We start from the raw sequence: 918535 nt of genomic DNA, 5'->3' as shown, positions 1-918535 counted from the left end.
GACCTTCCCGATCTGTTGGAACTCGACATCAATCCCTTGATCGTGAGCGCAGCGGGCGTCATCGCCCTCGATGCACGGGCGCGGATCGCCGCCGAAGCGACGACAGCATCCCGCCTTATCCTGCGCGCGGCGCCAGAAGGATGGGCGTCCGACCTCGTCACGGAGCAGGGGGTTCGCTTCCATGTGCGACCGGTGCGCCCTGACGACGAGCCGGCGGTGGCGGCCTTTTTCGACCATGTCTCGCCCGAAGACCTGCGCTTCCGCTTCATGTCGGGCGTCTGCAAAGTCAGCCGCGATCAGATCGTGATGATGACGCGAGTGGATTATGTACGCACCATCAGTTTCCTTGCCTTTGGAGAGGGTAGCCGCCTCCTCGCCGTCGCCATGCTGGCGACCGACCCAGATCGCACCCGCGCGGAAATCGCACTCACCACCCGAACCGACATGAAGGGCAAGGGCATCAGCTTTACATTGTTCGAACATGTGCTGCGCTATGCGAAGGCGGAAGGAATTGAAACGGTCGAGTCGATCGAATCCGCTGATCACGACGCGGCGCTGCGCATGGAGAGGGAACTTGGCTTCACCACCATCGCGGACCCCGACGATCCCACTGTCCGTATCGCCAGGAAGAGGCTGGCGGCTCATGCCAGTTGACCGAACGTCACATCACCACGCCGCCGAGAGCGGTAGACTTGCCGCCTCACCTCATTTGAGGAGCGAAATCATGAGCCTGAAGTTGGCCTTGGAGCGAGAAGGATCGACGCCCGGACAGCGGATATGGCGCACTTTCATGGTTATCGGTGCCGCGCTCGCGCTGCTGGGCATGCTTGCGAGCGTCAATCTACTCCTCGCGACGGTCCTCGCCACCTACATCGCCGGAGCGGCCATGTTCGCAGGTGGGATCTTCCAACTGTTTCACGCCTTCAGCGTCCGGCGCTTCTCGTCCGGCCTTATGTGGGGCCTCGCCGCGCTGCTCTACCTCGTCGCGGCCAGCATCATGATCATTGATCCCCTGCTCGGCGCGAGCGTCCTGACTGTCTTCATCGGCCTTGCCCTCGCGACATCAGGCATCGCGCGCTTCATCTTGGCATTCCGTCATCGCGAAGGCAGGGCATGGATGATCCTGTCCGGTCTCATCAGCATCGCCGCCGCCGTCCTTGTAGCCGTCTCATGGCCGTGGAACAGCCTCTGGCTGCTGGGGATGGTGCTTGCCATAGACCTTATATCGCAAGGGGTGATGCTCATGCTGTTCGGATTTTCCCTGCGCTCGGCGGCCAGCCTACGGTGAAGCACATGATAGCGATGCAGATCCCCGCGGCGGGCGGGGCTCTCGTGCGGATCGAGCGTCCCATTCCCCATCCCGGCCCCGGCGAACTGCTGATCGAGGTTTCCGCCTGCGGCGTCTGTCGGACCGACCTCCATGTCCTCGATGGGGAAATCGCGGCGCACTATCCCATCATCCCGGGTCATGAGATCGTCGGCCGGGTGACCGCCCTCGGAAGCGGCGTTGAGGCCTTCACCATCGGCCAGCGTGTCGGCGTCCCCTGGCTCGGACATACATGCGGCGTCTGCCCCTATTGCCGCGCCGGGCGGGAAAATCTCTGCGACGCTCCCCTCTTCACCGGAGCCACTCGCGATGGCGGCTATGCCAGCCATACGATCGCCGACGCGCAATATTGCTTCGACCTGCCGGATCGCTTCTCGGATGTGGAGGCTGCTCCACTCCTTTGCGCGGGCCTGATTGGATGGAGAGCCTTGCGGCTGACTGGCCCGGCGGGCGTCATCGGCCTCTATGGCTTTGGCGCTGCCGCGCACATATTGGCGCAGGTCGCCCGGCATCAGCGGCGCACCGTCTGTGCCTTCACGCGGGACGGCGACACGGCGGGGCAGGACTTCGCCCGTTCGCTCGGCTGCGCCTGGGCGGGTGGTTCTTCCGAAAACCCGCCCGCGCCACTGGACGCTGCCCTCATCTTCGCCCCGGCAGGCGAACTCGTCCCTCGTGCGCTGCGGGCCGTCAGGAAAGGCGGCCGGGTCATATGCGCCGGCATTCACATGAGCGACATACCGTCATTCCCCTATGCCGACCTCTGGCAGGAAAGGCAGATCCTGTCGGTCGCCAATCTGACGCGGGAAGACGGCACCTCCTTTTTCGAGCAGGTGAAGGACATGCAGTTGCATACCGTCACCCAAAGATTTCCGCTCGAACAAGCTAATCAGGCCCTGCAAAGCCTGCGCGAAGGCAGGTTAAAGGGTGCCGCGGTCCTTGTGCCATCAGCGGCGCCTGCGTGACTCTACTTATGGCGCGGCACCAAGCGCCGGGCGACAATTCGGCATGGAATCCGCAACGGAGAAAGCCCATGCACCGCCAATTCGCCAGCGCCGCGCTCCTGCAATTGTCGCTCATGGCCGCAGCGCCCGCGCAGACCACATCGCACCAAGCGCCTCCTACGGGCAAGCCCGCGACGGACTGTCCCATGCATGATCAGGCGGGCGGACACATGATGCAACCGGGCGCCACGCCCATGCACCACGGGCAGCCCATGCCTGAAGCGATGGAACATTGCCGCACGATCCATCACCCAGCCGCAACCGAACGGCGACAGCAGATGATGCGCCACCCCGGCGAGCCGACACATTCACAAAAGCAGGAGAAGGACCAATGACTGATTTTCGTTCACTCATCCCCTTTGGACGCAGCAATATCTTCCATGCCGGCTTTGATCCCTTCGCCGATCTGCGCAAGGAAATGGATCGCCTCAGCGACGATGTCGGTCGCGGTTGGCTCACCAACGGCGATGGCGGCAGCCGGGGCTTCAACCTTCCCCGCATCGACATTGCCGAAACGGACAAGGGCCTGGAACTCACCGCCGAACTGCCGGGCTTCGATGAAAAGGACGTCTCCCTCGACGTGCGGGACGATGTCCTCACCATCAAGGCCGAGCATAAGGAGGACCGCGAGGAGAAGGATGAAAAGAAAAATTATCACCTGATCGAGCGCAGCCGGGGAAGCTATTTGCGCCGCGTAGCCCTGCCGTTTGCGGCGGATGCCGACAAGGCCAGCGCCCGTTTGGAAAAAGGCCTACTGAAGGTCGTCGTCCCCCGTCTCGCTACGGAAGCAAGCAAGCCGCGCCAGATTCCGGTTGGATCGAAATAGTCCAGGGACAAATCGATACGGGCAAGCAATGACCTTCGCGTGATGCTATAGACGCTCTCATGAAACGCATCGCGCTCTGGCTGTTGCCGCTCGCGCTAGTCGCCGCTGCTGCGGGATGGTGGTTACTCGCAGGTCGCGCGCGCGAGGTGGAGCTCGCGTCCGCCCGTATCGGTCAGGCGGTGGAGCTTGTTTACGCCACCGGCTTTGTCGAAGCGCAGCGGCCTGTGTCGGTCTCCGCGCGTCTCACCGCGCCGGTTCGACAGGTCCTCGTCGACGAAGCGCAGCCTGTCGTGCGTGGCCAGCCGCTCGTCCTCCTTGATGACGAAGAACAGCGCCACATGCTACAACAGGCGGCGGCGCAACGCCACGTGGCGCAGCAGGATGAGCAGCGCGCTCTGGCGCTCTTCGCCAAGGGTTGGGTCACCCGGTCCGCCCGTGACGCGGCGGTCGCCGCCGCCGACAGCGCGAGGGCGGCAGAGGAAAGCGCCCGTGCGCGGCTCGACCAGATGATCGTGCGCTCGGGCATAGGGGGTGTCGTCCTGCGCAAGGATGTGGAGCCCGGCGACCTCGCTAGCCCCGGCCGCACCCTCATGACGCTTGGCGATCCCGCCCGCATCTGGATCACGGCGACCATAGACGAGCGCGACGTCGCCCGCGTCCATGCCGGTCAGGAGGCGTTGATGTCGAGCGACGCTTGGCCGGGCCGGGTCTTGCGCGGCCATGTCCGCCAGGTGACACCGGGCGGCGATCCCGAACAACGCGCCTTCCGCGCGCGCATCGTGACAGATGGGCCAGTGGCGCTGCCGCTGGGCCTGACGCTGGAGGTCAACATCGTCACTCGCCGGGCGGAACGAGCGCTACTGGCACCCGCGAGCGCGATTGAAGACGGTAAGGTCTGGATCGTTCGCGGCCACCGCGTTCACGCGAAACCTGTCCGCACCGGCATTGCCGGGACCAACGACGTGCAAATCCTCTCCGGCCTCTTACCCGGTGACAGCGTCGTGAAAACGCCCGAAGGAAAGCTGAAGGACAATATGCGCGTGCGGGTCGCCAAATGACCAGTCAGCTGCGGCTGCTGGCGAGCGTCGCGGCCCGTCATCTTGTCGGCCGCCGCCGGCAAACCATCGTCGCGGTCAGCGGCGTGGCGGTCGGCGTGGGCTTCTTCCTTGCCGTTTCCGCCATGATGATCGGCAGCCAGAACGACTTCATCAAGACGCTGATCGACGCCGCCCCGCACATCATCATTTCCGACGAATTGCGCAGCCCGCTGCCCCAGCCCGGCATCAGCCTCTACAAGGGCGCGGCGGTAAGGCTTCGCCATTACAAGGTCCGCAATGAAGTGCGCGGTCTGAAAGGCTGGCCCGAGATATTGCGCACCGTAAACGCGCTGCCCGGCGCCCTCGGCTCACCGAGTCTCAGCGGCGCGATCACCCTGCGCAGCGGTGGGCGCGAGGAAGCGTTGACCATAGTCGGCGTTGATCCGGCGATCGAGGAAAAGGTCAGCACCATCCAGGACCAGTTGCGCGTCGGACGCCTGCGCGATCTGGAAAGCGCGCAGGGCGGCATCATCATCGGTGAGGAAATGGCCCGGCGGCTTGGCCTTGGCGTAGGTGACGTGGTTGGCGCGACCTCCGCTTCGGGGAAGAGCCGGTCGCTCCGCATCGTCGGCCTGTTCAAGCGCGGCCAAACACAGATTTCATTGGGGTTGGGCTATGTCCTGCTGCGGGAAGCGCAGTCGCTGCTCGGCCGTCCCTTCATCATCAACCGCATTGGCGTCCGCCTTGCCGACCCCTATGAGGCCGAGCCGATCAGCCGCCGCCTGGAGGCGCGCTATGCCTACAAGGCTGAAAGCTGGCAGGAGCGTTCCGCCGACTTTCTCTCGCTGCTCGTGACCCGCAACGTCATCATGTACAGCGTCGTGTCGGCCATCCTGCTGGTCGCCAGCTTCGGCATCTACACGGTCGTATCCAACAGCGTCTCCGACAAGAGACGCGACATCGCGATCATGCGATCCATGGGCTTTTCCGAGCGCGATCTTCAATTGATCTTCGTGTTCGAAGGGCTGGCCCTGGCATTGATCGGCATCGTCGCCGGATGGCTGCTGGGCTACGGCCTGATGGCGATCCTCGGGTCGCTTAAATTCCCTATTGCCGGAGAGGACCAGCGGCTGCCGCTGGATCGCTCAGTCCGCCAGTATGCGATTGCGGCGGCTGCGTCCCTGCTGTCCGGCGTCATCGCAGCATGGCTTCCCGCACGAAAGGCTGCGCGGGTCGACCCAGTCGACATATTACGGGGCGCTGTATGAGCGCGATCATAGAAGTTGAGAACCTGTCCCGGAGCCTTCCCGGCATGCCACCGGTGACACTGGTCACTGACGTGACCCTGTCGATCCAGCCAGCGACCTTCGTCGCGATCGTGGGGCCGTCCGGCTGCGGCAAATCCTCGCTGCTCTATCTGCTCGGCCTGCTCGACCGGCCGACATCGGGACAGGTGCTGTTCAACGGACAGGACATGAACCCGCTGCGCGGCGACGCGCGTGCGCAGATCCGGTTGGCGAGCTTCGGCTTCGTCTTCCAGTTCCACTTCCTTCTGCCCGAGTTCACGGCGCTGGAAAACGTCATGCTGCCCATGCGTAGGCTCGGCAAATTCACGCTGGGCGAGATACAGGCCAGGGCACAGGTGCTGCTTGAAGGCATGGGCCTGGGTGAAAAGAGCGCGAAGACTCCCGATCGTCTTTCTGGTGGCGAACGCCAGCGCGTCGCCATTGCGCGGGCGATCGCCAATGATCCGGTACTGGTGCTGGGGGACGAGCCTACTGGCAATCTCGACAGCCAGAACAGCGCCCGCGTGATCGAAATGTTCCGCAAACTCGCCCATGATCAGGGGCGCGCCGTGATCTGCGTCACGCATGATCCCGATGTGGCGGCGGCTGCCGATGTGCAAATCTCCATGCTGGACGGCCGCATCAACGAAACGAACGTAAGGCCGCGATGACTGCTGGCCGCCAGAGCCATCGGATTGCTGATCGGCACTAAAGCGGGAGTGGCGGAATACCAAGGTTCGACGAGCTTGACTCATCGAGCCTTCGCAAAGCCCGCGCGGCGCCTGAGCAAAACCACTTGTGATCGGTCGAAGACCGAGCACGATGGTATAAGTCAGCCTTTTTGCAGGTTCCGTTCCAACAGCTTCAACCGATCGACGATCGAAAAGAAGAACGCGGTCGACCAGCCGATCAATATGATGCCGTTGGCCCCCTCGATCACGCCTAATATCCTCTCACCTGCTGGCAGGACGACATCGCCATAGCCGATGGTCACATAGGTGGATGTTGAAAAATACAGCGCTTCTTCGAGACCGGGAAAGATGCCCAGCACCCGGTACAATGCAGCCCAGAGCCAGATTTCGATGGCATGAAGCGCAAACAGCCCGAATGCGGCAAGCAAGATGGCCATGCCATTTACCACCAATGCCACGATCATCCGCGTCGCATGGCGATGACGGCGCAGTATGGCGAGCAGGGCCGCCAGCCCAGTCAGATGGATGATCACGGTCGCCGCAACGGCGCCGGTCGCGATCAAAAGCTGCGCCGTCAGGCTCATACGTTCGCCTCCTGCTGAAAATCCAATGGCGGTCGACCCTATTTCAGCGCGCGGGCACCGCCTGCTCCAGCGCCGCAAGCAACGACGTCTGGCTGGCCAGCATCTTGCCACACGCATCGGCAAGGGTGAACCACTCGCCTGGTCGATCTCCGCCTCAACCGCGAAGGCCCTCACCCGTTTGCCCCCTTTCTGACGGATCCGGGCGAGCGGCCGTGGGATGGCGGCTGGGCGCAGGCAGCTGCACGTTTCTCTCCTCGATCTCCCCGGGCTCATGCGAGCCGAGCCGATGAACCTATCATCGCCACGAAAACATTCCGGGCCATAAGGGAAAGCCCCAATATCGCGCTCAGGGCCGGATTGCCCATAATGCGTCCGCGGACGGGCCGGGATTCCTCTTCCCGCACATCCGACGAGCTTGCGACCTTTATCGGGAGGCCGGCAGCTGAAGGAAAACTGATCATGAAAATCGCCTATGGAACGATCCTGCTCGTGACCGATGGCTCGAAGACACTGATGATGAGGAATGAGGGCGATGCCCTTTACCCGGAGCTCTCAGTCGTCGCCCATCGCGAAATCGACAACCCGCCCAATCGGGAACAGTTGGCTGACGCGCCGGGCGTCAGTTTTTCAAGCATGGGCGGTGCCAGGAACAGCTATCAGCAGACCGATATTCATCGACTGCAGGAAGATCGTTTTGCCATGGAAGCGGCAGAGGCCTTGGCGAAAGCCATCGACGGGAATGAAGCGGACATCATCGTCGTCGCGCCTCCGGCCACACTTCATGTCCTTCGGGACCATTATACGTCGGCGATCAGGAAAAGGCTGATCGCGGAAGTAGACAAGGACCTTGTGAAAACGCCGACGGCCGAAATCCTCCGGCTCTTGACCGACTGGCCGCACAGGTCCTGATGGTAGGCGGCCTCCTGCCGCCTCCCCCTCAATGACCCATTATTAGGGGATACTTACTGCGCGTCAGCAGCCGTTTCGTGACGCCGCCAAAAGTTTGCATCAGTCTGCCGCGCCATCCTTGGGATAATCTTCGGGCTTAACCGTCCCAACGACCGGTCGATCCTCGACTCGTTCCGGCGGCTGGCCACCAGGGGTGTCCTGCCCGCGATCAAGCGTATCGCTCGGGCTGCGTGCATCGCCTTCGCGCTGATGCTCCGTCGAAAGATTGGGGTCAGATTGAGTCTGGGTGCGCGTGTTCGATGCGAGCTCCTTTCGGCCCGGTTCGGTCGAGAGATTGGGGTGCGGCTGGGTTCCGGTATGTTCGTCTGCCATCGTGGTTCTCCTCATTTCTGGTCGAGCAATGCGCGGAGTTCATCCTCCGCCTGTTCGAGCGCCTTGCGCTGCTTTGGGGTTGGATTGAGATCTCTCAAGGATCCTTCTTCTTGAACAGGCCCTCCTCCAGGTCGAGCGCGTCCAATTCCTCCGTTTCATCCTGCGACCATTTTCCGGCCATGAATCAGCTCTTTCCGGAACCTGGCTCGGCCATGCTGCGGTGCATTTCCGCAAGCACCGCCTGGGGCACTACGCCGGACGCAGCCACCCGCAGCTTGTTGCTGAGGCCCGAGACGATGTGGTCTTTGCCATCGATCATGGCGGCCCAGCCATCCTGCGCGACCTTCGCGGGGTCCGCCTTGCTGTCATCCTGCCCTACGTCGGTGTCGAGCATGCCAGCGCGGGCGAAAAATTCGGTGTCGGTCGCCCCGGGCATCAGCGTCGTCAGCGTGACGCCCTCAACCTCCTTGAGCTCGTTCCGCAGCGCTTCGGTGAAATAGTTGATGAAGGATTTGGTCGCGTTGTAGATCGCATTGAACGCGCCGGGGATATAGCCCGCGATCGACCCGGTCACGAGCACTCGGCCCTGGCCGCGCGCGACCATGTCGTTGAGCACCTTCTGAAGCAGAAAGGCGGTGCCGGTGACATTGGTGTCGATCGAGTGGCGCCACTTCGCGACATCCTGTTTCAGGAACGGCCCGCCGGTGCCGATCCCGGCATTGGCGATCAGCACGTCGATCGGCCGTCCAGCGGCAGCGGCCAGAAGCCGCTCGACGCCGTCGATGCCGGAAAGGTCGGCTTCGACCGCCTCGACATGTACATCATATTTGCGGAACTGGTCGGCAGACGCCTCGATCTGCGGCTCGTCGGCAACGACGATCAGGTCGTAGCCGTCCTGTGCCGCCAGCTTCGCGAGTTCATAACCGATTCCAGTCGAAGCGCCGGTGATGACGGCCAGTTTCCTGTTCATGTCGGTTACTCCGCCGACATTCGGGTTTCCATGCCGGGCTTCAGCACGACCTTGGTCACCTCATTCTGATTGTCGTGGAACATCTTGTATCCCTGCGGCGCCTGTTCGAGCGGGAGGGTGTGGCTGATCAGGAAGGTCGTATCGATCTTACCCTCCAGGATCGCCTGGAGCAGGCCGGGCATATAATGCTGGACATGGGTCTGGCCGGTCTTGAGCGTCAGCCCCTTCTCCATCAACGCACCCAGTGGAAATTTATCGACGAAACCGCCATAGACTGCCGGCATCGACACGCGTCCGCCCTTTCGGCACGCGATGATCGCCTGGCGGATCGCATGGGCGCGGTCGGTGCCGAGGAAAGTCGATGCCTTGATCTGGTCGATCACATTGTCAACGAAGAAGCCGTGTGCCTCCAACCCGACCGCGTCGATGCAGGCGTCAGGACCGATGCCGCCGGTCATCTCCATCAGCGCTTCGTAGGTCCTGCTATCCTCGAAATTGATCGTCTCCGCGCCGAAGCGCTTGGCGAGTTCGAGGCGATGGGGAAAATGGTCGATCGCGATGACCCGCTCCGCGCCCATCAGGAATGCCGACTGGACCGCGAACAGCCCGACCGGGCCGCAGCCCCAGACGGCGATGGTGTCGCCCGGCTCAATCTGCGCATTTTCCGCCGCCATCCATCCGGTGGGGAGGATATCGGAAAGGAACAGCACCTTTTCGTCTTCAACTCCCTCGGGAATGACGATTGGTCCGACATCGCTGAACGGAATGCGGACATATTCGGCCTGTCCGCCCGAATAGCCGCCAGTCATGTGGCTGTAGCCGAACAGCCCAGCCATGGGCTGGCCGTATAATTGCTGTGCGATATCCTGATTGTCGGCGGGCAGGCCGTTGTCGCATGCCGAATATTGGTGCTTCGAACAATGATAGCAGGCGCCGCACGAAATGGTGAAGGGCACCACGACACGCTGCCCCTTCTGCAACGTCGATTTGGGGCCGACCTCGACCACCTCACCCATAAATTCATGGCCGAGAATATCGCCCGACTGCATCGTCGGGATATAGCCATCATACAAATGAAGGTCCGATCCGCAGATCGCGGTCGCGGTCACCTTGATGATCGCATCGCGCGGGTTGAGGATTTCCGGATCATCGACTGTATCGACGCGCACATCATGTTTTCCATGCCAGGCAAGAGCACGCATCAGTTCTTCCCCTCTTCCTGGAGGCGGCGATTACGCGCGCCAGTGGCGATTTCGCCAGTCTCCATGAGCTGCTTGAAGCGACGTAGGTCGCGCCTTGCCTGGATCGCCGGTTCGCGCTGAAACATTTTGGCAATCACTTTGCCGATAATGCCGGCGGGCGGATCGTAGAGGATGGTCGCGGTGACGATCGTGCCGCGATCGCCCTGCGCGTCGCGGAAGTCGACCCGGCCGCTATTGGGCACATCGGCGCCGTCCTCCGACGCCCAGGCGATGACCTCGCCGTCCCGTTCCTCGGTAATCGCCGATATCCACTCGACGGTTTTCCCGGCTGGTGCCTTGACCACCCAGCGCGATCGTTTGTCGTCGAGCCTCTCTACCTGCTCGACATTCTCCATGAAGGTCGGAAGCTGCGTGAGATCGCGCCAATAGGCGAAAAGTTCAGCGCGCGGACGATTAATGGTGACGGTGCAGCCGACAAGCGTGTCGGCAGCGCCGCTGGGAGTTTCGATCAGCGCATCGGACGCGCTGTCCACCGCAGCGGAAACATGTTTGGAAGTCGCAAGCGGAGCGTCGTCCGCACGCGCGGGATCGATCGTGTCGGCCATGGCTGATCCTTGCTGAATGGGTATCGCGTCAACAAAGCACCCGGGGGAGCTGTTCCCCGATCGGCAAAGGAAAAGGGCTTTGCCAACATGTGTTAGTGTATTTCTCTAACAGGGTCCAAGCGCGCGCTCATTCTGCGGCCACGCTAGCGCTGGAGGAGTAAGCCCTACTGACATTCGATGCTCTTCCGATGTTATTGCGCCGCGCTGGAATGCCGATTTCCTTGGCAAAGAAGGCGCAGGTTATCGCCAATCCGTCCTTGAGCGAGACCTGTGGTTCCCATCCCAACAAGTTGCGCGCCCGCTTGATGTCGGGGCGCCGCCGACGCGGATCATCGACGGGAAGCGGCGTGAACCTCACGTCCGAGATCGTGCCGGTCTCTGCAACGACATGGTCGAGCAGGTCGAGGATTCGATGTTCTTCCGGATTACCCAGATTGACGGGCGCCAGGTCCGGCACAGGGGCTTCCATCAACCGGAGCAGCCCATCCACCATGTCCGAAACGAAGCAGAAGCTGCGCGTCTGCGATCCGTCGCCGTAGATGGTGATATCTTGCCCCGAAAGCGCCTGGCAGACGAGGTTTGAAATAACGCGGCCATCATCAGGGTGCATGTTGGGCCCATAAGTATTGAAGATGCGCGCCACGCGAACGTCAGCGCGTCCGAGGCGAGCAAAGTCGAATGACATAGCTTCGGCCGCGCGCTTTCCTTCGTCATAGCAGGCGCGCGGGCCAGTGCAGTTCACCCAGCCGCGATAATCCTCTCGCTGCGGATGCGCTTCGGGATCACCATAGACTTCGCTGGTGGAGGTGAGCAGGAAACGCGCGCCACATTGCTCCGCCAGCCGCAACAGCCGGTCGGTGCCCAGCACACTCGTCAGCATCGTATGCTCCGGGTCCGCCTGATATTGGGGCGGGGACGCGGCACAGGCGAGATTGTAGATTCGGCTGATGTCCCGCCGCCGCGTAACCGCATCAGGCAGCGGATCGACGATGTCGGCGCGGAAGAAGGTAAAGGCGCGATGGCCTTCCAGCATCTCCAGATTGACCTCGCGCGAGGTTTGCAGATTGTCGATGCAAATCACATCGTCGCCGCGATCGAGCAACGCTCGGCACAAATGGGAGCCGATGAAGCCGGCCCCGCCAGCGACCAAGCTTACATTCTTGTTCTTCGTCATCAGCCGATCGTCCTTGTCATTCTGCTGCCGCCATCCGCGCCTGCGACTGCATTACAGCAGCATCTCGCAGATAGATTTCCAGTTCCCGCGCTCGGGCTTGCGACGCGTGCTCCGCCAGAATGCGACTGCGGGCCGCCGCGCCGACAGAGGCGCGGCCTTCATCTAGCGCCACAATCACCTGCTCGCTGTTCCAGGCGAACAGGATCTCGCGATTGGGCGTCAGCAGATGTTCAAGCCCCGTCCACACGTCCGAGATGATCGTCGTGCCACAGGCGCCCGCCTCGAACAGCCGGACCGAAGGCGACCAGCCGGCCGCGATCATGTCGGCGCGCGTGACGTTCAGCGTGTAGCGGGACGCGGAATAGAAGGCTGCGTGTTCGCTGGGCGGCAAATGGTCAATCCGCTCGACATTGGCCGGCCACTCGATATCGTCGGGATATTGCGGCCCCGCCACCACAAAGCGTTTCTCCGGCATCAACCGCGCAGGTTGGATCAGCAGTCGCTCAAGCGTTGGCTGACGATCCGGACTGTAAGTCCCGAGATAAGACAGGTCCCAGCGCTTGGGCACCTCCATTGGCCGATAAGCGCTTACATCTACTGAGCAGTAAAGCGCCCGCGCCATGGGGGAGCCATGATGCTGCTCGATCCGGTCGAGTGTTGGGCCACCGGTAAAGGAGCAATAGAGATCATAGCCCCGGATGAGGCCGGGCGAGAGATATTCGCAGCATCCCTCATCCAGGCTGGCAAGCGTGACCGGCGTGTCGATGTCGTAGAAGGCGGCGACGCCCCGCATATGCCGCTGGACATAATCGCCGACCGCTATGCCATCGGGCACATAGGAGCCGACCATGACCGCGTCCGCCGCCGCTATCTCCGATCGCCAGTGGTCCAGGTCGACCAGATCCTGATAGAATTGCAGACGGCAATAGGGCGGGTCGATCAGGTCGCGCTGGCTGGCATACCATGGGACGTCGCGTTCCAGGAACAGGATCTCGTGCCCCCGATCGGCGAAAGCCGAGAGCAGTGCGCGGAAGGTGGTGGCATGGCCGTTGCCCCATGAGGAAGAGAGGCTGAGGCCGAGGACGACGAGTTTCATGCTCCCTCCATGACATGCTGGAACTGACGCCGCCTCGCGCAGCGATCGCGCAGGATTACGTCAATTTGAGCACCGCGAAGTTTATAGGAATGCTCGGCAAGGACGCGGGCGAGCGCCGCCTGTCCGATCCTCCTGGCGCGTTCAGGCGTCAGACTTGCTAGGTGATCCGCGACATCCTGACCGTCGCGCGCCACCAGCACTTCCTCGCCCGGCTTCAGGAACAATTCTATTCCTTCCCAGGCATCGGTGATGAGGCAAGCACCGGCTCCTGCCGCCTCGAACACGCGGGTGGCGGGGGAAAAGCCGATATGCGCCATGCTGTCGCGCGCTACGTTGAGCACGGCGCGTGGAGTGCAGTTGAAGGCGTTATGCTCGGCCGTGTAGACGTGGCCGCGATGGCGGACATTGGCGGGCATCGCCTTCGTCTCCCAGCCATTGCCGCCGATCAGGAAGCGCTGGTCGGGCAAGCGGGCGGCAGGCTTCAGGAAAAACTCCTCCACCCGCTGTTCGCGGTCAGGCAAGCGATTGCCCAGGAACGCGAGATCAGCCGAAAAGCGCGGATCGGGTGCGACGGGATGGTGGGTCTCCGAATCGAGCGCGTTGTAAATGGGAAAGCACTCCGCCGCCCCCATCGCTTGATAGGCACTGACCACCTGTTCGCCCCCACCATAGGTCAGAACCAGGTCGAGGCCGGGCAGCGCGCGCCGCACCGGATGGTCGGGACGGGCACGCATCTCGTCGAGCGTAGCGGCGGCATCGACATCCCAGAAGAGTCGCAGCGCATGCGGTCGCGCGCGCTGCATCACCCCTTCCAACAATTCATCGTCGAATACGCCCACGCCGCTCGCCTTCACCACCACATCGGCCTCCGCAGCCTCATCCATCACACGCAGCAACGCTTCGGGCGTTGCGGGATAGACCACCACCCGCGCCCAATCGGGTGGATCGATGTCGCGATGCTGCTGCCGGTCGAAGGCGTCGGGCTCGTAGAAGCTGACCTGATGGCCCCGCTGCGCCAGCTCACGCAAAATGCCACGATAATAGGTGGCAGCGCCGTTCCAGTAGGAGGAAAGCAGGCTGGAGCCGTAAAAGGCGATCTTCATGCAACGCTCCTGACGATTTGGAATGGCGTGTTGAGGCTTTCCACAATGTCCATCAGCTCACGGGCGCGATGGGCGCAGCTGTGACGGCTGCGAATGGTTTGAAGGCCACTGCGAACGAGCGAGGAACGCAGATCGGGATCGGCGCTGATGGCGCGGAGGTGGCGTGTTATCTCCGCGCCATCGCGGGCGAAGAGGAAATCCCTGCCCGGACGGAACAGCCCCTCGCTGTCGCTCCAGGGCGCGGATAGGAGCGGAATGCCGCAGGCAAGCGCCTCGAACACGCGGATAGTCGGGATTCCAGGCAGCAACTGCGTATAATAGCGGCGCGGCACATGGACGGTCGCAAGATGCCGGGCGAAGATCATGGGGGCCGCCGCATTGGCCGCCCATCCATGATAGGCGGCGCCATAGCGCTTCAGCATAGCGAGGGCGTCTGCCGGATAGCGCACGCCGTAAATATCCAGGGCAAGCTGCGCCTCTTGCGCCGGCCGGAAAAGAAAGTCCTCCAGCTCGGCAGTCCGCTCGCCATCCCCCCAGTTGCCGACCCAGACGAGGCCGTGGCGCTCGCCTTCCTGCTCTGGGGGATGAAAGTGTCGGATGTCGGCCGCTTCATGCCAGGTCCAGACCCTGCTACCCCAGCCCCAGCGGCGATAGACGTCCGACAGCGCCTCGCCGAACGCGAGGACGCCGTCGAAGCCCGACAGGTCGAAAGCGCGGATTGCCTCCGGGTCGGACACGGCGCGATGATGCGTGTCATGGAACAGCAGGGTGAAAGCCCCTCCCCCTGCCCGCTTGGCGCCGATCCGGGAGACCAGCGCAGGGTCGTTCCACTCGTGAACGATGACGAGGTCCGCTCCATCGAGCATCTCGTCGAGGTCGGCGTCCGGGCCATAGCTATGGGTCGCAAGCTCGGGATAGGCGGTGCGGAACGCCAAGAGTCCTTGTTCGCCATGATCGGCGAGCAGGTTGGACAGGCTCCAATTGCCTTCCGGCTCCAGCGCGAGCACGTCATGCCCCATGGCGCCGAGTTCGCGCAGAAGGCCTCGCAGGAAATGGGCGTTGCCATGGTTCCAGCAGGACAGCAGCGAATGGGTGAAGTAGCGGATCTTCATGCCGCAGCCCTCCGCTGGAGCGCCGCGTAGTGCCGAGCCATCGTCGCGGCCATGGCTGCTGGTGTATAGCGGCGCGCGCGTTTCTGCGCCCGCCTGCCCGCCTCTTGCCGGGCGGCGACATTTTCGATCGTCTCGTTGATCGCCGAAACAAAGCCGTGCGCATCGTTGGGGTCCACGAAGATTGCCGCGCCGTCCCACAGTTCGCGAAAAGTCGGAATGTCGGAGAGGATGAGCGCGCAACCAGCGATCGCCGCCTCCAGCACCGCCAAGCCGAACGGTTCGTAAAGGGCGGCGGAGACGAACAGCGGTTTGCTGGCGAGCTGATCCGCTAGCGCTCCCGTGTCGAGCGTGCCAAGGGGCTGCAGCGCGCGGAATCTGATCGATGCGCCACCTGGCCCACTGACCGGACCAGCAGCGTTGAAAGGCAAGGCGAGACGATCGGCCACTTCGTCCAGAACGCCCAGATTCTTGCCTTCGTCCCAGAGACGCCCCGCAGTGAAGACGCTGTCCTCCATCGCGCGCGGGCGGACGAGGAGGAAGCGGCCGTTATGGACCGCGAGCGGCACCACGCCATAGTGGAGGTGCGCCATCTGCGCGAAAGCCGCACTTGGAGCGACCGCCAGCATGGCGCGCTTCAGGCCGTGCTGCACCAAGCCTGAGCGCCAGGCGAAGTCGGCGGGCATCGGGCCTTCCTTCACAGCCGACCACCAGGTCGCTACGCAGCTGTGCAGCACGGCAACGACGGGACAGGCATAGCGTCCCGCACTCACCAGCGCAGGCGTGTGAAGCTGCACCAGGTCAACCCGCAGATCGGCCGCCAACTCGGCAAGCCGCGTTTCGGCAGCGAGCACAGACGCGGCGTCGGTAGCCAGCCAGTCCAGCTCTAGCCCCGTTTCCACGACCTGCAGGTTGGGGATGGCTGCGGCTTCGCTCCTCTGCACCTCGCTCAAGGGCGGACCCATCGTGGCCAGCGTCACTTCCCAACCAAAGGGCTGGAGCGCGGCCGCCAGATCGGTCGAATATTGCCATACCCCGCCGACGGCATCTGCGGTGAGCAAAAGATGCCCGCCCGCCATCACATCGCCCTCGCCGTCTGCCGGGCCGACGCTTCCACATTCTGCGTCGGCTGGCGCCGCTCGGCGATGAGCCAGTCGGCCAGATCCACCACCCCTTCGCGCCAAGGCTTGCGCACATGAAGGCCGGTCGCTTCCGTCAACATCCGCGTATCCGCCACGAAATAGCGCTGGTCACCCGCGCGCCATTCCGACGTCTCCAATGCCAGCGGGCGTTCGAGATAGTCGCCGATGAAGGCGAGGATCTGTCGCAGGCTAACGGCATTCTCGACGCCGCCGCCCAGATTGAAGGCTTGGCCAGCGAGCCGATCGATGTTGCGCCAGACTGCGAGATAGGCGTCCACTGCGTCGCTCACATCCAAAATGTCGCGCACCTGGCAGCCATCGCCATAGACAATGATGCTTCGTCCCTGGAGCGCGCTGATGAGGAAATGGGCGACCCAGCCCTGATCCTCCGTTCCCATTTGCCGCTGACCATAGATGCAGCTCATCCGCAGCACGGCGGCCGGAACGCCGAAGCTACGCGCATAGTCGAGGACATATTGATCTGCCGCGCCCTTGGAGCATCCATAGGGCGTGTGAAAATCGAGCGGGCGGCTTTCGTCGATACCGTGCGCGCGGATGGTAGGATCGGTGGGCTTGTAGGCGCCATCGACCAGCGGCATCTCCAGATCCTCAAGATTGCCATAGACCTTGTTGGTGGAGGCGAAGATCACAGGCGGCGGCGTGGCGCAATGGCGCGCCGCTTCAAGCACGTTGAGCGTTCCGAGCACATTGACTTCGAAATCCACGCGCGGATCAATGAAGCTGGTCGTCACCGCCACCTGTGCGGCCATATGAAACACGGCCTTGGCCCTGCCCACCAGCCTGGCGACGCGGCTCATCTCTCGTGTGTCGCCTATCTCCGATATGATAGCGGCACCGTGCCGCTCCTCCAGCCAAGCGAGGTTGCGCTCGACGCCGGGGCGAGCGAGCGAGTCATAGATGAGAACTTCCTCGCCTTCGCTCGCCAGCCGGTCGGCGATGTTGCAGCCGATGAAGCCGGCGCCACCCGTCACCAAGACGGGCCGTCTGTCCGCGCGGCTCATGCCACCAGCCCCCTTGCCTCTAGCTCGGCGCGCGCCTGATTGACGCGATCGTCGGCGGTCTGCAGCGCCACCCATTCGGCCAGTTCGGCAAGGCCCTGGCTGAACTCCTGCCGCGCACGAAAGCCAAGCACATCTTCGGCAAGTCGCGTGTCGCAGAAGCAGTGGCGAATGTCGCCCGACCGCGCCTTCCCGACGATTTCCGGTTCTATATCTTCGCGGCCCATCGCGGCGGCCAGCTTCTGCGCGACTTCGGTGACGGAACGATCCTGCCCGGAGCCGATGTTGAAGGTGCCACCCGCCGCCTGGGGCAGTTCCAGCGCGTCAGCAAAGGCGCGCGCCACATCGCTCACATGGACGAAATCGCGCCGCTGCTCGCCATCCTCGAAAATCATCGGGCTCTGGCCGTTGAGCAACCGGGCGGCGAAGATGGCCAGCACGCCGGTATAAGGGTTTGAAAGCGCCTGGCCGGGGCCGTAGACGTTGAAGAGGCGCAGGCAAACGCCCTCCATGCCATAGGGCGCGGTCATGATGTGGGTGATGCGTTCCTGGACATATTTGTTGAGCGCGTAAATTGAGGCGAGCTGGGGGCGCTTCCATTCCGGCGTGGCGACAGGGGTCAACGGTCGTCCGGCCCCGTCAAGCGGTTCCCAATTCTTCTGCCCGTCTCCGACCGCGCCGCGCTCGGCATCCTGGACAATTTTACCATCGACGTCGCGGTAAAGCCCTTCACCATAGATGCTCATCGAGGACGCGGTGACGACGCGCCGCACCGGGCGATCGATCAAACGCTCGAACAAAACCGCCGTGCCAACATCATTGACGGACGTGTAGCGTTCGACCTCGTACATCGACTGGCCGACACCCACTTCGGCGGCGAGATGGACGACGGCATCGATCCCTTGCAACGCCTTCTCAACGGCATGACCATTACGAAGGTCGCCGCGCTGAAGCTCCACTTGGTTGTCCAGATCCGCAGGCCGTTCCCCTTCGCCGTGAACTTGCTCGACCAGGCAGTCGAGCACACGCACCTCGTACCCCCGCCCCAGCAATTCGCGACAGACGGCGCGGCCGATGAAACCGGCGCCGCCCGTGACAAGTATTTTCTCCACGGCCAATCCCCTGTAATGAGTGTTCAGATCGTGAGGGCAATCATTGCCCCTCAAGAACTTCGTCGATGGCAGAAGGAACATCTTCTTCTACCCACCAGTTCCACTAAACTCACCCATCTGAACGGCATGTAACTTCGAAAAACAACACTGGTTATATTACATAAACATAAGTTTGTAATGTTATCCTCTTCTTCATTGTGCGCGTTACGGATATGGAACTTTAATTATCTTAACGTTGTTAGGCAGCATCTATGTTGATGCTGTCCTCCCCTAATGAGCCGCCCACGACCTTTCATCTGGTAAGGCACGGAACGCATGGCGAATTCGGCCGACTGCTGAGCGGGCGCGCGGGCGCTTCCCCACTGAGCAACGACGGTCGCGTTCAGGCAGCGGGCTTGGCAAACTGGCCGGGCATGGGTTCGCTAAACGTGATCCATGCTAGCCCCCGCGCGCGCGCAGTCGAGACTGCGTCGATTATCGCCGCCGATCGCGGATTGGACATCGTGATCGTGCCCGACCTGGACGAGGTGGACTTCGGCGAATGGAACGGACTTGCCTTCGCCGAACTGGAAAGCGACCCACGTTGGCACGAATGGAATGGCTACCGCTCGATCAGCCGCGCGCCGGGAGGCGAGACGATGGGTGCAGCCGTCGAGCGCGCCGTTCATCACATGGAACGCTTCGCTGCCGAGCATCCAGGGGCAACGCTGCTGTGCGTCACTCATTGCGACATCATCCGGGGAGTGGTCGCCCATTATCTCGGCCTCAGCCTCGACAATCTCTTGCGATTTGAGGTCGATCCCGGGTCGATCACCACCATGGTCATCGACCCGAACGGCGGGCGCGTGACTCGTTTGAACGAGGTGCCTGCATGAAGACAGTGAAGATCGCCGCCCGTACCCCCGGAGAGGAGGAATTGCGCCGCCAGATCGACGAGCTTGGACCCTGGTTCCACAATCTACGCGTCCGCGGGGTCGAAACGGCCCCCGACCATTTCCTGGGCGATTATCCGGCCTTCAAGTTCGCGCGCTTTGCCGATGCTTTGCCCGCTGATCTCACCGGCAAATCAGTCCTCGACATCGGTTGCAATGCCGGCTTTTACGCAATCGAGATGAAGCGACGGGGCGCTGCGGAGGTGATCGGCCTTGATTCGGACGATCGCTATCTCGCCCAGGCCCGCTTTGCCGCCGAAGCGCTCGGCTTTCCCGATATCGAGTTCCGCAACCTTTCGGTCTACGATGTCGCCCGCCTTGGCCGCCGGTTCGATCTCGTCATCTTCATGGGAGTCCTTTACCATCTGCGGCATCCCCTGCTGGCACTCGACCTGATCCGTGAGCATGTCGCAAGCGACATGCTGCTGTTTCAGACCATGCAGCAGGGGTCTCCCGATGTGCTGCTGGTGCCGGAGGATCATCCCTTCCATGTGCCAGGCACCAATCAGCCACCGACCTTCTTCGACAATCCCGCATTTCCGCGCATGCATTTCATCGAGCGCAAGTTTGCCCATGACTGGACCAACTGGTGGGCGCCCAACAAGGCCTGCTCCCAGGCGCTGCTCCGGGCGGCGGGCTTCGCCATCGAGGCGCAACCGGAAGAGGAAGTCTATCTGTGCCGCGTCGCCCCCGTGCCGTTCGGGGCAGAGATGGGCAAGGCAGCCGTCTATCCAGCACAAGGACCCAAGGCATGATCGAAGCTGCGATGATCTGGAACGAGCCCAACAACAAGTCGCACTGGGACCTTGAGATCGACCCTGAATGGTCGCTCTATGCCGACATGGTAAGCCGAGCCGGCGCGTCGATCGCCGATGCCAATCCGGCGGTGACCCGCGTCTTGGGCGGCATGTCGCCGATCGACCCGCATTGGGTTAATCGGATGCGCGATCATGGTGCGCTCGACGCGGTCGATGTGGTCGCGGTGCACGGCTTCCCGCTCGACTGGAATTTGTGGCCTATCCATGCCTGGCCCGACAAGATCGCCGAGATAGAGGCGGTCGTGCCCGACAAGCCGATCTGGGTGACGGAGGTCGGCGTCGGTTCATTCGGCGCGGAGGAAGTGCAGGTCTTCGGAGTGAACCGCACCGCGCAACTTCTGATCGACCGGGTGCCCCGCATCTTCTGGTACAGCCTCTACGACCTGCCACAGGAATGGGGCGCAACCACGCGTCACCGCGAGGCGGAAGGATCGAGCTATTACCGCCATTTCTACATGGGCCTGATCCGCGCCGACGGCACGCCCAAGCCCTCACTCGACGATTATGCGAGAGTCGCGGACCAGATGGGCCTCATGCAATGGTTCCATTTCGAAGACCCCCGCCTTGACGATGCCGTCGCCTGGATGAAACGCCTGGGCGTCCGTCATCTGCGCACTGGCCTCAGCTGGGCCGACAGCTTCCGCCCCAATGCCATCGACTGGTTCGACCGGCAGATGGAGGCGTTGGCGGATTTCGACGTCACCGTCACTTTCTGCTTCACCCCCGAGCATCTCGGCATCGCCCCGCATCACAGTAGCGCCGTCCACGAGCCGCAGGCTTTTGCAGATTTCTGCGCCTGGATGATCGAGCGTTACGCCCCGCTATCGGCAAGCCTGCCGATTGCCCGCACCGCCTGACGGAGACGCGTCATGAAACTCACCCCTCCACCTCCACGCCCGACGATCCGGATCGGCATCGTCGGCGTCGGCAATTGCGCCAGTTCGCTGGTGCAGGGACTGTCGCACTACCGCGCGGAAAGCAACGATCATCATGGCCTCATGCACTGGGATTTGGGCGGCTATCGTCCCTGCGACATAGAGATTGCCGCCGCCTGGGACATTGATCGACGGAAACTCGGCAAGGACGTTGCCGAAGCGATCTTCACCAAGCCCAACTGCACGCAGGTCTTCTGCGCCGACGTGAAGCCGAGCGGCGTCACTGTGGAAATGGGCCGCATCCTTGACGGCTATGCCGAACATATGAGCGACTATGCCGACGAGCGCACATTCCTGCCCGCCGATGCCACCCAACCGAACAAGCAGGATATCGTCGGTCGGTTGCGTGATGCGGGGATCGACGTGCTGCTCAATTACCTGCCGGTGGGGTCGCAGCAGGCGAGCGAATTCTACGCCGAATGTGCTCTGGAGGCCGGCGTGGCCTTTGTTAATAACATCCCCGTCTTCATCGCCAGCGATCCTGAGTGGGCGGATCGCTTCATCGGGGCGGGAGTGCCGATCATCGGCGACGATATAAAGGCGCAGCTCGGGGCGACCATCGTCCACCGCGTCCTCACCGACCTGTTCGCCAAACGCGGCGTAAAGCTCGATCGCACATATCAGATCAATACCGGCGGCAATACCGACTTCCTCAACATGTCGAACCGAACACGGCTAAGGTCGAAGAAAATTTCCAAGACGGAAGCCGTTCAGTCAGTCGCGGAACAGCGGTTGGATGATGATAATATCCATATCGGCCCGTCCGACTATGTCGCATGGCAGAATGACAACAAGGTCTGCTTCCTGCGCATGGAAGGGCAATTGTTCGGCGGCGTGCCCATGAACCTCGAACTGCGCCTATCGGTCGAAGATAGTCCCAACAGCGCCGGCGTCGCTATCGACATGATCCGCTGCGCCAAGCTGGCGCTCGACCGCGGGCTAGCCGGGCCGATCCATCCGGCGGCCGCCTATTTCTGCAAGCATCCGCCGCAACAGATGACGGATGATCGCGCCCATGAGGCGCTGGAAGCGTTTATCACTGGGGAGGGCGCAGTGGCGCTGGCAGCGGAATGACTGATCTCCTGATGACCGACACACATGCTCCCGAAATGGGCGGTGGCGATCCGGCACCCACGCCGGTCGCTACCATGCGCGCTGCGGTGGTCACCGGGCCCGGAGAAATTCGCATCGATCATCTTCCTCTGCCAGTACCGGACGCAGGCCAAGTCCGCATCAAGCTTGAGGGTTGCGGCGTGTGCGCCTCTAACCTCACCCCCTGGGCCGGTCCCGACTGGCAGCACTTTCCCACAGAGCCTGGCGCGCTCGGCCATGAGGGTTGGGGCATAGTCGACGCGCTCGGGCCCGGGGTGACGACGGTGGCGGCGGGAGACCGGGTCGCGGCCCTCTCCTACGCCAGCTACGCTGAATATGATCTTGCCGATGAAGCTGCGGTAATTCCGCTGCCGCCTGCGCTCGCAGGCATTCCCTTCCCCGGCGAGCCGCTGGGCTGCGCTTTCAACATCTTCCGCCGTGCGGACATCCGGGCCGGGCAAACGGTCGCGATCATCGGCATCGGCTTTCTGGGCGCGATCCTCACCCGGCTTGCCACCGATGCAGGCGCCCGCGTCATTGCCATTTCGCGCCGCTCCTCGTCACTCGATCTCGCCTGCCGTTACGGAGCCAGGGAGTGCGTCGCCATGGAGGATCACCACGCGATCATCGATCGGGTGCGGGACTTGACCGATGGCCAATTCTGCGAGCGTGTCATCGAAGCCGTCGGAAAACAATGGCCGCTCGACCTTGCGGCTGAACTGGTCGGCGAACGTGGCAAGCTGATCGTCGCGGGCTATCACCAGGACGGTCCGCGCCAGGTTGATATGAGGCTGTGGAACTGGCGTGGCATCGATGTCATCAACGCGCATGAGCGGAACCCGCTCATCTATGTAAACGGCATAAGCGAAGCGGTGGAAGCAGTAGCATCGGGCAGGCTCGACCTCACACCCCTTATCACCCATCGCTACCCGCTCGAGCGGCTCGACGAGGCGCTCAACGCGACCCGCGACAAGCCGGCCGGCTTTGTGAAGGCGGTCGTAATCCCATGACGCTGGCCATACCCTTGACACCCGCCGAAGCGCCACTGCTCGCTCGTCCGCGCATCGGCTTTCTCGGGACTGGCTGGATTGGGCGCAACCGGATGGAAGCCATGCTGGCGACGGGTTTGATTGATGTCGCGGCCATCGCTGATCCAGTGTCGGAAACTGCAACCGCGGCCGCGCTGCTGGCCCCTGGCGCTGAGATAATGAATTCGCTCGATGCATTGCTCGACAGCGAACCGGACGGCATTGTGATCGCCACGCCGAGCGCTCTTCACGCGGAACAGTCAATTGCGGCGCTGGAGCGCGGCATCCCCATATTCTGCCAGAAGCCGCTGGGCCGCGATCTGGTGGAAGTACGGGCGGTGGTCGAGGCGGCCCGTGACGCCGACCGGCTGCTGGGCGTCGATCTTTCCTATCGGGGCACAGCTGGCATGCGCGCAATCCGAGAAAGGGTGCATGCGGGTGATCTCGGCGAGGTCCATGCCGTCGATCTGACCTTTCACAATGCCTATGGCCCGGACAAGCCCTGGTTTTATGAACCCCGTTTGTCAGGCGGCGGGTGCATGATGGATCTCGGCGTCCACCTCATCGACCTGGCGCTATGGACATTGGACTTCCCGGCGGTGGAAACGATCGAGGCCCACCTGTTCGGCAAAGGACAACGCCTGTACGACCGCGATGGCCAGGTGGAGGATTATGGCGTCGCCACGCTGCGCCTTGCGAGCGGCACGGTGGTGCGGATTGCTTGTTCCTGGAACCTTCATGCAGGGCAGGACGCCATCATCGCCGCCGATTTCTATGGCAATCGGGCCGGAGCCGCCTTCCGTAACACCGGCGGGTCTTTTTATGATTTTGAAGCGCATCTGTTCCGCGGCACCACCCGGGAGACGCTGAGCCAGCCGGGCGACGCCTGGGGTGGACAGATGGCGCACGGCTGGGCGCAGCAGCTAGCTCGTTCCCCGCGCTTCGACCCCGCTTGTGAGGATCTCGTCCGAGTGGCGGGAGTTCTGGATGGCATTTACGACGCGTCACGCCGCTGAAGAAGGGAAGAAAGGAATTTTGCGATGAGCACGTCCGATACCACCACCGATCACGATAAGATCCGCAAATGGGTGGAAGAGCGCAACGGCCGTCCTTCCATCGTCCGGGCGACAGATGATAAGGGCGGCGGCCTGCTGCGGATCGAGTTCCGCGACAAGGACGATGCGCTCGAGGACATCGACTGGGACCAATTCTTCCAGATCTTCGACGATAACAAGCTGGCCTTCCTCTATCAGGACAGGACCAAGGATGGGGAAGTCAGCCGCTTCAATAAATTCGTCGAGCGCGACAACGGCTGAAAGGCTCATGAACTATGCAATCGGGAGAGCCGTCCCAGCCGACCGCGCGTGACCGCAACGGACAAAGCTGTTCATGACGATTGTATGGATCCCAGATCGGCATCCCGAACCAAGCCTGCGCGAAGGCGTCATCGCACTGATATAGGTTGGCGCTTTGCCTGCGACCGTTTGCAGGATGCGCGCGTTTGGATTCCCGTTTCTTGGAGGTCAGCCGTGCTATTATTCCCACCTTATCTTCATTCCCATAACCGCGCCGCCATCCTCTCGGCTACAGCCCTTCTGCTGGCTGCCTGCAGCCCGGCTGCAAGAGACGAGGATGGCCGCGTGCCGGGTGGCACCAACCAGCAGGAGGCAGTCAATGCGGCCGGTGATACGGGCGCTTCGAACAGCATGCCCGGGATCGGATCACCGGGTAGCGGAGGCAGAGGGACCCAGCCATGAGATCGGACACATCATCGGCCGTTATCGCCATCGCAGCTGCGGCATTCGGGCTGCTGGGTGCATGCAACCAGACGAGCGGCGTCGGAGGTCAGGACCAACTGGCGAACGGCAGCGCGACAGTCGCCAAACATTATGAGGGGCCAAAACCAGAAGGCGTCTCAACCACCAACGATGCCGTCACCACAACCTTCTACATTCCACAAGCAGCGATCGGAGATATGTATGAGGTGGAAGCGAGCGCAATTGCGCTTGCCCGCGCCAGGTCACCGGAAGTAAAGGCTTTCGCCCGGATGATGATCGAAGATCACAAGAAAAGCAGCGCAGCTCTACGACATTTCGTAGCCGAAAATCCGGTAAACATAGCCATCCCCAAGAATATGGACGCCCGGCGCAAGGCCATGCTGTCGAACCTTCAGTCGGCCAGTGATGATTCCTTCGACGCTGTATATGTCGGCCAGCAAGCGGCCGCGCATCAGGAGGCGCTTAACCTGCATGGTAGCTACGGCAAGAGGGGTGATTATCCGGCGCTCAAGAAGCTGGCTCAGACAACAGCGCAGGTGGTCGCGCATCACAAGGAGGCGATCGCCGCGCTCGACAGGAAATTCGGTCCATCCTCTTGAGCCCATACACCAAAACGGTTCGTAATATGCCGGTTGGCATGTCTTGTCCTACCCGCGCTGCGGAACGAGGACTCCTTCCCGAACCAGGAACTGCGTTCAATTAGGGATCCGGCCTTCGGTCCTGCTGCTCAATCTCGTCCAGCACTGCTTCGGGTGCCACATCGCGAGCGATGTCTTCAATTACTGGGTCGTCAGCTTTTCGGAGTCCGAGATGCTGCGCCAGTTCCAGATTCATCTGTACCAGTTTGGTGATCTCATGTTCGGCTAGCAGGCTGATCTGAAGATCGAGATCGGCTCTCTTGTCCGCCGCAGCCGCTGCGCGATTTTGGCTGATCAGAACGAATGTTGACAGGAATATCGCTTCCACGGAAGCCCAGGTTGCCAAGATGACGAATGTGGGATCGAATGGCCGAAAGCCAGGAAACAAGCGCAAATTAAGCGCAATCCATGCGCCAAACAACACCAGGTGAAGGTACACGAACCGCAAGCTGCCGGTGAACCGAGTTATGGCCTGGGCGATTTTCTCCTGCGCGCTCGCCCGTTGCTCTTCGCCGCGGCGCCTGGCTTCAAGCGCCGCGATGTTCCGCTTCAGTGCTTCAGAAAGATTGGGCGGTGCAGGAGGCGGTATCGTGACCGCTGGTTCGTCCGGACGATGCGGAGGATCGCTCATGATTTTTGGCCTGCCCGATATGGTTGCATCATGTAGGCAGAAGATGCTGAACCCCCTCGTCTGATCCGCTTGATTCCAGCTTCTTCGTCGGTCGTATAAACCAACCCTCCGGCCTCCGCTGCGCACCGCTCTGCCTAATCGGTGGCAGTTGAAGTTTCGAGGATCATAAATGTAATCGATCTGGAAAGGGTTTCAGTTCCAACCGCTATGCTCCTGAAAGGAAGCTATTCGGCTCAGATCGAACTCGCCAAAAATTTGGCTATAAAATCAAAAGCAAAAGGTTCGCTGCTCGTCTTGATAATTCTCAGGACTTGCCTAGTTCCTCTGACGTCACGACCCTTCGGTCTCCAGATCAGCAGCTTTGGTGGTCGGCGATGGCGCCATTGACTCCCGGCGCGCCGCTGACCTTCGGTCAACGAAATAGATAACGCGGATCAGTGCAATATTCCTTTTCCGCCCTCGGTCGGAACCGGTCTGCGCTCTCGTCATTGGTCCGTCATGTTCAAATCACCCGAAGGTGATCCCGATGCCGCACCCCGCCGATCCACCCCCAGCGCCCGTCCCATCCCGGAATACCGACTTTCGCGGCCGTGTTGCCATTATCACGGGTGCGGGACGCGGCATTGGGCGAGCATTTGCCGTCGCCCTCGCCAAAACCGGCTGCAACCTCGTCCTGTGCGACATCTGTGATGATCTACCCGAGGGCACACCCTATCCAAAGACGAGCCTGGAGGAATTTGAACTGACGCGGAAGCTCACCACGGACTGTGGCGTCGATGTCGTGGCGGAAATCGCCGATGCTGGCGACCCAGACGTCGCCCGGAGGCTCGTTTTGCTGGCGCAGGAACGGTTTGGGCGGTTGGACTTCCTCATCGCCAATGCCGCGCTCACGATCGAAGGCGAGATTGTCGATCTGTCCCCCGAGACATTTGAAATAGTCATCCGCAACAACTTGCTTGGCGTCTTCAACATCCTCTCTCCTGCCCTGCGGGTGATGCGGGAGGCATCGCGCGGCCGTGTTGTCATCATAGCCTCTGGTGCCGCCCGGCACGCCGAAGCCAATGCATCGCCATATGTATCCTCAAAATGGGGACTGATCGGCCTGGCCAAGACGGCGGCACTGGAGGTGGCAAAGGCCGGTGTGACGGTAAACGTCATCTTGCCCGGTCCAGTCGATACGCCAATGATGTCGAGCGCGGAACGGTTCCAGCAAGCCGTGCCGGACAAGGACGAACCCACACGTGATGACTATCTGGAGGCCCGCAAGAACGCGACGCCCATGGGCTATGCCTGGGTCAAGCCGGAAGATGTCGCGGCAGCCGCCCTGTTTCTGCTGAGCGACGAGGCGCGCTATGTGAGCGGCGGCACGCTCAGCATCGACGCGGCAGACAGCGCCAACTGGACCTGATGCGCCGCAATCGCCCTGTCGTTGCATGGCCCGGTCCCGACGGGCTGCCCCCGCAGATCGAGGCGGGAGAGGAAGATGCACCAGCGAGCGGACGACCTATCCTCATGGTCCTGGGCGCCGTGTTCTTCTTCACTCTTTCCGACGCTTTCGCCAAAAAGCTGGGCGACAACATGCCCGGCTTTCAGATTGCGTGGCTTCGCTACATTCTGTTTTTCGTCTTTGCGCTCTGGCTGGCGAAGCGGGCGGGGCTGTCTTCGCCCCTCAGCAATCAGCCCAGCCTTCAGCTTCGGCGGGCCTTTTGCCTGCTGCTTTCCGCTACTCTTTTCCTGCTCGGTCTCGGGCGTTTGCCTGTCGCAGAGGCCACAGCGATTTCCTTTGCAACGCCCGCGTTCGTCACCATCCTGTCCATCCCGCTACTGGGAGAGGTCGTGAAGCGTCGCCGCTGGACTGCGGTTCTGCTGGGCCTTGCGGGTGTTATCATCGTGGTTCGACCTGGAGCCGACGCTTTTACGCAGGCTGCGCTCTTTCCTCTGGGCTCCGCCCTTTGCGGCGCTTTGGCGGTGATCTTCACGCGCGGCATCGGCGATCGGGATCCGCTGCCAACCACGCTGCTATGGTCATCCGGCATCGGGTTATTCGCCCTCACCATCAGCAGCCCGGCGTGGTTCGTGCCGATGGCGAGCCGGGAAGTCTTGGTTGCCGGCCTGATGGGGACACTTTACGCGGTTGGCCAATGGCTGCTCGTGGCCGCTTATCGTCAGTGCGACGCATCCTTCCTTGCGCCCTTTTCCTATGCTCAAGTGCTGTTCGCCACTGTGGTAGGGCTTGTCGTCTTTCGAAGCTGGCCTGACGCCATTTCGCTCGCGGGAATTCTGCTCATAGCCCTTAGCGGAGCCTATACCCTCTACCGCGAAGGAATTTTGGGCCGCCTTCGCGCGCGCCACGGTTCCTGGCTGCGTCGATCTATGCGGGGGCGAGCCGCGCCCGTTCCGCCCCCTGCTCGGCGATAAGCCTCATTGGCTGTCCCCCGGCCCAGAGCCGCTCGACTGTGATGCTCTTCCATCCGGCGGGCAGAACCACCTGCCGGCGTCCCCAACTGGCCGGGTCATCCCCTGAAATTTCCAGCCCGGGCAGTCCCAGCAGCATGGTCATCAACATGCCGCCGATATTGGCCATGAAGGGACCTGCGGGCACTTTAGAATCGGCGTGATCCTCCCGATATTCGAGACATTGGTGGAAGCGGCCCTTGTCATAAGCCGCATAGCCTTCCTGAAACAGTTCAAGGGCAAGGCCCCTGTCGCCCGTCATCGCTGCCCAGATGGGATAGAAGGCAGGCAACATCGGCGAACCCACATAGTCGCGCCAACGGGGCAGGAAAAGCTCCAGCGTCGCCTTCCTCTGTCGATCGGAAGCAGGGTAATAGAGCGGAAAGAAACCGGCCAAGGGCGATGGCGTCGCCCCCTTCGGCTCGTTGACGTTAAAGTCGTCATGCGATGGTATAGCACCATTGCTTCTTTCCGGGAGATAGAGACACTCCAGAACATCGGACCACAAGGTCGGCACATCGGCGCCGATAGCCTTGCCGATGCGGACCGTGCGGGTGAGCAGGTCGAATGCCGCCATCAGCGTGAAGCTGTCATTGTTCGGTGGCTCCGGCACTTCCGCCGGGCCAGTCGCCCTGAGCAGTTCAGCCCCCCGCTCGGTCATCGTCAGTCGCGATGTCAGCCACTCGGCCACCCCGGCCAGAATAGTCCATCCACGATCCCGCACGTAGCGTCTGTCGCGAGTGACTTCGGCGTGAAGAGCGAAGGCACGCGCGACATGAACCGACACATGCGCCGCATGCGCTGCGGCAGGCCCCGCACCGGGCGTCGCCTCTTCACCGGATAGCGGGGCGGCCTGCCAGGGGAAGCGAAGTCCTGCATGTCCGTCGAGCTTGGCATAGGCGAGGGCGGCATCAAGATGGCCAGCCCGAAAGTCGAGCAAGCTTTTCGCCGCGTCCGGCTGGACGAGAAGCAGGGGCGGAACACAGAAAGCGTCGATGTCCCACATTACATGGCCATAATAATAGTTGTAATTCGGCCAGCTCGCGAGGCCGAACATGGACGTCGCAGCCGCCGAGGCTCGATGAGCGGAACTGTTCAGATAGAAAAACCCTGCGTCGATCAGTCGCTGATGTTCACTGCTGGCTCCATCGACGGTGATGCGGCCTCGCCAGAGTTCGGCCCAACTCTCCCGATTGAGCGCGCGCAGCTTTGCGAAGCCGAGGTCCAGCCCCTTCGCCAGTCGGCGGACCGCCTCCTGTTTGGGCCGATGATGGACAACTGACGGGACGAGGGCGGCGATCTGCTCCAGGCGGACGGCCTTCCCGGACTTCAGGTCGATTCGATATTCGGTAATGAGGGGCCCCGATCCGCACTTTTCCTTGAACTGCGGCTCTTCCGATTCAGCCGTGCATTGGCTGTGGCAGGCGATGCCGCAACAGCTCATCCCACCCTCGGGGATCCACAGCATGGCTCCATCGCGCCCTTCTGCCTTCCCACCGGTTTCGCGCTCTTCGGCATGCCCCCGCACATTTGCCGTAGAAATCATGGCACGAACCCGGACTTCACATGGCTTGTTCGCGGATAAGTCAACCGTCTGGAGAACAAGAACGGGGTCGCTTCGATTGGCGAAAGTCAGCGCCTCCACCTTGATGGTGAGTTCGCCCTGATGGAAGGTGAAGCGGCTCGTCAACTCGCCATGGTAAAAATCATATCGCTGCTCCAGGTCACCGATCGACCACGGCTGTTCGGACAGCCATGCCTCGCCGATCCCCAGATCTCCAGCAAGCGGGTAGGGAACCGGGACGGCTGCTTCGATCGTTTCGTCCGTGTGTAGCCCCACGACACCGTTCAGGATCGTGGAGCCGGGGAGCAACGGGACTTCACGCACTCTAAGGCCGATCAGCCCGTTTCCAACATAAGCGGGAAGATCGTCGCCGCGAGCGCCCTGAACCGAATCTGGACTGATCGGCTTTTCCACGAAGCCACCTCCATGACCAACAGCCACCAATCGGTGGAGCGGTTGCGTGGTTCCATGAAATGTCGGCTTGGGCCGCAATAAAAGGGCCTCGCAAGGATCAAGGGTAATCTGAAAATCGGTCGTCGTCTTGCCTGCGTTAGAGCGCGAACAGGCCCTCTGGCGAGATGTTCAGCTTCTTCTGTTCGATACCTTACCAAGCTGTCCCGACTGGCGGATCACAGAAGGATGGTGGCAGAACATCGCGGAAGGCGACGTAAAGCAGGTTGCAGCCCCACTCATCGCTGATTTCAAAACCGACGCCCTGCGGATCGACGCCTTCCAGCAGAGCCGCCGCCAGCAATTGCCTGGCAGCTCTGACAGCTTCGCCTCGCGCAGCCGCCAGATCAGGCAAGTCGCTTCCCTCTGGGTCATCGATCCTCGACGTCCGGGTTTGTTGATGAAGGAAAAAGCGCGGCATGCCGGCGGCTTCAACTCGGCTCGCCGATCAGTCGGCGATATTCCGCTTCCGGGACGCCGTAGCTGCTGTCGGAAAATTCGACGAGCGCTTCCCGGTCGAGTATCTTGATATTGCCGCGCGTGGACCGGATGAAGCCGTTGCCTTCGATGACATGCAACGCGGAAGTCACGCTGGGACGCTGGACCGCCAGCATGATGGAAAGAAATTCATGTGTGATGCCGATATCGTCGCCATCGACGCGATCGTGGCACATCAACAGCCAGCGGGCGAGCCGTTCTTCGATCAGTTGATTGGCATTGGAGAGGGCTGTGAAACTCGCCTGCGTGATCATGGTCTGGATATAAAGCAGCAGCTTTGCGAGCAATTCTGGCGAGGCAGCAAGCGCCTGGCGCAATGCGGCGACCTCCATCCGATAACCATCCCCGGCGACCTGAACGAGGGTCTGCTGCGAAACCCGGTCCACTCCAAGGACGGCGCTGATCCCCGACATGCCGTCGCGCCCGAAAATGCCGACTTCGACGCGGCGACTATCGGGCGTCGCCACCACCATCGAACCGATCCCCCGGTCGAAAAAGTGAACATGCGTGAATGGCGTGTCCCGTTCGATCAGCACATCTCCTTTTTCGAGCGTGACCGATTCCAGATGGGGTCGCACGGTCTCGTAAGCCACCGCCGACAAGGATGACAGCAGGCAGTTCCGCACGTACGATTTGGTGGGCTGAGACATGAACTCCTCGCATACAGCAGGGCGGGAGCGAACGAACTCTCAGCCACCTGCGCCCGGAAATCGGCAGGTGATGGCTCAGTCTAGACCCAATCGGATGTCATGTCATCCGGCCAGCCCATGTTTGTCAGCTATCATACAGAAACAGCTTTGAGCGTTGGAGTATTTATCCATCAGCGTATGCTCATAAATCCACATGCGGTGAGTCATGTTTCGATGAATATCTGCCCACATTCTGTTGCTCATGAAGGCATAGAGGGGAGCTGGAGAGCGTTTTTGATGATGAATAGCCGTTCTTTGGAGCAAATATTAACACGCTCCATTCTCATTTTGCGTAGCTTTATTGAGAATCCCACCGCACCCGTGCCACGACGCCTGTTATTCGCGCCGCTTTGGCATGCAGCCACTCTTTCTGGCGAGGTGTACGAACATGGCCGGTGATGCACTCGACCTTATCCAAACCCAGGCCATAGCGCGATCGATGTCGGCGGGCTCGACTTTGATCGATGAAGGCAGCGCGTGCAGCACGCTTTATCTGTTGCTGGATGGATGGGCGTTCCGCTACGCCACCACCGCCGATGGATCGCGGCAAATACTGGCGGTTTTGCTGCCGGGAGATTTCTGCAACCTTGATTCCCTGAGCCTGTCGCGTCCCGATTACGGGATCCGCACTATCACCCCGGCAAAATTCCTGGCGGTGGAGCGCAGCCGCGCCATCGAGCTTAGCCAGTCATCCAGCGAGGTGGCCCAGCTATTCCTGAGCCGAATGGCGATCGAGAATGCGTTGCTCGGCCGTTGGACATTATGCCTGGGCCGCAAGTCGGCCATGGCGCGTCTGGCACATCTTCTGTGCGAACTCGTGGCCCGACTGGACGGCGCGCGTGACGGCGATGCAGTGCAACTCGATCTGCCGCTCCGTCAGGAACAGATCGCCGATATTCTCGGGCTGACGACGGTCCACGTCAACCGGACGATCCGGCATCTTTGCTCCCTGGGTGTCATAGAGAGACGCGGATCAAGAATAGATATTCCATGCGTAACGAAATTGTTGAGGGTCGCGGAGTTCGACGAAAGCTATCTCCATCGGTCGGAACGGACCAGATCTTGGCTCCTTGGACGCAATTCCGATGCGGGCTCTCCGTTCAGTGGCCGAGAGCTATGCTCATGAACGTACAACGATCCTGTCATGCCAAAGCAACGGTCTCTTCCGATCCGCAGCTTCTGCTTCGTGAAACGATGCACAGATCCAGCAACGACCTGCAACTCATCGTTGCAATGCTTTCTCTTCAGGCGCGCCGCGCAATTCATGCCGAAGCGAAAACGGCCCTTCGCGACGCGGCCGAGCGCATCGACATTCTGGCGCATGCAAGGGCGGCGTCCCTGAGCAGCGACAAGCCGAGCCTGGAAAGCGCACTCCGGCACATATGCGACGCATTGAATGCCCAAGCCGCGCCGCGGGGCATACTGATCATGCTCCGGGTCGATCAGGATTGTGATGGATTGGACCCGGCCCACGTAGCTCCCATGTCGCTCGCCGTGAACGAACTGGCCACGAATGCCCTCAAACACGCCTTCCGCGATGAAAACGGTGGACATGTCGTGATCGCGGCGCGGACCGAAGGTGACCATATCATTATCAGCGTGGATGATGACGGGACTTCCTTCACCGCTCAGAAACACACGAATGGCGGAGGTCTGGGCCTGGACCTGATCCGTCGCCTCGTCGCCTCTTGCGGCGGAGCAGTTCGCACGCCAAAGCCCGGATCGAAGCTTTTTGTACTGACGCTTCCATTGCAGTTCCGAGGGTCAGATGTGGAAAGCTTCACCTGAATGAACTTTACCGTGCCGTGCCGCTTAAGAAATTCTGTGAAATCGCCGATCAGCGTCTGGCCGAGGCCGGTCCGATCAGCAATCAGCCCCGCGTAGCGTGAGAGACGAACCCCGGACCACCATACCACTGTACTGGCGATCGCGAACATGCCGACGAGCAACGGAAGCGGCAGCGTCTCGAATGCGATCATAGGAAAGGCCCGCGGTCAGTCCGGCAGCGCATAGGCGACCAGCGCGTCGCCGATCGGTGTCTCCATGAAGTGATGACCGCCGGCCATGATCACCACATATTGCTTGCCATTGACCTCATAGACCGATGGGGTCGCCTGTCCTCCTGCGGGTAGCGTGTCCTGCCATAACGTTTCGCCGGTTCGGATGTCGATCGCGCGGATGAGATTGTCGGTCGCGGCGGCAATGAAGATGAGTCCGCCGGCGGTGACAACCGCCCCGCCGTTGTTGGGCGTACCGATGTTCACCGGCAGCATCGACGGAATGCCCCAGGGCCCGTTGCGCCTCGCGGTGCCGAACGGGCGGTCCCAGATTGTCCTGCCGGTGCGCATGTCGATCGCGCGGATGCCACCATAGGGCGGGCGCTTGCAGAGCAGGCCGGTGAGCGGCAGGCGCCAGCCGGGATTGACGGCGATGGCATAAGGGGTGCCCGCCTGTGGATCCTGCGATCCATGCCCGCCTTCACCCATGTCGCCGCCGCGCGCGGACTCCTCGCCGCGCGGAGCGGGGAAGCCCTTTCGTTGGGCCTCCTCGCGCGGAACCAGGCGGTTGTAGTTGGGCATGTCGTTATAATTGGCGACAATCACACCGCGCACCGGATCGACCGCGATGCCGCCCCAGTCGGTGCCGCCATTATAGCCGGGATACTGGACGAAGCGCCTGTCCGCGGTGGGGGGCGTATAGGGCCCGCCATAGGCTGCGCGCTTGAACTGGATGCGGCAGATCATCTGGTCGATCGGCGACATGCCCCACATGTCGCTTTCCTTGAGCGCCGGAAATGCGAGGGAATGATAGCTCGAAAAGGGCTGGGTCGGACTGCGAAGTTGCGGTTCCACGCCCGTACGTGGGACCGCGCGTTCCTGTACGGGGAAAAGCGGTCGTCCCGTACGCCGGTCCAGGACATAGATGTCGCCCTGCTTGCTGGGCAAGATTAGCGCCGGGACGTTGCCCGCAGCGCTGGGAAAATCGACCAGAGTTCCCTGCGCGCCGAGATCATAGTCCCACACATCGCGCCGCACAGTCTGGAACCGCCAGCGCGGCTTGCCCGTCGTGACGTCGAGCGCGACGAGCGAAGTTGAAAACGCATTCTCCTGCGGGCTGCGGCTGCCCGACCAGTAATCGACCGCGCTGTTGCCCATGGGTAGATAGACGAGGCCCAATGCTTCGTCGCCGCTCGCGATCGTCCACATGTTGGGCGTGCCGCGCGCGTATTGCTCCCCTTCGGGCGGCAGGCCGTTCCAGTGGGGATGCACCATGTCCCATGCCCAGCGCTGCTCGCCAGTGACGGCATCAAAGCCCTGGATGACGCCGGACGGCGCGCTGCGCTTCTGCCCGTCGAGCACTTGGTGCCCGGTCACGATCACGCCCTGTACGATCGTGGGCGGCGAGGTGATCGAGACCATGCCAGGCTCGACCGGGCCCATGCCGCGCTTGATATCGACCGCGCCGTTCGATCCGAAGTCCGAGCAGGGCTTTCCAGTCTGCGCATCGACCGCGATCAGGCGGCCGTCCAGCGTTCCTTCGATGATCCGCGCGGCGCACTCACTGTCCGCGCCGACACCCGGTGCGGCGAAATAGGCGACGCCGCGACAGGCTGCGGTATAGGGAATCCACTCGTCCGAGACCTGCGGGTCGTAGCGCCAGCGCTGCTTCCCCGTGGCGGGGTCGAGTGCGATAAGGATGTTGGTCGCCGAGCAGAGATACAGCGTGCCACCGACCTTCAGCGGCGTTGTTTCCGCACCATATTTGCTGTCCGTCGGATCGCCCTGCGGCATGTCGCCAGTGTTGTAGACCCAGGCCCGCTCCAGCTTGCCGACGTTGTCGGGGGTGATCTGGCCCAGCGGTGAATAGCGTTGCGCGGCATAGGTGCCGCCATAGGCCGGCCAGTCGGTACCGGCGCGCATCGGAGAAGGGTCAGCGACGGTCGAGGCGATCACGCCCGGCAGCGCGCCTGCTTCGGTGCGGTTGATGCGCGAGATCGCGAATCCCGCGATGACGAGAGCGAAGATCGCGATGCCAGACGCACCGATCGCGGTACGCCAGCGGAATTTCCCGAGTTGGGGAAGTGTCAGGAGAACAAGGACGAGCAGGATCGTCGGGCCAACCGCGAAGGGGATCAGACCCCAGCCGTCGAGCCCGGTTTCGACCAGCCCCCACAGGATGGAGAGCAGCCATGTCGCACCATAAAGCCAAGCGCCCAATAACCGGCCGCGTATCAGCAGGGCGCCAGATGCGAGCAGGCCGATGCCGGCGATCAGGTAGAAGGGCGAACCGCCCAGGATCGTGAGCCACGCTCCTCCGATGGCCAGAACAAGCCCCGCAATCGCAAGGATGGCACCCACGATAGCGGCATAGAGCGAGCGAACGCGGGGATGGGCGGTTTCATGATCCTGCATGTTCCCTCCTGCTTCCAAGGGAACCGACCCCGCCGCGATCGGTTCCGGATGGGGCTGGCAAATTGGAAAGGGGCGGTCGTCGAAAGGCATGGGCACGCCGATCACCTGGATACCCTATTGCGGGATCGCGCCGGGGCCGGCCGAGTTAGCTGTGCGATGGAATCTCGATCCGCTCCTGATCCTCGGCCTAGCCGCAGTGACGCTGGCGTGGTGGCGCTGGGGAAGCACCAACGCGAACCAGCGGCGCTTCCTGCTCGCGGCGGCGATCCTTCTCGCACTGCTGTTCGTCTCGCCCTTCTGCGCGCTCACCTCCGCCTTGTTCTCCGCCCGTGCGGTCCACCATATCGCCCTGACCGCGCTCGCCGCGCCATTGCTGGCGCTGGCGTTGCCGGTTTGTCGCGTGCCGGGCGGGTGGGGCTTCTGGACCGGCGTCCATGCCGCCACTTTTTGGCTGTGGCACGCGCCGCCCGCCTATGAAGCGGCTCTGTCCAACCATGCGATCTACTGGATCATGCAGTTGAGCCTGTTGTTCACTGCGCTCGCCCTGTGGCGCGCAGTGCGGGCCGTGCCGGTCACGGGCGGAATCGGGGCCCTGCTCGCGACGATGGTGCAGATGGGGCTGCTGGGGGCGCTGCTGACCTTTTCGGGAATGCCGCTGTATGCGCCGCATTATCTCGGGCCGCTAGCATGGGGGCTGACGCCGCTCGAGGATCAGCAACTGGCGGGCCTCATCATGTGGGCGCCCGGCGCCGGCCTCTACCTCGCCGCCGCGCTCGCGCTGCTTGGCCGATGGTTCGCCCGTGAACAGGCGACGGCGGCATGAGCGTCGTGGGCGCGTTGCGCGAGTGGGCGCGGGGCCATACCGAGCAAAGCCGCTACTCACCTGTCGGCATTGCCTTTCACTGGGTGATGGCGTTTCTCGTTCTCTTCCAGCTCGGCTGGGGCTATTATTGCAGCTGGCTGCCCGCAGGCGGCGACAAGCTCCTCGCCTATCAGCTGCACAGTGCCGTCGGGCTTCCCATCCTGCTGCTCGCGCTCGGACGGCTGGGTTGGCGGCTGATGATCCCCGGCCCCGTGAACGATGCCGACAGGCAGGGTTGGCAGACCCAGACCGCCTATGCGCTCCACTATGTATTCTACATCGCCTTTTTCGGGCTGCCGCTGAGCGGCTGGGCGATGTGGTCGTCGATCGCGGAGCCCGGGCCGCTCTATATGGCGGGGATTGTCCCATGGCCACAGCTGCCGTTCGACCAGCTATCGCTGACGACGCGCTGGCGGATCATGGACTTGGCTGAGGATGTGCACCTTGCCCTCGTCTTCACCTTGCTGGCGGTGATCCCGATCCATGTGGTTGCGGCGCTGAAACATCATTTCTGGGATCGGCACGATGTACTTCGCGGGATGTTGCCAGCGATTCCCGACGCGGAGGATCCCCGGGGAGAGACGACGCATAGGCCGCGAGAGCCGCTGATTCCCGAGGGGACAACGCCCGGCTGATCCGCTGCATCTCGCCTTGTGGATCGTTGCGGCGCGCGCTGTCGCGCCATTGCTGGAGCTGGTGCGCGAGATAACCGGCAGGCTGGCCCGCGACCGGCGGATTGGCCGCGCCGACGCCTTGCCCGCGACCCCCATGGCACGACGCGCAGGCGGCGAGTCCACGCGCCGGGTCGCCGTGATGATAGATGGTATGTCCTGAAGGGGTTCCACGCAGCTTCTGCCGTGTCGGCTCGTGAGACATGGCGGCATAATATGCGGACACGGCATCATGCTGCGCGGGCGTCAGCTTGCGCGCGATCGCCTCCATCTCGGGATGCCGCCGTCGTCCGCTGGCATAAGCTTCGAGCTGTCCGGCCATGTAGCCCCTGTTGAGCCCGGCTAGGCGCGGCGTTCCAGCGCCGTTACCGCGCCCGTCGATGCCGTGGCAGGTGATGCAGGCATTGCCAGCGCCCGCATCGCCGCCGCTGACCGCCAACAGCTCGCCACTCGCCGTGAACCGGTCCGCGGAACCGCGCTCGACCACTCCGCAGCCGGCCAGGCCGAGGCTCGCAAGAAGGCAAAGTGCGCGCAAATCCATCACATCACGGAACCGACAGGATGGGGCGACGGTTCCGGAAGCGAAACGCCTGTGGAGGCATAGCCGGAAGGGGGATCGTTGCCGGACGCTCATATCCTGCTGCCAGCCTTGCTGCCGATGCTGATGCTGATGCTGGGAGCGTGCAAGCCCTCCCCTGATGCGACGCAGCACATGCCCGAGGCGAGTGCGGCGCGCGGCATCCTCGCGATCCAGCGCGCCGGTTGTGGCGCCTGTCATACCATAGCAGGCCTTGCATGGCCCAAAGGCAGGAGCGGACCGTCGCTCGAGGGCTTTGCAGAACAGGGGCTGATCGCGGGCAGGTTGCCCAACCGGCCCGACATGCTCGCCGCCTATGTCCGCAATGCCCCGGCGACGCTTCCCGGCACCACCATGCCCGCGATGCCGCTGACGCCTGTGGAAGCGCGCGATGTCGCCGCCTATCTCTATTCGACCGGCGAGCGGTAAGGATGAACTTCGCCTCGATCATCCCGGTCTTCGATCCCGCCGGCCCCTATGCCGGTTCGATCACAACCCTGTCCTGGGTGCTGATAGCGATGGCGATAGTTGTGTTCGCGGTGGTGCTGGTTGCACTGTGGATCGCGCTGTTCGGCGGAAGGACGCTGAAGGCGCGGCTCGGTGGTCCGACAGTTGTCTGGGTGGGCGGCATCCTGTTCCCGGTCGCCGTGCTGTCCGCTTTGTTGATTTACGGTCTGTCACTGACCCGCAACCTCACTGCGCCGGTTCCATCCGATGCGATGCGCGTGCGGATCACCGGCGAGATGTGGTGGTGGCGCGTCGCCTATCTCGACGCGCAGGGGCAGCCATTCATGCTCGACGCGAACGAGCTGCACATCCCGGCAGGTCGTCCGGTGCTGGTCGAGCTTGAATCCAACGACGTCATCCACAGCTTCTGGGTGCCGCGCCTATCGGGCAAACTCGACATGGTCCCGGGCCGGCGCAACAGGCTGCCGATCCAGGCGGACCGGCCAGGCGTCTATGCCGGGCAATGCGCCGAATATTGTGGCGGTCCCCATGCGCTTATGGGCTTCGTCGTTGTGGCCCATGCGCCAGCTGAGTTCGACGCGTGGCTGGCAGTCCGGCGCGCGCGCTCCGCAGCGGTGGGGGGTGAGGGCGCGGCGCTGTTCCGCTCGACCGGCTGTGCGGCCTGTCATCGCATCGCCGGAACCGACGCCAACGGCACTGCCGGTCCCGATCTTACCCATGTCGGATCGCGCCGGTCGCTCGGCGCGGGTATCCTGCCCAATCATCGCGGCACGATGATGGGCTGGATCGGTGACAGCCAGGCGATCAAGCCGGGCAACCGCATGCCGCCCTACAAGATGCTGTCGGCGCAGGAACTGACGACGCTGGCCACCTATCTTGAGGCGCAGAAATGATCTCGGAAACCGGGTTCGACCCGGCGCTGCTCGACCGGTTTCCGACCCGCGAAGCCCGCCCTGAGGGCGAGGTCGAGGAATTGAAGCGCATATGGGCCGCGCCAAAGGGCTGGGACCTGCTGACGGTCGTCAACAACAATTATGTCGGCTTCTTCTATGTCGCGACCGCGTTCCTGTTCTTCCTGCTCGCCGGCATTCTCGCACTGGTGATGCGCGTGCAGCTTGCGCTTCCGTTGCAAGGCATACTTCCGCAAGAGACCTACAACCAATTCTTCACCATGCATGGCACGGTGATGATGTTCCTGTTCGCCGTGCCAATGGTCGAGGCGATCGGGGTGATGTTGCTGCCCCAGATGCTGGCGGCGCGCGACCTGCCCTTCCCGCGCCTTTCGGCCTATGCCTTCTGGGCCTATTTCGTCGGCGGCTTGTGCTTCTTTGCCTCGCTGTTCGTCGGCCTCGCCCCCGATGGCGGCTGGTTCATGTATCCGCCCTATACAAGCCTGACCTACTCGCCCGGCATCAACGCCGATTTCTGGCTGCTGGGGATCGGGTTCATCGAGATTTCGGCGATCGCCGGGGCGATCGAGATTATCGTCGGCGTGTTGCGTACCCGTGCGCCGGGAATGAGTCTCGACAAAATGCCCGTCTATGCCTGGGCGATGCTGGTAATGGCCGTGATGATCATCATCGCCTTTCCCGCCGTCATCCTCGGCACCCTCCTTCTCGAGATCGAGCGGGCTTTCAACTGGCCCTTCTTCGATCCGACGCGTGGCGGCGACGCGCTGCTTTGGCAGCACCTGTTCTGGTTCTTCGGCCATCCCGAGGTGTATATCATCTTCCTCCCCGCCTCGGGCCTTGTCTCGATGATGGTTGCGGCGCTGGCGCGTACGCCGTTGGTCGGCCATTCGCTGATCGTCCTCGCCTTCCTCGCGACCGGGTTCATCAGCTTTGGCGTGTGGGCGCATCATATGTTCACCACCGGCATGCCCAACATTTCGGTCGGCTATTTCTCGGCTGCGAGCATGGCGGTCAGCGTGCCCGCAGGCATCCAGGTGTTTTCGTGGATCGCGACCTTCGCGCTCGGCAAGCCGCGCTACAATGTGCCGACCCTGTTCGTGATAGGGGGCCTCGTCACCTTCGTCATCGGCGGGCTGACGGGGGTGATGGTGGCAATGGTGCCGTTCGACTGGCAGGCGCATGACAGCTATTTCATCGTCGCGCATCTCCACTATGTCCTGATCGGCGGGATGGTGTTCCCGCTGTTCTCCGCCTTCTATTACTGGACGGGGATGACCAGCAGCCGGGCGCTCAGCGAACGGCTTGGCAAATGGGCATTCTGGCTGATGTTCACAGGCATGCAGGTGACCTTTCTGCCGATGCATCTCACCGGCCTGATGGGCATGCCGCGGCGCGTCTACACCTACCTTCCCGGACGCGACTGGGAAGTCACCAACATGATCTCGACTGTCGGCGCCTTCCTGCTGGCTGCGGGCGTGCTGGTGTTCCTGATCGATCTTGCGCGCAACTTCCGTTTCACCGTCGATGACGATGCGGGCAATGTCTATGGCGGCGGCACGCTCGAATGGTTGCCCACGGGTCTCTATTCCACCCGCAGCATCCCGGTGGTGCGCAGCCGCGAGCCCCTGTGGAACGATCCCGATATCTGCGACGATGTGGAACAGGGCCGCTACCTGCTCCCCAACGCGCCGACCGGTCTGCGCGAGACGATCATCACCAGCCCGCTGCGCGCCGAGCCGGAATATCTCCAGATCATGCCTGGCCCGTCGCCCTGGCCATTGCTCGCCGCGATCTTCACCGCCGGTTTCTTCCTGCTGCTGACAGTGCAGGCCTACACTCCCGGCTTCGTGTCGGGCGTTCTGGCGATCCTGTGTACCCTGCGCTGGCTCTGGGACACCGATCGGGTGGTGAAGGAGGAGCAGGTCGATGTGGGGGCCGGCATCATGCTGCCCACCTATGTCACCGGGCCGCGCACGCATGGCTGGTGGGCGATGGTGATCCTGCTGATCGTCATCGGGATGATCTTCGCGATGGCGGTGTTCAGTTTTCTCTACCTTTATGGCGTCCAGCCCTCTTTCTGGATCGCCCCGGCAGGATGGGAGGGCGCGGCGGTCGCGTTGCCACTCTATACGCTGGCTGCGGGGTTGGCGCTCTGGTCGCGTGTGATGCTCGCGCGCGAAGCGACGCGGTTGTGGACCCCCGGTATATTGTTCCTGGTAGGGGCGGTCGCGCTTGTGGCAGCGGTCGGTACGGATATCGCCTTCTGGCAAGCATCCGGACTGAGGCCGGATGCGAGTGGCCAGGGCGCGATCGTCTATATGCTGCTGACGCTCCAGGCACTGCTCGCATTCATCGGTCTGTTGATGGCAGGCTATATATCAGCCCGAAACAGCCGTGGCATGATCGTGCGCCCCCGTAATAACAGTCTCGACCTGTGCGTCCTTTTCGTCGTCTATGCTGCGGGTCAGGGCGCGCTCACGGCGGTCCTCGCCCGCGCCATCGGGGGATGAGGATGCGTATCTGGGTCACGCTGCTCGGTGGACTACTTGTATGGGCGCTGCATTTCTTCGCCCTCTATGCGGTCGGCAGTATCTTTCTGACTACGGATCTCGCGCGCTGCTTGACAATCGTCCTGACGGTCGCCTGCCTGGGGATCGTCGGTCTGGTAGGGCTTCGCGCGTGGCAGGGTCGGCATTCGGATGCCGCGAGCCGATGGGTAAGGATCGTGGCGCTATGGGGCGTCCTGATCGGTGCCATCGCGATCCTCTGGCAGGGGTTTGTCGCCGTGCTGATCTGAACATTCCGGCTCGGGTTGACGCGGATCACCACTGCTGGATTGCCCATAGGAGAATGAAATGCTCTTCGCAGTTTTTCGGGACTCCTGAAGGTGTTGCTGGACGCTTCGGCCTATCTCGCGTTGATCACGATTCTGCGGATCAGCGGCAAACGGACCCTCGTCAAAATGAACGCCTTCGATCTCGTGGTTACGATTGCACTGGGATCGACGCTGGCAACCATCCTGCTCACCAAGGATGTCGCTTTGGCGGAAAGCGTGGTCGCATTCGCTGTCCTCGTCCTGCTCCGTTCGTCATTGCGTTCTGGGCAATACGCTATGCCTGGGCCGAGCGTCTTGTGAAGTCGGAGGCGCGGATGCTGTTATCGGACGGCGCGATTGACCGGGGCGCTTCGCAGGGAGCGGGTGACCGAGGCCGAGATCTATTGCGCGGTGCGATCTGCGGGGCTGGGTGATGTCGACGATGTAGCTGCGGTCGTGCTGGAAAACCGACGGCAGTTTCAGCGTCATCTCCGGCGCGCGTGCCGAAAATCGTTCGGCGCTACAGCCACTCGAAAGGCCCCGCGCATAAGCGGGTCGCGCGACTAGCGTTTCTCGCTCCCGACATCATCAGCGCCATCCTCGATGGCCGCCAGCCCGCATCGCTGACCCCCCGACGCCTCATGAAGCATGCGGCTATTCCGCTGGACTGGAAAGGCCAGCGCAAGGCACTCGGCTTCGGATAGGCATCTCGCCAAAACCGTGTGCCATTCGAAAGGCCCCCGTGAGACGCGGGGCCCTTTTCTTCGTTTTGGGGCCGAAAGGCGCGTCTCTGTGGCACCTGATTCGTCAGCGCCTCGGCAAAAGGGCGCAGAACTGCGCGATTCTGGAGGCCATGCACAGACTAGGTCCGGAAAGACCTCGCAAAGCGAGAATGCGTGGTGCGCCCGACGGGATTCGAACCCATGGCCCTCAGATTAGGAATCTGATGCTCTATCCTGCTGAGCTACGGGCGCCCGGTGACGGCTCTATGCTGCCCCGCAAGCGTGGTCAATTCTTCGCTTCGGGTGGAACCACGGGAAAAAGCAGCGGCGCTACCTCGACGCCTTCTGAAATCAGGGCGCGCGCTTCCTCGGGCGCTACTTCGCCATGGATGCTTGCCCGGTCCTTTTCCCCATAATGCATCGCACGGGCATGCTCGGCGAAACCACGGCCGACCCAGGTCGAATCCTCCAGCACCTTGGCCTGCGCCTGGGCAAGCGACTGCATGATCTCGCGCATACGCGCTTCGTCCCCGGCCAACGCGACTGGAGCCGTGGGGCCAGCGGAAGCGGGGGTTTCAGCAGGGCGGCGGTTGCCCTTTGCGGCGACGGCCGGGGCCATCACCGCCTTGAACACATCGGGGTCACCGCACATGGGGCAAAGCAACAATCCGCGCGCGGACTGATCCTCAAAGTCGGCGGTCGATCCGAACCATGCTTCGAACACATGGCCATGGGCGCTGCATCTAAGGTCGAAAACAATCACGAAAGCGTCACATCCACTGGAAGGATACGCCGGTTGGCGATTGCGGGCACCCGCCCGCGCACCTTCTCTACGCGCGAGACATCGATTTCCGCAAGGGCAAGACCACCCACACCGCCCATGTCCAGCACGACTTCACCCCAAGGATCGACGATCAGGCTGTGGCCATAGGTTTCCCGTGCATCTTCATGCACGCCCGTCTGCGCGGCGGCGATGACGAAACAGCCCGCCTCGATCGCCCGTGCACGCAGGAGGATGTGCCAATGCGCCTGTCCGGTGGGTACTGTGAACGCGGCCGGTATCGACAATATCGTCGCTCCAGCGTTGGTGAGCGCGCGATACAAATCCGGGAAGCGCAGGTCATAGCAGACGGAAAGACCCATCCGCCCCCATGGCGTATCGACGGCGACGACCTGCTCGCCCGGACCATAAACGGACGATTCCCGCCAAGTTTCGCCGGTGGCGAGATCCACATCGAATAGATGGATCTTGTCGTAACGAGCGCGGACCGCTCCGTTGGCGTCGATCATGAAGCTGCGATTGGCCCAGCGCCCGTCGCTGCGTTCATCCTTCAACGGCAGCGATCCCAGATGCACCCACAGGCCGTGCTTCGCAGCCGCGTCGCGAACCTGCGCAAGGACCGGGTCATCCGCTTCGCTGCGCAATGTAGCCGCCGCCCGCGACCGGTCGCGGTCCAGATAACCTGCCATTTCGGGCGTGAAGAGCATGTCCGCTCCCTCCGCCTTGGCGCGCGCAACCATCATCGCAATGGCCTCGCCATTCGCTGCGGGATCGATACCGCTGGTCATTTGGAAGATCGCGGCGCGCATCTTGTTCACAGCCCCAGCAACGGGTCCAGCCTGCCCTGCCGGTCCAGCGCAGCCATGTCATCGCTGCCGCCGATATGCCTGCCGTCAATGAAGATCTGCGGCACGGTCGTCCCGCCATTGGCGCGCTGCAGCATCTCGGCGCGCTGGGGGCCGCCCATGGTGATGTCATACTCGTCGAACGCCACGCCCTTGCTCTGCAGCAATCCCTTCGCTCGCGCGCAGTAGCCGCACCATGCCTTCGTGTAGATTTCGACCTTCGCCATTACATACTCCTTGCGGGGGCTGAAATTGTCGCTGAGGCTGCCTTTGTCAATCGGCGCCCTCTGCGCCGACCGGCAATGCACGCGCCCAGCACATCAGGTGAACGCTGGAGGCGCCGCCCCGTTTCAGCACCTTGGCGCACGCCGCAGCAGTCGCCCCGCTGGTATGCACATCGTCGATCAACAGCACCGACCGCCCCTTAACCCGGTGCGCCGGGGCGAGTGCAAAGGCTCCGCGCACCGCCTTGGCCCGCTGTCCGGCGTGCATCCCCCGCAACGGCTGGGTCGCCCGCGTCCGCAGCAGCGCATATTTATCCACCTCCAGCCCTGTCGCGCGACCCAGATGATCGGCGATCAATGCCGATTGGTTGAAGCCTCGCCACCACAGCCGCCAGCGGTGAAGCGGCACCGGCACGATCAGCGGCGGCCCATCGAACACCGGCATCCGCCGCGCCATATGCCCCGCAATCAGCCGCGCCAGACCAATGCGCCGCCCATATTTCAGCCGCAGCGCCACCGCCCGCGCCACATCGCCATAGGCCAGCACGGCCCGCGCACTGTCATAAGACGGCGGCTTGGCAAGGCAGGCGCCGCACGCCGCATCCGGGCCGCGATCATGATCGAAAGGCACGCCGCAGCGCGCGCAGCAAGGATCGCCCAGAAAACGCATCCCGCCCCAGCAGGACAGGCAAAAGGCGTTGTCGCTCGCCACTATCGCGCCACATCCGGGGCAGCGGGGCGGCAGAGCATAATCCAGCGCGGGACGTAAAGCGGCCTTGAGAATGGGGGCAAGCGGCATGATCTCCCTTGTTCCCGTTCCTCCCCCGATGCACAAGACCCGCCATGACCCCGCCCGACATCTTCGATCGATCGCTGCGCGCCCGCCGTCGGGACCGCATGCTGGCCCGATTTGCGGACCATGACTTTCTCTATCGCGCGATGCTGGACGAAATGCTGGACCGGCTCGCCGATGTGCAGCGGGATCTTCCCGAAGCGCTCGTCATCGGATGCCCCGACGCAAGCGCACGCACCGCGCTGGAAGCCATGGGCAAGCGCGTCGTCTGCGTGGACCCCGGCTTTGCCGCCGCCCGCGTACAGCGGGGCGTGCAGGCGGAGGAGGATGCGTTACCCTTTGCCGATGATAGTTTCGATCTGGTGCTCGCCTGCGGAACGCTCGACAGCGTCAACGATCTGCCCGGCGCGCTTATCCTGATGCGCCGGGTCCTGCGGCCCGATGGCCTGATGCTGGCGGCCTTTACCGGGGCGGGCACCCTGCCCCGCCTGCGCGCCGCGCTGATGGCGGGCGAAGGCGACCGCCCGAGCCAGCATATTCATCCTCAGGTCGATGTACGTGCGGCGGGCGACCTGTTGAGCCGCGCGGGCTTTGCCATGCCGGTCGCGGATAGCGAAACGCTGACGGTGCGCTATGGCGACATGCTGCGGTTGATGCACGACCTGCGCGGCATGGGCGCGGGCAATGCGCTTGCGTCGCACCCCCCTGCCCTGCGGCGAGACGCGCTGATGGGCGCGGCCCGGCATTTCGCCGGCGCGGCCGATGCGGACGGCCGGACGGCCGAGCAGATGGCGATCCTGTATCTGAGCGGCTGGAAACCCGATGCAAGTCAGCCCAAACCAGCCCGGCGGGGCAGCGGAAACATGTCACTGGCAGACGCTCTCAAACGGAAGGATTGATCGCCGCCCTGAGACGGCTCAGGCCGCCAGTCGCAAAAAGGGAACCGGCTCTGTCGACCGAAGCACGATGGGTCTGCCTTCGGAAGCCTCGAACAGTTCGCCGTCCAGGATCACGCTACTGTGATCGCCTTCGATGCGGATGATGTCGCCCTGCTCCAGGTGAACGCCCTGCACCTGCCCCTTGCCAACGCGCCGGGTGATGCTGGCCCAGCCCAGGCGCAGCAGCGCGGGCAGGCTCTGATCGACCGCCATCAGCTTCATGTTGCCACGACGGCTATCGCCCGCCTGCACCCCCAGCAACAGCCGGTCGAGCGTCGTGACGATCAACACCGCGAAACGCCCGGCAAGCTGTCCCTCGCGGATCAGGGAAATGCGCACCGGATGGCTGGATTGCGGCAGAAACCGGGCACGAATGCCAAATATCAATGACGCCAGCACGGCCAGCACCGTCAGGAAATGGCTGAGCCCGTTGGACAAGCCCAGCGGATAAATCTGGTTGCGGCAATAGAGCATATAGTCGGCCAGACCCGCGCCGCCGAGGAACATGCCCAGCACCGGGCGCGATCCCGCCCGCCCGTCCGACAAGGCGATCAGTTCACGCGCGACCACATGGTCATCGACCCCGGCCTTGGCGATCTGAACGATACGCTCCAGCGCCTTGATCGGATCGCCGTGAATGCCAAGGTCGAGCGCGATCAAGTTCGTCTTGCCATTGGGCAGCACCGCGATCGGCGGCACCCGGCCGGGGAAATGCTCACCCTGATACAGTTCGGTCAGCGCCGCCTGAACGGTGCCGTCGCCGCCATTGATGACGATGACGACCGGATCGACGCGGGCGATGGTCTGCAACGCCCGGCCGATCTGTTCGACATGCTCCACCTCATAATGGAAAATGTCGGGATTGCTGGCGCAATAACTGCGCACGCGCGGAAGCGTCTGCCGGTTGCCCGTCGACTTCGGATTGGACAGGAGGGCGACGCGGACCATCGGATCACATATACTGAAGTTTAATGGTGAGACGCGTCACACCCGGGCCGACGTTGACCGCGGCCTTTTGAACCGATGGCTTGCCCAGATTGAATATGCTGATCGAGGGATTGTTCGAAAAGCCGCCGCCATCGCGCGAGATGTCGGTCTTGCCATTGCCGTCGCGATCATGCCGCACCGCGATCGCATATCGGCCCGGTTCCGGCACGGGTACGCAGAAACGCATGCCGCCGCCGCTGGGCCGCACCGTAGTGTCGATGCGATTGAGCCATGCGCCCTTCGCCAGCCAGGCGCTCTTGGTCGCGGGATAGGATTGCACGCGCACATTACCGGTCGGGGCGGCGAAGCCGCGCACATCGACCAGCACCGCCGGCCCCTTGGCCGATGCGCCGCACCTATCAAGATCGTTGCTGATTTCCTGTCCGTGGGCAAACGCCGGAAATGAGGCAAAAAGCGCCCCTGCCGACATCAGACCCATCGCAACTTTAAACATGACCATCCAACTCCGTGAAGCTATAGCCGCCCGAGAAACCGGACGGCGAGCCCCTGTTCGCCCCCGCGAACTTTATTCCGTGCTTCCGCTATGGGCGGGGTTTGCGGCCAAATCATGGTGATGGGACGACCACATAGAGAATGCTGACCGCCACCGACCGATATCTCGCCCGCCTGATAGCGCTGCCGATGCTCGGCACGCTGGTCATTTCCGCGATGCTGCTGGTGCTCGACAAGATGTTGAGCCTGTTCGATTTCGTCGCAGCTGAAGGCGGCCCGGTCAGCGTCGTGTGGCGGATGCTGGCCAATATGATGCCGGAATATCTTTCGCTCGGCATTCCGATCGGCCTGATGCTGGGCATTTTGCTCGCCTTCCGAAAGCTGGCCCTGTCGTCCGAACTGGACGTGATGCGCGCGGTCGGGCTGTCCTACGGCCGGTTGCTGCGCGTGCCGTACATGTATGCGATCGCGCTGGCCCTGCTCAATTTCGGCATCGTCGGCTTTGTCCAGCCCCTGTCCCGCCACGCCTATGAAGCGCTACGTTTCGAACTGCGTTCGGGCGCGCTGGGCGCGTCGATCAAGGTCGGCGAGTTCACCAACCTTGGCAAGCGCATGACCCTGCGGATAGAGCGCAGCCTGGACGAAGGCCGGAACCTTCAGGGCATCTTCGTGCGCGCCACGGGCAAGGATGGGCAGACCCTGGCCGTGACTGCCGCACAGGGCAGCTTCCTGGCGACGGACGACCCCGACACGATCATCTTCCGGTTGCGGGACGGCGTGCTGGTCAACGATGCGCCGAAATATAAATCGCCGCGCATCCTGTCCTTCTCCAGCCATGATTTGCCAATCGACCTGCCGCAGATCGAACGGTTCCGCGGGCGCAATGTCGATCGGGAAAAGACGATTCCCGAACTCGCGGTGATGGGCCATGATCCCGCAACGCCCGAAAAGCTGCGCAACGAGATTCGCGCGAATTTCCATTTCCGCCTGGTTGAAGTGGCGATGATGCTGCTCTTGCCCCTCGCGGCCCTCGCCTTCGCCATTCCCCCGAAACGGTCTACATCGGCGCTGGGGGTCTTTCTTTCGATCGTCTTCATCGTGACCTACCATAAGATCAACGAATATGGCCAAGGCATCGGCGCGCTGGGCAGGGTCGATCCGATCATCGCGCTGTGGACGCCGTTCCTGCTCACCGCCGGGCTGATCCTGTGGATGTATCATGTCGTTGCGCACCGTCCCGGCGGACAGCCGATCGGCGCGCTGGAATATGCGTTCGCCACACTCGGCAAGCAGGTGGCCAAGCTGCTGCGCTTTGGCAGGAAGCGCAGCGCGGCAGCCCAAGGAGCAGCTTGACACCATGCAGTTCGACTTCTTCCCCTCGCGCCAGATCAGCTGGTATATGGTGCGGCTGTTCCTGACGCGCAGTTTTGCCGTGCTGGCCTTGCTTGTCGTCGTGCTGCAAACGCTCGACCTGCTGGGCGAATCGGGCGACATCCTGGCCTATGCGGGCAATGGCGACGCCCAGCTCTGGCACTATGTCGGGCTGCGCGTGCCACAGATCATCGCACGTTTCCTTCCCTTCTCTGTACTACTCGGCACGCTGATCATGCTCGCCAGCCTCAACCAGAACAGCGAGATCATCTCGATGAAGGCGGCGGGCCTGTCGGCTCACCAGATACTGGCCCCACTAGTCGCCGCCGCGCTGGGCGTGGCGCTGCTCAGCTACGTGTTCAACGAACGGGTCGTGGCTCGTTCGACGGCGACGCTCAGCGCGTGGCAGGCGGTCGAATATGGGCCGGTGCCGCCCAGCAGCGGGATCAAGGCCAACCCATGGGTGCGCGATGGCAACAATCTGGTGACCGCTGCCATCGTCGCCGGGCGCGGCACTGCGGTTCAACTGCGCAACGTCGAGATATTCAATCGCGTGAACAACAGCCTGACGACGATCATCCAGGCGCCCAAGGGCCATTATGACGTCGCCAGCAAAAGCTGGGTGCTGGAAGACGCGCGGCAGTTCGACGTCGCCCGCGGGACGGAACGGCAGGTCGGCACCGTGCGCTTCGGCAGCGCGATCCGGCCTGACCAGTTCACTTTGGCAAGGGTTGATCCCGACGCCATGACCTTCAGTGAACTGCGCGCCGCCATCGGCGACCTGCGCGATGCGGGACGACCGACGGCCGAGTTGGAAGGGAGCCTATGGCACAAATTGTCCGGGCCGCTTTCGGCGCTGCTGATGCCGATTTTGGGATCGGTCGCCGCATTCGGGCTGGCCCGGTCGGGCCAGCTGTTCCTGCGCGCAGTGCTGGGCATGGCGCTGGGCTTTGCTTATTTCGTCGCGGACAATTTCTCGCTCGCCATGGGTAATCTCGGCGCCTACCCGCCGATCCTCGCGGCCTGGGCGCCTTTCTTCCTGTTCCTGCTGGTGGGTGAAACGGTCCTGTTCCGAACGGAAGAATAGCCAGCGCTCGCTGGGACGGAAATCAACTTAACGCCGCCCCATCGTACTCCGCGCGATCTTGCCCACCAGCGGCCACATGCCGGGATAGTTGCCCCGATGATAGGGCGACGCATCCCCAAGGGTCGCGACCAGCCGCATATGTGCCTTCCCCAAAGCATGATAGGGAACGCTGGGCAGCAGATGGTGCAGCGCATGATAGCGAAGGCCGACCGGCGCCCAGAGCGCGGCGAGCGGCGAAGGCGGCGGCACATTCACCGAATCCAGATATTGCGCCGTCACGGTCATCGCATCGCCCTCATTTTCCCACAAATGCGCGACCAGCGTGCGCAGCTGGTTGATGACGGTCATCGCCGAATGCACGGCCATATAGACCAGCAATGGCTTCCACCCGAAAACAAAGACACTGCCGACCAGCGTCAACGCGAACAGGCAAGCGCCCGCTTCCTGCCACAACCACCGCTGGCGGAACGCGCCTTCGGGCGGGCGGCGGCGATAGGCGGGGTTGATCGAAAGGGCGGAAAATTCCGCCACGACCTTCCGCCGCAGCGCGGGCACGAGCAGGCTGAGCGGCGTCAGCAGGCCAAAGCGCAGGATCAAGCCCACAGGCGCGAGCGCCGCGACCAGGACGAATAGCGGCAGCGACCATGGCTTCATCAGCGCCAGCGGCAGATATTCAGGATCACTGGCCGTGCCGTAGCGCGTGCGCGCATGATGCTGGGTATGCACCTCCTCATAGAGGAAGGAGGGGATCATGAGCGGAATGCCGACAACAAGGTTCCAGCCCAGCCGGAAACCGGGCAGCGCATCCTTGCGAATGTGCGTCAGCTCATGGATGAAACTCGCCGCGCGATAGAGGGCCAGCATCGCGACCAAGCCGCAGGCAACCGCCAGCAGGACATTGTCGAACAGCATCGCCCCCGCCAGAGCACCATAGCCGATCAGCGCCGATGCCAGCATGTCCGGCCAGTAAATGCGCGGGTTCGCCACTGCATATTCGCGCGTCAGTTCCGCTGCGGCGCGCAGCATCGCCGTGTCGTCGGGAATCGCGGACCGCTGGGCCGCCGTACCCGCAATGATGGGATCATGCACAGTCATGCAGCCGCTCCTATACCGCAATTGCGCTGAAATCGTGGCAGCCCCATGACAGGTTCGCCTTGGTCAGGCGATCCGGTGAGGACCGGATTGACAATCTGGAAACAAGCGTCGAACTGCTGCGATCCTTTAGCGAAAGCTCTGCCGTGGCCCATTCCGATCTGGTAATTACCCCCGTCGCTTCCAAAGCTGACTGCAAGGCCTTTGTCGATCTGCCCTGGCGGCTCTACGCCAGCGATCCCAATTGGGTGCCGCCGCTGAAGGGCGAAGTGTACGGCTTGATCACGCCGAAGAAGAACCCCTTTTTCGGGCATGCAGAAGCCCAATATTTCCTGGCCCGCCGCGGCGACCGCATCGTCGGCCGCATCTCGGCTCATATCGACCATCTCGCGCTCGCCCAACCGGCAGAGCAGGGCATGGGGCCTGGAACCGGCAATTTCGGCTTGTTCGAAGCGGAGGATGCAGACACCGGGGCGGCGCTGATTGGCGCGGCCGAAGCCTGGCTTCGCGCCAAGGGGATGACCAGCGTTCTAGGGCCCATTTCCCTTTCCATCTGGGAAGAGCCGGGCTTGCTCATCGAAGGGCATGACCATCCGCCGACGGTGATGATGGGGCATAACAGCCCGGCCTATCAGGCGATGATCGAGGGATCGGGCTATCTGCCCGTCAAGCAGCTCAAGACCTATGAACTCGATATCACCAAACCCTTCCCCCCGCTGATCCAGCGGATCATTTCATCGGGCGAGAAAAGCGACCGCATCCGCGTGCGCAAGGTCGATAAATCGAAATTCGATGAAGAGGCCGCTATCATCCTCCATATCCTTAACGACGCCTGGGGCAAAAATTGGGGCTTTGTGCCAATCACGGATGCAGAGATAGCCTTTATCGGCAAGAAGCTGAGGCCGCTTGTGTTCGAGGATCTGATCATGATCGCGGAACTGGAAGGCGAACCGGTGGCCTTCATGATGACTTTGCCCGATTTCAATGAAGCGACCGGCCCGCTCAATGGCTCGCTTTTTCCCTTCGGCTGGGCTAAACTCCTCTGGTGGCTGCGAAAGCCGCAGGTGCGCACGATGCGGGTTCCGCTGATGGGCGTGGTCCAGCGGCTTCAATCGTCGCGCCTAGCCAGCCAACTCGCCTTCATGATGATAGAAACCATCCGGCTCCGCGCGATTGATAATTATGGCGCGACCCGGAGCGAGATCGGCTGGGTGCTGGACGATAACCAGGGCATGAACGCCATCGCCGAAGCGATCAACAGCAAGGTGAACAAGGTGTATCAGATTTACGAGAAGGCGCTCGCATAGCTGCATCCATCCGCTTTCGCCGGAGATGATGGGACCGGCCTATCCCGGAACCGCCACGTCGATCGCGCCGGCCGCAACCGCTGCGGTCACGGGCGTTTTCGCCAGAACCTCGCCATCGATCGAAATCCTTTGCCGGGGGCGGGTCTCAATACGGAAAGACCGCCCGCGAAACTCCTTGGTCTGCGCATCCCTGTCGCGCAGCTTGAAAAATTTCGCATACCAATCCCAGGCCAGCCGCGCATGGCTGCGTCCCACTACAGCCTGGATCACCAGCTCTCCGCTTTGCACATCGGCGCGTTCGGACAGTTCCACGCCGCCGTGAAAGGATCCGTTCAATATGCGCACCTCGGTGGACCACATGCGCTGTTCTTTCACACCATCGTCAATCATCAGTCGAAACGCGCGAAACCCTACCGAGCATTTGACCGCCCAGATCAGGTAGCCGATCCGCCCCAGATAGCGTTTCAGCTTGTGGGGCACCGTCCTGCCGATCATCGGCGAAAGCCCCAGCGACGCCGCATTCACGAAATAATCATGGTCGATCATGCCCAGGTCGATCCGAAGCCGCCGTCCATTGGCGATCGCGTCCACCGCGCCGTCCAGGTCTAGCGGGATGCCGAGCGTGCGGGCAAAGCTGTTTGCCGTTCCCAGCGGCAGGACGCCGAACACGCAATTTTTGCCCACCAGTTCATCGACCGTGCCGGACAGCGACCCATCGCCCCCCCCGACGATGACCATCGGAACGCCGCTGTCCACCGCGCCACGCACCGTTTTCTGCAAATGGTCGGGATCACGAACAGCATGCGCGGCGGTTAATCGGACGCCCGCTTTCTCCAGCTTTTCCTTTGCCTGCGCGAACAGCGCTTCGCCCTTGCGGCTGTGGACATTGACGATGAGCGCCGCTTCACGCGGCAGGGAATTCGTTTCCATGGCCCAACAACACGCCAACCGCCCGTCGGGTCCAGCACGCAACGAATCTGCGCATGCGGTCGTTAAATGGCTATGGCCCGCATCGCTCATCTGTCCGACGTGCATTTTGGCGCGAATGATCCGAAAATCGTCTCGGCTACCGAAGCCTGGCTGCACCAGAGCCAGCCCGACCTCGTCATCATCAGCGGCGATTTCACCCAGCGCGCGCGGGTGGAGCAGTTTCGCGCCGCCTCCGCCTGGCTGAACCGCCTCCGCGCGGCGGGGATGCGTCTGCTGGTCATTCCCGGCAATCATGATGTCCCGCTTTTCGACGTCGTGCGCCGCTTCGTCGCTCCCCTGCGCCGCTACAAACGCTACATCAGCAACGATTTATGCCCTTGGTACGAGGACCGGGAAGTGGCGATCCTTGGTCTCAACACCGCACGGTCGCTGACGATTAAGGACGGGCGTATCAATCACGACCAGATGCGCTTGCTGCGGGAACGCTTTGCCTCCGTCGCTCCGGAAAAGACCCGCATCCTGGTCACGCACCACCCGCTTTTCGCGATGCCGATCGGCAGGGGCGGTGAACTGAGCGAGGCGGTCGGACGCCATGAGGACGCCGTGGAGGCCGCAACCGCGGCTGGCATTCACATTGCGCTCGCGGGCCACTTTCACCGCACCTATGCCGAAGCGGCGCAGAAAATGGCTGCGGATGCAGGCGGGGCGCTGGTGATTCAGGCAGGCACCGCAACATCGACACGCCTGCGTAATGCGGAGCCGCAGAGCTTCAACTGGCTGCATGTGCACCGGAGCGACAGGATCGAAGTGCAGGTCGTCGTGTGGGACGGCGCCAGCTTCCAGCGCGGCCATCATGTCGAATATCGCCGGGATAACGACCGGTGGGAGGCGCGCGACATAGCGGACGCTACTTCCGCCCCCGGCATCCGCGTGGCCCAGGCGGCACGCACCTGACAGGGATCGCCCGATCAGTCGAACGCCGGACCCGCTAGCATCATCCCGTGATCGCGGATCGCAGAAGGCCATCCCGCCACGTTCGCCTCGAATGCCGCGCGCTCCTTTGCGTAAAGCGCGCGGATGGCGGCTTCATAGCCCGGTCGGTCTCCCGCCATGACCGTCAGGAAATGATAGGCCGCATCCATCGCGGCGCGTGGCGTAACGGCCCCCTCCGATTCCTTGCGCGCCTGCTCCACCAGCCGCCGAAGCGTTGCGGATGCGCCACCGGGCTGCGTGGCCAGCCATTCCCAATGTCGGGGCAATAATGTGATTTCGCGCGCCTGTACGCCCATCTTTGGCCGCCCGCGCGCCCGTTGCGCCTGCTGTTGCACTGGCTCGCGCAGGTCCACATCCACCTGCCGACCCGTCGCATCATCGAACAGCAACAGATTTTGCGCGTCCTTGCCCATCGCTCGCAGCGCGGCCTTGACTTCATCCTCGTCGCCCGTGGCAATCCAAAGCTCGCCTGAAAAGGCGGTAAATGTGCGCGTCACGCCGAATCTCCTTCGGCGTGGATAATATTACCCGGATGATATAAAGTCAATTAACCCGGATTAAATTACTCGCTCAGCTCGACCCATGTGGGCGCATGGTCGCTCGCTTTCTCCCGTCCGCGAAAATCCTTGTCCACCTGCGCATCGACCAGCCGGTCGGCTGCGGCCGGGCTAAGCAGCAGATGATCGATGCGAAAGCCCGCGTCGCGGGGCCAGGCGTTCATCTGATAATCCCAATAGGTCCACACGCCGCCGCCCGGATGGCGGCTGGCGATCGCATCAGTCCAGCCATCGGCCAGCATCCGCCGGTAGGCCGCGCGGCTTTCCGGTTGCATCAGGGCGTCATTGGCCATCGCCTTAACCGAATAGACGTCGCGGTCGCGCGGAATGACATTATAGTCCCCGGCGAGGATGGCGGGCACTTCTTCCGCCCAGATCTGCGCCGCACGGTCGCGCAGTCTTTTCATCCAGCGCAGCTTGTAGTCAAATTTCGGCCCCGGCTGCGGATTGCCGTTGGGCAGATAGATGCTGGCGACGCGCGCCCCCTTCACGTCCGCTTCGATATAGCGGCTATGCTCATCCTCCGGCTCGCCCTCCAGCCCACGCATAACTTCGGCAGGGGTTTCGCCCCGCGCCAAGATCGCGACGCCGTTGAAACCCTTCTGGCCATGCCAGATCGCGCCATAGCCAACCTCCTCGATATCCTTGATCGGAAAGGTCTCGTCAGACGTCTTGATCTCCTGCAAGCACGCGACGTCGGGCTGCGTTTCGTTCAGCCACTCCAGCAGTCGCGGCAGACGCGCCTTGATGCCGTTGATATTGAACGTCGCGATGCGCATGGGCCGTTTCTCCTCCCGCGCATCCCTAAAGAGAAGGGCGGGCCTTCGACAAGGGAGGCCCGGAGATTAAATCGAAAAGCTCGACCCGCAGCCGCACCCGGCCGTCGCGTTGGGGTTCGTCACCTTGAAGGCCGCGCCGCCCAGATCCAACACGAAATCCACCGCAGCCCCGCGTACCAGATCCAGGCTGACGTCATCCACCACCAGCGTCACGCCGTCACGCTCGACCGCAATATCTTCGGCTTCAATCGTCTCGGCCAGCCCGAAACGATATTGGAAGCCCGAACAGCCCCCACCCTCCACGGCCAGGCGCAGGATCGCCGGCTTGCCTTGCTTGGCGGCGATAACCGCAACGCGCGCGGCAGCAGAGGGGGTAAGATCGATGTCAGCCATGGTGCCTAGATAGGATCAAGCAAAAGGCCCGGCAACCCATCGGCGCCGAGCCTTGCAAACTATAGACGGGATAATCGGGGCAGCGCGGTTTAATCCGCGACCTTTTCCTGTGCTTTGGTGGGGCCACCCATGGCGATCGGCGGCTTCGTATTCATCGCCACCAGCACATCGGGTCCGACGACGAAAGGAATGGGATTGATGGCCTGGCCATCGACGCGCACTTCATAATGCAAATGGCTGCCGGTCGAACGGCCGGTCGAACCCATCAGGCCGATCAGTTGTCCGCGGCGCACATAGCTATTCGGTGCGGCGACCAGCTTCGACATATGGCCGTAACGGGTTTCAAGACCGCCGCCATGCGAAATCTGGACAAGATTGCCATAGCCGCTCGCCCAGCCCGCACGGTTTACGATGCCATCGGCGGTCGCGTAGATCGGCGTGCCGACTGGCCCAGGAATATCGATGCCCTTGTGCATCCGCGCGCTGCCATTGAACGGATCGGAACGCACGCCGAAGTTGGAGGTCAGGGACAGCCGCTCGACGGGACGACCCGTGGGGATATTGTTTGCAGCTCTGGCGCCACCATCCAGCTTTTGCAGGCTGGCGAACAGATTGGAAAAGCCGACATCAGCCGGGCCAAGCGCGTTGCTGTTGATTTCCGATGCATCGCCATAAGGATCGTCCGCGACATTCTCGGCCTGGGCCGGCAGCGCCGCGCAAAGTGCGCCTGCCATGCCGACTGCTCCTAACTTTTTGAACGCAGACTGGAACCATCGCGCAGTGCGCGCATTCTTAATATGAGAAACCAACATGCCGACCCCGACTTATTTAAACCGGAGGCTTTTAAGCCTCTCGGCGCTCCCCGTATTACCAATGCGACCTGAGATCGCCACCCGCATTGGTAGAGTGCATCTCCCGTCTCATTGTGCAAGCGCGCTGTAAAATTCCAGCGTTAAACCGGCTTGCCGACGCGCCGAGTCGTTGAACGGAGGCTTTAATGTGCCGCGAAAGTGGCGCTTTACAAGGATTTGGTAATGATTTGCGGGCTCAAGCCCTGCTCGGCTCGTCGCGTGACCAAACCATGTCGTCCCAGCCGAAACATGCCGAATCTCATCTGTCATAATGCGCTGCAATATCCTTGCGGTTTGCAGGTCGCCCGCCCCTTCGAACCGCTGGATCGTCGCGGGCGTGATGTCCAGCGCGCGGGCTTCCAGAACCATCGGCACGATCGCCAGCCGCGCCATTGCATCATGCGCAGTCTCGCTGGCCGCCTGCCATAGCCCGTCATGCGCGGGCAGTTCGCCATATCGACTACCCATCTGTTGCAGGCGGCGATCCAGCAGCGCGAAATGCATCGCCTCCTCTGCCCCCACACGCATCCAGTCATCGACAAATGCGCGCGGAAATTCCGCGCCAAACCTGCCGATCAGATCGAAGGCCAAGTCGATTGCAACAAACTCGATGTGCGCCAGGGCATGTACCATGGCGGCGCGCGCCCGATCCGAACCAATCCTGCCGCGCTTGGGCATCTGGTTCGGCGGAAGCAGCAGCGGCGCTTCGGGACGGGCCGGCCGGTCGGGCATGGCGACGTCAAAACGATGCGTCAGGCGCCCCAGCCGCCAGGCGCGGGCCACCGCACGCGCGGCCATCAGCTTGGCCAGCGGATCTGCTGTTGCGAGCACATGGGCGCAGGCCGATCCTACGCTTTCAATCTCCGCTGGCAGGCTCAAAGTGCCTTCGCGGCCTCCAGCACTTCTACGGCGTGGCCCTTAACCTTCACCTTGGGCCAGACCCGCACGATCTTTCCTTCGCCGTCAGCCAGGAAGGTCGCGCGCTCGATCCCCATATATTTGCGGCCATAGAGCGACTTTTCGACCCATGTGCCAAAGGCTTCGCACGCGTCCCCCGGCTCATCCGATGCCAGGGTGACGGCCAGGCCATATTTGTCAGCGAATTTCTTGAGCTTGGCGGGCTTGTCCTTCGAAATCCCGATGACAGGCACGCCCAGCGCCGCAAATTCGCCCGAAAGTTCGGTGAAATCCTTCGCTTCACTGGTGCAGCCCGGCGTATCCGCCTTGGGATAGAAATAGACGACGGCTGGCTTGCCGCGATAGCGCGCCAGCGTGAAGTCGGTCCCGTCCGCATCCTTCAGCGGAACGTCGGGCAGACTGTCACCGGCTTCCAGCATCTTCTTCCTCCACATAGGGCGCGGCCAGCGCCGCCCAGGCTTCGCCTACCCTTTGCCGCGCCTGCGCATAGCTTTCAAGCAGCGCATCCCAGCTTTCAACGCCACATGCCCGCGCGACCACGGGCTGCGTCGCCAGCGGCGGTTCGGTCGATTTGGGCGACACCAGCCGCCACACGATCAGGAAGCGAGTGATCAGGTCATGCGCCGCAACCAGATCTCCGGGCAGATGCCCTGCGGTCACCAACTGCTCCAGCGCGACGCGCAGGTCAGGGTCGAACGCCATCTTGTGCCGGAACTGCGTCACATGAATCAGGAATTCCAGATCGACTAGGCCGCCGGGCACCAGCTTGACGTCCAGCTCACCGGCAGGCGGCTTGTGCCTGGCGATGTCGCCCCGCATCTTCACCGCGTCGCGCGCCAGCCCCTCGAAATCGCGGGGACGCCCCAGCGTCTCGGCCAGGATCGCGCCCAACGCCGCACGCGCCTTTGCCGAACCGAACACGGGACGCGCCCTCGTCAGCGCCAGATGCTCCCACGGCCAGGCTTCTTCGCGCTGATATTTTGCAAAGCTGTCGAGACTGACGGCGAGCAGGCCCTGCGCGCCCGAAGGCCGCAGCCGCGTATCCACCTCATAAAGTGGCCCGGCTGCCGTCTGCACCGACAGGGCATTGGTGATCCGCTGCCCCAGCCGGTTGAAATATTGCGTCGCGCCCAACGGCCTTGCGCCGTCGGATTCGGTCAGAAAGTCGCCGGTGAACAGGAAAACCAGATCCAGGTCCGAAGCATGGGTCAGCACGCCGCCGCCCAGCCGCCCCAGCGCCAATATGATCATCTCGCCGCCCGGCACCTTGCCATGGGCAATCTCGAACTCTTTCACCGTAGCACTGGCGAGCGCTTCGATCGCTGCTTCCGCGACACGGGAATAGCCCCTGCCCGCCTCCAATGGATCGCCGCCGCGAATGATCTGCGCGCCCAGGGCAAAGCGGCGGTCATTCACCCGCTGCCGCACCCTGTCGAGCAGGGCCTGATAATCCTCGCCCTTCTCCAGTTGTGCGAATTGTTCGGCCAGTTCCTCCACCGGCGGCGGCGGGTCGAAAGCGGATGTATCGATCAGCCCGTCGAGCAGTTCGGCCCGCCGCCCCAGCGCATCCGCCAGCGTCGGCGCATGGCTGAGCAGTTCGGCCATCAGTTCGGCAAGGCCCGGACGGGCCGCCAGCAGCTTGAAGAAGTTGATGGCGCTCGGCAGTCGGCCGATCAGGTCATCCAACCGGTTGAGCGCGCGCACTGGATCTGGCGCAGCCGCCAGCGTGCGCATCAGGCCGGGCAGTAATTCTTCCAGCGCCTCGCGCGATGCCGTGCTGCGCAGCGCGCGCACCGTGCCCGTGCGCCAGCGCGCGATCCGCGCCACCGGAGCGTCAGTGTCGGTGAAGCCCATCTCGGCAAGCTGCGCTGCCAGCCGCTCTTCATCATGGAAAAGCGACTCTTCCTTTTCGGCTGGCGTTAGCTGATCGTAATTGGTCCCGACCCAGACGACATGGGGCTGCAGCAGGTCGAGCAGCGCTGCGCCATCCTCCAGCCCGTGCAACCGCGCGACATTGTCCATCGCTTCGGCTGCCTTTGGCAATTCGTGCGTCTGCCGATCCTCGACCATCTGGAGGCGATGCTCGATCGTGCGCAAGAGCACATAGGCTTCGTCCAGCCTGCGCGCGACATCCTGATCGAACACCCCTGCCGCAGCCAATGCTTTCAGCGCCTGCCGCGTGTTGCCAGACCGCAGCGCGGGATCACGACCGCCCCGGATCAGCTGGTGCACCTGCGCGAAAAACTCGACCTCGCGAATGCCGCCCCTGCCGCGCTTCAGGTCATAGCCCGGTCCGAACGCCTGTCCTTGCGCATAATGATCGCGGATACGGCGCGAAAGGTCGGTGATCGCGTCTATCGCACCGAAATCCAGGCTTCGCCGCCAGACGAATGGCCTGATCTGCTGCATGAAATAGTCGCCCAGGGCGATGTCGCCCGCCGCCGGGCGCGCGCGTATGAAGGCAGCCTGCTCCCACCCAAGTGCCATGGACTCATAATAGCCGATCGCCGCTTCCACGGGCAAAGCGATCGGCGTGGCCTCGGGCGTTGGGCGCAGCCTCAGGTCAACGCGAAACACATAACCATCGCCATCCCGCGCATTCAGCAGTTCGCTGACCCGCCGCCCGATCCGAACCGCCGCATCGGCGGGGTCCTCCCGCTCGCCATGGGGCAAAGTGGTGGGGTCGTAGAGCAGGATCGGGTCGATATCGGATGAATAGTTCAGCTCCTGGCTGCCATGCTTGCCCAGCGCCAGCACCACGAAGCCCTTCGGCTCCGTTCCCGGATAGCGTTCGGCAAATGCCGCCATCAGTGCCTCTTCCAACGCCTGATCGGCAAAATCCGACAGCGTTCGCGTGACCCGGTCCAGATCCCAGGCGCCCGACAAATCGGCCGCCGCCGTCACCAGCGACAGGGCGCCCTTGCGCAGCCTTAATGACCTGGCGATCCCATCGTCCGGGGCGGGGATCGCGTGCGCTGCGGCCAATGCAGCTTCATAGTCGCCCAGCGCCAGCAAATCCATTACCGTTGGGAAGCGGTCCATCTGCCTCGCCAGAAAAGGTGAATGCGCCCTTATACGCGCCGCCACCGCCGTCCAGTCCGTCACCTTGATCTCTCCCATCATATCCGCGCTAATGCGCCGGTGACGCGATGAACGCCAGAAACTTTTCCCGCTCCCGCCCGTTATACAATCATGGAAATGCAGCGCAAATCGGTGGGGCGGTCAGCGGAAGAACGGGAAAGCGGGGCTCGCCGTCTCCTGACCGTCGGCCTGCCGCAACCATATGAGGGCATCGGCAACGCGCTACGATCCACTTTCCGCGCGCGCGGGGATGGCATTCCAGACGACATGCTGAACTTGCTGGATAAACTAGACCGCCATTGACCAGCCTTTGAACAGCGCAGGACTTTGTTTACCAGCCAGAGCTAATGTAGCGGCCTGATTTTCAGGATGCGCCTTCCATGCTCTACAAGGCTTTTGCCGTCATCACGCTAATTGCCGCGCCTATCATCGTCCTGATCGTGCAAAGCGTGGCGCCGCAGCCGCCATCGACTGCTGCCCCTGTGGCTGCCCCGGCGCCGTACCAACAGCCTGCGCCCCTAATATCGCAGCCAGCCCCCATGGCTGCCTCGATTGAGCCAGCGCCTGACCCGGCGGCCTTTGGTCAGCCCATGCCGGAAGCCGGGAAGCCCTTTCTGGCGCCCGGCAACGGCCTGCCCCAGACTGCCATATCCGCCGGAGAGACGAGCGACGAAGAGGGTGCTGAGGCTTCCACCGACGACAACATCCTCCTGACGTCGAGCCTCATCCCGCCGCCGAAAAAGTATCGCACTGCGCCGGATCGCCAGTAGCCAGCCCCTTGCGAAGCCAGGTCATCCTCTCCTCGCTCGATCCATGGGTGAAGCTTTCCGGCACAGGCCGCCGCCCCGCCGCCTTTTGCAGCGTGTCGTCGCCAATTGCCTGCGCGGCGGTCATGCCTTCCTCCAGATCGCCCTGCTCCATCAGCCCCGTGCGCTTCGCCCAGACGCCAGCATAGCAGTCGGCCTGCAGTTCGACCTTGACCTGCAGGGCGTTGCCCTCTGCCTCACCGACGGTCCTCTGCAGCTGCTGCACCTTGCCAAGCGTGCCTTCCAGATCCTGCACATGATGGCCGACTTCATGCGCGATCACATAGGCCTGGGCGAAATCACCGGGCGCGCCGAAACGCTGCCGCAGTTCGGTGAAGAAGTCGGTGTCGAGATAGACTTTCTGATCGTTCGGACAATAAAAGGGGCCCATCGCGCTCTGCGCCGCGCCACAGCCTGAAGTGCCCGCCTGCGAATAGAAGGAAAGGACCGTCGGGCGATATTGCTGCCCCGACTCCTCAAAAACCTGTTCCCACACGCGCTCGGTCGAACCCAGCACCCTTAATGACCAACGCTGGATATCGTTCAACTTTTCAGGATCGCGGCTGACCGACACATTCTGTTGCGGCCCGTCTCCTCCGCCGACCAGGGTCAGCGGATTAACCCCCATCACCGCCAGGATGATGAGCGCCACGACGATCCCGCCACATCCAAAACGGCTGCCAATGAAGGGCAGCAACATGCCAAGGCCGCCGCCCGGCCCACCGCCAAAGCCGCCGCCCCGGCCGTCCTGCACTTCGAAATTGGTGCTTTCCCGTTCATCGTCCAGCCGCATGACGCCCTCTCTTTCCTCGCCTGCCTAGCGCATGAGCGGGACGGTTGGAACGGCCGCGATATGGCATTGGTTGCCTCGGTTTATCAGATTGTGACAGCACATTAAGTTGGCACCCGCCGACACATCACTATATTGCACTGCGACATGGCCGACATTGACCCAAAAATCCCCCGCCGCGCGGGCACGACGCTCCCTCTCCCGCGCGAAGTGGCGCTATTGCTGCAAGGCGGCGGCGCTCTTGGATCGTTTCAGGCGGGCGTGTACCAGCGCCTCGACGAACTGGGCATCGACGTCAGCTGGGTCGCGGGCATTTCGATCGGCGCGGTGAATGCCGCGATCATCGCGGGGAATCCGCCGCACCGCCGGATGAGCCGGCTCAAGAAATTCTGGCTCACCGTATCTGGCGGCATGCCCAATATCGTCCTGCCGGAAATCCACCATATTCGTGAAGCGGCGCATCTGATGGCGGCTGGCGCGGTGGCGACCTTCGGCGTTCCGGGCATGTTCCGTCCCCGCCTGTGGCCTGCGATGATGATGCCGGAGGGAACGTCCGGCGCCATCAGCTTTTATGACAGCGCGCCGCTGAAGGAAACGCTCGACGCCTGCGTCGATTGGGATCTGCTGAATGACGGACCGGTGCGCCTCTCGGTCGGTGCGGTCGATGTGGAAAGCGGCAATTTCGCCTATTGGGACACACGCGGGCCCGATGGCCCCACACGTATCGATTCGCGCCATATCATGGCGTCCGGCGCACTGCCGCCGGGCCTGCCCCCGATCGAGATCGACGGCCGCTGCTATTGGGACGGTGGCCTGGTTTCAAACACGCCGCTCGCTCATGTGCTGGAACATCAGACCGACGACATGCTGGTTTTCCAGGTCGATCTGTTCCCTGCCGAAGGGCCGAAGCCGCGCCAGATGACCGACGTCTATTCGCGCGCAAAGGACATTCAATATTCCAGCCGCACGCGGCAGGTCACCGACCAGTATCTGCGCCTTCGCCGCGAGCATAAGGCGATCAAGGCCCTGTTGGACAAGCTGCCGCCTGACCTGAGGGACGACCATGAGGCCCAGCGTCTGCGCCAGATGCTCGACCGCGGCTCCATCAACATCGTGCACCTGATCTACCGCAGCCGCGCATGGGAAAGCGGCGCGCGCGATTTTGAATTTTCCCGCTCCACCATGCTCGATCACTGGAGCCAGGGCCGGGAAGCGGTGGAAGGCGTGATGCACAAGGGCGATCTGATCGCCCGCAATATCATCAATGGGAAAAGCGCGAGCTTCGACCTCGACGCGCCCGACCATCTGAAGGAGAAGAATGCATGAGCAAGTCCCTCGCTGGAAAGACCGCCCTGATTACGGGCTCCACCTCCGGCATCGGCCTTGCCTATGCAAAGACGCTCGCCGCAGAAGGCGCGAATATCGTCATCAACGGCTTCGGCGATCCTCACGCGATCGAACAGGAACGGCTGGCGCTGGAACAGGCCAGCGGCGCCAAGGCGCTCTACAGCGGGCATGACCTGACCAAAGCGGCTGAAATCGAAGCGATGATGGAGGAGGCGGCCTACACATTCGGCGGCGTCGATATCCTCATCAACAATGCGGGTATGCAATATGTCGCCCCGGTGGAGGATTTCCCGGTCGAAAAATGGGACCTTATCATCGCGCTCAACCTGACCAGCGCTTTTCATACATCGCGGCTGGCCGTGCCCTATATGAAGTCGAAAAAATGGGGCCGCATCATCCAGACAGCAAGCGCCCATTCGCTTACCGCATCCCCTTTCAAGAGCGCCTATGTCACCGCCAAGCACGGCCTTGCGGGACTGACCAAGACGCTGGCGCTGGAACTGGCCACCTTCGGCGTGACGGCCAATTGCATCTCGCCCGGCTATGTCTGGACGCCGCTCGTCGAAAACCAGATTCCCGACACGATGAAGGCACGCAACATGACTCGCGAGCAGGTGATGAATGATGTGCTGCTCGCCGGTCAGCCGACCAAGCAGTTCGTGACGGTGGATCAGGTCGCCGCCATGGCGCTGTTCCTGTGCAGCGACGCGGCCGCCAATATCACCGGCGCGAACATGAACATCGACGGCGGTTGGACCGCCCAATGACAGCGTGGCATATTGGCAACGGTCGGAAGCTTTTGTTTTATTAGGGGGAAACTATCCCCTGCGGCTCCGTTTCACTTGGGCAACCGGAAACAAGGCTCAAGGGAGTAGCCTCACATGAAAAAATATCTTCTCGCAGCCGCGATGTTCGCGGCGCTGCCTTCGATCGCCTATGCGCAGGAAGAAGCCGCGCCTGACGGCACGCCTGCGTTCGGCGTCGAACCCTATGTCGGTATCCTTGGCGGTTGGCACAGCTTCGATCGCCGTTCGGAATTCGGCAGCGTTCCCGGCGAAACGATCATGAGCGGCGCGATCGTCAGCGGCGTCGCTGGCGTCAACGTTCCGCTAGGCCCGGTCTTTGTCGGCGTCGAAGGCAACGCGACCAAGGGCTGGTCGGACATTGACTGGGAATATGGCGTAAAGGGCCGTTTCGGCGCGCGCGCTGGTGAAAGCGGCATGATCTTCGCCTCCGCCGGTTATCAGTGGGTCAACGGCAAGCAGGGTTGGCCGGACCGCAAGGACTGGATGTACGGCGCTGGCGTTGAAGTCGGACCCAAGGACATTGGCTTGGGCGGCATCACCGGCAACAGCGGCATCCGCCTGCGTTTCCAGACCGAAACCTATGATTTCGACAGCTTCCGTCCGACTGCTGGCGTGATCTTCCACTTCTGATCTCTTCCCATAGCGATCAGGGGAAAGCGTTCGTCCCGCAAGGGGCGGACGCTTTTTTGCATGTGCACGCATTTGGCCGCTCCCAACCTTCGTTCGGGCTGAGCTTGTCGAACCCACGCCCGCGCATCGCTTCAAGCCCGCCTCTGCGCGGACAGTCTTAAGTAACCCTGGCATCCCATGTCATCACACCCTTAACAGCCGGAAATTTCCCCCTATGCTTCCCGCATAACAGGGAGAATTGTCAGTGCATCACGCGTTGTGGGTCATCATGGCCGCCGCCAGCCTTTCGTCCGCCGCCACGGCGCAGCAGGCCGGAACCTCCTCCGCTCCGGCTCCGTCCCTTGCCCCCTCCAGTGAAATCGCCGCCGCCATCGCCCGCGACATGGATGGCTTGATGGCGCTCTACCGCGACCTGCACGCCAATCCCGAACTGTCGGAGCAAGAAGTGGCGACCGCCGCCAAACTCGCTCGACGTCTGAAATCCATGAAATTCGATGTCACTGAAAAGGTCGGCGGAACGGGCGTAGTGGCAGTGCTGAAGAATGGCAGCGGCCCGGTCCTCCTGATCCGCGCGGACATGGACGGCCTTCCCGTGACCGAGCAGACCGGCCTCCCCTTTGCGTCAGAGGTCCGCACCAGAACGGAAGGCGGCACGGAAACCGGCGTCATGCACGCCTGTGGTCATGACACCCACATGACCGCCTTCATCGAAACCGCCCACCTTCTTTCCTCGATGAAGAACAGGTGGCAGGGCACGCTGGTCATGATCCTTCAGCCCGCAGAAGAGGTCGGGCGAGGCGCTCGCCTGATGCTGGAGGATGGCCTTTATACCCGCTTCCCCAAGCCTACCCACGCGATCGCATTTCACGACGCCGCCAATTTGCAGGCGGGAACGATCGGCTACACCCCTGGCTATGCCCTGGCCAATGTCGACAGCGTGGACATTGTCGTCCGTGGCATCGGCGGCCATGGCGCCTATCCGCAAACTGCAAAGGATCCGATCGTGCTGGGTGCCCGGATCGTTGGCGCGCTGCAAACGCTGGTCAGCCGCGAACAGGACCCGCTCGACCCAGCCGTAGTCACCGTGGGGAGCTTCGCGGGCGGGGCCAAGCATAATGTCATCCCTGACGAGGCGAAGCTGCTGCTCACCGTCCGAAGCTATTCGGACGAAACCCGCGAACGGCTGATCCGGGGGATAGAACGTATCGCTCGCGGCGAAGCAATCGCGGCGGGTGTCCCCGACGATCGCATGCCGGTGGTATCGGTGAAGGACGAATATACCCCCGCCGCCTTCAATCCGCCCGCCTTCGCCAATCGGATGGGCGACCTGCTGAAAAGCCATTTCCCCGCAGGTCGCGTGGTGGAAACCAAAGCATCCATGGGCGGCGAGGATTTCGGCCGCTATTATCGCGCCGACAAGAGCATCGACAGCTTCATATTCTGGGTCGGCGGCGTTCCCGCAGCGCAGATGGCGAAGGCCGCCGCTGGCCAACTGGCCCTTCCCTCACTCCACAGCCCCTTCTGGGCGCCGGAAGCAGACACCGTCATCGCCACTGCCAGCGAAGCGATGACGGTGATGGCGCTGAATATCTTGAAGCCCTGAACGCCTGCGTTCGCGCACGACTTCACCCGCGCCACGGCCTGAGACGGCCTAAACCGGCCGATAGCCCTTGCGCCATTTGGTAAACAGGTGTCGCGCCAGCATCATCGGCGGCATCCGCAGCCAGTGTGAGCGCAGGTAGAAGGCGAAGCGCAGCAGCTTGCGCGTCTCGCGGCCCCATCCATCCCGCGCGAGCAGCCGCCAGATCACCAACCGGTCCCAGACGGTAAGCCGCTGACGCACTCCGCTGCCGTAAAGCGCCGCCGCCAGACGCTGCGCCTGCGCGACATGCCGTCCCATTCCGTGGCGTTCGGCGCGCGCGGCCAATCGCTCGGCATCGACATTGTCCAGCAGGCAATGAATGTCCCAAAGGTTGCGCAAACCGCCCGCCAAATCACCGTCGGCCAGCAGGTGAGCAACGGAATGGCAAACCATATCCTCCGGCGACAGGACTGATAACCGTTCAGTTATGGCTACCGCATCCGCCATCATTGCCTTCGCGTCCGGCGTCTGCCGCGCCGTCAGCGGCAGGATGGTGTGATGGACATCGATCATCCGGTCCCGCTCGCAATGGATCATGGGCGGCAATTCGTGCATCCACTGCCGATAATAGGCGTCGTCATAATCGTCCTGCTTCACCCATTCCCAGCCCGCCGAACGCAATCCAGCCTCTACGTCATCCATCCTTTCACGCGGCACCAATATGTCGAGGTCGCCGATGAACCGCCCTTTCCCGGCCTTCAGCCCCGCCGCGACATAGGCTGTGCCCTTGAGGAGCAACACCGGCGCGCCCAGCGCTTCGGCCGCCCGGTCCGCTTCCCACAACGCCTGCCGCGCCTCGCGCTCCGCATCCAGTCGCGCATCCGCCAGTATCGGCCGGACTGCGGCGGGCGTCAGCGCCTCATCAACCCGCAGCGCCAACGTGCCGATTAACCGCTCCGGCCGCGCCGCCGCGATCAGTGCGTTCCAGCCGGGGCTGTCCAGGACAGCCACCGACTGCGGCTCCCGCAACGCGCCGACGAGCAAGGCCCCGCTCATGTGCGTTCGTCCCAAAGCTGTTGGACAAGCGCCATCGCCGCCTCGCCGGATGGAAAGTCGATCGCCCGCGCGGGCACTTCCTGCACGAAGCGGGTCAAGGCGCGAAAGCCCGGCTCCCCAAGCGCCACATAATTGGTGGAGGCTTGCGTCAACCGCATGAACACTTCGCCCTGCCCCACCGGCCGCACATCCGCCGCATGGCCGAAACGCGGGAACAGCAGCAGGGCCGGCTTTGCCCCTTCCTCCATGCGCGCCACGGCATCTGCCCGTGGCACGAGATGCCGGATGTCCCCCTTCGCCGTTCCCTTGAGCAACGGCCCCATCCGTTCGCCCGGCGCTTCACCGGCGACAACTCCTATCGCCTCATTCTTCAACGATATGAGGCGGGGGAAGGGAAATACCGATCCGGTCACCAGATCCAGCAGCGCAAATTCATCTCCCATCAACCGCCATCCGCGCTCGCCCAACTGGGCCGCGAGCGTGGATTTGCCCGATCCCGACTCGCCCGTCATGATCAGCACGCGCCCATCCTTCTCGACGCTCGACGCGTGGAGCAGCAGATGCCGCCGCCAGCCCAGCGCCATTTGCAGGTTCATCCCCATCTCCGCCGCCAGCAGGCCATGAGTCAGGCTCATCGGCGCGGCATCGGCCAGCCCATGATCGCCAGTTATGAAGATCGAAGGGCGCACCCATTGCCGCAATGGGCCAGCGGGCTCCAGACGTACCGTGAAATCCGCCACCTCGCCGCCGACCTGCGGATAATCGGCATATAGCTGCGCCAGTTGCGCGACCGGTTGCCGCCAGGCGGAGCCGATGCGGAAGCTCGCAGGCCCGATCCTAAGGGAAAGCTGATGCCTCACGCGCGCCGCACCACCCCCAGCGCGACCAGACCGATCAGATGGGCTTCGATCTCGACCATCGCCTGACCGGATTCGCCCAGGTCATAGCCCTGCTCAAGCCGCGCATGTACCTGCGCGACTGTCGCTGGAGCATCCTTGTCCAGCGCGTCCAATATCTCGGGCACCGGGCTGATGACCATATGCGTCTGCCCTGACGCGCGATGGTAAAGGAGCGTGATGTCCTCCAGCACGCACAGCGCGACGTCTCTGTCCTGATGATAACGGCGCTCTGCGATCACGACCTGCCCTCAAATCCCTGGCGTCGCTCCGCTGTAGCGCGAAGGAGTAAGCAGGTGCCTAACGCGGCATTTGCAATGATGCGTAGCAGGTGAAGCCGCTGGTGCCGGACTGAAGACGGCGAATATAATTCAGATAGGCCTGATTCTGTTGATAGCTGGTGCCGGGCAGCCGCCCGCCGCGCAGCGCCTGCTTGACCTGCTCACCGGTATAGCTACGGCCAGTTGCCGGGAAAGCACCCGAAGTCCCGGCGGGCACCAACTGTCCATTGGGCGCGACATAATTGCCCGCGCGGCCCTGATCGGGCACGGGGATGGTGCAGTTGAGTACAGATGCGGCGGTATTGGCCAGCGCGGGGCGAATGGACACGATCGCCGAAGCGGCGGCGGCCCCGCCCATCAGCAACTGACGGCGCGACGACGCCATCAGATCAGCATTTCCCGTTTCCTCGCCCATAACGGCCGGATCGGAAACGGGCGGTGGGGGCAACTGCTCGCTCATATGCTCCTGATCCGCTATCCACCCTTGCCAAAGCGTAAAGAATCCACGCTATTGCGCCAGCCATCGCAGCAAAGCTGCCAGGAATCCAGCGCGGTAACCATGAATCGACTATCCATTTCCCAGATCATCGCGTCGCTCGCCATATTGTTCCTGGCGACTGGCGGTGCGTTGATAATGGGCGCATCGCCTTGGGCGATCGCCCTGCCGGTGCTCGCCGGGCTGGCGATTTTGGTGATCGCGGCGCAGGAGCCCGCGCCCAGGCCGAGCGCCGCCTCACCCCCAGAGGACATTGCCGACATCGTCGCGCATCCGCATTTCGCGGACTTGATGGAGGGCATCGCCGATCCGTTGATGTTGATCGAGCGTGGCAGGATCATCCGCGCCAATCGCGCCGCCCAGCGTCTGCTGGGCGCGCATATAGAGGGCGAGGACGCCCGCATCGCCATTCGTCACCCCGCCGCGGCGGAACGGCTGGCGAGCCTGACCCCACTGGCCGAACCTGTGATGCTGGAACTGGTGGGCCTTGGTTCCCGGGATCAACGCTGGCAAATGCGGATAGCCCCTGTGGGCGGCAACGGCGATGTTCGTCGTCTGGTGCATCTGGCCGACCATAGCGGCGCATATGCAGCCGAAAAGATGCGCGTCGATTTTGTCGCCAATGCGAGCCACGAACTGCGCACGCCTCTTGCCGGCATCTTGGGTTTTATCGAAACGCTCGCCGATCCTGACCTGGGCCGCGACAATGAAACACGCCAGCGCTTCCTGAAAATCATGGATGGCGAAGCGCGGCGGATGCAGCGGCTGATCGACGACCTTATCTCGCTTTCCCGCATCGAGGCGGAAAAATATCGCGCGCCCGACAGTCCCGTCGATCTGTCAGCCTTGGTAGCCGAGGTGGTGGGCGTATTCAGGACCAGCCATGGAGAGCGCGGCCGCGATGTCGAAATGGAGATTGATCCTGGCTTGCCTGTTGTGGCGGGCGACCGGGCGCAGCTTTCCCAATTGCTCCACAATCTGATAGGAAACTCCGTGAAATACGGAAAGGCCGGAACGCCGATACGGGTCAGCCTGACCGAGGGGCCGAGTAGCATGACCCGCCTTTGCGTCGCGGACGAAGGCGAGGGCATAGGCCCCGATCACCTGCCGCGCCTCACCGAACGCTTCTACCGCGTCGATTCGGGCCGCAGCCGCGCGATCGGCGGGACTGGCCTGGGTCTCGCCATCGTCAAACATATCGTGGAACGGCATCGCGGTCGGCTGGATATCGTCAGCACGGTGGGAAAGGGCACCGCCATCACCGTTCTCCTGCCACCCATGCCAACCGACGAAAAGACTTCCATATCAAAGCTTTGAGGGGAAATTTCTCATGCCTGTCACGGCTTCCGGGCGCGATGTCATAAAAATGCAATTGGATTGTCACAAATGCGCGATGTACCGCGACTACCGCGCGTTCCCAGAGGGGGGCGGCGACTGCGAATCGCGGCCTTTTGATAAAGGAGATTATCCGTGAAGCATTTCGCCCTGCTCGCCGCGACCGCCGCGGCAGCCCTCACCCTTGCCGGTTGCGGCGACCAGTCGTCGAGCGGCGGCGCCGGTGGCACGCGCGACCAGATTCGCGCCGTAGGCTCTTCGACCGTCTATCCCTTCGCCACGGCGGTCGCTGAAATGTTCGTTCAGGGCAATCCCGGCATGAAGTCGCCAATCATCGAATCCACGGGCACCGGCGGCGGCATGAAGCTGTTTTGCGCAGGCGTCGGCGCACAATATCCCGACATCGCAAACGCCTCCCGCCGCATCAAGAAGTCGGAGTTCGAGGACTGCCAGAAGAATGGCGTCAAGGACATCATCGAAGTCCAGATCGGCGTCGATGGCCTCGCCTTCGCCGAATCCAACCGGGGTCCCGGCCTCAAGCTGACGCCCAAGATCGTCTACGAGGCGCTTGCCGCCAGTCCTTATGGCAAAGGGCCGAACAAGACGCAGAACTGGAACGATGTGGATCCCAGCCTCCCGGCGATCCCGATTTCGGTCTTCGGCCCGCCGTCCACCAGCGGCACCCGCGACTCGCTGGCCGAACTGATCCTAGAAAAGGGCTGCCAGTCGGATCCGGCCATGAAGGCGCTCAAGGACGAGAATGAGGACGAATATAAGGCGACCTGCACCCGCGTCCGCGAAGACGGCAAATATGTCGACTCGGGTGAAAACGACAATCTGATCGTGCAAAAGCTGGACAAGAATCCCAATGCCGTCGGCGTGTTCGGCTACAGCTTCCTGGAAGAAAATAACGACAAGCTGAACGACATCACGATCAATGGGGTCGAGGCGACTTATGAGACCGTGTCGACCGGCAAATATCCCGGCGCCCGCCCGCTCTACATCTATGTGAAAAAGGCGCATATGCAGGCGATCCCCGGCCTTCAGGGCTTCCTGAACACCTACGCCGCCAATTGGGGACCGGGTGGCGCGCTCACGAAGCGCGGCATGGTCGCTGCGCCCGAAGATGTTCGCAACGCGAGCGCCGAAGCGGTGAAGTCGCTGGCTGTTCTCGACGGTTCGAAGCTGAAATAAGAAGAGACTGAATGACAGGTCCCGCAATCTTCCTGCTGCTGGCGGGCCTTGGCGCCATCGCCTGGGTCAGCGCCCGCGCCCGCGCGCTGCGCCTGCAAGGCGTGGCTCGGGCGTCGGGGCGACGCGACGCCGTGCATAGCCTGCCTGGCTATCATGGCTGGTACGTCGCGCTCTGGACGCTGATCCCTGCCGCCTTTTTCCTGGCGGTCTGGGCGAATGTCTCGCCCGGCCTTGTCACGCAGGATGTGCTGAACAGCACGGCCGCGCAGGCCTTGCCCGCAGACGGCTTTTCCCGATCCTCCATCCTGGGCGAAGCACGGGCGATCGCCACGGGCGCACAAGCCGGAGCCTTCAATCCGCTCTCGGAAGAACTTGTCCAACCCTATAAGGACGCCATCGGCAAATATGGCCTGGCGGGCGCGGTTCTTGCGCTCGTCCTCGCCTTTGCCGGCGGGGCCTATGCCTTCACGCGCGTCCGCCCCGATTTCCGCGCGCGTACGCGGGTCGAACGGCTGGTAATGGCTTCATTGCTGATCGCCTCACTGCTGGCGATCATCACCACGGTCGGCATTGTCGCGTCGCTGCTGTGGGAAAGCTTCCGCTTCTTCTCCATGGTCAACCCGATCGACTTCCTGTTCGGCACGAAATGGAGCCCGCAGTCCGCCGCGATGGGCTATGGCAATGAAGATGCCTTTGGCGCGGTGCCGCTGTTCTGGGGCACGATCTTCATCGGCGCCATAATCGCCATGATCGTCGCCATCCCGCTTGGCCTGATGAGCGCCATCTATCTCACCCAATATGCCAATCCCGCCGTGCGCCGGTGGATGAAGCCGACGCTGGAGATGCTGGCCGGTGTACCGACGGTCGTTTACGGCTATTTCGCGGCGCTCACCATAGCGCCCGCGCTTCGGGATTTCGCAGTGTCGATCGGCATCCAGGGCGCCAGTTCCGAAAGCGCCCTCGCTGCCGGTCTGGTGATGGGCGTGATGATCATCCCCTTCGTTTCCTCCATGGCCGACGACAGCATCGCCGCCGTCCCGCAATCGATGCGCGATGGCAGCCTGGCCATGGGCGCAACCACCAGCGAGACGATCCGCAAGGTTCTGATCCCCGCCGCCCTGCCGGGTGTCGTTGGCGGCGTACTGCTCGCCGTCAGCCGCGCCATTGGCGAAACCATGATCGTGGTGATGGCGGCGGGCCTTTCCGCCAACCTCACCCTGAACCCCTTTGCCAGCGTGACGACGGTGACGACCCAGATTGTTCAGTTGCTGACCGGCGACCAGGAATTTGACAGCGCGAAGACGCTCGCCGCCTTCGCCCTCGGTCTTGTCCTGTTCATCGTCACCCTGCTGCTCAACATCGTGGCCCTGCGGGTCGTGAAGAAATATCGCGAGGCTTACGACTAATGGCCCCCACCATATCAACGTCCGTTCGTGCTGAGCTTGTCGAAGCACGCACGCGCCCTTCGACATTAGAAGGAGACAAGCGGCTCGTTCGAACAGGGCAAACGGAGCGCGTGTGATGACCACCAAACGCCTCCCCACCGACTGGAAATCGGACGTGATGCGCAAGCGGATTGCCCGTCGCTATGCTGCGGAGCGCCGCTTCAGGCTGATTGGCCTCTTTGCGGTGCTGCTCTCTGCCGCCTTCCTCGCCTTCCTGCTCGTAACCATGCTCGGCAATGGCCTGCGCGGCTTCACCCGTACGGAAATCGCGGTGAAGATCGACTTCCCCGCCTCGCCGCTGCTGCTCGATCCCAATGCCATCACCGACCAGGCGCTTTCCAACGCGAACCTGCCGATGGTGACCAGTGATGCCGTCAAAAAGGCGCTGGGCGCGGATGCGGAGGAATGGGTCTCCCATACTGCCTGGATCGTCCTGCGCGACAGGATCAAGGCGGACCCCAAGATCCTCTCCCGCACTGAAACGGTCGCGCTCCCCGCCTCTACCGAGGTCGATCTTGCCGCCAAGGGCGAGGGTTCGCCCGAAGCCGAAGCGGCGGTCGATCGCCTCAAAGGGGCCGGCCTGCTCACGACCGGCTTCAACTCCAACTTCCTGACCGCCAGCGACGGCACCGATCCGACGCAGGTTGGTATCTGGGGCGCGTTTAAGGGCTCGCTGCTGACCATGCTGGTAACACTGGCCCTCAGCTTCCCGATCGGCGTCGCGACCGCGCTCTATCTTGAAGAATATGCCCGGAAGAACTGGTTGACCGACATCATCGAAGTGTCGATCAACAATCTTGCCGCCGTCCCCTCGATCATTTTCGGCCTGCTCGGCCTGTCGATCTTCCTGAATTTCCTGCACCTCCCGCGTTCGGCTGCGGTCGTGGGCGGTATGACGCTGGCGCTCATGACCATGCCCGTCATCGTCATCGCGGGCCGCAACGCCATCAAGTCGGTGCCGCCCAGCATCCGCGACGCGGCGCTCGGCATCGGCGCCAGCCCTGTCCAGGTCGTGTTCCACCATGTCCTGCCGCTCGCCCTGCCCGGCATCCTGACCGGCACGATCATCGGCATGGCGCGCGCGCTGGGTGAAACCGCACCGCTGCTGATGATCGGCATGCGCGCCTTCATCGCGACACCGCCGGGCGGGATCACCGATCCCGCGACTGTGCTGCCGGTGCAGATATTCCTGTGGTCTGACGAGGTTTCAAAGGGCTTTGTCGAAAAAACGTCCGCCGCCATCATCGTCCTGCTGGTCTTTCTGCTCGCGATGAACGGCCTGGCCATCTACCTGCGCAACAAGTTCGAAAAACGGTGGTAACAATGATGCACGAACCGCAAACCCTGGTGCCCGCCACCGAAACCAAGATGACCGCGCGCGACGTGAAGGTCTTCTATGGCGACAAACAGGCGATCAAGGACGTCTCCATCGACGTCGATATGGATAATGTCACGGCCTTCATCGGCCCGTCCGGCTGCGGCAAGTCCACTTTTCTGCGGACGCTGAACCGCATGAACGACACTGTCGCATCGGCTCGCGTCGAAGGCACGATCACGCTGGATGGCGAGGATATCTACGCCGCGTCGATGGATGTGGTGCAGCTCCGCGCCCGCGTCGGCATGGTGTTCCAGAAGCCCAACCCCTTCCCCAAGTCGATCTACGAGAACATCGCCTACGGCCCCCGCATCCACGGTCTGGCCAGCGGCAAGGCGGACCTTGACGTCATCGTCGAAAAGTCGCTCCGCCGCGCCGGCCTGTGGGACGAGGTGAAGGATCGTCTCCACGACAGCGGCACCGCGCTTTCCGGCGGTCAGCAGCAGCGCCTTTGCATCGGCCGCGCCATCGCGGTGGAGCCGGAAGTCATCCTGATGGACGAACCCTGCTCGGCGCTCGACCCCATTGCCACGGCCAAGATCGAGGAACTGATCCACGAACTGCGCGGCCGCTACGCCATCGTCATCGTGACCCACAATATGCAGCAGGCCGCCCGCGTGTCGCAGCGCACCGCCTTTTTCCACCTGGGCGAACTGGTCGAATATGGCGTGACGTCGGACATCTTCACCAATCCCCGCCAGGAGCGGACCAAGGACTATATCACCGGACGCTACGGCTGAACCGGGGGGAGAGACGAATTATGGCTGAACATACGATCAAGGCGTTCGACGAGGAAATCGACAAGCTGCGCGGCCTCATCGCCGAGATGGGTGGCCGTGCCGAAGCCGCCATCGAACATGCGATGCTGGCGCTCCAGCGACAGGACAAGACGCTCGCTGCCCAGGTGGTTGCCGACGACAAGCGTATCGACGCGATAGAGGCGGAGGTTGAAAAGCTTGTGATTCAGGTCATCGCCCTGCGCGCGCCCATGGCCAACGATCTGCGTGACGTGATCGCCGCGCTGAAGATCGTCAGCGTCGTCGAACGCATCGGCGACTATGCCAAGAATATCGCCAAGCGTGTGCCATTGGTTGCGTCAAATCACCGGACCCTGGAACCGGTATCGCTCCTCCCCTCCATGGGACAGGTCGCCGCCGAGATGGTGCATGACGCGCTCAACGCCTTCGCCGCGCGAGACGCAGACCTCGCGCTCGCGGTGATCGAACGCGATACGGTCGTCGATGATTTCTACAACAGCGTCTTTCGCAGCCTCGTCACCTACATGGTCGAAAATCCCAAGACGATCAGCGAGTGCGCGCATCTGCTGTTCGTCGCCAAGAATATCGAACGGATCGGCGACCACGCCACCAATGTGGCCGAAATGGTCTATTACGCCGCCACCGGCCAGACCGCGCCCGACCGCGAACGCGGCGGCGCCCAGCCCCTGGAGGACTGAATATGGCGAGAGCCAAGATGCTTCTGGTCGAAGACGACGCAGCACTCGCCGAACTTCTCATCTGGCATTTCAAGCGTGAGGATTTTGAGGTCGCCCACACCGTCGATGGCGAAGAAGCCCTGCTGCTCGCGCAGGAAAATGTGCCTGACATAGTGCTGCTCGACTGGATGGTCGAAAGCCTGTCCGGGATCGAAGTCTGCCGCCGCCTGCGCCGCATGAACGGCACGGCCAACGTACCAATCATCATGCTCACCGCGCGGGGTGAGGAAGAAGATCGGGTCCGTGGCCTTGAAACCGGCGCGGACGATTATGTCACCAAGCCCTTTTCCCCGCGCGAACTCGTCGCCCGCGTTGGCGCGGTCCTGCGCCGGGTCCGCCCCGCGCTCGCTGGCGAAACATTGACCTTCGCGGATGTGGAGATGGACACGGTCGGCCATAAGGTCCGCCGGGGCGGCCAGGTGATCCCACTCGGCCCCACCGAATTTCGCCTGCTCAAACATTTCCTCGAACATCCCGGCTGGGTGTTCTCGCGCGAGCGGCTGCTGGACAGTGTTTGGGGCCAGGACAGCGATATCGAACTGCGGACGGTGGACGTCCATATCCGCCGCCTCCGCAAGGCAATAAACGCGGACGGCAAATATCGCGACATCATCCGCACGGTCCGCTCTGCGGGCTATGCGCTGGATACTGACGGGGCGGGTTGACCGCACTCTTCCGCCTTTTCGGTAACGCAAACACCCCGACCTGATGCCCGGGTGTTTTAATTTCCAGGCCAGTCAGCTTTTCAGGCCGCCTTACGCGCCTTCACCAGCTTCTTCATCAACATGTCCCGCTTCAACCGGGACAGGTGATCGATGAACAATACTCCCTGAAGATGATCCATCTCATGCTGTAGGCATGTCGCGAGGAGCCCTTCCAACCGCTCTTCGTGGATGCGTCCGTCCCGGTCCATCCAGCTTGCGCGAATCGATGCGGGACGCTCGACCTCGGCAAATTGTTCAGGGACCGAGAGGCAGCCTTCATTATAGACGGACAACTCGTCCGACCCGTCGAGTACTTCGGGATTGATGAACACCATCGGCTTCTTGACCGCAGGCGCGCCTTCTTCGTCCGACTCCGGTTCCTGAAGGTCGATCACCAGCACGCGCTTGGGCACACCCACCTGTATGGCGGCTAAGCCAATGCCCGGCGCGTCATACATCGTCTCGAACATATCGTCGATCAGACGTTGCAGATCGTCATCAATCGCCTCCACCGGAGACGATATGGTACGCAGGCGCGGATCGGGCGCCTCCAGGATAGGAAGAATGGCCATGATCGTAAAATAATCCGACAGCGCCGAAAATTCAAGCGACAGGCCGACGCGCGCGCAACGCCTGCGCCAGCGTGCCTTCGTCCAGATAGTCCAGCTCGCCGCCCACCGGCACGCCATGGGCCAGCTGTGTCAGCCGCACTGGGAACTGTTCCAGCCGCTCGGCCAGATAATGGGCGGTCGTCTGGCCCTCCAGCGTGGCGTTCATCGCCAGCACCACCTCGTCAATGCCGCCCGCGCTGACCCGCGCGACCAGCGCGTCGATGGAAAGGTCCTCTGGCCTCACCCCCTCCAGCGCCGACAGTCGCCCGCCCAGCACATGAAACCGCCCGGGGAAGAGCCGCGATTTGTCCAGCGCCCACAGGTCCGCCACATCCTCCACGACGCACAGCGCGCGCGCATCCCGCCTGGCGTCGGCACAGATGCCGCAAGGATCGATCGTATCGACATTTCCGCATATACCGCATGTCACCAGCCGGTCGTTCACCGCATCCAGCGCGCGCAGCAACGGCTCCAGCGCGCTTTCGCGCTTCTTGAGCAGATGCAGGACAGCGCGCCGCGCGGAACGTGGGCCAAGACCGGGCAGGCGGGACAGCGCCTGCGTCAGCGCTTCGATTTCGGGAGAAGCCATGGAACCGAGATAGGGGCTTGCAAGTCCGGGGTCAAAAGAGTTGAGAGGCCGTCATGCGCATCATTTACATGGGAACGCCCGAATTCGCCGTCCCGGCCCTCATCGCGCTGGAAAAGGCTGGGCATGAGATCGTCGCGGTCTACAGCCAGCCGCCCCGGCCCGCCGGACGGGGGAAGGCGTTGCGCCCCTCGCCAGTCCATAGCCAGGCCGACGAGATGGGCATGGAAGTACGCACCCCCGTCTCGCTCAAGGACCAAGCGGTGCAGGACGCCTTCCGCGCGCTCAACGCCGATGTGGCGGTTGTCGCGGCCTACGGCCTGATCCTGCCGCGTCCCATTCTCGATGCGCCCCGCTCCGGCTGCCTCAATATCCACGCCTCGCTGCTTCCTCGGTGGCGTGGCGCAGCGCCGATCCAGCGCGCGATTCTCGCGGGCGACAATGTCACCGGCGTCACCATCATGGACATGGAAGCGGGTCTCGACACCGGCCCCATGCGCGCCAAGCATGTGACGCCGGTAGAGGACAAGACAGCTGGCGCCCTGACCGAAGAACTCGCGCTGGCAGGGGCCGAACTGATGGTCGAGGTACTCGACGACCTGCCTGCCCATCCGCCCATGCCGCAGCCGGAGGAAGGCGTTACCTACGCCTCGAAAATCGACAAGGCCGAAGCCCGTATCGACTTCACCCGCGACGCGCACCAGATTGAGCGGCAGGTTCGCGCGTTCAATCCCTTCCCCGGCGCATTCTTCGAATATCGGGGCGAACGCTTCCGTATCCTCGCCGCCCATGTGGAGGAGCATGGCGGAACGCCGGGCGAACTGCTCGACAACAGCCTGCTGATCGGCTGCGGCCACGGCGCCATCCGCCCCACGCTCATCCAGCGCGCAGGCAAGGGCGCGATGTCGCCGGGCGAATTGTTACGCGGCTTCGACATGCCAGCCGGGTCGCGTGTCGATGACTAAACTCGCCCTCCTAAACCGTCATCCCAGCGGAAGCTGGGATCTCAAGCGACATTGCGCGCCGCCTCCCGAGACCCCAGCGTTCGCTGGCATGACTGCGGTAGTGGTTCGGCCACCCCAATTTAGCCGATGATCCGCTTCGCCTTCACCGTGGAATTTGACGGCCGCCCCTTCATGGGCTGGCAGCGGCAGGCGCACGGCCCCAGCGTCCAGCAAGCGCTGGAGGACGCCATCCGCGCGATCACCGGCGAACAGTCCGTCATCCATGCCGCCGGTCGCACCGACGCTGGCGTCCACGGCCTTGGCATGCGCGCCCACGCCGATATCGCGAAGGACATAAAGCCGTTTCGCCTTATGGAAGCGTTGAACGCCCGCCTGCGTCCGCATCCGGTCGCGGTCCTTGCCTGCGATGTCGTGCCGGACGACTGGCACGCCCGCTTTTCCTGCATGGGTCGCGCCTATGTCTACCGAATCGCCAACCGCCGCGCACCGCTGACCTTCGAAAACGGCCTCGTCTGGCGCGTGATCCAGCCGCTAGACACGGACGCGATGCAGGAGGCGGCGCAGCTTCTGGTGGGCCGACACGACTTCACCACCTTCCGCTCTGCCCATTGCCAAGCGGAAAGCCCGCTCAAGTCACTCGATCGCCTCGACGTCGAACGCGAGGGCGACCGCATCGCCATCCATGCCGAGGCGCGCTCTTTCCTTCATCATCAGGTCCGTTCGATGGTGGGTTGCCTCGCTCTGGTCGGCATGGGCCGCTGGACCGTGGACGACATGCGCACCGCCCGCGACGCCAGGGATCGCGCCGCCCTCGGCCTCAACGCCCCGCCCGACGGCCTTTATTTCGTGAATGCCCGCTACCCTGACCAATAGGCCCGGTCAGAGCTGCGTGCGGAACGGCGTGAAATTCGTATGCTCGTCATACACGTCCAGCCCCTCGGCGCGTTTCAGGCCGTTGACCACCAGATAGGTCACGGGCGTCAGTACCGCTTCCCACAGCACTTTCAGCATCCAGTTCGTGACCATCACCGTCAGCACCTGTTGCGTGGTCCAGACGCCAAGGAAAGCGAGCGGGTAGAAAAGCAGGCTGTCCACTCCCTGCCCCACGATCGTCGATCCGATCGTCCGCATCCAAAGATGCTTGCCTTGGGTCAGCAGCTTCATCTTCGCCAGCACGAAGCTGTTGGCGAACTCCCCTGCCCAGAAAGCCGTGAGCGAGGCGAACACGATGCGCCAGGTGCTGCCGAACACCGCCTCATAGGCCTTCTGATCCGGCCAACCCTCCGCCGGGGGCAGCTTCACCACCACCCAGCTCATTAGCGCCATGAACAGCATGGCCCCGAACCCGGCCCAAACGCAGCGCCGCGCGCGCGCATAGCCATAGACTTCGGTCAGTACGTCGCCAAGCACATAGCCCAGCGGGAAAAAGAGAATGCCAGCGCCAAAGGTGAAGCCAAAAAGCGTTGAAAGCTTCGCCGCGCCGATCAGGTTCGACAGCAGCAGGATCGCTACAAATGCTGCGATGAAGAAATCGAAATAGCGCATGGGCCGCTGCGAAAGCGCCTGCGCGTCGATTTTCCGAACCCCCATATCGGCCATGGCACCCTGCATATCCGCCCCCGGTGCAAATGCAATGCCCTGCCGTTGCACGGGAGCGCAAGCCCGGCTATCGAAGCGCCCGTACGGCCCCGTAGCTCAGCTGGATAGAGCATTCGCCTTCTAAGCGAATGGTCGCAGGTTCGAATCCTGCCGGGGTCGCCATCCGCTGCCGTTAGAGGCGCCAGCCCATCAGCAGCATCACCAGCCCGGCGATCAGTATCGCAAAGGCCAGGAAGCCCCAACCCCAGTCCAGCCCGTTCTTATTCGCCATCAAGCGGACTATCGAAGAGCCGCGCCCGCAGCAGCAGGTCGTCGGTCACTGTCATCGTGAAAATCGGGTCAGCATCGGCAGGCACTTCGGCAATCGCATCGACAAAGGCCGCCCGCGTCTCCGGCTCGTCATAGACCATCTTCTGATCGAACGCGGCGCGCCATGTCTCCTCGTCCGGCCATTCCGCATAGCCCACGAAACGCCCATCCGCGTCACGGTGCAGGCGAGAACCGTAGCTCCCATATTTCTCGCGGATCAGGTCGGTCCCGCGCCGCCACGCCGCGCGGAACTGATCTTCCTTCCCAGGATGCACCCGCCACCAATAGACCGCGACGAACATCGCCTCTCTCCTTTACAGAAGAGAATGATGCGCGCGGTCAGAGGTTGCCACAGGAAAAAAGAGAGCAGACTCTTCCCCGTTCGGGCTGAGCCTGTCGAAATCCTTCGGCAGGCTCATGGCAAACGACGATATGCTACCGCCTCAAAGAACCGACTGGCCGGTCTTTTCCCAATCAGCCAGGAAGCCCGCAATACCCTTTTCGGTCAGCACATGGTTGAACAGCGCCTTGATGACCGAAGGCGGCGCGGTCATCACATCTGCGCCGATCTTCGCGCTTTCCAGCACATGGATCGGGTGCCGCACGCTCGCCACCAGAATTTCGGTATCGAACGCATAATTGTCGTAGATCAGGCGGATGTCCTCGATCAGCTTCATGCCGTCGAAGCCATTATCGTCATGCCGCCCGACGAAGGGCGATATGAAGCTCGCCCCGGCCTTCGCCGCCAGCAGCGCCTGATTGGCGGAGAAACAGAGGGTGACGTTCACCATCACGCCTTCGCTGGTCAGCGCCTTGCAGGTCTTGAGCCCGTCGATGGTCAGCGGCACCTTGATGCAGACATTGTCCGCGATCTTCCGCAGCACGGCGGCTTCCTTCATCATCGTCTCATGGTCGAGCGCGACGACTTCCGCCGATACGGGGCCATCGACGATGCCGCAGATTTCCTCGACCACCTCGACGAACTTGCGGCCCGACTTGTGGATCAGCGACGGATTGGTCGTGACGCCGTCGAGCAGGCCCGTGGCTGCAAGGTCGCGGATTTCGTTGGTGTCGGCGGTGTCGACGAAGAATTTCATGGGAATGCTCCGGGGCGGGATGTGCGAATCGCCTCCCCTTTAGCGGCTGATCCCGGCTTTAGCCATTATTGCCAGCTGCGGGCTTTACGGAAACATCTCCGTAACATTATGACCGCGCACCTTTCCTGGGGACCCTATGTATGCCCGCACCTCCCGCTGCCCACCACGCCCTTGCGCTTCTTGCCTTTCTCTCGCTGGCCACCAGCCCCGCCGCCCACGCCACTGACGATGAAGCGCAGCTATGGCTCGGGGCCGCCGCGACGGTGAAGGCCAGCCCCGACGATGTGGTTGTGGTGGACGTCGGCCACCGCTTTCGCCGGGACGCGTCTGGCGGCGAGCAGCAACTGGCCCGGATCACGCTGGATCATGCTGTAGCAAAGAATGTCCAGATTGGCGGCGGCATCGCTTATTTCCATTCCAGGCCGGAACAAGAGTTGCGCACTTTTCAGCAGCTGACAGTCACCCACGGCATCTGGCAGAGCCGCACCCGGCTGGAACAACGCTTTTTCGACACGACAGACGAGGCAAGCTGGCGACTACGGCAGCGGGTTCAAGCTTCTGTTCCGCTCGACACGGCCAAACGCTGGACGCTGGTCGCGGCAACCGAGCTATTCTTCCACCTCAATCGCGCCAAGCCTAGCGACAAGACTGGCCCGGCCGTCATGCGCCAGCAGGCGGGCCTGCGCCACGCTGTCAGCAAGGCGCTGGACATACAGCTGCTTTACATGCGTCAGCAGAGCTTTCGCGACAATCGGCCGGACGCGGTGGTCCATGTGCCCTGGCTGACCCTCAACTGGAAAATCTAGGTCATCCGCCTTGCCCTTCGCCCTTCAGGCGATAGGGAGGGGCAGATGAGTTCGCGCGCCCGTGTCATCCTGCTGAACGCCGCCCTCGGCCCGCTCGACTATCGCGTGCCGCACGGGATGAGCGTCACTCCCGGCAGCATCGTCGTCGCGCCGCTCGGACCGCGCCAGATCATCGGCGTCGTGTGGGAGGAAGACGCCTTCCCGGACGTCGAGACGGTCGGCGACAACCGCCTGCGCAACATCGTGGGCCTTGTCGATGCGCCGCCGGTCCCGGAAACGGTCCGCCGCTTGATCGAATGGACGGCGGACTATTATCTCGCGCCGATCGCCGCCGTTCTGCGCATGACCCTCGCCTCGATGAGCGCGCTCGAAGGCGCGCGCACCGTCATCGAATATCGCGCGACCGGTGACCTTACCGGCCGCATGACCGATCAGCGCGAACAGGCCATGGAACGCATCGGCGACCGGCAGGGACTGATCCGCGAACTCGCCCTGATCGGTGGGGTGAGCGACGCGGTGATCCGCGGCCTCGTGAAAGCAGGCGCGTTCGAAGCCGTCGAAGTCAGCATCGACACGCCCTATCCCGTCCCCGATCCGCATCACGCCCCGCCCGTCCTTTCCGACAAGCAGGCGGCCGCCGCCGCGCAATTCGTGCAGGCGGTGCAGGCACGCGACTTCGCGCCTTTCCTGCTCGACGGCGTCACCGGATCGGGCAAGACGGAAGTCTATTTCGAAGCCATCGCCGCCGCGATCGAGCAGGGGCGGCAGACCCTCGTCCTTCTACCCGAAATAGCCCTGACGGAGCCTTTCCTCGAAAGGTTCGAAAAGCGGTTCGGCACAGCGCCCATCAGCTGGCACAGCGGGCTGCGCCAGTCGGAGCGCCGCCGCGCCTGGCGCGCCATTGCATCGGGCGAGGCATCGGTCGTGGTGGGCGCACGCTCAGCCCTTTTCCTCCCCTATCCCAATCTCGGCCTGATCGTGGTCGATGAAGCGCATGAGGCCAGCTTCAAGCAGGAGGATGGCGTCCACTATCACGCCCGCGACGTCGCGGTGATGCGCGGGCTGATCGAAAAATTCCCGGTCATACTGGCGTCCGCGACCCCCGCCATAGAGACGAGGCATCAGGTCGAACTGGGCCGCTATCAGGAAATCAAGCTCCCCTCCCGTTTCGGCGGCGCGGAAATGCCGGGAATCGAGAGCGTCAACCTGCTCACCGATCCGCCGGAGCGCGGGCGCTGGATCGCCCCACCGCTCGTAAAAGCTATTGATGAGACGATGGAAAAGGGCGAGCAAATCCTCCTCTTCCTCAATCGCCGCGGCTATGCGCCGCTCACCCTCTGCCGCCATTGCGGCTATCGCTTCCAGTGCCCCAACTGCACTGCCTGGATGGTCGAACATCGCCTGACGAAGCGCCTCGCCTGCCATCATTGCGGCCATGTGATCCCGTCCCCCCGCTTCTGCCCGGACTGCAAGGAGGAGGACAGCCTGGTCGCCTGCGGTCCCGGCGTCGAACGCATTGCGGACGAGGTGAAGGCACTCTGGCCGCAGGCGCGCATCGCCATCGTCACCTCCGACACGCTCTGGTCCCCGGCCAAGGTCGCTGAATTCGTGAAGTCGGTGGAGGCCGGGGCGGTCGACATCATCGTCGGCACCCAGCTCGTCACCAAGGGCTATCATTTTCCCAATCTGACATTGGTCGGGGTCATAGACGCGGACCTCGGTCTGGAAGGAGGCGACCTGCGCGCGTCCGAACGCACGTTCCAGCAGATCGTTCAGGTGGCTGGCCGCGCGGGACGGGGCGAAAAGCCGGGGCGGGTGTTTATCCAGACCCGCATGCCCGAAGCCGAAGTCATCCAGGCGTTGATGGCGGGCGATTCGGAACGCTTCTACGAAGTCGAAACCGAAAACCGCCGCCGCGCCAACGCCCCGCCGTTCGGCCGATTCGCGGCGATCATCATATCCAGCGAAGATGCCGACGAAGCCGCTCAAGTGGCGCGCATGATCGGCAAGTCCGCGCCGCAAATCGACGGCATGCGCGTCTATGGCCCCGCGCCCGCGCCGCTTTCCGTCCTGCGCGGCCGCCATCGCCATCGCCTGCTGATCCACGCCACAAGGGCGACGGACGTGCAGGCCGCGATCCGGGAATGGCTGCGCAAGCTCAGCTGGAAATCAGCCACCCGCGTCGCGGTGGATGTCGATCCTTACAGCTTCATGTGATGGCCTGAACGTCCATGGAAAGCCCCTGCGTCAACATCTGCAAGCTGGACAAGGCAGGCCGCATCTGCACTGGCTGCGGCCGCACCACCGACGAAATCCGACGCTGGCGCGGCATGAGCAAGGCGGAACGCCGCGCGATCATGGAACGGCTCAAAGCCTCTTCCTAGATCCTCAGCGCCGCTTCTCCCGCGCCAGCAGCGCCTTCTTCCGCTCCAACCCATAAGCATAGCCGCCCAGGCTTCCATCCCGCCGCAGCACCCGGTGGCAGGGGATCAGCACCGCCAGCCCATTGTCCCCGCAGGCCGTGCCCGCCGCTCGCACCGCGCTTGGCCTGCCGACCGCCGCCGCGATCTCGCCATAGCTGCGCGTCTCGCCCGGCGGTATGGCGCGTAACGCTGCCCACACCGCCTGCTGGAACGCCGTGCCGTTCACATCCAGCGGCAAGTCCAGCGGCCGCGCAGGCTCCTCGATCAAGCGAACCACCTCCGCCGCCAGCCCTTCCAATGCCGCATCCGCAGGCAACAGCTCCGCCTTGGGAAAGCGCCGCCGCAGCTCTGCCTCGTCCTCATCAAAACTGATCCGGCACAGTCCCTTGGCCGTGGCGGCGACCAGCACAGGGCCAAGGGTCGATTCCATCACCACATGGCGGATCGTGACACCCCGCCCGCCATCTTTCCAAGCGCTCGGCGTCATGCCCAAATGCCGCTGCGCATCGGCATAGGCACGGCTGGGCGCATTATATCCTGCCTCATAGATCGCGCTGGTGACGCTCTCACCCGCCGCCAGCGCCGCCTTCAGCCGCTCCGCGCGCAACGAACGGGCATAGGCGGCGGGGGTCAGCCCCGTTTCCCGCTTGAACACCCGGTGGAAATGATGCGGCGCATAGCCCGCATGGGCGGCGATTTCCTCCAGCGAAGGCGGAGTTTCAGCCGCGCCGATAAAGGCTTGCGCCGCCTCCACCGCCAGGCGATCGCGCCCCACCTCATCGGGCCGGCAGCGCAGGCATGCGCGAAAGCCCGCCTCACGCGCCGCCGCCGGGTCGGGCAGGAAGATCATATTTTCCCGCCGGGGATGCCGCGCAGCGCAGCTTGGCTTGCAATAAATGCCGGTGGTCAGCACCGCACCGACAAACCGCCCATCCAGGCTCCGATCGCGTCGTAGAAAGGCGTCCCAGCAAGCCTGGGCGTCCAATAATTCCTGCATCGGGAAGGAAATGTCGATCATCTGGTTCATGCTTATGGAATAGCAGGGCGGCGGTGACCAGCCTTCCCACCGCTTGCGCTCAAAGCATTTCTCCATTGCCTAAGTCCGGGCTTCGCATATGAATGCGCCGGATCATGGCCGCACTTTTCCGCCACCTCTGCCTTCTGCTCGCCCTCGCCCTGCCCGCTGCGGCTTCGGCGGAACAGCAGGATATCGCCGCTGCCGCGCGTGGCGTTGTCCGCATCGCCATCGTCGCGACGGATGGCAACGAAGCCTATTTTGTCGGCCATGGCAGCGGCTTTGCCGTCGCACCGGACAAGGTGATCACCAACGCCCATGTCGTCGAACTGACGCGCGAGGAAAAAAACCTGGTCATCGGAGTCATCCCCTCTGAAGGTCGCAAAAGCTATGGAGGCCGGGTCATCGCCTATTCGCCGGGCAACGATCTTGCGCTGATCCAACTGGAGGAAGGCAGCCTTCCCGTCAGCACCTTTTACGCCGGTGCGCTCAGCGATGGGCAGCATGTGACGGCCATAGGCTATCCCGGCACTGTAGATCGGGCGCAGGGCCTGGGCCTCAAGCAGATGGTTGAACCGCTCAGCACCGTGAAGACGAGCGGCAATATCTCGTCGGGACGCTCCAGCCAGAGCTTCGACACGATTCTCCATACCGCGCCGCTTGCCGCCGGGAACAGCGGCGGCCCGCTGGTCGATGACTGTGGCCGGGTGCTGGGCGTCAACAGCTTCGGCTCGGTGTCGGACGGCAATGACGCAGAGTTCGGATTCGCGGTGTCCTGGCGGGAAGTGGCCTCATTCCTCCGCCAGGCGGGCGTTTCCTCGCTCCGCACGGTTGTACAGTGTCGGTCCATGGCCGAAGCGGACGCCGCCGAAGCCGCGCTGACCCAGCGAGAAACGCAGCAGATCGAGCAATCGGAACGCGCCAGGACGGACGCACGCGAAGCAGCGCTTCAAAAAGCCCGTGACAGCGCGGAGCAAGATGTCATCTCCAGCCGCGAGAATGCAATGGCGGGCGCCGCCGTGTTGCTGGCGATCGCGGTGCTGGGCCTGGGCGCCGGCGGGCTTTCCTACAGCCAGGGCCGCGAACGCCGCGCGACCTGGTTGCTGGCGGGCGGCGGCGTGCTGCTGCTTGGCGCTTTCGCGCTGTTCTTCCTGAAACCCAGCTTTTCGAGCATCGATGAGCGCGTAAAACTGCCAGAGGACAACCGGGTCGCTGGCAACAGCGCCTATGCCTGGGAAGGCGAGAATGTCTGCCGGGTCGATCTCAACCGCAGCCGCCTGACGATTTCGGAAGCGAACGACATTCCCTTTAACTGGACGGCCACCGGATGCGCCAATGGCAACAGCCAATATGTCAGTTCGGGCAACGACTGGGAACGCGCCACAGTCCCGGATTCCGGCAATTTCATCACGATCAGCCGCTTCGATCCCGCAGGGGGCATGCTCCGCGTAGAACGCTGGCTGCCTGATAGCGATACAATGGATAAAGCGCGCGCGCTGCTCAGCGACGTTCCGACCAAGGCATGCGGAACCGATTCTGACCTTCTGGCCGATATCGCCGCGCTGCGCTCCAATCTTGCCGCTCTGTTGCCCGCACAGCCCAATGAGCGATTGGTCTATCGCTGCCGCAAGGGCCGCCTTGCTCCACCCGATCCGACCAACTGACCGGATTCTCCCGGCGGAATGATCCGGCGGACGACCTTGATTTCATCCTTGTGACGGAATCGCGTTCCATGGCTTGCATAGTCATAATCCCGCTGCTAACCGGCCCGGCAACAGGGGAACGGGACGGATAAGACCGCGCCCCTCTTTTTGCATGACCGGCAAATCAAGTGCCAGTGAACTCAATGGAGGACGGTAAGCGCGTGGAGACTACCGGCGGCATACAGGCCAGCCTCAGCGGACGCTACGCGGTTGCGCTGTTCGATCTGGCTCGCGACGGCAACGCCCTGGACACCGTGGCGACCAGCCTCGGCGCGATCAAGGCGGCTATTGCCGAATCGGCTGATTTCAAGGGGCTCATCAACAATCCCGTGCTCAGCCGCGACGCTGCCGGGAAAACGATCGCCGCCGTCGCATCCTCCATGGGCATCGATCCGCTGACGACGAAATTTCTCGGCGTCCTCGCGGAAAATCGCCGCCTGACCCAATTGCCCGCGATCATCCGCGCCTATGAAACGCTCCTGTCGAATCACAAGGGCGAAGTTCGGGCCGATGTGACGAGCGCGCATCCGCTCGACGCCAGCCAGCTTTCCGCCCTGCAGCAGAGCCTGCGCGCCCGTGTCGGCCGCGACGTCGCGCTCGATGCAAAGGTTGATCCCGCGATCCTCGGCGGGCTGGTCGTGAAGATCGGCAGCCAGATGATCGATTCCTCCATCCGCACCCGTTTGAATAGTCTCGCCCAGGCGATGAAAGGCTGAACATGGATATCAACGCCGCAGAAATTTCGAAGGTCATCAAGGACCAGATCGCCAATTTCGGCACCGAAGCGCAGGTGAGCGAAGTCGGTTCCGTGCTGACCGTGGGTGACGGCATCGCCCGCGTCCATGGCCTCGACAACGTCCAGGCGGGCGAAATGGTCGAGTTCGCCAATGGCGTGCAGGGCATGGCGCTTAATCTGGAGGCCGACAATGTCGGCGTCGTGATCTTCGGCTCGGACGCCGAGATCAAGGAAGGCGACACCGTCAAGCGCACCGGCACCATCGTCGATGTTCCTGTCGGCAAGGGCCTGCTGGGTCGCGTCGTGGACGGCCTCGGCAACCCGATCGATGGTAAGGGCCCGATCGTGTCCGACCAGCGTATGCGCGTCGAGCGCAAGGCACCCGGCATCATCCCGCGCACCTCGGTCCATGAGCCCGTGCAGACAGGCCTCAAGGCGATCGACACGCTCGTTCCCGTCGGCCGTGGCCAGCGCGAACTGATCATCGGCGATCGCCAGACCGGCAAGACCGCCGTCGCGATCGACACCTTCATCAACCAGAAGACCGCGAATGCGGGCGATGACGAGAGCAAGAAGCTCTATTGCATCTACGTCGCGATCGGCCAGAAGCGCTCGACCGTGGCGCAGATCGTCAAGCAGCTCGAAGAAAATGGCGCGATGGAATATTCGATCGTCGTCGCCGCGACCGCTTCGGAGCCAGCCCCGCTCCAGTATCTCGCACCCTATACCGGCGTGACCATGGGCGAATATTTCCGCGACAACGGCATGCATGCCGTCATCGTCTATGACGATCTGTCCAAGCAGGCCGTCGCCTATCGCCAGATGTCGCTGCTGCTGCGTCGTCCTCCGGGCCGCGAAGCCTATCCCGGTGACGTTTTCTATCTGCACAGCCGCCTGCTGGAGCGCGCGGCCAAGATGAACAGCGACAATGGTTCGGGTTCGCTGACCGCGCTCCCGATCATCGAAACCCAGGCGGGCGACGTGTCGGCCTATATCCCGACCAACGTGATCTCGATCACCGACGGCCAGATCTTCCTCGAAACCAACCTCTTCTACCAGGGCATCCGTCCGGCCATTAACGTCGGCCTGTCGGTGTCGCGCGTCGGTTCCGCCGCGCAGACCAAGGCGATGAAGAAGGTTTCCGGCTCGATCAAGCTGGAGCTGGCCCAGTATCGCGAAATGGCGGCCTTCGCCCAGTTCGGTTCGGACCTCGACGCTTCAACCCAGAAGCTGCTGAACCGTGGCGCGCGCCTGACCGAGCTGCTCAAGCAGGCCCAGTTCTCGCCGCTGCCGTTTGAAGAGCAGACCGCGTCGATCTTCGCTGGCACCAACGGCTATCTCGACACCATCCCGGTCAAGGATGTGACGCGTTATGAAGAGCTGATGCTCGCCTATCTGCGCCACGACCATGCCGATGTGCTGGCCGCCATCCGCGACAGCAAGGATCTGGGCGACGACGCCAAGGCGAAGCTGAAGGCCGCGCTCGACAGCTTCGGCAAGACGTTTGCGTAATAACTAATCCGTCATCCCAGCGAAGGCTGGGATCTCAAGCCCCAAGGTTCAACCTGGCGGCACGAGATCCTGACCTTCGTCAGGATGACGAACAGAAGGTTCGTCATGGCAAGCCTCAAGGAACTGAAGATCCGGATCGGGTCGGTCAAATCGACCCAGAAGATCACCAAGGCGAAGCAGATGGTCGCCGCGGCGAAGCTGCGCAAGGCGCAGGCGGCCGCCGAAGCCGCGCGCCCCTATTCCAGCCGCCTGGAAGCAGTCGTCGCCAGCCTCGCGTCGAAAATCGCAGGCGGTTCGGGCGAAGGCGCGTCTCCGCTGCTGGCCGGAACTGGCAAGGACGACGTCCATCTGCTGGTCGTCGCCAACTCTGACCGTGGCCTTGCCGGCGCGTTCAACGCCAACATCGTCAAGGCCGCCCGCGCCAAGGCCGACGAGCTGATCCAGCAGGGCAAGACCGTCCGCTTCTACCTGATCGGCCGCAAGGGCCGTCCGGTCATCAACCGCACCTTCCCCGGCATGATCGTGGCGCAATATGACACCACCGGCCTCAAGGAACCGGGCTACTCCCAGGCCGAAGCGATCGCGCATGAGCTGACTGACATGTATCTGAACGGCAAGTTCGATGTCGCGCACCTCTTCTTCTCGCGCTTCAAATCGGCCCTGGCCCAGATCCCGACCGAACAGCAGATCATTCCGGTCAAGATCCCGGAAGATGCTGACCGCAACGCTATCGCTGCGACGGTCGAATATGAACCGAGCGAGGAAGCAATCCTCGACGACCTGCTGCCGCGCAACATCACGGTGCAGATCTTCAAGGCGCTGCTGGAAAACAACGCGTCCGAACAGGGCGCATCGATGACCGCCATGGACAATGCGACCCGCAACGCCGGCGACCTCATCAACAAGCTGACCATTCAGTACAACCGCAGCCGTCAGGCCGCGATCACCACCGAACTGGTCGAAATTATCTCGGGCGCCGAAGCCCTTTAAGATCACGCACGCAAGGAAGCAGTCATGGCAACCACCAACAATGTAGGCCGCATCTCGCAGGTCATCGGCGCTGTCGTCGACGTGACCTTCCCCGATGCGCTCCCCGCTATTCTCTCGGCGCTGGAAACCAGCAACAACGGCCAGCGCCTGGTGCTGGAAGTCGCCCAGCATCTGGGTGAAAACACCGTCCGCACCATCGCGATGGACTCGACCGACGGCCTGACCCGCGGTCAGGAAGTGACCGACACCGGTTCGCAGATCCGCGTTCCCGTTGGCCCTGCCACCCTCGGCCGCATCCTGAACGTCGTCGGCGAGCCGATCGATGAACGCGGCCCGGTGAATGCGGCAATGACCGCGCCGATCCACGCCAAAGCCCCGGATTTCGTCGATCAGTCGACCGAAAGCTCGATCCTGGTCACCGGCATCAAGGTCATCGACCTTCTCGCTCCCTATGCGAAGGGCGGCAAGATCGGCCTGTTCGGCGGTGCGGGCGTCGGCAAGACCGTGCTCATCCAGGAACTGATCAACAACATCGCGAAGGGCCATGGCGGCACCTCGGTGTTCGCTGGCGTCGGTGAGCGTACCCGCGAGGGCAACGACCTTTATCACGAATTCCTCGACGCCGGCGTTATCGCCAAGGACGCCGACGGCAACGCGATCAGCGAAGGCTCCAAGGTGGCTCTGGTTTACGGCCAGATGAACGAGCCGCCGGGCGCACGCGCTCGCGTCGCCCTGTCGGGCCTCACCATCGCGGAATATTTCCGCGACCAGGAAGGCCAGGACGTGCTGTTCTTCGTCGACAACATCTTCCGCTTCACCCAGGCGGGTGCGGAAGTGTCGGCGCTGCTGGGCCGTATTCCTTCGGCCGTGGGTTACCAGCCGACGCTGGCGACCGACATGGGCGCCCTTCAGGAACGCATCACCTCGACCAACAAGGGTTCGATCACCTCGGTGCAGGCCGTGTACGTCCCCGCGGACGATTTGACCGATCCGGCGCCCGCGACGTCCTTCGCTCACTTGGACGCCACCACCGTTCTCAACCGCGCCATTTCGGAACTGGGCATCTATCCGGCGGTCGATCCGCTGGACTCGACCAGCCGCGTCCTTGAGCCGCGCACCGTGGGTCAGGAACATTATGACACCGCCCGCGCGGTGCAGTCGATCCTGCAAAAGTACAAGTCGCTTCAGGACATCATCGCGATCCTGGGCATGGACGAGCTGTCCGAAGAGGACAAGCTGACCGTCGCCCGCGCACGCAAGCTCCAGAAGTTCCTGTCGCAGCCCTTCCACGTCGCCGAAGTCTTCACCGGCATCTCGGGCAAGTTCGTCCAGATCGAAGACACGGTAAAGTCGTTCAAGGCCGTGGTCGAAGGCGAATATGACCATCTGCCCGAAAACGCCTTCTACATGGTCGGCGGCATCGACGAAGCCATCGAAAAGGCGAAGAAGCTGGCTGCCGAAGCGGCGTAAGCGAACTCATGACACCCCTCCCCAAGCGGGGAGGGTGCATAGGACATAAAGAATGGCACTGCATTTCGAACTCGTGACCCCGGAAAAGCTCGTCCGCTCGGAAGAGGTCTATCAGGTCGTCGTTCCCGGCACCGATGGCGACTTCGGCGTGCTGGAAGGCCACGCGCCCTTCATGTCGACCGTCCGCGACGGCGCGATCCAGATCTTCGCCAGCGCCACTTCGGCCCCCGAAGTCATCCCCGTTCAGGGCGGCTTTGCGGAGGTCAACGAAAAGGGCCTGACCGTCCTCGCTGAGCATGCTGGCTGAGATCCATCTGCAACACCACGACCTAGCCGATACCATCAAGGCCGCCTCCTCCCCGGGAGCGCGGCCTTTGTGATGGTTAGCCAAGCGTTAACCTCGGTCGATTAGGAGACCTGTGCGCCCCATTGGCCCTGAGCGGCAAGCTATTGGGAGCGAATCGCTTGGGCCATTATCCTGGGAATGGCGGTGCTGCCGGTGCTGGATGTGTTAGCGATCAGGGCTTTCCGCATGCCGGGAATGCTGTGGCTCAACGGCATACTCGCAGTTTACGGCATATCTTGGCTAAACGGCGATAGACGCGGCTTTCCCCCCATCTTCCTGTGGCTCGCACTTCTGTGGTGGATCATCTGCGCCTGGAGCTATATCGACATCGATCTTGCCGGGCAGCTGCACCACAGCCTCACTCTGGCGGCGTTGGCGCTGACCTATTTGGCCGTCTTGGCCTCTGGCTTCCTGCTCTATCTCGCCCCGATCCGCAGTCCTTTTCTGGCCGGACTATCCATTCTCTTTTATCGAGGCATCGCGATCGCGCTGCTAGCGGCGATGCTGATGATCCTTGGCGGACTGATGGTCCGGCGATTGGTCCGGCTGGATCTGCCCACGCTGATCGGCGCGGTCGGACTCTCGCTCGCCTTCAACATCGCGTTTCTCATCTCCTTGCCGGTCACATTCGACCGTTCGATCACGATGTTCCTGCTTGCCCGGATCGAGCAGCATGACGGCCGGCTCGATGGACGGGGTCTGGAAGAGTTGTTCATTCGCGAATATCTGGGCGACATGCGGCAGATCGACCGGCGGATCGCCGAACAAAGCCTCTCGGGCAATATCCGCGTGACCGATGGGCGCATCTTCCTTACGCCGCAAGGCGAAAAACTGCTAGTGGGCGGCCGTACCGTCGGTGGATGGTTCCGCGCCGATCCGCGCTTCGTTACCGCGCCTGCCCCACGCGTGGCTCCCCGCCATTAGCCATTTGTCAAAGTTTCCGGCCTATTCACCATTCCCAGCCATATTTGATCGGCCCCTTTGTGATTGGCTGGGCCGATTGGAACATACCGGCGGAGAATTATGAGCGCGTTTGGACGGAAAAATGGACCTGCCGGCATCAAGCCGGGATTCGGCGTGGCCCGCCCGATGCAGGGCGGATTGCCTCGCGAAGAAGTGCGGGGCGGGGATCAGTTTCCGCCGCTGGACATGGCTCCGCTGCCTGCTGAAACGGCGGTAGATCCGCTATCCGCACCGACCAGCCAGATGCAGCGCAACGCCGACGCGTTACAGCGCCTTTCCGACCGTGCCAATGCCGAACATGTGCCCGACGCGGGGCCCCAGGGTTTTGAAGCATCGGTCCACAAGATCAAGGAACAGGTTCTTCCCCGCCTGCTCGAACGGGTCGATCCGGAAGCGGCCGCGACGCTCAGCAAGGATGAACTGGCCGAAGAATTCCGGCCAATCATCATGGAGGTGCTGGCTGAACTCAAACTGACGCTCAACCGGCGCGAGCAGTTCGCACTGGAAAAGGTGCTGGTGGACGAGCTTCTGGGCCTTGGCCCGTTGGAGGAATTGCTGGCCGATCCCGACGTCACCGACATCATGGTCAACGGCCCCGACCAGACCTATATCGAAAAGAAGGGCAAGCTCACGATCGCGCCGATCAAGTTCCGCGATGAAGAGCATCTATTCCAGATCGCGCAGCGCATCGTGAACAAGGTGGGCCGCCGCGTCGATCAGACCACGCCGCTGGCCGACGCCCGCCTGCCCGACGGCAGCCGCGTCAACGTGATCGTGCCGCCGCTGTCGCTGCGCGGCACCGCCATCTCGATCCGTAAGTTCTCGGCCAAGCCGATCACGCTCGACAATCTCGCGCAGTGGGGTGCAATGAGCCAGAAGATGTGCACCGCGCTCAAGATCGCGGGCGCATGCCGCATGAATATCGTCATTTCGGGTGGCACCGGCTCGGGCAAGACGACTATGTTGAACGCCCTGTCGAAGATGATCGACCCGGGCGAGCGCGTGCTGACCATCGAGGACGCGGCCGAACTGCGCCTGCAACAGCCGCACTGGCTGCCGCTGGAAACGCGCCCCCCGAACCTTGAGGGCCAGGGCGCGATCACCATCGGCGATCTCGTCAAGAACGCCCTGCGTATGCGTCCTGACCGCATCATCCTGGGCGAAATTCGCGGCGCGGAGTGCTTCGACCTGCTCGCCGCAATGAACACGGGCCACGACGGCTCCATGTGCACCCTTCACAGCAACTCGCCCCGCGAATGCTTGGGTCGTATGGAGAATATGATCCTGATGGGCGACATCAAGATCCCGAAGGAAGCCATCTCAAAGCAGATCGCCGACTCGGTGGACCTCATCGTCCAGGTGAAGCGCCTGCGCGACGGTTCCCGCCGTGTCACCAATGTGACCGAGGTGATCGGCATGGAGGGCGATGTCATCGTCACGCAGGAACTGTTCAAGTTCGAATATCATGACGAGGATGACAGCGGGAAGATTGTCGGCGAATATCGCTCCATGGGCCTGCGTCCCTATACGCTGGACAAGGCGCGGCAGTTCGGTTTCGATCAGCCCTTCCTGGAGGCATGCCTTTGATGTGACCGGCTTGGCTGCGGGTGATCGCCCCGTTCCGCCAACCAGGGAGATCCCTCTTTCTACGCTAAGCGGTTGCGCCATCGTTTCAGCCAATTAAAGCGAACGCCGTGCAACCGCCCGCCCCTACAAGCCCCCCGGAGGAAATACCGCCTCCGCTGCCTAGCCGCGACGAACACCCGCTGTCGGGGATCCGCCTGCGCATAGTGGCGATGATCTTCCTGGCGGCGATGTTCGCATTGGGTAAAGTGATCAGCGCGCGCGGGGTCGCCCTGGGCGAACTTCTCTTCTATCGTCAGGCACTGGCGCTGCCGCTGATACTTGCCTGGGTCGCGATGACGGACGGCTTGGTCTCCGTGCGCACCAACAGGCTGGGCGTGCATGTCAGCCGGACCGCGCTGGGCCTTACCGGCATGGCCCTTAATTTCGGCTCCTACCTGCTTTTGCCGCTGACGGAAGCCACCGCGATCGGCTTCACCATGCCGATCTTCGCCACGCTGCTGTCGGCGTTGATCCTGCGGGAAAGCACAGGCCCGCACCGCTGGGCCGCCATCCTGCTGGGCTTTGTCGGCATCATCGTCATGATCCGCCCCGATAGCGCCCATTTCCCCCCACTCGGGCTTGCCGTCGCCATCACCGCGGCGGTCCTGACTGCGTGCATCAGCCTGATCCTGCGCGACCTTGGCCGGACCGAAAAGCCAGGCGTCATCGTCTTCTGGTTCACCATACTTTCACTGCCGCCACTCGGCCTGGCGATGCTGTTCGTCGGCAAAGCGCATGACCCGCTTACCTGGGCGCTGCTCGCCGCGCTCGGGCTGACGGGCGGGATCGGCCAGCTTTGCATGACCGGCGCCTTGAGCCGCGCGCCGATATCGGTCGTGCTGCCCATGGATTACAGCATGATCATCTGGTCCACCTTGCTCGGCGCGCTGATCTGGGGCGAATGGCCGATACCGACAACCTGGATCGGCGCCATATTCATCATCGTCAGTGGCCTCTACATTGCCTGGCGGGAGCATGTCCGCACCCGCCGCTCCGCATTGGCCTGATCCGCTCAGCCCAACAGTTCGGCATCCAGACTTATCTGAGCATTCAGCAGCTTTGACACGGGACAATTTGCCTTGGCCTTTGCCGCCAGTTCGTGGAACTGCGCATCATCCGCGCCGGGGATACGAGCCTTCAGAGTCAATTTGCTTGCCGTGATGGCAAAGCCGCCCTCCTGCTGTTCCAGCGTGACGACGGCGTTGGTTTCCATCTTTTCGGCAGTCAGCCCGGCTTCGCCCAATATCAGGGAAAGCGCCATGGTGAAGCAGGATGCATGAGCTGCCGCGATCAGCTCTTCAGGGTTCGTCCCCGGCACGCCCTCAAACCGCGTCCCAAAGCCGTAGGGATGCGCGTCCAGCGCGCCGCTCTGAGTGGAAATCGCGCCCTTTCCATCCTTCAGGCCACCGCTCCATACCGCTGATCCGCTACGATTGATCTTCATATGATCCTCCTGCCAATAGGGGGGAACCCCGCCGATCCTGCTCGGTTTCATTCTTATAACCGATTCCCTGCAGGAGCGTGATCATGACCAACCCGGCAACAGAACAACCCAGCGATCTCATCGCTTCGGACAAGGTCGAAGGCACGGCCGTCTATAACCGGGACGGCGACAGGCTGGGCCATATCTCCAACCTCATGGTGGACAAGCGCAGCGGCCAGGTGCGCTATGCCGTCCTCTCCTTCGGCGGCTTCCTGGGCCTGGGCAACGATCATTATCCGCTGCCGTGGTCGATGCTGGAATATGACACGGGAAAAGGGGGATATCTCGTCGATCTTACCAAGGAACAGCTTAACGACGCGCCCCGCCATATGCCCGGCATGCAGCCCGACTATGATGAGACCTACGGCCGCACCGTATTTTCCTATTACGGACTGATCTATCCTTGGTGAGGCTCCTCTTACGGTCATCGATATAGGAAGACCGTAAGCTGAACCGCCGATGAATCCGGCTGCCTAAATCCGGACACATTTGATCGCTTCGCTATTGTCTACTTAAAGAATAGAATTATCTTCTCGTCCTGCAACTGGAGGAGGATCACGCCATGGAGCGATTTGGACATCTGGGTGACGCACGCAATCCGGTCGTGCTGACCATACCGGGCCTCAACAATAGCGGACCGGATCATTGGCAGAGCCTTTGGGAATGCAGACGCGGCGATTGCCAGCGGGTCGATCTGGGCAGTTGGGCCAGCCCTGGCCGTAACGCCTGGGTCACGCGGCTCGACGCCGCCATTCGGGAAACGGACGGGCCGATCATCCTGGCGGCACACAGTCTGGGCTGCCTCGCCGTGGCCTGGTGGGGGGCGTTACAAAGCCAGGCTTATGGCTGGCCAGTGACCGGGGCGCTGCTAGTCGCTCCGCCCGATTGCGACAGGATGGAAACGCCTGAAACGATCGGCGGGTTCGGCCCCACGCCGCGTGGGCAATTGCCTTTCCCCTCCTTCGTCGTGGCAAGCCGGAACGACCCCTATATTTTCTTCGAGCGGGCACACAGCATCGCGAAAAATTGGGGCAGCACCTTCGTCGATGCAGGCTTATGCGGCCATATCAACGCCGATTCCAATCTTGGCGAATGGGACTTCGGCCAAATGCTGCTCGACCGGCTGATCGACGATGCGCACGAACAGGCCTCTGTGATGCGGCAAATGCGGCCAGCCGTAGCCCTTCCCCATCATGAAAGACGATTGAACGCATTGCGGGTGATCAACTGATCTGACGGGTGCCACAAGACTGGCTTGGGCGCCCCATATATTTGCTTTTTTGTCTATTAAATCAGTTGAGATAAGGTCGCGTCAGAGGTGCTTATGAGTGACAGTCCAACAATCCCATTCGCCAGCAACGGCGGTGCAAAAAGCCAGCGGCAGGACATCGCCGTCAGCGTGGAAAAGATTCGCGGCGTACTTGAGGCGCTGCGTTTCGGGTCGATCACCTTGACCGTGCACGACGCGCGGGTCGTCCAGATCGACGTGACGGAAAAGACCCGTCTGACCTCCTGAGACCGGACCGACTGTAAATGGCTGGCGGCCGGAATGAGCCGCTGACAGACCATATCATTCCAACATCATCGGTTTTGACCGGACCACCGGAAATGCCGCGATCAACATTCACCGAAATAAGGGGAATTTTTATGATTGCGCGTTCCTTGTTGCTCGCCACCACGGCGAGCGCATCCTTCATTGCGTCCGGCGTCCATGCGGCGGACAGCGTTCCAGCCGCCGCCGACGCCACCGCAGAGCAAAACAGCCCGCGCGGCGATGTGATCATCGTCACGGCGCGCCGCCGTGCGGAAACGGCGCAGGAAGTGCCGCTGGCCATCTCCGTCATCCGCGGCGACAGCATTGAGGCGACCGGCAATTTCAACGTCGTGAAGCTCCAGCAGCTTGCGCCCACGCTTCAGGTCTACACCACCAACCCGCGCAACACCTCGGTCAACATCCGTGGCCTGGGCGTGCCGTTCGGCCTCACCAGCGACGGTTTCGAACAGGGTGTCGGCATCTATGTCGATGATGTCTATAATTCGCGCGTCGCCGCAGCGACCTTCGACTTCCTCGACGTCTCTCAGGTTGAGGTGCTGCGCGGACCGCAGGGCACGCTCTACGGCAAGAACACCACGGCAGGCGCGATCAACATCACGACCAACCAGCCGACCTTCGATTTTGAAGGCCGCGCCGAACTGTCCGTCGGCAACCTCAACTACCGGCAGGCAAAGGCCGCCATATCCGGCCCGCTGTCGGACACGGTCGCTGCGCGCCTCGCCGTTGCGGCGACCAGCCGCCGGGGCACGATTTACAACCTGACCTCGCAACGCTGGATCAACGAGCAGGACAATCTCGGCCTGCGCGGTCAGCTATTGTTTCAGCCAAACGACGACCTCAGCGTCACGCTATCGGGCGACTATAGCAGGCAGGATCCCGAATGCTGCGGCACGGTCTTCGTGCGGGTCGGCACGACACAACGCGCGCTCGCCCGCCAATATGACGCCTTGGCCGCTGCGCAAAATTATGTGGTTCCCAGCCGCAATCCCTATGATCGCCTCACCGATCTCGACAGCAACCTGAACGCTGGCAACAAGATCGGCGGCGTGTCTGCCCGCGTAAAGTGGGATGTCGGCCCCGGCACGCTGACTTCCGTGACCGCCTGGCGCTTCTGGGACTGGAAACCGGAAAATGACCGCGACTTCACGGGCCTGTCGATCGTGTCCAGATCGCAGAACCCGTCTCAGCAGGACCAGTATAGCCAGGAATTCCGCTATAATTACGACAGCGACAAGATTGACTTCGTCGTCGGCCTGTTCGGCTTCAAGCAGCGCATCGACACGCAGGGCACCGAGCAGCAGGGCGCCAACGCCAGCCGCTGGAGCCTGACCGGCGCGCTGGCGAACGATCCCACCGTTCTGCAAGGACTGACGGCCAGCAACACACAATGGCTCAAGAGCAGGAGTGCGGCCCTGTTCGGTCAATTGAGCTGGCATGTGAACGACGCGCTCACTATTCAGCCGGGCGCGCGCCTCAACTATGACAAGAAGTCCGGCTTCTACCAGCGCATCGTGACCAATGGTCAGGGGCAGGTCATCAGCTGTACCCCCGCCCCTGCTGCGGGTACGGTTCTGGCCGCGCAATGCGGCGTCTACCAGCCGCAGGTCAGCGCCCCGTCCGACAGCGCCTGGAACTTCACCTACGACGTCAACATCAACTACAAGATCGCACCGGACATCCTGGCCTATGCGACCTATGCCAAGAGCTTCAAGACGCTGGGCATCAACCAGAATGGCCTGCCGCTCAATGCCGACAATAGCGTGAATTATGACGCGGGCACCGTGAAGCCGGAATCGGTGCATCATTTGGAAGTCGGCTTGAAAACCCAGTTCTGGGATCGGCGGGCGACCTTCAATATCACCGCCTTCCGCACGGAGATCAGCAATTTCCAGGCGACGGTGAATGGTGGCCAGTTCGGCACCGTGCGCGGCTATCTCGCCAATGCGGAAAAGGTCCGGTCGCAGGGCATTGAGGCCGACTTCAAGGTCGTCGCCAGCGACCGCTTCACCGCTTATGCCAACGGCGCATTCACCGATGCAAAGTACAAGAAGTTCACGAATGCCCCCTGCCCGCCCGAACTGTCCGGCGGCACATTACAGCCGGCAAACACAACGCCCGATTATTCGCAACCCGGCGTACCGGGCGCGCTCAGCCCGCGCCAGTGCGATATCTCCGGCCAGGATCTACCCGGCGTGTCAAAATGGGCCTTCTCCTACGGCGCGGAATATAACATTCCGGTGACGCTGCTGGACAAGGACGGTCAGGCCTATCTGGGCGTTGACGGCAACTATCGTTCGCATTGGAACTCCAACGCGTCCCCGTCCATCCATACCGAGGTGAAAGGCTATGCCCTCACCAACTTCCGCGCTGGCTTCCGGGGCGAAGGCTTTGACGTCTTCGGCTGGGTCCGCAACGCCTTCGATGTGAACTATATCGAGAATCTTCAGGTCGCTCCCGGCAATACCGGCCTGATCGCTGGCCAGGTGGGCGATCCCCGGACCTGGGGCGGAACGATCAAATTCTCGTTCTGACGGATTCAGCACCGGTTCGCGGCGGGGCATCATACCGCTTCGGCCGGGCTGGCATTTGCGCGCATCAGCCCGCTGCTGTAAAGCGCAGCCATGTCCACCACCTTCACGCTCGACACATCCACCAGCCGCGCCAATCCGACCCCTGCGCCGATGAAGCGGCTGACCGTCCCCGCCATCCAGCGCCGCAAGGCGGAGGGCAAAACGAACCAGCCACTGGTGATGCTGACCGCCTATACCGCGCGTCAGGCGCAACTGCTCGACCCCCATTGCGACATGCTGCTGGTCGGCGACTCGCTTGGCCAGGTCATCTATGGCCTGCCTTCGACCCTTGCCGTCACGCTCGACATGATGATTGCCCATGGCGCGGCGGTGGTCCGGGGCAGCTATCACAGCCTCGTCCTGGTCGACATGCCCTTCGGCAGCTATGAAGCATCCCCCGCCCATGCCTTTGCGAGCGCCAGCCGCGTCATGGCCGAAACCGGTTGCGCCGCAGTCAAGCTGGAGGGCGGTCAGGCCATGGCGGAAACCATCGCCTTCCTTTCCCAGCGCGGCATCCCGGTCATGGCCCATGTCGGCCTCACGCCGCAGGCCGTCAACGCGCTCGGCGGCTACGGCGCGCGTGGCAAGAGCCAGGAAGAACATGCCAAGATCATGGACGACGCCCGCGCCGTGGCTAAGGCGGGGGCCTTCGCCGTGGTCCTTGAAGGCGTAATGGAAGACCTTGCCATCGCCGTCACCGACAGCCTCGATATCCCCGTCATCGGTATCGGCGCTTCCGCGCATTGCGATGGCCAGGTGCTGGTTGCCGAGGACATGCTCGGCATGTTCGAACGCACCGCGCGCTTCGTCAAACGCTACGAAAATCTAGCTGACACCATCAGCGGCGCGGCCGAACGCTATGCCGCCGAAGTGCGCAACCGCAGCTTCCCGACCGCCGATCAGGTCTATCGGCCCAAAAAGTGATTTGCGCTAAGCGCCGCCGCCGCTATTGATCGCGCCTTCTGCGAGCTTTTTCTGACGCATTTCTGGAGACCCAAGTGGCCCTGACGCCGCAAAACAGCGAAGCCTTCATGCGTGAGGTGGATGACGCCGTCCGCCAGGACCAGCTGCTGACCTTCTGGCAGCGCTTTGGCCGCTGGATCGTCGCGTTCGTCATCATTGGCCTCGTTGCCTTTGCCGGCTGGCTCTACTGGCAGCATCACAGCACCACCCAGTCGCAGGCCGTTTCGGAAAAAATGGACAAGGTGATCGCGACAGCCGTGAGTGGGGGCACGCCCGACGCCAAGCAACTCGACGCGCTGACCAACGCCAGCCAGCCGGGCTTCCGTGCTTCGGCGCTGCTGGCAAAGGCCGGCGCCGCCGCGCGGAAGGGCGACAACAAGGCCGCGGTCGCCGCCTACAAGGCCATGGCGGCTGACAGCTCGCTGGATCAGCCCTATCGGGATCTGGCCCTCATCCGCCAGACAACGCTGGAATTCGAGGCGCTGAAACCCCAACAGGTGGTCGATCGGCTCAAGCCGCTTGCCGTGGAAGGCGCGCCGTGGTTTGGCAGCGCGGGCGAACTGGTCGCCATCGCCTATATGAAGATGCGCAAGCCCGAACTCGCCGGGCCGCTGTTCGCCGCCATGGCGAAGGACGCAAACGTGCCCCAGTCGATCCGTTCACGCGCAAGACAGATGGCCGGACTATTGGGAATAGACGCGGTCGAAACGCCGACCGAGCCTGGACAGGGATGAAGATAAGCGCATGGGGATGGACAGCATGACGAAATTCGCGGGCGCGCGCCGCGCCCTGACCGTGGCTGCGATGGTCGCGCTTCTGGCGGGCTGCGGCATCATTGGCGGCAAGAAGGGCGGACCTAAAACGCCGGTAGTCGGGAATCGCGTGTCGATCCTGACCAACGAGCAGGGCGTGGAGGTCGATCCGACCTTGGCCGATGTGCCCGTGTCGTTGCCGGAACCCTATGTGAATGACCAATGGGCACAGCCGGGCGGCTCCCCATCAAAGGCCATGGGCCACCTAGCGCTGAGCACATCGCCCGAGAACAGCTGGACCGCCTCGATCCAGGGCAGCACCCCAAGGGCCCGGCTTGCGTCCGCCCCGGTCATCGTCAATGGCAAGCTCTATGTCATCGATGCCGACGCCCGCGTCATCGCGTTCGATGCCAACAGTGGCGCGAAACTGTGGCAGACCGCTCTCCCCTCCGAGGGCAGCGGCCCTTCTTTGTTCGGCGGCGGCGTCAGCATCGTCGATGACAAGGTATATGCCAGCACCGGCGTCGGCGACGTGGCCGCGCTGAATGCAGCGGACGGCTCCGTCCTTTGGAAAAAGCGCCCTGGCGGTCCGCTGCGCGGTGCGCCCACGCTCGCCAACGGCCATGTCTATGTGATGAGCCAGGACAACCAGATCTTCGCCCTCAACCAGAGCGACGGCGAAGTGCAGTGGACCGACAGCGGCACGTTGCAGGTGACCGGCGTGTTTGGCGTGGCGGCTCCTGCTGCGGCGCAGGGTACGGTGATCGCGGGCTACAGCTCGGGCGAAATCACTGCATACCGTTACGAAAATGGCCGCACGCTGTGGGGCGATGCGCTTTCCCGCACAAGCATTTCGACGGCGGTCGCTTCGCTGACCGACATCGATGCCAATCCGGTTGTCGATCGCGGACGCGTTTTCGCGATCGGTCAGGGTGGCCGCATGGCTTCCTATGAACTGGTGAGCGGCCAGCGCCTGTGGGAGATCAACGTCGCGGGTATTTCAACGCCCTGGGTCGCTGGCGAATGGGTGTTCGTCGTGACCAGCGACGCCAAGCTGCTGTGCGTCGCCCGCGCCACCGGCAAGATTCGCTGGATCAGCCAATTGCGGCGCTGGGAAAAGGAAAAGAAAAAGGCTAATGCGATCCGCTGGACCGGCCCTGTGCTGGCGGGTGGTCGCCTGGTGCTGGTATCGACGCATGGCGACCTGAACTATGTCGATCCGACAACAGGCTCTGTCCAGAAGTCGGTCGATATGGATCGCTCGATGTCGCTGCCGCCGGTCGTCGCCAATAACATACTCTATATCCTGGCCGATGACGGCCGCCTCACGGCGCTGCGCTAGGATAGCCGCTAAGGAAGGAACGGGCCCTCATCATGCTGCCCACAGTTGCTATTGTAGGGCGGCCCAATGTGGGCAAGTCCACCCTGTTCAACCGGCTCGTCGGCAAGAAGCTGGCGCTTGTCGATGACCAGCCCGGCGTCACGCGCGACCGGCGCGAGGGGCAGGCGAACCTGCTGGGGGTCGATTTCACCGTCATCGACACTGCGGGCTATGAGGATGAAGATCCCCAGTCCCTTCCGGGCCGCATGCGCCTTCAGACGCAGGCGGCAGTCGAAAGCGCCGACGTCGCCCTGTTCCTCATGGATGCGCGCGCAGGCGTCACCCCACTCGATGAAGAAATCGCCCGCTGGCTACGTGAAGGCGATCTGCCGGTCGTGCTGGTCGCCAACAAGGCGGAAGGACGGCAGGGTGGCGACGGTGTGATGGAGGCGTTCAGCCTGGGTCTGGGCGAACCCGTCCCGCTTTCCGCCGAACATGGCCAGGGCATGGCCGATCTGTTCCAGGCCCTCCTTCCCCATATCGACCGCGAGGAAGAGGAAGAGGCTGAGGTCGAACCCAGTGAGGCCGATCTCGAAGCCGCCCCGCTCAAGCTCGCGATCGTGGGCCGTCCCAATGCGGGCAAATCGACGCTCATCAATCGGTTGCTCGGCGAAAATCGCCTGCTCACCGGCCCCGAAGCAGGCATCACCCGCGACAGCATCGCGGTGGATTGGAAATGGACGAGTCCCGACGGCGAGGAACGCCCCGTCCGCCTGATCGACACGGCCGGCATGCGTAAGCGCGCCAAGGTGCAGGACAAGCTGGAGAAGCTCGCCGTTTCCGATGGCCTGAACGCGGTGAACTTCGCCGAAGTGGTCGTGCTTCTCCTCGATTCCACGCGTGGTCTGGAAGCGCAGGACCTCCGCATCGCAGACAAGGTGCTGGAGGAAGGGCGCGCGCTCGTCGTGGCGCTCAACAAATGGGACACGGTAGAGCATGGCTCGGCCCTCTATCAGGGCATCAAGCAGGCGCTCTCTGATGGATTGGCCCAGATACGCGGCGTTCCGATCATGACCGTATCCGGCGCGACCGGAAAAGGCCTGGACGACCTTATCCGTGTTGCGTTCGAAACCCGCACCGCCTGGTCGCAGCGCGTTTCCACCGGGATCCTCAATCGCTGGTTCGAACGCGCGCTGGAAGCCAATCCTCCGCCCGCTCCCGGCGGCAAGCGGATCAAGCTGCGCTACATCACGCAGAACAAGACCCGACCGCCTACCTTCGTGCTATTCGGCACCCGGCTGGACGAGTTGCCCGAAAGCTATCGGCGCTACCTCGTCAACGGCATCCGCAAGGAATTGGGCTTTGGCGCGGTGCCCGTGCGACTGACCCTGCGCAGCGCCAAAAATCCCTATGCCACCAAATGATCCCGTCCATGTCGACGCCAGAGGGATGAAATGCCCCTGGCCCGCCTTGCGCGCCGCGCGCGCGATGCGGGCTACCCACGCAGTGACGATCGAAGCCGACGACCCCAACGCCGCGCGCGAGCTTGAGGCACTGACCCGGCAGCATGGCTGGAAATTCGCTGCGACCACGGCACATCGCTTTGAATTGACGCGCGATAGCAACGGTCAGACCGCTCCAGATCCGGCGGCTTAACCTGCTGTTTACGCTCCGCTTCTATTGTGAAACCGAAACAAGGAGTGTCGCAGGGTGTCATATCAAGAGGCAGAACTGGTCCATCAGGCCGATCTAGCCAAATCCAGATCGGAACTCGGCAGCGCGTTTCTAAGGATTCTGGGCTATTTCCGCGAGGATGGCGACAAGGCTATCGGTGCGATCGAGCAAGCGATGCGCGAGCGCAACGCGGTGGCGCTCGTGACCCCGGCCCACACTCTGAAGGGTGAATCGGCGCAATTCGGCGCGCATCGCCTCAGCAGCATGGCCGAACGGATCGAGATGGTGGCCCGGCGCTGCGTGGAAACACGCGAAGGCCCGGACGAACTGATCGAAGTGATCGTCGGCCTGCGACCCTGCTTTACCGAGACGATGTCCCTGCTCGATCGCGACTCCAATCCGCTGGTCGCGCGGCGCCCGGCTACGTTCGGCCGTCGCAGCGATGCGCCTCAGGGCTTCGGCCGGGCAATCTGATCAACAGCCAAATCAAGTATTGAAATAAAACGGATCATCCCCCCATATGCGGCAGATGATCCGTTTTTCCGTTCTGGACCTTGTCCCCGTCGTCGAGGGAGAAAGCGTCCGCGAAGCGCTGGCCAATGCGGCCGTTTTTGCCGCCCATGCCGAACAGCTCTGCTTTCACCGCTATTGGGTGGCGGAGCATCATGGCATGCCCGGCATCGCATCGGCCGCGACTTCCGTAGTGTTGGCGCATGTCGGTCAGGCGACATCAACCATCCGCATCGGAGCCGGGGGCATCATGCTGCCCAATCATGCGCCGCTGCTGATCGCTGAACAGTTCGGAACTCTGGCCGCGCTGTTCCCAGGCAGAGTGGACCTGGGACTGGGCCGGGCGCCGGGATCAGACCAACGCGTTGCTCAAGCGATGCGGCGGACGCTGGCGGGCGGGCCTGATGAGTTTCCCCGCGATGTCATGGAACTTCAGGCCTATTTCGCTGGCGATTCGCGGCTCGGCTTTCAGGCGACGCCGGGAGCGGGAGAAACGGTGCCACTATGGATCCTGGGGTCCAGCCTCTACGGCGCGCAACTCGCCGCGGCATTGGGCCTGCCCTACGCCTTCGCCTCGCATTTCGCGCCGGGCGCCCTGGACGACGCCATCGCCATCTATCGCCGCGATTTCCGTCCATCGGCTCAGCTCGATCGCCCCTATGTGATGGCTGGATATAATGTGTTCGCCGCAGACACGATGGATGAAGCGCGCCTGCTCGCCACTTCCATGCAACAGGCGTTCGTTCGCCTGCGGACGGGACAACCGGGCAAGCTGCAACCGCCTGTTCCGGGCTATTTTGAAAGCCTTCCCCCCGGTGCGCAGGCAATGCTGTCCGATGTGCTAAGCGCCACCAGCATTGGCAGCCAGGCGGAAGTGGAACGTGACATGGCAGCCTTCATCGATCGAACCGGTGTCGATGAACTGATCATCGGCGGGCAGATTTACGATTTCAACGCGCGCAAGCGCAGCTTGGAGATCGCCATGGCCGCTGCCAAAGCCGTCGCCAGATAGACGGTCAGCCCTCTATCAGACGTCCGCCGCTCAGCACCTTCGCCATGGACGGCCAAGCGCGGCTGAGCATGGATGCCAGCACCAGCACCGCGACCAGCACGAGCAGAGGCTGGATCAACAGATAGGCGGGATAGAAAGGCGAGCCGAGCTTGCCGAACAACGCGCCCAGCACCGGCCCGCCAAGCCAGATCAGGATGAGGTGCGAGCAGAAGAGGAAAAAGGCGTAGGGCTCGATCCGCAGCAGCACGGTCCGCGCTGGGCTGCCCGCAAGCGCCCATGACAAGCGCCAGAAGCACAGGGCGGCGGCGACACGCACCGCAAGATCCAGCAGGCCGATTTCGATCGGCACTCCCGCCGTCGCCTTCAGGGCAAAGTGCAACTGTACGCTCATGAGCAGCAGGAAGGGTAGGACCGCTGCCATCCAGCCAAGCCTTGCCGCTCGTTCAGCCAGGCCAGTGCGTCGCGCCATCATGCCGATCACGAAGAAGAACAGGATCGCAGGCCGCATCAACACGGGCGCCCCCCACCCCATCAGTTGCGACAGGGCCGCAGCGCCAGCAACAGCCCACAGCATCGAAGCTGGCAGGCGGACGAGCAATGGCGCTGCAACCATGCACAGGAACAGGTCGCGAAGGAACGGCATCTGCACGTTGATGTCGGGATTGCGGCTGACGATGAACAATTCCTGGAACAGCCAGTCGGCCGAAACCGGCACGGGCGCCGACAGGCCTAGCCACCAGGCCGCGCCGGACACCAACAGGATCCCCAGACCGTTCCACAGCACCATCGGCAACAGGATAGTCCGCGCCTTGCGCAGCACATGGCTGATCCAGCTCTGCGTCCGCAACGACCCGCCCACCAGCCAGCCCGAAATGACGCCGAGCAGCGGCACCGCACTGCGGCCGAAAATTTCCATCAGCAACCAGCGCAGATTTTCCTGCGGCGTGCCACGGGCTATTTCCAGATCATGGCCATTCAGCCCGGTCCACGCATGGACGTAAACGACGCCCAATATGCAGATAACGCGCGCGATGGCGATCGCATCGGATCGCCGCGCTGCATTGGCCGTCATTATCTGTGGCAAACGAGCATCCTGATCCTCCAACCCGCCTTGGCCGATACGGATGGCAAACGATTCCTGCCATAGCAGGTGTCACGCCTAGCGGCGGAAGGTGGCGATGATGAGGTAAAGGGATCGTTCACAGAATAACTGCCCATTGGGCGCGCCATGGTCTGTGCCTTGATAGCCAATTCTTTACCTCTCCGCAGTTAGACCGGTGGGAAGTCCGGCAGTGCGCCGACTATGGATCGAGAGGGGCGTATGAGCCACATGCCGGGAGTTAGCGAATTCACTCATGCCCCTGCCTATGCGCCGCCGAATTCGGCGGCGGCGATAGGCGGCGTGTTCCAGATAGCCGGTTCCAGTTCCAAAGTGCTGATCGACGCTGCCTGCATCGCCGCACTGGCGCATGATGCCGATCCCTGCATCGCCATGGCCGGGCAGGTTGGCAGCCAGGTGAAGATGCGCGTCGGCAACAGCTGGCTGATCGCCAGCGTGCGCTCGCTGGCGCTGGACCGCCAGGACAAGGGCGTAATTATCGCGGATATCGATTTCCTGGGTGAGGGCGACGAGGAAAAACTCACCGGCCGCATCTACCGCTTCCGCCGCGGCGTGACGCGCTATCCCGCTCCCGGCACCGAAATCTTTCCCGTCTCAAGCGCCGACATGCAGCAGATCTACGCGGCGGATGACCGGCCCCATGTGCAGATCGGCACAGTCTATCCCACTGCTGACACCCGCGCCGCTCTCTATGTCGATTCCATGCTGGGCAAGCATTTCGCGCTGTTGGGTTCGACGGGCACCGGCAAGTCCACCAGCGCCGCGCTCATTCTCCACCGCATCTGCGATCTGTCGCCCGAAGGGCATATCGTGATGATCGATCCCCATGGCGAATATGGGGCCGCGTTCACGCAAAATGGCGCTGTGTTCGACGTGGGCAATCTGGCCCTTCCCTACTGGTTGATGAACTTTGAGGAACATTGCGAGGTGTTCGTCACCTCCCAGGGTTCGGATCGTACAGTAGATTGTGACATCCTTGCCAAGTGCCTGCTCGCCGCTCGTCAAAAGAACCGGCTGGCGGAGAGCATTGGCAGGCTGACAGTCGATTCGCCGATCCCCTATCTGCTGTCTGACCTCACCAACATCCTGCAGAATGAAATGGGGAAACTCGACAAGGGGACCGGCGCCCTTCCCTATATGCGGCTCAAGACCAAGATCGACGAGATCAAGGCCGACCCGCGCTACAGCTTCATGTTTTCCGGCATGCTCGTCGCCGACACGATGCAGGAATTTCTGGCGAAGATCTTCCGCCTGCCTTCTGGCGGGAAACCGATCTCCATCATCGACGTATCGGCCATGCCATCGGACATCACGTCCGTGGTCGTGTCGGTGCTGTCGCGACTGGTGTTCGATTATGCCATCTGGGCACGCGACGAGCAGAAGAGACCGATCCTGCTGGTTTGCGAGGAAGCCCATCGCTATATCCCCAGCACGACATCCGGCTCAGGTCAGGCCGTACGTCGTATTCTGGAGCGGATCGCCAAGGAAGGCCGCAAATATGGCGTTTCGCTTGGTCTCATTACCCAGCGGCCATCCGACTTGGCGGAAGGCGTGCTGTCGCAATGCGGCACCATCATTTCGATGCGCCTCAACAACGATCGCGACCAGGCATTTGTGAAGGCCGCAATGCCCGAAGGCGCGCGCGGTTTCCTCGATTCCATTCCAGCGCTGCGCAATCGCGAGGCCATAATCTGCGGTGAAGGCGTCGCCGTGCCAATCCGCGTGTCGCTGGACAATCTCGAAGAACAACGCCGCCCTGCTTCGGGCGACCCCAGCTTCACCGAACTCTGGCGCCAATCGGGCGGCGAAGCCGACATTCTCGACCGCACGATCACTCGCTGGCGCAGCCAGGGACGCTGAGCCCGTCAGCCCGCAGGCGCCAGCCGCCCTGCGGGCTCGCTTTCCGCACTGATGGTTTCGCGGCATTCTTCCTCATGAACGGGGGTGAGCAGCTTCGCCTTGCGCCAACCGCCATGCAGATAAACGACGCCAGCGAGCAGCAACGATGATCCCGAACTCACGGGGAAGCTCAGCCACAGCGCATCGGAACCCAGATGAGGGTAACCGAAATGATAAAAGGCCAGCCTGACGCCAAGCAGGGTGAAGATCAGGATGAGCAGCGGCTTCACCACGACGCCGTTGGCGCGCATCACCCCGAACAGGATCATGGTGAAACCGAAGAGCATGAAGCTCCAGCTCGCCAGCAACTGCATGTGCCAGGCGGCGTCGATCGCGGGCTGGTTTCTGCCAAGAAAGAGTGACAGCAGCGGGGCGTGAAACAATAGGATCACGCCGATCATCGCGCCGGTGATCAGTAGCAGATAGCCGAGGCCATAGCCGGTGATCCGGCTGATCCTGTCCCACCGGTCTGCGCCGATATTCTGCGCCGCCATGGCGCTGACCGCCGCACCCATGGCCATGGCCGGCATCTGCAAATAGGTCCAGATCTGCTGCGCGGCACCATAGGCCGCCGTGACGAGAAAACCTTCCCGATTGACCAGGCCGATCATGACCAGGCCCGTGGCCGACATCACGATCATCTGCAGGCCCATCGGCAGACCCTTGCCCAACAAGACACGCAGTTGGCCGGGGGCGGGACGGAGATAGTTCAACTCGCGCCTGCGCAGCCGCAGCGGCAGATCCTTGGCATGGATGTAGATGATCAGGCCGATCAAACTGACAACGCCTGCCGCCGCCGTAGCCGCCGCAGATCCGCCGATGCCCATCGCCGGTATGGGCCCCAATCCCAAAATCAGAACGGGATTGAGCACCAGATCGACGGCCACGCTGACGAGCATGAAGATCAATGGCGTGCGCGCATCACCGGTCCCGCGCAGGCCCATCATCATCGTGACGCTGACCAGCGTGGCCGGCATGGCGATGAAGATGACGCGCAAATAGGTGAGCGCCAGGTCGAAGGCTTCGGCCGGGGTCGCAAGCAGGCGCAGCAGGGCCGGAGCGCCAAACCATCCCGCAGTCGCAACGACTACGCCCAACAGGGTGCAGAACCCTATGGCGCTGCCGAATGCCTGGCGGGCGGCGTCCATGTCGCCCCTCCCCGCGGCTTGCGCGATCATCACGGTCGATGCCATGCCAAAACCAAAGACGATGGAGAACATCAGGAACATCGTGATGTTCGCGTTCGCGGTGGCGGCCAGCGCCTGCGGCCCCAGGAAGCGGCCGACCCAGATCGCGTTGATCGACCCATTCAGCGACTGAAGCACGTTGGACGCCAGCGTGGGGATGGCGAACAGCAGCAAAGTCGATGCGATAGGCCCTTGGGTCAGGTCTTTCGCACCGCGCTTTTCAACCGCCATTCTTTGGCCCCTCCCGTTTCGGCGCACAGTTGCCGATCAGGCGAGCCGGTCCAACGCAGCCTTCAGTCTTTCCGCCTCGGCGGCTTTTTCAGCATGGTCCTCGCGCGCCTTGGCCACCGCTTCGGGCTTCGCCTTTTCCACGAAACTGGCATTGGACAGACGACCGGACAGGGAGTCGCGCTCCTTCTCCGCGCTGGCGAGCGCCTTGGCGAGACGCGCCTTCTCCGCAGCAATATCGATAACGCCTTCCAGCGGCAGGATGAATGTCGCTTCATCGACGACGACCTGCGCCGCTCCCCCTTCGACCGCATCGCCGAAGGACAGGCTTTCAACCCGTCCGATGCGCGCGAGCGCCCCGCCCTGGCGATCTATCCGGCGGCGCGTCTCCTCTGACGCGTCATGCACCACCACGGCGAGCTTGGCGCCCGGCGGCACGTTAAGTTCGGTGCGCGCCGTTCGCATCGCGCTGATCAGGCGGATCAGCCAGTCGATCTCGGCCTGCGCCTCGCTATCCACCGCGTAAAGCGCCTGCGGCCACCGGGCCACGATCAGCTCGTTTTCGCGCGCGCCGGTCAGGTTCCATAACTCTTCGGTGATGAACGGCATGAAGGGATGCAGCATCACGAGTATCTGGTCGAACGCCCAGCCCGCGACGGCGCGGGTTTCCTCATCCATCGACCCCTTCGTCAGTTCGATATACCAGTCGCAAAACTGGTCCCAGACGAAGTGATAGATGGCGTTGGCGGCCGCGTCGAAACGCAGTTCGGCCATCGCGGTGTCGATCGCCTGCACGGTCGCGATCGTCTCGGCGATGATCCAGCGGTTTGCCGGAGCTTCCGCGTGGGGCGCTTCATGGGCCGTCGAGGCCGTGACGCCATTGGATTGCAGGAAGCGCGCCGCATTCCACAGCTTGGTCGCGAAGTTGCGATATCCCTCGACGCGCTTCTCATCCATCTTCACATCGCGGCCCTGGCTTTCCATGGCAGACATGAAGAAACGCAGCGCGTCCGCGCCGAACTTGTCGATCAGGCCGAGCGGATCGACGACATTGCCCTTGGACTTGGACATTTTCTGCCCATCCGCCGCGCGCACCAGCCCATGCAGGTAAAGTTTGCGCCACGGCACATCGCCCATGAACTCCATCCCCTGCATCGCCATGCGCGCATCCCAGAAGAACAGGATGTCAAAACCGGAAATCAGCAGGTCGTTGGGATAATGGCGGTTGAGCGTCTCGCTCTGCTCGGGCCAGCCCAACGTACCAAAAGGCCAGAGCGCGGAGGAGAACCAGGTGTCGAGTACGTCGGGGTCGCGGGTGAGCCTCCTGTTACCGGCAAGCGCCTGCGCTTCCTGTTCGCTTTCCGCGACATAGGGATTGCCGTCCTCGTCATACCATGCCGGAATCTGATGCCCCCACCACAGCTGACGCGACACACACCAGGGCTGGATATTCTCCATCCAGTTGAAGAAGGTCTTTTCCCAAGTCTTGGGAACGATCTCGATCCGCCCGTCACGCACCGCCTGCATTGGGGCGACTGCCAGCTTTTCAGCATCGACATACCATTGGTCGGTCAGCCACGGTTCGATCACCACGCCCGAACGGTCGCCAAAGGGCGTCTGGATGGTCCGCGGCTCGGCATCGGCCTCGACTTCTTCGCTATCCTTCGTCTTGCTGACATGCGGCACCAGCATGCCCAGCGCCTTCATCTCCGCCACCACCAGCTCACGCGCGCCATCGACGCCGTCACGCTTGAACCGATGCAGGCCCAGGAAGCGCTCGGGGATCAGGCCGTCAGTCGTCTGGATAACATTGGCGTCGGCATCGAACATGTTGAGCATGTCGGCGGCCTTGAACCCCGCGCGCTTGCCCACTTCAAAGTCGTTGAAGTCATGCCCCGGGGTAATCTTGACCGCGCCCGAACCCAATTCCGGGTCGGCGTATTCATCGGCCACGACCTGGAACCGGCGGCCGGTAATCGGCTGGAGGATGTCCTTGCCGATGACATCCTTGTAACGCGGGTCGTCGGGATGAACGGCGACGGCCATGTCCGCCAGCATCGTTTCAGGCCGCGTAGTCGCGACGACGATATGGTCCGCGCCGTTCGCCAGCTTCACGCCATCGGCGAGCGGATAGCGGAAATGCCAGAAACCGCCCTTCACTTCCTTCGTCTCGACCTCAAGGTCCGAGATGGCTGAGCGGAAATGCGGATCCCAGTTCACCAGCCGCTTGTCGCGGTACAGCAGACCGCGTTTGTGCAACTCCACGAAAACCTTCAGGACGGCCTTTGAAAAGCCTTCGTCCATCGTAAAGCGCTCATTGGCCCAATCCATCGAGCAGCCCAGGCGACGAAGCTGGCGTGTGATCGCGCCACCGCTTTCCGCCTTCCATTTCCAGACCTTTGCAACGAAATCATCGCGCGAAAAATCGGTGCGCTTCTGCCCCGCAGCGTTGAGCTGCCGTTCGACGACCATCTGCGTCGCGATCCCCGCATGGTCGGTGCCCACGACCCACAATGCGTCCTTGCCCCGCAGCCGCTCATACCGGATCACGATGTCCTGCAGCGTATTGTCGAGCGCATGGCCGATATGCAGGCTGCCCGTCACATTCGGCGGCGGGTTGACGATCGTGAACGGCTCGGCCTCAGGACGTTCGGGCCGGAACAGGCCCTTGCTTTCCCAATGGGCGTACCAGCGGGATTCGATTTCGGCGGGGTCAAATGTTTTGGGCAGTTCGGTCATGGGAAGGCGCCTTAATGCCCCTTCCCCGACCATTCCAGCGCTTTTACCGCTTGGGCTGGGTCGGCCCAATCCCGCATCAAAGCGCAGGCCGCCCCGCAGAAGCGGTTTAGCGGCTGGTGATCCGCGCGATCTCCCTCGCCACCATGTCCTCGACCAGCGCCGGCAGACGAGCGTCCAGCCATTCCTTGAGCATTGGCTTCAGCATCGAGCGGACCAGACCATCGAGCGTGTTGTCCTCTCCATCCTTGGGCGTGACCAGCATGGAGGACAGCGTCGACAGGGAATGTCGCGCGGCGACTTCGCTTTCCACGGACAGGATCGACGCGTCCTCCGCCACCGCTTCGGGGAGCGGCGCGCGCGATGTCTTATGGGCAGGCATCACTTCCTCCGCTCCAACCTCGTCGGTCAGTTCCAGCACTTCATCGATAACAGGATCGGCAGGATCGGCGGATTTGGCGCCCTGTTTAGACGCAGCATCGGACTTGCCGCGACGCGATACAGACTGCGCAGCCTCCTCGCCTTCCTCCGCAATAATGCGCTTGATGGACGAGAGGATGTCCTCCATCGAGGGTTCCTTGCTCATGTCGCCCATGAATTGCCCCTGTTAACCTTAAGGTTGTTGAGCCAACCCAGCAGGCACATTGGCATTTTGTGCAGGCGTGTCAACGGTTCGCGTCGCCTGAGGCCCAGCTGCAGAGTCGAAATCCCAATCGAACCACTTGCCCCTGACCCGGTCATAATTAACCATGGGGTTGTAGAGAGCGCCCGTTTCCAGGCTAAGATCGTCCGCCTCGGCATGCCCCATTGCCGCCAACAGGCTGAATCCCGCCACATAGGCATTGCGCCGCGCGGAAACCAACTGGACCTTGGCGTTGAGCGCTTCCTGCTCCGCATTCAATATGTCGAGAATGGTGCGGCTGCCCACCGAATTTTCCGCACGCACTCCTTCCAGCGAAAGGTTGGCCGCCTCCACCGCCTTCTGGTTCGACTCGATGCTTTGCAAGGACGCCTGCCAGCTTGCGTATGCAGACCGCGTCTGGGCGATGACCCCGCGCTCCACTTCGATTTCCTGCTCGATCGCCTGCGATTCAAGCGCCTGGTTCTGCCGCACCTGCGCGGCCGGGCGGCCACCCTGATAGAGCGGAAGGCGTAAAGTCGCGCCTGCAACGACCTGTTTGTTGGTCTGCGAGGGATCGGGATCGTTGGCTTCGTTAAGCGACCCCAGATAGTGCGTGTAACTGCCCTGCGCGAAGCCCGACAAGGTGGGCAGCACGCCTGCCTTCGCCACCTTCACATCATAACGCGCCGCTTCGCGCAGCTTGCGGGCGGAAATAATGTCAGGATTGTCGGCCAGCGCGACCTGCACCGCCGTTTCCGGCGTGGCGGGAAGGCCCGGCAGCGGTGGCGGCGGCTCCAGGTCGTCCGGGGCGCTGCCCACAAGCGCGATGTAATTTTCCCGGCTCGCGATCAGGTTGGCCTGCGCCGTCTGCAAGTCCGACCGCGCGAGCGCCAGGCGCGATTCGGACTGGGCTACGTCAGTGCGGGTGAGATCACCCACCTCGAAACGGTCGTTGGTCGCCTGAAGATTAACGCCGAGCGCGCTGACATTCGCCTCATTGAGCGACACAACGGCACTGTCCCGGATGACATCCATATAGGCGGCCACGACCTGGGAAAAAATCGATGCTTCCGTACCGCGGAGATTGGCCTGACCAGCTTCCACCCGGACCTTGGCCGCCTTCACGCCGTTACGAACGGCGCCGCCCTGATAAATGGGCACGTTGATGCTCGCGGTGCCATTGAGCGACCGGCTGGGCGTCAGGAATGCGCGCGCTGGCTTTACCAACAATTCCTGGAATTCGGTGGTGGTGGAGATATCGGGCCGCCCGTCCGCCTTGCGGATCGGCACATTTTCATCGGTCGCGCGCTGCTGCGCGCGTGTGCCCGTCAACGTGGGGTTGGAAAGATAAGCCCTGGCCAGCGCGCCCTGGAGCGTTTCGGCGCGCACGGTCCCAGCGTTGAGCAACAGCAAAACCGTGGCGGCGGAGTGCCGAAAGAACACCTGCTTTGCTGTCATGACTCCCCCGGGCCTGTTAAAAAACGAAACGCTCCGGCGCTGAAAAACCGGGCAGAACAACCATCTCCAAATCCGCCAGACTGGCAAGGCCAAGCACGCCCGACACCACCCGCCCGCTGCACAGCCGCGTGACGCCTCGCTCGACAATACCCGTAACGACGCGCGCGCCATCGGCAAGTTGCTGAACGAGCGCGGCGGGCACTTCCTCCACGGCTCCATCAATGAACAGCAGATCGTAGAGCGCATTATCAGGAGCACCTGCAGCGAGCGGACCACGCACGACAGTAGCTGCGGAGCCCAGCAGCTGCGGCCCATCGCTGGCCTCCACGGCGGTGACCTTCGCCCCGAGCTCCGCCAGAAGAGCGGCGCTGTAGCCGGTCGCGGCGCCGATCAGCAGGACGCGGTCGCCCTCTTCAACCTGCGCTTCCGTCAGCAGGCGCCCGGTCACCAGCGGCGGATTGAGCGCACGCCCGTTTTCCAGCGGGATCGGGCGATCGACATAGGCCATCGCCCGGCGCGCGACCGGCACGAAATCCTCGCGCGGCACGTGCGCCATTGCGGCGATCACGCGCTGGTCATCGACATCGCTGGTACGAAGCTGGCTTTCGACCATTGCGGTCCGCATCGATGAAAAATTCTGATCGGTCACGACACTTCCTCGATTGGCACAACTGTATTGGGAAGACAATACAGCGCTGACGATACCGGACCTCTAGATCACGCGACCAGCAACGCCAAGCAGCTTTCCATATCGATGAACGAGAATCTTGAAGCGATGCGCCATTGTCGCGCTTGACTTTGGAACAAAAGCCTCACATCTGCGGCGTCCCACATGCGCATGGCCCGATGGCGGAGTGGTTACGCAGAGGACTGCAAATCCTTGCACGCCGGTTCGATTCCGGCTCGGGCCTCCATTGCAGCTTCCAGAGCCGTCCATAACCGTCTGGAATTGCCTGATTTCTGCCGTTTTTTTGTGCTAGACTTGCCAAGCAAATCCGGACGGCTCCATCCTCTTCCGAGTACAATGTGGGTACAGATGATGGACCGTCCGCCGAGCACCGTTTGGGAGGTCTATCATGGCAGAAGGTGACAGTCGCAGAAAGGCCTCACCGCAAACGCGGTGAAAAACGCTAGGCTCAAGGAGAAGCCGTACAAGCTCTCCGATCGTGATGGCCTTTACCTTCTCGTAAAGCCGACCGGTGTCCGGTACTGGCGCATGAATGAGGTTGCAGCGGATGCGCGATCATGTCCCAAAAAAGGTTTGCCCGCCATGGTGTGACCGCCAATCATGCGGATCGATTATTATTCGCTGAGCTCGCCGTAAGGTCGGGGCTGTCAGGCAACGAACGCCGACCATTCGGTCAACCAGAGACGAGATCCAACCGCCTGATACCTGCCCTTCGTTCATCGGTTATCCGAATAGTCGTTAGAGTGAAACGGTTCTCAGTGCCGTCTCATCTTCAGGTCACCGTCTTCTGATCGGCGTCCGATCGTAGCATGGCCGGATCGATCAGCTCCTCGAGGAACAGGGCGATCAAGGACGACTGCGAACCGACCCCGGCCTTGGCATACACCCTCGTGAGCTGCGCCCTCACGGTGCCCGCCGCAGCCCCTCTAAGCTGCGCAATGTCATGCACGTCGCATCCCTTGAGCGCGAAGAGCGCCACGTCTGCCTCGGCCTTCGTCAGCTTCCACTGCGCAAAGCGCAGCTGGATCAGTTCGGCGGCCGCGCCCCTTGCAATGGCGACGGCGATCTCGTCCTGCCGCGCGGCAACAACAAGCGATCTGACATGAAGCGCGCCCAGCACCACCGCCGCGAGCAGAGCAATGGCCGCGGCCCCCTCGATCATTACATGGCGGCCGAAGCTTTCGCCGACCATGTCACCCGCAAAGTCGACGAGGAAGAAGAGCGTCGCCAGAGCCTGCAAGGCCACGACGATCGTCATCGCCGTGGCCTGCCGTTCTAGGGTGCGCGCTCGATTGATCATGAGCGGTGGTTAGCGGTGCCCCGGAAGCATCGCCAGAACAACTTGTCGACCGCGGCGGCGCGTCTCAAAGATCACCCCGGCGATGTGGAGCAGGATGAGGACATACAGCAGGTTGGCTGCCGTCTCGTGGATCTCAGCGAGCGGTCCTTCCTCACCTTCTTCGCCACCTTCCTTACGTTCGCCGCCAGACCGCAGGTCTGCGCCCTCATCGCGGTCATCCTGCTCCGTAGCCTCCCGGACATCAATCGACTTGCTGTAGCTCTCGGACGCAGCGCCTGCTTCCCCATGCCGCTCGCTCGTCCCGGGTAGACCGGCCATTGCAATGCCAGTGACGATGATGACGAGCAGACAAGACCAGATCGCATAAACCATGAGAGCGCCCAGTGGATTGTGGGACGGGTGCTCGCTCTTTCGGCCCCCACGAATCTCGCGGATATGGGCCAGCGCACGGGATGGGCTGAACGGAAAGGCGGTGAAGCGCGCCTCACCCGGCCCGATCAGTCCCCAGAGCAGCCGCAGGGCCAGAATGGCGGCCAGAGCATAGCCCACCCAGATGTGGACGCTCGATCCCTCTTCAGTCACGATCGCGTTGGCCAGCACGGCCAGAACGATGGACCAGTGCGTCAGCTTGACGACCGGATCCCATCGATGGGGTCGGCTCGTCTCACTCGTCATCGTCGTCCTCCTTTCCAGATTTCGCGCCGATGTGATGCTTCGCTTCCTTCGCGTGCCGTTTTACATCGGATGCCTGGTCCCGCCTTTGATTTCGCTCATCGAGGTCTTGGTCCTCCTTCTCTGCCACGGATGTCTGGGCGGACTGAGACTTCGCAGCGGGTGCGGGCGTTTTGGCGGCGAGAAGCGAACCGCGATCGCGCCGCATAGAAGTGCCGCGAGGGAGAGGGATAAAGCGCCCATCGAAAGCTCCTTTGACATTGAACTGCGCCAAAGATGTTCGGCATGTCCGGAAGCACCATCGGAGCGCCGCTTACAGACCGGTAAATAAGCAAGTGCTTAGAGGAGCGGACTGCACGGCGATCTACCGCTGCTGGATCCCGTCAGCTTATTGCGGACTTGAACCCTTCGGGGACCGTCTCAGCAGCTTGGGAAAGTCGGGATGTCTTGGCTGCATCGAGGCAACCGGTTCGATCGCAACGGCCTCGCACTCGGCATGCATTGCAACCCTCTTGCACGACCACCTCTAACGCATCTCGAACAGTTCCTGATGAAAGTTATCTCCGGGTAATCCTGCCTCCGTCATGGCCGTGTAGAGTGCATCGCCAAAGCCAGCCGGTCCGCAAAACCAGATATCCGCATCGATCCAGTCCGGAACGATTTCGACGATGCGCTCCAGGGTGAGCAGGCCATCCTTTGGCGTGACCAGCAGATGGAGGTTCACATGGCTACTGGCCGCGAGATTCTGCACCTGGGCGACGAAAGCCTCGTCGTGCGCGGCGGTTGAATAGAAAAGGTGAACCTTGCCCTCCTGCGGCTCCTGGGTCCGCGCGAGGTATTGGAGGCGGGCCATGAAAGGCGTGATGCCCACCCCGCCGGCGATCCAGATCTGCCGATCGGCAGGGCCTCGGAAATCGAACCGGCCATAGGGGCCTTCGATGCTCACGGCTTGCCCGACATGCAGCAGTTCCGGCAGCCTGCGGGTATAGTCGCCCAATCCCTTAATGCTGAAGACGAGATGCCCATCATCCTTCCAGGCCGATGAGATGGTGAAGGGGTGCGCGCCCTCTCGATTGCCGGCCTTCAGGAATGCGAATTGTCCCGCCTGATGCTCTGGCCAAGCGGTCCCCACATCCACAGCGACGTCGAGCATGGCATTCCCAGGATAGAGCGTCAGACGCTTGATCTTGCCCACCGCGCGCCGCGACTTGCCGATGCGTCTGAAAAGGGCGGTGACGGCCGCAAGGGTCCCCAGGACCAGCAGAATGGCCATGACCATCCCGATCGGCGCCGTCCAATAATCGCGATCCATGAGGACGACCGCATGGAAGACGAGGACCAGGAAGAGCGGCGCCATGAGCCGGTGCGCGCGGAAGAACCAATGATAGGGGACCCGCTTCCAGAGCGCGAGCGCGATGAGCAGGATCAGCAGATAGAGCGCCGGCTCTCCCACTCCCACAGCGGCGCCGTGCAGCTTGTCGAGGAGATCGGGCGCTGGTGCCGGACCCGGCGGACGGTTGCGCACCGGCCGGCTCAGCCAGCCCCAGCCGATCATCCAGCGCGGCGAGATTTCAAGCAGCCAGTGAATGATGGCCAGCGCAACGCCCGTGATGCCGAACCATTTGTGCAGGCGATAGAATTTATCCAGCCCGCCCAGCAGCGGCTCGATCTGCACGGGGCGCGCGGCCAGTACGAGACCAAGCGCCATGAATCCCATCGCCAGGATGCCGCTGAGGTAAATGAGTTGGTGGCGAATGGCCCAGAAACCGCCGGTCACGGGCTGGCTGGCAGGCTGACGATCCATAAAGCTGCAAGCAGAAGAGCGAGAGCGGGCGCTATCAATCTCAATCGTGCAAGTCTCATCAATTGCTCTCCGGATGCGCGGCATGTGCGGGAATGAGGGGCCTGGAGCGATCCTGTCGTCTTTCACTCAGCGCTCGCTGATGTCTTTCTTGCGCTGGAGATATTCCTCGGGTCGATCTCGCCCCGTGCATAGCGTTCATCGAGCTGATCAAGGGCAGTCGGCCGCGGCTTGCCGTCGGTCTTTTGCTCACCGCTCATCATCTGGCGCACCAGAACGAATGTGATCACCGTGATCGCAACGAGGATCAAGAGCGAGAAAAGGCCATGGACGATGCCCCAGGCGCCCCAGCCCGGCCCCATCATGTAGCCGCCGCCATCGTGCATGCGCCAGCCATAGCCTGACTGGACCTGCAGCAATGCAGGCAGCTCTGGAATGTGCATCGACATCGCCGTTCTCCATCACATTTGTCAGCAGTTGCTGCCGGTCCGATGTGCCTCCGGTTGCCGGCGAGCCCCACGGCGGTGTCCACCAGTCCATCGGGCGTTTGGGTAGTCAAAGTCTCTCGATCACGGACCTGAGCTTTTCGCGGACCGTCTCTGCTGCCTGCGCCAGTGCTGGGCTGTCGATGGCCTGCATCGAGGCAACAGGATCGATCGCAGCGACCTCGCACCTACCGTCCTCGGTCTCCTGAACGATCACGTTACAGGGAAGCATCGTGCCGACCTTGTCCTCGAGCGAGAGTGCTTCGTGAGCTAGGGAAGGATTGCATGCCCCCAATATCCGGTATTTGCGGAAGTCGATGGCGAGCTTGTCCTTGAACGTCTTTGTCACATCGATTTCTGTGATGATACCGAAACCCTCTTGCTTCAGGGCGTCGGTGGTACGCGCAACAGCTTCATCAAAGCCGACGGTGAGCGTCTTGGCAAAATAGTAAGTCATCTATGGCCTCCAAACAGGGCGCCGAAACTGAGACAGTTATAGAGCTGCGCCATTGGTCAGCCTGTTAGGAAATGCCCGTAGAGCCCTTCGGCACATCTGCCGGACGGCCAGCGCCGCGAGTTGCCCTCAACTCGCGGGTGGGATGAGCGGCTGTGCAATTAGCAGGGCCAACGGCTCCGCAGCGGCTTAGGCTCGACCGCCTGCACCGTCCTCTCTCAAATCGAAAGCGTCGCGAGGGCTTCTTCCGCCTGAGAAGCAGTCGTAAAAACGCTTATTTGAGGCACTTAGAAGCTGCCCTACATTCATCTTTGATTGGAGTGCTAATGGGCGTTGAAATCGAAGGCGGACGAAGCCGAGGCCTCTCGGGCCGCGGCAAAGCGTGGCGACGGCAAGGAGCTTAGCGCCTTGAACGCGGTGCCACCCGCATGCCGCAAGCGAATTAATCTTCACTTTTCTCCGTGCTTTCGTCTTGTCGCTGAAGAACGGCGTCGTAGTCGCGCGCTATCGGCATGCGTCCTCTCGCCTGCGCTTCGGCGATGATGTCCTGATACGGCTCGCCGTGCTCCACAAGGGCGCCGCCGAAGATCACCTGCCGTAAACAGGCCGCGACCACCAGGCCCATGTCGCGGATCGGATCTTCCCCGTAGCGCCGGTAATATTGGCCGTATTTGCTCGACTCGTAGACATCAGGCGCGCCGCCATGGACAACCGAAGCGCGGATCTTCATCAGTAGCTGCAGGCGGCGAGCGTCGAGCGGCCCAATCGCCCTATCGACTCCCTCGAGCACCGCAGCGGTAGCGCGCCCATCTTCCCCGAACAGAGCCTCGAGCGCCATGCAAAGTAGCGGGAAGCGCTCCGAGGCACCCAAGCTCCAGGCCCGGTAATAGTATTGAAGCGCGCTCAACTGACGCCGCGCTGAGCGTTCCTCTGACACAAGCAGATCGGCGAGCACCGCCAGCCAGCCATGGTCACGCGCGCCGATGACAATATCTTCCGAGATCGGCGGGGTGAGCGAGTCTCCGAATGAAATCGAAAAGCTCTGATCGATCACGCAATGCCCGCCCCAGACGCTGCGCCCGGAGAACATATGCCGATAGGCAAGAGACGGAGTCAGCGCGACCGCGCCGAGGACCGCACGGGCACGTTTTGCGGCCGAGGCGCGGTTCGCCGAGCGCAGGCCGAGCCAGGACGCAGGCCGCTCGCTGCGCATGCGCGCATCGACGAGCGGCGGAAAAAGCTCAGGCGCAAGCTCGCGCGGCGACGGATCGAACTCCTGCGCCAGTCCGGCAGGCGGGCGAAGGAAGACAGCCGCCGCGGAAAAGTCGGCCTCGACCCGGATTGTCACCAGCGGGAAAATCACCATCACTTCCGGCGCGGTGAAGACCGGGCTAGCGCGCAGCGCCTCCGAGAGACGCATTCGCGTCGCGGCGTCGCAGGTTGGAAGGTAGCTCGCCGCCTGCGCGGCGAACGGCACGCCGACTGAGCACAGCGGATAATGCCGCTTCGCGAAATCGGAGAGCATGTCCATGATGTCCGAAATAGAAAGGTCGCGTAGATAGGCCGCCCCAGCGCTGCGGGCATGAAGCGCGGCGGCGACGAGCTTGCGGCGCGAGAAGAAAACCGTGACGTAGAGGCCATGCAATTGCCATTGCTTACCGCTGGCGTTGAACTGGTGCTCCATCCCGTCTTCGCCGACCATGCTCGACATGGAATCGAGCAACAGTTCTATGGTTTCCAGAGAGGGATCGGACATGACGGGCGTATAGCGCAATGCGCCTAGCCTGCCATCCATACCAACTCGCGAAATGCGCGGTCACCGCCAACATAGCGGTCCTTCCGGCGATCCGCCGACGCTCCTACAAGTCGCCATTCGTTCATCCTGCAACCCAGCGGTGGCATCCCCCGAAGCCGGCACCCACCGCCGCTAAGAGACTCATCGCAGACGATTGTCGGACCCACCTCACGCGGCAGGTCGAGCTAAAATAACTTAGGCGCGTCGGTCAGCGGCTGATTAAACCGCGATGGCTTGCTGCACTCGACCATCTTGCCCGAAAATCCTCAGGTAGCGCTCGATTTCGGTAGGATCGCCGGTCGCCTTGGAAGGATTGTCGGAGAGCTTCACGGCATGACGCCCGTTGGCGCTGGTTACCTTGGCAACGAGCGAGATCGGCTCCAGCTCGTGCCCGCCGTCGGGATCGCAGCCTCGAAAGTCGTTGGTGAGGTTGGTGCCCCAGCCGAAGCTCATCCGCACCCGACCATGGAAGTGACGATACGTCGCTTCGATGCTGTCGACATCCATCCCATCGGAGAAGATCAGCAGCTTGGTGCGAGGGTCGCGGCCATGCGCCTCCCACCAGGCAATGATCTGCTCGCCGCCCTCGATCGGAGGCATGGAGTCGGGACGGAAGCCGGTCCAGTCGGCGAGCCAATGGGGGGCGTTGCGCAGAAAGGCGGTGGTGCCGAAAGCATCCGGGAGCGCGATCAGGAGGTTGCCGTCATAGTGTGCCTGCCATTCCTCCAGCACCCGATAGGGCGCAGCCGCGACGCCAGCATCGTCATCGGCGAGAGCGGACAGCACCATCGGCAACTCGTGCGCGTTGGTGCCGATCGCCTCGAGGTCGTTGTCCATCGCGAGCAGCACGTTCGAGCTGCCAATGAAGCGCGTGCCCAAACCCTCCTTGAGCGCTTCGACGCACCAGCGTTGCCAGAGGAAGCTGTGGCGGCGGCGGGTGCCGAAGTCTGAAATGACGAGGTCGGGGAGCTCGCGCAGCCGTTCGACCTTTTCCCAGAGCTTAGCCTTGGCGCGAGCATAGAGCACGTCGAGCTCGAAGCGGCCCTTGCCTTTGAGCGCTGCCCGCGAACGCAGCTCGTTGACGATGGCGAGCGCCGGAATCTCCCACATCGTCGTATGCGTCCACGGCCCCTCGAACTGCAGTTCGAATTGACCGTCGATCGTGCGCAGCTCGTAGTCGGGCAGCCGGAAATCGGCGAGCCATTCGATGAAGTCCGGCGCGAACATGCGCTGCTTGCCGTAGAAGCTGTTGCCAGCGAGCCAGATCAGCTCCTTCCTGGAGAAGCGGACCGTGCGCGCGTGGTCAAGCTGCTCGCGCAGCTCCGTCTCGTCGATCACGTCCGCCAATCGCACCGACTTGCTGCGATTGATCAGCGAGAAGGTCGCCTGCACGTCCGGATGCAGATGCCGGATCATCTGCAGCATCAGCAGCTTGTAGAAGTCGGTGTCTAGCAGGCTTCGGACGATCGGATCGAGCCGCCAACCATGGTTATAGACGCGCGTTGCGATATCAGTGACGGGCATTGGTCGATCCTCAGCCGGTGACGAGGTGAAGGGCGTGGGCAGCGGGTGCCACGGATACGCGGCGACCCCAGTCGAACACCAGAAAGTCCTGCTCCATGCCGTCTGCGAAGATCACGCCGCCATCGTTCATCCGCGAGGTAACCTCGATCGGCTCGTCGGCGAGTTTGCCCGCACGTATGCTCGTGCAGGTTGCAATGCTTGGAAAGGCCTCGCGGACGAAATAGGCGACGGCGCGCTCCTCGGGCGCTAAGGATAGGTGTGTCCCCATCGATTCCATGACCGAACGGGCCCAGCCCGTGGCGCCGGTTCCCGACGCTACGATAAGGCCGCTGGAGCTATGGTCCTCCCGACTGCTGCCGACTGCGATGCTGTAGCGGGCAGACTGGTGGCTGCGATGGCCCACGAACACTTCGTTGAGCGCGAGCAAGTGCTCGCCAGTATCGAGGCGGGCGTCGACCATCGTGCGGCGCTCGATCGGCGCCTGACCCGCGGCGCCGGCGCGAAGCAGGTCAGTCAGATGCCCCACGGGCACGCGGACGAGAATGCCGTCATAGAGATCGGGCGACGGGTTCACGCCCAGCACGGGCTGGCCGGCGAGATATTTGGCGACGTTGGCGACCAGCCCGTCCTGACCGACCGGCACGATCACGTCCTCGGGACCGAACAGGAACCGATCGAGGTCGGGGCGGCGCACATGGGCCTGCCGCCAGTCGTTTGGCACTGCCAGCCGCGCCTGTTTCAGCGCATCGTGCAGCTGGCGGTCGCGGTCCTCGAGCGTCTCGATCCGCTGGCCCCGCGTCTCGAGGAAGAACCGCGCCTGCTCGCGCGTCGCATGGCGCGCGAGCAGCAGTTCATAGTCGCTTTCCCGAGTGACGAAGACCGCGCGAGGGCTGTTGGTCGGCATCGCGCCCTCACCGGGCCGGAAGCGCAGGCGCTTCGCGGCGGAACTCGCCGACGAGGCTGGCGAGCAGATCGGGCGTGACGTTCAGATGCTCGATCGTATCCAACTTGCCCGCCAGATCGCGCGCAGCGAGCCCAAGCAGGACGGCGGGCGGCAGATCGCGATAGACTGCGATATGCGCCTGCTCGGCCTCTGCCTTGGCGCCCTCCACGGTGCGGATGCGCTCCGCCTCGGCCGCCGCCTCGACCTGCTGCGCCTCGGCGAGGCCCGTCGCGCGCGTGCGGGCGTTCGCGGCTTCCTCCGCGATCAACTGCTGCTCGCGGCGGGCGAGCTCGGTACGGTTGGCGAGCTCGTTCTCGGCGATGGCACGCTCCTTCTCGACGGCGAGCGCCCGGCGTTCGAACGTCGCCTGATCCGCCTTTTGCTGGAGCGCCTCGAAGGTCGGCGTCTGGAGCGCGCGTTCCAGTTCGGCGCTGGGCGCGAGGTTGGTGAGCCGGATCGCGACGACTTCGAGGCCGATCTCGCCCAGCGCGGGATCGTGCGCCAGTGCCCCCTGGAGCGCGCCGCGCAAGGGCTCCGGCCCCGCATCGAGCAGCGCCTGCACGGGTGCATGTGCGAGATATTGGAGTACCGCCTGATTGACCAGGCCGGCAAGGCGCGTTTCGATGCGCTGGATGGGCTCAGCGGTCCAGCTGCCGTTGCGCAGGTCGATCGTGAAGTCGATGCGCGCCGCGAGCAGCTCCGGATCGGCGACGCGCCACGTCAGCGTGCCCTGTATCGCGACGGCCTGGAAATCCTGGCTGCGGCCCTTGACGAACAGCGCCATCTCACGGTCGTCCATCGGCAGCTCGGCGATGCTGGCGGTCTCCGGGCGGAACCAGAAGACGAGGCCCCGCCCGCTCTGCCGCACCCGGCCCTTGCGATATCGGATGACATGGCTGCTTGCGTCGGCGCGCAGCTGCGCGGCGAAACTGAAATTGCGGACGTGGGCCATCATTGTTCCCCTTCTGCTTGACGGTATTGATAGAGTTCGGCCGGACGGAACGACGCACCGGTCTCGCGCTCGCCTGTCGCTTCCAGCCAGCCGCGATCCAGCATGCGGCGGCGAAAGGCGGGCTTGTTGAGCTTGGTGTCAAGGATGGCTTCGTAGATGTCCTGCAAGGCGCGCAACGTGAAACGCTCGGGCAGGAGCGCAAAGGCGATCCCGGAGTAATCGAGCTTGCCGCGCAGGCGACGCACCGCGAGGCTGAGCATCGCGCCGTGGTCGAAAGCGAGGTGCAACGGATCGCCGTCACCGATGCGTACCTCGATAGGGCCGCCTGTCTCGCCGGGCCATGGTACGGTGAGTTCCGCGAGCGCCAGCTCGGGGGCGGATTTCAGCGCAGCCGCGAAGCGGTCCGCCGGAAGGAGTGCGAAATAGGCGACGCTGATGATCCGCGTCCGCGGGTCACGATTGACCGCCCCGAACGTATAAAGCTGCTCGATATAGGCATCCGACATCCGCGCCTTCGCGGCGAGGATGCGATGTGCTGCCTCATCGAGGCTTTCGCCGATCCCGACGAAGCCGCCGGGCAGCGCCCATTCCCCGGCAAACGGGTGTTGGTCGCGTCGCGTCAGCAACACGGCAGGCGCGCCATCGACCACGCTCATCAGGATCAGATCCACGGCGACGGACGGGCGTTCGTATGCGGCGGGATCATAGTTTTCCAGAAAAGCAGCTTCGTCCATCGACTCGACCTTATATGCGTTATGCGCTTTACTTATGCGTGAATTGCGTATATGTCAAATGCCAAGGAGGTGCCCTATGACGGGTTTCGTGATCGTGGTGGACATGCAGCGGGATTTCGTGGCCGCCGACGGGGCGCTGCCGGTGGCTGAAGCGGAGGCGATCGTATCACCAATGAAAGCATGGCTTGCGCGTCTGCGTACCGAAGATGTGGCTGGCGTGCTCTTCACGGCGGACACGCACGTGCCTGAGATCTATGTGGCTTCGGCGGAGGCCGAGCAGTTTCCGCCACATTGCGAGAAGGGCACGCCGGGATGGGAGAATGTGCTCGATCCAGACGCGATCGATCCTGCCGTCCCGGTCTACCTCCTCGAAAAGGGCGTGTTCGACATGTGGGCCGAGCCCGGTCTCACGGTTACGGCGGTCGCGACAGGTGAGCAGGTTCCGCGGGACACTTACTTTGCGAAGCTAAAGGCGCGGGGCGTCACCGAAGTGACGGTGATCGGCGTCGCTGCCGACTATTGCGTACGCTGGGCAATCGAGGGTCTCGTCGCGCGTGGATTCACGGTCGAAGTGCCGATGGGGCTTACCCGCGGCATTGCGCGACCGATCGAGCAAGTCATCGCCGATGACTTTGCGGACGCACCGGTCCGACTGGAGGCGGCGGTATGATTGTCCTGTGGCGCGTCTCGAACCACTGCAATCTGGCATGCCCGTTCTGCGCCTATGACAAACGTCTCGCCCTGCCGCGCGAAGAGGCGGACCCGGCGCAGGTCGCGCAGCTTATCGACCTGCTCGGCGCGTGGCGGAGCGAAACCGGAGGTCCGGTGCTGTTGAGCTGGCTCGGCGGCGAGCCATTATTGTGGGCGCCGCGTGCCGAGCTGGACGAACGCGCGGCACGGTGGGGCATTGGACTCAGCCTGACCACCAACGGCACCCGCCTGGGCGCGCCGCGCGTGCGCGCGGAGCTTGTGCAGCGCTATCGCGAGGTCACGATCAGCATCGATGGCATGGCCAGCTTCCATGATGCCATGCGCGGCTGGCGCGGCGCGTTCGACAAGCTCGCGCAGAGCGTGCCAGCGCTGACAGGCGAGCGGGACGCTGCGGGCGCGGGCCTCAAGGTGCGCGCCAACATCGTGCTGATGCGCGACAACATCGACGGTTTCACCATGTTGTGCCGCACACTCGCGGGCTGGGGCATCGACGAAATCAGCTTCAATCAATTGGGCGGGCGTGATCGACCCGAATTCTATCCCGACCATCGCCTGGACCCCGACGATGTCGCGCAACTGGCCGCTGAAATGCCGCAGCTGCGCGCCGAACTCGGCCGGATGGGAACAACTTTGGTTGGCGGGGCCGCCTATCTGGAGCGACTCGCCGACACCGTCGCGGGCCGGCCGATGCCCATCGCCGACTGCCGGGTGGCGGAAACCTTCCTGTTTATCGACGAAGCCGGCCGAATTGCACCATGTAGCTTTGCGCCCGAGCATTTCGACGTTTCAGTTGATGACCTTCGTAGTACCGTGGATCTTCAGGCTCTGCCGCGCCAGTTGCAGTTGCACCAGCGCGCGCGGCCAGCTCGCGACTGCGCCGATTGCCCGAGTACCCAGCAATTTGCCAAGTTCGAACCGCTGCTAGCATGATCCGTCCGGGCGAACTCAATTGACTGCGACCGCTGACATTGCGGACATTCGACCGCTCGAAACGGCTGCGTAAAACTTGCCCATTGTTCATCTGACTATCACGGCATAGCGATCGACCGCGCTTGGGACATTCCTGCCGGTCGGCGCCGCCACTGGAAACGTCCGGTTACGCCGACACCCGGAAATTCGTGGATCCGCCTGAGTCCCTTCTCGCAGGTCAGGGCTGTCGGATGAAGCGGTCTTTCCGGAATCGGTTAGCCGACCAGCGAAAAGCGGAGGTTTGTCTGGCCCCGCGCAGTACGGCTTCGCGCCCAGTTAGGGCCGTTCAGGTGAGATAGCTGGAAGTCCGAAAGCGGCCTACCAACCTCTGAAGGGCTGCTTCCGATCGGCCAATTCTAGCCTACGGGCCATCTGATTGCCGTGCCATGCGCGGCCGGACGTGCTCGAGCGAGATATTCGCCACCCATACCGCTGATGTTCCGACCTATAGGCGCCTCGGACTGCCGGACGAGACTGTGCGGCTTTGTTCCCGCTCCCAATCGACGCGGTTGGCCAAGGCGTTGCCCGGCCACAGATGGCTATGTTATGCTTCTCATGCGAATCCAAAGTTTTTAGCTAGCGTGGCTGAAGATTTGAGGCCGCGCCTTGTCCTTTTTCACATGTCGCGGCGCTGCGCCCCGCGTCAAATTCGGGATTGGGGCGTGCGATGACGGAGTTCGAAGTTTCGAGACGCGGCATAATGCTGGGGGGAGCGGCTTCGATCGGGACCGCCGCCTTTCCAACAGGTCCCGCGCAAGCGGTCGATCCGGTAGCAGGCCCTCCGGGCATGAAACTGTCATTCACGGTCAACGGCGAACCACGCGAGCTTCAACTCGACACGCGCGTCTCGCTGCTCGACGCGCTGCGCGAGCATCTGCACCTCACCGGAACCAAGAAGGGCTGCGACCACGGGCAGTGCGGGGCGTGCACCGTCATCGTCGACGGGCGGCGGATCAACAGCTGCCTGACGCTCGCGGTGATGCACGAGGGCGACAAGATCACCACGATCGAAGGTCTGGGCACCCCCGACAAGATGCACGCGATGCAGGACGCCTTCGTGACCCATGACGGCTATCAGTGCGGCTACTGCACCCCGGGGCAAATCTGTTCGGCGGTTGCGGTGCTCGACGAGATCAAGGCGGGTATCCCCAGCCATGTCACCGCCGACCTGATCGCCGCGCCGCAGGTCACCAATATGGAGATACGCGAACGGATGAGCGGCAATATCTGCCGTTGCGGCGCCTATCCCAATATTGTCGCGGCAATCAGCGACGTGGCGGGAGTGAAAGCATGAAAAGTTTCACTTACGAGCGGGTCGATACGCCCGCCGCCGCCGCCGCCGCCTTCGCGCGTACCAAGGGCTCGCGGTACATCGCGGGAGGCACCAATCTCCTCGACCTGATGAAGCTCGAGATCGAAACCCCCGCACATCTGATCGACATCAGCCGCCTCGCGCTCGACAAGATCGAGCCGACCTCCGAAGGCGGGCTGCGCATCGGCGCGATGGTGCGCAACACCGACCTCGCCTCCGACGCGCGCGTCCGGCGCGATTATGGCCTCGTCTCGCGCGCGCTCGTTGCCGGCGCCTCAGGGCAACTTCGCAACAAGGCGACAATGGGGGGCAACATCCTCCAGCGCACGCGTTGCCCCTATTTCTACGACACCAACCAGCCGTGCAACAAACGGCAGCCCGGCAGCGGCTGCGCCGCGATCGGCGGCTTCAATCGCACCCTTGCCATTATCGGCGCCAGCGATGCGTGCATCGCGACGCAGCCGAGCGATGTCGGGGTCGCGCTGCGCGCGCTTGACGCCAGCGTCGAGACGGTCGACGCCGCGGGCAAGGCGCGGGTCATCCCCTATGCCGATTTCTATCGCGCGCCGGGCAAGACCCCCCATCTCGAAACGGCCCTCGCGCCGGGAGAGCTGATCACCGCGGTCACGCTGCCCAAACCGATCGGCGGCACGCATATCTATCACAAGGTGCGCGACCGCGCGTCTTACGCTTTCGCGCTGATCTCGGTTGGGCTGGTCGCGCAAAAGGACGGCACCGGGCGCATCGCGCTCGGCGGGATCGCCTACAAGCCGTGGCGCGTCGAGGCGGCCGAGGCCGACCTGCCGCGCGGTGCCAGGGCGGTCACCGCAAAGCTGCTCGCGGGTGCGAAGACCACCCATGAAAATGCCTATAAGCTGACGTTGGTCGAGCGCACGCTCGGCGGCGTGCTGGCGCAAGCGAAAGGCTGAGACATGAAATTCGACGCGCCCGCCACGAACAACCCGATCGACCAGCTGAAGGTAATCGGCAAACCCACCAACCGCATCGAGGGCCCGCTCAAGACGACCGGCACCGCGCCCTATGCCTATGAGCATCGGGATTTCGCCGCGACGCAGGCCTATGGTTATGTCGTCGGATCGGCGATCGCCAAGGGCAAGATCGCATCGATGAACCTCGACGAGGCGCGCGCCGCGCCCGGCGTGCTTGCGATCGTTACCGCCGCCAATGCCGGCAAGCTCGGCAAGGGCGATTTCAACAATGCGACGTTGCTCGGTGGTCCCGACATCGAACATTATCATCAGGCGGTCGCGCTTGTCGTCGCTGAGACCTTCGAGCAGGCACGCTCCGCCTCGTCGCTCGTACACGTCAACTATACGCGCGGCAAAGGGGACTATGATCTGGCCGGTTCGGTCGACACCGCGGTCAAGGCGCCGGTCCTCTACGGCAACCAGCCCGACACCGCCGTCGGCGATTTTGCGTCCGCCTTCGCCGCCGCGCCAGTCCAACTCGACGCGCGCTATTCGACGCCCGACCAAGCGCATGCGATGATGGAACCGCATGCGTCGATCGCGGCGTGGGAGGGTGAGAAGCTGACGGTTTGGACGTCGAACCAGATGATCGCCTGGTCGGTCGGCGACGTCGCCAAGACACTGGGCATCGCAAAGGAGAATGTCCGGCTGGTTTCACCCTATGTCGGCGGCGGCTTCGGCGGCAAACTTTACGTGCGCGCCGATGCGATCCTCGCGGCGCTCGGCGCCAAGGCGGCAAAGCGTCCGGTCAAGGTCGCGCTGCACCGCGCGTTGATGATGAACAACACGCCCCACCGTCCGGCGACAATCCAGCGTATCAGGCTCGGCGCGACTCCCGACGGGAAGCTCACCGCGATCGGCCACGAAAGCTGGTCGGGCGACATCGCCGGTGCCAAGCCCGAAGGCGCCGTCATGCAGACGCGCCTTCTCTATGCGGGGGCCAACCGCATGACTGCGATGCACATCTCCGCGCTCGATCTGGCCGAGGGCAACGACATGCGCGCGCCGGGGGAGGCGCCGGGCCTGATGGCGCTCGAGATCGCGATGGACGAGATGGCGGAGAAGCTCGGCATCGATCCGGTCCAGTTTCGTATCCTCAACGACACGCAGATCGATCCCGAAGTGCCCAGCCGGCCCTTTACCCAACGCCAGCTCAACAAATGCCTGCAAATGGGCGCCGAGAAATTCGGCTGGGCCAAGCGCGGCAAGCCGGGCGCGGTGCGCGACGGCAAATGGCTGGTCGGCATGGGCGTCGCCGCGGCATTTCGCAACAATCTCAATACCAATTCGGCGGCGCGCGTCCGGCTCGCCAATTCGGGGATCGTGACGGTCGAAACCGACATGACCGACATCGGTACCGGCAGCTATACAGTCATCGCGCAGACCGCGGCCGAAATGATGGGCCTACCACTCGACAACGTCGTGGTGAAGCTCGGCGATTCCAGCTTCCCTGTTTCCTCGGGTTCGGGCGGGCAATGGGGCGCCAATAGCTCGACCGCGGGCGTCTACGCCGCCTGCGTGAAGCTCCGCGAAGCTGCGGCGCAAAAGCTGGGACTGGACCCAGCCGATGCCGTTTTTGCCGACGGCAAGATCACGGCGGGTCGGCGCAGCTTCGCGCTCGGCGACGCGGCGAAGGATGGTGAACTCGTCGCCGAGGATATCATCGAGTTCGGCAAGCTCGCCGAAGAGAAACAGCAATCCACGTTCGGCGCGCATTTCGTCGAAGTCGGCGTTGACAGCGCGACGGGCGAAATCCGCATCCGGCGGATGCTCGCGGTATGCGCGGCGGGGCGCATCCTCAATCCCAAGGCAGCGCGCAGCCAGGTCATCGGCGGCATGACGATGGGCGCGGGCGCGGCGCTGATGGAGGAACTCGCGGTCGACAAGCGTTTCGGCTTCTTCGTCAATCATGACCTCGCCGGATATGAGGTGCCGGTTCACGCCGACATTCCGTATCAGGAGGTGATCTTCCTCGACGAGACCGATCCGAACACGTCGCCGATGAAAGCGAAGGGCGTCGGCGAGCTCGGCATTTGCGGTGTCGCCGCGGCGGTCGCGAACGCAATTTATAATGCAACGGGTGCACGCGTGCGTAACTATCCAATCACGCTGGACAAATTTCTGGATAAATTGCCGGAGATCGCGTGACGGATCGCCATGTGACCGGCAAAATCTGGAGCCGGTGAATGTCTGCCATTTCACGGGTGACTCGACCATGTGGCCGCCGAAAGAAGCAGCCCGCCCACAAGCCCTCGCTAACCGTCAGATTGTCCGCTCACGGTCGCCCGCCCTCTGAGCCGATCAGGCGCTCAAGGTATCTGAAGGCAAGCGCCAGTTGGCGCTCTCGGTCGGCCCATGGGCGCCAGTCTGCGCGTGGGTCTTATGCGCCGAAACGTCAAGAAATTGGCGAACTTGGTTTGATCACTTGCCTGCCTGCTCGCACGACAGGATTGACTAAGCAATAGTTGCCTTGGCAATAGACTTGCCATGGCCGCCGACTCAGCCCTCTTCGATCTGACCAACGCCCTGCAGCCGGTGCGCCGTGCATGGGTACAGGCCGCAAGCACGATCTTTGCGGAATTTGGACTTTCCACGTCGCTCGGGACGGTGGTGCTTTGGACGTCGCGGCTTGGTCCCGCCGTTCCGCAAAAGGAACTGGCGCTTGAAGTGGGGGTCAATCCGGCCGCGTTGGTCCGCACGCTGGATCAGGGTGAGGCTGCCGGTCTTCTCGAACGCAGTGCGGTTTCCGGCGATCGGCGCAGCAATAGAATAAGCCTGCTGCCCCAGGGCAAGACACTCGCAGCGGCGATGGAGCAAAAGCTGGCGAAACTGAGACAGGATTTGCTGGGCAGCCTCCCACCGGAAGAGATCGAGACAACGAAGCGCATTCTGCGAATGCTGGAAGAGCGTGCGCAAGCGTACATGCAGCGCGGGCAAGCGTGACCCCGCCCTATTTCTCGTTTGCTCGCTGGCTGTTCGCGGCGAAGCTGTTCCTTGCGGGCATGATTGCATTCAGCATTGCGGTGCATATCGGCCTGCCGCAGCCTTATTGGGCGCTTGTGACCTGCTGCGTCGTGATGAATCCCGCCACCGGCGCGATCCGTTCAAAGGCAGTTTACCGATTCATGGGAACACTGGGCGCGGGCGTCGTATCGATCGTGCTTGCGGCCATCTTCGTGAACACGCCGGTGTTGCTGATCGCACTTATGGGACTGGTCGCAACCGCCACTCTGGCAGGCGCTCTGATCGACCGCACGCCGCGCAGCTATGGCTTCCTCTTGTTCGGGGTGACAATGATGCTGGTCGCGGTGCCAGGGATCGACAGCCCCGGCAACATGTTCGGCACGGCCGTCGCACGGATCACCGAGATTGGCCTCGGCTTGATCTGTTGCACCATCATCGACAGCATCATCATGCCGCGCTCGCTTGGCCCACAAATGCGCGAGCGGCTGCACGCCTGGCTGCCCGATGTCCGGCGCTGGTTCGAAGAGGCGCTGGAGGGCCGGGAAACCGATTGTGAAGCGACAGCTGATCGATTGCGCCTGATCGGCGATGTCACCGCCCTGTCGGCGCTGGCGGGACAGTTGCGATACGATCCGATGGTGGCGCGTCGCGAACGCAAACTTGCCTTTGCCATCCAGCAGCGCATGCTGCGGCTGGTTCCCCTGATATCCGCGATAGAATCGCGCATATCCGCCGGCGATGCGGCACAGCGGGAGGCGTTGTCGCCGGCTCTTGCCCAAGCTGCCCGGCTGATCCGTGACGGCATGGCTCCGCCCGCTGATTTCATCGCTCGCATGAATGTCACGGACGACGAAAGCTCCGGGAACTGGCACCGTTTGGTGCAGCGTGATCTGGCGTCCATGATCTCTGATGCGCTGAAACTGTGGAGCGAAATCCGCAGCCTCGATTCGGCGCTGGACACTGGCGCTCGATTGCCCCCCGATCTCGAATCTGCAGCACTAGGCGCACGGGCCTTTCCGCTGCGGCCCGACTATCACATTGTCTGGCGCGTCTCCGCCGCCATCCTGCTCACCTACACGACATTGGCCTTGCTTTGGTATTTGACCGGCTGGCAACAGGCGCCCGGCGCATTGTTGATCGGATCCGTGTCAATTGCCTTCTTCGGCGGAGTGGACGAGGCTGGTGCGGCGCTTGCCAAGTTCGCGCGCTTCGCAGCCGTGGCGGCAGTCGCAGCTGCGGTGCTGAGCTATGTCCTGTTACCACTGGCGCGCGATTACGGTACATTCCTTATCGTTATGGGAGTGTTCCTGATGCCGATCGCCGCCTGGTCGATCAGCAATCCTCTCGCGCTCCTGCTGCTCGCTTTTTCGCTCAGCACGATCAACCTCCAGGGCGAATATCAGCCGCTGCAATTCGGAACATTCCTCGAGGCAAACTTTGCGTCGCTGCTCGGCATCTATGTCGCCTTCTTCTGGCTGCACATGGCGCGCCGCACGGGAGCCAGGCATGCCGTCGAGCGGTTCACGAGGATGGCACGCGCGGATGTGTATTCCCTGACCCGGCGCGCCTCCGCCCGCGACCGTGACCTCTATATCGCGCGGTCGCTCGACCGCATCGGCGCCCTAACGGCCCGGCTGCAGGCGGCGGGCGAACCGGATGAAAGCGTGCGGCTTCTGCGCCGGCTGCGTGCCGGCGCCAACATTGCGGATCTGCGCCATGCTGCCGACAGCATGACCGGCGAAGTCAGACAGGCGGCAGAGCGGCTGCTGGAGGCAGTGCGTGGCGAGACAGGTCGGGGAACTCCTTCTCCGGCCTTGCTCGACACTATCGACGAGACACTGTCGATAACGCTGCGCGGCACTGCCGGGGAAAGCAACCCACTGGTCCGCGGCCTTGTCGGTTTGCGCCTGGCCCTGTTCCCGCAAAGTCCTGAATGGAGGCCGGCGGCATGATAGGCGAAATCGATATAGCCGGAATTTTTATCTCCCCCCTGCTCCTGTGCCTCTTCATCGCCTTCTTCGCACGGCTGCTCGTATCGCGGCTGCTGAGTGCAATCGGCTTCTACCGCTTCGTCTGGCAGCGACCGCTGTTCGATCTCGCCCTGTTCTTTCTTCTCCTCTGGCTCGTCTTTGCGGGCCTGCGCATGATGATGACCTGACCCATGACCCTGACCCGAGAAACCCTTATTCGCGCCATCAAGATCGTGCTGACAATCACCCTCGCGGTGCTTGCGGCGCTGGTACTGTGGCATCTCTATAATTATTACACCTATGCGCCCCAGACCCGTGACGGCAAGCTGCGCGCCGATGTCGTCCCGCTCGCCGCGGATGTTTCGGGGCGGGTCGATGCCGTTTTAGTTCGCGACGGCGAGGTTCTGGATAAGGGGCAATTACTCTTCACCATTGACAAGGTGCGGCTGCACAATGCCGTGGCACAGGCAGAAGCAGCCGTCGCCACGGCGCGGGCGACATTGCGCTCTGCCGAGCGCGAGGCGCGCCGCTACGCCGCGCTGGAAGGTGTGGTGTCGGACCAGGATCGCGACACCCGACGGGCTGCGGCTGACGAAGCCCGGGCCAGGCTGTCGCAAGCGCTTGCTGACCGCGACCTGGCGCGAATAAACCTCGAACACGCCGAAGTGCGCTCGCCGGTAAATGGGGTAGTGACCAATTTCCAGCTCCGGCCAGGCGCTTATGCCAGTGCCGGACAGCCCGTGATGGCGCTGGTCGACAGCGACAGCTTCTATGTTTCTGGCTATTTCGAGGAAACCAAGCTCGCCCATATTCATGACGGCCTGCACGCCACAGTCCGGCTGATGGGTGAGGATCGGACACTCGAAGGCCACGTTGTCAATGTATCCGCAGCTATCGATGACAGCGAGCAATCCACGGCATCAGGCACGCTGCTCGCCAATGTGAAGCCGACCTTTAGTTGGGTCCGGCTCGCCCAGCGCGTGCCGGTCCGGATCGAGATCGACCGTGTGCCGAAGGGCGTAAGGCTGGTCGCGGGGCGCACCGCGACCGTCACCCTGGACGGCGCCGACGAGCATCTCCATCCGAAGCATATCCTGTGAGCGGGTCGATGTGGGCGAAATACCTTGCGCCGACGCTCCTAGTCGTCACGTCGGCCTGCACGACGGTCGGCCCCGATTATGCGCAGCCTGTCCTGCCGGCGGGAGTGGCAAACGGATCGGCGAACGACTTCGAGGCCAGCGACTCGCCGGCCATCTCGCGCGAACCGCTGCCCGCACAATGGTGGCGACTTTATGACGAGCCACGCCTTGACGCGCTGGTGGAAGACGCGCTTTCCGCCAACACCGATCTGCGCGCCGCAGCCGCCAATCTGGAACGCGCACAGGCACTGACGCGTGAAGTGCGCGGCGCAGCAGGTGTCCAGACCTCGCTGGATGGATCGGTAAGCGTCGGCGAAACCTCCAATCTCGGCATCGGCAATCCGGCCGGCGTCCACGATCTGTTCAGTCTCGGCGGCAGCATTTCCTATCAGGTTGATGTCGTGGGCCGCATCCGCCGCTCGATCGAAGCCGCCACAGCTGACGAGCAGGCGCAGGCCGCTGCGCTTGACCTTGCCCGCACGACTATCGCGGCCGCCGTGGTGGGCGCCTATACTGACGCGTGCGCGGCGGGTGCCTCGCTGGCCGTCGCCGAACGTTCGGTCACGCTGCAGCGCCGGTCGCTGGAACTCACCGAACGTGGTATTCGGGGTGGCATCTTCCCGACTATCGATGCGACCCGCTCGCAAGCCCTTCTTGCCCAGCTTGAAGCGGCGTTGCCCAGTTATACCGCCGCGCGGCGCATTGCGCTTTATCGACTTGCCGTGCTGCAGGGGCATGCCCCACAGGATTATCCAGCCGATCTTGTCGATTGCACATCCATTCCCTCGCCCGGTCGGCCGATCCCTGCCGGTGACGGAGTCGCCCTGATCCGGCGGCGCCCCGACATCCGGCAGGCCGAACGCAAGCTTGCCGCCGCGACCGCCCGGATCGGCGTCGAGACCGCAGCTCTCTATCCCACGGTCGGTCTGGGCGCATCCGCTGGAACGACATCACGCACGATCGAAGGCCTGGTAAGCGATTCCGCGCTGAACTTCAGCTTGGGTCCGATGATTTCGTGGAGCTTTCCCAACCGGAACATCGCCCGCGCCCGTATTGAGCAGGCGAACGCGACAGCCCGGGCAGCGCTCGCAGAATTCGACGGTACTGTCTTGCGGGCCCTTCGGGAGGCCGAGAGCGCACTCACCCAATATGCGCACGATCTGGATGAAAATGCGCGGCTGCGCATCGCACAGGACAAGAATGGCGAGGCTGCAGAGTTGCAGGCAAGACTTGCGCGTGGCGGTGCAGCGTCCAGCCTCCAATTACTCGATGTGGAGCGTACGCTGGCCAGCGCCGAGGCCGCGCTTGCTGCATCGAATGCCGAACTCGCATCGGACCGCGTGCGCATCTTTCTTGCGCTAGGCGGAGGCTGGGAGGCCGGCGCGCCTTGATATCCGACAAGCGATCCCGGAAATTCCTATCGCAGTTGCGCACAAACTTCGGCGACCGCGCGAGGAACGAATGAAGAGGCGGCTTTTACGTTCGCATGGGCGTCGAGTGCGGCCAGCGGATCGTCGAGACCGGCAATTCCGTTGTCGTCGAGAAGCATCCGCACGTGATCGACCGTGGGAAGATCAACCAACTTCCACTTCCAAGAGATCGGCGACAGGGTTTCAAAAACCGAAATGGGGTTGCGTAGCTGACCCGCCGGATCGCTGGCAATAATGTCCGCTATCCTAGGCCGCGACTCTGAAAGGAGCCGTTCCGGATCGTCCAACGTCCCTGCCTTGCCCCCTCCGCTCAACAATATTTTTTATTATCTTATTCGAGGAATTCGATTCCGCGGCTCTCAGGCGATGAGACGCCAGCCGATCACCACCAGAATCACCGCCAGCAATGGTTGAAGGACGCGATCGGAAGCTCGGGTCGCCAGCAGCGAACCGATGATTATCCCCGGGATCGATCCGATCAGCAGGTTGAGCAGCAGCCAGCTATTCACATTGCCGATCCACAAATGGCCCAGGCCCGCGACCAACGTGAGCGGCACGGCATGGACGATGTCCGTCGCCACCAGCCGCTGCAGACGCATGCGGATGGGATAGAGCGCCAGCAGCAGGGTCGCCCCGATCGCCCCCGCCCCGACGGAGGTCAGCGTCACCATCGCACCCAGCAACGCGCCGGCCGCCACCGTCATTGCGGGCTGGATCCGTGTAAAGCTGTCGGCCGTGCTGACGCGGCGGGCCAACGCCCACCGGTGAAAACGGCCCCGCAACAAGGTCGCGATAGCCGTTGCGATCAACACTGCGCCAAGCGCCGTGGTCACGATGCCGCTCTTGATCTGTTCGACATGCGCCTGCGACAGGATCAACAACGTAATGAGCGCGGCGGGCAGGCTGCCCATGCAGAGCCGCTTGACGACCTCATAATCGGGTCCGCCGTCCGGGCCGCCATGGCGATGATGGATCGCGCCACCCACCGATTTCGTGATGGCGGCGAACCACAGATCGGTGCCGACCGCGGTCGCGGGCGCAACGCCGAACAGCAGAATGAGGATGGGCGCCATCAACGATCCGCCGCCAACGCCCGTCAGCCCGACCATCAATCCGACGAACAGGCCTGCGACACCGTGCAGCCAATCCATATCGTGCCCCCATTCGCCTTATTGCAGGCGACGGCTTACGAGCCCGCAAGCGGCGCATCCAGCCCCAGGGCCGAGAAAATTTTCGCCTACGAAGGAGGCCTGTCGCCGAGATTGCAACGGCCACCGCTCTCGACTTCCCTTCCCCGCACCGTCTAAGGAAGGTGAATGATGAAGCTGTTCATAGGTAATAAGGCTTATTCGAGCTGGTCGCTTCGCGGCTGGCTCGCCTGCAAGCTCAGCGGTCTGCCGTTCGAGGAGGTCGTGGTCCCACTCTATGACGAAGCTTGGGAAAAGCGGCGGGAGGGCGACGAATTCGCGCCTTCCTCGGGCAAGGTGCCGATCCTGTGGGACGGCGATGACACGGTGGTCTGGGACAGCCTGGCGATCATCGAATATCTGAATGAGAAAGCTGGCGGCGACAAATTCTGGCCCACGGACACGGCCGGGCGGGCGATGGCCCGTTCGATGGCGGCGGAAATGCATTCGAGCTTTGCCGCGCTGCGCCGCGAGCACAGCATGAACATCCGCCAGATCTACTCGGCCGCGCCGCCATCCGAAGCCGTGGCGCACGACATTGCCAGGATCATGCAGCTTTGGGCACAGGCGCGCGCGCGCTATGGCGGCACCGGCGATTTCCTGTTCGGCGATTTCGGCGCTGCGGACGTGATGTTCGCGCCTGTCGTGACGCGCTTCATAACATATCAGCTACCCGTCGCCCGCTTCGCCGAAGCCTATATGCAGGCGGTCATCGCTCATCCGTGGATGCAGGAATGGATTGGCGGCGCGCAGGCGGAGGAATGGGTGATCGACCGGTTCGAGGCTCCCGCACAACCCGGCTGAACCCCAAAAGACAAGGGGCCTGAAAGCGGCACGCCTTCGGCCCCTTATGCTTTCACACAATCGGCAAAAATCAGCCGACGATTTCTTCCGGCTTGAAGAAATAGGCGATTTCGATCGCGGCATTTTCTTCGCTGTCCGAACCATGGACCGAATTGGCTTCGATCGACTCGGCATATTCCTTGCGGATGGTCCCTTCGTCCGCATTGGCGGGATTGGTGGCGCCCATGATGTCGCGATTGCGCTTCACGGCGTCCTCGCCTTCCAGAACCTGGACGACGACCGGGCCGGAAATCATGAAGGCAACCAGATCAGCGAAGAAAGGGCGTTCCTTGTGAACGGCGTAGAAGCCTTCAGCCTGTTCGCGGCTCATGCGGATGCGCTTGGATGCGACGACGCGCAGGCCCGCTTCTTCCAGCTTCTTGGTCACGGCGCCGGTCAGGTTGCGGCGCGTGGCATCGGGCTTGATAATCGAAAAAGTGCGGGTCACGGCCATGAGGCTCAAAAGCTCCGGATTGTTGGAATTGGCGCGCCCTTTAGACCGCGCCGCCCCTCACCGCAAGGGGGCCTCGATCACCCGTGCAGGTCATGGCCCCTGTACCCATTTGCCTTGGTCCTGCCGCCAGAAGCGCGGAGAGACGCCCTCCCGCCGGGATAGCGCTCGCCAACTTTCGCGCGCCGCATCGATGGAAACGGAGTCGAAGAAATAAAAGGCGCGCTCGAAATCCAGCGCCTCGTCACGCCACAGACCGTCGGCCAACGCGATGTGCCGCGCTCCATTGGCCGCGACGCAATCCTGCGCAAGCAGTATGGGCTGGACCGAATCCTGCCCCTGCTCCGCGCGCCCATGGGCCAGGTAGCTTTCCGGCGGCCCCGCCCATAGGCCGGTGGAGATACGATCAAGCTGCGCCTCGTCCTGCGCGACCACCAGCAGCCGTTCACCCAGACCAAGCACGCGCGCAGCGATAGCGGGCAGCACCCGATCGACCGGATCGCGGCTCAGCTGGTAGAAATCGACCTGCATCAGCGCTCGAACTTGTCCGACACCAGCCGGTCGATCAGGCGGACGCCATAGCCGGTCGCGCCCTTGTCCCAGGTCGCGCCGGGCTTGTCCGCCCAAACCATGCCCGCAATGTCTAGATGCGCCCATTTGACGCCGTCATCGACGAACCGCTTTATGAACTGCGCAGCGGTTATGGACCCCGCATAGCGCGCGCCCATATTCTTCATGTCGGCGATCGGGCTATCGATCAGCTTGTTATAGGCGTCGGACAGCGGGAAGCGCCAAAGCTGGTCGCCGCTCGCCTTGCCGGCGGCGATCAGATCCTCGGCCAACCCTTCGTCATTGGCGAAAATGCCCGCATATTGGTCGCCCAGTGCCACGATCATCGCGCCGGTCAGGGTGGCAAGATCAACGATAACCTCCGGCGCATAGGTCTTCTGCGCCCAGGTGATGACATCGCATAGCACCAGCCGTCCTTCGGCGTCGGTGTTGATCACCTCGATCGTCTGGCCCGACATGGACGTCACAATGTCGCCCGGCCGCTGGGCATTGCCGTCAGGCATGTTCTCGACCAGGCCGCAAATGCCAACGACATGCGCCTTCGCCTTGCGCCCGGCGAGCGCCTTCATCGCGCCTGCAACCGCGCCTGCGCCGCCCATGTCCCACTTCATGTCTTCCATGCCCGCGCCGGGCTTGAGCGAAATGCCGCCGGTGTCGAAGGTCACGCCCTTGCCGACGAACACGACGGGCTTGTCCGCGCTCCCGCCGGTGCCGTCCCATTCCATCGCCAGCAGGCGCGGCTCACGCCTCGACCCTTGCGCGACGCCCAGCAGCGCACCCATGCCAAGCTCCGCCATCGCCGCCTGGTCGAGGACGGTCAGCTTCACGCCCAACTGCTCCAGATGGCGGCAGCGCTCGACGAAACTTTCCGGATAAAGAATGTTTGCAGGCTCTGACACAAGCTCGCGGGTAAAGGCGACGCCCTCGGCGACGGCGGCCAACCGCTGCCATTCCGCATCGGCCCCATTGGCGACCAGGCTGATCTTCGTCAGCGTCGGCTTGGCCTTTTCCGGCTGCCGGGTGCGGTAGGTGTCGATCCGCCAGCCGCGCATCAGGGCGCCGAACGCGAAATGCGCCGCCTTCTCGCCGCTCGTTCCGCCGAAAAATTCGATTGCGGCATGGCTTGCGCCGCTCGTCACCAGCCGGGCGACGAGAGCCGCGCCCGCACGTTCGAGGTCGGCCTCGGCGCCGGCGCCAGTGCCGACGAGCACGATGCGCATCACCTTGCCGCCCTCTTCCGCGAAGCTTTCAAAGCTCGCGCCCGCTTCACCGGTGAACCGGGCAGCCGTCGCGCCTGCCGCCAAAGTCGCCGCCGCCGCAACGGGCAAGGCATCGAAGCCGCCCTTGGGAACGGCAAAGACCAGGGTGTCGGCGTCGGGACGCACCGGGCTGAACGCGATTTCCATCAAGGGTCCTTCTTCTTTTCTGATCGTTGAGCGCTGGGAACGCGCCATGTCAGATAATGTCGCTTGTCCCATCTGGCAAAGCCGTTCGACCGATTTCCCGCAAAAGAAGCGTGACGAAAGATTGCGGCGCGGGCAAAGCAATGCGATAGGCGGGCAATCAAGCGCCCCCGAAGAGGCACGATCCCCTTGCAGATTTATCCCCGTTCCTTGCGTGTGAAACATATGCTGGCCGCTGGCGCCGCGCTCGTCTGCATGGGCGGGGTCCCCTATGCGTCCGCGCAGGATTTGCAGACGCCGCAGCCTCCGGCCGGGGCGCAGGATGCCCCCGCTCCCGCCAGCGACGAACAGATCGGCTTTGCCGCCGACAGCCTTCAATATGACAGCAACACGGAAGTCGTCACAGCCAGCGGCAATGTCCAGCTGCTGCGGCAGGGCAACCGCCTGCGCGCTGACGAGGTGGTGTGGAACCGCACCACCGGCCAGGTCGAAGCGCGCGGCAATGTCTCGGCCACCGATACCGAAGGCAATATCGCCTATGGCGACCGGTTCCAGGTCACCGATACGCTGAAAGACGGCACCATCGAAAACATGCTGCTGGTGCTGCAATCGGGTGGCAGGCTGGCTGCGGCGCAGGGCGTGCGCACGAACGGCGTCTATACGCTGCGCAAGGCCGCCTACACCGGCTGCGCGGTGGAAGACAGCGAAGGTTGCCCCAAGGAACCCACTTGGCAGATCAAGGCCGTCAAGGTCGTCTACGATCCGGTCGCCGCGCGGGTCAGATATCGCAACGCCAATATCGAACTGTTCGGCCTGCCGCTGATCCCGCTGCCAGGCTTTTCCCACCCGGTCGGCGATACAGGCGGCAGCGGCCTGCTGGTGCCCAACATTCGCTACGACCGCACCAACGGCGTTGAAGTCGCGCTGCCCTATTATCTCAAGCTCGCTCCCAATCGCGACCTGACGATCACGCCGCATATCTATTCCGACACGCTGCCAATGCTGGAGGCGAATTTCCGCCATCGCTGGGATCGTGGTGCTTACCAGATCACCGGCTATGCCACCCATGCCACGCGCGCCGCCGCCAGCAGCACGCTGCCCGGATCAACCACGCCCGCCGACACGGAAAAAGACTTACGCGGCTATCTCGACGCCAGCGGCGGCATGCAGCTATCGCCGGAATGGAGCATCAACGGATCGATCCGTGTCGCCAGCGACCGCACCTTCCTGCGCCGCTACGACATCAGCCGCGACGACCGTTTGCGTTCGACCCTCGGCGCGCAGCGCATCGGGGAAAACAGCTATTTCTCCATCGCCGGCTGGGCGGTTCAGACATTGCGGAGCGGCGACCCTCAAGGCCAGACGCCGATCGCCCTGCCGGTCATCGACTATCGCCTGCGCCTTCTCGACCCGCTGCTGGGCGGACGCATCCAGTTGCAAGCCAACTCGCTGGCCATCACCCGCACCGATGGACAGGATACGCAACGCGCCTTTGCCGCGTTCGAATGGAACCTGCGCAAGCTGACAGGCATGGGGCAGGAGGTGAATTTCACCACCTATTTGCGCGGCGACGTCTATCACAGCAGCGACAATCTGCTGAACAATATCCCCCGCTATGCCGGCGATCCGGGCTGGAGGGCGCGGGGCATCGCGGCAGCGGCGATCGATGTCCGCTGGCCATTCATTGGCGAGGCGTTTGGCGGCGTTCAGCGTATCGCTCCGCGCGTGCAGATCGTCGCCGCGCCGCGGATCGCCAACCTCTCCGTCCCCAATGAGGACGCCCGCGCGATCGACCTTGAAGACAGCAATCTCTTCGCGCTCAACCGTTTCGCGGGCTACGACCGGTTCGAGGATTCAAGCCGCATCACCTACGGCCTGGAATACAGCCTCTCCGTGCCTGACCTCTCGCTCGATGCCGTGGTTGGCCAAAGCTATCGCCTCAACAATCGCGAAAGCATTCTTCCCGACGGCACAGGCCTGTCCGACCGCATGTCGGACATCGTTGGCCGCACAACCGTCCGGTACAAGGATTTCATCAGCCTGATCCACCGCTTCCGTCTGGACAAGGACGGGCTGTCAGTACGCCGCAATGAGATCGACGCCACCGTCGGCACGCGCAAGACCTATGCGATGGTCGGCTATCTGCGACTCAACCGCAATGCCGCGATAGGACTTGAAGATTTGCGGGACCGCGAGGAACTGCGCCTGGGCGGCCGTGTTCAGTTCGCCCGCTTCTGGTCGGTCTTTGGATCGACCGTCATCGACCTGACGGACCAGAAGGAAGATCCGTTGAGCGCAGCCGACGGCTATGAGCCAGTGCGCCACCGGCTCGGCGTCGCCTATGAGGATGATTGCCTGACGCTGGGATTGACCTGGCGGCGCGACTATGTGGCGGCCGGCGACGCGCGAAAGGGCAACAGCTTCCAACTACGGCTGGCTTTTCGGAATATCGGCATATAAGGATCAGCCTTCCCGCCATTCCGCTCAGGACCGGTTAAGGCGGATCGGCGCATCAGGCGCCGGACCGTATTGGAGAGTTTTGCCGACGATGCAGCCTGTCGTTTCCCCGTCTTCCCGCCTTGGCCAGTCCTTCCGGACCAGCGTGCGCGCCCTGCTTCTGTCCTCGATCCTGCTGGGGTCGAGCTTCAGCCATGCCACCGCGCAGACCGTCGGTGACGATGACAATGTCGCGACGCAGCAGTTGAACCTGCCAAAGGATGTGACCGTGTTCGGCAAAGCCGATCCCAACGTCCGCAGGGCGACCGCGATCGTCAATGGCCGTATCATCACGGGTACTGACGTCGATCAGCGCCTGGCACTGATCATTGCCGCCAATGGCGGCAATGTGGCGGCGGAGGAGAAGGATCGGCTGCGCGTCCAGGTGCTGCGCAACCTGATCGACGAAACACTCCAGATTCAGGAGGCCGCCGCCAACGACATCAAGATCGACAAGGCGGAGATCGACCAGAGCTATGAACGGGTTGCGGCGAATTTCCGCCAGTCGCCCGCCCAATTCGACCAATATCTTCGCGCGCAGGGCAGCGCGCCTGCCAGCATCCGGCGCCAGATCGAGGGCGAACTCGCCTGGAGCCGCCTGCTCCGCCGCAATATCCAGCCGTTCGTGAACGTATCCGCCGACGAGGTGAAGTCGGTGGTCGACCGCATGAACGCGGCCAAGGGCAGCGACGAATACCGCATCGGTGAGATCTACCTGTCGGCGACCCCCGAAAATCAGGCTCAGATCGCCACCAACGCGCGCAACATCATCGACCAGATCAAACAGGGCGGCAGCTTCGCCGCCTATGCACGGCAGTTTTCGGAAGCATCCACCGCAGCAGTCGGCGGCGATCTGGGCTGGGTTCGCCCCGCCCAGTTGCCAGACGAACTCGCGCAGGCCGCAAACGAAATGCAGGTTGGGCAGCTCGCAGGCCCCATTCCCGTGCCAGGCGGCATGTCGGTCATCTACGTCATGGACAAGCGCAAGGTGCTGACCGCCGATCCGCGCGACGCGCTGCTCAGCCTCAAACAGCTGTCAGTCAGCTTCCCGGCCGGCACGACCAAGGAACAGGCCAGCGCCAGGGCGGCGGCTTTCGCCGCGCAGATCAAATCGATCAAGGGCTGCGGCCAGGCCAATGAACTGGGCGGCAAGATCGGCGCCGACGTCGTGGATAACGATAATGTGAAGATTCGCGACCTGCCGCCGCAGTTGCAGGACATCCTGCTTGGGCTGCAGGTTGGTGAGGCCACGCCGCCCTTCGGATCGATCAATGATGGCGTGCGCGTTCTGGTCGTCTGCGGCCGTGACGAAGCCGGGGGGGCTGCGGCTCCCAATGCTGATCAGATCATGGCTCAGCTGGAAGAAGAACGGGTCAACAAGCGCGCGCGCATCTATTTGCGTGACCTTCGCCGCGATGCCGTCATCGACTATAACTGATCCCGGCTCGGCTCGCCCGGAGCTGCCGCCCTTCGCGGTTTCGCTCGGCGATCCGGCGGGGATAGGCCCGGAAATCGTCGCGAAGAGCTGGGCGATGCGGGAGGCGCGCGGCCTGCCCGCTTTCTTCGCGGTCGGGGACGCGGCTTCGCTGCGCCGCGTCTGGCAAGGCCCGGTCACCCTCATCACAACACCCGAGGAAGCAGGAGCGGTGTTCGATAGCGCCCTCCCCTGCCTGCAGGTTGCCGAGGCCGGAGAAATCATTCCGGGCGCCCCCAGCCTCGATGGCGCGCGCACCGCATTTCAGGCGCTGGAAGCGGCGGTCGGCGTCGCCCGGACCGGATCGGCGGCCGGGATCGTAACGGCCCCGGTCGGCAAGGAACAGCTTTACGGCGTCGGCTTCACCCATCCCGGTCAAACGGAATTCGTGGCGGAGCGATGCGGCGTAGCGGCGCACAATGCCGTGATGATGCTCGCCGGCCCCACGCTCAAGGTCGTGCCGGTCACCATCCACATTCCGCTTGCGGATGTGTCCTCGGCTCTGACCATCGACCTGATCCGGGCGCGGGCGATCACCACGGTCAAGGGGCTGCAACGCAATTTCGGTGTCGCCAGGCCGCGGATCGTCGTCGCCGGACTTAATCCGCATGCCGGTGAAGGCGGGGCGCTCGGCCGCGAGGAAATCGACATCATCGGCCCGGCAATCAAGTCGCTGCGCGAAGATGGCATGGACATTGTCGGCCCACTATCCGCTGATGGCCTGTTTCATGCGCGCGCCCGTGAAACCTATGATGCGGTGCTGTGCATGTATCATGATCAGGCGCTCATCCCGCTAAAGACGCTGCATTTCGACGAAGGGGTGAATATCACGCTTGGCCTGCCGATCGTCCGCACCTCACCCGACCATGGCACCGCCTTCGGAATAGCAGGCACCGACAGCGCCAATCCCGGCGCGATGATGGCCGCACTCAAAATGGCTGCCGAAGCCGCCCGGTCACGGATGGCGCATGGCGCCTGAGGCACGGCCAGTGCTGCCACCGCTGCGGGAAGTCATCGCGGCACACGGCTTGCAGGCGAGCAAAGCGCTGGGGCAGAATTTCCTGCTCGACGAGCAATTGCTCGACCGCATCGCCGCGATTCCCGGCACCCTCAAGGACCAGCCCGCTTTTGAGGTCGGGCCTGGCCCCGGCGGCCTCACCCGCGCGATCCTGCGGGCGGGCGCGCGACTTGTCGCGGTCGAGCGGGATCATCGCTGCCTTCCTGCTTTGGCAGAACTGTCGGAAGCATTTCCGCATCAGTTGCGCGTCATTTCCGGCGACGCCATGCAGGTCGATGCGCATGCCGAAGCTGGCGAAAACGCCCATATCATCGCCAACCTGCCTTATAATGTCGGCACCGCCCTGCTGATCGGCTGGCTTTCGACCGAATGGAATCCGCTGCCCTGGTGGTCCTCGCTCACCCTCATGTTCCAGATGGAAGTGGCCGAACGCATCGTCGCAAAGCCCGGCGGCGACCATTATGGCCGCCTCGCCGTCCTGTCCCAATGGCGCAGCGACGCGCGTATCGCCATGAAGGTCCACCGCAGCGCCTTCACGCCGCCGCCCAAGGTGATGTCCGCCGTGGTGCACATAACGCCAAAACCCGCCCCCGCAGATGTGCAGCTCAAGCTGCTCGAGCGGTTGACGGCGGCAGCCTTCGGCCAACGCCGCAAGATGCTGCGTCAGAGCCTGAAGGGGCTTCCCGGCGCACTGGATGCCTTGGACATTGTCGGCATCGACCCTCAACGACGCGCGGAAACCGTCAGCGTCGAAGAATTTGTGGAAGTGGCGCGAGTCCTGGGACGCTCTTGATCGGGCTGGGCCAGCAGACGCGCAAGGCGGCTTGCTAACCGGCTATGCGAAAGACGCAGGAAGCCAGGCCGAACCTGAAATTCAACCGCCAAACTGCCTGACGGCTCAACGGCGATGTCCCGATGCCATCTCCGCGTCTCCGCGTGAAAAAATCCCCTGCCAAGACATACAAGCGGCAGACTTTGTGCCCCTCTGCGCGGTCCTGAAATCCCGCCTCAGGGCGTTTCGGTCGCCGGAGCCTTCGGCACCGCCACGCCTTCCTTGGCGCTCAATACCGTCGCGGGCGGCCCCTTCTCGATCGCCGCCGCCAGCTTGCCAACTGCCGCACAATCGGACTTGCAGGCGTTGCGGGCCTGAAAAAGATTTTCCTTGGCCTTTGCGATGGCGCCCTTTTCGACCATCGCTTCGCCCTGACCGACCAGCGCATTCACATCAGACGGGTCGAGCAGCAGCGCCTCGCGATAAAAGCGGATCGCCTTGCCCTGAAGCCCCTGCGCGCGCGCCACCTCTGCCAGTTCGACATAAGCGGAACGATTGCGGGGATCGATCACCAGCGCCGTTTCCAGCGCGTCGTTGGCCGCGCTCCAATTGCCCGCCTTGCGTGCAACCGCGCCAGCCTGCTGCCATTCGACCGACAGCGGCGAAATCTGCGTGTCCGGTCGCTGGGTCATGCCGACGCTCGACACGGTGGTCAGCACTGCGGCCAGGGCGATCGAAGCAGGGGTAAAACGCATGCAAAACTCCAGCCATGTTTCAGGCGTTGATTCTTTCCAACTGTCGTCATTTTGGCGGGGCTTGTCCATCGCCTCTTTCATGCCGTGCGCGCAAGCCGGGCGAAATAGAAACCGTCCGTCGCATCATGGTCGGGTGTCAGCAGGCGGCCATCGTCATGGTCGCGACCTTGTCCGATGCCCAGCGGCTCCGCCGTCCATCCGTCATGACGTTTCAGGAACCCCCGCACCTGCCCTGCTCCCTCCCGATCCGTCAGCGCACAGGTAGCGTAAACCAGCGCGCCGCCCGGCGCTAGCAGGGGCGCGGCGAAATCGAGGATACGTGCCTGTTCCTGCACCAGCCGATCGAGCCGGGCGGGCGTCATGCGCCAGCGCGCCTCCGGGTTGCGCCGCCAGGTGCCGGTGCCCGAACAGGGCGCATCGACCAGCACCACATCCGCCCGCCCTTTCAGGCTGTCCAGCGCGCGCGCCTCATGCCCCTGGTCCAGCAACAGCGTCTCGATAAAAGTCGCCCCCGCCCGCTCGGCGCGCGGCGCGAGGCGAGACAGCCGGGACCGGATCGTATCGGCCGCGATCAGGCGTCCGCTGCCCGCCATCGCCGCGGCCAGCGCCAGCGTCTTGCCCCCCGCCCCCGCGCACAGGTCGATCACGGTCATGCCCGCCTGAGCCGCGCAGGCCGCCGAGATCAGCTGACTCCCGGCATCCTGCACCTCGACCAGCCCCTGCTTCCACGCATCACTCTGCTCGACCGGCCAACCTTCCGGCAAGCGTAGAGCATCCGGCAAACCGTCGATCGCGACCGCCTCGGGAAAGAATGTCGCGCCCTGCTCCGGCGTCGCCTTCAACCGGTTCACGCGCAAATCGACCGGCGCCCTGCCCAGCAGTCCATCCTGCTCGACCGGCTCCGCCAGCAGCGGCGCCAGCCAACCGGGCACAGCGCCTGAAACGGCCCCCCGTTCATCAGGCGCAATTGGCTCAGGCGCGTGCGGCGACCCGTCGAACAGCGCAGCGATCTCCGCCCGTTCACGCGCAAGGCCGACCATCGCCGCGCGGCCGCTTTCCGGCCGTTCCGCCGCCCGGCGCACGGCGTCATAGACATGATCGCGGACCGCCCGGCGATCGCGCGATCCGGCATAGCGCCGTTCCTTGAAATAGCGGGCGATCAGCGTGTCTGCGGCGGGACCGCCATCACGCGCCGAAGCGATGATGGCGTCGAGCAATTCTATCGCGGCCTGCACCCGCGCCGCAGGCGTCATGCGACGAGGCTCTTAACGGGTCGGATAATTGGGGGCTTCCCGCGTGATGGTGACGTCATGCACATGGCTTTCGGACAGGCCCGCATTGGTGATCTGCACGAAACGCGCCCGCTCTTGCAAATCCTTGATCGTGCGGCTGCCAGTATAGCCCATTGCCGCCTTCACGCCGCCGACCAGCTGATGGATGACATCCTTGGCCGGGCCCTTGAACGGCACCTGGCCCTCGATCCCTTCGGGCACCAGCTTCATCTGGTCCTTGATATCTGCCTGGAAATAGCGGTCGGCCGATCCGCGCGCCATCGCGCCCACGCTGCCCATGCCCCGATAGCTCTTATAGGCGCGTCCCTGATACAGGAAGGTTTCGCCCGGCGCTTCGGCGGTTCCCGCAAGCAGCGATCCGACCATGACACACCCCGCGCCCGCCGCCAGCGCCTTCGCCAGGTCCCCGGACGTACGCAGGCCGCCATCGGCGATTACCGGCACGCCCTGCTTGGCCGCTTCGGCCGCAGCATCCATGACGGCGGTCAGCTGCGGCACGCCCACGCCCGCGACGACGCGCGTGGTGCAGATCGAACCGGGGCCGATGCCGACCTTCACGCAATCCGCGCCAGCGTCGATCAGCGCCTTGGCCGCCTCCGCGGTCGCGACATTGCCCGCCACGACCTGAACATGGTTGGACAGCCGCTTGACAGCTTCCACCGCAACCGAAACCTGCTTGCTATGACCATGCGCGGTATCGATGACGATCAGGTCGCATTCGGCGTCGATCAGCGCCTCGCTCCGCTCCAGTCCCTTGTCACCAACTGTCGTCGCCGCAGCGACACGCAGGCGACCCGAACCATCCTTGGTCGCCTGCGGGTAAGTCACCGCCTTTTCGATGTCCTTGACGGTGATCAGGCCCACGCAATGATAGGCGTCATCAACCACCAGCAGCTTTTCAATCCGACGCTGGTGCAGCAGGCGCTGCGCCTCGTCCTGACCGACGCCGACCTTGACCGTGGCCAGATTATCCTTGGTCATCAGCTCGCTGACCGGCTGGGACGGGTTTTCGGCGAAGCGGGTGTCGCGGTGGGTCAGGATGCCGACCAGCTTGCCGCTCTGCTCGACCACGGGAATACCGCTGATCCTGTGCCGCTGCATCAGCATCTGGGCATCGGCCAGCGTGGCGGTCGGCAGGATGGTGATGGGGTTGACGACCATGCCGCTCTCAAACCGCTTGACCGCGCGCACCGCGTCCGCCTGCTCCTCGACCGACAGGTTGCGGTGAAGCACGCCGATGCCGCCCAGCTGCGCCATCACGATCGCCATGTCGGCCTCCGTCACCGTATCCATGGCGGACGACAGGATCGGGATGTTGAGCTTGATCTGCTTGGTCACATAGGTGCTGGTGTCCGCCTGGCTGGGCAGCACATCGGATTCGGCGGGCTGCAACAGCACGTCGTCAAAGGTGAGGCCGAGGCGGATATCCATGGAAAAAGCCACTTTCTGCTGGGGGACCGCGGACTAGCCCCCGGGGATTTGTGGCGGCCCATGTAACCATTTCGTGCCCAAACGGCCAGACCCCCGAAGCATTTTATTGCAGCGCGGCAGCATCAGCTTTCCGGGGCCGCGATGCGCCGAGTTGGGCAGCGCATAGATCACTGTCCTGATGCAAGCGATCCTCGACCGTCTGCGGCAAATTCCGCCTCGCCTGCGATTTGATGGCACCTATTGAGCGTGGACGAAAAAGGGGCACGGCCATTGGCCGCGCCCCTCCCTAAGTCATCGTCGCACCGTTACGCCCCGGCAGGCGTGGGGTCTCCAAACGGCCCCTTGCGCTTGCGCGTCTTGGGGATCGAAGAACCCGCCGTCGGGATGACGGATGGCTTGATCGTCGTGCCGTCCTCGCGCGTGATTTCGCCCTTCTCCAGCAGCGTCTTGATCTCCTCGCCGGACAGCGTTTCATATTCCAGCATGGCGTTTGCGAGCAGGTGCAGCTGGTCCTCATGACCCTTCAGCACTTCCTGCGCGCGAGCATAGCCCTGCTCCACCAGTCCACGAATTTCCTTGTCGATCAACTTCGCCGTCTCGTCCGACATATGGACGCGCTGGCTCTGCGAATAGCCGAGGAAGGTTTCGCCCTGCTGTTCTTCATATTGCAGCGGACCCAGCTTGTCCGACATGCCCCATTGCGTGACCATGTCACGGGCCAGCTTGGTGGCGTACTGGATGTCTCCCGACGCGCCGGATGACACCTTGTCATAGCCAAAGATAATCTCCTCGGCCACGCGTCCGCCCATGGCGACGGCCATGTTCGCGTGCATCTTATCGCGGTGATAGCTGTAGCTATCGCGTTCCGGCAGGCGCATGACCATGCCCAGCGCACGGCCGCGCGGGATGATCGTCGCCTTGTGGATCGGGTCGGACGCCGGTTCATGGACCGCGACGATGGCATGGCCCGCCTCATGGTAGGCGGTCATCTTCTTCTCGTCGTCGGTCATGACCATCGAGCGGCGCTCGCTGCCCATCATCACCTTGTCCTTGGCCGCTTCAAACTCGTCCATGGCGACCAGACGCTTGCCACGACGAGCCGCCATCAGGGCCGCTTCGTTGACTAGGTTGGCAAGGTCAGCGCCCGAGAAGCCGGGCGTGCCACGCGCGATGGTGCGCGGGTTGACATCCGGCGCCAGCGGCACCTTCTTCATATGGACGGCCAGGATCTTCTCGCGACCTTCGATATCCGGGCGCGGTACCACGACCTGACGGTCGAAACGGCCGGGACGCAGCAAAGCGGGGTCCAGCACGTCGGGGCGATTGGTCGCCGCGACGATGATGATGCCCTCATTCGCTTCAAAGCCGTCCATCTCGACCAGCAGCTGGTTCAGCGTCTGCTCGCGCTCGTCATTGCCGTTGCCCAGGCCCGCGCCACGATGACGGCCGACAGCGTCGATTTCGTCGATAAAGACGATGCAGGGCGCATTCTTCTTGGCCTGCTCAAACATGTCACGGACGCGGCTTGCACCGACGCCGACGAACATTTCAACGAAGTCCGAACCCGAAATGGTGAAGAAGGGCACGCCCGCTTCACCCGCGATCGCACGAGCCAGCAGCGTCTTGCCGGTGCCGGGCGAACCGACCAGCAAAGCGCCCTTGGGAATCTTGCCGCCCAGCCGCGCGAACTTGGTCGGGTCTTTCAGGAACTCGACGATTTCCTGCAATTCCTCGCGCGCTTCATCGATCCCGGCGACGTCATCGAATGTCACCTTGCCATGCTTTTCAGTCAGCAGCTTGGCCTTGGACTTGCCAAAGCCCATCGCACCGCCCGCGCCGCCGCCCTTCTGCATCTGGCGCAACACAAAGAACGCGATGCCCAGGATTAGCAGGAATGGGAGCGACTGGTAGATCAGGATCATCCAGAAGCTGGGCTGCTCCTCGGTCTGGCCGGAATATTTGACGTTGTAATCGTCCAGCAGGCCGGTCAGGCCCGGATCATTGACGGGCACCGTGTTGAACCGTTGCCCGCTCGACAGCGTGCCGGTGATCTTGTCTGGAGCGATGGCGACGTCCTTGACCTGCCCTTCCTGCACCTTCGACCGGAATTCGGAATAGGCAATGCCGCTGCCCGCCTGCGAAGCGGTGCGGCTGTCGAACATGGAGACGAAGAGAAGCAGCGCGACAATCACGCCCGCCCAAATCATCGCACTTTTGATCCAGGGGTTACCCTGCGGGTCCTTCTCGTCGTTCATCATCACTCTCTTTCACCTGGCAAGATAGGATGCTCCGGCGAAATCGCAAGCTGGGCGATCAAACCCTCGCGGGGATCATCCGCCGACGAACTGCGACAGGGCGATATAAGCCAGGATCACCGCAACACCGGCCGACACACCGCATAGCAGATATCCAGCATAAAGCAGCATCGGCGGATGCGGCTGGGCCAATTTCCGGTTACGTTGCGCTGCCGAAAGGACCACGCTGGCCAGCACGCCATAGGTCAGTGCCGCGAATTCGAACATAACTCACTTTCCATGCTTGGAGGGCAGGCTCAATAAGCATGCACGCTATTAAGGAAAGGTCATTGCGCTGCAACATTTCGACGGAGCGAGACTGCTGCGCGCCGGTCCGTGGAACTTTTCCGTAACGACCTTGAAAAGCTCGTTCGACAGACAGCGATGACCCGCCTCAGCGCCGGGGCGGCGCGAGACTCACCATCCATTCATCGCCGCCTTCCAACAGCGCGGACCCAACGCTGGCCTTTTTCCCCTGCACCGCCAAACCAATCGCACGATCCAGCGTGTCTCCGCGGGGCGAAGCATCCGGGTCGAACCTGGCCAGCATTCTCAACAGCAGCCGCCGCAACAATTCGCGCGGCAAATCCGTGCGGTCCAACACCCAATCAGCGCCTTCCGCGCGAACATGCAGTGCTTCCAGCCCATCTACGGTCCAGTTCAGCGCCTCCTCGCACTCGGCGAGCGCGGCGGCGCTCCGCACGCTCGCCTGCGGATCGATCCAATCCGCCCTGGCGAGGTGCTGGCGAATCATCGCCCGGTCGAAGCGCGGATCGGTATTGGAAGGATCGTTGACGAACGGGATCCCCCGCGACTGCGCATAGTCCAGCAGTTGCGCCCGCCGTGCGCCAAGCAGCGGGCGCAATATATGCCCCTGCCGCGCGCGGATTCCCGCCAGGCCGTTGACGCCTGCGCCACGATTCAGGCGCATCAGCACCGTTTCCAGCTGGTCGTCGGCATGGTGGGCCGTGAACAGCCAATCGGTGCCTCGCCTTGTCCGCCAGGCCTCCAGCGCCGCGTAACGCTGCAACCGCGCCCATCGCTGGACATTGCCGGTCATGGCGCTGGCCGGATAGAGTATCTCATGCGGGATGCCGTGATCGCGGCACCATTGCGCAACCATCGCCGCTTCGTCGGCGGCCTCTGGCCTCAGCCCGTGATCCACCGTCGCCGCTTCGACGCGGCCCGGAAAAACATGGGCGGCCAGATCCAGCAGCGCCATGCTGTCAGGCCCGCCGGATACCGCGACGCCAAAACGCAACTTGCCATGCTCGCCCGCCAATGCCCGGACGGCCTGCTCCAGCAGCGCGCCGAGACCCGGCTCAACCGATGGCGGCGCGGCCATGCTGCTTTAGCTGCACTTCGCCTTGACGCGGCCCTTGTCCATCATGCTGCGCTGCGTAGCCGACAGGCTGGAGCCATAGACCTGCTCCAGTTCCGCATAAACCTTGCACGCATCGGCCGGCTTTTTCAGCTGCATCAACGCCTCGCCCAGCCATGCCAGGCTGTCGGCGGCGCGGTCGCCATTGGGCCGCTTCTGATAATTTTCGTAGAAAGCGACCGACGCGAGCGCAGGCTTGCCATCGTCCAGATAGGCGCGACCAAGCAGGTTGGCCGCACGGCTCGCCACCGGAGCGGAACCAAATTTATCGACCGTCGCCTTCAGCTGCGCCTGCGCCTCGGGATAGAATTTGGCGTCCCACAACCGGAAGCCGTAAGTATAGGCATCACCAGCGGCATCGCCCGTCGATGGCCGCTCGATCGCGGCAACCGCCGCCTTGCGCGCCTCGCTGGCCGCGCCGTTGGTGCCCGGCGTGGGCTTCGGGGGCGTCGATGCCGCAGGTTCAGTCGATACGCCAGGCCGAACGGGCGGCGGAGCCACCACTTCGGCGCGGCTCTGCGCCTCGGCCTTATATTTGTTGAACGCGTCTTCCAGCTGCCGGATCTTGAAGCTGTTTTCCTCAACCTGTCCGGTCATGGACGCAAGCTGCGACTCCAGCGCGCCCACCCGCGCCATCAGGTCGGATACCGGCGAGGATGATGGCGTTCCCGGCGCAACGGTTGGGGGCGCCGGACGCGTGATCTCCGCCTGCAACGGCGCGCCTGCGGGAAAAACCTTGCGCTGCACGGCGCGCATTTCCTTTTCCAGCCGGTCCACGCGCACATCCAGCGCGACATTCTGGGCTGCGGCTGCCGGTGCAAACGCAACCAGCCCCGGCGCACCCAGCAGCAAGGCGGTTGTCGCAAATAAGGCGTAACGCATGATCTTCCCCGACTTGAACATTTCCCCGGACGATGCGGCCATGGACCGCATCTCTCCCCCTTAACCATAAGGCGATATTCGCCGCCGTAAAGCGTGACCTGCGGCGGCTCAACATCCGATGGCGGCGTGTCTTTACTCTGGGGCGGCGGGCGGAGCGGCAGGCGCCGGGTCTGCCGCCGGGGCGGCGGGCGCGACGCTTCCAGTGACGGGCTGGACCGATGGCGCCTGCCTCGTGGCGGGAGCGGGTGACGGCGCGGCGGCGGGAGCAGCAGCGGGAGCAGCGCGTGCCAGCAGCGCAGCGGCAGAAACCGGGACGTCTGAAATCGTCCGGTCGGGCGCACCCAATGGCGCGACCGGCTTGCCCCCAACGGTCACAGCCAGCGCCTGCGGACGGCCGGTCAGGATCATCGGGTTGCGGGCGCTGGCGGGCAGGGTAAAGCTCTCACCCTTCTTCATCAGCCCGTCCTTCAGGCGCTCGCCCGCTTCGTCATAGATACGCAGCCAGACATCATCGGTCGCCGTAAACACCACCGTCTGCGCCACTGGCGCGGCGGGAGCCACACCAGGCGCAGGCCTGGCGACAGCGGCGGGCCGCGCCTGCTCCGCCGCAATCTGCTGCCCCGTGGGGGGCGTCAGCATCTGCGTGCGCCAGATGGTGAACCCCGCAACCAGCAGGACGACGATCGCAGCCGCCGTCCACGCCAGCGCGCGAGAAGGCACGCGCGCGGGATCTGCAGGTTCAAAGGCTTCATAGCGGTTGGCGCCCAGATCGGAATTATGGACAGCGTTGCGCACGTCGGCGGCTATGGCCACCTCGTCCAGACCGATGGAGCGGGCATAGGCACGGGCAAAACCCACGGCATAGGGGATGCCCGGCAGGGCCGAATAATCGTCGCGCTCGATCGCTTCCAGCTGGCGTTGGGCGATGCGGGTGCGGGTCGCCACATCCTGTATGGACAAGCCCTGCGCCTCCCGCGCGACGCGCAGCTTCGCGCCGGGGGTGCTGGACTGCACATCCGACGACACCGCGCCGGTTTCCAGTTCGGGTTGTTCTGCCATGCTGCTCCGCGATCTTTGAAGCCGGTCTTGTCTCATTCCGGTACAGGGATTGTCAACGCCGCCGCAGCGGCACACTGCCCATTTTCCGGTTTAATTCAGTTCGATGTCCCGCTCGGTTGCCCATTGCGTCAATACGCTGCGTACATCGACCACCCCCTTGTCGAGCAGGTCGCGCATCAACGCCTGTAACTGCGCTGCGTCGATGGCGCGGATCATCGCCTTGACCGGCCCGACGGAAGCCGGCGTGATCGACAACCGCCGCACGCCCAGGCCCACCAGCGCCATAGCCTCCAGCGTGCGTCCGCCCATCTCGCCGCATACGCCCACCGGCACCTTATAGGCCTCGCATGTCCGCACCACCCGGTCCAGAAAGCGCAGGATCGCGATGCTGAGCCAGTCATAACGCTCCGCCAGCCTGGGATGCGCGCGATCCGCCGCGAACAGGAATTGCGTCAGGTCATTGGTGCCGATCGACAGGAAATCCAGCCGCGGCAGCAACAGGTCCAGCACTTCGGCCAGCGCGGGCACTTCCAGCATCGCGCCATAGCGCACGCCGGTCGGCACCTTCTTGCGCTGCGAAACCAGCCATTCGCGCTGATGCTCGACCAGGGCGCGCGCCTGTTCATATTCCCACGGTTCGGACACCATGGGGAACATGATGTTGAGTATCTTGCCCGCCGACGCCTCCAGCAGCGCGCGGGCCTGCGCCTTCATCAATCCATCGCGGTCGAGGGCAAGCCGCAGCGCGCGCCAGCCCATCGCCGGATTGTCCTCCAGCTCCTCTTGCTCATCGCGCTGCATGTAGGGCAGCGCCTTGTCCCCGCCGATATCGACGGTGCGGAAGATGACGGGGCGGTCACCGGCTGCGTCCAGCACATCCTTGTAAAGCCGCTGCTGCTTTTCCCGTTGCGGCAGCGTGGCCGACACCAGGAACTGGAATTCGGTGCGGAACAGGCCGATGCCGTCGGCCCCCACCAGGTCGAGCGCCTGCGCATCTTCGCGCAGCCCGGCATTGACCATCAGCTCGATACGCTGTCCGTCAAGCGTCACGGACGGCAGGTCGCGCATGGCGGCGAATTCGGCGCGACGCTTCTGCGTCACATGCAGCCTGTTCTCGAACGCCTCGTCCATGTCGGGCGTCGGCCGGATCAGCAGGCTGTTGGCGGCGACGTCCATCAGGATCAGGTCGCCCTCATTCACCTGATGGCGGATATCGCGCACACGCCCCAGAACCGGGACGCCCATCGCCCGCGCGACGATGGTGACATGCGCGGTCAGCGATCCTTCCTCCAGGATCACGCCCTTCAATCGCCGCCGGTCATATTCCAGCAGCTCGGCAGGCCCCAGGTTGCGCGCGATCAGGATGGCGTCCTGCCGCAACCCCATCTGCGCCGCCGTCCCCAACTGACCCGACACGATCCGCAACAACCGGTTCGCCAGATCCTCCAGATCGTGCATCCGGTCGGACAATAGCGGATCATCGATCTGCCGCATGCGCATGCGCGTGCGCTGCTGCACCCGCTCGATCGCCGCTTCTGCGGTCAGGCCGCTGTCGATCGCCTCGTTGATCCGCCGCGTCCAACCCTCGTCATAGGCGAACATCTTGTAGGTTTCGAGAACCTCCTGATGTTCCCCCTCCATGCCGAATTCGACTGCGCCGGTCATACGGTCGATCTGCTCGCGCATCTTGGTGAAGGCGGAAATGACGCGCTGACGTTCGGCCTCGGTATCCTCGGCGACCGTATGTTCGATATGGACGCGCGGCTGGTGGAAAACGGCGTGCCCCCGCGCCATGCCCATGACCAGTTGCAGGCCGTTCAGCATGATCGTGCCGGTATCATGCACCCGCGAATCCGCAGGCCCGTCGTCAGCCAGTTCGGCATTGGCGATCAGTTCGGACAGCACCATCGCGACCGTCTGCAACGCCTCGATCTCGACTTCCTCATAACGGCGCGGCTCAACATGCTGCACGCACAGGACGCCGATCGCACGCTCGCGCCGTACGATCGGGACGCCCGCAAAGCTGTGGAACAATTCCTCGCCCGTTTCCGGCCGATAGCTATAGTCGGGATGCGCGGCCGCCTCGTCGAGGTTCAGCGTCTCCACATTGGTCGCGATCAGGCCGACAAGCCCTTCGCCCTTCGCCATGCGGGTGACATGCACGGCTTCCTGCTTCAGGCCGCGCGTCGCGAACAGCTCCAGCACGCCCTCGCGCACCAGATAGATGGAGCAGACCTCGCTGGAGAGCGCCTGGCCGATGATATCGACCACCTTGTTCAGCTTCGCCTGCGCGCTCGTGCGCGCGGCCATCACCTCCTGCAAGCGGGTCAATATCTGGCGGGCGGCGGCGGCGGGCGTCGTGGGCATATGACAGCGCTATCAGATCGCGCGGCTCCTTTCCAAGGGGAAGTCAGGGTTAATGAAAGTGGAAATCCATCAAAATGATCGAAAAGCGGCAGGACACATTGCGGAAATAGAGCGCCGCTTCGTCTCCCCCCTTGGAAATGCACGCGATTGCTTGAAACAAGGGGACAGACGACATGACCATGATGTTGGAAAAGGACGCCCGAGAAGACCTGCTGGATCGCGGGTATTCCCGCCGTAACCTCGGCAAGATTGCAGCCCTGTTGGGTGCGGGCGCTGCCGTGAACTCGATGCTTCTCCAGCCCGCTCTCGCGCAGCAGCAGGCTGCGCGCGGGATAAAGGGCGCGGTCCGTATCGGATCGAACGAATGTTGGACCGGGCCTTTTCCTTCCGGCGTGGAAGCCGCGGCCCGCGCCGCCTCTTTCGGCAACTGGTATGACCCTGACAATTATAGAGGCGATCTCGTCTCCACGGTCGCCAAGGTCGAAGGCATTCCCGATTCGCATGTCATGCTGTGGCCGGGTTCCGGGGGGCCGCTGGTCAGCGTCGTGGCGGCCTATTGCTCGCCTACCAAGGGGCTGGTCACGGCCGATCCGACGTTTGAATCCGCATGGCGCACGGCCGACTATATGAAGGCGCCGATCGCCAAGGCCGCCCAGCCAATCGGCAAGGGGCACGACGTCAAGGCCATGCTGGCCGCCAATCCCGATGCGGGCCTCTATTATGTGTGCACGCCCAACAATCCGACCGGCACGATCACGCCGCTGGCGGACATCAAATGGCTGCTGGACAACAAGCCTGCCGACGCGATGCTGCTGGTGGACGAAGCCTATATCCACTTCTCCGACGCACCCAGCGCCGTCAGCCTGATGGCCGGCCGCAAGGACATCATCGTCATGCGGACCTTCTCAAAGCTGTTCGGCATGGCGGGGGTGCGCCTGGGACTTACCTTCGCCGATCCTGAAGTGCAGAAGCGCATCATGCTGTTCGGACCCAGCGCTGGTGGCCTGTCGATCACCGCCATGGCCTGCGGCAACGCAGTCTATACCGAGTCCGCCCTTATCAAGGCGCGGCGCGATGAATGCGCCGCCAACCGGGCGGAAACCATCGCATGGCTGACGAAGAAGGGCATCGTCGTCCATCCGGGTAGCCAGGCGAACATGTTCATGATGGACTGGAAAAAACCCGCCAAGGAGATGCAGGCCGCCATGCTCGCAACACCCGAAAAGGTGCAGATCGGCCGCGCCTGGGCAATCTGGCCCACCGTTTCGCGCGTCACCGTGGGTTCGGCCGATGACATGGCCAAGTTCCGGTCAGCAGTGGAAAAGGTGATGAAGGCCTGACCCTTCCGGCAGACATGGTTTCAGGAAAGGGCGTCCGCTGAACCGGGCGCCCTTTCCTTGTCCCCTCATCCAGTAGTCCATGGAGTACCCGTTCAGGCGGTCGCGGCCGAAGTCTCGCACAACTGCCTGAACTGCTCGGCCATCTGGTCCCATCCCGGATGAAAGCCCATTTCCTCATGCTTCTTCATCGCTTCGGCGTCCCAGTGGCGCGCCGTTGCGGTGAAGCGGGTGCCCTCGCCCTCATCGGCAAAGCTCCAGATCGACGTCATGAACGGCGTCTGCGGTATCCAGCCGGACGCATAGGCATCGGTCGATACGACCCGCTCGCTCGGCACGACCTCCAATATGATGCCCTCCATCGGGCCGGTATCCTCGCCATCGGGACCGAACATGCGCACCGCGCTGCGACCGCCGGGGCGCAGATCCTCCTCGATCACTTCTGCGCGCCAGGGCTTAGGACAAAACCACTGGTCCTTCAGGTCCGTCCACACCTTCCACGCGATCTCGCGCGGGGCGGCGATGTGGCAGCTGACCGAAAGTTCGAACTGCGCGCCGCTCATACGGTTTCCCCTTCAAATGCCGCCTTCATCCGGGCGAGATCCAGCTTCTGCATGGTCATCATCTCCGCCATCATCCGCTGTATGCCCGGCCCATTGCCGCTCCGGTGCATCTCCATCACCTCTTCGGGCACGATCTGCCAGGACAGGCCATATTTGTCCTTCAGCCAGCCACATGGCCCCGGCGAACCGCCATCCGCGGTCAGGGCGTCGAAATAGCGATCGACCTCCGCCTGATCCTTGCAAGACACCGACAGCGAAAGCGCCTCGGTAAAGCCGAATTCCGGCCCGCCATTCAGCGCCTGATAGCCCTGCCCGAAGATGGTGAACTCCACCAACAGCACATCGCCCGCATCGAAGGGAGCGGGAACGGGCGAATCTTCGGGATAGCGGCTGACGAAATCCACCGATCCGCCAAAAACCGAAACATAGAAGCGCGCAGCTTCCTCGGCCTGCCCATTGAACCACAGACAGGGGGAAATCTTGGACATGATCCTTCTCCTCAACGCTCAGGCGTTGCGCATGCCGACCAGCGCGAACATCGCGCCCTGCGGATCGGCGCCCTGAATGATCCACGCGCCGCCCGGCACTTCCATCGGCCCGTTGAGCACCGTGCCGCCGCCTGCCTTCACCTTTTCAACCGCTGCATCGATGTCGGGCACCACGAAATAGAAAAGCCACAGCGGCACAGGCATTTCCTTTGGCCGCGCCATCATGCCGCCCGACATTTCATTGAACGCCGTCGCGCCTGACATGGAAAAAAGCTGGTAGCTGCCCATCGGCCCCATATCCATCGCCTCGCCCTTCCCCCAGCCGAACTGCGAGGTATAAAAGGCAAGGTCAGCGTCGAAATCGCCGCTGTACAGCTCATGCCAGCCGACATGGCCGTTCGCCATCGGCGACGCGGCATCCATTTCGCCGGGGCCATCGCCCTTCAGCAGCATGAAAATCGCGCCGCCCGGATCGCTCATCACGGCAAAGCGCCCGACGCCCGGAATATCCTCCGGCGGGCGCTTCACGCTGGCGCCCGCTTCGCTCAACCGCTTCGCGTCCGCATCCACATCGGCCGAACCCACATAACCGCCCCACCAGGGCCGCATGCCGCAATCCTTCGCCTCCGCCGGGATGGCCATGATGCCGCCCATTTCGCCCTGGCTTGCGGAAATCACATGATAGGGGTCGCCTTGCAGGTCATCTCCGAAAGCCTTGGCGGTCCAGCCCACCACATCGCCATAGAAACGGATCGCGCCTTCCGGGTCGCTGGTCATCAGTTCATACCAGAAGAATTTACCGGTCAGATCGGTCATCGTCCGCCTCCTTTCAGACCTGTTCGTCGAGCAGCACGGAAAATCCGCCATAGATCATCCGCTGGCCGCTGAACGGCATGGGGTGGCCTTCCTTGGGCTTCATCCGCTCGTCGGCCATGACCTTCCCCATGCCCGCGTCACGCACCTCTTTCGACGGCCATTCTATCCAGGAAAAGACGACTTCCTCGTCATCCTCGGCGATCACGCTGGTGCGAAAGTCGTTGACCTTGCCCTTCTGGATGTCGTCGCCCCAGCATTCGACCACGCGGGTCGCGCCATGTTCTATGAAAATGGGCGCGGCAAAGGCCGCTGCGTCGATATAGGCCTGCTTGTTCCCCTTGGGCACGGGGACCACGAAACCGTCCATATAGCTCATCTTCTCTCTCCTTTTGAATCAGGTCGAGCGTGGCGCAGATCAGGATGCAGCCGCTTCATGGGTCGCCATGGCCGCTTCCATGTCCATCCATGCGACTTCCCAGATATGGCCATCCAGGTCTGCAAAACTGCGGCCGTACATGAACCCATGGTCCTGGCGCGGGTTCGGCTCCGTACCGCCCGCCGCCAACGCCTTTTCAGCCGTCGCATCGACATCCGCCCGGCTCGCTTCACTAAGCGCCAGCAGCACCTGCGCGGTTTCGTGCGCGTCGGGGATCTTGCGCGGCGTAAAGCTGCCGAACCGCTCATGGGTCAGCAGCATGACATGGATGGCATCGGAAAAGCTGACCATCTGCGTACTGGCATCGGCAAAATCATTATTCCTGACCGCGCCAACCGCTTCATAAAAAGCGATCGAGGCAGGCAGGTCCCTGACTGGCAGATTCACGAAAATCATCTTCGGAGCAGCATCGGGCATCACATATCTCCTGCGGATTTCATCGGCGGGGCGTCCTTTCTGAAACAGGAATGCGCGACTCACCGGCTTGATCTTTGTGCACCTTCAACTTATCTTATGCAACTTATAAGTTATAAAATATAACCAAGGAAACGGGTGTGAAGAAACGGGCTTATCTGGATGGCTGTGCCGTGGCCCATGCGCTGGATCTGGTCGGCGATCGCTGGGCGATGCCGATCATGCGGGAATTGATGCTGGGGCCCAAGCGCTTCACCGATCTGCGCGCCAGCCTGCCCGGAATCAGCGCCAATGTGCTGACCCAAAGGCTTGAGGAGCTTGAGGCCGCCAGCGTTCTCATCCGTCGCCGCCTGCCACCCCCCGCAGCCAGCCAGATATATGAGCTGACGGACTGGGGCCGCGAGTCGGAAATCCTGTTCCAGGTGCTCGGCCGCTGGGCCTGCCGGTCGCCCACGATGCAGCCGGGTCAGCCGATGAGCAGCGGGTCGGCCATACTGTCCATGCGCACCATGATCGACCGCAGCCGCATCGGCGATCTCGATGCCAGCATCGGCTTCCGCTTCGGCGAGGAGGAATTTCGCGCGCTGCTGAAGGATGGCGACTTCACCATCGACCGGGGATCCGCGCAGGGCGCAGACACGATATTCAGCGGTGACCAGAATGCCCTCGTCGCAGTCATCTATGGCGGGCAGCGGTTCGACGACGTCGCGGGCGCATTGCAGGTGGAGGGCGATCGCGTGCTGGCGGACCGGTTCGTCCGCCTGTTCCCCCTCCCTCCCAAGGCTCCCGCGACCTTTCCGGCCGAGCAGCAGGGCTGACGAGGCCGCTAGCTGGCCGGTTTGGTCAGGGGAAAGGTCGGCACCATTATCGCAGGCGGCGGATTGGGCACGAGCATCTGCCCGCTTTCCTCCCGCGCACGCGGCATCGGCACGCTGCCGGGCGGCGGCACGAAACCTGCCGTCACTTCCTTGGGCGGCGTTGGCGGCGGCGGCAGCGGTGTAGGCGACACCACCACCCTCACCGTGCCGCCAAAGCGGGACTGCCATTCCGCCAACCGTCGCAGATAGTCGGCATAGGCTTCGTAAAATTCCTGGAAGGGCGCCTCCAGCGCGGTCAACGCCTCCGGCGCATAGGTGAGCAGTTCGCTCGATGGCATGGCCAGCACCTTGGCGCCCACCTCGATCGCGGCTTTGCAGAAGGTCGGCTGCACCGGCGGCAGGGAGAAGAAATTATAGACAACGGTGTTCAGCAGCTCGCGCGACTGAAGTCCCCCGCTGCCATAGGCCGCCGTATAGTTACGATCGACGGCGGCATTGGCTTCCCGCAGCGCCGCCTGATGAACATGCAATATCCGATTATATTGCACCTTCGCTATCTCGTTCGACCCGTAGCAGGAGAGCGCGGCCACGTTCAGGGCCATGCGCACATGCCACAACGCCGTATTGGCGGTAACGCCGCGATTGGGCGTCAGATATGTCCCGCTTTCGTCAACATCCGGGATGCTCATCTCTTCCACCGCACCCATCGGCGGCAGAGGCTTCACCGTCCGCACGACGGGCGGCGGCGGCGTGGGCGGAGCCTTGGGCGTGGAACAGCCCGCGACCAGCGCAAGGGTTGTCAAACAGCCAAGCTGCCATGAACGGCGGTAAGCGGCACGCAACGGCAACTTCAGATCCCTTGTCATCAGCATCGACTGGAAAACTCATGGCAAAGCCACGCGTTCCTGGCGATGCATCGCGAACTCAACTCAACGGGAAAGAGATTCAACTCGTCGCGCAGTTGATCGGCTTCAGGCCGCGCGACGCTCCAGCGCGACAGCCGCCTCTTCCATCAGCTGCGCGATGATGTCGGCCACCGGCTCTTCCTTGCTGACCATGCCGACCGATTGCCCGGCCATCAGCGACCCACCCTCGACATCGCCGTCGATCACCGCGCGCCGCAGTGCGCCCGCCCAATAATGTTCGATCTGCAACTGCGCCTCAGCCATGTCGACCGCGCCACTATCGAGCAGGTTGGCGACCTCGCGCTGCTTGGCGGTGAAGGCTTCGGTGCCGGCATTCTTGAGCGCGCGGACGGGGATGACGGGCAAGCGGGGGTCAATCTGCACGCTGGCGATCGCATCGCGCGCCGACGCGCGGAAAAACGCCTTCTTGAAATTGGGGTGCGCGATGCTCTCGCTCGCGCAGGCGAAACGCGTGCCCAGCTGCACGCCAGCCGCGCCCATTTCCAGATAGCCCGCGATCAATTCGCCACGGCCGATGCCACCCGCGACGAACACCGGCAACTGGCTCGCCATTTCCGGCAGGATTTCCTGCGCCAGCACGCTCGTTGAAACCGGGCCGATATGGCCGCCCGCTTCCATGCCCTCGATCACCAGCGCATCCACGCCCGACCGCGCGAGCTTCTTCGCCAGGCTGAGCGCCGGGGCAAAACAGATCAGCTTCGCGCCCTTCTGCTTGATCGCCTCTATGCTGCCCTTGGGCGGCAATCCGCCCGCCAGCACCACATGGCCCACATCATGCCGCGCGCACACCTCGATCAGGTCGAACAGCTGCGGATGCATGGTGATCAGGTTGACGCCAAAGGGCTTGCTCGTCAGCGTCTTAGTTGCCGCGATTTCCTTGTCGAGCAATTCGGGCGTCATCGCCCCGCAGGCGATCACGCCAAAGCCCCCGGCGTTGGAGATGGCCGCCACCAGATTGCGCTCCGACACCCAGCTCATCGCCCCGCACAGGATAGCGACCTCACAGCCAAGGAAGTCGGCGCCGCGGGCCATCAGGGAAGCAAGTTTGGCGTTGGTCATATTGGAATCCTGCATAGCCCCTCCTCTTCAGGGGAGGGGTTGGGGTGGGGGCGTGCCCCAAATGCCGGCTCTGCGGGATAGCCCCCACCCCCGGCCCCTCCCCTCAAGGGGAGGGGTGATTGTCTGAATCAAGCGACCGGCGCGTCCAGCCCATAGGCCGTGTGCAGCACGCGCACCGCCAGCTCCGTCTCATCCTCGTCGATCAGCACCGAAACCTTGATCTCGCTGGTCGAAATGGCGAGGATGTTGATCCCGCGATCGGCCAGCGACTGGAACATGGTGGACGCCACGCCCGCATGGCTCTTCATGCCGACGCCCACGACGCTGATCTTCGCGACCTTCGTGTCGGGGATCACGCGGTTGAAGCCGATCGTTTCCTTCTGGCTCTCCAGAACGTCCAGCGCGCGGGCCAGGTCCGCGCCCGGCACGGTGAAGGTCACGTCCGTCTCGCCCTTGTCGCGGCCGACATTCTGGATGATCATGTCGACATTGATCGCGGCATCGGCCAGCGGGGCAAAGATGTGCGCCACCGCGCCCGGACGGTCGGGCACGCGGGTCAGGGTGATCTTCGCCTCATTCTTGTCATGGGCGATGCCGGTGATGAGCTGACGTTCCATCTTGTTTTCCTTGAGCTTGGCTTCCAGTTCCTCTTCGCTGACGATCAGCGTGCCGGGGAGGTCTTCCTGGGTGGGATCATCGAAGGAGGAAAGCACCTGCACGACCACGCCTTCCTTCATGGCGAGGCCGACCGAGCGGGTCTGGAGCACCTTGGCGCCGACCGACGCCAACTCCAGCATTTCCTCATAGGTGACGAGGTCCAGCTTGCGCGCCCGCGCCACGATGCGGGGGTCGGTGGTGTAGACGCCATCGACGTCGGTATAGATGTCGCACCGATCGGCTTTCAGCGCGGCGGCCACGGCAACAGCCGAGGTGTCCGAACCGCCCCGGCCCAGCGTGGAGATGCGGCCATCTTCCATCATGCCCTGGAAACCGGGGATCACCGCCACGGTGCCAGAACGCATCGACGTCAGCAGGTCGATCGTGTCGATCTCGCCGATGCGCGCCTTGCTATGGGCTTCGTTGGTGCGGATGGGCAGCTGCCAGCCGAGCCAGCTGCGCGCGTCCACGCCCATGGCCTTCAGCGTCATGGCGAGCAGACCGCTCGTCACCTGTTCGCCGCTCGCGACCACGACGTCATATTCGGCCGGATCGTAAAGCGGCGACGCTTCCTTGCAAAAGCCGACCAGCCGGTCCGTCTCGCCCGCCATGGCGGACACGACGACCGCGACTTCATGACCCTGATCGACGACATGCTTGACCCGCGCGGCCACGTTGCGAATTCGCTCCATCCCCGCCATGGAGGTGCCGCCGAATTTCATCACGATGCGCGCCATTTGCCTGTCGAACCTGCCTGCTGATCTGGAAAGAAGCAATTTCCCTTCGGGGAAAAAACGGCGTCGCTATAGCAGCCGCCACGGATATGGCAAGCAACGCCACCCTCACAGGGAACACCGCCCCGCCGTCGTTCATTCCTTGCGCACCAGATAAATGGAGGATGGCATGGACGGAAGCATTTGGGCGCTGGTCACCATCGGCGGACCGATCCTGCTCGGCCTTGTGCTCATCTACGTCATGATGAGCAACCGACGGCACAGAAGCCCCGAAGAAATGGCGCGCACCGAAGAGGCGACGCGCGAACTGCATCGCCAACTCGACGCGGAGGACAAATATCTCGACGGCGAAGGGCCACCGCCCCGGAACCCGCCCCTAAAGAAGTAAATGTCCGTGGCGCGCAATCGCGGAGCTTGATAGTCAGGACGCATGGCCGATCCATCACCCAGCACCATCAACCCCCGCGAGGCCGCGCATTTCGGCGCCATGGCCAAGGATTGGTGGGATCCAAAGGGCAGCAGCGCGATGCTGCACAAGCTCAACCCCGTCAGGCTGCGCTATCTGCGCGGCGCGATCGATCGCCACTGGCATGGCGAGGAAGAAAGTTTCCGCCCACTCGAAGGCAAACGCGCCCTCGACGTTGGATGCGGCGCGGGCCTGTTGACCGAACCTCTGGCACGGCTGGGCGCGGCCACAACGGGGCTGGACGCGGCGGAAGAAAATATCGCCGTCGCGCGCGCCCATGCCGCCGGACAGAATCTGTCAATCGACTATCGCGCCACGCCGGTCGAACAGCTTGACGAACACGACTTCGATCTCATCACATCCATGGAAGTGGTCGAGCATGTCGCCGATCCGGCCGCCTTCATAAAGGCTCTGGCGACCAGGCTCGCGCCGGACGGCCTGCTCGTCATGTCAACGCCTAACCGCACGCCGCTTTCGCGCCTGGCGATGATCGGCATCGGCGAAAGCATCGGCGGCATTCCCAAGGGGACGCATGACTGGAATCAATTCCTGACGCCCGAAGAGCTTTCGCGCCTGATTGCCGACGCCGGGTTGCAGGTCACGGACATCAGCGGCCTTTCCTTCGACCCGCGCAAAGGCTTCACGCTTTCGTCCAACAAGGCGATCAACTACCTGCTGACCGCCCGCCATCCGCGCGACTGACCTCAACAACCTTGCCTCCTGTCCCACTGCCCTTCATCATCCGGCCGACAGATAAGGAGAGGCACGACCAATGGACGATATGCAGGGTGTCAGCATAGCTGGCCGGACCATCCCTTTCCCCAGATCCATCAGCGCCCAGGCGCGCGCTTTCCTCGCGTCGATGGTCGGGCCGGACGGCCTGCCGCTGAACGCAATGCCGCAACCTGCGCCCGACGATCTGGAAGGCTGGGCACGCTCGAAGGAAGTGATGGGCAAGTTCATGATCGACTTCTCGTCCGCCCGTGCGCCCAACCTGCGATCGACAGTCGAAAGCTTCGACATGGCGGGCGCCCGCGTCCATCTGGCGACACCTGAAGATCAGGACATGGATGGCCGCGTCTATCTCGACATTCACGGCGGCGGCCTGATCCATGGAGAAGGCGAATTTTGCCGGACAGGAGCGCAGCGGAACGCCGATCAGCATGGTGTCGCCTGCTATGGGGTGGACTACCGCATGCCGCCCGAACATCCCTACCCAGCCGCGCTGGACGATTGCGTCGCTGTGTACCGGGCGCTGCTGAACAGCCATGATCCGCGACACATCATCATCGGTGGCAGCTCGGCTGGCGGCAATCTGGCTGCCGCAACCGTGCTGCGCGCCCGCGATGAAGGCCTGCCCCTACCTGCCGCAGTGATATTGCTGACCCCGGAACTGGACCTCACCGAATCCGGCGACAGTTTCGAAACCAATCAGCTGGTGGACGTCATACTGCCCCGCCCCCTGATGAACGCCAACCTGTTGTACGCCGCCGGGCATGATCTGGCGCATCCCTATCTGTCGCCCTTGTTCGGCGATTTTTCAGCAGGCTTCCCGCCAACCTTTCTTCAGGCGGGTACCCGCGACCTGTTCCTGTCCAACACGGTCAGGATGCACCGGGCGCTGCTGCGCGCGGGCATAGCGGTCGAACTCCACATTTTCGAAGGCATGCCCCATGGCGGCTTCGGCGGCGGCGCACCAGAAGATCAGGAAATGGCTGGCGAGGTACGGCGTTTCGCACGCCAATATTGGGGCGCATCGCTGTCCGGCGGCTAGCACGCACCCATCATTGCCCAGCCGCCTCCGCCCTCGCCACCAGAGCCTTGGCCTCCTCGACATGCATGCTTTCGATCATGCGCCCTTCAAAGCGTTCCGCGCCGCCTGTCGCCGCCTCGATCAACCGCCGCGCATCGGCTACCGCCTGCGCGTCGGGGCCGAACACCTGATTGGCGACCGTCACCTGGCTCGGGTGGATCAGCGTCTTGCCATCGAAGCCGATCGCATGACCGGCGGCACATTCCGCCTCGAAACCGGCTTCGTCATCCAGCCGGTTGAACACGCCATCGAACACCGCGACGCGCGCCGCCCGGGCGCTCAGGATCACTGACTGCATGGCGAAGGACAGCCCCTCTCGCCCCGCCGATGGCGGAATCGACAGATCCTGCCGCAGGTCGTTATTCCCCATGAACAGTCCGGCGGTCCCTTCCTCCGCGGCGATCGACGTCGCGGCCAGCACCCCGGCGGCGCTTTCGATCATGGCGATGACGCGCTTCTGGCAGACGCTGAACACATCCTTCACCTGCTTGGCATTCTCCACCTTGGGCAACACGACATAATCCGCGCGGGACTGTTTGACAGCCACCATGTCCAGCCCATGCCATGGCGTCCCTGCCACATTGATCCGCAGCGCGCACAGGCGACCGCCGAAACCTTCGCCAGCGGCTTCGACGGCGCTTTCCCGCGCCTCATCCTTGCGGTCATCGGATACGGCGTCCTCCAGGTCCAGTATCACCATGTCGCACGGCAGCGTGCGCGCCTTGGCGATTGCCCGCTGGTTTGATGCGGGCAGGAACAGCAGCGATCGGGCGTGGTGCAGCAACATGGCAAGTCTCCTGGGTCGGCCGCATGGCTTGGTGACGGTTTGCCTTTTCCCCTTAACGATTTCGCGTCATAGTCAAGTTTCATAGGGGGATAAAAACATGCTGACGACCTTCGCGCTGACGGTAACCTTCCTGGTGCTTTTCTATCTGGCGGTAAGCGTCAAGGTGGTCCGCCAAGGTTATCAATATACCATAGAGCGTTTTGGCCGCTTCACCGAAGTCGCCCGCCCCGGCCTTAATTTCTATCCCGCCTTCTTTTACGCGGTCGGTCGCAAGATCAACATGATGGAGCAGGTGGTCGATATTCCGGGGCAGGAAATCATCACCAAGGACAATGCCATGGTGTCGGTCGATGGCGTCGTGTTCTTCCAGGTGCTGGACGCGGCCAAGGCGGCCTATGAAGTGTCGGAACTCTATGTCGCCATCATGCAGCTTGCGACCACCAACCTCCGCACGGTCATGGGCTCGATGGACCTTGATGAAACCCTGTCAAAGCGCGACGAGATCAACGCGCGCCTGCTGTCGGTCGTCGATCACGCCACCAACGCCTGGGGCATCAAGATCACCCGCGTAGAGCTCAAGGACATCCGCCCGCCCGCCGACATTGTCAGCGCCATGGGCCGCCAGATGAAGGCGGAACGTGAAAAGCGCGCCAACATCCTCGACGCCGAAGGGATGCGCGCCGCCGAGATCCTGAAAGCCGAGGGGCAGAAGCAGAGCCAGATCCTGGAGGCCGAGGGCCGCCGCGAAGCCGCCTTCCGCGATGCCGAGGCCCGCGAGCGTGAGGCGGAGGCGGAGGCCAAGGCGACACAGATGGTGTCCGACGCCATTTCGGCCGGCAACCCGCAGGCGCTCAACTATTTCATCGCCCAGAAATATACTGACGCGGTGAGCCAGTTCGCCACGTCCCCCAATGCCAAGACCATCCTCTTCCCGGTCGAAGCGACCCAGTTGATCGGCACGCTGGGCGGCATCGGCGCACTGGCGAAGGAAGCATTGGGTGAAGGCGGCGCACCGCCCCCGCCACCCGCCCCGCCGCGCCGCAGCCCCTTTGCCCAGGGCCAGGGCTGATGGACTGGCTCGGCATGCTGGAAGATCATTGGGGCTGGCTGGTCTTCGCCGCGCTGCTCGGCATGGCGGAAGTGCTGATCCCCGGCGTGTTCCTGATCTGGGTCGCGCTGGCCGCGGCAGTGACCGGCCTCATCGCGCTTGTCCTGCCCGTATCGGTTCCCGTTCAGCTGCTGATCTTCGCCCTGCTCTGCCTCGCCTCCGTCTGGGGCGGACGGCGCTGGTACGCGGCCAATCCGGTGGCATCGCAAGACCCGATGCTCAACGACCGCACGGCCCGCCTCGTGGGCGAAATCGTCACCGTGGTCGAACCGATCGACAACGGACGAGGCCGCGTGAAGGTAGGTGACAGCGTCTGGTCCTGCCGAGGCCCCGACGCGCCCGCTGGAGCGCGGGTCCGTGTGGTGGGAGCCGAGGCGTCAGTGCTGCATGTGGAGCTGGCTTGAGACAATTTTGAGGTGGGAGGCGCCGAACCGCCTCCCAAGCGTTATGCCAGCGATCCGAAGGGCGGCTTGTGGTATGTCCCCCGCATGACAGAAGTGCCTAAGACCCAACTCGACAAGTTCAAGGAAGCCGCCCGCGAGCTAGAGACGGACGATGATCCGCAGCACTTCAAGGAGAGGCTTGCCAAGGTCGTGAAGCATAAGCCTGCGCCGGATAAACCTGCGTGAAGTCCACGGGCGCACACAGATACGCGCTTCGATGTTGGGAGACAGAGAACCGACGCCTGCCTGTCGATTCATCTGAATATTCCGATAGCTGGGTCGATCTTGAGGAAAGGGCCCACAAACTGCTTGAAGCGGGACGGTTCAAATCTGTCGTAATATGCGAGTGGGAGCCTGCAAGGAAAGCATGGGCTCTCATGGGCGAACTGAACGCTGGCCAGTTGAAAGATGACGATTAGCTTCTAGGTTTGTAAAGTGCATAATCGCCAAACAAAAAGGGCCAGCGTCGCCGCCAGCCCCCTCATTCAACACCGTCCGTCAAGGATCAGCCGACAAACGCCCGCTCGATCACGAACGCGCCCGGCGCTGCGTTGGAGCCCTCAACAAAGCCCTCGCCCTCGAAATAGGCGGCGAACTGCTTGATCATCTCCATGCTGCCGCACATCATGATGCGGTCAGTTTCGGGATTGAACTTCCTGTCCCCCGAAAGCCCTTCGAATAGCGCACCATTTTCGACCAGCTTGTCGATCCGCACATTGTTGCGGAAATCTTCGCGCGTGACGGTCGGGACATAGTGGAACTGGTTGGCCGCCTGTTCGGACACCAGCGGATCTTCCGCCAGCTTGCCTTCCAGTTCGTCATGGAACGCCAGATCGCTGACCCGGCGCACCGAATGGACGACCACCACTTCCTCGTAAAATTCATAGACGTCGGGGTCGCGCGCCAGGCTGAGGAAGGGGGCAAGGCCCGTGCCCGTCGACAGCATGAACAGCCGCTTGCCCGGCAACAGCGCATCGGTGACGAGCGTGCCGGTGGGCTTGCGGCCGAGATAAATCTGGTCGCCCGGCTGGATCATCTGCAACCTGGAAGTCAGCGGGCCGTCCTGCACCTTGATCGACAGGAACTCCAGCTCCTCGTCCCACGAAGGGCTTGCCACCGAATAGGCGCGCAGCAGCGGCTTGCCATTATCGCCCTGCAGGCCGATCATGACGAACTCGCCCGACCGGAAACGGAAGCTTGCCGGGCGGCTGATGCGGAAACTGAACAGATGCTCGTTCCAGTGCCGCACCGACAGCACGGTTTCGACACTAAGGGCCCCGGTCGGTTCCAACACCGGCTTTTCGATCGTCACGTCGCTCAAAACCTTTGCCTCCTGCCAAATCCATCCGCGAACGTCCCGATGTGGACGCCAGTTGCGTGGCTTTCGCAATAAGTGATGTGGGCCGAATGCCTTTCAGCCCCCGTGAAGGCAAGGTGAAAAAACTATCGCGCCCGAAAGCTGACGATCATGCCAGCGCCTATGCTGGCGGAATCGCTCAACCTTTCAGCCGAACAGGCCCTTGGCCAACCGGCTCAATTCATTGATGGGATTGCCGTCGCCATCGCCGTCGAACAGGCCGCCGATCTTGCTCATAATGGCTTCCGGCCCACCGAACTGCGCGAACAGTTCCTGCAACTTGTCAGCCGACACGCCATGTTCGGCCGCCGTGGTCGCCAGTGCCGCCACATCGGTTTCGCCCGCCGCGATCTTGCCGCCGATTTCGGCCATCAGCGCCTGCATCTGCTCGGCGCTCACGCCCAGCTTGGCCGCAACGGCCTCCAGCCCGCCCACACTGTTCAGAAGATGGTCAATCATGTTCATATCCCGTCTATGGCTGGGGGCAGAATAGCATTGCGCCGCGCCGCCCGAAAGCAAAAGAGCCGGAAGGATCGCTCCCTCCGGCTCCTGTGCCAATAATGATGATCGTTCAGTGTCAGGCGGCGGTCAGCGCAGCGTCGCGCACGGACGCATCCACATGCTCTTCGAACTGGGCGAAGTTATCGACGAACTGCTTCACCAGCTTGCCGGCGGTCTCGTCATAGGCCGCCTTGTCCGCCCAGGTCGCGCGCGGATCCAGGATCGTCGTATCGACCCCCGGCACCGCCACGGGCACCTGGAAACCGAAATTGGGATCGGCCCGGAACTCCGCGCTGTTCAGGCTCCCGTCGAGCGCCGCGTTCAGCAGCGCGCGGGTGACCTTGATCGGCATGCGCTTACCGACGCCATATTTGCCGCCGGTCCAGCCAGTGTTGACCAGCCAGCAGGTGACGCCGCCCTTGTTGATCCGCTCCTTCAGCAAATTGCCATAGACCGACGGATGGCGCGGCATGAACGGCGCGCCGAAACAGGTTGAGAAGGTCGCGCTGGGTTCGGTCACGCCGATCTCGGTGCCCGCGACGCGCGCGGTATAGCCGGACAGGAAGTGATACATGGCCTGCTCAGGGGTCAGCCGCGCGATCGGCGGCAGCACGCCATAGGCGTCGGCGGTCAGGAAGATGATGTTCTTCGGAACCGGACCCAGATTCTTTTCCGACGCATTCGGGATGAAGTCGATCGGATAGGAACCGCGGCTGTTTTCCGCCAGGCTGTTGTCGTCCAGGTCGATTTCGCGCGTGTGCTCGTCGATCACGACATTTTCCAGCACCGTGCCGAAACGCTTGGTGGTGGCGAAGATTTCCGGCTCGGCCTCCGCCGACAGGTTGATCATCTTGGCGTAGCAACCACCTTCGAAATTGAAGACGGCCGTGTCCGACCAGCCATGCTCGTCATCGCCGATAAGCGTGCGGCTGGCGTCCGCCGACAAGGTGGTCTTGCCGGTGCCCGACAGGCCGAAAAAGACCGCCGTATCGCCGTTGGGGCCGATATTCGCGGAACAGTGCATGGGCATCACGCCCTTGGTCGGCAGCAGATAGTTGAGGATGCCGAACACCGACTTCTTCATTTCGCCCGCATAGGCCGTGCCGCCGATCAGGACCAGCTTCTCGGTGAAGTTGACCGCCACCACGGTTTCGCTGCGGCATCCGTGGCGTGCCGGATCGGCCTTGAACGTCGGCAGGTCGATGATGGTATATTCAGGCGTGAAGCCTGCCAGTTCCTCTGCCTTCGGGCGAACCAGCAGCGTGCGGATGAACAGATTGTGCCAGGCCCGCTCATTGATCACGCGCACATTGACGCGATGCTCGGGCTGCGATCCGCCGAACAGGTCCGCAACGTACAGCTTGTCCTTTTCACCCAGCGCCTTGAAGAAATCCTCCTTCAGCGCGGCAAAATGCTCCGGGGTCATGGGGACGTTCGTCTTGCCCCACCAGACGGTCGATTCGGTTTCGGCATCCTTGACGATGAACTTGTCGCTCGCCGACCGGCCGGTGTGCTTGCCCGTCTTGACGACCAGCGGGCCGTCCTTCGACAATATGCCCTCGCCGTTGGCGATAGCAGCTTCAACGAGCGGCGCGGTGCCCAGATTCCAGTATTGTTCAGCGGTCGTCGAAATGCCCTGCTGATCCAGGGTGATAGAGGATTTGGCCTGCACGCCTTAGCTCCTGATATGTAAATCCGGTTCGCCAGCAACTGCCCGCGACCCATCCGCTCCTCAGCGCCGCGATCCCTTGTGCGCGGCGTCATTCTTGCAGATGGCAGGGGCAATAAGCCTTTGCATCCCCAGCGTCAAACCCCGGCAGCGCGCCGTTTATCCCAAATCAGGAAGCACAAACCGCATTATTGCCTGCCTACCCCTTTCTTGCGGGCGAGGCGGGCATCGTCTAACGCTTGAAAGAAAGGCCTGGATTTGGCGGCCACGACCTTTGGAAAGACGCATGACTGCAACCGTCGCCCTTGTGGATGATGACAAGAATATCCTGACTTCGGTGTCCATCGCGCTGCAGGCCGAAGGCTTCATGACGCGTCTCTATTCGGACCCGGATGGCGCGCTGAAGGCGCTGATCGACAATCCCGCCGACCTCGCCGTGTTCGACATAAAGATGCCGGGCATGGACGGGCTGGAACTGTTGCGCCGCCTGCGGGAAAAAAGCCATATGCCGGTGATTTTCCTGACGTCCAAGACAGATGAGCTGGACGAGGCGCTGGGCCTCGCCATGGGTGCGGATGACTATATCGCCAAACCCTTTTCGCAACGCCTGCTGATCGCCCGGATCAGGGCCATCCTGCGCCGTTCGGAAGCAAGCCGCTCACCTGAATCCCCCAACGAACCCGCCGCCGACCCGATCGTGCGCGGCCGTCTGGAAATGGACCCCGCCCGCCATCGGGTGAAGTGGATGGGACAGGACGTCACGCTGACCGTCACCGAATTCCTGATCCTCGAAACGCTCGCCGCGCGGCCGGGCGTGGTCAAGAACCGCAATCAGTTGATGGACGCCGCCTATCAGGATGACGTCTATGTCGACGACCGCACGATCGACAGCCACATCAAACGTCTCCGCCGCAAATTCCGCGAGGTTGATCCTGAATTCAATGCAATCGACACCCTCTATGGAGCCGGATATCGCTTCTCCGAGGAATGAGGCGCGCGAAGCGGGATTGCGCTGGTCGGGCCGTATCAGCCTGACGCCGCGCATCCTGGCCGTGAACGTGTTCGCGCTGGCGCTGCTGGCGGGCGGCTTCTTTTATCTGGACAGCTACCGCACGCGCATCGTCGATGCGCGGCTGGAACAATCCGCGCGTGAATTGAAGCTGCTGGCCATCGGGCTGCAAGCGGCCCAGCCCGACCGGCAGAATTTGCTGATCGCCGCCTATTCCCGCCAGACGGGCGACCGCATCCGCCGCTATGGGCCGGACCGGCAACTGGTCGCCGACAGTTTCACCATGCGCGCGCCCCGCTATCGCCTGCGCCTGCCTTCGGAGGAAGGCTGGCAGCGCCATGTCGCGCGCTTCCTGGACAAGGCGGTGGATCGCGTCGTCTTCGCCGATCGCCCTCCTGATTTTGAGGAGCCAGCAATCGACCGGGCCGATGCATGGCCGGAACTCACGCTTGCGCGCAAGACGGGGCGGCCTCAGGCGATGAACCGCTATGCGCCCGACCGGACCTTCATGATCTCGGCCGCCGCCACCGTGTCGGACGGCAGCAGCCTTCTCGCCACTGAGAACGCGCGCGACATCACCCGGATCGTCCGCGCCGAACGGCTGCGGTTGGGGATCGTCATCGCCGCAGCGGTGCTGGCGTCGGTGCTGCTCTCGCTCTTCCTCGCGCGCACCATCGTTCAACCTTTGCAGCGCCTTGCCCGCGCCGCCGTTCGCGTGCGCCTTGGCCGGGCGCGCGAAGTGACGGTGCCGCGCCTGCCTGAACGGCGCGACGAAATCGGCATGCTGGCGCGCGCGCTGTCGGACATGAGCCATGCGCTGCGCCAGCGCATCGACGCGACCGACGCCTTCGCCGCCGATGTCAGCCATGAACTCAAAAACCCGATAGCCTCGCTCCGCTCCGCCCTTGATGCGCTGGACCGGGTGGACAGGCCTGATCTTCGCGCACAGCTGATGGCGATCGCGCAGGACGACGTGCGGCGGCTGGATCGCCTCGTCACCGACATTGCCGAAGCCTCGCGCATCGACGCCCAGCTTTCACGCACCCGTTTCGAACCGATCGACCTTGGCCTGCTGATCGAACGCATGATCGTCGCCCGCGAAGCGCGCGGCGTACCCCGCGACATCCGCCTCGCCTTCGCCCGGCCGCGCAAGAATGTGGCGGTGGTGCTGGGTGAGGAACAACGCCTGCTGCGCGTGCTCGACAATCTGATCGACAACGCCATTTCCTTCTCGCCCGATGGCGGGCTGGTCCAGATCGTTGCGACCGTCGCCGACAATGAAGTGCTGGTCAGCGTCGAGGATGAAGGACCGGGCGTCCCGGAATCGCAGCGGGAACATGTGTTCCGCCGCTTCCACAGCGTCCGCCCGGAAGCGGAAAGCTTCGGCAAGCATTCGGGCCTCGGCCTCGCCATCGCCCGCTCCATCGTCGAAGGCCATCAGGGCAAGATCAGCATCGCCGACCGCGAGGATAATCAGAGGGGCGCCTGCTTCATGCTGCGCCTGCCCATGGCGGTCGAGCGCGATCCGGGAATTGTCTCGGAATAGGACGCCGCCAGCCTCAAGTTTTTGCGACGATAGCAGCTTTCGCCCCCGCAATTCGTTTCCCACCAGCCTGGACAAGGTCTAAGAAGGCAGTGGGTATGGTGCGGGAAGAAACAAGCGAAACATTGCACGCGACGAGCGTCGCCATCGGCGGGCGCGCGGTATTGCTGTGCGGGCCAAGCGGCGTGGGCAAGTCCGACCTCGCGCTGCGGCTCATCGACCGTGGGGCAACGCTCGTCAGCGACGATTATACATTGCTGAAATGGGTCGACGGGCGGCTGGAGGCCACCGCGCCGCAAACCATCACCGGCATGATGGAGGTGCGTGGCATCGGGCTCGTCGACATGCCCTGCATCGACTATGCGCGCGTCGCACTGATGGTCGATCTGTCCGATGACATCGACCGGATGCCCGCCGACCCGGAAGAAAGGATGATCGCAGGCGCCGCCATTCCGGTGGTCAGGATCGCCCCGCTCGAACCTTCCGCGCCGATCAAGGTCGAGCTGGCGCTCAAGACCATGGGGCTCGCGTGAACGCTCCGACGCCCAAGACCATCCTGCTCGTTTCCGGCCTCTCCGGGGCAGGCAAGACGACGGCGCTCAAGACGCTGGAGGATATGGGCTGGGAAGTCGTGGACAACTTGCCCCTGCTGCTCCTCGAACGCCTGCTCGACACGCCTGTACCTGCGGGCCACGAGGATATAGACGATCGCCCGCTGGCGCTGGGCATCGACGCACGCACGCGCGGTTTCGACGCGCAGGCGATCGTCCGGCGGATCAAGGCGCTGCGCAGCCGCCAGGGCCATGACATCGAAACGCTGTTCCTCGACTGTTCGGACATGGAGCTGGAGCGCCGCTTCGCCGAAACCCGCCGCCGCCATCCGCTCGCGTCGGATCGCCCCGCCGCGCACGGGCTTGCGCGCGAACGCGAACTCACCGACCCGCTGCGCCGCTGGGCAACCCATATCATCGACACGACCAGCCTCACCAGCAACGGCTTGCAGCAGGAGATCCGCAACCGCTTCTCCCGCGACGGCCTGTCGGCTCCGGTGCTGACGATCATGTCCTTCGGCTTTTCACGTGGCATCCCGCTCAACGCCGACCTCGTCTTCGACATGCGCTTCCTGCGCAATCCGCACTGGGAACCCGACCTGCGGCCAAAGACCGGCCTCGACCCGGCCGTGGCCGCCTATATTATCGAAGATCCCGCTTATGAGGAAACGGTCCGCCGCATGGAAGAATTGCTGGCGCTGCTGCTGCCTCGCTATGCGGAAAGCGGGAAAAGTTACGTCACTGTCGCCTTCGGCTGCACCGGCGGACGCCATCGGTCGGTCCATGTCGCTGAACGCGTAGCCAAATACTTGCAAGACGCGGGCTTTTCGCCCACGGTCTCGCACCGCAATATGGAATCAGCGCCCCGGGACAGCCTGGAGAAGCGCGAACCGGGAGGCCCGAAAGCACAATCATGAAACAATTTGGGCCGATAGATAGATGATTGGACTGGTACTTGTCACCCATGGTTCGCTGGCGACGGAATTTGTCGTGGCGATGGAACATGTGGTCGGTCCGCAACAGCAGATCGAAACAATCTGCATCGGACCGGAAGACGATATGGAAGTGCGACGGGCCGACATCGCCGCCGCCGTCGCCCGCGTGAATGACGGATCAGGCGTCATCCTGCTGACCGACCTGTTCGGCGGCACCCCGTCCAACCTTGCCATTTCGCTGCTGAAGGCGGGCGAGATCGAGGTGATCGCGGGCATCAACCTTCCCATGCTCATCCGCCTGGAAAGCGCGCGCAAGGTCATGGACGTGCGCCAGGCCGTCGCCGCCGCGCGCGAAGCCGGACAAAAATATATCAGCGTGGCATCTGAACTATTGGGTAGCACTACATGAGCGAATTGAGTCAGGAAGTCCGCATCAGCAACAAACGCGGACTTCACGCGCGCGCCAGCGCGAAATTCGTGACGCTGGCCAGCGGACTGCCTGCCCAGATTACCGTCCGCAAGGACGGCAGCGAAGTGACCGGCACGTCGATCATGGGCCTGATGATGCTGGGCGCGGCGATGGGCGATTCCATCGTCATCAGCGCCACGGGGCCGCAGGCGGCGGATGCGCTGGGCAAGCTGGTGACGCTGGTCGAGGACAAGTTCGGCGAGGAATAAGGCCTGTTGCGTCCGTACCCGCCGCAACCGCATCTCCATCGCCCGGCAGGAGGCATGCAGCGCGGCCTGACGCGCCCACTACCCTTTTTCTCGCGCGCCCTATAGAGAGGCCGCTTCGGCGGACTTCCAAAAGGCTCAAGACAGGATCGTGGCACGCGAAATCACCGGATTCTCCAACCCGCTGGTGAAGCGTGTGCGGTCCTTGCGCGAAAAGAAGTTCCGCAAGGCTGAGGGGCTGTTTCTCGCCGAAGGCCTACGCATCCTCACCGAAGCGCGCGAGGAAGGCGTGCTGCCGGAAATGCTGTTCCATGCCGGATCGACGCACCCGCTGGCCGTCGGCCTGATCGCGGCCATGGAGGATGCGGGGGGCGACGTCATCGAAACCACGCCCGACATATTGTCCAAGATCAGCGGCAAGGACAATGCGCAGGCCGTGGTCGGCGTCTATCGCGACCGGCTGACCCCGCTGGCAAAGCTGGACCGGGGCAAGGCGGATATCTGGATCGTCGCCCAGTCGCTGCGCGATCCCGGCAATCTCGGCACCATCCTGCGCACGGGCGATGCCGTGGGCGCTGGCGGCCTTATCCTGATCGACGATTGCGTCGATCCCTTTTCGGTCGAATCCGTACGCGCCAGCATGGGCGCGCTCTTTACGCAATCCATCACCCAGGCCCGTTGGGGCGAATTCATGCATTGGCTGCGTCAGGGTCCGGGCGAACTGATCGGCACCAGCCTCAATGCCACCCAGGATTATCAGGAACCGCGCTACCAAAGCCCCAGCTTCCTGCTCGTCGGCAATGAAGCGCAGGGCCTGCCCGAATCCTATGAGGCGGAATGCGACCTGCTCGTGAAGATGCCGATGCTGGGCAAGGCCGACAGCCTGAACGCCGCCGTCGCCTGCGCGGTGATGGCCTATGAATTACTGAACCAGAAAAGAAAGTCGTAGAAAATGGCGCGAGGGGGCGTGCAGGCGATGGAAGCGAACGGGATCGAGGCAATGCTGCGGCACAAGCGGGTGCTGGCGGCCAGCCTGATCGGCACGGCGGTCGAATTTTACGACTTCTATATCTACGCCACCGCCGCCAGCCTGGTATTCGGCCCCCTGTTCTTCCCCGCCACATCGCCTTCCGCGCAGCTCATGGCGGCCTATGGCAGCCTGGCGCTCGCCTTCTTCGCCCGGCCGCTCGGCGCGGCGGTGTTCGGCCATTATGGCGACCGCATCGGGCGGAAGGCGACGCTGGTTACCTCGCTCATGCTGATGGGCGCATCGACATTGGCGATCGGTTTCCTGCCCACTTACCAGATGATCGGCTGGTGGGCGCCGCTGATCCTGTGCATCCTGCGCTTCGGGCAGGGCTTTGGCCTTGGCGGGGAATGGGGCGGCGCGGCGCTGCTCGCTGTGGAAAACGCGCCGCCCGGATGGCGCGCGCGCTTCGGCATGTTCCCGCAACTGGGCGCACCGGTCGGCTTCCTCGCCGCCAATGGCCTGTTCCTGATCCTGGGCATGTTTCTCACTGACGAAGACTTCTTCGCCTGGGGCTGGCGTCTCCCGTTCCTTGGCAGCGCGGTGCTGGTGTTCCTGGGCCTCTGGGTCCGCCTGAAACTCAGCGAAACCCCGGAATTTGCCGCAGCCCAGGCCGAGGCGCCACCGCCCGCCCTGCCCCTTGCTACCCTCTTCTCCCACCATCTGGGCGCAGCGGTCGCGGGCACCTTCGCGGTCGTCGCCTGCTTCGCCGTCTATTATATCGCTACCGCCTTCGCGCTCGGATACGGCACCACCACGCTCAACATCGGCCGCGAAACCTTCCTCGCGATTCAGCTTGGCGCGATCCTGTTCATGGCGCTCAGCATCATCATCGCTGGCTGGTGGGCGGACAAGACCAGCCCGACGCGCGTGCTGGTGGCGGGCTGCATCGGCACGGTTCTGATGGGCGTCATCTTCGGCCCCGCCATGGGCACGGGCCAGTTGCTGCCGATCTTCCTGATACTCAGCCTGGCCCTGTTCCTGATGGGCTTCGTCTACGGGCCGCTGGGCGCTTATCTGCCCCATCTGTTCCCGGTCCAGCTTCGCTACACCGGCGCGTCATTCTCGTTCAATCTGGGCGGGATCATCGGCGGCGCGCTGGCCCCCATCGTCGCCACATGGCTGATCCAGGTGCAGGGCGTCGAACTGGTCGGCCTCTACATGTCCGCTGCCGCCGCGATCAGCCTTGGCGGGCTATGGTTCACCAGCCGTAATCCCGCCTGACGGGATCAGGCCGGGATCACCAGACTGGCCTCCAGCCCGCCGCCGGTCCGGTTCGCCAGCCGCAGCGCGCCGCCATGCTCCGCCATGATCGCGCGGACCAGCGCCAGCCCCAGCCCCGCGCCGCCGGTCTCCCGGTTGCGCGACCCTTCCATCCGGGTGAACGGCTCCATCATCTCTTCCATGCGGTCCTCGGCAATGCCCGGCCCGTCATCGGCGACGACCAGGCGGATCGCGCCCTCTTCCCGCACCACCGATACATGCGCGCGCTCGCCATAGACGATGGCGTTTTCGATCAGGTTGCGCAGCGCCCGGCGGATCTGCTGCGGCCTTACCGAAGCCACTGCGCGCGCGCTGTCCGCCATCTCGACGGCTGATCCCAGTTCGACAAAGTCCTCGACCACCGCATCGGCCAGCGCGGACAGATCGACCTTCTGCGCGGCTTCCGTGCTGCGCCCCGCCCGCGCCAGCGACAATATATCCTCCAGCATCCGGTTCATCTCGTCGATCGTCTCGGACATGCGCGCGCGCTCGCCCTCATCCTCGACCGATTCGGCCCGCACCCGCAGCGACGCGAGCGGCGTCCGCAGGTCATGGCCGATCGCGCCCAGCATCCGGTCCTTCTCGTCCAGCATGGCGACGATGCGGCTGCGCATCGCGTTGAAGGCGGTGGTCAGCTCGCGCACGTCACCCGGCCCGCGCTCCTCGACCGGATCGGCCGAACCGGTGCGGGCGAACTGCTGCGCCGACCGCGTCAACTGCCCCAGCGGCCGCGCCAGTCTCCGCCCGACCCACAGCAGCGGCGCCAGCACGATCACGTAAAGGATCAGCGTCTGCCACGCCAGCCAGCCGCCATAGCGCGCCGGGCGGTCGCCTATGCGCGACTGCGTGACGATCCATTTGCCCTGCTCATATTCCGCCGCCATGACCAGCCTGCGGCTACGGGGACCGCCGCGCTCATCGCCCATCGCGCGCATCCGTACCCGTTCCCACCGGCGCAGCGGCGGCGCGCGGCTTTGCTCGAACACCTGCACCGACAGGACCGGTAAGCCAATGTCGGCGAACATCGCCAGCGCCCTTCGCTCGATCTCCGGCCGTCTGTCGCCGTCCAGCGCGGGCATGGCGTTGAAAAAGCGCGCGCGCGGCGGCCGGTTGGCGGCGGGCGGCTCGCCCCGGCTGTCCAGCGCGTCGGCGATGCGATAGACGCCCGGCGCCGTCTGCGCCGTCAGCGTCAGCCGGTTGCGTTCCTGCAACAGCAGCCCGAAATTGATCGCCTGCGCCACGAACAGCGCGATGGCGACCAGCATGATGATCTGCCCGGCCAGGCTCTGCGGCCAGAAACGGATGCGCTTCACAGCTTTCTCACATCCGCGGCCAGCGTATAGCCGCCGCCCCACACGGTCTTGATCAGCGTCGGGTTCTTGGGGTCCGGCTCGATCTTCTTGCGCAGGCGGCTGATCTGGTTGTCGATCGCGCGGTCGAACGCATTGGCCTCGCGCCCCTGCGTGATGTCGAGCAACTGGTCGCGGCTCAGCACCTGGTTGGGCCGGGTTGCAAAGGCCAGCATCAGATTATATTCGGCGGTCGACAGCGGCAGCACCACGCCTTCCTGGTCCACCAGCACGCGCTCATGCGTCTTGAGCAGCCATCCCGCAAAGGCGTAGGTTGCGCCATCCGGCGCTGTCACCCGCTGGCCGCCGGTCGCGACGCGGCGGAAAATCACCTTGATCCGCGCCACCAGTTCGCGCGGCGAAAAGGGCTTCAGCACATAATCGTCGGCGCCCATTTCGAGGCCCACGATGCGGTCCGTCTCCTCGGACTTCGCGGTCAGCAGGATGACGGGAATTTCGCTCGTCTCGCGAATATGGCGGCACAGCGACAGCCCGTCCTCGCCCGGCATCATGATGTCCAGGATGACAAGGTCGATCGCGCTGGCGTTGAGGCGCATCCGCGCTTCCGCCGCGCTTTCCACGGCGGTCACGCGAAAGCCGTTGCGTGACAGATATTGCGCCAGCGGCTCGCGGATCGAACGCTCGTCATCGACGAGCAGCAGATGGGGTTTTTCGCTCATGGGGGATATCTGTCACGACTGTCATCGGCTTGGAAGGGTGGAGGACGTCCCCCACCCTGCCTTGCGCGTTATTCCTTCGGCGCGGCGTCCATGCCACGGCGCTGCTGCCATGCATCGCGCCGGGCCTGCTGCGCCGCCTTCATTTCCTCGGCGGTTACGGAGCCGTCCTTGTTGCTGTCGGCCTTGTCGAACATCGCCATCGGCCGGGCCATGAATTCGGCGCGGGTCAGCACGCCATCCTTCGCGGCCTCGCCCTTCATCCCGCCACGGCCGAACATCATGCCGCCGCCAAAGCCATGATGGCCGCCCCGGCCAAATCGCTTGCCATGGCCTTCCCCGCCACGGCGTTCGGACCGCGCCTGATGAGCGGCGTCGAATTCAGCCTTGCTGATCTGGCCGTCCTTGTCGCCATCCATCGCGGCGAAGCGCTGGTCCATCCGCGCCTTGCGGGTGATGTCGCGATCTTCTTTCGTCAGCTTGCCGTCGCGATTGGCGTCCATCTTCGTGAAACGCGCATCAAGGGCGGCGGTGAACTCCGCCTTGCTGACCTGGCCGTCCTTGTTGGCGTCGGCCATCGCGATCATGCCGCCATGGCGGCCCTTGGGCGCGCCATCGCCGGGTTGCGCCAGCGCCAGATGTGACACCGCCAGTCCACCGACGAACAGCGAGCCGACAGCGACCGTGCCAAAAAATTTGCGGATCATTTAATCTTCCTTCCAAAAGGTGACGAACGGCCATCGCCGCTCCTGAAACCCTTATGGGGAAGACTTGTCCCGCAACCTTGTCATGTCACGGCCGAAATTGTCGTAATTTGTAACAGGGCGGCACGCACGCCGCGCCGCCCCGAGCTTGCAATCAGGCGTCGCGCCGACCCAGCAGCCGCAACCGCAGCGCGTTCAGCTTGATGAAGCCGGCCGCATCGCGCTGGTCATAGGCGCCCGCATCATCCTCGAACGTCACGACCTTTTCACTGTACAGCGAATAAGGCGACTTGCGGCCAACGACATGGACGCCACCCTTGTACAGCTTCAGCCGGACGGTGCCCGTCACCTTTTCCTGGCTATGGTCGATCGCCGCCTGCAACATCTCGCGTTCGGGGCTGAACCAGAAGCCGTTATAGATAAGCTCGGCATATTTGGGGGCCAGCTCATCCTTCAGATGCGCCGCGCCGCGATCCAGCGTCAACTGTTCGATGCCGCGATGCGCCAGATGATAGATGGTGCCGCCCGGGGTTTCATACATGCCGCGCGACTTCATGCCGACGAAGCGGTTTTCGACCAGGTCGAGGCGGCCGATACCATGCTTGCGGCCATATTCGTTCAGCGTTTCCAGCAGCGTCGCCGGGCTCATGCCCACGCCGTTGATCGCCACGCCATCGCCACGCTCGAAATCGACCGTGATATATTCGGGCGCGTCCGGCGCGTCCTCCGGGTTGACCGTGCGCGAATAGACATAGTCGGGCACTTCTTCCCACGGATCTTCCAGCACCTTGCCCTCGGACGAGGTGTGCAGCATGTTCGCGTCGGTCGAAAACGGGCTTTCGCCACGCTTGTCGCGCGGGATGGGAATCTGGTGCTGCTCGGCAAATTCGATCAGGCGGGTGCGGCTGGTCAGGTCCCACTCACGCCACGGCGCGATCACCTTGATGTCGGGCGAAAGTGCGTAATAGCCCAGTTCGAAACGGACCTGGTCATTGCCCTTGCCCGTCGCGCCATGGCTGACCGCATCGGCGCCCACCTGCCGCGCGATCTCGATCTGCCGCTTGGCGATCAGCGGGCGCGCGATCGACGTACCCAGCAGATACAGCCCCTCATACAGCGCATTGCTGCGCATCATCGGGAATACATAGTCCTTGACGAATTCCTCGCGCAGATCGTCGATGAAGATATGCTCGTCGCGCACGCCCATCAGCTTGGCCTTCTGCCGCGCCGGCTCCAGTTCCTCGCCCTGCCCCAGATCGGCGGTAAAGGTCACGACCTCGCACTGATAGGTCTGCTGCAACCATTTCAGGATCACGCTGGTGTCCAGCCCCCCCGAGAAGGCAAGGACAATGCGGTTGATCTTATCGGACATGGATGGAGCGACCTTCCTTCAAACTGGCCTTCGAACTGGCGCAAAAATCACCGGCGCGCCGGTATCAGGCGTGGCGCTCAAGTGCAACCGAGTCGGCGCGGGCGCATGCAAAAGGGGAGCGGCGGCAAACGCCGCCACTCCCTTTCAACAGGCCACCAGGGGATAGCCCGCCTTGCCCAGGCGATGGACTTAGCGCGTCTGCGGCTTGAACCCCATGTTTCGGCTACGATCCTTGCCCAGCCGATAGACCGTCTGCATCTGCGGCTCGGCATGGGTCGTCTGCGGCGCCACGGGGGTAGAAACCGGCGCATGCACAGCGGCGTCCTGTCTCTCGCGCTGCGCCAGCAGATAACGCGCCCGACGCATGCGCTTGGCATGGGTTCGGAACGGATTTTCCGCGCTCGGCGGAGCGGCGACCATCGCCGCCAGGCTGCCATGCACGGGCGCGGCGGCACCGACCGGCTGCGCTGGGCTGTGGGTCGGGGTCGCAGAAGATGCGACCGACGCGGGCTTCGCCGCCATCGGTTCGTCGCGAACGGGCGTTTGCGCATAGGGCGTTACCGCATCCTCATCTACCCGGCGGCGACGGAGGGCCGCAGCCCCGCCCAGACCCAGCAACAGCAGAGCGCCGCCACCCAGCGCCCAGTAAAGCGATTCGTCCGGCCCGTTGCTCGCTGCGGCCGGCTGCTCCTGCACTACCGGATCGGCAGCCGTCGTTTCAGGGGCACTCATATCCGGGACCACCGGGGCTACTGGCGCGGATGCGGCCTGCTGCGGCTGCATGGGATCGGTCACAGGCTCGCGCGGCGCCGGTGCCGCAGTGGCGGTACGGGATGGTTGCGGCCGTTCAGCGGCAATCCTGCGCTCGGCGATTTCTGCGGGCGCTGGGGTCGGCGTGGCTACGGATGCCTGCTCGGCCTCCGACGCCGCAACCGCCGCGGCAATGCGCTCATCGACCGACTGGGTCGGCTGCACCATGGGCGTTGAAGGGCCTATGACCGGTGCTGGCGCAGCCGGGGGGACAACCTCCGTAGTCACCGGCGCCGACACCGGTGGAGCGACCTCTTCCTGCGCAAAAGCATAGGTGGGACCAAAGGCCAGAACAGCGGCAATCGCGGCACCGGCCGAACGAACGTACAGGCTATATCCTCTCATAGTGCCAACTCAACGGGTGAGGCGACGAAATGACGGCAACAGAACCGCATGATTCAAGACGAATCGATGCAGATGATCGACGGACGGATATAACTCACCGGAATATTAATGGATGTTCATCAAAATCTATAGCCTGAGGCAGACTTTCGTTACTTTAACGCCTCACGATTATTGAGGATCATCTTCCGGAATTTCACGGCGACTGCCTTCTATCCGCCGGGTCTGCCGCGCCTCTTCCTGACGGCTGGCCTGCCGCTCCGCCTTCGTGCGCCCGAACCTGGCGCGATTGGCCGCAGCCGCCCGCTCCTTCTCGCCCCGCGCCTTGGCCTTGCGCGCCTGTCTCAGATTGATGATGTCGCCCATGACTGCTCCCCTGGCAGCGGTCCGATGGAAGGACGGTGAAGCCGGTAGCGGCGACTGAACCCGCATCACAGGCTTTCGTCAACATCCCAATGTCATCGACGCGAAGATGGCGCTTAACCCGGCGCGACAATTGCACTATCACCCGCTGCATGGCCACGCCTCCCCTGCGCCAACTGGACATTTTCGCGCAGATGGTGGCCGCCGGCGGCATCACGCGATGCGCCCGCGACACCGGCCTTTCAGCCGATGAGATCGCGCGCGGTATAGCGTCGCTGGAAATGCGCCTCGGCTACAAGCTGTTCGAGGATCTTCCCGATCGCCAGCGGCTGACCGCCGCCGGGCGCAAGACGGCGGAGGCCATGACGCTGCTGTCGCATGACCGGTCGGCCGCGTGGACCATGGATGAGCCCGACGCCGCGCCACCGGCAGTCGATGCCCCGCCGCCCGCTTCGGAACCAGCCCGGCAATCCATCACCCTCGCCGCGCCCGCCCCGGTGTTCGGCCATTTCCAGGACGCGCTGGCGGCGTTCGAGGCGGCGAATGAAGATGTTGCCATCACGCTCGACCTGTCCATCCATTTGGCTGACGAAGCGCGCCGCGCGCTGGAGCAGGGCCGCGTCGACATCGCCTATTTCTACGCCCTGGGCGAATCGGCAAACCTTCCTTCCCGCTATGGTTGGTCGGAACAGATCAACATCTATGCGGGCGCCGATCATCCCCTCGCCCGCCGCGACAGCGTGTCGCCTGAGGAGCTGCGGATCAGCCCGACGCTGACCATGGAACCGCACAACGCCCTCCGCCGCATCATCGATGAAGCGCTGGATCGGGACGGGATCGTCCTGGGTGCACCAGTCCTCGAAACCGACAATATGTTCGATATCATGACCATATTGCGGGAAGGGGCGGGCTGCTTCGCTGCCTTCGGCCCGCTGGCCCGCGACCTTGGCCGGATGACCGGCATCCGCCGCCTCGCGCTCGAAAGGCCGCTGCCCGCCATCGAAGTGCGACAGACCCTGCGCCCCCAACCGGAAGCGAACCCGGCGGCGGTTGCGCTCGCGGAATTTCTCTTCCTTTGACGTAAATCGGCTGCATTTCACAAGTCTGCCGACGCCCCGTGCCACGCACAGCGGATTCTCTCGCGGCGCACCCCTAACACGGCATTACCCTATCATTTCGAGCCGCTGCCACGCCGGACATTCTCGCGGCGGAACTTATCTAAGGCGCAAATGCTCAACTCGGACCCTCGCACGGCGCCTATGAACTGCCTGATAATGACAGTTGATATGTTATATCATTTTAGATAGGACGCCCACCAAGATCATTTTGATTAAGGGTTTAATTCATGCATTTGCCGCTGCTCCGCGCCGGTTCCGCCATCTCCGCCCTTTGCCTCGCATTCCCCGCAACAGCGCAGACCACTGCCGCACCCGCCCCGTCAAAAGGCTATCATGACGATCGCGCCGACATCATCGTCACCGCCCTCATTCCACGCAGGCAGGGCGACATCCTTTCAGGCACAACGGTCATCTCGGGCGCCAAGCTGACCCGCTCCCTGCGCCCCACGATCGGCGAAACGCTGGCGCGTCAGCCGGGCGTCTCCGCCACCTCCTTCGGTCCCAACGCCTCGCGCCCGGTGCTGCGCGGCTTTCAGGGTGAACGGGTGCGCATCCTGACCGACGGCATCGGCAGCTTCGACGTATCCAATACTTCGGTCGATCACGCCGTCGCCATCAACCCACTGACCGCCGACCGCATCGAGATACTGCGCGGACCTTCGGCACTGCTCTACGGGTCGTCGGCGATCGGCGGCGTCGTCAATGTCATCGACAGCCGCATTCCGCGACGGATCCCGGACGAGCCAATCCATGTGGACGGGATCGCCACCTATGGCAGCGCGGCGGACGAACGGACCGTCGCTGGAGAGATTGAGGTGCCGTTGGGCGGCGGGCTGGTCGCTCATGCCGACGGCAGCTACACCAAGACCGGTGACCTGCGGACCGGCGGCTATATTCTGGCAGCACCGCTTCGCGCCATCGCGGCCGTTTCCGACGAAGAGGAAATCCGCGAAGACGGACGCCTGCGCGGCAAGCTGCCCAACACGGCGGCCGAAACATGGGAAGTGGCGGGCGGCCTCGCCTATGTCGGCGATCGCGGCAATCTCGGCTTTTCCGTTTCGCACAGCGAAAATCGCTACGGCGTGCCATCACGCATCGACGTGACGGAAGCCCATGAAGATCACGATGGCGACGATCATGATCACGAAGAAGAACATGCCCATGAAGACGTTACCCTGGCCATGCAGCAGACCCGGGCAGACCTGCGCGGCGAAGTAGCGGTGAATGGCGGGTTCATCGACAGTATCCGGCTGCGCGCCGGTTGGGCGAGCTACCGGCATGACGAAATCGAGCCCAGCGGCGAAATCGGCACTACATTCCGGAATCAGTCGATGGAAAGTCGGCTGGAACTGATCCAGTCCCGCCGTGGCAATTGGGATGGCGCGTCCGGCGTGCAATATTTCACCCGCCGCTTTTCCGCCAATGGCGAAGAGAAATTCCTGCCCAAAAACGACACGGAGCAGTTGGGCTTCTTCACCCTGCAATCGGTCGATCTGGGCGATACGCGGCTGGAAGCAGGCGCGCGCTATGAAAAGACCAAACTGCGCTCAGTCCCCGATGCCGACCTGTTCATCGCGGGCCAGCGGCGCAACTTTGACGCCTTTTCAGCATCGGTCGGGGCGAGCCAGCAGATCGTTCCAGGCTGGCGGCTGGGGCTGAACCTCGCCCGCACGGAACGCGCACCATCCGCCGAAGAATTGTTCGCGCGCGGCAATCACGCCGGGACGCAGGCCTTTGAACTGGGCGATCCGACCTTCGGCCTGGAAAAAAGCTGGGGCGTGGAAGGCACGCTGCGCGGTCAGGGCGACGGCTACAGCCTGTCGCTGTCCGCCTATCACAACTGGTTTGACGGCTATATTTACGACGCCATTGTGGACGACAGCGTGTGCATGGCCGCCAATGGCGGCGCGGAACTGGAATTTCCATGCTTCCAATATGCGCAGGCGGACGCCCGTTATTGGGGCTTTGAGGCGGAGGCTTCGGTCAAGCTGGGGCAGATCGGCCGTTATGCCGTCAATCTGGATGGCGTAGCCGACTATGTGCGCGCCACCATCACCGGGTCCGGCCCGGCGCCCCGCATCCCGCCGCTTCGCCTGCTGGGCGGGCTGGAGCTACAGGACGATCGGCTGACGCTGCGCGGCGAGGTGGAGCACAGCTTCGCGCAAAATCGGATCGCAGCGACGGAAACGCGGACCGGCGGCTTTACGCTGGTCAACGCGTCGCTGTCCTTCAAACCGTTCAGCGGTAACGACCGTACCAGCATCACCGTCAGCGCCAATAATATCTTTGACGTGGAGGCGCGGCGGCATGCCAGCGTGCTGAAGGATTATGCGCCGCTTGCCGGACGGGACATTCGCGTGACGGCGCGGCTGTCGATCTGACCAACCTAGTTGATTGCGCCATGTGACGTTTTCGTTACAAGGCGCGCATGGAACAGGGGCAAGCGACAATAGGCGGGGCCGTGGGGGAGAGCTGGTAATGCGCCAGATCGCCGCGCTGCCCTATGCCACGGACGCCGACGGGTCGATGCGCATCCTGCTGATCACCTCGCGCGAGACGCGGCGATGGGTGATTCCCAAGGGCAATCGGATCAAGGGCATGGCCGGTCACCGCGCCGCCGAGGTCGAAGCCTATGAGGAAGCGGGCATCCACGGCATCGCCTGCCCCTCCTCCCTTGGCCGCTATTGCTATGACAAGCGCCGCCGCAAAGGCGGTTCCCGCGAAGCCACGGTCGAAGTTTTCCCCCTTGCAGTCACAGGCCAGTTGTCGCACTGGCCCGAGCGGGGGCAAAGGGAGCTGCGCTGGTTTCCGGTCTCGGAGGCCGCGAAGGCGGTCGATGAACCCGATCTTCAAACTATCATCGCGGCCTTTCGCGAACCGCCGCGAGATCCGGGCTGGTTCATCCGAATGCTGCTGCGGGTCAAGGAATGGCAAAGCGAAAGGACTGGAATGCTGCGGTGGTTTCACGCGCTGATGCCCAAACAGGGGCGTTTCTTCGAACAGTTTGAGGATCATGCCACGACCCTTGTCGCTGGCGCCGATGCACTCGCCAAGCTGCTGAAGGGCGGCCCGGACATGGACGCGCATATCCAGGAGATTTCCGCGCGCGAGCATGAGGCGGACGACATCATCCGCGAAGTGCTGCAGGATGTCCGGCGGATCTTCGTCACCCCATTCGACCGCAGCGCCATCACCGGCCTGATCGGCGTCATGGACGACGCCATCGACCAGATGAACCAGACGGCCAAGGCGATCGCCCTGTTCGAGGTCAAGGAATTCGCGCCGCAGATGCAGGACATGAGCGCGCTCATCGTCGAATGCGCGCGCATCACCGCCGAGGCGATGCCGCTGCTACGCTCGCTCAATCTCCATTCCGTCCGTCTCCACGACCTGACCGAGCGCTTGGTCAAGCTGGAGGGCCATGCCGACATCCTGCATGAAGCGGGCCTGAAGGCGCTCTACAATCAGGCGCGGCAGGGCAATCCCATGGACTTCGTCGTCGGCAACGAAATCTATGCTCATCTGGAAAAGGTGACCGACCGTTTCGAGGACGTCGCCAATGAAATTTCCGGGCTGGTCATCGACCACGCCTGACGCCAACTCCCGCCTCCGTTCGGGCTAAGCCTGTCGAAGTCCGCACCCGCCCTTCGATCAAGCTCGGGCGAACGGATGGATGAACCCAGAACACAAGTCAGGTCACCATGGAAGCCCAACTTGCCTTCCCGCTGCTCGTCGCCCTGATCGGCGTCGCGCTTGCCTTCGACTTTCTGAACGGCCTGCACGACGCCGCGAACTCGATCGCCACGATCGTATCGACCCGCGTGCTGAAGCCACAATATGCGGTCGCATGGGCGGCCTTCTTCAATTTCATCGCCTTTCTATTCTTCGGCCTGCATGTCGCCGAAACCGTCGGGAAAGGCATTGTCGATGCCAACATCATCGACCCGCCGGTGATCTTCGGCGCGCTGATGGGGGCCATCGCCTGGAACCTCATTACCTGGGGCCTTGGCATCCCTTCCTCCTCCAGCCATGCATTGATCGGCGGACTGCTGGGCGCGGGCACGGCCAAGGCGGGGCTTGGCGCGGTCGTCTGGAGCGGCGTGTTCAAGACCAGTGCGGCCATCGTCCTGTCGCCCGCGATCGGCCTCATTCTCGCGCTTTTCCTGGTGCTGCTCATCAGCTGGATTTTCCGCCGCTTCACGCCGCAGGGCGCGGATCGGGTGTTCCGCAAGCTCCAACTGGTCTCGGCCTCGCTCTACTCGCTGGGCCATGGCGGAAATGACGCACAGAAGACGATGGGGATCATTGCTGTGCTGCTCTATTCGCAGGGCATGCTGACAGGCGGTTTTCATGTTCCCTTCTGGGTGGTGATCTCCTGCCAGGCGGCGATGGGCCTTGGCACCCTGCTCGGTGGTTGGAAGATCGTCCACACCATGGGTTCGAAAATCACTCGGCTTACCCCATCACAGGGCTTCTGCGCCGAAACGGGGGGAGCGATAACCCTGTTCATGGCCACGCATCTGGGCGTGCCGGTTTCCACCACGCACACGATCACCGGCGCCATCGTCGGGGTGGGCGCATCGCGGCGGCTGTCGGCCGTTCGCTGGAACGTGGCGTCCAGCATCGTCGTCGCCTGGGTCGTGACCCTGCCCGCCGCAGGCTTGATAGGCGCAGGCTTCTATCACCTGACCCGGCTTTTCTGACCGGATGGAAGAATGGGCGGCCCGCCCCTTCACAAAGCGATGTGGCGGCTCTATATGCAGCCTTGGAAATCCGGCCCCTGTCATACTCAGTTTTGATGAGGGCCGGCCCCCGGATCGCCCGGGGATCGGTTTTGGTTAGCGCGCGAAACCGGCGGGATTGGGCGGAAAACGGCGGGTCAAAAAGTGCTGACAGTGCGGATCGGACAGTCCCGGCCCGCACTTTTTTGCGTGGTAGGCAAAGGGCGAATCACCTCCCTTTTCCCGCCGCGTCAGGCTGAAAATTCGCTGTGATGCGAAAAAACGCGACGACTTACAGGCAGGAAACGCAATGGCGACCAAAGCTCTCCCCACGATCAGCAATACCGGCGCCAAGAAGCGCATAAGGAAGGTATTCGGCGACATTCACGAAGTCGTCCAGATGCCAAACCTGATCGAGGTTCAGCGGGAGAGCTATGAACAGTTCCTCCGCTCGGACCCGTCGATCGGCTATGTCTCGGGCCTTGAAAAGACCCTGCGTTCGGTTTTCCCGATCCGCGACTTTGCCGGCACCGCCGAAATGGACTTCGTCCATTATGAGCTGGAAGAGCCGAAGTACGACGTCGAGGAATGCCGTCAGCGCGGCATCACCTATGCAGCGCCGATGCGCGTCACGCTGCGCCTGATCGTGTTCGAAGTGGACCAGGACACCGAAACCCGCTCCGTGCTCGATATCAAGGAGCAGGATGTCTACATGGGCGACATGCCGCTCATGACCGGTAACGGCACCTTCATCGTCAACGGAACCGAGCGCGTCATCGTGTCGCAGATGCACCGCTCGCCGGGCGTGCTGTTCGACCATGACCGTGGCAAGACCCACTCGTCGGGCAAATATCTCTTCGCCGCCCGCGTGATCCCTTACCGTGGCTCGTGGCTCGATTTCGAATTCGACGCCAAGGACATCGTCAATGTCCGTATCGACCGCAAGCGCAAGCTGCCGGTCACCGCGCTGCTCTATGCCCTGGGCCTGACGCCCGAGGACATGCTCGGCTATTTCTACAACAAGGTTACCTTCGTCCGTGGCGAAGGCGGCTGGCAGATCCCCTACACCGCCGAAGCATGGCGCGGTCAGAAGCCCGCATTCGACATCGTCGATGCCAAGTCGGGTGAAGTCGTGTTCGCCGCTGGCCAGAAGATTTCGCCCCGCGCCGCCAACAAGGCGGAGAAGGACGGCCTTGAAACCCTGCTGATCCCGACCGAGGAAGTCTATGGCCGCTACAGCGCCTATGACCTCATCAACGAGAGCACCGGCGAAATCTACATCGAAGCTGGTGACGAAGTGTCGCCGGAAAATCTGGAAAAGCTGGACAAGGCGGGCATCGACCGTCTCGAACTGCTCGACATCGACCATGTCACCACTGGTCCCTGGATCCGCAACACGCTGAAGGCCGACAAGGCCGAGGAGCGCGACCAGGCGCTGGCCGACATCTATCGCGTGATGCGCCCTGGCGAACCGCCGACGAAGGAAACCGCCGAAGCTCTCTTCGCCGGCCTCTTCTTCGACCCGGAACGCTATGACCTCTCGGCCGTGGGCCGCGTGAAGCTCAACATGCGCCTCGACCTCGATGCCGAGGACACCGTCACCACCCTGCGTACCGAGGATATCCTCGCGGTCGTCAAGGAATTGGTGAACCTGAAGGACGGCAAGGGCGAGATCGACGACATCGACAATCTCGGCAACCGCCGTGTACGTTCGGTGGGCGAGCTGCTGGAAAACCAGTATCGCGTCGGCCTGCTGCGCATGGAGCGTGCGGTCAAGGAACGCATGTCGTCGGTCGATGTATCGACCGTGATGCCAAACGATCTCATCAACGCGAAGCCCGCCGTGGCTGCCGTTCGTGAGTTCTTCGGCTCGTCGCAGCTATCGCAGTTCATGGATCAGACCAACCCGCTGTCGGAAGTCACCCACAAGCGCCGCGTGTCCGCGCTCGGGCCGGGCGGTCTGACCCGCGAGCGCGCAGGCTTCGAAGTCCGCGACGTTCACCCGACCCATTATGGCCGTATCTGTCCGATTGAAACGCCGGAAGGCCCGAACATCGGTCTGATCAACAGCCTCGCGACCTTCAGCCGCGTCAACAAATATGGCTTCATCGAAACGCCTTATCGCAAGGTGATCGACGGCAAGGTGACGAACGAGGTCGTCTATCTGTCGGCCATGGAAGAAGCCAAGCACACGATCGCGCAGGCAAACGCCGAGCTGACCGCTGAAGGCACGCTCGCCGAAGACCTGATCTCGGCGCGTGAAGCGGGCGAATTCCTGATGGCGCCCAAGGACCACATCACCCTGATGGACGTCAGCCCCAAGCAGCTGGTGTCGGTCGCGGCTTCGCTCATCCCGTTCCTGGAAAACGATGACGCCAACCGCGCGCTCATGGGATCGAACATGCAGCGTCAGGCCGTGCCTCTGGTACGCGCCGAAGCGCCGTTCGTCGGCACCGGCATGGAGGGCACGGTTGCCCGCGATTCCGGCGCGGCCATCACTTCGCGCCGCGCGGGCATCATCGACCAGGTCGATGCGACCCGTATCGTTATCCGCGCTACCGGCGATATCGAACCCGGCCAGTCGGGCGTGGACATCTACACGCTGCAGAAGTTCCAGCGTTCGAACCAGGACACCTGCATCAACCAGCGTCCGCTGGTGAAGGTGGGCGACCTGATCGAAGCTGGCGACGTCATCGCCGACGGTCCTTCGACCGAGTTCGGCGAACTGGCGCTGGGCCGCAACACGCTCGTCGCGTTCATGCCCTGGAATGGCTACAACTACGAAGACTCCATCCTGATCTCCGAACGGATCGTGAAGGATGACGTCTTCACCTCGATCCATATCGAGGAGTTCGAGGTCATGGCCCGCGACACCAAGCTGGGTCCGGAAGACATCACCCGCGACATTCCGAACGTCGGCGAGGAAGCGCTGCGCAACCTCGACGAGGCAGGAATCGTCTATATCGGCGCCGAAGTGGAGCCGGGCGACATTCTGGTCGGCAAGATCACCCCCAAGGGTGAATCGCCGATGACCCCGGAAGAAAAGCTGCTCCGCGCGATCTTCGGTGAAAAGGCCAGCGATGTGCGCGACACCTCCCTGCGTCTGCCGCCGGGCGTTGCAGGCACGGTCGTGGAAGTCCGCGTCTTCAACCGTCACGGCATCGACAAGGACGAACGCGCCATGGCGATCGAGCGGGAGGAAATCGACCGTCTCGCCAAGGACCGCGAGGACGAACGCGGCATCCTCAACCGCGCGACCTTCAACCGCCTCCAGGAAATGCTGCTCGGCCAGACCGCGACGGCTGCTCCCAAGGGTGTCAAGAAGGGCATCGAAATCGACGAGGCCCTGCTGTCCGAAGTCGAGCGGCATGAATGGTGGAAGTTCGCGGTCGCGGACGACGCCCGTCAAGCTGGCATCGAAGCCGTCAAGGCGCAGTATGACGAAGCGGTGAAGCTGATCGTCGAGAAGTTCGAGGATCGCGTCGATAAGCTGCAGCGCGGCGACGAGCTGCCCCCGGGCGTGCTCAAGATGGTCAAGGTGTTCGTCGCGGTGAAGCGCAAGCTGCAACCGGGCGACAAGATGGCTGGCCGTCACGGCAACAAGGGTGTGATTTCGCGCATCCTGCCGGTCGAGGACATGCCGTTCCTGGAGGACGGCACCCATGTCGATATCGTGCTCAACCCGCTGGGCGTGCCGTCGCGCATGAACGTCGGTCAGATCTTCGAAACGCATCTGGGCTGGGCCGCGCGCGGTCTGGGCGAGCAACTCAAGCATGCGCTGGAGGAATGGCGCGAAGCCAATCCGAACCCCTCGGCGGGCGACATGCCCGACGCGGTCAAGGAACGGCTGCTGACGTCCTACGGCCCGCAATATGCCGAGCAGATCGAGGCAAGGACACCGGAGCAGATCATCGATCTGGCCGAGCATCTCCAGCGGGGCATCCCGATGGCGACGCCGGTGTTCGACGGTGCGCGTGAAGCGGATGTGTCGGCGATGCTGTCACTGGCCGGCCTGCACACGTCGGGTCAGTCGGATCTTTATGACGGCCGCACCGGCGACCGTTTCGACCGCAAGGTGACTGTCGGCATCATCTACATGCTGAAACTGCACCACTTGGTCGATGACAAGATCCACGCACGTTCCATCGGCCCCTACTCGCTTGTCACCCAGCAGCCGCTGGGTGGTAAGGCGCAGTTCGGCGGCCAGCGCTTCGGTGAAATGGAGGTGTGGGCGCTCCAGGCCTACGGCGCCGCCTACACGCTGCAGGAAATGCTGACGGTGAAGTCGGACGACGTTGTCGGCCGTACCAAGGTCTACGAAGCGATCGTCAAGGGCGACGACACCTTCGAAGCCGGCATCCCCGAAAGCTTCAACGTGCTGGTCAAGGAAATGCGCTCGCTGGGCCTCAACGTCGAACTCGCCGCGATGGACGAGATCCCCGACGACGACGGCTTCGCGCAGGCGGCGGAATAAGGGAAACTGCGGGCACTGCCTTACGTCGGCAGTGCCCCTCCCCTCCTTCGCTCCAAAGATTTGCCCTCATGAGGGAATGAAAAAATGAACGAACTGACCAACTTCGCCAATCCGGTCCAGAAGCCGGAAACCTTCGACCAGATCCAGATCGGCCTTGCCTCTCCGGAGCGCATCCGCAGCTGGTCCTTCGGTGAGATCAAGAAGCCGGAAACCATCAACTACCGCACGTTCAAGCCCGAGCGCGACGGCCTGTTCTGCGCGCGCATTTTCGGTCCGATCAAGGACTATGAATGCCTGTGCGGCAAGTACAAGCGCATGAAATATAAGGGCATCGTCTGCGAAAAGTGCGGTGTCGAAGTCACGGTGTCGAAGGTCCGCCGCGAGCGCATGGGCCATATCGAACTGGCCGCGCCCGTCGCGCATATCTGGTTCCTGAAGTCGCTGCCCTCGCGCATCGGCCTGCTGCTCGACATGCAGTTGAAGCAGCTTGAGCGCGTCCTTTACTTCGAAAGCTACATCGTCACCGAGCCGGGCCTGACCCCGCTTGAGAAGTTCCAGCTTCTGAACGAAGACGAACTGCTCGACGCGCAGGACGAATATGGCGAGGACGCCTTCTCCGCGGGGATCGGCGCGGAAGCGGTCAAGCAAATGCTCATGGATCTCGACCTTGAGGGCGAGAAGCAGGCGCTGCTGGACGAGCTGGCCGTCACCAAGTCGGAACTGAAGCCCAAGAAGATCATCAAGCGCCTGAAGGTGGTTGAGAGCTTCCTGGAATCGGGTAACCGCCCCGAATGGATGATCCTGGACGTCGTGCCGGTCATCCCGCCAGAACTGCGCCCGCTGGTGCCGCTGGACGGCGGCCGTTTCGCGACGTCGGACCTCAACGACCTGTATCGCCGCGTCATCAACCGCAACAACCGCCTGAAGCGCCTGATGGAGCTGCGTGCGCCGGACATCATCGTCCGCAACGAAAAGCGCATGTTGCAGGAAGCCGTTGACGCCCTGTTCGACAATGGCCGCCGTGGCCGCGTCATCACCGGCGCGAACAAGCGTCCGCTGAAATCGCTGTCCGACATGCTCAAGGGCAAGCAGGGCCGCTTCCGCCAGAACCTGCTCGGCAAGCGCGTCGATTATTCGGGCCGTTCGGTCATCGTGACCGGGCCGGAACTCAAGCTGCATCAGTGCGGCCTGCCCAAGAAGATGGCGCTCGAACTGTTCAAGCCGTTCATCTACGCCCGCCTCGACGCCAAGGGTCTGTCCATGACCTTGAAGCAGGCGAAGAAGTGGGTCGAAAAGGAGCGCAAGGAAGTCTGGGACATCCTGGACGAGGTGATCCGCGAGCATCCGGTGATGCTGAACCGCGCGCCCACGCTCCACCGTCTTGGCATCCAGGCATTCGAGCCCGTGCTGATCGAAGGCAAGGCGATCCAGTTGCACCCGCTCGTCTGCTCGGCCTTCAACGCCGACTTCGACGGTGACCAGATGGCCGTCCACGTTCCGCTGAGCCTTGAAGCCCAGCTGGAAGCGCGCGTGCTGATGATGTCGACCAACAACATCCTGTCGCCCGCGAACGGCAAGCCGATCATCGTTCCGTCGCAGGACATGGTTCTGGGCATCTATTACCTGTCTATGGAGCGCGAAGGCGAGCCGGGCGAAGGCATGCTGCTTTCGGACATGCAGGAGGTCCACCAGGCCCTCTTTGCCAAGGCCGTCACGCTGCACTCGAAGATCATCAGCCGCGTGCCGCAGACCGACGAAGCCGGCAATCAGTATATGAAGCGCTTCGAAACGACGCCGGGCCGCATGCTGCTGGGCGAATGTCTGCCCAAGAGCCACAAGGTGCCCTTCGACGTCGTCAACCGCCTTCTCACCAAGAAGGAAATCGGTGACGTCATCGACCAGGTCTATCGTCACACGGGTCAGAAGGACACGGTGCTGTTCGCCGACGCCATCATGGCGCTGGGCTTCCGCCACGCGTTCCAGGCCGGCATTTCGTTCGGCAAGGACGACATGGTGATCCCGGACTCGAAGGAAGGCACTGTCGCTGAGACGAAGGCGCTGGTGGCCGACTATGAGCAGCAATATCAGGACGGCCTGATCACCCAGCAGGAAAAGTACAACAAGGTCATCGACGCCTGGAGCCGTTGCGGCGACGTGGTGGCGAACGCCATGATGGACGAAATCCGCGCCCAGCCCAAGGACCCGCAGACCGGCCGCCTCGCGCAGATCAACTCGATCTACATGATGGCGCACTCGGGCGCCCGTGGTTCGCAGGCCCAGATGAAGCAGCTTGCCGGCATGCGCGGCCTGATGGCCAAGCCTTCGGGCGAGATCATCGAAACGCCGATCATCTCGAACTTCAAGGAAGGGCTGACCGTCCTTGAATATTTCAACTCCACCCACGGCGCTCGCAAGGGTCTGGCCGACACCGCGCTCAAGACGGCGAACTCGGGTTACCTGACCCGCCGTCTGGTCGATGTCAGCCAGGACTGCACCATCGTCGAGGAGGATTGCGGCACCGACAAGGCGCTGGAGATGAAGGCCATCGTCCAGGGCGGTTCCGTCATCGCCTCGCTCGGCGAGCGTATCCTGGGCCGCACCACGGCGCAGGACATCGTCGACAGCAAGGACGGCACCATCATCGTGCCGATCGGCACGCTGCTGGACGAAGCGCTGGTGGCGCAGATCGAAGCCATCGGTACGCAGTCCGTGAAGATCCGCTCGCCTCTCATCTGCGAAAGCAGGATGGGCGTCTGCGGCAAGTGCTACGGCCGTGACCTCGCCCGTGGTACGCCGGTCAATATCGGTGAAGCGGTCGGTGTCATCGCGGCGCAGTCCATCGGTGAACCGGGTACGCAGCTTACCATGCGTACCTTCCACATCGGCGGCGCGGCGAACTTCAACGAAACGTCGAACCTGGAAGCCCTGTCGGACGGCACGATCGAACTGCGCGACATGCCGACCATCATGGACAAGAATGGCCGTCGCCTGTCGCTCGCCCGCAACGGCGAGATCGCGATCATCGACAATGAAGGCCGTGAACGCGAAACGCACCGCCTGCCTTACGGCGCCACCATCCTGTTCGCGGATGGCGACACCGTGAAGAAGGGTGAGCGCTTCGCCGAATGGGATCCCTTCACCATGCCGGTGATCACCGAAAAGCCGGGCATCGTGAAGTATCAGGACCTGATCGACGGCAAGACGCTGACCGAACAGACCGACGAAGCGACGGGCATCGCCCAGCGCGTCGTCACCGAGCATCGCGGTTCCGCCCGTACGAAGGAGGATCTGCGTCCCCGCCTCACCCTGCTCGACGACGAGTCGGGCGAAGCTGCCCGCTACATGCTGGCGGTGGGTGCGACCCTGTCGGTCGATGACGGTGCGCAGGTTCAGGCCGGTGACGTGCTGGCGCGTGTCAGCCGCGAAGCGGCCAAGACCCGCGACATCACCGGCGGTCTGCCGCGCGTCGCCGAACTGTTCGAAGCCCGCAAACCCAAGGACAATGCAATCATTGCCAAGGTGTCGGGCCGCGTGCAGTTCCTCAAGGATTACAAGGCGAAGCGCAAGATCGCCATCAATCCCGAGGATGGCAGCGAGCCGGTTGAGTATCTGATCCCCAAGAGCAAGGTGATCGACGTTCAGGAAGGCGACTTCGTGAAGCGCGGCGACAACCTGATCGGTGGTTCGCCTGATCCGCATGACATTCTGGAAGTGCTCGGCATCGAGCCGCTGGCAGAATATCTGGTAGCGGAAATCCAGGAAGTCTATCGCTTGCAGGGCGTGAAGATCAACGACAAGCACATCGAAACGATCGTTCGTCAGATGCTGCAAAAGGTCGAGATCATCGAGTCCGGCGACACCACGCTGCTGGTGGGCGAACAGGTCGATCGCGAGGAAATGGACGAGATCAACGCCAAGCTTCCGGCCGGTTACCAACCCGCCGCAGGCAAGCCGGTGCTGCTCGGCATTACCAAGGCTTCGCTGCAGACGCGCTCGTTCATCTCGGCCGCATCTTTCCAGGAAACGACCCGCGTTCTCACGGAAGCGGCCGTTCAGGGCAAGAAGGACACGCTGGTTGGCCTGAAGGAAAATGTCATCGTCGGCCGCCTCATCCCGGCGGGCACGGGTGCTGGCATGAACCGCATGCGCGTTGCCGCCTCGTCGCGTGACGCGGCGATGCGGGCCGCGCTGCGCGCCTCCAGCCAGGTTGACCTGATCGCGCCCAAGACCGCTGCCGCCGAGCATGCCGCCGAACTGGCGCAGGGCCCGGAAGCAGCGATCGGCGACGATCCGCTGGGCGTGGTTCAGGGTGAAGACTTCACCACCCAGGACCTCGACTGAGACCTTTGAAATAGGGGACGCCGTTTCCTACATCAGGAATGGCTCCCAAGCCCATCGATCCCGCAAGGGAAGATGAAAAGAGCCCGCCGGACGCGTCATCGTGTTCGGCGGGCTTTTTCCATGAATGGGCGTCGCAAGACCCTTGACCAATCCCGGCGAGCGGCCTATTTGCGGCCTCCCAAGCGGGAACCAGCCCGCGATTGATGCCCGATCGTCTAAAGGTAAGACTACGGACTCTGACTCCGTCAATTGAGGTTCGAATCCTCATCGGGCATCCAAAATCCCTATTCCCCCCCCTGGCTACCTCTCGCCCTTCGCGTGGGCGACCTCCTCTGCGTCCGACATTCCTGCAACCTCGCCGGTGGCGACCGTCTATCTTCCGGCTATTGCCACATCTCACTCATTTCGCATGTCGAACGACATATTGTGATCACAATGGCCGCCGCTAAATTCCCTCCAAAATAAAGAAGGAGGGGTCGTGACCAGCTTGATGAAAAGAGCGCTGCGCGCATTCAGTCGTCGTCGCCATATTCAGCAGCGGCTGGAGCAAATCAGGGCCGAGAGCAGCACTTCTGGCGCCCGCGCATTCACGCTAACCATATAAAGCGGAGGTGTTTGCTGAAGAAAGCGGTGCCGATCAAAGGGCGCCGCGGAACTTCCAATCATCAATATAGAGGTTTGCAGCCCCGCGCGAAACCGATGACGCAAGTGGTACCACCAAGCCAATCGCCTGGTGAAAAATCGTTGCATTTCACGCTGTTGATCGTGCGTTTACAGGACTCGACAAGGCTTTCCATCGCATTGTTTTAGTTATGTTTTGTTGATACCCCCCATTGCGAGCCCCCACCCGAGCCCCTACGCATTCGGGAATTTTGTGCGCAGGTTCGATTCCCAAAATCGCTCTACGGCTTCGTAACCCGTCTCATTCCGCCGTTAAATCAGATACATAAGCTGGCGACGCTGAGTTGAAGCAGCGGCCAAGTCCTAGCATCAGTTTTTTACATAAAATGATCACCGCTACCGAACCGTTGTCGCCATTCAGCCGGGAGTTTTCCAGTTCCAGGTGCGGACCGGCAGCTTACCGCAGCCGGCCAGACCCCAAAGCGGGATTATCTGCTTGGCCATCGCGGGTTGGAAGAGCCGCAAGAGTACGTCTAGCCGTCTCGTCCTGGCACCAACCATGACGCCCGAGTTAGTGCCGCGCTGTTGTGCGCTGGCGAGGGAAGCCGCGGCAATCCGGCAAACTGCCTCTCCGATCACTCGAGCCGGCGCTTACTATTCCAAACGACCTTCTGACAAAAAATAGCCCTGTCGCCACAAGGATAACAGGGCAGGATTAGCCTCACTGGCTAAAGCCATTGAGCCTTCGGGTCGCAGCTGCGCGCTATCAACTTTGATCGTCAGTGTCATACCCAGATGAGCGTATCGGAGCTGGTTTCCAGGCCAGTTTTCCGGGAGGGTAAGATCGGAGGGGAAGCCTATACCCGCAGCATTTGCCCGAACATGGTGACCAACTCGGCCTCCCTGCTCACGCCCAATTTGGCGAAGATTGATTTAAGCTGGGCCTTCACGGTTTGGGCGCTAGTGCCTCGGGCAGCAGCGATTTCATCGCGGGTTTCGCCGCGGGCCAATGCCAGCGCTACGGCCGCCTCGGCCGACGAAAGGCCAAAGCCGGCGCGCAGGATGGTGGGGGCCGCATCGTGCCACCGGCGGCCGGACCGGATTATGACCAATATTTGCGCGCCAGAATTCATGCGTAACGGCTGCGCAGGCAGCCGGCAGAGATCGGCAACCATGGGCATCTGCTTGCCATCTCCGCAAAGTATCAGCGTTTCCAATCCGACGGGCTGACGCTGGATACGGGCCAGGGCGTGGACAAGCGCGGCATCGTCCCTAGGCTGGGGAAGGCCAATCCTGCCGTCCACCAGCCGGAACCGGCCGGTGGAAAGCAGAGCTTGCGCTTCGCCCGTATTGCCTTTCATCTGCCCCGTCTCGTTGCAGACGAAAATAGGCAGGCCGACATATTCCAGCGCACCGGTCAGAAGCGCGGGTGCACTGTCTTCCAGCGCAAGTTGCATCTTTACCGCTGCGCGCACATGCGGCGCTATCGCCGCGAAAAAGGCTCGCGTATCCGCATCGGTCACGCCATCCTTGCGCGTGCGATTAACGGAAAAGCCGATGAAGCCATTGCCTCCGTCCAGAAGCTTGGTTTGGCAGCCATGCTGGATGTCATAGGCATCGCACATTTCGCGATAGAGATCGAACCCGGCGCTGCGGCCCACCGTTTGATAATCCGCTTCACTGCGTATGACAAAAGTCGCGTCATCCATCGAAGCACGCACGCGGACGTTGATGTTCGGATCGCCGCGTTCCTGTTCCACAAAGCGTGCGATCTGCACTGGATCGATGTCATTGATCCAGTTGAACGGGACGCCGCCGGGAACGAAGCCGACAAGTTGACCATGGGAACTGCCGGTCATTTCCGCCATGTCCCGCAGAGCGTCCAGCCACCCGTTACCGTCAATGGCAGCGAGCGCGAAACGCTCAGCCAGCCCCCATATTTTTTCGTTCACCCGGTATTATCCTGCCTCGCGACCCGGTTTGAACGTAAACATTATTATTCAGCATAGCGCCTTTTCGACGCCATGCCTGGCAGTTGATCTAGGCAGCTTCGAGTGAAAGCACAATATTTTAGACCATGAACAGAAAAATACCCCGATCGGGGGATGCGAGCAGAAGATAAGGCAGACTAGATCACATCCAATTACCGTATCGAGGGGGGATTCATGATCGGTCGAAAATCTGCGCGCGCGCCCGTTCGTCTTGGGCTTGGTCTGGGCGTCAGCATATTGGCACTTGGAACAGGCTCCGCCTTTGCCCAGATTGCGACCACCTGCCCCGACGGCAGCGCTGGCCCCCTCTGCATCATCAGCAATACCGGCTCGACCGGACCGATCAGCGGAACGCTCGGCACCGCGATCGTCGTGAACAATAGCGGCACGATTTCAGGGGATCCGGCCATCGCCGCAGGCCAGGCGGTCGTGCTTTCCGTGAACAACGCGAGCGGCGGCGTGATCGGGGACGGCATCAACGCCATCATCTCCCCTGCCCGTACGGGTATCCCGCTGCTCAGCTTCAATGTGACGAACGCTGGCACGATCAACGGCAATGTTTCCTACGTCGAGCCCACGCCCGCTTCCGGTCAAGGCCCCCTGGCTGGCGCCCTCTATTATTACATCTCCGACGGCGGCACGCTGAACGGTAATCTCCAGCTTGGCACCGGTTTCAGCACGGTGAATTTCATCCAGCGCGGCGCCGATGACGGCGTGACTGGCACGATCACGGCGGGCGGCGGTATCGACATCTACACGCGCAGCTACAGCCAGTCGCAATCGCTTGAGCTTGGCGCGAGAGCGCTGCCAGCGACCTTCGAGATCGAGGGGTTCGAAGCACGCGGCGCGGCAACCACGCTGACGCTGACTGGTCAGGGCACGACGATCAACCTGATGGGCGATGGTAATATCGTGAACAACGGCACGATAGGCCTGCTCAACACGGCGGGCCTCTACCCTCAGGGGGTGACCGTTGTTCCAGCAGCGATCGGCTATTACCAGACGCGGTTTGCGACCTTCCAGCGCGCGTTCGTGCCGGCCGGCACCGTTCCGCTTTACACGCCTGCTTATGGCGACGCACTGACCAGCTTCATCAATGAAGGGACGGTCAACGGAGACATCCGGATTGCGACCGCGTCCTTCGTCAACAATGATGAAATCAACCTGTCGACCGGCGGCATTGGCTCGGTCATCACAACCTCGGCCGGAGAAGACTTCGTGTTCCGCAACACCGGAACGATCGAGATGCTATCCAACGGCTTGCGTGCGCCAACCACGAACATTGAGCGCGAGTTTGACGATGGCGTGAATGCAGCTGTCCGCATCCGCCAGGCGCTGGAGACGACGACCGTGGCAGCAGCGACGATTGAAAACAGCGGCAGCATTGTTGGTGGCCTGGACACCAATGTCGCGGCGAATGTCTTCGCCTTCACCAACAGCGGCTTGATCGCAGGCATCGACGCCAACGGCTATTTCCAGCGCGGACTGACGCTGAGGGTCGGCGAACTCGATCTCGTTCTGCCCAATGCCAATGACGAGTTCAACGCCGATACGGCCACATTCATCAACACCGCCGATGGTGAAATCCGCGATGGCTTCTACGCTGGCGCCGCAACCCAGAACATGCGGTTCGAAAACCATGGCCTGATCGCTGCTTCGGCACGCGAAGGGGGCACGGCGCTCGTCATCGAGACCGGCCTTTTGCAGGACGATGGTCCGGACGATGTCGATGTCATCGACATTGCCGCCCAGAGCTTCGCGTTCACGAATAGCGGGACAATCAATGGCGCTGTCGAGGTCAATGTCGCAAATCGCGTCGCGACCTTCGCCAATAGCGGCTCTGTGACGCGGACCGAGCTTCCCATCAACCAAGGCAACCCGCCGACATATGGTGGCGTTGCCGCGTTTGACGTGGAATCGGAAACGGACGAAAGCCAATCCATCACCTTCAACAATAGCGGCGACATCATCGGGCAAGACCGTGGCGGTTCCGGCCTCGTTCTTGAAGTGGAAGCTGGCGATGGCGACGAGCCGGGCGTTCCCACGGCGGATGCCACCCTCAACGTGGTCAACAGCGGCGCTATCGAGGCTATCGGCGGCGCAACCGTGACGCCGGGTCAGTTCATCGGCCTGGGCCAGGGGACGGCCTATGTGTCACAGATCGCCGCCCTGGGCGTGGACGTGGAAAGCTCGGGCGCTGGCGTCGTGAATATCCAGAATCTCGAAGGCGGTGTAATCCAGGCCGGCGGCGGTCTCACCGCTGTCGTGGCTGGGTCGCCTCCGGGGGCTACTCAGCCTGTCTGGGTTTACAGCCCGATCGCCAACACCGCAGCGGCTCACACGGTTGCGGTTGCGGTGGCGGCCAAAACGGTGAACATCGTCAACAGCGGCACCATTCAGGGCGGCGCCGGAACCAATTACTTCCCCAACACGCCGGTCATCGACAACGCGATCGGTCAGCCCAACGGCTATCTGGCAGGCGCGATCCATACCAGTGGCGATCAACTCGAAGATGACAGTGGCTTCCTGCCCTCGACCGATCATGTGACGAACACAGCAACGGGCGTCATCATCGGATCGATCGATCTCAACGGAGGCGACGATCGCATCGACAATGCCGGTCAGATCAGCGGCGACATCTACATGCGCGAGGGCAACGACGCTGTTGTCAATGCGGGGACCATCAGCGGAACGGTGCAGATGGGAGACGGCGATGACAGCTTCACCCACCTGCTCACTTCGGCTGTGCTGAATGGAACGGTCGATGGCGGCGCAGGCGAGGACACGCTCGCCTTCGATATCACCGGTACGACCTACACCGGCTCTATCGACCCCGCGCTGCGGCAGCTGTTCGCCAGCTTCGAGGTTGAGAAGATCATCGGCACCGGTCAGGTCGTTGTCCAGCAAACGGTTGAGGTCTCCAGCGGCGGCGAGCTGAACCTCACCGAAGGATCAAGCATCGTTGTCGCCCCGGGCGAGACGGCAATCAACGGCGGCGCGGAAAGTGTCACCGTGTCCAATAGCGGCGAAGTGGTCGGCAACGTCGATCTTGGCGGCGGCGACAATGTGCTCACCAACACAGCGGGCGGGACAATCACCGGAAACATCGTTGCGGGAAGCGGCTCGGACAGCCTGATCAATAGCGGCGCCATCTCGGGCAACGTGGATCTGGGCGCAGGCGCGGACACCCTGACTATCGGCACCGGCGCGAGTTTTGGCGGTACGGCGACCGCTGGTGGCGGCACCGACATTCTCGCGTTCAATACCGGCAGCACTTATGCCGAGCAGACGACGATCGACGGCTCCAGCTTCACCGGCTTTGAGCAGGTCAACAACAGCGCCGGCGTCAACAGCTTCACCGGCAATTTGAGCGTCGAGGAAGTGAACGTCACCGGCGGCCGCCTGATCGGCCAGGCCGGGTCAACCCTGACCGGGTCGGTAGATGTCACCAGCGGCGGCACCTTCGGTACGGCAGGCACGGTCAGCGGCAACGTCACCATTGGTACGGGCGGCACCCTTTCGCCGGGCGCATCGCCGGGCATCATGACGATCAACGGCAATCTGACGATCACTGACGGTACGACCACGACCTTCGAGTTCGTGCCAGTCGGCCAGAGCGATCAGATCGTGGTCAATGGCGGCTCGGTGACGATCGGCGACAATACCACCGTCAACCTCACGGGTTCACTCACCCCCGGCGCTTCGCGCGACCTGATCGTGGTCAATGGCGGCGGCGCCATTACGGGCGATTTCGACATCGTCAATCGTGATCCCGGCATCGTCGGCGTGCTGCGTAACAATGGTACGGTGTTGCAGCTGCTCGGTACCTTCGTCGCACCCACCGGGACCACTGCACAGACGGACGCAGCGATCGACTATGTCAACGACCTCCTGATCGCCGGCACTGCCAGCACAGCACTGATCAATGCCGTTCCCACGCTGCTGAGCGGCAGCACCGCAAATGCTGCGGCGTTCGGCCAGTTGACGCCTGAAGCCTATGCCAGCGCGTCGCAACTTGGCGTGGAACAGGGGCTGGCGATCGCGAAGGCCGGACGCGCGGGCCTTGCGATCACGACGCGGGAGACGGCGGGCCTCTTCAGCTTCGCGCAAGGTCTGGGCGACTGGCGGACGCTCAAGGGGCGCGGGGCGATCGGCACAGCCACGGCAAAGAGCCACAGCTACGGTGTCCTGGGCGGCATAGGCTTTGGCACGGCCAGTGGCTCTGTCGGAGCATTCGTCGGCTATATCGACAGCCGCCAGACTCTTATCGGCAAGGGCGCGCGCACGAACTCCGACGGGTTGGTCGCAGGCCTGTCCGGTCACTTCATGAGCGGCGGCTTCGATGGAACGGTAACGGTCGCCTATGACTGGAGCGACGCCAACACGCGCCGCAGCGTGCCCGGTGCAACCGCATTGTCAGGCGATTACCGCCTGCGCAGCCTCTTGCTGGATGGCACTGTCGGCTACAGCTTCCCCATGGGCGCATGGGCGATCCGGCCTGAAGTCGGCATCACGCATGTCTCCACCCGCCGCGGGGCCGCGAACGAGACCGGCAGCGCCGCCTTCGCATTGGCAGTGGATCGGGCAAAGACCAACGCCACCTTCATCGATGGGGGCGTCAAGCTGAAGGGCGGCTTTGGCGAGGGGGCTGTCTTCCATCCTTGGGCGTCGCTTGGTCTACGTCACCAGCTTGAAGGCGAACAATCTTCCGCGCGTGCAGGCTTTGTCGGCAACACGGAGCGGTTCACGGTGCTGGGAGCTGGCCGCAAGGAGACCATGGCCACGGTTGGCGCGGGCGCCAGTTATGACCTGGCGGCACGCCTCACCCTCTATGGTGCCTATCAGGGCGAGTTCGGCGGGGGCCGCAGTCACAATGTCAACATTGGCGTTCGCTTCGCATTCTGATGTGACAGCCAGCATCGTTAAGATCGTTTAATCGATAGGGCTGCCAGGGGTGAAACCGGCGGCCCTATTTTTTTTGTGGAAGAACCGTGGCCACCACATTGCAGCTTAGCAGGCGTTCGGCGGATCGCGGGGGCGTGCCCATCACTGTTGCTGATGCCGCGCCCCGTTTCTTGTTTTCTGAATGACCACTTCCTGACCCCCACTATTGATCTGGGAATGTCAGGAAGTGGCGCCTGGCCGACGCAATTTCGCCACTGGCTCCTCGCAAATGCGAGAGCCAGAGCAGAATTTAAATTTCTGTGCCTTCTGCCAAAGTCAAGGCGTCCTCTACATCGACCCCGAGATACCTGACCGTACTCTCGATCTTCGTATGGCCAAGCAGAATTTGGACGGCGCGGAGGTTTCCGGTCGCCTTGTAGATGATCGATGCCTTCGTCCGCCTCAGAGAATGCGTGCCATAATCCTCGCTCGGCAGGCCGATCCCCGTTACCCACTCATCCACTAGGCGAGCCTATTGGCGGGTGCTCATATGGGTCGAATGATCGGTGCGGCTCGGGAAGGCATAATCCTCCAGGTATCCGCCCCGCAATTCCAACCACCGGAGCAAGCTGGCGCGAGCATCGTCCATCAGCTCGAACTGAACCGGTCGCCCGGCCTTCTGTTGAACGACGATCGCCCACGACCGAACCTTCCGGTCACAAACGATGTCGCCGATCCTGATCTTTACCAGGTCACAGCCGCGCAACTTACTGTCGATGGCGAGATCAAAAAGCGCCCGATCCCGAATGCGCCCATGCTGATCAAGAAAGAAGCGGATTGCCCAGATCTGACGGGGCTTTAGCGCGCTTCGCGCCGACTTTCCGCCCCGCATTCCATGCTACTCGCTCGCGTGCGGCGGGATCAAATTCCGATAATCCCATGACACTTCTCCTGGGGCCACGATGGCCCGGGGGAAGAACGCTCGAAGGGATGTCGACCCATTTCCGTCACCAGCCTGCACCTGAACAAATGGCAGCTATTGGTGAGCCAGTTGACAATGCTGAACGGCGGCTCTGTCGGCGGCAGCGATCGACAACGCGGGCAACCCTGAATGGCCGGTGTTAGCGCAAACCGACTTTCCGGGTGCTGCATCGGAACGACGTGAGTTGGGTCGACACCTGCCGGATTAGCGGACGGTCTGCACGTGGGAAGCGGGATTTGAGCGCTGAGCGGCCGGGAAGGGTCGGTATCCGAAGCCAATTCTTGGGACTTAACGGCCGTTCAGGGCTGATTGCATGTTTCTGCAAAGCGGTCGCTCATATTTCGCTCGTTCTTGATGGCGAGAAGAACGGCGATCAGCCCCACCGCGGATGTTACTGCCCCGGCGACGGCCACGGCAGGCAAGCCTATTCCGCCGGCGATGACGCCACCACCCAGCGCGGCGCCGAACGCATTGCCGAGGTTGAACGCGCCAATGTTTACGGCCGAAGCGAGGTTGGGGGCGTCGGCCGCCGCGGACATAACCCGCACCTGCAACGGCGGGACGAGCGCGAAACTTGCCACGCCCCACAGGAAGATCAGCACCGCGCTCGGGCCGGCATAGGGCATCAGCACGGCAAAGAGGAGAAGGATCACGGTGAGGCCAGCCAGCGTCACGGCGAGCGTCAAATCCACCGATCGGTCGGCGAAGCGGCCGCCGAGCCAGTTTCCGACCGTAAGGCCGACCCCATATGTGACGAGCATGGCCGTCACGAAGCCCAGCGAGGCGTGGGTCACGTCGCGCAGGATCGGCACGATATAAGTGAAAACCGTGAACATCGCGCTCGATCCCACAACCGTGAGCGCGAGAGCCCCCAGCACGACCGGGCGGGTCAGCACCCGCAGTTCCGCCAGCGCGTTGTCGCTTGTGGCGACTGGCAGTGGTGGCAAGGTGAAGCGCAGCGCAGCCATCGTTGCGACGCCAAGGCCGGCAATGCCCCAGAAGGACGCGCGCCATCCGGCATGCTCGCCCGCCCAGGTCGCGAGCGGCACGCCGACGACATTGGCGATGGTGAGCCCCATGAACATCGCGGCGACCGCGCCTGCCTGCCGGTTGGGCGGCACGAGGCTCGCCGCCACGATCGATCCGACACCGAAGAAGGCGCCGTGATTGAAGGACGTGAGCAGGCGTGCAACGAGCAGCATACCATAGCTGCCCGAAATCGCCGCAAGCAGGTTGCCGAGCGTGAAGATGGCGGCGAGGCCGATGAGCAGCGTGCGGCGCGGGATTTGTCCGGTCGTCAGCGTCATCAGCGGCGCGCCGATCATCACGCCCAGCGCATAGGCGCTGATCAGCAGCCCGGCGCTGGGAATCGAGACGCCCAGATCGGCGGCGATGACGGGTAGCAGACCCATGGGCGCGAACTCGGTCACGCCGATACCGAAGGCGCCGATCGACAGCGCGATAATTCCTGGATTGAACTTGCTCATGAAGTGACCCTCGACGCGCGCCGGCTACGGCGCCTACTATATGCACGCATAAATGATTGATCATGACTGCCTCCAGTAGGCGGCTTGGACGCGAAGGATTTTTGCAATGGATGCAAAACTGCTCGGGGCGGATCGTGCACGCGCGCTGGCCCTGTTCACCACGGTGGTGGATCATGGTAGTTTCTCCGCCGCTGGACGTGTGCTGGATCTGAGCCCATCGGCGGTCAGTCGCGCCATCGACCGGATCGAGGAGCGGCTGGGGGTAAGGCTACTGCTGCGTTCGACGCGCGCCTTGTCACCCACTGCCGAAGGGCAGGCCTATCTTCAGGCGGCGCGCCGCATACTGCTCGACCTCGATGAGGCGGAGCAGCAGATCGCCGATCAGGGTGCCCCGCGCGGGCGCTTGCGGATCAGCGCGGCGCTTTCACATGGCCGGCTCTGCATCGTGCCGCTGCTGGGCGACTTCGCGGCGCTTTACCCGCATATCCTGATCGACATTGCCCTCACCGATACGCTTATCGATATTTCCGCCGGTAAAGCGGACGTCGCCGTGCGCTTCGGCCCGCTGGCGGACAGCACGCTGACTGCGCGAAAGCTCGGAGAGACGCGCCGTGTCATCGTTGCCTCGCCGGACTATCTCGATCGTAAGGGCACGCCGTTGGTGCCCGAGGATCTGCATCATCACGAATGTCTCAATTTCAACTTTCGCCGTGCCGAACCGGTCTGGCCGTTCCGGCGCGATGGAATGGATTTCGCGCTGAGCGTGAAGGGTAGCATAGAGGCGAACAACGGCGAAACCCTTGGGCAGCTTGCCGCAAACGGCGCCGGCATTGCCCGCGTCGGCGCGTTCAGCGTGGTCGATGAGATCGCGCAGGAGCGTCTGGTCCCAATCCTGGAGGACTATAATCCGGGCGATGTGGAGCAGATCCACGCCGTGTTTGTCGGCGGGACGAATACGCCGGCACGGGTGCGGGCCTTTGTCGATTTCCTTGCCGACAAGCTAAGATAACGGATCAATCGAGGGAATGATCACGACTTCGCTCGCCGACTAAGCAGTGGTTCCATCAGCCTTCCATAATCTGATAGCAGCTCTTCATTCCTCCCCGTTCTGGTGCTCCTTCACGTTGGAGATAAGATGCGCTACCGTCCGTAAAATATAGTGCTTCAGAATTAACCTTTAGGAAGCTGCTGGCGCGTTAATTCCAGTGGATGCGTTTATCTACGATAACCAACTGGGCCTATGGTGCCACTGTCGCGCTGACCATTGCATCCGGCATCACCATGCTGCTTGCGTCTCAGGCGCAGGATGACGAGCGGGCTGCGGTTGCGCAGCGATACCAGCTCGACCACGCCACTTCCAAATTAGGCGCGGATGTCTTCGCTCTCACGGATCATGCGCGGCAATATCTGAATACGGGTGATCCGACCTATCTCATCCTGTATCGTCGCGACCTCGCCGCTCTCGGGGCGATTGAGAACCGCATTCGTCATTTGGGTGACGCCGGCGCAAGCATCGATGAACTCAGCACATTGAAGGAAGCGATCCGCTGGGCAGACACGCTTCACGACGAGCAGCGTGAAGCACTGGTGGCCCATGACCGGGGTGATGAAGCGCGTGCGCGCCAGATACTGTTCGGCGCTGAATATGAGCGTGAGCTGGATCGCGCCGAGTCAATGATTGAGCGCTTCCAATACCAGCTGGATCAGCGCACCCAAAACGAGATCGCCACCGCGACGCAACTCGCTCGGCTTTGGCGTACCACCTCGGAGATCGTGCTGGGTATAACAGGCCTGCTGTTTCTCTGTGTTCTCTACTTTGTCTTCAAACAACGCGTGCTTCGCCCGGTGGTGCGCCTCAGCGACGTCGTAAGCCGGCTCGCCGCGCAAGATTATGCCGTCGAGCCACCGACCTACACGGAAATCGACGAAATCGGCGATATGGCCCAGGCGATTCGGGTGTTCCGCGAAAATGGTATCGAGCGGCAAAGGCTTGAGGAGGAGCGCAACGCCGATCTTGCCGTGCGCGACCTGTTGGCTCGGATGACCCAGCGCATGCAGGGCTGCGACACGCTGCTTGATCTGACCGAGGTTGTCAGACGGTTCGTACCCGAGATTGCGCCTGAACTCGCCGGCAAGCTTTATCTTGTTGAACACGAGCGCAATTCAATCGTGGAATCTTGCGGCTGGCTGGATCCCCAATATTCCCGCACGGAATTTTTTCCGCATGACTGCTGGGCATTGCGCCGCGGCCTGCCCCATAGCCCTGCGGGCGACAGCATCGATGTGCCCTGCGATCATCTCGAGCTTCACGAGGCCGCGCTCCTGAACACGCTCTGCCTGCCCCTAACGGCACAGCGCGAAACGCTCGGCCTGCTCTATTTTGAGCCGCGTGCGAATATGGCCGGGAACCTGCCGACTCTGGAGATCTATCTTCGCATGCTGGCGGAAAACATCGCGCTTGCGCTGGCTAATCTTCGCCTGCGTGATGCATTGCGCCGAATGGCGCTCGCCGACCCGCTTACCGGGCTCGCCAACCGCCGTCATCTTGACACCGTGCTGGACGTACAACTCGCCGAGGCGCAGCGGCGCGGGGCGCCAATCAGCTGCCTGATGCTCGACGTTGATCATTTCAAGCGCTTCAACGACCAATATGGTCATGACGCGGGGGATGCGGTCTTGCGCGAAGTGGGCGCCGTGCTGAGCAGCGCGACCCGCGAGGCCGGCCACGCGTTTCGCTATGGTGGTGAGGAGTTCCTATTATTGTTGCCCGCCTTCACGTCGGACCAGGCCGCCGCACGAGCCGAAGACATTTGCCAGCGGATCGGGCGGCTTCATCTTACACACGCGGGCTCTGAGCTGGGCGCGATAACGGCGTCCATCGGCATCGCGTGCGTTCCGGAACATTGTTCTGCCGAGCGCTTGATCCAAACGGCTGACGCGGCCTTGTTGCGAGCGAAGGCACTGGGACGCGATAGGATCGTGACCGCCACACATCGGGAGCAGCAGAGCGCAGCTTAACTGCCTCGTTATCGATACTCAGTGTCGGTTTGGCCGTCGTGCAGCGATCGGCCAAATTGCTACGACCAGGGTGGGTGGTTAGGGAACTGGCGGCTTGCGATAGGGAACTCCACCGCGCTTGGGGCATTCCTGTCGTTCCAAACAGACCCCTAATGCGTCGGCTTCCAGAGGAGTCCGTCATTGACGGGCAAAGCCGTTGGATTTCATGTGTTTTTCATCGCCTGACCGCGTCCGACCTTGAACCAATCGAAATTTGTACCGAAAGCATCGATGGAGGCATGCTTCCTTGAAGGCGGCCGATCAAATGGGTGGATCATGATCAGGTGCGGACAACTCAAGCTCAAAGCTCAGATTTTCTGTGGTGATGAACCCGCAATCGGCCCGGGAAAGGCGGATTTGCTCGACGCTATCGATCGAGAAGGCTCGATCTCGGCGGCGGGTCGGGCAATGGGCTTGAGCTACCGTCGCGCTTGGCTGCTGGTCGATAGCATGAACCGTTGTTGGATCGAACGACTTGTAGAGACAACAGCTGGCGGTGGAGCCACCAAGGGAGCGCGATTGACCGAATGTGGACGGGAAGTTCTCGTTGCTTACCGGGCGCTTGAGCAACAGCTTGTCGATGCCGCCGCGCAGGCCCCCCTTGAAGCACTGACAGCGCTTCTGCGGGAAGCACCACAGCCAGCGAATGGGCCTGCGCCTTCAAATGCCTGACGATCAGAGACGCTTGCCACATGCCTTTGACGGCAAGGCGAAGCGTTTATCCGTGATGAAACGTTGGTCGGTCAATTGATCCAGGAACGCGATGAGGTCGCTCCTGTCGCGTTCTGACAACGTAGCTCCTGCATCATGCCGGCGGAGTGCATCTACCAACGTCGACGCGCTACCGTCATGCATATAGGGTGCCGTCAGCGCGATGTTTCGCAAACTTGGCGTACGGAACTTCCCATCGTCCGTCGTAGAACCCGTCACTTCGCCCAGTCCCAGATCGACCTTCGACTGTTGGGCGGCGAGCGCATGATAATTATCATCGCTGAAATTGGGACCCGAGTGGCAGTTCGCGCAGCCGCCGCGTCCCATAAAGAGCTCGTAGCCCCGCTGAGCCTCCGCTGAGATCGCGTCCATCCGGCCCCGTTTATAGCGATCGAACGACGTGTCGAACGCAATCATCGTCCGCTGGAAGGTCGCGAGCGCCATCGCCACGCCCGCCAAATCAATCTTGCCTCTACGCTCAGAAAACGCGTCCGCGAACATCTGGAAATAACAATGATCGCGGCCAAGCCGCGTGCCGATCTCGGCTTCTTTGCCTGCCATGCCCATTTCCACGGGCTGCGCCCCCAGCACCGGTACGGCTACCTGTGCCTCCAGCGTTGTCAGGCGCGGATCGGCCCAAGTCAGCCTCGCAGAATAACCAACGTTGGCCAGACCAGGGACGTTGCGACGACCAGGGTCGCCGTGGACACCAGGGCGTGTTGCGTTGTCGTCTGCAAAGCCATGTTTCTGTTCATGACAGGTCGCACACGACATGGTGCCGTTGATTGACAGGTCCGCGTCATAGAATAGCCGTCGTCCCAGCTCCACTTTGGCGGCGGTGATGGGATTGTCAGCAGGGACTGTCGGGGGCGCAATACCGGATGGCAAAGTCCATCGCCATTCTGCAGGCCGCACCGCCGCCATCGTGAAGATGGCGACCACCAGGCCCGCCATTGACGTTGCAACCCGCGCATCCGTCAGGGCAGCTGTACGATCATGATTGGCAGGGTCGGTTCCCCGTTCGCAGCGACCTGCAAGGTGTAGCGTCCAGGCGTCAGCTGAAAATCCACCATCTTGCGAATGCCCGAGCAGTCGGGACCATGACCATGCGCGGTGGAGGTTAGCGCTGTCTTGCCCTTCAAAACATCGATCCATGCGCCAGAACCTAGCGCTACTCTGTAGGTGCCCGCGCGAGGAACCGTGAAATTGAACAGGCCACCATAGCTTGCCGAACCACCGGGCTTTTCGGGCCGTACAAGATAATGAACATCGCCGGTCGATTTTAGCGTCGCGTCAACACCCGTCCCGATGCCGAGCGTTGCGGCACCAAGGTCTCCAGCCTTGCTGGCTGCCGCCGTCGGCTGACGTGACGACCACCCTGCAAGCTCGGGCGGCAAGGACGTTGGGCTTGTGGCCCAACTCTTGCCAGCTTCCTGGGCATTGGCGTCCGACAACGGCAACACCAGCGCGATTCCGATCAATGCTGCGACAAGAGCTTCGCGCATACCGCTTCTCCTCCAAACCAAGTGATATATATGGCCATATATAGCGAGTCGCCAAGGCACAATGCTGGCGCACGCTGATGGGGGATTACGATGCGATTTCTGACGATGCTGGCCATGACCACGGCGATTGTCACCACACAGGCGCACGCCCAAAGCATAGACAGCGCGGCGCCTACCGACGGCACTTTCACGCTAGGTCAAATCATCGTAACTGCGCCACGGCCCGAGGGCATCGCGATCGGTCAAACGACACTTTCATCTGACGCCATCTATACTTTCAATCGCAACACGCTTGATGAAGCTGTCAACCTGATGCCTGGCGTGTCGTCCTCGAACAGTGGCGGTTCGCGCAACGAACGGCTGATCTTCGTTCGGGGCTTTGACCGGTTCCAAGTGCCGCTCTCACTGGACGGTATTCGCGTCTATCTGCCTGCAGACAACCGGCTCGACTATGGTCGTTTCCTGACCCCCGACATTGCCGAGGTTCAGGTCGCCAAGGGCTATGCCTCCGTTCTTGACGGACCCGGCGCGATGGGCGGTGCGGTTAATCTCGTGACACGCAAGCCGACCAAGGCGCTTGAGGCCGAAGTTCGCGGCACCCTCAGCTTTGATCGCGGTGCCGATTATGCAGGCTATAATGTTTTCGCCCTGCTCGGGACCAAACAGGACCGATGGTATGCGCAGGCTTCCTACACACGCAACTTTCAGGATCATTGGGACTTGGCTGGTGGCTACACGCCAACACCCGGCTCAGCCGAGGATGGCGGCGCGCGCGACTTCTCGCGTACCCGCGACTGGCGGGTAAATGCAAAGTTCGGCTTCACGCCCAACGATACCGATGAATATTCGATCAGCTACACCAGGCAGGAGGGCGCCAAGAACGCGCCGCTCCACGTCACTGATGGCGTCGCAACCCAACGCAATTGGAACTGGCCTTACTGGAATATCGAAAGCGTCTATTTTCTTTCGACCACGGCACTTGGTGACTGCGCGACTTTGAAAACGCGAGCCTATGTCAATAGCTTCGACAATCTGCTTCGTTCGTTCGACAACCGCACGCAGACTACGCAAACGCTTGGTCGCGCCTTCAACAGCTATTATGCCGACAAGGCTTGGGGCGGCTCCGCCCAGCTCGATGTCGATTTGACTGATGCCGACCGGTTCAGTCTGGCCGCGCACTATCGGCGCGATAAGCATGTTGAGTGGCAGCAGGGCTTCCCTTCTGGCTTCACTGAACCAGGCCAGACGAATGTGGAAGACACCTACTCCATAGCGGCTGAGAACCGCTTGGCGCTCTTGCCAAAATTGTCCTTCATTGTCGGCGCAAGCTATGATTGGCGAGATCTCAAGCAAGCCGAGGAATATGGCACTCCGCCGACGGGTGGCGCTGCCCGCATTTTCAGCTATCCGCTGCGCAATGCGAGCGCATTCAACGGTCAAGGCCAACTTCTTTGGACGCCTGACGCAGACACCGGCATCCACGCCAGCATATCGTCGCGGGCGCGCTTCCCCACTATTTTCGAACGATTTAGCACTCAATTTGGCACCGCCGCATCGAACCCCGATCTGAAAGCAGAACGTGCCACCAATTATGAAATAGGCGGTTCTCGCCAATTCGGACCGCTGCGGGCGGAAGGCGCAGTTTTTTACAGCGACATCAGCGATGCGATCGTATCGGTACGTCCCGCTGGCTTCCCCGCCAATTCCACCCAGCGGCAAAATCTCGGTAGTGCCGAATATTATGGTGCAGAACTGGCACTAACCGCCCGCCTGAACCAGACGCTCGAACTTGGAGCAAACTATACCTATACGCACCGCTCCTTCGATATTGGCACGCCCGCCGCAGGTACGGTGGTTCCTGTATTTCGACTAACCGACGTGCCGACGCATAAAGGCTTCATCTATGCCTCATGGTCACCCATTCGCGCCCTTAACATCGTTCCGAGTGTGGACATCGCCTCGGATCGCACCACTGTAAGTACCGCGTCGCCCCGGGTTTATTATCGCACGGGCAGCTACGTGCAGGCCAATCTCAGGATTGACTATACGCTGCTGAACGGAGTCGAGATCGGTGTTGGCGCCCGAAATCTGTTCGATGACAACTATACGTTGACGGGTGGGTTTCCTGAGCCAGGGCGCAGCTTGTTCGTGAGTATCAGGGCGAGATATTAGAAGAAGAGGCGCAGTCCGTCAGTAGTGAGGCTGCTTATCGCACGACGTGCGATAAGCAGGGGACAAAATCCTGTACGGCAGGTTCCGACGGAACCGGTCATTCACACGCCTGCACCGGAAGGCTTAAGCTGGTCGACAGTAGCCTCGCAGCTTTTGCACGCATTGAGCCCGGAAGGTTCTTCAGATGGCCATTGCGTTCATTGGAGAACAATCATGGAGATGTCTGAAACGGAACCCACTGCCACCAAGCGTCAGGTTTGGAATGCTGGAAGGACCGCAGGCGCCAAGCGCGCTCTGAAACCGAAACAAATATGGGAGATCCGATTCTACCTCAATCAGCAGCGGCGCTTGCGAGACCGGGCGCTGTTCGATCTGGCGATCGACAGCAAGCTCCGCGGTTGCGATCTCGTCGGGATGAAAATCGGCGACCTTGTCAGCGGTGGACAGATCCGGACACGCGCAATCGTGATGCAGCAAAAGACAGATCGACCTGTTCAGTTCGAACTGCTGCCGGACGCCCGTACCAGCCTATTGGCATGGCTTGAGCGCCGGGGCGGCACGGTGGACGATTATGTCTTTCCCAGTCGGGTGGATCACAAGGGCCATCTCAGCACCCGCCAGTATGCCAGGCTCGTAGATGAATGGGTGACGGGGGTAGGTCTGATGCGAAGCGAATATGGCACACACTCCCTTCGCCGAACGAAGGCATCGATCATCTACAGGGCGACCGGCCACCTACGTGCCGTTCAAATCCTTCTCGGCCATAGCAAGATCGAGAACACAGTGCGCTATCTCGGAATCGATGTGGAAGACGCGCTTGCCCTCGCCGAGAACACCGAAATCTAACCCATAGGCTCCTCGTCTACCCGACGAGGAGCCAACCGCGCAACCCGTCGGACCAGACCGCCGTTCGCCGCTTCTTCGCCAAACGGCAGCTTTCGACGGGACCGGCCACGTCATCTGAAGAGGTGCATGCCCGAAGGCGTTAGAAGCGCCATAAGTTCTGAGGTGGAGCCGGTTTTCTGGACAGGTCGCTCATCACGCCGCCGATCATGGGGAGACGGTTGTCGCCGAGGTGAGCCGGAAGCGTTGGGCACCCCCCGTTACCGGCGACACGGCCATGCCCTGATCGCGCAGCAGAGCTGCGATCGCCAGTGCGCGGCGCTGTGCCAGGCTAGGGCGCTCGGGAACCGCCTTGGGCAGGCCAGGCACATTCATCGCGCGGATGTTCCACCGCTTTGCTGCCCATGCGGAGACCAGCACCGCTTCACGCCCCTCGGTATCGAGCGTGTCGCTGTTATCCGCAAAGGCGATCTCGGGCAGCGGACCTTGGGGTGGCACAATCGTGACTTCCCAGTCCTTCACCTCCCTGCCCGCGCGTTCTTCAAGCGCGCGATATGTCGCGATCGAAGCACCGGGGAGCGGCGCGGCTGCGACGCTGGCACGGCGATGGTCGCGATCGATAGTGACTGCCTCGGGCTCGACGCCTGCGGCGAGTGCCAGCATCTGCGACAGTCCGGCAATCCGGGCGATTTCTGTAGCGGCGGCGTCGCCGGCTTGACGCAGTTCTTCGCGCTGCACGTCGATCGCTCCGGCGCCCGGTTCGAGCAGTACCTGGTCGAGTCGCAGGCGAACCGCCCGCCCCAGCCGTTGCTGCAGTTCTGCTTGCAGCGCGACGGTGCGCTGCGCTTTCGTACGCGGAGTGATCACCACCGAGCGCACTGCGATTGGCTCTGCGTCGAAGTTGACGTCGAGCTGAGTGACGCGCGCGTCTGAACCGAACCGATCATTCAGAAACGAGCGCACCTGCGTGACCGTAACGGCTTCGGTCGCGATCTGCTTGAGCGAGAAGCCGAGCGGAATCGCCATGGCGACGAACACGAGGATCAGGAGCACGGTCTGCGTCCAGCTCTGCTGGCTGGAGAGCGAATGGCCGAAGCCATAGAACCGCGCCATCACCGTAGCCGAGAGCGCAATGGTGACGAAGTTGGTTACAAAGAGTGCAAAGGCGCCGCCGAGTACCGGCATATTGCCGGTTGCGATGCCGTAGCCGACGACAGCGAGCGGCGGCATCAGCGCAGTGGCGATCGCAACGCCCACCACCGTGTCGCCGCGCCCGCGAATGATTGCGAAGGTTCCCGCCAGCGCGGCGAACAGAGCCACTACCAGATCGAAGAGATTGGGCCGGGTTCGCGCGATGATCTCGGCTGTCGCTGCCTGGAGCGGCGAGAGCAGCACAATGGTCGCCGTGAAGGCGACCGCGCACGCGGACCCCGCCGCAAGTGCGATCAGCGCGCGCCGCATTTCGGCGAAGTCAAACAGGGCGAGACTGAACCCGAGGCCCAGGATCGGGCTCATTAGCGGCGAGATGAGCATGGCACCGATCACCACGGCCGGGGACGAGAGCAGCAGGCCGAGCACCGCGATGCCCGCGGACATCATCGTCATGAACAGATAGCGGGGAGACCATACACTTTCGGCGACGATCCGCTCGATGATCGCTTCATGATCGACATTCCCGACCATGGCACGGCGCCACCAGCGATAGAGCGCCACATGTTCGAGCCGCGCTTCAGCCCTTTTTGAAAATGTCGTTCCCGTTTCCGTCATCTTGTCGAATAGTCCTTCAAGCTACCCTGAGTGTTTTTAACGGTCGTAAGCTTCTCGCCGCTATTCGCGCCTCCCGCGAATCGCAACACCCGGTAGCTCGGTATTCCGGGGAGCACCGTCCCGGCAAGAATTCCGATCTTGGCCTTCGTTTACAGCAGCAGCCTTGCGCGACGCCCCCGGCGTTGAAGGCGAGGTAGACGAGGCGCCGGCACGGCCTTGCCGCCTGCCGACGCGATGCAATGAATAACGCGGCGGGGCCAGGAAGATAGCTGACCATCCATTACCTCGCGTTTGATCTCCGGCCCGACTAGCAGGAAGAAGACCGCAATCAGCCCGTCGTTCACCCAGTGATGGAGCAAAAGCGACCCGATCTTTGAAACTGCCAAGAACAAACTCGGCCTCGACCACAACGAATGCCGACCATCAGAACCTAATCCGCTGGTTGATCCAGGAAGTTCGGCGGATCGCCAACAAGATTGCCCAGCGTCGCATCCAGTCTGCCTACATTATCGCTTGGTCATGCTGGAGACGAGCGCATCAAGCCGGCGCACGACGAACTCATATCAAATAATGCTAAATTTCATTCTGCCTATTCTCTATCGCTGCGGGAATCGAGCGAGCAGAGCGCAGCGCGAGGGCATGAAACCGGAGCCACCGCGCGCTCGCAGCGCTGTACGATGCCGTTATCCGCCCCGCTGCGGCCCATCGGGCGATAAATTTCACCCAAGAATTTATTCTTCCGCGCAATTGACACCGATTTCCGTTTGAACCGCTTCATATTGCCGAATATATCTAACTGAAACTTGCAAAATGGATGATTTTTGGATGGCTCATGTCTTTGTGGTGGGCGGCGCTGGCGGCCTTGGTCTCGCCGTGACCCAGATGCTGGTCGATCGCGGAGGTCGCGAGCCGTCGAAGGGGAAAGCAAAGGTTGCTCCCCCCTTTCGTGAGCCTATGGCTTCGCGGCGACGGGAAGGCGAAATGGCGCGCCAAGACGATTGAACGCGTTCATCGCCGCAATAACTAGCGTGAGATCGACCAAATCCTTTTCCGCAAAGGCGGCGGCAGCAGCCGCATACGCTTTGTCCGAAGCATGGGTCGAGCTGATGTTGGTCACTTCCTCGGCCCAGGCCAGCGCTGCTCGATACTGGTCGGAAAACAGGTGCGGCACCTCAGCCCAGACAGGGACCAGCGCGACCTTGTCGATCGCCATGGTCTTGAGCAGGTCACGAGTGTGCATATCGATGCAATGGGCGCACCCGTTGATTTGCGACACACGTAGGAACACCAGATGGATCAGCTCTTCGGGAAGATCCGTAGTCTTGGTCACATAATGATGGACTCCGAACAGGGCCTTGGCGCCTTCAGGAGCGATTTCCGACCAGTTCAAACGCTTCATATCGGTCATGCTTGCTCCTCGTCACCCGCGCCGGCCATCGGCGCTCGCTGACGTGACGAGGTAGGCCGGCGCATCGTGACATCATGGCGCCGATATTTTTCGTTCCCGCTGTCGTCCCATGTCACACCGGTGGCCGCCATCTCGTCATGCAGGCAGACACTTGCATCGGAGAATGGACATGAAGATCGTTATCATCGGTGGCACCGGGCTGATCGGCCGGCCGCTCGTCGGTCTGCTGCGAGCCGAGGGCCATGAGGTCGTCGTCGCTTCACCGAGCACCGGCATCGACGCGCTGACCGGCGCCGGCCTGGCGCAAGCGCTGACGGATGCCGCCGTCATGGTCGATGTCAGCAATGCCCCCTCGTTCGAGGACGCGGCCGCTCTCGCTTTCTTCCGCGGCACGACAACCAACTTGCTGGAAGCAGCACGGGACGCGGGATTGCGCCACGTCATCGCACTTTCGGTGGTGGGGACCGATCGTCTTCAGGCATCGGGTTATTTTCGCGCTAAGCTGGTTCAGGAGCAACTGATCGCCGCCGGCGGCATACCCTACACGATCGTCCGCGCCACGCAGTTCTTCGAGTTCCTATCCACCATCGCGGACGGCTACACGAGGGACAGCGCCGTGTATTTGCCACAGATTGCGCTCCAACCGGTCGCCGCAGCTGATGTCTCGGCCCTGCTTGCCAAGATCGCCACAGCTGCCCCGATCGGTGGCATCATCGAAGTGGCAGGACCGGAGCGCGCACCGCTGGCCGAGTTCACCGCCAGTTGGCTAGGCGCACGGGACGATCCACGCCGGATCAACGTCACCGCTGAACGTGACTATTTTGGCGCCCCCGCCAACGACGGCTCGCTTGTCCCGGATGAGAATCCACGGATCGCGCCCACGCGTTTCGATGAGTGGCTTGCCGCTCGCGCGCCGGAGAGCGCAGCATGAGCCGGAACCTTCCGCTCGCACTGGCCGCAGTGCTCGGTCTCGGGGCCGCCGCCAATGGCCTCTTCATGCTGATCTCACCTGCGAAATGGTACTTCGCGGTGCCGGGCGTCACCACGACCGGTCCATTCAACCAGCATTTCGTGCGTGACATCGGGTTGATCTTCCTGCTCGTCGCAACCGCGATGCTCGCAGGTGTTGCTCGGCCGGCGTCGCGCGTCCCTCTGTGGTCTGCCGCTGCCATCTGGCTTGCCGGCCATGCGCTGTTCCATTTCTGGGAGGTGGCGGTCGGCATCTGTGGGACGGGCGCGCTGGCTCAGGATTTTCCTGCGGTGACCTTACCAGCTATAGCGACGACCGCTCTTGCCCTCTGGGCCTGGCGCGATAACCAAGCATTGTCGGAGTGGGACACTCTTGCTGCACAGTGATGAACGTCTTGCGGATTTTGAGGCTGAGCGGCCCCGACTGCTTCGCCTTGGCTATCGGATGCTTGGCTCTCTCAGCGAGGCGGAAGATATCCTGCAGGAAGCGTGGCTGCGTTGGGCGGCAACGGTGCAGAGCGTTGACACGCCGGCAGCATATCTGACCCGCATTGTCACCCGCTTATGCCTCGATCAGCTCAAGTCCGCCCGGGTGCGCCGGGAGACCTATGTCGGTGCCTGGCTGCCTGAACCGTTGATGGGCACGACTGAGGAAGAGGAGACGATCGCCGACGACGTGACGCTCACACTGATGCTTGCAATGGAGCGCCTGTCCCCGCTGGAGCGTGCCGCCTTCCTGCTCCACGACGTGTTCGACATGGCGCTCACCGATGTCGCGAGGACATTGAGACGCGAGCCCGCCGCCGTCCGGCAGCTTGCCTCACGCGCACGCAGGCACGTACAGCATGCGCGACCGCGTTTCACCGTGGAGGCAACTGAGGCCGATCGGATCGCGCGCGCCTTCTTCGCTGCCGCCCGCGATGGTGACGCTGCCGCACTGTCTGCGATGCTGGCGCGCGATGTCGAAATACATTCCGATGGCGGCGGTAAGGTGATTGCCTTCCGCAATGTGGTGCGCGGGATCGAACGAGCGCTTCGCTTGTTCGCCGGGCTGCGTCGCAAGTACACGTCTGCGCCGACGCTGCTGCGCACCGCGACGATCAACGGCCTGCCCGGTTACGTCAGCATCGATCGTGGCGACGTGCTCCAGACGACCGCGCTCGACGTCCGCGATGGGCGCATCGCGGCGATCTATATAGTTCGTAATCCCGACAAGCTTCGTCATCTGGCGGCAGCTTTCGGCACAGACGGTCATCCACAGCACGGCCACTGAAGGTCGTGAATTGGTCGGGAGTCGACGCCGCGTGAACGTCAGTTATCCCCGCAGCCCGGCTATGAACCAGACAGACCACTAACGACCAGCTTCGCTATTCAATGCCCAAACACTGAAACAAGCGATGATACCAGAATGCGGGAACCGCATTTGGATCGCGCGCACGGTCATGCGCTCCCGAACTGTGGGTAAATAATTTCCGCGCCATCACGAAGTTGGTCAAGATGGTCAGACCACCATTGTGCCATTTTCACCCTTTCAGCCCAGTGAGCACCGCGATGGTAAGCGGCGCGCACATGATCGCGATCGCTATGAGCAAGAGCGCGCTCGATGGCGTCGGGGTGCCATAAGCCTGACTCATTGAGGAGGGTACTGGCAATGGCCCGAAACCCGTGCGATGTCATTTCATCGCTACCATAGCCCAATGTCCGCAAGGCGACATTGAGCGTATTCTCACACATTGGCCGCACCGACGTGTGGAGTGCGGGAAAGAGAAATTCTCCGCTGTTCTTCAGGGCTCGAAGCTTTTGAAGCAGGCCCATCACCTGGCGCGACAATGGGACGACATGGGCTTGGCCCATCTTCATTTTTGTGGCTGGGATACGCCATACAGCAGCGCCGAAATCAATTTCCGACCACTCTGCCTTGCGCAACTCTCCGGGGCGCAGAAAGACATGGGGGGCGAGCTGCAACGCTATCCTGGTCTCGATACGGCCGCTGTAGCTATCAATTGCACGCAACAGTTCCCCGACCTTTACCGGATCAAGCACTGCGGCATGATGTTTAACCTTGGGCGCTATCAACGCTCCTCGCAATATGTCAGCGGGGTTATGCTGGGCGCGGAGCGTGGAAACCGCATAACGAAATATGCGCCCCGAAAAAGCCCTCAGACGGTATGCGGTCTCGTGATGCCCCTTTCGCTCGAGCCGCTTCAACGCGGCAAGCAATTCGTGAGCTGTAACAGCTGCTACCGGACGTCGGCCTACATAGGGTTCTAAAAGATCGCGAAACCAGCGTGCCTTCTTGAGTGTTGCCGGGGATTTTCCCTCCAGTTCCATCTTCCTGATGTATTCGTCAGCTAACACTGTAAAGGTAGTTGCGGCAGCAATTTCGGCTTGCAGCTTCGCCTGGGCTTTAACGGCAACCGGGTCGATGCCGCCCGACAGTAACTCGCGCGCTTCTTCCAGCTTCTCCCGCGCCTCCTTGAGGCCGACGGCAGGATAGTGGCCCAGCGTGATCTTCTTCTCCACGCCATGGTACCGAAACTTGACTCGCCATATCAGCGACCCAGACGGCTGAACGGCGAGATACTGCCCTCTACCGTCGGCTACCTTATAAGCCTTTTCCCGCGGTTTGAGCGCATTGATCTGCACGATGGTAAGCATTGGGGGCCTCTATCCAGAATGATCGTTGAGGCCCCCAGATTCGAGCCCCCAAATCATCCGGATGAGGACGAACCAAGGCGGACGACACCGGAAAGCCGATGCCTCAATATACCAGTATTTCCGGGGTTTTTCGAGGATTTTCAGCCCCGTAGACGGGGGGATCCTGGTGCCGCTTACAGGACTCGAACCTGTGACCCCCGCATTACGAATGCGATGCTCTACCAACTGAGCTAAAGCGGCGTTCGGGGGCCAGATAACAGCGGTTGATGCATAGGACAAGCGGGCATTGCATCTTCGCGCATCACCATCGCCATGCCCATAGAGGGGGTCTTTTATCGGCCCTTCCGTTCTTCACGGCATATTTACCATCCGGTGGCAGTGTCGATTCTCAGGAAAGCTTTTCTTCTGGGTTAGGGACCGACCGGATGGACACTCTGCGGGGGCAGGAAATCTCCAGTGAACAGGATGATTTCGATTATGCCGACAGTCAGGCGATCGAAGCGCCGCCCAGCGTCGGCTCCGACGAACGCCGTATGCAGGTGCGCGCCTATAATTATTGGGCCTCATTGCTTGGTGACCGCGCCCTCCCGTCGATCGAGGATCTGTCCCCTGACCAGCTGGAAGATTTCGGCCCCAACAGCGTCCTCCTGGATTTCAGCACGGGGCTCGACAATCCGGCGGTCGTTTATCTCGGCACCGCGCTGCGCCGCGAGTGCGAGGTCACTGGCGCGATCCAGTTCATCAACGACGTCCCATCCCGCTCGCTGCTGTCGCGGCTGACGGACCATTATCTCCAGATCATCGCCAATGCCGCGCCGATCGGCTTCGAAGCCGGGTTCGTCAACCAACGCGGGGCGGACATACTCTATCGCGGCATTCTGATGCCCTTCTCTTCCGATGGCGAGACGATCGATTTCGTATTCGGCGTCATCAGTTGGAAGGAAATGGCGAGCCAGTCGGTCGCGGACGAACTTGGCCGAGAGGTCGATGCCGCCCTGCGCGGCAGCGCCCAGCCCCGCGACGTTGCGCCGATCTGGGCGGATGGCCCGGCGGCGGGCGAACAGGATACGCTGGACCTGGCCGGCATGGAAAGCCCAGCCGAGGACGCCCCGCTTGCCGACTGGCTGGCCCTTGCCCGCGACGGCGCGGAACAGGCCCGCACCAGCGAGGCGCGCACCCACACCGCGCTCTATCGCGCCATTGGCCTTGCCTATGACTTCGCGCTGATGAGTGACGCGTCGCCCGACGATTATGCGGAAATGCTGACCGATGCAGGCATCAAGGCACAAGCGCGCAGCCCGCTGACCGCCGTGGTCAAGCTGGTCTTCGGTTCCACCTATGACAAGACGCGCATCACCGAATATGCGACGGCGCTGGAACACGCGAAAGCCGCAGGGCTGGGCCTTGGCGCGCTGGGCGATTATCTCGGCCAATATCCCGGCGGGCTCAAGGCGCTGATCCGCGACGAGCGCGCCCAGCGCCGCGCCGCCTTGCCCCCCCGCCCCGATCCGCGCGACAGCGCCCGCGCCGCGCTGAAGTCCGCCGCGCCCATCGATCCTGTCGCCATTCCGACCGACGCCGATGGCCTCGCCGTAGTGATCGCGCGGCGGGAAGCGGACGGCACCATCGCGATTGTCGGCGCACTGCCCGACGGGTCGGACCTTGGCCAGCGGGTGATCGTTGCCGCTGCTGGCTGATCTCCACCGATCAGCACGAACCGCCGCTCCGGCCTTTCAGAACGGGATCATCCCCCGGCCCCGGCTGTTAGTCCTCGGGAACCGGCTCTGACGCACCGCGCCCTCATTATATTTCTGACCGACGTAACTTTATTCCCACCACCATGTTGAGCCTCCTGGGGCGGTAGCGCATAACGACCGGTATAGCCGAGGAGACGCATGGGGCGTTCCAGCGTCTTCTCCGTTCAAGCAGAAGCGGGTAATCCGCTCCGGGAGAAGAGACGCATGACGGCACTGGCTGAGCCCAATTTGAAGCAGGTCGATGCATCGATCCGCACGGCGCTGGAGGCGGCGCTCGAACGGGGCGCGCTTCCCGGCGAAAGCGAGAATTTCGATCACGACGCCGCATCGGCTGCCGCCGCTTTTCTTGGCCGTACCGCCCATGTCCGCAAGCCGGGCCAGTTCGCCATCGCCATCGAAACGCTGGGGGAAGGCGCGACCGGCCGCTACATGCGCGTCGCCATCGTCAATGACGACATGCCCTTTCTGGTCGATTCGATCGCGAACGCCCTGGCGGCGCACGACATCACCATCCATCGCCTGCTGCATCCGGTTCTGTCGGTCGAACGCGACGACAGCGGAAAGCTGGGCGCGATCCTGGATGACGAAGCCCCCGGCGCGCGCCGTGAATCGATGATCTATATCGAAGCGGACCGGGCCGACGCGAAGGGCCGCCGCGCACTGGAAAAGGCGCTGCGCCAGACTTTGACAGACGTCCGTGCCGCCGTCGCTGACTGGCCGAAGATGCGCGACGCCATGGGCCGCGACGCCGAATCCATACCCGACAGCGAAGGCGCGGCGCTGCTTCGCTGGTTCCTCGCCCGCCATTTCACCCAGACCGGGCATGAACAACGCCGCCGCGACGGCACGGCGGAGGAACAACTCGGCATCTGCACGCTGGAAGGAACGCCGCTGCTCGCGCCCGCCTCTATCGACGCGGCCTTCGCCTGGTTCGAGGAAGGCAGGCGCAACCCGCTCATCATCAAATCGAACCAGCTTTCCCGCGTCCACCGGGCCGTGCTGCTGGACCTCATCATCGTGCCAATTCGCGAAGGCAAGCAGCTGGTCGCGCTGTCCATCCACGCGGGCATGTGGACCAGCGCCGCGCTCTCCGCGACCCCGGACAAGGTGCCGCTGCTGCGATCGGCTCTCTCGGCGCTCATGGACAAGTTCGGCTTCGATCCGGCGGGGCATGCGGGCAAGGTGCTCGCCCATGCGCTGACCGCCCTGCCCCACGACATATTGATCGGCTTCGATCATGAAACGCTGGAGCGGCTCGCGCTGACCTTCATGTCGCTGACCGATCGCCCGCGCCCGAAGCTGGCGCTCGCGACCAGCGCACTCGCCCGCCATCTTTACGCCTTCGCCTGGCTGCCGCGCGACGATCTGACTACGGCCCGTCGCCTCGCGTTGCAGGACATGCTGTCCCAGGCAGCCAATGCCCCGGTGCTCAGCTGGTCGATCGCGCTGGAGGAAAGCGGGCTGGCGCTGCTGCGCATCACGCTCGACCTGCGCGATGGCGGAGCGGTGCCGGATGAATCGCCGCTCGACCGCCAGCTGAAACAGATGGTGCGGGGCTGGCTCCCCGCCGTGGAAGAAGCGCTTGCCGAAACCGAAGAACCCGGCCGCGCCGCCGCACTGGCCCAGCGTTACGCCCCCGGCTTCCCCATGGCTTATCGCAATGGCGCAGGCCCAGTCGAAGCGGCAATAGACATTCGCCTGCTGCACGGCCTTGCCGGTCCTCACGACAAGTCGATCCGCATCTACCGCAATGGCGAGGACAGACCCGAAAGACTGCGCCTCAAACTCTACAGCCATGACGTCATCGCCCTGTCAGAGGTCGTGCCTGCCTTCGAAAATTTCGGCTTCCGCGTGATTGACGAGATGACGACGGCGATCGACGGCGGCGCGCAGGGCCATGTCCAGCGCTTCGTCCTTGAACTGCCGGCAGGTGGCGATGCGGAACCGGTGGTCGCCCGCGCCTCCGTCGTCACCGAAGCGATCGCGCAGGTACTCGAAGGCCGCGCGGAAAATGACCGGTTCAACGAACTGATCGTGACAGCGGGCCTCGCGCCCCATGCAGTCGTCCTGTTCCGTGCGCTCTTCCGCTATCTGCGCCAGACCGGCATGGCCTATGGGATGGCGACCTTCGCCGAAACGCTGCGGCGCGAACAGGACGTCGCGCACCAGCTCATCGCCCTGTTCGAAGCGCTGCACGACCCTGCCGTGAAGGATGGCCCTGCACGGGCGGAGCAGGCACAGGCCGCCATCGACGCGGGACTGGAACAGGTCACGGCCATCGACGAAGATCGCGTGCTGCGCCTGTTGCGCGCCGTCATCACTGCCACTTTGCGCACCAATTTCTTCAGCAGCGCGGCGGCCGAAGCGCTCGCCTTCAAGCTAGACAGCGCCCAGGTGCCGGGCCTGCCCGCCCCGCTCCCATGGCGCGAAATCTGGGTCTATTCGCCTCGGGTCGAGGGCGTCCATCTGCGCGCTGGCCCCATTGCGCGCGGCGGCATCCGCTGGTCGGACCGGCGCGATGATTTCCGCACGGAAATTCTCGGCCTCATGAAGGCGCAACGGGTCAAGAACGCCGTCATCGTCCCCACCGGCGCAAAGGGCGGCTTCTACCCCAAACAGTTGATAAGCCCGCAAGTCGATCGTGACGCCTGGATGGCGGAAGGCACGGAAAGCTATCGCATCTTCATCCGCGCGCTGCTGTCGGTCACCGATAATGTCGTCAGCGACAAGGTGCGTCATCCCGCGCGGGTCGTCATCCATGACGGCAATGATCCCTATTTCGTCGTGGCCGCTGACAAGGGCACGGCGTCCTTCAGCGACGTCGCCAATGCCATCGCGCTGGATCAGAAATTCTGGCTTGGCGACGCCTTCGCCAGTGGCGGATCGCACGGCTATGATCACAAGGCGATGGGCATCACCGCCCGCGGCGCGTGGATCAGCGTTCGGCGTCACTTCGCCGAAATGGGCGTCGATGTGCAGGCCGAACCGATCACGGTCGTCGGTTGCGGCGACATGTCGGGCGATGTGTTCGGCAACGGCATGCTGCTGTCGAAATCGATCAGGCTGCTCGCCGCCTTCGACCACCGCCACATCTTCCTCGATCCCAATCCCGATCCGGCCAAAAGCTGGGAAGAACGAAACCGCCTCTTCCAGCTTCCTCGTTCAAGCTGGGACGATTATGACAAGTCGCTCATCTCCCAGGGCGGCGGCGTTTACCCTCGCACCTTGAAGAGCATTCCCCTGACGCCCGAGGTGCAATCCATCCTGGGTGTCACCGAAACGGAAATGGAACCTGCCGCGCTCATCGGCGCGATCCTGAAAAGCCCCAGCGACCTCCTCTGGTTCGGCGGCATCGGCACCTATGTGAAGGCCGCCTCCCAAAGCCATAGCGAGGTTGGGGATCCGGCCAATGACCGGCTGCGCGTCAATGCAGAGGATCTGCGCGTCAAGGTGGTGGGCGAAGGCGCCAATCTTGGCGTCACGCAGGCCGCACGCATCGCTTTCTCGCTGCGCGGCGGTCGCATCAACACCGATTTCATCGACAATTCCGCAGGCGTCGATTGCTCGGACAATGAAGTCAACATCAAGATCGCGCTGAACAAGGAGATGGCCGAGGGGCGGCTATCCTTCGAAGCGCGCAACAAGCTGCTCGAAAGCATGACCGGCGCGGTCGCCGACCTCGTGCTGGAGGATAACCGCCTTCAGGCCCTTGGCCTCTCCATCGCGGAAACCGGCGGCCCGGCCGAACTGGCCAGCTATATCCGCCTCATCGAAACCTTTGAGGAAAGCGGCAGGCTCGACCGACAGGTCGAAGGTCTATCGGCCAACGACCAGCTGTTGCGTCGCGGGCAGGATGGGCTGGGGCTCACTCGTCCCGAACTCGCGGTCCTGCTCTCAACCGCGAAACTCGCGCTGCAGGATGCGATCGAACATGGCGGTCTGGGCTCCGATCCCAGCATGGGGGCTGAACTCGCCGCCGCATTCCCGCCAGCGATGCAAAAGAAGGAGGCGGATGCCATCGCGGCCCACGCCCTTGCCGGGGAAATCGTCGCTACCAAGGTCGCCAACCGTATCGTCAACCGCCTCGGCCTCATCCATCCCTTCGAACTTGCCGAGGAAGAAGGCTGCTCACTGGCCGACCTCGCCAGCGCCTTCCTCATTGCCGAACGGCTTTACGACATCGGCACCCTGTGGGCCGACATCGACGCTGCCGACATGTCGGAAGCCGCCCGCCTGGCGCTGTTCGCCGACATCGCCGGTGGCGTCCGCGCGCAGATCGCCGACATCTTGCGCAGCCTGCCCGCCGGTACGCTGCCCGGCGCGGGCCAGGCCATGCTGGCGCAGGGCGTGGAAAAGCTGGCGAAAAAGGTCGATGACCTGCTCACCAGCGAAGCGTTGCGCCGTACCAATGCCGTGATTGATCGCCTGCTGATCCTTGGCGCGCCAGAAGATCTCGTCCGCCGCGCGGCGGGCCTGTTCAAACTCGACGGCGCGGTCGGAATCGCCGCGCTTTCGGGACGGATGAAGATTGATGAAGTCGCGCTGACCCGCGCCTTCACCTATCTCGGCGAAAAGGTGGGCATAGACTGGGTGCAATCCACCGCCGCGCGAATGAACCCCTCAGACCCGTGGGAAAGGCTGCTGATCTCCGGCGTCGCCCGCGACATGCAGCAGGTGCGGCTCGACTTTCTGGAGCAGGCGGGCACGGCAAATGGCAAGGACATCATAGCGCATGTCGATGCATGGCTTGGTCAAAAGCAGCCGCGCATCATGCAGTTCCGCGCCCTTGTCCAACGCGCTAAGACCGCCGCGTCACCCAATGTGGCCATGCTGGCGGAAATCGCAGGACAGGCGCGCGGCCTTCTGGGTCGCTGACCCCGCCGTCGCGCCGGTTCACGTCTCCCGTCATCCCCACGCAAGCTGGGATCTCAGGCACCACAGCGCGACCCGCAGGATGACAGGTCGCGCCCTCTCCCGCCATCTTCCCGCGCTACATATTGATACAATTTTCTCCCCAACGCGGTTTGCAATTGCGAGTCGTTCGCGTTATGCGAAGCCTCCACTTTCAGGACCGATCCTCCTCCATGCACGCCCCCGTCAGCGTCCAGCCAAAGAAAAAGAAGAAGGCCTTCTGGCTGAAGCAGCTGCATAGCTGGCACTGGATCAGTTCGGCGATCAGCCTCATCGGCCTGCTGCTCTTCGCCTTCACTGGCATAACCCTCAACCACGCCGCCGATGTGGAGGCTTCGCCGCAGACGGTTGAAAAGAGCGCGGTCCTGCCCGCGCCCTTGCTCCGCCGGATCGCGCCGGACGGCGCTGCCGACAGCAAAAAGCCGCTGCCCGCCTCCATCGCTGCATGGGTGGAACGCGAAACCGGCTCCCGCGCGACCGGTGAAGCGGAATGGTCCGCCGACGAAATCTATCTCGCTTTGCCTCGGCCAGGCGGCGATGGCTGGGTGTCCATCGACCGGCATAGCGGCCAGATGACCAGCGAAAGCACCAGCAGGGGCTGGATCAGCTACCTCAACGACCTGCACAAGGGCCGCAACACCGGCGCCGCCTGGAAATGGTTCATCGACATCTTCGCGGTCGCTTGTTTCCTATTCGCAATGACCGGCCTGCTCCTCCTCCAGCTCCACGCCGCCAAGCGCCCCAGCACCTGGCCCATGGTCGGCCTGGGCTTCGCCATCCCAGCCGCTTTAATTATCGTTTTCATTCATTAATTCAGGGGGAAACCAGCCATGCACAACGGCTATAAAATCATCCTCGGAAGCGGCGCCGCGCTCGGCGCAGCGACAATTCCAGCATCCGCCCAGACGCTGAATGTCAGCGTCACAATCCCGCGCCTCTCGGTCGCCGAATATCACCGCCCCTATGTCGCCATCTGGCTGGAAAAGGAAGGATCCGCGCCGCGCACGCTGTCGGTCTGGTATGATGTCGACAAGGCCAAGGGCGAAGGCGCCAAATGGCTGCGCGACATCCGCCAATGGTGGCGAGTATCCGGCCGTTCCATGAACCTGCCCGCCGACGGCATCACCGGCGCAACCCGCGCGCCAGGTGAACAGAAAGTCGCCTTCACCGCCGGCAAGGCCCCGCTGAATCGACTGACGCCCGGCAATTACACTCTTGTGGTAGAGGCGGCACGCGAAGTCGGCGGCCGCGAACTGCTCCGGCTGCCGTTCAGCTGGCCATCCAAGCCCGGCGCGACGCTGCGCACCAAGGGCAGCACCGAATTGGGAACCGTCAGCCTCACCGTCGGCAAATAAAGGGGACTATCCATGCACTCCAAATATCTGATCGCAGGCGCATTCGCCGCCCTGATGGCTTCGGGAACCGCGCAGGCGCACCGCCAATGGATGCTCCCATCCTCGACCACGCTGTCGGGTACGGAAAGCTGGGTCACGGTTGACGCTGCCGTGTCCAACGACCTCTTCTATTTCGAACATGTGCCAATGCGCACCGATAACGTCGCGGTGACGCAACCAGATGGCTCGCCAGGCAAGATCGAGAATGCGGCGATCGGAAAGTATCGCTCGACCTTTGACGTGCATCTGACGCAACCAGGCACCTATCGCCTCGCCAGCGTCACTACCAACGTCATGGGGAGCTACACGCTGAACGGCGAAGTGAAACGCCTGCCGCGCAGCACCACCAAAGACAATCTGACCGCTGCGATCCCGGCGGGCGCTACCAATGTCCATACCAGCGAAGCCACGAACCGGAACGAGATATTCCTTACCCTGGGTGCCCCCACGACCACCATCTTCAAGCCGACCGGCGTTGGCATAGAGATGGTCCCCATCACCCATCCAAACGACCTTGTTTCCGGCGAATCGGCAACCTTCCAGTTTCTGCTCGACGGCAAGCCCGCAGATGGCCTTAAGGTCACAGTCATTCCGGGCGGCATCCGCTATCGTGATGCGCTGGGCCAGCAGGATCTTGTCACTGGCAACGACGGCAAACTCTCCATAAACTGGGCGCAACCGGGCATGTATTGGCTTAATGCCAGCACCGGTGGCAGGCGTGAAGGTAGCGAACCCGCCAGCCAGCACGGCGCGGGAATGGCGCAGTCGGAACGGCCCGCCGGTCCACCGCAGCGCCGCGCTTCCTACGTCACCACGCTCGAAGTGCTGGCGCCCTGAACGACATCCGCATAGCGATCCCCGCCGATCTGTCGCCTGGCTCCGTCGCCGGGCGACACCGGAGGGGCATTGTCACTGAACTGTCCGGGCCGACCATGGGCACCAGCTGGTCGGCCCGAATTGTCGATGCACCATCCGGCTGCGCCGCGGTCATCGGCGATGTGCTTGCCGGCGTTATAGCGCAGATGAGCAATTGGGAGCCGCAGTCCGACATCAGCCGCTTCAATGCTCTGCCGGTGGGCACTTGGGTCGCCCTGCCACCTGATATGATGAAGGTCCTCAAGGCAGGGCTCGATGTTGCCCGCCTGTCGGGTGGTGCCTTTGACCCCGCAATTGGCCGCTTGATTGAACGATGGGGCTTTGGCGCGTCCGGTATCACCGGCCCGACGACCGTGCCGAGCCATCCCACCCCATGGACAGCGATTGAAATCGATGGCGACAAAGCGCGCCGCCTCGCTGATGTGACACTGGACTTTTCAGGCATAGCCAAAGGCTTTGCCGTCGATGCGGTTGCACAAGCCCTTCGCGATCTGGGCACAGCCACCTTTCTCGTGGAGATTGGCGGCGAACTGCGCGGCGAAGGCATTCGCCCTGATCTGCAACCGTGGTGGGTTGATGTGGAAGCACCCCCCGGCGTTACCGTCCCCACCCTGCGTATCGCCCTGTGCAATCTCGCGGTCGCGACCTCAGGAGATTATCGCCGCTTCAGGGAAGAGGGCGGCGAAACCCTGTCACACAGCATCGATCCAGCCACCGGCAGTCCGATCGACAATGATGTTGCGTCGGTCACCGTACTGCACGAGGAGGCGATGCTTGCGGATGCTTGGGCAACCGCCATCACCATAGCGGGTCCCAGCCGCGGCATGGCGCTTGCCGCCAGCGAAAATCTCTGCGCCCGTCTCGTTCTTCGCGCTCCTCGAGGTGCCCAGGAATTCATGACGCCCGCCATGGCGGCGATGCTGGACTAGGGATGGGGGTCGGGTCAGGCGTCCCCCCACCGCCGCAGCAGATTATGATATACTCCCGTCAGCCGGATCACCTGCGCGTTGTCGTGACCAAGATCGGCCGCCAAGGCCTGCACACTGCTATCGAGGTCAAAAAGCATCTGCCGGGCTGCATCGTCCCGAACCATCGACTGCAACCAGAAAAAGCTCGCCACTCGCCTGCCGCTGATAACCGGTTCCACGCGGTGCAACGATGATGAGGGATACAGCACTGCGTGCCCGGCCGGCAGCTTCACCTGTTGTACACCGAAATTGGTTTCGATGGTCAGCTCTCCGCCCTGGTACAGTTCCGGACCTTCAAGGAAGACCGTTATCGAAAGATCTGATCGGACACGGAAACCCGTGCCCGCCTGTATCCGCACCGCATTATCCACATGAACACCAAAGGCCTGCCCCCCCGCATAGCTGTTGAACAGCGGTGGAAAGATCTTGAGCGGCAGTGCGGCAGCGATGAACAGCGGTGACTTGCCCAGCGCATCCAGAATGATCTGCCCCGCCTGCTGCGCCTGTGGTGCGTCTTCGGGCAGTTGCATATTCCGCTTAGCCAGCGCCGACTGATGACCTGAAGTCACATTGCCATCGACCCACTGCGCCGTATCAATCAACAAGCGAATCTTGCGTACAGTGGCGGTATCAAGCAGGTCAGGAATGACGGTCAACATCATGCGTCTCCAAAACGGCCGTCAGCACTAATTCGCCGCGTGCCGGACCTGCATCAGGCAGCACTGACCTGCAGAACAAAGGGAATTTCAACGATACCCTTGACCTTCACGGCCTGCCCCTGCTGAATCATGGGGCGCCAACGCCAGCGGCGGACAGCATCCTTGGCTGCGTCATCGAGCCGGGAATAACCACTGCTCCGCGCGACAGTCAGCGTTTCCACTGCGCCATCAAAGCCCAGCGTGAGTGCAAGAACGACCGTGCCCTGCTCCCGCTTACGCCGGCTCTCGAGCGGATATCGAGGCGGCTTCCCGGATATCATCTGTGTGCTGAGGTCGCCGCCTTGGATGATGCCGGATGGAACCGGCGCGGCCATGGCAACAACTGGCGCCGGGGCGGCCACCGATGGCGGATTGACCGTTACAGTTGGAGGCGTCGGGGTGGTCGAGATCTGAGGGGCCGGCGCCGGAACCCGGACGACCGGGATGGGTGCGGCCACTTGAGGTTGGGAAGGGGGCGGCGGAGGTGTTTCTTCTGCCGGCGGAGGCACGGGCTGTGTCAGATTGAGGACCGTCAGGTGCGCTTCCTCTGGTCTCTGTCTCTGATGGCGCACATGCATGATCGCAGCAATCAGCAACGCGTGCACAACAAGGATAAGCGCAATGACGTACCAGTTAGGCGAATTGCTTTCACCGTAGCGACAAGCGGCAGAGACTTTGGCGGGACGAGCAACTGTCCGGATGGGTTCTACGACGCTGGAAGGCAGGAGGGCATCGACGGCCTCATCCATAATCCTGTCCATTGCACGAAGCATCCACCAATCCCCTTCTGGCTGCCGCGCCGGTGCACGAGAAATAGCGCGATTCATAATGCGATACAATTGCAATTTGGGTGAGAGGTGGGCGAGCAGCAGCCCGAGGAGGAGGTATACCGCCGCTCGCCCATTTCCCCGGCCTGGGACAAAGGCCGGGGGATTCCTGATTAGAACGCGTAGTTCAAGCTCAATACCGCCGACCGCGTCGGCGCGGGCTGCGCCCAGCTGTTATTCACGTTGTTGCGCACCGTTGTCACATATTTCTCATTAGTGAAATTCTGGACGTTGAGCTGCGCCGTCAGTTTCTCGGTGATGGGATAGTTCGCCATGAACCGATGAATTGTGTAGCTGGGTACATAGTAGGCTGTGTACGTACCCGCAGTGAGCTGCGCCAGCGTTGACTGGTTCAGCAGGAACTTGCCCTGGTAAGTGATGCCGTAACCCAACTCCAGGCCGAAATCGAAGCGATAGGTGGTGAAAAGGCTGCCTGAATGCTTGGGCGTATTGGTGAGCGCATAGCCCCGCGTTGGATCTGGGAAAGCGGTGCTATTGGCGCAGTCTCCCGCCCCAGGGCTGGTCGCACCGGGATTGTCCAGACAGAAATCAGACACGCCCTGTTTGATCTTGCTCTTGAGGTACATGTAGTTGGCCGAGATCGTCCAATTGCTTGTAATGTTCCCGGATGCGCCAAGAGAAATGCCTTCGACACGCTGGAAGCCATCGGCTGCCCGATCGGGCAATAGCGGATCTCCTGACAGAACCTTGATCTGGTTGCGATCGTTGCGGAACAGCGCCGCTGTCAGCAGCAACTTCGCATCGAACAGGTCTGCCTTGGCGCCTATTTCATAGTTTTTGGTCGTTTCAGGCTTAACATTACAGGTGCCGCTGCCGCCGAACTCGTTGTCCGCCGTGCAGGACCCATCGACCGAGGCCTTGGACGGGAGCTTGGAGTTGCCGTAGGCGACATAGACGCTGGTGTTCGGCGTCGGCTTCACGACCAATCCGACACGATAAGAGAACAGATTGTCGTCGATCCGGGTCGGGTCTGTGACTTCCGTAGGATCTCCCAGCGTGGCGGACCCCGCATCCGTGTCAAAGCTGACCGTCCTGTTGCTGCCCTTCACCTTTTCGTAGCGTATGCCACCATTGAGTTCGATCCAGTCGGTCAGCTTCATCGCGTCGAACAGATAGGCGGCATAGCTGGTCTGCTCGCCCAGGTTCCGCGATGAACGGATGAAGTTGATGGGGCCGACATAGTTGTTGCTGCCATAGACGAAGCCTGCCGGGCCTTGGACTACCTCGCCGGGATTGGAAATGCTGACGAGCGGATAGGCTGTCGCGAACGGATTGGTGCCGTCCGCCTCCCGAAGGCTGTTGCCACCGAGTTGGTTATACTTCTCCCAAAGAGCGGAGGCCCCCAACACCAGTGTATGTTCGATGCCGCCAGTCGCGAAATCGGCGCTGAGATCGATCTGATTATAAGCCGTCTCGTTGCTGATGAAGCGCGTATTACCGCGGCCATTGCCGCGATTGGGCATGTAATAGCCCGGTGCCACGGTGGCCGCGCACGCACTGCCGTCGGGCTGGAGGCCCGAAGAGAGGCAGAAATCGCCGCTCGGCTGACTGGTTATCGTGTTCTGGCGGATATGCTCATAGCGAGTGAGGTTGCGAACCTTCAGGTTGTCGGTGAACGCATGGCTGAAAATCGCCTGAAGCGAATTGGTCTTGCTGTCCTGACGATCGACATTGGCAAAGCCGTAATAGCCCGAACGATCAAATTCATCGAGGATGCCGCCCTGCGCGGGATAATAACGCATACCATATTGCGGCATCGCTTCATCGTCCAAATGCTCGGCCTGGATCGTCAAGCTGGTCGGGCCATCTATGCCCAGGGTGATGGCGGGAGCGATGCCCCAACGCTTATAATATTCGACATCGCGGCCTGGCACATCATTTTCATGATAGACGGCGTTGATGCGGACCGCGATCAAGTCGTTTATGCGCTTGTTGGCATCCACGGTTGCGCGGTAATAATTGTCAGTGCCGATACCTGCGTTCAGGATCGTCTGGTCGTCCGCGAGCGGTCGCTTGGTCACGAGGTTGATCGTCCCCGCCACCGACCCGCCGCCGTTCATGACCGAGTTCGCACCGTTGGTAATCTCAACCTGCTCAATATTGTAGACCTCATTGCGGTTGAGAAACGCGCCGGAACGCACACCATCGACGGTGACGTCATTCTTGGCATCTTGTCCGCGCAAGATGATGCGATCGCCATAGCCGAAGCCCCCCTCACCAGCGCCGAAAGTGATCCCGGGGACAGTCGACAGCACATCCCGGAGGGTGAGCAGGTTCTGTTGCTGGATTGTCTCCTTGTTGATTACCGTGACCGTCTGTGGCGTATCCAGAAGAGGCCGGACATATTTAGGTGACTCCGCCCGCTCCACTTTCACTTCAGATGCGTCGATGGCGGTATCTGTGACAGTCATTCCGCCGAGCTTCGGGCCCGATACCTCCTGGCCATGCGCAGTGGAAGCGAATGCCAGCGCGCCCACACAGCTTAGCGCCAGAAACGGCGCCGACTTAGAACTCGACATGGAACAGAAACCCCTTTCTCGTTGTCTGATGGGGCCTGCTATTGATAGTAGTTCGCAGAGTCAACGCTATTGCGAATAATTCTTACCTTTCCCTGCAAACAGCCAGCAGCGGATGGCGCTGGCAAGGTTGGGAGCGGGATCTGCTGACATTCGGTCTAGATCAATGCGTGCAACCAGCGCGTTGAGCGGCAGGTTCAGCCGACCAGCCTCATTTTGCAACGCTTCCCAGAAAATGGGCTCCAGACTGATCGCGGTTTGGTGCCCCGCAATCGTCACACTGCGTTTGACCGGTGGGCCGAAGGGCGACTTCGCCCTCCGACCCGAAGTCAGGTTTGCAGGAATATCGGCGTCCATCAATACATGTGTTGGCCGCCGTTGATCGACAGGGTGCTGCCCGTCACGAAGCCCGCATCGTCATTACAGAAGAACGCCACGCCGCGTGCAATTTCTTTGGCATAGCCCAAGCGACCGACTGGAATCTTGGCGACGATTTTTTCCAGCACGGGCGCAGGCACCGCAGCAACCATATCCGTGTCGATATAGCCGGGGGCGATGGCGTTGACAGTCACGCCATATTTCGCGCCTTCCTGCGCCAGAGCCTTGGTGAACCCATGGATGCCCGACTTGGCGGCGGCATAATTGACCTGCCCATATTGTCCGGCCTGGCCATTGATCGACCCGATGTTGACGATACGTCCCCAACCCCTATCACGCATTCCGCCGAAGGTTGCCTTTGCCATATTGAAGCAACCGCCCAGATTGATGCGCATTACCTCATTCCAGTCTTCAAAGCTCATCTTGGACAAAACGCCGTCGCGCGTGATCCCGGCATTGTTCACGACGATATCAACAGCGCCCAGCTGATCGGCCACTGATGCACAACCGTCTAGACAAGCCTGGTGATCACCCACATCCCAGCGAAAGGCCGGGATACCAGTCCTGTCGGTGAAGGCGCGGGCCCTTTCGTCGTTGCCCCCGTAATTGGCAGCCACTTTACAACCCAATTCCTTGAGTGCAACGCTGATCGCTTCGCCGATGCCGCGCGTTCCGCCCGTGACGATCGCAACTCTGTTCATATCAGCCTCCCCTGGGTAATTGGACGAAGTTATTTTCCAGCCATCCCGCCAGTTCGCGGCCGACAAGATTTCGGTAGAGAAGCATAGCCTCTGCAGAAGCGTTCAAACAGCTAAAATGGGCAAATTTATTACCCCCTGCCGCCAAAAAGTCATCGCGGCCGCGCATGGCGATTTCTTCCAGGGTTTCCAGGCAGTCCGCCGAAAAGCCCGGCGTGAGAATGGCGACCGACTTCACGCCTCGCGAAGGCAACGCCCGCAATGTTTCGTCGGTTGCCGGGCCAAGCCATTTCGCCCGTCCGAAACGGGATTGAAATGACACGCGCACTTCCCTGCCCAACGCATCCTGCAGCAGCTTCGCAGTGGCTAGGCACTGCTCATAATAGGGGTCACCCAGCTGGCGAGTTCGATCGGGCATCCCGTGGAAACTGGCGAGAAGCAGGTCCGGGTTGAAATCCAGTGCGGCCAATTGACGTTCGGTCGAACTGCGCAGGGCTTCTATATAGGCGGCATCCGCATAATAAGGGGGCAGGGTCCGGATCGCCGGCTGGGCGCGCAAACCGGCAAGCGCGGCATAACAGGCGTCCAGGGCGGTAGCGGTCGTGGCTGCACAATATTGCGGATAGAGCGGCGCCAGCAAAATGCGTTCACATCCGGCGGCGATCATCGCGCTCAACCTCTCCGCGATTGACGGATTCCCGTAGCGCATGGCCCAATCGACCGCGACATCGGGACCGACCAACGCCTGTAACTTGGTCGCCGTTTCGCGCGTATGAACAGCCAGTGGAGATCCACCCTCCATCCAGACCTCTTGATAGGCTCGCGCCGACTTGGCAGGCCGCGTCAGCAGGATCGGTCCACGCAATATCGGCTGCCATAGCAGTTGGGGGATCTCCACGACGCGCTTGTCGGAAAGGAATTCTCCCAGGTATCTTCGCACAGCCGAAGCGTTCGGCGCATCGGGCGTGCCCAGATTGATGAGGAGAATGCCGATGTTTCGCATATTCGATGCTATGTCCGAGACAGGATTGGCAGATGGCGGAAGCGCTGCCCGGTGACGGTGAAAAGCGCATTGGCGATGGCCGGGGCTACCGGAGGAGCGCCAATGTCGCCAAGTCCCGCTGGAGCGCCCGTGCTGCGAATCAATTCGACCGTCACTTCGCCGATGTCAGCAAGGCGCGGCAGGTCCATGCGCCGCAATATTGCGCGAGTTGGCATGGAGTTGGCATAGGGAACCGAGGCGCCCATCGCCAGGGCCAGCCCATAGATCAGGCCGCTTTCCACCTGCTGCCGCGCTATGTCTGGGTTGACCTGTTCGCCACCATCTACGGCCGCAACGATCCTTCCCACGCTGAGCTTCCCGCCGTCCAGAGCCGCTTCGACCATTACGGCTGCATAGGCGCCGTTCATCACATGCACCGCCAGCCCCTGGCCACTTCCTTCTATGCCACCCTGCCAGCCACCCATCGCGCCAACGGTGGTCAGGCAGTGCGCCAGACGTGAATTGCCGCCCAGCATCTGAATACGGAAAGATAGCGCTTCGATGCCCGCTTGATGCGCGAGCTCATCGATAAAGCTCTCCGTGAAAAAGGCGCCGTGAAGATGAGCGTTGGCGCGCGCAAAGCCGAGCGGAAGACCGATATCGGCCGGATAATGATCCACCGCCCAATTTGGCAACGCATAGGGAAGCTCCATCCCCGCCACCGCAAGGCGCGTGGAAGTTCGGGCAGAATCCCGGGGCGCTTCATGCGGTAACTTGCCAAGCGCGATCCGATCCCATGTCTGCGTCATGGCGCAGGGGGCCGCGACCTTCGCCAGCCAGCCTTCGATGGCGCCGTTGCGACCGAGCTTCGCCGCCATCCGGGCGTGCGCCGGGGCGCTGGGGCGGTCCTGGACGACGTCCTCCAGCCTGGACCAGAGCAACTGGACAGGGCGCTCCATTTCCTTGGCGATCAGCGCCGCCTGGACGCCTGACTCAAAGTCCATCTTGCGGCCGAAGGATCCTCCGGCGTGGAGCGGATAAAGTGTTACGCTGCCTTCCCCCACATCGAGCGCCTCGGCAATCGCCGCCCGGGCAAGCGCGGGCGCCTGCGTGGGCATCCATATCTCCACGCTGTGGTCGCTGACCCGGGCGGTCGCACACATCGGTTCCAGCGCCAGATGCAGGCCCGGCGCGACAGTGAACTCGCTGGCTAGGATGGTGGCGTTGTCGAACGAAGGTTCAAGATCGCCTTGAGAGTAGAGTCGTTGCCCCGCCGATCCTGAAAAGGCTCCTTCGAGTGCGGCGTCGATGCTCGCGCTGCTGACCGGCGCGCCCCTCAATTCGAAGACGGGGTCGCTCAGGTCCAGCGCCTTGTTCGCCGCCCACCAATTGGTCGCGACCGCAGCGACCCAGCGCTCATTCCGCACCAGCTTCAGGAAACCGGTTACCGACTTTGCCGCCTGTTCGTTAACTTTCGCAAGCACGGCATCACCAATCGGTCCCTGGCGGATGGACGCGAACAGCATGTCGGGCAAGCGGATGTCGGCTGCGAAATTATGACTACCATCGATTTTGGATGGGGTGTCGAGCCGGGGCAGGTCTCGTCCGGCAAGCCTGTCGGCCTGCCCCTGCCGAAACGGCAAAATTTCCGGCAAGTCGAAATCTGCTGCTTCAGCCGCCACCTCCCCAATCTTCAGGGTCCGTTGGCCACCATCGGATATTATGCCGTTGGAGATGTCACAGCTTTCCCAGGGCAGATCCCATCGCGCCGCTGCGGCCTTACACAAAAGCACGCGGGCCGCAGCCCCCGCTTCCTTGTAGGCGTCGTGGAACATCGGCACCGATGTCCCAGAGCCCGTCAGCATCAGCGCCCGGCGCGTCGCATATTGGTCGATAGCCCAATTGCCTGCGCCACCTGCCAGGCGCGACCAGTCGCTGGCCAGCCACTGCTTTGCCAGCAATGTGTTGGCGTAGAGCGGGCTTATAGGCGCGCTTTGCACGCCGACGGTTCGCCAGTCCGCGCCCAATTCGTCGGCGAGGATCTGGGGCAACAGCGTGGTCACGCCCTGGCCCATCTCGGCTTGCGGGACGATGACGGTGATACGCCCGACATTGTCGATCTTGAGGAAGGCGTTGACGACCGTCTCCCCCGCCGCGGCGTTCAGGTTGGGGCGGTATGTGCGCGGCCATATGCCCCATGCCAGCAGCAGACCTGCCGACGCCCCCGCGCCGACCAGCAGCGTGCGCCGATCGACACCATTTAGTCGTTCTATCCGGTCTGCCGCCTTTCGCGGTGCGCGCCCCATTCAAATGCTGATAAAGGCGCTTGAGGCGGCTGAAAAGCGTTAATCCGCGCGTACGGGCAGGATGTTGAAACGGGGGATGTCGATTGCCGGACAGCGATCCATCACCACCTTGACCCCGGCTGCCTCTGCGCGCGATGCCGCCGCGTCGTTGATCACGCCCAATTGCATCCAGACGGCCTTGACCCCCGCCGCAATGGCTTCGTCCACCGCGTCTCCCGCAGCCTCACTACGCCGGAAAATATCCACCATGTCGATGGGCACGCCGATATCCGCCAACCGCCCCCAGACAAATTCTCCATGAACATGTTCGCCCGCGATCTGGGGATTGACCGGTAGAACGCGATAGCCGTGGTTCTGGAGAAACTTCATCACGCGATAGCTGGGCCGGTCCGAAATGCCAACCAAAGCAATCGTGCGCGTTTCCTGAAGCAGGTCGATAATGTCCTGTGACTGTTCCAGCGGCATCAGCATGCTCCATCAATGGCAGATACGGCAAAGACGCGGGGCGCCTTCAAACCGTTCCATCGGCCTTGGTTCATGCCCGTAACCAGGCAGCTACCTTTTCCGCGATTGCAAGGAAAGCCTGCCCCGAAGCGTCGTCGCCGGAAGCAGGAGGATCACCTGCGTCCGACCGTCGCCGTATGTCGATGGCAAGGGGGATGCGTCCGAGGAAGGGCATGCCCATGGCTGATCCGGCGGCTTCCGCCCCGCCCGTGCCGAAGGGGTCGGAGATTTCACCGCAATGAGGGCAGCTATATCCCGCCATGTTTTCGACCAGCCCGATCAACGGCACCTGCGTTTGTTCAAAGAGGCTGACTGCGCGGGTGGCGTCGATCAACGCCAGATCCTGCGGGGTCGAGACGATGACCGCGCCTGCGGGCTTATGCTTTTGCACCATGGACAGTTGAACGTCCCCGGTGCCCGGAGGCATATCCACCACCAGCAGTTCAGCATCGCCCCAGTCTGCGTCGATGAGTTGCGACAGCGCGTTGCCGGCCATGGGACCTCGCCAGGCGAGCGCCTTGCCTGGCTCAACCAGATGCGCCATCGACAGCATTGGGATGCCAAGCGGGCTATCGACCGGAACCAGCTGTTTCTCGCGCGCCTGCGGCTTCCTATCCTCGCTGGCCATTAACCGGGCCTGCGATGGTCCGTATATATCGGCATCGACCAGCCCCACGGCGAAACCCAGACGCTTAAGCGCGACGGCAAGATTGGCCGACAGGGTGGATTTGCCGACGCCTCCCTTTCCTGACGCCACAGCGATGATCCTGAGAGGCTTGCGTTCGGCCGTCATGGCGATGCGCACATCCTTCACGCCCGGCACCAACATGCCGCCTTCTCGGATTGCAGCCGCGACAGCGTCGCGGCGCTCAGCAGGCAGGCCGCCAACGTCCAGCGCCAGGTTCATAATTCCGTCCTTCACACGAGGCGCGCTGGCGCGACCATCTGTGAGCGACTTCAGGCGGGCGGCAAAACTCTCAAGATCGGTCATGAGAGCGCCTCCTAGGCAATAATCGTTGCGAAGGGCACTGTTTTTCGCAGCCCAGCCTTCCTATAGAGACGGGATGAAGAGAATTTTCGGGTGGATGCCTCGCATCGTTCATGCAATGGCTCAGGGTCCCTGGGGCGGCAAAAACGACGGCCCTGGTGGCGATGACGGTGCGGGCAAGGGCGGCGACGGCGGCCCGCGCAACCCATGGACGCAGCCGGGCCGCTCCCCGGGCGGCAAGGGGCCGTCCGCGATCGAGGAACTGCTGCGCCGCAGCCGGGAAAGCTTTGGTCAAGGCGGTGGTGGCGGTTTCGGCAACCTGCCGCCCCGGCCCACCGGTAAGGCGCTCTGGCCCGCTGCGGTAGGAATCCTTGTTGTCCTGTGGCTCGTCCTGACCTGCTTCCACCGGGTCGGCCCGCAGGAACGCGGAGTGGTGACGCTGCTGGGGAAATATAGCCGCACCCTGACACCCGGCATCAGCCTGACGCTGCCTGCGCCCTTTGAAAACGTCGCCACCGTTGACGTTGAGGAGATCCGCGCGATTGACATCGGATCGCCGACCGCACAGAGCGAAAATCTGGTGCTGACCGGCGATCAGAATATCATCGACCTGGCCTATTCCGTGCGCTGGAACATCCGTAACCCCGAGCTTTATTTGTTCCAGCTTTCCGATCCCGATGCGACAGTGCGCGAAGTCGCTGAAAGCGCGATGCGGTCGGTAGTCGCCAGCGTCAGCCTGGACGACGCGCTGGGTGCGGGACGCACCGAGATTGAGCAGCAGGTCGAACAGCGCATGCAGGAGATATTGGACAGCTACAGGTCTGGCATCCGGGTTCAGGGCGTCGCCATCAAGCAGGCTGATCCGCCCACAGCGGTGAATGACGCGTTCAAGGCGGTGTCCGCCGCCCAGCAGACCGCGCAGACCTATCTCAACGAAGCCCGCGCTGCCGCGCAACAGGTGACCGCTAAGGCGCAGGGCGAAGCCGCCGCCTTCGACAAGGTATATGAACAGTACAGGCTGGCGCCAGAGGTCACCCGCCGCCGCATGTATTATGAAACCATGGAGGGCGTGCTGTCCAACGTCGACAAGACGATCGTTGAAACCGGAAACGTGACGCCGTTCCTACCGCTGCCCGAACTGAAACGCCGGGCGCAAGCGGCGACCGCCTCTGCGGGCGCTTCCGCTCCCACCGGTAGGGAGGGCCAGTGATGCCGACGTTCATCCGCCATCCCGTGGCCCTCGCCTTGTCGGTGATCGCGCTGCTGCTGCTTATCGGCAGCACGGTCGCGATCGTACCGGAGACCAGGCAGGGCGTTGTCGTGCGCTTTGGCGATCCCAAGAAGATCGTCAATCGTTACCTTCCCAATGAGGATTTCGGCAAGACAGGGGCAGGCATCATCCTCCGCTGGCCTTTTGTCGATCAGATCGTCTGGATCGACAAGCGCGTCCTCTCGGTCGAGATGGAGCGGCAACAGGTGCTGTCGACCGATCAACTCCGGTTGCAGGTCGACGCTTTCGCCCGCTACCGGATCGTCGATCCGCTGCGTATGTATATAGCGGCAGGTAATGAGGAACGAGTCTCAGATGCCTTGCGGCCGATCCTGGGGTCTGCCCTGCGCAACGAATTGGGCAAGCGCCCCTTTGCCGCCTTGCTCTCGCCGGAGCGCGGCCAGGTGATGGACAATATCGAGGCCGGTCTCAATCGCGTGGCGCGGCAATATGGCGCGGAGATCGTCGATGTGCGGATCAAGCGGGCCGACCTGCCCGACGGCGCCCCGCTGGAAAGCGCCTTCACCCGCATGCGCACCGCGCGCGAGCAGGAAGCGCTGACGATCCGGGCGCAGGGTGCGAAGCAGGCCCAGATCATCCGCGCGGAGGCGGACGCCAACGCAGCCCGCATCTATTCGGAAAGCTTTGGCAAGGATCCGCAATTCTACGATTTCTATCGCGCGATGCAGGCCTACCGCTTCACCTTCGCACCGGAGCGGCAAGGATCGACGTCCATGCTGTTGTCACGCGAGAACGACTTCCTGAAGCAGTTTCAGGGTAGCAACTGATGGGTGCAACCAATGGTAAAGAGGGCCTGGATCATTTCGGAACCAGCGTCATTCAATGAGGGTTAAGGCTGGGCAGTGCATCCGACTCCCGCAGAGTCCTGCCCTTTCCTTCGCCAAGTTCACGAGAGGACCGTCACGAGTGCGTTACGCTTATGCCCTTACCGGCGCCCTGCTGCTTGGTGGCACCGCCATCGCTGTCACTTCCAGCCCCAATGTCGGCGCGCAGATCGCGCAGAATGAAGGGATGCAGGCCGCTGCTCCTGCGGGCGCCCCCGCCAGCCTTGCCGACATGGTCGAAAAGCTACAACCTGCGGTTGTAAACATCTCGACCAAGCAGCGCGTTCAGGTGCAGAACCCATTTGCAGGAACGCCTTTCGGCGACCTGTTCGGGCAAGGACAGGGTGGCAGGCCCCAGACCCGCCAGGCCCAGTCTCTGGGGTCGGGATTCATTATTTCGGCGGACGGCTACATCGTCACCAATAATCATGTTGTCTCCGCCGGCGCGGAAGGCGCATCGGTGGATTCGATCACCGTGACCCTCACCAATAGGGAGGAATATTCCGCCAAGCTGATCGGTCGCGATCCCGCCACCGACATCGCCGTGCTAAAGATCGAACCGCGAAAGGCGCTTCCCTTCGTCAAGTTCGGTGACAGCACGAAGGCACGCGTGGGCGATTGGGTAATCGCAATCGGAAACCCCTTCGCCCTGTCCGGCACGGTGACTGCGGGGATCATTTCCGCCGTCCATCGCGGCACCGGCGGCACCTATGACAAGTTCATCCAGACCGACGCTTCGATCAACCAGGGCAATAGCGGCGGCCCGATGTTCGACATGCGCGGCAACGTGATCGGCATCAACAGCCAGATCCTGTCGCCCTCGGGCGGCAATGTCGGCATCGGCTTCGCCATTCCCTCCGAACAGGCCGCGCCTATCGTCGCTACGTTGCGCAAGGGTCAGAGCGTCAAGCGCGGCTATCTGGGCATCCAGATCAGTCCGCTCGGCGAAGACCTGGCCGAGTCGCTCGGCCTCGCCAAAAACCGGGGCGAGTTCGTCCAGGGCGTCGAACCCGGCAAGGCCGCCGACCGGGCCGGGATCAAGGCAGGCGACGTGATCGTCAGCGTCGCTGGTCAGGAAGTGACCCCGGATCAAAATCTGTCGTCCATCGTCGCGTCGCAGCCCATAGGGTCGCGCGTGCCGATCGTGCTGCTCCGCAACGGCAAGCGTCAGACGGTGACCGCAATCGTCGGCGAGCGCCCGTCCGAGGCCGAGCTGAACAGCTTTGCTCAGCGGCAGGACGACGACTTCAATGAGCAGCAGCCAGACGACCAGTCCGGCGGCGAACAGGCGACGCAGCAGTCGCTTGGCATCTCCGCCATCCCGTTGACACCCAACATCATTCGCCAGTTGGGCGTCGCCGCCGACACGCGGGGCGTTGTCATCACGGCCGTGGACAGTTCGACCGATGCGGGCGCCAAGGGCCTGCGCAGGGGCGATGTCATCATCACGGCCAACAACCGTCCGGTCACCAGCCAGGCGGAACTGGACGCGGCGGTGCAGCAGGTGTCGTCGCAGGGCCGCAGCGCCATCCTGTTGCAGGTGTTGCGCCGGGGCCAGCCGCCAGTGTTTCTGCCGGTGCGCCTGCGTAACAAATAATTGCGCGATGGAGCTTTTCGTTACGGGCCGCGCTTGCCGGAAGCCCTGTCTCACCACTAGAGTGCGGACAGACTCCGGCGGGCGCGGCCCGAAGCTTTTGGGGAGCTTGATGCGATGAGCGACGGCATATTCATTGGCCTTGGCGCCCCCGGCAAGGACGGCGCAGTTCCCCAAATGTTGAACCTCCGGCGGGCCAACCGGCATGGCCTGATCGCAGGCGCTACAGGCACGGGGAAGACCGTCACCCTGCAAGGCATTGCGGAAGGCTTCTCTGCGCTGGGCGTTCCTGTATTCCTCGCCGATGTAAAAGGCGATCTTTCGGGCATCGCCATGGCAGGATCGCCTACCGCGAAGAATGCCGATAAGCTGGTAGCCCGCGCTAGAGAAATCGGCATCGACAATTACAGTTACGCGGACAATCCTGCGATCTTCTGGGATCTTTATGGCGAACAGGGCCACCCGATCCGCACCACCGTCAGCGAGATGGGGCCGCTGCTGCTCGCTCGCCTGATGGACCTCAATGAAACGCAAGAGGGCGTCCTCACCATCGCGTTCAAATATGCCGATGAGGAAGGGCTGTTGCTGATCGATCTTGGCGATCTTCAGTCAATGCTGGCCTATTGTGCGGAGAATGCCGATACGCTTTCCGCCCGCTATGGTAACGTCACCAAGGCAAGCGTCGGCGCGATCCAGCGCCAACTGCTTCAACTCGACAGCCAGGGCGGTGCGCATTTCTTCGGCGAACCTGCGCTCGACATTCATGATTTCCTGAAAGTGGATGACCAGGGCCGGGGCTATGTGAATATCCTGGCCGCCGACAAGTTGATGCAAAGCCCGAAGCTCTACGCCACGTTCCTGCTCTGGCTGCTGAGCGAACTGTTCGAAACGCTTCCCGAAGTCGGCGACCCCGACAAGCCGGTGCTGGTCTTTTTCTTTGATGAGGCGCACCTGCTGTTCGACGATGCGCCCAAGGCGTTGACCGACAAGATTGAGCAGGTCGTCCGCCTGATCCGTTCAAAGGGCGTCGGCGTCTATTTCGTGACGCAGAACCCGATCGACATACCTGAAGAAGTGGCGGGTCAACTTGGCAATCGTGTTCAGCACGCGTTGCGCGCTTTTACCCCCCGCGATCAGAGGGCAATCAAGGCCGCGGCCGAAACCTTCCGCATCAATCCAGACCTGGATGTCGAAACCGCGATCACGGAACTGAAGGTGGGCGAGGCACTGGTGTCGCTGTTGCAGGAGGATGGTTCGCCCGGCATCGTTCAACGCACGCTGATCGCGCCGCCGCGCTCCCGACTGGGTCCTGTGAGCGCAAAGGAGCGTGCCATCATTCAGTCGATATCCCCATGCGTCGGCACATATGACGAAGCGGTTGATCGGGAATCTGCCGAGGAGATCCTGGCGGCTAGGGGCGAGGCTGCTGTCGCAGCCGCGCAAGCTGCAAAGGCGAAGGCTGAATCCGACAAGGCCGCGGCCATTCAGGCAACGCTGGAAGCGAAACAGCGCGAGGCGGAACTCAAGGAAAAGGCGCGGCGCGACGCCATAGCCGCGCGGGAATCGGCCAAGCCATCCGCGCTGGATCGGGCAGTCCAATCCGCCAGCCGGTCGGCAGCGTCATCGGTGGGACGACAGGTCGCGAACGAGCTTGGCCGTGCCGTATTCGGCGGATCGAGCCGCCGTTCGGGCGGATTGGCCGGGCGGTTGGTCCGCGGCATTTTGGGCAGCCTGTTCAAATAACACCGACAGCGGAGGAGAAAAGACAATGGCTATCGGAAAGACTGCCGGCTTCGTTTTGGCGTTGGGACTTGCGCTACCCGCCCATGCGCAGGATTATCGCGATCTGCACCGTGCCGCCGACGCGGCGGTCGTCAGCGATATCGCCCGCGACCGACAGGCAGAGCGCGACGCAAAACGGCAACCCTATGCCTCGCCCGGCTATGGCCCCATCCACAGCGCCGCCGCTGCGCGCAGCGCGTGCGCGGCCAAGGCGCGTGAAGAAGCAGGAAATGGCGCAAGCGTCCGGGGAAGGATCACCGCCCGCACCATGTCGACGGGTTGGGAAGTGGAAGGCGAAGTCGGCCCGGTCGGCGACCAGCATTCGATGCCCTTCGTCTGCTCCGTACGCAATGGATCAGTCAGCGGCATCTTGCTAACCCCCGACCACTGACCGCTTAAGCGACGGCGAAAGCTGCGGTTATGCGGCTGCAATAAACTGCTGTCGGCATTTTCTACTCGCGAAGTTGCGTATCGTGGTGCAGGCGTTAAGGAAATCGCATGAACGCCCCTGCCCATCCCAGCCATCCGCTGAGCTTCGGGAATTTCCGGGCCTATCTTCTGGGACGGCTCGCCAGCGTACTGGCGCAATATGGCATGATGATCGTGCTGGGGTGGCAAGCCTACAATATCGCCCGCGACAGCATGAGCCCATCGGGTGCCGCCGCGCAGCTAGGCATGATAGGGCTGGCGCAGTTCGTTCCCCTCTTCTTTCTCACCCCCGTCACGGGCTGGATCGCCGACCATTTCGACCGCCGGATGATCGTGCGCCTGACGCTCGCAATGTTGACGATCGCATCAGGGCTGCTGGCCTTTGCGACTTACGAGGGTTGGGTCAGCCTTCCACTACTCTTCGGCATCGCGGCGATCGTCGGGATCGCGCGCGCGTTCAACGGGCCAGCATACAGCGCGCTCGCGCCGAACCTGGTGCCCCGCGACGTGTTGCCCAGCGCTATCGCCATGTCGAGCGTCGCGTGGCAGGCCGGGATGATCATCGGTCCCGCCTTGGGAGGATATGTTTTCGCAATGACCTCGTGGGGCGCCTATGCAATGGCATCGGCGCTGTTCGCTGTGGCCTTCGCGGGCATGTGGATGATTGGCCCAGTGCCGCAGCCACCGCGCGACACAAGCCGCCATCCCATTCGCCAAATGGTCGATGGCCTGACCTATGTTCGATCCAACCGCCTCGTTCTGTCCACCATCACATTGGATCTGTTCGCAGTGCTGCTCGCAGGCGCGACGGCGTTGCTGCCGGTCTATGCGCGCGACATACTGAAGGTCGGATCGACGGGATTGGGGCATCTTGCCGCATCGCCCGCCATTGGCGCAGGGATCGTCGCCCTGTTCTTCTCCTTCCGGCCGATGAAATCGGAGGTGGGCTTGAAGATGCTGGCGGCAGTCGTGATCTTCGGCCTTGCAACCATATTGTTTGGCTCCACCGCATTCATGCCCCGAAACATCGCTGTCGAGGTTGGCATCGGCGCACTGCTGCTGCTCGGCGCGGCGGACATGGTATCGGTCTATGTGCGCCAATCCCTGATCCAGCTTCATACGCCGGACGCCATGCGCGGCCGGGTATCGAGCCTGTCGCAACTCACCATCTCGGCTTCAAACGAGTTGGGAGAGGCGGAATCGGGTTTTCTCGCCGCGCTCGTCGGCCCAGTTGCCGCAGTGATCGGCGGCGGAATAGGTGCTATCGTCATCACCTTCATATGGGCGCGGCTCTTTCCCGAACTGCGTCTTGCACGTACCTTTGACCGACCCGACTTGAGGGAGGCGGAAATCAGCCAGGAGAAGGCCCCATGAAAGCTGCCAATATTCTCGAAACCATCGGCAACACGCCGCATATTCGCGTAAGCCGCCTGTTCGCGGACGCGCCAGCGGGTTCCGAAATATGGATCAAGTCGGAACGCGCCAATCCGGGCGGATCTATCAAGGACCGTATCGCGCTGGCGATGATCGAGGCGGCAGAGGCCTCTGGTGATCTGCAACCCGGTGGAACGATCATAGAGCCCACATCGGGCAATACCGGTGTCGGCCTGGCGATGGTCGCGGCGGTCAAGGGTTACAAGCTGATTCTGGTCATGCCGGAAAGCATGTCGCTCGAGCGCCGCCGGCTGATGCTGGCCTATGGCGCAAGCTTTGACCTCACCCCCCGTGAGAAAGGCATGAAGGGCGCGATCGAGCGGGCGCTGGAGTTGATCGAACAGACGCCGGGATCATGGATGCCACAGCAGTTTGAAAATGCGGCCAATATCGATGTGCATGTCCGCACGACCGCGCAGGAGATCGCGACCGACTTCGCCGACAGCCCGCTCGACGCCCTCATCACCGGAGTGGGTACAGGCGGTCACATCACCGGCGTCGCCGAGGTTCTGAAGAAGCTTTGGCCGGAGCTGAAAGTCTATGCGGTCGAACCCACCCTCTCCCCCGTCATCAGCGGCGGCCAGCCCGGCCCACATCCGATCCAGGGAATCGGCGCTGGCTTCATCCCGGCTAACCTGCACACGCAACTGCTGGATGGCGTGATCCAGGTCGATCCGGCCGATGCAAAGGAATATGCCCGCCGCGCCGCGCGCGAGGAGGGGATGCTGGTGGGTATATCTTCGGGCGCCACGCTGGCCGCGATCGCCCAGAAGCTGAAGGAGCTTCCCGAAGGCAGCCGCGTTCTGGGCTTCAACTATGACACTGGCGAACGCTATCTTTCGGTGCCCGATTTCCTGCCCGAATAAGCCCGATCGGGCACAGGGATGACCAGCGCGTCCTCAAGGAACCGGCCGCATCCAGTGATGTGGCCGATCTGGTTGCTGCTGTTCGCCGGCTTGCCTGCGCTGGTAGCAGGGTGGGAGGCGCGCGCGCCGGTGGCGGAAGCCGCGCGGTCGGCACTGGCGCAGCATGCGCGGTTCAAGCGGCCCACGACCGCCACGCCGATAGTGCAGCCGTTGGAGCTTTACGCGCTGGATCGTGATCAGGCGCAGGCCTTCAATATAGCGGTGCCCTTTTCGCGCCTGCCAAATCCATCGGCCCGCCCCTTCGTCTTTACAGGGTCCGAAGCTGACCTCGCGCGGGCAACCGACTGTCTGGCGGCGGCGCAGCTTTATGAAGCGGGCGACGACGCGATTGGCGAGCAAGCGGTGGCGCAGGTGGTGCTCAACCGGCTGAGGCACCCGGCCTTCCCGAAAACAGTGTGCGGCGTGGTCTTTCAGGGGCAGGAACGATCGACAGGCTGTCAATTCACCTTCACCTGCGACGGGGCGCTGGCGCGGACGCCGGGCCAGGCGGCATGGGATCGGGCACGACAGATCGCGAAGGCAGCGCTCACCGGCAAGGTGTTCAAGCCCGTGGGATATGCCACCCACTATCATACCGACTGGGTGGTGCCCTATTGGAGCGGGAGCCTGGACAAGATCGCGGCAGTGGGGACCCATCTCTTCTTCCGCTGGCGTGGATGGTGGGGCACGCCGCCCGCCTTTCGCCTGGCTCGCGAAAGCGTGGAGCCGGTAATCCCCCGGATCGCCAGACTGTCAGCGGCGCATCAGCATGGGGGCAGCGGACTATCCGGCGCACCCCTGCCAGGCGGCGAAACGCTGGCTGCTTTGACGGCGAGGCCGCAGGAGGTGATCGGGGCGGAATCCTTGGGACGGATGATGGCCGGGGTCCGGCTGATCGCGATTGCGCCGGGGGCGAAAAGCTTTCTTGTCGAATTGAGCAAGACGGCAACGCCCGACAGCTGGCCGGTTCTGGCGCAGACATTCTGCGCGGGGCGGCCGGAATGCAGGATCATGGGCTGGCGCGCGGGGAGCGCGCCGGGTGGCTTTCCGTTGTCTGGGGATCAGATGGAAAGCATGAGCTTTGCCTATATCCATAACGCGGCGACGGGGTTGCAGCGGGCGTTGTGGAATTGCGGGCAAAACCCACGGGAAAACAAGGGCGAGTGCATGCGGCAACGGGTACCGACGGTGCAGGTGGAGGTACCGCCGCCGCTGGCGGGAGTGCGGCGGAAAGAGCGGTTTGAGACGGTGACGATCGTGCCGCCGGTGGGGGAAAGTCGTGAATGAAATAGTGAGAAAAACGCGTTTTTTATAATTGGACCATTTTCCTATTACCATTATATTTCAATATCTTGAATGGCTTACAAGGTGCCGTGCTGGAAAATCCAGGCAGGAGTGGACCTTGGCGGTTTCGCCTTGGGTGGGGAGGTAGACGGCGGCGATGGTGGCGGCGGGCAGGCGCAGATCGGGAAGCACCGGCTGCAACCGTCCGGCAGCGATGGCCTCCACCACTTCCCATGATGATTTGATCGCGATACCCGCCCCGTCCAGCACCCATGCACGGGCGAGTTCGCCGTCATTGGGGGGTGAGCGTCACGCGCGGCGGCCCCGCCCCCGCGATCGAGCGCCAGATTTCCTGCTGCACAGGGCCGACAACAACATTGTCGTGAACGGCAAGGTCGCTGACACAGGCGGGCACGCCGCGCCGTTGGAGATAGGCAGGCGAGGCGCAGAGCATGCGCAGATTGTCCGTCAGCCGCTTCATCTTCAGGATAGAGATCGGGCGGCGGATCGAAATAAATGGCTATGTCGTGCCGGTTTCGACGATGTTCGGCGCCTGTTCGACGGTTTCGAGATGGACCGCGACGTCGGGGTGGAGCATCCCATAATGGCAGAACAGCGGCGCAAGGCGGGTGCCCCGACATTGATGGTCAGCGGTGGCGGGCTTCATGTTCCTGGCGGTTTTGCAGATCAACGACGATCTGGTGGATCCCTTCCCCAACAGCATCCGGACGCTAATTTACAAAATAGTTTTAACCTAAAATCTATCGCGCGCAATAATTGAAATTACGGCGACTGTTGAAGCTGTGGCCTCAAGGCAAAGCGCCGCTAGCTTCTTTGTCGCGGTCCGGCGATGTTGCAGGTTTAGCGCTAAAGCGAGAGATGCCCGGTGGTGCGCCCGGACCTCCTTGTAGCTATCGCCGGGGAATACGTGCGCCACATATGATTCAAGCATTCTGTTAGCATCCGTTTTGCTCGCGGTCACGCCATCCAGCGTTTGATGAGTTTGTGGATCAAACACGGCTTGTCCCAAGGAAATGATGATCTCCCGGCATAATAGCCCTATCGTTTGAAAGTCCTCTTCCACCGCAGCAAGTTCATATTGCGCGCGCGCCTTTTCTAACGCTCTGTCTACCCTTTCCCACCCGGTAGGCTGACGCTTCACGCCATGCGACGTCGGTCGGTTCGCCATTGCTTCAATAGATGGAGCAAAGAGGGCACGAACATACTGGCGGCGGTCCGCATAGGTTCCCAAATTTGCCTTCCAGTGATGGTACCAGGCCCATAGGTCAGTATGTTCATTTGCATACGAGGCTTCGGCAGGTAGATCGCGACGAAGTCGAACTTGGCGCGCGATGTAGTAGTCATTGACCTCTTGGATTTGCGTGCCTCCGGTGGCGACATCGATCATCATCTCTCGATGAATTATCAATTCCGCCAGCAGCGCTACTGCGCCTTCGACCGTCGTCCCCAGCGGAGTGACGGTTATATCGTCGGCACCCGAAGCAAACGGGTTAGTGGCGGCTATGGCTTGCGCAATCCGCTTACGATCATGCGGCGGTAATCGCTGCAAAGCTTCATCAACTGGCGAAGGAGCTTCTACAGCAGCTATCTCTACGGCTTCTTCGAAAAATGCGCGGTGGACAGTGCCCATGCGGGCTTCAACTTTTGAAACGGCAATTAACGCTGCCAAATCATATCGAAGGAGTATCTCAAGAAATTGCGCAGCATCATCAACGGTAGCGGCCATGCTTCAGCATCGAACAAGAGGGGAAGGGATGCAATCGGAAACCAACCTTCAGCTGGCAGCCGATCCGAAATCATCCGTATCCGATACGCTCATGCGGGGCGGTCGAATGTGGGCCGACTCATTGTCGAAAACGTTCTTCCCGATGCCATTATTCTAAAACAAAAAAGGGGCCGCCGGGCAGGCGACCCCTTCTATCCTCTCCGCGAAAGCGGTCGGATTTGTTTTAGTCGGCTTTCGACTGGAGGTTGACGGCGGCGTATTTGCCGCGGCGATCGACTTCCAGTTCGAAGTCCAGGCGGTCGCCTTCGTTGAGGGCGGACATGCCTGCGCGTTCCACGGCGCTGATGTGGACGAACGCGTCGGGCTGGCCGTCGTCGCGCTGGATGAAGCCGAAGCCCTTCATGGCGTTGAAGAACTTGACGGTGCCGCTGGCGCGTTCACCGGTCAGCTGACGCTGCGGGCCGCCGCTGCGTTCGCCGCCGCCGAAGCCGCCGCGTTCGGCGCCGAAGCCGCCTGCACGGGGTTCGCGGGGAGCGCGTTCCTGGACGGGAAGCGGTTCGCCTTCAATCTTGAGGTCGGTCGCCGAGATCTTGCCGCCACGGTCCACCAGGGTGAAGCCGAGCTGCTGACCTTCGGCAAGGCCGGTCAGGCCCGCCTGCTCAACGGCGCTGATGTGGACGAAAACGTCCTCTGCGCCATCGTCACGGACGATGAAGCCGAAGCCCTTTTGCCCGTTGAAGAATTTGACTACGCCAGTGCCTTCACCAACGACCTGCGCGGGCATGCCGCCGCCGCCGCCACGGCCGCCGCCGAAACCACCGCCGCCGCCGAAGCCGCCACCGCCGCCGCTGCGGAAACCGCCGCCACCGCCGCCGCCACCGCCGAAGCCGCCGCGGTCACCACCGCCGAAACCTCCACGATCGCCGCCGAAGCCACCACGATCACCGCCAAAACCGCCACCGAAACCGCCGCGATCACCGCCATAAAAATTATCGTCGCCGAAACTGTCGCGCTTGTCCTTGCCGCGCCCGCCGCGGCGACCTCTATCAAAACTCATGCCCTGTTGGTCACTTTCGCTTCGCCCTTACGATACCGGATAAACATGCCGGGCGAAGACATGCAGAATCCACCGCAACACATGCGGTTTGGGAATCACTATATCAGTTTTTCAGGGCAGCGCGAATGATTTTAGCCCGAATGCCGCCACATTTGCGGGAATCGGGCTGGGACGAGGCTTTTGAGCCGGGCCAAAAGCGTCGATTGAGTTACGCCCACTTTCGCCATAGAGGGGGTGGATGAGCGTATATTTTCATGAAGAGGACCTGCCCGCAGACGTCCTCGCCCCCGGCGTAATCGCCGTCGATACCGAAACCATGGGCCTGATCACGCCGCGCGACCGGCTGTGCGTGGTGCAGATCAGCGACGGCAGGGGCGACGAGCATCTGGTGCGCTTTGGTCCCGAAAGCGACTATGCCGCGCCCAACCTGCGCGCAGTGCTGGCCGATCCGGCGCGGTTGAAGCTGTATCATTTCGGGCGTTTCGACATTGCGGCGATCAAACATTATCTGGGCGTGGTGGCGGCCCCGGTCTATTGCACCAAGATCGCGTCGCGCCTGATCCGCACCTATACCGACCGGCATGGGCTGAAAGAACTGGTGCGCGAACTGCTGGGCCAGGAAATCAGCAAGCAGCAGCAGTCGAGCGACTGGGGTTCGCCCATTTTGTCGGACGCGCAGAAGGAATATGCAGCGTCCGACGTCCGCTACCTGCATGCGTTGAAGGCCGAGTTGGACAAAAGGCTGGTGCGCGAAGGCCGGATGGAACTGGCGCAGGCCTGTTTCGATTTTCTCCCCCACCGGGCCGAACTGGACCTGGCGGGCTGGCCGGAGATCGACATCTTCGCGCATATGTGAGGACGAGAAACGTTATCCCATGTCCATCCAGGCCGAACAGCAACGTCACGCAAGGCGCCATTGGGCGCAGCCGGGCGGCCGCCATGACAGGCTGGTCGCGCGGCTGAAAAACTGGCTGCCCGTTTCGGTGGGCGTGCTGGCGGCGCTGTTGGTGACCGCGCCCTTTACCGGCGGGGACAAGGTGAGCTTCGTCCTCGACAAGAACAAGGTCGAAGTGGCGAAGGAACGGATGCGCGTGTCCGAAGCGCTGTATCGCGGCGAGGATGGCAAGGGGCAGCCCTTTTCCCTGCGCGCCGGATCGGCGGTGCAGAAAAGCTCGCGCGAGCCGATCGTGGACCTCAACGACATGTCGGCGCGGATATTGCTGCGCGAAGGGCCGGCGGTGCTGACCGCGCGGCAGGGACGCTATGACATGGACAGCGAGCGGGTGGCGGTGGACGGGCCGGTGCAGTTCGAAGCGGCGGGCGGATACCGGCTGACCACGCGGGACGTTGGCATTGACCTGAAAACCCGGCGCATGCGCAGCGACGGACGCGTTGACGGGCGGATCCCCATCGGCACGTTCAGCGGCGACCATCTGGAAGCGGACCTGAACGCGCGCACGGTGACGTTGAACGGCAGGGCAAGCTTGCGCATCGAGCAAAATGCCATCAAAGGGCAGAGGTGATGAAAAGATCGCTGATCCTGCTGACTACCGGCGCGCTGGGCGCGGCCCTGGCCTATGCTGGCGCGGGCGCGCAGGTACTGAAAAACCATGACAGCAACGCGCCGGTGAACTTCAACGCCGACCGGATCGAAGTGCAGGACCGCGCCGACCGCGTCGTCGTGTCGGGCAATGTCGAAGTGACGCAGGCGGGCATGAAACTGAATGCCGCGCGCATGACCGTCGCCTATCGCAACGGCACTGGCGATAACGGGGTCGAGATCGACCGGATCGACGCTTCGGGCAATGTCGTGGTGACCAAGGGCAGCGAGACGGCGCGCGGCAATGTGGCGATATACGACCTTAACCGCCGCCTGATCACCATGCTGGGCAATGTGTCGCTGACGCAGGGCAGCAACCGGCTGACCGGCGGGCGGCTGGTGATAGACCTGACCAGCGGACGATCGACCGTCGATGGTCGCGCGTCGGGCGGAACATCGGGCGGATCGGGCGGTCGCGTGTCGGGCACGTTCACGGTGCCGCAGCGCAGCAACTGACACCCGTTTCGCAGGCGACGAGGCGAGTATTTTCCTGCGGCAGAAGGGCCACTGTCAGCAGACGAATCATGGCATTTTCATGGCAAGGTGATAGACTGATTATCAGCGGGGTCGTCTCTCGATTCTGCGAGGTCCATCATGTCACGGTTGCGGATGGCGGCGGTTGCCGCCTGTTGTTTCGTTGCACTCCCATCAGTCCAGGCCGGGGCCTCGGAAGCGAAGCAGTGCTGGCATTCCTATGAAGTCGAAGCCGCCAAGGTGCGGGATCTGCATGTCATGCTGATGCTGGGGGCGCTCCGCTGCAAGGCGGCGAACAAGGATATCATGGGCAAATATGAAGCATTCACCGCCAGCAAGAGCGGGCTGCTGAACAGCTACAACAATGTGCTCAAGACCCGGTTCGTGCGCGTGAACGGCATCAACGATGCGCAGCGCGCCTATGAAGCATTCAACACAAGGCTGGGCAACAGCCATTCGGGCCTGGTGCAGGCGGCAAGCTATTGCGACATGACCGATACGCTACTGACCCTCGCGGCGAGCGCGAACGACCGCGAACTGCCGCAACTGGCGACCAACTTTTCGGAAAGCGCGCTGGGCATCGACACGCTGTGCGAGTCCGCGGCGGTGGCGGTAACGGCTCCAGCGACAGCGGAACCGGCTGCGCCGCATGAGGCGATTACTGCGGCGACCGTGGCTGTCGCCAAGCCAGAGGGAGCAGCTGCGGAGCCGGTGTCGGCGGCGGCGGCGCTGGAGGCGGCGGCGGTCGCGCTGCAGAACGCCGCAGCGAGCCTGAAGGCGCAGTCCGCGGCTCCGGAGGCCGCGACAGAATCGACGGGCAAGCCCGTGACGGCTGCGCCGGAGGCCAGTCCGGCAGTGCTGCAACCGGTGGCGGTAAAGGCAGCGCCTGCGGGATGAGATGGGGAGGGCATCCCTTATCGGGACCTTATGGCCGCTGATCCCACGAACGGAGGCTGACGGCTCCATTGCCTTCCACGGCAAGTTCGCCAAAGGCGCCTGTGCGCAACTTCAGCGAGGCGGGGGACAGGCCGAGGGCGAGCAGCGCGAAGCGGGCAGCGCCATTGCTCGTGACGAGAAGGTCCGCACCCTCCCCTCCTCTGGCGAACCAATTTTTCCAGGCGGCAATGCGGCTTTCTGCGTCAACCGTCCAGCCAGCGGGCGCGATGCCGTGCGCATCCCAGTCGTGGATCGCCTGCGCACCGATGCGGGCGATCACTTCGGCTTCGGGACGGCCTTCGTCGGGTCCATGGTCGATCTCGTTGAGCCAGGGAAGCGTGCCATCGGGGGCATAGCCGATGGCGGCCCCGATCCGCGCGGCGGTTTCTGTCGCGCGTTGCAAGGGGCTGCTGAAAAGATGGCGAACCGGAAAGTCCTGGGCAGCGAACCATTGACCGAGGCGGTCAGCCTGCACGTGCCCGCTGGCCACCAGCGGCAGATCAGTGCCCGCGCCAATGCGGCAGGCCGCCGCGCTGCTTTCGAAGGTGTTGCCGTGGCGGATGATGAAGATGCGGCGCATGGGGATGGTTTACAGCGTTTCGGCCGGTCTGAAAGCGACCAATTACGGACCTTATTCCCCCTTCCGCTGGCGGGTGGGGAATGAGTGACCCGTTACGGCGGCGTGGGGTCGCCATGGGCAGCGATCAGGGATTCGACGCGCTGGATGTCGGCTTCGGTATCTATTCCCGAGCTGTCGAACAGTGGCGGATCGATGGCGACGGTCGTGACGGGGATGCCGAGTTCGATGAGGCGCAGCTGCTCCAGCCCTTCGAGATTTTCCAGAGCGGTGGGCGGCGCCTGCTCAAAGCGCTTGAGGGCGTCGAGCGTATAGCCATAGAGGCCGACATGCCGCCAGACGGGAGACAGGAGCTGGCTGGCGCGGAGGGCCTCTTCATTGCGGATGGCGGGGATTATGTTTTTCGAGAACCAGAGGGCGCGTCCATCGGGCGCGCGGGCGCAGGTCGTGCCGCTGAACGGAGATCGACGCTTGTGATCGCGCAATGCGTCGAGTGCGGGCCAATCGAGCGCAATGACGGGGGTCGCGACTTGCGCGCCCGATTTCAGCGCGGCGATGACGGCGCGCAGCGCGCCGTGCGGCTGGAAGGGCGAATCCCCTTGCAGGTTGACGACGAAGCGTGGCGGCGCGGGGCGTTTCAGCGCGGCGGCCAGCGCGCGGCCTGAGCCTGTCGCGATCGCGCTGTCGGTCATGATCGCATCGCAACCGACGGCGCGGGCATGATCGGCGATTTCCCGGTCATCGGTCGCGACGACCAGATCAGTATCGACGAGGCCAGCAACAGCGGCGCGGGCCATGGCGATGGTCCGGTGCAGCAACGTGCGCCCGGCGATCAGGCGCAGGGGCTTGCGCGGCAAACGGGATGAGCCCGCGCGCGCCGGAATGACGATGATGCTGTTCAGGCGACCCCGGCGTGCAGCAGGTCGTGCATATGGACCGCCCCCATCAACCGCCCGCCTTCGCAGACGAACAGCAGGGTGATGTTATGCATGTGCATCAGGCGCAGCGCTTCGGATGCCAATTCGTCGGGGCCTACCGAAAGCGGCGGCACCGTCATGAACCGGCCAACCGCCTCGGTCAGTTGCTGCGTGCCCGTGACCGTGCGGCGCAGGTCGCCATCGGTGAAAGCGCCGATCAGCTCGCCGCCCTGGTTGACCACCGCCGTACCGCCCAGGCGCCCGCGCGTCATTTCAATGGTCGCATCGAGCAGCGAGGCGTCTTCGCACACGCGCGGCACCGCCTCGCCAGCGGCCATCAGGTCGCGGACCTTCAGCAGTTGCGCGCCGAGGCGGCCATTGGGATGAAATTTGTGGAAGTCATCGGCCGAAAAGCCGCGCATTTCCATGAGCGCGATGGCGAGCGCGTCGCCGAACGCCATCTGCACCGTGGTCGAGGTAGTGGGAGCAAGCTCATTGGGGCAGGCTTCGCGGACGGCGGGCAGCAATATGCAGACATCCGACGCACTGGCTACCGTGCTTTCCGCGCGCGCCGTCAGGCCGAGCAGCGGAATGCCGAAGCGCTTGCAATATTGGATGATCGGGCCGAGTTCGCTGGACTCGCCCGAATGGGACAGCATCAGAACGATGTCGTCGGGCGTTACCATGCCAAGATCGCCATGCCCCGCGTCTGCCGGGTGCATGAACAGCGCCGGTGTCCCGGTGGATGTCAGCGTCGCCGTCATCTTGCGCGCGACGATGCCGCTCTTGCCCATGCCGGTGACGATCAGGCGACCGCGCACATTCATGATCATGCCGACCATGCGGAGAAATATCGCCGCAAAATCGCGATCGGCAAATTTCGCTTCGAGCGCGTTCAGCCCGTGAGACGCAACGGACAAGGTCCTGCAGGCCGTCTCCACGATGCGGCTGCCGGAATTGAATGGCACGATTTTCGATACTGTCGACACGCTTTTTCGCCCTTTTCTCCATGCTCTACCGCCGGGTTTCCCGTACGGTTGCACATGGCGGCGGGCGCCATGACTGGCGCACCGCATTATCCTCGATCAGCGACCTCCTTCGGCTACAAGCCGACCCCGGCCACGGAAATAGGACTGTTGCGGGAAGCTTGGCAATTCATTTTGCAAACGCGAATGAAAATTTGCGCGCCTTTATTGCCACATGGGGCGTAAATTATTGCCAGTTCATGACCTGCAGGAACTTATTCCACGCCAGCGCGTCGTGGCGCGGATTTACCTGACGGCTCAGCTTGCGTGATAGTCCCGATACCAGGACACGAAGCGCGGGACGCCGACTTCGATACCCGTGGTCGGAGCGAAACCGATGTCCTGGGCAATCGCGCTGATGTCCGCGAAAGTGGCGGGCACGTCGCCCGGCTGCATCGGCTGAAAATCGATTTCCGCCTTGCGCCCGATCGCCTGTTCCAGAACCGCAATCAGGTGCATCAGCTCTTCGGGACGATTGTTGCCGATATTGTAGAGCCGGTGCGGCGATCGGCTGCCGCCCGCCTTCAGCGCGCCGTCATCGGCAGGCGCGTGGTCAAGGCAGCCGATCACGCCGCTGACGATATCGTCGATATAGGTGAAGTCGCGCTGCATCCGGCCATGGTTGAACACCGGGATCGGATCCCCGGCGAGAATCTTCTTCGTAAAGATCCACATCGCCATGTCGGGACGGCCCCAGGGGCCATAGACGGTGAAGAAACGCAGGCCCGTCATGGGGATGCGGAATAGATGGGCGTAGGTCTCGCTCATCAGTTCGTCCGCGCGCTTCGTGGCGGCGTAGAGCGAAACGGGATGATCTGCGCGGTCCTCGACCCGGAAGGGCAGCACATCATTGCCGCCATAGACGGACGAAGAGGAGGCATAGACCAGATGCCGCACCCGCCGCTCCCGCGCCAGTTCCATCATATTGACATGGCCCGCCAGATTGGAGCGGACATAGGCCTGTGGATTGATCAGTGAATAGCGCACCCCGGCCTGCGCGCCGAGGTGGACGATCGCCTCCACCGTCTGCCCCGCAAGCCCGGCATTGAGCGCGTCCATGTCGGCGAAGTCGAGTTCCGCGAAGGTGAACAGCTTGCCATGGCGTTCATGCAGGGCGGCGATCCGGTCCCGTTTCAGCGAGACGGGGTAATAATCGTTCATATTGTCGATGCCGATCACTGCTCGCCCGGCGGCAAGCAGCCTGTCCGCCACGGACATGCCGATGAACCCGGCGGCCCCTGTAACAAGGATGGTCATGCAGCCATCGCCGCGCGGAACAGGATCTGGTCGATGGCCATGGGAATCTCTTTCAGCGGTGGTGCCTTAGCTCCCAACGTAAACAGACAATCCGACGCGCGATGTAAAGGGCTTTCCCCGAAAGAGGCACGCGCCTGTCCAAATGAGTCAGTTTAGTCTTTCCCTAATCATTGATGCTTATGCGCTGGGGCATGGACATGGCATCCCATCCCCTGGCCAGCGGCAGCCGCATCTATGGCCCGGCGCAACGTGTGCGCTGGACGGCGCTGGCGGCGCAGGCAGCGGAGGCCAACGCCTTTTATGCACCGGACATGCTGTGCGCGGCGCTGGACCATCTGGCGAGCGCGCCCGGCGTGCGGCTGGTCGAGGCGCAGGCGGGCGGCGAGCTGATCGGGCTGCTGCCGGTGGTGGTGAGTCCGCGCCATGGCCGGTTGCCGATCGCCAGCGTCGAAAACTGGATGCATGCGCATTGCTTTTTCGGCGCGCCGCTGATCCGGCGGGGGCAGGAGGTCGCGGCGTGGCGCGGGTTGCTGGCGCAGCTGGACGACGCGCATTGGGCGCCGGGATTTCTGTATCTGCAAGGGCTGGACGCGGCGGGCGCGAACGCAGCGGCGCTGGAGGCGCTGTGCGTCGAACAGGGGCGCGGGCGGCGCGAGGTGCATCGGCATGACCGCGCGATGCTGCGATCTGGACTGGACGCGGAAAGCTATTGGGAAACGCATGTCCGCGCGAAGAAGCGCAAGGAGATCAGGCGGCTGCAAAAGCGTCTGGCGGAGCTTGGCGTGGTCGAGCAGCGGCGGCTGGAGAAGCGGGCGGAACTGCCCCACTGGTGCGCCGATTTCCTGACGCTGGAGGCGGCCGGATGGAAGGGGCGCGAGGGCACGGCGCTGGCCTGTTCGCCGAGCGACGCCGCCTTTTTCCGGGCAGCCTGCGCGGCGGCGTTCGACGCGGGGCGACTGCATTTCCTGCGCATCGACCTGAACGGGCGGCCGATCGCGATGCTCGCGAATTTCCGCCATGGCGAAGGCGCATTTTCCTTCAAGATCGCCTTTGACGAGGAACTGGGGCGCTTTTCGCCCGGCGTGCTGGTCGAGCTGGCGAACCTGCATGCGGTGCAGGGTGACCCGGAGATTGCGTGGATGGATAGCTGCGCGGCGGCTGACCATCCGATGATCGACAGCCTGTGGGCCGAGCGGCGAACCATCGTTCAGTACCGCATCGCGCTGCGCGGACGGGGACTGGACCGGATGAGGCGCACTGCGGCCTTTGCGCTCGCCAATGGCGCGGAGACGCTCGCCAGCCGATTGAAAGGACAATCATGACCGCGCATTCGCCGATTGCGGCGCAAGTCTTTCCCCAAGAGGCACGGCAGCGCTTTGCCGCGATATATCCGGACGAGGCGGCCAAGCTGACGCACGGGCTGACCGGGCACCCGCTGCTGGCGATCGAGGCGCTTGCCGGACTGGCGGAGCGGATGCCCGCGGCGTCGGTCGAATATAATCTGGGCGCACTGCCGCTGGGCGTGCGGCCGGAGGATACGCCATCCAACGGGCTGTCGCTGGGCGATACGATCCGCACGATCGAAACAAATGGCAGTTGGGCGGTGCTGAAGAATGTCGAGCGGGACGCGGCCTATAGCGCGCTGTTGAACGGTGCGCTGGCAGAACTCGCGCCGCTGGTCGAAGCGCGCACCGGGCCGATGCTGAACCGGGAGGCGTTCATTTTCCTGTCCTCGCCCCGCAGCGTCACGCCATTCCACATGGACCCGGAGCATAATATCCTGCTCCAGATCATGGGCGAGAAGGTGATGACCGTCTTTCCCGCAGGCGACGAGGAACTGGTGCCAGCCGTCCAGAGCGAGGCTTTTCATGCGGGCGGGCATCGCAATCTTGTGTGGCAGGATGGGTTTCGCGCACGCGGGACGGCGGTGACGCTGGCGCCCGGCGATGCGATCCATGTGCCGGTCAAGGCGCCGCATTTCGTGGAAAATGGCGCAGGCGTGTCGATCAGCCTGTCGGTGACATGGCGGTCGGAGCGGAGCGTAGCGGAGAGCGAACTGCACGGGCTGAATGCGCTGCTGCGGCGGCGGGGATTGCCGACCGGGCGGATCGGCGCGCGGCCGGAGCGGCAGGGCGTGCGGCGGCTGGCCTATCGGATCATGCGGAAGCTGGGCGTTTAAGCACCCGGCGGAGCAATGCTTCGGCCTCCAGACGCGGGCTGAAGCGTTCAAGCTGCCACCATTCCAGCGCTTCTTCACGGGTGGCGAGGCTTTGCTTGTAGCGATCCTTGCCCGCCAGCAGGGAATAGAGCGAAAGGCCGCGTCCGGCATAATAATCGACGGCGGCGGCGTGGCAGAGCAGGCCGGGCTTGTCCTTCGCGGTGCGGGAGGCGGCGAAGGCGGACTGATAATTCATCGCCTGTCCGCGATACAGGAAATTGACGAGCAGGCCGACTAACCCGCCTGCATCCGTGAAGCGGAGCAATTCGACTTCGCCGGTCGTGCGGCCTCGTTCGACCAGCGTCGCCAGAAAGCGGCGGAAGGCGGGATCGGCCCAAGCATTGTCGGCGTGACGGCCTTCATTCAGAACGCGCATCTCGTCCAGCCAGCTTTCGGCCTCCGCCGCGCCTTGGGCTGTCGTAATGCCGGGCAGGCCGCCATGATCCTTGATCGCGCGGCGAATCTGGCTGCGTGTGTTGGCACTGAGCAGCGAGAGATAGTCGCCGCCAGCCGCGCGCACGGCGTCGAGATCGACCTGATAGACCGGCGAACGATCAAGGCTTGTGGCGCGGCGCAAGGACAGGTCGAGCAAGGGCGACCCCGGCGCGATGCCGCTGAGCCGCAGCGCACGCCAGTCCGCGCGACGCAGGAGGGCAGCGTGAAAGGCGTGGGCAGCGTCCCCTTCCCTGCCGCGCGCCGTGAGCAGGCCATTATATTCGACGAAGGGACGGTCGACGGCGGGATCACCGGACTGATTGAGGAAGAGCGTCGCGCAGCGGCCAAGCAGGCGGGGCTGCATCGAATGCCCCAGCAGAGCCAGCGCGATGTCCCTTCCCGCTTCATCCGTGACGGTGAGCAGGTCGGGGCGGACGGCGTAGCTGGCCAGCCAACTGCCGGTCCAGGTCCACCCCAGGAAGAAGGATGCGTCCGAAGCCTGCTCCAGCGCCTGCCAGCGGGGCGCGAGATCGGCTGGATCGGACAGGCGGGAAAAGTGGGCGTTGAGGGCCATCGCCGCCCCTTGTGGCAGAGCCGCCGGGGCGGTCAAGCCATGGCGATGACGGACGGTATCAAAGGCAACGCCGCTTTTCGGGATCGATCGATCCGTCGCGCCGCACACCCGCTCGCGCAAGGTCGCGGCCCATGCGGCCAGTGATAAAACGGAACCACATGCGGAAGTCGGCGCGAATCGACCAGAGTGGATGACGGAAGGTAGCGGGCCGGTTCCGCTCGATCAGGCCATGACCGATCCACGCAAAGGCATAGCCGGCAATCGGAAGGGCGGGAAGAATCCACCATTGGCCGGTCACGGGTAATGCCGCCAGCAGGATGACGACCGTGCTGGTTCCCGCATAATGCAATGCCCGCGTGGCGGGACGCGCATGTTCCTGAAGATAATAGGGCCAGAATTCGCTGAACGCGGCAATGTCGCTCATTATCTCCCCTCCAGATCGACCCCTCTAAAGAATAGGTCGATCCAGGTTAAGAAAGATGCGTCAGGCCGTGTGCAAATCGGGAGCGAACAGAAAATAGTCATAGGCTGCCCGCGCCACTTCCGCCATGATGCGGTCGCGCGCCGCGTGGCCGCGATGATCCTTCATCACGAATACCGAAATGGCGATCCTGCGGCCGTCAGGCAGCGTGATGATGCCGGTGTCGTTGCCCAGGCCGTTCAGCGTCCCGGTCTTGTGGGCAATGGGCGTACCGGGAGGCAGCATGCCGACCAGGCGCGCCTTGCCCGTCTTGCAGCGGGACATGATGCCCAGCAGCATGGCGGTGCTGGAACCTTTCAGCGCCTTGCCATGATGAATGGCGGATAGCAGGTCGTTCATCGCGCGCGGCGTGGATGTGTCGCGCGGGTCGGCGGCAAAGGCCATGTTGGGCAGGTCGCGCGCGTCGCGCTGCCGCGAGGACAGCACGGATTCCGCTTCATCGCCCGCGGCCCCGAAGTCGGCCTTGGCGCGGGCAAGTAGCTGGGCAGTATTGCTGTCCACCCGCTGGCCGCGAATGCCGATCGACTTGAGCCAGCCATGCACCGCCTGCGGCCCACCGGCGCGTGCGACCAGCGTATCGGTCGCCTCATTATCGCTGCGCGTGAGCATGAGGTCGAGCAGGGTCGTAACCGACAGCGGCGTGCCGAGGCGCGGCAGCTTTTCATCGAGGCGCAGCGTGCCCGCATCGGCGAGCGAGAGGATCTTGCCAGCCACCGCGACCTTGTAGATGCTGGCCATGGGGAAAAGCGTGTCGCCATTATATTGCAGCGTCTCGCCATTGTGCAGATCGCGTACGGCGATGCCGACCGTCCCGTCGCTGAGCGTCGCGAAGCGTGCAAATTCGCCGAGCAGCCGCGATTGCGCCGTCTGCTGCACCATGTCGGGCTTTGGCCCGAAGGCGTCGGCGGCAGGCAGCGGGGCCAGAAAGAGGCCAAAGCCCGCCAGAAGGGCGGCAACGGAAAAACGACGCGGCATGCACCTTCTTTCCCCGATTCGCGGCTGTGGGGCAAGGCCGTTTGCGCGGGTTGACAGGGCTTTGCCGGCCGGGTCATCACCGCACGCATGACGGAAACGATCAAGCTTCACGACAGTTGGCGCGCGCGCCTGCGCGAGGAATTCGACCGCCCCTATATGCAGGCGCTGAAACGGTTTCTGGAGGAAGAAAAAGCTGCGGGAAAGCGCATCTTCCCGAAGGGCGGCGAATATTTCCGCGCACTGGACCTGACGCCGCTGGACAGGGTCAGGGTCGTCATCCTGGGGCAGGACCCCTATCATGGCGAGGGACAGGCGCATGGCCTGTGCTTCAGCGTGCGTCCGGGGGTGCGGACGCCGCCATCACTCGTCAACATCTACAAGGAATTGAAAAGCGACCTGGGCCTGACGCCGCCGCGCCACGGCTTTCTGGAACATTGGGCGCGGCAGGGGGTGCTGTTGCTGAACAGCGTGCTGACGGTCGAGATGGGGCGCGCGGCATCGCACCAGAAGCGCGGATGGGAGCAATTTACCGACGCGATCATCCGCGTCGTCAATAGCCAGGCCGACCCCGCCGTGTTCCTGCTATGGGGCGCCTATGCGCAGCGCAAGGCGGCGTTCGTCGATCAGGACAGGCATCTGGTATTGAAGGCCGCGCACCCCTCCCCGCTGTCGGCGCATAACGGTTTCCTGGGATGCCGGCATTTTTCGCAGGCCAATGCCTTTCTGGAAGCAACGGGGCGCGGTGCGGTGGACTGGGCGTTGCCGGAATGCGAGGCCGGGTGACAAGGAGCAGCCGGCTCCCGCCGTTCACCGTTTTTGCGCGAACCAGATGACGTGGCGAGGCCCCTTGCCATTGTCGCGCGCCTTGACCGCGACTTCGTCCACATCAAAGCCTGCGTTGCGCAGGCGGCGGGTGAAGGGGTCGTCGGACCCGGCCGACCAGATGGCAAGGATGCCGCCCGGTTTCAGCGCCGCTTTCGCGGTGGCAAGACCGCTGGTTGAATAGAGCCGATCGTTGGCGGGTGCGGTGAGGCCGTCCGGGCCATTATCGACGTCGAGGAGGATCGCGTCGTAGCTTCCATGGGCGGAGGCTATTTCGGCAGCGACATCGCCTTCGATCAAGGTGACCCGGGGATCGTCCAGACAGCCCGCGGCCAGTTCGGCCATCGGCCCGCGCGCCCATTCGATGATCTTTGGCACCAGTTCGACCAGCATGATCCGCCCGCCCTGCCCCATTTCCGCCAGGGCGGCGCGCAGGGTGAAGCCCATGCCATAGCCGCCGATCAGCAGATGCGGCGCGCCCCGTCCTTTCAGCCGTTCCAGCGTCATGACGGCAAGCGCCTTTTCAGAACCGCTCATGCGGCTGCTCATCAACTCGTTGCGGTCGAGCACGATCATATGGTCGGCGCCGCGACGGTAGAGCTTCAATTCCTGTCCGCCGGGTACGGGGGCGGTGTCGATCAGTTCACGCGGTATCACGGCCATGTCCTTCCCTGGTCGGCCCCGCATGGCAGCTTGCTTGTGCGCACGCAAATCTTCAAAGGCTGGCGCAGGCGGCGCGACGCCCCTATCTCGCAAACAGTCCCCCCTTCCCCTTTCAGCAGGCAGTTCTTTTCCCGATGCGTTATTTCCTCGACACCGAATTCAACGGATTTGCGGGCGCGCTGATCAGCGTCGCGCTGGTTCCAGAGTTTGGCGACGACGAATTTTACGTGTCGCTGCCACTGGCGGAGGAGCCGCATGGCTGGGTCCAGCGCAACGTGATTCCCTATCTGCGCCATGTGCCGCCGGGGATCGACATGGAACTGGGCCGGGTGGAAGCGGCGCATCATCTGGCCGACTATCTGGCGGGCGATCCCGATCCGGTGATCGTGGCGGACTGGCCAGAGGATCTGGCGCATTTCTGCGCGCTGCTGGTGACCGGGCCGGGGCAGATGGTGGATATGAACGGGTTGCAGCTGCAACTGGTGAACGCGGCCGGATTCAGCGCGGCGGCGAACAGCCGTATCCCGCACAATGCGCTGCATGACGCGCGGGCGTTGCGGGATTTCTGCCTGGGGAATTGAGGGGCTGGGGTCAGTCCGGCGTGCGCAGGGGCATGAGGCCCCAGCGTTGGCTTCGCCGCCCTTCGGGTCGCTAGGGTGACGGGGGCGCCTGCACAGGACGCTGCCGCAAAATTAGCGAGGCCCGGTCCTGCTTGCGCAGGCCGGGCCTCATTCCCTCTCCAAACCGATATCAGAAATCAGCCGTCGTAGTCGCCGCCAACATTCTGGTTTCGTGGCGGAGCTGCGGCGGTGAGGCGCAGGGCCTCCGCGGACTGGGCGATCGAACCGATTTCGTCAGGCGTGTCGTCATCGTCGATCTGCACCTTCTGGAGCGAACCGATGAGCGAATCGTGCAATTCAGCCGGGAGAACCGTTTCTTCAGCGATCTCACGCAGGGCGACGACGGGGTTTTTATCGCGGTCGCGGTCCAGCGTCAGTTCGGCCCCGCCAGAAATCTCACGGGCGCGCTGCGCCGCAAGCAGGACGAGATCAAAGCGGTTGGTAACCTTGTCGACGCAATCTTCGACGGTAACGCGGGCCAAACGGGCGCTCCTGGTAACGGAATGAAAATCGTAAGGAGCGCGCCTAACAGCGGTCGCCCGACGAGTCAACGAAAAGCCCATAAAGCCGTGGCGCAACGCGACAATTAGAGGCATGAACGGGATATGGCGACGAACCGGCAGTCCCCCGCAGAGCGTGCTGAGACCGGGATCAGCCTGTCGATCCGGGGGAATCACCTGAAGGTGATCGAGTCCGGCCCTGCCCTGCGCGACGCGCTGATCGCCCTGATCGACGGGGCAAGGGAGAGCCTGAAACTCTATTATTACATCTTCGCGGACGACGAGAGCGGTCGGATGGTGCTCGACCGACTGATCGCGGCGCGCGAGCGCGGCGTTGCCGTCACGTTGATGATCGATGCGTTCGGATCGGCCGACACGCCAGTCGCCTTCTTTGATCCTTTGGTTGAGGCGGGCGGCCATTTCGGGCGCTTTGGCGCGCGGCGATCGACCCGCTACCTGATCCGCAACCATCAGAAGATGACGATCGCCGACAACCAGCGGCTGTTGCTGGGCGGATTCAATGTCGAGGATTCCTATTTCGGGCTGCCGCAGGACGATGCCTGGGCCGATCTGGGGCTGATCATCGACGGGCCGCAAGTGGTGGCGATGAGCAACTGGTTCGGGCAACTATGGCGCTGGGTTTCGACAAGGCGACAAAGTTTCCGCACGTTGCGGCGGATGGTGCGGCACTGGCATCCTTCCCTGCATCATGATCCGGGCGACCCGATACGCTGGCTGATCGGCGGGCCGACGCGCCGCTTGAGTCCCTGGGCGCAGGTGGTGAAGCATGACCTGGAACATGCCAGCCGGGTGGACATGATCGCCGCCTATTTCTCCCCTGGACGCGGCATGCTGAAACGGATCGCCCGGGCGGCTCGGCGGCAAGGCGCGCGGATCATATTGCCGTCGCGGTCCGACAACGGGGCGACGGTGGCGGCGGCCCGGCTGCTCTATGGTCCGCTGCTCAAGCGGGGGGTCGAGATATGGGAATATCAGACCTGCAAGCTGCACATGAAGCTGATCGTCATCGATGACGCGGTATTTATCGGGTCAGCCAATTTCGACATGCGCAGCCTGTTCCTGAACCTGGAGATCATGCTGCGGATCGAGGACAAGGCGCTGGCGCATGAGGTGCGGGATTTCATCAGCCGTCGTGCGGGCGAGAGCCGTCAAGTGACGCTGGAAAGCCACAAGGCCCAGCGCGGGGTGCTGACCCTGATCAAGCAGTGGATCAGCTATTTCCTGGTCGGCGTGCTGGATTACACCGTGACGCGGCGCCTGAATTTCCGCGACCCCGACGCGGATTGACCGCCGGGGCCACGAGCGCCGGTCACATGCTGATCGCGTTGCGGAACATCACGAAGGCGATGATCACCAGATAGATGCCGAAGATCCGTTTCAGGAGGCTAGCAGGCAGGCTGTGCGCGGCGGCAACCCCCAGCGGCGCGGTCAGGATCGACATGGAGGCAATCGCCAGCGTCGCTGGCATGTTGACGAAGCCGAGCGACCCCCAGGGCAGGCCGGTTTCCTTGAGCCCGATCAGCGCGAAGCCGATGGCGCTGGGAATGGCGATCAGCGTGCCGATGCCCGACGCCGTGGCGATGGCGCGGTGAATGGAGCGGCCGCACAGCGTCATCACCATGATCGCGATCGTACCGCCGCCAATGCCAAGCAGCGCGGAAAAGGTGCCAAGCCCTCCAGCGATGCCGACGCGAACAATACCCGATGGCATTTCTTCGCTGATCACTTTGCCTCCGACCTTGGGCAGAAGGAAGTTCAACGACATGAGGAACACGCCCACCGCGAAGATCATGGTCAGCACCTTGCCATCCACATGGCCCGCGAGCAGAACCCCTACCCCGTCGCCCAGGATAATCCAGGGCGCCCAGGCCTTCAGCACCTCAAACTCGACCGCGCCCCGCTTTGCATGCGCGAGCAGCGAGCGGATCGAGGTGACGATGATGGTGGCCGCCGACGTGCCGATCGCCACATGAGCGATTGCATCATGCGTGCCGCCCAGCAGCGGCAGGACCACGAACAAGGCGGGCACGACGACAAAGCCGCCCCCGATGCCGAAGATGCCTGCCGCAAAACCGGCGAACAGGCCCGCGCCCAGCATGGCGATCAACGGGATCAGCCAGTTGATGAGCTCGCCATGCATCAGCGCGCCTCCCTGCTGCCATGAGGATTTGGACGCAGCAGCGGGGCGGTTAAGAAAATGCATTCGACCATGACGTGATACCCAGGCCTCTCTTCGTCGGGATGTGCTTGGTTGGGGGCAGGGAACCAACTGCCTCCGACAAGCAAGACGAACGAGGTCGGGGAACCCGCAAGGACGCGGGAAAAGATTAGAAGCGCTTAGCCGCTATCCGCCAAGCGCTTCCTGTGCGGGGGTGTAGGGAAGGTCCAGCGCCTGCGCGACCGCTTCATAAGTGACCTTGCCGTCCCAGACATTGAGACCGGCGAGCAGGTGCGGATCGGACCGCAGCGCCTGTTTCCACCCCAGGTCGGCGATGCGCAGGGCATGGGGCAGCGTCACGTTATTGAGCGCATAGGTGCTGGTGCGCGCGACCGCGCCCGGCATGTTGGCGACGCAATAATGGACGATGCCGTCGATCACATAGGTAGGTTCGGCATGGGTCGTGGCATGGCTGGTTTCAAAACAGCCCCCCTGGTCGATCGCGACATCCACCAGCACGGCGCCCTTCTTCATCGTCTTGAGCATGTCCGCCGTCACCAGCTTTGGCGCAGCGGCGCCGGGAATAAGGACTGCGCCGATAACGAGGTCCGCGTCGGCCACGCATTCGGCAAGGTTGGCGCGATTGGAAAAGCGCGTCTTGGCCCGCGCCTCAAAATAGATGCCCAGCCTTTCGAGCACTTCGGGGCTGCGGTCCAGAATGGTGACGTCCGCGCCAAGGCCCGCCGCCATCTGTGCCGCGTTGAACCCAACGACGCCGCCGCCGATCACGCAGACCTTGGCCGGAAGCACGCCCGGCACGCCGCCCAACAGCACGCCGCGTCCGCCATTGGCCTTTTCCAGCGCGGTCGCGCCCGCCTGGATCGCCATGCGTCCGGCCACCTGGCTCATCGGCTTTAGCAGCGGCAGGCCGCCATGGTCGTCGGTCACCGTTTCATAGGCGATGCAGGTCGCGCCGGATGCGACCAGATCGCGCGTCTGCTCCGGATCGGGCGCGAGGTGGAGATAGGTGTAAAGGATCTGCCCCGGACGCAGCATCGCGCGTTCCTCGGGCTGCGGCTCCTTTACCTTCACGACCATCTCGGCCGAAGCGAATACATCCCGCGCGGCCGGCACGATTTCGCCCCCCGCCTTTGCATAGAGCGCGTCATGCGCGCCGATCCCATCACCCGCACCGCTTTCAACCAGCACCCGATGGCCATGAGCGGTCAGCTCATAAACGCTTTCGGGCGTCAGGCCGACGCGATATTCGTGATTCTTGATCTCCCGTACCGTGCCTACAATCATGTTTTCGCCTTTCCATCCCTTCAGCGCATATCGTCCAAAGGGATTTTATCGCAGGGCAAGCAACGATTGTTCCGGATTGGGGGCCGCAGCCGGAACGATATCCTTATCCGATATAGTCTGCCGGGACGGAATTACAGCAGCGGCGCCCAGAGCCGCGATTCTCCCGATCGCAATGAAAGTAACGCATCCCCTTGCCACCCGCCGCGACGCGCGATAGGGAGCCGCCTTCCAGTGCATGCGGAGCGGTGGCCGAGTGGTCGAAGGCGCTCGCCTGGAAAGTGAGTATACGTCAAAAGCGTATCGAGGGTTCGAATCCCTCCCGCTCCGCCACCACCCTGTCCTTTCACATCCGTTCCGAATCACGAAAGCCCAGCTTTTCTGCGGCTTTCAGCGTGATTCGCATCCACGTTCATCCCTGCCAGTCCACCGGTGACCGATTGGAAATGTGGGAAAGAATGTGGGAGATTTGGTGGCATGGGAAAGCTCTCCGCTACGGCTGTGAAGGCAGCAACACGTCCCGGGCGGCTCGGCGATGGCGACGGCCTGTTTCTTGTGGTTCAGCCTGGCGGCGGCAAGAGCTGGGTGTGCCGGGTGCAGAAGAATGGCAACCGGCGCGACTTTGGCCTGGGCAGCGCGTCCAAGGTCTCGCTGGCGACAGCCCGGGAGCGGGCACGAGAAATCCGCACCTGGGTCGAACTCGGGCTGGATCCGATATTCGAGCGGCGCAAGGCGCAGGGCATTCCCACCTTCCGGCAGGCGGCGGCGAGGGTGATCGCCGCCCACAGCAAGACCTGGCGGAACGAGAAGCATGAGAAACAGTGGCTCCAGACGCTCGAAACCTATGTGTTCCCGCAGATCGGCCATGTGCAGGTTCATGAGATTACAGGGCCCATGATCCGGAACGTGCTGTCGGATATCTGGCTCGCCAAGCCTGAGACAGCGCGACGGGTCCGGCAGCGGATCGGCACCGTTCTCGATTGGGCTTACGCCTCGGGTTATCGCGAGACTGAAGCGCCTATGCGCGCAATCACCAAAGGGCTTCCACGACAGCCCAAGAAGGAGGGGCATTTTGCAGCCATGGCCTATGCGAAGGTGCCCGCTTTCATGGTGAGGCTCGCAGAGCGAGAATCCTTTAGCCGGCTTGCGCTGCGCTTTGCGATCCTGACTGCTGTTCGATCGGGCGAAGTACGAGGCGCGGCGTGGGAAGAGTTCGACCTGGACGAGAAGCTGTGGACCATTCCGGCCGCGCGCATGAAGGCGGCGCGCGAGCATGTCATTCCCCTGTCTGCACCGGCGCTTGCGATCCTGGAGCGATGCCGGGACCTGCGGATCGGATCGCGGTCGCTCGTGTTCCCTGGAGCCAGAGGTGATGCACCGATGAGCGACATGACGCTCACGAAATTGCTTCGCGAGATGAAGGAGGACGTGACCGCCCACGGATTTCGCTCGGCTTTCCGGGACTGGGTCAGCGAGGAAACCAATCACCCTGGCGAAATCGCAGAGGCGGCCTTGGCCCACCGGGTCAAGGACAAGACAGAAGCTGCGTACCGGCGCGGAAATCTCCTTGAGAAGAGGCGAAAGCTGATGGACGAATGGGGAGCATACTGTCTGAAGCGATAACCGATGGCCTCGATAACCGATGGCCTCAGTACCGACGGCTTAATGCGCGCCCCATTACCGAGGCTGCGCATTCTTTGCCAGCAAGCCAGCTATTCGTTCACTTTCGTCTGTTAGGCGGTCATCCAGTGCCATTCCGACTTCCATAAACGTGACCATGTCATTTGGAACTGACCGTCGGCGCAGGCTTGCTGTTCTGATTGATGCGAACAACGCATCTTCGCGCATCGCTGCTGGCCTTTTCGAGGCATCAATCAGGGTCGGCAACCGGACTGATCGTTGACCAGATGCTGTCGCGCGGACCAGCGGCAGCCCGCCGCGCGGCAGCGCGTGCCGAGAAGAACAGAAGCACCGCGAGCAGCACCGCCGTGATATCCACCAGCATCAATGCGGGTGCATCATACCAGCCAGTACCCGCGATCAGGCTCGCGACCGGCACGCACAACATTGCCACTGCGCCTAACACAGCCAGTTCGACACCCGATCGCGCCGCCCCGCGCACCAGCGCCCAGCCGGTCGCGATCAGGAAGACTGCATAATAGATGGCGCTGTGCATGCCATAGCTGGCATGGCCACCCAGCAGCTTGGCCGCCGCCAGCGTCACCGAAATGCCGGCAATGCTGCCCAGTGGCACACCCACGGTCAGCGCGCCCAATATGCGGGTCGTCCGCGTCTGTTCGACCGCGCCCGCCTTGCGCTCCTTCTTGCGGCGCGCTTCCACCCAGAGGAGATTGCCGGTGTAGAAGAGGAAGGCACCAGCCAGCCCCAGCAGGAAGTAGGCCCAGCGGATCGTAGCGCCGCCGAAATTGCCGAAATGTAGGGCAAATAAACTGGTGATCGTCGCCGACCAGCCATCCTGCATCCCCGGCATATAGTCCGTGCTCTTGATCGCGCCGGTCTGCGGATCGATCCCGGCCATGCCATAGGTCGGCGCGCGCAGGCCATAACGGGCATCGCTGCCCTGCACCCGCAGCGCCGGCAGGCCGCCACGCCCCTGGCCATAGACCAGCGTTTCGGGCGTGAAGCCGTGCGCCTGTTCGCGCACGCGGGCAACGATCTGGGCCGGCGTCAGGGTGGCGGGCGGCGATCCCTCGGCCGGGGCCGACAGGCTCGGCCGCGCTCGCTCTGCGCCGCTGCCAAAGGCCAGCCCCTGTGCCCCGTAAAACTGGTCGTGAAAGGCGAAGACGACAGCGGTCAGCGCCATGATGATGTGGAAGGGCAAGCTGAACAGGCCCAGCACATTGTGGACGTCCAGCCACATGCGCTTCACATTCCTGCCGATGCGCAGCGCAAACAGGTCGCTTACCAGGCTGGGCAACAGCACGACCAGCCCCGACACCAAAGCAATGGTGTAGAGCAGCGCGATCGCGCCCATGATCGGCATGGAAATCTCGTGATCGAAGGGCAGGCCGACCTGCTGGTGCAGCACGTCAATCAGTTGCGCGACCTCGGACGGTCCCTGGCTTTCGACCTGCAGCGCGCCGTCCGCTGCCAGCGAGGCATAATAACGCTGGCCGCCGTCATGCTCGTCCGCTTCGCCGCGCACCATCCATGTCATCCGCGCCGGATGGGCGGCATCGATGGCGAGGTTGATGTCGTAGCCCTTGGCCGCCTCGGGATGGGCGGCCAGAACCTTTGCGACCAGTTCCGGCGTCCGTTCGAGCGAAGGGGCTGGCGCCAAAGTTGGCGGGGGCGAGGCCCAGCGCTGCAAGGGCAGTTCGAACATGGTCAGCGCCCCGGCGCAAAAGGCGATGAACAGGCAGAGGCCGGAAATGATGCCGACCCACCCATGCACTTCCTTGTACATCTTCACGACGTCGCTCGGCAGTTTCACGGTCGCAGCCCTCCCATCAGCAGCACCGGCACCCAGACCAACAGATTGGCGGCGGCCAGCCACAGCCAAGCGCGCAGCCCCGACTGAAACAGGAAGCAGAAGCTCAACGTCAGCGCCCAGACCGGCGACATCAGCCACATAGCGAACTGCCCTTTGGTGGAGAAATAGCCCTCCCCCACGTCCATCAATTCGCGGAACAGGCCGGCGCAGCCGAGCGCCAGCGTGAAGCCCAGGATGAAGGCGGCCGACACCTTGCCGAACCAGTCACGGCTGGTCAGCGGCCTGCGCGATCGGATCCTGCTCATCGCTTGTCCTCCGCCGCGCCACCCTGCCAGGCGATGATGACAGGCACCACCGACCAGACCGTCATCACCAGCGTCAGGACGATGAAGATCCCCGTCGCCACCCCGGCCCAGCCGAGCAGCAAGCCGGTGCCGAGGATCAGCAGCGCCACGCCGCCCCATCCGGCAAGGCGCGGCGGACAGGGCAGCCGCCCCATCTGCTGATGCGGCGCCGCCAGATAGAGCAGCATCGCCGCCAGGCCGACTAGCAGCCCGCCAAGGATCGCAACAATCATTTTGATTCCGTTCCAAATGCTACGGCAATTCCGTCCGCCATCATCGCCATCATCGTCGATCCATGACTGTGCCCCGGCAGCAGCCGGAACTGCGCATCGACGCCATGGGCCGTGAACAAGGCGGCCATCCTGTCACCTTCGCTGTCGCCCTTGGTCGGGCCGCCCTCCCGGTCGCCACTGGCCGCCAGCAGCCTCTTGCCCGACGCGGGCGCCATGCCCTCGACCGCCTGCTCGACCAGTCCATTGCCGAACCAGAAGGACGGGCTGACCGCGACATAGCGGCTGAAGGGCGCGCCCTTGGCCAGCGCGTGCAGCGCCAGCAGCCCGCCAAAGCTGTGGCCCATCAGCGTCTGTCGGCTGGCGTCGATCTTCCAGCGCGCCGCGATCTGTGGCCGGGCCTGCTGCTCGATGAAGCGCAGGAAGGCATCGGCGCCGCCGGTCGGCAGGCCACTCGCCGGCGCACCGGCGGGAATGGCATAGCCGGGCGCTGCCGGCGTATAATCGAACACCCGTCGCGCCAGCGGACCGGAATCGATCGCTACGATCAGCGCCGGTCCGATCCCTGACCGTGCGCCGGCGCGCGCCAACCGACGCGCGGTGATCGCCGCGATCGGGAAATTATCTTCGCCATCCAGCATCCACAGCAGCGGCCAGCCGCCAGCGGGTGGCTCGCCCTCCGGCCAGGCGACAAGCACCCGATAGGCATGGCCATCGGGCGACCTGATGGTCAGCACGTCGGATCGTTCCAACTGCCATGGTGCCGCCACCGCAGGCGACGACGCCACGCCCGGCGCCATCGTCAGCAGGCCAAGCGCCGCAAGGGCCGACAGCCGCCTCACCAGTTGAATTGCAGGCGGGCGGTGAGGCTGCGGCCCTGGCCATAATAGCAGGCGGATACGGCGCTACAGGTCGCAACATAACGCTTGTCGGCAATGTTGCGGCCGTTGATCGAGAAGGTCATGCCCTCCAACGCATCCGATGCCTTGCCCAGGTCATAACGGATGAACAGGTCGAACAGCGCATAGTCGGGAATGCGGAGCGAATTGGCGGTGTCGCCGACGCTCTTGCCGGTGTAGCGCACGCCGCCGCCAAAGCCGAGACCGGCGAGAGAACCGCCCTCGATCGTCTGGTTGAGGAAGAGCGAGGCCATCCATTCGGGTATCTGCGGCAATTCATTGCCGACCTGCCCCGCCGTATTCGACTTGGTGACCTTGCTGTCCATGCGCGTTGCGGTTGCGATCACCGCCATTCCCCAGGGCAGCGTCGCCTTGCTCTCGAACTCCAGACCGCGCACCCGGCCTTCACCGGTCTGCACCTGACAGATGGAGGTACCGCACAGCGTGCCCGCCGGATCGGGCGTGGTCATGTTCTGCTGGGTGACCTGATAGGCGCCCAGCGTCACATAGATATTGTCTCCATACTGGTAACGGATGCCTGCTTCATATTGCTGGCCGGTCGTCGGCTTGAACGGTTCGCCGCTCAAGCTGGTGCTCGGGTCGCTGACCTGCGGCTGGAAGCTTTCGGAATAGCTGGCATAGGGCGCCAGACCATTGTCGAACATGTAGACGGCGCCAGCCCGCCAGGTGAAGGCGTCACTCTTGGTGATGTAGCGATTCCTGGTGACGGGATTGTAGCTATTGTCTTTCGCCCAGTCCTGTCGACCGCCCACCGTCACCCGCAGCTTGCCTAGATTGATCTGGTCCTGCAGATAGACGCCAGCCTGTTTGCTGACGGTTTCGGCGTAGATCTGCGGCGACATGTTGCTGGCGAAACCAGCCGATCCGCGCGACACCGGATTGAAGATATCGAGGATCGGCAGCACCAGCGAGGAGCTGACCAGATCGCGATAATGCTCCCATTCGGTATGGAAATAGTCGAAGCCGCCGAGCAGCACATGCTCCACTGGACCGGTACTGAACTTGGCCTCCAGCTGGGTGTCGGTGGCAAGGCCGTCGCTCTCGCCCTTGCCCTGCACCGCGCGGCGGCTGATCGTCTGGCCGGGAATGCAACCCGCTATGCTCGATGGGCAGGTAGTCAGCGTATTCCCCGACAGCACGACCACGCGATAGAGCGTGTCGAGATGGGTATAGCGGCTGTTGTTGCGGATCGTGATCGCGTCGTTGAACTCATGTTCGAAGAAGGATCCGATCAGATATTGGTTGCGGTCGAAGGTATTCCAGTCCGGCTCGCCCAGATTGTCGTCATTGGCGATATATTTGCCGTTGCTGAGATAGAGCGCGCCCAGCGCCGGCAGGAACTGGAAGGTCGAACCGCCCTCGTCCCGCTGATATTGGCCCAGGATCGTCCAGGTCGTCGCATCATCCGGCTTCCAGATCAGGCTGGGGGAGATATAGCGGCGGCCGATGGTGACATCCTCCACCTGCGTATCGCCATAGCGCGACAGGCCGACGATCCGCCCCGACAGGGTCGAGGTGATGGGGCCGCTGACGTCTGCCGCCGCCTGATAATTCCAGTTGTTCAGATCGGTCGTCCCGATCGCCTGAAGCATGAAATTGGCGTGGAATTCGTCAGTCGGCCGCTTGGTGACGATATTGACGAGCCCACCGGGCGCGGTCTGGCCATAGAGCGCGCCCGAAGGCCCCTTGAGCACCTCAATCTGTTCGAGTGCATAGGAATCGAAGCCCGGTCGCGTCCATTGCCCACCGGAGGGCAGGCGCAGGCCATCGACGAAATTATTGTTGGACGAAAAGCCGCCCGCGCCGAAACCGCGCACCGACACTTCGTCGACACGGCTGTCCACGCCCCAGCTTTCCGACTGCACACCGGCCGTATAGGCCAGCGCATCGGCGATCGTCGGGGAAGCGCGCAGGTTGATCTCCTCGCGGCTGACGATCGAGATCGACTGCGGCGACTCTATGATCGGCGTAGCGCTCTTGGTCGTCGATATGGCCGACGATTGGCCGGTCGCGGTAACGATGATGATGTCGTCGCGGTTCGCTTCCGCAGGCGCCGCCTGGGCATAGGCGATGGTAGACGTACCCGCCAGAATGAGGGCGGTGGCGATGGAAATTCTGCGCATGACTATCCCCTAAATTTGGGGATCAGCTAATGCGAATCGGTCGCGTTAGCAACCGTGGAAATATTTCAGCTTCTTTGCAGGATGTTGCAAAATGCCAATCGCACTTCGAAAACCGACCCTTTGTCGCCGTTTAGCGCCTTACTTCCTGCTCTCAACTGCGGGCAGGCAGCTTTCCCATTCCACGTCCTCTACGAGGGGTTGATGCTGGCGCTGTCGAAGAGGCCTTCGGTATCGAACGGTGATTGTAAGAGTCATCAAACACTTGCTTATATCAGAGCCGCAGACATTATGGCACAAATCTCAGGGGGTGTTGTGCGTTTCACGATTTCTGTTTGCCTGGCGAGCGTGCTTGCCGGATCGACCGCTTATGCAGTTGGCAGCAAGATCCAAATTGGGTCTGAGCCCAAATGGGCCGTCCAGTCCGAACCTATGCCTGTTCCCGCCGATGCCGCAGGCGCGGTTTTCATCCGCCGACAGGACACCGAGGTTCATCTCGATGACAAGGGACAGCTGCTCTACAACGGCTACCGCATCAAGATCCTACATCCCAACGCGCTGCAGCTCGGCAATCTATCGCTGGCCTGGAATCCGGCCGCTGGTTCGCCTGTCGTCCATGCAATAAAGATCCATCGCGAAGGCCAGGCTACCGACTTATTGAAGACGGCTTCGTTCGAGATACTTCGTCGAGAAGACCAGCTTGAAGCGGCAAGGCTGGACGGCAATCTGACGGCCGTTTTGCGTGTGCCTGATCTCAGGTCGGGGATGAAATCGAGTTTGGCGCAACGCTCCGTGCGAGTGATCCCACCTTGGGGAAGAACGATGCCGGCCTGCTTCTCCTCGCCGCCGAGCCGGCAGCCGGCCGATATCATCTTCGTCTAAGTTGGGAGGAAAAGAATAAGCCTATCGTCAAGATGACCAGCGATATGATGACTGTGGCTGAACAGGGCGCGAATGCGATCGATTATCGGTTCGACAACCCTGGCGTCTTGACGCCGCCCAAGGATGCGCCCCCTCGCTATCTGTGGCAGCGGGTCGTCGAATATAGCAGCTCCGGCAACTGGCGGGACATATCGCGCCTTTTTGCACCGCTATTTGCCAATGCTTCCAGTCTGAGCGCTAACTCCTCGCTCAAGCCGGAGGCCGCCCGTATCGCCGCGGCCCATGTAAAGTCGCTCGACCGCGCTGCCGCTGCGCTGAAAATGGTGCAGCAGGATGTCCGCTATATTTATGTCGGGCCGAATGGCGGAAATCTGACGCCGGCAGGAGCCGATGAGACATGGCAACGCCGTTACGGCGATTGCAAGGCCAAGACTGCTCTGCTGTTGGCACTGTTGCGTGAGCTAGGCGTCGAAGCCGAGGCGGTGCTGGTGAATAACAGTGGCACTGATGATGGCCTGGATCAGCGGCTGCCCAGCCCACGCATGTTCGATCACTGGTGGAAACAATAGAGCAAGGTGGCGAATCCCGCGCATTGAGTTATAAGGCAGAGGATGCTCGATGCTGATATGGCTTTTACAGCCCCTCGACCGGCCAGGCCGGAAATACTCAAAATCCACGGTCCGTTCAAGAATCTCAAGCGGATCACCATGACGGCTTTAGCATCTCAAGGTGGTCATTCAGGCTGAAAAGAGACTTCGGATCCATGGCAGATCGCCTCCAATGGCTACCTACTCAATGAATCACGAATGCCCTAAATCCGCCAGAGTTTTTGCGGGTATCCAGCTTATGTTCCCCTTCGTTGAAGGAACTTCCAACTTCGCCCCGCTAAAGGGCTACATATAACACGCTACGCTGCTCCACCCGTCATTCCCGCAAAGCGCGTTCGTGCAGGGGTCGTTTGAGACGGCATTATAAGCCGCCCCAAAAAATCAGTCGGCAAAATCAGCTACAAAAAGAGCGTAAAGGCTCTTCACTCCGGACATGTAATTCCCAAGCCTGAGATTTTCATTGGCTGCATGCTGATTATTGTCGGCGTTCACCAGTGGTATGAGCAGGATCGGAACCTTGAGCCCATCGGCAAGCGGTTTGGTGGGCACGCCGCCACCCATGATCGGAATGCGGACGGGATCCTGACCGAATGCGTCTGTGAAGGCAGACGCGGCCCATTTGCCGACGGCAGCGTCGAGCGGCGTCATGAGGGCAGGCATGCCGCCGCCTCCCTTGATCGCGGCGATCAGGGGGAACTTGCTCCGTTCTTCATCGGTCGGCTCGCCATCGACAAGATGATAGCCCTGGGCTTCCACCCATTTGCGGACAAGTGCGATCTGGCGTTCGGGCGGCGTGCCTGGCACAGTGCGGGAACTGACGCTGGCGGTTGCGAAGGCTGGAATGACGGACCGCCTGCTGCCAGGCTGCCCCGATATCATCGAGGTGATGTTGAATGTGGGATAGTTCATCGCCTCCTGATAATTGTCGCCAACCTTCTCATTGCGGGCGATGCCGATGCGCGCGCGAATGGCTGCCTCATCATCCGGGACGGCCGCCAATATCTTCTTCATGGCAGGACTCATGTCCACGCCGTCATAGAAGCCGGGAATGAGCACCCGGCCATCCATGTCGCGCATGGTCGAGAGAAGATGAGCAAGGGCAAAGCTGGGATCCGGCAGGAAATTTCCGAAATGCCCGCTATGAGCGTCGTTATTGCCGGCAAAGACGGTGAGGTCGAACCCCATGCCGCCGCGGTGACCGAAGACGAGCGTGGACTTGTTGCTGGGATGCATGGGGCCATCCAGCATGACGACGGCATCGGCCTTTAGCAGTTCCAGATTATTCTGGACGACGTCCTTGAGCGTGGGCGGCCCACCTTCTTCATGGGAATCGATGATGATCTTGATGTTGATCCCTGTGGCCTTGCCTTGGGCTTTGAGGGCGTCCATCGCGGCCATGAGCATCATGATAGGCGCCTTGTCATCGGCGGCCGACCGGGCGAACAGCCGCCACTCGGGATCGATAGCTCCGCCCTGAGCGATCTTCTCGATAGGGATGGGAGCAAGTTTCCCATCGGTCCCTCTCCGTTTTAGCACCGGCTGAAATGGATCGGGCTGATCCCAGTCTTTCGGGAATACCGCCTGGCCGTCCATATGGGCGTAGAAGAGCACGGTCTTGCGTTTGGGGGAGGCGCGGGGCGCCTGCGCAAAGACCATCGGCGTCTCGCCATCGGCAAGCTGCCGCGCTTCAAAACCATGCCGCTTGAAAGCCGCTTCGACCCAGTCGGCATTCTTGCGCATGTCCGCCGTCGACTTATGCATGACATTGGGGAGCTTCAGAAACTCCACGAATTCAGGCAGCGTGCGCGTGGCCGCGGCCTGTGTCGCATCGCTTTCCTTGGGCGTCAGCGCAAGGGCGGAGCAGGGAAGCGTTGCTGCGATGAGGCAGGTCGACCAGATTTTGCATGTTTTGAACATGGGGCTTCCCGTGCTGGATTTGGTCTGATCAGAAGGATTTGCGAATGGTTGCATACCAGTAGCGCCGCTGCGGCTGATAGAGCGATGCGAGATAGCCGCTGGTTGCAAGGGGCGGCCGCTCATTGGTGAAGTTGCGGGCGCCAAGCTGGATCGAGGTCGTGCCGCCGAGACCATCCTTCTTGAGCGTATATTGGACGTAGAGATTGCCGGTCAGTTGAGAATCCACGACATAGGGATTGGCGTTCGCGTCAAAGACCGTCGATTGCTCCACCGACCCGATATATTGGGTGAACAAGCCCACCTGCACCGGCCCCTTGTACCAGGTCAGCGTACCCGAATAGCGCCAGCGCGGATGACCGTCCTGCCGAACCAGATCGGCTGCACCGGTCACGCCGATTGCGCCATTGATCTCACCGCCGGCGATCGCGTCCAGCAGCGACTGCACCTGCGCCGAGGCGGATTGATAATATTTGATCAGCTTGGACGCATTGAAGCTCAGGGTGAAGCGCCCGGCCGGGGTTGTTGGAGACGCGTAGTTGAAACCGAAGTCTATGCCCTGCACGTCCAGCGGCAGAAGATTCTCGTAGCGGGAGTCCACATAGAGAATGTCGCCCGTCGGCGTGATGCCTGTGCCCGCATAGCGCGCGATATCGTCGGCCGTGGCCGCCGCTCGCACGACATTGGGGTTACTGGAGCCATTCACGCGCGCGAGATAGTCGAGCGCGATCTCGGTGGCATCCGAGAGGATGCCAACCGAACTCTTCTGCTTGATACGCCAGCGATCGACGGTCAGCGTCACCTTGCCAAGACCGCCGGGCAGCGGCGGGGTCAGCACGGCGCCAAGCGACCAGCTCGTCGACTCCTCCGGCTTGAGTTCGCTGTTGCCGTCGCGGCGCTGCTGCACGGCAAAGCTTCTTGTGCAGCCTGAGAAACTGCTGATCCGTCCGGCGCGCAGGTCCGCCTCGCACTGAACATAGTCGGTGCGGCTGTTGACGCCTTCCGACACCGGGGTGTTGATGACCTCCAAATTGGGGGCGCGGAAGCCGCCGGAGATGGAACCGCGAAGCCGGATCCCATCAAGCAGATCCCAGAAGCCGGCGAGCTTCGGCTTGGCCACGTCTCCGACGTCGCTGTAGTGTTCGTAACGGCCCGCGAGCTGGAATTCGAGCGCGTGGAACATCGGGATTTCCATTTCCGGCGTGAAGACCGGGACGGCGAGTTCCGCATAGGCGGAGAAGACCGTGCGCTTGCCATAGATGTCCGGACGATAGCTGGCGCCAAGAAGGTCGCTGGAATAGCTGACGCCAGTGACGGAATCCACGAACGGCGTTGACCCGTCCTGCAGGGCGTCGCGATCATCCTTGTAGGTTTCCCGACGAAATTCGATGCCGGCCGCGATGCCGATCGGTGCGCCCCAAAGGTCGATGAGCTGGGCGTTCGATACCTTGGCGTCCCACAGGGCAAGGGTCGTCTTGTTGCGACGGGTCGAGGTGACGATGAAGCTGTCGATCGTCGACTGGGCCGATGGCGTCGTATCCAGACCGCTTGGATTGGATGGATCGCCGCCGCTGAACGGATTATAAGCGTCAGCAGTCGTTCGGTTGATCGCCGCCTGGAGCAGGCTGTTGCTGATGGCATCTCCGGAGTCCTTGACTGTGGCTTCCGAATAGAGCGCTGCCGACTCCCAGTCCCAATTGCCCATCTCGCCTTTGAGGCCGCCGAGCAACCGGAACTGCTGGTTGGTCACGTTGACCTGGCGCATGCCTGCGTCGCGGATCGAGAGGTTCACCGTGGTAAGATTGAGACCCTCTGCCGGTGCATCGATGCCGGGCAGGCGATTGACGGAACCGACCGCGCCAAACGGGTTCCAGTAGGCGCTGGAGGATATGGTGATCGGTGTCGTGGCGAGCAGCGTGCCGGGCGTCGTATAACCCTTCGATTTTGCTCGGTAGTAGCCCAGTTCGCTGAAGAACTTGACGCTGTCGCTCAGCTCATAGTTGATGAACGAAAAGACATTGAAGCGCGTCGTCGACGGCGTTACCGTGATGTCCGGGAAAGACGCGCTGTTGTCCGCCCGGAGGTTGCGATCCGCAGCACCGGTTATGACTCCGTCATCGATACAGATGCCCGGAGCCGTGGACAGGTTGATCTGGCAGCCGGCATTGGTCTGTGGCTGGATGTGAAAGACGCCGGCTGCGCTAGTAACCAGCGTGCCATTGCTACGCACGGCCAAACCATTTTGCGTACGGAATGCGCCCCAGGACGAACTGGTCGAACGGGTGTCGAAGGCCGTGTTCCCCTCGAAGGCCGTACCTTCGACAAAGGATCGCAGATCATTGGTCGCGGTATAGTCCTGGTCGCCGACTTCCAGCGCCGTCCTGCGCGTGAAATTGGCCATAAGGCTGATATTGCCACGGCCGCCAGAAAAGTCTGATCCATATTTGCCGTTAAACTGGAATTCGCGCATGCCCGTGCCTTCAGCGCCGCCGTAGGTCGCGTCCAGCGAGAGGCCGGTATAATCAGTCGACAGGACATTGTTGACCACGCCGGCAACAGCATCGGACCCATAAAGCGCCGCAGCGCCATCGCGCAGAACTTCCACCCGTTCCAGGCCACCAACGGGGACCGCGTTGACATTATAGGTCAGCACTGGCGTACCATTGCTGGTCTGCGAGGTCGGGTGCAGCACCATCCGCCTCCCGTTCAGGAGAACGAGGGTGTTGCCCTGTTCAAGGCCACGCAGGCTGACCGAAGCCACATCGCCCCGCGCGGCGTTGGGGCTGCCGCCGCCGAGTGTCTGCTCGTTGAATGTCATGTCGCTTGCCTGGGGCAGCGTACGAAACAGGTCGTTCGCGGACACAGCGCCCATGGCGGCTATGTCTTCCTTGCCCACGACAGATACCGGCAGGGCGCCCGTCGTCTTCGCGCCGCGGATCTGGCTACCCACAACCACGATCTCGTCTACCGGTGGGGGCGGCGCCTCAGCCGCCTTGGGAATCATTCCTGCCGCCGGTTGCAACGCGGCGAGCTGGACCGGTCTGGCGAGCGTGAAGCGCGAGATTGCCATTGCTTCACCCTTGCGGGCGGTAAGCGCGATGACCCTGCCTCGGATCGACGCTATCCGCAGCGGCGTGTCGCTCAGCAGGAGATTGAGGGCGTCCTCGGCGGAAAGGGAGCCCGACAGTGGCTTCGACCTCAGATCCGCGACGCTTCGTGAAGGGAAGAGCAGTCGATAGCCCGATTGCTTCGCAAATAGTTGCAGGGCACCCGATACCGATTGCGAGGGAATGTTAAAGCGGTGGTCTTCGGCATTCGCCTGAACTGTGGAACAGGCGAGTGAAACGAAAGCGCAGGTCGCAAGCAAAGAATGCGAAAAAGCGAGTGAACGGCGTCGCATGGAATGTGATCCCCCTGTTTCACCTCTCCATCTGTTGTCGTTCTTTTTGCTCTCCCCTATTCTGACGGATGGCCTGCCGGCTCCCCCTACAAGCCGTGTCTAAAATTATTGAATTTTTGTGACTGGACATCTGCCTGCGCAATCGCTTCCTTCGTGGACAGGAGGGGATCGGCTTTCCGAGGGGGAAGAAACGTGGGCGATCCATCAGAAAAGATCCGATGGTTTCAGGAAGTGATCCTGCCCTGCCAGGGGCTGGTGCGCGGCCGGCTGCGCAGGATCCTGCCTCAACATGTTGATCTCGACGACATTCTCGCTGAAGTTCTCACACGCGCTTACGCCGTCGATGATTGGCGACAGATCCGTAATGGCCTTGCGTTCATGCATCGGATCGCACGCAACCTGCTGGTCGACCAGGCCCGCAGGGATGCCATCGTCTCCTTTGACTATATGGCCGATCTGGAAGAACTGGGCCGAACGGTCAGTTACGATGGCATGCTCAATGCGCGTGACGAGTTGAGGCGACTGGAAAAGCTTGTGAAAACGCTGCCCGCACGGCAGAAGCGCGCATTCATTCTTAGAAGGGTTGAAGGATATTCCATAGCGGATGTGGCAGCGGAGATGGGTTTGTCCGTCTCTACAGTAGAGAACCATTTGAGCCGGGCGCTTGCTTATATTGCCCGTGGAACAATGGACAGCGAAGATCATGACGTCGAACAATTTTCAACCGGACAAAGTGCAGCGCAAGGCGATCGAGGCCGAAGCCGCACGTTTGGTCGTCCTGCTTGAAAACAGTACCGATCCCGCCGATCGTGATGCCGCTCATCGCTGGATAGCAAGCCATCCCTACCATGCTGTCGCCTATGCATCCGCCGCCGATATCTGGAAGAAAGGCGAACGCATTCGTCTCCGGGCTGACGAACAAGGCTTGAGCGACGAAGACTCGATCGCGGATGGTGGCGAGGGGCCACTTCAAGCGAGCGGCGTACCTGCTGTTGCTCGTGCCTCCGCCATGTCCCGTCGCGCGGCTACGACTGCCATGCTCAGTACCGCGGCGGCAGCTGTTGCCGGTATTGGAATTGCCCGACATTTCGCGCTTTTTGGTGACCATCGCAGCACGAAGAAGGGGCAACGCGAGATCGCCCGCCTGATGGACGGTTCTTCCATCTCCATGAACGGAGACACCAGCCTCGATGTCCTGATGGACGGAAACAGCCGCAAGGTCCGACTGCTGCGGGGTGAAGCCATGTTCGACGTTGCCAGGGATGAGAAGCGCCCCTTCTTCGTCGACCTTGGCGACAGTGAAATCAGGGTGCTCGGCACCAAGTTCAATATCCGGCGCAAGGAAGGGGCGACGGAGTTGGCGGTTACCGAAGGGGTCGTGCTGGTGACAAATAACGGCGCTGCGCCGGTCAACGTCCATGCCGGTTCATCGGCGCTCATTCAGCCCGGCATTGCCACGACGCTCATCCAGGATCGTGCACTCGTACAACAGCGCGTGGCATGGACCGAAGGCTTTCTGGAATTTGAGGACAAGCCCCTCGATGAGGTTGTCGAGGAATTCAACAGATACCGGAAGAGCCCGCTGGTGATAGGAGATCCCCGGATCGCGGGAACTCTGATTACGGGACGGTTCGGGCTCGGAGAAAGCGATGAATTCGTTCTGGCCCTGGAGAGCAGTTTCGACATCAAGGCTTCGGAAGGAGGCAACGGATCAGTTGTTCTGGTGCAAGCGAATTAACCCTTTGCAGAATGCCCGCTATGCGGATGTCGTATTTTTTACTGCGAAGGTCTGATTTGGATCGACTGCCGCCGAGATATCAGACAGTCCACACCAAGCGCGCGAAAATCGGGAGCTGGCCACGTTTATGATTCAGGCGGCTGTAGCTCCCACTTCATATGTCTACCTGCATAAGGTTACGACATAGGTGTTCCTGCGAACCCGAGACCACCTTTGTTGCAATTGGACCATCTTCCATTCAGTAACCTTTTGCCCATATGTACCCAATGGACAGTTGGCACTTGTGATGGTAAAAATTCCTGAGCTTCAAGGTTTTTTGGTGTATTATCAGCACCTTGTCAAGATTGCCGGGTGACCGTAGGTCACCAAGGCTCCCCGTTCAGGGGAGTTTTTACGTTTTTCCAAGCACTTGCCGGTTCTTGAGCGAAAATCGCTGCTTGGACGCATTTCCACTCCTTGGCTATCAATCTGAAATAAAGCCTTTTTCTATCCTTCCTCAGTTCGAATCCGGTAGGGTGTGTGGCTTGATCTCGCCCCTTCTCTGCCGCTCACAAGTAAGCGTGGGCTGCAGGCCGCAGATCAGGCGGCTTGGGCGATCGGTTGCTGATCTTGCCGTCAGTTCCAGGGCATGAGTTCATCTCAGCGGGCAGCGGGCCAGCCGCCAGCGATCTTGGCGATGACATCGGCGATATAGGCCTGCGGTTCGAGGCCATTGAGCTTTGCGGTCTCGATGACGGAGTAGATGGCAGCGGCGCGATCGCCGCCTGCCTTTGAGCCGGCGAACAGTCAGTTTTTACGGCCCAGGGCCACACAGCGCATGGCGCGCTCCGCGATGTTGTTGTCGATCTCCAAGCGCCCATCGTCGAGGAAGCGCGTAAGCGCGACCCAGCGTTTGCGGCCATATGCCATTCCCCGACGTATTGAAGTTGCCCCGTGCTACCCTGGGTGAGTGCGTCCATGATTGGACGAAGGTTAGGGCGCCACGGATGGCTTTCGCTCCCGCTTTCGCAATTGGGCCGCCGATTGCACCGGCTGTACGCATCAGATCGCTGAGATGGCTTTGGCTCAGACCATCGAAAGCAAGGTGGAGCGGGCCTATCGGCGCGGCGATCTTTTCGACAAGCGGCGGCGGCTCATGGACGACTGGGCGGCCTATTGCTGCAGCGGAGGCGCGGATGGAGGCAACGTGACACCGATCCGCGCACATAGTTCCATCTGAACCTCACGGGCAGCTTGGCACCAATGCTGGATAGGGAGTAACAGTGCTTCGCTGCCCATTCCCAGAAAGGATCGCCATGCCATTTTCCCGACGGTTCGTTGCATTCACCAGCGTCCTCTTGTCCGCGTGCGCGCTCGCCGGGACAAAACCGTCTGCTTCCAATTCAACTTCCGCGCTTGCTACCGCCGCGCGCACCCAGGATGCGCGCGCGCTTTCTTATGTCGAAAAGGAATGTAGCGGTTGTCATGCACTGCGACCGGGAGTTGAGCCGCCCAATCCGCAGGCGCCCAGCTTTGTGACGGTAGCGAATGGCATGGGCTTCACAGAGGAGAAGCTGCGCGAGTTCTTTCAGGACGGACACGATGACCCGATGGCGATGTCGATCCACCTCACCGAGGACGAGGCTAATATGGCCGCAGCTTACATTATGTCACTTCGCTCGCCCCGCTGATATTACGCGACGGCTTGCCAAAATTGGCTGAACTTGGCGCTTCAGGCGAAGCTGGGTAATAGATCCGCGACCTACTGACAAAATTTACAAAACCGTCATAACATTTAGCGAAGCTAGGCGGGCAGCGCCAGGTGCTTTCTCAACGTTTTCCCCGTGGCCAGTAACGGCCATAGGAGAAATACGATGGGAATGTCTGAATATGACCCCGGCGCTAATGATCGCGTGGCATGGAACGCAGGGCGGAAAGTCGGAGCCAAGCGTCCGTTGAAGCCGCGGCAAGTCTGGGCGATCCGCTTTTTTCTCGACCAGCACCGTCGCGTTCGAGATCGCGCCTGTTCGTCCTGGCGATCGACAGCAAGCTGCGCGGTTGTGACGTGGTCAAGATCAAAATCGGCGAGCTAGTACTGGGCGGACAGATCCGAACACGTGCTACCGTGATCCAGCAGAAAACAGGCCGACCTGTGCAGTTCGAACTTACGGCGGATGCCCGTCACAGCCTTCTGGCATGGCTGGACCGTCGAGGGGTTACCCTCGACGATTTCGCCTTTCCCAGTCGCATCGACCACGCAGCTCATCTGAGCACCCGTCAGTATGCGCGTTTGGTCGATGAGTGGGTGACTGGCATAGGCTTCGCCAAGAAGTATATGGCACACACACGCTCCGGCGTACAAAGGCGTCGATCATCTACACATTCGGGTAGATAAGCCGCAAGGCGCGCTTATTGTGGAATGTGGCGCCGGCACCACCGAAGTGGCGGTCCTGTCATTGGGAGGAATTTGTCTCACGCGTTCGGTCCGTGCGGGAGGGGCAGCCCTCGATCAAGCGATCGCGGATCATATGCATTTCCGACACAAGATTTCGATCGGCCGCCAGGGCGCCGAACGCATCAAGAGGGATTACGCCGCCCAGATTGGCGAGGGACGGCGCGAGGGCGAGTTGATCGAAGTAAAAGGCCGAAGTCTTATCTCGATGAGACCCCACTCACGGCATATTGCGTCCACGAAGTTGGACCGTGTTGTGGAAAAGCACGCAACGCAGATTATTGAGGTCATACGCGTGGTTCTCAACAAGACACCGCCGGAACTCAGTCATGATCTGCATGCGAAGGGGATACTCCTCACCGGCGGCAGTGCGATGATGCTGCGTTTGCGGCAGATGATAGAAGGTGGCACCGGCTTGCCAGTGATCGTCGCTGAGGGCCCGGCGCTCTGCGTGGCTCAGGGCCTTCACCACATTCTTCAAGGGCAAGGAACGCGCGCGCGATCGATCCGCTGATCGACCAGTCACGTCTTGCCGCGTGTTCGAGCATTATCGGGTAAGCCGTCAGGTGCTCCGATCTCCTCTCGCGCCTAGATGACGCCCATTGCCTGCATCGCTTCGGCTACCCGGACAAAGCCCGTCACATTGGCTCCCAGCACATAATTCCCAGGCGCGCCGTAGGCTTCAGCCGTTTCCGCGCAACTGTCATGGATTCGGCGCATGATGACGGCCAGGCGGGCCTCGGTTTCCTCGAAAGTCCAGCTGTCGCGCGATGCGTTCTGCTGCATCTCCAGTGCCGAAGTGGCGACGCCGCCGGCATTCGCGGCCTTCGCCGGGCCAAAGAGGATGCCCTCGCTCTGAAACATGCGCACGGCCTCTGGCGTGCAGGGCATATTCGCGCCTTCGGCCACGGCGAGGATGCCATTGCGGATCAGCGCCGACGCGTCATTGCCGTTCAACTCGTTCTGCGTGGCCGATGGCACCGCTACATCGCACGGAATTTCCCAGACGGAACCGGCTTCAGAGAAATAGGCACCCGTGCCCTTCAGGCGAGGATACTCCGCTATTCGCTCGCGCCGCACCAGCTTGATTTCCTTTAACAGGTCGAGGTCGATCCCTCTCTCATCGACAATGAAACCGGAAGAGTCCGAGCAAGCGACGACTTTGCCGCCGAACTCGTCCACCTTCTCAATGGCGAAGATCGCGACATTGCCCGATCCGGAGACGACGACCCGCTTTCCTTCAAGGCTCTCGCTCTTCGTCCTCAGCATCTGGTCAAGGAAATAGACGGTGCCATAGCCTGTCGCCTCGGTGCGGGCTCGCGATCCGCCATAAATCAGTCCCTTGCCCGTCAGGACGCCGGCTTCATAGCGGTTAGTGAGGCGCTTATACTGGCCAAACAAATAGCCGACCTCGCGCGCGCCTACACCGATGTCGCCGGCAGGAACGTCAGTATATTCGCCCAGATGTCGATACAGTTCGGTCATCAACGATTGGCAGAACCGCATGACCTCGCCGTCCGAGCGGCCACGCGGATTGAAGTCTGAGCCGCCCTTGCCACCGCCGATCGGCATACCGGTCAGCGCATTCTTGAAGGTCTGTTCAAAGCCGAGGAACTTGATGATCCCGACATTGACCGACGGATGAAAGCGCAAGCCGCCCTTATATGGACCTAGTGCGGAATTGAATTGAACGCGAAAGCCCCGATTGATCTGAATCTGCCCCTTGTCATCGACCCAGGGAACGCGAAAGATGATCTGCCTCTCGGGTTCGCAGATTCGCTCGATCAGTGCGTTGTCCAGATACTCCGGGTGCTTCGCGATGACTGCACCCAGGCTTTCGAGAACTTCTTCGACCGCCTGATGAAATTCGGTCTCTCCCGCATTCCGTCGCAGCACATCTTCATAGATGGGAAGTAGCTTTTCATCGATGCGAGGCAAAAGAGATCTCCTATTTTTGATGGCGAGGAATGGGCCGGCTGCCCCTCATATATGGGCAGCCGAAGTGCTATGCCGGTATCGCTATGCCCGGCGGGGCTGCGTGACTTTCCGGATATTGAGTGGCCGCCTGCGCCCGTCACGGTCCGGCCAGTCAATGGCATGCCCCTCGCTAATGCCAATCAGTCCTGCACCCACGGGCGTCAAGATCGATATGCGTCCTGCTGAGATGTCCGCGTCTGCGGGATAAACAAGTTGTACCGTGCGCATCGTCCCGCTCCCGGCGTCCTCGAATTCGACCAGCGAACGCATTGTGATGACGTCGGTCGGAAGCCGATCAGCCGTGAAGATGGAGGCTCGGGCAATTTCTTCCAACAGGAGCTCGCCGGTTTGCGCGGCGTGTCCAGAGGCGCTCAGGGCAAGGTTGGTCAGAATATCGGCTTCGGTATCGATAAGGCGGACGGGGGGACGCTTCGTCTTCGTGCGGCTGTTCATGGCGCTGGCTTTCGAAAGGGGAGGGAGTCGCCCGCCTGCACGGTGGCCGACCTCGTTCCATCAATCTGCCCCGAGTTCGAGGCGTGCGCGCCAGAACCCGGGGCTATATGCCCGCGAGGAGCTGTCCTCCCTGGTAGCGATAGTGCGTAAAGTCAGCCGGCAAATGCATGGACAGAACGTTGGCAGACCGCCAGCTGTGAGTCAAATGCTGGCAGCCTGATCAATTTGCCTGGCTGTGGATATCAGCCGGGCTTCCCTTGGATAGCAGCAAATCATGCTTTCCTCTCTCAAGCCATCGTTCCGGAATCGGCCAATCGTAGTCGAACGATAGTGTCTGGACATATCCAGGATCGTCCGCCATCATGCTATTGAAATGGTGTTTTTACGACCAGCAGAGATGCCCGTGGGAACGGGTGTGGGAAAGCTTCAGTTAACGTGAACGGAAAGCCTGGATATCTGCCGTTTTAATAGCGGTTATTAATCCCTCCCGCTCCGCCATAAAATGAATATTGTACTAGGTTTTGCCGCTTCGGCGTGATGTATTGCCATAAGGCTCCACAAAAGTTGCCGCGGTGGAAGGCCGGGCGCGGCGCATCGTCTCAGAAGGGGAGAATATGGTTCGCGCGAGGATTGGAGGTCTACGGCCTGACGATCAACAGATCGAAACCAGCCGGGAGCGCTCATTTCCGGATGGCTTCCGGCGAGGAGTATCTTGCCTCCATCTCATTGCTAGCCAGCGACCCGCGCATCTTGCAAGCGAACCCTCTTCCGTTCTCGCGCTACATAGATGAGCGCCCGGAAGAGCAACCGGTCGTCTTCACCACCTATAATGCTCCAGCAATCCTAAGCCGCGCTCCTCTTCCGTTGGGAGACCGGGCTCGCCGTTGAGCGCGGCTTACCGGGAACGACGCGGTGGCAACCAGCGAAGCCATGGTCACGCTCAAGACCCTGCTGGTTAAGGGAGGCTTGACCCACGGCACCGCCGGCTACTTCGATGTCTATCAGCTATCGTCATCGATCATGCCGATGATTGGAAAGATATGCCGGATCTGGCTCCGGTGGATGGAGCCGGTCACCCGGTCCCGATATTGGGTCAGCCCGATCAGGTTGCGGTCGCGCGCGGTCAGGCGACCTATTGTCCACAGCGACCGTTCAGTGTCGTCGCGTAACTGCACCAGGACATCGGCTTCGATTGGGGCTGGCTTGATCCGGTCCAGAATCACCCGCTCGCCGGCGCGGAACCGCGGCTCCATTGCCTCACCGGGAATATAGATGGCAAAATAGCGGTCCGGATCGCTCAATCCGAAGGGCATGGTCATATGCGCGGCCGGTCGGGAAAGATCGCCTTCCCAAACCTCCAGATCGTTCGCCAGCACTACATCCCCTTGCTCGGGAAATAGTAGGGCCGCGGCATAGACCGGAATCAACCGGGGGCTGGGCATGGCGAAGGGGTGGGCGCGCTCCTTCAACATCGCCGACGGCGCAGGCGCAGCGGAGAGTTCAGAAGGCATTTTGGCCTCACACATGGAAAACGGTTCGGGGAAAGCTTCCCGCAGCTTTGCAATGCTCCGCACCGAAAGCGAATAGCCTACGGTGGGCGTAGGATAGATACGGGTGAGCGTAGAAGGCGCCAAGCCCGATCGGCGGGCGATCTCCGTGGCAGAAAAGCCCGTCTCCTCGACAAGGCAGCCGATGAGATCTCGGGCTCTCCGCTGGTCCCTTCCATAATCAAAAGACATATCTATGCGCCTACGCTGGGCACTTGGATTGTGCGACCGATCAGTAAGCAACCCTGTGCGCAGGCCCCCGCGAACATGTTGCACGAGCGCATTATGTGCCGGTGCGCACGCGATCGCAAATCCTCGATCACGATGTTGTACAAACATATGATTTGCGCGCGATTTTTATTTGCCCCCCATCTAAGCTATTGGTTTTGTTCGATTATTGTCCTTATCATCGAGCAATGCGCGCTTTTGCGCATATTATCGCAAAAACATTTGCGGTATAATGACGTTACGCATAGATGATTTGCGCAACGTTGCACATACTTACGCAAATGGGTGGTGTGCGGCGGGCGGGGGATCAGAGGGCATAAGTGCAATCTAAAATTTGCTGCCCGATGGCCGCAACAGGGTGTCGCTTCGGTCATCCTGACCCCCTGCGCGATCCGCTTCGTGGCTTTGCACGATGATTAGGGGAAAGAAGAATGAGTAAGAGTTCGAAGTTCAACAGGATGCTGATGTTGTCAGCCTCCATCCCGGCGGCTGCGCTGATCGCCAACGCCGGTGGAGCTTGGGCGGCCCCCGCTACGGTGAACGTGCCGAGCGGTGCCGGCGCCAGCGCGACGGTCAACGCCGACATCGCCACGGCCATCACGACGCCCGCCAACCCCGATGTAACGGTCACGATCGCGAGCGGCGCGGATATCAGCGGCGCAAGCGTCGGCTATGATTTCGTCGCAGGTGGCTTCGCTGCCGGCGAAGGCGATGGCGCGGTCATCGTCAACAACGACGGGAATGTCACCGGCCTGAACTTCGGCGGCGTGGGCTCGGCGACGGCTACCGCCAATAGCTTCACGGCGACCAACAACGGCGAAGTCGCGGGCAGCGTCAATGCTTCCAACTTCGGCGGCGCCGTTTCCGTCACCAACAACAATCTGGTCGGCAGCAGCATCAATGGCTCGGCATTCGGCAGTGTAACGCTTACCAATGGGGTAGCGGGTCAGGTCGATGGTAGCCTGATCGGCCAGGGCTTGGGCGACGGGACGGTCCAGATCACCAATGACGGGAATGTCGATGGCAACCTTCTAGGGTCGGCCTCTACCGGCGCGGTCAACATCTCCAACAGCGGCACCGTGGCGGGCGACGCCAACGGCTCGACCAGCGAAGGCGCGATCTCGATTTCGAACGCCAGCGGCGCGCGCATCAACGGCGGTGTCTCGGCAAACTCGGACCGGGGCGCGATCACCATCGCGAACAACGGCCAGGTGCTGGGTCAGACCGACGCATTCAGCCAGGACACACTGTTCTCTTCGACCGCGCCGACGACCACGGTTTCGGGCACCACCACGACCACCCAGTCCAGCTTCTCCAGCCAGACGGTTGGCGGCGACATCGACGGCACCTATGCCGGCATCAACGGATCGCTGAACTTCAACGCGGGCAATGACGGCAGCGTCAGCCAGTTCACCGGCGGCAACAGCAGCGCGACGATCAGCGGCGCCATCCATGGTGACGTTTCATCCGCGGCTCAGGGTTCCGCAACCACCGGCCAGAATGTCTCGACAACCACTGACTCGCGTGACGCGGGCGGCACTGGCTCTGTGGTGTTCACCAGCACCAACACGCAGCTGAGCGAGGCTACGGGCGGCACCAGCGTCGTGAACATCAGCGGCACCGTCGCGCCGGGCGATTCCGGACGCAATGGCAATGTCAGTTCGTTCGGCAATGCGGGCAGCGCGGTCACCCTCGATGGTGGCAAGGTGTCGGGCGATGTGTCCTCCACCAGCCAAGGCAGCGCCAGCAGCCTGACCTTCGCGTCTGACGTCACCGATGATTATGATGCGGGCGTCTTCCAGGGCTCAACCTCGAGCAGCAGCGTCGAATTCACCCAGCGCCAGGCAGGCGGCGACGCCTCCGTCACGCTTCAGGGAGCCAGCCTTGTCGGCGGGGATGTCAACGTCAATGGTGTGACCTCGGCGACCGCGTCGGTCGGTTCGGCCGCGATGGTGGAAGGCTCTGTGTCCGCTAATGCGTTTGTCCCGGGCGACCAGTCCTTCGTTTTCGCCAGCACCAGCACCACCGACGCTTCGGGCGACGGCACGGCCGTCAACTCGACGCTTTCGACCACGGCGGCTGCGACCAACGCAGGCAATGCGACACTCACCAGCGCCGGCCGCATTGAGGGCGACGCATTTGTCGGTGCCAGCTATGGCAATGCCAGCGCGACCGTCACGGGCACCGTAGGCGGATCGGTCAACGCGTTCGTCGGCGGCACTATCGGCAGCACCGAAACGATCTCGGAATTCGCGATCAATGGCGGCGTCGGCAGCCAGACAACAGCGACTTTCCGCGATAGCTTCGAAGAAGTAGGTGGCACGGCAAACGTCGTGATCGACACGGCCGCCGCGCTGCAGGGCAAGGGCGTGCCAAGTGTGGCAGGTAGCGTCAACGCCGAAGGCATTGGCGGCGCTTCGATCACCATCGGCCAGGGCAGCGTCATCGGCGATGCCAATCTGGGTTCAGGCGGCAACCTGTCCGCGAGCAGCCTTGGTGAAAGCAACTCGGAAGAAACCGTCACCACTTTCGCAGCCAATGGCCTGACGCCGGTCAGCCAGGTGTCCACCTTCACCGAGACGCCGGTCGGCGGCGCTGCTTCGGTCACCAACAACGGCACCGCCATTGGCGATGTCGAAGTGGAGGGCCTGACCTCCGCCTCGCTGGTCAACACCGGCCTGCTGGGTTCGGGTGGCAACCTGTTCAGCGTTTCGTCTCTGGACTCTGACGTGGGCATCACAATCACCGACACGAACCCGACCGATGCGGGTTCGCGCACGATCGTCGCTACGGTCAATGCTTCGCCGGTCGGTGGCAATGCCAGCTTCACCAACAGCGGTGTGGCCCTGGGCGATGTGGAACTCGCCGGTGTCACCGGCGCGGTCACCAACAATGGCGTCCTTGCAGGAACGACCACGATCGGCGCAGCGCAGTTCAGCGGCTCGGCCACGGTCAACGCGGCGATCAACACCACCGACGTCAGCGTCGATCCGGTGCTAGCGACCCAGACCTACACGGTCGACCAGAATGGCGTGTCACGCGGCTTCGTCGTGACGGGCGCCGCTATCTCGCAGGATGAGGTCACCTCGGCCCTGGCCTCGCAGCTGTCACCGCTGGTGCCGCTCGATGCCTCGCTGGTCGATCCGGCGGCGTTCAACCTGACCGTTAACGGGCAGGCAGCCGTCAAAACCGCCGACATCAACGCGACTGTCAACCTCAGCAACGGCTCGATTACGCTTGGCGATATCGACGCCCAACGCGATGACAGCGGTGCTTACCTGACCAACACCACCGTCAACCTGAACGGCAGCGGCTTCCTGGGCGCGAGCGAGTTCAAGCCGACGGCTCCGACGGTTGCGAACTACAGCCCCGTGGCCGAACTGACCGAAGAGGCCGAAGGACTGTTCTCTCCGACCGGCGTCCGCGTGCTGGGCGTCAACGAGTTGAACAAGACCGGCACCGGCACCTTCGTCGTCACCGGGTCCGAATATGTCGCGGCCGAAGGAGCGACCCCGGCAGCCTGGACGATCGATGCCAACAACTTCAACGTGAAGGCGGGTGAGGTTCAGCTGGACGTAGTGGGTTCGGACGATGCCGTCTTCGGTATCAAGGGCAACATCAACAATGATGCCACCCTGGTGCTGGGCCGTCGTGCGCCGACCTTCATCCAGTCGGTCGGCAACAGCATCGTCACTCCGGGTCCGGAAGCGATCAAGGGCGTCGAAGTTCATCAGCAGGGCAACTACAGCCAGAGCGCCAGCGGCACGACGGTGGTAGGCGTCAATCCCTCGCTGGTCCGCTTCGGCAATCTGTCGGTCAACAATGGCGGCTCGTCGCCTGAAGTGCTGGGCCCGATCACCGGCGGCGTGAGCGTTCCCTACTTCACCACTCCAACCAATGCCGGCGTCTTCTCGACCCCGTCTTCGGTCACGGTGGACGGCAACCTGAACCTGGCCGGAAAGGTCGCGGTGACGGCGTCGAAGGACAGCCTCTATTCGACGGGCGATGGCTATACGCTCTTCACCTACACCGGCACCGGCGATGTAACGGCGACGGCGGAAAGCGCGCTCGGCTCGCAGTTTGTCAGCTTCGGCCTGAATCATGACACGACCGCCAAGACCGTGGCGATCGAAGCGATCCGCAAGAGCTACGCCACCGGCGCGACAAATCCCAACGCTGCCTCGGCTGCGGTGGGCCTGGACAGCGCTCTGGCCGATGTCATCGCCCGAGTGAAAACCGATGCCGCTGGCGGCAACGGCTTTGCGACGGTGACCGAGATCGCCAATGCTCAGGATATCGCCAACATCGCGGCGGGTCTCGACTGGCGCATGAACAGTGCACAGGCAGCGCAGGTCTTCAACGAGCTTTCCTCGGCGGAGATCTACGGTTCGCTTGCGGCTGTTGATCAGAATGCGGTCTTCAACACCACCGTCAACCGTCTGGCTGCTCGCCGCGGCTATGGCGAGGCGCTGGGCACGCAGATCTGGTTCAACCCCTCGGCGAACTTTGCCAAGACGGGCGGCACCAAGTCGGGCGCGTCGAAGATCAAGACCAACAGCTATGGCGGGGCCTTCGGTATCGACGTTGCATATCAGGCGAATGGCGCGTTCGGCATCGGCTTCGGCTACGGCCAGCATGATGTAACCGCCCAAGGCTCGCCGGAAGAAGCACAGGTTCGCACATACACCATCGGTGCCTATGCGACCCAAGGTTTCGGCCCCTTCTACGGCAGCTTCCAGTTCGCCTACGGCTTTTCGAAGTTTGAAGTCGAGCGGGACCTGACCCTGCTGGCTCGCACCATTGAAGGCGACTTCAAGGGCAAGCAGTTGGACGCGAGCATCGAGCTGGGCTACGATGTGGCTGCAGGCGGCAACCTGGTCATGACGCCCTACGGCAAGTTAGCACTGCGTCGCTGGTCGATGAACGGCTTCACCGAAGAAGGCGGCGCGGGTATCGGCCTGCGTTTCGACAACGCGTCGAAGACCGTCTTCTCACCCGTGCTCGGTGTGAAGGCAGGCGCTCTACTGGGTGATGCGGACGGAGTCGCTTACCGCCCCTATGCCAAGGTGCAGTACAGCTTCCAGGGCAATATCGGCAGCGATCGGACGGCCCAGTATATGGGCGGCGGCAACACCTTCCGTCTGAAGGGTGTGGATCCAGACGGCCACGGACTGGTCGAACTGGGCATCGACGCCTCGATCAACAAACGGGTCAATCTGTTCCTGTCCGGCGGCTATGGCTTCGGTGGGCACAACTCGGTTGGCCAGGTTCGCAGTGGCATTAGCTTCGGCTTCTGACACCACTCGGAACTGAATGGAGGGGCGCGTCGATTACGGCGCGCCCTTTCTTTCGAATTCCGATGTTCCCTCCGGCAGGGCGCGAGACCGATTGATGGGTAAGCTCTAATTCAAGAGCGTGACGATGAGTTCAATCATCACTGAGGAAAGTCGAGAGGATGACACGTCATTGTGGTGAAACAGCGTTCGTTGGCCGATCAAACAGAGATACCCGGGCTCGATCAGTCTCTCCGCCCTTCGCACCGATCCTCTAACGTGTCTGGCGGGTCCAAATTTGTCGCGCGGTCCATCCATTTGCGATCATGCAGATCTCAACTCAGAATCAACAGGCAACAAGAAAGTGACCAATCCTGGACCGGACACACCACTGCACAGGACGCTTGCGCGGCTCATCATCGAAAGACTGACGCATTACGGTGTACAGATTCTCACCAACGAAAGCGGAGCGATATGCTTTTTCGTCCCATCTCCCGGGTATATCGATCGTCCATGGACAGCAGGCGAATATGCGCAGGGCATGGAAGAAGGCGCGATACGCGAACTACAGCAGATCGCAAGATCATCTCCTGTACTTATACGTGCCATAATCGAAGAAGTGTCTTCTTCGGTTTGATCCAACCACGATCGACTTTTTTATATACCATGCATTACGGTCAAGATCATAGGAGTGTTTTGTAGAATAGCATATATTCGTCGGTGTCCGATCCGCGAAGGGAAGACTGCGGATGATCATCGTTTATTTCAGATTGGGCGGAGCCGAAGGGCTGGAAGATGTGGACGAGTTTGCCGATCAAGTTCCAGAGGCCGCTGACGTTGCGCTCGCCAACCTTCTGGAGCATGGCCTTGAGGCGTGGGAACGCTTTCTCGATCGGGTTGAAGTCCGGGCTTTAGGGCGGCAGGAAGCGTAGCGTTGCACCCGCAGCCTCGATGCTTTCTCGCACCGCTTCCCGCTTGTGGCTGGACAGGTTGTCCATGATCACAGTGCCGCCGGGTCGAAGTTCAAGCACGAGCACATGGGCAACATAGGCTTCGAACCAGGCGCGGTTGATCGGACCGTCGAGCACCATCGGCGCGACCATGCCCGTCAAGCGCAGTCCCGCCACCAGCGTTGTGGTTTTCGATGTCCGTGCGGGAAGCCCATCCGCAGCCGCTCGCCTTTCGGACACCGACCGTGGCTGCGGATCATGCTGGTCGCCGCCCAGGTCTCGTCGATGAAGACCAGGGGCTCCGGCTGCAGATCGAGTTGGCCGTCGAACCAGTCCCGACGCTGCTTCAGGATGTCGGGCCGGTCCTGCTCAATTGCATGGCCCGTCCTTTTTGCGCGTCAGACCGCGCCGCACGAAGAAGCGATGCAACCCGGCGACGGAAACGGTCAGGCCCCTTTCAGCCAGCGCCAGGCGCAGTTCCTCAAGCGTGATATCCTTGTGCGTTTCCCAAATGGTCAGAATGTCCGCGGCACGCTCTTCGACCCGGCGCGAGCGCATGTCGCCGCCCTGCCGCTTCGGGGCAAAGTCACCCGTCTCGCGCTGCTGCTTGCGCCAGCGGATGGCCGTCGACGGTGCAACACCAAACCGGGTTGCGGCAGCACGGCAACTCGATCCGCCATCCACCACCGCCAAAAGCCGAGAGCGCAAATCCATCGAAAGAACCATCCATACCGGCCTCCTTCACCAGCACGAATTGTGAATCAGAAATTTGCCCCGACGGAAATCCCCATCGATTCACGGCGGTCGAAAAACGCTCTAATGGTCGTCCCCTTGCCCTGAGGCTGACTGGCGACGCTTCCGACAATCACGCAATGCCGGGGCCTACCTCGGCCTCGTGCCCCGACGCCATCAGTCGGGCGAGCTCGACTGGACAGGCCGGATCACCAAGCAGGGCGACGGGACCGTGCGCAAGTTGCTCTACGAAGCGGCCAACTCGATCCTCACCCGGAGCCTGGAAACCCTCGCCCTGAAGACATGGGCCATGAAGATCGCCAAGCGCCGAGGCCTTAAGAAGGCCTGCGCCGCTCTTGCCCGCCGCCTCGCGGTCATCATGCATGCCATGCTAGGTGATGGCACTTTGTTCCAAGCATGAGATAGGTAAAACCTGTTTGCCAGCGGTGAAGCGTCAAAGCTGATCCGAGGGCGGTGTGCCGCGAGGGAACGCAGGGACGAACGATCTGCGAAGGTTACCGGATGGGCCCACAAGCCCGCGTCGAGTCAATGCAACGTTCGCCTCTGTGAGATCCGATACAGCACGACCGGCCTCCGGCTCGGCCAGTGCGGACAGATCCATGAAACCCTCAAGGAATCACACCGCCTAGCTCCGCAATTACAGATCTACGCCCTAAAGGGCAGGAAAATATCCGCGACGGGTTTTTGAACGCCGTCCGAGACCGACATGATACGAAATCATTTTGAGATATTCTCACTTTACAACACATAATATATGAGTACTATGGAGGCGTTGCCAAAGGGTCGCTCATTCAAATGAAGATTATGCGATATGGGGCCACGTCCTCCCCGTCACCGAAACGCGCTTTCGATAATGCCGCCGCCATATTCCTTGACTGGGATGGCTGTGTGATGATCGGCAACACTCTGATCCCGGCCGCGCGGATACTATTGGAACGGCACGCGGATCGCGTCGTCATTCTATCGAATAATTCGACGCATCTGCCCGAAGATTTCACGCGCATACTGAAACAGGCGAATGTCCATATACCGCCGGATCGGATCATCCTTGCAGGCGCAGAAGCGGTACGCCTGGCCATGCAGGCACAGCCGGCGCGGACCATGCTCCTCGGATCAACGCGGATCAAATCCTATGCCCGACACATGGGGCTGACGCTTGTGCGGGACGAGCCGGATCATATCCTGTTGATGCGCGACACGCGCTTTACCTATGCCAAATTATGCCGCGCAGCGAATGCCTTGCAGCGTGGCGCGAAGCTGATCGTCGCCAATGTGGATACGACGCATCCCGGACCCGATGGCCATATCGTGCCCGAAACCGGGGCGATACTCGCCGCCTTATTGGCCTGTGTACCAACAGCCCCGTTGATGACGGTCGGCAAACCCGCCCCCCTCCTCTTCGCACGCGCTTGCGAAGTCGCTGGCGTGGCCGCGCATCAGGCGGTGATGATCGGCGACAATCCTGAAACGGACGGAAAGGGCGCAACCGATTATGGTATCTACCCGATACTCATCGGGCCGGATGCCGGGCTGACGCTGGACGACATCCTCAACTGGTAAGTGGCGCCGCGCCTCAAAAGCGCTTGATCGACAGCACGTCGAACGTCTGGCGCAGCGTCTCGGTCGAGCGTTCATAATCCGCCAGCGCCAGGGCCGCGATCAGCGCATCGACCACGCAGAGTTGCGCGATCCGGCTGGTCATCGCCTCGGTGCGAAAACTCGTCTCGCGCGCCATGGTGAACAGAACCAGGTCGGCATAGGCCTGAATCGGCGAACGGGCGAAATTGGTGATGACGATGGTTTTTGCGCCCGCTTCCCTGGCCAGCCGCGTGGCCGCCACCGTCTCATGCGTGGCACCGCTGTGCGAGATGGTCAGCACGACGACGTCAGGGTCGCATCGCGATGCGCAGATCGCCTGCACATGGCTATCGACCACCACCCGCGCGTCGAGGCCGATGCGCAGCATGCGATAATGCGTATCTTCGGCGATCGGCGCGGAGGAGCCGATGCCATAGACTTCCACGCGCTTGGCCGCGCGGATCATGTCGACCGCCCGGGACAGCGCGGTGGGGTCCAGCACCGACAGCGAGTCGCGCAAGGCCTGAATGCCCGAATGAAATACCTTCCGGCAGATGGTGTCCATGTCGTCATCGCGCGTGACATCTTCGTGGATGAACTGGACCGGTTGCACGATTTCCCGGGCCAGGCTGAGCTTCATCTGCTGGAAGCCGGACAAGCCGATGCCGCGACAGAAATTGATGATGCTGCCTTCACTCACGCCCGTCTCTTCGGACAATTCGGTCACCGACATGCCGACGATCTTTTCGGGCTGGGCGAGGATATAATCGGCGATCCGGCTCGCCCCCTTCGCCATGCCCGGCTGGGCCACGCGGATGCGATTGAGCGTGTTGTCGATCGGACCATTGTCGGTGGTCGGAAGGGCACGGCGTTTGGGCGTGGAGGCTGTCATGAGAGTCCTGAATGGCGAGTGCGGACGCACACCACCTCTATCAGCATTTCGACGCCCTACAAAATTGAGTGCATTTTAATCGGGTCCAATGTTGCGTCCCATTTCACCACAACAAACTCATTTTTAATGTGACATCAAATTGAGTAATGTTCATTCAACTGTCACATCGGACTCCTACTTGACCCCTGCAAGCGGTTGACGCGCTGCAGCATCGAGTCGGTTCCCGGACATGATGCGGCCCGCAACCCGAACATTTTTGGGGGTATTGTCATGGTGAAGCATTCACGTCCTTGCGGCCGATCGAATTTTGGCGCGGTGCATCTTGGCCTGTTGCTGGGAGCCAGCCTGCTGCCGACGATGGCCATCGCCCAGGCACCCGCCGCTGCCGAAGCAGCCGCCGAAGCCGGGGCTGCTGCTTCGTCGATCATCGTGACCGGCCAGCGCGCCGAAGCGACCAAAGTGGCGGCCGATGCCATCACCTTTGGCAACAACATCCAGATCGTCAGTTCCGAAGCGATCGCCGCAAGCGGTGCCAGCAACTTCGCGGAACTGGCCCAGTTCCTCATCAAGGGCGCCAATATCGGCTATTCGCCGGACGAGGGCGAATATACCATTCGCCTGGACGGCGGCGGCGACCGCGACACGCTCGTCGTCCTCGATGGCGTGCCGCTTTACGACCGTGGTCCCGCCTTGGAAGATATTTGGGGATCGACAACGATCGACCCGCACATGATCGAACGGGTCGAAGTGTTCCGTGGCGGCAACAGCCTGTTCTTCGGATCGAACGGCGGGATCGGCGTCATCAGCCTGGTCACCAAGCGCCCCGATGGCACCAACAAGGTGGAACTGGGCGCAAGCTATGGCGAGTTCAATTCCCGCGAATTGTGGGGCAATGCCAAATTTGCGCTGGATGCCGAAGGACGGCACAGCGTCATGGTCTATGGCAGCAGCCAGCAGACCGATGGCCCCCGCATTTTCGCGCCAGAAAGCTATGTCGACAACGTCGCCAAGGCTGGCGGCATCCAGAAATACCCGCTCAACCGCAACAATATCGGCGTTAAATATCTCTGGAAGATCGACGACGATACGAATTTCCGGCTCAACGGCCAATATACCCAGATCGAATTTCAGGATCCGTTCCCCGACAATGAAACCTTCTCGCCGAACCGGGTTCGCTACCCGATCGTTGATTTTTCGATCGACCGGCGCTGGTCCGATGCGATCTACACCGAACTGACCGGCTATTGGAGCAACCCAAGGCTCAACAATACCGAAACCTTCGCCGAAACCTGCACAAACCGCGCCGGTTGCGTGGATGTGAAGGGCCAGCCGATCCGCTTCGGCGACGCCACGGGCCGGTCGACCTCCTATCCCAACAAGGGTTTTGGTGCGGACTCCAAGGTCGGCGGCTTTCAGGAGCGCGGTCTGAATTTCCGCAACACCTTCACCTTCCCCAAGCTGGTGGAGTTCGTCGCGGGGGTACAGGTCGTATCCTACAAGGATGACTCCGATCCGGTCTTCCCGGTCGGCGATGCCTCGACGACGATCACGGGTCTCTATCTGGACGCGCGGCCGGTCATTCCCTTCAGCCCCGATACGAAGATTTCGCTCGCGGTCCGCACCGACTTTGCCAAGAGCTTCGATTCCAAGACCATCTGGAAATTCGGCTTCCGCCAGCCGGTCGGCCCCTTCTACATTCGCGGCAACGGCGGCACATCATACAGCCTGCCGCGTACCAACGAACTCTTCTCGGTCAGTCCGACCCAGGTCGGCAATCCGAACCTGCAGACCGAAACGACCGAGACCTATAATGGCGCGGTCGGGTTCAGCAAAGCCTTCGGGGCCTTGCAGATCAATGCAGAGGTTGGCGCGTTCCGCACCGACATCAGCAATCGTATCCAGGGCACGTCCGGCCTGACGCCCAACACTTGGTTCAACAACAGCGCCGTCACCGAAATCCGGGGCATCACGGCGGACGTGGATTTCATCCTGGGCAAGCAGTTCACGGCCAACATCAACTACACGAAACAGCGGGCGCGCCTCGCGGGCACCGATCTCCAGATCAACGAGACGCCGGAATATATGATCACCGGCAATGTGGCCTGGCACAGCGCGAATGATCGGTTCCATGTCACCTTGCTGCCGCGCTATCAGGGGCCGGAATATGCGACGGGCGGCGGCAACGTCCGCCAACCCGATGGCAGCATGGCCGCCCGGTTCCGCAACAATTTCGGCAATTATTTCGTCATGAACGGGTCGATCGCCTATTGGGCGGGCGACGAGCGGCAGCATCGCTTCCAGCTTCGCGTCGTCAACATCACCAACACCAAATATGCCGAACGCTATGGTTACGGCAATATGCGCTTCAGTTCGGCGTTCCTGCGCGGCGAAATTGCGGCGAACAGCGACGCCTATTTCTACGGCTATGAATTCGAGGGCAAGCCCCGCGCGGTCTATGCCTCCTTCACCACCAGCTTCTGATCGCCCGCATGGAAGCGCATTCACCGCCATGTCACAGCCCACGCCTATCCCGTCCGCCGCTCCGGCTGAGCGGGATAGGAAGGGTGTGCATATGAAACGGTGGATGATAGCGGCGGTTTTGGTGCTGATGGCGGGCGGGGTCGGCCTGTTCTGGGCGACCCGACAAAATCAAAAGACAGAGCCGTTGCACGTTCTGCTCATTCCCGCCGATGGCGGCACGGAAAACGGCACGCTGGCGGATTACCAGCCGATCTTCAATGCCGTGTCCCGTAACACCGGACTGACCTTCGACCTGAAGGTCGCACAATCCTATGGCGCGGTGGTCGAGGGGATGTGCAACGGCGCGGCCGACATCGCCTTTGTCGGCCCCGTCACCTATCTGCAAGCGAAGGATCGCGGTTGCGCCGAATTGCTGGCGGTGGCCGTCAAATCCGATGCCTCAGTCTATTATGCCGGGTTGTTCGCGAACAAGGACGCCGCCATTGCCACCGCCGCCGACGTGCGTGGCAAGCGCGTGGCCTTTGGCGACGTCAATTCGACCTCTTCCTTCATTTTCCCGATGACCATGTTGATGGATGCGGGGATCGATCCGGCCAAGGATTTGAAAGAGGTTCGCCTGACCGGCAGCCATGCCAGCAGCCTCGCCGCCTTGTTGCAGGGGCAGGTCGACGTCGCCGCCCTCTCCTTTGAAAGCTATGAAAAGGCGGTGCGGGAGAATGTGCCGGGTGTTCGCGACGTGAAGATCATCGCGCGCAGCGATCCCATTCCCTACCCGCCCTTGGTCGTGAACAGCAAGCTGCCGGTCGCTACCCGCAACCAGCTGCAATCCGCGTTCCAGAATATCGCCCATGAACCGGGCATCACGCCAGAGATGATCCGGGGCTATGGCGGGGGGCAGGTCGATGGCTATGACGCCCATTTCCCCGCCGCCAAATTCACTCCCGCCGCGCAGAAGATGGCGATGGTCAGCGATGCGCTGAAGGCGGAAATCCTCAAGAAATCAGCGCAACGATAATGGATATTCGTTTCGATAGCACCACCGTTCATTATCCCGACGGCACATGCGCGCTGGATGATGTGTCCTTCACGGTTCTGGAGGGGCAATTTTGTGTCGTGCTGGGCCATTCGGGTGCCGGAAAGTCCACCCTGCTGCGCACCGTCAATGGCTTGTCCGCCATAACGGGTGGTCGCGTGGTCGTGGGCGGCAAGCCGGTCGATCGCAAGACCCTGCCCTTCTTGCGTCGTCGGATCGGCATGGTTCACCAGCATTATGGACTGACCGCCAGGGCCAGCGTCGCGACCAATGTCATAGCGGGCGCGGTGCCTGCCATGCCCTTTTGGCGGGCGTTGTCGGGCTTTTATACCCCAGCGTTGCAGGACAAGGCCTGTGCCCTCATCGCGGCTGTCGGTCTGGACGAAGCGCATCTTGCCCGCCGTGCCGATCGTCTGTCGGGTGGCCAGCAGCAGCGCGTCGGCATCGCGCGTGCCTTCATGCTGGACCCCGCCATCATCCTGGCCGACGAACCGGTCGCCAGCCTCGACCCTCGGCTAAGCCGCGAGGTGCTGGATCTATTGCGGACACAGGCGCGCGAACGCGGCGCGACCGTGCTGTGCAGCCTGCATCAGGTCGATCTGGCGCGCCAATATGCCGACCGGATCGTCGCTTTGCAGGCTGGCCGGGTCGTGTTCGACGGGCCGCCCGCCATGTTCGACGAGTATGATGCCAAGCGCATCTACGCAAAGCAGGATGCGGCCGCCCCGGTCCAGGCGGTGCTGGCATGACCGCGCAGGCGCGCACCCGCTGGTCCTACCCGCGCCCCTATGGCAGCGGCACGATCCTGGCGCTGATCGGCTCGGCCCTTCTGCTCTGGTACACGGGCCAGCGCGTCGAAATCGGCCGGATGGTGATGATGACGACGCAGGCCGTTGCCGTGCAATTCGGCCTGGCCGACCAATCGCAGGTCGCCGACGGCCTTGGCAACGCCATCGGCCAGCTCGTCCCCATCCAGCTTTCCGAACGGCAGGAGGTCAGCCGAATCGAAGGTTTCGATCCAACCGACCTGCCATTCCTGTCCCATGTCGAGGTCGTCGAACGCCGCGCCGAAACGATCAATCCGCAAACGATGCGGATGGAAAGCCGTCCGGTCCGCACGACCTATCTGGTGCAACCGCTCGGCTATGTCTGGCTGGTCGCGGCCAAGATGCTGGAGACGCTGGAAATCGCGCTCTGGGGTACGATCGTCGCCATCCTCATCGGCTTTCCCCTGGCGTTGCTGAGCGCACGCAACATGATGCGGTTCGCGGTCATCCGCATGGTGGCGCGCGGCATCATCGGCTTTTGCCGGGCCATTCCCGAACTGGTCAGCGCCCTGTTTCTCGTCATTGCTTACGGTTTCGGCCCGATCGCGGGCATATTGGCGCTCGGCCTCTACGGCGCCGGGTTCCTGGGTAAATTCTATGCCGACGATGCCGAAAATGCCGACCCCCGGCCGCAGGAAGCCCTGACCGCCATCGGCGCGGGCAAGATGCTGATGTGGCGCTATGCCATCCTGCCCCAGGTGCTGCCCCAATATATCGCCTACACGCTCTACATCCTGGACCGGAATGTCCGCATGGCGACCGTCATCGGGCTGGTGGGTGCAGGGGGCATCGGTCAGGAACTCAAGGGCCGCTACGACATGTATGAATATGGCCATGTCGGCACGATCCTGATCGCCATCTTCATCGTCGTCCTGCTGCTGGATCGCAGCGCCGGACGGCTGCGCAAATCCCTCTTGTAACCCCCATCCTATTGATCGGAGCGGCCATGTCCCTGAAGAACAGACGCGATTTCCTCAAGACCGCCAGCGTGGCGGGGACCATGGCGGCCATACCGGGCAGCATCGGGCGGGCGCTGGCCATCGCGCCCAAGCGCGTGACCGGCACGATCAAGGACGTGAAGCATATCGTCATCCTGATGCAGGAAAACCGGTCGTTCGATCATTATTTCGGCACGCTCAAAGGGGTGCGGGGTTTTGGCGATCGCCATCCCATCCCCCTGCCCGACAATCGCCCGGTCTGGTGGCAATCCAACGGCGCGCGCGACCTGCCGCCCTTCCATCTGGATACGGAGCGGACCAACGCGCTTAAGGTTCCTGGTACGCCGCACAGCTTTTCAGACGCGCAGGCCGCCTGGAATCAGGGCAAATTCGGCCTGTGGCCCAAATATAAGACCGATTATTCGATGGGCTATTACAAGCGGCAGGATATCCCCTTCCAGTTCGCGCTCGCTGAAGCATTTACCATTTGCGACGCCTATCACTGTTCGGTGACCAGCGGCACCGACCCCAATCGCATCGTTTTCTGGTCCGGCTCCAGCTTCGACCCCAAGGTCGCCGCGCAGGGCGTGAATTGCCGGGATACGCATTCGGAGCCGAATAATTTACGTTGCTGGATCAAGGGCGCACTGCCCGAACCGGGCTATACCTACGCTGGAAACGCACTGGAATGGGCGACCATCCCCGAAGTGCTGGAGGCTGCCGGAATAGACTGGCGCATCTATCAGGATCCCAATGACAATTGGACCGGGGCGATGCACGGCGGCCTGGCCTTCAAGGGGTTCCGCGATGCCAAGCCACAATCCGGCCTCTACCAGCGCGGCATGAGCGCATTTTCGCTCGAACAATTCGCCAGGGATGTGAAGGACGGCACCCTGCCTGCCGTGTCATGGATATTGCCACCCAAAGAGCGATCGGAACATCCCAGCGCTTCGACCCCGATCGAAGGCGCAGCCTTCACGGCGGAAGTTCTGGACGCGCTCACCGCCAACCCGGACCTGTGGAGCCAGACCGTCTTCTTTCAGACGTTCGACGAAAATGATGGGCTGTTCGACCATGTGCCGCCGCCCGCGCCGCCTTCCTATAATCGCGACGGCACGATGGCGGGCAAGGCGACGCTCGATCTGGCGGGTGCCTATTTCGACGACCATGAGGACAAATATACATCGCGCGATGACGATGTGAGCGGCACGACGCGCCCGTGGGGCCTCGGTCCGCGCGTGCCCATGTATGTGGTTTCGCCATGGAGCCGGGGTGGCTGGGTCAATAGCGAGATATTCGATCACACCTCGGTCGGCCAGTTCCTCGAAAAGCGTTTCGGAGTGACGATCCCCGGCATCAGCCCATGGCATCGCGCCGTCTGTGGCGACCTTACCAGCTGCTTCGATTTCAGCCAGAACGGCGATAGCGGTTTCCCCACGCTGCCCGATGTCAGCGCCGCCAGCGCGATCCTGGCCGATCATATGACCCGCCCCAAGGCCCTGCCGCCGCGCGCGCCGCAGGACATGTATCAGGAAGCAGGCATCCGCCGCTCACGCGCCCTGCCTTATATCCTCCACGTTGATGCCGTCGCGATGAAGGATGCGCTGGTTCTGACATTTGCCAATGAAGGCAGGGCGGGTGCGGTTTTCCATGTCTATGACAAGCATAGGCTGGATCAGATCCCGCGCCGTTATACCGTGGAAGCGGGTAAATCGCTGAACGATCAATGGGCCGCTGACGCCGACGGCCGCTTCGACCTCGTCGTGCTTGGCCCCAACGGCTTCGTGCGGGGCTTCACCGGCGATCTGCTGCAAGCCGCCGCCGCGCCCGTGCTCACCGCCCGTTATGATGCGGCGGGCAAGGCCATGCGCCTGCGCCTTGCATCGGCTGGATCGACACCCGTCAGCGTCACTCTTGGTAAGGATGCCTATGGCGTCCAGACCGATCGGGCTATTACGGTGGTGGGCGGCAGCAGCACGAACGAACGCTGGCCGGTGGCGAAAAGCGAAAACTGGTATGATCTGACCGTCGCTATGGCGGGCATGGACATCCGCCTTGCCGGGCGGGTCGAAACCGGACGCCACGGCATCAGCGACCCACTCATGCGGGCCTGAAGCCGAGTAGGTAAGGAAAAGAGGGCCGACCGAGAAATCGGCCAGCCCTCTTTTCCTGATCGACCTAAAGGTCGGAGGTGCACATCTCGATCTCGGTCGAAACGGCGGACTGGGCATCATAACCATAAAGAGGCGCTTCGTGCACATGTCGAGAAAAGGGCGCCGGTGTATATCGCTTGATAGATCGGTAGCATCTACTCAGCTTGGGGCACGAGTCGATCACGCGGCCATCACCCCGCCACATCGCCATAGATTGCGCGCAGCACTTCCGGATCGGACTGGTTGACCGCGTTCGCTTCCCTGATCGTGCGGACAGCGTCGAGCCCGCGCAAGCCGATCAGCGTCGGACGCTGCTGCTCCACCATGGGATAGCGGTCGTCAGTTCGATAGCAGGCGATCTGGCCATCGCTGGCCTGAACGACACCAGCCAGCGCGGTGCGAGCCAACCCCGGGTTGGGCCACCAGCACTGCACGACCGCGCCGAATAGCCGGCTCGCGCCGCCTTCCTCCACGTCGGTATCGTTCCAGCCGCCCGGATCGGCGCCGGTGAGGTCATGGACCGCGACCGTCGCGGCGCCGGCGCGCATCAGATTCTGCACAAGCGCGCCGCCATCCACACCTACTGGCAGCACGAGAAAATAGCTGGCGAGCGCCGAATAGTCGGCTTGACCCGCGATCACCGTTGCGTCCGCCTCCAGATTATAGAGCAAGGCCCTGCGAAAGACATTCTGCTCGTCACGATGGATATGTTTCGTCACCGCGCTGTGGATCAGGCCCGCCCGGTCTTCCGGCTTGGCGAACGTAACGACCGCTATCCCTTCGAACGGCTCGACGATCGCCGATCCCAGATCCTCCAATGGGGTCACATGATGCTGCGTGTAGGAATCGAAGCCCGGTATCCGCGCGGCCATCACCCCATGAACGTCACGCCAATAACGTGAGAAGAGATCCCGCGAAATGTCGGCTTTCCGCTCAAGCAGCGCGATCGTGGTCGGCTGCGCCATCAAAGCCATCCCTCCATCACCGGCCGTGACGGATCGGCATCCCCGAACCGACCGCGCCATTCGAGCGGCGTGGCGGCCAGTCCGCCGTCGACATTGGCGTGGTCCTGTCGCCAGTCCAGCAGCCCGTGCCGGTGTGCGACGCGCCATTCGCCCGCGCGGCGTTCAAACCGATCAATATAGCGCCCCCCGATCAGGATGACCCCGCCGCCTGCAAGGGAAAAGACAGTCCAGGGGGGATAGTCCGGCGGCACCTGGTGGAAAGCACGCAGATAGGTCTCGGCCCAGGCTGTGTCTCCGTGGAAGCGGACTGTGATATTGCTCACCTGATGATGGGTCGGCCCGATCGGATCGATCAGCGCCTTCGCTTGCGCTACGAAATCACGCCATGTGCCTTCAATCGAGAAGAATTTATAGGTGGCATCCTCATGAAAAACGCTGTCCATCAGGCTCCAACGGCGGCGGTCCACCGCGTGGCAATAACGGTGAATGACATCCATGATCTCGAACCGCCAGGCTGCCTGCTCCGCTGTCACGCCTGCCATAGCGCACCCTCCACCGGCAGCACCGTGCCCGAGACATAGGCGCCCGCGCGAGAGGCAAGGAACAGAACAGCGCCGCCGACATCTTCCGCAGAACCCAGCCGCCCGGCAGGAATGCCCGCGATCACCTGATCCTTGAGGCCCGGCACCGCGGCGAAGAAGCCGTCGGTCATGTCACTGGGGAAGAAGCCGGGCGCGATCGCGTTGACGGTGATTCCCTGGGCCGTCAGGTCCGACGCCATCATTCGGGTGAGTTGATGGATCGCGGCCTTGCTCGCCCCATAGGCATAGGCGCCATTGCTGCTGCGCCCCCAGAGCGCGCCGATCGAGCCGATGGAGATGATCCGCGCGGGATCACCAGGGCTTGCCGCCGCCTTGAGTTCGGGCAACAATGCCTGAGCCAGGAAAAAAGGGGCGCGCAGGTTCAGCCCCATCTCGCGGTCCCACTGGTCGGCGCTGGCATCCTCTATCGGGCCGGCGCTGAACATTCCGGCATTGTTGACGAGGATGTTCAGCGCGGGGATGCGCCCGGCAATGTCCGCCGCCGCCGCCTCCACGCCCGCCGTGGTGCCCAGATCATGGGAAAGGAAAAACGCCTTGCCCGGGCCTTCAAGGCTCTCGGCGAATGCCGCACCCACCTCCGCCCCACGCCCGACGATCAGCACGTTGGCACCCGCCTCGACCAGCGTGCGGCTTATCATCGCGCCGACGCCCTTGGCGCCGCCGGTGACGACAGCGGTCTTGCCCGCGACGGAAAAGAGAGATTCAAGGATGCTCATGCCGCGACCGGCTTGGCGATGTTGAGGGTCTGTAGCGCGGTATAGGGATAGAGCCCTTCCAGCCCGCCCTCGACGCCAAAACCCGACTGCTTGTTCGCCGGGAAGGGCACCGCCGGATCGAGCGCGCAATGCTGATTTACCCAAACGCTGCCGCTCTCGAGCCGCAGCGCAATCTTCGCCGCCGCTTCGGGGTCGCTCGACCAAATCGAGCCTCCCAGCGCGAAGGAAGAGGCATTGGCCCGTTCGATCACATCGTCGATGTCGCTGTAGCGGATGATCGGCAGTATCGGGCCGAAGGGTTCCTCATCGACAATCGGATCGCCATCCGCAACGTCCCGCACAACCGTCAGCGGTACGAAATATCCCGGCCCCGCCGGCAATTCCCCACCGGCGATGATCGTGCCGCTGGCTCTGGCACCCGCCAGATAGTCCAGGACCTTGTCGTATTGCGCCTTGTTCTGGACCGGCCCGAACTGCGCCTCCGGATCGCGGCCGCCCGCGACCTTCGATGCTGCGGCATAGGCGGCGATCTCCGCGCACATCGCGTCATACAGGCTATCGTGAACATAAAGCCGCTTGATGATTGCGCAGACCTGGCCACTGTTGAAAAAGGCGAAGGCGAAAATCGCGGGCGCGATCGCCTTCACATCGGCGTCGGGCAGCACGATCGCCGCATCGTTGCCACCCAGTTCCAGCGTGACACGCTTGAGCGTGGGTGAGGCCGCCTCCATGATCCTGCGACCGGTGGCGGTCGATCCGGTGAAGGTCACCTTGGCAACGTCGGGATGGGAAACGAGATGCGCGCCCGCCTCATTCCCGCCCGACAGAATGTTGACGACGCCGGCGGGAACGACCTCCCTGATCAACTCGCCCAGCCGCAAGGTGGTGAGTGGTGTTGACGGCGCGGTTTTGACGACGATCGTATTGCCGGCGGCCAAAGCGGGCGCGATCTTGTTGCAGGCGATGAAGACCGGGGCGTTCCACGGGACAACGGCCGCAACGACGCCGAGCGACTTGCGGTGCAGTTCAACCCGGCGCATTTCGTCCTCGACCAGTATTTCAGGCTCGATCCGCAGACCCGCATAATAGTTGAGATAGCCTACGGCCAAGTGGGCGATCTCGAACTGCGCCAGCGCCAGCGGGCGACCCGTCTCCTGGATCAGCAGTTGGGCTAGTTCGTCGACATTATCGGCAATGACCTTCGCCATGGCGGTCAATGCGGCGCCTCGTTCATCGGGCGTCGCGTCGCGCCAAGCAGGATAGGCACGCTTCGCGGCGGCGACCGCCTGATCCACCTCCGCCGTCCCGGCATCGGGCACCTGCGCAACAACGCTCTCGTCAGTGGGATCAATGACATCCATCTTCCGCGCGGTATCGACCAACGCTCCATCGATCAGCATCTTGACCATGTTTTCCTACCTCTCCGATATTCGTGTTTTTGTCGTTTGGAAGCATCAGGCATTTTGGAGCAGGGGAGCCCGCGATTCGGCTGCGGCGGCATCCGCCTCGGCAAACTTCTTTAGGATCGCCGGTTCCAGCGCCCTGACCTTTTCGACATTGGCTTCCTTGACATGGCCGTATCCGCGGATCTGCGCGGGGAGCGACGCGAGTTCGACCGCTGCGGCATGGTTGTGCGCGGTCAGGCGCTGAGCGACCATCTGCATCTGCGCTTCATAATGGTCGATCAGCCGACGCTCCATCTTGCGTTCCTCGGTATAGCCGAAGACGTCAAAGGCGGTACCCCGCAATCCTTTGAGCTTCGCCAGAAGGTTGAAGGCGTGGCCGACCCAAGGCCCGAACTCGCGCTTCTGGAGATGACCTGTCTCGGGATCGCGCTTCGAGAAGAGCGGCGGCGCCAGATTGTAGCGCAGTTTCGCGCCATCCTCGAACGTCTCCTTGAGCTGCTGCTTGAACGCCGGGTCGCTGTGCAGCCGGGCCACCTCATATTCATCCTTGTAGCTCATGAGCTTGGCGAAGTTGCGCGCCACCATCACCGACAGGACGTCCTTGCCCGGCGTGACCCGCTGCTCCGCCTTTGCCACCACATCGACCAGATCGCGGTAGCGCTGCGCCCAGGCAGCATTCTGATAATCGGTCAGCAGCTTCGTGCGATGCGCCACGATGTCGTCAAGCTTGGTGAGCGGCTGGAACTCGATCTCCTGCACATGGCTCACCACCGCCTTCTCGATCCTTTGCGGATCGACCGCCTGCAGCCGTCCCAGGAAGAAGGCCGCCTTGTTGAACGGGATCGCGACGCCGTTGATCTCCACCGCCCGCTCGATCGCTTGCGGAGAGACCGGAAGCAGGCCGAGCTGGCTCGCATAGCCCAGCATGAACAGATTGGCCGCGATGGTATCGCCCAGCAGCGCTAGACCCAGCCCAGTGGCGTCAACGCTTTGCAGTTCTGCCGACATCTTGCCCAGCCGCCGCACCAGCAGCCCCTGGTCCAGCGTCAGGTCTGGATTGCGCTGAAAGGCCGGCGTTGGCGTGACCCGCGCGTTGACGACCGTCTTCGTCCGCTCGCCATCCAGCGTGATAGCTGGCTCCTTGGCGAGGGCGGCCACCGCATCGAAGGCAAGAGCGAGATCCGCCTCGCCGATGCCCAGCTTCTGCGCGCCGAGATCCTCATTCTGCGCGGCGATGCGGACATGGCTGAACACCGCGCCGTTCTTCTGGCTGAGCCCGGTCATGTCGAACACCGATGTCGACTTGCCCTCCAGATGCGCCGCCATGGCGAGCAGCGCGCCAATGGTGACTACGCCGGTCCCGCCGATGCCCGACACCATGATGTTGTAGGCGCCGCCTTTCAGCGGAACGAGCGCAGGCGCGGGCAGCTCGATGTCGGTCTCGCTGGCGAGCTGCGCCTTTTGCGGTTTGCGCGGCTCTGCGTCCAGCACGGTCACGAAGCTGGGGCAAAAGCCCTTCACACAGCTATAATCCTTGTTGCAGTTCGACTGGTCGATTTGCCGCTTGCGCCCCAGTTCGGTTTCCTTGGGCCACACGCTGACGCAGTTTGACTGGACCGAACAGTCGCCGCAGCCTTCGCAGACCGCGGAATTGATGAACATGCGTTTGGCAGGATCGGGGAACTTGCCGCGCTTGCGGCGGCGCCGCTTTTCCGCCGCGCAGGTCTGCTCATAGACGATGACGGTGACGCCCGGGACGTCGCGCAATTCCTTCTGCACAGCGTCATAAGTGTCGCGATGGTGCACGGTGACGCCGGGGCCAAGTCCGCTTTGCGCATCGTAAAGTTCGGGGCGGTCAGTCACGACGACGCAGCGCGCCGCTCCTTCGGCCAGAACCTGCCGGGTGATATCACCCGGCGTCAGCGGCCCATCCACCGGCTGGCCGCCGGTCATCGCGACGGCATCGTTGAACAGGATCTTGAAGGTCATGTTGACCTTCGCCGCGACCGCGCCCCGCACTGCGAGGAGGCCGCTATGATAGTAGGTGCCATCCCCCATATTCTGGAAAATGTGGTTCATGTCGCTGAAATAGGCGAGGCTGTACCAATGCGCTCCCTCCCCACCCATCTGGGTATTGGGAAGCATCTCCGGGCCGGAATACATCGCCATGGCATGGCAGCCAATGCCGCCCGCTGCGATGGAGCCTTCGGGAAAGCGCGTGCCGGTATTGTGCGGGCAGCCCGAACAAAAATAGGGCGAGCGCGCCGCATCGGCGGGCTTGAGCGCCGCGACCGTTTCCAGCTGTCGCGAAAGGCGCTGGGCGCGGGCTTCCAGCCGTTCATCGGTCACGCCCAAACGCCGCAGCCGCTCGGCGATGACAATCGCCAGCTGTACCGGTTCCAACTGCTCGTCCGCCGGGATCATCGACACGCCGTTCTCGTCGACCTTGCCGACGATGCGCGGCATCTCTGGCCGCCCGTAAAGGATCGCCTTCGCCTGGTTCTCGACCAGCGGGTCCTTCTCCTCGATGAAGAGCAGTTCGCCTTGCCGAGCGGCGAACTCCGCAAGACCTTCGCGCTCGACCGGATACATGCAGCCGAGCTTATAGAAGGACACGCCGAGCGCCGCGGCGGCTTCCCTGTCCAGCCCCAGCATCTTGAGCGCCTGCCGCACATCCTGCACCGCCTTGCCGGTGGACACGATGCCCAGTCGCCGCTGCGGCGCATCGATCAACGTCCGATCGATTCCATTGGCGCGCACGAACTTGCCGATCAACGGCCAGCGATAGCGCTTCAGCACGATCTCCGAGCCGATGCGGTCGAGATGGGTGGGATAGTTGTGGAAGCCATTGGCCGGCGCCGGGCCGCGATCCGGGCAGATCGGCTCCTTGCCGTCCAGCCCGACATCGACTGTCATCGTCTGCTCAAGCGTCTCGTTGGTCAGCTTCAAACCGGTATAGAGGCCGGTATAGCGCGACATGGCAAAGCCCAGCAGCCCCAAGTCGATGACATCCTGCACATCTGACGGCGCCAGGATCGGCATGCCCGCATGCATCAGCGCCATCTCGCTCTGGTGCGCCACGGTCGAGGATTTGCCCGAATGGTCGTCGCCCGCGACGATCAGCACCCCGCCATGGGGGTTGGTGCCCGCAATATTGCCATGTTTGAACGGATCGCCCGAACGATCGACGCCCGGCCCCTTCCCGTACCAGATGGCGAACACGCCGTCGCGATTGGCCTTGGGCGTCGTCGCCAGCATTTGCGTGCCCCACACCGCGGTCGCTGCGAGATCCTCGTTCACGCCGGGCTGGAACAATATGTCATGGCTTTGGAGCAGGTCCTTCGCCCGCCACAGCTCAAGATCATAAGTGCCCAGCGGCGAGCCGCGATAACCCGAAATAAAGCCGGCGGTATTGAGGCCGGCACGCACGTCGATCTCCTTCTGCAGCAGCGGCACGCGGATCAGTGCATGGGTGCCGCTCATGATCACGCGGCCATTATCGACCGTATATTTATCGTCCAGTTTCACGTCACGCATGATGGGTCTCTTTCAGCTCCGGCTCTTGCCAGGCAGCCGCCTTGTCGCGGAGGTAGGCAGCAAAGGCGGTGTCAAAATCGGCGAGCACGGTTCGGCTGCTCGGCCGGTCGGCCATCGCATCGAACCAGTCGCGAAGGCCCTCCACCCGGTCCAGCAGCGACATGTCCCAGGTGAAGCGCGCAACCCGTTCCCCGATGTCGAAGGTGTAGAAGGCGAACAGATCGGCATGGGTCAGTTGCGCACCCAGCAAATAGGGGTTCAACGTGACCAGCTGACCCAGCGCCCGCATCGCGCGCTCGACAACCGGCTGGGCGGCGGCGATCGTCTCGGGCGCGTTCACGCCGCCCATGAAGATGCCGGGAAAGAGCGAGCGCAGCGGCGCCTCGACATAGACCTGCACGATGTTGACGATCTGACGCGCTCGGGCCCTTTCGAAGGGTGTCGCGGGATATAGCGGAATGCCGGGGACGGCCTCCTCGATATATTCGAGGATCGCCACTGTCTCCGCTATGCAGCCATCGGGCGTCTGCAGGAACGGTATCTTGCCCATCGCGCTTAACTTCAGAAACGCATCGTCCTGGCTCGCGCGGGTCGGAACGACCGTGAACACCGCGCCTTTCTCGATCAACGCCGCGCGTGCCGCATTGAAATAGTTGCTGACCGGATAGCCGTGCAGAGCCAGGCTTGTGGACGCAGGATGGGACGATGGACCGGTCATGTCATTCCGCAGCCTCAGCCACCAGGATGTCATTGCCCTCCACCTTCACCTCGTAGCGTTTGAGCAGCAGATCGGGGTCTTCCTCGCATTGACCGGTGACCAGGTCGAAACTCCAGCCATGCCACGGACAAGTCAGCACTGTGCCGCATATTTCGCCTTGGTGTAGCGGACCATGCGCGTGAGGACAGCGTGCCTGCGTCGCGACCGGCGAGCCGTTCACCAGGAACACAAGGATCTTTTCCGATCCCAGCGACGCGCGGAGCGGCTTGTCCGCCGTCAACTCCGAATATTCACCAACTTTCATCATATCCACTCCCATGCCCCTTCGCACATCGGGGGCTGCGCTTGTCTTAAGGCATTCTGGGCCAACAAAGCAGGGCGGGCCATGCCATTTTCCAGTCAAACGGGACGCGGGCGGTTTGGCGCCTCACGCCGCGCATTGGTGCGCAGACTCACCCATTCTCCTCAGCGAAGATCTTGCCCGGATTGAGTATCCCCTTGGGGTCCAGCATATGCTTGATGTCGCGCATCAGGCCCCGCTCCAGGACGTTGCGGGTGATCGGCAGCCAGCGCTTCTTCTCCAGGCCGATGCCATGTTCGGCCGATACCGAGCCGCTGATGGGACGGAGCGGTTCATAGACGCAACTCTCGACCCGCTCCCGGTCCTGCGGGGTGCCCGCCCCGATGGCGATGTGCAGATTGCCGTCACCCACATGACCGAGGAAGGCGATGCCGCCATCGGGCCAGATCGCCTTCAGCCGCCGCCTGACCTCTGCCATATAAGCCTCCATCTCGCCGACTGGCAGGCTGACGTCGAAGGCATAGAAGGGCTGGAAGTCATGGACGATATGCTCCAAATCCTCCCTGATGCCCCAGATGGCGGCGCGGTCCTTTTCCGATCGCGCGACAATGGCATCGTCGAATAGCCCTTTTTCCGCCGCATCGGCCAGCACGGCTTCGAACAGGTCGCGGTCGCGTTCATGATCGGAACCAAGCGCCTCTATCATCGCGTAATAGGGCTTGTCCGATCCCAGCGGCGGCGCATGGCGCCCCTCACCAGTGTTGACGCGATAGAAGCTGTTATCGACCAGCTCAAAGGCGCTGAGCAGGCCACCCAGGGCGCCGTCGACATACCGCAGCAATTGGGCGATGCGATCGAAACTGTCGGCGCAAACCAGCGCCGTATTGCTGCTGACCGGGCGCTCCCTGAGGCGCAGGACAAGGCGGGTGATCACGCCCAGCGTGCCCTCGCTGCCGATGAACAGCTGCTTGAGGTCATAGCCGGTATTGTTCTTGATCATCTGGTTCATGGAAGACAGTACCCGGCCGTCCGCCAGCACCACTTCCATCCCCAGCACCTGCTCGCGCATCATGCCATAGCGGATGACGCGCATTCCTCCGGCGTTCGTCGCCGCGTTGCCGCCGAGCTGGCATGATCCGCGCCCGCCTAGGTCCAGCGGAAAGCTGAGACCATGCTCCTCCAGATGGTCTTGGAAATGTTCCAGGATGACGCCGGCCTGCACGATGGCGGTGCGGTTCGCCGGATCGACGCTCTCGATCCGGTTCATCCGCTCGAGCGACAGGATGACCTCGCCGGGCTGCGTCTGGGTCGCGCGGACCCAGCCGGACATTCCGCCCTGTATCACCACTGGCTGGCCGGCCGCATGGCACAGCGCCATGATCTGTGACACCTGCTCGGTCGTTTCAGGCCGCAACAGGACGTTCGCCTCGACCTTTGTCATGAAATAGCCGGGATGGCGGCCGGAAACATCCGCCCCGGTCAGCACACCGCCCTCACCCAGAATTGCGTGGAGCTGGTCGATCAATGCGGACGATGGCGCGTCGGCGCTCGAACGACTGTCACTCATCGGGCCTTGAACCTGACTGGCAGTGTTTTCGGACCGCGCGCAAAGTAGGAATCCGACCATTTGACCGTGTCGCTGACCGCCTCGAGACTCTCGAAGCGCGAGGTCAGGATCTCCAGTGCGCTCCGGGCCTCCATACGCGAAAGATAGGAGCCGAGGCAGAAATGCGGCCCTTGGCCGAAGGACATGATCTCCTTGGGATCTCGGTCCAGAACCAGTTCCTCAGAACGGTCGAACTTGCGCTCATCATGATTGGCCGATCCCAACAGCGGAAGCACTAGCGAGCCCTTGGGAATGGCGACACCTGCCAGTTCGGTATCACGGGTCGTGTGCCGGAACAGCATCTGCACCGGCCCATCGAACCGCAACATTTCCTCCAGCAGAAGAGGAATCCTGGTGGGATCGGCCCAAATAGCGGCCGCGATCTCGGGATGGGTCTTGAAATGCGCGAAGGTGATGCCGAGCAGGTTGGTGGTCGTCTCCACCCCGCCGATCAACAGCAAAATCGCCATGTTCAGCACTTCGCTGCGACTCAGCCGCTCGCCATTAACCTCCGCCTGGATGAAGCCGCTGATAAGGTCGTCGCCAGGATTTGCCGATCGCTCGTCATAGACCTGCTCGAAATAGGCACGGATCGATCGCGAGCTGCTGTCGATTTCCGCAAGCCGCTCAGGACCGTAGGCCGCGCGGTTTCCAGCTGCCAAGAGATCGTCCACCCACCGTTTGAAATCAACGCGGCGTTCGATATCGACGCCCAGCACCTCGGCAATGACGCTGACCGGGAAGAGGCCGGAGAACTCCCAGACGAAATCAAATTCGCCCTCTTTGCCGTGTCGCGCAAAGATGCCATCGATTAGCTCATGCGTCACGGTGCGGATGCGGTCCTGCAACGCGCCGACACGGCTGGGAACGAAGGCCTTGTTGGCGAGCTTGCGGATACGGACATGGCCTGGCGGATCGAGCGAGATCATCGGCTGCACTTCCGGCACCGGATCATATTCGCCGAGCAATGCCGGCCAGAACTGCGCCGAGGAAAAGGTTTTGCCGTCGCCCAGCACTTCCTCGACATCGTCCCACCGAGAAACGGCGAAGCCCTGCATCATGTCCAGCCATTTGACCGGCTCTTCCGCCCGCAGCTTGGCATAATGGGGATAAGGGTTGGCGGTGACCGCCGGGTCCAGAGGATTATAGCTCATATCGGTTCAAACCTGATTGGCGCCGAACATCGGAACGACGCCCAGCTGCTGAAAAACCGGGACCGCGTCCCAAATGCTGCGCTCCAGCACGATCTTACCGGCCTCGTCCCAGCCCATCACGGTCACGCCCCGGGTCTTGGTGATCTTGCCCTTCGCAGGGACGCCCAGGAAATCGCCGGCATGCTTGGTTTCCCAGGTCCATTGAAAGGACCCAAGCCGATCGTCGCCAACATAGTCGAATACGTCAAACTTGTTATAGCTCTGGCTTGCATCCTCGATAATGAATCCTTCGAAGAATCGACGCAGCGCCGGAAGATCGTTGTTGATCTGAAGATCGAAATTGACGTCTTCGAACTCGAACTGTGGATTGTAGAGCGTCATCAGCTCGTCGGTCCCATCGGCGAACAGGCCGATCCAATACTGCGCCCAATCCTTGTTCATACCTCTCTCCTTTGCGGCGCGGCGGCCCTGCACCTTTGTAGTTAGTCATGCGGCGCGCCCGTTAGCTATGTGATAATGCACCCGTCGCAACCAGCCATGGCCAATCGCACGGGCAATGTACTTTTCGTGCCAAAATCAGGGCAACTTTTTCTCACAAGGGTTTTTGACGCATTGCAAAATGGCGGAAAACCGCCGCTATTCCTTGTCGTCTATTGTCCCGCTAGGTCATCACCTGTCACGCTGGGGCATTCTCTTTTCTCTGGTGTCGCTGTCTTTAAGAGGCAATTCCGAAGTCAAGTTCACAGAGCGCCGCATCGATCGGCGTCACATCAGGAAGGAGAGACGCTTTGAAGGCTATCATCAATATGCCGCTTGCAAGCCTCATCATGTCGGTGGCCCTAGGCCTGCCCGCCATGGCCCAGGAGCCTGCGCCCGAGCAACAGTCCCAGCCCCGCACCAATACGCTCGATGACATTGTCGTTACCGCGACCAAGCGAAACGAGAATCTCGTCAAGGTTCCCATCTCCGTCAGTGTCGTTACCGAAGCCGCAATCGCGGAACGCGGCATCACCCGACCGGCTGACTTTCTGGCTTCTACGCCCAATGTCACCTTCGTCGAGGACAATGCCGGCGAGGCCTACATCAACATTCGAGGCCAGACGTCGGTCCGCAATTCTGATCCGAACGTGGCGATCGTAATCGACGGCGTCACTCTGTCGAGCGTCAAGCCGTTCAACCAGGATCTGTTCGGTATCCAGCAGATCGAAGTCCTCAAGGGGCCGCAAAGCGCGCTCTACGGCCGCAACGCCGCCGCCGGCGCCATTGTCATCACGACCAAGAAGCCAGGCGACACGTTCGAAGGCAATGTCGTCGCCGCCTATGGCAACTTCAACACCGCCAGAGCCAGCGCATCAGTCAGCGGTCCGCTCGCGCAGGGGCTGGGCTTCAGCGTCGCTGGCGCCTTCCGCGACACGGACGGCCCCTTCACCAACATCACCACGGGAGAGAAGGTCCAGCGCTTCCAGAACAGCAGCGGCCGCGCACGACTGGTCTATGACAATGACGGACCGTTCACAGCCGATTTCAAGGTGACGGCGCTGCGTTCCAAGGGTGGCGGCAGTGCCTATAACGCGCAATTTGTCGGCCTGCCGATCGGCGGCTTTCCCGGGACCGCACTGGACGCCAATAACACCGACATGCCTTTCGTATCCAACGTTACCGGCGCATTCAGCGAAAAGTTCGTCGATGTGACGTTCAAGGCCGAATATGACATGGGGTGGGCCAAGTTCACGTCGATTTCCTCCTATAATCATCTCAACCAATATTTCGGCAGCGACAGCCCGCCCTATATCCCGCAGGATACGGGACTCGCCGGTGGCGGCACTGTCCAGCAATATACGTACAGCGACACCAACTATTCGCAGGAAGTCCGCCTGACGTCAGACAGTGCCAACCGCTTCCGGTGGCAGCTGGGCTTCTACATCCTGCGGTTCGAACGGGACCAGACCAGCAAGATCGGGCTTGACGTCAATGGCTCCCTGCCGGCCGATCGCGACACGATCGATCCAGCGACGACGGTGTCCCACAGCAATCCGCTCTATCGTACGACCAGCTATGCGCCCTTCGCCAGTCTGCAGTTCGACGTCACCGACCAGTTTCACATCAATCTAGCGGGTCGCTATGACACGGAAAAGCGGTCCATCCGCGAAGCCGCGTCGCCCGCCATCAATCCGCTAACCGGCGTCAGCTATAACAATTGCGTGGCGCAGGGTACCGCGTTCGATGATTGCAAGTTATCGCGAACCTTCAAGCAGTTCGAACCCAAGGCAAGCCTGTCCTATGACCTTGCTCCGACCGCCAGCGTTTATGCCAGCTATGGCAAGGGGTTCAAATCGGGCGGCTTCAATCCCATCGGGTCCCGCCAGGCACTGATTGCCGCCGCTGGAGGCAACGCGGCCAACATCTATGTGCAGGATCTCTATAACAAGGAAGTATCGACATCCTATGAGATCGGCGCGAAGGCACGCTTCTTCAATCGTCGCCTGTCGATCAACGCCGCCGTCTTCAAAACCGACATCTCCGGCGCGCAGCAATTCCAGTTCCAGCCGTCGGCAGGTTTGCAGACGACTGTCAGCATCGACAAGGTGAAGCTCAAGGGCTTCGACATCGACTTCGACGCACAACTACCGATGGGCCTGCATCTTTTTGGCGGCTATGGCTACACTCACGGGCGGGTTGCCGCCTTCGCGGGCAATCCGGCAGCGGTCGGTAATGTCGCTCCGGGCGCATTCAAATATACGCTGAATCTTGGCGCAAGCCAGAATATCGACCTTACTGAGGACCTGAGGCTGGTGCCGCGCGTTGAGATGAACCGCTATGGCTCGATCTGGTGGGACGTCGACAATTTCCCCGGCACCAGGCGCGATCCATTGACCCTGCTCAAGGCACGCCTGTCGCTCAAGAGTGTCCATGGCTGGGAAATCTCGGCCTTTGGAGATAATCTCACCAATAAAAAGTACTTTCAGGAAGTCGTGCCGCTGCTGTCGGTCTTCACCGTCAATTATCGCGGCCCGACCCGCAGCTACGGCCTGGAAGCCCGCATGAATTTCTGAACCTCTCCCCTTGGGCCCGGCACTCCGCCGGGCCTTTTTTTTGTTACCGGTGGAGGCACGACATGAATCTGGAATGGGAACAGGATTGGCTGGAACAGTTCGACAATCGGCTGGAAGAGCTGATGGCCAATTATCCTGAACAATTTGAATATGAAGATCTGAACTTCGGCGTCCGGATCGACAATGATCGTGCCAAGTTGCGTCGCTGGTTTACGACGTTCGAAAATTCCGATCCGGAAAGGTCATGTCACTATTTCAACGCCGTCCGCTATCATGGCGACGAGAGAGGCGGCTGCCTTGAATGGACATGGGAAATCCATCACAGGTCCGACTTTATGGGCTTACCCGCCGCCGGCAAGACCACTTGCGTACAAGGCATGACCATCCATGCCTTCAAGGATGGCAAGATCATATTGGAGCGCAGCCTGTGGGACACCGCCGCGCTGATGCGCCAGCTGGGCCTTCAGGCTCCTATAGAAGTGGAGTTTCATTGATGTTCGACCTGACCGGCAAGGCCGCAATCGTCACCGGCGCAGGATCGGGCATCGGTGCTGCTATCGCCCGCCGCTTTCGCGCAGCCGGCGCGGAGGTTCTGGTGGCGGACATCAACGCGCAGACGCAGGCGCAAGCCGAGGAATGGGGCTGCGCCTTCCGCCCCACCGATGTCGGCCAGCCGTCCGAGACGGCGGCTCTATGTGAGGAAGCAGTGTCGCGCTTCGGCAAGCTCGACATATTGGTCAATAATGCCGGCATCGCCGCCGCTGCGCCTATCGCCAACGCCGACGAAGCGCGTTCGGAGCGTTTCTGGCGCGTCCATATATTGGGCGTCCAGATGGGGATAAAGGAAGCGGCCGCGCGTATGGGGGCAGGTGGCGCCATCGTCAACATCTCGTCAATCACGGCAACGCGGGGCTTCCTGCAATGGGGCGAATATGCAGCGACCAAGGCGGGAATCATTTCGCTGACTCAGACCGCGGCTGTCGAATACGGCCCGCGGGGCATCCGGGTGAACTGCGTGGCGCCAGGGATCATCGACACGCCGATGGCGATGGACGAAGCACCCGACATGGTGACGCGCAACGCCAATGTGTTCACGCTGCTGGGCCGGATCGGCCGACCTGAGGAACTGGCGGCGGCCGTCCATTTCATGGCAAGCGACGATGCGAGCTATGTCACCGGTCAAACACTTTTAGTGGACGGGGGCTGGAGCACCGGCACCTCGGTCAAGGGTATCGAACTGGCGCTGTCGACCTCCGGCTGAACAGGCCAGGTGTCGTGCCGGTCCCGTCGGTGCGGCGCGGCGCTCATGCCAGGGCGTGCAGTCCCAATATGGTGAGGCCGCTCGCGCCCACGAGCCCGTCGAAGACGAGCCGCCAGGCCAGTGGGGCTGAGCGCAGATCCATATATTGGCGCACGATCAGCTGGGCCTTGGCCATGGCCGCGAGCATCACGAGCGCAAAGCCCCAGCCATGGGCGCCCGCGCCGCTGAACCCAGCCAGCGTTGCCAGCATCAGCAATGCCCAGACCGTCGTGTTCCCAAGTCTGCCTATCATCCCACACCTTGCAAATAGAGCATCGCGAACAGGAACACCCATAGAAGATCCACCATGTGCCAAAACAGTCCGCATGCCTCGATCCAGGCTAGAAATCCCGGCCGAGCTCGGCTGGACCGCGCCTTGACGAGGGTCGCGCCGAGCAGGGCGATGCCGATAGCATAATGGAGCAGATGAATGCCGGTGAACACATAATAAAAGCCGAAGAAGGCGTTGGTCTGCGGTGTCAGGCCATGGGAGATCTTGTCGGCATATTCGACCGTCTTGACGATCCCGAACAGCAGGCCGATGCCGATCGCGGACAGCAGATGCCGGCGCACCCTGCTCATATCCCCCATCCGGGCCGCTTCCACCGCCAGTGCCACTAGCCAGCCGCTGGTGATCAAAATGGCGGTGTTCAACAATCCCAAGCGGCTGTCGAGCATCTTCGCTGACTGCGCGAACAAGTCGGGCTGCGCCACACGCTCAACCATGAAATAGCCGAAGAAGAGAATGAAGTTGGCCGTATCGGCCGCGATGAAGGTCAATATGCCCGGAACCGGCCGGGGGCGGTGCGAGGCTGTATCAACCATGCGGAAACGCGCTCCCGGCTTCCTGTTCCAGGCGGGTGAGCGCGCGGAGCGTGAAGATCGACAGGATCAGCATCGCCCAGAAAAAGAGCGAGAATTCCACCCAATAATTGAAGAAGCCACTGCGCGAGAAAGGACCATCTCGGAAGAAGGGCAGGAAGCAGAAGCCCATGAAGGCAACCGCCACCCAGATGGCAAACCAGCAAACGGGTTTCGGGATGAGCGGCACGACACGGCCATCGTTGAGGAAGCACAGCGCGAAGGCCGTGATCTGAAGCATGGTCAGTGAGAACGCCATGTCGAACATGATCCAGCCGGTGTCATAGAGCATCATCAGGATCAGCGGATCAGTCTCCGGGCGGAAGGCGGCGGCCAGCCAGAAGGCGGGCGGAAACACCAGAACCAGCGTCGTGAAACCCGCGCCCCACAGCTGCAGGCGTGACATCAGGTCATTGTCGCGTTCGGCCGCTTCCATCACCTTGGTAATGCCCATGCCCCAGACGAGATAGAGCACACCTGAAACCATCATGCCGGTCATGCCGATCCGTGCCGAGGTCGTGTGCTCCCGAAAATGCGCCGCGATTTCGTCGGCCGACAATGCTGCCGAATAAGGAGGGATGTTACGCCCAAGCAGCGCGAAGAAGACGATGAGGAGGACGAGCAGCGCAGGGCCCATCCAGAGGCAGAAGCGCACATAACGCAACGGGTTGGGAACCTGTGCGACCCGATAGGCTCCCGTAGATTCGATTTCGGAGTGGTCGGCCGATGCGCTGCCTGCTCCAAATGCCACCATCAAATCCCACTCCCATATGCCGGTCGACTGCCGGATCAGGGAGAAGTTAGGCAGAGGCTCGGCTTTGGGCGATGGCCCAGAATGCCGCCCGCAGACTTATCGTGCCAAAGTTGCAGTCGGGTCAGTGCTCGACGAGGCTGCGATCCTCGATAGAACGTGCTTCCCGCCATGCACTCGGCCGCTGGGCCGTCCAGCGCATGAAAGCGCGAGAAAAAGTGCTGCTACTCGAAAACCCCAGTAGATAGGCGATATTCTCCACCGTCAGCTCCGGACGGCGCAGATAGTCATAAGCCAGCTCTTCACGCAGCCGGTCCAGCACCTCTTGGAAGGTCGTATTCTCCTCACGCAGACGGCGCAGCAGCGTGCGGTCGGTCATGGCCAGCAGGCGAGCGGTTTCCTGTTTGCTGGGCTCACCATTGGCCAACTGCCCGACGAGCGCATCCCGCACTTTGCGTGAAAAGCGGTTAGCGAACCGGAAGACCAGATATTTGGCCGCCATTTCGTCCAGCATCGTCGCCAGTTCCTCGTTCGCCGAGGGGACGCGCCTTTCCAGCACCTCCGCCGGAAAGAAGATGCTGTTGATCGACTGGCCATAGCGAATGGGGCAGCGGAAGACATCATGATACGGTGTGTCGTCTATCGGCTTGCGATGGCGGAACGTCACCTCAATCGGCGTGATCGGCGCCGACAGGATCCATTCGCACAGCAGGAAGAATCCCGCCAGCATGGTGTCGATCGTTTGGTAGATGGGCGGGCGACCACCGGTATTGAGGTCGACCGAAAACCTGTACCCGTCCCCTTCCCGTTCGAAGGATACCGCCGCGGAGTCTGAAATAAGGCGCGCGGAATGAGCAAATCGCTCGGCCGCACGGCGCAGGGTGGCGCTGCACGACATGGCATAGCCAACGACGTGGAAGGTCGAGGGCCGGATATGGCGCGCGACTTTCAATCCGAAATTGGCGTCGCCGGTCGCTTCGACTGCTGCGATCCACAGGCTGGTCACCTGATCTTGTGAATATCGATGAGTAAGGTCGCCCACACGGCTGGGATCCATGCCAATGCCGCTCATCAGCACTGCTGGATCAACAGCGGCATCTTCAAGCGCCTTCACGATCGCCAGTATCCAAGCCGAGAGGCCGGTCTGCACGCTTCATCCCTCCCCTCGTCCGTTCTGTCATGATGCATAGAACTAAGACGAAATGCAAATCTATGTGGCCGCGGCACATCGAAAATGCGGGAGGGGGGCGGAGCCGGATGAGACCGGAGAGGCCTTCGCCGGTAGTGTTTATGGGCTGTGAGGATTTCAGCCGTCACTTTCGCCAGCGCCGAAGCGATGGAACAAGCTCCACTGAACCGCGCTATCTATCGGATGTACGACCCGACGATCCTGCTTCGTCGATCTCGACAATTGCCTTTCCTTCATCGCCGCGCGAATTCTGATCACACTCATCAGGCAGGCGCCTTTTTACGGTTCAGGAATGCCGCGACTTTTTGAGCGGCTGCTGCGGTTCGCAAGGTGTTGAGGAAATAGCGGCTCTCGATCCGCAACGCGGCATCAATCGGCACCTGTGAACCTTCATAGATGGCCTTCAATATGTTCCCGTCCGCCTCATTCGTCCGCTCGGCTCCTCGCCGCGCGGCAAGCGCGGGGCCGAAAATAGCGTAGGCCGCCGCCGTGTGAGGTCCCCCCTGCGGGAGGCGGAAGCCCTTCTCGTCCCAGGGCGCTGAAGAGTGGCCGACCTCGGCTATCCATTGCCGGGCTCGATCGAAGGCCTGTTCTCGGCTCGCCTTTTCGTTGATCACGCCGAGCGCGAGCGCATCGTCAATCTCCATAGGCTTGCCGTCAAGAATATAGGGTAGCGAAGCATTCAAGCCGGCCAGACGCAGCAATCGTTGCGTGCCACCTGCGCCCGGCATCAGGCCAAGAGTCGCTTCCGGCAGACCCAACTGCAGCCCTTCGTCTTCCACAGCAATCCGGAAGTGGCAACCCAGTGCCAGTTCTAGCCCGCCGCCGAGCGCCACGCCACTGATCATCGCGACAAGAGGCTTGCCGACGGTTTCGAGGTCGCGAATGCGGCCGCTGAACTGGCTGGCTTCCATCAGGGCAGCCCGTAATTCTTCCTGCGTCTTCGCTTTACGCCACCTTGCGATATCAGCTTGCAGTTCATTCAGGTCCGCACCCGCGCAGAAGCCGCTGCTCTTGCCCGAGCAGAAAATGGCTCCGACAATCCGCTGATCCTGCTGGATGGTTTGGGCCACCAGGGCCAAATCCCGTTGCACCGCGTGGCTGATCGTGTTCATCGAGCGGCCGGGCATGTCGAAGGTGACGACGGCAATGCCGTCAGCACCAACTTGCAAGGTGAAATTTTCCATATCTTGTCCCTCCCTCACACGCGCTCGATGACCGTCGCAGTGCCCATGCCCGCGCCGACGCAGAGGTTGATGAGTGCCGTCGCCTTGTCCGACCGTTCCAGTTCGTCCAGCATCGTTCCCAGGATCATGCCGCCGGTTGCGCCCAGCGGATGGCCCATGGCGATTGCTCCGCCGTTGACGTTGATCTTCCCCGGATCGATGTCGAGCGCCTGGATGTAGCGCAGCACGACCGCGGCGAAGGCTTCGTTGAGTTCGAACAGGTCGATGTCGTCCCGCTGCATGCCGAGCCGATCGAGCAGTTTGCGCGTCACGAACTCCGGTCCGGTGAGCATGATCGTGGGCTCGGACCCGATCGAAGCCGTCCCGAGGATCTTTGCGCGCGGTTTCAGCCCTGCCGCTTCGCCCGCTTCCTTCGACCCGATCAGCACGGCCGACGCACCATCGACGATGCCGGACGAATTGCCGCCATGATGAACATGGTTGATCGGTCCCATTTCGGGATAGCGCGCCTGCGCCACCGCATCATAACCAGCCTCCCCCATTTTGACGAAAGCGGGTTTGAGTTTGGCCAGCGAGCCCATATCCGTCTGGGGGCGCATATGTTCGTCATGATCCAGGATGACGATTCCCGCCTGATCCAGAACCGGGACGATCGACCGCGCGAAGCGGCCCTCCTGCCATGCAACGGCTGCACGCCGCTGGCTTTCAACGGCATAGGCATCGACATCTTCCCGCCCGAAACCGTGAATGGTCGCGATCATGTCGGCGCCAATTCCCTGCGGCGCATAATAGTGATCGAAGGCGAAAGCAGGATCGACCATCATCGCGCCGCCATCGGCCGCAAGGGCGACGCGCGACATGGATTCCACCCCTCCGGCAATGGCGAAACGCGCCTCGCCTAGCGCAACCTTGGCTGCCGCCATGTTGCACGCTTCCAGCCCCGACGCGCAGAAGCGGTTGACCTGCACGCCGGGTACGCGCTGGTCATAACCCGCGACCAGGGACGCGATACGGGCGATATCACTGCCCTGTTCGCCGACGGGCATCACGCATCCCATGATCACATCGTCCACCAAGGCGGTGTCGAGGCCATTGCGATCCCGGATGGCCCGCAAGACCTGCGCGGCCAGCGAAAGCGCGGTTATCTCATGTAGCGAGCCATCCGGCCGGCCCTTCCCACGCGGCGTGCGGACGGCATCGAAAATATAGACACCAGGCATGAAGCTCACCTCTTCAACGGGGGGCCAGACGGATCGCACCGTCGAGGCGGACGGATCCGCCGTTCAGATAATTGTTGCCGATCATATGCAGCGCCAGCGCCGCATATTCCTCCGGCGCGCCCAGCCGTTTGGGGAAAGGCACCGACGCGCCGAGCGCAACCTGCACATTCTCCGGCAGCCCGCGCATCATCGGGGTCAAGAAAAGGCCTGGAAGGATCGTGTTGATCCTGATCCCCTCCCCCATCAGGTCGCGCGCAATAGGCAGCGTCATGCCCAGCACCCCTGCCTTGGAAGCCGAATAGGCAGCTTGCCCCATCTGCCCATCCTGCGCCGCAACGCTGGCCGTGCAGATGACCACCCCGCGCTCACCATCCTCCAGCGGCTCCAGATCCAGCATCCCCTGCGCTGAGGCGGCGATGCAGCGAAAGGTTCCGAGCAGGTTGATCTGTATAACCCGCTCAAAATCTTTCATGGGAAAGCGGGCCGTGCGACCGTCGCCTTTGCTCCGCGACGCCGTCTTGATGCCATTGGCGATGCCAGCGCAGTTGATGAGGACGCGCTCTTGCCCATGGGCGGCACGAGCCTTCTCGAACGCTGCATCGACTTGCTCGTCAGAAGTCACATCGACCTTGCAAAATATCCCGCCAATCTCGCGGGCCACGGCTTCGCCGACGGCTTCGTTCATGTCAAAGATGGCGACCCGGGCGCCGACTTGGGCCAATGCGCGCGCGCTTGCCTCTCCCAAGCCCGAGGCGCCGCCCGTCACCACCGCAGCTACATCACCATCTATCCGCATCCACCCACTCCATCGAAACATTGCCTTCGCTTGCACTTCCCTTGGCAGCGACGGCGCGCATGGCGAACAGCGCCGGGTGACAAGAGATGACATTTCGGGACAATATCATCCCGCCAGCGCATTTTGCCATGGCCGGCCAATGCGTGACGCGTCTGGCCACGGCCGCCCTTGTGGGGCCGCCCGATGATTCACTGTCCCGACCAAGCAACCGGTGCGAAAGCACGATGCACATTCTCATCACCGGTCCCGAAGGCTCACGGCCGTTTCTTGAGCAGCTCGAAGGCGCGATCCAAGGCTGACGGCGTGCAGATCGTCTGCCATTACTAAGCCGCCTTCTTGTTTATGCTGATGTCGCTCTACGACATTGAACAAGCGCAGGCACGCTTGCGGCGCGGCGTGACACGCAGAGGCCCGCCCACCGCCTGCATGCTCAAGGGCAAGACGGTGGGGATCATCGGCTTCGGAGATATCGCTCGCGCTCTTCCCGCGCGGCTCAGCGGATCCCGCCTCGCTCTCGCGGGCGCTTCTAGGCGGCTTTTTCTCTGTCGCCTGATTTGACAGTACGGAGTGAGTAGCCGTCGGCTACCTTTGTTGGTCCGGCAACGCAAAGCGGCGCCGAGGCGCCGCTAGTGGTACAGTGCGTTGAGATATATCACATCCCGAACAGGGCGATCTGCTCGTTCCAATCGATCGGCAGGTTTGCGGTACGCTGGGATGTCATGTTGATAGAGGCTGGCTGGGTTCCGGCAAGGATGGCTTCGACGATCGCGGGCGCGAGGAAGTTCAGCCGGACCAGCCGGATGGCCCGGCCGGTGCGGGTCAGACGGACCGGTGAGGTAAGCAGGATTGAGGTCTATGCAGCTGCAAGGTGCTCGTCCCCGTCGAGCAGGGCGCGAAAACTATAAGAAGTCCGCACACGGGGTAATCACTCCACATAGATCGCATCTATGAGATCAATAACGCAATAGCGGCTGGCGTGATGAAGCCGTTTCGCGATGCTGAACCGACCTGACGCCCGATGGACTTTGACGACGTCGTCTTTCTGGGCGCGCTTCAAGTGTCCGCGTCAAACGGGCAAGCAAAATGAGGGCGGTATGGACGGAGTCCGCGTAGGTAAACGGCTGATAGGTACCCAATCCCCGGTTACAGTAGGGTGGGAAAACATCCCGAATGTAGAGGGCGGGCCGGTGAAACGCTTCGTCTTCACCTGCTTCCAGCCCGCGGTGCTGCTCGCGTTGATCGCCTTCTGGTATTATGCGCCGAACTCCCTGGCCAAGGCATCTACCGCCATCGGCATCGGCATCGCTTTCAAGGTACTGCTGCTGGCCCTGGAATGGGTCTCTCCGCGTCATGAGAGCTGGCGGCTGACCTGGAAGGAACTGATCACCGACCTCTTCTATGTAGGGCTGGGCTACACGCTGCTCAACATTGTCGAACACTATATCGGCGCTGACGTGGTGATCGAGGCTGTTCAGCAAAATTTCCATTGGGAAAAGGTCGCGTGGTTCATGGGCCTGCCGCTGCTGCTACAGGCGTTCCTGATCTCGTTCATCTTCGATTTCGGGCAATATTGGATGCATCGCGGAATGCATAACTGGTATCCGCTTTGGCTGACGCACGCGCCACACCATTACATCACGCAGCTTAATATAAACAAGGGAGCAGTCGGCAATCCGGTCGAACTATTCCTGATCGGGATCGGCATTGGCGGTTTCTTTGACTTCCTGCCCCGTGCGGCCTTGCTTGCAGGCACGCTGGGGCTTGCCGTCGGGACCTACCAGCACATCAACGTCCGCTTCAACTCCCCGCGCTGGTGGCGCTTCCTGTTCAACACGACCGAGCATCATAGCGTGCACCATTCCCAGGACTATGAGGGCAGCCGCAGCAATTATTCCAGCACCTGGATCATCATCGACCGCATGTTCGGCACCTGCGTGGACGGAGAAGCGGAGTTGTTGGGCATGGAGGGCGGTCGCAGGATGTCGGTCGGTGAAACCATGACCTTCCCCTTCACTGAAGCCTGGAAAACGATGAAGGCAAAGCTGCGTAAGGATCGCTTCGACGGGCCGGCAATAGTGCCCGCGGAATGACCATGGCGCGGCGCGGGAAAGGGGGAAACGGGGTGAACCGGCGCTTCATCGACTGGATCTGGAACGTCAGGGGTAGTCTGGCGCTCGTTCCAGGACAGTCCAGCGACGATGCCTTTCGCCGGCTTGATCCGCTGTTCCAGGAAGCCGGCACCAGCCATGAACGGTCAGCCGACACACTGACCTTCCGCAAGAAGAACCAGGCGGCTCAGGACAAGATGTCGGTCTTCGACGCCGGCGTCCTCCAGGTTAAAGAGGACGCAGCCGGGCCAGTGCTGCACTATCGCCTGAAAAGCCGTGCGCTGCTTTTCTGCTTTCTTGCCCCCTTGCTGTTCCTGGGCTTCGCTCAAGCGACGGTGGTAATCGGCCAGTGGGAAAAGGCTTCGGCGCAATCGTCGGAGAAGAAGCCGGAGAAGAAGAAGGACGTTGCACTGCCGCAGCACCCCATCGACGCTTTTCTGGGCGCCCCTGCGCCCGAAAAGCCGAAGAAGGACAAAGATCAAAAGTCCGACGACAAAGACAAGCCGTCGCCAAAGGCGGCCTATGTGTTCGCAGCGCTGTTCGCTACCCTCTACGTCGTCGGGCGCATCCTTGAAGCCAGGCTGGTGAAGTCGCTGTTCCGCAGGAAGCTGCTAGGCGTGTGAACGGGCGGGCCGTGCACCTTTCCTCCTGGAGCATTTTCCAGGCAGGTGGCATTACCTGCTGGCTCGGAAAATGCGGAAAACCAAATACATATAGAGCATGATCCCGTTCAGTATGATCGGATCTATATGTCCCGCTGTCCAAAGGAATGGAGCGGCATGGCGTCAGACAGGACAAGGCTACCGGCCGCGATGCGACGCTTCAGATAAGCGAATGTCTGCGCGGTCTGATTGAAAAGATGCTCACCGCCTTGGAGCGGCGCGTAACGGGTGTCTTCGTCGCCCGCCAACGGGGCGATGACATAGTCATAATCGCAGGCGTGGAACATGGGGAAAGAATAGCGTTCCTGCCGGACCTTCTTCACGCGGTGCCTGGTCGCCAGATATCGCCCATTGGACAAGATTTCCATCATGTCGCCAATGTTCATGATCATCGTGCCTTCGATCAACGGCACATCGATCCAATCCCCTTGCCTGCTGACGATCTGCAATCCAGGCGCCGTCGCGAAAAGCAAGGTGAAGCATTCATAGTCGGTATGCGCGCCAATGCCAGGCCGGTCCTGCGCACTGTCGTCACGAGGATAGTGGATGAGGCGCAACTGGCTCGGCGGATTTAAACGGTGTGCGTCGAAATGATCTTCATCCAGGCCCAGCGCCAGTGCAAAGGCACGGAATAGCTGACGTCCGATGTCCGTGACATGGGCATAATAGGCCATGACGTCGTCCCGGAAGCCTGGCATCTCCGGCCAGAGGTTGGGGCCGAGCAGCGGCCGCCGCCCCTCGGCATGAAGATAGTCGCAATTGACGTCATAGGCTTCCTTGAGGTCGCCGACGCCTTCGCCGAACTGCTCCTCTCCGACCGGCACATAACCGCTATGGTTCTGCGACCGGCCGATATAGCTTTTCATCTTGGCGGCCTGATCCAGCGCGAAATACGCTATCGCCCGGGAGTGCAATCTGCGAAACAATGCCCAGTCGAGCTGTTTGCCGCTGATGTAAAGGAAGCCCGACTCCGCACAGGCGCGATCGAGAGCATGTGCTACGGCGATCCGGTCATCGCGCGAGGTGCTTACCAAATTGGATATATCGATGATGGGCAGCGAACTCATGCCACCCTGTTATGGAACATAGGTCATAAGGGTAAGTTGCGACCTGACGATGATTTGCATTGATTTGATCTATGTCGGCGGCGATGAGCAATGATGGAAAGGCGGCCCATGACGGACAGAGGACAGTTGATAGATCGGAAGTTCGCCAGCCGCGTGGACTGGAACCTGATGCGCACTTTCGTGGACATTGTCCGGGCCGGGGGCATTGGCGCGGCGGCCCGGCAACTCAATCGGCAGCAGCCCAGCATCAGCGCCGCGCTCAAGCGGCTCGAGGATCATGTCGGCACCACCCTTCTCCACCGTACCGCCACGGGCGTCGAGATGACAGCGGCGGGCAAGGCGTTGATGGCGCTTTGCGAAGACATGCTCGAATCGGCGCAGATGGTGCCACATCAGATCGCACAGGCGACGAAGCGAGTTGAAGGGTTCGTTCGCATCCAGATCATCTCCGGCCTCATGTCGCCCGAGTTTGACGAGGCGATTGCAAGCTTCCATCGGCGCAATCCCGCCATCCACATCGAGATCCGTGTGTCGCCATGGCGTCAGGTGCTCGATGCACTCGAACAGGGCGAGGTGGAGATCGGCGTCGGCTATGACAGCAATGTTCGGGGAAGCCTGATGTACGTGCCGTTGCTGGTGGAGCGACAGCAACTTTACTGCTCTCGCTACAGTCCCTATTTCGGCTATCGCCTCAGCCGCCTGCACGATCTGAAGGATGAAGGCTTCGTGCTGACGGGCGATGATGAGATCGAAGCGATCACGCATCTGCGTCGCCGCTACCGTCTGGGAACCCAGGTCAGCGGCCTTGCCGAAGACATTAATGAGGCGAAGCGGCTGATAGTCCAAGGGGTGGGCATCGGTTTCCTGCCCGTCCTGGCCGCCGAGCAGGATGTAGCCAGGGAGCGGCTCTGGCCCATCCTGGACGCAGATATGGAGCCGTCCTACGACATTTTCCTCCTCTCCCGTTCCGAGCCCGCAAGAGACACCGCGACCCAGCTTTTCTGGGATGAGGTCATCCGGCGTTTGCGGGCCAAGACATAGATTTCATCAATGCCTTACATCGGAATTTTACCCCTCCCCCAATGACGCGCCGCAGCACAGCTTCCTATTCGAGAGAATGGAGGTGAACCATGCGGACAGAGCAAGGGCGCAGGTCGCTCCTAAGTCACGGACATATAGCCGATAGACTCACCCGCATTCCCGCGTTTCTCGGCCGTCTGCTGCTCGCGGGCGTAACTGCCAGGGCGCAGGTCCTCCTCGCGTCACCGCCAGCCCGCAAGAAACCATGACCGGCGCGACCATGGCAAGCAAATCGACAAGTGCGATGAAGGATAAAATCTTCAACTACATGCCGCCCGCGATGGTCGCAGCGGTCCTGTTTTTCTGGGCCTTGGGTCCCAAAATCCTGCTGGACCATCCGTTGACCCTGGTCGGCATGTCCGCGCTCATCACGATCAGCGTGCTGCTGCTTGAGCTAGTTCATGAACGCCATGCCGGGTGGCGCATGAACCGACAGGAATTTTTCACCGACCTCTTCTACGCGGTTCTCAGCGCCACCGTCATCGCATGGGTGTCGCGCAAGATCGGTGAAGAACCGCTGGCAGCGGTCAAGGCATCGCTCGGCATCACCACAAAATGGGCCATGCACATGCCTTGGCTGGCGCAAGTTGGGCTCGTCGTACTTCTGATCGAATTCGGGCAATATTGGATGCACCGGCTGATGCACAATGTGACGCCCTTCTGGCTGACCCACGCCCCGCATCACCACCTGACGCAACTGAATGCAGCGAAAGGCGCGGTCGGGAATCCGATCGAGCTGGTGCTGATCAGCCTCAGCATCGTCGCGCTGTTCGATCTTCAAACAACTGCTGTGTTTGCGGCCATCAATGTCCTTGGCGTCATTTCGACCTTTGCTCACGCCAATGTGCGGTCCGATCCGCCGATCTTCTATTCCTTCTTCTTCACGACGATCCGGCACCACAGCCTGCATCATTCGACCGATTATGAAAGCACCCGCTGCAACTATGGCAATTCGCTGATCCTCCTCGACCGCATCTTTGGCACCTATCATGAGGGCGAAGCGGAGCTGGTCGGTCAGGACGAACGCCGCCGCCTGTCGATCTGGGAACAGACGATTTTCCCCTTCGAGCCGCTGATCGCGCGATACAAGGCGTACAAGGGTCCGGCGGAGACAAGTGGAGACAGCAGCACCCCTGCCAAGGCGGTGGTCGAACGGCCCATGTCGGAAGCCATAGAGAGCCCGATCGCGGCATGACGACCAGATGCGCCTTGCGGGTCAGTCCGGCACGCGATGCGCTGGCGCAAGGAGACGTCCAGGCGGCACGCCAGTTCGCTGCCAGGATGATGGCAAGCGATCCGAGCGATGCCGAAGGCCACTTCATCTTTGGCCTGGCGGAATCAACTGATGGCCGGATTGGCGCGGGTATCCAGCATCTGGATCGAGCAGTGACGCTGGATCCCCAGGGCGAATACCGGGCTCAACTCGCCCGGCTCCTCGTCATGATGCGCCGCGACGGCGATGCCGCAGCGATCCTGCATGATGCCGAAAAGGCCCCGCCCACGGATGCATTGAGCCGCGATACGATTGGCTGCGTCTATGCGCGCCTGGGCGACCATAGCGCCGCGCTTACCCATTTCGAAGAGGCTGTCCGGCTGGACCCGCCAAACATCAATTACCGCTATAATCTGGCAACGACGCTCAATTTTCTCGGCCGTTCCGACGAGGCGGAGACGGCACTGGAGGCGTTGGTGGCGCTTGCCCCGCAGGACGCGCGGGCGCACCATCTCCTGTCCGCGCTTCGCAAACAAAGGCCGGACAATAATCATGTAGATCGCCTGACTGGCACGCTTGCCGACGCGAAGGACAGCCGCAGCAGGCTGCTTCTGGGCTACGCGCTGGCGAAGGAACTGGAGGATATCGGCAGGCCGGACGAAGCACTGGAGCGGCTTTGCGCGACCAATGCAGAGCATCGTCGAAAGTTACCTTATGCCTTCGCCCGCGATGCGGCGTTGTTCGACACCGTGGAAGGCGCATGGCCGCTGGCTCCAGCGTCCCAGGCGCCGGGGGACGACCCCCTCTTCATCATCGGCATGCCACGTACTGGCACCACGCTGGTCGACCGCATCCTGTCATCCCATCCGTCGGTCGAAAGCGCCGGCGAATTGCAGGCCATGCCGCTTGCCGTGAAGAAGTCGGCTGGAACGAAAACCCCCACGGTCATGGACGCCGACACCATTGCGGCCGCCGCGCGCGCTGACATGGGGATGATCGGACGCGACTATCTGGACCGCGCCGCCCATCACCGCCGGCAGCCGGAGCTCCGCTTTATCGATAAGTTTCCGGGCAACTTCCTCTATGCGGGGTTTATCGCCCGTGCCCTGCCCGCCGCCAGGATCGTCTGCCTGCGAAGGCACCCCATGGACACGGTGCTCAGCAACTTCCGCAATCTCTTCGCGGTCAGTTCCCGCTATTATGACTATAGCTACGACTTGCTCGACATTGCTGCTTACTATGTCCGCTTCGACCGGCTGATGAGCCTGTGGCGCGAAGCCCTGCCGGGCCGCCTGATCGAATTGCGCTATGAGGATCTGGTTGCCGATCAGGAAGGCGAGAGCCGACGGCTGCTCGCCCATTGCGGGCTCGACTGGTCGGACAATTGCCTGTCCTTCCACACCAACCATGCCCCGGTTTCCACCCCCAGCGCCGCCCAGGTGCGCCGCCCAATCTATGGCGACTCGGTCGGACGATGGAAGCGGCATGCCGACGTGCTGGAGCCGGTGCGCCGCTTCTTCGAGCAGGCCGGGGTCGACATCTCATGACAGAAAGGAACCGGATCATGCCGCCAGCCGCCAAATGGATGTTGATCCCCGTGCTCCTCGGTTCGGCCACGTCGGCACTCGCCGCGTCGGAGCCGAGCACGCGGCTGGTGGAATGTTCAACGGGTGACTGCCTGCTCGTGACCGGCCGCCGCGACGACCGAAACGCCCCGGTCAGCATCAATGGCCATGAGGTTGCGGTCAAAGGCACTTGGCGCTGGCAGGCCCGGCTGCCGGTCGAAACATTCCGCGCATGGTCGGCGCCCAACGCACGCACCGTGACCATCTCCGTGGATGGCGAGGAAGCGGAGGCCAGGCTGCCTGTCGGCATGTTTGTCCGGCCGGAGGAACTGACGATGCTCGTTATCAGACCCAAATAATATTGAGGTAACTCTCTAGTAATAATCGAACAATCTTCATTGTTGTCTTGAAATAATCATTGCCTGCTTCTATGTGATCCGCAGTCGCCGGAGAGCGGCGCTCGTCTGACGCACAGGAGACAATGATGAAGATTGGCCTCGTGGCTCTCGCCACTTTCGCATGCGCGATTCCCGCTTCCGCTTTCGCCGCCGACAACCCTTTCGCTCAGGATCAGGCGACTCTCGACCTCAAGGGCCTCGACCTCGCTTCGGCAGACGGGCAGCAGCGCCTGGCCATCCGCATGGATCAGGCCGCCAACGCCGTATGTGGCCAACGCCTCGCCGGGGTGCACCTCGCAGCCGAAGCAAAAGCCCAGGAATGCCGCGCAGCCGTGCTGGCCGATGTCCGCTCCCAGATCGAAGCGCGCCTGGCCATGAACACAAAGCCGGTCCGCGTCGCCGCCCGCTAATTGCTTGGTTAGGGCCTCCGCCGCCCCTGTATGCAGGGGCGACGGAGGAACAGCCCTCTTATTTTGCCAGTTTCTTCGGGTTGGGCCACCAGGTCAGCGTCTGCACGTCATGCGCTGAAGTCCACAGGCCCTTCTTCGTGAAGCGCAGCGCGCCGCTGCCCTCTGCTTTGCCGACGCGCGCCTTGACCGTCAGCGTGTCGGGGTCGATTGCAACGAAGGTCTGGTCTTCCGTGGTGCGCAGCCACACCATGCCTGCCCCGGTGTCGATGTCCCCATATTTCAGCACTTCGCCGACCTTAACTCGGCCGGTGACGTCGCCGCTTGCCGGATCGATGCGCGCGACCGTTCCGTCACCCTGCTCCTGAACCCAAACCGCCCCTTCCCCGGCCGCCAGAAAGCCGGGCTCCTTGCCGAGCGCCGTGGTCTTGATCACCATATTGCTGGCCGGGTCGATGCGCTGGATCGTTCTCGCCTCGCTGCTGACAGCCCACAAAGAGCCGAAGCCGAAGGCGAGATAGTGGGTGCCTACGCTGACCGGGATGGTGGCCGTGACCTGGTTGCTGTCTGGATCGACGCGCGAGATCATGCCCTTCTGGTCGCTCGCGACCCAGACCGATCCTGCCCCGGCGACGACATTGAGTTCGCCCTTGGGATTGGCGATGCCAGTGGGGATGGTGGCACTCTTCTGCGCCTTGTTCCTGTCGATCCGGACAAGCGCCTTTTCGTTGCAGTCGGCCACCCACAAAGCATCGCCCAGTATCGCCATCGCGCCGCAGGGTTTGGCCATCGGCACCGACGCGATCCTGCCTTGGCGCGACCAGCGCTCGACGCGGGCGTCATTGGTCGCCCACACGCTGTCGCCATCGACCGCCAGAAAATCGGCAAAGCCCGGCACCTGGATCACCTGTTCCCCGTGAGCAGGCGATGCGGCAGCCGCCGTGGCACAGCCCGCCACCAGCATGGCGCCAAGGATTGGAAGCTTCGCCATGATCATCCTTCCCGGTTGATATAGGCGCGCCAACCGCCAAGTGCGGTGATGTCTTCCGCCCCCGTTATCGCGCGTGGTTCGGCGACGAAGCCCTTGACGCTGCTGCCGTCCGCAAGCGTCACCGTGCCGATGGCGAGCGGCGCGGGCACTTCGGCGACGAAGCTGCCGAACTCGGCAACGCCCAACTCATAGACTTCCAGCGCGATCGGACCGCCTTCGTCACTATGCACCAGCGCTGGCTTGGGCGGCACGCTGTCCGCCATCGCGTAAAGCCTGTAGTTGGGCGAGGTTTCGAAAGCACCGACAAACCGCGCCTCGCGCGACGTAAGCTGCCAATGCAGCGGCATGTCTTTCAGGTGTGCGCCCACGACGGCGAGTTTCACGGTCTGCATTTTGCCCTCCAGGTCTAGTGGCGGTGGGGAAGGAAGATCGGCGACGGCGAAATAGGCGTCCGCCACATCGAGCAGGGCGCGGTCCGTGTCGGCCGGCCCGATCAGGGTGATGCCAAAGCCGGTGCCATTGGCGCGACTGCCCGCAGGAACGGCGACAGCCGCCATGTCCAGCAGGTTGACGAAATTGGTGTAGAGCCCGAGGGCGCTGTTGAGCGCAACCGGCGCGGCGAGCAGTTCAGTAACTCTAAAGGTCGATCCCGTCGTCGGGAATGCCAGCAAGTCGATTTCCGTCCATTGCATGTCGGCGCGCCGCTTGAGCTCGGCCAGGCGATAGATGCCGTTGAACAGATCGACGGCACTGATCGCGAGGCCAGGCTCAACCACCGCCCGCACGGTCGGATCGATGGCGTCGGAATCGTCGGTCAGAAGACCGGACAGAGCAGCGGCGCGCTCCGCGACCCACGGTCCGCCATAGAGCAGCTGTGCGGCTTCCAGCAGTGGCGCGATGTCGATCTCGACCAGTTCGGCCAGCCCGCCAAGCCGATCCAGCGCGCAGTCATACAGATATTCCGACTCAGCGTCGCCGAACCACACCCGCTGATCGCGCCGCGGCACGCCGATCCGCTTGCAGGCGAGCAGCCGGTCGGCCAACGGCTTTGAATAGGCATCCGCCGCATCGAAGCCGGCGATGATCCTGTCGATCAGGCGCGCGTCGCCGCTGTCATTGGCGAAGACGGTGATGCAATCGAGCGTGCGGCAGGCTGGCACCAGCCCCGCATTGCTCCACCGCCCCTTTGTCGGCTTGAAGCCAATCAAATGCTGGAATGCGGCGGGCACCCGGCCCGATCCGGCCGTGTCGGTGCCCAGCGCGAAGGCCACCAGTCCGGCAGCTACGGCCACGGAGGAGCCTGAACTGGACCCACCGCTGACATAGGCGAGGTTATAGGCGTTGCGAGGACTGCCATAGGGGCTGCGCGTCCCGTTCAACCCGGTCGCGAACTGATCAAGATTGGTCTTGCCGACACAGATCGCCCCGGCTGCGACAAGGCGATCGACCACCGTTGCAGATACACCAGGGCTGTAGGCGAAAGCGGGGCAGGCAGCGGTGGTCTCTACCCCGGCCACATCGATATTATCCTTCACCGCGAATGGAACGCCGGCGAGCGGCAGATCTTCTCCGGCTGCCAGCCGAGCGTCGATAGCTTTGGCGGCGCCAATCAAATCGTCGACGCTCGGCCTGCTGATCCATATCTGCGGCTGGACGGCGTCATAGGCGGCGAGCCGCCCAAGCGTTTCCTCCATCACGGCAAGGGCGCTGGTCCGCCCAGCCTTGATGTCCTGCGCGATGGCGATCGCGCTGCGGCGGTCGAGCGCGGTCATGCCGGAGCCCTCAGCGCCAGCATCGGCGCGCCCGGCTGCAAAGACTGCCGTTCCTGCACATAGAGGGCCGCAACTGTCCCCGTGCCGGGGCTTTGTACTGCACATTCCATTTTCATTGCCTCAACGATGGCGATGGTGTCGCCAGCCTTCACCTCGTCCCCGACAGCGACCAGCAATTTCCAGATACTCCCGCCAAATGGGGTCTCGACCAGCGCGGCCCCATCCGGGATCTCGATCGTTCGCGATCCGGGCGCGTCGGTTTCGGCGAGGTCGGTGATGCGGTCGAACTCGCCGCTGCGCTGCCATTCGGCGCGTTCCTCATCGAAAGCCGCCTGCCGACGCGCCTCGAATTCCGCGATGGACAAAGCATTTTCCGCAAGGAAGGCGCGATAGTCGGCCAGCCGGAACTCCGATGGCTCGATCCTGATCGAGCGCCGCCCGCTGGGAAAGTCGCGACGCCATTCCACCAGGTCTTCCGCGCTGACCGGGTAAAAGCGAATCTGATCAAAGAAGCGCAGCAGCCAGGGCTTGCCTTCAACAAATGCGTCCGTCTGTCGATGCGTGTTCCACACCTGAATGGTCCGGCCGAAGAGCTGATAGCCGCCTGGCCCCTCCATGCCGTAGATGCACATATAGGCTCCGCCGATGCCCACCACGTTGGGCGGGGTCCATGTGCGGGCGGGATTATATTTGGTGGTGACGAGCCGGTGCCGGGGATCGACCGGGGTCGCAACCGGCGCGCCCAGATAAACGTCACCCAGTCCCAGGACGAGGTAGTTCGCCTCGAATATGAGATTCTCCACGGCCGCCACGTCGGGCAGGCCGTTCACCCGGCGGATGAACTCGACATTGTCCGGGCACCACGGAGCGTCGGCGCGCACCCCGCTCATATATTTCTCGATCGTCTCGATCGTGGCCGGGTCGCGCCAGCTCAGCGGCAAATGCACGATACGGGAGGGTATGGCGAAATCCTCCAGGTCGCCCAGCCGCTCTTCGGCGGAGATAAGGGCTGCCAACGCGGCGCGCTGGTCCAGCCTCCCGCCGTCAAAATGAAGCTGCAGCGACCGGATGCCCGGCACCACGTCGACGACGCCGGGGAGCGCAAGCCGTTCCAGCTCGGTCATCAGCGCATGGACCCGGATCCGCAGCTCAATATCGAGTACGATGGGGCCATATTCGACCAGGATATTACGGTCACCCTGCTGCCGATAGACAGTGTGAGGACGGCCCGGTCCTGCCGGAATCTGGGCGAGAATAGGCGAGAGCATGTCCATTGGCCGGGCTGGACCTGAATCCTCCGCCGCACCCAAGGCTATCAGCCGCCGCTGCAAGCTGTCCGCCGCGGCCGCGTCGCCGATATTGACCGGCACGAAGCGGAGCTTGTCGCCGGGCGCGAGCTGGCCGATCTTCCAGCGGTCGGCGGCAATCACGACAAAGGGGCAGACAAAGCCTCCCAGCGACGGGCCGTCGGGACCCAGGATGATCGGCATGTCGCCGGTGAAGTCGACAGCGCCGATCGCGTAGGGATTGTCGTGGATGTTGGAGGGGTGAAGGCCCGCCTCCCCACCGTCCGCCCGCGCCCATTCGGGCTTGGGTCCGATCAGGCGCACACCGGTGCGGTTGCTGTTGTAATGGACTTGCCATTCAGCCGCGGCGATCGACGCTATGTCGGCTTGCGTGAAGAAGTCCGGCGCGCCGTGCGGGCCGTAGAGCACGCGCACCGTCCATTCGGTGGGCAGATCGGGCAACGTGGCGAAAGGCAGCGGCGTGTCCGTTGGCTCGCTCGCAAGGTGCAACGTATCGCCTGCGAGCAGCCGGCGCGCGGCATGGCCGCCGAACCGGCCCAGCTCGAAGGTGCTGCGGCTACCGAGATAGGGAGCGATATCAAGACCGCCGGCGAACAGGATATAGCCGCGCAGCCCTCCGCCCGATGCGCGGCCAAGCGCCAGCGTCTGACCCGCCTGTACGTTGATCGCTGCACCGCGCGGAACCGGATCACCGTCGAGTGCCGCTCCGAAATCGGCGCCCATCAGACAGATGCGCGCTTCCGCCGTGAAGACGATCGTCGGGCCGGTGACGGTGACCTCCAGGCCCGCTGTCCCTTCAGGATTGCCGAGCAGCCTGTTCCCCAGGCGGAAAGACTGGTCGTCCATGGGCCCCGACGGAGGCACGCCAACCGCCCAGAGCTTTTGGCGTCCGGGCCAGTCCTGTACGGTGGTGGCGGTGCCGCCGCTGATCACACGAATGCTCCGCCCGTTGAAGGCGATCTTTTCCAGCAGACGCGTCGAGACATCCCCGCTGACGAAAGCGGGGACTTCGACCACATCGCGCAACCAGCGCAAATTCGTCTCGATCCCGTCCACCCGGCTCTCGTCGAGCGCGGACTTCATCTTTTCAATCGCCTCGATGCGCGTCGGCGCATGGACGATCAGCTTGGCGAGCATGGGATCATACCAGCTGCTGACCTCGCTGCCCGCCATGCACCATGTCTCGGCACGAATGTCGGCGGGGAAATCCACCGCCGTCAGCGTGCCCGAAGTCGGCCGGTAGTCCAGCGCCGGGTCTTCGGCATAGAGCCGCACCTGTACGGCATGGCCCTGCGGCCTGGGCGGATCGGCATCGAGAAAGGCGAAATCGCCCGCGCCGCCACGGATCATCCATTCGACAAGGTCGATCCCCATCACTTCTTCGGTGACGCCATGTTCGACCTGAAGGCGCGTGTTCATCTCGAGAAAGAAGAACTCCTCGCGCTCCGCGTCATAGAGAAACTCGACCGTCCCCGCCGATCTGTAGTTCGCGGCCTGACCGAGGCGCGTTGCAGCCGCGATCAGATCGTGACGCCCGACATCGGGCAACAGCGGGGCGGGCGCTTCTTCGACGACCTTCTGGTTGCGGCGCTGAAGCGAACAGTCGCGCTCGCCGAGCGGCATGATGCGGCCCTGCCCGTCACCAAACAACTGTACTTCGATGTGGCGCGCGCGGCGGATATAGCGTTCAAGGAAGATGCCGGCATCGCCGAAATTGCTTTGCCCCTGGCGGGCAACGGCGGCGAAACCTTCGCGAACGTCGGCTTCGTCCTCGCAAATGCGCATGCCGATGCCCCCGCCGCCGGCCGTCGCCTTCAATATCACGGGGAAACCGATTTCGTGGGCAGCGGCAACCGCTTCTTCTTCGCCGGTCAGCAGTCCGGTGCCCGGCGCGAGTGGAACGCCATGCGCGGCCGCCAGAGCACGCGCGCTGTGCTTGAGGCCGAAGGTACGGATATTATCCGGCGTGGGTCCGATGAAGACGATGCCGGCCGCAGCGCAGGCTTCCGCAAACTCCACATTTTCGGCGAGGAAGCCGTAGCCGGGATGGATCGCCCCCGCACCGGTCGCGCGGGCGGCATCCAATATGGCGGCGATGTTGAGATAGCTGTCGGACGCCCGCGCCGGACCGATGCAGACCGCCTCGTCCGCCTGCGCGACGTGCAGCGATGCTTCATCCGCTTCGGAATAGACCGCGACGGACCGCAAGCCCATGCGCCTCAACGTGCGAATGATGCGGGTGGCTATCGCGCCCCGGTTGGCAATGAGGACCGTGTCGAAGCTCATGCGGCCACGATCATTCGAACGGGGGTGGGATTAAAGCCGTTGCAGGGGTTGTTGATCTGCGGGCAATTCGACACGACGACGATTACGTCCATTTCCGCTTTCAGGTCCACCGTAAGGCCGGGCGCGGAGATGCCATCGACGATCCCCAGGGACCCGTCCTCCTCAACCGGCACGTTCATGAAAAAGTTGATGTTGGAGACGATGTCGCGCTTGCCGCGCCCCTCCCGCAGGTTCGCCTCCAGGAAATTCTCCACGCACGCATGTTCGGCCTTGGTGTGGTGGCCATAGCGCAGCGTGTTGGACTCGCATGAGCATGCGCCGCCGATCGTGTCATGATATTCTACAGAGGTCGCCATTATGGTCATCATCGGCCGCCCCTCGTTCGACCGCAGCACTGTCCCTTCGCGCAGGAACAGGTTGCCCTGCGCGGACACAGTGTCCTGCGCGCTGTAGCGTTCGGCGTCGTCCTCCGCCGCGTAGAGGAGAAAATCGACAGCCTGATTGCCCTCCAGATCAATGATACGCAGCGTCTGGCCGGCGGCGACGTGGTGGAGCCATGGCGCCCGCGCAGGCACGATGACATCGTGGACGACCGGCCCCGAAAGGCCCGACAAATGGGGATCGATGCTCATGTGGGAAGCTGTTCCTTCCTATCAGCGGTAATAGTCTTCGACATTCAGGAAGGCGCGCAGTCCTTCCGGCGTCGCGTTGCGTATGGGATCATCCTCCGGCGTCACGGGCCCGCGCCAGGCTGTCGCCCGCAGCGGAGTGACCGTGTAGGCATCCCTCGGGTCGAGGACGTGCGGGCAGTTGGCGATGACCATGATCACCTCCATCTCCGCGCGCAGCAGAACGCTGCGGCCCGCAGGAAAGGGACCGACCAGCGGCGTTATCGTGCCGCCGGCTTCGATCTTCGCACCCTTGAACAAGGTGATGCAGGGGTGAACGTCCCGCCGCTGGAGCCCGTGCTTCGCCGCGCCAAGCAGGAAGCGGTCGCGCCCGTTCGGATAAGGTCCGCTATTCGCGCCGGAGCCATATTTGGCGGCGTTGGTCACCGCGTTCGACGTTCCGCAGAATGTGTCGTGCGTGCCAGCGCCATCTTCCGAAATGGTCATGAGCACCCGGCCCATGTCCGAAAGGAGCAGCTTGCCCTCGCCCAGATAGGCGTTCCACTGCACCTTCACCGTGTCGGCCACGTTGAGCCGTTCGGTCGGTATATCCGCGTTGAAAAGCAGGATCGACGCGCAGGCATCGCCTGCCAGGTCGATCAGCCGCAGGCGTGCGCCGCGCGGCAGCCGCCTGGTGGAATAGCCCCCGGCCGCGACGGTTTCCTCCCACAGCAGGTCGGACGCGCCGACGCCTGGGGGAAGATCGTCCGCCACCGGCGGCAACACCGGCATGGCTTCGACCACCCTGCCCGCCATGGCGCGGGCATGGTTGCGGGCGTCACACGGACTGGCGAGAATTTCGGTCATGCGGCATTCTCCTTGCGGCCGCTCTCTTCCTGCTCATACAGCGGCGGAAGCAGCGCGGTGGTCGTGACAAGTTGGAGCTGCTGGACGCCGCGCACCCTGCGCAGCGCATCGCATAATTCCTTCAGCAATGTCGCAGGGCCTTGCACCAACAAGACTTCGAGCGACTGGTCCCCTTCGAGGAACACATGCTGGGAGGAGATCACTTCCTTGAGATAATCGGCCTGAGTCTGGGCGAGCTGATGCCGGACCCGGCCTTTGTCGCTCCGATAAACCAGGGTGATGGTGCCCGCGAGCATCTCGTCCGGCCGGGTCAGGGCCTCATGCTCGGCCAGCGCATGCCGGATCAACTCGGCGATGAGCTGGGAGCGCGAGGGCAGCTCTCGTTCGACCACCATGGCGTCAAGCTGCCGGAACAGATCGCTGGGCAGGCTCATGCTGAGCCTTGCCAGGCTTGTGCCTTCGCTAGCCATTACCAATTGCCTCCTCACCATCCTGCGGGCTGGTCTCGTCTGCGGCGTCTTCGCTGGCCGCGGGTTCAGTGCGCCGAAGCAGCGGGAGATCATAGACCGCGGTGGCGCCGAACCGGTGGGGGGCGTGGGGATCGTGACGCCGCTTGTCGAGCGTCAGCACCCGCGTGCCCAATGTGAAGGCTTCCCGGATATCATGGGTGACCATGATGATCGTCAGCGCATAGTCGCGCCACAGCCGCGTGATCAGCGCATGCATGTCCGCCCGGATGCCCGGGTCGAGCGCGCCGAACGGCTCATCCAGCAGCAGGATGCGTGGCCGTTTGATGAGCGCCTGTGCGATGGCCAGCCGCTGCTGCATCCCCCCCGACATCTGTGCGGGATAAAGGTGCAGCGCGTCGCCCAGCCCTACTGACCGCAGCATCTCTTCCGCCTCTGCGGCGGCCGCCCGGCGCGCGCCGCCGAACAGGCGCGCGGCCCGTGGTGCCTTGGCGCATTCAAGGCCGAAGATCGTGTTGCGCAGCGCGGAAAGGTGCGGGAACACCGAGTAGCGCTGGAAGACGACACCGCGATCGGGGCCGCATTCCGGCTTAAGCGGTTCCCCGTCCAGCAGGATTGTTCCCCTGGTCGGCACTTCCTGGCCCAGCACCACGCGCAGCAGGCTGCTCTTGCCCGCGCCGGACGGTCCGATGATCGACACGAAGGAACCGGCCTCTATGTCCAGATCGACCCGTTCGAGTACGATCTTGTCGCCATATTCGACCCAGATATCGCGGAGGGAGAGGAGCGCGCTCAATGGCTGGCTCCATGCGCCCAGGGGAATGCCCGACGGCTGGCCAGGGTCAACACCCCGTCCATCAGGATCGCCAGGATCGCGATCCAGGCGACGTAGGGGATGATCACGTCCATCGACAGATAGCGGCGAACCAGAAAAATCCGGTAGCCAAGGCCGACGTCGGACGCGATGGCTTCGGCTGAAATCAGGAAGACCCAGGCAGGCCCCAGCGCCAGGCGCATGGCGTGCAGCAGCCGGGGCATCGCCTGCGGCAGCGCGACCCGGATCATGATCTGCCAGGAACTCGCGCCCAGAGTTTGGGCCTTGACGATCTGCTCGCGCGGCAGGGCAGCGACATGGGCCGCGATGTCGCGCATCATGACCGGCGCGACGCCGATAACGATAAGGGCGACCTTCGCCGTCTCGCCCAGACCCAGGGCAATGAATAATATGGGGAGCAGGGCAATGGGGGGGATGACCGCGACGACCGTTACGAGAGGGCCGAACGTGGCGCGTACCGGCGGGAGTACGCCCAGCAGGAGGCCGACGACCAGCGCCGACAGGGTTGCGATGCCGAGTCCAATGCCAAGCCGCTGAAGGCTGGCCAGCGTGTCGGCCCAGAAGACGAACTGGCCGGTAAGCTGGTCGGCCTGGAAAAGGAGCGCCGCCATGGCATCCACCATGCTGGCAGGCAGCGGCAGAATCTTGTCCATGGGATTAGCAGCGTGGCGCTGCACTGCCAGGAACAGGTAAAGCAGTACCAGCAACAGGATCGGCAACGCACCCAGGAAGATGCGGTCGCCTCGGCGGGCATGTCGGTTCACCCAACGCATCGTCACATCACTTTCGATAAATTCGAAACGAACCAGTCAGAGCTTTCCGTCCGCAGCCAGCTTCATGAAGCTTTCGTCGAACCGCAGCGTCACCCTTTGAGGATCGCCGAGCGTCTTGCCGCCGGGGAAGGCAATGCCCACGGCATCGGCAGACGACGCTCCTTTGAACAGCCCCTTGGAAAAGCTGAAATTTCGCACCTGTGTCATTGTCTTGATGAGCGCCGGAGCGGAGGTGGCGGTCACCGCCGCCTTGGGATCGGTATAAAGATGCGTGGTCGACAGCTGGCTGTCGAAGCTCTCGGGCGTCGATCCGGCCAGCTTCGCCATGGCTGCGCGGGCCGCCCTGCCCTCGGCGTCCTGCCGCTGCATCAGGGAAACGGTTTCGTACCAGATTCCCGTCAGCGCCTTGCCCAGGTTCGGATTGGCCTTGAGCGTCGCGGTATCGACGACCATCAGGTCGAGTATCTCGCCCGGAATTTGGGCGGAACTGAATACCTGGCTAACGCCCGGCTGCTTCTTCATCACCGAAAGCTGCGGATTCCAGGCAACTACGGCCTTGGCCTGCGGGCTCCCAAAAGCGCCCACGATGTCGGCGTCCGACGTATTCACGGTCTTCACATCGGTCGGCTTGAGCCCCGCAATCTCAAGACCCCGCGCCAACAGATAATGGGAGACGGACAGTTCGACGAGATAGACCTGCTGGCCCTGGATGGCGCGCATCTGGTCCGCGCCTCTCAGCAATATGCCGTCATTCCCGTTGGAATAATCTCCCACGATGATGGCGCTGCTGTCCTTGCCACCGGCAGCGGGTATGGTGAGCGCGTCCATATTGGTGACGGTCACCCCGTCGAACTTGCCCGCCGTGTACTGATTGATCGATTCCACATAGTCGTTCACCTGAACGACGTTGATCTTAATCCCATATTTGTCGGCCCATTTCTTCACGATGCCGGCCTGTTGAGCGTAGGGCCAGGGCATCCACCCGGCATAGATCGACCAACCGATATTGAAATCCGTACGCTGCGCCCCCCGGTCTGGCGTCTGCGAACAGGATGCGAGCAACAGCGCGCTGGCAAGCATTGCGACCCTGCTCACCTTGTCGATCAACCTGACCATGATTCGATCCCCTTTCGCAGTGCAGCATCATCGCGGTTCATCCTGATGTCCACAAGAAAATATTACAAGTCATCGAATATGTAATAATTTCGAGCATGCGCCGATGATGGCGAGCGCATCCACGGCATCGTTATCCTGGGCGTCCCCGGACCATCATCGACGCGAATCACCCGAAAACATGAGCAATCTGGCGACTTCCCTTCTCGGCAGGCAAGAAGTGCAGGACTCGCGAATCAGGTCGCCCCACTTGCTGCCGAAGGACTAGTGCTTCGCTTGCCACGGGTCCGCAAACCTTGGAGGCAAGAACATCTACAGCCGGAATCGACCCATTTGACGCAGCGCGTCACAGATTTCGCTCATACTGAGCAAGTGCAAAAATATTACGCTTGACGCATTAGGTAATATCCATACCGTATGAGTGGTTGCTCGGCAAAGCGCCGAGACGGAAAGATCAGCGTCCGCAAGACGACCTGTCGAAGTGAGGGCAAGTGGATCGAATTAAGGGCAGTAATGCAGCAATGCTGGATGCGATGACATCCGTCGTCGGCCTCGCCGGCTCAGCAAGCATGATCGGTCTATCAAATTGTCCTCGAAATGCTCGAAGAACAGGTCAGCGCGACACCGCATCGTCGCGGCATATCCGCCGGGAAGTAAGGCTGCGCCATGAATATCGGCGCGAAGTCGCCGATCAACCGGTGATCTATCTGACAAGGCGCCGGACTCGGCTAGAGCGCCAATAGGAGGGATGTCACTTAAGGGCTCAACCGAAAGGGGGTCGGAGTGACTATGAAATTGTTTCGGAACACGCTGTTAGGCGCGACCATTTTAATGGGCGTCGGAACCACTCCGGCTGTCGCGCAAGGCGCCATGCCGGAAGATGGCGACGCCAACGAAATCGTGGTGACGGGCACTCGCCGTGAAGTCACCATTCAGGACGTGCCGATCAACATCACCGCGATCGGCGCGGAACAATTGTCCAGGCAGCGGATCGACGATGTTCGCGATCTGGCAGACTTCACGCCGGGCATGACAGTTTCCGATACTGGTCCGGGTTCGACCGGAACGATCGTGCTTCGCGGCCTCAGCGCTTCGGACGTTGATGCGACGGGCTTGTCCTATGACGACGCGCTGGGCGTCTATTTGGGCGAGGTTCCGCTCTATTATGACTTCAAGCTGCTCGACATCGCGCGGGTGGAAACATTGCTTGGACCGCAGGGCACGCTCTACGGCCTTGGCACGCTAGCAGGCGCCATCCGCAACATACCCAATCGCCCCGACCTGACGGCCATCGGCGGCGAAGTGCATAGCCGCCTTTATGCCAAGCAGCATGGCGAAAAGGCGGGATTCCAGCTCGACGGCGTCATCAACATCCCGATCATCCGGGATCATGTCGCCTTCCGTTCGGCCACTGGCTATTATTATGATCCTGGCTTCATCGACTCTCCGCTGCTGCTGCAGGAACCTGGCGTGTCGTTGCCGCAGCCAAGCGGCCCCGGCGGCATCACCGACGCGGATTATGCGGCCAACCTGACCGCCCGCAAGGATGTCAATTTCGAGAAGACTTTCACCACGCGCAACCAGTTGCTCGTCCAGTTCAATCCGGATCTCTCCGTCAATTTCACCTATGCGTTCCAGCGGACCAAGACCGACGGCGGCCAATATAATAGCGATGGGGTCCTTGGGACCGGCAAGTACGAAAATGGCGCCCGCTATCTAGAACCCGTAAACCGCCGTGCGCATCTTGGCAGCATGGAAGTCAATGCGAACATTGCCAATTTCGCGGATCTCGTCGCGACGACTGCCTATACCAATGTGCGCAACGTTCGGACATCTGACAATACTGATCTGCTGCTCGATCTTGACTACGGGTACGAGACGTTTCCCGCTTTTTCGAGTTACAATGAAAGCGTCAACAGCCGGAAGCAATTCAACCAGGAAGTCCGCTTCGTGTCGCATCATGGCGGCCCGTTCAGTTGGGCGATAGGCGGCTTCTACAACGAACAGAAGCTGCAGAACGATTATCGCGAAATCCTTCCCGGCCATCCCTGGGTTGACCTGGCGACCAACCCCGAAGAAATCGAATATGCATCCTACACAACATCGAAGGTCACCGAGAAGGCGATCTTTGGCGAAGGCACGTTCCGCATTACACCAGAATGGCAGGTGACCGCTGGCGGTCGCTGGTTCCAGTACAAGTCGAACATCAAAGGACGCGCAGTCATCCCGCTGCTGGGCGATCCACTCAGCCCTTATGACGCCGAAGCGGCAGGCGGCACATCTAAGAAGAGCGGCACGGTGTGGAAGTTCAACACTTCCTACAACTTCACCGACGACATCATGCTCTATGCGACTTACAGCAAAGGATATCGCATCGGCGGTCCGAACTCGGTCGCTCCCTGCCCGCCAGTGCTGAACCCGCCTCCTGCGCAAAATGTCTGTGCCTTGCCGAACGAGCTTCAATTTGGCCCGGACACCACCAAAAATGCGGAAATCGGCATCCGCACTCAGTTTTTCGATCGAAAGCTGACCTTCAACTTCAACGTCTTCCAGATCAAATGGGACGGCATCCAGGTCGATTCCGCCACTCTGAACGGCATCGTTGGCATCACGGTCAACGGGGGCAAGGCGAAATCCGAAGGGTTTGAAACATCATTCCAGCTGCGCCCCCTTCCGGGTTTGTCGATCCAGGGAACCTATTCTTACGTCGATGCGAGGCTGACTGAGGACGTGCCCAATGTCATCGCCGTCAACGATCCGGCGGGCACTTACCCCAGCGATCCCATCCAGCTGGATGCCCTTTCCGGCGACCGCCTCCCGGGATCGGCGAAGAACAGTGGCAGCCTGGGCGTGACATACGCCCATCCTGTCAGGGACGGCAGCATAGTCGCCAACTGGACGGCCACCTATCGCGGCAATGTGGTAACGCGGCTGGGTTGGGATCGCGCCTATGGCGACAAGCTGCCCAGCTATGTCCTGCATCGTGCGTCGCTAAATTACGAAACGGACAAATACAGCATCGGTCTGTTTGCAAACAATATCTTCGACAAATATGCGGTGGCCTCAGTCGCTAATGATCGTTCGCGGGTGGGCCTCAACGATGGCGTCGTGCTGCGCTATTACAAGCAGACAGTTATCAATCCGCGCACCTTCGGCATCGAAGCGCGGCTCAAATACTGAATGAAAATCGGCGGGGCGCATCCCCTCAAAGGATTGCGCCCCCTTCCCGTAGGGAGAGGCGGAACGGTTCAGGAGCAAACTACAAGGATGCCAAAAGCGCCCCGATCAAGGGAGACCAAGATTATGTTCGCGAGGATTGCCGGAGGGGTCCTGGCAACCACGTTGCTTTGCGGCGCGTCGATCGTTCCGGCTGCAACGACAAAGAGTCCCGGCCTGTTTCCGGAGCGATGGATCGACGGCACGCTCGCGCAGGAACCTGACGCTCAGGTTCAGGCGCTCGACGGCGACACATTTGTCATTCGGCAGTCGATCAAAACCAACTTTGAAGCGCCCTTTCTATATCTTCTTTTTGGGCGAGACAGGGCATTGCTGGTCGATACGGGCGCACAGGGCGGCCAGATCAGGCCGGTGATCGACCGCCTCGTGGCACAATGGCTGGCGGCGAAAGGGCGCGCGCAGATTCCTCTCGTGGTGGCGCATAGCCACAGCCACGGCGATCATGTCGCCGGGGACGCGGCATTTCAGGATCGACCCGATACGACGGTCATCGGACTCGAGCCCCAGAATGTGGCTCGCTTCTTCAGCATAGCGAAGTGGCCGGAAGATCTGGCCCGCTTCGATCTGGGTGGCCGTGTCCTCACGGTCATACCTGCGCCCGGACACCAGGCCGCCGCGATCATGATCTACGATCCGCAGTTGAAGATCCTGCTGTCGGGCGACACGCTTTATCCCGGCCGCCTGTACATCCCGGTCAACTTTCTGGCGGACAACCGGGCAAGCGTGGATCGCGTGGCGGCATTCGCGGCCAGACACCCGATCCGCGCAGTACTCGGTGCCCATATCGAAATGACGCGAACGCCTGGCCAGGACTATCCGCACGAAGCACAGGCGCACCCGGACGAGCATCCGCTGGAGCTGCCAAAACGCACCATCGTCGAGCTGCAGAAGGGCCTCAAGGCGCCGCTCGATGTGCCAGAGCGGCCGCAAGCTCATGACGATTTCATCATCTACCCGGTCGCCCCGCGGCCAGATTGAAAAGATGCCCGAAAGGACTGAACTCATGGCCAATCGGCCCAAGCTGGAGATATCGCGCCGCGGCGTTCTGGCCGGAACTACCGTCACGGCCGTGGCGGCTGCGGCGCCTGCCTTGACTGAAGTCCCCGCGCTTCCGCCTGCCCAGCCTGTTCCTACAATGTCCGTCTCTTTCTCCGTCAATGGACGCGCGCAGCGGCTGGCGCTTGATCCGCGCACGACCTTGCTCGACGCGCTGCGCGAACATCTTCATCTGACTGGCACCAAGAAGGGCTGCGATCACGGCCAGTGCGGCGCCTGCACCGTCCTTGTGGGGGGCAAGCGGATTAATTCCTGCCTCAGCCTCGCCGTCATGCACGAGGGCCACGAAATTACCACGATCGAGGGGCTGGGCACGCCCGACAAGTTGCATCCGATGCAGGCGGCATTCATCAAGCATGACGGCTATCAGTGCGGCTACTGCACGCCCGGCCAGATCTGTTCCGCAGTGGCGGTTCTCGACGAGATTGCGCGCGGGATCCCCAGCCATGTCCAGGAGGATCTGACCGTCAGCCCTCGCGCCACAATGCCGGAGATGCGGGAGCGCATGAGCGGCAATATCTGCCGCTGCGGCGCTTACTCCAACATCGCGGAAGCGATGGCGGACGTTGCCGGAGAGAGCGCGTGAGAGCCTTCACCTACGAACGCGCCAAGGATCCTGTCGCGGCGGCACGGGCCGTGGCGAAACGCCCCGGCGCGCGGTTCATCGCCGGGGGCACCAACCTGCTGGATCTCATGAAGATAGAGGTGGAAACGCCAACGCATCTCGTCGATGTGCAGGACCTGGACTTCACCAAGATCGAAACGACGCCCCAGGGCGGCCTACGGATCGGGGCGCTCGTCACCAATACCGATCTTGCCGCGGACGAACGTGTGCGCCGTAACTATGGCGTGCTGTCGCGCGCGATCCTCGCCGGCGCTTCGGGACAGTTGCGCAACAAGGCCACGACCGCGGGCAACCTGCTCCAGCGCACCCGCTGCCCCTATTTCTACGACATCAACATGGCCTGCAACAAACGACAGCCGGGTTCGGGATGCGCTGCAATTGGCGGCTATTCCCGCCAGCTCGGCGTGATCGGGGTGAGCGAGTCCTGTATCGCGACTTTCCCGGGCGACATGGCCGTAGCCCTGCGCGTGCTCGACGCCATTGTGGAAACGATCGATGCGCATGGGCGGACCCGGTCCATCCCGATTGCCGGTTTTCACCGCCTCTGGGAAGACAATCCGGCACAGGATACGATGCTGAAGCCCGGCGAACTCATCACCGCCGTCACGCTGCCCCCTCCCCTCGGCGGCAAGCATTTCTACGAGAAAGTCCGCGACCGCGCTTCCTATGCCTTCGCGCTCGTATCGGTCGCGGCCGTGATCCAGCCTGATGGCACCGGTCGCGTGGCATTTGGTGGGGTCGCTCCCAGGCCCTGGCGCATCGAAGCCGCCGAGGCGCTGCTGCCGCAAGGTGCGGCGGCCGTTACCGCGCGGGCCTTTGAAGGCGCAACGCCGACAAGGGACAATGGCTTCAAGCTGCCGCTCGCGACGCGCGCGCTGGCCTACGTCATCGCGCAAGCCAGGATCTGATCCCATGAAGTTCAATGTTCCCGCCAGGACCAATCCCATCGACAGGATGTCCGTTGTCGGCCGTGCGCAGGATCGGATCGATGGTCCGCTCAAGACTACGGGCCTCGCGCCCTACGCTTATGAACAGCGCGAAGCGGCGAACCCCGCCTACGGCTATGTGATCGGATCGGCAATCGCCAAGGGCACCTTCCGCTGGCTGAACCTGGACGCTGTAAAGGCAGCGCCCGGCGTCATCTCGGTGGTCACCGCAGAGAACGCCGGCACGCTAGGCAAAGGTCAGTTCAATACGGTGAAGCTGCTCGGCGGGCCGGAGGTCGATCACTATCACCAGGCGATCGCTGTCGTCGTCGCAGAGACATTCGAACAGGCCCGCGCCGCCGCCTCCATGGCGCGGGTCGACTATGACCGTACGCAAGGGCGGTTCGATCTAGACCAGGCGTTGAAGATCGCTCCTATCGTTGGCAATGGCGGCCAGCCGGCGGCAGCCGCTACGGTCGGCGATTTCGAAGCTGCTTTCGCCGCCGCGCCGGTAACGATCGATGCCGAATATACGACGCCCGATCACACCCATGCGATGATGGAGCCCTTCGCTTCCGTCGCGGCTTGGCAGGGCGACGAGCTGACGATCTGGACATCGAACCAGATGATCGACTGGGGGCGCGGCGACCTTGCCCGGACGCTCGGCATTCCGAAGGATAAGATCCATTTGCTGTCGCCCTATATCGGCGGCGGCTTCGGTGGAAAACTGTTCCTGCGGACGGACGCTGTCCTCGCCGCGCTGGGAGCAAAGGCGGCGAAGCGGCCAGTGAAGATTGCGCTGCCGCGGCCCTTCATTGCGAACAACAGCACGCATCGCCCCGCAACCCGCCAGCGCATCCGCATTGGCGCGGCGCGCGACGGTACGATCACCGCCATCGCGCATGAAAGCGGCTCGGGCGATCAGCCAGGCGGTGGTCCAGAAACAGCGACGGGTCAGACTGAGCTGCTCTATGCGGGTGCGAACCGGCTGACCGCGCTCCGGCTGGGAGTGCTCGACCTGCCCGAAGGCAACGCCATGCGCGCTCCGGGGGAAGCGCCGGGCATGATGGCGCTTGAAGTCGCCATGGACGAAATGGCCGAGAAGCTGGGAATGGATCCTGTCGCCTTCCGGATCAAGAACGACACCCAGGTCGATCCCGCCAAACCCGAACGGCAGTTTTCGCAACGCCAGCTCGTACGCTGCCTGACGGAAGGCGCCGAACGGTTCGGCTGGTCGCGCAGAAATGCCGTCCCGGGCAAGGTGCGAGACGGGCGCTGGCTGGTCGGAATGGGGGTAGCTGCGGCCTTTCGCAACCATATCAATCGGGCCAGCGGCGCGCGGGTCCATCTCGACCCCGATGGTTTCGTAACGGTCGAAACAGACATGACCGATATCGGCACCGGCAGCTACACCATCATCGCCCAGACCGCAGCGGAGATGATGGGCGTGCAGATGGACGCCGTCAAAGTAAGGCTCGGTAGTTCAACCTTCCCGGTCGCTGCGGGTTCGGGCGGTCAATGGGGTGCGGCCAATGCCACGGCAGGCGTATATGCGGCCTGTGTAAAATTGCGGGAAGCGGTCATCCAAAGCCTGGGCTTTGAAGCAGCCGGCGCCCTGTTCGAAGGTGGCTATGTGCGCAGTGGCAACCGGTTAACGGAACTTCGCAAGGCAGCCGCAGCGGGAAGATTAACGGCCGAGGACCGTATCGAATTTGGCGAACTGGCGGAAAAGTGGCAGCTTTCCACCTTTGGCGCTCACTTCGTCGAGGTTGGCGTCGACTCCTACACCGGCGCCGCGCGCATTCGCCGAATGCTGGCAGTCTGCGCAGCCGGCAGGATCATCAACCCCAAGTCAGCGCGCAGCCAGGTGATCGGCGCGATGACCATGGGGGCCGGCAGCGCACTGATGGAGGAATTGGCCGTCGACAGGCGTTTTGGCTTTTTCGTGAACCATGATCTCGCTTCCTATGAAGTGCCGGTTCATGCCGATATCCCGCATCAGGAAGTGATCTTCCTGGAGGAGGCGGACGACAAGGCCAACCCGATGAAAGCAAAGGGCGTAGGCGAACTCGGGCTGTGCGGTGTAGCCGCGGCCATCGCCAACGCTATCTACAACGCCACTGGTGTCCGCGTGCGCGATTACCCGATCACGCTCGACAAGCACCTGAACCAGCTGCCGCCGCTGACATGATGGAAATTGAAGGCAGGCGCTGCTGTATATGCTCGATCTTCGACCGCTCGGGATCGAACTTCAACGGTTTAGGCTGGTGATTTCCGGCGATAGCTCAGGCGAGGAGGATATAGGCAGCGCCGATTGCCGCACAGGCGCCCAGCACAGGCAGGACGCCGATCTTGAATCTGAACACTGCAATCAGGGCGCCGATCGACAACAGGGTCGCCGGGATGTTGATTGAATCCAGCACTGGCACGTTGAGAGAACCCGTTGGCGTCGCGAGGATTCTGACCTCTCCAAACAGCGTGTGGATGGCGAACCAGAGGGCGAGGTTGAGGATCACGCCAACCACCGCCGCGGTGATCGCTGTCAGGGCAGAGGACAGCGCCTTGTTCCCGCGGAGCCGCTCGATGAAGGGCGCGCCGGCGAATATCCACAGGAAGCAGGGCACGAAGGTGACCCAGGTCGTGAGGATCGCGCCCAGCGTTGCCGCCACCAAGGGCGAGAGTTGACCAGCATCGCGGAATGCCGCGAGGAAGCCGACGAACTGCGTCACCATGATCAGCGGGCCGGGGGTGGTTTCCGCCATGCCGAGGCCGTCGAGCATTTCGCCGGGCTGGAGCCAGCCGAACGTGCCGACCGCCTCCTGCGCGACATAGGCGAGCACGGCATAGGCGCCTCCGAAGGTCACGACCGCCATTTGGCTGAAGAAGCTGGCGATGCGGGAAAATACATCGTCGGGTCCGAGCGTCAGGAACAGCGCCAGAACCGGTGCCAGCCAGAGCAGCAGCAGGACCGAACTGATCCGCAGCGACCAGCCGTAATTGGGCTTTGCATGCTCGGGCAAAGCTTCGCCTAACAGGGTGTCGCGATCATGGATGACCTCGCCACCCGCCGCGCCATGGCCGCCACCGCCCTGGAACTGCGGCAGGCCGCTGCGTCCGCCGAGATAGCCGGCGAGCCCGGCCGCCAGGATAATCACCGGGAAAGGCGCATCGAGGAAGAAGATCGCGACGAACGCAGCGGCGGCTATGCCCCGCATGACGTTGTTCTTGAGCGCCCGAGATCCGACCCGCACGACTGCCTGCACCACGACCGCCAGCACAGCCGCCTTGAGGCCGAAGAAAAGCCCCTCGATCAGCGGCACCTGGCCGAGCAGCACATAGAGGTAGCTCAGGCCCAGTATCGCGAGAAAGCCGGGGAGCACGAACAATGCCCCAGCGATCAGTCCGCCTCTGGTCTTGTGCAGGAGCCAGCCGATATAGACGGCGAGTTGCTGCGCTTCCGGCCCTGGAAGGAGCATGCAGTAATTCAGCGCGTGCAGGAAACGCTCCTCGCCTATCCATCTTTTCTCTTCGACCAGGATGCGGTGCATGACCGCGATCTGCCCCGCCGGCCCGCCAAAGCTGAGCGCGGCGATCCGCGCCCAGACCTTTGTGGCTTCGTTCAAGGAGATGCCGTGGTCGCCGGCCGTCGGCGTCTCCGCGGGGGCGATGGAGGACGCGCTACCCGTCATCGGTCCGTCTTTCTGTTGCTGAAAAAGGCATGAAACTGGTTCAGAGCGTCGCTCGCCATCGCGACGCGCTGAAGATCGTCATCGGTGGATGCGCAGACGCCGGACAGCATGGCGCCGACGCCCGCGGTTTCAGGCCGCGCGAATTTGCTGTCCCCGATATCCAGCTCGTGGATGATCTCTCCGATCGCCATCAGCGCAGAATCCTTTGCCAGATCGGCGCGCAGCAGCAGGGTTTCGAAGCTGCACCGGTCCTCTTCATGGGTGAACTCGGCATCGACCATGTCGAAGCGCAGCTCGCCCGGCGCCGGATCATAGTGGCGGCTGTCGATGAACTTGAAATCAGCATCCGGGTCGATGAAGCGCCGGATCAGCCAGGCGCACGCAATCCGATCGACATGCACGCCGCTGCGGGTGACCCATGTGCGCCCGGTGAGGTCGAGCGGTTTCGAAACTTCGGAGGGTTCGGTGCGGCTGACATCGGGATGCTGGTAGCGCTGACGGTCAAGCTCGGCGAGGGCGGCTTCAGCCTCCTGCCGGCCGTGGGCGCCGAAAAAGTCGAGCTTGCCCACATCTCCCAACCGCTTCTGTAGCTTAGCAATGTCGGGACCGCTGGCCGGACCGGTTTCCAGCAGGCGGCGGGCGGCCTGGGCGATTTCGTCATAATCGGCGTCGCGGGCGTTGTCGAACAGGATGCGAACGTCGGCGTCTGACTGGCCCGCGAGCAGTTGCGCCTCGATAAGCGTCGCCTCGCCGCCGAGCGAGATGATCTCCTCCAGCAGTTCGCGTAAGGCCGTTTCGGCCTCCGGCGATCGGGGAAGAAGATGGACCGCATTCTTCAATGGCACCGCGCCGATCGCCTGCAAACGTCGCCAGATCTTCACGCGCAGATAGGGCGGCTTCGCGGGAAGCTGGTGCAAAAGCGCGAGCCAGAGGGGGGTAGCGGGTAGAATCATGATGCATATGTATCATGAAAATTTGATTCTCGGAAATAGCTATACCAACAACGATCCCCCTCACCTTCAGTCTGCCTTCGGCCAAGGAAGTGGCCCCCTATGCCTCCTTCCATCTGACGGCGAGTTTCTGAAGGGAGCCACCAGCGCGGTTTTTGCAAGTTCAGCATGATATCCTGTAACATCAGCGCTATCATTCTTTGGCAGATGTGATGAACGTCACGGTCGGAGGTGCAACATGCGCTCGCGCTGGGTTTCGGTAGGACTGATAGTATCGGCGCAGATTGCAGGATGCGCGCACCCGCAGGACAAGCCTGTGCCGCTGGCGCTCGCTCCCTCGAGCAAACAGGCGCTGCTTTCCCAATGCTGGCAATCAGCGGCGGAGGGGCATAAGCGCGAGCGCAACGGAAGCTTTCACAGCCTTGCCTTCTATTACGGACTGCATCGCGATGCTCTGCGGCGGCACTGTTCCGCCTATGCGGATGAAGAACAGGCTGGAGCCTGGGACAAGATCAGGAAGCGTTTTCCTGCAACGAACGACAGCCAGTCCTTTCTGCTTTCCTGCCTCAATGCCTCAGAGATCGCAGTTCATAAGAGCTATGATCATCAGCATTTTGCACGTCACAGGGATCTCTGCCGTCAAATGTCAGCCGATCTGCGCCGAGCGTTGCCGTCCTCTTGAAGCAGTGATAGTCGGATGTTGATGCAACGCTTCTTATCGCTCCTTTTCATCACCGTGCTCATGCTTTCGCATGGGTCGGTGAGTGGCGCCGCGTTGCATGCACCGGTGTCGCACGGTCCAGCTGTCGTTAACATCAACGATCATCACGATCATGACACGGACGAAGGCCACGGCTCGTTCACATCATCCGCAGCGGATCCCAAAGGCGATGGCGGCGACCCGCATATGGGCGCTGGCTTTCACGTCCATGTCGTGTGCGATCGGGTGCCGCCGATCGAAATCGGCGCCATGAACCGCCTTGCGCGCAATGATGCTCAGCGCCTGCAGAACATCCATGCGCCGCCGTCGGCAGAACAGCAGCCGCTGCTCGAGCCGCCTGCCGCCTGATTCGCCACGAACTGCGCGGCCGTTTGGCGGCGCCGATTGCGGATCAGGAGACAGTTCATGTTCAAGTCCTTGCGGGCCGCGCTTCTCGCGGCAGCATGCATGCCATCCATGGTTCTCGCAGAGCCTTTGACGATGGAGGACGCGGTCGGTCGCGTCCTCGCATCAGCACCTCAAAATGCCGTCGCATCAGCCCGTGCAGATGCACTGTCCGCAGCTCGGCGGGCAGCCGACACCAAGCCGTCGGCCAGTATTGACGTCCTGGCTGAAAATCTCGGGGTCGGCGGCCGGGATCTCAACGACCAGGTCCAGGTCGAAGCCGTTTACAGTCAGCGGCTGGAGCGTGGGGGCAAAAGGGCTGCGCGGATCGCGGTCGTCGAGAGCGATCTGGCGCTGGCGCGCACCGAAGCCGTCGTGACCAGGCTGGACCTTATTGCTCTGGTGCAGCGCCATTATGTCGATGTGCAAGCTGCCGAGGCCGAGATCGGCATCGCGCGGGAGAAGGTTGCCATTGCGGAGCAGATGAACCGCGAAGTCGCCCGGCGGGTCAGCTCCGCGCGCGATCCGCTGTTCGCCGGCACACGCGCGCGCACCCAACTTGCCGAGGCGCGCGTCGATCTGGAACTGGCGATCCATGCGCGCGACAAGGCGAAGGAGCGGCTCGCAACCCTGTGGGGAGGATCGGGCGAAGGGCTGGAAATCAGTGCGGCGGAGTTCCTTGACTTCAGCCGAAGTGAAAAGGGTGACGCGCTCTCGGCTCCCGATCTTGCCGTGCACGAGGCTCGCGTGACGCGCGCCGAGAAGGCGACGGCCCTGCAGCGAACCCAGGCCGTCCAGGATCCGACCGTCTCCGCCGGACCGCGCTATCTGGCTGGAACGGGTGACGTTGCGCTCGTTGCAGGTGTGTCACTACCTCTCGGCAACCGGCGTCTCAACCAGGCCAATGTAGCGGAAGCCGAGGCGCAACGTCGCCAGGCCGATGCGGCGCTGTCCGTTGCTCGTTTCCAGCAGACGCGCGCGCTCGCCCTTGCGGCAGAAAATGTCGAGGAGTCCCGGCATGAAGCGGAGGCTATTCGTGACAAGGTGATTCCGGGTGCGCGCCAGACGCTTGCCGAGGTGCGCGCCGGTTACAACCGTGGAGGCTTCACCTTCAATGATGTGTCAGCGGCCCAGTCGGCGCTCGCGACTGCGCGTGCGCGCCTGGTCGCCGCTGCGCGCCGCTATTATGAGGCCGGGGTGGATTATGACCGCCTCACCGGCCGCTACGCCAATCTTGCCCAGGAGGCACGTCCATGAAATCCCTGAACCTGCCGCTCATCGTGGCGTTGGCTGTCACATTTCCGCTTGCAGCCTGTGGCGATGCTCCCAAATCGGAAGAGGGCGGCGAAGAGCATGCCGCACCCGGCTCCGATGTCGAGCGAGGGCCTCATAACGGGCGAATGCTGCGCGACGGCGACTTCGCAGTCGAGATGACAATTTTTGAAGAAGGCGTGCCGCCGGAATTTCGCATCTTTGCCTATCGCGACGACAAGCCCGTGGCTCCTGCCGAGGTGAAACTTTCGGTCGTGCTCAAACGCCTTGACGGCGAGGTGAACAACTTCGCCTTCAAGCCGGAAGAGGATTATCTGCGCGGACAGGGCCGTGTCGTCGAGCCACATAGTTTCGATGTCGCCGTGACGGCTGCGGAAGCCGGCAAGACCCACAAATGGCAATATGCCTCCTATGAGGGCCGCACGACGATCAGCGAGGCGGCTGCCCGGGCTGCCGGGCTGGAGTTCGAGAAAGCTGGACCGGCAGCGATTGGCGAAACGGTCGAACTCATCGGCCGTGTTGAACTCGATCCCGCCGCAAGCGCGGAGGTGGGCGCGAAATTTCCGGGCCGGGTGATGTCCGTCTCCGCCAATATCGGCGACCGGGTGCGCGCGGGCCAGACGCTCGCGCGCGTTGAAAGCAGCGAGAGCCTCCAGACCTATGCGGTGCCTGCCCCCATGTCCGGCGTGATCGTAGAGCGTCGATCCAACGTCGGCGCTGTCGCCGGTTATCAGCCGATGTTCATCATCGCCGATCCGTCGCGGGTAGTGGCGACCTTCCCGGTCTTTCCGCGTGAGATGGAGCGCGTGTGGCCGGGCCAGCCGGTCCAGCTTCGGGCCCTGGAAGGGCAGCGTGTACAGCCCTCCGTCATCCGCGACTTCCTGCCGTTGGCGCAGGCATCGACGCAGTCACTAACCGCGCGCGCCGCTCTACCCAATGGGGACGGATTCTGGCGTCCCGGCATGGCCATCCGGGGCCTTGTAACGGTCGAGCAGCGGCAAGTGCCGCTCGCCGTCAAGACGGCGGGGCTCCAGGCCTTTCGCGACTTCACCGTCGTCTTTGCCAAGGTCGGCACCAGCTATGAAGTGCGGATGCTGGAATTGGGGACCAAAGGGCCGGAATGGACCGAGGTCATCAGCGGCATCAAGCCAGGCCAGACCTATGTTGCCAAGGGCAGCTACGTCATCAAGGCCGATATCCAGAAATCCGGCGCGAGCCACGACCACTAAGGGAGGCAGCCATGCTTGAACGCATCATCCGGCTGTCCATCCGACAGCGTTGGGCCGTGCTTGCGGTCGTCCTGCTGCTGAGCGCCCTTGGCATCTACAATTTCGGCCGGCTGAAAATCGACGCCGTGCCGGACATCACCAATGTCCAGGTTCAGATCAACACCAGCGCGCCCGGTTTCTCGCCGCTGGAGGCCGAACAGCGCATCACCTATCCCGTTGAGACGGCTCTCGCGGGCCTGCCTGGGCTTGAATATACCCGCTCCGTCTCGCGCTATGGCCTGAGCCAGGTCACCGTCGTGTTCAAGGACGGCACCGACATCTACTTCGCCCGCCAGTTGGTGAACGAGCGGGTGCAGGGCGTCCGCAGCAGCATTCCCGGTGGCCTGGAACCGGAACTGGGGCCAATCGCGACCGGCCTTGGCGAGATCTTCATGTATACGATCGAGCCCAAGCCCGGCGCCCGCAAGCAGGATGGCTCCGCTTATACGCCGCAGGATCTGCGCACGCTGCATGACTGGGTAGTCCGGCCGCAGCTGAGGACCGTGCCGGGGGTGACGGAAGTGAATTCGGTCGGCGGCTTCCGCAAGGAATATGAGGTTGCGCCCTACCCTGAACGCCTCGCCAGCTTTGGGCTTACGGTCAACGACGTCATCAAGGCGCTGGAAGTCAATAACGCCAATGTGGGCGCGGGCTATGTCGAACGTCATGGCGCGCAATATGTCATCCGCGTGCCCGGACAGGCGGCAAACGAGCAGGATCTTGCCGGCATCATCGTCGCGCGTCGTGAAAACACGCCCATCCGTATTGCCGACGTCGCGGATGTGTCGATCGGCTCTGAAATCAGGAACGGCGCTGCGACCAAGGACGGCAGGGAAGTGGTGCTCGGCACCATCTTCATGCTGGTCGGAGAGAATGCGCGTGAGGTCAGCCTTACGGTGGCCGAACGTCTCGAAGCAGTGAACAAGTCGCTCCCCGCCGGGGTGGTCGCGAACACTGTTTATGACCGGTCCCGGCTGGTGGAGGCCACCGTCGGCACGGTCGAGAAGAACCTTGCGGAAGGCGCTCTGCTCGTCATCGTCGTGCTGTTCCTGCTGCTCGGCAACATCCGGGCGGCGCTCATCACCGCTGCCGTGATTCCGCTTTCCTTCCTCCTCACCATCACCGGCATGGTCGCCAGCGACACGTCGGGTAATCTCATGAGCCTGGGCGCGCTCGACTTTGGCCTGATCGTCGACGGCGCGGTCATTATCGTAGAGAATTGTCTGCGGCGCTTCGGCGAGGCGCAGCACAGGCTGGACCGTATTCTGACGCGCGAAGAACGGTTCGACATCGCCGCCTCCGCTTCGTCGGAGGTGATCCGGCCAAGCCTGTTCGGCATCGCCATCATCACTATCGTCTACCTGCCCATCTTCGCGCTCACCGGCGTGGAGGGCAAGACCTTCCACCCGATGGCCTACACCGTGGTCATCGCCTTGACAGCCGCCTTGCTACTCTCGCTGACCTTCGTGCCAGCTGCGGTGGCGCTGTTCGTCAAGGGACGCATCGAGGAGAAGGAAAACAGGGTGATGCGGGGCGCGAGGCGCGGATATACGCCGTTGCTCGACTATGCCCTGAACAATCGAAAGGTGGTTCTGGCAGGCGCCGCCGCACTGGTTGCGCTCAGTGGCCTTGCCGCCACGCGTCTTGGGTCGGAGTTCATTCCCAATCTCGACGAGGGTGACATTGCTCTGCACGCATTGCGCATTCCGGGGACCAGCCTCACTCAGGCGGTGGACATGCAATCGGCGCTGGAAAGGCGCATCAAGCGCTTCCCCGAGGTCGATCAGGTCTTTGCCAAGATCGGCACGGCCGATGTTGCGACGGATCCTGTGCCGCCAAGCGTAGCGGACACATTCGTCATCATGAAGCCCCGTTCGGAATGGCCCGATCCCCGCAAGCCCAAGGCTCAGCTGGTCGCGGAAATGAACAAGGCGGTGAACGAGGTTCCCGGTTCGCGCTATGAGTTCATCCAGCCCATCCAGATGCGCTTCAACGAACTGATTGCGGGCGTCCGGTCGGACGTCGCCGTCAAAATCTATGGCGACGACCTCGATAGCCTGGCTGCGCTGGCCGGCGAGATTGAGGGCGTCGTGTCCAGGATCCCCGGATCACAGGATAGCCAGACTGAGCAGGTGACCGGTCTGCCGTTCATCCAGATCACACCGAACCGCGAAGTGCTGACCCGCCTTGGCCTCAACATCGATGATGTGCAGACGGTCGTCTCCACCGCAATGGGCGGCGCTGAGGCCGGCCAGGTCTTTGAAGGTGACCGGCGTTTCGACATCGTCGTTCGCCTGCCCGAAAAGCTGCGGCAGGATCCCGTGCTGCTGGAGCGACTTCCCATACCGCTACCTGGAGGCGGCGCGGTTCCGCTGTCCGAGGTCGCATCGATCGAACAGACCACCGATCCTAACCAGATCAGCCGCGAGGATGGGAAAAGGCGTGCGGTCGTCACCACGAACGTCCGCGGGCGTGATCTTGGCTCCTTCATCGCGGAGGTCCAGCAGAAGATCGGCAGCGAGGTGCAGATCCCGGAAGGCTATTGGATCGACTATGGCGGCACGTTCGAGCAACTCCAGTCCGCCTCGCTGCGGTTGCAGATCGTTGTACCGCTGGCGCTGTTGCTCATTTTTGGACTGCTGATGGCGCTGTTCGGATCGGCCAAGGACGCGCTGATCGTCTTTTCCGGGGTGCCGTTGGCACTGACCGGCGGCATTGCCGCGCTGCTCCTTCGCGGCATCCCCTTCTCGATTTCGGCCGGCGTTGGTTTTATCGCGCTCTCAGGCGTGGCCGTGCTCAATGGCGTGGTGATGCTCAGCTTCATACGCCAGTTGCGCGACGAAGGTTTGGAACTTGATCCGGCGATCCGGGAAGGCGCCCTGACACGCTTGCGACCGGTGCTGATGACTGCGCTTGTAGCAAGCCTGGGGTTCGTGCCGATGGCATTGAACGTGGGACCTGGATCGGAGGTTCAGCGTCCGCTCGCGACGGTAGTGATTGGCGGGATCATCTCCTCCACGCTCCTGACGCTGGTGGTCCTTCCGGCGCTGTATCGGGCGGTTCATGGTCGCCGGGGCCGTCAACCTGCGGCTCATGGGGAAACACTCGCCTGAACAGGTGCCCGCGCAGGTTCGCCTGCGCGGGAATATCAGCACGCTGTTGATGTTTCACTTTTGGTGGTGAAATCGTCCAGCCAGCATTAGGTCGGCCGATGATGATGACCTGCCCAGCCACAAGGCAAATTGTCCCTCAGGCACTATCCAACGATGTTCGGCCTCACATCGCACGCTGAGCGGGTGGTTGCTGGCTTTGGGATCGATAATGATTTCCACTGGTCTGGGTTCGCCGGGTTTGAGTTCACGCGCTGAAATGCGACCAGGCGCTTGGGCGGTTGGGGTGCTCCGGCAGCGTCTGTGCTGGGCGGAAAATCAAGATAGGCCTGCACCACTTCAGCGCCACGCCGTGGCCAAAGGGGAAGGCGACGCAAGGATTGCGGCCTTTATCGTGGCCTGACGATCCGCCTGTCGGACAATCTCGTCAGCCGCTTTCAGGGGCGCAAGGTCAGCGCAAAATATGGCAATGCGGGCCTCGCATTTGGGGACGGCGAGCATCGCTGCCCCGGCGCACAGGCCGCACTGCAAAAAAGCTGCCTGTTCCTGGACCGGCTGATGAGGGTGCCGGGGCTGAAGCTCGAACAGTCGCCCGATCTTTCCTAGAACCGGCTGGTGACCGGCTACGAACTGCGCAACTGCGTGATTGTTGGCGACTGACCATTCAAGCGTCAGGTGGTCCGGGCCGGATCAGGCGCAGCCCTCAACATAAGCGAGTACCGGCATCAGGCCGACATGGATCATCTTGACCTTGCCGTCATGACCGATCTCGAAACGCAGCGCAGACGAACCGCTCGACGCGTTTGGCGCCGTCAGATATTTCGCGGGCGCTTCCTCATATTTGTGAGGCTCTTCGCGGAAGCCAGCAAACCATTTCCTGACGTCTGCTTCGCTCGCGCCGACGCCGATGCCCTCGGCAAGTTTAGCGGGGGATCGTTGGCCCAATGTGATGCGCTGCACCTTGCCATCGGTCACGATCGCATAAGCGCCGGGATAATCCGGCGAAGTCACCGTGCGGCAGGCATCGCCGATTTGAGCACCGCGCTCGGCCCAGCCGCTGCCTTTGGGGACGGGTTCGCCGATCATGAGGTCGCCCAGACCTTCAAGTGCGAGGACCTTCGGGTCGGCGGGCGACGCCGGTGACGTGTCAGCGGTGACATCCACGGGTGAGATGGAGGCGGCGTCGCTGGCCGCTGGCCCACTGCCATTGTCTGCGCCCTTTGCCATCGTCGAATGACCAGTCGGTTGGGGATCCGCCGAACAGCCAGTTGCGATGAGAAGAAAGCCGCATAGGGGTGCGATGAGAAGTGAGGTCCTGTTCATGCTGGTACAACGGCAAAGACGGGGGATCGTTTCGCCTGAAGACTGGATATTTCGACATTGTTCGAAATATTATTGACGCACCGCTGATGGTCGGCATATTTCGACGATCATCGAATCAAGGTGGACGGGTCATGGATCAGGACAAGGCTGTGGCGGCTTTGGCCGCGCTTGCGCAGGACACGCGCCTTTCGGTGTTCCGCCTGCTGATAAAGGCTGGTCCCGACGGTATGATCGCGGGCGCATTGGCGGAGGCGATGGATGTTCCGCCCTCCACCATGTCGCATCATCTGGCGAAGCTGGAACTGGCCGGGCTCACCACTTCCTGGCGGACGAGCCGCCAGATCCATTATGCCGCCGACTACGCGGGAATGCAGGCGCTGCTCACATTCCTGATGGCGGATTGCTGTCAGGGCGACCCACGCGCCTGCACCGACCTGCTGTCCACGATCGCCTGCAATGCTGTTGGCGAAGGAGTCTGTCCATGATCACCGATATCGTCATCTACCATAATCCCGAGTGCGGAACGTCACGCAACGCGCTGGCCATGATCCGCAATGCCGGTATCGAGCCGCACGTCATCGAATATCTCAAAACCCCGCCCTCCCGCGCCATGCTGGAAAGCCTGATCGTTCGTGCGGGGATGACGCCGCGCGCGCTCCTGCGCGAAAAGGGCACGCCCTATGCCGAACTTGGGCTGGGTAATGAAAGCCTTTCCGACGCAGCGCTGATCGACGCGATGATGGCGCATCCCATCCTCATAAACCGGCCGCTGGTCGTGTCTCCGCTGGGGGTGAAGCTGTGTCGCCCTTCCGAGGCCGTCCTTGACCTGATCCCGGCGGCGCAGCGCGGCGCATTCAGCAAGGAGGACGGCGAACAGGTAATCGACGCCACGGGCAACCGCGTGCCAGCCGAAATGCCACCTCACAGCTGATGGAACAGCAATGACCGCAAGCAGACCTCCGCGCCTGTCCTTTCTGGACCGATACCTTACCTTGTGGATTTTCCTCGCCATGGCACTGGGCGTCGGCCTTGGAACAAGCGTCGAGGGATTGCCGCAGGCCATCAACAGCCTGTCCTGGGGCACCACGAACATCCCGATCGCCATTGGCCTCATCCTGATGATGTATCCCCCGCTGGCGCGCGTGCGCTATGAGGAACTGCCGCGGGTGTTCGATGATCGGCGCGTTCTGGCGATCTCGCTGATCCAGAACTGGATCATCGGCCCTGTCCTGATGTTCGTGCTGGCGGTCATATTCCTGCGCGATCAGCCGGAATATATGACCGGTCTCATCCTTATCGGCCTTGCCCGCTGCATCGCCATGGTGATCGTCTGGAACCAGCTCGCCAAGGGCGACAATCAATATGTCGCGGCGCTGGTGGCGTTCAACTCAATCTTCCAGATCCTGTTCTTCAGCGTCTATGCCTGGTTTTTTCTCGCCTTCCTGCCGCCCCTGTTCGGGCTTGAAGGAAGCGTCATTGATGTCAGCTTCTGGACGATCGCCGAGGCAGTGCTGATCTATCTTGGCATCCCCTTCCTCGCGGGATTCCTGACCCGCAAGTGGCTGGCAAAGGCCAAGGGCAACGAGTGGTATGAAACCCGCTTCCTGCCCAGGATCGGCCCGATCACGCTGGTCGCGCTGCTCTTCACCATCGTCGCCATGTTCAGCCTGAAAGGCAACGAGATCGTTACCCTGCCCGGTGACGCCCTTCGCATCGCCATACCGCTGACGATCTATTTCGTTGTCCAGTTCACGATCAGCTTCTTCATGGGCAAGCTGATCGCCAGCGACTATCCGCGCACCACGGCCGTCGCCTTCACGGCGGCGGGCAATAATTTCGAGCTGGCCATCGCAGTCGCCATCGCCGCCTTCGGGCTGGCGTCCCCGGTCGCATTTGCGGCCGTGATCGGACCGCTTGTCGAGGTGCCGGTGCTGATCCTGCTGGTCAATGTCGCCTTCTGGTTCGGGCGACGGTGGTTTCCCGACACCGTGCCTGCCGCCACGTAAGCGAGCGCAGCCCTGAACCGATCATTCGGATCGAATTGTCATTGCTTCGCGGCTTCGGCAGCCGCCAGCACCCGCAGCACATTGCCGGACCAGATTTTGGCGATGTCGCTTTCCGAATAACCGGCCTTGAGCAAGGCTTCCGTGATCCTGGGCAATGCCGTGACATCCTCCATGCCCGCGACGCCGCCGCCACCGTCCCAGTCCAGACCTATCCCGACATGGTCCGGCCCCACCACTTTCAGCGCATGGAGCATGTGCGCCATGAAGTCGTCGAAGGTCGGCTTGTCGGTTTCGGGATAAAGCCGGTCGATCTCCTGCCGCTGTGCCAGAAACTGCGCGCGCGCTTCGGGCGAGGTGTTCGCGCCTTCGCGCATCTGTCCGAATAAAGCCGCAAGCGCCTTTTGCCGTTCCGGGTTCGGCTTGATGGCGCGTAGATAGGCGCCATAGGCGTTCATCTGGATGACCCCGCCCTTGGCGGCCAGCGCCTTCAGATGGGCATCGTCGATATTGCGTGGATGGTCATAGATCGCCTTGCATCCTGAGTGGGTCAGCAGCACAGGCGTCGTCGACAGGGCGAGCAAATCGTCAAGCACCTGGTCACTGCTGTGGGAGGCGTCGGGAACGATGCCGAGGCGGTTCATTTCCTTGAGCAATTCCTTGCCCACCGGACTAAGGCCGCCGTAGCGCGGCTTTTTGGACGGGTCGGTCGAACTGTCTGCAAACTGATTGTGCGCGAAGTGGGCAAATCCCGCCACGCGCACGCCCATGTCATAGAACAGGTCGAGCAGTGTCACATCCTCGCCCAGCGGGTAGGCGTTTTCCATCGACATGTAGACGACCCGCTTGCCCGCTCTGGTGATGGCCGCGGCATCCTCTGCCTGTAGCGCAAGCGCGAAATTCCTGGGATCAGCCGCCACCATCTCGCGAATGGACACACCGCGCATCACGGCGAAGTCGCGCGCGTGGCGAAAGCCTTGCTCCGTCAGCGGCCCCTGGCTGGTGTAAATGGCCCAGAAGCCGCCATCCAGCCCCCCTTTCTTCATGCGGGGCAGATCGACCTGGGTGAAGTCGCTATGGACATCATGCTCTTCGTCGATCGACCAGCCGGGCTGATCGAGCGAAGCGGGCGTATCGAGGTGGCTATCAAGCGTGATGAGCCGTTCGTGCAACCTGGCGGTCGCCTTCGATACCGCCTGGGCCTGTGTCGAAGCGATCGGCAGCAGCGCAACCAGCACCGCGCCCAGAAGATAGTGTCGCATGGTCAGATTTCGCCTGAACAATTCATTGCTCCTTGATGACGAGTGACTTGCCATGGAATTTGGCAGGTTGGACGTTGCGAATAGTCTGAAGCTTTCGGCCGTTGGCGCCCATCCACGTGACTTCCACCGTCACCGGCTTCATGGACCGGAGTCCGAAATGCAGGGGTGCGGCATTTTCGGAATTATAGCCATCGCCGGTGGACAATTGCCGCGTGGCAAGGATTTTTCCGGCCTTGTCGTACAATCGCACCTCCGCCCCCATCCGCGTGAAGCGGCCCTTTGCGTCAAGCAGCGTGACGGACAGGCTGCGCCTGGCAGCCGCCCGGTCCAGATCATTGCGGAACAGGAAATGTCCACCCTGGCTGGTGTAGCCGCGCATCACGGACAGGTCGAGCGCGCCGTCCCGGTTATAATCGACCCACTGCACGCCATGGTCGCCGACATTCAGCTTCGACTTTTCCGTCAGGATCTGTCGGAATCCCTTGCCTCCTTCATTGTGAAACAGGCTGTTATTGGGCTGCTGCTGGTCGCGCGGACCATGATAGGATGTGACGAAGAGATCCAGAAATCCGTCATTGTCATAATCGCCCCACACCGCGCCGACGGCATGGTTGTCGAGCGCGACGCCCATTTCGCTGGCGACGTTGGTGAAGGTGCCATCGCCATTATTGTGATACAGCGCGTTAACACCGTAATTTGGCACGAACAGGTCGAGGAACCCGTCATTGTCATAGTCGCCGACGGCGCAGCCCACCCCGCCTTCGTCCTTTGCACGGCCCGGATTATCCAACCCCAGCTTTGGCGCGACATCGGTGAAAGTGCCATCACCATTGTTGCGCCAGAGAGCATCGGCCGCCCCGGACTGGTTGGCGAGAAAGACATCGAGGAACCCGTCCCGGTCATGATCGAACCAGCAGGCGCCGACCGTGGCACGCGGATCGGACACGCCCGCCTCCGCCAGAACCTGCGTGAACCTGCCATCGTCGTTGCGGTACAGGCTGTTCGGGCCGATGCGGTTGGCGGCATAGACATCCAGGTCGCCGTCATTGTCATAATCGACCCAACTGGTCTGGCGGGCTGACCGCTTTGGGATCGTCAGGCCCAGTTCGGGCGCGACATTGGCGAACTTCTTTCCGCCTTCATTGCGAAAGACCAGGCTGAGATCGCCGGGCATCGTCGCCCCGCCCAGCAGGTCGATCCATCCATCGCCATCATAATCGCCCCAGGCGACACCGCGCATTTCCGGGCCGGACGTCGGCAGTCCCAGCATCGGCCCGACATTGACGAACGTGCCGCCGTCGTTGCGATAGAGGCGAATATCCCCGCCCTTGAGCGAAACGGCGAGATCCAGATCGCCATCATTGTCGAAATCCGCCCAACTATTGGACAATGACCCCGCAATGGCGAAATCACTCGTCTGGATAGAAGTGAAAGCCGGTTCGACAGGCTGCACGGCATCCTGCGCAGCCGCAGGCGCGGATAGCGCCATCAGTGGCAGGATATGACAAAGCGTCCGGTTGAGTGATGGCATGGCCTGCTTCCCCCTTCTTGTCAGATTTGGCTGATCTTGCGCGTGTCGGGCATGCGCAGATAGACGATCAAGGACACCGCGATCATCGCGGTGACATACCAGTAAAATCCGCCTTCCATCCCGGCCTGCTTCATCCACAGCGCCGCATATTCGGCTGTCCCGCCGAACAGCGTGTTGGCAAGCGCATAGGGGAGCGCCACGCCCAGCGCGCGGATATTGGCCGGGAACAGTTCAGCTTTCACGATGGCGTTGATCGACGTGTAGCCGGTGACGATCACCAACCCGGCCAGCACCAGCAGAAAGGCGTCGAAGGAGGATGTCACATTTTCGAGCGCGGTGAAGATCGCGGTGGTGAAGAGGACGCCGGTTACGCCGAAGCCCACCAGCAACGGCTTGCGCCCGATCCGGTCGGACAACAGCCCCGCCATGGGTTGAAGCAGCATGTAGATGAACAGCGCCGATGCCATGATCGCCGTAGCAGTCTGGCGACCGAAGCCCGCGCTGTTGACCAGGAATTTCTGCATGTAGGTGCTGTAGGCGTAGAAGGCGAGCGTGCCTCCGGCAGTCAGGGCCATCACCAGCAGCACTTCGCGCGGATGCTTGGCGATGAGGTTCCATCCACTTGACCGGGGCTGCTCCTTTACCGCAGCGCTCTCTTCAAAGGCGTCGGTTTCCTTGAGGCCGCGACGCAGGCGATAGACGCCTATCGCCATCAAGCCGCCGATGACAAAGGGTATGCGCCAGCCCCAGCTTTCCAGTTGATGCTCGGTCAGAAACTGTTGAAGCAACAACAGCACGCAAAGGTTGCCGATCGATCCGCCCAGGATCGATCGCAAGCGGTCCTGCGGGGATATACCAGTCCGCGCGAGAGACGAAACATGTTCCATCCCCGTTGATACGGACGGCATGCATCCATTCTGCTACTGGCCGTCGGCGGAAACCAATATTATCGAATTGTCGTCGCCCGGCACGGCGCGGACGTCAAAGCCGCTTTCCAGCGCATCGACGAAATCCTGCGACCGGTCGAGCCGGAAGGCGCCACCCACACGAAGGCTGGCGATCGCCGGGTCGCCGATCACCAACGGGGTCGCGCGGTAACGATTGAACTCCTCGACAGCCTGGGCAAGCGTGTCTCCGTCAAATTCCACCATGCCCTGCTGCCACGCTATCCGGCGCTTGATCTTGGCGGGTTCAAGATAAGTGACGGCGATGCTGCCGCTGCGCACCGCGGCGCTCCGCCCGCTCTCGATCCGTCGCACCGCGGAACCGCCATTGCGAACCGCCACGATCCCCTCGATCACCGTCAATTCCGTGACTTCCGCCCGCAACCGCACGTTGAACATCGTGCCAACCGCGCGCACCAGCGTGCCTTCGGCATTCACGATGAAGGGCCGCCTGCCATCATGGGCCACATCGAAACGCGCCTCACCCTTCAACAGCTTGATCGACCGGACATCGTCGCGCAGGGCGACCTCCACCGAACTGTCGGTGTTGAGATGCACCAGCGATCCGTCCGCCAGGCGCACGGTACGCGTTTCGCCGATAGCCGTGCGATAATGATCGACCGTGCCCAACAGGCGCAAGGCCACCGTCGCCACCACTCCGATCGATGCCGCGGCGGCCAGTCCGGCAAACAGGCCCCGCCGACCAATCCAATGCCGTTGATCGTCCGGCCTCCATTCCTCTTCGGGCGCCGGGTCCGGCACATGGCAATCGCTTGCCCCGGCCCGAAGTTCATTCAGCCGCGCGGCCAGTTCCCATCCGGCCTCGGCCTTTGCGAAGGCAAAGCCGTGGGCTGCGTCCTGAGCGACCCAGGCATAGGCTGCGTCCCAATCCTCAGCCGCGTCGCTTTCCCGCGCCTTAAGGTACAGACGAGCCGCTTCGGCTTCGATCGCCTGCATGTCCTGCGCGCTTTTGTAGCGACCAACCAAATCCCGAACCCTCAAACTGCCCGATAGCTTGCATTATCTTCACGGCTGCGCGCGTCAAATGCTTGTCTACTGTAAAGACGGCCAGCCCCATTTCCTCTGCTATGTCCTTGACCGATTTTCCGTGGACGCGCCGAAGGATGAAGGCACGGCGGCATTGCGGTGGCAGCGTGTCGAGAATGATCTGGAGATGGCGCAATTCGTCGCGCGCGTGCAGGGCTTCTTCCGTCGAATTGTCGGCATGCAGAACGTCCAGTTCCGTGACCAGTTCGAACGACACGATCTTTTCCCGCCGGGCCTCGTCGATCAGCAGATTGCGCGCGATCTGAAAGAGAAAAGCCTTGCCGCTGTGCGTGCGATGGATATCGCCATTGGCATAGGCGCGCGCCATGCATTCAGCGACAATGTCATCCACGTCATGGCTGCGCGATACGATGCGGCGCAAACGTGAGCGCAGCGCTCCTTCATGCGGCAGAATCGCCTGCTTGAACCAATCCAGCCTTTCCCTGACCGATTTTGCGTCCACGCCCGTCCCCCGTTCCTGTCGCCACTCTCCTCCCACGCATTTTCCTGTCGATGCGAAGCGGCCGTCATCCGCCAACCGGCGCCTCGCGTCACGAAAATGAGATATTTTCAAGCGTCGTTAGCAGAAACGCGATCGGCCTCCGTATCCACCATCAACGGTCCAAATATTTCACGGGGGGTATTATGACGCGAAATTCTCGAAACATGCCTTTATACGCGGCGGCGGCGGTTCTTGCCGTGGTTTCCCAGGCTCCTGCCAATGCGGCGGAGCGCACGGCATTCAAGATCCCGGCCCAGTCGATGCAGACCGCGTTGACGCTGTTTGCCAAGCAGTCCGGCATCCAGCTTCTGTTCCCCTATGATCAGGTTGCCGGTCTTCGCGCACAGTCGGTCAATGGCAAGATGGCGCCTGACCTGGCGTTGCAAAGGCTGATCGCCGGGTCGGGGCTGAAGATCACCTTGTCAAACAGCAATGTCATCGCGCTGTCGCTGGGTGCGCGAACGCCCAAGGGGCGCGCGGTCGAAGTCGCCAGCCTGGGCGTGACCGGCTTGCCCTTCGCCATGCAACCGAGCGGCGCAGCCGTTGCGCCCCAGGCGAGCCTGGCCGATGAGGAGCCGACTGGTGCCGCCATCGTCGTGACAGGATCGCGTGGCCAGGCGCGCACCGTCACCGACAGCCCGACGCCGATCGACGTGATTTCCGGCGCAGACCTTACCCGGACCGGCAAGGCGGGCGTGTTCCAGGCGCTGAACACATTGGTGCCTTCGTTCAACCTTCCCGTACGCGCTGGCGGCGCGACGTCCACCGTCATCGCGACCGGCGGCCTGCGCGGCCTTAACCCCGATCAGGCGCTGATCCTGGTCAACGGCAAACGTCGGCACAAAACCTCGCTCATCAACGCCGTGTCCACGCTCTACAATGGATCTGTCCCGGCCGATCTCGACATGATCCCGACCTCCGCCGTGGATCATATCGAAGTGCTGCGTGACGGCGCAGCTGCGCAATATGGGTCGGACGCCATCGCCGGGGTCATCAATATCATCCTGAAGGAAGACGCCAAGGGCGGCTCCGCCAACTTCACCGCCGGTCAGAATTTCGACCGGTCGGACGGCGAACTTTATCAGGCCGACCTGAATTTCGGCATGAAGCTTGGCGATAACGGCTTTGCAAACTTGTCCCTGAACCTCAAGAAGCAGGAAATGTCGAACCGCGCCCTGCCGCTGGCGGACTGCTCGGTGACGGCGACGACGACATGTCTCTACCCGCTGGTAGGCGGCCAGCTCGACCCGCGCGACGCGGCGGCGGTAGGCACCGACCGGATCGTGACCATCAGCTATGGCGTCATGCCATCGCGAAGCATCAATACCGCGCTGAACGCAGGATATGATCTGGGCGGGGTGCAGCTCTATGCCTTTGGCACATACAGCCAGCGCCGGTCGGACCTGTGGTATTCCTATCGCTACCCCAAGGACATCAACAATGTCATGGGCGTCTTCCCGAACGGTTATCGCCCGCATATCATGATCGACGAAGAGGATTTCGAGCTGACAGTCGGCGCGAAGGGCGAGATCGCGGGATGGGACTGGGACTTGTCCACCGGCTATGGCCGCAATCGCGCCCGCCAGTCGTCGGAAGGAACGCTCAATCCTTCGCTGGGCCTGCTCAGCCCGACCGAATTCTATATCGGCACGTTGAAGTCGTCGGAATTCGTCACATCGCTCGATCTGACGCGGGGCTTTGACCTGGGCGGAGGCAATCTGCAGGTTTCGGCCGGCGCACAGCACCGCCATGAACGCTACCAGACCTTCGCCGGCGACCCGGCCAGCTACGCGGTAGGCCCCGCAATCGTGCCAGGGATGACGCCGGGCGCCCAAAGCTCGGCGGGCTTTCAGCCGGACGATGCCGCCTATATGTCGCGTGACAATTATGCCGTCTATGCCGACGTGGCATGGGACCCGAGCAAGGACCTAACCATCGGCGCCGCCGCGCGCTTTGAAACCTATGACGATGGCAGCGGCGACACGCTGATCTGGAAGCTCAACGGCCGCTATGCGGCGACCGACTGGATCGCTTTCCGCGCGGCGGCGAACACCGGCTTCCGCGCGCCAGCGGTGGCGCAACAAATCTATACGCAGACGACCAACCAGTTCCGCACGGTGAACGGCGTGAACAACGTGCTTGTCCAGATCAAGACGCTGGCAGTGGATGATCCGGCAGCGATCGCTCTGGGCGCAAAGCCGCTGCAACCCGAAAAGTCGTTCAACATTTCCGCCGGCGTCGTGCTGACGCCGATGCCGAACTTCAACCTGACCATCGACGCCTATCAGATCAACGTCGATGATCGCATCACCATCACCAGCACGCTGACCGGCACGGCCATATCCGACATCCTGATCGCCAGCGGCGTCCCCGCAGCTGAAGCGCAGACGCTGACGGCGCAATATTACACCAACGCCATCGACACCCGCACGCGCGGTATCGACATTGTTGCGTCCTACAGACACAGCCTGTTCGACATGGTGAACATGCAGTGGAACCTGGGCTATAATTACAACAAGACCAAGATCACGAACATCATCGACAATCCGCCCGAACTGAGCGCCATCAGCTTTGAGCTTTTCGATCGGGCGCGGCGCAGCAACATGACCAACAATCTGCCGCGCACGAAGCTGTCGATCAGCAATCTGGCGACCATGGGCGACTTCACCCTGTCGTCGCGCCTGACACGCTTTGGTGGCTTCAAGTCATATCAGAATGGCGTCACCGTCGGCGGCGTGACGACCTATCCCAACGACCGCAGCTATGGCGCCAAGTGGATCACCGACGCGGAACTGAGCTGGCAGGTGACGCCGCTGGTCAATCTCGCGATCGGCGCGAACAATCTGTTCAACGTCTATCCCGACAAGAACCGTGTGACCGACATCAGCGCAACGCTGGGCCAGGGCGCTTATCCGGGAACCTCGCCTGTCGGCTTTACCGGCGGCTTCTATTACGGTCGGGTCGGGCTGAACTTCTGATCCATCACCGACTGCGCGCCGCCCCAGCATTTCAGGGGCGGCGCATTTTTCTGCATTGACGGGAGACTGATTGCGATGCGCCACATGACGATCTGGCTGGCGACGCTGGCCGCTTCCACCGCGATGACCGCATCGGTCGCAGCGCCTACGGCCAAATGGGGCGGGGGCGAGATTTTGTGGGACAGTTTTGGCGTGCCGCATATCTACGCCAAGACGGAGGAAGGCGGCTTTTACGGCTTTGGTTACGCCCAGGCGCAAAGCCATGGAAATCTGCTGCTGCGCATGTATGGCGAAAGCCGCGCCCGCGCCGCTGAATATTGGGGCGAAAAATATGAAAAGCAGGACAAATGGCTGGTCGCCAATGACGTGCCGGAACGCTCCGCCCTGTGGTTCAGGCGCCAGACGCCCCAGATGCAGAAAAATCTCGACGCATTCGCAGCCGGGGTGAATGCCTATGCGGCGGCTCATCCCGAGGCGATCGACCCCGACGTGAAGATTGTGCTGCCTTTGAAGGGCGTGGACATCATCGCCCATGCGCAGCGACTGATGAATTTCGGCTATATCGCGTCCGACCGAAAGGTGCTGGCCGATCCGTCGATCAACGAAGCGGGCGGTTCCAACGCCTGGGCCGTCGCACCGTCCCGCTCGGCCAGCGGCAAGGCGATGCTGCTCGCCAATCCGCACCTGCCCTGGGCGCCCAGCCAGCTTACTTATTACGAGGCGCAGATCACGGCGCCGGGCATGGCCATCTATGGCGCGACGCAGGTCGGCTTGCCGGTACTGCGCTTCGCCTTCAACAATGATCTGGGCTTCACCAACACGGTCAACACGCTGCTGGGCTTCACCAGCTACAAGCTGACGCTGGAAGGCAGCGGCTATCGTTTCGACGGCAAGACCCGGCCGTTCAAGTCGGTCGTGAAGAGTTACAAGGTAAAGCAAGGCGACGGCACGACGAAGACGGTCAACTTTGAGCAGAAGAGCACAGTCCATGGCCCGGTATTCACCCTGCCCGACGGCAAGACGACGATCGCGCTCAAGGTCGCCGGACTCGATCGGCCGGGCGTGCTCCAGCAATATCTCGACATGGGCAAGGCGCGCGACTGGGCGACGTTCGAAAAGGCGCTGCGCAGGATGCAGGTGGTGATGTTCAACATCATCTATGCGGACCGCGCGGGCCACATCCTCTATCTCGACAACGGCCTGCTCCCCAAGCATGATGCGGGCGACCTCAAATATTGGTCTGCCCCCGTCGCTGGCGACACATCGAAAACGCTGTGGAAGGACGTCCACAGCTATGACGAGATGCCCAAGCTGCTCGATCCAGCGACCGGTTTCGTACAGAATGCCAATGATCCGCCATGGCTAGCCACCTGGCCTCGGGCGCTCGATCCCAAAAGCTATCCCGCCTATGTCGCGCCAGTCGGGCCGATGAGCCAGCGCGCCCAGCTGTCGGTCAAGCTGATGACCAGGACGGACAAGATCAGCTTTGACGATTTCGTGGCGCGCAAGGTGACGACCACATCGTTGATGGCGGAGCGGATGCTGCCCGAGCTGCTGGCGGCTGCCGCAGGTTCGGCCGATGCCGACGTTCAGGCTGCGGTGGCACTGCTCAAGGCGTGGGATCACCGTTTCGAACCCGATAGCCGGGCGGCTTTGTTGTTCGAGACCTGGGCCGGAATCTTTTCACCCAGGAATTTCACCGACCAGTCGAATTACGCCGTCAAATGGACGCTCGACGATCCGCTGGAAACCCCGCGCGGACTGAAAGATCCGGCGGCAGCCGTCGCCATGCTGAAGCAGGCGGTGGGCAAGACCAGGCAATTATACGGCGCCATCGACCGGTCCTATGGCGATGTGTCGCGTTTTCATATCGGCGATGTCAGCGTGCCGGCCAATGGCGGGTTCGGCAACACGGGCGTATTTCGCACGATCACATGGGGTGCCATGAAAAATGGCGAGCGCACGCCCGTCCATGGCGAAACATGGGTGTCGATGGTCGAGTTCGGCACGCCGATGAAGGCGGTGGGCCTGATGAGCTATGGCAATAGCAGTCAGCCCGGATCGAAGCACAATAGCGATCAGTTGCAATTGCTGAGCGAGAAGAAGTTCCGCACACTCTGGATCGCCCGCGCCGATGTCGAAAAGCATCTGGAGGAGAAGCACGCCTTCTGACGAACCTTCCCGAACGGCTTTCGGTCCGGCCAAGGGGTTCGAGTTCCGCATCGCGGCGGATAATCTGTTCGGCAAATATTATCGCCGCCATCTTTCCGCGCTCGCGGCCGAGGGGCAGAGCTTCAAATTCACCGTGGCGAACAGTTTCTGACCATGACGGGGAGGCCGTTGTCATTGCGGATGAGCGGGCCTGCGGCGGCTTCGCTGCTGGTCAATGCGCTGCTGGTGGCGGCCCTCCTGAACCTGGGCGCGGGGCGCGGCCATCGCAGGGTGGAGTCGCCCGCGCTAACAGTACTGTCGCTGGCTGTGACGCGAGGTGTGACGACCGGCGAGGAGAAAGCGGATACCGCAACGACCAGCCCCCAGGCGGCCGCGCGCACCTCGCCCACGCCCAAGAGGATCAGGCTGAACCAGCCGCCTGCCGTTGAAGCCATTCCTCTCCCGACACCACAGATCGTCATGCCGACCAGTCTGGCGGCGGCGATGCCAGTGAGCGTGGCGGACCTTGCGCCGGGGCCGGATGAACCCGCCGCTGCACAAACGCCGTCCGCACCCCCGCCCGCGGCGCGCAAGGGCGCGGCGGATAGGCTGGATGTCAGCGCACCATCGGGCAAGAGCTACAGCTATGCGGCCAAGATCCGTTCATGGCTCTACGCCCACAAGATTTACCCCCGCCGCGCCCGCATGCGGCGGGAGGAAGGACGGGTGCAGGTGCGCTTCGTCATCGATCGCGCGGGCACGCTGATCGAGGGGATGGTTGTGCGGAGTTCAGGCCATAGTTCGTTGGACGAAGAGGCCGCAGCCATGATGCGGCGCGCGTCGCCCTTTCCCAAAGCCCCTTCCGGTCTGGCTGGCGACCGCATTGAGTTCACAGCGCCGATTGAGTTCGTCCTTCCGGCGTGACGGGCGGCCGCACTGACCCCGTCAACCCTCTACCCCGCAATGCGCGCGCGGCATTCGCCAAATCCGATGCTGCGATAGCCCTTTGCCTGCGCCATGGCGGTTATGATGATCTCATCGCCGTCGAGCAGAAAGGTGCGCCGTTCGCCATTAGGCAGGGCAATGCCAGTCTTGCCGCCCTTCGTCAGTTCCAGCAGGCTGCCCAGGCTTTCGCGCTCCGCTCCAGACAGCGTGCCGGTGCCGAGCAGGTCGCCTGGATTGAGGTTGCACCCATTGACGCTATGATGCGCGACGAGCTGCGCGGCGGTCCAATACATCGCCGTCATCGGCCCCCGGCTGAGGCGGAATGGCGCTTCACCCGCTCCGCGCATGGCAGCGGTCAGCAGGTGGACCTCCATGGTCACGGCATAAGCGCCCTGTGCCTGATCCTGCGCATCGAACAGATAGGGCAGCGGTGCGGGATCGCCTTCGGGCCGGGCGGGCTGCGCTATCCTGAACGGCTGGAGCGCGGCGGACGTCACGAGCCAGGGCGATACCGTTGAATAGAAGCTCTTTGCCAGGAAAGGCCCAAGCGGCTGAGATTCCCACGCTTGAAGATCACGCGCCGACCAGTCGTTGAGGATCGAGAGGCCCGCAATATGCGCGTCCGCTTGCCCGATCGGAACAGGCTGGCCAAGGCTGTTGCCCTTGCCGATCCAGATCGCCATTTCCAGCTCATAGTCGAGCCGCCGGGTCGGGCCGAAGACCGGTGCGTCGGCATCGGGGGCCTTGCGCTGGCCGTGCGGACGGGCGAACGTGCCGCCGCTGGGACGGATCGAGGACGCCCGGCCATGATAGCCGATCGGCACATATTTATAGTTGGGCAGCAGGGGATTATCGGGCCGGAACAGCCGACCCACATTTTCCGCATGGTGGATGCCGCTGTAGAAATCGGTGTAGTCTCCAACGACGAACGGCAGATGCAAGGTGGCGGCGGCGGCGGCGCTTAGTGCCGGGCGTACGGCATCGGCCCTGTCTGCATCGGTCAGCAGGGCGAACACGCCCCCGCGCAAAGCATCCGCATGTGCGTTGCCGTCCGCAAACAAAGCATTGAGCGAAGGCGCATCAGCGATCCGCGCAGCTTCAGCGGCAAGGCCGTCCAGTAGGGAGGCGACCATCCCAAGGTCCAGTATCTGATCGCCGATCGCCATGCCGCCGCGCGGGCGGCTGCCCTCCCCCGGAGAGAAGATGCCGAGCGGCAGATTCTGCACCGGGAATTGGGGATGGGTGTCGGCCCCCTCCACCCAGGAGGAGGCGCGCGGGTCGTGGGTTTCGTCAATCCGGGTCATCGGGGCAGCTGAGCCTTGGGGAAGCCATCCCAACATTGGTCATAGTCGGGCTGAAGCGTGGGAAGAGCCATGGCGGCGGCGGTCGGGCGGATGACCCAACGGCTTTCGAACATGAAGGCCAGCGTGTTGTCGATCCTGTGGGGCGCGAGCTGCTCCGTCATCGCCTTGCGCGTCGTTTCCACATCCGGCCCATGACCGTTCATCTGATTGTGCAGGCTGGCCCCACCCCCTTCGAACCCGCCGCCCTCCTTCGCATCATAGACGCCGTGGATCAGGCCCATATATTCGCTCATCACATTGCGATGGAACCAGGGCGGGCGGAAGCTATCCTCCGCCACCATCCAGCGCGGGGGGAAGATCACGAAGTCGCAATTTGCTGTGCCGTGGATTTCGCTGGGACTGGTCAGCACCGTGAAGATGGAAGGATCGGGATGGTCGAAACTGACCGTGCCCATCGTATTGAAGCGCGCCAGATCATATCGGCAAGGCGCGCTGTTGCCGTGCCAGGCGACAACGTCGAAGGGCGAATGATCGAGCATCGTGCGCCACAGGCGGCCCTGGAATTTCTGGATGACCTCATGCTCGCCCTCGACATCCTCGAACCAGGCCAGCGGCGTTTCGAAGTCGCGGGGACTGGCGAGGCCGTTGGACCCTATCGGCCCCAGCTCTGGCAACTGGAAGGGCGCGCCGTAATTTTCGCAGACATAGCCGCGCGCTTCCCCATCAAGCGCGACAGCAAAACGCAAACCCCGTGGGATCAGCGCAATATGGCCCAACGGTACGTCCAGCCGGCCCAGCTCCGTTATGATGTGCAGCGTGCCGAGCTGCGGCACGATCAGCAGTTCGCCATCGCTCGACTGGAACACACGGCGCTCCATCGAGCGGTTGGCCGTGTAGACATGAATGCCGATCCCGGCGTTGAGGCCGACATCGCCATTGCCGCCATAGGTAAAGAGTCCCTCGACCCAATCGACGCTGGCCGCCGGAAATGGCTGCGCATCCCAGCGCAGGCGATTGGGACTGACCGGGTCATCGGAAAAGGGCGCACTGCATAGATTGGGCGCAAGATCAACCAGCTCGAACGGGCGATGGGCCGCCGTCGGCCGCATCCGGTACAGCCAACTGCGCCGGTTCTGGGCGCGCGGCATGGTGAAGGCGGTGGTGCTGAACTGCTCCGCGTAAAGTCCAAACGCCGGGCGCTGCGGGCTATTTCGTCCGACCGGCAGCGCGCCTTCAATCGCCTCCGTGGCGAAATGACTGAGAAATCCGGGTTGATAGCCGCTCATGACTTTCTCTCCCGCCGTGCCCGGGCGATGGCTTCCACAACCGGAATAGCATTCTTCCTTGAACGAGACATCATCCCCCATCCAGCGCGGGTGTCTTTTCCGCCGTTCAGTCCGCGCCGGGCTGGTTCGCCGGATCGGCGGCAACAAAGGCTGGCAAGGCGCGAGCCGCGGCGGCGGCAGCGGTCAGACGCGGAAAAGGCGAAAGATCGACGCCGAACCGCTCCGCCGAATAGATTTGTGGAACCAGATAGACGTCCACGAGGCTAGGCGCGTCGCCATAGGCGAGCCGCCCGCCATGCTGCGCCACCATGGTTTCCAGTGCGATGAAGCCAGCACCGATCCAGCGCGCGGCCCAGCCGCTGACCGCGCTGGCATCCATCCCCATTTCCTGCCGCAACATGGTCAGAACACGCAGATTGTTCAGTGGGTGGACATCGCAACCGATGATTGCCGCCATGGCGCGCACGGTGGCGCGCTCCTTGGCATTGGCGGGCAGCAGCGGGGGGACAGGATAGCTCTCCTCCAACCACTCCAGAATGGCGGGCGACTGGATCAGCACTTCTCCCCCGTCTGTCTCCAGCGCGGGAACCAGCCCCTGCGGTTGAAGCCGCAGATATTCGGGCGACCGCTGCTTCCCTTTCCGCAGATCAAGCGCCACCTGTTCATAGGCGATCCCTTTGAGATTGAGCGCAATGCGGACGCGGTAGCTGGTTCCCGAGCGCCAGTAGCCGTGCAGCTTCAGCATGTGTCTCTCAACCCGCCGTGGATAGGGGATGTCATCATAGCCCTCCTCTCCATGTCGCGAAATGGCTGGCACTTGCCCAACGTGATCGCTGCCCCACGATATCACCTGAGGCAACCAACTCCAGCGTCGCATTTCGCCGGGGAGCAAGAGACCGGCATCATGTTGATCTTGAACCAAGCCTTCTCCATAAAAGCCCGATGCAGATGAGATTATCATGACCAGCAATCCCCGTATTGCGGATCGGGCCATTGAACCCCTCTTCATCGAGCGATGGTCGCCGCGCGCCTTTGACGGCTCGCCAATGCCCCAGCAGGACCTGGAAACCCTGTTCGAAGCGGCGCGATGGGCGCCATCGGCCTTCAACTATCAGCCGTGGCGCTTTCTCTATGCCCATCGAGGGTCGGAGACCTTCGATCCGTTCCTGAGCGCCCTGCTGCCGTTCAATCAAGCCTGGGCGCGCAACGCTTCGGTCCTGATCTACGTTATTTCCGACAGTTTGATGGAAATGAAGCCGGGCGAGGCAAAGCCGTCGCACAGCCATTCCTTCGATGCCGGCGCCGCATGGGCGCAGCTTGCGCTTCAAGCCACACGTATGGGCTATCACAGCCACGGAATGGCCGGCATCGACATGGACGCCGCGCGAACAGTGCTGCGACTGCCCGAGCGCTTTCGCATCGAGGCCGCGATCGCAATCGGTCGCCGTGGAGAAAAGTCGATGCTGCCCGAAGCGCTACAGGCACGGGAAGAACCCAGCGGCCGCAAACCAGTCGATCAATTCGCCTTTGAAGGCGCGTTCAAGGAAGGCTAGGCGGGATCAGGCGACAGCGCGCCCCGCATTGGCGACATCTTCCTGTGTGCAGAAATAGAGTTGGGCCTTGCCGCCTCGCTTGGATCGATAGAGCGCAGCGTCGGCGCAGGCGGTCAGATGCTCCAGGTCCACGCCATGTCGCGGCGCCATCGCTATGCCGATGCTGACGGATATGCTGATAGTCTCGTCCATCAACCGATAGGGAGCGCTCAACTGCTTGATGATGCGGCGGGCCAGCATCTCGGCCTCGCCTTCGTGCTGGACGCCTTCCTGCACGACGATGAATTCATCGCCCCCGATCCGGGCGACCGTATCCACCGACCGCACGATCGACCGCAACCGGACGGACACCTCACGCAGGACCGCATCGCCCATGGGATGGCCATGACGATCATTGATGATCTTGAACCCGTCCAGATCGAGGAAATGGACCGCCAGTTGGCTGTCCTTCGACGCAGTGACGCTCAGGCTGTTCTGAAAACGCTCCCTGAGAAGCAGTCGGTTGGGAAGTCCGGTCAGCGCATCCTGCCGCACGAGATCGGCGAGGTCATGCTTCGCGATCAGGCGCTCCACATCCGAACGATAGAGATGGCGCACGGATTCAAGGCTGAGCAGCGTCACGACAGCGACCAGCAGCGCCTCTATGACGAAATATTCCGTATGCATCGGCCCCGCGTCGCGGTTTCGGGCGTGCAGCGCCAGGGCAGTGATGGTCGGCACCGTCGCCAGCAGCAGGCTGATCACGCAGATACGCGGCCTGCCCCCGATGCGCGAAACGATCCCCGCGCCGAAGGTGAAGATCAGGCTGACCGCTACAAGATGATCGAGCGGCGAATGCATGGCGAGCACCGTTGCGCTGAACGCGCCCAGCAGCGCCGCAAAGGCATAGCTGCCCATGGCGTAGCGCCGTTCCCATTGCCGCACCCGCTCAACGGTCAGGACGGTTCGATGCGCTTCCCGGCGGTAGGCGGTCAGCAGGATCAACCGCGCGATGGTGACCACGACCGCAGCCGCCGTAACAAGGCCAATGACGACAACGCCATTTTCCATGTAAACTGTCATGCCAGCCAGGCCGAACAGGATGCCCATGCCGGCTATCGGCAACCGCATGTGAAACAATGCCGTGACCAGCTCGCAATAGACCGCGTCGGGCATGGGAAGAGACATTATAACCCTGGACAGCGCACCCACCGGCGCCCGCGTCATCTTGATCAACCAGCTGCGCTTCATGGAAACCCGCGTAAAATCCTGTTCCGAACAAATCAGCGCATCGTCATATAATGCCCGAGACCAGAAACATGCCACTTCACCTAAGGGTCCACTCCGAATTTGAGAAGTTTTATCTTTTCAGGAAGATGGCCGCAAAATAGCGGATGGACTACCAAGGACCAGGCGAAGAGGACCGTGAGCCGATCCTGAACGCTTACGTGCATCTGGCGGATGGGTGGCGCATCAAGGAAATCCGCCTGACACGGCTGCGCGTCGATGCCGGCTGAGCGAGCGGCCCGGCTGCCGAACAACCTTGGCAGTCACGCCAAGGAAGCCCATTCTCTCCCGAAATCCAGCCGGATGAAAAGGCATGGCTCGGGGGAGAGCGCTGGACGACGCATTTGTAAAGAATGTGGTTGAAGCGATGGCCCTGTCGGCTTTGGCGGAGGCACATTGCTGCTGTTCTGCCTGATCGCGGAAGCACATCTGCACCATCGCGAGGGACTAAAGCCATTCAGGCCACAATTACCTGTTCTTCCCACGGGTCGCCTGTCGCCCCTGCCCCAACATACCTATGCGCTGATGACGCAGAGCCATAGGGCTGCAACCGGCCTTGCCCAGGCATTGGTCGTGGTGACGGCCGAATTGTGGCTCATGCTGGCCCCGGCGATGATCGTGTTGCGCTTCGCCGATCCGGTGCGTCGGGCCTCCATACACGGGCTTATTCCGCTCACCTGTTCCTCGGCCTTGCTTTTCTGGCGATCATCCTGCTCATCTGGAACTAGGGCGTAACGCGAATATATCTCACAAGCCCTTTGCGAAGCGGGTCGGAACGCACAATGGCCCGCGCGGTTTGGTCGCCCTCTGCACGAGCCGGGCGAACCCATTTTGCCTGCCCGTCATGACGCCACTCCCTATGATCTGCGTGTAGATGGCGATCATCGCGTCAACGCAGGCGGACCATTCATAGAGGCGCATCACCCGCTGTCGTCCCGCAGCGCCCATTTTTTTACGCAGGGCAGGGTCTGCCGCCAACCGCAGCAAGGCGCGGGACACGGCGGCCGGATCATCGCGAGGAATGATCATGCCGGTGACCTCGTCCTCCACCACTTCCGGCAAGCCGCCAGCGTCGGACACCAGCACGGGCAAGCCGCAGGCGCTCGCTTCGATGATGGCTACGCCAAAGCTCTCGCTGTCGTCGCGGCTGATGGCGGCATAGATGTCGAAGCCGGACAGGATCGCCGGCACCTGATCATGCCGGACCTGCCCATGAAAGCGGATACGGTCGCCCAGGTCCAGTGATACGGCGAGCTGCTCATATTCCTGCTGGGCCGGGCCGCCTCCGACCAGGTGCAATTCCGGGTCGAGGGCGCGGAAATGGGAATCGCGAAGAGCAAGGTCAAAGCCCCGAATAAGCGTGTCGATGCCATATTTGCGGGCCAGCGTCTTGACCGTGCCGATGACGAGGCGGCCTTGCGTCTTTGGGTGGAGACCGGGCCGGAAACGATCGGTATCGACGCCGAACGGCACGACATCGATCGGGGTGGAAACGCCCAGCCGTTCCACCTGCGCCTTCATGACATGGCTGGTCGATGTAATCAGCGCCGCCTTTTCCAACGCCCCGCATACCGCCCGCCGATGAAGCGCGCTGCGTCCCGGCACATCATAAACGTCCCCGCCCCAGACGGAGATCAGGCTGTTGCGGATGCCTGAGAGCCAGACAGTGGCGCCATAGCCCCCGGCATAATGGACATGCAGCAGCGGGGCGCCAGTCCTGGCGAAAATGCGGGGCAGCACAAGGGCATTCAGGAGATAGGCCAAACGGCCGCGAAACGGCAGCAGGACAAAGCGCACGGACGGATGATAGTCGCCCGGCAACGGCGGCTGCTGTGTAATCACGATCAGGTCCAACCCTCGTTCGGCCAGCGCGTTGATCCACCGGATCGCATGAATATTGGTCGCGACGGTCAGGATGGCGATCCTTTGGGCTTGCATCTCCTGTTTGTCTTTTACGCCTGCTTCGTCCATGCCGCACCCACCCCCGGTCAACGCCATTATCGATGCGAGAATAGGATGGGCGGGCACTTTCATAAAAGCTGCCATTCAGCATATACCGCTGGATAAAATTGATGAGGCGGCGCTCTGTCTGCCCGTCTCAATCCGTCAATTTCATGCCGTGCCCTCCCCGCCTCCATCGGGCGTTACCGCATCATCGCCTGACGGCGGCATTGGGCGACGATTTTGCCGTCCTGATTGCGCGCGACAATGCGCGTCGAGGTGCAGCGGCTGCACATTCATGTCAGGCTGGAAAAGAGGATATTGTCCGGTTCGGTCACCGTGCGCGACCAGGGATAAGTCTATTCCAGCCCCGGCGTCAGTTCCTCGAAATATAATCCGGCGACAGGTGCGCTCCTCTCTGCGTCACGCCCCTGACAGGCCAGAAATTATAGCTCCTCCAGCGCCGCGCTCGCCTGCATCCAGATTTCCTCGGCGGCTTCCAGCTTCTGTTCGAGCGAGGCGCGCTTCACCATCAGTTCGCTCGTGGTCATCCTGGCCTCGGCCCCGGTCGCGGCCTTGGGATCGAACAGCGCCTGATCGATGCGGCTGCGCTCGGCCGTCAGCGCAGCCATTTCCTTTTCCGCCTTGCTGACGGCGTTTTTCGCTGCCTTCTGTTTTTCGCGCCATTCGGCGGCGTTGCGCTTTTCCGCCTTGCGATCGACCTTGGGCGTATCGCTGCTGCTGCCGTTACCGTCGGCCTTGCGCAGGATGATGTCGGTATAATCCTCCAGGCTGCCGTCGAAGGGCTGAGCCGTGCCGCCATCGACGAGCACGAGGCGATCGGCGACCAGCTCGATCATGTGCCGGTCGTGGGAGACGATCACCACTGCACCGGAATACTCATTGAGCGCCTGCACCAGCGCCTCGCGGCTGTCCACGTCGAGGTGGTTGGTAGGTTCGTCAAGGATGAGGAGATGCGGCGCGTCGCGGGTGATAAGCGCCAGCGCCAGCCGCGCCCTTTCGCCGCCCGACATGGAGCCGACTTTCTGCGTGGCCCGCTCGCCGGAAAAGCCGAAACGCCCCAGCTGCGCGCGTACCGCGCCGGGCGTCGCCCCCTTCATGACGCGCGTCATATGTTCGAGCGGCGTGTCAGTGACGTCCAGTTCCTCCACCTGATATTGGGTGAAGTAGCCGACATTCATCTTCGCCGACGCGTTCATCGCGCCTTCCATCGGCTTCAATTGCGCCGCGATCAGGCGGGCGAGCGTCGTCTTGCCGTTGCCGTTGCGGCCCAAGAGCGCGAGCCGGTCGTCAGGGTCGATGCGCAGGTTGACGCGCTTCAACACCGGTGTGTCATTATAACCGACCGCCGCCATGTCCATGGTGATGAGCGGCGGGCGCAGTTCGGGCGGGCTGGGGAAACCGAAATGCAGCGTCGGATCCTCGATCGCGGCGGCAATGGGCTGCATCCGCGCCAGCGCCTTGGCGCGCGACTGCGCCTGCTTGGCGGTGGAAGCGCGGGCCGAGTTGCGAGCAACATATTCCTGCAACTTTTCGCGTTCCGCCTGCTGCTTGGTGCGCGCGGCCTCCTGCTGGGCCAGCCGTTCGGCGCGCTGCCGTTCAAAGGCGTCGTAGCCGCCGGGATAAAGGGTGACCTTCCCCCCTTCCAGATGCAGGATATAATCAACGACATTGTTGAGCAGGTCGCGCTCATGGCTGATGACGACCACCGTGCCACGATAGGCTTTCAGGAAATTTTCCAGCCACAGCGTCGCTTCAAGGTCGAGATGGTTGCTGGGTTCGTCGAGCAGCAGCAGGTCGGGATTGGAAAAAAGGAGCGAGGCGAGCGCCACGCGCATCTTCCACCCGCCCGAATAGCTGTCGAGCGGACGTCCCTGCATCTCTTCATCGAAGCCGAGGCCAACGAGGATGCGGGCGGCGCGCGCAGGCGCGGTATAGGCGTCGATCGCGTTCAGCCGCTCATAGATATGGCCAAGGCGATCGGGATCATGCGTCGCCTCGCTCTCCGCCATCAGCGCGGCGCGCTCCTTGTCGGCGGCAAGCACGGTTTCAAAGGGGGTCGCCGTGCCCGTGGGCGCTTCCTGCGCGATATAGCCAAGGCGCGTGTCGCGCGGCATTTCGCAGCTACCCTCGTCCGGGTCGAGTTGCCCGATCATGACCTTCATCAGCGTCGATTTGCCCGCCCCATTGCGGCCGATCAGCCCCACGCGGCTGCGCGGCGGCAAGGCAACGCCTGCGCGGTCGATAATGGTGCGGCCGCCGAGGCGCACGGTGATGTCCTTGAGATTCAGCATGGGCGGCCCCGTAGCAGGTGTTGCGCGGCTTGTCAGGGGCAAGGGTTCAGGATGATGGTCGCGCGCTAGGCTTTGTTTGGTTCCGCTGCATAAAGGGTGAATTGCGCATGCAGGCCGCCAACGGACGACTGGCCGACCCACAGGTCGAACAGGCCCGGCTCCGCAATGATACGGCTGCCTGCGCCGACAAATTGCAGGTCCGTGCGCGAGAGGGAAAAGCGCACGATCCTGCTTTCGCCCGGCCCCAGCGTCACGCGCTCCATGCGCTTGAGTTCGCGCACCGGACGGGTGCGGCTGGCGACCCGGTCACGGATATAAAGCTGGACCACCTCGCTGCCGCGCCTGTCGCCATTGTTGGTGAGCCGCGCCGTCACCTCGATGGCGCGATCCCAGCGCAACGCCTTGTCCGACAGCTTCAGATTATCCAGCGCGAAGGTCGTATAGCTCAGCCCATGGCCGAAGGGATAACGCGCGCTGTTGTCGGTGGTCGTGTAGCGCGCGCGATATTCGGTGCGATTATCCACAACGGGGCGGCCAGTGGATTTGCGGTCGTAGAAGAACGGCTCCTGCCCCGATTCCCAAGGAAAGCTGACTGGCAGCTTGGCGGACGGATCGACCCGGCCGAACAGGATATCGGCAATGGCGTGGCCCGCCTCCGACCCCAGAAACCAGGTGGCGAGCACCGCCTGCGCACTGCCGACCGAACCATGCAGCGCAAGTGCGCGGCCATGGCGCAACAGCACGATCATCGGCTTGCCGGTGGCGGCAACCGCATCCGCCAGCATCTGCTGCGCCGGGGGCAGTTCGATCACGGTACGCGACTGCGCCTCGCCCGACATGTCCTGCGATTCGCCGACGGCCAGCAGGATGATGTCGGCCGCCTTCGCCGCCTCCGCCGCCTGCGCGATCCCGCCGTCTATCGGTGCGCCGATCTCGCAGCCCTTGGCGATGCTGAGCAGGGCCGGGTCCGCCATGGCCGCGCGCAGACCTGCGGCGATGTCCACGCCCTTTTCCTTGTCGCCGTAAAAGGCCCAGGGTCCGTATAGGTTTGCGCGGTCTTCTCCAAACGGGCCGATCAGCGCGATCTTCTGCCGCTCGCCCTGATCGAGCGGCAGGACGCCGCTATTCTGGAGCAGCACGATCGACCGCGTCGCCGCTTCCCGCGAAAGCGCGCGATGGGCGGGCGTTGCGATGCGGGTTTTCTCAGCGTCCTCGCTGATCGACCGATAGGGATTGTCGAACAGGCCGATGGCGGTCTTTACATAAAGGATGCGGCGAACCGCGACATCGACCGTTTCCATCGGCACCGCGCCGCTTTTCACCAGATCGGGCAGGTGGCGGATATAGAGGCCGCTCTGCATCGACATGTCGACCCCTGCGAGCACGGCAAGGCGCGCCGCGTCACGCTCATCCTCGGCATAGCCATGAGCGATCAGTTCCTCGTCGGCTGTATAGTCGGAAAAGACAAAACCCCGGAATTTCATCTCGCCGCGCAGCAGGTCGGTCAGCAGTTCACGGTCGGCGGTCGCCGGGACGCCATTTATCTCGCTGAACGCCGCCATGGTCGCCAGCGCGCCGGCGGCGAACGCAGAGCCGAAGGGCGGCAGATGCGTCTCGCGCAATGTCTCGTCGGAAATATCGACGCTGCCATATTCAAGGCCAGCGGCGACCGCGCCATAGGCAGCAAAATGCTTCGGACAGGCGAGCAGGCTGTCGTCGCGGCGCAGGTCGCGCCCCTGAAAACCGCGCACCCGCGCGGCGGCGAAAAGGCTGCCCAGATAGACATCCTCCCCCGCCCCCTCGACTACCCGGCCCCAGCGCTGGTCGCGCGCGACGTCAACCATGGGCGCGAAGGTCAGGTGAAGTCCCGCCGCGCTGGCCTCCTGCGCCATGGCCCGCGCGGTGCGTTGGGCAAGCGAGGGGTCAAAGCTCGCGGCCTCGGCCAGGGGGACGGGGAAGATGGTCTTGAGCCCATGGATAACGTCGCCCGCCAGCAGCAGCGGGATGCCAAGGCGGCTTTCCTTGACCGCGAGGTCCTGCGCGCGGCGAGCGCCCGCGACGCCGATGCCGTTGAACAGGCAGCCGACCCGACCCTTGCGCACCTCCTCCGACAGCCGCTTTTCATCCTGAATGCCGACCTGCGGATTGGGCGGGTTATAGGGACGAAAGCTGTCGGTCAGGCAGGTCATCTGCCCCGCCTTTTCCTCGATCGTCATGCGCCCGATCAGCTCATCGACGCGCGCGACCTCAGCGGCGGCGAACACACGGCGGGGAAATGGCAGGGCAGCCAGGCCGGTCAGGGCGGCGGCAAGGAGCGTACGACGATCTATGGTCATTGGACGGCAGCGTAACGGATGAAGGCTCTGTGGCCAACGCCCCGCCGCACCATATGTTGCCGGGCCGGGTTCAGGCCGGGGCGAACAGCTTCGTGCCAATGACGCCAATGACGGTGAGGGCCATGAAACCGGCCTGCACCGCAGTGACGCGGTCGCCGAACAGGATGACGCCGCCGATGATGACGCCGACCGCGCCCAACCCTGTCCAGATGGCGTAGGCCGTGCCCGCTGGAAGGCCCTTCATCGCGAAGGCCAGCAGGGCCATGTTGAGGAAGCTCAAAACGATCGGTACGGAGGATGCCTGCCAGCTGCCGATGGTCGCCGCCCATTTCAGGCTGAGCGCCCAGCAGATTTCAGTAAAAACGGCAATGCCCAGCACAAGCCACGCCATCACAGCGTTCCTTCTTTCAAACGGGCTCGGACGAAAGGCACGCAGGCCGGAAACCCGAAAGAGGCGGCGCGCCCGACAGGGCCAGCAGGCCCCAAGGGTGGTGGACAGGGCTGGATTCGAACCAGCGTACGGGAAACCCGGGCAGATTTACAGTCTGCTGCCTTTAACCACTCGGCCACCTGTCCAGTGCCCTTACGCGGTAGACAAAAACGTCATTTACCGCGCTGGAGGCGCGCTCAATGGCGAAAGGAGGCTTGCCTGTCAATGGTCCGATGTGAAAAGAGCGCTTGCATGAAAAGAGGACAACGCAGCGCAAAGCCCAAGGGCAACTTCCCCCGCTTTTACGGTCGCCATGCCGTCATTGCGGCCCTGGCCAATCCCAACCGCATCGTACGCAAGATATGGGGGACGCGGGACGCGCTGGGCGCGCTGGACCTGCCGCCGATCCTGCCCATCGTCTATGCGGACGTCGCCGACCTTGGCCGCATGGTGCCGTCCGATGCGCCGCACCAGGGCATCGTCGCAGAGGTCGAGCCGCTCGACGACGTATGGCTGGGCGACGCGCTGGAGGCGGGCGTTGACGACAAGCGCCCGGTGCTGGTGCTGGATCAGGTGACGGACCCGCATAATGTCGGCGCGATCCTGCGTTCGGCGGCTGCCTTCGACGCGCTCTGCATCGTGACCCAGGACCGCCACGCGCCGCCTGAATCGGGCGTCCTCGCTAGATCCGCGTCGGGCGCGCTGGAAATCGTCCCTTGGGTTCGGGTGGTGAACCTGGCCCGCGCGCTCGATGAGATTGCGGAAGCGGGCTATTGGCGCATTGGCCTGGATGGCGAGGCGGATACGAATCTGGCCGAGGCAATCGGCGATTCGCGCGTCGCGCTGGTGTTGGGCGCGGAAGGCGAAGGGTTGCGTCACAACAGCATGGCCCATTGCGATATTTTGGCTAAACTGCCGATCAGCCCGCGGATGGAGAGCCTCAACGTCTCCAACGCGGCCGCTATCGCCCTGTACGCCGCCGCCAGCCGGTAGCGCCCAGGATACAGGCTGCGCTTCCGCCAAAGGCGCACGCAAACAAGGGGGACGACATGGCCGGTTTTCTTCGTGCCACCAGTGCTTTGGCCTGCTGCCTGATGCTGGGCGCTTGCCTGGTGACGCCGGGCAAGTTCGAATCGACGCTCGACATCCGCACCGACCGACAGTTCAGCTTCACCTACAGGGGCGAGATATTGTCGTCCGACATGAAGGGGCTGGGCAATTCTTCAGGTACGCCCGGCAATGACCCGCTCGGCGGCGGCGCGCCGGAAAAGAAGGACAGCGCCTGGCACAAGACCGCACTGCAGCAGGGCGACGATGAACCCTTCGACAACAGCCGCGACAAGAGGGACGACGCCCAGATGCAGGCGATCGCCACTACGCTATCGAAGGAAAAGGGGTTTCGCTCGGCACGCTATATGGGGAATAACCGCTTCGAGATCGATTATGCGATCAGCGGGCGGCTGACCCACGCCTTTCTGTTTCCCTTTAACAGCGATGCAAAGATCGTCCTGCCCTTCGTCGCCGTCGAACTGCGCGGCGAGGATCGGGTGCGGGTAAAAGCGCCCGGCTATTCGAGCGACTTCGACAAGAGCCGCGAACCGATGGGTCAAAGCGGGTCCGGCGACGACGCGGCCAAGGCGCTCGACGGCACCTTCACCTTGACCACCAATGCCGAAATCGTCAGCCAGAATCAGGAAGACGGCGCGCAAAGCACGGCCGATGGCAAACGGATCGTCTGGAAAGTGACGCCGCTGACCAGCGAGGCGCCCACGGCGACGCTACGCGTCAGCCGATAAGGGGCACTCCGTCGGCGAGAATCAATCTTCCGGCGCGATGGTGACGCGCAAACCGTCCAGTTCCGCGTTCATTACCAGCTGGCAGGACAAGCGGCTGCTGTCATTGCGATGATCAGAGCTGTCGAGCAGGTCGTTTTCATCTTCGCTGATCGCGGGCAGCTTGTCGGCGAAGGCGGGATCGACATAGACATGGCAGGTAGCGCAGGAGCAGCAGCCACCGCACAGCGCCAGCAATTCGTCAAAGCCATTGTCGCGAATGACTTCCATCACCGACAGGCCGTTATCGCCCTCAACGGCCTGCTCTTCACCCGAACGGTTGACCACAATCAGTTTAGGCATGTACCTCAATCCTAACAATTCACCCCGCCGCTCATAGGCGGGGGTGGCAATAAATCAAGAGCCGGAACAGCAGACCATGGTGACTACCCCGGAGCAGCTGCGCGCCAGCCTGGACGCGATCGCCGTCCTCGAACCCGGTTTCGCCGCCGCGCTGGCGCGGGTCGGCTACCCCGCGCCGCGCATGAGGGAGCCGGGATATGAAACCTTGCTGCGCACCATCGTCGGTCAGCAGGTCAGCGTCGCGGCAGCAGCAGCCGTGTGGCGGAAGCTGGAACAGGAACTGGGCGAAGGATGCGCGCCGGGCGAGTTGCTCGTCCGCGATTACGACGCGTTGCGCGCCTGTGGCCTTTCCCGGCAGAAGCAGGGATATGCCCGCAGCCTCGCCGAACTGGTGACGAGCGGCGCGCTGGACCTGCACGCCCTGCCACAGGATGATGAAGAAGCGATCGCCCTGCTGACGCGGGTCAAGGGGATCGGCCGGTGGTCAGCGGAAATCTATCTGCTGTTCGCCGAGGGTCGCCCTGACGTCTGGCCCGCAGGAGACCTGGCCGTCCAGATTGAGGTTGGCCGGATGCTGGGCCTTTCCGAACGGCCGAGCGAACGCGAAACACGCGCGCTGGCAGATCGCTGGCGTCCCCATAGAGGCGCTGCCGCCATCATGGCGTGGCACCATTATAACACAGAGGTTCTCTGACCCATGTCCCTGCCCCATGCCCGTTATATCGTCCTCGAACATGAGGGCGTCTGGAAGATCAATCTCGACAATCGCTATTTCGGCCCCTTCGCCACGCGCGAGGCGGCGGTAGAAAATGCGACCGATACCGCGCGCAAGGCGGCCGAGGGCGGCTACCCCGCCAGCGTCCTGCTGATGCACGGCACGCGCTTCGAAACGCTCTGGACGAACCAAGCAGACCAAGCGTCATCCTGACTTTTTTGACCTTTAAGGGAACCAGCGGGCTGTTCCGACATTTATCGGCTCCAGGTCGCGGGCAGAGGCATGAGCAAAAAGGTTCTGATTGTAGAAGACGAAATTTTCGTCGCGCTGGAAATCGAACAGATCGTCGAGGATGCCGGTTTCTCGGTCAGCGCCATTGCGGCCGACCGGGAAAGCGCGCTCGTCGCTGCGGCCGATTGCGACATCGCGCTGGTTGACCTCAACCTTCGAGACGGACCGACCGGCCCCTCCATCGGCATGGAGCTTGCCGCGCAATATGGCGTGCGGGTCATCTATGTGACGGCCAACCCGGCCCAGATCGGCGCTGCATCCGAAGCGGCACTGGGGGTCATCACCAAACCGTTCCGTCCGCAGAGCATCGCCGCGACGCTCCGCCTCGTCGCTTCCAATCAAAATGACCTGGAAAGCGCCGAAATATACGGCTTCACGCCTTTTCCGCCACCGTCCGGCTCATGGAACGGGATGGGATCCACAGGCTGACCAGCAAGCCCTCTGGCCGCCAGTCGCGCTGTATCCGTCCGCCCAGCTGCCGTTCGGCGCTTAGTTGCATAAGGCGGGTGCCAAAGCCCTCTTCACCAGACGGTTGGACCCTCGGCCCGCCTTCTTCGCGCCAATCGACGCGGACATCGGCATCCTCGCCCCGCACATCGATATGGATGCGGCCCTGCGGCACGGAGAGCGCGCCATATTTGGCGGCGTTGGTCGCAAGTTCATGGAACAGCAGCGCCAGCGGCGTCGCAGACCGGTCGTCGATGGCAGGATTGTCGCCTGAAAACAGGATGCGGCTCTTGCCCGCGTCATCATAGGGGGCAAAGATCTGCTCCAATATTCCGCGCAGTCCCCCCCGCTGAAGGTCGCCCTGCTCGTCCGCATCATGCGGCCGGACGAAATCATGCGCGCGACCAAGCGCCATGATCCGGGCGCGAAGGTCGTCCGCGACCGCGCGAATTTCCGGGTTCTGACGCGCCGACAGGCCGATCAGGCCCGATATCACCGAAAAGATATTCTTGATCCGGTGTGACAGTTCATGCGCGATGATCTCGCGCTCTTCCATCATCAATTTTTGCTCGTGAATTTCGGTGCAGGTGCCGATCCAGCGCGTGATCCTGCCTTCGTCATCGCGGATCGGCAGCGCCCTGCCCAATGTCCATCGATATTCGCCGCTGCGATGGCGAAGGCGATATTCAATCTCATAAGGCTCGCCGGTTTCAAGCGAATGACGCCAGCGCGGCCAGGCCGCTTCGCGATCGTCCGGGTGGAAATTGCCACTCCAACCCTCACCATCGGTCGATCCGTGGGGAACGCCGGTATATTCATACCAGCGGGCATTATAATAATCGTGATACCCATCGGGCAGCGTCGACCAGACCATCTGCGGCATGGTGTCCGCCAAGGTGCGGAACAGCCGGTCGCTTTCGGCCACCGCCTCGGCGTCCCTGGCCTGCCGAGCGATCACGTCCCGGTCGCGACGCCTTCCCTCCAGTTCCACCATCACCTGATGCGCGAGCAGGGACAGGCCCTGGCGCTGCAACGCCGTCAGATCGTCGCGCGGCTGATCGTCGATGACGCACAGCGCGCCCAGCGGCATGCCTTCGCCGTCCATAAGCGGCGCGCCTGCATAGAAACGGATGTGGGGCGGCCCAGTTACCAGCGCATTGGCGGCGAAGCGGGAGTCCATCTGGGCGTCGGGAACGACGAATATGTCGCTGCCGTGCATCGCATGCGCACAAAAAGAGACGTCGCGCGGCGTTTCTTCCGCATCCAGTCCGGTCCTGGCCAGGAACCGCTGGCGATTATCCTCGACGATGCTCACAAGAGCGATTGGCGCGTTGCAAAGCGCCGCAGCGAAATCGATTATCTGGTCGAGCGTGCGAAAGCCACCGGCGTCCAGATCATAATGCGCCAACAGAGCGGCGCGATCCGTCTCCAGCCCCCGGCCGTCAGCCATCGCTGACCCGTTCGATGTCGGCGCCCACGGCCGACAGCTTTTCCTCCAGCCGCTCATAGCCGCGATCGAGATGATAGACGCGGTTGACCTGCGTCTCTCCCTCTGCCGCCAGTCCGGCAAGGATCAGGCTCATCGAAGCGCGCAGGTCCGTGGCCATGACGGGCGCGCCGACCAGCTTATCGACGCCGCGCACGACTGCGGTGCGCCCGTTTACGCCGATGTCTGCGCCCATGCGTGCCAGTTCCGGCACATGCATATAGCGGTTTTCGAATATGGTTTCGGTCAGCACCGACGCGCCGTCCGCCTTGGTCAGCATCGCCATGAACTGCGCCTGCATATCCGTTGGGAAGGCCGGGAATGGCGCAGTCGATAGCGTCAGGGGCTTTAGCTTGCCATTGGCCGACACCCTGATGCCATCCTTGAGTTCATCGACCTGCACGCCTGCATCGCGCAGGGCGGCCAGGATCGCGTGCATGTCGTCGGCGCATGCGCCCGCCAGTTCCAGCGAGCCGCCAGTGATCGCCGCGGCGCAGGCATAGCTGCCCGCTTCGATCCGGTCGGGCATGACACTGTAGGTTGCGCCATGCAGCCGGTCGCGGCCATGGATCGTGAGTTTATCGGTCCCCACGCCCTCGATATCCGCGCCCATCGCAATCAGCAATTTGCACAGATCGACGATTTCCGGTTCGCGCGCGGCATTTTCCAGAATGCAGGTGCCCTTGGCCAGCACCGCCGCCATCACGGCATTTTCCGTCGCGCCAACCGACACGACAGGGAAGGTGTAGATGCCGCCCGGCAGGCCGCCATCGGGCGCGCTGGCGCGGACATAGCCTGCATTTATCTCGATGATCGCGCCAAAGGCTTCCAATGCCTTCAGGTGCAGGTCGATCGGCCGGTTGCCGATCGCGCAGCCGCCCGGCAAGGAAACCCGGGCTTCGCCCGCGCGCGCCAGTAGCGGACCCAGCACCAGAATCGACGCGCGCATCTTGCGCACGATGTCATAGGGTGCTTCGGTCGAGGTAACCCGGCCCGCGCGCAGGGTCATCACACGTCCGAAATCCTCCGGCCGCGCGCCTTCGATCATCGTCGAAACGCCCAGCTGGTTCAACAGATGCCCGAAGCTGTCGACGTCCGCCAGGCGCGGCAGATTGCGCAGCGTAACCGGCTCGTCGGTCAGCAATGCACAGGGCAGCAGCGTCAGCGCGGCGTTCTTCGCACCGGAAATGGGAAGGCGGCCGCTCAACACTTTGCCGCCGCGAATGATTATGCGGTCCATCGGCTGGGTTCTTAACGTTAATTCCATCCCGCGCAAGGCGGGACAAGGCCAGCGGGGGCCCGGTCGTCACATCCTGAATAGATTGCTGAAACATTTCACCTCCCCCCCCGCGCGATATTGATCGAGTTTAGTGCAGCGCCCGTAAATGCAGCCAAAAGACGCAACGGGCGTTTTGCCATCGTAACGACAATTTTTGAAAAAAGGTGCTTTGGTGGCGACGAGTTGTTTCGCGGAGAGGCTGGCGAAAAACGTAACCCTTTCGGATGCGGAAAGAATTGCGCTGACCAGATTGGAAGAAAACCCACGCAAGGTTAAGCGCGGCGCGATGATCCAGCGGGTCAATGAAACGGTGACGGAATTGTTCGTGCTGCGCGAAGGCCGGGTGATGAGCTTCGTCATCCTCCCCGATGGCAGCCGCCAGATCCTGCGGGTCTATTTCCCCGGGGATTTTATCGGGTCGGCCAGCACCATTTACAGCAAGGCGCCGGAATCGCTGGTGGCCCTGTCCGATGCGATCGTCTGTCCGTTCGACAAGCACGCCCTGCGCCGTCTGCTGGAACAATATCCCCGCGTCGCCGCGCTGCTGTTCCTGCTGTCCAATTCGGAAAAGGTCGCGCTGACCGACCGGCTCGCGTCGCTGGGCCGGACGTCGGCCAAGGCACGTGTCGCATCATTCCTGCTGGACATATTCGACAGGCTGCGCGTCACCGACGACGGGATTACCGACAGCTTCGACCTTCGCCTGACGCAGGAAGAGATTGGCGACGCGATTGGCCTTACCTCCGTTCATGTGAACCGCATGGTGCGTCAGATGGAACAGGAAGGGCTGATCAGCCGATCGAACGGGCGCATCACGCTGCTCGACATCGCCCGGCTGGAAGAGATCGGCCATTATACCAATCGGCACAAGGATATCGATCTGGACTGGATCCCCACGCTGGGTTGCGGGTGACGAAACCGTCCCCCTCATCCCTTCAGGCCAGCAGTTCGACATCCCAATAAAGCCAGTCACGCCAGCTTTCATGCAGATAGTTGGGCGGGAAGGCGCGGCCATGCTCCTGCAATTGCCAGCTGGTGGGGCGGATCGGCGTCACATGCAGCTGCATATGTGCTTCCCTGGGCGTGCGCCCGCCTTTTTTCAGGTTGCAGGGCGAACAGGCGGTCGCGACATTTTCCCAGGTCGTGCGCCCGCCCGCGCGACGTGGAATGACATGGTCGAACGTCAGGTCGCTTTGCGATCCGCAATATTGGCAGGCGAAACGGTCACGCAGAAACAGGTTGAACCGGGTAAAGGCGGGATGTTCGGACTGTTTCACATATTGCTTGAGCGCGATGACCGAAGGGATTTTCATCTGCAGGCTGGGGCTGTGAACTTCCCGTTCATAGCTGGCGACGATGTCCACGCGTTCCAGGAAAACGGCCTTGATAGCTGTTTGCCAAGGCCAAAGGCTCAAGGGATAATAGCTCAACGGCGTATAGTCCGCATTCAGGACCAGTGCCGGACAGTTTTCCGGGTGCCGTATCAGGTCGGGATGGTACATAAGAACCCTCAAACCCCCATTGCCATGCCCTGATTAATCAGGAACGTGACGGCAACATGACAGCATTAACCACCCCGACCCGTCAAGGGCCTGTATGACGCTTTCCCTCCCGCCACAGCATATGGTGACTCGCTTCGCGCCAAGCCCCACCGGCAGGCTCCATATCGGCCATGGCTGGTCAGCCCTGCTGGCCATGGACCTGGCCCGCGCAAATGGCGGCTCGTTTCGCCTTCGGATCGAGGATATCGACGGCACGCGCAGCCGCCCGGAGCATGTCGCGGCGATAATCGACGACCTCAACTGGTTGGGGGTCGCATGGGATGGAGAGATCGTCTTTCAGTCGACCCGGCTGGACGACTATGCAATCGCGCTGACGAACCTGCGCGCTCAGGACCTGCTTTATCCCTGCTTCTGCACCCGCGCCGACATCGCTGGGAGCACGACCGCGCCCCATGGTCCCGAAGGCCCCATCTATCCCGGCACCTGCCGAACCTTGTCCGCCGCCGAACGCACCGAGCGGATCGCTGCCGGGCAATCCCACGCCTGGCGCCTCGACATGGCAAAGGCGGTAGCGCAGACCGGCCCTCTCCACTGGCGAAATCTGCCCTTCCCTCCCGCCGGGACGGATCCGGTCGAAGCCGAAGCCCTGCCAGCCGATCCGCTGAGCGCCGGAGACGTCGTGCTGGCGCGCAAGGACGCACCGGCCAGCTATCATCTTTCCTGCACCCTCGATGATGCCGCGATGGACGTGACCCATGTGCTGCGCGGGGCGGACCTGTTTGCCGCCACCCATATCCACCGGCTGCTTCAGGCGTTGCTCGGCCTGCCATCACCCGTTTACTGCCATCATCCGCTGCTGGTCGGCGCCGATGGCAGGCGGCTTGCCAAGCGGGACGGGTCGATCGCGATCGTGGATTTGCGGGCGCAAGGCGTCGATCCGCAGCGCCTGGCGACCGATCTGCGCAACGCGACCTTTCCGGTTGGCATTTCATTGGCCAAAGCCTAGATTCGCGGCATGAATACAGTTCTTGTCATTGCCCTCATCCTCGCCATGGCCGCGACCCTGTTCGCGCTGATCCGTGGCATCATCGCCTTCCTGCAGGCTTCCAAGGAGCAGCTGAACGCGCCCGACGACGCGCCCAGCACCTCCAGCCTCAAGCAGAACAAGATGATGATGAACCGCATCCTTTTTCAGGCGGCGGCAATCATCATCGTGGCGATCCTGCTGCTCATGAAGGGTAATGGCTGATCCGCTTATGGTGAAGCTCAACAAGATCTACACCCGCACCGGCGACGCAGGCACCACCGGCCTTGTCGATGGATCGCGCCTGCCCAAGCACGCGCCGCGCATGCAGGCAGTGGGCGATGTCGATGAAGCGAACAGCGCAATCGGGCTGGCCATTCTGGCGATCGGCAAGGCACCGGAAGCTGACTGGCTCACTATGGTCCAGAATGACCTGTTCGACCTTGGGGCCGACCTGGCCACGCCCATGCCAGAGGGGGAGGATGAACCCTGGGCACTGCGCATCATCGCCAGCCAGGTGGAGCGACTGGAGGGGCAGATCGATGCGATGAACGCCGATCTGCAACCGCTCGACAGCTTCATCCTGCCCGGCGGATCGGCCGCCGCCGCTGCTGTCCACCTTGCCCGCGCCATCACCCGCCGGGCGGAGCGCAGCGCGACCGCCGCCGCAGCGGAGGTCGCGCTCAATCCGCAGGCGCTCGCCTATCTCAATCGCCTTTCCGACCTGCTGTTCGTTCTCGCGCGCCGTCTGAACGGCAACGGCGCAGGCGACGTCAAATGGGTGCCGGGCGCGTCGCGCTGAACCATTCCCGATATACTTCCCGGGAACATAATTCGCGCTTCATGCGCTTGTTTTTGCAAGTGCAGCACGAACCTATCGGAAGGGGCAAGCATGGCAAAAAGCCGGATGGCGCCGGGGGAAGAAGATCTGGCACCCCGTTACCGGGATGTGCGCGCGTTGAGCGAGGCGCTGGCGGCTGGATTGTCGGACGCGGACGCCACGGCTCAGTCGATGGCCGATGCATCCCCCGCGAAATGGCATCTTGCGCATAGCAGCTGGTTCTTCGAAACCTTCGTGCTGCGCGATCATGCGCCCGATTACCAGCCGTTCGACCCGCGCTTCGCCTATCTGTTCAACAGCTATTATGAAGGCGAAGGGCCGCGCCATGCCCGGCCCCTGCGCGGCCTGCTGACCCGCCCGTCGCTCGACGAAATCCTTCGCTACCGCGCCCATGTTGATGCCGCGCTGCTCGCTGCCATGCCCGAAATGGGGGCGCAGGGGCAGACGCTGGTGGCGCTGGGACTGCACCATGAACAGCAGCATCAGGAATTGCTGTTGACCGATATCCAGCATCTTTTCTCGATCAATCCTCTGGAGCCGGCGCTGTTCGACGCGCCCAGCGGCATGCCCGCGGCGCTGCCCGGTCCCATCCACTGGATCGAGGGGCGCGAGGGGCTGGTGGAGATTGGCGATGATGGCAAGACCGACTTCGCCTTCGATTGCGAGGGCCCCCGGCACAAAGCCCTGCTTCACCCGCACGCGCTGGCCCATCGGCCAGTCACGAACGCCGAATGGATCAGCTTCATCGACGATGGCGGTTATCGGGATCCGGCGCACTGGCTGTCGGACGGATGGGCATGGGTGCAGGCGCAAGGCATCGAGGCGCCGCTTTACTGGCGACAGGAGCCACAGGGCTGGACCCGCTTTGGCCTTGATGGACGCAAGCCCGTCAATCCGGCCGCGCCCGTCTGCCACATCAGCCTGTATGAAGCCGACGCCTATGCCCGGTGGGCTGGCGCGCGGCTGCCGACCGAGGAGGAGTGGGAAAGCGGCGCACAGAATGTCGCGCCCATCAGCGGCAACCAGCTGGACGGCCCCACCTGCCCCCGCCCACAGGCGACCGACGGCGGCGCGTCGCTGACCCGCATGTTCGGCGACGTTTGGGAATGGACCGGCAGCGCCTATCGCCCTTATCCGGGCTTCCAGGCAGATGAAGGCGCGGTCGGCGAATATAACGGCAAGTTCATGTCCGGCCAGTTCGTGCTGAAGGGCGGCAGCTGCGCCACTCCGCGTGGGCATGTCCGCGCGAGCTATCGCAATTTCTTCTATCCGCATCAGCGCTGGCAATTTACCGGGCTGCGGCTGGCCAAAGATCTTTAACGGATGGTGATGACCCGAGAAGCGCTCTCGCCCCTGCCCGCCGTGGACCCGGCCTTTCGCCGCGACATAATCGAAGGGCTTTCCGGCTTTCCCAAGGCCACCCCGCCCATCTGGTTCTACGACAAGCGCGGCTCTGAATTGTTCGAGGCGATCGCCGACCTGCCTGAATATTATCCCACCCGGACCGAAACGGCCTTGTTGCAGCGTTACGGACCGGAATTTGCCACGGCTGTCGGGCCAGACCGCGCCGTCATAGAATTTGGCGCGGGCAGCGCGCGCAAGACGCCCCATCTGCTGCGCGCGATCGACCCCGCCGCCTATGTGCCGATCGACATCAGCGGCGAATTCCTCCACGCCAGCAGCGCCGCGCTTGCCTCCGTCTTTCCGGGCCTGCCGGTGCTGCCGCTGGTGGGGGATTTCAACGCCGACCTTGCATTGCCCGCGGGGGTGGAAGGCCTGCCTCGCCTCGGCTTTTTCCCAGGATCGACCATCGGCAATCTGGAGCCTGCCGGCGCGGTCGATCTTTTGCGCGCCATGCGGCGGTTGCTGGGCGATGACTCGCTGCTGCTGATCGGGATGGACCGGATCAAGGATCCCGACCGGCTGATCGCCGCCTATGATGACGCGGCTGGCGTGACGGCGGCCTTCAACCTCAACCTTCTGACCCGCATCAATCGTGAGCTGGATGGCGACATGCCGCTTGATGGCTTTGCGCACCGGGCCATATGGAACGATGAAAAGGCACGCATCGAAATGCATCTGGAGGCGCTGCGGCCGCTTCATTTCCATGTCGCGGGCCGCCACTTCGAAATGGAGGCGGGAGAGACGATCCATAGCGAAAGCAGCCACAAATATGGGCCGCGCGACGAACGGTTGCTGCTACGCGCGGGCGGCTGGGATCCGATCCGTCAATGGTCCGACGCAGAAGGCCTGTTTTCGCTGATCCTGGCGTCGGCCGCCTGACGCCTTGCCCTCACTTCCTCGTCAGTTCTTCACCGTCGCCGACCAGGTCGTGATCCAGTGCCATGCGCCGCGGCATCCCCCCATCGCGCGCGCCTGGACCAGGCGGAAACGCGTGCCGTCCCAGACATAGGACTCGCTGCTGCCGCAATCGCCCAGTCCCCTGCCCTTGGCGTAGCTTTCCAGCGCGGAGCTTTCCGGCGACCATGACGCATTGACCAGCATCGGGTGCGCCGCATCCTCGCTCCAGCCCGGCTGATAGTCAAAGGCCGCAAAGCGGAAGCTGCGCCTGCCCGCAATGCCTGACGCAATCACCGGAACGGCGGAAAAATTATAGGCGCCCGCCCCGCAGGGGACGAGTATCAGCGTCTCCGTTTTCGACAAGCGGTGCAGCTGGGGAGGCGATGCATCGCGCATCTCTTCGGCGCAACCGGTCAACTTGCCCAGCGCCGTCAGTTCTTCCCGCCACAAGGTGACCGGCGCGGGGCCGCTGGGGATAGGCGCGCGCTGAACCGACACAATCGGTGGAGCCGGACGAACGGCGCTGCGGGAAAGCGGACCGGTGGCGACCAACGCCGCCATCGTGCCCGCGCGCCCTTGCCGCGCATCCATGTATCGCATCGCCGCCGCCGCTCCGGCAAGCGATGGCCGCGCTATCAGCACGCCAGCCGAACGCACCTCCATCGTCATGCCGCGCGCCATCGCAACTGCAAGCGCCGCCGCCTGTGGCCCTTGCAACAGGGCTTCTCCATCCTGACTGGCGGCGGTCGCGATTTTGCGGCCATCGACGAAAAAGCTCAGCTCCTCCGTTCCCTTCGCATCGCGGCTCACCCAGATTTCCGGCTCGGCCCGCCCGCCAGCATCGCGCTGAATGCCCAGCATGACAGGTTCGTCCGGCCATTCGCCGCCTTCAGGCAGCAGCGACACGGCCTCGCACCGGGCGCGATTGTCGCAGCCGGTGGTCCAGTCCTTGTATGTTTCCAAAATGCCGGGCGTTGGCGCCTGAGCATGCGCCAGACCAGTGATTGCCGACAGCATCGCTGCCAGCGCGACTATGCGTTTCGCCCCCATGGGGTTAACTATAACTTAACGCATAGGGCAGCGATAGACCGTTTGTTGCGAAGCCGGAATGTCGGCGCGCGGGCGGTGGTTGGCTTGGCGCTCCACCTCAGCCCTATCACCAAGGAAAAAGGCCGGCGTCCTGCGACACCGGCCCTTTCATCAAGCCGCCTTGGCCCGCGACATGCGCTTACGCTCATTGGGATCGAGGTAGCGCTTGCGCAGACGGATGCTCTTGGGCGTCACTTCGACCAGTTCGTCATCGTCGATATAGGCGATCGCCTGTTCCAGCGTCATTTTCCACGGCGGGGTCAGGCGGACGGCGTCGTCCTTGCCCGAAGCGCGGAAGTTGGTCAGCGCCTTCGACTTCATCGGATTGACTTCAAGATCTTCGGTCTTGGCGTTTTCACCAATGATCATGCCTTCGTAGAGCGCTTCGCCCACGCCCACCATCAGCACGCCGCGTTCTTCGAGCGGACCCAGCGCATAGGCGTTCGCCTCGCCCGATCCGTTGGAGATCAGCACGCCGTTCTTGCGGCCTTCGATCTTGCCCTTGTGGGGGCCGTATTTCTCGAACAGGCGGTTCATGATGCCGGTGCCGCGCGTGTCGGACAGGAATTCGCCATGATAGCCGATCAGGCCGCGCGAGGGTGCGGAGAAGGTGATGCGGGTCTTGCCGCCGCCCGAAGGACGCATGTCCGTCATCTCTGCCTTGCGCAGGTTCATCTTCTCGACGACCGTGCCGGAAAACTCGTCATCGACGTCGATCATGACGGTTTCATAGGGCTCGGTCCGGTTGCCCTCTTCATCGGTGCCGAACAGCACGCGCGGACGGCTGATGCCGAGTTCAAAGCCTTCGCGGCGCATCGTTTCGATGAGCACGCCAAGCTGGAGTTCGCCACGCCCGGCGACTTCGAAGCTGTCCTTGTCCTCGCTCTCGGTCACCTTGATGGCGACGTTGGATTCCGCTTCACGTTCCAGACGGTCGCGAATCATGCGGCTCGTCACCTTGCTGCCTTCGCGGCCTGCCATGGGCGAATCATTCACGGCAAAGCGCATCGACAGCGTCGGCGGGTCAATCGGCTGCGCCTGGATCGGTTCGCTGACGGATGTGTCGGCAATGGTGTTCGCCACGGTCGCGACGGCAAGGCCGGCCAGCGAGATGATGTCGCCCGCCTGCGCTTCATCGACGGGCACGCGGTCAAGGCCGCGGAAGGCCATGATCTTCGACGCGCGGCCGGTTTCGATCACATTGCCGTCCATGTCGAGCGCGTGGATCGCCTGATTGGCGCGCACCTTGCCGCTGGTCACGCGGCCGGTCAGCACGCGGCCAAGGAAGTTGTCGCGATCCAGCAGCGTCACAAGGAAGGTGAAGGGCGCATCGACGTCCAGCGACGGCGGCGGCACATGATCGACGATCTTCTGGAACAGCGGGACCAGCGTGCCCGAACGCAGCGATGCGTCCTCATTGGCATAGCCGTTGCGGCCCGATGCGTAGAGGACGGGGAAGTCGAGCTGCTCGTCGGTCGCGTCGAGCGATACGAACAGGTCGAATACCTCGTCCAGCACTTCCTGAATGCGCTCGTCGGGGCGATCGACCTTGTTGACGACGACGATCGGGCGCAGGCCCAGCGCCAGCGCCTTGCCGGTCACGAACTTGGTCTGCGGCATCGCGCCTTCCGACGAATCGACCAGCAGGACGACGCCGTCGACCATTGAAAGGATGCGCTCCACTTCCCCGCCGAAATCGGCGTGGCCGGGGGTATCGACGATGTTGATGCGCACGGCTTCACCGCCACCGGGGGGCGTCCACTCGACCGACGTCGGCTTCGCCAGGATGGTGATGCCGCGTTCCTTTTCCAGGTCGTTCGAGTCCATCGCGCGTTCTTCAACGCGCTGATTGTCTCGGAAAGTGCCGGACTGGCGGAACAGCTGATCCACGAGTGTGGTCTTGCCATGGTCAACGTGCGCGATGATCGCGATATTACGCAGGGACATGTCTTGCCTTTGGGATATATATTTTCCCGGCCGGCACCGTGCCTGACCAGAGTATCGGGCGCGCCCCTACAGGAAATGACGCGCTGCGGCAAGGCGGGACGACGCTGTCCGCATTTGCATCGGCCGGAACGGTTGCTCATATTCCGGATTGAAGAGCAACTGTTATAGTCACATATAACAGCTTGAAGGAGACGTTATGGCCAGCAGCGCGACCACCACGACGACCGCCGACACGCTCAACCTCACGCCGCCCGACCCGGTGCCCCCGGTTTCGGTCGAGAAGGCAGCGGGACTGGTCCCGCTCGAGGAGGAAAAAAGGTCGAAGCTCGACGCGAAGGTCGATGCCTTCGTCGATGACCTGGTGGCGCAGGATCCCAACTCCCCGGAATTCGGGCAGCGCGTCGATCAACTGACCAACATGGGCCGCAAGGAAATCGCCGACGCCGCGGGCCATTCAAACCGCTTTCTCGATCGTCCCGTTCGCGCGATGGACAGCGACAACAAAGTCGGCGCCGACCTCGCGCAGCTACGCCGCACGGTCGAGGATCTCGATCCCGGCAAGCGCGGCAACCTGACCGCTCCCAGGAAGCTGTTCGGGCTCATCCCGTTCGGCAATCGGATGCGGAATTATTTCGACAGCTACAAGAGCGCGCAGGGGCACATCAATTCGATCCTCGGCTCACTGGCGAGCGGCAAAGATGTGCTGATCAAGGATAACGCCGCCATCGATGTGGAGCGGCAGAATATGTGGGCGACGATGGGCCGCCTGGAGCAGATGATCCATATCTCCAAAACGCTCGACGCCCGGCTGGAGGCAAAGGCGCTGGAACTGGATTCCATCGATCCGGCCAAGGCGAAGGCGATCCGGGAAAGCGCGCTCTTTTACATTCGCCAGCGCAGCCAGGACCTGCTGACGCAAATGGCGGTGACGGTGCAGGGCTATCTGGCGCTCGACCTCGTCAAGAAGAACAATGTCGAACTGGTGAAGGGCGTCGATCGGGCCAGCACCACGACCGTCGCGGCGCTGCGCACCGCCGTTACCGTGGCGCAGGCGCTCGCGGGGCAACGCCTCGTCCTCGAACAGATCAGTGCGCTCAACACGACGACGGCAAACATGATCGATTCGACCGGCGAGATGCTCAAGAGCCAGACCGCACAGATCCATGAACAGGCCGCGTCCAGCACCATTCCCATGGAAACATTGCAGCGCGCCTTCCAGAATATCTACGACACGATGGACAGCATCGACACCTTCAAGGCGAAGGCGCTGGAAAACATGAAGACGACGGTCAATTCCCTGTCCAGCGAGGTGGAGAAGTCCAAGGGCTATATCGCCCGCGCCGAAGGCCAGGCCCAGGCCGCAAGCGAGGCGCGAGCAGACAACCCGCTGTTGAGCGCGCTTGAGGCATGAAGATGATGGCCGCGCCCGTGTCACGCAGACCGTCATGAGCCGTTCCGACCGCGTCCTCGCCGATGCGGAGGCTGTCCTCCGCCGCCATGGCCAGCGCGGACGCAGCCTGTCGGCCCGCGCGCGGCAACGGCGCAACGCAGCGCTGATGCGGAAGCTGAAATATGCCTTCTGGGCGATGGCGGCGGTCCTGATCGCCGCCACGGTCGCGGGCTTCATCCTGCCGCTGGGCACGACAGGCGTGATGGTTGCGCTGGGCATCATGATCGCGGCGCTGCTGCTGATCGCCGTCATTCCCACCGAACCGCGCGTGCGGACCACGACGCTGGCGGCCACGCCCCTCCCCGCGCTTCCGCTCCAGACCGAAATCTGGCTCGACAGCCAGCGCAAGGCCCTGCCGCCGCCCGCCGTTACGCTGGCCGACAGCATCGGCGTCAAGCTGGAGACGATTGCGCCCCAGCTTGAACGGCTGAACGAGCAGGAACCAGCGGCGCAGGAGATTCGCAAGCTGCTGTCCGATCATCTGCCTGAACTCGTCACCGGTTATGAATCCATTCCCGCCCCGCTCCGCCGCGAGGAGCGCAATGGACGCATCCCCGAGCAACAACTGGTCGAAGGGCTGGGCGTTATCGACAAGGAACTGGCCCGGATCAGCGAGACGCTGGCCAGCGGCGACATCGACAAGCTGGCGGTGCAGAACCGCTTCCTTGAGCTCAAATATCAGGAGGCGAAGGAACTGGGCCGCTAGCCCATCCGTCCCCCACCATGATCCACCTGACGCTGATCATCGTCGATTTCCTGACCGGGCTGCTGGCGGCGGGCGCCTGGGCGCTGGCGTCGGCAGGCGGCGCGATTGCCGCGCTGATCGGCGGCGGGCTGGTTGGTGCATCGCTGTTCAGAAGATGGCGCCGTCGCGGCTGAACGTCATGCGCCGCGGATCAATCTTTCCATCGCATCGTCGGCCAGGGGTTGGCTGAACTGAATGCCGAAGCGCTTGCCCTGCGCCCACATCACCCGACCACTGGCTTCCATGCCCATAGCCTCGACAGTCACATAGGCGCCCGGCGTAAGCGAGGTTTCGCAATGAGCCAGCGCGCCCGCCGTCGACAGATCGAGAAAGTGGCCGCGCATTTCAATGCCGCCCATACGCAACGTGACCGGGCCGAACATCTTGTGCCTGGCAGTATGCCGCCGCTGCTCGGCGTTAACCGCCGGGGTTCTGCTTTGATCGATCATATCGAGCCGCTCCCACAGGCCATTCAATCATGAAAAGGTCAATGCGATCCACAGAATCATGGTTAACGCGCCATTAGCTGCGTTTTGCGCCGGGGAAACCACTAATTTAAGTTAAGTTTCGTTTCTGAGAGCGCAGGGGACGATACTTTCCGGCGCGGGCCGGGCCGTTATCCGGCGAAAGCGCGCGAAATATCCGCCCGCGGTAGGCTTGGGAACCAGTTCCTCCAGCCGGAAGCCCATTGCCGCAAGCTCGCAGGTCAACAGGCGCGGTGGCGTGCCATGCTGATCGGTCGGCCGATCCGCATCCACCACGATCAGTTCGCCATCGGCCTTCAGCGCCGGGCTCAAATGCCACAGAAAGGCGTAAGGCTCGGCGATTTCATGGTACATATGGACCATCAGGATGCGGTCGAAGCTGTTTTCGGGGAGGCGTGGGTCCTCCGGCGCGCCAAGCCGCACGCTGACATTGCGCCAGTCTTCGCGGGTGATGCGACGGGACAGCGCCTCGATCACCTCGGGCATGATGTCTTCGGCAAGAACCCGCCCGCTGGGGCCCACGCGCTTGGCGAGGCGCACGGTATAATAGCCTTCGCCCGCACCGATATCGGCCACGGTCATGCCGGGCTTGATGCCGGCCCGATCCATGATGTCGTCTGCTTCATTGACCCGGTCGCGGGCCTCCTCGCTGGACCAGCGCGTCGATACGATCGGGGCGACTGGCCGGTCGGCACGCGGAAAATCGCGTGCAGCCACAGGCCGGTCTTCATTCCTGTCGGGTGACAACAGGCCGCAGCCCGCCAGCAGGAGCAATGATCCCGCCAGCGCCAGCGCCTTCATCAATCGACATCCTCCACATCGACCTTTTCGCCCGTCACCTTTTGCGACAGGGCAGCCGCCATGAATGGGTCGAGCGCGCCGTCCAGCACATCATCTGGCGAGGTGGAGGTGACGCCGGTACGCAGGTCCTTCACCAGCTGATAGGGTTGCAGCACATAGGAACGGATCTGATGGCCCCAGCCGATCTCGGTCTTGGCCTGATACTCGCCCGACGCGACAGCCTCCCGCTTCTGCAACTCCGCTTCATACAGGCGCGCTTTCAGCATGTTCATCGCGGTCGCGCGGTTCTTGTGCTGCGACCGGTCATTCTGCGAAGCAACGATGATACCGGACGGAATGTGGGTAATTCGGACCGCTGAGTCCGTGGTGTTGACGTGCTGACCGCCAGCACCCGACGCGCGATAGGTGTCGATCTTCAGATCGCCTTCATTCACCTCGATCTCGATATTGTCGTCAATGACCGGATAGACCCAGACCGACGAGAAGCTGGTGTGCCGCCGCGCCGAACTGTCATAGGGGCTGATGCGCACCAGCCGGTGCACGCCGCTCTCCGTCTTGGCATAGCCATAGGCATTCTCGCCCTTGAACAGGAAGGTGGCCGATTTGATGCCCGCCTGGTCGCCCGCCTGATAATCGACCAGCTCCACCTTGTAGCCGCGCCGCTCAGCCCAACGGCGGTACATGCGGCTCAGCATCTCCGCCCAGTCCTGGCTTTCGGTGCCGCCCGCGCCCGCATGGATTTCCAGATAAGTGTCGCTGGCGTCCGCTTCGCCTGCCAGCAACGCCTTGATCTTGTCCTCATCCGCCCGGTCAGCCAGCGCCTTCAGCGACGCGATGGCTTCGGTGACCATATCCTCGTCGCCTTCGGCCTCGGCCATTTCGATGAGTTCGGCGGTGTCGGTCTTCTCGCTGTCGATCGCACGGGTCGCGCCGATGGCGGCGTCCAGCCGCGTGCGCTCGCGCATCACTTCCTGCGCCTTTTTCTGGTCGTCCCACAGCGTCGGATCCTCGACGCGCGCGTTCAGCTCGTCCAGGCGACGAAGGGCGCGGTCCCAATCCAGAAAACGGCGCAACAGGTCCAGCGCGGCGTCGATGCGGTCGATATATTGCTGCGCTTCGGCGCGCATGAGAACTCTCCAGAAAATTCGGGGCGCCTCCCCCCTGTCCGCCGGAGAAACGCATCAAACGCCCGCCCCTATCCGAGGGCAACCGATTTGGGAAGATCAATCCGCCCGCCATCCCCGGCTGCCGGCTGCGCCACGGCGTGCCGGGCCGCGACCCGACCGAAGAAGGAGCCGTTCGCCAGCGTCATGCCGCTGCCATAGCCCTTGGCCGTGCGGATCATGCCCGCAGCGCAGCTGCCCGCCGCATAGAGCCCTGCTATCGGTGCGCCGCCCGTGCCGATCACGCGCGCGTCGGCATCCACCTTCAAACCGCCCAGGCTGTGGAAATAATATCTGGTCTTGCCGACGGACAGGTCGAACGCGGCATAGGGCGGCTTGTCGAGCGGCTTCAACCAATCAGGATATTTGCCGAACGCAGGGTCTTCGCCCTGTGCGGCGGCGCGGTTGTAGGCGTCCATCATGGACTGCAAGGCACCTTCGGCGATGCCCAGATCGCGCTCCATCTCGACAATGCTTTCCCAGCCGTCGATCAGGTCGATCCGGAAAAATTCGGCCAGTTCGGGATAGGCAAAGATGTCCGAATCCACGATCAGATAAGCTTGCTGGCCGGGCTGTTCGAAGATGAATGCTGCCGTTCGGCCGTGATAGCTGTCCTCCGCCACGAAGCGCCGCCCATCGCGGTTGACGATGATGCCTTTGATCAGCTGCGCAGGTGGATAGAAGGCCGCCGTCGCATGGATCGCATCGATCGCCGCCACATCCGCGCCGATCGCCGTCGCCAGCTCGATGCCCGAACCATCGCTATAATTGGTGCCGATGGGTTCGGCATTGTCGATGGTCCAGGGATGGCTCGCGCCGATCATGGCGGCGTTCATCTGATAGCCGCCGGTCGCGATCAGGACGCCATGGGAAGCATGGGCAACCTTTTCGCGGCCGTCGCGGCGGAATGCCGCGCCCACCACGCGCCCTTCATCATTCTGGACCAACCGGGTCACGCGCGCGTCGCCCAGGATCCTCACGCCTTCCTCCTCACAGCGCCGCAGCAGGACGTCCATCAGCGTGACGCCGCAGTTGCGTGGTGGCCCCTTGACGAGATGGCCGCGCATCGCCGGACGCGCGATATCGCGGAACGGCCAGACCTTCTCATTTCCGGTGCTGTACAAGCCCTCCCCACCCGCAGGACAGAGATGCTTGTCAGTGTAGAGTATCCGCGCAAAGGGTACGCCCTGCGCCTCCAGCCAATCGAAATGCTCGACATTGCCGTCGCAAAATTTGCGCAAAAGGTCCTTGTCGGGCACGTCGGCGATCGCATCGAGAAAGGCGTAAAGCGCCTCTGGATCATCCTCCACGCCCAGGTCGCGCTGCAATCTGGTGCCGCCGCCCAGATAGATCACACCATCGGACAGCGCGCTCGTCCCGCCACCGGCGGTCGCGCGTTCCAGCACCAGCACGTCCGCCCCCGCGGCGCGCGCCTCGATCGCGGCAGCGGCCCCCGTGATACCAAGGCCGATGATCAGCAGATCGCAATTGAGATCCTGTTCGTCCGCGAAGGGCTCCTGTTCCCGCATCCTCACTCTCCGATATGGGTCGACGCTCCAACCGGATCGTGCAACCTTCCTATGTCCGCCGCCCGGCCAAGCCCGGCGAAAGATGGATAGGTTGCGGTGACGGGGCTGTCGACCCCGCTGCCCCGCTGCTCAATAAATCCCGCCCTGATCCTGCAGGAAGTCGCTGTCCGTACGAGGCCTCGTTCGCTCCCGCGCTTCACGGCGCTGCGCCGCCTGTTCCTGGGCGGCCACCTCTTCCTTGCGGATGGAGCGGCGCGGCTCGGTTTCGGGCTTGAACGCCTCCCATATCACGGCAGGCTTGGGTTCCTCGGTCGGCCACACGCCATAGACGCGCTTGCCCGACCGCCGGTCGACCGTCACCATGCGAATGCCCGCCGGGGCGACAAAGGGCGTCTTGGGCATCGTTTCCAGCACCGGCGCCATCGCCGCCTTCCAGATGGGCGCGGCGATCCGGCCGCCCTGTGCCCAGCCGCCCAGGCTGCGGGGTTGGTCGTAACCGATATAGACGCCCGCGACGACGTCGGGAGATCCGCCCACGAACCAGACATTGGTCGGGCCATTGGTGGTGCCCGTCTTGCCGAACAGCGGGCGCTTGAGGTCGGCCAGCACCGTAGCAGTGCCACGCTGGATCACGCCTTCTGTAATGTGCACCACCTGATAGGCGGTCATCGGGTTCATCACCTGCCGCCCTTCAAATCCGAAGCGGGGCATGGGCTTCCCGTCCCAATTGGCCATGTTGCAACCGTCACAGGCGCGCCAGCGCAGCGGCCAGATCACCTTGCCGCGCCGGTCCTGCACATAGTCCATGACCTTGGGCGGCAGTTGACGACCATGGTTGGCAAGCGTTGCGTAGGCATTCACCATCCGCTCAACCGTCGTCTCGCCCGCGCCCAGGGCAAAGGACAGATAGGGCTGATAATCGCCGATCCCCATCGCCTTGATCGTCCGCACCACGCGATCCATGCCGGTCTGGCTCGCCGCGCGCACCGTCATCAGGTTCCGGGACTGCTCGACGCCCCAGCGCATGGTCTGGGGACCGGCGCTGCCGCCGGAGAAGTTGCGGAAGCATTTCTGGCCAAGTCCCGCGCCCTGATAGACGCACAAGGGGCCATCGACGATGATCGAAGCCGGAGTCATGCCATTGTCCAGCGCTGCGGCGTAGACAAAGGGCTTGATGGTCGAACCTGGCTGCCGCATCGCCTGCGTCGCGCGGTTGTAGGATGACAGGCGGCTGTCGAACCCGCCCTGCATCGCCAGCACCCGGCCCGAATGGGTCTGCTCCGCCAGCATGCCGCCGGACACTTCGGGCACATTGCGCAGCGCCCAGCTGGACCCGTTGGGCGCAACCGCGATCAGGTCGCCGGGCTTCATGCTGTTGAAGGCCGGGCCGCCCGCGCGCCGATAGGGCATCTGCGCAGCGCCGGCAGGCAGAGTCCCGGTCGATCCGTCGGCAAAGCCGATCTCGGCCCCTGCGGAATTGCGATCGATCACCACCGCGATCCGCCAGTTGGCATAGTCGATGCCGATATAGCTGGCCGCCAGTTCGCGCTTCCATCCGCGCGCCATGTCTATCTTGCCCACCGGCCCGGACCAGCCTTTGCCCGCGTCGAAACGCAGCAATCCGTTGCGCAGGGCGGTGGCGACGCCTTCCTGCAGTTTGGGGTCATAGGGGCTGCGCACCCACAGGCCGCCTGCATAGACGCTGTTGGGGCCGTCCTCCGCCTTTTCGCCGAACAATTCGATCAGGCGGCGGCGCACCTCTTCCATATAATATCCGCCCGCACGGGCATCGAAACCGGAACTGTGCTGCGCAACCGTACCCAGCGGCTGCGCCTGCGCTTCGTCCAGTTGCGCCTGCGTGATCCAGCCGTTCTTGAACATTTCGCCGAGCGCCCAGTTGCGACGGTCCAGCGCGCGTGCGTGGCCGGTCGGGCTTTCGGGGCGATAGTTGGCCGGCCCCTTCGGCAGGATGGCCAGATAGGCCATTTCGTGCAGCTTGAGGTCCGCGACGTCCTTATCGAAATAGGCCCGCGCCGCGGCCTGGACGCCATAGGCGTTGCGGCCCAGGAATATCTGGTTGAAATAGAGTTCCAGTATCTGCTGCTTGGTGAGCACGCCTTCCATGCGATAGGCGAGGATCATCTCCTTCACCTTGCGCGTGGGCGAATATTCGTCACCAATCAGCAGATTTTTCGCGACCTGCTGCGTGATGGTCGATCCACCCTTGGCGCGCTGGCCCGACCCGATCTTGGTGACATAATCAACCACCGCCCCGGCAAAGCCGGGAATATCGACGCCATGATGCTCGAAAAAAGTCTTGTCCTCGGCCGCCAGATAGGCGCGGATCAGGAGCGGCGGATAATCGCTATATTGCAACTGTACCCGGCGTTCGCGCGCATAGCTGTGCACCGGCTGGCCGTTGATGTCGCGCACGATGGTCGGCAGCGGCGGCTCATATTCCAGCAGCGTGGCGGCGTCGGGCAATCCACGCGCGAAGATCAGCCAGAACAGCAGCATCGCCGTGAACAGGCCGCCCAATGCGATGGCGACCCAACGGAACCAGCGCCGGCTCCAGAGCGGCGCAAGCCGCTCGCGAAACGCGCCGCCATGGCCGCGCAGGCGGGCTGCTAGGGACGATCGGGCGGTATCGGGGCGAGCCTCTTCCATGACGAGAGGAGGCTCTAAGGTCAAAATGCAGACAGCGCCAGTGCGGATCGACCGGACGCTGCCCGATCAGTTGCCGCGCGAAGCGAGCCTGAGGGCCAGATACACCTCGATCGCCCGCGCCACGCCCTTGGCGATGCTCGCCTGGCCAGCGCGGGACGCCAGGAAGGCAGCATCCTCGTCATTGCTGAGGTAGCCGGTCTCGAACAGGACCGAAGGCGTATCGGGCGCTTTCAAAACCATGAGTGAGGCATAGCGGTGAAAGGCACTGCGAAAGTCCATGTAGGCAGACGCCTCCCGCTTCAACAATGCCGCGAAATTCGCTGATTCCTTCATGGTTTCGCGCTGCGTCAAATCGATGAGTATCGAGGATACGTCATCCCGCTGCGCGCCCAGATTGACGCCGTTCAATATGTCCGCCCTGTTCTCCCGAGCCGCCAGCCGCGCCGCCTCCCGATCCGACGCCACTTCCGAGAGGGTGTAGACGGTAGCGCCGCGCGCATCTTCATTTGCAGCCGAATCGGCATGGACCGACAGGAACAGATCCGCGTTCAACTGACGCGCAACGCCATAGCGTTCCTGCAGCACCAGGAAGTGATCGTCATCCCGCGTCAGCGCGACCCGCACGCGCCCCGACTTCAACAGCTGGTCGCGGATGGCCTGGGCGATCGCCAAGGTCAGGTCCTTTTCACGCTGCCCCGTCCGCGCGTTGATGGCGCCCGGATCGTGCCCGCCATGCCCGGCGTCGATAACTACCAGCGGTCGTGAAGCATCGGCAGGCCCTTCGACACGCGGCAACGACAGGCCCCGCGCGACAGGCGGAATCGGCACGGTAATGCTGTGCCATCGCTTCACGGGCCGCGCCGCCATGGCGGCAGGCGCGTCAAAGGCGACGCGCGCCGTCGCGATCGGGCCGGTGAAGAGAGCGCCTGCCAGGGCAAGAGCGTGAAGCATGGCGCGCTTGTGCCCCGCCCCCCCCCCGGCCGTCCACCCCATTTCTTGCCAACGGGCGACGGGCAGGCCTTAACCTTTACTTCACCATGTTTTGCGATTGGAAGGTGACTGGGGAACGTCCACCGCCGACGAAACAATTTTGTGCGGGACGTTGCTAGGGTGGCCTTTGACTGCTACCCATTCACATTCCTGAAAGAAACGCCCATGTCGGCGCGGCTCTTTTCAGGAGCTTTCACGACAGCATCGGCGGGCGCCAGCCGCCTGGACCCGATGCTACGAACAGGTTGACGCTGCATGAGGCATGATTTCCATTCGACGCTGAGCCCGGTCCCGGGCGATGCGGCGTGGATGGAGCGGACCGGCGGTTTGCCCGGCCCTGCCAATGCAGCAGAAGCGCAGTTTTTCCTGTCAAACCGGACGATAGCAACACCCGCGCCGCTGGCGGCGCGACTGCACTCGTCCCTTCACTATCGCGTGACAGCCCGGCCGAGCGCCGCAGGCCGTCATCGCCGGAGACTTATACATGACAATGCGTATGCTGATCGATGCGCGCCACCGGGAAGAAACCCGGGTCGCGGTCGTCAAGGGCAATCGAATCGAGGAATTTGATTTCGAGTCCGCCGAGCACAAACAGCTCAAGGGCAATATCTATCTCGCCAAGGTTACCCGCGTAGAACCATCGCTTCAGGCGGCGTTCGTCGATTATGGCGGCAATCGCCACGGCTTCCTCGCCTTCAGCGAAATTCACCCCGACTATTATCAGATCCCGCGCGAAGACCGCGAGGCGCTGCTGCGCGAAGAGCGCGCGCACGCAGAAGAAGAGGCCGCTTTGCGCGCCGACTATGATGATGATGACGATCATCATGGCGAGGATGGCGTAGAAGTCGTCGAAGCGACGCATCATGAGGAAGAGGAAGGCGAAGCTGCGGAAAGCAGCGAGGGTGGAGACAAGCCCGGTCGCCGCAAGCGCGGTGGCGACGACGCCGCCGACGAGCTGCGTCGCAAGCGCATGGCGCTTCGCCGCCGCTACAAGATTCAGGACGTCATCAAGCGCCGCCAGGTGCTGCTGGTTCAGGTGGTCAAGGAAGAACGCGGCAACAAGGGCGCTGCGCTGACCACCTATCTTTCGCTGGCTGGCCGTTATTGCGTGCTGATGCCCAACACGTCGCATGGCGGCGGTATTTCGCGCAAGATTTCCAACGCCGCCGACCGCAAGCGGCTGAAGACGATCGTCGCGGAGATGGCCCTGCCTTCGTCGATGGGCTGCATCGTCCGCACCGCCGGACTCCAGCGCACCAAGCCTGAAATCAAGCGCGACTTCGACTATCTTGCCCGGCTGTGGGACGAGATCCGCGAAAATACGCTGAAGTCGGCTGCCCCCGCGCTGATCCACAATGACAGCGATCTTATCAAGCGCGCGATCCGCGATATCTATAACAAGGATATCGACGAGGTCATCGTCGAGGGCGAGGAAGGCTATCGCGCGGCCAAGGATTTCATGAAGCTGCTGATGCCGAGCCATGCGCGGCGCGTGCAGCAATATGCAGACGCGGTGTCGCTGTTCCAGCGCGCGGGCGTCGAGGAACAACTGGCGGCGATGTACAACCCGGTCGTCCAGCTGAAATCCGGCGGCTATCTGGTCATCAACCCGACCGAAGCGCTGGTGTCCATCGACATCAACTCGGGCCGTTCCACCCGCGAACATGGCATCGAGCAGACCGCCGTCGCCACGAATCTGGAGGCCGCGCGCGAAATCGCGCGTCAGTTGCGCCTGCGCGACATGGCGGGCCTGGTCGTCATCGACTTCATCGACATGGAGATGAACTCCAACATCCGTAAGGTCGAGAAGGCGATGAAGGAGGCGTTGAAGGACGATCGCGCCCGCATTCAGGTCGGTCGCATCTCCGGATTCGGCCTCATGGAAATGAGCCGCCAGCGCCTGCGCACCGGCGTGCTGGAAGCATCGACCCGCCAATGTCCGCATTGCGAAGGCACGGGCCTGGTCCGCACCGCTTCGTCGGCGGGGCTGAGCGCGCTACGCATGCTGGAAGAGGAAGCCGCGCGAGGCCGGGGCAGCCTGGTCACGCTGCGCGCAAGCCAGGAGGCGGCCTTCTATGTCCTCAACAACAAGCGCGCCGAGCTGGATGAAATCGAGCAGCGCTATGGCGTCCGCATCGAAATCCTGCCCGATGGCGAGGTCGAGGGCGCGCGCATGTCGGTCGAAGCCAGCGGTCCGCGTCCGGAACGGGTGGTGAGCTATGCTCCGCTTGTCGAGGAAGACGACGACGTTGATATCGTCGAGGAACTGGAAGAAGAAGAGATCGAAGAAGTCGAAGCCGCCGAACGCGAAGAACGAGGCGATCGGGGTGAGGACCGCGAAGGCGGCCGCCGCCGCCGCCGCCGCCGCCGCCGCCGGGGGGGACAGCGTGACGAGCATCGCGCCGAGGGCGAGACGGAGGCTGCGTCCGACGTCGAAGGCGAGGCTGAAGAGGAAAGCGCATCGGTCAGCGACGACGCGGAGCAGGAACATGTCGAGGCCAGTGATGAAGGCGAGGAAGGCGCTCGCCGCCGTGGCCGCCGTGGCCGCCGTGGCGGACGCCGCCGCCGTGAAGGCGGTGAAGGCGTGGCCGAGGATGCGGCTGCTGAACCCGCAGAGGCCACGACCGACACTGTCGTAGTCGAGGAGGTCGCTGAAGCAGCGGTAGACGCGACGCCGGAAGCGCCCGCCGAGGAAGAAGCACCCAAGACGCGCCGCCGTCCTCGCGCTCGGAAGGCCAAGGAAGTCGTCGACGCTCCAGCCGAGCCCGTCGAAGTCGAGGCAGTCGAAGCCATAGCCGAGACACCGGCAGAGGAAGCGCCCGCCAAGCCCAAGCGCACCCGTCGCAAGAAAGCCGATGTGGCGGCCGAGGCTCCTGCCGAAGCGCCTCCGAGCGTGGAAGCAGAAGCGGAAGCACCAGCCAAGCCCAAGCGCACCCGCCGCAAGAAGGCCGATGCGCTGGCGCAGGAAGCGGCAGAAGCGCCTTCGATCGCGGAGCCTGTCACGGCTCAGGTCGCGACGGATGCCGAACCGGTCAGCGCGAACGACATCGGCAACGCGCTGGATAACGCGGATGCCGCCGATGCGCAGACCGATGACGAAGGCGCACCGCGCCGTGGCTGGTGGCAGCGCACCTTCGGCCAGTAACAGGGACTATTTCGTTCCTATGAGCAACGCCGTCGCCCTGCCGGTCTCCACCGGACTGCGGCGGCGTTCTCGCTTCACCCGCGGTTCATGGGGCTGCTGCCATCGGCTTTCGGGCATGCGTGTTGGCGCCCATATTTCCGTTGGCCGCTCATGAAGGGTCGATGGCTTCATGCCTTGGCCATCGCGGTGGCCGGGCTATCGATGCTGGCACGACCGGCAGAGGCGCAGCAAATCCTGCGCGACGCCGAAACCGAGGCCTTCATGGCCGACATGTCCGCGCCGCTGGTCAGCGCGGCGGGCATGGAACCGCGCAACGTGCAAGTGTTCGTCCTCAACGATCGCGAGATCAACGCCTTTGTCGCGGGCGGCCAATATGTGTGGCTGCATAGCGGCCTGATCGCCGCAGCAGACAATGTCAACCAGTTGCAGGGTGTGGTTGCGCATGAACTGGGCCATATCGAAGGCGGCCATATCATCCGCTCCGCCGAGGGGATGAAAGAGGCGACCGGCATCACCCTGTTAAGCCTGGTGCTGGGTGCGGCGGCGATCGCGGCGGGCGGGGCCGAAGCAGGCATGGGCATATTGGGCATGGGCCAACAAGCGGCGATGGGCAAATATCTTGCCTTCTCCCGCGCGCAGGAAAGTTCGGCCGACCTTGCAGGGGCACGTTATCTCAGCCAGGCAGGCGTGTCGGGCAAGGGCAGCCTGGAATTCTTCAAGAAGCTGCAAAATCAGGAATATCGGCTCGCCATTCCGCAGGACGACAGCTACGGCCGCACCCACCCGCTGTCCGGCGAACGGATCAACGTGCTGCGTGAGGTCTATACGGTCGATCCTTCCTGGGACAAACCGATAGACCCGAAGCTGGAAGCCCGGTTCGAGCGCATCAAGGCAAAGCTTGTCGGCTTCGTTTCGGAACCGACGCAAACATTGCGGAAATACCCGGAAAGCGACCAATCGATCCCGGCTCATTATGCGCGCGCCTATGCGTGGCACAAGAGCGCCTATCCGGATAAGGCGATAAGCGAAGTGAACGCGCTGCTCGCTGCTCACCCCCACGATCCCTATTTTTTGGAACTCAAGGGTCAGGTGCTCCTGGAAAGCGGCAGGCCCGCCGACGCCATCCCGCCGCTGCGTGAGGCGGTGCAGTTGACCCGCCAGCCACTGATCGCAACGATGCTGGGTCACGCGCTGATCGCGACCGAGGATAGCCAGAATTTCGCCGAAGCCGAACAGGTGCTGCGCAATGCAGTCGCGCGCGACAGGGAAAATCCCTTTGCCTGGTATCAACTGGGCGTCGTCTATGCGCGGCGCGGCGACACCCCCCGCGCGGCGCTGGCTACCGCCGAACGCTATGCGCTGATGGGTGACAATCAGATGGCGTTGCGCAGCGCCGACGCCGCCATGCAGGGATTGAAGCCAGGAACGGTTGACTATCTGCGGGCACAGGATATCGCGATGGTTTCACGCGCGGCCGTTGAACAGAAGCGGAAGAAAAGATGACCGATACCACTCGGCCCGGCTTTCGCTCGGCACTTTCGAACAGGACGATCCAGATGACGATTGGCGCGCTTGCCTTTATCGCAGCCACCGCCACGGGCGCCGCCCTTGGCATGCAAAGCACTGGCAGCGTGGCCGTGGGGGACAAGGCCGCGATCGAGAAGATCGTGCGCGACTATATATTGGAACACCCCGAAATCATTCCCGAAGCGGTCGAACGGCTTCAGGCCAAGCGGGTTGCGGACGGCATCGGCGAAAGCCGCAAGGCGATCGAAACCCCCTATGCGGGAGCCTGGGAAGGCGCGGCGAATGGCGACGTCACGCTGGTCGAGTTTTTCGACTATGCCTGCGGCTATTGCCGTGCGTCGCTGGCCGATCTTGCCAAGCTGGTGGCCGAGGACAAGGGACTGAAGGTCGTCTATCGCGAACTGCCGATCCTGTCCGACGAAAGTGCCGACGCGGCCAGGGTTTCACTGCTCGCGGCCGAAAAGGGGCAATATATGCCCTATCACCGCGCGCTTTATGCCAGCGGCAAGGTGACGCGCGAGACGATCCTGGCCGCCGCCGCCAAGGTGGGAATAGATCGCCAGGCTGCCGAGGCGGCGATGGCGAGCAAGAAATATGACACGGAAATCCAGTCCAACATCGCCCTCGCCCAAAAGCTGCGCGCTTCAGGAACCCCAACTTTTATAGTGGGCGATCAGGTACTGAACGGCGCGGTGGGTTATGACGCGTTGAAGCAGGCAGTTGCATCGGCGCGGGCGAAGTAGGCGCCCTGCTGCACTGTCGGAACGAACGAAGTCGAAATGCGTCGAACGACCGCTGTCTGATCGGCTTTCGCCCTACCCCGCCCATTGACTCGACTCCGTCTTTTGCCTATCGGACGCCCCCTGACATGCGGTCGCCCAACGGCGGCCCTTTTTTGTCACGCCAGATTTTTGACGTTTTGCTTTGAGGAATGAACGATGAAGCGCACCTTTCAACCGAGCAATCTGGTTCGGAAGCGCCGTCACGGTTTCCGCGCCCGCATGGCGACCCCCGGTGGCCGCAATGTGCTGCGCGCCCGTCGCGCCCGCGGTCGCAAGAGCCTGAGCGCCTGAACGACGCGCCGTCGGACAACGTGCCTGCCATTATGAGCAGGCGCGCCGACTTTCTGGCGGCGAATCGTGGGCGGCGTGCGCCAATGCCGGGTTTTGTCCTGCTGGTGCGCGAACGCTCCGACGGCAATCCGGCGATGCGCTATGGCATCACGGTCACGAAAAAGATTGGTGGCGCTGTCATCCGCAACCGGATGAAGCGCCGTTTTCGCGTTCTGGCACGGGAATTGTTGCCCGTCCACGGCGTGCCCGGCGCCGATCATGTGCTGATCGGGCGCGAAGGCGGGATAGAACGCGACTTCACCCTGCTGCGCACCGAACTGGAAAAGGCGCTGCTCAAGGTAATGACCCGACCGGTGGGCGACGCGCCCAATCGCCCGCGCCGTTCCTCGAAAGGCAAGAAGGGCATATCTTCCGCTTCGGAACGGTCTGGCCAGGAATCCGGGCAGTGATCGCCCGGCTGCTCATCCTTATAGCGCGCTTCTGGCAAGTTGGCCCCTCGCGCATCCTGCCGCCCAGTTGCCGCTATGCGCCTTCCTGCTCCCAATATGCGATCGAGGCCATTCGTAAATATGGTGCGGTCAAGGGTAGCTGGCTCGCCACGAAGCGGCTAATGCGATGCCATCCTTGGGGCGGGTCGGGCTACGACCCCGTTCCCTGACACGAATTTTCACAAGAGACGGCGGAGCCGACAAGCGTGGACGACAAGAAGAATATTGTTCTGGCGGTGCTGCTGACCGCGGCGATCCTGTTTGGCTGGCCCTATATCGCCGAGCATTTCTTTCCCGCCGCCAATCCGCCCGCGACAAAGATCGAAGGGGGCAAGACCACACCCGTATCGCAGGGCATCAGCCCGGTCGCAGGCAGCCCCACCGCGATTCGCGATCGCGCGCAGGTACTAAAGGAAAGCCCGCGCGTACCGATCCGCACGCCCAAGCTGACCGGCTCGATCAACCTGAAGGGCGCGCGCATCGACGACATCGTGCTGCCGACCTATGGCGAAACCATCGCGAAAAATTCGCCGTCCATCCGCCTTTATAGCCCGTCAGGGACGCAGGATGCCTTCTTTGCGGGCTTCGGCTGGCAAGGCGAAGGCGTGCAGGTCCCCGATGCCAACACCGTCTGGACCGCGGAGGGGGCCGAGCTGACTCCTACCAGCCCCTTGACGCTACGCTGGAACAACGGCGCTGGACAGAATTTCGAAATTCGCTTCTCGGTCGATCAGAACTACATGATCACGGCCCAGCAGAAGGTGTCGAACAGCGGGACCGGCGCGATCGCCGTAAAGAGCTACGGCTATGTCAGCCGCTCCACGCTGTCCAAGGATCCTGATACGTGGACCATTCATATTGGCCCGATGGGCGTCTTCAACGGCGCCGCCAATTACGACGTGGACTATGACGACCTGAATGAAGGCCCTTCGACCCAAAGCTTCCAGTCAACCGGCGGCTGGCTTGGCTTCACCGACAAATATTGGCTTTCAGCCCTGGTGCCCGACCAGAAGACAGCCTTTGAAGGCCAGTTCCGCAAAGGCGCTGGCACGCAGTATCAGGCCGACTACAGTGTAGCGCCCACCGTGCTCGCACCGGGCAAAGCCCTCACGCAAACCGCGCGCCTGTTCGTCGGCGCGAAGGAAGTGAAGACGCTGGAAGCTTATCAGGATGCCGGCATCCCGCTGTTCGACCGGGCGATCGACTGGGGCTGGTTCTACTGGTTCGAAAAGCCGATCTTCGCGCTGCTTCATTGGTTGTTCGAACATATCGGCAATTTCGGCGTCGCCATCATCTGCCTGACCTTGGTTGTCCGAGCCCTCATGTTCCCCGTCGCCCAGCGCCAGTTCGCCAGCATGGCCGCCATGCGCGCAGTGCAGCCCAAGATGAAGGCGCTGCAAGAGAAGCATAAGGACGACAAGCCCAAACTGCAGCAGGAGATGATGGAGCTGTACAAGCGGGAAAAGGTAAACCCGCTCGCCGGCTGCCTCCCCATCTTCATCCAGATCCCCATTTTCTTCGCCCTGTACAAGGTGCTGCAGCTTACGATCGAAATGCGGCATCAGCCGTTCGTCCTGTGGATCAAGGATCTTTCGGCGCCCGATCCGCTGCACATCCTGAACCTGTTCGGCCTGCTGCCTTTCACGCCTCCTTCCTTCCTGGCGATCGGCGTACTGGCGCTGCTGCTGGGCATTTCCATGTGGCTGCAGTTCAAGCTGAACCCGGCGCAGATGGACCCGATGCAACAGCAGATCTTTTCGATCATGCCCTGGATGATGATGTTCATCATGGCGCCCTTTGCCGCGGGTCTGCTGGTTTACTGGATCACCAACAACTGCCTGTCGATGTTGCAGCAGTGGTGGCTGTACAAGCGCCACCCCGTGCTGAGCGCGGTGGAAGCGAAATAGGGCCGCACGGCAAGACGGCCCATTATCATTCCCGTCATCCTGAACCGGTTTCAGGATGACGGTTATAAGCAGAAGCCGGGCGAACGGAGTTACCCTTGACCGAGCAAGACAATCCCGACCTGATCGAGGAAGCGCGCAAGGTCTTTGCCGGGCCGATCACCTTTCTTAAATCCGCGCCGGACCTCAAATTCCTGCCCGACATGTCGGTCAATGAAGTCGCCTTCGCAGGCCGTTCCAACGTGGGCAAGTCGTCGTTGCTCAATGCACTGACAGGTCGCAATGGCCTGGCCCGGACATCGAACACGCCAGGGCGGACGCAGGAACTGAACTTCTTCGATGTCGGAGATCCGCTGCGCTTTCGTTTGGTCGATATGCCCGGATATGGGTACGCCAAGGCGCCCAAGGATATGGTTCGCAAATGGCGCTTTCTGGTGAACGACTATCTGCGCGGTCGGCCGAAGCTGAAGCGCACCCTGGTGCTGATCGACAGCCGCCATGGCATAAAGGACGTTGACAAGGACATTTTCGACATGCTCGACGCTGCGGCGGTAAGCTATCGCGTCGTGCTGACCAAGGCGGATAAGGTGAAAGCCAGCCATCTGGCCGAAGTGATCCAGGCGACCGGTGACGCCATCCGCAAACGTCCTGCCGCTCATCCTGATATTATCCCGACGTCCAGCGAAAAGGGCATGGGCATCCCCGAACTGCGGGCGGCTGTGCTGGAGAGCGTCATCCAAGGGTGATTGGCGAAGCTTCAGTCAGGGCAGAAAACCATCGCCTTCGCTCAGCGGTGCGCTGGCTTCTTTCAGGGCTGTATCTGATTGCAGGCGTAGCTCATATGACTCGCCCAGGTGGTTTCCTGGCCATCACGCCGCATTGGGTGCCCTGGCCGGAGCAGGTGGTTGCATTCACCGGGGTTGCAGAAATTGCGGGCGCGATCGGCCTGCATGTTCCCCGTCTCCGCCAATCGGCGGGCATCGGGCTCGCCCTCTATGCGCTGTGCGTGTGGCCCGCCAACATCAACCACGCGATCAACGATATTCCTCTGGGCGGCGCACATCTTGGTTGGTGGTATCATGGTCCGCGCCTGCTGTTGCAGCCCGTCATCATCTGGTGGGCATTGTGGGCTGCCCTCGTGATCGACTGGCCATTCAGGCGAAGGACAATTGCATGCGACAAGGGTGATTGTCTTTGAATGACGCGGCCTTACTGTAATCGCCAAATTTCCATGACAATCCCAGAGAGAGCGATGACCCGGCACATTCCATGGATATTGATCGCCATCGTCGGCGCGACGTCGCTGTCGGTCGTCGCTGTGTCGCGCGGCGAAGCGGTGAACGCACTATGGATCGTTGTTGCCGCAGTCAGCAGTTTCCTGGTCGCCTATCGCTACTATGCGCTCTACATCGGCCGCGCCGTGATGCGGTTGGATCCATCCCGGCCCACGCCTGCGATCCGGCGGGCGGATGGCCTGGATTATGTGGCGACGGATCGGGTGGTGCTGTTCGGCCATCATTTCGCCGCCATTGCGGGCGCGGGGCCGCTGGTCGGTCCGGTGCTCGCCGCCCAGATGGGCTATCTGCCCGGCACGATCTGGATCATCGCCGGCGTCGTGCTGGCAGGCGCGGTGCAGGACTTCATGATCCTGTTAATCTCGATGCGGCGCGACGGCAAGTCGCTGGGTGAACTGATCCGCATGGAGATGGGTCAGGTGGCAGGGACCATCGCGCTCTTCGGCGCCTTCATGATCATGGTCATCATCCTTGCGGTGCTAGCGCTGATCGTCGTGAAGGCTCTTGCCGAAAGCCCGTGGGGCATGTTCACCGTGGCGGCGACCGTGCCGCTCGCCATGTTCATGGGCGCCTATACCCGCTGGATCAGGCCGGGACGGATCGGGGAGGTATCCCTGCTTGGGCTTGTCGGCCTGCTCGCAGCGATTGTTTATGGTCAGAGCGTGGCGCTTTCGCCGGTCTGGGGGCCTGTATTCACCTTCACGCCGCTACAACTGTGCTGGATACTCGTCGGCTATGGCGCGGTCGCCTCGGTGCTGCCGGTATGGCTGCTGCTCGCGCCGCGCGACTATCTGTCCACCTTCCTCAAGATCGGCGCGATCGCGGCACTGGCCATCGGCATAGTCATCATGGCTCCGCCGTTGAAAATGCATGCGGTAACGCAATTCGTGAACGGCAATGGGCCGGTCTGGTCAGGCGGCCTCTTCCCCTTCCTGTTCATTACCATCGCCTGCGGTGCGGTATCCGGCTTCCACGCCCTGATCGCCAGCGGCACCACGCCCAAGCTGATCGCGAGCGAAGTCGACGCCCCGATCATCGGCTATGGCGCGATGCTGATGGAGGCGTTCGTGGCCATCATGGCGCTGGTGGGAGCGTCGATCCTGGACCCCGGCGTCTATTTCACGATGAACAGCCCGGCGGCGGTTATCGGCACTGACGCGTCCAGCGCGGCGGCGGCGGTGACCGCGATGGGCTTTCCAATCACGCCCGACCTGATCACCCAGACCGCCAAGGATGTTGGCGAGCATACGATCATCTCGCGGGCGGGCGGCGCGCCGACTCTGGCTGTCGCCATGGCCGAAATCTTTTCCCATGTCATCGGCGGCCCGGCGATGAAGGCTTTCTGGTATCATTTCGCGATCCTGTTCGAGGCACTGTTCATCCTGACCGCCGTGGATGCCGGGACGCGGGCGGGCCGCTTCATGCTGCAGGATCTGATCGCGCTGGCCGTCCCCGGTTTCAAGGAGACGAAGAGCATCGGTCCCAGCCTGATTGCGACTGGCCTGACCGTCGCAGCCTGGGGCTTCTTCCTCTACCAGGGCGTCACCGATCCGCTGGGCGGTGTGAACACGCTCTGGCCCGTGTTCGGCATTTCCAACCAGATGCTGGCGGCCATCGCGCTTATGCTGGCGACGGCGGTGCTCTTCCGGATGAAGCAGGACCGTTATGCGTGGGTGACGATGATCCCGACGGTATGGCTGCTGGTTTGCACCCTGTCGGCCGGGCTGCTGAAGCTGTTTTCCAGCGACGTGAAAGTCGGGTTCCTGGCGCATGCCGCGAAATTCAGCGAGGCGGCTGGCGCGGGGACGGTGCTTGCCCCCGCCAGGTCGATGGCGGAGATGCAGCAGATCGTCTTTAATGACCGGGTGGATGCGGGGCTTGTAGCGATCTTCCTAGCAGTCGTCCTCTCGCTGCTTTTCTTCACCATCCGCACATGTATCGCCGCACGGCGGACAAACGGGCCAACGGCGCGCGAAATCCCCGGACCGCTGGTGGCCGCAGAATGAAAAGGCTGCTGGACAAGCTCAGGCAAACCGCACGGATGATGGTGGGTGTGCCGGATTATGAAAATTATGCGCGGCATATGCGCGCGCACCATCCCGAACAGCCAGTTATGACGCCCGCCCAATTCTTCCGCGAGCGGCAGGAGGCGCGCTACGGCGGCAAGAATGGTGGAAAATGTTGCTGACCGCGCCGGTCAAGAGCGGGCGTTAAAGCCTGCGATCATTCCAGCCGCGATGGACAGAGCGATCTCCGCAGCGCCCACTGCGCCGATGTTCAGGCCAGCGGGACCATCGATTCGCGCGAGCTCCTCCGCCGAAAAGCCGATAGCGGACAGCCGCTCCAGCCGCGCGGCATGGCTTTTGCGCGATCCCAGCGCGGCAACATAGCCGGTGGGCGCCCGTAGCGCGGCGGCAAGCGCGGGATCGTCGATCTTGATGTCATGGCTAAGCGTCACGATCGCCGTTGCCTCGCCAGGCCTGCGCGCGGCGATCGCCTCGTCTGGCCAGCGGTCGTCCAGTTCAACGCCGGGAAAGCGCTCTTCGGTCAGGAACCGCCCGCGCGGATCGATCACCACCGGCGTCACGCCGATCGCCAGCGCCAGCGCGCTCAACGCCTGCGCAATCTGGACCGCTCCGACAATCAGCAGCCTGCGCGACGCATCATAACGGTTCTGGAATTGCCCCTCGGTCGCGCCCTCATATGTCAGCCCGGTGGCGAGATCGGTGGAAAGAACAAGCGTGCGCCCTTCCGCCCGCGCCTGCGCAATTCGGTCGAAGAGGTGCGGTGGAAAGCCGCCCTCGCCCACTGGCTGCACCAGAACGCTGATCTCGCCGCCGCAGGGCAAGCCCACTGCCCAGGCATCGTCATTGGCGACGCCATAACGTTCGACATGCGCTGATCGTCCCGCGATTACCTCCTCCGCCCGCTGCAGCACATCGGTCTCCACGCATCCGCCCGAGATGCTGCCTTCGAAACGGCCATCGTGATGCACGATCATGTGGCTGCCGCGTGGCCGGGGGGCCGACCCCCATGTCGATACCACCGTCGCCAAAGCCATCGGCGTGCCACGCCACTCGACTGCCTTGCGGATCACCGCGTCATTGTCGTTCAACCGGATCCTCCTTGCGAGATCCGCACATAGGAAACCGCAAGCCGCAAGCCAAGCTAGACAAGCCGACGACCGGTCCAAACCACTCGCCCGACGATGGCAACCAGTGACGGATCAATGTCCATCCAGGCGGGATAATGGGCGTTATCGCTGAGTATGCTGAAGACGCCGCGCCTTGGCCCCGTTGCGATCCGCTTCACCATCAGCACGCCATCGAGCCGCAGGACGTAGACTCCGTCACGCAGCCGTGTCGCATCATCATCATGATCGACCATGATCTCATCGCCGTCATTCAGCGTCGGCGCCATCGATTCGCCGTCAACGCGGATGATGGAAACGCGTTGCGGTCGCACGCCCAGATGCCGCAGCCAATTGGCGTCGAACGCCAGCACCCCTGCTGCTCGCTCGTCCTCATCAAGCGAACCTGATCCTGCCGAAGCGCCAAGCGCAAGCCTCGGCACAGGGACAACAGCTGGCAGCGGACGCGACTTCCGTTCGATGGCCACACGCGCACCGGGTCCGCCCAGTAGTTCCTCCGCCACGCCGAAATAGCGGGCAAGCACGCGCCTGTCCTCTTCATCCAGTTTGCGGGGTGAACCACGCTTGATGAACTGCTGGATATAGGCGGGGTTACGTTTCAGCAGACGGGACAGATCGGCGTAATTCTCCCCCCTCTCGGCAATCAGCCGTTCCAGAACGATGCGGGGATCTTCTCCATCACTCAGCATGATTCACCCATAAAGATAGGATTTATCCTAGACAAGTAGGAAATAGGATAACAGATAGGAAGATATTACGAGATTCGCATGGGGCGGTTTCGCTTGAACAGGGAGAATGAAAGGCATGCTGCTTCGCGCCGTCGAGAAATTCCTGCGGGAAAACGGCATTCCCGCAACACGCTTTGGTAGGGAAAGCGTGCGCGATCCCCGTCTTGTGTTCGACCTGCGGCAGGGTCGCGAACCAGGGGAACGGATCAAGAGACGAATAGAACATTTCATGAACACATATCGCAGGAGCACCGGCCAATGACAAGCATCGATCATATCCGCCAACCGCGAAACCGTGACGAAAATGACGAAAGTCGCTTGCAAGGCAAGGACCCGCTGCCCCGGCTGCTGGCGCAACTGCTGGCGCGCGCCGGGGAACCGGCAGTCGTGGAACGCGCGACGAGCCGGCCCTGGGCGAGTGCATTATTTCAGGGAAGGCGACATGTCATAGCCATTCGCCTTTCCGGGCCAGACGCGCGGGAGCGGCGATTGGCGTTCGCGGCAGGCCTGGAGGAAGCGGAATGGACTCTTCGCCGGCATTTCGTCGCCGACATCGCTATAGATGACAGCCGATCCGCTCCAGCAGAGGAATGGATCGAGCTGTCGACCTTGACCATCGAAGACTGGTGAAAGGGCTTAGCGCGTGCGGTCCGCCATGGCCCGCAAGGTGCCCAGCGCCGCACGCAGCGCCTTATCGACATCGTCCTCCACCCGCTCGCGTACAGGCACAGGCTGCTCGACCGGCATGTCGGCGATCACGCCGTCCGCCACCCCTCTCTCGCCACGCACGCGCTCGGCAAGGCCACGCTCGAAACGGGCGGTCAGTTCGGCGAGCGACGGCGCTTGCCGGGCTTGCATCGACTGCTCGACCGAATCGGCACTGGCCGGGTGCGTCCAGGAACTGATCTCTTCGAATTCCGCTTCGACCGGCTCCGGGGCGACCGCATGCTCTTCAATCACCGGCTGGAATGGCAGCATTGCTGGCTGCTGTTCCACATCGTCCGCCTGTGTCTCTTTGGCGAGCGCAGGGGCGATCCGGGGAAATATCTCCAATCCACCGAAATCACGGCTGGCGAAAATCGGCGTGCGGGCAGGCGCATCGGGATGCGCGTCGGCGCGCCGTGCCAGCGGACGCGCAACCCGGGAGGCTCCCGTGGTCCGGCTGCGGGACAGCCAGTTCAGCTTCGGCAATGCAAAACCCATTCTACTCACTCCCGTGACGCCGCGACGGCGTCTATCCTCTTTCACCGGCGCTGGCGCGGCGTTGAAGCACACCCAGCCCATAGCCATCAGCGCGCCGAACCCGGCGAGCATCAGGCGCGCCTTCATCCCCAATGGCGGCGCGGCAGCGGGCCAGGCTTCGCTGAGCCCGCTCGACGCGACGATGGTTTCGACCAGCCCCGCCGGCATCGCCAGCAGGATCATGGCCATGGCGACACCACCCACCACCATTGGCATCATCGCCATGCGACGTCGGGCCATTGCCACCATAATATTCAGGCGGCGGCGCTGACGCGCTGCAGTCGCTGCAAAAGCTGCTCATAAACCGGCTCATAACGCAGAATATTTGATGACCAGTTACGCTCACGCTCAACAAATGCCCGCGCGGCAGCCCGTCGACTGTCCCAGAAGTCGCGATCGGCAAACATGCCCGCCAACGCCGCCGCAATCGCCGCTGGCTCGCCCGGTGCGAACAAGGTGCCCGTCACCCCGTCCTCGATCAGTTCGCGATGACCCCCGACGCTCGACGCAGCGACGAGCCGTCCCTGCGCCATCGCCTCCAGCGGCTTGAGCGGCGTCACCAGATCGGTGAGCCGCATCGCCTTGCGCGGATAAGCGAGGATATCGACCTGGGCATAATAGTCCTCGACCCGGTCATGCGGCACGCGGCCCACGAACAGGATATGGTCGGCGAAGGGCGATGCCGTCGCCTGATCCCGCAACGCCTGTTCGCAAGGACCGCCGCCGACCAGCAGCAGCTTGACCTTCGGCCGCGCGCGCACCAGCCGTGGCATGGCTGCGATCAGGTCGTCCAGACCTTCATAATCGTAGAAACTGCCGATGAAGCCGACGACGTCTGCCCCTTGCAGACCGAGCTTGGCGGTAAGCGCCGGATCGCGGGCCACCGGGGTTCCAAACTGCTCCATGTCCACCCCGTTGGGCGAAACAATGATCTTGTCAGCATCGATGCCCCGCGCCACCAAATCGGCTCGCAGCCCGTCGCAGATCACCGCAACCGCATCGGCTGCGCGTACGGCATGGGTTTCGAGCTGTCTGGTCAGCCAGTAGCGGGGACTTCCTTCAGTACCGGTGCCGTTGCCTACCGCCGCATCTTCCCAAAAGGCGCGGATTTCATAGACCATGGGAATGTCGTGCCGCTTGGCGGCGCGCTGCGCGGCCATGGCGTTCAGCACCGGCGAATGGGCATGAATAATGTCCGGCCGCCAGCGCCCAATGAGCGCGTCGATCGCATCGGCATGGGCCGAAATGTCGCGCCATTCGCGCAGCAGCGGATTGCCCGTTGCCGCCTGCCCCGGCGTCCTGTGGAAATGCAGGCCATCGACAATCTCTTCCGCATGCCCCGCCGCGCCATGGCGATGGCCCGTGATGCCTCGCACGTCCCAGCCTCTCGCCATCTGCGCTCGCAGGATCGCGCGAGTGCGGAAGGTGTAGCCGCTGTGCATGGGCAGGCTGTGATCGAGCACATGGAGTATCCGAGTCATGGGTAATCTTGTGCCGGAAAAGGTTTAACGGCCCGTCAACTCTGACGGGCTAGGAAAAGCGCGTGGCCACGGACGAATCCCTCTCGCGATGATTGACGCTTTCTCCCTGCTGATCAGCCATGGCGTGATCATGCTGGCGGCATGGCGGCTGCTGTCGCGCGCCGATCTGGACGACGAATCGCAGGCGGAGCGCACGCCCGATGCGTGACCTGTTCTTTATCGCCTTTCTCGGCGCCTTCTTTCTGTTGGGCCTCAGGCGGCCTTTCCTGCTGATCGCCGTCTATGCCTATATCGATATCGTCTCGCCCCAGCGGCTTTCCTATTTCCTGCTGAACAGCATTCCCATTTCCGCGATCGCCTTCGCTCTGGCGGTGGGCGCGTGGTTGATGGTGGACAAGAAGGCGGACTGCCGCTTTTCGATGCGACAGCTGCTGCTGCTCGTCCTGCTGGCCTGGTGCGGCTACACGACGGCGACCGCCGATTTCCCGATCAATGCCCAGACGAAATGGGAATGGGTGTGGAAGGCGATGATCTTCGCGATCTTCCTGCCGCTCACCCTGCGCACAAAGCTGCGGCTGGAGGCATTGGCACTGTTCATGGTGCTGTGCGCCAGCACGATCATCATCAATGGCGGGATCAAGACAGCGCTGTCAGGCGGCGGCTACGGCGTGCTGAACCTGATGGTCGATAATAATAGCGGGCTTTACGAAGGTAGCATCATCAGCTGCGTCGCCATTTCACTGATCCCGCTGATCCTATGGCTGGCGAAGCATGGGACCATATTCCCGCCCGACTGGCGCGTGCGCGGATTTGCCTATGCGCTCTGCCTTGCATGCCTGCTGATGCCAATCGGCACGGAAGCGCGTACCGGTCTGGTCTGCATCGCGGTGCTGGCGGGCCTCATGCTGATGCGGGCAAAGCGGCGCTTCGTCTATGGCCCGCTGATGGCGATCGCCGCGCTTGCCGCCATCCCCTTCCTGCCCGCCAGCTTCACCCAGCGCATGTCGACGATCGAGAATCATCAGGGTGATGAAAGCGCTTCCACGCGCCTCGCCGTGTGGAAATGGACCCTGGGCTATGTGAAGGAGCATCCCGGAGGCGGCGGCTTCGACAACTATCTGCAGAACAGCTTCACCTATCATACGCAGGAGCGCGTGATCGACAGCGGTGGATCACGCGTCGAACGGCGGCTCGTCACCGACAAGGGCCGCGCCTATCACAGTGCCTATTTCGAAATGCTCGGCGAACAGGGCTATTTCGGCTTTGCCGTCTGGCTGCTGATCCACCTCATCTGTTTCATCCGCACCGAATCGATCCGTCGTCTTTATCGTAATCGGGATGGCCCGGGCGACGCGTGGATCGCGCCCTTCGCACTCGCGCTGCAACAGGGGCACATTATCTACATGGTCGGTTCGCTGTTCGTTGGCATCGCTTACCAGCCTTTCATATTCATGATGCTATCGCTGCAGATCGGTCTCGACACCTACCTCACGCGTAAGCGCGGGGCGGCAGCGCGGGACCGGCGCGTGTCATTACAACCATTGCGGCCGATCAGGGGGGGAATGTGATGAGCGGAGAACTCCGCATTTTGGGAGTGGCTCATGGCCTGCTCCTGGGCCTTGTGCTGGCATCGCCGATGATCGGCCCGGACCTGCTGCCCTGGGGTGTGGAGGCACTGTTCATCATCGCCGCGTTCCAGTTACGCCTGGCCGATCGCCGCTGGGAATCTCGGGCCGGGCTACGCGGCTGGGCAAGCCACATTCGCATGGCGCCGGGCCGAATCGTCCCCTGGGCGGGCACGGCCGTGGTCGCATTGATTGCGGGTCCACAGCAGGCGGCCCTTGCCGGATCGATACTGGCGGCTGTGCTCATGGGCGAGCTGCTGATCTATCCGGTTGGCGCCTATATGCTCGGCCGCCTGCCGCGCCCAGGTCTCGCCGCCCTGATCCTTCTTCTGCTGATCGGCTGCAGCCTCGCCGGACAGGGCCAGCCCGCCCGTCTAGCCATGGCCTTTGCGCTGGGTATGAGCGGCTGTGTATTCTGGATGCGCGGGCCGGATGGCGAAGCGCAATCGACGATATTCTGCGCAATGGTTGCGGCTGCGGCCATGCTATGCGCTTGGCTTGTGCCCGAAACCGCCATCATTGCCATGCCAGCGGCCATGCTGGCGGCCACTCTCACCTTGGCTCATCTATCGGTGATCCGCCGCCACCCCGACCATTGGCGCCTTCGCCGCACTGGAGTTTCCGCTGGCGGCGCAAGCGCCCCGTTCCTCAACAGGTAAGGCAAAGGCGCGGAACGAAGGCAAGAAAGGCGGGTTAGAGGCTCTTGAGAAGGAGTCCATGCCCCAAAGCCGCCTCGTCCACGCCAATGACAGCCTGCCGGGAATTTCACGCCGCGCGCTGAAAAGAGGTTGGGCCTATTTCCTGCCTGACGGCACGCGCATCACCGACCGGGCCGAAATCGACCGGCTGAACGCCGTTGGCATGCCGCCCGCCTATCGCGATTGCTGGTTTTGCCTCAAGCCGCACGGCCATATCCAGGCCACCGGCTATGACGATCGCGGGCGGAAACAATATCGCTACCATCCCGAGTTTCGCGCCGCGCGCGAGGCCGAGAAATATAGTGGCTGCGCGCTCTTCGGCCGCGCCCTGCCACGCCTGCGCGCCCAAATCGAAGCGGACCTGTCGATTCGCGGCCTGCGGAAGGAACGCACGATCGCAGCGGTCGTCCGCCTGCTTGACCTCGCCAAGGTCCGCGTCGGCAACGAACAATATGCCGCCGCCAACAAGAGCTTCGGCGCGACCACGCTGCGCCGCCGCCATGTCGATCTGACGGGCCAGAAGCTGCGGCTGCGCTATCGCGCAAAGTCAGGGCGAGAGCATGACCTGACGATCAGCGATCGCCGCCTGCTGCGTTTCGTGCGCGCGATGCAGGATCTGCCGGGCCAGCATCTGTTTCAATATTTGGATGAGGATGGCGTTGCCCGCCCGATCAGTTCGGGGGACGTCAACGCCTATATCGCGCAGGCCATGCGCCACGACTTCACCGCCAAGCATTTCCGCACCTGGGGCGCTTCCACCATCGCCTTCGAAACGCTGGCGTCGGGGCCGGTGTCGCTGGCGCAGATGGTCGCGCCCGTCGCCGATGCGCTGGGCAACACGCCCGCTATCAGTCGCAAGAGCTACATCCACCCCGCCCTTATCGACTTGTGCAAGTCCGGACAGGATGAATGGCGCGCGGGGCTTCGCTTGCCGCGCAGTACGCGCTATCTGACCCGTCACGAACGCGGACTGATCGCCTTTCTGCAAGAGCAGGGCGCGAGTACCGCACTACCCTTGGCGGCCTGACCGCCCATATTTCGGGATTACCATGGCTGCTCATAACGATCCTGCCCTTTCAGATATCGCGGTTCCACCGTCGAATCTTCCGGAATTATGGCAAGCGACGGCGAGCTGGTTCTCCATCCACTCGCTGCAGATCCTGATCGCCGTGGGCGCGGGCATTCTCATCTATCTGGCGCTCGCCACGCTCCGACAGTTTGGCAAGCGGTTAAATGGCAGGCCAGGAGACACGGTAGATCTTTCCCATGTCATCGGCCGCGCTGTTTCGCGCACTACCCATTTCTTCATGGCGCTGGTGGCCGCGCGGCTGGTGGTCAGTTACGCCAGTCCTCCGCCGATGGTGCTGAAGACTGTCATCTTTCTATTCACTATCGCCGCCGTGTTCCAGGCGGCCATCTGGGCGCGGGAAATCATCCTGGGCCTGGTCGAACGGAAGACCGCCGGCAATGATATACATGGCGAAACGCTGGCCAATGCCATGGGGCTTATCCGCCTGCTCGTGACGGTCGGCCTGTTCGCGATCGCTGCTGTCGTGGTGCTGGACAATCTGGGGGTGAATGTCACCGGGCTGGTCGCCGGTCTCGGCATCGGCGGTATTGCCATCGGCCTTGCGGCTCAAGGCATATTTTCAGACCTGTTCGCGGCTCTTTCGATCATCTTCGACAAGCCTTTCCGCCGGGGCGAGATCATCACCTATGACCAGACGACCGCCCGCGTCGAAAAGATCGGGCTGAAAAGCACGCGCCTGCGTGCAATGTCCGGCGAGAAGAAGGTCATATCGAACGCCAACCTGCTACAAAAGGAAATCACCAGCCTTCACACGCTCGAGCAGCGCAGAGTAACCTTTTCACTGGGAATCATCTACCAGACGCCGGACGAAAAAGCGGACGCCATTCCAGCAATCCTGCGGGAAATCGTCGAGGGCGAGGAATTTCATTTCGTCAATGCGGGCCTGGTGCGCTTCGGTGCAAGCTCGCTGGACTATGAACTGAATTTCGACGTGCCGCAGCCGGACAAACATGATTATTTCGAGTCACGACACCGCGTGGGTCTCGCCATCTGGAAACGGTTCAAGGCGGAAGGCATCGAATTCGCCTACCCCACCCAGACCAGCTTCACGGCTGCCCCAGACGGCCGGACCATCATGCCTTATCCCGATTCGGTCTATATCGACGGCAAGAGAGCCTCGCCTATCACCTGATCGGATTTTCGATTCGCTTCACCTTCCCCTTGCTTGCCTGACCCGCGCGAGCCAGTCAGGCAACATCCCGCCAATATCGAGGAAGAAGATGATTACACGTCGGAAATACGCCGCCGCTGCGTTTTTGAGCGCGCTTGCCCTCGCTCCGTCGGCCCATGCAGAAGGGTTGGGCGTTGAAGCGAATTATGGCCGCGCGGATGGCCATTGGGGGACGGAGATCGGCGCGGGCTACGCCATGGATATCGCCGGGTTCAGCCTTACGCCCGGAGCAGGCGTTTATCTTCGCGATGGCGACACCAAGCTCTATGGCAGGGTGGAGGCAGCCTATACCCTACCCGCCTCTGCAACCATTGGCGCGGGTGTCCGCGTCAGCGGCGACAATGTGCGTCCTTATGCGACGATCGCCATGCCGGTCTTTCCCAAGCTGCGGGCAAAGGGAAATATCGGGCCAAAATATTACACGCTGGGCCTGACGCTGGGTTACTGACCCGTGCCCCAGAGCGTTCCGGGGCGGAGCAAGCCGTCTTTCAACGGCAAACCGCCATCTCGATCTCTGGCCAGCAGCAGCGCGCCATCCAGGTCGATCCAATCAGCCCCCTGGGCGACCAGCGCAGCCGGAGCGATGCCGAGCGAGGTGCCGAGCATGCACCCAACCATCACCCGAAAATTCCGCCCGCGCGCCTCTTGCGCCAATGCAAGCGCCTCCGTCAGACCGCCCGCCTTATCCAGCTTGATATTGACCGCGTCGAAATCGCCCAGCCGGTCAAGATCGGCCCGCGTATGACAGCTTTCATCAGCGCAAAGCGGCAACGGCGACTTCACGCCCATCAACCTTTCCTCGCGGCCATGAAGGATTGGTTGCTCGACCATCTCAACGCCCAGTTCGGCCAAAGCCCCCGCTTCTGCCGCGATGTCGAGGTCATGCCAGCTTTCATTGGCATCCACGATCAGCCGGGCGCTGGGCGCACCCGCGCGAACTGCGGCTATGCGCGCCCGGTCGCCCTCTCCGGTCAGCTTGCATTTCAGCAGCGCGAACCCCTTGGCAGCGGCTGTGCGCGCATCTGCCTCCATCTGCGCGGGCTCGTTCAGGCTGATGGTAAAGGCGGTCGGCAGGGGAACGGGAGCCAAAAGTCCCGCAAGCTGCCACACGGGCAGGCCCACCCGCTTCGCCTCCAAATCCCAAAGAGCGCAATCGAGGGCATTGCGCGCCGCGCCACGCGGCATCCTGTGCAACAACGCCTCGCGGTTCAGCGGTCCATCATAAGCGCTGATCGCCGCAGCGCAGGCATCGGCCGTTTCCCCTTCGTAGTAAATCGGCGTGCCTTCTCCCCGGCCGATATGCTCGCCGTCGCCCACCTCGCACATGACCACATCGACCCATGTCTTGGCGCCCCGGCTGATTATGAACGCGCCAGCCACGGGCCAGCGTTCAACAGTCGCGGAAATTAAATGTGTCATCGACGTTTCCTAGACAGGCAAGAAAGAGAGAGCGCCAAGGGCCTATGCGAAAATCCCGGAGCCTCGCATAGCCCCGCTGTCTTGATATGAGGATCAGCCTACCGTGACATCCCGCGAATTGACTGGTTTCCTTCCCTTGGCCGAACAGCAGGGCAGCGCCGCGCGGCGCAGCATGTCGGACCTGGCCTGGCGTCTTGGATTTGGAGCCATCAGCTGGCCGTGGTTGCTGGCCAGCCTTTCGGGCGGTCGGAAGGCGGACAAGCGAGCGCTGCTCGATGAACTGGCCCTGCCGCATGACGCCCTCCCCCATCTGGGAAGCTGGAAGGCCGACGTCGGGTTTCTACGTCATATCGTGCACGAAATCGCCCGTTTGCGGCCAGCGCAGGTCGTAGAACTCGGCGCGGGTGCATCGACGTTGGTCGCGGCGCAGGCGCTCGCCCTTCATGGCGGGGGCCAACTGACCAGCTTCGATCAGCATGGCGGCTTCGTCGATGCGACGCGCAGATGGCTTGCCGATCACGGGTTGAACGCGGACCTGCGCCACGCCCCACTCTCCGCAGAGAGCCCGGATTGGCCGGGACGATGGTATGCGCTGGACAGTCTGCCGGATCGAATCGACCTGCTGATCATTGATGGTCCTCCCTGGTCGGTGCATCCGCTGGTGCGCGGCGCGGCGGACATCCTGTTTGCCCGGCTTTCCCCCAACGCCGTCGTTCTGCTGGACGATGCTGCGCGGCCGGGCGAACGCATCGTCGCACGCCGCTGGCGTCAACGCTGGCCGCATATCGATTTTCGCCTGATGCATGATGGGACGAAGGGCACGCTGGTCGGGCGCAGGCGCGATATATCGATGCCAGTCGCCAACGATAATGACAGCGGCCACGGTTGGCGGCATTTACGTCGCGCGGCGGCCATGGCGGTCCTGCTCGCCACCGGCTGGATCGCCAGAGGCGAACTGGGCGAATTTCCGCACGCGGCGCAGGCAAGCCCCTTCCTGGATGAAGCAGCCGCATCCCACCGCGCCGGCCTGCTCCGGCAGAATATGGCTTCCCAGGTCGAAAGCGCGACGCTCGACAGCGCTGAAATACGCCGTTCCACTGGCATCGTCCTGCCCGCGCTGCCGCCCAGTTGGCGCGTGACCGATGTGCAGCTTTTCCCTACCCCCGACAGCCCCGCAATCGCCGTTTCGCTTACCACCCCGGCTGGCGAGCAACTGTCCTTCTTTGCCGACCGGGCGGAAACTGAGGCAGAAGCCCGCCCACTGCTCGCTCACCGCGCAAGCGATGTCATCGCTTATTGGGAGGCTGGCGACATGGCCTACGCCCTTACCGGGCGGACCGCGTCGCGTCGGATCATGACACTGGCGGCGGAGATCACCCCACCCCTTTGATAGAGCACGCACCGATCCTCGTTGAGGCTTGCATAAGGGGCTGCTAAGCGCCCGCACATGCAAGAAGCGGAAAAGTCCAACCCGCGCGACCGTGCGCCTTCTTCCCTTGGCAGCCTGGCCATGTTGTGGCGCTTCGCCGCGCGCTATCCAGGCCGCATTGCAGCGGCGGGCGCAGCGCTCCTCGTCTCTTCGGCCGCGACGCTTGCGATCCCCAGCGGCTTTCGGCTGGTCATAGACCGGGGCTTCATGGGCGGCGGCGACATCAGCCGCTGGTTCCAATATCTGCTGCTGATCGTGCTGATCCTGGCGATGGCGACGGCTGCGCGTTTCTATTTCGTATCCTGGCTGGGCGAGCGCGTCGTCGCCGACATTCGTTCAGCAACGCAGGCCAACCTTTTGCGCCTGGAGCCGCGCTTTTTCGAAGAGAACCGCCCGTCCGAAATAGCTTCGCGGATGACTGCGGACACCGCCATCATCGATCAGATTGTGGGCTCCACCGTTTCGGTCGCCTTGCGCAATCTGGTCACTGGCACCGGCGGGCTCATCTATCTGTTCGCTCTTGCGCCAAAGCTCGCCTCACTTCTGGTGCTGGGCATTCCGCTCATCCTGCTGGTCATGATCAGCCTGGGCCGCCGCGTACGCAAGCTCTCCCGCGCAAGCCAGGATTGCCTGGCTGCCGTTGGCAGCGCGACGGCGGAGGTGCTGGGCGCCATGAAGATCGTCCAGGCCTTTGGACAGGAAGCACGTGAAGCGGCACGTTTCGACACCACGGTAGAGGCCGGATTCGCAACGGCGCGGCGGCGCATCCTGCTCCGTGCGGCCATGACCGCCGTCGTCATCTCGCTGGTGTTTGGATCCATCACTGCGGTGATGTGGCAGGGCGCTCTCGATGTTGCGGCGGGCAGGCTGTCCGGGGGCAGCATTGCCGCGTTCGTGCTGACAGGCGGGTTGGTGGCAGGCGCGTTCGGCGCGCTTTCGGAAACCTGGGGCGACCTGCTCCGGGGAGCGGGCGCTGCCAGCAGGTTGCACGAACTGATGACGGCAAAGCCCGAGATCGTCGCGCCTGCGCACGCCACACCCCTCCCACGGCTTCCCCAGGGCGCACATCTCGAATTCGATCAGGTGCATTTCAGCTATCCGACGCGCCCGAACGATGCGGCGCTGCATGGCGTCACCATCGACATCAGGCCGGGCGAGACGGTAGCCATTGTCGGGCCGTCGGGCGCGGGCAAATCGACGTTGATCCAGTTGGCGCTGCGCTTCTATGACCCCCTTGCCGGCACGATCCGGCTGAACGGCGTGCCCCTGCCAGAGGCGGACCCGGGCGCAGTTCGCGACATGATGGCGATGGTGCCGCAAGACAGCGTGATCTTCGCCGCTTCGGCGCGCGACAATCTGCGGTTTGGGCGTTGGGATGCCCGGGATGAGCAGATCTGGGAAGCGGCGCGGGCTGCCAATGCCGAAACCTTTCTGCGTGCCCTGCCGGAAGGGCTGGACACTTTCCTTGGCGAAGGCGGCGCCCGTCTGTCAGGCGGCCAGCGTCAGCGCCTGTCGATCGCGCGCGCCTTGCTGCGCGATGCGCCCATCCTCCTGCTGGATGAAGCGACATCGGCCCTGGATGCCGAATCGGAGAGGCTGGTTCAGGACGCGCTTGCACGGCTGATGAAGGGACGCACAACGATTGTCATAGCCCATCGGCTGGCGACCGTGCGCGCGGCCGATCGCATCATCGTGCTCGACGGGGGGCGGGTGGTAGAGCACGGCAGTCACTCCGCCCTCATAGCGCAGAAGGGGCTGTACGCCCGGCTGGCCAGCCTTCAGTTCCAGGATGCGCCCGCCGCCTGACAAAGGCGCGGCACCATCCCTACCGACTTATCCTGACGATATGATCAAGGATTGCCGGGTGTAGCGGACGTTCGAAATGACAGCCCGCCTCATGACCACGGGTCCAAAGGACATGAGCGCGGCGTCCTTCAAATCCGGGTAGCATGATCCAAAGGCTATCGCCCGTTGTCAGCTTCATGAAACTTTGAAGGCGAAAACCAACAACCGAAAGGTCTGCGACGCAGCTTTTGAACCAGTTTTCTCCTGGCCTGCGAACCTTGACTGGCACCTGCACATAGCGCCGGTCAGCCAGACGGCTGTTCCTTGTGCTCAGGTCCATTTGATGTTCAGCGCCCATGATTCACATGCGTTCCTTGGACTGAATATCGCTCATCAGGGTTAAGGAAGGATTGCAGGCGTAAAGCCAAAAAAAAGGGCCGCCGAAGCGACCCTGCGATAGTTGTCAAAGGCTGTTTGTTGCGTCACCCCTACCCACGCCCGGAAACGGGAAGTCGAATATTCCCGGCCAGATGGCGGTGGCGACGCCTGCCCCTTAGAACTTCGAATATTGTTCGTTGCCAACGAAGCCCAGCTTCGTGACACCAGCCCGCTTGATCTCCGCCAGCACCTGATCGACGATGACGTAACGCGTCGCGGCATTAGGCTGGAACTGCAGTTCAGGCTCGACCGGCAGACGCAGCGACTGCTGCAGATACTGACGCAAGGTCAGCAGGTCGATGGCCGAACCGTTCCAGGTGATAATGCCACCCTGATCGATCGCCACCTTGTTCTTGACGGGATCGATGACGCTGTCGGTCGGTGGCGCATTTTGCGGCAAGTCAATCTTTACCGCGTGCGTTTGGATCGGGATGGTGATGATGAACATGATGAGAAGAACGAGCATGACGTCGATAAGCGGCGTCGTGTTCATTTCCACCATCGGCTCGCCATCTTCACTTCCGGCACTCATAGCCATGGGGCGATACTCCTAAAACTTAAAGCCGCTGCGTCTGCGTACCCGGTTCGGGTTCGGAGATGAAGCCGACTTTCGGGAAACCGGCGCGCTGCATCGTGTAGATGGTGCCGCCGATGCACCGGTAAGGCGTATTGATGTCGCCGCGAATATGCACTTCGGGCAGATCCTCCGGCGTCAGATTTTCCACGCCGCCCGCCTTCTTGATGTCCGCTTCCAGCTTCGCAACCGCGCGGTTGAGCAGCTCGTCAGAAGACACGCGCGTCAGGTTCCAGTAGACCGCACAGCCACCATCGGGCGCCTGCGTGATCGACAGCGACACATTTTCCGGTTTCGTCGTCGTCGGCTCGAACGCGACCTTGGGAAGCTGCAGCTGAACCGTCTGGACGACGACCGGGACCGCGATGAGGAAGATGATGAGCAACACCAGCATGACGTCGACGAGCGGCGTCGTGTTGATGTCGGACATCGGCTTGTCATCACCGCCGTCGGAGCCAACACTCATTGCCATTGATAATTTCCTAACATCCGTGTCGATGGCGCCCCGTCAGTACGGGGCCCATGGCCGGGGGAGGAACCTTGGCGGTCGCAGCCGCCCGCCGGTTCCTCCACCGGCCCTTGACCCAATCAGGCCTTGGTCGGAGCCGCAGCCGGCTTGGCAACGGCAGGGGCCGGGGTAGCGGCGAACGAAGGCTTAACCGCGCCGTTCGACACCAGGTGGGCCAGCAGATCGACGGTGAAGCCGTTCAGCTGCTCGGCGATCGACTTGTTGCGGCGCTGCAGGAAGTTGTAGGCGAGCACCGCGGGAACGGCCACAGCCAGACCCAGCGCGGTCATGATCAGAGCTTCACCGACCGGACCGGCAACGGCGTCGATCGAGGCCTGACCGGCAGCGCCGATCTTGATGAGCGCGCGGTAGATGCCGATAACCGTACCGAACAGACCGATGAACGGCGAGGTGGAACCGACGGTTGCAAGGAAGGCCAGACCACCGCCGAGCTTCGAGTTGATCGAAGCTTCCGAACGAGCGAGCGAGCCATGCAGCCAGTCATGCGCCTCGACCGGATCGGTCAGCTTGGTGTGTTCTTCCTGGGCCTTGATGCCGTCGTCAACGATCTGCTTGTAGGCGGAATTCTTTTCCAGCTTGGCCGAGCCTTCCTTCAGGGTCGGCGAACGCCAGAAGGTTGCGCGAACCTTCTTGCCCTGATTGATCACCTTCTGCTGCTCGATGAGCTTGGTGAACAAAATGTAGAAAGTGCCAACCGACATACCGCAGAGGATGATGAAGACGGTCCAGGCGATCGTGCCGCCCTGCTCCAGAGCCTCCATAAGGCCATAAGGGTTTTCCGGCTTCGGCGCGGCCGCAGCTGCGAGATACATCAACATTTTCAAGACTTCCCTCTCAAAAGGATCAATAAAAGGGGAAGGCGGCAGCGCCAGCCTTCCCGATACAATTATTCAGGCAGTCGCCACGTGATACGACCATTGTAGGTGTCGGACATGGGGCCTCCACCTGCCGCGGTCGCGGGCTTGAACCGTGCGCGTCGCGGAAGCAGCCTGCACGTCGCCTCGTCGAGATCGGAATGACCGGTCGAAGAGGTGATGGTGCAGTTGGTTACCCGCCCGTCGGGACCAATCTCCAGACGGAAACCCGCGGTGCCCGAACGTTCTTCACGCTGCGCACGGCTGGGATAGTCCGCGTCGCTGAGCCAGCCACCCGGCGAACTGCGTGGCGTTGCGCGCGACGCAGGAACAGCCGGAGGCGGGGGAGGCGGCGGAGGCGCAGCGACCGGAACCGGGTTGAAAACCGGCGGCGGCGTACGAACCGTCTGAATCGGCGGCGCCGGAGCCGGCGTCTGAACGATGGGCGGCGGCGCTACAACCGGCGGCGGCTCGACCGGCTGGTCTGGCGGCGGCGGCGGCGGCTCCTCGTCCGGTGGCGGCGGTTCCTCTTTCACGTCGATCACATTCAGCTGTTCAGCCGCCTTTTTGACATATTTCATGCCAAGACCGGTGACGAAGGCATAACCCAGAACAGCGTGAATCAGGGCGACGATGATAATCGAGATCGTACGACTCGATCCTTGCGAGTGGTCAGCATAGGCCATTCGGCAACGACACTCCTTAACTCAGCTTACCATTGTTATACGGCAAATAAGCCAAAAAACGGCCACAGTTGGCCGGGTCATCCCCGGTCCCCTTTGGCCCCTATCCGTTCATTTGCTACCGCGCAAACTCCTATCGCGGTGCATCGTGGCACGCAAACGCTTTATCGTTTCAATCATTTTCGACTAGCATTCCAAAACAGAATCATTTGCCTGTGACATCATTGTCACGACCGACTCTCCACAGGACGAACATGAAAAGCAAATCCTCCATGACATTCCAAAGTGCGGCTGCTGCATGCCTCATTTTCGCCGCAGATCCGCAGGTTTCAGCTGCTCAGACGAACGCGCTGGCGGAAACCTCCATGCTCTCCTACGCGGACCTCGCTGACCTTTCCGACGCAGCTCCCCTCGTCGCCGTCACACGCATCCGAAGCATTATTGCAATACCTGTCGAGGAGGGCCGGAGCGCCCCTCAGGGGTATAAAAGGGTCTATGTGGAGGCTGAAGTCATCAATTTGATTCGCGGCGAAGGCGGAATCAGCCCGGTCGTCCGATACCTCTATGACGCGCCGCTCAACGCCCGGGGGAAATTGCCCAAGCTGAAGAAGACCCATGTGATACTCTTCGCGCGGCGAGCGGATCGTCCCGGAGACATTCAACTTATCGCGCGGGACGCTCAGATTCCGGCGACGCCCACCACGATCGAGCAGGTAAAAGCCGTCCTTTCCGACCTGATGGCCGAACGCGCACCGCCCCGCATCGTCCAGTTGGGCGACGCCTTCCACGTCGCCGGTACGGTGGCAGGCGAAAGCGAAACGCAAATCTTCCTACGCACCGCCAGCGGCGAGCCGGTATCGCTCTCCATCCTGCGCCGCCCGGGGCATGAACCCAAATGGGCGGTCGCCCTGGGCGAGATCGTCGATGAAGCCGCGCGTCCTCCAGAACCGGGCACTCTGCTATGGTATCGCCTCGCGTGCAGCCTGCCGCCCACGCTGCCGGCGCACTCGTCCCGCGCGCTGTCTGCGACCGATGCGGAAGCGGCTCGAGCGGATTACGCCCTGGTCATCCAATCGCTCGGTAATTGCGGCCGGACCCGATCCGTCTCCTGACCGGCTGCTGACGCCGCCGCATTGTCCTTTTGCTTGGACAGCGGCGCGTTGGCGGCTATCAGCGCGCCTTTATGCCACCCGTAAGGACTGCAAAGATCATGACCAATCTGCACCGCCATGCCCCGCTGCGCGTCGCGCTTGTCGGCCTGGGCACAGTGGGCGGCGGCGTGATCCGGCTGCTGGAAACCAACGGCGACCTGATCGCCCGCAGGGCAGGCTGCCCCATTCAGATCGTCGCCATCTCCGCCCGTGACAGGAACAAGGACCGCGGCGTCGATCTTTCCCCCTATGAATGGGTGGATGACATGACCACCTTGCCCGGTCGGGACGATATCGACGTGGTGGTGGAACTGATCGGCGGCGCTGACGGCCCGGCCCTTACGCTCGCTCGCCAGTGCCTATCCGCCGGCAAACCCTTTGTCACCGCGAACAAGGCGATGCTGGCCCATCATGGCCTGGATCTCGCAGCATTGGCGGAAAAGGCGGGCATCGCCCTCAAATATGAAGCGGCGGTCGCGGGCGGCATCCCGGTCATCAAGGGCATGCGCGAAGGCGCTGCGGCCAATGAGATCAGCCGCGTCTATGGCATCCTCAACGGCACCTGCAATTACATCCTGACCACGATGGAGAAGGAAGGACGCGGCTTTGACGAGGTACTCAAGGAGGCGCAGGAGCTGGGCTTTGCCGAAGCGGACCCGAGTTTCGACATCGACGGCGTGGACGCCGCGCACAAACTGACCATCCTTGCCAGCCTGGCGTTCGGCACGGAACTCGACTTTGACAGCGTCGCGGTGACCGGCATTCGCGATGTCATCGCTGCCGACATCGCCGAAGCGGCGGCGCTGGGCTACCGCATCCGCCTTGTCGGCATGGCGGAAAATGGGCCGGGAGGATTGTTCCAGCGCGTCCATCCGATGCTGGTCCCGCTCGACCATCCGCTTGCCCATGTCGATGGATCGCTCAATGCCGTGGTTGCCGAGGGCAATTTCGTCGGTCGGCTTTTCTTCCAGGGCCGGGGCGCGGGAGACGGGCCGACTGCATCGGCAGTCGTCGCCGACCTCATCGACGTTGCGCGCGACGAATATGGCGACGCATTCGCCATGCCGGTCGCCGCACTCGCGCAACAGCCCCCGGCGGATGCCGGAGCGCGCATCGGCCGCGCCTATCTCCGCTTCAAGGTGCAGGACAGGCCCGGTGTGCTGGCCGAAATCGCCGCCGCCACACGCGATGCAGGCGTATCGATCGAAAGCATGATCCAGCGCGGCGTCAGCGTGGACGGCGGCGTACTCATGGCGATCGTGACGCATGCAGGCGAAGAACGCTGCGTCCTCAATACGCTGGAACGGCTGGCTGGATCGGAAAGCCTGCTTCAGACGCCGATGGTCATGCATATCCTAGACTAGGGCGCGATTTAGCGCCTTCAGCGCGGCATGAAGCTCTTCAGGAGCGTCTCGCGCAACGGCTCGCCCAGCCGAAACAGCCGAATTCGGGGCCGCTTGGGGCAGCCCATATTGCCAATCACCCGGCAAGGCCGCGCGTCGAAGCGGTAGGCGCTCATCTTGTTGTCAACGCCCCGACCGCCGCCATCGACGATCAATCGGTCGTCGTCCTGCCGACTGGAGATGCAGAGAGCAGGCACAGCGTGACAGGGAGCGACGGAAGGGCGAGGATTTTTGTCTGGCAGGGTATCGGACTGGGCAAGGCTGGCGGCGAGCAGCGCGGCGATTATCATCACGACCCTTTGAATTTATTAGTCGGTCCAACGCCACAGACGACCTTCCGTTGCATACGCGCCGCGAAAAGCGGTTGGATACCCGCGGGATGGCTCGACAAGGCCCGGATGACCTCCTATCGCCCTGTCAACAAAGAGACAGCAGAGGGATTATCATGGTGCAGGCTAGCTCGATTCTCGATCGTGTCTTGGTGCTTGAGATGGTGCGCGTCACTGAAGCGGCCGCCATCGCTGCTTCCCAGCTGATCGGGCGCGGGGATGAAAAGGCGGCCGACGCCGCTGCGGTCGAAGCGATGCGCCTCGCCTTCAACGATCTCTACATGGACGGCACCGTCGTCATCGGCGAGGGTGAGCGCGACGAAGCGCCAATGCTCTACATCGGGGAAAAGGTAGGCAACGCGATCGGCACCGGACCAAAGATCGATATCGCCCTCGATCCGCTGGAAGGGACGACCATCACGGCAAAGGCCGGACCCAATGCCCTCGCCGTCCTCGCCATTTCCGAAGAAGGCGGCCTGCTCAACGCACCGGACGTCTATATGGAAAAGCTGGCGGTCGGTCCCGGCTATCCGGACGGCATCATTGATCTCAACAGGCCGGTGCGGGAAAATGTCGAAGCGGTGGCCAAGGCAAAGGGCGTTGACCCGAATGAAATCATCGTCTGCGTGCTGGACCGTCCGCGCCATGAAAAGCTGATCGCCGAACTGCGCGCTATCGGATGCGGCATCATGCTGATCCCCGATGGCGATGTCGCTGGGGTGATCGCAACCACCGATCCAGAGACCAATATCGACATGTATATGGGTTCAGGCGGTGCACCGGAGGGAGTTCTGGCCTGCGCCGCGCTGCGCTGCGTGGGTGGACAGTTCAAGGGCAAGCTGCTGTTCCGCAACGATGACGAACGCGCCCGCGCCTTCAAATGGGGCATTACGGATCTCGACAAGGTCTATGACCTGAAGGAACTGGCCAAGGGCGACTGCATTTTCGCGGCGACCGGCGTCACCGACGGGTCGTTGCTGGGCGGCGTAAAGCGGTTGCCCGGCGGCAAGCTCACCACCGACAGCGTCGTCATGCGCGCCAGCACGGGCACCGTGCGTTGGGTGAAGGGCGAGCATCATAGCCGCAAGCACGCCTGACCAGCGAGCCTTTGCCAAGACAAAAAGGGGGGCTTTGGCCCCCTTTTTTATTCCTCCAGGCGATCTCTGATCCTAACGCCCGGCGCGGTGATTGAGGTCGTGGCCCAACGCCAACGTCGCGACGCCCAGCAAGGTATAGGCGCTTTCGAGCCATCCATGGTCCAGTGTCATCGCGCCTGCCATGATCCCAAGGCCAAGCGACCCGATCGCGGCAGGCATCATGAAGCCATGCCTGATGGCGCCGTGTCCCAACGCCACCGCCCCCAGCAGGATGGCAAGCACCAGTCCGACTTCATGGAAGAGGGGATTCTCGAAAATCCCACCGGCTGATGCAAGCACCCCCAGCACAACAGCGGTTCCGACACAATGCGCCGCGCACGCGCCAGACAGCGCAATTGCGATGCGATCGATGCGACCGTTCGAAAGGCTGGAGTGGAGGCTGATTGGCATCATGGCCGCTACATAAGCCAGCGAGCTGTAAGTTACAACATATCATCCGGCATATTTTGTGATGGGATGTCTCGAACCCCTTATTCCGATCCAATCGACCTAGGCTGCCAGACGCAGGCAGTTCCGGCCGCTATGCTTGGCGCGGTATAGCGCCTTGTCGGCGACTTCCAGTAGTTCGGTCCGGCCACTTTTCCCGTCAAGTTCGACCAGGCCGGCGCTGAACGTGACGGTGATGGTGTCCGACGTCTGGGCGCTGATGCGTTGGGCGGAGACCATCTTTCGCAACCGCTCGCACACCATGCTTGCCCGCTGGATGTCCGTTCCGGTCAGGAGAATCGCAAACTCCTCCCCTCCAAGGCGACCGATGCTGTCGCCTCCGCGCAATCCGGGGCGCAGGCGCTCGACGAAGCCGGACAACACCTTGTCCCCGACCCCGTGGCCGAAGCGGTCGTTGACGGACTTGAAATGGTCGATATCGATAAGCAGCAGGCAGGCTTGGGCACCCCGCGCCACCCGCTGAATTTCCTGTTCCAGCTTTTCCAGGAACGCCCAGCGGCTATCGGCGCCGGTCAGCGTGTCCACCGCCGCGACCCGTTGCAGGGCGCGCTGGCGGGCCTTGTGCCGCGACATGTCACGGACGGTGCTGACGACGCCGGTCGGCAAGCCCTGTTCATCAAGCATGGCGCGCGTCACCATCTCACACCAATCCAGGCCATCTGCGGAAATCGACGGACGGAACTCGACGGTCTGGACATCACCCGGCTGCGCGAGCGCACGGCGGTGCGCACGGATCACTTCGGCCCGGTCCTCAGGATCGACAAGCACCTCCGCCGACCGACCGACCAGCATGCCGGGCGCGCACCCAATCTGCTCAGCGGCGGATGGCGAGGCATATTCTATGATTCCGTCCACACTGACGTTCAGCACTACGTCGCCGCTATGTTCGGCGATCGCGCGATATCGCGCCTCGCTCGCCTGAAGCATCTGGAACAGTCGACGCCGACCATTGAGTTCAGCCGCCAGCGGCATGGAGAGCAGAAAGCTGAATGCCAGGAAAACCTGGAACAGTTGGGTGCGTTCCCCGATGCTGCCCGAAATCAAATTCAGCGGGCCGTAGCCGGACACCGTCGCCGCGCCACCGATCGCCGCAAGCACCACCACCGATGCAGCCGCCCCAAGCGACCCGATGCGAAAGGCGATCGCAACCAGAGGCAAGAGCAGCAGGAAGAGCATCGGATAGCGCGCCAGGAAAAAGACATGGGCAGTCACCAGCGCAAAAAGGATAAGAAGCCCCAGCGCCTCCAACTTCTTCTTCTTCGGCGTTTCCTTTACCCAGCGGCTCACCTGTCCCTGCAGCAGCATGGCAAGGATTGGCGTGCAGGTGAGGCCGCCCAGCACATGGCCGCTATACCATTGAAGCCAGGATGGCCCGAAATCCACCCGGGTCAACGTAGCGGCGACCAGCGCAGCGCCCAGGCCTGCGATGATATTCGCGGGCACACAAAGCGCGGCTATGAAGACCAGCAATGATCGTTTCGATCCATCCGTCAGGTGCACGGGAATGAAGCGGCGGCATAAAGTCGCTACGATCAGGGACTCGGCAATGTTGATGAGGGCCATCGGCAAAGCGGCCAGCGGTCCCATGCCAAACAGGGCCGTCGAAATCATGCTGGCCACGCCGCATGCCAGGATGACGCGTGGCCAATAGCTGGTTTTGGATGTTTGCAGTTCCGCCATCAGCAGCGCGTTGGCGGCCCATATGAACGCCAATCCGCCTTCAAACCGCGAGCAGAGCAAGGCGAGCGACGCCATGAGAAAATAGATCACGCCAGCGATCACCGGCGTCAGCGGGGAAGAAGGAGAACGTAGCGGCTCAGACATCACCCTGCTGAGCTAGCCAGTTATCGTTAAAATTAGATAACCGTAACGGACGCCCTGGACCGGCGCGCCACCGCTATGCGGTCACGCCTTTTCCAGCGTGCATTGAAGAGGATGCTGATTCTGCCGGGCAAAGTCCATCACCTGATTGACCTTCGTCTCCGCCACCTCATAGCTGAAGATGCCGCATACGCCGACCCCGCGTTGATGGACGTGCAGCATCACGCGGGTCGCTTCTTCCATGTCCATGCGGAAGAATTGCTGCAGCACATGCACGACGAATTCCATCGGCGTATAGTCGTCGTTCAACATCAATACCTTGTAGAGCGAAGGCTTTTTCGTGCGTGATCGTGTGCGCGTGGCGATGCCCACATTGGGGCCGCCGGGGCCATCCCCCTGGTCGTCCTGATCCCTGCCCGCCATGGTGATGGGATATGCCGCTGTGCTGGTGCTGCTCATGTCGGATGAGAATATGGCGATTCCACCTGGCATGGCAAGGGCGCAGGGCACAAGTCATCGTAGGTTGTGCGGTAACCAACAGTGGCGGCACCCGCCAAAGGCAGGAGCCGCCACATTTGTCCGTCGAAAGAGCGCCGCAGATCAGGCGGCGATCGACTTCACCTTGTCGGTCACCACGGTCACGCGAGCGGTGAGCGGCTGGGCTACGTCACCCGCCAGCTTGATCAGCGCTTCGCTGCTCTTGGCCGCTTCCTTGGTCAGCTCGTCGAAGCTGCTGGAGAAAAGCTGGCTCTGAAGCTGGAAGAACTCGGTCGGCGTCTTAACCGTGGAGAAGCTCTTGAAAGACGCGGTCGCCTTTTCAAAGCTCTTGCGGCTGTAATCGACAGCGTCCTGACCCAGGGTCTCGATGCCCTTCGCAGCAATCTTGCCGGATTCAACCAGCGCCTCGACATTGCCCTTGGCGATGTCGCTCAGCTCTTCGATGGCCTTGGTCGACTTTTCAACGCTGGCCTTCGCCTTTTCGTTGAAATCGGCATAGGCCGTTTCCAGCTTGGCCTTGGTCTCTTCAGCGAACTTCTTTCCGGTTTCGATTACATCGTTCATTATCTTGGTTCCTTCTGTGGCGGGCAGCGATTCGGGCTCTATCGGCCCGGCCTTAGATGACAGGCTCTTGACTTCCGGGGGTTCAACCTTTGCCTCTTCTACCAGGGGCACAGGTGCCGAGGGCACAGGTTCGACTGCTGGTGGAGTGGCCGGTTCGGGCGCCGCATCGGCGGCGGTGGTCGCAGCAACGATTGCAGCCGGATTCACTTTGGCGGCAGCCGAGGGCTTGGGTGCGGCGGGCTTCTTGACGACTACCGACTTCACCGACGGAGCGACGCTGGGATTGACCCCGACCGCCGCTTCCGCAGCCTTAAGCGCTTCAGCTGCCGAAAGGGTCGATGAGGATTTTTTTATCCCCGGCTTGCGACGAGATGACTTTGGAGTCACTGCCATAAAACGTCCTCCGTTGTTGCAGTGCACAATACACATCAGCACCCGACAATGCAAGTGCTATTGTGCAGTGCAGCAACGTCGTTTCAATGTGAGCGATTCCGCGATCGACTCGCGCCGAACCTGGAGGAAAAATCAGGGAGTTATTGTCCCTTTACGTAGCGTCCAGGCGCATCCTCGATAGCCTTGAGCCGTCCCCCTCCTGGCATGCGCGCACCTTTGGTCGCAACCACGGTTGAATCGCCTATTGATCGAATCCATTCGATCCAGTCGGGCCACCAGCTTCCCTTGGTTTCCTTCGCACCTGCAATAAAGGCGTCCAGACTGTCCAGCAACTCATCACAGGTCCAATATTGATATTTGCCGGCAGCGGGCGGATTTATCACGCCCGCGATATGACCCGACCCCGCAAGCAGAAAGCGCAACGGCCCGGAAAAATGCTGGGTCGCCTTCCACACGCTTTCGGCAGGCGCGATATGGTCCTCGCGCCCGGCCTGCACATAGGCGGGTGTGTGGATCTTCCGCAGGTCGAGCGGGGTGCCGTCCACGCTCAGCGCGCCCGGCTTCACCATCAGATTGTCGCGGTACAGCTGGCAGAGATAATCCTTGTGCCACCGCGCGGGCAGGTTGGTCGTGTCGCCATTCCAATAGAGCAGGTCGAAGGGGGGATAATCCTCCCCCAGCAGGTAATTGTTGACGACATAATTCCAGATAAGATCGCGCCCGCGCAGCAGATTGAAGGTCGCGGCCATGTAGCGCCCGTCCAGGAACCCGCCGGCCGACAACGGCTCCAGCAGCTTCATCTGATCATCGTCGATGAAGACGGCCAGGTCGCCTGCCTCGCTGAAATCGACTTGCGCGGTAAAGAAGGTCGCGCTCGCCACCTTGTCAGCCTCGCCCCGCGCGGCCAGCAGCGCCAGCGTAGCGGCCAGCGTCGTGCCCGCGACGCAGTAACCGATGGTATGGACGCTGGGGACGCCCAGCAATTCGCGCACCGTATCGATCGCATCGATCTGGCCGCGCAGGATATAATCGTCCCAGACAATATCCTTCATCGACGCATCGGCCGATTTCCAGGACACCAGGAACACGCTCAACCCCTGATCGACCGCCCATTTGACGAAGCTCTTTTCAGGCGCCAGGTCCAGAATGTAGAAGCGGTTGATCCATGGCGGGAAGATGATCAGCGGGGTTTCCAGCACCTTCGCCGTACTCGGCGCATAATGGATCAGCTGGTAAAGCGGCGTTTCCTTTATCACCTTGCCCGGGGTCGCGGCCAGATTGCGACCAACCTCGAACTGCGTGCCATCAGTATGGGTAAGTTGGCCCTTTTCGATGTCGGCCAGCATATGCTGCAGACCCTTCACCAGATTTTCGCCCCCGCTCTGCATCGTCTTTTCGACGACGAGCGGGTTGGTGAGCGGGAAATTGCTGGGCGCCATGGCATCGAGCAGGCCGTTAGTGGCAAAACGTAGCTTTGCCTTCTGCTTGGGATCGACGCCATCCACCGCATCCGCCATCTTCAACAGATAATCGGACAGCAGCAGATAGCTCTGCCGGATAAGGTCATAAAAGGGATGGTTGGTCCATGCGGGATCGGCGAAACGCCTGTCCTTGCGCGCCGCCGGGCTGCCGGGTGGCGGCGGTTCGACCCGGTCGCGCAGCATGCCCCCCGAATCGAGGAAGCGCTGCCACAAGGCAAGCCCTTCATTGGCGAAGCCGGTCTGGACGCGGGAGAGCATTTGCGGGTCGAAAGGCAACGCTCGACCGGTCGCCCCGGCTGCCTGTTCCAGCATCAATTGCTGCGCGCGGCCAAGCACTTCTGTCCACTGCTGCATCTGTTCCAGCGTCGGCAGATGCGGTTCATTGAGGTCTTGCGCTTCCATGGCCACCTTCCTGCTCCTGGCATCATCCTACCCGCCGCTTTCACTGGCGCGAAACGGATCGCCGGGTTATAGCCGAAGCGCGTCGCATCGAAAGCTGTCGCAGCACTATCCCCTACGGAGACCTTTCAGGAAAGCCCTATAATGTCCGAAGAATTCTACCGCATGAAGCGCCTGCCGCCCTATGTCATCGCCGAAGTCAACGCGATGCGGGCCGCCGCGCGAGCCGCGGGCGAGGACATTATCGACCTGGGCATGGGCAATCCCGATCTGCCCCCTCCCGACCATGTGATCGCCAAGCTGTGCGAAGTCGCGCAGAAACCGAGCGCACATGGCTATTCCCAGTCGATGGGCATACCCGGCCTGCGTCGCGCGCAAGCGAACTATTATGGCCGGCGCTTTGGCGTCGATCTTGATCCGGAAACCGAAGTGGTCGTGACCATGGGGTCGAAGGAAGGCCTGGCGAGCCTGGCCACAGCGATCACTGCCCCCGGCGACGTCGTGCTGGCGCCCAATCCCAGCTATCCGATCCATATGTTCGGCTTCATCATCGCGGGCGCGACCATCCGGTCGGTTCCGACCACGCCGGACGAAAATTACTGGAAGTCGCTGGAGCGGGCGATGGCCTTTACCGTGCCGCGCCCTTCGATCCTGGTGGTCGGTTATCCCAGCAATCCGACGGCGGAGACGGTCGACCTTGCCTTTTACGAGCGGCTGGTCGCCTGGGCGAAAGAGAACAAGGTCTGGGTTCTTTCCGACCTCGCCTATTCCGAGCTTTATTATGACGGCAATCCGACGCCCTCGATCCTGCAAGTACCGGGCGCGAAGGATGTTGCGGTCGAGTTTACATCGCTCAGCAAGACCTATTCCATGGCGGGCTGGCGTATCGGCTTCGCGGTGGGCAACCGCCAGCTGATCGCGGCCTTGAAACGGGTGAAGTCCTATCTGGATTATGGCGCGTTCACGCCCATTCAGGCCGCTGCCTGCGCGGCGCTCAACGGGCCGCAGGACATCGTCCAGAAGAACCGCGAGCTCTATCACAAGCGCCGCGACGTCATGGTCGAGGCGTTCAGCCGCGCGGGTTGGGAAATCCCCGCGCCAAAGGCGTCGATGTTCGCCTGGGCGCCACTGCCCCCCGCGCTCAAGGATATGGGCAGCCTGGAATTTTCCAAGCAGCTCCTCATCCACGCCAAGGTCGCAGTCGCCGCAGGCGTCGGCTATGGCGAGGATGGCGAGGGTTTCGTACGCATCGCGATGGTCGAGAATGAGCAGCGGCTGCGGCAGGCCGCACGCAACATCAAGCAATATCTGAAATCCATGGGCGTCAACACGCCCGCCAAGGGCGCTGCCTGACAGAAGGAAAAGACGGGTTGCAGGCGAGGCGCTGTCACCGATGATCCCCGTGCCCCAGGTCTCCCTCGTCTCGCAGACGATTCAACTTGCCTTGGCGCCGGTGTTCCTGCTCGCGGGCATCGGCGCTTTCCTCAACGTCTGCGTCGGGCGGCTTGCGCGTATCATCGACCGGGCAAGGCGGGTGGAGGAAAAGATTCTCAACTCGCGCGGCAAGGAACATGATCGCCTGGTAAGCGAAATTCGCGTGCTGGACCGGCGAATGAGCGTCGTCAACGCGGCGATCTTCCTCTCGGTCGTGTCTGCCTGCGCCGTTTGCCTGGTCGTCATCCTGCTGTTCGCGGGCAACCTGTTCGACGCGCATCTCGGTACGGCGATTGCAATCCTGTTCAGCCTTTCAATGCTGCTTCAGGCCGGGGCCTTTGCTACTTTCATTCAGGAAATCCGCCTCGCGTCACGCATCATCCACATCCGCAACGAGGTACTCTATCACAAGGTGGAGGAGGATGAGGCCGGATGACGAAGTTCACCGTCAATGATCGGCCTGTCCAATACAGGATGGATCCCGAAACCCCGCTGCTGTGGGCGCTGCGGGATGCATCGAACCTCACGGGCACCAAATATGGCTGCGGCACCGGCGATTGCGGCGCCTGCACAGTGGACATCGATGGCCTGGCGGTTCGATCCTGCCAGGTGTCGATCGGGGAGACGGAGGGCCGCTTCGTCACGACCATCGAAGGCCTTTCACCCGATCGCGGCCACCCGTTGCAGCAGGTCTTCGCCGCCGACAACGTCTCGCAATGCGGCTATTGCGTCCCCGGCATGATCATGGCGGCCGCCGTACTGCTGAAGCGTAACAATGATCCGGGCGACGAAGAGATAGACGCCGCAATCACCAATATCTGCCGCTGCGGCATCTATCCCCGGCTGCGGGGCGCGATAAGGCGCGCTGGCCGGATCATGCGCGGCGAAGAGCAGGTCGAGGCTGCGCCCCCGCCCGGCGTCCAACCTGAAGACGCTGCCCGCGCCGTTCCGGCGCTTCGCCGCCCCTGACCCTCGCTCAGCCGAAACGATAGGCCGATATAGGCCAGCCGCGCACTGCGCTATGATGATCGGCGCGACCTGCATCGTCGCCGCCCGCGCCCAGCGCCACCATCAATGGCAACAGATGTTCTTCGCGCGGATGAGCGAAGCGAGCCTGTGGCAGCGCCTCCCACGCGGCAACGCGATCCGCGCGGCGCTCCACATGACCATCGGTCACCGCGTCAGTCAGCGCTTCGTCCCACATGATCGAGGGCGTTCTCGCCTCGGAATCCCGCACGCGCATATTATGAAAGCTCATGCCCGATCCGATGATCACCACGCCTTCGTCGCGCAGAGGCGCGAGCGCGCGGCCCGCAGTAATATGTGCTGCCGGATCCAGCCCCGTGCGCAGCGACAGCTGGACGACCGGGATGTCGGCCTGCGGCCGCGCGACCTTCATCGGAATGAATATGCCGTGGTCCCAGCCCCGCTCGCTTTCCTCTGCGACAGCAAACCCGCCTTGGCGAAGCAGTTCGGTTGCCCGCGCGGCGACGGCGGGGGCCCCCGGCGCATCCCAGTGCAACGCGTAGGTATGGGGCGGAAAATTATAATAGTCGAACAGCAGCGTCGGCGCTTCACCGTTGTGAACGGTAAATAGCGGTTCTTCCCAATGGGCCGAAACGATCAGCATCGCGCGCGGAGGCTCAGGCAAGCTCTCGATCAGTTGGGCGAGATAGTCCTGCATCGGTTGCCACATCGGATCACCAGACGGCCGATCCGGATTGGCCGGGTCCGTGAAGAAGCAGGGACCGCCGCCGTGCGGGATGTAAAGGCTGGGCTGTTTCATGCGCCGAACATCAGGGGGCGGACGGCTTCATGCAAGAACATGTAATGAAACGGTCGGTTTCTGCCGCGCTAACGACCCTGCCCGGCGATCACGGGTGCGATGGCCTGGCCCAGGGTCGTACCCGAATAGGGCTTCTTGATCAGAGTGATGTCGCCAAACCGCTCAGGCAGGTCCAGCCCGTCGCCATAGCCCGTTGCGAAAAGGAAGCTGATGCCCCGCGCTGCCAGCAGGTCAGCGATCGGCAAACTCGTTTCAGTACCCAGATTGAAGTCGAGCACGGCAAAATCGATGCGCCCCAGGTCAATGGCCTCCCTCGCCCGGCTGACGCTGGCGACTGTGACCACCTCTGCCCCCAGGTCGCGTAGCGCATCCTCGCCATCCATGGCGATGATCATGTTGTCCTCGACCAGCAGGACGTTGCGTCCCTTCAGCAGTTCCGGGGCGGGTGCAGGCGCTGGCTTTGCCCGCTCCGCGCCGACAACATCAGGCAGAACGGACACGATGTGCGCGGACGGAATGCAGAAATGCGCTTCCACGCCCGCCAGGCGATAGGCGATTTCAGCCCTGCCATCCAGATCATAGGGTATCGACCGTTCGATCACGGTCGATCCAAAGCCCCGGCGGCTGGGAGCAACGACAGCGGGGCCTCCACTTTCCAGCCAGTGCAGCAACAGGCTGCCGTCGGCATCGACATGCCAGTCGATCGCGACCGTTCCGCCGTCGGACAAGGCCCCATATTTCGCCGCATTGGTCAGCAGTTCGTGGATGACCAAGGCCAGGACGGTAAAGGCCGACGGGGTCAACAGAACATTGGGGCCAGTCTGCTTCACCCGATCGCGCCGTTCGCCCAGATAGGCCCCTGCCTCCACTTCGATCAGATCCTGCAACCGGGCCGGAGCCCAGCGATCAGCGGTAATTTGGTCATGGGCGCGCGCCAGCGCCTGGATCCGGCTTTCCAGCGTCGCGATGAATTCCTCCACGGACCGTGCGCTGTCCTTCGTTTGTGACAACAGGCCCCGGATCAGCGACAATATGTTGCGGACCCGGTGATTGAGTTCGGCGATCAGCAATTCCTGCTTTTCGTGCGCTCTCTGCCGCTCCTCATTGGCCGAATCCGACAGGCGCAGGACGACTTCGAGCAAAGCGGTGCGCAGGGCTTCCGCCACTCGCAGTTCTGCCGCGCTGAAGGGCAGCGCCGTACCCTTCACCAGTTCCGACCATTCCTCGAAGCTCTTGCGCGGTGTCAGACGGGGACCGTTAGGGCCATATTCAATGTGTTTTTCCTGATTACCCGCCCAGCGCACCGAACGCATCTGCTCCGCGCGGAACAGGACGACATAATCGCGCGGACGACGGGACAGAGGAATCGCAAGCAGCCCGGCTGCCCGATCCGCATAAGCGGCGGCCTCCGGCATCAACCGAACAAGGCTGTCCGTGGTATAGACCTGACTTGCGGCAGCGCGATTAAGTACCCCGATGATCGCCACAAAGGCGGATTTGTCAGGCGTAAGCCCCGCCAGTGTCATTTCGCCATCAATATAAACCCCGACCCCATCGGCGGGGATCGTGTCGAAGATGACATCGCCCAGCCAGCGGGCGTTGGAAAGAAGGTCGTGATCCTGCGCGACGGCGGACATCAGCCGGTCGGCGACCTGTCGCGCCTTTCCTTCATAATCCGCCGTCTGCGCCCGCTCGCGGCTTTCCAGCATCATGGAAAAGATCTGGCCGAACAGTTCCGCAGCACTGCGCTGGGCAAAACTCGGCAGCCGTGGCCCATAATGATGGCAGGCGAACAGCCCCCACAGCCGCCCATCGACGATGATCGAGATTGAGAGCGAGGCCCCCACGCCCATATTGCCCAGATATTCGATATGAATGGGCGACACCGCACGCAGCAGGCACAGCGACATGTCGAGCGCCACGCCGGCGGGATCAAGAACGGGGACGACAGGCACCGGCTTCGCCTGCACATCCGCGATGATGCGGAATATGTTACGCAGATACAGCGCGCGAGCCTGAACCGGAATGTCGGACGCGGGATAATGAAGGCCGAAAAAGCTGTCGATGCCGGGGCGCAACGCCTCCGCCACGACTTCGCCGTCGCCGCCTTCCGCGAACTGATAGACCATCACCCGGTCAAAGCCGGTCAGCGCCCTCACCTGCCGCGCGCCATCGCGCAGAAAAGCCGCCATGCTGTCCGTCTGCGCCAGCCGCGCGACCATGGATCGAACCATGCTGGTCGCCTCCATCTCATCCGCGCAGGCCGGTTCCGCCTCGATCACCACCAGCGACCCGGAAAAGTGAACCGCAACGTCGAACGGCGGCAGTCCTTCGATCAGGCTCAGCGAAAATATACGCTCAACCGCATCGGGACCGCGCAGCAACGTGATGCGATTGCGCAGCGAGTGAATCGCTTCCCCGCGAAACAGGTCGCTGATCGGCCGGCCAAGCATATCGGCCGGCGTCAGACCAATAAACTCTCCGCTATTGGCGGAAACGCGCGACACCAGCCAATCGGCGGTCAGCGCTACCAGAAATCCATAGGGCTGGATCGTGCCCGGAACATGGATCGGCTCCCGGTCGCAATTGCTGATATCGACGGCGAAGGCGGTCAAATCCGGATCGTGGCCGTCAGCCATGCGTGCCGACCTGTTCTGCGGCGGCCCCGGCCGCGAACAAGGCGAAGGCTGCTTCCGCGCCCCGAATCGCGTCATCTATCCACGCATCACCGCCGCCGTCCGCGGCCCGATCAAGCGCGTCCTGAAAGGCTATCCATCCACCCTTGCCGTGCACCGAGGATAGATAGGCGCGCGGCAGGCCCGGTGGCACGCGGCGCTCAAGCATCGCTCCCCCAAGCCGCGAGCCTTCCAGCGCGTAGAGCGCGCCCCAGCGAAAGGCTTCGCCGCCCTGCCCCTCCACCGGCAATGGATCTGGTAAACGCTCGCCCAGCGCGACCAGGTCCTCCATCAGAAGCGGCAAACGTGGGGCATTGGGCATGGCCATTTGCTCCAGAGGCATGAGAGCGCGCGCGTGCGCTTTCAGGAAAGCGCCATATCCAGCCGGAGAGTCGAAGGAAAATATCGAAAACAAATCATCGACGCGTTGATGGTTCGCCATAGTCGCGTCGCGAAGGGCCTGTCGGACGCGGCCAGCGTTGGACGTTCTTTTCACTGGTCGTTCCTAAAAGCTATGAAATCTATGTGCACTGATCTGGATCAGCTTTTCTTCAGGCAGGCAGCGGTTGGTCGATTTTCTGCCTGTAATGATCGGGCCCAGACCAGCAAGAAGGCCAACCTTACCGCAACGATTCTTTCGGGTAGCTGACAGAAGAGTTCAGCATCGCGACATCGCCATGGTCATAAAGCAGCAATATGCGGGGTATGATACCCCTTATGAAAGCGAAGATGATGCTGAAGAATTTGATGTTGGCAGGACTTATGTCCGCAACGGTTTTGGGCGGCATTGCTCCGGCTTACGCTCAAGGTCGGGAAGATGGATGGCGCGGTCGTAGCGAAGAGCGGGCGGGTCGCCCTGACGGCAACGCGCGCCGGGGCGGCGATCAACGCGGTCCGCGCGGCGACAGTGGCGCACGCGATCAGGCGCAGCGCTGGCAGCAGCAGCGCCAGGCCGACCGCAGACCGGCGCAGCCGCAAGCTGAACGTCGGCAGCAGCAACCTGACCGGCAATGGAACCGCGCTGAAGGCCGTGTCGCTGTGTCACGCGATGCATTGCGCGGCGATGCGAGAGTCCGGGATCGGGCTGACAACGACCGCTACCAATCGCGGGATGATCGCCGGTCCGGCAACCGTCAGGACTGGCGCGACAATCGCCAGGCGCAGCGCCCGGAATGGCGGGACAACCGCCGCGACAACCGGGTGAGCAGCGGTGGCCACTGGCGCGGCAGCCTGGCGGATACGCGCCGCTTCGATGATCGGACGCGCTGGCACGGCCAGCGGCGCTGGGACAATGACTGGCGGCAGGATCGCCGATATGATTGGCGGAGCTACCGCTCGCGCTATGGCGACCGCTATCGGGCTGGCCGCTATTATGCGCCACGCGGATGGAGCTATGGCTATACCCGCTTTTCGACCGGGATCTTCCTCAACGGCCTGCTGTTCTCCAACAGCTACTGGATCGATGATCCTTACTCCTATCGCCTGCCCCCTGCCTATGGGACGCTGAGATGGGTCCGCTACTATGACGATGCCTTGCTGGTCGATATCCGCGATGGCTATGTCGTCGACGTGATCCACGACTTCTTCTGGTAAGGTGGATGAACGATCCTGAAGGATCGCTTGGGCCCGAAGCCATGTGCTTCGGGCTTATTTTCATTTGCGGGACGCAAACGGCCGGGGCAGGAAGCGGGCATGACGGATGTGATCGATGATGGCGGCATCGCTTCAAGCGTGCGGGCGCAAATCGGCGAGGCGGTGCGGGCGAAGCTGGACCGCAATCCGCTGGTCAGCCGGATCGACGCCCCCGGCCTGGAAATCTTTGGCCGCCACAATTTCCTAAGCGCTGACGAGTGTGCTGCGCTGCGCGAAATGATCGATGCCGACGCCCAGCCTTCCACATTGTTTTCCGGCAGCGCCAACGCGGATTACCGCACCAGCCACAGCTGCAATCTGAACAGGTGGGATCCGCTCGTCGCCGATATCAGCGATCGCATTTGCGCGCTGACCGGACTGCCGCCGGTAAATGGGGAAACGCTGCAGGGGCAGCGCTACACCCCCGGTCAGGAATATAAAGCGCATTGCGACTATTTCCCGGTCACCACCAGCTACTGGCCCGCGATGATGAAGACCGGGGGCCAGCGTAGCTGGACCGCCATGATCTATCTGTCGCACGTCGAATCCGGGGGAGAGACGCACTTCCCGCATTGCGAATTCATGGTGCCGCCCGTCGAAGGCATGATCCTCGTCTGGAACAATATGAAGGCGGATGGTGCGCCCAATCCATTGAGCATTCACGCCGCCCGCCCTGTTGAAAAGGGCACGAAATATGTCGTGACCAAATGGTTTCGGGAACGGCCCTGGACCTCATGACCAGCGGCGTCCCGCGTTCAGACCGTGGATACAATTCGCGACATAAATGACTGATTCCTGACAGTCCCGTTCTCGGCCCGTTCAGCGGCGCGGCGGCATAAGCACATCTGTTGGCAGCGGAACCCGCTTACGGGAAACAGGTTTAATTCCCCCGCCGGTTCAGTCCGCCAAGCTGATGGGAGAATATATATGCGTAAGTTTATCATCCTCGGGCTTATCGCCGCAACTGCGATGCCGACCGCCGTCATGGCCCAGTCGCGCAGCGAGGTTCGTGACAGTGCGCGTGACCTGCGGCAGGAACAGCGCGACCTTCGCGATGCACGGCGCTACGGCGACCGTCGCGATGTGCGTGAACAGCGGCGCGACGTCCGCGACGCCAGACAGGAATTGCGCGAAGATTGGCGCGACTATCGCCGCTCCCACCGTGACGTTTATCGCGGCGGCAACTGGCGGGCCCCGTTCCGCTACAATCGCTGGGAAGTCGGCGCCCAGCTACGCCCGACCTTCTACAGCTCGCGCTACTATATCGCTGACCCATACCGTTACCGCCTGCCCCGTCCGGGCAATCGGAACCTCCGCTGGGTAAGGCACTATAATGACGTGCTGCTAGTGAATGTTCGCAGCGGCAGGGTCATGCAGGTCCATCGCGGCTTCTTCTGGTAACGCCAGCATAATTTGAATAGCGGCGGCTCTGGGCACCAGCCCGGAGCCGCTGCGCTTATTGCGGCATTTCCATATATAGAGTGCGCTTGAACCTCGCTCAGCAGGCAAAGAGTTGATTTCAGGGAGCCCCTTGGCCGCGCCGCTCGTCTCCGAGCAGGCGCGGCCGATGACGCGCTCAAGGCGCGCCATCAGTCCGAAAGGGGGTGGACCGAAACCAGAACGCTTGGGCGCCCCGAATGTTCCCGTTCAGCCTAGTGATTCGGCGATCAGGCGGCGGCTGTTTTCGATACCATAAAGTGCGATGAAACTGCCCATGCGCGGGCCTTGATCCGCGCCAAGCAGCGTCTGGTACAGCGCCTTGAACCAGTCGCGAAGTTCGGCAAAGCCATAGGCCTCGTCCTTGCCCAGGGCATAGATGATGTTCTGGATATCCTCGGCGCTTGCATCCGCTGGCAGCGCCGCCAGTTCTTCATCCAGTTTGCGCAGGGCAGCTGCCTCATTGGCTTCCGGCGCCCGGCGCTTGAGCGTGGGCGCCACAAAATCGCGGTGATAGGCAAGCGCGTGGCCGATCAGCGCATCCAGCTCCGGATAGGTTTCGGCGCTGGCGTCCTGCACATAGTTCCGCAGATAGCCCCAGACCTGATCACGGCTGGCATCGCCCATCACCCCGACCAGATTCAGCAGCAGGCCGAACGTGACCGGCAACTTGCCATCGGGCAGCTTTCCGTCATGGATGTGATGGACGGGGTTGCCAAGCTGCTGCTCGATCGCCTGATTGGGATAGTTGCCCCGGAACTGCCAATATTCGTCCACCGCTCGGGGGATGACGCCCATGTGCAACTGCTTGGCCTTCTTCGGCTCGCGGTAGGCATAGAAAGCCAGGCTTTCCTGCGGCCCATAGGTCAGCCATTGTTCAAGGCTCAGGCCATTGCCCTTGGACTTGGAGATTTTCTCCCCCTTTTCGTCCAGGAACATTTCATAGTTGAAGCCTTCGGGCGGACGGGCCCCCAGCGCGCGGCATATCTTCGACGACTGGGTGACGGAATCGATAAGATCCTTGCCCGCCATCTCATAATCAACGCCTAGCGCGACCCAGCGCATCGCCCAGTCGACCTTCCACTGCAGCTTGGCTCCGCCCGAAAGGATCGACTGTTCGATCACCTCGCCCTCATCCTCGAAACGGACGAGACCGCTGTCGGCGTCGAGCACCTCTACCGGCACCTGCAACACGACGCCGCTCCTGGGGCTGATCGGCAGGACCGGCGAATAGGTCGCCTGCCGCTCCTTGCGCAGCGTTGGCAGCATGATGTCCATGATGTCCTGATAATGGCGCAGCACATTCTTCAGCGCATCGTCGAACGCGCCCGACTTGTAGCGCTCGGTGGCCGAAACGAACTCATAGTCGAAGCCGAACCGATCGAGAAAGTCGCGCAGCATCGCGTTATTATGATGCGCGAAACTCTCGAACTTCTCGAACGGGTCGGGCACCTGCGTCAGCGGCTTGCCCAGATGCTCGGTCAGCATCGCCTGGTTCGGAACATTGTCGGGCACCTTGCGCAGCCCGTCCATGTCGTCACTGAACGCAATCAGCCGAGTCGGTATGTCCGACAGCGCGTGATAGGCGTTGCGGACCATCGTGGTGCGCAGCACTTCGTTGAAGGTGCCAATGTGCGGCAGGCCCGAAGGACCATAACCGGTCTCGAACAGGATATGGCCTTTGCCGGGTGCGCCATTCTGATAACGCTTCAGCAGCTTGCGCGCTTCTTCATAGGGCCAGGCCTTGGACGCCTGCGCGGCGGTGCGGAGAATATCGGACACGGTCATGATGCAAGCCCCTAACTCCGCATGGGACGAAATGGAACGCCTTTCCGCGCCCGGTTGGCTTTGGTGGATTGGGTCACCGCATACGCTGAACCCATCCTTTTTCCAGTTTCTCTTTTGTTCCAGCTCGCCTAAGCCGGGCAGGTGATTGAACCTGCCGCCCTGCCTGCCCTTCACGCCAGTCACGGCGGCATCTGGCTGCGCGAAGGCGGCACGACGCAGGCGGTGGCCAAGGGCACCGCTATCGCGCGCGCGGCGGAAACACCGACCCTGCTGCTCAACGCGCCGCTCACCGGTCAGCGGCTGGGATATCCCGAACTCAATGGCCTCGACCTGCTGGAGCTATGGGCCTTCATCCACCCGGCACGTTTCCTTGTGCCGACGCCCAAGGGGCTGGCCGAAGCGCTGGGGCTGGAGCGTCCCGCAGCCGAAGCGGACATACCCCAACTGCTGCAAAGCGCGACGGCTGCGCTGCTCGACACGCTCGGCTCCCCCAACTGGCTGGAGCGGGAGGGTGGCTGGACATCTGCCCAATCGCTGCACCGGCTGCGGTGGCCATGGGCGCCGCTTGTCGCCCCGCGCATCGCCCGGCCCGCAGAAGCGGAGCGGTGGCTCTTCTCCCGCCTGCCCGAATGGGAGGAAGCTCAACCCAGACCAGCCCCGCGCACGGTTTCCCTTAACGAACAAGACGTGTTGGCGCGGCTTGCGCACCTGACCGGCAGCGGCGCGGAAAGCCGCCCCGGCCAGCGCGCCTATGCTGCCGCAGCGGTGGAGAGCTTCCGCCCCCGCAAGCATCGCGACCAACCCAATATGCTGCTCGCCGAAGCGGGCACGGGCATTGGCAAGACGCTGGGCTATCTCGCGCCCGCATCCCTTTGGGCGTCAGAGGCGCAGGGCACCGTCTGGATATCGACCTATACCAAGGCGCTGCAGCGGCAACTCGATCGCGAATCCCTTCGCCTCTTTCCCGATCCGGGGATTGCGGCGCGGCGAGTGGTGGTGCGCAAGGGGCGCGAAAATTATCTCTGCCTGCTAAACCTGGAGGATGCGTTGCAAGGCGGCTTTGCCGGGCGAGCCGCGATCCTGGCCCAACTGGTCGCGCGCTGGGCGGCGTTCAGCAAGGACGGCGACATGATCGGCGGCGACCTGCCGGGCTGGCTGCCGACGCTGTTCCGGCGCAACGGATCGACCGCGCTCACTGACCGACGGGGCGAGTGCATCTATGCGGGTTGCCCCCACTACCGCAAATGCTTCATCGAACGATCCGCCCGCGCCTCGGCCGATGCGGACATCGTCATCGCCAATCATGCGCTGGTGATGATCAACGCCGCGCGCGGGCGGGAAACGGGCCAGCGGCCGCAACGCCTCATCTTTGACGAGGGCCATCATCTCTTCGATGCAGCCGATTCGACCTTTTCGGTCGCCCTGTCGGGGCATGAGGCGATCGAACTGCGGCGCTGGGTGATGGGCCCGGAAGGCAATTCGCGCGGTCGTCGCCGGGGCCTTGCCGCCCGACTGTCCGACCTCGCCAGCTATGACGAGGAAGGCGGCGAGGCGATCCGGGCCGCCGCCGACGCCGCGCGCGCTTTGCCGGCCGATGAATGGCTCAAGCGCATTGTCGCGGGCGAACCATTCGGCCCGCTTGAAGAGTTGCTCGCAGCCGTACGAGGCACCGTCTATGCCCGCGCCGCCGACATGGGTGAGGCGGATGCGGGGTACGGGCTGGAAACAGAACTGGCCGAACCGGACGGCCCGCTGGTCGAAGCAGCGCAGGAGGCCGCGCTGGCGCTCGACGGTCTGTTGCGTCCGCTCACCCGCCTCGCCAAGCGGCTGGAAGCGGTGATCGAGGATGCACCCGACTGGCTGGACGGCGCAGCCCGCGCCCGGATCGAAGGCGCGATTGCCTCGCTCGGCTGGCGCCGCGACCTGCTCGCCGCCTGGCTGGCGCTGCTCGCGCGGATCGGCGGCCCTGCGGACGCCGACTTCGTCGATTGGATGACCGTTGACCGGATCGAAGGGCGAGAATTCGATATCGGCATTCATCGCCACTGGCTCGATCCCAGCCGTCCGCTCGCCGAAACGGTGCTGAAACCGGCGCAGGGCGTGCTGATCACATCCGCAACGCTGAAAGGCGGCGGCGATTGGGACAATGCCGAAAGCCGCAGCGGGGCGAGTCACCTGCCCCATGGTGCGGAGCAGTTTGAGGCGTACAGCCCGTTCGACTATGCCGATCGCGCCGAAGTTCTGATCGTGACCGACATCAAGCGAGGCGACATAGCCGCGCTGTCTGGCGCCTATGGACGACTGATCGAGGCAGCGGGCGGCGGTACGCTCGGCCTGTTCACCGCCATCCGGCGTTTGCGCGCCGTCCACGCCCGAATCGCCGATCGCCTGGCGCGTGCAGGGCTGCCGCTTTACGCGCAGCATGTCGACCCGATGGACACCGGCACGCTGATCGACATTTTCCGCGACGATCCGCGCGCATCGCTGCTCGGCACCGACGCTCTGCGCGACGGCGTCGATGTGCCGGGCCATTCGCTGCGGCTGGTGGTGATGGAGGGCGTGCCCTGGTCCAAACCGACGGTGCTGCACGCTGCCCGCCGCCTGGCCGGAGGGGGCGCTGCCTATGACGACCGGCTGATCCGCGCCCGGCTCGCTCAGGCATTCGGCCGCCTTATCCGCCGCGCCGAGGATCGCGGCAGCTTCGTCATCCTGTCGGCCGCAATGCCCAGCCGCTTGCTGAGCGCCTTTCCCGCAGGCACACCAATCCGCCGCATGACGCTGGACGAAGCAATCATCGCGGTCAGCGCCCATTCCCGTGCTGGTCTTGGCGACGGCATGGCGCTAGGGCATCAGGGAGTCGAATCCGGCACCCACGACCTGGAGCGAAAATGAAGCGGTTGACCCTGTTGCGCCACGCCAAGTCCGATTGGGATGATCCGGTCGAGCGCGACTTCGACCGTCCGCTTAACCGGCGAGGGGAAAAGGCCGCGCTGCTGGTCGGTCAGTTCGCCCGCAACCGCAAGATGCAGTTTGACCGGCTGGTCGCCTCTCCCGCCACGCGGGTCGTGCAGACGCTCGACACCTTTCTGGAGGGCTATGGCGATCCGTTGGAGCCCCATTGGGACCGGCGCATCTATCTGGCATCCGTTGCGACCCTGATGGACGTCATCCGCGATCTGCCCGACACGGCGGACAACGTCATCATGGCAGGGCATAATCCGGGCCTTGAAGAATTGATCCTGGAACTGGTGCCTGATGACGGCGCCAGCCCTTTGCGCGAGGATGTGGAGGTCAAATTCCCGACCGCCAGCCTCGCCGTGATGGATCTGGCCATCGATCATTGGGCGGACGTCCGGCAGGATACCGCAACCTTGGTCAGCTTTACGCGTCCGCGCGACCTTGATCCGGCATTGGGTCCGGGTTCCCGCTGAAGGGCGACGCCATGACGCCCATCCATTGGCGCCAGGCTGTTCCGTCAGACGCCCCGGCGCTTTCGCACCTGGGCTGCGCGACTTTTCTCGCAAGCTTCGCCCATGACCATCCGGGGCCTGCCCTGATCGCCCACATCCAGGTGGCGCATGCGGAAAGCTATTATCGGGCTGCGCTTCATGATCCGGCGCAGCAACTGTTGATTGGCGAAACGCCGCTGGGCGCGCCGGTGGGCTATGCGATGCTGACGCCCCCGGACCTTCCCATTTTCACCGACGAACGCGACGATGTCGAGATCAAGCGGATCTATCTGCTCGGGCCATGGCAGGGCGGCGGCCGGGGCGACGAGTTGATGGAATTGCTTGTCGATCATGCTCGCCATCGCGGGGCGAAGCGGATGCTGCTCGCCGTCTATCCGCAAAATGACCGCGCGCGCCGATTCTATGCGCGGCATGGATTTCAGGAAATCGGCGAAACCACATTCATGGTTGGCGATGTTCCGTTCCGTGATCTTATATATGCGCGGACGCTCTGATCTTCATTCACCGATCGCGCGGGCAAGTGTCGCCCGAATGGTCTGCAAACGATGGAGCAACTCCCCGGACCCGTCTGTCGCTGCGGGGGACGGTTGGACGGGAACGCTAAGGCCAGGCTTTGCATCAGCCGCTCCCCCATCCTCCGCCAGCGCCTTTTGCGCACCGCGTACAGTAAAGCCTTCCACATTCAGCAGATGGTTGATCCGCCGCACCAACGCCACATCTGCGGGGCGATAATAGCGGCGGTTGCCCGAACGTTGCAGCGGACGCAACTGCGGAAAACGCGTTTCCCAATAGCGCAGAATATGCTGCGGAAGCCCAAGCTCTCCCGACAGTTCGCTTATCGTCAGGAATGCACCCTCTTCCTTTGCCATGGGCGCAATGTTGCACTCATCGGAGCGCAAAGGTCAACCATTGGAAAGGATGGTCGAAGGCGACGCGATCACTTCAGGAAGCGGCGGCGACGCGGTCCCGCATGGTCTGGCTGGCGCGAAAGGTCAGCACGCGGCGCGGTTCGATCGGCACTTCTACCCCGGTCTTGGGATTGCGGCCCATGCGTTGTGTCTTGTCGCGCAGCACGAAGGTACCGAAGCTCGAAATCTTCACATTTTCCCCGCGTTCCAGAGCGGACGTCATATGCTCCAGAATGGATTCGATCAGGGCAGCCGCCTCGGACCGTGAGAGGCCAATATGACGATTTACGCTTTCCGCGAGATCCGCACGCGTCAGGGTAGCATGACCAGTCATCGAACGTCCCCACCTTCATCCGCCGGGTTGATGCGGATGACAGTGGTAAATTCTGCGATAACCCGAGTGATTCTGCAAGATGACTCGCAAAACTATTCGAAGAATTATGCGCAAATGAAAGGGTTTAGACCCGCAGAACGCAAGCGCCCCAGGTAAAGCCCCCGCCCATCGCCTCCAGCACCAGCAGATCACCAGCCTGAACCCGGCCGTCGCGAATGGCTACGTCAAGCGCCAACGGCACCGAAGCGGCGGAAGTATTGGCGTGACGATCGACCGTCATGACCACGCGATCGGGCGAAAGCTTCAGCTTGCGGGCCGTCGCGTCCAGGATACGTGCGTTGGCCTGGTGCGGGATCAACCAGTCGATATCGGCCGTGCTAAGGTCGGCCATTGCCATGACTTCGGTCAGGACTCCGGCAAGGTTCACGACCGCATGACGGAACACTTCCTGTCCCTTCATGCGCAGTTTGCCGACGGTCTGGGTCGTGGAGGGGCCGCCATCGACATAAAGCAGCTGGTTATGCCGTCCATCAGCGTGCAGCTTGGCTGCCAATATGCCTCGCGCGCCGTCCGCACTTTCCTCACCGCCCAGCACGATCGCCCCGGCGCCGTCGCCGAACAAAACGCAGGTCGTGCGATCTTCCCAATCAAGAATGCGGCTGAACGTCTCCGACCCGATCACCAGCGCGCGATTTGCAGCACCCGAACGGATCATACTGTCCGCGACCGTGACCGCGTAGAGGAAGCCGGAGCAGACGGCCGCGACGTCGAACGCGACACAATCGTCGATGCCCAGCGCCGCCTGAACCAGCGTGGCGCTGGCGGGAAAGGTCTGGTCGGGCGTAGCGGTCGCCAGGATGATGAGGTCGATGTCCTGCCCGGTCAGGCCAGCGGCATCCAGCGCAGCCCTGGCCGCATCGGTCGCCAGGCTAGCGGTTGTTTCCCCCTCGCCAGCGATGTGCCGGTTGCGGATGCCAGTACGCTCGACGATCCACTCGTCGCTGGTATCGACGGTCTGCGCCAGTTCAGCATTGCTGACCGCACGGGCCGGAAGCGCAGAGCCCGTGCCCAGAAGAATCGACCTGCGGATCACTTGGCGGCAAGCTCCTGTTTGGACGCGACGGCTGACAGCGCACGTACGCCCGCCATGTCGGCAGCGATGCGCCGGGTGATATCCTCTTCCAGCAGCCGCGCGGCGACATGCACGGCATTGGCCACGCCCTTGTCATTCGCACTGCCATGGCTCTTAACCACCACACCGTTCAAGCCCAGAAATACTGCGCCATTATGGTTGTTGGGGTCCAGATGATGCTTCAGCAAGTGCATCGCGGGCTTGGAAATGAGGAAGCCGATCTTCGACCGGATGGAACTGGTAAAGGCGGTGCGCAGCAGGTCAGTCACGAAGCGCGCCGTACCTTCCGCGGTCTTGAGCGCGACATTGCCGGAAAAACCGTCACTGACGATAACGTCGGCCTCGCCCCGGCCGATCTTGTCGCCTTCGGTGAAACCATCAAAGGAAAGCGGCAGGTTGGTCGCGGCACGCAGCATCGCGGCGGCGTCGCGGATTTCCTCCGTGCCCTTCATGTCTTCGGTGCCGATGTTCATCAGCCGTACGCGAGGGCGTTCCAGATCGAACGCGATCCGGGCATAGGCAGCGCCCATCACCGCGAACTGCACCAGATTGCGGGCGTCGCATTCCGTGTTCGCGCCAAGATCCAGCATGACCACGTCATTAGCGCCAAGCGTCGGCAGCAGCGCAGCCAGCGCCGGGCGATCAACACCAGGCATGGTGCGCAGCGCAACCTTGGCCATCGCCATCAACGCACCGGTATTACCGGAGGAAACGGCAGCACCCGCCTCGCCCGCCTTCACCGCCGCGATAGCCATGCTCATGGAGCTGGCCTTCTTGCGGATGGCGGCGCTCGGCTTGTCCCCGGCGGCCACGACATCGCTGGCGTGCACCACTTCGGACGCAGCGCGCAGATTGGGGTGATGGTCGAGCGCGGCTTTGATCCGCGTCTCGTCTCCAAAAAGGGTGAAGCGCAGCCCTTCATGACGGTGACGGGCGAGCGCCACGCCCGCCATCATCACGCGCACGCCTTCATCCCCGCCCATCGCGTCGATTGCGATTCGCGGCTGGCTGGACACTTCAGGACACCTTTACAGGAGAGAGTGTGTCGTCAGGCCCCGACGGCAACGACTTCGCGGCCATTATAGTGGCCGCAAGCGTCGCACAGATTGTGCGGGCGCTTCAGTTCACCGCAGTTGGAACATTCCTGGAATGCTTCGACGCGCAGTGCATCGTGGCTGCGGCGCATACCGCGGCGGGACGGGGAAGTTTTCCTCTTGGGGACAGCCATGTCGGCACCTTATTCCATAAATTAGATCTGGTTAAGCGACTGGCCAGTATCCGATGGGTGCCGACGCCACAGGCGCCGCAGACCCATGCGGCCCGGGTGATCGCGAAGCCCTGCGCCTATAGCCTTTTTTGACGGACGCGCAAGTCCTTCCTTGCCCCGCAATGGCGTCCGCTTATTGTGCCGGTCAAGAAAAGGATTGGGGGGAGACATCCATGTTGTTGCCGATCACGCTGACCCTGGCTGCCGCTTGCGCGCTGCTTAACTTGTGGCTCGCCTTCCGCTGCGCCCGGATTCGGGTGGGCAGCAAGACATTGCACGGCGATGGCGGCAATCCGCTGCTGGCGCGGCGGATAAGGGCGCATGCGAACTTCACCGAATATACGCCGATCGTCCTCATCCTCTTCGCACTGGTCGAACTGGCGATCGGTTCCCCGCTCTGGCTGTGGATAGGCGCGCTCGTCTATGTCGTTGCCCGCGCGGCGCATGGGATTGGCATGGATGCTGACCGCCCCACCGTCTGGCGTGCAGGCGGCGCGCTGCTCAGCTGGGCAGTCACCGCTGCGCTGGCGGCGACAGCGCTCTATGTCGCCTATCACGCCACGCGCGCCGTTCCCGCGCCTCCCGCCATGGCCGCCCGCTAAAGGATCAGCCGAGCACCGCGTCGCCCACGAATGGGTTAGAGCGGCGCTCATGGGCGAAATTGCTCATCGGCCCATGTCCTGGCACGAAGGCCGTGTCACCGCCCAGCGGCCACAGCTTGCCGGTGATCGCGTCGATCAGCTGCTGGTGATTCCCCATGGGAAAGTCGGTCCGGCCGATAGACCCCTGGAACAGCACATCACCCACGATCGCGAGCTTGCTGGGAGCATGATGAAAGACGACATGGCCCGGCGTGTGGCCTGGGCAGTGATAGACGTCCAGTTCCAGGTCGCCCACATGAACCTTGTCGCCGTCCGTCAGCCAACGGTCCGGCTCGAACAGCTGGCCCTGGATGCCGTATTTGCGGCCATCCTCCTCCAGCTGGCTGATCCAGAATCGATCCGCCTCATGCGGCCCTTCGATCGGTACGCCCAGCTCCTTGGCCAGCACGCCCGCCTCGCCGCAATGGTCGATATGGCCGTGGGTCACCAGGATCTTTTCGATGGTGACGCCATGCTGTTCCGCCGCTGCCTTGAGCCGGGGCAGGTCGCCGCCCGGATCGACGAAGGCGCCCCGGTTGGTCGCGGTGCACCACAACAGCGTACAGTTCTGCTGCAACGGCGTAACGGGAATCAGCGCGGCTTTAAGAGGAGGCATGGTCATGCCGACGATGTGGCGAAGCGGCGCGCGCGGCGCAAGGGCCTAGCCCGCTTCCTCCATTGCAAGCGGTTCGGCCAGACTGATGCTGTCCAGCACCTTGGCCGTTTCGTCGCGCACCCTCAACATCACGCGGTGCAGCCTGCATTCCGATTCGGGCAAACAGTTGGTGCAGGTTTCATGCGCGAATCGGCTGGCGCACGGCGTCAGCGCCAGCGATCCGCGCGTCAGCCGGACGATGTCGCCATAGCTGATGTCGACCGGCGCCAGCGCCAGCCAATAGCCGCCATCGCGCCCGCGCTGCGTCGCGACCAATCCTTCGCGCGCCATTTCCGACAGGATGACCGTCAGGAACTTGGCCGGGATATTCTGCCGCGTCGCGATCTCGTTCAAGGGCACGGGGCCTTGGCGGTAGCGATCGGCAAGATGCTGAAGCGCGCGGATGGCGTAACGGGTCTTTTGCGAAAGCATGATCCCGTTATTCGCGCACCCGCCTCATTTGACAAGCCGCCGTCGCGGCGAATCAGGCCTTTGTCTTGGCCTTCGCCAGCGCCGTTTCATAGGTCGTTGCCTTGAAGCCCACGATCGCCTGGCCGCCCACGTCCAGGATCGGCCGCTTGATCATGGAGGGGTTGGCCGTCATCAGCAGGATGGCCTTTTCGGCGTCGATATGCGCCTTGTCGCCCGCATCCAGCGCCTTGAAGGTCGTGCCGGACCGGTTGAGGATGGTTTCCCAACCATGTTCCATCACCCAATCCTCCAGCTTCGCCTTGTCGACCCCCGACACCTTATAGTCGTGGAAGTTGTAGGCGACGCGCTCATTATCCAGGAAATTGCGCGCCTTCTTGATGGTGTCGCAATTTTTGATGCCGTACATGGTAATCATGGGGGTCAGCCTTTGAATGCGGTGACTTCGATCTCGATCTTCATCTCCGGCTTGATAAGGCCGGTGACGATGCAGCTGGCCGCCGGGCGTATGTCGCCGAACACCGGCGCGGTCGCCTTGCCCAGTTCGTCCCAATAGGCGGGGTCGGTGATATAATAGGTCACGCGCACCACATCGGCGAATGAAAAGCCCGCATCCTCCAGCGCCTTGCCAATGACCTTCAGCGCGTTCACGCCCTGATCGACGACGCTTTCCGGCATCGCCTTGGTTTCCGGATCCGTGCCCGTGGTGCCCGCGACGAAGCACCAGTCGCCCTGGACGACGGCGCGCGAATAGCCGACCTGCGCCTCGAAAGGCGAACCCGAGGAAATGAGTTTGCGGGACATGGACGTTCCTTGGAAGCAGTAGCGAAAAAAGGATCGGGCGGCTCTTGCCCCCTGCCGCTGCCGCTGTCCAGCGCCTTTTGCGGGGCATGGAACGGGTGCCCCGGTTGGTCGGTTGGGCAGGCAAGGAGATATACCATGAACCAGGACGACAAGGACCGTTTGCCCGACCAGATCGAGGAAAATGACGAGCAGCGCGACAGCGGAACGCAGGCGCAGGACGTCGCGGGCGATGCGCGCGTCCGCTCAACCGACCTGTCCGAGGACAGCGAACGCGGTGGACGCCCCAACCCGGCGCAGATCATTCCCGACGACACACCCGACCTGGTCGAGCGGATGGAGGAAATGAACCGGTCCGGTCGGATCGACAATGACGCCTTCGCTGGCGAGCCGCAGATGGACGATGAAGAAGAATATCTCGGTCGCACCGAGAACGAAGAATAGGGAAGCCGGCTTTTCCGGGCTTGAACGGCGGAAGATTATCGCGCCATCCTATTCTGGAGGCGACTTGCAGTAGGTGTAAATGAGACTGGCGCACCTCTGATCCGGGGCGCGCCAGCCTCTATACCATGGTTAGCGGCAGTTCAGGCTGCCCCGGTCGATCTCTCGGCCCAGCAGCGCGCCCGCGCCGCCACCGATCAGGATGCCAGCCGTGTTCGAATAGCCACGATCGAGTTGGCTACCGAGCAGCCCACCCAACGCCGCGCCGACGATCAGGCCAGTCGTGCCGTCCGAGCGGCGGCAATAATAGCGGTCGTCATAGCCGCGATAGATGCGGGTCGACCGGGTCACGCGGATCGGCTCATAGCCACCGCGATAATAGCGGTCGGGCCGGTAGCGCGAGCCATAGCGGCGATCCGGGCGGTTCCAGTCATAATTGTAAACAACCCTACCCGGACGACGCCAACCATCGCGACGGTCGTCCCTGCGATCCTCCCTGAAATCGCGACGCGCTTCCCGCACGTCCTTGCGATATTCGCGCCGGGATTCGCGGCGATCCTTGTCCCGTTCGCGCCGCGCTTCGCGCACATCCTTGCGATATTCGCGGGCGTCTTCCCGCCATTCACGGGACTGGGCAAACACCGGCGTCGCCGCCAAACCCGTCAGCGTCATCGCGCCAAGGGAAAAAGCGGCAATGGTCCGCTTCATCGAAAATGTCATGACTTGGCTCCTCTGCCATTATTATCAGGCTGTGAAGCTAAAACACCTCATGACGCATGGACGTTGCATGAACGGAACAAAACATGGCGTTCAGCGAGGGGACAGGCGGCGGCGAATGAGCTCCTAAGGCTTGAAGAGCGTGTAGGGCCGCCACGCCTGTCACTCAATGCTCGCAGAGGGTTTTTGGAGAGACAGCCAGACGTCCCTAAGCGTCCCTTTGCTTTGGCCAATATGCCTTGTGCGCTTGGCGCTCAAGCTGTCGCCTCACTTGACGGCTCAAAGGAGCTATTTCCGTTTCATATACTAAAGAACCAGAGGGACTTAACTCTGGCTGATTAGGCAACGGAATGTCAAAAAGCTGATCTGGCTTTTCTGATTGCTCTGCACCAACCGCCTGATCAATGAGCCGATTCAAGTCCACCGTCACGTTCAAATTAACACTTTTTATGAGCCAGATTATCAGCAGCACGATGACGAAATATGGCAAGCCTCGCCCGCGTATTTTTTCGGCCAGCTCCGGGCTGACCTCGGCTACTTCAGCGAGTAATTCCTCCGCGTCAGCGGCTTTTAACTTAGCTTTTTCTGCGATCAGCCTTAGCTGAGCCATCATCGCACGGGTAAGCGGAGGTCCATCCACGAGCTCAAGCTGATCATCGTGCAGGTTAAAGATGCCATCAGCTAGATTTGCCCAACCGCCGCAACGCGGACAATTAGTCCTGTTACCCTTCAAAGTGATGCCGCTAGCGCCACTGCCGCCTATAAAGTTTTCTGAATAGAATTGGAGACCGCAATGGCCACAGTGTGCAGGAACTTTCGCCATGCCGTCCCCAATACTCTAACTACTTAGACATACCTACTCCGCAGCAATCCCCGCCGCCTTGAACATATCCGGGTCCGCCACTTCATCCGCATTCGCCGCGTCGCCGCTTTTCAGCTTCTTGCGGCGGTCGAACGCGTCCCACACTTCGTTCCACTGGCCGCGCGTCGCGCCCTTTGAATATTCGGTCGCGCGGGTTTCGAAGAAGTTGGCGTGCTCCACGCCGTTCAGCAGCGGGGCGAGCCAGGGGAGCGGGTGGTCGTCGATCATGTAGATGGGTTTCAGGCCCAGCTGCCCCAACCGCCAATCGGCGATGTAGCGGACATATTTCTTGATGTCCTTGGGCGTCATGCCGGGCACCGGGCCCATTTCGAAAACGAGGTCGACGAACGCATCCTCGATCCGCACCGTTTTCTGGCACATGTCCATGATGTCGTCCTTGACCGCGGGGGTCAGGCAGCCGCGTTCGGCGCAGAAGGCGTGGAACAGCTTGATGATGCCTTCGCAGTGCAGCGTCTCGTCGCGGACCGACCAGGTGACGATCTGGCCCATGCCCTTCATCTTGTTGAAGCGCGGGAAGTTCATCAGCATCGCGAAGGACGCGAACAGCTGCAAGCCTTCGGTAAAGCCGCCGAACATGGCGAGCGTGCGGGCGATATCCTCATCGGTATCGACGCCGAACTGCTGCAGATAGTCATGCTTGTCGCGCATCTCCTTATACTGGAGGAAGGCGCTATATTCGCTTTCGGGCATGCCGATCGTGTCGAGCAGATGGCTGTAGGCGGCGATATGGACCGTTTCCATGTTGCTGAACGCGGTCAGCATCATCTTCACTTCGGTCGGCTTGAACACGCGGCCATATTTTTCGTGGTAGCAATCCTGCACTTCCACGTCCGCCTGGGTGAAGAAGCGGAAGATCTGGGTCAGCAGGTTGCGTTCATGGTCGGACAGCTTCTGCGCCCAATCGCGGCAATCCTCGCCCAACGGCACTTCCTCGGGCAACCAGTGGAGCTGCTGCTGGCGCTTCCAATATTCATAGGCCCAGGGATATTCGAAAGGCTTATAGACCTTGCTGGCTTGCAGAAGGGGCATGGGGTCGGCTCCGCGATTAATGGGTTAGCGCAACCTGTGCGGGTTCGGGGCGTTCAGACCCCGTCATTCCCGGCACAGGAGCAATATGATGGTTGATCTGAGCAGCATCAAGGAACATGCCGATATTATCGGCGCCGATGGCGTGCATGTGGGCACCGTCGATCATGTCCAGGGAGACCGTATCAAGCTGGTCAAGGCGGACAGCGGCGAAGGCAGTCATGCGGGACATCATCATTATATCAGCGAAGGATTGATCGCCGGGATTGACGAGGATGGCACCGTAAGGCTGTCGGCTACGGGCGCCAACGCTGTCCTTTTCGAAGAGGAAGAGGACGAACGCTGAATCGTTGACGGGCAATGGTTTGGACGCGGCAGGGTTAGCCGCCGCGTCCATCCCCCCCATTAGCTCATTGGCAGGCGAGGCATTCGTCATAGTCGGTGCTCCCGCCGGCCAGTTCGAACTTTGGCGCATCGATCGTATTGTCGGCTTCAACCCCGCCGGCAAAACCTGCGCGCTGCACCGATTTCGACCGCAGATAATAGAGCGACTTGATGCCCAGCTCCCACGCGCGGTAATGGAGCATCAGAAGATCCCATTTTTCCACATCGGCCGGGATGAACAGGTTCAGCGACTGCGCCTGGTCGATATAGGGCGTGCGGTCGGCGGCCAGTTCGAGCAGCCAGCGCTGGTCGATTTCGAAGCTGGTCTTGAACGTGTCCTTTTCTTCCTGGCTCAGGAAGTCGAGATGCTGGACGCTGCCGCCACGCTCCAGAATCGTGTTCCAGACGTTCGTCGAATCCTTCGATTTGTCGCGAAGGATCTTTTCCAGATAGGGGTTCTTCACCACGAAGCTGCCGGACAGCGTCTTGTGGGTGTAGATGTTCGCCGGGATCGGTTCGATACAGGCCGACGTGCCACCGCAGATGATGCTGATCGACGCGGTCGGCGCGATCGCCATCTTGCAGGAAAAGCGTTCCATTACGCCCATGTCGGCGGCGTCGGGGCATGGACCCCGCTCGACCGCGAGCTGCATGGAGGCTTCGTTCACCTTCTCGTTGATATGCTTGAAGATGCGCAGGTTCCAGCTCTTGGCCATCGCCCCTTCGAAAGGAAGGCCCCGGGCCTGGAGGAAGGAGTGGAACCCCATAACCCCCAGGCCCACTGACCGTTCGCGCTCAGCACTATATTTGGCCCGCGCCATTTCGTCCGGCGCTCGGTCGATATAGTCCTGCAGCACGTTGTCGAGGAAGCGCATGACGTCCTCCACGAAAACGGCGTCCTTGTTCCATTCGTCCCAGGTTTCCAGATTCAGGGACGAAAGGCAGCAGACCGCCGTCCGGTCCTTGCCGAGATGGTCGCGACCCGTCGGCAAAGTGATTTCTGAACAGAGATTGGATGTCGATACCTTGAGGCCCAGGTCACGATGATGCTTGGGCATCGTGTTGTTCACGGTATCGGAGAAAACGATATAGGGTTCGCCGGTCGCCAGGCGGGTTTCCACCAGCTTCTGGAACAGACTGCGCGCATCCACCTTGCCCCGGACCGAACCGTCCTTGGGCGATTTCAGCTGAAATTCGTCGCCATTATGCACCGCCCTCATGAACTCGTCGGTCAGCAGCACGCCATGGTGCAGGTTCAGCGCCTTGCGGTTGAAATCGCCGCTGGGCTTGCGGATTTCCAGGAACTCCTCGATCTCCGGGTGGGAGATGTCGAGATAGCAGGCGGCCGATCCCCGGCGCAGCGAGCCCTGGCTGATCGCCAGCGTCAGGCTGTCCATCACGCGGACGAAGGGAATGATGCCGCTGGTCTTGCCATTCAGGCCGACCGGCTCGCCGATCCCGCGCACGCTGCCCCAATAGGTGCCGATGCCGCCGCCGCGCGAGGCGAGCCAGACATTCTCGTTCCAGGTGTTGACGATGCCTTCCAGGCTGTCGTCAACGCTGTTCAGATAGCAGCTGATCGGCAGGCCGCGCCCCGTACCGCCGTTCGACAGCACGGGCGTCGCAGGCATGAACCAGAGGCGCGAGATATAGTCATAGACGCGCTGGGCATGGCCCTGGTCGTCGGCATAGGCCGCCGCCACGCGGGCGAACAGGTCCTGGTAATTCTCACCGGGCAGCAGATAGCGGTCCTTGAGCGTATCCTTGCCGAATTCGGTCAGCAGCGCGTCGCGGCTCTCGTCCGTGACGACGTCGAACCGGCGCGCCTGGATGGAGGAAGAGGAACGCGGCGCCTCCTTGGCGGGCGCAGCCTTCTTCTTTTCCGCCACCGTTTCAATCACTTCGTCGATCACCGTCGCCACGTCGCTTGCACCTGTCTGTTCGCTGTCACGAAAATCCATTCGAGCCCCCGAATGTTCCTGTTTCGTTCGATTCGGTCAAGCCTCATGATTAAGACTGCCCGGATCGGCAGCGGGCTGCACAACAGCGGATCGCATGAGGTAAAAACGCCTCTCGTCCGGAAATGGTCCGGCCGGTGCAATCACAATCTGTTGGGTAACCCCCGTTAACCCGATACAAGGGATAGTGCCACAGCCCCAAATGCTTGCAAGGGGGTAAATGACGATATGGTGACTCAGATGGGCGCGCCCCTGACTCGCTTCATCGGCAATCCGCCACACTGCATCGCAGCGACGCGCGGACTTCTCTGGCTCCCGTAAAAGGCAAGGGGGACAATATGCGAACGAAAATAAATTTCCCTTGCCACGCAAATGCGTATGAACAGGTCAACGGCCATGTCCCTTCCCACTAAAGATAGGGGGTCGGGGTACGATTATCCACAAGCTGCTGTGGATGAATATGTGGGTAAGTCCGGCTATCCTTGCCGCAAACGTCCGGTGACTCACATCCCAAGAGGAGAAGGCATGCCATGATTCTCTATTACCATCCGCTGTCTTCCTATTGCTGGAAGGCGCTGATCGCCTTGTATGAGAATGATGTGCCCTTCGATCGCGCGATGATGGAAAATCCCGGCGTGGCCGACGCATGGCTGGCGCTCTGGCCGCTCGGCAAATTCCCCGTGCTGCGGGATCAAGCACGCGACCGGACGCTCGCTGAAACCAGCGTCATCATTGAATATCTGGGGCAGCATTGTCCCGGTCCCTTCCGCGCGATCCCCGCCGACCCGGACGACGCGATCGAAGTACGGCTGATGGACCGGCTGTTCGACAATTATGTCATGGCGCCGATGCAGGCGATCGTCGCCGACAGGTTGAGGCCGGAAGAAGCGCGCGACCCCTATGGCGTGGGCGAGGCGCGGCTGATGCTGGGCAAGGCCTATGCCCTGCTGGAGGAACGGATGAAAGGAAGGCACTGGGCGGCGGGCAACATGTTCAGTCTTGCCGACTGCGCGGCTGCCCCTGCCCTCTTCTACGCGGACAAGGTGGAACCGATGCGTGGCGGCTTTCCAACGCTCGCCGCTTATCTCGACCGGCTGGAGACGCGGCCCAGCTTTGCGCGGGTGCTGGAAGAGAAGGAGCCCTGGTGGCACATGTTCCCCTTTGCCGCCGGATAGCTGGACTCTTGGGCCAATCCCTACTAGCCGCGCGGGCAGGGACAATTGGGACATAGGGCAAGATGACCGTCATCAAGACCGCCGATCTGATCGAAAGCGTCGCCGACGCTCTGCAATTCATCAGCTATTATCATCCGATGGATTACATCCGGGCGCTGGGCAAAGCCTATGAGGCGGAAGCCAATCCGGCGGCGAAGGACGCCATCGCGCAGATCCTGACCAACAGCCGCATGTGCGCGGAAGGGCATCGCCCGATCTGCCAGGACACGGGCATCGTCAACGTCTTCATCAAATGGGGCATGGATTGCCGCCTCGACGACAACAGCCGTTCGATGCAGGACGTCGTCGATGAAGGCGTGCGCCGCGCCTATCTGAACCCGGAAAACCGCCTGCGCGCCTCGATCCTGCGCGATCCCGCGTTCAGCCGCGTGAATACCAAGGACAACACGCCCTGCGTGCTCAATGTCGAGATGGTGCCGGGCAACAAGGTGACGGTTGATGTCGCGGCCAAGGGCGGCGGCAGCGAGAACAAGACCAAGTTCAAGATGATGAACCCCAGCGATTCGATCGTCGACTGGGTGCTGGACATGGTGCCGCAAATGGGGGCTGGCTGGTGCCCGCCCGGCATGCTGGGCATCGGCATCGGCGGCACGGCGGAAAAGGCCGTGGCGCTGGCCAAGGAATCGCTGATGGAGCCCATCGACATGGGCGAGTTGAAGGCCCGCGGACCGCAGAACGATATTGAGCGCCTGCGCATCGAGATTTTCGACAAGGTCAACGCGCTCGGCATCGGCGCGCAGGGCTTGGGCGGCCTCGCCACCGTGCTCGACGTCAAGATCTACGACTATCCCTGCCATGCGGCGGGCAAGCCGGTGGCGATGATACCCAACTGCGCCGCCACCCGTCACGCGCACTTCACCCTGGACGGCTCTGGCCCCGCCTATTTGGAAGCGCCCAAGCTGTCCGAATGGCCGCAGGTGGATTGGAAGCCGAGCAAGGAAGCGATCCGCGTCGATCTCGACACGCTGACGCCCGAAGTGGTGCAGAGCTGGAAGCATGGCGACCGCCTGCTCTTGAATGGCAAGATGCTGACCGGCCGCGACGCCGCGCACAAGCGGATCGCCGACATGCTGGAGCGCGGCGAGCAGCTGCCGGTCGATTTCAAGGGCCGCGTCATCTATTATGTCGGCCCGGTCGATCCGGTACGCGATGAAGTGGTCGGCCCCGCCGGTCCCACCACCGCGACCCGCATGGACAAGTTCATGGACATGATGCTGGAACAGGGCCTCGCCGCCTGCGTCGGCAAGGCGGAACGCGGCCCCGCAGCCACGGACTCGATCGCAAAGCACAAGAGCGCCTATCTGATGGCAGTCGGCGGCGCGGCCTATCTCGTCGCCCGCGCGATCAAGGGTGCGAAGGTCGTCGGCTTCGAGGATCTGGGCATGGAAGCGATCTACGAATTCGATGTGCAGGACATGCCCGTCACCGTCGCCGTCGATAGCGACGGCCAGAACGTCCACCGCCTCGCCCCGTTGGTGTGGCAGGAAAAGATCAAGCGGGAACATCTGCTGGAGAAAGCGTGACGCCTAAATCCTCCCCGTCGCGAGATGGGGAGGGGGACCGCTCGCGGAGCGAGTGGTGGAGGGGAAATGCGCGATGCCGCCAAGGAGAAAGACGGTTGAGTTCGCGCGTAACCTGCGGCGAGTGATGTCTCCGCCAGAGGTCGCGTTGTGGCAGTGGTTGCGCTCGCGCCCACAAGGTATGAAGTTTAGAAGGCAGCATCCCGCCGGACTGTATGTGCTGGATTTCTACTGCGCCTCCGCTCGACTCGCGGTCGAGGTGGACGGGAGCAGTCACGATCAAACCAGCCAGATCGCGCAGGACGAGCGCCGGGATGCATGGCTGAAAGCGCAGGGCATCTGGATGCTAAGGGTCAAAGCAGCCGATGTTCTCCACGATCTCGATAATGTGATGCTGCACATTCTTCACCACTGTCGCGCCCTTCCCCTCCACCAGCCTGCGGCTGGTCCCCCTCCCCATGCCAAGCACGGGGAGGATTGAGAGTGATCACATCATCCGTCTGGCTCCCGGCCACCCTCTTGGCTGGCGCAACGCAGGCCTGGCGCACGGCCATTCAGCGCCGCGTCAGCCACCGCCTGTCGGTCAACGCCGCCGGGCTGGTGCGCTATCTGTACGGTCTGCCATTTGCGCTGGGCTTGCTGGGCGGTTACCGGCTGCTCGTTCCGGGGCCGCTGCCTAGCGCCGACCCCTTGTTTCTGCTTTTCTGCCTGGGCGGCGGGCTGGCGCAGATTATCGCCACCAATCTGCTGATCCTGGCCTTTGCCCATCGAAACTTCGTCGTGGGCACCGCCTATTCAAAGACCGAAGCGGTGCAGGGCGCCGCCCTGTCCTTCCTGCTGATGGGCGAACGGCTCAATCCACTCGCCTGGACCGGGATCGGCTGCGGCGTCATCGGCGTGATGCTGCTGTCCACCGGGGGCAAGCGCATGGGTCCGGCGGACTTCATGAAAGCGCTGGGCCAGCCCGCCGCGCTCACCGGCATCGCGTCCGGCTTCTTCTTTGCCCTCACGGCCGTCGCGATCCGCCGCGCAACGCAGGAGGTCGGCGGCAGCGATCCCATCCTGGCCGCGCTGATCGTGCTCGTCGTTACTGTCGCGCTGCAAACGCTGATGCAAGGTGGCTATCTGTTGGCGCGAGAAGCCGGTGAGTTGCGCAAGGTACTGGCGACCTGGCGCGTATCCGGCCAGGTCGGGCTTTTGTCCGCGCTTGGTTCGGCCTGCTGGTTCACGGGCTTTGCCACCGCGCCCGTGGCGCTGGTTCGGATCGTCGGCCAGATAGAGGTCGCCTTCACCCTGGGTTTCGGCCATTTCTATCTGGGGGAAAGGATGAGCCGTAGCGAAGTGGCCGGGCTTCTGCTGGTCGTTGGCGGCGTGGTGCTGGCGCTGGCGGGCGCGCTATAGCCAAACCTAATCCCCACCCGATATTTTCACGCGAGAACGCCGAAGGCTCCAACGGCTCGCATCGTATCTAAACCGATCCCAACCTCAAGATGCGAGAAGTGCGGCGGTCGATAGCCGAGCCCGCCGCGCCTCCGCGTGAAAATCAAGAATCCTGACACGAAAAAGGGCGGCCCCGAAGGACCGCCCTCTCAACGTTTCAGATCCGCGAAGGATTAGAAACGGAAGCCGATGCCGACCACGCCAGCGTCACGGCTGCCATTGTCTTCATACTCGGTGCGCTGATATTCAGCCGAGATGTAGGTGTTGCCGTTGATGGCATATTCCAGACCACCGCCGAAACGGACGCCTTCGAGAGCGAAGCCCAGATTGCTGTTCGACGCTTCGAGACGGGTGCTGGCATAGCCAACCTTGCCGAACGCCAGAACCTGCGGGGTCAGGATGTAGCCCAGGCGCACCGAAGCGGCCAGGTCGCGGCTGACTTCCGTGCCCGCAGAATCAACGCTGCTGTCGCCCAGGGTCACTTCGGGACCGAAGGTCACGTTCGGGGTCAGGGCGATGTCATAGCCAGCGCTCACGCCGTAGCTCACGCCTTCGTTGCCGAGGTTGTCATAACCAACGGTCACGCCAGCGCGGGGGCCGGTGAAGGGAGCAGCGTCCTGAGCGAACGCGGGGGCCGCAACAGCGGCAGCAGCAATGGCTGCGAAAATCACAGTCTTCATAAAGTCCTCATGCAATAAGGAGTACATTATCCAAGGATTGGATGGCACTCTCGATATAGGACAGGAATTTCGTTGAAGCTCTAATGCTTCGAGGATCACTATGAAGTGATGCTCTTTACTCCATCCCTGCTTGCCACGATCTTGCGCCGTGGACAGTGGCGCATATGGTAGCCTTCGTTCCGCGTTGCAACATCGTCATGAAGATTAATCAAGAATGATGCACTTTCGCAACAGTCGATCCAAACACTGCGAGACGCAGCGCATTTTCACCGACTTTTCGACCAGCCGGAACTGCTCATCTGCGCTTATCAGCCCCGATTATGGCCAGAAGATGAACGGGTTAATTTGTTTCGATACCGTTCGGACATGGCGATGATTTTTGACCGGCTTGATGCAAAAGGGTAACAGTGCGCCATGGTCGGTCCTTCGTCCCATGTCGCCCCGCCGACGTCGATCGTGCTCCGACACCGCTGGCCGGTGCGATTGTGGCACTGGCTCAACGCCCTCCTGCTTTACGTTCTTTTCACCAGCGGCCTTGGCATCTTCAATGCCCATCCCCGGCTCTACTGGGGACAATATGGGGCGAATTTCGACCATGCCTGGCTGCAACTGGAGCGTTTCGGCGGCTGGATCACCCTGCCCGGCCATTATGATCTCGCCATGTCCCGGCACTGGCATCTGGCGGCTGCGCCTGTTTTCGCCTTCGCCCTTCTCGCCTACATGCTCTGGGCGCTGCTGAAGGGGCACATCGCGCGCGATCTTGCTTTCCGTCGGGAAGACCTCGCCCCGCGCCATATCTTGCGGGACATCGTCAATCACGCCCGATTACGCTTTCCAACCGGTGAAGCGGCCCTGCGCTACAATGTGCTGCAAAAGGCGAGCTATATCGCCATCATCTTCGTCGCGCTTCCGCTGCTCATCCTGACCGGGTTGACCATGTCGCCTGGCATGAACGCCGCATGGCCCTGGCTGGTCGATCTGTTCGGCGGGCGGCAGTCGGCCCGGTCGATCCATTTCATCATGGCCTTTGCACTGGCCACCTTTTTCCTTGTCCATATCATCATGGTGCTGCTCGCCGGGCCAGTCAATGAACTGCGTTCCATGATCACTGGCCGTTACCGGCTGCCAAAGGAACGGCCATGAGCCTGATCTTCGACCGCCGCACTCTACTGCTCGGCACGGCCGCCATGCTAGCGGGCTGCGACCGGCTGGCGCGGAATGAAAGCGTGCGCGAGGCGCTTTTTTCCGCGGAGAATTTCCATAAATGGGCGCAGCGCAGCCTGATGACGCGCGACGCGATGGCGCGCGAGTTCCGGCCCGACCAGATTTCGCCGATTTTCCGCTCCAACGGCACCGCCAACCCCAACACCCCGGAATATCGGGCGCTGTGGCGCACCGACTTTGCCGACTGGCGGCTGAAGGTCACGGGGCTGGTCGATCGCCCGCTCTCCCTGTCGCTCGCCCAGTTGCGTAGCCTGCCCCATCGCGAACAGATCACCCGCCACGATTGCGTCGAAGGATGGAGCGCCATCGGCAAGTGGCGCGGCGTGCCGCTGGCGCTTGTCCTCGACGCGGCGCGCATGAACAGCCGGGCGCGCTATATCCTGTTTCACTGCGCCGACTTCATGGGTGACGGGCGGCCCTATTATGAAAGCATCGACCTGATCGACGCCTTTCATCCCCAGACGGTCCTCGCCTTCGCGCTCAACGATCGGCCGCTCACGGTCGCCAACGGCGCGCCGCTGCGACTGCGGGTCGAACGCCAGCTTGGGTACAAGCAGGCCAAATATCTGATGGAGATAAAGGCCGTCGACAGCCTCTCCGGTATTGGCGATGGCAAGGGCGGCTATTGGGAGGACCGTGCAGGATATGATTGGTATGCAGGCATTTGACGGACGCGAAATGACCTGACAGGTTGCCGCCCATGAAAATGTTCGATCGGGTCATCAAGCGGTTGGTCTCGCGGGGGCAACTGACCATCATCTATCATGACGGCAGGAAAGTGACGGTCGGCGCGCCCGACCCGGCCTTCCCGTCGCTTGCCCTGAAGTTCCACGACGCCCGCGTGCCGCTGGACATCATCAAGGATCCGCGGCTGGGCATGGCCGAAGCCTTTATCGACGGGCGCGTCGGTATCGAGGGGGGCGGCATCATGGAGCTGATCTCGATGATCCGCGCCAACAACAGTTGGGAAAGCGGCAAGTCGATCAGCGACATGGGCGCGCTCAAGCGTGGCTTCAAATCGATCCGGCAGACGCTCTGGCGCGCCAATCATCGCGCGCGGTCTAAGGCGAATGTCGCGCATCATTATGACCTGTCGGGCGCGCTCTACGCGCTCTTCCTCGACCGCGACCGCCAATATAGCTGTGCCTATTGGCCGGACGCCGACAATGAAGCCGGGATCAGCCTGGAACAGGCGCAGGAGGACAAGAAGGCGCATATCGCGGCCAAGCTGCACTTGAAACCGGGCATGAAGGTGCTGGACATCGGCTGCGGCTGGGGCGGGATGGCGCTGTACCTGCACCGCACCTGCGGCGTCGATGTGACCGGCATCACCCTGTCGGAGGAACAGTTGAAGATCGCGCGCCAGCGGGCGCAGGACGCTGGCGTCGCCGACCATGTCCGTTTCGAACTGATCGATTATCGCGACATCGAAGGGCCGTTCGACCGCATCGTGTCGGTCGGCATGTTCGAACATGTCGGCACCGCGCACTACCGCACCTTCTTCGACAAATGCACACAATTGCTGACGCGCGACGGCGTGATGCTGGTCCACACGATCGGCCGTGTTGGCGGGCCGGGGATCACCGACGCCTTCACCCAGAAATATATATTCCCCGGCGGCTATATCCCCGCGCTTTCCGAAATGATCCAGGGCAGCGAGGGTACGCGGCTGATGGTCACCGATGTGGAGGTGCTGCGTATCCATTACGGCCTCACCATCCGGCAATGGTATGCCCGCGCTATGGCGCGCCGCGCCGACATCATCGCCCTGTATGACGAACGATTCTTCCGCCTGTGGACTTTTTACCTCGCCGGGGCCGCGACGGTGTTCGAACATGGCAGCATGGTGAATTACCAGGTGCAATATGTGCGCGACCGCCGCGCCCTGCCGATCACCCGCGACTATATCGCGGAAGCCGAAGAGGCGCTGCGGGGCAAGTAACACCTCGTCCCGTAGCCCGGCAAACGCTTAACGCCACCTGACAACGCCGTTCCCGGACGGTTCAGTCACGCGCGCGCATCTTCCCTCCCGTGGCCCCGCTTTACGCCGATGCGTCGGGGTGCAAGTGAGGAGAGAGAATATGAACATCTTTATGAAGGGCGCGGCGGCGGTCGGGCTGACGATCGCCGCGCTTGGCGCGACGGCTGCTCCGGCGCAGGCTCAATATCGGGGCGGTCATTATGGCTATGGCGACCGCGACTGGCGCGGCGGCGACCGCCACTGGGATCGGCGTGACGGCCGCCATTGGCGCGGGGAATATCGCCGCCACTGGCGCGATGGGCGACGCAATCATTATCGCTATCGCCAGCGCTGCTGGACCGAATGGCGCTATGATTATTACCGTGACCGCGACGTCAGGGTACGCATCTGCCGTTAAATATAACTGTGTGAATCAGAGATAGAAACAAGGCCGCAACCTTATCCCGGATTGAAGCCGGGGGCAGGTTGCGGCATCGTGGCGGACATGACCGATCCCATGCCCGTTATCCAGAGCCTGCTTTCGGGCCTCCCCGTCTTCCTGCTCCATCTTGCCTGCGCGACGCTCGTCTGGCTGGCGGCATTGGCGCTTTATATGTGGATTACCCCGCATGACGAATTCGCCCTGATCCGCGCGGGAAACGAAGCGGCGGCGATATCGCTGGGCGGCGCGGCGATCGGCCTCGCCATACCGCTGGCGCTGTGCCTCGCCGGATCGGTGAATGTCTGGGACGTCATGATCTGGGGCAGCGTCACGCTGGTGCTACAACTCATCGCCTTTCGCTTCGTCGATTTCCTGCTCGGCTCGCTATCCACCCGGATCGAGGCGAACGAGCGGGCGGCCGCCATCTTCCTCGCTATGATGAAGGCCGCGATCGCATGCCTGACGGCTGCGGCCGTGGCGGGCTAAAGCCATGGCGCGGCGGAGCCTTGGCTGCCTGCCGCTGATGCTGGGCGGCATATTGGCGCTGGCCTGGATCGGTGAGGTCACGCGCCCGACGCCCTTGCAGGTCGAAGTCTATGATCCCCGCTCCCCCCGCCGCCCCATGCCGCAATGGAGCGACGAGGCCTTTGTAATCCAGGACCGGCTCGACGGCCCCGCCGACAGCATGGGCACGGCGTTTGCCATCGATCGGGACGGCGTCTGGCTGACGGCTGAACATGTGACGCAGGGCTGCGCCCGCATCGGCATTGACGAAGGCGGGATCGTCCGACCGGTGTCCCATGTGGTGGCAAGCCGTGAGGCCGACGCCGCACTCGTGCGCGATGGCATGCCGAGCGGCCATGCGCTGCCCCTGTCGGACCGCATGCCGCCACCGGGATCAACCGGATTCCATATGGGCTTCCCCTCGGGCCGACCCACCCTTGTCGTATCCGAACTGATCGGCGCGGCCAGCGCGCGGCGTGGTCGAACCGAAGAAACGCAGCCCGTACTCGCCTGGGCTGAGGTGGGCCGCCTGCCCGAAAGCGACGACATCCTCTCCGGCATCAGCGGCGGCCCCGTCTTTGCCGAGGACGGCCATGTCGTCGGCGTCAACAGCGCGGCGACGGACAGGCGCGGCCGCATCCTTACCACCGCGCCTGACGCCATGATCCGGCTGGTACAGGCCAGCCGCGCGGTCAATGACCGGCCGGTCGCCTACCCCTTCGCGGGCCTTGCCGATGCAGAGGTGCGCTTTGCCTCATGGCTGGAACAGGGCGTGATCCGCCGCATCTTCTGCGATGTGGACGACGCGCCCCGGTTGACGGCAACGACTCCAAAGCGCTAGGCGGCGCGAAACGAAGGACCTTTGGAACAGCCATGAGCGACACGCCTCCCGACCGCCTCTCCACCAATCCGCGCAGCGCCTTTTTCGACATGGACGTGCTGCAACGGGGAATCGGCATCCGCTTCAAGGACCGGGTCCGCAAGGATGTGGAGGAATATTGCATCTCGGAAGGCTGGATTCGCGTCGCCGCTGGCAAGACCCGCGACCGCAACGGTCAGCCGCTGACGATCAAGCTGTCCGGCCCGGTTGAAGCCTGGTTCGAGCGCCCGGCCGAGGGCGAGGAAGAAAAGCCCGCCGACGCGGAATAAGCTGGCCCGCTCCGCTTCATCCGTTCGTGTCAGGCGAACGGACGGAGTTCAGGTCAGGGTCCGCAAATCGCAGGGCCATCAGCGCAGCCGGGCGTCCCGCTTCACATCCGCGATAATGTCCCGCAGCGACCGTCCCGAAGGCGCTGCGTCAGCAAATTGAATGGCGCGCATATCGGTTTCCAGCCGTGGCTCGCGCAATGCCTTGCGCAAGGAGCGGCCAAGACCGGCGAGGCGTTCGGCCCCCTCCCCTTCCTCAACAACCTTGGCTGGCTTGGCCTGTTCCCAGATCGTGGGATCCGCCTTCGCAAAGCGCACACTTTCGCCCAGCGCCGGATCGGGTTCGAACGGCCGCAGCTGCGCCTTGCCGGGATAGATGAAACCGAAAGTCGGATTGGTCCGGGCGCCCATCTGGCCGGTCGGGCTGTGCCACACGCGCACCGCACTCCAGTCGCCCGTGTCCGACACGTCGATCGCCAGCACATCTTCCTCGATTGCGCCGGGCACCGACCAGTTGGCATGGCGAATCAGCACGCGCCGGTCGTCCAGCACCTTGCTGACCACGGCGACATGGCCCAGCGTCATCGGTCCAAAGGGACGGAATGCCATCACTGCCCCGCGCCGAGGCAGGTGGCCGCGCGCATAGCTATCCTGCGCCTGGTCCCACCAGGTCAGCGCGTCGCCCCGGATATTCACGCCGGACACGATCCGTGCATAGGGTACGCATTGCAGAGCGGTCGCGCCGGATACCGGCGTGGCGATCAGCCCCGCCAACAGCCAGACGGCTCCGCGAACATATCGAAACATTATATGCGACCTCAAATCTTTTGAGCATCGCCCCACCGCCGATCACATTAGGCGGCGGCCGTTATAAACTGGTTAAAATGTCAGAAAGCAGCGTGCGCCGCACCAGAGCCCGCAGGCGCGCGACCGGCCATCGCGATCTGGATCGGGGCCTGCTCGCTCGGCTGCACCGGATAGATGAAGCCGTTGGCCGGATTGGACCGCAGGCCAAGGCCGCCGATGGGACCATACCATACGCGGACATCGGTCCAGTCATTGTTCGGCGACACGTCAATGGCGCGGACATTGCGCTCGATCCCGCCACGATAGGACCAGTTGGCATGGGTCAGCAGCACTTCGCGCTCGCTGACGACCTTGCTGACCATGGCGACATGACCGACGGGCATCGACCGGCTCGCCGCGAACGCCAGCACAGCGCCTTCACGCGGCTCATGGCCCCGCGCATAGCGACCCTCGGCCTGGTTCCACCAGGTATGGGCATTGCCATAGATCTCGATGCCGGAAACCTGACGGGCATAGGGCACGCACTGCAGCGTACCGGCAGCGGCAGGGGTCACGATCAGTGCGCCGAGCGCAAGCGTGGCAGTCGCGATAAATGCGCGAAAAGCACCGATCATGTGTGAAACGACCCCCGACTTCTTCTTAATTTTCAACCCTGTGATGCTCTTGTGCAGAGCCATGACGAGTTGAGAAGCGTCGAGCGATGAACGGTTGTTCAGGTACGTTAATCTGCGGAACGAAACAATCGACCCGATGTTACGGTAAATCGCGTGGCATGACCCAAGTCATTGAAAAGGCTTGATTCAGTTCCCGTCATCCAGACCTGACCGCCCGTTTCCGTTAACCTTTCAAACAACGCAGCCCGTCGCGACGGGTCGAGATGAGCGGCCACTTCGTCGAGCAGAAGCACCGGCGGCTGGCCGCGATGTGCGGCGACCAACGCTGCATGGGCAAGCAGGATCGACAGGAGCAGCGCCTTCTGCTCGCCCGTTGAACAGAGCGCAGCCGCTTGCCCCTTGGCAGCATGGGTGACAGCCAGATCCTGCCGGTGCGGTCCGGACAATGTGCGTCCCGCTGCCGCATCGCGCCGCCGCTCCCGCGCCAAGCGTGGGCCGAGCGGCCCCTCGCCCCCATCTTCTCCCTCGATCGCCACCAAGGGCCGGGCAAAGGGTTCGTCCGGCTGTCCCGCAAGCTGCTGCCCCAGCCGCGCGACCAGATCGCCCCGCGCGGCGGAAATCGCGGCGGCATGCTCGTCCATCTGCGCTTCCAGCGCCGTCAACCAGGCCGGGTCCGCGCTTTGGAGATCGTTCAGCAACCGGTTGCGTGCGCGCATCGCGGCTTCATAGCGGGCGCTGTGCACGGCATGCCCCGGATGCAACGCCAGCGTCAGCCGGTCAAGGAAGCGCCGCCGCCCGCCCGGACTGTCCATGAACAGCCGGTCCATCGCCGGGGTCAGCCACATGATCGCCAGATGATCGGCCAGCGCATTCGCTGAAGAGGACACGCCGCCGATCCGCACCTGCCGCCGGTCGGGCGCCTGGGGCGATGTGCCGGTGCCCAGCACCACGCCATCCACCTCCGCCGCGATGCCGAAGCTGCCGGCCCCGCCCTGTCGCGCCATGTCACGCAGCGCAGCGCCCCGCAGGCCGCGACCGGGAGCCAGCATCGACACAGCCTCCAATATATTGGTCTTGCCCGCCCCATTTTCGCCGGTCAGCACGATGAAGGCGTGATCGGGCAGGATCAGCGCGTCCGCATGATTGCGGAAATCGCTTAAGGTCAGGCGGCCGATCATCGCCCCGCTCTAGCGGCGCGAAGCCGAAACGGAAAGCGGTTCAGCAGCGCTTGCGTGTCACAGCCGCGCCGTCATTGGTGATGACCAGTTCCCGGCCGTTCGCTGACGGGCGCAGGTCCAGCCTCTTGGTCCAGCTTTGGCCTTCGCCCGTAAAGGCCGCATCGACGCGTACCCGGCCATCGGCGCCCGTCGTCACGCCCTCTACCGTTCCTACGCTTTCATGAAAGACGAGGCTTTCGGGCGTCACTTTCAGCTCCAGCTCGGCAGACCGGTCGCCGCAACGATCGTTAAGCCCGGTCCAGTTCCCCTGCAACGCGGCGGGAATCGTCGTGGCCGCGGATGGCTTGGGCACATCGGCGTTGTTCGCGGACGTCGATTCCGTCCCATTGTCCGGCGCCAGCCTCTCATCCTGGGCAGGCATTTCATTGCTGACGTCATAGGATGGCTGTTCATCGACGATATTGGCCGACAGGCCCCGATTGCCCTCATCCTTCTCGCCACAGGCAGCGAGCAACAGCAGAGGCATGGCGAAAAGCAGGCGCATCCGTAATGAACCGGCCAGCCGCCCTAGGGTTCCGGCATCAGGCTTGCCAGCCACCTTACTTGTGGCCATCACTGGCTGCACAGCCCCTGACGATGGAGACGACCGATGTTGAAGAGCGCGAAGATCGCCCTTGGCCTTGCCGCAGCCGCCTTGGGAAGCACCGGGGCGATGGCGGCGCTTGCGATCGGGGCCAAGGCGCCCGATTTCACGACGCGCGGCGCGCTGGCGGGCAAGCCCTTTACCCTGACGCTCTCGCACCAGTTGAAGCGCGGGCCGGTCGTCCTCTATTTCTTCCCCAAGGCGTTCACGCCCGGCTGTTCCGCCGAAGCGCGCGAATTCGCCACCCATATCGACGACTTCAAGAAGGCGGGAGCCACCGTCATCGGCATGTCGGCGGACCCGGTGGACGACCTTGTCTCCTTCTCGACCAAGGAATGCGCGGGCAAGTTCGCCGTCGCATCGGCAGGGCCAGGCATCATATCGGGCTATGATGTCGCGCTTAAGATGCGGCCGGGCATGACCGACCGTACATCCTATGTCATCGCGCCCAATGGCCGCATCGTCTTCGTCCACAGCGAAATGAACTATGCCGATCATGTGAAGAGCACCCTGGCCGCCGTACAGTCGATGAAGGCAAACTAGTACCCTAACTCACGCCCTTCACATAGCGGCCGAACCAGTCGAGCGTCGCGGTCCAGGCAGCCTTCGCCGCGGCTTCATTATAGCTGGGCCGGTAATCCGCCATGAACCCATGGTCGGCATCGGGATAAAGTGTGATCTTGCTCGGCGGCGACTTGGCCGCCTGCTTGAGCGCCGCGCGCATCGCATCGACATCGGCAACCGGAATGCCCTTGTCCAGCCCGCCATATTGCCCCAGCACCGGAGCCTTGAGCGCCTTCACCTGCTCGATCGCGCTCAGTGGTTGCAGCGCCGTCTTGTCGCTCACCAGCCGGCCGTAAAAGGCGACGCCCGCATCCAGTTGCGCGCTGTGCGCGGCATAAAGCCACACGATCCGCCCGCCCCAGCAAAATCCGGTGATCCCGCGACGCGTTGCATCGCCGCCATGGCTTCCCGCCCAGTCATAGGTCGAATCGATGTCCGCCATCACCTGCGCATCGGGCGCCTTGGACACGATGCTGCTCACCAGCTGCTTGATGTCGGCGATCTTCGTCGCATCGCCATGGCGGGCGAACAGGTCCGGCGCGACCGCATAATAGCCCGCCCGCGCGAAACGGCGGCACATGTCCCGGATCCACTCATGGACGCCGAATATCTCATGCACGACGATGATGATCGAGCTGTCCTTCGCCCCCTTCGGCCGAGCGACATAAGCGGGCAAGGCAAAGCCGTCGCTGGCCTTGATCGACACCGTCTCTTCGTCCAGCCCTTCGCCAGAGGTCTGCACCGCGCTGCTCGACACCGGGCGACATGCCGCCGCGAAGCCAGCCGCAAAAGCGCCGCTCATCAGCAGCTTGCGCCGGTTCAGGCCCGTGCTGTCGATCCAGTTGCAATCCTCTGGCAGGCGTTCCAGCTTGGCTGGCCCTTGCGTTTCATTGCTCATCGCTTGTCTCTCCGCATTCCCCGCCTGCGGCAGCCTATCGGCTCGCGCGTCGAGCGCAAGGATTCAGCCGAGGAAGTCTCCGCCCGCGATCCGCTTCAGCGCCGCGACATCGCGCGCGTAAACATAGGCCCACGCCTCAACGCCGCCCTCCGCCGTCTGCACCCGCACCCGCTCGCGCCGATATTCGTGCGGAGCCGGGAAATGGGCCGCGCATTCCTCATATTCATCCAGCGTGGTGAGGATCGCAGTGGCGTCAGGCAGGTGGAAAAGATCTCCAACGACCAATCCATCCGCCTGTGGAACAAAGGCCGGATAATAATCGACTCGATATAATGCGCCGCGTGCCCTGGCTGCACCCACGGGCCGCGCCACCGAGGCAAGCCAGGCGGCCCTCTCCCCGCCAAATCCGGGGCGGAGCGTTCCATAAACGAAAAGCAGATCGCTGGTCATATGGCGACCTTCAATAATAATAAAAAAGCCGCCCTGACAATGCCGGGCGGCCTTTTTTGACTTCCTCATGACGAGGAATAGATAGGGATCTTGTGATCGCTTAGGCGAAGAGCACCGAGTAGAAGGTCAGCATCTGCGCGCCGACCGCTACCATCAGCGCAACGCCCTGGAATGTGTGCCGCATGTTTCGTTTCCTGCAATTTTTGTTATGCGTCGTTTTCGACAAGCGGGCATATGCGCCCGTAACCCAAGTGTCACAATCGCAAAAGGCGCGTTCGCAGTTGCAGCAAATGCAACAGTCCCTGTTACCTCAATGCAACGATCATCGCCTGTGCCGCCGCAGGCGCGCGCACCTTCGCTCCGCTGATGAAGAAGGCGTAGACGTCGCCCTTCCGCGACAAGGTGCGTGCCCTGTCCGCCCAGCCATCAATCTCTTTCGCGCTATAGCCGGTCGCCTCCGACTCCCGCGCGCGCATCAGGCGGGCGTAGGAAAAACCGACATCATGGCCCCGGATCGCCGGATATTCGTCATGATCCGTCAGCACTACCGCCGCCCCGGCATCCCGCGCCATCGCCAGGAAGGTGGGATCATCGAAACTTTCATGCCGCACCTCCAGCGCGTGGCGCAGCGGCAGGCCATCGATGCTGGCGGGCAGCAGTTTCAGGAAGGCGCCGAAATCCTCCGCATCGAACTTTTTGGTCGGCATGAATTGCCACAATATCGGTCCCAGCCTGTCCCCCAGTTCGGCAATCCCCTGGCCGGTGAACTTCGCGATTGATTCGCCCGCCTCCGCCAGGACGCGCCGATTGGTGCAGTAGCGCGACGCCTTGACCGCGAACTGAAAGCCGTCCGGCACCGCCTTGGCCCAATTGGCGAAGCTGGCGGGCTTTTGCGTGCCATAATAGGTGGCGTTGATCTCCGTCGCGGTCAGATGCTCGCCTACATAGGCCAGTTCATCCTTCTGCCGCAGCCCTTCGGGGTAAAAGGTCCCGCGCCACGGCTCGAACGTCCATCCCCCGATGCCAATCCTGATCCGTCCTGCCGCCATGTACCGCCTCCTTCATCCGTAGCCCGACTGGCCGGAATCAGTGGCCCGGCTTGCGCCGCAACCCGATCAGCCAGGGTTTCACCCCCCGCGTCGGCCTCGCCGTCCCGTCCAGCCGCCGCGCACGCCAGATCTCGACCCGCTTCACGATCATCTGCCCACGCATGGCCCCCGATCCGCAACAGGTAGGCATCGCCAGTATACGCTGGACCACATCCATTCCCGCCACCACTTGGCCGAACGCGGCATAGCCGATATAGTCTCCGCGTGCGTCCATATTGGGCGTGGCGCCCGCGGTGATGAAGAAATTGCCCATCGCCGAATCCGGCCGGTTGGGCCGCGCCATCGACAGCGTGGCGTCGAGATGGCGAATGCCCGTCTTGCTGGTCGGCTCATGCGGGATCGGCGGCAATGACCGTCGCGCGTCGGTATCAATCCCGCCCTGGATCAGCCCCAGCTTCGGATTGCTCTTCCGCCGCGCCGCCCGGTAAAAGGTGACGCCGTCGAAGCGCCCGTCATCGACATAGGCCAGGAAATTCGCGGACGTTCGCGGCGCCCGCTTGTTATCGACGGCAACGGTGATCGTCCCCACCGATGTTTCGATCGCGACACGCGTATAGCCCGGCATCGGCCGGTTCGCTGGCATCGCCGATGCAAGTGCGGGGCACAGGCCCAACAACAAGGCGGCCCAGCGCAAGGCGGCGGCACGGATCAATGGGTCGGCCACGTATCGATCAAACATTCAGGTGGCTGGGAAGAAAAGCGTCAAACATGTCATTTGCACGATCTTCCAGCACTAACGCCTTCCATGATCAAGGTTCCTGTCGGGACCACTCGTCGCTAATTTGCCAAGGCTGGACCGGAAAGCGAGGACTGAGCCTGCCTCGACAGGCCAGCGCCCGACAGACCCCGATCACATTAGGGTTCGAACTCACAACCACCAGATGACGGCGGTGGCGAGGGATACGGCGCCCATGAAGTTTTTGAGGTTGCGATCGAAGCGTGTAGCGATGCGGCGGAAGTCCTTGAGGCGGCAGAACATGCGCTCAATGACGTTGCGCTGCTTTCAGACACCGCGAGCCGGATAATCTCAGGCGACGAGTTGAAATAACGGAACGCTCTGGCTGGTTTTCGAGGGGGAGGCATGGCCCCTGCCCTACCCTCGTCGCCTCACCTTTCAATCAGGTGCATTTGCTCTGACAAGGGCAAAAGCAGTCCCGAATCAGAATTTGGGCCGGTTGGGAATCCCTTTTGTCAACAGGCCTAGGGTTTCTCCTTCTTTTCCAACATTTCGTCGATCGCTTTCCCATACTCCGCACCGCCATTTTCAAGGAACCCTCGACCAAAGGCGAGCTTGAACGCATTCTCCATCGCAGCGCTATCATTCCACATTTCATAGTGGGTGATCTTGCCGTCCTCGTTTATCAGCATGATGCCCACTTCCCAGAACGAGAAACGCTGGCCCTGAGCTGTCCCGGAATACATGAGACTGTAATTGACGCCGTTTTCCCAGGGTATGATCCGCAACGTGCCTGGCACCGCCTGCTGGTCTGGGGCATTAACCAGCCACGCAAGCGCTTCTTTCTGGAATGGGTCGGGTTCGCCTGGCTTCCGGTCCTGCAGCGGAAGAGGCATGGCTTGCGGGGCAGCGGGCGGCGGCGAGAAGGAACCCGACAGGATGGTTAGGCCGTCCGCCCAGCAGTCATAGGTTCCAAGTGAATATTTCAGATGCTTCTGCGGCATCTCTGCATATTGCTGGAAATAGAATCGCGCGATGTCGGCATTTCGCTTGATCCTGCCCTGCTTGTCCTTGATCGTGACTCCGCAGCCGGGATTTTTAGTAGTATCGATCACCGGGGCCTTATCAGTAATGCGGATCATTGCAGGTTCTTCGGCACCGGCAGGTGCGGTGCTGATCACGGATAGAGCCGAAGCTGCGGCCAGCAGGGCACTGAGTTTCGTGATATTTCTGTTCATTGTTCAGTCCTTTCCAAACTTACCGTCGCTATCACTCAGCCCAAAAGCTGAACGTCATTGCATTGGCTTCCGAGATGTATTTTCGCGCTTCCTTGGGCAGGATTACTCCTGACTTTTCGGCGGAGATCGCCGCGGCGGTGACCTTTCCGACGTAGTCTGCCTTGGTCGGATAAAGCCGCTTCAGTTCTTCCATGGAAAACGGTGTCGTCCCGCCGCCGAGACCCGCGAGTGCAGGCACGCCCGGAACGTTGCCGACATTGCACGCGATCGGAACCTCAATTTCCGGCGGCCGAACTCCACCGATCGCATTGCCGAGCGGATCGCGCGCAATTGTCGGTATCGTGCCGGGAATGATTTCGATCGGTGACTGATTGGGTGGCGGTGCCCCTCCATTGATCCACTCATGCACGCGTACGAAGGCGGCGTCTGCGACGGGCGACCAGTCGATCTCGCTTGACGCAATACCGGTTTTCTCGCCCGCTTGGGCGATGACGCTTGGTGTGATGCCGTCGCGTTCGAGCATGTGATTCAGCGCGCGGACCATGGGAGCGGGACCGTGCGAGGATCCAGCCACCTCCCAGTAGCGGAACTTGTCGGTATCCGGCTGCCGGTTGCCGTAATAGGCTATGGTTTCGGATTCGGAGTTCACTAGCATCACCGGAATCGAAAGATCGTCGCGGACCCGGGCCTGCGACCGGAGTGAGTTCATCACCTGGGCAATTCGCTCGGGCGTGCTGAAGTCGAAGATGAAATCACCGAAGCCCGACACATTCCCCGCCCCGATCGTCGGCACGATCGCATCAAAGGTGCCGCTGATTGGTTGAACTCCGTTGATGTAGCTAAGTAACTTCGCGGCTGACTGGCTGCCGCCGGTAGCAATCACCTTGCGTACCTCAAGGCCCGCCAGAGGATCGACGTTCTGCTTGCTGCGTCGCGGTCCCACCGCGTGCGCGGCCTGCGTGAAAATGTCGTAGCATAGCGATTCGCTGGACAGGAACAGCGAACCATAGCGATCGGGATCCCATGCCTTCAGACCGATCGGGTTCTTCTCGAACCCATGTATGCCGACATGCTGGTTCGAGACTCCGACATATGCGAAGCCTTCGAATTGTCCCTCGCCGACCAGCGCGATGTCGTGACCACTCGAAACATTCAGCCATTCGACGATCACCGTGCCGTTGAATTTCGCGGGGTCGGCCGGCCTGCGCACCAGGATGCGGGTCTTGTACGGCCCCTTGCCGGCTGCTTCGAGTTTCCACCTTCCGTCCGGCCCCAGTTCTCCGACAGGCCGATAGCTGGTGGCTTCGCCATCGATGAAATATTCTTCTTCGATGTAACCGAAATTCTCGACGCCACCGAAATAGGCACTAAACGGCCAACCGTGCTTTCCGCCCTCTACAGGGCCGGTTACGCGCGCCGCGTCGGCTTTGCCTTTCGCGAACGCGGTACCGACCAAATCGTCGGCCAGGCCCATTGCCAGGCAGGCTCCGGCCCCCAATCTTGCCAGTACGTCACGTCGTCGCATACCTTCCTCCTGTCCCATTATCTGCATTCAAGAGATGCCGCCGCTGCGCAAAGCTACGGCATGGCGTTGAGATAACTCGAGTGGGAGAGCCTATGCGTCACGGGCACGCATACACCGCTGGTGGGTTGGAGAAGGGTATCGGCAGGCCGCAGCCATTGCCGTCCTTGTCGTGTCCCCCCGGCAAGGCTACCTTGATCGCCCGCTGGAACGCCGGCCTGGCTTCGACGCGCTCTACCCAGGCGGCGACGTTCTTGTATCCCGATATGTCGATGCCCGCTGCCGGCCCCGCTGATTTAACCGCGAAATGCATCATGATGTCAGCCGCGGAGAAGTGGCCTCCGCCGAAATACGGATTACGTGAAAGGTAATCCTCGACGAATGCGTAGACTGCGGGAACGCCGACCAGTCCGCTGGGCTTCACCCCGGTCTGATATCCCTTGGGCACATCGGTTATCGGGATATTGGCAACCATCGAAGCGTATCGGGCGGCCCATGCGCGATACATTGCGGTGCCTTCCGCAAAATGCATCCATTGGTAATGATTGCCAAGATCTGCGGAACCATTTGGCGGGACGAGCCGGCCGTTCCCGTATTCGGAGAGCAACAGGTCAAGTATGCCGCCGGATTCTACATAGACGTTGCCCTTGTATTTCACCGTCGGCGCCATCGGCATCAGCGGGCTCATTTCCCGGATCAGTTCCATCGATCCGGCGATGTCCCCGCGTTTGAACACGAGATTGTAGGGTATCTCCAGTTCCTCGGCGAGCCAGATCACGCGCATCGATCGCCGCATTTCGATATGGTAGATGGTAAGATCGGCTTGCTTCACAGCAGCGGGCGCCTGCGCGGCATGGGCCGCTTCGGCGGGAATGCCGGCCATCGGCAAGAGCAGCAAAACGCCTGCTATCCATCCAGACCGTCTCAAACGGAAATGCTCAGGCACCTTTCGTCCCCTTGTTTATGTTGAGCCGACCCCTCGCGCCGCGAACGGAATGGGGGCTGTCGGTTCGGATTACATTTCAGAAGCGGAACGTCGCTTCCGCGCCATAGGTGCGCGGATCCAGATGGGTTCGAAGCGCGTAGCCGAGCTGGCTGCGGGAATCGCTCGCGAAGATCGGCGATCTGTTGTCGGTCACATTCTGGCAGTAGAAACGAAGATCGAGGTCGAGGCCTCCGATCTTCTCGATTGCCAGTGTCGCGTCGATCGTCGAATATCCACCGACGGACTGAAACGCAGGATCGAGGTCATTGTAGGTCGTCGGCAGACTTCCGCGATAATTCAGGTTGCCCGTCGCCACTACAGTGCCCACTCCGGCAAATTCGTGGCTTGCCCGTGCATTCAGACCGGCAGTCTTCTTGGGAATGCCGAGCAGGCGTTTGCCGGCAAATGCCGGTCCAAGGAGCACATCTTCGGCATATTTTCCGTCGGTGAGCGCGTAATAGCCGCCGAGTTCTAGGCCCGGAACCGGAATCAGCGAGAGCTCGACTTCGAAACCCTTGATCTTCGCTTCGCCGACATTGACGATGAAAGTGTTGACCACACCATTATCCAGGATCGAACGTGTCGCCTGAATGTCCTTGTAATTGCCAGTGAAGGCGGCGCCGCTCACGCGATACGGCATTCCGCCGATCCTGCCCTGCGACTTGATTCCTGCCTCGAAATCCGTCAGCGTTTCCGGGTTGAATGAGATCAGGTCTGTCGCCGTCGCTGCGATATTGAAGCTTCCCGATTTATAGCCTCTCCGCGTCGTTACGTAAACGAAGGTCGTTGGCGATGCCTGATATTCGAGATTGACGTTCCAAGTCGGCTTGCTGAAGCTTTGCTTGAGAGTCCGGATGCACGTGAGCGGATCGGTTCCATCCAGAAAGTCGCCGGCATTAGGACCAGTGGCTATAATATTTCGGCAGTTCGTAATGTCTCTCGTTCCGTTGAACGATGCTCCCGAAAATTTGCGCCTGTCCCACGTATACCGGAATCCACCTGTCAATTTCAGTCCCTGGGCCAAGCTTGAAAGGTCGTAGGTGGCTTGGCCGAACAATGCCCGGGATTTGCTGACGATGCGCGTATCGGTGATCGTCTTGCTGACGAAGCCGGGAATTATTCCCGGAGGCACGTTGCCGAATACGAACACGGGCGTATCGGGGGAATTGAATGTCAGGTCGGAATAGAATCCTCCAACCACCCAGTCCAGCTTATCGTTGAACGAGCTGCCACGTATCTGAATCTCTTCGGTGAATTGCTCCGTCATCTCCGGTCGGATGACTTCCAGCAATTGCAATCGAAACGCGTCATAATCGGCATATGTTTTGTTCTTCGTCTTACGATAGCCAAGAATGTTCTTGATACTGATGTTCCCCGACGTCCAGGTCGTGTGATTAGCCAGGCCCCAGACTCTGATTGTGCTTTCCTGGATGGTGGGCTGGGAGACTTTGTCGATGCCCAAAGCCTGCTGCTCTGCGAGTGCATCATTGAACGATATTCCGAGTGCATCGTGCAGGCAGGCGATGAGCGAAGTGGGACAAGATGCCACCGCCTCAACTATGCCGCTCGTGGCGGCTCCCTCGGTCGACGTATATCCATCGGCAACGAAATAATTCTCGATGCTGTCGTTGGGGGTGTAGAGAATCGAGAAGCGTCCGGCCGCGCGATCGAGTTCGTTGAGATCCGTTGCGGAAACATTCTTGATAAGGCCGTCTCGCTTCGTATACCGACCCGCCGCTCTGAAGGCGAGCACGTCGCTGGCGGGAAGATTGACGACGCCGGTGAATTCGCGCGCATTGAAATTGCCCACGCGCGCACTGACCATGCCTTCGGCCTCGAACTTCGGCTTCTGGGGCACCAGCAGTACCACGCCGCCAATGCTGTTCTTGCCGAACAATGTTCCCTGCGGCCCTTTCAGAACCTGGATCGACTGGAGATCGAGAATAGGCGCTCCGCCATACAGTTCCTGAGGCACGTCGGCGACATAGGTGACGACCCCGGGATCGCCCTGGAAAGTCCGCGCGACTCCGCGGATGGTGAAGCTATTGCCGCGTGTCGGATCCTGATTCACCTGCAATGCCGGGACGCGCTGCCCAAGATCGTCCGTCGTGCGAATCTGACGGCGATCAAGGTCGTCGCCGGCGAAGGCATTGATCGTGATCGGAACCGTCAGCTGTCGTTCCTCGACCCGTCGCGCGGTGACAACGATATCGCTAAAGCCCTCAGCCGTCCTGTCCTTTTCATCGCTGGCGCTGGTGGTTGTTGTACGCTGATTGGACGCCGACATATCGGCTTCCTGTGCGGACGCTGCCCCTGAGAACCCGACAATCCCGATCGCGATCAAAGACGCAGAAAGGCCCAACTTCGACATAGCTCCCCCCCGTTATTGCGCATGCCACTGCGCTCTCACATGGACGCGCCCCTCGGGTGGCTCGGGACGTGCGGGACGTCCCATTTCCCTCGTACGCACCATCTTGTTATTCGCGAAAATCTAAGAGAATAAGGAAACCATGTCAATCATGATTGACATTGTGCACATGCGAGGATTCCAAAGGAGACGGTCCGCAATATTTGCTCGCAACCCACCAAGGCGCCCATGCAAGAACGGCTAATCGGTAATGCTGGCAATCTCGTTGTGGAGGTGTGTCAGAAAGGCGCCTACCGCGGGGTCGGAAACCTCTCCGCTCTTGGCCGTTACCGCTTTCTCCATGATGGCGGACAGACGCTCGGATTCCTTGCGCGCCTGATCGGGATCGGTCGGTATTTTCGTGCGCACGACGATCCGCATGGTTTCGTAGTCGGCGCGGACCCATATGTCGGCGTCGCGGCGAAATTCCCTGGAGGTGCGCACTGTCCCGCCCTCGATGATGAGCGTGCTCGCTGGATCGTCGCCGTCGACCTTGAGAGCGCCTGGAGCATCGAGATACTGCTCGCTGAGAATGAAGTTCACTCCAGCCAGGGCGCTACGGTGCGCTTTGGCGACTTCTGCTATAATCTTTTCGACCGCGTCGAACCATTGTTGCGTAAAAAGCTGATAGGTACGCATCGCGTTTCTCCAGACTTGTGCAAATGCATTGACGGTATCCAAATCGGATTGACTGATCTGTTTGATTTTGGGTGCGCGGTTCCAATATCAGCGGCAACTTCGCACTCCGCCAACTGAGGGACTAGTAAATGAATCGAGTAAAGCCGGTTGCGCGCAAGCGCGACTCCGCGGCCACAAAAGCGGCGATATTGCGGGCGGCGCGGGTTCGTTTCGCCAACTTCAGCTATGAGCAGGTGCGGCTGAAGGATATCGCGGCCGATGCCAAATGCGACGTCGCGCTGATCGGACGATATTTCACGTCCAAGGAAAATCTCTATACTCTCGTACTTTGGGAATTGCTGGATCCCGACAATCTCATAGCAGGTGATCGTGCTACGTTCGGCGCCCGGATTGCCCGCTCCATTTTGTCCGAATCTCCGGCGAACATTGATCTCAGCCCGACGCTCGTGGTCGTTCACGGCGCGACGTCCGGCACGACGCAGCCGTTGCTGCAAAAGATGATGCAGGAACGATTCCTCGGCCCGATCGCAGACTGGCTTGGCGGCAAGGATCGTCTGGTCAAGGCGCAACTGGTGGCAATCCTGTGTGGCGGCGCGGTGATCCATCAAAAGGCCGTCCCGCAATTTGCCCAGACGAGCAAACTGAAGAAGGCCTATGAGAGGGCGCTCGCGGACGCGCTTCAGGCTTGTGTCGGCCCGAGCGAGGATACTGGGCACGGGTAACAGCTAGCTTGAACGCGATTTTCTCAGCCGCTCATCGGGAAGCGGTTGCACGATCAATGGCTGATCGGCCGGCATTCCGAATTCATTGACACCCGACGGTGTGCAAGCCTGCGTCGCGCGCTTGAATGCCGGTCGGCTCTCGACCACCTTGCGCCAGCGCCGAATGTGGGAGTAGCTGTCCACGTCGATCGCTACCATCAACCTCGCCAGCGGGACGAACCATTGCATCATGATATCGGCCGTCGTGAATTCGGCGCCTCCAAAGAAGGCGTGATCTTCCAAGTACCGATCCGCAAAGTCGAACACTCCCACTGAACCGACCATCGCGAACGCGGCAATGTCGTCTCCGGAGCGATATCCGACTGGAAGTTCGTCGACGGCGACTCCCTTGTTCATCGCGGTGAAGAAATCCATTCCCAAGCGCGCCATTGCCGTTCCTTCGGCGAAGTGCATCCATTGGGCATGGTAGAGAAAGTCGATGGAGTTGACTGGCGGCACCAGTGCGCCGTTGCCGTATCGGGCGGTGAGTACTTCAAGAATGGCGCCTGATTCGACCATGAAGGTTCCGTCGATGCTCACGACGGGAGCCATGGGCATGTCGGGATAGACTTCCCGGATCGTCGCCATCGAACCCATGATGTCGCCGCGCTTGAAGACAAGTTCGTAGGGCAGTTCCAGTTCTTCGCACAACCATGCCACTCTCGAGGATCGCCGGCCCTCTATGTGGTAGATCACGATCTTCGGCGACACTTCCTCTACGCTCGACTCACCCATCGCTTTCCCTTTCCCGGCTTCGGTTTTTCATCGATTGCCCGCCAAGGGCACAAGATGTCAACCATGATTGACATATTGGCAGCATAGCGGCATTGTCGAGGCGGATTGAGAAACTCAGCCAGGGTCTAAGGAGAGAGATCATGCCGGTTATCGACGTTGACGCGCATTTTCACGAGCCATTCGACTGGATGGACAAGCATTTTCCCAAGTTGGCAGCAAAGCTGCCCGGCTTCGACATGTCGGCACGAATCGGCGATCTGATCGCTGGCGAGTTCATCGCCCAGATACCCAAGGATGCCCGTCCCGATCCGGCTGACGTGATGCCCGAAGTGTTCAAGCAGTTTCTCGACCAGCTCCCCCAAGGCCCGGTCAGCGGCACAGTGCTCGAACGATGCATTGAGGATATGAGCGAGGAGGCCGGGGGACCATTTCGGAAATGCGTACGCGAACCGGGTTCAGTGGATTCGGACGATCGCATCGCGGTCATGGACGACCAGGGGATTGACGTTCAGTTCATCAACCCTTCCTTCGGGCTTATCCCAGCAGATCGGGCGCTGAACGAATTGGGCAGCAAGACGCTCCAGATGGAATGCATCGCTGCTTACAACAGCTGGACATCCGACGTGGTCCACCAGCACCGCGATCGTTTGCTGCCGGTCACCTATGTCGTGCTGGACGACGTTGACTGGGCGCTTGCGGAAATGAAGCGTGCCCGTGCGCTCGGCAGCAGGGCGTTCCACGTCCCTGCGCAGCCAGTTGGCGGTCGGTCCCTCGCGCATCCGGACTTCGAGCCAGTTTGGGCGCTGGCCGAGGATCTTGGAATGGCGCTCATTTTCCATGTCGCCTTCAGCGGCCAGACTACATTGGCCGATGGCTGGGGCAACGCAGGTCCCAATCTGCTGGCGAGCATGATGACCTATCGGTCCCAGCACTTTCAGGTTCCGACCGCCGCTCTCACCGCGTTGATTTTCGGCGGCGTTTTCGAACGGTATCCTCGCCTCGTGGCGATGTCGCAGGAACTGGATACCGATTGGCTTCCCTATTGGCTGAAGACGATCGACAGCATCTGCGAGAAGAATGTCTTCTCGCGGACGAGTCCTTACACCCTGCCCCTCAAGCCATCGGAGTATGTCCAGCGCAACATTTTCGTATCCGGTCTGCCGACGCCGCTGATGCAGCTCCAGCCCGCATTCGATAGCGTTCCAACTGGCATCCTGACCTTCGCCACGGACTATCCGCATCTGGAGGGTGGCCCTATCAGCAATGCGCGTCAGTTCTATGAGGAAGAACTGGCCAACTACAGCGATCACGTCAAAGCCGAATTTTTCGGCAATGCCGTTCAGCGTGCGATGGCGCTGTAGTTTCCGGCGAATGTGCGCTTGCGGATAAGAGCCCTTGTCCGAGCAAATGCACCTGATTGAAAAGTGAGTTGGCGAGGGTAGGGCGCGGGCATGCCATTCCGACGACGAGCGCGGGCGATGCAGCGTTTCAGGCGAATGAAGTCACTGCAAAAATTCGCCTCCCTCCATGCCTCCTTCCACAACCCCTTCAATTCCGAACGTCACCTCGTCGACAGAGAAACATTCAAAGCTCGCCGCTCGGCCGCCCCTGGCCGAGTGGCAAACCCTCGTGGCCTGTGACGTGCTTCTTGACACCCCCGAGGCGAGGACTGACGCCATTGACTATCGACCAAACTTGCTGTCATCTCTCCCGAAAATAGGAGAGGTGCGATGAGCGAAAACCTAGCTCATGAGGCGCATCAGGAAGGCGAACTCGTTTTCGTTCCGGAACAGCCTTTCCTGCCTGACGAGCGAGTCCAGTTGGGTAATGGTCGCTTCGCGGTCCAGATGCGCAAGCGCGCGGAAATTCTCGCAATGACCCGTATGATCTGCAGCGAGAGCGGACTTGCCGGCGTGCACATGCGCGAACTTGCGCGGCGCACGGGTGTGACGCCGCCCACCATCTACAACAACATCGGGCGCCGCGAAGATGTCCTGCACAAAGCCATATTGGAATCGCTCGAGGGAAAGATCAGTCTCGCGGAAAAGTTCTGCGAAGAGGCGAAACTACCTTTTCCCATTGCCTATGCGCGACTTACCTGGGCGACGCTGGAGGAAGACCGGGGATATTACCGGGCAGTCGTCCTTGCGGCGATGGGCGGAGAAGCAGACATCCCCATCGCGCGAGACTGCATCAACCGAATGACGACATCACATCTCGGCAGTCTCGAGCAGCTGTCTGCCAGAGGTCAATTGCGGACCAGCAAATTGTCGATGCATCGCGCCGCCCACATGATGGCGCTCCATAATTCAAGCACCATCAATGATTGGGCGCAGGGCAACCTCGACAGCGAGAGCTTTCGCAGCGAACTTTTGTACGGTGCCGCACTGCCCCTTCTCGCCCTGGCCGCGAAGGATTTCCTGCCGAAAGTCGAGGCTCTCGTGGAAGAACTGGACGGCTAACGCGCCCCGGACGCCACACAGATCGGACCGCACGGAATTTGTCCACGCGGTCAAGACCTGCCAGATATCATGCTCTGTCAGCCTGCCTCAGGCCATCGACGATCTGCCAAACCGATAACCTGAAGTCAGAGCGACGGCTTGGTCCCCTCGGTCACGAACTCGCGGGCCCACTTCGCGGACAGCTGAACCCGTTCGGCTGGAGCCATGCGGTCCATGGCGCCGATCTGCTCTTCAATGGCGGGCTCCACCCAGACAGGCCCATTGCCGATCTGTTCGAGCGCCTGACGCGCGATGTCGGCGGGATCGCTCGCATTGTCCAGCTCACCATAGGCATTCAGCATGGTCGGCGTGGATGCCGGCCCCACGACCGGGCACAGCAGATCGATCCCATACTCCCGAAATTCACCCCACAACCCCTCCGACAGATAGCGGGTGAAGGCTTTGCTTGCCGAATAGAGCGAAAAGCCGGGATTGCCGAAATAGCCCGACATCGATCCCATCAGGATCACCCCGCCGCTGCCGCGAGCGCGCATAAGGGTGGCAAAGTGATGGGTGATGAGCGCCTTGACAGTGAAGTTTCGGTTCATCCTGCCCGTCACGAAATCACGGTCGTGATCCAGGAAATCGCCATAATTGGGCTCCGAGCCGACATTGTAGATCAGCATGCCCACCTCGCGGTCGCCGGTCGCCTCAGCGATTTGATCCACCGCTCCCATGTCGGCCAGGTCGGCGACCAGGGGAACGATCTCAACATCCGGATAAGCTTCGGCAACATCGTCGCGCAGCGCGTCCAGCGTATTCCGGTTACGCGCGATTGGCATGACGTTGATGCCATGCTTGGCCAATTCCCGCACGAACGCCGCCCCGATCCCGTCCGATCCACCCGCCACAACGGCCCACGGCCCGTACTTCTTAACGTCCATATGCTCAGTCTCCAAGTCGCAGGTTAGACAGCGCCGATCGCGCCGAGCAGTGAGTAGGAGGGGTCGGCGGTCGATCGCGTGCCCCAGCCCATCATCGGTTCGTCGATCTTCTGTGTGATCGCGAAATCGTGAATATAATCCCGGTGGGCGAGCGCCAGGCGGCCGTCTCTCCGCGTCCAGCGGTCGAGATAACGACCGCGCCCCGTGGTGAGGGTGTTCTCGTTATCTGTCGCACCAAGCAAAGCGACGGTGACATAGGTTTCCGAATACGCCTCATCGGCACTGACCGGATTGACCAGGATGTTGGAAAGCTGGTGCGAGGTGGCGTCGAGGCCACGATGAAACTCGCATACCCAGTCGACGAATCCGCGCCCCGTACCCTTGAAAAGCGCGCCATAATCGGCGGTGCCATCGTCATGCCATACCGAGTAACCCAGTTCCGCGTCGATCCGGTCCATCGACCGGCAATAGCGGAACAGAACGGTGCGGATTTCATGTTCGATCGCGAGATTGGCCGCGACATCAACGGTCATGGAATTGCCTCCCTTTCCATCCTCTCAAAGGTCCTAAAAATTGAACTCGGCCACAATGGCATAGGTCGAAGGCTCCCCAGCGGACAGATAATCGCCCGCCTCAACCGATCCCCCGTAGATCTGGTATTTGTCGGCCAGAATGTTTCGGCCCCTGAAACCGAGACGCCAGGTATTTCCGGGTGCGTTCCAGAACAACGACGCATTAAGCAGCAGGCTGTCGTCTTCGCGGATCCGGCCAGAAACCTCCCACGGAAATCCACCGCGATAGGACAATCTGGCGTTCAGCGAGAACGAACCCTCGCCGACCGGGATCCTGTAATCAACCCCGATATTGCCGGTAAACTTCGGCGAACGAATAAGCTGGTTGCCTGATGCATCGACGGCGACCACACAATTGCCACCCGATGGCAGCGGGCCGGTTGTAACGCCAGGACAGTAGACACCCGGCGTCGCCGGAACCAGATTTGGCGCATTGTCGAAATCGGAATATTCGGAATGGACATAGGCCGCCCCGCCCGAGACGGTGAAACCGGATAACAGCTCGATCGCGAAATCGCCTTCGATGCCCCAGATATTCGCCGATGCCGCGTTGAGCGTCATCGTCGAAACGTTCTGGATTATGCGGACCTGAAGATCGCGATAATCATAGTAGAACGCAGCCAGATTGAAGCGTGCCGTGGCCGAACTGATTTTGGTTCCGATCTCGTAAGCATCCACGATCTCGGGGTCATAGGACGGCTGGTTGGCAGGAATGATGTTGAAGTTGCCGCTTTTGAACCCGCGATTGTAACTGGCGTAGACCATGGCATCGTCGGTGATGTGATGGTCGTAAACGACGCGCCAGGACGGTTGCTTCCAGGTTTCTTTCTGGCCCGGAAAGACGATCGCTCCGACCGTTCCGACCGTGGTGCGCTCGTCGATCGTGTAGCGCGCGCCTAGTGTCAGGCGACCATTGTTGCCGATCCCGATCCGGTATTCGCCAAACAGCGAATAGGAATTGGTCTCGACATTGGAAACGATGTTGGCGACTGGCGTCAGCGCCGGCCCCGCCAAGACCGACAGGTCGATGTCGGAATCCGCATGGAAGTAATAGAGCCCCGTGATCCAGCTGTTCCCCGACGCGTTGGCCGACGCCAGCCGCAGTTCCTGAGAAATGGTTTTGTTCTTGTAATAGATGTCGGCGACCGCCGCAGGCGTCGCACCGATATCGTTGTCGAAGTAGAAATTGCTGTCATCGACGCGATAGGCGGAGATCGAGGTCAGGTCGACCGATCCGAATTCGTGATCGATCTGTAGCGACACGCCACCGGATTCAGTCGTGCGCTTGAAATCGACATTGTGCGTCACATCATAGAAGTCGCCGGAATAGGTTCCTCCGCCCGTGCTGATGGTGCCGGGCAGGATGGTCCGGTTCAGGCCACGCGCGTCCTCGATATCGGTGTAGTCCCCCGCCAGGGTGAATTTCGTCCGCTCGCCTTGATACTGGATCTTCGAACGGGCCGTGATCTCATTGTTGAAATTGGTGTCGTTGCCGGTCACCAGATTGGTGCCATACCCATCTTCCTGGCGCCGAACATAGCCGGCGAAATCTGCCGCGATCGTTTCGGTGAGCCCGGTCGTGAAATAGCCGTTTACCTCGTAGGTCTCGTAGGCTCCGGCACTCAGGGAGAGCGAGCCCGACGTGTCGAATTCAGGATCGCGCGTAATGATGTGGATCAGGCCGCCCGTGGCGTTGCGTCCGAACAATGTGCCCTGCGGCCCCTTGAGCACCTCGACGCGTTCGACGTTCTTGAGCGCGGCATTGTTCGCCCACATGCTCATCACGTAGACGCCGTCGATATAGGTCGAGACGGGCGATTCCTGCCCGGCAGCCGTGTCGGTCGAGCCCACTCCGCGGATGAAGGGAACAGTGCCGCCGGCCGAGCGGCCGATGGTCAGCGCCGGCACCAATGCGGGCAGGTCAATTACCTCCGAGACACCACTGGCCTGCATGGTTTCAGCGGTAAAAGCCTGGATCGTTATGGGCACGTCCTGCAGTGCTTCCTCGCGCTTTTGGGCGGTGACGATAATGTCGAACCCCCCGCTCCGCACGTTCTCTTCTTCCGCCGCGTCCTGCGCATGTGCAGTTGACGTAAAAACCGGAAGGCACGCAGAAGATAGGAAAAACACCCCCGCCTTCGCAATCAAGTTGCGAGCCATTTTTCTCTCCCAATTTTATATTCAGATCTTGAAGATCCGTTTTTTATCTACACAGAGTTAGCGGGTGTCAGCAATTTCATTCCATTTACACTTTGTATCTCGTGTTCAATTTGCGGTCAGGTCAGGTCAGCCAGGACCGCCGGGTTGAACGGAACGATCGCGTCGATTGAACCCTCGCGGACCTTGTTCGCCCATTCCGGGTCGGAAAGCAGCGCCCGCCCAACCGCAACGAGGTCGACCTCGCCTCGCGCCACCATTTCGGCGGCCTGTTCGATATTCGCTACGCCTGTATCCGTTGGGGCCATCGAGTCGCGCATCTCCTTGTCAAGCCCGACCGATCCCACGGTGATCACCGGCTTGCCAGTGAGCTTCTTCGTCCACGCAGCAAGATTGAGATCGCTGCCTTCGAATACCGGCTTCCAGAACCGGCGCTCCGAAGCATGGAAGATATCGACGCCCGCATCGACCAGCGGTTCGAGGAAGCGGGATAGCTCCTCCGGCGTCTGGGCCAGACAGGCGTCGTAATCGGCCAGCTTCCATTGTGAGAAGCGCAGGACGATGCAGAAATCCGTGCCTACCGCTTCGCGGCAGGCACGCACTATCTCGGCACCAAATCGTGCGCGCGCGGCGAGATTCCCCCCCCAGCCGTCATCGCGCTTGTTGGTTTCATGCCAGAAGAACTGGTCGATCATGTAACCATGCGCGCCATGCAATTCGACGCCGTCAAATCCCAAGGCCTTGGCAGTCGCAGCCCCTTGCGCATAGGCGGCGATGATCGCCTCGATCTCGGCCTCGTCGATGCCCTCCCCGACCTTCTCGCCGGGGGCGACATAGCCAGATGGGCTGGACTTGACCGTCAGGTCCTCCACAATATCGTCATAGATATGCTCGGCCTGAGGACAGCGCGTGAGGCCGGTGTGCCAGAGCTGCGGCATTATCTTTGCGCCAGCCGCATGGACCGCTGCTACGACCTCGCGCCAGCCAGAAAGCGCATCCTCGCCATAGAAGCGCGGCGCTGCCTCTTCGTTCGAGGCGGAATGGTGCGGGATCCAGGTTCCCTCTGTAATGATCAGACCGACTCCGCCTTCGGCGCGGCGGCGGTAATAGTCGGCGACATTCTCTCCGGGCACCCCTCCTGGTGAGAAGGTCCGCGTCATAGGCGCCATCACGATGCGGTTGGAAAGCTCGAGATTGGGGCTGGAGAATGGCGTAAATAGCGCTGCGTAAAGCGACGTGTTAGTCATCATTTGTCACCATCATCGTTAAGTTTCATGCCCATGCGTACGAAATTCTTGCGCGCATTGGCTTCGGACAAGCGGGCTGCCTCGGCATCATGGCCAAACATGTTCTTGGCAAATTCCTTCAGGTCGGTCTGCTCTATCGTCTCGCGCTCGAAACGGTCAAATGCCGCCTGCAAGGCGGGACGCCTGGACAATTCGTCGAACCATTTCGCGATATTGGCATATTGCGACAGCGGTCCTAGGCCAGTCGCGACCAGCGCGCGGTCGAACCAAGGATAGCACGCCATGTCGGCTATCGAATAATCTGCTCCCGCGACATAAGGCTGCTCGCCAAGCCTCCGGTCAAGCACCCCGGCCAGCCTGTGGACCTCACGCTGATAGCGTTCCTTGGCATAGGTGTTTTCCGGCCGGAACAGATTGAAGTGCGCGCATTGCCCATTCATCGGGCTTTGCGAAGCGCAGTGCCAGAACAGCCATTTCAATACCTGCGCGCGATCCGACACGCTTTCGCCGCGAAAGCGCCCGTGCTTTTCGGATAGGTACAACAGGATCGCGCCGGATTCGAACAGCACGATCGATTCCCCGCCTCCCTCAGGCTCATTGTCGATCAGTACCGGCACCTTGCTGTTGGGCGAGATCGCCACGAATTCCGGCGAGAATTGCTGTCCCTTCCCGACATGGACGAGGTGCGTTTTGTAGTCCACGCCAAGCTCCTCAAGCAGGATCGTCGGCTTGTAGGTGTTCGGGGACTTGTGAAAATATAGGTCGTACACGAGCATCCTCCCAACAGCCTCGTTCTGATCATAGGCTAACTGGATAAGCCGCGGTGGCGCGGCGGTACAGTTCGAAGGTTTTACAACTTTGATGCCCCGATAAAGTCGGCCAGCGGAAATAGCGGGTGTACATCATCACGACCAAGCGGATGACCTCGGGTGGAGAGTTGAAATAGCGAAACGGGCTTGCGGGTTTTCCGAGGTCTGGACTGTCCATCGTCAGCACCAATGGCACAGATTTGAGGCTTTAAATTAACCCTTCATGGAGGCGGGCAAACGCCGCTTGGCTGGCGACACGGCACGGGCCGCGACCACCGGCGAGGTACAGGATCTGCGCCGCGAAGCCCGGAACCTGAAGGAATGTGTGGCCGATCTGACGCTGGAAAACCGCCTGCTGAAAAAAGCATGATCGCGGATGGGGGCCGAACAGGCGGCATGCTGCACGTCGAGTGAATTGAAATCCTGCTCCAGCCCCTCTTCGCTCGACTTGCGGGTGTAGATTGCGCAGCAGATCTGCTTCATTGGCTTTTATCCCGCCTGGCATGGAAGCCGAAGAAGGCTGGATCCGACCATTGCGTGCCGGTGACGCGACTGCCGCTCGCCGATGTCGAGCAGATCCTTGTGTTCACACGCGTCGCCCACTGGACAAGCCCGCGTAATACCATGATCTTGGCCAGCGCGAGCTTCGGCGGCTCTCGTATCAGGCGAAATCTACGTCCTCCACGCGGTCGGGCGCTCTCACTATTGCACCTTGGCCAATTGAGGCACCCGCCCGCTAGCGCGTTTCCTCGCGAACCAGAAGGACCAGACGGATAAAGTTCCCAGCAGGCCCAATGCCAATCCAGCGAAGGTCATCACCAGCCGATAGCTCAAGCCTCCCACCTTGGCGGCGTGGAGCGGGTAGAGCATGTTGTAGATCTTCACGGTTTGGGGCAGATGCGAAGCATCCCGGGCCTTTACCAGGCGACCATCATCCGCCGCGAACCACAAGGTTGTGCGCCCGTTTGGCAGCCATTCGTCCGGCCTCTTCATCCGCAGGGTGATGAGGCCGCTGCCTTGCCGGGGCAGCGACAGGCTGCGTATTTCGGCGTCAGGAAATTGCGTCCTCGCCTCCACGATAAGAGCACGCCAGTCATGCCTTGCCGCCAGCGGAAGGTGCGGATGGGAAGGCGGCTTGAGGCTGGCGTCGATCTGCGCGGGTGCGGCGGGTCCCAGGATCAGGGCCGCCATCGGACGAAAGACCAGAATGGACCCTGTCAGCAGCGCCAGCATCAGCAGCGGCGCCGCGACCACGCCCAGGTCACGATGATGGCGCAGGATCGCCGGTCGGCTCAAACGCTTGGGCAGAATGCGGAACTCGAACGTCTTGCGCGTGCGGGTCCACAGGATGACGCCTGAGATGACGAAGAACAGCCCGGCGATCGCGGCGGTGCCGATCACGGTTTCGCCTGTGTCGCCAGCAAACAGATGATGATGCAAATCGAACAGCCAGAGCTCCGGTCGTTCCCACTGGCTGCTCCAGCGCGTGACCAGATCGCCCGACTGATCGATATAGGCGCCAGACCCGTCCGCGAAGCGCAGCCGGTTGAGGCCGAAATTCTGCCCTGCGAAGGTGATCATCTCCGGCCGGGTGGCAGGATCGGCCATGATCCTTTCGACCGTGGCAGCGATGACGGCTGTTTCCTGCACTTGCGCGTCGGACGCATGCGGCAGAATGACCCACGCGTCCTTGTGCACCAGCAAGGCGCCCGAAAACCCCAGCACCGCCAGAACGAGGCCGATCAGTCCGCCAATCCAACGGTGCAGGAGGTCAAGCGTCTTCAAAAACCATAGTCCCAGCTCAGCGTGAAGGTGCGTCCCCGTCCGGCGAAATAAGCGAGATTGTCGTTCGGCAGCCGCGTGTCGCTGCTGTAATCGATGTAGAATTTGTCGAACAGGTTCTGCACGCTCAGCCGCAGCCCGCCAAAGCCGGTCTGATAGCGGATGCTGGCGTCGGTGACGTGATAGCCGCCGAAATTGTTGCGCCGGTCGGGCTGGGTCAGGCCCGGATCGGCATGGAAAGTGCGCGACAGGAAATATTGCGTTTGCACGATCGCCGAGACGGGGCCGCGATTAAAGGTGGCAGACAGATTGACACGGTCGGGCGAGATGTTGACGCCGTCGAGATCGGTGTCCACCTTTCCGTCGGCATTATTGTCGTAGCGCCCCTCGATATGCGCATAGCCAATGCCAATCTTCAGCCCGTCGATCGGTGTCTCGCTGCGCAGATTTACCTCGATGCCCTCGATTTCGATGCGCTGGCGTTGCACGTCGAAATTGCGCCCGAGGCCGGGGACCAGTAGCTGGCCCTTGTCGCTCGACGACCAGAAATAGGTGGCCGATGCGTCGACGGGCCCGCGCTTCACTTCCACGCCAATCTCGCGGTTGTTCGACACGATTGGTTCAATGGCGAGGTAGCTGTCGATATCGACGCCCGTCATGTTAACCGACCGGGCGATGCGGCCAACGTCGGGCGCGGTATAGCCCTCGGCATAGCTCGCATAGGCACGAATGCCTTCCCACGGTTCGATAATGACGCCGCCGTTCAGCAACAGATCATCGAATTTCGGCTGCCCGCCCGCGACAGCGACACCCCCATAGGTCGATGTGCCGCAAGGCGCGGTGGGCGGCCGATCGGTCGGGCAAGCAACGAAGGTGGTCGACGCGAGTGTGTGATAATCGTCGATCTTGATCTGGACATTTTCCCAGCGCGCGCCACCGGCCACGCGCACCAGGCCGTCGAACAGCTTGAGGTTGGCCTGAGCGAAGGGGGCGAGGCTGCGAAACTCGGCAGGCGGCACCCAGACGCGATCAGTAGCGATCAACCGCTGCTCGGTCTTGTCCCACAGCGCGTCGAAGCCAAGCGTGGCGGTAAGCGCCTCGAAGCCCGGCATCGCGCGCTCGTAGCTGAATTTCGCGCCGACCTTGCGGGAGCGGTTCTGCGACTGGTCGAACAGCGTGTTGACCGGCGCGATGGCCGGGTCCTGGAACGTCGCGATGGGCGCGACCTCGCCGCCGAATGTGTCGCGCGAGCGGTTGAAGAAGAACTGGCTGACGAAATTGCCGCCCAGAAGATCACTGTCGGTGTAGGACAGGGCGACGCTTTCGGTGCGGTTGGCGGCCGGATCGCCGGGAGGGGTGCCCTGCACCGCGCTGGTTGGCAGCCCGGTGTTGCGGTTGCCTGCGACCGCGACGAAATCGCCCTCGCCCTTCAGCTCGAACCGGCTCGCGATCAGGTCGATGCGACCCGTAGCGGAGACGGCATAGCCAAGGCGCGCGAAGAAATTGGTCGTACGTGAATCCTGCGTCTCGCCCTGCGTCAGGTTGAGGCCGACGCGACGATCCTGTCCGTCATAGAATACGCCGCGCTTTTCATAGGTGGCGCCGATCGTAGCGTCGAAGTCGCCGGCCTTGTACTGGAACAGGCCACCGGCCTTCGCGCCGAAGCCGTCAGAGTGGAAGCTGTTGTCGGCAGTGCCCTGCAATAGCACCCGGCCGCCAAGGCCCTCCTTCGTGGGCGCGCCGACCGTGACCTGGTTGACGATGCCGCCGGTGCCGCCGATGCCCTGCAGCGCGTTCGAGCCGTAGATCAGTTCGACCCGATCGACGAAAAAGCCGTCGATGGTGAATCCATCGCGCGCGCCGTCGCGCAGCGGGGTCGATTGCGGGATGCCGTTGATCGCATAGAGCGGGGAGCGGCCGCGAAGGGTCTCGCCCGCGCCGGAGAGCTTCTGGCGGGTGGGCGAGAAGGACGGGGTCAGGGTCGAGATCGCATCGGTCACTGAACCAGAAATTGCGAGCTGCTGGTCGAGCGTTTCCTTGTCGACCACATCGATAGTCAGGGGCAGCGCGTTGACAGGAAGGATGCTGCGGGCGGCGGTGACGATGATTGGTCCTTCGGCCTCCGCCTCAGCGGGCACGGATTGCGCGTGGACAGAAGTGGTAAGGAGAATTGCGGTGGTGGAAAGCAAAGCCGGAATCGCCGAACGCATGAAGGAACCCCCTTTTTTGGCGCTCGCTAGCGGAAGAACCATACTAATGCAAGTCAGTCGCAACTGGGGCGAGACCGGCAAAACCAGGTGCCGCTGAGGAGCATGGTCGCGGCGGATCGTGCCCGGAAGCCGCTGAGGCGATGCTGAAAGTCGTTTCGCTTACGTCAAAAAAGGTTTGATATACAGTGATATAGCTGTGCCGCGTTCGGTGCGGGTTAGCCGGGGGCCGCGGCACTTTTGCCCATGAAAGGAGAAACCAGCGAAGCGGTAAATCTGCCATAGAAACAACAGGGGTCGCATCATGAAAAAATCATCGTTCTCCCGCCCGCTTTCGGGCGCTCTGTTCGCATGTCTTTTTGTGGTTTGTGTCAGCGCTTGGGGTTTTGCCTCAAACGCAGGCTTTCAGCGTTCCGACCAGGAAGCGCCGCCGCCGGCTCAAGCAGGTGGCAGGCGGGCTTCGGATGATAAATTCGACACATTGGCAATCATGCGCTCTGCCATAGACAGCGCGTCCGCGCAGCAGCTTGCCAGCGCTGACACCAGCGCCGCAGCTTTCTCCTTATCGACCGATGCAGGGGATTTTGCTGGCTTCAACTTCGCCAATGGCACCCGATACCCGGAACAGGCCATCGCGTCGGTTGGCCCAGCCACCTATCAGCCAGGTGCTACCGTCGCCTATGTCCCGATCTCTCTTGACCGGCCGACGCCGAACACGGTCATTGCGCGGGTGATGACGGAGGATGGCACTGGCCTTGTGAGAGGCGTTGCTGGGGTCAACTACCAGCCGATCTACAAATCCGTCATCTTCCGTCCGGGCGATCCGCTCACTAAAACGGTAGAGGTGCCGATCATCCTCGGGGTGCCGCAGGCTGATTTTATCGTCAGGTTTGTCGAGGCGCCGTGGGGCGGCAAAATGGGCACCGACCGGGCCCATGTGCAGTGCGATTTTCAGAAGGAGGCCACGCCCGCACAGACGGCAGGGCGAGAAGCGCGAACATTCACACCGAGCGGGACGCTGCAATGGCGGATGAGCCGGGAGACCTTGAAGTGGTCGGACGCAGGTCATGACAAGGCCTGGTCGACCAAGCTGCCAAACGGCCGCTCGCAGCCTGGTAATCAGGAAACCGGGATTTATCTCGATGGCTGGGTGTACCGTGACGCGGGGATCGAGGCGCCCCTGCGTTACACGGACGAAGGGCTTGTCATGCATAGCCAGAAGCTGAAACAGCCGCTGGAGTGGGATGGGGTTGCCTATGACTACGGCGCGGTTGTTCTGAGCGGTCACAACACCAAACCGGTCCAGATCGGATACGGCCAATATGAGTTTACCGCCCAAATGCCCGATCGGCGCGGTTCATGGCCGGCATTCTGGCTCATCTCAACAGCGGGCTGGCCGCCGGAAATCGACATTTACGAGGGCTTCGGCTTTGAAAGTTGGTGGGATTTTGATCGCTATACCGCCAACACTCTGCACGGTGGCGCCAATATCACGCGGACCTTCCAGCAGGGCATATTCATGAACACTGACGAGGTTTATGGCATCGGGGGCTTTACGAAGGGGTTCCACAGTTTTGCCGTGGATATCCAGCCCGATTACATAACCTGGTTCATTGACGGCAAAGAGACTTATCAGGCGGTCAATCCCTTCGCCGGCTTTCGTTGGTATCCGATCATGAATGTCGCGGTAAAGACGAGCGGCGATTATGCCGATGGCTCGGGTGACATGATCGTCAAGGACATCAAGATCTATTCCGATTGAAGGGATTAGGGGCGGTCATCGATCGGAAGGCCGACTGACGGTTTGAACCGCCCTTCATACAAATCCATGAACATCGCCTTGGGCCGAGGGGGCTTGATCGACGCGCGCATCGCTGCCCCTTGTTCGCCTCCATCCGACATCCGGTGAAAACCGGAGGCAGCGTTCGACTGACAATCCAGTCCGACCGGCAAGCCAGATCGTGCCGCATCGATCAAGCCACGGAACCGTCCAATGACGGGAGCGGCAAGCCGGTTCGCATCTGACTTCGAAATGCGGCCAAGGCGTCGCGTCAGATCGGATTTGCCGATCTTCTCCCGGCGGTCAGCAGGCACGACAAGCCGGACTTCGAAATCCGCCACCACTCGACCGTCGCACATGCGTCATCAATCGCATTTTTGTAGCACCGCTTTGGAGCACGAGAATCCGCTTGAGCCTGACATAGTGTTAAGGTCCACAGACGGGAGTGTCATAGAGGAAACAGGTGAATCATGGCGCATTGCGAGCACAAGCATCAGCATGGCGAGGCTGGCCCGGCACAAGTCAATGATCCCGTTTGCGGGATGATCGTCGACCCGGAGAAGACCCTGCATCACGCAATGCCTTCGGGCCATGAGTGGCACTTCTGCAGCGGCAAGTGCCGGACGAAGTTCGTGGCCGATCCCGAACCTTATCTGAAGTCCGCCGCCCCCGTCGATGCTCCGGAAGCGACGATCTGGACCTGCCCGATGCACCCCGAAGTCCGGCAGGATCATCCGGGCGCTTGCCCGATCTGCGGGATGGCGCTGGAGCCGGAGAAGATATCGCTCAATCACGAGCCAAGTCCCGAACTTACCGACATGACGCGGCGGTTCTGGATCGGCCTCGTGCTCGCGCTGCCGGTGTTCCTGCTTGAAATGGGCGGACACCTGTTCCCGGCGATCCACCACCTCGTCCCGACGCGGCTATCGACTTGGATCCAGCTGGCCTTGGCGACGCCGGTCGTGCTTTGGGCGGGCTGGCCATTCTTCGAGCGGGGGTGGGCTTCACTAAAGTCCCGCCACCTCAACATGTTCACGCTGATCGCAATGGGCACCGGCGTGGCTTGGACCTACAGCATGGTGGCCGCTCTGGCGCCTGAGCTGTTCCCGCCCGCCTTCCGCAATGCCGATGGCAGCGTCGCGGTCTATTTCGAGGCCGCGGCGGTCATCACCGTGCTGGTGCTGCTCGGCCAGGTCCTCGAATTGCGCGCCCGCGAACGGACCTCGGGCGCGATCAAGGCGCTGCTCGGCCTCGCCCCCAGGACGGCGCGCCGTCTGCTGGCCGATGGCACCGAGGAAGAGGTGAGCCTCGAAACCGTGAACGTCGGCGACCGGCTGCGCGTACGCCCGGGCGAGAAGGTGCCGGTCGATGGCAGCGTCGAGGACGGGCGGTCCTCGCTCGACGAGTCGATGGTCACGGGCGAGTCCATGCCCGTCGCCAAGGCCAAGGGCGACGTCGTGATCGGCGGCACGCTCAACCAGACCGGCGCGCTCGTCATCACTGCAACCAGGGTCGGGCGCGACACGATGCTCGCTCGCATTGTCCAGATGGTCGCCGAGGCGCAGCGTTCGCGCGCGCCAATCCAGCGCATGGCTGATCAGGTCTCGGGCTGGTTCGTCCCGGTGGTAATCGCCATTGCCGTGCTCGCCTTCGCTGGATGGAGTATCTGGGGGCCTGAGCCACGCTTCGCCTATGGTCTCGTCGCGGCGGTCGCAGTGCTGATCATCGCCTGCCCTTGCGCGCTCGGGCTTGCTACGCCGATGTCGATCATGGTGGGCGTCGGACGCGGCGCCGGGCTCGGCGTGCTGATCAAGAACGCCGAGGCGCTCGAGCACATGGAAAAGGTCGACACGCTCGTCGTCGACAAGACCGGGACGCTGACCCAGGGTCATCCGGCAGTCACCGCGATCATGCCGGCAGCAGGGTTCATCGATGAAGATATTCTTCGCCTGGCTGCGGCCGTCGAGCGGTTCTCGGAGCACCCCCTGGCGCTCGCGATCGTTGAGGCCGCCAAGGCCCACAACGTTGCACTTTCTGCCGTGAGCGAGTTTGACTCGCCCACTGGCCGCGGCGCTTTGGGCATCGTCGAGGGGAAGAAAATCGTGCTCGGCATCGCCGGGTTCCTGACGGAACAAGGCATCGACACGGCGGAGCTTTCATCGGCTGCCGATGACCTGCGACGCGAAGGCGCGACCGTCATCTTCGTCGGGATCGACGGGCAGGCCGGCGGCGCCATCGCTATCGCCGATCCGGTCAAGCCGACCACCCCCGAAGCACTCGACGGCCTACGCCGTGAAGGCATCCGTGTCGTCATGCTGACCGGCGACAACCGCACGACCGCGGAGGCGGTCGCCCGCAGGCTGGGCATCGACGAGGTCGAGGCCGATGTCCTGCCCGACCAGAAAAGTGCCGTCGTCGCGCGGCTCAAGGCTGAAGGCCGCGTCGTCGCGATGGCGGGCGATGGCGTGAACGATGCGCCTGCGCTTGCCGCTGCGGACGTTGGCATCGCCATGGGCTCGGGCACCGACGTCGCTATAGAAAGCGCAGGCGTGACCCTGCTCAAAGGCGACCTGACCGGCATCGTGCGTGCCCGGCGCTTGAGCCAGGCGACCATGTCGAACATCCGCCAGAACCTGCTGTTCGCCTTCATCTACAACGCCGCCGGCGTGCCGGTTGCGGCAGGCCTGCTGTATCCACTGTTTGGCATCCTGCTCTCGCCGATGATCGCCGCCGCCGCGATGGCTCTGTCCTCAGTCAGTGTCGTCACCAATGCCCTGCGGTTGAACCGGCAGGCGCTATGAACATCGGTGCCGCAGCGCGCGTCAGTGGCGTGTCGGAACGCATGATCCGCCATTACGAGCAGATCGGCCTGATCCCGCCGGCCGCGCGGCGGGACAGCGGCTACCGCGATTACAGCGATGCCGACGTCCACCGGTTGCACTTCATCGCCAACGCCCGCGATCTCGGTTTCGGCATCGAGGGGATCGGTTCGCTATTGGCGTTGTGGTCCGACCGCAACCGCGCCAGCGGCGAGGTCAAGGCGCTGGCCATGGCCCGCGCGGAGGAACTGGGACGCAAGGCTCGCGCGCTGGAAGACATGCGCAGGACCTTGCTTGATCTCGCCAAAGACTGCGCGGGCGGTGAACGACCCGACTGTCCGATCCTCGACAGGCTTGAGGATTGAAAGCCAAGGCAGGTGTTCCTGCTCTGTCCGCCTGAAACTCACCGCTGCCAGTCGGGTTCTATCGTTGTGTCTGCAACAATGTGAAAGGACCGGCGATGGACGATCAGCAGGGCGGCATGAAAATGGGCTTCGGCCGGTTTGCCGCGATGATTGCGACTTCAACAGTCGTGATGTTCGGCCTCATGTACCTCAACACCTATGCATTGAGCCACGTTGAGTTCAGTCAGACGCGAACCTGGATGGCCGTGGTCATGGGCGCGGCGATGGCCGTGATCATGCTCGTCTTCATGTGGAGCATGTATCCCAACGTGCGGGTCAAGACCGGCATACTCATCGGCAGCGCGGTGTTATTCGCCATCGCGCTCTGGCTGGTCCGCAGCCAGGAAACGATCGACGACATATCCTACATGAAGGCCATGATCCCGCACCATTCGATCGCGATCATGACCAGCGAGCGGGCGCACATCAAGGACCCCGAGGTCCGCAAGCTCGCCGACGGCATCCTTGATGCGCAGGTGCGCGAGATCACTCAGATGAAGCGGATGATCGCCCGGCTTGAAGCCACGCCGACACCTGCAAACGCTCCCGACCTGCCTTCCTACCGCGACTTGAAGAAGGCACCACCTGAACCGGAAACCGACAAAAGTACCGGGATCGATACGCTGCAGCCCGTGTCGTAAAGCCGGACTTGGTGAAGGCAGAGTTAGTCCGCGGGTTCAGCATCGGCGTTCAGAGCGTCGTTACGTACGATCCAAAAACGTTGCCATTCAGTACCCCACAACTCACGTCCGCTTTCAGGCACGGCGGAATCGCTGTCGAACGGCAAAAAGTGGCGCATTGCTGCTCGTCGGTTCACACCGACACCCTCAAAGCCAGCCTTGACCGGTAGGCCAATGTCCGATCCTGAGTTGGGATATGGCGATAGTTGCCGTTCGGCTCGTCGCCTGCCGACCAGATTACGACGGTCGCATATGTCATGCGAACGTCCCACTCTGACAATAGCAGGCGCCCGCATTGAGCGAGTCTGTCAGGCGGTATACGTGGCTCTTGCCCGGTCAGTTGACGGCATCGGTCCTTGCGCGACATCGCTTGGCAGGCTTACAGCGACCCTACTCCTGTACCAGCGGATGCGTGCTGGCTCGATGCTTGAGGAAGTTCAGGAATGCTCGGATGCGCGACGGTAGCAGGCGGGGCGCGGCATTGAAAAGCGCATGCACGGTAAACGGGACCGGCTTGTAGTCGGGCAGCAGGCTCACGAACCGGCCGCTTTCGATCAGATCGTCGAGCAGATAAGCGGGCTGGATAATTATCCCGTGCCCGAGCAGCGCCGCGGATCGCGTGACCTCCGCCATGTTCGCGCACATCGTTCCGCTGACGGTCACGCTGCTCTGACCATTCGGTCCCTCGAACAGCCACGGATAGCGCTTGCCGGAGGATGGAGGCGTCAGGCAGTTGTGGCTTTTCAGATCGGCAGGCGTCTCCGGACATCCGCGCGCCGCCAGATATTTCGGCGAGGCGACAATTCGCTGCGGGACGCGGTCGATCAGGATCCTGAATTCGCTGGTGCTTTCGAGCTTCTGCGAGATGCGGATGGAGACGTCGAGGCCTGCCGCCGCGAGGTTGCTCAGGCCGTCATCGTGGATAAGCGTAATCCGGATATCGGGGTGGCTTTCGATGAAGGCGACGGCCACCGGGACCAGCACGTCTGCAGCATAGACGGGCGGCACCCCAATCCGAATCGGTCCCGACAACGCTCCACTCGCCTGCCTGACCTCATCGACGACGCCTTCCAACTGGCTGACGAGCGGCGCAGCTTGCTCGATCAGTAGCTGGCCGGCCTCTGTCGGCACCATCGCGCGGCCGCTGCGCTTCAGCAATTGCATGCCCAGCTCCACCTCGAGGCCGGCAACATGGGCAGTGACCGCGGAGCGGGAAAGCCCAAGCTTGCGCGCGGCAACCGTGAAGCTGTTCGCTTCGACGACTTTGAGGAAGGTGGCTATCGCGCGGAACATGCTCATGCTGCACAGCCTACCATATGCCTGAAAATGTGAACGGTCATTTCACTTTTTTGATCACGACGACCGCCCGCGCATCCGTTATTCTCATCGTTATGGACAACGGCGACATCGCGTGCGGGATCGCACCCGGACCGCCTCGGCCGCTGAGGAGAAGGTGATCCCGCTCGCTGATGGCAAGTGCCGGCGCTAGCGGGTGAGACCTATGCAATCACGAGCCGACTGATGCAGCGGCTACATGTTTTTCCTTTTCCGGAGTTAAGCGCGTGCAAACGAATATCGTGATCATCGGCGGCGGCGGCGCCGGCATGTGCGCGGCGCTTGAAGCGAACGCGCGCGGGCTGTCCTGCGTGCTGCTGGAGGCCGACGACAAGCTCGGCGGATCGACCGCCTTGTCGTCGGGCGTCTATTACGCGGCGGGTACCGCGATCCAGCGGGCAAACGGGATTACCACGGATACACCGGATGCGATGTACGAATACATCATGACGCTCAACCAATGGGCACTGCGCCCTGAGATCATCCGCCTGCTCTGCGATCGCGCCGCCGATGGGTTGGACTTTCTGATCGCGAAAGGGGTCTCCTTTCCCGACGACCATCTCGTCGGCGGCGGACGCAACCGGGTCGCGCGCGGTCATAGCTGCAGCGGGGAAGGCGGCAGCATCGCCGCGGTGCTGGCAGATCGCGTCCGCGAGACCGATGTCGTCGTGCGGCTCAATACGCGCGTCGACGGGCTCATCGTAGAGAACGACCGCGTGGTGGGCGCACGCGCGGCGGACAACGAATTTCGCGGCGACGCGGTGATCGTGACGACAGGCGGTTTCGGCAACAACAAGGAAATGCGGGCGCGGCTCTATCCGAGCGTCGCGCAGCATGGCGACAAGACCTGGGCGGTTCACGAGCCCGCGCCGTACATCCTGGGCGACGGCATACTCATGGCGGAACGGATCGGCGCGGCGATCACCGGCCACGACACCGGACTGCCGCTGCCCACCGCAGGCTTCAAACATAACGTGGAAGGCGTGTTGCCGCCCTGGATCATGCTGGTGAATGTTGAGGGGCGCCGCTTTATGGCGGAAACCTCGCCGTTCAGCGTCTCGGGCTATTTGATCAATGCCCAGACCGGCTCGAAAAGCTATGCGATCTTCGATGAGACGACGCTCAAGGAAGTCAGTGACGATCTCGACTATCTCGACCCGCTCAAGCAGCGAATGAGCGTGCCGAGCTGGCATCAGAAATCAATCCGCGAGGAAGTCGCCAGAGGCGTCGTCAAGCAGGCCGACACGATCGAAGAGCTCGCCCGGCAAGCGGGGATCAAGCCGGCGGCGCTCGCCGAGCAAGTGCGTCGCTACAATGCCGATTTCGACCAGGGTCGCGACGCGCAGTTCAACAAGAACAGTGGACATCATGCGATCCGCGTGCCGCCCTTCTACGCGGTAGAAGTGCGCGCCTCGATGATCGGCCTTACCGCCGCCGGGCTCGACATCGATAATCGCGCACGTGTTCTCGATGCCGATGGCCGGGTCATTCCCGGTCTATATGCAGGTGGCGAAACCCTGGGTTGCGTGATTGGCAACCGTTATTCGGCGGGCGGCATCAGCATCGCCAATGCGGTCGTGTTCGGTCGCCGCGCGGGCGAATGCGCGTCCGAGGACGTGCTGGAGCATGGTGCCCGCGCTCTGTGCGTGCCAGCCTCAGCTTGAGCAGGGCGTCCTTACGAATTTTGCGGGGTCGGCATGGAACTGGGAAAGCTTGGGATATGGACCGATGCCGATGGCATGTCGGCCGAAGCGGCCGCCGCATTCGCCCAGGTGGTGGAGGAAGCAGGCTATTCGGCGCTCTGGATTGGGGAAGGCAGGGGACGGAATTCCATCAGCTTCGCCTCATGGCTCCTTGCCCGGACGAGCAAGCTGAAGATCGCGACGGGGTTCGCTAATCTCTATGCCCGCGACGCGCTGTCCTGTTCGTCGCCGCGCGCGGAGAGGAGCGGCTGCTTGCTGCATGCAACATGATCGGCAGCGAAACTGGCGCGAGCGTGACGCCGATCGTCGCAGACCACGGTACCGCCGAGGGACGGGCACGCATACTGGTTGCCTGTCCAGACCCCGATATTCTCGTTGGCACCTGCACGCCGCCACCCTATGTCGAATTTCAGGAACGTGTCCGAGCAGGACTGGCGCGACGGCGTGTTCGATTATCACCACTACCATCCGACCGCGCATGAGGCTTTGGGCGGAAGAACTCTCACACTCACCGATCCTCGCCGCCGTCCATCTGGATGCATTGTCCCGTCAGATACGACGCTTGATCGGAGGCCAAAAAGGCGAACACGTCGCCTGCTTCGCGGAGGGATCCTGGGCGCTGCATAGGGGTATTCAGCATATGGCTGCGACCGATGCTGGCCAGCATTTCCATCTGGGTCCTTGGTTCGCCATCCTGCGGCTTTAACCAGTCCTGATGATCGGCATAGCTGTCGTCGCCGACCCAGCCGATCCTCACATAATTGGCGCGGATATTAGCCTGCGCCTCCTCCACGGCGATGTGACGCATCATCGCTTCGACTGCGCCCTTCGACATGCCCGACGCGCCATTGTAGAGGGCCAGCTTGCCGACATCGATCGTCGTAGTGCACGCGATCGAACCACCTCCACTCTTACGCATGCGCTGCACGGCGCTGCGGAAGAGCCGAAAATACGAGAGCGCGTCTCCCGCGATGAAATCGTCGATCTGCTCCGGTGTATAGTCGGCCGTCTTAGCGAAGGGCACCGGGGCGCCCGCCGCCGTCATCACTGAATGGACGCGGCCGGTCCACGCCTCTACCTCGTCAAGCGCAGCCTCGATCTCGTCCACGTTGCGCATATCCATGCGGCGCGCCCGCACCTGATAGCCTTTTGCGGTCAATTCCTCGACCAGAGCGGCAGCCTTTGCCTCACTATTGCGGCCCTCTGCGCCCAGATAGGTGAACAGGACCGGCACGCCCGCGCGGCCCAGCCCTTCAACCACGCCGCGGCCGATGGAGCCTGTGCCGCCCGCCATGAGAGCTCCCCCGGGAGGATATGTGTAAGAAATCGTCATTCTTGTTGCCTTCAATATGGATTGACGTGCCGACCACTTGGACGACTAGCGCTTACTGTCTACAGATGCATACCACCACTGACCTGAATCACCTGCCCAGTTATCCATGCACCGTCGGGCGATGCCAGGAAGGTCACGGCCCGCGCGATTTCGTCGGGCGTTCCCAATCGCCCGAATGCCGTCATGCCGGTGATTGCGCCCATGACCTGCGCATTATCCTTGATGCCGCTGAGGAAATCAGAGTCCGTGGCCCCTGGTGCGATTCCGTTGACCCGGATACCGCGCGGCGCGAGATGCGCCGCCAGCGAAAGGGTGAAGGCGTTCTGTGCTGCCTTCGACATGGAGTAGGCGATGACGGAAGGATAGGCCACGATCGAGACCATGGAGGAGATGTTGATGATCGAGGCATGGTCGTTGAGATGCGGCAAGAGAGCCTGCGTCAGGAAGAACACGCCCCTCACATTCGTCGAAAAGACAGTATCGAAATCCTCTTCGGTCGTTTCCTCCAATGTTTGCCCGCGCGCGACGCCTGCATTGTTGACCAGAATGTCGATGCCCTGGCCGGATGCGGCGACGAGCGCCTGCACACCTGCGGCGCTGCGCAGATCGGCCTGTGCGCTTCTTGCGCGGCCGCCTGCGCCGGTGATCAGACGAACAGTCTCCTCGGCCCGGTCCTGCCCGTTCGCATAATGTACGATCACATCCGCGCCCGCCTGCGCCAATTGCAGCGCGATAGCGCGTCCGATGCCTCCTGAAGCGCCGGTGACCAGCGCCGTCTTTCCTGCGATATCTGCTGCCATTCGACCCATTCCTTCATGCTAAAGTCTTCGACCATCAAGCTGTTCTATGGTGCAGCCTCGTCCTCGCCGTATTCCGCCGGCCGGATACTCACTCGTCGGCGCGGGGGGGGGGTGACTAGTCCACTGCTGTTCCAGTTTAAGCCTGTTGACCTATAGGCGACCCGGTCTCCCGGCGCGAGAGCAGCCTGCGCAAGCAACCTGCCGAAACCACTGGATGCGCCTGTGGTGAAATAGATTTTGCTCATGCGAACGGCCTGTCAGATCGACGCCAAGGCGCGGTTCAGTTCATCCTGCGAGAGATAGTTGCCCGCATATTTCTTGCGTGCCGCGCTCTCGCGCGCCGCTGCTTCCGGGCTGGGGTCGATCACATCCTCCGCACGCAATCGCTCGATGCGGGGCTTCCAGGCACCTATCTCCAGTTTTTCCACCTGCCCCGACAGGTCGAATTCAGACTGCGCAAGGATCTGCGCCCATGCTTTGAGCGCCGCTGGACGGTCGATAAGGCCATAAATGGCCACAGCCGGAAATTCGGCGGCATAGGGCAGGGATTGGGCCTCGTGCAGGCTGAAAAGACCGACGCTGCCGAAGCCGGGAAGAGTAAGCGTGTCGGATGCATGGTGCTGCTCAAACCACGTGCGAAAGGCTGGAAAGTCACCCTTGGGCTTGATCAGCGCCGTCAGTATCTCAGACCCGCGCCGAAACCCGACCTCGCGGGTCCAACCGTGTGAGAGATATTCGGGTCGGTAGAAAAAATCCCGAAGCCCTTCGAACGCGCAGTCGCGCGAAATCTCCATGAGCGGTGTGGCGGCACGATCATTATGGCCGTCGACGGATTTCTGGGCAGATTCCCATTCATAGATCGTGTGCGCCCAAAGCGCGGGTGCGACGGCTTTCCCATTTAGAGCGGGCTGCTCCTCGCCGATGCAGAAGCGCTGCGTCGCGATGGCGCCATCGAGCCGCAACGCGTCGCGAATGTGAATGTTCGTGTACCATTCGTCATATTCAAATTGCCGGCCGGGGGCCGGGTTCTGATGCACGACGAGAATGCTTTCCAGGGTGTCGGACATGATGTCTCCTGATCGCTTATACTGTTATGCTGGCTTCAGGCCTCTGGCGCGCCGGGAAGAAAGGGCGTGTAGGTGTCGATGGTCTGCCCGCCATCCGCGGCCAGTTCCGACCCGCACATGAAGGAGGAATCGTCGCTGGCCAGAAACAGGCTGACCCGCGCGACCTCCACCGGCTCGCCGATGCGCTGAATTGGCTACGCGACATAATATTTGCCGAAATTTTTGAGTGCCTCGCCGGTAATATTACCCATCGGAGTGGATTCCGCCACGCCCCTGCCCTCGTCGGTGACATCCGCAACGACTAAGCGCGCACCTGCGCGATGCGCCCGTGATAATCGCAACCTTGCCGTCCAACTTACCGCTCATATGCCAAACCTTTCTTCCTATTCTCGATAGGGCGAACAGTTCGCCGAACCATCGCACAACTCAGCGATGGACGCGCTCACCGGGATCGAAGGCGATGTGCAGGCTTCCGATCGTGTGGAACATCAGGCTAGGCTGATAAGAGGTGTCGCTGCCCTCGACGATGCGGATGTTGCGCAGTCGCTTCAGCAACTGGCGGAAGCCGACGACGAGTTCCTTGCGCGCTAGCATCTGGCCGAGACATCTGTGCACGCTAGGCGCGCCAAAGGCGATGTGCGTGCGCGCATTCCTACGCCGGATGTCGAAGCGATCGGGATCCTCGAACCGCCTGGGGTCGCGATTGCCGCCATCGTAACGCAGCAGCAGGGTCGAGCCTGCGGGAATGTCCGTTCCGCCTAAGGTCATATCCTCACGTGCGATGCGCCACATGGACGAGGCCGGCGTCTCGTAGCGAAGGATTTCCTCGACGGCATTATCGACAAGAGACGAGTCGTCGATCAGGGCCTGCATCTGGTCGGGATGGCGCAGCAACTGTACCAGGCCGCTCATCAGCGTGTTGCGGGTGGTTTCATTACCCGCAACCGCGATCTCAAACGCAAGCGCCGTCGCTTCGATGTCATCGAACGGCTGAACGCCCTCGGTCTTTACCGTTACAAGGTTAGAGATCAGATCGTCGCGTGGTTCGATCCGCCGCGCCGCTACGGTTTCACGCAGATAGCGGCGGAAATCCACAATTTCGTGCGCGGCATGGATTTCGTCCTCTTTCGTTCCTGTCCGCCCGACGACCATGATGACCGCATCAGACCACTTCTTCACCTGATCATATTTATCACGGGGCAGGCCCAGAATGTCCGCGATGATATAGGTCGGAAGCAGCACCGCGAACTCGTCCACGAAGTTGCACTGGCCCTTCTCAATGAAGCCGTCGATCAGTTCATCCGTCAAGGCCTCGATCATCGGGGTGAGATGCGCCACGCGACCCGTGGCGAAGACGGCATTGACGAGCGCGCGATACCGCGTGTGATCGGGCGCATCGCTGCCCAGCAGCAGCGTTGCACGAAGCGGCTCCTGATCGAGTATCCCCGCCACCTCAGGATGTTCATTGCCCGCCACGAACAAATGACCGAAGTCATTGGAAAAGGCGTCCGTACGTTTGGCGACCTGCTCGATGAGGGCCATTTCCGTTACGACAAAGATCGCGCGCCCGGCAGGGTCGACGGTGCGCATGACGGGCGCCTGCTCCCGAAACTCCGCCATGAGCGGATAGGGGTTCGCGAGCGTTTCGCGGTCGTAGAAATTGCCGGAAATCTGAAGCGTGTTCATGACATTGCCTTGGCTTTTGCGTCCCACGCGAGGGGAAGGACATAGGGTTGGAGCGTGCTGTGCATCATCGTGGTGATCGGCATATCGTCGCGCAAACGGAACTCAGGGATGATCGAGAGGAACTCCTCCATCGCGATCTTCATTTCGCGGCGCGCGAGATGGACGCCGAGGCAGGTGTGCTGACCGTAACCGAAGGAGACGTGGCGCGGACGTCGGTCGAGGCGGACCTCATTGGGGCTTTGGAATTCTCGATCGTCACGCGCCGCGATCGTGGTCGAATTGGCGACAAACTCGCCCGGTTCGATCGTGACCCCGGCGATGGAATAAGGCCGGATGCAGCGACGGTACGTGGTTATGGCGGCGTAGTAACGCTGCAATTCGTCAATAGCGGCGGGAATGGACGCCATATGCCGCCGTCCCCTATGGGATCACAGTTCAAGGCTGACGGCCGGCCGGATCACTATCTCCTGAAAATTCAGTTCGATCGGCTGCTCGAGGATGAAGAGCACCGTCTCCGCGATCTTGGCCGGATCTCCGAACAGCCGGGCCGCATCCGGGCCCGACAGGTCGATCCCCTTGTCCGCTGCGGCGGCGGCCATGCGTGCCATGGATTCCGGCGCAAAACTTCGCCCCAGATTTGTCGAAAATCCGCCCGGCACAATGGACGTCACCCGGATATCGTCATGCTCGAGTTCCTGCCTCAACGACCGGGAAATCATGTCCAGCGCGATCTTGCTCGCGCCATAGACGCCGCCAGCGTCAAATCGGGCCGCCAGCGAGCTCACATTGATGATATGCCCCGCCTTACCCTGGTGCCGCATCAGGTCGACGGCCGCGCGGATCGCCTCTAGCGGCGCCAGGACATTGACGTCGAACATCGCGCGCCATTGCGCCGGGTCCGCCGACAGTATCGGTTCCGGATGCATGATCCCCGCATTGTTCACGAGCGCGAAGAGATGGTCATGCTCCTTCCCGATCGACTGCACCAGCCGCGCGAGCGCACCCGGCTCGGCCAGATCCATCGGGACGCAATGCGTCGGGCCACCGCCCTTCTCCGCGATCATGGCGGCTGTGACCTCCAGTTCGCTGCTCGACCGCCCGACTAGCCATTGGGTCATGCCCGCCTGGCCGAGCGCCAGCGCGATCTCCCGGCCGATGCCGCTCGATGCGCCGGTGACGACCCCCGCCTTGCCGTTGAGCGAAATACTCATGCCCGCCTTCCTTCGGCCCGCGTCATCACAATCCACCCAACGCGAATTCTTCCAGCTTCTCATAGGCCTGCGGCGTCTTCGCACAGGTTATCTTGTCATCGCCGCCCTGTGCCGCGCTGAGCCGCTGGATCGAATTGAGGAGATAGGGGCCTTTGCGTCCACAGCCGCAACCGCCGTCAAAGTTGATCGTGACCTGATCGCCGGTCAAGGTGGTCGGCCACATGCTTTCGGCCGTCAGGTCATGCACCAGCAGTCGCCCTGTCTGGACACCGCTTCTGGGCCTCGACAGGCCGGTTTCGGGATCGACAACATGCTTGATGCCCCAAGGCAGGGTATGGATATTGCCCTTCGAACAGCACACGCCGCTGGCGGTCGTCTCGCTCATCCCAAAGACTTCGCGGAGATGGAAGGGAAACACCTCGCGCAACAATTCCATCCACCCATCGGGGAAGGTAAAGCCCTTTGTCCCGCCGCCGGTGACGATCAGACTGTCGGGCGACCAGTCGACCGTCACGCCCTTTGCCTTGCACGCGGCCGCCAGCTGGTAAAGCTGCGTCCAGAAGCCGAAGAGCACGACCTTCTGGCCGGACAGTTTCGAGACCACCTCGTCCACGAACTGGTCTACACGGTTGGGCATCGCGCGGTTGCGATCGGCGACCGTCTGGGCGATGCGCGCCTCCGCTTCGGTCAGTTCCAGTTCCTCGCCCAGCGATTGCGCGCGATTGAGCTTGCTGGCCAACAACAACTCGTCGGCGGTAATGCGCCCGCGGCCCACGGTTTTGATAAGGTCGGGATGCTCGCTATAAAAGCTGTTGCGGAGTAGGTCGACCGTGTTGATGAATGCCTGACGCCCCGCATCGGACGGCCAGGGACACAGGAAAGGCACATCGCCGTTGCGGATATCGACGCCATATTCCTCCCCATAAGCCTCGAAGAAGCGGACGAACATGATGGTCTGCGCAATATCCTCGGGCACGCCGCGCGGCACGAAGGAAATCTTGCCGCTGGTGCCGGACGAACTGACCGGGCGGATCGGCGTCGCCGCTTCCAATCGCAGCAGCCAATCCTCGATCGTGTCGCATCCCTCCACGTCGATATCCGACAAATCATAGGCGCTGAGTGTCGACAGCCAGTTTGTCAGCCTGTCGAACCGGCGCTTCTGAATGTCGCCAAGCGAATAGGATTTGTAGAAGGTGTGGGGCAGGCCCAGAGGCACTAAGTCTTCGATCGTATTGATCGCGGACACCCCGACTTCGTCGGCCAGCCGGTCCAGCACCTTGATCTTCGGCCGCAGGGCCTGGAATTGCCGCTGCGCCAGCTCGATCTGAAGGGGTTCCAGCACCTCCCAGTCGATGTCAAACAGTTCCTCCGTCGACATATCGAGAAAGGCTCGTGCGTTGTTCCGCAATGTCTCCAGCTGGTCTGGCTGAATGCTTCCGCTGCTTGTCATATTGCCTCCGTCAATTACATATGAGGGCGATCCGCTCACCCATTCAGGCCCGTCACGCGTTCAGCTGTTCGGGTTCCACCGTGCTGCCGCCATGGACCCAGCCTGTGTTCTCCGACTGGGTCACGTCGAATTCCTCCATCACGACCCAGCGTGCCATCCGCCGCATCGGCTCCATCGCGTCATGCGGCTGCGCGGCGCCCTCCGCCGTGGCAAAGCCGAGCGTGGTGAGCCGCTGCGCGCCTCTCAGCGCGCATTCCTCCCGGATTTCCGTCTTGAGGCTGTCGGGATAGATGCCCAGCGCCGCCGTGTGGATCGTGACATGGGACAGGGCCTCGGCAATGTCATCGACTGGCACCAGATTGACGACCCGGCATCCCAGTTGATCCGCGAAATCGACCGGCTCGTTGTCCTGCGACACGATGACGCCGCCCTCCGCCGCCTTGCATCCGATAACCTGAAAGGAATTGGAGTAGCGGATGCCGTCAATCTCATCCTTCAACTGGCGGTCGAACGCCGGATGCGCGCTGCTCAGTTCGCGCGGGAGCCTGGCGACCTCGTCGAACACCATCTGGCCGAATTGGGACAGCTTCCTGACCCCTGCCTCGTCGGTGCCGGACTGTGCATAGGCGACCCGCGCGCTGATGCAGCCTTCCTGATTGAAATAGCCCACATCTTTGGCGAGCTTTGCGGCCACCTTCTGCATCTTCTCCGGGGTTTCGAAGGCTTCCTTGCCAATGATCGACCCACTGATCTTGGGATCGAGGGCGATTAGGTCCATTCCCGGTCCCAGATAGCCCCTGATGTGCTGCATCGAGGAGAAGCCGCCCCACGCCACAATCTTCTCGATATTGTTCGCGCGGTATAATTTGCTTTCGAACGCGGTATCGCCGCCTTTCCAATAGCCGACTGTCAGATGTTTGGTGATCGGATGATCGGGCGCAATGTCGATCATCGTCAGCGCCACCGCCGTCCCGGTATAAGGATCGTTGGAGGGGTTCTTCATGATGGCGTCGGAGCGGAGGACGGCGTTCATCAGCACGCCCTGCAGCGTTATCACCGCACCATTGCCCGCATTGATGTGGACCGACCGGGCGCCATAGGCGCGCACCGCCGTCCGGCGATCGTGCAACTGGGTCGAAACCCATCCTTCGAGATGCGCGCGCCCGATGTTCTGCTCGACAGCCTCCTCGATGAAGCTGCGGCGGAATATGTTCGACATGTTGCCGTACATATAGCCCAGCATTTCAGGGGAATGGCCAGATGTCGCCGCAGCCACCTGCATCGCCGTGCGAATGTGGGGGTTCTTCACCGGATCGAGATGCAGCCCCAGTTCGACGAGATAGTCGATGATGTCATCCAGGGTCAGCGCGTAAAGATCCTTCAGGCTGCTCGGGTTCTTGAGAATGATCTGATCGACATAGGCATTCACGTCCGGCGCCTTGAGCGAGATCTTTCCATGACGACCCGGGAATGTGACCCAGTTGTCGTGGATCACCTCTCCACGAATGATCAGGGGAATTTCCAGTTCGTCCATGCTTTCCTCTCCGTCCCTTGTTGGGGTTCCCCCAGGTCTTTCCGACGGGGTGATGCGATGTTCATCGCGGTCTCCAGAGTGATACGCCGATCCATTTTCGAGCATAGGACGGAAATTATGCGCCGGAGGATTTAGCGGTCTTGTGCCCCTGATGTGGCGGTTTTCCGGGGTTCCGCGAAACGCCTCCCGGTTTGGATTTCGGTGCCCCTGTGGTAGGTTGAAGGACAAGCCCGGTTACAGGAGCGAGAGGATGAGTCAGGACGAGAGAGGCGTGGGATCGGTCCGTGGCCGCCCGCGAAGCGACAAGCACAGGGACGTGGCACTGGGACTATTGTCTGCTGCCGAACATGCGCTGGCGATCAAGGGACATACGGAGATCACCTCGCGGGAGATCGCCGATCTCGCCGGGACGAACCAGGCAATGATCCGATACTATTATGACTGCAAGGATGGGCTTCTCAGCACCGTCGTCGAAAATGCCCTGCGCGCGAAAAGCCGCAGATGCGATGAGTTCGAACGAAAGCTGGGCAAGGATGACGGTTGCTCGATGCGCAATTTCGTCGCTTTGCTGATGGAGGAGTTTCTCGGGTCGGCCGCCCTCTATCGGGTCGTGTCGGCCGAGCTTGCGAACGACGGGTCTATCATCAAATCCCGCTACTCCGGCCACGCCCGTAAAACCTTTGCGCAGGTTGTCCGCATCCTCGACAGGTTCAGGGAACTGGGCATATTGGGCGCCGATACCGACAGCTGGCACGCGGCCTTTACCCTCGTATGCTTCATCCACAGCCCCATCGCGCTGTCCCCCATATTGGACGAGTTCCAGACCAGTCTGAAGGAGTTGTCCTCCGATCCGTGGATTGATCATGTCAGCGGGCTGATGCTGGCGCGCTATGGCGCAAAACCAGATATTCAGCAGTAGCGTAGGGCGCCCATGAGGGGCGCCTTACGGTCCATCTTCAAAAGCGGAATCCTGCGGACACCCCCCATGTGCGCGGCGGCGCCTCGGCGATGATCGCTCCGATGCCTCCGGACGTATCGGCAAACGCCAGATACCGTTTGTTTGTAAGGTTCTGCCCGTAGACGGAGAGAGAAAGTCCCTCAATGGCGTCGCGCCACGTTATGCTCGAAGACAGCAGGCCGTATCCCGGTTGCTGCGCAAACGGCTCGTTCAGGTTGCTGAGATTGTAACTCGACCGCCAGGCATAATCGACATTCAATTCCAGCGATCCGGCACTAGACAGTTCATGTTCGTAGGATGCGCCCACCGCAACCGTCCATTTGGAGGTGTAGGGGAAACGCAGGGGCGCATTATCTGTCACCGGGTCAGCTCCGTTGCCGGTGACGTTCGCAAAGAAGCTATCGTATCCGGCGTCAAGATATCCTCCGGTGGCACGCAGCGAGAGCTCCGGGATCGGCCTTGCCTTTGCCTCCAGCTCCACGCCCTTGACGGTCGCGCTGGCTATGTTGCGCGTTTGCTGCGTGAAGCCGACGGCGGGATTGGCCGGATCGGGCACGACGAGTTGGCGCTGGAGATCCTCATATTTGCTGATGAAGCCGGTCAGGTTGATGCGGGCGCGACGGTCGAAGAAGTCCGCCTTAAGTCCCGCCTCATAGGAATTAACGGTCTCCGGATTATACACGTTGGTCCGCAGCGGGCTGGTCGGATCGCCCAGGAACCCGCCGCCGCGATACCCCTGCGCAAATCGCGCAAAAATCATCTGATCCGGCGTAAAATGATATTCGACCGTCGCATCGAAGGACAGATTGTCCCAGGACTGACGTTCGGCATAGGACGGACCGCCCGGAAAGGTGCCTATGATGACAAAGGCATGCCGCTTTTTGTCCCATGTTTTTCTTACGCCGCCCGACACGATCAGCTTGTCCGTCAGCGAATATTCCGCATGTGCAAAGAGGGCGAGGCTCTTGGTTGTGCCGTCATTTTGCCGCGTCGAGACGACGTTGAACGTCTGTTCCCGGTCATATTCATATTGATAGTAATAGGCGCCAAGCAGCCAGTTCAGCTTGCCGTCGAGATCGAGGCCCCCTCCCTTGTTTGACGACATGCGGATTTCTTGCGAAAACTGATTGTCGGTTTGGTTGGTCAGCGCGTGCGTATGGGTATATTCGGAGCCATCGACATCGAGCGGATTGAACTGCTTGTTCCTTCGATAGCCTGTCAACGCGGCAAAGCTTACCGCTTCCGCTTCCACGGACAGGTCGGACGTGATGGCAAATGTCGTGCCCCGGTTTCGCACGGGCGTCTGGTTGCTGCGCGTTGTGTAGGGGCCGGCGACCGGGCTGACGCAGGCTGCGGCAGATGCAGGTCGCGTGCAGAGCGTTCCGAGGCGAGGAACGCCTCCCGGCGTGCTATAGATGGCAGTCGGGATGCGCAGTTGCTCCGGATCGTTGGTCGTCACCGACCGGTTTGCCGAACTTTCCGTGCGATCGCGATCATATTGCGCCGACACATACCATTCGACCGACTCCGAGGGCCGAGCGAGGAGAGCACCACGTAGGGACTGCATGTGAGCGCCCGCGACATTTCGGCCCAGCGTCACATTACGGATATGCCCATCGGAAGTGTGCCGGGAATAGGAAAGGGTCGCCAGCAACTTGTCACTGATGATGGGCAAATCAACATAGCCACGAACTTGAAAATCCTCAAAGCGTCCGTAACTGGTCTCGATCATCCCACCCAACGTGCTTTTCGGGCGCCGAGTTCGCACGTTTATAGCGCCCGCCGGGGAGTTCTTGCCGAACAATGTACCCTGTGGTCCTCGCATCACCTCAACGGCTTCTACATCGAACAGGTTGATCACACCGGCAAAATTGCTGCCCAGATAGATACCGTCGATGTTGACGGACAATGCCGGCTCGACTGCCGGGTCACTCGTTTTGGTTCCAAAGCCGCGCAGATAGGCGAAGATAGCGCTGGGGTTCGAGCCATTTTTCTCGATCATCAGATTGGGCGCCAGTGCCTTGATATCAGTGATATTGGAAACATTGGCGCGTTCAAGCGCCTGGGCATCGACGGCAGAAACCGCGAGAGGCGTTTGCTGGGCGCTTTCCGCCCGGCGGCGCGCGGTGACGATTATGTCGGTGAGACCGACGGAGCTCTGCTCGTTTGTGTCCGATCGGATATCAGATGGCGCCTGATTATCTACCTGCGACAGCGCCGGGGACGCCAGGATGACCCCTGCGCCCATCAGCGCGAATGACCCAATGTTACGCATGTTCCCCTCCTACTTTTGTTGTGTACTCACTCTGTCAGCAGCGGTCGCGTGATGCCCAGCGGCATAATTATTCGCGGGAGGATTCTGGCGGCGAAGTTCGTCAGCACTACGTTGGCCGGATGTTGATTTTCAGGATTCCCGCGGCGTTGGATGATTCCAGGTGTAGCCAGCTCTGATAAGGGTGGTGATGGACCAAGACTGGCAAGCGGATCTGAAGGGGTGCCTTGAGCCGTATCTGGAAAGTCTGGCCAACGGGACATGGCAACGGTGTATCCGACCTATGTTGCCAGTTTGACCGGTTCTGACGATCCAAAGAGCATTCAGTCCCTAGCGGCCGGCCTAACCCGATTCCCTATGACCGGCTCCATCATTCAATCGGGACAGGTCTGTAGTACATCGCTCCCCCCTGGAAGCGACCTTATGGAGGCACGCAGACCAACTGGTCGGTAGCGGCGAGGCCTGGTTCGACAGTTCCGCTACTGATCCGACTTGTCCTAATAGCGCAGATAAACGGCACTTTTGCTTGTATTCGCTTCCTGCGCCACCCGCTCGAAGGTAGCTTCCCGATAACCAATGTAACGATAATTGGCGCCGACCGTTATCGACCTAGCGGCCTGCAACTCGTGCTTTGGGTCCTTGGAAATGATCCGAATGGTGCCGCCCGTGGTGTTGCGGCCATAGAGCGTGCCCTGCGGCCCTTTAAGCACCTCAATACGCTTTATGTCGTTCAACGCGAAGACCGGTCCTCGCGCATCAGCCCGGAAAGCTGCTTGCCCACATGCCGCTCGAGCTCGTCGCGCCAGGGCACCAGGGTAAATTCATGGCTTCGCTCGATCAGGGCGACCCGCCCAGGGGTCATGTTCACCTTGCGCCTGAGCGCCCCCTCCACCCGCTCGCTTGGGTTTGTCTCAAAAGGCAGACCCAGTTCCTTCGACAGCTGCCCCGCCACAGCCCACACCTCGCACTCCCCGAGGATGCGCAGCAGATTGCGGCGGTAGATCACATCATTGCCCTGCCGCTCGGCCAGTTGCTGCTCGACCAGCCATTGATCTCGTGGACCTGGACATGGCCAATATACGGGAACACGTAGGCATCGAGCGTCTGGAGCCATTGCTTCTCATGCTTCTCGTTGCGCCATGTCTTGCTATGAGCCGCGATCACCCGGGCCGCAGCCTGCCGGAAGGTGGGAATTCCCTGGGCCTTGCGCCGCTCGAAGATCGGATCCAACCCAAGCTCGACCCAGGCGCGGATTTCCCGCGCCCGCTCGCGCGCCGTAGCCAGCGAAACTTTCGAGGCGCTGCCCAGACCAAAGTCGCGCCGGTTGCCATTTTTCTGCACCCGGCAGACCCAGTTCTTCCCACCGCCGGGCTGGACCACGAGGAACAGGCCATCGCCATCTCCGATCCTCAGCCCAGGACGAGTTGCTGCCTTCACGGCGCTGGCGGAGAGCTTTCCCATGCCACCAAATCTCCCACATTCTTTCCCACATTTCCAATCGGTCACTGGTGGACTGGCAGGAATGAACGCGGATAAGAATCACGCTGAAAACCGCAGAAAAGCTGGGATTTCGTGATTCGGAACGGATGTGAAAGGAAAGCTAGGTGGCGGAGAGGGAGGGAACCAAACATTCTTTTCAAGACACTCATTTCATTAAGTTATTTTATTCATCTTTATAGTGCATGCCCCCGTGAATGCCCCCACTTTCATATCGCACAGCGGGAATTCGTGAAGCGCCTCGGTGGCAAGCCTCCTATACTCCTCACATCCGCCACCTTACTGCGTAACACGGTCCTCCAGCTGTTCGCCGTCCGACAATGTGCGGACCCAATGCGATCAGGGATCGACCGGCCTTAGCTCGTCTACGTCGAAATCGCGTAGACCGATCTCGCCGCTGCCGTTCAGCATGTCGCTCGCCAAGGAGCGCTTCCGCTCAAGAAGCTCGTCCAGCTTAACATCAAACGTCTTGAAGTCGCCAGCAGACACGGTCGGATAGTAGACGAACACGTCCTTCGTCTGTCCGATGCGATAGGCCCGGTCGGTTGCCTGATCTTCCTTCGCGGGATTCCAGGTCCGGGTGAAATGAATCACGTGGTTAGCCGCCTGCATGTTCACCCCGAACCCGACGGCCACGGGCGATAGGACGATCACGCCGAAGCCAGGCTGTTCCTGGAAGGCCCTAATCCTCTTCTGCCGGCTATCGATGCTGCTCGCCACGGCGGTCGTATCGCCGTTGATGATGTCGACGGGAACATCAAAGGCCTCGCGCACATAGTGTCGAATCAAGCGCTGGATCGCCTTGAACTCGCAGAAGACGATGGCCTTCTCTCCGCGATCGCGGATTACCTCAAGCACTTCTATTAGCCAATCCAGCTTCGGTGACCGTGCTCGGTAGCTCTCAACCGGATCATATGCGCTACCCGCGTTTTCATCCGGATCGGAACAAAGGAGCCTGAGCTTGTGGAGAAGTGCAAGGTGGCTCCCCGGTGCCGCCCCCGATCGCCGGAAGGTGTCGATGGCTCCGACGTAGAGGCCGCGTTGGAAAGGGCTCATATCCAAACTGCGGCTTTCCTCGTCCACGACCTTCGCCTTCAGGTCGGTCGCGACATCTGCTTTCATCCGGCGGAGCAACTGAGGCGTGATGATACCCCGAAGCTGCTCCACCTTCACCCGATCATCGTCGCTCTTCGCCTCGATCGGTCGGCGGTAGGTCGACCCGAACTCGTTGAGCGCGCCGAGCAAACCGGGCTGCACGAAGTCGAACAGGCACCACAGATCGACTAGGCTGTTTTCGACGGGCGTCCCGGTGCAGGCGATACGGAACTTCGCCTGCTGCTTCTTGGCAGCCCGGGTCATCGCCGCGTTGGGGTTCTTGATCTTCTGCGCCTCGTCGCAGACCATGACCGACCACTTCTCGCGCGCGAACGAGAACTCCAGGTCGCGCAGCGTCTCATAGGTCGTAAGGACGAGGTCGGCATCACCCCGCCAGTCCGGCCGGAGGAAGCGCACCAGACCCTCCCGGCGAAGCTGCTCGTCGACCGAGGACCGATCGACGCGGAGACCAGCGAGGCCCTCGCCGTAAGCCATGAGGATCTTCAGCGTTCCAGACTCGAGGAACTTCTCTGCCTCCTCCTTCCAGTTCTCCAAGAGAGAAAGCGGCGCAACCACCAGCGCTGGCGGCGTACCGGGATCCTCTTCCCTTGCCCTCGCGACGAGGCTCAGGATCTGAAGCGTCTTCCCAAGTCCCATGTCGTCCGCCAGCAGTGCGCCCCGGCACTTATCCGGGGCCAGTGCGAGAAGGTGTTGCATCCATGCAAGACCTTCAAGCTGGTGGTGCTTCAGCGCGACGCCGGGACGAAGACTGGAAGGAAGGCGGGCGGGAGCCGGCTTTTCGGCTAGCGCCGCGAGCCGCTCCTCCTGGTAGTCGACCTGTCCGATATTGCTCTTGAGGATCAACGTAGGCTTTTTGCCGCGACGGACAGGAGACTCTGGCTTGAAGGTGCCCTTTGCCGCCTGATCCTGCACCTGTCCGAACGTAGAAACTATCGCCTCCGCCTCGCGGACGGGTATGGGAGTGGGGCACCCGGTCAAGGATACGGAAGTGGCTCCTTTCGCCTTGGCCATCTCCAACCCCTTGCGGAGTTCGGCCGATAGCTTGTCGGTCAGCGGCAGAACGCACGGCTGTTCGGTGTTCGGATCAGTCCATCCGATCATCGGAACTAGATTCTCGGGGAACCAGCCCTCACCATCGTCGCGCTTGGCAATGTGCGGTGAGTAGAAGGACTTTTCTTGGCCGATTCCCTCGACGCGCTCCGAATAGCCGGAGAGGTCGTAAATCTGGCCGTGCGTGATGACCCCATCCTCGCGATGGCCGAGCGCCCGGCGAAGCGCTTCGCAGTGTAGCCTGCTATCGCCGTCAAGCTCGAACTCGTATTCGTCCCAAGCAAACAGCTGGAGGCCACGATCAAGGTTCCGCTCTACGCCCTCGATGAACTCGAGTACGTCGGCTTCCTCGAGCATGATCTCGCGCGTCTCAATAGCGTCGCCTGACCCGCTCGTGATGAGCAGCCCCAAAGCACCTTCTCCATTGGTTTCAGGTGTCACCGCGGCGAACCGTTCGAACACGATGCCCGCCTGCTGCTTTGCCTCCTCGAACTGGTCCTCGTCGACGACAGCTGCCGCGTCCGGTCCGAGCGCCGCAATGGGATTGAGGAGGAACGCCTGCGCCCGCTCGCCAGCCACGCGCCGACCGGGCATGCGTTTGACCTCCCGCAGCACGGTGCCGACCTCCGGCGAGATCATGACCTGGATGATCCCGTGCGGCGTTGGTAGGTCGTATCTGTCACGCACCTGACCCGACTTATCAAACGCCTCGAGCCAGTCGGCGGGTGCCCCCTCGAACCACGGTTCGATCTCCACGAGGCCAAGTCCATCCGATCGACGGAGCGCCATCTGCAGTCGGTCCGGAGTGAGAACCACGGTTCGATAGAGGAAGTCGTCGAGCGAGGCGCCAGCGGCTACTGCCAACTGACGAATCTCTCCCCACGCCCGGCGCTGGTCAGCTTCGTTCCGTTCCCCTTCCGGACGGCGCGCAAACCGCCGGATTCGCTCGATAAGGTTCCAGACGCCTGGAGCGACGAGCTGAACGCCACCGTCGGCTTCGAGGGCACCGCCCTTGAGCCTGACGCCGGACATTGGTCGACGGTCGGTATCGAACCATCCGTCTATTGCGACCGAGAAGTCTCTATCGGTCAGAGACTTCCGGCTGACAATCTTCGGGACCGCAGCAGTGGATGATGGAAGATCGAGTATCGCCAGCTCTTCCGCAGCCTCCGCGTCCTCCAACAGCACGAAGAGCTGGGACCAATTCAAGCGGTGACCATCCTCCACCCGCTCGGCCAGCCCCTCATCCGCCAATTGGTCGAGAAGCGCCGTCGCTGCCTTCGATTTGGGGGTCGGCTCGCCACCGCTCGGCAGGAGAATGCCACCATCCTCAACGACGGGCGATCGCGGGGCCACCTGGCGCACTTCCGTCTTGGCCGCCTTCCTACCCCAGATCATGAGCGCAGATACCAAGCCCCGCGACGCTCCGCCCAAGCGAAGTTCCTACGGGTGAGTTCGTTCGTCGCAGGACCGAAGCGCGGCGCGTAGGCCCATAGCGAACCTCCCTTATCTCGCGAATCCGCTGTCTTGATCCCATGCTTGGCGAAGAACGCGAACAGTTCGGAGTCGGCGCTCGCGGGTCGCGGGGCTGGTGAGGGGTTGGAGGATATGGTGATAGGGGGCGGCGGCGCTGATGGGCGCGCGCCGTAGGACGGCGTCGTATGACTAACCTGGGAGCCACTTCGTGCGGCTGACAGGGAGGCGATGAGCCGATCGGCCTTACGCTCCCACCGTTCACCCACGCCGTCCTTGTGGATGATACGCGCGACGTTGCTCGGGTGCTTGAGCGCGGTCTTGTTTCCCGCCACCTGCAACTTCGAGAGATCGAACGGCAGCTTGGCAGCATCGAAGGCGAACATAGCGTTGCCCTCCTCTCCGAACTCCACGTAGACGTGGCCGGCGATGCGCATGATGAAGGCATTGTTGCTGGAAACGCCTCCGTTTGTAAGGTTGAGCATGCGGCCCTTCATCATCTGCCGCAGGGTCTTGAAGCTCGGACGCGGATCGCGATAGGCGGCGTCGCCAAGCGCGAAATGCATGTCGCTGATCTGATCAACGTGGCGTTTCCAGAAGTTGATGCGACGCTGGTCGTTGATGCCATCGGCCGAGAGGAGGTTGAAGAAGTCCTCGATCAGCCGGAGTTTGTGCCACGAGGAAACCATCCGTCGCGTGTCCGGACGGACCAGTGTCCAAAGTGTGTCGTTGCGCTCGAGCCACGGATTGCCCCATCGACCGACGGAGGTCTCACACAGCGCCGGATCGACCTCGATCGAGGAACATTCGGAGTAGCGATCTAGAACACGGGACAGGCCGTGATCCGCGAGCACATCATGCTCCAGGATCAAACCGATGACGCGCGGGAGAACATCACGGAACTTCCGGTCATCGAACCTTACCGCTGCCTCGATCTGCGCCTCGAATATGCGCTGGCCGATCCACGAAGTGTCACCCGCGGAGAGATCGTGACGAAGAACCTCGAGGGGATTCCCCTCCCCGGTGAGAAGCTCGGCCCCGTAGCGCGTGCATGGATCCTCAGTCAGCAGGTTAGCATGGTCGTCGATCGCGGCGAGCCAGTCCGGTGCCTGCCCGGAGCGTTCGAGCTGTGGAAGATTGTCGTTCAGATATTCCCGCAGGACCCGCCAGTTCCGATCACCGGCACCACGAGCATTTCGGGGATCGTAGTTCACGTAGCCATCGAGCAGGCCCCGCCAGCACCGCCTGTATGGCCGGGGCATCGATCGGAAGGCATCAATCTCACTCAGCAGCGGATCGAACCGTTCACCGTCCTCTATTAGCGCTGGCTGGCCTACAGACCTGAGGCGCGTTCCCCAGCTCACCAAGCGTGCCGACCGAACATCATGGAGCCTGCCGGTCTCGCGAAACCTCAGTATCTCCGTCTGGATCCGGTCGTTCGAAGCGCCCGCACCCGCGCCTGCCCCGCTGAGCATGGCCTGAAGTGACTGCACATGCCCTTTCAAGATTCGGAGGTCGGGCTCCGGCATGTCGCGGAACGCCGCAGCGCCAACGTCGGCCAGCCGCTGCTGCAGCTTCGTCATTCTCGGGCTCAGAGGGCGCATGTACCGAATTCGCCTTCAAACGCGTCGACAGGTGCAGCCGCCGGTTCATCAACGCCGAAGAATTCCAGGCGCAGCTCAATGCGTCGACTTGCGTCGAGCGACGCCTTCGCGGAATTTGAGGAGTAGCCGCCGACGAGGAAGAGCCGCCGTATCTCCTCTAGCTCGCGTCGATCCATGGGCCGTTCGCCCGCCTGCGGCCGCGCCATCAGCGCGCACAGAACGCGCTGGCTACGCTGGAGGCTGAGGTTCAGGTTGTAGAGATAGCTCCCCCTCCGGTCAGTAAAGCCCTCGACCACAATCCGCTTCAGCCATCGCTGCCCGCCCTTGTCCCGCGCTATCGCGAGCACCTCCGGGACAAACGACCGCAGCAATCGCTCCTGTTCGGGACTGAGGGCATTGCTCGCCGAATCGAAGCGGGCACGATCTCCGAAGTCGATGACGGCACGGTTGTGATCGACGCGGATGCCCTGCTTCTTTGCAGCCTTGTCGATGCGGTCGAGGAGCTTGACAATCTCCGCCTGCCTCTCGGCCTCAAGCTGCTCGCGCTCCGAAATCGTGCGCGTCACGGCAAGGAGCGCCACGCTCATGACGAGCAGGAAGAGCACCATCAGGGCAGTCATAAGGTCGGCGAACGAGATCCAGAAGGGTTTCTCGCCCTCCTCGCGACCACGATGCCCCATAGTAACGCGCTGGAACATTCAGATCACGCCGCCTGCCGACCGGTCGAAGGTAAGGAGGCCTCGAGTTCCTGGATCGCCTCCTTGAGCAAACCGGTGGCGCTGGACAGCTGGGAGTGAAACACCCGGTTCGCCTCGATGACCGTGCCTCGCATGCCTTCCGCAAACTTCTCGTGCGACTTGCCGATAACGTCAGCAACCTCGTCCAGGAAGCCGTCCGCCTCGTACTGCGCCGACGCCAGTTTTTGCGTTGCGCCCTCGATCCGACTGAGGACATCCGCGGTCAGGCTTGCCTCGCGGGAGGCATTTTCGACGGTAGCGCGGAGATCCTGGATCATGGTGGCAACCGCGTCGCGGGCTGATCGGTAATCGGAGACGACAGAGTCGAGGCCCCTAGCCGCCCCGGCAACGCTGCCTGCGGCCTCCGAAAGGCCAGTGGTGACATTCGCGATGCGGTCGAACCCGCCAACGACCTCGCGCCCTGAATTCTCGAGCTTGTTAGCGGCGGCCAGCAGGGAGTCCGCCCCCCCGTTGAGACGAACGAACGCATCCCGCGTCGCGCTTTGGACGCCCGCGGTCATTTCGCGGATCGCCGCCACGAGACCATCGACGTTGGAGGAGATCGCATCAACGGATTGCCGCATCTGCCCGACGTGGCCAGCCGCCGCCTCAGCACGCCTGCCGTCTTCCTCGGCCTGAAGCCTGGAGCGTTCAGCCGCCTGTCTCTCAATGGCGGAGATCGCCTGCGCCATCCCCTCACCAAGCGCAGTCAGCATGTCCTGGACGCGGGTCTGGGTCGCCTCCTGCATCTCGCCCGTCGATGAGCGGATCTCTTCGATCACAGTGCGGAGCTCCTCCGACATCGCGGCCTGCTTGGCCTCGACCGCCTGAACAACCTCGAGAAGCTTGGTCGACATCGCGTCAGAAGCTCGCGTCCCGGCAGCCTCGACGTTGTCGGTCAGGTCCTGCAATTTCAAGACCGCAGTCTGCATCGCGTCAATCGTGCGCTGCTGCATGTCGCCGATGCCGGAGAGCTGCGTGCCGAACATGTTCTCCAAGCGGTCGCTGAAGCTCGCGAGCACGTCGGTCAGCAGCTTCGTCACGGCGGACGACTGATCCTGGCTGACTTGGCCCACCGCGCCGGCGATCTGGTCGAGCGGTCCCTTGAGTGCGTCGGTCAGCGCACCTGCGATAGTCGTGCCGAGTTCGTTGGAGCGCTGCACCGTCGCGTTGATCTGCCGATCGGCAAGGTCGGTGAGTATCTCCCGCAAATCTGCGACGAGCGCATCCTTCAGGATCTTGGTCTGACTGGCGGCGTCCTCCGAAGAAGTCACGAGGCGAGCTAGATACTCCTCGCCTGCACCGGCCTCATAGGTCGCGTCGATCTCGTGAGCGAGCTGCGTTACCTTGCGGTAGAGGCTGTTGAGCCGGAATTTCTCCAGTCCGGTCGTGAGCATCGCAAGGATGATTGCGAAGGCCGAAACGACGAACGCCTCGCTCACGCCATGCAGCAACGCGGTCAGACTGTTCCGGACTACACCGGAATCGTCCGAGATCTGGAAGGAGCTCAAGCCCGTCAGAAGGCCGGTGAATGTCCCGATGATGCCGATGCCGGTGAAAATGCCGGGCAGATGCTTGAAGAACTCGGCATGGACGCGATTGTCCACCACAGCGTGTGGCGAGAGAAACATCTCAGCCGGCACCGTCGAGCGGACAGCCCTCTCGACCATCTCGCCCGTCTGGGTGTCGAGATCCTTCTGAACGTGGAGCGTCTCGCGATACTCGTTGAAGATGGCGGCGATCGCACGGTCGGGTTCGAAGCACTTCGAGAGGTCGCGAAGCCCGTTCGCCCGCGCTGCCTCCACGTTCTCGATGATCTGCTTTAGGCTTGCATCCAGCCGCTTCGCGGGAATGAAGAAGTAGCGGACGAACGCGTATGCAAGGCTAACGAGAACCGCAAAAACAAGCACCGGTATGACCGGAATTCCGAACAACACCATTTCGTCCATTCCCCCTGTCATCGACTTCCTCCGCGAATCCCACGCACGGGCGGATCGACACTTCACGCTGCTATATCCGCATTTATTATTCTACGGCTAACATCAACTGATTCAGATCACTTTGCCATTTTTGGGGAAGAGTAAGGCTCTGGCAATCCGAATAACTTTGGGACAGTATCCCTAAGTCGGGGGGAAGAATGATGGCCCAGTCAGAAGGTTGGCTCTCTAGAGTCGCGCGTCGATTTGGCGAGATGATGTCTGGCGCCCCGGCGATAGGCACTGACGGACAGCCCGAACTCGGTCGGCCCACGGAGACAACCGCGGCGACAGCGTCATCGCCCTCTCCGCCTTCGAACCTCGGTAGGGCTCCGCCGGGCGTCAGCCTGAGCGCCAATGGCCGATACCTTTATGGCGGATACTCATTCTCGACCCTCGAGCAGGCGTCAGACTATGCAACGCGGATGACCAAGCCGGGGGTCGCCACGCCGCGGCCTTGCCCCTCCGCGCCCGCATCTTCGACATCGAAGAGGCAACGCGCTCCAGCCTGCTGGGTTAACCACCCGGCTGTGGTTCAGGTGGGAGCGCGAACCGTCACTCTCGATATGGTCTACTATGGCACTCCTGCCCGGCATGACCCGGCGCGTGACAAGAGCCGGATCGATCCCACGCTTCCCATCAATCCTCAAGGCGATCCCTCCGGCGACACCTTGACATACTGGCCGAGCTACGATCGCCTCGATCCGCGGGCACGCTGGACCTATCTGGACTGGCTGGAGAATGGCCGGACGGATCCTAACATCCCGATCGGCTACGTGTTCGTGTTCTTCTACGGCCTCGAGCAGCGCTTGCTGGTCGATGAAGCCAAGGACGAGGCGTCAGCGATCTTCGCCGAGCTTCGGCGCCTCCTTTTAATCCATGGAGAGAACTACTCTTTTGCGGCCTATGCGTCGAAGCTGCTCGCGCTTTCCTGCCTATACGGCGAAAACGCCGATCAGCAGCTAACATCCGCTCCGCCGCACAACTACGAGATGGAGCTGCCGCTCAATGTCCGAGTGCGGCTTGGCAGCCGAATCGAGCGAAACCAGCCCTTCGATGCCGACGACTGTCTTCTATGGGTGCTATCGCTTCCAGACGTCTACCTCCGGACGCCGGGGCAGCGGTGCTTCGAAGAGCTGCTCGGCCTATGGCGCGTCCGCTTCGCCGTCCGCAATCCAGAAGGATTACGGGTCCGACGGCCGAAGTCGAAGATCCGCTCCCGATATCAGGCGGCAAGCAACACGTTCTTCCGTTCGATCGAAATGGATCTTCCTGACATTTCTGGGACGCAGGCCCCGCTCAATAGCCTTCGCACGATCCTCGACGGCTGCATGGAAGATCTATCAGCCTACAGCCGACTGCTGGGCCGAGACCCAAATGCTCGCGGAACGCTGCGCGGCGACCTCCTGCTACCACTGGAGCTCCGCCGGGGACGGGCCTCCTTCGCCGATTGCCGGAACGCGCTCGATCAATCGACAGTTGGCGGCTTGGCAACGGTCGGCGACGTGGCACGCGCCCTCGATCTGGAGCTAGGGCCGGGCACCGAGAAGCTGCCTGCAGTTCTCGTTCGGCGGATGGGCCTCGCGCTCGACGCGCTGGATCTCGGGTTCGAGCCCGATCGCCGCTACGGTCCGGCCGCTGCGCTCCGGGCCGATGGACGCGTCGCCCTGTTCCCGGCAAGCCTTGGTGGGGCCGTCGATCCCGAACGCTCGGTCTACGCGGCTGCCCGCGGCATGGTTGAAGTCGCAATGCTGGCCGCAGTGTCGGACGGGACTGTCGCCTCCTCAGAGATGGACGCCATTGAACGCCGTCTGCGCTCGACACCCGAGCTCAAGGAAGAGGAGATCATCCGGCTGCTCGCGTGCGGAAACGCTCTCGCTGCGGATCCGCCAAAGGTCCGTGCAGCCCTGAAGAAGCTGGCGGACATCGCTCCTGAGAGCAGGGCGGCGCTCGCGGCCTCCGCGGTCGAGGCAGTGCTAGCAGATGGCCGAGTCCTGCCCGACGAGGTTAGGTTCCTCGAGGCGCTCCACGCGGCGCTCGGGCTACCCGCGAGCACGCTCTATTCCGCCCTGCATCGCAGCGGCGAGGATGCCGGTCCGGTGGAGGTGCTGCCAGCCACTGACGAGCGCATGGTGCCGCTGCCTGACGAGCCAAAGCGGGCGGGCGTTGCCATCGACGCCGCCAGGCTTGAGAGGATCCGCGGCGAAACGACGCAGGTGTCCGCGATGCTCGCGGCAATCTTTGTCGAGGAGGAGCCCGAACCAGCCCCCGCCCCTCCGCCTAAGGCAAGCGTCGCCGCATCGGCTTTCGCTGGCCTCGACGCCCCCCATTCTAATCTTCTTATTCGCCTTCTGGCCGGCCCGATGGCTCGGACCGATTTCGATGCACTCGCGGCTGAGCTGCGCCTGATGCCAGACGGCGCCATCGAGACGTTGAACGAATGGGGCTTCGACAATTTGGGCGAGCCGATCGTGGAGGACGACGACGACGTGCGCGTCTCCTCCGAAGTGACTGACCAACTTGAACCAATGGGAGTTGCCGCTTGAGCACAATCCGACGCAAGGACCGGGATCTCATCATTCAGGCCCTTTCCGCCGGCGTCGTTCCACGGGTGGGCCTCCAGCATATCCAGGTCGGACGCTCTCAGGAGGTCGGCGCGCTCGTCCGCGACATCGACCGGATCGCGGACGCCGGATCGGCCGTTCGCTTCGTCATCGGCGAGTATGGAGCAGGCAAGACCTTCTTCCTGAATCTCGTGCGTCTCATCGCCCTCGAACGGAAATGCGTCACGGTCCACGCCGATCTCGCTCCCGACCGTAGGCTTCACGCGACTGGGGGACAGGCCCGCGGCCTCTATGCGGAGGCTGTCCGGAACATGGCGACACGCACGAAGCCGGAAGGCGGCGCTCTTCCTAGCATTGTCGAGCGATTCGTAACGGAGTGCGTTCGGGAGGCTGAAGACGGTGGAGCTCCTGTCGAGCGAATCATCGACCGGCGCCTCGCTCCCCTGCTGGAGATGCTAGGCGGTCACGACTTCTGCACGGTGCTCAAGACATACTGGCGCGCCCACGAGGATGGTGACGACGGCCTCAAGGCGGCGGCGCTGCGCTGGCTCAGGGCCGAGTATCCCACCAAGACGGAGGCGCGGCAGGCCCTCCCCGTTCGCAGCATAATCGACGACGCGGACGTCTATGACACATTCAAGCTTCTCTCAGCGTTCGTTCGCATCGCGGGGTATTCAGGACTTCTCGTGGTCTTCGACGAGATGGTCAACCTCTACAAGCTGCAGAGCTCCCAAGCGCGCAACCAGAACTACGAGCAGCTTCTCAGGACGCTCAACGACGTGCTGCAGGGCAATGTCGAGGGGCTCGGCTTCGTTTTCGGAGGAACGCCGGAGTTCCTACTCGACAGTCGGCGTGGCCTCTACAGCTACAAGGCGCTCCAATCGCGGTTGGAAGAGAACAGCTTCGCCACAGAGGGGCGGATCGATCTCAGCGGACCAGTGATACGGCTCCAGAGCCTGTCGCCCGAGGATCTCCTCGTGCTGCTAGGAAACATCAGGTCGGTCTTCGCACTCGGAGACCCATCGGCCTTCCTCGTGCCTGACGAGGCGAAGACCGCCTTCATGGAGCATTGCAATAAGCGGATCGGCGAGGCCTATTTCCGCACACCCCGCAACACCATCAAGGCCTTCGTCCAGTTTCTGTCCGTTTTGGAGCAGAACCCTGACACGCAGTGGCACGATCTGATCGCAGCTGTCTCGCCGGACAGGGAGGAGCCAGAAGAGCCAGAGGCGGACGAAGAGCTTGTCGACCTTCGCATCTGACGCCCCGTCCTATGATCGGCTTCATCCTGAAATCCGCCGCTGGGTGCGCGATGAGGGATGGACCGGCCTGCGTGAGATACAGGACACGGCGATCCGCTCGATCCTGGGATCCAGCAGCGACGTAATCATCATGGCCGGCACAGCCTCGGGCAAGACCGAGGCAGCGTTCCTGCCGCTGCTCACCGAGGCAGCGGAGATGACAGGTGGTGGCCTTCGCCTCCTATACGTCAGTCCGCTCAAGGCGCTGATCAACGACCAGTTCAGGCGTCTCGAACCTCTGTGCGAACGCCTTGGTCTACCAATCACCCGTTGGCATGGCGACGCGCCTCAGGGTCCTAAGACGAGACTGCTCAAGGCGCCAGCGGGCGTCGCGCTGATCACCCCTGAATCGATCGAGGCCCTCCTGCTGCGCCGCCCCGCCGATGCCACTAAGCTGTTCAGAGGCGTGCATGGGATCGTCGTGGACGAGCTTCACGCATTCCTCCAAGGCCCGCGCGGGCTGCACTTGGCCTCTCTTCTCCGTCGCGTCGACAGGATCGCGTCCGGACGCCCGCGACGGGTCGGCCTCTCCGCCACGCTAGGCGATGCCGACGCGGCCTGCCGCTGGATGAACGCGGTCAGCCCCCAGAGCGTAACAGTATTGCGGGCGCCGAAGAGCGGCCCAGGTGTCAGGCTGCAGATTCGAGGATACGAGGAGCCTCCCGAGGCAGTCGGGATCGATGAGATCGCCGAAAACGGTGCGCACGATGCGCTCAGCCAAATCGCCGACCATATCTTCGCCAACCTGCGCGGATCGAACAACCTCGCCTTCGCTGCCTCTCGCCGGACGGTCGAGGCACTCGCGGACCGCCTCCGCGAGCGGTCGGAGCGAGACAAGGTGCCGGAGGAATTCTTCCCGCATCACGGCAGCCTCTCCAAGGAACTCCGCGAGACGCTGGAGACGCGGCTCAAGGCTGGCGACCAGCCTACCACCGCAGTCGCGACGACAACGCTCGAGCTCGGCATCGATCTGGGCAGCGTCCAGTCGGTCGCCCAAGTGGGTGCGCCCAGATCGCTTTCCGGTCTGAAGCAGCGCCTCGGTCGGAGCGGCCGTCGCGGTAGCCCGGCGGTCCTCCGCATCTATGTCCGCGAAGACCATCTCGATCCGGATTCCGATCCGCTGGACAAGCTACGCCTCGAAACGGTGAGGGCCGTCGCCTGCGTCCGACTTCTGCAGGAGAATTGGGTCGAGCCCTCTACAGAAGACCCCTCGCTTGCCACGGTGGCTCTGCATCAGACCCTCTCGCTCATAGCATCCGAGGGCGGCGTCCGTGCGCCCGCGGCGCACAAGCTCCTATTCGGTCGGGACAGCTACCTAGCCTTCGCGCCGTCCGACTACGCCGATTTGCTCCGCGGGGCTGGTCCTCAGGGTTTCGAACTTCTCGAACAATCGCCAGATGGCATCCTCATGCTCGGTCGTGCGGGGGAGGAACTGGTCCAGGCGCGCGACTTCTATGCCGTCTTCAAGACGGACGAGGAATGGCGCCTTGTCTCGAGCGGCCGTACCCTCGGGACCGTTCCGCTCACCAATGTCCTCGGGATAGGATCACTCGTAGGCTTCGCAGGCCGTAGATGGCGCGTAGAGGCGGTCGATGACCGCGCCAAGGTGCTCGAAGTTGTTCCCCATCGATCCGGGAAGCTGCCTCGCTTCGATCGGCCCGCGAACGAGCAACTGCACGACCACGTCACCGCGACGATGCTGGAGGTGCTGTCTGACCACGAGATCCCCGCATATCTCGATGCAGCCGGAAAGAAGTTCCTCCTGCAGGGGCGCACCGCGTTTCGCGAACTCGGCCTCCATCGGCGCGCACTCATCCCCGCGGCGCGAGACACCCACGTCATCACCTGGCGTGGCACGGCTATAAATTCGGTGCTGTCGATCGTCCTCATGAGCGCTGGCCTAGAGGTTGCGGTCCACGACGTGGGCGTGACTGCGTTCGATGTGACACCGAAGCAACTCGCTGCCATTCTCCAGCAGGCGGGCGATTGCCCGCCGATGGAAGATCTCTCGGACTTTGTCCTTGGGCTGAGAACCGCGAAACTCGACGATTTTATAGAGGAGAGTGTGCTTCGACGCCTTTGGGCTGCCCGGAATGAAAAGCATCGAGACACTGTGAGCTCAATCCTAACCGAATTGCGGACCGCGATGACATTTTAACCGGATGCTCGAGCAGCTGAAACTGAAGCATGTTGACATACGCCGGCTTGCGGAACCCAACGCAAACCTACAATGGGCATCATTTCTACATAGTGCCGGATAGTATGCGACCTGAACTCGACAAAAAAGAAATTACCAGACGCGTGTTTGAACGAGCTGCTTGGGTAATGCATCAGTCATGGGAAGAAAACTGGCGTCACTCGCGTTTGCTTGATGAGCCATTGATCCCTAACCATATCATCATGGCTGGGCGCTCACGGGCGTCCGCTGACCATCGTGAACATGTTGTGCCCTTGGCGCTCATTCGTAATCAGTGCGAGAAGATGTTTTCTTCGGGAGCAGATGCGTCAGCGGTCGCGAAGTTGTTGGAGCGGCATTTGAAGATCGTGATGATCTCCAAAGCTGAACGACAGCGCCTCGACTTCGAGCTCGGCCTGAAAGTGCGCATGCCAGAAGGTTGGTCGTTCGACGACGAGAATGCTGACCCTTTTGCGCGGTTGAAGGCTGCCGGCATTGAATGGGATCAACTTGAACTGAACGTCTGATGATATGGAAAGCGAGGCACAGCTCTAGAGCATTTTCACATTGACCGTTGATACCCTGCGTCGTGGAAGAAGTTGGCACATTCTTGGGCTGGGAAGCGATCAAGCAGGTTGCCGATGCGCTCGACAAGGGCATCGACGGTGCGGGCCGGTTCCTGCCGCAGCAGCGCCTTGAGTTTGGAGAAGGCCATCTCGATCGGGTTCATGTCGGGGCTGTAGGGCGGCAGGTAGAAGAGCTGGGCGCGCCGGGCGGTGATCGCCTCGCGGATGCCGGCGACCTTGTGGGCGGGCAGATTGTCGAGCACCACGACATCGCCGCGTCGAAGAGTGGGTGCCAGGACGTCGCGGATATAGACCCGGAATGCATCGCCATCCATCGGCCCGTCGAGCACCCAGGGCGCGGTCATGCCCGTCAGACGCAGGCCGGCGATGAAGGTCATCGTCTTCCAGTGTCCGAACGGCACGCGATCGCGGCAGCGTTCGCCGACCGGCGCCCAGCCATAGAGCCGCGCCATCTTGGTGTTTACCCCTGTCTCGTCGAGAAAGACGAGGCTTTCAGGGTCGATGAACGGCTGGGCTGCCCGCCACAGCTTGCGACGTGCCGCCACGTCTGGCCGCTCCTGCTCGGCTGCGTGCAGGGCTTTTTTTAAACGACAGGCCGAGCCGCCGAACCGCGTTCCACATCGCGCCGGTGCTGAGCCCGATTCCGTGTTCGGCCAGCAGCCACGCTTGCGCCTGCGCCAGCGTGATCCCCGGTCGCGAGCGGATGTGCGCCGCCAGCGCCAGCTCCTGTGCCGGCGAGAGCTTGCGCGGGGGACGGCCACGGTTCGGGTTGATCCCGGTATTACCGGTCAGCCGACGCCGGATCCGCGCCTTGTAGATATAGGCCACGCTGACCTTGAAGATCACGGCCGCCTCGCGGACGGGCATTCCGCCGTCCACAGCCGCCAGCACCCGATCGCGTAAATCCTGCGAGTAACTCTGCCCCGGTCGCCAACCCATCGCAGCCTCCGTCGTGACGGCTACCTATGAATCACACGATCAGCAAAAAGGGAATCCCTCGCGATTCCACCCATCGTGAACCCGCTCTAAATCAGTCGCCCCTGCCCCTCCGCTTGCCGCATTCGATGCTTCTGGCGACGCTTAAAGTTCCACGGCGGATCGGGATTGTTGCTCACCCATAATCCGCGCCGGTTCCGCCTGGCATCGTCCTGTGCATTGAAATATTCCGCTTCGCGGTCGAACGCATATTGCTCTGTGACCCAGGCCCAACCGTTTACGATCATCTCCAGCTCGATATTGCGGGTAACGCACCGGGGTCTCGTCACCAAGCCAGATCCCCGCTTACCCTCATGATAATATTCCACCCTTCCGGCATCCATCTGCTCCGTCAAATATGCCATGCAGAGGAGGCGTTTATACGGGTCTATAGGTACGCCGCCCGTCGCTTCCTTGCCAATCGGAAGCAAACGAAGCTTTTTGCCACCTACCAGCCCGAGCAGAAAGTCGCGGGCTTCGGGCCCGAAGGGCTGTTCCATTTCTGGTGCATCTATGAACGCCAACCGGAAAGGGACGAGCTCCACCCATGCCTCTCGCAGTGGGTGCCAAACATTTGCTAGGAAGCCGTCGCCGTCGAAAACCTTCAGGACACGCACATCCAAGGCTTCGTCGGGCCTGATCGGACCCGGATCATCCGGCGCAAGAATCATTCAAGCTCGTCTTGATCATCGACATCCAGCGGTACTTCATGTTGATCATCAGGAAAATAAGCTACAAGCAATTTCGTCGAGGGCGCCGGCGTGACGAGCAACAATGTGCAGGCCTGCTCAGGAACATCCTCTGCCGCAACATCACTCCTATCGCCGATGAGCTTATAGGCTCGCAGTTCATCCTGCGCTGTAGGAATCCCGGCATGATGCCCTACCACGGTCAACGGCGCCGTCAGCTCAGCGACATCACTCCGCGGATCAACAAAGCGATCGCCTTCCAGTGTGACGATGTGGCCCTCGACAAGTGCAGCTACCGGGATCTTGTTCATATTGATGCGCATTCCTTAACCAAACGCGTCGACCCGCTTGAGCCGCCGCTTCCGCCTCTCATCTACATCGATTTAACTGCCTATAAGTTAAGGCATTTTCTCTAGACATCACAGATGCTGATCTTCTGATCATGCGGGGAGAGCCCGAAAAGTCTCTGAGAAGGAAAGCCTCACCCGTACATACGCAGCTATGCGACTGGCGCGTTAGAGCCAAGAGACGCTGTTCAGTCGGTGGTCGAGGGCAGTCCGGAAACCGTAAGCTCCTCCACGATAGCCCGGGCAAGCATCGGCGAGGCCCTCACGAGCTGCTGCAACTCCCGTGTTGCGCCGTCTTCCAGTCCTTGTGCGTATTCACCTGCCACCCAAGGGCGACCGACATGACCGGGAGAAGGCGTGAAAAAGCATAGTGCGCCGTCCCCATTAGTCAAAATCTGAACCCCGTAATGGGCAAGCCTCTCCATAATCAGACCCGCAATCGTCTTGAGAGGTTCTATGCCTGTTCCAAAGTTGTTCACGTTCTGTTTACTCGTTGATTCTGCGCCAATATTTCTCGTTGGGGTGTGAATAAGTCACGCGACAGATTTGGACGCAGCAGAATTCTTCCAGTCCGATGCGGCGCTCGACATAGCTATCGTCCAACGCGCGCGCGGGAGAACAAGGCGGGCAAGCAAACGAAAGGGCGCGCCGAAACCGCCGCGCCCTCCCATTGTTAGCGAATGATGTCAGAAGCCGAAGCTAATGCCACCACGGACCTGGCCGAGGCTGTTGTGGCCACCAAAGCCGTAACCGCCAGAGAGGAACAGGTTGACGCGCTTATTGACCGAGGCATCCACGCCCAGTTCGATCAGCCCGTTACCGTCCGGATCCACACCCTTCAGGCGGAAGGCATCCCCGCCGCCCAGATACTGGACCGTGCGATCGCTGCCGATGCTGCCCTGGAAGCTGTACTGAACCTTCGCATAGGGGCGATAGGCGATCCCATCGGCGTCACCGAGCAGAGCCCCGGCCTTCACGCCCAGAACGGGCGAGAAGACGGTCTTGGAGGCATGATCCACCTTCAGTCCGATGCCAGCGCCACCTTCTTCAGTGAAGCCGTTCATCGACCAGCGACGCAGCGCCAGCTTACCATAGGGGGTCACGACCAGGCCGCTACCGGCGGTCAAGTCGTAGCCCAGCTCCAGGCTGGCATCCAACTGCTTGCCCTTGAAGTCACCTTCAATGGTGCGAGCCAGGATGTCCAGGTCGCGTTCGACTTCAAATTTCGAGAAGCCGTACGCCAACTGGAAGCTGCCGTAGAAGGGGCCAAAGCCCTGGGTCGCATAGGCACCGATGGTGTAGGTGCGAACCTGCGCCTCTTCCTGCGAACCCTGTGCAGTGACGTCATGCTGACCATAGCCAAAGCCGATGCCGAAGGCGCCGTCTTCCTGATAGGCCACGTCGAGGCCAAAGGCGCCGCCATAGCTGTTGGTCTTGATCTTCGACGCTCCGGACTTGGTGCCCCCCGTCTTGGCGAAGTTCGCCGACGGGTTGAACCAGATCTGGGTGCCCAGCGCCTCACCATAGCCACGGCGAGCAGCCAGACGGTTGACGGTGGTGTTGAAAACCGCGTTCTGATCAACCGCGGCCAGCGAACCGTAGATCTCCGCCGAGGAAAGCTCGTTGAAGACCTGCGCCGCCTGTGCGCTGTTCAGGCGCCAGTCGAGACCAGCAGCGATGTTGGCGATGTCCTGCGCATTGGCGATCTCCGTAACCGAAGCAAAGCCATTGCCGCCAGCAGCATCCGTCTTCACCCGAGCAATGACGTCAGCCAGCGCGCTGTCCAGACCCACGGCTGCCGAAGCGGCATTGGGATTGGTTGCGCCCGTGGCGTAGCTGTTGCGGGTCGCCTCGATCGAAACGGTCTTAGCGGTCGCATCATGCTTCAGATCGAAAGTGACGAACTGCGAGGAGAGCGTCGGTGCCGCGGTGGCGGTGACATTGCCGGTACCGGTATAGGTGAACAGCGTATAGCCGTCGCCCGTCGAATAGAGGCTATCCTTCGACACCGTCACCGCGACCTTACCGGCCAGGTTCAGGTTACCGTCCACAGTGACCGACGACGGGATCGAGAAGACACCGGCATTGGTCGGGGTGGTGAAGTAGGGAACACTGACCCCACCGGTGATCGGACCCAGCACTTCGGGAGCTGCGCCGCCATCGTTGACTGACAGGTTGCCGAAGCGGACCAGCGAGGGGTTGACGCCCACAACCGTCGTGCCGTTGGCAGTCTGGGTGTAGTTGCCCTGCTGATAGAGCTCGATGCCCTTGATCGCTTCGGGTCCCGGCGTGACGATGCTGTTGCCAACCGTCTGAACGAAGGTCGGTGCACGACGGCCGAGGACCAGGGTGGCATCATTGTTGATGTTGCCCTTGATGCCGAACACGGCGTCGGCGCCAGCAACGTCCAGCTGAACTTCGCCAGCCTGCACGTTGAAGTTGCCAACATCCATCGTCCAGCCTGCGGGAGTCGAGCCTTCAGCCGGAACATATTCGGCACCCGTCACCACGAAGGTGCCCGCACCGGTCTTGTTGACCGTGTTGACGCCCAACACGCGGACGGCGGTCGGACCGAACAGGCCTTCAGCTTCTTCCGGCAGCGTGGCGACCGGCGTGAAGTTGGCAGGCGCTGTCGAGGTAGCCGAACGGAGTTCGCTCGCGCCTAGGAAGCCGCTGCCATTCAGGTTGACGGTCGTGTCGGTGAGGAAGGCCCCGCTGTCGTCACGCTGTGCGTCGATGTCGCCAAGTGTGATCGAGCCGTTGTTGAGGTTGATCGTCGCCTTGATGTCGGCGGTCTTGACGGCAGCCTCACCACCCACGGTCAGGTTGAACGCAGCCGGATCGACCTGCGAGGCATCGAGCGGAACCGCCGGCGACAGGAGTGAAGACAGCGCAGACGCCACCTCGTTCTGCGTCGAAACCGCGCCCGTCACGCTGAAGCCACCCGAAACACCGTTTTGATCGACAGTGTAGGTCTGCGAAGCGGCAACGGGAGTCACGGTCACGTTGGTGGTGTTGATCGTCGCATCGACCGTGGCCGATCCGCTGAACACCGAACCACCAAGCGTGGTCGTGCCGGTCAGGATGCCATTGTTGGTGAACGATCCGGTCAAGCCTTCCAGCTCAACATCGCCAAAGGCGTTGCCGCTGTTGGTGAAGCTGGCGTTGCCGCCCACCGGCATTGCGTCAACCGTCGCGGCGAGGGCGCGGATGCCAGCGTTGGTCGGATTCGTGTCGGTCAGCGTGACAGTGCTGTTGCCATCCAGAGCCGAAACGCTGAACAGATTGCCGCCGGTGCCCAGATCGCCATTGTTGACGAGCGAAGCGGAGGTCAGTCCTTGAACCTCGACATCGCCAATAACGGTGCCGTTGTTGGTGACCGAAGCGGCACCGCCTACCGCGGCAGTGCTGAAGGTCGATGCAACCGTGACGGGCGTGAAACCGTCCGCAGCGTAGGTCGTGACCGTCTCATCGCTGCTGCTTTCGCCCAGGCTGTTGGCAAACAGATTGCCGCCCGTACCCGTCGCAGCATCACCGATGACACTGCCGCTGCCGACGGTGATCGAAGCGCCAGCAATGCCCGAAGCAAAGACATTGCCTGCAACGCTTGGCACGCCCTTACCCTGAAGCGCGGCAGCGGTGTCGATCACGACATCGGCTTGGCCACCAGCATCGGCGAAGCTGTCCGTGACGGTTTGCGACGTCAGCGTGTTGAGTCCGCCAGCAACGCTATATTCCGAGGTGGAACCGCTACTCGAGGTGGACGCGAACGCGCTGGCGTTCACCGAACCGCCAACAGTGCCGGTGATCGTGGCCGTAGCGTTGCCGAAGCCGGCTGCAACCGTCGCATCGCCATCGATTCGGCCCGCATTGTTGAGCGTGGCATCAGCAGCGACAGCCGGAGCCGACACCGTAAACAGCGACGTGTCGACCTGAGTGCCGTCTCCCGACGCATCCGTTGTCCGCGTGCTGGAGGCTGTAGAGGACGCATCGCCTACGGTGAAGAAGAATGGGCCAGTCGGGACAGCCGTGCTGACGAACACATCCTGTTCGACCTTGGCTGCCGAGCCGATAGCTGCCGAAGCCGAGGCACCGCCCACAACGCTGACATTGCCGTTAACCAGGCTGCTGCCCTGAAGCGAGACGGAAGCGTCTCCGCCTGCCCGCGCCTGATTGAACTGCGTGCCGCTTACCGAGGTGGAACCCTGGAAAACGCCTGCGTCATAGGTGTCAGTGTCTTCCGAGGTGAATGCCCCGTTGAACGCCACGCCCTGGCTGGTCGACGAAACATTGCCCGACACCTTGCCGCCGTTGATATTGACGGCACTCGCAGTATCGCCGCGAGAGGTAACATCGCCATTTCGGCCCGAATCGCCAGGCGCAACGGTGCCGGAGATGTTGACCGTGCTCGTGCCGCCAGTCGACGCAACATTGAACGTGTTGTTGCTGCTGCTCACGACCGAGCCGGTGCCCGCCGCGTCGCGCGAATCGGTCGACACGGCCACATTCTGCGTAGCAAACGAAGAGCCAGACGCTTCGGAATAGATGTCGCCGTACACGGTGCCCGTCACGGTCGCCGTGCTGTTCGTGCCGCTCACCTGAGTGATGCTGCCGTCATTGCCAGCACCGAAGTTCAGCGAGCCATTGATGCCAGCATAAGTGCCATCGATATCGCCGCCGACGGTCTGCTGCGAAGTGCTCGACTGGGTGGTCGTGGTGGTGCCCGAAACAGTGGTCGTCGGACCGGTCGAGGTGAACGTCGTATTGCGGCTAAACGCGTCAGTCTGACCCAGGACCTGGCCATTGTTCGCGATCGTGATCGCGCCGGATTCGGATCCCGCGGACACATCGCCGCTGATGCGGCCAGACGCGGCGTTGGTGACGGAGATCGCCCCTTCGCCGGTCGAGGCAAAGGCGCTGCCTGCAACATCGCCGCTGTTGGCGATGCTGACGGTGCCGGTGGTGGCCGATCCATCAAGGTCGCCTTCGACTGTGCCGACGTTGGTGATCGAGACATTGGCGGCGTCGAGCGCCTGCCCGATCAGGCTACCACCCACTTCGCCAGCCAGGCCATTTGCGAGTGTGACATCGCCAAAGCCAGAGCCGACAACATTGCCACCGACCGAGCCGTTGTTGGTGACCGATACCGCGCCGCCAAAGTCCGTTGCGCTTACGCTGCCGACGACTTCGCCATTGCTAGTGGCGGTGAAGCTGTTGGCGGCACTTGCCACGCCAACTCCGCCGAAGCTCAGGCCGGTTACGCGACCATCATTGGTGAGGTTTACCGCGCCGTCGCCCTGACCCGCAGCAAAACCTCCTGCGACGAAATCATAGCCGATGCTTGCGCCGCTGATATCTGCGCCGCTAGCAATCGTAACCGTGAGATCGGGATTAGCCGGCGTCGTGATGGCCGTGGCAATGTCGGCATTTACCGCCGCGCCGGTCCCTGCCCCGGCCGGCACGGTCACAGTGGCGGGCGCCGCCAGTGCACCACCAGCGTTTGCGAGCAGAGCCGCCGCTGGGAAGGAGGCTGACAACAGCAGCATCCGGTTGAACCTCGACTTCTTATTCATTCAAAACCCCTATTGGCTGCGATTCTCAGGCAGATGAGCGGCAAACGACGGGCGCCAGTGCTTTCGCGTACGCAAAAGGCTTTGCGCTGATGCTGTTCGTAACTCCCCCCATGACACCTGCAGTTGCGCAAATATGCGCAACATGCGCAAACATCTATGTCCAGACCGAAAGCCGTGCAAATCTTTTTTGCGAGTTCGCGCTCTCAAGAATGACAGAAATGGTCGCAGTCGCGATATGCCGGTATGCCGCACCGCAATTTTTCTGATGAATTTGCGCAAATATGCACTTGCAAATTTGCGCTATTATAGTTTGCGCCGGAATGATCGAAGCGCATAATGATGTAGACGCGACGGACGACGGCCGCATCTGGTCGTGGTTGGCTGTCGCGCTAAGTAAACGGGCGCATACACATGTCTTTTGTCGGTGAGTGGGATCAGGATAGAGCCCGCAGCCTGATCGGTTGCCTGATCAAGGAAACCGGGTTTTCAGCAAGCCAGATTGCACGCCGTTCCGGCCTTGCGCCTTCCACGCTCACCCGGATCTACCCCAACCCCACGGTCGGCTATTCGCTCTCACAACAAAGCGTCGCTAAGCTCAGGGCCACGTTTCCGGATGCATTTTCCATCTGTGAAACGGATGGGTTGCCGCTGCGATCTCCGGCATCCGACATCACGCTGAAGGACGATCCGGCCCTTCCCGTGGTTTCGAAGCAAAGCGGCATCCCAGTGTACGCGGCGAGTGTCCACTTTCATGAGGAGAGCGGCCTAGCCCGCCTTATTCACCAAAAGTGTCCTGAAGGGTTGGCGGGAGTGGCGTAAGCCTCTGATCTGAATTAGGAACTGGGTGTCTAAGCCGAACCTGCCGCAGGGCAGAAAATGCCACGGGCCACACCCGCCATGAACGATGATATCGCAAGCTCATTTGGATTCCCAGCAGTCGGCCGCAAGAAAATCACAGCTGCGTTCGACGGTGGCCGGCTTACCTCGGATGGCGGTGTTCTACTGCTTGCACAGGCCGAGCGCGCGATGGGGATTTGCCAGCGCCTGGCGGCTTGTATTGCCGATCCGCGCGATCCAGCGCGGGTGATCCATCGCCTGGATGACATTCTGCGTGCCCGTGTGTTCGCGATTGCGTGCGGCTATGAGGATGCCGATGATCTCGATGCTCTGCGCGACGATCCAGGCTTCCGCCTGGCGCTCGGCAAGCTGCCGGAATCGGGCGCGGGGCTGGCCAGCCAACCGACGATGAGCCGGTGGGAAAATGCACCGACTACGCGCGAACTGGCCAGCATGATGGCCGCGATGATCGACATCTACTGCGCCAGCTATCCCGCCCCTCCGACAGCGGTCACGCTGGATATCGACGACACGTGCGACGTCGTGCATGGCTATCAACAGCTCTCGTTCTGGAACGGGCATCATGGGGAGCGCTGCTTCCTACCGATCCATATCTACGACACCGCGACCGGCAGGCCGGTGGCCATGCTGCTGCGCACAGGCAAGACGCCTTCTGGAAAGGAGGCGGCGGGGCACATCCGACGCCTGGTGCGTCACCTGCGCCGTAATTGGCCCGATACCCACATCACTATCCGCGGCGACGGGCACTATGGTCGACCCGAGGTCATGGCCTACTGCGATGCGGCCCGCGTCGATTACGTGTTCGGCCTGCCCACCAATTCAGCGCTGCGCGCCGATCCCGCCATTGTTGCGGTCGCCGATGCCTGCGCGGTCAAGCGCGCCCAGCGTCAGTGTCCCGTCCTGCGCAACTATGCCGAGACCCGCTATGGGGCAAAGACCTGGAAGTGCCAGCGTCGCGTCGTTGCACGGATCGAGGCCAGCACGCTGGGCATGGACATCCGCTATGTCGTCACCTCGTTGGCAACAGGATCGGCCGAGCACATCTACGACACGCTCTACTGCGCGCGTGGTCAGGCCGAGAACCTGATCAAGCGCCACAAGTCCCAGCTCGCCAGCGACCGAACCTCGTGCCGCTCGGCCAATGCCAATCAGATGCGCCTGATACTGCACACTGCCGCATACTGGCTGCTATGGCGCATCCAGCAGGCGATGCCCAGGACCGCTGCTCTGGCAAGCGCGGAGTTTACCACCTTGCGCCTGCGGCTGCTCAAGGTCGCTGCGCGCGTCGTAGAAAGTGCTAGCCGCATCCGCATTGCCTTCGCTTCCGCCTGTCCGGATGCCGACCTGTTCCGCGCCCTCGTTCTCCGGCTGAAGCCTGCGCCGACGTAGCCCATGCGGCAGCGCCGCAGAACTCCGAGCCCAGCCCTTCAACCCGAAAAGCCCATCAATCCGAATGCGGTGAAACAAACGCCAGCGATGCCGGTCGTCCGCGCAATACAGCCAGCCGCAGCAAATGCCCAGAGCGGACCCGAAACCGAGCGTCGTGAATAAGAGAGGCTAGCTTTTGCCGAGCAGCTTGAACTCTGGGAAGCCGATCTTTCTCGTCCAGTAGCCTATATGGCAGCACCTTTCGGGCTGGGCGACACTGAACGCTATTTTGTCATGTACATCCCTGGCGAAGCCATGGAACCGCGTTTCAGAGCCGGCGAGCGGGTACTACTCGACCGCGTCAAACCGGCATCGATCAATGCGGATGTACTGATCCAGCTGCGAGATGAATCAGGGCGCTCCTTGTGGACCGCCGGTCGACTGCTCGCCCGCGATCGCAACCTTATCGAGCTAAGACAATATCGCGAACAGGCGACGGCATCGATCCCCCACGGCCAGATCAAACAAGTTTTCCCAATCATCGGCATGATCGACGACAACGTCTGACCGACTGAAAGCACCGCCCCCCCCTATCTCGGCGCGCGGTGTATGCGCCAAATGACGCGGTCAGTGCGCCGATTAAGAATTCATCGCTTTTTCTATTCCGGCCCATTCATGCCCATGTGTGCCGACATGATTTTCCATTCCGGGCTTGGTCAGGCAGCCTTTCGGACTGGTATAGCTGTGAATCGTTCTGGCAGGTTGCTCGAACCAGGATATGTTGAAAGCCCAATATTTGGGGAAGAAGTAAAGACTGGAGTAAGGCAGATGATCATGGATCCACCATGCGAGCTTCTGCCAATCGCCCTCCTCCTGGAAGGCATCCCAAAAAGACGGAACGACGATACAGGCCGTCGCTCCCATCATACCATCACGCTTCCGATCCCAAATATGGCTCGCGTAGTTGCGCTCGTTGGAGGCGCAGTTATAGCCCGCTTTACCGGCATTCATCATCTCGGAGCCAAGTCCGTTGACGTCGCAGGAGCGGAATGCCGAGCGTATGGCCAGCCGACCGAAGCGGTCTTGTAGCGGCTCAAGCAGGTCCTCACACAAGCGGCTACCCGCAGCGATGGCGAGATCAGGATCATCCGGTACGTTTGGAAGTCCGTGAATTGCCGCGATGTCCGAGAACAAAAAGTCGCGCATGAAAAACGACTTTGACAGCCGCACCCTTCCAAATTCGCTCAGAGTGGCGACGCTCACCGGCTTTTTCATAGACGCTCCTTTTCTTTCGCCTTTGCCAGTCAGATGCGACATTTCCTGTCACAGTCGATGGCCATCTATTGCACTGGTAGCCAGCATCCTCAGCTCATCGACAATCGCCTTATTCGCCGCAATGGCAACGCGGATGATTGAACTTTTGACTTCATTCGTTGCTTGGAGCCCAAAATTCAGCGGTCCACGGAAGGCGGGTAGCCATCTCAAGCTCCGCCATCATCTCTCGCACCGGCCCGCTTGGCACCTCAGCGTCGTCGTTCCGCGCCAAGCGATCATTCCGGTCGCGTCCGTCAATGTGGTGTAGAATTGGGTGTGGCCAGCGGGCTGCATTTTCAGGCGGCCTTGGGTGTAATCTGTAGCGGCTGTGCCTCCTCGATCATTGGTGTAGCAAGGGCGGCCATGCCCTCGATCTGCATGTAGCGGTGCTGGAGCTGGTATTCGTCATTCTGCTCCAGCAGGACGGCGCCGACGAGGCGGATGATGCTATCCTCGTTCGGGAAGATGCCGACGACATCGGCGCGGCGCTTCACTTCCTTGTTCAGGCGTTCCAGTGGATTGGTGGAATGTAATTTGACGCGGTGCTGCTCGGGGAAGGTCATGTAGGCCAGCACGTCGTGCTCGGCATCGTCCATGCAGGCGCCGAGCTTTGGCCAGCGGGTACGCAACTGGTCGGCGACCTGGCGCCAGACCTGTGTCGCGGCGGCATGGTCGGGCTGGAGGAAGACCTGGCGGATGGCAGCGGCGACGACGGTGTTCTGGCCCTTGGGCACGTAGGCCAGGGCATTGCGCATGAAGTGGACGCGGCACCGCTGCCAGGTGGCGCTGAGCACGCGAGTGATCGCTGCCTTGAGGCCCTCGTGGGCATCGGAGATGACCAGCTTCACGCCGGTCAGTCCGCGGCGTGCGAGGTCCTTGAGGAAGCTCGACCAGAATGGCTCGGCTTCGGAGGGTCCAATGTGAAGGCCAACGATTTCGCGCTTGCCCTCGGTGTTGACGGCAACGGCTATTATCGCGGCGACACTGACGATCCGCCCGCCCTCGCGCACCTTGAGGTAGGTAGCATCGAGCCAGAGGTAGGGCCAGTCGCCGGTGAGCGGCCGCTTAAGGAAGGCATGGACACGTTCGTCGATATCCTTGCACAGCTTGGACACCGAGGATTTGGAGATGCCGGTCATGCCCATGGCCTGCACCAGCTCGTCGACACGCCGGGTGCTGACGCCGGCGATCCACGCCTCCTGGATCACCGCGACCAGCGCCTTCTCGACGGTCTTCCTGGGTTCCAGGAAGCCAGGGAAGTAGGCGCCGGTCCGTAGCTTGGGAATCCTCAGGTTGAGCGTGCCGAGCCGGGTATCGAGGCTGCGGTCGCGGTAGCCGTTCCGCCAGGTCGTCCGGTCGCCGGAGCGCTCGTGTCGGCTAGCGCCGACCAGGCCATCGACGTCGGCCTCCATGATGATCTGTAATACGCTCTCGGCGATCGTGCGCAGGAAATCTCCATCTCCAGTCTTCGCCATCAGCTCGGCAAGCGGTAGTCTGTCGTCGGTCATCGGGATCAACTCCTCGGTGGGCGTGTGAAGTGTGGTAACTCCACCTTACCGATGAGCCCGGTGGCCACCGAGATCGAAATCGCATGGGGTGGGGCATGCCCCACCCCATGCGATCATCTCAATCTACACCAGAAATTACACCACGAGCGCGGACGCTAACATCATTCCTGGCCTGATCCAAACAGGTGATCGCAAGCGATGGGCCATCATTTCGTATGAAAAAGTGACCGATCTTGACATCATGTACGGATATCATACATCTCCATCGAGAGAAGGAGACTGCAAATGGCCACAGTTGCCCAGTCCGGAGCCCTAGCCAAAGCGCCAAGCCGTAAGGACCTGACCGGTCCGGCGCTGCGCACCTTCTTCCGCATTGCCGATGCCTGGGGCCTCAAGGAGGCCGAACAGATGAAGCTTCTCGGGCTCGATAAGCGCTCCACTTTTCAGACTTGGAAACGCGGCGCCATTGCAGCAATTCCCAAGGACGCACTCGAGAGAATTTCCTATGTGCTGGGCATCTACAAGGGACTCACGATACTCCTGCCTCGCACCGCCGACGAATGGGTGCGCAAACCGAACGACGCGCCGCTGTTCGCCGGGCGTCCAGCGATCGAACGGATGACTTCGGGCAATGTCGCCGACCTTTATGTCGTGCGCCAATATATCGACGCGCAGCGCGGATAATGGATGCCATTCCGAAAGCGCGTGTGCGCTGGCAACCATGCTATCGGATCATCGCAAGCCGCTTCCCGCCCATATCGCTGTTCGAGGACGTTGCCCATCCCGCCGATCTCGAAGCGGTCTATGCGATCGAGGCGATGACCAACGACCGGCTGCGCGATGAGATCGGTGACCTTGCACTGGTGCCGCCGGAGGATCGCGTATCCGGGCCGGGCACCTCTGTCATCATGGCCGCCTTTACCCATCTCAATCCAGACGGAAGCCGCTTTTCCGATGGCAGCTTCGGCCTGTTCTATGCAGCCAGAGAGATCGAGACCGCGATCGCCGAAACCAGCCATCACCGCGCGCGGTTCATGGCGCTCACTCGGGAACCGGCGCAGGAACTGGACATGCGCGTATATGCGGTCGATCTCGACGCAGAATTGCATGATATCCGGGATCTGCGCGAGGCGCTGCCTGACCTCTACGCCGTTGACAGCTACGTCTCCGGCCAAGCACTTGCGATCGAGTTGCGCAGCCGTGGGGCAGACGGCATCGCTTATCAGAGCGTGCGCCATCCGGGCGGGGAATGCGCCGCTGTGTTCCGTCCCCGACTGCTCACCGACTGCCGTCAAGAGCGGCACCTGTGCTATGTCTGGGATGGGCAGGCGATCATTGCCGTCTATGAGAAGAAGGCGTTTAACCCGCAAAACACCGTGGTCGATAATGCGGGTTAAAAGTTTTCATTTAGATTGCGCACGATGACCCGTGAGGCGCACGGTGGCTGACCGGTTCTGGCCGTTTCGCGAATAGCGAGTTAGAGGCTGGCGACTCGGCAAAGCTGCCATTCCCGCCGCCGATGAACCTGCCGCGCCGCCATCGACCATGTTTGGTTGCTCTGCCTTACACGCCCTTATGAGGAAGTCTACAATGGCACACAAGGACATCCAGACTGGTCATTTCTTAATCATCAATTTTTCACGTCCATGCACGCTTGGAAAATGCGAGTCTTGCCTTCCTAATGACGCCAACCGAAAAAGCTGGCCCTGTGTCCCGGGCACGATCGCATATAGATGCGCGATCCGAGACATATGACAGGGATGGAATTTTCGATGTCGAACGCACAGCCGAAATCAGATGCGTATAACCCAGAAGGCCCCTGCGTCGGGATATTCTGGCGTGTACCGACCTCCAACGGGCCGAAACTGGTCAGCCATGTCGTCAGCCTCAAGGACGCAGATGAATACGGCGATTTCCTGACCCATCCAACTGGGCATTATGAAGTCTGGGAAGCCTGGCGCGCGGCCGGGTCGGCCGCCTTAAAGCGGATAGGTTTGCCGATAGAAATTGTCTCATCTGAGTATGAGGAACATCCACGCGGTCGCGTCGTGTTCGACCGCCGCGCGGAGCAATTCATAGTCTATGCGGATCGAAGGCTGCAGAAAGCCGCAATCATCTCTGACATAGCGGAACTGTTCGCCATCGGCGGCCATCCCCACATAGTGCGATCCGATTCACACTATGTCGCTCGGCCCATGTCTGATCGTTAGGAGGCCATCAGCGCTTTCACCCTTTCGATCTGCGTTGCCTTCTTTGCTCGATCAGGATGGGGTAGGCCAATGGCCTTGACCTCGTGGCCACTGGCAGTCTGATAGGTGTGCCAGTTCAAAGGTTCGACCAGCGGACGTACCTTCTGATCTTCCAGTGTCGGAGGGAACTGATCCCAGCCCTTCTTCGTGAACACAAACAGCTTGTCCGGCTTATACTTGTCGAGAATTCGCTGAACCCGGGCGCGCCCCGCCTCGTTCTGCTCTTTCGTGCCATTATTGTTCCATTCCGATCGTGCGCCGACGATACTGGGCACGAAATTGAAGAAGAGCACAGAATTCCAGAAACCCGCCCGATCGTCGCAGCCGAAATAACCGGGTACCCGATTAAAGAACTGTAGATTGGGATATTCCCCGGAAATCACTTTTTTCAGGCAATTCTCAGTCATTGCGGCATTATCCGGTTCATCGGACGTGTGAGAGTGGCCCGCGATAGCGATCCGTTGCCCTGCGATGCCGCTTTGTTGATAGCCAGCAGGACACCATACGCGATGCTCGATCATCTCACTCCCTTACGTTACATTGAGACGGCCCACCCTTCGCATATTATTCATATGGGCGCGATTTCTTGTTCAGATCAAGAGTCTAATTGATAGAATTCCCGTTTGTGAGCCGCGAGCCGGTGCGGATTGGTCAAGGGCGTATTTCCAAACAGACTCTTCGCAAAATAGCTGACGGTCCGCTGTGGGTAATGGGATTTGGGCGTCGAACGACTGTGAATGGCAGATAGTGTTGAAAAAGTCGGCTTTTCCCGAGGCAGGGCTCCAAGCAGGAATATCCTGAGGGGCGTCTTGAGGATCAGCCCGTTGCTGGTTGCAGCTTCATCGGGAGAAGCCTTGCCATCTTGCGGAGGTTCTGGGCGGTAGCGGCGAGGAGAAACTCGTCTTTTGCGCCATTTGGTCCCCGAAGGCGCAGTCGATCGAGCTTCAGTATGCGTTTCAGATGCGCGAACAGCATCTCGACCTTCTTCCGTTCCCGGCGTGAGGTGACATAGGCGTCGGTCAACGACAGATCGCGGGCCAGATCGCGAGCGCCTTCATGGACTGACCGCAGAATTTTGCGGACAGGTTGGCCTGGACAGCAGTCCGGCTTGAGCGCGCAAGCGTCACAATCGGCTTTAGACGCGCGATATCGCATGAAGCCATCCTGATCGACGCCAGGACGAGCTGCTGCGAAATTGCGGTTATATCGCTTCAGATCCTTTCCTCCCGGGCAGACATAGACATCGCGCTTATGCTCGAAGCGGAACGCGGGCCGTTGGAAGCTGTCGGTGCGCCTGTTGCTATGATCGAACACCGGAATGTGCGGCTCGATCCCTTTCTCATGGACCAACCATGCCAGATTTTCTGCAGAGCCATAGGCGGTGTCCGCCGCCAGTCGCGCGGGCCAGATTTCGAACCGGTCCTGCACACGATCGATCATTCGCCTCGCCGCTGTCAACTCAGCCTGACGTACCGCCGTGCTCGCTTCCACATCCATGATGACGGCGTTCTTCAGGTCGATCAGATAATTGGTGCAGTAGGCGAAGAAGGCCTGTCCGCCTTTGGCGCTGGTCCAGCGTGCAGCAGGATCGGCCGGCGACAAGAACTTCGGTACGACAGGTGTCGCGCCGCCAAACGCCGCATCGTCGAGCACCGCCAGATATTCGTTTACAGCATGGTTGGTCGCCTCTGGCGGCAAGGGTTCACCACCGCGAACCCCACGCTGGCGATTGGCATCGGCCGCGATCAGGCTGGCATCGACGGCAAAGCCTTCACCGCCAACCAGTCCCTCCATTATGCAACGCTCCACCGTCGTCTCGAACAGCGTGCGCAACAGATCACTGTCGCGGAACCGGCCATGGCGGTTCTTGGAAAAGGTCGAGTGGTCGGGCACATCGCCTTCCAGCCCTAACCGGCAGAACCAGCGATAGGCCAGGTTGAGATGTACCTCATCGCACAGCCTGCGTTCCGAGCGGATCCCCATGCAGTAGCCGATGAGCAGCATCCGGATCATCAGTTCCGGGTCAATCGATGGCCGTCCCGTCTCGCTGTAATAGGGCCGCAAATGCTCGCGAATGCCGGACAGATCGACGAACCTATCGATAGATCGCAGCAGATGGTCTGCCGGCACGTGTCGTTCCAGGTTGAAGCTGGACGGCTCGAAAAACGTCAGGATTTTGCGCTGTCATGGAGGCGCTGGCGCGGGGCGGCCTGACTGACCGCCTTGTGGGCTTGTTTTCCCTAGTTCTGCGGGCTGATCTGCTCCTTGGTGGATCGTTTCGGTATCAAGCAGACGCAGTTCGGCCTTCGAGCCACGCGAGGCGCTGGAAATTATAGACCAGGTTGGCCATGCCGATCTTGATCCTGGCGCGGGCGATACCGATGGTGCGGACGACGAGGCCCATGCGGTGCTTTTGCCCGGCAAAGACATGTTCGACGGCAGCGCGGACCTTTGACCGCTTTGCATTGGCCCTCGCTATCCGCCCGGGCAGCGGCCGCCGGGGCAACCGCTTCTGGTGGATGTTGCTGGTGAACATGCCCCTGGCGAGGAACGCCTCGTTCTTCTTCGATCGATAGGCGGTATCGGCCCAAACGCCCGAGGCGGTGTTCTCCTTGCTGATCAGATCGGGTAGTCGCGCCCCATCATGGGCATTGGCGGCGCTCGCATCCCAGGTGCGGATCAGCCCATGAGTCCGATCGATGCCGATATGGTTTTTATAGCCGAACATCGGAATGGCCAGATCGACCGGCTTTGCCGCCGTGGGATCGGCGCCTTCCCTGACCTTGGCCTTGGTATATTTGATCGACCAGCGCGCATCGCGGTCTTTCTGCCGGACCTTGGCGGGCGTCCAGTCCTGGGGAATACGACCCTCCTTGATGGCGGTCTTCTCCTCCTGGGTGTTGCGCTGCTTGGGCGCGGGCACGACGGTGGCGTCGATGATCTGCCCGCCCATGGCCAGATAGCCTCGATCCTTGAGCGCGGCATCGAAGCGCGCGAATAGCCGGTCGATCGCCTTGGCCTTTACCAGCCGTTCGCGGAACAGCCAGACCGTGGTGGCATCGGGCACGGTGCCCTCCAGCCCGACGCCCAGGAAGCGCTGGAACGAAAGCCGGTCCTTGATCTGGAACTCCGTCGCCTCGTCGGACAGCGAATACAGCGCCTGCAGAACGAGGATCTTGAACATGAGCACCGGATCGAACGGCGGGCGCCCGCCCTTATTGCGGGGTCCGCGTCGCAGTGCGGCCACCAGCGGCCCCCGGAATAGCTCGAAATCCACCACAGCCGATAGCCGTTCCAACGGATCACCCGCCGCGCTCAGCGCCTCGTAACGGTCCGAAAGATCAAAAAAACCAGGCTGCCCTGCCATCACCGCCTCCGCTCGTCGCGAAAGCCAATGAATCATGCAGCGAAGCTAATCACCAGCGGTTTTTCGAGGCGTCCAGCTGTAAAACAGCGCTTCCTGCGCCACCGTCCGCTCGCCCATCATCGGCCCATCTCCGTCCTGTATGGACAGTGAATCAGACCCCGAAGGCTACTTCAAGCCAGAGTTTTTCAACACTATTGTCCGATTCCGGACTGGCGGGTTAGCGGCAGGCGACTCGGCAGAGCTGCCGATGCCATTGTTGAAGATCCCCCTAGAATCTGTCGGCATTCACCTAATTGCCGCCCTGGCATTTTCAACCCTCTTCACAGCCTCAACAGAATTCTGAAACACCAATTGCGCTGGTATTCTTAGGGTCCAAACCCAATCAGCCTCTTGAAAATCTGCGCGCACATTGATTCAGGGAGTCTCCGCTGAAGCAGGAGGTCCCGAGGATGTCGCGTTCATTGTTCTGGTTGTCGGATGAAGCGTGGGCTGTGATCGAGCCGCACTTGCCGAAGAACCAGCCTGGCGCGCGGCGGGTCGATGATCGGCGGGTGATCTCGGGCATCATTCACATGCTCAAGTGCGGTGGCCGCTGGGCGGACTGCCCGTCCGAATACGGCCCTGCGACAACAGTCTACAATCGCTGGAACCGGTGGAGCCGTCGGGGCATCTGGACCCGCATCCTTGCGGCATTGACCGAGGAAGGCTGGATTGCGGAAACCGGCCAGATCGACAGCAGCTACATCAAGGCCCACCGCTCTGCCGGTGGCGCAAAAGGGGGGCGCGAGCCAATGCCATTGGCATCTCGCGTGGCGGCCGGACGACGAAGATCCACGCCCTTGTCGATGTCCTCGGGCGGCCTCTCCGCCTCGTCCTGACACCCGGCAATACATCCGATGTGAAGGGCGCGGACCTGCTGATTGGCGAAACCATTGGCATGAAGCGGGTGATCGCCGACCGTGGCTACGACGCAAACCGCATCAGGGCTGCCTTGCGCGAGCAGGGCACGATTCCGGTGATCCCCGGCCGTCGCAATCGCAAGCGCCCGATCCAGTATGACGAACGCCGCTACAAGGACCGCTGGCGGGTCGAGGCAATGTTCTGTCGTCTGAAGGACTTCCGGCGCATCGCAACCCGTTACGACAAGCTCGCCAGGAACTTCCTATCAGCCGTAAGCCTCGCTGCCGCCGTGGCCTTTTGGCTGTGATTGAGTCTCGACCCTAGGACTGTGTAGCCCTCTCGTCTCATGTCTTCGTCCCTTTGGCGGTCGCGTGCGACCGCCTCGGGAGAGGAATGATAGGTAGCTCCATCAATTTCCACGACAAGTTTGTCATCGACCAAAAAATCCGCACGGTACTGGGACGACGCATGTCCCGTGTAAATCCGCAGTCGTCCCATCGATATTTGACTACGCAGCCGCAATCCTTGTCCCTCGATGGCACCCGGCCCGGTTTGCAGGGAATAGGCTGATATCATGGCATCGAGGAAAGCTGCCTCTGCGGGAGATTCGCACGCCCATCGGATATCCTCTACACTTACCGGCGCATTGATCGAGGCCTCGATCTGTGCCTGCTGCGCTCGCCGTGCGGGGGCTTCGACAATGTCTCGGTAGACACTCCAAGCGATTAACCCTCCCAGGAAAAAAAGTGGGAAGAAGATAAAACCGAGAAGAATGCAAACGACTGCAAGAAAGCCACGTTGAAAAAAGGTCAATGTTATGCCTTTAAAATCGAAAATATGTCGCATACTCCCAAAGAGTACACGGGATACGATAGAAGTAGTTTTTCGATTATCTGGCGTGTGATTTTACGGCGCCCGCTTTATTTTCTGCTCTTACCACTCCACGGAATTCAAAGCCCCCCCTAAGATACCGAGCCTTGCGCCACTTGTTCCCCCGTGCACCATAAACTAGGCGGATTCCCAATCCGATGAGAGCAATAACTAAGATTGCCATCGCCGCAGGTTCGGGAAACTCAGTAGGCTCGCGACCTCTCTCAAGTCCATTGGAAGCGATATTCAAAACCAACTCGATTGGAAGCATAATTATGGCAGCTAAAAAGAATCCGCTAAACAAGGACCATAATGACCCAAAGAAGAATGCGGGCCAACACCACCCGTTTTTCACTGCTCTAGAACTTCCTTTGGAGTTTTGGTATATACTAAATTCCCTCATTTACTCCCCCATTAGTATGGCCGCCGTCCTGCATCCGCTGGAAACAGCCGGTGAACTCCATTAGTGCCAATTCAAGTGAATCCAGAATCTCGCGTTCTTCATCAGAGTAAAATGGCTTTCCTATTAGTCTCGCCAGAAATCTTTTAGATAATGACCATCCCCATATCGGGAACAATAAACATTTTGCAGCATCAGCTTCCCATTGAAGCACGTCCGCTGAAGGACGAATGCCCCCCAGACAACTATTGATTACATTGATAGCGCTTTGCGTTGGCCCAATAGCTTGACGAGTTTGCAGGTCAGCGTACCGAACGCTTTCTGTTTCCTGGTTTATTTCCTTAGTCTTTGATCGGGAATGCCAAGCGGCTATCGCGACAACCGGGGCTAAAGCTACCCCGCCTAAAACTAAGGTGCCGCCGGCCATACCTGCTCCACCGGCGGCTAGTGCGCCACCGCCGAACCATGCCAGCGTGGCATTGGTGGCGGCTACTCCTGAAAGTGTCGAAATGGCGGTGCCTGTCGATGCCGAACCTATTAGCGCAACCAACGACCAAGAGCCTGCTGCCACAGCCGCTCCCGCCCCCGCGCCGCCAGCGACTGAAACAGATGAAGAATATTCCTCAATAATACGATCGACGTTATTTAAACGAATTTCTTGACCGAATTCAGCACTTCGCAGGCTTTTTTCGGGCAGAGAAGCGGCATGGCAACGATCAACATAGCGCAGAATTTTCCTTGCTTTCTTAGCTGATTTGAAGCTGTCAATTACCAATTCTCCGAGATTTGATAGATTATCTATCCTCGTGCGCTCCAGGTAGTATAGCCTATTTCGATTATCTTCGTATTCTCGGTAGACTGATGCGTAGGTGGCCTTCGCAGCCTCAAGCTGCTCGTATCCGCCGAGCGTCACGAGATTCATTGCGAAATCTTTGAAGTTCACCAATGCCCCCGACCCCAAATAATTGCCCTATTATCAGGCATTATTACTCAAAGGTTGATTTTTCCAGCGTCTCACCAGCTTGCGGCGAAATCGGCATGGGTGGCGAGATAGTTGGACGCCTCGAAAAACCGCTGGTGATTAGCTTCGCTGCATGATTCATTGGCTTTCGCGACGAGCGGAGGCGGTGATGGCAGGGCAGCCTGGTTTTTTTGATCTTTCGGACCGTTACGAGGCGCTGAGCGCGGCGGGTGATCCGTTGGAACGGCTATCGGCTGTGGTGGATTTCGAGCTATTCCGGGGGCCGCTGGTGGCCGCACTGCGACGCGGACCCCGCAATAAGGGCGGGCGCCCGCCGTTCGATCCGGTGCTCATGTTCAAGATCCTCGTTCTGCAGGCGCTGTATTCGCTGTCCGACGAGGCGACGGAGTTCCAGATCAAGGACCGGCTTTCGTTCCAGCGCTTCCTGGGCGTCGGGCTGGAGGGCACCGTGCCCGATGCCACCACGGTCTGGCTGTTCCGCGAACGGCTGGTAAAGGCCAAGGCGATCGACCGGCTATTCGCGCGCTTCGATGCCGCGCTCAAGGATCGAGGCTATCTGGCCATGGGCGGGCAGATCATCGACGCCACCGTCGTGCCCGCGCCCAAGCAGCGCAACACCCAGGAGGAGAAGACCGCCATCAAGGAGGGTCGTATTCCCCAGGACTGGACGCCCGCCAAGGTCCGGCAGAAAGACCGCGATGCGCGCTGGTCGATCAAATATACCAAGGCCAAGGTCAGGGAAGGCGCCGATCCCACGGCGGCAAAGCCGGTCGATCTGGCCATTCCGATGTTCGGCTATAAAAACCATATCGGCATCGATCGGACTCATGGGCTGATCCGCACCTGGGATGCGAGCGCCGCCAATGCCCATGATGGGGCGCGACTACCCGATCTGATCAGCAAGGAGAACACCGCCTCGGGCGTTTGGGCCGATACCGCCTATCGATCGAAGAAGAACGAGGCGTTCCTCGCCAGGGGCATGTTCACCAGCAACATCCACCAGAAGCGGTTGCCCCGGCGGCCGCTGCCCGGGCGGATAGCGAGGGCCAATGCAAAGCGGTCAAAGGTCCGCGCTGCCGTCGAACATGTCTTTGCCGGGCAAAAGCACCGCATGGGCCTCGTCGTCCGCACCATCGGTATCGCCCGCGCCAGGATCAAGATCGGCATGGCCAACCTGGTCTATAATTTCCAGCGCCTCGCGTGGCTCGAAGGCCGAACTGCGTCTGCTTGATACCGAAACGATCCACCAAGGAGCAGATCAGCCCGCAGAACTAGGGAAAACAAGCCCACAAGGCGGTCAGTCAGGCCGCCCCGCGCCAGCGCCTCCATGACAGCGCAAAATCCTGACGTTTTTCGAGCCGTCCAGTTTGCTTTGGCTAATCTGCGACCCTGATCAGTCCTATAAACGAACGGACAGGTGCTCTGTGATAATGCCGTTGGTGCCTCTGGGTAACTTTCGTGACGGAAGCTCTCGGCCCAGCCGATGTGAGACTTGGCAACTCAATGGCCGGAATGACGGGTTCCGGGATCGCCATCTGCGTCCTGCGGTGGCAGAGATTGGCGCACTGTGCCCCGGCCGATGGTCCGCGCAAAAAAGTGGCTAAATCTGGAACAGGCGCAGGTCCCAAGGTACCGGACTCGCCATGTCGTGAGTGATCTTGCCCGCGTCGGGGTGACGCAGATTTATGAGAAAGTTGCGCTCGATTCGACCGCCGGGAATTGATGGGACGATGAGTATGCACGAGCGACATTCGAGACACCATGTGGCACCGAAGGTCTTCGAAATCGAATCGTCGATCCCGTCCCAGCCCGGATGGGAAGTCTGCGGGAATTCTTCGTAGCTGACGCCCGGCGGAATCGTGAGGCGGATGTAGTGCTGGTTCCCGGGAAGCACCCCGTTGAAGTGGGCGAGTTTCTCGATCAGCGCGGTCGCATAATGCTCAGAGGTGTAGAGCATCGGGCTGTTCGGGGTGTTCCAGCGTCCCGGGAAAAGGCGGGCTCCCTCGTCATCATAGATTGGATGCTTTCCTGCAGGGTCACCGATCCGGTAGCTGTAGAGAACCCTGTCAACGATCCCCGGCTTCAAGCGCCGCCGCCATAGGCCGCTCGGCCGAGGAGATTGATAACAAGATCGGCACCAATTCCCGTGTCGGTAGCCACGTCAATCGGCCTCTGGTTCTCAAGCATTGGGTGCGAACGGTAGAGAAACTCGCGCGCCTTGATCTCGTCGTGATAGATCTCCATCGCAAATTCCCAGACCTTGGCGACGGATGCGACACGATTGCCTTCGTCAACGGTGAGCTTTGGCTCGCTGGCGCCTTTGCGCCGCGTCAGCGTTGCACGGGGCACGAAGCGATACGGGAAGCTAGCGTCGTCCGGCGCGATAGCCTTCGACAACCGCTCTAGCGAGGAGAGCGGGAGTCCAGCCTTGATGCGGTTCGCGATCGCCAGCGGCGATCGCGGGCCTGTCTTTAGCCCGAGCGAGTCAGCGAGGCCGCATGCTTCCGCGATCATCATTATTCTCCGTCGTTCATATGAGCCATACATATGGCTCATATGGTCAAAAGACAAGATCGAATCGGTCGGACAATGGAGCTTGCTCCTCCCTGCAACCCGAGACAGCCTCAGCTAAACCCAGCCGTGCGTTCAACCCGCTAGAAAGCAAATTGATGCAGAGCCATCTTTGTCCGGTTCCAAGTAACCGCGGCACTTGAATGACCGCCCTTGGCGCGATGCCGAACGGCTACTGGTCGATGCGACTGGCGGCAAGCTTGGTGGGGTACAGGGATCCTAGTGTGCCGCCCACGTGATCGCCACCGCAGATAGCCTCGGGTAATCACATACTCTCAGAAAGCGTTTGCCGCACGAGGTATATCCCCCGCTTCGGCCATCGCCCACTGCACCGCCTGCTCCATCACGACGATCTCGGCATCGGTCAGTTCGTCGAACTGAGCGCGCTTGCTATTGGAAAGACGTCCGCCGTTCTGAAGCATCAGGCGGATCAGCAACGCGGCGCGGCGGTCTGGCATATCGACGATTGTGCGGACCCCTTCCATCGCGCGTTCAAACATAGCCAGGAAGCCCAGTTCTTCGCGCATCTCCGTACGGACAGCATCGATAACGCGGTCATAGAGATATTCGGCAAGCGGCGTGGCGTCGAAAAAGCGGTAGAGCAGCGCGGTCTCGCTGCGGACCTCGATCTCGCGCTCGCTGGTCCAGCCCCAATCGATCGCGGTTAACAGGGGTCTTGAAAAGCTCTCCAGCACCGCGTCATAGCTGCGCTGATCGCGGACGATGGCGGCCGACACAGGGAAGATCATGCTGTCAGGGCTGAAACCGGTCTTGCTCAGCACATGATGAACGATGAAGCGATGGATGCGACCGTTGCCGTCCTCGAACGGGTGAATGAAGACAAAGGCGAAGGCCGCGACTGCAGCTGCCACGACAGGCTCGATGTCGTCGGCGAGCATCCGCGCCGTCAGCGCCATCCAGCCCATCATCAGCGAGGGAACGTCTTCAGGTCGGGGGCAGATGAAATGCACCTCCTCGCGGAGATCAACGGTCGTCTCGCCGACGAAATTCTGGAAGCTGCGCCAGTCGGTCGCGGCATAGCGGCGATCGACGATCGCATTTTGCAGCCGGACGATCGCTTCCTTGTCGCCCGTGTCAAAGCTGGAGGCGGAGCGCAGCGCGGCGACGAATGGCTCGGTCCGATCCGGGTTGGGTACCTCCCCTTCGATCGCGAAGGATGCGCGCGTCTCCTTGGTGAAGAGATGCCGCACCGCGCGGGCAAGCACGGCTGGGTCATAGCGTTCGATGATCGCCCATGCTTCGGCATCGATATGGACGCCGATCTGCTCTTCCAGCTTCGCCGTGCGGCGCACCGTGGGGCACAGGTCCGGCGTGCCGAGCAGATTATCGATGACGCGGTGACGCGACGAGTTCCGCCGCGCCCCGACCATATACTTCTTCGGATCGAGCGCCTCGACATAATTGCCGGCCGCGGCATCGGGCACGTCGAGACGTTCGCCGGTCAGATACTCATAGAAGAACCAGGCGCGCCGCGCGTAGCTGCCGCTCGGCTCGGTGCGCACCCATGCCGCGACGACCTCGGCGTCGATGGCAACGAAGGTTGCGGCCAGCACGCCTAGATCCAGGGATTCATAGCGCAGGGCAAAGCGCAGGTTGGCGATGACATTGTCACCGGTCGCATAGGAACGCGGGTAGAGCTCGACAGTGCGACCAGCGATTACTTCGGTGCGCCGCGCACCCGAGACGAGGTAGCTTTCGGTATAGGGCGGCGGACTTTGCGGTGCGAACGTCGCTCGCAGCCACATATGGCCCAGCTTCGGCCGACCGTCACCCATGTCATCGTTCATGTAAAAATGCTTAGCGGGATACGAAAACGATTACCAATGACATCCTCTATCCAAGATTGGTTATGAAATTAACGTGATGGGCTTCCGTGGTGCAAACGCTTTCGCCGCGACTCACTCTTCAACGACGATGTGTCAGCCGCGACAAGCTGGCAGGATGAAGGTCGTGCGCTGCGCCGATCTTCGCTTCATCCACGACGGGCGCAATGTCGAGGCGGCCGGGGTCATACTGGTGCGGCAGCGACCCGGGTCAGCCAAGGGTGTGCTGTTCGTCACCATCGAGGACGAGACCGGCGTTGCCAACGGCATCCTTTGGCCGAACAGGTTCGAGATCTATCGACGGCGGGTCATGTCGGCATCGATGATTGCCATGCGCGAGCGGCTACAGAAGGAGGGCGAAATCATTCACATCATCTGCGATCGGATCACCGATCATGATGACATGCTGCGGTCGATCGGGCGAGCCGAGTTCAACATTGCGCCGAGTCGCGGTGATGGCGCCAGCCATGGCGGTGGCCCTGACCCCCGCGATCCGGGCTTGCCGCATGGTCGCGCACTGGCGCCACCACCTATCGATACGGCAGCTCTACCGAGCGACGATCTCCTGCCCGTCCGTAGTCACGATTTCCATTGACCTGTTCCGAGTATCAACACGGACAGATTCAGGCTACCGCTCGTTCCCTACCCAGCGTTGAATGGCAGGACGCAGTGCGCCTTGAGTTCAACTGCCCGTTCCAACATGGCATCGCTGGAGACGCGAGCCGACCGAGCCCAAGCCTAAAACGTGTGGACCTCGATCGAGCGCGGCGTCTCTTATGCGTTACGCCACGGTCATTGCAGGTATTTTCGTCGCGCTCTTCTTCCTTCTACGGGTCGAGACGATGCGCTCGAAACAAGCGCGAATCTGATCCGTGTCATGCTCCTTCTCCAGCCGACGAAGTCTGAAATGAACATGCGCCATGGTCTGATAGTAGGACGAGAAGGCTGAGTTGATCGCCGCGCCAGTGACAGCCCCGATGATGGGCGTAGACTGCAGAAGGATCTTCTCGCTGACAACCACGCCGAAACGAGGAAGAATCGTCTTCATGAGTTCGGCGGTAGCCTTCCCGGAAAGCGCCAGACGGCTGGCGAACAAGCCGGTCTCGGCGTCATCGTCTTCGGTAAGGGGGCCGCCGAAACCGAAAACGGCAAGGCATTGTGCGCGGACGGCCTCATCGTTTAGGTCTTCGCCATATCCCGTCGCGATCTGCTGGATCGACCGCAGGATCAGGGTCGTCGTCACAGGCAGATCGATAAGTGTCGTGGATATTCCGCCGAGGCCGCCGGCCGCTCCCGCAACGCTGGTGGCAAACCTGTGCCAAGTCTCGCCCTGAGCCCAAGAAAGGGCCTTGTTTAAAAGCGATTGATTTTCTTGATCGGGCTGGGTGGCAAATGCGAGCCGATAGCTCTCCTTCAAGGCAAGGTCCGTAGCCTCCTCAATGAGGTGCTGCCAGTTTGCAGGAACCTTGTGGATCAGGTCGTCCGCTTTGGCCCCGACCCAACTGGCTAGCTTGATGATGAGCCCACCAGACTCGATGTACAGTGCCGCCACGCTCTTCAGTTCATCAAGTTCATCCTGATTGAAACCACTGCATGCATTCCCAAGATCATTCACAAAAGGTGCCCCCAAATTTGACGTGGGGACGAATGCGAGATTTCATCGATTTTGCAAAGACCTAATCAAACGCCAGCCGGAGTTTATAGGCGATCAGTCGATGGCTCTCGCCTAAGTCCGCCCATTCACGACGCTGCCTGATCGCCTACAAGGCCGTTGCTTTCGCGATGCGGAATGCTGAAGTGATAACGAGCAATGTTCTCTAATGTATCGGTACGGGTTGTATGAGCGTTTTGCTGGCGCGTGTAATAAATGATCTCAAATGTCATAGATGTCTCGATCTTCAGCCGATGAACAGCTGCTTCCGAATGCCGATCGACCGGGATTACTAACGCAGGCTGCAATTCACGCATCACCTCGACGAACCCCAACTGGTACGCCCGATCAATGACATCCTGCTTGAGCGCACTTCCCTTGTCGTGCCGGGTTCGAAAGGGGACCAGATAGGGATAGGCAAGCTGCCATAGGCTTTGATGAGTCGCCGCCAAGATGGCATTGATGTGGCGCCATTGCGCCCCCCACGAAGGCATGCCCAAGCGATATGCCCGATTCATTTGCTCGAACGATTGAACATCGTCGAATAGGCTGATCCTCTTTGCAGCATCGTACAACTTGGCGTCTCCCGCGGTAGGACGAAAATCATCCTTCCCGCCCGCCGGATTGACAGAGACGATGGCCAACCCACCGCTCGAGTAGTTCTCCCCTACCATTCCCGGTACGGCCACATCGGCTTGGGATGAGGGCGCAATTGGTCGCAGTTGCTCGTCTGAAGACCCGAAGATGTCTTGCCGTGTGATTTTCGCACGTTCGTGCCAAAGCTTCGCCAACATGCTTCGATCAGCCATATCCATCATCTCCGTCACTCGCGCCAACTGAGCCGCTTCGCCACTGAATGTCGAGTTCTTCCTATCCGAATCGGTTGAATTGCGAGCAGTTTCCCTCCGCGACCCGAAGGCTTGGCCTATCCAAGTTCTTCTACTGGGGCCGGCTGAGCCGGCCCCACTTTTCCAGATCAAGCGGCTTCCCAGACCCGGTTCAAAATTTTAGCGGCCATCGCTGCTTTGTCTTGAGGAAGGAACCGACCGTAATGCTTTGCTACCATCTCCGGAGTGTCCTGAATGGCATAGCTTGCCTGTTCGTAGGAGCCGGTGTGCTTGAGGATGTGCGTGGCTAGGACGTCCCGTACGTTGTGCGGCCCATGCGGCAGCAATCCTTTGATTGCACCTCTCCCGGTATAAGGATTGAAGACACCATAGCGCTGGATCACAAGCCTCCACGCTTCATAGAATGTATTTTGATTGTATGACGCGTCCCGACTGGTCCTCTTGACCGTCTTGACGAAAAAGGTGCCAGGGTCTTCCGCACCGTTGAGCAGAGCAAGGCGATGCCGCTCGATATAGGCGCTCATATGGTCATAGAGACCGCCGAGATCGGGCAGGACCAACCGGAAGGGCTTGCCGGCGAAGAAGGATGAATGGGCATTCTTGAACGCGACAGCAGGCACAAAAACTTCCCAGCCATGGTCGCGCTCGCTCCAGCGAATTTCACCGCGCTTCTGCGCCTCAAGCTGCCGTTCTGAACGCGGCAGATGCCCTCGCGGGCAGACCATCAGCTGCCGCAAGTTTTTCTGTCGCAATCCAAGATGTAGGCCCAGACGAATGATGAGGTAGGAGCGAGCCACTTCCGCGGCCGCACGCGGAAACCGCCGCGCGTCTGGGCGAAGCTTCAGAATTTCATCGGCAATCTTCAGATATTCCGCCACCGGACTCGACGCCTCCAGGATCGGCAGTATCGGCTCAAACGGATCACGATGGATCCGCGCGACCCGCTCCACTTCCTTCACACGTGCGCCCGCATGCGCATGGAGAAAATCGCAAGCACCCTGCCAATCGGCACGCACAGCTGCGACTTCCTCAGCCGATATGAGTCCTGCAGCCGGCACGAGGCGCGAAGCGAGTTCTGGATGCTGCCGCAGCCATCCAGTCTCGGAACGGACCAACGCCATGGCATTGCGCAGCATGTCGCATTCCCAGCGAGTGAAGAAGCCGCGTCGCCGCTCACGCCACTGGGCATACCAGTCCCAAACGCGCGGAAAGATGAGCATGGCGAACGAGATGTCCTTCAGCGGCACGCCATGCCCATGAACGGCCCCCGACGGCGAGGCGGCCAAAGCGCCGAACATGAGGCCGAAATGCTCGATCTTCTGGGCTGTCGTTTCCTCGTTCCAGACCCCAATGCGTTGGAAACCGATATCTGTGAGGGTGGCGGTCTTGAAACGGATAAGCTCGGTCAGTTCCGACACAAGGCGAGGCGGCGCATCCACCACGCCGATATGGTCAGCCTGGTCACCGAGATCGTAAGCCCCAACGTTCGGAACCGACGCTCTTATCTGCTTGCCTGTCAGCGAAGGAAACCGGATCGCGTAGCGCAGCTTCATGGCTTGAGCCTGAAAGCGGCGATATTCGGTGGCGCCGGAGATCACGACGTTCTGAACCCAATCCAGGATCTCCTTCTGCTCCTTGAGCGGCCTTGAGTTAAAATCATCGGGCAGGTGCCAAGCCAGCCGCCGCTGCTCAGCTCTCGGCAGCCCCTTCACCAATAGACCAGAAGCCGCGCGCGCAGGGTTCGGCAGCTTCGATTTGAAGTAACCCATGGGCAAATCGTAGCGCCGCTCGATACGCGTTAGCAGCTCAAGACTCGTCGTTCTTTGCGGGGTGCGACGTCCCTCGACCCACGATTGCAGGGTCGCGCGATCGAACTTCTCCCCGGGTTGGATGATGGATCGGTGGAGTTGGTAATAGCTCTCGGAAAAGCGGCCCAGATGGAGGACCAGCGCTTCACGAAAAGAGGGGGGATCCACCCAATCTGTAAACTTTGGAACCGGGCGTTCCACGATCGGCGCAGGCGTGCGACCCCGCTTCAATGAGGCAGATTGATCCCCGTCGCCGTTGCTCCGGCGTGTTGTTCTTAGCATCGTCGAGATTTCCAAATTTTGATGGTCAATATCCAGCTTGGGCTGGCGACGCCTGAGATGCAGACGCAAAAAGCATGACGGCAAAGCTTCGCCTTCAACGTATCCCGCGTTGATGGCGACAAGTTCCGCGTCCGTGCGCGATCACGCCCTGTCAGGCATAGTTACATCCCATATGAGCGGGACCAAGCGTCGAAGCTAACGACAGATGCCGGCCGTCATGCCCCGCAACCTGCCTTCTAGCCGCTGGCGTGAGGCATGCAGCGCGGTCAGCCGTTCGGCAGCCTCTTCTTCATCTATGACCATCGACTCCCGGACGGCCTCGCCCGATCTGAAGGTGAGCATTTTCAGTACCAGATGCCATCGGCCACGATGATCGACGGTCACCGTCGCCGTCCCGTGGCACAAAAGGGACCGGAAGGAGTGATGTACGTTCCATTCGGCAAGTGATTTAGCCACGCCCTTCCCCTCTGCCGCGAACGCACCATTTTCACTTACCAATTCGCCCAGCGCCGCGAAGCGTTGGCCAACAAGATGCGGCAGGCTCACTGGGTCGCCCCGCCCAGGTATTTCCGATAGCAACAGGAGCGCTTCGCTGACGGCTGCCTCGGCTCGGGCGAATTCGTCCACGGCGCGTCCTCGCCATAAATTGACGTTGCTCCAAATTGACGGCCATGTGTCAGTCGCAGGTAGCGCCGAAGGGGTGATAGCAAGCACCGTTCGGCCTTATTCTTCATTCCTTGCTAAGCCGTTAGCTCTGATCAACGTTCAGGTTGAGCGACGCCACCTGCCCTGTGAGGCAGGCTTCTTCATGATACGCCGAATGTCCAAAAATTCTGTCGCATAGGCAAAGTGGACCACCATGAAAGCAGGTTTGCCACAGCGCAGAACGACTACCAGGTCATGCGTCGCCCGGGCGCAGACGGCGGCCGGGTGTTCCCGCATCATGCGCAGGTCCAAACGTATGACACGGCGAGGGTAACCGACTGGGAGCTTCGGCGCCTTTCGCCACCCAAGTTTATCAAGTTGACGCTGGATCACCCCGTGCTTCAATCTGCCGCGCTTCGCCCCTTGCCGCCAATGCGACTTGCTCATGGCACCTCGCGGATCATCATCAGCAGCAGGTTGACCCACCTGGTCGGCGGCTCGATCAGCTTCATAGGGCTTCCACCCCGTTGAACGCCAACCAGCTGGCAAGCGCTTCAGCCGCACCTGCATCGGAGCATGTGTCACGGGCGTGCAGACCAAACCCATTCGCAGTCAGCCGCCGAGCTGGCACCAAGATGTGGACATGGGGTTCGTTCGCAGAGCCCGCCAGGAATGGCGCATGCAGGACGAGGACAGCGGCAAGTTGCAGCTCGCGCACGAAATAGCTCAGTGCCCAGGCGCGGACGAGCTCCCAATCGGCGTGGAGAGGGCGGTCGGCATCGAGAATGATGTTGAACTGGGCATAACCATTCCGTTCGATCAGGGGCTGGGTAGCATCATAGCGTTCGAGCAAATAGCGCAGGTCCGCATATTCCCCTGGCGCACTGCTCGGAAGGAGAAGGTCATGCCGAGCCGCCCGATGGCCAGAGGGGTGGAGCTTCGCCAACACGGGGGCGGCGATCCCGATACGCGCCCCGTCTGACTTCCAATACCAACGCATGTACCGGAACTGAGGATGGGCGGGCCAATCGAGATAGAAGCAAGACAATTCCTCTGGACCCGACTTCGACTTCTTCTGGGTCATGCGACGTCCCTCCCTGCCGGCTGGATCTCGGTCGCACTAGGCCGCTGAATTGAGTTCGGCAGCATCGGGGGATTGAGGAAGAGTCCCTGACTATCAGCCCTGACAGTGAAGGATTGGTCTTCATGCGCGGGAACAAACCAGACCTGTCCGCCCAAAAGGCTTTGCCGATAATCCGACAGCCACTCGCCTTCGCCGTGAAAAAGAATATCGAAGCTGCATTGATATGCGTCGAACCGGACGAGCAGAGCGTCCATGCCGTAGAGGTCACCGATCTGGCCGAACAGCTGCTCGCCAAGGGGCCGAAATGCTGACGTACCAAGGATCAAGAGGTTGGCTTCCTGAAGCAGAAGCGCTCCACCCCCGAAAGCCGGATCGACGCTGATAGGCCCGCCGATTTCCCAAGCGACCTTGATCATCGCACGCTGGACTGCGTCACGGACGAACGGGATTGTTGGCGCACCCGAGCCGGGCTGCGCGTTCATCGAGCTAAACATACTTATTATCTTCCTTTTGGGGGCGCGATCCGCTGAGCTTGGACGCGCATCACCCCAAGATTTTCATCTCATCTGCTCAGTCACCTGAGCTCTTCTCATCCGATCAAAGCCGCTGCCGCATCGTGTCGGCAGCGCTCGTCCTCAATCGTCTTTGGGGTATCTGAGATTCAGCGATATCATCGGTCGCCCCAGCGGTTTTGTGAAACCGGCCCCGTGCTCCTCACAAAGGGTGGCATAGAGATAATTACCGACCATGAGCTCGCCAGCAGCTCCACACTCTTGGCACATGCGGGTCGAACGCTGCTCAGCGGCTGCAATGAGCGGCGCTGCCGCTTGGTCAGGCCGATCGATATAGACTCTCAGCTCCCCGAACTTCTCTTTGGCTTGCGTCACTCTCACCGAAATGCCAGCCGAATGCAGATCGGCCAACAGCTGGCGAAACAGCGGTCGCCATCCAGCGGGAAGGTACGATTCCCAATGCAAATTCTCGTCGTGGCTCATACGAAGTTTCCTCCGATTTCCGCGACCCAGCGAAGATCGGCGATCCGCAAGCCTGTCTCAGCAGAGACCGGATCACCAAACGGTGCTCCAGCTTCCTCTGCAACGCCGGTCGACCGAATGCTGAAAAAGCAGGGGTCGAGATCCCTATCCCGTGGATCTGCGACTACCCACAGCGGCGAATCGAAATCGGCAGACCAGAGCCGCAGGCCCCGGTGGAGGCGGACCTCGCCGGCCCGAGCGAGGATCAGCGAAAGATAATAGGTCTTCCGCCGAGAGGTGTCGCGCCCTGGCTTAAGGATAAGGATGTCCGTTCGTAACTGACGGACTGCCTCGATCAATTTGCTGAACGAAATTTCGCGACGCCAGTGACCAAGAACGAGCCCGGCCCGCTCACTGTAACGATATTGGCTCAGAATCTGCGGGAATAGCCCATCGCAGGGCTGAGTGGTCCAGCCCCCCATCTTGGCAAGCGCGCGAGCGGCATCTTCGCCGTCCGAGATCCGCTGCCGATCTTCTTCATTCACATATACCATATCTGGTCTCTTCGACTTGGCGCGGAGGCGGCTGCCCTCCGACGCCTAAGGAACATTTCACTTCTCAGCGACAGCCAAAATTCCCCCACTCGACCTCTCAAACATCCTGCTTCCAGCAGCCGCCTTGCGGGATTGATCCGGTGCCACCTTTCCGAGCAATTGGGCACAGCTTGGCGATACTAGAGGAAGGCGCCAAGGCTCTGTTTTCATGAGCCGAAACTGTGACGACCGATATTGTCGTGGACGCATTCATTAATGACATGACAAAGCATTTGCGCTTACGGCCAGCAATGCCGTGCGCTGACGAGGCAGCTCGCGGATGGGGGATAGTTAAGAATGAAGCTTATCTTCGGCCTTTCATGCAATGGCCGTTCCTTTCCGGATTTTCCGGGCCCGAATGAAGGCGTCTTCAATGCCGCAGTAGTGGGGCCACAAGGCCTGATAGAGATGCTCGAGGTGCAGCTTGGCCTCACAGCTCCCCGGGTGGCACATGCGGTTCGAGTTTCCAGCTACGCTACTAAATTGCGTACCGCGCTGGCCACAGCCCCGGACCTGTTCTTCGGTCAGTCCTTCACCCTTGATCCGTGGGCCACTGCCGCATCATTGCTCGATTGGCGAGATGAACTGATCGCCGGCGGCTGGTCCGGCAGCCCTATTGGCGCCGCACGTGTTGATGCATTCGCGGTGGTGGAAGAGGCCGGTCCGCCCCTTCCCCCCGGGGTCGCAGATCGCACGCGAACGCTCTGCGATGCGGTCAAGGCCCGTGCAAGCCTGCCGCTCGCTTCAATCGAGCTGGTCGAGCCCCGAGATTTGCTGCCGCCTCTCTGGCAGCGCCTTATCGATACGCTGGAGGGATCGGGGGTAGAAATCTCGCAGGCTCCTGCCTGTGCAATTTCCTCCAATGACCTGGGCCACGTGCAAGCCTTTCTCGCGAGCGGCTCACCCTCGACATTAGCAGGCGATGGTAGCTTTGCGATCGTCCACGCGGACACAGCCTTGGCGGCGGCGGAAGCAGCTGCAGAGTGGCTCGCCCATTGTTCGGAAACCGAGTTGCATGGCACGGTCATTGTGAGCGCTGACGGAGACACCGCGCTGCTGGACCGCGCGCTTCAAGCTCGCGGGCTTCCCGCTCTGGGCTTGTCGGCCTCGTCGCCATGGCGTGGAGCGCTTCAGGTACTGCCGCTCGCGTTCGCCGCTTCTTGGGCACCATTCAACGCGAACGCGATGCTTGACTTGCTCATGCTACCGCGCCCCCCGATCGCGCGACATGCGGCGCGCAAGCTCGCCTATGCACTGAGCCGCGAACCTGGCACGGGCGGCCCAGCCTGGCTCGCTGCATGGGGTAATATCGAGTCAGATCTTGCCGAAAGGATGTCCACAGAACCTCAAGAAAAGCGCGATGCGAAGCTTGCGGCGTGGAGGCAATGGACGTCTGGAGAATTATACCCGCGGCACGAAGGCATGCCTGCGGAGGCGGCCAAGTCGATCGCTTCTCGCGTTGCGCAATGGGCGCTCGAGACGAATGCTGGAAATGCTGATCCGCTTCTTCTGGCGCTAGTTGGTGCCGCACAGGCCCTCGTGCAAGCGATTGATGTGCTGAACGTCGAGATGCTCTCTCCGCTGCTGCTTGGACGCATGACAGACCAAGTGCTTGCGGACGGCGCTCAAAACCCCAACCACATAGCGACGTCGGGCGGTTTACGTGCCGTGCGTAATCCAGGCGCCATCTGGGGCGATGCTAAGAATGTACTTTGGTGGGACTTCAAAGGTCCCGGAGAACGCGTAAGCTCAACGCCATGGACCGCCGCGGAGGTTGCTGCTCTTAAGACTCATGGCTGCGAAATCGAATCGTCGGCCGCGGCCAGCGCCCGAATCGGGTGGAGCAATGCCAACGCAGTGCATCGCGCTGGGGAGCGCGTCATTCTTTTCTCACCGGCGCTTTCGGCGGGGGAGGAGACGACGAGCCATCCCCTCGCCCATCAGCTGAACCCATTGACGACACCTGCTAAGGACTTGATCCAATGGTCAGCAGAACAGTTATTGTACGGGCCGTATCATGAGCTCGCAGGGCACGAGATTCTCCGTGAAGCGATCACTCCAAACCTCCTGCCAGCACAGCGCCCTCGCTGGTCTCTGCCGGCATCTGTAATCGCCAAACTCGACGATCGCGTCGAAAGCGCCACCAGCTTGGAGCATCTCGCGGACTGCCAACTGCGATGGCTCATTCTTGACGTTTTGCGGCTCTCAGGCGGCCGGGTTGCTGAGATCCCTGGCACAAGCCAGCTGCTTGGCAACCTCGCCCATGAACTTGCAAATCGCGTTTTCCCGCCAGGCCCTGTGCCTGACCCAGCAGTCGTTTTCTCGCAAGCCAACAATCTGTTTGACGAGTTGCTTTGTGCGATCGCGACGCCGCTTCAGCAGCCGGAATATGCGGGTGAGCTTGCGTCGGCCCGGGTCAAAGTCCCAGCTGCTCTGGCCCAACTCGCACGTCTTCTACAGGCGATGGACGTAAAGGTGATTGGGACGGAAATCGAACGCGCGAGGAAGTTCGTCGATGGACCGGATGTAAAGGGCCGCATCGACATGCTGATAGAACACCCGACTCACGGCACCGGCGTAATAGATCTGAAATGGTCAAGGAGCCCAAAGAAGCGACGCAACGAGCTCGCCGAAGGTCGTTCGATTCAGCTCGCGACATACGGTGCGATAGCTAATTCCAACAGCACCACGCCTGCTCCAGGCGCATTCTATATGCTGAACCAGCGACAGCTGATCGGGCTGAGCGGCTCGTTCATGGCGGAGGAATCGGTCGAATCCGACCATAGCCTGTCCGACACATGGTCGAATCTCGTGTCGACGTGGCAGGTGTGGCTCGATCTAGCCCGGGAGGGGATTGCGGTTGCGACGGGTGCCGATGAGACCGAGGCCCACATACCGGCCGATCTCCCGATCGAGACGGGGGCCGAACCGTGTCGCTATTGCGAACTTACAGCGCTCTGCCGCGTAGGCGTGGAGGCCAACTGAACATGACCGTTCCCAATATCACGACCGTCGTGGCGTCTGCCGGTGCCGGCAAAACCACCCGAATTGTCGGCAACATCGCGAAGGAGGTCACATCCCGTGATCCCGAGACGATCGTCGCAACCACATTCACGGTGAAAGCGGCGGACGAACTGATCGAGCGCTCGCGTGCTAAACTGTTCGAATTGGGCATGCCGGATAAGGCAGCGCGATTGCTTGGAGCCCGCTTTGGAACGGTGAACGCCATTTGCGGTCAGATTGTATCTGAGAACGCCATCGCTTTGGGGCGATCTCCGCGGGCCGAGGTCATTCCCGAAGGCAGCGTGCCACGAATTTTCGCGATCGCTGCTGATGCTGCGATTGAGCGCCACGCGCCGACGCTTAACTCGCTCGCCGATGTCATGGGGTTCTTCGAGCCCAAGCGAGCCGCTGACGCTGAACGAAGTGATTGGCGGACCACCGTCAGGCGTTTGATCGAGCTCGCTCGAGCGAATGGAATTCCCGCCCAGGATCTATCCGTTTCAGCGGAGCGATCAGTCGCAACCTTCCTCGAACTGCTACCACCGGTGTCGATCCGACGCAGTGACGATCTTGATGCAGATTTGCGAAAGGCCGTAAGTTCGGCAGTGACTGCGGTTCCTGTTGAATCGAGCGCAACTGCCAAGCCCCACGTAATGTTGCTGCGCCAGACCGATGCAAGCATTCGTCGAGGAGAACGGATTTCCTGGCCAAACTGGGCCCGCCTATCGAAGGTGGGCTGCGCCAAGAAAGATGGTCAGGCCTTCATCGACGCTCTCGACGCAGTTGCACAAGCAGCGAGCCGCCACCCTGCACATCCGCGGCTTCGGGAGGATTGCAGCCAGTTCATCAGGTCGGTCTTCGCCTGTGCGACCGAAGCCCTGACCGCATTCCAAGCTTATAAAGCAAAGCGCGGCTTATTGGATTTCACCGACCAAGAGGCGCTCGCGCTCGACGTCCTTCGCGATCCGGTAATGTCCGCCGGACTGGGCGAGCGCATTGGTCGGCTGTTTGTCGATGAATTTCAAGATTCCAGCCCGCTTCAAGTCGCCATTTTCACTGCGATGTCCGGGTTAGTCGACGCAAGCACGTGGGTGGGAGACCCCAAGCAGGCCATCTACGGCTTCCGCAATGCGGACAGCGCCCTCACCCAAGCCGCGTTTGCAGGGGTAGCTGCATCGTCGAGTGAACCGCAGGATGTGCTAGCGACCTCATACCGAAGCCGCGAGGGCATCATAAACCTCGTCAACGCCGCCTTTGCGCCAGCCCTGAGCGCGATGGGTCTTAAGGCGGAGGATCATGCGTTCAGCGGAACGGGTCGCAGCGAAGAGGGATTCACGCAGGCGCCGCTGGCAGTCTGGTGGCTCGAAGGAAAGCTTGAGCTTCAATATGCCGCTTTAGCCGCCCAAATCCGCGAGATGGTGACAGCCGACCAAACATGGGAAGTGGCAGCCAAGCCCAATGGCGTTCGGGCGCTCCGCGCTGGAGACATAGCGATTCTGTGCCGCAGCAAAGCGGACATCGCCAAAGTGTCGGCTGCGCTCAGTCAGCAAGGTGTCAAGGCAGCCGTTGAGCGTGAAGGCCTTACCCAAACGCCGCATGTCCAACTGGTAATGGCGGCATTCCGCTGGGTTGCAGATCCCACAGACCGTCTCGCGCTTGCCGAACTTGCCCGCTTCTTCGCCGAGGATCCAGAATCAGAAACCTGGCTTGAGGCGCTTGGCGCGGAAAATGCCTCAGAGGCACTGCTCGCCATCGTACCAATCTCCACAGCCCTCCAAGAGATTCATGAGGGCATTTTGTCGCTGACGCCAGCCGACCTTATCGATGCGATCATCCTTCTCCCTGAGCTCAATCGCCACATCGAAAGTTGGGGCGATGTGCCGGCGCGTCTCGATGATCTCGAAGCGCTTCGCGGCTTCGCTCGGAGCTATGAGGAAAGCTGCGCGGGCGAGGGATCTCCTGCGACGCCTTCGGGGCTGGCACTCGCGTTGGCTGCAGAGAACCCAGCCCGCCCGCGAAGCCTTCGGGACGATGCTGTTAAAGTCATGACCTACCATGGAGCGAAGGGGCTTGAATGGCCCGTCGTAATCCTGACTGGGCTAGGCAAAGAACCAAAGCCTCGACTGTTCGAACCCATGGCCGAGGCTGATGGTGACGTGGATTGGCAAAATCCTCTCGTCGGACGCTGGATCCGCTATTGGCCTTGGCCATATGCGAGCCAAGAAAAGGACGTATATCTCGATTCTTCAGCGCCCAGTTCGGCGCTTGGGCAACGGGCTGCGATCCGATCGAGGGATGAGGAGGCCCGCCTTCTTTACGTCGGCATGACCCGCGCTCGCGATCATCTTGTGTTTGCGGCTCCAGCTAAGGGGACACTTCACTGGTTGAAGGTTCTCGATGGGGACGAAACGGAGCATTTCGCTCTACCACGCAGCGGAGGCGAAGAAATCCATGCGGGGACGAAAACTTTTCCTGCAAGAACAGCAACGCTGGTGTGCGGTGAAGGCGGGGAGTCTCAACCTCCGGTTGTATCATTCGGACGCATCGCGCGGCCAGCGACGCACCGAGCGCCGCTTTATCGTCGCCCTAGCGAGGCTTCCAGCAGCGAAACCTTCATCATCGTAGAGAAATCGACGATCGGCCCGCGTTTGCCGTTCGCAGGCAGCCCAGACATGACCCTGCTCGGCGAAGCCGTGCACGCTATCATTGCGGCAGATCAACCTCACGATTCGTATGATGCCCGGCTTATTCAAGCACAGGCGATCCTCGATCGCTGGGGGGTGCATCAGGTTGCCGCAAAGGACGTGCTGGAAGCCAATGAGCGGCTGTTCGCTGAGATCTCGAAGCGATGGCCGAGCGGCCGAATTCATCGCGAGACCCCAGTTTCCGCCCGGATCGGAGATCAGCTTGTAACGGGTCGCATCGATTTACTGGTTGAACATGACAGCGGCTTCGCCATCATCGATCACAAATCCTTCCCAGGTTCGCCGGATAGCTGGGATGCCCGAGCGGTCGGGCACGGCTCGCAAATCCAGCTCTACGCTGACGCGCTCGACAAGGCCCGGCCTGGTGTTCCCTGCGAACTATTCATCCACATGCCGATAGTCGGAGGCCTTCTGCAGGTGGGCACCAGTTCATGCTGATGCCTGCTTTCCGGCTCACCGCCCTTTCCCTATACCCCCCATTCAGCAACCAGAATGACGTCTGGATGTGAAAATCCCAAATCCTGAGGGATGCAGTCAACCCACGGAAATCGAATAAAGATGCCTCAAATTTACGACGTCAGCTCTTTGGCTCGGTGGGACGCGGCCCATCCAGGTAACGCTGTACGCGCGCTGTTCGAGCGATGGGCTCGGCCGGGTTGTCCACTTTCGCCAGAGACGCCACTGCGGATGATGCCCTTTAAGGACAGCATCGCCATCTATCATTACGGTAGGAAAGTGGGCTCTTTGCTTTCGGCTGATGCCGCACCCTTGCTCACCGTGACCGCCGATGACGGTGTGCGGACCTATCGCCCTGCAGCACTTGCGACCCCGAAGCGAACGGATGAGATAATCAGCAGCGTAGAGGAGGCGTGTACGACACGATACGAGGGTTCTTGTTTCCTCGAAGAGGTCATCGCAGCTAACCCCGGTGTGATCGGCATGACCGCGGAATCTGGTTCCGGAGACCGCCGATATGGAGGTCGCATAGCTGTTGCTCAGGGAGGAACTGGCTACCCCGCCGGAATAGCGTTGTGGGACGTCATAACTGCCTGCTCCCCTATGTTACACGGGCGAGATGGTAGCGAGCCGGCCATAATGCAGCCCATTGAAAAGAGGAATCACGACAACGCCGCAGCGGCATATTGGCGTCAAGCGGCCAAGGTCCTGGTGGACCTGGACGACCTGTTCGGTAGTAGCACAACCCATAGCAGCGTTTCTTTGTGGCGCGCCGTATCCACCAAACTATCGGTAGTCCTTATCGGCCCTCCGGGTTTGATCGTCAGCACCTATTGGCCGCAAGGTTACAATCCTCCCGTGGCAAGCCGGCGGATGCAGCAGTGCGTTGATAAGCTCTCCCGAACTGGTGTTATCGACGTTCTGCAGGAAGGCGGCCGAACGGTCGTGATGGCACAGCCGGCAACGGACGCCACGTCCTCGGCCAAGCTGACACTACCTTTGTTGAACGATTCACCCATGACCAAATCTGTCGCAATTGATGAGTAGAGAGCCTTCATGCCACTTTTTGAACGCAAATTCGACGTCGACGCCCTTCGCAACTATCGGGATGTCGCCGTCATCAAAGCTCTGTTCGACCGCTGGGTGCTGCCGGGCGAAGATGCGGGTCCACATGGACTACGCGTTGCGGTGCGCAATGGTTATTTGAACTTTTATGTAAAGGGTCAGTCCATAGCCAAGCTGAGTATAAGTTCCGGCTCGCCTCGCTTCGAAGTCCACGACAAATATGTGGCGGGTGTCGTTAAAGGGCACGAAGACGAGAGCAAATATGCTCAGAAATACACCTCCTTCTCGCTCGGTCATGGGACGGAGATACCCATGATGGAGGTCACCAAATGGGTTCACACCGCTGAAACCTATGCAGGTGACGAGAAGCGCTTCGTAGATGATTTGGTCGCCGTCACTGCGGGCACGCTGGATCTAGAAATGGCTCTTCCTGCCCGTCCCGATGCCACTGGGAAAGTGGCGCCGCGCATGGATCTGGTAGTCGCGCAGGGTCATGATATCGGGTTCTGGGAAGCGAAATGCGCCGTAAACGGTGAGCTACGGTCCGACCACAATAAGCCAGCGGCACCGCACGTAGTGGTTCAGCTCCGCAAATACGTGGCATGGATGGATAACGACAGCGGTCCCAGCGAGGTACGCTCAGCCTATTCCGAAGCTGCACGGATCCTTCTCGCGCTAGCCGAAATGTTCGGCAAGACCGGCCCCGCCATTGCGGCGTGGCAGACATTTGCCGACGCTGGCGATACTGCATCCGTCATCCTTCCTCCCGGAGTGGTCGTCGGCAACTACTGTTCGCCCCGAGCCAACGGGGTGCTACGCGAGACGGAGATGGAGCGCTATCGCTCCCATGGGGCTTCCTTCGTGCAAAACCAGCATGAGGCGCGCCTCAAACGGTTTGGTATCAAAGTCCTTCCAATTGGCTGCAAGCCTGCAACCTCCTGCCTCTGCATTCTGGTCCCAGGCAAGATCGCGGAAGTGGAACCGCGCCCCTGATGCTTGAGGTGATTGTTCATCGCGGCACGCGCGCGATCGGCGGCTCGTGCATCGAACTCGTCGCCTCAGGAGGCGAGCGCTTGATCCTGGATGCCGGCCGGCCGCTCGACGCACCGCGCGAGGCGAGCGGCCTCCTACCCCAGACACTCGATCGCGACGGTCCGGCCACCGTCCTGTTCAGCCACGCGCACATGGATCACTGGGGCCTGATCGACGAACTGCCCGCGCATTGGCCACTTTGGACCGGTGAAAAAGCAGCGGAGTTGATGCGGCTTACATCCGGCCTGTTCGGGACGCCGCTTTCGCGTTCGATCTCTACTTGGCGGGCTAGGTCAGGTCCTCTCGCCCTCGGCGCATTCACGGTGACCCCATTTCTCACCGACCACAGCGCCGCTGACGCGTACATGCTCCTGATCGAAGCAGAGGGCCGCCGCATACTCTATTCTGGAGATTTTCGCTGCCATGGGCGTAAGGCCGCACTCGTTGAGGCGATGATCGCAAATCCGCCGCGAGACGTGGACGCGCTGATCATCGAAGGCACGAACCTGGGAACCCACAAGCCTGTCGTCACCGAAGCGCAGCTGGAGCATGATTTTACCCAGCTTGCCCAGGAGGTGCCGGGACACATCTTCGTAAACTGGTCCGCACAGAATCTCGATCGAACAGTCACATTGTTCCGCGCCGCGAAACGCACCGGGCGTTCCCTGGTGGTGGACCTTTATGGCGCAGACGTGCTGGAACGGATCGCACCTGGCACTGGGATCCCCTTACCCGGCGATCCGCGCTTCCCTGAGTTGCAGGTAATCATTACCGGCTCCGGAAAACGCCTCTATGCAAGGCAAGGACGGGATGACTGGGTCGACGCTCTTGCTAGGAAACCATATGCCACCTCCCGCAAGCGCCTATCAGGCGGTCGAGCGATAGTTATGACGCGGGACTCCATGGTGGCAGAGTTCGCGCGCGGTGGCCTCGGCTTCACAGACCGTGATGCATACGTCTTCTCCAATTGGCGCGGCTACTTGGATGAAACCGCACCAAACACGGGTTGGGGTCATGCCCTGCAGGCCGGTGCGAAGGCGCTGCACCTCCACACCAGCGGCCACGCCAGCCCTTTCGACATCGCGCGCTTTGCCAAAGCGGTAAACCCGTGCGCCCTGGTCCCAGTCCACGGTTTGTCATGGGATGCACCAGGCATCGACCTTCCGCCTATCCAGCGCCTTGCCGATGGGGAACGCTGGCTGGTGCCGTAACCACAGTGGTCCCGACGCCAAAGGACCGGCCGCATCAGGCGTAATGTTTGATCGCGAGATGCTTAATCATCACGCCACCTCTGGAGTCAGCTCTGAAACGATAGCTGCGAACGCCTGCTCGACGTCCTCACCACCCATCACCTCTTCAATCAGAAGCTCCCTAAACTGCTTGATAGCAGAGGGCATCCGAACGCGATTGGCTGAGTAATAGTCCCAAACGATCTGCACGGCTGTCCCGCGATCGCACTTCGCTTTGCGTTCATTGGCTTTGCGCCATTCTCCCAACTGCAGGAAAAATGCGGGCTCCACATTTTTCCAGTCGAAAGCAGCGACCTTCGCCTGTTCAGCCTCGGGATTCGGGAAAACGTCAGCAGGCAGGTTGGTCCGCAGTTGAACTACAAGGCAGGTGAGGTCCGGGTAGCCAAGGGGCGCTGTAAACGCACGTACTGTAGCCAGCCGGCGACCGAGCCCGACTGGCACTTGTTTTTGAATCGCCACATTGTCCGGATGACGCAGTTTCGCTCGGTCGATCAACTGAAGACAAGTAAGCTTCTCCCCGCCCCGTGCCGCTTCAACCAGCACAGGATAGAGGAGTTCTGCAATCTCGATATCCACCGGTGTGATATTACGCTGCGTCAATTCCGAACTTCTCCTGTCAATGCCCGCAGGGCCCTCTGACGAATGCGTCAGTCCCAAGGACTGCTGAGGGATGATATCTGATTGCACGACAAAATTGGTCGCATTGAGCCGATGCCTGCCGTTCCAGAAGTCATCATTCCGCAGTCGTTACGTTCTAAGCTCTTAATTTTTTGTGGAAGCGTTGCCCGCGACATCTTTTTTCCAACCAGCGCCGCAGAAGCACGTTCTTTGATCCGTGGTGAGGTTTGAGGATAGGACTACCCCTTCTTGCGACGTTTATCCGCGGCCGCGCGTCAGTGGCGGAACGGGGTCGGTTCCCGCACTTCATTCTCCATGCTAGCGGGCAGATATTGTGCAGAGGAACTGGGGACATGATGAGCTGGCTCGATCGCAGAACACCAGAGTTGCGAAAATCTTTTGATGCGCGATCTGAGGGCGACGTGGATTATGGCCGCGTCGTCCACTCAGCCTCCTTTCGGCGGCTGCAGGGTAAAACCCAAATCCTCAACCTAGGGGAAAGCGATTTCTACCGCACCCGCCTCACACATTCGCTTGAAGTCGCGCAGATCGCTGGCGGGTTAGCCAAACAGCTCGTCCATAATCTGCCCGGCCATCCAGCCCTTGAGCACCTTCCCGAACATGCGCTCCTTCAGGCGATCGCCTGCACCCATGATTTGGGGCATCCTCCATTCGGTCATGGCGGCGAAATTGCCCTCAACTACTGCATGAGAGATCATGGCGGCTTTGAAGGGAACGGCCAAACGCTTCGGATTCTATCGCGCCTGGAGAAATTTTCTGAGGTTGCCGGCTCGAACCTGACGCGCGAGACGCTGCTCGGCGTTCTTAAATACCCCGCGTCGTTCAGCGAAGTGGCCAACCCGGACCTCCGTCCGGGAATGTTAGCAGATACGAGCGGTATGCCGCTGCTTGATCGCAAGGCATCCGAGCCTCCGAAATGCTTTTTGGATTGCGAGCAGGATGTCGTGGACTGGATCCTCTCCCCGCTTTCCAAGGGCGATCAGGATGCTTTCCGCCAGTTTGACATTCGTGCAGGGAGGCATGCCAAAGCACGCCATAAATCCCTCGCTTGCTCGATCATGGACCTTGCAGATGACATCAGCTTCGGCATCCACGATCTAGAGGACGCGCTCGAGCTTAAACTGATAGATCAAAAGCAGTTTCAAATGCACGTGCCCGTTTCGGCCTGCCAAGGCCTACTCGACTATCTTAACAGCCAATATCGCGGGCAGTATGGCAACGACGTATATGGTGGCCTACTCGATCGCCTATTTGGTGACGGCAACGACCGCAAACACCAGATCAACCGGATCCTCAACTTCGTCATCCCGAGCATCCAGATCCGCGACGAAGCCGAATTTGAGGAGCACAGGCTTCGGTATCGTGCGGAGGTGCCAAAACCCGTAGCGGATTTCCTGGCTGCGGTAACGAAGCTGGTTTACGAGGAAGTCATTTGTAGCCCCAGCGTCCAGCATCTCGAGTTCAAAGGGCAGATGATGGTAATCGCCGTATTTGAGGTCATGAAGTCTGAGCCCAAGAGATTCCTGCCCTGCGATGCGTACGCCAAATTCGCCAGCTCTTCCGATCCGATGAGGATCATCTGTGATTATGTTTCAGGCATGACGGACTACCACCTGCTGCGAACCTATGAACGCCTTTTCGCACCGCGGATGGGATCGGTTTTTGACAAGCTTTGAAATGCGCAAGGGGTGTTTCGGCTGTTGCGAAGCGGTTCTGCGTCAACCAATTACAGGCGGCTTGCATATCAGCTTGTCAGAATTCGGGTGGCCAAGATCGAGATCCAACCACAAATCTTATGACCGATTTTGACGCAAGATCACCTCATCAGGCTCCGAACAACGGCAGGGAGCAGATGTGGCGGAACGCGAGAATGATCTTCTAGCCTGGGTAGGCGCGGGCGTCGCCTTCGCATTAATGATGCAGGTAGCCCCTTTCCGTTGGGCCGCTTACGCGCTTGCCGCATGGCTGGGAGTTCTAGCGTTTCAAGATTGGTGGAGCGAACATGAGCTACCTGCAAGGTCCCCCGTTGTAGAATGGACAATCGAGGAGCAGGCACTTCAATCCAACGCTGACGATCAGCAGCTTCGCTATTCCGTGAAGGGATGGTTTCAAAACCATGGGATGGAGGCACTCGAAAGCGCGACCCTGGCCGGTCGCCTTTACGAATGCGATACACCCGACCAGCCAATCGACCGGTGCACCCCTGTCAGCGAAAGCCAGGATAATCTGTCGCTCGATCTGAAGCCGGGTTTCCGCACGCATTTTACAGCATATCCCCAATTCAGCGGCGCAGGAGGACCTAATCCACGGGTGGTTTGGAACATGCAAAACATCATCGCAGATAATGATTGGAAGCTCGATCAGTGAAGTCGATTCCCTCAAGTCCTCTTTTCTACCAGGACAAAACGACGGTGTCAGATTTCAGGGCTAGCCAAAACGGAATTTCGATAGCCCACCGAGCGTCGACATGATATATCTCATCGCAAAGGAGCTCGGTCATGGGTCGTGCCGAAAATATCCAGCTCAACGTCCGCTCGGCTTTTGCGCGCGATCGGGTCCGTGCGCTTGCGAAACTCACCGGCATGACGGCCAGTGAGGTGATCGAGGACGCGCTGCGAGGTTATGTCCCGCCAGGTATTCCAGCCAATACCGGCAAGCTGGTGCGGCGCGGCGCGCTGCTGGTTCGTCCGTCGAGCGGCAAGCCGGTCAGCCTCGAAAGCGCCAATGAGGCTCTCGATCGAACCCGTGAGCATGACATTGACGATTGATGCGCTAATCGACAGCAATGTGATTATAGCGGCGTTGGCAGGCGATCATGAGCATCATGCTTCGTCGGCCGACCTGTTCGACGCTGGTCGCGGTCATGTGCTGGGCGTTGCCGCACACAGCTATGCCGAAGTCTATAGCACCCTGACCCGTCGCGGCACACACGCGCCATTTCGTTTCACGGCAAAGGAAGCCTGGGCCGCGCTTGAAAGCGTGAGAACCGTCACCCAGTTGATCGGCTTGACCCCGGCGCAGACGTTCGACACGGTGCGCAGCTATGCAGCCGATGGCGGGATCGGGGCTCGCCTCTACGATCGAATGATCGGCGAAACAGCGGTGGTACACGGTATCCCCACGATCGTGACCTGGAACATCGGTCATATGCGCGGCCTATTCCCGACGCTCGATGTCCGCACTCCTCGCGATTTTCCGAGGGCATGACAGCTTCAATCCGTTCGAAATCCAGCGTTTATAAGACGATTAGCCCACCGCCCCAGCTATTAGCCTGATCGAAATATCTCCGAACAATAAGGCTCACGTCAAAAGAGGATATGTCGTGCGCGGGTGCTTGATAACTTTGGGAGTGCTGATCGCGGGTATCGCACTTGTACTTACCACCTACGGCTACGGAATCCTTGGCGAGCAGCGCTATCGCTACAAGATGACGGTGGAAGTCCAGACGCCGTCCGGCGTTAAGAGCTAATCCAGGAGAGCGATAGGATGACCAACGATCATATCGCACTGGGCGCGGCCATGATGCTGTTGAGGAGACATGGTAACCAAGCGCCGGTCAAAGTAGCCGAGCGGATCGGCGAACTTGCTGTCGAAGCTGATTGGGAAGGGTTGTCCTTCTGGAAGCTGATAGCATCCAAAATGGACCAAATACTTCAAACAGGCTCGGTCCAGTAAGACGGTCCGCAGGGCAAGGTTCTTCAATCCCAGAGGCCGTTCGCTTGACATCCCGACCGGCGCTCTGCCACACGATGACTGGCCTTGGGGAAGGCCAAATATGGGGGTAAATCAATGAGATTGATGTATGTTGCGCTCGCGTGCGCAATCGCGTCGTCAACGCCTGCACATGCTCAGGTTCAAGCGCCTGCACTCGCCGTGGGACCCGCGGCCAACAATGTTCTCCGCACAGGCACTGAAATCCAACTTAAGATGGAAGAGCCCCTGACGACCGAAGGCAAGAAACTTCGGGTAGGTCAGCACTTCAGGCTCTCCGTGATCGAGCCGGTTTCCGTTGGGGGACAGGTCGTCATTCCGGTCGGTTCGCCAGCCGTCGGTGAAATCACCGAGGTTCGTAATAAAGGGATGTGGGGCAAGTCAGGCCATTTGACCGCCTCGCTCCTCAATGTGAGCGTGAACGGGCGCCAGATCCGGCTGACCGGCACGTTTGATGACAAAGGCGTTACCGGAACGGCAGGCGTCGTAGCTGCTGTGGCCTTCGTTCCTGTCGTTGGATTTTTCACCACAGGAACAAGCGCCAAAATCGCTGCGGGATCGCAGGTCAAGGGCTTTATCGGTGAAGACGTGCCTTTGGTCTTCGCTGAGGCCACACCTTCCGAGCCTGTGACCGTTCCTGTCGCAGCTTCCTCAGTCGCAATCGCAGCCCAGTCGGCTCCGACGGTGGCTCCCGCCGCGAAGTAAGCCGGCTCCAACAGGGAAAGTATACTTTATGCGTTTCGTTCTGATTGCCGCCCTCTCGATGGGTATTGCAGCGCCTGCCTTGAGCCAAGCGCCCCATGCCCAGCCGCTCGTAAACGAGGAAGTCGGCGTCCCCGTTTTTCCATACGATATCACTGACCGCCCTTATGAGATCCTAGGAGAGGTCAAGGCGGGCGTCCGCAAAGCAACGGTGTTCAGCAAGTCGCCCTCGCAGGACAAAATCTACAAGGAGCTTTGGGAACGCGCGCAAAAGCTCGGTGCTGATGCCGTGGTCAAAGCGCAGTATGGCGATGCTCACGTGTCGGCATTCAGCTGGGGCAAGGCGAATGCGACTGGCACCGCGGTCCGCTTCTTGTCGGCAAGCGGTACCGCCGCGGCAGCTACCACTGCGGGCTCTCACTAACTCAATGTTGCGCGCAGCCTTTATGGCAGGACTTCTCCTAGTCGGCAGCCCGTTGGCGGCCGCACAGGACGTCGCTTCAGAAGCCTCCGTCGTCCCGGCCCCATCCCATCCTCGTTGGGTAAAAGGGACGGATGTCGAACTGATGGTTGTTCGGGAAGTCAACAGCCGATCAGCTAAAGCCGGCGACCGCTTCCGGCTGCGCGTCAACTCACCTGTGACAGTTGATGGGGCAACCGCAATCCCGATCGGATCTACTGCTTGGGGCGAAATCGTTTCCGTCTCGGGCACCAGCGCGGCGGGAGGAAAAGGCCAACTGAGCCTGCGCTTGATCCACGTCGACACGCAATGGGGGCCGGTCGCGTTGGCCGGTACGAAGGGCACTGAAGGTGCCTCAAACACGGGCGGAGTCATTTTGGGCGTGTTAGGCTTTGGCCTCCTCGGCCTCCTTAACAAAGGCGGCAATGCGACCTTCAAGGCGGGCGATATCATTCACGGATACATCGCAGATGGCGAAGAGCCTGCAGCCCCTCCGCTTCTAATCTCGAACCAAGACGGCCCTAATACTTGATATATGTTGGCCGGTTGCGCGATCTTTACATCGCAGAAATATCTTAGACATCTGATACAGAGAAGCTGAGCAATGTCTTTCCGCTACCCATCTTCTAGTCCGCTTCATCCTGAGGCGCTCAAGCGGAAGCAACGTAGCTTACGTGATGGCTTCGCAATGCCTCTCACTCTTCGAGTTCACCGAGCGCTTTCCTGGCTGCGCCGTGCAGAAGCCAGCGAAGGCGATGAAGATGTGCGCTTCATACTGCTTTGGATCGGGTTTAACGCAGCGTACGCAGGCGACGTTAGCCTAGCGTTGGGTGGAGAGAGTCAGCGCGAGCGCGATGCCTTCGCGCGCTTCTTCTCCACTTTGGTTAGCTTCGACAGCAAACATCGAATTTATGACCTGGTTTGGCAGCGCTTCAGTCAAGAAATTAGGCTGCTGCTAGCCCGTATAATTCATCGGGGGTTGGCGGATGTAGCGTAAGCATCTGATTTAACGTATGATTTGGTTGTCTAATCCGATCAACGTCATTTCAAGAAAGCTACACCCGCCATGGACGATCCTACGCTGCCGCTACCTGGTCTGTCACCTGTTTCGGGCAAGCGGTTGGACGTCAGATTTGACGGCGGTCTGCTATCGTCAGACGGCGGGATTTTGCTGTTGCGCGAGGTGGAGCAGCGCCTTGGCGTTGCGGATCGCATGGCGGCCTGCATCAAAGATCCCCGCGCGCCGGATCTGATCACCCACAGCCTTACCGACATTATCCGCTTCCGGCTGATGATGATTGCGGCGGGTTACGAGGATGGCAATGACGCCTCCAGTCTGCGCGTCGACCCGATGTTCAAGCTGGCCCTTGATCTGGCACCTTCGGATCGCGCGCTATGTTCGCAGCCGACGATCTCGCGACTGGAGAACCTGCCTGATACGCGTGCGTTGCTGGGCATGGGCCGGGCGATGGTTGATCTGTATTGCGATTCCTTCCGCACCGTGCCCAAGCGTATTGTCCTCGACATTGATGACACATTCGATGCCGTGCATGGCGGCCAGCAGTTGCGATTATTCAATGCCCATCATGACGAATATGGCTTCCAACCCATCGTCGTGTTCGATGGCGAGGGCCGCTTCATCACTGCCGTGCTACGCCCGGCCAAACGACCCGGCGGCAAGGAAATCAGGGCTTTCCTGCGCCGCCTGATGCGTGCAATCCGCGCCAACTGGCCAAGAACGCAGATCATGCTGCGCGGCGACAGTCATTATTGCTGTCCCGAGGTCATCGACTGGTGCCGGGCGGGCGGACACGACTTCATCCTGGGCGTCGCGCCGACCTCGACATTGCGCCGCCATGTCACCGATCTCGAAACCAGCACCAAAGCGCGCTTCGAGGCCGCAACCGACGATGGCAAGGTGCGCCGCTTCAAGGCATTCCACGACGGCGCTAAAAGCTGGAGCCGCGTCGAGCGGATCATCGCCCGCGTCGAAGTCGGCGATCAGGGGGCCGACACCCGCTTCGTCGTCACCAATCTCAAAAAGGGCTCGCCCCGCTGGCTCTACGAGCAGGTCTATTGCCGGCGGGGGCAGGCGGAAAATCACATCAAGTCGTGGAAAACCCATCTCGCCGCAGACCGTACATCCTGCACAAAGGCCACGGCCAACCAGTTGCGGCTGTTCCTTCATGCCGGTGCCTACTGGCTTATGTGGGGTCTGCGCACCGCCATGCCGAAACGCTCAATATGGCGCACTGTCCAGTTCGATACCTTGCGCCTGCACCTCATCAAGATCGCTGCCCGTGTCGTCGAAATGAAGACCTTGATCCGCGTCCAATGGCCCACCGCCTGTCCCAACCAGCAGATCGTCCGGGTCGCCCTCGATCGTATCCCTCGCCTCGTTACCTGAACAACGGGCCTGGCCCCAAAAACCAAACCCGTCCCTTCAACCCGCAAGCCTCAACATACCCGACCTTCGGCTCATCCCCGGGAGTGATGCACCGCGCCTGCCTCCAACCAAAAACCGAAATCCTGACGCCCGATCAACAACGCGATGAATTATACGGGCTAGACAACCGCTATGTCTTCGCGCCCTTCTGGCATCATCACAATCAGGTTGCCGGTTTCGAGGATTGGAGCGGAATGCTGGAACGGGAGCGCATTGCTACGGCGAACGCCCTTCGTCGCCACGACACCGCCACCTTGCTGTCGATATTGTTTGGACGCCTGTACGTCCTGCGAAACCAATTGGTCCACGGAGGGGCAACCTGGAATAGCGAGGTCAACCGCACTCAAGTTAGAGATTGCGGCGCCTTGCTGGGCTCCCTTCTGCCGCTGTTTATCGACCTGATGATGGACAACGCGGATCATGAATGGCCGATGCCGCACTATCCGGTGGTCGATTCACCGGCTTGACGGCTCGGGGCCGTCCCGGACTTCAATCTCTAAAGCATCAGCGTCGTCGACGTGCAGCATGCCACAAAGTCAGAACCCGCCGCCGCACCATCAGGACGCATCGCGTGCCGTCCGGCTTGCAATATGGGTTCGGATAACGTGCCAACTGTTGCGAAGCTGACGGCGGCGACTGTCGACTTCCTCGCGCGCGCGGCTCGCGATCCGTTCCAGATCAACGACCAGTTCACCGGCAAGGCTGCTCCGCTCTGAGTGGTCAGCGTCCATCATCAGTGCTGCAGCCGTTGAAACCGCATCTGGCACGGTGCGCGAGATAAATGTCGAACAATCGACGATGCTCCATTCGACCGGGCCCCCAGCTGCCATCTCCAACACTTGAGCGCAGTGGCGCCTAGCTGCGGAAAGACGCTGAGCGTATTCTGGTGCAAGCTCTCCCGCCATTTCCCACGCCTCAGCGATGCGGGGATCCGCCTCAGGCTTGATCACTTCCTCGACGATCGGGAGGGACGTCGACTGATCCTCTTCCATCGGGGACAGCGGACGAGCGGCGCGTCCGTCTCGAACCGCGAATTTCCTCCAACACAGGACGAAGGCTGCGATCGCGACACTCACAACCGCGATTCCGAACCAATCACCCAGGACAGCAATAGGCAGAACAACGAAGGCAACGAGGCCAGCCAATCCCGCCACCAGCGCCGCTCCCACCACCTTAGCTGACATGTAGGCGAGTTTGACAATGCTCTGCAAAATCTTAAGCGCCGCATTCCAAGCCAGGTGCAGCAGAACAGCGCCGGTGACCAATAAGAAGGCAATAAAAATTAGCCGCATCAACTCATATCTCCGAGACAAACACTCCTGATGCAACCGTTCTCCCGCCGCGTTTGTCTGGTGCATTCACCAATCCGGCCCCCTCCAGCTCCTGCATAATGCGGCGTGCATAGGCGTTTTGAATACCCAATTCTCGGGCTAATCGGTTTGTCGAACCGGAACGCGATTTTGTTACCAGCTCGCGAGCCATCGCGATGCGATTAGCATGTATGACCGAGCTATCGCTTTGGCGTTCACCCATCATTCCGTTCTCGCTTAACCGAACAGACCAACGAGCCACCTCAAGCCGGATGCCAGCATCATGCCTATGCCCAACAGGAGAAGCCCTCCGATAATGATCACTTCTAGAGCCACGAGATAAGGAAACGCGGGACCATCCACCTCTGTACCCTTCTCATCCCAGCGACGAGCCATCACCTGCACTCCCGCGCCAATTCGAGCCCATTGTCCCACTTCCTCATGTAAACCGCCTGCCCGCGGCCGATCTGCTCACAGGCAACATTCACGCCGTTCACATATACGTGCGCGAGGGTACGACCATAACGGTCGTGTCCGACGCGGCGAATGCTGAGGGAGCCGTTCATGAGATTTTGCAGGCTGCGCTTGCTCGCTTGGCCATCGCCAGGAGCACAGGCGCGCCCCGCCGGACACCTATGTATCTCAGGGGCATCAATACCTACCAGACGTACGCGTTCTCCGTCCAAGCGCAGGGTATCGCCGTCAACGACGGTTACAGCCGCCAGCAGGAATATTCCAAACATGTTAGGTTCCGTTCAGCGTTTCTCGATCACCTCGCAGCCTCTACTGAGGTGGGGCTGACCATGGCAGGTTGAGACCGTCTCGCCATTGGCAGGCTTCCGGTCCCAGACGAGGTTTACTGACCCGACCTGACGTTCTTCGCCAAAACGGAAATCGCGCCACCGATCAGCAAGCCGGCTCCAACCGTGACGAACGGGACGACCGCAGCGATAGCCGCGCCGGCCGCAGCGCCGGTGATGGCGGTGCGCCCCATCTCCGTTTCCCAAGCCTTCTTCACCCCATCGACCGTCTTCTCGCCAATTTTCTGGCTGACCTTTGCGGCGCTGGCTCCTGCCTCTTTCAGCTTATCTCGATCAATCTTCATGATATTTCCCCCTATGATGCTTTCACCACCCTATCGTGACTGCTGGGTCAAGACAGTTTGGCCTCTCATAGGCCAAGAAGAGGAAGGTACGACCGTATCTGTCAGATTCGGTCGTAGTAACTCTCTCCAACTTCAAGCTGGAGCCATTAAGGTGGCTCGAAAGGACAAGAATGGAACAAAGAGACGCTGCCCATACCCCCCGCACCAGTTCGAGCCATCCACTGCAAATCGCGTTCGTCCAAACACACGCCAGCGGCGGCAGAATAGGGATCACATTCTGCCCCGGGAAAAAGCAGCCCGATTCACTAACGGGTGCGTGGGATCGCGACCTTTGCATCGACCTAGACGCCATTCAAGCTAGCGGAGCGGCGGCGGTGATTTCTCTCATCGAACCTCTAGAATTCCAGAGTCTCGGCGTGGATCGGCTCGGAGAGGAAGTACGCGCGCGCCACATGGACTGGTTCCATCTGCCCATTGCTGACGTGAGCATACCGGGTCCTTTGTTCGAGCAGGAATGGACCACCAGCGGCGCAAATCTGCGCTCACGCCTACGCCAGGGCTTCGACATAGTGGTACATTGTAAGGGCGGCTTGGGACGCGCTGGAATGATAGCCGCACGGCTGCTGGTCGAGTTGGGAACCGAACCAAGGGCTGCCATAGAGCAAGTGCGAAAGGCTCGTCCTGGAGCGATCGAAACGCACGAGCAGCTCACCTACGTGCAGCATAAAGTCGCAGTCGCAGAGGTTCGTCCCGCCAAGACGCCCGCGGCCACCCGTGATCGAGGCCGAGGCGCTCTGATTGGATTGGCCGTAGGCGACGCACTGGGAACGACATTGGAGTTTGCGCGCCGGGACACTTATCCCGTTCTTACCGACATGATCGGCGGCGGCCCCTTCGGTCTGAAGCCCGGCGAATGGACCGACGACACGTCAATGGCGCTCGCTTTGGCGGACAGCCTCATATCCTGCGACGGCATCGATGAAACGGATCTGATGAAGCGCTTCGTCGCGTGGCGAGATGAGGGAGCCTATTCATCAAACGGGCACTGCTTCGACATCGGCATGACCGTCAGCGCAGCATTGGCGCACTGGGAGCGATCGGGAAACCCCATCGCGGGATCAACAGACCCCACCACCGCGGGGAACGGGAGCCTGATGCGCTTGGCGCCAATCGCTCTGAGGTATCATGACGACATCCCCTCCCTTGAAGAGGCAGCAGCTCGTCAAAGCCGTGTCACGCATGGCGCGACTGAGGCCGTAGATGCCTGCGTCATCTACGGGCGAATGATCGCGATGGCGATTGCCGGCAAGAGCCTCCACGATGTTCTCAGCATCCCGGCAGAGGGCATAACCGAGAGGATCTCCCACATCGTGAGCGGATCCTGGCGCGGTAAGCCGAGGCGGGATATTCGCGCGTCAGGCTATGTGGCGCATTCGCTCGAAGCCGCACTCTGGTGCATCGGCCGGACCGGCAGTTTCGCCGAGGCTGTCCTCACTGCCGCCAATCTCGGCGAGGACGCTGATACGACAGCTGCCATTACGGGCCAGCTCGCGGGCGCCCTCTATGGCGAGAGCGGCATCCCGGAAGCTTGGCGAAATCGGATCGCCGGGTATCAACGCATCGGCGAAATGGCAGATCAGCTTTTGTTTCGGTAGATCCTCAAACCAGCGCTGTTCCTCCAGCCAACACCGCGCACCTCCACGAGTCGCAGGTCTCAATTTCCGCCTTTAGGCTCTTGAAAAAACGACGGGTGCGGTCGTAGTTGGACATAAATGGGGGGTAGTGCAGCATGACCGATCGTATGGCCAAACTGGATCGATTGTTGGCGCTCGTTCACGCGCTTTCGGAATCTACAGAGGGCCTGACTCTCGATGAAATGGCGGAGACGCTGGGCGTCAATCGAAGGACCGCCGAGCGCATGCGCGACGTCATCGCTCGGCACTTCGACCTTGAGGAAGTGACAGAAGATCGCCGAAAGCGCTTTCTCATCAGGGACAGCCTTCGCCGCGTCTATACCCGCCCCACTGCGGCTGAAGTTGCAGCCCTGCAAGCCGAGGTGGATGGACGGCGAGAAGCCGGACAGACGGTTCGCGCCGACCAGTTGGCGAACCTTCTGGCGAAGGTCAAAGGGGCCTTCGATGATCGCGAGAAGCGCCGCATAGATCCTGATTTAGAAGCGCTCACTCGGCTTCAGCGGACGATGGTCACCGCGGGACCTGTTGCGACCGTGCCGCCCGAGACAATCGCCACCGTCCAAGCCGCAATACTGTCCGGCAGCTGCCTCGAATTCAGCTATGCCGCCGTTCAGCAGCAGGAGCCTCGCTGGCGACGGGTCATTCCCTACGGCATTGTCCACGGGCCTCTGTCGTACCTGGTCGGAAAAATGCCCGACCGCGAAAACGATCCGGTCTATTATCGACTGGATCGTATGATCGAACCCCGGCTGAGCGAAAAGCTCGGCTGCGCCCCGGATGATTGGAACATTGACGCCTGGCTAGCCGACAGTTTCGCAGTTTGGCGAGATGAGAAGCAAGACGTCGTGCTTCGCGTCCACGCATCGGCAGCCTCGCGAGCGCGAGAGTGGCGCTTCCATCGCCATCAGCAGATCGAAGAACTGGAGAATGGAGATCTTCTCATCCGCTTCACCAGCGGCGGCATGCGAGAGTTGGCCGAGCATCTGTTCACTTGGGGCAACGAGCTCGTCATCGAGCAGCCTGATGCCCTGATTGAGATGATGCGCCAGCGCATCGTGGCTGCGTTGACGATGTTGCCGTCTCAGGCCCAGCCACCCGAAACGACCGCATTTGTCGCATCGACTGTGCATGGTTGAACCATGACGATCAGCTCTCCACGATTCTTCCTCCCCCTCCTCAACCTCATCATGAGGGTGGCAGCATGAGCGTCTCACCGCGCCCGCATGGTCTGTCCAAATCGAGGATCACCTATTTCGAGCAATGCCCGAAGCGGCTATGGCTATCGGTTCATCGCCCTGAACTCGCGGAAGACGATGAGGGCGCAGAAGCGCGGTTCGCTGCCGGGCACGAGGTTGGCGAGGCTGCCTGCTCGCTCTTGCCGGGCGGTGTCATGGTGGAGGCTGAACCCGATCTGTCCGCTGCGTTGGCGACGACGAAGGCTTTGCTGGAAAACGGTCACGAGGATCCGATCTTCGAAGCCACCTTTCAGCATGATGGCGTTCTGGTGCGGGTCGATATTCTCGAGCCAAATGGCCTTGGTGGCTGGCACATGGCCGAGGTCAAAAGCTCGACCAAGCCCAAGGACTATCACGTCAATGACCTAGCAACGCAGGTCTGGGTCGCCCGCGAAGCCGGCGTTCCAATCGAGAGCGCAGCGATTCGTCATCTGGATTCCGATTTCGTTCTCAAACCTGATGGGTCGCTTGAGGGCCTATTTTTCGACAGCGACCTCACTTCCAACATACAGGATCGCGTCGAAACGCGAGCCGCAGTAGTGGCAGCTGCACGCGAAACGCTCACTGGCACCGAACCCACCGTCCTTCCGGGCTCCCATTGCAACGGGCTCCCGTGCAATTTCGCCACATATTGCGAAGCAGCGCTTCCTCCCGGCCCGGAATGGCCTGTGACCGTGCTTCCATACGGGGGGGGCAATCAGTGGCTAAAGCGCGGGGTCGAGGATCTTTTCGAGGTCGACCCTGCGGCGCTGACCAATCCGACCCATCAACGGGTATTTCAAGCTACCCTTAGCGGCGAGCCCGATCACAATGTGGAAGGTGCCCGAGCCGCCATGGCAGATTGGGCCTTCCCCCGAACGTGGTTGGACTTTGAGACGATCGCTTTTGCCATTCCTCGCTGGGTGGGTACCCACCCCTATCAACAGGTGCCGTTCCAGTTTTCCGCTCATATCGAAGCGGAGGATGGAAGCCTTCAGCACCATGAATTCCTCAGTCTGGACGGGGCGGACCCACGCAGGGCCTGTGCCGAAGCGCTGGTAAGGATGATCCCCAGGTCGGGCGCGGTAGTCGCTTACAACGCTAGCTTTGAAAAGGGGCGCCTTCGCGAACTTGCTGACTTTTTCCCTGATCTGGCGGACAATCTCAACTCGATCATTGAGCGGGTCGTCGACCTTTTGCCGGTCACTCGCGCCAACTGGTATCACCGCGACCAACGTGGAAGCTGGTCGATCAAGGCTGTTCTGCCCACCGTCGCCCCAGATCTTGATTATTCAGAGTTGGAGGTCAAAGACGGCGGGAACGCCCAGGCCGCATATCTGGAGGCCATCTCCCCCGCAACGACGGAAGACCGCCGAGCGGCACTTGATACGGCGCTACGAGCTTATTGCGGACGGGACACGGAAGCCATGATCGTCCTTGCCAGACACCTCTGCCAGAGCGGAGATGGCTGCTAAGCCGCCGCTGACCATCTCCGCCGCAATCGAGTTACGTCCATTTCTGTCGCCAATTTTGCGAAATTGAACCCATGACCGAATCGATACCGGCCTTCCGGCTGATCCATAGTTCTGACTGGCACATCGGGCATGAGCTGTTCAGCCATGAACGAGAAGCAGAGCATGACGCATTTCTGTCCTGGCTTCTGGATCGCCTAATAGCCGAAGAAGCGGATCTGTTGCTCGTCACGGGCGACATATATGACGTAGCGAACCCGCCGGTGTCAGCCATGGCACGGCTTTATGCCTTCCTTCGGGACGCTACGGCGCGCTGCCCCAAGCTGCAGGTCGTCATCATTGGCGGGAACCATGACAGCGCAGCGAGGATCAATCTGCCCGCCGCACTTCTTGGACCAGGGCGTATTCACCTTGTGGGCTCCCTACCCCGTGAAAACGGCGTAGCGGACCTCGATAGATTGCTGATCCCACTCACCGGTCGGACGGGTAAGACCGCAGCATGGTTGGCAGCCGTCCCCTATTGCCGGCCGGGAGATATGGGCGCTGGCGGCCTTGGCGAGTTGTACGCCAATGTTCTGGCGGCGGGCGCTGCAAAAGCAGACGGATTGCCCCTCATAGTGACTGGCCACCTTCACGTCGCGGAAGGGGACATCTCCGAACATTCAGAACGTCGAATCACCGTAGGGGGTGAGGAAGCCCAAGCCACAGCGCTTTTTGACGACCGAGCAGCTTATGTTGCGCTTGGCCATCTTCATCGTCCTCAGACGATCAAGGGCGATACTCTGATCCGTTATGCGGGTTCACCATTCCCCTTGTCCGCAACGGAAAGGCTCTACCGCCATTCCGTCAGCATAGTCGACCTTGTGCCGGACGGCGCGAAGGCCCGAGAGGAAGAAATTCCCCGCATCGTCCCCTTTCTGACGATCCCGGGTGACGGCCCAAAGCCGATCAGTGAGGTTGAGGTCGCAATTCAGGGACTGGACTTCGATTCCGATCTTCCTCGCGGGCTGCATCCGTTTGTGGAAGTTTCGGTACTCGTTGATGGCCCTGAACCGAACCTACAAGCTCGGGTCATGGCGGCGCTCGATGGGAAGGCTGTGCGGCTGACGCGCATTGCACGGATCTCGGCTCGTGAGGCCACCAACCAAGCCATCGCTGAGCGCGATGTAGATCTAGCCGAACTCCTCCCTGATGCTGTTTTCGCAGAGCTGTTCGAGCGGGCTCACGGCAGCGAACCACCGGATGATTTGAAGCAAGCGTTTCAGACCCTTCTCATTGAGACTCAAGCATCGAGGGAGGACGCCTAATGCGTGTCCTAGCAATCCGCGGACGCAATCTCGCCAGCCTGAACGGCGATTTTGAAGTTGATTTCGAAGCCGAGCCACTAAGCGACGCCGGCATCTTTGCGATCACCGGCCCGACAGGCGCAGGGAAATCTACCCTGCTTGACGCAATGTGCCTGGCATTGTTCGATTCGGTACCACGTCTCGGCGCAGCACCGGCACGGGCCAAGTTCGAAACTGCCCAAGGTGACGAGTTGTCGGCAGGAGACCCTAGGGCCATCCTTCGGCATGGCTCCGGTGAGGGGTATGCGGAATTGGACTTCGTGGGCCGGGACGGCGAGCGATACCGTGCTCGATGGACCGTTCAGCGCGCCCGTCAGAAGACCGATGGCCGCATGCAGGCCACCCGGCACAACCTCACGCGCCTTGCTGACGGCGAGATCTTGGGTGGGACCAAAACTGAAACGCTAGCGGAGATTCACCGTCTCGTCGGTTTGTCAGCTGAGCAGTTTCGTCGGGCCGTCCTCCTGGCGCAGGGCGATTTCGAAGCCTTCATCAAGGCTGACGATAACGAGCGAGCCCAGCTACTCGAACGGCTGACCGGGTCACATATTTATGCGAGTCTTGGCCGCGCAGCTCATGAAAAGGCAACGACGCTCCGGGCCCAGCAGCAGGCAATCCTAGACCGCATTGAGGCGCAGAACGGCCTCGACGACGAAACACGCCGGATCGCCGAAGAGCAGCAAAGCGCCGCGAAGGACGTTGCAGATCGAACCGCGTCTGCGCTGGGAGAACTCTCCAAAGCTGTTCGCTGGGAGACCGATCGCATTGCCTTGGCCAACAAGGTGACGGAATGTGAGTTGGCCGCATCGATCGCGAACGCAGCCCGCGAAGAAGCCGCCCCTCGGCACGAAGCATTGCGCCTAAGCAAAGCGGCGTACGCGCTCGCCGGAGACTGGACCGCGGTCCAGGAAGCGGCCACGCAGGCGCAAAAAGCGCAGCAAACTGTTGTCCTGCGGCAAAGTGCACTTGAGCAGGCAAGCGAACGCGTAACGCAAACGGCAACCGAAGAAAATCAGGCGATAGCTAACGTCCAGGTCGAAACGGAACGGGTTGCGGCGCAATCTCCTGAGATCGAAGAAGCCCGCACGCTCGACCGCAAGCTTTCCGAAACAAGCGTATCACTCGATGGCATAGCAGGCGTCCGCGCTGCGCGCGCGCAAGCCCTATCCGAATGTAAAGAGGTTGAGAAGGCTGCCGGCGGTTCGTTGACTGAGGCCATAGAGACCCGAGACGTTCATGCATCGTGGCTTACGGCGAACGCCGGGCTTGCCACATTGGCTGCACAGCAGCAGGAACTCGCGGCAGAGCTCGTCGAGATCGCAGCCGTCGATATAAAGCTGTCCCAGCTTTCAGAGAGCGCAAAGGAAGCAGAGGCTTCCAAAATAGAGGCCAACGCCACATGGGAAGCCGCCAAGGCAGCCGAAGAGGGAACAGCCGCCGCTGCCATATGGGCTCGCAACATATTGGACGAGGCTAAGGCTTCAGCACCATCCGATGCTGCCTTCTCAGCGCTCATTGAAAAACGGGATCGCCTGGGAGGTCTTTCTCCTCTCCTAGTAGACTGGAAGCATCAAGAAGCTCAGGTACAAACATCCCGTGACCTCCTGGTTCGTCTGCGCAGCAATCTCGATGACGCTAAGGCCGAACGCAAAGATCTGGTCGTCCGGCATTCCCAGGTCAGCTCCTCCCTTCCTATTCTGCGAGCGCAATTGCAGGAGGCACGGCGTGCCGGCGAGCTAGCCGAAACGGCCTCGGGCGAAGCGGCAATGCAACTTCGCGCCACGCTTGAGGATGGACAGGCCTGCCCAGTTTGCGGAGCGACCGAACATGCGTTGAGTGCGATCGACTCGCTCTTGGGCCTACAGCTTCGGGAGCAGCGGGAGCGCATCGCCGAGCTGGACGCCTCATTGTCTTCAAAGACCGCTGAAGAGGCCGCCCTCACCGCAGGCATCCAGGCTACTGACCAGTCAATCCTCCGGCTGGACCACGACATAGAAAGTCAGACCGCTGCATTGGCTGCGGCCAGCAATAATGCCCAATCTGCCTTTGCAGTCCTGTCAGAAAAGTGCAGCTCGGTGGACCTTGATCCGGCCGGGCCTGACTTCGAAGCCACTCTGCAAAGCGAACTCGCCGCGCTGGATAAGCAGCGCGCTTCGATGACGGAGGCGAGGACCGCAGTCACGATTGCGCAGGTCGCCTATAGCGCGACGATCTGGGTGAGAGGTCAGCGACTATCAGGATGAGAACAGATTGTCGCGGCGGGTTCATGGTGCCGGGTTAGATTGTCGCTGGCAAGGGCGATTCTTCGCTCTGATTGTCGCTGATCGACATTTTCTCGATGGATTTGATTGTCGCGTATTTTGGGGTCCTTCCAGCCCCTGTCTGTCGCTGGAGGGCGGCCCTGCGACGATAGCTCTCGACATTCATCTCGAAGATGGTGGCGTGATGAACGAGACGGTCGACGGCCGCGAGCGTCATGGCGGGATCCGGGAAGACCCGGTTCCATTCGCCGAAGGGCTGGTTGGCCGTGATGAGCATGGATCGGCGCTCATAGCGTGCGCTGATCAACTCGAAGAGCACGGAGGTTTCAGCCTGATCCTTGGCGACATAGGCGAGGTCGTCCAGGATGAGCAGGTGGTATTTGTCGAGCTTGGCGATGGCGGATTCGAGCGCCAGTTCGCGGCGCGCGAGCTGAAGCTTCTGGACCAGCTCGGACGTGCGGGTGAACAGCACGCGCCAACCATTCTGGACAAGTTGCAGGCCGATGGCTGCCGCCAAGTGGCTCTTTCCTCCGCCCGGCGGGCCGAACAGGATGAGATTGGCGCCCTTTTCCAGCCATCCGTCGCCCGAGGTCATGGCCGTGACCTGCGCCCGCGAGACCATCGGCACGGCGTCGAAGGCGAAGCTGTCGAGCGTTTTGCCCGGTGGTAATCGTGCGTCGCTCAGATGACGTTCGATCCTACGCCGGTCACGTTCGGCCATTTCATGCTCGGTAAGTGCAGCGAGCAGTCGGGTGGCGGGCCAGCCCTCCTTGTCGGCACGTTCGGTAAACTCGGGCCAGATCACCTTGATGGCAGGAAGCCTCAACTCGTTGAGGATGAAGCTCAGGCGCTGGGCATCGACGTTATGGGCCTTGGTCATGCGGCCTCTCCCAGCAGCAGGGCATCGTAGTCGGTCAGGGGGCCAAGCTCGACCACCACCTCGGGCAACGCGGCCGGATCGGGCGAGAAGCGCGTTCGCAACGCGGCGATGTCAGGCAGCCGGCCTTCGTCAAGGTCCTGGGCGAGAAGATCGGCAAGCTCGGCCTCGCAGGCCCGTTCATGGGCCATGGACAGCAACTCGACCATCTTGCGGCAAGCGTCACGCTCGGACATGGCTTCGAGCAGCCGTTCGAACATGAGCCTGTACGCCTCGCGCGGGAACAACTGGTCGCGATAGGTCAGTTGCAGCAGGGCCATCGGCTTACGCCTGAGGCTATGGATCACGTGTCGGTAATCCACCACATAGCCATGTTCGGTAGCGCTTTTCGGGCGACCGCGTGGCCGGGTCATGAGATAACTGCCGCCCAGGAACAGATCGAGCCGATCATCGTAGAGGCGCACACGCAGTCGATGCCCGATCAACCGTGACGGCACCGTGTAGAACACCTTGCGCAGAACGAAGGTGCTGGACGAGGTGACGGGAAGGATATGTTCCTCGTAGTCGCTGGTGCGACGATCAGGTAGCGGTTTGAGCGTTGCCCTTTCGGTGTCGATGCGGGCGGCACTGCGCCGGTTCTTTCGGGCAACGATCTCGTCGATGAACCTGCGATAGGCCGCGAGGTCCTCGAAGTCGGTCGATCCACGCATCGCCAGCGCATCCTCCACCGCCGCCTTGAGATGGCCGTGGGAGCTTTCGACGCTGCCATTCTCATGCGCGATGCCGCGGTTGTTGCGGGTCGGCGTCATGCCATAATGTTCGCACAAGGCGTCGTAGCGTGTGGTCAAGTCCGCACGGGCATCGGCATCAAGGTTGCGAAACGCGGCCGACAGACTGTCGCTGCGGTGTTCGCCCGGCGCGCCGCCCAGCATCCAAAGCGCGTTCTGCAGCCCCTCAGCCAATGCGACATAGCTCTCGCCGCCCAGGATGACATGGGCATGTTCGAAGCCTGACCACACCAGGCGGAAGTGGTAAAGCAGGTGATCGAGGGGCGCACCCGCGATCGTGACTTTGAGGCTCCTCATGTCGGTGAAGTCCGAAAGGCCCATTCGCCCCGGCTCATGGGTCTGGCGGAAGATCACTTCCTGTTCCGGGCCATGAACGGCCCGCCAGGCACGGATACGACGCTCCATCGTGCGGCGAACCCCAAAATCGAGATCGGGATGGCGACGGCGCATCTCCTCGAAGATCGCCACCGCCCGCAAGCCAGGTGCCGCCTTCAGCATTGGTACGATCTCGCTCTCGAAGATCGATTCCAACGGATCAGGTCGCCGTCGGCCGCGGGGCGCTTTACGGTGTGAAGGAAGCACCGGATCGCTCGCGATCCGGTAGCCCGTCGCGGTGCTGAACCCGGCCTTCGCCGCAGCCACCGGGACCGGGTTGGTCTGTCGCAATTTCATGAAAAGCCTCATTTGATGATCGTTGACTTGGCAACCCGGCACTCACGGCATCTCCCTCCAATCTGGATATGCCAATGAATATTGGGTCGGCCCCGACGATCTGCGGCTCCTCCATTGAAGGGCCATCGGTTGTTGGGGTCTCGGCTACGGGCTTCGGGCTACGCCCTCCGTCCTTCACCGACACCCCAACAACCGATTCTCATCTTGATTGTCGCTACGCTCGCATCCTGTCAGTCGCCGCGCAGTCGCCGATGAAAAGGCTCGAAACGAGTGGGAGAAATGCCGCGCAGCCTCAAGTCTCACCGCTCAGACAGTGCGCGATATCGAGCAGCAATCGAGCGGCATAGCGGAACGCCAATTGCACGCTACCGAAACACGAGATCGGCTCGCGCGATCGATCGACGCAAGGTTCGGCGGCAGCGCACATTGGCGACAGTTACCTGACCCCGCAGCCTGGCTCGATGAATCTGCCAAGGCTTGGCGCGCCCATTCTGCGGAACATTCACGGCTCCTCGCCGCAATTCCGGGGCTGGAGAGATCCGTTGCTGACGCGCGTACGGAGACCGCCACAGCCACCGCCCGACTCGAAGAAATCGAGTCTCAAGCGAAGGGGTGGGAGGAAGATCATCTTCGGCAAACGGACGCTCGGAAAAGCCTGCTTGGCGGCGACACGGTGGAGATCGTCGTCGCCCGCAACGAAGCGGCCCTATCGCAGAGCCGCCGAGCTTTGGAAGTTGCCCAAGTAGAGGCCAGCAAGGCGCGAGAGCAGCAGGCGGCCGCAACCGCTCACAAAGAGTCCGCGGACCAAGAAGCAGAGCGCAGGATCAAAGACCATCTGGATCGCCAAGGTCGATTTCACGCACGCCTTACTGAGTTGGCGATCGAAGAAGACGCCGTCGCCGACGCAACTCGAGCGGGACAGGAGGCCATCGATCAGGAGGCTGAGGCTCTTGCCAGCATCGACAAAGCCGCAGAGCATGCCGCTGCCCTACTGATTCAACGGCAGCAGGATCTGACCCGCCACGATCAGACTGACCCTCCTTCCCTCTCTGGCGATGCCCTTGCTCAAGCGGTCAGCGAAGCCAAGCACGCGGGCGAGGCGGCGCAGAAGGCGCTCCAAGATGCCCAATTCGTGCTCCGCCGGGATGATGAGGTTCGGACGCAGACTACGAAGCTTCGTGCCGACTTGGAACGCGAGCGGGCAGCGGCGCGGGTGTGGCTCGCCCTTGATGAACTCATCGGCGATGCGACGGGCGCTCGATTCCGGCGCTTTGCCCAGGGGCTAACGCTTGATCGCCTGCTGGCGCACGCAAATTCGAGGCTTACGGATCTCAAGCCCCGCTATGAACTTCAACGCGCTTCTGGTGCCGACATGCTTATCCAGGTCGTCGATCATGACATGGCTGGCGAAATCCGCGGTGTGCACAACCTTTCGGGCGGAGAACGCTTCCTGATCAGCCTCGCCTTGGCGCTCGGCCTTGCCGAGATGTCCACCGGCCGCGGCCTCAAGATCGAAAGCCTGTTCATTGATGAGGGGTTTGGCGCATTAGATGGGGCCAGCCTCGGCCAAGCCCTATCGGTATTGGAGCACCTCCATGCGACGGGCCGCAGAGTGGGCGTCATCAGCCATGTCGAAGAGATCAAAGAACGGATCCCCGTGAAGATCGAAGTGACGCCCGTCGCCCGTGGCCGTAGCGAACTATCGGTGATCAGCGGATAGCCCGCTGGTTTTGTATCCTGACACGCTCCGATGTTCGGACTCAATATGGCCGCTGGCCTAACGGGGTGGCCGTTCATGAAAACTCCGGTCGGGCAGGCGCTGGCTGGCTCTTTTCGTTCTCACAGTCGGCACTTTCCGATACGTGCGTACGCTAGGAGCCGTTGAGAAAAGTGCGTTCGCTCAATCTGCCATCTCCTCAGGGACAAGCAACACTTCGCCTCTTACGGTCGGGCGGGTCATGCCTTCTGCGATGCCTGGCGCTGCTTCATAGGCGTGCGCCAGCAAGGCCTTGGTGAGCGTTGCCAGAGCCGCGCCTCCGTTTTGCAGGGAAGTTGTCGCGGCATCCGATCGGCCAAGACGGTTCAACCGCTGTAACAGTTCCCAGTCGCGAAGGATGTGCACCTTGCCCTCAGGATCCTGCCACGCCCCGATTACAACGCGGCTGACCGTTTGGCCTTGGCCAGTGACTTCATCGCTAATCGTGGCAACAAGCAGCGGAGAATCAAGCCTGTTGCACGTTGCGAGGAACACGTCGCGCCTCTCACTTTCCAGCAGAGCACGGTCGAACAGTGCATGGCCGACGCCTACCAATCTGGTCGGAGCCTGCTTTGAGTCGATCGGAGCGTTGCGATCGAACACGAGGCCCGTGTACTTCTTACTGATAGCGTAGTCGGACTTGCTCCAGGCATCGGGCGAGTTCACCTCTAATCCATCGGCGCGGCTCATGGCGCGCCGCCCCTGACGTTCAAGCTCGAGTTTCAAAAAGCGTTCGAGATCTGGCAGATCAACTTGGGGGAGATTACGCCCGACTTGTGCGAAATCGAAGCGGCTAACGCTGCCAAGCATATTCCGAACGCTCTCCACGACGTCGCGCCCACCAATCGTGGCGGAACGCTGATCGAACCATTGAGTCAGCCCTTCGCGCCCGCGCGTCTGCCCTTCGGCAAAGATCGCCTCGATCGTCGCCGGACCGCTCATGCCTACAACCAGCTGGCTGATGTCCTCGCGCTCGTCCATTGCGACGTCGAGTGCGGCCTGTATGCGCTCCAGCTTGGTATTGAGAAGATCCCAGATCCGAGCCTCGACAGTGTCCGGATTTCGCAGGATGAAAACTTGGACTGGCCGCTTCTGACCGTAACGCGACAGACGGCCAACGCGCTGGTGCAGCCGCATCGGGTTCCATGGCATGTCCACATGTACGAGCGTGGCGCAGCGTTCCTGAAGGTCGATGCCTTCTCCTGCGGCCTCCGTCGATACGAGGAAGCGCACCTTCCCACCGTTGAATGCGTCGGCGGCCGCCTCCCGAGTCCAACTGCGCGGGCCGCGGCTGCCATTAGCGAGCGAAAGGTCGTCGAGCCGTCCGTCGCCGTTGATGAAGGCGCAGCATCCATGCCCAAAGCGATCGTGCAATGCATCGACGACCATCGCCTGCGTCGCCTTATATTCGGTGAACAGCAGGACCGGTTCGTTTTCCGGCAAATCCTTGTCGATCAGGCCGACAAGTCGCTCGATCTTCTGCTCGTGCACGATCGGCTCAGCGAGTTCCAGCAGTTCATCGAGACGCGCGACCTCGCCGTCCATCAGCTCTACCAGCATCTGCGCCAAGGTGTTCTCTACCTGGATCGCCTGGTCGTCGAGCGTTTCAGCCTCCTCGGGAATGCTGAGTGCCACTCTCGCATTCTTGGCCACGGCCGCCAGCTTTGCCCGGCGCTTGATCAGCGCGCTACGGATAGCCGCGATTGAGGATGCGGCGAGCTTCTGCAGTGCAATTAGGAGCAGCATCCTGGCAGACTGCGCTCTTCCATCGAGTGTAGAGGCATAGGCGCGGCCGTCGATGATGAAGGCGCTCAGTGTTTCGTAGAACTTGGCCTCAGCTTCGGAGAAGGCATAGTCGCGCGTTTCGACTGTGACCGGCGTGAACAGGCGGTTGCCCTTGAGGTCGGTAACTGTAGCCTTGTTGTTGCGGATCATGAAGTCGGGCAACGCGGCGAGCTGCTCATCGACGTCCTTGTCCGGCCCGAACCGTTCGGCGTCGAGCAGACTAAGCAGAGACAAGAAACCATGATCCTTCCCGCGGTGTGGCGTGCCGGTGAACAGCAGCAGCGACCGGATTTTCTGTCTCCTCTCCATTTCCTTCAATAACTCAAGCGAAAGCGTCTCCCCTGTTCTCTCGTCGGCATGAAGGTGATGCGCTTCATCGACGACGACCGCGTCCCACGGCTCGGCATCAAGGAAGCGACTGGCCTCGGCGCGCCCCTCAGCGACCTCGCGCCTGAGTGTATGGACCGACGCAACGACCATCTGCGCCGTTCCCCAGAAATCGGCAGCGGGCTTGTCTACCTCGCGGTCGTATATCTGCAGGCGGAGATCGAACATCTGGCGCAGTCGCGCCTGCCACTGCGGTACCAATTTGGCGGGCGCGAGAATCAGCAGGCGGCGCACCTGTGCGCGTGCCACCAGTGGCATGAGGACCAGGCCCGCTTCGATTGTCTTGCCGAGCCCCACGTCGTCGGCGACCAACCAGCGGAACGGCCACTGCCGGTTGACCTTGTGACAGACCCAGAGCTGGTGTGGAAGTAGCTGCACACGCGAGCGCGAGAACACCCCCCACTGGTCGTTGACCGAACGGATCGCCAGTGCGCTGGCGCGCAGCAGGCCATCGGCGCTATCATCGAGCTGGCCGACGCCCAGAGCAAGTTCGAGCGAGCGGGCAAGGGCGAGTTCGGAGCGCAGGACCTGTTGGATTTCCGCGCCGAAACGAACCACTACCGTGGCACCGGTATCGGCAATGACTTGTCCCGTACCGTGTATCGGATGCGAAACGGGGGTATTTGGCGCTAGCGCATCGGTGGCATCAAGCATTTTCCGTCACCTCATCGAGATCAGGGGCGATCCAGGTTCCATCGAGAATTTGGGTGCGGGCGGGCAACCATCCGCGGCCGGGTTCACGGGTATTGAGCAGTTCTAGCGGCAAGTCGCCGTCTGTTCCGAAGGGCAGGTCGATTCCCACTTCATCAAGCACGGCGTCATACAAGGCCCGGCCCTCATCAATGCCGGATTCGAAATCGCCGAGGCGGATCGCACTGGCAAAGTGGCGGATTCGGAGCCGCGCGCTCCACGCGAAGGGTTGGACGATTTCCGCATCATCCTCGTCATAGACGCCACGCCTTGCCAGCTCACGCACGATCCAATTCGCGCCCATACCGAGGGACCGGGCGATCGGCGCGGCATCTAGCCCCATCCGGGCGACGATGTGGCTGCTGGACGGGCGCAACAAATCACGGAGCGCCAGTTGGTCGTCATGCTGGCGCACCATCTGTGGTAGATTGAGAAAAATCTCACGATAGGTTTCAAGATGCCTCGCGATCATGCACATATCGCCAAGGCAACGTCGCCACATGAGATAGTCGTCTGCCGCGCCGATCTCTGTCCAGTCGAGCAATCGCTGGACATACGGCTTCAATTCGCGATCACTTTCGTCGATGGTCGCGAGATCGCGCCACCACCCTTCGTTTACACAGCGCTCAATGAAGCCACGCGACTGCTGAGGCGTGATCCGGCCCAACGTCTGAAACGAACCGAGCGAGAGAAGCGTGAACCAGGCCACGTCATCCATATCGATGAGGTCCGCCGGGTCGCAGAGCTCGCCGTATGTGAGGCGATCATGCCGCGCAACTAGGGCAAAGCGGTTTTCCTCCCACCAAGAGGCCACGTCTTGAAGGATTGCCTCGGCGCTGCGTACGACATCATCCTCGAAATCGAACGCCGATTGGGGAGAAGTAGGATTTTCGCCGTTGTTGACGAGTCGGGCCTCGATCGAAAGCTGCTGCTGGCGGCTAAGCTGGCGATATTCTTTCAAAGATTGAAGGTCGGCGACGGTGGAGAGCCATTCGATCCCACCAATCTCGCTGGGGCGATCGGCCAAATAGGTGAGGGCTGCAAAAAGGCGAGCTGAGTCCTGATTAGCGGTTGCGAGATATTTGCGTACGATGATCTGAGAATAGCCCGCCAGCGCGCGCACGAGGTGAGCAAATTCCACCGCATTGCCCGTATAGTCAGAGTTAAGTCTGCCCGCGGCGGGCGCAAAGGCGGCGCGCTGTCGCTCAGTCTCGCCCTCCTGAGTCTCGCGTGTGTCTTGCGGGAACAATAACTGGTTAGAACGCACATAGCTGCCGTCCTCAGGCAGCAGTAGAACATCGCGCAACGCGCGCTCCGCCCGCTGGCGCTCCTCAGGATGCCAATTCTGGCGTTCGCTCGAATTGAACACCGTGCCGAACGCCGCAGCACGAAACGGATCAACACCCCCACCGGAGAACAGCCTCTCTGCGAGGACGCCAAGATCGATCCCGGCCACCTTGTCGAAGCCGAGTGCCTCTAGATTTGCGGCCCACCCCGCGTTTATCGCGTGGTTGTGAAAACCGAGATAATCGCCCCAAGCTCTAACGCGCTGCAATGTCACGGGATCTTCTAGGGTATTGCGATAGACGCCCTCAACCTCATCAGCGCAAACCAGACCGCCTCCGGACAGTGGTACCACCGGACATGCATCGACGAGCGCAGCCAGTCCCCGCAGTGCGTCAACTTGAAGAGACTGCCCAGCTCGCCCATGCAGTTCGAGCGCAAGTTGGTCGCGCGTGTCGTCGATCATACGGTCGATTAAGAGCGCGAAGAAATCGTCACGGCCATCGACAGCCAGGCCAGCTATAGGCGCGATCTCGTCCCAGCCCTGGAAAAGTTCGACTAGCCGATCACCAAGTGGCCCCCCAAGCGCGCGCATAGCGCGGCGTTTATCTTCTCCCTGACCATGGAGCCCGCGTCGCCCCTGGTCCATCTCAAACCGGCCGTCAATCAACCACGCGGCGTTCACCGTCTCGCCATCCAGCGGAGCAAGGTTCCACAGCCGGCTCCACCCCTTGGCGAACGGCACTGGCGTACCCGCGATGAGCTTGACGTAGAGATAATGCTGGCGGCCAAGATCAAGGCGCAAAGAGCGCTGATCGTGGCCATACTGGACCGCAGCAATACCTGGAGCGACCTCAGTGACGGCGGCTTCGCCACTACGGGTTTCGCCGCCGTCCTTGATCACCATTTCGCCGATTTCTGGCGCGGTAACGGGCAGGAACGGTGCGACCTCAACGAAGCAGTTCCACGCATCGGCGGCAGCATGCTCCAGACCGGGGGAAATCGGCATATCGATGATTGTCGCCGGCGCGTCTTTGGTGTTATGCAACTGCTGAAGAGCGCGGCCATCTTCCCACTTTTCGGGGATCATCCCACCTTTGATGCGAAAGCGCAGCCGCCCGCTCGCGACACCCACATTGTCGCTCAGCATGTGGGTCGTCTTGAAGCCAAGGCCGTGCTTGCCGTGATCGGCTTCCTTCTCAGATGAGTCCAGATCGAGCATATTATCGAGATCGCGCGCATAGCGGGCAGGCGTCAGCGGGCCGCCCGGCACGTTGACCGGCCGCCCCCAGTGAATGAAGCGAAGGTGGCAAATCGCGCCCGTTTCGTCGCGTTCAGCCTCGACGCGAACGTCGGAAGGCTGGCCTTTCTGACGGGCCGCATCGACCGCGTTCTGGAAGAGCTCAAACAGCGTCCGCGATGGCGCGTAGTTGCGCCGCAACATCTTCTCTCGGACCGACGCGAGCAATTCCTTGCCTGCCTCCGGGCGAGAGATCGCTGCCCACAGATTGTCCTTGGCGCGCTGCCGCGCAGCGGTATCGTCCTGTTCGTGGCGGCCCTGTTTGCGGTCGTCGTCGTAGCGGCTTAATGCCGATTTGAGATAAGTCCCGCGGGTCAGCTTCTTGATCCGCTCGGCCAAGCCGTCGCGGATGTCGGCGATTAGTTCGTCAAGAGTTGCTTGGTCGGAAGCGAGGTAGCCATCGAACTGGGCCAGCACCGCGCTAGACTGATTTTGCATTCGCATACCGATTGGTTCGACGAGCTTCTTCACAGCACCGCGCAGTAGATTCGTGGCGTGGGTTAGATCCCGCGGTTCGATCGGTGACATCGTCAGCTGCCAATTATGGGACCCGTCGCCCGCCTTTAAACAGCCATAGAGCAACGCGCCTTCACGCTCGGCCGCAGCCAGCACGATGGTGCCCGCGGCTGACAGAGCCAGCGCCCGGCCGTCCTGCACCGGAACTACGACCAGGCGCAGGCGCGCCATGTGGTCGGCCAGCGGATCGTACAAGCCCAGCTGTCGGCGCGATCTTTCATCAAGGTCTGCACATATGTCGTCGAAATCGGGATTGCCCATGAATTGGCTAGCGACCCGGCGAATGCCCTTGTCGCGCCCCAGCATGGCCAGAACCATTAGCACAGCAGTGTGCAGTTCATGGAAAGGTTGGAACGGCTTGAAGAGCGCCTCAACCATGTCCCCGATCGGCCTGCTCGCTACCTCTTTGCTAAGTGCGGCTGGCGAATGATTGGCGGGCACATCGAACTGCCATTGCCGTGCCAACAGATCACGCGATTCCACACCTGAAGCAGAGAGGGCCAACTCGTCGGCACGCGCAAAACGACCGGCCTCGCTCTCCACAAGCAGATCCGCGGGCAGAAAATCGGTTTCGATACGCAGGTCTGGAGCATGCTTCTCGAAACCGGCGCGCCACAACCTGCGGGCGGCCTCACCGACCTGACCATCGCGCGCGGCGATTCTGGCCAGCGCATTGAGTTGGTCAACGACGGCATCGAGATCGGGGTCGGCAAAGCGGATGCCGGCCATTACCCCTCGTAGCGCCTCTTCATCCGAAAAGTTGCGCAGCGCGCTAGCAACGATCGGCCAAGCGCCTTCGGCCAGCTCGCAGCGCGCGTGCGCAAGCTTTGTCAGATCCGCCCGCCCGTTCAACGTATCGACGATCAACCCCGCCAGGCGGCTTTCGGCCGCGTCGCGCAGCACCCGGCGGAAAGCCGTCGCTCGATCGTCGACGAGGCGATGGCGATCAAGCGCCGAAAGCAGTTCGGGGGACAAGTGCTCGCGGAGGACCGGGGTCTGTGCGGCCATCACTTGGGTCCACGCTTCGGCAGCGCAGATCGGCAGGTCGAGCACATCGCGCGGCGCCCGTCCGCGCCCATCCACCGCCAACCAATCCCGTGCACGCAGATTTGCATCCATCGAATCCTCGAGTGACGCGATACTGCCCAGCACCTCGGCTATCTCCGAGCAGAACCGATGCGGTTCGGCGCTGTCTAGGGCGAGCCTAACCTGGCGCTGCGGACTCCATCCGACTATCAGGTCATTTTGCACGGCAGACGCGCGCGGATCAGGCCAAGGGTCCAAATTCCGCACGAGGCTTCGCATGGTCACGGGAACGGCATTGAGCCCACCTCGAAGCAGGGTGTCCGCGCGGTGCAGTCCCTCCTCATTCATCGCCCGGTGCAACGCCAATTGCATCAGGACTTCTTTCGAGAGGCCCGACGTGAGTAAAGTTTCAGCCTGATTTTCGCTAAATGGCTCGACGAAGCTGCGCCGGCGCACCAGCTGTTCACCGAGCCAGGCCAGATCGAGATCCTCGATGTCGGTCTTGCGCGCCTCCTCGTGGCCGAGCTTGTCGGCGATGGCCGGGTCAAGCAGACGGATCGAGACATCATCCGCCATCAATTTATGGACGAGAGATCCCAGTGCCACAGGCAAGCCGACAAGCCGCGCCAACGTGACCTGATCACGTAGGCCCGGTTCGCCCGTTATCAGCCGCCGCATCAGCGGTGCGGGCATATGTTCGCGCAATTCCTTGAACAGTTCGACCCGCGCTAAAATCGGCCCGAATTGCAGAACTTTCCCCAGTACCGCGACCTTGTCGGATACCGTGTTCGACGAAGCCAGCGACATGCCCGGCGGCGGGGTGAGCGCGATATTCTGCCGCAAGTGGTAGATCACCGGCTCAACAATCGCGCTGGCAAGCTTTTCAAGCTGCGAGTGGGGGCCGTGGTGGAACAGCAGCTTCTCGCGCATGAGATCGAGAACTTCCGCGGGGGAGAGCATGATGTCTGCTCGATCATCAACCCGCACAACGGGGATGACCTTCAGCGATGCTGCCTTGCTGTCGCGCGCTAGTTCGGCAAGCGTCGGGCCGTTCTGCAAAACAAGTCCGATCAGTGCGAGCGCCTGATCAAAGATACGGCTTGGCCGCTGGGTCACCGGTTCAAGCACAGCCAGCAACGACACTGCTTCGTCACGCGCAAGCCTACGCGTTTGCTTCGCCTGCTCCTCGCTTATCCATTCTGCGCGAATGCACAATGTGTCTGGAAGTTCTGCAAGGCGAGCGAGCAACTCCGGATCGGTTACCGACTTGGGGAGGACGAGCACCTGATCGTGCGGCAAATGCAAAGTCAGTCGCCTGAGCTGGGCCATCGGCGCCAACTTCGTACCATTGTGCATCGCAGCCCGAAACGCATTCGCCATTGCGGCCCGGGCCAACGGACCAATCTCGCCTCCACTCGTGCTGGCATTGTAATCGAGAATTTCGACCAATGTATTGGCGGCATCCTTGCTCGATAGAGATGCTGGGGCGAAGCCGGCTACCAACTCGGCCAGCTCCCGATCCTCCCACGCAGGGCGCGCTTCGCCGAGCGTGACGCCTTGCGCGAGCACGAACTCATTTGCTGTGCACCAATCAAGAAAGCCCTTCCACGCCTCCGTGAGGCGGCGCGGGCGAGTTGCCTCGGAAGAAGGCATAGGGCGCAGCTGCGTCGCCTTCTCAATGCGCCAGTTGCTATCGCTCCCATCGAGTCGTCGCACCAGCGCGCGACCTCCGCAAATCGCTCTCGCCCTCTCCCCCCACCAACGACTTTCACCAAGAGCGCGAATCAGCTCATAGCGATCGTTGTTGGCTTTGATGCCGAGGACCGCCTGAGCCACCGCGTCGAGCACACAGGGGAGCGAAGCTTCGGCCTGCAAGGCTTCGTTCCAGCGAAGCTTGATCGCGTCCTGCCCCCTGTTACCGTCGTTAACAAGGATACTCGCGCGATTGCTCGACACAAAGAAGTCACCGTGGACGACGATGTCGACATTTTCATTTCCTGGCAGCGCGGGATCGCCAAGTACGACACTGCGGTCCTTGGCCGGGTCACCGAGTGGCAGATAGACACCCTGCCATATGCGTAGCCGCGCGGACTTACCAGGACCTACCGGGTGCCGGCAAATGATCGAAGCTCCATGTGGCGTGGCTTTCGCCTTGTCCAACCCGGTCAACGTCCAAGCAGAGGGCCAGTCATCTTCTTGTCTCAGCGTCACAGCCGTTCCGTCGGTGAGGCTGCGCTGGGCGCCATGTACCTCGCACGCTTTCCCGTTTACAGTGAAGCGCCCCCCAAACGCAGCCTCCATCTGACGCTGGGCGTCATCGCCCGGGCCGGAGAGGCGCGTGCCCCCCGGCTGGACTTCGGCGCGCCAGGGAATTTCGCCCGGGCATTCGATGTCGATCCGCGCGAGGTGACGCAGGCAACTTATTGTGGCGTGGAGCTGCTCGCCATCTACAATATCCTTCAATGCGTCGCGAGGATTCCATTGCGCTCTGGTCAGGCTAATCCGGGAGTCAGAACTGGGCCGCAGCGTATCAGTGCGCAACGGGATGTAAAGCACGAGCCCCATCGCCATCCCCTGACCATCGGCCCACTCAGCCAAGAGCATTTCGTCCTTCGCCGAAAGCGACTTCCATGCGCGGGCGTGATCGGCCTCAGCGATTTCCTCATACGGATTGAGGATCATCGTGGTCGGCTGAGGACCGCCATCGATCCGGGCGAACACGGGATATGCATCGCACAGGTGGTAAAGCGCCTTCTGGCCCAACCCGAAACGGCCGACTGCCTGCCCGTCACCACCCTTACTGCCACCGGCAGCTAGTTGTAGCCCCTCCCAGTTGCTCGAACTCACTGGACCATCATTGGCGACGAAGATCCCAGGCGCACGCAGCAGCACGTTGTTAGCATCAGGGAAGCCGTCGTGCCCCGCCAAGAGAAGCCTGCTAGCGCCAACATCATCAGCGTTTTGAATCAGTTCCTTGAAGATCGTGAATCCCGATCCGTAACTTTCCGAGAGCAAGGTCTGGATCTGCTGTATGGTCGCCTGCGGCGTGGTCTTCAATGCGGTCATGCAATTTCAACTCAAGAGTTTCTGAGGCCAATTATTCATCGGATGCGAGATTTCACCGATGGGCGGCCGCTAGGTTGTAAGCGCCAAAAACTCCGTGGCGCTACCCAGCAGCCAGCGATCACGAAGATCTGAGCGAGATTACGCTCCGCCCATATACAGGGTACGGGAGCGACGGTTGACGGCAGCTGGCGCTGAATTGATGGATTCTTGACATGCGCTTCAGCGTGGCACGATCAAGCGACAAAAATGGTCGCACCATCATTCGCCTCGAATTCCGTGCGCTTGGGTGAATGGCGCAAACCAGCGGGTGCTTTGACGAGATGCAGCTATCAATCAGAATGCCCCCTTCTCGACTGCCAACAAAACCAACATCGGATCTGTTACACAGACAGCTACTGCCGAAAAGTTGATTTACTTACGCATCGGCAAATTTTAGTTCTTGTCCCGCCAGGCAGCCTTTCCAGTACGATGCAGGAGCGCCGGGCCTGCGCCGCGGAAGTTCTGGTCAGATTGGCGCGGGGACGTTGCAACGCACCGAACGCAAACAGATCATGCTGTAGCCAACTTCAGATCACTCTCGAGTTCACGAGGCAGAAAGTCGAAAATCAGTTTTTTCAATTCGTTTTGGACGAGGTTCATCTGCGCCGTCAAATCAACTAATCCGAGCGCCAGCATTTCTCGCCCCCCCGCTATGCCGAAGCGGCGGCTGAGGATTGTTCCGCTCCCCGCGACTGCGGGATAGAGTAGCATCAGGCGATCGCACCGATAGAGCCGCGAATAGGCCATCATCTGGTACACATCACCTTGAGCCACCCCCCTCTTCGCGACCGAAACATCCTGGGCGAGGCATTTCCATTTGGTGTCGATAATGGCGAGATCCTTCCCTCCACGGCGAAGAAGGATATCAGGTCGTGTTTGGAACACGTGGCCCTCACAATCCTCATCTTTTGTCCATTCGCCCAAGCAATGACGAAGGCCTCCCTGCTCCACGACGCTGATGCCGCTTCCTGACAAAGCCCGTCGTAGCAGGGCAGCGACCGCTGCTTCGAATAGGTCATTCATCGGAAAGAGCAGCGTTATGCCGTTGTGTGATCGACGATCGTAAGCCGTTCCCTGCCAATCACGCCTGAGCAGCAATTTCGCCAAAGCAAAGACAGTTTCCCACCGCTGGCTGGTGCGATCGATCCTGACTTTCTCCCAGGGGAGTGCGGAAATAGGCACATCTGCGACATCTGCCAGAACGAAGCGCAGTTCTTCTAGCAGTCGGCGCGTGTCGTGCGCGCGGGCCAACCGAGAAAGAAAGACCACGGCTGCTTTCATCACCTGCATCAGCGGTATGTCGCTGGACAGCACATCGAAGCGACAGGCGAGCCGATCCGGACGGCCCACATGAACTGTCAGCTGGCGGACGATATTGAGCTTCCCCCGCAGTGTCGGAAGATCCTCAGCTCGAGCCTGATAGGCCCGGGGCAAGCCTCGGCGAGCCAGGGCTAGAAGCCGCTGCGCGAAAAGGCGGATCAAGATGTCGAGCAGGTTTTCCGCACCATGAGCCATGGCGGCCTGAGCGCCGTCCGCCAAGTTCAGCCCCAGCGCCAAGTCCAGCAAGGAAATCAGGCGGGACCGAACCGTCGGGAGATCGCCCAGTTCGGCCTCAGGATCGACTTTCGGCAAGATTTCTAAGCTGCAACCTGGTGCGGCGATGACGCCCACCATCTGTTTGGCCCGCAGGTGGTGACGATGATCGGTCAGGATGGCGCTCCCATCCTCTCCACCCATCGGATGTGCCCGAGCGGCAGAAAGCAGCGCCTCAGCCTGGGCCAGGGAAAAGCCATCTGGACCGATTGCTACTCGTCCCCACTCGGGCACGTGGAGATGCGTCATGCGACGTCGTTCTCCGCGTCGGGCTCGTCATCCTCGTTGACCGCTGACAAAATTGCCCCTTTGCCCAGAAGACGAGCAAACGCATCCGAGAGCGAAATTTTCGGCTCAGCACTGTAGAAATCCCGGACAAACCAGCGCTCGCGATCCATACCGTCCATACCCGGAGGAGCCTTGATCACTTCCTGGCCAATGAACCCATCCCCGAGCACCATCCGAACGCGGCTCCAGTCTTCGAAGAAATATTCCTGGAGCAGCGGGATGATTTTATCGCGCATCACATCGATAACATCGTCGGACGTTTTGCAGCCCATGAAAAAGGCATGCCCAATACGGTGCTCACGATCGACCAGATATTCAATGCGATCGTTTATTGTCCTCAATATCTCGACGAGAGGCATGTTCGTTGCTGCTGCAGCATTCTTGAGCTGCTGGGGGTTAGGGGCAATCTCGCGAAATTTAAAGCGGCGACGGAGAGCAGTATCGAGCAATGCAATAGACCGGTCAGCGGTGTTCATCGTGCCAATGACGTGAAGGTTCGCCGGCACGCCGAACTCTGCCTTCGAATACGGCAGTCGTACAGTCAGAGCGTTAGGCATGCCGAGCCGTTTGTCCGGCTCCAGGAGTGTGATCAGCTCTCCAAATACCTTTGATATGTTAGCCCGATTGATTTCATCAATGACTAATACAAATTCGTCGGGCTTGGTCAAAGTGATCGGCCGCTCACCCGGCTCTTCATCGGCCTTAAGCAGACGGCTCAATGCAGGAATGTTGATGCGCTTACGAGGTATCTCGTAAACGGTGCGCATAGTGAAATTGCCGTCGATGATAACGTCAAGAGGCAGCGGCTCATCAGCTGTCATGAGCCATTTCACCTTGCGCCGGTGGGCAAAATACCCTTCGGCTTCAGGGATGAACTCATAGTCACCTACGATCTGCCCCACGGCTCGAAACGCGCTATTGCCGAAAGGAACGATGACGATATCACCGATCGCCATATCATTGCGGAAACGGTGGGTCTGGGTCCAATTGCTGGGCTCTTGGCTTTCAGGAAACAGCGACAACCAATGGGACTTGATCGCCTCTACGGTCGAGAAGCGGTCATCGCTCCAATCTTCCGCTCTCCCCCAACCCAAAGCGATGTATTCGTCCTTAAGCGCCGCCTCGTAAACTTCCTCCTCCTGGCGAATAGCGCCCAAGCCCATCTTCCAGAATCGGCAGATGGAAAGATCGATCGCCCGACCCGATTCGCCTGCTTCCGCCTTTTTTCGGGCATGTTCAGCGAGCGCACAAATCTCCCGTAGAATGCCGGGATACGGCTTTAGCCGGAAACCAGCTCCCTGTTCTTCGGCATCCTCGTCAGGCCGCAAACCTTCCACGAAATTTTCATAATCGTAGGCCTGATGGAAGGTGACGAACGCAATGCGTTTCTCCGCTTCGAGCTGCCGATAGCGAGCCATGAGAGCAGCCCGCCCCTCCGCCGTTTCCGCAAAATCGGCCGAACCAACGCACAAGCGCACGGCCTCCCGGGCCGTAGAGTAGGTCTTCCCCGTGCCGGGAGGTCCGTAGAGAATGAGATTGGTCGGATTGAGCATCATATTATCATCCTGCGACGCGTTGAGGCGGTCACGCCAGAAAGGTAGATTCAGAAACCAGGCGATATCTTGTGCTTCGCCTTCAAAAATGAACGCCGCGAGCTTACGCGCCGCCTCACGCTCAAGTGGGAGCCGCCAGATCGTGTCATTGTTGGTGTAAAGCCACCACAGCAAAGGTTCGGGCAACGGGGTCCAATCCACCTGAACCTGACAACCGTCTTCGCCATCACCCCTCACGATACCGGTAGCCCTTATCCGCATGGCGCTGACCGGTTTACCGTTTGTCTCGAATGGCGCATTCCGCTGGTTTGGCAGATAGTCTCGCAAGACGATCCTATCGCCCGGCTGCATCTCGCGAACCATATGATTATATTTGCTGTCGCTATCGTAGAGCAGATGCCATGTCCCACGCTCCACGAAGCTGGCGAACCCGTCAGCCTCGCCATCGCGAGATGTCACGAGCCAGATTGGCTTTTCATCGGTCATCACGCTGACCTCCGCTGCCGGTTCTGGTAGTCGCTTCTGACAGGTTTCCCAAACAAATCCCTGAACATCCCAGAGGTCGCGAGGCGCCCATTGCCACTCGTCGCGCATGAGACGTTCCACTGTGCGGACAAGGCGCATAACGCCAGCCAACTCACCTTCGCTCAATGGGTTTGGTTCGAAAGCGGGGCTCCCGGTTAGCATCCAACATGCATTGTCAGTGGGGGTGGATCGGATGCCAAACATTCCTTCGGGAGCGATCAACGCGCGAAGCATGGTCGATATCGTCCGGCTTTCGGCATAAGGATTTGCTTGCGCATGAGGCAGCATCAGCGGCCACGTAGCGCCGACGAAAGCCATGACTCCGGCAACGTCGTCCCCGGCCTGAGCGAGATCCTCAGCTGCTTGCTCCACCACTCCTGGATTGTCAGTCCGAAGCGCTTGGACAATATTGATCACCCGCCAATCAAGAAGCTCGCATGGCACCCCGGCTTTGCCGACGAGCAGGTCGAGCAACGATGAGCCTAAGGACGGCTCATCCTTCGCTTCGCCCGTGAGCTGACCTACCAAAGCTTGTGCATATTCTACCAGATTGCGTCTTTTGCTGCCCTCATTGGACGCATAGCTGGCGCCGTCCTCGAAGCTTACAAACCCGGGATGGCGCTCAAGAAATTCAGAACGCAACCGATCCAGCCAGTCACGATCGACATAAGGGCCGGCATCGTCATACCAATCGAGCAGTTCAACAATCTGCATTGCATCCGCCGGGCGAACGATCAAAACGGGTCGCGGCCTGTGTCCATTTGCCGCCCTATGTTTCAGCCGAGGCGGTAGATTAGAATGCCGCGCCTGAGTGGGAAGGTACGTGCGGTGAATAGGAAGCGGGCAAGACTCTCGATCGACACTGTCTTCAATCCAAATTTGAGCTACCGAGACCGTGCGCTCCCAGGCAAGCTGACGCCCATCTGGCAGGCCAAATGCCAGAATCTTAGCGGTATCCACAAGCGGGACGCCGTATCGCTGACGCAATTCCCCTTCGATGTCACCGTCATTTGCCGCGAGATCAAAACGCAAGACCGTTGCCGGGCTGATATTCGCGCCGACACGCTCAGCCAGTCTCACATCAGCCATTTCGCGAAACTTGCGGCCGGCAAGAGCCTGGCAGATGTTCGGCCAAGCCTCCTTCAGGCCGAGAGCCGCGTTGACGTCGCGTACCAGGACCTCAACGCTATCCTCTTCGCGCTCACGTGCCGGCTCAATGTAGTTTTCAAGGACATGCAATCGGATGGCGTCGGCGTACCGATCGCCCAGTACCGCCCCTCCCAAAAACTGCCCGTACTGGCCCAGCCAGGAGCGCCAGCTAGCCAATCGATTTAGCGGCCTCTCAGACTGCGGCATGAGTATCTTGAAATCACTGCCGCCGTTTTGGAAGTCGGCCTGCATTGCCTTCAGACGCTGACGTAAATGTACAAATTTGTCCGCCTGCCAGGCGTCGGCGAGATCCGAATGAGGAGAGCCTAACGCAGACAGGTTATTCTCGATGGTCCGAACCGCATGGGCACGAGTGTTTCGACCGCTTTCAGTATTTGCTCCCCGCTCGGCAAGCCAAGCCTTAAACTCCGCTTCTTGCAAATCAGCCCCCCATTTTCCGCGTCCAGCTAACGCTATCGGCTCGTTGGAGCTACGATTTTCTTGTTAACTTTCCACGCCTTTTAGACGAGCCAAGCTGTACAACAGTCTGCGACAATAACGGTCGCATGTCTGTAAGCAGGTTCGCAAATCCGCTCATCAAGACGGCGCGCCCTGGCTCTCTCACAATGTCAACGCGAACGGCCTGATTGTTGCGCAATCCAGGCCAGTTGACGATCGATGTCGGCGTCAGTGTCGATCTCAGGCTCTGCCTTCGATTGGGTGCGCCGAGGGGCAATCGCTGAACGCTCCACAGCAGCTTCCTTCGTGATCGGTTTGTGAGCGGGCATTTCGTAGAACACCGGATCATTATGCTTGACCACGGTTTTTTCGGGCACGTGATGCGGTATGAAAAGCGCGTAGCTCAACAAGCGCGGTAGTCGAAGCTTGCCTATTTGCGTCTGATGTTCCTCATCCAGCGCGTTGAGTTGAGGCAATCGCACGTTCTTCGTGAACGCAACGCTGAACGATCGCCTTTGCGACGAAGGGAGACGTGCAGTTTCCTCCTTGCGCTGTTTGGTCAACCGCTCAGACAGAGCCTTCCGCCTTGCCCGGTGCGCGCGTTTCAGCTTCTCCCGCTCGAGACGCGCAATTCGGCGCGCCTCGAAATGCTGCGTCCGGTATAGATTAAATTCTGTCCGGTCTGGTCGCACCTCTTCGACCTTCATCTCCGGGCAGGCGCGCAGATAGTCGGTATTTTCAGGCCACCACCGCTCAAAGGTGATAGCGTCCGCAGGGCGGCGCTTTTCAATTTGAAGCAACCCATATCGGCGCTCCGCGGTATCCAAATCGGAGGCCTTGATTCGATTGTTGACGCTCCGCAGATCGAACAGCGTCAGGCCAACGATCCTCGCCCCTGTCTTTTTGCTTTTGCGCAAAGCAGCCTCGAAGCCGACACCGATGGCGGCGAGAGCCCGGCCAGCTTGGTGCCACGTCTGAAGGTCCAGAGCGGCACGGATGTCATCAGCCCTTTCAAGCAAAGACCGCTCACCAGTTCGGGCCTGCCGATGTTCATGGGCAGCTTTGGTCCGACGCGACGGCCCGATTTCGCGTGCCAACTCCATCTCGAGGTGGGTACGCAATTGGCGCAGTTCGAGCCGCTTCTCGATCGTCCTGCACAGGTCTTGAAGCCGAAACAGTGCAAACTGATTGAACGAACGCCACACGACATCCGCCACGGGCAACTGCTCAACCTCAGTCTTCTTGAGGGCGAAAGATGCAACCCCTTTGCGACGCGCGTGCGGCGCGAGGAAAGCCTGCTTCGGAGGTGTTTTAAGAGTTAAAGGCGACACGGTGCAGATCATGAGGTGGATATGGTCATACTGCTTATCGCGGTGGCGGACGGCAACTAGCTGGTGGCCGTGAAGGCCGAATTCGTCGAGCAGATCATCAATGATCTGCTTCCATGTCGCGTCAGACAACTCCCCGTCTTCGACGGCCGCGGAAAGCGAAATGTGCATCACGACCGCTTTGGCCCTGGGCGCCTGCTCGGCGACCAAGGTCATTTCAGCAGATGCATTCCCGAGTGAAGAAACCTCACGCAGATCGAGGATCTCGTGATCGCGATTGTAGGTAAGATATATTTCCAGGCCCGAAAAGTTTCGGCCCCATGTGATTGAGGGGATCACGACGCAAGCATCCTGCGGATGGCGTCGAGCAGGTCGGCATAGGCGGCTTGCAGCTCACCCACGAGTTCGACGGAGCGCGCGGTATTCGCATGACGCGCAATCTGGTTGATGTTCTGGCCGATACGCCGGACATCATGAACCAACTGACGCGAAGGAATGAGCTGGGGATGCGATTGCCGCACCAAACGGCGGAGCACTTCAGCAGTTGAGATGTCCGAATGTTCTGCGATCTCCTGGAGGAGGTCATATTCGGCAGGTGACCAGCGCGTGGGAAGCACGACGGTGCGCACACGAACCTCGCTGCCTGAGCGATGGGTCATTTCATTTTCTCCAGAAACAAGGGTTTCGAAAAGTCTTGGAGGGAGGGGTCCAGGGGAGGGCAACGCTCCTCCCCGGCCAGGTCCGGCCACGTCAACGGCAGCGCCAGAGCGACCACGCGACAAAGCTGACGTCTCCGCGCCGATGCGCGGTATACGTTGGCCAGCCCTGGCTAATTTCCTCCCACGTTAATTTGAAAGCACACTAAACTTAAACCCGCAGCTATCTGCGGACGGAGCCGAAGGCGGAGGGGAGAGCCTGTCAGCACAACATCGTTGAACTGACGGGCCTTCAATTACTGATTTGCGAGGCGGTCGGCGTATTCCGCCGCACAAAGGCGAGAGTCGCTGCGGAACTGTTCCACGGCGTAATCTGCAGCTTCGGCGACATTGCGCTGTTTGACCGCTGCTGCTCCGAAGACGGCATCAATGCAGTGATTGAAGTTGATTTCCGAGATTGCGTGCTGGCGTACTTCAGGACGCGAGAGCCACCATTTGGTGCTGGCCCCACCAGTGACGAGGCCGAAGATCAAAACAAACAGCATCCAAAACGCGCCCCAGCGATACAGGCGCGCCATCGCGTCCTGACTATCGACTGGCATCAGATCGCGGAAGGTATAGAAGGCAGTTTCCGCTGCCTTCTCAACTCGTTTTGGTAGGTCTCGATGAACGGTCTGTTGCGCCTCGAATGAGGCCCTCTGTACGACTTCATCAATTTGGCGGATATGTTCTAACCGGAAGATTATCTCAGCAAGAACCCCCGGCGAATCCCGCATTCCCGCAGGAAGCCGTCGGAGGAATTTTTCCATTCTGACGTAATCTTCGGAACTTGCTTCGCGCTCCAATAGATCACGATACATCTGTTCGACAAGTTGCCTCATAGGATCAACCCCGACTGAATGCAAAACGGACGAAAGGCTCGAATGACGTCGTCCCACCACAGCTCAAAATCGACCTGTTCGGATACGCTCAGGGTCAACATCGACAAATCATCGAACGGGCAACGTGCGCGGGCGATCTTCGTACGAGGCCGAATTTGCAGCGCCGGAATGAAGGTCTCCGACGCGCCGGCCGCAAGCATTTCTTCGCGCAGTTCGGACTCGTGCCACAGCACGAATGAGCGAGGGCTATCGCCGAACCGCCCATTCATCACGATTAGCGTTTTCTCTGGAGGCGCGAAATCTTTGACGCGATTCAACAGGGTGATTACGTCTTCCTCCTCATCAATCACCCAAACATGCAAAATATCGCGATTGAGCTTTGCTGCGGCCCGATTTACCCGGTGCATCTCGCGCTCCAGCGCGTCGCCAACATTTCCTGGCATATCGACAAGGAGCGCGGCATTTGAAGGGGAATTCTCCCACCCATCAAGAAGCAATCCCCAACCATCCGTATGGCGAAGATAAGCCCGCGTTACCGGCATGACGCTACGATAGTAGCGATCCAAATGCGCATTGCGCGCATCGCAATCGAAACCGACGACGAGGTAACCGGCTGACCGGAGAAATGCGGCCAAAATACGGGCGATGAGAGACTTGCCGATGCCGCCTTTGTCACCATTGACGACAATGATGGGCAGAGGCGGTGAAGTTGCGAGCGGCGGAAATTCCGGGCAGATTGATCCTGTCTTTGCGGACATAACGGGCACTCCAGAGAAATTTTTCGATAGTAACCGCTTGTGAGTTGCTGAGCGCCGGTGACGGAAAGCGCAGAGCGCCTAGCGGCAGTTCTTCAATCTATGCCGGTGCGGGTTATCGGCCGGCTAGTTTGCGCTCGCCTGAGCTTTCAACGTAATTTCGGCAAAGGAGCCTGAGGCTGGTCGGTGCGAGACAGACGCACAAGGTTTAAGGTGTTGGACGACTTACCCGTCCCTCCCTTGTCGCCGGTGACGAAGATCACCAAGGGCATTTCAAGAGCATGAGGCTCACGGCGAAAGTCAGCATTTTGATCGATAATCATCGTCATGATTTGAGTCCTGTTGGGCGTAATTTCGAAGAGTTGCGGGCAGATGACACGATCCAGCCGCCCGCCATTTTGATGCAAGGCTTGGGCAGGAAGGATTAGTTCGGCACCATCACATCACTATAGAGATCAGCACGAGGTGCTGGCTTGGGAGCCGCGACACTGTGAGCGCTGCTCGCCCTGGACGGGACTGGAGTTCCCAAAGCGGTTTGCTGCCGCGCATTCCGCGTCGAGACCGGCTCGGCATCGATGGGCGCATACTTCTTGCTCTTCTTCGGCCTTTTAAGCGCGGTTTCAGCGCTAACCGATTTTAACTCCTTGCGACCAGCGGCCAGCGCCTCACGGAGGATCGACGGCGTAACACGCGCAGCCTCCATCCAATCTCTGGCCTTCTGGTTGGCAACAATCGCCGGCAGTTTCACCCGAGGGTTCGCCGCCAGTAGAGCCTTCACGAACCGGGCGGCCGCTACCTGCGGCGCGGCAAGCAACTCGCGATCTGCGAGCAGTTCACGCGCAACTTCCGTACCTAGTTCCGCTTCATCGTTAGTCATCTTTACGTCCTCATCTAAACCGAACCACTGCGGCTCGATAAGGACGTTCGTACACAGCTAACGACGTCTTCGATTGGTATACGATCCGGCTTTTAATCAGAACTTTAGGGTCTTCATCCACAGCGCTCCGGGCCAGTTCACCGGAGCCAGACCATATGTTTGAAGATCCCTCGAATTTCGTCAGAAGCGGTTTTGGGAACGGACCCGTGGACATGGGGATTTTGAGGTCCCTGGCGCGGGATTTTGTTCTGAGCGCTCAAACGCATGACATGGACCGGCAAACGTATCTCGGCCGTCTATTTACTGAAGAAGATCTCGCAAGCTTGCCCATCGGACACCTGATGGACCATCGCATCCGCATGCCACGAGAATTCGCCTTGGGCCTCGAAGACAAAAATCAAGATGAGATCACCGGCCTTTTGGATCACATGCTTTGCGTCCGCCCTCATCAAGAAGCCCGCCTTCTTCTTGCGGGCGCTCTGAAGATCGAAACGAGCAGACTAGCGTCAGATCTTGTCGAGATGCGTAAACAGAATCCGAGTCTTTTTTTCGATGTCATCAGCGGACACCTCGATGAGCCTTTGGAATATTTAGCGACTCTGCATCTCGGAAGTACCGATTTATCCCGCGCGCAAGCATGTATCGCAGATGTGCTTGTGCTTTATTCAATGTTTGAAATTCAGGTTCTCGCAGCACGGGCTGTAGTTTTGGATGCCGGACAATTCTTACCCTTTGATTACACCGAAATGACAGAGCGGGCTATATTAGACCTCATGTCCGACATTGCCGACGCCTATGTTTATCGCTATCGTCAAAACCACTTTAAAGCCAATAATCTTCCACTAATACAGGGTCGCCCTCCCATACTCGCATCGAAATTTAACCTAAATTTTGCCAAAGGCGTCGTTAAATCAAAAGGAATCTCCCAAAAGGACGAAGATGGCAATTTTGGGAGGCTGAATGACGAACTCTACCAAACGTTTGGTGAGATTAAAGACATCATCGATCGAGCCAAAAATGATCCAGAATTCAAGCGCCCATCTAAGGTGGATAATGAAAACTTCAAAAGCACAGCGGCATCAACCTACTTTTTTGGCATAAGCGCCGGGATCCAAGTAGCTTTTGCAGCATTGCGACTCGTAAACCTCTCTAAAAGAAAAAGGCAGCTGACGTCTCCAAATCCCAGCCATCGTGAGTTGGCGTTCCGGGAATGGCTTAAAGAGGATCTCCCAGCCAAACGGCACAACGGGGCCAAGACGATACTTTTTGTCATGAGAACGTTGATTCTTGAGGATCGCCAAGCCGGCACGGCGTTCGATTCCGATGGCAAGGCTTGTCATCTGTCATCGCAAATGAACTCGCACGATCATGACGGCAACGTGGCGGGCATATCCCTGCTTAGGGATGCAAAGCGAGGCTATCCAATGAAAAGCGCTGTAAATCGAGAAACAGTCCCTCTGGATAACAAGCTGAGCTTAGCAGGAGTTCACGAGATAGACCTCCTGCCCGACTACAGGATTGGATTAAATTTCAAATCGTCTACCTCCAAGGAGAGGACGAGAAAGCCTAGGGTTGGGTATGACCAACCCGCACGTCCTAAATACCGATTGGAAAGCCGCTCTCGGAGAAGCCCCCGAGCGCCCAGTCGATTTGGATAAACTCGGCGGACTGATTTCGAACCTGATGCAATCTCTAGAACACCTTCCTAGTAAGGAGCGGCAGCACCTGATTGCCGCCATCCTTCCCATATGCCTTTCATTTGCAACTTCATTGAGACCAGTCGATCAGACCAGCAGATCCAGCTCGAGCTTACTTCGGCTTCCAGAGGTGCTACGTCGGACAGGTCTAAAGAGATCCACACTGTATAACAAGATTGCGGCAGGGTCATTTCCGTCGCAAATCCAGATCTCTAACAATTGCACTGCTTGGCGGGAATCCGAAATCGAAACGTGGTGCGCAAACCCAGCGTGACACATTCTCGCGATCAAAGCGGTTTTTCGCACTACCCCGAGGCGAAGCCCGGCATCAAAGCTGATACTTAGTGTACTTCGCCCCAGCATTCGAGCAGCCGCTAAATCTGCGCGAGAATTCCGTCGAGGTTGATCGCGGTCACGAAGGGTACGTCCAGCGCCTTGAAGAGGGCCTTGCCGCAAGCGATCTGCGCCTTCTCGGCTTCGCGGAGTGTGTTCAGGTCGCCCTTGCTCTCACTGACCAGATAGACGTCTTCTCGACCATCATACTGGCGGACGATGGCCCAGTCTGGATTATACGTGCCCAACGGCGTGGTGAATCTTGAAGCCCAGCGCAAGCTTGGCGAACACCTTTATCGCGCCGCTGATGTCGAGCGCCTTGGCGAGCTCGGCCTCAATGTTCAAGTCCGTGACGATGTGATCGAGCGGCGCGTGCTCGACCGAGACCAGTGATCGACCGACACATGGTCTTCGGGCGCGAACAGGTCCTGGGCCCACCATTCGTCCAGCGGCTTGTAGATGATGCCGTTCGTCATCATCAGCCGTTTGCCCGCCTGGATGATCGCTGTCACCGCGTCGACGAAGGCGGACGGGTTCACCGCCGCGTCCGCCAATCGACCGGACTGAACAAGGATGTCGGCCAGCGCCTTGCGCGGCAATTCGGTGCGGTTCTGTAACCCGCCCAAAAGATCGGGGACGTCGAGGTGCGTGACAGCAAGGCGTTGCGGCTGTGAAGTCCCGACCTCCGGGGTTACCTCTTCTCGCCCTATCAGCATCTCGGCCAGCTCGAAAGTGACGCGTGCTTCGCCGGGGCGCGGCATATCTCGGAGCGCTTGCGCGCATCGCGCGACCAGCGCCGGGCACGATCAATTGCATCGACCCGCCACCTCGCATCTTCTCGATGATGCCGATGCGGTATCCGGTATAGATTGTCCGTCCGCCGGAGGCCTGATCGATCCTCGGTCAGTTCGGTCCCGTCATAGACCCAGACCGACTGGCGCGACACGCCGCCCTTCATCTGCTTGGCGATCTCGACACGGGCACACGGAAGCTGGCCCTTCTTGGCCTCCACCTCCAGCAGCTTCACATAGGGCTGTTGTCAGCAAGCTTATCTAGCAGAAAAACCAATCGCGGTCATTCGCTCCGATTGCGCTCACGCGCCCCGAATCAGACGAATTCGTGCGCCGATATCACGGTGTCGTAAAGGCCGACGTCCGCTCCCTCGTGGCGGTTCAATCCAGTGTAGGAAAGACTGGCATCCTCATACCGCTTGAACTTGTAGACCGCGTCATTCATCAGTCCGCTGTTGAAGACACCCAGGCTCACCAGGAGTTCGAAATCCGGTATCCCCAGCCCGGTCACCTTTCTGAATAGCCCCGGCTCGAGTTGCGTGATTATGTCTCGCAAACACTTCTCGCGGTAATCCGTCAGATACATGAAGATCGGGATGCGCGTCGCGAACTTGACCAGCTTCGTTTGGATCTCCTTGCGAGCATTCTTGTATTCCTTCTCCTCCTCGCTGAGCTGCTTCTTTTCCTTCGCTGTTAGATCACGATCACTGGCTTCAGCCTGCGCTTTCTTTACCGATTCCGATTTGTTGATAATCGTCTCGATTTCCTGGTTGAGATTACGGAAACCTTCGATCTTCATCAGCGCTTGCATGGCGGCGTCGCTGTTCATCAGCCGCTGCAGGGTGTTGTTGTCCACATTCACCAGCAAGGCGCTCTCCCAGCGCCGCGCAAGCAGCGTGGCGGTGGTCCCGCTCATCGCCATATCGAGCACGCCGGCGGCATCGATCTGGCGCATGGAGCTGCCATCGTAAGCAAGGACAGGGAGAAAGTGGATGAACTCCTCGACCTTCTTCTCAGGATTTGTCTCATCGACATTTAGACGGCAGCTGTAGTCGGCTACCTGCTTCAGCGCGCGATTAGGTGCGAAGTCGAAGACATAGCATTCCTTCTTCACGATCTCCCGCTTCGATGAAGACACGGAATCGGGGTTCTGGATGACCCAGGGTGTCTGCACACGGAACGCTGCTTGGAAATAGCTCTCCGGGCTGGAAATGTTACGAAGCATCAGGATGCCTGTCCAAGGCTTTACGGACACACCGGTGGTCAGCTTTCCGCATGACAGCGTGATGGATTTGGACTTGAGCGGGTCATCCATGCCATCCAGAACGGGCTGGAGCGCAGCAACGCCGATGCCCGCCCGGCTGCCGGCGCAGACCATGACGTTGTAGTCATGGTAAAAGCGGTTCTGCCGCTCGGACATCAGGTTCCTCATCGCGTGGCACGACGCCACAGACGGCAAATACCAGAAGGTGTGCGACAAAAGATTAAGGAGGCGCACGTCTGAAAATGGCATCGGCGGCCGTTCGTTACCAAGCCGCAGATTGTCTACGGCCGTCTCCTCGTAGGACCCGCGGATGAGATCAAGCCAGCTCTGAACCTCGTTCTTGTATTTGAAACGTGCCCGATCGCCTTCGCCGTCGGCCGAAAAGAAAACATTGAGGTCAAACTCGTCGAACTCGCCCTGCATGGCGATTTCCCGGATCGCATCAGGCAACTGGTAGGTCAGCATCACCATTCGCGGCAAAGAGGCATATGGATTGTCTACGTCTTCCCACTGCTCCTTCGCCCGCTGTTCATCGGAATAGGTCCAGTTATAGATCTGCTCCTCAATGAACTCCCCCGATGCAATCGCGCGGAAAGGGGTTCCTGAGAGATACAGGTATGCGCCCGTGGTAATCGGCATGTTCTCCTCGGAGAAGTAGTCGAGACCATTGCCCTGGGCGAATTCCAATTCCCTGCGATCCTCGGCTTCGAACAATTCTTTCGCGTTCTCGCGCCAAGCGCCGTAATGATATTCGTCGAAGATCACACAGTCCCAGTTGGTAGCGTGAACCCACTCGTTCTTGGCCTTGATACCGCCGGCGGAGTTTTTGCCGAGGAAGTCCTGGAAAGACCCAAAGCACACTATCGGACGGGACATATCGACGTCAGCCTCGGACAGCCCCCCCCGTGACACGAACTGCCACCCCTCGAAATCGATGTGGCTTTTGAGGTCCTCTTCCCAGGCATTCTGCACGGCAGGCTTGAAGGTGAGCACAAGCACCTTGTTCCATCCCATGCGCTTCGCAAGCTGATAAGAGGCGAACGTCTTCCCGAAGCGCATCTTGGCGTTCCAAAGGAAGTGTGGAGTATGGTTGGTGCCTTCGTCATCGACGCTGGCAAAATACCGCGAAGTCTTCTCCACCGCAGCCGCTTGCTCCGGACGCATCTTAAAGTTCTGCGTACGGTTGTCTTCGTTGTCGATACCTTCACGAACCGCTAGGACGGCGGCGCGAACATCATCGACATCGCACTCGAACCATTCACCAGCGGGATTGCGGACTCCCTTTTTTCGAAGCTGACGATGGATATCATAATCGGTGAAAGAGCCTCCGTCATTCCAGACAGCACTCTCCTCGAGCACGATCTCGTAGGGCAACTCACCTGGGCGCTTGGTCGGATACTGCTGCGCTACGCGGCCCTCGACGTCGCGCGCCGTAAAACCGACCTTGAGCATGCCTTCGTAAGCAGGGCTCTTATCCCGATAGGCGTAAATTTTGGGGCTGATTTCGGGCTTGGGCGGAAAAAACGGATCAGGCATCGCCTGACTCCAGATCGAATTCCAATTCGATCGGCGCCACTGTCTCCTCAATGTAAGCGATTTCGGCCTCGGTCAGGCCGTAGCGGTTATAGAGGGCCTCATCATTCCACATACGATCGAAGGGGACCACTGGCACAAAGCTGTAGACGTCCTTGGACGCATGGACAGAAATCTTACGCAACGACACCAAGAACCGGACAAAACGGGTCTTGAGATAACTCGCGCAGCGTGATGCAGAATCCCGGTCGTCGAATCTGCCGGCCACATTGTAGGTTTCCGAACAAATCTCACCGGGGGCGATAATCTTGGGAGCGCTCAGGAACTTCGTTTCAATGGCAGCGCTGGTTCCCTGCACGGCAGACATCAACACTTTCCACTGATCGATCCATCCAGCGTTCTGCTGAACCTGGCCTCTATCAATCCAGCTGACCTTCTGTGATCCGTAGAGCTTTACTGGATCGGCCAATCCACGTCGATGAGCCCGCCCATGGAAGTTGGTCCTGAACCCGAACGGTTTTGAACTGGACACCACGGTATCGTAGGTGCCCTCCAACTCCCCGTTTTCCCTGAACGCTTTAACCTTTTCCAAGATCGAGATTGCTTCGTTGCGCCGAACCAAAACATCGTATTGATTGAGATGGCGTTCCATCGGATCGCCGAGGGGGAGGTTATCCCACATCGTCTGAACCACGCACGGACCTTGGTAATTCTTGTCGCGGAGAAAGTAGCATACGCCTCCACGGATTTTGACGCCGGGGAAGGCGTCATAGAGCTTCGGGTAGTCGACGAGCTTTTTAATCGATTTGTCCGCCAGCATCTCAGCCCGAAATCCGTCCAGGCCTTTGCCGCCGGAATACCAGCGCGCTGGGATGATCATGATCAGATAAGAGGGATTTAGCTTCTTCGCCTGCTCCACGAACTTGTGATAAATCGGGCTCGCACTTGCGTTGTGCCCGCCGTCCGAGAGTTGGTATGGAGGGTTACCAATGATGACGTCGAACTTCATGTCGAAGAGGCTTTCGGGGTTGTCAGTGTGAATGAATCCATAGGCATGCGTTTCGAGATCATTGCCACGCTCCATCACAGATTGTGAAGCACCACAGTATCTGCAGCGATTGCCATCCCATGTGTGCTCGACCCGGCTAAACCGGATGTTGCCATCTGGACCATCGAAATCGGTGCAGACGGAGAAGGGGCTGTTTGCGTTCTTGGAGCAGTAAACCGATCTACGGGCCAGGAGCGCAGTGAGCTCGGTGATAGCAATCCCATACAGCTGGTTTTTGAAGATGTGATTGACCCGCTCCTGCTCGTCTGGGAACTCCCCCTTCAGACCCTCGACTAGGCGCTTTGCGATTTCGCGTAAAAACACCCCGGATTTGGTGACTGGATCGAGGAAAGTGGCGCCGCTGTCAGACCACAGGCTCGACGGGAGCTGGTCGAGGATTTCGTTCGCTAGCTCCGGCGGCGTGAACACCTCGTCGTTGCTCAGGTTCGCCAGGCAGCTGAGGACGTCGGGATTGTAGTTGATCTCAAGCATGCGCGGCCTCAGCCAGCTTCAAGTAATGAGTTAGAGGGAATTCACGAACGGGCTTCGGGATAAAGGCCTCCTCTCCCAAATCTGAGAACAGACTGGGGCCTTCCATCGGCTGATACACCAGGAGGTGTGCCAGAGAATAATCGCGGCGCTTCACGAGGCTACCATTGACCGGAGACCACTCCGAAAAGACGATCGGTTCAGGCCGACGGCCTACGGTCGTCATCGTGAGCGCGTCACCGCAAACGATGTTACGATCCAGAACATATCTCGCCGAGGAACGGCATTCATCACGGCATTTCGGGCCGAAGCACCGCGAGTAAATGTCGTTGAAATGATCGTAGAGCCGGTCACGGCATTCAGATACGTTGTCCTCCAGCAGGTCGACGCCATAGATCGAGCCAAGCGCCAGGATGGAGTATCTTTCAAATTCGAGCTGCCCCCGTCCGTAGCGCTCCTCAACGATCTCGAGCTTCCGACGAAGGACCTCGATCAAGAAATTTCCCGATCCGCATGCTGGTTCAAGGAACCTGCTGTCGATCCTTTGCGTCTCGGATTTGACCAGGTCGAGCATGGCATTCACCTCACGTTCGTCGGTGAACACCTCCCCATGGTCAATGACCCGCTGTCTGGTCTTGATCATCTGGCCATTCCTCCTTCGCCTGGCGCGCGAGGGCCTTTCGCGAGATGCTGCGCACCTGCCTTTCCGGATGCCTCATCAAGCGACTTCGGGACCTGTAACCACTCGACACCCAGCGCCATGAAGCACTGCAAAAGGAAGACTGCGCTGAACTTGCCGCGACCTACTTTGTTCTTTACGTTCAACTCGTTGTCGCCGACACCAATGCCGGAAAGCATCTCTGCCAAAGTCGCATAGGAAATACCGCGGCGCATCATTTCGGCGCGCAGCATGTTTTTTGCGGTCTCTTCCCAGGCTTTGTCGTCGAAGATGGGCGCTGGATCGGAATCGTCATGGCTGGTCATGAAGGACGTTATAGGACCAACGGCTCAAACCGCAAAGCTCTTAGCACTGCTTCTAGTGCTGAAAGCATAGAATATGATGCATTGGCCTGTGCGCGTGGGCGTAAAGCATCGTATATAGCGCATAGAGCATCTTATACGTGGCCCAGCGCTCCCTCCTTTCCCGCGCGGCGGTCAATCTGACGATGGAAGAGGTGTACGCGCTTTCCGACGACGAGGCCCCCGATCTCTTCGTGGCTATCCGATGACCGTATGGCATCCCCACGTGTCCGGAGTGCGGGTGCAAAGAATCGTGGACGCTTATCGAAACCGGAAATGGAAATGCAGGGGACGATCACGAACGAGATCGTTGGCGAAACCAGCACTTGCTATCTGCAATATACCGTCACAATCCGCACCCATCTGCATAGCCGCAAACGGTCGTTCCGCCGCATCCTGGCTGCCACGCTGCCTTTCGCCAACGGGGTCATGGGTTTCGCCGCCTTACATCAGCGGCGTCACATCAAAAATTCCTACTCGACTCCATTCGTCTTCCAGCACCGGATCAGAGCAGCCATCCAGACAATCAACGACAGAGAACTTGAAAAAGGCCCTATCATGGAGGGGGAGGTCGAGATCGATGGCATGTTCGTGACCGGGAAGAAGGTGAAGCCTAGGGTCGAGACTCAATCACAGCCAAAAGGCCACGGCGGCAGCGAGGCTTACGGCTGATAGGAAGTTCCTGGCGAGCTTGTCGTAACGGGTTGCGATGCGCCGGAAGTCCTTCAGACGACAGAACATTGCCTCGACCCGCCAGCGGTCCTTGTAGCGGCGTTCGTCATACTGGATCGGGCGCTTGCGATTGCGACGGCCGGGGATCACCGGAATCGTGCCCTGCTCGCGCAAGGCAGCCCTGATGCGGTTTGCGTCGTAGCCACGGTCGGCGATCACCCGCTTCATGCCAATGGTTTCGCCAATCAGCAGGTCCGCGCCCTTCACATCGGATGTATTGCCGGGTGTCAGGACGAGGCGGAGAGGCCGCCCGAGGACATCGACAAGGGCGTGGATCTTCGTCGTCCGGCCGCCACGCGAGATGCCAATGGCATTGGCTCGCGCCCCCCTTTTGCGCCACCGGCAGAGCGGTGGGCCTTGATGTAGCTGCTGTCGATCTGGCCGGTTTCCGCAATCCAGCCTTCCTCGGTCAATGCCGCAAGGATGCGGGTCCAGATGCCCCGACGGCTCCACCGGTTCCAGCGATTGTAGACTGTTGTCGCAGGGCCGTATTCGGACGGGCAGTCCGCCCAGCGGCCACCGCACTTGAGCATGTGAATGATGCCCGAGATCACCCGCCGATCATCGACCCGCCGCGCGCCAGGCTGGTTCTTCGGCAAGTGCGGCTCGATCACAGCCCACGCTTCATCCGACAACCAGAACAATGAACGCGACATCCTCGGGACCTCCTGCTTCAGCGGAGACTCCCTGAATCAATGTGCGCGCAGATTTTCAAGAGGCTGATTGGGTTTGGACCCTAAAAAGCCGATCACAGACGAGAAGGAGCTCGAAAAATTCTTCGACAAGTATCGCGAGACCCACACCGCATTAGTTGATCACCGCGTGTTAGATTTTGAGCGCCTTATACCCCCTAAAAGATCACGGGCGGCAACTTGACCTCCCATCAACATATCCGCCCATTGTTGCACGAGTTCTCTTCTCCGTTCCATGTAGGCGGCACGATTATATATCAGCTCGCTACCCGACATTCCTGCCGGGATGTGCGCTAGCATCAAATCGATGATGAGGCGGTCGATCACGAGGCGGTCTGAACCTGGATGCGATCGCTCCGCAAGACCATTCATCATAGTTGAAAAGGATGAACGCCATCCATGCGGAACGTGGCGTCCCTTGTAGCCGATCCGATTGTACAAATATCCTACGGCATTCTCACTCAACGGCTCCAAGCCGCTCCGCGCCCCTGGAAATACCAAGGGTCCTCTACCCGACAGACGGCGAGCAACATGCAGAACCTCGACAGCTTGATGCGACAGCGGCACGATGTGCTCGAACGCCTGATCTTCACGGAGTTCCAGCACGAGTTTGATGCGGGAAGCCGAGATACGCCACTGCGGTTTATCCGCCATCTCATCAGGCTTGTTCCAATCAATCCCCTCAAACTCGCTCCAAGGCGCGGTTCTTATCATCCCTGGTCGCTGAGCAGTCAGCGCCATCATTCTCGACGCAAGACGGGTAATCGGATGGGAAGTGGAGCAATCTACGGCGCGAATCAAAGCCTGAAGCTGATCTAGTTCCGTCAGCGCAGGCCACCGGCGTGCGGGCGGAACCGGTTTGAGGCTGACCTTCATGTCAACGGCAGGGTTCTCACGGCAGGCGCCAATGCCCTTGCCATATTTGAATATGGATGAACACCGCTGCAGCAAGCGGTGCGCGGTCTCAATGGCCCCTCGCCCTTCTACCTTCTTAAGCGTTGCGAGAAGGAGGGGCTCGTCAATATCGGTTATCGGAAGCCCTCCCAAGACAGGAAAAATATCTCGGTCCAGGCTGGTGATGACGTCCGCAGCGTGGACAGGCTTCCAGCGAGCCACTTGGTCGGCATACCATTGCCGGCCCACCTTCTCGAACGTGTTTTCCATCTGAACGACGTTGGCAAGCTTGCGCTTCTTCGCCTCGACCACTGGATCGCGGCCATCACGTAACATCCGCTTGGCGTCGTCCCGCAGATCCCTGGCTTCGGCCAACGACAGATCGGGGTAGCTTCCCAATACCAAGCGCTTCTCTTTATCTGCGAAACGGTATTTGAGCCGCCAACTACGGTGGCCTGTTTTCGTCACGAACAGGTACAACCCCCCGGAGTCGGCCAGCTTGTAGTCCTTTTCCTTGGGCTTAGCCTTGCGAATTGCCGCGTCGGTCAGCATGCCCCCAAATCTCCAATTCGATGCCCCCAAAATGCCCCCAAATAGCGTTGGCTTGGACTGGATATCGCTGGATGCGCTTGGACACGAGAATCACCTAAAATCCCGTTAATACGGGATTTTATGGATGATCTTGGATCCGGTTGGATGACTAAGTGGCGGAGAGGGAGGGATTCGAACCCTCGGTACCGTTGCCGGCACGCCGCATTTCGAGTGCGGTGCATTCGACCACTCTGCCACCTCTCCGCAGAAGGACGGCATGCGCCGACCCGGTCGAGCGGCGGCCATTAGCGAATGATGGTCGGCTTGCCAAGCGGGCTGGACCGTATTTTTCTTGTAACGAAAGGGAAGCGCCCTAAATTGTCCATCATGACCAACACTACCGCAATTTTCGGAGCAGATATCAGCGCCCCGCCCGTTGTCCACGCGCGTTTCAGCATCGGGGATGTCGTAAAACATCGCAGCTTCGGCTTTCGTGGCGTGGTGTTCGACATTGATCCCGTCTTCGCCAACAGCGAGGAATGGTATCAGGCCATTCCCGAACAGTCCCGGCCCGACAAGCACCAGCCCTTCTACCACCTGCTCGCCGAAAATGGCGAAACCAGCTATGTCGCCTATGTCAGCCAGCAGAATCTGCTCGCCGACGACAGTGAAGAGCCTGTGGACCACCCGGCCATCACGGGCATGTTCGGCACCTATGCCAACGGCAAATATCAGCTGCGCCCCCTCCATCGGCATTAGTGCCGGCAAGCGCCTGCCGGCGCTGCGGATCGCGCTGGCTGCGCTCGCGCTGCTGCTCCCGCCGGGAACGGCGGCAGCGCAATCGGTCGCGCCCGGATCGTCCGATGCGCCCCGCGTCAACGCTGATCCCGCTTTCCCCTTCTCCAATGAAATCGCCGCCTTTGCCAAGGCCAATGGAGCCAATGACGGTCCACCCGACGGCATCCTGTTCCTTGGCAGTTCAAGCATCCGGCTGTGGAATACAGGCGGCAGCTTCCCGGACGAGGCCACCGTCAATCGCGGCTTTGGCGGCGCGACCACGCCGGACGTGCTCCATTATTATCCCCGCCTGTTGCCGCACGCCGCACCCCGATCGATACTGGTCTATGTGGGGGAAAATGACCTCGCCGCCGGAGCGACCCCTGCTGCGGTCGCCCATGATCTGCTGGCGCTGCTGAAAAAATTGCGCGCCGATTATCCCCGATCGCGCATCGCCTTTCTCTCGCTCAAGCCCTCGCCGATCCGCTGGACGCTCTGGCCCAAAATGGCTGCGGTCAACATGACTGTCGCCGCGCGCAGCCGCGTCGGCCGCTTCGACTATCTTGACGTCGGCAGCGCTTTGCTGGCCCGCGACGGGCTGCCGGACGCGTCGCTGTTCAGGCCCGACGGCCTGCACATGAATGCGCGCGGCTATAGCCGCTGGACCCGTCTGGTCGATAGCTGGCTGGATCGCGGCGAGACCGCTTCCGTCGCGGGCCAGCCTGTAACGACGGGCCCCGTGGCACGCAGCGCCTCACTTTCCGATTGATCCACGGTCAAGCAACATTATTACCGGACATTTGTAAAACCACAGCCCCAGGGGGAAGACGCTGGTGACCACCGATTCGGCCAAAGCCACGCCCATGGCGGAACTGACGCTACGCGGCGTCATTCTGGGCGCGCTCATCACGCTGCTCTTCACCGCCGCCAATGTCTATCTTGGGCTGAAGATCGGGCTGACCTTCGCCACCTCCATCCCGGCCGCCGTCATATCCATGGCGGTGTTGCGCATGTTCGCGACCGGCACGATTCTGGAAAACAACATCGTACAGACGATCGCTTCGGCGGCGGGCACGCTTTCGGCGATCATCTTCGTGCTGCCGGGCTTGGTCATCATCGGCTGGTGGCAGGGTTTTCCCTATTGGCTTTCCGCCTTCACCATTGCGCTGGGCGGCATATTGGGCGTCATGTATTCGGTGCCCTTGCGCCGCGCGCTGGTGACCGGATCGGACCTCCCCTATCCCGAAGGCGTCGCCGCCGCCGAAGTGCTCAAGGTTGGAGCAGGCTCGCGCGAGGGGCTTGAGGAGAACAGGCGCGGCCTTGCGGCGATCATGCTAAGCGCGCTGGCCGCCGCCGCCTTTTCGATCACCGCCAAGACGAAGCTGATCGCAGAGGAAGCCGCCACCTTCTTCAAGCTCGGCAGCGGCGCGACATCCCTTTCGACCAGTTTTTCCATGGCGTTGATCGGCGTCGGCCATCTGGTCGGGCTGTCGGTCGGTATCGCCATGTTCGTCGGCCTGCTCATCAGCTGGCTGGGCCTGGTCCCTTGGCTCACCGCCCCGTTGCCCACGGACGCGGCGCTGGCGGACATAGTAGGCGCGACCTTCCGTACGAAGGCCCGCTTCATCGGCGCCGGGACGATCGGCGTGGCGGCGATCTGGACGCTGCTCAAGATCCTCGGCCCGATCGTCAGCGGCATCCGATCCGCGATGGCGGCGGCGCGACGGCGCAACGCGGGCGAAGGCGGCCTGCTGGAACTTACGGAGCGCGACCTGCCCATCGGCATCGTCGGCGGCACCATCATCGCCTCGCTCGTCCCCATCGCCGTCCTGCTCTGGTACTTTGCGCAAGGGGGGCCGATCGCCCTCAATCCGGTGCCGATCATCGCCCTGACGCTCGCCTATATCCTGGTCGCAGGGATAGTGATCGCGGCGGTGTGCGGCTATATGGCGGGCCTGATCGGCGCGTCGAACAGCCCGATTTCGGGCGTCGGCATCCTCGCCGTGCTGGGCGCGTCCTTGATCCTCGCGGCGATCTACGGATCGGGCGGCGATCCCGAACAGTCGCAGGCGCTGATCGCCTATGCCCTGTTCGTGACCGCCATCGTCTTTGGCATCGCCACCATATCGAACGACAATCTTCAGGATCTCAAGACCGGCCAACTGGTCGGCGCGACGCCGTGGAAGCAGCAGCTCGCGCTGGTGCTGGGCGTGATCTTCGGCGCACTGGTGATCCCGCCGGTGCTGGACCTGCTCAACAACGCATTCGGCTTTGCGGGCGCGCCGGGGGCCAAGGCCACCGCGCTTCCCGCGCCGCAGGCCGCGCTGATCTCCGCGCTGGCAAAGGGCGTGCTTGGCGGCGATCTCGACTGGAACCTGATCGGTGTCGGCGCGCTGATCGGGGCGGTGGTCGTCGTCATCGACGAACTGCTGGGCAAGGCGGGCAAGCTGCGCCTGCCCCCGCTCGCGGTCGGCATGGGCATCTACCTGCCGATGGCGCTGACCCTGCTGATCCCGGTCGGCGCATTGATCGGCCATTTCTACAATCGCTGGGCGCTGCGTCAGGCCAACCCCGACTTTGCCGAACGCATGGGCGTGCTGATGGCGACCGGCTTCATCGTCGGCGAAAGCCTGTTCGGGGTCGCCTTCGCCGGGATCGTCGCCGCAACCGGCAGCGACGCGCCGCTTGCGCTGCTGGCGGAAAATCCCTTTGCCGCGCCGCTCGCCCTGTTGATCTTCGGCGGTGTCATAGCGGCTCTCTATGCCCGCCTGCGCCGCTGGGCCAGCGTCCCGCTCGCATAAGAAAAAGGGGCCGCGCCAGCAGCCCCTTTCCCTCCTGCTTCTGGCCGTCGGTCTGGCGGAACGTGCAATCTCGTCATTCGGCGCAGGTGATTCTTCATCATGAGCGGAAACGGAAAACAGCGCGACCGATACCCAGACAAGCATATATGCCTGTTTTTGCCCATAAATTCACCTTGGCTTATTTAATTGATAAATTGACCAACCAACTATCTCTTGTATCTATTTGGTATAAATAGCCGTCAGGAGGTATTGGTGATTGCATTATGTAATAAATATTACAATTCAACGCTTATAGGTTTCACTTTTATTACACTATCCGCCTGCGCGTCGGTAGAACGGGAAGTCCCGCTGGCCACGCGTATCGCCAACGCCTCCCCCGCCGTCGCAGTCACCGCGCGGGGTGAAACCGTGCCCGTGGGCACGGCCAATGCGGACGCGGCGGACGATCCTGCGATCTGGCGCAATGCCGCCAACCCGGCGCAGAGTCTGATCGTCGGCACCGACAAGAAGGCCGGACTCTACGTCTACGGCCTCGACGGCAGGACGCGCGATTTCCTGGACGCTGGCCGGGTCAACAATGTCGACCTGCGCGACGATGTCGTCATCAATGGCCGGAAGGGCATTCTGGTCGCAGCCAGCGACCGCAACGACCTTGCCAATGCAAAGGTGGCGCTCTTCCTTCTCGACCCTGCGACATCCAAACTCACCGCCCTCGGCAAGATCGACGGCGGGAAGGGCGAGGCCTACGGCATCTGCCTCTACAGGGACGCCGCCACCACCTACGCCTTCATCGTCCTGAAGGACGGCACGATCAATCAGATCGCGCTCGACACCGCTGGCGCGGCGCCCACTGCACGCATGGTCCGCTCCATGAAGCTCGCCTCCCAGTCGGAAGGCTGCGCCGCCGACGACCGCACGGGCATCCTGTACGTGGCGGAGGAAGATGCAGGGCTGTGGCGCTTCGACGCGCGGGCTACCGGCTCCACCACCCCGACCATGATCGCGGCGGCCGATGGCAGGAACCTGGTCGCCGATGCCGAAGGCGTCGCCATCGCGCCCATCGGGGAGAAGGATGGCTATGTCCTCGTCTCCAGCCAGGGCGACAATGCCTATGTCGCCTACCGGCTGAGCGACGACAGCTATGCCGGACGCTTCCGCGTGGGCGCGGGCGCTATCGGCGGGGCGGAAGAAACCGATGGCATCGACCTGATGCTGGGAGACTTCGGGCCAGCCTATCCCGGCGGCCTCTTCGTCGCGCAGGACGGCCACAACGCCGCGGCGGCGCAGAATTTCAAACTGGTCGCCTGGGACGATATCGCCACGGCGCTCGGCCTTCGCTAGGCAAGGACATCCCCTCCCTTCACCGAAGGGAGGGGGAACAGTCTCACTTCTTCGCGAACCAGGCCAGCAGATCGGGCTTCAGCCGCGCCCGCGTCTCAATCCGCGTCTTGATGGCGGAGATCGACCGGTCCACGACCTTGCGCGATTCCGGCGTCAGATGCTGGCTGGCATAGGCGTCCAGCTTCGTCGCCATCGCCGGGTCCGCCGATCCGCCGCCCAGCCGCGCGATCGCCTGGCTGCGGGCGGATACGTCGATCAGCGCCTCATATTGCTGCCGGTGCGCCAATACATAGTCCACCGCCAGCATCGGATGCTCCGCTCCCACGGCGGAGATGATCGCCGCGCTGGTCGTCTTGCCGGGCTCGTCGGTCATCGCCAGGTCCAGCGCTTTCTGCGCCAGCCCCTCATCCTTCGCCGCGCCCAGCAGCGCGAACAGCGTGCTCTTCTCCAGGTCGCTCTTCGCCCCATTGGCCATGGCGCGCAGCTTTTCCCATGTCGCGCCGTCCGCATTTTGCGCGATGATCCTCAGCCACACATTGCGCAGCGGCCCGTCGAGCAGCGCGGGCTGCGCAAAGCGCCGCGCCGCTTCCGCCACAACCGCCTTGTCGCCCATGTCGCCCAGCGTCGCCACCAGCGCCGACCGCAGCACCGGCACCTGCGGCCCTTCCCCGGCCTTCGCGTCGAAACCGACATCCGCCAGCACCGGCCCCAGCTTGCGCGACGCATAGGCCGCGACCCGCGCCTGGCCCGCCTTGTCGCTTTCCAGCATGTGGTAAGCGCTGCCCAGATAATCGGGCACCTCCGCCAGCACCGCCGGGCTTGCGCTGACGGGCACTGCGTCCACCATGTCCAGCGCCACCCCGATCGGCTGGTAACCGCCCAGCCCCAGCTGGAAATTATCCGCCAGCAGCCCGATCTGGTCCATCGACGACAGCCGGGTGAAGTCCTTCACCAGCGCGTTCACATTGGCCTGCGGATAGAGCGAGCGATAATAGCCCGTCTGCCCCGCATTGACGACATAGGCCCCGCATCCCGGCAGCGTGACCGAAGCCGTGCCGTTCAGGATCAGCCGCTGCGGCGCGCCGCCGATGGTCTGCGCCATCACCGGCACGTTCCACTTGAGCGGCGTCTTGTCCTTCCGGTCGCGGCTGAACTCGCCCTGCGACAATGCCAGCACGGTGGACCCACCCTTGCACTGCGCGCTCTCCACCTTCACCAGCGGAATGCCCGGCTGGCTGGTAAAGTCATGCGCTATTGTCACCAGCCCGTTCGCCCCCGCGCCCTCGACCGCCTTCCACAGATCGTCGGTCACGGTGTTCCCATAGGCATGCGCCTTCATGTAGCTGCGAATGCCCGCGCGCCACACATCCTCGCCGGCAAAGCCTTCCAGCATGGTGATGACCGCCTCACCCTTTTCATAGGTGATGTCGTCGAACGCCTGGTTCACCTCTTCGACGGTATTGATCTTCTGCACCACCGGATGCGTCGTCGCCAGCGCGTCGAGCGCCATCGCCCGCTCGCGCCCGCCCACGCGGGTCAGCAGCATTTCCCATTCGGGTTGCAGCTTGTCCGTTACCTTGGTCGCCATCCAGCTGGCGAACCCTTCGTTCAGCCACAGGTCGTCCCACCAGGCCATTGTGACAAGGTCGCCGAACCATTGATGCGCCATTTCATGCGCGACGATGGAATAGATGGTCCGCCGCGTTCCTTCCGACGTAAAGCGCGGATCGACCAGCAAAGCCCGCTCGAACGTGAAGATCGCGCCCCAATTCTCCATGGCGCTGAAAAACTGGCTCTGCCCCGGCCCCGCGACATTGTCGAGCTTGGGCAGGGGATAGGGCACGCCGAAATAATCGTTGAACCAGGGCAGGATCGCCACCGACGCATCCAGCGCCAGCTGCGCCTTCCCCGTATTCCCCTTGCCGGTAATCACACCAACCTCGGTCGCGCCCGCCATCTTCGTCGCGCGTTCCAGGTCGCCCAGGCCGAAGAACAGCAGATAGGACGACATTTTGGGACTGCTGCCAAATGTCACCCGCGTCTTGCCGCCGCCCAGATCCCGCGACTCCTTGACCGGCATGTTGCTGACCGCCAGCTGCCCCGTCGGCACGATGGCGGACAGGCCAAAGGTCGCCTTGTAGCTCGGCTCGTCAAAGCTCGGCACGAACCGCCGCGCATCGGGCGCTTCGAACTGGGTGAACAACGCGCGCTTCGCCTTGCCCTCATTGTCGGTGTAATCCAGCGCGAACAGGCCATTCGCCTGGGTATTGATGACCCCGGCATAGGCGATGTCGATCTTGTAATTGCCCGGCGCGAGCGGCTTGCCGAAATCCAGCGTCACCGTCTGCGCGGCCGCGTCGATCCTGGCCGTGCCCTTCACCGCCCTGCCCTTCGCCGGGGTCAGCCTGACATCGCTGATCGTCAGGTCCGCGGCGTTCAGCACCAGCACCGGCATGGACTGGGCGATGGCGACGTCGATCGTCACCTTGCCCGTGAACTTCAGGTTCGGGGCGTCCGGCGTCACCTCGATCGCATAATGGCTGGGCGCCGCGCCACGCGGCAATTGCGTCGTGATCCCCGGCGCGGGGCCAGCGGGGGCCTGCGCCAGAGCAGGCTGGATCAGGGCCAGCGGCGCAGCCGCCAGCATCAGGGGCAGGAATTTTCCAAAAGACATCAGGTCCGCAACTCCGACACGTTGAGAACGGCGCAGCCACAACGGCACAGCGCCAACATAGTTGCGGGATCGAACCTTTCGCCCCTGCGGTCAAGCCGTTGGTCCGGCGTTGCTGTTCTTTTGTTTAACAAAGGAGGCTTTACTATCGTCATCCCAGCGAACGCTGGGATCTCCCGCCTCACAGGATAAACTCGAACAAATCACGCCATTCTGGATTCCCGGCTTCGATCAGCTCGATCTTCCAGTCTCGCTTCCATGCCTTCAACGCTTTTTCCCGCGCGATCGCATCGTCAATCCGCTGATGCTCTTCCGCCAGCACGAGACGGCGCAGATTATATTTGCTGCAGAACCCCGATCCTACACCACGCCGATGCTGGTCGATACGCACAGCCAGGTTGCTGGTGACGCCAATATACAGCACCCCGCGCGGCTTGTTCGTCATGATGTACGTCCAACTACGCCGCATCACGCGAACTCATCGCCAGCCTCCCGAGATGCCAGCTTTCGCTGGCATGACGATCCACCCCACACCCCCGTCATCCCAGCGAACGCTGGGATCTCAGGTCATAACGCCGAACATCAGTCGCAAAAAGGCTCACCCCCGCCCGCGATACCCCGGCACATCCTGCGCGGGCAGCCACAGTCCGGCGGGCGGTTCTCCCGATTGCCAGAACACGTCGATCGGAATGCCCCCGCGCGGATACCAGTAACCACCGATCCGCAGCCACAGCGGCTGCATCTCGGCAAACAGCCGCTCGCCGATGCCTACCGTGCAATCTTCATGGAACGCCGCATGGTTGCGGAACGCCCCCAGGAACAGCTTCAACGACTTCGATTCGACGATCGTGGCGGCGGGCGCATAGTCGATCACCAGATGGGCGAAGTCCGGCTGCCCGGTCACCGGGCAGAGCGAGGTAAATTCCGGCGCGGTAAAGCGCACCAGATAGGGCTTTCCCGGACGCGGATTGGGCACATAGTCGAGCACCGCATCTTCGGGCGACGCAGGCAGCGCGCTGCTCTGCCCCAGATGGATCGGCTTTACAGGTTCAGGCGTATCAGTCATGACCGGCCATCTACGTCATTGCACGCCTAATGTCACCGCAGCGCCGCCCATCTTCCCCGTTCACCTGCCGTTCAGCGGCTGCATTGCCTTGGCTGCCGTCCATGGGTTTGCGTCCTGCCATCATCGCCGCCGTGCCGCTGCTGCTGGCCACGCCCTCTGCTGCTCAGGATCAGCAGGGCGGCGATCCCGTCTTCAACCTGCCCCGCACGGGCCAGCCGCCCGCCGATCCGAACCGCCAGGGACCGGAGCTGGACGTCTTTCGCGGTGCCCCCGTCACTCCGCCGCCGGTAACGCCGCCCATAATCACGCCGCCGCCGCAGGTCATCGCTCCCCCAGCGTCCACGCCAGAGCCGCAGCCATCCGCGCCTGCGCAGCCGCAGCGCCCGGCGACGCCCCCTGCCGCACCCGCCCAACCCGCGCCCCGCACGGAAAGTGACGCCCCCGCGCCTGCCGCGCCCCTGCCGCAGACCGCGCCATCCTCCCCCGCCGAGCCGCAAGCCGCTCCGCAGCCCAGCGCCGCCGAACCATCGCCCCCACCACCACCCAGCGCACCAGCGCAATCCTCGTCCTGGCAATGGATCGCGGGTGCTATCGCCCTGCTGGCCGCAGCCCTTGCCGCCGCATGGCTGTTCCTCCGCCGCCGCCGCGAAGAACAGCCGGATCAGGAGCCAATCGCCGAGGAAGCGCAGCCAGAATCGCCCGCGCCGGTGCCACCCCGGCGAGCACCCGACGCCAAGCCCGCGCCTCCAGCACCCGCCCCGAAACCCGCTTCGCCCCCGGCCATGCGGCCATCACCCAAAGCCGCAGCCAGCGATCGCCCCTGGCTCGATCTCTCGCTGGAGATACGCAGCGCGCGTCTTTCGCTGATGGGTGCGACGGTCGGTTACAGCCTGACCCTCCACAATCGCGGCGCGCTTCCTGCGGAGGATATTCTCGTCCGCACGCTCATCGCCAATGCCGACACCGGCCAGCAGGCGACGATGCAGCAATTCTTCGCCGGAGCGACCGGCATGCCCACCCATTCGGCCGTGTCCATCGCGCCCGGTGAAAGCCACAGCCTGACCGGCGAGTTGCGCCTCCTGCCCGACCAGATCGCGCCGGTGCAGATGGGCAACCGCGCCCTGCTGATCCCGCTCGTCGCCTTCGACGCGCAATATCGCTGGGCGGATGAGGCGGGGGACAGCCTTACCGGCACTGGCCGCACCGGTCGCGCCTTCATCGTGGGTCAGGAAAAATCCCCGCCCGCCGACCGGCTCGCCCCCTTCCGCCTCGACCAAGGCCCGCGCCAGTTCCGCACGCCCGGCAGCCGCGCCACCGCGCTGGAACTGGCGAGCTAGGCGGAATCTGCGCGAAAATAGCGATCTGAATGATCGCGCTCGATTCGCCCCTCTCAATTCCCTTCCCACCATCCCCTCCTCCTCGTAAAATGCGGGAAACGGCACAAAATGAGGCGGCATGGACATTCTCATCTCAACAGATTGGCTCGCGGCGGAATTGGGCAAGCGCGACCTCAAGATCCTGGACGCCAGCCTCTTCCTGCCCGGCACGCCCCGTGATCCGCGCGCGGAATTTGAAGCCGCGCATATTCCGGGCGCGGCCTATCTCGACCTGCCGACCCTCGCCGATGCGGACGATCCACGTCCCGGCATGTTGCCTAGCGACGCCTTCATGACTGAACGCTGCCGCGCGCTCGGCATCGACGCGGACAGCCGCATCATCCTCTATGACAACAGCCCCACGCACAGCGCCGCGCGCGCATGGTGGATGATGCGGCTCTATGGCGTGGCCGCGTCCGCCGCGATACTGGACGGCGGGCTTCCCAAATGGGTGGCGGAAGGACGGCCGACCGAATCCGGCTGGCCCGTCATCCCGCGCGGCAACGCCATTGCCCGGCGCGCCGAAGGTCAGGTACGGACAAAGGACGACCTGCTCGCCAATCTCTCCGATCAAGCCGCTCAGGTCATCGACGCGCGCGGCGCGGCCCGCTTCACCGGAGAAGAGAAGGAGCCACGGCCCGGCATGGCGTCCGGCCACATCCCCGAATCGCGCAACCTGCCCTCGGCCAGCCTCTTCAACCCCGACAACAGCATGAAGACGGGCGAGGAACTGCGCCGTCTCTTCGTCGAGGCGGGCACGGATTTCTCGCGGCCGATCATCACCACCTGCGGCAGCGGCGTCACGGCGGCCATCCTGCTGGCGGGTCTCGAATTGCTCGGCAAGACCGATGTGACCCTCTATGACGGCAGCTGGTCCGAATGGGGCCTCGATCCCGCAACGCCCAAGGCGACGGGTGCCGCTGCATGAGCAAGGATCGCAAGCCGCTCACCCATCTGGCGCAGGCGGGGCGCAAGCCTGAATGGACCGGCATGCCCGGTCAGCCCGGCGCGATCGTCAATCCGCCCGTCTGGCGGGCCTCGACCATCCTCTATGACGATGTCGCCCATCTGCGCCGCGCCGCCAGCAGCAGCACGCACGAACGCCTCTTCTACGGCCGCAAGGGCACGCCGACCGCCTGGAGCCTCGCCGACGCGCTCACCGAAATGGAACCGGGCGCGGAAGGCACGATGCTCTTCCCCTCCGGCGTCGCCGCCATCGCCTGCGCCCTGCTGTCCGTGCTCAAGCCGGGCGACCACCTCCTGATGGTCGACAGCGCCTACGACCCGACCCGCAACTTCTGCGACAAGATGCTCAAAAGTTACGGTATCGAAACGACTTACTATGACCCGCTAAAATCCGTTTCAATTCACCATTTCATTCATGAAAAAACCCGCGCCATCTTCCTCGAAAGCCCCGGCAGCCTGACGTTCGAAGTGCAGGACGTCCCGGCCATCACCGCACTCGCCCGGGAAAAAGGCATCGTCACCCTGATCGACAATACCTGGGCCACGCCCTATTTCTTCCGGGCTCTCTCTCACGGCGCAGACATCTCCATTCTCGCCTGCACCAAATATATCGTCGGCCACAGCGACGTCATGCTCGGCTCCGTCACCGCCACTCCGGCGCTGTTCCCGAAGGTCCGCCAGACCGCGCACCTACTGGGCCAAATGGTCAGCCCGGACGACGCCTGGCTCGCCTCTCGCGGCCTGCGCACTCTTGGCGTCCGCCTCAACCAGCATCAGGACAGCGCCCTGCAGATCGCCCGCTGGCTCGCCGATCAGCCGCACGTCGCCCGCGTCCTTCATCCCGCGCTGCCCAGCTGTCCCGGCCATGATATCTGGCGGCGCGACTTTATCGGGTCGAGCGGCCTCTTCAGCTTCGTGCTGAACGGCGGCGACGAACAGTCCCGAGCCGCCCTGATCGACGGCTTGGCGCATTTCGGCATCGGATACAGCTGGGGCGGGTTTGAAAGCCTCGCCCTTCCGGTTGATCCAGCTCGCTACCGCACCGCGACCGCATGGCAAGCGGAGGGGCCCGTCGTGCGCCTGCAGATCGGTCTCGAAGATCCCGCCGACCTGATCGCGGACCTCGACGCGGGCCTCACCCGGTTCCGGAAAGCACGTGGCTAGAGTGGGACTGTCATCCATCGGACCCGGCCTTTTTCACGCCACCCGCTTTACCTGTCGCGCGCCGTCATAGACGTCCTTATATAGAGCCGCATGACCGTCCTTTCGCTGTTCCTCATCTTTGCCGCCACGGTCGCCGCGATGGAAGGCTTCGCCTATGCCATGCACCGCTGGGTGATGCATGGCCCCGGCTGGTTCCTGCATGCGAGCCATCATCGCCCCCGCACCGGCTGGTGGGAAGCGAACGATCTGTATTTCGTCATCTTCGCCATGCCCTCCATCCTGCTGCTGCTGGGCGGGGTGCAATGGGGCTGGGGTGATTGGGCGACGGCCTGCGGGGCCGGGATCGCCGCCTATGGGCTGATTTATCTCGGCTTCCACGACATCCTCGTTCACCGCCGCATCGGCCACCGCCATGTCCCGCGATCGCGCTACATGAAGCGAATCGTCCAGGCGCACAGGCTGCACCACGCAGTCGGGACGCGCGAAGGCTGCGTCAGCTTCGGCTTTCTGATCGCGCCACGGCCCGAGCAACTGAAGCGGCAACTGTCGAGCGGCGGGCGTGCCGGACTGCGCGAAGCGCGGACCGTAGTGGATACCGACTGAAGGCATGGCGCGTATCGGCCTTCTGGGCGGCTCCTTCAATCCGGCCCATGGCGGGCACCGCGCCATCTCGCTCTTCGCGGCGAAGGCGTTGCGGCTCGACGAGGTCTGGTGGCTCGTGTCACCGGGCAATCCGCTTAAGCCTCGCAAAGGCATGGCGCCGCTGCCCGCCAGGCTTCGCCACGCGCGTCATATGGCTCGCCGCGCACCGATTCGCGCCACCGCGATCGAGCAGGCTCTGGGCACTCGTTTTACCGTCAATACGGTAAGAACAATCACTCGCCGCTTCCCCCGCAACCGCTTCATATGGCTGATGGGTGGGGATAATCTGGCACAGTTCGACCAATGGAAGGACTGGCGCGGCATTGCGCGACAGTTGCCCATTGCCGTAATTGCCCGTCCCGGCTATGATGGTACTGCCCGTGGCTCTGGGGCCATGGCCTGGCTGCGGCGTTTCGTCCGGCCCGCGCGCCAGAGTGCAGAGTGGACGGATTGGAGAACGCCGGCGCTCGTGCTTTTGCGCTTTCGCCCTGATCCAAGATCGGCGACCCTGTTACGGCAGGCGAAACCCCTCTGGCATTGCGAATATGAACATGCACGCGTGCGCGATTCGCTCACGCGCCGGTTGATTGTCTAGAATGGAGCATCTTTGACCAGACCACATCCCGCCAACGACACGGCCCAAGGCGCCGATAGCGTTGCCGCCCTGCACGACCTTGTCCTCAAGTCGCTCGACGACGACCAGGCGCAGGAAACCATCTCCATCCCTCTCGAAGGCAAAAGCAGCATCGCTGACCATATGGTGATCGCCAGCGGGCGTTCGTCGCGTCAGGTCGCTTCGATGGCGCAGAAGCTGGCGGAGCGCATCAAGCAGGCTACCGGCCGCACCGCGCGCGTCGAAGGATTGCCCATTGCCGATTGGGTGCTGATCGATGCAGGCGACGTGATCGTCCACCTGTTCCGGCCGGAAGTGCGCAGCTTCTATAATCTGGAGCGCATGTGGGGCTTTGTCGATGCGCCGGTAGCCGGCACCGCCTGATACGGCCTTCGACAAGCGCGCGCTGACTTGTTAGGAGCTTCTCCATGCTCCTCCACATCATTGCGCGCGGAAAGATCGGGCGCTCGGCCGAGGCTGAGCTTGTCGAGCGCTATATGAAACGGCTGACGATGCCGCACAGGATAACCGAACTGCCTGATCGCGGCGGCAAACTGCCGCCTGCGCAGCCGGGCACGGTCACCGTCATGCTCGACGAAAAGGGCCGCCAACTGGGCTCGGTGGAGTTCGCCAGACGGCTGGAAGGCTGGCGTGACGCGGGCACCCGCGAATGCCGTTTCCTGATCGGCGCTGCGGACGGGTTCGAGGATGCCGACAGGGCGAACGCTGACCTGCTGATCGCCTTTGGCGCAATGACCTGGCCGCACATGATGGCACGCGCGATGCTGGCGGAACAACTCTGGCGCGCATCTTCGATCCTGTCGGGCCATCCCTATCATCGCGAAGGCTGATATGGTCGCCGCTCGACAGCGGCCGGGTTTTCAGGATAGGCAGTCCACGCGGCCCGTCCACATGGGCCGCAAGGGGCAAGGGTGAAACGGTCAGCAATTGTCGCAGCGGTCATCGGGGGTGCAGCGGTCGTTGCCACTGCTCGCCTGACCGCCGCCGGTCCTGGCATCATCCTAGGCGGCACGGGTGAGACCAGTCTTCAACAGGAACAGGCCGCCCTCAAGGCCGCACGAATCCAGTCCGAGCAGGCGCGCGAACGGTCCGAACGACTGGAACAGCAGGCAGGCGCCGCCCGTGACGAGGCGGATCAAGCACGACGCCGGGCGGCCGCCATGGCCGCGCGCATTCAACAGGCCGAAGCCGATATTCAGGCGGCACAGGCCCGCATCGCCATCATCGCCCGCATGCAGCGCGCCCAGGCAGCACGGCTCGCGGCGAAACAGGAACCGGTCGTGCGCCTGACAGCGGCACTTCAGATGATGGCGCGCCGCCCTTTGGCGCTGGCGCTGGTGCAGCCCGGATCGGTCAGTGACGCAGTGCACATGCGCGCCGTTCTGAACCAGATACTTCCCGTCATCCAGGAACGTACGGCAGGCCTGCGGGCGGAGCTGGATCGCAGCCGAGCCCTGCGCGAAAGTGCGGAACAGGCTGCGGGTTCCCTGACGCAGAGCCAAGCCGATCTACGCAACCGCCAGGCCGCGCTCCAGACGCTGGAAACGCGCAAGCGGCTGGCGGCAAAGGACTATCGTTCCAATGCAGATCTAGAGAGCGATCGCGCGCTGGCCATGGGTGAGCGCGCGCGCGATATCGTTGACCTGATGGACCGGCTGCAGGCGGCTGGCGACCTGCGGGATGAGTTGGCGGCGCTCCCCGGCCCGCTGCTTCGCCCCGCCCGGCCGGATCTGGCGGCCGCTCCTGCGCCAACGGAGAAACGACAGTCAAGCGGACCGCCTCCCTACCGTCTCCCGGTCATGGGACAGCTTGTCACGGGAATGGGGGAATTGTCCGAAAGTGGTGTGCGATCACGCGGCCTGACCATCGTGACGCAGCCAGGCGCGCTGGCGGTAGCGCCAACGGCGGGTCGCGTGGTCTTTGCCGGGCCGTATCGCGGCTATGGGCAGATATTGATCCTGGACCATGGCGGTGGCTGGACGACGTTGATCACCGGATTGCTCCGCCTTTCCGCAACCGTTGGGGACAAGGTGCGCCAAGGCGATCCGCTGGGCAGCGCGGGGCTGGGACGGCCAAGCATCACCACTGAATTGCGGCGCAATGGACGGCCAGTGAACATCGTACCGCTGCTGGGATCAAGGGGAGCGTAGGCGGGCGCTCAGCGCCGCCAGCGCGCCCAGATCGCCGTCGGCAGGGATAGGCCCCGCGCTTCCTCACGCACCGCCAGTTCGCCCGCTTCCACCTCTCCAGGCAGATCTGCGAAGACTTGTCGCAGCAATTCCCCGATCGCCAGCGCCGACATTCGGACCGCATAAACCGTCAGAAACAGAAAGCGGCTATCGGTATCGAGCAGTTGTCTGCAATTGGCGATAAGGGCAGGCAGATCCTCTTCCAGACGCCAGATCTCGCCATCAGGCCCACGGCCATATTTAGGCGGATCCAACAAGATGCCGTCATAGCGCCGCCCTCGCCTCACCTCGCGCGCAACGAATTTGGCTGCGTCATCGACGATCCAGCGAACTGGCCGGTCCTCCATGCCCGATGCGGCGGCGTTGGCGCGCGCCTGCGCCACGGACTTTTTGGATGCATCGACATGGACCATTTGCGCGCCGCCAGCCGCCATCGCCAGCGTACCGACGCCGGTATAGCCAAACAGGTTCATCACCTGTGGCTGCTCGACGCCATCGACTTGCCCGCGCATCCAGTTCCAGACCGGCGCCATGTCGGGGAAGAAGCCCAGGTGACGAAAAGGCGTGCAACTGGCCTGGAAGGTCACCTCCTTCCAGCTAAGCGGCCAGCCTTCCGGCGGAACCGGTCGGGCATGAACCCAGCGTCCGCCACCTTCCTCGTCAGAGCCGGGCACGAACTCACCATCGGCCTGCCAGTCCGCACTGGCTGGCGCCCACATGGCCTGCGGCTCGGGCCGGATGAACCGGAAACGGCCATAGCGTTCCAGCTTCCGGCCGTGACCTGAATCGATCAGGCCGTAATCGGCCCAGGGTTCGCCAATGAGTGTGTCGAGCTTCATGCCCGTGGAGTAGCGCGCTCCGCGACATAGGCGGTTATCGCGTCAAAGGTCGCAGGCAGCTTGGCATAGGCTTCCTCGCGAGCGAACAGATCTCCCATCCGTGCTGGCAATGGCGGGCGAATACCTGTCGCGCGCTCGACGGCCTCACGGAACTTGGCCGGATGCGCGGTCGCCAGCGTCACGATAGGAACGCTCGCATCGACGTTCAGTTCGCGCGCGGCGGCAAGCCCCACGGCGCTGTGCGGATCGATCACCTGTCCCGAACCGTCGAAAGCCCAGCGGATCGCCATGTTCATCGCATCACCATCAACACGGGCAGAGGTCAGGAGCTTCGCAGCACCGGCTCGCTGGGCATTGGTAAGGCGCATCGAGCGGTTTGTCTCGAAACCCTTCATCTGCGTAGAAAGGGCAGCGCCGTCCCGCCCGCCAGCATCGAACAGCAAACGCTCGAAATTGGAGCTGATCTGGATGTCCATGCTGGGCGTCGCCGTCTGGACCACCTGACCCTGGCTGTAATCGCCGTCTGAAAGCGCACGGTGAAGAATGTCGTTCACATTGGTGGCGACCATCAATTTGGCGACGGGCAACCCCATCTGCGCGGCAACATAGCCCGCGAACACATCGCCGAAATTACCGGTGGGCACGGAAAAGGCGACCGGCCGTTCCGGCGCACCCAGGCGAACTGCAGCGTAGAAATAATAGACGACCTGCGCCATCAGCCGCGCCCAGTTGATGCTGTTCACCGCTGACAGATTGAAGCGCTTTGAAAAGGCGGCGTCGTTGAACATCGCCTTTACCAGCGACTGCGCATCGTCAAAGCTGCCCTCGATGGCGATATTATAGACGTTGGGCGCGCGCACGGTCGTCATCTGCCGACGCTGGACATCCGACACCCGGCCTTCCGGGTGCAGCATGAAGATGTCGATCTTCTCGCGTCCGGCCACCGCGTCGATCGCCGCCGATCCAGTGTCCCCGGATGTCGCACCGACGATTGTCAGATGGTCGTCCCGTCGCGACAGGAACCGCTCGAACAGTTGGCCGAGCAACTGTAGCGCTACATCCTTGAACGCCAGCGTCGGACCGTGGAACAGTTCGAGCAACCAATGCTGATGATCAAGTTGCACCAACGGCGTCACCGCCTGATGGCTGAAGCGTCCATAGGCTGCGGTGCAGAGTTCCCGCAGTTCATCCTCCGTCAGCGATCCTGCCACATAGGGCGACATGACCCGCACTGCGGTTTCGACATAAGAGAGGCCAGCAAGCGCACTGATCTGGTCATCGGAAAGGCGCGGCCAGCTTTCGGGGATGTAGAGCCCCCCATCAGACGCCAGCCCTGCCAGCGTCACATCTTCGAAACCCAGCCTGGGGGCGCTTCCTCTGGTGCTCACATACTGCATGATGGGGAAGCGCGGTAACGATGCAGGGCGGGCGGAGCAAGCATTTACGACGACCCGCCGGGCGGCGGGGCGCGCTTGCGCAGTGCAAGCGCATAGATGAGAGCGGCCACGGCGGCGAACAGAAACCACTGGACGGCATAAGCGAGATGATTGTTGGGGACATCCTCAACGGTCGGCGGCGCTACAGGCTTCAGCCCGTTCGGTGCGCGTTCCGCAATCAGCATCGGCCGCAATGGCAGAACATCGCCGGCAAACCGCGAGAGTAGCGTTCTGTGATCTGGTTCTTCCGAGATCCAACCTCCGATGTGGCCGCCGTCCCAATTCAGTTTCAGGTCCGGTTGCTTGGCGACGCCCACTGCGACGAGCGCACCCGGCCCCTCTGCGCCGGTGGAGCAATGCGCGATATAGCGATAGCCCACTGACCCATCAGCGGCCCGTCCTGCTTCGGTCTGCCAAGCTACAACATTAAGGCAATGGAGCGATGAGCGGCGGAACAGCAATTCGTCAGGGACGGGGGGCGTCCAAGGAAAGCTAATCGCCGGCTTCGCTGGATTCGCCGCCACAAGCGCCAGAGTCGCTTCCTTTTGACCCCGCCTTTGCAATTGCCAAACGCCAAGGCCGATCATGACCAAAATTGCGGCCGCAACGATCAGAGTCGCCAGAAGCGGAAAGCGCCCAGATTTCATAAATGCTGCTCCGCTGGCCAGATGCTGAAAGCCGCTTTCGCCAATATCCTGTTGTCGAAACTCATCAACCGGGGCTCGGCACCACATGCAAAGGGCCGTGGAGAAGGAACGGGGAACGACATGATCGGAGCAGCCATAATCCGCCTCGCCGCAAAAGGAAACGGCCGGGTCATGCCCGGCCGTCCGCTATCTGAATGTTGATCGGTGATTAGCCGCCATGCATCGGGGCGCCCCAGCCGCCCCAGACGTAGATGGCGACGAACAGGAACAACCAGACAACATCGACAAAGTGCCAGTACCAGGCAGCCGCTTCGAAACCGAAATGCTGGCGGGGGGTGAAGTGCCCCTTGTAGACGCGGATCAGGTTAACGATCAGAAAGATCGTACCGACCAGAACGTGAAACCCGTGGAAGCCGGTCGCCATGTAGAAGGCCGAGCTGTAGGGGCTGCCGCCGAACGGAAACGGAGCATGGGCATATTCATAGGCCTGGATCGACGAGAACAGCACGCCAAGGATGACGGTCAACCACAGACCGGTCTTGAGGCTTTCACGATCGCCATGAATCAGCGCGTGATGCGCCCAGGTGACGGTGGTGCCGGAGCAGAGCAAGATCAGCGTGTTGAGCAGCGGCAACTCGAATGCATTCATTACTTCGATGCCTTTTGACGGGAACATTCCGTCAATCGGCGGGAGCTGACTCGGGAACAGCGAGAAGTCGAAATATGCCCAGAACCACCCCACGAAGAACATCACTTCGGAAGCGATGAACAGGATCATGCCATAGCGCAGGTGCAATTGGACGACAGGCGTGTGGTCCCCGGCATGCGCTTCGGCGATCACATTGGCCCACCAGCTGTACATGGTGAACAGGACGCCAGCCACGCCGATCAGGAACACCCAACCACCGCCAGCGGGCATCGCGTCGGGATGCATCCACATGATCGCGCCAACTGCCATAACCAGCGCGGACATGGATCCAAAAAGCGGCCAGATGCTGGGCGGTAGAATATGATAATCGTGCTGCTTGGCGCCTGCCATGACGTACTCTTCCCTGTTCGCGTTCGCGTTATCGTGGATTGCCTTAGCTCGGCTTCTTGTCCTGCTCAACAGGATAGAAGGTGTAGCTTAGCGTAATTTGCTGCGTGTCCCGGTTGTCAGGATCCGCCAGAATTTTTGGATCGACATAATAGAGCACCGGCATTCGGACTTCCTGGCCAGGCTGCAAGGTCTGCTGCGTGAAGCAGAAGCATTGGATCTTGGTGAAATAGGCACCGGCCTGAGTCGGCGTGACGTTGAAGCTCGCCGTTCCGGTCACCGGCTTGTCGGACATGTTCTTGGCAATGAAGATAGCCATGTCCCTGGCCCCAACGGTCACCGTATCGGTCCTGCGCTCAGGATAGAATTGCCACGGCATGCCGGGCTGAACGTTTGAGTCGAAGCGGATAGACATGTTGTGGCCAACAGCCGGCTGCACATTGACGTCGCCAGACGCGCGCTGCGTCGTGCCGCCAAAACCCGTCCGTTCGCAAAAGATGCGATAGAGGGGAACCGATGCGAAGCCCAAGCCGAGCATTGCGAAACCTACGCCCGCCATGGCCACCAGAGTTCGCCGATTACGCCGGTCCCGATCGAAGGGAGACGGCGGCAAGCTGGCCATCAATGTCCTCCACCCATCTTGGCGATGGTGATCGCGTAGAAGAGGATGACGAGCGCGGCGAGCAGGAGCCCCGTCACGAGCGCACGCGACTTCTGTCTGCTTCTGACCTGTTTTTCTTCTTCAGGCGTCATGCAAGCAGCCAACGATCGACCACGACCGCTCCAAAGAGAAGGAAAAGATAGAAAATTGAATATTTGAACAGCCGCCGTTCGGGTCCCATGCGGGCCGGATCCATCTCCCTGCGCCAGAAGACCTGGAAGGCGAAGACAACGAACAACGCGGTTCCGAGCAGCGCGGTCACCCCATAGATAAAGCCGGTGAGGCGCAGAAGGACCGGCGCCATCGCCGCCGCCGCCATGATCGCTGTATAAAACCAAATCTGCCGGCGCGTTGCGACTTCGCCGGACACAACCGGCAGCATCGGAATGTTTGCCGCAGCATAATCGGTCTTCACGAACAGCGCGAGCGCCCAGAAGTGCGGCGGGGTCCAGAAGAAGGTGAGCATGAACAGTGCGATCGGCAGCGCGCCCACATCACCTGTAACGGCAGCCCAGCCTATGACCGGCGGAAAGGCGCCAGCAGCGCCTCCGATCACAATATTTTGCGTCGTCCTGGGCTTGAGCCAGATGGTGTAGACGAACACATAAAAGAGGATCGATACCGCGAGAACCGCTGCTGCCAGCCAGTTGGTGGCGATACCCATCAAAAGTACCGAGAAGAAGGAAAGACCGACGCCAAAATGGAGCGCAGACTGCCGATCCATGCGGCCCGCCGGAAGCGGCCGGTTGGCGGTCCGCTTCATCTTTGCATCAATATCGGCCTCGTACCATTGGTTGAGCGTCGCCGCAGCGCCCGCGCCCAGCGCAATGCAGAGGATGGCCGTGAAAGCCAAAACGGGGTGAATATGGCCCGGCGCAGCAAGCAGGCCACAAAGCCCGGTGAAGACCACAAGGGTCATCACCCGCGGCTTGGTCAGCGCGACGAAATCCCGCCAGTGCGCGGGGATCGTGGAAGCCGTGTTTTCGGCCGTGAACGGCAAACTTGCCATATGCTCCTCATGCGGCGACCCGGCGCCATTACGGACGCCGGGACTGCTCATATTAGGTCCACGGCGTTAGCCGCTACCCGGCGTCCCAATAACGGGACGCCTTTGTTCGCGCCGATCGTCAGTCGACGACCGGCAGGGTTTCGAATTGGTGGAACGGCGGCGGGCTAGACAGCGTCCATTCCAGCGTAGTGGCGCCTTCGCCCCACGGATTACCTTCCGCCTTCTTGCCAGCAACGAGCGACCAGAAGACGTTCACGAAGAAGATCAGCACCCCGACCGCCATGATCTCATAACCGTGGCTGGCCACGCCATTCCAATAAGCATAGGCTTCGGGATAGTCAGGATAGCGGCGAGGCATGCCCGACAGGCCCAGAAAGTGCATCGGGAAGAACAGCAGGTTCACGCCGACGAAGAAGACCCAAAAGTGCAGATGGCCGAGAAACTCGTTGTACATCCGGCCCGACATCTTCGGGAACCAGTAATAGAAGCCCGCGAACAGGCCAAACACAGCACCCAGCGAAAGCACGTAGTGGAAGTGCGCTACGACATAATAGGTGTCATGCAGTACGTCATCGACACCGCCATTCGCTAGCACAACGCCCGTAACACCGCCCACCGTGAAGAGGAAAATGAAGCCCAGCGCCCACACCATCGGGGTTTTGAAGCTGATCGAACCACCCCAGATCGTCGCGATCCACGAGAAGATCTTGATCCCGGTAGGAACAGCGATAACCATCGTCGCAGCCGTGAAATACATCTTAACGTTCACGGACATGCCGGTGGTGAACATGTGGTGCGCCCACACGACGAAGCCGACGACGCCGATCGCGACCATGGCGTATGCCATGCCCAGATAACCGAATACCGGCTTGCGACTGAAGGTCGAGATGATCTGGCTGACGATACCGAAGCCCGGCAGGATCATGATGTACACTTCGGGATGGCCGAAGAACCAGAAGAGATGCTGGTACAGTACAGGGTCGCCGCCACCGGCCGCATCATAAAATGTGGTGCCGAAGTTACGATCCGTCAGCAGCATGGTGATCGCGGCAGCCAGAACGGGCAGCGCGAGCAGCAGCAGGAAGGCGGTGACCAGCACTGACCAGACGAACAGCGGCATCTTGTGCAAGGTCATGCCCGGCGCGCGCATGTTGAGAATGGTGGTGATGAAGTTGACCGCACCCAGAATGGAGCTGGCGCCCGCAATATGCAACGACAGGATCGCCATATCGACGGCCGGGCCAGCTGAACCACTGGTCGAAAGCGGCGCATAGACCGTCCAACCCGTCCCAGCGCCATTGCCAGTCCCTCCAGGGACGAAGGCAGAACCCAAAAGCAAGGCGAAAGCCGGGATAAGCAGCCAGAAGCTGATATTGTTCATCCGCGGAAAAGCCATGTCGGGCGCACCGATCATGATCGGTACGAACCAGTTGCCAAAGCCGCCGATGATCGCGGGCATGACCATGAAGAAGACCATGATCAGGCCGTGCGCGGTGATCAGCACGTTCCAGAGATGATAGGCTTGGTCAAGCGTGGCATTGGGGCCATCGCTGAACTGCGCCCAAGTCTGAAGATACTGGATGCCCGGCTGGGCAAGTTCGGCACGCATCAACCCTGAAATCGCGCCACCGATCACGCCCGCGAGGATCGCGAAGATCAGATAGAGAGTACCAATATCCTTATGGTTCGTCGACATGAACCAGCGCTGGAAAAAGGCTGGTTTGTGATCGGCGTCATGATGCTCATGAGCATGATCGCCGTGATGATCTGCGGTAATGGTTGTCATGGCGTCTTGCCCTTACATCAAAGCTTTTCGGCGGGTGCGGCGGCAGGCGCAACGGGAGCGGCAGCAGCAGTCGCTGCTGCCCCCTGAAGCTTACCACCCTGCGAGAGGACCCACTGGTCAAACTGAGCCGGGGGCAGCGCCTCGATCGCGATCGGCATGAAGGCGTGGCGTGCGCCACACAGTTCCGAGCACTGACCATAATAGACGCCCGGCTTCTCGATGGAGAAGCTCTTTTCATTGAGGCGGCCCGGCACCGCATCCATTTTTACCCAAAGCGACGGAACGGCAAAGCTGTGGATGACGTCAGCGCCAGTAATGATCAGCTTGATCGGACGGCCAACAGGCAGCACGAGGCGATTGTCAGGCGCGAGCAGATAAGGCTCGCCATTTGCCTCGGCCTTGTCCTGCGGGAGCATGTTCGAAACGAATTCGGGAATGGCGTTGTCGGGGTACTCATAGCCCCAATACCATTGATAGCCTGTGACCTTGACGGTCAGCGCATCCTTGGGCGCGGGCTTGTACTGGTCGGCCAGCAAGCCGATCGACGGCACGGCGATCACCAGAAGGATAATAACCGGAACCACGGTCCAGATCACTTCGATCAACGTATTGTGCGAGGTCTTCGACGGCACCGGATTCGCGCTGCGACGGAAACGGACCATGACATAAAGCATCAGGATGAGCACGAGGATCGAAATGATCGTGATCAGCGGAAGCAAAAGCACATCATGCAACCAGCGGGCGGTGTGGCCGGTCGGGCTGAACTGTTCCTGCAAGGTGATTTCGCCAGGACGCGGCATACCGATGCCTTCGATCGGCTTCATCCGGGCCGGGGCGGCAACTTCGGCGGCAGGAGCCGCAGCATTAGCGCTCGATTCGGTCGGCGCGACCGCGTTGTCAGCAGCAGCCGCGAGGGCGGCATTGTCCTGTGCCAACGCCTGACTGTTCAGCCCCGCAGCCGGCGCAAAGGCCAGCAATCCGGCGAGAACGAGCGATTTCACCATCTTCATAAGCGTCTTCTTACCCCGTAACCCCTTGGCGCCGCTGCAACGAAGGCGCGCGCATACGCATCCCCCCGCCCGGTCGGTCTGCCGCGGCTTATAGGCATGGTTTTTTCCTGCCTCAAGCGGGCAGGAGCAGATTTTCTTCGCTGTTGCAACGCCTCTGTCGTCCGCCTATCTCGCACCTCGCGCGCAGGAGCGCGATCATGGGCGTGTCTCATGCTGGAAGAAGATGTGCCGGCTGGTTCTGAAACATGGCCCTGGCATGGGCGGATGGATCAAAAATCGGATGACCGACGAGGAAGTATTGGCGGAATTCAGGGCGGCCGGAGCGCTGCTGGAAGGGCATTTCATTCTGTCCTCGGGCCGCCGCAGCGCCAATTATCTGCAATGCGCGCGCGTGTTGATGAACGCCGAACGCGCAGGCCGTCTCGCGCGCGCTATCGTGCAGAAGCTGCCGCGCGAATTGCGACAAGAAATCGACCTGGTCGTTTCCCCTGCCATGGGGGGGCTGATTATCGGCCATGAGGTGGGCAGGGCGCTCGACAAGGATGCGGTGTTTCTGGAAAGGCCCGAAGGCACGTTCGAGCTTCGCCGCGGCTTCGCAATCGTGCCGGGTCAGAAAGTGCTGATGGTCGAAGATGTGGTCACCACCGGCCTGTCCTCGCGCCAGGCGATCGAGGCGGTGGAAGCGGAGGGCGGCATCGTCATAGCGGAGGCGGCTCTGGTGGATCGGTCTGCGGGCGAAGTGGATCTGGGCGTGCCCTTCTATCCGCTCGTCAGCATAAACTTCCCGGTTTATGAAGCCGACGATGTGCCGCCCGAACTGGCGGCCGTGCCCGCGATCAAGCCCGGCAGCCGGAAGCAATAAGCCAGATGCACCCGTCTCCCGCTCACCTGCGTCTGGGCGTCAACATAGACCATGTTGCGACCATCCGAAACGCCCGAGGAGGGGAGCATCCCGATCCTGTGAAGGCCGCGCTGCTCGCAGTGGCAGCCGGTGCTGACGGCATCACCGCGCACCTGCGCGAAGACCGGCGGCACATTCGTGATGAAGATATCGCTATGCTGATGGCGGCGCTTACCGTGCCGCTTAATCTGGAAATGGCGGCGACGCAGGAAATGCTGGACATCGCCCTGAAGCATCGCCCCCACGCCGCATGCATCGTGCCGGAAAAGCGAGAGGAGCGAACGACCGAAGGCGGCCTTGACGCAGCCGGGCAGATCGATGCGCTGCAACCGGTTGTTCAGGCTCTCAGCAACGCGGGAATCCGCGTCAGCCTGTTCATCGAGGCTGATCCGGCTCAGGTCGCGGCCGCGATCCGGCTCGGCGCGCCGGTCGTCGAATTCCATACCGGCCGCTATGCTCATGTTTCCGGCGCGGAGCGTGCGATCGAGTTGCGCCGCATCACCGATGCCGCAGCGCTGGCCGCCAAGAACGGGATCGAACCGCATGCCGGCCATGGACTGACCTTCGACAATGTCGGCCCTATTGCGGCGATCCCGCAGGTGGCCGAACTTAACATCGGTCATTTTCTGATCGGCGAGGCGATCTTCAACGGCTTGGAAGACAGCATCCGGGAAATGCGGCGGCAGATGGACCTCGTCCGTTGATCATCGGCCTGGGTTCCGACCTGTGCAATATCGAGCGGATCCAGCATTCGCTCGACAGGTTCGGCGAAAGATTCGAACAGCGTGTCTTTACCGACATCGAACGAGCAAAGGCCAATCGGCGCCCCTTCACAAAGGCCGGAACTCTCGCCAAGCGGTTCGCGGCGAAGGAAGCCTTTTCCAAGGCGCTCGGTACCGGATTCAAGCGCGGCGTGTTCATGAAGGACATCGGCATCGTGAACCGGCCGGGCGGCGCCCCCACGCTTGAACTCACCGGCGGCGCGCTTGCGCAGCTTCGATCCATGGTTCCGTCAGGCCACAAGCCTGTGATTCACGTCACGCTAACCGATGATCACCCATGGGCGCAGGCCTTCGTCATCATCGAAGCGCTGCCCCAGTGACAGCGGCGCCCCTGAGTCCGAGAAGCCTTTCATGACGGCAACCGATATGAGCGAAAACGACCCGCTTTCCCCCGACGAGCCAACAACCCCGCCGCCGGCCAAAACCGAAAAAGGGTCAATCGATTGGTGGCATGAGGTAAAAAGCATCGCCCTTCTAATCCTGGCAGTGCTGGCGTTCCACAGCTTCGTGGCAAAGCCGTTCTACATTCCTAGCGAATCGATGATGCCGGTCCTCCTCAAAGGCGACCGTCTGGTGGTCAGCAAATTTCCCTATGGCTGGTCCTATGTCTCGCCGAGCTTTCATCCCCTCCCCTTCCTGAAGGGCCGGATTTTCGGCCGCCTGCCCGAGCGGGGCGATATCGTCATCGTGTCGCCGCATAACCGGCGGGAGGACTATATCAAGCGCGCGATCGGCCTACCCGGCGACATTATCGAGGTGCGGGGCGGACAGGTGATCCTGAACGGCGTGGCGGTCCCCCAAAAGGCGCTGAAGCCTGTGCGCATCCCTGTCGATGACAATGCGCCCTGCTCTCCCGCCCAGTTCCCGGGGGCGCGCGTAACAGGAGCGGACGGACGAAGCTATTGCCAGTTGCCCGTCCGGCAGGAGACGCTGCCCAATGGCAAGAGCTATCTGATCATAGACATGGGGCCCAGTACGCTCGACTGGTATGAGCCAGTGCGCGTGCCGGCGAATCATGTGTTCCTGATGGGCGACAACAGGGACAACAGCGCCGACAGCCGCGCGCCGCTGGAGGAAAATGGCCTGGGCGGCCCCGTCCCGTGGGAAGCGATTGGGGGACGCGCAGAGTTCATCACTTTCTCGCTGGATGGCAATTTCACCTGGAATCCAATCAGCTGGATTCATGGCCTGCGTAGCGGCCGGGCCGGGAACAGCTTGCGACCGGAGAGCGTTGCACCCCCGGAATAATGATTGGCAACAAGGGGCTGGTGATTGCGCGGGAAACATGTCCACATTGAGGAGCCCGGCCCTAGCGAACTTCGTAGCCCCCTGATTCAGCGGGAGATCAAGCGCGCAAGCGTGTGGATCGGCATGGCGGCGGCGGTGGCGCTGCTGGTGTTCCTAGCCCAGCCGATCATCCTGATCCTCGGTGCGCTGGTCCTGGCCACGATGATGGATGGGGGCACGAGGCTGCTCGGCCGGGTTTTGCCCATCAGTCGCGGCTGGCGTCTTACCATTGTGTTGATTTCAGCGGTACTCTTCCTCGCCTACACCTTTTACCTGACGGGATCGAGCCTGGCGATGCAGGCGCAGGCAATGCGGTCGGTCGTCGAGGCTCAAGTGGTCCGCATCGGCGGATGGATGGAGCAACTGGGCATTGCCACCACGCCGAACGACTTCAAAAGCCTTGCCAGTCAGGCCTTCGGTTCCATCGGCCGCGTCACGGCCGCGGTGGGAACCATGGTGGGTGCTGTTACCAGCGGCGTCATGATGCTGGTGCTGGCGATCTTCATTGCAGTCGAACCCCGACTCTACGAACGCGGCGTCGCCTGGATGCTACCGATGGGTCGCAGAGTGGGCTTTTACAATGTCGTGGACAAGATGGGCTTGACCTTGCGCCGATTAATGTTCGGCCGATTGATCGGCATGGCGGTCGAAGGGGTCGGGACCTGGCTTCTCCTGCTTGCCGGTGGCGTACCTATGGCGGGCCTACTCGGAATCCTCACCGGGCTTTTTGCCTTCCTTCCGAATATTGGGGCAATAATTTCCGGTGTGCTGATCGTGCTGGTCGGATTTTCAGCCGGGGTGAATGCCGGTCTATACGCTTTTGCCGTCTATCTGGTGGTGCAGATCGTGGACGGCTATCTGATCGTCCCGATGGTGGCCAAGCGCGCGACAGACCTGGCGCCCGCCCTGGTGCTGGCTGCGCAGATTCTGTTCGGCGCGCTATTTGGAATATTGGGACTGTTCCTGGCCGACCCGATTGTGGCAATGATCAAGGTCTATCTGGAGGAACGCTCCAACGCGCGCGGCGATGACCCCGCGACCAGCGGCATAGTGCGGATAGAATGAGAAAGGCCCGGAAAACCGGGCCTTTATCTAACGCTAGTAATCCGATCAGTTGCCCGGCAATGGTGGCGGGGTAGCGCCCTGCTGCATCATCTGCTGCATCCGCATGATGTCTGCCTTTGACTTGAAATCATGCAGTTGTACGTCAAACACCAGCACCGAATTGGCAGGAATAGGACCAGCCGCCTGCTCGCCATAGCCAAGCTGCGGCGGGATCCAGAGGCGATACTTGCCGCCCTTTTGCATCTTCTGCAGCCCTTCGGAGAATCCGGGGACCACGCCATCGACGGGCATAGCGGTCTGCGGATTTTCATCGAAGACGGTCCCGTCGAGCAAAGTGCCCTTATAGCCCACCAGCGCAACATCCGCCGCCGTCGGACTAGGGCCTTCGCCTTCCTCCAGCACCTTGTACTGCAGCCCTGAATCGGTGGTCACGACGCCCTCCTCACCCGCATTGCGTGCCAGATAGCTCGCAGGGGAAGGCTCAACGCCGCGCTGCCCGGCCCAGGCCAATCCGCCAGCGGCGACCGCCACGGCTGCAACGCCGATCCAAAGACGCGTGAGCGACCCCTTGGCGATGGGACGAAGGGGAACAGCGGTCGTGGACATGGACCTAAGCCTCGCAGGTGCGGATGATCAGCAGGATTGGGACGGCCGGACAGCCGCCCCGAATAACGAAGGTCTTAACGGACGCCGTCGCGCTCAGCGCGCTTGCGTTCCAGCTTGCGCGCGCGGCGAACCGCAGCCGCCTTTTCGCGGGCGCGCTTTTCCGACGGCTTTTCGTAGTGACGGCGCAACTTCATCTCGCGATACACACCCTCACGCTGCAGCTTCTTCTTGAGCGCGCGCAGGGCCTGGTCGACATTGTTGTCGCGAACGATGATTTGCATAAGCCAGTCAAACTCCAGTCGAAAGAGGCCTGATCGCCAGGAGACAAAAACCCCTCCCGACGGGCCTACCGAACGTAATAGCGATGAGTCGTCGCAGGCCAGCCTGCGCCGTGTGGGGCGCGCCCTATCAGCAGAGTCGGCCAAATTCAACCCTAAAGCCGTTCCACTCGAAGCAGTGCCCTCAAGAGAGACAGTCGGGTGCACAAGACAGGAGGAGGAACGCCATGGCAAGTGCCATTTCCTTCCCGATGCGTCAGCAGCAGAGTGGGAAGCCCGTCGGCAGCTGGCGGCCTGCTACCGCATATTCGGCCATATGGGCTGGTCGGAGCTTATCTATAATCACATAACGCTGCCTGTTCCGGGTGAGGAAAACGCCTTCCTGATCAATCCCTTCGACCTTCTTTATTCCGAAGTAACGGCGTCGAATCTGGTCAAGATCGATATCGACGGTCATGTGCTCGATGGCAGCGTCTATCCGGTAAACCGCGCCGGCTTTACCCAGCATAGCGTGTTTCACCGCATTATGCCCGACGCCCATTGCATCATCCATACACATACAACGGCGGGGATGGCAGCTCGACCCAGGAAGGATTGCGGCCGACAAATTTCTAAGCGGCGGCTTTTGCCGGGCGAATCGCCTATTACGACTTTGAAGGGATCACCCATCGTTCCGAGGTGGGGGAAAGCTGAGGCGATACCAATCTGCATCAAGGACATGGACAAGATAAGAACATACCATGAACATATGCCTATCCTTTCAACTGTCCAGAAACTCGAAATCCTCGCAGACGCAGCCAAATATGACGCTTCCTGCGCGTCGTCGGGTACGAAAAGGCGTGACAGCCTGTCCGGGCGTAAAGGTGGACTGGGATCAACCGAGGGCATGGGCATCTGCCACGCCTATGCGCCTGATGGCCGATGCATTTCGCTGCTCAAGATCCTGCTGACCAACAGTTGCATCTTCGATTGTCATTATTGCATCAATCGCCGGTCGAGCAGTGTGCGCCGCGCCCGCTTTACCGTGCAGGAAATCGTCGCACTGACGCTCAACTTCTACCGCCGCAATTATATCGAGGGGCTTTTTCTGTCTTCCGGCATCATCCGATCGCCGGACTATACGATGGAGCAGCTGATCGAGGTCGCTCGCACGCTGCGTGAGGAGCACGACTTTCGCGGCTATATCCACCTGAAGACCATTCCGGACGCTGACACTGAATTAACGCGTCAGGCCGGACTTTATGCAGACCGGCTGTCGATCAACGTCGAACTGCCGACCGAACAGGGGCTGAAACGGCTGGCGCCTGAAAAGAATGGCGCGCGGATCGAAGGCGCTATGAAGGATCTGCGCACGACGATCGAGGATATGGGTGACGCAAGGAAGCGTTACCGCCATGCGCCCCGCTTCGCCCCGGCGGGTCAATCGACGCAAATGATAGTCGGCGCCGATGGATCGAATGATTGCACCATCCTCCGCCGGGCGCGGACACTCTATGACAAACATGCATTGCGCCGCGTCTATTATAGCGCCTTTTCACCTATCCCCTCGCCCAGCAGCGTCCTGCCGCTCAAACGTCCACCGCTTCTTCGCGAACATCGTCTGTATCAATCGGATTGGATGATGCGCTTCTATGGCTTTTCGGTGCGCGATCTTGAAGAGGCGACGGACCCTGAAACAGGGCACCTTCCGCTTGACATAGATCCCAAACTGGCCTGGGCGCTGCGACACCGGGACATGTTTCCACTTGATGTGAACAAGGCCGCGCGGGAAATGCTGCTACGTGTGCCAGGTCTTGGCGTGAGGGCAGTCGATCGCATCATTGCGAGCCGTAGAGAGCGCCGCCTGAAACTGGCAGATGTCGCCCGCCTGACCAACTCGATCTCCAAGCTGCGGCCGTTCCTGATCGCAAGCGATTGGCGGCCGCTACATCTGATCGACAGCGTAGACCTCAAAAGGCGGCTGGATCCCGCCGCGACTCAACTCGAGCTTTTTGCCTGAAGCAGCGAATTTTGCCGTTGATATGCGTTGCACTTCATGTTTTCCTCTGAGCAGGGAATGGAGGGGTAACGCTGGTGGCGACGCTGTTCAAAAATGCTTCTCCGCAATCGCATGGCGGTCGCTACGCCAAGCGGATGAGCAGCCATCTGGCCACCGCGCTTGTCGCTTGCTGCCTGCTACAGATCGGGATCGTCGCCAAGTTGGGCGGTTCGCTCGTGCTGCACCTTGCCATCATCATCGCCATCGCTGGTTTTGCTATAGCCGCCCGCGGTCTTGAACGCCGCTGGGAGCTGTTTGACGAGAGCGGCCTTTCCGGCGCGGGGCTTGACCTGCGTTTCCGCCGCGATGTCGTACAACTCTGGCTGACCAGCATTGCCAGCAGCCTTTTGTGGATACCGGTCGCCATAATCTTCCGCTTTCTGTTCGGCTGAACTACGGACCCAAAGGGTCATCCATTTCGTTGTGCCCTCTGAAACAAGAGGAGCACATATGGCTGACGCCACCATTTTCGATCGCCTTAAGCAGGACCACGACGCCCATCGCCAGTTGTTCGACAAGATGGCGGATGCGACGGGTGACAATGAGCGGCTGGCAAAGCTGTTCGAGCAGTTTCGAGTGGAAGTGACCGCACACGCCGCTGCCGAAGAAGAAACGCTCTATGCCACGATGCTCGCTCGCCCTGATTTGCGAGAAGACGCGCAGCATAGCGTCTCGGAGCATAAGGAAATCGACGATTATCTGGAGGAACTCCACGAGCAGGAGTTTAACAGTACCGCATGGCGCGAAACTTTCGACAAGATGAAAAAGCGCTACCTCCACCATATTGAGGAGGAGGAAGAGGAGATGTTCCCTGACGCTGCTGCCGAGTTGACGACCGAAGAGGAACAGAAGCTCGCTGCAACCTTCGCCCGGCGCAAGCCGGCCGAATTGCAACGGGCGGAAAACGCCGACTGAGGCAAGAATGTATCAGGCGCTGCTTAGCAGGCCCGACGATTTCGATGAATGGCGCACGGCGGCTAGGCGGTTTGCGCTGGCCAATGTCGCAGCGGAAGAAATTGACTGGTGCGTTGCCGGACAGGCGGCGTCTCTTCTGCCCTTCGACGAGTTGCCTACGGTCGATCTGGCCCGCCCTTTTTCCGTACCTCGGGCATTTCTGGAAATGGCGGACAGCGCAATTCTGCATCGGGACGGGGAACGCTTCGCCCTCCTTTACAACCTGCTGCTCAGAGTGAGGCAAAGGCCCTCGCGGATGGAAGATCGGGCTGATCCGCTGGTACGCCGCGTAGAAGCGCTGGCGAGAGGGGTGAGGCGAGACATCCACAAGATGCGTGCCTTCGTACGCTTCCGGGAGGTCGAGGAAGACGGCGGCACGTCCCGCTTCGTCGCTTGGTTCGAACCCGATCATCATATCGTCCGCGCCAATGCGGGATTTTTTGTCCGCCGTTTTGCATCAATGCGCTGGTCAATCCTGACGCCTGAAGCCAGCATCCATTGGGACGGCAACACGTTGAGCGAGGGACCAGGTGCGACGCGATCGGATACGCCTGCGAGTGATCCGGTCGAAGAGGTGTGGAAAAGCTATTATGCGGCAATATTCAACCCGGCCCGGCTCAAGCAGCGCGCCATGCTGTCCGAAATGCCGAAGAAATATTGGCGCAATCTGCCGGAAGCCGCGCTCATCCCCGAAATGGTCGCAGGAGCACAGGCTCGGGAGGCAGCCATGATCGCCACCCCGCCAAAGGCTCCCGCAAGGCCGTCTAACATAAAGGGCGCATGGAAGATGTTGCTGGGGGAGGCGATGAGTTGCACTCGTTGCCATCTCTACAAGGATGCAACCCAGACGGTCTTTGGTGAAGGCCCACTTGACGCTCGGCTGGTCCTCATCGGCGAACAACCGGGGGATCAGGAAGATGTCACTGGACACCCCTTCGTTGGACCTGCGGGCCAGCTGCTTGACCGGGCGCTGGAGGAGGCGCGGATCGACCGGGACAGCATATATGTCACCAATGCGGTCAAGCATTTCAAACATGAGCGGCGTGGCAAGCGACGTATCCACCAATCGCCGGACACGCCGGAAATCGAGGCGTGCCGGTGGTGGCTCGACCAGGAGCTGGATCTTCTCCGTCCTCGCATCGTGGTAGCGCTGGGAGCCACGGCTGCGCGAGCCATGCTGGGCAAGGCAGTGACGATCAGCCGGACACGAGGGGCACCCATCGCGTTGGACAATGGCATGGAGGGCTGGGTCACGGTGCATCCCAGCTTCCTCCTGCGGGTGCCGGACGAAATGCGCAAGAAGGCGGAACGGGCGCGCTTCGTTCATGAATTGCGGGGCATAGGCGAGCGCGTGAAGGCGATGGGGTGACGATCCTCGCTTGACCTAGGACCCTCCCCCGGCAAGATCGCTGCATCGCGCATTGTCGCGCGGGAGAAATGTGTCCCCTCATGTCGATAGCCTATCTCAATGGTGCGTTCTTGCCCCTCGCCGAAACCCGCGTATCTGTACTTGATCGTGGATTTTTGTTCGCGGACGGCATTTATGAGGTCACCGCCGTCATCGAAGGAAGGCTGGTCGATAGCGCATCGCACCTCGCCCGGCTGGAACGATCGGCAGCTGCGATTGGTCTCACACTCCCTCTTCCCTCCACGGAGATCGAAGCGGCGCAGAGGGAGTTGGCCACGCGCAACGATCTGGAAGAAGGGCTGATCTATCTTCAACTGACGCGGGGCGCTGATGTCAGCCGAGACTTCCTGCCCTCTCCCGACCTGCAGCCGACCCTGGTCATGTTCGTCCAGGCGAAGCGTTTTCTGGATAGCCCTGCTGCACGCACCGGAATAGCAGTCGTGACAACGCCGGACCTGCGTTGGGCGCGGCGTGACATCAAAAGCGTCGGGCTGTTGGCGCAAGCAATGGCAAAACAGATTGCGGTCCATGCGGGTGCGCAAGAGGCGTGGATGGTGGAGGACGGGTTTGTTACCGAAGGCGCGTCATCGACCGCCTTTCTCGTGACCGAACAAGGCATCATCACCCGCCCCTATTCCCAGGCGGTGCTGGCGGGCTGCACCGGGGCAGCACTCACCGCCCTTGCGGAGGAAAGCGGCATCATGGTCGAGCATCGCCCCTTTACCGTCGAAGAAGCCCTAGGCGCTTCTGAAGCTTTCATCACGAGCGCATCGACGCTCTGCCAGTCGGTCATCAGCATCGATGGCAGACAGATTGGGGACGGAGCGCCGGGCCCCATGGCGACCCGGCTGCGGGAACTTTACATCTATTTTGCCAGAAAAACGGCAGTTTGAGGTAAATCTGCCCAATAAAATGAGTCCATTTCGGATATAATAAAATCCGCGCTGACGCTCTCCCCACTTCGGCGAAAAGCCGCGCCATTTTGGCGGCAGCAGCGCTTGACCCCTTGCATTTCGTAGCGGCAAGCGAGCATCGGACGGAAGGAGGCGATCACACCCTCCAATATGGAGGAGAGATCCGGCGCACGGCCGCCATATTCCCGATAAGCTCGGAACAAAGCAGGGACAGGAGATAATGGGTGGAAATGGATCGTTCCTCGGCCGACTTTGGCGCCGGGATGGAGGAAAGCTACGGGATGAAAGACCAGCGCGCTGGCCTGCTCATCCTGGCTGACGACATCTTCCTTGATGATATTGACGGTCTCGCCCGCGCCGCCCAATTCCGGCTGCTGGACATCGTCCGGCTGGAACAGGCCTCCTTGCGGCTGGACATGCAGGTGGGATGCGACGTCATCCTGTTGTTTTGCACGCAACCATCCATCCTGCTCGAACGCCTGCTGGTGCAGGTTGAGACGCTGGCAATGCAGAATGACCTGTCGGTCATCCTTGTCGCCGGGATGGACACGGTCGATCTGGCCTTTGCCTGCATCCGAAGCGAGCGAACGCAATTGCTCTGTGCACCGGATCATGCCGATCTCGCAGCGGCGCTGCTGACCGCTGGAAGCGCTACGCCGCAGCGCACCCTTCATGAGGTCAATCAGGAAAGCGAAGGCATTCGCTTGCAGCAATTGAGCGAAGAGGTCAGTCGGCTTGCCCGTACGCTGGAGGCTCTGACATCCCGGCCGCGCCATGCCACGCCATCCTTCGCGCTGGGGCCACGCATATCAGACCGCTCCAGCGACTATATCGGCATGCCGGCGGTCGAGCCAATGGGCAGCGACCAGTCGATAACGGATACAACCGCACTCGACGCGTCGCAGGTCAGGGATTTGTTGCGATCAAGGCGGCTGCGCGAGGATTTCCTGCCCGGCGACCTGTTCGCCGATCCGGCCTGGGACATGCTGCTCGATCTGCTGGCGGCGCGGCTGGAGCAGGAGCGTGTTTCCGTTTCCAGCCTGTGCATCGCCTCCGCCGTACCGCCGACGACCGCGCTGCGCTGGATCCGAACGCTGACGGACAAAGGCATCGTTCGTCGTCAGGCCGATCCACAGGACGGCCGCCGCGTGTTCATCGCCCTCACCGAAGACACCGCCGAAGCGCTGACTCGCTGGTTCGCGGCCAGCCGCCGCTTTCTTTGCGGTTGATCCGATCATCATCAATGCTTGACCCGCGCGCCGATTCGCCTAGATAGGCCCGCTCCGGCTGCACCGGATTGGCGTGCGGTAACGGGCGATTAGCTCAGTTGGTAGAGCGTCTCGTTTACACGGAAATTCCCCGCTCGATCCATCGCCTTGTATTTAGGCGCTTTTCTTCGTCTCCGTCGCAACCACTTCGGGAATAATTCGGGACTCCGACGCCTCCAGCGCCTTGCGCACGTCATCATCAAACGCATGAGCATAGCGCAACGTGGTGCGGATATTCTTGTGTGCTAGGGCTTTCTGCGCGGCGGCCAAATTGCCGGTCTGGCGCAGGATGCGCGTCCCGCGCGTGTGGCGCAGATCGTGAAAGCGGAAATTATCGATCTCGGCGGCGGTCAGAGCCTCGCCCCAAACCTTCCGCCAGCCATCCTTGGAAATCGGGTAGCGTTGCCCCTTGCGGCGCTTCTGGCGGCTCTGCTGGCATTCATAGGTGAAGACCTGCGGGCATGCCTGCGGCTGCGTCGCTATGAGGACGATCATGTCCGTGGTGAGCGGGCGCTTGATACGATTGCCGCCCTTCACTGTTCGCCACGCCACCTTGGCGGGCACGTCGAGATCGGACCACAGGAGGGTCCGAACTTCCGAGACGCGCCAGCCTGACAGCAGGGCGAACTTGACGAATGGCTGGTAATCTTCGCGGATTGTCGAGAGCAGCCGGTCTTCTTCATCGAATTGCAGTTCGCGCGGGTCATGCTCCTTCACTGCGTAGCGCATCGCGCCCCAGTCCGGCATTTCGCCGACGTCATAGCGCGCCCGTTCGGTCGCGCGCCAGAAAGCGCGGGCGACATCGATCTCTCGATTTACACTGGAGCCTTCGATCAGCGCGGCGCGCTGCCGGAAGTAAGTGCCGACGTCCGTGTGATCGACGTCGGACATGAATGTGCGGGGGCCGATGGCATTCACGAAATTGTCCAGCCAAGTCTCAGACGATGCGCTCCAGCGGCCCTCCTTGCGCAACTTCGTCTCGTAGAGCCCAGCGGCCTCATCCATCGTTATCGGCTTGCGAGTTTTGATGTCGAGCGCGGCCTCTGCCCGCTTTCGCGCCTCTACCCTTTCCGCTTCGCGCTTCGTTTTCTGGCCCGTCGAGCCGTGAAATCGCCGACCACGATGTTGGAAGTCGAAGAGGTAGATGGTCGAGTTTTTCGGCTTGTAGACGGACATTGATGATCCTCGCGGACGCGGGCCGCCACATAGGCGTCGCAGTCTTCCGGGCGGTAACGAATCTTGCGCTCTGTGATGGCGACGTAACGGATATGACCTTGCTGTCGGATGCGGCGCAAGGTCTTGTCGCTGACATGGAGGCGCTGGGCCGCCTCCGCCGGTGTCAAAAGGATCGGACCGCTCATGCTGCCATCCTTTCTAAGTATTGCTCTATGTCGATCTGGGCACGCTCCAGAACTGCAGCATAGCGCGCTCTTTCCAGAGGGCGGGTGGTCACGGCGAACTTCGTTGCCGATGTCCCATCGAAGCTGTCCACCAGAGCCTTGCCGCACAGCGCAATCCGCTTCGCCGTGTTCACCCGCCCGACATGGCAGATGCCACCTTTCCGGTGGGCCACCCTTGCCCACTCTCCCATCGTTGCCAGTTTCCATTCTGTGTCACCGCCGACGAAAACGCCGACGCGCGATGAAAGGAACGGCTCAACGAAGGCAGGATCAAACCCGTTTTGCACCGCGATCATCAGGCGGACGCGCCGGATCGAAGAATAGCGCCGCAGCCGGCGGAGCCAAGCCCGGGTCAGATGCCAGCTGAGGTCTCCTCCCAAAACGATGTCTGGAACAACGATGAAATCGGCACCGGGACCGTAGCGCTGTACTGTGGCCATGAAGCGACGCAAGTCGGGAAGCGGTGTTACACGCTCGCCACGTTGGAATGCCTGGAAGGTTGCCCAAGCACCGCAGTCCACGGCATGGCTCAATCCCGCAAGAATCGGACCGCCACGGTCGAAAGGCGAGACCATCCAGCGCCAATTCGCCGCTTTGATCTCGGCGACGTTTCGCCGGGTGTTAGTTCTGGAAGCGTATGCGATCACGCTGCGTCCCTTTGTTCAAAGGCGGCGGCACGGAGTTCGAGCAGAGGGATTGCCCAGACCTGCACGTAAAGGTGCGCCCAGCGCCAAATGGCGTAGAGGTTGCGATAATGCGGGGTGCCATCGACGGCCTTGTCGAGCGCGCGGCGGGCGGTGGCGACGATGCCGAGCCAGCCCTCCCGATCGGTCGGATTGGGTGGCCGGCCAACGCCGGTTAGTTCCTCGCGGATCAGTGTCGGGATCCCCAACTTGCGAGCGATCAGCACGGCGAGGATATGCCACTGCGCCATATCGGCGTTGCGGGCCTCTGTCAGCCGCCAGCGTTTATCGCCATTGCCCGCCTTGCGGATCTCTTCGGCCCATGAGGCATCGCGGCTTTCGCAAACCGCAACGATCGCCGACCAATGCTCATCCGTGGTCATGGTCCACGGCGCGGCTGTCATGGCTGCACCGCCTTCCTGCCCGCGTCAGTGATCGACCAGCTGGTGTGATGACCCATCACCTTGTTCCGTGCGATCAGGACCCAGCGTTCGAGACGGCGCAGCATATTGCGCGCTTGAGGAAGGCAGCGCCCTCCGGCGATCAGGCCGCAGGCGTTGGCGATCGGCCACGTCATGGCGCGTGCGCCCTCAGCCAAGAAGGTCAGGGCCGTATGTTCGTCCAGCGTCAGCCTGCTGGGCGGCGCGGGCTGTGGCGGATGCATGTTGGTCATGAAGTCCGTCATGCGATCATGCTGGGCCTGATCGACGCTGGCGGCGCAGTCGGGGCAGCGGACGAAGGGCGCACCGGAGCAGTCCATGGCGACTAGTGCCCAGCCCTTGGGAACGTCCTGCGTCGGGCTGTTGTGCTGGGTGCCGCAGTCAGCACAGATGAAGGTAAAGCGGGCGAAGGTGGGGATCATGTTCAACGGTTTTCTCCCTTGGCGCTGGCCAGTGCGTGGGCGATGATGAAGGGGATGGCGAACAGGGCAGCGATCAGGAAAAGCGCCCGGATTGCGCCCTTGATCGCCAGTCCGGTGCGCCGGTTGCTGGATCCACCGGGCGCGCAGGAATCACAGGCGCAGCCGATGGGATGAATTGCGGGGTGGGACCGGCGGCGCATGGTCATTCCATCCCCAGCGCGGTCAGGTAGGTGTCGAGGATCGCCTGCTCTTCCTGCAGGGCGTTCGGGTCTTTCTTCCGGCGCGCGATGATGTCGCGCATGGCCTTCTTGCTGTAGCCGGTGGCTTTCGCCTCCTGATAGACGTCGTTTCGGTCATCCAGCAGGCCAAGGATCTCGGCGTCGATATTCTCTATCCGCTCGATCAGCTGGCGCAGCTGCTGGGCGGCGGCGTCGGGATTGGCCTTGATCGGATCGGGAACGTGCCGCTTTTTCTTGCCCTTGCGGACCGGCTCTACCGTGGCAGGGACTAGCTTGTGGACGACGCCGCCCTTGCCATCGGGCACGGCGGCCATGCGCATTAGGGGCGCGTGGGATTCTACAGATTGAGCCTGCATGATTGCCTTCCTGTTCATGCGGTGGGGGTGTTGTCGGGCCGGTTGAAGACCCAGCAGTTGACGGTCTTTCCGGTGCGGGAATTGACCGGCTTGTGAGCGATGAACTTCCGCGCCTTGCTGGATTTCAGCAGTCGTTTGAGTTCATTCATCGGGGGGAGAGATAGCCGCAGATCGCCGCATTTCTGCTCGAACTGGACAAGGTTGATCGCAAAGACGTCGTTGGTGCGGCTGTGATCAATGGGGCGGTCCGTCGTGTCGGATTCCTGCGCCGCAATCCAATCGAAGCGCTCCCAGAATAGCTCGACATGGGGATGATCATGTTCGACCAGGCGCTGCCGATCTGTCAGCATTTCCCGGATGAAATCGTGCGTGGCATCAGCCGCGGCTTTCGGGATTTTGTTGACCACGATCTGCATGGCGTCGAACATCGCGGCCAGCTGGGCATGGTTCAGCGCCAAGCGGTTGTTGCGGATCCCGCGCTGTTTCAGCATCGCGTCCCGGTGCTGGGCGAACCGCTCCCGGTAGCATTTGAGGATTTCCGCCTCTTTGCGGACGATATGGACGATGAAGCCCGACACGTCGTCGCGGTCGATCCGCGCCACCTTCTCAGCCGCCTCGCGGGTGTGCTCGCCCCAGCCCGCCTTATCGATCGTCAGGCCCATGATGCGCTCGCGCATCGCCGGGGACGCCTCGACCGGATCGTTCTGCACAATGGCAATCGCGCCCCGGAAAGGCGGCTCGAACGTCTCCATGCCGCCGTTGGCGATGGCGCGGGTGCGGACCGCGCGCCCGTTATAGGCCGTTTTCAGTTCGTCCCATTCAAAGCGGCGGCTGTGCGGCGTGTCCTGATTGCGGTCGCCCTCGATCAGCACAACCGGCAGATTGCCCACCTGTCCCAAGGTGCGGGAGATACCGGCATTGGTGGCTTTGGTCGGGTCGAAGCCTTCATAGTTGCCGACGCGGCCCATCAGCTTCCACAGGAAGGCGATCAGCGTGGATTTGCCGGTGCCGGGAGGGCCGGTCACTTCGAGAAAGCCAAGGGAATCCTGCGCGGCGCGGACCTGCTCGGCAAAGAGCGACAGCACCCAGAATGTCAGGACGACATAGCCCTTCGGCCCCCAAGCCTCATAGACCGGCTGCAGCCATTCGAGATTGAGGCGGTCCGCGTCATAGTTGATCTTCAACAGGCGGTCCGCCGTGCGCAGCTTCACCGCCTTGCGCGAGAAGACGAAATAATCGTCCTTGTTGACCTTCTCGACCTTGCCGTTGCTGACGCCGATGTCGCCCAGCAGATAGGCTTCATGGTCGATGGAATAGCCGGTGAACTGGATCGCCTCGACCATGCGGATGCTGGCCCATTGGCGCTGCATCAACTTGTCCAGATGGCCGGTCGCGCCGGTCCACTGCGCGCCGGGGGCGACCGATGACAGCCGCTTCTTGAACTCGGCACCGGCGGACAGGTTCGCGCCGGAAAAGGTAGCCTTCACCGGCTCGCGGCGCGGCTGTCCCTTCATGCGGGGGAAATCTATGCGGAGAAAATATGCGCCCTCTTCAATGTGGGCGTCCTTCTGGAAATACAGGGTGCGGAAGGTGCAGTTCGCCAATTCCGTGATGTCGGCGGCCTGTCGCGCGGCCTGCTCCCACTGATCCTGATACGGCAGGGATGCGATGGTCGGATCGGTTTCGCGCAGCCCTTCAAGGATGCTTTCGATCCGCTCCAGAGAAAAGGACGCCCACAGCTGCCGCTGGTTAAAGATCAGGGGGAAAGAGGCTGTCTTGAACCGCTTGTAGATCAGGAATGCCTTTTCATCGGCGCTGCCCGCGATCGTGACGTCGCCCGCCCAGAGATATTCCTCGATATGGTTGGCCTTGAGCCGATCAGCTTGGTGCAGGTCGTTCCAGTCCCGCTTCTCGCCCTCGCCATCCATCTTGACCTGCGCTGCGCCCGCGCTCCACCCAGCCTTGCGGGCTTCGGCGACATGCGAGATCGTATAGTCGACACCGGCAGCGCCCTGATCATAAGCGAAGATCAGGCGCGGACCGGCCCCGGCTTCGGGATCGTCGCCAATGGCTTTGCGCAGATCGGCCAGAAACTGCTTGGGATAGTTGTTGCAGGACATGGCCGAGACGGCGACGATGTCGTTCTGCCGCAGGGCAATGGCGTCGAATATGCCTTCCGCGATCCAGATTTCCTTGGCGCGGGCCAGCGTTTCGATGGTGTCGCCGGGATAGGTCCAGACCTGCCCGCGATAGCCGCCGCCATAGGAAAAGGTGGCCTTCTTGTCGCCGAAGCGGTGCGCCTGATCTATCAGTCGCTGCCAATAGCCGCCGCCGGGCATCGGGAATCGCACGGTCGCGGACCCGATATTCAATTCGGGATCCTGATACCATTCTTGGCTGTAGGCGCCCTTGAGCGGCGCGATGTCGAGGCCGCGCGCGGCGATCAGATAGGCGTCGGCGGCGGCGTTGGGGTTCTGCTTGGTCGCCTTGTAACGCTTCGACCAATCATCGAAAATTTCCGGGTAGAGCGATTTGGTTTCGCCTTCCCATCCGCATTTCTCGACGCGGCCACAGCGAAGCACCCAAGGATGGCCTGCGGGCGTCCACAGCGCCTTTTTGTCGTTACATTGGGGGCACTTCCCCTCGCGCAGGAAGCCGCCACGCTCGCGGAGATTATAGTCTTTGGTCAGGCGGGCTGTGACTTCGCGCAGTATGTCTTCACGCATGGGGACAGGTTCTCAGGCAATAAGGGACCGTTCCCGGCGGCGGGGCGCGCCGGGCTGGGTTCTGTTCGTCGGGATCGTGTCGGCTAGGCCGAGCGGTTAAGTCGGAATGGCTACGGCATTGGCGGGCTCGCTCGGCGGACCGTTATCATTATCGGCGCGGTCGTTCGCGGCGGCGTGCCATGTGGTCATTGGCAGCACGGCCAGCGGGCTGGGAAAGCGGCTTGCCTTCGTGCTGCGCACCGCAACCATCTCGACAACAAATTCATGCCCGCAGGCATCGGGATTGCGGCAGCGATAATAAAGCTCCCGAAAGAGCGTGCTAATTTTGCCCACAGCCCGAGAATGGGCACGGCCCCCGCAGGCCGGACAAGTGACATGTGGCAGACCCGACATTCAGCTTTCCCCCAGTTTACCCTGCGCAGCACCGTTGCCGGGCAGGAATGACCTGAGACGGGTCAGCAGGCGGCTGTAAGCGCCGCTCGCTTCCTCGGTCTCTTTGATGGCGTGATGGATTTCAGTCGGCGACGCGCCATGCTGCATCGCATGGATGCTGCTGCTGATCGCACCCGCCGATTCCAGGGATGCCTGGGCGATGTCGTCGGCCAGCGCCGCTCGACAGGCCAATGTGTTCGAGAGCGCGACGTCCAACTGCCGCGCATAGCTTTCGAGAATGGGGGCATAGTTGCCGCCCGCTTCCATGAAGGCGCGATCGAGGGCGATGGCCTGATCGAGCGTCGGCATGCTGGCCTTGTCGCTCTCGCTCCAATACCGCACCGCGCGCTTTGACCGCCGGGTGATCTTGGCCGCCTGATCCCAGCCAATGAGGCCGACAGCCGTGGTGATGGCGAGCGAAAAGGTGAGAGGAGCGCGGACCTTTGTCATGCGGCAATCCTCTCGCCGATCATGTCGGCGACCAGCTTGCGAGCCAGCGTACCGACTTCATCCTTGCGCTCGGTCTGCGTGCATCCGCTCGCAAGATGCAGGGGGCCGTTGCGATCGGGGTTGAGCACAAGGATTCGCCAAGCATTGCGGCGGATTTCATGCTGCCCGCCTTCCCGCTCTGGGGTGACTTCTGCCCACACATAATAGTCGGGGACGCGGCTAATATCGATCCAGTCGCCCAACTCAGCGCAGATCGTGAAGCCGTCGATGTCGGCATTGATCATAGGGCGGAATTGAGGCCGCTCTGTCTTGGCCTTTCGCCGCAGTCGGGCCTCTGCCTGCTTAGTTGCGAGATCGTGGATGCCAATGTCGAGCATGGCTGTCAGTTCGTCGGTCTGATCCGGCACCATGAAGTTCAAGGCTTCCGCGCCTGCGGTCGCAAGCTGCTGCAATGCGCGGGCTTCGCGCAGGGTGAGAGTGACGCGCAACGCGCTCGCCATGGCCTGCACCTTCATGCTCCCGGCCTCCCGATGGCGCACAGGGCGAAGATCGTGGCGCTGCTCATGATGAGGAAGGCGGCGAGGCTATACCAGCGCGGCAGCTGCGGCGCGGGGGCCGGTTCGTCGCGGATGGTCAGCCCTTCGGGCACGACAAAGGTGTGGCGCGCGGCAAAGCGGCCCCGGAGCGAATAGGTCTGCGCGGTATCGCTGGGGCAAATGGATGATGGGCATTTGCCCGAATGTTCGGCGCGCGCGGCGTCGGCTATCCCGTTTTCAGGGCGGTCTGCGCGATCAGACTGCGATGGCGCATTGCGCCCGATCGCCTGTGTCTCGAAGGAATGCATTCCGTTTGGTCCTTTCAAGCGGATCGGTTGGGCGGGGGTGCGAGCCTCGCCCAACCAATTTCAGGTCAGGCGGCGACTGCCGCCGGGTGCGCGGCCCGGCCTGCTGCTATGGCGGCGCGGGCTGCTGCGGTGAGTTCGAGGGGTTGGCCCTTCCGCACATTGCCAAGCACTGCCTGGGCGCGGACTGCGGACCAAAGATCGCGGCGCGTGACGCGCAGCTGGGTTTCCAATTCCGTGACGCTCATCGGGTGAGCGGCGTCGTAAAGGGCGTTCAGCAGGCGGGCCTGCACATTCTTAGCGAAGGACATCAGGCGACATCCTTCCGTTGCGTTTTCGGCTTCCGATCGCAAGCGACGTGCAGGCCGCGACCGGATAGAATTGGGCCACATTCCTCGCCGGGATCTTCTGGCGCGACGGTCAGGGAAGCCGGGTAAATGTCGGGGCGCAAGTGATGACGTGACACGCCGTAAAGGCCCTCTGCAGCGAGGACATACTCAGCGGGCAGCAGCTTCGACTGGTTGATCCAGCGCCAGACCTTCGGCTGCGAGACCAGCAGGTCGCGGGCCATCTGGCTATCGCTGCCCGCGCGGTCGCGGCACAAAACGAGCGCTTCGTAAGGGGTTAGGTCTTCATCCATGAATAGACCTATACGGAACTGAATAGCCCCTTGTCAACGTATTCGTTGGGTGTCTGGCTATTCATTTTCGTATAGGCAGCAGCGCATGGCTGATATCATTGGTTCCCGGCTCGACTGGCTCATTCAGGATCGACGCACCAGCCAATCGGCACTGGCGCGCGAGATCGGCATTTCCCAACCTTCCGTGGGCCGCCTGATCTCCGGTGAGACGCGGGAAACCGGGAAAATCCTTGAATTGGCGCGTGCGCTAAAGACCTCGCCGGAATATCTGGTGGGCGAGACGGACGATGATGCCCCATCTGCGCGCGTGGTGATCGTGGCTCCCGGCGACGTAGCCGATGACGACGGCGACACTGTCGAGATCGACAACATCAACCTGTCCTACGGCATGGGCGGCAGCTTTCTCGACACGACAGATATCGACGTCGAAAAGGTGAAATTTTCCCGCAGCTGGCTCAGCCAGTTCACCACGACACCGCCGCATCTGCTCTGCAGCGCGACAGGTATCGGTGATTCGATGATGCCGACCATCCACGACAGGGACGTGGTCATCATCGACCGATCGCAAACTACGCCGGAGATGGGCGACAAGATCTGGGCGGGGGTGTTCGCCGGGTTGGGGATCATCAAGCGGCTGCGCGCCCTGCCTGATGGCAGCATGCGGATCAGTTCGGACAATCAGCTGGTGCGGGACGAGATCGCCGCTGACGGCGAATTGTTCATCGTCGGTCGCGTGATCGCGGTGGTGAAGAGGCTCTAATGGTCACACCAGTGGGCCGCCTGCCCGCTATGTCGCTGGCGGTTGTCGGCGCACGATTCCCGAACAGCGACGGATCTGACCGCCGCCGCGAAATCCTGCTCTGCGTACCCGGCGAGCGGGTCGAGTTGCGCCCAGAGCCGCATAACAAGGCCGACGCGCGCGCCGTGGCGGTGGTTTCGAACCGTGGGGTGCAGATAGGTTATCTAACGGCGGAACGATGCGGCCGCATTTCCCAGCTGCTGGAACAATGCCGCGAAGTGCAGGCGATCTTCCAGCAGGTCTCATCATCCGGTGCGTGGATCCGCGTGGCTTTCGACGGTGAAAGCCCGGTCCTTCCTGCCACCGCCAGCGAGGAAGATGGATGTATGGATGACGGGGCCGACACGGGCTTCTATCCAGATGAAATCTGGCCTGACGATTAGGCTCTGAACGGGGGAAAAATGAGAGATTTCGCAGCCTTCTGCACGCTGATGGCGTGCCTGATCGTACTTGTTGCATCCATTATCGCCTTGGTGCGTCCCCTGCCAAAGGTTGGATTGGGGACGCGGAAGCGCGCGCTTGGTGGCGTCGGCATCGCGTTCGCGCTTTTCATTCTGACAGCCGCAGTGATGCCAGCGCCGAAGGCCGCCGCTGATATCGCCCAGGCAAAGAGGAAGGCCGCACCGGCAGGCACCGTCGCCGCTTCAAATGATCAGATTGCAGAGGTCAATGCTTACGCAGAGACGAAGTTCGCCAGCGTCAAGGTGGACCTGCAACAGGGTTGGGACGGGTCGGACTTGCCTGTGCAAGCTGCGATGGTCGTGGAAGCCGCCGGAAAGGCAATCAAGGCTGGCGCCAGCGACATTCCCCAAAGCGTGGACCGAATTGATTTCTGGTTCACCGCACCGTTGGTGGATCAGTACGGCAAGGAATCGCGCAGCAAAGTGCTGCAGTTCGAGATTAAGCCAGCTGATCTGCGGGCGGTGCAGTACGAGAACATCGCCCCGCAAGGCCTGCTTGAATTCGCTGATGACGTTTATGTAAGGGTTGCTGCTCGCCAAGCGGTGGCTGACTATTGCGCTGACAATGAGCGGACCAACAGGCTGTTTTGCGCCAAGGCCGCCCGATGAAGCCAAGATTGTCGCGCCTTTGGAACTACGAGAGCGACAGCCTGTGGATTTGGATCCCGCTCTGGATTTTAGGTTTCCTCGCGTTCGGCGGCTTCCTCATCTGATCAGGGAGCCGTTTCCATCTTCACATCGGTCGTGAAGCCGCCCGACTTGTCGAGCCGGTGCGTTACTTCTGAAATCAGCCATGTGGTGGCGTCGATCTCATCCTTGTAGCCGCTGACCTTCACGCGGGCTTCGGGGATGGCGTCGGCGCGGCCCAGCGCCAGCTTCATGTCAAAGGTGGCCGGTGCCCGCTTGAGCCGGTCCCGTTCTGCTATTGCCGCACGCTTCGCCGATGCCTCGTCGGGATAGACCTTGCGCAGCTTCTTCGCGCCGTCTTCCTTGCCGACCGTGAACGTCTTACGCTTCGCGCCCTTCTTGTCATGCCAGCTGGCGGATACTCCCTCCTGCCCATCCCGCTTCTGTCGCTGCCAGTTGTGACGGTCGCCATCGGTGCGGCGAATCGTCAGGGTTGGCAGCGCCTTGCCGCTGGTCGTGGTGCCCGCGCCTTTTCGCGCGAAGATCAGATGCTTGTCCTTGATGGTTGCCACGGCATCATGCTCGCGGCCAAGGCGTTTGAGGAAGGCGATGTCGCTTTCCCGGCTCTGACTGATCGAAGGCAGCGCGATCGAGGAAAGGTCCGATGCGACTTTCAGCGTCAGGCCGTTCCTGCCCGCGACGTCTTTCAGCACCGCGCCCAGCGTCGTGTTCTTCCAGCTCTGCTCGCGCCGGTTGCGGATCTTGCTGGTGAAGTCGGCGGCGCGGGCTTTGATCGTGATCTGATCGGGCGGGCCGCTGTGCGACACGTCGTCCACCTTGAAACTGCCCTTATCGATCAGGCCGGTGGCAACGTCCGCACCCTGTTTCCAGCCCAGCTGCACCTTCAGCACCGCGCCTTCCTTTGGGATCCCCAGCATGCCGTCCGTGTCGTTGAGCACTATATCCAGCTGGTCGGCTTCATCGCCGCGCTTTTCGGATAGGGAAAGGGATACGAGGCGCGGGCGCAGCCGGTCCGACAGATCCTTGCCGTCGAGCGTCACGCGCCAGTCCGCGATATTGTTGATCTTCTCGCTCATGCCGACGCCTGGGCATTATTTGCCGTCGCCGGATCATCCACGCGCAGCAGATCTATGCCGAAATCGATCCGGCGCGCGCGGCCATCGGACATGAGGAAGGCATGGCGCTCATCCAGCGCTGTGATGACGAAATTACCATAGACCGTGCCGCTGCCATCGACCAAGGGCAGCGCCTCGCCGTCGTCCGCCATGCTGCGCAGGTCATCGAGCGAGACGCGCCCGTCCGCGATCTCGGCATAGACTGCCCCCGAAAGGCTGATCGTCTCATCGCCGACGCCGGTGAATTGCGTTGCGTCCCGCGCGCCGACGCGCTGGGATCGGGCATGTTGCCAGTCCGTCTTCCGCTGCATTTCATCATAGGCCAGCGTTCCGATCTCGAACAGGAACATGCCCAGCGCCATCAAATGCATGTGGTGCCCTCCTTATTGATCGCCGAAGCCGCGCCCGCGCCGCTCGCGCTCGATCTGCTCGATCGCTTCGCGGACCTGATCGGCGATTTCCTGCCCCTGCGCGCCGCCTGTCACGGTGACTTGAATGGTGTAGTGGTTCTGCACGGCAGCAGCGGCAGGGCTGCTGCCGGGCTGTTGAGCCGCAGCAGGAGACGCGACGGCCATCGCCGCCCCAGCGGTGCCCACGCCGATCGCACTCGCCATCTGCCCCGACAGGTCCATGATGCGCGGAATCACAGGGCTGGCGGAAAAGCCCTTCGTCATACGGTCCGACAGTTCGGCAATACGATCGAGCGGACCACCGGTGTTGCTGGCGAGGCCCTGATCCAGCCCGGCCATGACGAACCCGCCCAGCCCGGCGAAGACGCGGGAGGGCGAATGGATGCCCAGCTTCGACTTGAACCAGTTGGCGACGGAACTGGCCGCGCCGACGATGGTGGATTTGAGCGCGCCCAACATCCCCACGACGCCGTTGATCAGCCCTTGGATCAAATTGCGGCCGATCTCGGTAAAATTCAGCGACTGGAGATAGGCCAGCGCGGGCATGAAGGCGCGGATGAGCAATCCGAGCGGGTGGAAGGTCAGGAAGGCATTGATCAGGAAGTCGATCGCCCCGCTGACCATGGCTTTGATACCTTCCCACAGGCCGCCGAACCATGCCGAGATCGCGCCCCAATTGTCGTAGATCAGATAGGCGGCAGCGGCGACCGCCGCGATGGCGGCGACGATCAGCAGCAATGGCCCGAGCGCGATGCCCAGCGGCGCGGCGGCGGCGGTCAAGGCGGCGAAAGCCAGCGCGAGGCCGCCGAGCAGGATCAGCAGCGCAGCCCCCGCCCCCATGAAGATCATGATACCCTTGGCCAGCACGGGATGCTCCTGTGCCCATCCTCGCACCCCGACAGCGGCTTTCTGGACGTAGCCCGACACTTTGACGATGGTGGGCAGCAGGAACTGGCCCATGGTGATGTTGAGCGCCGACAGGGCGTTGCCCGCCAAGCCGGTCGCCCCTTCCGTGGTGGCGATGGCCGACAGGAATTCCTTGTTCATGGAGCCAGCATATTGGCTTCTGTCGCCGACCAGCGCGAAATTCGTTTTCAGCTGGTCGAGGCTGGTCAGCATGGGCGCAATGGCGGCGACGCTTTCGGATCCGAATAGTTCGGTCAGCATCCCGGCCTGCGCCTCTTTCGGCAGCTTCTGGATCCGTTCAAGGACATTAGTAATCGCGCCCCCGGCATCCTTCTGCATGTCCTTGGACATCTGCACCGCGTCTAGCCCGAGCGCCTTGAACGCGCCCTGCTGCGATTTCGTGGCCGACGTGCCCTTGGTGAGCGCCAGCATCATGTTCTTGATGCCAGTCGCGCCGATCTCCGATTCCACGCCCACGCTGGACAGGACTTGGCTCATGGACGCGATCTGGGCCGCAGCGAGGCCGCCCACCTTACCCAGCGGGCCGATGCGCGTCACCATGTCCGTCACAGCGCCGACGTTGCCGCCAAAGCTGTTGGTCAGGGCGTTGATCTGGTCGGCCAGCGCCACCACGCCATCCTGCGGCAAGCCGAAGGCGGTGCGCCATTTCGCCATGGTGTTGCCCGCATCTTCGGCGGTGCTGTCAAACGCAACGCCCATTTTCGCCGCATCTTCGGCGAAGCGCATCAGTTCCTCGCGCGGGACATTGGCGCGGCCAGCGGCGGCGACGATCTGCGCGATGCCTTCGGCGGCCATCGGGATCCGCGTACTCATCTCCAAAATGTCGTCGGACATCTTGTTGAAGGCTTCGGGCGTGGGGAAATCGACCACTTTGCGGACGTCGGCCATGGCGCTTTCCAGCGTCATCGCCTGTTTGGTCGCCATGACGATCGGCGCACCGGCGGCGGTGCCAGCGGCGACCATGCCGAGGCCCATGCCCGTCGCCTTCTGGCTGACCTCATTCAGCTTTTCGGAGTTGCGGTTGGCCTGGGCGACCTTCTCCAGCTGCGCCGTCTGTTGCTTGAGCGCGCGGTTCGCTTCGGCAGTGCGATTGGCGAGGCGATCCTCATGCCCGGCCAGATCCATGACATCGACACCGGCGGCGGAGAGCTTGGCCGACAGCTGCTGCAGTTCCGCGCCACCTTGATCGAGGCGCGCCGCCAGCTGCGCGGACTGTTTTTCCGCCCGCTCAAATTCCATGCGTAGCTTCTTCGTCGGCTTTTCCGTCGCCTCCAGCTGGGCGCGCAGCTGCGCCAGCTTCGCCTGCTGTTCCTGATATTGGCGCGTGTCGTTGGCGAAGCGCGATTCCGCGGACTTGTAGCTGCCGACCTGCTTTTGCAGGGCGCCAAGCGCCTTTAGTTCATCCTGCGTCTTCGCCAGATCCCGGCGCGCGGCGGACGACGCGCCAGTGATGGATTTCAGGGGCGATGTGACCTTGTCCAGCGCCTCAAGGATGATCTGCAGCCGAAGATTCTTGTCCGCCATTATCGCTTTCCGGGCTTGTCAGGGGATTTCGATCGACGGGCGGCCTGTTCGCGCCAGCCCATCAGTTCGGACAGGTCCATGCTGTCCATGACGGCGGGCGACCAATGGAAGATGATCGCCACGTCCGCCATCGCGTCATCTACTGATCGAGGACAGCCGCACGTTGCGACCTCTGCAGCAAAAAACTGCCGATCTCCGCACCGCAGGCCAGCAGGTCCGCCGGTTCCATATTGCCGACTTCCGCTTCGGTCAGCGGGGGCACGGTGATGCGCGGTAGGATCTTGGTGAGGCTGTCCACCTTCAGCTGGCCCAGATCGACCAGCGACAGGCCGCGCAGTTCGCCGGAACGTGGCTTGCGCAGCTGCAGTTCCTCTATCGTGGTTTCACCGCGCACGATCGGCGTGTCGAGCGTGACGGTGCGGAAAACGGGGGCGTTGGGTTCGCTCATGATACTCTCTCTCAGATTTCAGGGAAGGACGGCCCGACGACGCGCGCCGGGCCGCAGCAATCAGAACATGCCAGCAGCGGCGCGCAGTTCGGCGGTGCGGTCCACGCCGCCCACGATCTCGACCATGTTGATGGGGTCGATCTCGATTTCCGTCCGCCCGTTCCAGACCAGCTTGTAATAGGCCAGCGCCATGGTGGCGGCGAACTCGCCGACTTCGCCCATTTCCTGATCGCCCATCTCGATCTCGGAATAGCGACCGCGAACGATGACCTCGACGGTGTCGATCGCCGCGCTGTCGTCCTTCTGGTAGCTGCCGGTGAAGCGAAGATAGACGCCGTCCACCGTGTTGACGCCCCACTGCTGCAGGACGTCCCGCAGCGGGCCGGGGCCGCTGAACGACAGTTCCATCGCCTCCATCCCCATGTCCAGCTGGAGCGGGGCGTTCATGCCGCCGCCGCGATATTCTTCCAGCTTCCGGGTCAGGGTCGGCAGCGTGACGGTGTTGACCTCACTGCCGTAGCCGATGCCTTCATTGTAGAGGTTCATGTTCTTGAGGGTGCGGGGCAGTCCCATCGCTGGCTCCTATGATTGAAGGGGTGAAAGGGGCGGGATCAGACCGTCTCGGCCAGCTGGCTCGCAAAATCGGCGAAGTAGCTGTCCGTGATGCGCTGGTTGAAGCCCAGATCTTCCAGCGGCGGCGGCACGGTGTAGTCATAGTCGATGCGCAGCTTGCCCGCCTTGAGGCTGGCCGTGCTGTTGTTCGCCTCATCGAACCATGCATTCGCGCCGAGAATGATGCCCTGCGCTTTCAACTGGCGGAAGAAGCCGTTGATGGTCTCGATGATGTCCTTGGCGAGCGCGGGGGTCAGCGGCTTGTCGATCGCCCACATCATGCCGCTGACGATCGTGTCGGCCAGCAGCTGCGCGACTCGGACGGTGCTTTCGAAGGCGAACAGGCTTTCCGCTTCTGCCGTGGTGCGGTTGCCCCAGAAGCGATAGCCGGTGTCGGTGCGGACAAGGGCGGTCACTTCCTTGGCGTTGAGCAGCCCGGCTTCGCTGGCCGCATCCTCAATATCCCAATGGATATCTTTGGTCAGGCCGACGACGCCCTGCACCGCGACGTTCGAGAGCGTCTTGTGCGGGCCGGTCTGGGTGTCGATCAGGGCGCGCAGCCCCATGGCGCGGGCGGCGGCATAGCTGGTGACGTTGGCGCTGGCGGCCGTGTCCCAGGCGAGGAAGTCGGGCATCAGCAGCATCAGTTCGCGCGCGCTGAAATTGGCGCGGTAGAGGATGGCGGCTGCGACCGTCTCGCCGATCGCGCGGGCATAGGCGAAGCCGCGCAGCTTCTGCGCCACCACAGCCAGCGCCGTGGTAACCGCCTGCGTTTCGAGGCCGGGGGTGCCGAGGATCTTCGGCTTGACGCCCAGCTGCGCCTGCGCGGCCAGCAGCGCCTGCATGCCGGTCTTCTGGCCGTTGGCATCGGTGGTGCCGATAACATTGCTGGCAGTCTCGGCAGCATCCGCGCCTTCCTCGACGCGAACCACGACGACGACGGGGCGGGTCTGGTCGGCAATGGCGCGCAGGGCGTTCGCCAGCGTGCCATCCACGCCCGCATCGCCGATCGCCGTCTCAATGTCCGTGATCAGCGCGGGACGGTCGAGGGGAAAGACGGCGGCGTCGGCATCGGAAGCCGTGGCAACCAAGCCGATAATGGCGGTGGAAACGGCGGTCAGCGTGCGAGCGCCGGTGTCGATCTCGGTAACGGTGATACCATGTTTGAAGGGCATGACAGGCTCCTTGGGCTAAAGAGAGAGGGGCAGGACGAGGCGAGTGCGGGCATTCGCGGCGGCGGTGTCGGTTCGATCGCCGTCGATGATGATGGTGGCCGCTCCGGGACGCTCCCCGGCGGCGAGGCTGACCCGGCGCAGGCGCAGCCGGTCTTCGTTGCGGGAGATCGCCACCGCCGACGCCGCGTAGACCCGCAGGATGTTTGCCGGGGTCATGGGCTGGTCGATCAGTTCCGGCAGCAGGGAGCCATATTCCCGGCGGCCTGCTCGCGTGCCGACAGGTGTCGATAGGATGTCCGTGACCGACTGCTTGATATGTTCGAGGCCGTCCAGCACCGCCCCGGAGGTTCGCGCCATGCCCGCCATCAGACCGGCGCTCCGGTCTGGGCACCGCCCGCCTGCACGCCGCTATGCTTGTGGCCCTTGAGGCTCTTGCTGCCGCCGATGACGTCGGTGGTCGCGGTCACCGTGCCGTTGACGGTCACATCGCCATTTATCGTCATCCCGCCGGGAGCGTCGATCGTTGCCGTGCCGCCTGCGGGAAGCGTTACGGCGAGGGCATGGGCGGCATGATTGTAGTTGATCGATGCACCGTCAGGGAAATCCATCTGGACGATGTTGGGGTCATTGGAGGGCGGTGGATTGGCGTCGGAATAGAGGCCCAGAATGACCAGCCCATTTTCCAGATCGCCTTCCGGGGCCAGCACGACGCACTGTTCATCCACGGAGGGCGGCGACCAGTAGCGTGTCCCGCCCGCGCGCATGGCGACCCACGGCAGGTTGCCGGTGGTCAGATCGCCCAGCGTGACGGTGCAGGTGGCATCGGCATAATCGACGGACGCAATGACGCCATACTGGATCGCCTCGCCGACCTGCTGTTCGGGATCTTGGGTGTTCGCCATGCGCGGACCATGACGCGCGCGCTCCATCCTTTCGCGCCCCTGCATTTGGACAGAAAGCTATCCAAATGCAGGGCGTTGGCAGGGCGCAGGCTTCGCTCGTCGGGCGCCGGGCTCATTGCGCAAGTTCCTACGATCAACTAGCTCTCGCCGCTCAAGCCGGAGAGATATAGATGAGCAAACTGTGGCTTACATATGCGTGGAAAGACAATGAGCAGGATGACGTAGATCACATCATTGCGGAACTGCGGCGCGTTGGCGTAGACGTCAGCTATGACCGGGTGCAGCTGCTCGCGGGTCGCCGCTTGTGGGATCAGATCGACGCAGCAATTCGCAGTCCAGAGGTCAGTGCCTGGGCGATCTACGTGACTGAAAACAGCTTGAAGAGTGAACCCTGTCAGGAGGAGCTGGCATATGCCCTCGACCGGACACTCAGGACGCGAGGATCCTCCTTTCCGCTCATCGGCCTCTTCTCTGGCGAATTCGACCCTCTGCTGGTGCCGTCAGCCCTTGCGACCCGCCTTTGCGTCAATCTCCACAGCAATGACTGGCAGCAGCAGGTTCGCGATTCCATCTCTGGAGCAAGGAGCGCGAGCGGTGCAGAACCTCTTGTGTTCGGGCATCAGCTGCACAAGGTGGATAATGGCTTTGTGCTGGAAGTGTGGCCGCGAACAGGCACGTGGACGCCTTCCATCGCGGTCGTGAGCGAAAAAGAAGCGGATCTGCTGACCGCATTCTGCCCCGGGCCTAAAGGTGTTCTTGGAGGCATGGTCGCCATGATGTGTGGCGAAGGGCGACAGAACGGCTATTTTGGGCGGACATTCTCCAATCCTGTGAACAGCGCAATGACTGCGCATATATATTTGTCCAGACTGCCCAAATGGATCGAATTCGGCCAGCAGGGAAAGCCTCACCGAATTGATTTCACCGGCCCGAGCCCATTTTGAGCCTTCTCAATAATTGAGTTGATCCCGCGCAACACGGCTCACGATTGTTGCGCGGGAAAATATTTAGCCGTCGTTCGCGGGCAGCGGGAAATTGCTGATCAGCACTTCGCCAGCCTTGGTCGGCTTGCCGCCGACGCTGTATGTCGTGTCGATCGCGGCGATGGTGAAGCGGGAGAATGTGTCCCGCACGCCCTCATTGTCGTTCAGCGACATGAGGAAGCGGCCCTTGATTCCCGCCAGCTGGTCAGCCAGGGCGGCGAAGTCGGCACGGCTAAAAACATCGGCACCATAGTCACGCTCGCATGCCCAATAGGGCGGATCGAGATAGAAGAGCGCGCCGTCCCGGTCATAGCGGCGGATGAACTCGGCATAGGGCAGGCGCTCGATGACGACGGATTGCAGCCGATCATGGACGTCCGCCAGCAGCGGTTCGATCTTCCCGACGTCGAAGCGCGCGGGCGACGCGGCATCGACACCGAAGCCACGTCCCCGCACCTTGCCACCGAAGGCGAGACGCTGGACATAGAGGAAGCGGACGGCGCGCTGCAGATCCGTCAGCCGGTCAGGATCCTGCCCCAGCAGCCGCTCGAACTCGGCGCGGCTCGCCACGCGGAATCGCAGCATGTCGATCAGATAGGGATAATGCTCGGCAAGGCAGCGGAACAGCGTCACGACGTCGCCGGAAATATCGTTGATCGCTTCGGCGCGCGGGCGGCGCGAACGGCGCAGGAAGATGCCACCCATGCCGACGAACGGTTCCGCATAGCTGCTGTGAGGCGTGCCGTCGATGATCGCGCATATCCGCCGGGAAAGGTTGCGCTTTCCGCCGATATAACCGGCGACGGGCGAAACAGGACGAACGAGAACAAAAGGGGTAGACATGTAGGATTTCCTGCACGATGTCCCTCCATGGCTCGGCCACGGAGGGAACTCGAAATAGGCAGGCGCGCTGCCTTGAGAGTGCGAGTGCAGGCTCGCGGCTTTGAGGATGTGGGGACATCCAAAGCCCCCTCCGTAAAGGGGGAACGGCGGCGTTCATAGCCGCCACTGTTTCATTCAGACGGAAGCGGCCCAGAGAGGGGCTCGGGAACGGTAATGACACCGGCAGCGATCTTGTGCGCCACTCCGCTTGCGACGTCCTCGACGCGCGCCTTGGTTCCTGCACTATCGTAGCTGCCGTCATTCTTCAGCACGGCATTGACGCTGCGCTTGTGGACGATCTCACCGCTCGTGAAGGTGACGGGCACCGAGCGGGTCTCGGGATCGTATTTTCCGATCTTGGTCGTAATGTCGGTCATTCTGCAATCCTATGATGCTGGAGGAATGGGCCAGTTGATGGCGGCGGGATCTGTGATCGCTTCCGGCAGATCGCGCAGCGCCTGACGGTAAAGCCGCCATTCTTCGCGCAGCGCCGGGTCGATCGGAGTGTCAGGAAGCTGGGTGAAATCGCTGTCGCGCAGCAGTTGGTCGCGCTCGCCGCGCATCCACATCATCAACTGATCGGGGGACGGCGGCGGCGGCGAGGCGAGTGTAGGAAGCCCAGCCTGATCCGCGACAATGATGGAACCATTGGTCTGCCCGGCGAGAAGGGAGGCATGCTGCTCCGCTGTTATCTCGACGGCGTCCGGCGGAATAGCGTCGCCATGGATTTCAGCTTTGTAAAATCCCCCGGTCGAGGGCGCGAAGAACAATGACATTGGTTATCTCCCGATGGCCCACCAGAATGCGGCGGTTCCGGCGGCGGCGGCTGTAAGGGACGCTCTGGCATGCCCCACGGACATGCCCGTTGCAGACTGGCTCCCGGCGGATGCCCAGGCGGAAGGCACCGCGCCCGACATGTTGGTGGCGAAGCCAGCGAGGCACTCGGTGGGGAAGGCGATCGGGAAGGTGATGGCGTTGATGCCGTTCGCTGGAGCAACGACGTTGCCCCACTGGAGGATCAGGCCGCCGGGCAGCACCTGATATCCGTTGGACGAAAGATTTTGGGCACCAAACTGCGCGTCGAAGACGATATTGCCCTGATCTACACCATCGACCTGCGCTTTCAGACGCGAACCGCTCCACCCGATCCGGATGATGTTGGTCCCTTGGCCTGCGCCGCCACCCTGCCTGACTGGCGTGAAGCCGAGCCGAGCCGCGATGTCCGTGTAGTAGCTGCCCTGCTGGCCATCGAGCAAGTCGGCGTCCATGCCGGAGCCAGCGCCGTCATTCCCAGCGTCCCAGACCTTATTTCCGTTGCGGGCATAAAGTTCGCCACCTACCCGCACCTCATTATTCGCTAGGTTGATGGTCATCGGCCATGTGCCGTTGACTGCGGTGAAGGTCGTCGCGTTGACGGCTCCGCGCAGGAAATAAAGGATGTTGCCGTCGTTGCGGATAAACCCCGTCATATAGCCGGACGCGCGGAAGCTGATCGTCGGCGTGGCATAAAGGAGAGTGAGGTCGCCAGTGAGCGTATCGCCCGAGGCATCAAGCGGGGTGTAGCCAAGCCGCGCGGTGATGTTCGTGTAATAGCTGCCCTGTTGCCCGTCGAGCAGGTCAGCGTCGAAACCGCTGCCAGCACCATCGACCGTCAGCAGTTTCGTTTTTACGTCTGCCGCTGTGTAGTCGGCGACATCGACGGGCGTATAACCAAGCCGCGCCGTGATAGCCGTATAATAGCTGCCGTGTTGCCCATCGAGCAGGTCGGCATCGAAACCGCTGCCTGCGCCGTCCACCGTCAGCAGTTTCGTTTTGACGTCCTCCGCCGTGTAGGCAGTGGAATTGAGCGGCGTATAGCCAAGCCGCGCCGTGATATCGGTGTAATAGGTGGCCTGCTGACCGTCAAGCAGATCGGCATCAAGTCCCGATCCCGCGCCGTCGTTCGACGCCCGCCAGACGTCCGTAATGTGCCCATCAAAGACAAGATTGCCGAGATCGGAACTATCCACCGTGGCCTTGAGGCGCGTGCCCGACCAGCCCATCTTGATGCTGTTTGCAAGCTGTCCGACACCAGTACCTTGCTGGACTGGAGTGTAGCCAAGGCGCGCGGTAATGTTGGTGTAATAGCTGCCCTGCTGCCCGTCGAGCAGATCAGCGTCCAGACCTGATCCGGCACCATCATTGCCCGGATGCCAGATGCTGGCATTGTTTGCGCCGAAGCGGCTGTCGAGCCACGAAGTGACGGCATCTTTGATCATCTTCGCAGCGGGAACGCGCGTCGTGTCGATGCCTGCAATCGCCTCGGCGAGCGTCGCCAGCTCCACCACGCCCATCTGTTCCGTCGTCGCGGGAGGGTTGAGGAAATTGGCGTCGCCAAAAGTGAGTGTCGTGGCGGCCACGTCCTCGAACTTTACGTCGATCGCGATGAGCATCATCGCCTGCGCAGATTTCTCGACAAGCACGGCGGCCTGCCCATAGATCGCGAACAGAGTGCCATCGGCGAGGTAAAGTCCGATGCTACGCACGGTGAAGACGTCTGTGCCTTCATCGCGAACGATGAGGTGGATGGTGTCGTCGGCAACCACGTCGCCGGATATGGTGGCAAGCCGCTTGAACTCGCCGGGAAGCGCGGTCGCGGTCGCAGAGGGCACGAGAGCCGTGCCCGACAGGCCCACTTGTGCGATGGTGACAGGCGCGGTTCCAGTGTTTGCGGCATTGACCAGCGCAGCCCGGCCAGCATTGGTGACGATGATGGTGAGAGCCATGATTCCTCCGGTCAGGCCGCCGGTGCAGTGCAGGAAAGGCGGGCATAGATGGTTGGGCGAACCGCCGCGACCAAGCCGATTCCGGCCTTTGCGGTGACGCCCTGCGTGAAGGTGAAGTGGCTGCGCACCGGCTTGGCGCGGCTGACTTCCGCAATAACCTGATCAACGAAGGCAGCGGAGGCGGGCACGCCGTCCTGCTCAAGGTTCATCACAAGGTTGAAGGTGTGCGGGTCGCCCTTGGGCTCCTGCTGCCACCATTCGCGGATTGCAACGGAACCGCCGAAGCTCTGGACGACGGCGCGCACGGACGCGGCGGTGCCCTTCTGCCGGGCGATTGGGATAGCGCGGCGGACGCGCTCGCGCTTGATTGCTTCCGTCCAATCGGAAGACCAGTTGTCGAGCGACAGGCCCCATGCGAGCCACGGCAGCAGTTCGATCGGACAATCGTTGGGCGACCAGACCGCGCGCACCGGCGCTGGAAAGTCGAGGATGCGAGCAGCCGTCTGCTCCAGCGCCTTTTCCAACGCAGTCGATGAAGGGGGCAAGATCGACGGATAGGTCATTCGCCCGTGCCCGCGTAATTGACCGTGATGCCGGTGCAGTGCGGTGCCTGGACGCGCGAAACGACGATGTCGGCAGCAGGCGAGGTCAGCACGACATTTTGCACGCCCTCAACATGGAGGGCGGCAAACAGGCCCGAGCGGGTGATGTCGCGGCCAAGCCGATGGCTCGCCTCGACATAGGCGAGAAGGCTCGCCTGCGCGGTCGCAAGCACAACGCTGCCATCAGGGCCGCTGAAGGTGGTCAGCGTCGCAACGACCGCATATTCTATGATCTCTGCCGACTGGACCGTGACGAAATCCGTCAGCGGGCGGCGCGTCTCATCTGACACGAAGGCATCGACCGCCGTGAGCAGCTCGGGCGAAGCTTCACCCGATCCGGTGCGCGAAAGAACCGACACCAGCACTTCCCCCGGAGCGGGGCTGATGGCGCTGGCGTCCAGCACGTCCTCATCCGCTGAAAGCGCGTGGAAGACATAGGCACCTTCTGGCCCGGCGACCGAATAGCCCTCGGGCGCCAGCACCATGCGGCGGCGGAAATCCGCATCGCTCTCCATAATCGCCGGGATGCCCAGCACTTCGTCAGCCGGAACGAGGGTGAAGCGGGTAATGCCGAACAGGGCGGCGATGTTGTCGAGATCGGCCCCGGTGGCGTAGGCGGGCATGACAGCCCGAGCCGCGTCATTGACGCGCTGCCGGTGCAGCTGGACAAGATAGGCGAAGGTCTGGAGCAGCTTCGACGCTGGATCGCTGTCGCGGGCCTCGAATCCCGGCATGATCGACTGCATGTGCGCGACGGCATCAGCATAGATCGCCTCGAAATCGAGAGCCTCGATAATGCTGGGCGCGGGCAGGCGCGACAGATCGACAGCGGTGAAGGTAGCATCGGCCATGTCGGCCATGTCGGGGCAGGCGATAGTAGTGCGCTATGCCCCTGTATTTGGACAGGCCACTATCCAAATGCTGCATCAGGCCACCTGCCAGCTTCCCCTGCTTGCGGCCTCATGCCAATAGCAGTTCATGAAACGGGATTGTGGAAAGTGGCCGCGGAGCCGGAAGCATGAGAAACTACTAGCGGCGGCCATTCCGCCGGCATTCGCCTTCGCTTTTTGGGCGATAATGATCCTGATGATCATGCTTGCCGTTGTCACCGCGACAAAAAAGGGCAACCCATTCACCGATTTCTTCACCGCTTTTGGCGCAGTCGGGCAAGTGGTCTTCGCCTATATGGTGTGGAAGCTGAGCCGGGAGCAGTTTGCATTCACCCGTAGAGTGACCGAACGGCAACTCCGCGTCGATATTTACCACATGCGGAAGAAGCTGCTGGATGAATTCTTAAACATGTATGAAGTTACCGACAGACAATCGGATAATCGAGCGGACATAGATGATGATTTAGTCACTGAATGGTATTCATTGAGTGACGAAATATCGCGAGTATTTTCACAGAACGCGAGCAAGCCGCTCGCCGAAATGGTTGATTTGATATGTCTCGCGCAACCCGATACGGAATATATGAAGGATATGGGTCAGCGACATAAGGGCGACCTAAAGGCGGCCACCCAAATGATGAAAGATCACTGGAACAAGATCAGCCAGCTTCGTTTCCAAGCTTGGCATGCGATGCATCAAGAACTCTCACTGAGCGATCATTTGGCGATCTGAGACGCATTACACTTCTGCTAACTGAGTATAGAGCATGTCTAGCAGCTGCTCACGGTCCGCCGCCGTCGCGCCGAGCAGTTCACGCTTGGGATAGGGCACGGCCTTGGCGCGCAACGATGGCTTGTCGCGCAGGCCATACTGGTGAACGCCTGCGATCTGCGACACCTTGCCGGAAAAGCCGACCCAGAAGCCCTGATCATCCGCCCCGGTGCGCAGGAATCGCCCACTCGCCAAGCGCCGGAACATGGCGCGGCGACGCAGGCCGCCCCGGCGGCGAAGACTGCTGCCCCCCGCGTTGCGATGCTCTTCGGGGATCGGGAGCCATTTCACAACCTTGTCGAACTCGAATGAGCGGATCCCGCCAGCCTCAATGTCGAAGCCTGTCATCATGCGCCCCGTCGTCCAGGCGAACGAATTCATGATGACCTTGCGCGGCTCGCCACCGCCGCCGGATGGATAGAGAAAGCATGTCGCCCCCCGGCCCGACACCGGCGGGGCCTTTTCCTTGCGCGCCTCGAATTTCGAGCCGTCAGGCTGGCGCTGGGCGGCGATGCGCTCGCGCTGGCTCTGGGCCATGGTGCGGGCCATGCGGCGCATGAGGGTGCGGCGCTGGCCTGATGACAGGCTGCGGATCAGCGCCCCGGCAATGCGCTCGATCTCGGCAAGATCCTCGCTCATGCGTCGGGCGGAATCGCTGGGGTCAGATCAGCGTCGGGATCGGCAGTCTCAACCAGCAGTTCGGCGTTGCCAAAGCCCTGCAGGAAGGAAGCTGTCACCCCGTCAAAAGCATCGCAGAAATTCGGTTCCGCCGGGTGCTGGACGTCATAGCCGCTGCCATCGGCGCGGGGCAGGACAAGGACGGTTTCAGTCAGGTCGATCGAGATCAGAATGTCCGACGCTTCGCTGTCGAGCAGTTCGGCCTCGAAGGTAAAGGGCTGGGCATCGGACCGGCGCAGCAGCTGGGGCTGCTCCTTCTCGATCCATGCCAGCATAGGCACCATGATCGTGTCGGCGTCACCGGCGAAATCCCAGATGCCGACCTTAAGCGTATAGGCATAGGCGAATGACAGCGTGCGGGACTGCCGCGTGCTGATCTGCCCGCCCTCGACATAGATCTGCAGGCGGTCGGGATGGGTTTTCAGATCCGGCAGAAAGGCGGTGAGCCATTGCCGCAGGCTGTCGGCCTTGCGCATCGTCAGTCTGCCTGTGCGTTCGCCATGCGGGCCTGCGCCTGCAATTCGATCAGGGTGGTGCGGATCTGGCCCGCGACGTCATAGATGCTGGTCAGGCTTCCATGGCATTGCGCGCCGGTCATCTCGCCCGCGTCAGTCCGCTGGACCTTCGGCAATGGGGCGGGTGTCGCCAGCAATGCCCCAGAGATCTTCGCTGTTGGCCGTGGCGGCTGCGCGGTCGAGCAGGCCGACGCCATCAGCATCGACGCAGACGCTGCGATAAACCGGATGCTCAATGACTTTCTGGCTTTCATGGTAGATTTCCCTAACGCTGCCCTGCCGGGCATATTCTTTCGCCTGGGCAGCTTCGGACGAGGCGTCCAGCTTGCCCTGCAGCTTCTTGCGCTCGGCCTCCCGCGCATCATCGGCGCGCTTCTGCGCCGCCTGTTCCTTTGCGACGCCGACACTCGTGCCGTAGAAGAAACCGCCGATTCCTGCGGTGCAGGCGGCGAGCGCGGCGGCCATGGCGAGGTGCGATTTCCCGATCATGCGAGCAGCCCCTTGAAATAGGACCGGCGCGAATAGGTCAGCACATCCTTGCGCAGTCGCCCGTCTCGATAGCTGACGTGGATCCAGCCACTGTTGGGCTGGCCGCGCGTGTAGTTTTCAAGGATCAGCTGGTCGAAGGCCATGTGATCGCGGATGAAGGTGGCGACCGTCACATTATCGACGCCGCTGATCTCGAAATCGGCCGCCTCGCCCTGCGCGTGCTGGCTGCTGGACGATGATCCCACCGCCAAGCACAGCTTGATCGAGCGGAATCCCGACGTGACGCGGACAGGCTTGCCGAAATGCGCGCGCAGCGGTTCCAGCACTTTGGCGCAGAGCAGCTGCATCGCCGCGATCTGGCACGCGCCGGGGACGTTGGCGATGCCCCGAGCCGTCGCTGTCGCGGACGCGGTGAATTCGGCCAGCCTAAAGTTGGGGGACAGCTGCATGGGTCAGTCCTTGTTGGGCAGAAAGCGGTCAGCGATGCGGCCCGGCACGCTTGTCAGCGTGTCGACAAGCGCCCTTGCGATGCGCGGGGTGGCGTCGAAGGCGAGCAAGGCGATGGCGAATGCGATCGACTGCGCGGCGAAGTGATTCCAGCCCGTGACAGCGATGATGGCGATGGTCGCGTAATAGCTGACCGTCGATCCAACGACCCACTGGAGGAAGCGCTGGCGGAACGGCAAGGCGGGCTTCCACGCCTGCGCCACGGCGGAACCGATCAGCGAAGGCGTGAGGGAGCCGATCAATTCGATGACGGATTCCAGAAGGTGGCGCAGGTCCATGGATCAATCCCAAAGCTGAATGAGGGGAAGCACGCGCGTTGCGTTGGCGTCGGCGGTTGCGGGCACGATGACGATGGTGCCGAGCGGAAGGATGGGGCCAAGATCGGCCAGCCCCGGATTGGCGTCACAGACGCGGGAAATCTCAGCAGGACCAAGCCCGGCATCGCGCCACAGTAGCAGGTCCAGCTTGTCCCCTGACCGGGCAACAAGGCGCTGCTCCGACGCCATCAGATGAGGTCCACCACAGTTCGGGTCTGGCCCAGCATGTCGCGCACCGCGTGCATCGCATCACGGCGCAAGCTCCCGATCGCCGTTGCAGCGTCATTGCCTTCCGCCCCGCCCGCTGCCGTGGTGTCGAAGTCGGGATGCCGCTCGATCAGTTCGGCTTTTGCATAGAGCGCGACGGCGCGGTGGTAGCGGAACAGCTGCACGCTCGCCCCGTCCAGCTGGGGCGCGGGCACGTCAGCAAGCGTGGCGTGCCCGGCGGCGATGGAATCCGCGGCGAATTGCTGCAGGTCGATTCCTGCCGTCATGACCGCACCGATGATTGCGGCGCGCAGACGCGCGGGCGTGATGCTGGTCGGGATCCTCGCGGCATCGCGGACTGCCGCCGGATCAATGTCGGGGAAGAAGCCGTCGTTGATGACCGCAGTTTCCTCTTCCGGCGGCTGCTCAATCTCGGACGCGGGCGGTCGGGCGACGAACGTCATGCCATCCCCAATCGGGCGATGAACGCCATGCTGGCGAAGACGACGAAGGCCCAGCCCGTAGCCGCGCCGACGTCGAGGATCAGGAAGAGCGGCAGCACGATCCGGTAGGCCGGGGACATGCGGATGCGATCAGGCAGATAGGGCGCGATCAGCTGGGGCTTGCGGACGACACACCAGATCCGCTCAAAACAGAAGATCGCCGACAGCACGGCGCAGACGGCGAAAACGGCAATCAGCGCCAGATTGAAAAAGGGCATGATGTCCTCCGATTTCGGCCCACCGGCTTACAGGGGTGAGGATCGGGGCAGAGTGCGGCCCTACGGCTCGAAAGCCTCCCGCATCGCGCGATCCGCCCCTGAGCGCCGGGGGCGAGCCTGTCAGGCGCCCGAACCGTTCTGGTCTGGGCCGCCCTGTTCGTTGTTCGTGGCAGGCGCGGCGGCGGTGATGGCCGCCAGCAGCTTGTTCGCCCGCTTGATCTTGTCCTTGACGCCGATACGGTCATTCAGTCGCTGGGCTTCGTTGAAGGCCGACAGAGCCCGATCCAGAAACGGAGCGGCGGCAGTAGCCTCGGCGGCTTCACCAGCGGCCAGTTCCTCATTGCCAGCAGCCTTGATGAGCTTCGCTCGGACTTCATCATGAATGTCGCAGGCGAACGTCAGGTCCAAAACCTCGCCCAGCGTCTCAAGCGAGAAGCGATTGCCCGCGTTCTGCGCCTTCAAAGCTGCGTCGGCGATTTCCTCGACGATGATCGTGGCGGCGTCGCGCTGATAGCGCGAGGGCATGGGCACGTTGTGGCGCAACACGAATTCAGCGAGGCTCAGCGCGTTGTCATAGTCGCCGACGTCGATGAGCCAGACCATGCAGGTCGGCACCACTTCGGCGGCGAGGCCGGTGCCAACGCCTGCATCGGCGGCGAGGATACCCTGCACCCATGGCCGATATTCCGGGAGCATCTGCCGCTTCGCCTCGATCTTCCGGTCGATCGAACGGATTTCTTTGAGGGTGCGCAGATCGTGGGTCAGGCGCAGCGCGACCTGCGCGGCGGCCTGTTGCGCGGGCGAGGCGTTGACCGCCCCCGCTACCGGGAGAGTGTCGGCAGCGGGGGTGGCATCCGCTCCACCTTCGGGAGCGGACGCAACGGTCTTGGCAGCAAGGATCCTGTCCCTGTGGCGGCGAGCGAGGCTCATGTGCGTGTCCTGTCAGATGGAGGGATTAGCGGGGCCGGATCAGGCGGGCTTCTTGCCCATCACGACGTTTTCGACCAAGGCGCAGCGGCCATAGTCTTCCACGACGTAAGCCTCATTGACGGACTCGTAGTTCTCGATCTGGTCGAGCGCCGGTTCGTCCTTGATCTGGCGGCGGCGGGTTTCCTCCTGCCAGTAGATCGACAGGTTATCGAGGCTGGTGATGAGCATCGCGTCTTCGGGGAAGAAGGGCACGATGACGGCACGCTTGCCGGCCAGCTGCTTGGGCAGGGTCAGGATGCGGTGCGCCGCTTCCTGTTCCGTGGCGGTATCGCCCGCTGCCTGGAGCAGATTGGCATATTTGTCCTTCACCAGCTTCCAGCCAACGATGACGACAAGGTCGGTATCGCTGCGGTGCCACGGATCCAGCAGATCGAGCGCGTCGAAGGCCAGCGCGTCGAGGTTTGCGAAATCGGCATCGGCGGTGGCGACGTTGGTGGCGTCGGCATCGACCACTTCGACCCCGGCGGCGACATAGATCGCCTTGGTCGGATCGGTGGACAGTGCGCCGTCGTCCAGCACGCGCTCTTCGGCATGGGTGCGGATCTTGTGCAGCCAGCCCTCGTTGACGTCCTGCAGCAGCGGGTTCTCGCCAACGTTGGTGGCGGCGGCGGCGGACGTGCCGTTGAAGCCGATCATGATGCGGTCGCGGCCCTGCTGTTTCAGGATCACGTCGCGCAGCAGCGTCTGGAATTCCGGCTTGTGCCGCCAAGCGTCCAGCTTCGCATATTTGATCGCATGGTCGAAGTTGGTCTGCTTGCAGAAATAGCCGCCGTCGTCCGTGGTGTCGGTCGGATCGGTGGGCGTGCGGCGCGTGCCGCCTGCGGTGTTGGTGCGGCTCGCCAGCGGGCGCGTGACGGTGACGCCGACCTTCTGGCCCGACTGTTCAGGCACGCCGACGATGTTGATCTGGCTCAGGAACTCGCTCGATTCCTGAATTTTCTCTTCCAGCTTCTGCTCCACGACGGGCGCGACGCTGAACTTGACGGTGGCGTCGGCGACGCTGTTCAGCAGAGCGATCTGGCTGACATAGGCGGTGAAGAGCAGGCGGGTTTCGTTACGCATGTGCGTTGGCTCCTGACGGACTTGGGGCGGGGCGGTTGTTCAGATGAGCGAGGCGGTCAGCAGTCCGTGACGACGCCGCCGCTGCCGCCGGTGGCGGGCGAGCGCTTGAAGGTCTGGGACTGCTCGGTGCTGTTCAGTTTGGCTTCCAGCGCATCGAAGCGGGTGCCGAGTGCCGCGACGGCATCGCTGGCGGGCTTCACGGCGGCGGCGATCTGGTCACCGATGACCTTGCCGAAAGCCGCAACATCGAAGCTGTTGTCGTTGGCGGGCGGCGGAGGCGGAGGCGTTTCGGCTTCGTCCTTCTTCTCCTTTTTGAAGAAGCTGGCGATGCCGCGCGCGATGCTTTCGCCGAGGGTCTGTCCATCCACCGGGTCTGCAACCAGTTCAAGCGCGGTTTCATGGGCGCTGGAAAAGACGTTCGAGCGCGACTTGACCGCGAATTTGAGGGCTTCGGTGCCGAGCGACGCGGGCATGTCCGTGACGGCGAGGCCGACCAGATAAGCCTTTCCCTCGCCAGCGAAGTCGGGGTGGATTTCGCAGCTGGTGAACAGCTTCTGCCCGGCCTTGTTGATCTCGACCAGCTGATCGTTCGCGTCGATCTCGGCATAGAGCGCCAGCAGCGTCTTCTTCTCGCCGTTGATGGTCAGTTCGACTTCTTCGGTCTTGAGCGACAGGACGGAGCCATAGGCGTTGAAAGGGCGATCCGGGCTGTAACCGGCGATATGCTCGCAGTTGATCCGCGCGGTGTAGGTGGCCGGATCATAGCTGGCCGCCATCTGCTCCAGCCATTCGCGCTGAATAACGCGGCCGTCGACGGTCGCACCTTCGACTGCGACGCGGAAAAACTTGCTCTTTGCCATGATCGATCCGGTTCCCTTGGTTGCTTGGGCGCGCAGGCGCTGGCCTGATGGGCAGCAGAAAGGGGCCGTCGCGGGGGCAGGCTCAAGGCCCTGCATTTGGACAGGCGGCTATCCAAATAGATGCCAATGATCAGGGGCTTGGGCGCGGGGCATGGTCCGCCGCGATGACCGCTCAATCTCCCCAGCCCGGCGCGCCTGCTGTCCTTTGGCAGTTCGATCCGCCCCGTCACGCCCGCAGCCTCTACTGGCGTGGCTATGGGGTGACGCAGATCGCGGAAGAATTCGCGCTGCATGGCGTCGTGGGCGACAAGGGCAAGCCGATCGCGCGCGCGACGATCGAATCTTGGAAGCAACGGCAGCGTTGGGATGATGCCCCCTCGATCCGCAAGATCGAGGATGGCATCGAAATCAAGCTGCTGACCCTGATCGCCAAGGAAAAGAAGACCGGCGGCGACTATGTCGAGATGGACGCGCTGTCGCGCCAGATCGAAAGCCTCGCCAAGGTCCGCCGCTATGAGGCCCCCGGCGGCCATAGCGGCGACCTCAACGAGAAGGTCGGCAACCGCAACGCGGGCGAGCGCAAGAAGCCGAAAAAGAACCATTTCACCGCCGAGCAGGCGGAAGAACTCAAGCGCGTCTTCCTCGACGGCCTCTATGATTATCAGCATCGCTGGTGGCAGGCGAAGGATCAGCGCACGCGCATGATCCTCAAGTCGCGCCAGATCGGCGCAACCTACTATTTCGCGTTCGAGGCGCTGATCGACGCGATCGAGACGGGCCGCAACCAGATATTCCTGTCGGCATCGAAAGCCCAGGCACACCAGTTCCGGTCCTATATCGTCAGCTTCGCCAAGCTGGTCGGCGTCGCGCTGACCGGCGACCCGATGCTGATCACGTCGGATCTGCGGCCAGCGGAGGAAGCGGCGGCAGAACTGCATTTCCTTGGCACCAATTTCCGCACCGCGCAGGGCCGCCACGGCAATTTCTACTTTGACGAATTCTTCTGGGTCCATTCGTTCGAGGAATTGAACAAGGTCGCCTCTGGCATGGCGACGCATAAGAAGTGGCGGAAAACCTACTTCTCCACGCCGTCCAGCGTCGCGCATCCGGCCTATCCCTATTGGACCGGCGACCGCCGCAACCGTCGGCGCAAGAAGGAAGATCAGATCAAGATCGATGTCAGCCATGATGCGCTGGCGATCGGCATGGCCGGACCGGACCGGATCTGGCGGAACATCGTCAACATCCGCGACGCCGAGATGGGCGGCTGCGACCTATTCGACATTGAAGAGCTGGAGGATGAATACGCGCCCGACGAATTCGCCAATCTGTTCATGTGCGACTTCGTTGACGACAGCCAGTCCGCCTTCCGCTTCAATGACATGATCGCCTGCGGGTGCGACAGCCTGATCGAATGGCAGGATTTCAACCCGGAGGCGGCGCGGCCCTACGGCAAGCGTTCGGTCTGGGCGGGCTATGATCCGCAGGAAAGCGAGAATGGCGACAATGCCGCGCTGGTCATCGCCGCGCCGCCGCTGGTCGAAGGCGGGCAATTCAGGATCCTTGAGCGCCACCAGCTACGCGGCCTCGATTTCGAGCAGCAGGCGGAATTCATCAAGGCGGTCCTGAGCCGCTATACCTGCACCTATCTGGGCATCGACGCCAAGGGCGTCGGCGCGGGCGTCTATCAGATCATGGCGAAGCCCGGCGCGCTGCCGGGCTGCGCCGTCGCCAAGATCGAATATTCGCTCGAACTCAAGGCGCAGATGATCATGAAGGCGCAGAACGTCATCCGCCGGGGCCGCCTCGCGTTCGACAGCGGCCTGCTCGATCTCGTGTCCGCGTTCGTGTCGATCAAGAAGACGCTGACCACCAGCGGGCGGAATATCACGTTCAAGGCTGGGCGCGGGGGCAATGACGGCCACGCGGATCTGGCTTGGGCCACCATGCACATCCTCATGAACGAACCGCTCGACGGCAAGGAAGCGCCCAAGGGCACAATGGAGATCATCGAATGAGCAAGCGTGCACGCCGTATGAACCGCCGGGAGTCGGCTGCAGCGTCCGAGGGCGCGATCGTCGCGGCCAATGACAATCGGGGCGGCGCGATCGAGACGTTCAGCTTCGGGGATCCTGAGCCGGTGCTGAGCCGGGCCACCATGCTCGACATGCTGGAATGCTGGGACAATGGCCGCTGGTATGAGCCGCCGATTTCGCTGGACGGGCTTGCCCGCGCATTCCGCGCGTCGCCGCACCATAGCAGCGCCATCATGCTCAAGCGGAACTTGCTGGCGGCCAGCCTCGATCCCACGCCTTTCCTGTCGCGCAAGGTCTTCGCCGGGATGGTGCAGGACTATCTGGTGATGGGCAACGCCTATGCGCAGGAGATCCGCAACCAGCTGGGCGGCGTGCTGCGGCTCGAACATCCACTCGCCAAATATACGCGGCGCGGCATCGAGCCGGGCCGCTTCTGGTGGGTGCCGGGTCATCGGAACGAAAGCGAGTTCGTGCCGGGCACGGTGCATCAGCTGCTCGCGCCTGACATCAATCAGGAAATCTATGGCCTGCCCGAATATCTGTCGGCCCTGCAGTCAGCGCTGCTCAATGAGAATGCCACGCTGTTCCGCCGCCGCTATTTCGAGAACGGGAGCCACGCGGGCTATATCCTCTATGCCACCGGCGACTTTGCCAATGGCGACGTCGCTGCCATGCGCGACGCGTTGAAGCGAGCAAAGGGGCCGGGCAATTTCCGCAACATGTTCGTCCACTCGCCCAGCGGCAAAGAGAACGGCATCAAGATCATCCCGATCGCCGAAGTCGGTGCGAAGGACGAATTTCTGGGGATCAAAAACACGACGCGCGATGACGTGCTGGCCGCGCATCGCGTCCCGCCGCAGTTGCTCGGCATCATCCCGGCCAACGCGGGCGGCTTCGGCGATCCGGCCAAGGCGCTGGACAGCTTCTTTGAACTGGAGATCCAGCCTCTGCAGTCCGTCTTCCTCGAACTCAACGATAAACTGGGTTTTGAGGCGGTGCGATTTCTGGAGCGGGTGAAGGCGCAGTAAGGGGCCCGATGCCTGGGCGGAACGCAGTCCCTCTTTCACCATTCGTTACGATAGGGTACCGGGCGGTGATCTACCGCTCTGATCAGAAGGCTTATTCAGTGAAAGACTGGTTTCCTCTGGCTGAATATGAGTTCTACGCCTTTGTAGCCTCGGGCATGCTCCTGATTGCCGCCCTTGATTATTCCTTAACAGGGGGCGTCCTCGTCAATCGCACTAACTGGAACATCATTGATGGGGTGTTCTGGACCGTGGTAGCTTATCTGACGGGCCAGATCACTGCAGGTCCATCCTCGTCTTTGATTGAGCATTTGTTAGCCCGCCGGTTGCTCTCCATCCCGGCTGATATTCAGCTCGGCCTCCGGGACCGGAACTGGGTTGAGCGCCGCCTTGCGGCCTGTTTCGCACCACGCGAGTATGCGCCGCTGCGGGAGCCGATAAGGGCAAGAGCACTTGCAAGAGCGGCAAAGCAGTTGGGTGTTGCTGAGGATCAGCTTGACGGTGAGACGGTTTTTCAGGCTGCATTCCACCCTGTGCGTGGAGTGAGCGACACCGTCGGACGCCTGAACTCGTTCATGAATCAGTATGGGATGAGCAGAAATATCTGTTTCGTCAGCTTAGTGGCGGTAGGTGCACTTACCTACCGCCAACTTCAGACACCCACTAACCAGACAGCGTTTATCTTGGCTGGCTCTGCCGTGTTAGCTGTGGGAATGTTCGGGAGATTCCTTAAATTTTATTCCGCTTATTCCAGCGATGTCATCAGGACCTACGCCACGCTGCCAGCGGATAAGGTGCCTTGATGGCTCTGCTACTCACAGCGTGTATTCTGTCTCTACGGTAATCGACCCCACATAGCCGTCGAATTTGGTCTGCCCTTCATCCGTTAGGTTGTCGGGGCATCCGTTCTTGTTATCGGCGTAGATGTGGACGCGATCTCCGACGAGATCAAACGTGATATTACCCGCCGTGTTTTGCGTGATAGTTTGATAGCCGGTGTAATAATGCAAGTGCCGCTTTGGCGCTTCCCCGATGACAATGATTTGAGGATCGAGCTTTTCGAGCCAACTGTTTGGGATCTTACCGGTAGCTCGTCCATGATGTGCTGCGAAAACAACCGTGGTTTTGTCCAGTTGGATGTGATCGACTATATTTTCCATGAACTCAGTTTCGAGATCCCCAAGCCACAGAAAGCTCGCTCCGCCGTTAAGGCTGTAACGCACAACCGCTGATGTATTGTTGAAATGTTCGCCCGCCTCACATGCGGCAAGCGCTTCTTTGAAGTGCGCGTTTGACGTATCTGGCCAGAGGACCTGAATCCCTGAGCTTGATCGTCCGTCGCCTTCCAAGTTCATCCAGCGGCGCTTGCATCCTTTATAGATGTAGAACGCCTTTTTCGGATCGTCCCGCAATTGGCAGTATCGCTGGAAGGACACCGTGTCCTCGTCCTTAACCGCCTGATTTTTTACGACGTAGAAGTTTACAATCGGCATCGCATCGTCCAATCGCTCGATGCCGCCAAAGTGGTCTTCATCTGGATGGGTGCAGATAAATCGCGTGATTTCCTTTCCTGCGGATTGCTCCTTCAACTCCTTGATGATCTGATCAGCGTTTCCTTCACATAGGTCGCAATCAATGATCGTGAAGTTCGCACTATTGTGCTTGATGTAAAACATATCGCCGCTTCCGACGGCGAAGCTCTTGATAACCGACATGATGTACCTCCCAAGCAGCTATGTGGGAGGCAATTCGGCGTTTCGCAACCGCAATGAATTGAACTTCTCGTCGTGCGTCAGCCCCTAAATCGGTTCACCGCTCTTTTCCATTCCCGTTCGTCAGGCAAGGGTAGGCGGATGCGCGGCGGCTCATCGCAGGTTTCAATCCACGATGGCCGGACCTTGCGGCCCGCACGCTGGGAGCATGATCGGCAGTAGAACCGGCGGCGTGCATCGCGGAAGTCGTCAGTCCAGCCCTTGCGCTGGAATTTCCACCACAGGCCATGCCCGTTGAACAGGCCGACATTCCCGCAGCGGCAGCTTACCTTGACCGTGCGGTGCCATGCTGCCGCCTCGAATATGCAGGTGGCAACCTTCAGCCCATCGGCGTAGCGCGCCACATCATTCCGCCGCCACTTCCATGCGGCACAGCTGGGCGCAAGCGAGCGCGCCGATCATATAGGGGCCATCGTCCCGCTGCCCGTCGCGGATCTCCCCCAAGAACTTCCGGTTATCAAAGCCGCGCTCCTCCAGCGCCTTCGCGACTGCGTCGCGAATGTCGTCAATGCGTTGCATGTCGTGTCTCCTGATATGGAACATATGGAGAACGCAAGCCGAGTCGGTCAATGGCATTTTGCAAGCGGCCATCGTGGACCGGCGACGCGCGCGCAACATTCTTGCGCATCATGCCACGGCGGTCTGGCCCCCTGATCGAGGAGGTGAGGCCGCCGAGCCGCCGCGCGCCCGCAGCCAGGGGCCTCCCGCCGGGGCCGCCCCCCTGCCACCCCTCAAAACGCGCTTTTCCCCCCGCCTCGCCCGCGCGCTTTTCATGTCCCTTTTGATGCACCATAGACACCCCCCGGAAAGCGGCCTAGATCCTTGGCCGGTTGCTGCTCATGAGGCGGCCTGTGCTGATGCGTTTTGATGCACCCAGAGCGCCCTAATCGGGCCGGTGCGACATTCCCGAAAAATGATGTTCGCTGCCGTTGCAAACGGGAGGGGTCGGGAAAAAGGTAATCTCGCCAATCTGTGCCGATCATCCGCTAAAAAGTGACGGATTTCTGCGGTTTCTGGGGTTGGCCTTTCCCTATAATCTTCTGCAACCTCTCAGGGGGCAAAACTATAATCCCTTTGAAAACTAAGGACTTTATTGGGCCTGAAAATCACTCCTAGAAGGTATAATCTGGTTATAGAAAGATTATAGGTGATGTTACTCGTAACCTGTTGAATTTGCACGGTGGTTATAGAGATTACCTTTTTCCCGACCCCTCCCGGCTTACTATTTGCGATGCCGCCATATAGCCGTTTACCCTTGCTCCGCATGCATTTGGAATGCACGGAACAGGCGCGGTATGGAGCGCCCGCGAGCGACTGATGCTCCAAATGGTTAAGGTGACTATGGCCGGTATTCCGCCGATAGCCGATCTCCGCCGTGTCGCTGTCCAGCTGGACGGCGACCCGCGTTTTGCAAAGCTGGCTGAGATGATCCGAATGGCGCTGATTGCGCAATCCTGCCACAGCGATCTTGCCGAGGCCGCCCACACGATCGAGGCACTGGAAGGTCTATTGAAGAGCCCAAGGGGGTTAGGCAGCACGGCGAGATCAACAACCGAATGCGCCCTGCTCTTCAACGCTATATCGCTCTATGCGCGAGCCACAGTCACAAGCGCGAAGCGAGGCGAACGAGGGTCAATACAAGTCCGCGAAAAGCTGACGGGCGATCAGCAAGCTGATCACGACATTGTCGCTGCCGCTCGAAACCGCGCAATAGCTCATGTCTATGCGGAGGAACAGATCGGCGATAGGATCTGGCATCGAGATCATCTTCTTGTTCAGAAGTTCGAGGATGGCTGGGCACCGCTCGGATATACAAACCGGGTGCAAGTCGATCGGCCCACGATAGATCGACTAGCGCGGTTGATACCTGCTGCTAGCCAGATCGTGAAAGCGGCTTTCGATAAGCGGGTCGCCGCGATCGTACGTTTGATGAATGAGAGCGATGTTCCCGAAACCATTTTCCTGGCTGCCTCTGTGGACCCGGTTACGCTCTACGGCAGCACCGAAGAAGCCAAGCGGGTCGTCGCCGCGCGATCACAAGGTCACGCCTTTGGCTTTACCGCTCGAAGCTAAATATCAATTCGGCGGCTGCTGCCTCTCGCATCGTCCTTCGGGAATAGTTCGGGACCCTCAGGTCCGTGCTGTTCCTTTCGTTGCCCTTCCGTTCCGCAAATGTGCGCTTGACCGGGCCGCCAAATTGCCTAGAAGCGCCGGAAACCCGGACGGGGGCGATTAGCTCAGTTGGTAGAGCGTCTCGTTTACACCGAGAATGTCGGCGGTTCGAGCCCGTCATCGCCCACCACCACCCTTCTTGCGGCGTCACGCCGCCGCTGCTAATCGAGCCATCATGATTCAGCCGCCTGAAATTATTCGTGTCACCAAGCCCCGCGTCTCCTGCGATGGATCGGGTGACATCCCCGCAGCCTTGGGCCATCCGCGTGTCTTCCTGGAAATTGACGAGCATGGCTATGTCGATTGCGGCTATTGCGACCGGCGCTTTGTCCTGATCGGCGGCCCGGCGGACACGCCCGAGGTTGCCGGTCTGCCTGATATCGCGTCCGGCGCAAGCCTCTGATCCGGGTGCACGCGTTGCGATTTTGATTGGGCTTCGGAATTGCCGCCCCTATATCGAGCGGCATGACCGATATTGCCTCTCAGTTCACCGATGCGCGCGGCCTTCTCTACCGGCCTGACCTTCTAGATCCTGATGGCGCTCGCCGTCTGACTGCACAGGCACTTGCCAGCTGCGACGACGGCGAACTCTATCTGCAATATCGGGCGAGCGAGAGCTTCGGCTTTGATGACGGGCGGCTGAAGACCGCCGACTATTCGACCGATGCGGGCTTTGGCCTGCGCGGCGTATCCGGCGAGATGACCGGTTTCGCCCATGCCAATGATATAAGCGAGGCGGCGATCCGTCGCGCTGCGGAAACGCTGGCGTTGCTCGATCCGGCACAGGGTCAGCCCGCACCACCGCCCCAGCATACCAACCGCCACCTCTATACAGACGCAAATCCGCTGGAAATCGTGCCTTTTGCCGAGAAGGTAACGCTCTGCGCGGCGATCGATGCCGCGGCACGGACGCGTGATCCGCGCGTTGCGCAGGTGTCGGTGAGCTTGGCGGGAAGCTGGTCCGTCGTCGAGATCGTCCGAGCCGACGGTTTTATCGCGACCGACATTCGCCCGCTGGTGCGGCTCAACGTGTCGCTCATCCTGGAAGAAAACGGCCGCCGCGAGACGGGCGTGTTCGGCATTGGCGGGCGTTATCTGTATGATCAGGTGATGGATCCAGCGATCTGGAACCAGGCAATCGACGAGGCGCTGGCTCAGGCGCGTGTCAATCTGCGTTCGGTCGCCGCACCCGCTGGAGAGATGACTGTATTGCTGGGACCCGGATGGCCCGGCGTGCTGGTGCATGAGGCTATCGGCCATGGGCTGGAAGGCGACTTCAACCGCAAGGGCACCAGCGCCTTTTCCGGCCGGATCGGAGAACGAGTAGCCGCGTCCGGCGTTACGGTGGTCGATGACGGATCAATCCTCAATCGGCGGGGATCACTATCGATCGACGATGAAGGTACGCCTACCCGGGAAAATGTGCTGATCGAGGATGGAATACTCAAAGGTTATATGCAGGATCGCCTGAACGCCCGGCTGATGGGCGTCGAACCGACCGGGAATGGCCGCCGCGAAAGCTATGCCCACGCGCCCATGCCGCGCATGACCAACACTTTCATCAAGGGTGGGCAGGACGATCCACAAGAGCTGCTGTCCCGCATGAAGTCGGGCATCTTCGCCAAGAGCTTCGGCGGCGGCCAAGTCGATATCGTGTCGGGAAAGTTCGTCTTTTCCTGCACTGAAGCGTACAAGGTTGAGAATGGGAAGTTGGGCGAGCCCATAAAAGGCGCAACGTTGATCGGCGATGGACCGACAGCACTGACCAAAGTCGCCGGCATCGGCAGCGACTGGGCGCTCGACGAAGGCATCGGCATGTGCGGCAAGGGCGGGCAGAGCGTGCCTGCGGGCGTAGGACAGCCGACGCTGTTGATGAAAGGACTGACCGTCGGTGGTACGGCGACCTGAGGCGACGTCGCTACGGGTTGAGGAACCAGATTTCCGCAATTTGCTTCTTTCAATATGAACATGTTGACGGACAGTCATGACGCCGTGACCGCCGACTGGGCTGCGGCGATTTTGGATTTTTGGTTCAATCGTGTCGGTGAGCAGGGGTGGTGGGCGCATGACCCCGGCCTGGATCGGGAATGTGCAGCTCGCTTTCAGGGTTTGTGGAACGACAAAAAAGGTTTGGCTCCGGAGGCGTTCCTTGAACGCGCTGATGACGCGCTGGCGGCTGTTCTGCTATTCGATCAATTACCCCGCAACATGTTTCGTGACACGGCTCAAGCCTTTGCGACCGATGAACTCGCCAGAGCGGTGGCACGCGGAGCGATAGCACATGGCTATGACATACAGATTGGCGGCGCGGGTCGGCTCTTTTTTTATATGCCGTTCCAGCACAGCGAGGGTCTGGAGGACCAGAAACTATCCCTCAGCCTTTTCGAAGCGGCGGGCGACCCTTCCTCTCTGGAATTCGCCAAAAAACGTTATGCGGTAATTGAGCGGTTCGGTCGTTTTCCACATCGCAACGCCGTCCTTGGCCGAAAAACGTCGCCCGGCGAAGAACAGGCCGCGAAAACAGGCGCCAACGGGTAGACACCCTGCCCAATTTTTAGGCAATGCTCTTGTGCTGCCCATTTTTTTAGCGGCGCCAGGAGAGCGGCTTTGGACGAAGGCCCCCATAACGCGCTTTTAACAAATTGGCACGGCCCTTGCTGGAGTGTTGTCGCACACCATTAACAGGGGGCGACATGAAACTTGTCATGGCTATCATCAAGCCGTTCAAGCTTGACGATGTCCGCGAGGCACTCTCCTCGCTGGGTATCGCCGGGATGACGGTGAGCGAGGTGAAAGGCTTCGGCCGCCAGAAGGGGCAAACCGAAATCTACCGGGGCGCCGAATATTCCACGAACATGGTTCCGAAAATCAAGATCGAGGTCGTCTGCGATGATGATCTCGCTCCGCGCGTAGTCGAAGCGACGCAACAGGCGGCCAACTCCGGCGCGATCGGCGATGGCAAGATCTTCGTCCTCGATGTTGGTCAGGCCGTGCGCATCCGCACCGGCGAGACCGGCGAAACCGCGCTGTAAGAAGGGGGGAATAATGACCTTTTCCAATAAATTCTGCGGCGCGATGGGGGCTGCTGGCCTGTCCATCTTCGCCGCGATGCCCGCATGGGCACAGGATGCGGCAGCCGCCGCGCCGACGCCGGACAAGGGCGATACCGCCTGGATGATGACATCGACGGTCCTCGTCCTGGCGATGATCCTGCCGGGCCTCGCCCTTTTCTATGGCGGTCTGGTTCGTACCAAGAACATGCTGTCGGTCATGACGCAGATCGGTGCTGCCGCGGCTTTCGCGATGCTGATCTGGGTAATCTACGGCTACAGCCTGGCCTTCGCGGGTCCCAGCAACGGCTTCATCTCCGATTTCTCCAAGGCTTTCCTGGCGGGCATTACGCCGGACTCGACCGCCGCCACCTTTACAGACGGCGTCGTCATCCCTGAATATGTGTTCGTCGCCTTCCAGATGACCTTCGCCGCCATCACGGTGGCCCTGGTGCTGGGTTCGGTGGTCGAGCGCATCAAATTCTCGGCAGTCATGGTCTTCGCCCTCGTCTGGCTCACCATCGTCTATTTCCCGATTGCGCACATGGTATGGGCGGCCGGTGGCCTGTTCTTCGAAATGGGCGCGCTGGACTTTGCAGGCGGCACCGTGGTGCACATCAACGCCGGTGTTTCGGCGCTGGTGGCCTGCATCATCCTGGGCAAGCGCATGGGTTATCCCAAGGAACCGATGCCTCCGCACTCGCTGACGCTGACGGCTGTCGGCACCGGCCTGCTGTGGGTCGGCTGGTTTGGCTTCAACGCCGGTTCGGCCCTGGAAGCCAATGGTTCGGCTGCCCTCGCGATGATCAACACCTTCGTCGCCACGGCTTCGGCTGGCCTGTTCTGGATGCTCGCAGAGCGCCTCAACGGTCACAAGGGTTCGGCACTGGGCTTCTGCTCGGGCATCATCGCCGGCCTGGTCGCAGTCACTCCGGCCGCTGGCAACTCGGGCCCGTTCGGCGCGATCGTGCTCGGCGGGGTTGCATCGATCATCTGCTTCTATGCCGTGACCGTCCTCAAGCCGAAGCTCGGCTATGACGACTCGCTCGATGCGTTCGGCATCCATGGCATCGGCGGCATGGTTGGCGCCATCGGCACGGGCATCGTCTACTCGCCCTCGCTCGGTGGTCCGGGCGGCGCGGACTTCGTGATGAGCGACCAGCTCGTGACCCAGTTGCTCGCCACGCTGACGACCATCGTCTGGGCTGCGATCGGCACGACCATCGCCATCTTCATCGCCAAGGCGGTCACTGGCCTTCGGGTCAGCCGCGAAGTCGAGCAGGAAGGTCTCGACCTCGGCGAGCACGGCGAACGCGCTTACAACATCTAAGACTTCGGCAGGGCGGGCCGCAACGAACGGCCCGCCCGCCTCACCTTGTTCCTCCTGCGAACACGCCTGGGACCGGTACGAAAGTATCGGTCCTTTTTTTTGTCAGGGCTGCGGTCGGGTCCAGATATGGGACGGGCGCGGCGCCGAAGCGGGCCAGCGGCGGGCGCGACCTATAGTCTGCATACCTGCGCGAACCACCCAGCCAAGCTTGTCGCCCTTGGGCGTGACAACGCGGTGATCCCAGGCATGTTCACCGCGCCGAGCGACTTCGCGCGCTATATCGCCATAAATGCCCGCTGCCGCCAGAACCGCCCATGCCGATCGAGGCGGCAGCGCACCAGCGCCATGGCGAGCGCTTTGCTCATAAGTGGCTGCCATATCCGCAAGGCGCCGGGCGAGAATCGCTAGCTTGGGGCGAGCCCACGGCTTCATATGCTCACCGGGAGGAATATCCATTTCGACAAGCCATTCTTCGGGCAGGTAACACCGGTCAGCGGCTTCATCCTCGCTGACGTCCCGGGCGATGTTGGCCAATTGAAATGCCAGACCAAGGTCGCACGCGCGGTCCAACGTCGCCTGGTCGTCTGGATCCACCCCCATCAACACGGCCATCATGCAACCCACGGCGCCCGCGACATGGTAGCAATAGCGCAGCATGTCGGCTTGGCTACGTGGCCTCCACTCGCGAGCGTCAAGAGCGAAGCCTTCGATCAGGTCATGGGCATAGCTGGCCGGGATGCGGCATTCGCGCATGACAAGGCCAAAGCCGTCGAAAGCGGGATCCCCGGTCATCTCTCCGCGCAACGCGGCATCGGTCAGCACGCGCATGGTGGATAGTCGCGCCTGGCCGTCGGTGACACCCTGCATCGCGCCACCATGATCCTGCCCATCGGCGATATCATCGCATTTGCGGCACCAGGCGTAGAGCAGCCATGCCCGCTCACGGGTCTGGCGGTCGAACAGCTTGGAGGCGAGAGCAAAGGATTTGGAGCCGCGCGCGATGCTGTCGCGGGCGTGGGCTACGAGCTTGAGACGGTCCAGATTAGTCACAATGGGGGGCATGCCCTCCCCCGCCGCCGCCCGCAAGCCGGTGCGGAAAAGATCAGAGCCGGTCGAGCGTCATGGAGAAGATGGGCTCGTGCGCCTGATAGGCGGCCATCTGGTCGAGCAGCGGTTCGATCTCATTGGCGTGAAGCAGGATGCCGCCATGCTGTCGGCGGATGAAGCCGCTCCCGATCATATGCTGATTGAAGGCGATGAGTTGGTCGTAGAAGCCAGCAACATTGAGCAACCCGACCGGTTTTGCGTGATAGCCGAGCTGCGCCCAGCTGATCGCTTCCCACAACTCGTCCATGGTGCCCACACCACCTGGGAGCGTCACGAAACCGTCGGATAGGTCGGTGAAGAGCGCCTTGCGCTGGTGCATCGTCTGCACGACGCGAAGTTCGGTGCAACCACGATGCGCCACTTCCGCGTTGAGCAGCGCTTCCGGGATGACGCCGATCACTTCGCCGCCTGCGTCCAGCGCCGAATCGGCCACGGCGCCCATCAGGCCAAGCCGTCCACCACCATAGATGACCCCGATGCCGCGCCCGGCGAGCGTGCGGCCGACATGCCGCGCAGCTTCGACATAGACGGGATCCGCAGGCATGGCTGAACCGCAGTAGACGGCCAGACGTTTCACGCCAGATCCTCAAGCATCAGCGCAGCCGTCGCCTTGGCGCTACCGACTACTCCGGGGATGCCTGCACCAGGGTGGGTTCCTGCGCCCACCAGATAGAGATTGGGGATCACGTCATCGCGGTTATGGGCGCGGAACCAGGCGCTCTGCGTAAGCAGCGGCTCAAGGCTGAAGGCGCTGCCCAGATGAGCCGACAGGTCGTGCCGGAAGTCGGGCGGTGCATAATGGAAACGTGTGACAATGCGCGACCGAATGTCGGGGATCAGCCGATGCTGAATTTCATCCAGAATGCGTTCGGCATAAACCGGGCCGAACTGTTCCCAATCGATCGGCAGCTTGCCCATGTGCGGGACGGGCGCGAGGGCATAGAAGGTCGAATGTCCATCCGGCGCCATTGACGGATCGGTTACGGTCGGATGATGCAGGTAGAGCGAAAAGTCCTGCGGCAACACGCCATGATCATAAATGTCGGTCAGTAGCCCGCCGTAGCGAGGGCCGAACAGGATCATATGATGCGGGATACCGGGCCAGCTGCCCTTGATTCCGAAATGCAGGACGAACAGGCTGGGCGACCAGCGTTTGCGGGCGAGCTTTTCCGCCTGGCTCTGTCCGCGCGGATGATGCCCGACAAGGTCGCGATAACTGTGCATCAGGTCGGCGTTGCTCGCTACCGCATCCGCCTCTCCGCGCCAGCCTGAGGCGGTTGACACCGCTACGGCGCGATCGCCGTGAGTCTCGATCCGCACGACGGGATCGGCAAGGCGCAATGTGCCGCCGAGCCTTTCGAAATGGGTGGCCATGCCCTGCACTAGCCGGTTGGTGCCGCCCTTGGCGAACCAGACGCCGCCATCCTTTTCCAGCTTGTGGATGAGTGCATAGATGGCGCTGGTCTGCATCGGATTGCCGCCGACCAGCAGCGTGTGGAAGGACAAGGCCTGGCGCAGCCTTTCATCCTTCACATAGGAAGAGACGATCGAATAAACGGACCGCCATGCCTGATACTTGGCGAGCGCGGGGGCTGCCCGGATCATGGAGGCAAAGTCGAGAAACGCGACCGATCCCAGCTTTCGATAGCCTTCCTCGTAAACGCCGGCCGAATAGTCGAGGAACCGCTGGTAACCGGCGACATCCTGCGGATTAAGCTTCGCGATCTGGGTGCGCAGGGAATTTTCGTCGTTGGAATAGTCGAAATTCGTGCCGTCCCGCCAGTTCAGGCGGTAAAAGGGCGTGACCGGCACGAGATCGACATCTTCCGCCATCTCATGGCCCGACAGGCGCCATAGTTCGCCCAGGCAGTCCGGGTCGGTAATTACGGTAGGCCCCGCGTCGAAGGTGAAACCGTCCCTTTCCCACATATAGGCCCGCCCGCCGGGGCGGTCACGCGCTTCGACAAGAGTCGTATCGACGCCCGCCGATTGCAGGCGGATGGCAAGGGCGAGGCCGCCGAAGCCCGCCCCTATGACGATCGCTTTACGGTTCATCAGGCGGAGGGGCTTAACAATGCGCGCATGGCGCTTCTTATGGGCACGGGGGGACGTCCGCACAAGATGCGGATGCGGTCTGCCCATGTGGAATGGCCGGCATAGAAGCGGCCTATGAGGTCGGGGTGGAGCCGGTAAAAGCGCTCGAACACGCGCCATCGCTGGTTGGGCTCGGCGGCGCGAAACAGCATCTTGCCCAGCAAGCGGTAATAGCCGCCGGCGCGCCAATGCGCGGCTGCACGGTCGCGGGTCGCAGCGGCCAGGCCATCGAGCGGCTGATCGGCAAACCAAAGCGCCGTGCCGACAGCATCTGGGAGGGAATAGCCGGTCATCGGATGAAATAATCCAGCGCGCACCCCTGCACGGGCGATCCTGTCATCGGAAGGCCAGAACCGGTCGAAATCGCCGCCATGAACTACGGCAAGGACGCCACTTTCCTGATGGGCGACCTCCTCCACTTGCCAACCTTGCTGGTCGGCATAGCTGGCGATGCGATCGGCGAGCGCCGGGATGTCGAGATCGGGACTGTTGCTGTAATAGGTATCTTCGACAAAGATCGTGCGGTCGTCGAAAGGGAGCAGATAGACGAACCGGTAGCCGTCGATCTGCTGAACGCTGGCGTCCATGATGACGGGGCGGTCCAGGCCATGGGGGTTGCGCAGGCGAAGCGCCTGGCCCACGAACTTCTGCCAGCCGCAATCCAGCGCCGAAAGGTCGCCGCCACCCCGCGTGTCGAGGACAGCGCGGGCCCGGATCTCGCGACCATCCGACAAGGTGACCCGGTCTGGTTCAATCCCGGCGACGTCAGTGTTGAGGATGACGTGGCTGCCCAGCACCTGCTGCGCATAGGCATCGAGTTGAGTGGAGGCGATGCTGTTATAGGGCGTATCCATGCTGCGGCGATAGGCTGGGAAGCGCACTTCGTGACCCTCCGGCCAGCGAAAGGTGACGGCGGGGTCGAGCAACCAGCGGTCGGCGGGGCGGATGTCGCTGTCGAAGAAGGACCAGATATGATTGCCGCCCAGAGCAGCGCCGCGCTCGATGAGCAGCAGGTCGACGTCCGGGCGGAGGCGGGCGAAGGCGAGCGCGGTGAGCGTGCCGGCAAGGCCACCACCGAGGATCGCAAGGTCACAGTCGAAGGTTTTGGCCATCCCTTCTGTTAGGCAGGCGGGGCGGCGGCGGGAAGGGAATTAATGAATGAAATGGTGAGTTGAAACGGATTTGACGGAAAGCGGCCTATAGGATAGGGGGGTATCCTATGCATATAGTCGAAAATCGGGAAAAGTTGCTGGCGCGGGTGCGGCGCATTGCGGGACAGGTGGGCGCGGTCGAGCGGCAATTGTCGGGCAATGCGGGCTGTTCGGAGACGTTGCAGCTGGTCGCGTCCGTGCGCGGCGCGGTCGGCAGTTTGATGGAAGAGCTGATCGAGCAGCATATGCGCGATCATGTCGCCCGCCCCGGCCTGACCGACGACGAACGCGAGGCGGCGGCGGAAGAAATGCTGGCGCTGATCCGGCGGTACGGGAAATGACGATGCACGACCATCATCACGGACATTCTCCGCAGATCGCCTCCGCCTCCCCCGCCGATGACGAAGGCGAGCAGCAGCATTATTTCGATCACATCTATCTGAGCGCGGGCCATGACCAGAATGCCCGGCGGACCCTGTGGGTGGTATGGCTGACCGCAGCGACGATGGTGGTGGAGATCGTTTTCGGGTGGATCACCGGGTCCATGGCCCTGTTGGCCGACGGATTTCACATGGCGACCCATGCGGGTGCGCTGGCAGTGGCGGCCGCCGCCTATGGCTATGCCCGCCGCCATGCCCGCAACCCGCGCTTCACCTTTGGCACGGGCAAGGTCGGCGACCTTTCGGGCTTTGCGTCCGCCCTGCTGCTGGGCGTCACCGCCCTGCTGATCCTGGTCGAATCGGCAACCCGATTCTTCGAGCCGGTGTCGGTGAAGTTTGGCGAGGCGACGCTGGTCGCGGTCGTCGGCCTGGCGATCAACCTGATCAGCGCGGTCCTGCTGGGCCATGATCACAGCCATGACCATCATGGGCATGGGCATGGGCATGGGCATGGGCATGGGCATGGGCATGGGCATGGGCATGGGCATGGGCATGGGCATGGACACGATCATGACGCTGGCCACGATCACAAGCATGGCCATGCCGATAACAACCTGCGCGCCGCCTATGTGCATGTGCTGACCGACGCGCTGACATCGGTGCTGGCGATCGCGGCGCTGCTGGCGGGGCGCTACATGGGCTGGCTGTGGCTCGACCCGGCGGTGGGCATTTTGGGCGCGGTGGTCATCGCGCGCTGGGCCTGGGGGCTAATGAAGGACACGGCGTCCATCCTGCTCGATACGGCCGAACCTGCGCTGATGAAGCGGATCAAGGATCTGGTGGAGGCGGAAGGCGGGACCATCCGCGACCTGCATGTCTGGCGCATCGGCCCGCACGCCCATGCCGCCATCATCAGCCTGTCCCCCGGCGGCAATGTCGCGGCGGTGCGCCAGCGGGTCCACGCGCTGCCCCGGATGGAGCATGTGACCGTGGAGTGCGGCTGACCGCAGCCAGCGCTCAGAGCGCCTGCGCCGCTGCCCAGCCGCTGGCCCAGGCCCATTGGAAATTATAGCCGCCCAGCCAGCCGGTGACATCGACCGCCTCACCAACGGCATAAAGCCCCGGCACGCGGCGCGCCTCCATCGTTTGCGAGGATAGTTCGGCGGTGGAGATGCCGCCGATGGTGACTTCCGCCTTGGCGAAGCCTTCGGTGCCGTTGGGCGTGAAATCCCAGGCGGCGAGGCGACGCTGCGCCTCTTCCAGTTTGCGATCCGGGATGTTGCCGAGGTCGCCCGGCAGCGCGAGGCGTTCCGCGAGCGCATCGGCCAGACGGTCGGGCAAGTATCCGCGCAGAACCGAAGTCACAGAGGCACGCGGCTTGCTGCCCTTCGCCTGTACCAGCCAGCCAGCGGGCGCGTCCGGCAGGAAGTCGAGGCTGATGGCGCTGCCATGACGCCAATAGGAGGATATTTGCAGGATCGCGGGACCGGACAGGCCGCGATGGGTGAGCAGCGCCGCCTCGCGAAAGGCGGTCTTGCCATGGCGGGCGATGACAGGCGTGGAAACGCCCGACAAGGAGCGGAACAGCAGGTCTTCGCCGCCCAGCGTCAGCGGGACGAGCGCGGGGCGCGGCTCGACCACCTTAAGGCCGAACTGCCGCGCCAGATCATAGGCAAAACCCGTGGCGCCGATCTTTGGAATGGCCGGGCCGCCGGTCGCGATGACCAGCGCCGGGGCGGTGGCGACGCTGCCGCCATGGGTGACGGTAAACAGGCCATCGGCATGGGCTACGGCGGTGATGGCATGATTGAGGCGGATGGCGACGCCGCCCGCCTCGCACTCGGCAAGCAGCATGGCGACGATCTGGCGCGCGGACTGGTCGCAAAAAAGCTGGCCCAGCGTCTTTTCATGCCAGGCGATGCCATGCCGATCGACCATCGCCAGGAAATCGGCGGGCGTGTAGCGGCCAAGGGCGGACTTGGCAAAATGCGGATTGGCCGACAGGAAGCGATCCGGCGCGCAGTGGATATTGGTGAAGTTGCACCGACCGCCGCCGGAAATCAGGATCTTCTTACCCGGCTGGTCGGCATGGTCGATGACGAGCACGCGCTTGCCGCGCTGACCCGCCACCGCAGCGCACATCAGGCCCGCGCCGCCAGCGCCCAGAACGATGGCGTCAAAAGGATCGGATTGAGACGTCATTAACCTGCGGAAAGCGCGTCCATGATCTGACGCACCGGCGTCAGGTCATAGCCCGCCGCCTCCGCCTTTTCAGACAGGGCTGCGGGATGATCGCCCGCGCGGGCGCGGGTGAGCGCCCACAGCAGCGTGCTGCGCGTGCCGGAGCGGCAATAGGCGAGAACCTTGCCCTCCCCGGCCTGACCAAGCGCGGCGGCCATGCCATCGAGTTGCCAGGGAGCAAAGCCGCCATGGGCGACCGGCACCGCGGCATAGGCGATACCGGCGGCCTTGGCGGCGGCTTCGATCTCTGCGCCATTGGTCTGGCCCGGCTCCTCATCATCGGGGCGGTTGTTGATGATGACGGTCACGCCCATCGCCTTGGCTTCGTCCACCTGATCGACGCTGATCTGGGGGGAGACGTAGAGGTTGGGGGTGAGTTGGCGAAACATGGGCGGGACTCCTTCTTGCGTGGAGCCATGCTCCTGTGGGGGGCTTGATTCAAGGGGCTTGGGATTTTTGGCGCGGGGAGGCGCAGAGGGCGCGCCAAAAATCTTCGCCCTCAAAGAAAGGGGCGGATGGCGGCAAGGAAAGCGTCGCCATAGGCGTCCAGCTTGCGCTGTCCGACGCCGCTGATGTGGCCGAGTTCAGCCAGGCTGGTGGGGCGCTGTTCGGCCATTTCGCGCAGGGTTGAATCGTGAAAGATCACATAAGGAGGCACGCCCTGCTCCTGCGCCAGTTCGCGGCGGCAGGCGCGCAGGGCATCGAACAGCGGATCGCCGACCGGGTTGTCCGCGCTGCCGTTGCGGGCGCTGCGGCGGCGACGTTCCTTGCGCGGGGCGAGCAGCAGGCTGACTTCGTCCTCGCCACGTAGGATCGGGCGGGCATTCGGCCCAAGTTCAAGGCCGCCATGTTCGTTAGTTTGCAAAGCATCTTTCACGATGAGCGCCCGCGAGACAGGGCGCAGCAGCGATATTTCGTCGCCCGAGACGATGCCGTAGACGGAAATCTTGTCGTGGCCCCGTTCGCGGATGCGGTCGGTGACGGCGCCGGTCAGCACTTGCTCGATATGACCCGAACCGAAGCTCTGGCCGGTGCGATATACCGCGGACAGGAACTTGCGGGCCGTTTCGGTGGCGTCGATGCTGGCGGGCGGATTGAGGCAATTGTCGCAATTGCCGCAGGTTGCGGGCGGATTCTCGCCAAAGTGGCGGAGCAATATGGCGCGGCGGCAGGTGGCGGTTTCGACAAGGCCGCCCATGGCGGTGATGCGGGTGCGCTCGCCTTGTTGCCGGCTGGGGTCAAGCTCGGTGAGACGCTGGCGGGCACGGGCGAAATCATCCGCGCCCCAGAAGAGATGCGCCTCAGCCGGTTCGCCATCGCGGCCCGCGCGGCCCGATTCCTGATAATAGCCCTCGATCGACTTGGGCAGGGCGGCGTGGGCGACGAAGCGGACGTCTGGCTTGTCGATGCCCATGCCGAAAGCGATGGTGGCGACCATCACCATATCCTCGCTGGCGATGAAGGCGGACTGGTTAGCGGCGCGCACGGCGGGGGCCAGTCCGGCATGATAGGCGCGGGTCGGGCGGCCGGTGCGGGTCAGCGTTTCAGCCAGCTTTTCGGTGGCGGCGCGCGTGGGCGCATAGACGATGCCGGGGCCTTCACGACTGGCGATCAGGTCCGACAGCTGGCGCGGCAGGCCGTCGCGCGGGTGGACGGCGTAGCGGATATTGGGACGGTCGAACCCCGCGATCACCAGCCCTTCGCGCGGGATGCCCAGCTGGACGAGAATATCCTCGCGCGTGTGGGCGTCGGCGGTGGCGGTCAGCGCGAGGCGGGGGACGTCCGGAAATTCGTCGAGCAGCGGGCGGAGCAAGCGGTAATCGGGGCGGAAATCATGGCCCCATTCGGACACGCAATGCGCCTCGTCTATGGCGAACAGGGCGATCTTCGTCGTGCGCAGCAGGTTGCGGAAACCCTCGCCGCTGGCGCGTTCCGGCGCGACGTACAGCAGGTCGAGATCGCCATTGCGCAGCCGTTCCTGCGTTTCGCGCCAGTCGCTATCGACGCTGGTCAGGCTGGCGGCGCGGATGCCAACGGCCTGTGCCGCGCGCAACTGATCGTGCATCAGGGCGATGAGGGGGGAGATGACGACGCAGCAGCCATCGAGCGCGACGGCGGGAAGCTGGTAGCAGAGCGACTTGCCAGCACCGGTAGGCATGATGGCAAGGGTCGGCTGACCCGCCATGACGCGGCCCACCACCTGTTCCTGCACGCCCCGGAAAGCCGGAAAGCCGAAAATGTCGTGCAGGAGCGTGGCGATGTCGGGGCGCATCAGGGGGCTGTAGCGACTGTGGCGGGAGAGGCAATATCCGGCTGTGCGGCGCTACTCGATGGGGTCGAGCAGGCAGCCCCAGCCCTGGCGATAGCGGGCGGTGCGGGACGCGAGCAGCGGGACGCTGGCATCCACGCTGCGCGATTCGGGATCATCCGACAGCGTCACCAGCGTCATGCCGGGTTCCTTGTCGCCCCTGCAGCTGTCCATCGCGCGCCCCTCCACATAGCGGCAGGAACATATGACGCGCGCGCCAAATCCCGCGCCCACTGCTGCCCGCGCGCGCAGCGAACTCCAGTTCCAGGCGAGCAACAGGGCAAGCGCCGCCGCGACTGCTGCCAGAGCATAAATCCATTTCGGGCGGCCGGACATGCTCCCCTTTCCGATGAGCCGTGCTAAGGGCGCGGCTTATGAAGCTCGAGCGGAAAAGCGTAAAGCAGATTGGCGCGGCGGTCGCCATTTTCTCCCTGTTGACGGTGGGAGCGCTCACCGTGCGCGCCGCCGACCCGGAGCCGCGCTATCATGTGGCGGACGATGTGGGTGTCGACGCAGGCGATCTGCGCGCGGCGATCGACCCGCTGTTCGAGGGCGACGAGGATGTGGGCGAAACCCGCGCGCTCATCGTCATGCGGCGGGGCGAGATCGTCGCGGAACGCTATGCGCCCGGCTTTGGGCCGGACACGAAGCTGCTGGGATGGTCGATCGGCAAGAGCGTGACGGCGGTGCTGGTGGGGCTGATGGTGTCGGATGGGCGGCTGGCGCTCGATTCGCCGGTGCCGGTCGCGGCGTGGAGCCAGACGGGCGATCCGCGCGGGCGGATCACCTTGCGGCAACTGCTCGCCATGACGTCAGGGCTGGACCATGTCGAGGATGAGGAACCGCTGGCGCAGGCCGATACCATACGGATGCTATTCACCGACGGGGCGCAGAATATGAGCGCCTTTGCCGAAGCCAAGCCGCTGGCCCATGCGCCCGGCTCGCGCTTTTCCTACAGCACCGGCAGCACGCTGATCCTGACCGACCTGATGGCGCGGATGCTGACGAACAGCGCCAGCCCCGACGCGCGGCGGCAGGCGATGCAGACCTTCATCGACGGGCGGCTGGCGATCCCGGCGGGCCTCACGAGCCTGACGGCGGAATATGACGCGGCGGGCACGATGATCGGCGGCAGTTTCATCCATATGACGGCGCGCGACTATGCGCGTTTCGGCGAGTTGCTGCGCCGCCATGGGCGCGGGCCGAACGGACACCAGATCGTGCCCGAAAAATGGGTCGACTTCATGCGCACGCCATCGCGCCGCAACCCCGCCTATGGCGCGCATCTGTGGCTGAACCGCGAGGGCGAGGAAAGCGCGCTGATGCCGGGCGATGCACCGCAAAGCCTGTTCGGCTGCGTCGGTCATGGCGGGCAATATATTCTGGTGTCGCCCGGCCAGGGGCTGACCGTCGTGCGCATCGGCATATCGCCGGAAAAGGAACAGCGCGCGGCGGTGAAGCGCGGGCTGGCGAAGCTGATGCGGCTGTTTCCGTCCTAGGCGGTATCGACATTCAGAGGAGGGCGAGCCGAAAATGGTGATTTTTTCGTGACCCGAAGCGCAGCCTACTCAAAGTAGGTGAGCATCGGAAGCGCGGAAAATCGCCGTTTGCAGGCCGCCAGGGCTGAATGTCGATACCGCCTAGAGGATGAACTGGCCTTCTATCACGGTGCGGCAGGCGCCGGTGAGGATCACTCGGTCGCCTTCCAGCCTGCACCCGATATGGCCGCCGCGCGCCGACGCCTGAACGGCGCTGAGCTTTGTCTTGCCGAGGCGCTGCGCCCAGAAGGGCGTGAGCAGGCAATGAGCCGAGCCGGTGACGGGGTCTTCATCCACGCCGCCGCCCGGCACGAACACGCGGCTGATGATGTCGCTGTCCTCGCCCGGTGCGGTGGCGATCAGCATGATGTTGCCCAGCGCGCGCAGCACCGCGAAATCGGGGCGTAGCGCACGGACGGCGGCGGCATCGGGAAAAAGGAACAGGCTGTAGCCGCCGTCGCGCCAATGCGATTCGACGGGCGCGCCGCCGAGGCCTGCTGCGAAATCGGGCAGCGGGCGCGGCTCCATCGTCCAGGCGGGGAGCGAAAGGGCGTAGCCGTCGCCATCGCGCTTGACCGTCAGGACGCCCGCCTGACGCGTGCGAAATTGGAGCGCGGTGCGGCTGCCCATCAGCACATGCCCGCTCGCCAGCGTGGCATGGCCGCACAGCTTCACCTCCACGGCCGGGGTGAACCAGCGCAGCGCATAGTCGGCGTCCGGATCGTCCGGCGTGGGCACGGTGAAGGCGGTTTCAGAGAGGTTATTTTCCTGCGCGATCGCCTGGAGCGTGGCGTCGTCGAGCCAGCGGTCGAGCGGCATGACCGCCGCAGGATTGCCGGTGAAAGGCGCGTCGGCGAAGGCATCGACCTGTGTGAAGGGGAGACCGGTCATGAGCTGTCCTTGGGTGATGGCGTCATGATGGCGGTGCAGGGTAGCGAGGGATAGGGCCGGTTGGGCGGGAGTGGTCCCTGGCAAGCGTGTAAACGCCCCGTCATTCCAGCGCAGGCTGGAGTTTCGCCGGGGAAGGCGCGACGTAGCGGGAGATCCCAGCGTTGGCTTCGCCGCCCTAACGGGTCGCTGGGACGACGGATTTGGGTGTGGTCCTTACTCCTAAGAAAATGGGCCAGCCATGTCTCCATGGCTGGCCCGTGTTCGCGGCTTGAGGGGACGTTTTGACCGTCAATCCATGCTTTGGGCCAAAGGCCGAAGAGGAATGACGCTCCCCAGGCTTACGCACTGCCGCTCGCCCTCCCGCGGGCGATCAATGAGCAGGATAATAACCCAGATCACGCGAGTCGTCTCGCGCCAATCCAGCGTCTGCCGGGGAATCTGCCCGTTTCGACCTGTTAGGACATACTAGTCGCCGCCGCACTGGGCGCGATGGAGCAGTTTTTGGTCGGCCAGCACGAGCGCCATCATCGCTTCCACCACCGGCACGCCGCGAATGCCGACGCAGGGATCGTGGCGGCCCTTGGTGATGATGTCGGATGCTTCGCCCTCCCGCGTCACGGTTTCCACCGGAATCAGGATGGAACTGGTCGGCTTGAACGCGACGCGCAGCTTGATCGGCTGGCCAGTGGAGATGCCGCCCGCGATGCCGCCCGCGTGATTGGCGAGAAATTCCGGTCCTTCCGGGCCGGGCCGCATGGGATCGGCATTTTCTTCGCCACGCAGGCGCGCGGCGGCGAAACCGTCGCCGATTTCGACGCCCTTGACCGCGTTGATGCTCATCATCGCGGCGGCGAGTTCGCTGTCCAGCTTGGCGTAGAGAGGCGCGCCCCAACCGGCGGGTACGCCGCTGGCGACGCATTCCACGACCGCGCCAAGCGAGGAACCATCCTTGCGGGCGCCATCGACCAGTTGTTCCCAGCGCCTGGCCGCCTCTGGATCAGGGCAGAAGAAGGGGTTGTTGTCGATCTCGCTCGCGTCGAAATTGGTATAGTCGATAGCGTCGCCGCCAATCTCGCTGACATAGGCGAAGATATCGACATCGGGGATGACGAGCCGGGCGACGGCACCCGCCGCCACGCGACTGGCGGTTTCGCGCGCCGAGGAACGCCCCCCGCCGCGATAGTCGCGAAAGCCATATTTGGCGTCATAGGCATAGTCGGCATGGCCGGGGCGATACGCATTGGCCACGTCCGAATAATCCTTCGACCGCTGATCGGTATTTTCGATCATCAGGCTGATCGGCGTACCGGTCGTGCGGCCTTCAAAGATGCCGGAGAGGATGCGCACCTCATCGGGTTCACGGCGTTGCGTCGTGAATTTGGAAGTGCCGGGTTTGCGCTTGTCCAGGAAGGGCTGGATGTCCGCTTCGCTGATGAGCAGGCCGGGAGGGCAGCCGTCCACCACCGCTCCGATGGCAGGCCCATGGCTTTCGCCCCAGGTGGAGAAGCGGAATACGCGACCGAAGGTGTTGAAGCTCATATACCTGCCTGCTTGCGGGGTCGGCCGCCTTTGGCGCCATTTGCCCGCGCAGCCGCAGCCTTTGCAGGGGAACGCGCTCGCCCGGCAAGGCGCGCCATATGGGCGCGCGTACCGAACAGGCCAGCCATCAGACCCGGGATGGAAAGATCGGTATCCAGTTGCTCCCAATGAAGCCCGTAACCGGAAGGGCTGACTTCCACCGACGCGATCTGATCGGCGGTGGCGTTTTCCAGCCCCTGGCCCAGCCGCGGCGGAAAAGCGAAGGTGCAACCATTGGTAAGGTCCACGACCACGCGGTCGGAAGCTGCATCATAATGCGCGGTGGCTGCGCGTGGCTCCAGTTCACGAGCAAGCATGCCGCGTTCCAGGGCCGCATCGATGGCGGCATCACTGATCTCAACCATGAATATCCCTCCACCGCGACAAAAGCATCGCCTGCTGTTCAACGACAATCGCCATTACGCGGCGGACATCCGCCCTTGTCAGCCCATGAGCCCATACGAGCCGGGGCGCCGCACCCGATATGTCGATCTTTGCTTCACCCGGTCCCACCGCATGGATGTGAGCGGGCGCATGATCATCGACATAGATGATGAAGCGGAAGCCAGCCGCGCGGTGAACCGTAACCACAATAACCTAACAAGCTGGGTTTTTCAACTCAACCTTTGTCCAGCGCAATGTCGGGCGCGTCCTCGGCCTTCATGCCGATGACGTTGTAGCCCGCGTCGACATGATGGACTTCACCCGTCACGCCGGACGCCAGATCGGAGAGGAGGTAGAGGCCAGCGCCGCCCACATCCTCGATCGTCACGTTGCGGCGCAGCGGGCTGTTCAGTTCGTTCCACTTCATGATGTAGCGGAAATCGCCGATGCCGCTGGCGGCCAGCGTCTTGATGGGACCGGCGGAAATGGCGTTGACGCGGATATTTTCAGGCCCCAGGTCCATCGCCAGATATTTGACGCTGGTTTCCAGCGCCGCCTTGGCGACGCCCATGACGTTATAATGCGGGATCACCTTTTCCGCGCCATAGTAGGACAGGGTCAGCAGGCTGCCGCCCTCCGCCATCAACGCGCGCGCGCGCCGGGCGACGGCGACGAAGCTGTAGGCCGAGATGTTCATGGTCATCAGGAAATTTTCGAGGCTGGTGTCGACATATTTGCCGCGCAGCTCGTTCTTGTCGGAAAAGCCGATGGCGTGAACGACGAAGTCCAGCTTGCCCCAGCGCGCCTTCACCTCGTCAAAGGCGGCGTCAAGCTTGTCCATGTCGGACACATCGCAATCGATCAGGAAATCCGACCCAAGCTCCTCCGCCAAAGGCCGAACGCGCTTCGCCAGCGCTTCACCCTGATAGGAAAAGGCCAGCTCCGCGCCCTGTGCGCGCAGGGCCTTTGAAATGCCCCATGCCAGCGACTTGTCATTTGCGAGCCCCATGATGAGCCCCCGCTTCCCCGCCATCAAGCCCGTCATTCTACTGTCCCGTTCCCTTTGCTATCCGCCCCAGCAGGCGCCTGTTCCTCTTCGGGAAATTCAGCAAGCGCCGCGTTGAGTTCCGCGCCAATTACCACGCCCAAGCCAACGAGGAAGAAAAAAATGAGCGTGATCATGACACCCGCCAGGCTGCCATAGGTGCGGTCATAGCCGCCCAGCAGCGACAGCGTATGAGGCAGCAGCATCGTGACGCCATACCACCAGAGCGACGTAGCCACCGCGCCGGGCCATTTGGGGAAGCGATTGTCCTTGTACGCGCTGGGGGTCAGCGACACGTAAAGATAGTAGAGCGCGACGCACAGGATCAGCATCGGCAGGATGCGCGTCAGCGTGACGATCTGGATCGCCTGATCCGCGAAGGGCAATATCTGGCGCAGGAACTGGTCGATGCCGGTGATGACGACCTGCACGGAAAAGGCGAACATGACGGCAAAGACGCTGATCAGGGTGATGCCGATCGCGTTGAGCCGATAGTGCCAGAAGGGACGCGTGCTCTTTGTCCCGTAGGCGCGGCGCAGAATGTCGCGGATCGTTTCGATAAGGCTGCCCACGGTCCACAGGCCCACCAGTCCGCCCAGCCAGAGCAGCGGGCCGGTGCGGGCGTTGAGGACGTCGATGATCGGCTGTTTCACGACGGATGCGACACCGGGCGGCACCGTTGCCAGGAAAGCGCCGACCGCGGCCAGGCCGTCGTCAGACCGGCCAAAGATGCTCGCCACCGCCGCCGCGACGATGAAGAAGGGAAAAAGCGTCATCAGCGACAGGTAGGCAAGGTTTCCCGCATGGATGAAGCCGTCATTATAGGTGCCGACGGCGACGCGCTTCACGATTTCAAAGGCGTGGCTGCCCGGGCGGACCTTGGCGATATGGCGGTGGATGTGGGCGCGGGCGTCCTGGGCGACGCGCTTGCGCCGGGATTCGGGCGAATAGGGCGAAGGGCTAGGCATGCGGTCTCCTTGCCCTTGCCAACATCCTAGACGCCCAGATGGGCGCGCACCGCCCGGCTGTCGTGCCAGTCTTCGACCAGCGCCTTGATCGCCGGATCATCGCCCGGCACGTCGATCAGCAGGCGCACCAGCTGGTCGCCGCGCTCGCCGCCCTTGTGGGTGAAGCCCTTGCCCCGCAGCCGCAGCGTCTTGCCGCTGGTGGCGCCAGCGGGCACGCCCAGCATCACCGGGCCATCGACCGTGGGCACCTTGACCTTGCCGCCCTTGACCGCTTCGTCGAGCGTGATCGGCAGGTCGAGCAGCACATTGTCGCCATCGCGGACGAAGAAGGGATGCGGCTTCACCTCGATGGTGACGATCGCGTCCCCTGCCCCGGCTGGCCCGGACTGCCCCTTGCCCGACAAGCGCATCTGCGTGCCGCTCTCGACCCCGGCGGGGAGTTTGAGGTCGATCGTCTTGCCATCCTGGAGCGTGATACGCTGCGGCGCGAGGGTGGCGGCATCGACGAAGGCGACCGCGAGGCGATAGGAGACGTTCGCGCCCTTTTGCGGCGGCGCGCCCCGGCCAAAGCCGCCGAAACCGCCCGCGCCGCGCCGTGCGCCGCCGCCGCCGCTGAACAGCCCTTCGAAAATATCGCTGAAATCGGCGCCATCATCAAACCCGCCGCCCGCGCCCGGCCGCCCGCGAAAGCCGCCGCCACCGCCGCCGCCGAAGCCGAAGGGGGCGGTGGGATTGCCGTCGCCGTCGATTTCCCCGCGGTCGAACCGCGCGCGCTTGTCCTTGTCCGACAGCAGGTCATAGGCGCTGGAAACCGCGGAAAAACGCTCAGCCGCCTTGGGATTGTCCTGGTTCCGGTCAGGATGCAGTTCCTTGGCCAGCTTGCGATAGGCCGACTTGATCTCTGCCTCGCTTGCGCCGCGTGCGACGCCCAGAGTGGAGTAGGGATCCGCCATTGCCCGATATCTATCCTTGTTCAAGAAAACCGATTTGCGCCATATGTGGCGAAAGCGTCACGATCCTTCAAGCGGCGTGACCATCGACATGATCCTGTTCCACCCCTAGACCAGCAGCATGACCGACCCATTCACCCTGTTCAACCAATGGTATGGCGAAGCGCGCCAGAGCGAGATCAACGACAGCAACGCGATGGCGTTGGCCACCGCCGATGCGCGCGGGCGGCCTTCGGTGCGGATGGTGCTGCTGAAAGGACATGGGCCGGACGGCTTTGTCTTCTACACCAATTTCGAAGGGCGAAAGGCCGGCGAACTGCTGGCCAATCCGCATGCGGCGCTGCTGTTCCACTGGAAATCCATGCGGCGGCAGATCCGGATCGAAGGGCCGGTGGCGACCGTCGATGACGCCGCCGCCGATGCCTATTTCGCGACCCGCAGCCGGGACAGCCAGCTAGGCGCATGGGCGTCCGACCAGTCCCGGCCCCTGCCCTCGCGCGATGTTTTCATGGCGCGCTATGCCGATGCGGTAAGCCGGTTCGAAGGCGGCCCGGTGCCGCGCCCGCCGCACTGGTCGGGCTTTCGCGTGGTGCCGGACCGGATCGAATTCTGGCAGGATCGCGAGCATCGGCTGCATGAACGGCGGCTGTTCGAACGTGACGGCGAGGGATGGAGCGAGGGGATGCTTTATCCCTGAGCTTTCCACAGCGCGGAATCGGGACGCTCGTTCGTTCAACAGGATAGGCGGCCACGCGGGCGCCTGTTAGGTGTGCCCGCCGGGCACGGCTTAGAGGGGTTGCATGCGAAATCGACTGACGGCTTTCATCCTGACCGGCATGGTGCTGGGGGTGATTACGGGTTTCGCGGCCAATCTGTGGGTCGGCGGTGACAAGGTGCTGGCGAAGGATGTGGCGGGTTATTTCCACCTGCTGGCCGACATCTTCCTGCATCTGATCAAGATGATCATCGCGCCGCTGGTCTTTTCCACGCTGGTCGCGGGCATCGCGCATATGGGGGACAGCGCGGCGCTGGGGCGGATCGGCGGGCGGGCGCTGGCCTGGTTCATTATCGCCAGCCTGATTTCCCTGACGCTGGGCCTGATGTTCGTCAATTTCTTCGCGCCCGGCGAGGGATTGAACCTGGTGCGCAGCGGTGCGGATTCGGGCGTGAATACCGAAGCGCTGAATTTCAGGGATTTCGTCCTGCACGTATTCCCCACCTCCATGGTCGGGGCGATGGCGGAAAACTCCATCCTGCAGATCGTGGTATTCTCGCTGTTCGTGGGCGTCGCGCTGACGGCGATAGGCGAGAAGGGCAAGCCCATCGTCACGGTGATCGAGGCGATGGTCGAGCTGATGCTGCAGGTCACCGGCTATGTCATGCGCGTGGCGCCATTCGCCGTGTTCGGCGCGCTGGCGGCGGCAATCACGACCCAGGGGCTGGGCGTGCTGAAGACTTTCGGGGAGCTGGTGGGCGAATTCTACCTGTCGCTGTTCGCGCTGTGGATATTGCTGTGCTGCGCGGGAGCGGTTTTCCTGGGGCGGCGGATGATCAAGCTGCTCAAATATGTGCGCGAGCCGTTGCTGATCGCCTTTTCCACCGCATCGTCCGAAGCGGCCTATCCCAAGATGCTGGAGCAACTCGACAGGTTCGGCGTGCCACGGCGCATCTACAGCTTCGTGCTGCCGCTCGGCTATTCGTTCAACCTCGACGGTTCGATGATGTATTCGACCTTCGCGACGATCTTCATCGCGCAGGCCTATGGCATCGACCTGCCGATCGCGACGCAGATCACCATCCTGCTGGTGCTGATGGTGACCAGCAAGGGCATCGCCGCCGTGCCCCGCGCCTCGCTGGTCGTCGTCGCGGCGACGCTGGGCCAGTTCGACCTGCCGGTGGAAGGCATCGCGTTCATCCTGGCCGTCGATCATTTCATGGACATGGGGCGCACCGCGACCAACGTGCTGGGCAACGCCATCGCAACGTCCGTCATCACCAAATGGGAAGGCATGCTGGAGGTCGAGGAGCCTGACTATGTTCCGCATCCCAAGGCGCCGACGCATACGGCCGCGCATGGCCGTGCCGGGTTGGAACTGGCAAGCGACATGGTGGAGGACAAGCCGCACGGCTGACACCCCCCTCGCCGCCGTGGCCTGACGCCATGCCCCCGCTTCATGGACGGGATTCATTGACCCTGAAACATTACGGCAGCTAAACGGTTCTCCTGTCAGGACGGCATGGGGAGCAGCCTGTGGAAGGGAAGAAAAAGGCCGCATTCTCGCTGCAATGGCAGATGCTGGCCGGCTTTCTTGCCGGGTTGATCCTGGGCCTTATCGTCCACGCAGGCGCACGGGATGCGGCGTGGGTCGATTTCGCCACCACCTATGTAACCGAGCCGGTGGGCCAGATTTTCCTGCGGCTGCTGTTCATGCTGGTGATCCCGCTGCTGGTTTCGGCGCTGATCGTCGGCATTGCCGAGATGGGCGAGATCCGATCGCTGCAAAGGGTTGGCCTGAAAACGCTGGCCTATACCTTGATCGTGTCTGGCATCGCGGTGGCCATCAGTCTCGCGCTGGTCAATTGGCTGCGTCCCGGCGAGGGCGTTGATCCGGCTCAGGCGCGCGCAATGCTGGACCATGCGGGGGAGGGCGCGCGCGCGATTCTGGCGCGCGGCGGCGAGACCCCCAGGGGCGTGGACGCGCTGCTGGCGATGGTGCCGGACAACATCATCCGGGCGATGGCAAATAATGACATTCTGGCCGTCATGGTCTTCGCGCTGTTCTTTGGCATCGGCATGGTGCTGGTTCGCAACGAACGGACGCGCGTGCTGCTGACGGCCGTCGAAGGGCTGTTCGAGGTGACCATGCGGCTGATGGGGCTGGTCATCCGCATCGCGCCGATCGCCATCGCCTGCTTCATGTTCAACCTTGCCGCGCAGTTCGGGTGGGAATTGCTGGAACGGCTGTCGGCCTATGCCGGCGTGGTGCTGCTGGCGCTGGGGCTGCAAATGTTCGGCGTCTATTCGCTGATGCTCGCCCTGATCGCGCGGCGATCGCCGCTGCGTTTCTTCGCCAGCGCGCAGGAAGCGATGGTCATGGCCTTCGCCACGGCGTCGTCAAACGCCACACTGCCCACGGCGATCATGGTGGCCGAGGAGCGGCTGCACCTGCCCCGTCGCATTTCGCGATTCGTGCTGACCATCGGGGCCACCGCCAATCAGAATGGGACCGCGATGTTCGAGGGGATAACCGTCCTCTTCCTCGCGCAGTTTTTCGGCATAGAGTTGGATTGGGCGCAGCAGATCACGGTGATGCTGGTGTGCATTTTGGGCGGCGTGGGCACGGCCGGGGTTCCGGCGGGATCGCTGCCGGTGGTCGCGATGATCCTGGGCATGGTCGGCGTGCCGCCAGAAGGCATCGGACTGGTGCTGGGGGTCGATCGCTTCCTGGACATGTGCCGCACGACGCTGAACGTCACCGGCGATCTGGTGGCTGCGACGGTGATTTCGGCGGGAGAGGATCAGGAGTGGGAAGAGGCCGCTTGACGCCCCCTGCCCCTTCCCATGCGGCGGGGATCAGCGCGCCGCCTTGGCCGCTTCCGCCCACCAGATGAGGTTTTTGGCAAAGCCCGCGAAGCCCCGATCGAGCGCTGCGCCGCCATCGCCCTGCGGCCTGCCCTGTTCATCGAGTGTCTGGCCGATCTGACCGACACTCAGCCGCTCTGGAATGACGGTCATGCCCATGGCGGAAAGCGTCACTGTCCAGCTGGCGTGGCTGTTCACCCCGGCATAGCGGCCCGCTGAATAGCTGGCGATGCCGGCGGGGCGGCGGTCGAACTCCTTGAGATAATGATCGACCAGATTTTTAAGGCCGGGCTGCACCCCGCGATTATATTCGCCCGCGACAAAGACGAAGGCGTCGGCGGCGGTGAGACGTTCGGCCAATGCGGCCATGGCGGTGGGTGCTTCGCCGGGCGGATAATCGCTGTAACGCTGGTCGAGCATGGGGAGATTGACCGCCATCGCGTCAACCAGTTCAGCCTTGTGGCCAAGATCCTGGAAGCCGGTGACGAGATAGTCGGCGAGGCGGATGCCCATGCGGCCACGCCGATAGGAGCCGTAGAGGATGAGGATGTCTAGTGCCATGCGGCTCTTGTCGCATTGCTGCATCCCGGCGTCCAGAGGACAGGCTCCACTACAAGATGACGGGAGAGGACGTGCGATCTGGGGGGGAGACCCCAGCTTGCGCTGGGGTGACGCGTTATTTGGGGTAGCGCGTTTTCACCGCAGCTTGGCGATGGAAAGCCCGTCCTGCTTGGCGCGGGCTTTCACTGATTCCTCGCTGCGGGTCAGCGCCTTGGCGATCGCCTTGAGCGCCATGCCCTTCTTCGCCAGCGAGTGAAGCTTTTGCAGCTCATCCGCCGTCCAGGGCTGCTTGTGACGCTCAAAGCGGTCGCCTGCCATCGCGATCAGTCCGCGAACGGATCGCGCACGAGGATGGTATCCTCGCGCTCGGGGCTGGTGGAGACGAGCGTGACCGGGCAGCCGATCAGTTCCTCGATGCGGCGGATATATTTGATCGCCTGCGCAGGCAGGTCCGCCCAGCTGCGCGCGCCCGCCGTGGTGTCCTGCCAGCCTTCGATATCCTCGTAGACGGGCACGGCCTTCGCCTGGTCCTGCGCATGGGCGGGCAGATAGTCGAAGCTCTGGTCGCCGATCTTGTAGCCGACGCAGATCTTGAGCGTTTCGAAGCCGTCGAGTACGTCGAGCTTGGTGAGCGCGATGCCGGTGACGCCGGAAACCGCGACCGACTGGCGCACCAGCACGGCGTCGAACCAGCCGCAGCGGCGCTTGCGGCCGGTGACGGTGCCGAATTCATGGCCGCGTTCGCCAAGGCGCTGGCCAATGTCGTTTTCCTGCTCGGTCGGGAAAGGCCCGGAGCCGACGCGGGTGGTGTAGGCCTTGGTAATGCCAAGGACGAAGCCTGCGCCGCTGGGGCCAAGGCCAGTGCCGCTCGCCGCCGTGCCCGCGACCGTGTTGGACGAGGTGACGAATGGATAGGTGCCGTGGTCGATGTCGAGCAGCGTGCCCTGCGCACCTTCGAACAGGATGCGCTTGCCTTCCGCCTTCGCCTTGTTGAGCGTCAGCCAGACGGGCTTCACGAAGGGCAGGATGAAAGCGGCGATGTCGCGCAGTTCCGCCATCAGGGCGTCGCGGTCGATCGGCGCTTCGTTGAACCCGGCGCGCAACGCGTCATGGTGCGCGGTCAGGCGGTCGAGCTGCGGCCCGAGATCGTCGAGATGGGCAAGGTCGCAGACGCGGATGGCGCGGCGGCCGACCTTGTCCTCATAGGCCGGACCAATGCCGCGGCGGGTGGTGCCGATCTTGCCAGCGCCCGATGCGTCCTCGCGCAGGCCGTCGAGGTCGCGGTGGAAAGGCAGGATCAGCGGGCAGGTTTCGGCGATCTGGAGATTGTCGGGCGTGATTTCGACGCCCTGCCCCTTGAGCTTCGCGACTTCATCCCGGAAGTGCCAGGGGTCCAGCACCACGCCATTGCCGATGACCGACAGCGTGCCGCGCACGATGCCCGAGGGGAGCAGCGAGAGCTTGTAGACTTTTTCGCCGACGACCAGCGTGTGACCGGCATTATGGCCGCCCTGGAAGCGGGCGACGACATCGGCGCGTTCCGACAGCCAGTCGACGATCTTGCCCTTGCCTTCGTCACCCCACTGGGCGCCGATCACGGTAACATTTGCCACAGATACAGTCCTCCGCCCGCCGCGCGGACCGGCCATGCCCTTCGACGGGACTCGGCATGCCGGTGGGATCAATGGGCGCATTCGCCCGATGCGGGGCGCGCGTTAGCCGCGCGCTCCATGTGCGTCAAGTCTAGTAGGCGCGTGGAGTGTCGCCGTCCAGCCAGTGCGTGCAGCGCAACGCCTCGCCATTTTCCTGGGGCGTGAGCGCGGCGACGGTGTGCCATCCTTCCCCGCGAAGTTGCGCGGCGCGACTTTCGTCATGGTGGAGCGGGAGAAACAGGCGCCTGGGGCTTTCCGCGCCGAAGCCCGCGTCGATCAGCGGGTCGGGATAGAGGGAAAAGCCCATGGCCGGTTCGTCCGAACCATCCGCGCGCGTGATGGCGTAGCTGCCCCCCCGGCCGATTTCACCAATGAAACCGTCCGCGAAGATCGAGAAGCCGAACCAGTTCTGATATTCAAAGCCGTGCCGCTCGGTGGGATCGAGCGTCAGCGTGATGTCCCATCCGATCGGTTTGGCGATGGCGCGCAGGCCAGCGATTCGGCTGTCGATCGCGCCGCCCAGTTGGGCGTTCAGGGCCTCCAGCTTTTCCATCGCGGGGTGGAAGGGGCCGGTGGCCTCCATCAGCGGGAGATAGGCCGCCGCAGCCGGGCTGATCGCGGCGAGCGCACCGGCATCCTTGCCATCCAGTTCGGCGCGGACGGCCTCAATCTCCGATGGCTCCAGAGGAAGCGGACCGGCGGCCAGGCTGTCGATCAGGTCAGGCAGCGTGAAGTCGATCGTCAGGCCGGTGACGCCCGCGGCCTGCAACGCCTCAATCGCGACATTGACGATTTCGACGGCGGCGGCGGTGCTGTCGCTGCCGATCAGTTCCGCGCCGACCTGCAAACGCTCCCGTTCCGGCCGGAGCTGATTGGCGCGCAGGCGGATCACGGGGCCTGCATAGGACAGGCGCAGGGGACGCGTGGCGCTGGCGAGGCGAGTGGCGGCGATGCGGCCCACCTGCGCGGTCATGTCGGGACGGAGCGCGAGGCTGCGCTGCGACACCGGATCGACGGCGCGGACGAGATCCTGCGCGCGCATGGATTTGAGGCGGCCGACCAGCGTATCCTCAAACTCCGCGAGCGGCGGCATGACGCGTTCATAGCCATGCGCGGCGACCGTATCGAGCACGCGCCGCGCCAGACGCGCGGAGGCCTCGGCCTGCGGCGGCAGGCGGTCGGAGAGCCCTTCAGGAAGGAGGCCGGGGGGGATCATGGTCATCCTTTACTCCCTCTCCCCTTGGGGAGAGGGCTGGGGAGAGGGGGAACGCGCAACGCCTGCGCAATCACACTCAGGACGCCCTCAATATTCCCCGTCACATCGGGATTGCCAAAACGGATCACGCGATACCCCAGCGATTCCAGAAATTCTGTTCGTCGCGCGTCATAGCGATCTTTGGCGGAATGTGTATCCCCGTCGACTTCAATGATGAGCTTTGCGGCCTTCGATACGAAATCGACAATATAAGGCGTAATGACCGTCTGGCGGGTGAATTGCTGGTTTTCGAAGCAGTTGGCGCGCAGGGTTAGCCAGAGTTTGTGTTCGGCGGGGGTGGGGTTGGCGCGCATTTGCCGCGCGCGTTCCTTGAGCGTCGGGTCCAGGCGCAAGGATGCTCCCCCCCTCTCCCAACCCTCTCCCCGAGGGGAGAGGGCTTTTAGGGTTTACGCAAAGCGCAGCAGCTTTACCGTCTTGACGCCTGCGAGCTTGCAGATGTCGTTCAGCACTTCCTGGCTCACGGCGCCATCGACCGAGAGCAGCAGCACGGCTTCACCGCCCTGGTTGCGGCGGCCAAGGTGGAAGGTGCCGATGTTGACGTTCGCCTCGCCCAGCGTCGAGCCGAGGCGGCCAATGAAGCCGGGCGCGTCCTGGTTGACGATGTAGAGCATGTGGCCTTCCAGATCGGCTTCGACCTTGATGCCGAACAGCTCGACCAGACGGGGGCTGCCATGGCCGAACAGCGTGCCGGCAACCGACTTGTCGCCGCTCTCGGTCTTTACCGTGACGCGGACGAGGGTCTGATAGTCGCCTTCGCGGTCGTGACGCACTTCGCGCACGTCAAGGCCGCGTTCCTTTGCCAGGAAAGGCGCGTTGACCATGTTCACCGTGTCCGAATAGACGCGCATCAAGCCAGCGAGCACCGCAGCGGTGATCGGCTTCTGGTTGAGTTCGGCGGCATGGCCCTCAACCTCGACCGAGACGCCCTGCACATGGTCGCCCTCAAGCTGCCCAACCAGGCTGCCCAGTTCTTCGGCCAGCGCCATGTATGGCTTGAGCTTGGGCGCTTCCTCCGCCGACAGGGACGGCACGTTCAGCGCGTTGGTGATGCCACCATCGAGCAGATAGTCGCTGAGCTGTTCGGCGACCTGAAGCGCGACGTTCACCTGTGCTTCGTCGGTCGATGCGCCCAGATGCGGAGTGCAGATGAAGTTGGGCGTGCCGAACAGGGGCGATTCCTTGGCCGGTTCCTGCACGAACACATCGAGCGCGGCGCCAGCGACATGGCCCGAATCCATCGCTTCCTTGAGCGCGGCCTCATCGACCAGTCCGCCACGCGCGCAGTTGATGATGCGCACGCCCTTCTTGGTCTTGGCGAGGTTTTCACGGCTCAGGATGTTGCGGGTCTGGTCGGTCAGCGGCGTGTGCAGCGTGATGAAGTCGGCCTTCGCCAGCAGCGTGTCGAGATCGGCCTTTTCCACGCCCATTTCGACGGCGCGTTCCGGGGTCAGGAAAGGATCGAAGGCGACGACCTTCATCTTCAGGCCGAGCGCGCGGCTGGCGACGATCGAACCGATATTGCCCGCGCCGATCAGGCCCAGCGTCTTGCCGGTGACTTCCACGCCCATGAAGCCGTTCTTGGGCCACAGGCCCTGCTGGGTCTGGGCGTTGGCTTCGGGCAGCTGGCGGGCCAGCGCGAACATCAGCGCGATGGCATGTTCGGCGGTGGTGATGGAGTTGCCGAACGGGGTGTTCATCACCACCACGCCCTTGGCCGAGGCTGCCGGAATATCGACATTGTCGACGCCGATGCCGGCGCGGCCAATGACCTTCAGGTTGGTGGCGGCGTCCAGGATTTCCTTGGTGACCTTGGTCGAACTGCGGATGGCGAGGCCGTCATATTGGCCGATGATGGCCTTCAGCTCTTCGGGGGTCTTGCCGGTGATTTCATCGACCTCGACGCCACGGTCGCGGAAGATCGCGGCGGCCCGGGGGTCCATCTTGTCGGAAATAAGTACCTTGGGCATGAGGAATTGCCTTTCAATTCGTCATCCTGACGAAAGTCAGGATCTCGAGCGGCCAGATTCGACCTAGAGGCCCGAGATCCCAGCCTTCGCTGGGATGACGGGGAATGTGGGAGAAGGTTGTCAGGCAGCCTTGGCGGTGGCGTAGGCCCAGTCGAGCCACGGACCCAGCGCTTCGATATCGGCCGTGTCCACGGTCGCGCCGCACCAGATGCGCAGGCCAGCCGGAGCGTCGCGATAACCCGCGACGTCAAAGGCAGCGCCTTCCTTTTCCAGCAGGGCCGCGAAGCTCTTGATGAAGGCTTCGTCCGCCCCTTCGACCGTCAGGCAGACGCTGGTGGTCGAGCGCGAAGCAGGGTCGGCGGCGAGATGGCCGAACCAGTCGCGTTCCTGAACCAGCTTGTCGAGCGCGGCGGCGTTGGCGTTGCTGCGGGCGATGAGGCCCTGCGCACCGCCGATCGACTTGCCCCATTCCAGCGCGAAGATTGCGTCTTCGACAGCCAGCATGGAGGGCGTGTTGATCGTCTCGCCCTTGAACACGCCCTCGGCGAGCTTGCCCTTCGACACGAGGCGAAACACCTTGGGCAGCGGCCAGGCGGGTGTGTAGGTTTCGAGGCGTTCGACGGCGCGGGGACCGAGGATCAGAACGCCATGACCGCCCTCGCCGCCCAGCACCTTCTGCCAGGAGAAGGTGGCGACGTCGATCTTCGCCCAATCGATCGGATAAGCGAACACCGCGCTGGTGGCGTCGGCGAAGGTCAGGCCTTCGCGATCCGCCGGGATCCAGTCCGCGTTCGGCACCCGCACGCCCGAGGTCGTGCCGTTCCAGGTGAAGAGGACGTCATTGCTGAAATCGACGGTGGAAAGGTCGGGCAGCTGGCCATAGTCGGCGCGAATGACGGTGGGGTCGAGCTTCAGCTGCTTGGCGGCGTCCGTCACCCAGCCTTCGCCGAAGCTTTCCCAGGCCAGCGTCGTCACCGGGCGGGCGCCCAGCATCGTCCACATCGCCATTTCGAAAGCGCCGGTATCCGAACCGGGCACGATGCCGATGCGGTGAGTGTCGGGCAGGTTCAGCAGCTCGCGCATCAGGTCGATGCAATAAGCGAGGCGGTTCTTGCCGATTTTCGAACGGTGCGAGCGGCCCAGCGAATCCGTAGCGAGCGCAGCGGCGCTCCAGCCCGGAGGCTTGGCGCAGGGACCGGAAGAAAAGAAGGGACGCGCCGGCTTGGTGGCGGGCTTGGCCGCGGTGGGCGCAAGAGTGGCGTCGGCGGCAGTAACATCAGTCATGTAATGCTTCTCCTTGCAGAGAGCACGCGCGGCGTTGGGACCGCGTGGCCCGGCGGCCGCTCTAAAGATCGCTCGACCAGAGTCAAGCCGAATGTCAGGATGCGACGAACCGTTGCCGCCGTTAACCCAAAAAGCGGCAAGCCGTGGTAAATGGCTGATCATGAACGAGCGGGCTTGGGGAAAAGTGGCTTTACGCGGCGTGGGTCAGGCGGGTTTGCTGGCGCTGAGTTTCGCGCTGGCGTCCTGTGGCGGCGACCTGGTGCCGCGCGGGCGGGTGGAGCGCCCGTCCAAGCCCATCAAAAACAAGGGTTCATTTGCCCAGCCCTCGATGGAATTGCGGCAGTGCCTGGTGAAGCTGCAATCGCAATCCGTCCTCTTCACCCCCCTGCCCGACCAGAATTTCGGCGGCGGATGCAGCGCGAGGGGCAGCGTCAAGCTGATCGACATCGGCGTGCCCGCGACCAATCTGGGGGCGATGACCTGCAATCTGGCCGCCAACTTCGCGGCATGGACGCGATATGGGGTGCAGCCTGCGGCGCGGCTGATTTTGGGTGCGGAGATCGAAAGGATCGAGACGTTCGGCACCTATAATTGCCGGCCGATCGCGGGCAGCGGCAAGCTGTCCGAACATGCGCTCAGCAATGCGGTGGACGTATCCGCATTCGTCCTGTCGGACGGGCGGCGGATCACGATCGAGCAGGGGTGGAATGGCGACCGGCCGACCCGGCAATTTTTGGAGATCGTCCGGGCCAGCGCCTGCAAGCGGTTCCGCACTGTGTTGAGCCCCGACTATAATGACGCGCACCGCGACCATTTTCATTTCGACATGGGCGGGTCTGGCGGTTTTTGCCGCTAGGCACCCTTGGGTTTTGACGCGTCCCGCCCTAAGTTGGATGTAATGACAAGAAAAGAAATCGAAGAACGCAAATTCCGCCCGGCACGGCAGGAAGCCGACGACGCCCGCAGGGCGGTCGATACCCCGCAAACGAGCAGCACGGCTTACCGCCTCGCCTTTCAGGACACGGAGTTCCTGCTGCGCGAAGACCTGCGGCCAGTGCGCTTTCAGCTGGAATTGCTGAAACCGCAGCTGTTGATGGATGAGGCGGGGATCGAATCCACATTCGTCTTTTACGGATCGGCGCGCATTCCCGAACCGGAGCAGGCGCAGGCGCGGATCGATGCCGCGACCACGCCCGAGCAGCGGCGGATCGCCGAGAATCTGGCCAAGAAGGCGCGCTATTATGAAGAGGCCCGCAAGCTGGCCCGGATTTCGGCGCAATATCCGGTGACCGAGTCGGGATGCCGCCATTTCGTCGTCTGCTCCGGCGGTGGGCCGTCGATCATGGAGGCGGCCAATCGCGGCGCGGCGGATGTGGGCGCGCAGACCATCGGCATGAACATCGTGCTGCCGCATGAACAGGCGCCCAATCGCTTCGTGACGCCGGAATTGAGCTTCCAGTTCCACTATTTCGCGCTGCGCAAGATGCACTTTCTGTTGCGCGCGCGCGCCCTGGCGGTCTTTCCGGGCGGATTCGGCACGTTCGACGAGATGTTCGAGCTGCTGACGCTGATCCAGACGGGCAAGATGAAACCCATTCCAGTGCTGCTGTTCGGGCGGGAGTTCTGGAACCGGGTAGTTGATTTCGAGGCGCTTGCCGATGAAGGCGTGATTTCGCCTTCGGACCTGAACCTGCTGACCTGGGTGGAAACGGCGGAAGAAGCCTGGGCCGCGGTGCAGGCTTTTTATGAGGATAGCGACGCGCCGGGCTGTTGACCGTCAACGTCCCCGGTTGCGGCCCCTGGCTCTTGCCCTACCCGTCTTGCAGGACTAGGGCGCGGCCATGCGCGCTGAGCTTGCCCATGTCGATTGCTGGATCTTCGATCTGGACAATACGCTGTACCCGGCGAAGGCGGACCTGTTCGCACTGATCGACGTCAAGATGGGTGAGTTCGTCCAGGGGCTGCTGGGCTGCGATGCCGAGGTCGCGCGCGAGACGCAGAAGCGCTATTTTATGGAGCATGGCACGACGCTGTCGGGCCTTATGCGCCATCATGACATCGAACCGCGCGAATTTCTTGAATATGTCCATGACATCTCGATGGACCGGCTGGAGGTTGATGAGGCGCTCAATGCCCATATCGCCGCGCTGCCGGGGCGGCGGCTGATCTTCACCAATGGCGACGCGGATTATGCGCAGCGCGTGCTCGACAAGCTGGGCCTTGGCCGTGCGTTCGAGCTGATCCACGACATCCATGCCTGCCAATATGTGCCCAAGCCCGATCCGTCGGGCTATGCCGAACTGTGCCGCGTGCATGGCGTCGATCCCACGCGCGCCGCCTTTTTCGAGGATATGGCGCGCAACCTGAAGCCCGCCAAGGCGATCGGCATGGCCACCATCTGGGTGAACAACGGCTCCGAAGCGGGCAATCACGAGCATCATCCAGACTTTATCGATTTCGAAACCGACCATCTGACGCCATTCCTGGCCGACATCATTGGGGAAAAGCCATGAGCCAAGATCTGATCGCCACCATCGACGCCGCCTGGGAAGACCGGGCCAATGTGAGCGTGTCCACCCAAGGCGAAGTGCGCCAGGCCGTGGACAAGGCGCTGGCCATGCTGGACAAGGGCGAACTGCGCGTTGCGGAGCCGACCAGCGAGGGCTGGCAAGTCAATCAGTGGGCGAAGAAGGCGGTGCTGCTGTCCTTTCGCCTGAACGACAATGTCATGATCGACAATGGACCGGGCGCGGGCCATTGGTGGGACAAGGTGCCGAGCAAGTTCGCCGGGTGGGACGAAGCGGCTTTCCGCGCCGCAGGTTTCCGCGCCGTCCCCGGCAGCTTCGCGCGCGCCGGGTCGCATATCGCGAAGAACGTCATCCTGATGCCCAGCTTCGTCAACATAGGCGCTTTCGTCGATGAAGGCACGATGGTCGATACCTGGGTGACGGTGGGCAGCTGCGCGCAGATCGGCAAGAATGTCCACCTGTCGGGCGGCGTCGGCATTGGCGGCGTGCTGGAGCCGTTGCAGGCCGATCCGGTCATCATCGAGGATGACTGTTTCATCGGCGCGCGGTCCGAAGTCGTGGAGGGCGTGCGCATCGGCAAGGGATCAGTGCTGTCGATGGGCGTGTTCATCGGCCAGTCGACCAAGATCGTCGATCGCACCACGGGCGAGGTCTTCATGGGCGAAGTGCCGCCCTATTCGGTCGTCGTACCGGGCAACCTGCCCGGCAAGCCGCTGCCCGACGGCACGCCGGGGCCGAGTCTCTATTGCGCCGTCATCGTGAAGCGCGTGGACGCGCAGACGCGGTCCAAGACGGGGATCAATGATCTGCTGCGCGACTGAGTAAAAGACCTACCCCCTCCCTTGAAAGGGAGGGGCTTATAAGATCGGCGGCGTTCGCCTACATAGCGCGCATGCCGCCATCCACCCCCGACGACGCACCCCTTCCGCCTGTCTGGGCGACTTTAAGGCGGTTTCTTCCCTATCTCTGGCCTGCTGACGCCCCCGCGCTGCGGCGGCGCGTCGCGATTGCGATGCTGCTGGTGGTGATGGCCAAGGTCATCAGCCTGGCCATGCCATTCGCCTATAAGGGCGCGATCGATCGCATGGCGCCGGGGCTGGAGCCCGCCGCTGGCCTCGCCATCGCGCTGGTCGTCGCCTATGCGGGCGCACGCTTTGGCAGCGTGCTGTTCGACAATCTGCGCAACGCCGTGTTCGAGCGGGTCGGGCAGGAAGCCGGGCGGCGATTGTCGGACGATGTTTTTGTCCATCTGCATCGCCTGTCGCTGCGCTTCCATCTCGACCGGCGGACCGGGGCTGTCACCAAGATCGTCGAGCGCGGCACCAAGAGCATCGACACGATGCTGTATTTCCTGCTGTTCAACATCGCGCCAACGGTGCTGGAGCTGGCGGCGGTGTGCGTCATCTTCTTCGTGAAGTTCGGCGCGGGGCTGGTCGCGGCGACGCTGGCGATGGTGGGCCTCTATATCTGGTTCACGCGCACCATCACGGAATGGCGCAACCAGTTGCGGCGCGACATGGTGGACATGGACACCAATGCCGTCGCCCATGCGGTCGACAGCCTGCTGAATTTCGAGACGGTCAAATATTTCGGCGCGGAGGAGCGCGAGGCCGCGCGCTATGGCAATGCGATGCGCCGCTATGCCGAAGCGGCGGTCAAATCGGAAAACAGTCTCGCCTGGCTGAACGTCGGCCAGTCGTTGATCACCAACCTGATGATGGCGGGGGCCATGGGCTATACCGTGTGGGGATGGAGCCGGGGCAGCTTTACCACCGGCGACGTGGTGCTGGTGAATACACTGCTGGCCCAGCTGTTCCGGCCGCTCGACCTGCTGGGCATGGTCTATCGCACGATCCGGCAAGGCGTCATCGACATGGAGGCGATGTACAAGCTGATCGATACGCCAGCCGAGATCAGCGACGTCCCCGACGCGCCCCTGCTTCACGCGCATGGCGGCGAGGTGCGTTTCGAGCATGTGCGCTTTGGCTATGACCCCGACCGCGAGATTTTGCATGATGTGAGCTTCACCGTGCCCGCCGGCAAAACGTTGGCGATTGTGGGGCCGTCGGGCGCGGGCAAGTCCACCATCGCGCGGACGCTGTTCCGATTCTACGACATTCAGGCGGGGCGCATCCTGATCGACGGGCAGGATATTGCGCGCGTCACCCAGGCCTCGCTGCGCGCAGCGATCGGGATCGTGCCGCAGGACATGGTGCTGTTCAACGACACGGTCGGCTATAATATCGGCTATGGACGGGCGGACGCCACCCAGGCCGAGATCGAGCAGGCCGCGCGCGCCGCATCCATCCATGATTTCATCATGCGCCTGCCGCAGGGCTATGACACGCGCGTGGGCGAACGGGGGCTAAAGCTGTCGGGCGGCGAGAAGCAGCGCGTGGCGATCGCCCGGACATTGCTGAAAGACCCGCCGGTGCTGGTGCTGGACGAGGCAACCAGCGCGCTCGACAGCCGCACCGAGACGGAGATCCAGACCGTGCTGCGCGACATATCGCGCAAGCGGACGACGCTGGTCGTCGCGCACCGCCTGTCCACCGTGGTGGATGCCGACGAGATCATCGTGCTGGATCAGGGCAGGATCGTGGAGCGCGGACGCCATTCGGACCTTGTTCAGGCGGACGGGCTATATGCCGTCATGTGGACGCGTCAGGCGTCGGAGCGGACCGAGGGCGGCGCGGATCCTGACGCTCTGGACTATGATGGGGCTGAACCGGCGACGTCGGTGCATTGAGGGACAGGTGATGGACAGCATGGGCAGGCGAAGCTGGCGGATGGCGCCATGGGCGGTGATCGCGCTGATCCTGCTGGCTCCGCTCGTCGCGATGCAATTTACGGATGAGGTGCGCTGGACCGGATTCGACTTTGCGGTAGCGGGCGGGCTGCTGATCGGTGCGGTCGGCGGTTATCAACTGGCGGCGTGCTTCATTCAGGACCCGAGATGGCGCGTTCTGCTGGGCGGCGGCTTGCTGCTGTTCGTCATGATTGTCTGGGCGCAAGGCGCGGTCGGCATCTTCTGACCGGGCGGCTCCTGCCAGGGGAGCCGCCCGTTTCCTTTCAGCGGCTGGTGACGGTGGTGGTCGTCGTCTTTTCGACGACCGAGGCGCGGGCGGCGCGCGCATCGGCTGCGGCGGAAGCGGCGGCGCGGGCGGCGGCGTCAGCACGCAGGTTGGCGGCGGCGGCATCCTGCTGCGCGGCGGCGGCGGTCGATGCCTGCACCTGTGCGCCGGCCTGGACGCTCGCCTGGCTCTGGCCGATGGCGGTGTCGGCAAATCCCTGCGCTTCGACGGCGGCGGTGATGGCGTCCTGTTCCTTGCCGCTCTTTAGCTTTTCCTGCGCGAGGCGGAGCGAGGCCTGAGCCCGGGCGAGAACAGCCGGATCAACCTGTCCGGTCGTCAGCTTGGTGGCGGCGTCGATCTTGCCCTGCGCTTGTGCGATCGCCTTGAGCGCGCGTTCTTCGTCACCGGCGAACGCCGGACCGCTGGCGATGAACAGCGCGGAAGCAGCGGCGATGACGCTCATGGAAAAGCCAAATTTACGCATATGCTCTCCTGTCAATGTTGAGAGCCGGGTAACGTGCTGTTGAGGGCCAGGTTCCGGATGCGCGGTTTCAGGAGAGAGGCAAGTGTCTGTCAGTCGGCCAGAAATCGCGCGGCGACATCCGCCGGCACGCGCAGGATGCGGCCCGTTTCCTTGTCGATGATCGCCCAGGTGGATTTGGCCGCGACCTTCACCTTTCCATCGGGACCGGTGAATTCCATGTGGCGGTCGAAACGCGCGCCGCGCGGACCTTCGGGTATCCAGGTGCGCGCGGTGACGGTTTCGCCCTGCTTCACATTGCCGCGATAATCGATTTCATGCCGGGTCACGACCCACAGATAGGCGTCCAGATGGTCCGGCGCCGCGTCACGCGTCCAATGTTCGGTCGCGACCTGCTCCATCCACTGCACCCACACCGCGTTGTTCACATGGCCCAATATGTCGATATGCTCGGGGCCTGCGGTGATGTGGGTGGTGTAGGTTGAGGACATCAGTCCGCGACGCCCATCTGCCAGAGGATGAAGGCAAATTCCTCGGCGGTTTCGTGCAGGCTTTCAAAGCGCCCCGACTTGCCGCCATGGCCCGCGCCCATATTGGTCTTGAGCAGCAGGATGTTGTCGTCCGTCTTGGCCGAACGCAGCTTCGCCACCCATTTCGCCGGTTCCCAATAGGTGACGCGCGGATCATTCAACCCCGCCGTCACCAGCAGCGGCGGATAGGATTGCACCTTCACATTGCAGTAGGGGTCGTAGGAGAGGATCGTCTCGAACGCCGCCTTGTCCTCTATCGGGTTGCCCCATTCGGGCCATTCGCCCGGCGTCAGCGGCAGCGTTTCGTCCAGCATGGTGTTAAGCACGTCGACGAAGGGCACATGCGCCACCACCGCGCCCCACAGGTCGGGATCGCTGTTGATGACCGCGCCCATCAGCTCGCCGCCCGCCGATCCGCCGGAAATGCTGATCCGGCCTTTCGATGTATAGCCCCGCTCGATCAGGCCCTTCGCCACATCGACGAAATCGTTGAATGTGTTGGCCCGCTTGTCGAGCTTGCCATCGAGATACCATTGCTGGCCAAGGTCATCGCCGCCGCGAATATGGGCGAGGGCGAAGGCAAAGCCGCGATCCAGCAAGGACAGGCGGCCAGTCGAAAAGCCCGGCTCCATCGCAATGCCGTAAGCGCCATAGCCATAGAGGTGCAGCGGCGCGCTGCCGTCGCGGGGCAGGTCTTTTGGATAGACGATCGACACGGGGATTTGCGTGCCGTCGCGCGCGGGCACCATCAGCCGTTCGGTGGCGTAACGGGTCGCGTCATAGCCCGAGGGGATTTCCTGGACCTTGAGCACCTCCATCTCGCCGGTCGCCAGATGATAGTCGTAGATGGTGTCGGGCGTGACCATCGATTCATAGCCGATGCGCAGCTTCGTCACGTCATATTCGGGATTGTCGTCGAGCGACGCGGAATAGCTGGCCTCCGGGAAGGACAGGCGCTTCGCCGAATGGGTCGCATAATCGCGCAGTTCGATCTGGTCGAGGCCGTCCTGCCGCCCTTCGGTGACGTAGAAGCCCTTGAACAGGGTGAAATCGGTCAGGTAGAAATGCGCGTCCGCCGCAATCACTTCCTCCCATTGGGCGGGCGCGGCGAGCGACGCCTTCACCAGCCGGAAATTGGGATGGATGTCGTTGGTGCGGATGTAGAGCGTGCCTTCATGCTCATCGACATCATATTCGCGGCCGGGCTTGCGCGCGGAAATCAGCAATGGCTCAGCGAGCGGATTATCGGCGGGCAGCAGCCAGCTTTCGGTCGTCACATGATCGCCGGTCGCGATCACGATCCATTTTTCCGACGAGGTGAGGCCGACCGAGACGCGGAAGCCTTCATCATCTTCGTGGAACAGCTCGACGTCGCTTTCCACCGGCTGCCCCAGCCAGTGCAGCCGCGCATTGTCAGTGCGCCATTGGTCATTGGCGATGCCGTAGAGCAGCCCCTTGCTGTCGCTGGTCCAGACGAGCGATGACAGCGTGTCGGGGATCACCTCCGGCAGGATTTCGCCGGTGAACAGATCCTTGATCCGCGCTTCGAACCGTTCCGAGCCGTTGTTGTCGATGGCATAGGCCAGATAGCGGCCATCGGGGCTGACCGAAAGCGCGCCGAGCCGGAAATAGTCATGCCCTTCCGCCAGCGCGGGTTCATCGAGGATCAGTTGGTCCGCGCTGCCGTCCGTTGGAGCGGCGACCGGGCGGCGATACCATTTGCGGTATTGGGCGCCGGTTTCGAAGGCGCGCCAATAGACATAGTCGCCGTCTTTTTGCGGGACGGAGCTGTCATCTTCCTTGATGCGGCCCTTCATTTCCGCGAACAGGCCGTCGGTCAGCGCCTTGTGCGGCTGCATCGCGCTTTCGAAAAAGGCGTTTTCCGCCTCCAGATAGGCGAGGACATCCTTGTCCTTGACCTCAGGATAGCCCGGATCGCGCAGCCACGCCCATGGATCGTCCACCGTGATGCCGTGGCGGGTGAAGCTGTGCGGACGGCGGGCGGCGGAGGGAGGCGTGGTGTTGACTGTCATTCAGGGTCCAGATTCTCGATCAGGTGGCATGCTGGCATTAGCGTATATGCCTGCTTATGTTGGCGATGAAGCGCCTTGCGCAAGGGCTCTGGATCAAGGGAATTGCGATGTCCACCTATGAAGACCGTCTGAAGGCTCTGCGCGCCCAACTGGTGCGCGTGCAACTGGATGGGTTCGTCGTGCCGCTGACCGACGAGCATATGAGCGAATATGTCGGCGAATATGCCCAGCGCCTTGCCTGGCTGACGGGTTTTCAGGGGTCGGCGGGCAGCGCGGTGGTTCTGCCGGAAGAGGCCGCGATCTTTGTCGATGGACGCTACACCTTGCAGGTGCGCGAGCAGGTCGATGCCGCCCGGTGGCGTTATGAAAGCGTGCCGCAGACGTCGGTTGCGGCGTGGCTGGGAACCCATGCGCCGCAAGGTGGGCGGATCGGCTATGATCCCTGGCTGCATACCCGCGCATGGGTGAAGGCGGCTGGCGAAGCGCTGGCGGAACGCGGGGCGCATCTGGTGGCGGTGGACAGCAATCCCGTCGATGCGGTCTGGCCCGACCGGCCCGCGCCCAGCGACGCGCGGCTGGTGGTGCATGACGATCGCCATGCCGGGCAGAGCGCGGCGGAAAAGCGGCAGGCGATGGCCGATTGGCTGACGGCGCGGAAGGCCGATGCGGTGGTGCTGTCCGCGCTCGATTCCATCGCCTGGACCTTCAACATCCGGGGCAAGGATGTCGCGCGCACGCCGGTCGCGCTGGCCTATGCGATCGTTCATGCCGATGCGACCGCAGACCTGTATGTCGCACCGGAAAAGATCGACGAAACAGTAGTGCAGCATCTGGGTAATGCCGTCCGCGTGCATCCGCGGGCCGATTTCGCCGCCGCGTTGAAGGGCTTTGCGGGCAAGACGGTGGCGGCGGACCCGGATCGCGCCGTGGCGGCGATCTTCGAGGCGCTGGAGGCGGGCGGCGCGAAGGTGCTGCCGCTGCGCGATCCCGCCGTTCTGCCCAAGGCGATTAAAAACCCGGTCGAAATCGCCGGGCACAAGGCGGCGCAGGCGCGCGATGGGGCCGCCCTGTCCCGGTTCCTGCACTGGATCTCCGTCGAAGCGCCTGCTGGCGGCGTCGATGAATTGACCGCCGCCGCCCGGCTGGAGGCGTTCCGCAGGGATACCGGCCTGCTGGAGGATCTGTCATTCGACACGATCAGCGGCGCTGGCCCCAATGGCGCGGTGGTGCATTACCGGGTCGAGGAAAAGACCAACCGGCGGATCGAGCCGGGCTCCTTCTATCTGGTCGATTCGGGCGGCCAGTATCGCGACGGCACGACGGACGTTACCCGCACCATCGCCATCGGCGCGCCGACCGAGGAAATGAAGCGCCGCTTCACGCTGGTGCTCAAAGGGCATATCGCGCTGGCCCAAGCGCAATTTCCGGCGGGCACGCGGGGAAGCCAGCTTGATGTGCTGGCGCGCCAGTTCCTGTGGGCCGAGGGGCTGGATTATGCCCATGGGACCGGTCATGGCGTCGGCAGTTTCCTGTCCGTGCATGAAGGGCCGCAGCGCATCGCGACCTTTGGCGGCGGCGACGAACCGCTGCAACCCGGCATGATCCTGTCCAACGAGCCGGGCTATTATAAGACCGGCGCATATGGCATCCGCATCGAAAATCTGGTGCTGGTCGAGCCGCGCGAGATACCGGGGGCTGAGCGGGAGATGCTGGGTTTCGAAACGCTGACCTTTGCGCCGATCGACCGCAATGCGATTGCGGCAGAGCTGCTGACCGGCGAGGAACGGGCGTGGATCGACGCCTACCATGCGAAGGTGGTGGAGATCGTGGGACCGCAACTGGAGGGTGAGGTCCTGGCGTGGCTGAATAGGGCCTGCGCGCCGCTGTGAGGGGCATGGGCGGGTTCAGCAATACCCGCCGGGTTGCCGCGTTCTAGCTTTCTTCTTCCTCGCCTTTGGGCTTCGCGTTCGCAGGCATTGCTGTGTCGGCCACACCTTCGCGCGCTTGCGCCTTGCGGCGACGCAGATTGTCGCGCAGCGCCTGCGCCAACCGTGCCTTGCGATCGTCCTGCCCGCTTGTCATGCCCGCGCCATAGCCAAATTGCGCCGCCCGCCGCAACCCGCCTTGACAAGGCGGACGCGCGCGGCCATAGGCCCGGCTCCGCAAGCCGAAAGGCCCTGTGGATGGTGAAAGTGCTGCCGTAGCTCAGTGGTAGAGCGCATCCTTGGTAAGGCTGAGGTCGCGAGTTCAATCCTCGCCGGCAGCACCATTTCCCCTCCCCCTTCCCGATCAACAGATGAAGACGAAGGGCCGCTTCAGTCGAGCGGTTTGGGCAGCCAGCTGAGATCCTGCGCCAGCGTCCTTGCGGGTACGCCGCTGAGCTTGCGCAGGGCGGCCATGTCGAGCAGTTCGATGCCATGGCCTTCCCGCAGGATCAGCTTCCTGTCCTCCAGCGCGCGAAACACCCGGTTCACATGGACCGCCGTGAGGCCGATGATATCGCCAATCTGTTCCTGCGTCAGTGGGTGATCGAACCGCGCGCCGACGTCAGGCGTGATGAGTTTCAGCCGATCGTAGAGATGCACGAGAAAGGCGGCCAGGCGGCATTCCGCCGAAGTCCGGCCGATCGAGCAAAGCCGGTCCATCAGGATCACCCGTTCCTGCTGCGCACTGAGGAACAGCAACGCGGCCATATGCGGAGCGCGCGTAAACAGGCTGCCTAGTGCTGAAAGGCCGATTGTCCGCAGCCTTGTCGTGGTCAACGCGGTCAGCGTCTCCGCCGCGCGATCCAGCGCGATGCTGGGCGCGCCGAGCACATCGCCGGGCAGGTGGACCTTCAATATCTGGCGGCTGCCATCGGCGAGCGTGATGCTGCTCAGCACCCATCCTTCAACCAGCATGTAGACCGATTGGGGGCGGTCCCCTTCACGCCGGATCGTGCGATGGCGCGCCACCGATTGCACCGGCCCGGCCATGCTGGCGAAAATCTCCAGCTCCGCCGGGCTGGGCGAACGAAATTCGGTCAATCTTGCTCGCGGGAGAGCCTGCGAAAGGGGGTCGTCGGAAAATACGCGCACACAGCCTCAGGACGGATGGTCGCCGCCGCTGTAGCAAAGGGCGCATGCGCGCTCTTTAAAATGGAGCAAGAAGCGATTTTTTCAGTGCGCGAATGCCAACCCGACCCACAGGGTACGCGGCGTGCCGAGATCCATCGAGCCTCCCGCGTTGCGCGTCACCACTTCTTCATCGAAAAGATTTTCGCCGCGCGTGACAAAGGTCAGGCCGCGCGCGAGCGGAATGCGCGCCACCGCATCGACCGTCAACGCGCCCGGCAGAACATCGGTTTGCAGGTCATCTTCAAATTGCCGTGACACATAGCGCAGCGTCGTGGACAGCGTCGGCCCGTTGACAGGTTGCCAGGCCAGCGTGGCGCTGGCGGCATGTCGCGGACTTTGGGCAGGCGTGAGGCCGTCGAAATCCTCACCCGGCGCGCGGACGCTGCTGTGGCTGTAGGCGTAGGATGCGCTCAACTGGAAATCGCTGGCCCGGGCGGATGCGGTCAGTTCTATGCCCTTGGCGATGATCCGGTCGATATTCTGCCTTTCACGCACGATAATCCTGCGTCCGCCCACGACCGATGAACTGGTCGTCACGTTGCCGATCGCGCCGTCCAGGCGGTTGTAAAAGGCGGTCGCGGACAGCGTCATGCCGGGGGCGGGAGAAAGGTCGATTCCCGCCTCGACCCCTTGCAGCTTTTCATTGGTCAGCGCCGGATTTGCCTTCGTCGTCACCATTGAGGCGGGGGACGCAATCACGAAAGGCCGGTACAGTTCATTGAGCGTCGGCAGGCGGAAGCCGGTATAGGCCGCCCCACGCAGGGCAACGCGGTCGCCTATCCGATAGAGCGCCCCCGCCCGCCCGGAATATTCCCATCCGCTGCGGTCAGGGAAGCGATCGTCAGTGAGGACGGCGGCATTAGCGCGAAAAAAGCCGTCGCTGATCGACCAACGGTCGGCCCTTGCGCCCGCCGTCAGCACCAGTCGGCCAATTGTCCAGTCATCCTCGACGAAGAACCCGGTCGTCAGCTGCTTGCCCCCGGCATGGCGGCGCGCCGTAACGGGATTGCTGGGCATGGAGGCGTTATAGGCATCTTCAAACATGTCGCCGCTGGCAAACCGGCTGTCCGCGCCGATCCGCAGCACATGATCTTGACCCACCGGCGGGCGCAGTTCGATCTTGCCACCAAGGCCGGTCGATGGCGTGGCGCGCTGGTCGAGCGACTTGCGGGAAGGCGGGGTGGAGGAAATCACGATGTTGGTGAAGTTGCGCGCCTGCAGATAGGCAAGCGCATCCACCTGCCAGCGCCCGCGCGACACATAACGGATGCTGGCGTCCTGCCCTTCGCTCATGCTGTCGGCTCCGCGAAAACGCAGCGTGCGTTCGTCGCGGAACAGGGTGGCGCGGAACTGCAACTCCGCATCGGCGGATAGCGGCGCGACGGCGCGCAGATTGGCCGACCAGCCATCGTAAGCGGCGGGCACGGTGGCGGCGACGCGCTGATCGGCGGGCGTCGTGTGAAAGCCGTCGCCCCGGTCCCAGCGACCCGACAGCGAGACGTAACCGCTTCCAAGGTCGGGGGAGAAGCTGGCGGACAATTCGCTGGCGTCGCGGCTGCCGTACAGGGCGCTGGCGGAGACCAGCGGCAGTTGACCGCGCGTGGCGCTGGCCAGTTCGATGGTTCCGGCCACCGCGCCCGCGCCAAAGGCCCCTACCCCGCCGCCGCGCGTCACGCGGATGCCCGACAGGCGATCGGGCACCAGCGCACTGAACGGGATATAGCCAAAGAAGGGATCGGCCATCGGCACGCCGTCCAGCAGCACCAGCGTCCGGCTGGACGCGTTGCCGCCCAGCGCCCGCAGAGTTGCTCCCTGCGCAGAAGGATTGGCGGAACGGCTGTCCGACCGGCGGAACTGCTGAAAGCCCGCGACATCGCCAAGGATGTTTTCCAGTCGTCCCGACGCGCTGTTTACGATCCGCTCACGCTCGATCACCGCCGATCCATAGGCGGGCGTGCCGGGTGGCAGGGGCAAACCCGCGCCGGTGATGACAATGCGCGCCTCTGTCCTGTCATTCAGCGCAGGCTGGGCGGCTGCAAGCGAGGGCAGCAGGGCAGGAAATAATAGCGGCGCATATTTTTTCATGCGCCCCCGCTTAGTCGCCCCCTGTCATAGTGACAATGAGATGACCGGCCGTGGACGAACACCCCCGCCCTCAGGCGAGCGCCGAACCCTCCGCCTTGGCCAGCATCTTGTCGATGGTGATCGGATAGTCCCTGATCCTTACCCCGGTGGCATTGTAGATGGCGTTGGCCACCGCCGCTCCAACGCCGCAAATGCCCAGTTCACCCACGCCCTTGGCCTTCATGGGCGAGCTTTTGTCGTCCACCTCGTCCACGAAGAACACATCCTGTTCGGGAATGTCGGCATGCACCGGCACCATATATTCGGCCATGTCATGATTGACGAAGAAGCCGAAGCGGGTATCGACGGACAATTCCTCCATCAATGCCGCGCCCACGCCCATCGTCATCGCGCCAATCACCTGGCTGCGCGCCGATTTGGGATTGAGGATGCGCCCGGCGGCGAATGCGCCGCCCATACGGCGAATGCGCACTTCCGCCGTGTCGATATCCACCCCCACCTCACAGAAATGCGCGCCGAACGTCGCCTGCGCATAGCGTTGGGCAAGGTCGCCAAATTCGATCAGGTCCTCTGCCCACAGACCGTCGCGTCCCCCCAGCACGCCCAGTTTCTTCGACTGGCTGCCAAGCCGCACCAGCCCGTCCTCGAACAGCGCCTGGTCGGAAGAGAAACCGGCCGCTTCGGCAAGTTTGGCGCGCAGCGCAACGCAGGCGGCATAGACGCCTGCGGTCGAGCTGTTGGCGCCGAACTGTCCGCCCGAACCGGCCGAGACGGGATAACGGCTGTCCCCCAGCCGAACCGTCACGGCGTCGAGCGGCACGCCCAGCATTTCCGCAGCGGTCTGGCCGATGATCGTATAGCTGCCCGTGCCGATGTCGGTCATGTCGGTTTCAACCGTCACATGGCCCCGCGCATCAACACCCACCCGCGCGCCGGATGCCACGACCAGATTGCCGCGAAAAGCGGCGGCCATGCCCATGCCGACCAGCCAGCGGCCTTCACGCATCTGACCGGGTCGGGCATTGCGCCGGTCCCAGCCGAAACGCTGCGCCCCTTCGCGCAGGCATTCCACGAATTTACGGCTTGAAAAAGGCCGGTCCGGTCCGACCTCCGGATCATATTGCACATCGTTGCGGATGCGCAGTTCGACCGGATCTATCCCGCAAGCCTCCGCCAATTCATCCATCGCGATTTCCAGCGCGAGCATCCCCGCGGCTTCGCCCGGCGCGCGCATGGCATTGCCTTCGGGCAGGTCGAGCGTCGCCAGACGGTGCGAGATCAGCCGGTTCGCGCCGCGATACAGCAGCCGCGTCTGCTGGGCCGCCATTTCAGGGTCGCCGCCGGGCAAATCGCCCGACCAGGATTCATGGCCAATCGCATCGATGACGCCATCGCGGCTAGCGCCCAGGCGAATGCGCTGGATGGTCGCGGGACGATGCGTGCTGTTATTGGGAATCTGAGGCCGGGCGATCGCAACCTTGACGGGCCGCCCCACCGCACGGGCGCCCAGCGCCGCGAGCAGCGCGTCAGCCCGCAGGAACAGCTTTGCGCCAAAGCCGCCGCCGATATAGGGCGCGACGACCCGGATATTGGCATCTGGGATCTTCAGCGTCTTGGCCATTTCCCCGACAGCCCATGCGACCATCTGGTTGGACGTCCAAAGCGTCAGCTTGTCGCCATTCCATGCCGCTGTGGTAGCATGCGGCTCCAGCATCGCGTGGCTCTGGTCCGGCGTGGTGTAATGTCGGTCGATCCGAACGGCGGCCTTGGCGAATGCGCCATCGAAATCCCCTACCTTGCTGTCCGGGTCGCCACCGAAGCCCGCTTTCGGCACGGCCGCCTTGCCGCGTTCAGCCGCCAGGTCGAAACGGCCCTGTTCCAGCACATAGTCGATGCGCAGCAGCCCCGCCGCGTCGCGCGCATTTTCAAGCGTGTCGGCGATCACCAGCGCGACGGCCTGCTCATAATGTTCGATCTGCGGGCCGCCCAGCAGGTTGGCGGTGTTCATGTCGCCCTTGCCGAGTTGCCCCGCATTCTGATGCGTGATGATGGCGAGCACGCCCGGCGCAGCTTCCGCCGCGCGCAGGTCCATGGCCCCGATCCGCCCCTTGGCGATGGCCGATCCGACGATCCATCCATAGGCGGCATTGGGCGCTGCGTCATGGCGTTCATAGGCATAGGGCGCCGTGCCGGTGACTTTCGCCGGCCCGTCGATGCGATCATGAGGAAGGCCGACGACGCGGCCGCGATCAATGGGATTGCTGGTGGCAGGCGTGTCGAACTTCACGACCGGGCCTCCTTCTGCCGGAAAATGGATGCGAGCGCCCGGGCGGTCAGGCCCTGTTTGAAGGCGTTCTGCGCCGTGGGCCGTGCGCCCGCCAGCGCCGCTTCCGCTACTGCCGCCGCGCCAGCGGATGCCGCCGCATCGGCCTCTGCGATCCGCCACGGCTTGGGCGCAAGGCCGCCAAAGGCGAAGCGCGCCCCGCCATCCTTGCCGAACACCGCCGCCACCGACACCAGCGCGAAGGCGTAGGAGGTCCGGTCCCGGACCTTGCGATAGACATGCGCGCCGCCCAGCGGGCGGGGCAAGGTGACCGATGTGATCAGTTCGCCGGGCTTCAGCGCATGTTCGACATGGGGGGTATCGCCGGGCAACAGATGAAAGTCGGCGATCGGGATGGATCGCCGCGCACCGTCAGCCCCCACCGTATCGACCGTCGCATCCAGCAGCCGCATCGCCACCGCCATGTCGGATGGGTGCTGAGCAATGCATGCGTCACTGGTGCCGATGATCGCCAGGCTGCGGCTGATCCCCTGCAACGCGCCGCACCCGCTGCCCGGACGCCTTTTGTTGCACGGCATGCGCGTATCGTAGAAATAGGGGCAGCGGGTGCGCTGGAGCAGATTGCCCGCGGTTGTCGCCTTGTTGCGCAGCTGTCCCGACGCCCCGGCGAGCAGCGCGCGGCTCAACACCGCATAGTCGCGGCGCACCGTCCTGTCGGCCGCGAGATCTGTATTGCGCACCAGCGCGCCTATCTTCAGCCCGCCTTCCGCCGTCCTTTCAATGCGATCGAGGCCCAGGCGGTTGACGTCGATCAGATGGGCAGGCGTTTCGATCTGCAGCTTCATGAGGTCGAGCAGGTTGGTGCCGCCAGCGATGAAGCGCGCGCCCGGCGTGGCGGCCGCAGCCTTTGCCGCTTCTTCAGGGCTGGCGGCGCGGGTATAGCTGAACGGTCTCACGCCTTTTCCCCCGCGACATCGCGGATGGCGGCGATGATGTTGGGATAGGCGGCGCAGCGGCAGATATTGCCGCTCATCCGTTCCCGCAGTTCCGCGTCCGAAAAATCGACTTTCTCAAGATCGTCGGTCACATGGCTTGGGATGCCAGCCCCCAGTTCGTCGAGCATGGCCACCGCTGAACAGATCTGGCCGGGCGTGCAATAGCCGCATTGATAGCCATCATGGGTGATGAAGGCGCGCTGCATCGGATGCAGCTTTTCCGGCGTGCCCAGACCTTCGATGGTGGTGATCGATTCCCCTTCGTGCATGACGGCCAGCGTCAGGCAGCTATTGATCCGCCGCCCTTCGACAATGACGGTGCAGGCGCCGCACTGGCCGTGATCGCAGCCTTTCTTGGTGCCGGTCAGGTGCAGATGCTCGCGCAGCGCGTCCAGCAGCGTCGTCCGCGTATCGATCTGCAGGTGCACATCCCGTCCATTCACGGTCAATTCCACGGCAGCCATGGGCTCTCCCTTGCTCGATTGCGGCTGGCGGTGCGGCGCGGCGCGCGCCTCGCCCAGCGAAGGAAGCGCCGCAGCCGCAGCAGCGCTTCCCTGCAGCAGGCCACGGCGTGTCAGATGATCGGACGTCAAAGCTCTACCTCCTGCTGCTGGCCCGGTTCATATGACGCCGCACAGCCCAAGATGATCCCGGACCACCGGAAAAGTTGAAGTCCGCAGACTAGCAGCCCAACCCGCCGCGCCAAGCCGAAATGCGCCCAAGCGCTGCGCGGGACCGCGAATGAAGAAATTTGCGCCGACGGCCATTTCTCCCTTGCCCAGGTGCATAACCGCTGCTAGTTGCCCGCCTCACCCGCCGAGAGGGACATCCTCCGGCCGCCAGAGCGGGCGTAGCTCAGGGGTAGAGCACAACCTTGCCAAGGTTGGGGTCGAGGGTTCGAATCCCTTCGCCCGCTCCAGATTTTCAAGACTTTCGTGACTTAGAGGCCTTCGGGTCGCCCTCCCGGGTTACCGCTCGAGTTACCGCGCCCCGGTCTCCGCTTTCAGATTGCGGCGGCCCCGGACAGCTGCATCTTTCCGCCTTGCCCACGAAGGGTCCCCGATGGACGCCTCGCTCAGTTTCCCGATCAGGGAGGGAAGCAACTTCAGCTTGTCTGTGGTGGTCGGAGCCGCTGCAACCTCTTGTTCAAGGGTGGCGATGCGCTTCGCACGCCGATGAGGGACCTCCCGGCCGCGCCGCGTTTTCGCAATCCGGTCAGGATCCGAGGCTGGCCCTGGGAGAACGCCTTCGCCTTGTGGGCTCGAAGCACATAGCGGCTAATGATCTTGCGGGCTTGTCCTTTTGCCATGCGATGTGATTCAGCGCCCAAGCAGCGCGAGTAGCCGATAGGCCGCAACGATGCGCTCGCTTTGCGCCCTGGCCTCGTTCACCGCCCCAGCGGTCGACTCGCGTTCCGCATCGAGCAGATCGAGCTGGGGTTTCATGCCAACGCGTACCTCGTGGCGAACGCTGTCGCGGGCCTGTGCTGCGGAAAGGGCCTGGCTTGCGGCGGCGGCTTCGACCAGCACGGCGGATCGCACGCCCTGAAAGGCGCTGATCGTCTGTTCATCAACGGCGGATCGCGCGGCGCGCACCCGCGCATCGGCGGCCCTGACCGCACTGTTGGATTCTGCGATCTTCGCCGAAACGCGCCCGCCCGAAAATAACTGCCACCGCGCCCGCACCCCGACCGTTGCGCCATCGGCGCGGTAATCGGGGAAGAACTGATCGCGAACCGTCGAGCCTTCAGCGAACGCTCCCACCGTGGGCAGGCGTTCGGCCCGCGCCCCTCTTGCGCCAGCCCGCGTGGCTTTCAATGCCGCTTCCGCCTGAGCGACGGCAGGGTTATTCGCCCGCGCGATGTCGAGCGCTTCATCGAGTGAGGCCGGGATGGCGGGATTTGCCGGAATTGGCTGAAGGTCCTGCGGCACGAGGCCGGTCAGGTTGGTGAACCGGGCATCGACCGAGGCGGCATGGCCGCGCGCGCCTTCAAGCGCGGCCTGCGCTTCAGCAAGGCGGGCAGCAGCCTGCGCGACGTCGGTGTTGGGACTTTCGCCGGCCTTGAAGCGGAGACGGGCCTGGCGCTGGATCTCCTCCATCTGCCGTACCATCTGTTCGTAGAGCGTGACCGTGCGATGTGTGGTCAGCACGTCGCCATAAGCCTGGACCGTCGCGACGAGGATCTGGCTGCGCGTCATGGTCTCACCCGCGCGTGCCGCTTCGCTCCCGGCTCTGGCCTGCTCGATCCCGGCGCTGACCCGACCACCCATATAGAGAGGCTGCTCGATGGTGAGTTGCGCCGCGCGCGGGGTGACGTTCGCTGCCGGAAGTCCGAAAAAGCCCTGTGGATCGAGGCGGCCATAGCCGATTGTCCCGCTTAGCGTCGCGCTGGGGAGACCCTGACCTCTGGCTTCCTGGATCCGGGCATCGGCTGCATCGGCATCGGCGCTCGCCGCCTCGATCTCGGGCGCATGGTTCATCGCGGCCGCGATCGCCTCTTCCAGCGTGGTCGCCTGCGCTGGCATGGCGACGCTCGCGAGCAGGCAAGCCAAGAGGCGGATCGACCGATTGAGGATCATTTGAAGGCAGTCCCCGGACGAACGCCGAGCGCCTTGAACAGCATCGCGGCGGGGCAGAAGCCGGTGAAGCTCGCCTGGATCATATTGAGGCCCGCAAATGCGGTCAGCGCGATCCACCATGGATGGACGGTGAGCGACAGGACGACGCCAAGCAGCACAACACATCCGGCGAATGTCATCACGGCACGATCGAGAGTCATTTTTTACACTCCTTCACTCGAGGAAGATCAGAAACGCAGCTTGCGGATGCCCATGACATGGAGCGCGAGGCTTTCATAAAATGGCTCGCTCTCGCCCTTGCGGACCTTGCGCAGGAAATATTTCTCGAAGCCGATCTTGGCCAAATGAACCCATTTGCCGCTGGAGGCCCAATTAACATTGCGCGGCGGAATCTGGGGCTGCGCGACGAAGGCCACGCCGCCGTCACCGAAATCGGCAAGGCAGACGGCGTTCCACGTCGCTTGGGCCGTCGGCTCCTTGCCTTCGAGGATCGACGCGAGGTTGGCGGCGGTTGCCGTCACCATGCTCTCGATCATGAAGCCGGTCTTGGGCACACCGACCGGTACGGGGGTCGGACCCGTGGGCGGAATGGCAACGCAGACGCCGAGCGCGAAGATTTCGGGAAAGGCGGGATTGCGCTGGTGCTTGTCGATGATGATGAAGCCGCGCGGGTTGGTCAGACCTTCGATGTCGCGCACGGCGGGGACACCCCGAAAGGCGGGGAGCATCATCGAGTAGCCGAACGGCAGATCGTGCGTTTTCTTGACCGCGCCCTCGTCGCCCACTTCCTCGACATGCATGAGTCCGGCTTCGACTTTGGACACGCGCGCATTGGTGATCCATTTAATGTGACGATTGCGCATCTCGCTTTCGAGCAACGACTTGGTATCGCCGACGCCATCGAGGCCGAGATGCCCGATATAGGGTTCGGCGGTGACAAAGGTCATCGGCACCTTGTCACGGATCTTGCGGCGGCGAAGCTCGGTGTCGAGGATCAGCGCGAATTCGTAGGCCGGACCGTAGCAGGAAGCGCCCTGGACCGCGCCAACAACGATCGGGCCGGGGTTCTCCACGAAGGCATCGAAGGCGTCGGCCGCATGGGCGGCATGGGCAGTCTGGCAAACCGAGACGGTATGGCCTTGCGGTCCCAGCCCTTCGATCTCGTCGAAGGCCAGATCGGGACCCGTTGCGATTACGAGATAGTCGTAAGTGATTGATGTTCCGTCATTGAGTTCGAGGCGCTTTTCGCTCGCATGGAGTCGCTTTGCGCCGATGGAGGTAAAACCGATCTTCTTCTTCGCGAACACCGGAGGGAGATGGACCTGTATCGCTTCCGGCTTGCGCCAGCGAACGGCGACCCATGGGTTGGACGGGATGAAGCTGTAGGTGTCCGTATCGGATACCGTCATCACGTCCGCGCGGTCTTTGACGGCGGCCTTGATCTCATAGGAGGCGATCGTGCCTCCCAGGCCAGCTCCCAACACCACGATCAACGGCTTGCCCATCTGCGGCCCTTCCTCATTCAATGACATTGACTTATATAATCATTACACGTTATATGCAATCCACAAACTGAAAGAGGGTCCCATGTTCGGATTTAAGAAACGTGCTGTGCACCGCGAGATCAGCCCCGTTGAGTTGAACGCCATGCTGAAGGACGGCAAAGCGCTGTTGATCGACGTGCGCGAGGCCAGCGAATTCGCCACCGGTCACATCGCAGGGGCATTAAACATGCCGCTATCGGGCTTTGCACCTCGTAACATCCCTGATCCCGAAGGTCGGACGGTCGTGCTGCAATGCGCGGGCGGGCGACGTTCCGGGCAGGCGCTTGACCAATGCGCGCAGGCCCAGAGCGCGATCGACACGCATCTCGCCGGCGGTATCGGCGCCTGGAAAGACGCCGGACTGCCGGTGATCGGTAGCTAAGCGCGCCTAAGAAAGGGCCGGAAGAAGGGTATGAACGGCATGGGCAAGTGGCTTTTTTTGGCAAGCGCCGCGCTGGCGCTATCGGCGTGCGGCAGTCAGCCGGAACGCGATGAGGCAGTAGCTACGCTGCCTGCCGGGAATATGGTGCGACTCGCGCCGAAAGACATCGCCGATATGAAAGCCGTGGGTGCGGAGATCGCCACGCGCGATCAAGCCGAGGTGCTTGCTCGCATTCCCGGCATATTGACTTCCCTTTCGGTACGGGCCGGAGACACGGTACAGAAGGGCCAGCGCATCGGCATGATCGTCGACTCGCGGCTTGGCTATGAGACGAGCGCTTATGGTGCGCAAGCCGCCGCGGCGCAGGCGGAGGCCGCGCGCGCCAATGCCGATCTCGCTCGCATCCGCGACCTCTACAACAACGGCGTCTATGCCAAGGCGCGCCTGGATCAGGCCGTGGCTACCGCGCGCGCAGCCGACGCGCAGGTCGCCGCCGCCCGCGCGCAGCAGGGCGCGAGCGCCAGCGTCGCGGGACAGGGCGCGGTGATTGCGCCGGCAAGCGGCCGCGTGTTGCGCGCAGACATTCCGGCGGGCTCCGCGGTCGCGCCGGGCATGTCGATTGCAACCGTCACCGCCGGCCCGCCGGTCTTGCGCCTGATGCTGCCTGAATCGGTTGCAGGACAGGTTCGCCCCGGTGCCCGCGTGATCGTCAATGATGCAGCTTTACAAGTTGCCGGGGTGCCTTCCGGGTCGCACGAAGGCAGCGTAACGCAGGTCTATCCTGCGATCACCGCAGGCCAGGTTCGCGCCGATGCGACGCTGCCGGGTCTCTCAACGCGATTTATCGGCCGCCGCGTGAGTGCTTCGGTCGAGGTCGGCAGGCGCAAGGCGTTGGTCGTGCCGCGTCAATACGTCACCACGCACTACGGGATAGATCAGGTTCAGGTGGTGAGCGAAGGCAAGCGTCTCAGCATGGTGCCGGTGCAGATCGCGCCAACGGCCGATCCTACCCTGGTCGAGATATTGAGCGGCGTGTCCGCCGGCGACATGCTGTTTGTCCCCGGTAAGCCTGCCAAGGCAAGCCGCCAATGAATCTCGGCATCTCCGGCCGCCTCACCAAGGCCACCATTGCCTCGCCCCTGACGCCGCTGTTTCTCCTCGCGGCGATCGCCGTTGGTCTGCTGGCTCTTCTTTCCATCCCCCGGGAGGAGGAACCGCAGATCAGCGTGCCGATGGTGGACATCCAGGTCATGGCCCCAGGCCTTTCCGCCACCGATGCCACCGAATTGGTTGGTATCCCGCTGGAGACGATCGTCAAGAGCGTGGACGGCGTAGAGCATGTCTATACCCAGGCGCAGGACGATGGCGTGATGGTGACGGCCCGCTTCCTTGTGGGGTCAGATCCCGAGGACGCGTCGATCCGCATCGAGGAGAAGCTGCGCGCCAATTGGGACAGGAAGCCCGTCGGTATTCCCGATCCCAAAGTGACGGTGCGCGGCATCAACGATGTGCCCGCCGTCGTGCTGACGCTCTCGCCCAAACCCGGCGCGGTCGGCCAGTGGAACGACGCTAGCCTCTATGAGCTGGCCTCGAAGCTGCGCACCGAGATCGCCAAGGTCGACAATGTCGGGCTCACCTTTCTCGTCGGCGGAGGTCCCGAAGAAATCCGCATCGCGCCGGACCCTGCGAAGCTGCGCCAATATGGCGTGCCTCTGGGCAGCGTGATCGAGGCTGCGAGCGAAGCCAACCGTAGCTTCCCGCTGGGCAATATTCGCGAGGACGGCAAGGCGGTCGGCGTGACTGCGGGCCGCACACTATCGTCGGCGCAAGAAGTGGGGCTCTTGACCGTACGGTCCGGCACCGGCGCCCCCGTCTATCTGCGCGACATCGCTAGTGTCAGCCAAGGGCCGCGTGAGGATCAGGCCCGAGCGTGGCGCTGGGCAAAGGCGGAGAACGGCAAATGGAATTCCGCGCCCGCTGTCAGCATCGCCTTCGCCAAGCGCGCCGGGGCCAATGCCGTGGTCGTATCCGACGCCATCCTTGAGCGCGTCGAAAAACTCAAGGGCAGGCTCATCCCCGATGATGTCGAGGTCGCCGTTACCCGCAACTATGGCGAGACGGCCAACGAGAAGGCCAACGAACTGCTGTTCCACCTGGCGCTGGCGACCGTTTCCATCGTCGTGCTGATCGGCTTCGCGATCGGATGGCGCGAGGCTGGCGTGACCGCCGTGGTCATCCCGACGACGATCCTGCTCACCATGTTCGCGTCGAACCTCATGGGCTACACGATCAACCGCGTCAGCCTGTTCGCGCTCATCTTCTCGATCGGCATCCTCGTGGACGATGCGATCGTCATGATCGAGAATATCGCCCGCCATTGGGCGATGGACGATGATCGAAGCCGGACGCAGGCGGCGATCGAGGCCGTGGCCGAAGTGGGCAATCCGACCGTTGTCGCCACCTTGACTGTCGTTGCTGCGCTGCTTCCCATGTTGTTCGTTTCGGGGTTGATGGGACCGTATATGGCGCCGATTCCGGTCAACGCTTCGGCCGCGATGATCTTTTCCTTCTTCGTCGCAGTGGTCATCGCGCCATGGTTGATGATCCGGTTCGCGAGGCGGACGCTGGCCAATGGCCACGGCCATGACGAGAGCGGCGGTAAGCTGGGCCAGCTCTATGCCCGCGTCGCGCATCGCGTGATCGATACGCGAAAGTCAGCACGCAATTTCCTGATCGGGGTGGGCGTGGCAACGCTCGTTGCCTGCTCGATGTTCTATTTCAAGGCCGTCACCGTGAAGCTGCTGCCGTTCGACAACAAGTCGGAGGTTCAGGTGGTGGTCGACATGCCCGAAGGCACGGCGCTCGAAAGCACGGGCCGTGTGCTGGAGGATGTCGCTGGCATCGTGCGAGGCCTGCCGGAAGCGACGTCGATGGAGGCCTATGTCGGCACGTCGGCGCCGTTCAATTTCAACGGTCTTGTCCGGCACTATTTCCTGCGCGCGCAGCCAGAACAGGGCGACGTGATGGTGACGTTGCTGCCCAAGGGCGACCGCAGCCGGTCGAGCCACGAGATCGCGCTCGATCTTCGGCAGCGATTGAAGGCGCTGAAACTTTCCGCGGGCGCTTCGATCAAGGTGGTCGAGACGCCGCCGGGACCGCCGGTGCTCGCGACGCTGCTCGCCGAGGTCTATGGCCCCGATGCCGCAACCCGCCAGAAGACGGCGACCGAGCTGGAGAAGATCTTCAGGTCCGTTCCCTACATCGTCGACGTCGATAACAGCTTTGGCACGCCGCGGCCCAAGGTGCGCCTCGACATCCAGCGCGACCGCCTCGACTATTATGGCCTCTCGCAGCGCCAGATCGCCGACAGCATCGGCATGCTCCTGGGCAGCCAGACCGTGGGCTACGCACCGCGCGGCGACGGGCGCACGCCGCTCCCGATCACCATCGCGCTCGAGCAAAAGGATCGGAGCTGGACGCAGGCCCTTTCGAGCACGCCGGTTGCGCAGACGCCCGGCGGCGAGTTAGTCGACTTGGGCGCCGTGGTCGATGTCCGCACCGAGACAGGAAGTCCTGCCATCTTCCGCCGCGATGGCCGCTATGCCGACATGGTGACGGCCGAGCTCGCTGGCGCCTATGAAGCGCCGATCTATGGAATGTTGGCGGTCGATCGCGCAGTGAACGACTATGATTGGGCGGCCAAGGGGCTGGCGAAGCCGGAAATCCGCCTCAATGGGCAGCCAGAGGATGAAAGCGTGGCATCCATCCTCTGGGACGGCGAATGGGAGATCACCTGGGTCACGTTCCGCGACATGGGCGGTGCCTTCATGGTGGCGCTGCTCGGCATCTATATTCTTGTCGTGGCGCAATTTCGAAGCTTCCGCCTGCCGCTGGTCATCCTGACGCCAGTGCCGCTGACCCTGGTCGGCATCGTCATCGGCCATATGCTGTTCCGCGCGCCGTTTACGGCGACCTCGATGATCGGCTTCATCGCGCTCGCGGGCATCATCGTGCGCAACTCGATCCTGCTGGTCGATTTTATCCGGCACACGGCGACGCCCGATAAGTCCCTGCGCGATGTATTGCTCGAAGCGGGAACGATCAGGTTCAAGCCGATCGTGCTGACCGCTGCGGCCGCCATGATCGGCGCCGCCGTAATTCTTACCGACCCGATCTTTCAGGGCCTCGCAATTTCGCTGCTGTTCGGTCTTGCATCCTCGACGCTGCTGACCGTGCTGGTTATTCCGGCCATTTACATTGTGCTTCGAGATGACGGAAAGCCCGCGACCAGATGATGCCCCTCGATACGCCCCTTGCTGAACTCGTGAAGCACGCCGCCTATGCCGCGAACGTGCTGAAGCTGGTCGCGAACGAACAGCGGTTGCTGATACTTTGCCGGCTGACGCAAGGTGAGTTTTCGGTCGGGCAAATGGTGGAGTTGTGCGGGCAATCGCAATCCAGCGTCTCCCAGCATCTGGGGCGGCTGCGCGAAGGCGGCCTGGTCAAGACCCGCCGCGACGGCACGACGATCTACTACAGCCTGGCCGATGACGACGTTCGCAAGCTGATCGACATGCTCTGCGACCGCTTCGGGCCGCCCGCTGGCCGATCGTCAGTGTCGTAATGCGAGGCGCTACCCTTCCGCTGTTGTCCGCCTTGACGCTCGAGGCTTGTGCGCCGAACGAGCTTGGCCATGACAAGATGACGATGGCCACGCAGGCGGAGGCCCGTTCCGAAATCCTGGCCGACCGCTTTCAGAAGGAATAGCTGAGCGCGCTCACGGCAGAGATAGCGTAGGAGGGACCGGGAGGCGCGATCGGCGTCTGTTCGAGCATCGCCCCGGCGCTTGCCGCGCAGCTCTCGGAAGAAAGCGGCGCGAGTGTCAGGCGCACCGCACTCCGCGCCCGTAACCCAGCCGTCACGGCCGATGCGACCGAACAGCGCGTCATGGAGGGCTGGTCTGCCGCGCCGCTGGATGAAAACGGCCGCCCCAAGCGCTGGCTGGCGCATGATGAGCGCGAATACCGCTATATGCGCGCCATACCGACCATGCCCATGCGCCTCGCCTGCCACGGCCAGAACATCGCCCCCGAGTAACGGCCGCGATCCGTAAGCATTATCCAGAAGATCAGGCGACCGGCTTTGCCCCGGGCCAGCTTCGCGGTGCGTTTTCGATCCGATGGGATGAAGCGCCACCGCTTCCAACCTATTCCTCGAGCAGCGCGCGGAGCATCCATGCAGTCTGCTCATGCACGCCGATTCTTTGCGTCAGCAGGTCTGCGGTCGGCTCGTCGCTCGCCTTCTCGACGAGCGGGAACAGCGCGCGTGCGGTCCGGGCCGTCGCTTCATGTCCTTTGGCCAGGATGTCCACCATGTCGAGCGCCTTGGGGGGAACTTCCGGCGCGTCCGGCAGCGAGCTGAGCTTCGCATATTGCGCATAGGAACCCGGTGCCGGCTGCCCGAGCGAGCGGATGCGCTCGGCGATCGGATCGATCGCGTTCCACAGCTCGGTATATTGCGTCATGAACATGGTGTGCAGGCTGTTGAACATCGGCCCGGTCACGTTCCAGTGGAAATTATGCGAGGTGAGATAGAGGGTGTAGGTATCCGCCAGCAGGCGGCTGAGGCCTTCGGAGATCGCCACGCGATCTTCTTCGTCGATCCCGATATTCACTTGTCTGGTCATGGTGACTCTCCTTGGTCAAAAACTAATCCAGCTCCCGCATTCCCGCGAGCAAGGCGGCGCGGGAGATTTCGCCTACATGCAACTCGCGGATGACTCCCTTGCTATCGATGAACAGCGTCGCAGGCAGGCCCGCCGATCCGATCGCGGCGGCCGCGCGCTGATCCGGGTCCAGCAGGACATTGGCCGGTGCAAGCTTTTGGCCTTGAAGCCACGCACGCACCCGCTCCGCATCCTCGCCCTGATTGATGAGCAGGATCGGCATGGGCGAGCGCGTCGCTTCTTCGATCAGCATCGGCATTTCTCGGCGGCATGGCGGGCACCAACTCGCCCAGAGATTGATGACGAGCGGCTTTCCCCGTCGTTCGTCGAGCGACCTGGCCTCGCCCGCCAGCGAATGGAGAACGAGTCCTTGCGGCAAGGGCTTGTGCGCAGAGGTGAGGAACAGCGCTGTGGCTGCCAAGGCAGCCGCGGCGCTGCCCGTGAATGCGATGCCCATGGGCAACAACGCGGGCGTCCGTCGCAGGGACAGACCGAGCGTTATGGCGGCAGCCGTCAGACCCACGAGCGGCGAGAAGCCGCCCTGCCAGACATAGAGAATGGTCAGAGGCTCGACCGCGAAGGCGGGCCAGTTCTGGCCTGCGAAACCGAGGCGCGCCGCCAGCAAGCCTACGAGCAGTGCCCGCCATGCGGCTTTCTCGCTGTCCTTTCCGTGGCGGCGGCAGATCCAGTTCGCCGCCATCAGGAAGACAATGATCCCAAGCACCGCGAAAAGCCGCTCCAGCGCCAGCGCGAGCGGGCCAAGGCTTATCATAGGTAGCGGCGGTCAACTTGCCGCATCGTCATCGGGATCGGAATGGAACTCGTGCCACAGGCCATTGAGGATGCTGAACCCGACCGCGAGGCCAACACCGAGGATCCAACTGAAATACCACATCGCCCTCGTCCTTCTCAGTAATAGTCGGGGTTGGTTTCGACGTCGCGCAAGGTGATCCGACCGAACAGCACCTTATAGACCCATGCCGTGTAGAGCAGCACGATCGGCAGGAAGATGACCGTCACTGCCAGCATGATGAACAGCGTCACATGGCTGGACGAGGCGTTCCACACGGTCAGGCTTGAGGCGGGGTCGATCGAACTGGGCAGGATGAAGGGGAACATCGAGAGGCCCACAGTCGCGATGATGCCGACCGCGCCGAGCGACGAACCGCCGAAGGCGAGGATTTCTCGTTCCTTGCGAATACCAATCCATGCCAGCACCGGCCCTGCGAAGCCGATGATGGGCGCAATCAGCATCCAGAGATGCTTGCTGTAGTTGTCAAGCCACGCCCCAGGTGCCGCGATCGTTCCCGAGAGCAGCGGATTGGAAGGGCCGGCGGGATCGACCGTATCGCTCAAACGGAAGCCATAGCCCATGGTTGCGATCATCACGCCTCCAGCCGCGAAGAGCAGGATGGAGGCGGCGGCCGCAATCTGGCCGAAGGTGCGCGCGCGATCATGAACAGCGCCGCGCTCGATCTTGATCGCAAGCCAGCTCGCGCCGTGCAGCACGATCATCGCCACCGACAGCAGTCCCGCGACCAGCGAGAAGGGATGGAACAGACCGAGCAGCCCCCCCTCGTAGAAAGCGCGCAGATCGCTATCGAGGCGGAAGGGAATGCCGGTCAGGACATTGCCGACCGCGACCCCGAACACCAGCGCGGGGACGAAACCGCCGATGAACAATGCCCAATCCCAGCGTGAGCGCCATGCCGCATCAGGCTTTTTCGAGCGATATTTGAAGCCCACGGGCCGCAGGATCAGTGCGGCGAGGACGAGGAACATCGCAAGGTAGAAGCCGGAAAAGCTGATCGCATAGACAAACGGCCAGGCCGCAAAGATCGCCCCGCCGCCGAGGATGAACCAGACTTGGTTCCCCTCCCATGTCGCGCCGATCGAGTTGATGACCATGCGGCGTTCGGCGTCAGTCTTCGCGACGAAGGGCAGGAGGGCGGCGGTGCCCAGATCGAAACCGTCGGTCAGGGTGAAGCCGATCAGGAGGGCGCCCATCAGGAGCCACCAGATCAGCCGGAGCGTTTCATAGTCGATCGGAGGTGCCATGACCTGTTCTCCTCATTCGGCGGCAATGGGTGCGTAGCCGCTGGGGTGCGCCACCACCGGCGCGGGCGCGCGATGCCCGTCCGGCCCCTTGCGGATCGCCGCCAGCATCAGGCGAACTTCGATGACCGCCAGCGCGCCGTAAAGAAGCGTGAAGCCGATGATCGTGGTCCATAGCTGCGCAACGGTCAGGCTGGATGCACCCAGGAAGGTCGGCAGAACGCCTTCGATGGCCCAGGGCTGGCGGCCGATTTCGGCAAGTATCCAGCCAAATTCGATAGCGATCCATGGCAGCGGGATGATCCACACGGCTGCCCGCATGAAGGTGCGGCAAAAGCCGTTGTTGCAGCCGAACTTGCGGACCGAGGCCATGTAGAATGCCGCCGCGAAGAAGGCGATGAAGAAGAAGCCGAGCCCTGCCATCACCCGGAACACCCAGAACATGACCGGCACGTTGGGCACGGTGGACCAGGCCGCCTTCTGAATCTGTTCGGGGGTCGCGGTGCGCGGATCGGCGACATAGCGCTTCAGGAGCAGCGCATAGCCGAGATCGGCCTTGCTCCGCTCGAACTGCTCGCGCGCGGCCATGTCGCTCTGATTGGCCTTCAGCCGCTCCACGGCGTCATAGGCCTGGATACCATGTTCGATGCGCTCCTCCGCCTTGGCGACCAGTTCGAAGATGCCCGAAACCTCGCCGGTAAGGCTGCGCGTCGAGATCAGGCCCAGCACATAGGGGATCTTCACTTCATAGCGGGTTTCGCGCCCTTCCAGGCTTGGAATGCCGAAGATCGCTATCCCCGCGGGCGCAGGTTCGGTGTGCCACATTGCCTCAAGTGACGCCAATTTCATCTTCTGGTTGTCGGTCAGCGCGTAACCGCTTTCGTCGCCCAGCACGACGACCGAGAGCGACGAGGCGAGGCCGAACGCGGCCGCCACGGTGAAGCTGCGCTTGGCGACTGCGACCCATTTGCCCTTGAGCAGATACCAGGCCGAGATGCCCAGCACGAAGACCGAGGCGCAAACATAGCCCGCGCTCACGGTATGGACGAATTTCGCCTGCGCGACGGGGTTGAACAGGACCGCCATGAAGTCGGTGATCTCCATCCGCATCGTCTCGGAATTGAAGCGCGATCCGGTGGGATGCTGCATCCAGCCATTGGCGACGAGAATCCAGAGCGCCGACAGGTTCGATCCGAGCGCGACCATGAAGGTGGTAAGCAGATGCCCCAGCTTCGACAGCTTGTCCCACCCGAAGAACATGAGGCCGACGAAGGTCGCTTCGAGGAAGAAGGCCATCAGCCCTTCGATGGCGAGCGGTGCGCCGAAAATGTCGCCGACATAGTGCGAAAAATAGGACCAGTTGGTGCCGAACTGGAATTCCATGGTGATGCCGGTGGCCACGCCCAGCACGAAATTGATCCCGAACAGCTTGCCCCAGAAGCGCGTGACCGTCCGCCAGATCTCCCGACCCGTCATCACATAGATGCTTTCCATGATGACGAGCATGAAGGAAAGACCAAGGGTCAAAGGAACGAACAGGAAATGATAAAGCGCGGTCAGAGCGAATTGCAGCCGGGAGAGTTCGATCACGGCCATATCCATGGCAAGGCTCCTTGCGTTCCGGCCCAGCTTTCAAAATTGCAGCGAGTCGGTTGAAAAGATTATGATTAGCCATTAGTCGTAACTGAGTATATGATCAACCGATTTCACAGCCAGGCTCCGGTCCTCTTCTGGATCGCCGATAGCGGCGCAGCCATCCTCATGGCGGTGGCCCTGGCCACCGGCGTAACAGCAATGGCGCAGGACGAGCATGGCAATCTGCTGCTCGCCGCGGGCGGATTGATTGCGGCCACCCTGCTTCGCGCCGGGATACAGATCGGAGCAACCGACACCGGCGAGGCCGTGGCCGTGGCAGCCAAGACAAACTGGCGACAACGGATTTACGCCCAAGTGCTTATCGCGGCGCCGGGCGATCGCCGGATGCTGGGCGAAACGGTCGCCGATGCCGTCGATCGTATCGAGGACCTGGGCGGCTTCCATGCCCGCTTCCTGCCGCTGCGCCGCGCGGCAGTCCTGTCGCCGCTTTTCATCGCGATTGCGGCAGCCTTCGCAAGTTGGGTCGCCGGCGCAATCATGCTCGCTACCCTCTTGCCCTTCGGTCTGGGCATGGCGCTTGCCGGGACGGCCGCGGCGCGCGCCTCCGCCCGCCAGCTCGACGCGCTAAGCCGATTGTCGGGCCTGTTCGTCGATCGCGTGCGCGCGCTCCCGGTGATCGTCGGCTTCGGTGCACAGGAGCGCATCGGCCGTCATCTTGCCGACGCGACGCGCGAGGTCGCAGCGCGCACGATCGACGTGCTGAAAGTTGCTTTCGTGTCGAGCGCGGTGATCGAATTCTTCGCGGCCCTGTCGGTGGCGCTGGTCGCGCTCTATTGCGGCTTCAATCTGCTGGGGCTGCTACCGTTTCCGGTGCCCGAAAAGCTGACGCTGGGCGAAGCGCTGTTCGTCCTCGTCCTTGCGCCTGAATTCTATCTCCCCATGCGCCGCCTCGCTGCCGCCTATCATGACAAGCAAGTTGGAGAGGCAGCTGTCGAACGTCTGGAAAGCATCGCTCCCCCGTCTGCGCCTGCCTCGAAAAGCCTGATCGTAGGCCCGCCCGCGTTGCGTTTCGATGGCGTGGTCATCGACTATGGCGAGACGACGATCGGCCCTTTCACGCTGGATGTGGCGGCAGGCACCAGTCTCGCATTGCGAGGGAGCACGGGAATTGGCAAATCGAGCCTTCTCCACGCCTTGCTGGGACTTGCCCCTATCGGCAGGGGACGCATTCTCGTCGACGGCCAGGACGCGGCCAATGTTGCGCTACCAGGCAACATTGGCTGGGTTGGGCAATCGGTTGCCTTCATCCCGGGCACGCTCGTCGACAATATCCGGCTCGCGCGGCCCGAGGCCGATGACGCGGCGGTTGGCGCCGCCGCGCGCCGTGCCGGCCTTGGCCCTCTGATCGCGGCGCGAGGCGCAGGCTTGACCTTGCAACTCGACCATCGCGGATCGGGCCTTTCGGGAGGGGAGCGTCGGCGGGTCGGCATCGCGCGCGTCCTTTTGAAGGACGCGCCGCTCTGGCTGCTCGACGAACCGACCGCGGATCTCGATGCGCGATCGGCGGCCGATATTGCCGGGATATTGGCATCGGCCGCTCGAGGGCGCACCGTCCTCATGGTGACGCACAGCGCCGAACTGGCCGCGAGCGCCGACCGCGAAATGGTGCTTGTGTGAGCCGCGCCGATATGGACCGGTTGCTGGCCGAAGCCATCGGCCCTGAGCGCTGCTCTTTCCGTATCGCGGGTCTGCTCGCCGCCGCCGCGACGATCGCCGCGGTGCTGCTGCTGGGCCTGTCGGGATGGTTCATCAGCGGCGCGGCGCTTGCCGGCCTTGGCGGCGTCCTGGCCGCGCAGGGCTTCAACTATCTCGTGCCGAGCGCGATGATCCGACTGCTCGCGATCGTCCGCACGACAGCGCGCTATGGTGAACGCCTCTATGGGCACCGCGCCGCATTGATGGCACTCGCCACTGTCCGCGCGCGCCTGTTCGACCGCATCCTGGCGGCACGTGACGTGCGGGCCGTATCGGCGGGCGATGCGGTGACGCGGCTCGTTCAGGACATCGGCGCGCTCGAAGATAGTCTGGTCCGTAAACCCGCGCTTCCTGCTGCCCTGGCCGGTGCCGCCATAGGTCTTGCTCTGGTATGGCTCGCCAGTCCCTGGGCCAGTCTGATCTTGCTGGTGCTGCTCTCCGGCCTCGCCGCTTGGGCGCATCTCGCAGCGCCCCGGCTACTCGCGATCGCCGCAACCGACATGGCGGCGGCGTTGGCGCGGCTCAAAGCCGGCATGGTCGACTACACGTCAGCCTCGCCCGAAATCCTGGCCTATGACTTGGTCCCCGCGATCGAACGGAAGCTTGCTGTCGACACGGCCGAGCTGGACCGGGCGCGGCGCCGCTTCGCGCGTGGGGAAGCGATCATCGACGCCGGGCTAACCCTTGGCGCGGGCATCGCCATGGGCGCCGTCCTTGCCATCTCGAACACCTCCTTGCCCATGACGGTGCTCGCCGTGCTGGCGTCGGCGGGCGCGGTCGAGGCTCTTTCCGGCTATGTTCGGGGTGTGTCGCGGGGCGCACTGATCACAGCCGCCCTCGCGCGATTGGAGGAAATGTCGGGCCAGATTGACAAGCCTGTTCCGGCAGAGGTGGCATCCGCGCCGATCGGGCGGACCATCGCGCTGGATGGCAATGGTGTGCATGTGCGGCTCGAAGCTGGCGAGCGCCTGGGGATTGCGGGACAGTCCGGCAGCGGCAAGACCAGCCTTCTCGAAACGCTCGCCGGGATTCGCCCCCCGGATCGGGATCCTGGCATTCACCTTGATGGCCAGCCTATCGCCTTGCTACCGCCCGCAGCGGTGCGAGCGGCCTTCGCGCTCTCGCCGCAGGATGCCCAACTCCTGTCGGGAACGGTGCGTGACAATCTGCGTGTCGCCCGCGCGGGCCTCAGCGACGAACAGCTTTGGGCAGCGCTGGAAGTGGCTTGCCTCCTGGTCGATGTGCGCGCGATGCCGCATGGGCTAGACCAATGGGTCGGCGACGGCGGGGCGCGCCTGTCCGGGGGGCAGCGCAAGCGGCTTTCGATCGCCCGCGCCGTCCTGGCCGGGAGGCCATGGCTCTTGCTCGACGAGCCGAGCGAAGGCCTCGATATGGTTACGGAAGCGCGGCTTGCGCGCCAGCTCGACGCCTGGCTTCGCGAAACAAAAACCGGGCTTGTCGTCGTCAGCCATCGGCGTGAACTCCTGGCCCTTGCAGGCGAGAAGCACATTATCAATCTTAGCTTGACGAACATTCCAGGCTAGCCAGGAACGCCGTGACCGCACGGCTTGGCCTGCGTGCGCGATGAAGGAGCATCGTGAAATTGCGCGGAGGTAGGAAGCTCATCGCCCGCCAGGGAGCTGCCATTGTTCAGGGATTCCAGCTTGGAGCGTCGCTCGCCGGGAAGGACTCCATCCCCGCTTCCTCCACCGGATCGAGCGGCGCGTTCGCATCGGTCCTCTCGTTTGGTCGCGGTTTAGCTGCACCCGTCTTCTTGCGACCCGATTTGGCCCATGTCTCTTTCGCGCCTTCGTCGCTGTCTTGCGTCATCGCGCCGCTCCTTTCATGGCGGGCTTCTTGGGACGAAGCGGCCGTTTCAGTGCCAGTCCTTACGCCGCGTGATTACAAGATCTTGGCGAAGGTCGCAGCCGATCCCCGTGCCCGCGAGTCGGCAGTCTTTGCCGCGGGCTGCACCTCCTTCGCGGAAACTCCCGCGAGAGCACAGAGCAGCTTCGCCGTGCCTTCGAGCGTATTCGGCGCGAGGCTGTAGAAGACGAGCTTGGCGTCGCGGCGTGTCTGGACCAGGTCTGCCTTGCGCAGGATGGCAAGTTGCTGCGACAGTCCAGGCTGGCCGATGCCGGTCATGGTTTCGAGCTCGCCCACCGACTTCTCGCCATTTTCGAGCAGCGTGCGCATGAGTTTCAGCCGGACCTCATGGGCCAGCGCCTTGAGAACATCGGTGATCTCGTCGAGTTGCGTATCGGTGAAGGTCGTCACTTACCTGCCTCTTTTTGTTTGTCGGGCAAGGTTCGATGGAACCAGCAGGTCTCGCCTGCCGCATCGAGCGCCGAAGCCTGATCCTGATAGGGCGGGAGCAGCACGTCATCGCCGGGGTGCCAACCTTCGGGTGTCACCACATTGTCGCTATCGACCCGTTGCAGCGCTGCCAGCACGCGCAGAAGTTCGTCAACCGACCGCCCGATTGTGGCCGGATAGCAGAGCATCGCGCGAATAATGCCCTCGGGGTCGATGAAGAATGTCGAACGCAGCGTCGCCGCGTCGGGTGCATCTTCCGCAAGCATCCCATAAGCACGACCGATCACCAGCGACGGATCTTCGACGATCGGAAAACTGACCTTGACGCCGAAATGGTGATGAATCGCGCGTATCCACCCCAGATGCGAATAGAGGCTATCGACCGAGATCGCGACCAACTCGCAGTTCAACGCTTTGAACCGATCGCTGGCGCGCGAGAGCGCGACGAATTCGCTGGTGCAGACCGGCGTGAAGTCCGCGGGATGCGAGAACAGCACCACCCAGCGGCCACGATAATCGGACAGGCTCATATCTCCCATCGTCGTGCGCGCCTGAAAATTCGGCGCGGCATCGCCGATCTGTAGGATCCTGGCTGTGCAAGCGGCATTGACGTCTGCGCTCGAATTCAAATTTCTACTCCTGATGAGGCAAAGCCTTGAACCACCTTTTTTACACGGTTACATCATGCGCGTAAACGACTAAGCAGTGCTTGCGTTCCACAAGGAGACGTCCGCATGTCCGAGTCCCAGCTTGTGATTTGCCCGGTATGCGCGAGCATCAACCGGGTTCCGACTGCGAAGTCCGGCTTCGCGCCCAATTGCGGGCGATGCTCGATGCCGCTCTTCCAGGGCCAGCCCGTCGATGTCGACGGAGCCGCATTCGATCGCCATGTCGGTCGCGGAAGCCTCCCTGTTCTTGTGGATTTCTGGGCGAGCTGGTGCGGGCCATGTCGCGCGATGGCGCCGGCGTTCAAGGCCGCTGCCGCCGAACTGGAGCCAAAGGTACGGCTGCTGAAGGTCGATACCGAGGCCGAGCAAGGCGTTGCGGGACGTTATGGCATACGCTCTATCCCAACGATGATCCTGTTCAAGGACGGTCGAGAGATCGCGCGCCAGGCCGGCGCGATGGACCGCGCGCGAATCGTCGGATGGGCAAGGCACCTTCTCACCACCGCCTGACGATTCCATGCGGCTATAATTATCCTAAATGACGGCTTTAGGGCGCGCGTGCACTCGGTCTCATGCACCAAGACTCCCATATAATCGGCCATTTTCGGAAAAGACTGATAAACTCGACGCCCGCCTTCAAGGCGAAGATCACGCATGGCGAACGCTCGCTCGATGATTGCAAGGGCAAGTGGCTCGTCGCTATGATGGCGCCGCCTGCCAAGCGTCCTCAGTGAAAACTGAAGGGTATCGTGAAGATCAGCTGATCCCTTTCCACGTACATAGGAGGCGCTGCAAAGGGACTGGCGTTGCGCACCGTGCGGAGCGCCAACCGATCCAGGGCGGTGTTTCCACTGGATGACGAAAGCTCGACTGAAACCAGCTCGCCTTCACGGCCGACAACGAAACGCACCATGGCAACACCGGACAGATGCAGGCCCACAGGCTTGCGTGCCGCAATTCGCGCCCAGATCTGGCTCTGATAAGCCGCAAGCGCGCTCGCTTTCTTGTCGTCAGGAGCTTGTACCGGGACGACATCCGATTGTTCCGGCAACGGCTTGGCTTGAGATGGTGAGGATGGCAAGGGCCAGACTGTCGGCGGCACTGGGACCGGCAGCGACAGAGGTGTGGGTCGCGAAGTGGCCTTGCCGATCGCCTGCTCTCCAATGACTGCCCTTCCGGCCTGCGAGGCGGGAGGACGTTCGATCTCGCGCGGCCGAGCGCGCGGTTCGGATGAGGCCATTGGCGATAGAGTGGACAAGTTAAAGCTGCTCACTTCGCGGCGCGGCGCCGATGACATCATTAAGCCTGAGAGATTGCCATCGAGAACTGCCAGCATAAGCAGGCAGCATGACGCAGCGGCAAGGCCCGCACCCCAGCGCCGCGACCAGGCGGGGGACCGGCCATAGCCTGTCCTCCGCCCTTCCGTCAGCGATTTCCGACCCGAACGCATCGCCGTCAGAATGAGAGCGTGACGCCCGCATTGATCGAGCGTCCGCGGCCCGAGACGGGGCGCAGGACTCCGGTCGCCTTCAGGTCCCCGAGCGACATGCCGCCGAGCGGAGCGAAATAGGCCTTGTCGAACAGATTGTCCGCGCCAAGCGTCAGCCGTACATTGTCGATGCGATAGGCAAGCTGGACGTCAAGCAGCGCATAGCTTCCCGTCCGCGGTTCATTGCGGGTAGGATCGACGCGATCCTTCTCGCTGGCAATGGTCAGGTCGATCCGGGTTTCGAGACCGCCGATCCGATGTTCCAGCCCCAGCGCGGCGTTGAACGGCATCTGGTGATAGAGCGGTCCATGGTCCGTCAGGTTTTGCCCATGTAGCCAGCTCGCGCGCGCGGTCAGACGCGCGGTGCCCGCCGAGGATGATGACCAGAGCGGCACGGCGCCCGACAGGTCGATACCGTAGATTTCCGCCTTCTGGTTGAAGAATTGCAACTGGTCGAACGCGGTGGGCTGTCCCATCATGTCCGTGAAATCCGCCAGCTTCACGGCGTCGATATAATCATCAACATGGGTGTAATAGGGTGCGATCTTCAACGACCAGCCATCCTTGCCGCCGTTGTGGATCAATAGCGCGGCGCTCAGCGTATCCGCCTTTTCCGGGCGAAGCGCGAGGTTGCCGACATAGCCGTTCCCGTCGCCGAACCACCCGATCATGCGGCTCGCCATGCCGCCGCGGCCCCAGCTATAACGCTCGTAAATATTGGGCGAGCGCACCTTGCGGGCATAGCCTACCTCGATTTCCGCATGGCCGGACAGCGCGTAGCGAGCAAGGAGCGTGCCGCTCCAATTGCTGTCGTGCCGCTTACGGTCGGCCGCATTGAACGCCGCAGCCGCCATGACGTCGGCCATCTGCATCATACCGGTGCCATAGGGCGCGACGGTCCCGCTATTCATCCAGACCTGATCGTTGCGGATGCCGGCGACGATGGTGAGGCCACGATCCCAACGTTTTTCCCATTCGAGGAACGTGCCGAGGCGATCGCGATTGGCGCCGTTGACGTTGATGAACGCATTTGGCCCCATCATCATATTGCCCGCGACCGGCGGCCAGTAGTCGTTTAGCCATTGATGCTGGAATTCGTTGCCGAGGCGCAGCGTGCCAGCATTGCCCAGCAGGATATCCGCCTGCACCGCATATCCCGCGCTGTGGACCTCCGTGTTCATCGGCATCCCGCCGGTGGCCGTCCCGCCCTTGTCTGCGAGGAAATTCATGGCGTGGTCGGTGTCGCGCCAGTTCGCCCGGACATCGAGGTTGCCCCAATCGAAGACGCCCGCATAATGTCCGTTCAGGAACCAGGACCTGTTGGAGGTCATGTCCATATATTGATTGGGGAAGCCCTCATAAGGCGAGAAATGATAGCCGCCCTTCAGCTCCAATAGGCCGCTGCCGACCTGCGCGGCCAGGTTCAGGCTGTGATCGGTCTTTGCATATTCGCTCGACCGCACGGCGCCCAGCGATCCGCCGCCCTTGAAATTGTCAGCCTGGGTATAGGAGCCATTGTAGGTCAGGCTGAGCTTGTCGTTCGCCGCGGTCAGCGACAGCGAACCTCCGAAGCCGTCGCCGTTGCTTCGATAGAAGGTCGAGACTTCGCCAGTCAGCAGCGTTTCTCCCTGATCCGCGAACCGTGGCGGCGTGCTCTCGACGCGGATGATGCCCCCGATGCTGTCGCCGCCATAGCTGACTGGCGAAACACCCGTTATGACGTCGATTGCCCCCACGGTCTGCGGATCGGTATAGGACAACGGGGGATTCATGTCGTTCGGACACGCTGAGGCGATTGTTACGCCATCGACGAGAACGGTCAATCGCTGCGCTTCCAGACCGCGGATCACCGGCAGGGTGGAAAAGCCCCCTGCGCCGAAGCCGCTTACACCTGGCACGCTCTGCAGGATCGCCGCCGTGTCGCTTGAGCCGGTCTGACGATTACGGAGCCGTGCGGAGGAAATCCTTTCGCCCGCTACCGTCGGCGCCGTCTCGCTCGCTGAATCCACGTCGATCTCAGGTAGCACGGCCCCATCCTGTGCATGGGCCGTCGAGAACGGGCAGCATGCCAGCACAGCTACTAAGGCGGGAAAGGCAATGCCAGGGATCAGACGGGTCTTAAATGCGGCCGCGCCGGCGGAGGCACGCGCCAAGGGTGCCGCGCGGTGCGCGGCAAAAAGCAGAGGAGTCATGTCGAAATCCTGATTCACATAAGACGCCCGGAGGGGCGCCGATCAACGCGGAGAGTTGAGGGAATCAGACGACGGGCGGGCCGATCGCGGGCGGACGAAGATAGATGCCGCGCCAAAGGACTATTCGGGAAGGAAGACGGAAGCCCGTCGCAAGGACGAAGGCAATCGCGATGGCGAGCAGAATTGGATCGGCAGCCGCGAGCGTCGGCGATGACAGGCCGGAAAACGCACACGGCATCTCCGATTTCTCGGGCTTGCCATGGTCGTCGTTACCCGCCTGACCCGGCACCTCCATGGCGATCGTTTGAGCGCCTTGACCTGTGCAGAGCTGGACGAGAATCACGCCCTGCGAAACGACCGGCATAAAACCTGCGGGCATTACCGCCTTGACCAGCAAAGCGGCCCCGAAAAGCATCGCACATAGCCAACGGTGCCGAGCAAGGAGTTTGCGGGTGTCAGTCACGCTGCGCCGTCTATGCCGATATTCATGAATTGTCGAGAATGCCGAATCGATGTGTCTGATGTTCGCGATGCTGGACCTCAGCATGGTCCGTCCTTTCGAAGACACCGAAACGGATCGAGACCATAACCGAAGACCCAAGGCAGGCCCCCGCATCGCACGATTGCGTGAAGTCCCCTCGGAAATCCTGTGGTGTTTCGGGGCTATTGCCATCGCCGGGCGTAACGGACAATCCGTGATACGTTCCCAACATGGATGTCTGACGGGGACGGCGCCGCGGAGGTTATTCGGTCGCTCTACCGTCGAAATGGTATTCGTGCGCCTCGGCATCCGCCCCGTTCTTGTGGACCGCGCCGTCAACATGCTCGGGTGGACCGTAGATGGTGTAGAGCCGGAGAGGCTTCGCGCGACGCCGCCGCAATTGGGGCCGTTCTGAAAAGCCCCCCTGGCGCACGCTCAAACCGCTCGATCCCAACTCACGTCATTTCAAAAGGCATGCCGGGTGGAGGCGGACCGAAATATGAGTTGTCGGGTTCGTCCTTTGATATGATTATTTTCTGCAGGACCATAGTCGGATCGACCATTGCTACTGTCAGGACATGGCGGCCGGGACGATCCGCATTGACGTCAAACCGCATCGTTCGGGCGTTGTTGGCGGTATTGGGCAAATGCCTGTCGCCGAGGAAATCCTCGGCGACCCGATCCTCTGGCGAGAAGACGGCGTGCACGACCGGTGCCTGATCGTCCAGGATAACCGCGACCGATAACGTCCTGCCGGGAATGACTTCCAGCGTGGGGCTTGTCACCAGCAGGACATGGTATTGGCCGGCCTCCCCCAGAAAAATGTCATATTCCAGTCTAGGCGCGACGGTGGGATCCGGAAAGGAGCGGGCATCGACCGGGAATATGGACATGGCGGCCTTCACCCGGCCATAATCCTCGATGGCTTCCCAGCGGACTCCGTCGACGGCTATGGATCGGCGAAATGCGTTGGCCGGGATTGAAAATGCCTCCGTCAGTCCCCCGAACGTGCCTCGCGCTTCTTTCGCCTGGGATGCGGTCGCCTTGATGGCCGTGAGGCGGGCTTCTACCTTTTGGCGGCCCTTGTCGTCACGGACGGTGACGAGCGCGACGTTTTGCCCGACCGGCGCCCTGGCCCAGTCGACATCGATCCAGAAACGGCGGTCGAGGGGCGAACTGCTAAACGCCTTGCCTTCGCGGATCAGAACCCAGGGCTGGTCGGCGGTCACCTCGACAGCGACCGGATCAGTCCCGCGCGGGAATGTTTCGATATAGGTCGGCGTCTTCGATATGCTGTCGAGCACACGGAGCTTTGGTGGAAGATAATAGCCTGGCCATGAGTGCGCACTGCCATCTATCGCCACGCCGAAGCCACCGTCCGCTTTCAGGTCCAGATCGGCGACCGGCGGCATGATGTCGGCTTCCGGCGGATACCAGTCGAAATAACCGATGTGGGTCTGGTCCATCATGTGGTTCCATTTCCCACCGGCCATCTGATGATTATAATAATCGCTGAGCGCGTGATCGTAGAGAAAACGCCGGCGCACCTCCGCCGCTTCGGCGCGGGTGCTGGCGCGGGCCTGCTCGGCGAACCGGGCATTGCGCGCGGCTGCCACATACATGTTGGTCAGGTTCGCGCAGGCGCGCACGGGATGCAGCACAAGTTGGTAGAAGGCGTCGCGCTGGGCAGGGGCCAGCGCCGCATTCACCACCTCCGCCCGTTCGACCAGCTGGTTCCAGGCGTCGCACACCCGTTCCGCTTCCCGATAATGTTCCAGGCTGTACGTCCCGGGGCGCAACTGCTCCGGCTTGCGCCAGGCATTATATTTGGCATAGCGCGAAAGGAGGAAGGCGATCTCCTCGGCATGGTCTGGGCCGAACTGACATTCGGCCCAGTCGCGCGTCCACCGGGCGATCTTGTCCTTGTCGACCCGGGACGGGTCCCACGCCATCGCGATGAAGAATTCGACCGGCAGTTCAAGCGGTTTGAGATCCCCGACATTGGCGATCCATATCTCGTTGGCGCCATATTGATGCGCGAGGTTCATCTGTTCCCAGATCTTGGGCAGGGGATTGGAATTGAGCCATTGATAGGAGAACGGACCGCCGTGCATGTCCATGTGGAAATAGATGCCGTATCCGCCAGGCCGGTTACGCTCGGAAGGCAACGGCAGTCGGCGCAGATTGCCGACATTGTCGTCGGCGAACAGCAACGTCACGTCATCCGGCACCTTCAGTCCGGCGTCGTAATATTTGTAGACTTCCGTGAACAGCACCCAGACCTGGGGCACCTTTTCGGCCGGGCGTTCCATGGTCCGGGCGATTATGTCGCGCTGGTCGGCTATGATCGTTTCCAGCAAGGCTATGTCCGATTTGAGGCCGCCGGTGCTTTCCAGCGCGGTATCTCCGTCCCCGCGCATGCCGATGGTGACGATCACCTCATTGTTGCGGTTGCGCTCTATGCCCTCGCGAAAGAATTGCCGTATCGGCTCGCGGTTGGTGGCGTAATTCCATTGACCGTTGCCAAGATGTGACCGGCGGTCGGTCCAGTCCTTGTGCGCGCGCATCATGGGCTCATGATGGGACGTGCCCATGACGATGCCATATTCCTCGGCCAGGCGAGGACTTGCGGGATCATCCTCGGCGAAGCTGTTGTTCCACATGGCCGGCCAGAGATAATTGGCTCTCAGCCGCAGCATCAGTTCGAACAGTTTCGCGTAGAATTTAGAATTCATGCCGCCGAATTTTTCGGTCGTCCATCCCGACAGGCAGGGCGCTTCGTCATTCAGGAATATCCCGCGATATTTGACCGCGGGCGCGCCCTGAACATAGCGCCCGTAGCTGACCCGGATCTGGTTCTGCTTGGCTACGGGGACATCAGCCCACCAGTACCAGGGGGAAACGCCGATGGTGCGGGACAGGTCGTAGACGCCGTAGATCGCACCGCGCTTGTCGCTTCCCGCGATGACCAGCGCTTCCCTGACCCCCGGCAACGGGCTGGCGACCGTCTGCACGACGAAGGATTCCCATTTCCCGCGAATGTCGGCAGCGTCCAGCTTGCCGTTCGAAATCAGGCGATCGATCACCGGACTGTGCCCGAGCGATCCGACGATGATGATTCGGGGGGGGAGGGTATCGGCGCTGGACAGTATTTCGGCATTCGTGCCCGTGACACGCCCGATGTCGGCCGCCAGATCGCTGACGGCACGGCGCACGCCGGCCAGATCCGCAGGGTCCACGAAGATCGGTGTAATTTCGCCCGTGGCAAGAGCGATGTCGAATCCGGGCTTGCGTCGGTCGAACCGCACTGCGGCCGCCAGGGGCGAGGCGAGGAGACCGGCGGCCATCGCGCCGCTCAAGATGCTGCGCCTCGTAAACAACGTCAGTCTCCTTGCAAAGCGGAAGACCGGCAGGCCCTCCCGGCGGTCGGTCCATGCGCCAACCTGGTGTATAAGGAGGGGCGCGTCATTGCGACGCCCCCCCTCCCCGCGTTCTAGAACGTACCGCGCAAGCCGATCAGGAACTGGCGACCGGGCTTGTACGACGTGTACGTCGCATTCTCGAACTGATAGTAAGACCGCAACGTCGCATTGGTGAAATTGGCGACGTTGAAGGTCAACTGCGGCGCACCGGGGATCCCGAAGATCTTGTCCAGGTCGAACGACGAGGAGAAATCATAGGTCGTGTAGTCGTCGGTGAACAGCGCTGCGGCGGGAATGCCGTTCTGGGCCAGATTGCTGCTTTGCGATCCCTGCCGATAGGTGGTCGAGACACGCAACATCACGCCGTTCTTTTCGTAATAACCCGTGATGTTATAGGTGAACGGCGCGACGCCGAAGGCGGTCGCGGGACCATCGCTGCGCTGGTCGACGATCGTCGCATTGGCGTTGAAGCCGAAGCCGGTCACGCCGATCTTGCGGGTGATGAAGTCCAGCGGCTGTACCCACTGGAATTCGAGGCCGTTGATCGTCAGCTTGTTGGGCACGTTGACCTGCGACGTCACTTGGACCTGCGCTGCAGATGGACCACCGCGCGAGTCGATGGCGATCCGCTGCGTGGGATTGATGGTGTCGTAGGTGATCCCGTATTGCGCCAGGCTGGCGAACGGCACCGTCGTGATCGAGGTGGTCGTGAACCCCTTGATCGACTTGCGGAACGCATTGAAGCTGATCACGCCTTCCCGGCCGGTATAATATTCGAAGCCCAGATCGAGGTTTGTGGACATGTAGGGCGACAGCGCGGGGTTACCGATGGATGCCTGATCAGCCGATGGCGCGCTGAAGTTGACGCCTGGCAGCTGCGCGGCCGGGTCCGGTCGGGTCATGGTCCGCGAAGCCGCGGCGCGGACGACGGCGTTGTCACCCACATCATAGGCGAAAGTGGCTGCCGGAAGCCATTTGGTGTATTTGTTGTTCGTCGTCACGATCGTTACGACGTTGGGGTAGCGGGCGCCATCAGGCAGGGTGCCGGTGGACGTCGTGTTGCGCGGGTCGGGGAGCGAAACCCGCCCAGCGATGGTTTGGTCGGTGTTGACGTAACGAACCCCGACGTTGAACCGCAGCATATTGCCGCCAAGTTCCTGCTCGCCATTGACCGTGACGAAGGCCGACTTGACCTTTTCGCGGATCAGGCCGCCGCTGGCGCCCGTCGTCGAACCGCCACTGTCCGGCGCGTTGGCGAGGAACTGGTCATAGTTCGTGGCGTCGGCGAAGGCAGGAAAATTCACCGTCACGAAGCCGGCCGGGCCCGGCATGAGGTAAGTGGGGGCCGCGCTATTGGGCACCAGAGAGCCGCCATATGACACCGGCCCCGTCATGCCGGCGCTGAATCCAGTGCCGAGCCCGGGATAGGTGGGGTAGCCGGCTGGCGCGGAGCCGGGTGCATCGAGGCCCTCGCAGGCCGGCTGCGAGTTGGGTGAAGGCACGAAGACGTTCGGATTATTGCCGCAGACCGCGTTCTGCCAGGCCTGTGTGTTGTCGTAGCCTCTGATGCGACGGGACACATCGTCATAGGCGCCGCCGACCTGCACGTTGAGGGCCTTGTCGCCCCAGGTCAGGTCGCCGCGCACGCCCTTGTTGATGTTCAGTCGCTTCTCGCCGTTCAGGCTCGCGCGGCTGCCCGTGTACCACCCGAAGTTGGCAGGATTGTTGAGGTCGAGGTCGCTCGTGATCGTCGGTATGCCGCCGTCGTTCGCAAAGGTGACGGTATTGCCGACGCCGAGCGACGTGGTCATGCCAATAGTCGGGTTTTCGCGGTGAAAGGTGGAGCGCGCGTAATTTCCCTGCAGCTTCAATGTGAGACGGTCGGAAATTGCCCATTCAAGGCCGGGGTTGATATTGAACAGCTCGGTAGTTTCGAGATAGGGACGGAATTCGTTGAAAAACTGCGCGTTGGCGAATGTTCCGCCGGTCACGGTGCAGCCGGCGCTGCAGTCAGACTTGTCAAATGTGAGGTTGGTCGGAATGATCGCGCTGTTGCGCACGATCCACGCCATATTTTCACGGATCAGGTCGTTATGCTTATACCCATAGAGGCCATCGACGTAAAATTGGAGTTCATCGGAGGGCCGCCATTCGGCGCTGACGATCGCGTTGATCCGGTCGCGGCGGCCGCGCATGCTGGAAAAACGCCCAAGGCGCGGCAACAGGCCGTTGTCAATCTGCTGTATCGTCGCGCCTGGGTTGTTGGCGAGCAGGAAGGCTTGATCGATCGTAGTGCCGGCAACCAAACCGGCGCCCGCGCCAGCGGGCACGGTGTCGGGGATGGTCCAGTTGCCGCCGCCGGTCGTGTTGCAACCCGTCGAGGCGCCGCACTGGGCTGCTGTGAGGTTGGGATTGGTATAGCCGATCGTCTCGAAACCGCGGCTGTCGGTGTACATCCGCTGCGCCGAGACACCGGCAAGAATACCGAAGGTGTCGTTGCGCCAGCTGCCGATCAGCGATCCGCGCGCGCCGATCCGATCCTCCGGCGATTGCTTGGTGGCCTGGACATTATAGGTCAGGAACGACTTTGCGCGATCGAACGGCCGTGCTGATCGCAAGTCGATATTACCTGCGGCGCCGCCTTCCTGAAGGTTGGCGGTATAGCTCTTGTTTACCGTCAGCTTGGTGAACAGATCCGTCGGGAAGAAGCTGAGATCTACCGCACGATCGGTGCCCTGCGCGTCGGTAACCCCCGATGAGGCGACTGCGATCGTCGCGCCGTTCAACGTCACATTAGTGAAATTCGGACCCAGTCCGCGAATCGCGACATTGGTGCCTTCACCCGTGACGTCGCGAGAGATCGTGATACCCGGGATGCGGTTGAAGGATTCAGCAATATTGGTGTCAGGAAATTTGCCGATGTCCTCGGCAAAGATCGAGTCGGTGAAGCCATTGGATTCACGTTTGGCGTTGGTCGCCTGGGCCAGGCTTGAGCGATAGCCTGTCACGATGATGTCTTCCACCGAGGCGTTTTCGCTCTGCGGCAGGGAGGCGGGCTGGGTGTCCTGCTGTGCGACGGCCGTCATGGGCAGCGTTGCCGTCAGCATCGTGGCGCCGAGCAATATGGTTCGCGCCTTGGGCAAAGAAAATCGGTTGTAGGGCATTTTCAGTTCCTCTCTCTTATTTTCAACAATGCAGCGATTACGGTTAGCCCCGGCGGCGCTGGTCATTGGGGCAATGCACCTGCGTGTTGTTTGCGATATTCCAGACGGGGTCGTTGCGGTCCGGACAGGGCGATGCCGCGCTGGTGGAAGCGAATGCTGTCATTGTTGATCCTCCCGGTGACGTTGTCGGGTTGAGTCCGCGATCTTTGGTAGCGGTAACATTTCCAGTTGTACGCTGATGTGTCAATAGCAATCTCATTCGACAGCTACGGGATTGCCGCGTACGGTCCGATCACCGTCCCCACGAAACCTCCGGCGCGCGCCGTGCTCAGAAACGAGGCATCGAAATTCTGGAGCAGAGTGTGCCGCTCCTTGCCGATCGCATAATCGAAGCTCATGCTGCCTCCGGCTGCTTTCATGGTAAGGGTGAGAGCCGGTCCGACCCGCACGGGCGCGGCGGCGACCAGCCGATCCGCCTTCGCCTTATCACGAACATACAGAGCGACTATCGCCTTGCCGCGGGTTCGGGCGATACCGAAGAACAGGAAGGACTCGTCGCTTTGAACAGCGGCCAGACCCGCGCGTTCCCCGTCCTGTTCCGGTGTAAACCGAATGGTGGTCGAAACCGTGGCGATGTGGTGCTGCTGTCGCCGCCCGATAAAGGTGGGAACGCGAGAGCGATCGCCCAGGGGAGCGCCAGGGTCCATCACAAGCGCCCCGCCTTCCAGTCGGTAGAGCGGTTTGCCAGGCGTGCGGATTCCGATCCACTGCGGCCCGAGGGCCTTTTCGCTGAACGTGTCGACATAGCCGAAATCACCACTGGTGGGGAGCGCCGGCGGCGCGGCGGCGGGCAGCGCCGGGCGGGCCGTAGCGAACGGTATGGCAGTTTTGTGGGGCAGTATGCGAGGCCATCCGTTGCGCCAGGTGACAGGGAGAAAAAACGTCTCGCGGCCGATGTTGAACAGGCCATCGCGGTAGGGGCGCGTGGCAAGAAAGGTTGCCCACCAATCCCCGTTGGGCAGTTGCACGAACTTGGCATGGCCCGCCGCGAAGATCGCATCCGGGCGCCCAGGGGGCAGATCACGCTGCGTCAGGATCGGATTGTCGGCGTAGGGCAGGTATGGGCCGCGCAGATTGTGTGACCGAAAAACGACCTGCGAGTGATTTTCGCTCGTGCCGCCCTCTGCTGCGATAAGATAGTAGAAATCGCCTCTCTGGAAGATGTGCGGACCCTCGATCCATACCGGCTTCTGCCGGATATCAACCCCGCCGTTGACCAACTGGGTGCTTTCCCCGACCATCTTGCCGGAACGCCAGTCGAATTCCTGGATCCAGATGGCGCGATGTCCGTCGTAACGTGGCGGCTCGTCAGGCGCCCGGTTGTTTACGATGAAGGCGCGATCGCCTTCCCAGTAGATAGACGGATCGATACCTTCGAAGGGAAGCCAGACAGGGTCCGACCATGGGCCAGCCGGATTGGTGGCGGTGATGACGAAATTCTCACCACATCTCACGCAGGTGTTGACGATGTAGAACAGGCCATCATGCCAGGAAATGTCCGGGGCGAACGCCCCGTCGGATATGGCGCGACCCTCGAAATTCAGTTGGCTTGGCCGATCGATCGCATTGCCGATCTGAACCCAGTTGACCAGATCCCTGGAATGGAAAACGGGCAACCCCGGAAAATGCGAGAAGGACGAGTTTACAAGATAATAATCGTTACCCACCCGCGTGATCGACGGATCGGGATAATAGCCCGACAGGATCGGATTGCGGAACTGGCCAGGCTTGAGCCGCACCGTTTCCATGGACCGCCCCTCATAGCGGAAATCTTCAAATCGGGCGGTTCCGGCGACGCCGATTGACGGCAGGGCAAGCAGGGCCAAAGCCGTCAGGCCGGCCAAGAATGGGCGCGGGTTCATAAATGCAGGCTGGACATCAAGAAGGCTGCGTTCGGGCGCTGGCATCGCCATGGTCCGCGTTTCCGCAATGCTGGCGATGGACACGCGCTCCTGCTCCCTTCCCTTTTCAGGCGACACGCGATCGAATGATTGCGCTACCATTTCTTGTTTGCGTATGATGTTACCGTTGAGTCGTCAACCCGTAAGATTGAAGCGTGAGGGGCTGACGGCATGTAAATGAATGTTGTGGATGCGTGCCGTTCAGCGCTCACGTCTGGCTCCGTGCGTGCCGCCGCCCATATCGGCGGCGGTTTGCGCGGTTCGTTATCGGCCGGTGACGGTCAATTCGAACGGTCCGGCCGGAAGGCCGCTCAAGTCGTACAGATTAACGACCGGGCTTTCGGTCCAGGCATAACGGACCCTGTTCGTGGGGCGGCCGTCCCCGGCCAGCGTAATGCTGTCCTTTCCGACACTGGCTGTGGCGTAGCGGCAATCGTCAGCCCGTGCGCCGCACAGTTCGAAGCCGATGGCCTGCGCGCTGCTGCGGGTGACAAGCGCACCGGACACGTCGGCGAAGCGCACGGTGACGGACCCGTCCGGCATCCTGTCCGCCGCGATCGCGCGGGGACCGGACGGGGGGCCCGCCTCTTCATAGGCGATGGATCGCATGGCCCGCGCCAGCCTGCGCCCGACCTCGTGCTTTTCGCCAGGGTGGATGTCCAGTGGATCGCCCAGATCAATCGTCAGCGCGAGCGCGGCGTGCGGATCGCCTTGCGCCACCTGTCGCTGCTGTTCGCGCAGTTCGGCCGTCCGGCTCTGAGCGGGGGCAGTGGTCGTGGCGCCATAAGGAGCAATCTGAACGATGGCGAACGGAAGGCCGGCATTGCCGAACTGCCTGCGCCAGTCGGCCATCATCGCCCGCAATCTGTCGGCATAGCCCGGAATCCCGACGTCGGATTCGCCCTGATACCAGGCCACGCCCTTCAGGCCGATGTCGCCCAGAGGGGCGATCATGGCATTGTAGATCATGCCCGCGCCGGCAAGGTCGTCCCATGGCGCGCGCGGGGCGTTCTGAGGCCGTCTTGGTTCGACGGCGTAAGACCATCCCGAACCGATCGGCACGACACTGCCATCGGCAAACCGGATGACCATGCTGTCCGCAGGCCCTGTCATCCCGCCCCTGGCCCACACGTCGTTGAGATTCACCCGCAGGACGTTTCGCCCGGCCTGGAACGTGCCGGGTGGTACCGGGTAGCGCCGCAGCGATTCGGGATCTCCATCGCTACCAACCGCTTTTCCGTTGACCCAGCTCTGGTCCGCGTCGTCGAGCTGGCCCAGTTCGAGCGTCGCCCCCATGCGGGCCTGCTCGGCGGTCAGACTGACATCCTTGCTGAACCAGATCATACCGTTGTAGTCGGCCAGCGCGGGAACGCCCCAATCTTCCCAATATGTCATCCGGGGAACCGGCTTCCATTCGATCGCGGCGTTCGGCTGCCATGGTTCCGCCCCCGGCGCGTCGCCGGTTGACGCGCGCCACCAGGCTTCCCAGTCGGCGCCGAATCGGCGTGCGGCTGCTGCGGGATCGCGGGCATAGACAGCGCGCAGCTGCGCCGCCTGCTTCTGTCCAGAATCGACCAGCGCCGGATCGCCCATCCAAGTGCTGATGCGCGATCCGCCCCAGCTGGAAGCTATGGCGCCGATGGGCACCTTGGCTGTGCGGCGCAGATTCTTGACCATATAGAAGCATGCTGCGGAAAAGGTCGCCACGCTGTCCGGGCTGGCCACTGCCCAGGCGGGTGAACCGGGAAGAGCGGGCTGCGGCGCCGGTGCGGTGCCGCGAGGGATGGTAATCAGGCGCAGAGCGGGGTCAGCGGACGCGGCGATCTGGCTACGCGCGTCCTGGGCGCGGCTGACCTGCAGTTCCATGTTGGACTGGCCCGAACACAGGAAGACATCACCGATCAGCACATCGTCGGCATGCGCCTCGCCCGACGGTGCGGTGACGGACAGGACGTAAGGGCCGCCCGCCCCCATCGTCGGCAGCCGCACCGAAAATCGTCCACTTTGGTCTGCGCGCCCGCTCCCCCGCGCATTGCCGAGCGTAACCGTCACAGGCTCGCCGACCCTGGCGGACCCGGTGACGCGAATGGGTCTGTCGCGCTGAAGCACGGCATGGGATCCGAAGATCGGGTCCAACTCCGGCTGCGCGAATGCCGGTTGCGCGGCGAGCGCCGCCGCCGTCAGGGCAACCCGGGGGATGATGGCCATGATCGTTCGCCCTTTTTAGTGATTATGTCGCGGGGTGCGCCGGGAAATGCCGCGATATTTGACCGCCATTTCCAGCACCGCCCCCGTCTCCATCTGGCCGGTCTTTTCCCGGAACAGCTCTTCCCAGGGCGTATTGGACGGCGGACTGGGGGGCGGAGCCTCCTGTCGCCGACGCGCGATCTCCGCCTCGTCCACCAGCGCGTCGCAGCGACCCTTGTTGATGTCGATGCGCAGCCTGTCCCCTGTCCGCAACCACGACAGACCGCCGCCCGCCGCGCTTTCAGGCGAGATGTTGAGGATGGAGGGACTGTCCGACGTGCCCGACTGGCGACCGTCGCCCAGCGTCGGCAACCACTGGACGCCGCGCCGGATCAGCGCATCGGGCGGCTGCATGTTCACCACTTCCGCCGATCCCGGCCAGCCGATCGGCCCCGCCCCCCGCATGACCAGAATGCAATTTTCGTCGATGGCGAGGGACGGATCGTTGATGCGGTGGTGATAGTCCTCCCCGCCTTCGAAGACGATCGCGCGCCCTTCGAATATGCCTTCCGATCCGGGCGTCGAAAGGTAGCGCTGGCGGAACTCCTCGCTGATGACCGATGTCTTCATGATGCCGAAGTCGAACAGATTGCCCGACAGGACCAGGAATCCGGCCCGTTCGCGCAGGGGGGCATCGAACGGGCGGATGACGTCGCGATCGCGGGTTTCCCGGCCAGTCAGGTTTTCGCCCATCGTGCGGCCGGTAACGGTGACGCAATCGCCCGACAACCGGCCCGCCTGCAGCAATTCCCACAATATGGCCGGGACACCGCCGGCGCGGTGGAAGCGCTCGCCCAGGTAACGACCGGCCGGCTGCATATCGAGCAACAGGGGCAGGTCGTACCCCTCGTCCATCCAGTCGGCGGCGGTAAGCTCCACGCCGGCATGGCGGGCCATCGCCATGACATGCGGCTGTGCGTTGCTGGAACCGCCAAGCGCGCTGACCACGCGGATCGCGTTCAGGAAACTGTCGCGCGTCAATATGTCCGACGGTCGCAGATCCTCATGCGCCATCTCGACGATGCGACGGCCGGTTTCATAGGCCATCTGCCCGCGTTCGCGATAGGGAGCGGGGATCGCCGCGCATCCCGTCAGCGACAGGCCCAGCGCTTCGGCCACCGCATTCATGGTGGAGGCCGTGCCCATGGTGTTGCAATGACCGGCGGACGGCGCGCTGTCGCAGGCGCGGCGCAGGAACTCTTCCTCGTCAATCTCCCCCGCCGCCAATTTCCGGCGGCTGCGCCAGATGACGGTGCCCGATCCCACCAGTTCACCCTCGTGCCAGCCGTCCAGCATCGGGCCGCCGGACAGGACGATTGCGGGTATATCGACCGTGCTCGCGGCCATGATGCCGGACGGCGTCGTCTTGTCGCAGCCGGTGGTCAGGACCACCGCGTCGATAGGGTAGCCGTAAAGGATCTCCACGAGCCCCAGATAAGCGAGATTGCGGTCCAGCGCGGCGGTCGGGCGGCGGCAGTTTTCGAAGATTGGATGGACCGGAAACTCCATCGCGATGCCGCCCGCGTCGCGGATGCCGTCGCGCACCCGCTTCGCCAGGTCGAGGTGGATGCGGTTGCAGGGGGACAGGTCGCTGCCGGTCTGGGCGATGCCGATGATCGGCCGGCCCGATCGCAGTTCCGCAGGCGTGATGCCGTAGTTCATAAACCGCTCCAGATAGAGGGCGACCATGTCCGAACGGGCGGGGTCGGCGAACCAGTCCTGCGAGCGGAAACGGGATTGTGTCATGTTCTGGCCCCTTCAGTCCGCCTGGAGAACGCCGTCGATCCGCCGGGGCAGCGACCACGGATTGTCCGGCGCGAGCGGCTGGGGCAGCAGCGACGCGGGCAGGCCCTGATAGCAGACCGGCCGCAGGAACCGGTCGATCGCCAGCGTGCCGACAGAGGTCGTCCGGCTGTCGGACGTCGCCGGATAGGGGCCGCCATGCACCATGGCGTGGCAGACCTCCACGCCCGTCGGCCAGCCATTGGCCAGGATGCGCCCGACCTTGCGTTCCAGCAGGGGGATGAGCGCGGCGGCGGCAGGCTCGTCGTCGGCATCCAGCATCAGCGTGGCGGTAAGCTGCCCTTCCAGTCCTGCGATCACCGTTGCAGCTTCGGTCATGTCGCGCACGGTGACGATGATCGCGGAGGAACCGAAGACTTCGTGCGACAAGGCCGGATCGGCCAGGAAGCGCGCGGCGCTGGTGCGGAACAGCGCGCCGCGCGCCTGGTTCACGCCATCGCCGACGCAGCCGCGCGCCACCGGGGTTACCGCTTCGTGCGACTCCAGGGCTTCCACGCCGCTTTCGAAGCTTGCGTGAATACCCGGCGTCAGCATGGGCTGCGGCTTGCTGTCGGCCAGCGCTGCCGCCGCCGCGTCGACGAAAGTGTCGAGATCAGGCCCGCCGACCGCGATCACCAGCCCCGGATTGGTGCAGAACTGCCCCGCGCCCATCGTCAGCGACTGGACGAAGGCGGGACCAAGCGCCGCGCCTCTTGTCTTCAGCGCGGCGGGGAACAGGATGACCGGATTGATCGAACTCATTTCGGCGTAGACCGGAATCGGTTCGGCACCACCGGCAGCTATTTTCATCAGGGCAAGCCCCCCCGCGCGCGAGCCGGTGAAGCCCACCGCTTTTATGCGGGGATCGGCGACGAGCGCGGCGCCCAGTTCATTGGTCGCGCCGGGCAGGAAGGAAAACACGCCTTCGGGCAGGCCGCAGTTGGCCACGGCGGTCGCGATGGCACGGGCGACCAGTTCTCCCGTACCCGGATGGGCGGGGTGCCCTTTCACCACGACGGGGCAGCCGGCCGCCAACGCCGCCGCCGTGTCGCCGCCCGCGACCGAGAAGGCGAGCGGGAAGTTGCTGGCCCCGAAGACGGCGACGGGACCGATCGCCAGATGGCGACGGCGCAGGTCGGGACGGGGCAGCGGCTGCCGGTCCGGCAGGGCAGGATCGATCGTAACCTGCGCCCAGGAGCCATCCCGTAACATCTGCGCAAACAGGCGCAACTGGCCCGTGGTGCGGCCGCGCTCACCCTCCAGCCGAGCGCGGGGCAGCCCGGTTTCCGCCATGGCCCGCTCGATCAGCGGATCGCCGATTGCGACGATCTCGTCCGCTATCGACTCGAGGAACGTCGCCCGCGCTTCGGGAGGCACATCGGCAAAAGCAATGGCCGCCGCCTCCGCCAGCGCGCATGCCCGGTCGACATCGGTCGCGTCCGCGTTGCTGAAAGGGGGCGCAAGGACTGCGCCGGTGGCCGGATCGACCGCGTCGAAGAACGGCTCTCTGGAAGCATCTTTCGCCCCGATCAATATTGCGCCCGTGATCATGTCCTGTCCTTTGTTCAAGAGGGAGAAATAGCGACTACCGCTGCACGTCGAACCGGCCTTGCCGGAAAGCCGCGACGTCGGACGGGCGCGAAATGCTGGCGTCGCCAGCGATGAAATGTTTGAGGCAGGCCAGCGCCAGGCCCTGCTCCGCGGCTTCCTGCGCGCCCCGATGAAGCGCGGCCAGCACACCGGCGGCGAAAGCGTCTCCGGTGCCGATTCGATCGGTTATCGCGTTCAACGCGACCTCGTCCGTCTGATGGAAGCCGTGCCGACCGTCCACGCGCGCCGAAAGACGATAATGTGTGGCGTCCAGAGTAGTGCGCGCGGTGGATGCGATATGGGCCAGGCCGGGAAAGGCATCCAACAGCGCCACAGCGGCTTCCCGGCGGCGATCCGGGCCGCTGCCGCTGAAATCGCGACCCAGCAGCAGGCCAATGTCGCGATGACTGCCGATGAACAGGTCGGCCAGGGCTACATAGTCGGTCAGGATGGCGCGCGGATCGCCATCCCACTGGCCCCACAGTGTCGCGCGATAATTGCCGTCGAACGACAGGGACACGCCCAGCGCCTTCGCTGCGCGGGCAGCAGCAAGACCCAGCTGCGCGCTGGCCGGGCCGAGCGCTGGCGTGATACCCGACAGGTGGAGCCAGCGCACGCCGCGCAGCAGGCAGGGCCAGTCGAAATCCTCCGCCTTGGCCAGTGCAAAGGTCGATCCGGCGCGATCGTAAATGATCGACGAAGCCCTCACGCCGGCGCCCGGACTGAGGAAATAGAGGCCCATGCGCCCGGAGGTCCGGACCATGCCGGTCGTCGCCACGCCATGGCGACGAAGATGGTCGATCGCGGCATCGCCTAGCGGGCCGTCCGGCAGTCGGCTGACGAACCGGGCGTCCAAGCCAAGCTGCGCCAGCGCTACCGCGACATTCGCCTCGGCCCCGCCAAAATGCGCCCGCACGCCAGGCGAGTCGAGCAGGCGCCCACCTTCGGAGCCGGACAGCCGCAGCAGCATTTCGCCCAGGCACAGGACCGCGCCGCTCACTGATTCGCCCATCGCCCGCTCCGCATCATGCCATCTCCCACGGCCGCCTTATGTAACCACTTGACAGCACCGGCCGTCCTATGGTGGTAGCGCTATCAGTGATAAGTGTCGAGTAGGAGTTGGCGATGTCTGGGGATTTTTCCTTGCGTGACGATGTACCGGCGGATTGGCGGGCGGCCCGTTTCGTCGGCCGGGTCATGCAGGCGGCTGGCCCAAGCCCCATTCTGGTCGATCGGGGCGTCGTCTACGATATGTCCACGGTCGCGCCCACCGTTTCCATGCTGATCGATGCGTTGCCGCTCGACACTGGCTCCGGTCGCGCGCTGGGCGATCTGGACAAGCTGGATCTGCCGTTGCTCAGCCCGATCGATCTGCAGTGCGTGAAGGCCTGCGGCGTCACCTTCGCGCTGTCCGCGATCGAGCGGGTGATCGAGGAGCGCGCGCGCGGCGACTCCGCTGCAGCGCTGGATATTCGCGCCCGGCTGGAGGCGCAGGTCGGCGGTTCGATCCGCGCCGTCGTGCCGGGATCGCCCGAAGCCGCCGCGCTGAAACAGGCGCTGATCGAGGACGGGCTGTGGTCGCAATATCTCGAAGTCGCGATCGGTCCCGATGCGGAAGTCTTCACCAAGGCGCCGGTGCTGTCGACCGTGGGCGCGGGCGCGCAGATCGGCATCCGGTCCGATTCGACCTGGAATAATCCCGAACCCGAAATCGTGCTGATCGTCGATTCGGCGGGCAAGGCGGTTGGCGCGACGCTCGGCAACGACGTCAATCTGCGTGATTTCGAGGGACGGTCCGCGCTGCTGCTGGGCAAGGCCAAGGATAATAATGCCTCCTGCGCGCTGGGCCCGTTGATCCGCCTGTTCGACGATGATTTCACCATGGACGATGTCCGCGCGGCGGAGGTCGAACTGGTTATCGAAGGACCAGAGGGCTATCGACTGGAGGGCGTCAGCAGCATGGCGCAGATCAGCCGCGATCCGCTGGAACTGGTCCGCCAGACGCTCAGCGAGCATCAATATCCCGACGGTTTCGCCCTGTTCCTGGGCACGCTGTTCGCGCCGGTTCAGGATCGCGACGATCCGGGACGGGGCTTCACCCACAAGGTCGGCGATCGCGTATCGATCGCCACGCCCCGGCTGGGCCGGCTGGTCAACCGGGTGGCGACGTCGAAGGATGCGCCGCCCTGGACCGTCGGGCTGGGCGCCTTCATGGCCAATCTGGCGGCGCGCGGCCTGATTGGACGCCAGATGGAGGACATGCGCGCATGACCGCGTCCGCCATTTATCCCAGCCTTGTGGGGAAACGGGTTTTCATCAGCGGCGGTGGCAGCGGCATCGGTGAAGGGCTGGTCGAAGCCTTCGTCGCTCAGGGCGCGCGCGTGGCCTTCTGCGACATATTGGAAAAGGAAGGAGCGGCGCTCGTCGCCCGGTCTAAGGACGCGGCTTTCGCGCCTTCCTTTCACATCTGCGACCTGCGTGATGTGAACGCCGTCCAGCAGGTGATGGCGGACGCCGAGCAGGCGCTGGGCGGCATCGACATTCTTGTCAACAATGCTGGCAATGACGATCGCCATGCCATGGCGGATGTGACCCCCGCTTACTGGGACGAACGCATGGCCGTGAACCTGCGGCATATGTTCTTCGCCGCGCAGGCGGCGGTGCCCGCCATGCGCAGGGCCGGGGGCGGCGTCATCCTGAACTTCGGGTCGATCAGCTGGCATCTGGGCCTGCCCGACCTGGTGCTGTACCAGACGGCGAAGGCCGCGATCGAAGGGATGACGCGCGGCATGGCGCGCGATCTGGGCCGCGACAATATCCGCGTCAACACCATCGTGCCGGGCAATGTGAAGACGCCGCGCCAGATGAAATGGTACACGCAGGAGGGGGAAGCGGATATCGTCGCGGCCCAGTGCCTGGACGCGCGGATCATGCCCGTCGACGTCGCCGCGATCGCCCTGTTCCTGGCATCCGATGACGCGCGCATGTGCACCGGTCATGATTATTTCGTCGATGCCGGCTGGCGCTGAGCGATGGTGCACGCGCCGCAATCGGTTCTGAGTCTGGGTGCCGTCCTGGGGGAAGGACCCGTGTGGGTCGAACGGGATCGAGCGTTATGGTTCGTCGATATCAAAGCTCAGCTGATCCATCGCTATGACCCGGAGATGGAAATATCGCGCAGCTGGCCGGCCCCTGCACCCGTCGGATGGATCGTACCCGCAATCGCAGGCGATTTCATCCTGGGCCTTAAGACCGGGCTGCACCGCTTCGATCCCGCGACCGGGCAGTTCGCCCTGCTTCACGATCCCGAGGCCGACCAGCCGGGCAACCGCCTGAACGACGCCACCGTCGATCGCGAGGGACGCATCTGGTTTGGCTCCATGGACGACGACGAGCTTCTGGCCAGTGGCCGCATCTACCGGACGGATGGCGGCCTGTCGCGCGACATGGGCGTCGCGCCGGTGTCGATCACGAATGGGCCCGCGCTCTCGCCTGACGGCACGGTCCTCTATCATGTCGACACGCTGGGCCGCACGATCTGGAAAAGCCGGATCGACGAGGCGGGACTTGTAGAGACGGCGCCCTTCGCGCGGATCGAGGAAGGAGCGGGTTATCCCGACGGGCCGACGATCGATGCGGAGGGGTGCTTGTGGATCGGCCTTTTCGGTGGCTGGGGTGTGCGGCGCTACGACCCCGCCGGCGCGATGATGACGCACATCGCCTTTCCGGTCGCTAACGTCACGAAGATTGCTTTTGGTGGCGACGATCTGGCGACCGCCTATGCCACTACCGCGCGCAAGGGATTGACCGACGCAATGCTGCGCGAGCAGCAACAGGCAGGCGACCTGTTTGCGTTTGATCCAGGCGTAAGCGGGCTTCTTGGCCACTACGCCGAACTATAAAGTCGAAGAGAGGATATTGGGATGCGCGAGGGGAACATCGAAAGGGTCAACATGGCGTTTATTGCCGCCATCGTTGCCGTGGCGACGATCGGCGGGTTCATGTTCGGCTATGATTCAGGCGTCATCAACGGCACGCAGGACGGGTTGGAACATGCGTTCGACCTTTCGAAGCTGGGGACGGGCCTGAACGTCGGCGCCATTCTGATCGGCTGCGCCGTCGGCGCATTCCTGGCTGGCCGGCTGGCGGACGTGCTCGGCCGGCGAACGGTGATGATGATCGCCGCGCTCCTGTTCGTGGCCAGCGCCCTTGCGGCCGGAGCAGCGACCTCCTCTCTGTTGTTCATCGCCGCGAGACTGGTTGGAGGGCTGGGCGTAGGCGCGGCGAGCGTATTGTCGCCCGTCTATATCAGCGAGGTCACGCCGGCAGCCATTCGCGGCCGCTTGTCGTCGATCCAGCAGATCATGATCATCACTGGCCTGACCGGGGCGTTCGTGGCGAATTATGTGCTCGCCCATGCGGCCGGAGGATCGATGGCGACGCTGTGGCTCGACCTGCCGGCCTGGCGCTGGATGTTCTGGATGCAGGTCATCCCCGCGGGCATCTATTTCCTCGCGCTGCTCTTCATCCCGGAAAGTCCCCGTTACCTGATGGCGCGCGGCCGGGAGAATGATGCGCGCAAGGTGCTGACGCGGCTGTTCGGCGCCGCCGAAGCGGACCGCAAGGTCGCCGAGATCGGCGCGAGCCTGGCGGTGGATCATCACCGCCCCCGATTTTCCGATCTGATCGACAAGACCAGCGGCAAGCTGCGCCCGGTGGTGTGGACCGGCATCGGCCTGGCCGTTTTCCAGCAACTGGTCGGCATCAACATCGTCTTCTATTATGGCGCGGTCCTGTGGCAGTCGGTGGGTTTCAGCGAGAATGACGCGCTGTTGATCAACATCCTGTCGGGTTCGCTGTCGATCATGGCGTGCGTGGCGACCGTGTTCCTGATCGATCGCGTCGGTCGAAAGCCCCTGCTCCTCATCGGATCGGCGGGCATGGCGATTACGCTGGCGGTTGTCGCGATCTGTTTTTCGACCGGGTCTTTCGTCGACGGCAGCCTGCGCCTGTCGGACAATACCGGCGTGGTGGCGCTGCTTGCGGCCAATCTCTACGTCGTGTTTTTCAATCTCAGCTGGGGTCCGGTCATGTGGGTCATGCTGGGCGAAATGTTCCCCAACCAGATTCGCGGATCGGGGCTGGCGGTGGCCGGCTTCGCGCAGTGGACCGCCAACTTCCTGGTGTCGGTCAGCTTTCCCGCGCTCGCGGCCGGGATCGGCCTGCCGGTTACATATGGGTTCTACGCGCTGGCGGCCTTCGCGTCCTTCTTCTTCGTTCGGGCCATGGTCCGCGAGACCAAGGGACGCGAGCTTGAGGATATGGTCGGCTGAACATCGTACGTCTTGCCGCAGGCGATGCGGAAGTGTCGCTCGCGCCCGACCGGGGTGGCGCGCTCCTCGCATGGCGGATCGGCGGTGAGGACATGCTGCGTCCCGCACCGGTCGATGCGCGCGATCCGCTGGCCATGGCGAGCTTTCCGCTGGTGCCCTATGCCAACAGGGTCGCAAATGGCCGTTTCGCCTTTGGCGGCCGCAACTATTGTCTGCCGCGCAATTTCGGGGATCATCCCCACAGCCTGCACGGTCTGGGCTGGCTGTCGCGCTGGGAGGTGCAGGCCGCGGGACCGGATAGCGCGACGCTGTGCCACGATCATCCGGGAAGTGACGCCTGGCCATGGCCCTACAGCGCGACGCAGCGGATCGAACTGACCGGCAGAGGGCTGACGATCAGTCTTGTCCTGCGGAACGACGCGACCGGGACGGCTCCGGTCGGTCTGGGCTTCCACCCCTATTTCCCGATCAGTCGGGCAAGTTTTCTGCAATTCGAGGCGGCGGGGCTCTGGTTATCCGAGCCGCCGGATCATCTGCCGCTGGCGCTTGCACCGGCCGATGGGCTTGGCGACTGGTCCACCGGAGCAGCCGCGAAGGGGACCAGCCTGATCGACCATTATTATGCGGGATGGGACGGCGTCGCCATCCTCAGCGATCACGCCCGGCGGCGGCTGACCCTTACCGCCACGGGCGCGCGCGGTCTGCATGTCTATCGCCCGCCGGACGCCGGTTTTCTCTGCCTTGAGCCGGTGAGCCACATGCCCGACGTGATCAACCGGCCGGACGGCATGGACGAACTGGAGCCGGGTCAGTCACGCATGCTGACGATGAGCATCGCTCTGAGCGTGGACGAAGATTAGGCGAGATTTGTCAGGTTTTGCGCGGGCGCCGGCGCGGCGCGGCGTCCGATTGGCGGCGGATCAGCGCATAGTCGAGCAGGATGTGGCTGGGCGGCCCGTCCTTTTCCATCTTGCCACCCCTGATCTCGCGCACCAGCAGGTCGACCGCCGCGCGCGACATGTCGCTGATCGGCTGGCGTATGGTCGTCAGTTCCGGCCAGATGGTCGTCGCCAGCGGGGTATCGTCGAAGCCGCACACGGTCAGGTCGCCGGGCACGTCCAGCCCGCGCCGGTGTGCTATGGCGACGGTCGCGGCGGCCATGTCGTCGTTACTGGCGAAGATCGCGCTGGGCGGTTCGGGCAGGTCCAGTATCTGTTCCGCCGCATCCAGGCCCGATCGATAGCTGAACAGCCCCTGTGCCACTAGTTGATCATCCACCGCGATCCCCGCTTCCGTCAGGGCGCGAACATAGCCCTTGTAGCGGCGCTCGCTCGCGCTTTGATCGGGATTGCCGCGAATGAAGCCGATTCGCACGTGGCCGAGCGCGATCAGATGTCGCGTCATCGCATAGGCCGCGTCCTCGTCATCGATGCTGACCGCCGACATGCGCTTGGGCGTGCGACCGGTGGCGACGGCGACGGCGGGGATCATCGCGGCAGCGAGCGCACGGAGCATTTCCAGCGAATCGCATAGGGGCGGCGGCAGGATGACGCCGTTGATCCGGCCGCGCACCAGGTGGTTCACCACATTCTTGACCGACATATCCTCGCCGAATTTCTCGACGACCAGGTGCACGTTGCTGCGGCTTGCCTGGTCCAGGCTGCCCATCAGGAATTCGCTGAGATAGGAGGAGGACGGGTTGCTGTAGAGCAGGCCGATTCGCATCTCCTCGCCGCCCGCCAGGCTGCGCGCGGCGGCGCTCGGCGCATAGTTGAGCGCCTCGATCGCGCTTTTGACTTTTTCGCGGGTCTCCGCCTTCACGACATGTTCGCTGTTGATGACCCGCGACACCGTCATGGGCGACACGCCGGCATGCCGGGCGACATCATTTATGGTCGGCGCGTTGCGTTGCCGCCGCGACGTCCTGTTATCCATTAAGAACTCTCGTCACTCTGCGCATAATCGACCTTGACCACCGTTCGAACGGGTTAGCGGCAATGGTGACGAAAGCTAAGGGGAAAAGCGGCAAAAATGTTCTTCCCCGGTCTTTGCTGCCAGCATCAACCTGCGCAGCCGGTCAGGGGTTGCCCGGCGCATAGGGAAAGCTCTGCTCCTTGTACCATTCAAGGGAGTGTGGGGGGGCGGCCGAGCCGGGGGGAAGCGGGCGTTTGGCGATCGACTGGAAATAGGCGACGCACGCATCCCGCCACCAGCGGGCCTCGCGCCTCTGGATCGTCAGGAACGTCTCCGTCTTGGCGAACCGCGCGGGATCGACAAAGGGGCGCAGCCCCTGCCATGTGGCCATCATGTCTTCGACGGCGGCAACCCCCGCGTCATAGCGCCGCACCAGACTGTTCCACAGCGTATCGCCCGATGCGAGCCGGCTGTCCCAGCCGACATGATGAAACCATAGCAGTTCGCGCTCGGGCGTCGTCACGGGGTCGGCCAGCCGCCGGGCGACCGGCGGCGCGTATTGCGCGATGGCATTGCTGCCGGTGGCGGTCCGGTCGAACCCGATGCCGCTGCTGTCGGCGCGATGATAATAAACCGGATTCCATTCCGGCCGCGCCAGATCCGCCACCCAGGGCGCAGGTCCGTAATGATGGCCGGTGCCCATCATGTGCGCCAGGCCGAGCGGCGTCATATAATCGACCGCCGCCTCGCGCGATCCCATCATCATGCCGACGACGGGATCGACGAAGCGCGGATCGGCGGTAAAGGTCTGCATCGCCCACTCCCGGGCGACTGCTTCGGCTGATGCGTCGGGATCCCAGGCGAAGCGGCCGAAGGCATACCAGTCGGCCTGATTGAAGATCGATCCGCTCCAGTCACGATCCGTACCGATATTGGCGACACCCGCCATGCCGGTCAGACGATGACCGTCGAGCGATCCGTCGACGATCTTCGCCACGGTCGACCCCTTGCCCTTGGCGAAGGTGTCGCTTTGCAGTGTCTCCTGGAACAGCGGGCCGAGATAGGTCAGATGGGTGGACTGACCCAGATATTCCTTGGTGATCTGGAATTCCATCATCAGTGGCGTGGCGGGCATCGCGCCGAACAGGGGGTGAAAGGGCTCACGCGGTTGGAAGTCGATCGCTCCATTCTTCACCTGGACCAGCACATTGTCGGCGAATTTCCCGTCGAGCGGCTTGAAGTCCGAATATGCCTGCTTGGCGCGGTCGTCGGGATTGTCCTGCGCATAGACGAAGGCGCGCCACATCACGATGCCGCCATGCGGCTTTACGACGGCGGCGAGCATATTCGCGCCGTCGGCATGGGTGCGCTTATAATCCTGCGGACCGGGTTGGCCTTCGCTGTTCGCTTTCACCAGAAAGCCCCCGAAATCGGGGATCGCGCGATAGATTTCGTCGGCCTTGGCCCTCCACCAGGCTGCAACCTCCGGCGCGAGCGGATCGGCAGTCTTCAGTCCGTCCAGTTCCATCGGCGCAGTCCAGCGCGCCGACAGATAGACCTTGATCCCATAGGGGCGGAACAGATCGGCCAGCGCTGCGGCCTTGGCGATATAGGGCGCGGTCAGGCTGTCCGACTGAGCGTTCACGTTGTTGAGGACCGTACCATTGATCCCGATCGACGCATTGGCGCGCGCATAATCGGTATAGCGGGGCTCCTTCCAATCGGGTAGCCGCCACCAGTCCCAGATCGACGAACCGGCATAGCCGCGCTCCACCATGCCATCCAGATTGTCCCAGTGGTTGAGCAGGCGCAGTCCGACGCGCGGCAGGCTGCGCACGGCGAGCCTGTCCAGCGCCTGCCCGGTCTGGGCCAGGCGCAGGAAATGATAGACGCCGTACAGCAGGCCCTGGTCGGTTTGCGCGGCGATGACGGTGACCGCCTGACCGCGGACGCCGAGACTACGGATGACGAATCCCTCGGTGCCCAGGCCATCGAGCTGCAGGGGCAGTTTGGCCAGGCCAAGCGAATCGGCGGGAGTCGCGAGCCAGATGGCACCGTCCCGAGGTGCCGTCTCCATGGTTGGCGCGCGCCCGACAAGGCCAGTGATGCCCCGGACCAACTCGTCGCGCGCTAGCAGGGCGGTCGGCGAGCGCCCCGGCGCGACGATCGCTCGGCTATGTTTCGAGAGCCCCGCGAGCGCGCTTCCCTGCGCCTTTGGATAACGCAGCCACAGATCATAGCCGTCCTCGGCCCGCACGCCCGGCGCCAATAGCGTCAGGACCAGCGCAATCATGCAGCAATAAAGGCGCAACGCCATTCTTCACTCTCCCGATATCGGCTTTGTCGATGCCGGTCGAAGGGCATTGACAAGCCATTATGGCATGCGCAATGGTAACGCTATCAATTGAGCGACGGCAAGCCAAATGTCGCCTTGTCACGAAGAGAGGGGTGTCCTGTTGCGATCCCATAAGATTTTAAGCGCCGCTTCGGTCCTTGCCCTGCTGGCGGCAGCGCCGGTCAGTCCGCTGCTGGGGGCGCCCGCGGCCAAGTCCGCCCTCGCGAAAGCGCCCTACAAGGACGCGTCGCTCCCGATCGAGACGCGAGTCGACGACCTGCTGGCGCGGATGACGCTGGAGGAGAAGGTCGCGCAGATCACGACCGTGTGGGAAGGCAAGGTCGCGATCTTCGACGACAAGCTCCAGCTCGATCCCGCCAAGCTGCGATCGAAATTCCCCAATGGCCTCGGCCACTTTGCGCGCCCTTCCGATGCCAAGGGCGCCGTCAGTCCCCGTGTCGCGCCGGGACGCGATGCGCGCCAGACGATCGCGCTGGTCAACGCGCTGCAGCGCTGGGCGACGACCGAGACCCGGCTCGGAATTCCCATCCTTTTCCATGAGGAGGGGTTGCATGGCTACGCCGCCGTCGGCGCGACCAGCTTTCCCCAGTCGATTGCCATGGCATCGTCCTTCGACCCCGACATGGTGCGCGACGTCAACAAGGTGATCGCGCGCGAAGTCCGCTCCCGCGGCGTCAGTCTGGTGCTTTCGCCGGTGGTGGACATCGCCCGGGACCCGCGCTGGGGCCGGATCGAGGAAACCTATGGCGAGGATCCCTATCTTGTCGGTGAGATGGGCGTCGCGGCGGTCGAGGGGCTGCAGGGCAAGGGGCGTTCACGCCTGCTGCGTCCCGACCATGTGTTCGCCACGCTCAAGCACCTGACCGGTCATGGCCAGCCTGAAAGCGGGACCAATGTCGGCCCGGCGCCGATCTCCGAACGCGAACTGCGTGAGAACTTCTTCCCACCCTTCGAGCAGGTCGTGAAGCGCACCGGCATCGAAGCGGTGATGGCGAGCTACAATGAAATCGACGGCGTGCCGAGCCACGCAAGCCGCTGGCTGCTACACGATGTGCTGCGCGGCGAATGGGGGTTTCGCGGCGCGGTGGTCAGCGACTATTCGGCGATCGACCAGCTCAAGAGCATCCATCACATCACCGACGATCTGGAGGGCGCTGCCAAGCGCGCGCTCGATGCGGGCGTAGACGCGGATCTGCCCGACGGCCTGTCCTATGCGGCGCTCACCAAGGCGGTGCGGGAAGGACGCGTGAACGAGGCGCAGGTCGATCAGGCCGTGCGCCGGATGCTGGAGCTCAAGTTCCGCGCCGGTCTTTTCGAACACCCCTATGCCGATGCCGCACAATCCGTCGCGATCACCAACAACGCGGAGGCGCGCGCACTCGCACTGAAGGCTGCGCAGCGGTCGATCACGCTGCTCAAGAATGACGGCATGCTCCCGCTCAAAGCCGAAGGCACGATCGGCGTGTTCGGCCCCAGCGCCGCGGTTGCGCGGTTGGGCGGCTATTATGGACAGCCCCCGCACACCGTCTCGATCCTCGACGGAATCAAGGCCAAGGTCGGCAACCGCGCGACGATCGTCTTCGCGCAGGGCGTCAAAATCACCGAAAATGACGACTGGTGGGCGGACAGCGTTACCAAGTCCGATCCGGCGGAAAATCGCAAGCTGATCGCGCAGGCGGTGGAAGCGGCGAAGGGCGTCGATCGCATCGTTCTGACGCTGGGCGATACCGAGCAGTCGAGCCGCGAAGGCTGGGCCGACAATCATCTGGGCGACCGACCCAGCCTCGACCTGGTGGGCGAGCAGCAGGAGCTGTTCGACGCGCTGAAGGCATTGGGCAAGCCGATGACGGTCGTGCTCATCAATGGCCGTCCGGCATCCACGGTCAAGATTTCGGAACAGGCGGACGCGCTGGTCGAGGGTTGGTATCTCGGAGAGCAGGGCGGCAACGCTATGGCCGACGTGCTGTTCGGCGACGTCAATCCGGGCGGCAAGCTGCCGGTGACGATTGCCCGCTCGGTCGGCCAGTTACCAATGTTCTACAACTACAAGCCAAGCGCCCGGCGCGGCTATCTGTTCGATACGACGGCGCCGCTTTATCCCTTCGGTTACGGCCTCAGCTATACGAGTTTCGAGCTTTCGCCGCCACGGCTTTCGGCTGCGCAAGTGGGGCCGGGCGGCACTGTCACGGTGTCGGTCGATGTCCGCAATACCGGCGCGCGCCTGGGCGACGAAACCGTGCAGCTCTACATTCGCGACAAGGTGAGCTCGGTCACGCGGCCGGTGAAGGAACTGAAGGGCTTCGAGCGCGTCACGCTGAAGCCCGGCGAAAGCCGCACGGTGCAGTTCGCCGTCGGACCCCAAAGCCTGCAGATGTGGAACGACCGCATGGAGCGCGTCGTTGAGCCGGGCGAGTTCGAGATCATGACCGGCAACAGCTCGGTCGATCTCAAGTCGACGACGCTGAGGGTCACGCCGTGATCGGAACCGCGCTTCCCCGTCGGCACGTCCTAGGCCTGCTCGCGACGACATCGCTGGTGGGCGCCGCGCCTGCCATCGCGCGCACGAGCAAGCCGCTTTACAAGGACGCTTCCGCGCCCATCGACCTGCGCGTGCGGGACCTCATGGGGCGGATGACCCTCGAAGAAAAGGTCGGCCAGATCATCGCGCTCTGGGCGACCAAGGCCGAGATCATGGACGATCTCACCTTCTCCCCGGCCAAGGCCAGCGCCGCCTATCCCGCGAGCTTCGGTCAGATCACGCGGCCCTCGGACCGGCGTGGTGCACCTAACGGTTCGACCCAGGCGGGCGGCGTCGGTGCGCGCTGGCGTACCCCGGCTGACACCGTCGCCTTCGTCAACGCCGTCCAGAAATGGGCGGTCGAAGAAACGCGGCTCGGCATTCCCGTGCTGTTCCATGAGGAATCGCTGCACGGCTATATGGCGACCGACGCCACCATGTTCCCCATGGCCATCGGTCTTGCCGGCAGTTTCGACCGCCAACTGATGCAGGACGTGCAGTCTGTCATTGCGCGCGAGGTTCGCGCACGCGGCGTCCACCTGGCGCTCTCGCCCGTCGTCGACATCGCGCGCGATCCGCGCTGGGGGCGTATCGAGGAGACGTTCGGCGAGGACCCCTATCTATGCGGGGAGATGGGTGTGGCCGCCGTTCTCGGCCTGCAGGGCGAAGGCAAGGAGATCGGCCCCGGCAAGGTGATGGCGACGCTCAAGCACATGACCGGCCACGGCCAGCCCGAAAGCGGTGAGAACATTGCCCCGGCGCCGATCTCGCAGCGCGAACTGCGCGAGAATTTCTTTCCGCCTTTCCGCGCCGTCGTCAGGCGCACCGGCATCGCGGCGGTGATGCCCAGCTACAACGAGATCGACGGTGTCCCGAGCCATATGAGCCATTGGCTGCTGCACGATATCTTGCGCGGCGAATGGGATTTCGATGGCGCGGTCGTCAGCGACTATGGCGCGGTCCCCGAACTCGATACCATTCACCATGTCCAGCCTGATCTCCAGGCCGCTGCGCGGGCTGCGCTGCGGGCGGGAGTGGATTGCGAGCTGCCCGATGGCCTGGCCTATCGGACACTCGTAGAACAGGTCCGCGCGGGCACCGTCCCCCTCGAGGCTGTCGACACCGCCTGCACACGGATGTTGACTCTCAAGTTCCGCGCGGGCCTGTTCGAAAATCCCTGGCCGCAGAAAGATTATGACCGGCTGACCGGTAATGCGGAGGCGCGGGCGCTCGCGCTCAAGGCCGCGCAACGGTCGATCGCCCTGCTCAAGAATGACGGCACTCTGCCGCTCAAGGCGGGCGCGCAGGGGAAGGTGGCGGTGATCGGTCCCAACGCGGCCGTGGCGCGCCTGGGCGGCTATTCCAGCACGCCCCGTCAGACAGTTTCACTGCTCGAAGGGGTGCAGGCCAAGCTCAAGGGCAAGGCCGAGGTGGTGCATGCGCAAGGCGTGTTCATCACGCAGAGCGAGGACCGTTCGGTCGATGAGGTGTTTCTGGCCGATCCGGCGAAGAACCGGCAGCTGATCGCCGAGGCCGTAGACGTCGCGAAGACCGCCGATATCGTCATCCTGGCCATCGGCGATACCGAGCAGACCAGCCGCGAGGGCTTCGCCGTCAACCATCTCGGCGACCGCACCAGCCTCGATCTCGTCGGCGAACAGAACGACCTGTTCGCGGCGATCAAGGCGACCGGGAAACCCGTCGTCGTTTGCGCGATCAACGGGCGCCCACCCAGCTATCTCTCCGTCGTCGAAGGAGCCAACGCGCTGCTCGAATGCTGGTATCCGGGGCAGGAGGGCGGCACTGCCATGGCCGACATCCTGTTCGGTGACGTCAATCCGGGCGCCAAGCTGCCGGTGACCGTCGCCCGCGACGCGGGGCAGATTCCCGTCTTCTACAACCGCAAGCCGTCGGCGCGGCGGGGCTATGTCTTCGAGGACATTGAGCCGCTGTTCCCCTTCGGCTTCGGGCTCAGCTACACGCGGTTCGAAATCGGCGCGCCGCGCCTGTCGGCTCCGCGCATCGGTGTCGGGGGCGAGGTCATTGTCGAAGTCGATGTCCGCAATATGGGCGAACGCGCCGGCGACGAAGTGGTGCAGCTCTATGTCCACGATCGCGTCGCTTCGGTCACGCGGCCGATCAAGGAACTGAAGGGCTTCGAGCGGGTGACGCTGGCGCCCGGCGAAAGCCGCACCGTGCGGTTCACCCTGGGACCGGACGCCTTCGCGCTCTGGAACCTCGATATGCAGGAAGTGGTCGAGCCGGGGCAGTTCGACATCATGGTCGGCCCCGATAGCCAAACGCTCCAATCCGTCACGCTCGAAATTGTCTGAATAAGGATCGCCCATGCCCATCATCACCGGCGCCAAGGTCATCGTCACATGTCCGGGCCGCAACTTCGTCACGCTGAAGATCGAGACCGACGAGGGCTTTACGGGCCTTGGCGACGCGACACTCAACGGGCGTGAACTGTCGGTTGCGAGCTACCTCACCGATCATGTCATCCCCTGCCTGATCGGCAAGGATGCGCACCGGATCGAGGACATCTGGCAATATCTCTACAAGGGCGCCTATTGGCGGCGTGGTCCCGTCACGATGACCGCGATCGCCGCCGTCGACATGGCGCTGTGGGACATCAAGGGCAAGGTCGCGGGCCTGCCGGTCTACCAGCTCCTGGGGGGCGCGAGCCGCGAGGGCGTGATGGTCTATGGCCATGCCAACGGCACGACGATCGAGGACACCGTCAAGGTCGCGCTCGAATATCAGGCGCAGGGGTACAAGGCGATCCGGCTGCAATGTGGCGTGCCGGGCATGGCGTCGACCTATGGCGTATCGAAGGACAAATATTTCTACGAACCTGCCGACGCGGACCTGCCGACCGAGAATGTCTGGAACACACCCAAATATCTTCGCGTCGTGCCCGAGTTGTTCAAGGCGGCGCGCGAGGCGCTGGGTTGGGACGTGCACTTGCTGCACGATATCCACCATCGCCTGACGCCGATCGAAGCGGGGCGGCTGGGCAAGGATCTGGAGCTCTATCGCCCCTTCTGGCTGGAGGATGCCACTCCTGCCGAGAACCAGGAGGCGTTCAAGCTGATCCGCCAGCACACGACGGCGCCGCTGGCCGTGGGGGAGATCTTCAATTCGATCTGGGACGCCAAGGACCTGATCCAGAACCAGCTGATCGACTATATCCGCGCGACGGTGGTCCACGCCGGCGGCATCACCCATCTGCGCCGGATCGCGGCGCTGGCGGACCTCTATCAGGTGCGCACCGGCTGCCACGGCGCGACCGACCTGTCGCCCGTGTGCATGGCGGCGGCACTGCATTTCGACCTGTCGGTGCCGAATTTCGGTATCCAGGAATATATGCGGCACACGGCCGAGACCGACGCCGTCTTCCCGCACGCCTACTCCTTCGCGAACGGCGAGATGCATCCGGGCGACAAGCCGGGCCTGGGCGTCGAGCTGGATGAGGAACTGGCCGCAAAGTTTGAATATTCCCGCGCCTTCCTGCCGGTGAACCGGCTGGAGGACGGGACGATGTTTAACTGGTGACAAACCCCAACCCGCGTGCCCGCCTTTGCGGGGATGACGGAATTCGAGACGGGAGAGGGCGATGAACGCCGAAATATCGCCCAAACCATCCGGCCGTATCCGCTGGATCGTCTGCGCGCTGATCTTCACCGCCGTGGTGCTGAGTTATGTCGACCGGCTCGTGCTGTCGGTGCTCAAGCCGTCCTTGCAGCAGGAATATGGCTGGACCGAGCCCGGCTATGCCGACGTCGCCTTCTGGTTTCAGGCGGCCTACGGCATCGGCTACCTGCTGTTCGGGCGGTTCATTGACAAGGTCGGGGCGAAGGTCGGCTATGCCGTAGCTGTCGGCGTGTGGACACTTGGCCACTTCGCGCAGACTCTGGTGACATCGACCATGGGGTTCGCGATCGCGCGGTTGCCATTGGCTTTGGGTGAGAGTGGCACTTTCCCCGCCGCGATCGCCGCGGCTGCCGAATGGTTTCCCAAGCGTGAGCGGGCGCTGGCCATAGGCATCTTCAACGCCGGGGGTAATATCGGCGCGCTGGTGACGCCGCTGATCGTGCCGGTGATCGTGCTGGCCATGGGCTGGCGCGCGGCCTTCTGGATCACCGGCGCGGTCAACATCATCTGGCTGGTCGTATGGATCGCCTTTTACCGTCGGCCGCGCGAGCATCCGATGGCCACGGCGGAGGAAGTCGCCTATATCGAAAGCGATCCACCGATCGAGCAAAAGCCGATCCCCTATCGCGCGCTGTTCCGGCTGAAACAGACCTGGGCCTATATCATCGGCCGTTTCCTGATCGATCCTGTCTGGTGGATGTTTCTGTTCTGGCTGCCGGACTTCTTTTCGCGTCGTTACGGTGTCGATCTGAAGGGTTTCGGCCCGCCGCTGATCGCGGTTTATCTACTTGCCGACGTCGGATCGATCGCTGGCGGTTATGCCTCGTCCAGGATGCTGGGGCTAGGCTTTTCGGCCAATCGCGCGCGCAAGCTCGCCATGCTGGGATGCGCGCTTCTGGCGGTGCCGGTCGCCTTTGCCCAGCAGGCGCCCAGCCTCTGGATCGCTGTGCTGCTGATCGGACTAGCGTGCGCAGGGCATCAGGGCTTTTCTTCCAATATCTTCGCCATGCCTGCCGACCTGTTCCCGCGCTGGGCGCAGGGTTCGATCATTGGTCTTGGCGGTTTCGCTGGCGCTGCGGGCGGCATGCTGATGGCCAAATATGCGGGTTATGTTCTCGACAGCGTGGGCAGCTACACGCCGATCTTCGCCTTCTGCGGGATCGCCTATCTGCTGGCGCTCGCCGTCTATCATTTCATCAATCCGACTTACGCGCCGGTCTCCACCGAAGGCCTGGCGAAGGACGCTGCATGAAACCGCTGACACTCCATCCCGACCGGCTATTCCCCGCCGATCCGCGTAGCCGTGACATCGCGCGGGCTCTCTATGCGACGGTCAAGGACCTGCCCATCGTCAGCCCGCACGGGCACACCGATCCGCGCTGGTTCGCCTATGACCAGCCCTTCGCCAATCCGGCGGAACTGTTGATCGTCCCCGATCACTATGTCTTCCGCATGCTGATGAGCCAGGGCGTGACGCTGGACCAGCTCGGCGTTCCCACGGTCGACGGCAGCCCGGTCGAAGCCGATCCGCGCGCCATCTGGCGGCGCTTCGCCGAGCGCTATCATCTGTTCCGGGGGACGCCGTCCCGGATGTGGCTGGATTGGGTTTTCGCCGAGGCCTTCGGGATCGACGTCCGGCTTGAGGCGGAAACCGCCGATCATTATTACGACATCATCGATGCTGCGCTGAAGACGCCCGCCTTCCGCCCGCGCGCGCTGTTCGAACGCTATAATATCGAACTGATCGCGACGACCGAAGGCCCGCTCGATCCGCTCGATCACCATCGCGTCATTCGCGAGAGCGGCTGGAAGGGACGGGTGGTCACGGCCTATCGTCCCGACCCCGTCATGGATCCGGAGACGCCCGGTTTCGCCGATAATGTCCGCGCCTTCTGTGCGATGGCGGGCGAGGATGCGGGCAGCTTCACGGGTTACCTGCGCGCCCATGAGAAGCGCCGCGCCGATTTCCGTGAAGCGGGCGCGACATCGACCGACCATGGCCATCCCAGCGCCTTCACCGCCGACCTTCCGCCGGCGGAGATCGAGGCGCTCTACGCCAAGGTAGTGGCGGGACCGGTGACGGCGGCGGAAGCCGAGCTGTTCCGTGGCCATATGCTGACCGAAATGGCGCGCATGTCGACCGAGGACGGCATGGTGATGCAGCTGCATCCCGACGTCTATCGCAGCCATAACCGCCAGGTGCTGGCGCGCTTCGGACGGGACAAGGGCGGCGACATTCCGCTTCCCGGCGAGTTCGTCCGCGCGCTGAAGCCCTTGCTCGACCGTTTCGGCAACGACCCGCGCCTGACCCTGATCCTCTTCACGCTGGACGAGGATGTCTATTCGCGCGAACTGGCGCCGCTTGCGGGCCATTATCCGGCCCTCAAGCTGGGGCCGCCCTGGTGGTTCCACGACAGCCCCGAAGGCATGCGCCGGTTCCGCGAGCGGGCCACCGAGACCGGCGGCTTCTACAACACCGTCGGCTTCAACGACGACACCCGCGCCTTCCTGTCGATCCCGGCGCGGCACGATGTCGCGCGGCGCATGGATTGCGCGTGGCTGGCGCAACTCGTCGCCGAGCATCGGCTGGAGGAAGACGAAGCCTTTGAACTGGCGCGCGCTCTTTCCTATGATCTCGTCAAGGCGGCCTACAAGCTGTGAGCCGCCTGTCCTCTGCGACGATCGACGGATTGCCCGGCGATGTCCTGCGCCCGGCCTATGACCGGGCCGCTGTCAAGCGCGGCGTCGTTCACCTGGGCATCGGCGCCTTCCATCGCGCGCATCAGGCGGTGTTCTTCGACGATGCCCTAAACTGCGGCGACCTACGCTGGGGGATCACCGCCGCTTCGCTGCGGTCGCCTGCCGTGCGCGACCAAATGGCGCCGCAGGACGGTCTCTACACGCTGGTCGTCCGCGACGGGCGCGCCGAGCAGGCAAGGATCATCGGCGCCGTGCAGGACGTGATCGTCGCCCCCGAAGCGCCGCGAGACCTGCTCGCCGCCCTTGCGCATGCCGATACGCATATCGTCACTCTAACCGTCACCGAGAAAGGCTACAAGCTCGACCCGGCGACCGGCGCCCTGATCGAAGGCGACCCGCAACTGGCGGCGGACCTTGCCAGCCTTGATGCGCCTCAGACCGCGCCGGGCTATCTGGTCGCCGCGCTGGCCATGCGCCGTGCGGCCGGCCAAGCGCCCTTCACGGCCATTTCCTGCGATAACCTGCCGTACAACGGCGCGCGCCTGCGCGACGCGGTGACCGGCCTGGCGCGGCGCCACGATCCGGCGCTCGCGGACTGGATCGCGGCACGGGGCGCGTTCCCGCAGACCATGGTCGACCGCATCGTTCCCGCCACGACCGATGCCGACATTGCCGCTCTTGCCGCACGGATTGGGGTGGAGGATCGCGCGATGGTCAAGACCGAGCCGTTCCTGCAATGGGTGATCGAGGATGATTTCTGCGGTCCCCGGCCGGACTTTGGACCGGGCGTGCATCTGACTGCGGATGTCGCGCCGTGGGAAGAGGCGAAGCTGCGCCTGCTCAACGGCGCGCATAGCGGCATCGCCTATCTGGGTGGCCTCGCCGGCATCGACCATGTGCATGAAGTGTTGGCGCTGCCGCAGGCGCGCGCCTTCGTCGAGGCGCTGTGGGATGAGAGCGAGACGACGCTGAACCCGCCGCCGGAACTGGACATCGCCGCCTATCGCCGCGCCCTGATCGGCCGGTTCGACAATCCGACATTGCAGCACCGCACGCGCCAGATCGCGATGGACGGATCGCAGAAGCTGCCGCAGCGCCTGCTGGCTCCTATCGCCGCGCGGCTGGAGGCGGGGCACGGGATCGACGCGCTGTCGCTGGCGGTCGCCGCCTGGATCCGCTGGCAGGCGGGCCGGGATGATGTCGGCGGCACGCATCTGGTCGACGATCCGCTGGCGGGGCCGATCGCGACCTGCCTGGCCGACGCGAACAGCGCGGGCGAGCGGGTGGACGCGATATTGGGCTTTGATCCCGTCATGCGGCCCGCGTTGCGCGGCAATGTCGTCTTCCGCGCGGCGCTGCTGCGCTGGCTAGATCTGCTGGAGACCCAGGGTGTCCGCGCCGCGATGCATATCCTGGCGCGGCGATGACGAGGATCGGTCTCGCCGGTTCCGGTGGCAGCAAAGTGCCGTTTTAGGTGGGGGTCGGTCCAAGATAGGACGGGGGTAAGGGCACGGTCGCCAGCACGACTTTCTGGAGCACGACATTGTCGTCCAGCCGCCAGATTTTTACGACATGCCTGCCGGCCGTAAGAGGGCCGAGTTCCGCCGACAGCCTGACGACATTGTTGCGCACAGCCTCCGCCCAGGCCTGCTTGCCCGGCGTGTCCTGCGCGCCGCCGGTCGCTTCGAGCCGGGCCGTGAGCGGCTGGACGGGCTGGTCGTCGATGGAAACGCCGATACGCAGTGCGCCCTGACCGAGCGTGTCCAGGGTCGGCGCAAGGAACAGCGTGAGAGTCGCGGGGCCGGGCCTGTCCATGACCATGTCATATTCGAGACGGACGCCATCCCGTTCGCTCGTCGCCGCCTGCCCCTGCGGCAGCGCGAGAACGCCGCCTGCCGTGCGCCCAAGATTTGGAATGTTCGTCCATCGCAGGCCGGGACCATGATGCGCGCGATTGAACGTCCCTGCCTCGCGCGCGACGATTCCCGGCTGGCGGGGCGCAGATGTGACGAAGGTCGGCTGGCGTCGCCGCTTGCCGTCTGGCGTATCGCCGCCGACCCGGATGATGCTGGGCATCGTCTGTTGCGTGGGATCATTCCAGATGACGTAATTCATGTGGACCTGGTTCATCATGCCATCCCACTTGCCGCCGTTTATCGTATGATAGCGCTCGGTCAGGGCACCGTCCCGCGCATAGGCCGTCTCGACCTCGGTTGCGAAATAGTTGGCGCGCGCGTCGTTCGACGCGGCGAGTTTCCGGTTCCAGGCGGTGGAATAATGAAGGCGATAGAGGTTGGCCATCGCGGAGACCGGGAATTCAAGCAACTGGTAATAGGCGTCCGCCTGCTCCGGCGGCAGCTTGCCGCGTACCGCCAGCATACGGGCTTCCAGCGCGTTCCACTCATCGACCATCTGGCCGAACTCGGCGCCGTCCAGAGCTTCCGCCGTCGCCTCGCCCAGGGGAAAGCTGTCCTGATCGATCAGCTCGGGCTTACGCCGCGCCGCCAATTTGCTGTAGGTCGTCATGATGTCGCCAATCTCGACGGCTTGGTGCGGGCCGAAACTTGCTCGCGCCCAGGCGTGCGGATAGGCTTGCAGGGCTTCGGGCGTCATCGCTTCGGGATTCCATGCCATCGACAGGAAGAAACCCAGAGGAAATTCCATCGGTTTGATATCGCCGACATTGGCGATCCATATCTGTCTGGCGCCGCGCTGATAGGCCAGATCCATCTGCTGCCAGATCTTTTCGATCTGATTGGTGTTGAGCCATTTGTAGTTGCGCGGAACCCCGACATAATCGAAATGATAATAGACCCCATAGCCGCCTAGGCGGGGCGGCGAACCCAGAGGCGGAAGCCGGCGAATCTGCCCCCAATTGTCATCCGCGAACAGCAGCGTGACGTCGTCGGGCGCCTTCATGCCGTGGTCGTAATAGTCCTGTACTTCCTTGTAGAGCGCCCAGAGCTGTGGCGTATCGCTGGCCGGTCTTTTCGTGACCTCCGCGATGATCTTGCGCTGGTCGGCGACGATGCGTTCAAGCAACTCGGTCGCCGTGCCCTCCACCATGGCCTCGTCGCCGTCGCCGCGCATGCCCACGGTGACCAGCGACTCATAGACCTGCCCCTTGCCCTTGGAGACCATCCTTTCGATGCCGCCGCGCCAGAAGGCGCGAAGGTTCTCACCGTTTTTGGTATAATCCCAAAGGCCGCCGGTGACGCCCTGGTCCGTATGTCGATGCCACTCGTCCTGGGCGCGCAGCATCGGTTCATGATGGGAATTGCCGATCACGACGCCCATTGAATCGGCGACGATCATATTATTGGGGTCGTCGGCGGCGAACGCCTTGGGCGCCCACATGGCGGGCCAGAGATAATTGCCCTTCATCCGCAACAGCAGTTCGAACACATGCGCATACATCGCCGCATTGATGCCGCCGAACTTCTTTTTGGCCCATCCGCTGAAGCAGGGATCCTCGTCATTGATGAAGAAGCCGCGGTAGCGAACCTTCGGCTGGTCGATCCGGGGTTCCGACGGGATGGTGACATTTTGCCGACGCTGGACCGGGACGTCGGCGAACCAGTGCCATGCCGACACGCCGACCTGCTCGCACAGGTCGTAGACCCCGAACGCTGCCCCGCGACGGTCGGAGCCGATGATGACGAGCGCTTCCGGCACGCCTGGAAATGGTCGGTCGACCACCAGGCGGAGATGGGCTTCCCACTGGCCCCTGATGCGGGACACGTCGATCCTCCGCCCCGCCACCAGCGCATCGATGGCCGGGCTTTGCCCCAGGACGCCGATCAGCACGACCGGACCGTTTGTCGCCCCCACATCGGTATGAACCTGTGGCGACCGTCCGGATGCGCGTCTGATATCCTCGGCCAAGCATCGGGCGGCGAAATGGACCGCCGAATCCGCACTCTCCTCAACGACGAGGGTGGCTGGCGATCCATCGGTGATGAGCGGAAACTCTTGTCGGCGGCCTGCGACCGTGCTCCAAGAGGTGCTTGCAGAGGCTTTCGAGATAGCCGCGCACATGCCGGCTCCCGCCGCACCCGTAAGCAGTCGCCGACGCGACAGCATAATCGTCGCTCTCATGATCCTCGCCTCCTTCAATTTATGATAGCGTTACCAGATACCGACTCTCCCAGGCTTATCAACACCAATTATTTGCTGCGGCCGGAAGGTCGATCCGCCGTCCCATCTGGTTCGGATTCATGAAATATCTATTGGGGCTCTTCAATGCTCTGGCCCGTGGCCATCGGTTCGAAGCTGGACGCGAAGGCATCGACATGGTCGTCGACGATGAAGCGATCGGCTTTGCCCTCTATCAGACCATCTGCCGGTCGCTCCATATCGCCACGGAAGAGGGCACGCGGCGCTCTTCCAGCCACGCTTCGACTTCCTCCAGATCCCGCATCAAGCATCGTAGCGTGAGATTGAAGCGGCGAGGGAAGTCACCGCCCTTCCCCATGATCGTGCTTCGGCGAGCGGCACGATCAGTCGGTGTTCATGTCGTCGAATAGTTCGTGGCAGCCCCGTCAGCACGGCGGCGGGGCCGGAGTATCCTACCGGATTTCTATCGTCGTCATCCTGATACGGCATCATCAGACGGCATCATCAGGACGCGTCCGCGCCCCGGCGCACCGCGCCTTGCGCTTGGAGGCGTTCGCGCCCGGTTCTGACCGGGGCTGAAAGGAAATCCGTGGTCGAACTGAGGCCGTCTTGCAAAAGGGGGCCAGGAAACAGAGACGCAGGGCAGTTCGGGGTTGCCAGTGATCGCCAGTCCGGGCTTGCAGGGCTGAGGCGCATTTCCATGACGCCCGCGACCAGCAGGATCGTGGCCCTGATGGGTCCGAGGAAACGGGCCTTCGTCGCTTCAACCTTCCGCATCGCTCTCCTCGGGCGTGTCGGCAAACGTCAGCCGATACTTTCGCGGCGCGCTCCAGAAAGAGTCTTGCATCGCTGGCCGCGCGGGCGGCGACGCGCCTATGCAATGCATTTCACGAGCGAGCTGATACGCCGCCAGAGGTTGCGCGGCAGTCCATCCACGATACAAGCGCTGTATGAGCGATAATAATCCTGGCGAAGCACTCGCAGCAGAACGACGGCGCGAGACAGCGCTGCCGCCGTTGCAATTTGATCATGGACGGATCGCCATCGCCACGTTGATCGTCGTGGCTATCGTGGGCATGGCGTGGCTTGCGATCGAACTGACCCGCTTCCTGATGCTCGTTTTTGCAGCAGTCGTGATCGCGGCAGTCTTCGACGCGATCGCCTCCTGGCTCTGCCGCATAACTCGGATGAAGCGTCCGGTTGCACTTGCGCTATCGGTGATCGGCATGCTTGCGCTCTTCATCGGCGCATTCGTGCTATTCGGCTCGCAGCTCGCGCGTGAATTCGACACGATCCGAGAGACGGTTCCGCGCGCCATTCAGGCGGTCGAAGGCTTCCTCGACCGTTACGGACTGGGCGAGCGGGTGCGGGAGCTGGCCGAAATCGGCGGTGACGACATTTCCCGCCTCGCGTCGCAGGCTGGAGGCTATGCAATGGCCGCCGGCAGTGGCTTGGCCGACTTCGTCCTTGTGCTTGTCGCTGCGATCTTCCTTGCGAGCGACCCTGCGACCTATCGAAGGGGACTGCTTCTCCTTATCCCTGCAAGAGCCGAAGAAATTGCCGCTCTGGCGCTCAATGATGCCTCGGTCGGGCTGCGCGGGTGGATGGTTGGTCAGGCAGTCTCGTCAATGGTCGTCGCCGGGCTGACCTGGGCAGGGCTCGCGCTGCTCGGCGTGCCTGCGGCGGGCGGGCTTGGCGTTATCGCCGGCCTGCTCGATATCATTCCCATGGTCGGTCCGGTTATCGCGGGTGTTCCCGCTGTCCTCCTTGCCTTCACCGTAACGCCTATGACGGCGCTTTGGACGCTACTCCTGTTCCTCGCCATCCAGCAGCTGCAGGGCAATTTCCTGCAGCCCATGATTCAGAAGCATGCGGTGGATGTCCCGCCAGCTGTGCTGCTGTTCGCGGTGTTTGCCGCCGGCCTGTTGTTCGGTTTCATTGGAGTGCTGCTCGCGGCACCGTTGACGATAGTCGTCTATGTCCTGATCCAGCGCGTGTACGTGCGAGCCATGCTCGGAAAGCCGATCAAGGTAGCAGGAGAGGATTAAACCAGCGGAAAGCCGGCCTTGCCAGCCGAGGGTTTGGCTTAAGCTAGCCGGCTTGTCGCATTTCCAGCGAGGCTTCAAAGCGCGACTTCGGGACAATGGCTCACAAACCCCGTCGCTTAATACAGCCAGAAGTTTTCAATTCGATACAATAGGGATCCTGATCGACCCATGACCTTCTTCCAGCAACTGCTCATCGCCGTCGTTCAGGGCATCACCGAGTTTCTCCCGATCTCCTCATCCGGTCACCTGATCCTCATCCCGCATTTCACCGACTTCCCAGATCAGGGTCCATTGATCGACGTCGCGGTCCATGTCGGCTCGCTGCTTGCCATCATCATTTATTTCTTCCGCGATGTGCGCGGTCTGGCACAAGGTGGGCTGGCCACCGTCGGAGTGGGGCGCGCCGACGAGCAAAAGCGCCTGTTCCTCTGGATTGTCATCGGCACGATCCCGGCGGTCCTGGTCGGACTGTTTCTCAAGACCGGCGGCTTTCTCGACCAGTTCCGATCGACCGATCTCGTCGCGTTTAACCTGATCTTCTACGGGCTTTTGCTAGGCGCCGCGGATCGGTGGGGGCGGCAGGAACGCCACTACGAGGACATGCGCCTGAAGGACGCCATCATCGTCGGGCTCGCCCAGGCGCTGGCTCTCATTCCGGGTACGAGCCGTTCCGGCGTGACCATGACGGCGGCGCGGGTACTGGGCTTCCACCGCGCCGAAGCGGCGCGCTTCTCATTTCTATTGTCGATCCCGGCGGTTGCCGGAGCCGGGCTTCTCGCAGGGCTCGACCTCGCCGAGGCGACGCGCGAGATGCAATGGGATGCATTCGTCGCTGGCGTACTGACCTTCGTCGCCGCCTTCATCACGATGGCCGGCCTGATGCGGTTTCTGCGGACAAAGTCGATGACCGTCTTCGTACTGTATCGGGTCGGACTGGGCGCCATACTGCTCGCCTTTTTCTAGAGCCGGATACGCAGGTCCGGCACGCCGGGTCGGCGCGCCAGACCGATGGACACGCGCATCAAGGCGCCCCCTCTCGACGCTGCGCGATCGCCCGGAACCCTTCACGGGCGCCTGGCGATCACGCTTGGCAACGCAAAGGAATAGCTGACCGTCGTCCTCAATTACGGGCGGAAATGTCAATCAAGCTGGTCGCATGAGATACAGAGTTCCGAACACTGCAACTGGACAGTCATATTAACGTCGCGCCGTTGCAATGGAAACATCCTCAAAATGCAAAGCATTACTGCCAGTGCCCCTGCCAACTCGCATTCAAGGCGAGAATTTCATCAGGGGGCTAATCATGCGTTTGAGACGGGGTATTCGTCATAATCTTTCGGTCTGTTCCGCTCTTCTGGCGGCGACAGTGCTTTCGAGCCCCGCTTTCGCGGGCACGGTCAGCGGCGTGGTGACCGACGGCACCGGCACGCGGGCGCTTGAAGGCGCCGAGATCACCATTGTCGAGCTTGGCCGCACGGTCGAAGCCCAGGGCGACGGCAGCTATCGCTTCACCGACGTCCCAGCAGGCACCTACACATTGCGCGCGCATTATAGCGGGGTGGCGGACTATCGCGAGACGATCACGGTGTCCGAAACGGGAGACATCAACAAAATCATCCTGCTCGGCAGCGACGGCAGCACCATCCTGGTGATCGGTCAACAGGCCAGTCTGGCCAGTTCGCTGTCGCGCCAGCGGGCTGCCGACGGCGTGGAAAATGTGCTCACCCGCGACGCGGTCGGCCAATTTCCCGACCAGAATGTCGCCGAGGCGGTGCGCCGCGCACCGGGCGTCAACGTCCTCAACGACCAGGGCGAAGGCCGCTTCATCGCCGTGCGCGGTCTCGATCCCTCGCTCAACGCTGCTTCGCTCAATGGTGTGCGCGTGCCGGCTCCCGAGGCGGACACACGCTCGGTGGCGCTTGACGTAGTCGCTTCTGAACTGATCGAATCGATCGAAATCAAGAAATCGCTGACACCCGACATGGACGGCGACACGATCGGTGCCTCGGTCGAGATCAACACGACCAGCGCTTTCGATCGGCGCAAGGATCTTCTCGCCGCGTCGATCGAAGGCTCGTACAACCACTATGCCGACGCGGTCACCCCCAAGGGCAGCTTCGACTTCTCAACGCGTCTCACCGACAATTTCGGCATTGCCGGGGGCGCCTCCTACTACAAGCGTCGGTTCGAAACCGACAATATCGAAGCCGAAGACTATACCGACGAGGGCTATGCTGAGAGCATCGAATATCGCGACTATGACGTGCGCCGCCTGCGCACCGGCGGCTCTTTGTCGCTCGACTGGCGGCCGGCGCCATCGACCAAGCTCTATGCCAAGGGCATCTACAACCGTTTCTCTGATCAGGAAGACCGTCGCCGCCTGGTCTTCGACCTCGGCGATGCCAATCTTACCTCGGCCAGTGGTACGTCATTCAGCCTCAACAGCGGCGTGCCGGGCGACGACGAAGATGAATCGCGCATCCGCGTCGAACGCGACCTCAAGGACCGGTTCGAAGTGCAAAAGATCCAGTCGTACCAGATCGGCGGTGTGACCGAGAGCGGGCCCTGGACCTTCAAATATTCCGCCGCCTGGTCGCGCGCCGAAGAGATTGAGAACGGATCGATCGATCCCGTCGTGTTCCGTCGCGATTTTGAAGCGGTCGAGGGCGACGACCTGACCGTCGATTTCGACTATTCCGATTACAAGATTCCGCTCTACGCCATTTCCGGGCCGAGCGCCGCGGACTTCAACGATCCGTCGCAATATGAATTCGACAAGCTTGAGCGCACAACGTTAAGCCGTTCGACCGATCGCGAGTGGAATTTCCGCGGCGACATCGCCTACGCCATTCCGCTGGATCAGGGGACATTCACCGTTCAGGGCGGGGGCAAGGCGCGGCTGCGGCAAAAGAATTACGATCTGACGCTGGACGTTTTCGACGGCTTTGGCGGCGATTTCACACTGAATGACGCGCTTGGCACACAGACCTATCGCCTCGCCGAATTGGGACCAGTTGTGAAGAAACGCGGCGTGCGCGGCTTCTTCAGCGACAATTTCAATGACTTCGAGCTGAATGCCATCGACACGGCGATCGAGTCCAGCATCGCGGATTATCGCGTAGGCGAGGATGTCTATTCGGGCTATCTTATGGGCCGCTACGACGCCGGACCGCTGCGGGTTATCGGCGGCGTCCGCGTCGAGCGGACCAGGAATGACCTGCAGGGCAATTTCGTCACGCTGCTGACCGAAGGCACTGAAGTCGATGGCGAAGAGCTTGACGAAGATATCGTCAGCGTCACGCCCAGCCGGATCAAGCGCAGCTACACCGACTGGCTACCGAGCGCGCTCGTCCGCTATGAGGCGACCGACAAGCTCATCTTGCGTCTCGGCGCGTTCAAGAGCCTTGTCCGCCCGGGTATTGGCCAGCTCGCCCCGCGCGTTCAGGCCGAGCGCGACGGCGACGATTCTTCAGTGGATGTCGGCAATCCCAACCTCAAGCCTTATCGCGCATGGAATATCGACGCTGGCGCCGAATGGTATTTCGCACCGTCGAGCGTCCTTCAGGGCGGTTTCTTCTACAAGAAGCTGAAGGACTACATCGTCGAACAGGAAATCGAGGATTATGCGCTGAACGGCTTCACCTATGACGAAGCGACGATCCGCTTCAACTCCGGTGACGCTGAAATCAAGGGTCTCGAACTGGCCTACGCACAAAGCTTCCGGATGCTCCCCGCGCCGTTCGACGGCCTGCTGGCCAACCTCAACTATACCTTCACCGATGCCGACGGCCAGGTGCCCACCGAGGACGGCTTCCGCGACATCCCGTTGCTCAACGCGGCACGGCACACGTTCAACGTTGTGCTCGGCTATGAGAAGGGGCCGCTCAGCATCCGGTTCGCTGGCACCTATCGCGATGAATATCTCGACGAGTTGGCAGGCAGCGCGGAGGAAGACCGCTATGTCCGCAATCACTTCCAGCTCGACGCGAGCGCCAAGTTCCGCGTCCTGCCCAATGTCACGATCTTCGGCGAGTTCGTGAACATCAACAATGCGAAATATGTCGCCTTCCAGCGCGGCACCGGAAATGGACGCCAACTGCTCCAATATGAAAAGTACGGCTACACCGCCAAATTCGGCGTTCGGGCAAACTTTTAAGGAAGTTGCGATGACAGGTTTCGCATCGCTTCGTACGACAGTCAGCGCCATCCTCATGGGTGGCGCTGCCTGCGCCGCCCCTCCTGCGCCGCCCCTCTTGCGGCGCAACCCGTGCCGCATTCGCCTGGCCAGCCCTATGCGGCGCGCAATTTGCCCGACCGCATCGTGTTGACGCCAGGAGCCGATCCGGTCCGCGAGATGGCGGTCGCCTGGCGGACGGACGGCAGCCAGGCTGCGGTCGAAGCCCAGATCGCTCCCGCGATCGACGGGCCGAGCCTGGAGGCGCGAGCGAAACTTGTCACGGGCACAAGCTCAGCGATCACCACCCAGAACGGTCAGGCGCGCTATCATCAGGCCCGCTTCACCGGGCTCAATTGCGTGACGATGAGAGCGGCAAATTGCTCGCGGACTTCGCACGCGACATCGCTGATCCGAAGGCGACGACCTTCTGTCTCTTTGCCGCTAATCATGGCCAGCTGCTCGAAAAGCTGAAGTCACCTCCGCCGACCGATGCAATGCGTCAACAAAGTGGTAGAGGACATGCTCGCCGGGGATAAGGCGCGCCGCCATCTCATGAGCATTGCAGACGAACGGTGGCCTTTACAGGAGTTTCGGCTCTAGCTTAGATGTGATAAGTAGATGAGCACAGCCGGACAGTCGGCGCAGGCCACCGACGCAAGAGTGGAGAGGAAAGCATATGGGCAAGAGTCTTGAAGGCCGCGCTGTGGTCGTGACGGGGGCTTCGAGCGGCATCGGCCGCGCCATCGCCGTCGACCTGGGGGCACACGGCGCCGATGTCTGCCTGGTCGGCCGGTCCGAGGAAGAGTTGGCGCGCACGGCAGAGTTGATCACGCAGGCCGGCGGGCCCAAGCCGACCGCCGTGGCGATGAACCTTCAAGAACGCGGACCGCTCGGCGATCTGATCGACAGGATCGGCAAGGAGCATCCGCATTTCTTCGCGGTCATCAACAATGCGGGCGTGATGTATCCCGAACCGCTGATGGAAGGCACTATCGAGCGCTGGCAAGCGATGCTCGACATCAACGTCATGGCCCAATTGGAAGGCAGTCAGGCAGCCGTCCGCGCGATGCGGGCCCATGGCAAGCCGGGCCATGTCATCAATATCGGTTCGGTCCAGGGCAGTTTTGAGGAACCGGGCGTCTACGGCATTTCCAAAAAGGCCGCGGAGATGATCGGGGCGACGCTGCGCAAGGAAGTCGAACGTGACGATATCCGCGTCTCCACCGTCGTTCTGGGCGGTTTCGCGACCAATCTGGCGCGTGACTTTAACCCCGAAACCATGTCCAACCTGGCAGGCAATCTGGAACGGCTGGGCATCGACCCGCAAAGCACGGACATGAGCAAGATCGTCGGCGATCCGCAGCATGTGGCCAATGTCGTGCGCTACATCCTGGAACAGCCGATCGACATCAATCTTCACGAGGTTTTCATTCGTCCGCCCATCAGCACGAAGGCCTGACAGGCTACTGACAACAGGTGTGAACTCCATATAAAGCAGGGGAGCGGGGCTGATGATCAAGGAAATGACGCACAGCAGTCAAACTATGCCAAGCGGATTTGCAGAGCATATTCCCGCTGCGCTCCCCTCAACCTCCCCACCCGTTCCCGGCCCCGCCGACGGATCCTTTTCCGAACTGATCATGCAGGATCTGAGGGCCGAAAATGGCTATGGCCGGATCGTGCAGTTCACGCCCGACGACGTGATCTCCATTTCGGCCAGTGCAAAGCCCGTCATTTACGCCGTGCTGGAAGGAGAGGTGGTGATACAGTCGGGCCGGCGGTTGGCCCGGCTGGAGGCGGGGGACGTGGGCCTCATCTTCTACGGCGATGAGCACAGGCTGGGTAATGGCAAAGCGTCTGCTAGGCTGGCGACGCCCCCCATACCTCTTCGCCCACCTGAATCGCTCGAAACTGTCCGCTTCGGCGAAGGCCCCGCCCAGGCGGTGGTCATGCAGTGCTTCCTGGAACTGTCCTATGTGGGGCGGACTGCCTATTCCAATCGCGCGATGCCCAAGCTGGTCGCGCTACGCTCCGGAACGAGCAAGATCGGCGACGACGGCGACATCGAATTGCGCGCCTTCCCCTTCGATCCCGAACTGCTACACGCGGAACTGCGCGGTATTGGGGGTTATGCGCTGGCCTATTCCTTCGCGAACATGGAATTATGCCAGGCGCTGCGCTGCTACACGACCAAGATCTGGGGCGGCCGGGAATATCGCGACGTTCGCAGTCCCAACCGTCGCCGCATGACCGCCATCATGCGTGAAGTCTGCGCGCGACCAGAACATGACTGGAGCGTGGAACGAATGGCGCGCTATGTCGGCCTGTCCCGTTCAGCCTTCGCCGCGGCGTTTCAGGAACTGGTGGGCGAGGCACCGATCGGTTTCCTCACCCGAGAAAGGATGAAACGCGCTGCAAAGCTGCTGCTCGACCAGTCGCTATCCATGCAGGAAGTCGGCAAGAGGGTGGGCTATGAAATTGAAAGCTCCTTCGCGCGCGCGTTCAAGCGCCACTGGGGCGTTTCCCCCCGCGCCTTCATTCAAAGGCGTAATCATGACGAGCAATCGCTGAACTAATCTGAGCATTGCGCGCAGAAGCGGGAGCCGCTTCTGCGCAAGAAGTCACGGTACGACCAAGAAACCCGCGGCCGACGCGACAGCGTGTTTCCCGGCGGCAAGGCGAAGGGGCGATGGTCTGTGCCATCGCCCCTTTCTTCTTCGGTCTTTAGGCCGCCACTGCCTCGGGCTCGGCGATCAGGCCGCGTTTCTGCATGTCAGCCAGATATTTGTGGATATAGGCCTCATCAAGGTGGGGCATGACCGGGCCGACCTTCAGCGACTTGACGCGCTTTGCAAAGTCGCTGCTGTCCAGCGGGCTTTCCCTTGCTTCGTGGGGCTGGGCGAAATGCGCCAGAATGTTGATCGAGCTATTCTGCCGATCCTCTTCCGACAAATTGCGGAGCTTGCCCTCGAACCGTTCTGCCCAGGCGCTATGATCGGCGATATGATCGACGCGATAGCCGGCGCTTTCAATCCAGTCCGCAAAGGAGTCGAGCGAATAGCCATCATCATGGTCGTTGACCATGTTGAAGCTCTGGAAGCCGGTATAGGGCTCCGCGCCAACCTCCCGGATCATCGCCGCCAGGAAGTCGACCGGCAGACCATCATAATGGGCGCGAGGCCGATTGCCGTTGGCGTCCAGCGCATAGAAGGATTTGGGCGCCAGACCCGTCTTGACCAGGCTGAAGAGCAGCCGGGTGATCATGTCCGTCTCATTATATTGACCGGAATAGTTACGATGCGGCAGGATCATGTTCGGGCGGAATATATTGACCGGCAACCCGAACAGCTCATTGGCTTCGCGCAGCAGCACTTCGCCTGCCCACTTGCTTGCGGCATATCCGTTCGCATATCCATCGCTCAGCCGAACCGGATCGGGCACGTCGCGCACATCGGTCGCCTCGGGCGCGCCGGTGAGCGAAGGCAGAAGCGCCGGAACACCAACGGTCGAAATATAATCGAACCGCTTGAGCTTGGACGTCAGCGCCAGCGCGATCAGTTCGGCCGTACCCAGAACGTTGGGCGCGAAAAGATTGGCGTAAGACAGGCGATGGTTCACCAAGGCCGCGGAGTGGACGATCTGATCCAGCTCGCGCGTCAGCATGTCATAGGTCTCGCTGTCCAGGCCAAACCGCTTTTCGGCAAGATCGCCGCACAGCACGCGCAGGTGCCGATCCGCAAGCTGCCGGAACCGGGCCAGTAGCGCGGCATCGCCTCTGTCGAACGCCGCTTCGAGCCGCGCTCTGGCTTCCGCCTCGGTCTTTCCCCGTGCCAGGCAATAGACGGTGCCGCCGCGCGGCGCGACATGTTCCAGCCATTCAAGGCACAGGAAGCGGCCAAGAAAGCCGTTGGCGCCCGTGACGAGGACATTTTTTGCCTCTGCGGCTGGCGGTGCGGCGTGCGACGCATCGGTCAGCAGGGCCTCGTCGATCATCTTGTAGAGCTTAAGGTCGCTGGGCCGGAGCAGGTCGGGGTCGGGATGCACGTCCGACATGCGCACCGTCTCACCCGATTGGGCACGGTCGACATGCTCGGCGAGCCATTGCACCGTCGCGGCCGGGTGAAGGATTGCACTGACGGGAACAGTAACGCCGAACATTTCTTCGAAAAGCAGCGAAAGGCCCACCGCACCCAGCGAGTCACCGCCAAGATCGCCGTAGCTGCGCGGATTATCGGCGTCTACCTGGGGCAGGCCCAGATTGGCCTTGAAGGCGCCGGCGACACGCTCCGCCGTCGTACCGTCGGCGCTGGCGCGCAGGCGGGCGAGTTCGACCTGCTGCTGCTTGTCCATTTCCTCATACATGGATTCCAGCTGATCGACATATTTGCGCTTGATATTGGGACGAAGCGGCTTGCGCGCGCTCGACAACAATCCATTTTCATAGGTGAACCGCTCATGTTCGATGAGAACGTCGCGGGGAATCTCGAAATTCTTGAGTTCGGCCTTTCGTGCAACTGTCTTGAATTCAGACAGGATCAGCTCGCGCAGTTCCGCCTCGTTCGGATCATGCCCCAACATTGCGCGCGCGACACTGAGATCGGGCACGACCACTGCAAGAAGATAGGAGCGGTATGAGCTGCCGTAGACGAAAATTTGCTCGATGAGGGAGCTGTTGCCCAGATAGGTCGTTTCCAGCGGCCCAACCGCAACAAATTCGGCCTGGCTCAGCTTGATGACGTTGCCACGCCGGTCGACCCACACCAGATGATCAGGCCCGCGCTGTTCCATTATGTCGCCGGTCTTGAGGAAGTTATCCTCCGAAAAAACAGCGGCGGTCGCTTCGGGGCGTTTGAAATAGCCCTGGAACATCTTGCTGGTCTTCACGTAGAGCTCGCCGCGCGGATAGGGCTTGTCGGTCGTGAAATAGCCCAGTTCAGGCACGTCAACCAACTTGAACTCGGTGATCATGTTGGACGTCAGTCGGTTTTCCGAAGTCATCGCCGCGGCGCCGGCCTCCGTCTGACCATAGCCTTCGACCAGCGGCATTTCCCAGCATTCGGCGATGAAGCGGCGCACTTCCGGCGCGGTTGGCGAAGAGCCGACGCCGCCGCCGCAGAGGCGATCGCCCAGATAGCTGGCCCTCATTTCCTGGCGCACGGCCGCGTCGGCCATGGCCTCCTTTTCACCCAGGGTGACGCGACGCTGCACTTCGGACTGATAATGCTGATAGATGAGTTCGCAAACGCGCGGGATGAACAGGATCATCGTCGGCCGTGTGATCCGGAAGTCATCGAACAATGTCGACATGTCGCTGCGCAAGGTGAAGTTGGCCGTCCCTCCCTGCGCCAGGGTCGAATGTACCATTGTGCGTCCCATGAAATGATTCATGGGTGCATAGGCGACTTGCACGGTCGGCCGGTAAGCGGGGATGGTTTCGTTCCAGAACTGGGAACTGATGGCGTCATGGATGATCGCGCCCTTGGGCTTGCCCGTGCTGCCCGAGGTATACATGATCATCGACACATGATCGGGGGTTGTTTCGGCAAGCGGCTGGAATTCATGGATGCTGCCATAGTCGACCGCGGCGTCGAAGGTGATGAGGGCCACGCGGCCCCCCGCCTTGGCCAACGTCGCGCGGGCTGCGGCGATCGCATCACGGTCATCGTCCACTCGCTCGTCGGCGTCGAGCACGATCAGGCTGCGGATCGTGTCCTGGTCGATGGCGTAGCCGACCGCCAGTTCCAGATTGTCGATCGAGGCGGCAAGCACGGTCGGCGCCACGTCCGTCAGGATTTGGCGCATGTCGGGAGCAGGCAGGTTGGCCTGCAGCGGCACCGAAACGGTTTGGGCATAGTTGCAGGCCAGGTCGACCGCCGCCATTTCAGCACCGGTGAAGGCGATGAACGAGATCTTGTCTCCGGGTGCGGCGCGATGGTCGGGATGGTGTTTCCACAGGTTCGCGATCCCTTCGACCTGCCTGCGCAATTCGCCGTAGCTGATCGTGTCGAAGCGCATGTCATACCGCCGCACCGTCCGGCCAGCCGCATCCTGCTCAAGCGTGTAGTGGCGAGAGCCGAAGGCAGGGCGGTCCGCATAGCCCTCGAGCACCGTCGCTATGATCTGCCGATAGGAAAGGGCTGGATCCTTGATTGCTTCCGTCACCTTAGGATCGGGAATCCGTGCCGCCATTTCCGGGTCGCTGATCGACATTTGCTGCACGCGGGCCACCGCTTTTTCAACGAGGTGACTTTGGTCGAATTCTGTAGCCATGGAATTATCCTCAATAATTTTCCTGATTTGGATCCAGAACTATCACCGTGATGATAGATATGACATCAGGACAACTTTTCTTCTCGTCCTTGAGATTATGCCGCCTGTCCGATTATCTTCGGGCGGAATAAGGCGAATATCATCGCGACCAACAGGAAGGTCGCGATATGTATAAGAATGGGAACATCGTAACTTCCCGTTCGGTCGAACAGATGCCCCGCCAGCGGCGCCGCTCCGAACAGAAAGGGCACCTTGTAAAAATAGACATTCCCCATCGCGGCGGGGAAATTTTGCGGGCCAAGCCATGCGTTGATCATCACCGCGCACAACCCCACGATTCCACCGGAGATCAGCCCCGTCAGGCCCGCCACCGCGATGAGCGGGAGCAGCGCGGGCCCCAGGAGCAGCATCGCGGTCCAGGGCACCGTCCAGCCCAAAGCCTGCACAACGACAGCGCGCTGGCCGCCGATGCGATCGGCCAACCAGCCGAACAGCAGCGCGCCCGCCGTAGCCGAAATACCAAAGACGGACAGGAGCAGCGAAGCGGGCTGCAGGGCCAGGCCCTTTTCCACGGCCATGGACACGATGTGGGTGGTCATCATTACACCACCCGCCGTCAGCAATCCGATGCACAGCCAGATCATCTGGAACGATCGGCTGCGGTGGATTTCGCGGGTGGTCAGGATACGTCCCTTGCCCTGCCCGGACAAATCGGCGGCGTCCGTTGCAGCGGGCACGCTGCCATCATCGCCAAAGCTCCGCAGCCCCCGGTCCGCCGGCGCGGAGATCACGGTCATGGCCAGCGGCACGAACGCGAGCGACACGAGCGCAGCCATTGCGAATACGCCGGCCAGCCCGAAACGGGGCAGGACGATCGCCGTCAGCACCGGAAAGATCGCCACGAACAGCGGCATGTTGACGAAGCCTAGCACCCGCCCGCGCCCAGTCAGGAACCAGTTGTTCGCGAGCGTGGATGCCGAAATCGGGCCCAGCAGACATACGCCCGGTCCGATCACGAAGGTATAGATGGCCAGCACGGCTTCGATGTTCGGGGCCACGGTAAGCAGCCCGTAACCCGCCGCGTTGACGAGCGTGCCCACCAGCATCAGCGTACGGATGGAAAAGCGCCGCATCAGCCCGCCCATCAGCGGCGACAGCAAGCCCATCAGCAACGTCATGAACGCAAGGCCCGAAGCGGCCAGCGTGCGGTTCGTGTGATAGCCCGTCTCGAGCGCCCCGACAATTGTGCCATAGATACCGAAATTCATGCCGATGGCGCAGTTCTGCGCCAGGAAGGCGATAAGGAGCATGCGCCAGGCGGGATGCGAAAAGCTCCCTCCAGGCGCGACCAGCGAAGATGAACTGGTCACGACCGGCCCTCCGTACGTCGCGGCAGGCAGACACTGCGCGGCCTCATGGCCCTCTCCTTATCCTTCGACGTCCGTTGCCCGAACATGCTGCGAAGCCAGCGTTCCGGGCGGTAGCGGGACGCTCCATTCCGCTGTCATGCGGATTCCTCGCGCGCATCTTGTCTCGACTGCGGCACAGCTTGAAAGCCCTTCCATCTCACCTAGAGTTTTTGTGTATTCTGTCGGACGATCGGCTGTTTTCTCAATCCGAAGCTTGGCGCACCCCGGCCAGGCAATCAGTTCTTACGCGTGGCAATGACTGATTGCCCCTGGAGACGGCCGGTATCACGAGGCTGGTCTTCAGGCCTGAACCTTCAACAGCCGCCAAAAGGACAGATGATGGAAATCGGCCTTTCGCCCGATCACCAGACTGTCCGGGACAGGCGAAGAAAATCGTCGACGGGTTCGACGACGAATATTGGAGCAACGCCAGCGAAAAGCGCCGCTTCCCCTATGAATTTCACAAGGCCATGGCGGATGCCGGCTGGCTGGGGATCACCATGCCGGAAGATCTGGGCGGCGCTGGCCTTGGCGTCACAGAACCGGATGCGGGCCTGGATACCACCAGCATCAGCACATTCGCGAAAAAGGTGAACGGCGGCTATCGCGTCACCGGACTGCTGCTCACCCGCACGACTCCCAAGGCGGAATGCAAGAAGCCTACGGACGGCCTCACCCTCTTCAACATCGACCTGGACAAGAGCCAGATAGGGGTCACGAAGATCCCGAAAAAGGGGCCGCGCCTGCTTTAATGCCTGCACCCGTGCGGTGATGACGCATGGCGGCATGGGATATGCGGCCGAATATCAGGTCGAATGCCTCTTCCGCGATTCCATTTTGCCCGTCATCACCCCCGTCAGCCCAGCAAAGATCATAAATTGCATCGCCGAAAAGGTGGTGGGCCTGCCCAAGTCGTACTGACGAACTCTCTGCCGATTCCACCATTGCCGCCGCGCCTTAGTGTGGCGGCAATTTTTATGCGCGGATGGCAAAATGAAAAAAGCGCCCCCGCTTAGGCGGGGACGCTCCAGTTCGAACGGGGCGGCGAGCCGTCCCGGGGAGTTCTATCTGCCGAACCGGTAGCTCAGCCGCACCCATATTTCGCGGCCGCGACCGACATAGGCAGCCGTATCACCCAGAAGGCGAAGCGGATCATTCCGGGCATAGCGGCCCGGATCACTGCCGGTGAAGGGAGTGTCGCTGCTGCGGACGAAATAATATTTGTCCGTCAGGTTCCTGCCGATCAGGGCGATTTCCCAACGATCCTGTGCCTGGCTCAGGCGCAGCGATGCGTCAAACAGCGTGTAGCTCGGCTGGCGTCCTCCCGGCGTGTTGGTCGTGTCGGTGAAATACGAGTCCGAATAGCTCATATTGCCCGATAGCCCGATCTTCATCCCTTCATTGATCGGCCGATCGAAGTTGAAGCCGGCGTTCGCCGTCCAGCGCGGCGCGCGCACCAGTTCCTGGCCACTCAGATTCTGCAACAGGGCAGAGGTTCCGGTGAAGTTGTTGAACTGGACGAAACATTCTTCCGAAGGCTGACCGCGATAGCAGCTGGCCTGATAATCGATATAATAGGCCTTGTTGTAGTTCATCGCACCGTTCAGCGACAGACCGTCCAGTGGCGTCCGGTAGGTGAAATCAGCCTCTATACCCTTGGTCCGCACGCTGCCCGCATTGCGCAACTCCTGCTGCACGCCTGAAACCGTGACGCCCACCTGCAGGCCCGTCGTCTTGTAATTATAGGCGGCCAGGTTGACCTGCAAGGTGCGATCGAAAAGCGCCGCCTTGATCCCCGCCTCTATGCCCTTGGTGACCTGCTGGTCATAGGTGACCTGTTGCGTTCCTCCGATCACACCGGCCGTAGGCGTAAGCGCGCTGAAGCCCCCAGAAAGGAAGCCTTCCTTGTAGGAAGCATAGATATTCAGGTCGCGACTGGGATGAAGGGCGGCGGTGAATTCCGGCGACACATCGAAAAAGTCGACCTTGCGCCGCAACCCAGCGGCCGTGATCGGCGACAGATTGCCTGGCGCAGTGGGGTCATAATTGAGCAAAGTCGGCAGCCGCTTCTTTTCCCAGGACGCGCGCGCACCAGCACTCAGCTCGATGATTTCGATCGGCTTGGCGATGATCTGCCCGAAAATCGAATAGGATTGGCCTTCCTGAACATATTTATACTTGTTCAAAGCGACCGGATTGGTCGTTCGGGCAGGCGTGGTCGACCCGGCGGTCGCCTTACTGTCCGTGAACAGCCCGCCCATCATGAAGTTGATCGGCCCGGTAAAATCGCTGGCGAGCCGCAGTTCCTGCGAAAATTCGCGCAGCGCCAATTCATTATAGCTCGGCAGATGCCAGCGCCGCACCTGGGCGCCCTGCCCAGCGGGCGCGGGATTGCCTGCGCCATTCAAGAAATAGACCGCCCCATCTTCATAATAATATTGGGTGAAGTTCGCGATATTATCGAGCTTCTGCTTGTAAAAGCCGGTGACGGACGTGAGCTTCACATCCTCGTCCACCTGATAATTCATCTCCAGGCCGCCGAGGAACTGATATTGCTCCAGCCGGGGCTGGCCGCCATTCCAATCCATTTCGGGGAACAGATTTTCCACATTGGCGCCGTTGAAACCGCCGACCAGGTTCTTGTTGTCGGCAACGCAATTATCGACTGGCAGGTTGGCCGGCATGCCGATCGAGAACTGCGGAGCGCCCAAGGGGCAAGCGACGAATTGGGTGTTGCCGGCCGAACTCGTTTGGTCGATCACCTTACCGTAGGTCAGCTTCAATCGCGCGTCGAAGTTGTCGGCATTATCGAATGTCAGCGTGCCCCGGATTGCAAAATCCTTCTTGTCCGGCGCGCGGTGGCTATCCAGAGGGAAGATTTGGGCGGTCGAAGTGTTGGCGAAGTCGCGGGGCACCTCATTCTTGGCCCAGCCGCTCATATCGGAATAGAAGCCGGCGATGCGATAGCCGATCATGTCGTTGATCGGCCCGGACACATAGGCTTCGGTCCGAATTTCGCGAGCATTGAACTCGTAGCCCGCCTTGATACCGGCTTCGAACTTGTCGGTGGGATCGGCGGTGCGGATTGAAATGATACCGGCAGGGCTGTTCTTGCCGAAGAACAGGGCCTGAGGGCCCTTCAGGACTTCGATATGGGCAAGGTCCAGTTCCGACATGCGGCGGACGGTTGCGCGACCAATGCTGATTCCATCGATGTTGAAGGAAACCGCCTGATCGTTAAGAGGATTGTTGTCGGCACCGGCAAGGCCGCGAATGGAGATGATACCACCCTGCACGGTCCCGCCGCCTTCGCCGATGATCAGCGATGGCACCGCGCGCGCAACGGCGTCGACGGTAGTGATGCCGAAATTCTGAAGTTGCTCTTGCCCAATCGCGGTAATTGCCACCGGGACTTCCAGGGCGGTTTCTTCGCGCTTGCGTGCGGTGACAATGATGTCGCCAGGTGACACCATCTGCGCACTGCTGCTCTGCGCCATCACCGGCGCATGAACAGCCAGCGCGGCGACCGAAGCGGACGAAATGGCGAGCAATTTTGCAGCCGCTTTCTTCATTGGATTCCCCTCATGAGTTTTTATCTGTGGGGCGACAGTAGCAGCAACATCGAACGCTGCCGGGGAAATGATGGCCTTCGCACTTTGGGTACAGTTTTTTGGATTTCCGGTTGGAAGGCATCCGGATGCGGCCGCTGCGCGCCGTTCTGCCGCCTTATGCCGGATACAGGCTTGACTGAAGAGGAAGGCCGGACGACAGCATTGCCCCCAGAGTTCCATGATCAGCGGGAAGCCAGTGCGATGGAAAATAAAAGTCTCTTTACGCCGTTCCAAAGCCAGTCGCTTTCGCTGCGCAATCGTCTGGTCATGGCACCGATGACACGTACCTTCTCGCCGTCGGGCGTCCCGACCGCCGACGTGGCGGCTTATTACAAGCGGCGCGCCGAGGGAGGGGTCGGCCTCATAATCACCGAAGGCAGCTGGATTCCGCATTCCGGCGCATCCAATGAGGAGAACGCCCCTCGCTTCTATGGGGAGGACGCCTTGGCCGGCTGGGCGACCGTAGTGCGAGAGGTGCATGACGCCGGCGCGCAGATCGTGCCGCAACTGTGGCATGTCGGCCTTACGCACCGCCCCAAGGCCCCTGGCGTCTATGAAGACATACAGGAGGATTTCTCGACCCGGGTCAGCCCGTCGGGCTATGTCGCGGTGGGCGACAAGATCGCCGAGGGGATGAGCGACAAAGACGTGGAAGATCTCATCGAAGCCTATGCGACCGCCGCCGCGACAGCCAAGGCACTGGGCTTCGATGGCGTCGAAATCCACGGCGCCCACGGCTATATGGTCGACCAGTTCTTATGGGCCGAAACGAACAAGCGCACCGATCGCTGGGGCGGCGACATTGCCGGCCGCACCCGGTTCGCGGTGGAAATGGCGCGCGCATGCCGTGCCGCCGTGGGGCCCGACTTCGCGATCATCCTGCGCTTCTCGCAATGGAAGCTGCAGGATTATGGCGCGAAGCTGGCGACCACGCCGCAAGAACTGGAGCAGTTCCTGCTGCCGCTCGCCGACGCCGGCATCGACATCTTCCATGCCTCGCAGCGCCGCTTCTGGGAGCCCGAATTCGCTGGCAGCGATCTCAGCCTCGCCGGCTGGGCGAAAAAGATCACCGGCAAGCCATCGATCACTGTCGGATCGGTCGGGCTCGATCGAGAACTGCTCGAAACCAGTCCTGATCCGACAATTATCGCTCATGTCGCCAAGCTCGACCAATTGTTCAAAATGCATGAGCAGGGCGACTTCGACCTGGTAGCAGTGGGACGCGCGCTTATCGCCGACCCGGACTGGCCATTGAAAGTACAGGCCGGGCGCTTTGATGACCTTCAGCCTTTCGATGTAGGGCTGCTGGCGACGCTGACCTGAAATCAGTGTCGCGCCTGGCGCCTCGACTGCTTCCGAACCCGACCCTCTCCTACGTCGCGGCCGCTCGCGCCTCGCTTGCCGCCGGAACCGCCGCACGTTCCTTGCCGCGTACATAGATCGCCAAAAAGGCCAGCATGCCAGGCGTGCGAAAATTCCGGCCCGAAATACATCGCCTGCGCGATCAGATATTCCGCCCGGCTCGATCCCGGCAGCAATTCTTCCTGCCGAACCTGACCGTCATGTAGATGAACAGCAATTCAAACGAGACGGTGAGGGTCAGGGCGGCCCATAACAATTCCAGATACCAGTGCCGATATACGTTGAAATACATGTCATAACGCAGCACGCCCGTCCCGTCACAGCATAGCCAGAACAGCGTACTGAACAGCGGCACCGGAAACACCTTGTCGCGAAATCCCCGGATCGCCGGGCGATGATCGGCATGGCAGGCATCATGAGCGGCGCGATGCGCGGGCCCAGACCGGCGCGCTGTTCGCTGCCGCTTCGACGCGCTGCCGTTCTGCGTCGCCGCTTCCGTTTCGGCCTATGCAGTCAGCGTCCTGTTGATGCGCCCGTCGATCCTTACCGAAAAGATCGTCCGACGCGGTCGGCATATCTTCCAGGAATATAGCGTCGATGCGTTGGACCTGCTGCAGGCAAAGGGATGACCCCCAACCTCGTCACCTTGACTAAGGATATGAGGGTTGGTGGCGACGGCATAGCGGAAAACCTGACTGGAAAATTGAAGCAGCCGCCGTGCCGTTTCGAGCTTCCTCTTCGGTTCGGCCCGTCTGAGGATAGGCAGCAGGTCAGCGGGAACCATTTCAGCCACCGGCATCTTGCCCACGTCGGGGTCAAATGCTGAAGGAGATAGTCAGCCTTCTCCTGAGTGGAGAGCGACCAGCCTTCTTTCGTGCGCTTATTGATGAACCCGGCCGTGACGGTGGCGAAGGCGTTGCCAGCCGAAATCTGGCGTGGAGCTTTCCGGCGAACCTTCTCAACGCCCGGATCTTTGCCGGCGGACAATTCTGTCTTTGCCGCATCCCGGCGCTTGCGAGCGTCCGCAAGGCTCACGTCGGGATATGTCCCAAGGCCCAGCTTCTTCTCTTTGCCGTCGATCCTGTATTTGAGCCGCCACAGCTTTCCGCCGGTAGGTTGCACCAACAGGAACAGCCCGCCCGAGTCTCCGAGCTTGTAAGGCTTCTTCCACGCCTTCGCGTTTTCTGATCGCAGTGTCCGTCGGCGCCATAGGGGCCACTTTCCACGCACCAGGGGGCCAAGCGATTTCAGCTCCCCATCTGACCCCCATTTTTCCTGTCAGTATGTGGATAACACTGTACAGCATCCGACAGGGGATGCCTGATTTATCGCAGAAATCCGCGACAGATGGGGCTGGACTATATTGGAGAGGCAAATGGTGCCCGGGGACGGAGTCGAACCGCCGACACTGCGATTTTCAGTCGCATGCTCTACCAACTGAGCTACCCGGGCACTGGCGCCGGGGAGAACCACCGGCGGCTTCGAGAGGCGTGCCTATAGGCATCAATCCGGGGGGCTGTCCACCCCATAATTGTCGCTTTTTTTCATCTCGTCGGCGGCCGGTATGCCGGGAACGCGATATCCGTCACCAAGCCATTGCAGCAGGTCTCGATCGCGGCAAGCCTTGCTGCAGAAAGGGCGTGCTTCGGCCTGAGATGGCTGGCCGCAAATCGGACAGGGGGATGTTTTAGGCGACATGGCCACCGGATATGGCGAGGCTGGCGTCCGCCTTCAAGCTGATCGCGCCACCTCGGCGACGGGCAAGCTGTTCAACCCAATCGGGGCTCTTGTGCAGCCGGTCTATGATTGCAGGCGCGGCGGTGATCGTCGCGGGGCCACCGCTGCCGTGGCGCTCGGCGCGGCGCAGCAGTGCAAGCGTTGCCGTCTCGACCGGGTCGGCGCGAAGCAGCTCTATAAGACTCATCCGCTCTCGCCGTCGAATGATCTGGACAAAGCCAAAGCCGTTGACCGCCGTACGCTCGAAAGGCAACGGCAGATATTTGTCGATCTGCGCTGCAGCGACGGCGCGCTCATCCTTGTTGTTCATCGTCGGCAGGTCGATGCCGATGGACCCGGTCAGCCCCATGCGGCGGATCGCCTGAGCCGCAAGCTTGGCGCCTTTGGGACCGAGTTTGGCGGGGGGAAGGGAGCCATCGACATCGATCAGAATCATCGCCGGGGTAGGAAAGATGCGCAACGCCGCTTCCTCCGTGCCGATCTCGCCGGAGATCGCCTCTTCCATGAGTTCGCTCCACCCATGGGCTTCGAACCGGTCTTCTTCATGTGCGGGACATGGTGTGACCGGCAGGTCCGTTGCCCGCAGGCGCTGGAGCAGGCTGGGGGCGGGATGCGCCTTTGAGCCGGGCTGCGCAATGCGGGCTTTGGCAAGCTTGGCGCGCCCTTCCTCTGGAATGGCTTCGCGCAGAATGTCCAGGAGGACGGTCGCGCCCTCCGCGATCTTTGGAGGAATGGGTTCGACCAGCACCTCTTCGCCCGATATCAGGCGAGCGACCCCGCGCTTTTTAGGGATAATGGTGCGGACGAGCTTGCCCTGCATCACCGAGCCGGCGCGAGCAGCGTCGCTTTCGCGTTCGATCTGCGCTTCGACCAGACGGCCCTTTTCAATTTTTGCGGCGCGGGCTTCGCCGATGCCTTCTTCGTAAAGCCATTCGGCCATGGTTCAGTCCAATGGGTAGCCCGCTGCCCTGAGCAGCGCGCGGGTTTCATAAAGGGGCAGGCCCATGATTGCGCTGTGGCTGCCCTGGATGGCCCGAATGAGGCCAGCAGCCCGCCCCTGGATCGCATAACCGCCAGCCTTGCCGTGCCATTCTCCGCTGGCAAGATAGGCGTCGATCTCGGTGCGGTCGAGGCGCTTGAAGGTGACGATGTTGGTGGAGAGGCGGTGCCGCGCCCTGCCCTCTGCGTCGATCAGGGTAATCGCGCTCAGCACCCGGTGGCGGCGGCCGGAAAGAAGTTCAAGGCACTTGCCCGCTTCGGCCTCGCTCTCCGCCTTGGGAAGGATGCGGCGGCCCGCAGCCACAACGGTGTCGCCCGAAAGCACGAGCGCGCCTGGATGTCGCTGCGCCACCAGCGCCGCCTTGTCGGCAGCGACACGGGCGGCGTAAACGGCAGGCGGTTCGGCCTTATATGGTGTTTCATCTATATCGGCGGGGTCCACCGCATCAGGAGACACGCCGATCTGACCCAGAAGTTCACACCGTCTGGGAGAAGCCGAAGCAAGAATAAGCCGCATGGAAAAATTGCGGCTTATTTGAAGCGGTAAGTGATCCGACCCTTGGTCAGGTCGTAAGGAGTAAGTTCGACCAGAACTTCGTCACCCACCAGCACGCGGATGCGATTCTTGCGCATCTTGCCGGCAGTGTGGCCGAGGATCTCGTGATCATTTTCAAGCCGGACGCGAAACATGGCGTTGGGGAGAAGCTCCACAACCTGTCCGCGCATTTCAAGCAGTTCTTCTTTTGCCATAATATCCTGGGAAGCCAAAAAATCGCGCCGCCATAGCGCCAAACTGTGGAAAATGGAAGTCAGGCCGCAATGCCGAAAATATCACCGGCTTTCGAGAGGAGCGCGAAGATGTGATCAAGCTGATCTGCATCAACGCAATAGGGCGGCATCAGGTAAATGGTGTTTCCCAAGGGCCGGAGCAATAGGCCATTTTCAAGAAAGAACGCGCGCAGGCGCGGCGCGAGATCGGAAAGATAGCCTGCGTCCTTCGCGACCAGATCGATGGCAGCGATCGTGCCGAGCTGGCGCGGATTGGCAAAGGCGGGATGCTGCGCAAGGCGGCCGAGTCGCTGCTCAATTCCCTGCGACAGAGCTGCGATGCGGCCCAACACATCTTCTTCTCGCCAGATAGCGAGATTCGCGGCGGCGGCGGCGCAGGCGATCGCATTCGCCGTGTAGCTGCTCGAATGGTAGAAAAGACGGGAACGGTCGGTCGAGCTATGCGCGTCGAAGATCCGTGATGTCGCCAATGTCGCCGCAAGCGGGAGCGCGCCACCGGTAATACCCTTTGCCACGGCCATGATATCCGGGACCACGCCCGCCTGTTCGCAAGCAAAGAGGGTGCCCGTGCGGCCCCAACCCGTCATAACCTCGTCCGCGATGAAGAGGACGTCGTGCCGCGCGCAGATCGCAGCCATTTCGCGGAGGATTGCAGGCGGATAGAGGAGCATGCCGCCCGCCCCTAAAATCAGCGGTTCGACAATGAATGCAGCGGGATGCTGCGCACAGGCGGCTTCCAGCGCGTCCAGCGTCTGTTGTTCGGCGCCAGAAGCGGGAAAGGGGATGGTGCCCACGTCGAACAGGAGAGGGGTCCATGCGGCATTATAGACGCCCCGCTCGCCGATCGACATCGCCCCGATCGTATCGCCGTGATAGCCATGTTCCAGCACCAGGAGGCGATGACGCGGCGGCGAAAAACCGTCCTTCGCCCGATTGTGCCAGTAGCCGAGCGCCATTTTGAGTGCGACTTCGACAGCCGTGGAACCGCTGTCCGAGAAGAAAACATGGGCAAGCGGATCGTGGCCAGCCCCATTTGGCGCGATATCGATCAGACCGCGCGCCACCTGTTCGGCAGGCTCATGCGTGTATCCCGCGAAAATAAGCTGGTCGAGCAGCCCAGCCTGCGCTGCGATGGCCGCAGCGATACGCGGATGGCAATGACCATGCGTCGTCACCCACCAGCTGGAAATGCCATCAATCAGCGAGCCGCCGCCAGCGAGGTGCAGGATCGCACCATCGGCCCGCGCCACTTGCGGGATCGCTTCACCAAGGCCGTGTTGCGTGAATGGGTGCCAGACAGGGGAGGTCATGGAATGACGCTTAGAAGAGCAAGCGCGTCAGGCCAAGCTCCTCCCCTGCCCTATCTTTGCCGTTAGTTGGCAGGTGCAGCAGGCGTTGCCGGCGTCGCGGGCGCTGCAGGGGCCGCTGGCGTAGCCGGGGCGGCAGCCTGGATGCGCTGCTGAAGCGCCGGATCCGCCGCAGCAGCCTGGCCAATCTCGTTGAATTTTTCAGGCGCAATGCCCGACGCCTGCAGGGCAGCAAGCATTTTCGGCTGCTTTTCTGCGGCCGCGATCGAGGCGTCCGACTGAATCTTGGTCACTTCCACGGCTGCGGCAGCGAACTGCTTGATGTCGGCCTCGCTATATTGCGAAGCCCCCGCCGAAGGGGTCGCTGGCGCGGCAGGCGTTGCCGGGGATGCCGGAGCGGCTGTATCCTGCGCCAGGAGCGGCGCTGCGGCAAACAGAGCGGCCGACGCGAAGCCGGCTTTCAGAAAGGTGGATGAACGAAAACCCGTCAACATGCTTCTCCTCATGATTAATGAGTAAAAAATGTGGAAGAGACGCATCATCTTAAAGAGTGATCCGGCGAAGCGTGACATTTCAGGGATGACAGCAAGTTGGCGCAACTACTCACCGCTTCCTCCCCACAACCCACCGTAATGTCGAATCGTTACCACTGCGGAATAACTACCAGATTTTTATCCGATTCTGCGGTGCAAGGTAGAGTTTGCTGCCCGGCCTGGGTTTGAAGGCCGCATACCATTGATCGAAATTGCGAACCGTGTCCGCCCGATATTGCGACGGCGAATGCGGGTCGGTCACCAGCCGCTGGCGCAGATTCGGCTCGCGATAATTGCGGCGCCACACCTGTGCCCAGCCAAGGAAGAAACGCTGGTCGCCGGTGGTGCCATCAATCACGGGTGCCGGCTTGCCGCCGAGCGAAGCATGATAGGCGTCAAGCGCAACCGCAACACCGGCGAGATCCCCGATATTCTCGCCCAGCGTGAAGGCTCCCTTCACATGCGCGCCGGGGAAGGCTTCATAAGCGTCATACTGCTTTATCAGCTTGTCCGTCAGCCCCTTGAAGGCGACGACGTCGGCATCGCTCCACCATTGGTTGAGCTTCCCGGTCTCGTCATATTTGGCGCCCTGATCGTCGAAATGGTGGCTCAGTTCATGGCCGATAACCGCGCCGATACCGCCATAGTTGACCGCCGGATCGGCATGGGGATCAAAGAAAGGCGGCTGCAGGATCGCCGCAGGGAACACGATCTCCACCATGGAAAAGTCCGCATAGGCGTTGATCTCCATCGGCGTCATCTGCCATTCCCAGCGGTAGATGGGCTTGCCGAGCTTCCCCATCTGATAGTCGAATTCATATTGGTTCGACCGCAGAGCATTGCCGAACAGGTCCGCTGGACTGACCGTCAGGCCGCTATAATCGCGCCACTTTTCCGGGTAGCCGATCTTGGGCGTGAACGCGGCGAGCTTTTTGTGCGCCCGCACCTTGGCGGCGTCGCTCATCCAGGTCAGACCATCAATGCGACGACCCATGGCGGCAATGACATTCTTGACCAGCTGGTCCATCGCGGCCTTGGTGTCCGGCGGAAAATATTTGGCGACATAGAGCTTGCCGACTTCCTCGCCCATCGATCCCTTCACGAAATCGACAGCGCGCTCCCACCGTTCTTCCCGCTGCGGCGTGCCGGAAAGGGTAGTACCGTAGAAAGCGAAGTCGGCGTCCGCTACCCGGTCAGGCAGATAGGTCGCATAGGCGTGCAGGCTGCGGAGAAGCAGCGCGTCCTTCAACTGTTCGACCGGCGTCCGGGCGATAAGCGCCGCTTCGCCCGTGATCGCGCTTGGCTGCGCAACGATCAAGGCTGCGGGCCTAAGACCGTTAGCCGCGAAATAGCTGGTGAAATCAAAGCCCGGCGCAACCTTTTGCAAGTCGGCGAGGGACATCCTGTTATAGGTCTTGTCAGCGTCCCGGCTGTCGACGCGTGTCCAGTGAATCTTCGCCACTTCCGTTTCAAAGGCCATCAGCGCCGCCGCCCGGCGTTGCGTATCGGTCTGCCCGGCAAGCGTCAGCATCTGCTCAAGATGCGCGACATAGGCCGACCGGATCGTCGCCATCTTCCCGTCGGGCTGAAGATAATAGTCCCGGTCGGGAAGCCCCAGGCCAGCCTGGCGCAGGTTCAGGATATACTGTTCGGGATCCTTGTCATCCTGACCCACATAGAATGCGAAAGGCCCCGCAATCCCCGCCCGGGCAGCCTCGGCGGCAAGCCGGGCATAGTCGCCCTTGTCCCTGACGGCTTGAATCTTCGCGATCCATGGCTGCATGGGAGACAATCCCTTCTTTTCCACGGAGGCGGCGTCGAGATAGCTGGCGTAGGCGATGCCGATCTTGCTTGCGGGGTCGGAGCGTGCGGCTTCCAGAATGCCCTTCGTCCGTTCACGCGACAGGTCGTCCAGCACGTTGAAGGCGCCATAGTTGGACTTGTCCGCCGGGATCGGCGTTTCCTTCGCCCAGCGGCCATTGGCGTGCAGGTAGAAATCGTCACCGGGAGCAACGGCAGGGTCCATACCCTGCGTGTCGAAACCATAGCTGCCATAGGTGGGCTTTGCCGTGGATGTCTGGTCGGCCTGCGCAACGGAAGCGGCCAGAACCAGCGCCGAGGCTGCGGCGCCGAGGAGGAGGAATTTCATCGAAACATCCCTTGCTTGACCCAAATCGCGGGGAGTTGAGCCGCAACAGCGCTTCAGGGCAAGCGGATATTCGCCGCGAAGGCCGCCCGGAGGCTGTGCGCATTGAGCGGATCGAGATGCGGCAGGCGGCCAAGGCTGGGTATGCGCCCGAGCGCCGGGATGATTCGTTCATTCTCCGCATGTGGATCGCCGATGAAGGCGATCCCGGCCAGCGTGATGCCACGGCTGCGCAGCGCCTCGATGCTGAGCAGGCTGTGGTTGATGGTGCCCAACGCGGTGCGTGCGCACAGGATGACCGGCAGGCCCCAATGCGCAAAGAGGTCAGCCATCAACAATGTCTCGTTGACTGGGACCAGGACGCCGCCCGCCCCCTCCACCACCAATGGCCCATCGACCTGTGGCAGGGCAAGCCGGTCGAGGTTGATCTCTACCCCGTCGAGACGGGCTGCCAGATGCGGCGAGGCTGGAGTCTTGAGCCGATATGCTTCCGGCAGGATTTGCGTGGCGGGCAAGCCCGCAAGCCGCGCAACGGCTTCCTTGTCGCCCTCTGGGGCGATACCGGCCTGAACCGGCTTCCAATAATGAGCGCCGAGCGCCCCCGCGAGACCGGCGGCAAAGACCGTCTTGCCGATGTCGGTATCGGTGCCGGTAACAATGAAGCGGCTCATGCCAGAACCCGCCGCAACTGTTCTCCCAGCGCCGCGATGTCGGCGCGGCCGACATTCAGCGTCAATGAGATGCGCAAGCGGCTGGTGCCGGGTGGCACGGTTGGCGGGCGGATGCCGCGCACATCGAAACCGGCCTCCTGCAAGGCTAAGGCGGCGGTCATGGCGCGACGATCATCCCCCAGAAGAACCGGCACGATCTGGCTGCGCGGTTGCGGCAAGCCCAGCGGCGCACAGATCACCTCCCCGGCATCGACGCAAAGCGTCTTGAGCCGGGCGCGCAGGTCGTCGGCCTGTTCTATCCGGTCGATCGCAGCGGAGACGGCAACGGCCATCAGTGGAGACGGTGCGGTCGAGAAGATGAAGGCGCGGGCGCGGTTGATCAGATAGTCGATAATGATCTGCGGCCCACAGATCAGCGCGCCTTCCACCCCCATCGCCTTCCCGCAGGTGTGGAGCGTCACGACATTGTGCAGTCCATCCAGGCCCGCCGACAGGCCCCGCCCCCCCGGCCCGAAGACGCCGGTGCCATGCGCTTCGTCGAGAATCAGCATCGCATCATGGGTAGCGGCAAGCTTCGCAAGGTCACCCAATGGCGCTGTGTCGCCATCCATGGAGTAGAGCGTTTCGACAGCGATCCAAACGCGGCCCTTGCCCCCCTCGTCACGCCATGCGCCGATCAGGTCGGCGAAACTCTGCACATCATTGTGACGGGCAAAGACGGTCGCCGCCTTTGACAGGCGGATGCCGTCATGCACGCTGGCATGAATAAGCTCATCGGCGACAATCAGGTCGCCGCGCTGGGGCAGCGTTGAAAAGAGCGCGCAATTGGCCGCAAAGCCGTTGGCGAGGAAAAGCGCGCCTTGGGTGCGGAAGAAGGCGGCGGCCTTCGCCTCCAACCCCTCATGCTCGGGCGCGTTGCCGCGCAGCAGGCGCGACCCTCCAGAACCCACCGGCACACCGCGCGCAACCGCGTCGGCTACCGCCTGGCCAATGAGCGGATCGGATGCGAGGCCAAGATAATCGTTCGAGGCGAAATCGCGTCCGGTGCGCGGCACCAGGCGACGCAGCCGCCCGCGCTTGTCGAGGGCAGCCAACTGCGAGCGGAAGGGTTCGCTGGTCATGGACGCGCCTATAGGCCTCCAGACGGCGACGGGGCAAGCCGCTCAACCTTGCCTCCCACCAGCTTCGACTGGAGAGCGCCTTCAGAAGGAGAAGCTGATCGCTAAGGACGCGACATTGTCATTGGAGTCGTCAGCGTCCGGCCGGAAACCATGCTGGTGCAGATAGCCGAACTCCGCATTCACATTCTTCGCCAAGGGCGTGGTGATCGCGATCATGTTGCGCATCCGCTCCTCGCCCTCGACACGCTGAAAATTGGTGGTGTTGAGGTCGATGAAGCTTTCATGGCTCAGCACCAGCGCTGTCTTGCCGCCTTCCTTGAAGGGCAGGACATATTTGACATAGGGCCGCACGCGCCAAGCGGTGCCGTCAACCCCTTCGCGCCAGCGCTCCTCCAGCCTAAGCCGCGCGCTGAGCTGGCCCGGTCCAATCTTTACGATATTGTCGAAGGTCACCTGCTGGCGGCCACGATGCTCCATCACGGTGAAATCACCCGCCGCATAATTGGGATCATGCGTATAACCTGCCCATAACGTGACGTTCTTGCTGACCTTGTACCCGATCAGCGCGTTCATTTCGATTTCGTACAGGCCGTCTCGATCGTTGCTGAAGCGGCCAACCATTTCCTGCGAGAAGCGCCATTTGTCGCTGATCTTAACCGTCGCGCTGGCAACGGTCCAAAGCTGTTCATCCTCGCTTGCCCGTGCAGCGGTCGGCAGGGCAGCCAATGCCACCATCGCTGAGAGGAAAAGCCTTAAAGTCGGTCGCATATCAAACGGTCTCCCGCGCCACGTGGCGTCGGCGCCGACTATGACCGTTATGTGACTCTATCATTTCTGTTTTATTTCAGTTTGAAGACTATTCCCCCGCAATGTTGCTAGAATTGCCCTCTCCATTGCTGGAGAGGGCATCCCGATCAAGCTCCGTGCGCCAGCGCAGCGAGCAACAACAGCGCAACGATGTTGGTGATCTTGATCATCGGATTGACCGCGGGGCCAGCCGTATCCTTGTACGGGTCGCCTACGGTATCGCCAGTCACGGCCGCCTTGTGCGCTTCCGATCCCTTGCCACCGTGATTGCCGTCTTCGATGTACTTCTTCGCATTATCCCAAGCGCCGCCGCCCGAGGTCATCGACAGGGCGACAAACAAGCCGGAGACGATGACGCCCAGCAGCAGCGCGCCCAGAGCCGCGAAGCCATTGGGCGTACCCGCCACGGCCGAAATCGCGAAAAAGACGACGATCGGGGCCAGCACGGGCAGCAGGCTGGGGATGATCATTTCCTTGATCGCGGCGCGGGTGACGAGATCGACGGTTCGCGCATAATCAGGGCGCGACGTTCCTTCCATGATCCCCCTGTTGGTGGCGAACTGATCGCGCACGTCCTTGACGACGTCGCCCGCAGCACGGCCAACGGCGGTCATGCCCATCGCGCCGAACAGATAGGGCAGCAGCGCGCCCAGCAGCAGGCCGACGATCACGTAAGGATTGGACAGACTGAAATCGACCGGTTCCGTCAGGCCGAGCGCGGAATTGTAGAATTTCAGGTCTTCCGTATAGGCGCCGAACAGCACCAGCGCGGCCAAGCCCGCCGAGCCGATGGCGTAGCCTTTCGTTACCGCCTTGGTCGTATTGCCCACGGCGTCCAGCGCGTCGGTCTTGGCCCGCACACTGTCGTCGAGATGGGCCATTTCGGCGATGCCGCCCGCATTGTCCGTGACCGGACCATAAGCGTCGAGCGCCACGACCATTCCTGCCAGAGCCAGCATGGCCGTCGCCGCGAAGGCGATGCCGATCAGGCCCGCGAGCTGGTGCGCGACGATAATGCCCGCGACGATCACCAGCGTGGGGAGCGCCGTCGCTTCCAGGCTCACGGCAAGGCCCTGGATCACGTTGGTGCCATGGCCGGTTTCGGATGCGCGGGCAATGCTGCGCACCGGACGGTAGTTGGTGCCGGTATAATATTCGGTGATCCAGACAATCAGGCCCGTGACCGCCAGACCCACCATCATCGACCAGAACAATGCGATACCGGTATAGCCGCCATTGCCGTCAAGATCGGCGCCGAAGCGGGCGTTAAGATCGCCCAGGGTGAACTGGGCCGCGAAATAAATCGCCGGGATCGACAGGATGGCCGTGGTCCAGAAGCCCTTGTAGAGCGCGCCCATGATCGACTGGCTGGAACCCAGCCGTACCATGTAGGTGCCGATGATCGAGGTGATGATGCACACGCCGCCGACGATCAGCGGCAGTGCCATGAGTTGCAGCAGGAAGGCATTGTCGACCCCAGTCACCAGCAGTGCAGTCAGCACCATCGTCGCGCCCACCGTCACGACATAGGTTTCGAAAAGGTCAGCCGCCATCCCTGCGCAGTCGCCGACATTGTCGCCGACATTGTCCGCGATGACTGCGGGATTGCGTGGATCATCCTCCGGGATGCCCGCCTCTACCTTGCCCACCAGATCCGCGCCGACGTCTGCCGCCTTTGTGAAGATGCCGCCGCCCAGACGCGCGAAGATCGAAATAAGGCTGGCGCCGAAGGCCAGCGCGACAAGGGAGTCGATCACCAGGCGATCGTCGGGAGCGTGGCCCGCAGGGCCGGTCAGATACCAGAAGAAGACGCTGATCGCGAGCAGTGCCAGCCCAGCCACCAACATGCCGGTGATCGCACCTGCCCGAAAGGCAACTGTAAGGCCACTTTGCAGCGAGGTCCGCGCAGCTTCGGCGGTGCGCACATTGGCGCGGACCGAAATATTCATGCCGATGAAGCCCGCCGCCCCCGACAGGATCGCGCCGATCAGGAAGCCGATCGCTGAAACCGCGCCCAGAAAATAAAGGACGATCGCCGCGACAACGACGCCCACCACGCCGATGGTCATATATTGGCGGCTGAGATACGCTCTCGCACCTTCCTGGATGGCGCCAGCGATAGATTGCATGGTTTCGTTGCCAGCGGAGGCCGCCAGCACCTGTCGACTGGTGAACAGTCCGTAGAGCACGGCCAGCAGGCCGCACCCTATGGCGATATAGACAATTTGCATGGATGTTCCTCTCCCCCTGTTATCACTGTCATCAGCCGCTCCGCAGGGAATAACGGGCAGGCGAAAGGCATAAGGGCGGGCAGCCGGAATTCACGCATCCGGCATCGGGCACCGCATCAATCAGCATCAGGTACACGCACATCATGCGGTCCAACCGGGCTGAGAAAGGATGGAGGGGAAGCTACAGCCCGGACCGGCTGCGTCAAGCCGTTACAGAAATGACCTGAATCAGCAACTTGCGGCGATAGCGATCATCCATGTTCCCACCCAAGGCTGGCGGGCAGCGGCATCGCCGCCCCGTCGATGAAGAGACTGAGCCCCGATCCTGCGGAAAAGTGTCCCACGGGAATAGCCCTCACCTGCGGCTTGAGCGTGGGTGGAAGGGCGAACAGCAATTCATAATCGTCCCCCGCCTGCGCCGCGGCGATCTGTAGCGCGGTGCTGGCGCCGCGGGCCGATTCCAACGCGGAGGACAGCGGTATATGGTCGATGGTGACGGCAAGCCCGCTCGCCTCCGCCATGCGTGCTGCGTCGATCAGCAATCCGTCGGACACATCCATCATCGCATGAACATGCGAGCAGAGCAGTGCTCCTTCGACCAGGCGCGGCTTCGGCCGCCGATAGGCATCGACCAGCGGCCCCGACGCACCCGGATTGGACCGCAGCAGGTCCAGCCCTGCGCCGGCGTCACCTACCGGCCCTGTCAGATACAGCCTGTCGCCCGCCCGCGCTCCCGCCCGGATAGGCACAGGGCCGGTGGCCTCGCCGATCGCGGTCAAGCTGTAGCTGCGCGGGCTGCCAGCCGGCATTTGCACCGTGTCGCCGCCCAACAGCGGCATCGCATGGCGGCTGAGCGCATCGCCCAAGCCTTCAAGGAAAGCGGCGTCCCAATTGTCGTCACCCGATAAGGCGTAGTTGAGCAGGCATCCCACCGGGCGCCCACCCTTCGCAGCCAGATCGGACAGGTTTACGGCGGCAAGCTTCCAACCGATGTCGGCGGGCGGGTCGGTGGGAAGGTAATGCACCCCCTCCACCATCGTGTCACTGGTCAGGACCAGGCGGGTTCCTCCCACCTCCAACACCGCCACATCATCCTGCAGACCCTGCGCACCGGGATCGTTCGCCAGCAAGCGAAGCAGCGTCAGGAAGCGGGATTCAGCCGACATGACCGAAGATCAGCCTATATTCGAAACCAGACAGGTCGCCCGTGTCCGGCATGGCGCTACTTCCGCACATCCTTTGCCACGCCATCGAGCAAGCCGTTAACGAAGCCTGCTTCACGCTTGTCGTAAAAGGCATGGGCGACATCGACATATTCGCTGATCACCGTTCCGGTCGATACATCCTTCCGCGCGAGCAGTTCATATGTGCCCGCCCGTAGAATCTGCCGCATCGGCTTGTCGAGCCTTTCCAGGCTCCAGCCCTTGGACAGGCGCGCCGTGACGATACCGTCGATCTCGCTGCGGCGCTTTTCCACGCCGGTCACGATATCGTCGAAAAAGCTTTCCTCCGCCTGGGCATAGGTAACATCCTCGATCGTCGCGCCCAGCCGGTGCTGATGGAACTCGTGCAACAGCGTCGCAAGCGGGATGCCCTCCATCTCCAACTGATACAGCGCCTGAACCGCGGCGAGGCGGGCGGCGGAGCGGGATTTGGAGCGTTCGTTCATAAAGGTCTTTTATTCCGTTTGGTTCTGGCCTGTCGAGAACCCTGCGCATCCGGTTCCCGACAGGCCAGAACCGAATGGAACATCATCACCGCAGCCGCACCGCCACCGATGCTGCGTGGGCTGGCAGTCCCTCCGCCTTCGCCAAGGCAACCGCAGCCGGGCCGATGGCCTCGATTGCAGCCCTGTCGAGGCTCAAGAAACTGGTGCGCTTCATGAAATCGAGCACCGAAAGCCCCGATGAGAAACGCGCACGACGACCGGTCGGCAGCACATGGTTGGGACCAGCGACATAATCGCCCACCGCCTCTGGCGTCATGCGGCCAAGGAATACCGATCCGGCATGACGCACCTGCGCGAACAGGGCGTCGGGATCATCGACGGCCAGTTCCAGATGCTCGGCCGCCAAGCGGTTCACCAGCGGCATCGCTTCTTGCAGGTCGCGCACCAGGATGATCGCGCCATTGGCTGCCCAGCTGGTAGTCGCGACCGCCTGGGTTGAAAGCAGCGGCAGACGCTTTTCCACCGCCGCAGCGACGGCATCGGCGAAGGCGGCATCGTCGGTGAAGAGGATCGACTGGCTGGTCGGATCATGTTCGGACTGACTGAGCAGATCGGCAGCGATCCAGTCCGGGTCATTCTGCGCATCGGCCACGACGACGATTTCGGACGGGCCAGCCACCATGTCGATGCCGACCACGCCGTACAGCTGCCGCTTGGCCTCCGCCACCCAGGCATTGCCCGGTCCGGTGATAACATCGACCGGCCTGATCCGGTTAGTGCCATAAGCGAGCGCGGCCACTGCCTGCGCTCCGCCGATGCGCCAGATTTCCTCGATCCCCGCGATGCTGGCTGCGGCCAGGACCAGCGGATTGATCTCGCCATTGGGTGTCGGCGTCACCATTGCGATGCGCGAGACGCCCGCGACCTTGGCGGGAATGACGTTCATCAGCAGCGAACTGGGATAGGCCGCCCGGCCCCCCGGCACGTAAAGCCCGGCCGCATCGACGGGCGTCCAGCGCGCGCCCAAGCGGACACCTGCCGCATCGACGCTGTCGCTGTCCAACGGCTTCTGCTTTTCATGATAGGCGGTGATACGCGCCGCCGCGAGTTCCAGCGCATCGCGCAATTCAGTGGAAATGCCCTCCAACGCAGCGCGACACTCGGCCGGTTTTACCGCCCAGCCGCTTGCGTCCAGATCGTGCCGGTCGAAGCGATTGGTATAATCGGCGATCGCCGCGTCGCCTTCCGCGCGCACCCGTTTCAGGATCGCGCCGACATCGCGCGACACATCTTCGTCCGCCTCGCGCCGGGCATCGACCAGGGCCGTAAAGGCTGCGGCGAAGTCCGCGTCGCGGCTGTCGAGCCTAAGCGGCATTCTTCACTCCCACGGCCTTGCGGAAAGCCTCTACCAGAGGGGCGAGGTCAGCGGACCGCATCTTGTAAGCGGCGCGATTGACTACCAGACGGGCTGACACCTGCATGATGACATGTGTTTCGACCAAGCCATTGGCCTTGAGCGTCGCTCCCGAGGAGACGAGATCGACGATGCGGCGAGACAGGCCCAACGACGGGGCCAGTTCCATCGCGCCGTTCAGCTTCACGCATTCAGCCTGGATACCGCGCGCTTCATAATAGCGGCGCGTGAGATAGGGATATTTGGTGGCCACGCGGACATGGCTCATCGCCGCCTCATCCTCGTCGGCGAGATCGACAGGCTCCGCGACCGACAGGCGGCAATGGCCGATATCGAGGTCAACGGGGGCGTAGAGTTCGGAATAATCGAACTCCTCGACCACATCGGAACCGACGATGCCGATCTGCGCCGCGCCGTGAGCGACGAAGGTCGCGACGTCAAAAGCGCGCACACGGATAATCGATATGTCAGGACGGTTGGTGGCGAAGCGCAGGGCGCGGCTTTTCTTGTCATGAAATTCCGCCTCCGGCTCTATGCCGACGCGCGCGAGCATAGGCAGCGCTTCATCAAGGATGCGGCCCTTGGGGATGGCGAGAGTGAGCGGACGAGTCATGACCGGCGGGCCTTACTTGGCGGGGGTTGAAAGGGCAAGGTCGCGCAGGGCGGATCGGGAAGCGCGTTCCTAAGCGGCCTCGGCCAGCGCCGGTTCGGTCGCCGCAATCCAGCCGCCGCCCAGCACATGATCGCCCGCATAGAGTACCGCCGCCTGCCCCGGCGCGACGCCGAACTCGGGCGCGTCGAAAACCAGCCGCCCGCCATCCAGCCGCGCGGGCACCGGCTTTGCCATCGACCGCACCTTGGCCGTCAATGGCCCAGTGAAATCACGGCCCAGCCAGTTGATGTCGGACAGCTGCGCCGCGGATACTGCAAGGGCCGCCTTTGGCCCGACAATTACCCGCCGCTCCGAGGCATCCAGACGAACGACGTATAGTGGCTCCGCCTGCCCGCCGATCTCCAGCCCCTTGCGCTGGCCTACCGTGTAATGGATCAGCCCCTTGTGCGGCCCAAGCACACGACCATCGATATGGACGATCTCGCCGCCCTCATCGGCATCGGGACGCAGCTTTCGCACGATCTTGGCATAATCGCCGTCCGGCACGAAACAAATGTCCTGGCTATCAGGCTTTAGCGCGACCGCCAGGCCCAGTTCACCCGCGATCTCGCGCACCTGCGGCTTGGGCATGCCACCAAGCGGGAAGCGCAGATAATCGAGCTGCGCCTGGGTTGTAGCGAAGAGGAAATAGCTCTGGTCGCGTGCGGGATCGGCCGCCCGGTGCAGCTCGGCACCCTGCGAACCTTCGACCCGGCGTACATAATGGCCCGTCGCCAGACAGTCCGCACCCAGGTCGCGCGCGATCTGGAACAGATCGGTGAACTTCACCCCCATATTGCACTTCACGCACGGAATAGGCGTGCGTCCCGCCATATATTCATCGGCAAAGTCGGCGATGACCGAATCCCGGAAGCGGCTTTCATAATCGAAGACATAATGCGCGATACCGATACGGTCTGCGACCGCGCGGGCATCGCGAATGTCCTGCCCGGCGCAGCAGCTGCCGGTGCGGCCAACCGCCGCGCCATGATCGTAAAGCTGGAGCGTCACGCCGATGGTTTCCGCGCCGGTGCGGGCGGCAAGCGCGGCGACGACGCTCGAATCCACGCCGCCGGACATGGCAACAACGATTCGGCGCGCGCTGAGCGGCTCGGGCAACTGAAACTGAGGCTGCATGGGCGCGCATATAATCGCGCCTGCGCGCGCATTCCAGAGGATTCCCGCCCCGCCGTCGCGACATGCATCATTCCGGCGGCGCGAGTTTACCGGACTTTATCCTTTTTTCCCTATCCCTCGCCTCATGGACTTCAGTTTTCTTCGGGCGGGCGGGCTAAGACCCGCCAATGCCAGACCCGTCAGCCGGCCGCACGCGCCGGTCTGGCCGATGCTGCGGGCTGCTTCGGCGGCGGCGCAGGCGGCCAGCCCGACCGCGCAGGCAGTTGCGGGGGTTCTGCGGGGGCAAGACCAAGAGGGCGACTGGATCCAGGACCTGGCCGAAATCTTCGCGCCACGGACCAGCGGCATGATCGCAGCCGCGCGCCCAACGGGCAGCTTCAACCCGTTGATCGCACAGCATTTAGGAGTGGGACAATGATGATGAAGGGAGCGTTTACCGTGGGGCTTTAGCCGATCTTCAGGGCTGACGCGCATAACGGTTGCCGCTGCTGAATTCGGCAAAGCCAGTGCCGCTTTTTGAGGGTGAGAATGATAGAAAATCAAAAAATACGACCTGCACAGGTCGTCGGGCCGCTCGGAGAACCCCTGACGCTGGAGAGCCTTCCTCCAGTGAATACGACCCGCTGGGTCGTCCGCCGGAAGGCGGAAGTCGTCGCTGCCGTCAATGGCGGCCTGCTGACCGTTGATGAAGCCTGCGCGCGCTATTCGCTCACGCTGGAGGAATTTGCGGGCTGGCAGCGCGCGGTTGATCGTTCGGGCATGCATGGCCTGCGGGTGACCCGGATACAATATTACAAGTCGCTCTACGAACGTCAGCAGAAATACTGATCATCGTCTGCGGCATCGAGCCGCAAGTGTGGAAAAGGGCCGCCGGATGTGCATCCGGCGGCCCTTTTCGTTTGCGCGTGCGCAGCGATTCGCACCTAAATGTCAACCCGGAAACATTTTCGACGGAACGCTAAGCCGACTTCGCCGTTGAGCAGAATAGCCAACCCGCTGGGGGCGCTGGTCCAAGGAGAGTGTGAGATGGGTATCATTCTGTGGCTTGTTGTGGGCGGTATCATTGGCTGGCTTGCCAGCATGGTCATGAGGACCGATGCGCAGCAGGGCATCCTTTTGAACATCGTCGTCGGCATTGTAGGCGCCTTCATCGGCGGCCTGATTTTCAGCGGCGGTTCAATCAATGATGGCCTGACGCTCTACAGCTTCCTCGTTTCGCTGGTCGGCGCAATCGTGCTGCTTGCCATCGTCAATCTGGTCCGTCGCGGATCGGTCCGCTAAACCGACCCGCAAGCTCAGCTGGCGGGTATGAAGGGCTGCGTTTCGACGCGGCCCTTTTTTTGCGCCGGTCAGCGCCGCTTCCCAAACCAGCGATATATGGCCAGAACACCGATGGAACCCAGCACAGCCGCCAGAAAGCTCACCCGCTCCCCCGGATCATAGACGCCGAGGAGGCGCCCGACATAGCCCACAAGCAATGCGCCGGCGATCCCGAGAAGGATCGTCACCACGCAGCCTCCCGGATCACGGCCCGGCATCACCAACCGCGCGATCGCCCCTGCGAACAGGCCGACGATGATCCAACCAAGCAATTCCATCCTAGCCTCCCGCCCTTTGCGTCCGTCATAGCGCCATAGCCGCAACGATTTGGCAAGGGACAGGCCGACCGCGATTGTTGCTGCGCAGATGTGCAAAGTGTATGGAGGGTTGAGCCAGGTGCATTGTTTATATAACACAGTGCTCCAGCGGCAAGACGCCGAGCGATGGAACCGGGATGAACTACGAAACTCAGGTCGCCGGGGATGCCCCGGCGGGCATCTTTGGCGAAGAAGCGCAGCCTGCACGGCGGCGCATGCTGGTCATCGGCGCGATTATCGCCATCATTCTCATCGGCATCGCCGCGTGGATCACCATGCATGGCAAGAGTCCGGAAACGGCAGCAGCGGCTCAAGAAGCGCCTGTGGTCACGGTGATCGTGCCCGGTCAGTCGGTTGTACCGCGCACTATCAGCGGCAACGGTTCACTCGCCGCGCGTGTGGAAATGCCTGTCGGCGTCGTTGGTGAAGGCGGAGAAGTCAGGCAGGTGCTGGTGCAGCCTGGCGACTGGGTCCGCGCGGGCCAGGTGCTGGCGGTAATCGAGCGGTCCGTCCAGACAGAGCAGATAAAATCTCTGGCGGCCCAGGTGGAAGTCAACCGAGCCGACGCCAAGCTGGCTCAGGCGCAGCTTGATCGCGCCCGCGCCCTCGTGCAGCGGGGGTTCATCAGCCAGGCGGACATTGACCAGCGCACAGCCACCCGGGATGCCGCGAATGCGCGCGTGAATGTCGCCGTAGCGCAGCTTGCCGAACAGCGCGCGCGAACGGGACGACTGGACATCCGCGCACCGGCGGCCGGACTGGTCCTGACGCGCGAGGTGGAGCCGGGCCAGATAGTCGGATCAAGCAGCGGCGTGCTGTTCCGCATGGCGAAGGGCGGCGAAATGGAGCTGTTGGCGCAGCTGAGCGAAACTGATCTTGCAACCTTGCGGCCGGGCAACAGCGCGACCATTACACCGGTGGGTGGCCAAGCGCAGTTTAGCGGGCGCGTGTGGCAGGTTTCTCCGGTGATCGATCCGCAAACACGGCAGGGAATGGCGCGTATCGCAATCGCCTATAACCCCGCGATCCGTCCGGGCGGTTTTGCCTCCGCGACGATCGTCAGCGGCTCCGCGACCGCACCGATGCTACCGGAATCGGCGGTGCAGACCGATGCCAAGGGCCATTATGTCTACGTCATCAACGCGCGTGACGAGGCCGAACGGCGCGATGTCGAAGTCGGCCAGGTATCTGACAAGGGCGTGGCGGTGACGCGTGGCCTGAATGGCAATGAACGCATAGTGGCGTCAGCGGGCGCCTTCCTGCGCGCCGGACAAAAGGTCCGGCCGCAACTGAAAAAGGCCGGGTAAAACCGCGCGGGCGAGGAAGCCGTCATGAGTTTTCGCAATATTTCGGCCTGGGCGATCCGTAATCCGGTATCCCCGCTCGTATTGTTCGTCGCGCTGTTGATCGCTGGCATGGTCAGCTTCGGCCGCATGGACATCAATCAGCAGCCCGACGTCAGCTTCCCAATCGCGCAGGTGATGGTATCACAACCGGGCGCCGCGCCCCCGGAGCTTGAGACGCAGGTGACGCAGCGGATCGAAGCCGCCGTCCGGGGTATCAGCGGTGTCGATGAGATCACCTCGACCGTCTCGGAGGGCCAGTCGATGACGATCGTGCAGTTCCAGATCGGAACGCCGGTCGACCGTGGGGTCAATGACGTCAAGAATGCTGTCGACCAGATCCGCAGTGATCTGCCCGAAGGCATATTGGAGCCGCAGGTCACCCGGATGGACGTCGATGGGCCCATCGCCTATTTCAGCGCCGAAGCGACCGACATGACGCTGGAGCAATTGTCCTGGTATGTGGACAATACGGTCGCCAAGCGGCTGCTGGCAGTGCCCGGCATGGCGGCGGTCAAGCGCGGCGGCGGGGTCACCCGCGAAATCCGCGTTATTCTGGACCCGGCCAAGCTGCAGTCGCACGGCATAACAGCCGCGCAGGTCAATCAGCAGTTGCAGCAGGTGAACCTGAACGCGGCAGGCGGCCGCACCGAAATTGCCGGAGCAGAACAGGCGATCCGCGTGCTGGGCAACGCCGAGGACGCCTACGCGCTGGGCCAGACCCAGATTGCTATCGCCGGCGGCCGCACGGTGAAGCTGGCGGACCTGGCCGATGTGCGCGACATGTATGCGGAGCAGCGGTCTCTTTCGCTGATGAACGGCACGCAGGTGACGAGCTTCAGCATGGAAAAGGCAAAGGGATCGTCGGACGTCACCGTCTTCGACAACGCGCTCAAGGTGCTTGAGCAGTTGAAGAAGGAAAATCCGAAGATCCGCTACCAGCAGCTCTTCTCCAGCGTGGATTACACCAGGAGCCAATATCATACGGCGATGCAGTCGATGATCGAAGGCGCAGTGCTGGCCGTAGTCGTCGTTTTCCTGTTCCTGCGTGATTGGCGCGCGACGATCATCGCGGCGCTCGCCATTCCCTTGTCGGCAATCCCGACATTCTGGTTCATGGACATGATGGGCTTCACGCTCAACGTCATCTCGCTGCTGGCGCTGAGCCTGGTGGCGGGCGTACTGGTCGATGACGCTATCGTGGAAATCGAAAATATCGTCCGCCACATGCGGATGGGCAAAACCGCCTATCAGGCGGCGATCGACGCTGCCGACGAAATCGGGCTTGCCGTGCTGGCGACGACTATGGCGATCGTCGCGGTGTTCCTGCCGGTCGCATTGATGCCAGGCATTTCCGGGCAATTTTTCATTCAGTTCGGCATGACAGTGGTCGTGGCCGTGCTGCTCAGCCTAGCGGTCGCCCGGCTGATCACGCCCATGGTCGCCGCCTATTTCCTCAAGGCGCATGGCGCGAAAAGCCATGGCGAGGGTCGGTTGATGGACATTTACATGCGTGTCCTGCGCTGGTCGCTCGATGAACGCCGTGCCGGTGCCCATCGGGCGCGCGCAGGCGGGCGATTTACCGCCTGGCTGCGCGATCACCGTATCTGGACCGTGGGGATCGGGGCGCTGGCCTTTGCCGCAACTATACTCGCCTTCGCCACCTTGCCGATGGCATTCCAGCCATCGACGGACACGAATTTCAGCCAGGTGAAAATCGAAACTGTGCCGGGTAGCACGCTGGAGCAGACCACCAAAGTCACCAGACGCGTTGCGGACATGCTGGCGGCCAACAAGGCCTATGTGGAAGCGGCCTTTGCCGACATCGAGCCGACGAGCGCCAACATCTATCTGACACTGAGGAAGGACAGGCCGTCTTCTTCTGTCGAATGGGAGCGCGCTGTCGCGCCGCAATTCCAGCAGATTGCCGATGCGCGCGTAAACTTCCAGTCGCAGTCGGGGGGCGGCTTCGGTCGCGACATCACGATCATGCTGGGCAGCGATAATGCGGACCTGCTGGAGCAGACCGCCAACAAGCTGGTCACGGAAATGTCTGGCGTGAAGGAAATACGGTCGCCCCGCGTACAGGGTGACATGAACCGGCCGGAAATCATCATCAAGCCACGCTTCGACCTGGCGGCCAGCCTTGGGGTGACCACTGCGGCGCTCAGCCAGGCGATCCGGGTTGCGACGATCGGCGACATAGATCAGAACACCGCCAAATTTTCGCTATCCGACCGGCAGATACCCATCCGCGTGGCGGTCGCCGAAAACAGCCGCCGTGACATGGCGACAATCGAAAATATGCCCGTGCCCACGGTCAGCGGCGGCTCCGTGCCCTTGAAGGTAGTCGCCGACGTGGAATTCGGCGCCGGGCCGACGCAGATCCGCCGCTATAATCAGATCCGGCGCATCGTCGTTGACGCAGATCTCGCACCCGGCATCGTCAGCAGCCAGGCCACCAGGAAAATCAACGCCTTGCCCACGATGATGGCGATTAATGAGGGCCGCATCCCGGATCTTCAAAAAATCAACACCGGCGAGTCCAAATGGCAGGCGGAGTTGGTGAGGAATTTCATCACCGCCGTCATTTCCGGCATCCTGCTGGTGTTGGCGGTGCTGACGCTGCTCTACAAGCGGTTGATGCCGCCCTTCATCAATCTGGGGTCGTTGCTGCTGGCGCCGCTGGGCGGAGCGATCGCGCTGCACCTTACTGGCAATCCGATTTCCATGCCGGTGCTGATCGGCGTGTTGATGCTGCTTGGCATCGTTGCCAAAAATTCGATCCTCGTGATCGATTTCGCCCTGGAGGAAGTGCAGAAGGGCGTGCCGCGTTTCGAGGCGATAGTCGATGCAGGGCACAAGCGTGCCCAGCCAATCGTGATGACGACCGTCGCCATGGTCGCGGGCATGGTGCCGACGGCATTGTCGCTGGGCGGCGACAGCGCCTGGCGCGCACCGATGGGCATTACGGTGATCGGCGGCCTGCTGCTGTCCACCCTGCTGACGCTGGTGATCGTGCCCGCCACGTTCAGTCTGGCACTGGAGTTCGAGGAATGGGTAGGGCCGCGCCTGAGACGCAGGTTGCTCACCTACAAGCCTGGGGACGACACAAAGCATGAAGGAATCACACAACCCGCGGAATAATGGGCGGGACCGGCAGGGGGGGGGGCAGACGCGCTTGTCTGAACGAAAGGGCGGCGTAGCCGTTGGTTGGACGATGAAGATGCTTCCCGTTCCAGTTCCCGCCGCCGATGCGCCGGTCCGGTCTCCTCGGGACATGCGGCTGATGGCGACGGGCATGCTGTTCGCCATGGCGATGCTGTTCCTGATCGCGCGGGCGACGGCGCATCACCATCCCGCCATCGGCTTCGTCCAGGCCTTTGCCGAGGCGGCGATGGTTGGCGGGCTGGCCGACTGGTTCGCCGTCACCGCGCTGTTCCGCCATCCCCTGGGCCTGCCCATCCCGCACACGGCGATCATCCCCCGGAACAAGGACCGGATCGGCGACACGCTGGCGCTGTTCCTGCGCGACAATTTCCTGACCCCCGCAGTGGTCGCGCGGCGAATGCAGAGGCTGGACGTCGCGGGAGCCGCCGGGCGCTTCCTGGCGAGCCCCTCTGGCGGCGGCGGGCGCCTGCGGGAAGGCGCGTCCCGGCTGGCAGCGGACATGCTGGAGGCGCTGGACCAGGAGCGGCTGGGCGGCATGGTGAAAGGCGCGATCGCCCAGCGGTTACGGGGCATGAACCTCGCGCCGCTACTGGGCCAGGCGATCGAGGCGGCGATGCGCGATGGTCGGCATGCGCCGGTGATGGACGGGATCATCCACTGGGCGGATCGCACGCTGGAGGCCAACGACCATCTGATCCGCCAGATGGTCCATGAACGAGCGGGCAAGATCCTGCGCTGGACCGGACTTGATGAAAATCTGTCCAACGCCATCATCGATGGCCTGCGCCGGATGCTGGCGGAAATGGCTGCCGATCCCGGCCATAGCCTGCGCCTGAAGGCGGAGGAAGGCATGGCGAAGCTGGCGAACGACCTGCAATTCGATCCCGTGATGCAGGACCGCGTGGCGCGCATTCGGGACGAGATCGTCGATAATCCTGCCATGCAACGATGGATCGATGGGCTGTGGGAACAGGCACGATCCGGGCTGCTGCGCGCAGTGCGCGATCCGGGCAAGGCGATGGCGGGACGGCTGGGCGAGGCGCTGCAGCAACTGGGCGGGACGTTGCAGGAAAGCCCCCGCCTGCGATTGCTGGTCAACCGGTTCGTACGACGCGCGGCGGTGGGCGCGACGGCAAGCTATGGCGATTCCATCGTCAAACTGGTAAGCGAAACCGTACGCGGATGGGATGCAGGAACCGTCACCAGCCGCCTGGAAAGCGCCGTGGGACGCGATCTTCAATATATCCGGATCAACGGCACGCTGGTCGGCGGTCTGGTCGGGCTGGCAATCCATGCGATCGACACGCTGTTTTGATGATTTGCGGTCGGGGACTTGAAAGGGCGGTCGCCGGCCCTTAGCTGGCGTTGGCAATCAACTACGTTGCATTTTGCAACTTTGATAGGGAAAAATATGATCAGCCTCTTCGATCCCGTGAAGCTGGGGGCCGTTACCGCGCGCAATCGCATCTTGATGGCCCCGCTGACTCGCGCCCGCGCCACGCGTGACCATATACCGACACCGATCATGGCCGATTATTACGGGCAGCGCGCTTCGGCAGGCCTGATCATCAGCGAAGGCATAGGCGTGTCGCAGCAGGGCCTTGGCTGGCCCTACGCGGCAGGCATCTGGTCAGCCGAGCAAGTAGAAGCATGGAAGCCCGTCACCCAGGCTGTCCATGATGGCGGCAGCCTGATCTTCGCGCAGCTTTGGCATATGGGGCGATTGGTCCATTCAAGCATCACCGGGGAACAGCCCGTATCATCCAGCCCCATCACGGCCCCCGGCCACGCGCATAGCTATGACGGCAACAAGCCCTATGAGCAGCCCCGCGCATTGGAAGAGGCTGAAATTCCAGCGTTGATCGCCACCTATGTCACGGCGGCGCGCAATGCGCGGGACGCTGGCTTCGATGGCGTGCAGATTCATGCCGCCAACGGATATCTGATCGACGAATTCCTACGGAACGGCGTCAATCAGCGGCAGGACGCCTATGGCGGAAGCGCCGAAAACCGGACGCGCCTGCTTCGCGAAATCACGCAGACCGTGGCAGATGCCATCGGCGCGGATCGTACGGCAGTGCGCGTGTCATTGAACGGGGCTTCGCAGGGCACGGACGACAGCGATCCCGCCAGCCTTTCGATTGCCGTTGCCAAGGCGCTGGAGCCGATCGGCCTGGCTTTCCTGGAAATGCGCGAATTGCGGCCGGATGGAACGCGTGGCGCCACCGATGTCCCACGCCAGTCGCCGATCGTTCGTCGGCATTTTACGGGACCGCTCGTGCTGAACAGCGATTACGACGCCGCGCGCGCCCATGAAGATCTGACCAGCGGGCTTGCCCAGGCGATCAGCTTTGGCCGCCCGTTCCTGGCCAATCCAGACCTGCCCACCCGCCTGTCGGTCGGCGCGCCGCTCAATCCGTTGCGGGCGGACACGCTCTATTCACAGGGCGCCGAAGGCTATGTGGATTATCCGACGCTCGCCAAGGCGGGCTGACGGGATATGAAAAGGGGGCCGCCAAGGCAGTGGCAGCCCCCTTTTACCATGTCTTTGCGACTGACGATCAGGCGCTGAATTTCTCACGCAGCGCCAGCATGGCGATGGCGGCCTTTGCGGCCTCCCCGCCCTTGTCCTTTTCATCGGAACGGGCGCGGGTCAGGGCCTGGGCCTCATTCTCGACAGTCAGGATGCCGTTGCCGATCGGGATGCCGTCCATGCTGAGCGCCATAAGGCCGCGCGCGCTCTCGTTCGACACCACTTCGAAATGATAGGTTTCGCCACGGATGACCACGCCGATCGCGATGAAGCCGTCATAGCGCCCGGTTTCCGCCGCAAGCGCCACCGCGCCGGGGATTTCCAGCGCACCGGGCACCGTCACGACTTCATATTTGTGCCCTTCCGCCTCCAGCGCGGCCACCGCGCCCTCGATCAGCAGATCGTTGAGATGAGTGTAGAAGCGGGCTTCAACGATCAGGAATTTCGCCACGGCCTTATATCCTTCTTATTGCTCTACGGACCGCTGCCCAACCACGGCGAGGTCATAGCCGTCAAGCGCGATCAGGCTGTGGTGCGTGTTGCTGAGCAGGATCATGTCATGCACGCCGAGTTCGGCGAGGATCTGCGCGCCCACGCCATAGTCGCGAAGCTCATCCATGCCGCTGCCGGGCTGACCAGCATGATGGCGCAGGATGCGGCTGACAAAGTCCACCGGAGAGGTGCCGGTTAGCACGACGATGATCCCCGCACCTTCCTGCGCGATGATTTCCATGGACTTGGCGAGCAAGCCGCGGCGCGGGCCGGTGGCCCCATAGACATCGTCCAGCAGGGAAAGCTGGTGCACCCGAACGAGCGTGGGTTCATCGGGAACCACATGCCCCTTTTGCAGCACCAACTGCTCGCTCTCGGTCGCCTTGTTGTAGAAGCTGATCGCTTTCCAGTCGCCGCCCCACTCGCTCTTGAACGTGGTTTCGGCGCGCCGTTCGACCATATGATCGTGGCGGCGGCGATAGGCGATGAGATCGCGGATCGTCCCGATCTTCATCTTGTGCTTCTGGGCGAAGGGGATGAGATCATCGAGGCGCGCCATCGTGCCATCATCCTTCATCACTTCGCAGATGACGCCCGATGGATTGAGGCCGGCCAGCCGTGCGACATCGACCGCCGCTTCGGTATGGCCGGTGCGTACCAGAACGCCGCCATCCTTTGCCACCAGCGGGAATACATGGCCGGGGGTAACGATATCGTCGCGCCCCTTCGACCCGTCGATCGCGACGGAAATGGTGCGGGCGCGGTCGGCGGCGCTGATGCCGGTCGTAACGCCCTCGCGCGCTTCGATCGACACGGTGAAGGCGGTTTCATGCCGGGTGCCATTGTTGCGGCTCATGAGGTCAAGCCCGAGTTCCTCGACGCGGGCCTTGGTCATCGCCAGGCAGATGAGGCCCCGGCCATGCGTCGCCATGAAGTTGATCGCATCAGGCGTCGCCATCTGGGCAGGGATGACCAGATCGCCTTCATTTTCACGATCCTCGTCATCGACCAGGATGAACATGCGGCCGTTGCGCGCTTCGTTGATGATCTCTTCCGGGCTGGCCAGCGCCGTGCCGCCTTCGCGGCGCAGCAGGTAGCTTTCCAGCTTGCCCAGCGTTTCCGCGGTCGGATTCCAGTCGGCTTCGCCCAGTTTGCGCAGCGAATTGGCGTGCAGCCCGGCGGCGCGCGCCAGACCGGAGCGGGACATGCCGCCATCATTGACGAGGGTACGGACGGTATCGATAAGCGCGGAAGACATGGGCTGCGACTCCTTGGCCAGATCGGCCGTGGAGCGCAGCTATCACATCATGATGTGATATGTTCAAGCGAAAATCACATCGCCTTGCGAAGGCTCTGCATCCGGTCCAGATAACGGGCGAGCACGTCAATCTCCAGATTGAAGGCGCGTCCGGCGGGAAGCGCGTCCAGCGTGGTGGCCAATGCGGTGTGCGGAATGATGTTGAGGCCGAAGTGAACCGTGCCGTCCGGCTGGTCCTCCACGCTGTTGACGGTCAGCGAAATGCCATCGACCGTGATCGAGCCCTTGGCCGCCAGCGCGGCCGCCAGCGCGGCAGGCGCGGCGATGACGAGGCGCGTCGAATCGCCTTCCGGCGTCGCCGACACCAATGTGCCGACGCCGTCCACATGGCCAGTGACGATGTGGCCGCCCAATTCGTCCCCCACCTTGAGCGCGCGCTCCAGATTGAGCCGTCCGCCCTGCACCCACAGGCCGGGCGCAGTGCGCGCCACGGTTTCGGCCGACATGTCCACGGCGAACCAGTCAGCACCCTTTTCGACGACGGTCAGGCAGGCGCCCGAACAGGCGATCGAAGCGCCGATCGCAACGCTGTCCAGATCATAGGCTGTGCCGATGACGAGGCGAAGGTCGCCGCGCTGCTCGACGGAGCGGATGGTGCCGATGTCGGTGATGATGCCGGTAAACATGGGTCGTGCAGTCCTGCTGGGTATCCGCCGCGCTCTAGGCGCTGCGCCATCTTTCGTAAACCTCCAGCCGGTCCTCGCCCAGCCGGCGCTCATCCATCAGCCGCCAGCGGCCATGCGCCTGCGTCAGATCGGAAAGGCCGATGTCGCCAATGCCGGGAAGGCCAGAGCCGATCAGGATCGGGGCACGGTAGAGCAGTAGCCTGTCCACCAGGTCGGCGCGCAGAAAGGCAGCGGCGGTGGCCGCGCCTCCCTCGATCAGCAGATGATCGACCTGGGCGAGCGCGGCGATATCGTTCGGCTGGCCGATGGTCTCCCATCCCTTGGGCGCCGGGCCACGGCCGAGCAGCAGGCGGCGGGGTGAGCGGTCCTCCAATCCCTTGAGCCTCACATCCAGACGCGGGGCGTCGGCGCGCAGGGTGCCGCCGCCGACCAGGATGGCGTCATGGCGCGCACGTTCGAGATGCGCGTGCGCGCGTGCGGCCTCTCCCGTGATCCAGCGGCTCGTCCCATCCCTGAGCGCGATGCAGCCGTCAAGCGACAGGCCGAGCTTGAGCGTGACGGCGGGACGGCCAAGCGTTTGCCGCAGGACGAAGCCGCTCATCGCCGCAGCCGCTTCCTGCGCCATCAGCCCCATTTCGACATCGATGTCGCGGGCACGCAGATAGGCCGCCCCCTGCCCGTCCGTGCGCGGGTCGGGATCGCGCAACGCAATGACGGCGCGCTTCACCCCGGCGCGCGCCATCAGATCAGCGCAGCGAGGGCCGCGCGGGGACAGGTGGAAACAGGGTTCCAGCGTCACATAGGCGGTTGCGCCGCGCGCCTGGTCCAGCGCCTGGTCCAGCGCCTGCGCCTCGGCATGGGGCCGCCCGCCCTTTTGCGTCCAGCCGCGCCCGACGACCGCGCCATCGCGGACGATCAGGCAGCCGACATTGGGATTGGGCGTGGACAGCCCCCGGCCGCGTTCGGACAGGGCGATGGCCGCAGCCATGAAACGGCGATCGTCGGCGGGATCAGCCATAACCAGGCGGTTCAAGGCTGGCGGGTGCCGGGCGCGGCCTGGTCCGCCGCCTCTGCCTTCGCCAGCCGCGAATCAAGCTGCGCGTTGATGGCCTTCAAAGCCTCCTTGCGCCGCGCGGAGTTCCGCGCTTCCTCGGTCCGCCAGTCGATGCCGAACGCATCGGCCCAGCCCTGCATCTGCTTCTGCCGCTTTTGAAGCGCCGCCTCGCTCTTCGCCAGGTCCATCTTCTGCTGCAGGATGATCGCGGCATCGGAACGGCTGGCGTCCCAGCTTTGGACGTAGATGATCTTGTTGCGGGTCGGCATGGTATTGGTGTTGGCATCGACCACGAAGGTCCAGATGATGACGTAGGTGATCGCCATGGACAGCCCGAGCAGCGGCCATTTGTGCGGCCGATTCTCGCGAAAATAGCTCCACAGGTCGCTGAGCGCGCTCTTGGGAGAGACTGGACGGGGGAATATCGCCATCGCTGTCATATAGGGGATGGCGCGGCCGGATGCAAAGCCGCCGCTTGCATCCGGCGCAGCGCGCTCAGCAGTCGGTCAGCCGGAAATATATGGTCGGCACCTTGGCTCCGCTGACCACTACGCCGTCGCGAGTCGCCGGATGAAAGCGCCAATTGCGCAGGGCGTGCCGCTGGTTGGCGAGCCAAAACGCCTCGTCGGTCACGGCCAGCCGCTCTACGTCGATGACGCGACCCCTTGCGCCCATACTTGTGCGGGAGCCACCCCGACCTTACCATTGCCCCATGAGCCAATTGCCCCAAGATCCCACCCTGGACGAAATACGCGCGTTCCTGGCGCCGATCCTGCCCCGTCATGCAGCTTTCGACGGATGGCGGAAGGAAGCGGTAACAATGGCGGCGGCGGAGGGCGGTATCGATGCCGACATCGCCCATCTCGCCTTTTCAGGAGGCGCGATGGACATGATCGACGCCTGGTTCGCCAGCATCGACGCGCGCATGATCGAGGCGCTGCCCCCGGAGAAGATCGACGCCATGTCGATCCGCCAGCGCATCATCGCGCTGGTAACCGCGCGCCTCGATCTGCTTGCCCCTGACCGCGAGGCCTTGCGCCGCGCCCTGGCGATCATGGCCATGCCGACAAACAACGCACGGGCAGCGCGGCTCGGCTGGCGCGCGGCGGACGTCATGTGGCGCGCGGCGGGGGATAGCGCCACCGACTTCAATCATTACAGCAAGCGCCTGACGCTGACGGCAGTCTATGCCGCAACGCTGCTGGTGTTCGTCGATGACGAAAGCGAGGATTGGGCGGAAAGCCGCGCCTTCCTGAACCGCCGCATCGAAGGCGTCATGCGGTTCGAGCGCGCCAAGGCGAAGTGGAAAGGCGCGGGCGGCGGCGAGCGGCTGAGCCTGTCCCGCTTTATCGGCAGGCTGCGTTACCCGGCAGTATGATCTGCCGAGCGCCGAGGGCGATTCGGTCTGGCCTTTTCCTATCTATATTGATAGTCACTCGCAGCTTATCCTAACGAGTGCTTTTCCCTTGCGTTTGATCGACCTGCCGCTCCGCCAGCCAGCCTATGTGGATGTGATAGACTGGGACGCGCTGTCCCTTTCGGACGGCCAGCGCCTGCGCGAATTCGGCCTGTGCGAAGGCGCGAGCGTCGAGGCGTTGCATCATGGCGGACTGCTGGGTCGAGGCCCGATTGCTTGCAAGGTGGGCCGCATGACCATCGCGATGCGCCGCAACCACGCGGCCGCTATCACGGTGCGCACCGGCCCGGAGGACGTCGCGGCATGAGCAACCTGCCCCTGGTCGCGCTCGTCGGCAATCCCAACGCAGGCAAGAGCGCGCTTTTCAACGCTCTGACCGGCGCGCGGCAGAAGCTGGGCAATTATCCGGGCGTCACCGTGGAACGCAAGGCGGGCCGCCTGTCGCTGTCGGATGGCCGCCCGGTCGAGCTGGTCGACCTGCCCGGCACCTACAGCCTCAATCCCACAAGCCCTGACGAACAGGTGACGCGGGACGTCGTGCTCGGCAGGCAGCAGGGCGAACGCCTGCCCGACGCACTGGTGGTGGTGGTCGATGCATCCAATCTCGACAATCATCTGCGTTTTGCGCTCGAACTGCTGTCGCTTGGCCTGCCGACCATCATCGCGCTGAACATGGTGGACCTTGCCACCCGCGACGGGCTGGAACTGGACGCCGCGATCCTTTCGCGCGAACTGGGCGTACCGGTGATACCGACCGTGGCGGTGCGCAAGCGCGGACTGGACCATCTGCGCGGTGAGCTGGACAGCATGTTCGACGGCAGCCCGCAGCGGACTGGCGCTGCAGAAGATGCGCGCGATTTCGACATGCTGCGTAGCGAAGCCCGACGCATCGCCCGCGCAGCCATCGTGCGGGAAACGCCATCGCGCCGCCTGACCGCCGCCATCGACCGCGTCGCGCTGCATCCGGTGAGCGGATTACTGCTGCTGCTTGGTTTGCTGTTCGTCATGTTCCAGGCCGTCTATGCCTGGTCCGAAGCGCCGATTGCCATGATCGAGGGGTTGGCGGAAGCCGCCAGCTCTTTCGTCAGCGATGCCCTGCCATCCGGACTGCTGCGATCCTTCCTGGTCGATGGCGTCATCAACGGCGTGGGATCAGTGGTCGTGTTCCTGCCGCAGATCCTGATCCTGTTTTTTTTCATCCTGATGCTGGAAGCGACCGGGTACATGGTCCGCGCCGCATTCCTGATGGACGGGCTGATGGCGAAGGTCGGCCTGTCGGGCCGCGCCTTCATCCCCCTGCTATCCTCCTTCGCCTGCGCGGTGCCGGGCATCATGGCGACCCGTACCATCGCAGACCCCAAGGACCGGCTGACCACCATATTGATCGCGCCGCTCATGACCTGTTCGGCGCGGCTGCCGGTTTATGCGGTGATCATCGGCGCCTTCATCCCCGCGCGCGACGTGGGCATGGGCATTGGGCTTCAGGGCCTTGTGCTCTTCTGCCTCTACGTCGCAGGGATCATCGGCGCGATGCTGGTCGCGCTGGTGCTGCGATTGACCGTTACCAAGGGCGCGAGCGGCGGATTCCTGATGGAGATGCCCAAATATCAATGGCCCCGTCCGCAGGACGTGCTGCTGGGCCTGTGGCAGCGCGCCGTTATCTTCCTGAGGCGCGCTGGCACCATCATCTTCACATCCACGGTGATTTTGTGGGTACTGTTGAGCTTCCCCAAGGCACCCGAGGACAGCGCGGTCAGCCAGGTCAATTATTCGATCGCGGGGCGGATCGCCAATGGGCTGAATGTCGTGCTGGAGCCGATCGGGTTCAATCGCGACATATCGCTGGCCCTGATCCCCGCCATGGCGGCGCGCGAAGTGGCGGTGTCGGCGCTTGCAACCGTCTATTCGCTTGAAGCAGGCGATGACGAGGCGAAGCTGGAGCAAAGCCTGGGCGAACGCCTGAAGGATAATTGGCCGCTGCCCACGGCGCTCGCCTTCCTCGCCTGGTTCGTGTTTGCCCCGCAGTGCATTTCCACGATCGCGGTCACCAAGCGCGAGACGAACGGATGGAAATGGCCGCTCTTCATGGTCGGCTATCTGTTTGCCCTGGCCTATGCCGCCGCCGGGCTGACATATTGGACGGCGACCGCCATCGGTTTGGGGTAGCGTCCGCAGGCCAGCCGATTATAAGAACCTCCAAAGTATCGGAGGAATTATGGCGGGTTCGGTCAACAAGGTCATTCTGGTGGGCAATCTGGGTGCGGACCCGGAAGTCCGCAGCTTCCAGAATGGCGGCAAGGTTTGCAACATCCGCATCGCAACGTCCGAAAGCTGGAAGGACCGCAACTCGGGCGAGCGCAAGGAACGCACCGAATGGCACAGCGTCGCGATCTTTTCCGAAGGTCTGGCGGGCGTCGCCGAGCGATATCTGCGCAAGGGCAGCAAAGTCTATGTCGAGGGCAAGCTGCAGACCCGCAAGTGGCAGGACCAGTCAGGTAATGACCGCTACACCACCGAAGTCGTGCTGCAGGGGCCGAGCGCGGTCCTGACGATGCTGGACGGCGCGGGCGGCGGCGGTGGCGGCCAGGGCGGCGGACGGTCGCAGGGCGGCGGCAGCGACTGGGGTGCAAGCTCTGGCGGCGATTATGATGATTTTGGCGGCAGCAGCGGCGGCGGCTTTGGTGGAGGCAGCAGCGGCGGACGCCCGTCGGGCGGCGCTCGTGGCGGCGCTGGCGGGCCGAATTTCGACAATGACCTGGACGACGAAGTGCCGTTCTGAGGCACTGACCTGCCCACAAAAAAGCGCCCCAAGCACAGGTCGGGGCGCTTTTTTGTTTTCAGGACGTCATCAGGCCGCCGCGGCGATTTCCATCGCGGCCAGTTCGGCGGTCGCGAAGCGGCGGATATGTTCGCCCAGATCCTCACGCTCCAGCGCGATGGCCAGGTTTGCTTCGATATAGCCCGCCTTTGACCCGCAGTCGAAGCGGCGTCCGTCGAAGGTTACGCCGTGGAACGGCTGCTGTCCGATCATCGACGCCATGGCGTCGGTCAGCTGGATCTCGCCACCCGCACCCTTTTCCTGCGTCTCCAGGATCTTCATGACCTCTGGCTGCAGGATATAGCGGCCCGGCAGGATGAGGTTGGAGGGCGCGGTGCCCGGCGCAGGCTTTTCGACCAGCCCCTTCACCTCCGTCAGCGCGCCATCCCGCTTGCCGGGATCAATGACGCCATAGCTGGGCGTGTCGGCCATCGGCACTTCAAGGGCGCAGACCAGATTGCCGCCGACCTGATTATAGGCATCGACCATCTGTTTCAGGCAACCGCGACCCGGCGCGCCCTTCATGAATTCGTCGGGCAGCAGGATGGCGAAGGGTTCGTCCCCCACAATGTCGCGCGCGCACCAGACGGCATGGCCAAGACCCAGCGGCTCCTGCTGGCGCAGGAAGACAGCGTTGCCAGGGGCAAGCCGCGTGCCATCCAGCGCGGACAGATCCTTGCCGCGTTCGCGCTGCGTCGCTTCGGCCTCATAGGCCATGTCGAAATAATCCTCGATCGCGCCCTTGCCGCGACCGGTGATGAAGATCATCTGCTCGATGCCAGCCTCGCGCGCTTCATCCACGGCATATTGGATCAGCGGACGATCGACGACGGGCAGCAGTTCCTTGGGCACCGACTTGGTTGCGGGCAGAAAGCGCGTGCCGAGCCCTGCAACAGGGAACACGGCTTTACGTATCGGCTTGTAAGGCATGGTACTCCATTCTCGCTAAGCGCGCGGACAGGCTTTGCCGTCCACGCCGAAAAGGTCAAGCATAGCGGGAGGATTACCTCGCCCGGTCAGACGGCCAGCAGGCGCTGCGCCACCGTTTCGAGCGAAGCGATCTCCGCATCGAGGTGATCAAGCGAGACATGCGTATGATTGTTCCGCGCATCGCGGCAAGTGAATCCGCCGGGCGCGGGCTGCTGAAAGCCGCAAATAATGAGCGATCGGAAGCGATCGATCCTCTGCATGTGTCGCTCGATATCCGAAATCTCCTTCAGCGCGCTGGCGTTACGCTTGTCGCGCATCGCCACGATCGTGCGAAGTTCGGTCATCAGTTTCGCCATGGTGGGGCGCATCCGGGTGCCGACGGTTCGCACGTCACCCATGGCTTCCCGCATCATGGCGATCTTCGCCTCCAGGCTTTGCTCCAGCATCGTCCAGGCACAGACCAGACGACCCACGGAACATAGCAGCGCCGCATCTTCCGGCGCATAATCAGACACCGCCCTCACTTTTATCTCGGCTATATGATTCACGACCCACCCCGGCTCTTTTTTCCCTCTGCCCAGGCGAATCCTGCACGGAAGAAGGCAGTGAAGGCTAGAGTCGGGCGGTCGCACCCCCCGCAACCGGGGCACAGGCCAGCGGAAGCCGTGCAAAATCAGCGATGAACCGATGGCGCGTCAAAGGCCCGGTTCAAAAATCGATAGCGATTCCCTTGCGTTCCCAGTCTCCATAGCGAACCGGGCTGAGTTCCTCCTCATGCCGCGAAGGGTGGTCGATAGGATCGGGCTGGGGGACCGGAGGGCTTTTTGAAAGATGCTCAGGCGGCTTCACATGCGCCGGACGCTTGCCGTTGAATGTTCCCATGTCCCAAGCCTTTCAATTGCAGTGCCGCGCAAGCAATCGCATATTCATGCGCAGCCCGCTATCTGGGCTGCGAAGGAGTGGAAGACAAGTGAGCGGTTTCAAGACGGTGATGCTGTTGTCCGCGCTGACGGCGCTGTTCATGGCGTTGGGTTACACCCTGGGTGGCAGCGGGGGCGCGTTCATCGCACTGCTGGTCGCGGCGGGGATGAACCTCTTCACCTTCTGGAACGCCGACAAAATCGTTCTGTCCATGCACAATGCGCGGGAAGTGGATGCACAGAGCGCGCCGGAATATTACGGCCTGGTCCGTGATCTTGCCCAGCGGGCGCGCCTGCCCATGCCGCGCGTCTACCTGATCGACGAGCCGCACCCCAACGCCTTCGCCACTGGCCGCGATCCCGAACATGCCGCCGTTGCCGCCACGACCGGCCTGCTGTCGATGCTGACCCGCGAGGAAGTGGCGGGGGTCATGGCGCATGAACTGGCCCATGTGAAAAACCGCGATACATTGATCATGACCATGGTCGCAACGATTGCCGGCGCCATTTCGATGCTCGCCAATTTCGGCCTGTTCTTTCGCGGCGGCAACCAGGAAAACGGCCATGGCAATATCGCCGCGACGCTGCTGGCCGTCATCGTCGCGCCCTTTGCGGCGATGATCGTGCAGATGGCGATCAGCCGTACGCGCGAATATGGCGCGGATGCCGCAGGCGCGCAGATCAGCGGCAATCCCCGTGCGCTCGCGTCCGCGCTCGCCAAGATTTCCGGCAAGGCGGAGATGATCCCCAATCCGGTTGCCGAACGCAATCCCGCCGCGGCACAGCTTTACATCGTACCGGTGCATGTCAGCGAACTCTTCTCAACCCATCCGGCGACGGAAAAGCGCATTGCGGCGCTGGAGGCGATGACGGGAACGGCTGGCGTACCGGTGTCGGCGTTGAATCCGGTACGGCCTTCGATGGTCGCGGCCAAGCCGCGCAAATCGAGCGCGCTGGACCCGCTGCGTCGGGACTGACGCATATACTGCAACCAATGGGGCGTCCTGGAGTCCGGGCCCAAGCCCGATCGGTGGTTACATTTCGGTCAGATATGGCCTAGGCGCGGCTGATGGCCCGCCATTCCAAACCCGAAGACGTCCCCGGCCTTCCCGCGCGCCGGGCTGCGCTGCGCCTGCTCGACGCTGTGCTGCGGCGGGGCGATCCGCTTGAACTGGCGCTGCACGGCGCGGCGCAGGGCCTGCCCCCCGCTGACCGCGCGCTGGTCCATGCGATCGCCGCCGAAACGCTGCGGCACCTGCCCGATCTCGACGCACTGATCGACGGTGCGACGAAGCAGCCGCTGCCTGACGACGCCAAGGCGCGCATGGTCCTTCGCATCGCGCTGATCCAGGTGCTGGCGCTCGGCACCGCGCCCCATGCCGCGATCGCCACTGCGCTGCCGCTGGTCGATGGCGGTCCGCGCAAGCTGGTTCACGGGGTTTTCGGCACCGTCACCCGCGCCGAGCCGGTCCTGCCCGATCCGCCTGCCCTGCCCGACACCGTCGCCGCGCGCTGGGCGGCACAATGGGGCGAGGCCATGCCGAAAGCCGCCGCGCATGCCTATGCCGTGCGTCCACCCGTCGATCTCAGCCTGCGCGACGCGAGCGAGACGCAATCATGGGCGGAAAAGCTGGGCGGCGAAAGCTTCGCGCCAGGCCATGTCCGCCTGCCCGGCCAGACCGTCATCACCGAACTACCCGGTTTTGCCGAGGGCGCCTGGTGGGTTCAGGATCTCGCCGCGTCCTGCCCGGCGCGGCTGCTGGGCGCAGGCGAAGGCCGCACCGTGCTCGACCTGTGCGCCGCACCAGGGGGCAAGACGATGCAGCTTGCCGCCGCCGGATGGCAGGTGACGGCGGTCGATCAGTCGAAGAAACGGCTGGAGCGGCTGAGCGACAATCTGACGCGGACCGGTCTTCCCGCCGCCATCGTTGCGGCCGACCTGCGACAATGGGAGCCCCCCGCTCCCGTCGATGCCATTCTGCTCGATGCGCCGTGCACCGCCACCGGCATCTACCGCCGCCATCCAGACGTGCTGCATCGCATCGGCCCGCGCCAGATCGACGAGCTTGCGGCGCTGCAGGCCGAATTGCTGGGGCGCGTTGCCGGATGGCTGAAACCGGGCGGCACTCTGGTCTACGCCACATGTTCGCTGGAACAGGCGGAAGGTGAAGATCAGGTGCGCGCCTTTTTGGAGGAGCATGCCGACTTCGCTCTCCAACCCGCACAGCAGGCCGAACTGCCCGACCGCATAGCGCCATGCGCGGAAGGCTGGCTGCGGACGCTACCGGACACGCTGGCGGACAAAGGCGGCGCAGATGGCTTTTTCATCGCACGGCTTGCCCGCGCGCCGGGATAATCCTAGACTTTGGCCAGTCGCCAGAAAGGTTTCGCGTGCGCCCGATCGAGCCTCTTCCCCTGCATCACAGCTGGCCGCTGAGCGATCTGTATCGGCATCTGGCTTCCGTAACGCTGGACGAGCGCACGGCGCGCGATGACGAAGCGCTGGCGGAGCGCGGCCTTGGGCTGTGGTATTGCGACCTTGGCGATGATAGCCTGTCGTGGACCAGTGGCGTCTATGACCTGTTCGGGATCGACCGGGACATGATCGTGCCGCGGCAACTGGCCGTTTCGCTTTATGCGCCGGATTCACGCGAGGCGATGGAGCGACTGCGCGCCTATGCCATCCGTCATCGCCGCGGATTTACGCTGGATGTCGATATCCGGCCGCTTGACGGCGGCGAATGCACCATGCGCCTGATCGCCGCGCCGATTCTGAAGGGCGCGCGGGTTGTCGCGCTTCATGGGGCCAAGCAGTTCCTGCCACGCGGATCGCTGGCGTCGCGCGGGCTGGACCCGACCATATTCACCCTGCCCTGACGGCGCGAGCGCCCCGGCCCAAAAATCCCTGTGGATAAGGTTCAAATGGAGCGTTGCCCTAGCCCCGAGGCGCGGCTAGAGCCGACTGTTGATGACCAGTCCGATCCTTATCTCGCCCTCCATCCTGTCCGCCGACTTCGCCCGCCTGGGCGAGGAGGTTCGCGCCATCGACGAGGCCGGCTGCGACTGGATCCATATCGATGTGATGGACGGCCATTTCGTCCCCAACATCACCATCGGACCAGCCGTGGTGAAGGCGTTGCGCCCACACAGCAAGAAGCCGTTCGACGTCCACCTGATGATTTCGCCGGTGGATCAGTATCTCGATGCCTTCGCGCAGGCGGGCGCCGATATCCTGACCGTCCACCCCGAGGCTGGACCGCACATCCATCGTTCGATCCAGTATATCAAGTCGCTGGGCGTGCAGGCGGGCGTGGTGCTGAACCCCGGCACCCCGGCCAAGATGCTCGATTATCTGATCGATGATGTCGACCTGATACTGGTGATGAGCGTCAATCCGGGTTTCGGCGGGCAGAGCTTCATTGAAAACCAGCTGCGCAAGATCGAGGCCATTCGCAAGATGATCGACAAGAGCGGGCGCGACATTCGCCTGCAGGTTGATGGCGGCATCGACTTCAACACCGCCCCCCGCGCGATCGAAGCGGGCGCGGACGTGCTGGTCGCGGGCACGGCCACATTCCGCGGCGGCCCTGCGGCCTATGCGGACAATATCAGGAAGCTCAAGGGCGGGTGAGCGACAGGAGGCGCATCCCTCGCCCCTCGATCCCCGATTCGGCCGGATCAGAACCCGCCGACGATGAAATCGAGCAGGGCAAGCGGCTCATCCGCGTGGCGGATGACAAGGGCCTGTCGCTGGCGGAACGGATCGCCAACCGCTTTTACCTGATGAGCTGGAAGACGCCGATCCATGGGCGGCGGCTCAAGGGCAAATATCCGCTGAAGCTGCTGGCCGTGCCGGATGATGAGATCCCCGGCGATCCCAAGGCCGGGCAGGCGATCCGGGCCGGTTACTTCCTCTTTCGCGGGCTGAAACAGCCGGTCGGGACGCTGAGTTTCGAGCGGATGACGATGATCCCCGCCTTCGCGGATTACCTGCATAGCTTCGCCTGGCTACGGGATCTGGCTTGCGCGGCGACGCGCGAGCAAGGGGCGCCGATCGCCGAGGCGGTGCTGCGCAAATGGCTGGAGGTGCATTCCGACACGCCGAGCGAGCCTGCCTGGCGGGCCGACAATGCGGGCTGGCGGCTGCTCTTCTGGTCGGCCCACGCGCCCTTCATCCTGTCTTCGAGCGATCTCGTCTATCGATCGCTGGTGCTCAACTGCATCGCGCGCACCGCACGCCACCTTGATCGCGGGGCGGACAAGGCGCCGCTTGGCCTGCCGCGCCTGGTCGCATGGGGCGGGATCGTTGCAGCGTCGATGCTGTTGCCGGGCGGCGCTGCACGCAAGATTTTCGGCGAAGCTGGCCTGAAGCGCGCGATCGAGAACGCGGTTCATGGCGATGGCGGCATCGTGTCGCGATCGCCGCTGGACCAGCTGGACGCCATCATGCTGCTCGCCATGGTGCGCGCGGTTTATGATGTGCGCCGCGAACAGGTGCCCCCTTTCATCACGGAAGCGCTGGGCCGGATGGTTCCGGCGTTGCTGGGGCTTTCGCACGGCGATGGCGGGCTTGGCAGCTGGCAGGGTGCTGGCGCCATTGATCCCGCCACCATCGAAGCGGTCGTCCGCGCCAGCCGGGTCCGCGCTCGCCCGCTACGGCAAGCGAGCGACTGGGGCTATCAGCGGCTGGTCGCCGGATCGACCATCGTTCAGGTCGATGCCGCCCCCCCGCCTGTGGCGAGGCTGGCTGATGCCGGATGCGCCTCCACCACCGCGATCGAGATCAGCGACGGGCCGCAGCGGCTGATCGTCAATTGCGGCGGCGCAGCGCTGAGCGGCGCATGGATGCCCGACGGACTGGCGCAGGCGCTGCGTACTACCGCAGCGCACAGCACATTGGTGCTGGACGACAGCAACTCCACGGCCCTGCTGCCGGACGGCACATTGGGACGGGGCGTGACCGAGGTTGAGCTGCACCGGCAGGAGCAGGAAAGCGGCAGCCGCATAGAAATCAGCCATGACGGCTATGTCCGGCGCTTGGGCTATGTCCACCGCCGACTGTTGCTGGTCAGCGGCGATGGCAAGGAAATCCGGGGCGAGGACATGCTGACGCCTGCGTCACGCCGCCGCAAGCCGGTCAAGCTACCCGCGCAGCTGCGTTTCCACCTGGCGCCCGGCGTCGAGCCTACCGCCACCGCCGACGGCATGGGCGCGCTGCTGCGCATCGAGATGGGCGCGATATGGCAGTTCCGCGCCAATATGGGGAAGCTGGCGATCGAGGAAAGCCTTTGGGTGGATAGCGAAGGGCGGCCCCATGAAAGCCGACAGCTCGTCATCTCCGCGGAGGCGTTGCCCGGCGGTTCGACGGTCGGTTGGCTGTTCAAGCGGATGGGATAGCCCCCAACCGTCGACTGCCCGCCCATTCCTATCGCTTGCCGCATCCGCCCAGCAGGATTAAGGGCGCGGCAAGCCATCGCAGCACACAGGACCATCCATGACCGACGTCTCCATCAAGCGCGCCCTTCTTTCCGTGTCGGACAAATCCGGCCTTATCGAACTGGGGCAGGCGCTGGGCCGGCATGGCGTCGAGCTGGTATCGACCGGCGGGACTGCCAAGGCGCTGCGGGAAGCGGGTCTGGAGGTCAAGGATATTTCCGACCTCACCGGATTTCCCGAGATGATGGACGGCCGCGTCAAGACACTTCACCCGAAGGTTCATGGCGGGCTGCTGGCCGTGCGGGATAATCCAGAGCATGTCGCTTCCATGCAGGAGCATGCGATCGGCGCGATCGACCTTGTCGTCGTCAACCTCTATCCCTTCGCCGCGACGGTCGCCAAGGGCGCGGAGCGCGAGGAGATCATCGAGAATATCGATATCGGCGGGCCGTCCATGGTCCGTTCGGCCGCAAAAAATCATGAAAGCGTCGCGATCGTCACCGACCCGGCCGACTATGCCCGCCTGATCGCGGAAATGGCGGAAAAGGGCGGCGCGACCAGCTATGATTTCCGCCGCATGCTGGCGGCCAAGGCCTATGCCGCCACCGCCGCCTATGATTCGATGATCGCCAGCTGGTTCGCCTTCGCCGATCAGGGCGTGCAGTTCCCGGAAAGCCTGTCGGTTTCCAGCAAGCTGGGATCGACACTGCGCTACGGCGAGAATCCGCACCAGTCGGCGGCGCTCTACTTGCCCGTTGGCCCTTCTGCCAACGGCATCGCACAGGCGCGTCAGGTGCAGGGCAAGGAACTGAGCTACAACAACTACAACGATGCCGACGCCGCGCTGGAGCTGGTCAGCGAATTCCGCGACGGCCCGCCGACCGTGGTGATCGTGAAGCACGCCAATCCCTGCGGTGTGGCGACCGGCGACACGCTGATCGAAGCCTATGAAGCCGCGCTTGCATGCGACAGCGTGTCGGCGTTCGGCGGCATCATCGCGGTCAACCGCCCGCTGGACGGGCCGACCGCCGACGCCATCAGCGGCATCTTCACCGAAGTCGTCGCCGCGCCCGACGCCGATGACGCGGCCAAGGCGATCTTTGCCAAAAAGAAGAACCTGCGCCTGCTGCTGACCGGCGATCTGCCTGACCCGGCCCGCGACGGTTTGCAGATCAAGAGCATTGCGGGCGGCTTGCTGGTGCAGGGCCGCGACAATGGCCGCGTGACGGGCGATCAGTTGAAGGTGGTGACCAAGCGTGCGCCGAGCGACCAGGAATTGACCGACTGCCTGTTCGCCTGGACCGTCGCCAAGCATGTGAAATCCAATGCCATCGTCTATGCCAAGGGCGGCAGCACTGCCGGCATCGGCGCGGGGCAGATGAACCGCCTGGAATCCGCGCGCATCGCTGCGTGGAAGGCCAGGGATGCCGCCGAGAAGGCGGGCTGGAGCGAAGCGCGCACCATCGGGTCTGCGGTTGCATCCGACGCCTTCTTCCCCTTCGCCGACGGGCTGCTGGCCGCAGTGGAGGCAGGCGCCACGGCGGTGATCCAGCCGGGCGGTTCCATCCGCGATGAAGAGGTCATCGCCGCGGCGGATGAAGCAGGCCTTGCCATGGTATTCACCGGAATGCGCCACTTCCGCCACTGATCCTGCATTGCGCGTGCGAAGGGAGCATCATTCCTTTCGCAACCGCAAAAATCGCAGTTTTCAGCCACTTTCTGTGGATTGGCATCTTTCCATCTGCCTGCACGCACCCTATTTTCCCGCCTGACCCTATGTCCACGCAGTCGTGGGGCAAGCCTTTAATGTTCGCAGGAGACTTTTAGGATGACCAGAAAGACGATGGTGGCGCTCGCCGCCGCGATGACCTTCGCCCTACCCGCCTCGGCATTGGCGCTCAGCAACGACATGGATGTGATCGTCGATGGCCGTTCGGGCACCGAGACGCGCAGCATCACCGTGTCGGTGGCCGATCTCAACCTGGCCAGCACCCGTGGAGCACGCCTTGCCGATTCGCGCATCAACCGCGCCGCCAAGGAAGTGTGCGGTTGGATGAACGGTTCAATCCAGCAGCCGACCCGCGAATTCCGCAACTGCTACGGCGCTGCGCTCGACGGTGCGCGCGGCGACCTTGACGCACTTGTGCAGGCACAACGCCAGGGCTGATCTGCTTTGGCGCATGCAGGCGGGGCCGCCATTGCACGGCCCCGTCATGCTTACCCCTTCGTTAACCATTCCTTAGATGATTTCCTTCACTCCCGATGGTAGAAGCTAGCCTATCGGGGGGCATTGAATGCCGGATATCGACGAGAATGTGGACGTCGCCATCATCGGCGCAGGTCCGGCGGGGCTGACTGCTGCCTATCTTCTCACGAAGAAGGGCTTTTCGGTCACCGTCATCGAAAAGGATCCCATCTATGTCGGCGGCATCAGCCGCACAGTCGAACTGAACGGCTTCCGCTTCGACATTGGCGGGCACCGGTTCTTTTCCAAATCGAAAGAGGTGGTCGATCTCTGGAACGAGATCCTGCCCGACGATTTCATCCAGCGGCCGCGCATGAGCCGTATCTATTATGAAGGCAAATTCTACAGCTATCCGCTGCGCGCGTTCGAGGCGCTGTGGAACCTGGGCGTGTGGCGTTCGACGCTTTGCATGGCGAGTTTCGCAAAAGCCCGGCTGATGCCCAATCGCAACGTCCGCTCCTTCCAGGATTGGACGGTGAACGCCTTCGGGCACAAGCTATTCTCCATTTTCTTCAAGACCTACACCGAAAAGGTGTGGGGCATGCCCTGCGATGAGATGTCCGCCGACTGGGCCGCCCAGCGGATCAAGGGTCTGTCGCTCTGGGGCGCGGTGAAGGATGGATTGAAACGGTCGCTGGGCCTTAACAAGCGGCCCAATGACGGCATGGAAACGAAGACGCTGCTGGAAAGCTTCCGCTATCCACGCCTAGGCCCCGGCATGATGTGGGAAGCCGCGCGCGATTCGGTGGTGGCAGGCGGCAACAAGGTGCTGATGGCGCACAGCCTGAAGCAGATTGCACGCGACGACACGACCGGCCAGTGGCAGATGGTTGCCCAAGGCCCGGACGGCGACGTGCTGCTGAAGGCCGCGCATGTCATCAGTTCCGCCCCCATGCGCGAACTGGCAGGCCGCATCCATCCCCTGCCCGCGACACTGGGCAGCGCGATGGAGCTAAAATATCGCGACTTCCTGACCGTGGCGCTGATGATCCGGTCCGACGACCTGTTTCCCGACAACTGGATCTACATCCATGATTCAAAGGTGCAGGTCGGCCGCATCCAGAATTTCCGCAGCTGGTCCCCGGAAATGGTGCCCGATCCGTCGCTTGCCTGCGTGGGCCTTGAATATTTCTGCTTCGAAGGCGACGGCCTCTGGTCGGCCAGCGATGATGAATTGATCGCGCTTGCCAAGCGCGAGATGGCCATATTGGGCCTTTGCGATCCCAATGACGTTGTTGGTGGCGCCGTGGTTCGTCAGGAAAAGGCCTATCCCGTCTATGACGACGAATATGCCGCCAATGTGCTGGCGATGCGGAGCGAGTTGGAACAGCTTTATCCCAGCCTGCATCTGGTCGGCCGCAACGGCATGCATCGCTACAATAATCAGGATCATGCAATGATGACGGCGATGCTGACGGTGCGCAACATCGAAGCAGGCCAGCGCCTGTTCGACATATGGGCTGTCAATGAAGACGCCGAATATCATGAGGCGGGCGAAGAGGGCGAGGAAGCCATGGGCCAGAAGGCTGCGCTCGGCAGCCTGCGCCTGGTGCCCAGCCGTCTGAAGGCCGCGTAAAGGCGCGGCGATGGCATCTTTCAGCATCGGCAGTCTGGCTGGCGCGATCACCGCGCGCTTCACTTTCATACGCTACCTGCTGGCAAGCCTGTGTGCCTTGTCGGGCGACATGCTGCTGTTCCTGGCCCTGCTGAGGATGGATGTGCCGCCTGCTGCTGCTGCTGCTGTCGGCTATGTCGGCGGGCTTTTGCTGCACTGGATGATCAGCATACGCTTCGTCTTCACTTCGGCCCGGCGGCCCACGCATGGGCAGCGGCTGGGCTTTGCGGTGAGCGCCGCGGTTGGTCTGGGCATCACTACCGGGCTGGTCAGCGCGCTCGGCGTTGCGGGACTTGCGCCAGCGCTTGCCAAGCTCCTTGCCATTCCGGTGAGCTTCCTGACGGTCTATGCGATCCGGAAATATGGCGTCTTCGCCGTTGCCTGACGCGCGGTCGGGCCTGACACGGGATCTGAGCGTGAAGGTATCACTGCATCCCCGCTGGCTCATTCCGGCGTGGATCCTGTGTTCCGTCATTTTGCTGTGGCTCTCGCGTGGTCAGCTGACCGTGCTTGGATTTCGCGATCCCGACGACGCCATGCGGCTGCAACAGGTGCGCGACTGGATTGGCGGCCAGCCTTTTCTGGACGTCAGCCAGCATCGGGTGAGCCCGCCGACCGGTGGACCCATGCACTGGTCGCGGATCGTCGATATGCCGATAGCGGCCTTGATCCTGCTCCTGCACCCCATGGTGGGCGCGAGCATGGCGGAGGTCATCGCCTGTTCGGTCGTTCCGCTGCTGCTGCTGGGCTGTCTGGTCTGGGTACTTCATGTTGCGAGCGATCGGATCGCGGGCAGGCCGGTGGCCATGATCGCGCCGCTGCTGCTTCTGACCACACCGACCATCCTCGTGCAATACGGCCCTCTGCGCATCGATCATCATGGATGGCAGATCCTGATGGCGACCATCGCGCTCGCGGGTGCGATGGATCCGCGTCCGGCGCGTGGAGGTGTCGTTGCTGGCGCGGCCATCGCGATCTGGTTGCAGATTTCGAGCGAAGGGCTGCCCTATGCGGCATTGTTCGCGGCGGCGTTGGCGCTCCGGCAATGGCTGGATCGGCGTGAAACGGCGCGGTTCGTCGCCTATGCCGCCACCCTGGGCGGTGCGGCATTTCTCTTGCTGGCGCTGCTGCGTGGTTTCGGCCCATTGATGCAGGCGCAGTGCGACGCGCTTTCGGCAGCCTATGTCTGGCCGCTGCTGGCCTTTGCAGTGGCGACGCCCATCGCTTTTCATTTCACCCCCGCCTCTTCGGCCAGGGGACGTTTTCTGGCGGCGGGCCTGAGCGGAGGCGCGGCAGCAGCGCTGTTCGTCGTGACGGGCCGCGCCTGCCTGACCGGCGATCCGTTTCAGGCGCTGGGGCCGGTCGCCTACAAGCTCTGGTATCTTCATGTGATGGAGGGGCGGCCGATATGGGAGCAGGGCCGGTCGATGGCGGGCCTGATCCTCATCCCCCCCGTCGCGGGACTGGCCGGTTCGATACTCGCCGCGCGCAACGCCGCCATGGCGCAGGTTCGCGATCGCTGGCTCATGGTGGCGCTGCTGCTGACGGGCGCAACCATCGTTGCCCTGTTGGTGATGCGGGCGATGTCGGTCGCGCATGTTTTCGCCCTGCCGGGGATCGGCTGGCTGATCCTGCAGCTTTTCCGGCGCGCGCAGCAGCAATCGGCGACCGTGGTGCGCGTGTTCGCCTCATCGGCTGTCGCCCTGCTTACCCCGGCGGCTTTATGCGCGATCTGGATCGCGGCGATGGCAGCGCTGGACAAAGGTAAAGACGAAACGCCGACCGTCGCCAACGACTGCCGGACGCCAGAGGCGCTCACATCGCTGCGTCAACTGCCGCCGTCGACGCTTTTTGCCCCACTGGACATAGGGCCGGACATATTGGTCCGCACCCGGCACAAGGTGATCGGCACGGCCCATCATCGCAATGCCGCCGGGATCACCGCCGTGGTCGAAGGCTTCACTGCCCCGCCAGCACAGGCGCGCACGATCCTGACCGCGCTGAACGGGGGTAAAGGCCCCGATTATCTGATCGCCTGCGCCGGCCTTAATGAATTCCGGCATTATTCAAAGGAGCATGAGGGCAGTCTGGCCGCCATGCTGGATCGCGGGAAGCAGCCCGAATGGCTGAAACCGGTCGCCCTACGCGGCGCGAAATCCCTGCGCGTTTATCAGGTCAGGTTGCAGCAAAACTGAGCGCCGCGCCGTTCATGCAATAGCGCTTGCCAGTCGGCCGAGGGCCATCGTCGAACACATGGCCGAGATGACCGCCACAGCGGGCGCAATGCACCTCCGTCCTGGGATAGCCCAGGGCAAAGTCGCGCGACGTTCCAACGGCGCGTGGCAGAGGCGCCCAGAAGCTGGGCCATCCGGTGCCGCTATCGAATTTTGTCTTTGATGCGAACAGAGGATGCGCACAGCCCGCGCATTGGAAAGTGCCTGCGCGATGTTCCTTGTTCAGCGGACTGGTAAAGGGCCGTTCCGTCGCATGTTTCCGCAGCACCTGATAGGCGAGTGGGCTGAGCCGACTGCGCCACTGGGCGTCGGTGAGGGCGACAGGATAGGCAGCCTCGGCATCTTCCACGCCCAGCCGCCAGAAGGCCAGCGCCGCCACACCGCAAATGGCGCCGTTCAGAAGAAGATGCCGCCGGGTCATCATGACAGCTTATTTTACTACGGCTGAGCGCCGCCTGAACAGCCTGCGGAGACTGGGCTGCCCGGACTTCAGCACATGACGACGAAACAGCCATACGCCGAGGCGGATGATGACCGCGACCCAGATCCCCTGCCAGCCGATCGCGAGCAGGTGCGGCCAGATCGCCGCGTCCTGCGCCGCCCGCGCGATCATGGCGAAGGGCGAGGAGAAGGGAAAGATGATCGCAGCCACTTCGGGCGCGGACCCCATATGATCGACGGCATAGGTCGCGAAGAAAAATATGCCCATCTGCGCCATGGTGACGGGCATGTTGAGCGTCTGCACTTCGCGCACCGTCGCTGCCTGTGCCCCAATGCCCAGGAACAGGGACCCGAGCAGCGCATAGGCCATGGTGAAATAGACCGCGCCCAGCAAAAGAAACATTGGCCAGCCAACCGCAGGGGTCGGCGGCGCGATATCCGGCCCGGCCAGCAGCTCGACGCCCGCGACGATCGCGCTTCCCCAGAAACAGATGCCGACGAAGCTCATCGCCAACATGGCCAGCAGCTTGCCCAGAAATACGGAGTCGATCGGCACCGCAGCGGCCAGGATTTCGATGACCTTGTTGGTCTTTTCTTCCACCAGGTTCGACAGGACCATCCCCGCCAACAGCATGGTGAGGAGGAAAATCAGTATTTGCGCCGCTCGGCCGGTCAGCAGGCGCGACTGCGCCTCCGCCCCCGCGCTGGCGGAGACAAGTTGTTTTTCAACCTGCACATGGGGGAGTTTCTCGCCAGCGACGGCGGCGCTCGCAAGCAGGCTGACATCACCCTCCAGCATGGCGAGATCGCTCGCCTTGCCGGTCAGTATCGGCTTTTCCACGCTGCCAGAGACGATCGCCATGAACCGTGCGTCGCGGCGCGCCAGCAATGCGCGCGGATCGCCCGTCGGCGTGCGCTGGAGATTCGGGAGATTTTCCGCGCCGATGCGGGTAGCAAGCGCGCGATGCGCCCGCTCCATCCGGGCGGCGTCCGGCGCGGACATGGACATGCCGACCGTGGGGCGCAGGCCTTCCCGCGTGATTTTTTCCCCCAGGCCGCCGAACGCCATGCCGATGACGACGGGAAACAGCGGCCCCAACAAGAAGAGGATGAAAGTCTTTGAAAAGATGACGGCGGAAAAATCCCGCCGGGCAATGACCAGGGCGGCGCGCAGAACCTCGCTCATGCAGCGCCCTCCCCTTCCACATCCTGCATCTGCCGGGCGGCGGCATCGCCTGCGATGGCGACGAAGGCGTCGTGCAATCCGGGCCGCTCGATCGACAGGCTTTCAATACCTGCATGGCCATCCAGCAAGGCGCGAAGCAGCGGTTCTATGCCTTCATCAGGCAGGTCGAAATGCCAAGCTCCATCGGCGGCCAATGTTTCGGGCGGCAGAGCGCGACGCCACCCTCCATCGCTCGCCCGCGTGCGCAGCCTGACCTTCGGACGCAACTGATCGCGCGCCTCGCTTACCGATCCTTCGAAACGGATACGGCCGCCCGCGACGATGGCGATGCGCTCGCACAGGCGTTCGGCATGCGCGATGACATGGGTGGAAAACAGGACGGTGACGCCCCGCCGCGCCTGATCGCGGATCAACAGTTCCAGCTTGCCCTGATTGATGGCGTCCAGGCCCGAAAATGGTTCGTCCAATACGATCAAACGGGGTTCATGGATGATCGTCCCGAACAATTGCACCGTTTGCGCCATGCCCTTCGACAGCTGGCGGATCGGTTTATCGACGGACGCGCCCATGCCATGCTCGATCAGCATCGTCCGGGCGCGTTCCCGCCCGATTTTCAGCGGCAGGCCGCGCAGTGCGCCCATGAATGCGATGGCTTCGGCCGCTTTCATCGAGGGATAAAGGCCACGCTCCTCGGGCAGATAGCCGACGATGCGCGCCTGGCGCAGCGGAACGTCGTCGCCCAGCAAGCTGCGATGCCCCTCATCAGGGTCGATGATGCCGAGCAGCGTGCGGAGCAAGGTGGTCTTGCCCGCGCCATTGGGGCCCAGAATGCCATAGATCGACCCGGCAGGCACCGCGAGATCGATACCATCGACCGCCCGGAAATTGCCGAATGTCTTGACAAGACCATGGCCTTCGACGGCATAGGTCGGGGAAGGAGCCGGAGCATTACCGATCATCCGCTCCTGATAGTCGCACACCATGCCAACGCAAACCGAAACCTTGGAACAACGCCTGAAGGAGCAGGCGCAGCGGCTGGGCTTTGCCGCCTGCGCCATCGCGCGCGCCGACGCGGCGCCAGAGGCGGGACAAAGGCTGCGGCAGTGGCTGGACAAAGGCCGCCATGGGGAAATGCTGTGGATGGAGGAGCGGGCCGAACAGCGCGCTTCGCCCAAGGGCCTGTGGCCCGATGTGCGCAGCGTCATCATGCTGGGAATGAGCTATGCGCCCGGCCGCGATCCGCTGGCGCTGGCCGATGTGGGCGACCGGGGGCGGATTTCGGTTTATGCCCAGGGGCGCGACTATCATGACGTCGTCAAGAAAGGCCTGAAGAGCCTGGCGCGCTGGCTGGTGGAGCAGCAGCAAAGCGCGCTCAAGGTTTTCGTCGATACAGCGCCGGTGATGGAAAAGCCGCTTGCCGCGGCGGCGGGTTTGGGGTGGCAGGGCAAGCATAGCAACCTTGTCAGCCGCGCTCATGGCAGTTGGCTGTTTCTGGGGGCCATCTACAGCGAGATCGCGCTGGAGCCGGACGCGCCGGAAGTGGACCATTGCGGCAGTTGCGCCGCTTGCCAGGCGGCCTGCCCCACCGATGCCTTTCCCGCGCCCTATGTGGTCGATGCGCGACGGTGCATTTCCTACCTCACCATCGAGCATAAGGGACCGATACCGGAGGAGTTCCGGGTCGGAATCGGCAACCGCATCTATGGTTGCGACGACTGCCTGGCGGTATGCCCCTGGAACAAGTTTGCCGATGCGGCAGCAGCCAACAAGGCTTTCATCGGGCGGGCGGAGCTGGCTGCGCCGGAACTGGGCGACCTGCTCGCAATGGATGATGCGGGCTTTCGAGAGATTTTCTCGGGCTCTCCGATCAAGCGGATCGGGCGGAACCGGATGGTGCGCAACGCGGCCATCGCCGCCGGGAATAGTGGTAGCCCGAGGCTGATCGCGCGGTTGCAGCCGTTGCTGGCCGACGACGACCCGGTTGTAGCGGAAGCAGCGGCCTGGGCGATCGGGCGGTTGTCGGAACCGGGTGCTATTTCGCGTGGAAATTAGCGGCGCAGGCGCCGGGATCCAGATCCGTCCCAGCAGGCGTGCGGGCATCGACATGGGTGACGACCGGTTCCTTGCCCCGGCCAGGAGCATATAGATAGGCGTCCAGCACGCAGCGGCCGTTAGCGAACTGAAGCTTGCGCATCGTGCTTTCGCGGATGTCGAGGCGCGGCGTACCGAACTGCTGGATAAGACGCCGGGCGTCCATTCCCATGAGCGGGCCCGAGCGCATGAAGGCGCTGGCAGGCGGACCGGCGGGCGGGCGGCCGACCGACGCGGGCGGCACGACCGAACCACAGGCTGCGAGCGATCCTGAGAGCGCGAGTGCGAAGATCAGGCGGACAGAGTTCATCGCGACTTGCTTTTGGCGCCGTGTAGCATGTGCACCGCCATAGCCGCGCTCCAGATCGGTGCAAGCAGGTTGATGAACGGTACCAGGAACAGAAGCGTCGAGGCGAGGCCCATGAGCCACCGGCGGAGGGGAGCTATCGGCGGCAACCCGGCGTGGCGCGGCTCCACCATGTCGGCAAGATCGCGGCCAAAGAGATAGGCATTGAGCGCCAGGAACAGCCCGACGGTGCCGACGCCGGTCACGAACAAGAGCAGATAGGCTGGCAGGGCGAGCAGGTTCCAGCCAAGCGTGCGGACGACCGATGCAAGCGCAAGCCGCGCGCTGGGTCTCAGGCCCAGGGAATGCGCGGTTGCCGCTGCGTCGGGATAGCTGGCCCTTTCAACCGCGACGATGATGTCGTCGGCAAACAGGTTCATGGCCGCCATGGCGATGGCGCGAAAGAGCAGCCAGGCGAACGCAACCACGCCGATAACCGTGGCCGCCGCTTCTGCGAAACCGCCTCCGCCCCAGCCGAAATAAACGCGAACGCCATGCACGGCCGTCCAGAGGCCAAGCCCCGCCATGGCGAAAATCAGCAGCGTCAGCAGCAATGTCTTACCCAACAGGCGCAGGGCGGCGGGATGGAAGATCGCTGGAAAGGCGCGAAGGGCGGCTGTGATCACCATGGAGGTTGCTATCCCGCGCCCGGATGGCCGCGTCAATCAGCGCCGTTGCGCGGGACGATGCGGATCGGTAGACACGGCGCGATTTCCTGACCTTTTCTTCAATCGAAGGATATTGCGTGACCGCTGCTGCCCCCTCGCTAGATGTTGTCGCGATCGGCAACGCCATCGTCGATGTACTCGCGCCGAGCGATGATGCGTTTCTGGCCGAACATGCGCTGACCAAGGGCGGCATGCAGTTGATCGACGCCGAGACCGCCGAAAGCCTCTATGCCGACATGGCCGCTGGCAAGGAGGTCAGCGGGGGATCGGCAGCCAACACGCTTGCCGGGCTGGCTGCCCTGGGCAAGCGTTGTGGCTTTATCGGCCAGGTGTGCGACGATCAGCTGGGCCAGGTATTCGCCCATGATGTGCGGGCGCTGGGCATTCGATATGATACGCCAGCGGCGAAGGGGGACATACCGACCGCGCGCTGCCTGATCCTGGTGACGCCCGACGCGCAGCGGACGATGAACACATTCCTTGGTGCGTCGCAGTTCCTTCCCGAATCCGCGCTGGATCTGGACCTGATCCGGTCAGCGGCCATCCTTTATCTGGAAGGCTATCTATGGGATCCAGAACAGCCGCGCGCGGCGATGCGCGCCGCTATCGACGCGGCACGCGGGGCTGGCCGCAAAGTCGCCTTCACCCTGTCGGATGGGTTCGTGATCGAGCGGCACCGGGCCGATTTCCTCGAGCTGATCGAACAGGGGCAGATCGACATCCTCTTTTCCAATGAGCATGAGATCCAGGCGCTGGCGCAGGTCGATAATTTTGATCGGGCGGTGGCGACCTTCACGGGCAAAGTGCCGGTGCTGGTATCGACGCGCAGCGAAAAGGGCGCGATCGCGGTGGTGGATGGCCTTCGCTATGAAGTGACCGCAGCCCCGGTCTCGCAGATCGTCGATACGACCGGTGCGGGCGACCTGTTCGCCGCCGGGTTCCTGGCCGGACATCTCGAAGGGCTGGACGTGCATCACTGTCTGGAACTGGGGGCAGTCGCAGCCGCCGAGGTGATTTCGCATTGGGGCGC

At 62.2% G+C, this 918535-nt stretch carries 863 protein-coding genes, 12 tRNA genes and 16 pseudogenes (2 of these 891 running past the window's edge); 416 read left to right on the top strand and 475 right to left on the bottom strand.

Annotated elements, in window-relative coordinates; all coding sequences use genetic code 11:
- From K663_RS05020 to K663_RS04985, 8 genes are all read left to right on the top strand, one after another.
- Window positions 1–654: the end of a bifunctional acetate--CoA ligase family protein/GNAT family N-acetyltransferase gene (locus K663_RS05020; RefSeq protein WP_062114868.1), read on the top strand. It extends 2022 nt beyond the left edge of the window; 654 of the gene's 2676 nt are visible here — the last part of the coding sequence; its start codon lies off the left edge, out of view; it ends in the stop codon at window positions 652–654.
- 70 nt (window positions 655–724) lie between these two features.
- A complete protein-coding gene (locus K663_RS05015) occupies window positions 725–1288 on the top strand; it encodes an HdeD family acid-resistance protein (protein WP_062114865.1) in 564 nt (187 codons plus the stop codon).
- Window positions 1289–1293: 5 nt separating this feature from the next.
- Complete coding sequence (locus K663_RS05010; protein WP_062114863.1) at window positions 1294–2289, top strand: zinc-dependent alcohol dehydrogenase family protein; 996 nt, start codon at window positions 1294–1296, stop codon at window positions 2287–2289.
- 68 nt (window positions 2290–2357) lie between these two features.
- Window positions 2358–2663: a hypothetical protein gene (locus tag K663_RS05005; RefSeq protein WP_145902234.1), complete on the top strand. Its 306-nt coding sequence runs from the start codon at window positions 2358–2360 to the stop codon at window positions 2661–2663.
- Entirely contained in the window at window positions 2660–3154 is a 495-nt protein-coding gene (locus K663_RS05000) for an Hsp20/alpha crystallin family protein (RefSeq protein ID WP_062114857.1), read from the top strand. The genes K663_RS05005 and K663_RS05000 overlap by 4 nt, the downstream gene beginning before the upstream one ends.
- Before the next feature lie 59 nt (window positions 3155–3213).
- Entirely contained in the window at window positions 3214–4212 is a 999-nt protein-coding gene (locus K663_RS04995; protein ID WP_062114855.1) for an efflux RND transporter periplasmic adaptor subunit, read from the top strand.
- Window positions 4209–5459 carry an ABC transporter permease gene (locus K663_RS04990; protein WP_062114852.1) on the top strand — a complete coding sequence of 417 codons (1251 nt, stop codon included), beginning with the start codon at window positions 4209–4211 and terminating at the stop codon, window positions 5457–5459. Before K663_RS04995 ends, K663_RS04990 begins: the two co-directional genes overlap by 4 nt.
- Complete coding sequence (locus K663_RS04985) at window positions 5456–6148, top strand: ABC transporter ATP-binding protein (protein WP_062114849.1); 693 nt, start codon at window positions 5456–5458, stop codon at window positions 6146–6148. The genes K663_RS04990 and K663_RS04985 overlap by 4 nt, the downstream gene beginning before the upstream one ends.
- A gap of 161 nt (window positions 6149–6309) precedes the next feature.
- Here the strand turns inward: K663_RS04985 and K663_RS04980 are convergent, their stop codons facing one another.
- On the bottom strand, window positions 6310–6753 hold the full coding sequence (locus tag K663_RS04980) for a potassium channel family protein (RefSeq protein ID WP_062114846.1): 444 nt from the start codon (window positions 6751–6753) through the stop codon (window positions 6310–6312).
- A 25-nt stretch (window positions 6754–6778) separates the two neighbouring features.
- Between K663_RS04980 and K663_RS24280 the strand changes: the two genes are divergently transcribed.
- Together K663_RS24280 and K663_RS04970 are read left to right on the top strand one after the other, a co-directional pair.
- Window positions 6779–6946 (top strand): hypothetical protein, encoded by a 168-nt coding sequence (locus K663_RS24280; RefSeq protein WP_158511154.1) that lies wholly within the window; start codon window positions 6779–6781, stop codon window positions 6944–6946.
- Between the two features lie 266 nt (window positions 6947–7212).
- A complete protein-coding gene (locus K663_RS04970; protein WP_062114840.1) occupies window positions 7213–7662 on the top strand; it encodes a baeRF12 domain-containing protein in 450 nt (149 codons plus the stop codon).
- 99 nt (window positions 7663–7761) lie between these two features.
- Here K663_RS04970 and K663_RS04965 read toward each other — a convergent pair whose 3' ends face one another.
- The 11 genes from K663_RS04965 to K663_RS04915 all read right to left on the bottom strand — a co-directional run bounded on the left by K663_RS04965 (window position 7762) and on the right by K663_RS04915 (window position 18566).
- A complete protein-coding gene (locus K663_RS04965; protein ID WP_062114837.1) occupies window positions 7762–8034 on the bottom strand; it encodes a hypothetical protein in 273 nt (90 codons plus the stop codon).
- Between the two features lie 184 nt (window positions 8035–8218).
- Window positions 8219–9004: an SDR family NAD(P)-dependent oxidoreductase gene (locus K663_RS04960; protein ID WP_062114834.1), complete on the bottom strand. Its 786-nt coding sequence runs from the start codon at window positions 9002–9004 to the stop codon at window positions 8219–8221.
- Between the two features lie 5 nt (window positions 9005–9009).
- Window positions 9010–10206, bottom strand: coding sequence for a zinc-dependent alcohol dehydrogenase (locus tag K663_RS04955; protein WP_062114830.1), 1197 nt, complete (start codon window positions 10204–10206; stop codon window positions 9010–9012).
- The gene (locus K663_RS04950) at window positions 10206–10811 is read right to left on the bottom strand and encodes an SRPBCC family protein (protein ID WP_062114827.1); all 606 of its coding nucleotides are present in this window, start codon (window positions 10809–10811) and stop codon (window positions 10206–10208) included. Before K663_RS04950 ends, K663_RS04955 begins: the two co-directional genes overlap by 1 nt.
- A gap of 127 nt (window positions 10812–10938) precedes the next feature.
- Window positions 10939–11985 carry a UDP-glucuronic acid decarboxylase family protein gene (locus tag K663_RS04945; RefSeq protein WP_062114824.1) on the bottom strand — a complete coding sequence of 349 codons (1047 nt, stop codon included), beginning with the start codon at window positions 11983–11985 and terminating at the stop codon, window positions 10939–10941.
- Window positions 11986–12001: 16 nt separating this feature from the next.
- Window positions 12002–13081, bottom strand: a complete 1080-nt coding sequence (locus tag K663_RS04940) for a CgeB family protein (protein WP_062114821.1) — start codon at window positions 13079–13081, stop codon at window positions 12002–12004.
- Entirely contained in the window at window positions 13078–14184 is a 1107-nt protein-coding gene (locus K663_RS04935) for a CgeB family protein (protein WP_062114818.1), read from the bottom strand. The genes K663_RS04940 and K663_RS04935 overlap by 4 nt, the downstream gene beginning before the upstream one ends.
- Complete coding sequence (locus K663_RS04930) at window positions 14181–15296, bottom strand: CgeB family protein (RefSeq protein ID WP_062114816.1); 1116 nt, start codon at window positions 15294–15296, stop codon at window positions 14181–14183. Before K663_RS04930 ends, K663_RS04935 begins: the two co-directional genes overlap by 4 nt.
- On the bottom strand, window positions 15293–16372 hold the full coding sequence (locus K663_RS04925) for a glycosyltransferase family 4 protein (protein ID WP_062114814.1): 1080 nt from the start codon (window positions 16370–16372) through the stop codon (window positions 15293–15295). The genes K663_RS04930 and K663_RS04925 overlap by 4 nt, the downstream gene beginning before the upstream one ends.
- Window positions 16372–17457, bottom strand: coding sequence for an NAD-dependent epimerase/dehydratase family protein (locus K663_RS04920; protein ID WP_062114813.1), 1086 nt, complete (start codon window positions 17455–17457; stop codon window positions 16372–16374). The genes K663_RS04925 and K663_RS04920 overlap by 1 nt, the downstream gene beginning before the upstream one ends.
- Entirely contained in the window at window positions 17454–18566 is a 1113-nt protein-coding gene (locus tag K663_RS04915; protein WP_062114811.1) for an NAD-dependent epimerase/dehydratase family protein, read from the bottom strand. The genes K663_RS04920 and K663_RS04915 overlap by 4 nt, the downstream gene beginning before the upstream one ends.
- Window positions 18567–18817: 251 nt before the next feature.
- On the opposite strand from K663_RS04915, the gene K663_RS04910 reads away from it, so the two are divergent.
- The 8 genes from K663_RS04910 to K663_RS04875 all read left to right on the top strand — a co-directional run bounded on the left by K663_RS04910 (window position 18818) and on the right by K663_RS04875 (window position 25748).
- Window positions 18818–19441 carry a histidine phosphatase family protein gene (locus tag K663_RS04910; protein WP_062114807.1) on the top strand — a complete coding sequence of 208 codons (624 nt, stop codon included), beginning with the start codon at window positions 18818–18820 and terminating at the stop codon, window positions 19439–19441.
- A complete protein-coding gene (locus K663_RS04905; protein WP_062114804.1) occupies window positions 19438–20253 on the top strand; it encodes a TIGR04290 family methyltransferase in 816 nt (271 codons plus the stop codon). The genes K663_RS04910 and K663_RS04905 overlap by 4 nt, the downstream gene beginning before the upstream one ends.
- Entirely contained in the window at window positions 20250–21173 is a 924-nt protein-coding gene (locus K663_RS04900; protein ID WP_062114802.1) for a glycosyl hydrolase, read from the top strand. Before K663_RS04905 ends, K663_RS04900 begins: the two co-directional genes overlap by 4 nt.
- Window positions 21174–21185: 12 nt before the next feature.
- Window positions 21186–22325, top strand: coding sequence for an inositol-3-phosphate synthase (locus tag K663_RS04895; RefSeq protein WP_062114799.1), 1140 nt, complete (start codon window positions 21186–21188; stop codon window positions 22323–22325).
- Window positions 22326–22336: 11 nt separating this feature from the next.
- On the top strand, window positions 22337–23353 hold the full coding sequence (locus tag K663_RS04890) for an MDR/zinc-dependent alcohol dehydrogenase-like family protein (RefSeq protein WP_235589523.1): 1017 nt from the start codon (window positions 22337–22339) through the stop codon (window positions 23351–23353).
- Window positions 23350–24387, top strand: coding sequence for a Gfo/Idh/MocA family protein (locus K663_RS04885; RefSeq protein ID WP_062114796.1), 1038 nt, complete (start codon window positions 23350–23352; stop codon window positions 24385–24387). Before K663_RS04890 ends, K663_RS04885 begins: the two co-directional genes overlap by 4 nt.
- 24 nt (window positions 24388–24411) lie before the next feature.
- Window positions 24412–24687 carry a hypothetical protein gene (locus tag K663_RS04880; protein WP_062114793.1) on the top strand — a complete coding sequence of 92 codons (276 nt, stop codon included), beginning with the start codon at window positions 24412–24414 and terminating at the stop codon, window positions 24685–24687.
- Between the two features lie 437 nt (window positions 24688–25124).
- Entirely contained in the window at window positions 25125–25748 is a 624-nt protein-coding gene (locus K663_RS04875; protein WP_062114790.1) for a DUF4142 domain-containing protein, read from the top strand.
- A 100-nt stretch (window positions 25749–25848) separates the two neighbouring features.
- On the opposite strand, the gene K663_RS04870 is transcribed toward K663_RS04875, so the two are convergent.
- Window positions 25849–26418, bottom strand: coding sequence for a DUF1003 domain-containing protein (locus K663_RS04870; RefSeq protein ID WP_062114787.1), 570 nt, complete (start codon window positions 26416–26418; stop codon window positions 25849–25851).
- A gap of 526 nt (window positions 26419–26944) precedes the next feature.
- Here K663_RS04870 and K663_RS04865 point away from each other — a divergent pair.
- Both K663_RS04865 and K663_RS04860 read left to right on the top strand, forming a co-directional pair.
- The gene (locus tag K663_RS04865; RefSeq protein WP_062114784.1) at window positions 26945–27826 is read left to right on the top strand and encodes an SDR family oxidoreductase; all 882 of its coding nucleotides are present in this window, start codon (window positions 26945–26947) and stop codon (window positions 27824–27826) included.
- Window positions 27826–28836 (top strand): DMT family transporter, encoded by a 1011-nt coding sequence (locus K663_RS04860; RefSeq protein WP_062114781.1) that lies wholly within the window; start codon window positions 27826–27828, stop codon window positions 28834–28836. Before K663_RS04865 ends, K663_RS04860 begins: the two co-directional genes overlap by 1 nt.
- Here K663_RS04860 and K663_RS04855 read toward each other — a convergent pair.
- The 3 genes from K663_RS04855 to K663_RS04845 all read right to left on the bottom strand — a co-directional run bounded on the left by K663_RS04855 (window position 28790) and on the right by K663_RS04845 (window position 32034).
- Window positions 28790–30850 (bottom strand): glycoside hydrolase family 65 protein, encoded by a 2061-nt coding sequence (locus K663_RS04855; protein WP_062120374.1) that lies wholly within the window; start codon window positions 30848–30850, stop codon window positions 28790–28792. The genes K663_RS04860 and K663_RS04855 overlap by 47 nt on opposite strands.
- Before the next feature lie 190 nt (window positions 30851–31040).
- Window positions 31041–31241 carry a DUF6894 family protein gene (locus K663_RS04850; protein WP_145902232.1) on the bottom strand — a complete coding sequence of 67 codons (201 nt, stop codon included), beginning with the start codon at window positions 31239–31241 and terminating at the stop codon, window positions 31041–31043.
- A gap of 76 nt (window positions 31242–31317) precedes the next feature.
- Window positions 31318–32034 carry a Crp/Fnr family transcriptional regulator gene (locus K663_RS04845; protein ID WP_062114776.1) on the bottom strand — a complete coding sequence of 239 codons (717 nt, stop codon included), beginning with the start codon at window positions 32032–32034 and terminating at the stop codon, window positions 31318–31320.
- Window positions 32035–32133: 99 nt separating this feature from the next.
- On the opposite strand from K663_RS04845, the gene K663_RS24275 reads away from it, so the two are divergent.
- The 3 genes from K663_RS24275 to K663_RS04835 all read left to right on the top strand — a co-directional run bounded on the left by K663_RS24275 (window position 32134) and on the right by K663_RS04835 (window position 33861).
- Complete coding sequence (locus K663_RS24275; protein WP_235589522.1) at window positions 32134–32472, top strand: hypothetical protein; 339 nt, start codon at window positions 32134–32136, stop codon at window positions 32470–32472.
- Entirely contained in the window at window positions 32462–33199 is a 738-nt protein-coding gene (locus tag K663_RS04840) for a Crp/Fnr family transcriptional regulator (RefSeq protein ID WP_062114763.1), read from the top strand. The genes K663_RS24275 and K663_RS04840 overlap by 11 nt, the downstream gene beginning before the upstream one ends.
- A gap of 68 nt (window positions 33200–33267) precedes the next feature.
- Window positions 33268–33861 (top strand): sensor histidine kinase, encoded by a 594-nt coding sequence (locus tag K663_RS04835; protein WP_158511152.1) that lies wholly within the window; start codon window positions 33268–33270, stop codon window positions 33859–33861.
- A 206-nt stretch (window positions 33862–34067) separates the two neighbouring features.
- Here K663_RS04835 and K663_RS04830 read toward each other — a convergent pair whose 3' ends face one another.
- Window positions 34068–36485 carry a membrane-bound PQQ-dependent dehydrogenase, glucose/quinate/shikimate family gene (locus tag K663_RS04830; protein ID WP_062120371.1) on the bottom strand — a complete coding sequence of 806 codons (2418 nt, stop codon included), beginning with the start codon at window positions 36483–36485 and terminating at the stop codon, window positions 34068–34070.
- On the opposite strand from K663_RS04830, the gene K663_RS04825 reads away from it, so the two are divergent.
- Together K663_RS04825 and K663_RS04820 are read left to right on the top strand one after the other, a co-directional pair.
- Window positions 36484–37308, top strand: a complete 825-nt coding sequence (locus K663_RS04825; RefSeq protein ID WP_235589521.1) for a cytochrome c oxidase assembly protein — start codon at window positions 36484–36486, stop codon at window positions 37306–37308. The genes K663_RS04830 and K663_RS04825 overlap by 2 nt on opposite strands.
- On the top strand, window positions 37305–37982 hold the full coding sequence (locus K663_RS04820; protein ID WP_062114754.1) for a cytochrome b: 678 nt from the start codon (window positions 37305–37307) through the stop codon (window positions 37980–37982). The genes K663_RS04825 and K663_RS04820 overlap by 4 nt, the downstream gene beginning before the upstream one ends.
- 4 nt (window positions 37983–37986) lie before the next feature.
- Here the strand turns inward: K663_RS04820 and K663_RS25225 are convergent.
- Window positions 37987–38559: pseudogene (locus tag K663_RS25225) on the bottom strand (c-type cytochrome); the annotation flags it as partial.
- 78 nt (window positions 38560–38637) lie between these two features.
- Between K663_RS25225 and K663_RS04805 the strand changes: the two are divergent.
- The 6 genes from K663_RS04805 (at window position 38638) to K663_RS23215 (ending at window position 43493) form a co-directional block, all read left to right on the top strand.
- Window positions 38638–39024 carry a c-type cytochrome gene (locus K663_RS04805; protein WP_235589520.1) on the top strand — a complete coding sequence of 129 codons (387 nt, stop codon included), beginning with the start codon at window positions 38638–38640 and terminating at the stop codon, window positions 39022–39024.
- Between the two features lie 2 nt (window positions 39025–39026).
- The gene (gene coxB, locus K663_RS04800) at window positions 39027–39956 is read left to right on the top strand and encodes a cytochrome c oxidase subunit II (protein WP_062114744.1); all 930 of its coding nucleotides are present in this window, start codon (window positions 39027–39029) and stop codon (window positions 39954–39956) included.
- The gene (locus K663_RS04795; protein ID WP_062114741.1) at window positions 39953–42484 is read left to right on the top strand and encodes a cbb3-type cytochrome c oxidase subunit I; all 2532 of its coding nucleotides are present in this window, start codon (window positions 39953–39955) and stop codon (window positions 42482–42484) included. The genes coxB (K663_RS04800) and K663_RS04795 overlap by 4 nt, the downstream gene beginning before the upstream one ends.
- Window positions 42485–42486: 2 nt before the next feature.
- Window positions 42487–42771 (top strand): hypothetical protein, encoded by a 285-nt coding sequence (locus tag K663_RS04790; protein ID WP_062114738.1) that lies wholly within the window; start codon window positions 42487–42489, stop codon window positions 42769–42771.
- Window positions 42772–42861: 90 nt separating this feature from the next.
- On the top strand, window positions 42862–43110 hold the full coding sequence (locus K663_RS24610; protein ID WP_201026675.1) for a hypothetical protein: 249 nt from the start codon (window positions 42862–42864) through the stop codon (window positions 43108–43110).
- 179 nt (window positions 43111–43289) lie between these two features.
- Window positions 43290–43493: a hypothetical protein gene (locus tag K663_RS23215; protein ID WP_083535828.1), complete on the top strand. Its 204-nt coding sequence runs from the start codon at window positions 43290–43292 to the stop codon at window positions 43491–43493.
- 193 nt (window positions 43494–43686) lie between these two features.
- On the opposite strand, the gene K663_RS04780 is transcribed toward K663_RS23215, so the two are convergent.
- The 5 genes from K663_RS04780 to K663_RS04760 all read right to left on the bottom strand — a co-directional run bounded on the left by K663_RS04780 (window position 43687) and on the right by K663_RS04760 (window position 46163).
- Window positions 43687–43763, bottom strand: a tRNA-Arg gene (locus K663_RS04780).
- A 34-nt stretch (window positions 43764–43797) separates the two neighbouring features.
- A complete protein-coding gene (locus K663_RS04775) occupies window positions 43798–44274 on the bottom strand; it encodes a DUF1178 family protein (RefSeq protein ID WP_062114724.1) in 477 nt (158 codons plus the stop codon).
- Window positions 44271–45101 (bottom strand): carbon-nitrogen hydrolase family protein, encoded by an 831-nt coding sequence (locus tag K663_RS04770; protein WP_062120365.1) that lies wholly within the window; start codon window positions 45099–45101, stop codon window positions 44271–44273. The genes K663_RS04775 and K663_RS04770 overlap by 4 nt, the downstream gene beginning before the upstream one ends.
- Before the next feature lie 5 nt (window positions 45102–45106).
- Window positions 45107–45364: a glutaredoxin 3 gene (gene grxC / locus K663_RS04765; RefSeq protein ID WP_062114721.1), complete on the bottom strand. Its 258-nt coding sequence runs from the start codon at window positions 45362–45364 to the stop codon at window positions 45107–45109.
- 46 nt (window positions 45365–45410) lie between these two features.
- Window positions 45411–46163, bottom strand: coding sequence for a ComF family protein (locus K663_RS04760; RefSeq protein ID WP_062120362.1), 753 nt, complete (start codon window positions 46161–46163; stop codon window positions 45411–45413).
- 41 nt (window positions 46164–46204) lie between these two features.
- Here K663_RS04760 and K663_RS04755 point away from each other — a divergent pair, with 41 nt between their 5' ends.
- A complete protein-coding gene (locus K663_RS04755; protein WP_062114717.1) occupies window positions 46205–47053 on the top strand; it encodes a class I SAM-dependent methyltransferase in 849 nt (282 codons plus the stop codon).
- Between the two features lie 18 nt (window positions 47054–47071).
- Here K663_RS04755 and K663_RS04750 read toward each other — a convergent pair whose 3' ends face one another.
- Complete coding sequence (locus tag K663_RS04750) at window positions 47072–48040, bottom strand: diacylglycerol/lipid kinase family protein (RefSeq protein ID WP_062114714.1); 969 nt, start codon at window positions 48038–48040, stop codon at window positions 47072–47074.
- A 4-nt stretch (window positions 48041–48044) separates the two neighbouring features.
- The gene (locus tag K663_RS04745; protein WP_062114711.1) at window positions 48045–48539 is read right to left on the bottom strand and encodes a DUF2141 domain-containing protein; all 495 of its coding nucleotides are present in this window, start codon (window positions 48537–48539) and stop codon (window positions 48045–48047) included.
- A 134-nt stretch (window positions 48540–48673) separates the two neighbouring features.
- Between K663_RS04745 and lptF the strand changes: the two genes are divergently transcribed.
- Complete coding sequence (lptF, locus tag K663_RS04740) at window positions 48674–49885, top strand: LPS export ABC transporter permease LptF (RefSeq protein ID WP_062114707.1); 1212 nt, start codon at window positions 48674–48676, stop codon at window positions 49883–49885.
- A gap of 4 nt (window positions 49886–49889) precedes the next feature.
- Entirely contained in the window at window positions 49890–50990 is a 1101-nt protein-coding gene (gene lptG / locus K663_RS04735) for an LPS export ABC transporter permease LptG (RefSeq protein ID WP_062114704.1), read from the top strand.
- Window positions 50991–51017: 27 nt separating this feature from the next.
- Here lptG and K663_RS04730 read toward each other — a convergent pair whose 3' ends face one another.
- On the bottom strand, window positions 51018–52085 hold the full coding sequence (locus tag K663_RS04730; protein ID WP_062114702.1) for a fatty acid desaturase family protein: 1068 nt from the start codon (window positions 52083–52085) through the stop codon (window positions 51018–51020).
- Window positions 52086–52228: 143 nt separating this feature from the next.
- On the opposite strand from K663_RS04730, the gene K663_RS04725 reads away from it, so the two are divergent.
- Entirely contained in the window at window positions 52229–53389 is a 1161-nt protein-coding gene (locus K663_RS04725; RefSeq protein WP_062120359.1) for a hypothetical protein, read from the top strand.
- Window positions 53390–53428: 39 nt separating this feature from the next.
- On the opposite strand, the gene K663_RS04720 is transcribed toward K663_RS04725, so the two are convergent.
- On the bottom strand, window positions 53429–54319 hold the full coding sequence (locus K663_RS04720; RefSeq protein ID WP_062114699.1) for a diacylglycerol/lipid kinase family protein: 891 nt from the start codon (window positions 54317–54319) through the stop codon (window positions 53429–53431).
- A 72-nt stretch (window positions 54320–54391) separates the two neighbouring features.
- On the opposite strand from K663_RS04720, the gene K663_RS04715 reads away from it, so the two are divergent.
- Entirely contained in the window at window positions 54392–55273 is an 882-nt protein-coding gene (locus tag K663_RS04715) for a metallophosphoesterase family protein (protein ID WP_062114696.1), read from the top strand.
- Window positions 55274–55287: 14 nt separating this feature from the next.
- On the opposite strand, the gene K663_RS04710 is transcribed toward K663_RS04715, so the two are convergent.
- The 7 genes from K663_RS04710 to K663_RS04680 form a co-directional block, all read right to left on the bottom strand.
- On the bottom strand, window positions 55288–55809 hold the full coding sequence (locus tag K663_RS04710; RefSeq protein ID WP_062114693.1) for a DUF2239 family protein: 522 nt from the start codon (window positions 55807–55809) through the stop codon (window positions 55288–55290).
- 65 nt (window positions 55810–55874) lie between these two features.
- The gene (xth, locus tag K663_RS04705; protein ID WP_062114690.1) at window positions 55875–56648 is read right to left on the bottom strand and encodes an exodeoxyribonuclease III; all 774 of its coding nucleotides are present in this window, start codon (window positions 56646–56648) and stop codon (window positions 55875–55877) included.
- 66 nt (window positions 56649–56714) lie between these two features.
- Window positions 56715–57041: an iron-sulfur cluster insertion protein ErpA gene (erpA, locus tag K663_RS04700; RefSeq protein ID WP_062114686.1), complete on the bottom strand. Its 327-nt coding sequence runs from the start codon at window positions 57039–57041 to the stop codon at window positions 56715–56717.
- 89 nt (window positions 57042–57130) lie between these two features.
- Complete coding sequence (locus K663_RS04695; protein ID WP_083535827.1) at window positions 57131–57853, bottom strand: M23 family metallopeptidase; 723 nt, start codon at window positions 57851–57853, stop codon at window positions 57131–57133.
- Window positions 57854–57961: 108 nt separating this feature from the next.
- Window positions 57962–58771, bottom strand: coding sequence for a ferritin-like domain-containing protein (locus K663_RS04690; RefSeq protein WP_062114680.1), 810 nt, complete (start codon window positions 58769–58771; stop codon window positions 57962–57964).
- Complete coding sequence (gene bcp / locus K663_RS04685) at window positions 58768–59229, bottom strand: thioredoxin-dependent thiol peroxidase (protein WP_062114677.1); 462 nt, start codon at window positions 59227–59229, stop codon at window positions 58768–58770. Before bcp ends, K663_RS04690 begins: the two co-directional genes overlap by 4 nt.
- Window positions 59213–61933 (bottom strand): bifunctional [glutamine synthetase] adenylyltransferase/[glutamine synthetase]-adenylyl-L-tyrosine phosphorylase, encoded by a 2721-nt coding sequence (locus tag K663_RS04680; protein ID WP_201026674.1) that lies wholly within the window; start codon window positions 61931–61933, stop codon window positions 59213–59215. The genes bcp and K663_RS04680 overlap by 17 nt, the downstream gene beginning before the upstream one ends.
- Before the next feature lie 338 nt (window positions 61934–62271).
- On the opposite strand from K663_RS04680, the gene K663_RS24830 reads away from it, so the two are divergent.
- Complete coding sequence (locus tag K663_RS24830) at window positions 62272–62661, top strand: hypothetical protein (protein WP_063619028.1); 390 nt, start codon at window positions 62272–62274, stop codon at window positions 62659–62661.
- Here K663_RS24830 and ypfJ read toward each other — a convergent pair.
- Window positions 62615–63490: a KPN_02809 family neutral zinc metallopeptidase gene (gene ypfJ / locus K663_RS04665; RefSeq protein ID WP_062114672.1), complete on the bottom strand. Its 876-nt coding sequence runs from the start codon at window positions 63488–63490 to the stop codon at window positions 62615–62617. The two genes, K663_RS24830 and ypfJ, sit on opposite strands and share 47 nt — an antisense overlap.
- Before the next feature lie 144 nt (window positions 63491–63634).
- On the opposite strand from ypfJ, the gene K663_RS04660 reads away from it, so the two are divergent.
- The 4 genes from K663_RS04660 to K663_RS04645 all read left to right on the top strand — a co-directional run bounded on the left by K663_RS04660 (window position 63635) and on the right by K663_RS04645 (window position 67873).
- A complete protein-coding gene (locus tag K663_RS04660; protein WP_062114669.1) occupies window positions 63635–64813 on the top strand; it encodes a patatin-like phospholipase family protein in 1179 nt (392 codons plus the stop codon).
- Complete coding sequence (locus tag K663_RS04655; protein WP_062114666.1) at window positions 64810–65601, top strand: 3-hydroxybutyrate dehydrogenase; 792 nt, start codon at window positions 64810–64812, stop codon at window positions 65599–65601. Before K663_RS04660 ends, K663_RS04655 begins: the two co-directional genes overlap by 4 nt.
- A gap of 114 nt (window positions 65602–65715) precedes the next feature.
- A complete protein-coding gene (locus K663_RS04650; RefSeq protein WP_062114663.1) occupies window positions 65716–66270 on the top strand; it encodes a hypothetical protein in 555 nt (184 codons plus the stop codon).
- A 244-nt stretch (window positions 66271–66514) separates the two neighbouring features.
- On the top strand, window positions 66515–67873 hold the full coding sequence (locus K663_RS04645; RefSeq protein WP_062114660.1) for an amidohydrolase: 1359 nt from the start codon (window positions 66515–66517) through the stop codon (window positions 67871–67873).
- Window positions 67874–67921: 48 nt separating this feature from the next.
- On the opposite strand, the gene K663_RS04640 is transcribed toward K663_RS04645, so the two are convergent.
- From K663_RS04640 to K663_RS04625, 4 genes are read right to left on the bottom strand one after another with little or no spacing between them, the layout of a single operon-like run.
- Window positions 67922–68908 carry a nucleotidyltransferase domain-containing protein gene (locus K663_RS04640; protein WP_062114657.1) on the bottom strand — a complete coding sequence of 329 codons (987 nt, stop codon included), beginning with the start codon at window positions 68906–68908 and terminating at the stop codon, window positions 67922–67924.
- Window positions 68905–69768, bottom strand: coding sequence for an HprK-related kinase A (locus K663_RS04635; protein ID WP_062114654.1), 864 nt, complete (start codon window positions 69766–69768; stop codon window positions 68905–68907). Before K663_RS04635 ends, K663_RS04640 begins: the two co-directional genes overlap by 4 nt.
- Complete coding sequence (locus K663_RS24825) at window positions 69765–70046, bottom strand: HPr-rel-A system PqqD family peptide chaperone (RefSeq protein ID WP_062114651.1); 282 nt, start codon at window positions 70044–70046, stop codon at window positions 69765–69767. Before K663_RS24825 ends, K663_RS04635 begins: the two co-directional genes overlap by 4 nt.
- A 58-nt stretch (window positions 70047–70104) precedes the next feature.
- Window positions 70105–70545 (bottom strand): hypothetical protein, encoded by a 441-nt coding sequence (locus tag K663_RS04625; protein ID WP_062114648.1) that lies wholly within the window; start codon window positions 70543–70545, stop codon window positions 70105–70107.
- 99 nt (window positions 70546–70644) lie between these two features.
- On the opposite strand from K663_RS04625, the gene K663_RS04620 reads away from it, so the two are divergent.
- From K663_RS04620 to phoB, 7 genes are all read left to right on the top strand, one after another.
- The gene (locus K663_RS04620) at window positions 70645–71898 is read left to right on the top strand and encodes an ATP-binding protein (RefSeq protein WP_062120352.1); all 1254 of its coding nucleotides are present in this window, start codon (window positions 70645–70647) and stop codon (window positions 71896–71898) included.
- A gap of 153 nt (window positions 71899–72051) precedes the next feature.
- Entirely contained in the window at window positions 72052–73110 is a 1059-nt protein-coding gene (locus K663_RS04615) for a substrate-binding domain-containing protein (protein ID WP_062114645.1), read from the top strand.
- An 11-nt stretch (window positions 73111–73121) separates the two neighbouring features.
- Window positions 73122–74516: a phosphate ABC transporter permease subunit PstC gene (gene pstC, locus K663_RS04610; protein ID WP_062114642.1), complete on the top strand. Its 1395-nt coding sequence runs from the start codon at window positions 73122–73124 to the stop codon at window positions 74514–74516.
- Between the two features lie 115 nt (window positions 74517–74631).
- Window positions 74632–75876: a phosphate ABC transporter permease PstA gene (gene pstA, locus K663_RS04605; protein ID WP_062114639.1), complete on the top strand. Its 1245-nt coding sequence runs from the start codon at window positions 74632–74634 to the stop codon at window positions 75874–75876.
- A 5-nt stretch (window positions 75877–75881) separates the two neighbouring features.
- A complete protein-coding gene (gene pstB, locus K663_RS04600; protein WP_062120349.1) occupies window positions 75882–76670 on the top strand; it encodes a phosphate ABC transporter ATP-binding protein PstB in 789 nt (262 codons plus the stop codon).
- A gap of 20 nt (window positions 76671–76690) precedes the next feature.
- Entirely contained in the window at window positions 76691–77386 is a 696-nt protein-coding gene (gene phoU / locus K663_RS04595; protein ID WP_062114636.1) for a phosphate signaling complex protein PhoU, read from the top strand.
- 2 nt (window positions 77387–77388) lie between these two features.
- Window positions 77389–78090 carry a phosphate regulon transcriptional regulator PhoB gene (gene phoB, locus K663_RS04590; RefSeq protein WP_037461627.1) on the top strand — a complete coding sequence of 234 codons (702 nt, stop codon included), beginning with the start codon at window positions 77389–77391 and terminating at the stop codon, window positions 78088–78090.
- Window positions 78091–78170: 80 nt separating this feature from the next.
- Here the strand turns inward: phoB and def are convergent, their stop codons facing one another.
- Both def and recR read right to left on the bottom strand, forming a co-directional pair.
- Entirely contained in the window at window positions 78171–78701 is a 531-nt protein-coding gene (gene def, locus K663_RS04585) for a peptide deformylase (protein WP_062114633.1), read from the bottom strand.
- A gap of 31 nt (window positions 78702–78732) precedes the next feature.
- Window positions 78733–79329, bottom strand: a complete 597-nt coding sequence (recR, locus tag K663_RS04580) for a recombination mediator RecR (RefSeq protein ID WP_062114630.1) — start codon at window positions 79327–79329, stop codon at window positions 78733–78735.
- 53 nt (window positions 79330–79382) lie between these two features.
- Between recR and fmt the strand changes: the two genes are divergently transcribed.
- Window positions 79383–80291, top strand: a complete 909-nt coding sequence (gene fmt, locus K663_RS04575) for a methionyl-tRNA formyltransferase (protein WP_062114627.1) — start codon at window positions 79383–79385, stop codon at window positions 80289–80291.
- Window positions 80292–80417: 126 nt separating this feature from the next.
- Entirely contained in the window at window positions 80418–81164 is a 747-nt protein-coding gene (gene truA / locus K663_RS04570; RefSeq protein WP_062114625.1) for a tRNA pseudouridine(38-40) synthase TruA, read from the top strand.
- Between the two features lie 6 nt (window positions 81165–81170).
- On the opposite strand, the gene K663_RS04565 is transcribed toward truA, so the two are convergent.
- Window positions 81171–81890, bottom strand: a complete 720-nt coding sequence (locus tag K663_RS04565; protein WP_062120346.1) for a queuosine precursor transporter — start codon at window positions 81888–81890, stop codon at window positions 81171–81173.
- 85 nt (window positions 81891–81975) lie between these two features.
- Between K663_RS04565 and K663_RS04560 the strand changes: the two genes are divergently transcribed.
- Window positions 81976–82052: transfer RNA gene (locus K663_RS04560), tRNA-Arg, on the top strand.
- 98 nt (window positions 82053–82150) lie between these two features.
- Here K663_RS04560 and K663_RS04555 read toward each other — a convergent pair.
- Together K663_RS04555 and fsa are read right to left on the bottom strand one after the other, a co-directional pair.
- Entirely contained in the window at window positions 82151–82501 is a 351-nt protein-coding gene (locus K663_RS04555; protein WP_062114622.1) for an antibiotic biosynthesis monooxygenase family protein, read from the bottom strand.
- Window positions 82502–82642: 141 nt separating this feature from the next.
- A complete protein-coding gene (gene fsa, locus K663_RS04550) occupies window positions 82643–83296 on the bottom strand; it encodes a fructose-6-phosphate aldolase (RefSeq protein WP_037461593.1) in 654 nt (217 codons plus the stop codon).
- 140 nt (window positions 83297–83436) lie between these two features.
- Between fsa and K663_RS04545 the strand changes: the two genes are divergently transcribed.
- Genes K663_RS04545 through K663_RS04535 form a run of 3 tightly spaced genes read left to right on the top strand, consistent with a single transcriptional unit; the run spans window position 83437 to window position 86486 of the window.
- Window positions 83437–84102, top strand: a complete 666-nt coding sequence (locus K663_RS04545; protein WP_062114619.1) for a DUF2490 domain-containing protein — start codon at window positions 83437–83439, stop codon at window positions 84100–84102.
- 45 nt (window positions 84103–84147) lie between these two features.
- Window positions 84148–86319 (top strand): primosomal protein N', encoded by a 2172-nt coding sequence (locus tag K663_RS04540; RefSeq protein WP_062114616.1) that lies wholly within the window; start codon window positions 84148–84150, stop codon window positions 86317–86319.
- Window positions 86320–86333: 14 nt separating this feature from the next.
- On the top strand, window positions 86334–86486 hold the full coding sequence (locus K663_RS04535; RefSeq protein WP_062114613.1) for a DUF1289 domain-containing protein: 153 nt from the start codon (window positions 86334–86336) through the stop codon (window positions 86484–86486).
- A gap of 4 nt (window positions 86487–86490) precedes the next feature.
- On the opposite strand, the gene ada is transcribed toward K663_RS04535, so the two are convergent.
- Window positions 86491–87552, bottom strand: coding sequence for a bifunctional DNA-binding transcriptional regulator/O6-methylguanine-DNA methyltransferase Ada (gene ada, locus K663_RS04530; RefSeq protein ID WP_062120343.1), 1062 nt, complete (start codon window positions 87550–87552; stop codon window positions 86491–86493).
- Between the two features lie 104 nt (window positions 87553–87656).
- On the opposite strand from ada, the gene K663_RS04525 reads away from it, so the two are divergent.
- The 9 genes from K663_RS04525 (at window position 87657) to K663_RS04485 (ending at window position 97893) form a co-directional block, all read left to right on the top strand.
- The gene (locus K663_RS04525; protein ID WP_062120339.1) at window positions 87657–89204 is read left to right on the top strand and encodes a S1C family serine protease; all 1548 of its coding nucleotides are present in this window, start codon (window positions 87657–87659) and stop codon (window positions 89202–89204) included.
- A 200-nt stretch (window positions 89205–89404) separates the two neighbouring features.
- Complete coding sequence (locus K663_RS04520) at window positions 89405–89959, top strand: F0F1 ATP synthase subunit delta (protein WP_062120336.1); 555 nt, start codon at window positions 89405–89407, stop codon at window positions 89957–89959.
- Between the two features lie 2 nt (window positions 89960–89961).
- The gene (gene atpA / locus K663_RS04515) at window positions 89962–91491 is read left to right on the top strand and encodes a F0F1 ATP synthase subunit alpha (protein ID WP_062114610.1); all 1530 of its coding nucleotides are present in this window, start codon (window positions 89962–89964) and stop codon (window positions 91489–91491) included.
- A 105-nt stretch (window positions 91492–91596) separates the two neighbouring features.
- Window positions 91597–92481 (top strand): F0F1 ATP synthase subunit gamma, encoded by an 885-nt coding sequence (locus tag K663_RS04510; protein WP_062114607.1) that lies wholly within the window; start codon window positions 91597–91599, stop codon window positions 92479–92481.
- Between the two features lie 24 nt (window positions 92482–92505).
- Window positions 92506–93951, top strand: a complete 1446-nt coding sequence (gene atpD / locus K663_RS04505; RefSeq protein WP_062114604.1) for a F0F1 ATP synthase subunit beta — start codon at window positions 92506–92508, stop codon at window positions 93949–93951.
- 52 nt (window positions 93952–94003) lie between these two features.
- Window positions 94004–94258, top strand: a complete 255-nt coding sequence (locus tag K663_RS04500) for an ATP synthase F1 subunit epsilon (RefSeq protein WP_062114601.1) — start codon at window positions 94004–94006, stop codon at window positions 94256–94258.
- 192 nt (window positions 94259–94450) lie between these two features.
- Window positions 94451–95221, top strand: coding sequence for a hypothetical protein (locus tag K663_RS04495; RefSeq protein ID WP_235589519.1), 771 nt, complete (start codon window positions 94451–94453; stop codon window positions 95219–95221).
- 99 nt (window positions 95222–95320) lie between these two features.
- Entirely contained in the window at window positions 95321–96847 is a 1527-nt protein-coding gene (locus tag K663_RS04490; protein WP_062114598.1) for a CpaF family protein, read from the top strand.
- A 209-nt stretch (window positions 96848–97056) separates the two neighbouring features.
- Window positions 97057–97893 carry a DMT family transporter gene (locus K663_RS04485; RefSeq protein ID WP_235589557.1) on the top strand — a complete coding sequence of 279 codons (837 nt, stop codon included), beginning with the start codon at window positions 97057–97059 and terminating at the stop codon, window positions 97891–97893.
- A gap of 5 nt (window positions 97894–97898) precedes the next feature.
- Here K663_RS04485 and K663_RS04480 read toward each other — a convergent pair whose 3' ends face one another.
- Complete coding sequence (locus K663_RS04480) at window positions 97899–98330, bottom strand: OsmC family protein (protein ID WP_062120326.1); 432 nt, start codon at window positions 98328–98330, stop codon at window positions 97899–97901.
- A gap of 83 nt (window positions 98331–98413) precedes the next feature.
- Between K663_RS04480 and K663_RS04475 the strand changes: the two genes are divergently transcribed.
- The 11 genes from K663_RS04475 (at window position 98414) to K663_RS04425 (ending at window position 108726) form a co-directional block, all read left to right on the top strand.
- Window positions 98414–98779 carry a PRC-barrel domain-containing protein gene (locus K663_RS04475; protein WP_062114595.1) on the top strand — a complete coding sequence of 122 codons (366 nt, stop codon included), beginning with the start codon at window positions 98414–98416 and terminating at the stop codon, window positions 98777–98779.
- A gap of 152 nt (window positions 98780–98931) precedes the next feature.
- Window positions 98932–99600 (top strand): RBBP9/YdeN family alpha/beta hydrolase, encoded by a 669-nt coding sequence (locus K663_RS04470; RefSeq protein WP_062114591.1) that lies wholly within the window; start codon window positions 98932–98934, stop codon window positions 99598–99600.
- 93 nt (window positions 99601–99693) lie between these two features.
- Window positions 99694–99885: a YezD family protein gene (locus K663_RS04465; protein ID WP_062114588.1), complete on the top strand. Its 192-nt coding sequence runs from the start codon at window positions 99694–99696 to the stop codon at window positions 99883–99885.
- A gap of 131 nt (window positions 99886–100016) precedes the next feature.
- Window positions 100017–102455: a TonB-dependent receptor gene (locus tag K663_RS04460; RefSeq protein ID WP_062114586.1), complete on the top strand. Its 2439-nt coding sequence runs from the start codon at window positions 100017–100019 to the stop codon at window positions 102453–102455.
- A 90-nt stretch (window positions 102456–102545) separates the two neighbouring features.
- Window positions 102546–103418, top strand: coding sequence for a 3-methyl-2-oxobutanoate hydroxymethyltransferase (gene panB / locus K663_RS04455; protein WP_062114583.1), 873 nt, complete (start codon window positions 102546–102548; stop codon window positions 103416–103418).
- A 74-nt stretch (window positions 103419–103492) separates the two neighbouring features.
- Window positions 103493–104191, top strand: a complete 699-nt coding sequence (locus K663_RS04450) for a tetratricopeptide repeat protein (protein WP_062114580.1) — start codon at window positions 103493–103495, stop codon at window positions 104189–104191.
- Between the two features lie 16 nt (window positions 104192–104207).
- Window positions 104208–105551: a PQQ-like beta-propeller repeat protein gene (locus tag K663_RS04445; RefSeq protein WP_145902314.1), complete on the top strand. Its 1344-nt coding sequence runs from the start codon at window positions 104208–104210 to the stop codon at window positions 105549–105551.
- A gap of 32 nt (window positions 105552–105583) precedes the next feature.
- Window positions 105584–106954: a ribosome biogenesis GTPase Der gene (gene der / locus K663_RS04440; RefSeq protein ID WP_062114564.1), complete on the top strand. Its 1371-nt coding sequence runs from the start codon at window positions 105584–105586 to the stop codon at window positions 106952–106954.
- Window positions 106941–107186, top strand: coding sequence for a sulfurtransferase TusA family protein (locus K663_RS04435; RefSeq protein WP_062114562.1), 246 nt, complete (start codon window positions 106941–106943; stop codon window positions 107184–107186). The genes der and K663_RS04435 overlap by 14 nt, the downstream gene beginning before the upstream one ends.
- A gap of 54 nt (window positions 107187–107240) precedes the next feature.
- A complete protein-coding gene (locus K663_RS04430) occupies window positions 107241–107678 on the top strand; it encodes an Hpt domain-containing protein (protein ID WP_062114559.1) in 438 nt (145 codons plus the stop codon).
- Between the two features lie 55 nt (window positions 107679–107733).
- Window positions 107734–108726, top strand: a complete 993-nt coding sequence (locus K663_RS04425) for an LLM class flavin-dependent oxidoreductase (RefSeq protein WP_062120319.1) — start codon at window positions 107734–107736, stop codon at window positions 108724–108726.
- A gap of 4 nt (window positions 108727–108730) precedes the next feature.
- Here the strand turns inward: K663_RS04425 and K663_RS04420 are convergent, their stop codons facing one another.
- Window positions 108731–109798, bottom strand: a complete 1068-nt coding sequence (locus tag K663_RS04420; protein ID WP_443018991.1) for an acyltransferase family protein — start codon at window positions 109796–109798, stop codon at window positions 108731–108733.
- Between the two features lie 249 nt (window positions 109799–110047).
- Between K663_RS04420 and K663_RS04415 the strand changes: the two genes are divergently transcribed.
- Complete coding sequence (locus tag K663_RS04415; protein ID WP_062114556.1) at window positions 110048–111706, top strand: ATP-binding protein; 1659 nt, start codon at window positions 110048–110050, stop codon at window positions 111704–111706.
- A gap of 5 nt (window positions 111707–111711) precedes the next feature.
- Here the strand turns inward: K663_RS04415 and K663_RS04410 are convergent, their stop codons facing one another.
- The 5 genes from K663_RS04410 to K663_RS04390 all read right to left on the bottom strand — a co-directional run bounded on the left by K663_RS04410 (window position 111712) and on the right by K663_RS04390 (window position 118625).
- The gene (locus K663_RS04410; RefSeq protein WP_062114554.1) at window positions 111712–113163 is read right to left on the bottom strand and encodes an MATE family efflux transporter; all 1452 of its coding nucleotides are present in this window, start codon (window positions 113161–113163) and stop codon (window positions 111712–111714) included.
- Between the two features lie 36 nt (window positions 113164–113199).
- A complete protein-coding gene (locus K663_RS04405) occupies window positions 113200–115899 on the bottom strand; it encodes a valine--tRNA ligase (RefSeq protein WP_062114552.1) in 2700 nt (899 codons plus the stop codon).
- 106 nt (window positions 115900–116005) lie between these two features.
- Window positions 116006–116491 carry a DUF2497 domain-containing protein gene (locus K663_RS04400; RefSeq protein ID WP_062114550.1) on the bottom strand — a complete coding sequence of 162 codons (486 nt, stop codon included), beginning with the start codon at window positions 116489–116491 and terminating at the stop codon, window positions 116006–116008.
- A gap of 18 nt (window positions 116492–116509) precedes the next feature.
- Window positions 116510–117976 carry a TolC family outer membrane protein gene (locus tag K663_RS04395; protein ID WP_062114548.1) on the bottom strand — a complete coding sequence of 489 codons (1467 nt, stop codon included), beginning with the start codon at window positions 117974–117976 and terminating at the stop codon, window positions 116510–116512.
- Window positions 117977–117992: 16 nt separating this feature from the next.
- Entirely contained in the window at window positions 117993–118625 is a 633-nt protein-coding gene (locus K663_RS04390) for a protein-L-isoaspartate O-methyltransferase family protein (RefSeq protein ID WP_062114546.1), read from the bottom strand.
- 191 nt (window positions 118626–118816) lie between these two features.
- Between K663_RS04390 and K663_RS04385 the strand changes: the two genes are divergently transcribed.
- Together K663_RS04385 and K663_RS25140 are read left to right on the top strand one after the other, a co-directional pair.
- Window positions 118817–118890 (top strand) — tRNA-Cys (locus K663_RS04385).
- Window positions 118891–119096: 206 nt separating this feature from the next.
- Window positions 119097–119255: an Arm DNA-binding domain-containing protein gene (locus tag K663_RS25140; RefSeq protein WP_335339085.1), complete on the top strand. Its 159-nt coding sequence runs from the start codon at window positions 119097–119099 to the stop codon at window positions 119253–119255.
- Window positions 119256–119436: 181 nt separating this feature from the next.
- Here the strand turns inward: K663_RS25140 and K663_RS04380 are convergent, their stop codons facing one another.
- From K663_RS04380 to K663_RS04330, 10 genes are all read right to left on the bottom strand, one after another.
- Complete coding sequence (locus K663_RS04380) at window positions 119437–119922, bottom strand: helix-turn-helix transcriptional regulator (protein ID WP_201026673.1); 486 nt, start codon at window positions 119920–119922, stop codon at window positions 119437–119439.
- A gap of 51 nt (window positions 119923–119973) precedes the next feature.
- Window positions 119974–120639, bottom strand: a complete 666-nt coding sequence (locus K663_RS04375) for a cytochrome b/b6 domain-containing protein (protein WP_062114542.1) — start codon at window positions 120637–120639, stop codon at window positions 119974–119976.
- A gap of 523 nt (window positions 120640–121162) precedes the next feature.
- Window positions 121163–122440 carry a ferredoxin reductase family protein gene (locus K663_RS04365; RefSeq protein WP_201026672.1) on the bottom strand — a complete coding sequence of 426 codons (1278 nt, stop codon included), beginning with the start codon at window positions 122438–122440 and terminating at the stop codon, window positions 121163–121165.
- Window positions 122441–122562: 122 nt separating this feature from the next.
- Window positions 122563–122886, bottom strand: a complete 324-nt coding sequence (locus tag K663_RS04360) for an SHOCT domain-containing protein (protein WP_062114538.1) — start codon at window positions 122884–122886, stop codon at window positions 122563–122565.
- Between the two features lie 106 nt (window positions 122887–122992).
- Window positions 122993–123379 (bottom strand): DUF302 domain-containing protein, encoded by a 387-nt coding sequence (locus K663_RS04355; RefSeq protein WP_062114535.1) that lies wholly within the window; start codon window positions 123377–123379, stop codon window positions 122993–122995.
- 439 nt (window positions 123380–123818) lie between these two features.
- Entirely contained in the window at window positions 123819–125171 is a 1353-nt protein-coding gene (locus tag K663_RS04350) for a hypothetical protein (protein ID WP_062114533.1), read from the bottom strand.
- 219 nt (window positions 125172–125390) lie between these two features.
- A complete protein-coding gene (gene pncB, locus K663_RS04345) occupies window positions 125391–126695 on the bottom strand; it encodes a nicotinate phosphoribosyltransferase (RefSeq protein ID WP_062114530.1) in 1305 nt (434 codons plus the stop codon).
- Window positions 126696–126705: 10 nt separating this feature from the next.
- Window positions 126706–127599 (bottom strand): NAD(+)/NADH kinase, encoded by an 894-nt coding sequence (locus K663_RS04340; RefSeq protein ID WP_062114527.1) that lies wholly within the window; start codon window positions 127597–127599, stop codon window positions 126706–126708.
- Window positions 127600–127606: 7 nt separating this feature from the next.
- Complete coding sequence (locus tag K663_RS04335; protein WP_235589518.1) at window positions 127607–128593, bottom strand: SPFH domain-containing protein; 987 nt, start codon at window positions 128591–128593, stop codon at window positions 127607–127609.
- A complete protein-coding gene (locus tag K663_RS04330; RefSeq protein ID WP_235589517.1) occupies window positions 128590–129261 on the bottom strand; it encodes an NUDIX hydrolase in 672 nt (223 codons plus the stop codon). The genes K663_RS04335 and K663_RS04330 overlap by 4 nt, the downstream gene beginning before the upstream one ends.
- A gap of 139 nt (window positions 129262–129400) precedes the next feature.
- Between K663_RS04330 and K663_RS04325 the strand changes: the two genes are divergently transcribed.
- The 10 genes from K663_RS04325 to K663_RS04280 all read left to right on the top strand — a co-directional run bounded on the left by K663_RS04325 (window position 129401) and on the right by K663_RS04280 (window position 140769).
- Window positions 129401–129994, top strand: a complete 594-nt coding sequence (locus K663_RS04325) for a cysteine hydrolase family protein (RefSeq protein WP_062114521.1) — start codon at window positions 129401–129403, stop codon at window positions 129992–129994.
- Window positions 129991–130965, top strand: coding sequence for a radical SAM protein (locus K663_RS04320; RefSeq protein WP_062114518.1), 975 nt, complete (start codon window positions 129991–129993; stop codon window positions 130963–130965). The genes K663_RS04325 and K663_RS04320 overlap by 4 nt, the downstream gene beginning before the upstream one ends.
- A gap of 706 nt (window positions 130966–131671) precedes the next feature.
- The gene (gene paoA, locus K663_RS04315; protein WP_062114515.1) at window positions 131672–132298 is read left to right on the top strand and encodes an aldehyde dehydrogenase iron-sulfur subunit PaoA; all 627 of its coding nucleotides are present in this window, start codon (window positions 131672–131674) and stop codon (window positions 132296–132298) included.
- Window positions 132295–133245 carry an FAD binding domain-containing protein gene (locus K663_RS04310; RefSeq protein ID WP_062114513.1) on the top strand — a complete coding sequence of 317 codons (951 nt, stop codon included), beginning with the start codon at window positions 132295–132297 and terminating at the stop codon, window positions 133243–133245. Before paoA (K663_RS04315) ends, K663_RS04310 begins: the two co-directional genes overlap by 4 nt.
- Before the next feature lie 3 nt (window positions 133246–133248).
- Complete coding sequence (gene paoC, locus K663_RS04305) at window positions 133249–135453, top strand: aldehyde oxidoreductase molybdenum-binding subunit PaoC (RefSeq protein ID WP_062114510.1); 2205 nt, start codon at window positions 133249–133251, stop codon at window positions 135451–135453.
- Window positions 135454–135792: 339 nt separating this feature from the next.
- A complete protein-coding gene (locus K663_RS04300; protein WP_063619027.1) occupies window positions 135793–136248 on the top strand; it encodes a MarR family winged helix-turn-helix transcriptional regulator in 456 nt (151 codons plus the stop codon).
- Window positions 136245–138221 (top strand): FUSC family protein, encoded by a 1977-nt coding sequence (locus tag K663_RS04295; RefSeq protein WP_062114506.1) that lies wholly within the window; start codon window positions 136245–136247, stop codon window positions 138219–138221. Before K663_RS04300 ends, K663_RS04295 begins: the two co-directional genes overlap by 4 nt.
- Window positions 138218–138427: a DUF1656 domain-containing protein gene (locus tag K663_RS04290; RefSeq protein WP_062120310.1), complete on the top strand. Its 210-nt coding sequence runs from the start codon at window positions 138218–138220 to the stop codon at window positions 138425–138427. The genes K663_RS04295 and K663_RS04290 overlap by 4 nt, the downstream gene beginning before the upstream one ends.
- A gap of 3 nt (window positions 138428–138430) precedes the next feature.
- Window positions 138431–139339: an efflux RND transporter periplasmic adaptor subunit gene (locus tag K663_RS04285; protein WP_062114502.1), complete on the top strand. Its 909-nt coding sequence runs from the start codon at window positions 138431–138433 to the stop codon at window positions 139337–139339.
- A gap of 8 nt (window positions 139340–139347) precedes the next feature.
- Complete coding sequence (locus tag K663_RS04280; protein WP_062114499.1) at window positions 139348–140769, top strand: efflux transporter outer membrane subunit; 1422 nt, start codon at window positions 139348–139350, stop codon at window positions 140767–140769.
- 26 nt (window positions 140770–140795) lie between these two features.
- Here K663_RS04280 and K663_RS04275 read toward each other — a convergent pair whose 3' ends face one another.
- Window positions 140796–141095, bottom strand: coding sequence for a hypothetical protein (locus K663_RS04275; RefSeq protein ID WP_062114496.1), 300 nt, complete (start codon window positions 141093–141095; stop codon window positions 140796–140798).
- Between the two features lie 72 nt (window positions 141096–141167).
- Window positions 141168–141959, bottom strand: coding sequence for a sulfite exporter TauE/SafE family protein (locus K663_RS04270; RefSeq protein ID WP_062114493.1), 792 nt, complete (start codon window positions 141957–141959; stop codon window positions 141168–141170).
- Window positions 141960–142124: 165 nt separating this feature from the next.
- Between K663_RS04270 and K663_RS04265 the strand changes: the two genes are divergently transcribed.
- Window positions 142125–142799, top strand: coding sequence for a glutathione S-transferase family protein (locus tag K663_RS04265; protein WP_062114489.1), 675 nt, complete (start codon window positions 142125–142127; stop codon window positions 142797–142799).
- Window positions 142800–142869: 70 nt separating this feature from the next.
- On the opposite strand, the gene ndk is transcribed toward K663_RS04265, so the two are convergent.
- The 3 genes from ndk to K663_RS04250 form a co-directional block, all read right to left on the bottom strand.
- Complete coding sequence (gene ndk, locus K663_RS04260) at window positions 142870–143292, bottom strand: nucleoside-diphosphate kinase (RefSeq protein WP_037461517.1); 423 nt, start codon at window positions 143290–143292, stop codon at window positions 142870–142872.
- Between the two features lie 90 nt (window positions 143293–143382).
- Window positions 143383–143820, bottom strand: a complete 438-nt coding sequence (locus K663_RS04255; protein ID WP_062114486.1) for a DNA polymerase III subunit chi — start codon at window positions 143818–143820, stop codon at window positions 143383–143385.
- A complete protein-coding gene (locus K663_RS04250) occupies window positions 143820–145265 on the bottom strand; it encodes a leucyl aminopeptidase (protein ID WP_062120307.1) in 1446 nt (481 codons plus the stop codon). Before K663_RS04250 ends, K663_RS04255 begins: the two co-directional genes overlap by 1 nt.
- 222 nt (window positions 145266–145487) lie before the next feature.
- Here K663_RS04250 and K663_RS04245 point away from each other — a divergent pair, with 222 nt between their 5' ends.
- The 4 genes from K663_RS04245 (at window position 145488) to rsmA (ending at window position 151043) form a co-directional block, all read left to right on the top strand.
- Complete coding sequence (locus K663_RS04245; RefSeq protein ID WP_062114482.1) at window positions 145488–147722, top strand: LPS-assembly protein LptD; 2235 nt, start codon at window positions 145488–145490, stop codon at window positions 147720–147722.
- Between the two features lie 88 nt (window positions 147723–147810).
- The gene (locus K663_RS04240) at window positions 147811–149196 is read left to right on the top strand and encodes a peptidylprolyl isomerase (RefSeq protein ID WP_062114479.1); all 1386 of its coding nucleotides are present in this window, start codon (window positions 147811–147813) and stop codon (window positions 149194–149196) included.
- Window positions 149174–150211, top strand: a complete 1038-nt coding sequence (gene pdxA, locus K663_RS04235) for a 4-hydroxythreonine-4-phosphate dehydrogenase PdxA (protein ID WP_062120305.1) — start codon at window positions 149174–149176, stop codon at window positions 150209–150211. The genes K663_RS04240 and pdxA overlap by 23 nt, the downstream gene beginning before the upstream one ends.
- A complete protein-coding gene (gene rsmA / locus K663_RS04230; RefSeq protein WP_062114476.1) occupies window positions 150201–151043 on the top strand; it encodes a 16S rRNA (adenine(1518)-N(6)/adenine(1519)-N(6))-dimethyltransferase RsmA in 843 nt (280 codons plus the stop codon). The genes pdxA and rsmA overlap by 11 nt, the downstream gene beginning before the upstream one ends.
- 215 nt (window positions 151044–151258) lie before the next feature.
- On the opposite strand, the gene K663_RS04225 is transcribed toward rsmA, so the two are convergent.
- From K663_RS04225 to ptsP, 9 genes are all read right to left on the bottom strand, one after another.
- Window positions 151259–151777, bottom strand: coding sequence for a tetratricopeptide repeat protein (locus K663_RS04225; RefSeq protein ID WP_062120301.1), 519 nt, complete (start codon window positions 151775–151777; stop codon window positions 151259–151261).
- Between the two features lie 77 nt (window positions 151778–151854).
- A complete protein-coding gene (locus K663_RS04220; RefSeq protein WP_062114473.1) occupies window positions 151855–153030 on the bottom strand; it encodes an RsmB/NOP family class I SAM-dependent RNA methyltransferase in 1176 nt (391 codons plus the stop codon).
- Window positions 153031–153042: 12 nt separating this feature from the next.
- A complete protein-coding gene (guaB, locus tag K663_RS04215; protein WP_062114470.1) occupies window positions 153043–154500 on the bottom strand; it encodes an IMP dehydrogenase in 1458 nt (485 codons plus the stop codon).
- A gap of 305 nt (window positions 154501–154805) precedes the next feature.
- On the bottom strand, window positions 154806–156755 hold the full coding sequence (ftsH, locus tag K663_RS04210) for an ATP-dependent zinc metalloprotease FtsH (RefSeq protein ID WP_062120298.1): 1950 nt from the start codon (window positions 156753–156755) through the stop codon (window positions 154806–154808).
- Window positions 156756–156830: 75 nt separating this feature from the next.
- Complete coding sequence (locus K663_RS04205) at window positions 156831–157022, bottom strand: hypothetical protein (protein ID WP_062114466.1); 192 nt, start codon at window positions 157020–157022, stop codon at window positions 156831–156833.
- Between the two features lie 166 nt (window positions 157023–157188).
- Window positions 157189–158139: a tRNA lysidine(34) synthetase TilS gene (tilS, locus tag K663_RS04200; protein WP_062114463.1), complete on the bottom strand. Its 951-nt coding sequence runs from the start codon at window positions 158137–158139 to the stop codon at window positions 157189–157191.
- Between the two features lie 6 nt (window positions 158140–158145).
- Entirely contained in the window at window positions 158146–159057 is a 912-nt protein-coding gene (locus K663_RS04195) for a tetratricopeptide repeat protein (protein WP_062120295.1), read from the bottom strand.
- 132 nt (window positions 159058–159189) lie between these two features.
- Window positions 159190–160116 carry a helix-turn-helix domain-containing protein gene (locus K663_RS04190; protein ID WP_062114460.1) on the bottom strand — a complete coding sequence of 309 codons (927 nt, stop codon included), beginning with the start codon at window positions 160114–160116 and terminating at the stop codon, window positions 159190–159192.
- A gap of 90 nt (window positions 160117–160206) precedes the next feature.
- Window positions 160207–162483, bottom strand: coding sequence for a phosphoenolpyruvate--protein phosphotransferase (gene ptsP, locus K663_RS04185; RefSeq protein WP_062114457.1), 2277 nt, complete (start codon window positions 162481–162483; stop codon window positions 160207–160209).
- Window positions 162484–162656: 173 nt separating this feature from the next.
- Between ptsP and K663_RS04180 the strand changes: the two genes are divergently transcribed.
- Window positions 162657–163823 carry a pyridoxal phosphate-dependent aminotransferase gene (locus K663_RS04180; RefSeq protein ID WP_062114454.1) on the top strand — a complete coding sequence of 389 codons (1167 nt, stop codon included), beginning with the start codon at window positions 162657–162659 and terminating at the stop codon, window positions 163821–163823.
- 92 nt (window positions 163824–163915) lie between these two features.
- Here the strand turns inward: K663_RS04180 and K663_RS04175 are convergent, their stop codons facing one another.
- Genes K663_RS04175 through K663_RS04155 form a run of 5 tightly spaced genes read right to left on the bottom strand, consistent with a single transcriptional unit; the run spans window position 163916 to window position 166540 of the window.
- The gene (locus K663_RS04175) at window positions 163916–164383 is read right to left on the bottom strand and encodes an SRPBCC domain-containing protein (RefSeq protein ID WP_062114451.1); all 468 of its coding nucleotides are present in this window, start codon (window positions 164381–164383) and stop codon (window positions 163916–163918) included.
- Window positions 164380–164871 carry a VOC family protein gene (locus K663_RS04170; RefSeq protein WP_062114448.1) on the bottom strand — a complete coding sequence of 164 codons (492 nt, stop codon included), beginning with the start codon at window positions 164869–164871 and terminating at the stop codon, window positions 164380–164382. Before K663_RS04170 ends, K663_RS04175 begins: the two co-directional genes overlap by 4 nt.
- A gap of 18 nt (window positions 164872–164889) precedes the next feature.
- The gene (locus K663_RS04165; RefSeq protein ID WP_062114446.1) at window positions 164890–165687 is read right to left on the bottom strand and encodes a VOC family protein; all 798 of its coding nucleotides are present in this window, start codon (window positions 165685–165687) and stop codon (window positions 164890–164892) included.
- Window positions 165688–165700: 13 nt separating this feature from the next.
- Window positions 165701–166063 (bottom strand): DUF1428 domain-containing protein, encoded by a 363-nt coding sequence (locus tag K663_RS04160; RefSeq protein WP_062114442.1) that lies wholly within the window; start codon window positions 166061–166063, stop codon window positions 165701–165703.
- A 39-nt stretch (window positions 166064–166102) separates the two neighbouring features.
- A complete protein-coding gene (locus K663_RS04155) occupies window positions 166103–166540 on the bottom strand; it encodes a VOC family protein (protein ID WP_062114440.1) in 438 nt (145 codons plus the stop codon).
- A 137-nt stretch (window positions 166541–166677) separates the two neighbouring features.
- On the opposite strand from K663_RS04155, the gene K663_RS04150 reads away from it, so the two are divergent.
- Window positions 166678–167355 carry a winged helix-turn-helix transcriptional regulator gene (locus K663_RS04150; protein WP_235589516.1) on the top strand — a complete coding sequence of 226 codons (678 nt, stop codon included), beginning with the start codon at window positions 166678–166680 and terminating at the stop codon, window positions 167353–167355.
- Between the two features lie 8 nt (window positions 167356–167363).
- Here K663_RS04150 and K663_RS04145 read toward each other — a convergent pair whose 3' ends face one another.
- The 3 genes from K663_RS04145 to K663_RS04135 form a co-directional block, all read right to left on the bottom strand.
- Window positions 167364–168221, bottom strand: a complete 858-nt coding sequence (locus tag K663_RS04145; RefSeq protein ID WP_235589556.1) for a hypothetical protein — start codon at window positions 168219–168221, stop codon at window positions 167364–167366.
- Between the two features lie 105 nt (window positions 168222–168326).
- Window positions 168327–169340, bottom strand: coding sequence for an NAD(P)H-dependent flavin oxidoreductase (locus K663_RS04140; protein ID WP_062114436.1), 1014 nt, complete (start codon window positions 169338–169340; stop codon window positions 168327–168329).
- Window positions 169341–169468: 128 nt separating this feature from the next.
- Complete coding sequence (locus tag K663_RS04135; RefSeq protein ID WP_062114434.1) at window positions 169469–170734, bottom strand: aspartate kinase; 1266 nt, start codon at window positions 170732–170734, stop codon at window positions 169469–169471.
- A 166-nt stretch (window positions 170735–170900) separates the two neighbouring features.
- On the opposite strand from K663_RS04135, the gene K663_RS04130 reads away from it, so the two are divergent.
- The 3 genes from K663_RS04130 to K663_RS04120 all read left to right on the top strand — a co-directional run bounded on the left by K663_RS04130 (window position 170901) and on the right by K663_RS04120 (window position 172971).
- On the top strand, window positions 170901–171119 hold the full coding sequence (locus K663_RS04130) for a hypothetical protein (protein ID WP_235589515.1): 219 nt from the start codon (window positions 170901–170903) through the stop codon (window positions 171117–171119).
- A 42-nt stretch (window positions 171120–171161) separates the two neighbouring features.
- A complete protein-coding gene (gene ubiG / locus K663_RS04125) occupies window positions 171162–171899 on the top strand; it encodes a bifunctional 2-polyprenyl-6-hydroxyphenol methylase/3-demethylubiquinol 3-O-methyltransferase UbiG (protein WP_062114430.1) in 738 nt (245 codons plus the stop codon).
- 70 nt (window positions 171900–171969) lie between these two features.
- Complete coding sequence (locus tag K663_RS04120; protein ID WP_062114427.1) at window positions 171970–172971, top strand: alpha/beta hydrolase; 1002 nt, start codon at window positions 171970–171972, stop codon at window positions 172969–172971.
- 10 nt (window positions 172972–172981) lie between these two features.
- On the opposite strand, the gene K663_RS04115 is transcribed toward K663_RS04120, so the two are convergent.
- Entirely contained in the window at window positions 172982–173797 is an 816-nt protein-coding gene (locus K663_RS04115) for an HpcH/HpaI aldolase/citrate lyase family protein (protein ID WP_062114424.1), read from the bottom strand.
- 97 nt (window positions 173798–173894) lie between these two features.
- Between K663_RS04115 and K663_RS04110 the strand changes: the two genes are divergently transcribed.
- From K663_RS04110 to K663_RS24600, 3 genes are all read left to right on the top strand, one after another.
- Window positions 173895–174866, top strand: a complete 972-nt coding sequence (locus K663_RS04110; protein WP_037461472.1) for an SPFH domain-containing protein — start codon at window positions 173895–173897, stop codon at window positions 174864–174866.
- Window positions 174866–175309, top strand: a complete 444-nt coding sequence (locus K663_RS04105) for an NfeD family protein (protein WP_062114422.1) — start codon at window positions 174866–174868, stop codon at window positions 175307–175309. The genes K663_RS04110 and K663_RS04105 overlap by 1 nt, the downstream gene beginning before the upstream one ends.
- An 84-nt stretch (window positions 175310–175393) precedes the next feature.
- Entirely contained in the window at window positions 175394–175534 is a 141-nt protein-coding gene (locus K663_RS24600) for a hypothetical protein (RefSeq protein WP_201026671.1), read from the top strand.
- A gap of 319 nt (window positions 175535–175853) precedes the next feature.
- Here the strand turns inward: K663_RS24600 and K663_RS04095 are convergent, their stop codons facing one another.
- The 3 genes from K663_RS04095 to K663_RS04085 form a co-directional block, all read right to left on the bottom strand.
- A complete protein-coding gene (locus K663_RS04095) occupies window positions 175854–176669 on the bottom strand; it encodes a ferredoxin--NADP reductase (RefSeq protein ID WP_062114414.1) in 816 nt (271 codons plus the stop codon).
- A gap of 183 nt (window positions 176670–176852) precedes the next feature.
- Window positions 176853–177170, bottom strand: coding sequence for a hypothetical protein (locus K663_RS04090; protein ID WP_037461462.1), 318 nt, complete (start codon window positions 177168–177170; stop codon window positions 176853–176855).
- Window positions 177171–177282: 112 nt separating this feature from the next.
- On the bottom strand, window positions 177283–178878 hold the full coding sequence (locus K663_RS04085; protein ID WP_062114411.1) for a phosphoenolpyruvate carboxykinase: 1596 nt from the start codon (window positions 178876–178878) through the stop codon (window positions 177283–177285).
- A gap of 283 nt (window positions 178879–179161) precedes the next feature.
- Between K663_RS04085 and K663_RS04080 the strand changes: the two genes are divergently transcribed.
- The 8 genes from K663_RS04080 (at window position 179162) to K663_RS04045 (ending at window position 185839) form a co-directional block, all read left to right on the top strand.
- Window positions 179162–179866 (top strand): response regulator transcription factor, encoded by a 705-nt coding sequence (locus K663_RS04080; RefSeq protein WP_062114408.1) that lies wholly within the window; start codon window positions 179162–179164, stop codon window positions 179864–179866.
- The gene (locus K663_RS04075; protein ID WP_062114406.1) at window positions 179835–181430 is read left to right on the top strand and encodes a sensor histidine kinase; all 1596 of its coding nucleotides are present in this window, start codon (window positions 179835–179837) and stop codon (window positions 181428–181430) included. The genes K663_RS04080 and K663_RS04075 overlap by 32 nt, the downstream gene beginning before the upstream one ends.
- 95 nt (window positions 181431–181525) lie before the next feature.
- A complete protein-coding gene (locus K663_RS04070; RefSeq protein ID WP_062120287.1) occupies window positions 181526–181960 on the top strand; it encodes an HPr kinase/phosphorylase in 435 nt (144 codons plus the stop codon).
- Window positions 181957–182895, top strand: coding sequence for an RNase adapter RapZ (gene rapZ, locus K663_RS04065; protein ID WP_062114402.1), 939 nt, complete (start codon window positions 181957–181959; stop codon window positions 182893–182895). The genes K663_RS04070 and rapZ overlap by 4 nt, the downstream gene beginning before the upstream one ends.
- Window positions 182896–182917: 22 nt before the next feature.
- On the top strand, window positions 182918–183322 hold the full coding sequence (locus tag K663_RS04060) for a PTS sugar transporter subunit IIA (RefSeq protein WP_037461446.1): 405 nt from the start codon (window positions 182918–182920) through the stop codon (window positions 183320–183322).
- Window positions 183319–183591, top strand: coding sequence for an HPr family phosphocarrier protein (locus K663_RS04055; protein WP_037461445.1), 273 nt, complete (start codon window positions 183319–183321; stop codon window positions 183589–183591). The genes K663_RS04060 and K663_RS04055 overlap by 4 nt, the downstream gene beginning before the upstream one ends.
- A gap of 148 nt (window positions 183592–183739) precedes the next feature.
- Window positions 183740–184537 (top strand): TrmH family RNA methyltransferase, encoded by a 798-nt coding sequence (locus K663_RS04050; protein ID WP_062114399.1) that lies wholly within the window; start codon window positions 183740–183742, stop codon window positions 184535–184537.
- Window positions 184538–184540: 3 nt separating this feature from the next.
- Window positions 184541–185839, top strand: coding sequence for an MFS transporter (locus K663_RS04045; protein WP_062114396.1), 1299 nt, complete (start codon window positions 184541–184543; stop codon window positions 185837–185839).
- A gap of 5 nt (window positions 185840–185844) precedes the next feature.
- Here the strand turns inward: K663_RS04045 and K663_RS04040 are convergent, their stop codons facing one another.
- From K663_RS04040 to K663_RS04015, 6 genes are all read right to left on the bottom strand, one after another.
- Window positions 185845–187191 carry a sensor histidine kinase gene (locus K663_RS04040; protein WP_062114393.1) on the bottom strand — a complete coding sequence of 449 codons (1347 nt, stop codon included), beginning with the start codon at window positions 187189–187191 and terminating at the stop codon, window positions 185845–185847.
- Window positions 187188–187907, bottom strand: a complete 720-nt coding sequence (locus K663_RS04035) for a response regulator (protein WP_062114391.1) — start codon at window positions 187905–187907, stop codon at window positions 187188–187190. Before K663_RS04035 ends, K663_RS04040 begins: the two co-directional genes overlap by 4 nt.
- A gap of 68 nt (window positions 187908–187975) precedes the next feature.
- Complete coding sequence (locus K663_RS04030; protein WP_062114388.1) at window positions 187976–188611, bottom strand: EF-hand domain-containing protein; 636 nt, start codon at window positions 188609–188611, stop codon at window positions 187976–187978.
- Between the two features lie 151 nt (window positions 188612–188762).
- A complete protein-coding gene (locus K663_RS04025) occupies window positions 188763–189980 on the bottom strand; it encodes an argininosuccinate synthase (protein WP_062114386.1) in 1218 nt (405 codons plus the stop codon).
- A gap of 189 nt (window positions 189981–190169) precedes the next feature.
- Complete coding sequence (locus K663_RS04020; RefSeq protein WP_145902230.1) at window positions 190170–191135, bottom strand: hypothetical protein; 966 nt, start codon at window positions 191133–191135, stop codon at window positions 190170–190172.
- A gap of 168 nt (window positions 191136–191303) precedes the next feature.
- Window positions 191304–191498 carry a DUF4169 family protein gene (locus K663_RS04015; protein ID WP_062114380.1) on the bottom strand — a complete coding sequence of 65 codons (195 nt, stop codon included), beginning with the start codon at window positions 191496–191498 and terminating at the stop codon, window positions 191304–191306.
- A 149-nt stretch (window positions 191499–191647) separates the two neighbouring features.
- Between K663_RS04015 and K663_RS04010 the strand changes: the two genes are divergently transcribed.
- From K663_RS04010 to K663_RS03980, 7 genes are all read left to right on the top strand, one after another.
- Complete coding sequence (locus K663_RS04010; RefSeq protein ID WP_062114377.1) at window positions 191648–192574, top strand: LysR family transcriptional regulator; 927 nt, start codon at window positions 191648–191650, stop codon at window positions 192572–192574.
- Window positions 192575–192840: 266 nt separating this feature from the next.
- Window positions 192841–194994, top strand: coding sequence for a TonB-dependent receptor domain-containing protein (locus K663_RS04005; protein ID WP_062114375.1), 2154 nt, complete (start codon window positions 192841–192843; stop codon window positions 194992–194994).
- Window positions 194995–195091: 97 nt separating this feature from the next.
- Window positions 195092–196207 carry a DUF47 family protein gene (locus K663_RS04000; protein WP_062114372.1) on the top strand — a complete coding sequence of 372 codons (1116 nt, stop codon included), beginning with the start codon at window positions 195092–195094 and terminating at the stop codon, window positions 196205–196207.
- Between the two features lie 107 nt (window positions 196208–196314).
- Entirely contained in the window at window positions 196315–197316 is a 1002-nt protein-coding gene (locus K663_RS03995; RefSeq protein WP_062114370.1) for an inorganic phosphate transporter, read from the top strand.
- Window positions 197317–197644: 328 nt separating this feature from the next.
- The gene (gene rpoB / locus K663_RS03990) at window positions 197645–201808 is read left to right on the top strand and encodes a DNA-directed RNA polymerase subunit beta (protein ID WP_062114367.1); all 4164 of its coding nucleotides are present in this window, start codon (window positions 197645–197647) and stop codon (window positions 201806–201808) included.
- An 84-nt stretch (window positions 201809–201892) separates the two neighbouring features.
- The gene (rpoC, locus tag K663_RS03985; protein ID WP_062114364.1) at window positions 201893–206149 is read left to right on the top strand and encodes a DNA-directed RNA polymerase subunit beta'; all 4257 of its coding nucleotides are present in this window, start codon (window positions 201893–201895) and stop codon (window positions 206147–206149) included.
- 204 nt (window positions 206150–206353) lie between these two features.
- A tRNA-Gln gene (locus K663_RS03980) sits at window positions 206354–206427 on the top strand.
- A gap of 1200 nt (window positions 206428–207627) precedes the next feature.
- Here the strand turns inward: K663_RS03980 and K663_RS03975 are convergent.
- Window positions 207628–208722 (bottom strand): helix-turn-helix transcriptional regulator, encoded by a 1095-nt coding sequence (locus tag K663_RS03975; protein WP_062114361.1) that lies wholly within the window; start codon window positions 208720–208722, stop codon window positions 207628–207630.
- Between the two features lie 213 nt (window positions 208723–208935).
- Here K663_RS03975 and K663_RS03970 point away from each other — a divergent pair, with 213 nt between their 5' ends.
- On the top strand, window positions 208936–213666 hold the full coding sequence (locus tag K663_RS03970) for an autotransporter outer membrane beta-barrel domain-containing protein (RefSeq protein ID WP_062114356.1): 4731 nt from the start codon (window positions 208936–208938) through the stop codon (window positions 213664–213666).
- Between the two features lie 289 nt (window positions 213667–213955).
- Here the strand turns inward: K663_RS03970 and K663_RS03965 are convergent.
- Together K663_RS03965 and K663_RS03960 are read right to left on the bottom strand one after the other, a co-directional pair.
- A pseudogene (locus K663_RS03965) lies at window positions 213956–214586 on the bottom strand (tyrosine-type recombinase/integrase).
- Between the two features lie 340 nt (window positions 214587–214926).
- Complete coding sequence (locus K663_RS03960) at window positions 214927–216114, bottom strand: MFS transporter (RefSeq protein WP_062114353.1); 1188 nt, start codon at window positions 216112–216114, stop codon at window positions 214927–214929.
- 106 nt (window positions 216115–216220) lie between these two features.
- On the opposite strand from K663_RS03960, the gene K663_RS03955 reads away from it, so the two are divergent.
- Window positions 216221–217123, top strand: coding sequence for a LysR family transcriptional regulator (locus K663_RS03955; protein WP_062114350.1), 903 nt, complete (start codon window positions 216221–216223; stop codon window positions 217121–217123).
- Window positions 217124–217476: 353 nt separating this feature from the next.
- On the opposite strand, the gene K663_RS25065 is transcribed toward K663_RS03955, so the two are convergent.
- Window positions 217477–217605, bottom strand: coding sequence for a hypothetical protein (locus K663_RS25065; protein WP_256382206.1), 129 nt, complete (start codon window positions 217603–217605; stop codon window positions 217477–217479).
- Between K663_RS25065 and K663_RS03950 the strand changes: the two genes are divergently transcribed.
- The gene (locus tag K663_RS03950) at window positions 217606–219132 is read left to right on the top strand and encodes a diguanylate cyclase (RefSeq protein WP_235589514.1); all 1527 of its coding nucleotides are present in this window, start codon (window positions 217606–217608) and stop codon (window positions 219130–219132) included. It abuts the gene before it with no gap.
- 318 nt (window positions 219133–219450) lie between these two features.
- The gene (locus K663_RS03945) at window positions 219451–219843 is read left to right on the top strand and encodes a winged helix-turn-helix domain-containing protein (RefSeq protein ID WP_062120284.1); all 393 of its coding nucleotides are present in this window, start codon (window positions 219451–219453) and stop codon (window positions 219841–219843) included.
- A 3-nt stretch (window positions 219844–219846) separates the two neighbouring features.
- On the opposite strand, the gene K663_RS03940 is transcribed toward K663_RS03945, so the two are convergent.
- Complete coding sequence (locus K663_RS03940) at window positions 219847–220836, bottom strand: cytochrome-c peroxidase (protein WP_062114344.1); 990 nt, start codon at window positions 220834–220836, stop codon at window positions 219847–219849.
- A 23-nt stretch (window positions 220837–220859) separates the two neighbouring features.
- Window positions 220860–221387, bottom strand: a complete 528-nt coding sequence (locus tag K663_RS03935; RefSeq protein ID WP_062114341.1) for a hypothetical protein — start codon at window positions 221385–221387, stop codon at window positions 220860–220862.
- A gap of 105 nt (window positions 221388–221492) precedes the next feature.
- On the opposite strand from K663_RS03935, the gene K663_RS03930 reads away from it, so the two are divergent.
- Entirely contained in the window at window positions 221493–223559 is a 2067-nt protein-coding gene (locus K663_RS03930) for a TonB-dependent receptor plug domain-containing protein (protein ID WP_235589513.1), read from the top strand.
- Window positions 223560–223772: 213 nt separating this feature from the next.
- The gene (locus K663_RS03925; protein WP_062114334.1) at window positions 223773–224405 is read left to right on the top strand and encodes a tyrosine-type recombinase/integrase; all 633 of its coding nucleotides are present in this window, start codon (window positions 223773–223775) and stop codon (window positions 224403–224405) included.
- A gap of 204 nt (window positions 224406–224609) precedes the next feature.
- On the opposite strand, the gene K663_RS03920 is transcribed toward K663_RS03925, so the two are convergent.
- From K663_RS03920 to K663_RS03915, 3 genes and pseudogenes are all read right to left on the bottom strand, one after another.
- Window positions 224610–226169 carry a DUF389 domain-containing protein gene (locus tag K663_RS03920; RefSeq protein ID WP_062114332.1) on the bottom strand — a complete coding sequence of 520 codons (1560 nt, stop codon included), beginning with the start codon at window positions 226167–226169 and terminating at the stop codon, window positions 224610–224612.
- A gap of 175 nt (window positions 226170–226344) precedes the next feature.
- Window positions 226345–226537: pseudogene (locus K663_RS23210) on the bottom strand (Na+/H+ antiporter NhaA); the annotation flags it as partial.
- 584 nt (window positions 226538–227121) lie between these two features.
- A complete protein-coding gene (locus K663_RS03915; protein ID WP_235589512.1) occupies window positions 227122–227577 on the bottom strand; it encodes a carboxymuconolactone decarboxylase family protein in 456 nt (151 codons plus the stop codon).
- Between the two features lie 169 nt (window positions 227578–227746).
- On the opposite strand from K663_RS03915, the gene K663_RS03910 reads away from it, so the two are divergent.
- From K663_RS03910 to sigJ, 3 genes are read left to right on the top strand one after another with little or no spacing between them, the layout of a single operon-like run.
- On the top strand, window positions 227747–228508 hold the full coding sequence (locus tag K663_RS03910; RefSeq protein WP_062120278.1) for an SDR family oxidoreductase: 762 nt from the start codon (window positions 227747–227749) through the stop codon (window positions 228506–228508).
- Window positions 228505–228933, top strand: a complete 429-nt coding sequence (locus tag K663_RS03905) for a hypothetical protein (RefSeq protein WP_062114329.1) — start codon at window positions 228505–228507, stop codon at window positions 228931–228933. The genes K663_RS03910 and K663_RS03905 overlap by 4 nt, the downstream gene beginning before the upstream one ends.
- Window positions 228934–228991: 58 nt before the next feature.
- Window positions 228992–229819: an RNA polymerase sigma factor SigJ gene (sigJ, locus tag K663_RS03900; RefSeq protein WP_235589511.1), complete on the top strand. Its 828-nt coding sequence runs from the start codon at window positions 228992–228994 to the stop codon at window positions 229817–229819.
- A 167-nt stretch (window positions 229820–229986) separates the two neighbouring features.
- On the opposite strand, the gene K663_RS03895 is transcribed toward sigJ, so the two are convergent.
- Entirely contained in the window at window positions 229987–231204 is a 1218-nt protein-coding gene (locus K663_RS03895) for a tyrosine-type recombinase/integrase (protein WP_062114326.1), read from the bottom strand.
- A gap of 164 nt (window positions 231205–231368) precedes the next feature.
- Window positions 231369–231444, bottom strand: a tRNA-Thr gene (locus K663_RS03890).
- Between the two features lie 185 nt (window positions 231445–231629).
- Here K663_RS03890 and K663_RS03885 point away from each other — a divergent pair.
- The 6 genes from K663_RS03885 to K663_RS03860 all read left to right on the top strand — a co-directional run bounded on the left by K663_RS03885 (window position 231630) and on the right by K663_RS03860 (window position 241071).
- Window positions 231630–232901, top strand: coding sequence for a PAS domain-containing protein (locus tag K663_RS03885; RefSeq protein ID WP_062114323.1), 1272 nt, complete (start codon window positions 231630–231632; stop codon window positions 232899–232901).
- Between the two features lie 264 nt (window positions 232902–233165).
- Window positions 233166–237836 carry an NAD-glutamate dehydrogenase gene (locus K663_RS03880; RefSeq protein WP_062114320.1) on the top strand — a complete coding sequence of 1557 codons (4671 nt, stop codon included), beginning with the start codon at window positions 233166–233168 and terminating at the stop codon, window positions 237834–237836.
- A gap of 209 nt (window positions 237837–238045) precedes the next feature.
- Window positions 238046–238684, top strand: a complete 639-nt coding sequence (locus tag K663_RS03875; protein WP_062114318.1) for a PepSY-associated TM helix domain-containing protein — start codon at window positions 238046–238048, stop codon at window positions 238682–238684.
- Window positions 238685–238702: 18 nt separating this feature from the next.
- Window positions 238703–239227: a DUF2271 domain-containing protein gene (locus K663_RS03870; RefSeq protein WP_062114314.1), complete on the top strand. Its 525-nt coding sequence runs from the start codon at window positions 238703–238705 to the stop codon at window positions 239225–239227.
- A gap of 12 nt (window positions 239228–239239) precedes the next feature.
- Window positions 239240–240103, top strand: a complete 864-nt coding sequence (locus K663_RS03865) for a DUF4198 domain-containing protein (protein WP_062114311.1) — start codon at window positions 239240–239242, stop codon at window positions 240101–240103.
- A 95-nt stretch (window positions 240104–240198) separates the two neighbouring features.
- Window positions 240199–241071, top strand: coding sequence for an FAD:protein FMN transferase (locus K663_RS03860; protein ID WP_062114307.1), 873 nt, complete (start codon window positions 240199–240201; stop codon window positions 241069–241071).
- 14 nt (window positions 241072–241085) lie between these two features.
- Here the strand turns inward: K663_RS03860 and K663_RS03855 are convergent, their stop codons facing one another.
- The 9 genes from K663_RS03855 to K663_RS03815 form a co-directional block, all read right to left on the bottom strand.
- Window positions 241086–241769 (bottom strand): Fe2+-dependent dioxygenase, encoded by a 684-nt coding sequence (locus K663_RS03855; protein ID WP_062120270.1) that lies wholly within the window; start codon window positions 241767–241769, stop codon window positions 241086–241088.
- 53 nt (window positions 241770–241822) lie between these two features.
- On the bottom strand, window positions 241823–242557 hold the full coding sequence (locus tag K663_RS03850) for an energy transducer TonB (protein ID WP_235589510.1): 735 nt from the start codon (window positions 242555–242557) through the stop codon (window positions 241823–241825).
- A 191-nt stretch (window positions 242558–242748) separates the two neighbouring features.
- A complete protein-coding gene (locus K663_RS03845) occupies window positions 242749–245175 on the bottom strand; it encodes a TonB-dependent receptor (RefSeq protein WP_062114301.1) in 2427 nt (808 codons plus the stop codon).
- Between the two features lie 66 nt (window positions 245176–245241).
- Window positions 245242–245529 (bottom strand): ribbon-helix-helix domain-containing protein, encoded by a 288-nt coding sequence (locus K663_RS03840; protein WP_062114298.1) that lies wholly within the window; start codon window positions 245527–245529, stop codon window positions 245242–245244.
- The gene (gene phbB, locus K663_RS03835) at window positions 245529–246251 is read right to left on the bottom strand and encodes an acetoacetyl-CoA reductase (RefSeq protein ID WP_062114295.1); all 723 of its coding nucleotides are present in this window, start codon (window positions 246249–246251) and stop codon (window positions 245529–245531) included. The genes K663_RS03840 and phbB overlap by 1 nt, the downstream gene beginning before the upstream one ends.
- A gap of 1 nt (window position 246252) precedes the next feature.
- Window positions 246253–247251 carry a ferrochelatase gene (gene hemH / locus K663_RS03830; protein ID WP_062114292.1) on the bottom strand — a complete coding sequence of 333 codons (999 nt, stop codon included), beginning with the start codon at window positions 247249–247251 and terminating at the stop codon, window positions 246253–246255.
- Between the two features lie 8 nt (window positions 247252–247259).
- Window positions 247260–249536, bottom strand: a complete 2277-nt coding sequence (locus K663_RS03825; protein WP_062114289.1) for a molybdopterin cofactor-binding domain-containing protein — start codon at window positions 249534–249536, stop codon at window positions 247260–247262.
- Window positions 249537–249575: 39 nt separating this feature from the next.
- Window positions 249576–250001, bottom strand: a complete 426-nt coding sequence (locus K663_RS03820) for a CoA-binding protein (protein ID WP_062120266.1) — start codon at window positions 249999–250001, stop codon at window positions 249576–249578.
- A gap of 70 nt (window positions 250002–250071) precedes the next feature.
- A complete protein-coding gene (locus tag K663_RS03815) occupies window positions 250072–251031 on the bottom strand; it encodes an Mrp/NBP35 family ATP-binding protein (protein ID WP_062114286.1) in 960 nt (319 codons plus the stop codon).
- Between the two features lie 73 nt (window positions 251032–251104).
- Between K663_RS03815 and hflK the strand changes: the two genes are divergently transcribed.
- From hflK to K663_RS03775, 8 genes are all read left to right on the top strand, one after another.
- Window positions 251105–252238, top strand: a complete 1134-nt coding sequence (gene hflK / locus K663_RS03810; protein ID WP_201026670.1) for an FtsH protease activity modulator HflK — start codon at window positions 251105–251107, stop codon at window positions 252236–252238.
- Complete coding sequence (gene hflC, locus K663_RS03805) at window positions 252238–253086, top strand: protease modulator HflC (protein ID WP_037465016.1); 849 nt, start codon at window positions 252238–252240, stop codon at window positions 253084–253086. Before hflK ends, hflC begins: the two co-directional genes overlap by 1 nt.
- A gap of 139 nt (window positions 253087–253225) precedes the next feature.
- Window positions 253226–254740 carry a Do family serine endopeptidase gene (locus K663_RS03800; RefSeq protein WP_062114280.1) on the top strand — a complete coding sequence of 505 codons (1515 nt, stop codon included), beginning with the start codon at window positions 253226–253228 and terminating at the stop codon, window positions 254738–254740.
- A gap of 114 nt (window positions 254741–254854) precedes the next feature.
- Window positions 254855–256480, top strand: a complete 1626-nt coding sequence (locus K663_RS03795) for a helicase HerA-like domain-containing protein (RefSeq protein ID WP_062114277.1) — start codon at window positions 254855–254857, stop codon at window positions 256478–256480.
- Between the two features lie 25 nt (window positions 256481–256505).
- The gene (locus K663_RS03790) at window positions 256506–256910 is read left to right on the top strand and encodes a hypothetical protein (RefSeq protein ID WP_145902228.1); all 405 of its coding nucleotides are present in this window, start codon (window positions 256506–256508) and stop codon (window positions 256908–256910) included.
- Between the two features lie 107 nt (window positions 256911–257017).
- Window positions 257018–258322 (top strand): MFS transporter, encoded by a 1305-nt coding sequence (locus tag K663_RS03785; protein WP_062114274.1) that lies wholly within the window; start codon window positions 257018–257020, stop codon window positions 258320–258322.
- Window positions 258319–259248 (top strand): cysteine synthase A, encoded by a 930-nt coding sequence (gene cysK / locus K663_RS03780; RefSeq protein ID WP_062114271.1) that lies wholly within the window; start codon window positions 258319–258321, stop codon window positions 259246–259248. The genes K663_RS03785 and cysK overlap by 4 nt, the downstream gene beginning before the upstream one ends.
- A 57-nt stretch (window positions 259249–259305) precedes the next feature.
- On the top strand, window positions 259306–260574 hold the full coding sequence (locus K663_RS03775) for a cell wall hydrolase (protein ID WP_443018998.1): 1269 nt from the start codon (window positions 259306–259308) through the stop codon (window positions 260572–260574).
- 57 nt (window positions 260575–260631) lie between these two features.
- Here the strand turns inward: K663_RS03775 and K663_RS24815 are convergent, their stop codons facing one another.
- The 5 genes from K663_RS24815 to K663_RS25120 all read right to left on the bottom strand — a co-directional run bounded on the left by K663_RS24815 (window position 260632) and on the right by K663_RS25120 (window position 263375).
- On the bottom strand, window positions 260632–260841 hold the full coding sequence (locus tag K663_RS24815; RefSeq protein WP_235589509.1) for a hypothetical protein: 210 nt from the start codon (window positions 260839–260841) through the stop codon (window positions 260632–260634).
- A gap of 22 nt (window positions 260842–260863) precedes the next feature.
- A complete protein-coding gene (locus K663_RS24810; protein WP_062114265.1) occupies window positions 260864–261052 on the bottom strand; it encodes a hypothetical protein in 189 nt (62 codons plus the stop codon).
- A gap of 39 nt (window positions 261053–261091) precedes the next feature.
- Window positions 261092–261238 carry a hypothetical protein gene (locus K663_RS24805; protein ID WP_235589508.1) on the bottom strand — a complete coding sequence of 49 codons (147 nt, stop codon included), beginning with the start codon at window positions 261236–261238 and terminating at the stop codon, window positions 261092–261094.
- A gap of 87 nt (window positions 261239–261325) precedes the next feature.
- Window positions 261326–262318, bottom strand: coding sequence for a hypothetical protein (locus K663_RS03765; RefSeq protein WP_145902227.1), 993 nt, complete (start codon window positions 262316–262318; stop codon window positions 261326–261328).
- A 223-nt stretch (window positions 262319–262541) separates the two neighbouring features.
- Window positions 262542–263375, bottom strand: coding sequence for a cold-shock protein (locus tag K663_RS25120; protein ID WP_062114260.1), 834 nt, complete (start codon window positions 263373–263375; stop codon window positions 262542–262544).
- A 238-nt stretch (window positions 263376–263613) separates the two neighbouring features.
- Here K663_RS25120 and K663_RS03755 point away from each other — a divergent pair, with 238 nt between their 5' ends.
- From K663_RS03755 to K663_RS03740, 4 genes are all read left to right on the top strand, one after another.
- Window positions 263614–264231 (top strand): ribonuclease D, encoded by a 618-nt coding sequence (locus K663_RS03755; protein WP_062114258.1) that lies wholly within the window; start codon window positions 263614–263616, stop codon window positions 264229–264231.
- A 19-nt stretch (window positions 264232–264250) separates the two neighbouring features.
- Window positions 264251–264898 carry an LPS export ABC transporter periplasmic protein LptC gene (gene lptC, locus K663_RS03750; protein ID WP_062114256.1) on the top strand — a complete coding sequence of 216 codons (648 nt, stop codon included), beginning with the start codon at window positions 264251–264253 and terminating at the stop codon, window positions 264896–264898.
- Window positions 264898–265431 carry an LptA/OstA family protein gene (locus tag K663_RS03745; RefSeq protein ID WP_062114254.1) on the top strand — a complete coding sequence of 178 codons (534 nt, stop codon included), beginning with the start codon at window positions 264898–264900 and terminating at the stop codon, window positions 265429–265431. The genes lptC and K663_RS03745 overlap by 1 nt, the downstream gene beginning before the upstream one ends.
- A 138-nt stretch (window positions 265432–265569) precedes the next feature.
- Complete coding sequence (locus tag K663_RS03740; protein ID WP_235589507.1) at window positions 265570–266346, top strand: hypothetical protein; 777 nt, start codon at window positions 265570–265572, stop codon at window positions 266344–266346.
- Between the two features lie 28 nt (window positions 266347–266374).
- Here the strand turns inward: K663_RS03740 and K663_RS03735 are convergent, their stop codons facing one another.
- The 4 genes from K663_RS03735 to K663_RS03720 form a co-directional block, all read right to left on the bottom strand.
- Window positions 266375–266965, bottom strand: a complete 591-nt coding sequence (locus K663_RS03735) for a histidine phosphatase family protein (protein WP_062114252.1) — start codon at window positions 266963–266965, stop codon at window positions 266375–266377.
- A 92-nt stretch (window positions 266966–267057) separates the two neighbouring features.
- The gene (locus K663_RS03730; protein ID WP_443018990.1) at window positions 267058–267819 is read right to left on the bottom strand and encodes a cytidylyltransferase domain-containing protein; all 762 of its coding nucleotides are present in this window, start codon (window positions 267817–267819) and stop codon (window positions 267058–267060) included.
- Between the two features lie 41 nt (window positions 267820–267860).
- Entirely contained in the window at window positions 267861–268868 is a 1008-nt protein-coding gene (locus K663_RS03725; protein ID WP_062114245.1) for a KpsF/GutQ family sugar-phosphate isomerase, read from the bottom strand.
- 294 nt (window positions 268869–269162) lie between these two features.
- Window positions 269163–270161 (bottom strand): NAD-dependent epimerase/dehydratase family protein, encoded by a 999-nt coding sequence (locus K663_RS03720; protein WP_062114242.1) that lies wholly within the window; start codon window positions 270159–270161, stop codon window positions 269163–269165.
- Between the two features lie 191 nt (window positions 270162–270352).
- On the opposite strand from K663_RS03720, the gene K663_RS03715 reads away from it, so the two are divergent.
- Both K663_RS03715 and K663_RS03710 read left to right on the top strand, forming a co-directional pair.
- Window positions 270353–271483, top strand: coding sequence for a GNAT family N-acetyltransferase (locus K663_RS03715; protein ID WP_062120258.1), 1131 nt, complete (start codon window positions 270353–270355; stop codon window positions 271481–271483).
- Window positions 271480–272340 (top strand): cupin-like domain-containing protein, encoded by an 861-nt coding sequence (locus tag K663_RS03710; protein WP_062114239.1) that lies wholly within the window; start codon window positions 271480–271482, stop codon window positions 272338–272340. The genes K663_RS03715 and K663_RS03710 overlap by 4 nt, the downstream gene beginning before the upstream one ends.
- Here the strand turns inward: K663_RS03710 and K663_RS03705 are convergent.
- Genes K663_RS03705 through K663_RS03695 form a run of 3 tightly spaced genes read right to left on the bottom strand, consistent with a single transcriptional unit; the run spans window position 272318 to window position 274844 of the window.
- A complete protein-coding gene (locus tag K663_RS03705; protein ID WP_062114236.1) occupies window positions 272318–273388 on the bottom strand; it encodes a GNAT family N-acetyltransferase in 1071 nt (356 codons plus the stop codon). The two genes, K663_RS03710 and K663_RS03705, sit on opposite strands and share 23 nt — an antisense overlap.
- Window positions 273389–273446: 58 nt before the next feature.
- Window positions 273447–273812 carry a DUF962 domain-containing protein gene (locus K663_RS03700; RefSeq protein ID WP_062114233.1) on the bottom strand — a complete coding sequence of 122 codons (366 nt, stop codon included), beginning with the start codon at window positions 273810–273812 and terminating at the stop codon, window positions 273447–273449.
- A 60-nt stretch (window positions 273813–273872) separates the two neighbouring features.
- Window positions 273873–274844: a serine hydrolase gene (locus K663_RS03695; protein WP_062114229.1), complete on the bottom strand. Its 972-nt coding sequence runs from the start codon at window positions 274842–274844 to the stop codon at window positions 273873–273875.
- A gap of 87 nt (window positions 274845–274931) precedes the next feature.
- On the opposite strand from K663_RS03695, the gene ung reads away from it, so the two are divergent.
- On the top strand, window positions 274932–275627 hold the full coding sequence (gene ung, locus K663_RS03690) for a uracil-DNA glycosylase (protein ID WP_062114226.1): 696 nt from the start codon (window positions 274932–274934) through the stop codon (window positions 275625–275627).
- Window positions 275628–275651: 24 nt separating this feature from the next.
- Here the strand turns inward: ung and K663_RS03685 are convergent, their stop codons facing one another.
- Window positions 275652–276323, bottom strand: a complete 672-nt coding sequence (locus K663_RS03685; protein WP_145902312.1) for a spermidine synthase — start codon at window positions 276321–276323, stop codon at window positions 275652–275654.
- A 140-nt stretch (window positions 276324–276463) separates the two neighbouring features.
- Here K663_RS03685 and K663_RS03680 point away from each other — a divergent pair, with 140 nt between their 5' ends.
- Complete coding sequence (locus tag K663_RS03680; protein ID WP_037464963.1) at window positions 276464–276910, top strand: hypothetical protein; 447 nt, start codon at window positions 276464–276466, stop codon at window positions 276908–276910.
- Window positions 276911–277086: 176 nt separating this feature from the next.
- On the opposite strand, the gene rpoZ is transcribed toward K663_RS03680, so the two are convergent.
- On the bottom strand, window positions 277087–277431 hold the full coding sequence (gene rpoZ / locus K663_RS03675; RefSeq protein ID WP_037464961.1) for a DNA-directed RNA polymerase subunit omega: 345 nt from the start codon (window positions 277429–277431) through the stop codon (window positions 277087–277089).
- Between the two features lie 123 nt (window positions 277432–277554).
- Here rpoZ and K663_RS03670 point away from each other — a divergent pair, with 123 nt between their 5' ends.
- Window positions 277555–278757 (top strand): phospholipase D-like domain-containing protein, encoded by a 1203-nt coding sequence (locus tag K663_RS03670; protein ID WP_062114220.1) that lies wholly within the window; start codon window positions 277555–277557, stop codon window positions 278755–278757.
- 22 nt (window positions 278758–278779) lie between these two features.
- On the opposite strand, the gene K663_RS03665 is transcribed toward K663_RS03670, so the two are convergent.
- Together K663_RS03665 and ald are read right to left on the bottom strand one after the other, a co-directional pair.
- A complete protein-coding gene (locus K663_RS03665; RefSeq protein ID WP_062120254.1) occupies window positions 278780–279610 on the bottom strand; it encodes a sulfite exporter TauE/SafE family protein in 831 nt (276 codons plus the stop codon).
- 204 nt (window positions 279611–279814) lie between these two features.
- Window positions 279815–280933 carry an alanine dehydrogenase gene (ald, locus tag K663_RS03660; protein ID WP_062114217.1) on the bottom strand — a complete coding sequence of 373 codons (1119 nt, stop codon included), beginning with the start codon at window positions 280931–280933 and terminating at the stop codon, window positions 279815–279817.
- A 239-nt stretch (window positions 280934–281172) separates the two neighbouring features.
- On the opposite strand from ald, the gene K663_RS03655 reads away from it, so the two are divergent.
- Window positions 281173–281263, top strand: a tRNA-Ser gene (locus tag K663_RS03655).
- Between the two features lie 144 nt (window positions 281264–281407).
- Window positions 281408–282553 carry a tyrosine-type recombinase/integrase gene (locus K663_RS03650; RefSeq protein ID WP_062114214.1) on the top strand — a complete coding sequence of 382 codons (1146 nt, stop codon included), beginning with the start codon at window positions 281408–281410 and terminating at the stop codon, window positions 282551–282553.
- Window positions 282554–282800: 247 nt separating this feature from the next.
- Here the strand turns inward: K663_RS03650 and K663_RS03645 are convergent, their stop codons facing one another.
- The 5 genes from K663_RS03645 to K663_RS03625 are packed head-to-tail and all read right to left on the bottom strand — an operon-like array spanning window position 282801 to window position 288001.
- Window positions 282801–284384, bottom strand: coding sequence for a PepSY-associated TM helix domain-containing protein (locus K663_RS03645; protein WP_062114212.1), 1584 nt, complete (start codon window positions 284382–284384; stop codon window positions 282801–282803).
- Window positions 284381–284689, bottom strand: a complete 309-nt coding sequence (locus K663_RS03640) for a hypothetical protein (RefSeq protein WP_062114209.1) — start codon at window positions 284687–284689, stop codon at window positions 284381–284383. Before K663_RS03640 ends, K663_RS03645 begins: the two co-directional genes overlap by 4 nt.
- Window positions 284686–284961, bottom strand: coding sequence for a hypothetical protein (locus K663_RS03635; protein ID WP_062114206.1), 276 nt, complete (start codon window positions 284959–284961; stop codon window positions 284686–284688). The genes K663_RS03640 and K663_RS03635 overlap by 4 nt, the downstream gene beginning before the upstream one ends.
- Complete coding sequence (locus K663_RS03630; protein ID WP_062114203.1) at window positions 284958–285800, bottom strand: alpha/beta hydrolase; 843 nt, start codon at window positions 285798–285800, stop codon at window positions 284958–284960. The genes K663_RS03635 and K663_RS03630 overlap by 4 nt, the downstream gene beginning before the upstream one ends.
- Window positions 285797–288001, bottom strand: a complete 2205-nt coding sequence (locus K663_RS03625) for a TonB-dependent siderophore receptor (RefSeq protein ID WP_062114200.1) — start codon at window positions 287999–288001, stop codon at window positions 285797–285799. Before K663_RS03625 ends, K663_RS03630 begins: the two co-directional genes overlap by 4 nt.
- A 201-nt stretch (window positions 288002–288202) precedes the next feature.
- Here K663_RS03625 and K663_RS24790 point away from each other — a divergent pair, with 201 nt between their 5' ends.
- Both K663_RS24790 and K663_RS24785 read left to right on the top strand, forming a co-directional pair.
- Window positions 288203–288880, top strand: coding sequence for a DUF3857 domain-containing protein (locus K663_RS24790; RefSeq protein ID WP_235589506.1), 678 nt, complete (start codon window positions 288203–288205; stop codon window positions 288878–288880).
- Between the two features lie 44 nt (window positions 288881–288924).
- Window positions 288925–289449: a transglutaminase domain-containing protein gene (locus tag K663_RS24785; protein ID WP_235589505.1), complete on the top strand. Its 525-nt coding sequence runs from the start codon at window positions 288925–288927 to the stop codon at window positions 289447–289449.
- Window positions 289450–289869: 420 nt separating this feature from the next.
- Here K663_RS24785 and K663_RS03615 read toward each other — a convergent pair whose 3' ends face one another.
- Together K663_RS03615 and K663_RS03610 are read right to left on the bottom strand one after the other, a co-directional pair.
- Window positions 289870–291405, bottom strand: coding sequence for a M20/M25/M40 family metallo-hydrolase (locus K663_RS03615; protein WP_062114197.1), 1536 nt, complete (start codon window positions 291403–291405; stop codon window positions 289870–289872).
- A gap of 28 nt (window positions 291406–291433) precedes the next feature.
- Entirely contained in the window at window positions 291434–294472 is a 3039-nt protein-coding gene (locus K663_RS03610) for a TonB-dependent receptor plug domain-containing protein (RefSeq protein WP_235589504.1), read from the bottom strand.
- A 522-nt stretch (window positions 294473–294994) separates the two neighbouring features.
- Here K663_RS03610 and K663_RS23200 point away from each other — a divergent pair.
- Together K663_RS23200 and K663_RS03600 are read left to right on the top strand one after the other, a co-directional pair.
- On the top strand, window positions 294995–295588 hold the full coding sequence (locus tag K663_RS23200) for an RNA polymerase sigma factor (RefSeq protein ID WP_158511149.1): 594 nt from the start codon (window positions 294995–294997) through the stop codon (window positions 295586–295588).
- Complete coding sequence (locus tag K663_RS03600; RefSeq protein ID WP_158511148.1) at window positions 295536–296540, top strand: FecR family protein; 1005 nt, start codon at window positions 295536–295538, stop codon at window positions 296538–296540. Before K663_RS23200 ends, K663_RS03600 begins: the two co-directional genes overlap by 53 nt.
- Window positions 296541–297179: 639 nt before the next feature.
- Here K663_RS03600 and K663_RS23195 read toward each other — a convergent pair.
- Window positions 297180–297437: pseudogene (locus K663_RS23195) on the bottom strand (IS66 family transposase); the annotation flags it as partial.
- A gap of 157 nt (window positions 297438–297594) precedes the next feature.
- On the opposite strand from K663_RS23195, the gene K663_RS23190 reads away from it, so the two are divergent.
- The 4 genes and pseudogenes from K663_RS23190 (at window position 297595) to K663_RS03585 (ending at window position 299485) form a co-directional block, all read left to right on the top strand.
- Complete coding sequence (locus tag K663_RS23190; protein ID WP_201026669.1) at window positions 297595–297759, top strand: hypothetical protein; 165 nt, start codon at window positions 297595–297597, stop codon at window positions 297757–297759.
- A 76-nt stretch (window positions 297760–297835) separates the two neighbouring features.
- On the top strand, window positions 297836–298210 hold the full coding sequence (locus tag K663_RS23800; RefSeq protein WP_145902225.1) for a c-type cytochrome: 375 nt from the start codon (window positions 297836–297838) through the stop codon (window positions 298208–298210).
- A gap of 183 nt (window positions 298211–298393) precedes the next feature.
- A pseudogene (locus tag K663_RS23185) lies at window positions 298394–298898 on the top strand (tyrosine-type recombinase/integrase); the annotation flags it as partial.
- 35 nt (window positions 298899–298933) lie between these two features.
- Window positions 298934–299485 (top strand): rod shape-determining protein, encoded by a 552-nt coding sequence (locus K663_RS03585; protein ID WP_235589503.1) that lies wholly within the window; start codon window positions 298934–298936, stop codon window positions 299483–299485.
- A 74-nt stretch (window positions 299486–299559) separates the two neighbouring features.
- Here K663_RS03585 and gdhA read toward each other — a convergent pair whose 3' ends face one another.
- The 3 genes from gdhA to K663_RS24595 form a co-directional block, all read right to left on the bottom strand.
- A complete protein-coding gene (gene gdhA, locus K663_RS03580) occupies window positions 299560–300909 on the bottom strand; it encodes an NADP-specific glutamate dehydrogenase (protein WP_062114177.1) in 1350 nt (449 codons plus the stop codon).
- 81 nt (window positions 300910–300990) lie between these two features.
- Window positions 300991–301401 carry a nucleoside diphosphate kinase regulator gene (rnk, locus tag K663_RS03575; RefSeq protein ID WP_062114174.1) on the bottom strand — a complete coding sequence of 137 codons (411 nt, stop codon included), beginning with the start codon at window positions 301399–301401 and terminating at the stop codon, window positions 300991–300993.
- A gap of 1001 nt (window positions 301402–302402) precedes the next feature.
- On the bottom strand, window positions 302403–303140 hold the full coding sequence (locus K663_RS24595) for a hypothetical protein (RefSeq protein WP_062114171.1): 738 nt from the start codon (window positions 303138–303140) through the stop codon (window positions 302403–302405).
- Between the two features lie 467 nt (window positions 303141–303607).
- On the opposite strand from K663_RS24595, the gene K663_RS03565 reads away from it, so the two are divergent.
- Complete coding sequence (locus K663_RS03565) at window positions 303608–308473, top strand: autotransporter domain-containing protein (RefSeq protein ID WP_145902224.1); 4866 nt, start codon at window positions 303608–303610, stop codon at window positions 308471–308473.
- Between the two features lie 659 nt (window positions 308474–309132).
- On the opposite strand, the pseudogene K663_RS23180 reads toward K663_RS03565, so the two are convergent.
- Window positions 309133–310125 (bottom strand): annotated as a pseudogene (locus tag K663_RS23180) (IS630 family transposase).
- A 118-nt stretch (window positions 310126–310243) separates the two neighbouring features.
- Here K663_RS23180 and K663_RS03550 point away from each other — a divergent pair.
- Together K663_RS03550 and K663_RS03545 are read left to right on the top strand one after the other, a co-directional pair.
- Window positions 310244–310552, top strand: a pseudogene (locus tag K663_RS03550) (transposase); the annotation flags it as partial.
- 491 nt (window positions 310553–311043) lie between these two features.
- Window positions 311044–311712 carry an HAD-IIA family hydrolase gene (locus K663_RS03545; protein ID WP_235589502.1) on the top strand — a complete coding sequence of 223 codons (669 nt, stop codon included), beginning with the start codon at window positions 311044–311046 and terminating at the stop codon, window positions 311710–311712.
- Between the two features lie 13 nt (window positions 311713–311725).
- Here K663_RS03545 and K663_RS03540 read toward each other — a convergent pair whose 3' ends face one another.
- Window positions 311726–312622, bottom strand: coding sequence for a MurR/RpiR family transcriptional regulator (locus K663_RS03540; RefSeq protein WP_062114145.1), 897 nt, complete (start codon window positions 312620–312622; stop codon window positions 311726–311728).
- 270 nt (window positions 312623–312892) lie between these two features.
- Between K663_RS03540 and K663_RS03535 the strand changes: the two genes are divergently transcribed.
- The 5 genes from K663_RS03535 to K663_RS03515 all read left to right on the top strand — a co-directional run bounded on the left by K663_RS03535 (window position 312893) and on the right by K663_RS03515 (window position 320015).
- A complete protein-coding gene (locus K663_RS03535) occupies window positions 312893–315103 on the top strand; it encodes a TonB-dependent receptor plug domain-containing protein (RefSeq protein WP_062120252.1) in 2211 nt (736 codons plus the stop codon).
- 91 nt (window positions 315104–315194) lie between these two features.
- Window positions 315195–316118: a phosphate/phosphite/phosphonate ABC transporter substrate-binding protein gene (locus K663_RS03530; RefSeq protein ID WP_062114142.1), complete on the top strand. Its 924-nt coding sequence runs from the start codon at window positions 315195–315197 to the stop codon at window positions 316116–316118.
- Complete coding sequence (gene phnC, locus K663_RS03525; protein WP_062114138.1) at window positions 316118–316885, top strand: phosphonate ABC transporter ATP-binding protein; 768 nt, start codon at window positions 316118–316120, stop codon at window positions 316883–316885. Before K663_RS03530 ends, phnC begins: the two co-directional genes overlap by 1 nt.
- Window positions 316882–317883, top strand: a complete 1002-nt coding sequence (gene phnE / locus K663_RS03520; protein ID WP_062114135.1) for a phosphonate ABC transporter, permease protein PhnE — start codon at window positions 316882–316884, stop codon at window positions 317881–317883. Before phnC ends, phnE begins: the two co-directional genes overlap by 4 nt.
- Before the next feature lie 26 nt (window positions 317884–317909).
- Window positions 317910–320015, top strand: a complete 2106-nt coding sequence (locus K663_RS03515) for a phosphocholine-specific phospholipase C (RefSeq protein ID WP_062114132.1) — start codon at window positions 317910–317912, stop codon at window positions 320013–320015.
- A gap of 230 nt (window positions 320016–320245) precedes the next feature.
- On the opposite strand, the gene K663_RS03510 is transcribed toward K663_RS03515, so the two are convergent.
- The 10 genes from K663_RS03510 to K663_RS03465 form a co-directional block, all read right to left on the bottom strand.
- Window positions 320246–321019: an EthD domain-containing protein gene (locus tag K663_RS03510; RefSeq protein WP_062114129.1), complete on the bottom strand. Its 774-nt coding sequence runs from the start codon at window positions 321017–321019 to the stop codon at window positions 320246–320248.
- A complete protein-coding gene (locus K663_RS03505) occupies window positions 321019–321561 on the bottom strand; it encodes a nuclear transport factor 2 family protein (protein ID WP_062114126.1) in 543 nt (180 codons plus the stop codon). Before K663_RS03505 ends, K663_RS03510 begins: the two co-directional genes overlap by 1 nt.
- Window positions 321549–322337, bottom strand: coding sequence for an SDR family oxidoreductase (locus K663_RS03500; protein ID WP_062114121.1), 789 nt, complete (start codon window positions 322335–322337; stop codon window positions 321549–321551). Before K663_RS03500 ends, K663_RS03505 begins: the two co-directional genes overlap by 13 nt.
- Entirely contained in the window at window positions 322334–323746 is a 1413-nt protein-coding gene (locus K663_RS03495) for an aldehyde dehydrogenase family protein (RefSeq protein ID WP_062114118.1), read from the bottom strand. Before K663_RS03495 ends, K663_RS03500 begins: the two co-directional genes overlap by 4 nt.
- Window positions 323747–323791: 45 nt before the next feature.
- Window positions 323792–327280 (bottom strand): indolepyruvate ferredoxin oxidoreductase family protein, encoded by a 3489-nt coding sequence (locus K663_RS03490; protein WP_062114116.1) that lies wholly within the window; start codon window positions 327278–327280, stop codon window positions 323792–323794.
- Window positions 327273–327998: a glutathione S-transferase family protein gene (locus tag K663_RS03485; protein ID WP_062114113.1), complete on the bottom strand. Its 726-nt coding sequence runs from the start codon at window positions 327996–327998 to the stop codon at window positions 327273–327275. Before K663_RS03485 ends, K663_RS03490 begins: the two co-directional genes overlap by 8 nt.
- A gap of 1 nt (window position 327999) precedes the next feature.
- Window positions 328000–328305 (bottom strand): Rieske (2Fe-2S) protein, encoded by a 306-nt coding sequence (locus K663_RS03480; RefSeq protein ID WP_062114111.1) that lies wholly within the window; start codon window positions 328303–328305, stop codon window positions 328000–328002.
- 145 nt (window positions 328306–328450) lie between these two features.
- Window positions 328451–329866: an FAD-binding oxidoreductase gene (locus tag K663_RS03475; protein WP_062114109.1), complete on the bottom strand. Its 1416-nt coding sequence runs from the start codon at window positions 329864–329866 to the stop codon at window positions 328451–328453.
- The gene (locus K663_RS03470; protein WP_062114106.1) at window positions 329863–331059 is read right to left on the bottom strand and encodes a cytochrome P450; all 1197 of its coding nucleotides are present in this window, start codon (window positions 331057–331059) and stop codon (window positions 329863–329865) included. The genes K663_RS03475 and K663_RS03470 overlap by 4 nt, the downstream gene beginning before the upstream one ends.
- A 6-nt stretch (window positions 331060–331065) precedes the next feature.
- Window positions 331066–331500: an ester cyclase gene (locus K663_RS03465; RefSeq protein WP_145902223.1), complete on the bottom strand. Its 435-nt coding sequence runs from the start codon at window positions 331498–331500 to the stop codon at window positions 331066–331068.
- Window positions 331501–331847: 347 nt separating this feature from the next.
- Here K663_RS03465 and K663_RS03460 point away from each other — a divergent pair, with 347 nt between their 5' ends.
- The 3 genes from K663_RS03460 to K663_RS03450 all read left to right on the top strand — a co-directional run bounded on the left by K663_RS03460 (window position 331848) and on the right by K663_RS03450 (window position 335373).
- Entirely contained in the window at window positions 331848–334112 is a 2265-nt protein-coding gene (locus tag K663_RS03460; protein ID WP_062114100.1) for a TonB-dependent receptor, read from the top strand.
- Window positions 334113–334174: 62 nt separating this feature from the next.
- Window positions 334175–334606, top strand: coding sequence for an ester cyclase (locus tag K663_RS03455; protein ID WP_062114097.1), 432 nt, complete (start codon window positions 334175–334177; stop codon window positions 334604–334606).
- A complete protein-coding gene (locus tag K663_RS03450) occupies window positions 334606–335373 on the top strand; it encodes an SDR family NAD(P)-dependent oxidoreductase (RefSeq protein ID WP_062114094.1) in 768 nt (255 codons plus the stop codon). The genes K663_RS03455 and K663_RS03450 overlap by 1 nt, the downstream gene beginning before the upstream one ends.
- Window positions 335374–335416: 43 nt before the next feature.
- On the opposite strand, the gene K663_RS03445 is transcribed toward K663_RS03450, so the two are convergent.
- From K663_RS03445 to K663_RS03415, 7 genes are all read right to left on the bottom strand, one after another.
- The gene (locus K663_RS03445) at window positions 335417–335665 is read right to left on the bottom strand and encodes a cytochrome C oxidase subunit IV family protein (RefSeq protein ID WP_062114091.1); all 249 of its coding nucleotides are present in this window, start codon (window positions 335663–335665) and stop codon (window positions 335417–335419) included.
- The gene (locus K663_RS03440) at window positions 335662–336237 is read right to left on the bottom strand and encodes a cytochrome c oxidase subunit 3 (protein ID WP_063619026.1); all 576 of its coding nucleotides are present in this window, start codon (window positions 336235–336237) and stop codon (window positions 335662–335664) included. The genes K663_RS03445 and K663_RS03440 overlap by 4 nt, the downstream gene beginning before the upstream one ends.
- Window positions 336230–337027: a hypothetical protein gene (locus tag K663_RS03435; protein WP_062114088.1), complete on the bottom strand. Its 798-nt coding sequence runs from the start codon at window positions 337025–337027 to the stop codon at window positions 336230–336232. The genes K663_RS03440 and K663_RS03435 overlap by 8 nt, the downstream gene beginning before the upstream one ends.
- 121 nt (window positions 337028–337148) lie before the next feature.
- Window positions 337149–338174 (bottom strand): AraC family transcriptional regulator, encoded by a 1026-nt coding sequence (locus K663_RS03430; protein WP_062114085.1) that lies wholly within the window; start codon window positions 338172–338174, stop codon window positions 337149–337151.
- Window positions 338175–338476: 302 nt separating this feature from the next.
- On the bottom strand, window positions 338477–339400 hold the full coding sequence (locus K663_RS03425) for an enoyl-CoA hydratase-related protein (RefSeq protein ID WP_062114082.1): 924 nt from the start codon (window positions 339398–339400) through the stop codon (window positions 338477–338479).
- A 14-nt stretch (window positions 339401–339414) separates the two neighbouring features.
- Complete coding sequence (locus tag K663_RS03420; protein ID WP_062114079.1) at window positions 339415–340620, bottom strand: acetyl-CoA C-acetyltransferase; 1206 nt, start codon at window positions 340618–340620, stop codon at window positions 339415–339417.
- Between the two features lie 13 nt (window positions 340621–340633).
- Window positions 340634–341416 carry an SDR family NAD(P)-dependent oxidoreductase gene (locus tag K663_RS03415; RefSeq protein ID WP_062114076.1) on the bottom strand — a complete coding sequence of 261 codons (783 nt, stop codon included), beginning with the start codon at window positions 341414–341416 and terminating at the stop codon, window positions 340634–340636.
- Between the two features lie 342 nt (window positions 341417–341758).
- Between K663_RS03415 and K663_RS25220 the strand changes: the two genes are divergently transcribed.
- From K663_RS25220 to K663_RS03395, 3 genes are all read left to right on the top strand, one after another.
- Window positions 341759–341974, top strand: coding sequence for an NAD(P)-dependent oxidoreductase (locus tag K663_RS25220; protein ID WP_062114070.1), 216 nt, complete (start codon window positions 341759–341761; stop codon window positions 341972–341974).
- A 536-nt stretch (window positions 341975–342510) separates the two neighbouring features.
- Window positions 342511–343506, top strand: a complete 996-nt coding sequence (locus K663_RS03400; RefSeq protein ID WP_062114067.1) for a sterol desaturase family protein — start codon at window positions 342511–342513, stop codon at window positions 343504–343506.
- Window positions 343507–343538: 32 nt separating this feature from the next.
- Window positions 343539–344147, top strand: a complete 609-nt coding sequence (locus tag K663_RS03395; RefSeq protein WP_062120245.1) for a hypothetical protein — start codon at window positions 343539–343541, stop codon at window positions 344145–344147.
- Window positions 344148–344269: 122 nt separating this feature from the next.
- On the opposite strand, the gene K663_RS03390 is transcribed toward K663_RS03395, so the two are convergent.
- Window positions 344270–345253 (bottom strand): isopenicillin N synthase family dioxygenase, encoded by a 984-nt coding sequence (locus K663_RS03390; protein ID WP_062114064.1) that lies wholly within the window; start codon window positions 345251–345253, stop codon window positions 344270–344272.
- A 108-nt stretch (window positions 345254–345361) separates the two neighbouring features.
- Here K663_RS03390 and K663_RS03385 point away from each other — a divergent pair, with 108 nt between their 5' ends.
- The 5 genes from K663_RS03385 (at window position 345362) to K663_RS03365 (ending at window position 349919) form a co-directional block, all read left to right on the top strand.
- A complete protein-coding gene (locus K663_RS03385; protein ID WP_062120242.1) occupies window positions 345362–346294 on the top strand; it encodes a LysR family transcriptional regulator in 933 nt (310 codons plus the stop codon).
- 244 nt (window positions 346295–346538) lie between these two features.
- The gene (locus K663_RS03380) at window positions 346539–347528 is read left to right on the top strand and encodes a sterol desaturase family protein (RefSeq protein ID WP_062114062.1); all 990 of its coding nucleotides are present in this window, start codon (window positions 346539–346541) and stop codon (window positions 347526–347528) included.
- Window positions 347525–349093, top strand: coding sequence for a tetratricopeptide repeat-containing sulfotransferase family protein (locus K663_RS03375; RefSeq protein ID WP_062114059.1), 1569 nt, complete (start codon window positions 347525–347527; stop codon window positions 349091–349093). Before K663_RS03380 ends, K663_RS03375 begins: the two co-directional genes overlap by 4 nt.
- 17 nt (window positions 349094–349110) lie before the next feature.
- Window positions 349111–349470 (top strand): hypothetical protein, encoded by a 360-nt coding sequence (locus tag K663_RS03370; RefSeq protein WP_062120239.1) that lies wholly within the window; start codon window positions 349111–349113, stop codon window positions 349468–349470.
- A gap of 125 nt (window positions 349471–349595) precedes the next feature.
- Complete coding sequence (locus tag K663_RS03365; RefSeq protein ID WP_062114056.1) at window positions 349596–349919, top strand: UrcA family protein; 324 nt, start codon at window positions 349596–349598, stop codon at window positions 349917–349919.
- A 58-nt stretch (window positions 349920–349977) separates the two neighbouring features.
- Here K663_RS03365 and K663_RS03360 read toward each other — a convergent pair whose 3' ends face one another.
- The 9 genes from K663_RS03360 to K663_RS03320 are packed head-to-tail and all read right to left on the bottom strand — an operon-like array spanning window position 349978 to window position 360938.
- Complete coding sequence (locus K663_RS03360) at window positions 349978–350907, bottom strand: Vgb family protein (protein WP_062120235.1); 930 nt, start codon at window positions 350905–350907, stop codon at window positions 349978–349980.
- Between the two features lie 2 nt (window positions 350908–350909).
- Complete coding sequence (atzF, locus tag K663_RS03355) at window positions 350910–352679, bottom strand: allophanate hydrolase (RefSeq protein WP_062114053.1); 1770 nt, start codon at window positions 352677–352679, stop codon at window positions 350910–350912.
- Complete coding sequence (gene uca, locus K663_RS03350; protein WP_062114050.1) at window positions 352676–356272, bottom strand: urea carboxylase; 3597 nt, start codon at window positions 356270–356272, stop codon at window positions 352676–352678. Before uca ends, atzF begins: the two co-directional genes overlap by 4 nt.
- The gene (locus K663_RS03345) at window positions 356269–356904 is read right to left on the bottom strand and encodes an urea amidolyase associated protein UAAP2 (protein WP_062114046.1); all 636 of its coding nucleotides are present in this window, start codon (window positions 356902–356904) and stop codon (window positions 356269–356271) included. Before K663_RS03345 ends, uca begins: the two co-directional genes overlap by 4 nt.
- A 21-nt stretch (window positions 356905–356925) precedes the next feature.
- Window positions 356926–357747 (bottom strand): urea amidolyase associated protein UAAP1, encoded by an 822-nt coding sequence (locus K663_RS03340; RefSeq protein WP_062114043.1) that lies wholly within the window; start codon window positions 357745–357747, stop codon window positions 356926–356928.
- On the bottom strand, window positions 357744–358217 hold the full coding sequence (locus K663_RS03335; RefSeq protein WP_062114041.1) for a CopG family ribbon-helix-helix protein: 474 nt from the start codon (window positions 358215–358217) through the stop codon (window positions 357744–357746). Before K663_RS03335 ends, K663_RS03340 begins: the two co-directional genes overlap by 4 nt.
- Window positions 358210–359010, bottom strand: a complete 801-nt coding sequence (locus tag K663_RS03330) for an ATP-binding cassette domain-containing protein (protein WP_062114039.1) — start codon at window positions 359008–359010, stop codon at window positions 358210–358212. Before K663_RS03330 ends, K663_RS03335 begins: the two co-directional genes overlap by 8 nt.
- Window positions 359007–359822, bottom strand: coding sequence for an ABC transporter permease (locus tag K663_RS03325; protein ID WP_062114031.1), 816 nt, complete (start codon window positions 359820–359822; stop codon window positions 359007–359009). Before K663_RS03325 ends, K663_RS03330 begins: the two co-directional genes overlap by 4 nt.
- Before the next feature lie 36 nt (window positions 359823–359858).
- On the bottom strand, window positions 359859–360938 hold the full coding sequence (locus K663_RS03320; protein WP_062114026.1) for a putative urea ABC transporter substrate-binding protein: 1080 nt from the start codon (window positions 360936–360938) through the stop codon (window positions 359859–359861).
- A 786-nt stretch (window positions 360939–361724) separates the two neighbouring features.
- Between K663_RS03320 and K663_RS03315 the strand changes: the two genes are divergently transcribed.
- The 5 genes from K663_RS03315 to paoC (K663_RS03295) all read left to right on the top strand — a co-directional run bounded on the left by K663_RS03315 (window position 361725) and on the right by paoC (K663_RS03295) (window position 368970).
- Window positions 361725–364115 carry a TonB-dependent receptor gene (locus K663_RS03315; RefSeq protein WP_062114023.1) on the top strand — a complete coding sequence of 797 codons (2391 nt, stop codon included), beginning with the start codon at window positions 361725–361727 and terminating at the stop codon, window positions 364113–364115.
- A gap of 123 nt (window positions 364116–364238) precedes the next feature.
- Entirely contained in the window at window positions 364239–365150 is a 912-nt protein-coding gene (locus tag K663_RS03310; RefSeq protein ID WP_062114020.1) for an MBL fold metallo-hydrolase, read from the top strand.
- A gap of 25 nt (window positions 365151–365175) precedes the next feature.
- Window positions 365176–365814 (top strand): aldehyde dehydrogenase iron-sulfur subunit PaoA, encoded by a 639-nt coding sequence (gene paoA, locus K663_RS03305; protein WP_062120233.1) that lies wholly within the window; start codon window positions 365176–365178, stop codon window positions 365812–365814.
- Window positions 365811–366761: an FAD binding domain-containing protein gene (locus K663_RS03300; protein ID WP_062114017.1), complete on the top strand. Its 951-nt coding sequence runs from the start codon at window positions 365811–365813 to the stop codon at window positions 366759–366761. The genes paoA (K663_RS03305) and K663_RS03300 overlap by 4 nt, the downstream gene beginning before the upstream one ends.
- A 4-nt stretch (window positions 366762–366765) precedes the next feature.
- Window positions 366766–368970, top strand: a complete 2205-nt coding sequence (gene paoC / locus K663_RS03295) for an aldehyde oxidoreductase molybdenum-binding subunit PaoC (RefSeq protein ID WP_062114016.1) — start codon at window positions 366766–366768, stop codon at window positions 368968–368970.
- Window positions 368971–369064: 94 nt separating this feature from the next.
- Here paoC (K663_RS03295) and chrA read toward each other — a convergent pair whose 3' ends face one another.
- Together chrA and K663_RS03285 are read right to left on the bottom strand one after the other, a co-directional pair.
- Window positions 369065–370468 carry a chromate efflux transporter gene (gene chrA / locus K663_RS03290; protein WP_062114015.1) on the bottom strand — a complete coding sequence of 468 codons (1404 nt, stop codon included), beginning with the start codon at window positions 370466–370468 and terminating at the stop codon, window positions 369065–369067.
- A complete protein-coding gene (locus K663_RS03285) occupies window positions 370465–371421 on the bottom strand; it encodes a chromate resistance protein ChrB domain-containing protein (RefSeq protein ID WP_062114014.1) in 957 nt (318 codons plus the stop codon). The genes chrA and K663_RS03285 overlap by 4 nt, the downstream gene beginning before the upstream one ends.
- A 313-nt stretch (window positions 371422–371734) precedes the next feature.
- On the opposite strand from K663_RS03285, the gene K663_RS03280 reads away from it, so the two are divergent.
- Genes K663_RS03280 through K663_RS03260 form a run of 5 tightly spaced genes read left to right on the top strand, consistent with a single transcriptional unit; the run spans window position 371735 to window position 378176 of the window.
- On the top strand, window positions 371735–372100 hold the full coding sequence (locus tag K663_RS03280) for a hypothetical protein (protein ID WP_145902221.1): 366 nt from the start codon (window positions 371735–371737) through the stop codon (window positions 372098–372100).
- Between the two features lie 21 nt (window positions 372101–372121).
- Window positions 372122–372487 (top strand): hypothetical protein, encoded by a 366-nt coding sequence (locus K663_RS03275; protein WP_145902220.1) that lies wholly within the window; start codon window positions 372122–372124, stop codon window positions 372485–372487.
- Between the two features lie 57 nt (window positions 372488–372544).
- The gene (locus K663_RS03270; RefSeq protein ID WP_062114009.1) at window positions 372545–373780 is read left to right on the top strand and encodes a TolC family protein; all 1236 of its coding nucleotides are present in this window, start codon (window positions 372545–372547) and stop codon (window positions 373778–373780) included.
- A complete protein-coding gene (locus tag K663_RS03265) occupies window positions 373777–375024 on the top strand; it encodes an efflux RND transporter periplasmic adaptor subunit (RefSeq protein ID WP_062114006.1) in 1248 nt (415 codons plus the stop codon). The genes K663_RS03270 and K663_RS03265 overlap by 4 nt, the downstream gene beginning before the upstream one ends.
- 11 nt (window positions 375025–375035) lie before the next feature.
- Window positions 375036–378176, top strand: a complete 3141-nt coding sequence (locus K663_RS03260; RefSeq protein ID WP_062114004.1) for an efflux RND transporter permease subunit — start codon at window positions 375036–375038, stop codon at window positions 378174–378176.
- A gap of 54 nt (window positions 378177–378230) precedes the next feature.
- Here K663_RS03260 and K663_RS25215 read toward each other — a convergent pair whose 3' ends face one another.
- Both K663_RS25215 and K663_RS03255 read right to left on the bottom strand, forming a co-directional pair.
- Window positions 378231–378395 (bottom strand): hypothetical protein, encoded by a 165-nt coding sequence (locus tag K663_RS25215; RefSeq protein ID WP_443018989.1) that lies wholly within the window; start codon window positions 378393–378395, stop codon window positions 378231–378233.
- A 468-nt stretch (window positions 378396–378863) separates the two neighbouring features.
- A complete protein-coding gene (locus K663_RS03255; protein ID WP_235589501.1) occupies window positions 378864–379400 on the bottom strand; it encodes a hypothetical protein in 537 nt (178 codons plus the stop codon).
- 227 nt (window positions 379401–379627) lie between these two features.
- Between K663_RS03255 and K663_RS03250 the strand changes: the two genes are divergently transcribed.
- The 3 genes from K663_RS03250 to arsB are packed head-to-tail and all read left to right on the top strand — an operon-like array spanning window position 379628 to window position 381502.
- Window positions 379628–379981 carry an ArsR/SmtB family transcription factor gene (locus K663_RS03250; RefSeq protein WP_062114000.1) on the top strand — a complete coding sequence of 118 codons (354 nt, stop codon included), beginning with the start codon at window positions 379628–379630 and terminating at the stop codon, window positions 379979–379981.
- Entirely contained in the window at window positions 379978–380427 is a 450-nt protein-coding gene (gene arsC / locus K663_RS03245; protein WP_062113998.1) for an arsenate reductase (glutaredoxin), read from the top strand. Before K663_RS03250 ends, arsC begins: the two co-directional genes overlap by 4 nt.
- A gap of 10 nt (window positions 380428–380437) precedes the next feature.
- Window positions 380438–381502 (top strand): ACR3 family arsenite efflux transporter, encoded by a 1065-nt coding sequence (gene arsB, locus K663_RS03240; RefSeq protein ID WP_062113996.1) that lies wholly within the window; start codon window positions 380438–380440, stop codon window positions 381500–381502.
- Window positions 381503–381540: 38 nt separating this feature from the next.
- Here the strand turns inward: arsB and K663_RS03235 are convergent, their stop codons facing one another.
- The 5 genes and pseudogenes from K663_RS03235 to K663_RS03215 all read right to left on the bottom strand — a co-directional run bounded on the left by K663_RS03235 (window position 381541) and on the right by K663_RS03215 (window position 386746).
- Window positions 381541–382761 (bottom strand): dipeptidase, encoded by a 1221-nt coding sequence (locus tag K663_RS03235; RefSeq protein WP_062120230.1) that lies wholly within the window; start codon window positions 382759–382761, stop codon window positions 381541–381543.
- 22 nt (window positions 382762–382783) lie between these two features.
- Window positions 382784–384292 (bottom strand): CRTAC1 family protein, encoded by a 1509-nt coding sequence (locus K663_RS03230; protein ID WP_062113994.1) that lies wholly within the window; start codon window positions 384290–384292, stop codon window positions 382784–382786.
- A 20-nt stretch (window positions 384293–384312) separates the two neighbouring features.
- Window positions 384313–385101, bottom strand: a pseudogene (locus K663_RS03225) (MFS transporter); the annotation flags it as partial.
- Between the two features lie 111 nt (window positions 385102–385212).
- Window positions 385213–386193 (bottom strand): FecR family protein, encoded by a 981-nt coding sequence (locus K663_RS03220; protein WP_062113990.1) that lies wholly within the window; start codon window positions 386191–386193, stop codon window positions 385213–385215.
- Window positions 386153–386746 (bottom strand): RNA polymerase sigma factor, encoded by a 594-nt coding sequence (locus tag K663_RS03215; protein WP_062120227.1) that lies wholly within the window; start codon window positions 386744–386746, stop codon window positions 386153–386155. The genes K663_RS03220 and K663_RS03215 overlap by 41 nt, the downstream gene beginning before the upstream one ends.
- A gap of 203 nt (window positions 386747–386949) precedes the next feature.
- Here K663_RS03215 and K663_RS03210 point away from each other — a divergent pair, with 203 nt between their 5' ends.
- From K663_RS03210 to K663_RS03195, 4 genes are all read left to right on the top strand, one after another.
- The gene (locus K663_RS03210) at window positions 386950–389763 is read left to right on the top strand and encodes a TonB-dependent receptor (RefSeq protein WP_235589500.1); all 2814 of its coding nucleotides are present in this window, start codon (window positions 386950–386952) and stop codon (window positions 389761–389763) included.
- Between the two features lie 75 nt (window positions 389764–389838).
- Window positions 389839–391935 carry a penicillin acylase family protein gene (locus tag K663_RS03205; RefSeq protein ID WP_062113984.1) on the top strand — a complete coding sequence of 699 codons (2097 nt, stop codon included), beginning with the start codon at window positions 389839–389841 and terminating at the stop codon, window positions 391933–391935.
- Window positions 391898–392086, top strand: a complete 189-nt coding sequence (locus K663_RS03200; protein WP_062113981.1) for a hypothetical protein — start codon at window positions 391898–391900, stop codon at window positions 392084–392086. Before K663_RS03205 ends, K663_RS03200 begins: the two co-directional genes overlap by 38 nt.
- Before the next feature lie 2 nt (window positions 392087–392088).
- On the top strand, window positions 392089–392838 hold the full coding sequence (locus K663_RS03195; RefSeq protein ID WP_062113978.1) for an energy transducer TonB: 750 nt from the start codon (window positions 392089–392091) through the stop codon (window positions 392836–392838).
- Between the two features lie 29 nt (window positions 392839–392867).
- On the opposite strand, the gene fahA is transcribed toward K663_RS03195, so the two are convergent.
- From fahA to maiA, 3 genes are all read right to left on the bottom strand, one after another.
- Window positions 392868–394163, bottom strand: coding sequence for a fumarylacetoacetase (gene fahA, locus K663_RS03190; protein ID WP_062113975.1), 1296 nt, complete (start codon window positions 394161–394163; stop codon window positions 392868–392870).
- Window positions 394160–395449: a homogentisate 1,2-dioxygenase gene (gene hmgA / locus K663_RS03185; protein ID WP_062113972.1), complete on the bottom strand. Its 1290-nt coding sequence runs from the start codon at window positions 395447–395449 to the stop codon at window positions 394160–394162. Before hmgA ends, fahA begins: the two co-directional genes overlap by 4 nt.
- Window positions 395450–395555: 106 nt before the next feature.
- Window positions 395556–396194, bottom strand: coding sequence for a maleylacetoacetate isomerase (gene maiA, locus K663_RS03180; protein WP_201026668.1), 639 nt, complete (start codon window positions 396192–396194; stop codon window positions 395556–395558).
- A gap of 214 nt (window positions 396195–396408) precedes the next feature.
- Between maiA and K663_RS03175 the strand changes: the two genes are divergently transcribed.
- On the top strand, window positions 396409–397002 hold the full coding sequence (locus K663_RS03175; protein ID WP_062113969.1) for a nitroreductase family protein: 594 nt from the start codon (window positions 396409–396411) through the stop codon (window positions 397000–397002).
- Between the two features lie 6 nt (window positions 397003–397008).
- Here K663_RS03175 and K663_RS24780 read toward each other — a convergent pair whose 3' ends face one another.
- On the bottom strand, window positions 397009–398169 hold the full coding sequence (locus K663_RS24780) for a GGDEF domain-containing protein (RefSeq protein ID WP_235589499.1): 1161 nt from the start codon (window positions 398167–398169) through the stop codon (window positions 397009–397011).
- A gap of 206 nt (window positions 398170–398375) precedes the next feature.
- Here K663_RS24780 and K663_RS25060 point away from each other — a divergent pair, with 206 nt between their 5' ends.
- Both K663_RS25060 and K663_RS24775 read left to right on the top strand, forming a co-directional pair.
- A complete protein-coding gene (locus tag K663_RS25060; RefSeq protein ID WP_256382205.1) occupies window positions 398376–398498 on the top strand; it encodes a hypothetical protein in 123 nt (40 codons plus the stop codon).
- A 166-nt stretch (window positions 398499–398664) separates the two neighbouring features.
- Window positions 398665–399003, top strand: a complete 339-nt coding sequence (locus K663_RS24775) for a hypothetical protein (RefSeq protein WP_145902218.1) — start codon at window positions 398665–398667, stop codon at window positions 399001–399003.
- Between the two features lie 12 nt (window positions 399004–399015).
- On the opposite strand, the gene K663_RS03165 is transcribed toward K663_RS24775, so the two are convergent.
- The 5 genes from K663_RS03165 to K663_RS03145 all read right to left on the bottom strand — a co-directional run bounded on the left by K663_RS03165 (window position 399016) and on the right by K663_RS03145 (window position 405436).
- A complete protein-coding gene (locus K663_RS03165) occupies window positions 399016–400302 on the bottom strand; it encodes a glycosyltransferase (protein WP_235589498.1) in 1287 nt (428 codons plus the stop codon).
- Window positions 400303–400655: 353 nt separating this feature from the next.
- Window positions 400656–402524 (bottom strand): ABC-F family ATP-binding cassette domain-containing protein, encoded by a 1869-nt coding sequence (locus K663_RS03160; protein ID WP_062113961.1) that lies wholly within the window; start codon window positions 402522–402524, stop codon window positions 400656–400658.
- A gap of 65 nt (window positions 402525–402589) precedes the next feature.
- A complete protein-coding gene (locus K663_RS03155; RefSeq protein ID WP_062113958.1) occupies window positions 402590–404860 on the bottom strand; it encodes a glycoside hydrolase family 3 N-terminal domain-containing protein in 2271 nt (756 codons plus the stop codon).
- A 70-nt stretch (window positions 404861–404930) separates the two neighbouring features.
- Entirely contained in the window at window positions 404931–405251 is a 321-nt protein-coding gene (locus K663_RS03150) for a DMT family transporter (RefSeq protein WP_062113955.1), read from the bottom strand.
- A gap of 98 nt (window positions 405252–405349) precedes the next feature.
- A tRNA-Tyr gene (locus K663_RS03145) sits at window positions 405350–405436 on the bottom strand.
- 106 nt (window positions 405437–405542) lie between these two features.
- On the opposite strand from K663_RS03145, the gene K663_RS03140 reads away from it, so the two are divergent.
- Entirely contained in the window at window positions 405543–406283 is a 741-nt protein-coding gene (locus tag K663_RS03140; RefSeq protein WP_062113951.1) for a TrmH family RNA methyltransferase, read from the top strand.
- A gap of 56 nt (window positions 406284–406339) precedes the next feature.
- Entirely contained in the window at window positions 406340–407086 is a 747-nt protein-coding gene (locus K663_RS03135) for a hypothetical protein (RefSeq protein ID WP_062113948.1), read from the top strand.
- A gap of 21 nt (window positions 407087–407107) precedes the next feature.
- Here K663_RS03135 and K663_RS03130 read toward each other — a convergent pair whose 3' ends face one another.
- On the bottom strand, window positions 407108–407425 hold the full coding sequence (locus tag K663_RS03130) for a 2Fe-2S iron-sulfur cluster-binding protein (RefSeq protein ID WP_062113944.1): 318 nt from the start codon (window positions 407423–407425) through the stop codon (window positions 407108–407110).
- A gap of 76 nt (window positions 407426–407501) precedes the next feature.
- Here K663_RS03130 and K663_RS03125 point away from each other — a divergent pair, with 76 nt between their 5' ends.
- The 3 genes from K663_RS03125 (at window position 407502) to K663_RS03115 (ending at window position 408860) form a co-directional block, all read left to right on the top strand.
- Entirely contained in the window at window positions 407502–408119 is a 618-nt protein-coding gene (locus K663_RS03125; protein ID WP_062113942.1) for a DNA-3-methyladenine glycosylase family protein, read from the top strand.
- Window positions 408120–408122: 3 nt separating this feature from the next.
- Window positions 408123–408353, top strand: coding sequence for a hypothetical protein (locus K663_RS03120; protein ID WP_062113939.1), 231 nt, complete (start codon window positions 408123–408125; stop codon window positions 408351–408353).
- 69 nt (window positions 408354–408422) lie between these two features.
- Window positions 408423–408860, top strand: coding sequence for a response regulator (locus K663_RS03115; protein WP_062113936.1), 438 nt, complete (start codon window positions 408423–408425; stop codon window positions 408858–408860).
- Here the strand turns inward: K663_RS03115 and K663_RS03110 are convergent.
- Both K663_RS03110 and murA read right to left on the bottom strand, forming a co-directional pair.
- A complete protein-coding gene (locus K663_RS03110; RefSeq protein ID WP_062113933.1) occupies window positions 408805–410328 on the bottom strand; it encodes a PAS domain-containing protein in 1524 nt (507 codons plus the stop codon). The two genes, K663_RS03115 and K663_RS03110, sit on opposite strands and share 56 nt — an antisense overlap.
- Complete coding sequence (murA, locus tag K663_RS03105) at window positions 410321–411604, bottom strand: UDP-N-acetylglucosamine 1-carboxyvinyltransferase (RefSeq protein ID WP_062113930.1); 1284 nt, start codon at window positions 411602–411604, stop codon at window positions 410321–410323. The genes K663_RS03110 and murA overlap by 8 nt, the downstream gene beginning before the upstream one ends.
- Window positions 411605–411812: 208 nt before the next feature.
- Here murA and K663_RS03100 point away from each other — a divergent pair, with 208 nt between their 5' ends.
- Window positions 411813–412556, top strand: a complete 744-nt coding sequence (locus tag K663_RS03100; protein ID WP_062113928.1) for a Crp/Fnr family transcriptional regulator — start codon at window positions 411813–411815, stop codon at window positions 412554–412556.
- 22 nt (window positions 412557–412578) lie between these two features.
- On the opposite strand, the gene K663_RS03095 is transcribed toward K663_RS03100, so the two are convergent.
- Window positions 412579–413145, bottom strand: coding sequence for an HNH endonuclease (locus K663_RS03095; RefSeq protein WP_037467746.1), 567 nt, complete (start codon window positions 413143–413145; stop codon window positions 412579–412581).
- 94 nt (window positions 413146–413239) lie between these two features.
- Here K663_RS03095 and gluQRS point away from each other — a divergent pair, with 94 nt between their 5' ends.
- The 5 genes from gluQRS (at window position 413240) to egtD (ending at window position 417293) form a co-directional block, all read left to right on the top strand.
- Window positions 413240–414151 (top strand): tRNA glutamyl-Q(34) synthetase GluQRS, encoded by a 912-nt coding sequence (gene gluQRS / locus K663_RS03090; RefSeq protein WP_083535816.1) that lies wholly within the window; start codon window positions 413240–413242, stop codon window positions 414149–414151.
- Between the two features lie 9 nt (window positions 414152–414160).
- Window positions 414161–414394 carry a twin transmembrane helix small protein gene (locus K663_RS03085; RefSeq protein ID WP_062113922.1) on the top strand — a complete coding sequence of 78 codons (234 nt, stop codon included), beginning with the start codon at window positions 414161–414163 and terminating at the stop codon, window positions 414392–414394.
- Window positions 414395–414401: 7 nt separating this feature from the next.
- A complete protein-coding gene (locus tag K663_RS03080; protein WP_062120218.1) occupies window positions 414402–414971 on the top strand; it encodes a cob(I)yrinic acid a,c-diamide adenosyltransferase in 570 nt (189 codons plus the stop codon).
- 90 nt (window positions 414972–415061) lie between these two features.
- On the top strand, window positions 415062–416330 hold the full coding sequence (egtB, locus tag K663_RS03075; RefSeq protein WP_062113919.1) for an ergothioneine biosynthesis protein EgtB: 1269 nt from the start codon (window positions 415062–415064) through the stop codon (window positions 416328–416330).
- A 3-nt stretch (window positions 416331–416333) separates the two neighbouring features.
- Window positions 416334–417293 (top strand): L-histidine N(alpha)-methyltransferase, encoded by a 960-nt coding sequence (gene egtD / locus K663_RS03070; protein WP_062113916.1) that lies wholly within the window; start codon window positions 416334–416336, stop codon window positions 417291–417293.
- Between the two features lie 21 nt (window positions 417294–417314).
- On the opposite strand, the gene K663_RS03065 is transcribed toward egtD, so the two are convergent.
- Both K663_RS03065 and typA read right to left on the bottom strand, forming a co-directional pair.
- A complete protein-coding gene (locus K663_RS03065; protein WP_062113913.1) occupies window positions 417315–418361 on the bottom strand; it encodes a DUF1176 domain-containing protein in 1047 nt (348 codons plus the stop codon).
- Window positions 418362–418511: 150 nt separating this feature from the next.
- Window positions 418512–420347 carry a translational GTPase TypA gene (gene typA, locus K663_RS03060; RefSeq protein WP_062113910.1) on the bottom strand — a complete coding sequence of 612 codons (1836 nt, stop codon included), beginning with the start codon at window positions 420345–420347 and terminating at the stop codon, window positions 418512–418514.
- Window positions 420348–420543: 196 nt separating this feature from the next.
- Here typA and K663_RS03055 point away from each other — a divergent pair, with 196 nt between their 5' ends.
- The 3 genes from K663_RS03055 to K663_RS24590 are packed head-to-tail and all read left to right on the top strand — an operon-like array spanning window position 420544 to window position 422676.
- A complete protein-coding gene (locus K663_RS03055; RefSeq protein ID WP_062113906.1) occupies window positions 420544–421758 on the top strand; it encodes a toxic anion resistance protein in 1215 nt (404 codons plus the stop codon).
- A 34-nt stretch (window positions 421759–421792) separates the two neighbouring features.
- Complete coding sequence (locus K663_RS03050) at window positions 421793–422503, top strand: hypothetical protein (RefSeq protein WP_062120209.1); 711 nt, start codon at window positions 421793–421795, stop codon at window positions 422501–422503.
- 17 nt (window positions 422504–422520) lie between these two features.
- A complete protein-coding gene (locus K663_RS24590) occupies window positions 422521–422676 on the top strand; it encodes a hypothetical protein (protein ID WP_201026667.1) in 156 nt (51 codons plus the stop codon).
- 3 nt (window positions 422677–422679) lie between these two features.
- On the opposite strand, the gene K663_RS03045 is transcribed toward K663_RS24590, so the two are convergent.
- From K663_RS03045 to K663_RS03020, 6 genes are all read right to left on the bottom strand, one after another.
- Window positions 422680–422991 (bottom strand): PilZ domain-containing protein, encoded by a 312-nt coding sequence (locus tag K663_RS03045; protein ID WP_062113897.1) that lies wholly within the window; start codon window positions 422989–422991, stop codon window positions 422680–422682.
- A 111-nt stretch (window positions 422992–423102) separates the two neighbouring features.
- Complete coding sequence (locus tag K663_RS03040; RefSeq protein ID WP_062113895.1) at window positions 423103–423828, bottom strand: class I SAM-dependent methyltransferase; 726 nt, start codon at window positions 423826–423828, stop codon at window positions 423103–423105.
- Window positions 423828–424955, bottom strand: coding sequence for a peptide chain release factor 2 (gene prfB / locus K663_RS03035; protein WP_062113893.1), 1128 nt, complete (start codon window positions 424953–424955; stop codon window positions 423828–423830). The genes K663_RS03040 and prfB overlap by 1 nt, the downstream gene beginning before the upstream one ends.
- A gap of 68 nt (window positions 424956–425023) precedes the next feature.
- Window positions 425024–426520, bottom strand: a complete 1497-nt coding sequence (locus tag K663_RS03030; protein WP_062113891.1) for an FAD-dependent oxidoreductase — start codon at window positions 426518–426520, stop codon at window positions 425024–425026.
- 129 nt (window positions 426521–426649) lie between these two features.
- Window positions 426650–429187 carry a penicillin-binding protein 1A gene (locus K663_RS03025; protein WP_062113889.1) on the bottom strand — a complete coding sequence of 846 codons (2538 nt, stop codon included), beginning with the start codon at window positions 429185–429187 and terminating at the stop codon, window positions 426650–426652.
- A gap of 66 nt (window positions 429188–429253) precedes the next feature.
- Entirely contained in the window at window positions 429254–430180 is a 927-nt protein-coding gene (locus K663_RS03020) for an N-acetylmuramoyl-L-alanine amidase family protein (protein WP_062113887.1), read from the bottom strand.
- Window positions 430181–430661: 481 nt separating this feature from the next.
- Between K663_RS03020 and K663_RS03015 the strand changes: the two genes are divergently transcribed.
- The 11 genes from K663_RS03015 (at window position 430662) to K663_RS02965 (ending at window position 441797) form a co-directional block, all read left to right on the top strand.
- Window positions 430662–433322 (top strand): Rne/Rng family ribonuclease, encoded by a 2661-nt coding sequence (locus K663_RS03015; protein WP_235589497.1) that lies wholly within the window; start codon window positions 430662–430664, stop codon window positions 433320–433322.
- A gap of 150 nt (window positions 433323–433472) precedes the next feature.
- Window positions 433473–434825: a M48 family metalloprotease gene (locus K663_RS03010; RefSeq protein ID WP_062120206.1), complete on the top strand. Its 1353-nt coding sequence runs from the start codon at window positions 433473–433475 to the stop codon at window positions 434823–434825.
- Window positions 434822–435592, top strand: a complete 771-nt coding sequence (locus K663_RS03005; protein ID WP_062113881.1) for a DsbA family protein — start codon at window positions 434822–434824, stop codon at window positions 435590–435592. The genes K663_RS03010 and K663_RS03005 overlap by 4 nt, the downstream gene beginning before the upstream one ends.
- A 195-nt stretch (window positions 435593–435787) precedes the next feature.
- Entirely contained in the window at window positions 435788–435922 is a 135-nt protein-coding gene (rpmH, locus tag K663_RS03000) for a 50S ribosomal protein L34 (protein ID WP_062113878.1), read from the top strand.
- 32 nt (window positions 435923–435954) lie between these two features.
- Window positions 435955–436371, top strand: coding sequence for a ribonuclease P protein component (gene rnpA / locus K663_RS02995; RefSeq protein WP_062113871.1), 417 nt, complete (start codon window positions 435955–435957; stop codon window positions 436369–436371).
- Window positions 436368–436580 carry a membrane protein insertion efficiency factor YidD gene (gene yidD / locus K663_RS02990; protein WP_062113868.1) on the top strand — a complete coding sequence of 71 codons (213 nt, stop codon included), beginning with the start codon at window positions 436368–436370 and terminating at the stop codon, window positions 436578–436580. The genes rnpA and yidD overlap by 4 nt, the downstream gene beginning before the upstream one ends.
- Window positions 436581–436616: 36 nt before the next feature.
- A complete protein-coding gene (gene yidC / locus K663_RS02985) occupies window positions 436617–438317 on the top strand; it encodes a membrane protein insertase YidC (RefSeq protein WP_062113856.1) in 1701 nt (566 codons plus the stop codon).
- Window positions 438318–438412: 95 nt separating this feature from the next.
- A complete protein-coding gene (yihA, locus tag K663_RS02980; protein ID WP_062113855.1) occupies window positions 438413–439060 on the top strand; it encodes a ribosome biogenesis GTP-binding protein YihA/YsxC in 648 nt (215 codons plus the stop codon).
- Between the two features lie 95 nt (window positions 439061–439155).
- Window positions 439156–439512: a DoxX family protein gene (locus K663_RS02975; protein ID WP_062120204.1), complete on the top strand. Its 357-nt coding sequence runs from the start codon at window positions 439156–439158 to the stop codon at window positions 439510–439512.
- A 54-nt stretch (window positions 439513–439566) separates the two neighbouring features.
- Complete coding sequence (locus tag K663_RS02970; RefSeq protein WP_062113853.1) at window positions 439567–441615, top strand: carbon starvation CstA family protein; 2049 nt, start codon at window positions 439567–439569, stop codon at window positions 441613–441615.
- Window positions 441612–441797 carry a YbdD/YjiX family protein gene (locus tag K663_RS02965; protein ID WP_062113851.1) on the top strand — a complete coding sequence of 62 codons (186 nt, stop codon included), beginning with the start codon at window positions 441612–441614 and terminating at the stop codon, window positions 441795–441797. The genes K663_RS02970 and K663_RS02965 overlap by 4 nt, the downstream gene beginning before the upstream one ends.
- A gap of 9 nt (window positions 441798–441806) precedes the next feature.
- Here the strand turns inward: K663_RS02965 and K663_RS02960 are convergent, their stop codons facing one another.
- Together K663_RS02960 and K663_RS02955 are read right to left on the bottom strand one after the other, a co-directional pair.
- Complete coding sequence (locus K663_RS02960) at window positions 441807–442724, bottom strand: XdhC family protein (protein WP_062113848.1); 918 nt, start codon at window positions 442722–442724, stop codon at window positions 441807–441809.
- Window positions 442725–442777: 53 nt separating this feature from the next.
- Entirely contained in the window at window positions 442778–443449 is a 672-nt protein-coding gene (locus tag K663_RS02955) for a S24 family peptidase (RefSeq protein WP_062113846.1), read from the bottom strand.
- Window positions 443450–443564: 115 nt separating this feature from the next.
- On the opposite strand from K663_RS02955, the gene K663_RS02950 reads away from it, so the two are divergent.
- Together K663_RS02950 and K663_RS02945 are read left to right on the top strand one after the other, a co-directional pair.
- Window positions 443565–443750 (top strand): hypothetical protein, encoded by a 186-nt coding sequence (locus K663_RS02950; protein WP_037467856.1) that lies wholly within the window; start codon window positions 443565–443567, stop codon window positions 443748–443750.
- Window positions 443747–444118, top strand: coding sequence for a hypothetical protein (locus K663_RS02945; RefSeq protein ID WP_062113843.1), 372 nt, complete (start codon window positions 443747–443749; stop codon window positions 444116–444118). The genes K663_RS02950 and K663_RS02945 overlap by 4 nt, the downstream gene beginning before the upstream one ends.
- A gap of 6 nt (window positions 444119–444124) precedes the next feature.
- On the opposite strand, the gene K663_RS02940 is transcribed toward K663_RS02945, so the two are convergent.
- Both K663_RS02940 and K663_RS02935 read right to left on the bottom strand, forming a co-directional pair.
- Entirely contained in the window at window positions 444125–444955 is an 831-nt protein-coding gene (locus tag K663_RS02940) for a hypothetical protein (protein ID WP_062113840.1), read from the bottom strand.
- A gap of 29 nt (window positions 444956–444984) precedes the next feature.
- Window positions 444985–446211: a TIGR04063 family PEP-CTERM/XrtA system glycosyltransferase gene (locus tag K663_RS02935; RefSeq protein WP_062113837.1), complete on the bottom strand. Its 1227-nt coding sequence runs from the start codon at window positions 446209–446211 to the stop codon at window positions 444985–444987.
- A gap of 200 nt (window positions 446212–446411) precedes the next feature.
- Between K663_RS02935 and K663_RS02930 the strand changes: the two genes are divergently transcribed.
- From K663_RS02930 to K663_RS02910, 5 genes are all read left to right on the top strand, one after another.
- Window positions 446412–447779 carry a putative O-glycosylation ligase, exosortase A system-associated gene (locus tag K663_RS02930; protein ID WP_062113834.1) on the top strand — a complete coding sequence of 456 codons (1368 nt, stop codon included), beginning with the start codon at window positions 446412–446414 and terminating at the stop codon, window positions 447777–447779.
- Window positions 447779–448495, top strand: a complete 717-nt coding sequence (locus tag K663_RS02925) for a hypothetical protein (protein WP_062113831.1) — start codon at window positions 447779–447781, stop codon at window positions 448493–448495. Before K663_RS02930 ends, K663_RS02925 begins: the two co-directional genes overlap by 1 nt.
- A 58-nt stretch (window positions 448496–448553) precedes the next feature.
- The gene (locus K663_RS02920) at window positions 448554–449561 is read left to right on the top strand and encodes a DNA topoisomerase IB (protein WP_062113827.1); all 1008 of its coding nucleotides are present in this window, start codon (window positions 448554–448556) and stop codon (window positions 449559–449561) included.
- A gap of 22 nt (window positions 449562–449583) precedes the next feature.
- Window positions 449584–450756 carry a mechanosensitive ion channel family protein gene (locus K663_RS02915; RefSeq protein WP_062113823.1) on the top strand — a complete coding sequence of 391 codons (1173 nt, stop codon included), beginning with the start codon at window positions 449584–449586 and terminating at the stop codon, window positions 450754–450756.
- Between the two features lie 88 nt (window positions 450757–450844).
- The gene (locus tag K663_RS02910; RefSeq protein ID WP_062113821.1) at window positions 450845–451243 is read left to right on the top strand and encodes a hypothetical protein; all 399 of its coding nucleotides are present in this window, start codon (window positions 450845–450847) and stop codon (window positions 451241–451243) included.
- Here the strand turns inward: K663_RS02910 and dgcA are convergent.
- Entirely contained in the window at window positions 451237–452214 is a 978-nt protein-coding gene (gene dgcA / locus K663_RS02905) for an N-acetyl-D-Glu racemase DgcA (RefSeq protein ID WP_062113819.1), read from the bottom strand. The genes K663_RS02910 and dgcA overlap by 7 nt on opposite strands.
- Window positions 452215–452317: 103 nt before the next feature.
- On the opposite strand from dgcA, the gene K663_RS02900 reads away from it, so the two are divergent.
- A complete protein-coding gene (locus tag K663_RS02900; RefSeq protein ID WP_062113816.1) occupies window positions 452318–453604 on the top strand; it encodes a class I SAM-dependent methyltransferase in 1287 nt (428 codons plus the stop codon).
- A gap of 57 nt (window positions 453605–453661) precedes the next feature.
- Complete coding sequence (locus tag K663_RS02895; protein ID WP_062113813.1) at window positions 453662–455449, top strand: ABC transporter transmembrane domain-containing protein; 1788 nt, start codon at window positions 453662–453664, stop codon at window positions 455447–455449.
- 19 nt (window positions 455450–455468) lie between these two features.
- Here K663_RS02895 and K663_RS02890 read toward each other — a convergent pair whose 3' ends face one another.
- The 5 genes from K663_RS02890 to K663_RS02870 form a co-directional block, all read right to left on the bottom strand.
- Window positions 455469–455786 carry a PilZ domain-containing protein gene (locus tag K663_RS02890; protein ID WP_062113810.1) on the bottom strand — a complete coding sequence of 106 codons (318 nt, stop codon included), beginning with the start codon at window positions 455784–455786 and terminating at the stop codon, window positions 455469–455471.
- 195 nt (window positions 455787–455981) lie between these two features.
- Window positions 455982–456404 (bottom strand): ExbD/TolR family protein, encoded by a 423-nt coding sequence (locus K663_RS02885; RefSeq protein ID WP_062113807.1) that lies wholly within the window; start codon window positions 456402–456404, stop codon window positions 455982–455984.
- 19 nt (window positions 456405–456423) lie between these two features.
- Window positions 456424–456912, bottom strand: a complete 489-nt coding sequence (locus tag K663_RS02880; protein WP_037467794.1) for an ExbD/TolR family protein — start codon at window positions 456910–456912, stop codon at window positions 456424–456426.
- Window positions 456913–457028: 116 nt separating this feature from the next.
- Window positions 457029–457787: a MotA/TolQ/ExbB proton channel family protein gene (locus K663_RS02875; protein ID WP_201026666.1), complete on the bottom strand. Its 759-nt coding sequence runs from the start codon at window positions 457785–457787 to the stop codon at window positions 457029–457031.
- Between the two features lie 68 nt (window positions 457788–457855).
- Window positions 457856–458509, bottom strand: coding sequence for an energy transducer TonB (locus K663_RS02870; protein WP_062113802.1), 654 nt, complete (start codon window positions 458507–458509; stop codon window positions 457856–457858).
- Between the two features lie 251 nt (window positions 458510–458760).
- Here K663_RS02870 and K663_RS02865 point away from each other — a divergent pair, with 251 nt between their 5' ends.
- Both K663_RS02865 and K663_RS02860 read left to right on the top strand, forming a co-directional pair.
- On the top strand, window positions 458761–459618 hold the full coding sequence (locus K663_RS02865; protein WP_062113800.1) for a hypothetical protein: 858 nt from the start codon (window positions 458761–458763) through the stop codon (window positions 459616–459618).
- A 98-nt stretch (window positions 459619–459716) separates the two neighbouring features.
- Window positions 459717–461021 carry a homoserine dehydrogenase gene (locus tag K663_RS02860; RefSeq protein ID WP_062113796.1) on the top strand — a complete coding sequence of 435 codons (1305 nt, stop codon included), beginning with the start codon at window positions 459717–459719 and terminating at the stop codon, window positions 461019–461021.
- Between the two features lie 17 nt (window positions 461022–461038).
- On the opposite strand, the gene K663_RS02855 is transcribed toward K663_RS02860, so the two are convergent.
- Entirely contained in the window at window positions 461039–461353 is a 315-nt protein-coding gene (locus K663_RS02855) for a hypothetical protein (RefSeq protein ID WP_145902217.1), read from the bottom strand.
- A gap of 152 nt (window positions 461354–461505) precedes the next feature.
- On the opposite strand from K663_RS02855, the gene glpX reads away from it, so the two are divergent.
- Window positions 461506–462486: a class II fructose-bisphosphatase gene (gene glpX, locus K663_RS02850; RefSeq protein ID WP_062113790.1), complete on the top strand. Its 981-nt coding sequence runs from the start codon at window positions 461506–461508 to the stop codon at window positions 462484–462486.
- A 72-nt stretch (window positions 462487–462558) separates the two neighbouring features.
- Here the strand turns inward: glpX and K663_RS02845 are convergent, their stop codons facing one another.
- The 5 genes from K663_RS02845 to K663_RS02825 form a co-directional block, all read right to left on the bottom strand.
- The gene (locus K663_RS02845) at window positions 462559–462936 is read right to left on the bottom strand and encodes a MerC domain-containing protein (protein WP_062120200.1); all 378 of its coding nucleotides are present in this window, start codon (window positions 462934–462936) and stop codon (window positions 462559–462561) included.
- A gap of 99 nt (window positions 462937–463035) precedes the next feature.
- A complete protein-coding gene (locus tag K663_RS02840; RefSeq protein WP_062113789.1) occupies window positions 463036–464817 on the bottom strand; it encodes a sensor domain-containing diguanylate cyclase in 1782 nt (593 codons plus the stop codon).
- An 81-nt stretch (window positions 464818–464898) separates the two neighbouring features.
- Window positions 464899–465273, bottom strand: a complete 375-nt coding sequence (gene clpS, locus K663_RS02835) for an ATP-dependent Clp protease adapter ClpS (RefSeq protein WP_235589496.1) — start codon at window positions 465271–465273, stop codon at window positions 464899–464901.
- Window positions 465274–465414: 141 nt separating this feature from the next.
- Window positions 465415–466269, bottom strand: coding sequence for a phasin family protein (locus tag K663_RS02830; protein WP_062113787.1), 855 nt, complete (start codon window positions 466267–466269; stop codon window positions 465415–465417).
- 140 nt (window positions 466270–466409) lie between these two features.
- Complete coding sequence (locus K663_RS02825; protein ID WP_062113786.1) at window positions 466410–468152, bottom strand: PHA/PHB synthase family protein; 1743 nt, start codon at window positions 468150–468152, stop codon at window positions 466410–466412.
- A 141-nt stretch (window positions 468153–468293) separates the two neighbouring features.
- Here K663_RS02825 and K663_RS02820 point away from each other — a divergent pair, with 141 nt between their 5' ends.
- Genes K663_RS02820 through K663_RS02810 form a run of 3 tightly spaced genes read left to right on the top strand, consistent with a single transcriptional unit; the run spans window position 468294 to window position 470552 of the window.
- On the top strand, window positions 468294–469502 hold the full coding sequence (locus K663_RS02820; RefSeq protein WP_062113784.1) for an LL-diaminopimelate aminotransferase: 1209 nt from the start codon (window positions 468294–468296) through the stop codon (window positions 469500–469502).
- 40 nt (window positions 469503–469542) lie between these two features.
- Window positions 469543–470019 (top strand): DUF2721 domain-containing protein, encoded by a 477-nt coding sequence (locus K663_RS02815; RefSeq protein ID WP_062113782.1) that lies wholly within the window; start codon window positions 469543–469545, stop codon window positions 470017–470019.
- On the top strand, window positions 470016–470552 hold the full coding sequence (locus tag K663_RS02810; protein WP_062113779.1) for a (2Fe-2S)-binding protein: 537 nt from the start codon (window positions 470016–470018) through the stop codon (window positions 470550–470552). Before K663_RS02815 ends, K663_RS02810 begins: the two co-directional genes overlap by 4 nt.
- A gap of 7 nt (window positions 470553–470559) precedes the next feature.
- Here the strand turns inward: K663_RS02810 and K663_RS02805 are convergent, their stop codons facing one another.
- The 3 genes from K663_RS02805 to K663_RS02795 form a co-directional block, all read right to left on the bottom strand.
- Window positions 470560–471369 carry a DODA-type extradiol aromatic ring-opening family dioxygenase gene (locus tag K663_RS02805; protein WP_062113776.1) on the bottom strand — a complete coding sequence of 270 codons (810 nt, stop codon included), beginning with the start codon at window positions 471367–471369 and terminating at the stop codon, window positions 470560–470562.
- Between the two features lie 68 nt (window positions 471370–471437).
- The gene (locus K663_RS02800) at window positions 471438–474008 is read right to left on the bottom strand and encodes an HWE histidine kinase domain-containing protein (protein ID WP_062113772.1); all 2571 of its coding nucleotides are present in this window, start codon (window positions 474006–474008) and stop codon (window positions 471438–471440) included.
- Window positions 474001–474372 (bottom strand): biliverdin-producing heme oxygenase, encoded by a 372-nt coding sequence (locus K663_RS02795; RefSeq protein WP_443018987.1) that lies wholly within the window; start codon window positions 474370–474372, stop codon window positions 474001–474003. The genes K663_RS02800 and K663_RS02795 overlap by 8 nt, the downstream gene beginning before the upstream one ends.
- Window positions 474373–474399: 27 nt before the next feature.
- Between K663_RS02795 and K663_RS24525 the strand changes: the two genes are divergently transcribed.
- From K663_RS24525 to K663_RS02780, 4 genes are all read left to right on the top strand, one after another.
- Window positions 474400–474693, top strand: coding sequence for a hypothetical protein (locus K663_RS24525; RefSeq protein ID WP_162492760.1), 294 nt, complete (start codon window positions 474400–474402; stop codon window positions 474691–474693).
- Between the two features lie 113 nt (window positions 474694–474806).
- Entirely contained in the window at window positions 474807–475637 is an 831-nt protein-coding gene (locus tag K663_RS02790; RefSeq protein ID WP_235589495.1) for an RcnB family protein, read from the top strand.
- A gap of 99 nt (window positions 475638–475736) precedes the next feature.
- Window positions 475737–476414 carry a 2OG-Fe(II) oxygenase gene (locus tag K663_RS02785; protein WP_062113765.1) on the top strand — a complete coding sequence of 226 codons (678 nt, stop codon included), beginning with the start codon at window positions 475737–475739 and terminating at the stop codon, window positions 476412–476414.
- Between the two features lie 189 nt (window positions 476415–476603).
- Entirely contained in the window at window positions 476604–477077 is a 474-nt protein-coding gene (locus K663_RS02780; RefSeq protein WP_062113763.1) for an RcnB family protein, read from the top strand.
- A gap of 246 nt (window positions 477078–477323) precedes the next feature.
- Here K663_RS02780 and K663_RS02775 read toward each other — a convergent pair whose 3' ends face one another.
- Entirely contained in the window at window positions 477324–478901 is a 1578-nt protein-coding gene (locus K663_RS02775; protein ID WP_062113761.1) for a lysine--tRNA ligase, read from the bottom strand.
- Window positions 478902–479042: 141 nt separating this feature from the next.
- On the opposite strand from K663_RS02775, the gene K663_RS02770 reads away from it, so the two are divergent.
- Genes K663_RS02770 through K663_RS02760 form a run of 3 tightly spaced genes read left to right on the top strand, consistent with a single transcriptional unit; the run spans window position 479043 to window position 482865 of the window.
- Window positions 479043–481793 carry an ATP-dependent DNA helicase gene (locus tag K663_RS02770; protein ID WP_062113758.1) on the top strand — a complete coding sequence of 917 codons (2751 nt, stop codon included), beginning with the start codon at window positions 479043–479045 and terminating at the stop codon, window positions 481791–481793.
- Entirely contained in the window at window positions 481790–482332 is a 543-nt protein-coding gene (locus K663_RS02765) for a SixA phosphatase family protein (protein WP_062113755.1), read from the top strand. The genes K663_RS02770 and K663_RS02765 overlap by 4 nt, the downstream gene beginning before the upstream one ends.
- A gap of 11 nt (window positions 482333–482343) precedes the next feature.
- Window positions 482344–482865 (top strand): GNAT family N-acetyltransferase, encoded by a 522-nt coding sequence (locus K663_RS02760; protein WP_062113752.1) that lies wholly within the window; start codon window positions 482344–482346, stop codon window positions 482863–482865.
- A gap of 3 nt (window positions 482866–482868) precedes the next feature.
- On the opposite strand, the gene K663_RS02755 is transcribed toward K663_RS02760, so the two are convergent.
- From K663_RS02755 to rpmF, 5 genes are all read right to left on the bottom strand, one after another.
- The gene (locus K663_RS02755; protein ID WP_062113740.1) at window positions 482869–483240 is read right to left on the bottom strand and encodes a MerR family transcriptional regulator; all 372 of its coding nucleotides are present in this window, start codon (window positions 483238–483240) and stop codon (window positions 482869–482871) included.
- A gap of 73 nt (window positions 483241–483313) precedes the next feature.
- Window positions 483314–483613 carry an integration host factor subunit alpha gene (ihfA, locus tag K663_RS02750; RefSeq protein ID WP_062113738.1) on the bottom strand — a complete coding sequence of 100 codons (300 nt, stop codon included), beginning with the start codon at window positions 483611–483613 and terminating at the stop codon, window positions 483314–483316.
- 124 nt (window positions 483614–483737) lie between these two features.
- The gene (locus K663_RS02745; protein WP_062113735.1) at window positions 483738–484706 is read right to left on the bottom strand and encodes a beta-ketoacyl-ACP synthase III; all 969 of its coding nucleotides are present in this window, start codon (window positions 484704–484706) and stop codon (window positions 483738–483740) included.
- A complete protein-coding gene (gene plsX / locus K663_RS02740; protein ID WP_062113733.1) occupies window positions 484703–485728 on the bottom strand; it encodes a phosphate acyltransferase PlsX in 1026 nt (341 codons plus the stop codon). The genes K663_RS02745 and plsX overlap by 4 nt, the downstream gene beginning before the upstream one ends.
- A 65-nt stretch (window positions 485729–485793) precedes the next feature.
- Window positions 485794–485973, bottom strand: coding sequence for a 50S ribosomal protein L32 (gene rpmF / locus K663_RS23175; RefSeq protein ID WP_081570365.1), 180 nt, complete (start codon window positions 485971–485973; stop codon window positions 485794–485796).
- 212 nt (window positions 485974–486185) lie between these two features.
- Here rpmF and K663_RS02730 point away from each other — a divergent pair, with 212 nt between their 5' ends.
- Window positions 486186–486614, top strand: coding sequence for an MAPEG family protein (locus K663_RS02730; protein ID WP_062120194.1), 429 nt, complete (start codon window positions 486186–486188; stop codon window positions 486612–486614).
- Window positions 486615–486618: 4 nt separating this feature from the next.
- Here the strand turns inward: K663_RS02730 and K663_RS02725 are convergent, their stop codons facing one another.
- The 4 genes from K663_RS02725 to K663_RS02710 are packed head-to-tail and all read right to left on the bottom strand — an operon-like array spanning window position 486619 to window position 488541.
- Window positions 486619–487275 (bottom strand): MBL fold metallo-hydrolase, encoded by a 657-nt coding sequence (locus tag K663_RS02725; protein WP_062113731.1) that lies wholly within the window; start codon window positions 487273–487275, stop codon window positions 486619–486621.
- A 39-nt stretch (window positions 487276–487314) separates the two neighbouring features.
- Window positions 487315–487740: an RrF2 family transcriptional regulator gene (locus tag K663_RS02720; protein WP_037465524.1), complete on the bottom strand. Its 426-nt coding sequence runs from the start codon at window positions 487738–487740 to the stop codon at window positions 487315–487317.
- Window positions 487741–487792: 52 nt separating this feature from the next.
- Window positions 487793–488155 carry an ArsC family reductase gene (locus tag K663_RS02715; RefSeq protein ID WP_037465527.1) on the bottom strand — a complete coding sequence of 121 codons (363 nt, stop codon included), beginning with the start codon at window positions 488153–488155 and terminating at the stop codon, window positions 487793–487795.
- A 5-nt stretch (window positions 488156–488160) separates the two neighbouring features.
- Window positions 488161–488541 (bottom strand): RidA family protein, encoded by a 381-nt coding sequence (locus K663_RS02710; RefSeq protein ID WP_062113729.1) that lies wholly within the window; start codon window positions 488539–488541, stop codon window positions 488161–488163.
- A gap of 135 nt (window positions 488542–488676) precedes the next feature.
- Here K663_RS02710 and K663_RS02705 point away from each other — a divergent pair, with 135 nt between their 5' ends.
- On the top strand, window positions 488677–488982 hold the full coding sequence (locus tag K663_RS02705) for a hypothetical protein (protein WP_062113726.1): 306 nt from the start codon (window positions 488677–488679) through the stop codon (window positions 488980–488982).
- A 129-nt stretch (window positions 488983–489111) separates the two neighbouring features.
- Here the strand turns inward: K663_RS02705 and K663_RS02700 are convergent, their stop codons facing one another.
- The 3 genes from K663_RS02700 to K663_RS02690 all read right to left on the bottom strand — a co-directional run bounded on the left by K663_RS02700 (window position 489112) and on the right by K663_RS02690 (window position 491608).
- Window positions 489112–489699 (bottom strand): glycine zipper 2TM domain-containing protein, encoded by a 588-nt coding sequence (locus K663_RS02700; RefSeq protein WP_062113724.1) that lies wholly within the window; start codon window positions 489697–489699, stop codon window positions 489112–489114.
- A 205-nt stretch (window positions 489700–489904) separates the two neighbouring features.
- On the bottom strand, window positions 489905–490519 hold the full coding sequence (locus K663_RS02695) for a hypothetical protein (protein ID WP_145902216.1): 615 nt from the start codon (window positions 490517–490519) through the stop codon (window positions 489905–489907).
- Window positions 490520–490552: 33 nt separating this feature from the next.
- Window positions 490553–491608: a ribonucleotide-diphosphate reductase subunit beta gene (locus K663_RS02690; protein WP_037465538.1), complete on the bottom strand. Its 1056-nt coding sequence runs from the start codon at window positions 491606–491608 to the stop codon at window positions 490553–490555.
- Window positions 491609–491696: 88 nt separating this feature from the next.
- Here K663_RS02690 and K663_RS02685 point away from each other — a divergent pair, with 88 nt between their 5' ends.
- Window positions 491697–491951, top strand: a complete 255-nt coding sequence (locus tag K663_RS02685; RefSeq protein ID WP_062120190.1) for a DUF2171 domain-containing protein — start codon at window positions 491697–491699, stop codon at window positions 491949–491951.
- 64 nt (window positions 491952–492015) lie between these two features.
- On the opposite strand, the gene K663_RS02680 is transcribed toward K663_RS02685, so the two are convergent.
- Window positions 492016–493950: a ribonucleoside-diphosphate reductase subunit alpha gene (locus K663_RS02680; RefSeq protein WP_062113715.1), complete on the bottom strand. Its 1935-nt coding sequence runs from the start codon at window positions 493948–493950 to the stop codon at window positions 492016–492018.
- 527 nt (window positions 493951–494477) lie between these two features.
- Between K663_RS02680 and K663_RS02675 the strand changes: the two genes are divergently transcribed.
- The 4 genes from K663_RS02675 to K663_RS02660 all read left to right on the top strand — a co-directional run bounded on the left by K663_RS02675 (window position 494478) and on the right by K663_RS02660 (window position 498103).
- On the top strand, window positions 494478–495122 hold the full coding sequence (locus tag K663_RS02675) for a glutathione S-transferase family protein (protein ID WP_062113713.1): 645 nt from the start codon (window positions 494478–494480) through the stop codon (window positions 495120–495122).
- A gap of 62 nt (window positions 495123–495184) precedes the next feature.
- On the top strand, window positions 495185–496705 hold the full coding sequence (locus K663_RS02670) for a fumarate hydratase (protein ID WP_062113710.1): 1521 nt from the start codon (window positions 495185–495187) through the stop codon (window positions 496703–496705).
- A gap of 73 nt (window positions 496706–496778) precedes the next feature.
- Window positions 496779–497183, top strand: coding sequence for an endonuclease domain-containing protein (locus K663_RS02665; protein WP_062113707.1), 405 nt, complete (start codon window positions 496779–496781; stop codon window positions 497181–497183).
- 2 nt (window positions 497184–497185) lie between these two features.
- Entirely contained in the window at window positions 497186–498103 is a 918-nt protein-coding gene (locus tag K663_RS02660; protein ID WP_062113705.1) for an EamA family transporter, read from the top strand.
- A 212-nt stretch (window positions 498104–498315) separates the two neighbouring features.
- Here the strand turns inward: K663_RS02660 and K663_RS02655 are convergent, their stop codons facing one another.
- Complete coding sequence (locus K663_RS02655; RefSeq protein ID WP_062113703.1) at window positions 498316–498822, bottom strand: outer membrane protein; 507 nt, start codon at window positions 498820–498822, stop codon at window positions 498316–498318.
- A 414-nt stretch (window positions 498823–499236) separates the two neighbouring features.
- Here K663_RS02655 and K663_RS02650 point away from each other — a divergent pair, with 414 nt between their 5' ends.
- The 7 genes from K663_RS02650 to K663_RS02620 all read left to right on the top strand — a co-directional run bounded on the left by K663_RS02650 (window position 499237) and on the right by K663_RS02620 (window position 504101).
- Window positions 499237–499965, top strand: a complete 729-nt coding sequence (locus K663_RS02650) for a cytochrome b/b6 domain-containing protein (protein WP_062113700.1) — start codon at window positions 499237–499239, stop codon at window positions 499963–499965.
- The gene (locus tag K663_RS02645) at window positions 499962–500714 is read left to right on the top strand and encodes a molybdopterin-binding protein (RefSeq protein WP_062113697.1); all 753 of its coding nucleotides are present in this window, start codon (window positions 499962–499964) and stop codon (window positions 500712–500714) included. Before K663_RS02650 ends, K663_RS02645 begins: the two co-directional genes overlap by 4 nt.
- Before the next feature lie 32 nt (window positions 500715–500746).
- The gene (locus tag K663_RS02640) at window positions 500747–501988 is read left to right on the top strand and encodes an SAM-dependent methyltransferase (RefSeq protein ID WP_062113695.1); all 1242 of its coding nucleotides are present in this window, start codon (window positions 500747–500749) and stop codon (window positions 501986–501988) included.
- A 139-nt stretch (window positions 501989–502127) separates the two neighbouring features.
- Window positions 502128–502424, top strand: coding sequence for a hypothetical protein (locus tag K663_RS02635; RefSeq protein ID WP_062113692.1), 297 nt, complete (start codon window positions 502128–502130; stop codon window positions 502422–502424).
- A gap of 87 nt (window positions 502425–502511) precedes the next feature.
- Window positions 502512–502934, top strand: coding sequence for a DUF350 domain-containing protein (locus K663_RS02630; RefSeq protein ID WP_062113690.1), 423 nt, complete (start codon window positions 502512–502514; stop codon window positions 502932–502934).
- Between the two features lie 4 nt (window positions 502935–502938).
- Window positions 502939–503793 (top strand): S1 family peptidase, encoded by an 855-nt coding sequence (locus K663_RS02625; RefSeq protein ID WP_062113686.1) that lies wholly within the window; start codon window positions 502939–502941, stop codon window positions 503791–503793.
- 32 nt (window positions 503794–503825) lie between these two features.
- Window positions 503826–504101: a DUF3297 family protein gene (locus tag K663_RS02620; protein WP_062113684.1), complete on the top strand. Its 276-nt coding sequence runs from the start codon at window positions 503826–503828 to the stop codon at window positions 504099–504101.
- A 78-nt stretch (window positions 504102–504179) separates the two neighbouring features.
- On the opposite strand, the gene K663_RS02615 is transcribed toward K663_RS02620, so the two are convergent.
- The 4 genes from K663_RS02615 to K663_RS02600 form a co-directional block, all read right to left on the bottom strand.
- Window positions 504180–504905: a CHAP domain-containing protein gene (locus K663_RS02615; RefSeq protein WP_062113682.1), complete on the bottom strand. Its 726-nt coding sequence runs from the start codon at window positions 504903–504905 to the stop codon at window positions 504180–504182.
- An 80-nt stretch (window positions 504906–504985) separates the two neighbouring features.
- The gene (locus K663_RS02610; protein WP_062113680.1) at window positions 504986–505519 is read right to left on the bottom strand and encodes a CHAP domain-containing protein; all 534 of its coding nucleotides are present in this window, start codon (window positions 505517–505519) and stop codon (window positions 504986–504988) included.
- Between the two features lie 107 nt (window positions 505520–505626).
- Complete coding sequence (gene recF, locus K663_RS02605) at window positions 505627–506697, bottom strand: DNA replication/repair protein RecF (protein ID WP_062113677.1); 1071 nt, start codon at window positions 506695–506697, stop codon at window positions 505627–505629.
- Window positions 506698–506737: 40 nt separating this feature from the next.
- A complete protein-coding gene (locus K663_RS02600; protein WP_062113675.1) occupies window positions 506738–507310 on the bottom strand; it encodes a hypothetical protein in 573 nt (190 codons plus the stop codon).
- A 36-nt stretch (window positions 507311–507346) separates the two neighbouring features.
- Here K663_RS02600 and K663_RS02595 point away from each other — a divergent pair, with 36 nt between their 5' ends.
- Window positions 507347–507883: a peroxiredoxin gene (locus K663_RS02595; RefSeq protein WP_145902215.1), complete on the top strand. Its 537-nt coding sequence runs from the start codon at window positions 507347–507349 to the stop codon at window positions 507881–507883.
- A gap of 4 nt (window positions 507884–507887) precedes the next feature.
- Here K663_RS02595 and K663_RS02590 read toward each other — a convergent pair whose 3' ends face one another.
- The 10 genes and pseudogenes from K663_RS02590 to K663_RS02545 form a co-directional block, all read right to left on the bottom strand.
- Window positions 507888–508802, bottom strand: coding sequence for a dienelactone hydrolase family protein (locus K663_RS02590; protein ID WP_062113673.1), 915 nt, complete (start codon window positions 508800–508802; stop codon window positions 507888–507890).
- Between the two features lie 63 nt (window positions 508803–508865).
- A complete protein-coding gene (locus tag K663_RS02585; RefSeq protein WP_062113671.1) occupies window positions 508866–509252 on the bottom strand; it encodes a gamma-glutamylcyclotransferase family protein in 387 nt (128 codons plus the stop codon).
- A 305-nt stretch (window positions 509253–509557) separates the two neighbouring features.
- The gene (locus K663_RS02580) at window positions 509558–510301 is read right to left on the bottom strand and encodes a DUF72 domain-containing protein (RefSeq protein WP_062113668.1); all 744 of its coding nucleotides are present in this window, start codon (window positions 510299–510301) and stop codon (window positions 509558–509560) included.
- A 37-nt stretch (window positions 510302–510338) separates the two neighbouring features.
- Window positions 510339–510944, bottom strand: coding sequence for a peptidylprolyl isomerase (locus K663_RS02575; protein WP_235589554.1), 606 nt, complete (start codon window positions 510942–510944; stop codon window positions 510339–510341).
- A gap of 285 nt (window positions 510945–511229) precedes the next feature.
- A pseudogene (locus K663_RS02570) lies at window positions 511230–511364 on the bottom strand (IS5/IS1182 family transposase); the annotation flags it as partial.
- Between the two features lie 197 nt (window positions 511365–511561).
- Window positions 511562–512275: a hypothetical protein gene (locus K663_RS02565; RefSeq protein WP_062113661.1), complete on the bottom strand. Its 714-nt coding sequence runs from the start codon at window positions 512273–512275 to the stop codon at window positions 511562–511564.
- Window positions 512276–512306: 31 nt separating this feature from the next.
- The gene (locus K663_RS02560) at window positions 512307–513749 is read right to left on the bottom strand and encodes an alpha/beta hydrolase domain-containing protein (RefSeq protein ID WP_062113658.1); all 1443 of its coding nucleotides are present in this window, start codon (window positions 513747–513749) and stop codon (window positions 512307–512309) included.
- Between the two features lie 148 nt (window positions 513750–513897).
- On the bottom strand, window positions 513898–514581 hold the full coding sequence (locus tag K663_RS02555) for a glutathione S-transferase family protein (RefSeq protein ID WP_158511143.1): 684 nt from the start codon (window positions 514579–514581) through the stop codon (window positions 513898–513900).
- Between the two features lie 238 nt (window positions 514582–514819).
- Window positions 514820–517153 (bottom strand): TonB-dependent receptor, encoded by a 2334-nt coding sequence (locus K663_RS02550; RefSeq protein ID WP_062113653.1) that lies wholly within the window; start codon window positions 517151–517153, stop codon window positions 514820–514822.
- A gap of 237 nt (window positions 517154–517390) precedes the next feature.
- Window positions 517391–517828: a hypothetical protein gene (locus K663_RS02545; protein WP_062113651.1), complete on the bottom strand. Its 438-nt coding sequence runs from the start codon at window positions 517826–517828 to the stop codon at window positions 517391–517393.
- A gap of 128 nt (window positions 517829–517956) precedes the next feature.
- On the opposite strand from K663_RS02545, the gene K663_RS02540 reads away from it, so the two are divergent.
- Window positions 517957–518550 carry a TetR/AcrR family transcriptional regulator gene (locus K663_RS02540; RefSeq protein WP_062113649.1) on the top strand — a complete coding sequence of 198 codons (594 nt, stop codon included), beginning with the start codon at window positions 517957–517959 and terminating at the stop codon, window positions 518548–518550.
- Window positions 518551–518553: 3 nt separating this feature from the next.
- Here the strand turns inward: K663_RS02540 and K663_RS02535 are convergent, their stop codons facing one another.
- Complete coding sequence (locus K663_RS02535; RefSeq protein WP_145902213.1) at window positions 518554–519240, bottom strand: glutathione S-transferase family protein; 687 nt, start codon at window positions 519238–519240, stop codon at window positions 518554–518556.
- A gap of 224 nt (window positions 519241–519464) precedes the next feature.
- Here K663_RS02535 and K663_RS02530 point away from each other — a divergent pair, with 224 nt between their 5' ends.
- The 3 genes and pseudogenes from K663_RS02530 to K663_RS02525 all read left to right on the top strand — a co-directional run bounded on the left by K663_RS02530 (window position 519465) and on the right by K663_RS02525 (window position 521786).
- Window positions 519465–520685 (top strand): amidohydrolase family protein, encoded by a 1221-nt coding sequence (locus K663_RS02530; RefSeq protein ID WP_062113645.1) that lies wholly within the window; start codon window positions 519465–519467, stop codon window positions 520683–520685.
- Between the two features lie 90 nt (window positions 520686–520775).
- Window positions 520776–520959, top strand: a pseudogene (locus K663_RS25210) (IS6 family transposase); the annotation flags it as partial.
- A 95-nt stretch (window positions 520960–521054) separates the two neighbouring features.
- Entirely contained in the window at window positions 521055–521786 is a 732-nt protein-coding gene (locus tag K663_RS02525; protein ID WP_062113643.1) for a TetR/AcrR family transcriptional regulator, read from the top strand.
- A 125-nt stretch (window positions 521787–521911) separates the two neighbouring features.
- Here the strand turns inward: K663_RS02525 and K663_RS02520 are convergent, their stop codons facing one another.
- The 5 genes from K663_RS02520 to K663_RS02500 all read right to left on the bottom strand — a co-directional run bounded on the left by K663_RS02520 (window position 521912) and on the right by K663_RS02500 (window position 527455).
- A complete protein-coding gene (locus K663_RS02520) occupies window positions 521912–522709 on the bottom strand; it encodes an SDR family NAD(P)-dependent oxidoreductase (RefSeq protein WP_063619024.1) in 798 nt (265 codons plus the stop codon).
- A gap of 23 nt (window positions 522710–522732) precedes the next feature.
- Window positions 522733–523242, bottom strand: a complete 510-nt coding sequence (locus K663_RS02515) for a nuclear transport factor 2 family protein (protein WP_062113639.1) — start codon at window positions 523240–523242, stop codon at window positions 522733–522735.
- A 33-nt stretch (window positions 523243–523275) separates the two neighbouring features.
- Window positions 523276–525441: a TonB-dependent receptor gene (locus tag K663_RS02510; protein ID WP_062113637.1), complete on the bottom strand. Its 2166-nt coding sequence runs from the start codon at window positions 525439–525441 to the stop codon at window positions 523276–523278.
- Window positions 525442–525557: 116 nt separating this feature from the next.
- Window positions 525558–526688: an NADH:flavin oxidoreductase gene (locus K663_RS02505; RefSeq protein WP_335339084.1), complete on the bottom strand. Its 1131-nt coding sequence runs from the start codon at window positions 526686–526688 to the stop codon at window positions 525558–525560.
- Window positions 526685–527455 (bottom strand): glutathione S-transferase N-terminal domain-containing protein, encoded by a 771-nt coding sequence (locus tag K663_RS02500; protein WP_083535950.1) that lies wholly within the window; start codon window positions 527453–527455, stop codon window positions 526685–526687. Before K663_RS02500 ends, K663_RS02505 begins: the two co-directional genes overlap by 4 nt.
- 259 nt (window positions 527456–527714) lie before the next feature.
- Here K663_RS02500 and K663_RS23760 point away from each other — a divergent pair.
- Window positions 527715–527877 (top strand): annotated as a pseudogene (locus tag K663_RS23760) (IS3 family transposase); the annotation flags it as partial.
- A 319-nt stretch (window positions 527878–528196) separates the two neighbouring features.
- On the opposite strand, the gene K663_RS02490 reads toward K663_RS23760, so the two are convergent.
- Complete coding sequence (locus K663_RS02490) at window positions 528197–529279, bottom strand: PepSY-associated TM helix domain-containing protein (RefSeq protein ID WP_062113634.1); 1083 nt, start codon at window positions 529277–529279, stop codon at window positions 528197–528199.
- The gene (locus tag K663_RS02485; protein ID WP_145902212.1) at window positions 529276–531486 is read right to left on the bottom strand and encodes a TonB-dependent receptor; all 2211 of its coding nucleotides are present in this window, start codon (window positions 531484–531486) and stop codon (window positions 529276–529278) included. The genes K663_RS02490 and K663_RS02485 overlap by 4 nt, the downstream gene beginning before the upstream one ends.
- A 730-nt stretch (window positions 531487–532216) precedes the next feature.
- Between K663_RS02485 and K663_RS02480 the strand changes: the two genes are divergently transcribed.
- Window positions 532217–533245, top strand: coding sequence for a glycoside hydrolase family 16 protein (locus K663_RS02480; protein WP_235589494.1), 1029 nt, complete (start codon window positions 532217–532219; stop codon window positions 533243–533245).
- Between the two features lie 5 nt (window positions 533246–533250).
- Here K663_RS02480 and K663_RS02475 read toward each other — a convergent pair whose 3' ends face one another.
- Window positions 533251–533622 (bottom strand): hypothetical protein, encoded by a 372-nt coding sequence (locus K663_RS02475; protein ID WP_145902211.1) that lies wholly within the window; start codon window positions 533620–533622, stop codon window positions 533251–533253.
- A gap of 111 nt (window positions 533623–533733) precedes the next feature.
- Between K663_RS02475 and K663_RS02470 the strand changes: the two genes are divergently transcribed.
- The 3 genes from K663_RS02470 to K663_RS02460 all read left to right on the top strand — a co-directional run bounded on the left by K663_RS02470 (window position 533734) and on the right by K663_RS02460 (window position 537127).
- Entirely contained in the window at window positions 533734–536064 is a 2331-nt protein-coding gene (locus K663_RS02470; RefSeq protein ID WP_062113625.1) for a heavy metal translocating P-type ATPase, read from the top strand.
- On the top strand, window positions 536061–536447 hold the full coding sequence (gene cueR, locus K663_RS02465) for a Cu(I)-responsive transcriptional regulator (RefSeq protein WP_062113622.1): 387 nt from the start codon (window positions 536061–536063) through the stop codon (window positions 536445–536447). Before K663_RS02470 ends, cueR begins: the two co-directional genes overlap by 4 nt.
- A gap of 95 nt (window positions 536448–536542) precedes the next feature.
- Entirely contained in the window at window positions 536543–537127 is a 585-nt protein-coding gene (locus K663_RS02460) for a DUF305 domain-containing protein (RefSeq protein ID WP_201026665.1), read from the top strand.
- A gap of 429 nt (window positions 537128–537556) precedes the next feature.
- Here the strand turns inward: K663_RS02460 and K663_RS02455 are convergent, their stop codons facing one another.
- Entirely contained in the window at window positions 537557–538465 is a 909-nt protein-coding gene (locus K663_RS02455; protein ID WP_062113619.1) for a LysR family transcriptional regulator, read from the bottom strand.
- Between the two features lie 278 nt (window positions 538466–538743).
- On the opposite strand from K663_RS02455, the gene K663_RS02450 reads away from it, so the two are divergent.
- Entirely contained in the window at window positions 538744–540165 is a 1422-nt protein-coding gene (locus K663_RS02450; RefSeq protein ID WP_145902210.1) for an FAD-dependent oxidoreductase, read from the top strand.
- Between the two features lie 33 nt (window positions 540166–540198).
- On the top strand, window positions 540199–540474 hold the full coding sequence (locus K663_RS02445) for an LLM class flavin-dependent oxidoreductase (RefSeq protein WP_062113612.1): 276 nt from the start codon (window positions 540199–540201) through the stop codon (window positions 540472–540474).
- 238 nt (window positions 540475–540712) lie between these two features.
- Here K663_RS02445 and K663_RS02440 read toward each other — a convergent pair whose 3' ends face one another.
- The 9 genes from K663_RS02440 to K663_RS02405 all read right to left on the bottom strand — a co-directional run bounded on the left by K663_RS02440 (window position 540713) and on the right by K663_RS02405 (window position 549285).
- Window positions 540713–541498 (bottom strand): SDR family NAD(P)-dependent oxidoreductase, encoded by a 786-nt coding sequence (locus K663_RS02440; protein WP_062113609.1) that lies wholly within the window; start codon window positions 541496–541498, stop codon window positions 540713–540715.
- 98 nt (window positions 541499–541596) lie between these two features.
- The gene (locus K663_RS02435) at window positions 541597–542337 is read right to left on the bottom strand and encodes an SDR family NAD(P)-dependent oxidoreductase (protein ID WP_062113606.1); all 741 of its coding nucleotides are present in this window, start codon (window positions 542335–542337) and stop codon (window positions 541597–541599) included.
- A gap of 257 nt (window positions 542338–542594) precedes the next feature.
- Window positions 542595–543404, bottom strand: coding sequence for a hypothetical protein (locus K663_RS02430; protein ID WP_062113602.1), 810 nt, complete (start codon window positions 543402–543404; stop codon window positions 542595–542597).
- A 35-nt stretch (window positions 543405–543439) separates the two neighbouring features.
- Window positions 543440–543574, bottom strand: coding sequence for an SDR family oxidoreductase (locus K663_RS23170; protein WP_235589493.1), 135 nt, complete (start codon window positions 543572–543574; stop codon window positions 543440–543442).
- Between the two features lie 256 nt (window positions 543575–543830).
- Window positions 543831–545090: a cytochrome P450 gene (locus K663_RS02425; RefSeq protein ID WP_062113599.1), complete on the bottom strand. Its 1260-nt coding sequence runs from the start codon at window positions 545088–545090 to the stop codon at window positions 543831–543833.
- The gene (locus tag K663_RS02420) at window positions 545087–545497 is read right to left on the bottom strand and encodes a cytochrome P450 (RefSeq protein ID WP_062113596.1); all 411 of its coding nucleotides are present in this window, start codon (window positions 545495–545497) and stop codon (window positions 545087–545089) included. Before K663_RS02420 ends, K663_RS02425 begins: the two co-directional genes overlap by 4 nt.
- Before the next feature lie 21 nt (window positions 545498–545518).
- A complete protein-coding gene (locus tag K663_RS02415) occupies window positions 545519–546301 on the bottom strand; it encodes an SDR family oxidoreductase (RefSeq protein WP_062113592.1) in 783 nt (260 codons plus the stop codon).
- A gap of 25 nt (window positions 546302–546326) precedes the next feature.
- Window positions 546327–547751, bottom strand: a complete 1425-nt coding sequence (locus tag K663_RS02410) for a hypothetical protein (RefSeq protein ID WP_062113589.1) — start codon at window positions 547749–547751, stop codon at window positions 546327–546329.
- A 52-nt stretch (window positions 547752–547803) separates the two neighbouring features.
- Window positions 547804–549285: an acyl-CoA reductase gene (locus K663_RS02405; protein WP_063619023.1), complete on the bottom strand. Its 1482-nt coding sequence runs from the start codon at window positions 549283–549285 to the stop codon at window positions 547804–547806.
- A 250-nt stretch (window positions 549286–549535) separates the two neighbouring features.
- Between K663_RS02405 and K663_RS02400 the strand changes: the two genes are divergently transcribed.
- Window positions 549536–550204, top strand: coding sequence for a TetR/AcrR family transcriptional regulator (locus K663_RS02400; protein ID WP_062113586.1), 669 nt, complete (start codon window positions 549536–549538; stop codon window positions 550202–550204).
- Between the two features lie 37 nt (window positions 550205–550241).
- On the opposite strand, the gene K663_RS02395 is transcribed toward K663_RS02400, so the two are convergent.
- From K663_RS02395 to zorA, 8 genes are all read right to left on the bottom strand, one after another.
- Complete coding sequence (locus tag K663_RS02395) at window positions 550242–552518, bottom strand: TonB-dependent receptor (protein WP_083535810.1); 2277 nt, start codon at window positions 552516–552518, stop codon at window positions 550242–550244.
- A 494-nt stretch (window positions 552519–553012) separates the two neighbouring features.
- Window positions 553013–553249 (bottom strand): TonB-dependent receptor plug domain-containing protein, encoded by a 237-nt coding sequence (locus K663_RS02390; protein ID WP_062113580.1) that lies wholly within the window; start codon window positions 553247–553249, stop codon window positions 553013–553015.
- Complete coding sequence (locus K663_RS02385) at window positions 553246–553521, bottom strand: DUF3363 domain-containing protein (RefSeq protein WP_062113578.1); 276 nt, start codon at window positions 553519–553521, stop codon at window positions 553246–553248. The genes K663_RS02390 and K663_RS02385 overlap by 4 nt, the downstream gene beginning before the upstream one ends.
- The gene (locus K663_RS02380; protein WP_235589492.1) at window positions 553518–553976 is read right to left on the bottom strand and encodes an Arm DNA-binding domain-containing protein; all 459 of its coding nucleotides are present in this window, start codon (window positions 553974–553976) and stop codon (window positions 553518–553520) included. The genes K663_RS02385 and K663_RS02380 overlap by 4 nt, the downstream gene beginning before the upstream one ends.
- 375 nt (window positions 553977–554351) lie before the next feature.
- The gene (locus tag K663_RS02375; protein WP_235589491.1) at window positions 554352–557387 is read right to left on the bottom strand and encodes a DEAD/DEAH box helicase; all 3036 of its coding nucleotides are present in this window, start codon (window positions 557385–557387) and stop codon (window positions 554352–554354) included.
- Between the two features lie 185 nt (window positions 557388–557572).
- A complete protein-coding gene (locus K663_RS02370) occupies window positions 557573–559234 on the bottom strand; it encodes an EH signature domain-containing protein (protein WP_062113575.1) in 1662 nt (553 codons plus the stop codon).
- A gap of 8 nt (window positions 559235–559242) precedes the next feature.
- Window positions 559243–559935, bottom strand: coding sequence for an OmpA/MotB family protein (locus K663_RS02365; protein ID WP_235589553.1), 693 nt, complete (start codon window positions 559933–559935; stop codon window positions 559243–559245).
- 23 nt (window positions 559936–559958) lie between these two features.
- A complete protein-coding gene (zorA, locus tag K663_RS02360; RefSeq protein ID WP_145902207.1) occupies window positions 559959–561953 on the bottom strand; it encodes an anti-phage ZorAB system protein ZorA in 1995 nt (664 codons plus the stop codon).
- A gap of 581 nt (window positions 561954–562534) precedes the next feature.
- On the opposite strand from zorA, the gene K663_RS02355 reads away from it, so the two are divergent.
- From K663_RS02355 to K663_RS02340, 4 genes are read left to right on the top strand one after another with little or no spacing between them, the layout of a single operon-like run.
- Window positions 562535–564514, top strand: a complete 1980-nt coding sequence (locus K663_RS02355; RefSeq protein WP_052628195.1) for a tellurite resistance TerB family protein — start codon at window positions 562535–562537, stop codon at window positions 564512–564514.
- Complete coding sequence (locus K663_RS02350; protein WP_044661485.1) at window positions 564511–565794, top strand: ATP-binding protein; 1284 nt, start codon at window positions 564511–564513, stop codon at window positions 565792–565794. The genes K663_RS02355 and K663_RS02350 overlap by 4 nt, the downstream gene beginning before the upstream one ends.
- Entirely contained in the window at window positions 565775–567991 is a 2217-nt protein-coding gene (locus tag K663_RS02345; RefSeq protein ID WP_044661484.1) for a DEAD/DEAH box helicase, read from the top strand. The genes K663_RS02350 and K663_RS02345 overlap by 20 nt, the downstream gene beginning before the upstream one ends.
- Before the next feature lie 29 nt (window positions 567992–568020).
- A complete protein-coding gene (locus tag K663_RS02340; protein ID WP_145902206.1) occupies window positions 568021–568536 on the top strand; it encodes a hypothetical protein in 516 nt (171 codons plus the stop codon).
- Between the two features lie 35 nt (window positions 568537–568571).
- Here K663_RS02340 and K663_RS25205 read toward each other — a convergent pair.
- From K663_RS25205 to K663_RS02315, 4 genes are all read right to left on the bottom strand, one after another.
- Window positions 568572–569535, bottom strand: a protein-coding gene (locus K663_RS25205) for an IS630 family transposase (protein WP_197565228.1) whose coding sequence is annotated in 2 segments (ribosomal slippage) — window positions 568572–569183 and window positions 569185–569535 — 963 coding nt in all. Because the reading frame shifts where the segments join, the coding sequence is not laid out codon by codon here.
- Between the two features lie 86 nt (window positions 569536–569621).
- Complete coding sequence (locus K663_RS02330; protein WP_062113566.1) at window positions 569622–570242, bottom strand: thermonuclease family protein; 621 nt, start codon at window positions 570240–570242, stop codon at window positions 569622–569624.
- Window positions 570239–570571: a hypothetical protein gene (locus K663_RS02325; RefSeq protein ID WP_145902204.1), complete on the bottom strand. Its 333-nt coding sequence runs from the start codon at window positions 570569–570571 to the stop codon at window positions 570239–570241. Before K663_RS02325 ends, K663_RS02330 begins: the two co-directional genes overlap by 4 nt.
- Before the next feature lie 722 nt (window positions 570572–571293).
- Window positions 571294–576180, bottom strand: coding sequence for an autotransporter domain-containing protein (locus K663_RS02315; protein ID WP_062113557.1), 4887 nt, complete (start codon window positions 576178–576180; stop codon window positions 571294–571296).
- Between the two features lie 411 nt (window positions 576181–576591).
- On the opposite strand from K663_RS02315, the gene K663_RS24585 reads away from it, so the two are divergent.
- From K663_RS24585 to K663_RS02300, 3 genes are all read left to right on the top strand, one after another.
- Window positions 576592–576999, top strand: coding sequence for a hypothetical protein (locus K663_RS24585; RefSeq protein ID WP_062113554.1), 408 nt, complete (start codon window positions 576592–576594; stop codon window positions 576997–576999).
- 78 nt (window positions 577000–577077) lie between these two features.
- A complete protein-coding gene (locus tag K663_RS02305; protein ID WP_013039775.1) occupies window positions 577078–578427 on the top strand; it encodes an IS1380-like element ISSp1 family transposase in 1350 nt (449 codons plus the stop codon).
- A 228-nt stretch (window positions 578428–578655) separates the two neighbouring features.
- Window positions 578656–578973, top strand: a complete 318-nt coding sequence (locus tag K663_RS02300) for a hypothetical protein (RefSeq protein ID WP_044661478.1) — start codon at window positions 578656–578658, stop codon at window positions 578971–578973.
- Window positions 578974–579045: 72 nt separating this feature from the next.
- Here K663_RS02300 and K663_RS02295 read toward each other — a convergent pair whose 3' ends face one another.
- Together K663_RS02295 and K663_RS02290 are read right to left on the bottom strand one after the other, a co-directional pair.
- The gene (locus tag K663_RS02295) at window positions 579046–579681 is read right to left on the bottom strand and encodes a hypothetical protein (RefSeq protein ID WP_044661477.1); all 636 of its coding nucleotides are present in this window, start codon (window positions 579679–579681) and stop codon (window positions 579046–579048) included.
- Window positions 579682–580016: 335 nt separating this feature from the next.
- Window positions 580017–581228: an IS256 family transposase gene (locus K663_RS02290; protein WP_011950834.1), complete on the bottom strand. Its 1212-nt coding sequence runs from the start codon at window positions 581226–581228 to the stop codon at window positions 580017–580019.
- 285 nt (window positions 581229–581513) lie between these two features.
- Here K663_RS02290 and K663_RS02285 point away from each other — a divergent pair, with 285 nt between their 5' ends.
- The 3 genes from K663_RS02285 (at window position 581514) to K663_RS02275 (ending at window position 583438) form a co-directional block, all read left to right on the top strand.
- Window positions 581514–581912, top strand: a complete 399-nt coding sequence (locus K663_RS02285) for an antitoxin Xre-like helix-turn-helix domain-containing protein (protein WP_044661475.1) — start codon at window positions 581514–581516, stop codon at window positions 581910–581912.
- Window positions 581912–582625 carry an RES family NAD+ phosphorylase gene (locus tag K663_RS02280; RefSeq protein WP_044661474.1) on the top strand — a complete coding sequence of 238 codons (714 nt, stop codon included), beginning with the start codon at window positions 581912–581914 and terminating at the stop codon, window positions 582623–582625. The genes K663_RS02285 and K663_RS02280 overlap by 1 nt, the downstream gene beginning before the upstream one ends.
- Window positions 582626–583000: 375 nt before the next feature.
- A complete protein-coding gene (locus K663_RS02275; protein ID WP_062120175.1) occupies window positions 583001–583438 on the top strand; it encodes a hypothetical protein in 438 nt (145 codons plus the stop codon).
- Here the strand turns inward: K663_RS02275 and K663_RS02270 are convergent.
- The 3 genes from K663_RS02270 to K663_RS02260 form a co-directional block, all read right to left on the bottom strand.
- Complete coding sequence (locus K663_RS02270) at window positions 583435–583998, bottom strand: hypothetical protein (protein WP_062113551.1); 564 nt, start codon at window positions 583996–583998, stop codon at window positions 583435–583437. The two genes, K663_RS02275 and K663_RS02270, sit on opposite strands and share 4 nt — an antisense overlap.
- A gap of 295 nt (window positions 583999–584293) precedes the next feature.
- Complete coding sequence (locus tag K663_RS02265; protein WP_044661472.1) at window positions 584294–585652, bottom strand: IS1182 family transposase; 1359 nt, start codon at window positions 585650–585652, stop codon at window positions 584294–584296.
- A 109-nt stretch (window positions 585653–585761) separates the two neighbouring features.
- Window positions 585762–586844, bottom strand: a complete 1083-nt coding sequence (locus K663_RS02260; protein ID WP_044661470.1) for an IS5 family transposase — start codon at window positions 586842–586844, stop codon at window positions 585762–585764.
- Between the two features lie 449 nt (window positions 586845–587293).
- Between K663_RS02260 and K663_RS23155 the strand changes: the two are divergent.
- Window positions 587294–588051, top strand: a pseudogene (locus tag K663_RS23155) (IS5 family transposase).
- Here the strand turns inward: K663_RS23155 and K663_RS25200 are convergent.
- The 3 genes from K663_RS25200 to K663_RS24580 all read right to left on the bottom strand — a co-directional run bounded on the left by K663_RS25200 (window position 587982) and on the right by K663_RS24580 (window position 589957).
- A complete protein-coding gene (locus K663_RS25200; RefSeq protein ID WP_443018997.1) occupies window positions 587982–588242 on the bottom strand; it encodes an endonuclease domain-containing protein in 261 nt (86 codons plus the stop codon). The pseudogene K663_RS23155 and the gene K663_RS25200 sit on opposite strands and share 70 nt — an antisense overlap.
- Before the next feature lie 391 nt (window positions 588243–588633).
- Window positions 588634–589017 (bottom strand): DUF2628 domain-containing protein, encoded by a 384-nt coding sequence (locus K663_RS25195; protein WP_083535806.1) that lies wholly within the window; start codon window positions 589015–589017, stop codon window positions 588634–588636.
- The gene (locus K663_RS24580) at window positions 589004–589957 is read right to left on the bottom strand and encodes a hypothetical protein (protein ID WP_201026664.1); all 954 of its coding nucleotides are present in this window, start codon (window positions 589955–589957) and stop codon (window positions 589004–589006) included. Before K663_RS24580 ends, K663_RS25195 begins: the two co-directional genes overlap by 14 nt.
- A 187-nt stretch (window positions 589958–590144) precedes the next feature.
- On the opposite strand from K663_RS24580, the gene K663_RS02235 reads away from it, so the two are divergent.
- Complete coding sequence (locus K663_RS02235) at window positions 590145–591227, top strand: IS5 family transposase (protein WP_044661470.1); 1083 nt, start codon at window positions 590145–590147, stop codon at window positions 591225–591227.
- Between the two features lie 369 nt (window positions 591228–591596).
- Here the strand turns inward: K663_RS02235 and K663_RS02230 are convergent, their stop codons facing one another.
- The 3 genes from K663_RS02230 to K663_RS02220 all read right to left on the bottom strand — a co-directional run bounded on the left by K663_RS02230 (window position 591597) and on the right by K663_RS02220 (window position 594375).
- Window positions 591597–592082 (bottom strand): RES family NAD+ phosphorylase, encoded by a 486-nt coding sequence (locus tag K663_RS02230; protein ID WP_044661469.1) that lies wholly within the window; start codon window positions 592080–592082, stop codon window positions 591597–591599.
- On the bottom strand, window positions 592079–592513 hold the full coding sequence (locus tag K663_RS02225) for an antitoxin Xre/MbcA/ParS toxin-binding domain-containing protein (RefSeq protein ID WP_145902203.1): 435 nt from the start codon (window positions 592511–592513) through the stop codon (window positions 592079–592081). Before K663_RS02225 ends, K663_RS02230 begins: the two co-directional genes overlap by 4 nt.
- A 329-nt stretch (window positions 592514–592842) precedes the next feature.
- Entirely contained in the window at window positions 592843–594375 is a 1533-nt protein-coding gene (locus K663_RS02220; RefSeq protein ID WP_044661468.1) for a Fic family protein, read from the bottom strand.
- A gap of 154 nt (window positions 594376–594529) precedes the next feature.
- On the opposite strand from K663_RS02220, the gene K663_RS02215 reads away from it, so the two are divergent.
- Window positions 594530–595006: a hypothetical protein gene (locus K663_RS02215; RefSeq protein ID WP_044661467.1), complete on the top strand. Its 477-nt coding sequence runs from the start codon at window positions 594530–594532 to the stop codon at window positions 595004–595006.
- A 186-nt stretch (window positions 595007–595192) separates the two neighbouring features.
- Here K663_RS02215 and K663_RS02210 read toward each other — a convergent pair whose 3' ends face one another.
- The 8 genes from K663_RS02210 to K663_RS02170 all read right to left on the bottom strand — a co-directional run bounded on the left by K663_RS02210 (window position 595193) and on the right by K663_RS02170 (window position 602257).
- On the bottom strand, window positions 595193–596026 hold the full coding sequence (locus tag K663_RS02210) for an EcsC family protein (RefSeq protein WP_062113542.1): 834 nt from the start codon (window positions 596024–596026) through the stop codon (window positions 595193–595195).
- Window positions 596027–596151: 125 nt separating this feature from the next.
- Window positions 596152–596871: a hypothetical protein gene (locus K663_RS02205; RefSeq protein ID WP_145902202.1), complete on the bottom strand. Its 720-nt coding sequence runs from the start codon at window positions 596869–596871 to the stop codon at window positions 596152–596154.
- 167 nt (window positions 596872–597038) lie between these two features.
- Entirely contained in the window at window positions 597039–599069 is a 2031-nt protein-coding gene (locus K663_RS02200) for a hypothetical protein (protein WP_235589490.1), read from the bottom strand.
- A 126-nt stretch (window positions 599070–599195) separates the two neighbouring features.
- Complete coding sequence (locus K663_RS02195; RefSeq protein WP_052628192.1) at window positions 599196–599627, bottom strand: hypothetical protein; 432 nt, start codon at window positions 599625–599627, stop codon at window positions 599196–599198.
- 526 nt (window positions 599628–600153) lie between these two features.
- Window positions 600154–600729 (bottom strand): hypothetical protein, encoded by a 576-nt coding sequence (locus tag K663_RS23140; RefSeq protein ID WP_083535804.1) that lies wholly within the window; start codon window positions 600727–600729, stop codon window positions 600154–600156.
- Complete coding sequence (locus K663_RS02180) at window positions 600726–601223, bottom strand: hypothetical protein (RefSeq protein ID WP_044661463.1); 498 nt, start codon at window positions 601221–601223, stop codon at window positions 600726–600728. The genes K663_RS23140 and K663_RS02180 overlap by 4 nt, the downstream gene beginning before the upstream one ends.
- Window positions 601224–601364: 141 nt before the next feature.
- Window positions 601365–601724 (bottom strand): hypothetical protein, encoded by a 360-nt coding sequence (locus K663_RS02175; RefSeq protein ID WP_044661462.1) that lies wholly within the window; start codon window positions 601722–601724, stop codon window positions 601365–601367.
- A complete protein-coding gene (locus K663_RS02170; protein ID WP_044661461.1) occupies window positions 601721–602257 on the bottom strand; it encodes a hypothetical protein in 537 nt (178 codons plus the stop codon). Before K663_RS02170 ends, K663_RS02175 begins: the two co-directional genes overlap by 4 nt.
- Window positions 602258–602593: 336 nt before the next feature.
- Here K663_RS02170 and K663_RS02165 point away from each other — a divergent pair, with 336 nt between their 5' ends.
- From K663_RS02165 to K663_RS02145, 5 genes are all read left to right on the top strand, one after another.
- Complete coding sequence (locus K663_RS02165) at window positions 602594–605281, top strand: PD-(D/E)XK nuclease family protein (protein WP_044661460.1); 2688 nt, start codon at window positions 602594–602596, stop codon at window positions 605279–605281.
- 2 nt (window positions 605282–605283) lie between these two features.
- Window positions 605284–608442 (top strand): UvrD-helicase domain-containing protein, encoded by a 3159-nt coding sequence (locus K663_RS02160; protein WP_044661459.1) that lies wholly within the window; start codon window positions 605284–605286, stop codon window positions 608440–608442.
- 657 nt (window positions 608443–609099) lie between these two features.
- Window positions 609100–609507 carry a hypothetical protein gene (locus K663_RS23740; protein WP_145902201.1) on the top strand — a complete coding sequence of 136 codons (408 nt, stop codon included), beginning with the start codon at window positions 609100–609102 and terminating at the stop codon, window positions 609505–609507.
- A gap of 9 nt (window positions 609508–609516) precedes the next feature.
- The gene (locus tag K663_RS02150) at window positions 609517–610518 is read left to right on the top strand and encodes a hypothetical protein (protein WP_044661457.1); all 1002 of its coding nucleotides are present in this window, start codon (window positions 609517–609519) and stop codon (window positions 610516–610518) included.
- Window positions 610518–611768, top strand: a complete 1251-nt coding sequence (locus tag K663_RS02145) for an MBL fold metallo-hydrolase (protein WP_044661456.1) — start codon at window positions 610518–610520, stop codon at window positions 611766–611768. Before K663_RS02150 ends, K663_RS02145 begins: the two co-directional genes overlap by 1 nt.
- Window positions 611769–611837: 69 nt before the next feature.
- Here the strand turns inward: K663_RS02145 and K663_RS02140 are convergent, their stop codons facing one another.
- Window positions 611838–612407: a hypothetical protein gene (locus tag K663_RS02140; protein ID WP_052628189.1), complete on the bottom strand. Its 570-nt coding sequence runs from the start codon at window positions 612405–612407 to the stop codon at window positions 611838–611840.
- Between the two features lie 81 nt (window positions 612408–612488).
- Between K663_RS02140 and K663_RS24255 the strand changes: the two genes are divergently transcribed.
- The 13 genes from K663_RS24255 (at window position 612489) to K663_RS02085 (ending at window position 620232) form a co-directional block, all read left to right on the top strand.
- Window positions 612489–612656: a hypothetical protein gene (locus K663_RS24255; protein WP_157009805.1), complete on the top strand. Its 168-nt coding sequence runs from the start codon at window positions 612489–612491 to the stop codon at window positions 612654–612656.
- 122 nt (window positions 612657–612778) lie between these two features.
- Window positions 612779–614122: an anti-phage deoxyguanosine triphosphatase gene (locus tag K663_RS02135; protein WP_172668317.1), complete on the top strand. Its 1344-nt coding sequence runs from the start codon at window positions 612779–612781 to the stop codon at window positions 614120–614122.
- Window positions 614123–614300: 178 nt separating this feature from the next.
- The gene (locus tag K663_RS02130; protein WP_083535803.1) at window positions 614301–614813 is read left to right on the top strand and encodes a hypothetical protein; all 513 of its coding nucleotides are present in this window, start codon (window positions 614301–614303) and stop codon (window positions 614811–614813) included.
- A 131-nt stretch (window positions 614814–614944) separates the two neighbouring features.
- The gene (locus K663_RS24250; protein WP_044661455.1) at window positions 614945–615214 is read left to right on the top strand and encodes a hypothetical protein; all 270 of its coding nucleotides are present in this window, start codon (window positions 614945–614947) and stop codon (window positions 615212–615214) included.
- Entirely contained in the window at window positions 615198–615653 is a 456-nt protein-coding gene (locus tag K663_RS02120) for a type II toxin-antitoxin system VapC family toxin (RefSeq protein WP_062113527.1), read from the top strand. The genes K663_RS24250 and K663_RS02120 overlap by 17 nt, the downstream gene beginning before the upstream one ends.
- Before the next feature lie 127 nt (window positions 615654–615780).
- The gene (locus tag K663_RS25055) at window positions 615781–615915 is read left to right on the top strand and encodes a hypothetical protein (RefSeq protein ID WP_256382204.1); all 135 of its coding nucleotides are present in this window, start codon (window positions 615781–615783) and stop codon (window positions 615913–615915) included.
- A gap of 17 nt (window positions 615916–615932) precedes the next feature.
- Window positions 615933–616121 carry a DUF6961 family protein gene (locus K663_RS02115; RefSeq protein WP_044661454.1) on the top strand — a complete coding sequence of 63 codons (189 nt, stop codon included), beginning with the start codon at window positions 615933–615935 and terminating at the stop codon, window positions 616119–616121.
- 123 nt (window positions 616122–616244) lie between these two features.
- Window positions 616245–616862 carry a hypothetical protein gene (locus K663_RS02110; protein ID WP_044661453.1) on the top strand — a complete coding sequence of 206 codons (618 nt, stop codon included), beginning with the start codon at window positions 616245–616247 and terminating at the stop codon, window positions 616860–616862.
- Window positions 616863–616890: 28 nt separating this feature from the next.
- Entirely contained in the window at window positions 616891–617283 is a 393-nt protein-coding gene (locus K663_RS02105; RefSeq protein WP_044661452.1) for a heavy metal-binding domain-containing protein, read from the top strand.
- Between the two features lie 22 nt (window positions 617284–617305).
- Entirely contained in the window at window positions 617306–617851 is a 546-nt protein-coding gene (locus tag K663_RS02100; RefSeq protein WP_062113519.1) for a hypothetical protein, read from the top strand.
- Window positions 617852–617923: 72 nt separating this feature from the next.
- Window positions 617924–618316 (top strand): hypothetical protein, encoded by a 393-nt coding sequence (locus K663_RS02095; protein WP_237227919.1) that lies wholly within the window; start codon window positions 617924–617926, stop codon window positions 618314–618316.
- A 69-nt stretch (window positions 618317–618385) separates the two neighbouring features.
- Window positions 618386–619726, top strand: coding sequence for an IS1380 family transposase (locus K663_RS02090; RefSeq protein WP_043155119.1), 1341 nt, complete (start codon window positions 618386–618388; stop codon window positions 619724–619726).
- Window positions 619727–619812: 86 nt separating this feature from the next.
- Window positions 619813–620232 carry a hypothetical protein gene (locus K663_RS02085; RefSeq protein ID WP_237227918.1) on the top strand — a complete coding sequence of 140 codons (420 nt, stop codon included), beginning with the start codon at window positions 619813–619815 and terminating at the stop codon, window positions 620230–620232.
- 90 nt (window positions 620233–620322) lie between these two features.
- Here K663_RS02085 and K663_RS02080 read toward each other — a convergent pair whose 3' ends face one another.
- The 3 genes from K663_RS02080 to K663_RS02070 form a co-directional block, all read right to left on the bottom strand.
- Complete coding sequence (locus tag K663_RS02080) at window positions 620323–621057, bottom strand: hypothetical protein (RefSeq protein WP_083535801.1); 735 nt, start codon at window positions 621055–621057, stop codon at window positions 620323–620325.
- Between the two features lie 413 nt (window positions 621058–621470).
- Entirely contained in the window at window positions 621471–621818 is a 348-nt protein-coding gene (locus K663_RS23130; protein WP_083535799.1) for a thermonuclease family protein, read from the bottom strand.
- A 113-nt stretch (window positions 621819–621931) separates the two neighbouring features.
- Entirely contained in the window at window positions 621932–622180 is a 249-nt protein-coding gene (locus K663_RS02070) for a hypothetical protein (RefSeq protein WP_020819327.1), read from the bottom strand.
- Window positions 622181–622350: 170 nt separating this feature from the next.
- Between K663_RS02070 and K663_RS02065 the strand changes: the two genes are divergently transcribed.
- From K663_RS02065 to K663_RS02045, 5 genes are all read left to right on the top strand, one after another.
- Entirely contained in the window at window positions 622351–623835 is a 1485-nt protein-coding gene (locus K663_RS02065; protein ID WP_062113516.1) for an ADP-ribosylglycohydrolase family protein, read from the top strand.
- 134 nt (window positions 623836–623969) lie between these two features.
- Window positions 623970–625010, top strand: coding sequence for a helix-turn-helix transcriptional regulator (locus K663_RS02060; protein ID WP_044661447.1), 1041 nt, complete (start codon window positions 623970–623972; stop codon window positions 625008–625010).
- A gap of 65 nt (window positions 625011–625075) precedes the next feature.
- A complete protein-coding gene (locus tag K663_RS24575; RefSeq protein WP_044661446.1) occupies window positions 625076–626563 on the top strand; it encodes a DUF2779 domain-containing protein in 1488 nt (495 codons plus the stop codon).
- Between the two features lie 71 nt (window positions 626564–626634).
- Window positions 626635–627867 (top strand): exonuclease SbcCD subunit D C-terminal domain-containing protein, encoded by a 1233-nt coding sequence (locus tag K663_RS02050; RefSeq protein WP_044661445.1) that lies wholly within the window; start codon window positions 626635–626637, stop codon window positions 627865–627867.
- Entirely contained in the window at window positions 627867–630149 is a 2283-nt protein-coding gene (locus K663_RS02045; RefSeq protein WP_083535798.1) for an AAA family ATPase, read from the top strand. Before K663_RS02050 ends, K663_RS02045 begins: the two co-directional genes overlap by 1 nt.
- A 34-nt stretch (window positions 630150–630183) precedes the next feature.
- Here K663_RS02045 and istB read toward each other — a convergent pair whose 3' ends face one another.
- Together istB and istA are read right to left on the bottom strand one after the other, a co-directional pair.
- A complete protein-coding gene (gene istB, locus K663_RS02040; RefSeq protein ID WP_004211466.1) occupies window positions 630184–631047 on the bottom strand; it encodes an IS21-like element helper ATPase IstB in 864 nt (287 codons plus the stop codon).
- Window positions 631044–632546, bottom strand: coding sequence for an IS21 family transposase (istA, locus tag K663_RS02035; RefSeq protein ID WP_011950689.1), 1503 nt, complete (start codon window positions 632544–632546; stop codon window positions 631044–631046). Before istA ends, istB begins: the two co-directional genes overlap by 4 nt.
- A gap of 271 nt (window positions 632547–632817) precedes the next feature.
- On the opposite strand from istA, the gene K663_RS02030 reads away from it, so the two are divergent.
- Window positions 632818–634224 (top strand): SbcC/MukB-like Walker B domain-containing protein, encoded by a 1407-nt coding sequence (locus K663_RS02030; RefSeq protein ID WP_235589489.1) that lies wholly within the window; start codon window positions 632818–632820, stop codon window positions 634222–634224.
- 180 nt (window positions 634225–634404) lie between these two features.
- Here K663_RS02030 and K663_RS02025 read toward each other — a convergent pair whose 3' ends face one another.
- The 10 genes from K663_RS02025 to K663_RS01980 all read right to left on the bottom strand — a co-directional run bounded on the left by K663_RS02025 (window position 634405) and on the right by K663_RS01980 (window position 654417).
- Window positions 634405–637086, bottom strand: a complete 2682-nt coding sequence (locus tag K663_RS02025; protein ID WP_083535797.1) for a DEAD/DEAH box helicase — start codon at window positions 637084–637086, stop codon at window positions 634405–634407.
- On the bottom strand, window positions 637079–644305 hold the full coding sequence (locus K663_RS02020) for a sacsin N-terminal ATP-binding-like domain-containing protein (RefSeq protein WP_044661443.1): 7227 nt from the start codon (window positions 644303–644305) through the stop codon (window positions 637079–637081). The genes K663_RS02025 and K663_RS02020 overlap by 8 nt, the downstream gene beginning before the upstream one ends.
- A gap of 558 nt (window positions 644306–644863) precedes the next feature.
- Entirely contained in the window at window positions 644864–646195 is a 1332-nt protein-coding gene (locus tag K663_RS02015; RefSeq protein ID WP_044661442.1) for an McrC family protein, read from the bottom strand.
- Entirely contained in the window at window positions 646192–649902 is a 3711-nt protein-coding gene (locus K663_RS24570) for an AAA family ATPase (protein ID WP_197565226.1), read from the bottom strand. Before K663_RS24570 ends, K663_RS02015 begins: the two co-directional genes overlap by 4 nt.
- Before the next feature lie 188 nt (window positions 649903–650090).
- Window positions 650091–651587, bottom strand: coding sequence for a relaxase/mobilization nuclease domain-containing protein (locus K663_RS02000; protein ID WP_062113497.1), 1497 nt, complete (start codon window positions 651585–651587; stop codon window positions 650091–650093).
- The gene (locus tag K663_RS01995) at window positions 651584–651907 is read right to left on the bottom strand and encodes a plasmid mobilization protein (RefSeq protein WP_044661439.1); all 324 of its coding nucleotides are present in this window, start codon (window positions 651905–651907) and stop codon (window positions 651584–651586) included. Before K663_RS01995 ends, K663_RS02000 begins: the two co-directional genes overlap by 4 nt.
- 293 nt (window positions 651908–652200) lie before the next feature.
- Complete coding sequence (locus K663_RS01990) at window positions 652201–652785, bottom strand: hypothetical protein (protein ID WP_044661438.1); 585 nt, start codon at window positions 652783–652785, stop codon at window positions 652201–652203.
- Window positions 652782–653543: a nucleotide-binding protein gene (locus tag K663_RS01985; protein ID WP_062113495.1), complete on the bottom strand. Its 762-nt coding sequence runs from the start codon at window positions 653541–653543 to the stop codon at window positions 652782–652784. Before K663_RS01985 ends, K663_RS01990 begins: the two co-directional genes overlap by 4 nt.
- A gap of 146 nt (window positions 653544–653689) precedes the next feature.
- Window positions 653690–653869 carry a hypothetical protein gene (locus K663_RS23735; RefSeq protein ID WP_145902199.1) on the bottom strand — a complete coding sequence of 60 codons (180 nt, stop codon included), beginning with the start codon at window positions 653867–653869 and terminating at the stop codon, window positions 653690–653692.
- A gap of 95 nt (window positions 653870–653964) precedes the next feature.
- On the bottom strand, window positions 653965–654417 hold the full coding sequence (locus K663_RS01980; protein ID WP_044661436.1) for a hypothetical protein: 453 nt from the start codon (window positions 654415–654417) through the stop codon (window positions 653965–653967).
- Between the two features lie 155 nt (window positions 654418–654572).
- Here K663_RS01980 and K663_RS01975 point away from each other — a divergent pair, with 155 nt between their 5' ends.
- Both K663_RS01975 and K663_RS25135 read left to right on the top strand, forming a co-directional pair.
- On the top strand, window positions 654573–656075 hold the full coding sequence (locus K663_RS01975) for a hypothetical protein (protein ID WP_145902198.1): 1503 nt from the start codon (window positions 654573–654575) through the stop codon (window positions 656073–656075).
- Window positions 655996–656388, top strand: coding sequence for a helix-turn-helix transcriptional regulator (locus K663_RS25135; RefSeq protein ID WP_335339083.1), 393 nt, complete (start codon window positions 655996–655998; stop codon window positions 656386–656388). Before K663_RS01975 ends, K663_RS25135 begins: the two co-directional genes overlap by 80 nt.
- A gap of 100 nt (window positions 656389–656488) precedes the next feature.
- Here the strand turns inward: K663_RS25135 and K663_RS01970 are convergent, their stop codons facing one another.
- From K663_RS01970 to K663_RS24565, 7 genes are all read right to left on the bottom strand, one after another.
- Complete coding sequence (locus tag K663_RS01970) at window positions 656489–656695, bottom strand: restriction endonuclease (protein ID WP_044661435.1); 207 nt, start codon at window positions 656693–656695, stop codon at window positions 656489–656491.
- 93 nt (window positions 656696–656788) lie between these two features.
- Window positions 656789–657208: a hypothetical protein gene (locus K663_RS01965; protein WP_145902197.1), complete on the bottom strand. Its 420-nt coding sequence runs from the start codon at window positions 657206–657208 to the stop codon at window positions 656789–656791.
- Window positions 657157–657474: a hypothetical protein gene (locus K663_RS01960; RefSeq protein WP_044661433.1), complete on the bottom strand. Its 318-nt coding sequence runs from the start codon at window positions 657472–657474 to the stop codon at window positions 657157–657159. The genes K663_RS01965 and K663_RS01960 overlap by 52 nt, the downstream gene beginning before the upstream one ends.
- 80 nt (window positions 657475–657554) lie before the next feature.
- Complete coding sequence (locus K663_RS01955) at window positions 657555–660038, bottom strand: GIY-YIG nuclease family protein (RefSeq protein WP_044661432.1); 2484 nt, start codon at window positions 660036–660038, stop codon at window positions 657555–657557.
- Window positions 660031–661575, bottom strand: coding sequence for an Eco57I restriction-modification methylase domain-containing protein (locus K663_RS01950; RefSeq protein ID WP_044661431.1), 1545 nt, complete (start codon window positions 661573–661575; stop codon window positions 660031–660033). The genes K663_RS01955 and K663_RS01950 overlap by 8 nt, the downstream gene beginning before the upstream one ends.
- The gene (locus K663_RS01945) at window positions 661568–662215 is read right to left on the bottom strand and encodes a restriction endonuclease subunit M (RefSeq protein WP_044661430.1); all 648 of its coding nucleotides are present in this window, start codon (window positions 662213–662215) and stop codon (window positions 661568–661570) included. The genes K663_RS01950 and K663_RS01945 overlap by 8 nt, the downstream gene beginning before the upstream one ends.
- Window positions 662212–662556, bottom strand: coding sequence for a DUF6471 domain-containing protein (locus K663_RS24565; protein ID WP_044661429.1), 345 nt, complete (start codon window positions 662554–662556; stop codon window positions 662212–662214). The genes K663_RS01945 and K663_RS24565 overlap by 4 nt, the downstream gene beginning before the upstream one ends.
- A gap of 318 nt (window positions 662557–662874) precedes the next feature.
- On the opposite strand from K663_RS24565, the gene K663_RS01935 reads away from it, so the two are divergent.
- Entirely contained in the window at window positions 662875–663264 is a 390-nt protein-coding gene (locus K663_RS01935; protein ID WP_145902196.1) for a hypothetical protein, read from the top strand.
- Here the strand turns inward: K663_RS01935 and K663_RS23110 are convergent.
- The 3 genes from K663_RS23110 to K663_RS01915 all read right to left on the bottom strand — a co-directional run bounded on the left by K663_RS23110 (window position 663223) and on the right by K663_RS01915 (window position 665705).
- A protein-coding gene (locus tag K663_RS23110; RefSeq protein WP_145902195.1) for an IS5 family transposase occupies window positions 663223–663980 on the bottom strand; the annotation gives its coding sequence in 2 pieces (ribosomal slippage) (window positions 663223–663647 and window positions 663647–663980; 759 coding nt in all). The genes K663_RS01935 and K663_RS23110 overlap by 42 nt on opposite strands.
- A 159-nt stretch (window positions 663981–664139) precedes the next feature.
- Window positions 664140–665462, bottom strand: coding sequence for a tyrosine-type recombinase/integrase (locus K663_RS01920; protein ID WP_044661427.1), 1323 nt, complete (start codon window positions 665460–665462; stop codon window positions 664140–664142).
- Between the two features lie 153 nt (window positions 665463–665615).
- Window positions 665616–665705 (bottom strand) — tRNA-Ser (locus K663_RS01915).
- 123 nt (window positions 665706–665828) lie between these two features.
- Here K663_RS01915 and hspQ point away from each other — a divergent pair.
- The 4 genes from hspQ to K663_RS01895 all read left to right on the top strand — a co-directional run bounded on the left by hspQ (window position 665829) and on the right by K663_RS01895 (window position 670360).
- Window positions 665829–666200: a heat shock protein HspQ gene (hspQ, locus tag K663_RS01910; protein ID WP_062120172.1), complete on the top strand. Its 372-nt coding sequence runs from the start codon at window positions 665829–665831 to the stop codon at window positions 666198–666200.
- Window positions 666157–666987, top strand: a complete 831-nt coding sequence (locus K663_RS01905) for a GDSL-type esterase/lipase family protein (protein WP_062113483.1) — start codon at window positions 666157–666159, stop codon at window positions 666985–666987. Before hspQ ends, K663_RS01905 begins: the two co-directional genes overlap by 44 nt.
- 64 nt (window positions 666988–667051) lie before the next feature.
- On the top strand, window positions 667052–669019 hold the full coding sequence (locus K663_RS01900) for an OPT family oligopeptide transporter (RefSeq protein ID WP_062113480.1): 1968 nt from the start codon (window positions 667052–667054) through the stop codon (window positions 669017–669019).
- A gap of 252 nt (window positions 669020–669271) precedes the next feature.
- Window positions 669272–670360 carry a phytase gene (locus tag K663_RS01895; RefSeq protein ID WP_235589488.1) on the top strand — a complete coding sequence of 363 codons (1089 nt, stop codon included), beginning with the start codon at window positions 669272–669274 and terminating at the stop codon, window positions 670358–670360.
- Between the two features lie 43 nt (window positions 670361–670403).
- Here K663_RS01895 and K663_RS01890 read toward each other — a convergent pair whose 3' ends face one another.
- The 3 genes from K663_RS01890 to queF form a co-directional block, all read right to left on the bottom strand.
- Window positions 670404–673034, bottom strand: a complete 2631-nt coding sequence (locus K663_RS01890) for a M1 family metallopeptidase (protein WP_062113477.1) — start codon at window positions 673032–673034, stop codon at window positions 670404–670406.
- Between the two features lie 178 nt (window positions 673035–673212).
- Entirely contained in the window at window positions 673213–673476 is a 264-nt protein-coding gene (locus tag K663_RS01885) for a GIY-YIG nuclease family protein (protein ID WP_235589487.1), read from the bottom strand.
- A gap of 153 nt (window positions 673477–673629) precedes the next feature.
- Window positions 673630–674097 (bottom strand): preQ(1) synthase, encoded by a 468-nt coding sequence (gene queF / locus K663_RS01880; protein WP_037465589.1) that lies wholly within the window; start codon window positions 674095–674097, stop codon window positions 673630–673632.
- Between the two features lie 101 nt (window positions 674098–674198).
- On the opposite strand from queF, the gene K663_RS01875 reads away from it, so the two are divergent.
- From K663_RS01875 to K663_RS01840, 8 genes are all read left to right on the top strand, one after another.
- Window positions 674199–675434 (top strand): hypothetical protein, encoded by a 1236-nt coding sequence (locus K663_RS01875; RefSeq protein WP_062113471.1) that lies wholly within the window; start codon window positions 674199–674201, stop codon window positions 675432–675434.
- A gap of 118 nt (window positions 675435–675552) precedes the next feature.
- A complete protein-coding gene (locus tag K663_RS01870; protein ID WP_062113468.1) occupies window positions 675553–676401 on the top strand; it encodes a sulfurtransferase in 849 nt (282 codons plus the stop codon).
- A complete protein-coding gene (metC, locus tag K663_RS01865) occupies window positions 676398–677603 on the top strand; it encodes a cystathionine beta-lyase (protein ID WP_062113465.1) in 1206 nt (401 codons plus the stop codon). Before K663_RS01870 ends, metC begins: the two co-directional genes overlap by 4 nt.
- Window positions 677604–677693: 90 nt before the next feature.
- Window positions 677694–678206, top strand: coding sequence for a sterol desaturase family protein (locus tag K663_RS01860; RefSeq protein ID WP_062113462.1), 513 nt, complete (start codon window positions 677694–677696; stop codon window positions 678204–678206).
- A 4-nt stretch (window positions 678207–678210) separates the two neighbouring features.
- Window positions 678211–678840 carry a nicotinate-nucleotide adenylyltransferase gene (locus K663_RS01855; protein ID WP_062113459.1) on the top strand — a complete coding sequence of 210 codons (630 nt, stop codon included), beginning with the start codon at window positions 678211–678213 and terminating at the stop codon, window positions 678838–678840.
- Between the two features lie 12 nt (window positions 678841–678852).
- The gene (gene rsfS, locus K663_RS01850) at window positions 678853–679242 is read left to right on the top strand and encodes a ribosome silencing factor (RefSeq protein WP_062113457.1); all 390 of its coding nucleotides are present in this window, start codon (window positions 678853–678855) and stop codon (window positions 679240–679242) included.
- Between the two features lie 44 nt (window positions 679243–679286).
- Window positions 679287–679709: a 23S rRNA (pseudouridine(1915)-N(3))-methyltransferase RlmH gene (locus K663_RS01845; protein WP_062113454.1), complete on the top strand. Its 423-nt coding sequence runs from the start codon at window positions 679287–679289 to the stop codon at window positions 679707–679709.
- Between the two features lie 81 nt (window positions 679710–679790).
- A complete protein-coding gene (locus K663_RS01840; RefSeq protein WP_062113451.1) occupies window positions 679791–681029 on the top strand; it encodes a murein hydrolase activator EnvC family protein in 1239 nt (412 codons plus the stop codon).
- An 8-nt stretch (window positions 681030–681037) separates the two neighbouring features.
- Here K663_RS01840 and K663_RS01835 read toward each other — a convergent pair whose 3' ends face one another.
- The 9 genes from K663_RS01835 to coxB (K663_RS01795) all read right to left on the bottom strand — a co-directional run bounded on the left by K663_RS01835 (window position 681038) and on the right by coxB (K663_RS01795) (window position 689492).
- Window positions 681038–681907: a class I SAM-dependent methyltransferase gene (locus K663_RS01835; RefSeq protein WP_062113447.1), complete on the bottom strand. Its 870-nt coding sequence runs from the start codon at window positions 681905–681907 to the stop codon at window positions 681038–681040.
- Window positions 681904–683304, bottom strand: a complete 1401-nt coding sequence (gene thrC, locus K663_RS01830) for a threonine synthase (RefSeq protein ID WP_062113442.1) — start codon at window positions 683302–683304, stop codon at window positions 681904–681906. The genes K663_RS01835 and thrC overlap by 4 nt, the downstream gene beginning before the upstream one ends.
- A gap of 44 nt (window positions 683305–683348) precedes the next feature.
- Window positions 683349–683990, bottom strand: coding sequence for an SURF1 family protein (locus K663_RS01825; protein ID WP_062113439.1), 642 nt, complete (start codon window positions 683988–683990; stop codon window positions 683349–683351).
- A 208-nt stretch (window positions 683991–684198) separates the two neighbouring features.
- A complete protein-coding gene (locus K663_RS01815) occupies window positions 684199–685029 on the bottom strand; it encodes a cytochrome c oxidase subunit 3 (protein ID WP_062113434.1) in 831 nt (276 codons plus the stop codon).
- Window positions 685030–685072: 43 nt separating this feature from the next.
- On the bottom strand, window positions 685073–685648 hold the full coding sequence (locus K663_RS01810) for a cytochrome c oxidase assembly protein (RefSeq protein WP_062113431.1): 576 nt from the start codon (window positions 685646–685648) through the stop codon (window positions 685073–685075).
- Window positions 685648–685779 (bottom strand): hypothetical protein, encoded by a 132-nt coding sequence (locus K663_RS25050; RefSeq protein ID WP_256382201.1) that lies wholly within the window; start codon window positions 685777–685779, stop codon window positions 685648–685650. The genes K663_RS01810 and K663_RS25050 overlap by 1 nt, the downstream gene beginning before the upstream one ends.
- Window positions 685776–686696, bottom strand: a complete 921-nt coding sequence (locus K663_RS01805; protein WP_062113427.1) for a heme o synthase — start codon at window positions 686694–686696, stop codon at window positions 685776–685778. The genes K663_RS25050 and K663_RS01805 overlap by 4 nt, the downstream gene beginning before the upstream one ends.
- Window positions 686697–686814: 118 nt before the next feature.
- Window positions 686815–688482, bottom strand: coding sequence for a cytochrome c oxidase subunit I (gene ctaD / locus K663_RS01800; protein ID WP_062113424.1), 1668 nt, complete (start codon window positions 688480–688482; stop codon window positions 686815–686817).
- A 17-nt stretch (window positions 688483–688499) separates the two neighbouring features.
- Window positions 688500–689492 (bottom strand): cytochrome c oxidase subunit II, encoded by a 993-nt coding sequence (gene coxB, locus K663_RS01795; protein ID WP_062113421.1) that lies wholly within the window; start codon window positions 689490–689492, stop codon window positions 688500–688502.
- A 280-nt stretch (window positions 689493–689772) separates the two neighbouring features.
- On the opposite strand from coxB (K663_RS01795), the gene pyrE reads away from it, so the two are divergent.
- The 5 genes from pyrE to K663_RS01770 all read left to right on the top strand — a co-directional run bounded on the left by pyrE (window position 689773) and on the right by K663_RS01770 (window position 693527).
- Window positions 689773–690354 (top strand): orotate phosphoribosyltransferase, encoded by a 582-nt coding sequence (pyrE, locus tag K663_RS01790; protein WP_062120166.1) that lies wholly within the window; start codon window positions 689773–689775, stop codon window positions 690352–690354.
- 5 nt (window positions 690355–690359) lie between these two features.
- On the top strand, window positions 690360–691097 hold the full coding sequence (locus K663_RS01785; protein ID WP_062113419.1) for a pyridoxine 5'-phosphate synthase: 738 nt from the start codon (window positions 690360–690362) through the stop codon (window positions 691095–691097).
- Entirely contained in the window at window positions 691094–691495 is a 402-nt protein-coding gene (gene acpS, locus K663_RS01780; protein WP_062113417.1) for a holo-ACP synthase, read from the top strand. The genes K663_RS01785 and acpS overlap by 4 nt, the downstream gene beginning before the upstream one ends.
- Before the next feature lie 31 nt (window positions 691496–691526).
- Window positions 691527–692423, top strand: coding sequence for a signal peptidase I (gene lepB / locus K663_RS01775; protein ID WP_062113414.1), 897 nt, complete (start codon window positions 691527–691529; stop codon window positions 692421–692423).
- Between the two features lie 123 nt (window positions 692424–692546).
- Window positions 692547–693527, top strand: coding sequence for an AI-2E family transporter (locus K663_RS01770; protein WP_443018996.1), 981 nt, complete (start codon window positions 692547–692549; stop codon window positions 693525–693527).
- Between the two features lie 45 nt (window positions 693528–693572).
- Here K663_RS01770 and K663_RS01765 read toward each other — a convergent pair whose 3' ends face one another.
- Both K663_RS01765 and rpsU read right to left on the bottom strand, forming a co-directional pair.
- The gene (locus K663_RS01765; RefSeq protein WP_062113408.1) at window positions 693573–694133 is read right to left on the bottom strand and encodes an FKBP-type peptidyl-prolyl cis-trans isomerase; all 561 of its coding nucleotides are present in this window, start codon (window positions 694131–694133) and stop codon (window positions 693573–693575) included.
- 74 nt (window positions 694134–694207) lie between these two features.
- Window positions 694208–694414: a 30S ribosomal protein S21 gene (rpsU, locus tag K663_RS01760; RefSeq protein ID WP_004208618.1), complete on the bottom strand. Its 207-nt coding sequence runs from the start codon at window positions 694412–694414 to the stop codon at window positions 694208–694210.
- A 283-nt stretch (window positions 694415–694697) separates the two neighbouring features.
- On the opposite strand from rpsU, the pseudogene K663_RS23105 reads away from it, so the two are divergent.
- The 7 genes and pseudogenes from K663_RS23105 to K663_RS01730 all read left to right on the top strand — a co-directional run.
- A pseudogene (locus K663_RS23105) lies at window positions 694698–695098 on the top strand (class II aldolase/adducin family protein); the annotation flags it as partial.
- A 61-nt stretch (window positions 695099–695159) separates the two neighbouring features.
- The gene (locus K663_RS01755) at window positions 695160–696410 is read left to right on the top strand and encodes a putative DNA modification/repair radical SAM protein (protein WP_062120163.1); all 1251 of its coding nucleotides are present in this window, start codon (window positions 695160–695162) and stop codon (window positions 696408–696410) included.
- Window positions 696411–696484: 74 nt separating this feature from the next.
- Window positions 696485–696841 (top strand): hypothetical protein, encoded by a 357-nt coding sequence (locus K663_RS01750; RefSeq protein WP_062113405.1) that lies wholly within the window; start codon window positions 696485–696487, stop codon window positions 696839–696841.
- A gap of 58 nt (window positions 696842–696899) precedes the next feature.
- A complete protein-coding gene (locus tag K663_RS01745) occupies window positions 696900–697364 on the top strand; it encodes a hemerythrin domain-containing protein (RefSeq protein WP_062113403.1) in 465 nt (154 codons plus the stop codon).
- A gap of 7 nt (window positions 697365–697371) precedes the next feature.
- Window positions 697372–698772, top strand: a complete 1401-nt coding sequence (locus K663_RS01740) for a UdgX family uracil-DNA binding protein (RefSeq protein WP_062113400.1) — start codon at window positions 697372–697374, stop codon at window positions 698770–698772.
- An 80-nt stretch (window positions 698773–698852) separates the two neighbouring features.
- Window positions 698853–699704 carry a D-amino-acid transaminase gene (locus K663_RS01735; protein ID WP_062113397.1) on the top strand — a complete coding sequence of 284 codons (852 nt, stop codon included), beginning with the start codon at window positions 698853–698855 and terminating at the stop codon, window positions 699702–699704.
- A gap of 251 nt (window positions 699705–699955) precedes the next feature.
- Window positions 699956–700954, top strand: a complete 999-nt coding sequence (locus tag K663_RS01730; protein ID WP_201026663.1) for a MarR family transcriptional regulator — start codon at window positions 699956–699958, stop codon at window positions 700952–700954.
- 153 nt (window positions 700955–701107) lie between these two features.
- Here K663_RS01730 and K663_RS01720 read toward each other — a convergent pair whose 3' ends face one another.
- The 14 genes from K663_RS01720 to K663_RS22980 form a co-directional block, all read right to left on the bottom strand.
- On the bottom strand, window positions 701108–702169 hold the full coding sequence (locus K663_RS01720) for a tyrosine-type recombinase/integrase (RefSeq protein ID WP_062113394.1): 1062 nt from the start codon (window positions 702167–702169) through the stop codon (window positions 701108–701110).
- Window positions 702055–702354: a helix-turn-helix domain-containing protein gene (locus K663_RS25190; RefSeq protein WP_158511138.1), complete on the bottom strand. Its 300-nt coding sequence runs from the start codon at window positions 702352–702354 to the stop codon at window positions 702055–702057. Before K663_RS25190 ends, K663_RS01720 begins: the two co-directional genes overlap by 115 nt.
- Window positions 702351–703040, bottom strand: a complete 690-nt coding sequence (locus K663_RS24240; protein ID WP_062113390.1) for a hypothetical protein — start codon at window positions 703038–703040, stop codon at window positions 702351–702353. Before K663_RS24240 ends, K663_RS25190 begins: the two co-directional genes overlap by 4 nt.
- Window positions 703037–703480, bottom strand: a complete 444-nt coding sequence (locus K663_RS01710) for a hypothetical protein (RefSeq protein ID WP_145902194.1) — start codon at window positions 703478–703480, stop codon at window positions 703037–703039. The genes K663_RS24240 and K663_RS01710 overlap by 4 nt, the downstream gene beginning before the upstream one ends.
- Entirely contained in the window at window positions 703477–703944 is a 468-nt protein-coding gene (locus K663_RS01705) for a hypothetical protein (protein WP_145902193.1), read from the bottom strand. Before K663_RS01705 ends, K663_RS01710 begins: the two co-directional genes overlap by 4 nt.
- Window positions 703941–704138: a hypothetical protein gene (locus K663_RS01700; RefSeq protein WP_235589486.1), complete on the bottom strand. Its 198-nt coding sequence runs from the start codon at window positions 704136–704138 to the stop codon at window positions 703941–703943. The genes K663_RS01705 and K663_RS01700 overlap by 4 nt, the downstream gene beginning before the upstream one ends.
- Before the next feature lie 2 nt (window positions 704139–704140).
- On the bottom strand, window positions 704141–704533 hold the full coding sequence (locus tag K663_RS01695) for a DUF2312 domain-containing protein (RefSeq protein ID WP_235589485.1): 393 nt from the start codon (window positions 704531–704533) through the stop codon (window positions 704141–704143).
- Window positions 704534–704547: 14 nt separating this feature from the next.
- The gene (locus K663_RS01690) at window positions 704548–707259 is read right to left on the bottom strand and encodes a toprim domain-containing protein (RefSeq protein ID WP_062113377.1); all 2712 of its coding nucleotides are present in this window, start codon (window positions 707257–707259) and stop codon (window positions 704548–704550) included.
- A 96-nt stretch (window positions 707260–707355) separates the two neighbouring features.
- A complete protein-coding gene (locus K663_RS25185) occupies window positions 707356–707652 on the bottom strand; it encodes an ogr/Delta-like zinc finger family protein (RefSeq protein WP_083535794.1) in 297 nt (98 codons plus the stop codon).
- Window positions 707653–708141 (bottom strand): hypothetical protein, encoded by a 489-nt coding sequence (locus K663_RS01680; RefSeq protein ID WP_062113370.1) that lies wholly within the window; start codon window positions 708139–708141, stop codon window positions 707653–707655. It lies immediately after the preceding gene.
- Window positions 708138–708656: a hypothetical protein gene (locus tag K663_RS01675; RefSeq protein ID WP_062113367.1), complete on the bottom strand. Its 519-nt coding sequence runs from the start codon at window positions 708654–708656 to the stop codon at window positions 708138–708140. Before K663_RS01675 ends, K663_RS01680 begins: the two co-directional genes overlap by 4 nt.
- Entirely contained in the window at window positions 708653–708985 is a 333-nt protein-coding gene (locus tag K663_RS01670; RefSeq protein WP_062113365.1) for a hypothetical protein, read from the bottom strand. Before K663_RS01670 ends, K663_RS01675 begins: the two co-directional genes overlap by 4 nt.
- Before the next feature lie 65 nt (window positions 708986–709050).
- Complete coding sequence (locus tag K663_RS01665; RefSeq protein ID WP_062113363.1) at window positions 709051–709293, bottom strand: hypothetical protein; 243 nt, start codon at window positions 709291–709293, stop codon at window positions 709051–709053.
- A complete protein-coding gene (locus K663_RS22980) occupies window positions 709293–709622 on the bottom strand; it encodes a YdaS family helix-turn-helix protein (protein WP_063619022.1) in 330 nt (109 codons plus the stop codon). The genes K663_RS01665 and K663_RS22980 overlap by 1 nt, the downstream gene beginning before the upstream one ends.
- An 85-nt stretch (window positions 709623–709707) precedes the next feature.
- Here K663_RS22980 and K663_RS23095 point away from each other — a divergent pair, with 85 nt between their 5' ends.
- Genes K663_RS23095 through K663_RS01645 form a run of 3 tightly spaced genes read left to right on the top strand, consistent with a single transcriptional unit; the run spans window position 709708 to window position 711491 of the window.
- Window positions 709708–710382 (top strand): XRE family transcriptional regulator, encoded by a 675-nt coding sequence (locus K663_RS23095; protein WP_062113362.1) that lies wholly within the window; start codon window positions 709708–709710, stop codon window positions 710380–710382.
- Entirely contained in the window at window positions 710382–710804 is a 423-nt protein-coding gene (locus K663_RS01650) for an HIRAN domain-containing protein (RefSeq protein ID WP_083535793.1), read from the top strand. Before K663_RS23095 ends, K663_RS01650 begins: the two co-directional genes overlap by 1 nt.
- Before the next feature lie 48 nt (window positions 710805–710852).
- Window positions 710853–711491, top strand: a complete 639-nt coding sequence (locus K663_RS01645) for a hypothetical protein (protein ID WP_145902192.1) — start codon at window positions 710853–710855, stop codon at window positions 711489–711491.
- 104 nt (window positions 711492–711595) lie between these two features.
- Here K663_RS01645 and K663_RS01640 read toward each other — a convergent pair whose 3' ends face one another.
- Genes K663_RS01640 through K663_RS01600 form a run of 9 tightly spaced genes read right to left on the bottom strand, consistent with a single transcriptional unit; the run spans window position 711596 to window position 718643 of the window.
- Window positions 711596–712606, bottom strand: coding sequence for a contractile injection system protein, VgrG/Pvc8 family (locus tag K663_RS01640; protein WP_083535792.1), 1011 nt, complete (start codon window positions 712604–712606; stop codon window positions 711596–711598).
- On the bottom strand, window positions 712603–713016 hold the full coding sequence (locus tag K663_RS01635) for a phage tail protein (RefSeq protein ID WP_062113357.1): 414 nt from the start codon (window positions 713014–713016) through the stop codon (window positions 712603–712605). Before K663_RS01635 ends, K663_RS01640 begins: the two co-directional genes overlap by 4 nt.
- 12 nt (window positions 713017–713028) lie before the next feature.
- Complete coding sequence (locus K663_RS01630) at window positions 713029–715506, bottom strand: phage tail tape measure protein (protein ID WP_062113355.1); 2478 nt, start codon at window positions 715504–715506, stop codon at window positions 713029–713031.
- Entirely contained in the window at window positions 715506–715637 is a 132-nt protein-coding gene (locus tag K663_RS01625) for a GpE family phage tail protein (protein WP_062113351.1), read from the bottom strand. The genes K663_RS01630 and K663_RS01625 overlap by 1 nt, the downstream gene beginning before the upstream one ends.
- Window positions 715638–715645: 8 nt before the next feature.
- Window positions 715646–715954 carry a phage tail assembly protein gene (locus tag K663_RS01620; RefSeq protein ID WP_062113349.1) on the bottom strand — a complete coding sequence of 103 codons (309 nt, stop codon included), beginning with the start codon at window positions 715952–715954 and terminating at the stop codon, window positions 715646–715648.
- Window positions 715955–716014: 60 nt separating this feature from the next.
- Complete coding sequence (locus K663_RS01615) at window positions 716015–716527, bottom strand: phage major tail tube protein (protein ID WP_062113346.1); 513 nt, start codon at window positions 716525–716527, stop codon at window positions 716015–716017.
- A gap of 38 nt (window positions 716528–716565) precedes the next feature.
- Window positions 716566–717741: a phage tail sheath subtilisin-like domain-containing protein gene (locus K663_RS01610; RefSeq protein ID WP_062113343.1), complete on the bottom strand. Its 1176-nt coding sequence runs from the start codon at window positions 717739–717741 to the stop codon at window positions 716566–716568.
- 15 nt (window positions 717742–717756) lie between these two features.
- Window positions 717757–718098, bottom strand: coding sequence for a GPW/gp25 family protein (locus tag K663_RS01605; RefSeq protein WP_335339080.1), 342 nt, complete (start codon window positions 718096–718098; stop codon window positions 717757–717759).
- 8 nt (window positions 718099–718106) lie between these two features.
- Complete coding sequence (locus K663_RS01600) at window positions 718107–718643, bottom strand: phage baseplate assembly protein V (protein WP_062120152.1); 537 nt, start codon at window positions 718641–718643, stop codon at window positions 718107–718109.
- A 170-nt stretch (window positions 718644–718813) separates the two neighbouring features.
- On the opposite strand from K663_RS01600, the gene K663_RS01595 reads away from it, so the two are divergent.
- Window positions 718814–719587 (top strand): toll/interleukin-1 receptor domain-containing protein, encoded by a 774-nt coding sequence (locus K663_RS01595; RefSeq protein ID WP_062113336.1) that lies wholly within the window; start codon window positions 718814–718816, stop codon window positions 719585–719587.
- A 63-nt stretch (window positions 719588–719650) separates the two neighbouring features.
- Here K663_RS01595 and K663_RS01590 read toward each other — a convergent pair whose 3' ends face one another.
- The 6 genes from K663_RS01590 to K663_RS01565 form a co-directional block, all read right to left on the bottom strand.
- Window positions 719651–720469 (bottom strand): DNA adenine methylase, encoded by an 819-nt coding sequence (locus K663_RS01590; protein ID WP_062113334.1) that lies wholly within the window; start codon window positions 720467–720469, stop codon window positions 719651–719653.
- A 170-nt stretch (window positions 720470–720639) separates the two neighbouring features.
- Entirely contained in the window at window positions 720640–720885 is a 246-nt protein-coding gene (locus K663_RS01585) for a hypothetical protein (protein ID WP_062113331.1), read from the bottom strand.
- Between the two features lie 9 nt (window positions 720886–720894).
- On the bottom strand, window positions 720895–721284 hold the full coding sequence (locus tag K663_RS01580; RefSeq protein ID WP_062113328.1) for a tail fiber assembly protein: 390 nt from the start codon (window positions 721282–721284) through the stop codon (window positions 720895–720897).
- Window positions 721285–721287: 3 nt separating this feature from the next.
- On the bottom strand, window positions 721288–723273 hold the full coding sequence (locus tag K663_RS01575) for a gp53-like domain-containing protein (protein ID WP_062113325.1): 1986 nt from the start codon (window positions 723271–723273) through the stop codon (window positions 721288–721290).
- 11 nt (window positions 723274–723284) lie between these two features.
- Window positions 723285–723836, bottom strand: a complete 552-nt coding sequence (locus tag K663_RS01570) for a phage tail protein I (RefSeq protein WP_062113322.1) — start codon at window positions 723834–723836, stop codon at window positions 723285–723287.
- Window positions 723833–724726 carry a baseplate assembly protein gene (locus tag K663_RS01565; RefSeq protein WP_062120149.1) on the bottom strand — a complete coding sequence of 298 codons (894 nt, stop codon included), beginning with the start codon at window positions 724724–724726 and terminating at the stop codon, window positions 723833–723835. The genes K663_RS01570 and K663_RS01565 overlap by 4 nt, the downstream gene beginning before the upstream one ends.
- Window positions 724727–724952: 226 nt before the next feature.
- Here K663_RS01565 and K663_RS01560 point away from each other — a divergent pair, with 226 nt between their 5' ends.
- Complete coding sequence (locus K663_RS01560) at window positions 724953–725498, top strand: hypothetical protein (RefSeq protein ID WP_145902191.1); 546 nt, start codon at window positions 724953–724955, stop codon at window positions 725496–725498.
- A 6-nt stretch (window positions 725499–725504) separates the two neighbouring features.
- Here the strand turns inward: K663_RS01560 and K663_RS01555 are convergent, their stop codons facing one another.
- From K663_RS01555 to K663_RS01500, 11 genes are all read right to left on the bottom strand, one after another.
- Window positions 725505–726176, bottom strand: a complete 672-nt coding sequence (locus K663_RS01555; protein ID WP_062113314.1) for a phage virion morphogenesis protein — start codon at window positions 726174–726176, stop codon at window positions 725505–725507.
- Window positions 726173–726691, bottom strand: coding sequence for a phage tail protein (locus K663_RS01550; RefSeq protein ID WP_062113311.1), 519 nt, complete (start codon window positions 726689–726691; stop codon window positions 726173–726175). Before K663_RS01550 ends, K663_RS01555 begins: the two co-directional genes overlap by 4 nt.
- Window positions 726692–726823: 132 nt before the next feature.
- Window positions 726824–727219, bottom strand: a complete 396-nt coding sequence (locus K663_RS01540; RefSeq protein ID WP_062113308.1) for a hypothetical protein — start codon at window positions 727217–727219, stop codon at window positions 726824–726826.
- Window positions 727216–727668, bottom strand: coding sequence for a D-Ala-D-Ala carboxypeptidase family metallohydrolase (locus tag K663_RS01535; protein ID WP_062113305.1), 453 nt, complete (start codon window positions 727666–727668; stop codon window positions 727216–727218). The genes K663_RS01540 and K663_RS01535 overlap by 4 nt, the downstream gene beginning before the upstream one ends.
- Before the next feature lie 3 nt (window positions 727669–727671).
- Window positions 727672–728004 carry a hypothetical protein gene (locus K663_RS01530; protein ID WP_062113301.1) on the bottom strand — a complete coding sequence of 111 codons (333 nt, stop codon included), beginning with the start codon at window positions 728002–728004 and terminating at the stop codon, window positions 727672–727674.
- A gap of 3 nt (window positions 728005–728007) precedes the next feature.
- The gene (locus K663_RS01525) at window positions 728008–728232 is read right to left on the bottom strand and encodes a tail protein X (RefSeq protein WP_062113298.1); all 225 of its coding nucleotides are present in this window, start codon (window positions 728230–728232) and stop codon (window positions 728008–728010) included.
- On the bottom strand, window positions 728232–728714 hold the full coding sequence (locus tag K663_RS01520; protein ID WP_062113294.1) for a head completion/stabilization protein: 483 nt from the start codon (window positions 728712–728714) through the stop codon (window positions 728232–728234). Before K663_RS01520 ends, K663_RS01525 begins: the two co-directional genes overlap by 1 nt.
- Complete coding sequence (locus K663_RS01515; RefSeq protein ID WP_062113291.1) at window positions 728711–728971, bottom strand: hypothetical protein; 261 nt, start codon at window positions 728969–728971, stop codon at window positions 728711–728713. The genes K663_RS01520 and K663_RS01515 overlap by 4 nt, the downstream gene beginning before the upstream one ends.
- 120 nt (window positions 728972–729091) lie before the next feature.
- Window positions 729092–729901: a phage terminase small subunit gene (gene gpM / locus K663_RS01510; RefSeq protein WP_062113288.1), complete on the bottom strand. Its 810-nt coding sequence runs from the start codon at window positions 729899–729901 to the stop codon at window positions 729092–729094.
- A gap of 39 nt (window positions 729902–729940) precedes the next feature.
- The gene (locus tag K663_RS01505) at window positions 729941–731023 is read right to left on the bottom strand and encodes a phage major capsid protein, P2 family (RefSeq protein ID WP_062113285.1); all 1083 of its coding nucleotides are present in this window, start codon (window positions 731021–731023) and stop codon (window positions 729941–729943) included.
- A gap of 56 nt (window positions 731024–731079) precedes the next feature.
- On the bottom strand, window positions 731080–731883 hold the full coding sequence (locus K663_RS01500) for a GPO family capsid scaffolding protein (RefSeq protein ID WP_083535945.1): 804 nt from the start codon (window positions 731881–731883) through the stop codon (window positions 731080–731082).
- 164 nt (window positions 731884–732047) lie between these two features.
- Between K663_RS01500 and K663_RS01495 the strand changes: the two genes are divergently transcribed.
- The 3 genes from K663_RS01495 (at window position 732048) to K663_RS01485 (ending at window position 735747) form a co-directional block, all read left to right on the top strand.
- Window positions 732048–733901 carry a terminase large subunit domain-containing protein gene (locus K663_RS01495; protein WP_062113280.1) on the top strand — a complete coding sequence of 618 codons (1854 nt, stop codon included), beginning with the start codon at window positions 732048–732050 and terminating at the stop codon, window positions 733899–733901.
- A complete protein-coding gene (locus K663_RS01490; protein ID WP_083535791.1) occupies window positions 733898–734947 on the top strand; it encodes a phage portal protein in 1050 nt (349 codons plus the stop codon). The genes K663_RS01495 and K663_RS01490 overlap by 4 nt, the downstream gene beginning before the upstream one ends.
- 65 nt (window positions 734948–735012) lie before the next feature.
- Window positions 735013–735747, top strand: coding sequence for a hypothetical protein (locus K663_RS01485; protein WP_145902190.1), 735 nt, complete (start codon window positions 735013–735015; stop codon window positions 735745–735747).
- A gap of 12 nt (window positions 735748–735759) precedes the next feature.
- Here the strand turns inward: K663_RS01485 and K663_RS01480 are convergent, their stop codons facing one another.
- The 3 genes from K663_RS01480 to K663_RS24560 form a co-directional block, all read right to left on the bottom strand.
- The gene (locus tag K663_RS01480; protein ID WP_062113271.1) at window positions 735760–736659 is read right to left on the bottom strand and encodes a ComEC/Rec2 family competence protein; all 900 of its coding nucleotides are present in this window, start codon (window positions 736657–736659) and stop codon (window positions 735760–735762) included.
- 77 nt (window positions 736660–736736) lie between these two features.
- Window positions 736737–737060, bottom strand: a complete 324-nt coding sequence (locus tag K663_RS01475; protein WP_062113268.1) for a hypothetical protein — start codon at window positions 737058–737060, stop codon at window positions 736737–736739.
- 1 nt (window position 737061) lies between these two features.
- On the bottom strand, window positions 737062–737235 hold the full coding sequence (locus K663_RS24560) for a hypothetical protein (RefSeq protein ID WP_201026662.1): 174 nt from the start codon (window positions 737233–737235) through the stop codon (window positions 737062–737064).
- A gap of 807 nt (window positions 737236–738042) precedes the next feature.
- Here K663_RS24560 and K663_RS01465 point away from each other — a divergent pair.
- The 7 genes from K663_RS01465 to K663_RS01435 all read left to right on the top strand — a co-directional run bounded on the left by K663_RS01465 (window position 738043) and on the right by K663_RS01435 (window position 743268).
- Entirely contained in the window at window positions 738043–738789 is a 747-nt protein-coding gene (locus tag K663_RS01465; protein ID WP_145902189.1) for a hypothetical protein, read from the top strand.
- Between the two features lie 153 nt (window positions 738790–738942).
- Window positions 738943–739018: transfer RNA gene (locus K663_RS01460), tRNA-Val, on the top strand.
- Between the two features lie 45 nt (window positions 739019–739063).
- Window positions 739064–739291 (top strand): zinc-finger domain-containing protein, encoded by a 228-nt coding sequence (locus K663_RS01455; RefSeq protein WP_037462865.1) that lies wholly within the window; start codon window positions 739064–739066, stop codon window positions 739289–739291.
- A 62-nt stretch (window positions 739292–739353) separates the two neighbouring features.
- Window positions 739354–740796 carry a metalloprotease TldD gene (gene tldD / locus K663_RS01450; protein ID WP_062113260.1) on the top strand — a complete coding sequence of 481 codons (1443 nt, stop codon included), beginning with the start codon at window positions 739354–739356 and terminating at the stop codon, window positions 740794–740796.
- A 54-nt stretch (window positions 740797–740850) separates the two neighbouring features.
- Window positions 740851–741426, top strand: coding sequence for a DUF924 family protein (locus K663_RS01445; RefSeq protein ID WP_062113257.1), 576 nt, complete (start codon window positions 740851–740853; stop codon window positions 741424–741426).
- A 155-nt stretch (window positions 741427–741581) separates the two neighbouring features.
- Complete coding sequence (locus tag K663_RS01440) at window positions 741582–741920, top strand: P-II family nitrogen regulator (protein ID WP_037462870.1); 339 nt, start codon at window positions 741582–741584, stop codon at window positions 741918–741920.
- 13 nt (window positions 741921–741933) lie between these two features.
- Entirely contained in the window at window positions 741934–743268 is a 1335-nt protein-coding gene (locus K663_RS01435; protein WP_062113255.1) for an ammonium transporter, read from the top strand.
- Window positions 743269–743370: 102 nt separating this feature from the next.
- On the opposite strand, the gene K663_RS01430 is transcribed toward K663_RS01435, so the two are convergent.
- Genes K663_RS01430 through crtY form a run of 4 tightly spaced genes read right to left on the bottom strand, consistent with a single transcriptional unit; the run spans window position 743371 to window position 747581 of the window.
- Window positions 743371–744330 carry a phytoene/squalene synthase family protein gene (locus K663_RS01430; protein WP_062113252.1) on the bottom strand — a complete coding sequence of 320 codons (960 nt, stop codon included), beginning with the start codon at window positions 744328–744330 and terminating at the stop codon, window positions 743371–743373.
- A gap of 40 nt (window positions 744331–744370) precedes the next feature.
- A complete protein-coding gene (locus K663_RS01425; RefSeq protein ID WP_062113249.1) occupies window positions 744371–744952 on the bottom strand; it encodes a TIGR00730 family Rossman fold protein in 582 nt (193 codons plus the stop codon).
- A complete protein-coding gene (locus K663_RS01420) occupies window positions 744949–746430 on the bottom strand; it encodes a phytoene desaturase (protein WP_062113246.1) in 1482 nt (493 codons plus the stop codon). Before K663_RS01420 ends, K663_RS01425 begins: the two co-directional genes overlap by 4 nt.
- Window positions 746430–747581: a lycopene beta-cyclase CrtY gene (gene crtY, locus K663_RS01415; protein WP_062113243.1), complete on the bottom strand. Its 1152-nt coding sequence runs from the start codon at window positions 747579–747581 to the stop codon at window positions 746430–746432. The genes K663_RS01420 and crtY overlap by 1 nt, the downstream gene beginning before the upstream one ends.
- 107 nt (window positions 747582–747688) lie before the next feature.
- Here crtY and K663_RS01410 point away from each other — a divergent pair, with 107 nt between their 5' ends.
- Entirely contained in the window at window positions 747689–747961 is a 273-nt protein-coding gene (locus K663_RS01410; protein ID WP_062113240.1) for a metal/formaldehyde-sensitive transcriptional repressor, read from the top strand.
- Window positions 747958–749004 carry a CDF family Co(II)/Ni(II) efflux transporter DmeF gene (gene dmeF / locus K663_RS01405; RefSeq protein WP_062113236.1) on the top strand — a complete coding sequence of 349 codons (1047 nt, stop codon included), beginning with the start codon at window positions 747958–747960 and terminating at the stop codon, window positions 749002–749004. Before K663_RS01410 ends, dmeF begins: the two co-directional genes overlap by 4 nt.
- Before the next feature lie 13 nt (window positions 749005–749017).
- Here dmeF and K663_RS01400 read toward each other — a convergent pair whose 3' ends face one another.
- The 4 genes from K663_RS01400 to K663_RS01385 all read right to left on the bottom strand — a co-directional run bounded on the left by K663_RS01400 (window position 749018) and on the right by K663_RS01385 (window position 752885).
- Window positions 749018–750202, bottom strand: coding sequence for an NAD(P)/FAD-dependent oxidoreductase (locus K663_RS01400; RefSeq protein ID WP_062113232.1), 1185 nt, complete (start codon window positions 750200–750202; stop codon window positions 749018–749020).
- Entirely contained in the window at window positions 750202–750630 is a 429-nt protein-coding gene (locus K663_RS01395) for a TIGR01244 family sulfur transferase (RefSeq protein WP_062113229.1), read from the bottom strand. The genes K663_RS01400 and K663_RS01395 overlap by 1 nt, the downstream gene beginning before the upstream one ends.
- 110 nt (window positions 750631–750740) lie before the next feature.
- Window positions 750741–752513: a DNA helicase RecQ gene (gene recQ, locus K663_RS01390; RefSeq protein WP_062113226.1), complete on the bottom strand. Its 1773-nt coding sequence runs from the start codon at window positions 752511–752513 to the stop codon at window positions 750741–750743.
- Between the two features lie 51 nt (window positions 752514–752564).
- Window positions 752565–752885 (bottom strand): hypothetical protein, encoded by a 321-nt coding sequence (locus K663_RS01385; protein ID WP_062113222.1) that lies wholly within the window; start codon window positions 752883–752885, stop codon window positions 752565–752567.
- Window positions 752886–752923: 38 nt separating this feature from the next.
- Between K663_RS01385 and K663_RS01380 the strand changes: the two genes are divergently transcribed.
- Entirely contained in the window at window positions 752924–754048 is a 1125-nt protein-coding gene (locus K663_RS01380) for a serine hydrolase domain-containing protein (RefSeq protein WP_062113219.1), read from the top strand.
- Window positions 754049–754189: 141 nt separating this feature from the next.
- Here K663_RS01380 and K663_RS01375 read toward each other — a convergent pair whose 3' ends face one another.
- The 7 genes from K663_RS01375 to K663_RS01345 form a co-directional block, all read right to left on the bottom strand.
- Window positions 754190–754978, bottom strand: a complete 789-nt coding sequence (locus tag K663_RS01375; protein ID WP_062113216.1) for a PhzF family phenazine biosynthesis protein — start codon at window positions 754976–754978, stop codon at window positions 754190–754192.
- A 465-nt stretch (window positions 754979–755443) separates the two neighbouring features.
- Window positions 755444–756517 carry a chorismate synthase gene (gene aroC / locus K663_RS01370; protein WP_062113213.1) on the bottom strand — a complete coding sequence of 358 codons (1074 nt, stop codon included), beginning with the start codon at window positions 756515–756517 and terminating at the stop codon, window positions 755444–755446.
- On the bottom strand, window positions 756514–756921 hold the full coding sequence (locus tag K663_RS01365) for a DUF2442 domain-containing protein (RefSeq protein WP_062113210.1): 408 nt from the start codon (window positions 756919–756921) through the stop codon (window positions 756514–756516). The genes aroC and K663_RS01365 overlap by 4 nt, the downstream gene beginning before the upstream one ends.
- The gene (locus tag K663_RS01360; RefSeq protein ID WP_062113207.1) at window positions 756914–757147 is read right to left on the bottom strand and encodes a DUF4160 domain-containing protein; all 234 of its coding nucleotides are present in this window, start codon (window positions 757145–757147) and stop codon (window positions 756914–756916) included. Before K663_RS01360 ends, K663_RS01365 begins: the two co-directional genes overlap by 8 nt.
- Before the next feature lie 28 nt (window positions 757148–757175).
- Window positions 757176–757985 (bottom strand): enoyl-ACP reductase FabI, encoded by an 810-nt coding sequence (gene fabI / locus K663_RS01355; protein ID WP_037462894.1) that lies wholly within the window; start codon window positions 757983–757985, stop codon window positions 757176–757178.
- Complete coding sequence (locus K663_RS01350; RefSeq protein WP_062113204.1) at window positions 757982–758953, bottom strand: YihY/virulence factor BrkB family protein; 972 nt, start codon at window positions 758951–758953, stop codon at window positions 757982–757984. The genes fabI and K663_RS01350 overlap by 4 nt, the downstream gene beginning before the upstream one ends.
- Before the next feature lie 26 nt (window positions 758954–758979).
- The gene (locus tag K663_RS01345) at window positions 758980–759906 is read right to left on the bottom strand and encodes a DnaJ C-terminal domain-containing protein (protein ID WP_062113201.1); all 927 of its coding nucleotides are present in this window, start codon (window positions 759904–759906) and stop codon (window positions 758980–758982) included.
- 118 nt (window positions 759907–760024) lie between these two features.
- Between K663_RS01345 and pdxH the strand changes: the two genes are divergently transcribed.
- From pdxH to K663_RS01330, 3 genes are all read left to right on the top strand, one after another.
- On the top strand, window positions 760025–760600 hold the full coding sequence (pdxH, locus tag K663_RS01340; protein WP_062113198.1) for a pyridoxamine 5'-phosphate oxidase: 576 nt from the start codon (window positions 760025–760027) through the stop codon (window positions 760598–760600).
- Window positions 760601–760703: 103 nt separating this feature from the next.
- A complete protein-coding gene (locus K663_RS01335) occupies window positions 760704–762035 on the top strand; it encodes a dicarboxylate/amino acid:cation symporter (RefSeq protein ID WP_062113194.1) in 1332 nt (443 codons plus the stop codon).
- Between the two features lie 161 nt (window positions 762036–762196).
- Window positions 762197–763447 (top strand): dicarboxylate/amino acid:cation symporter, encoded by a 1251-nt coding sequence (locus tag K663_RS01330; protein WP_145902305.1) that lies wholly within the window; start codon window positions 762197–762199, stop codon window positions 763445–763447.
- Between the two features lie 30 nt (window positions 763448–763477).
- Here the strand turns inward: K663_RS01330 and K663_RS01325 are convergent, their stop codons facing one another.
- The 7 genes from K663_RS01325 to K663_RS01295 all read right to left on the bottom strand — a co-directional run bounded on the left by K663_RS01325 (window position 763478) and on the right by K663_RS01295 (window position 770226).
- Window positions 763478–764047 (bottom strand): NADPH-dependent FMN reductase, encoded by a 570-nt coding sequence (locus K663_RS01325; RefSeq protein ID WP_062120144.1) that lies wholly within the window; start codon window positions 764045–764047, stop codon window positions 763478–763480.
- Window positions 764048–764182: 135 nt separating this feature from the next.
- A complete protein-coding gene (locus K663_RS01320; protein ID WP_062113188.1) occupies window positions 764183–764365 on the bottom strand; it encodes a hypothetical protein in 183 nt (60 codons plus the stop codon).
- A 5-nt stretch (window positions 764366–764370) separates the two neighbouring features.
- Complete coding sequence (locus tag K663_RS01315; RefSeq protein ID WP_062113186.1) at window positions 764371–765660, bottom strand: adenylosuccinate synthase; 1290 nt, start codon at window positions 765658–765660, stop codon at window positions 764371–764373.
- A 130-nt stretch (window positions 765661–765790) separates the two neighbouring features.
- Entirely contained in the window at window positions 765791–766921 is a 1131-nt protein-coding gene (locus tag K663_RS01310) for an ATP phosphoribosyltransferase regulatory subunit (protein ID WP_062113183.1), read from the bottom strand.
- Window positions 766918–767307: an endonuclease domain-containing protein gene (locus tag K663_RS01305; protein WP_235589483.1), complete on the bottom strand. Its 390-nt coding sequence runs from the start codon at window positions 767305–767307 to the stop codon at window positions 766918–766920. Before K663_RS01305 ends, K663_RS01310 begins: the two co-directional genes overlap by 4 nt.
- 54 nt (window positions 767308–767361) lie before the next feature.
- Window positions 767362–768942, bottom strand: a complete 1581-nt coding sequence (gene serA, locus K663_RS01300) for a phosphoglycerate dehydrogenase (RefSeq protein WP_062113180.1) — start codon at window positions 768940–768942, stop codon at window positions 767362–767364.
- Between the two features lie 120 nt (window positions 768943–769062).
- Window positions 769063–770226, bottom strand: coding sequence for a phosphoserine transaminase (locus K663_RS01295; RefSeq protein WP_062113177.1), 1164 nt, complete (start codon window positions 770224–770226; stop codon window positions 769063–769065).
- Between the two features lie 160 nt (window positions 770227–770386).
- Here K663_RS01295 and K663_RS01290 point away from each other — a divergent pair, with 160 nt between their 5' ends.
- From K663_RS01290 to K663_RS01265, 6 genes are all read left to right on the top strand, one after another.
- Window positions 770387–771082: an extensin family protein gene (locus K663_RS01290; protein WP_062113174.1), complete on the top strand. Its 696-nt coding sequence runs from the start codon at window positions 770387–770389 to the stop codon at window positions 771080–771082.
- 42 nt (window positions 771083–771124) lie between these two features.
- Window positions 771125–772000 (top strand): LOG family protein, encoded by an 876-nt coding sequence (locus tag K663_RS01285; protein ID WP_062113171.1) that lies wholly within the window; start codon window positions 771125–771127, stop codon window positions 771998–772000.
- A 67-nt stretch (window positions 772001–772067) separates the two neighbouring features.
- Window positions 772068–772739 carry a pyrimidine 5'-nucleotidase gene (locus tag K663_RS01280; RefSeq protein ID WP_062113167.1) on the top strand — a complete coding sequence of 224 codons (672 nt, stop codon included), beginning with the start codon at window positions 772068–772070 and terminating at the stop codon, window positions 772737–772739.
- Entirely contained in the window at window positions 772736–773575 is an 840-nt protein-coding gene (gene dapD / locus K663_RS01275; RefSeq protein WP_062113164.1) for a 2,3,4,5-tetrahydropyridine-2,6-dicarboxylate N-succinyltransferase, read from the top strand. The genes K663_RS01280 and dapD overlap by 4 nt, the downstream gene beginning before the upstream one ends.
- Window positions 773576–773646: 71 nt before the next feature.
- Complete coding sequence (locus K663_RS01270) at window positions 773647–775503, top strand: ABCB family ABC transporter ATP-binding protein/permease (RefSeq protein ID WP_062113161.1); 1857 nt, start codon at window positions 773647–773649, stop codon at window positions 775501–775503.
- A gap of 10 nt (window positions 775504–775513) precedes the next feature.
- Window positions 775514–775789, top strand: coding sequence for a hypothetical protein (locus K663_RS01265; protein WP_063619021.1), 276 nt, complete (start codon window positions 775514–775516; stop codon window positions 775787–775789).
- Between the two features lie 37 nt (window positions 775790–775826).
- On the opposite strand, the gene K663_RS01260 is transcribed toward K663_RS01265, so the two are convergent.
- The 3 genes from K663_RS01260 to K663_RS01250 form a co-directional block, all read right to left on the bottom strand.
- Window positions 775827–776312 (bottom strand): hypothetical protein, encoded by a 486-nt coding sequence (locus tag K663_RS01260; RefSeq protein WP_235589482.1) that lies wholly within the window; start codon window positions 776310–776312, stop codon window positions 775827–775829.
- An 89-nt stretch (window positions 776313–776401) separates the two neighbouring features.
- Window positions 776402–776800, bottom strand: a complete 399-nt coding sequence (locus tag K663_RS01255; protein WP_062113156.1) for an acyl-CoA thioesterase — start codon at window positions 776798–776800, stop codon at window positions 776402–776404.
- On the bottom strand, window positions 776800–778872 hold the full coding sequence (locus K663_RS01250; RefSeq protein WP_062113153.1) for a S9 family peptidase: 2073 nt from the start codon (window positions 778870–778872) through the stop codon (window positions 776800–776802). Before K663_RS01250 ends, K663_RS01255 begins: the two co-directional genes overlap by 1 nt.
- 107 nt (window positions 778873–778979) lie before the next feature.
- Between K663_RS01250 and K663_RS01245 the strand changes: the two genes are divergently transcribed.
- Complete coding sequence (locus K663_RS01245) at window positions 778980–780761, top strand: aminopeptidase P family protein (protein WP_062120135.1); 1782 nt, start codon at window positions 778980–778982, stop codon at window positions 780759–780761.
- A 43-nt stretch (window positions 780762–780804) separates the two neighbouring features.
- Here the strand turns inward: K663_RS01245 and K663_RS24555 are convergent, their stop codons facing one another.
- The gene (locus K663_RS24555; RefSeq protein ID WP_201026661.1) at window positions 780805–780954 is read right to left on the bottom strand and encodes a hypothetical protein; all 150 of its coding nucleotides are present in this window, start codon (window positions 780952–780954) and stop codon (window positions 780805–780807) included.
- A gap of 112 nt (window positions 780955–781066) precedes the next feature.
- Between K663_RS24555 and K663_RS01235 the strand changes: the two genes are divergently transcribed.
- Window positions 781067–781141: transfer RNA gene (locus K663_RS01235), tRNA-Thr, on the top strand.
- 46 nt (window positions 781142–781187) lie between these two features.
- Here the strand turns inward: K663_RS01235 and K663_RS01230 are convergent.
- The 5 genes from K663_RS01230 to paoA (K663_RS01210) form a co-directional block, all read right to left on the bottom strand.
- Entirely contained in the window at window positions 781188–781898 is a 711-nt protein-coding gene (locus K663_RS01230) for a Crp/Fnr family transcriptional regulator (protein ID WP_235589481.1), read from the bottom strand.
- 132 nt (window positions 781899–782030) lie between these two features.
- Window positions 782031–784073 carry a TonB-dependent receptor plug domain-containing protein gene (locus tag K663_RS01225; protein ID WP_062113148.1) on the bottom strand — a complete coding sequence of 681 codons (2043 nt, stop codon included), beginning with the start codon at window positions 784071–784073 and terminating at the stop codon, window positions 782031–782033.
- A 70-nt stretch (window positions 784074–784143) separates the two neighbouring features.
- On the bottom strand, window positions 784144–786360 hold the full coding sequence (gene paoC, locus K663_RS01220) for an aldehyde oxidoreductase molybdenum-binding subunit PaoC (protein ID WP_062113145.1): 2217 nt from the start codon (window positions 786358–786360) through the stop codon (window positions 784144–784146).
- Window positions 786357–787313, bottom strand: coding sequence for an FAD binding domain-containing protein (locus K663_RS01215; protein ID WP_062113141.1), 957 nt, complete (start codon window positions 787311–787313; stop codon window positions 786357–786359). Before K663_RS01215 ends, paoC (K663_RS01220) begins: the two co-directional genes overlap by 4 nt.
- Window positions 787310–787945 (bottom strand): aldehyde dehydrogenase iron-sulfur subunit PaoA, encoded by a 636-nt coding sequence (gene paoA, locus K663_RS01210; protein ID WP_062113138.1) that lies wholly within the window; start codon window positions 787943–787945, stop codon window positions 787310–787312. Before paoA (K663_RS01210) ends, K663_RS01215 begins: the two co-directional genes overlap by 4 nt.
- A 251-nt stretch (window positions 787946–788196) precedes the next feature.
- Here paoA (K663_RS01210) and K663_RS01205 point away from each other — a divergent pair.
- Window positions 788197–788271 (top strand) — tRNA-Gly (locus K663_RS01205).
- Window positions 788272–788671: 400 nt separating this feature from the next.
- Here the strand turns inward: K663_RS01205 and K663_RS01200 are convergent.
- From K663_RS01200 to K663_RS01190, 3 genes are read right to left on the bottom strand one after another with little or no spacing between them, the layout of a single operon-like run.
- Window positions 788672–789931 (bottom strand): TolC family outer membrane protein, encoded by a 1260-nt coding sequence (locus K663_RS01200; protein ID WP_062113135.1) that lies wholly within the window; start codon window positions 789929–789931, stop codon window positions 788672–788674.
- On the bottom strand, window positions 789928–790131 hold the full coding sequence (locus K663_RS01195) for a YgaP family membrane protein (protein WP_062113132.1): 204 nt from the start codon (window positions 790129–790131) through the stop codon (window positions 789928–789930). Before K663_RS01195 ends, K663_RS01200 begins: the two co-directional genes overlap by 4 nt.
- 27 nt (window positions 790132–790158) lie before the next feature.
- On the bottom strand, window positions 790159–791436 hold the full coding sequence (locus K663_RS01190) for an NAD(P)/FAD-dependent oxidoreductase (protein ID WP_062120128.1): 1278 nt from the start codon (window positions 791434–791436) through the stop codon (window positions 790159–790161).
- 82 nt (window positions 791437–791518) lie between these two features.
- Here K663_RS01190 and K663_RS01185 point away from each other — a divergent pair, with 82 nt between their 5' ends.
- The 5 genes from K663_RS01185 to K663_RS24760 all read left to right on the top strand — a co-directional run bounded on the left by K663_RS01185 (window position 791519) and on the right by K663_RS24760 (window position 796954).
- Window positions 791519–791857: a rhodanese-like domain-containing protein gene (locus K663_RS01185; RefSeq protein ID WP_062113129.1), complete on the top strand. Its 339-nt coding sequence runs from the start codon at window positions 791519–791521 to the stop codon at window positions 791855–791857.
- Window positions 791858–791896: 39 nt separating this feature from the next.
- Window positions 791897–792949 (top strand): efflux RND transporter periplasmic adaptor subunit, encoded by a 1053-nt coding sequence (locus K663_RS01180; RefSeq protein ID WP_201026660.1) that lies wholly within the window; start codon window positions 791897–791899, stop codon window positions 792947–792949.
- A complete protein-coding gene (locus tag K663_RS01175; RefSeq protein ID WP_062113123.1) occupies window positions 792946–796152 on the top strand; it encodes an efflux RND transporter permease subunit in 3207 nt (1068 codons plus the stop codon). The genes K663_RS01180 and K663_RS01175 overlap by 4 nt, the downstream gene beginning before the upstream one ends.
- Entirely contained in the window at window positions 796149–796481 is a 333-nt protein-coding gene (locus K663_RS01170; RefSeq protein ID WP_062113119.1) for an ArsR/SmtB family transcription factor, read from the top strand. Before K663_RS01175 ends, K663_RS01170 begins: the two co-directional genes overlap by 4 nt.
- Before the next feature lie 191 nt (window positions 796482–796672).
- Window positions 796673–796954, top strand: coding sequence for a c-type heme family protein (locus K663_RS24760; protein WP_335339092.1), 282 nt, complete (start codon window positions 796673–796675; stop codon window positions 796952–796954).
- 109 nt (window positions 796955–797063) lie between these two features.
- Here K663_RS24760 and K663_RS01160 read toward each other — a convergent pair whose 3' ends face one another.
- Genes K663_RS01160 through K663_RS01145 form a run of 5 tightly spaced genes read right to left on the bottom strand, consistent with a single transcriptional unit; the run spans window position 797064 to window position 801239 of the window.
- Window positions 797064–797543, bottom strand: coding sequence for a Dps family protein (locus K663_RS01160; RefSeq protein ID WP_062113116.1), 480 nt, complete (start codon window positions 797541–797543; stop codon window positions 797064–797066).
- A 22-nt stretch (window positions 797544–797565) separates the two neighbouring features.
- Window positions 797566–798354, bottom strand: coding sequence for a TlpA disulfide reductase family protein (locus tag K663_RS01155; protein WP_062113113.1), 789 nt, complete (start codon window positions 798352–798354; stop codon window positions 797566–797568).
- Between the two features lie 12 nt (window positions 798355–798366).
- Window positions 798367–798477 carry a cytochrome bd-I oxidase subunit CydX gene (gene cydX / locus K663_RS22970; protein WP_063619020.1) on the bottom strand — a complete coding sequence of 37 codons (111 nt, stop codon included), beginning with the start codon at window positions 798475–798477 and terminating at the stop codon, window positions 798367–798369.
- A gap of 14 nt (window positions 798478–798491) precedes the next feature.
- Window positions 798492–799640 carry a cytochrome d ubiquinol oxidase subunit II gene (gene cydB / locus K663_RS01150; protein WP_062113110.1) on the bottom strand — a complete coding sequence of 383 codons (1149 nt, stop codon included), beginning with the start codon at window positions 799638–799640 and terminating at the stop codon, window positions 798492–798494.
- A gap of 12 nt (window positions 799641–799652) precedes the next feature.
- Window positions 799653–801239 carry a cytochrome ubiquinol oxidase subunit I gene (locus K663_RS01145; RefSeq protein WP_062113108.1) on the bottom strand — a complete coding sequence of 529 codons (1587 nt, stop codon included), beginning with the start codon at window positions 801237–801239 and terminating at the stop codon, window positions 799653–799655.
- Window positions 801240–801329: 90 nt separating this feature from the next.
- Here K663_RS01145 and cydD point away from each other — a divergent pair, with 90 nt between their 5' ends.
- Both cydD and K663_RS01135 read left to right on the top strand, forming a co-directional pair.
- Window positions 801330–802910: a thiol reductant ABC exporter subunit CydD gene (gene cydD / locus K663_RS01140; protein ID WP_062113103.1), complete on the top strand. Its 1581-nt coding sequence runs from the start codon at window positions 801330–801332 to the stop codon at window positions 802908–802910.
- Window positions 802907–804532 carry an amino acid ABC transporter ATP-binding/permease protein gene (locus K663_RS01135; protein WP_062113100.1) on the top strand — a complete coding sequence of 542 codons (1626 nt, stop codon included), beginning with the start codon at window positions 802907–802909 and terminating at the stop codon, window positions 804530–804532. Before cydD ends, K663_RS01135 begins: the two co-directional genes overlap by 4 nt.
- 106 nt (window positions 804533–804638) lie before the next feature.
- Here K663_RS01135 and K663_RS01130 read toward each other — a convergent pair whose 3' ends face one another.
- The 3 genes from K663_RS01130 to K663_RS01120 all read right to left on the bottom strand — a co-directional run bounded on the left by K663_RS01130 (window position 804639) and on the right by K663_RS01120 (window position 805843).
- Complete coding sequence (locus tag K663_RS01130; protein WP_062113088.1) at window positions 804639–804818, bottom strand: hypothetical protein; 180 nt, start codon at window positions 804816–804818, stop codon at window positions 804639–804641.
- Between the two features lie 72 nt (window positions 804819–804890).
- Window positions 804891–805265 carry an ArsR/SmtB family transcription factor gene (locus K663_RS01125; protein ID WP_062113085.1) on the bottom strand — a complete coding sequence of 125 codons (375 nt, stop codon included), beginning with the start codon at window positions 805263–805265 and terminating at the stop codon, window positions 804891–804893.
- The gene (locus tag K663_RS01120; protein ID WP_235589548.1) at window positions 805262–805843 is read right to left on the bottom strand and encodes a peroxiredoxin; all 582 of its coding nucleotides are present in this window, start codon (window positions 805841–805843) and stop codon (window positions 805262–805264) included. Before K663_RS01120 ends, K663_RS01125 begins: the two co-directional genes overlap by 4 nt.
- A 195-nt stretch (window positions 805844–806038) precedes the next feature.
- Between K663_RS01120 and trxC the strand changes: the two genes are divergently transcribed.
- Window positions 806039–806482 (top strand): thioredoxin TrxC, encoded by a 444-nt coding sequence (gene trxC, locus K663_RS01115; RefSeq protein ID WP_062113078.1) that lies wholly within the window; start codon window positions 806039–806041, stop codon window positions 806480–806482.
- 217 nt (window positions 806483–806699) lie between these two features.
- On the opposite strand, the gene K663_RS23090 is transcribed toward trxC, so the two are convergent.
- From K663_RS23090 to K663_RS01060, 10 genes are all read right to left on the bottom strand, one after another.
- Complete coding sequence (locus K663_RS23090) at window positions 806700–807308, bottom strand: energy transducer TonB family protein (protein WP_235589480.1); 609 nt, start codon at window positions 807306–807308, stop codon at window positions 806700–806702.
- Window positions 807309–807427: 119 nt separating this feature from the next.
- Window positions 807428–809653 carry a TonB-dependent receptor gene (locus tag K663_RS01105; protein ID WP_062120125.1) on the bottom strand — a complete coding sequence of 742 codons (2226 nt, stop codon included), beginning with the start codon at window positions 809651–809653 and terminating at the stop codon, window positions 807428–807430.
- Between the two features lie 64 nt (window positions 809654–809717).
- Window positions 809718–810068, bottom strand: coding sequence for a DUF2946 family protein (locus K663_RS01100; protein WP_235589479.1), 351 nt, complete (start codon window positions 810066–810068; stop codon window positions 809718–809720).
- 521 nt (window positions 810069–810589) lie between these two features.
- Window positions 810590–813514, bottom strand: coding sequence for a glycosyl hydrolase 115 family protein (locus K663_RS01090; RefSeq protein WP_235589478.1), 2925 nt, complete (start codon window positions 813512–813514; stop codon window positions 810590–810592).
- Between the two features lie 113 nt (window positions 813515–813627).
- A complete protein-coding gene (locus K663_RS01085) occupies window positions 813628–816720 on the bottom strand; it encodes a TonB-dependent receptor (RefSeq protein ID WP_062113066.1) in 3093 nt (1030 codons plus the stop codon).
- A gap of 266 nt (window positions 816721–816986) precedes the next feature.
- Window positions 816987–818642, bottom strand: a complete 1656-nt coding sequence (locus K663_RS01080) for a glycoside hydrolase family 43 protein (protein WP_062120118.1) — start codon at window positions 818640–818642, stop codon at window positions 816987–816989.
- A gap of 303 nt (window positions 818643–818945) precedes the next feature.
- Window positions 818946–820889 carry a sialate O-acetylesterase gene (locus K663_RS01075; RefSeq protein WP_062113062.1) on the bottom strand — a complete coding sequence of 648 codons (1944 nt, stop codon included), beginning with the start codon at window positions 820887–820889 and terminating at the stop codon, window positions 818946–818948.
- Window positions 820890–820904: 15 nt separating this feature from the next.
- Window positions 820905–822674, bottom strand: a complete 1770-nt coding sequence (locus K663_RS01070) for an IlvD/Edd family dehydratase (protein WP_062113059.1) — start codon at window positions 822672–822674, stop codon at window positions 820905–820907.
- Window positions 822675–822686: 12 nt separating this feature from the next.
- On the bottom strand, window positions 822687–824261 hold the full coding sequence (locus K663_RS01065; RefSeq protein ID WP_062113056.1) for an aldehyde dehydrogenase (NADP(+)): 1575 nt from the start codon (window positions 824259–824261) through the stop codon (window positions 822687–822689).
- Between the two features lie 34 nt (window positions 824262–824295).
- Window positions 824296–825312, bottom strand: a complete 1017-nt coding sequence (locus K663_RS01060) for a sugar kinase (protein ID WP_062113053.1) — start codon at window positions 825310–825312, stop codon at window positions 824296–824298.
- Between the two features lie 113 nt (window positions 825313–825425).
- On the opposite strand from K663_RS01060, the gene K663_RS01055 reads away from it, so the two are divergent.
- Genes K663_RS01055 through K663_RS01035 form a run of 5 tightly spaced genes read left to right on the top strand, consistent with a single transcriptional unit; the run spans window position 825426 to window position 830493 of the window.
- Window positions 825426–826571, top strand: a complete 1146-nt coding sequence (locus tag K663_RS01055; protein WP_062113050.1) for a fumarylacetoacetate hydrolase family protein — start codon at window positions 825426–825428, stop codon at window positions 826569–826571.
- Complete coding sequence (locus K663_RS01050) at window positions 826568–827329, top strand: SDR family NAD(P)-dependent oxidoreductase (RefSeq protein ID WP_062113047.1); 762 nt, start codon at window positions 826568–826570, stop codon at window positions 827327–827329. The genes K663_RS01055 and K663_RS01050 overlap by 4 nt, the downstream gene beginning before the upstream one ends.
- Window positions 827330–827332: 3 nt before the next feature.
- The gene (locus K663_RS01045; protein ID WP_062113044.1) at window positions 827333–828202 is read left to right on the top strand and encodes an SMP-30/gluconolactonase/LRE family protein; all 870 of its coding nucleotides are present in this window, start codon (window positions 827333–827335) and stop codon (window positions 828200–828202) included.
- 21 nt (window positions 828203–828223) lie between these two features.
- The gene (locus tag K663_RS01040; RefSeq protein WP_062113041.1) at window positions 828224–829633 is read left to right on the top strand and encodes a sugar porter family MFS transporter; all 1410 of its coding nucleotides are present in this window, start codon (window positions 828224–828226) and stop codon (window positions 829631–829633) included.
- A 32-nt stretch (window positions 829634–829665) separates the two neighbouring features.
- Window positions 829666–830493 (top strand): aldose 1-epimerase, encoded by an 828-nt coding sequence (locus K663_RS01035; protein ID WP_235589477.1) that lies wholly within the window; start codon window positions 829666–829668, stop codon window positions 830491–830493.
- 10 nt (window positions 830494–830503) lie between these two features.
- Here the strand turns inward: K663_RS01035 and K663_RS01030 are convergent, their stop codons facing one another.
- Both K663_RS01030 and K663_RS01025 read right to left on the bottom strand, forming a co-directional pair.
- The gene (locus K663_RS01030) at window positions 830504–831568 is read right to left on the bottom strand and encodes a LacI family DNA-binding transcriptional regulator (RefSeq protein WP_062113037.1); all 1065 of its coding nucleotides are present in this window, start codon (window positions 831566–831568) and stop codon (window positions 830504–830506) included.
- Between the two features lie 142 nt (window positions 831569–831710).
- Entirely contained in the window at window positions 831711–833864 is a 2154-nt protein-coding gene (locus K663_RS01025; RefSeq protein WP_062113022.1) for an alpha-glucuronidase family glycosyl hydrolase, read from the bottom strand.
- Between the two features lie 106 nt (window positions 833865–833970).
- Here K663_RS01025 and K663_RS01020 point away from each other — a divergent pair, with 106 nt between their 5' ends.
- The 6 genes from K663_RS01020 to K663_RS00995 all read left to right on the top strand — a co-directional run bounded on the left by K663_RS01020 (window position 833971) and on the right by K663_RS00995 (window position 844205).
- On the top strand, window positions 833971–836382 hold the full coding sequence (locus K663_RS01020; protein ID WP_201026659.1) for a glycoside hydrolase family 3 N-terminal domain-containing protein: 2412 nt from the start codon (window positions 833971–833973) through the stop codon (window positions 836380–836382).
- Window positions 836382–838754: a glycoside hydrolase family 3 N-terminal domain-containing protein gene (locus tag K663_RS01015; RefSeq protein ID WP_145902302.1), complete on the top strand. Its 2373-nt coding sequence runs from the start codon at window positions 836382–836384 to the stop codon at window positions 838752–838754. Before K663_RS01020 ends, K663_RS01015 begins: the two co-directional genes overlap by 1 nt.
- Window positions 838755–838767: 13 nt before the next feature.
- Window positions 838768–839979, top strand: coding sequence for a D-mannonate dehydratase ManD (manD, locus tag K663_RS01010; RefSeq protein ID WP_062113016.1), 1212 nt, complete (start codon window positions 838768–838770; stop codon window positions 839977–839979).
- 61 nt (window positions 839980–840040) lie between these two features.
- Complete coding sequence (locus K663_RS01005; RefSeq protein ID WP_062113013.1) at window positions 840041–841330, top strand: MFS transporter; 1290 nt, start codon at window positions 840041–840043, stop codon at window positions 841328–841330.
- Complete coding sequence (gene uxaC, locus K663_RS01000; protein WP_062113010.1) at window positions 841327–842739, top strand: glucuronate isomerase; 1413 nt, start codon at window positions 841327–841329, stop codon at window positions 842737–842739. Before K663_RS01005 ends, uxaC begins: the two co-directional genes overlap by 4 nt.
- Window positions 842736–844205, top strand: a complete 1470-nt coding sequence (locus tag K663_RS00995; protein WP_062113007.1) for a mannitol dehydrogenase family protein — start codon at window positions 842736–842738, stop codon at window positions 844203–844205. Before uxaC ends, K663_RS00995 begins: the two co-directional genes overlap by 4 nt.
- Window positions 844206–844248: 43 nt before the next feature.
- Here the strand turns inward: K663_RS00995 and K663_RS00990 are convergent, their stop codons facing one another.
- Window positions 844249–846876: a glycosyl hydrolase 115 family protein gene (locus K663_RS00990; protein ID WP_062113004.1), complete on the bottom strand. Its 2628-nt coding sequence runs from the start codon at window positions 846874–846876 to the stop codon at window positions 844249–844251.
- A 128-nt stretch (window positions 846877–847004) separates the two neighbouring features.
- Complete coding sequence (locus K663_RS24755) at window positions 847005–847172, bottom strand: hypothetical protein (protein ID WP_235589476.1); 168 nt, start codon at window positions 847170–847172, stop codon at window positions 847005–847007.
- A 672-nt stretch (window positions 847173–847844) separates the two neighbouring features.
- On the opposite strand from K663_RS24755, the gene K663_RS00975 reads away from it, so the two are divergent.
- The 6 genes from K663_RS00975 to K663_RS00950 all read left to right on the top strand — a co-directional run bounded on the left by K663_RS00975 (window position 847845) and on the right by K663_RS00950 (window position 855695).
- Complete coding sequence (locus K663_RS00975; protein WP_083535788.1) at window positions 847845–848942, top strand: AI-2E family transporter; 1098 nt, start codon at window positions 847845–847847, stop codon at window positions 848940–848942.
- 168 nt (window positions 848943–849110) lie between these two features.
- Complete coding sequence (locus tag K663_RS00970; protein WP_062112995.1) at window positions 849111–849905, top strand: undecaprenyl-diphosphate phosphatase; 795 nt, start codon at window positions 849111–849113, stop codon at window positions 849903–849905.
- A 340-nt stretch (window positions 849906–850245) separates the two neighbouring features.
- Entirely contained in the window at window positions 850246–853098 is a 2853-nt protein-coding gene (locus K663_RS00965; protein WP_062112992.1) for a TonB-dependent receptor, read from the top strand.
- A 111-nt stretch (window positions 853099–853209) separates the two neighbouring features.
- Window positions 853210–853590 carry a fibronectin type III domain-containing protein gene (locus K663_RS00960; protein WP_062112988.1) on the top strand — a complete coding sequence of 127 codons (381 nt, stop codon included), beginning with the start codon at window positions 853210–853212 and terminating at the stop codon, window positions 853588–853590.
- 205 nt (window positions 853591–853795) lie between these two features.
- Window positions 853796–854578 (top strand): SDR family oxidoreductase, encoded by a 783-nt coding sequence (locus K663_RS00955; RefSeq protein ID WP_062112985.1) that lies wholly within the window; start codon window positions 853796–853798, stop codon window positions 854576–854578.
- Between the two features lie 85 nt (window positions 854579–854663).
- Window positions 854664–855695 (top strand): helix-turn-helix transcriptional regulator, encoded by a 1032-nt coding sequence (locus K663_RS00950; protein WP_158511136.1) that lies wholly within the window; start codon window positions 854664–854666, stop codon window positions 855693–855695.
- Between the two features lie 148 nt (window positions 855696–855843).
- Here K663_RS00950 and car read toward each other — a convergent pair whose 3' ends face one another.
- Both car and K663_RS00940 read right to left on the bottom strand, forming a co-directional pair.
- Window positions 855844–859389 (bottom strand): carboxylic acid reductase, encoded by a 3546-nt coding sequence (car, locus tag K663_RS00945; RefSeq protein WP_062112979.1) that lies wholly within the window; start codon window positions 859387–859389, stop codon window positions 855844–855846.
- A gap of 95 nt (window positions 859390–859484) precedes the next feature.
- Window positions 859485–860759 (bottom strand): MFS transporter, encoded by a 1275-nt coding sequence (locus K663_RS00940; protein ID WP_145902188.1) that lies wholly within the window; start codon window positions 860757–860759, stop codon window positions 859485–859487.
- A gap of 302 nt (window positions 860760–861061) precedes the next feature.
- Here K663_RS00940 and K663_RS23075 point away from each other — a divergent pair, with 302 nt between their 5' ends.
- Window positions 861062–861550 carry an acyl-CoA dehydrogenase family protein gene (locus K663_RS23075; protein ID WP_062112972.1) on the top strand — a complete coding sequence of 163 codons (489 nt, stop codon included), beginning with the start codon at window positions 861062–861064 and terminating at the stop codon, window positions 861548–861550.
- Between the two features lie 16 nt (window positions 861551–861566).
- Window positions 861567–861719: a hypothetical protein gene (locus tag K663_RS24750; RefSeq protein WP_235589475.1), complete on the top strand. Its 153-nt coding sequence runs from the start codon at window positions 861567–861569 to the stop codon at window positions 861717–861719.
- A gap of 143 nt (window positions 861720–861862) precedes the next feature.
- Here K663_RS24750 and K663_RS00930 read toward each other — a convergent pair whose 3' ends face one another.
- Window positions 861863–864370, bottom strand: coding sequence for a TonB-dependent receptor (locus K663_RS00930; RefSeq protein ID WP_062112970.1), 2508 nt, complete (start codon window positions 864368–864370; stop codon window positions 861863–861865).
- 240 nt (window positions 864371–864610) lie between these two features.
- Here K663_RS00930 and K663_RS00925 point away from each other — a divergent pair, with 240 nt between their 5' ends.
- On the top strand, window positions 864611–865732 hold the full coding sequence (locus K663_RS00925; protein WP_062120107.1) for an NADH:flavin oxidoreductase: 1122 nt from the start codon (window positions 864611–864613) through the stop codon (window positions 865730–865732).
- A 181-nt stretch (window positions 865733–865913) separates the two neighbouring features.
- On the opposite strand, the gene K663_RS24225 is transcribed toward K663_RS00925, so the two are convergent.
- Window positions 865914–866126: a hypothetical protein gene (locus K663_RS24225; protein ID WP_158511135.1), complete on the bottom strand. Its 213-nt coding sequence runs from the start codon at window positions 866124–866126 to the stop codon at window positions 865914–865916.
- Window positions 866127–866162: 36 nt separating this feature from the next.
- Between K663_RS24225 and K663_RS24745 the strand changes: the two are divergent.
- Window positions 866163–866391 (top strand): annotated as a pseudogene (locus K663_RS24745) (chloride channel protein); the annotation flags it as partial.
- Between the two features lie 104 nt (window positions 866392–866495).
- Here K663_RS24745 and K663_RS25180 read toward each other — a convergent pair.
- From K663_RS25180 to mnmA, 19 genes and pseudogenes are all read right to left on the bottom strand, one after another.
- Window positions 866496–866555, bottom strand: a pseudogene (locus tag K663_RS25180) (hypothetical protein); the annotation flags it as partial.
- Window positions 866556–866782: 227 nt separating this feature from the next.
- Window positions 866783–866893 (bottom strand): annotated as a pseudogene (locus K663_RS24740) (Arm DNA-binding domain-containing protein); the annotation flags it as partial.
- A gap of 254 nt (window positions 866894–867147) precedes the next feature.
- A tRNA-Phe gene (locus K663_RS00905) sits at window positions 867148–867223 on the bottom strand.
- Window positions 867224–867274: 51 nt separating this feature from the next.
- On the bottom strand, window positions 867275–867469 hold the full coding sequence (gene yacG / locus K663_RS23060; RefSeq protein WP_083535785.1) for a DNA gyrase inhibitor YacG: 195 nt from the start codon (window positions 867467–867469) through the stop codon (window positions 867275–867277).
- A complete protein-coding gene (locus K663_RS00900) occupies window positions 867459–868448 on the bottom strand; it encodes a hypothetical protein (protein WP_062112959.1) in 990 nt (329 codons plus the stop codon). The genes yacG and K663_RS00900 overlap by 11 nt, the downstream gene beginning before the upstream one ends.
- A gap of 3 nt (window positions 868449–868451) precedes the next feature.
- Window positions 868452–869024: a Maf family protein gene (locus K663_RS00895; RefSeq protein WP_062112957.1), complete on the bottom strand. Its 573-nt coding sequence runs from the start codon at window positions 869022–869024 to the stop codon at window positions 868452–868454.
- A 14-nt stretch (window positions 869025–869038) separates the two neighbouring features.
- Window positions 869039–869257: a translation initiation factor IF-1 gene (gene infA / locus K663_RS00890; RefSeq protein ID WP_003049127.1), complete on the bottom strand. Its 219-nt coding sequence runs from the start codon at window positions 869255–869257 to the stop codon at window positions 869039–869041.
- A gap of 59 nt (window positions 869258–869316) precedes the next feature.
- Window positions 869317–870606, bottom strand: coding sequence for an adenosylmethionine--8-amino-7-oxononanoate transaminase (locus K663_RS00885; protein ID WP_062112955.1), 1290 nt, complete (start codon window positions 870604–870606; stop codon window positions 869317–869319).
- Between the two features lie 62 nt (window positions 870607–870668).
- The gene (locus tag K663_RS00880) at window positions 870669–871097 is read right to left on the bottom strand and encodes a DUF4168 domain-containing protein (RefSeq protein WP_145902187.1); all 429 of its coding nucleotides are present in this window, start codon (window positions 871095–871097) and stop codon (window positions 870669–870671) included.
- A gap of 166 nt (window positions 871098–871263) precedes the next feature.
- Complete coding sequence (locus K663_RS00875) at window positions 871264–873285, bottom strand: M13 family metallopeptidase (RefSeq protein WP_062112954.1); 2022 nt, start codon at window positions 873283–873285, stop codon at window positions 871264–871266.
- Between the two features lie 53 nt (window positions 873286–873338).
- Window positions 873339–873953: a dethiobiotin synthase gene (gene bioD, locus K663_RS00870; protein ID WP_062112952.1), complete on the bottom strand. Its 615-nt coding sequence runs from the start codon at window positions 873951–873953 to the stop codon at window positions 873339–873341.
- Window positions 873950–875074 (bottom strand): 8-amino-7-oxononanoate synthase, encoded by a 1125-nt coding sequence (locus tag K663_RS00865; protein WP_062112950.1) that lies wholly within the window; start codon window positions 875072–875074, stop codon window positions 873950–873952. Before K663_RS00865 ends, bioD begins: the two co-directional genes overlap by 4 nt.
- 81 nt (window positions 875075–875155) lie before the next feature.
- Window positions 875156–875809 (bottom strand): DUF2490 domain-containing protein, encoded by a 654-nt coding sequence (locus K663_RS00860; protein ID WP_443018983.1) that lies wholly within the window; start codon window positions 875807–875809, stop codon window positions 875156–875158.
- 179 nt (window positions 875810–875988) lie between these two features.
- A complete protein-coding gene (locus tag K663_RS00855; RefSeq protein ID WP_062112943.1) occupies window positions 875989–878112 on the bottom strand; it encodes a sodium-translocating pyrophosphatase in 2124 nt (707 codons plus the stop codon).
- Between the two features lie 251 nt (window positions 878113–878363).
- Window positions 878364–879278 carry a thiamine-phosphate kinase gene (thiL, locus tag K663_RS00850; RefSeq protein WP_062112941.1) on the bottom strand — a complete coding sequence of 305 codons (915 nt, stop codon included), beginning with the start codon at window positions 879276–879278 and terminating at the stop codon, window positions 878364–878366.
- Between the two features lie 56 nt (window positions 879279–879334).
- Window positions 879335–879781, bottom strand: coding sequence for a transcription antitermination factor NusB (gene nusB / locus K663_RS00845; RefSeq protein WP_062112940.1), 447 nt, complete (start codon window positions 879779–879781; stop codon window positions 879335–879337).
- Between the two features lie 85 nt (window positions 879782–879866).
- Window positions 879867–881156, bottom strand: a complete 1290-nt coding sequence (hisD, locus tag K663_RS00840; RefSeq protein ID WP_062112938.1) for a histidinol dehydrogenase — start codon at window positions 881154–881156, stop codon at window positions 879867–879869.
- Entirely contained in the window at window positions 881146–881808 is a 663-nt protein-coding gene (gene hisG / locus K663_RS00835) for an ATP phosphoribosyltransferase (protein ID WP_037462972.1), read from the bottom strand. Before hisG ends, hisD begins: the two co-directional genes overlap by 11 nt.
- 69 nt (window positions 881809–881877) lie before the next feature.
- Complete coding sequence (gene mnmA / locus K663_RS00830; RefSeq protein ID WP_062112936.1) at window positions 881878–882984, bottom strand: tRNA 2-thiouridine(34) synthase MnmA; 1107 nt, start codon at window positions 882982–882984, stop codon at window positions 881878–881880.
- Between the two features lie 124 nt (window positions 882985–883108).
- Here mnmA and K663_RS00825 point away from each other — a divergent pair, with 124 nt between their 5' ends.
- The 3 genes from K663_RS00825 (at window position 883109) to K663_RS00815 (ending at window position 884265) form a co-directional block, all read left to right on the top strand.
- Entirely contained in the window at window positions 883109–883402 is a 294-nt protein-coding gene (locus tag K663_RS00825) for a hypothetical protein (protein ID WP_062112934.1), read from the top strand.
- 110 nt (window positions 883403–883512) lie between these two features.
- On the top strand, window positions 883513–883812 hold the full coding sequence (gene sciP / locus K663_RS00820; protein ID WP_062112932.1) for a CtrA inhibitor SciP: 300 nt from the start codon (window positions 883513–883515) through the stop codon (window positions 883810–883812).
- A gap of 198 nt (window positions 883813–884010) precedes the next feature.
- Window positions 884011–884265: a GlsB/YeaQ/YmgE family stress response membrane protein gene (locus tag K663_RS00815; RefSeq protein WP_022682486.1), complete on the top strand. Its 255-nt coding sequence runs from the start codon at window positions 884011–884013 to the stop codon at window positions 884263–884265.
- 68 nt (window positions 884266–884333) lie between these two features.
- Here K663_RS00815 and K663_RS00810 read toward each other — a convergent pair whose 3' ends face one another.
- On the bottom strand, window positions 884334–884582 hold the full coding sequence (locus tag K663_RS00810; protein WP_062112929.1) for a GlsB/YeaQ/YmgE family stress response membrane protein: 249 nt from the start codon (window positions 884580–884582) through the stop codon (window positions 884334–884336).
- Window positions 884583–884758: 176 nt separating this feature from the next.
- On the opposite strand from K663_RS00810, the gene K663_RS00805 reads away from it, so the two are divergent.
- The 4 genes from K663_RS00805 to K663_RS00790 all read left to right on the top strand — a co-directional run bounded on the left by K663_RS00805 (window position 884759) and on the right by K663_RS00790 (window position 891629).
- Window positions 884759–885928, top strand: a complete 1170-nt coding sequence (locus K663_RS00805; protein ID WP_062112914.1) for an efflux RND transporter periplasmic adaptor subunit — start codon at window positions 884759–884761, stop codon at window positions 885926–885928.
- Window positions 885929–885952: 24 nt separating this feature from the next.
- On the top strand, window positions 885953–889111 hold the full coding sequence (locus tag K663_RS00800) for an efflux RND transporter permease subunit (protein WP_062112911.1): 3159 nt from the start codon (window positions 885953–885955) through the stop codon (window positions 889109–889111).
- A 73-nt stretch (window positions 889112–889184) separates the two neighbouring features.
- Window positions 889185–890450 (top strand): DUF445 domain-containing protein, encoded by a 1266-nt coding sequence (locus tag K663_RS00795; protein ID WP_062112908.1) that lies wholly within the window; start codon window positions 889185–889187, stop codon window positions 890448–890450.
- 96 nt (window positions 890451–890546) lie between these two features.
- On the top strand, window positions 890547–891629 hold the full coding sequence (locus K663_RS00790) for an alkene reductase (protein WP_062112905.1): 1083 nt from the start codon (window positions 890547–890549) through the stop codon (window positions 891627–891629).
- A gap of 67 nt (window positions 891630–891696) precedes the next feature.
- Here the strand turns inward: K663_RS00790 and ribH are convergent, their stop codons facing one another.
- The 6 genes from ribH to K663_RS00760 all read right to left on the bottom strand — a co-directional run bounded on the left by ribH (window position 891697) and on the right by K663_RS00760 (window position 895833).
- Complete coding sequence (gene ribH / locus K663_RS00785; RefSeq protein ID WP_037468772.1) at window positions 891697–892119, bottom strand: 6,7-dimethyl-8-ribityllumazine synthase; 423 nt, start codon at window positions 892117–892119, stop codon at window positions 891697–891699.
- A gap of 15 nt (window positions 892120–892134) precedes the next feature.
- The gene (gene ribB / locus K663_RS00780; RefSeq protein ID WP_062112902.1) at window positions 892135–893418 is read right to left on the bottom strand and encodes a 3,4-dihydroxy-2-butanone-4-phosphate synthase; all 1284 of its coding nucleotides are present in this window, start codon (window positions 893416–893418) and stop codon (window positions 892135–892137) included.
- 74 nt (window positions 893419–893492) lie between these two features.
- Window positions 893493–894104 carry a riboflavin synthase gene (locus tag K663_RS00775; protein ID WP_062112897.1) on the bottom strand — a complete coding sequence of 204 codons (612 nt, stop codon included), beginning with the start codon at window positions 894102–894104 and terminating at the stop codon, window positions 893493–893495.
- A 34-nt stretch (window positions 894105–894138) separates the two neighbouring features.
- Complete coding sequence (gene ribD / locus K663_RS00770; protein WP_062120101.1) at window positions 894139–895092, bottom strand: bifunctional diaminohydroxyphosphoribosylaminopyrimidine deaminase/5-amino-6-(5-phosphoribosylamino)uracil reductase RibD; 954 nt, start codon at window positions 895090–895092, stop codon at window positions 894139–894141.
- Window positions 895093–895133: 41 nt separating this feature from the next.
- Complete coding sequence (locus K663_RS00765; protein WP_235589474.1) at window positions 895134–895589, bottom strand: hypothetical protein; 456 nt, start codon at window positions 895587–895589, stop codon at window positions 895134–895136.
- A gap of 64 nt (window positions 895590–895653) precedes the next feature.
- The gene (locus tag K663_RS00760; protein WP_062112891.1) at window positions 895654–895833 is read right to left on the bottom strand and encodes a hypothetical protein; all 180 of its coding nucleotides are present in this window, start codon (window positions 895831–895833) and stop codon (window positions 895654–895656) included.
- Window positions 895834–895870: 37 nt separating this feature from the next.
- Between K663_RS00760 and K663_RS00755 the strand changes: the two genes are divergently transcribed.
- The 4 genes from K663_RS00755 to ssb all read left to right on the top strand — a co-directional run bounded on the left by K663_RS00755 (window position 895871) and on the right by ssb (window position 899354).
- The gene (locus tag K663_RS00755; RefSeq protein ID WP_062112888.1) at window positions 895871–896536 is read left to right on the top strand and encodes a COQ9 family protein; all 666 of its coding nucleotides are present in this window, start codon (window positions 895871–895873) and stop codon (window positions 896534–896536) included.
- Window positions 896537–896624: 88 nt separating this feature from the next.
- Window positions 896625–896882 (top strand): FeoA family protein, encoded by a 258-nt coding sequence (locus K663_RS00750; RefSeq protein WP_062112885.1) that lies wholly within the window; start codon window positions 896625–896627, stop codon window positions 896880–896882.
- The gene (gene feoB, locus K663_RS00745) at window positions 896879–898741 is read left to right on the top strand and encodes a ferrous iron transporter B (RefSeq protein ID WP_062112882.1); all 1863 of its coding nucleotides are present in this window, start codon (window positions 896879–896881) and stop codon (window positions 898739–898741) included. Before K663_RS00750 ends, feoB begins: the two co-directional genes overlap by 4 nt.
- Before the next feature lie 49 nt (window positions 898742–898790).
- The gene (gene ssb, locus K663_RS00740; protein WP_062112879.1) at window positions 898791–899354 is read left to right on the top strand and encodes a single-stranded DNA-binding protein; all 564 of its coding nucleotides are present in this window, start codon (window positions 898791–898793) and stop codon (window positions 899352–899354) included.
- A gap of 69 nt (window positions 899355–899423) precedes the next feature.
- Here the strand turns inward: ssb and K663_RS00735 are convergent, their stop codons facing one another.
- The 3 genes from K663_RS00735 to K663_RS23055 form a co-directional block, all read right to left on the bottom strand.
- Window positions 899424–900323 (bottom strand): UTP--glucose-1-phosphate uridylyltransferase, encoded by a 900-nt coding sequence (locus K663_RS00735; RefSeq protein ID WP_062112876.1) that lies wholly within the window; start codon window positions 900321–900323, stop codon window positions 899424–899426.
- A gap of 86 nt (window positions 900324–900409) precedes the next feature.
- The gene (locus K663_RS00730) at window positions 900410–900838 is read right to left on the bottom strand and encodes a hypothetical protein (protein ID WP_062112872.1); all 429 of its coding nucleotides are present in this window, start codon (window positions 900836–900838) and stop codon (window positions 900410–900412) included.
- Between the two features lie 193 nt (window positions 900839–901031).
- The gene (locus K663_RS23055) at window positions 901032–901205 is read right to left on the bottom strand and encodes a DUF1674 domain-containing protein (RefSeq protein WP_083535784.1); all 174 of its coding nucleotides are present in this window, start codon (window positions 901203–901205) and stop codon (window positions 901032–901034) included.
- Between the two features lie 109 nt (window positions 901206–901314).
- Between K663_RS23055 and htpX the strand changes: the two genes are divergently transcribed.
- The 10 genes from htpX to K663_RS00680 all read left to right on the top strand — a co-directional run bounded on the left by htpX (window position 901315) and on the right by K663_RS00680 (window position 912734).
- Window positions 901315–902220 (top strand): zinc metalloprotease HtpX, encoded by a 906-nt coding sequence (gene htpX / locus K663_RS00725; protein WP_062120098.1) that lies wholly within the window; start codon window positions 901315–901317, stop codon window positions 902218–902220.
- A 92-nt stretch (window positions 902221–902312) separates the two neighbouring features.
- Window positions 902313–903599, top strand: a complete 1287-nt coding sequence (locus tag K663_RS00720) for an RsmB/NOP family class I SAM-dependent RNA methyltransferase (protein ID WP_062112868.1) — start codon at window positions 902313–902315, stop codon at window positions 903597–903599.
- Between the two features lie 35 nt (window positions 903600–903634).
- Window positions 903635–904120 (top strand): hypothetical protein, encoded by a 486-nt coding sequence (locus tag K663_RS00715; RefSeq protein WP_062112865.1) that lies wholly within the window; start codon window positions 903635–903637, stop codon window positions 904118–904120.
- A gap of 91 nt (window positions 904121–904211) precedes the next feature.
- The gene (gene rpe / locus K663_RS00710) at window positions 904212–904874 is read left to right on the top strand and encodes a ribulose-phosphate 3-epimerase (protein WP_062112863.1); all 663 of its coding nucleotides are present in this window, start codon (window positions 904212–904214) and stop codon (window positions 904872–904874) included.
- Window positions 904871–906640, top strand: a complete 1770-nt coding sequence (locus K663_RS00705) for a heparinase II/III family protein (RefSeq protein ID WP_062112859.1) — start codon at window positions 904871–904873, stop codon at window positions 906638–906640. The genes rpe and K663_RS00705 overlap by 4 nt, the downstream gene beginning before the upstream one ends.
- A gap of 97 nt (window positions 906641–906737) precedes the next feature.
- Complete coding sequence (gene purH, locus K663_RS00700; RefSeq protein WP_062112856.1) at window positions 906738–908327, top strand: bifunctional phosphoribosylaminoimidazolecarboxamide formyltransferase/IMP cyclohydrolase; 1590 nt, start codon at window positions 906738–906740, stop codon at window positions 908325–908327.
- 180 nt (window positions 908328–908507) lie between these two features.
- Window positions 908508–908846 carry a UrcA family protein gene (locus K663_RS00695; RefSeq protein WP_062112853.1) on the top strand — a complete coding sequence of 113 codons (339 nt, stop codon included), beginning with the start codon at window positions 908508–908510 and terminating at the stop codon, window positions 908844–908846.
- 127 nt (window positions 908847–908973) lie between these two features.
- On the top strand, window positions 908974–910500 hold the full coding sequence (locus tag K663_RS00690) for an NAD(P)/FAD-dependent oxidoreductase (RefSeq protein WP_062112850.1): 1527 nt from the start codon (window positions 908974–908976) through the stop codon (window positions 910498–910500).
- Window positions 910501–910510: 10 nt separating this feature from the next.
- Window positions 910511–910924 carry a GtrA family protein gene (locus tag K663_RS00685; protein WP_062112847.1) on the top strand — a complete coding sequence of 138 codons (414 nt, stop codon included), beginning with the start codon at window positions 910511–910513 and terminating at the stop codon, window positions 910922–910924.
- Between the two features lie 31 nt (window positions 910925–910955).
- Window positions 910956–912734, top strand: a complete 1779-nt coding sequence (locus K663_RS00680) for a hypothetical protein (RefSeq protein WP_335339078.1) — start codon at window positions 910956–910958, stop codon at window positions 912732–912734.
- Here K663_RS00680 and msrB read toward each other — a convergent pair.
- Genes msrB through K663_RS00665 form a run of 3 tightly spaced genes read right to left on the bottom strand, consistent with a single transcriptional unit; the run spans window position 912715 to window position 915359 of the window.
- A complete protein-coding gene (gene msrB / locus K663_RS00675) occupies window positions 912715–913194 on the bottom strand; it encodes a peptide-methionine (R)-S-oxide reductase MsrB (RefSeq protein WP_062120093.1) in 480 nt (159 codons plus the stop codon). The genes K663_RS00680 and msrB overlap by 20 nt on opposite strands.
- Before the next feature lie 9 nt (window positions 913195–913203).
- Window positions 913204–914400: an ABC transporter permease gene (locus tag K663_RS00670; protein ID WP_062112844.1), complete on the bottom strand. Its 1197-nt coding sequence runs from the start codon at window positions 914398–914400 to the stop codon at window positions 913204–913206.
- The gene (locus tag K663_RS00665; RefSeq protein ID WP_062120089.1) at window positions 914397–915359 is read right to left on the bottom strand and encodes an ABC transporter ATP-binding protein; all 963 of its coding nucleotides are present in this window, start codon (window positions 915357–915359) and stop codon (window positions 914397–914399) included. Before K663_RS00665 ends, K663_RS00670 begins: the two co-directional genes overlap by 4 nt.
- 22 nt (window positions 915360–915381) lie before the next feature.
- On the opposite strand from K663_RS00665, the gene queG reads away from it, so the two are divergent.
- On the top strand, window positions 915382–916452 hold the full coding sequence (gene queG / locus K663_RS00660; RefSeq protein WP_062112840.1) for a tRNA epoxyqueuosine(34) reductase QueG: 1071 nt from the start codon (window positions 915382–915384) through the stop codon (window positions 916450–916452).
- Here the strand turns inward: queG and K663_RS00655 are convergent.
- Window positions 916433–916801 (bottom strand): hypothetical protein, encoded by a 369-nt coding sequence (locus K663_RS00655; RefSeq protein WP_062112837.1) that lies wholly within the window; start codon window positions 916799–916801, stop codon window positions 916433–916435. The genes queG and K663_RS00655 overlap by 20 nt on opposite strands.
- Window positions 916798–917466: an EI24 domain-containing protein gene (locus K663_RS00650; RefSeq protein ID WP_062112834.1), complete on the bottom strand. Its 669-nt coding sequence runs from the start codon at window positions 917464–917466 to the stop codon at window positions 916798–916800. The genes K663_RS00655 and K663_RS00650 overlap by 4 nt, the downstream gene beginning before the upstream one ends.
- A 116-nt stretch (window positions 917467–917582) precedes the next feature.
- Here K663_RS00650 and K663_RS00645 point away from each other — a divergent pair, with 116 nt between their 5' ends.
- Window positions 917583–918535: the 5' portion of an adenosine kinase gene (locus K663_RS00645; RefSeq protein ID WP_062112831.1), read on the top strand. It continues 49 nt past the right edge of the window; only the first 953 of its 1002 coding nucleotides appear in the window; its start codon is at window positions 917583–917585; its stop codon lies beyond the right edge, outside the window.

It is taken from the genome of Sphingobium sp. MI1205 (assembly GCF_001563285.1).
Taxonomy (GTDB): domain Bacteria; phylum Pseudomonadota; class Alphaproteobacteria; order Sphingomonadales; family Sphingomonadaceae; genus Sphingobium.
Note: the sequence above shows the minus strand (reverse complement) of the source record. Positions and strands in the feature narration are given on the sequence as shown.

Coding starts and splice junctions, on each gene's coding strand:
- K663_RS01680 (WP_062113370.1), bottom strand. CDS start 708,141: ATGACAAAGGTCCGCGCTCCTCTCACCTTTTCGCTCGCCATCACCACG.
- K663_RS04355 (WP_062114535.1), bottom strand. CDS start 123,379: ATGACTTACTATTTTGCCAAGACGCTCACCGTCGGCTTTGATGAAGCT.
- K663_RS04830 (WP_062120371.1), bottom strand. CDS start 36,485: ATGCAGGATCATGAAACCGCCCATCCCCGCGTTCGCTCGCTCTATGCC.
- K663_RS03565 (WP_145902224.1), top strand. CDS start 303,608: ATGAGTAAGAGTTCGAAGTTCAACAGGATGCTGATGTTGTCAGCCTCC.
- purH (WP_062112856.1), top strand. CDS start 906,738: ATGACCGACGTCTCCATCAAGCGCGCCCTTCTTTCCGTGTCGGACAAA.
- K663_RS04650 (WP_062114663.1), top strand. CDS start 65,716: ATGAAAAAATATCTTCTCGCAGCCGCGATGTTCGCGGCGCTGCCTTCG.
- K663_RS02950 (WP_037467856.1), top strand. CDS start 443,565: ATGCTGCTTCGCGCCGTCGAGAAATTCCTGCGGGAAAACGGCATTCCC.
- K663_RS01605 (WP_335339080.1), bottom strand. CDS start 718,098: ATGGCGCGAACCTCCGGGGCGGTGCTGGACGGCCTCGAACATATCAAG.
- K663_RS04485 (WP_235589557.1), top strand. CDS start 97,057: ATGATCTTCCTGGCGGCGATGTTCGCATTGGGTAAAGTGATCAGCGCG.
- K663_RS24560 (WP_201026662.1), bottom strand. CDS start 737,235: ATGCAACGCATTGACGACATTCGCGACGCAGTCGCGAAGGCGCTGGAG.
- K663_RS02940 (WP_062113840.1), bottom strand. CDS start 444,955: ATGGCGATGATGCCAATGGTGGTGGGTGGTGTCGCCATGGCCATGATC.
- K663_RS01455 (WP_037462865.1), top strand. CDS start 739,064: ATGATTCAGCCGCCTGAAATTATTCGTGTCACCAAGCCCCGCGTCTCC.
- K663_RS02280 (WP_044661474.1), top strand. CDS start 581,912: ATGGATGCCATTCCGAAAGCGCGTGTGCGCTGGCAACCATGCTATCGG.
- K663_RS03375 (WP_062114059.1), top strand. CDS start 347,525: ATGACGACCAGATGCGCCTTGCGGGTCAGTCCGGCACGCGATGCGCTG.
- K663_RS03425 (WP_062114082.1), bottom strand. CDS start 339,400: ATGGAAAATTTCACCTTGCAAGTTGGTGCTGACGGCATTGCCGTCGTC.
- K663_RS04070 (WP_062120287.1), top strand. CDS start 181,526: ATGGTGCGGGAAGAAACAAGCGAAACATTGCACGCGACGAGCGTCGCC.
- K663_RS04720 (WP_062114699.1), bottom strand. CDS start 54,319: ATGGAAACGAATTCCCTGCCGCGTGAAGCGGCGCTCATCGTCAATGTC.
- K663_RS02645 (WP_062113697.1), top strand. CDS start 499,962: ATGAGCCTGATCTTCGACCGCCGCACTCTACTGCTCGGCACGGCCGCC.
- K663_RS04140 (WP_062114436.1), bottom strand. CDS start 169,340: ATGACCAACGCCAAACTTGCTTCCCTGATGGCCCGCGGCGCCGACTTC.
- ribB (WP_062112902.1), bottom strand. CDS start 893,418: ATGTCTTCCGCGCTTATCGATACCGTCCGTACCCTCGTCAATGATGGC.
- paoC (WP_062114016.1), top strand. CDS start 366,766: ATGAAGTTCAATGTTCCCGCCAGGACCAATCCCATCGACAGGATGTCC.
- K663_RS03510 (WP_062114129.1), bottom strand. CDS start 321,019: ATGGCGCAGCCGACCACGATCGCGCTGCTTGAGCGGAAAGCCGACATT.
- K663_RS02600 (WP_062113675.1), bottom strand. CDS start 507,310: ATGGCCACAAGTAAGGTGGCTGGCAAGCCTGATGCCGGAACCCTAGGG.
- K663_RS02085 (WP_237227918.1), top strand. CDS start 619,813: ATGCACCGCGCCTGCCTCCAACCAAAAACCGAAATCCTGACGCCCGAT.
- K663_RS02370 (WP_062113575.1), bottom strand. CDS start 559,234: ATGACGAAGCTGCAGCAGCGGCTGGCCGACGTTGGCGCTGCGGCGTTC.
- K663_RS04030 (WP_062114388.1), bottom strand. CDS start 188,611: ATGATCCGCAAATTTTTTGGCACGGTCGCTGTCGGCTCGCTGTTCGTC.
- K663_RS03775 (WP_443018998.1), top strand. CDS start 259,306: ATGTGGCCGATCTGGTTGCTGCTGTTCGCCGGCTTGCCTGCGCTGGTA.
- K663_RS01025 (WP_062113022.1), bottom strand. CDS start 833,864: ATGGCGTTGCGCCTTTATTGCTGCATGATTGCGCTGGTCCTGACGCTA.
- K663_RS01690 (WP_062113377.1), bottom strand. CDS start 707,259: ATGCGTGAAGACATACTGCGCGAAGTCACAGCCCGCCTGACCAAAGAC.
- K663_RS01670 (WP_062113365.1), bottom strand. CDS start 708,985: ATGCATTCCTTCGAGACACAGGCGATCGGGCGCAATGCGCCATCGCAG.
- K663_RS00805 (WP_062112914.1), top strand. CDS start 884,759: ATGAACTACGAAACTCAGGTCGCCGGGGATGCCCCGGCGGGCATCTTT.
- K663_RS02330 (WP_062113566.1), bottom strand. CDS start 570,242: ATGATTCTTGCGCCGGATGATCCGGGTCCGATCAGGCCCGACGAAGCC.
- K663_RS02505 (WP_335339084.1), bottom strand. CDS start 526,688: ATGATGACTAACACGTCGCTTTACGCAGCGCTATTTACGCCATTCTCC.
- K663_RS01695 (WP_235589485.1), bottom strand. CDS start 704,533: ATGCAGGCTCAATCTGTAGAATCCCACGCGCCCCTAATGCGCATGGCC.
- K663_RS03360 (WP_062120235.1), bottom strand. CDS start 350,907: ATGGCGAAGCTTCCAATCCTTGGCGCCATGCTGGTGGCGGGCTGTGCC.
- K663_RS04790 (WP_062114738.1), top strand. CDS start 42,487: ATGCGTATCTGGGTCACGCTGCTCGGTGGACTACTTGTATGGGCGCTG.
- ada (WP_062120343.1), bottom strand. CDS start 87,552: ATGAACCAGATGATCGACATTTCCTTCCCGATGCAGGAATTATTGGAC.
- K663_RS23055 (WP_083535784.1), bottom strand. CDS start 901,205: ATGGGAACATTCAACGGCAAGCGTCCGGCGCATGTGAAGCCGCCTGAG.
- K663_RS03960 (WP_062114353.1), bottom strand. CDS start 216,114: ATGAGCAAGTTCAATCCAGGAATTATCGCGCTGTCGATCGGCGCCTTC.
- K663_RS02780 (WP_062113763.1), top strand. CDS start 476,604: ATGCGTAAGTTTATCATCCTCGGGCTTATCGCCGCAACTGCGATGCCG.
- K663_RS01955 (WP_044661432.1), bottom strand. CDS start 660,038: ATGCCTGATCCGTTTTTTCCGCCCAAGCCCGAAATCAGCCCCAAAATT.
- K663_RS04415 (WP_062114556.1), top strand. CDS start 110,048: ATGAGCCACATGCCGGGAGTTAGCGAATTCACTCATGCCCCTGCCTAT.
- K663_RS03420 (WP_062114079.1), bottom strand. CDS start 340,620: ATGCCTGGTGTCTATATTTTCGATGCCGTCCGCACGCCGCGTGGGAAG.
- K663_RS01265 (WP_063619021.1), top strand. CDS start 775,514: ATGGACAGCATGGGCAGGCGAAGCTGGCGGATGGCGCCATGGGCGGTG.
- K663_RS04880 (WP_062114793.1), top strand. CDS start 24,412: ATGAGCACGTCCGATACCACCACCGATCACGATAAGATCCGCAAATGG.
- K663_RS02580 (WP_062113668.1), bottom strand. CDS start 510,301: ATGGCGGCAGGACGGATCAGGATTGGCATCGGGGGATGGACGTTCGAG.
- K663_RS00925 (WP_062120107.1), top strand. CDS start 864,611: ATGGAAAATAAAAGTCTCTTTACGCCGTTCCAAAGCCAGTCGCTTTCG.
- K663_RS01535 (WP_062113305.1), bottom strand. CDS start 727,668: ATGCAGCTGTCCCCCAACTTTAGGCTGGCCGAATTCACCGCGTCCGCG.
- K663_RS03930 (WP_235589513.1), top strand. CDS start 221,493: ATGCTGGCCATGACCACGGCGATTGTCACCACACAGGCGCACGCCCAA.
- K663_RS01050 (WP_062113047.1), top strand. CDS start 826,568: ATGACCGCGTCCGCCATTTATCCCAGCCTTGTGGGGAAACGGGTTTTC.
- K663_RS00665 (WP_062120089.1), bottom strand. CDS start 915,359: ATGATCGGTAATGCTCCGGCTCCTTCCCCGACCTATGCCGTCGAAGGC.
- K663_RS02910 (WP_062113821.1), top strand. CDS start 450,845: ATGATTACACGTCGGAAATACGCCGCCGCTGCGTTTTTGAGCGCGCTT.
- K663_RS03265 (WP_062114006.1), top strand. CDS start 373,777: ATGAAATCCCTGAACCTGCCGCTCATCGTGGCGTTGGCTGTCACATTT.
- K663_RS04145 (WP_235589556.1), bottom strand. CDS start 168,221: ATGACAAGGGATCTGAAGTTGCCGTTGCGTGCCGCTTACCGCCGTTCA.
- K663_RS02715 (WP_037465527.1), bottom strand. CDS start 488,155: ATGATTACCATGTACGGCATCAAAAATTGCGACACCATCAAGAAGGCG.
- dapD (WP_062113164.1), top strand. CDS start 772,736: ATGAGCCAAGATCTGATCGCCACCATCGACGCCGCCTGGGAAGACCGG.
- K663_RS04015 (WP_062114380.1), bottom strand. CDS start 191,498: ATGGGCGACATCATCAATCTGAGACAGGCGCGCAAGGCCAAGGCGCGG.
- K663_RS02785 (WP_062113765.1), top strand. CDS start 475,737: ATGACGGATGTGATCGATGATGGCGGCATCGCTTCAAGCGTGCGGGCG.
- K663_RS02325 (WP_145902204.1), bottom strand. CDS start 570,571: ATGAACAAGATCCCGGTAGCTGCACTTGTCGAGGGCCACATCGTCACA.
- K663_RS04545 (WP_062114619.1), top strand. CDS start 83,437: ATGCCCGCACCTCCCGCTGCCCACCACGCCCTTGCGCTTCTTGCCTTT.
- K663_RS04290 (WP_062120310.1), top strand. CDS start 138,218: ATGATAGGCGAAATCGATATAGCCGGAATTTTTATCTCCCCCCTGCTC.
- K663_RS04115 (WP_062114424.1), bottom strand. CDS start 173,797: ATGTTGCTGCACCACGCCCGATCGCTGCTGTTCCTGCCCGCATCAAAC.
- K663_RS03855 (WP_062120270.1), bottom strand. CDS start 241,769: ATGTTGACCGTCATTCCTGACCTGCTTGATACCGCCACTGTACGCAAG.
- K663_RS03875 (WP_062114318.1), top strand. CDS start 238,046: ATGCACGCCCCCGTCAGCGTCCAGCCAAAGAAAAAGAAGAAGGCCTTC.
- mnmA (WP_062112936.1), bottom strand. CDS start 882,984: ATGCAGCCTCAGTTTCAGTTGCCCGAGCCGCTCAGCGCGCGCCGAATC.
- K663_RS03475 (WP_062114109.1), bottom strand. CDS start 329,866: ATGAGTGACAGTCGTTCGAGCGCCGACGCGCCATCGTCCGCATTGATC.
- K663_RS01565 (WP_062120149.1), bottom strand. CDS start 724,726: ATGGCCGATGCTACCTTCACCGCTGTCGATCTGTCGCGCCTGCCCGCG.
- K663_RS02815 (WP_062113782.1), top strand. CDS start 469,543: ATGATCCCCGTGCCCCAGGTCTCCCTCGTCTCGCAGACGATTCAACTT.
- K663_RS00900 (WP_062112959.1), bottom strand. CDS start 868,448: ATGGCCGAATGGCTTTACGAAGAAGGCATCGGCGAAGCCCGCGCCGCA.
- K663_RS00695 (WP_062112853.1), top strand. CDS start 908,508: ATGACCAGAAAGACGATGGTGGCGCTCGCCGCCGCGATGACCTTCGCC.
- K663_RS03120 (WP_062113939.1), top strand. CDS start 408,123: ATGTCCCTGCCCCATGCCCGTTATATCGTCCTCGAACATGAGGGCGTC.
- K663_RS02445 (WP_062113612.1), top strand. CDS start 540,199: ATGGAACTGGGAAAGCTTGGGATATGGACCGATGCCGATGGCATGTCG.
- K663_RS02560 (WP_062113658.1), bottom strand. CDS start 513,749: ATGGGCCTGGCCGACGATTTGGTCGGTACCGCGTTCGCGAAAGGCAAA.
- K663_RS02665 (WP_062113707.1), top strand. CDS start 496,779: ATGCCGCCAAGGAGAAAGACGGTTGAGTTCGCGCGTAACCTGCGGCGA.
- K663_RS02595 (WP_145902215.1), top strand. CDS start 507,347: ATGTTGAAGAGCGCGAAGATCGCCCTTGGCCTTGCCGCAGCCGCCTTG.
- K663_RS03230 (WP_062113994.1), bottom strand. CDS start 384,292: ATGCCATCACTCAACCGGACGCTTTGTCATATCCTGCCACTGATGGCG.
- K663_RS01065 (WP_062113056.1), bottom strand. CDS start 824,261: ATGATCACGGGCGCAATATTGATCGGGGCGAAAGATGCTTCCAGAGAG.
- hflC (WP_037465016.1), top strand. CDS start 252,238: ATGCCGACGTTCATCCGCCATCCCGTGGCCCTCGCCTTGTCGGTGATC.
- K663_RS04715 (WP_062114696.1), top strand. CDS start 54,392: ATGGCCCGCATCGCTCATCTGTCCGACGTGCATTTTGGCGCGAATGAT.
- K663_RS04885 (WP_062114796.1), top strand. CDS start 23,350: ATGACGCTGGCCATACCCTTGACACCCGCCGAAGCGCCACTGCTCGCT.
- K663_RS02730 (WP_062120194.1), top strand. CDS start 486,186: ATGTTGTTGCCGATCACGCTGACCCTGGCTGCCGCTTGCGCGCTGCTT.
- K663_RS02420 (WP_062113596.1), bottom strand. CDS start 545,497: ATGGCGTCCATTCCCGCCGCTATTGACGAATTGCAGCGTTACTACGCC.
- phnC (WP_062114138.1), top strand. CDS start 316,118: ATGGATATTCGTTTCGATAGCACCACCGTTCATTATCCCGACGGCACA.
- K663_RS02820 (WP_062113784.1), top strand. CDS start 468,294: ATGTCCGAAGAATTCTACCGCATGAAGCGCCTGCCGCCCTATGTCATC.
- K663_RS04895 (WP_062114799.1), top strand. CDS start 21,186: ATGAAACTCACCCCTCCACCTCCACGCCCGACGATCCGGATCGGCATC.
- K663_RS24595 (WP_062114171.1), bottom strand. CDS start 303,140: ATGTCTTTTGATTATGGAAGGGACCAGCGGAGAGCCCGAGATCTCATC.
- K663_RS01745 (WP_062113403.1), top strand. CDS start 696,900: ATGGCTGACGCCACCATTTTCGATCGCCTTAAGCAGGACCACGACGCC.
- aroC (WP_062113213.1), bottom strand. CDS start 756,517: ATGAGCTTCAACACCTTCGGTCGCGTATTCCGCTTCTCCACCTGGGGC.
- K663_RS03515 (WP_062114132.1), top strand. CDS start 317,910: ATGTCCCTGAAGAACAGACGCGATTTCCTCAAGACCGCCAGCGTGGCG.
- K663_RS04940 (WP_062114821.1), bottom strand. CDS start 13,081: ATGAAACTCGTCGTCCTCGGCCTCAGCCTCTCTTCCTCATGGGGCAAC.
- K663_RS02610 (WP_062113680.1), bottom strand. CDS start 505,519: ATGATCGGTGCTTTTCGCGCATTTATCGCGACTGCCACGCTTGCGCTC.
- K663_RS04060 (WP_037461446.1), top strand. CDS start 182,918: ATGATTGGACTGGTACTTGTCACCCATGGTTCGCTGGCGACGGAATTT.
- paoA (WP_062114515.1), top strand. CDS start 131,672: ATGACGGAGTTCGAAGTTTCGAGACGCGGCATAATGCTGGGGGGAGCG.
- K663_RS02470 (WP_062113625.1), top strand. CDS start 533,734: ATGGCGCATTGCGAGCACAAGCATCAGCATGGCGAGGCTGGCCCGGCA.
- K663_RS02170 (WP_044661461.1), bottom strand. CDS start 602,257: ATGGTATATGTGAATGAAGAAGATCGGCAGCGGATCTCGGACGGCGAA.
- K663_RS04325 (WP_062114521.1), top strand. CDS start 129,401: ATGACGGGTTTCGTGATCGTGGTGGACATGCAGCGGGATTTCGTGGCC.
- K663_RS04945 (WP_062114824.1), bottom strand. CDS start 11,985: ATGACGAAGAACAAGAATGTAAGCTTGGTCGCTGGCGGGGCCGGCTTC.
- K663_RS01785 (WP_062113419.1), top strand. CDS start 690,360: ATGCACCCGTCTCCCGCTCACCTGCGTCTGGGCGTCAACATAGACCAT.
- K663_RS04640 (WP_062114657.1), bottom strand. CDS start 68,908: ATGAGCGGGGCCTTGCTCGTCGGCGCGTTGCGGGAGCCGCAGTCGGTG.
- K663_RS01375 (WP_062113216.1), bottom strand. CDS start 754,978: ATGACCGGTCTCCCCTTCACACAGGTCGATGCCTTCGCCGACGCGCCT.
- K663_RS03880 (WP_062114320.1), top strand. CDS start 233,166: ATGACGGCACTGGCTGAGCCCAATTTGAAGCAGGTCGATGCATCGATC.
- pstC (WP_062114642.1), top strand. CDS start 73,122: ATGACAGGTCCCGCAATCTTCCTGCTGCTGGCGGGCCTTGGCGCCATC.
- K663_RS04190 (WP_062114460.1), bottom strand. CDS start 160,116: ATGGCAGAACAACCCGAACTGGAAACCGGCGCGGTGTCGTCGGATGTG.
- K663_RS03545 (WP_235589502.1), top strand. CDS start 311,044: ATGATCGGCAACACTCTGATCCCGGCCGCGCGGATACTATTGGAACGG.
- atpA (WP_062114610.1), top strand. CDS start 89,962: ATGGATATCAACGCCGCAGAAATTTCGAAGGTCATCAAGGACCAGATC.
- K663_RS00760 (WP_062112891.1), bottom strand. CDS start 895,833: ATGGGCGCAAGGGGTCGCGTCATCGACGTAGAGCGGCTGGCCGTGACC.
- K663_RS02025 (WP_083535797.1), bottom strand. CDS start 637,086: ATGCTTGATGCCACCGATGCGCTAGCGCCAAATACCCCCGTTTCGCAT.
- K663_RS04540 (WP_062114616.1), top strand. CDS start 84,148: ATGAGTTCGCGCGCCCGTGTCATCCTGCTGAACGCCGCCCTCGGCCCG.
- K663_RS01445 (WP_062113257.1), top strand. CDS start 740,851: ATGAACATGTTGACGGACAGTCATGACGCCGTGACCGCCGACTGGGCT.
- K663_RS04320 (WP_062114518.1), top strand. CDS start 129,991: ATGATTGTCCTGTGGCGCGTCTCGAACCACTGCAATCTGGCATGCCCG.
- K663_RS00865 (WP_062112950.1), bottom strand. CDS start 875,074: ATGACCAGCGAACCCTTCCGCTCGCAGTTGGCTGCCCTCGACAAGCGC.
- K663_RS01720 (WP_062113394.1), bottom strand. CDS start 702,169: ATGTCCGTCTACAAGCCGAAAAACTCGACCATCTACCTCTTCGACTTC.
- K663_RS04310 (WP_062114513.1), top strand. CDS start 132,295: ATGAAAAGTTTCACTTACGAGCGGGTCGATACGCCCGCCGCCGCCGCC.
- K663_RS04105 (WP_062114422.1), top strand. CDS start 174,866: ATGGACTGGCTCGGCATGCTGGAAGATCATTGGGGCTGGCTGGTCTTC.
- K663_RS04535 (WP_062114613.1), top strand. CDS start 86,334: ATGGAAAGCCCCTGCGTCAACATCTGCAAGCTGGACAAGGCAGGCCGC.
- K663_RS03885 (WP_062114323.1), top strand. CDS start 231,630: ATGGACACTCTGCGGGGGCAGGAAATCTCCAGTGAACAGGATGATTTC.
- lptF (WP_062114707.1), top strand. CDS start 48,674: ATGCTGACCGCCACCGACCGATATCTCGCCCGCCTGATAGCGCTGCCG.
- K663_RS04835 (WP_158511152.1), top strand. CDS start 33,268: ATGCACAGATCCAGCAACGACCTGCAACTCATCGTTGCAATGCTTTCT.
- K663_RS03335 (WP_062114041.1), bottom strand. CDS start 358,217: ATGGCTAGCGAAGGCACAAGCCTGGCAAGGCTCAGCATGAGCCTGCCC.
- K663_RS03135 (WP_062113948.1), top strand. CDS start 406,340: ATGGCCGGTTTTCTTCGTGCCACCAGTGCTTTGGCCTGCTGCCTGATG.
- K663_RS04745 (WP_062114711.1), bottom strand. CDS start 48,539: ATGGTCATGTTTAAAGTTGCGATGGGTCTGATGTCGGCAGGGGCGCTT.
- K663_RS02795 (WP_443018987.1), bottom strand. CDS start 474,372: ATGGCCATGCCCAATGCCCCACGTTTGCCGCTTCTGATGGAGGACCTG.
- rpoB (WP_062114367.1), top strand. CDS start 197,645: ATGGCGACCAAAGCTCTCCCCACGATCAGCAATACCGGCGCCAAGAAG.
- K663_RS01540 (WP_062113308.1), bottom strand. CDS start 727,219: ATGATCGGGAAATCGCACCTCGCCATGGCCGCCGCGCTCGCCGCCTGC.
- K663_RS01130 (WP_062113088.1), bottom strand. CDS start 804,818: ATGACGCAAGACAGCGACGAAGGCGCGAAAGAGACATGGGCCAAATCG.
- K663_RS04205 (WP_062114466.1), bottom strand. CDS start 157,022: ATGTTCGAATTCGCGGCACTGACCTATGGCGTGCTGGCCAGCGTGGTC.
- K663_RS00950 (WP_158511136.1), top strand. CDS start 854,664: ATGCCAAGCGGATTTGCAGAGCATATTCCCGCTGCGCTCCCCTCAACC.
- K663_RS02425 (WP_062113599.1), bottom strand. CDS start 545,090: ATGAACACGCTTCAGATTTCCGGCAATTTCTACGACCGCGAAACGCTC.
- K663_RS01845 (WP_062113454.1), top strand. CDS start 679,287: ATGCTCCTCCACATCATTGCGCGCGGAAAGATCGGGCGCTCGGCCGAG.
- K663_RS01635 (WP_062113357.1), bottom strand. CDS start 713,016: ATGCATTTGATGGCGCTGGGCATGTTCCTGTTCGAGATCGGAACGCTG.
- K663_RS03495 (WP_062114118.1), bottom strand. CDS start 323,746: ATGGTCAAGATGCTGATCGATGGAGCGTTGGTCGATACCGCGCGGAAG.
- K663_RS03255 (WP_235589501.1), bottom strand. CDS start 379,400: ATGGCAAAGGGCGCAGACAATGGCAGTGGGCCAGCGGCCAGCGACGCC.
- K663_RS02475 (WP_145902211.1), bottom strand. CDS start 533,622: ATGTGCGACGGTCGAGTGGTGGCGGATTTCGAAGTCCGGCTTGTCGTG.
- K663_RS03790 (WP_145902228.1), top strand. CDS start 256,506: ATGGCTATCGGAAAGACTGCCGGCTTCGTTTTGGCGTTGGGACTTGCG.
- K663_RS02225 (WP_145902203.1), bottom strand. CDS start 592,513: ATGATGATCGCGGAAGCATGCGGCCTCGCTGACTCGCTCGGGCTAAAG.
- bioD (WP_062112952.1), bottom strand. CDS start 873,953: ATGAGCCGCTTCATTGTTACCGGCACCGATACCGACATCGGCAAGACG.
- arsC (WP_062113998.1), top strand. CDS start 379,978: ATGATCACCGATATCGTCATCTACCATAATCCCGAGTGCGGAACGTCA.
- K663_RS01500 (WP_083535945.1), bottom strand. CDS start 731,883: ATGGCAAAGAGCAAGTTTTTCCGCGTCGCAGTCGAAGGTGCGACCGTC.
- K663_RS01735 (WP_062113397.1), top strand. CDS start 698,853: ATGTCGATAGCCTATCTCAATGGTGCGTTCTTGCCCCTCGCCGAAACC.
- K663_RS02565 (WP_062113661.1), bottom strand. CDS start 512,275: ATGAACAGAAATATCACGAAACTCAGTGCCCTGCTGGCCGCAGCTTCG.
- phoB (WP_037461627.1), top strand. CDS start 77,389: ATGGCGAGAGCCAAGATGCTTCTGGTCGAAGACGACGCAGCACTCGCC.
- K663_RS01505 (WP_062113285.1), bottom strand. CDS start 731,023: ATGCGTAACGAAACCCGCCTGCTCTTCACCGCCTATGTCAGCCAGATC.
- K663_RS02955 (WP_062113846.1), bottom strand. CDS start 443,449: ATGCTGAGTGATGGAGAAGATCCCCGCATCGTTCTGGAACGGCTGATT.
- K663_RS03500 (WP_062114121.1), bottom strand. CDS start 322,337: ATGAGCATCCTTGAATCTCTCTTTTCCGTCGCGGGCAAGACCGCTGTC.
- K663_RS01365 (WP_062113210.1), bottom strand. CDS start 756,921: ATGGTTGAGATCAGTGATGCCGCCATCGATGCGGCCCTGGAACGCGGC.
- zorA (WP_145902207.1), bottom strand. CDS start 561,953: ATGACAGGGGGAATGGACGAAATGGTGTTGTTCGGAATTCCGGTCATA.
- K663_RS04620 (WP_062120352.1), top strand. CDS start 70,645: ATGAATCGACTATCCATTTCCCAGATCATCGCGTCGCTCGCCATATTG.
- K663_RS01255 (WP_062113156.1), bottom strand. CDS start 776,800: ATGTCCTCAACCTACACCACCCACATCACCGCAGGCCCCGAGCATATC.
- K663_RS02550 (WP_062113653.1), bottom strand. CDS start 517,153: ATGTCGAAGTTGGGCCTTTCTGCGTCTTTGATCGCGATCGGGATTGTC.
- K663_RS02380 (WP_235589492.1), bottom strand. CDS start 553,976: ATGGGAAAGCTCTCCGCCAGCGCCGTGAAGGCAGCAACTCGTCCTGGG.
- K663_RS02805 (WP_062113776.1), bottom strand. CDS start 471,369: ATGAAACAGCCCAGCCTTTACATCCCGCACGGCGGCGGTCCCTGCTTC.
- K663_RS01020 (WP_201026659.1), top strand. CDS start 833,971: ATGTCGCCTTGTCACGAAGAGAGGGGTGTCCTGTTGCGATCCCATAAG.
- K663_RS03175 (WP_062113969.1), top strand. CDS start 396,409: ATGACCAGCAATCCCCGTATTGCGGATCGGGCCATTGAACCCCTCTTC.
- car (WP_062112979.1), bottom strand. CDS start 859,389: ATGGCTACAGAATTCGACCAAAGTCACCTCGTTGAAAAAGCGGTGGCC.
- K663_RS03625 (WP_062114200.1), bottom strand. CDS start 288,001: ATGCGCAGAATTTCCATCGCCACCGCCCTCATTCTGGCGGGTACGTCT.
- K663_RS03480 (WP_062114111.1), bottom strand. CDS start 328,305: ATGATGAAAGTTGGTGAATATTCGGAGTTGACGGCGGACAAGCCGCTC.
- K663_RS01080 (WP_062120118.1), bottom strand. CDS start 818,642: ATGAACCCGCGCCCATTCTTGGCCGGCCTGACGGCTTTGGCCCTGCTT.
- K663_RS04160 (WP_062114442.1), bottom strand. CDS start 166,063: ATGAGCTATATGGACGGTTTCGTGGTCCCCGTGCCCAAGGGGAACAAG.
- queG (WP_062112840.1), top strand. CDS start 915,382: ATGCCAACGCAAACCGAAACCTTGGAACAACGCCTGAAGGAGCAGGCG.
- K663_RS02930 (WP_062113834.1), top strand. CDS start 446,412: ATGCGTGACCTGTTCTTTATCGCCTTTCTCGGCGCCTTCTTTCTGTTG.
- K663_RS01730 (WP_201026663.1), top strand. CDS start 699,956: ATGGATCGTTCCTCGGCCGACTTTGGCGCCGGGATGGAGGAAAGCTAC.
- K663_RS00690 (WP_062112850.1), top strand. CDS start 908,974: ATGCCGGATATCGACGAGAATGTGGACGTCGCCATCATCGGCGCAGGT.
- K663_RS02090 (WP_043155119.1), top strand. CDS start 618,386: ATGGACGATCCTACGCTGCCGCTACCTGGTCTGTCACCTGTTTCGGGC.
- K663_RS05000 (WP_062114857.1), top strand. CDS start 2,660: ATGACTGATTTTCGTTCACTCATCCCCTTTGGACGCAGCAATATCTTC.
- K663_RS01320 (WP_062113188.1), bottom strand. CDS start 764,365: ATGGCAGGCGACCGCTTTGAGCGTCACAAGCAGCCCTGGACGGCGGAT.
- K663_RS04300 (WP_063619027.1), top strand. CDS start 135,793: ATGGCCGCCGACTCAGCCCTCTTCGATCTGACCAACGCCCTGCAGCCG.
- K663_RS24805 (WP_235589508.1), bottom strand. CDS start 261,238: ATGAAGCCCGCCACCGCTGACCATCAATGTCGGGGCACCCGCCTTGCG.
- K663_RS03270 (WP_062114009.1), top strand. CDS start 372,545: ATGTTCAAGTCCTTGCGGGCCGCGCTTCTCGCGGCAGCATGCATGCCA.
- K663_RS24280 (WP_158511154.1), top strand. CDS start 6,779: ATGGCGGTCGACCCTATTTCAGCGCGCGGGCACCGCCTGCTCCAGCGC.
- K663_RS02895 (WP_062113813.1), top strand. CDS start 453,662: ATGCAAGAAGCGGAAAAGTCCAACCCGCGCGACCGTGCGCCTTCTTCC.
- rnk (WP_062114174.1), bottom strand. CDS start 301,401: ATGAACAGCCGCACGAAGACGAAGCGTCCCCCCGTCCGCCTTATCGAT.
- rpmH (WP_062113878.1), top strand. CDS start 435,788: ATGAAGCGCACCTTTCAACCGAGCAATCTGGTTCGGAAGCGCCGTCAC.
- K663_RS02885 (WP_062113807.1), bottom strand. CDS start 456,404: ATGGCTATGAGTGCCGGAAGTGAAGATGGCGAGCCGATGGTGGAAATG.
- K663_RS03250 (WP_062114000.1), top strand. CDS start 379,628: ATGGATCAGGACAAGGCTGTGGCGGCTTTGGCCGCGCTTGCGCAGGAC.
- K663_RS04365 (WP_201026672.1), bottom strand. CDS start 122,440: ATGGATCGTCAGCCTGCCAGCCAGCCCGTGACCGGCGGTTTCTGGGCC.
- K663_RS03165 (WP_235589498.1), bottom strand. CDS start 400,302: ATGAAAGTGCCCGCCCATCCTATTCTCGCATCGATAATGGCGTTGACC.
- K663_RS04220 (WP_062114473.1), bottom strand. CDS start 153,030: ATGACGCCTGCGGCGCGGGTGCAGGCCGCGATAGAATTGCTCGACGCC.
- K663_RS00800 (WP_062112911.1), top strand. CDS start 885,953: ATGAGTTTTCGCAATATTTCGGCCTGGGCGATCCGTAATCCGGTATCC.
- recQ (WP_062113226.1), bottom strand. CDS start 752,513: ATGCGCCCCGACATCGCCACGCTCCTGCACGACATTTTCGGCTTTCCG.
- K663_RS01440 (WP_037462870.1), top strand. CDS start 741,582: ATGAAACTTGTCATGGCTATCATCAAGCCGTTCAAGCTTGACGATGTC.
- K663_RS04860 (WP_062114781.1), top strand. CDS start 27,826: ATGCGCCGCAATCGCCCTGTCGTTGCATGGCCCGGTCCCGACGGGCTG.
- K663_RS04910 (WP_062114807.1), top strand. CDS start 18,818: ATGTTGATGCTGTCCTCCCCTAATGAGCCGCCCACGACCTTTCATCTG.
- hspQ (WP_062120172.1), top strand. CDS start 665,829: ATGACCAACACTACCGCAATTTTCGGAGCAGATATCAGCGCCCCGCCC.
- rsmA (WP_062114476.1), top strand. CDS start 150,201: ATGGCGCCTGAGGCACGGCCAGTGCTGCCACCGCTGCGGGAAGTCATC.
- K663_RS02725 (WP_062113731.1), bottom strand. CDS start 487,275: ATGACCATGCCTCCTCTTAAAGCCGCGCTGATTCCCGTTACGCCGTTG.
- K663_RS00965 (WP_062112992.1), top strand. CDS start 850,246: ATGCGTTTGAGACGGGGTATTCGTCATAATCTTTCGGTCTGTTCCGCT.
- K663_RS02080 (WP_083535801.1), bottom strand. CDS start 621,057: ATGCGGCTAATTTTTATTGCCTTCTTATTGGTCACCGGCGCTGTTCTG.
- K663_RS01585 (WP_062113331.1), bottom strand. CDS start 720,885: ATGACCGACATTACGACCAAGATCGGAAAATACGATCCCGAGACCCGC.
- K663_RS02530 (WP_062113645.1), top strand. CDS start 519,465: ATGCCGGTTATCGACGTTGACGCGCATTTTCACGAGCCATTCGACTGG.
- K663_RS04840 (WP_062114763.1), top strand. CDS start 32,462: ATGGCCGGTGATGCACTCGACCTTATCCAAACCCAGGCCATAGCGCGA.
- K663_RS04625 (WP_062114648.1), bottom strand. CDS start 70,545: ATGAGCGAGCAGTTGCCCCCACCGCCCGTTTCCGATCCGGCCGTTATG.
- pstA (WP_062114639.1), top strand. CDS start 74,632: ATGACCACCAAACGCCTCCCCACCGACTGGAAATCGGACGTGATGCGC.
- K663_RS02875 (WP_201026666.1), bottom strand. CDS start 457,787: ATGTTGATGTATCTCGCAGCTGCGGCCGCGCCGAAGCCGGAAAACCCT.
- K663_RS04175 (WP_062114451.1), bottom strand. CDS start 164,383: ATGAGCGGCGCGCAGTTCGAACTTTCGGTCAGCTGCCACATCGCCGCC.
- K663_RS02800 (WP_062113772.1), bottom strand. CDS start 474,008: ATGGCTGACGGCCACGATCCGGATTTGACCGCCTTCGCCGTCGATATC.
- K663_RS24780 (WP_235589499.1), bottom strand. CDS start 398,169: ATGTCTCTTCCCATGCCCGACGCGGTCTATTGCGAGCTGGTCACGGCA.
- K663_RS03140 (WP_062113951.1), top strand. CDS start 405,543: ATGAAAAGAGGACAACGCAGCGCAAAGCCCAAGGGCAACTTCCCCCGC.
- cysK (WP_062114271.1), top strand. CDS start 258,319: ATGAAAGCTGCCAATATTCTCGAAACCATCGGCAACACGCCGCATATT.
- K663_RS00720 (WP_062112868.1), top strand. CDS start 902,313: ATGGCCCGCCATTCCAAACCCGAAGACGTCCCCGGCCTTCCCGCGCGC.
- pdxA (WP_062120305.1), top strand. CDS start 149,174: ATGCCGTCATCGACTATAACTGATCCCGGCTCGGCTCGCCCGGAGCTG.
- K663_RS01675 (WP_062113367.1), bottom strand. CDS start 708,656: ATGAAGGTGCAGGCCATGGCGAGCGCGTTGCGCGTCACTCTCACCCTG.
- ubiG (WP_062114430.1), top strand. CDS start 171,162: ATGGCCGATCCATCACCCAGCACCATCAACCCCCGCGAGGCCGCGCAT.
- K663_RS01600 (WP_062120152.1), bottom strand. CDS start 718,643: ATGGCGAACACCCAAGATCCCGAACAGCAGGTCGGCGAGGCGATCCAG.
- K663_RS04170 (WP_062114448.1), bottom strand. CDS start 164,871: ATGTCCAAGATTTCCCCCTGTCTGTGGTTCAATGGGCAGGCCGAGGAA.
- paoA (WP_062120233.1), top strand. CDS start 365,176: ATGGCCAATCGGCCCAAGCTGGAGATATCGCGCCGCGGCGTTCTGGCC.
- K663_RS01810 (WP_062113431.1), bottom strand. CDS start 685,648: ATGGCCAGCTTGCCGCCGTCTCCCTTCGATCGGGACCGGCGTAATCGG.
- uca (WP_062114050.1), bottom strand. CDS start 356,272: ATGAGCTTCGACACGGTCCTCATTGCCAACCGGGGCGCGATAGCCACC.
- K663_RS04435 (WP_062114562.1), top strand. CDS start 106,941: ATGCCACCAAATGATCCCGTCCATGTCGACGCCAGAGGGATGAAATGC.
- K663_RS01570 (WP_062113322.1), bottom strand. CDS start 723,836: ATGACCTATCCGTCGATCTTGCCCCCTTCATCGACTGCGTTGGAAAAG.
- K663_RS01875 (WP_062113471.1), top strand. CDS start 674,199: ATGGGTTTGCGTCCTGCCATCATCGCCGCCGTGCCGCTGCTGCTGGCC.
- K663_RS04380 (WP_201026673.1), bottom strand. CDS start 119,922: ATGACGATCGTCGTGGCCTTGCAGGCTCTGGCGACGCTCTTCTTCCTC.
- K663_RS04510 (WP_062114607.1), top strand. CDS start 91,597: ATGGCAAGCCTCAAGGAACTGAAGATCCGGATCGGGTCGGTCAAATCG.
- cydX (WP_063619020.1), bottom strand. CDS start 798,477: ATGTGGTATTTCAGTTGGATCCTCGGTGTTGGCCTCGCGGTCGGGTTC.
- K663_RS04135 (WP_062114434.1), bottom strand. CDS start 170,734: ATGGCGCGCATCGTGATGAAATTCGGCGGCACCTCCATGGCGGGGATG.
- K663_RS01330 (WP_145902305.1), top strand. CDS start 762,197: ATGCTGGCCGGCTTTCTTGCCGGGTTGATCCTGGGCCTTATCGTCCAC.
- K663_RS01465 (WP_145902189.1), top strand. CDS start 738,043: ATGGTTAAGGTGACTATGGCCGGTATTCCGCCGATAGCCGATCTCCGC.
- ctaD (WP_062113424.1), bottom strand. CDS start 688,482: ATGACAACCATTACCGCAGATCATCACGGCGATCATGCTCATGAGCAT.
- K663_RS24810 (WP_062114265.1), bottom strand. CDS start 261,052: ATGAAGCGGCTGACGGACAATCTGCGCATGCTCTGCGCCTCGCCTGCC.
- K663_RS03050 (WP_062120209.1), top strand. CDS start 421,793: ATGAGCCGTTCCGACCGCGTCCTCGCCGATGCGGAGGCTGTCCTCCGC.
- K663_RS04255 (WP_062114486.1), bottom strand. CDS start 143,820: ATGCAGGTCGATTTCTACCAGCTGAGCCGCGATCCGGTCGATCGGGTG.
- K663_RS01615 (WP_062113346.1), bottom strand. CDS start 716,527: ATGGGACTGCCCCGCACCCTCAAGAACATGAACCTCTACAATGAAGGC.
- K663_RS01055 (WP_062113050.1), top strand. CDS start 825,426: ATGTCTGGGGATTTTTCCTTGCGTGACGATGTACCGGCGGATTGGCGG.
- ribD (WP_062120101.1), bottom strand. CDS start 895,092: ATGGCTGCGGCCATCGCCCTGTCCGAACGCGGCCGGGGGCTGTCCACG.
- K663_RS01885 (WP_235589487.1), bottom strand. CDS start 673,476: ATGACGAACAAGCCGCGCGGGGTGCTGTATATTGGCGTCACCAGCAAC.
- K663_RS00795 (WP_062112908.1), top strand. CDS start 889,185: ATGAAGATGCTTCCCGTTCCAGTTCCCGCCGCCGATGCGCCGGTCCGG.
- K663_RS01385 (WP_062113222.1), bottom strand. CDS start 752,885: ATGTCCGGCCGCCCGAAATGGATTTATGCTCTGGCAGCAGTCGCGGCG.
- pstB (WP_062120349.1), top strand. CDS start 75,882: ATGCACGAACCGCAAACCCTGGTGCCCGCCACCGAAACCAAGATGACC.
- K663_RS02695 (WP_145902216.1), bottom strand. CDS start 490,519: ATGGCGAAAGTTCCTGCACACTGTGGCCATTGCGGTCTCCAATTCTAT.
- K663_RS04080 (WP_062114408.1), top strand. CDS start 179,162: ATGACTGCAACCGTCGCCCTTGTGGATGATGACAAGAATATCCTGACT.
- K663_RS02845 (WP_062120200.1), bottom strand. CDS start 462,936: ATGCCAATCAGCCTCCACTCCAGCCTTTCGAACGGTCGCATCGATCGC.
- K663_RS03795 (WP_062114277.1), top strand. CDS start 254,855: ATGAGCGACGGCATATTCATTGGCCTTGGCGCCCCCGGCAAGGACGGC.
- K663_RS02145 (WP_044661456.1), top strand. CDS start 610,518: ATGCTTGAGGTGATTGTTCATCGCGGCACGCGCGCGATCGGCGGCTCG.
- K663_RS01410 (WP_062113240.1), top strand. CDS start 747,689: ATGCATATAGTCGAAAATCGGGAAAAGTTGCTGGCGCGGGTGCGGCGC.
- K663_RS02220 (WP_044661468.1), bottom strand. CDS start 594,375: ATGAACGATGACATGGGTGACGGTCGGCCGAAGCTGGGCCATATGTGG.
- thrC (WP_062113442.1), bottom strand. CDS start 683,304: ATGCAGTATGTGAGCACCAGAGGAAGCGCCCCCAGGCTGGGTTTCGAA.
- metC (WP_062113465.1), top strand. CDS start 676,398: ATGAGCAAGGATCGCAAGCCGCTCACCCATCTGGCGCAGGCGGGGCGC.
- K663_RS01225 (WP_062113148.1), bottom strand. CDS start 784,073: ATGAAAAAATATGCGCCGCTATTATTTCCTGCCCTGCTGCCCTCGCTT.
- K663_RS00735 (WP_062112876.1), bottom strand. CDS start 900,323: ATGCCTTACAAGCCGATACGTAAAGCCGTGTTCCCTGTTGCAGGGCTC.
- K663_RS03390 (WP_062114064.1), bottom strand. CDS start 345,253: ATGAGTTCGCTGCCCATCATCGATATATCCAATTTGGTAAGCACCTCG.
- K663_RS00825 (WP_062112934.1), top strand. CDS start 883,109: ATGGACTTCAGTTTTCTTCGGGCGGGCGGGCTAAGACCCGCCAATGCC.
- K663_RS01575 (WP_062113325.1), bottom strand. CDS start 723,273: ATGGCTCTCACCATCATCGTCACCAATGCTGGCCGGGCTGCGCTGGTC.
- recR (WP_062114630.1), bottom strand. CDS start 79,329: ATGGCTTCTCCCGAAATCGAAGCGCTGACGCAGGCGCTGTCCCGCCTG.
- plsX (WP_062113733.1), bottom strand. CDS start 485,728: ATGGGCGGGGATGAAGGCGTGCGCGTGATGATGGCGGGCGTGGCGCTC.
- K663_RS24590 (WP_201026667.1), top strand. CDS start 422,521: ATGATCCACCTGACGCTGATCATCGTCGATTTCCTGACCGGGCTGCTG.
- cydB (WP_062113110.1), bottom strand. CDS start 799,640: ATGGCACCTCCGATCGACTATGAAACGCTCCGGCTGATCTGGTGGCTC.
- K663_RS24790 (WP_235589506.1), top strand. CDS start 288,203: ATGCTGGCGCTGTCGAAGAGGCCTTCGGTATCGAACGGTGATTGTAAG.
- K663_RS02290 (WP_011950834.1), bottom strand. CDS start 581,228: ATGACCGACGACAGACTACCGCTTGCCGAGCTGATGGCGAAGACTGGA.
- K663_RS03195 (WP_062113978.1), top strand. CDS start 392,089: ATGACGGGGAGGCCGTTGTCATTGCGGATGAGCGGGCCTGCGGCGGCT.
- K663_RS03735 (WP_062114252.1), bottom strand. CDS start 266,965: ATGCGCCGCATCTTCATCATCCGCCACGGCAACACCTTCGAAAGCAGC.
- K663_RS02925 (WP_062113831.1), top strand. CDS start 447,779: ATGAGCGGAGAACTCCGCATTTTGGGAGTGGCTCATGGCCTGCTCCTG.
- K663_RS01190 (WP_062120128.1), bottom strand. CDS start 791,436: ATGGGCAAGCCGTTGATCGTGGTGTTGGGAGCTGGCCTGGGAGGCACG.
- egtB (WP_062113919.1), top strand. CDS start 415,062: ATGGCAAAAAGCCGGATGGCGCCGGGGGAAGAAGATCTGGCACCCCGT.
- K663_RS03670 (WP_062114220.1), top strand. CDS start 277,555: ATGGCGACGAACCGGCAGTCCCCCGCAGAGCGTGCTGAGACCGGGATC.
- K663_RS02510 (WP_062113637.1), bottom strand. CDS start 525,441: ATGGCTCGCAACTTGATTGCGAAGGCGGGGGTGTTTTTCCTATCTTCT.
- K663_RS04845 (WP_062114776.1), bottom strand. CDS start 32,034: ATGTCTCAGCCCACCAAATCGTACGTGCGGAACTGCCTGCTGTCATCC.
- K663_RS01495 (WP_062113280.1), top strand. CDS start 732,048: ATGACCGCTCAATCTCCCCAGCCCGGCGCGCCTGCTGTCCTTTGGCAG.
- K663_RS02700 (WP_062113724.1), bottom strand. CDS start 489,699: ATGACATTTTCGATGAAGCGGACCATTGCCGCTTTTTCCCTTGGCGCG.
- K663_RS04930 (WP_062114816.1), bottom strand. CDS start 15,296: ATGAAGATCCGCTACTTCACCCATTCGCTGCTGTCCTGCTGGAACCAT.
- crtY (WP_062113243.1), bottom strand. CDS start 747,581: ATGGCCAAAACCTTCGACTGTGACCTTGCGATCCTCGGTGGTGGCCTT.
- K663_RS03065 (WP_062113913.1), bottom strand. CDS start 418,361: ATGGGGGCGAAACGCATAGTCGCGCTGGCAGCGATGCTGTCGGCAATC.
- K663_RS03205 (WP_062113984.1), top strand. CDS start 389,839: ATGCGCCACATGACGATCTGGCTGGCGACGCTGGCCGCTTCCACCGCG.
- K663_RS25185 (WP_083535794.1), bottom strand. CDS start 707,652: ATGTCGGGTCTGCCACATGTCACTTGTCCGGCCTGCGGGGGCCGTGCC.
- K663_RS03080 (WP_062120218.1), top strand. CDS start 414,402: ATGGTGAAGCTCAACAAGATCTACACCCGCACCGGCGACGCAGGCACC.
- K663_RS03540 (WP_062114145.1), bottom strand. CDS start 312,622: ATGACAGCCTCCACGCCCAAACGCCGTGCCCTTCCGACCACCGACAAT.
- gpM (WP_062113288.1), bottom strand. CDS start 729,901: ATGAGCCTCGCTCGCCGCCACAGGGACAGGATCCTTGCTGCCAAGACC.
- hisG (WP_037462972.1), bottom strand. CDS start 881,808: ATGACTCGTCCGCTCACTCTCGCCATCCCCAAGGGCCGCATCCTTGAT.
- sigJ (WP_235589511.1), top strand. CDS start 228,992: ATGCTTGGCTCTCTCAGCGAGGCGGAAGATATCCTGCAGGAAGCGTGG.
- K663_RS02705 (WP_062113726.1), top strand. CDS start 488,677: ATGAACCAGGACGACAAGGACCGTTTGCCCGACCAGATCGAGGAAAAT.
- K663_RS01335 (WP_062113194.1), top strand. CDS start 760,704: ATGCGAAATCGACTGACGGCTTTCATCCTGACCGGCATGGTGCTGGGG.
- K663_RS03850 (WP_235589510.1), bottom strand. CDS start 242,557: ATGGATGAGGCCGTCGATGCCCTCCTGCCTTCCAGCGTCGTAGAACCC.
- K663_RS04470 (WP_062114591.1), top strand. CDS start 98,932: ATGGAGCGATTTGGACATCTGGGTGACGCACGCAATCCGGTCGTGCTG.
- K663_RS02305 (WP_013039775.1), top strand. CDS start 577,078: ATGAACGATGATATCGCAAGCTCATTTGGATTCCCAGCAGTCGGCCGC.
- K663_RS03235 (WP_062120230.1), bottom strand. CDS start 382,761: ATGCGACACTATCTTCTGGGCGCGGTGCTGGTTGCGCTGCTGCCGATC.
- K663_RS02640 (WP_062113695.1), top strand. CDS start 500,747: ATGAAAATGTTCGATCGGGTCATCAAGCGGTTGGTCTCGCGGGGGCAA.
- K663_RS03785 (WP_062114274.1), top strand. CDS start 257,018: ATGAACGCCCCTGCCCATCCCAGCCATCCGCTGAGCTTCGGGAATTTC.
- K663_RS23095 (WP_062113362.1), top strand. CDS start 709,708: ATGGCTGATATCATTGGTTCCCGGCTCGACTGGCTCATTCAGGATCGA.
- gluQRS (WP_083535816.1), top strand. CDS start 413,240: ATGACGCTTTCCCTCCCGCCACAGCATATGGTGACTCGCTTCGCGCCA.
- htpX (WP_062120098.1), top strand. CDS start 901,315: ATGCTGTTGTCCGCGCTGACGGCGCTGTTCATGGCGTTGGGTTACACC.
- bcp (WP_062114677.1), bottom strand. CDS start 59,229: ATGCTGGAAGCCGGTGACAGTCTGCCCGACGTTCCGCTGAAGGATGCG.
- K663_RS02235 (WP_044661470.1), top strand. CDS start 590,145: ATGGCAGGGCAGCCTGGTTTTTTTGATCTTTCGGACCGTTACGAGGCG.
- K663_RS02720 (WP_037465524.1), bottom strand. CDS start 487,740: ATGCTTTCGCAAAAGACCCGTTACGCCATCCGCGCGCTTCAGCATCTT.
- fmt (WP_062114627.1), top strand. CDS start 79,383: ATGCGCATCATTTACATGGGAACGCCCGAATTCGCCGTCCCGGCCCTC.
- K663_RS02865 (WP_062113800.1), top strand. CDS start 458,761: ATGAAAAGCAAATCCTCCATGACATTCCAAAGTGCGGCTGCTGCATGC.
- K663_RS01480 (WP_062113271.1), bottom strand. CDS start 736,659: ATGTCGGTTATCAAGAGCTTCGCCGTCGGAAGCGGCGATATGTTTTAC.
- K663_RS04240 (WP_062114479.1), top strand. CDS start 147,811: ATGCAGCCTGTCGTTTCCCCGTCTTCCCGCCTTGGCCAGTCCTTCCGG.
- coxB (WP_062114744.1), top strand. CDS start 39,027: ATGAACTTCGCCTCGATCATCCCGGTCTTCGATCCCGCCGGCCCCTAT.
- K663_RS25060 (WP_256382205.1), top strand. CDS start 398,376: ATGGACTACCAAGGACCAGGCGAAGAGGACCGTGAGCCGATCCTGAAC.
- K663_RS02965 (WP_062113851.1), top strand. CDS start 441,612: ATGAAAAGGCTGCTGGACAAGCTCAGGCAAACCGCACGGATGATGGTG.
- K663_RS01100 (WP_235589479.1), bottom strand. CDS start 810,068: ATGCTTTTCGGGGCCGCTTTGCTGGTCAAGGCGGTAATGCCCGCAGGT.
- K663_RS24585 (WP_062113554.1), top strand. CDS start 576,592: ATGTCTTTTGTCGGTGAGTGGGATCAGGATAGAGCCCGCAGCCTGATC.
- rpmF (WP_081570365.1), bottom strand. CDS start 485,973: ATGGCTGTCCCCAAGAGGAAAACTTCCCCGTCCCGCCGCGGTATGCGC.
- rpoC (WP_062114364.1), top strand. CDS start 201,893: ATGAACGAACTGACCAACTTCGCCAATCCGGTCCAGAAGCCGGAAACC.
- xth (WP_062114690.1), bottom strand. CDS start 56,648: ATGCGCATCGCGACGTTCAATATCAACGGCATCAAGGCGCGTCTGCCG.
- prfB (WP_062113893.1), bottom strand. CDS start 424,955: ATGCGCGCCGAAGCGCAGCAATATATCGACCGCATCGACGCCGCGCTG.
- K663_RS01325 (WP_062120144.1), bottom strand. CDS start 764,047: ATGGCACTAGACATCCTCATCCTCTACGGCTCCTATCGGCGTGGCCGC.
- K663_RS02670 (WP_062113710.1), top strand. CDS start 495,185: ATGACCGTCATCAAGACCGCCGATCTGATCGAAAGCGTCGCCGACGCT.
- K663_RS03095 (WP_037467746.1), bottom strand. CDS start 413,145: ATGTACCATCCCGACCTGATACGGCACCCGGAAAACTGTCCGGCACTG.
- fabI (WP_037462894.1), bottom strand. CDS start 757,985: ATGACGGGCTTGATGGCGGGGAAGCGGGGGCTCATCATGGGGCTCGCA.
- K663_RS01625 (WP_062113351.1), bottom strand. CDS start 715,637: ATGGCGGACGTGGCGATCATCTTCCATTGGTCGCCCGCCGTCATGGAC.
- K663_RS25200 (WP_443018997.1), bottom strand. CDS start 588,242: ATGGGACGACTGCGGATTTACACGGGACATGCGTCGTCCCAGTACCGT.
- K663_RS01285 (WP_062113171.1), top strand. CDS start 771,125: ATGACAAGAAAAGAAATCGAAGAACGCAAATTCCGCCCGGCACGGCAG.
- lepB (WP_062113414.1), top strand. CDS start 691,527: ATGACGGCAACCGATATGAGCGAAAACGACCCGCTTTCCCCCGACGAG.
- K663_RS04395 (WP_062114548.1), bottom strand. CDS start 117,976: ATGACAGCAAAGCAGGTGTTCTTTCGGCACTCCGCCGCCACGGTTTTG.
- K663_RS04375 (WP_062114542.1), bottom strand. CDS start 120,639: ATGACGAGTGAGACGAGCCGACCCCATCGATGGGATCCGGTCGTCAAG.
- K663_RS03490 (WP_062114116.1), bottom strand. CDS start 327,280: ATGCGTGACGTGAAACTGGACGATAAATATACGGTCGATAATGGCCGC.
- panB (WP_062114583.1), top strand. CDS start 102,546: ATGTCCACCACCTTCACGCTCGACACATCCACCAGCCGCGCCAATCCG.
- K663_RS03865 (WP_062114311.1), top strand. CDS start 239,240: ATGCACTCCAAATATCTGATCGCAGGCGCATTCGCCGCCCTGATGGCT.
- K663_RS02975 (WP_062120204.1), top strand. CDS start 439,156: ATGACTCGCCCAGGTGGTTTCCTGGCCATCACGCCGCATTGGGTGCCC.
- istB (WP_004211466.1), bottom strand. CDS start 631,047: ATGACCAAGGCCCATAACGTCGATGCCCAGCGCCTGAGCTTCATCCTC.
- K663_RS03695 (WP_062114229.1), bottom strand. CDS start 274,844: ATGCCGCGTCGTTTTTCCGTTGCCGCCCTTCTGGCGGGCTTTGGCCTC.
- K663_RS00755 (WP_062112888.1), top strand. CDS start 895,871: ATGAGCCAATTGCCCCAAGATCCCACCCTGGACGAAATACGCGCGTTC.
- K663_RS02860 (WP_062113796.1), top strand. CDS start 459,717: ATGACCAATCTGCACCGCCATGCCCCGCTGCGCGTCGCGCTTGTCGGC.
- rpsU (WP_004208618.1), bottom strand. CDS start 694,414: ATGCAAATCATCGTTCGCGACAACAATGTCGACCAGGCCCTGCGCGCG.
- K663_RS04900 (WP_062114802.1), top strand. CDS start 20,250: ATGATCGAAGCTGCGATGATCTGGAACGAGCCCAACAACAAGTCGCAC.
- K663_RS00880 (WP_145902187.1), bottom strand. CDS start 871,097: ATGTTGACGGGTTTTCGTTCATCCACCTTTCTGAAAGCCGGCTTCGCG.
- K663_RS02355 (WP_052628195.1), top strand. CDS start 562,535: ATGGTCTACTATGGCACTCCTGCCCGGCATGACCCGGCGCGTGACAAG.
- K663_RS00970 (WP_062112995.1), top strand. CDS start 849,111: ATGACCTTCTTCCAGCAACTGCTCATCGCCGTCGTTCAGGGCATCACC.
- K663_RS01290 (WP_062113174.1), top strand. CDS start 770,387: ATGAACGAGCGGGCTTGGGGAAAAGTGGCTTTACGCGGCGTGGGTCAG.
- K663_RS03825 (WP_062114289.1), bottom strand. CDS start 249,536: ATGGGGCGCGCACCGCGAAAGGCGGCAGACCGGATAGAACGACTAAAT.
- K663_RS00655 (WP_062112837.1), bottom strand. CDS start 916,801: ATGAACTCTGTCCGCCTGATCTTCGCACTCGCGCTCTCAGGATCGCTC.
- K663_RS01525 (WP_062113298.1), bottom strand. CDS start 728,232: ATGGCGTCGGAGCAGCGCCTTGTTGCCCGGTCAGGGGACAAGCTGGAC.
- K663_RS03740 (WP_235589507.1), top strand. CDS start 265,570: ATGTCACGGTTGCGGATGGCGGCGGTTGCCGCCTGTTGTTTCGTTGCA.
- K663_RS03615 (WP_062114197.1), bottom strand. CDS start 291,405: ATGTTCAAAACATGCAAAATCTGGTCGACCTGCCTCATCGCAGCAACG.
- K663_RS04110 (WP_037461472.1), top strand. CDS start 173,895: ATGCTGACGACCTTCGCGCTGACGGTAACCTTCCTGGTGCTTTTCTAT.
- K663_RS04285 (WP_062114502.1), top strand. CDS start 138,431: ATGACCCTGACCCGAGAAACCCTTATTCGCGCCATCAAGATCGTGCTG.
- K663_RS01765 (WP_062113408.1), bottom strand. CDS start 694,133: ATGTCCACGACCGCTGTTCCCCTTCGTCCCATCGCCAAGGGGTCGCTC.
- K663_RS01990 (WP_044661438.1), bottom strand. CDS start 652,785: ATGAGGCAACTTGTCGAACAGATGTATCGTGATCTATTGGAGCGCGAA.
- K663_RS03705 (WP_062114236.1), bottom strand. CDS start 273,388: ATGGCCCTCAACGCCCACTTTTCCCGCCTGTCCGATCCAGCCGATCTC.
- K663_RS02590 (WP_062113673.1), bottom strand. CDS start 508,802: ATGAGCAATGAAACGCAAGGGCCAGCCAAGCTGGAACGCCTGCCAGAG.
- K663_RS04890 (WP_235589523.1), top strand. CDS start 22,337: ATGACCGACACACATGCTCCCGAAATGGGCGGTGGCGATCCGGCACCC.
- queF (WP_037465589.1), bottom strand. CDS start 674,097: ATGACTGATACGCCTGAACCTGTAAAGCCGATCCATCTGGGGCAGAGC.
- K663_RS01155 (WP_062113113.1), bottom strand. CDS start 798,354: ATGATAAGCCTTGGCCCGCTCGCGCTGGCGCTGGAGCGGCTTTTCGCG.
- K663_RS02120 (WP_062113527.1), top strand. CDS start 615,198: ATGACATTGACGATTGATGCGCTAATCGACAGCAATGTGATTATAGCG.
- K663_RS02870 (WP_062113802.1), bottom strand. CDS start 458,509: ATGGCCTATGCTGACCACTCGCAAGGATCGAGTCGTACGATCTCGATT.
- K663_RS01860 (WP_062113462.1), top strand. CDS start 677,694: ATGACCGTCCTTTCGCTGTTCCTCATCTTTGCCGCCACGGTCGCCGCG.
- K663_RS00765 (WP_235589474.1), bottom strand. CDS start 895,589: ATGGCGATATTCCCCCGTCCAGTCTCTCCCAAGAGCGCGCTCAGCGAC.
- K663_RS04410 (WP_062114554.1), bottom strand. CDS start 113,163: ATGGCGGTTGAAAAGCGCGGTGCGAAAGACCTGACCCAAGGGCCTATC.
- K663_RS04120 (WP_062114427.1), top strand. CDS start 171,970: ATGGACGATATGCAGGGTGTCAGCATAGCTGGCCGGACCATCCCTTTC.
- K663_RS23800 (WP_145902225.1), top strand. CDS start 297,836: ATGCCATTTTCCCGACGGTTCGTTGCATTCACCAGCGTCCTCTTGTCC.
- K663_RS01180 (WP_201026660.1), top strand. CDS start 791,897: ATGGGCAAGTGGCTTTTTTTGGCAAGCGCCGCGCTGGCGCTATCGGCG.
- K663_RS02285 (WP_044661475.1), top strand. CDS start 581,514: ATGGCCACAGTTGCCCAGTCCGGAGCCCTAGCCAAAGCGCCAAGCCGT.
- ald (WP_062114217.1), bottom strand. CDS start 280,933: ATGATTGTAGGCACGGTACGGGAGATCAAGAATCACGAATATCGCGTC.
- phoU (WP_062114636.1), top strand. CDS start 76,691: ATGGCTGAACATACGATCAAGGCGTTCGACGAGGAAATCGACAAGCTG.
- ndk (WP_037461517.1), bottom strand. CDS start 143,292: ATGGCCGTGACCCGCACTTTTTCGATTATCAAGCCCGATGCCACGCGC.
- murA (WP_062113930.1), bottom strand. CDS start 411,604: ATGGACCGCATAATCATTCGCGGCGGCAAAGTGTTGAGCGGCCGCCTT.
- K663_RS02460 (WP_201026665.1), top strand. CDS start 536,543: ATGGACGATCAGCAGGGCGGCATGAAAATGGGCTTCGGCCGGTTTGCC.
- nusB (WP_062112940.1), bottom strand. CDS start 879,781: ATGAACGAACGCTCCAAATCCCGCTCCGCCGCCCGCCTCGCCGCGGTT.
- typA (WP_062113910.1), bottom strand. CDS start 420,347: ATGTCCCTGCGTAATATCGCGATCATCGCGCACGTTGACCATGGCAAG.
- K663_RS04045 (WP_062114396.1), top strand. CDS start 184,541: ATGGCGCGAGGGGGCGTGCAGGCGATGGAAGCGAACGGGATCGAGGCA.
- K663_RS01700 (WP_235589486.1), bottom strand. CDS start 704,138: ATGCGCCGCCGGTCCCACCCCGCAATTCATCCCATCGGCTGCGCCTGT.
- K663_RS01195 (WP_062113132.1), bottom strand. CDS start 790,131: ATGACTCTCGATCGTGCCGTGATGACATTCGCCGGATGTGTTGTGCTG.
- K663_RS04750 (WP_062114714.1), bottom strand. CDS start 48,040: ATGGTCCGCGTCGCCCTCCTGTCCAATCCGAAGTCGACGGGCAACCGG.
- K663_RS04180 (WP_062114454.1), top strand. CDS start 162,657: ATGACCATGATGTTGGAAAAGGACGCCCGAGAAGACCTGCTGGATCGC.
- K663_RS02935 (WP_062113837.1), bottom strand. CDS start 446,211: ATGACTCGGATACTCCATGTGCTCGATCACAGCCTGCCCATGCACAGC.
- K663_RS02115 (WP_044661454.1), top strand. CDS start 615,933: ATGACCAACGATCATATCGCACTGGGCGCGGCCATGATGCTGTTGAGG.
- dgcA (WP_062113819.1), bottom strand. CDS start 452,214: ATGACACATTTAATTTCCGCGACTGTTGAACGCTGGCCCGTGGCTGGC.
- K663_RS01640 (WP_083535792.1), bottom strand. CDS start 712,606: ATGAGCGAGAAGATCAACAATATCGCGGACTGGCGCGTGACGCTCGAC.
- K663_RS02110 (WP_044661453.1), top strand. CDS start 616,245: ATGTATGTTGCGCTCGCGTGCGCAATCGCGTCGTCAACGCCTGCACAT.
- K663_RS04130 (WP_235589515.1), top strand. CDS start 170,901: ATGGACGGAAGCATTTGGGCGCTGGTCACCATCGGCGGACCGATCCTG.
- ypfJ (WP_062114672.1), bottom strand. CDS start 63,490: ATGCGGCTGGACGATGAACGGGAAAGCACCAATTTCGAAGTGCAGGAC.
- K663_RS03385 (WP_062120242.1), top strand. CDS start 345,362: ATGACGGACAGAGGACAGTTGATAGATCGGAAGTTCGCCAGCCGCGTG.
- K663_RS05015 (WP_062114865.1), top strand. CDS start 725: ATGAGCCTGAAGTTGGCCTTGGAGCGAGAAGGATCGACGCCCGGACAG.
- K663_RS00975 (WP_083535788.1), top strand. CDS start 847,845: ATGAGCGATAATAATCCTGGCGAAGCACTCGCAGCAGAACGACGGCGC.
- K663_RS03845 (WP_062114301.1), bottom strand. CDS start 245,175: ATGTCGAGTTCTAAGTCGGCGCCGTTTCTGGCGCTAAGCTGTGTGGGC.
- K663_RS03505 (WP_062114126.1), bottom strand. CDS start 321,561: ATGGCAGGCGTGACAGCGGAGCAGGCAGCCTGGCGGTTCGAGATCATG.
- K663_RS02655 (WP_062113703.1), bottom strand. CDS start 498,822: ATGAAGACTGTGATTTTCGCAGCCATTGCTGCTGCCGCTGTTGCGGCC.
- K663_RS02015 (WP_044661442.1), bottom strand. CDS start 646,195: ATGACGCATCTCCACGTGCCCGAGTGGGGACGAGTAGCAATCGGTCCA.
- K663_RS03275 (WP_145902220.1), top strand. CDS start 372,122: ATGCAACGCTTCTTATCGCTCCTTTTCATCACCGTGCTCATGCTTTCG.
- K663_RS03220 (WP_062113990.1), bottom strand. CDS start 386,193: ATGCAGGCGATCGAAGCCGAAGCGGCTCGTCTGTACCTTAAGGCGCGG.
- K663_RS03765 (WP_145902227.1), bottom strand. CDS start 262,318: ATGGCCGCTACCGTTGATGATGCTGCGCAATTTCTTGAGATACTCCTT.
- K663_RS02790 (WP_235589495.1), top strand. CDS start 474,807: ATGTCCGCAACGGTTTTGGGCGGCATTGCTCCGGCTTACGCTCAAGGT.
- pyrE (WP_062120166.1), top strand. CDS start 689,773: ATGACCGACGAGGAAGTATTGGCGGAATTCAGGGCGGCCGGAGCGCTG.
- K663_RS04405 (WP_062114552.1), bottom strand. CDS start 115,899: ATGACCGAACTGCCCAAAACATTTGACCCCGCCGAAATCGAATCCCGC.
- K663_RS02405 (WP_063619023.1), bottom strand. CDS start 549,285: ATGGACGAACTGGAAATTCCCCTGATCATTCGTGGAGAGGTGATCCAC.
- K663_RS03470 (WP_062114106.1), bottom strand. CDS start 331,059: ATGAGCTATAATCCTCTGGACCCGGCGGTCACCGCCAACCCTTATCCC.
- K663_RS24250 (WP_044661455.1), top strand. CDS start 614,945: ATGGGTCGTGCCGAAAATATCCAGCTCAACGTCCGCTCGGCTTTTGCG.
- K663_RS03940 (WP_062114344.1), bottom strand. CDS start 220,836: ATGGCGGGCCTGGTGGTCGCCATCTTCACGATGGCGGCGGTGCGGCCT.
- K663_RS01435 (WP_062113255.1), top strand. CDS start 741,934: ATGACCTTTTCCAATAAATTCTGCGGCGCGATGGGGGCTGCTGGCCTG.
- K663_RS04555 (WP_062114622.1), bottom strand. CDS start 82,501: ATGTTCGTCGCGGTCTATTGGTGGCGGGTGCATCCTGGGAAGGAAGAT.
- K663_RS02270 (WP_062113551.1), bottom strand. CDS start 583,998: ATGATCGAGCATCGCGTATGGTGTCCTGCTGGCTATCAACAAAGCGGC.
- K663_RS03720 (WP_062114242.1), bottom strand. CDS start 270,161: ATGACCATCCTTGTTACAGGGGCCGCCGGGTTCATCGGCATGTCCGTG.
- K663_RS03710 (WP_062114239.1), top strand. CDS start 271,480: ATGACCGCGCATTCGCCGATTGCGGCGCAAGTCTTTCCCCAAGAGGCA.
- K663_RS04985 (WP_062114849.1), top strand. CDS start 5,456: ATGAGCGCGATCATAGAAGTTGAGAACCTGTCCCGGAGCCTTCCCGGC.
- K663_RS22980 (WP_063619022.1), bottom strand. CDS start 709,622: ATGGATGAAGACCTAACCCCTTACGAAGCGCTCGTTTTGTGCCGCGAC.
- K663_RS04925 (WP_062114814.1), bottom strand. CDS start 16,372: ATGGCGGGCGGGCATCTTTTGCTCACCGCAGATGCCGTCGGCGGGGTA.
- clpS (WP_235589496.1), bottom strand. CDS start 465,273: ATGAGCAGCACCAGCACAGCGGCATATCCCATCACCATGGCGGGCAGG.
- K663_RS04025 (WP_062114386.1), bottom strand. CDS start 189,980: ATGTCCGATAAGATCAACCGCATTGTCCTTGCCTTCTCGGGGGGGCTG.
- K663_RS03010 (WP_062120206.1), top strand. CDS start 433,473: ATGAAGGGTCGATGGCTTCATGCCTTGGCCATCGCGGTGGCCGGGCTA.
- K663_RS03160 (WP_062113961.1), bottom strand. CDS start 402,524: ATGCTGAATCTCAAGGACATCACCGTGCGCCTCGGCGGCCGCACCATT.
- uxaC (WP_062113010.1), top strand. CDS start 841,327: ATGAAACCGCTGACACTCCATCCCGACCGGCTATTCCCCGCCGATCCG.
- K663_RS04660 (WP_062114669.1), top strand. CDS start 63,635: ATGGCCGACATTGACCCAAAAATCCCCCGCCGCGCGGGCACGACGCTC.
- K663_RS03925 (WP_062114334.1), top strand. CDS start 223,773: ATGGAGATGTCTGAAACGGAACCCACTGCCACCAAGCGTCAGGTTTGG.
- K663_RS25065 (WP_256382206.1), bottom strand. CDS start 217,605: ATGACGAATGCGGTTCTCAATCGCCCCGAGAGCGGCGAGGTCGCGACG.
- K663_RS01245 (WP_062120135.1), top strand. CDS start 778,980: ATGTCCACCTATGAAGACCGTCTGAAGGCTCTGCGCGCCCAACTGGTG.
- K663_RS03210 (WP_235589500.1), top strand. CDS start 386,950: ATGCCTTTATACGCGGCGGCGGCGGTTCTTGCCGTGGTTTCCCAGGCT.
- K663_RS02680 (WP_062113715.1), bottom strand. CDS start 493,950: ATGGATTTTCGTGACAGCGAACAGACAGGTGCAAGCGACGTGGCGACG.
- K663_RS01045 (WP_062113044.1), top strand. CDS start 827,333: ATGGTGCACGCGCCGCAATCGGTTCTGAGTCTGGGTGCCGTCCTGGGG.
- hemH (WP_062114292.1), bottom strand. CDS start 247,251: ATGCGAAACATCGGCATTCTCCTCATCAATCTGGGCACGCCCGATGCG.
- K663_RS01620 (WP_062113349.1), bottom strand. CDS start 715,954: ATGAGCGAACCCAACGCCCCCGTTTTCCGCACCGTCACGCTCGACACG.
- K663_RS04035 (WP_062114391.1), bottom strand. CDS start 187,907: ATGAGCGAAAAACCCCATCTGCTGCTCGTCGATGACGAGCGTTCGATC.
- K663_RS03840 (WP_062114298.1), bottom strand. CDS start 245,529: ATGGACGCCGATATTCCTGCAAACCTGACTTCGGGTCGGAGGGCGAAG.
- K663_RS01630 (WP_062113355.1), bottom strand. CDS start 715,506: ATGGCGGACAAGAATCTTCGGCTGCAGATCATCCTTGAGGCGCTGGAC.
- K663_RS00860 (WP_443018983.1), bottom strand. CDS start 875,809: ATGGTGGCATTGGCTGCCCTGCCGACCGCTGCACGGGCAAGCGAGGAT.
- K663_RS25050 (WP_256382201.1), bottom strand. CDS start 685,779: ATGACGCCTGAAGAAGAAAAACAGGTCAGAAGCAGACAGAAGTCGCGT.
- K663_RS03435 (WP_062114088.1), bottom strand. CDS start 337,027: ATGGTGGCATTTGGAGCAGGCAGCGCATCGGCCGACCACTCCGAAATC.
- K663_RS04280 (WP_062114499.1), top strand. CDS start 139,348: ATGTGGGCGAAATACCTTGCGCCGACGCTCCTAGTCGTCACGTCGGCC.
- K663_RS00990 (WP_062113004.1), bottom strand. CDS start 846,876: ATGAGAGCGACGATTATGCTGTCGCGTCGGCGACTGCTTACGGGTGCG.
- K663_RS02840 (WP_062113789.1), bottom strand. CDS start 464,817: ATGTCTGAGCCGCTACGTTCTCCTTCTTCCCCGCTGACGCCGGTGATC.
- K663_RS02135 (WP_172668317.1), top strand. CDS start 612,779: ATGATGAGCTGGCTCGATCGCAGAACACCAGAGTTGCGAAAATCTTTT.
- K663_RS02915 (WP_062113823.1), top strand. CDS start 449,584: ATGGCTGCTCATAACGATCCTGCCCTTTCAGATATCGCGGTTCCACCG.
- K663_RS02945 (WP_062113843.1), top strand. CDS start 443,747: ATGACAAGCATCGATCATATCCGCCAACCGCGAAACCGTGACGAAAAT.
- sciP (WP_062112932.1), top strand. CDS start 883,513: ATGATAGAAAATCAAAAAATACGACCTGCACAGGTCGTCGGGCCGCTC.
- K663_RS24785 (WP_235589505.1), top strand. CDS start 288,925: ATGATGACTGTGGCTGAACAGGGCGCGAATGCGATCGATTATCGGTTC.
- K663_RS04400 (WP_062114550.1), bottom strand. CDS start 116,491: ATGGGCGACATGAGCAAGGAACCCTCGATGGAGGACATCCTCTCGTCC.
- K663_RS02690 (WP_037465538.1), bottom strand. CDS start 491,608: ATGCCCCTTCTGCAAGCCAGCAAGGTCTATAAGCCTTTCGAATATCCC.
- K663_RS02065 (WP_062113516.1), top strand. CDS start 622,351: ATGGAACAAAGAGACGCTGCCCATACCCCCCGCACCAGTTCGAGCCAT.
- K663_RS00855 (WP_062112943.1), bottom strand. CDS start 878,112: ATGCAAATTGTCTATATCGCCATAGGGTGCGGCCTGCTGGCCGTGCTC.
- hmgA (WP_062113972.1), bottom strand. CDS start 395,449: ATGAGCGGCTATCAACCCGGATTTCTCAGTCATTTCGCCACGGAGGCG.
- K663_RS23090 (WP_235589480.1), bottom strand. CDS start 807,308: ATGCTGGCAGTTCTCGATGGCAATCTCTCAGGCTTAATGATGTCATCG.
- K663_RS02685 (WP_062120190.1), top strand. CDS start 491,697: ATGGTTGATCTGAGCAGCATCAAGGAACATGCCGATATTATCGGCGCC.
- K663_RS03315 (WP_062114023.1), top strand. CDS start 361,725: ATGAAATTGTTTCGGAACACGCTGTTAGGCGCGACCATTTTAATGGGC.
- K663_RS02525 (WP_062113643.1), top strand. CDS start 521,055: ATGAGCGAAAACCTAGCTCATGAGGCGCATCAGGAAGGCGAACTCGTT.
- K663_RS03445 (WP_062114091.1), bottom strand. CDS start 335,665: ATGATAGGCAGACTTGGGAACACGACGGTCTGGGCATTGCTGATGCTG.
- K663_RS01280 (WP_062113167.1), top strand. CDS start 772,068: ATGCGCGCTGAGCTTGCCCATGTCGATTGCTGGATCTTCGATCTGGAC.
- K663_RS03820 (WP_062120266.1), bottom strand. CDS start 250,001: ATGCCGCTGGAACAGTCACAGGACATTATCGACCTGCTTCAGGAAACG.
- K663_RS02485 (WP_145902212.1), bottom strand. CDS start 531,486: ATGCGTTCGGCGATTCCGGCTTTGCTTTCCACCACCGCAATTCTCCTT.
- K663_RS01070 (WP_062113059.1), bottom strand. CDS start 822,674: ATGACACAATCCCGTTTCCGCTCGCAGGACTGGTTCGCCGACCCCGCC.
- K663_RS03530 (WP_062114142.1), top strand. CDS start 315,195: ATGAAACGGTGGATGATAGCGGCGGTTTTGGTGCTGATGGCGGGCGGG.
- K663_RS24600 (WP_201026671.1), top strand. CDS start 175,394: ATGACAGAAGTGCCTAAGACCCAACTCGACAAGTTCAAGGAAGCCGCC.
- K663_RS03310 (WP_062114020.1), top strand. CDS start 364,239: ATGTTCGCGAGGATTGCCGGAGGGGTCCTGGCAACCACGTTGCTTTGC.
- K663_RS04655 (WP_062114666.1), top strand. CDS start 64,810: ATGAGCAAGTCCCTCGCTGGAAAGACCGCCCTGATTACGGGCTCCACC.
- K663_RS01530 (WP_062113301.1), bottom strand. CDS start 728,004: ATGGACCTGCGCCACCTTCTGGAATCCGTCATCGAATTGATCGGCTCC.
- ftsH (WP_062120298.1), bottom strand. CDS start 156,755: ATGAACGACGAGAAGGACCCGCAGGGTAACCCCTGGATCAAAAGTGCG.
- K663_RS04980 (WP_062114846.1), bottom strand. CDS start 6,753: ATGAGCCTGACGGCGCAGCTTTTGATCGCGACCGGCGCCGTTGCGGCG.
- K663_RS04525 (WP_062120339.1), top strand. CDS start 87,657: ATGGCCGCACTTTTCCGCCACCTCTGCCTTCTGCTCGCCCTCGCCCTG.
- phbB (WP_062114295.1), bottom strand. CDS start 246,251: ATGAACAGAGTTGCGATCGTCACGGGCGGAACGCGCGGCATCGGCGAA.
- K663_RS01030 (WP_062113037.1), bottom strand. CDS start 831,568: ATGGATAACAGGACGTCGCGGCGGCAACGCAACGCGCCGACCATAAAT.
- K663_RS02710 (WP_062113729.1), bottom strand. CDS start 488,541: ATGTCCCGCAAACTCATTTCCTCGGGTTCGCCTTTCGAGGCGCAGGTC.
- K663_RS01580 (WP_062113328.1), bottom strand. CDS start 721,284: ATGTCATTGTTCTTCGCGCCCTCGACCGGGGGATTTTACAAAGCTGAA.
- phnE (WP_062114135.1), top strand. CDS start 316,882: ATGACCGCGCAGGCGCGCACCCGCTGGTCCTACCCGCGCCCCTATGGC.
- K663_RS03700 (WP_062114233.1), bottom strand. CDS start 273,812: ATGAGCGACATTGCCGCGTTCAGCGAATTCTGGCCCTATTATCTTCAG.
- K663_RS01890 (WP_062113477.1), bottom strand. CDS start 673,034: ATGTCTTTTGGAAAATTCCTGCCCCTGATGCTGGCGGCTGCGCCGCTG.
- coxB (WP_062113421.1), bottom strand. CDS start 689,492: ATGAAGATGGTGAAATCGCTCGTTCTCGCCGGATTGCTGGCCTTTGCG.
- K663_RS03040 (WP_062113895.1), bottom strand. CDS start 423,828: ATGAAGGCGCTGGCGCTGGCGGGATCATTGCTCCTGCTGGCGGGCTGC.
- K663_RS03955 (WP_062114350.1), top strand. CDS start 216,221: ATGGATGCAAAACTGCTCGGGGCGGATCGTGCACGCGCGCTGGCCCTG.
- K663_RS03440 (WP_063619026.1), bottom strand. CDS start 336,237: ATGGTTGATACAGCCTCGCACCGCCCCCGGCCGGTTCCGGGCATATTG.
- K663_RS00895 (WP_062112957.1), bottom strand. CDS start 869,024: ATGCGGCTTATTCTTGCTTCGGCTTCTCCCAGACGGTGTGAACTTCTG.
- K663_RS03260 (WP_062114004.1), top strand. CDS start 375,036: ATGCTTGAACGCATCATCCGGCTGTCCATCCGACAGCGTTGGGCCGTG.
- K663_RS04090 (WP_037461462.1), bottom strand. CDS start 177,170: ATGAACATGATTGACCATCTTCTGAACAGTGTGGGCGGGCTGGAGGCC.
- K663_RS03535 (WP_062120252.1), top strand. CDS start 312,893: ATGGTGAAGCATTCACGTCCTTGCGGCCGATCGAATTTTGGCGCGGTG.
- K663_RS04010 (WP_062114377.1), top strand. CDS start 191,648: ATGGCCACGCCTCCCCTGCGCCAACTGGACATTTTCGCGCAGATGGTG.
- K663_RS01040 (WP_062113041.1), top strand. CDS start 828,224: ATGCGCGAGGGGAACATCGAAAGGGTCAACATGGCGTTTATTGCCGCC.
- truA (WP_062114625.1), top strand. CDS start 80,418: ATGATCCGCTTCGCCTTCACCGTGGAATTTGACGGCCGCCCCTTCATG.
- K663_RS01060 (WP_062113053.1), bottom strand. CDS start 825,312: ATGGGCGAATCAGTGAGCGGCGCGGTCCTGTGCCTGGGCGAAATGCTG.
- K663_RS04770 (WP_062120365.1), bottom strand. CDS start 45,101: ATGCGCGCCGCGATCTTCCAAATGACCAGCGGTATCGATCCCGCAGCG.
- K663_RS04195 (WP_062120295.1), bottom strand. CDS start 159,057: ATGCGTTACGCCTTATTTGCGACAACCGCCTTGCTGCTGGGTGCGCCG.
- K663_RS01560 (WP_145902191.1), top strand. CDS start 724,953: ATGATCCTGATGATCATGCTTGCCGTTGTCACCGCGACAAAAAAGGGC.
- K663_RS24575 (WP_044661446.1), top strand. CDS start 625,076: ATGAGCGTCTCACCGCGCCCGCATGGTCTGTCCAAATCGAGGATCACC.
- K663_RS03455 (WP_062114097.1), top strand. CDS start 334,175: ATGAATCTGGAATGGGAACAGGATTGGCTGGAACAGTTCGACAATCGG.
- K663_RS23190 (WP_201026669.1), top strand. CDS start 297,595: ATGGCTTTGGCTCAGACCATCGAAAGCAAGGTGGAGCGGGCCTATCGG.
- K663_RS24830 (WP_063619028.1), top strand. CDS start 62,272: ATGCTCTACAAGGCTTTTGCCGTCATCACGCTAATTGCCGCGCCTATC.
- K663_RS03030 (WP_062113891.1), bottom strand. CDS start 426,520: ATGCGGGAACAGGAGCCCTTCGCGGACGAACAGGATCTCAATTGCGAT.
- feoB (WP_062112882.1), top strand. CDS start 896,879: ATGAGCAACCTGCCCCTGGTCGCGCTCGTCGGCAATCCCAACGCAGGC.
- K663_RS03665 (WP_062120254.1), bottom strand. CDS start 279,610: ATGCATGGCGAGCTCATCAACTGGCTGATCCCGTTGATCGCCATGCTG.
- K663_RS01980 (WP_044661436.1), bottom strand. CDS start 654,417: ATGACTAACGATGAAGCGGAACTAGGTACGGAAGTTGCGCGTGAACTG.
- K663_RS02830 (WP_062113787.1), bottom strand. CDS start 466,269: ATGGCAGTGACTCCAAAGTCATCTCGTCGCAAGCCGGGGATAAAAAAA.
- K663_RS03345 (WP_062114046.1), bottom strand. CDS start 356,904: ATGAGCATCGATCCCCATTTGTCGGGCCTTTCGGGGCCGGTCGTCCAC.
- K663_RS03155 (WP_062113958.1), bottom strand. CDS start 404,860: ATGACCATAGATCGTCGTACGCTCCTTGCCGCCGCCCTGACCGGCCTG.
- K663_RS01185 (WP_062113129.1), top strand. CDS start 791,519: ATGTTCGGATTTAAGAAACGTGCTGTGCACCGCGAGATCAGCCCCGTT.
- cydD (WP_062113103.1), top strand. CDS start 801,330: ATGATCAACCGATTTCACAGCCAGGCTCCGGTCCTCTTCTGGATCGCC.
- K663_RS04865 (WP_062114784.1), top strand. CDS start 26,945: ATGCCGCACCCCGCCGATCCACCCCCAGCGCCCGTCCCATCCCGGAAT.
- K663_RS03920 (WP_062114332.1), bottom strand. CDS start 226,169: ATGACGGAAACGGGAACGACATTTTCAAAAAGGGCTGAAGCGCGGCTC.
- K663_RS02295 (WP_044661477.1), bottom strand. CDS start 579,681: ATGAAAAAGCCGGTGAGCGTCGCCACTCTGAGCGAATTTGGAAGGGTG.
- guaB (WP_062114470.1), bottom strand. CDS start 154,500: ATGGATATCCGCCTCGGCCTCACCTTTGACGACGTGCTGTTGCAGCCC.
- K663_RS02545 (WP_062113651.1), bottom strand. CDS start 517,828: ATGCGTACCTATCAGCTTTTTACGCAACAATGGTTCGACGCGGTCGAA.
- K663_RS03085 (WP_062113922.1), top strand. CDS start 414,161: ATGAATACAGTTCTTGTCATTGCCCTCATCCTCGCCATGGCCGCGACC.
- K663_RS04005 (WP_062114375.1), top strand. CDS start 192,841: ATGCATTTGCCGCTGCTCCGCGCCGGTTCCGCCATCTCCGCCCTTTGC.
- K663_RS04490 (WP_062114598.1), top strand. CDS start 95,321: ATGAGCGCGTTTGGACGGAAAAATGGACCTGCCGGCATCAAGCCGGGA.
- hisD (WP_062112938.1), bottom strand. CDS start 881,156: ATGCCGCTTAGGCTCGACAGCCGCGACGCGGACTTCGCCGCAGCCTTT.
- K663_RS02515 (WP_062113639.1), bottom strand. CDS start 523,242: ATGACCGTTGATGTCGCGGCCAATCTCGCGATCGAACATGAAATCCGC.
- K663_RS04000 (WP_062114372.1), top strand. CDS start 195,092: ATGCGCCAGATCGCCGCGCTGCCCTATGCCACGGACGCCGACGGGTCG.
- pdxH (WP_062113198.1), top strand. CDS start 760,025: ATGACCGACCCATTCACCCTGTTCAACCAATGGTATGGCGAAGCGCGC.
- K663_RS02045 (WP_083535798.1), top strand. CDS start 627,867: ATGCGTGTCCTAGCAATCCGCGGACGCAATCTCGCCAGCCTGAACGGC.
- K663_RS02625 (WP_062113686.1), top strand. CDS start 502,939: ATGGCGCGGCGGAGCCTTGGCTGCCTGCCGCTGATGCTGGGCGGCATA.
- K663_RS04905 (WP_062114804.1), top strand. CDS start 19,438: ATGAAGACAGTGAAGATCGCCGCCCGTACCCCCGGAGAGGAGGAATTG.
- K663_RS01345 (WP_062113201.1), bottom strand. CDS start 759,906: ATGGCGGATCCCTACTCCACTCTGGGCGTCGCACGCGGCGCAAGCGAG.
- K663_RS02620 (WP_062113684.1), top strand. CDS start 503,826: ATGAGCGACACGCCTCCCGACCGCCTCTCCACCAATCCGCGCAGCGCC.
- K663_RS23740 (WP_145902201.1), top strand. CDS start 609,100: ATGCAGCCCATTGAAAAGAGGAATCACGACAACGCCGCAGCGGCATAT.
- msrB (WP_062120093.1), bottom strand. CDS start 913,194: ATGACCCGGCGGCATCTTCTTCTGAACGGCGCCATTTGCGGTGTGGCG.
- paoC (WP_062114510.1), top strand. CDS start 133,249: ATGAAATTCGACGCGCCCGCCACGAACAACCCGATCGACCAGCTGAAG.
- K663_RS02150 (WP_044661457.1), top strand. CDS start 609,517: ATGCCACTTTTTGAACGCAAATTCGACGTCGACGCCCTTCGCAACTAT.
- K663_RS02260 (WP_044661470.1), bottom strand. CDS start 586,844: ATGGCAGGGCAGCCTGGTTTTTTTGATCTTTCGGACCGTTACGAGGCG.
- K663_RS04500 (WP_062114601.1), top strand. CDS start 94,004: ATGGCACTGCATTTCGAACTCGTGACCCCGGAAAAGCTCGTCCGCTCG.
- K663_RS02070 (WP_020819327.1), bottom strand. CDS start 622,180: ATGAAGATTGATCGAGATAAGCTGAAAGAGGCAGGAGCCAGCGCCGCA.
- K663_RS02175 (WP_044661462.1), bottom strand. CDS start 601,724: ATGAGCCACGACGAGAATTTGCATTGGGAATCGTACCTTCCCGCTGGA.
- K663_RS01905 (WP_062113483.1), top strand. CDS start 666,157: ATGCCAACGGCAAATATCAGCTGCGCCCCCTCCATCGGCATTAGTGCC.
- K663_RS02765 (WP_062113755.1), top strand. CDS start 481,790: ATGAAGCGGTTGACCCTGTTGCGCCACGCCAAGTCCGATTGGGATGAT.
- K663_RS01295 (WP_062113177.1), bottom strand. CDS start 770,226: ATGACTGATGTTACTGCCGCCGACGCCACTCTTGCGCCCACCGCGGCC.
- egtD (WP_062113916.1), top strand. CDS start 416,334: ATGGTGATGACCCGAGAAGCGCTCTCGCCCCTGCCCGCCGTGGACCCG.
- K663_RS04055 (WP_037461445.1), top strand. CDS start 183,319: ATGAGCGAATTGAGTCAGGAAGTCCGCATCAGCAACAAACGCGGACTT.
- manD (WP_062113016.1), top strand. CDS start 838,768: ATGCCCATCATCACCGGCGCCAAGGTCATCGTCACATGTCCGGGCCGC.
- K663_RS04340 (WP_062114527.1), bottom strand. CDS start 127,599: ATGCCGACCAACAGCCCTCGCGCGGTCTTCGTCACTCGGGAAAGCGAC.
- K663_RS23140 (WP_083535804.1), bottom strand. CDS start 600,729: ATGACCCAGAAGAAGTCGAAGTCGGGTCCAGAGGAATTGTCTTGCTTC.
- cueR (WP_062113622.1), top strand. CDS start 536,061: ATGAACATCGGTGCCGCAGCGCGCGTCAGTGGCGTGTCGGAACGCATG.
- K663_RS04425 (WP_062120319.1), top strand. CDS start 107,734: ATGATCCGTTTTTCCGTTCTGGACCTTGTCCCCGTCGTCGAGGGAGAA.
- K663_RS03745 (WP_062114254.1), top strand. CDS start 264,898: ATGAAAAGATCGCTGATCCTGCTGACTACCGGCGCGCTGGGCGCGGCC.
- hflK (WP_201026670.1), top strand. CDS start 251,105: ATGAAGAGAATTTTCGGGTGGATGCCTCGCATCGTTCATGCAATGGCT.
- K663_RS04870 (WP_062114787.1), bottom strand. CDS start 26,418: ATGAGCGATCCTCCGCATCGTCCGGACGAACCAGCGGTCACGATACCG.
- K663_RS01175 (WP_062113123.1), top strand. CDS start 792,946: ATGAATCTCGGCATCTCCGGCCGCCTCACCAAGGCCACCATTGCCTCG.
- K663_RS03125 (WP_062113942.1), top strand. CDS start 407,502: ATGGTGACTACCCCGGAGCAGCTGCGCGCCAGCCTGGACGCGATCGCC.
- K663_RS04970 (WP_062114840.1), top strand. CDS start 7,213: ATGAAAATCGCCTATGGAACGATCCTGCTCGTGACCGATGGCTCGAAG.
- K663_RS03025 (WP_062113889.1), bottom strand. CDS start 429,187: ATGGAAGAGGCTCGCCCCGATACCGCCCGATCGTCCCTAGCAGCCCGC.
- K663_RS03610 (WP_235589504.1), bottom strand. CDS start 294,472: ATGGCAATCTCGCGCTTCACGCTCGCCAGACCGGTCCAGCTCGCCGCG.
- K663_RS01595 (WP_062113336.1), top strand. CDS start 718,814: ATGAGCAAACTGTGGCTTACATATGCGTGGAAAGACAATGAGCAGGAT.
- K663_RS03715 (WP_062120258.1), top strand. CDS start 270,353: ATGGACATGGCATCCCATCCCCTGGCCAGCGGCAGCCGCATCTATGGC.
- rpe (WP_062112863.1), top strand. CDS start 904,212: ATGACCAGTCCGATCCTTATCTCGCCCTCCATCCTGTCCGCCGACTTC.
- K663_RS02810 (WP_062113779.1), top strand. CDS start 470,016: ATGACGAAGTTCACCGTCAATGATCGGCCTGTCCAATACAGGATGGAT.
- rnpA (WP_062113871.1), top strand. CDS start 435,955: ATGAGCAGGCGCGCCGACTTTCTGGCGGCGAATCGTGGGCGGCGTGCG.
- K663_RS01395 (WP_062113229.1), bottom strand. CDS start 750,630: ATGTTTCGCCAACTCACCCCCAACCTCTACGTCTCCCCCCAGATCAGC.
- tldD (WP_062113260.1), top strand. CDS start 739,354: ATGACCGATATTGCCTCTCAGTTCACCGATGCGCGCGGCCTTCTCTAC.
- K663_RS03130 (WP_062113944.1), bottom strand. CDS start 407,425: ATGCCTAAACTGATTGTGGTCAACCGTTCGGGTGAAGAGCAGGCCGTT.
- K663_RS01825 (WP_062113439.1), bottom strand. CDS start 683,990: ATGAAATCTGGGCGCTTTCCGCTTCTGGCGACTCTGATCGTTGCGGCC.
- K663_RS02340 (WP_145902206.1), top strand. CDS start 568,021: ATGTTGACATACGCCGGCTTGCGGAACCCAACGCAAACCTACAATGGG.
- K663_RS03870 (WP_062114314.1), top strand. CDS start 238,703: ATGCACAACGGCTATAAAATCATCCTCGGAAGCGGCGCCGCGCTCGGC.
- K663_RS04245 (WP_062114482.1), top strand. CDS start 145,488: ATGCTGGCCGCTGGCGCCGCGCTCGTCTGCATGGGCGGGGTCCCCTAT.
- K663_RS02880 (WP_037467794.1), bottom strand. CDS start 456,912: ATGGCAATGAGTGTTGGCTCCGACGGCGGTGATGACAAGCCGATGTCC.
- K663_RS01975 (WP_145902198.1), top strand. CDS start 654,573: ATGTTTGAAGATCCCTCGAATTTCGTCAGAAGCGGTTTTGGGAACGGA.
- K663_RS03110 (WP_062113933.1), bottom strand. CDS start 410,328: ATGGCTGACGGCCGGGGGCTGGAGACGGATCGCGCCGCTCTGTTGGCG.
- K663_RS01120 (WP_235589548.1), bottom strand. CDS start 805,843: ATGGGAGATATGAGCCTGTCCGATTATCGTGGCCGCTGGGTGGTGCTG.
- K663_RS04265 (WP_062114489.1), top strand. CDS start 142,125: ATGATGAAGCTGTTCATAGGTAATAAGGCTTATTCGAGCTGGTCGCTT.
- K663_RS02060 (WP_044661447.1), top strand. CDS start 623,970: ATGACCGATCGTATGGCCAAACTGGATCGATTGTTGGCGCTCGTTCAC.
- K663_RS02395 (WP_083535810.1), bottom strand. CDS start 552,518: ATGCGTAACATTGGGTCATTCGCGCTGATGGGCGCAGGGGTCATCCTG.
- K663_RS02275 (WP_062120175.1), top strand. CDS start 583,001: ATGTCGAACGCACAGCCGAAATCAGATGCGTATAACCCAGAAGGCCCC.
- K663_RS03380 (WP_062114062.1), top strand. CDS start 346,539: ATGACCGGCGCGACCATGGCAAGCAAATCGACAAGTGCGATGAAGGAT.
- fahA (WP_062113975.1), bottom strand. CDS start 394,163: ATGACCCGGATTGACGAAACCCACGACCCGCGCGCCTCCTCCTGGGTG.
- K663_RS03465 (WP_145902223.1), bottom strand. CDS start 331,500: ATGAACAAGGATTGGGCGCAGTATTGGATCGGCCTGTTCGCCGATGGG.
- K663_RS01420 (WP_062113246.1), bottom strand. CDS start 746,430: ATGAACCGTAAAGCGATCGTCATAGGGGCGGGCTTCGGCGGCCTCGCC.
- K663_RS01740 (WP_062113400.1), top strand. CDS start 697,372: ATGTATCAGGCGCTGCTTAGCAGGCCCGACGATTTCGATGAATGGCGC.
- K663_RS01920 (WP_044661427.1), bottom strand. CDS start 665,462: ATGCTGACCGACGCGGCAATTCGCAAGGCTAAGCCCAAGGAAAAGGAC.
- K663_RS04680 (WP_201026674.1), bottom strand. CDS start 61,933: ATGATGGGAGAGATCAAGGTGACGGACTGGACGGCGGTGGCGGCGCGT.
- K663_RS02585 (WP_062113671.1), bottom strand. CDS start 509,252: ATGACCAGCGATCTGCTTTTCGTTTATGGAACGCTCCGCCCCGGATTT.
- K663_RS02095 (WP_237227919.1), top strand. CDS start 617,924: ATGTCTTTCCGCTACCCATCTTCTAGTCCGCTTCATCCTGAGGCGCTC.
- K663_RS24275 (WP_235589522.1), top strand. CDS start 32,134: ATGTCATCCGGCCAGCCCATGTTTGTCAGCTATCATACAGAAACAGCT.
- K663_RS04950 (WP_062114827.1), bottom strand. CDS start 10,811: ATGGCCGACACGATCGATCCCGCGCGTGCGGACGACGCTCCGCTTGCG.
- K663_RS04445 (WP_145902314.1), top strand. CDS start 104,208: ATGGACAGCATGACGAAATTCGCGGGCGCGCGCCGCGCCCTGACCGTG.
- K663_RS04935 (WP_062114818.1), bottom strand. CDS start 14,184: ATGAAGATCGCCTTTTACGGCTCCAGCCTGCTTTCCTCCTACTGGAAC.
- K663_RS02105 (WP_044661452.1), top strand. CDS start 616,891: ATGCGTTTCGTTCTGATTGCCGCCCTCTCGATGGGTATTGCAGCGCCT.
- K663_RS04695 (WP_083535827.1), bottom strand. CDS start 57,853: ATGTTGGTTTCTCATATTAAGAATGCGCGCACTGCGCGATGGTTCCAG.
- K663_RS02215 (WP_044661467.1), top strand. CDS start 594,530: ATGAAGGTCGTGCGCTGCGCCGATCTTCGCTTCATCCACGACGGGCGC.
- K663_RS02630 (WP_062113690.1), top strand. CDS start 502,512: ATGACCGATCCCATGCCCGTTATCCAGAGCCTGCTTTCGGGCCTCCCC.
- K663_RS02675 (WP_062113713.1), top strand. CDS start 494,478: ATGATTCTCTATTACCATCCGCTGTCTTCCTATTGCTGGAAGGCGCTG.
- K663_RS01160 (WP_062113116.1), bottom strand. CDS start 797,543: ATGACCAGACAAGTGAATATCGGGATCGACGAAGAAGATCGCGTGGCG.
- K663_RS01665 (WP_062113363.1), bottom strand. CDS start 709,293: ATGTCCTTCGCTAAGAATGTGCAGGCCCGCCTGCTGAACGCCCTTTAC.
- K663_RS01400 (WP_062113232.1), bottom strand. CDS start 750,202: ATGACGTCTCAATCCGATCCTTTTGACGCCATCGTTCTGGGCGCTGGC.
- K663_RS01835 (WP_062113447.1), bottom strand. CDS start 681,907: ATGAAGCTCGACACACTCATTGGCGAACCCTGGGCCGATTACGGCCTG.
- K663_RS01995 (WP_044661439.1), bottom strand. CDS start 651,907: ATGACCCATCGCTCAGGCAGCGAGGTTCGTGTGCGCACCGTCGTGCTT.
- K663_RS03640 (WP_062114209.1), bottom strand. CDS start 284,689: ATGAGCAGGATCCGATCGCGCAGGCCGCTGACCAGCCGTGACTGGTTC.
- K663_RS03970 (WP_062114356.1), top strand. CDS start 208,936: ATGATCGGTCGAAAATCTGCGCGCGCGCCCGTTCGTCTTGGGCTTGGT.
- lptC (WP_062114256.1), top strand. CDS start 264,251: ATGTCCATCCAGGCCGAACAGCAACGTCACGCAAGGCGCCATTGGGCG.
- ssb (WP_062112879.1), top strand. CDS start 898,791: ATGGCGGGTTCGGTCAACAAGGTCATTCTGGTGGGCAATCTGGGTGCG.
- K663_RS03635 (WP_062114206.1), bottom strand. CDS start 284,961: ATGATTGTTGCGATCCTTGGCGGGCTGCTAGTCGGCCTGGCGGCGATG.
- K663_RS01105 (WP_062120125.1), bottom strand. CDS start 809,653: ATGACTCCTCTGCTTTTTGCCGCGCACCGCGCGGCACCCTTGGCGCGT.
- serA (WP_062113180.1), bottom strand. CDS start 768,942: ATGCCCAAGGTACTTATTTCCGACAAGATGGACCCCCGGGCCGCCGCG.
- K663_RS03150 (WP_062113955.1), bottom strand. CDS start 405,251: ATGGCGTGGCTTGTGCTGGGCATTGCCGTTTTTACTGAAATCTGCTGG.
- K663_RS01755 (WP_062120163.1), top strand. CDS start 695,160: ATGCCTATCCTTTCAACTGTCCAGAAACTCGAAATCCTCGCAGACGCA.
- K663_RS02635 (WP_062113692.1), top strand. CDS start 502,128: ATGAACATCTTTATGAAGGGCGCGGCGGCGGTCGGGCTGACGATCGCC.
- K663_RS02825 (WP_062113786.1), bottom strand. CDS start 468,152: ATGGAAGCGCAAGACCTCAATGAACCGCATCTGCCGACGCTGGAACAG.
- K663_RS04250 (WP_062120307.1), bottom strand. CDS start 145,265: ATGGAAATCGCGTTCAGCCCGGTGCGTCCCGACGCCGACACCCTGGTC.
- K663_RS04465 (WP_062114588.1), top strand. CDS start 99,694: ATGAGTGACAGTCCAACAATCCCATTCGCCAGCAACGGCGGTGCAAAA.
- K663_RS04825 (WP_235589521.1), top strand. CDS start 36,484: ATGTTCCCTCCTGCTTCCAAGGGAACCGACCCCGCCGCGATCGGTTCC.
- K663_RS03815 (WP_062114286.1), bottom strand. CDS start 251,031: ATGACCGATCTTGAGAGTTTTGCCGCCCGCCTGAAGTCGCTCACAGAT.
- K663_RS01550 (WP_062113311.1), bottom strand. CDS start 726,691: ATGCGCAAGGCCGACAGCCTGCGGCAATGGCTCACCGCCTTTCTGCCG.
- K663_RS03935 (WP_062114341.1), bottom strand. CDS start 221,387: ATGCGCGAAGCTCTTGTCGCAGCATTGATCGGAATCGCGCTGGTGTTG.
- K663_RS00955 (WP_062112985.1), top strand. CDS start 853,796: ATGGGCAAGAGTCTTGAAGGCCGCGCTGTGGTCGTGACGGGGGCTTCG.
- K663_RS04960 (WP_062114834.1), bottom strand. CDS start 9,004: ATGAACAGGAAACTGGCCGTCATCACCGGCGCTTCGACTGGAATCGGT.
- K663_RS03115 (WP_062113936.1), top strand. CDS start 408,423: ATGAGCAAAAAGGTTCTGATTGTAGAAGACGAAATTTTCGTCGCGCTG.
- K663_RS01555 (WP_062113314.1), bottom strand. CDS start 726,176: ATGAGCGAGGATCTTGCCGAGATCGAGCGCATTGCCGGGGCGCTGATC.
- K663_RS03910 (WP_062120278.1), top strand. CDS start 227,747: ATGAAGATCGTTATCATCGGTGGCACCGGGCTGATCGGCCGGCCGCTC.
- K663_RS00930 (WP_062112970.1), bottom strand. CDS start 864,370: ATGAAGAAAGCGGCTGCAAAATTGCTCGCCATTTCGTCCGCTTCGGTC.
- maiA (WP_201026668.1), bottom strand. CDS start 396,194: ATGCTGAAGCTGCACGGCTACTGGCGCTCGGGAACCAGCTACCGCGTC.
- K663_RS04730 (WP_062114702.1), bottom strand. CDS start 52,085: ATGACTGTGCATGATCCCATCATTGCGGGTACGGCGGCCCAGCGGTCC.
- K663_RS24555 (WP_201026661.1), bottom strand. CDS start 780,954: ATGACAAGCGGGCAGGACGATCGCAAGGCACGGTTGGCGCAGGCGCTG.
- def (WP_062114633.1), bottom strand. CDS start 78,701: ATGGCCATTCTTCCTATCCTGGAGGCGCCCGATCCGCGCCTGCGTACC.
- K663_RS24565 (WP_044661429.1), bottom strand. CDS start 662,556: ATGACCAGCCATGACGATTCCGATCCAGCGCCCATCTTCGACGACAAA.
- K663_RS04225 (WP_062120301.1), bottom strand. CDS start 151,777: ATGCGTTTTACCCCTGCTTCGATCGCCCTGGCCGCAGTGCTGACCACC.
- K663_RS25135 (WP_335339083.1), top strand. CDS start 655,996: ATGACCAACCCGCACGTCCTAAATACCGATTGGAAAGCCGCTCTCGGA.
- K663_RS00650 (WP_062112834.1), bottom strand. CDS start 917,466: ATGGTGATCACAGCCGCCCTTCGCGCCTTTCCAGCGATCTTCCATCCC.
- K663_RS01950 (WP_044661431.1), bottom strand. CDS start 661,575: ATGCTTGAGATCAACTACAATCCCGACGTCCTCAGCTGCCTGGCGAAC.
- K663_RS02440 (WP_062113609.1), bottom strand. CDS start 541,498: ATGGCGGGCGGCACAGGCTCCATCGGCCGCGGCGTGGTTGAAGGGCTG.
- ung (WP_062114226.1), top strand. CDS start 274,932: ATGACGGAAACGATCAAGCTTCACGACAGTTGGCGCGCGCGCCTGCGC.
- K663_RS01710 (WP_145902194.1), bottom strand. CDS start 703,480: ATGACAGCCGCGCCGTGGACCATGACCACGGATGAGCATTGGTCGGCG.
- K663_RS03995 (WP_062114370.1), top strand. CDS start 196,315: ATGGAAGCCCAACTTGCCTTCCCGCTGCTCGTCGCCCTGATCGGCGTC.
- K663_RS03915 (WP_235589512.1), bottom strand. CDS start 227,577: ATGACCGATATGAAGCGTTTGAACTGGTCGGAAATCGCTCCTGAAGGC.
- K663_RS02540 (WP_062113649.1), top strand. CDS start 517,957: ATGAATCGAGTAAAGCCGGTTGCGCGCAAGCGCGACTCCGCGGCCACA.
- K663_RS01520 (WP_062113294.1), bottom strand. CDS start 728,714: ATGACGTTCGTCGCCCGACCGCCCGCGTCCGAGATTGAGCAGCCGCCG.
- K663_RS00670 (WP_062112844.1), bottom strand. CDS start 914,400: ATGAGCGAGGTTCTGCGCGCCGCCCTGGTCATTGCCCGGCGGGATTTT.
- K663_RS02050 (WP_044661445.1), top strand. CDS start 626,635: ATGACCGAATCGATACCGGCCTTCCGGCTGATCCATAGTTCTGACTGG.
- K663_RS01145 (WP_062113108.1), bottom strand. CDS start 801,239: ATGGATATGGCCGTGATCGAACTCTCCCGGCTGCAATTCGCTCTGACC.
- K663_RS02205 (WP_145902202.1), bottom strand. CDS start 596,871: ATGGCTGATCGAAGCATGTTGGCGAAGCTTTGGCACGAACGTGCGAAA.
- K663_RS04020 (WP_145902230.1), bottom strand. CDS start 191,135: ATGAGAGGATATAGCCTGTACGTTCGTTCGGCCGGTGCCGCGATTGCC.
- K663_RS01855 (WP_062113459.1), top strand. CDS start 678,211: ATGGCGCGTATCGGCCTTCTGGGCGGCTCCTTCAATCCGGCCCATGGC.
- K663_RS01270 (WP_062113161.1), top strand. CDS start 773,647: ATGCCGCCATCCACCCCCGACGACGCACCCCTTCCGCCTGTCTGGGCG.
- arsB (WP_062113996.1), top strand. CDS start 380,438: ATGACCGCAAGCAGACCTCCGCGCCTGTCCTTTCTGGACCGATACCTT.
- K663_RS03755 (WP_062114258.1), top strand. CDS start 263,614: ATGAGCGTATATTTTCATGAAGAGGACCTGCCCGCAGACGTCCTCGCC.
- K663_RS01965 (WP_145902197.1), bottom strand. CDS start 657,208: ATGCCGCGCCCCGGCGAAGCACGCGTCACTTTCGAGCTGGCCGAGATG.
- K663_RS02760 (WP_062113752.1), top strand. CDS start 482,344: ATGACGCCCATCCATTGGCGCCAGGCTGTTCCGTCAGACGCCCCGGCG.
- K663_RS01515 (WP_062113291.1), bottom strand. CDS start 728,971: ATGCCCTTTTTCAATCTGGCGCTGATTGCCGTTTTCGCCGTCTGCGCC.
- tilS (WP_062114463.1), bottom strand. CDS start 158,139: ATGGCCGCGCCGCCATCGGTTGAGCCGGGTCTCGGCGCGCTGCTGGAG.
- K663_RS00885 (WP_062112955.1), bottom strand. CDS start 870,606: ATGACCTCCCCTGTCTGGCACCCATTCACGCAACACGGCCTTGGTGAA.
- K663_RS03005 (WP_062113881.1), top strand. CDS start 434,822: ATGACCGATACCACTCGGCCCGGCTTTCGCTCGGCACTTTCGAACAGG.
- K663_RS02365 (WP_235589553.1), bottom strand. CDS start 559,935: ATGGGGCATCGTGGTCGCGAGGAGGGCGAGAAACCCTTCTGGATCTCG.
- K663_RS03370 (WP_062120239.1), top strand. CDS start 349,111: ATGCCGCCAGCCGCCAAATGGATGTTGATCCCCGTGCTCCTCGGTTCG.
- K663_RS02555 (WP_158511143.1), bottom strand. CDS start 514,581: ATGCGCGTGATCTGGCTCGCCGAGGAACTGGAGATACCCTACAATCTC.
- recF (WP_062113677.1), bottom strand. CDS start 506,697: ATGATCGGCCGCCTGACCTTAAGCGATTTCCGCAATCATGCGGACGCG.
- K663_RS02410 (WP_062113589.1), bottom strand. CDS start 547,751: ATGACAAGCAGCGGAAGCATTCAGCCAGACCAGCTGGAGACATTGCGG.
- K663_RS01770 (WP_443018996.1), top strand. CDS start 692,547: ATGGCGGCGGCGGTGGCGCTGCTGGTGTTCCTAGCCCAGCCGATCATC.
- K663_RS00790 (WP_062112905.1), top strand. CDS start 890,547: ATGATCAGCCTCTTCGATCCCGTGAAGCTGGGGGCCGTTACCGCGCGC.
- K663_RS04820 (WP_062114754.1), top strand. CDS start 37,305: ATGAGCGTCGTGGGCGCGTTGCGCGAGTGGGCGCGGGGCCATACCGAG.
- K663_RS02755 (WP_062113740.1), bottom strand. CDS start 483,240: ATGGCAAAGGAAGAGGGTGCATTCCTGACGATAAGCGAACTGTCGGGA.
- K663_RS01380 (WP_062113219.1), top strand. CDS start 752,924: ATGAAGCTCGAGCGGAAAAGCGTAAAGCAGATTGGCGCGGCGGTCGCC.
- K663_RS03450 (WP_062114094.1), top strand. CDS start 334,606: ATGTTCGACCTGACCGGCAAGGCCGCAATCGTCACCGGCGCAGGATCG.
- K663_RS03285 (WP_062114014.1), bottom strand. CDS start 371,421: ATGATTCTACCCGCTACCCCCCTCTGGCTCGCGCTTTTGCACCAGCTT.
- dmeF (WP_062113236.1), top strand. CDS start 747,958: ATGACGATGCACGACCATCATCACGGACATTCTCCGCAGATCGCCTCC.
- K663_RS02180 (WP_044661463.1), bottom strand. CDS start 601,223: ATGTTTAGCTCGATGAACGCGCAGCCCGGCTCGGGTGCGCCAACAATC.
- K663_RS01250 (WP_062113153.1), bottom strand. CDS start 778,872: ATGACAGTCAACACCACGCCTCCCTCCGCCGCCCGCCGTCCGCACAGC.
- K663_RS02890 (WP_062113810.1), bottom strand. CDS start 455,786: ATGGGCGCTGAACATCAAATGGACCTGAGCACAAGGAACAGCCGTCTG.
- K663_RS04565 (WP_062120346.1), bottom strand. CDS start 81,890: ATGGCCGATATGGGGGTTCGGAAAATCGACGCGCAGGCGCTTTCGCAG.
- K663_RS03905 (WP_062114329.1), top strand. CDS start 228,505: ATGAGCCGGAACCTTCCGCTCGCACTGGCCGCAGTGCTCGGTCTCGGG.
- K663_RS02455 (WP_062113619.1), bottom strand. CDS start 538,465: ATGAGCATGTTCCGCGCGATAGCCACCTTCCTCAAAGTCGTCGAAGCG.
- K663_RS01170 (WP_062113119.1), top strand. CDS start 796,149: ATGATGCCCCTCGATACGCCCCTTGCTGAACTCGTGAAGCACGCCGCC.
- K663_RS05005 (WP_145902234.1), top strand. CDS start 2,358: ATGCACCGCCAATTCGCCAGCGCCGCGCTCCTGCAATTGTCGCTCATG.
- K663_RS01805 (WP_062113427.1), bottom strand. CDS start 686,696: ATGGCAAGTTTGCCGTTCACGGCCGAAAACACGGCTTCCACGATCCCC.
- K663_RS01935 (WP_145902196.1), top strand. CDS start 662,875: ATGCAGGGGACGATCACGAACGAGATCGTTGGCGAAACCAGCACTTGC.
- atpD (WP_062114604.1), top strand. CDS start 92,506: ATGGCAACCACCAACAATGTAGGCCGCATCTCGCAGGTCATCGGCGCT.
- K663_RS01075 (WP_062113062.1), bottom strand. CDS start 820,889: ATGGCCATCATCCCCCGGGTTGCCCTGACGGCGGCGGCGCTCGCCGCG.
- K663_RS03325 (WP_062114031.1), bottom strand. CDS start 359,822: ATGCGTTGGGTGAACCGACATGCCCGCCGAGGCGACCGCATCTTCCTG.
- K663_RS03650 (WP_062114214.1), top strand. CDS start 281,408: ATGGGAAAGCTCTCCGCTACGGCTGTGAAGGCAGCAACACGTCCCGGG.
- K663_RS03340 (WP_062114043.1), bottom strand. CDS start 357,747: ATGACCGAAATTCTCGCCAGTCCGTGTGACGCCCGCAACCATGCCCGC.
- K663_RS03320 (WP_062114026.1), bottom strand. CDS start 360,938: ATGGTCAGGTTGATCGACAAGGTGAGCAGGGTCGCAATGCTTGCCAGC.
- thiL (WP_062112941.1), bottom strand. CDS start 879,278: ATGTCGGCTGAATCCCGCTTCCTGACGCTGCTTCGCTTGCTGGCGAAC.
- K663_RS02300 (WP_044661478.1), top strand. CDS start 578,656: ATGGCAGCACCTTTCGGGCTGGGCGACACTGAACGCTATTTTGTCATG.
- K663_RS03045 (WP_062113897.1), bottom strand. CDS start 422,991: ATGATCGATCAAAGCAGAACCCCGGCGGTTAACGCCGAGCAGCGGCGG.
- K663_RS04755 (WP_062114717.1), top strand. CDS start 46,205: ATGACCCCGCCCGACATCTTCGATCGATCGCTGCGCGCCCGCCGTCGG.
- ptsP (WP_062114457.1), bottom strand. CDS start 162,483: ATGCCCACGACGCCCGCCGCCGCCGCCCGCCAGATATTGACCCGCTTG.
- K663_RS01590 (WP_062113334.1), bottom strand. CDS start 720,469: ATGTCTACCCCTTTTGTTCTCGTTCGTCCTGTTTCGCCCGTCGCCGGT.
- K663_RS01610 (WP_062113343.1), bottom strand. CDS start 717,741: ATGCCCTTCAAACATGGTATCACCGTTACCGAGATCGACACCGGCGCT.
- K663_RS01005 (WP_062113013.1), top strand. CDS start 840,041: ATGAACGCCGAAATATCGCCCAAACCATCCGGCCGTATCCGCTGGATC.
- K663_RS01985 (WP_062113495.1), bottom strand. CDS start 653,543: ATGTCCGCAAAGACAGGATCAATCTGCCCGGAATTTCCGCCGCTCGCA.
- lptG (WP_062114704.1), top strand. CDS start 49,890: ATGCAGTTCGACTTCTTCCCCTCGCGCCAGATCAGCTGGTATATGGTG.
- K663_RS25220 (WP_062114070.1), top strand. CDS start 341,759: ATGCTGATGTCGCTCTACGACATTGAACAAGCGCAGGCACGCTTGCGG.
- K663_RS00685 (WP_062112847.1), top strand. CDS start 910,511: ATGGCATCTTTCAGCATCGGCAGTCTGGCTGGCGCGATCACCGCGCGC.
- K663_RS00815 (WP_022682486.1), top strand. CDS start 884,011: ATGGGTATCATTCTGTGGCTTGTTGTGGGCGGTATCATTGGCTGGCTT.
- K663_RS03365 (WP_062114056.1), top strand. CDS start 349,596: ATGAAGATTGGCCTCGTGGCTCTCGCCACTTTCGCATGCGCGATTCCC.
- K663_RS04350 (WP_062114533.1), bottom strand. CDS start 125,171: ATGGATGGCAGGCTAGGCGCATTGCGCTATACGCCCGTCATGTCCGAT.
- K663_RS04335 (WP_235589518.1), bottom strand. CDS start 128,593: ATGATGGCCCACGTCCGCAATTTCAGTTTCGCCGCGCAGCTGCGCGCC.
- ihfA (WP_062113738.1), bottom strand. CDS start 483,613: ATGACTGGTCATGCTACCCTGACGCGTGCGGATCTCGCGGAAAGCGTA.
- K663_RS02160 (WP_044661459.1), top strand. CDS start 605,284: ATGACCGTTCCCAATATCACGACCGTCGTGGCGTCTGCCGGTGCCGGC.
- K663_RS02400 (WP_062113586.1), top strand. CDS start 549,536: ATGAGTCAGGACGAGAGAGGCGTGGGATCGGTCCGTGGCCGCCCGCGA.
- K663_RS03680 (WP_037464963.1), top strand. CDS start 276,464: ATGCGTTATTTCCTCGACACCGAATTCAACGGATTTGCGGGCGCGCTG.
- K663_RS03020 (WP_062113887.1), bottom strand. CDS start 430,180: ATGGGGTGGACGGCCGGGGGGGGGGCGGGGCACAAGCGCGCCATGCTT.
- K663_RS01815 (WP_062113434.1), bottom strand. CDS start 685,029: ATGGCAGGCGCCAAGCAGCACGATTATCATATTCTACCGCCCAGCATC.
- yacG (WP_083535785.1), bottom strand. CDS start 867,469: ATGTCGCCTAAAACATCCCCCTGTCCGATTTGCGGCCAGCCATCTCAG.
- K663_RS01430 (WP_062113252.1), bottom strand. CDS start 744,330: ATGCCCCCCATTGTGACTAATCTGGACCGTCTCAAGCTCGTAGCCCAC.
- K663_RS01260 (WP_235589482.1), bottom strand. CDS start 776,312: ATGCGTAAATTTGGCTTTTCCATGAGCGTCATCGCCGCTGCTTCCGCG.
- K663_RS03485 (WP_062114113.1), bottom strand. CDS start 327,998: ATGACCGGTCCATCGTCCCATCCTGCGTCCACAAGCCTGGCTCTGCAC.
- K663_RS02920 (WP_062113827.1), top strand. CDS start 448,554: ATGCCCCAAAGCCGCCTCGTCCACGCCAATGACAGCCTGCCGGGAATT.
- K663_RS02775 (WP_062113761.1), bottom strand. CDS start 478,901: ATGACCGTGTCCGATATTCTCCGCACCGCCGCGCAGGCGTCCAAGGCC.
- glpX (WP_062113790.1), top strand. CDS start 461,506: ATGGTGCAGGCTAGCTCGATTCTCGATCGTGTCTTGGTGCTTGAGATG.
- K663_RS04965 (WP_062114837.1), bottom strand. CDS start 8,034: ATGGCAGACGAACATACCGGAACCCAGCCGCACCCCAATCTCTCGACC.
- K663_RS03055 (WP_062113906.1), top strand. CDS start 420,544: ATGGCCAGCAGCGCGACCACCACGACGACCGCCGACACGCTCAACCTC.
- K663_RS04460 (WP_062114586.1), top strand. CDS start 100,017: ATGATTGCGCGTTCCTTGTTGCTCGCCACCACGGCGAGCGCATCCTTC.
- K663_RS02575 (WP_235589554.1), bottom strand. CDS start 510,944: ATGCCAGCGAACCGGCCGATGCCGGGCTATACGCGTGTCGCGATCGAA.
- K663_RS04165 (WP_062114446.1), bottom strand. CDS start 165,687: ATGACCGATCTGACCGGTAAATTCTTCTGGTATGAACTGATGACCAGC.
- K663_RS04360 (WP_062114538.1), bottom strand. CDS start 122,886: ATGTCGATGCACATTCCAGAGCTGCCTGCATTGCTGCAGGTCCAGTCA.
- K663_RS01490 (WP_083535791.1), top strand. CDS start 733,898: ATGAGCAAGCGTGCACGCCGTATGAACCGCCGGGAGTCGGCTGCAGCG.
- K663_RS25120 (WP_062114260.1), bottom strand. CDS start 263,375: ATGAGTTTTGATAGAGGTCGCCGCGGCGGGCGCGGCAAGGACAAGCGC.
- K663_RS23735 (WP_145902199.1), bottom strand. CDS start 653,869: ATGACGATGATTATCGATCAAAATGCTGACTTTCGCCGTGAGCCTCAT.
- K663_RS01650 (WP_083535793.1), top strand. CDS start 710,382: ATGGTCACACCAGTGGGCCGCCTGCCCGCTATGTCGCTGGCGGTTGTC.
- K663_RS03860 (WP_062114307.1), top strand. CDS start 240,199: ATGGGCACCAGCTGGTCGGCCCGAATTGTCGATGCACCATCCGGCTGC.
- K663_RS02970 (WP_062113853.1), top strand. CDS start 439,567: ATGACCCGGCACATTCCATGGATATTGATCGCCATCGTCGGCGCGACG.
- K663_RS02315 (WP_062113557.1), bottom strand. CDS start 576,180: ATGAATAAGAAGTCGAGGTTCAACCGGATGCTGCTGTTGTCAGCCTCC.
- K663_RS01200 (WP_062113135.1), bottom strand. CDS start 789,931: ATGATCCTCAATCGGTCGATCCGCCTCTTGGCTTGCCTGCTCGCGAGC.
- erpA (WP_062114686.1), bottom strand. CDS start 57,041: ATGGCTGACATCGATCTTACCCCCTCTGCTGCCGCGCGCGTTGCGGTT.
- K663_RS02435 (WP_062113606.1), bottom strand. CDS start 542,337: ATGGCAGCAGATATCGCAGGAAAGACGGCGCTGGTCACCGGCGCTTCA.
- K663_RS00775 (WP_062112897.1), bottom strand. CDS start 894,104: ATGTTTACCGGCATCATCACCGACATCGGCACCATCCGCTCCGTCGAG.
- pncB (WP_062114530.1), bottom strand. CDS start 126,695: ATGCCCGTCACTGATATCGCAACGCGCGTCTATAACCATGGTTGGCGG.
- fsa (WP_037461593.1), bottom strand. CDS start 83,296: ATGAAATTCTTCGTCGACACCGCCGACACCAACGAAATCCGCGACCTT.
- infA (WP_003049127.1), bottom strand. CDS start 869,257: ATGGCAAAAGAAGAACTGCTTGAAATGCGCGGACAGGTTGTGGAGCTT.
- K663_RS04480 (WP_062120326.1), bottom strand. CDS start 98,330: ATGAAGATCAATCGTAGCGGATCAGCGGTATGGAGCGGTGGCCTGAAG.
- K663_RS00875 (WP_062112954.1), bottom strand. CDS start 873,285: ATGAAATTCCTCCTCCTCGGCGCCGCAGCCTCGGCGCTGGTTCTGGCC.
- K663_RS04270 (WP_062114493.1), bottom strand. CDS start 141,959: ATGGATTGGCTGCACGGTGTCGCAGGCCTGTTCGTCGGATTGATGGTC.
- K663_RS04155 (WP_062114440.1), bottom strand. CDS start 166,540: ATGCCCGATGCTGCTCCGAAGATGATTTTCGTGAATCTGCCAGTCAGG.
- K663_RS04920 (WP_062114813.1), bottom strand. CDS start 17,457: ATGAGCCGCGCGGACAGACGGCCCGTCTTGGTGACGGGTGGCGCCGGC.
- K663_RS04875 (WP_062114790.1), top strand. CDS start 25,125: ATGAGATCGGACACATCATCGGCCGTTATCGCCATCGCAGCTGCGGCA.
- chrA (WP_062114015.1), bottom strand. CDS start 370,468: ATGACGGGTAGCGCGTCCTCCATCGCCCCCGCGGAGACGCCGACGGCC.
- K663_RS03895 (WP_062114326.1), bottom strand. CDS start 231,204: ATGCTTACCATCGTGCAGATCAATGCGCTCAAACCGCGGGAAAAGGCT.
- K663_RS01310 (WP_062113183.1), bottom strand. CDS start 766,921: ATGACCATGATCCCCCCCGGCCTCCTTCCTGAAGGGCTCTCCGACCGC.
- K663_RS02480 (WP_235589494.1), top strand. CDS start 532,217: ATGACGGAGGATGGCACTGGCCTTGTGAGAGGCGTTGCTGGGGTCAAC.
- K663_RS02650 (WP_062113700.1), top strand. CDS start 499,237: ATGGTCGGTCCTTCGTCCCATGTCGCCCCGCCGACGTCGATCGTGCTC.
- K663_RS02430 (WP_062113602.1), bottom strand. CDS start 543,404: ATGTCCGACACCCTGGAAAGCATTCTCGTCGTGCATCAGAACCCGGCC.
- K663_RS04795 (WP_062114741.1), top strand. CDS start 39,953: ATGATCTCGGAAACCGGGTTCGACCCGGCGCTGCTCGACCGGTTTCCG.
- K663_RS04990 (WP_062114852.1), top strand. CDS start 4,209: ATGACCAGTCAGCTGCGGCTGCTGGCGAGCGTCGCGGCCCGTCATCTT.
- K663_RS02615 (WP_062113682.1), bottom strand. CDS start 504,905: ATGTTTCGATATGTTCGCGGAGCCGTCTGGCTGTTGGCGGGGCTGATC.
- atzF (WP_062114053.1), bottom strand. CDS start 352,679: ATGACCGCGCTCGACCGCCGCAGCGCGATCGCCATCGCGCAGGACATC.
- K663_RS03415 (WP_062114076.1), bottom strand. CDS start 341,416: ATGCGGATAGATGGTGATGTAGCTGCGGTGGTGACGGGCGGCGCCTCG.
- K663_RS03200 (WP_062113981.1), top strand. CDS start 391,898: ATGTCGAAAAGCATCTGGAGGAGAAGCACGCCTTCTGACGAACCTTCC.
- K663_RS01870 (WP_062113468.1), top strand. CDS start 675,553: ATGGACATTCTCATCTCAACAGATTGGCTCGCGGCGGAATTGGGCAAG.
- K663_RS04955 (WP_062114830.1), bottom strand. CDS start 10,206: ATGCGTGCTCTTGCCTGGCATGGAAAACATGATGTGCGCGTCGATACA.
- grxC (WP_062114721.1), bottom strand. CDS start 45,364: ATGGCGAAGGTCGAAATCTACACGAAGGCATGGTGCGGCTACTGCGCG.
- K663_RS01945 (WP_044661430.1), bottom strand. CDS start 662,215: ATGATCAAGACCAGACAGCGGGTCATTGACCATGGGGAGGTGTTCACC.
- K663_RS00810 (WP_062112929.1), bottom strand. CDS start 884,582: ATGGAATTGCTTGGTTGGATCATCGTCGGCCTGTTCGCAGGGGCGATC.
- K663_RS02100 (WP_062113519.1), top strand. CDS start 617,306: ATGGCAGGACTTCTCCTAGTCGGCAGCCCGTTGGCGGCCGCACAGGAC.
- K663_RS02415 (WP_062113592.1), bottom strand. CDS start 546,301: ATGAGTATTTCGCTCAACGGCAAGGCGGGGGTCGTCACCGGCGCATCG.
- trxC (WP_062113078.1), top strand. CDS start 806,039: ATGTCCGAGTCCCAGCTTGTGATTTGCCCGGTATGCGCGAGCATCAAC.
- K663_RS04475 (WP_062114595.1), top strand. CDS start 98,414: ATGACCAACCCGGCAACAGAACAACCCAGCGATCTCATCGCTTCGGAC.
- der (WP_062114564.1), top strand. CDS start 105,584: ATGCTGCCCACAGTTGCTATTGTAGGGCGGCCCAATGTGGGCAAGTCC.
- K663_RS23130 (WP_083535799.1), bottom strand. CDS start 621,818: ATGTTTGGAATATTCCTGCTGGCGGCTGTAACCGTCGTTGACGGCGAT.
- K663_RS04075 (WP_062114406.1), top strand. CDS start 179,835: ATGGAGCCGGATATCGCTTCTCCGAGGAATGAGGCGCGCGAAGCGGGA.
- K663_RS02520 (WP_063619024.1), bottom strand. CDS start 522,709: ATGGACGTTAAGAAGTACGGGCCGTGGGCCGTTGTGGCGGGTGGATCG.
- K663_RS03015 (WP_235589497.1), top strand. CDS start 430,662: ATGACAATGCGTATGCTGATCGATGCGCGCCACCGGGAAGAAACCCGG.
- K663_RS25190 (WP_158511138.1), bottom strand. CDS start 702,354: ATGAGCGGTCCGATCCTTTTGACACCGGCGGAGGCGGCCCAGCGCCTC.
- K663_RS04995 (WP_062114855.1), top strand. CDS start 3,214: ATGAAACGCATCGCGCTCTGGCTGTTGCCGCTCGCGCTAGTCGCCGCT.
- K663_RS25195 (WP_083535806.1), bottom strand. CDS start 589,017: ATGAGGGAATTTAGTATATACCAAAACTCCAAAGGAAGTTCTAGAGCA.
- K663_RS02165 (WP_044661460.1), top strand. CDS start 602,594: ATGAAGCTTATCTTCGGCCTTTCATGCAATGGCCGTTCCTTTCCGGAT.
- K663_RS01350 (WP_062113204.1), bottom strand. CDS start 758,953: ATGCCTAGCCCTTCGCCCTATTCGCCCGAATCCCGGCGCAAGCGCGTC.
- K663_RS05010 (WP_062114863.1), top strand. CDS start 1,294: ATGATAGCGATGCAGATCCCCGCGGCGGGCGGGGCTCTCGTGCGGATC.
- K663_RS04420 (WP_443018991.1), bottom strand. CDS start 109,798: ATGACGGCCAATGCAGCGCGGCGATCCGATGCGATCGCCATCGCGCGC.
- K663_RS03400 (WP_062114067.1), top strand. CDS start 342,511: ATGGACGGAGTCCGCGTAGGTAAACGGCTGATAGGTACCCAATCCCCG.
- K663_RS01085 (WP_062113066.1), bottom strand. CDS start 816,720: ATGCCCTACAACCGATTTTCTTTGCCCAAGGCGCGAACCATATTGCTC.
- K663_RS01645 (WP_145902192.1), top strand. CDS start 710,853: ATGGCGTGCCTGATCGTACTTGTTGCATCCATTATCGCCTTGGTGCGT.